This window comes from Pedobacter africanus (genome assembly GCF_040548825.1).
Lineage (GTDB): Bacteria > Bacteroidota > Bacteroidia > Sphingobacteriales > Sphingobacteriaceae > Pedobacter > Pedobacter africanus_A.
Window position 1 is genome coordinate 1 of record NZ_JBEPSL010000003.1, and the last position, 922,746, is coordinate 922,746.

Below are 922,746 nucleotides of genomic sequence, written 5' to 3' on the forward strand. Positions count from 1 at the left end.
TGTAGATACGACAACTGGTTTAACCTATATCAAAACAGGTGGTACATGGACAGCAGACGGTGGAACATTCAAAGGACCACAGGGTGCTACTGGTGCTGTTGGTCCGCAAGGTGTAGCTGGTCCGCAAGGTGTTGCGGGCACTAATGGTACAAACGGGACCAATGGAACGAACGGTAAATCGATGCTAAGCGGAACAACAGTTCCCGGAGCTGGTACAGGTGTTGATGGCGATACATATGTAGATACGACAACTGGTTTAACCTATATCAAAACAGGCGGTACATGGACAGCAGACGGTGGAACATTAATGGGTCCAGATGGTGCTATGGGGGCAACTGGTGCTCCTGGTGTTGCTGGCACTAATGGTACAAACGGGACCAATGGAACGAACGGTAAATCGATGCTAAGCGGAACGACAGTTCCCGGAGCTGGTACAGGTGTTGATGGTGATACGTATGTAGATACGACAACTGGTTTAACCTATATCAAAACAGGCGGTACATGGACAGCAGACGGTGGAACATTCAAAGGACCACAGGGTGCTACTGGTGCTGTTGGTCCGCAAGGTGTAGCTGGTCCAACTGGACCCCAAGGCCCTGCGGGAACTACAGCTGCGGTTACCGCAGACAATGGTTTAACTAAAACTACAGATAATATTCAATTGGGTGGACTGTTAGTTAAACCAACAGTTATCACTGCAGATGCCACTAATACGTTAGCTATCGCTGGACTACAAGCCGGCTCATCAACAGATAACCTGTTAGTAGCTGGGATAGACGGGGTGCTAAAATCAGTGCCATTCGCTTCGGCCGCTATCGAACCTTGGAATGAACAAGGTACAACTACAACAAAAGCAACAACCAATAGCCAAAACATTTATCAAAATGGCAGGGTAGGTATTGGTAACTTCGGCTCAGCTGCAACTACTAAGCAATTCGAAGTAAAAGGTGATTTTAAATCAGAGGTGATATCTGGTAACACTTCGTTTGGAACCGAAGTAGCTAGCTTTACTAATCCACTGGGAGCCATGCACTATTGGCAAAACAATACCAACGGAGATTTCAGAGTATCAACTGCCAATTCTACTTCAGCAGCATTATTAGCTAAAACCGGTACGACAACCAATACCATAAGTGCTGAAGAAACTCAAGCCGCATTATCTTCACAGGATGGTACCAACTCGTTATCGGGTATAAGATCAACTAACACAGGTAACTTTTTCATGGAAAGTTATAATGTTACTGGCAATTTTGGTTCAACGTTATCATTACAAAATGATGGCATGCGCTTAAGACATACCAATACCAATGGAGCAGCCGATCCGTTCCCCCTAAATAATAGTTCGGAGATTTTCATTCAAAAAATAAATGGGGTACGCTTTAATTTCAGAGATGCGGGCGCTGCTCAAACTGGAGAGTATTGGTTTCCAACAACCAGTGGTACCGCTGGTCAGATCATGACCCAAACTGCATCGGGAAAAATGGTGTGGTCAAGTCCTTCTGGACTTGTAACAGAAGTAGATGGAGTGATTGGTAATGAGGTGACTAATGCCACTACGAACGGCGGTTTAGCACGTGCCGGTGCCGGAACAGATGTTAGTCCTTACACATTGGGCTTAACGCCTGGATCAGCTACAGGAAATGTAATGACTTGGAATGGCTCTGCCTGGAACCCAGCAGCTCCTGTTAATATTTACAATGCAAACGGTACATTAATAAGTAACAGAGTAGTAACTTTAGATGGAAAAAGCCTTAGGTTTACTTCACCTGAAAGAGTTATTAGGTTTGATCCAAATGGCCGTATTGGCTCTGAGGCACAAGGTAGTAATGATGCAGATATATATGTGAGTTCTGGTTCTGGATCTACTTATAACCGCTTTGATATTCAGGCGTGGCCTACAAGTGGTGAGGTTAATTTAACAGCAACAGGGGCGGCTAGCCAATTGGCGATAGCTACCCATCAGACAACACTTCCATCGCCGATAACATTTTCAACAAGTCCAGGAGGTGCTTCGGGAGTTGAAAGAATGCGTATTACCGGAACAGGAAATGTAGGTATAGCTACCAATGATCCTTTAGACCAATTAGATGTTGGAGCTGGAAATGTGCGAATTAGGGACATCAATGGTTTGGCAGGTAATACAGCTACCGATCAAATGGTAGTGGCTGACGTTGATGGGGTGTTAAAAACCGTTCCGGTAACTGACTTAAATACTAATCTTTATACTACCAATGGAACTTTGGCAGCTAACAGGACGGTGAATATGGATTCGAAGGATTTGACTTTTTCAACAGCTGGCAATGGTAGTATCCAATTTAGCACAGACATTGCTGGTATGGCAAGCCAAAACATCATTGGTACAACCACCAGAGGAAACTTAACCTTAACTGGAGGCAGTGCAACAGTAGATTTATATGTTGATAATGCTGGTGCTGCCCAGTTAACTTCAAGAGGCAATGCAACCGCTTTACATGTAGGAACAACTACAGGAGAAGCTAAGCCATTAAATTTAGTTACTAATGGGCTCACAAGAGCTACGGTAACTGGAACTGGGAATTTGGGTGTTAATAATTCATCTCCTACGGAAAAATTAGACTTGAATGGTATAGCAAGACTTAGAGGCCTACCTCTTAATGGCGCAACAAATGCTATAAATACACAATCAAACGGGGCCGCCTCTGCAACACAAGATCAAACTTTTACTGCAACAAGAACCGTAGTTGCTGATGCCAACGGGGTTTTAGGATATGTGCCGGGTGTGTCAACAGATGCGGGAATTCCTAAACTATTGGTGAGTGCAGGGGTACCCGGAGTACAAACCATAAATGGAGGGGCTATGTTAGTGGGTAGGTTCTCTGTTGAAAATTTAGATGTTTACAATGCCTGGAATACATCTGATCCGAACAACAACTTTTTTACAGTTCCTGCTAATATGGGAGGCATATTTGTACTTAGTATGCAAACCTCACACACACATACAGCAGCTTCCGAAACAAATAACTCTTGGAATACAATTGCTTCTTTTCAGAAAAGTACAGACAATGGCGGTAGTTGGCAGAATTTAGTACAGGATACTCAGGCCAGCAAAACTACTTCAGAGATAGCCAATGGGAATTCATTGAACTGGACTGGGCTTTTGGGAGCCGGGGATCGGATTAGAGTACGGTTTAGTTGTAGTGCAGTTGCATCCAATGTCATTGACCTTGGCTCGCTTAGTATTACAAGAGTTAATCAATAATAAGAAGAAGGATCATAATATACAGAAGTTAAAAATAGTGTTAGATCATTTTATAAAAATGAAAAACTATAAATACCAAATTATCCTTTTTTTTAGCCTGCTATTTAGCTTAAAATTTCAGGCTGCTGCCCAAACCGGATCTGGAAGTATGACTGTTGATAATTCAATTATGACAGTTTCTGCCGGAACTACGGAACAGCGTTTCAGCGAGGGTACTTATTTTGGCCCTAATGCAGTCTGGCAAATTGACGGTACATTAGAAATTTACAGCAAGCATATTTGGATTGCACCGGGAGCTACTTTTAATGGCTCTGGCAAAATTGTGATTTACAATCCAGGCGATAATCCATTTTATACCTCAATGGGATCAGGTCCAAGTCATATTGATGGAAATAATGCTGGCTTTATAAACCTTTTGCTTGAGCACCGTAATTCTAACAATATCAAATTGGATGATGTTAGTGACCCAGGTTTTGGAATTGCTAATCCGGGTGGTGCCTTATCGGCTACTTTAAATATCGGGGGAACTTTGGATCTTGCGGTGAATGGTGCCGATGTAATTCTAAATGGTCAGAATTTAGCTTTCAATAGTAGCGGAAAAATCACCAACTACAGTAAAGACCGTATGGTTGTTACCAGTAATAGTATTGTTGGCCATATGATCAAAGAATATGGTGGTAAAGATTCATTTGTTTTTCCAGTAGGTATTTCTGAAGGAGATTATACACCAGCAACTTTAACCCCTCAAAATGCAGCTAAGCTATACGTAAGTGTACAGGATTATGCTGGTGCAGGTAAAGCCATTAAAAATCTGTCAACAGGTATGGATCGCGTGTGGCACATTTACGGCTCGCCTGCAACAACGCTATCGATGACCTTGCAACACAACAGTTTTACCAATGGCAATCTTTTTAAGGATGAGAATGCTGCAATTTCCCGCTATCTTACCGCAGACAGGTGGGACCTCTTAAAAGGTTCCAATCCATTCCCAGGGGTGCATACCCGAAACGATGTAGAGATTTCTGCTGATTTTGCAGCTAACGCAGGTTTCTTTACCAAGCTGGCTGTTTCAGGGGTATCATTATTTGTTCCAAACCTATTCACACCTAATGGCGACGGCAACAATGATACTTTTGAAATACGAGGGTTAGAGCTGTTTGCGCAGAACGATCTGACTATTGTAAATCGCTGGGGCAATCAGGTCTATAAATCTGATAATTATCGAAATGATTGGACCGGAGAAGGATTGAACGAAGGTACATACTATTACATTCTTCGTGTGAAAGAGGGTACCGGGGGTGACTGGCAGATATTTAAAGGGTACATCACCTTAATCAGGGCTTTTAAAAATTAGTTTCAAGTGGGTAGGAACGATCACAATTGAAAAACATGAAAAGAATATTACAGATATTTACCGCGCTCCTTTTCTTCTCCAATTTGGTTAAAGGCCAGCAGGATGCACAGTTTAGCCAATATATGTTCAATGGAATTTATATTAATCCAGCTTATGCCGGGTATAGGGAGCAGTTAAATATTCATGCATTTTACCGAAATCAATGGACCGGAATTACCGGGGCGCCTAAAACCATGTCGTTAGCAGTTGACGCTATTGCCAATGATGGAAATGTTGGGCTTGCACTACAAATTTCAAGTGACCGTTTGGGTGCCCAACGCAATGAATCCGTGTTTGGCAATTACGCCTATAGAATACGCATGAATAGTGATGGCTCTGCAAGATTAGCGTTCGGTCTTGGTTTCGGCGCTATTCAACTAGGGATTGATGGAGCCAAATTAAACCCGAACGATCCTGAAGTGTATCAGCCAACAGGAGTTCAAAGTACAATTTTGCCCGATGCGAGAGTAGGTGTTTATTTTTCGAATGATCGTTTTTATGCGGGTCTGTCAGTGGATAATCTGATCGCTCAATATATTGATATTGATCGTTATGCGTTTATCCCACAACCCAGGCCGCATTATTATTTAACTGCAGGTGTGTTGCTGCCGTTAAACGAGGGTGTTTTATTGAAGCCATCGTTTCTGCTAAAAGATGACAGGGGAGGTCCAACCAGTTTAGATATAAACACTTTCGTGATTTTGGCAGATAAGTTTTGGGTAGGAGGTTCATATCGTACCGGTGTGAAGTTGTACAATAAAGATTACCTGCAAAAGAACTTGAGTCAGCTGAATTCAGTAGTTGCAGCGGTACAATTTTTACCAACGGAGAACTTTAGGATAGGTTATGCGTATGATATTTCTATTGGTCCACTTCAAGGTTACAGTGCAGGTACTCATGAAATCTCCATAAGCTATTTCTTCAATAAAAGATATACAAGAATGCGTACGCCGAGATATTTTTAATTTCTGCTTAGCGCTAAATGTAATTTAAATCCCTGAAGAGGAAAATGAAAAATATGAAAAAGAATATTTACAGATTATTTCTGGCTGTTACCGTATTGTTCGCTCATCAGACTACTGTATTTGCTCAATATGCACGGCTTGAGGCTGATAAACAGTATGAACTTTATAACTTCAGTAAAGCGATTGATTTGTATGAACTGGCTTATAAAAAGAAACCGACCTTACATGCGGCTGAAAGGCTGGCTCAGGCTTATAGCTACCAGAACAATTACAAACAAGCTGAAAGCTGGTATGCAATCGCTGCTGGAATGTCGAACACCAATCCGGAAAATGTTCTCCATTACGCCAAGGCATTACAGCAAAATTCAAAATATGCTGAAGCAAAAGCGCAATATCAGAAGTATGGTGAATTAAACAAGGATGTTGATCCAAAAGAACAAAATCTTTGGTTGTTGAGCTGCGATTCAGCCGGGTTTTGGATGAAAAACCCTGCAACAGTGGTCATCAGCAATGAAAAAATACTCAATACTCCCCAGTCAGACTGGGGGGCTACAGTGTATGGGAACAGTATTGTTTTTTCTTCAGACCGTGGAAATACATCAGCCGATAAATTATCTGGTAATAGACCGTTCTTAAAGTTCGATGGAACTAAGAAACCCGACCGAACTGTTTATGGCTGGACAGGGAACCATTATTTAAAACTGTATGAAAAAGATGAAAATCAGGATAGCGTTTTTAGTTTCAATTTAAATGCAAATACAGATTATCATGTTGGGCCGGCAAGTTTTAGTAAAGATGGGAAGGAAGTTTTTTTTACCTTAAGCAAAATACCTAAAAAGCCAGTTTATGTTAATGGAAAAATAGCAACTGTTAACCTCGAGATTTATTCGAGTAAAAAAGATGCAGATGGTAAATGGGCAAGCCCTATCCCTTTTAAGTATAACAAAGTAGATGATTACTCCGTTGGGGATCCATTTATAACTTCAGATGGAAATAGTCTTTATTTTGTATCCAACATGCCGAACGGACTTGGGGGAACAGATATTTACATGTGTCAACGCACCAGTGCCGGTGACTGGGGATTGCCGGTAAATTTAAAGGAGATTAACACTAAAGGCAATGAACGGACACCGATATTGGATAATGAGCATAATCTGTATTTTAGTACCGATGGCCGGGTAGGAATGGGTGGATTGGATATTTTTAAAGCTCAGTTACTGAATGGGAAATTTGCCGGACCAAAAAACCTGGGTTATCCCACAAACTCTCCGCAAGATGATTTTGCTTATTTGAAAACTTCGCCATTAACTGGATATTTTACCTCAAATAGATCAGGTGGACTTGGCAGCGACGATATTTATAGTTTTACAGAGCAGCAAATCTTTGCGCTCAAATTGATCGGCAGTGTATTTGATCGAAAGACTAACCAACCATTAGTAAATGCTATAGTTACCCTTTCTAAAATCAATGGTCAAACGCTCAAAGTTCAAACTGATGAAAGTGGTAATTTTAGGTTTAATCTCGATAAGGAATCTGATTACAACCTGACAGGAGAAAAAAGCAATTACAGAGCCGATGTTGCATCACTTACAACAATTAATTTAACCGCCTCTGCTGAGATTAGGAGAGATCTTTATTTAGAGAAAATTGAATTGGAAAAAGCAATTAAGATAGAGAATATTTACTACGATTTTGATAAATCCAATATCCGGCCGGATGCAGCGGTTGAACTCGATAAGCTTGTTAAGATTCTGAAAGACAACCCAACAATTTGGGTAGAACTTGGATCGCATACCGACAGCAGAGGCAATGATCAGTATAATCAGTGGTTGTCTCAGCGGAGGGCAAATTCAGCTGTTCAGTATATCATTGATCACGGCATCGGTAAAAATAGAATAACAGCGAAAGGCTATGGCGAAAGCAAGTTGTTGAATAACTGCTCAAACGGAGTGAAATGTTCAGAGGCGGATCATCAGTTGAACAGAAGAACCGAGTTTAAAATAGTTAAACAATAAACAAGAGGTTGGCTTTTAGATACATATAGAAAAGTCGAAGCCTGTCGGAGAGATGGATATGAAAAATAAGCTAAGAAATAAATTTGATGCTGCTGAAATAGAAACCGATCGTTTGCTTGCCCTTGTTGATATTGTTGTTGCAATTAATTATTATGGTATAACTGAACTGTTGGATACAATTGGAGAAGAAAATCTCAGGGCTCATCTCGAATTGGATAAGTCTCACCAAATTGACTCCCCGACATAGGCTTCATGACACATCCTGGCAATCCACCCATAATCCTTAACTAATCGGTACGGTTTTGTAGTATTTTTTCCTAAACCAAAAAGCAAGATTTACCAAAGCGATTAATGCGGGCACTTCAACCAAAGGGCCGATTACCCCGGCAAATGCCTGTCCTGAATTGATACCAAAAACACCAATGGCAACAGCAATAGCCAGTTCAAAATTATTTCCCGTTGCAGTAAAGGCAATTGAGGTGCTCTTAGAATAATCAGCACCAAAATAACGTCCTGCAAAAAAGCTGATCACAAACATGATAGAGAAATAGATAACAAGTGGAATAGCTATTCTTAGTACGTCCATAGGGATCTGAACGATAAGTTCTCCTTTCAAACTAAACATTACTACTATTGTAAAGAGCAATGCAATTAAAGTAATTGGGGAGATAAGGGGTATAAATTTGTTTTGGAACCAATCTTCTCCTTTGATAGCAATCAATGCATACCTACTGATCACACCCATCGCAAATGGAATGCCCAAATATATCCCTACACTTTTAGCAATTTCGGAAATAGTGATATTTACATCTAAACCTTGCAGACCAAAATATGGGGGAAGAACCGTAATGAAGATGTATGCAAACACACTGTATAATAATACCTGGAAAATGCTGTTTAAGGCAATTAATCCGGCAGCATATTCACGGTTTCCTTCCGCAAGTTCGTTCCAAACTACAACCATAGCAATGCACCTTGCTAAACCAATCAGAATCAGTCCAACCATGTATTCAGGATAGTCACGTAAAAAGGTAATGGCAAGGAAGAACATCAATATCGGACCAATTACCCAGTTCAATATTAAAGATACACTCAATACCTTGGTATCTTTAAAAACTTTGCCCATTTGCTCATATTTCACCTTTGCCAATGGCGGGTACATCATCAGGATTAGCCCGATGGCCAATGGAATATTAGTTGTGCCGCTGGAAAAGGAGTTGATAAATCCTGATGAGGATGGAACAAAAAATCCGATAGATACACCAATGGCCATTGCCAGGAAAATCCATAGGGTTAAGTAACGGTCAAGAAAACCCAATTTTTTACGCTCTGCCGCAGGGGCACAAGTATTTGCAGACATATTTATTTGATTTGTGAAAACACGTAAAACATTTCAGTTGCTATCTGCAAGCTTCTTTCCTGATACTTTTCTGCTTGTTGTGGCGTATTGTCAAATGCTTTTGGGTCATCAAACGTTATTGGAATACGCTTTTCCGCACCGGGGATGAATGGACAGCCCCCATCGGCTTGTGAGCAGGTCATTATTGCAGCAAATGCACCTGAAGGGTTAAATTCATGATCATAGGTCTTTGAAAAACCGATGACAGGATGTTCGTTATCGCTATACTTTATGGCATATATGGGATTATTCCCTTCGGCAATAACCTGAATTTTAAAACCTGTATGTTTCAAGGTTTCGGCAACTACAGGAAACAACGCTGTGGCTTCTGTTCCCCCTGAGTAACAAAAGACATTTTTAATGCCATAATAAGCGGCCGCTGTCTGCGCCCAAACTTGTGAAAGATGACTTCTGCGTGAATTGTGTGTGCAGATCAAATTGAGGCGCACCTCGCTTTGAGTACTGTGTTTGTCCTGAATAAAATCAATTAAGGGCTGTAACAAGGCCCTGCGATCTGATGCGATGCTATCAAACTTGAAAGTGCTCACCACACTTTCAAGTTCCTGGAAAAGTTCTGTATTCATTGTTATATTTATCGGTCTTAAAACTAGCAGCATCCGCCACCCGGAGTACAAGTTGAACCTGAAGCCAGATTTACCATTTCAATTTTTTGTTTTTCAGCCGGAACACCACATTTATCCGTTGCTAAACAAGCTGTTTTCTTCGCTAGTAAAAGAAAGTTATTTCCGTCAAATCCCAGGTCATACTTACCAATAGTTTCTGCCTGATATTCCACTTCAATTTCTAAATCTTCCATTCCCAAAACCCGCTCTGAAAGCAAGATAATATGCAGTAATTTGCCAGCTTTTAAACGGTGCTCATAATCATTCGCATCCCACAACTGGAAATTAGCCACTTTTTCATGGCGTACAGTCCCTCCGCAGTCTATAAAGTCTTTTGTAATAATTCCAACCTCGGTTACATGAAAATGCTCCGGCACCGAATTACCATTTTCTAATTTAAAATTTACTCCTTCAGCCGTAGCAAGGATTTCTTTTATTTCTGATAGTTTCATAATTTATCTATTTATAGTATTATTGCAATTTAACGATTGATATAGGCAAAAAAAGGTTAACAACAAGTTGTTTCACCTTTGTATTCGGCAAGAAAAGCACCCAATTGCTGCTCTAATAACTTCCATGTTTTTGGATTGATACAGTAACAGACACTAACACCCTCTATTGTTCCTTGTATTATTCCTGCGTTCTTTAATTCTTTTAGATGTTGTGAAATGGTTGCCTGTGCCAATCCCAGTTCCCCAACAAGATCACCGCAAATACAGGTATTGGAAATCAATATCCTTTGCAGGATAGCAATCCGCGCAGGATGAGCCATTGCCTTTAATAAGGTAGCAAGCTGATTCTGGTCGTCTGTAAATATTTCTGTTTTTGTAAGTCCCATAATTTTATATCGTAATATTACGATATTAATATGAAGATGCAAAATAAAATTGATTATTTATTTAACTTAACGATCTTCATCTTCAACAAGGGGAGTCAATTAATAATTTTTCGAAAAAACATTGTCAGGTCCTCAATCAGATTTAGTGAGAGAAACATTGATCAGTTGTTCTACATTTATACTTCGCTGGTCCCACTTAATTGTAAACTTTAACAACAGGATGTGTATCTTTACAATAGGGATGAATATAAAAGTGGATAAGGTTGACATAAAAAATCCGGCATTGCTTCATGAGTTCAATGATGGCGGTGACCTGGCGTTCAATGTCTTATTCCGCCATTTTTACCCTATGCTCTGCTTGTTTGCCGGAAGAATATTAGCTGACGAACAGGCTGCTAAAGACATTGCGCAAGAAGCGATGTTGAAAGCCTGGCAAATGCGTCAGAATTTTACGACCATACCAAAACTAAAATCCTTTTTATTCACCTGCGTTAAGAATGGTTGTCTGATGGATTTCAGGAAACAGAAATATCAGGAAAAATACCAAAGCCTTATGCAGGGAGCCGATCTGGACGACCAGAATGCATTAAAGGAGATCATTCAATCGGAAGTCGTGACCCGAATTTTTAGCCAGGTGAACACCTTACCGGAACAGTGCCGGAAGGTCATTCTGATGACTTTTGAGGAAGGGAAGAAGCCATCACAGATCGCTGAAGAAATGGATATCAGTGTAAGCACTGTAAATAGCCAGAAGATGCGCGGAATCACCCTGCTGCGCGGAAAACTATCCAGTGAAGATTTTCTGCTGGTAATAGCATTATTATTTCCAGGCCATTGGCATTAAGCCTGTCTAAATAATTCTTGAACTTTTTTCATTTTCTTTTGGACATATAAAGATTCCGTGCATTATAGTAGTATAAATGCGAAGATAAAGCTATGGACGAAAGAACCACAATATTGTCTGAAAGACTGTCCGAATTGATTTCGGGTTACCTTATGGGCACCTTAGGGGCTGAAGAGGTGGACGAAGTAGAAAACTGGATAAATTCTTCATCAGAAAACATGCAGATTTTTCGTGAAGTACTCAACGAAAAAGATTTGCAGGAAATGGGCAGGCAATTTAGACATATAGATGTTGAATCTGATCTTATGATTGTTCGGGCTAAGTTAGGTCCGGACCCAACAACCGACCGTCAAAGCACAGGCAAACATAAACTTTGGCGATACGGAATAGCCGCCGCAGTAGCAACAATAATATTTGGGGCGGGCTTGTTATATTTCAAAAACCAGCAACAAACCAGCCCGGAAATTGCACCCGGAAAACAAGGCGCTACCCTTACTCTGGCCAACGGAAAAAAAATCCGGCTGGGGGAAGTAAGCGATGGGAAACTTGCCAATGAATCCGGAGTTGAGATTAGCAAGCTGGCAAACGGTCAGTTGATTTATGAAATAAAAGAAAATTCAGCTGAATCCGTTAAAATTAACACGCTTACCACCGCCAAAGGTGAAACCTACCGGGTGCGTTTGCCCGACGGATCTTTGGTGTATTTGAATGCAGCTTCAAGTTTAACCTACTCTTCAGCCCTTAACGAGCGTGGCAAACGCAGCGTAAGGCTCGACGGCGAAGGATATTTCGAGGTTTCAAAAGATAAAAAACATCCTTTTGTAGTAGAAACCAGAGGACAATCGATCGAAGTTCTGGGAACACATTTTAATGTAAATGCATACAAAGATGAACCGCAGATTGCCACAACTTTACTGGAGGGTTCTGTGAAAGTTAGTGTCAAGGGAAAGACGCAGTTGATCAGGCCCGGTCAGCAGGTTGTTAATTATGGTGGCAGGCTTCAGGTAAATGAGGTCAGCCTTGATGACATCACAGACTGGAAAGAAGGGGATTTCTTCCTGAATCACGTAGATTTTAAAACTGCAATGCGTAAAATCGCCCGTTGGTACGATGTGGTAATCGTATATGATGAAGCAGTTCCCGAAGATTTAGAATCAGGAGGCTGGATGTCCAGACGTAACAATTTGTCAACCGTATTAAAAGCCATTGAAGATACGGGGCTGGCAAGGTTCAGAATTGAGGGTAAAACGGTTCATGTTTTCAAATAACATCCCTGGTTGATAAATAATGGATTAATCACTTAAATATACGGAATGGAATAAAAGCTACTATAAAACCTAAAAACCAGGAATGTAAGACACTCCTGGTACAATCGTCACAATTAACTAAATCAACTGTTTACTGCAGGGTCTTAACCTTCTAAAACCAAGAATCCTGCATAACGACTAAACAAATGTATAAAAAATATACCAGCAACCTTGGTGTACGTAAATCGGTATACCACAAAATTTTGCTTATTATGCGCCTAACCACCGTAATATTAATAGCATCCTTTATGCACGTTAGCGCGGCCTCACTCGCCCAGCGCATTTCGATGTCGAAAAAGGACGTTCCCCTGGAATCTGTATTACGGGAGATACGTAAACAAAGTGGATTTGATATCATATTCGATGGGAAAATAATTCCTAAGAATAAATTGGTCAGCATAGATGTCAATAACGCTGATATCCACCAGGCGATGAGATTGGCCCTTAAAAATCTACCCCTGTCTTATAGTATTGAAGGCATTATTGTGTCCATCAAAAAAAAACCGGAACCTTCGGTAACACAAAATAAGGGTGCCTGGCTTCAGGAGCGGATCACGGTAAAGGGCAAGGTTTTGGATGAGAAGGGCGAACCGCTTTCCGGGGCCTCAATAATTGTAGAGGGCGATCCAAAAGCGCTGGGTAGCAGCAATCTCAGAGGAGAGTTCGTTTTGCTCAACGTAGATTCAAAAGCCAATATTATCATTGCCTACATGGGCTATGAGCCAGTAGTGCTACCTGCAAAGCCAGATCTCGGCATTATCAGAATGGAGTTCAGGACCACTGATTTATCCGAAGTAGAGGTTACATTCAACACTGGCTATCAACAGATTTCTAAAGAGCGTAGTGCTGGTTCATTTTCCAAGCCAAACCTAAAAGTGATGCTAGACAGATCTGCAGGCTCGCCAACGCTCCTTAACCGCCTGGAAGGATTGGTACCTGGTTTATCCAGTGGTGCCGGTGGTAACGGTGGCATTGTTATCCGCGGAACCACAACCCTTAATCTCAATACCGAGCCATTATATGTTGTGGATGGTATTCAAGTCTCAAGAGAAATTTTTGACAATTTGAATGTGCAGAGCGTAGAAGACATTACCGTACTTAAGGATGCTACAGCTTCATCTATTTGGGGGGCAAAAGCTGCAAATGGAGTAATAGTTGTTAACACAAAAAAAGGCAAAGCCGGTGATAAACTTCAGATCGATTATGATGGTTATTTTGGATTCAATGGCCGTCCGGACCGTTATTACATTCCACGGATCTCCAATGCTGAACATATTGCATTAGCCAGGGAATTATTTCCGGAATATTCGGCGGCTACCAGTTATACTTCGTTGCTGAATCAAGGTGTTCCGATACCTCCACATCTTCAGTTTTTGTATGATGCAACTCCAGGTAGAAATGTTATTACACTCGCACAAGCCAACTTTAAATTGGATAGTTTATCGAAATTATCTAATGAAGGCCAGATCAACGATCTATTCATTCGCGATGCTTCTGTTCTAAATCAGACCCTATCTGTTTCCGGAGGCGGTAAGGTGCATTCATTTTATGGTTCAGCCCAGCATCTGGGCAGGGTTAGTAATACGCCTGGCGAGAATGACAATGCATATCAGTTGCTACTTAATAACCAGTTTACTGTGAGCAAAAGAATTAAAATAAATTTGAATGCTGAAATTAACAATAGAATTACTAAATATAACAATGTATCGTTACCTACCAATATAGCTGCCAATGAATATCAATTGGTGAAAGATGCAAATGGTAATCCTTTGGATGTAAATTGGGCAGGTTTATTTCCAGAATCCAGGCGTCTTGACTTTCAGGCAAGAAGCCGGATCAATCTGGACTATAACCCCCTTTTAGAACAGAACAGTGCCGATTCAACCCGAAATACGCTAAGTACAAGATTTCAGACCGGAGGAACAATAGACATCATAAAGGGCCTGAAATTTACAGGAACTTATGGCTTCAACTATGCATCGGGTGCAATGAGAGCTGTTCGCGATGAAAGCAATTATGATGTAAGGGTTTTAAAAACACGTTTCACCGTTGCGCCTACTACAACCTCAGTACCTGTATATAATTTACCTCAGTTTGGCGGAACGCTGGAAACAAAAAATTTGGTAGCAAAGAGCTGGACCATAAGAAACCAATTAACCTTTGATCGCGATTGGAATAAACACCAGATAACAGCTATGTTTGCACAAGAAGCCAGGAGCGAGCAGATTATCAATAGTAATGGATATTTTTATGGATGGGATGATGGTGCGCAAACTTATGGTTTCGTTGATGCTGCCAGGTTACAAACCAATACAATAGCTGGGGTAGCTGGTTCAGCCTCTTCAAACTTATTAACCCTTAGTCCTGATACAAAAGAGCAACCTATTATAAGGACAACTTCATATGTGGCCGGTGCTGCTTATACCTTTGCCAGAAAATACTCATTGAATGGTAGTTTTCGGGTAGATCAGGGTAATCTATTCGGCTTTGATAGATCAGCCCAAAACAAACCTGTATATAGTATAGGGGGAAAGTGGAGCTTAGGGAACGAACAATTCATGAAACCGGTTAATTGGTTAAACCGTTTAGATCTGCGTTTAACCTACGGAATTACAGGAAATGCACCCAGACCGGGACAAGCTGCTTCTTTTGACATTTTTGCCGCAAGGGTTAATCTCAATGCTGTAAACGGTTCCGGATTAGCTTTGCAAACCCCCGCTAACAGCAAATTGACATGGGAAACCACCAAAAACTATAATGCAGGTTTAGACTTTGCAGTGCTTAATAACAGATTAAGTGGTTCGGTTGACGTATATCTGAAAAAGACAAGTGATCTGATTGGTGTTGTAATTACTTCTCCATTAACGGGTTATGCGAGTGTGACCGGCAATTTCGGTGATATGCAAAACAAAGGAATAGACATTGCATTGAATTCAGTTAATTTAAGAACAAGGGATTTTGCCTGGAGTAGTGGTCTAATATTGGGCTATAATAAAAACAAGCTAACAAAATTGAATCTTAACAATGTGGCTACTACGGGAGCAGCTTTGGTAGGAACAGTTTTTAGTCAAGGAACAACTTCAATTGTTGGTCAATCACTTTATTCTTTGTATGCTTATAATTATGCTGGGCTAAATGCCTCAGGAGATCCTCAGATAAGACTTGCTGATGGAACAGTTACCTCAAATCCGAATATAAGCCTGCCTGTTGATATTCTTAGGATGGGCGTAACTCAGGCGCCTTTGTCTGGTGGACTTAGCAATAACTTCCAATATAAATCATTTAACCTGGGCGTGAACATAATTTTCAATACAGGACACGTCTTTCGTGATCCAAGGGTGAACACAGGCGATGGGATCATATATGGTAACGATTACCAAAATGGATTTTTAGCACGTTGGAAAGTTCCTGGTGATGAAGCCCGTACAGATATTCCAAGATATGTGGCTAACTCAACAGTTTCTGCCGCCAGAAATTTGAATTATTACAACCAAGGAAGTACGAGAATTTTATCTGCCGATTATGTAAAGATCAGGGATATCAGTTTAAGCTATTCTCTTCCACAATTAATTGCAAACAAAATTAAAGCACAATCGATTACTTTCCGCTGCAATGTAAACAATATACTGCTATGGACGGCTAATGACTTAAATTTTGATCCGGAAGTTAATAGAGCTCAGGGGCAAGTAACTAACGTGAGGCCTGCACAAGGAACGGTATCGTTAGGAGCTCATATTACTTTTTAATTAAACAATAAATGACATGTGTTATGAAAATATTTAAAAAATATACCCTGGTTTCAGCTTTTGCGCTTTCTTTGCTGGTCCAGTTTTCCTGTAAAAAGGAATTCCTGGAAATCGTACCCAAAGGACAAAAAGTTTTAAAGACAACCAACGATTATGAGCAAGTATTGAATATTTCAAATATTCAAACATTTTTGCCTGCAAATATTTATATGGGCGATGAGATGGCGGCAATGCAGTCTTTTTATACCGAGATACCGCCACGCATGCAACGTCTTTTTAGGTATGACGATAGGATTTACGATGCCGGAGCTACACCAGATGAATTCAGTTCTGCAGCTACAAATGAAGCCATTTATATCAGGAGACTTTATGTTTTTAATAAGGTCATTAATAATGTGATGGATTCTGAAGGTGGTACTGATGCTCAAAAGAAAGCAATATTGGCGCAAGCCAAAGTATTAAGGGCAATCTGTAATTTCATGTTTTTAAGTGACTTTTCAAAGCCTTATAACGCCAATACCGCTGCTACTGATTTGGGGATTCCTGATATTACCAAATCTGATGTAAATCAAACAAATTTTGTGCGTTTAAGTCAAAAAGCGAATTATGAGTTGATGATTAATGACATTAACGAGTCTATACCAGATTTAGGCATATTAACTCACCGTCGTAAAATTAGTAAACTTACTGCATACACTTATCTTGCACGTATTTATTTCGCAATGAATAACTTTACGGCGGCAAAAACTAACGTTGACCTCGCCTTTTTGGAAATTCCAAAAGCTAACATTCCTGTGGCTTTGTATGATTATAACGTAGTTATGAATCCTGCAGGAGGATCTCAGTCCTGGCTTCCTCATAATGGATTTAGTTATTCCGGGAACAAACCTCAGGTTATCAATGATACGGAGACTATTTTTAACATTGATGCGACTAAGACATTATTCTCAGCGCCTAATACATTTGTGCTTTCAGAAGAAACCGTTAAGCTATTTGATCTCACAGACAGACGTTTGTACAAATCTGATGATTTAGACTTTGACGGCGTTTTGGTTTATCCCAGGGGCATGAGAAGACCGCAATTTGCTTTTCTTGAAGATGTTGGTCCAGTTTTGCCAGACTTATACCTGATGCGTGCAGAAGCCAGGGCCCGCACAAACGATCTGGCAGGAGCTGTGCAGGATGTACAGGCCCTGCGGGTTAAAAGAACTTCAGGGGCAGCAGCTCCTGTACCTTCGGCAATTGCAGCTGATCAAAACAAACTGGTACGGTTTATCCTTGATGAAAGGATTCGTGAACTTTTCTTTACTGGTAATAGATGGTTAGATATGCGCCGCTTATCTCAGGATCCTGTTTATGGCGATCATGTTAAGTATATCCATAAAACATTTGCTGATAATGGAAATGTTGCGCAAAGCTTTACCCTAAAACCTGAAAGGTTTGCCCTGAAATTTGGGGAAGTTGTGTTGGGAACGAGCAACGGTCTGGAAGAAAACCCATAATTATATTATGCTAAATACTGCGTGAGCAGTATTTAGCTAATTAAGTAAATCCTACCTAAAATATAAAAAGATGAAAAAACTAATCTTATTGCTGTTGATTTCCAGTTCAGCCTGGGCCCAGCAAACACCAGTAAAAAAATATGGCCTTCAAGACTTTATGATGATTGAAAAAGTTGAAGACCAGGATAAATATTACAATGAAAATAAGGCAAAGTTAGCCGAAAAAGAAGACAATAGTTTTCGCGCTGAACTCGCTGTTAACTGGTTAGCCAAGGGGAATTTAGATAAGTACAACCATTATCAGGCGGCCCAACCTAAATACAACCCCATGCAATTTTTAAACCTCACTTATGCCCTCGAAAAATTGTTTGATGAGAAAAAGCAATACGTTGCTGTTGCAAAGTATACCAACGAATTTTTGGAGCAATTGAAAAAAGGTACCTGGACCGATGCATTCGGTAGAACTCATATTTTAATGGATTTGAATGCAGCGGCTAATGCCAAACTGGGAAATACTGCAGCAGCCAAAGCTATGATTGCTAATTCAGCCGGAAAAAAGGTGGCTTCCGCTAATGACAATGGCTATTTTAAAGATGTCAAATCCAACTATCTGAACCGCTATGCTATCGTTATGTCTGTTGCTGGCGATCATAAAATTGCATTTGATACTTTGAGCAAAGCTTTTAAGGAAGCTGATTCCAATCCTTATATGGTGGCTACTTTTAAGGAAATATATCAGAAAGTTAAAGGATCAGATAAGGGTTTCGAACAATACCTGAAATCTCTTACAGATGAAGCTTATCAGAAATACTACCACAAGGTAGAAAAAATGTATGTAGAATCTCCGGCATTACCACTTACAGGCACAATGCCTATCGTTAATCAACCTGGCAAAACGATAAATACATTTTTGGCCAATAAGCCTGTAAAAGACATTACGCTGAATTCTCTGGATGGCAAGCCGGTTAACCTGGCCGATTATAATGGTAAAGTCTTAGTACTTGATTTCTGGTCTACCGGATGTACACCTTGTGTAGCTGCTTTTGCCGGATTTGAAAAAGTAGTGGCAGACTATAAGAAAAGTGAATTTCAGCTATTTGTGGTAAACTTATTTGAGCCTCAGGCCGAGGTAAAAGTATTTGCCGCAAGAAAGCCGGTTAAGCTTGAGATATTACAGGATGAAGAGAATAAAGCGTATGCTGTAACAGCAACGCCTACCAAAATCATCTTCGATCCGATGGGCAACATCAGGTTTTTCAGTTCCGGTTATGCAGGTTCTACAGACAGAGAGTATTATAAGCTGAAAGCAATGGTAGAGATTACCAAAGCACGTGCTGCTCAAGCATCAGCCCGGCAAGTAAAATAAAAATAGAAACCAATGAGAAGAATATTGCTTTTTCTAATGCTAAGTACATTAAAGTGCCTGGCATTAGCTCAGGACATACATCCTGTTTCCTGGAAGTTTAGCAGTCAAAAGACTGCCCCTCTAACTTATGAGATAAAGTTTATAGCTACTGTTCAGGAACCCTTTCACATCTATCCTCAATCATCGGAAGGCGGATTGGGCATGCCTACTGAATTTATATTTGCCAATAATGATAATTTGGAATTAATAGGGCCAGTAAGCGAGCAGGGATTTGATAAGAAAAAGGGCGAAGAAGTGGCTTATTATGCCAAAGGAGTTACCTTTACACAAACGCTTAAGTTGAAATCCGAGAAAAAGACAGATCTGTCTTTCGTCATCAAATACATGGCCTGTAACGACCAGATGTGCCTTCCCCCTTCCAGGAAAGAGTTTACAGTAGCTATAAATGACACAGATAAAAAGGTTGTGGAAAGCACTGCTTCCGGAGTAGCATCAGCACAAAAAAAAGCTTTGCTATATCAGGATTTTGTAATGCCGGACCCTGATGGAAAGTTGGTGGCATCCAAACAAATCACATCTAAGAATACATACACTTTTATAGATTTCTGGGCAAGTTGGTGCGTGCCTTGCAGAGCACAAGGGCGCGAGTTAATTCCCCTGTATGAAAAATACAAGGCTAAAGGTTTTGGTGTGATCGGCATTTCACTGGATACAAATCCAACGGCCTGGAAAAAGGCGATTGATGCAGATCAATATACCTGGCCAAACCTGAGCGATGGGAAAGGATTTGACTCTGAAATGGCTAAAAGATACAGGATAACAGCTATTCCCAGAAACCTCCTGATCGATAGTACAGGTGCAATAGTTGCCATGGATTTGCATGGAAAGGAACTTGAAGCTAAACTCAATGAACTATTTGCTCAGGCCGTCCAGAAAGATACAGTCAGCGGGGGTTCAACTATCGGGGTAACAGGTGCTCCTTCTAATAAAGACTATGATGATCTGGATAAATTGGAAAGTGCAGAATACTCAAAACTGACTGGCGATGATCAAAAGTTTCTGGAAGGAAAGCTGTTGCCGCAAAATACACCAGATTATGAAGCTAAATTAGAAGGCTTTCGAAAAAGGTTCAGCGAAATGAATGTGAAGGTGTATACTTCATTTATTAAATCACATCCCAATTCAGAATTGAGTCTTGAATTATTCCCTAAAGTAGCTTATTTTCAACCGTACAATATAGTTAAGCCGCTGTTTGATGGGCTATCAGCAACCCTTAAAAAAACGGACAAGGGGAAAAAAATAGAGGAAAGCTTAAATAATATGGCAGTTGCGGCAATTGGTAAGCCAGCCCCCGATTTTGAGATCCCAGATACAGCAGGAAAGCTGGTTAAGCTTTCTTCATTCAGGGGGAAATATGTACTCCTTGACTTTTGGGCCAGTTGGTGCGGGCCTTGTCGTGCAGAAAACCCTAACCTGGTTAAAGCCTATAACAAATTCAAGGATAAAAATTTTACAGTGGTGGGTGTAGCGCTGGATAAGTTGGAAGATAGGTCTGCATGGTTGGCAGCCATCAGGAAAGATGGCCTTCCCTGGCTTCAGTTATCTGAATTGAAATTCTGGAACAGTGAGGCAGCAAAATCATTCGGTGTTCAGGCCATTCCTCAGAATTTCTTAATTGATCCTAATGGAGTTATTATTGGGAAAACTTTAAATGGCAGCGCACTACACGATAAATTGAATGAGGTTTTAGGTGTGGATTTAAAAGGTAATCAAAACAAGTGAAATCAATTTCGCTGATTTCTTCACTTATGAAAATTTTCATCGCAGAGTACGCGCTTGTTAGTTAAGCCTAAGCAGGAAACCCTCGTGTGCCCAGGGCATACGAGGGTTTGGTAGTGTAATGTTAACTCATCTCTGGAGAGTTACATTTTACGGGCCATCTCTACCATGGCAGAAAGTTCCTTAACTGCAGCCTCATTTGGCCACACTAACCCACTTGTCTTGAAGCGTATTTTGCCATTGCCATCAATGATAAACTTTGCAGGAATTCCCTTTACGCCAAATGAAGATACCGCAGGGTTCTTTTTAGTTTCCGGGTTTTTGACATCCATGTATAAGGGCAGATCCAGGTTATGCGTAAGCAAATAGTTCACAGCGTCTGATTTAGGGTCTGGGACAGTTTCCCAGGTATGTATAAACAGGAAATTTACATTCGGATCATTCACATATTTGTTAACCATCATTTGCATGGCCGGAAGAGATTTTTTACAAGGCCCGCACCAGGTAGCCCAAAAGTCCAGAACAATCGTTTTGCCTTTAAAATCTGAGAGTGATACTTCTCTGCCATTTACGTCTTCAACTTTAAATTCCGGGGCTTGCTCAGCTATCATTTTGGCCGCTATTTCTGTGCTGTATTTTTCTTCAAACTGATTGCTTAAATCGGTAAGGTAAGCGTTCGCATCTTTTCCAGGATTCACTTTTGCGTAAGCATTTTTCAGTTCGGCCTTAAAATTATCGTCGACTAGACCTGTCGACGCTGCTTTCTCCAGTTCTGGAAATGCTTCCTGGTATCTACCAGTTTTACTCATCAGATAATAATATTGTGCGGTTAATCCAACACTTTTTCTCGGTGCCTGCTCGTAACACTCTTTTATAGCAGCGAAAGCCTTATGATAGTCACCTTTCTTATCCATCAACTGACTATACAGATTTAACAAAAATAGCCTGTCTTCCTTAACGTTCGTCGGATTTGCCAATTCTTGCCGGATCAATGTTTCGGCAGCTTTCAGATCGTAGGCCATAAGTCCTGTCGCAACCGATCCCACATACATGACTCTTGCCGTTTCTTCAATCTGGTTGAAGTAGAATAAAGCTTTAGCGGAGTTTTTTGCTATTACAAAATTATCTATGAGTGCGGCTCTGTATTGATCAAAATTATCGCCTGGATAGGCCTTAACCAGGCGGTTAAGGATAGTTTCCTTTTTTGATGGATCAATGAAGATTTTTAAAGAGTCAAGACTTGCCTTGTATACAGGTTGCATCTGTTGACTGTATCCCGAGGATCCTATAAACAGAATAGCAATAAGCGCTGATATTTTTTTCATTCAATTATATATAATGTTACCTTCTTTAAATTACCATTTGCTTTACATGTTTTGTCTGGCAGGGGCAACTTGTACAATTTCACCAAAGCCGGTAAATTTCTTATCGTAAGCGCCATTGCTGAATTCTCCCTGACCATTGATGTCGAAATAATATACTTCACCCGCTGCACCATTATTGACACCAATCACCAGTTGTTTGCTTGTGCTGCGTAGCATCTCAATGTCTTTTATCACATATCCAGCTGGGAAAGTGTAAATCAGGCGTGCAGATTTTGCAAGCATGTCGTACAGATATACCCTATTGCCAACAGTATAATAAAGTTGTTTCAATACGGAAGATGTTGCAAAGTTATTTGCACTACCAATTTCCGGACTATTTACCATTTGTTGATTAACACCAGGTTGGGTATTGCCGAAGTTATCATAAGTCAAGGACATTAAGTAGCGGCCGCTATTGTCTTCCATGATGAAATACCATTCAATTTCTTCTTCAAATAAGGTTGACATGCCACGATCGTATGCAATCATTTTTCTTCCCACATTTGCCATGTCAAACGAGCCGGTTGTATTAGGTGCATCTTCCAGAATTCTTGAAAAAATACCCATTCGCATAAAGCGCATGTTGGTATTATTATAAAAATAGGTTAGGTTATAAGTGTTTGGAAATACACCCGGGAATAGGTCATAGTCGCCAGGAATGCGTTGACTAAAAGGCTTAACGTTGTCTGAAGTCGAGCCTGAGATTCCAGCATATAAACCGCCATCCGCCACAATGAACTGGTCAAATTTCGAGGTGTTCATTATAAAAACCGGTGCACTTTTAAACGGAAGCGGTGTGGCCAAATTCGGAAGTATAGAATTTTTATCACCGAGCTCCAGCCAGTCGTTCATGTTAAACCGATACACATTTTGATCGGTGAAATAATAAAAGAAACCACCTTTCCCAAAATTATATAAGCCCAATGGTTTTCCTGGATAGGTTTTATTGTTAGCGACTTCCATAGGATTCTCAAAAATCACTTCATCGGTACGGATTAACGAAATCCTTCCTTTTCCATCTTTACTATTGACAATGTACCAGCCATTGGGATAGACTCCTGTTACGACAACGGTATAACGTTTCAGGGTATAAATGCCATTTTTATTACTCGTTACCTTATAGGTTATCAAATACGTACCTGGGCTTAAGGTTACTTTTGTGCGCAAATTTTTAGATTGAGCAATCACTTTTGAATCAATTGTCCAACTGTAGGTAAATGAATCACCTGCAGGCATTGTTTCCGCTAATGTTGGTGTAATGATCAACGAATCCAGTTGAGGTATGGTAAAACTGGTTATTGCATCGGTAATCTTAATGTCGTTAATTTGCTCATATTTATACAGATTATTGTCTTTGCTGCAGGCAAATGTTAGCATGATTGCAACAATCAGGCTAAGCTTTAAAAAATGTTTTAAATGCATAATATCTAAATTAAGGGAAAGAAATCTTGTTCTTGTTCTCATCTAATAATGGGCCATTTGCAACTTCATAAGCGGCAAGTGCATTCCTCAGCGTCACGGGGAAGTTTATGAAACCGTCAAACCCGATATTCTCATAAGAGAAATCTGTTATACCCAGCACCCTGACCATGAATTTGTATTTTTCAGCGCTAAACTCTCCGAAATCTGCATCCAGAACATCCCAATAAGCAGGCCTGATGTACATACTGGATACTTCTATCTTCAGATATCTAAAGTTTTCCTCCGTACCCAGATTGACACTATTGGCAGGTGTCTGGCCTAAAGTCCCTAAAGTAAAGTCCTTGGTTTCCGCTGGCTCTAATACGATTTTATAAACATTGCTTGCCATTCCAACAGAGTTGATCAGGACAAGCGGATAATTAAATATGGAGACTCCAGGAGGAATGGTCACTTCTTTTAACTCAAAATCAATGCCCGCTGTTGCCGTTGTTCCTTCAGCTGTTTTTAGCAATACCGTACGCGGCTGATCAGACAGCTTTCCGGTAATCCTCAAGGGTATATACATGGTATCCCTTGCTTTTACTGTGCTTTGAAAGGCAAAAGAGTAACTTCTTGTCGCTGTTGTATGTAATTGTTGATAAGTGTAAGCAAAAAAACTAACACCGTCTTTTCCTTGATAAGTTTCTACCGCTTCTTTCTTACAAGAAAAAAGGGAGAAGATCATTGTCATATATAATAAGTATTTCATAATACGAGTGCGATTAGTTAGCATAATTCGGATTAAATTGAAGTTCAGCATTGGGGATTGGCAGCACATACTGCTCTGGAGCCATGTCGATATTACGGAATTGCATTCTTAATGCTTTAATACGTTTATAGTAAAAGAACAATTGGCCTTCTGCATAAAATTCCTTCTGGTACTCCTTGGTTATCGCTGCTGTGAGTGCGGTAGCTGTAATGGTTGTTGCCAGATTGGAAAGCCCCCTGTTCTGGCGCACCATATTTAAAAATCCGACACCGACAGCAGGAGTCTCCGCGGTTTCCGCAAGAATGTAATACATTTCGGCAAGGCGAATACCAGGTACATACTGATCCAGTAAATTGTCGTTGATGGTCGTAGTAGCGGTTGAGGCTTGCCAGAATTTAGAGGGAAACAGGTTTCCGCCATCCTGCTCAAGGCGGTAAAGGAACCTGATGTCTGTTCCGCCGCCCGATGTGGTTTCATACAGCGTAGCAAAGTTAGCAGAGGTACGTGTGAGGGTTTGTCCTAAAGCACCCCTAAATCTAAAATAACGTTGAACGGTGGGCAATATATCCCGAACCCTGATCATGAACACCTGTTCGTTGAAATACAGGCGGTCGCGTACCACCAGTCCTGAGCTGATCGCTCCGGCGGCAGTCTGGGTGACAAAAGTATATTTTGTAGAGTTGATCACTACATTTGCGGCAGCAGAAGCACCCGCTTTATCACCACTGTATAATTTTATTCTTGCTTCAAGTGCTTTTATGCCATAGTAATTCAGCTTATTCCGTCTGCTCCTTAAATCGCTGGTTATTATCGGATCAACCGGCAACAACAAATTTGCGGCCTCCGTCAGATCAGCTAAAGCGAATTTCACCACATCAGCAGTGGTAGATGGTATAATTGCGTTTTCGTTAACATCCTTTTTGTAAGGGATCGCTTTTAAATTGGCACCCTCAGTATATTCAGGCCCAAACATGCGTAATAAATCAAAATGTACAAATGCCCTCAAGGCTAAAGCCTCACCGCGCAGTAGTGCATATGAATTATTGGTTAACACAGACCTGTTTGTCTCTGTATTTATAATTATTTTGTTTGCTGCGGCAATTGCACTGTAACTGGCAGACCAGATGGCATTTGTATACCCCGCGACTTCTGCCGATGCATAGTTCAGAACTTGGGTTTGTTGCAATGAAACGTCTGCGTTGCTGTTAAGTGTCGAATAATTTTGTGCCAGCGCAGAAACGAAACCCATAGAAAGGTTGTCGCCGTAAAGGCTGTTAGTGGCCAGCTGGCCATATACTCCTGATAAAGCCTGCTGAAAACCAACTTCTGAAGTAAACAGCTGTTCTTCCGATAAATTTGTTTTGGGCTTTACGTCCAAAAATTTCTTACAACTGGAAAACATCGCAACGACTGCCAGAATTCCTATTATTAATATTGTTCTTCTCATTGGGATATGAATTTATCTTTTGAATTTAAAATCTTGCACTCAGGCCAAATGTATATTCTCTGGCAAACGGATTGTCTGTACCACGCTCAATTTCAATAGTACTGAAGTTGGCCAGGTTATTCGTTGTTGCACTAACGGTCAGATTCTGTAAGCCCAATCTTTTAACAAATGGGGTTTTAAACTGATAGCTTAAATTAACTGAGCTGAGCTGAATGTTGTTATCGCGCTGAACAAACCTTGAGGTAAGTTGTGTTGGCGTTGGCACACCAGCAGTAATCCGTCGATACTGACTAACACTACCAGGCCCAGTCCAACCCAGATCGTACGCTCTTCTGTCTACATTGTTGCGGGCATCAACAGCTTCCACCCGGTTTAACAGTGTACTGTTGTACAGATCAGCACCATAGTTATAATTGATACTAAAGTTTAAAGCAAAACCCGCGTATAGGAAATTTGAATTTACAGCACCTGTCCACCTGGGACGGGTATCACCAACATAAGTCTTATCATTAACGTCCCATACAAAGGTTGGGGTACCATCTAGTTTTAGATAAATCTCCTGGCCCGTAATAGGATCAATGCCCAATGACTTTACTGCGTAAATGGCCGTAGTTGATCTGCCTTCAATAAACTGGGCATTTTCAACTGTCTGATTGGAGTTATTGGTATTTAACGCAGCGTTGAATGCTTTAAGTTTATCAGAAAGCTCCTTTAACACCGATTTATTGGTAGCTGCGTTCACAGAAACATTCCATTTTAAGCCTTTGCGTGGTCGAGATAATATGGTATAGCCTAAATCCAGTTGTAATCCCCTGTTCTGGATTTTACCTAAATTTTCGGTATACGAGGGAAAGCCGGTACTTGGTGCAAGCGAAACCGTAGTCAGGGCATTCTGGGTTACTTCATCATAAAATTCCGCATTGAAAGTTAAACGGTTGTCCAGAAATGCTGACGCAATACCAAGGTTCGACTTCAGCACTTGCTGCCAGCTCAAATTCGGGTTTCCAAGTCCACCAGGGAAAGCACCCACTTCGCCAAAATAACCGGTGGTTGTGCCCAGGTTGTACCTAAATTGCGCAGCATAAGGATTTTGTACAGATGTACCGGTAGAGCCATAGCTACCACGTATTCTCAGGAGGTTTATGGTTTGACTGTCCTTCAGGAACGCTTCATTATTTATGTTCCACCCTAATCCTGCCGACCAGAAATTACCAAATTTATTGTTTTCTCCATAAGCCGAAGAACCGTCTCTGGTATAGGTGAAATCGGTAAAATATCGGTTGTCATAAGAGTAGTTGGCACTTCCGGTATAAGAAAGATTGTTAATTGTACTTTCGGATCCCGTAGGTTTGGTGTTTAAGTATTGTGCAGCAAACAGGATGTTGTCTAAGCGATCGAAAGGAAAACCTTGCGTAGATACGGCATAAGAATTTAACCGCGTGCTTGCGAGCCTGAAGCCTGCATATACCGTAACACCATGCATTCCAAAATTCTTGTTGTAATTTACAGACCCCGTTCCATCCATGATAAAAGATGTACTGTTTTCGATTGAATAGGTACCCCGTGCATTTAAATCTGAGACACCGTTGAATCGACTGTCCAGCGCCGAATAGAAGTTGTCTATCGTTCCGTTTACTTTTGTAATCCCCAGGGCGCCATTAAACCATAAGGATTTATTGGCATCGTAACGTACAGTGGTATTATTTCTTAAATTAAAATTCTTATTTCTATTGTCAATGGTATTGTAAGTAATGTCCATCAGCGGATTCAATACAACGGAACTCCCTACACCGAAGCCCATGTCGATGTTTTCCAGGTATTTGTTAACATTGCCATTTTCATCGTAAGGCTTCCAGTAAGGATTCAAATCCAGGTACTGACTAAATGAGCCGTAAGGAGAATCATTGGAATTCACCTGTGTTGCTATGGTATTATTTTGAAATGTCAATTTGTTCGTTCTGTAACTCAGTGTAAAACTTCCGGAATAGTTTTTTCTGTTCTGCCCCTTCATTACCCCCTGTAGCAGATTTCCACTGAAGGTAAGGTTAAAGGTTAGCGACTGGTCACCTCCCCGTAAAGACACGTTGGTCCGGTTGTTGATCCCTGTTTGCACGGGAATAGATTTCCAATCGGTGTTTACACCACTCACTACCGCTTTGTACCGTTCCGAATTAATAAAATCACCTCTATAACTGTCAACAAAGCCTACACGTCTTTCAAAATCAAGTTTTTCTGCTGAATTGAGCATGTTGTAAACAGACAGGTCAGGAGATGATAAAGTAAAATTGTTACTTATCGAAACTTCAACTTTTCCTCTTGGGGGCAAGATCGTGGTCACAACCATAACTCCATTCCCCCCGCGGGAACCATACATTGCAGTAGCGGAAGCATCCTTCAATAAAGTTACCGAAGCAATTTGATTCATATCTAAGTCTACGATTGCCTGTAGTGAAACTTGAAATCCATCAAGAATGAACAATGGTGTATTGGGGTTTCCAGCTAGTTCCGCGCCAAGGGTTGGATAGGAGGTCTGCCCACGCATGGTAACTTCTGGAAGCGCGTTAATGTTGCCCCCTATTTTATTATTGGGAATCATTCGAAAAGATGGATCAAGAGCAGCAATGCCGGCAAAGACATTCACCGGGCTCACAGCCTTAAGCTCAGCAGCAGTCATGGTCTTGGCAGCTCCGGTGTAAGAGCTGACCTTCCTGTCAACCATCCCCGTAATCACAGTCTCATTCAACGAGACCTGATCCTCATCCATGTAAATGGTATAATTCGAATTAGAAGAGATGGGAACATCAACGGTTTTATAACCTATAAATCTAAACTCCAATGATGATGCACCTCTAGCTATACTGATGGTGAATTTTCCATTTTTATCCGTCTGGACCGTAGATTTTGTTCCCTTGATCGACACAGTAACGCCTGGGATAGGCTTGCGATCTTTAGCATCGCCTACAAAACCTGAAATGACTTCCTGCCTGGTCGTTTCACTTGCCTTGATGACAACAGTTTTGTTGCGTATAATAAAATTGAGATTTTGTCCGGCAAAAATCTGGTTAAGCACAGCCGATAACTCAGCATCTTTAACATTGATGTCTACCGGGGGCGAATTTTCCAGCAAATTGTCCGCATAAAAGAAATTGTACCCCGTCTGTCGGTTAAGTTCCTTAAAGACAGATCGAAGTGAAGCATTCGACTTAGTCAAAGTCACCTTTTGAGCAAGGCTCGACGCACTTACCTGCATAAAGCATGCTATAATAATTACGATGGTTAAGCGCATAATTAGCAATAGTTTTAGGTACAGCCATTTAGGCATACCAAATTTCCTTGAATTTTGATACATTAGTAGTCGGTTTGGTTAAGCAGCCTCTTTTGCGTTGGACCGTGAAGAGGGCTGCGGTTATCACATTAATTTTTAATTGAGTGTGCCAAACTTTTACCAGGTCCTGATAGCAAGTCCGGGCCTGGTTTAGTTTAACACTTCTTTTATTTAGTATAATCTTCTTTTCATCTGGTTAAGTTTAAGGTTGGCATTTAGTTAATTGATTGGGTAGCTCTTATTTTGACACATATACGGTTCGTCCCTTGACCTCGAAATGAGCTTCCCCTGTTGATTCTACGATTTCAAGTACTTTTGACAATTTATCAAACCTTGACACCTTGCCGCTAAAACGCTGTTTGGTTTTTTCGCCAATGTAAACGATCTCGACATTGTACCAGCGCTCAATCATTTTCATTATGGATTCAATCTGCTCGCTTTCAACTACAAATTCATTGTTTTTCCAGGCAACAGCCAGGTCCGTATCCGTTTCATTGATTTGCATTTTACCCTCCGATAGCTTGGCCTGTTGCCCTGGTTTTAATATTTTTGAACTCCCTGCTGCATACAATCTTACATTTCCTTCCAGCAAGGTTGTTTTTTCTACTTCATCGTCAGCATAGCTGCTTATATTGAAATGTGTTCCCAATACTTCAACCTCCTGCTTATTTGTCTTTACAATAAAAGGATGTTTCTTATCCTTAGCTACTTCAAAATAGCCTTCACCACTAAGCTTCACCACACGTTTTTCATTTTCGATCAGGGAGGCGGTATAAGTGAGGCTTGAAGCTGCGTTCAGGTAAACCAGTGAGCCATCAGGCAAACGGACCTGATAAGTTTCTCCCCTGGCGGTTGACAAGGTGTTGGAAGCATTAGGATCAAAAACTTTTTCATTTATTTCATAAACCAGTCTGCCATCAGCGGATTTAGAAATTATGATCCCTGATTCCCTTCCAATTTCTCCATTCGACGCATTAGCTAAACTGATCTTTCTGCCATTCGCCAGAATAAGTGTTGCACCAAATTCACCGGGCTCTATCTCTTTTTCCAGCACGTTGGCAACAGCCGGAAGCTCTTCTGATTTTTGATTGAAGAAATAAATGCCGGTGCATACCGCAGCCAGGACGGCTGCAACGGTGGCTACTTTTAACCAGAGTTTAACCGTTTTATTCGTATTTGTAGGTGCGTCTCCAGCTGTAGTATATGTAGTATGGATTTGAACAAACAGGTCACGGTCAACTTTTGCCAGAACGCCTGCAACTGCCGCATCAGTTTCATAGCTTTCGTCCTGAATTTCTAATACGTCGATGATGAGTTCTTTCAAGAGCTCCCGATCTTCATCAAGCTCAAAATAATTCATCAGGCGCTGCGTTTCTTCCAGGCTACAGCTGTTGTCCAGGTATTTTTTGAAGAGTATATGGAGTTGATCAGATGGTCTCAAGGGTCAGTTTTTACAGCTAATACGGAGCCGGGCAAAAATATCCTTAGTCGATTAACAAAAAAATAACAATTAATTTCTAAAAACAATGATAAGCGTCAAAGATTTTTGAATAAAACACTTAAAACCAGGGAAATTGCAAGTGTAGCTGAATCTTTAAAATAAGCTCTGAGAAATCTATTGGCTTGCAGCATATGGCTACTGATAGTTTTTGCATTGATTCCCATAATCTCCTCTACTTCCTTATAAGATTTACCTTCTAATTTGCAGAGTGTGAATACCATTTTACGCTGCGGAGGCATGAGGTTTATGGCATGTTGTAATTTTTGAGCCTCCTCTTTACTCAGCATGTCTTCTTCAATGTGCAGGTATATTTCCGAACTGGATGCCACGACTTTGGCCAATAAACGCTTGTCTTTTGCTACTTTCCTAAAATAATCATGCACCATGTTCTCAGCGATGCGAAAAAGATAAGATTTAAAAGATTTTTCAGGATCAATCTGAGTTCGCACTTCCCATATTTTAAAAAAAAGCTCTTGCAGAATTTCTTTGACCTGGTCCTCAGATTTGAGGAGCTTAAACAAGTTTCCGGCTATCCGAAATTTATAATTATTGTAAAGTATTTCAAATGCACGCTGGTCTCCATTCTTCAGTTGCAGCAATAAAGCCTGCTCATCAGTTTGATTAACGTTGACCATTCGTTCTAAAAATAGAAGTTTACTAAAAGGCAAGGTAGAAATATTTTTCGAGCTTCTTGCAATGCGACAGAATCGGTAGCCCCAGTCTGGCATAAATTCTACCTGCCGACGGTCAAGGAACTCAGTTATGTCTTTGATAACGGAGTGGTTGCGTTAAAATATAACTAAAGATATAATTTAGGGGATGGCACATTTACTGGAAATAACCCAGACAACTATTTTAAAATACCAACTATCAGCAACGTAAGTGCAATGTTTTTGATGTTATGCTGCAGATATTTTTGAGCAATACATATTTGGTTTTCTACTGTTCGTTTAGATATAGAGAGTCTTTCAGCTATCTCAACATTCGTAAGGTTCGCTATCCTGCTTAAAAGGAAAATTTCGCGGCAACGTTTAGGCAGGTCAAGTAAAGCATTCTCTATATCTACCTGCAGGTTAAGGTACCTGATTTTTTCTTCACCCTCATTTTGCACCAGTATTTCGGAAACCGGGAGTTGGTCGTAATTTTCCACATAGGCCAGGCGCATCTTTTTCTTCGCCTTCAGTACCTTATAGGTATGATAGCGGGCGCTGGTGGTCAGGTAATTTTTGAATGAGCCAATATCCAGCGTGTCTTTCTTTCTCCAGATATTCAAAAAGGTATCATTGGCAATTTCAGCTGCTGCTTCTGCATCATTTAAAAAAGAAAAAGCTGTAGTATATACTGCCTGCCAGTACCGGTCAAAAAGCAATTCGAAAGCACTGACGCTTCCAGATTTTATGGCTTCCCATAGTTCATCATCGGGTTGGTTTCTGTCAAGCATATTTGGTAAATGCTAATCTAACAAAAAATAATATTAAAATTTATACTCTTTTATAATACCGGGCAACACCCCTGGCAGTGAGTTTACGCCATCCATTAAAGCGCGTATTAGAACGTGGCTAATCACACTATTAACGTAATCTGTAAAAAAAAATGAAATAGTATGTGAGTTGGGCATTAAAAAATGTCTCTATACTTTTAACTAAGCCGTTATAGCCAGGCGTTGTGCCTTTTATAGCTTAACGTATAACGTATTAAACCATTTATGACCAAAGAGCAATTTATAGTACTTTTCGAGAAATGCGCGTCGGGATATTGCAGCGCTGAAGAATTGGCGCAGCTGGAAAACTACCAGGATGATTTCGAGCTTACTGTTAAAGAATGGTCGGCAGAAATGGGCAGTTCCGACGAAGTCCGGCAGCAGATCCTTGAAAAACTACGGTCACAAATATCGGCCGAAGGGGAAAAACGCCGCAGTAACTTTAAGTATTGGTTTGCAGCGGCATCTGTACTTATTTTCCTTGCCGCCGGTACATTGTTTTGGCAAAGCAGAAAAGATCAGCAAAAAAATCAGCATAAAATTGCGCAGTCTGAGTCCATCAAAACAATTATTGCACCCGGCCGGAACCGGGCCATTTTAACGCTTGCCAATGGTGAAAAATTAGATCTTGACGATGCGGCCACGGGAATTATATCCAGGCAGGGGGCCTCAATATTAAGCAAAACTGCTGATGGCAAACTGGCCTATGGAACCCATACAGATAGGCCAGATAAAAATGCTGTTGTTTATAATACTATAGAAACACCCCGGGGCGGTCAATATCAGCTTACGCTGGCCGATGGCACAGAAGTATGGATGAATGCCGGCTCATCATTAAAGTATCCTACCAGCTTCAGGGGCAAAGAACGGAAAGTGGAGTTAACTGGCGAGGCTTATTTTGAGGTTGCAAAGAACAAAGAGAAGCCTTTTAGCGTAGTGCTCAACGGCATGAAAGTAGAGGTTTTAGGCACTCATTTTAATGTAATGGCTTATAATGATGAAAATGTTATCGAAACAACCTTGCTCGAGGGCTCGGTAAAGCTAACAAAAGATGGCAGCAGCACTATGCTCATACCTAACCAGCAGGGCGTTTTAAACAACGGCGCTTCAAATTTTCGGGTACGCGCAGTAAATACAGAAAATGTAATAGCCTGGAAAAATGGTTTTTTCAAATTTGATGACGAGAATATCGAAACCATTATGCGCAAGGTAGCGCGCTGGTATGATGTAGATGTTACTTATAAAGGCAATCTGAAACGTCAGAACTTCGGTGGTAAGGTTCCAAGGTTTAAGGACATTTCGCAACTGTTAACCACACTTGAATTAACGGGTACCATTCATTTTAAAATCGATGGAAGGAGGATAACCGTTATGCCGTAGTTCTACAACTTCCAGACAAGGTTTGCTGAAATAAAAAAACCGGCGGCGCGTCAACGCTTCCGGTTTTTAGCCAATCAGGCTTTGAGCAACTTAAATAATCCTTCAAACGATCAATTATAAATTAACCCATTAACCAAATGTATAAATTTTTCCACGCATTTTCATGCAGGACTGAATCCTGTATGTTATCAAAAATTGGTCTGATAGTGAAACTTACGATTCCATTTTTACTGGTAGCTATTTTGCAGGTTAACGCGGCAAGTTATGCCCAGCAGGTAAGCATATCTGCGAACAATACCTCCTTATCCCGAATTTTTGAATTACTTCATAAACAAACCGGCTATTCTTTTCTGTACAACTCTGCTATGATTAGCGAAAGCAACCCGGTAAGTATTTCAGTGAAAAAAGCAGAACTGAAAGATTTTCTCGATAAATGTTTTGCTGACCAACCGCTTACCTATACCATTTATGAGAAAACAGTTGTTATTAAAAGAAAGCCTCCTGTAGTTTATACAGCGCTCGGCAGAATTGTGGTAAAAGGTACCATCAGGGATTCCAAAGGCGAAACCCTCCCCCAAATTACTGTAAGGGTTAAGGGTACCACCATCGGTACCAACAGTGATTCCAGTGGTGGGTATACTTTAAAGTTACCAGACGGCAACCAAACCCTCATTTTCTCGGCCGTAGGGTATGAAACTTTGGAAGTAACCGTTAACAACCGAACTCAAATAGATGTGACGTTAAAGGAAAAGGTGTCTGCAATGAATGAGGTGATGGTAGTGGGGTATGGCTCCCAGAAAAAGGCCGATGTGACGGGCTCAATCGCCTCCGTAAATGAAGAGGCATTGAAAAGTGTGCCTGTGAGCAATTTAATTAGCGCTCTTCAAAGCCAGGCACCTGGCCTTGACATCCAAAAAGCAGGCGGTAATAGCCACCCCGGTGCAAAACCGGCCATCGCGATCAGGGGCCAGCGTTCTTTAGCTGACGGTGCAACAAATGATGTCTTATATGTAGTAGATGGTATACCTTTTAACGGCACCTACATCAACGACCTCAACCAGGACGATGTCGTTTCAGTACAAATATTGAAAGATGCCTCTGCCACCGCCATTTACGGTTCAAGGGGCGCAAACGGTGTGATATTGATCAATACCAGGAGAGGTAAAACGGGTGCTCCGTCCATCACCTACAGCGGATATGCAGGCCAGGTAAAAGCATTGGGCCATTATGACGTTATGGATCCGAAAACCTATGAGACCTACAAAAAATGGGGGGTTTATAACGCAAACAATCCGAATACAATTGGTGCGGCCCACCCTTACAGCGGTATTGATGATCCCAGGTTCTACACAGATGGCGTTACTTTTCTGCCTGCTGAACTGGCCGGAATGAAAAACGGAACTGCTACAGACTGGCAGGACCTGATCTTTAAAAATGGCCTGAAAACCAATCATCAACTCGGTGTTTCCGGTGGTACAGAAACGACCAAATACGCCATCTCTACCGGTTTTTTTGACGAGACCGGCGTTTTTCCGGGACAGTCATTTCAACGTTATACATTTAAGGTGAGTGTAGACCAGCAGTTGGGTAAAATATTTAAAGTCGGAATAAGTTCACTGAATACGATCAGCAAGATCAACGGAGAGAGCATCAATCCGGTAGGACAAGCGCTGACCTCCAGTCCGCTTACCGTTCCTTACGATGCCGATGGCAACCTAATTCCATTTCCGGGCGGTGGTTCGTTAATCTACAATCCCCTTGCTAATCTCGTGCCGGGCTCGGTTGTCCAGAAACGTTCCAGGTACCATACTTTTACCACCGCTTATGTCGAAGCACAGTTAACGCCCCATTTACGGTACCGTTTCAATGGTGGTCTGGAGCTTACGCCCGAAACTTATGGTGAATTTTATGGAAGCGCAACCTACCAGAATTTAAGCGGGCCTTCTACGGCAAAAAACAACAATTACGATTTCTACGACTACACCCTGGAAAACCTTTTGGTATACGAAAATACTTTTGCAGAAAAGCATCACTTAACAGCAACGGGGCTATTTAGTTATCAGAACGATTACAAAGCATCAACGAGTTTCGGTTACAACAATATTTTAGCTGATTATATTCAATATTTCAATCCTTCGTTAGGGGCAAACCTCAATGGTTCGGGCAATTATGCCAAATTTACTATTGTCTCTTTTATGGGCCGCCTCAATTATGACTTCAAGAGCCGGTATCTGGCTACGCTGACCATGCGGTCTGACGGATCTTCAACACTGGCTCCCGGAAATAAATATCATTTGTTTCCTTCAGCAGCTATTGGCTGGAACATCACAGAAGAAAAATTCATGAAAAGTATCCGGCAGATATCCAGTCTGAAATTAAGGGCCGGCTATGGAATCGTAGGCAATGCCGCGGTAAACCCTTATCAAACACTCGGAGGCCTGGCAGCTATCAATTACAATTACGGAGGTACCAATGTAACCGGCACTTATCCCAATAATGTACCCAATCCAAAGCTTGGCTGGGAATACACCGCAACCCTTAATCTGGGTTTGGATTTCGGGCTGTTGAATAACCGGATTTCCGGTAACGTAGATGTTTACCGGCAACGCACAAGTGATCTGATCCTGCCCCAGAATTTACCGATTACCACAGGCTATACTTCGCAGTTTTTGGCCAATGTCGGAAAAACCGAAAATCGTGGGCTCGAAATTAATGTTAACTCAGTTAACATTAGGGCAACCGATAGGAAAGATTTCGGTTGGACAACCAATTTTAACATCACCTTTAACCGTAATAAGATCCTGGCACTGCAAAATGGCGTAACAAAGGATATTGGCAATAACCGTTTCGTAGGTGCTCCGATCAACTCGCTTTACAACTACGTGCGGTTGGGTATATGGCAAAATACTGCGGCAGATTCAGCGCTCGCCAAAAAGTATAACCTAACAATGACCGGAGTAGGTTCGGTAATCGGAACTATAAAAGTTGCTGACTTTAATGGCGACGGGGTGATCAATTCAAATGACCGCACCATTGTAGGTAACCGCCAGCCAAAGTTTTTAGGCGGGTTTACCAACAGGTTCAGCTACCGTGGACTTGATCTGACTGTAGTTGGTACTTACCGTGTAGGCGGTACGCAAATAGCTTACTGGCTCCAGCCAGGCAGCAACGTCAATGCGATGACCGGCAAGTCGAACAATTTAAATGTTAACTACTGGACACCGTTCAATCAGGAAAACACCTATCCGAAACCCATTTTTGGCTCCAACACACCAACCTATGGCGATTTGCTGGGCTATTATAACGCTACCTATCTCAAAATCCGCACAATCAGCTTAGGTTACACCCTTCCACAACAGATCAGCAATAAAATAACGGCAAAATCCCTGCGGTTCTATGCCAGCCTTAATGATGCAATAATTCTTTTCTCGCCATTACATGACCGGTTCCCTGGCGCTGACCCCGAATCGGCTGGCACACTTGGCCTGGATACGCCGCCGAACAAGTCGGTTCTATTTGGATTGAATGTTTCATTTTAATTTTTAACAGTATGAAATCTATCATAAATAAACATATTGCAGTTTCCATCATGATGTTGGTGAGCATGAGTTGCAAAAAGCAATTAATAGAAGAGCCACATTCTTCACTCACCCCGCAATACTTTAGCACAGCTCAGGGATTCCGATCAGGTCTCGACGCGGCTTACGCCGGCAATCGCAACATCTGGGGCAACGAAAATTTTATGACAATGACCGTACCCGGAACTGATGAATTTAAGTCTGGCGGTGGCGGTAACATTGATTTTAATATTTATTCTACCAGTTTTGATGCCAGCAGCAGCTGGGTAACAAATGTTTGGAACACATGTTATACTTTTATCAATAATTGCAACGGCGTTATCGACAACGGATCAACAGTGAAAGGTCTGGATGCCGCTACAGTGAAACGGGCCGTTGCAGAAGCTAAGTTTCTGCGGGCCAACTTCTACTTTATTCTGGTACGTTTCTGGGGGCCGGTTACACTCAACGAACACTTTATCAGCGAACCAAGCACAAGCGCAGGCCGGGCACCGATTGCGGATGTATATAATTTTATTGTTAAAGATCTGAAGGATGCTATTTCCGACCTACCTGCAAGTCCGGTACAAAACGGCGTTTTACCCGGCAAAGCAACCGCTGCAGCAGCAAACCATTTGCTGGCTAAAGTATACCTGACCAGGGCTTATTCTTCGGCTAAACTGCCCGACGATTTTCAAAATGCCTACAATACGGCCAAAGGCCTTATTGACGCCAGCGGCAGTTTAGGTTTGGGGCTGCTCCCCGATTTTGCTTCAGTGTTTGCTGAAGGTAATGAAGCCAGCAAGGAAGTGCTCTGGAGCGTACAGCACACCTCTAACCTAACCTATAATAACAACAGCAACGAGTTGAATTTCCACTATGTTATGGGCTATGAGAATTTTCCAGGCCTGGTCCGCTCAATGGCCTATGGCCGCCCGTTTGCGCGTGTTCAACTTACCAGGTGGATGAATGATATCTGTTTTGCAGATAAGACCAACGACACGCGATACTTTAAAACGTTTCAATCTGTTTGGCTGTCTAATTCTGCAGATAAGATACCGAAGGTAAACGGCGTACCTAAATATGCATTGGGCGATACGGCGATTTATATGCCTGGGGTTAATGTAAGTGATGCCAAAATCAGCTCAAGCCGTTACTTACTGGTTCCTCCACGGAACTATACCCTGCAATTGTTCCCTACGATGCTCAAATATCAGGATACCAAAAGAGTAGGCATCAATGACCCGTCCATACGTCCCATCATCGCTTACCGGCTTGCAGAAACCTATCTGCTGGCTGCAGAAGCGGCATTTAATCTGAGCGATAACCTTAACGCCGCAAAATACATAAACGCTGTGCGGGAGAGGGCCGCTTTTCCTAACGGAAACGTGGCTGCCATGAGTATTCTGCCTGCTCAGGTAACACTGGATTTTATTCTTGATGAGCGATCGCGTGAACTTGCGGGGGAACAAACCCGATGGCTGGACCTGGTTAGAACAAATAAACTCATAGAACGTGTTAAACTTTACAACCCTGATGCAGGCCTAAACATCAAAGAGAAACATATACTACGGCCGATACCTCAAAATCAAATAGATAGGATCATTACCGGCGATAAATATCCGCAAAATGATGGATTTTAACTTTCAACCCCAATTTAACCACATTATGGAAAAACGAAGAGATTTTATTAAAAAAGTGGCTGTTGCGTCGGCAGGAGTTATGGCAGGCAACAGCTTGTTTGGCATGAGCGCAAAAAGCTACCGTAATATTATAGGTGCCAACGAACGCATCCATGTTGCCATCATCGGTTTAAATGGTCGCGGCACCAGCATGGCAAGCACTTTTGCCCGGCAAAAGAATGCTGAGATACTTACACTTTGCGATGTTGATACCCGCGTTTTTGCCAAAGCACTAAAAGCTGTAGCAGATAACCGTCAGGTAAACGTCCCTAAAACCGAAGGCGACTGCCGCAAGGTGATGCAGGATAAAAATATTGACGCCATCTACATTGCCACGCCCGATCATTGGCATACGCCCCTTACAATTATGGGCTGTCAATCCGGAAAACATGTATATGTAGAGAAGCCTTTAAGCCATAACCCGCACGAGGGCGAAATGGCTATTATCGCTGCACGTAAATATAACCGGGTAGTGCAAATGGGCGCGCAGCGTCGTTCGGCCCCGATATTGACCGAGGGTATACAAAGGTTGCATGAAGGAATTATTGGCCGGGTTTACTACGCCAAAACCTGGTATACTAACGATCGTAAGCCTACTGTCCTGAAACCCGGCACCGCGCCCGAAGCATTAAATTACGACCTGTGGCAAGGCCCTGCGCCACGTCTGGCTTACCAGGATGGCCTGATCCATTACAACTGGCACTGGTTTTGGCATTGGGGAACCGGTGAGGCGCTGAACAATGGTACACACGAGGTTGATATAGCCCGCTGGGGCTTAGGTGTGGATTATCCAGTAAAAGTAACTTCATCGGGCGGACGTTATGCCTATAAAGACGATTGGGAAACGCCGGATACGCAGGTCGTTACGCTGGAATATCCAGACAGGAAAATGATCATGTGGGAAAGCAGCAGTGCGAACGGCCGAAGAATCGAAGGTGATGAGCGCGGGATTATTTTTTACGGTGAGAACGGAAGCCTGAGCACCGGTACCGATGCTTATAAAGTGTTTGATCTGAAAGGCAAACTGCTGAAAGACGTTGGCCCGAAAACCAAAGAAGAAGCTGTACAGGGGCGCAATACTGCCAGTGTAAGCCTGAGTTTGGATAGCATGCACGTAGCCGATTTCCTGGACGCGATACGCAGTAACCGCAAACCAAATTGCGATGTGGAGATTGGACATAAAAGCATTATCGGGATGCAGTTAAGCAATATTGCCTGGCGTGTAGGCCGGGAACTTCATCTCGATCCGAAAAACGGTCATATTCTTAACGATCCCGAGGCGCAAAAGCTATGGAAGCGGAGCTACGAACCGGGATGGGAACCGAAAATTTAATGAACTGCCTGTTTAAATAACAATTTCAAATATGATCTATCAATTAAAAAAAGCCCTGCTAAGCCTGGGTTTAATAGGAGCCCTGGTTAGCGGCCAGGCTGTAGCCCAAAAAAAGCTATTTCCGGAAGCTCCGGGTATCGTGTCGTACACCTATCGTAACCAGTTTGCCAAAGATGTGCCCGGCACGCTGGATATGATAAAAGACAACGGGATAACCGATGTCGAATTTTCGAACCTGTTTAAACAAAGCCCTCAGGACTTGCGCAAAATGTGCGATGCAAGAGGCATCAAATGTTCATCCTACGGAGTAAGCTATGAAGACCTGGTAAATAAGACAGATGAAGTAGGAAAAACGGCCGTAACGTTAGGCGCAGCCTTTGTTAGGGTAGCCAGTATTCCCCACAAAGGCGCATTTACTTTAGATATTGCCAAACAGGCAGTTGCCGATTTTAACAAGTATGGTAAGCTGCTGAAAGACAATTATGGCCTGACTTTCATCTATCACAATCATGGTTTCGAATTCCAACCTTACCAGGATGGCACGCTGTACGACTACCTGCTGAAAAATACAGAGCCTAAATATGTAAGCATGGAACTGGATATCCTGTGGGCATTTTTGCCAGGGCAGGACCCGGCGCAATTGCTGGCTAAATACGGTAATCGTTATAAGGCCCTGCACATGAAAGATTTAAAGAAAGGTGTTGAACGTGGCAGCCTTTCGGGTACTACCCCAAAGGATAACGATGTGATTTTAGGCACCGGCCAAATTGATATTCCGGCAGTGATAAAAGCAGCACGCAAAGCCGGCGTGAAACATTATTATATTGAGGATGAAAGCAGTTCATCCCTTACACAAGTGCCAGAGAGTATAAAATATCTTAACAGCTTAAAAAAAGACTAAAAAAGAAAAACGAACCATTTTATGTTATTAAAACTTTATAAACCACTGGCATTGGGCATTGTGCTAACATCAATTACCATTTCCGGCATGGCTCAGACTGGCGCCCCTGTAGAGACCAGCAAGGCCAATACCGACTACAAACCCGCTTTTAAGGGCCAAACCCGTATAGGTAGCGTTAAAACCAAAACTGCGTATAAAGACGAGGTAATCAACACTAACCTGAAAGGCCCCTGGGGTATTTGCGTATTGCCTGATGGACGTTTACTTATCAGTGGTAAGCCGGGCACCATGCAAATATTGACCACCACGGGTAAGATCGTGAAAACGATTACCGGCTTCCCTAAAGTACATTTTCAGGGGCAGGGTGGTTTGCTGGATGTGAACATTGACCCCAATTTTAAAAAGAACCGCATGGTTTATTGGACCTACGCCCAGCCGGGCGAAAACGGTGCCGCACTGGCTGTTGCCAAAGGCAGGCTATCTGCCGATGAGACCAAGTTAGAGCAGGTAAGCGTGATATTTGAAGCCGTGCCCCGCCATAAAGGCGGCGGCCAGTATGGTTCGCGATTGGTGTTTGATAAAAAGGGAAATATTTTTGTTAGTTCGGGCGACCGTAGCGCGAAAGACATTCGTCAAAAAGCACAGGATCTGAACACTACAACGGGCAAGATCATCCATATTACCAAAAATGGCAAGCCGGTAGCGGGTAATCCATTCATCGGCAAAGCAAATGCTAAGCCAGAGATATATGCTTTGGGTATCCGTAACCCTGATGGTTTGGCCATTCATCCTGCTACAGGAGAGCTGTGGGAAGCTGAGTTCGGCCCGCGTGGTGGCGATGAGCTTAACCTGATCCGGGCCGGAGGTAACTACGGCTGGCCTGTGGTAACTTATGGTATCGAGTATACCGGAGAAAAAGTATATGAAGGTATACAGCAAAAAGAGGGCACCATACAGCCGGTTTATTATTGGGATCCCAGCATTTCACCGGGTTGTATGATATTTTACACGGGCAACATGGCTGAATGGAAAAATAACATTTTAGTAGGCGGCCTGGGTGGTGTGCATATTGCCCGTTTGGTTATCAGAAACAATAAAGTGGTAGGCGAGGAGCGTTTGCTGGAAAACAGGCAGGAACGCTGGCGCTGCATGGCCATTGGTAAAGACGGCAACCTTTACGCAGGTACTGATAGCGGGAAGTTATATAAAATAAGCAAGAAGTAACTTCAAAATTTCTAATTTCGTAAGGTGAAAAGTAAGATCGATGAAATGCTGCTAACCTATGGACTGAGTAAAGAAAGCAGCATATTACCTATGCTGGATAATTTTACGGAAGAAGAAATCAGGGAATATTGCTGGCAGGTTCTGCGTAGTTATCCTGATCTGAAAAAGGAAGACTGGATCATTGGAATGGAGGGAGGCGACTTTATTTACAGTTTTGATGATCACTTTGTTTTTATTACAGATGACATCTGGAGTTTTAACCTGATCGGCAGGCGGCCGGTTTTAGAATTACTGACAGACAGGATAAAAACGCTGGCCTCTATTTGATCATAGCTGCAGGTACTACATTTTTAATGCACCAAACCTCCCAAATACTTTAAGCCTGTTAGCTGTGTTTGTACTGCGTTCGGGATGCGTTCGAGAGTGACAGCTCCTTGAATATGCATTTCCTAGCCCTTGGTAAGGCTTGTGGCCATATCAAGGCCTAACCAACCCCTTATCAACGCGTCTTCAACGCGCCCTCTAAGTAAAACGCATCCCGAATATGCACAGACTCAATGAATGATCAGTATTGCAGATTTTCTAAAATAATTTACCGCGCTATATGTTTTTCTGATTACAAATGAAATGGGCTACCTGATCATAAACCATGAATCTGTTTTACTGGTAAAAAGAGAAAACCATCAGCGGATGGAAGCACTGAGGTAGTTTATCTGTCTAAAATACGTTTTGGCAGTGGATGCTTTTTTAGAAATGCAATTGCGTCTTCTTTTTTCTTTTTGAAAAATGGTGATGTTTCATCAAAAGGGAGTCCCCACAGACTACGGCGTGTATTTGTATCACACCAGGAAGTAATTTAAGATAACGGGAGGCGAAGACCTAAAAAGCCCCCGGCAAAAGATGTTGCCGGGGGCTCCAGGGTAATTAATAGTCTAGCGCTCTCCTTATTGCTTCTTCAACCGGGCTGCAGTGCCCTTCGCTCCTGATGTCAAAACCATTCCGGAGCAGCAATGGGGGTTGTGCCATAAACTTAGGCACCGTACCACGATGCCTTTGTGCTGCATGAACTAAAAAAGGATGACAGAGATATACTGTGCCTGCCTTCCCAACAGCCAGAGCTTCTTCTCTTCGGGGCAATTCAGGTAACCTGGCCGCCAGTTCCATAAAAGACAGCCCGGCCTCAGCTTCAGGTTCCAGCAGCCTGGCCACGTCCAGATGCGAGCCCTTCAGGATTCGTGTTGGCGCATCCGGTTCATCAACATCAGAAAACAGGAACAGCATCAGCAAGCCGCGGCCTTTTGAGTGAATATTGATGCGTGCTGCGAAAAAATCATTGGGATCATCGCCGGCAAAACCTGCATCAACATGCCAACCCGTATCACCAGAATCAATGGCCGAGGGGAAGCGAACAGGGAAAGCACCCATACTCATGCAGGGAAGCCATCTGCCTTTACCAGTCAGCTGATCAAAAGCGGCATGAAGAATATCGGTATTGGCGGCTTTGATAAAAGGGTCCTGGGTATACATGCCCAGCCAGACCACAGGTTTTGTCCATGTAGTACTGTCGTCCTGTTTAAAAGGGATGTCTTTCCAAAGGATATTTCTTGCTTCGGTTGCAAGATCAGCAGGAAAAGCATTGTCAATGCAGACAAAGCCGTCTGCAATAAAAGATTGTATTTGTTGAGGATTTAAGATGTTGTGCATAATGTTTATATAAAATTTTAGACAATAAAGAATTTATGCCCCTTCGGGACAGTGCTCTTAAGACTTGAAAAATTATATTATAACATTACGGTCATTCTCATGTAGCAAATGTACTGGTTTCTTATTAATTTTAGCAATCAGCTGTTCTTCTGTAGGTAGGTACAATTCGAAATGTTTCTACAGCTTATGGCTCTCATTATTGGTGTTTTATGTTAATTTAACCCCTTCCAATTTGTACAAATTTAATACACCAGGTTCAATTTTTAAATCGGGTCTAAAGTATAATATACCTGTTACGAAATGTCGGGTAAGCTGGTTACTGTTGGTGATAGCAACGTCCGAATCAAAATCAGGGTGTTTTCTCAATAGTTTGCCAGATTCAGAGTCCAAAACATAAAAGTTCAGCAGGAAGGGACTGCCCTCTCCGAGATCGCTCAAAAATACATCGTATTTTTCATTCTGCGGGCGAATTTTCAGATCATTGTAATTTAATGTTCTAATCAGTTTTATGTCGCTGTAATAATTAATGCCATTTTTATCTATCGTTATTTTGGTGGCATTACTTTTCGTTTTTTTTCGCATTGTTATCATCAGCCATCCAAAAAACCACACCAGCAGTAAGGACAGTACAAGCATTCCTATTTTTAAACCAATTGAAATATGCCTTGAATTGAAAACGATTACCGTTGATCCTATCATAGCAATGGGTACAAATACAGACATCAGCCAACCAAATCCTTTGATGAACAAAGTAAAAAAGTGGGAATGCCTGGATGTTACTTCTGGGAAATTGTTTTTAGTAAATGTCATTTTAAATGATGTACCTGCTAATCTATAAACCACCCATTGGTGTTGTTCTTCCTGTTAAAACTAATGCCGGTTTCTGCTGAGCTATTTTTTTAATGCAAGGATTTCTTCTTTTGTTAGCCTGGTAAGTTTGATGATTTCTTCAATCAAATATCCTTCGTTAATCATTTGGAGAGCCATTTCATGCCTGGCTCTCAGTTTTCCCTGTTCTAATCCCTGTTCCAGGATATACTGATCGTGGCTGTAATTATCCCGTTTTCTTTTGAGTTCTTTTTGATAAGCATTCATCTCTTCTGGCGTTAGGTTACTTACTTCTGCTACCTCAAACAGCTTTCTGAATGTTGGGCTGCTACTCAAAGGTACGGGTATTTCTTTAAATTCTGTCATATGCTTTAAACAGTATAGCCATTTGTCTTCATTGGTTTCCAGTTGCTCCAGTGTTTTTGTGAACCTGGGCAATTCTATATAGATGTAGCCTAGCTTATCATAGAATTGTTTTTTAGTACGCATTTCTACTAGTCGGACATCATGAAGATAATGGCCATCCGAGTTATCACCCAGTATAAAGTCCATTACAGCTACAAAGTAAACCTCTGGTAGTTTATAATCCCAGTCTGCTTTTACCGATTTGCCATGTTCCTGCACCAGGTTAGCTGTATAAAAGAGAAGTCGATCTTTAAAATGCTTCTGATTACCTTTTTGCATTTCTACAACGAAATTCTCACCTTTCTCGCCGGTGCAATACACATCAAATACTGTTTTTCGGTTGTCTTTCTGATCTCCCTTTCGCTCTGTTTTCCCCAGTCTTACTTCTTTAATTACTTTACGGCCTTCAAATACGCCATTTAAAAAGTCTCTTAATAAATCAAGATGGCCTTCCTTGGCAAAAAAGTGATGAAATGAAAAATCAAGCTTAAAATCTATATACCGTGACGTGATGGTTTCAGATATATCTGTAGTACGGGCGAGACTGGTTTCTTCTGGCATAGTTTCGGTTTTGACATAGCAAACCTACACCAGTGTTTTGTCAATTCCCAGAACTCTGTTCACTTCAGGAACGCGTCCGGAAATGGCATGTATTTTTGAAACATAGTTCTGCTTGAGAGGCTTTTAGATGACTAAACGAAATAATATTTGTTTACTACTTCTCATCAGTAGTTGCTGACTCATGAAAATTCAATATCATACCGTCAGCTAAATTAATTTCTCTTATGTTTAAGAAAGAATTGAATGTACAATCTGTAAGAAGGTTTTTACAGAGAACCAAAACCATGGTGGAAATTTGGATGTAAAATATGAAGAATATTTCTTTTAATGGAGAGGCTATAGAATTGACTGTTGGTATTAAGTTTTGAGCGCCTGTACTTCTTCTACGGAAAGTTTGGTGGTTTTAGCAATAAACTCAATAGATAAACCTTCTTTTTTGAGCTCACGGGCAATTTCCAAAGCCTCTTCGTGACGGCCTTCAGCTTTGCCTTCCCGTCTTTCCTGCATTTTTATAGTTTCAATAATTCCCATATCGAGTTTTCCTCCTGTTAGTGTTTCGATCTGCTGATCAAATTTATGATTAATATCTTGATTGTCAATAAATATAAAATTCTTCAAAAACCACATGAAACTTACGATGCGGTCATGGTCGTAATTCTGGGCTAGCAGCGCTTTTGCGATGGTAAGTCGTTCCTGGCCAAGCTCTTCATCCGGTATTTTCCCTTCTAGTATTGCTTTTTGACAAGCCAGAACAATTAAAGTCAATTCCCTTTTCAAAATCTATCACCTCGTCAGCATCTGAATACATAAAGCGCAGGAAATCATAAAAGTTCTCTTCAAATGCGCCCTTTAATAGTTCATCATTCTTTTTATGTGGCTTTTTTCTGACAGCGACCCTGGTTAGTGCTAGGCTTATTTCTTCTGGCATAGTTTCGGTTTTGACATAGCAAACCTACACCAGTGTTTTGTCAATTCCCAGAACTCTGTTCACTTCAGGAACGCGTCCGGAAATGGCATGTATTTTTGAAACATAGTTCTGCTTGAGAGGCTTTTAGATGACTAAACAAAATAATATTTGTTTACTACTTCTCATCAGTAGTTGCTGACTCATGAAAATTCAATATCATACCGTCAGCTAAATTATTTTCTCTTATGTTTAAGAAAGAATTGAATGTACAATCTGTAAGAAGGTTTTTACAGAGAACCAAAACCATGGTGGAAATTTGGATGTAAAATATGAAGAATATTTCTTTTAATGGAGAGGCTATAGAATTGACTGTTGGTATTAAGTTTTGAGCGCCTGTACTTCTTCTACGGAAAGCTTGGTGGTTTTAGCAATAAACTCAATAGATAAACCTTCTTTTTTGAGCTCACGGGCAATTTCCAAAGCCTCTTCGTGACGGCCCTCAGCTTTGCCAATTTCCAGTCCCTCAGCTTTGCCTTCCCGTCTTTCCTGCATTTTTATAGTTTCAATAATTCCCATATCGAGTTTTCCTCCTGTTAATGTTTCGATCTGCTGATCAAATTTATGATTAATATCTTGATTGTCAATAAATATAAAATTCTTCAAAAACCACATGAAACTTATGATGCGGTCATGGTCGTAATTCTGGGCTAGCAGCGCTTTTGCGATGGTAAGTCGTTCCTGGCCAAGCTCTTCATCCGGTATTTTCCCTTCTAGTATTGCTTTTTGACAAGCCAGAACAATTAGGGCAAATGGGTTTCGTATGGCAATAAGTGTTTCCGGGGAATGATCAAAAATATTATAAGTTAAATAGGTAAAAGAGAGGGTTGTACCTAAAAGCTGGTCTTTATACGTCGTTTGTCTGCTCTGGTTTTCGGAGCCTGTAAAAACAGCAATTGTAGCTACAGAAACGTTGTAGCGGTCTCTTATCCGGTAATTGTATTGAAAGAGGCGATAAGCAAATTCCGGATCGTTGCTGCCCTCTATTTCTACATTCAACAATACCCATTTTTCGGTACCATTTTTAAGGTACAGCTTTGCTAAAAGATCTGCCTGGCGTTTGCCTTTTCTTCTTTCCCTTACGGGAATAATGGTATGAAGCTCTTTGTCCATAAACTCAATTCCCTTTTCAAAATCTATCACCTCGTCAGCATCTGAATACATAAAGCGCAGGAAATCATAAAAGTTCTCTTCAAATGCGCCCTTTAATAGTTCATCATTCTTTTTATGTGGCTTTTTTCTGACAGCGACCCTGGTTAGTGCTAGGCTTATTTCTTCTGGCATAGTTTCGGTTTTGGCATAGCAAACCTACACCTGTGTTTTGTCAATTCCCAGAACTCTGTTCACTTCAGGAACCTGTCCGGAAATGGCATGTGTTTTTGAAACATAGTTCTGCTTGAGAGGCTTTTAGATGACTAAACGAAATAATATTTGTTTTCTCCTTTTCATCACTAGCTGCTGAATATCAAATAGTGTATCTTGCATTAATTGAGAACAGAAATTTTTTAAGCGGATGCTGTTCTTTGCTATATGATCTAAACTCAATATAACTATGAAAAAAATAATCAACCATGATTAAAAAAAATCTCTTCCTGCTCTTGTCATGTATTTTGCTGACCTCATGTAATCCAAATAACAAAGGTGAATGGGTTATTTCAGATGTTTCAAGAGATACATTGTTAACAGCTGAAACCAGGGTAACATCTCCAAGTACTTTAATCTTAAAGGTAAACGGGCAAACCGATGATAGTATCATGGTTCATTCAATTGTAATACCGGGAGGTAAAATTGCTGAGGAATATAGAGTAGATTGTTATAATCCTAAAATATCCGTACAGTTCAAAGCGCATAAAGCCCATACCGGAAACGTAAAAATAGAATATTATCTACCCTAGTTTGGCATGTATAAACTCTAACCAAGTGCAATGGAACTTCAACTGTAACAAAATTTTTTATGAAAAATCAGCTAGCCTTATATCAAACTATAACCGCAGTTTCATTCGCTATACTTTATATTGATGACGATAAAATTTCCTGGTTTATGTTTTTTTATCTGCCAATACTAAGTTTCTTAACCGGAACCGGTGCAGCACAGCCGATCCTGGAAATAGGGAATGTGATGGTTTTGAATGCACTGTTAAGTACTATTTACCTCATGATAGTCATGTTTTCGGGAGGGTATCTTTTTTGGCGTGGTATAAAAGGTATGTGTGCTAACCGACTGTCTATCATTGCATGTCTGTTTTTATTTAGTATTGTGCTATTAATTATGAATAAAAGCACCTTTGGCAATGCATTTTCAATAATTGGTCTTTTAATTTTCGCAATTTTCGGCTCGTTATCTATTGTATCCAATTTTATGGCCATTAGAATAAATAAGCATTAATTCAAAAAGGTACATAGCTAAGCATTTTTAACTCAATTAATGAGCTATTCACCTTTCAGTTTATCAATTGTATACGCACTGCGTATACAATTATATAGCTCATCTTCTTTAGAAAGGAAGCTGTGTAGAATAATACAGTTTGCTGGCATTTTTTACCAATAATAGAATTGTGGACGCACTGCGTCCACAGTATTTGCTGACCATTAAATAAATACGTAATATTTATACCAATTATTTTCTTTGAAAAGCAACTTTGGGCCACGCCCAAAGCCTGTTTTTGTTGTTAAAATATTGAGTGTAACCCATACACTATTAAAATATTTATAAAAATATTTTACCAGCCAATACTATTTTATTTCTAGACTTGCCACGAAAATTTCTTAATTTTATATAAAAGGGGCACCCATAACATGGCTAAGTATAGCTTACTATCGGATCAGGAATTAACCGCTTTGCTAAAGCAGGGCAACCAGTATGCCTATACCGAAATCTATAACAGGTACAAAAAACTATTATATGCTTTTGCATTAAAACGCCTTAGCGATGAGCAGGAAGTAGAAGATTTGCTGCATGAACTTTTCCTGTCTTTATGGAATAAGCGGGCAGAGCTAAAAGAAGAGTTTCCGCTGGCACCCTATCTGTACAACGCCATCCGGTACCAGGTTATCAATGTTTTTTCTAAACGTAAGCTTTCTGCAAGGTACCTTGATTCTTTTAACGAGTACCTGCAAGAGGAATACCAGGCAGATGAAACCGATCATCTGATCAGGCACAAAGAGCTTTCGGCATTAATAGAAAAGGAAGTTGCTGCCCTCCCTAAAAAAATGAGAGAAGTGTTTGACCTGAGCCGTAAAACAGGCTACACCAGAAAAGAGATTGCAGCAGAGCTGGCCCTTTCGGAAGAGACGGTAAAAAGCCATATGCACCATGCCTTAAAAATATTAAAAGTAAAACTAGGTACTTTGGTAGTGTTGTTTTACCTGTAGTAGCTGCATTTTATAGTGCTAAAAACCAATAAGTTACATTTTATTTAAAATTATATTCATATTTTTTTAACCCTTTAGGCAGTGTTAATTGATAATGTGATGTATTTAATGCAATAGGATAATGAACGAAGCCAACTTCAAAGAATTGCTTGTAAAATACCAGCAAGGGCAATGCACAGCAGCAGAGAAGGCGCAACTGGAAAGTTGGGTTACCTTTGGCCGCTTTGATGGCCCTGTGCTTTCTGATGAAATGCTTAACGAGCGTTTACTTAAACTGGAAGCCAGGCTGCCTTTGGCAAACGCTGTAAAAATTAAACTATGGCCGCGCATTGTTGGCGTAGCTGCTGCGGTAGCAGCAATAACATTCGGCATCTGGTTTTTCTCTGCTCCCCGTCATCCTGAACTTGTTTCAGGATCTCAGAACTATGCCAACGACATTGGCCCGGGTGGCAACCGTGCTGTGTTAACTGCTGGTGGCAAAACCATAAACCTTAGCGAGGCCAAAACAGGTATTGCTGTAAACGATGATATAAAATATAACGATGGAACTACAATAGATCCATCGGCTCTCGGCATCAACCTCCCGTCATCCAGAGCGAATGCGAAGGATCTCACCCTGGAAGTCGCCGCACTACGTGGTGGAATTTATTCCATTATTTTGCAAGATGGCACAAAAGCTTGGTTAAATGCTGCTAGTAAATTGAAGTTTGAATCAAATTATAGGAATAAACTCCAAAGAATTGTAAAACTTGAAGGAGAGGCTTATTTCGAGGTTGCTAAAGACGCAAAACGGCCATTTATAGTAGAAAGCAATGGGCAGCGAACGGAAGTACTAGGCACGCATTTTAACATCAGTGCCTATCCAGGTGAAGCCATTAAAACAACCCTATTAGAAGGATCGGTAAGTGTATCGTCATTGAGAGGAGGAACAACGAAGCAATCTCAAGTTCTCAAACCAAACCAGCAATCCATTCTAACGGCCAATAATGAAATAAAAGTTACCCAGGTTGATGCCAGCCAGGCCATAGCCTGGAAAGAAGGCCAGTTCAGTTTTCAAAACGAAGCCCTGGAAAGCATAATGCAAAAGGTGGCGCGCTGGTACGATGTAGAAGTTGTTTATAAGGATGAAAACCTGCGCAAGGCCGTTATTTGGGGTAAAGTGAGCCGTTTTGAAAACATATCACAAGTGCTGAGCAAGCTGCAGCTTACCGGGCAGGCTAAATTTAAATTGGAGGGGAGAACAGTGTTTGTACAAAAATAGGATCATCGGGACTTAACCAACCCCATTAAACATAATCAATTAACCATTAAAACTAAACCAAACAGATGAGAAAAGAAAAAAGAAAGCGTAAATAAACAAGAGCGGGCCCTAAGCAAAAAAGCGCAGAAGTGCTCTAACACTTCTACGCGAAGCCGGGTTACCCAAAAAACAAATTGCGACATCAGTTTAACGAATTAACCCAACTACACAAAAGTATGAATTATGCTTTAAATTGTGGTACGCTGTTTAAATGGCTGCCACCTAAAATACTTTTGATTATGAAAATGATCATAGTTATTATGACCGCTCTCCTGGTACAAGCTAGCGCTGCTGGCCTTGCACAAAATGTTACGTATGTACAAAAAAACGCTTCTCTTGAACAGGTATTTAACCAGATTACCAGGCAAACAGGCTTAAATGTATTGTTACCTGGTGATAAGTTGAACATTGCCCAAAAACTGGATGCAAATTTTAAAAATACCAGTGTAAATACTGTATTGAACCAAACGCTTTCAAACCTTGATTTTACTTATGTTATAGAAGACAATACCATTGTAATTAAGCCTAAAGAGCCTTCCTTTCTGGAAAGGGTGGTTGCCACCCTTGCTGCTATTGATGTTCGTGGTTTGGTACGGAATGAAAAGGGCGAAGCGCTGGAGGGGATAACTGTGGTGATTAAAGGCACAAACAGGGGTACTACTACCAATGCCAAGGGAGAGTTTTTCTTAAGTAATGTAGATGAAAAGGCTACGCTGGTTTTTAGTGGAGTTACCATTGAAACCTATGAGGTAAAGGTAAAAGGTAAGGAAAATATGGAAGTGAATGTGCGAACCAAACAGGTGCAGTTGGAAGAAGTTGGAGTTACTTATAGCACGGGTTACCAGAAAATACCGAAAGACCGTGCTACCGGAAGTTTTGTATTTATTGATAGCACAACGATTAACAGAAGGGTGGATGGAAATATTCTGGCAAGATTGAATGGTTTAGTTCCAAGTTTGTTATTTGATAAGAATAGAAATAATCAATCGACTGGCGGACAACAGCGTCTTCAATTGCGCGGAATGTATTCATTTACCGAAGCATTAGCCACACCTTTAATTGTAGTAGATAATTTTCCTTATGAAGGTGATATCAATAACATTAATCCAAATGATGTAGATAACATTACAATTTTACGTGATGCTGCAGCAGCTTCAATCTGGGGAGCCAAAGCTGGTAATGGTGTAATAGTAATTACTACTAAGCAAGGTAAATACAACCAGAAAGCACAGGTTTCTTTAACTTCCAGCATTGTAATAGCGGGCAAACCTGATCTCTTTAAATTGCCCATTGTATCTACTGATGTGATTGTAGATTTGGAACAGTTTCTATACGAAAAGGGCCTGTACAATTTTTCATTGAGTAATCCAATGGCGCCGGTTTCAAAAGTTGCAATGATTCTTGATGATTTAAAAAACAGTAAAATAACAAAGGAGGAATCGGACAGACAACTAAATGTATTAAGACATACAGATGTTAGAAATGACTATTTGAAATATATTTACCGTAATACATACAATCAAAGTTATGCGTTAAATATTTCCGGAGGTTCTAATGCTGTCAAATATTTTATATCCGCAGGGTACAATAAAGATTTAGGTAATTTGAAGCGGAATGACAATACGCGATTTACTTTAAGCGCTGGTAATACCATTCAATTGTCCAATAAATTGGTGGTACAAACAGCACTGAATTTTAATACGGATTTAAGGGCAACAAACAACAGTTTTGAATATGGTTTTCTAAGTACAATCCCTAATTACTATAATCTCGCTGACCATCAGGGGAATGCTTTGGCTGTACCTCGATATTTTAAGACTTCCTTTACAGATACCGTTGGTGCAGGAAGATTGTTAGATTGGAGTTATAAGCCGTTGGAAGAAATAAATAACAGTGACCTGACAACTAAAAGCCAGACTTTTTCAGGCCGTGTTAATTTATCGTACAACCTCATAAAAGGACTTAAGCTAAATGTTGATTACCAATACTTAAAAAGTACAGGAATTAACCGTACTTACTATTCCATTGACTCCTATTATGCAAGGGATTTGATTAATCTCTATACAAATTTTGATTCCAATCTTCCAACATATAAAAGAAATCCTGTGCCAATGGGAGGAATTCTCGATTTGACAAATAGTGAATTATCCGATCAAAAGTTTAGAACAAGCTTTAGCTTTGCCCAAAATTGGAATAATATACACGAGATAAATATTATTGGTGGGGCGGAAATGAGTGAGAGTAAAACTAGCTATAACGGAAATCGGAATTACGGGTATAGTGGCGAACTATCTACAATTATTCCAGTAGATTATGTCAATCCATATCCTGTTTACATTGGAGCGGCGAGACTTATTCCAGATATAAGTGGTAAAATGAATTCTAAAAACAATCGTTTTATCGGCCTATATTCCAATGGATCTTACACTTACAATAATAAGTACACGCTTTCAGGTAGCATTAGAAAGGATGCTGCAAATCTCCTAGGAGTGAAGACCAACGAAAGGGGACGTCCATTTTGGAGTACTGGTTTTTTATGGAAAGTTAACCAGGAAAAATTTTATTCTTTAGGATTTTTACCAATCCTTAACGTAAGAATGAGTTACGGAAACGGTGGGAATACAAATCTTGGATCCGCATTGACTACTATTGTTTATCAATCGCCTTTTGGAGTTCCGGCAGTTAATTTGCCTTTTGCCGCAATTGCTAACCTAGGAAATCCTGAACTGAGATGGGAAAAGGTGCGTACGTTAAATATGGGTATTGATTTTGGATTCAAAAATGGAAGGATTGCAGGTAGCATAGAATATTATAAAAAGAAATCAACAGATGTTTTAGCAAATCGGCCAATTGATCAGACAACTGGTATTGGTTTTATAAGTGCCAATTCTGCAAACATGAAAGGAAGTGGAATTGATATTAAGCTTTCTGCGAACGTAGTAAAATCTCGAGCTTTTAATTGGAATATAACTTCAAATTTTAGCACGGCGAAATTTGAAGTCTCAAAATATTTGCTCGAACAAGATTTAACTAATGCGATTCTTGGTGGAGATCTTTATCCTATCGAAGGTTACAACCCTTATTTGATCACGAGTTATAAATGGAGAGGCCTTGATCCTGAAAGTGGCGATCCACAAGGAGTAGTAAATGGAGAAACTAGTAAAGATTGGGCGACAATAACCAGTTCAACACTTTTTCCCGATGTTATAAAGCATGGTTCTGCTGTACCAGTTTGTTTTGGAAATTTCATGAATAGCATTTCATATAAGGGGTTTACACTTTCAGCCAATGTGGTATATAAGTTTAATTATTTTTTTAGAAGACTACCATTGCAGTATGCACTTGTTCAATATCAATTTGGAATTACAAGTTTAAGCGACGAATATTATGACAGATGGAAGGCACCTGGAGACGAGAAGCGTACTATTATACCGTCATTTTCCTATCCTTTTTCTTATAGCCGAGATATCTTTTATAGTAGATCTGAAATTAGAGTCGAAAGAGGTGATCATATCCGAATTGATGATTTCTCCTTATCATATGCCATAAATAAATCAACTTTTAAAGGACTCCCCTTTAAAAGTATAGGCTTGACCACAAATCTTTCTAACCTAAATTTAATTCTATGGAGGGCGAATAAATCCGGCCTTGATCCTGAAAGCCCTGGTGGAAATATTGCGTCAAAGAGTGTTTCTGTGGCGGTTAATTTAACATTTTAAAATTGTAAGATGAAAACAATAATCAAAATGAGACTTATAATAATAGTCCTAGGCTTGCTCTGTTTCTCCTGTAAAAAATATCTAGATGAAAAACCGGATTTGTCATTGGCAGTACCAAGTACCATTATAGATTTACAGTTATTAATGGACAACTACCAGCAGCTTAATTCTTCGTACCCAATTTTATCAGAAATGATGACCGACGATTATTATCCAGAATCATGGAATAATGTACTAGAGGACTACAGAAATATTGCTACTTGGAGCGGTAAAGAAGTATTGTATGCTAGTCCTTGGGCAAGTTCCTATAGTTCAATTTTAACATTCAATGTTGTGCTGGATCACGTAGATAAAGTTTCTTTTAAAAAGGATGAAGCAGCATTGAAAAAACATCTTAAAGGAAGTGCCTTGTTTTTTAGAGCTTTTTATTACTACGGTTTGACCCAAATGTATGCAAACCCTTTTGACCAAAATACAGCTAAAAATGATTTGGGAATCGTACTTAGAAATACTTCAGATTTCAATGCACCTTCGGTAAGAGCTACGAATGAACAGACTTATCATCAAATCATTTCAGATCTTAAAGAGAGTGCTGATTTGCTCCCGGAAAACCAAAGCAGTCCCAATCGACCTATCAAAGCTGCTGCCCACGGTCTTTTGGCTCGTGTTTATTTAAGTATGAAAGATTATGCTAATGCAGGCATTTATGCCGAGAAAGTCTTAGTTCTAAATTCACAACTGATGAACTTTAATGATTTAAATGCTTCGAGTACAAATCCAATTAACAGATTTAACAAGGAAGTAATCTTTCCAATGACTACTGGTGGGAGAATTTTTGCTTACCAACCAACCTTTGTAGATTCTACATTAGTAAAATCATATCATATCAATGACCTTAGGAAAAGCTGTTTCTTTCATCAAAATAGTAATGGGACATATTGCTTTAAAGGTGATTATGATGGAACTGGATTTATTGATTATGACCCTAGTCCCTTTGTATTTGCAGGTTTGGCTACGGATGAAATGTACTTAATTAAGGCAGAATGTCTGGCCAGGACTGGGAAAGTAAATGAAGCAATGGAAACGTTGAATGATTTACTAATCACACGCTGGAAAACCGGGACATTCGTTGTTTTCTCGGCGAGCAATAGAAATGAAGCTTTAACCTATATTTTAGGAGAAAGAAGAAAGGAGCTTGTCTTCAGGACACTACGGTGGGAAGATTTGCGACGATTGCAAAATGATCCTTTATTTTCCGTAACGCCTAGACGTATTGTGAATGGACAGGAATATATCTTGCTTCCAAATAGCCCACGTTACCTGTTGAAAATTCCAAGCAAGATCATTGAACAAACAGGTATGCAACAAAACCCGTAACATAAAATACACACATATGAAAGTAAAATTAAATTTTCTTACCGCCTTATTGGTGGTAGGCTTGCAAGGCTTTGGTCAAAATTCTTCCTTAAAAGTCGGGCAACAGTTGCCGGATCTGGAGATTAATAGGATATTATATCATACTCCTGGAAAAGCAAAACTCTCTGACTACAAAGGAAAACTTATCATTTTGGATTTTTGGGGGCCCAACTGTTCATCTTGTATAGATGACATGCCAAAAATGGACTCACTACAAAAATATTTTGGTGATAAGGTTGTTTTTCTTCCAATTATTCATGCTATTCCAACCAAAGGTTTTAATAAAGCATTTGTAAATCAAATCGACTCTTTTTGGCGTATCACACCGAAACTATTTAAGACTGATTTACCCACAATTTTGGATAACGATTTTGCTCAATATTTTCCTCGGCGTGTTGCATTTCAAGTTTGGATTGATGGAAACAGAGTAGTACGGGCTATTGCCCACCCCGAGTATGTGAACAAGAAGGAAATCCAAAAAATGTTGGATGGTATTTACCCTCAATGGGAAAGTGAAATCAAGGAATTTTCTTACGAAAAGCCTGTAAGCGAGTACCTAGTCCGGCCAGAATTTTCGGGATTGAAAGATCAGAATTATGCCTTCTTTACTACTTACCTTAGGGGAATCGATAGTTATACTGACATTGATACATCTGGCTCCAAAATACTGGTAAGTTATAAAAATGCAGATATATTAAGCTTTTACAGAAAATATTTGCTTACCAACGGTCTTACGCCTACCAATATTTTATTAGAAACCAAAGATTCCGTTCGCTATTTCACTAAAGGATACCGTAATGAATGGCTTCGGGATAATAGCTATTGTTATGAGTTGAAATTAAACCGTAAGGTGGATGAGAAAACGCTTGCAGATTATATACGGCAAGATGCCAATAAATATTTTGGTTTGAACGGGCTAATAGAAAACAGAATGGCGAAGTGCCTGATCTTAACAAAGAGCAAAAATGGTCCTAAAAAAGTGGTTTTTTCTGATAAAAGTAATATGACGAAGATTTCAATTGAAGAATTGTACAATGGAATTCGTTCACTGCAGAACTATTTAGCCCAGACAACCGGCAAAAACGCATGGCCTATACTGAATGAGTCTGGCGTAGCGAAAGATATTTCTTTATATATCCCAAAAAAGATCTCATTTTCTTCACCTAATGATATTCCTGTCTTGCAAAAAGTACTAAAAACACAGGGGTACGATATTGTAGAAGGTAGAAGAATGCAAAAGATGTTTGTCATTTCAGAAATCAATTAATCATTCACTAATACAAAAATTAAACATTATGAAAAAGTTGAAGTTAAGCTTAGTTGGAATTGTTTGCCTTTTTATTTTGGCAGGAATAGTTGCGTTTAAGCCTGTCACATCTAAACCAGACACGAGTTCAAAAAACAAGTCGACTGCTGGGTTTTACCAATGGTTCATGTTCGATCCTTTGGTAACCAGTACTTTCTCCAACGCCATTAACCCCATGTATTACAGGCCAATGAATATAGGGGAATTGTGTTCTGGTAACCAACGCTTATGCGCGATTTACGCACAAACGGATTTTTCAAATCCAAGTAGGCCTATAATTACAATAAGCGAGCCTATTTATATGAGGCTATCTGAGTACTACGCTTATGGAATAACCAGTATAAATATTAAACTCAAAAATCATTTTTAGATCAGCTTACTGTCACATGCTTTTAAAAGCATGTGACAGTATTACACAACATATGAAACCTCAATTCAAATATATTTTAACATTTACAAGCCTTTCGCTTTGTCTTTGGAGCTGCAGCGTTTTTAAGAAACGAAGCAAGTATCCAAACAGCAAAACAGCAGCAGTTGTTGCAAAGGACACCATTAAAACGCCAATGCCACTTGCAAAAGTTCCAAAACCTTTTGCAACCTTAATCACATCAAAAGCATTAGCCGATAGCGGCCTGCTGAACATTTACAAACAAGAAGACAAATATTACTTAGAAATATCAGACAGTTTATTAAACAGGGACATCATTATCATCAGCAGAATTTCCAAATCTGCTGCTGAAAACCGGGCTCAAATGATGGGCTATAGTGGTGATCAGATCAATAATAAAGTGATCCGGTTTGATAAGGGCTTAAACGATAAACTGTTTATCCGTCAAATATCTTTTGCGGAACGTGCCGGAGACAGTACCGCAATGATGTACCGTTCTTTATTGAACTCCAACATACAACCCATTGTACAATCTTTTGAGATCAAGGCTTTATCAAAAAACAAGAATGGAAGTATTATAGATATAACCGAGTACCTGAACGGGGATAATGACCTGCTGTTTTTTGATGCAAAGATTAAAACAGCTATGCAACTGGGCGGGCTAACACCTGACCGCTCCTACATCTTAGGTGTGCGTTCTTATCCGACCAATATGGAAATCAAAACCATGAAGACCTATAGCAAAAGCAGTGGTGGTTTTGCCAGTTATGAGCTGAATACCTCTGTTATGCTGTTGCCAGGAATACCCATGCGACCTAGACTAACTGACCAAAGGGTAGGCTATTTTACGGTTGGTTATAACGATTTTAACAGTAATCCGCAGGGAGTTGATAATGTGGAGATGATAACGCGTTGGCGATTGGAGCCTAAGCCAGCAGACAGGGAGCGTTACCTAAAGGGTGAATTGGTTGAGCCAGTAAAGCAAATTGTGTTTTATATAGATCCTGCTACGCCAAAACAATGGGTGCCTTATCTGATGCAAGGTGTAAATGACTGGAATGTAGCATTTGAAGCAGCTGGCTTTAAGAATGCCATAGTTGCAAAGGAAGCTCCTACAAAAGAGCAGGACAGTACCTGGAGCATAGAAGATGCCCGGTATAATGTGATTGTATATAAGCCATCGACAATAGGTAATGCCAGTGGGCCACATGTGAATGACCCCAGAACGGGAGAAATATTGGAAAGCCATGTAAACTGGTACCATAATATTATGAAATTATTGCGCGATTGGTATTTTGTGCAGGCCAGTGCTATAGATCCCCGAGCAAGGAAAATGAAGTTTGACGAAAAACTGATGGGGCAGCTGATCCGCTTTGTGTCTTCGCACGAAATAGGGCACACGTTAGGCCTGCGCCATAACTTTGGTTCATCGGCCATGGTTCCGGTTAAAAATCTGCGGAACAAAGCATGGCTGGATGGAAATGGGCATACGCCAAGTATAATGGATTATGCCCGGTTTAACTATGTGGCCCAGCCGGAAGATGGGATAACAGAAAAAGGTATTTTTCCAAGAATTGGGGATTATGACAAATGGGCCATTGAATGGGCTTACCGCTGGTACCCGGCAGATAGATTCCCGTCAACAGATGCGGAGAAGGCGTATTTGAACAACTGGATCATTGCAAAAAATTCGGGGAACAAAAGGCTTTGGTTTGGCTCGGAAACCAATACGGCAGATCCACGTAACCAGAGTGAAGACTTGGGAGATAATGCAATGCAAGCGGGTGCCTATGGCATAAAGAACCTGAAAAGGATAGTTCCCAATATTTTGAAATGGACAGCTGAGCCGAATGCCGACTATAGCAATGCCGCGATGATGTATGGAGAGGTATTGAAACAGTATGACCGCTACCTTGGGCATGTGGTTAGGTATATCGGCGGGGTAATGAACAACCCGCTCACAGTTGAGACTAAAGGAGATGTGTTTGTGCCGGTGGCTAAAGCGCGGCAAAAGGGAGCTGTTCAGTTTTTACAAAACCAATTGTTTGACACGCCTTTGTGGCTGCTGAACAAAGAACTGTTCAATAAAACGGGAGCTGCGGGATTGACAGGTGTCATAAGCAATTCGCAAGGCAAAGTATTAAGTAAACTGCTGGATCAGGGCAATCTGTTTATGATGCAGCAGTATGTAGGGATTAGTGGCAAAGCCGCCTACAGCCCTGCGGAGTTATTACAGGATTTACGAAAAGGCATTTTTAGCGAATTGACTTCGGGGAAAGCGATCAGCGTTTATCGCCGGAATTTGCAAAAGGCTTACCTGGACAGGTTGATGCAGGTATTGAAGCCAAAAGATTCCACACCATTCCCAGCTACTAAGCCAGACTTGAACGATGTTTCAACTGTAGTGAAAATGGAGATCAGAACTTTGCATGGTATGGTTAAGGCTGCGGTGGGTCGGACTGTTGATCGCATGAGCCGGGCGCACCTGATGGATTTGGAAGAAAGGATACAGGATTTTTATAAAGACAAGAAATGATGAAAAAGACATTGATTTTACTTTACTGCTTTTTTATGGTGATGGCAGCAGATGCACAGGGCCGGAAAGCCCGCTGGAATTTCTCTGCAAAGAAAATAAAACCAGGTTTTTATGAATTGCACTTTACTGCTGAGGTAGAAGCAGGCTGGAACATATACAGCCAGTTTACGCCTAAAGGCGGGCCACTGCCTACTGCCATTACCTTTAACCCTAATGACAATGTATTGCTGGGCGGTAAAGCTAAGGAAGTAGGCTTTAAGCGGATTAAACATGAAGAGGTGTTTGGTGTAGATGTGCACTACTTTGTAGAAAAGGTAGATTTTGTGCAGGTGATAAAATTGAAGGCCCCTCTCTCCCCACAAGGGGGATCTCTCCCCAATGGGGCGAGAGAAATTGTAAAGGGTAAGATCAACTTCATGACTTGTGATAAGCACCAGTGTATTACCGATGAAGTGGAATTTAGTATACCTGTAAAGTAATGGCAAGTTAATGCTCTATTTGTTAGAATCCGTTGAGCGGGAGGAATTGTGTGGTTACAGCCTCCCGTATCAACTAAACTTAAAACCCAACATTATGCAACAAGAAAAACAAGAACCTACTTTAATTATTGACAGCCCAGACGGCTCGCAATTAAGAATATACCAGGATTTGTCTGAAAGCTATGTTAAAGAAGTGGTTAATGAGTTTATAAAACACAAAGGTGGTGTAATTAGAAAACCAGGAATTGATTGCAAGTAATAAAAGATTGTAACCAAAAGATACTTATTATGGAACAACAACATCCTACGCTAATCATAGAAAGCCCTAACGGAACGGTAATTAAACTATACCATCCCATATCTGAAGCGTATTTGAAACAACTGTTAGAAGAATGTTTAATAGAAAAGAAGCTTCTAGCCTCTTTAGAAAAAGAATAAAATACTATGGAACAGTTCAATTACATGAAATTAACCCTGGGCGAAAAGTTTGCTTTGCTGCGCAAGCAGGAAAGCAAAACATTGGAAGAAGTTGCAGCACATTTAAAAATGAAAGTAGATACCTATTTGAAATTAGAAGAAGATTTTACCTACCCAACCGACCAGCAAATAACCAAGCTGGGCAGGCTGTATGGGCTAAGATATGATCAGGTAATCGCCTTTGGCGAGACCTGAAGCAAGATATTAACGCGCCTCCATGAAAATAGGTTTTAGTTAGGAAACCGGGAGTTTGGTCTGCTTCCGGTTTCTTTTTAAACTATTTTAACGCATAATTTTTATGCGCAAAAGACCAGAATTATTTAACTGACCTAAAAATATTGATGATGAATAAACACGTTTTACTGGCCCAATTCTGGGCAAATTCAAATCAGTTTACCACTGCTGATGGCATTGAGATTGACCTGCACAACGATGAAATTGTGGTGGTATCTACTACATTAAAAAACACGGTAGGAGATGCCAGAGAAATACAGATTATGGCAGAGTTTAGCCTGGATACTTTTATAAAGGAAATGGAGGTGCAGTTGCTGGATGACGTAATGGAAATCAATTTGGATTTGATGTTTGCTTTGCTGGTTGGCGGAAAAGCGGTATTCCATGTAATGAAACCTTAACAAAATTGAAAATGAACAACCTCTCTTATTTTGATGACGTATTGAGTATGGTTAAACATGGGCGCTACCACCCTGGTGATGAGGCCGCATTTATAAAGCAGATGCAAGACCATGCAGACTCCATTGCTGCAACAGTAAGGGCACAGTTGATAACAGATCCGGGCAGTTTAAAAGCAAGTATGCTAAGCCATAAAACTGCGTGCTGCAATTTACTGCTGCGCAGCCTGCAGCTGCAGGCAGAATTACAAACAGACCCTCCTGGCAAAGGCAAACTGCAGCACTTGATGCGCAACATAAGGTTAACTGCATTGATAGACGTGCTGGAAACCCTTTACGGGTTTTATGTAAAAACAGAGAAAAGAATGAGGGCTAAAGAAGAATATTAAAAATAAACCCTTTGCAGACTGGAGGGTGATATACAGTCTTGGCTACTGAACCTAACTAACATTTATGAAAGACACTTAACGCTGCATCAGCAAATCAATTAAAAAAACTAGAGAGAATTATAGGGTGCCCCAGCGCACTGCGCTTAGCCTGGTTGTAAAAAATGAGAAGACCAGGCAGCAAATGAACAATTAACGACATCTTAAATGTTGAACAACAAAAAAGCTTTTGCAAGGTTAATGGCCTTGCTAAAAAGCATTGACCCGGATGTACCGCTCCCCGCGGATCTGGAAGACTATCTATGGAAAGAAATGATAGTAGAAGAATTCTGTACCAAAGCCCGGGTTTTGGAAACCGAAGGCAAAGTGCCAGCCAAGGCATACTATGTAGTAAGAGGTTTTGTAATGGTGTATGGTTTTGACAAAAACCTGGACAGGTATGTAATGCGCATATACCGCGAAAACACCATTGTAGCCCTGAACTGCTTTATGAAACAAAAGCTTTCTGAATATACCATTGTTGCCTGTAAAGGCACCTTGGTGTGGAGCATTAGCCATAACCACATGAAGCAGATTTATACCAACATGCAGGGTATGGAAGAACTGGCATTGAAAACCGCTTTGGAATACAGTGCCGCCAAGGAAGCCGCCCGCGCCAAATTGCTGGCCATGGATATTGAAGAGCGCATACTTCAATTTTATAAGAAGTATGCCGGCTTGCTGCCGCCTAAAACAAGCCCCATAAGGGATGCTTGCATTGCCTGTTTTTTGAACATGGGTGTTGATCTCTTCAGAAAAAAGAGACGCAAACTTAAAAACAAAGGTCTGCTCAAATACTAAGGGTTTGTGGGCTATTGGCCCACACCCTTACCCTAAAACACCCATACATTTACAAATAATTAACGAGAACCTATTTATGAATAAACCTATTGAACTAACCATTTATTTAAACCATATGAACATAGGTAGCCTGGTGCTAAAAGCACCCAAACAATACTACAAAGTTAACGGACTGCTAGACGTTTTGCCACTGGCCGGAGAGCTGCAGCAATTCATCAGATCGGTTGCTGCCGGTGCCACACCGCACAGCCTTTTTAACCTGGCCGATTTGAACAGCAGCACTTATGAGTTTGAGCTTCGGTTTGCTGGCCTTTTGTATTTGGTTTTGAGATTGAAGACTGCAGATAATGGCAAGGTAGTGATGTTTGAGTGGAATGGGAGTTTTGGTGATTTTAGAGATGGGTTTAAGGTTTTTTGAATTTACGGTTATCATGAAAAAAGTAATAATATTAATTAGTTACAGTTTGGGGTTACTGTTTATGTATGCAGCAGGCAGCAAGCTGGCCGAATACGACAAGTTTGTGGTGCAGATAGGGCAAAGCGCTATGTTAACACCTTATGCAGGTGTGTTGGCCTGGCTGGTGCCGGTTTTAGAAATTGTAATTGCAATAATGTTGGTTTTTCCTGGCCTGCGGCGGTTGGGCTTGTATGGCGCGCTGGGGATGATGGCAGGTTTTACAGCTTACATATATGTGGTGTTAAATTTTATGGGAAATGATAAGCCCTGTAGTTGCGGCGGTGTGCTTTCTGCAATGGACTGGCCACAGCATTTGGTGTTTAATATAGTGTTTACGGTGCTTGCAGGGGTTGGGGTCACCCTCTCTGGCCTTCGGCCATCTCTCCCTGGGAGGGAGAGAGAAAAGAAATTCTAATGCGCACAATGAATCGGGGGGAGGCCCAAAAACCCGTAAAAGCAGAGTAGGCAAATTGAACTTTTATAAATAAAACAACATGAAAAAGTCATTATTAGGACTTGCTTTAATGGTAACGCTGGCATCAGGTGCCGTTTATGCCACAATTAACAATCCGGTTAAAAAACAACCGGCAAACGTGTACACTTATTACCTGGATAATGAGTGTGATAAGCCCGTGTATTGCTCGCCGGAGTTTGAAGGACCGATTTGTAGCGAGGAGTTCGAAGGAAGAGTGGTATACGACTCAGAGGGCTGCCTGGGCGGCCATGAAGTAACAACCATTCTTGGAAGAAAACCCTTGAATTAATCTTTTCAGGGAGGTGAGGAGCCTCCCTGATTTTAACGCATCATGATATGAAGGTGTTTTACAAAATATTACTGGTACTGGGGGTAAGTATTGGCCTGGTTACTGCCCTTTACTTTATGCAGCCCGGGCCGAAAAAGAACGGCTTTAAGCGCAACGCCATAAAAGGCATGCTGCTAACCGCCCAAACAGATTTGAAGTACAACTATTGGTATATAGACAGCCTGAGCGAAGACAGCATTTACTTGGGTAATTATGTAGCTGTTTTGGCTGCATTTAGCTGCGACTATGATTTTCGGGATTCCTCTTACAGAAGGCTTCCCTATCCCGATAGCAGCAGGCAAAAGCTCGAAATGCTGAAACAACGCGTGCTGAAGCAGATTAATCCTGGTAAGGATAAATTTAAAACGGATGGGTTTTTGAGCCGCAATGAACCGGCAGGCCGGTTAATATACACTTATTACTACCGCAACGCATTTGTTTGCCTGGATACGGGCATGCGGGTATTGTATACTGCACGTATGATTGATACCAATTCTGTTGCCAAAATAAAAACAGCAATATACCGGGCTAATGGCAAGAAAGTGCGGACAATGGCAACACCTCCGGTTCCGGTAAATAAGCGTGGCTATATTGATGGTGATTATTTCTACAATCAATCTGCCCTAGCAGCAGATGACGAAGACCTGGCTGGTTTTATGCGGCCACCATCGGTAATAGATGTGTACCGGTTGAGCAACGGCAAGTACAGCCACAGCATTTATCTGCCCTGGTATGGGGATGGAACATTGATCAGCTTTGGAGTGCGTGGCAATAGGTTAGTTGCTGTGTATGGCAGGGATATGGTTATTTACCAGTTAACCGGAAAGGAGGATTAAGATTAACTGCGTTGAGCCCGTGAAGGGCTCGGTTGCTTTTAGCTTCGGTTAAAAGAGAAGGCCCGCACATGGCAGGGCCTTTACCCAGACTTACGATGACATTTAAATGCGTAAGGATGATGCACTGGTAATGAACATTTACCGGATGAATGCCAGGCGGGGATGCCTGTTGCTAATTGTAAAAGGCAAGAAGCCTTTAAAAATATTGGACCTGCTGCATCCGCTGCCATTTGTAGGCTGGATAAAACAGCTGAGCATGGCTATTGATACAGGTGCCGATCAGAACTGTAAGTACGATCTGGAATGCCTGGATACTGCAGAGCGGGTGTTGAAATGCAGGTTTGCCAAAGAAATTGTAGCGCTGGAGCTTTGTTTTAAACAGCAGCCCAGAATGAAATGGGAAGGTAGCGCGAGGGAGTTTGCCGCTGCGGTAGACAGGATGATAGCGCGGTTGCCGAAGTTTTTTTGAGTTCAAAATATTGGGTTTTATTGCAAATTGTTGCTAATAATTACAATAAATAAACTATTGGTTAATGTTTATCTTTTGATTAGCTTTGGATGATCAAATAGAAAAGCATGACAGAGTTGATTTTGGTTACACCAGAAACAATACAAAACAAGATATATACCATACGTGGGAAACAGGTGATGATGGATAGGGACCTGGCGGTTTTGTATGGGGTAGAGACTAAAGTTCTAAATCAAGCCGTAAAGCGGAATATTAAAAAATTTCCAGCTGATTTCAGGTTTGAACTAACGAAAATAGAGCATGATTTTCTAAGGTCACAATTTGTGACCTTAGAGAAAAAAAATAGTAAAGGAACTCATTCGAAGTATTTAGGAGCGGTTTTTACAGAGTCAGGAATTGGAATGCTTGCTTCTGTTCTTAGAAGTGAAACGGCAGTAGGTGTATGTGTACAAATTATGAGAGCTTTCGTAGAAATGCGAAAGTTTTTAAGAGATAATGCAGAGGTATTTGTAAGGTTGGATAATGTAGAAAGGAAATTACTGAAAGCTGATGAAAACTTTGAAAGGATTTTCAATGCTTTGCAAAGCCCGGATGTAAAACCCAGGCAAGGAATATTTTATGACGGACAGGTTTTTGATGCGTATACTTTTGTGGCTGATTTGATCCGCGAAGCTAAGCAATCCATTGTTTTGATTGATAACTATGTAGATGATACCGTGCTGAAGTTATTTGTTAAAAGGTTGAAGGGTGTTTCATGTACGATTTATACACAAAAGATAAGCCCACAGCTGGCTTTGGATCTTCAAAAACACAATGCCCAATATGATATTGTTGCTATTAAGGAGTTTAAACAGGCGCATGACAGGTTTTTGATTCTGGATGAAACGATAGTTTATCATATTGGTGCCTCACTAAAAGACCTGGGCAAAAAGTGGTTCGCTTTTTCGAATATAGGACTGAATGCTGCCGAAATGCTTGGAAAATTGGTTTAGCCAGTTGTTTGACAACAACATTTTCTAAAAACATAGCTGCTATCGTTGCTAACCACAGCTATAAAAAGGTTGCAAACGCCAATAAACCCATAAAATTTTAAGAACATGGGAAAGTTAACAGGAGGGATCGATTACGACATGATCGGTCTATTAGGTAACCACGTTGGTCGCCGCACTAAGGGTGAAAACATCATTGCCATGCGCCCGGCAAAATCAAGCAAACCACCTACCCAGGCACAGCTAAACCAGCGCCTGAAATTTACGCTGATGGCCACATGGCTAAGGCGCCTTGCAGGGGTAATTAATGTAGGCTTTCAGGAGTACGATGCAGAAATGTCGCCCCGCAATGCGGCACTTTCATGGAACCTGAAAAATGCCGTTACAGGTGTATCGCCCAGCTTTAGCATTGACTATGCAAAAGTGATTTACAGCAAAGGGCAGTTGGATTTGCCACAGACACCACAGGTTGCCGTAACCGCTGCCGCCAAGCTGGATTACAGCTGGGGGCCGGTAAGTGGCGACAGCAACGGCCTGGCTACAGACAAAGTTACGTTTGCGGTATACAACCCAGACAAAAACAAGTTTGTTACGCTAAGGGGAGGAGCGGTACGATCGGCCCAGTCCTTTGTGCTGCAGCTGCCACCAGATTGGAGCGGCGATGATGTAAAGGCTTATTTATCGCTGGTATCAGCAGATGGTAAGCTGGTGAGCGACTCGTTTTATGCAGGGTCGTTTACTGTACTTTAATTTAAAGGGGCTGGTGCGCCAGCCCCTTTTTTAAACAGGTTGTTATGAAAAATTTAAGCTTAAAAGGATTGGTTAAAATGCCTTTTGTAAAAAAGACAGAGCCTTACCTGGTCATAGTGATTTTGATACTGGTGTGGTTTACCGCTCCGAATTTTATGGAGGCCACGGCCGGGCGTATAGACCCGAGCATATGGCTGCTGGTATTGCTGGCCATGATTAGTTTTTTGCTAATGCTGGCTTTGTGCTGGTGGCTGCTGAAACGCATTTGGGTATTTATGGGTTTGCCACGGTTGGACGACGTGGTTTTACAGTTTAATTCATTAAGTAAATGGGAGCAATTAAAGTTTGTATTGTGCTTGTTTGCCTTGCTGCTGCTGGCAGCGGTTGGGGCTTTGGTCGCAGTACTTTAAAGGAGGAAACAGGTTATGAAAGAGTTGTCAGAATTGCCAGAAAAGAGATCAGTGTTAGAGAAATTAGTGAGAATAGTAGTCCAAGAATTAGGGAGTATCTTAGTTGCGTGGGTATTAAAGAAGCTGCGCCCTGGTGCGCAAGCTTCGTCTCCTGGTGCCACAAAGAAGCTGGCTTTGCCCAGCCCCGAACACCCTGGAGCCCCAGTCTCTTCCCAAAAGCAAGAGTAGTAAAGGAACCTTTGCCTGGATGTGTATTTGGTATTTACTTTAATGCGCTTGGCAGGGTTGCACATTGCGGCGTTGTTGTTAAACTGCACGGAGGTAATGTTTATACGGTTGAGGGGAATACATCGGTAGCAGGGAGCAGGGAAGGTGATGGGGTATATGCCCGCGTGAGACATAGGAGAACTATTTACTGTTATGCGGATTGGATAGGCAGGATTTGAAGAGGGGGTGGCAGGCGGTGAGCCTGCCGCTTTTTTTTGCATGTGTTATTGTCAAGTGGTTTAACTAGGGAAATTAGTTGAAATGAAAAGTGTTGAGTAATCCTGATTTAAACTTATCGAATTCGAGAGATTTCGAAATGAACACTGTTAAAAAGCTATTACTTTTTTGAATTAAAATCGTAGATTTATTGTTCATCAAAATTGCTGCTCTTGGATAATCTTAATGAAAATGCTTTTGATTTTCTAAAAGAAATATCAAAAGGTTCGACATATAATCTTCTTTTTCCTGATCCAAGAGCTGGAATAGCTGTTGTTTGGCTTTATCAACGAGTTGAAAACGGTTCATTTTCTGATAAGACATTTACAGAAAATGACGTTCATCAGGCACTCTATTTTGCTGCCAAAATTAACGGCTCTAATGCCGAACGTAACACCTGGGAATTTAACAATAGGCTAATTGCCGATTTGCAAGAATATTTTCTCTATTATGATGAGGCAAGGCAAGTTTATAAACTAAAAGAATATGCAAATGAGTTCTGTAGACGAGCTAGTAATATATTAAAAGCAAGCTTTGATCCTACTGTTATAGAAAAGATCTGTCTTGCATTACGCGAAAAACTGGAGGAGTGTATTGCACGCGAAAAATTGGAGGATTGGTTTGGCATTCATTTTCGAACTTTTCAACCTCAACTTCGCCAGCAGATTGATTTTTTGGATCGTCAAATTGACCATTCGGTAGCGGAGATGAGGCAAAACCTAAGCATAAGGGATAAAAACATTACCTTAATGTTAAAGCAGATTGATGATCGATTTGATTTGATCCGAAAACAGAATAATGAGCTAAGGGCGGGCTTTAGCGAGATGGATCAGATCAGAAGAAAACTCGAGTCCTTCTCAATCGAAAATGAGGATAATAAATTAGGAAATCTTATTTATGAAGCAATCACTTTTTTTCAAGAAATGAAGCAAACGCTATCATTAGTAGACAGCAGGCTAGATAGAGTGCAACCTAAAGTAAAGCAGCTATTCTCTAATCTTAACAAACCACTTTTCAATACAAGAGTTGAGAGGTTTATAGGATACTTAATTGGTCAAAGTAAAGTAATTGCGTCAAAAAGGAGCATGAAGAGTTTTATAGAATTCCCCAGTGGAGTTACTACTTTAAAGATCTATCAAGACCGGATGGACTTGTGTATTTTTGAAAGGAAGAAAGATCTTTTTCCAATCAAAGCGACTAAACGTTTTGTAGCAGAAGAAGACGAAAAGGCCAGGGCAGTAGTTTTCGATACTTTTAGCAAGAAACTACAACAACAAGATCTCATATCAAATTGGATCGATCGAATAATGAATGATCTAGTACCTTCGGGTAAACTAAAATTTTCAAATTATTTCTTTTTGTGCATAGGTAAAGATGATAACTTGGATATTGGGTTAGGTATTAATCTTGCCTATAGGTGTTTGAAGGTTTTCGGTCAGCATCACTCATACAGACTGCTAATTACGGACGAACTCGTCGTTGGGAAAGAAACTAATATATCCCTTTGGGAAATGATAATTGAAAAGAAATGAAAGAGTCACTTAAGTTTTTAATGCATGAGGATGCACCAAAATTATTTTCCAAGATTGATTATGCATTGAAGAACGGAATGCATATACAAGACCATAGATACCAAGCTCAACTCTTTGGTTTTATCAATGAAAGCTTCCAAAGTTTGAAGCTATATTACGAAGAATATTTTGGAATTGTGCTTGACCAAGGTGGCGAAACTGTTGAAAAATATTTCTTTATAGATTTTATGGCACAATCCAGGGGTGGCATTCCGGAGGATAATCGATATTTTTTACCCAATGAGTTCGTAATTGTTGGTTTTTTATTGTACAAGATAATATATATCGATGGTTATATTGAACTCAATACTGTTCGTCGTTTTCAGCAAATGGTGAGACTGGATTACGAAGAATTAAAACCTGGTATCTATCGAACATTAGCAAAGGCAAGACGGGATAAAAATACACGGATGGATGATGAACGAGTAGACAAGATAATCGCCGATGCGATGGATGAATTCCATAAAATTGGATGGGTGGTCTTTGAGGGAGAAATTTTTGATGTTATGCCTTCATTTCAAAGGCTTGTAAAAGTTTACGGTGATTATATCAATGATATTGAACTATGGTTAACGGAGGAAAAAGATGAAAAGCTATCCTAGAATTTTTAGTTTATCAACACTTGGGCTGATTCACCATCAAGAATTTGATTATCGTTTTCATGAATTTAGAACAGACTTTGTAGGGGAAAGCGGCGCAGGTAAGAGTATGATTGCCGATCTTTTGCAACTTATATTTGTCGGCTCTGATGCCTTTGAATCTGCTACGAAAGCAACAGGGGAGAGGAAACCAGCTGGAATGGTATTAGAAGAGTCCGGAAGAGGGCGTACAAATAGTATCGGTTATGCATTCTTGAATATTGAGGTTGATGTTCAAAAGTATTTGGTAATTGGTACCTGTATAGAGACCGGAAACCGAGCAACCCATTGTTTTATCATTCAACAAGGTTTTGGATATGATCCTATCACTCCTTTAAGTAATCCATTAGTATTTGCCGATTTTTTGAAGGATGATCAAATTTTACCAATCGACCTTTTGAAGGATCACATCTTAGAACGTAACTTATTTTGCGAATCCTGGTTAAAGACTAAGAAGTTTCATGAAATTTTGTTCAAAGAGAAAATTCTACCAATGGATTTAGCATCAGGAGATAAGTTGCTAAAAGACTATGCCAGTATATTGCAGTCTTTCTCGAGGGGAAAGACACTTGATACCCAAAAGAGCAGTAGTATTAAAGATTTTCTATTTGGATGTGAAAAAGCAGTGGAAATTAATGAGAAATTTAAACAAGCTGTTCATGACATGGAGGCCACGATAGGTGAATACGGCAATAATATCGAGGAGATAAAAAGGGTTACGATGAAGCAGCAGGCACTCATTGACCTAAAAGAAAAGATGGAAGTTCGTGAACAGTTGCTTTTTGACTACCTGAGCAAAAGACTTGCCTATCTTAACCAGGAATATGATTTAGATTTGGAACGATTGGAGAATATATATGGCGAATATATTTATGCTAGAAAAAAAACGCTTGAAATACAGGTTATTATAGACAAGGGCGTTGAACAATCTCGGTCTGATTTTCCGATTCTATCTGAGAAACTTAAGGTAATAGAAAACCGTCTATCTAAGACTACACCTGAGTATCAGGGAATATTATTTATTGATAAAATGTTAGCAGAATTAGAATGTAATATGTCTACCCTTAAGGGTATTTATGCTAAAAATATGATAAATATTTCCAAGAAGAAGATTCTCCAGGGTGGGCTTCACAAACTTTCATCAGAAAAAGTTTTGTCATTGTTTGAGGAAATAATGGAGTCGAATGAGCTTGATTTTCTATCTGATTTAGATAATAGGTTGACATCAACTTCCAATAAGCTTAAACAACAACAATTGCTGGTCAAGTATCTTGATATTAATAATCCAGACTCTCTTGCTCATTGGGCAATATCTCAAAAGCGCAGCTTTTCTAAAGATGAAGAAAGCGTTATTTTATCTTTTCAGCACTTTCCGCGTCACAAACCCGATAATCATCACGATTATCTTCCCGAACCTGCCGCATTATTCAAGGAACTATCTATTTTAGATAGGGATGGGCAAGGTTTTTGGTTGGATCTTAGTGGACTGAGGAAATATATAAAATATGTTGGCGAACAAATTTTAGATGTTTATGATCCAGAAAAAATCAAATTATTTTTCGAGCAGACTGGCCTTTCAACTGCTGAAAGTATTAAAAATCTATTTCGGGAAGTTAAAGCACTCGAGCATCTTAAATCTACTTTTTTATTATTAGATAATCCAAATGGTGTGTTGGCTGCCTACCGCGAAAAGGAAACGATTGAAAGCTGCCAAAATATTCAAGCTCTAAATATTCCGGAAGAAGATATGGATAAGATGTTGGGATATTATGAACGCAAGGAAGAAGTTTTTGCGGATTTTGAGACGCTTAGTGCTGAAAAAGCAATCCTGACGGACGACGTTTTTAATGCTAAAAACTATAAAAAACAAGTCGATGATATCATAATAGAACTTAAAGAATTTAGTGAAGATTTAGCGATTATTCGCGAGTCTTCTAGTATAGATGCATATTCAGCAATTCGTGAATATGACGATGAATTTTGGCAATATAAAGATGCCCAGCCAGAGTTTTCAACTTTACGTATCGATTTAAGAAAAATTTCAAAAGCGATACAAAAGGCTAAAGAATGGGAAGGGAAAATTTCAAACTTCAATAAAACTGAGGCTGAGCTTGCAAAAGCGCAAGAGGAATTCAAATATAAATATCCGCATAAAAAACCTGTTGAACAGACAGGTGGTAGATTAAGTGATCCGAGGGACGCTAACAATGAATATATCAAGGCTGAACAGGCATACCTGCTGGCTTATTCGCAAATCATTAATACTTATATTTCTTCAGAGGCGCATAAACATAAAGACGGCGATGACTTTTTAACTTTGAGTAAATCTCTTCTACCCGAGGCGTTTGCCGACCTTGTCTCCGGTGAAATAGATTCTGATGCTATTGAGGTTATAAGACGGTACCTAACTCGAATTAACGATAAGAACAGGCAGTTGAACGACCGAAAAATACAAAAGATTAGGGATCTTCTGGATGATGTAGACCATGAAATTACCGAACAGATGGAAGTTGTTCGTAGAATAGACAATTTTTTGAAGACGGGGCATAATATTACTGGAGGATATCATGCGAGACTTAAAAGAAGTTTTGCGTCTAGTTTTCCCAAAGAGTGGATGGACGTATTTAAACAGAAGGTAGAAAGGGAAGTTGGTTTTTTTGCGCCAGAAGATGGCGTCGTAAGCAAATTGTCAAAAAAAGTTGGTCTTGCAGAGATGATGATTGAGGCTTTTCAATTGTGTGGAGGCAGTAAATCACTTGATATAAAAGTAGTAAAGTTACTGGATCCGACAAGTTATTATGAACTTAGCTTTTCTATGGAATCTGATTCAGGACGAATAAATAAGGGAAGTACGGGGCAGACTTATGCAGCGATAGCGCTTCTATGTATAGCAAGGTTATCCGTGATGAGCCGTGAAGAAGGAAAGAGTTATAACAAGGCTGTTAGAGTAATGCCAATTGATGAGGCCGAAGGACTTGGCTCTAACTATGATATGCTATATGATATTGCCAGAGAATTTGATTATCAGATCATATCGTTATCCATTAACCCGGTTGGCAAGTTTAATGAAAAGGACCAGTATATTTACATGCTGCATAAGAACATGGAGGTTGATGCGCCTGTAAACTATCGTCCAATTGGCATTTTTTGTGACAATGATATCAAAAATGCGATATGAAGCGAGATTGTGGAATGGTATGGCGCCATTATTGTGCCCTCAATGAACTTTATCTCAAAGGGCAGACTTCAGCTAAAATTTCGTCGAACGATTTTATAAATGCGGTACTAATTAGACAAAAACGGTTTTTAAGGCCAAAAATGGGCAATCTTAAAATACTGGAAGCTCAAAAAGGCTATAAAGAGTATTATGAAAAAGAGTTTAAGGAGGACTTTGAACGCTTTAATACATTCCTGTCTACTCACAAACTCAGTCTTGATGCTAGGCAAAAATATACTGCAGACGATATTTTAACCTTAATATTTATTGAAGATAACAAGTCTGCGCTAAAGGCTAATCTGACTACCATTAGAAAATTTTCAAATGTAGTTTTCAAAGGGTTCGGTTCTAAATATTTGGAGTCCAGACCGGGTCTGTTAAAAGCAGTTTGCAAACTTCTTGATATATCCTCGTTTCCAGAAAAGGAACCAAAGAATCTACAATGGAGGTTAACAGTAGATTGTTTAAATCCAAAAGCTATAGTACTTTGTGAAAATTTAGCTTTTTTAAAGACCCCATGGGCCGCAAGGGAACATAATGTAGAACTTTGGTATGTTGGAGGGAACAATACTGCAATAATTGATTACATTTCTAATGACAAGTTGTTGCTTCCAATTTACTACTCTTGCGATTGGGATTATCATGGCCTCCTTATTTTTCAAAATATAAGCGAACGTATGATTTTAAAGGGTTGTAAGATTAAACTTTTGTTTCCAAATGATCCTGATGAGAGACTTCCTGTTATAATGAAGCATCATAAAAGCAAATGGATTCCCGGGAAAGAACTATCAGGGTTGAAACAAAGTTTATTTAATGTAGCATATACAACACTTATACAAGACCTTATTAAGAATGATCAATGGATAGAAGAAGAATCTTTTGAGTTTGTTGAATTGTTAAGGCAAAATGGAGTTATCGTTGATTATTTGGATAAACGTTTATGATGGGGTTTTCTAGTATGGCCTTCTGTGTCTGATTGTGGTCTATTTGATCAGATGAAGCAATCATCTATTAATTGTACAAAAGACAACCGTTCTATATCATGAGCATTTGTAAGTAGTTAAATTTAGTCCATTTTCGATCCTCAGTAAGATTTCAATCATTAAGTCATTAAGTAATTTTGTGAACAGTTCAATATCCTTGAGTTTTACTGGTATTGAAACTTCTCCATGAGCAATACTATTTCGAAAAGTAACCAATTTACCGAGAAGTTTGTCAAAGTGTTTGGGCAATGTTTCTAGATTGAAGATTAACAGGATTTCATTTATGACCTCAAAATTTACATTTGAGTGTGTGGGTATGATTTCTGTCATTTGGAATGGTTTAGAAATAGTTGATAGGTAGCTCTCAGTGAATTCTTTTTTAGACTTAAAGGAGTTGCGTGGATTCTCCAGCCTCAACTTATCGATTGAAGTGATGCCATGTACCACAAGATTGATATGAACATCCTGGATTAATAAGTTCAGAGAATTAATTTCTGTTATATAACGTCTGAATGAATTTTTTACGAACCCTTCCCAAAGAGAATAAATTGACGGTATTGTATATTTAATTATCATCTCTTGATGATGGGGCATTAATTTGTATCGAACAGGTATGCTTTTCAACGATGCGAGTTCAGACATTCTCCAGTCTATGTCTTTTGATATTTCTTTAATTAGCATTATAAAGTTCCGAAAATTTCTTTAGAAAATTCTAATCTTTTCCTAACTCTTTGAACAGAGTTGTTTCCCCCAGAACGGGTCATGGCCTGATATTTTTCATCGCTTTTAACAACTTCAATTTTTGCTTTAATTTTCTCACTTTTAGCTCCACCATAAAGGTGAATATTTTCTGCTATTCCTATCATGGTTGTGTCAAAAACAGCCGTTGAAAAAACATGACTTTTCGCACGGAAAGTTTTATCCCCTAAAGGGGCTAATATGCTTATAGTTTTATTGAACACTTGTTCGTACATGCCATAATTAAAACTCTTATTTTCGACAGCGTTTTTCATGAACTCTGTCATATGTTGGGCTATACTACTTTTTACATTTTTTCCATTTTTATATAAAGACATAAATCTTAATACTAATTCCTCAAGATATAATTCATCTATTTGTTCTTGACTCACAGCAATTAAATTTATGAATGTTGAATTATTAGATAGCTTCTTCAGAAATGCATTGAAATCAGAAGAAATTTCTCTATAAAGCGAATTTCTAATTTCTTGGTTTGTGAGCGGTGACCCTCCAGTATTTAATCGATTAAAAAGTTCAAAACGTAAATCATACTGACTGTTCCACTTAATTATTTCTACTCTGCATGATGCTCTTTTAAGATTCAATTGAATCTTAAGAGGAAGCTCGGTACATTTATAATTTTCTAGCGATCTAATTAGATCCCCGTCGCCAAGTAGCCAATTGTTTTTTTCAGGCAAGGTTTTCAGAATCCCAAAAAATGTTAACATGGTTGACAGTCTTTGCAGTCCGTCAACGAGTTCCCAACGTCCAGATTCATCTTCCGCTACGAAAATCGGAGGAATTGGTATGCCAATAATGATTGATTCAATAAATCTAGTTTTTTGATAATTTGTCCATCTATAAAGCCTTTGGAACTCAGGGTTTATTATAATTTCGTCTTTCTCGTACATACTCATGATTTCTCCAAAGGACATATCAAGTTTATCGGTCTGAAGTGTATTTCTACTTTTTTCAATATCTTTTAATAGTTGTTCTTTTCCTATTTTCATAAAATGTATAATTAGACTTTAATTTGTTTACACGGTTGATAATTCGAGAAATTTTATCATGAGTGAGAAGCGTTTTAGGTGTTTGGTTAATTCAAAGTTTAATAGATTATTTCAAGAAACCAAATTTTAACTTGAAATAATGAAATGAATTGTGAGAGTAGGAGTGATAAATAAAAACATTAAATACTGAAATCAACAGATTTTGATAAAGATTGCGTTTGATTTTAATTTGCTATGACGAACTAGTACAAATGATTATTTGATAGCGGATTAATTAAGATGATAGGGTTATAACCCTAACTCCGATGTGCAGTGTCAGAGATATATTGTTGCTTCCTTAATGTCCTTGTTAAGAAATTTAGTTATTATGAAGTGCTGTCTTATCAGAAAGGAGTATTGAGCGGATTTGTTAAGTTTATAGTTCAAATAAAATAGCGACATTAGATTATATGGATAAGCTAAAAATCACTAGCTATCTATCAAATACCTATCTGTAATTAGTTAAATAAAAACTATGAAAGGTACCAAAATCAATTATAAGGGATTAGATTACAATCAAGATGGTGATCGGCCTGTCGATTTAAGTTCTGTTCCTAAAGTAACTTCAGAGAAGCAGCTGAGGAAAGTTCTGCGAAACAAAGAATTTATGTACATGGTAATGGGGGAAGATAAGTTGTATGGCGTAAATAAGTTAACGTACAAGCGCAAACATTTTTTACTAATGGAGCCAAATCCGGTAACTTTTTATTTTTCTCTGGCATTCGACTCATTGGATCAGCTGGAAAATGCAAGAGCTCTTTTAAGTGAGGTTTTGTTAGACTCTCCTCCTTCAGCTAAAGCAGCGCCATTTAGTTTGGTATTTAGAGTAGCCTCTGTGGGTGTTATTTTTTCTTTTTTTGCTATAGAGGCATTTATGAATCAAATGTTACCCGATTATGCATTAATAAATTACGATGGGAAATTAGTAGAAAAGGATACTATTCAGAGGTGGGTGCCTTTCGATGATAAGATAAGTCGTATAATTCCTGATTTATGTAAGAAGGATTTCGAAACGAGGCATCCTAGAAAGATGCCCATAATTTGGAAACTTAAAAAATTGCGTGACGAACTCTCTCACTTAAAAGAGAAAAGAACGAATGGCTTTACTTCATATGATAATGTTTATCAAGACATACTGGAAGTGAATCTAAAATCAATTGTTAGTACTGTAAAATCCTTCATTAATTTTTATCAACCAGGGCTTATACAGAATTATAGAAATAAGACTTTAATAAAGTAAAATATTATTAGCAGTAAATATAATTGATGAAAGATATTGAAACATTAACATCAGTTGTACTTGTAAATATTTAGAGCATGGCTATTTTTAAAAAGACTGACGGTAACGAATTGTATCTGTATATAAATGGTAATCTTGTATATAAACGTTGGCTGGACACCGGAGAGTCAAAAGTGTTTGATGTAATGGCTTACGACAAATATACTTTAACGAGTATCCGTGATCTGGAGTATGATAACTCTATATCAGATCTTTTAATAATTAAAGCAAAAATCAGGCTTAAGACAGCAGAGGAGGGGGGAAGGAAAACGGGATTTATAAGTGGGTACCGCCCTAATCATGTTTTTGAGTACGGTAAAGAAGGAGAGTTTTTGCAGTCTTTTATTGGTGATATTATTTTTGAAGATCAATCAACAATTGAACCAGGCGAAACAAAGGAGGTAACGGTTAGATTTCTGCTGCATCAACCTATAGAAAAATACATTAGCCCTGGGCGTAAATGGTGGATTCATGAGGGGCCTCGGCTTATTGGCGAGGCAGAAGTTTTGTAATCAGTAAAGGTGTTCCTTTTTTGAAAAAAAAGTACAACATTTGCGGAACACTAATAATTAACGTTGTCACTTATGAAAAAAATCTTTTTTGCGCTTTCTTTTTACCTGGTTTCATGTCATGTACTGGTTAAGGCCCAAGACAATCAGGTGCTTACCGCTGTTGATATTGTTAAAAAATCTATTGATGCTACCGGGGGCGAAGCATATTTGAGATCCATAAAAACCTTGTATTCAAACATAAAAACTGAAATGGAGGGGCGGCAGGTAAACTGGATAGTGAAGGAAATGGTACCCAATAAAGGAAGCTTTATGGTGAAATATGAGGGGCGGACGGTATTTCAGAACTGGTTTGATGGAAAAGATGGTTATGAGACGAATAGAGGCGCAGTGCAAAAGGCAGACCCAAAAGAATTTGCAGACAAAGCCTACAAACAGAATATTTTTAACGAACTCGATTATATTAACCCCCAGCTTTGGACATTGGAACGCCTTGAAGATGGTACGGTAGGCAAGGCAGATTGTTACAAAGTAAAAGGCACCCTGAAAAATGGTCTGGTAGAAATTTTCTATTTTGATAAGTTGAGCAATTTGATGTTGCGAAGCGATAAGTTGGAAAAAGCCAACCAGAATAGCTTTAAAACTACACTTTACCTGAACTATAAAAAGTATGGTAAGCTGGTTTACTACTCTGAACTGAAAATGGGCGAAGAGGGTAACTTTAAAACGTTAGTGCTGGAAGAATTACTGGTGAATGAAAAAGTTGAAGAGGGTGATTTCAGTCCTAAAGTTACGGCCCCGCAGAATTAGTAGAATAAGAACGGTTTAAAAATCAAAAGTAGTTGAATGTTGATCTGAACAATACAATAATTCCTGCAATTATGCACAGAATCATCAACAGATAAAGTATAGCAAACCTCAGGAAAGTGATTTTTTCTAGCAGTGTCCTATTAGTCCAGTTATCCAGTATTTTTTTTATCACTCTTGAAACGGTTCTGTCTAATTTAATAAAACGATAGGAGTAAGTTTAAATTCTAAATATACAAATGATATATTTGGATGTGAACGTTTTGTTTGTTTGTAGTCGTAATAAATGGCGTAGTCGCACTGCAGAAGATCTGTTTAAAGATAGTAATGTTCATAATGTGCGGTCGGCAGGTACAGCTCCAGTTGCCAGGATTAAAATATCTGAAAAGCTACTTTCCTGGGCCGAGATTATTTTTGTGATGGAAAAACGGCACCGTGAGCAATTGAAATCCAGATTTCCATTGATATTGGATGAAAAAGAAGTCATTGTCCTAGATATTCCGGATGAATACGGGTATATGGATGATGAACTTGTGGAATTGCTTAAGGCATCTGTAAGCAGATATTTGGAGCTTTAATTGATGGATTCATCTTCTATATCCATTTTTATGCGCATATTCAGATCAATCTTACAAAATAACTTTTTAACTACATGAGTGAAAGTAAAAGACATTGGGAGAAGGTTTATACCGAGAAGCAACCTCATGAAGTGAGCTGGACGCAAGACGTACCACAGACTTCACTTAATTTTATCCGGGAGTTTAACCTTCCGAAAACAGCCAGTATAATTGATATTGGTGGCGGCGATAGCAAGCTTGTTGATTTTCTCCTGGATGATGGGTACCAGAACATCACCGTTCTTGATATTTCTGAACAGGCCCTTTTACGTGCGCAAGCCCGGCTGGGTGACAGAGCGAAACGGGTGACCTGGATTGCCTCCGACATCTTAGACTTTGTTCCAAAGCAGCAATATGACCTTTGGCATGACCGGGCAGCTTTCCACTTTTTAACTGGCCCTGACGAGGTGATGCAATACACAACTCTTGCAGCTTCCTCTGTAAAAGGGTACCTGACAATTGGCACCTTTTCTCATGACGGCCCGAAAAAATGTAGTGGTCTTGAAATAAAGCAATACAACGAAGCTGAACTTCAGGATGAACTGTCAAAAGCTTTTACCAAAGTTCGTTGCATTGTTGAGAACCATACTACGCCATTTGGTACGCAGCAGAATTTTCTGTTTTGCAGTTTTAAGGCCAATGTGGGGTAATCCGCTTTTCCTTTTCAAATGAAAAATTTGAAAAGCTTAACTTAAATTGTATTCAGTTCCGTCTATAAACAGACTGCCATCGCGTTTCAGTATTTCCCTGATCTGTTGTATAGCCAGCTTACCGGCCTCGGGATGGCGCCCATCAAGCGCGCCAACACGCACGGCAAATACCAGATCAAAAAGGGGCTGCCCTGATGGCAACGCAAATTGTTCAATTGCTACCTGCTGAAAGTCCAGGTTTCCCAGGGCAATTTCAGCTTGCGAATTTGCGATTGCCTGTTGGATGGCCTTTGCGGAACGGTCTATAGCCAGAATATAACCAGATTTACCAATACGTTTGTTCACTTCGCGTGCTGCTGAGCCAGGCCCGCAACCAATTTCCAGTACCCGCATTCCTTCCTTTAGCGGCAAGGCATCAATAATATCAGATAGTCTTTTAGATATTGTTACGAGCATAACTTAAATATTAAACACTTTCATTTGATAATTTATTCATTTAATTATTCGAATTGCTCTTCTACGTTTGCGAGAGTTTCACAATCGCAATAACCGCCATTATCAATTAGCCAGCCAATGACATCACCCACTTCATCAATACCTATCGAGTTTAAGAACCAGACTGTTAATGCATGGTCATCATTGCAACCTTCCTTCGCCAGGGCCACATCCAAATAGTCAAACAAGCTTTTAAACTTTTCTCGGCTCATAGGAAGGCCGGCTTCAAATTCTTGCTGAGCCTTCAATCGCAGTTCATCTCGTATTTGTTTGCGTCTGGATTTGTCTGCCATGTTGGTTTATACTTTATGATACTGAACTAAATATACAAATGATATATTTTATTGGGAAAGTGAACGGTTTTTTTAAGTGGTAAGATAGAAGAGTTATGTTGATAATGCGGATATTGTAGCATGAAAAAAGAGATTTCAGCTAAGGAAATTAAAGCCATTATGAAAAGCGAAAACTGAACAGGATAAAATAAAAAACCTGATCACATCAAATAGCATAACGATCCAAAATTACAGCTCCTTAATTGTCAGGTTTTGTGTATCTTGTAATTCTAGAAATCTAAATCGCATTCAGGATGGAGTTATTAATATATACGGTTGTAACAATTAGTGCCATAGTTTTCTTTGTTGTGCAAAGTAAAAAAAAGTCTAAATTGGGCTTGAATTTTAAAAGAGTTTATTGCCCGGCTTGCAATGAAAAGCAACCAATTATTAGAATTCCGAGAGGGAAAAATCAAATATTATACGGGGGCACTACCTGCCCGAAGTGCAACGCGAGTTTAGACAAGTATGGAGAGATTATCTCATAGGTGAAGGTTGGTATGCCTTCTCAAGAAATTTGTCAATTTCAATCAAAGATTTTTCTCCTGTTCCCCTAAAAACTACTTTACCGTTTGGATTGATCAATATCGTAGTAGGATATATCTGGACCTGGTAATCTTTTGTTATTTGCTGTGTACCTGCTCTATCTACAAATAAATGTTCCCATTTCAGATTGTGCTCATTTATTAGCGTTTTTAATTTATCCAAATCTTTTTTATGGTCAAACGCCACACTTACTACCTGTAACCCAAAGCGATTATATTTTCTATGAATGTCTAAAAGCTTTGGTAATGCAGCAATGCAAGGTTTACACCAGCTGCCCCAAAAATCCAGTAACACATATTGCCCCTTTTTTTTATGCAATGAAAACTCTTTGTTGGTAACCAGGTCCTGTCCGGTTATTTCCGGTGCTATTGTGTTTATTGCTCCTGTACTTTTTAGGTAAGGCGCCACATAGGAAAGATACAGGGTGTCATTTATTAGTGATTTTACGGTATATAATTTCTTTCCAATTGGGATAGAATCCTTGCTGCTGTATACATAACGGTTATCTACAGATTCTGGTTTGCCTGCAGGGTCTATACATAAGGAGAATATCTCATTCTTATAAAGAAAAAAGTGGGGGTTATCCACCGTAATTGTCCATTTTGAATGTCCATCGTTATATATTCCCTGTTTATAAGACTGATCTATGAAAGCTACAGCAGGCTTTAATGCTTCTTCAACCGAAGAACTTTCATTATAGGCATCAATTGCAAATGGAACTTGAGCTTGCCTGATTCGTTCACCGTCAAAATAATCTATGTAAACTTCAATTGCGGGGTGTTTTTTTTGCTTATCTAGATCGAAAACCAATACGCTGTCGTCTTTGAAACTTTTGTTTCCATTTTTGTCTACGATCACATATTTCAAATGATCTTTAACCCCTATAAAAACCCCAATTAAATTCCTTGAAATACGGTTTTTAAACAAATAGCTTGTATCAGTAGTAGGATCGTTTTTTAAAAAATACGTATAAGCTGCCTGAGGCATCTTTTTATTGATTACATCCTCCAGGTAGGATTGCATGGTGTTAAATTTGATCTCGGCAATTGCCCATTTGTTGTACCCGGTTGTATCGTAATCTTTGTATCCAGAAATGTCGGTGATTTTCCAGGTTGGCCGGTATAAATTATTGATGCCGTAATTGCCTGTTTTATTTGATAGGGGCATTTTTACAGTTTGAGCAAAACTGTAAAGGTTAATTAAGACAAGAAACAGTAAAATAACTTTTTTCATCTGACACCCAATTTGTTCAAGCTGTAACGCTAAATATGATCTAATATAAACTTAGGGTCTATTTTAAGTTTATTGTAAATGGCCTTAATAAAGAATACATCTGGCTTACGCTTGCCCGTTAATATTTGAGAGAGTTTTGGTTTTCCAATACCCAATTCATCGGCAAGCTTTGCCTGTGAAATTTTCTTCTCAAACATAATCAATTCCAATGCCTGGGGTATAGATTCCGGCTGTTTAGCTGGTTTTAAGCCAAGAACTTCGTCTTCAAATTTCTCTGTAGCTACTGTTAGCGAACGGAGTTTTTCTATTTCCGAATCTGTTAGGTTTGCTTCCCCTTTGTTCATCAGATCGTATATTACTATCATTGTTTCATGATAGTGTTTTTCAGAAGTTATTTGATATTCCATTTCCGGTTTATTTTTTGAATGTTACGTGGGCAGCATTAATTTTATCGTATGCTGTGTGTGTCCCAATAAAAAGGATAATGCTGCTTTTGTTGCTTCGTACCAATTTCCCAGAGGTACTTCGGCATCATTATGGGTACTGGTAAAGGTACTTATAATTGCCTTTGAGATAATTACCATACAAATATAGTGTTTTGTTTTTTAGAATGTAATTTCATTTTTTGAAATGAATTGCAGGGGCTGTTTAAATGGATCCTCGTTGGTAAACTTATATGGTTTTGAAGTTATAGCGGTCAAAAATGCCTGAATAAATTTTACGGATGCTGTTGAGTAAGGTGTTCGATAAAATAGCATCATTAAAAAGAAAGGGAGAAGTGGAATCAATTATGCATGAACAAAAAACTTACATGATTTGATATAAAGAGTTTGTTTAGTAGTAGATTTAAAAAATGTTAGACTTTTATTTAATACGTGATGACCAGGCAACACCAGACTATCCCGAACTGGGCAGCCTTGAACAAGTTGGTGGCCTTGATGAGAAATGTTTTAAAATGCTAAAGGATAAGGGAGTTATCCCAGGGAACTTTGATTATTATACAGACTTTAGGTGGGATACTTCTTTATCAAAACGAATTCTTGAGCATATTCAGGAAGGGGAACTCAAAACCGACAGTTGCGTAGAAAATCTTGTTAGGCTATTGGAGAGAGCAGCGCAGCATAAATGCGGATTGATCGCTTATAGTGATTGAGTTTTATTCAGAATATTGGAGTTTTTTACGAAATATTGCCAATAAATACATTTAATTAATTATTGGTTAATATTGATGATTTGTTTTATCTTTGTGTCAGCGAAGCGCGCTATTATGCAATAGGATTTTTAAACTTAAATAACGAAATTTGATGAAACACCAACTCATTATGCCATCCTCTATAGATCATTTAAGAAACGCTATAATTGATAAGCTAATGGCTATTTCTAATAAGGATTTTTTAGTTGCGCTAAATAAACTTGTGGAAAGTGCCGTAGAGGGTGATTTAGACAAAGAAGAGTTACCAAAACACGTAATCGAAGGAATTAAAAGAGGTCAGGCTGATTTTGAAGCTGGCCGGTATATTACGTTCGATGCCTTTAAGAAAAAACTTTCTGCCAAATAGTGAGTTGGGAAATTTTGATTTCCGAAACTGCTGTCGAAACTTTCAATGCAATTCAGGATCAAATTTTTCAGCGGCTAGGGAATAAGGCGGTTGAAGAATTTGAGAAAAATACTTTAAAAGTTCTGGAGTTAATACAGCATTCTCCGTTTATGTTTAAGGAAACAGTACTTGATTCTAACATTAGAAAGGGATTGATAAAGAAAAGATCATCGATATTTTACGAAGTTAAATCAAATACAATAGTGGTGCTTTTCTTTTGGGATAACCGCCAGGAACCAGCATTTTTTTAGATCTGTTTTGTACAACAAGATCTTTTTTCAAAACAATCCAAAGATATACAGACAATTTTATTGTTACTTTTATTATTCCGAACATATACGCAACTGGTGACTAAAAAAGGTTAAGATCGATGATGAACAAAGATGATTACAAAACATACCGTACGTTTAACGATTACGGATTGGTTCGGGAACTGGAAGCTACATTGGCTGAATATCAAATTGACTATATCACTGAAAACACTTCTCTTCCATTTGATGTTTCATTTGCCAATAATCCGGTAAATCAGGAATACAGAGTGAAACTGAAATCCGAGGATTTTGAAAAAGCGAATGCTGTTCTGATAAAAGAAGCTTCGGTACAACTGGATGAAGTTGATCGTGGGCATTACCTGTTCACTTTTGGTGATGAGGAATTGATGGAAGTGATTTCAAAACGTGACGAGTGGAGTAATTATGACTTTCTGTTGGCTCAAAAAATTTTAAAGGAAAGAGGTAAGGTATTGGGGAATGCTGAACTGGCTGATCTTGAAGAAAAGAGGCTTCAGGAGTTGAATAAGTTTGAACCGATAAATCCAGGCTGGATATATGCAGGTTTCTTGCTTGCCTTATTAGGCGGCATATTTGGAATAATGATGGGATGGTTCATTTCATCTAATACCAAAACATTACCAAATGGTGAAACTGTGTATTGTTACTCCGCTGCTGACCGAAAGAAGGGTAGGGTAATGCTTGTTGTTGGAATAGTGGTACTTGTGTTTTGTTTGATTTTAAGGATTAGCCAGCAAGTATGATATAAGTATTAATGGCTTAGGATGTTGATTAACCTTCCGAAAGGATCCCTGACATAAAATCTGCGCACACCCCATGGTTCATCGGCAGGGCCATACTCAATTTGAAAGCCAGCCTCCACAAATTTTTCCAATGCTTCATCAACATTGTCAACTTCTATAGAGAGGTCGGGTACGGGTGTGTCTGACCCACCCTCGGTAGCGAAGCTGAGCTGTACACTCATCAGATCTGATGAGCCATAAGTTTGGATCCAGCCGTGGTCCATCAAAAGTTCAAGACCAAGAATATCCTTATAGAATACTTCGGCAGCCTTAAAATCAGACGTGAACATATTGCTTACGATTCTTTTAACTTTCATGTTTGAAGATAAGATTTCTTTCAGCGGTTCCTGGAAAGGTTTGTTAATTATTTGAAAATAGTTCTTGACTCTTACCTTGGGTCATAGCCTACCTTTGTTCCATAAAAAATGACCAGCATGAAAAAGCAAGGACACTATTCTGTAAAACAACTGGCGAAACTTGCCGGAATAACGGTAAAAACACTGCACCTGTACGATAAGATCGGCTTGCTTAAGCCTGCTGAAAGAACGGATGCACGCTACAGGCTTTATGGGAAAGAAGAACTTTTGCGCCTGCAGCAGATCCTGTTTTATAAAGAACTGGATCTCCCGTTAAAAGAGATCCTGTTGATTATGGACGACCCCGGTTTTGATCTGATTTTGGCGCTGCAAGGGCATAAGCGTATGCTGCAGGCTAAGAAGGCCAGGATAGGAATCCTGATGAAAACAATTGACAATACCATACATTCACTAAAAAACCAAACCATGTTAAAACTAGAAGATCTATACGAAGGCCTCTCAGCAGATGAAGCCAGGAATTACAGAGAGCAGGCTATTGATAGCTACGGAGAAGAAGTGGTACTCCACGCAGAACAGCATCTGAAAAGCTTAAGCAAAGCAGAGATGCAGGCATTGGTAGTAAAGCAAAAGGAATTGGGAAAAGCCATATTGCTGTTGAAAGACCTGCCTGTTGATAACATCCGGGTACAGGAATTGGTACACAAGCATTATCTGAATACCCGCAAACTCTGGGGAACACATCATGCATCAGACAAACAAGCTGAGGCTTATTACGGACTGGGCCAGCTTTATTTAAGCGATGAAAGGTTTACCAATCAATTTGGTGCCTCGGGGCCTGAATTCAGGGCTTTTATAAGCGAAGCGATAAAGGTTTATGCGAGCAGCAGGCTGGGGTAGGAGTAACTCATTTACTTTCCAGTTCCGGTTTTTGCAAGCGCAATCATAATATCCAGTTCTTTTACAACCGCTTCAGGCGTACCGTCAAAACCAGCTATTTTAAACCGGATATTCCCGCCGCCGTCTATAATGAATTTCGTGGGAAGTCCGGTAATTTTGTATTTATCAGCAACATCAACTCATTATGCCATCCTCTATAGATCATTTAAGAAACGCCATAATTGATAAACTAATGGCTATTTCTAATAAGATTATTTAGTTGCGCTTAATAAACTTATGGAAAGTGCTGTGGATGGTAATTTAAACAAAGAAGAGTTACCGAAACACGTAATAGAAGGAATTAAAAGAGGTCAGGATCAGATTAAAAAGGGGTTAGGTAAAACCTCCGTTTTTCATAACAATTTTTAATCGCTAAGGACGGCAAAATGCGGAGGCAGTTGGCCTTAGCGACTACTTGGGGTAATGTGCGTCAATGGCCCGCCCTATGGCCTCAATTTCTTCCTGCTCCAGATCGCCTTCCAGTAGGTGCCAGCGGTGGTCTGCATCCTGATAAAGGACACCCAGGGTTTCGTTGTCTCGGCTTACACGGTAGTTCCGCTCATGTTTTGGATCTGGGGCCGGATAGTATGTAGTGATAGTAAATGTTAAGGGTTCAAGTCCGGTATTGATAGCTACCGATATGTTAAATATTTCTTGTTCTTCCTGCATGACCTGTTTAATTTACAGAGTAAACATCTGCCAGCTGAAATAGTTAGCTTAAATGAATTTTTGACATTCAGAAACTGAAAATTTTTCATTCCTGCTGAAATTTTTTCAGCCTGAAGGGGTGTTTTTGGCATTGGCATTTTGCTTGTACTAAAGTTTGGGAACCTAAGGTTCAAGAGTTTAATTAATTATAAGTTTTAATCATTAAATCAAATTAAGGAGGAAAAACCTATGACACTGGTTAAATTTAATCCAAAAAGTAACACATCATTAATGCCGGGCTTTAATGATGTTTTCGATTCTATTTTAAACGACACCTTTTTTTCTGATCGCATGATGACTAAGGTGCCTGCGGCGAACATTTCTGAAAGTGCTGATCATTTTCATGTAGAACTGGCTGCCCCTGGGCTAAAGAAAGAGGATTTTAAACTGAAGCTGGAAAGGGATGTCCTGAGCATTTCGGTAGAACAGGTAAATGATGATCAACATCAGCAGCGTAATTATGCCAAACGGGAATATAGTTACAGTTCGTTTGTGCGCTCGTTTACCTTACCTGAAAGCGCAGACCAGAACGGAATAGAGGCCAAGTATACCGATGGGGTATTGTGCATAGCAATCCCGAAACGCGAGGAGGCGAAAGTACAGTCCCGTCAAATTGAGATTAAGTAATTGATTGTTTTAAAATTTAGGTTAACTGGGCCGCCCTTTGGGGTGGCTCTTTTGTGTTATGGCTTATGGAAACAAGTTATGAGATTTCGTTAAATATAAAAACACTGAAAGGTATGGAGACTTATGGGTGTTTCCCGCTGGGAAGGGACGAGGGCTTTGCCCGGTCTGTTTTTGGATTGCTGCAGGGAGAGGATTTGGTTTTTCCCAGTTCGGTAATTACGGTTGATTTTATAAAAAGGGAAAAGGGCGTGCCTTTTCCGCTTAGTTTACGTCACTGTAATTATGAGCAGTTAGCGCATAATGTAAAGCTAATTACTAAAGAGTGGTTTAAGTACTTGAACTTAGACGGGTAAAGGAATAACACTTTGCTGAGCTTTTAGCTCAGGCTTTGTTCTGGATGGGCTGTAGCTGCATGTGCATTGTGGATAATGCTTTTGATGTCAGACTTTGGCTTTTTCCCTGCATTCTGATCTTTTGGATCTGAAATTGGTTCTGCAGTTTCATCTGTTTCCTGGTGGTCAAATAGGTTGTTTACAGTATCGCAGATTTTTTGCCGCATCAGTTTTCCCTTTTCTGTTGCAAACAAAATACCTATTGCGGCACCTACTGCAAGTCCTCCGATAAGTAATGTGATGGCTGTTGTTCTGTCAGACGATTGTGGGGTAAGTAATGACCCGATTATTTTCTTAGTTTTCATAGTGATAGATTTAGGTTTCCCATGATATTGTTTTTTAAGGATGTGATAATCTCCAAAGATTGGCAGGTTATGCGGCAGGCAAATACTGCTTAATTTTATGGAGCAGCAGGTTCAAATCAAATGGTTTTTGTAAAAACTCTTCTGCTTCACAACTTCTTGCAACGTCCTCATTTGCATGTGCAGACATCATCAGGATGGGCAGGCGCTCACTGCGTGGATCGTTTTTAAGCTGATGGCATAGATCAATCCCGTTTCCGTCAGGTAGTTTTACATCCATAAGGAACAGATCGGGTAATCCATATTTTAAGGCCATGATAAAGTCTTGTGCTGTTGTCAGCACTTTAACTTCAAAACCTTCTTCATTTAAAAATAATTCCAGTATAAATCCAATGTCAGAATTGTCTTCAACTATATAGATGCATGGCTTGGGCATGTTCATAGGTTTCCAGGATTGATGTTTATGGATAACCCCCGGGAACATAAAATGTTTTGGCTAATTTCATGCAAGGAATATTGCAGCTTTAGTTAAAATGGCGGCGCAAAATGGATTGATTTAAGATTAAGGTAAACTTTCGCTACCTTGCATTGATTTTGCTTACGTTTATCCCTGGATAAAAATGTCGATGAAACCCCTTGGCAATGAAACAGAATTGCTGGTAAAAATTGCCGGAGGGGATCAGTATGCTTTCACAATTCTGTTTAATCACTATGAACGCTTTGTTTTCACTTTTGCCCGAAGCCTTACACATTCTGAGCAATTGGCCATAGATATTGTTCAGGAAAGTTTTTTGAAAGTTTGGGAAAAGCGAAAAAAGTTGCCGGAAGTTGAGCAGTTTTCTGCCTATTTAAACCGTTTGGTCCGAAATCATACGTTTAATGTGCTTCGGAATATATCCCGACAAGTGAAGGCTTCGGCCCAGCTAGACGCTGCCGAAGCTATTGAAGAACAGTCGACAGGCAACCAACTGGACTACAACGAGACCCTTCGCATCGTCAATGAAGCGGTGGAAGGCTTAACCATGCAACAGAAACAGGCATTCAGGTTATGCCACCAGCAAGGGCTGAAATATGAAGAAGCCGCTGAGCAGATGAAGGTATCACCGCAAACGGTAAATGTACATATGAAAATTGCGCTGAAAAAAGTGCGTGAACACCTGCAACGGCATGCCATAGTATATCATGTGATTGCATTGGCGCTATTACGCAAATAATTATTTGGTTGTTTATCAGGCAGATGTATATTTTTTGATTTTCAACTACCTGTAATTTTAATTTTTAGTGTCAATGTAAATAGAAGCTAACTATATGGAGACACAATCGACACAGAGACTTAAATATTTATTCCACTTACAGATCAGCGGGAAAGCTACTGAAACTGAATATTCAGAGTGGATGAACTACTTTGATGATCCCTTGTATATCCCTGTTATTGATGAATTGATGGCAGATGCTTTTGCCGAATCAGACGGCCGGTACAGTTTGTCGGATTTTCAGCGTAAAACCGTCCTTAACCGGGTTTTTAAGCAGCCTGTAACAATGCCGGCCATTGAGAAAAAGATTTGGAAGATGTGGATAGCTGCTGCTGCAATGCTGATTATCCTGGGTAGCTGGTTTTATTATAGCTTTAACCAAAACAATGGCAGTAAGGGCAGGCAGGACCTGCTTGCTGCACGTAATATCGGTCCGGGCAAAAATGGGGCTACAATTACACTGAACAACGGTGAAACCATCCAGCTGAGCGACACGCAGAATGGGGTGCTGATTGCGGGTGATGGTTTGGCTTATACCGATGGCAGCCCGGTTAGTTCGGATCTTAAACTCCGTTCAGGACAAGCTGCGGAGCTGACAGCGAGTACTGCAAAAGGACAGACTTACATTTTTACTTTGCCTGACGGGACTAAGGTATGGCTCAATGCTGAGTCGAAAATATCATTTGCACAGCAGTTTGTGAAAAAGACCCGTGAGGTGTTTTTAGAGGGGGAAGCGTATTTTGAAGTAACGAAAAACAAGCTGAAACCCTTTATTGTGAAAAGCAGGAACCAGCAGGTAGAAGTATTGGGTACGCATTTTAATGTGAGCAGCTATAAAAATGAAGGCAGTGTAAAAACCAGCCTTCTTGAAGGAAGTGTACGTGTGCGGCAAACCGGAACTGCCGGGAATGAGGTAGTTTTAGAACCCAGCCAGCAGGCTAACAATAATTTTAACAACTTAAAGATCAGTCATGTTGATCCAAAGGAAGTGCTAGACTGGAAGAACGGTGGCTTCGCTTTTAACGGTGGCGATTTTGCTGCGGGCATGCGGAAAATAGCCAGGTGGTATAACGTAGAAATTATTTACGACCCTGTAGCTGTTCAGAAAATGGAGATCGGCGGTTTTGTTTCCCGGAAAAACGACCTGGCTACGGTATTGAAATTTATAGAATCAACGGGGCAAGTTAGGTTTGCCGTTGAAGGAAGGAGGGTTTTAGTGAAGAATTAGTACAAAAAACAAACCAGAAGCACGTTTGCACTCCTGGTTAGAATTTGGCACAATCAAATATTATCAACTGTTAAATGCAGCTTGTCTTTGTTTTCGAAGACTGACAGGCAAGTTGCTCAAACCAAACTAAACGTAAATGTATCAAATTTATACTAAAGAAACTGGTATGCCCGCTATGGTATACCGTAAAATTATGCTGATAATGCGATTAACCACCGTGATACTAATAGCATCCCTTATTCAGGTGAGCGCCGCTACTTTTGGTCAGCGAATTACACTTAACGGCCGGGCCGTTCCACTTGAGAAGCTGCTAAAGGAAATCCAGGCACAAAGCGGCTATGATTTTATTTATGACTTAAACGTGGTTAAACAATCGGGGCGGGTAAATGTTGCTGTAAAGAATGTTCCGGTGGAAGACGCCCTGCATAGCGTGCTTTATGGCCTGCCGTTAACCTATAAAATTGAGAACGGAAAAGTCTCCATCAGAAAGAAAGAAGCGCTTTCTGCCCTGGCTAATTTAATAGCCCATCTGGCTGATATTGATGTGAGGGGCCGGATACTTGATGAGAAGGGGATTCCCATGCGTGGTGCTACCGTTAAACTGAAAGGTACTGCCAAAACCGCAACTACCGATGACCAGGGTGAGTTCCTGTTAAGGAACGTTCCGGAAGACGGGATTATTGAAATCTCTTTTGTTGGGTACGAGAAAATAGAATTAAAGGCCGGAAAAAACCTGGGCACAATTAAACTTACCGCATCGAGTATGGGATTGGTTGAAGTGCAGGTAGTGAACACGGGTTACCAAAAAATTGCACAGGCAAGGGCCACGGGTGCAGTTACCACAGTAACATCAGACCAGCTGAAAACCCGCTTTACACCTAATATTATCGACAATTTAGAAGGTCGTGTTGCCGGGCTTGTAAACTATGGCGGCCGCATAGCAATTCGTGGTACAGGAACGCTGTTCGCAGAAAGCAGGCCCCTGCTGGTGGTGGATGGTCTTCCGGTTGAAGCCGCCTATGAAGACCTGAACCCTTATGATGTGGAATCGGTTACTATCCTTAAAGATGCCGCTGCCGCTGCGATCTATGGCGCGCGTGCATCCAATGGGGTGATCATTGTGACCACTAAAAAGGCAACCGATCTCAATAAAATAGATATCGAGGTCTCTTCCAATACAACGGTATGGCAAAATAGAAATATTGACTATGCAGACAACTGGTACATGACCCCGGAGCAACAGGTGGATAAGGAAAACGAATATTACAAATGGCAATATAACGATGCCCCAAATGCCGCTGCCTTTTTGACCAGTATAAAAAATTCACTTGCAGGAACAGGCAGTTTTGGTATGAATATCACTCCTGTACAATATGACCACTACCTGTTAAAAACCGGGGCAATACAGCAGGCCGAATTGGACCGCAGGCTGGCCCAGTATAAAACCCAGAATTTTGCAAAGGATTATGCCGATAATATTTTAAGACAACGCGTGCTGCAAATGCATAACCTCTCTGTACGTAACCGTACCAACAACTTTCAGTCTAACCTGGTGCTGAATTATAAGGGCGACAATACAGGTAAGGTAACCGATAAAGAGAACCAGTTGAATATTTTTTATAAGGGTACCTACGAGATGACCAAGTGGCTGTCAATCAATTTTAGCGTAAACAATATCCTGCAGCGCGCTAACCAGCGAAGAAGCAACCTGGTTGAAAATATGATGGACCCGTTTAGCCTACCCGCCTATTATAGCCTGTTCAAACCAGACGGCAGCCAGGCCAATATCTCTCCGGGCCTGGGTTATTACAACTCTTATTCAACCTGGGTAGAAGACAATAAGGCGCTCAGGCCAATGCATTATTATCTGCTGGATGAGATTAAACTGAACAAACACAAGATCGAAAGGCAATATACCCGTTACCATGGAGAGTTACTGTTTAAGCTGATGGAAGGCCTTACCTTTAATACCCAATATGTTTACGAGGTAAACCGTCAGTCTGAAAGTAACTATTCGGAAGCCGACAGTTATTTAATGCGTTTGATGCGAAATGTTTATACCGTTAAAAATACCAATGGCACTTACCGTTACATGATCCCGCAAACTGGTGGGCGGTTAGCTACAGAAAATACCCAGGGTAACAACTGGACTGCCCGCGGGCAGGTCAATTTTAGCCGTGTCTTTAAAAATGTTCATAATGTAGACTTCCTTGCAGGTGTTGAGTTTAGGGAAACCAATACCAAGGGCACAAGAAACCTTTACCTGGGCTGGGACGATCAATTGCAATCGCAATCCACAACAACGGTTAGCTACCCCGAACTGTGGAATGTAAGCAGTACCAGCTTCTATGCACCAGGATATCCTGCCAGGCAATTCATTTTTACACCGTTTATCGAGAACGCCATCACACCGAGTGGTCTTGCTGAAGTTCGCCGCCGTAATGCATCTGGCTATGCCAATTTGACCTATACTTACGACAGGCGCTACAATGTATTCGGGTCTCTCCGTAAGGATTTTGCTGATGTTTATGGTTTGGCCACTGAATTCCGCGGGGCTCCATTCGGATCTGTAGGTGTGAGCTGGAACCTGGATCAAGAGCGTTTTATGGAAAAGTATAAGGATGTGAATTTGCTGAAACTGAGGGCAAGTTATGGGTATACCGGTAACATTTATCAGGGGGCCACAAGTTACATGACCGCCACAACAGGGCAGGTGAATAACCTAACGGGCCTTCCCCTGGCAACTATTGAAAGTCCCGGAAACCCGGAACTGTCATGGGAAAAAACAGGTACCATTAACATCGGTACTGAGTTTGCGCTGTTCGATTCCCGGTTAAGAGGGGTAGTGGATTGGTACAACAAAAAAAGTGAAAAAGTTTTCTCTAACCAGACTTTAGATGTTACCAAAGGTTTTACCAGTCTGGTGAGGAATATGGCCAATGTGAAAAATAATGGTGTGGAATTAACCCTTGCCTACGATTGGTTCCGGGCCAAAGATAGAAACGGATTTTCCTGGACAACCTCAGGTACGGCATCCTGGAACAAAAACGAAGTTACGCGCGTAGAAGTTCAGGCGAACAATGCCTATCAGATCGTAAGCATCGGATATAAAGAAGGCTATCCTGTGCGCTCACTTTTTTCCTACAAATTTGCAGGGCTAACACAGAATGGTGTACAATCCTGGTATGCTGAAGATGGCAGGATCATTCCTGATGTCGGCGTTCAGGTAGCGACTCCCGGATCGGTTTACTTTACCGGGCAGGCAGATCCGAAGCATACCTATGCCATGGAAAACCAGTTGTCCTGGAAAGGCTTTAGCCTGAACCTGATGATGGTGTATTATGGAGGTCATCACATGCGTGCCAACCAGGTGCAGATTATGGGAGGTCCCGGCGCAGCCCCGATAAGGTCATGGTACCTGAATTCCTGGACACCTACCAATACCAATACCAACATACCAGGGGTTGGGCAATACAACAATTCTGGTGGTACACAGCCCGCTGTGCAAAACAATACGGACACATTTGTGCATGCAGCCGATTTTCTGAAGATACGCAATTTTGTATTGGGCTATGATATGCCACGGACAGCGGTTAGTAGAATTGGGTTAAACAACCTGAGGCTACGTTTCCAGGTCAATAACCTTCCTGCCCTCTGGAAAAGTAACGACATTGGCGTAGATCCTGAAACCCTGGGCATAAGGCTTCCTACAAGTTATGTTTTCGGAGTTAATTTTAATTTTTAAGGACCAATAACTAACGAACATGAAAAATATATTATATACCATAGCGATCGTATGGGTTGGCCTGCTTAGCGGTTGTGAAAAATTCACTGAAATAGAGCCAAAAGGCAGAAACCTGTTAAGTACAGCGAGCGATCTGGACCTGTTGCTGAATGACTCTTATTCTGGGTTTTCTGTGGTGAGGACAGGGGCACTAACATCGGGAATATACAATGTGAACCTTGCGCTCCTAAAGAAAGAACCGATCAAAACCTTTAATTATGCCACTATATTTTGGGACGCAAGCATAGACCGTGCGGCATTAAGGCCAAGCTGTAATATTTACGAACCCATTTACAGTGTAATCGGGAAAATCTGCAACCCGGTCATAGCACGTGCTGATGCAGCCAGGGGAGACCGCTTACTTATAGACCGGTATAAAGCGGAAGCGTATGTGTTACGGGCCTGGTTTCATTACCTGGCGGTGAATATCTTTGCCAAAGCTTATAACCCGGCAACAGCAGCTACCGATGGGGGTGTTGTATATGCACTGGAAACAGATCTCGTCTCTGAACCCTCTAAAAAGTATACCGTAGCAGAGGTTTATGAGCTCATTCTTAAAGATCTCGATAACGCCTTTAAGTTGAATGCACTGCTGGATCAGGGTGTCAATCAACAACGTGTGGGCAAATCATTTGCTTATGCAGTACAGGCGAGGGTGCTGTTATCTATGCGGAAGTTTGATCAGGCGCTGGTGGCTGCGCGAGCGTCACTTGCCATCAACAGCCAGCTTGATGACCACAACAATATGCTGGTAGACTATCCTGTAACTGGTGTATCGCCCAACCCAAAAGGATGGGCAAGGCTTAGGCTTACCAGTAAAGAAGATCTCTTTATTACACCTTCAGTAATGTACCTGACCTGGTTTTCCCCTGAACTAATGGCCCAGTTCGACCCAAATTCTGTGCTTTACAATTATATGCCTACACAGGTCAATATTCCTTTTACAGCTGATTATGGCAATTCGATTTTTGGGATGCCAGGCGAAAAGGCAGTATGGAGTTTAGTTGGCGCTATACAATCTGAAGTAAGTGGTGCGGGGCTTACCTCGGTTGACATGCGTTTGGCAGAAGCCGAATGTTTAATGCGCAATAATGATCTTGGCGGAGCTAAACAAAAGCTGGAAGATATCCGTAAGATGAGAATCATCACCAGCAGGTATACAGCATCACCAGCTTCATCCAGGGCTGAGCTATTTGCACTGCTCAAACAACTGTCAAGAAGTGAAAATTTTAACACTTTTAAAGACATGATTGACCTGAAACGCTGGAATACCGAACCGGAATTTGCGGCAAACCTGCGCCGGACGATCCTTGGCGATACCTACACCCTGACCCCTCAATCGCCATTGTGGATTTTCCCCTTCCCGCAAAATGCTACCAGTTTTAATACTAACTTAACACAGAACTACTAAAGATTTTTAACCATGATAAATATAAAAAAGTCGATCACGTTTTTATTAGCTGTATTTATTGCTGCAGCAGGTATGGCGCAGGAAAAGAAAATATTGACGGTAGGGGATGTTGCCCCTGAAATACAGTATTCCAGATGGTTAAAAGGAACCCCTTTTAAACCAGATCAAAAAGACATGGTTTATGTCTATGAGTTCTGGGCTACCTGGTGTGGTCCATGTATTGGTGCCATGCCGCACCTGTCGGAACTGGCCCGGAAATATAAAGGCAAAGCCAAGGTAGTAGGCGTTAACGTGTGGGAAAAGACAAAAGATCAGCCCTATGAATCGGCAATTCCGGCCGTTGAAAAATTTGTAAACGGGAGCGGTGACCGTATGGATTACAATGTGATTATGGACAATAATGCACAGCATATGGGAAACAAATGGTTGCTGGCTGCTGGTCAGAAAGGAATTCCTTCCACTATTGTTATAAAAAACGGCATTATCCAGTGGATTGGACACCCCATCAAATTGGACGGGCCATTGGATAGCCTTGTTAATGGTACTTTTGACCTGGAGGCTTTCAAAAAGATATATGCAAAAAGACAGCAGGCTTCCAGTAAGCAAAATGAGCAGATGGACCGGATCTTCAAGGCTGTAAAGGATGCTGCTGATGCCGGAAATTTTGAGCTGCTGGCCAAAAGCATTGAAGACGGTACGAAGGAAATCCCATATTTAAAAGGCGCACTTCAGGCCAGAATGTTTGAAGCGTTATTGACAAAAAAGACACCTCAGGATGCATTTGCCTATGCTGATGGAATGCTAAAGGAGTCTCCGGGCTTTAAAACAAGCCTGGCCATGATGGTATTGGAACAAAAGAACCTGGATAAAACCAGCTACACAAAGGCAATAGAATGGCTGAAAAGCGGCACACCGAACTCTATGATCCTGGAAAAAATAGCCGATGGTTATGTTAAAATCGCCGACTTTAAAAGTGCCGTAGCAGCAATGGAGCAAGCTGTTGTTAAAGGTGAGGAAGAATTGAAAGATGAGCGCTATAAAGGCCGTATTTTCGACTATACAGTTGAGGGGTATAAGACGAAAATACAGGACTTAAAAAAGAGGATCTGATTTTCTGTCTTCAGGTTCCCTGCCAATACACAAAAAGCCTTAGAGAAATCTAAGGCTTTTTGCTGCCGGAACTATTTTTTCTATGCTGCCGGTGTGCATCAACGTGTAAGTTCGCTGATCTTGTTAAAAAGTGTTTCTGCCCTAAGATTGGTCGCTACAATTTTACCTTTACTATCTACCAAAATATTCTGTGGAATTGCCCGGATGCCGTATAGTTCGGCAGCTGGTTCTTTCCAGCCTTTCAGACTCGAAACATGGTACCAGGGCATTCCGTCTTTTTCGATTGCTTCTTTCCATTTGTCTGCTTTGTCATCCAGAGATACACTCAGTACGGTAAAGCCTTTGTCTTTGAAAGCATTAAAGGTTTTAACCACGTGCGGATTTTCTTTACGGCAAGGGCCGCACCAGCTGGCCCAGAAATCTACCAGGGTATACTTGTTTTTGCTGATCACCTCTTGCAGGCTCAGTTGCTTGCCTTCCGGGGTAGTAGAAACAAAGTTAAGGTAGGGTTGCCCGGTCATCTTACCTTTAACAGCCATAAGTCTTTCTCCCAATTGTTTACCCAGTGGCGTACCTTTGAGTTCCGGGCTTAATTTTGAGTAGTAGGGGAAAGTGGTTTCGTAGTTGATAAGACCGCCTGGTGCATTTTTATCTAAATAATAAAGCGAAATATAGGACGCAGGATGCTGGCTGACAAACTGGTGGATGGTTTCACGTTTGTACAAATGGTATGCATCAATACCTGCCAGAATTTTACCCATAAAGGCTTTCTTTGCTTCCCCCTCGGGCATTTTTTTGAAGGCCCTGAAACCACCAAAAATTTTGTCATCGGCAGGCCTCAGCTTTTTAGCCAGCAGTTCATGCTCTTCGGCTAGTTTTGTACCGCTGATGCTGGCATAATGAATGGAATCTTTGGCCGATATATGGATCGTTCCTTCAGACAGGAACAGGTCTATTCCGTCGCCCTCCTCTTCATTGCCCAGGCTTAGCTTTCCTACAGTTGGTGCATTTACATGGCCTGTTAATTTGAATGCCCCATTTTTAATTGCTGTACTGTCTGCCTTTTTGGTTTTTGCATCTTCATAGTAAAGTTTGATGAACTTGCCGTTGAGTTTGCTGTTTACTTTACCCTGAATGTTAAAGTTTCCGGATTGAGAAAACACGGAAATGGGTAGGAGCGCCAGCACCAGGATAGTTGTTATTTGTTTTTGGATCATGTTTTTTTAGTTCAAAGTGTTTTTGTATTAGTTAACAGCCCGCCAGTTGATGTCTTTTATCTTTACCAATCCGCTCCAGGTGCTGTTGCCCTGGAGCAGCAATTCAACTGTGTTGGGATCTGAGCCAACCATGAAGCGGCGTAGTGTGCCTTTACTGGCACTGTTGTAGGTAGCCACATACAGGCTATTGGTAAGATGATCTATCTGTGTATCAAACTTAATCATCGTGACCACATCGTTGCCAATATTGCTAATGGTGTAGCTCCTTTCGTTGCCCGGATTGTAATCGTAGGCATAAAGCTTGTTGCCTACCGAGTAGAAGACCACGGTACGCTTAGATGAAAAAGCATAATGATCTGCTTTAGCAAAATCTGTAGCTATGGGCTTCACCATGTAGTAATTTCTTTTGGCAGGGTTTGTACCGTTTGCGTAGAATTTATAAATATGGTGTGTATTGTCGGCATCTTTCATGATGGCGAAAGAATTGCCCTGGGTTGATCCGCCATCTGTATTGCGCGTATTTTCTGCGTATACCAGGCTTCGTCCGGCCGGTTGGTTCCAGGGGAAAATGGCGTTAGGTGCATCTGCGAGCACGCTGGAAACATTTCCTGCAAAATTGGTAAACATGAGGAAGCGCTGGTTTTGTGTGTCGTACCACATAAATGAGCTCATGCTGCCAATTGGATAGAGCAGGTATGGGGCTGCAGGCAGCCGGGTTTCCAGGTTTGGTGCAACCCTGTTTACGGGATTGTTGAAAAAATCTCCTCCGGTTAAAAAAGGCGAGGCGGCAAACACATCTCCACCAACGGTAAGCATGGCGCGGTAAAAAGTACTGCCAACGGCTCCTGCCGCTGTACGGATTTGAGGGGCCAGCGCAATGGGGTGCAATGTTTCAGGGTTAATAGGTTCGGATATGTACAATACCCTGCTGAAATTGTTGGTAACAGTGCCCGTCATGGTAGCGCGGTCCAGATAATAAGAACCTGTTTTTGTGAATGCCCATAGTTTCGTTTCGCGATCGTTGCCCCCGGTATGCAGCAGGCTTACCGGTTCCCGTAAGCGTGGAAGCCCGCTGGTAGACAGGATGTGAGGTATATACACGGTGTCTGTGATCATCGAAAGCATCTCGGCCTCGGCATAACCCTGTTCATCTTCGCCCATAATGAGTAGACCCCGCGAAAAGCCTGTACTTACCGTAATTTTGGTATTGGCTGTCCAGGTAACACCTGTTTGCTTGTCAAGTACCCTGTAAAAGAGATCGTATGTGGAGGGGTTTACTCTTACCGCATATTCGAGGTCTTTGTTTCGGCCAATGGTGTCAAAGGCGAGCGTACCTGTTTTTAGCACCCAGAAGTAGGTATAACGGTTCGCATCTGCCTGGTCAAGACTGGCAGCAATATCTGGCTTAATGCGCAGTGTATCTATACCGGTTTTTACCACGTAGTCACTTTTTACACCTTTTATATTGAGCTCATTGATTGTATTGTATTCATAGTTGCCCAGATCTTTGCTGCAGGAGCTCACTACAACTATGGAAAGCAGACTGAGGATATAGTAATTTAATGATCGTTTCATTTGATTTTATAAATTAAGTGATGGTCAAGGAACATAGGGTACACCAATAATAGATGTCCATGGGACTGACCCAATAAACATCAGCCGGCCGTCTTCTTCCAGTACCGGTTTTTTTTCATTGAAACGTTTGATCAAAATTGCAGAGGCATCGGCGCCAACCAATATGGAACGGGCCACGGGCATAGACTCTTCACTTTCGAAATCTTCATACTTTAATCCCAGGTTTTCGATCAGGAATTCCATTTTTCTTCGTGTAAAGACACCAAATAGCCCTGACTCTTTATTGCCTGGCTGAAGGGAGCCCCGCCAGATTTCTGGTTGTACCATAATGTCGTTTATCTTTAAGGTATGCAGGCTGGCATCAAATTCCGGCACAACAGTGCCCGATGTGAGCGTCGGAATGGCATCCCATTCAGGGAACGACAATTCAAAATCTTTGGTAGCTACCAGACGCAAGCCCAGGCTTACGGGTTTGTCTTTTAGGTCTGGTGTGCGTTTCAGGCGAACAGTTATAAAGGTACTTATTGCACCGGGGGGGATGATCCATTCTGCCTTTAATGGTTCGTAATGTGTGCCGGCAATGGCCGTAGTAGAATCGGGGTTCACTTCTAAACGGAAACTGCGGGCATAATCTTTTACTGCTCCGGTAATTGTGACCATTACCGGAAATTCAACCACATCTTTACCGATCCGTACAAATTCTACGCTGCTGAAAGGCACATAAGGCCAGTAACTTTCCAGGTATTTGTTGCCATTACGAACGGAGAAGTAGACACCTTCTTTTCCCTTATAGGGTATAATTTCCTTTTCGCAACCTGCAAATACCATTGCAAGTTGGAAAAGAAGGAGGTAAGCTAATATTCTTTTCATCTTCTTATCAGGTTAGTTTCTTTGTGAAGTTTCGCTGTCCGGAAGCGGAACTGTATAATTGTTCAGTACCATTGTTTTTTCTGGGCTTATTGACGGTGTGGCGTGGTTTGGCACAGACTGGTAGCTGTTTCTTTTGTAAAAAAAGAACTGTTGGCCTTCGCCAAGCATTTCGCGCCTGGATTCTTCACCAATTCGTAATTTTAATTCGGCAGCAGTAGCAGCGGTACGGCTTACGCTGTTGCGGGCGGTTCTTAACTTATTAAAATAGGCTGTCGCAGCTGTAAGGTCTGGATGACATTCTGCGGCAATTAGCAATACCTCCGATAGGCGTATCAGCGGAATCATATACCGGCCAGGTCCATCTACTACATCGGCATATTTCATGTTTGTAGTTGCAGTAATGGTGCCCGATGATGCGCTTTGCCAGATTCGCCGACGATAATCGTTATCGTCATCATAAATGGAACTGACACGTGCGGTGTTGACATCTCCTCCGCTAAAGGACAGCTTGGTATTTTCGTTAAGGTTTACATTGAAAAGCCTGTCGTACATTTCTACGCGTTTGATGTCCCATAGAGAGAACATCACTTCCGTAGAGAACATACGGTCTGGCTTATCGGCACTTGTGGCGCTGGCAAATGTAACATAAGGGAAGATATTTTTATCCGGCCTTTGCACCTCGTTCAGCAATTCTTCTGCCTGCACCAATGCGTCGGCCTTATTGGCCTGCCAAAGGTAGGCGCGGGCCAGCAACGCTTTGGCAGCATAGTAATTTAAACGGTACTGACGATAATACAGGTCATTAGGGCCTGTAGTATTAGCACCATTGCGCACCCCTTCTGTCCGCACGGGGTCGGTGTTTTCCAATAGTGATAATGCAGTCTTGAGGTCGGCAATTACCCGTTGCATTACCTGTTCAGAATTCAATAGCGGTGAAACCTCGTAGCCAACTTTGTCTACATAAGGGATAGCTGACCTGGTTTTGTTTGCATCTGTGTAAATAGGACCAAACAACCGGAGCATATCCAGGTGCAACATTGCACGTAGTGCAAGTGCCTCACCTTTAATAATGCCAAAGTAAGGCTCTGGCAGCTTTTGGCTTGGCGCATCACCGCATTTGCTGATGATCACATTGCAATTGGCAATAAGTTCGTAAGCTTTGCGCCAGGTATCGTCAAAAGTTGTTTTTACATTGGCATCACCATAAACGAAGGTGCTAATGTTGTAAAATGAATGGACAGAGCTTGTTAAATAGTAATACTGTGCAAGCACATCTATTGCACCTGTAGTCATATTTTCGCCGTACAGGTTTTTATGTGTCATTTCTACATATATACCATTCAGCGCTTTTAAATACCCTTCTTTATTGCTAAAGAGTTGGTTTTCATCCAGACGGTCGGTAGGTTTTATATCTATCCATTTGCTGCAGGAAAGCAAAAACAGGCTTAAAAAGAGGCATATGTATGTTTTGTTTATTGTTTTCATGTGTTACCGTATTAATGTTAAAATCGAACTGCTGCAGAGAATGATACCGATCTGGCAAATGGGTAATCGATGCCGCGCTCGTTTTTTATGGTAGAGATATAGAAAATATCGTTCATATAGGCCCTTAGGGTTATGGAAGAGGCCCGGATGCTTTTTAACCAGGGTGCTGTAGTGTTTTCATAACCTATGGAAAAGGCTTCGCCAACCAGCATATTGTTGTCGGCCACAAAACGTGACGAAATTGGTGTGGTTTCGGTACGCGATATGGCTTTAAACCGGGCATTATCTCCGGGCTGCTTCCATCGATCATACAGGGCCCGACGATCCTGATTCAGGGCTACACCTGTTGTGGATATATTTTCTACTTTCTCATAAAGGGTCTGTAAAAAAGCCTGCCCCCCTATGCGGTACCTCAGGTTAATAGAAGCTGTAAAACCCTTATAGAAGAAGTTTGTTCCGATAACTCCCTCCAGGTCTGGTTCGCTGTTACCCACAATTACTTCATCCTGGAAATTGTATACAAAGGTCTGCTCACCGTTTTTGTTCAAGAAAATTTCACGTCCGGTGGCGGGGTCTATACCAACTGAACGTACAGTCCATAAGTCCGACGGACTGCCGCCGTCGTAATACCGCACCAGGTTGCGGCTCCGGTTTGCCTGGTTAAAGCTGTTTAGCTGGTTGCCCATTTTACGGTATTCTGCCTTCAATTGCCGCATATTCAGATTTACCCGCCAGTTGAACTCATTTTTTCTAATCATCGTGTAATCTGTGTTTATGGTAAAGCCGCGGCTAACCTGCCCACCGATGTTCTGTGCCACCCGGGTAACACCCGTGGAAGAAGGAAGTGTTACAAATACAAGTAAGGGATCCGTATCCTTAACAAAATAATCGGCTGTGAAGCGCAGGCGGTTGTTGAGCGTGCTGAGGTCTAAACCAACGTTACGGTCAAGTGTAGTCTGCCATTTGAGATTACTGTTGCCCATGTTGCTGATGATGGTACTGGCCCCAAAAGGGTTTCGGTTTTCATTATTGTAACGGTAGATACGCATGGAAATGTAGTCGTCGAAATTCTGATTGCCGGGATTACCCATTGATCCGCGCAACCTGAGCTGATCTATCCATTTGAAGCTTTCTTTGATAAAGCTTTCATTATGGATATTCCAGCCTAAACCCAGCGACCAGATGACGGAGAAATGCCTGTCAGATCCATACACGGAAGAACCGTCGGAACGCAAAGTGGCATCAATAAGGTAGCGCTGGTTAAAACTGTAGCCCATGTTGGTAAAGAAGCTGGCTCCTCTGCGTTTGGATTCCTGGTAATCGGCACGCTGGCCTTCGGGATATTGCAATGCGAAACTCGGATTCGCAAATTCGTCATCAAGAAACCCACGGACCTGGAAGGCGCTGCGTTCACGTATGGTCTGTTCCATCCGCATACCCGCAACAGCATTTACCATATGGTTTTTGGCCAGTAACTTTCCGAAAGTTAAACTGAAGTCGCCGTCGTAGTTGATGTTTTTGCCATTGGCCTCATTGTACCGACCTTTTTGCAACACGTCTGTTCCTTCAAATTCGACGTTAAAGGGCGAGCGGAAAATCTCATCATGCGTAGTGAAACTGCGTAAGCCGAAGCGTCCGCGTGCACGTAACGCGTCAGTAATACGCCATTCCATTTCGAAGTTATTGGTAAAGCCCCGGGAGTCCTCTATATTGGTGTTCAGATTGCTCTGGTCAAACAAAGGACTGTAAATAGGGGCCAGGCCCGAATTTCCAAATGCTTTAAAATCCTCCAGTACTTTCCGCACATTACCTTGATCATCATATTTGCGGTAATAAGGATTGGCTCTTGAAAAATTGGAGAAACTTGAAGTCTCCTTGTTGGCGCGGACATTGTCTATGCTCAATGAGTTGTTTACCGAGAGTTTCCCTTTTCTATAAAGCAAACGTATATTTCCATTGGTAGCCTGCCTGTCCGATCCCTTCATTACCCCATGTGTATTGCCATAATTAAAAGAGGCGCTATAGCGAAGATTGGCATCTCCGCCCTCAGCGAATAAAGTATGTCTTTGCGTAAAAGCAGTGCGTAGCGGCTCATTGGCCCAATAGGTATTTACACCGCGACGGACCTCTTTTAGCCGGTTGTAATAATTGGCCTCACTTTGCAGGTTTGAACCCGGGATAATATTTCCTTCGGCATTGAGCAATCCATAAAAACCAGATAAAAGTTCAAATTGCAGTTTTTCCTCGGCATTCATGAGGTTATAGTCGGTAAGATCGGCAAAGCCCACAGTTCCGTTAAGTGTATAATTGATGCGTAGCTGGCCCGCAGTTGGGCGTTTGGTTTCTACCACGACAACACCATTGGCAGCCTTAGATCCGTAAATGGCAGTTGCAGAGGCGTCTTTTAGCAATGTGATGCTTTCTACCCTGTCCATACTCAGGTCGCTGATGATGGCCAGCGTGCTTTCAAAGCCGTCCAGTATAAATAATGGCTGGTTGGGATTTGTGCTAAATTCATCTGTAAGCCCGATCACACTGCTTTTTCCACGAATTTCGATGTCTGGCAACCGGTTAGGGTCTGATCCAAACAGATTGTTATCTATAATAGCAAACGATGGGTCAAGCGTTTTCAGACTTTGTAAAATATTCTGGTTGCCAACCATTTGCAGGTCTTTGGCAGTAAACCTGGCTGAAGACCCGGTGAATGCCTGGCGTTCCCTTTGGAAAATTCCGGTAACTACAACTTCGTTCATAGATTCGTCGCCAGGCTCGAGTTCTATATTCAGTATTTCCTGTTTCTGGTAGGCAACTTCCTGCGCTTTCATCCCCACATAGCTAAATACCAGTGTTTGTTTTTGATTAGAAACAGGGATAATGATCCGATATTGGCCTTTCGCATTTGTAGAACTGCTTAAACTGCTGCCTTTTAATTTAATGGTTGCACCTTCAAGCGGTATTTTTGTCTCAGCATGCCGGATGACCCCGCTTAGTGTTTGCTGTTGCGCATTGGAGACTGGTTTCTCAGGTTCGGGGCGCGTAGAAGCGGATATCGATATGGTCTTGTCTTCAATAAGATAGGTTATAGGCTGATTATCTGTGATCTTTTTCAAGAATGCTGACAATGGCATATTTCTGACATCGATGGTAACCGGGCTGGCTGCTTCTATGACCTTTTTTGTGCCAAAGACAGTGTAGCCGCTTTGTTTTCTGATGGCTTCGATTACAGACATAAAGGGGATGTTTTTCCCTTTAAGTGTAATCTGTTGTGAATAGCTGGAAGCGCTTACGGTGGTTAATCCGGCTATAAGTAGGAACATGATGATTTTCATCACTCGTATAAAGTAATATAAATTCATTAATTTTACGTTGGTTTAGTTGGTGCAAATAGCTGCTTAAACGTTTGGGTAGGCTGCACTGATCAGGCCTTAGGGGAAGGATGACGGTCCTTTCCCTTCTCTGATCTCAGGTGCTCTTTTTTAGGTCTGTATCATCTCATATGCTTGGTTTTTTGTTTTACAATCTATTTTTTTTCTTTTATGGTTAGTCTTCGATGGTTTACATCGAGGTTATAATCAACTTCAGCTGCATCTAATAATCGCAATACAAACCTGATGTTTTGATTGCGGTAGGCATCGCCGGTAAGTTCTTGTTCTTTTGGCATTTTGCCGTTAAACACAATATCCAGGTCGTACCAGCGGCCAATTTCATCCATAGTCTCTTCAAATGTCTTTCCGTCGAAGCTGAACTTGCCATCGCGCCAGGCTGTATAATTTGCCGGATTTACCGGTATCACTTTAGTTTTTCCGTTAAAGGTAACGGCCTGCTCATTTGGCTTGAGGACAACATGGCGCTGCTGATCGCGAACTTCAACTTTTCCTTCAACAAGCGTTGTTTTACCAGTTGCCTGCTCTGGGTAGGCCGTGATGTTAAATTGCGTACCCAGTACTTCCACTTCCTGGTGTTTGCTGATGACTTTGAAGGGGAGTTTCCCGCCATTAGGCTGGTATATGGATTTTACTTTGAAAAAAGCCTCGCCTTCAATTTCAACAACACGTTCTGCGGTGCTGAAATGCAGCGGGTATTTTATGGTAGTCTGGGCATTGAGCCAAACCTGAGTACCATCAGGCAATATGATTTTATAGGTGCCACCGCGTGGGGTACTTAACGACAATAGCTTTTCCACATCGGCAGGTTGGGTTGCAGCGGTGTTTTCTACAGGGCTGCCATCTGTATAGGTAATTTTATCTCCAGCTACAATACCTGCCTTGGAGTCTTTTAGCTGGATGGTCTGGCCGTTGGAAAGTGTAAGCGTTGCTTTATTTCCTCCAGGCCCTATTGTGCTTGCCTGTAATGGAGCGGAAGTTTTAGTTTGTGTTTTGTGGTTCAATACCAGCCAGGTACTCAGCGTAATGACAAGTACTGCCGCTGCGGCTGCGATCCAGCGGGTTTTAGACATAATCTTTGCTGGTTTTTGATCCCTGCTGTTTTCTACTTTTTCCAGTAAGGTGGCTAGCATACGCGCTTTTACCGCTTCAGGAGATTCGTCTTTTTTTGACAGAATAGTAACTTTCCGGTCGTCATGACTATTGTACCAATCCAGTAAAATCTGCAGTTCTTCTGGTGTAATACTGCCGTTGTTAAATTTAAAAACTAAATATGCTATGTCCATTCTACCTGTATAGACAGAAAAATATAGGGGAGGGGTGAGTGGAGGTAGTTAATTTTTAAAAAAAATATAAAAGGATATTAATGTGGTCAGCAATTCTATATCACCCTGGATGTCCCGGTTGGCTTTTTTGATATGTGATTTGACTGTGTTTTCTGATAAGTTTAATTTTTCGGCGATTTCTTTATTGGAAAGGCCATCCTGCCGGCTAAGCTTAAAAACGATCTGACACTGAGGAGGAAGCGAGTTTATAGAACTGTTTATCTGTTCCTGCAACTCACGTATCATCAGCTGACGTTCGGGCGACAACAGGTTGATGTCTTTTGCAGGAGTATAGTTTTCAGATTTTACACGCTCGCGATAGCGCCGGTCTAAAATATTGAAAGATTGGTTACGTATGGCACGGGCCAAATAATTTGACAGATCTACTTTGGCCAGTGAAAAATCGGCACGTAATTTCCAGAATTTGTACAGAACATCCTGAACACATTCTTCGGCTTCTTCCTGATTGCCTAAGCGGTTGTAAGCTACAGCAAGCATTTTGTCCCAGTAACGATTGTAAATTTCTGTCAACACACGCTCGTCGCCGTTTTGCATAAACTGCACTAACTCCTGATCTTCATATGACTGATATTGCCCCATTACAATGACTCCTCAGCTGCAAATATATAATTTTCAGAGTTTTATAGGGTGTTTAAACTTTTAATTTACCCGGTGTTTCCTCCAACCCTGTTGTAAATATTCCCCAGTTTGACGGATCTGATATTTCCCCGCCGCATGTGTTTTTCAGTATAATACTCCTTAAAACCTTTGCTGCACAAAAAGTCTTTCGCAAATAAATTATCTGCCGGAAATGCTGCCTTTTCATTTGAGTTCAAATGCAATTTTAAAAGTTCTAGTCCGGCTGATGGATGGTTTGCAACAATTAAGCCTTCACCCAGGGCAGGTAAATAGAAGCCTTCAATCTCATTATTATCCATATATACAAAGCCGCTTTCAAGTGCCGCTTCAAGATGCATCATCCTGTCCTCTCCGCTGGCCGTTTTATCAATCGTTGAAATTTGCGTTTTAAACTCCGGTTGATAGGGTATAATATGAGCTGAGATCAATTCTTTTTTATCAAAAATCAGGTCTTTAAAAAACAGGTACTCCGTGTCCTGAATAAATCCCAGTTTTTCATATACCGGTACCCCAAGCTGAGTAGCAATCAAATAAATCGTTTCACAGGCATGTTGTTCGGCGATATCAATTAACGACTGTGTCACACATTTTCCTATTCCTTTTCCTCTTTGGTCGGCATGGACTATAATGTGGCCAAACCAGGCTACGTCGTTGTGGATAATTGCAGCTCCCAAACCAACAATCATATCGTCAATCATCACTTTAATGGGGAAACAAAAGGAAGATTGCAGGTAAAAACCAAAACTCGGCTTAATATCATTCCATCCCTCGGGCTGTAGCGCTGATATCAAATCCAATTCTTCATATTTTAAATCCAGTACTTTCATTTTTTTGTTTTTTGGGGATTTCGATCTCTTTTTTTTTGTGAATACTTCTTTAAGGTTCAATTGGGTGAGTTGGAGTCGCCTGGCTTTTATCTAAAGATGGTTTTTTGTTATCAAATGTTAAAACCTCTGGTAAAATTTAAAGGCCGGTCATGGTTTAATGCAGCCTGTACTGCTGTTTTATTTGGTCGCGAAACAGGAATCTTGTCTCCGTTATTCAATAAAAGCATTCCGCCATCTTCCTTGATCCAGCTCTTGATGAAAATTTTATTTACCAGATGGCTTTGGTGTGTTCGTAAAAAGCCTGCACTGGTCAGCATTTCTGCATATTCTTTTAATGATTTGGATACCAGTATCTTTTCGAAGCTGGAAAGAAAAAAGTGTGTATAGGAATTATCTGCTTCGCAGCGGATGATATCACTTACGGATACATATCTGATTTCATGCAACTGGGGTAGGGCAATTTTAGCTGGGGCTGTTCCGGTGCTTTTTAAATGGTTCAGTAAAAAATTCAATTGCTGTGCCGTTTGTTTTGTAGCTATCTTTTCTTCTGCTTTATTAACTGCCAGTACCAGTTCTGCGATATCAACCGGTTTTAGCAGGTAATCAACTGCGGCAAACTTAATGGCATCTATCCCATATTCATTGAAAGCAGTGACAAAGATTACCTCAAAGTCTTTTGTTGGCAGCAAGCGCAGAAGGTCGAAACCTGTTTCCTTTCCCATATGGATATCTAAAAGAAGCAGGTCCGGCTGTTGTGCTGCAATCTGCTGCAAAGCCTGGCTTACATTGTTTGCTGTCCCTACCAAAGTTAAACGCGGGCAGTATTCCCTGATAAGGTTACTGAGATTTTCTACATTGGATTGCTCGTCGTCTATTATCAGTGTCTTCATAATTATAACCAGTGGTTTAAGGTAATGATCGCAGTTGTGCCGTTAAGGTCCGAGTGCAACTCCAGGGTGATCGGGCAGTCCTGATACATTCGGTTCAGTAAATCTATTCTTTTTTTACAGAGCGACAATCCAAAACCTGCATAGACCTTTTGAACATCAAAGCCTTCGCCGTTGTCATTTACCGATAAAATCAGGTTGTCTCCCACAGCTTTGAATGCTACCAATAATTTTCCTTTGTTGCCCTGAACTGACATGCTATGTTTAACTGCATTCTCTGCAAAAGGCTGCAGCAACATAGTTGGGATCATTACCTCTAAAATATCTATGTCGGTATCGACCGCGATTTGGTAGCTAAAATTAAAGCGCAGTTGTTCCATAGCCAGGTAGTCGTCTAAAAGCCTGTGCTCATCCTTGAGTGCAATCAGTTGTTTTCCATCAAGAATGCTTCGGGTTAACCTGGCAAATTTGCTAAGATAGCTGTTGGCTTTTTCTATTTCTTTCTGGTTCATCAGATTCTGAATTCCACCCAGGGCATTGAAAACAAAATGAGGGTTAAGTTGAGAACGTACATGGTTTAATTCTGTTTTAGCGCTTTCTGCCTGGCGATGGGCTATAATAAGTTTTTGCTTATTCTTTCTCCTGATTAGCAGAAAGGTGCTGATTGCAAGTAGAATGATAACGGAAAGCGCTGTGATAACTTCGGAGATTCCGAAAGTTAAGGGGGGGCTTTTTACCTTGAACGATATTTTTGCCCATTTACTGTCAATTGAAGTTCTATCAAAAGATTGCCCTGGCATAGGAGTAATGCGCAGTTGATAAGAACCGGGTTCGCTAAAATAACTCGCAGGAATAAAAACATAAGGTTTGCCGTCGTGTGAGTCGTAGTTCCAGTTGTTAGAGACGAATAGGGTGTCGGCTTTATTTTTTGAGACTTTCACTAAACCGGCATAGTATGCAAAATCTATGTCTGTCTTGTTTAGAATCAGCTGGATGCCCCGGGATTTTTTATCGAGGCTAAATTTAGAACCGTTGTTTATCGGGATGATGTCTGCTAAGGTGCTGATTATATTGGTGCCCCGTGTTTTGAATAAGCGTCCTTCGCGTAGCAATACTGCTTTTTCGATCCTGGCCTGAGGTAAGGACTTGTTATAAATGATAACTGTTGTTACTTTGCTTTCCTCTGGCAAGCGGTATATTTTTACCGTAATTTTTTTGTTTCTCGTATCCGGAACAGTCAGGTTCATGGTGAGGTAGCCAGGGAGATCGCTGCTGGCTGGCCAAACGAAATCTATTTGACTAAGCTTTGCGTTAGCGCGCACAATCGTTGTGTCATTTTCAAAAATAGAATATCGATAATAGTCTATACTATCCTTTTTTATCCAGGTGGTGACAGCAATGGTTTTAGCATTAACCAGATAAACCATATTACCCAAAGGATCATTTGGGAGAGCGTTAAAAGGATTTATAAATTTGGTTTGCTTGTCATTAACAGCCAGGAAAATAGGAATTTTAGACTTAGGTCTGCTCACGTAGTAGTTCATGGGATTCCCCTCCGCATTGGTTAGAGGAAATTTCTCCTGGGCCTTGCTGAAATTGAATAGCAAAAAAAATAGTAAGAGACTGATGGTTGTTTTCATGAATTGAGAATTAAATATAGGCTAAACCTCCCGTTATTTTTTGCTTTTAAAAATCTATAAATTGTAAGGCTACGGAAAGGCTTAGTGGAATGGGCAGTTGAGCTTGAATCCGGAAATTGCACTTGTTTTTTTTTACGAATAAGTGCTAATATTGTGTATGGGATTTTACGATCTAAATAAAGAGGAACGTGTACAGCTTGTAGCCAGAATTAACCATAATATCCTTACTGAACTGGGTACAGGAACTTTTAAACACACAGCCCGGTACTTTGCTGATGAGGATACCTATATCAGGAAATCTGCCTATCTGGCCATCGGTAAAATATATCTGGCTAATGCAGATTTGAGACCTAAAATAATAAACACTTTAGAACAATTTTTTCCGGATAAGGATTTCAAAATCAGGCAAACGGTGATCAATGCAGCGGGCGAGATCGGTAAAGCTGATTTTGAATGCGTGCGGCATTTCTTTGATAAGGGCCTGTTTGATAAACACCATTCGCCAAGGAATGCGGTAATTGGTTCTATCAAAAAAATGGGAGAAGTAAATCCTGTTCCGGTACTGCAATGGGCAAGGTTATACCTGCACCATGAAGACAAAGAGATCCGCAGAGAGATCTGTCATGGAATAGAACTCCGGGGGCGTAAATATCCGCAGGATATTTTACCCATGTTACAGGAACTGCAACACGACAAAACTGCCAGGGTAAGGAATACACTGGTACATGTAATTGGACAAATTGCCTATAAAAAAGGATGCATACAGACCGTAGTTGCAGACCTTAAACTATGGGAAAACAGGCAGCTGGTTGAAGATGCACTTGAAGAAATCATTGATGTGCACGACCGTTATAAGGATTTTGCTGTTTTAACACAAGATGAGGCCAGGCAATACATCGCAGATAATTTTACTTAATTTTATCCCAGAATAAGCTGATCAATTTTTATCATTAAACTGCATGGAACTGCTGATTGAAGGAACGGCGCCTATTGATCACTTACCGGGGCCGAGAGTTCTTTGCGTTCGCGGCTGAGCACTCTATATATAATATATATACTCAATAGCATACACGCAGCACCAATTAAGAAGTGTATCCCCGGAAAATAGAAAGGGGCTTTACTTGATGTAAAATAAGCAAAGGTACCATTCATAATGAGCGGTCCGATAATGGCAGTAAGACTCATCAGGCCAGTAAGGGCACCTTGTAGCTCTCCCTGTTGGTTTGCAGGCGCATGTCCGGATATGACCGATTGCAAGGATGGACCGCAGATCCCGCCCAGACAGTAAGGGATCAGAAAGGCAAACATCATCCAGCCCTGTGTAGCAAGTCCAAATAGGACGAGACCTACGGTGTATAATCCCAGACCGATGTAAATACTTTTTTCGTTCCCGATCTTAGGCACAATGACCCGGGTTAATCCGCCCTGAACAGCACCAACCAATACACCAACTACTGCAAGGGAAATACCTACCATTTTTTCGCTCCAGTTGAAGCGGTAGATGGTAAAGAAGTTCCAGTTACCCTGAACGGCCTGGCTGCCCAGGTAGATCAGAAAAAAGCCAAATGCGAGTTGTCCGATTTTAGCGTTTCTGGTTAAAAACCTTAAGGAGCCAAATGGATTTGCCCTTTTCCAGTCAAATTCCCTGCGGTTTTCCTTACTTAATGATTCAGGTAAAAAGAAGTAGCCATACAAACAATTAACCAGGCAAAGCACTGCCGCTGCATAAAAAGGAGCACGTATACCCCAGGTTGCAAGAAGGGCACCCAGCGCAGGGCCAAGCACAAAGCCAAGGCCAAAGGCCGCGCCAATTAACCCAAAGTTTTTGGCTTTAGAAGTTTCATCGGTACTTACATCGGCAATATAGGCTGTAGCAGTAGTAAAACTGGCCCCCGTTATACCGGCAATAATCCGGCCTACAAACAGCCATGCATATGTTGGTGCCAGCGCCAGGATAATATAATCTACGCCAAAACCGAGCAGGGAAAGCAATAGCACCGGCCGGCGGCCAAACTTATCACTCAGGTTCCCGATTACCGGCGCAAACAGGAATTGGGTAATGGCAAAAACAGAAAGCAAAAAAGCACCATATGTACTGGCCTGATTAATGGGGATGCCTTTTAGCTGGGCAATAAGATCTGCCATTACTGGAATAATTAGGCCCCATCCCATTACATCGATCAGTAATGTGATAAAAATGAAGCTGATTGCGGCTTTTTTGGATGTCTGCATAATTAACGAAAGTAGGAAATCTTCCGTTAAGATTTATACTGTAAATGGGCTGCCTTGAAAAAATAAAGCGGCAGGATACATGATTATCCTGCCGCTTTATTTATATAAAAAAAATGCTTTTTTAGTTTTGCACAAACTCCGTATTTGCATTTAAAGTTACTTCATCACTTAGCATGGCGTTGCCATATTTGGTTCCAAAACCAAAATCAGCTCTTTTTATAGTGCCGCTAACTTTAAAACCTGCAGTAGGTTTTTTAGACATAGGGTTGGTGGTAACACCTCTTAATGTAGCATCCAGAACCACTGGTTTGGTTACACCATGGAAATTTAAATTACCGCTTACTTTGTATTTGTTGCCTGAAACTTTTTTTACTGAAGTGCTTTTGAAAGTCAGCTTAGGATATTTGGCAGCATCAAAGAAATCAGCACCTTTTAAATGCTCGTCTCTTTTGTCATTATCTGTATTTACCGAGTTCACATCTGCAGTCAGTTCCACAACAGCATCAGAAAAATCTGGCTTTGAAGAAGTAATGGTTGACTGGAAGTTTTTGAATGATCCCTCTACATCGGTAATCATCAGGTGGGTAACCACAAAACCCAGTTTAGAATGTGAAGTGTCGGCCGACCATGTTGTTGGCGCTGCAGATTTAAAGGCGAAAAGAGCAGTGCTTAAAACTGCTGCCGCTAATAATAATTTTTTCATATGTTCTTTATTCTATTTGTTGAATGCAAATAGACAAACTTGCTAATGGTAAATTATTGATCTATGATAAGAAAAAAAAATACTTTGCCTACATTGCCTGTGCAGTGTTAGGACTGCATAAAACACATACACACTTATGAAAACAAAAATCTTGTTGATGGCCAGCTTAATGCTGGTTCTTGTGCTAACGGGAAAAGCGCAAAAACTTTTAAGGGCTAATTTCGTTATTGCCGATTACAAAACCGGGATACAGCACACGGTGCTTACCTATCCGAAATTTGTGATAGGGATGGATGCGGATGGAAACATTGCCTTCCTGAAATCGCGTGGTTACAATGGTTCTTCAGACTGGGGCGACTTTGAGGATCACAGTGCTTCCGGTACTGAAATGATAGGTAATTTGAAGGTGACTTATTACGGTAGTTCTGACCGGGACAAGGAAGGGAAGATAAAATCGGTAGAAGGGGTAGTCTTCAATTATTACGACAGGTTTGACATTCATGACGGTAAGGGCAAACTGAAAGCAATAGGGGATGAAAAGATCAGCTACAACAATGCTTTTGACATTCATGAGAAAGCTGGTACGCTGAAGTCTGTTGGAAATATCAGTATCAAATACAATAATGCTTTTGATATACACGAGATTAAAGGAACCGTAAAATCTGTAGGGCAGGTTAAAATTTCTTACTATAATAAATTTGATGCTGAATCCCTGCGGGGTAAAATCCGGTCCGTAAAAGGAAACAGCCGGGAGCTGGCTGTAACCAGGTTGTAAATTTCCTGATTACCAAATTTGACAATAGCAGCGCCGTAGGCGCTTTTTTTATGAAATTATATCGCTGTGTTTTATAAACATCGACTAACTTAATAAATAATTTAAAAAGATTTGTAAAGTATTACAATTAATTATTAAGTTTGTTGTAAGATACTAACCAGATAAACCATGGCAATAGAGAAGGGACAGCTTTTAAGATCGGATATTGTTAAACAGCTTTATTATAAAAATCCGTTATCACTTACTGAACTTAGCAGGCTTACGCATAAAAGTCTTCCATTGGTTACTAAAGTAGTTAATGGGCTGGTTGCGGAGGGGTATGTCAAGGAGCAGGGACTGGCGCCTTCAACCGGTGGGCGCAGGGCATCTTTATTTTTGCTCAACCCGGATATGCAAAAGTATATTGTAGCTGTAGCTATGGATCAATTTACCACACGTATGGTGATTTATGATCTGGCAAGAAATTTTGTGTCACCTGTAAGTACACTGGAATTAACCATTCCTGCCGACAATGGTGCTGTAGATGAACTTATCTTATTTATTGACAGGAACATTAAGGCCTCGGGTATTGATCCGGATAAGCTATTGGGTATTGGTATTGGTATTCCAGGTTTTATCGATGTGGAAAACGGTACCGATCATTCTCATTTGAAAACCAAAGACGGTTCTCATCTGGGGAAATACCTTACTAAAAAATTAGGGCTTCCTGTATTTATGGATAACGACTCCAGTTTAATTGCGCTTGCCGAAATGCAGTTTGGTGCGGCGGCGGGTAAACGCGATGTTATGGTTGCTAATATAGGTTGGGGAACAGGTTTGGGTATGATTGTAAACGGACAGTTGTATAGGGGAAGCAGCGGTTATGCAGGTGAGTTTAGTCATATCCCATTGTCCAATACAGATAATTTGTGTTCTTGCGGTAAGCGTGGATGTCTTGAAGTGGAAACTTCATTGCTGGTAATGACGAAAAAGGCAAAAGCAGAGATAAATAAAGGAGCGGCAACAAGTATGGCGCAATCGTTCAAAGATGACAAAAGGAACATTGGTGAACTTTTTCTGGAAGCAGCACGGAACCATGACCCGCTTGCGGTTTCCATTCTTTCTGATGCAGCTTTTTTGATTGGAAAGGGGCTGGCCACCTTAATTCATATCATGAACCCTGAGTGTATAGTATTGAGTGGTCGCGGAGCCATTGCAGGGAAAATATTACTGCCTCCTGTACAGCAGGCAGTCAATGAATTCTGTATTCCAAGAATTGCAGATAAAACAACAATCGTGATTTCGGAACTGGCGGCAGATGCAGAGTTGCTTGCAGCTGCCAGCCTGGTGATAGAGCATAGTACATTTGAATAACTAAAATCCAAATATCCAATTATTAACTAAACTTTAATTAACATGAAACAGTTTTACTCCCGGTGCCTGAGCGTGCTGTTGTTAAGCTTATTAACAATTAGCGCCTATGCACAAAAAAACATATCGGGAACCGTAAAGGACAAAGCAGGCACACCGATACCCGCGGTTAGTGTGTTGGTAAAAGGCACTAAAAATGGTGTCAGTACAGACGCTACAGGTCGGTATGCTATTGCGGCAAAACAGGGTGATGTACTTGTTTTTCGTTACCTGAGCTATAAAAGCCAGGAAATTGCCGTAGGTTCAGGCACTTCTGTAAACGTTGTACTGGAAGAAGAAGACAACAGTTTGAACGAAGTGGTGGTGACCGCCCTTGGTATAAAAAGAGAAAAGAAAGCTCTGGGTTATGCCTTGCAGGAAGTAAAGGGTGAAGCACTGGTTGAAGCCAGAGAGCCAAATCTGGTAAATACCCTTTCTGGTAAAGTTGCGGGTTTACAGGTGTCGCGTTCAAGTAACGGGCCTGCGGGGTCATCCAAGATCACGCTTAGAGGTAATAATTCTTTAACCGGCGATAATCAGCCACTTATTGTGGTGGATGGTATACCGGTAAATAACTTTACTGGTGCTTATAACAGGAAAGGCGAAGTGAACAATGATTACTTTAATCCACCTACCGATATGGGTAACGGGATGTCTGATATCAACCAGGAAGATATAGAGAGTGTAACTGTACTAAAAGGTCCTGCAGCTTCTGCTCTTTATGGATCAAGGGCTGGTAACGGGGTAATCATGATCACTACCAAAACCGGTAAAGCGCAAAAGGGACTTGGTGTAACCGTAACTTCAGCTTTTGGCGTAGAAACCGTATTTACTACCCCTGAAATGCAAACCAGTTTCGGACAGGGAACGGAAAATATCTTCACTGAAACTTCAGGTTTAAGCTGGGGACCAAAAATCGCTGGTCAGACCATCACCAACTGGAATGGCCAGCAAATTCCTATGGCTGTTCACGACAATCTGAACAACTATATTTCATCAGGTTTCAGTTCCAATCAGGGTGTGGTTTTTCAACAGCAGATCAACTCTACTTCTGTTTATACCTCTTTTAATCGTTTGGATGACAGGAGTATCATTCCTGGCGCTAAGCTTCAGCGGACAAATTTAACTGCCAGAGCTGTTAGCAAATTTGGTAAAGACGACCGTTGGGTTATAGATACCAAGGTGCAGTATAGCAATAATAATGCACAGAACAGACCAAATAATGGTTCTAACCTGAACAACATATTCAGTACACTTTATCTCTTCCCAAGATCACTGGACATCAAAGAGTTTAGTCAACCCGTTGATGAAGCCGGAAAAATGGTATGGTACAATACCACTACCTCACAGCTGAACCCTTACTGGGCCAGGCAGTACAGATTAAATCAGGATGTAAGAGATCGTTATTTACTGAACGGGTCTTTGAAGTATAACTTTAACAGTTGGCTGAATGCAGAGATCAGAGGTGGAACAGATAAATACAGCACCAATATTGAAGAGAAAGTTTATGCAGGTAGTCCTTCAACAGCAACTGGGCGTTATGCACTGAATAAGCATACTTTTACAGAAACCAACCTTAGCTTCTTGCTCTCTGGTCAGAAAGATAACGTTTTTGATCGTTTGGGAGGAGGTTTTAGCTTTGGTGGGAATTTGATGTCGCAGGAAAACAGCCAGCTGAACAGTGATTCCGGAGATTTGACGGTACCAAACCTTTTTTCGCTGAACAACGGAAAAAATAAACCGTCTATTGAGCAGGTTTATATCAGAAAGAAAATCAATTCACTTTATGGTACTTTTCAGTTAAACTGGGATGGTTACCTTTTTGCAGATGCAACTTTAAGGAACGACTGGACATCTTCTCTTATAAAAGCCAACCGATCTTATTTTTATCCTTCCTTCAGTGTTTCTTACATTTTTACAGAAATGCTGACAAAAATGGGTAAAGATTTGCCATCATGGTTATCCTATGCAAAGATCCGCGGATCAGCTGCCCAGGCAGGTAACGATATGGCGCCATATCAGTTGTACAACACCTACGTAATTGATAAAGATCCAAATGGAAATACTACAGCCTACAGGGGAGAAACTTTGTTTGATCCGAATGTAAGAAGCGAGCTGATCAAATCTTATGAAGCGGGTGCAGAGTTAAGATTTTTCAAAAGCCGTTTTGGTTTAGACTTTTCAGTTTATAAATCAAATGCAACGAACCAGTTGATAGACCTTCCTATGGACCCATTGAGCGGTTACAAAAAGAAGAAGATCAACGCGGGGAACATCCAGAATACAGGTATCGAAATTATGGCCGATGCAAAGATTCTTGACAATGCTGAGGGATTCAACTGGAACATGGCGGTAAATTATTCGCATAATAACAATACCGTGAAATCCATATTCGCAGATGTTCCAAGGTACAGACTTGGCGGCTATGATGAAGTGAGTATACTTGCTGTGGAAAAAGAAAAGTATGGGGAGATCTATGGCAGTAAGTTTTTGAGGGTTACAGACCCTAACAGCGAATTTTATGGACAGCTTCTATTGGATAAAGATGGTTTGCCGCTAAAGGGCGAACAGAATGTTAAGTTGGGCAATCAACAGGCATCTGCTTTGGTGGGTATAACCAATACTTTTAACTATAAAGGCTTTAACCTCTCGTTCCTGGTGGATGGCCGTTTTGGAGGTAAAATATTCTCCGCTACCAACGTTAACATGCAAAAGAATGGAACTGCTGCAGTAACAGTTGTGGGTGGCGAAAGAGAGAACATTACTGTAAAAGGGGCGGTTCTTAATCCGGTTACCAATAAATATGAAGCAAATACGACTTCAGTAACGCCTCAGCGCTATTGGAGGTCTGTAGCAGGGCAAGGTAACCTGGGTATTTCCGAGGCGAATTTATATGACGCTTCCAACATCAGGTTAAGAAACGTAAACCTGAGTTACAATTTCTCGCCTAAATTTTTGGCAAACACGCCTGTTCAGCGCGCAAAAATTGGTGTGTCTTGTAACAACGTATGGCTGATTACCAGTCATTTGAACGGAATTGATCCTGAATCGGTATTCGCGACCAGTGACAATGCAACAGGTTTTGAAAGTGCAAGTGCACCAACTACCCGTACTTTCACCTTTAACTTAACCTTAGGCTTTTAATCTTAATATTCATATTACGATGAAACATATTATAAAAAAATCATGCATGTTTATTGCAGCTACAATGGTGCTGGCATCATGTAAAAAATTTGAAGAGATCAATCAGAACCCCCTCGCAGCCGATGAGGACAAAGTACAGGTTGAGTACTTCATTAACCGATCAATTATTGAAGCTCAAATGAACCCTGATGTTGCAGAACGGTCATTTGTACTATACTGGAAACCAGCTGGCAGACAGGCAGCTGATGTGGACGGCGGGACCATCTCATTTGGTGATTACAATGATGGCTGGAGCAATGCTTATTATGAGCAGGTTTCGGGTTGGCTGAATGCAGTAAATACAGGTATCCAGATCGGCGAAAAGCAAATTGCCAATGGAACTTCAAAGCTTTATACCAACAACCTGATCCAGGTAGCAAGGATATGGAGGGCTTATTTATTGAGTGAAATGTCTGATAATTTTGGACCCATACCTGTAAAGGGTTTTCAGGGAACCAATCCGGATTTCAGCGATGTGAAAACGGTATATTACTATATTCTTGAAGAGCTTAAAGATGCTTCTGCGAAACTGGATGTAAGTATGGTCCCTTCTGAAGACTTGAAAAAACTGGATCCTGCATACAATTATAATTACGCAAACTGGAAAAAATATGCTACCTCTATGCGTATGCGTCTGGCTATGCGCCTATCTGAAGTTGATGCGAATAAAGCAAAAACAGAATTTGAGACCGCCGCTGCAACCAATGATTTTATTACCCTGCAGGAACAAAGCTTTCAGGTACAGGAAAAGGATGGCTGGGATGCGCTTACAGGGGTGATGACGCGCAGCTGGGATACACAGCCTTTATCGGCAACTCTGAACAACATTTTTGTAGGCCTTGGTGGCGTGAAAAGTGCAGATCAGCTGGGAGCTGATTTCCAGAGTTACATCAAGCCTGCCAACTGGCTCGGACAAAAGTATCCGGTTCAGTTCAGTACAAAAACCAACGATCCTCAGGCAGGCTACTGGTTTAACGGATTGCCATTTACAATTGACCCGCGCGCCTACGTGCTGTTCAGTATTCCGGGCGATCTGACCAATCCACGGTATCCAAAACAAAATACAGGTTATGATACTATTACGGAGCGTTTATTAAAAAATGCAGACGGATCAACAGCAAAAACGGTAAATGCAAAATATACCTGGAATGCCAAAACTGATGGCGACTGGGGATCAAAGGATCCACTGAACCAGCTTGTTAATTACGGGGGAACCATGCCAAGGATCAATATGCAATTTAGAAACAGCACCCAGAAAAGACTTTTCTTTGGGCCATGGGAAACTTACTTCCTGTTGGCTGAAGCTGCGGTACGTGGATGGAGCACGCCGGTAAATGCACAAACTGCATATGAGACAGGAATAGCGAAGAGCTTTGCTTACTGGGGACTCCCGGTAGGTTCTTACATTACTTCCCAGGATTATAACAGGGTAGGTACTTCTGTTAGCTGGACACATACTACCGAGCCAACAGCACGCGTGATGAATTTTGAAGATGGAATGACGGGCGCGCCAGGAACAGTGACAGTAAATTATCCGAAAAATGACCTTTATAAAAACGGGACGGTTAAAAATGATCACCTGACAAAAATCATTACACAGAAGTTTATTGCGCAAACCCCATGGTTGCCATTGGAAAGCTGGAATGACCACAGAAGATTAGGACTTCCTTTCTTCGAAAACCCGGTTATTGAAAATTCAATTCAGACCCTACCTGCTTTGACAGATGCTACTTATATGACCAGTAGTGTGAAATTCCTGCCTCAGCGTTTGAGATACCCTTCAAATTTGAAGAACAACAACGCAACGGGTTACGGACAGGCTGTTGGTGCACTAAATGGTACCGACGAAGTGCTTACTCCATTGTGGTGGGCACAGAAATAGGAGATTACTGACGATCACGGATTACAGGAATGCGTTCAAAGGCATTCCTGTAATTTTTTAACAGGCAGCTGCAGGAATAAATTGAGGTAAAGAAAACAGGAAATGTTATTGAAAACGAAAGGCATCACATGGGGCAAATTTTTGCTCCTTATTTCACTGTTAACAGGTTTTAATGCCCGGGCACAGCCTGTAAAAGACAAAAAAATGCAATGGTTTGCCGATGCCAAACTGGGCATCTTTATCCATTGGGGGATTTACGCTGTAAATGGTATTTCCGAATCCTGGGCCTTTTTTAACAATTATACACCTCATGACCTGTACATGAAACAGCTGGATGGTTTCAGTGCTTCAAAGTATGATCCTGTTACATGGGCAGGCTTAATTAAAGAAAGCGGTGCGAAATATGCCGTAATTACTGCTAAACACCACGACGGTGTTTCACTATGGAATACCAAAGCCTCTGGTGCTACTACTACATTAACAAATAGCAAAGCAAAACGCGATGTATTGTCGCCATTCATTACCGCGCTCAAATCTTCCGGGCTAAAAACCGGTATTTATTACTCTCTGCCAGATTGGAGCTACAGGAATTATGACGTTTTTACCCGCGACCATAAAAGGTATGCGATTAAAGATGAACCTCAACGCTGGAGAACATTCCTGAATTATTACCAGGGCCAGCTGGAGGAACTGTCTGTAAACTACCGGCCCGACCTGATCTGGTTTGATGGGAACTGGGAACACAACAACACAGAGTGGGAAGCTCAAAAAACGAGGGAACTGCTTCAAAAATACAATCCCAATATCATCATCAATTCCCGCCTTGATGAGCATGGGGATTATGAAACGCCCGAACAGGGTGTTCCGGTATTAAAACCTGCTGCCGATTATTGGGAGCTTTGTTATACCATGAACGATTCATGGGGCTATCAGCCCTTTGATACGAAATACAAATCGTCTAATATGATCATCCGCACTTTAGTGGATTGCATCAGTATGGGCGGTAATTTACTACTTGATATCGGCCCCAAAGCTGACGGAACCATACCTGACCAGCAGGTACAGATACTGAAAGACCTGGGCCGCTGGACTAAAAAACACGCAGCAGCCATATATGGAACCCAGGCGGGTATCCCTGCAGGCCACATCAATGCAAAAACTGCATTGTCAAAAGATAAAAAGAACTTATTCATATACCTGGATTACCAGGAAAATGCCGGAATTGTGCTCAAAGGGATCCAATCAAAAATTGTAGAAGCCAATGTAGTTGGATATAAAACTACGGGGCTAAGCTATAAACCTTCCGGAATCGATGGCTATCTGTTGAAGGTATTGCCTGCTGCATACGACAAAGATGTAACAGTTTTACACCTGAGGTTTAATGAACCTTTAAAAACAAGTGATCCAGCCGCCGCAAAGGCTATAGAAATGCCAACGGATAAAGCCTGGGTGGCCAAACATACGGAAATACTTGACCATACCCTTCCGGGAATTCCAGCAGGGCATTACCAGGGCAATACCTTATTATCTGCAGACCGCCAGACCTTATATCTTTTTGTGGAAGGAAAACCAACAGGCCCTATTGCACTGAAAGGCATTAAAAATAACATCAGCCGGATCCGCGTGGTAGGTGAGGGTACCATACTGCCCTATGAAATTTACAATAAATTATACTGGAGTAAAATACCCGGCATAGTTTATATACCTGTACCCGAAATTAAACTGGATAAGCACTTTACAGTGATTGCGGTGCTACTGGACGGCCCAATTGATTTGTACAGGGAGAAAGTTGGCGCCATTGAAAGTAATATGTAAGAATGAAGCACTACCTGATTATATTTTTTGTATTGGCTGGCATTAAATTAACTGCCCAGCAACGTTACGAACTGAATTCCGGCTGGGTCTGCAAAGCCATTTCCGAAGAATCCCGAAAGGGAGAACAGCTATCCCTGGAAAGTACTGCGCTTACCGGCTGGATGAGGGCCACAGTGCCCGGTACAGTGCTGACCACCCTGCTGGACAACCAAAAGATACCCGATCCCTTTTACGGGATGAACAACAAACACATCAAAGATGTGTATGATACTGGCAATGCCCATTATACCTATTGGTTTGTGAAATCCTTTGAGCAGAGGGCCAAAGGCGATGAGCAGGTATGGCTCAAGCTGCGTGGGGTAAATTACAGATGCGATATTTATTTAAACGGCAAAAAGGTAAACCTTAAGACCCATGAGGGCATGCACCTGCGCCAGCAATATAACATTACCCCCTTACTTGCACCAGATGGGAAAAACAGGCTGGCTTTGTTGGTTCAGCCACCTGATTTTCCTGGTGCAGCTAATGGCGGGCAAGGCGGTGATGGCACCATTGCCAAAGGGCTGACCACGCCCTATACCGCAGGCTGGGACTGGATACAGCCCATACGCGACCGCAATACGGGGATATGGGACAAGATATTTGTGGAGAAAACCGGGGGGCTGAACCTCGAAAATCCTCACGTGGTGACGCTGGTTCCGGGCAAACGTTTGCCCTCTGGCAAACAGGAACCAGCACTGATCCGCACATCCTGCGAAGTGGAGAACCCGCTGAACAAAACCGTAAGCGGCCATTTGCAGTACACCCTGGAAGGGAAGGTGGTCAAAGCAGCGGTTCAGCTAAAGGCGGGCGAGAAAAAGCTGGTGAAGCTGCCCGATTTCCAGCTGCAGAACCCTAAACTCTGGTGGCCCAACGGTTACGGGGCACATCCCCTGTACACCATCAGCTTTACCTTTGTGGATGCGGCGGGGAAACTGGCCGACAAAGAAAGTGTACAGTTCGGGGTAAGAGAAATCGGTACCCGCTGGAACGAACATACCCGTAGCCGTGAAAACCTGGTTAACGGGCAAAAGATCTTCATCAAAGGGGGCAACTGGATCATCTCTGATGCCATGCTCCGCTTTTCTGATGAACGCTACGATGCCGAAGTGCGCTATCATCGCGATATGAACCTGAACCTGATCCGCATCTGGGGAGGGGCCATTATTGAACGGCCCGAATTTTACCAGGCCTGCGACAAATATGGGATGCTGGTGTTCCAGGACTTCTGGTTCAGCGGCGATTGCAATGGCAAATGGCAGGACCCTTTGAAAAAGGACGACCAGTGGACCCGCAGACAGTACCCCGATGACCATGCGCTGGTGCTTACTGCTGCAGCAGATCAGATCAAAATGATCCGTAACCACCCCTCACTGGCATTTTGGTGTGGTGGCAACGAGATTACCCCGCCCGATGATATCCTGTACCCGCTCAAAGAAAAAATCCTTCCGGAACTGGACGGCACCCGTTATTTCTTTGATTATTCCAACAGCAACGACATGTCTTACAATTTCCTTGGGGGCAATGGCGATGGACCTTATACCATTCAGGACCCGAAAAGCTTCTGGTCTTTCCGTACCTATCCCTACAACTCAGAAGTGGGCTCGGTTGGGCTGGGCGATTATGCTTCACTGAAACGTTTTATCCCTGAAGGGAACATGACCCCGCCACAGAACGGGCAGCAGCCCGATTCGGTATGGGCCTATCACAAGTATATTCCTTACGACCATCACATCGATCCCTATGGGAAAGCAAAAGATGCCAAAGACTTTGCCATGAAGGCCCAACTGGTCAATTACGAGCAATACCGCGCATTGATGGAAGGTTTTTCTTCCAGAATGTGGGATTGGTATACCGGTACCATTATCTGGAAAACACAGAACCCCTGGACGGCCATGCGTGGGCAGATGTACGATTATTACCTGGACCCGAATGCCTGTTTGTATGGATTGCGCAAAGGTTCAGAGCCCCTGCACATCATGATGAATCCGCTGGACAGCATGGTTACGATAGTTAACAATGGTTTTGGGGTGGTGCGCAACGTTATGGTGCAAGCCAGCCTGTATGATATGGAAGGTAAGCTGCAGCAACAGATCCAGGCTTTTACCGAGATAGCTGCCTCTACCAGTCAGCGTACTTTTCCGGTAAACGAGGCCTTAAAAAAACTGGATGCCAAAACGGGTTGTTTTGTGCTGCTGAAGCTGCTGGATGCCAGACAAAATGTATTGAGCGAAAACCTGTACTGGATGCCTGCGCCCGATGGTAAATACAGCGGGCTGCAGAACATGAAAGCAGCAAAGCTCAATGTGAGCAGCCGTAAAACAGGGAAAGGCCAGCTGGAGGTAGTGCTGAAAAACGATGCTGGCGGCCCTGTTGCCTTTTTTAACCGCGTAGCTTTAGTGAATGCCGCGACCGGGGAAAGGATATTGCCGGCCTTCTGTTCCGACAATTATTTTACAGTACTGCCGGGCGAAGGAAAAAGTATGACCATCGAATTCCCGGAGGAGGACAGCATTCCTTTAAGTATAGAAGTATATGGCTGGAACCTTAAAAGCCAGTTGTTCCCAATAAATTAAACCATGAACAGTAGAGATTTATTATCCGTATAAAATCTACTAAAGATGAAATAACTGATGATGACGCGAAAACTGGGCTTTATACTTGGCCTGATAATTTTAAGTAGTGGCATTTTTGCCCAAAACAAAGCAACAAGCTTCGTTGATCCCTTTATAGGTTCTGCAGGTCATGGACACGTATTTGTTGGTGCCAACGTTCCTTTCGGAGCGGTACAGCTTGGCCCATCGCAGATCATGCAGACCTGGGATAAATTTAATGGCTGGGACTGGTGCAGCGGCTACAATTACATCAGCACCGAAATCCTGGGTTTTACCCATACCCACCTTAGCGGTACCGGCATAGGCGATCTGAACGATATTTTACTCTTGCCTGCCAACGGGAAGACACAGGTTACCCGGGCTAGTTTTAAGGATATGGAAAGTGGCTATGGCTCTTCCTTCTCTAAAAAAACTGAAGTGGCCCGGCCGGGTTATTACCAGGTGTACCTCGATAAGTATAAGGTAAAAGCCGAGTTAACAGCTACAGAACGTACAGGTTTTCATCAATATACCTTCCAGAAAACAGAAAACGCCCATCTGCTGGTCGACCTGGGCTTTGGAATGGGCTGGGATGAGCCTGCCCAGACGCATATCCGTCAGCTTGATGCGCTTACCTTTGAAGGCTACCGTTTTTCTAAAGGCTGGGCGGCAGATCAGCGGATTTATTTCGTTATCCGGCTTTCAGCGCCTGTAACCAGGATAGAACTCTACAATGGTTCGGCCCCGCTTCAGGGCGTAGAAGCCAGCGGTAAAGAAATAAAAGCGGCCTTGTTTTTCGATGCGGCAAAACAGCCCTTGTTAAAAGTAAAGGTGGCCATATCGCCGGTAAGTACCGCGAATGCCCTGCTCAACCTGAACACAGAACTCCCCGGCTGGGATTTTAATGCCAGCGTGAAACAAGCCGATGCCAAATGGGAAAAGGCATTATCTAAAGTTAAAATAGAGGCCCCGGCAGCCATCAAAACAAAATTCTATACCGCCCTTTACCATACCATGATTGCTCCTTCATTGTTTAATGATGTAAACGGAGATTACCGCGGTGCCGACAAAAAGGTGTATAAAAATGCAGGGTTCAACAATTATACCACGCTGTCCCTCTGGGATACCTACCGTGGATTAAACCCGTTGATGACGATCTTACATCCCGAACGGGTAAACGATATGGTTAAAACCATGCTGGCCATTTACCAGCAGCAGGGTAAATTACCGGTATGGCACCTGCATGGCAATGAAACCAATTGTATGATCGGTTACCCGGCAGTACCTGTTATTGCCGATGCCTGGTTAAAGGGTTTTAGAAATTATGATACTGAACTGGCCTACCAGGCCATGCGGCATTCGGCCATGCAGGATACCAATGGTATCCAGTACATTCAAAAGCTGCAGTTCATTCCTGCCGAAAAGGTAGAAGAATCTGTAGCCAAGGCGCTGGAGTATGCCATTTCCGATTGGTGTATTGCACAAATGGCCAAAGCCTTAAATAAGCCGGAGGATTACCGGTATTTTACTGAACGTAGTAAACTTTACCAGCAGTACTTTGATAAAAGTACTGGTCATTTCCGTGGGCGCATGGCCGATGGTTCCTGGCGCAGCCCTTTTAACCCTTACAATGCAGTACACCGTCAAAATGATTACTGTGAAGGTAATGCCTGGCAATATACATGGCTGGTGCCCCAGGACGTACCCGGTCTGATCAGTGGGTTTGGCGGCAAGCAACCTTTTTTAAATAAGCTGGATTCCCTGTTTAGCATTTCTTCGGTATTGGATGACAAGACCTCGCCCGATATTTCCGGTCTGATTGGTCAATATGCTCATGGTAATGAGCCCAATCACCATATTCCTTATTTATACAACCTGGCCGGGCAGCCCTGGAAGACGGCAGAACTGATCAGAAAGATCGACCAGCAATTCTATACCGATAAGCCCGATGGCCTTTGTGGCAATGATGATGCAGGTGAAATGAGCGCCTGGTATGTATTTTCGGCTTTGGGATTTTACCCGCTTAACCCGGCCAGTGGCGAATATGTGTTCGGCTCGCCGCTTGTCAGCGACGCCCTGATCAGTTTGCCCGGTGGGAAAAAGTTTCACATCAGGGTAACAGGAAACAGCCCGGAAAACAAATACATTCGAAAGATCGTACTGAATGGAAAAAATCATTCCACATCATCGTTGTTGCATTCAGCCATTGCAAATGGAGGTGAAATGCACATAGAAATGGGGCCCAGGCCCTTAAAATAAATATGCGTATTTAAGAAAATATTGCTCATCTTAGTTAATATTAATCAGGATGAGTTTAACGCAGCAAAAAGTCCAGAGGATTTTATCCATTGATATCATGAGGGGGCTAACCCTGTTCCTCATGCTGTTTGTTAACGATCTGTACGAACCAGGGGTTCCCAAATGGCTGCTGCATACAGAAGGGAGTGTTGATGGGATGGGACTAGCCGATTGGGTATTTCCCGGCTTTTTGTTTATGGTAGGGATGTCTATTCCTTACGCAATTTCATCAAGAAAAAAAAGAGGGGATGCTGATCTTGCTATTTTTGGTCATATCCTGATCCGGACCATAAGCCTGTTGTTTATTGGCATACTGATGCTCAATACAGACAGGCTCAATGAGGACCTCAGTGGTATAGACCGTAACCTCTGGTCGGTATTGCTGTATGTTTCCATATTTCTGGTCTGGAACGCATACCCCGAAAATACAAACCGAAAACACTTATTTACAGGCTTAAAAGTACTGGGCATATTGGGCTTGGGCATCCTCATTGCTGTGTTTAAAGCTGGTAAGCCGGGCCATATCTCCTGGCTTAAAATTGAATGGTGGGGTATTTTGGGACTTATTGGCTGGGGTTATTTTGCTGCCGCTACGGCGTGTTTGTTCCTTAAGTCCAGGCTATGGCCTGTTGCCGCATTGTGGATCTTTTTTATCGGCCTCAACATCTGCTCACAACTGGGCCTGATGGACTGGCTCGATTTTTTTAACCCTGTTTTTGGAGTAATCATTGATGGGAATGTGCCTTCAATTGTATTGGCGGGGCTTACTGTGGGCTTATTGCTATCTGCAAGAAGTTTAAAAAATGGTAAAACGGCCGTAATAATTGCAGTACTTGGCTTTCTTTGCCTTGCTGCCGGCTTCTTTCTGCGTAACTGGTTCATCCTTTCAAAAATATACGGAACGCCCAGTTGGGCACTGGTGTGTAATGGCATCAGCTTGCTGAGCTATGCCCTGATGTTTTTTATTGTGGATATAAAAAACAAGGTAAAATGGGCGGCTATGTTTGCCGCCGCCGGGAAAAACTCCTTAACTACCTATCTGGCACCTGATGTCATTTATTTCATCGTTTGGGGTACGGGTTTGCCTATATTTATATATAAACAGGATGCAAATGCGTTATTTGCTGTATTCGGTTCGTTATGCTGGGCTGCTGCTATGATCGGTTTTTCAATTCTGCTGTCCAGGATCAGCATCAGGCTAAAACTTTAGATCATATTTTTTTAACTGTATATGAAATCATGAAAGCCTCATCTATAAAAAATCTCTTACCTGCTTTTATCGCAGCCCTGTTTAGCTGCATACCTGGCCTGTTAAAGGCACAGCAAAAAGCGAAACCTGAAAAGCTGATCGTTGCCTACGTCACATCATGGTCAGCTGTAGTACCCGATCCGGCATATGTAACCCATATCAATTATGCTTTTGGGCATGTTAATGATGCCTTTGATGGCATACGTATTGATAATCCGCAAAGATTGAAAAACCTGGCCAGACTGAAATCAAAAAAGGACGGCCTGAAGGTGCTGATCTCCATAGGAGGCTGGGGTAGCGGAAGGTTTAGTGAAATGGCAGCTACCGAAAGTACCAGGAATAAATTTGCAGAGGATTGCCTGAGGGTGCTGAAAGAATTTAACCTGGACGGGATTGATATAGACTGGGAGTATCCGACCAGCAATGCAGCTAAGATTTCATCATCTGCAGATGACACAAAGAACTATACCTTACTGATGAATACCATCCGTACTAAGATCGGTACAGCAAAGTTGCTGACCCTTGCCTCTGTTGCCGATGCGAAATATATTGATTTTAGGGCAATTGAGCCTATCGTGGATTTTGTGAATATCATGACCTATGATATCGCCCGGCCACCCAGCCATCATGCGGGTTTATACCGTTCGGGCTATACCAGTGGTGTGACTGCTGATGAAGCGGTCACAGCCCATGTAGGCGCAGGTATGCCTGTAAATAAACTGGTTTTAGGGATACCATTTTACGGGCATGGCGTAAAAGGCATTCCGGATTTTATTGACTATAGGGATATTGTGAAACTAAAGGGTTTTAAAAAGCAATGGGATGAAAAAGCAATGGTTCCTTTTCTGGTGAACAGTGAGGGTGAATATGTTTGTACTTACGAAGACGAAAGGTCGATTGCCATCAAATGTAAGTATATGCTTAACCGTGGCATGCTTGGCGCAATGTATTGGGAATATAGTGGGGATACAGATGAGGGGCATTTGCGTAAAGCCGTATTTTCAGGAATTAATAACAGGTAGGTATGTCTATTGCAACAGATCAGGCCCCTATTCAATACTACCCTTTGGGTGATTCCGCTGTAGTGATGCAGTTTGGTGATGTGATCAGTGAAACGATCAATCTTCAGGTAAGGACCGTAGCTGCATGGCTGGATGAATATACTTTTGAAGGTTTTGTGGAGTATGTACCAGCATTTACCAGCATTACCATTTATTATGAACCCTGGTTGCTCAATTACCATGAAATGATTTTGCTGCTGCAGGAAATGGTCGGAAATATGACTGATACTGAAATGCAGGAACAGTCAGAAGTACTCACTATCCCCGTGCATTATGGCGGGGCAATGGGGCCGGATCTGGAGTATGTTGCAAACTACCATCACATGAGTACCGATGAGGTCATAGCCTTACATACTCAGCCGGAGTACCTGGTGTACATGATAGGTTTTGCACCTGGTTTTCCATACCTGGGAGGAATGGATGAAAGGATTGCAACACCACGGAAAGAAAACCCCCGGCCAAAGATTCCCAAAGGAGCAGTAGGCATTGCGGGGAGCCAGACAGGCATATATCCTATGGAAACGCCTGGTGGCTGGCAGCTCATTGGACAAACGCCATTGGAACTATTTGATATCGGAAAGGAAGAACCCGCGTTGTTAAAAGCAGGAGATAGGCTACGCTTCCGACCGGTAACAGAGGCAGAATGGTTAAAAATTAAATCGGGCAGGGATGGGAATTAGCATACAGAAGCCTGGTTTATTGACTACCCTGCAGGATTTGGGCCGTTATGGCTACCAGAAATCAGGGATGGCAGTAAGCGGTGCTATGGATACCCTGGCTTTAAAGATTGGTAATTTATTGCTGGGCAATACTGTTCATGAGGCCGGTCTGGAATGTACCCTTGCGGGGCCTGTAATTGTTTTTGAGGAGAACCAGCTGATTGCCATTACCGGTGGAAACCTTTCTCCAAAAATAGATGCTGAGGCCGTTGAGATGTGGAAGCCGTTGTATGTACCAAAGGGTTCAACGCTGTCATTTGGTAAAGCTGTGGACGGCTGCCGCAGCTACCTTTGTGTTTACGGTGGTTTTGACGTTCCCCAGGTTTTATCCAGCCGATCCACTTACCTGCGGGCAGGAATTGGCGGCTGGGAGGGTAGGGCCCTGAAAACGAATGATCGTATCCCGTTTAATAAATCTTATAGTGGCCCATTCAAAAAAATTGGCTGGTCGGCCGGCAGAAACCTTTATCCGGATTTGTCTGTTCGTACCATAAGGGTAATTAAAGGACCCGAGTTTGCGCAGTTTACCCCGCAAAGTATCTCCAGTTTTTTTAATGAACCCTTTACCATCAGCAGCGAAGCGGATAGAATGGGGTATCGTTTTAGTGGTCCGTCGTTACAACGACATGTAACTAAAGAATTGCTTTCTGCTGCTGTCACTTTCGGAACGGTGCAGGTACCCGGTCAGGGAACGCCCATTGTATTAATGGCCGACCACCAGACAACCGGTGGTTATCCGCGCTTAGCCCAGGTGAGCAGTGCCGATTTAACATTGCTGGCACAAATGCAGCCCGGGCAGCAAATTACATTTGAATTGATTACTTTAGAGCAGGCGCAGGCCCTGCTGCTCGCAAGAACACAGCAAATTAACCAGCTCCGGCAAACAATAACTTTAAAATATGGCTGATCAATTTATTACTGATCTGAATTGTGATATGGGAGAAAGCTATGGGGCGTGGAACATGGGAAACGATGCCGCCATTATGCCATTTGTTTCTTCTGTTAACATCGCCTGTGGTTTTCATGCAGGCGATCCGGCTATCATGAAAAAAACGGTAAAACTGGCATTGCAGCATGCTGTGTTTATTGGGGCGCACCCGGGCTTACCCGATATTCAGGGCTTTGGAAGAAGGGACATGAACATTACAGCCGAAGAGGCTTACGATATGGTCGTTTACCAGATCGGAGCATTATCGGCTTTTGTAAAAGCTGAGGGCGGCACATTGCACCATGTTAAACCTCATGGCGCATTGTACAATATGGCGGCCATTAAAACCAGCCTTGCAGATGCCATTGCAGAAGCCATTTATAAAGTGGACCCCAGCCTTGTTTTATACGGTTTGTCGGGCAGCGAACTGATCCGCTCCGGGCAAAAGGCCGGGCTTCAGGTAGCCAATGAAGTGTTTGCCGACCGCACTTATCAGACAGATGGAACGCTGACCCCCAGAAAATTACCCGGTGCCTTGATTACCAGCCACCAGGAATCTCTGGCCCAGGTGCTTAAAATGGTGAAGGAGGGCAAGGTGGTTTCACAACAGGGTACTGAGGTTGCCATCCAGGCCGATACCATATGCATTCATGGCGATGGGGCATCAGCCCTCGCATTTGCTGAACAGATTTACCATACCTTTCAAAACGAAAATATCCGCTTTAAATGAAACAGGCAAACAACCGGTCAGTATTGATAGGCGCAGCCTTTCTAATGGCGACATCCGCCATCGGGCCGGGCTTTTTAACCCAAACCACCGTTTTTACCCAGTCGCTTGGCGCAAGCTTTGGGTTTGTGATCCTTACTTCTATTATCATTGATATTGGTGTACAGCTGAACATCTGGCGGGTAATAGCGGTTTCAGAAAAAAGGGCGCAGGATATTGCCAATATGTTATTGCCCGGATTGGGAGGCTTTATTTCCCTGCTCATTGTTTTTGGCGGACTGGCCTTTAACATCGGGAATGTGGCCGGGGCAGGTTTAGGCCTTCAGGCATTGCTGGGGCTGGATGTGATTACAGGGGCCATTGTTTCTGCGGGTATTGCCATTGCTATTTTTCTGATTAAGGAGGCTGGCAGGGCCATGGACAGGTTTGCACAGCTGATGGGCTTCGTCATGATCATTGCCATCATTTATATTGCCATCAGTTCAGCGCCACCCCTTGCTGAAGCTGCACTCCGGACTTTTGTGCCGTTGAAACTGGATCTGGTTACCATCATTACACTGGTTGGTGGCACCGTTGGCGGCTACATCACTTTTTCGGGCGGGCATCGTTTGCTCGATGCAGGAATTAAGGGTACAGGCGCCGTTCGGCAGGTTAGCCGGAGCGCTGTAATGGGGATCTCGGTAGCCTCACTGGTGCGTGTCTTTTTGTTCCTGGCTTCGCTTGGTGTTATTGGAAAGGGCCTGGCTATAGATGCAGAAAACCCTACTGCTTCAGTTTTTCAACTTGCGGCCGGAAATATAGGTTACAGGCTTTTTGGTTTAGTTATGTTTGCAGCAGCGGTAACCTCCATCATCGGCTCTGCTTATACCTCTGTGTCTTTTATCAAATCTTTTAGTGCCAGGATCAACCAGCATGAAAACAAAGTGATCATTGCTTTCATCCTGGTATCTACACTCATATTTGTGCTTGTGGGCAAACCAGTCAGCCTGCTCATTGTTGCTGGTGCGCTGAACGGGATTATTCTGCCCATTACCCTTGCCGTAATCTTACTCGCAGCCTATAAAACCAGAATTGTAGGTGCTTATAAGCATCCCATATGGCTGACCGTTTTCGGTTTGCTGGTGGTCGGCATCATGACCTATATGAGTTGCAGCGTACTGATCGGTTACCTCAATGGCTTGATCCAGTAACTGTATGCGTGTTTAGCAAAAGGAACACGATATTGTTCCAATGGCCATGCACCCCAGCTGTCCATCCCCTGCATTCCACTTTGGATCAGGTCCATGTGCAGGTATATCCGGTCACGTTTAACCAATTCGCCGGAATGGTATTGCTTTTTCTCTGTTTCGGGGTCAAGATCGTCCAATGCATAAGGCAGGGCTGAAAAGTTAAGCAGGCTATCGGCCATGGCAAAACCCAAACCTTTACCGTTTTTGTTGGTAAAGTTTACCCAGCGCACATCAGATTTGTTTCCGCTTTCCTGAGGTCTGGCATAAGGAAAATACTGCTCATTTACGGTTTGCTGGTACAGGCCCACAAAAGATCCTGTCTTACGGTCCCAATAATTTTCGCCCGGTCCGCGTCCGTAATAGCTGATCTTATCGAAAGTCTGGTTCAGCTGCAGGTCGTTCCCTATGCGCAGCATCAGCGGATATTTTCCTTTATTGGCCAGAAAGCGGTTATCTACTTTTACGCTGCCGTCTGCATAAATGGTAAACAATTGTTCAACCGTTGCATCCCCATCCAGCAGTTCTTTTTTAAAGTTAACTGTAACTGTACCTTGTGCTTCCTGTTTGGCATCAGCCAGTATCAGTTTACCTTCGGCATAGGCATTGCGCCATTTTCTTAAACTGCTGTTGAAACCGGCACCAATATCGTTATCTGTAGGCGCACGCCAGAAACCAGGGCTTGGCCCATCGTTAAGTACGGGCAAACCATTTAAAGAATAGGCTGTCATCAGTCCTTTGCCCATGTCAAAGGCCATGTTGAAATCCCTTCCCTGGATAACGGTTTTGCCGGCATTTTTTTCAATGCTCAGTTTGCCCTTAGCCAAGGTAGGTTTAAATGCTTCAGCGCTACCGTTCCAGGCAAACTGTTCGGCGGCGATGTTATAACCTGCCGGTAAAAACGGCTCAGCCTGTTTCAGGTTGTAATATACATTCAGGAAATATTCCGTATTGTTTTTAACCTTGGTTTTAATGGGCAGCAGGAATTCTTTTTCTGATCTCGGATCGATGGCTAAGCTGTTCAGCATACCTTTTTCTACAACCTTACCATCCGCCAGAAGTTCCCATTCCAGCTTCAGGTTATCTGTACCTTTAAAAAAATAAGAGTTATTGATGTTTAGCTTATTGTTGCCTGTATAGGTTGTTTTAATGTATTGATAGATCTTTTTAACCTCAACGGCCATCGGGGTCATCCCTCTGTAATTGGTAACAACACCCTTTACACAGAAGTTATTGTCGCTGAAATCTTCATTTACCGGCCCGGCCAAAGGAAAATCACCTCCATAGGCATTGATGCGTTTGCCGTTTTTTACGGTATCAATAGCCTGGTCTATCCATTCCCAGATAAAACCACCCTGCAGGTTAGGCTGACTTTCAATTACATCCCAGTATTCTTTAAAATTTCCTAAGCTATTGCCCATGATGTGTGCAAACTCGCTCATGATCAATGGCCGGTCGGGATTGCTGTTTGCATACCTTTTTAACCAGTTCGGATCGGGGTATTGGGGCACAATCATATCCGTATTGTAATCATGTTCTGCGCGTTCGTATTGCACCGGTCGCCCGTCATTGGCTTTCAGCCAGTCGTAGCCTTCATAAAAGTTAACCCCGTTGCCGGCCTCGTTGCCCAGCGACCAGGTGATGACTGATGTATGGTTTTTATCACGCTCGTACATCCGTTTGATCCTTTCCAGATGTGGTACCCTCCATTGTTTATCGTTACCCAAAGTATAGGCCAGGTCGTAGTACCGCCCATGCGACTCTATATTTGCTTCATCTACCACATAGAGGCCATATTCATCGCACAATTCCATCCAATAAGGATCAGGAGGGTAGTGGGAATGTCTTACTGAGTTCACATTCAGTTTCTTCATCATTTCCATGTCTTTCCGCATATCGGCATGGCTCAGGGTGTGGCCCTGCGTGGCATTGTGTTCATGACGGTTTACCCCTTTAAAGAAAACCCTTTTTCCGTTTACCAGGAAATTATTGCCGGTAAGTTCAACACTGCGGAAACCAATGCGTTGCGGGATCACCTCTAAAACTTCCCCTTTTTTGTTTTTGAGGGTAATAAATAAGGTATACAAGGCAGGTGTCTCAGCAGTCCAGGCCAGCACATCCCTGATCTCTGTATTAAAAGTAACTGTACTTTTGTAATTGCCCAATACGGTCTTAAGGCCCTTGTTTTCTTCCTGGTAAACTGTTTTTCCTTTAGGGTCTATAAGTTCCAGTGCTACTGCAAAAGTATCGGGCCTGCTATGGTTGGTTTTTTTATCAATTTTATAATTGTTGATTTCCGCATTTAGCGAAAGCAGTCCGTTCCTGTAAGTCTTATCCAATGTGGCAATGGCTTTAAAGTCGCGGATGTCAAGCTTCGGGGTAGCATAGAGGTAAACATCGCGTTCTATTCCCGATATCCGCCACATGTCCTGGCATTCCAGGTAACTGCCGTCGCTCCATCGGTATACCTGCAGCGCAACCAGGTTTTCGCCTGGTTTAACATATTTGCTGATGTCAAATTCTGCAGCCAGCTTGCTGTCTTCGCTGTAACCTACTTTAATGCCATTTATCCATATAAAAAAGGCTGATTTTACGGCACCGAGGTGGATGAACACCTGTCTGCCATCCCAGTTTTGGGGAATATTGAATTTTTTCCGGTAAGATCCTACAGGGTTATTATCGGTCGGGATGTCAAATGGAGGGTTCATCCTTGCCCCCGTATTTTTGCGGCCGGCAAATTCATAGGGCTGGTTTACATAAATTGGGGTACCATATCCATTGGTTTCCCAGTTGGCAGGTACTTTAAAGTTATCCCATTTGGTATCGTCAAAAGTGTTTTTATAAAAGTCCTGAGGTCTTTTACGCGGGTCTTGCACCCAGTTGAATTTCCATTGCCCGTTCAGGCTCATGAAGTAAGCCGATTTTTCTTTTTCCCTTTTCGCAGCCAGCGCTTTGTTTTCATAAGCAAAAGCTGAGGCCCGCATGGGCATCCTGTTTACCGATACCAGTTCTGGTGTTTGTAATTCAGGGGGTAGTTCCTGTGCAAGGCCCGTTAATGTGGTCAATGCTAAGGTTAAAGCGGAAAAAATGCGTTTCATGTCTGTTTTGGGTTGTATTGAGCATCGAACATAATTATATTTCAGCTAAAAGATCTGCGCAAACGTTTGACTGATTTTTGCGGTACGGTAACGATTCTATTTTGCTTTTCACCGTTACTTTTTGCCTTTCTGGCTATTCTTTGTTTCAGGTCATCTAAAAGTACAATAGCTTTAATATAATAACTAAACTAAACGGTATGAATATTCTTGTAAAACTTTTGATCATCGCAATGGCCCTGTTGGTGGTGCCTTGCGCCAGGGCCGAATCGGATACCGGGTTTGCATGTATCAGCCTTGCCAATCGGTAAACAGATTTCAGGGTTTCTCCCAAAACAGGGCAAAAAATAATACCGTTCAACTATAAAATGCCCTGAAGCCTGATATGCTGAAGCAGCATAATGGTTTTCCCATCTTTAATTTCGCCAGTTCCTATCATTTTTAGGGCTTCTTCAAAACCAATTTCCAGTACCTCTATATTTTCCTCTTCATGATCCAGTCCGCCACCCTCGCTTACTTTCATGGCTTTAGAGTACGCTGCAACAAAGAAATACAGGATTTCTGTAACTGAGCCTGGCGACATATAAGCCTCAAATATTTTGCGAACCGCGGTCACTTTGTATCCGGTCTCCTCCTCAGTTTCCCGTCTTATACAATCTTCCGGATTGTCTTTGTCCAGTAAACCGGCACAGGCCTCTATCAGCATGCCTGTTTCGTTTCCGTTTACAAAGGTTGGCAGGCGGAACTGCCGGGTAAGGATCACGGTTTTTTGTTCCCGATTGTACAGCAGGATTGTAGCCCCGTTTCCACGATCGTAGGCCTCTCTGCTTTGTGTTTGTAGTGTGCCATCTTTTTTCTGATACTCGTAGGTGATCTTTCGTAGTGTGTACCAGTTATCGGAAAGGATTTCTGTAGCTAAAATTTTGACGTTGCTGTTCTGCATAGCATAAATTAATTGAGCCGCTGAAGTTATAACAAATTAAGTGATAACATAGGATACAGTTTTTGTACCTTTACTTTAGGGGAAATTACATGGCCATTTATAGTTCATATGCTGATGCCGATCTTGTTGCTTTGTTGAAAGCGGGGGATAAGGCGGCGCTTAAAGAAATTTATGCGCGTTACCAGGGCGTATTGTATAGCCATGCCTATCGTCGCTTGCCTGAGCGGGAGGAGGTGCGGGACATCATACAGGAACTGTTTGTTTACCTTTGGGCAAATCGTAGGCAGCTTCAATTTAAAACCAGTTTATCTGCCTACTTATATGCTTCGGTAAGGAACAGGGTATTGAACCAGTACAGAAACAGGCAGGTGCGGGATAACTTTGCGGCATCCCTGCAAGAGTTTATAGATGCGGGTGAAAATGCAATAGAAGATCAGTTCCGGGAAAAGGAACTGAGGTTACTGATAGAGAGAGAGGTTGCAGCTTTACCAGAGCAAATGAGAATTGTTTTTGAGATGAGCCGCAACCGTGATATGAGCCATAGTGAAATTGCTGATGAGCTCGGTATATCCCCCAATACTGTTCGCAACCAGGTACACAATGCGCTTAAAGTGCTTCGTACAAAACTTGGAAATAATAATTTGTTAACATTATTTTAATTTTTTTCAATCTCATCTAGTACATGGCTTGCTTAAGCGTGTCTTAGTGGTATAAGGCTTTTTTTTGCCTTGACGATATGGAAAACAAAAATGCAGGCCAATTAATTGATAAGTACAATAAAGGAGAGGCAACGCCAGAAGAAATCAGGCTGGTGGAAAGCTGGTACCTGAAAATGGAAACTGGCGAAACATTAAATGCTGCTGAACTTCAACATGAACACGATCTGGGCCTAAGGCAGCTCGATGCTTACCTGACCCGCCGGAGGAACATACTGCTGGTTTGGACTGCTGCGGCAGCAGTTGTATTGCTGACATTATTTACTGCCTTATTCTTTTACAATAGCCCCAAAGGGATTAAAGAACAGATTAGCCTTGCACAGGATATCCCACCGGGTAAAAATACTGCGGTTGTTACACTGGCCAACGGAGATACTTTGCGTTTGAGTGATGCGCAGCAGATGCTTAGTGTGAACAGTCAGGCCCTGGTATATGAGGACGGTAAGGTTGCCAGGCAAACGGCGGCCGGTACATCAGCACAGCTTACAGCCAGCACCTCACGCGGCGGGATGTATAAATTCAAACTTTCTGATGGTACGCTGGTAGTCCTCAATGCAGAGAGCAGCCTGAAATTTGCTCAGATTTTTGAAGGCACCCAGCGTGTTGTAGAACTGACAGGGGAGGCTTATTTCGAAGTAGCAAAAAATAGGAACATGCCCTTCATCGTAAAAACGGCAAAACAAAATGTAGAAGTGCTGGGTACCCATTTCAATATCAACAGCTACTCTGGTACAACCAGTACCACCTTGCTTGAAGGCAGTGTAAAAGTAAGCGCTGGTGTGGAAGAGGAAATGCTGATCCCCGGCCAGCAGGCCGATCTTACCGGCGATAAGTTGATGGTAAAAAAAGCAGATGTTGAGGCCGCGGTGTCATGGAAGGATGGCTACTTCAGGTTCAATGAGGAAAGTATACCGGAAATCATGCAAAAAATATCACGCTGGTATGATGTAGACATCAGTTATGAAGGGGAAATCTCCCGCGAGGTGTTTACAGGCGCTATTTCCAGGTTTTCCAACATCAGTGATGTGCTGGACATGCTGGAAAGGACCAAAATTGTTCACTTTAAACTTGAGGGAAGGAGGGTTACCGTCTTGAATTAAACTTATACAAATCAAAAAAGTTACCCCGGCGTAGGAACCAGGGCAACTTAAATTGGTTCCGTCAAAATATATAAAATTAAACCGGTGTCAGATTCGCTCTATCGCTAAATGAAGGACCTGATACTTTAAAACCAACTAAACAAATGTACATTTTTTATACCAAAAGAATGATGCGGCCCACTGGCTGTATGTCTAAAATTTTGTGGATTATGAGGCTCACCACGTTGCTCCTGATCACGGCAATCTTGCAGGTTAATGCAAGCTCTTACGGACAAAGGATAAGTTTGTCTGAAAAGAATGCACCTATTAAAGCTGTGCTCGATAAGATCCGTAAACAAAGCGGGGTTAATTTCCTGTTCCCTTCGGCCGATCTTAAAAATGCAACCCCTGTTACCATTCATGTTAGAAATGGGGACCTGAAATCGGTACTTGAACTGGTATTTGATAAGCAGCCTTTTGAATATTCGCTCTCTGAGGGCAACAATTCTGTGGTTGTTTCCAGAAAAGAGCCTTCCTTTCTGGACAAACTTAAAACTGTTTTTGCTGCTGCTGATATCCGCGGCCGTGTGCTGGATGAAAATGGCAAGCCGATGGCGGGGGTAAGCGTTAAAATCAAAGACTCAAGGAATACGGTAAGTACAAATGAACAGGGGTATTTTGTTATTAATGCATCTGAAGATGTAGCAATTGTATTTTCTTATATAGGATATGTAACCCGCGAGTTGCCAGCGCGCAATAATATGACCGTGACCATGCAGCTGAGCCAGAATAAGCTCGAGGAAACAGTTGTTGTAGGTTATGGAAGTAGCAGAAAAAAAGACCTGACAGGTTCTGTTGCTACGGTAAGTGCAAAAGACGTGCAGGATTTGCCTTTTGCAACTATCGACAATGCCCTGGCCGGTAAAGCAGCAGGAGTACAGGTAACTAAAGCCGACGGAAGCCCTGGTGGTGCAGTGAAGATCAGGGTCCGTGGTTCAACTTCACTTTTGGGCGGTAATGATCCTTTGTATGTTATTGATGGGGTACCGGTACAGGTACGCAGTAATTTTATCAATACTGGTTTTGATATTGGGACACCCGTAGGTAATGATATCAACAATGCAGGAGGTGTGAGTGCTGGCCTGTCTGCTTCTTTTGTTAATGGACTAAACAGTATAGGCGGCTTGAATATCAATGATATTGAATCTGTCAGTATCCTGAAAGACGCATCGTCAACAGCAATTTATGGTTCCAAAGCGGCAAACGGTGTAGTAATCATAACTACCAAAAGCGGTAAAAAAGACATGAAGCCCCAGATTGTTACGAGTTATTACAGTACGGCTACCCGTGCCATTACGCCTACGGTGCTGAATGGAGATCAGTACAGAATGCTCCTTGCCGAGGCCGCAAAAAACGATTTTGATGAACATACCATTGCAGCCGATTATATGCCGGCCGAAGTTGAAGCTATTGTTAAAAACCCTTCAGCTTATTTTGGAACGGCCAATACCAACTGGATCAAAGAAGTTACCCGGAATACCATTTCACATAATGCTGATCTTTCTGTTCAGGGGGGTGGGGCGGCATCCAAATATTTCAGCTCCATCTCTTTCAACAGCACTCCGGGGGTAATCAAAAGTACCGACTATCAAAGGGTAACCGGTAAACTGAACCTTGAAAATGAGATTGGCAAGCGGTTCAGGTTCATCACCAACATGTTGATGGGCTATACCAACCAACATATAGGCGATGGCGCTTACGGACAAGCATTAAGGGCCCGTCCAGATTTTGCACCATATGATGAAAAAGGTATTCCTACTGATTTTTCTACCGTAGGTTATTCTTATATGGGCTTCCAGAATCCGGTTGCTCTGCTTCAGGCCACCAATAACGCTAAAACCTTTAGCCTGATGGGCTCGGCTTCTGCATTGTATGATATCAGCAAAGATCTGAAATTCAAGAGTACGGTTTCCCTGAACTCCCAGACCTACAATCAGCGTAACTACATTCCGAGCTTTTTAAGTATCGGCAGTTTTTATGGAAATGTAGACAATAATGGGGGTATTGGCAGCAATTCGAATAGCAGGCTAACGAATTGGTTTTTAGAAAATACGCTTACCTATAATAAAATCTTTAACGATATCCATGAACTGACTGTACTTGGCGGTACATCCTATGAGACCATAAAGAACAGCTTTTTTAGTGCTACTGCTACAGGATACCCGGACGATAAAGTGTTGAATAACCTTTCTTCGGCTACTACGCCCTTGATTACCAGGGGCGATGACCCGACGAAGCCACAAAGCTATTTGCTGTCGTTTTACCTGCGGGCAAACTACTCTTTGATGGATAAATACCTGTTTACTTTTACAGGCCGGGCCGACGGTTCTTCAAAGTTCGGACCGAACAATAAATTCGGTTATTTCCCTTCAGGAGCTGTTGCCTGGAGGATTTCCAAAGAAAACTTCCTTAAAGACGTAAAATGGATCGACGACATTAAATTCAGAGGCAGTTATGGACTTACGGGTACTCAGAATATTGGTGACCAGATGTACCGTACTTTATACAGTCCGTTTGCTTATGCCGGAAGCAATGCACTGATACCAACCCAGCTGGGAAATGAAAGGATCAAGTGGGAAAGTACACGGGAAGCGGATGCCGGACTGGATCTTTCTTTGTTTGGTAACCGTTTGCAGGCGACAGTAGATTATTACAACAAAAAAACCGATGGTGTTTTGCTGGCTTTGCCAATTGCCTCAAGCAGTTCCTATTCTTCATTGTTGAGAAATACTGCCGACATTAAGAACACAGGTCTGGAAGTTTCATTGTCAGGCGATATCATCCGCACCAAAGATTTCAGGTGGAATGCTTCCCTGAATGTGACCTGGAACAAATCCCTGGTAACCAAACTCGATGCCAGTGCAAACCTGGGCCAGATCGGAAGTCTGACCGGCCTGGAACTTGGTAATAATACAACTTTGATTGAGGGCAAACCACTCGGCCTGATTACGGGATATAAGGTTGTAGATATCATCCGTACCAAGGAACAGCTGGATGCTTATAAGAAAGAGTTGGGTTTTATCGGGACGCTTATCCTGCCTTATATCAACATCGGAGATCCGATGTACGAATTGGATTACGAAGAATATAAGCAGTTTGACAGTGCCTTTCCAAAAGGTAAAGAAATCATCGCCCAGGCAGCACCTAAATATTATGGCGGCTTTACACAGGGCTTTGGTTATAAGAACCTTGACCTGCAAATGTATTTTACCTTCTCACAAGGAGGAAGTCTTTTATGGGGTGACCATATTTCCAGTACACAATTCTCCGGTTCTTCCAATGCCAACGTTGCTATGCTGGACAGGTACCACCCAGGCAATACTGCGGCAAGCCAGCCCCGTTTGTTGTATGGCGATGGCTTCTCGCCAATATCTAATCTGAATGTATTCAGCTCATCTTACATCAAGTTAAGAACAGTTTCATTGAATTACAGGCTGGGTAAATCTAAATGGATGGAAAGAGCTGGATTGCTAAATGCTTCATTGTTTGCATCAGCAACAAACCTGTTCACCATCACCAAGTACCCTGGAAATGATCCTGAAACAACCAATGATACCTATAGTGTAAGCGGGGGATATTTTGACGCAAGCAATTACCCTACAGTAAGGTCATTCTCATTAGGGTTCAAACTAGGTTTTTAATCTACAATTAAAATTTATTCACATGAAATTTTCATATAAAAAATGGTTAATGCTTGTTTTACCGGCCTTTGTTTTTATCGGCTGTAAAAAAGAGCTGAATGTATTTCCTACCGATCGCCAGGTTGATGGGAACGTGATCATTGATGTAAAAAGTGCAGCTACCGTACTCAATGGGGTATATTATCGTTTTGCAAATTCATCAACGGATAATAACGGAATCCCTTCTCTTAAATGGATGTGGGTTTCTGAAGTTATTCCTTCAGAACTGAGTGGTTTATTGGTGAACAGCAACAGGGATGGACTGGGGGATTTTACAGTAGACAGGACTAGTTATGCCACGGCCGATAAATGGGCATATGGATACAATCTGGTAAATGCAGCCAATGGTTTTTTGAAAAACCTTGAGCCTGCTACCACCATTGCAGATGATGTAAAGAAACAGCTGCAGGCAGAAGGCAGATTTTTAAGGGCCTTCGGTAATGCCGATCTGCTTTTTCATTATGGGCAGTACCGCGACATCAATAGCAAATACGGAATTATCCTGAGGAATGAATTTGTAAATTCCGATAACATTGACCTGCCACGCTCCGGTGTTAAGGAGACTTATGATGCCATCCTTGCCGATCTTGACGCCGCTATTGCAGGCTTACCTCCCTTAAATACCAAACTGAGTTATGCCAATGTATGGGTGGCAAAACTATTGAAGGCCCGTGTACTGATCAATAGGGGAATCGGAACCGACTATGCAACTGTAATCAGTCTTACAAACGACATCATTAATAACAGTAAGTCTCAATTTGAATTGGAGGGACTGACAAAGGATATCTTCTGGGTCAAAGGTTTTCAAAGCAAAGAGGTGATGATGACGGTTCAGCCTTTTCCCAATGATACCTATAAATACATGCAGTACCAGTATTACACGCAGTACGTAGGCACACCGAAACTGGCCAAAATGATGGAAAATGATCCAAGGCTGGCCTGGACCTTTAAGCCCGTTACAAAAAGGGGAGCAACCGTAAATATGTTTACCAAGTATTATTCCGGAAATGTTACCACTATCAGCCCCACATCCTTATCTGTAAATGCATACCCTTTCCGTTTAACTGAAGCTTACCTGCTACAGGCCGAAGCTATCGCTTTATCGGGCGCGGACCTTACATTGGCCAAAGACCGGTTGAAGGAGGTAATGGGGCATGCTGGTATTACCGATTTTACAACCGTCAATACTACTACTAATGCAGCTGCATTTCAGGTACTCGTGGTTAAGGAAACCATGAAAAACTTTGTGGGCGAAAATGGATTGGACTGGTTGGCTTTACGCAGGCTCCCTCTTCTTACTATCCAGCAGGCAGAATTCAGACCTGAACTGAAATCGGCCACTTCATTGATATTGCCTGTTCCGTCCACTGAACTGAATGCGAATACTAAGGCAGAACAAAACCCCGGATACAGTACAAATTAAGCAAAGCATGAAAAGACTATTGTTATACAGCCTGGCAGCATTTCTAAGCCTGCCAGGCTTTGCACAGAAAAATTTCAGTATAAAAGGAAAGATCAGGGGCAAGAAGGCAGGCTATGTATACCTGTCGTATCCTGTAGGTGAAACCTATAAAACTGATAGTGCTGCTATCCGAAACGGCAGCTTCTTATTTAAAGGTAAGCTGGCAGAACCGTCCAGGGCCAATCTTGCGGCATCCCGGAACATCAGGGATTTTGATGATCCGAACATGACCAGCGTTTTTATAGAGCCTGCCGCAATGGAGGCGATGGTAACTTATGGCGCTTTTAAGAAACTGGTCCTGAAAGGTTCAGTCAGTAATGATGAATTTGCAACACTAGACAGGAAAAAAGCACCTATACAAAAAGAAATGGAGCCGGTGCTGGCTGCATACAGGAAAGAAAAGGATCATGAAAAGGCCGCTGCTATACGTGAACAGTTCGAGCCTTTTAATGCCCGGATGGATAAAATAGACGAAGCTTTTATCCGCACACATCCAGACTCGTATATTTCAGCTTATCTGATGCGCTTTAAAATGAGCTCAATGAAGCTTGTAGAAGCGAAAGCTATTTACAACACCTGGACGGAGAAGATAAAGAGCAGCGCTGCCGGCAAAGAAGTATACAAGGAAATCCTTGAACTGGAAAGCGGATCACCGGGAAGTGTAGCGAAAGCATTCTCTGCAACCGACATCAATGGGGAAAAATTGAGCCTGGCCGATTTAAAAGGGAAAAAATATGTACTGGTCGATTTCTGGGCGAGCTGGTGTGTGCCTTGCCGTAAAGGCAACCCGCATTTGCTTTCTTTATATAGCAAATACAAGGATAAAGGCCTGGAAATAGTTGGAATATCGGATGACGACAGCAATCCTGCAGCCTGGAAAAAGGCTGTTGAAAAAGATCAGATTGGCGTATGGAAACATGTTTTAAGGGGGGTGAAAATTTCGGGTAAGGATTATGATACCACAAACGACATCAGCAAAGGTTATGGCATTCACTCCCTGCCTACCAAAATTCTGATCGATAAGGAAGGTGTTATTGTAGGCCGTTATGGTGGTGGCGGAGAGAATGACGAGGCAATGGATAAGAAATTGGCAGAGATTTTTAACTAATCAACACCAGTACGATCCCGATCAAAGCAGGCAGCGCCTGCTTATAGAATATACTTCTGGCGGCCGTAACTGCTCCAAAAATACCGGCCACAGCAACGCAGCCTAAGAAAAATAAAGCAATGTTACGGTACCAGTCCGGATCTGAAATCAGTAATGACCAGATCAGGCCGGCTGCCAGAAAACCATTATACAGACCCTGGTTGGCCGCCAGGGTCTTTGTTTCGGGAAACAGGTGCCGGGGCAGTGCCCTGAATGTCTTTTTACCTATTGTCTCCCAGGCAAACATCTCTATCCATAAGATGTACAGGTGTTCCAGGGCCACAATGCCGATTACAATCTTTGCTATAATTTCCATAGTTCTTTATTGTTGATAACCCTAAATGAATATCCTAATTTACAAAAAGATATTCCTTTTAAAGCACAGCCCGTTTTAATCTTGTAGTAGCTGCAACAAATGAGACAATTCGACAAAAAAATGAACAATTCCGGCAGTAGTTATTGCTTTACTTTGATTTTAGCCAGCTATGAAGAAACTACTTGCCTTATTTTTTGCCATCCTCCCTTTTATTGCGGTTAAAGCACAGACAGTTACTGAAGCCCAACAGGCCGATATTGTCATTTATGGAGGTACATCAGCGGCCATTGTAGCGGCTGTACAGTCCGCTAAGTTGGGTAAGAAGGTCGTTGTCGTTTCACCGGACCTGCACCTGGGCGGACTCTCTGCAGGCGGTCTTGGGTTTACAGATACCGGTAACAAGGAGGTAATTGGAGGGCTGGCACGGGAATTTTATCACCGGGTATACCTGCACTACCAGACAAATGCTGCATGGAAATGGCAAAAGCAACAGGAATATGGCAACAAAGGACAGGGAACACCTGCTATAGATGGCAATGATCGGACAATGTGGATCTTTGAACCTCATGTAGCAGAGCAGATCATGGAAGATTTTGTAAAAGAACACCAAATCCCTGTTTACCGGAACGAATGGCTTGACAGGAAGCAGGGTGTAAAAATGAAGTCAGGCAAAATTACCAGCATCAGTACCCTGAGTGGTAAAATTTATAAGGCCAAGGTATTTATTGATGCCACCTATGAAGGGGACCTGATGGCGGCAGCCGGGCTGAGTTATCATGTGGGGCGGGAAGCCAATACACAATACAACGAACAATGGAACGGGGTCCAGACAGGGGTGTTCCAGCACAGACATCATTTTGCCAGTCCCATAGACCCTTATCTTATTCCCGGGGATAAAAACAGTGGCCTGATTGCGGGCATATCAGTCGGAAGACCCGGGAAGAAAGGAGCGGCCGACCATAAACTACAGGCCTATTGTTTCAGAATGTGTTTGTCCAATCATCCCGATAACAGGATCACTTTTCCTAAACCCGATAATTATAATCCGGCCAATTACGAACTTTTAGCCAGGCTGTTCGCCTCCGGATGGAAAGAAGTCTTCCATAAATTTGATCCGGTACCTAACCGGAAAACAGATACCAATAACCATGGTCCTTTCAGTACCGATTTCATAGGGATGAATTACGCTTATCCTGAAGCATCCTATGAAGAACGCCGGGCCATCATCAAACAGCATGAGGATTATCAGAAAGGCCTGATGTATTACATGGCCAACGATCCAAAAGTCCCGGAAGAGATTCGCAGGCAGCTCAATACCTGGGGCCTGGCCAAAGATGAGTTCAAAGACAATGGGGGCTGGCCGCATCAGATTTATGTTAGGGAGGCCCGAAGAATGGTGAGTGATTATGTGATGACCGAAAATGAAATTCTGGGTAAAAAAAACGTACTGCGCCCTATTGGTATGGGCTCATATGCCCTGGATTCCCACAATACCCAACGTTATGTAACTGCCGAGGGATTTGTGCAGAATGAAGGCGATATAGGGGTAAAAGCGCCCAAACCATATGGGATTGCTTACGATGCGATAGTCCCTAAAACTGGAGAATGCAGCAATTTGCTGGTACCCGTATGCCTTTCTGCCTCACACATTGCCTACGGTTCTGTACGTATGGAACCCGTATTTATGATCCTTGGAGAATCAGCAGCTACAGCTGCGGCGCTGGCAATAGATGGCGCAACAACTGTCCAAAAAGTAAACTATTCGGCACTGCAAAAACTGTTGCTGAAACAGAAACAGCGTCTTTTTATAAATGAATACTAAATTACTATACCTGTTATTAGGTTTAACGCTGCTCTCCTGGGGCATTGCTAAAAAAAATGCCTCCATTACTTCAGATGCAGCTGTTCATACGCCGCTTGTTAACCCCGCTTTACCGGGCGACAATCCTGATCCATCTGTTATAAGGGTCGGGGAGGTGTATTATGCCACTTCTACAACAAACGAATGGGCACCCTATTTTACCATCTACAAGTCAACCAACCTCAAAGACTGGACTTTGATCAACCACGTATTTCCTGAAGGGTTTAAGGACATGAAGAACCAATGGGGGGAAAATAATTTCTGGGCATCAGAACTGGCATATGATGAAAAACAAAACCGGATTTATGTGTATTATACTGCACATAACCGTAAAGTTAAAGGAAATCCGGGCTTGCAATGTGGTGTGGCCTGGATAGATGCAGATCAGATTGAATCGGGCAGGTTCAGTGATAATGGGCCGGTTATTATTGAAGACGATTGCGGCGCTATAGACGCTTTTGAACTGCAGGACAATGGGAAGATTTATGCCTTCTGGAAAAACGATGGTAATGGTTGTGGAAAAGAAAGCTGGATCTGGATGCAGGAAATCAATGAAAGCCGCACAAAATTACTGGGTCAGAAAAAAAAGGTATTTACAAATAGCCAGCCCTGGGAAACAGCCCTGGTAGAAGGAGCCTGTTTTTTCAGAATGGGAGATTATATCTATAGCCTTTACGCTGTTGGAGGTTGCTGCGATGCCCGTTGTAATTATAAAACAGGGATTGCCAGAACCAAAAGCCTGGCCAGCGGGGTTTGGGAGAAATACGATAAAAACCCGGTTATGGTGAGTAACGACAGGTGGAAATGCCCTGGTCATGGTACCGTTGTCCGGACTTCCGGTAACAGGCTATTTATGCTTTACCATGCCTTTAACAAAAATTATGACGTGTTTGTGGGCCGTGAAGGCGTTATTGAAGAATTAAAGCAGGGCGCAGATGGATGGCCGGTACTCCACAATGCAATAGTTGCCAACCGACCGAAAGCGGAACTCGACTTTTTTGATGACTTTCAAAAGAAGAAAAAACTAAATCTGGTTTGGCAATGGCCTTCAAAGCTGCAAAGGCCAGCAATGCTTTTTGATAATGGTCTTAAACTGAATGCCTCGGACGACAACCGGGAACTGGGTACATTTCTTGGGCAGTTCATTAAATCTGTTGACTTTGATATGGTTGCCGAAGTTGAACCGGGCAATGCTGCAGCGGGAATCTGTCTGGGCGGCGCAATATTCAAAAGTAAGTGGCCTGGTGAACTTGGCGGAATTGGCATTACAGCTTCGAAAAAAGGATATATAGTTTTTAGTAATTTAGAAGGGAAGTACACTGTGCTGAAGCAATTGAATGAACCATTGACGGGGATCACCAAGTTAAAAATGAAGATCAGCGGGGGAGGAAAGTTAATGGATATGTTTTATAAGAATGGCGCATCCGGTTGGAAAAAACTCCATGCCCTGGAATTTGATGCCGGCAAATATGTACCCTGGGGAATGGGTTACAGGGCCGGCATTGTGGTGAAAGGTAAGCCTTCGGAAAGCGGACTTTTTAAGAATTTTGAACTAAAGAACAATTGAAAAGAGACAAACCGATCAAAAAATGAGGTACAGGTTATTTATGCTGATCAACCCAATACCAAATATGCCTGGGATACAACAATGGCCGATGGGAGCCCCTATAAAAACGAAGAAACAGAACTGATCAGAAAAGTAACAGGCGTTAAATAAGTTATTTGCCTGCAGCAGGTACAGGAATCTGTATACCCGTTGCCAAAGGAACCCCGAAATTAGGGCTGCCGTCTGCATTCCAGCTAAAGCGCTGCGCTCTGGGCGAGCGCTTGCCCCCACAGCCTTGTCCAGGTGCAGAATTGGCATGATAAAGGATCCAGTCTTCTGTGCCATCGGGCGACTTGAAAAAAGAGTTATGACCGGTAGCATATACACCATTTGCTGCTGATGATTTAAAAACCGGCTGCGGCGATTTAGTCCAGCTCGAAGCTTTCATCGGATCTGCATCCATAGCTGCAGTCAGCATACCCAGTGCGTAATAGTCCGTCCAGCATCCGCTTGCAGAATAGATGATAAACATCTTTTTGCCTTTGGCGAGGAACTGGGGCCCTTCATTCACATTTACATGGGGCGGATTGCTGTGCCTGCCCAGATCACCATATTTTTCCCAGTCGTATTCCGAGCCAGAGAGCTTTACGCGCTTCCCGGTAATTGTCCAGGGGTTTTTCATTTTGGCAACATAAATGTTCTGCTGCCCGTTTTCATCACCTTCCCAGCCAGACCATAGCATATATAAGCTTCCTTTATGTGTAAATACATTGCCGTCAATGGCCCATTTGTTACTCGGATCTGTAACCTGGCCTTTGAATACCCATTTGCCCTCTGTGGGATCCTCTGCAGAATTTTCTATTGCATATAACCGGTGATGCTTATTGTCGCCATCATCCGCAGAAAAATACATATACCATTTTTGCCGGATGTAATGCAACTCTGGTGCCCATATCCCTTTTGAATAAGAGGTGCCTGCAGGTGGGGTCCACACCACCTTACGAACTGAATTTTTCATATCAGCTACACTTTTGGTTTTCCATATGGCCAGGTTTCTCCCGGTGGTTTGCGTGTAGTAATAGTAGCCATCCCGGAAAACTACCCAGGGATCAGCCCCGGAAGGCAGGATAGGGTTGCTGAATGTTTTTTCAGTAGCCGTTTGGGCGCTTGCAGTGCTCACACAGAGCAGGAAGAATAGAACCAGTTTATTCATTTTAAAGGTCAATATCTTTAGTCAGCGAATTGATGTATTCCAATGGGGTAACATTAAAATACTTCTGAAAATTTTTATTGAAGAGGCTTTGACTGCTGTAACCCACCGCTTTGGCGATCTCGAACAAGCTGAATTCATTTTGTGCAATCATCCTCGTCGCTTTTTTAAGGCGGGTAATGTCGATCAGTTCCTTCGGAGATAAAGAGGAAAGGGATTTGATTTTTCGGTAAAAGGTTGGCCGGCTCATGTTCATATGGTCTGCGAGCTGATCAATATCAATATTCGGATCTTTAATGTTGTTTCGGATATACTCATCCAGTTTTTTCAGAAAGGCCTCGTCGGTTTTGGAATGTGCCATCACACGTACATCTTCAAAAGGCGAACTGGCAAAATGGGCTTTAATGTTTAAGCGGTTTTTCAACAGATTGGCGATTTGCAGTTGCAACAGTTCTGGTGAAAATGGTTTTTGGATATAGATATCGGCACCCACTTCCAGGCTCTCAATATGGGCTTGGTAAGTGTTTTTGGCCGTCAGCAGCACCACCGGTATATGGCAATATTCTACGTTTGATTTGACTATCCGGCAAACTTCAAATCCGTCTATCCCGGGCATCATGATGTCGGATATGATCAGGTCTACAACTTCGGTATTTAAAATTTCTTGCGCCACTTCTCCATTTTCGGCCAGGTGCAATTTATAGGTGTCGCCCAGAACTTCTGATAAAAATTCTAAGATATCCTCGTTGTCATCTATAATCAGAATACTATCGGTCATACTCATTTTATCTTTTTCCAGCTGCTTAATTTAAATTCAAATTTTTGATGTATGGGTAAAGTTAATTCGAAAACGATCATGTTGGTGTTGCCGGAAACTAATTTGAGCGAGCCATTGTGCAATTCCGTAAGGGATTTGGCCAGTGAAAGCCCTATGCCTGTGCCCGGCTTATCTTTACTGTACAATCTGAAAAACGGCTCAAATATTTTGTCCCTGAATTCCTCCGGTATTCCCCTGCCATCATTGCTAAACCTGATGGTAAATTGTTCGTCGTCAGGTTGGACCGCAGCCAGGCCGACCATCACCGTACTTGCGGCATATTTTATGGCATTTGAGATCAGGTTACTACAAATCTTTACCAAAGCCTCCCTATCTGCAAAGACGGTAATGTGGTTCCTGGGTAACTCCATACCCAGGGAAATATTGTTTTTTTCAGCTTCCTGTCTGAACGCGGAAATTTGCTCATTTAGCAGGTGGTTGATGTCGGTATTGACAAAGTTCAATCCGAATTGGTTCATTTCGGTTTTGCGGAAATCAAGGAGCTGACTGGTCAGCTCGGCCAAACGTTTCGCATTTTTTTCAACCATTAGCAGGCTTTTTTTCAATCCTTCTTGTTCCGCAACCTTTTTAATCATCCGCTCAACCGGACCCAAGATCAAGGTCAGCGGGGTTTGTATCTCATGGGCTATATTGGTGAAGAACTCGATCTTGGCCTGGTAGATCTCTTTTTCCTTTTCATGTTCAAACAGCTGCAGTTTATTCTGGTTCCGGCGTTCCAGGTAACGATGATAGTAACGCACCGACCAGAACAGGCTGATAGCGAATACCAGTAAATAGCAGAAATATGCAGGATAACTCTTCCAGAAGGGCGGAAGGATTTTAATGAAAAGCAGGCGCTCCTTGCCCGTCCAGCGGCCTATATTGCTTTTGGCCTGGACAATAAAGGTGTAATCGCCTGCCGATAAATCGGTAAAATAGGCTTTGCGGTTACTGCTGAGATAAGTCCTGTTTTTGTCGAGCCCCTCCATTAAATACGTGTATCGGGTAACCTCGGGCGATGAGTAGTTTAATGCAGCAAATTCTATACTGAAATTGTTCTGGTCGTGCCGGAGGACGATGGTATCGGTATGTAAAATAGATTTACTGAGCGGACTGTTGTCCATGCCAGGTCCGATCTCTTTATTGTTGATCTGAAAGCCGGTAATGTAAGTCGATGGACCTGCATTTTTTTGTTCAAATGTTTTTGGGTCAAAAGCGATCATGCCTTTTACAGAACCAAAATACATTTTACCGTTGCGGTCTTTATAGGCCGAATTGAAATTGAACTGGTCGGTAATTAACCCATTGGATTGCGTGTAAATTTTGAATTGTTCTGTACGCATGTCAAAACAGATCAGGCCTTTGAGTGAACTTATCCAGAGCCGTTTATCGTCATCTTCCAGCATACGGAACAAAACATTGCTGGGCAGGCCATTTTCAGTGGTGAATTTTTTAAACGTCTTTCGGTCAGGACTCAACCTGATCATCCCGCCGCCTTCGGTAGTAAACCACATGGAATGGTCACTATCTTCCAGTATGCCATATACAGGAAACTCATTTACAGTTTTCCCTTTAATCTTGTCTTCAAAGCGGATGTTACCGCTTTTCCCCGTTTTAGGGTTATAATAAAACGCACCCTGGGCTACGCTGCCGGTCCAGATGTTCCCTTTTTCATCCTCTTTGATGTCAAAAACATAGGAATTATAGGGAATTTGCGGAATGCGGGTAAAGGTTTTGCGTTTCCTGTCATATTTAAATAAACCTGAGCCGCTGTAAGCGGTACCGATCAGCAGCGTACTGTCCTTTGTCAGGTAAACGCAGAGAACAAAGTCACTGACCTGATCGCCCTTGCCACCAATCAGTTTAAAACGCTCCTTTATTAAACCACTGTTGATATCCATGATTTCCATGCCATGTAAAAATGGCCCGATGAACAATTGATCGTCCAGCGCCAATAATCCATGAATATTAGGGTAGGATACATCTCCTTTTTTTCCTGTCGAAGAATAATGGGTAAACTTTCCTGTTTTTAAATGAAGTTTGTTAATGCCGGCATCCTCTGTCCCAATCCACAGGTTCCCCTTATTGTCCGAACAGATCTCCCGTACCGCAGTACCGGATATAGAATTGCTGCCCTGTAAGGGATAGTATTTCTCAAACCTTGCATTCTCTTTGGAATAGTAATTTAATCCCCCGAAAAAAGTGCCTGCCCACATCCCGCCCTGGTTATCCCTGCAAATCGTGTAAACGGCATTGTCTGCAATAGAATAAGGATCGCCTGCCTGTTTACGTAAGTTGCGGCTGGTGTTGGTAACCAGATCGTAGATGTAAATGCCCGATTCGGTAGCCACCCAGTATTCCCTGTCGCTGGCAGCTGTAATATCGCGCACATAGATATCGGTGTTGTTGCTGTTACGCAAAGGTAACGACCTGATCAGTCCGGTTTTGGTATTGTAACTTTTCAGGCCCTGTTTAAAGCATCCGATCAACAATTCATTATTTTTTGCCGGAAGTATTTTACTGATAGAACGGAGATTCGGGGGAACATGCGGGGAAATGACCCGCACACTTGTGCTTGATTTGCGCTGCAGATTGTAGGTCCTGATAAAGCCGTCATCAGTACCCATCAATAAATTCATGTCGCTGTCAAAAGCCAGGCAGGAAGCCCGGATTTTCAGGTCAACAACTCTATTTTCTTTCTGAATATACTTGTACAACTTTCGCTCTGCCAGAAAATACAGGTTGTTCTGATCGTCTGCCACAATATGGTTGATGTAAATCTGGGGTGCTGCATCAAGCGGGGTAAAAGCTTCTTTATAAGGGTCATATTTAAAAATCCCCCAGCCGGTACCCACCCAGAGCATTCCATTTTTATCTTCAATAAGGGTGTTGATCACGTTGTTCCCTATGTTGCCAAATTTGTTGTTCCCGTTTTTGTAGGTTTTAAAAGTATAGCCATCAAAGCGGTTCAGGCCGGCGCGGGTGCCTATCCAGATCATGCCCTTCTTATCCTGAATGATGGAGGCTACCGAATTATGGGCCAGACCATCGTCGGCCTGGTAGTGCTTAAAATAATAGGACTGCCCCCTGCAGTTAAAAACTGCAAAAAACAGTATCATTTGAAGAAAAGCAAATGAAAGTGTCGGCCGCATAGTCTGGTTTATTCAAATATATATAAATAGCCTGGTTATATCGTTGCTGGCCGGTTAACGATCCGTTACCTGTAAATTAGATGGTCTTATTAGTTCTTGGTTACCAGTTTTTTAGGAAAAATTTTGTGCGGGATGAAACAGAAGATTGAGACAAAACGACAAAAAGATGAACAAATATTGCAAAGAGCAATCCTTTACTTTGATAGCAGTTAACCAATTATAAACCCTATTGCAGATGCTTTTCCGGGCAAATGCACCAGCCTTTGCAGGATCAATATATGAAAAATAGCTATTTTGTTCATCTAAGCCTGATATTGATAATTTGTGCAGGGATCGATAGTTCAGCACAAAATAGGCGTACACTTCCCGATTGGGCCCTGGGCGATTTTGTGCGGCCGAAGGGGGGAAACCCCATCATCTCCCCGGATACGACGACTACTTTTTGGGATCCGATGAGTAACTCCAGCATTCAATGGCAGGCCAATGATACTTTTAATCCCGGAGCTGCGGTAAGAAATGGAAAGATTGTGGTGCTTTACCGGGCAGAAGACAAAAGCGGTGTTAAAATTGGCCGCCGCACTTCCAGGCTGGGCTATGCAGTTAGTAAGGATGGCCTGCAATTTAAACGAAAAGCAGCGCCTGTTTTTTATCCCGGTCAGGACGATCAGCAAGCGTTTGAATGGCCAGGTGGATGTGAAGATCCCCGGATTGCAGTAACCGAAGATGGGACTTACCTTATGTTGTATACCCAATGGAACCGAAAGGTGCCCAGATTGGCTGCTGCAACCTCAAAAGACCTTATCCACTGGACAAAGCACGGCCCGATATTTCAGGATGCCTGGAAAGGAAAATTTCATGACATCCCTACAAAATCAGCATCCATTTTAACCGAGGTTAAAGGCGGCAGGCAGGTTATTGTTAAACAGAACGGCCGGTATTTCATGTACTGGGGCGAAAGACATATCTATGCTGCAAGTTCATCAAACCTGGTAGATTGGGAACCTCTGCTGGACGGGCAGGGGGCATTGCTGAAACTGGCTTCACCGCGAAATGGCTTTTTTGATAGCGATATGACCGAATGCGGGCCGCCGGCTATCCTGACCGAAAAAGGGATCGTGCTGCTTTATAATGGTAAAAACAAAACAGGTGACAACAGCGATAAGCGCTATGCCGGGGGGGCCTATTGTGCAGGTCAGATGCTGTTCGACAAAACAGATCCGACCAGGCTACTGGACCGGCTGGATGTCCCTTTTTTCTGGCCTGCCGAACCCTTTGAAAAAAGCGGGCAATACCAGAATGGGACCGTATTTATTGAAGGCATGGCCTGGTTTAAGGAAAAATGGTTCCTTTATTACGGCTGCGCAGACTCGAAAGTCGGTGTTGCCATATATCATCCCGATCTAAAAAAACAAGTACCTAACAGATAAACCAAATATGAAAAAAAACTTACTATTGATGAGTTGTTTCCTGGTGCTGATGGCTACCGGATGTTCAGTAAACAATAAAAATAACGAACAATTGATCCCTGGTCAGGGGAATTTCAAACAGGTAATAGCAGGGAAGCCGGTAGAATTGTACCTTTTAAAAAATAGCGCCGGTATGTGTGCTGCAATAACCAATTATGGGGGGCGGCTTGTGTCGCTGCTGGTTCCCGATCAGAAAGGGGATTTAACCAGCATAGTCGTTGGGTTTGACAGTCTGGCCGGTTATATCAACAGTACTGAGCCCTATTTTGGCGCAACAATCGGGCGCTATGGAAACCGGATAGCGGCCGGAAAGTTTACACTGGAAGGTAAGGATTACCAGTTGTCTGTAAATAATGGCCCTAACACACTACACGGAGGGAAGCAGGGCTTTCAATACAAAGTATGGGATGCGGTAAAGCAGGGCGATTCTGTTTTGACCCTTAGCTATCGCTCTGCCGATGGGGAGGAAGGCTTCCCTGGTAATTTACAAGCCAGTGTTACTTATACCCTGACCAGCGACAATCGCCTGAAGCTGGATTACCGCGCCCAAACAGATCAGACTACGGTTGTAAACCTGACCAATCATGCTTTTTTCAATCTGAATGGCGAGGGCTCCGGATCCATAAACGATCATTTACTGCAGATCAATGCTGCAAACTATACCCCGGTAGACAGCACATTAATCCCTACAGGGCAAGTGAAGCCTGTAGCGGGCACACCATTTGACTTCAGCAGGCCGGCCAGCATTGGCAAAAGGCTGGATCTGCCAGATGAACAACTCCGCTTTGGTAAGGGCTATGATCACAATTATGTATTGGATGCGGCTGGCCTGAATGTATTGGCTGCTGAAGTTGAAGGAGAAAAAAGTGGCATTGTCATGCAGATCTATACCACAGAACCTGGCCTGCAGTTTTATGGAGGTAATTTTATGGAACGTAAAAATAAGCTGCGTAAAGGACTGGATGAGTTCCGGACTGCATTTTGTCTGGAGACACAACATTTTCCGGATAGCCCTAACCAGGCCGCGTTTCCGACAACAGTTTTAAAACCCGGACAGGTGTATGAAAGTCATTCGGTTTACGCATTTTCTATTCGCAAAAAGACGGCACAAAGCCAGTAAACTTTGAGATAATTCGACAAAAAGTTGAACAGATAATGTAAAGCATAATCGTTTAATTTGATGTTAACAAACCAAATCATAAACCAGCTCCCTACGCTCTTCTGGCTAGCAACGATAGCAAAGGCAGCACAATAACCACCATATGAACAGAGATTTACTTTGCTGCAATTCAGTTGCTTAGGTTAGCTTAAACTAACCAGGATAAACAATAATCTTCTTATCAATATATTTTTCCAGTATGGCTTTTGGGGCTGTCCGGCTGCTGTCCCGGATCCTATGGTCTGCCGGTTAAATTATAATGAATATTAAATGTAATGTAACCCGACGCCTGTCGGATAAAAAGCAATTTGTATATGAAAACTAAAAACAATGTCAGACGCTGGCAAATCCATTGGATGTTGCTCGGATTGATGATGCTCTGCTTAACTCAATGCAAGCAGGACGAAGTAAAGAAAGAGGAAGCATACGATCCCGCTAAACCTGTAGTAATCACAGACTTTTTCCCTAAAGAGGGGGGCGTAGGAAACAACCTGGTCTTATACGGAGATAATTTCGGGAACGACCTTTCTAAAATAAAAGTAACGATAGGAGGAAAGATCGCCAAAATTATAGGGGTAAAGAACAGCAGTCTGTATTGTATCATTCCGGACGGGGCTTATGCCGGAGATATACAGGTAAGCATTCTTGATGATAACCAGGCAGAGCTTGCACAGGCTAAAGCAAAAGATGTATTTTCCTATACGAAAAAATGGCTTGTTTCTACGTTTCTGGGGAAATATTATCAGGTAGGAACCGATTTTCAAGAGAAAGAAGGACCGTTTGATGATTGTGGTGCCTTTAAAGGAATTTTGTGGCTTTCTTTTGATCCAAAAAATCCCAGCCATCTCTATTTTACAGCCGGCACCAATAGTAGTCGTTTGATTGATTTCGATAGAAAATATGTGAGTTATTTTAGAACTAATCTTGACAAAGTATCTATAATAAACTGGAAGATTGATGGAAATCAGGATATGATTGTTTCTCATGACCATACAAGCGATACCAAATATGGTAACTATATATTTTCCCGTGAATCGAACTTTGTTCAGAAGCAGGCCATAGAAGTTTATGCCCGGAGCGTGAACGGTACTATGGTTCATCCGCAAAATGGAGAGTTGTATTATTCGAGGTATAGAGGGGGAGATGTCCGCAGATATGATTTTATCACCAGGGAAGACAAATTGGCATTCCCAAATCCATATAATCCAGTAGCAATTTATCTGGTTGTACATCCTTCAGGAGACTATGCTTATTTAATGGAATATGATAAACATTATATCATGCGTACAGATTATGACCGTGAAAAGAAAATATTTAAAACGCCATATACGATCTGTGGTGCTGCGGGTACTTCAGGCTATGCAGACGGAATAGGTACAAGTGCTCGTCTGAACAATCCTGTACAGGGTGTATTTGTGAAAAATCCGGACTATGAAGTGACGGGTGGAGATCAGTACGATTTCTACTTCTGCGACAGAGCAAATCATGCCATACGTATTTTGACACCACAGGGAAGGGTAAGCACTTTCGCCGGACGTGGAAATAATGGTACAAGCGGATACGCCGACGGCGATTTACGCACGGAAGCCCGTTTTAATGGCCCGCAGGCTATAGCCTATGATGAAACGAAGAAATGTTTCTACATCGGTGATACCGGAAACTGGCTGATTCGAAAAATAGCTAAAGAAGAATAAATAATTAACATACACGATATAAATGATGAAATTTATTTTACTAACATGCATGGCGTTGCTTGGGATTTTCTTTACTGCGCTGGCGCAGGAAGAGGTGATCGTGAAAGGAGTTGTTCTCGACGAACAAAAACTACCCCTTATTGGGGTAAGCATATCCGTAAGTAATATGCCGGGATTGGGAACTACGACCGTTACCGACGGAAAATACAGCATCAGGATGCGCCCCTTCCAAACCCTGATCTTTACCTATATCGGGTATGAAAAGAAAGAGGTATTGGTGAAAGAGCAACGGGTCATCAATGTGACCATGAAAGAAACAGATGCCAGCAAACTTAATGAAGTTGTAGTTACTTCTACCGGTACTGTGAAAAGGATAGCCGTAACCGGCGCAATTACTACAGTAGATGTAGAACGGCTCAAGTCAAATCCTTCTACCTCTATGGCCGATGCCCTGGCCGGAGTTGTACCCGGCATTCAGGCCATGCAGACATCGGGCAGGCCCGGCAGTGTGTCCGAATTCTGGGTACGCAGTATCTCCACTTTTGGGGCCAACAGTTCTGCCCTGGTATTGATAGACGGCTTTGAGCGCGACATGAATGAAATCAATGTAGAAGATGTAGCATCCTTTTCCGTATTAAAAGATGCCTCTGCAACTGCTATATATGGTAGTCGTGGTGCCAATGGTGTAATACTGATCACTACCAAACGTGGAAAGGAGGGAAAAGTAGAGATCAATGCCAAGGTTGAGGGATTTTACAGCACATCAACCAAACTCCCCGATTTTGTAGATGGATATACCTATGCATCGCTTGCCAACGAAGCTAAGGTTACCCGGAACCAGCAGCCGCTGTATTCTGCATCAGAAATGGAAATACTCCGCCTGGGCTTAGATCCCGATATGTTTCCAAACGTAGATTGGATGGACGTTTTGCTGCGGGGCGGTGCGAAAAGCCAGCGCAGCCTGCTGAATTTAAGCGGTGGTGGAAAAACAGCACGGTATTATGTTTCTGGAAGTTACCAGAACCAGCAGGGGATGTACAAGGTGGACGAGGCTTTGGGTGATTACAATACGAATACGGATTTCAAAAAATATACCTATCGGTTGAGCGTAGATATGGACATTACCAAGTCTACCTTGCTGAGGGTAGGGGTTTCCGGCTCGTTGCGAAAACAGAATGATCCCGGAGTAGGGACCGATGCCATCTGGACCTCGCTGATGGGATACAATTCCATCATGATGCCGATGAGGTATTCGGATGGAAAAATACCGTCATGGACAGGAAAAAATGACAACCTCAATCCCTGGGTGCAGGGAACAATGACCGGTTACAACGAAAGCTGGACAAACAACATCCAGACCACATTAAACCTGGAACAAAAACTGGATTTTATTACCAAAGGACTTAGGTTTATCGGAAGGTACGGATATGATACCTATAACAACAATTGGGTAAAGCGATTTAAACGCCCGGAATTGTGGAACGCAAGCCGGTACCGCAATACAGATGGCGCACTTGTATTTACACGCGTAGCAGAAGAACAAAAAATGACGCAATCGGCTGGCTCAGACGGAGACCGAAGAGACTTTTTTGAGTGGGACCTTTATTACGACAAAGATTTAGGGAACCACCATTTCGGAGCCGTGGCAAAATACACGCAAGCTTCCAAGGTATTTACCCAGAACATTGGCACCGACCTTAAAAACGGAATTGCCCGCCGTAACCAGGGCCTGGCCGGACGTGTAAATTACAACTGGAACTACCGGTACTTTATTGATTTCAATTTCGGATATACTGGTTCGGAGAATTTCCATAAAGATTACAGGTTTGGATTTTTCCCGGCCATATCGGGTGCATGGAACATTGGAGAGGAGCCCCTGATTAAAAAATTAGGGTGGGTGAACATGTTCAAACTCCGCTATTCACATGGGAGAACAGGAAACGACAATATGGGCGATATCAGGTTCCCTTATCTCTATACTATTGAACAAATGACGGGCGGTGGATACAACTTTGGCGATTATGAGTCTACGAATCTTTGGGATGGTATCCGTTATTCCTCAATAGCATCACCTAATGTTACCTGGGAAATTGCCACTAAACAAGATCTGGGTATCGATTACTCCTTTTTCAAGGACCGGTTCAGCGGGGCCATAGATTTCTTTCGCGAGCGTCGTGAAGGGATTTACATGGGCCGTAATTTTCTTCCGGGATTTGTAGGGCTGGAAAGTAACCCATCTGCCAACGTAGGTGAAGTAAAAGCAGAGGGGATTGACGGTAATTTTGCGTTCAATCAAAAGCTATATGGAATAGATTTTACGCTGCGTGGCAACATCACTTTCAGTAAAAATGAAATCCTCGAAAGAGATGAAGAAAACACCATTTACGGATATAAACTGGAGGAGGGACACCGGATAAACCAGGCCCGCGGCCTGGTTGCTTTAGGACTGTTTAAAGACTACGATGATATCAGGAACAGTGCCCTGCAAACATTTGGCGAAGTTATGCCTGGCGATATCAAATATAAAGATATAAATGGAGATGGTCAGGTTGACAATAATGATATCGTGGCGATTGGGGCAACAACCAGGCCGAACCTGACCTATGGATTTGGCCTCGCTGCCCGCTGGAAAGGATTAGATGTCAATGTCCATTTTCAGGGAGTAGGAAAATCAAGTTATTTCATCGACGGCACTTCGGTTTATATGTTCCAGGGTGGTGATGGATGGGGCAATATATTGAATGAGCTGGCCAATAGCAACCGCTGGATACTGGGCAGGAATGAAGACCCAAATGCTGCATATCCCCGTCTGACCTATGGCGCAAATTCGAACAATTACAGGAGGTCCACATTCTGGCTCAAAAACGGGGCGTATATGCGTTTGAAAACCCTGGATATTGGTTATTCTTTTCCAAAGACTTTTGTCAATAAAATGCGGCTGAGTAATGCCCGCTTGTTTTTCGTAGGCACAAATCTGTTGACCTTTTCAGAATTCAAGCTCTGGGACCCGGAATTAGGAAACCCGAATGGAAAAGTTTATCCGCTAAGTAGAACGTTTTCAGTGGGATTATCAGTTAATCTATAAGAAAAAGAATATGAAAAAAATATCTATAATTTCAATCCTTATAGCGTCTGTTTTAACAATTGGCGGATGTAAAAAATATCTCGACTCAGATTACCTGTTTGATGAGCGAATGACCATTTCCGATGTTTTTACCAACTCAGATTATGCAAACAGGTGGTTGGCGCGGGCTTATTCCTTTCTGAGCACTAACCATTTGCAGGATGTAAGCAGTAAGAAAGCCGTGCCCTTTAATTTTGCAGATGACATGTTTTATGGGGATGAAAATGATGAATATAAGCGATGGAAAAATGGTCAGTACACTGAAAATGGTTTGGATGGCGAAAGCAAAACAATATGGGTCCTGGCATACCAGGGAATTCGGCAGGCTTCTATTTTCCTGAATAATATCGATATCAATAAAGCGTTTACCGCAGCGGAAATTGCAAACCTCAAGGCACAGGCCCGTTTTATAAGAGCTTATTACTATTGGATATTATTAAGAACCTATGGCCCGGTGCCGATAGTACCTGACGAAGGGATCGATTACACCAAAGAGTATGATGAAATCGCCCAGCGAAGAAATTCTTATGAAGAATGTGCAACTTATTTGTCTAACGAACTTGTAGAAGCAGCGAAGGCGCTTCCGCTCCAGCAGGGGATACAGGAGATTGCCAGGCCTACCCGTGGTGCCGCTTTGGCCCTTCGTGCCAAAGTACTGTTGTATGCGGCAAGCCCCTTAGCTAATGGAAAAGCCCCGGCAGAGGTCGCTGCAGCAATGGTAGACAAGGAAGGTAAGCCGCTGCTTTCCCCAACATATGATGAATCCAGATGGGCAAGGGCTGCTGCGGCAGCAAAAGATGTCATGGACCTGGGGCAATACCAGTTGTATGTGGCTTACAGAAAAGAAACCGGGGATGCTGCCTATCCGGCAACTGTAACACCTCCGGCCGATAATAATTTTTCTAACAACAACTGGCCAGCCGGCTGGAGAAACATCGACCCGTTTGAATCCTACCGGGCAATATTTAATGGAACAGTTCCTGCTTATCAGAATCCGGAACTGATCTTTACCCGCGGCCAGAACCTGGGCAGTGAAGGTATTAATGTGATGGTGCTGCATCAGCTGCCACGTCTGGAAGGCAAGGGCTACAATTCACATGGCATGACACAAAAGCAGATCGATGCCTATTACATGAATGATGGTAGCGATATACCGGGAATGAATGACATGTATGCAGGAAGACAGGGCTATCAGGATCGCTACAATACGGAGAAACGCACGACAGGTTTTGTGAAATCAGCAGAATTGACCAATTATCCTGAATTAGGCCCCTTGGGTGTCGACGTAAGTAAACAGTTTGTAAAGCGTGAACCTCGCTTTTATGCTTCGGTTTCCTATAATGGTGCTACCTGGAATTTCCTGAATGCAGATATTACAAGAGATGAAAAAAGAAATGTACAGATATTTTATTATCGGGGAGACCCTAACGGCTATAAAAATACCACCTACTGGACACGTACGGGGATTGGTATAAAGAAGTATGTACACCCGGATGACATCAGTAATGTGACGGTTACTCCCTACGATCAGACCCGTATGAAACAGAAAGCTGATCCCGCTATTCGTTATGCGGAAGTGCTGCTGATTTATGCAGAGGCGCTGAACGAACTGAATGGTTCCTATAGTATCCCTTCGTGGGACGGCAGGAAAACGCATACCATAGCACGAAATGTTGGAGAATTGAAACAAGGCATCCAACCTGTTCGCATCCGGGCCGGCCTGGCCGATTATACCAATGAGGTGTATGCCGACCAGCAAAAATTCCGTATAAAATTAAAAAGAGAACGCCAGATTGAACTCTTTGCTGAAGGACACCGTTATTTCGATTTACGCCGCTGGACGGATGCCCCGGCAGAGGAGTCTGCTCCTGTTTACGGATATAATTCCTATGCCACCAAGGCTCAGGCAGACCTTTTCCATATACCGGTGGAGACGCCATCGCTGCCTTCTATTTTTACGCTTAAAATGTGGTTTTGGCCTATCCATTTTGACGAGCTTAAACGCAACAAATACCTGACTCAAAACCCGGGCTGGACAAATCCTGAATAACCTACTTAGCAATATGAAAAAGAACATATATCTATTATTTTTAACGCTGACAACAGCCCTGGGCTTTGTTTCCTGTAAAGACGAATGGAAGGAGGAACAGTTTAGCCAAATGGCTTCATTTAAAGCAATCCCCGGCGCTCAGGGAGTAACCTGGACTTATCTGCGGTACAGTCCCGATGGAAAAGTACGTTTCGAACTCCCGGTGATCATGAGCGGTTCCACAACAAACAATAAAAGCCGTACCATCCATATCGGCCTGGATCCGGATACGCTGGCCAGGTTAAACCGGGAGCAATATGGTCATCGTCAGGAACTGTACTTCAGGCAACTGGATAGCAAATATTACAATCTGCCCCAAACGGTCACCGTCCCTGAGGGACAAAGTACCGTCACATTGCCTATCGATTTTACGATGGGTGACCTGGACCAGTCCGACAAATGGGTTTTGCCCTTACAGATTTTAGATGATCCATCGTACGATTATAAAGCGAACCCAAACAAAACCTATCGGAGGGCAATGCTGCGGATTACACCATTTAACGATTATTCTGGTGAATACGGAGGGACCTTGTACAAGATATTCCTTGACGGAGATACCGAGCCTTTGACTTTAAATACCCACCGGGCTTATGTTGCGGATAATAAAACGATCTTTCTTTATGCCGGAATCAGGGATATCGACTATCTTGACCGCAAAAATTATAAGGTATTTGTTAAGTTTACAGACGAGAAGATCGACGTTCAAAAGAAAAAACTGGAAATCTGGAGCGACAATACACAGAACAACAAATTCAAGATCGGGACAACGCAATCTTACTATACCAAAGATGAAGCCTGGGATGCAAAACTTCCTTACCTGAAACACATTTACATTACACTTTATTTGTCTTATGAGTTTGAGGATTACACCACCATTCCCGGACAAAGGCTCAAGTATAAGGTAGAGGGAACCTTGTCTATGCAGCGCGATCTGAATACACTGATACCTAATGAAGACCAGCAGATTCAATGGTAAATGAACCAGCCTGAAAACACGTAACACAAAAACGAATGAGACAGTTTATTCTTTCCTTAGCCCTGCTGGCCACCACACTTGTGGCATCTGGCCAGCAGCGCAAGGCACCAGCCTATCCACTGGTTACGCATGACCCTTATTTCAGCATCTGGTCCTTTTCCGATCAGCTTAATGCAACGCCAACAAAACACTGGACAGGTACCAACCATGGGTTGTCTGGATGGATTAAAGTTGACGGAAAGGTTTACAGCTTTTTAGGGATGGCAGAAAAACACTTTGAAGTACTTTTACCAACAGCCGAAGATCAGCGTTATACCGCAAAATATACAGAAAGCCTACCCGCAGCCGGTTGGGAAAAAGCAGATTATAACGATGAAGACTGGAAAACCGGAAATGCGCCCTTTGGTGATGGGGAGGCCAAAACCCAATGGAAAAGTGATCAGCTCTGGATGCGCCGTGAGTTTAACCTGGACAAGATCGAACTTAAAGGTTTAAACCTGAGGATCAATCACGACGATAATATTCAGCTGTTTTTAAATGGGGTTGAGGTGTACAGCTGTAATTGCTGGACCGGCAAGTATGTTTACATCCCCATTGATGAAAAAGTAAAGGGGGCATTGAAAAAAGGTAAAAATGTGATTGCTGCCTATATTAAAAATACGGCAGGCGGACAATGGCTGGATGTTGGCCTGGCGGTTGAAAAACCTGCGGCTGAATTGAAACAGGTACTGCTGGCCAGGCAAAATAACGTAACCATAAATGCCACACAAACCATTTATCAGTTTACCGCAGGTAAGGTCGATCTCGAACTGACTTTCACATCGCCTTTGCTGATGGATAACCTGGACCTGCTGGCCAGGCCGGTTTCCTACGTGTCATTTAAGCTGAAAGCCAATGATGGAAAAAAGCACCTTGCAGAGGTTTATTTTGGCGCCTCAACAGCTATAGCTACCAATAATCCGGTTCAGGAAGTAGCGGCATCGGGCTATAGAAATGGGGTGCTTTCCGTACTTAAAGCAGGCACAACAGCACAGCCCGTACTTCAAAAAAGAGGCGACGACCTGCGTATCGACTGGGGCTATTTATATGTTGCTGTTGCTCAAAACAGCGGAAAACAATATGTGGTTTCATCGCCAACCGCCCTCTCATCTTTTATAACCGGAAAAGTACCCGCTGTTCCGGCGAAAGGGAAAAACTTAACGCTGGCCACGGTACTGCCTTTTAACGTGAGTGCCGCAGCTGCAGAAAAAACAGTACTGATTGGTTACGATGATATCGAATCTGTTCAGTATTTTGGCACCAACCTTAAACCCTGGTGGAACCGGAAAAACAACCAGACCATAGACCGGCAACTTACACTGGCTGCCCATGAACAGGCTGCGGTTTTACAAAAATGCCGTGCCTTCAATCAGCAGTATTACGCGGCAAACCTGAAAGCCGGGGGCAAAGCTTACGCTGATCTTTCAGCTGTTTCCTATCGCCAGGCCATTTCCGCACATAAATTAGTCGAAAGCCCGCAGGGCGAAATCCTGTTTCTCTCTAAAGAGAACTTCAGCAATGGCTCTATCAATACGGTAGATGTAACCTACCCCTCGGCACCTCTGTTCCTGGTATACAATACTGATCTGTTAAAAGGAATGTTAAACGGCATTTTCTATTACAGTGAAAGCGGAAAATGGAGAAAACCCTTTCCTGCGCACGACTTAGGCACTTACCCTTTGGCTAACGGGCAAACTTACGGCGAAGACATGCCCGTGGAAGAAGCTGGCAACATGCTGATCCTTACTGCCGCAATTGCCAGGGTTGAGGGCAATGCCATTTATGCTAAAAAACACTGGAAAACACTTTCCATATGGGCCGATTACCTGAGTAAAAATGGTTTTGATCCTGTAAATCAATTGTGTACAGATGATTTTGCAGGCCACCTTGCCCGGAATACGAACTTATCGGTAAAGGCAATTGTTGCTTTGGGTGGCTATGGCATGCTTGCCGCGCAACTGGGAGAGAAGGATGCAGCGGCAAAATATAGCCCAATGGCTAAAGAAATGGCAAAAAAATGGATGGAAATGGCCGGGGCCGGAGACCACTATGCTTTAACATTCGACCTGAAAAATACCTGGAGCCAAAAGTATAACCTGGTATGGGACAAGTTGCTGAAGCTGGATATTTTTCCCAAATCGGTGTATAAAAACGAAATCGATTTTTATCTGAAAAAGCAAAATGCCTTCGGATTGCCGTTAGACAGCCGGAAAACCTATACCAAATCTGACTGGATCGTGTGGACAGCAACCCTGACCGATAACCAGGCTGATTTTGAGCAGCTCATACAGCCCATTTATAAATTTGTTCTGGAGTCGCCAAGCCGGGTTCCTTTGAGTGACTGGTATGAAACTACCAATGGTAAGCAGGTTGGGTTTCAGGCACGCAGTGTGGTCGGCGGTTATGCCATTAAACTGCTGGATGCCCGCTTAAACGAAAGAAAGAAGACGAAATAAAAACCCTTTATCCGAAACTACTTTGCAATTAAGCCTGTAGATTTTCAGTTAAATCGCATAAACTCCGTTCAGTTTCTGGAATTTATGCTATCTATTGTTAAAAATTCCATATAATTTACGGAATACTGCTGTAGTATTGATGTTTTTTTTAATTGCAACGATTTTTGTTAAAAAATCTTTTTTGCAAAAATATGGAACAACCAATCTACCTTGATAATGCTGCAACTACTGCTTTGGATGCTGAAGTTTTAAACGCTATGTTGCCTTATATGCAGCAGCATTTTGGAAATCCCTCTTCGGCATATTCCCTGGGCCGTAACGTTAAGTCGGCCATCGAGGAAGCCAGAAAGAACATAGGTGCGATTTTGGGGGTAAAACCATCCACATTGATTTTTACCAGCGGAGGAACCGAGAGCAACAACATGGCTATAGCCATGGCGGTGAACGAACTGCGCTGTACACACATCATCACTTCTCCTATTGAGCACCACGCTGTGCTCCATACGGTCGAGCATTATACACACAGCAAAAACATCACATTTTCGTATGTGAAACTTACCGAAAGCGGTGAGGTAGACTATGCCAACCTGGAAATGCAGCTTTCTACCCAATCGAAACTGGGCAAAAAGTGCTTGGTAACCCTGATGCATGCGAACAACGAAATTGGAAGCCTGCTTGACATCTCGTTGGTGGGCAAACTTTGTAAGGCAAATCATGCCTTGTTCCATTCCGACTGTGTGCAAACCATCGGTCATTACCCAATCAACTTAAAAGAATGCGGAGTACATTTTGCTTCGGCAACAGGACATAAATTTCATGGCCCTAAAGGTACAGGCGTACTGTATGTGAGTGAGGAGATCAAGGCCTATCCTTTGATTTTCGGAGGCGGACAGGAGCGTAAACTGCGTGCAGGAACTGAAAACGTGTCAGGCATCATCGGATTTGCCAAAGCGCTTGAACTGGCCACGGCCAATTATGGGCAGGACAGCCAATACATCGCACAACTGAACCAGCTGATGCGGAAACAACTGACTGCAGCCGTTCCCGGCGTTTCTTTTAACAATCCTGAAAATTCACTGTATACCGTATTGAGCGTTTGTTTCCCATTAAGCGAGCAAAGCGATTTCCTGGTAACCCTGTTTGACATGAAAGGTGTGTGCGTATCGGGCGGAAGTGCCTGTTCCAGCGGCGACGGTGGTTCTCATGTGATGAAAGCAATTGGTAAAGCCGGTGCCTGCGCTACCCTGCGTTTTTCTTTCAGCAAATACACTACCGAAGCAGAAATTACCAGGGCAGTAGAGATCACAGCTTCGCTATTGCAGAAGAAGGAAGTTTCAGCGGTATAATATTATTCCTTCATATTATCTGTCGATAAGTGCTGATTTTCCGTAGATTTGTTTGATACGTTAAAATTTAGAATCTACTTTCATGGCTACAGGTTTAGATGAAGTTGACATCAAAATACTACAGATCTTGCAGAAAGATGCTGCTCAAAGCAATGAAGCAGTAGCAGGCAAGGTGAATAAATCCATAGCCACAACGCATGCGCGGATCAGGCGGTTAAAAGAAAATGGGTATATTAAGCGCGTTGTTGCCGTACTGGACAACAGGAAAATAGAAAGGAGCCATATTGCATTTTCGCAGGTCCTGCTGAAATCCCATACCAAAGAGTGCTTAAAAGAGTTTAAAGAGGAAGTCGCAAAGTTTGAGGAAGTAATGGAATGCTTTCAAATGACCGGGGCATTCGATTTTATCCTCCGGATTGCGACCCGTGATATGGATGATTATAACCTGTTTTATAATGAGAAGCTGGCCACCTTATCCAGCATCAGTACCATCCAGACTTCATTCGTGATGTCGGAAATTAAAAGCGATACCGCATATCCTTTATGAAAAAGCTATTCTTTTTACTCTCCGTATTGTGCTTGTCGCAAGTGCTTTTTGCCCAATCCACTTCCGTGCGTTTCATGACCAGTAAAGGCAACATCACCATCATGCTGTACGATGAAACGCCCAAACACAGGGACATGTTCCTGAAAGAAGTGAAAAAGGGGAGCTATAAAAATGCCCTGTTTAACCGGGTGATCAAAGATTTTGTAAGCCAGGGCGGAGAACTGGACGATACCATATTGAACCGGGAAAAACGTGACCCTAAAAAACTGGCGCCAAGGTTTGCTGCCGAACTTAAACCTAACCTGTTCCATAAAAAGGGAACCTTAGGTGCAGGCCGCGATGACAATCCTGAAAAAGCGTCGTATTTTACGCAGATCTACCTGGTGGCCGGTAAAAAGCAGAGTGATGCCCAGCTGGACGCCCTGGAAAAGAAAAAGAACAGGAAAATCCCGGCAGCGCAGCGCGAGGTCTATAAAACCTTAGGGGGTACGCCGCATCTGGACGGCGATTACACCCTATTCGGCGAAATTACGGAAGGGATGGAAGTAGCGGACGCCATTAATTCGGTGGCTGCAGATAAAAATGACGTGCCGCTAAATCCGGTTGTTTTTAATGTGGTTGTATTGCCTAAAAAACGTTAATCGAAAACGATCTTTTCGGGCCCTGAAATCTTTTCTATATGACAGGCGCATTTTCCGCCCGAAACTTTAACAATGGCAGATTTGGTTTGCCCGGTAGCTTGGTAAGTCCCTGTAATTTTAAGTTCATCACCGGCAGCTGATACTTTGCGGCGCTGCGAATCGTCTATAACCACAAAGGTGCCGGCAACCAGGGTAAGGCTGGCCACTACCGGGGTTTTGATCAGTTCCCCGGTGCTCATGTTGATCACACTGTAATCTTTCACGGCAACACCTTTTCCATCTTTATCGGTAAAGCTGATCAGGAGCGAACGGAATTCTTCAGTACATACCCTTGGCTCACAATCGGAAGGGTCTTCTTTCTTGTGGCAGGCAATAAACACGATGGCGCAAAACAGGACATAAGCAATTTTATACATGATCATTTGGTTTTTTTATCCTAAGACGTGTAAAATTTATGAAACGCTACAGCCGGATAGTTATATTTAGCATAATAATTGCAGCAATTGCAGCGATTTTCAGTTTTACTTAAACCCCGTACCGATGATAAAAAAAATACCACTGCCTTTATGGACGATTGGCGCCCCGGTAATTGCATGGTTTGCTTATTTTGCAATTTCGTCAGACCTGGGCGTTTTTTATACTTTTTTTCTTGCTGCCGTGCTGATTGCCGCTGTACTTGCCGCGGTACACCATGCAGAGGTGGTTGCCCACCGGGTAGGGGAACCCTTCGGTACTTTACTGCTGGCACTGGCCATTACCATCATAGAGGTGGCGCTGATCGTGTCGCTCATGCTTACCGGAGGGCCCGACGTTGCCGTACTTGCCCGCGATACCGTCTTGGCTGCGGTGATGATCATTTTAACAGGAATCATTGGTTTATGCCTGCTGGCGGGTGGTGCCAGGTTCAAAGAACAGGTTTTTAGCTTGCCGGGTGTAAGTGCAGCGCTGGTTACGCTTACGGCAATTCTGGTGCTTACCCTCATCCTGCCCAACTATACCACCACCACGCCCGGTCCGCAATATTCCTCGGCCCAGCTCATCTTTGTAGCGGTAATATGCCTGGTGTTGTATGGGGCCTTTGTAATGGTACAGACCATCAGGCACCGCGATTTCTTCCTGCCACCGGATGCAGACGGGAACGAAGAAACCCATGCGGCGCCGCCAACAACCAAAACAGCCTTGCTGAGCACTTTTCTGCTGCTGTTGTGCCTGGGAATTGTCGTGCTGCTGGCCAAAGCCCTGGCACCGGAGATCGAAAATGCCGTAGTCAATTTTGGGGCACCAAAATCATTGGTGGGGATCATCATTGCTACTGTGGTATTACTGCCGGAAGGGCTTGCTGCTTACCGGGCGGCTAAAAAGAACCGCTTGCAGACCAGCCTGAACCTTGCCTTAGGTTCAGCCCTTGCCAGTATTGGCTTAACCATTCCGGCAGTAGCCATTGTCTCCATTTTTACAGGGATGAGCATTACCCTGGGCATTGATATGAAAGCTACGGTGTTATTGCTCCTGGCACAGTTTACCATTATGCTTTCCCTGGCCACGGGCCGTACCAATATCTTACAGGGCATTGTACTGCTGGTGATATTTGCAGTATACCTGTTCACCATTATAGCGCCCTGATTTAGTTCAGGAGCTGGCCTATTGCTGCCAGCATGCCTTTGAATTCCTTTTCGTCGTACAAGCGGGTAAGGTAAACGATCTTGCCCTGCTGGTCGATCACGATATTGCGGGTAACGCCACTTTTTTTATCGGCAAAGCGACCAAAAATGTCTGCTCCGGGGTCGAGTGCCAGCGGGTAGCTGATCTTCATGTCCTTTGCAAATTTCCGGACTACAGGCAGGGGCTCATCACGGTCTACCCCAATCAGCACCAGGCCCTTGTCCTTATAGGCCTGCCATACCTCTTTTTCCAGGTGCGGCATTTCCTCACGGCATACCACGCACCAGCTCGCTGTAAACTGCAGTACAACCACCTTGCCTTTTAACTGCGCCAGGCTGGTCGTTTCTCCGTTGTGCAGCACCAGTTTAAAATCGGCCGGTGCCTGCTCGCCTACCTTTACGATATAGCCCCGGGCATCCGCTTTGTTTCCCTGCGCCATCAATAGCGCAGGGAACAGTAAAAACAGCATAACTGATAATCTTTTCATATTCATTTTTATTTATTCCACCAAACCGGGGTTGTAATCACATCGTCACCCTGTGCAGCCAGGGCCTGCTGGTAATTGGTTTTGTTTACACTTTGTTCTTTTACAGGATAATACATGCGTTTTGGGATGGCATCACCAAATATGGGTTTAAACTGATAGTTGATGGTGCCGGTTGGGGTTACCCTTGTCCATACCACATCGTTCGGTTTTACCAGGAAGTTAGGGAAGCCCGTACGGCGGATTTCCGACCAGGCCTCCAGTCCTTGTGTGTACAGCGCAAAGTATTTCTGGGTAAGCACTCTTTCTTTATTGGCCGCAGGCAGGTTATCGGCATAGGTTTGTGCAGTGTTTTGTGCAATGCCCCAGCGTGTTAACGAAGCGACTACGCCTTTTTTATACTCGCTGTCGCTCCAGTTCTGGTATTCGGAGATCAGGAAGGCCACTTCAGCATATTCCTGAAGCACCTCGCTAAAATCTGCCGCGTTTACCAGTGTTCCGGGTAAGCTGATGTCGGTCGGCCCGTTAATCCCTGCAGCATCCAGAGGTAAACCATAAGGCTGCCCAATATATTCGTTGTTTTTGTTCGGCAGGGCATACACAGGCAAACGAGGGTCAGAAGTGCTAAAGGGGCCAAGCTGTCCTTTTAAGGAATTGATCAGGATGTGCGATACCGCAAAGTCCTTACGGTTGGCGGTCACGGTAGCCCGGTAAAGCGGTGCTTCGTTGGGTGCAGAGCTGCTGTATTTAAAGGCAGCTGTATGCGCATTTGAGCTGAACACGCCCTGTGCCAGGGCATCTGCAAAATGCTGCTGCGATAGTGCAGGCTGTTTGGTACGGATGCGTGTGGCCAGACGTAAACGCAGGGAATTGGCAAACCTGGCCCAGTTCTCGTTGTTGCCCTTGTAAATGATATCGGAAACACCGAAAGTATTGGCAGTCGAATATTTCCACAAGGTATCGGCAGCCTGGTCCAGCTCCTGCAGCATATCGCTGTAGATCTTTTCCTGGCTGGCATACTTTGGTGTATAATTATCTGGGTTTTGCTGCAGGGCCTCAAAGCTGGCATCCTTACCAGCGTACGACTGGTAGGGGATATCTCCAAAAACGTCACTTAAGGAATGGAAGGTAAAGGCCTTCAATACCCTGCAAATGGCAATCTGACTGGCATTGGTACCGGCGGCCCCGGCAGCTGCGAAAGCTTTGGTGGCCGGATTGGTGTTCAGGTTGATGATGTCGTTCAGGTTGTTTAAGGCCTTGTAGGCATCTGCCCAGTAGCGGTCTGAATTGTTCCTTGGAATATCGTAACGGCTCACATCGGTGTAAATATTCTGGCTGTAATACTGTGCAAACAGCATGGTGCCGTTCAGCGAAAAATCGAGATGCCTGATGTTGTCCATAACCTGTTTTTCGGCCGAAAGGATCAGGGTTGGTGTAGGTACATTTCCCGGCCTGTTCGGGTCTGTATTGAGTTCTGCAAATTTGTCGTCGCTGCAGGAAATAAAAGCAGTAACCGACAACAGGGCAAGGGCAGCTATTTTATGATAAAATTTCATTTGAGTACATTTTAGGGTTAAAACTTAACACTTACATTCAGGCCGTAGGTAATGGGTACAGGGATGTTACCGCCCTCTATACCTTGTACGTTGCCGTTGCTGTTGGTAAACTCCGGATCGATGTATTTGCTTTTGGTATAAATGTTCCAGAGGTTCCTGCCATATAAGGTAAGTCCGATAGCACGGACAGTACTGTTCTTTTTCAGGTCGAAATTATAGCCCAGCGTAACTTCCCTCAATTTGATGTAGGAGGCATCAAATATGCTGAAGGTGGTTGGCCCGTTGTATTCATTTCTTGCCCAGTTCAATGCCGAAATGCGGGTGTCGTTTTTGCTGGTATTGCTTACCGTATACGACCCGTCGGGGTGAAATACCACATCTGCTTTTACGCCATCTACGATGGTGCCGTTTTCCCGGATGCCGTTTGCCGCTGTACGGTCGAGCACACCGGAGTACATACCCACCTTATAGGTCTGCGAGAAAAAGCTTCCGCCCATTCTGCCATCAATCAGAAAACCCAGGCGTAATTTCTTATAGCTGAAACTGTTTTGAAAACCAAAAAGGTAGTCGGGCAGTACACTGCCCAATGGCCTTAGCTGCGAGGTTTTAAGGTAGGTGCCATCGGCCTGTACCACACGTTGTCCGTCTGGGGCATATACAAAATCGTAACCCATGATCTGCCCGTAAGGTTTACCTTCCTGTGCCACAAGGGTTACCAGCAGGTTACTTAGCTCAAGGGAGTTTACACCCTCGTCCAGTTTTACCACCTTGTTTTTGTTTTTCGACCAGTTGATGGTGCTGTTCCATTCAAAGCTGCCGCTTTTTACCGGAGTGGCATTCAGGGTAACCTCTATCCCCTGGTTGTTGATTTTACCCGCATTCAGGAATTTATTGTCGTAACCAAAGGCCGCAGAAACGGGTACCGACAGGATCTGGTTACGGCTGTTGTTGTGGTAATAGGTGACATCCAGGCCCAGGCGGTTTTTGAACATTTGTATGCTCAGCCCGGTTTCTACCGATGAAGTCAATTCTGGTTTTAACAAAGGATTGTTCAGTGTGCCCGGCAGTTTATACGAAGAATTTCCGTTGAAAGCCTGCTGGGCCTCATAAACCTGGGCCAGCTGGTAGGGGTCTGTATCGTTACCTACCTGTGCCCAGCCCAGACGTATTTTTGCAAAATCAAGCCATTCCTGTTTTTTCAGGCCAGGAAGTTCGCTGAAAACAAAACTTCCGGTAACCGAAGGATAAGCAAAGGAGTTGTTGTTTACCGGCAGGGTAGAAGACCAGTCGTTGCGCAAGGTTCCATCCAGGTAAAGCATGCCCCTCCAGCCTGCAGAGAAACTGCCGTACAAAGAATAGGTCTGTCTTTTGTACACATTGTTGTTGTTCAGTACGCTTGGTGCATTTTTAAGGTTATAGTACTGCGGAATGATCAGTCCGCCCTGGGTAAGGCCATCAATGATGCGGCGTTTCTGGTCCCTGATGTTCCCGCCCAGGTTTCCGGTAAGGGAGAAATCGCCCCAGGCTTTTTTGGCGGTGGCCAGGAATTCGTAGTTAAATTCGTTGGCGTGGTTGTTGTATTCCTGGTATTGCGATTGCGAACGGCTATACACGGCAATACGGTCCTGGTACTCGAAAGTATAGATGTCGGCATGTACCTTACCGGTCAGTTTTAACCAGCTGGCGGCATCCACAGTAAAGCCTATATTTCCGTAAAGCCTGTCGCGGTTCTCTTCCAGGTAACTTTCATAGGCCGACCAGTAAGGGTTGTCTATAAAGCGCGTGGCTTCTCCTGCAGGGGTGTTCTGGTAGCTGGTACGGTTCCAGGCACGTGGGGTACCATCAGCCCTTTTGTATTCGCTCAGGCGTTTATAGTCTACCTGTACGCCGCCCCACTGAAAGGCTTCCAGCATAATGTTACGGTTGGAAGCACCGGTCCATGGCCTGCCCATGGCTGTGGTTTTAATATAGCTCATGTTGCTGAACACATTTACAATGCCCAGTTGCGTAGCACCCGAAAAGTTAACAGAATTACGTCCCAGGCTTGAATTTGGAACCGTACCCCGTACATTTTTATTGGTGTAGGACAAACGGTAATTGGTCTTTTCGCTGGTTCCGCTAACGGCAATGTTATTGGTGTTGGCTATCCCTGTACGGAAAAAGTAGTTCACATCATGCTCCGGGTATACCCAGGGCTGAGGGTTCAGGTAATCGGCCGGGTATTCCGGGTCCAGGTTGTACCAGTGCAGTACGGGTGTGCCGTCCAGTTTTGGACCCCAGCTTTCATCAGACGCATAATCTACGATGTTGTATTCTTTACCGCTAATAGTGGCTTTGGCGAAGGTATTGGCATAACCCTGTCCGTATAGCTGCTGCCTTTTAGGCAAGCGTACAATATTTTCGAAATCTACCCCGGTATTTAAAGTAATGTCGAATTTGTCTTTTTTGCTTCCTTTTTTTGTGGTGATCATGATAACCCCGTTGGCCGCCCTTGAGCCGTAAAGTGCAGCAGCCGAAGGGCCTTTAAGCACAGAAATGTTCTCGATGTCATCCGGGTTAAGGTCCTGGATCAGGTTACCTACATCCTTCCCTGCACTACCGTTTTCGGTTGAGGAGGTGTTGAAATTGGAATCTTCTATCGGTGTACCGTCTATGACATACAGGGGGTGGTTGTTTCCTTTAATGGAGTTGATGCCCCGCAGTAAAACACGGGTAGAACCGCCCATATTACCACCGGAAGAGATGACCTGTAAACCGGCTACTTTGCCGGAAATGGCACCTAAGGTATTGGTAGGCCTTGTTGCAAGTTCTTCCGATTTTACTTCCTGCACGGCATAGCCCAGTGCTTTTTTCTCGCGGGATATGCCCATGGCCGTAACCACCACCTCGCTCAGCCCCGATTGGGATGCCTGCAGCACAATGTTGCCCATACTGGCCGAAGCTTTTAGCTCGCGACTGATAAAGCCCAGGTAAGAGATTTCCAGAATGGCATTTTCGTCTACATCCTTTAAAATAAAGACCCCTTTGTTATCGGTAAGCGTTACCCTGCTGCTGCCTTTAACTTTTACGGTAGCGCCAGGCAGGGGCATACCCAGACTGTCTACTACTTTTCCGGTGATGGTTTGCCGTAAAGCTGCCATGCTTTCAGGTTTGGCTTGTTTTTCCAGGATCACCACCATTTTGTCGGTAATCTGATAGGTAAACAGCTGGTTGGCAAAACATTTCTGCAGGGCTTCTTCCAGCGATACATTTTTTACATGAACAGATACCGGACGGGCTTTGGCCAGCAGTGCATTGTTGTAAAAGAAGTCATAGCCGCTTTGCGCGCGGATTTCTTTGATCACCTGGTTCAGACTGCTGTTGCTGGTATTAAGTGTAATTCTTTGTGCGAATACATCCTTTGCAGCTACCTGTATGATAGCCAGTAAGAAAAAGAATATGGATAAGTTGATCCGCATGATGAGTTTTCGTTTCATACTGTGGCCTTGGCCACGTTTAACGTTAGCATAAAAAATCATACATTTGATGATTAGGGTTTAAATATGAGTCAATTCAATAAGAGTTCCGCCTGATGAGCGGGGTTCAGAGCCCTTAATCTGCCGGGGATGGGTCCAATCATTCCCGGCTTCTTTTCAGGCTCATCTTTATGGGTAGCACTACGGCATAACGATGATCCTCCTTTCTTCAATTTTAAAATGAACATTTCCGGTCAGTTCCATCACTTTAAGCAATGCAGAGACGTTTCTTGATTTGGATACCTCGCCCGAAAAGGTCTGGTTGAGGTCAACCCCCGGCCGGTATACCACTTCAATGTCATACCAGCGGGCTATTTTATTCATGATACTTTTGATGTTTTCGTTGAATTTGAAATAGCCGTTTTTCCAGGAAACGACTTCTTCCAGGTCAACATTCGCGGTAATCGCCACGCGTGTCTGACTAAGCTGCGCCTGTTCGCCTGGTTTAAGTACCACAGCATTTGCCTGGCCGCTTAGGGCTGATACCTGTACGGATCCTTTAAGCAGGGTCGTTTTTACTACCTGCTCATTCTCATAAGCCATTACATTAAACTGTGTGCCCAGTACGGTGATGGTCTGGTTTTTACTGCTTACCGTAAAGGGCTTGTTTTTGTTGTGCGCCACATCAAAATAAGCCTCCCCATTTATGGTAACAGTACGCTTGCCCCCGCTAAAATGGGTAGGATAGCTTAGTGAGGAGGCTGCATTGAGCCAAACCTTTGTCCCGTCTTCAAGGATCACCTGGTATTGGCCCCCTACCGGTGTGGTGATGGTATTTATTGCAGCGGCATTTTCCTTACCCGTTAGGCCGGCTTCAATGCGTGTACCATCGTTGTAGGCCAGCTGGCCTGCCCGTATTACAATTCCTGCTTTATCGCCATTTAAATGAATGGTTTGCCCGTTGGCCAGCTGAAGCGTGGCCTTGTTGCTGCCAGGTGCAATGTCCTGCCCGCTCAATTGGGGGGAGGCCGTATGGATACCCGGTTTGGAAGGCTCGTATTGCCAGATGCTGAAAATCACAACTGCAAGAACAGCTGCGGCTGCGCTTATTTTTAACCAGTTCGGCTTAGGTTGTTTAGGTGCCATCGCTTTTTCGAGCGCAGCAAATATTTCCTGTTTGTGCTCCAGCCGTTCCTGTACACTCATATCAGGGAAGTTCAGGTCACGCGCAAGGTACCAGGATTCAAGCATCGCCTTTTCCTCGGCTGTGCAATAGCCCGCAACATATTTTTTTAATAACAATGAAGCCTTGTTGTCTTCCATAATTGCAAAGTTAGAATTAATCTACCGATTATATAGAGATACAGTTGAGGAAGGCCTGGGGGGTAAAGAAAAATGAAAAAAAAATTACATACCTATAAAAAAGCTCATGAGGAGGTACAGGCCCAGTTTGAAACGCAGGATCTTTAAGGCGTGCTGTACGTGCTTGCGGACGGTCTGTTCAGAAATATCGAGCCGTTCTGCAATTTCCCGGTGGCTCAGGTTTTCTTTTCTGCTCAGTTCAAACACTTCCCTCATTTTATCCGGCATGCCGGCAATTTCACTTTCAATGATCTCCATCAGCTGTTTTTCCCGCACCAGGTGGTCGGTAATACAACTGCCCTGGTCCATAAATTCGTTCAGTGAGGTCAGGTATTCGGATTCAATGCGCTTATGCGACAGGAGGTTAAAGATGCGGTTACGGGCTGCGGCCGATAAGTAGCTGCGCAAGCCTGGCTCAAAAGAAAGGCTTTCCCTTTTTTCCCATAAGGCCAGAAAAAGCTCATGGATCACATCTCTGGTTTCTTCACGGTTGCGCATCCATTTATAGGCATGGGCATGGAGCATCCAGAAGTAGCGGTCATAAATTTCAGTAAAGGCCATACGGTCGCCGGCCTTCAATAAGGCGGTCAACTCATAATCGCTTAAACTACTGTAATTTGTCACCCTACGTCTGTTTGTATGAACGAATTTAGTTAATTTAATGTTATTTTAAAATGAAAGCCATAAAATATGGCCGCCAGGGGCCGGTCCTTACCGGGCTGAACGGGAAGCCCGGCAGCAGGGGAGTATTTTGCAAAAAAAAGGAGATAATAAATTAATAGTTATATATTTGCAGCCTCAAAACTAACCTGCTTTTTTTCTTTTTTTCGATTGAGGGAATTGAAAATAGAAGTGTTATAATGAATTGATTTGTACGGCCTTAAGCCAATGCTTAAAGGCTTTTTAACTTTAAAGACAACCCAAATGTTGAATTTTGTTCTCTTTGGCCCACCGGGTGCAGGCAAAGGCACCCAATCTGAAAAATTGATTGAAAAATATCAATTGCTCCACATCTCTACAGGCGACATTTTCCGGGCACACATTAAAAACCAGACTCCGCTTGGACAAAAGGTAAGTGCTTTAATTGCCGACGGACAACTGGTACCCGATGAAATTACCATCGCTATGCTGGAAGAAGAAGTGGATAGAAACCCACAGGCCAAAGGATTTATATTTGATGGATTCCCTCGTACTGTGCCGCAGGCCCAGGCTTTGGATGAGTTTTTAGAAAGTAAAGGCAGTGCCATAGCTGGTGTGATTGCATTGGACGTAGATCAGGAAGAACTGACCAAACGCATTGCACAACGTCAGCTGGAAACTGGTCGTGCAGACGATCAGGCCGATAAACTGCAGAAACGTATTGAAGAATATTTTAACAAAACAATCCATGTTTTGCCTTATTACGAAGCACAGCAGAAATTGAGTAAGGTAAACGGGATCGGTAAGATCGAAGATATCTTTGCCAATCTTTGTGCGGTAGTAGATCAATACTAATTTTTACTGATGTCGCAGGGTTCCAATTTTGTAGATTACGTTAAGATATGCTGCCGCTCCGGTAAAGGGGGCGCAGGCTCTGCACACCTGCACCGAGATGTGCGGACTGCTACAGGTGGTCCGGATGGTGGCGACGGTGGCCGTGGCGGACACATCATGCTGAGGGGCAACTCCCAGTTCTGGACCCTGCTACACCTGAAATACCGCAAACATATCATTGCGCCCGATGGGCAGCCAGGTTCAAGCGGAACATCAACCGGTAAATCGGGCAAAGATGAGATCCTGGAGGTACCCCTGGGTACCATTGCCAAAGATGCAGAAACCGGACATACCATTTTTGAAATCACCGAGGATGGGGAAACCAAAATCCTCACCCCTGGTGGCCGCGGCGGACTCGGAAACTGGCATTTTAAAACACCTACGCTGCAAACGCCCCGCTTTGCCCAACCCGGAGAGCCGGGCAGGGAAGAATGGGTGGTACTGGAACTCAAGGTACTGGCCGATGTAGGCCTGGTAGGTTTCCCAAATGCGGGTAAATCTACTTTGCTGTCGGTACTTTCTGCTGCCAAGCCCGAAATTGCAGACTATCCTTTTACCACACTGGTACCTAACCTGGGGATCGTATCTTACCGGGGCAGCAAATCGTTCGTCATGGCTGATATTCCTGGTATCATTGAGGGTGCTTCCAAAGGAAAAGGGCTGGGCTACCGTTTCCTGCGTCATATAGAGCGGAATTCTGTACTGCTGTTTATGGTTCCTGCTGACACCCACCGGAGCATCACAGAAGAATATGAAATCCTGAAATCAGAACTGAAAGACTATAACCCGGAACTGATGCAAAAGCCGCACCTGCTGGCCATTACCAAATCGGATATGCTGGATGAAGAACTGATGGAAGAAATGAAAAAGGAACTTCCTGCAAATATTCCGGCAATCTTTATTTCCTCTGTAGCCCAGAAGGGGCTTACCCAACTGAAAGATATGCTTTGGGAAGCCATTAACGTAAGCGTTTAGTTTTTTATCAGGGTTAAGGCTTTAGCTCAGGCAACCTTTGGGCAGTGTTTTACGTACAGATAATTATAAACCTTATCTGATATGAAAACAAAACACTTGAACCAGACTTTTGCTGCAGTTGTACTGGCAGTAATGTTCCTTTTTTCTTTCGCGGCCTGTAAAAAAAACAAAGACAAAGAACCGGAAGACCTTAAAAAGAAATCACATGTAATGTTCTCGGGTGCCCAGGAGGTTCCGGCCAATGCCAGCACGGGTACAGGTATGGGCGATGTGGTGTTTGACCCGGCAAAAAAGACCATTAGCTACAGCTTTAGCTGGCAGCTGGGCTCGGCGGCCGCTACAACTACCAATATGCACTTTCATGGGGCAGAAGATGGCTCGGATACCAAAAGCTCAGTAGTGGTTATCGGAATTACCGGTTTTACAACAGCAAGTTCGGGCACTATGTCTGGAGAGACCAGGGTGCTTACAGACGTAGAGATCAACCAGCTGCTGGCGGGCAAATGGTATTTAAATGTGCATAGCTCAACAGTACCCGGGGGCGAATTGAGGGGAAACATCAAATTCTGATTGCCCGGCAGGAGGATCCGCTGCGCTTATTGCTCCAGAAAATTCTTTAAGTTGGTTCCAATAATGGCTGTCCAGCCGGCAGCAAAACGCTCTTTTGCAAAAGCAGGATCATCCTTGGGAAAGCTGTCGATGCCGGTATGGGTAAGCTTTAGCCGGGTGCCCGTACCTGCTTCGAACAATTCAAATTTTACCCAGGACTGTCCCGGATAATTGTCGTAACTCCAGCTGTATTCCAGTACTTTGCCTTCCTCTGCCTGGGTTACCTTACAGATGTGCAGGTACTTTTTCTTGTCATCACCAGCCATAAACTGAAACTTGAAACCTACCTCCGGTTTAAATTTTTCCAGGTCAAAATACCAGTGCTTCATTTTACCGGTATCGGTTATGGCTTCCCAAACTTTGCTTAGCGGAGCGCTAAAGTTCCGTTCTATTAAAAAAGGGTTTGCTTTCATCTATTTATGCTAATTATACAGACAATCGTTTCTCAGTTTAATAACTGAAAAAGAAGCAAAGGGTTTTCAATAAAATGAATTCGTACTAAAAAGTAACGCTGCCGGTATAAACGCTGTTGGAAATGGCTTTTCTGTCGTCTGTTATAAAGGACATATAGGTCTCGGCTGTTTTTCCTTTTAAAGCAGGATGTATTTCCAGGATTTCCTGACCCTGGTGCCTTCCCACGCCATTGATCATGTATGTACTGCTTTTCAATTCCGGGAAATACGCCATCAGCATAGTTTTGTCGTTTGGATGCCCTGCGCCATTTTCGTCAAAATCCCAGCTGAATTTAAACCCGTTTTCTACAGCTTCCACCCTGGCATTTTGCGGAATTTCAAGGCTGCCCTCTGTAAGCCTGGCTTGGGAATAGTCAACTTCCAGTTCCGGATATTCTCCCTTAATGGCATGCTTCAGGTTGTAAGACTTTGCCGAATTATTGGCTGAATTTTCATTTTTAATGGCCGAAAGTTCAAAGCCCACTGCGAGGTATTTTTTTATTTTGTTTAAAAACGGACTCAGCACAACCATCCGTTCCTGGACGGCCAATTGTTTAATTGAGCGGGGTTTAGTGATGTGCGGTGCAGCCCGTAAAACACCCTTGCCTCTCAGAATATAACCGAAAAGCGGACCGATCTTGCCTTTGAATGGCCCCAGAGGACCGTTTTTGTAAGTTCCCATATTCAATAGTTTAATTTAGTTACCATATCTGTTACTAAAAAAACAAGAATCAACTGCTAATTGTTTTAAAATTAATCAGTAATTATTCAGTTCGGACTGGACAATCACTGGACGATTACTGGACAATCACTGAACAACTACTGGAAAATTTATAACAGATATCATTACAATTGCATTGTTATAATTAAAATAAGCAGGTGGTTTAGTTTTTTACCAATAATTGCGGCATCTGCAGTTTCCAGAGTGCAGCGTAGGCCGAACCGGGCAGGTACAGCAATTCGTTATGGGTTCCCTGTTCAATTACCCTGCCTTTATCCAGTACAATGATCTTATCTGCATTGTTGAGGGTACTTAAACGATGGGCAATAACAATAACGGTTTTGTTGCGTGCTTTTAAGACTTCAATAGCCTTTTGTACATATTGTTCTGATGCTGAGTCAAGAGAAGAGGTAGCCTCATCGAGGATCAGGATTTCAGGATTCCGGTATAAGGCCCTGGCTATGGCAATGCGTTGCCTTTGCCCGCCCGATAGTGCAGTCCCGTTCTCGCCCAGGTAGGTCTGAAATCCGGCCGGCAGGGTTTCTATAAAATCCAGGATACCCAGCTGTTCGGCAATATCAAGGATCTTTTGCATATCCGGCTCATAATCGCCAATGGCAATATTGTCAATCACATTTCCGGCAAAGAGATCAATTTGCTGAGGTACTACAGCTACGGCCTTGCGTAAGGAGACTATGCTGATGTATTTTAAATCATATTTGCCAATGCTTACGTTGCCTTTTTGAATAGGATAGATGTTTTGAAGTATGGCCATCAGTGTAGACTTCCCGGAGCCGCTTTCGCCAACAATTGCTGTAAATTTCCCATTGGGGATGCTCAAACTCAGGTCTTCAAAAACATTGAGCCTGGTGCCGTACCTGAAATCTACGTGCTCAAAGCGGATATCACCGATCTTATCTGCGGTCAGTTCGATCTGGTTTTCATCACTTTCGCGTTCCAGGTCCATAATTTCAAACAACCTGTCGGATGCAATCATGGCATCCTGAACAATTTTGTTCATCCCGATAAGGGAAGAAACCGGGCCGGTAAAATAACCGATCAGGGTATAAAAGGAAAGCAGCTCGCCGGGGGTAAGCCTATTGTCGAGCACAAAGCCGGCACCCGTCCAAAGGAGTATGATGGTGAGCAGGCGTGAGATGAGTTCGGCCGATGTAGCGGAAAATACCGAGTTCATGTTTGATTTGAAGCCTGTTTGCAGCAGTTTAACAAAACGGGTCTCGGTTTTTTCATTGGCATGGTCTTCCAGTCCGAAACGTTTGATGGTGCCTACGGCATTCAGGCTTTCTACCAGCTGGGATTCCAGCTCGGCGGCATCTTCCATCAGCTTTCGCTGAACCTTTTTGTTGAGCTTATTGGTTACCGTATAAACTGCCAGGTATACCGGTATCACTGCCAGCATAATGAGGGCCAGTTTCCAGTAGTAACTGAACATCATGAGGAAAGAAAAGAAGACGATAAAAATATTGACCAAAAAATTGATGCTGACATCATTGAGGAAGGCCCGGATTTTTACAGCGTCGTTGATGCGGGAGATGATTTCGCCAACGCGCATGGTATCAAAAAACTGCTGCGGCAGTTTGAGCAGGTGCTTATAATAACCCAGTATCAGCTGGGCATCGATCATTTGCCCGGTTTTTAAGGTGAAAATGGTTTTTGCGGTACCGATAAAGAGCTGGATGGCCAGGATGATGACCATGGCCATGCCCATGAGGTTGAGCAGGTTCCGGTTGCTGTCTACCAGTACAAAATCTACCAACTTCTGTACAAAAACAGAGGTAGACAGACCTAATATAGTATATACAATGGCCCCGAACAATGCCTGTATTAAAATGTTTTTATGCGGCTTGATGAGGTTCCAGAAACGGCCCTGTATGGAGGTTTTGTGGTTGCCGGTTTCAAACGCTTCGGCCGGCAGCAGGAGTACGAGTGCGCCTGTCCACTCTTTTTGAAATTCTTCATGGGTTTTCTGGTGCATCTGCCCATCGATGGGATCCATGACCTGGATGTATTTCTTGTTTACCTTATAGATGACCACATAATGCTGCAGTACATCTTTAACCACAAGGTGGGCAATGGCAGGTTTGGGTATTTTAAAAAGACTCTCGAAGGGGCCTTTTACGCCTTTGGCCTCAAACCCCAGTTTCTGGGCTGCTTCTACAATGCCCAGTACAGTAGTGCCTTTTTTATCTGTTCCGGCCAGCTGCCGGATGCGGGCAACGGGAAGATCTGATTTGTAATGTGCGGCAACGGAGGCCAGGCAGGCTGCGCCGCAATCTGTAATGTCGCGCTGTTTTACTTTTGTGCTCATGACCTTTTGTTAGCTACGTTAGGGTTTACCCAATCGTCTACCTTGTCGTACAGCAGCTGGTATAAGCTGCGTTCTGTTACGGTAAAACGGGCGGTAAAACTCATTCCCTTTTTTAAATAACCTTTGTACCCGTTTTTTAATACCAGGTAGTTCTGATCAAGACTGCAGCGTACTTTGAATACCGGCTGGTTGTTATTGATGATGACAATGTCGTCTGAAATGTCGAGCACTTTACCTTGTGCCAGTCCCCATTGGTTATAATTGTAGGCGTCTACCTGCAGGCGTACTTCCTGTCCTTTTTTGATGAGCCCGATATCTGCCGGTTTAACATAACAGAAAGCGGTCATGTCGGCATCCGGTGAGATTTCGCCTATTTTCTGGTTGGCAAAAAGATAGGCCCCTTCCTGTATGCCGGTAAGGTTTTGTATAGAACCATCGATAGGCGCTTTAAGGGTATATTGTTTTTTCTGTTCGTTCAATTCCACCTGTTCTCCGCTGAGTTGCTGCAATTCATTGCGGAGTGTATTGGCTTCGGTTTGCCATTGCGACTTATATTTGGTCAGGACCATCCGGTAAGCAGATTCGGCCTGGTTGAGTTCAAATTTGTAGCGTTCGTATTCAGATTCGGTGATGGCCTTGTTCTGAAAAAGTTTGTTGTAACGGTTAAAGGTGTTTTCGGCCTGGTTCTTTACGATCCTGGCATTTTCAAGCTCCTGGGCAAACTGTTGCCAGGAGGCGGTATATTGTCCGGTTTGCAGGCTTGGGTAGCTGTAACCGTTCCTGTTCATATAAAGCAGGAGCATGCGGATGTCTTGAAGGAACTGGCCGATCTGGCCCTGCCGGTTTTGTACAATGGAACCCTGTTGTTTGGCCAACGCGGCATCTATAACCAGCAAGGTTTCTCCCTGTTTTACTTTTTTGTTGTCTTTAAGTTTAAGGGTAACCAGGCGCCCGTTTACCGGAACGATGAGTTCGGTTTTTTCTACGGATGATTGCAGGATGCCACCGCTTTTTACGCTGATGGCTATTTTGATGATGGGCAGAAGGGCAAAAGTAATGAGGATAGCAAATACGGTAATGAGATAGATGACCCTGGTAGATTTACTGATCTGTGAGCGGTAAACAAGCGCGGTGCTGGAAATGGTTTCGGCGGAATATGTAGACAGGGGCATGGATTTGCTGGTTAAAGTAACCGTTATCCCGGAGTCCGGGACAACGGCTGAAAGTAATTTTTCTTACAGGCTCCAAACCAGTTTCAAAACATTGGTTAATGTTTTGTTTAAGAAAGCAGAGGTATCGTTACCGATAGTGTTTAAAGTTCCGGTAACGGAACCTAACAGGCCTTTAAGGGCATCGTTAAGTAAACCACCACCTTCAACTTTAGCCATTTCTGCTGTGTTCATTTCCTGAACACCAAGGTTTTTTAATTCTAACTTTTTCATAGTTTTAAAATTTGTTTGTTAAGATAGTGTCACCATCGTCAGCTAACCTGCTTGTAATGGTTTCACAATAGGGCTTATTATAAATTTTCCTTACTCTTATCAGGCTTTTCAGGATACGCCTCTGTTTGGCCAAACATGGTAACGAAAGTACTAAAAGCACCCTTTTAAGGCTTTATTCAGTTTGTTCATTTAATTCATTGTATGTGACCGGGAGGCTTGTTGTCGTAATTGATTATTTTTTTTTACCGGCCTTGTCACATTTCGCCTTTTCTGTTCGTCTGATAAGGAAGAAACAGTAATTATGAAAAGCGTAAAAGTAACCTACACCGTAAAACCTTCTTTTGTGGAGCAGAACAAAACAAACATCAACGTATTTATCAATGAACTTAAGGAATCGGGGAATGCTGATGTGCGGTACAGCATTTACCTGGGCGAGGACGGCAGGACCTTTACCCATATTTCTTTGTACAGCAGTGAAGCCGCCCAGGAGCAGTTTCTGGATATGGAATCTTTTAAAGCATTTCAGCAGCAGCGCGATGAAAGCGGACTGGAAGCCGAACCCAGTATAGAAGTGCTGAATTTTGTAGCCGGGGTATAGGGTGTGAATACGGCAATACAAGGGGTTGATTGCGACATTGCTTAAGCTTAACTTTGAGTATGAAGCACATATCAATTCTTGTACCCCGCGGAGAAGCTGTACTGAGCAGTATTGTTGGCCCTTATAAAGTATTCCATACGGTGAATAAGCTGCTGGCCGGGATGGGCCGGCCGCCGTTTTTTAAGGTTGATCTGGTTGGACTGGATGACAGCAGCGCATTGTATGATGGACTTTTTACGGTTAAACCCGGTGTGGTGCTTAAAGATGCGGGGAAGACCGATCTGGTGATTATCCCTGCCCCAAGCGGGGATATGGCAAAGGCGATAGCCCTGAACCAGGAATTTTTGCCCTGGATCAGCAAACAGTATAAAGGGGGTGCCGAGGTGGCAAGCCTGTGTGTAGGTGCATTTTTACTGGCTTCTACAGGCTTATTGAAAGGGCGAAAATGTGCGACGCACTGGATGTCGGCGAACCCCTTCCGGAAAATGTTTCCGGATGTAAACCTGGTAGCCGAGAAGATCATTACCGATGAAAAGGGCATTTACTCGAGCGGGGGTGCTTATTCTTTTTTGAACCTGCTGCTGTACCTGGTAGAAAAATACCTGGGCAGGAACCTGGCGATATTATGTGCCAAGGTACTGGAAATAGAGTTCGACAGGAGCAGCCAGTCGCCCTTTATCATTTTTGAAGGGCAGAAGGAACACGATGATGAGCCGGTAAGAATGGCCCAGACTTATATTGAACAGAATTTCGGGGAAAAGATTACAGTAGACCAGCTGGCGCTGATGCTTGCCGTTGGACGGAGGAACCTGGAAAGGCGCTTTAAAAAAGCGACTTCCAATACCATTGCCGAATACATGCAGCGGGTGAAAATTGAAGCGGCCAAAATGAGCCTGGAATCCTCGCGCGAGAATGTGAACGAGGTGATGTACAAGGTGGGGTATACAGATACCAAGGCTTTCCGTACAACTTTCAGGCGGATTACAGGGCTTTCACCTGTTGAATACCGCAATAAGTATAGCAGAGAAACAGCACTTTATTAAAAAGGGAATTACTATTTTTGTCCTACATGAATATCGGGACTCTTTTAGAAGCTATCCTGCCAAAGGATCGGATCAAGACACGTTTAATAGATTTGGTTGCCTATGCCAGTGATGCGGGTTTTTACTATTTACGGCCCAGGGCAGTAGTACAGCCGGTCTCCGAACAGGAGATCATTGCACTGTTTGGTTTTTCACATCAGCATCAGGTTCCGCTGACTTTTCGTACCGGTGGTACCAGCTTGTCTGGCCAGTCGATTACCGATGGTATTCTGGTAGACCTGAGCCAGTACTGGAACAGCATCCGTATAGAAGAGGAAGGTGCTTTGGTAAGGGTGCAGCCCGGCATAACGGGCAGCATGGTGAACGGTCATTTAAAGAAATACAAAAGAAAGATCGGTCCTGATCCTTCCAGCATTGATGCTGCAATGATGGGCGGGATCCTGTCCAACAACTCGAGCGGAATGTGCTGCGGGGTAAAGCTGAACTCGTACCACACTACCCGGCATATCCGGTTCATTTTACCCGATGGTAAGTCTTTCAGCACAGAAAAAACAGCAGATTATCAAAACTTTGAACGCGATTGTCCGCAATTGTTCGATGCCATAAAAAATATACAGGATCAGCTTGCAGGGAATGTTGAACTGTATGAACTGATCCGCAGGAAATACCAGACCAAGAATACGGTGGGTTATTCGCTGAATGCTTTTATAGACCACCAGCATCCGCTGGATGTGCTGGCACACCTTTTAATCGGTGCCGAGGGCACCCTGGGCTTCATTGCTGAGGCGGTCATGGAAACGGTGCCTGATTTTGCCTGTAAGAGCACTGCCTTTATCTATTTTCCGGATATCTATGCGGCCTGTCAGGCCATCATTCCACTAACCGTTGCCGGGGCCGAGGCTGTAGAGCTGATGGACAGGGCTTCTTTGCGGTCGATAGACAATTTAAAGGGTGTTCCTGAACGGTTAAAGACTTTGCCTGAAACAGCAGCTGCGCTGCTCGTAGAATTTCAGGCCAATACACCCGGGGAACTGCATGCCAAGAGCGATGTGTTCCTGGCTTCGGCCGGATCTTTATCGATGCTGGAACCGCCGGTTTTTACAGAAGATGCGAAACAGCAGGCCTTTTACTGGAAACTGCGCAAGGGGATGTTCCCGGCGGTTGGTGCGGTAAGGGCCAGCGGCACAACAGTGATCCTGGAAGACATTGCTTTCCCTGTAGCACGGCTGGGGGATGCCATCCTTGACCTGCAGGAACTGTTTAAGAAATACAGTTACCACGAGGCCATTATTTTTGGACATGCCAAAGATGGAAACATCCACTTTGTGGTGACCCAGGCTTTCCATACCCAGGCAGAGATCGCACGCTATGACAGCTTTATGCAGGATGTGGTGAAGCTGGTGGTAGAGCAATACGATGGGACTTTAAAGGCCGAGCATGGTACCGGGCGCAACATGGCACCTTTTATAGAAACCGAATGGGGGGCAGAAGCGTACCAGATCATGGAAAGGCTGAAAGCGGTAGTTGACCCGAAAAACCTGCTGAACCCGGGAGTGATCATCAATAAAGATAAAAAAGCACATATTGCCGACCTGAAGCCGCTGCCTGCTGTAGAGCAGGAGGTAGACCGCTGTATAGAATGTGGCTATTGTGAACATAAATGCCCAAGCCGTAACCTTACGCTGACCCCAAGACAAAGAATAGTGGTGCGCAGGGAGCTGGCGGGTTTAAGGACAAAGGGTGATGAAGCTACCTTTGACCAGCTGGTGAAGGAATACCAGTACGATGGACTGGAGACCTGTGCGGTTGACGGGCTTTGTGCTACGGCCTGCCCGGTAGACATCAATACGGGCGATCTGGTAAAGCGGTTGCGCAGGGAAAGCCATAGCCGTACCGCGAATGGGCTTGCGGTGATTGTGGCGAGGAATTTTGGTGGGGCTGCTTTTGCAGCGGGACTGGCCGTGAGGTTGGGCAATGGTATAAACAGTGTTTTTGGTGCATCCGCCATGCGGAACCTAACCGGGGGCATCAAAAAGATCGTTCCGGCCATGCCTTTGTGGAGCAACCAGCTGCAGGCACCAAAAGGATATGTTAAAGGCGATAGGAACGGTGATGTGGTTTATTTCCCTACCTGCATCAACAGGATGATGGGCGGTGCAAAGGAAGGTAAAAAAAGTGTGTGGCAGACTTTTATGAGCGTTTCGAAAAAAGCGGGAATAGGGGTAGTGGTGCCAAACGACATTGACGGGATGTGCTGCGGACAGCTGTTCTCTTCTAAAGGGTACAGCGCTGCCTTTGCACATACCGCCAACCAGACCATTGAAAAACTATGGAGATGGACCTCGCAGGGGCGTTTGCCGGTGGTACTCGACGTAAGCTCCTGTACACATACCCTGCACAGCTGCCGCCCGGTACTTACAGAGGAGCATAAGGGGTATTTTGACCAGCTGCAGATCATTGACAGTATAGATTACCTGCATGATATGGCACTTCCTGAATTGCCGCAGATCAGCAAAAAAGACCGGATTGTGCTGCACCCGGTATGTACATTAAAAAAGATGGGATTGGAGGGGAAACTGTTTGACCTGGCGAACCGTTTTGCCGGAAATGTAGTGGTGCCTTTGCATGCGGGCTGTTGCGGCATGGCGGGCGACAGGGGCTTTTTGTTCCCGGAACTGACGGCTGCTGCTACGGCGCCTGAGGCTGAAGAAGTAAAGGGGCAGGAATGCTCGGGCTATTATTCTACCGCCAAGACCTGCGAGATGGCCATGTCTGACGCAGTTGGCAAAAACTATGAATCCATTTTGTACCTGGTAGATGAGTGCTGCTGATGCCTTATTTTAAAAAGTTACTCGACCTGCTTAAAACTGAGCGGGAAGAAGACCTGAACGCATACATCAGGCAAACGGAAACCTTATCAGTGGCAGAACGCAGGGCAAATGGCCTGAGCTGGTACCCCGTTGCCATACGCGGGACCGAAATGAGCCGGGGCGACTATCTGACAGTAGAACTGGAGCGGACTACGCACCAGGACCTGCAGCACCAGCTCAGGTTTGGTATGCCGGCAGTGCTGTTTTCGAACCATGATCCGAAGAATGACCGGGTAGAAGGGACAATTGCCTACCAGGGCGGTAACCGCTTAAAACTGACTTTAGGCACAGATGAATTGCCCGATTGGGCCAGGGATGGTAAATTGGGTGTAGATGTGTTGTTTGACAACAACAGTTACGACGAAATGCAGGGCGCCTTAAAGCGTGCATCGGCCCTGGTAGACCAGGGGCTGGAAAGCAACCTGCTGAAAGTGCTGCTGGGCAATAGGAAACCTGCTTTTGCCGATGCGGCTTCCGGGTACCTGGCCCCGCGTTTAAATGAAATGCAGCGCCAGGCCGTTGATCGTATTGTAGCTGCCAGGGAACTGGCCATTGTGCATGGCCCGCCCGGAACGGGTAAAACCACTACCCTGGTTCAGGCCATTAAGGCTTTATGGAAGCAGGACGGACAGCAGGTGCTGGTGGTGGCACCCAGCAATACAGCGGTTGACCTGCTGACGGAAAAGCTGGCTGAAGAGGGTTTGGAGGTGTTGAGGATCGGCAATCCGGCAAGGGTTTCAGTGCAGCTTTTTTCCCTTACCCTGGATGGAAAAATGGCCGCTCATGAGGGTATGAAGGCGGTAAAAGCGCTGAAAAAGCAGGCTTCGGAGTATAAACATATGGCCCATAAGTACAAAAGAAATTTTGGCAGGGCAGAAAAGGAACAACGCAAAGCCCTTTTTGATGAAGCGCATAGGCTGATGAAGGAAGTGGCGAATACCGAACAGTATGTTGCGGATGATCTGCTGGATAAAGCGCAGGTGATTACCGCTACCCTGGTGGGCGCAGGTCATTATACTGTGCGCGACAGGAAATTTGGTACGGTGGTGATAGATGAGGCGGGACAGGCATTGGAACCGGCCTGCTGGATTCCCCTGCTGAAAGGGCAGAAGCTGGTGCTTGCGGGTGACCACTGTCAGTTGCCACCAACCATAAAGTCAAATGAAGCCGCCAGGGCTGGTTTAAGTACAACCCTGCTGGAAAAATGCCAGGCGCTTCATCCCGAAGCCGTGGTTTTGCTGGAGGAACAATACCGGATGCACCGGCAGATCATGCAGTATTCATCAGGTGTATTTTATCAGAACAAACTGAAGGCACATGATTCGGTTGCCGGGCATTTACTTTCCGGTCAAGATGCTGCACTGGCTTTTGTGGATACCGCCGGCTGTAGTTTTGAAGAGCAAATACAAAGTACCAGCACTACAAATCCGGACGAAGCCAGCTTTTTATGGAAACACCTGAATTTGCTGGCCGGACAGCTTGCTGCAGAGTATACCGCCGAGGATTTTCCTACAATAGCAGTCATCTCTCCTTATAAACAGCAGATCTATGTGTTGAAAGAAATGCTGGAAAGCCATCCCGTGCTACAGGAATATATCCATAAGATTTCAGTGAATACGATAGATAGTTTCCAGGGGCAGGAAAGGGATATTGTGTATATCAGCATGACCAGGAGTAACCATGAAGGGACAATCGGCTTTTTGGCTGATATCCGCAGGATGAATGTGGCCATGACCAGGGCCAGAAAAAAGCTGGTGGTTATAGGCGACAGTGCCACACTTTGCCGCCTGCCCTTTTATGCCGGTTTTATTGCCTATGCAGAACAGGTCAATGCCTACCAGAGTGCCTGGGAGTTCGCAGAACTGGACTAGTTGTCCTGGTTTTCATCAGACTGATCGCCACTGCCATATTTTTCCAGGTAATCACGGGCATGTTCATCAGCCAGTTCGTTTCCCTCGTGTTCGGTTTCCAGGTTCTGGTCCAGACGGTCGTTCCACTTGTCTATTCCATCCGGGTGCTCGTGTTTTTTTAACAGCGTTGCATTCTCGGGGCGGTTTTTTGCGGCTTTTGGCTTTTTCATGACTCAGTTATTTTTTCGTGGTCTTTACTTTTTTTGCATCTTTTGCTGAAGTCGCATTTTCTGGTTCGGCACCTTTGGGCTTTTTCTGATCGGCTACTTCTGCTTTCTCTGTTTTTGATTTAGGCGTTTTCATAGGCTGGTTTTAAGCTAAAACACTTCAGCGCCCCGATAGGTTTTGAAAATGGTCTTATACCCTGGGTTTTCTTTTCAGGATGAGGGCGCTGATGAGTGAAATGAGCAGTCCTATAGGGAAAACTTCGGCGTAAGTGATCAATACCACAAACAGCGGGTTTTTGTACATTTCTTTAAAATTGGCCATCTCTGCTGCTTTTTTGCTGATTTCTGCAGCGCTGGCACCATCGGCTTTGGCATTTTTTAACACATGAAGGGTATACCGGTCGATAAAGTCGGGGATGAAGAGGTAATAGTCGAACAACCATATCACCACATACATGGTTGATGCAATTAAAGTAATGAGCAGTCCAGTTTTAAAGGCCCTGGCAAAACTGATAAAGCCGTTGTTTTGTTTATCGCGGATTTGTTTAACGGCTACGAATATCATGGAGAAAACAATGAGCATGACGGCATAGCCTACAACGTCATTTCCTTTAAAATCAGGATTGTTGTAACACAGGATGGTCATGTAGATCATATTGGCCACCAGTATGGTGCCCATGATCAGTCCGTAAATGGTGGAGATCTTTTTCATCTTTTTATTGGTTTTGATGACCCAAAAGTGATGGTTTTGGTTTTTCTGAAGGTCATACTTTCGGGTGATTTTTAAAATTGATGGCCTGATCAGGGGATAATACCGGCTTTTTTTGCAAAATCTACTGCCTGTGTTCTGCGTTTTACTTCCATTTTTTCGAAAAGACGTGAAGAATGCGTTTTTATGGTATTTAAGGAGACGAACAGGTTTGCCGCTATTTCATCGTTGCTGAACCCCTGGGCCATCAGTTCAAGTACTTCCAGTTCGCGTTTGCTGAGGTTTAGCCTGCTGATCTCATGCTGATTGATGGCAAAATGTTCGTTATTGTCGCGATAAACTTCTTTTTCTATGGTAACGATCTCCACTTTTGGTTTGCTGAGTTTGGTGGCCAGCCAGATTCCCAGGGCAGTGAAGATGAGTGCTATTGCCCCTATATAAATTTGAAACGCATGGTCGATGATGATGTACCGCAATTCCAGCCATCTCAGTAAAAATAGCAAAACGGCCAGGGAAAGGCCGTAGACTATGATTTGCCGGTGTTTTACGATAAACATCTCTTCTTGTTTTTCCCAAATTTAATGAATTGGTAAATTCTATCCATGAGAAAATGATTATCTTTCGCACCATGAAGAACATTTTAACCCTCGTTTTCGTATGCATCAGTACGATAGTTTTTGGACAGGAAAAATACTGGCAGCAGCAGGTAAGGTATGACATAGATGTGGTTTTGAACGATCAGGAAAAATCGCTCAGGGGATTTGAAACGGTAACGTATAAAAACAATTCCCCTTCAAACCTGGATTTTATCTGGTTTCATATCTGGCCTAATGCTTATAAAAATGAAAATACTGCTTTGTTTAAGCAGTTGAAAAATGATACGGCAAGGGCAGGGAAGCTGGACAAATATACACCTGGAAGTATAGAAGGTTTGAATTTTAAGATAAATGGGAAAGTTGCGCTTACCGAGCCGCATCCCAATCCGGATTACATAGATATTATAAAGGTAAAGCTGGCTTCAGCCCTGAAACCGGGTGACTCTGTAAAGATCAGTACAGATTTTAAAGTGAAACTGCCATCGTATTTCTCGAGATCGGGTTTTGCCGATGGGGAGTTTATGGTTTGCCAGTGGTACCCCAAACCTGCAGTGTTCGATAAAAATGGCTGGCATGAATTTCCTTACCTGGATATGGGGGAGTATTATAGTGATTATGCTTCGTTTAATGTGAACATTACCGTGCCGGCCGACTATGTAGTTGGGGCTACAGGTGTGCTGCAGAATGCAGACGAACTTGCAGAATATAAAAGGATAGGGGCAAAAAATGTGGCGAACAGGACCGCAAAGCCTGTACTATATGCAGCAAAAAATAAAAAAGGCATAAAGAAGCTGAACTATAAGATGCGCAATGTGCCGGACTTTGCCTGGTTTGCCGATAAGGATTTTGTGATCCAGTATGATACCGCTAAACTGGCATCGGGTAAGGTTGTAGATGCCTTTACTTATTACCACAACAAGGATAGTACCTTGTGGAATTACAGCATCGATTATGCAAAGGATGCTGTAAAAAGTTACAGCAAATGGATTGGTGACTATGAGTACCCGGTGGTACAGGTGGTTGAAGGACCTAAAAACAATTCGAGTGGCGGAATGGAATACCCTACCATCACGCTGATTACCAGTCCGGATGCCAAAAAGGAATCGCTGGACGCGGTAATAGCGCATGAGGTTGGGCACAACTGGTTTATGAGTATGCTGGGGAGCAATGAACGGCAGCATGCCTGGCAGGATGAGGGACTGAACACTTATTTCCAGTTCAGGTATGAGGCTGAAAAATACAGGTCGAATTCTATTTTCGGAGATGCAATTCCTGTAGAGGTTAGGGCTTTGCCTTCGGATAAGTTCCTGAATGCCATTTATGGCGCTTTGAGTGGGATCCCGATGAAATCGGCTATAGATGTGCCTTCGGATAGGTTTAACTCATCTGATGATTACAGTACAGCCTCCTATCTGAAAGCAGCCTTGTGGCTGTACGTGCTGGAGAGCGGGGTTGGAAGGGAAAAGATGGATGCGGCTTTTAAACACTACTTTAAACTGTGGAGTGGTAAACATCCGCAGCCTGCCGATCTGAAAGCTGCTTTTGAAGAATCGCTTGGCACCAATCTGGACCGTTACTTTCAGTTGTTGAATAAAGAAGGAAAATTTGAGTAGCCTGCTGCCAGGAAAAAATCCTGGGCTTAGGTGTTTTGTCATTTGATAACTTTATGACGGTTATTACTACCGCTACCTAAAAGAATATAGGTACTTTTGCGCCATATTTAGAATGAGCAAAATGAAATTAGCGATTAATGGTTTTGGAAGAATAGGCCGTATTTTTTTGCGGACTGCGATTGAAAAAAACATCAATGTGGTAGCTATAAATGACCTTGGGGATCCGGCTACCCTGGCGCACCTTTTTAAGTACGATACGGTTCATCGTGGTTTTAAAGGAGAACTGAGCCATACAGCTGATGCATTGATCGTTAATGGAAAAGAAATCCTGGTATATAACCAGGCCCGACCGGAGGAACTGCCATGGGCAGCGCTGGGGATTGACCTGGTGCTGGAATCTACAGGACGCTTTACCAGCAGGGCAGGAGCGGAACTTCATTTAAAAGCTGGTGCAAAGCAGGTGCTGATTTCGGCCCCATCTGCGGATAAGGATGTGCCGATGGTTGTGCTGGGTGTAAACGACGAGGAAATAGATTTGACTGCGCCCGTATTGTCGAACGCTTCGTGTACGACGAATAATGTGGCACCGATGGTAAAGATACTGGATGACAACTGGGGAATTCTGGATGGTTATATCACTACCATCCATTCCATGACCGGCGACCAGAACCTGCACGATTCACCCCATAAGGATTTGAGGAGGGCAAGGGCAGCTTCAGCGTCTATTATACCTACCAGTACAGGTGCGGCCAAGGCGATTACCAATATTTTTCCGCAACTGGAAGGAAAGCTTGGCGGGGCCGGGATCAGGGTTCCGGTGTTGAATGGTTCGCTGACAGACTTTACCTGTATCCTGAAAGCGCAAACGACCAAAGAAGAGATCAATGCGGTATTTAAACAGGCTGCGGAAAATGAGATGAAGGGAATTGTGAGTTATACGGAAGACCCGATTGTTTCGGTGGATATCCTGGACAATCCACATTCCTGTATATTTGACGCGCAGCTGACCTCTATAGTTGGCGACCTGGTAAAGGTAGTTGGCTGGTACGACAACGAATCGGGCTATTCATCGAGACTGGCAGACCTGGTAGAAAAAATAAGCAGACATCATGGTTAAATACATCAGTGCAGCAGAAGTGCTTCCTTTGAGAAGCCTGGTGCTTAGAAAAGGAGCGCCTCTGGATCAGTGTGTGTTCCCTGCAGATGAAATTGCGGGCTGCTTTCACCTGGGCTATATTGCTGAAGGTGGGGTGGTATCTGTCGCAACTTTTTTTCCGGAGGACTACCCCGGGCGGGGAGCAGGTGGTTTCCGGCTGCGTGGTATGGCTACTGATCCGGAATTTTCAGGCAGGGGCTATGGCGCTGAGCTGATAAAATTTGCAATTAATGAGCTGAGATCTGTTAATGCTTCTTATATTTGGTGCGATGCACGAAGTGCTGCCGTTCAGTTTTATAAAAAGCTGAATTTTGAAGTCATTTCGGAGGAATTTGAAGTGCCGGGCATAGGGCCGCATTTTAAAATGATCAGCGTCATTGAACATCTGTAATCACACAACCAAACCATTAGCATAAAACAAAAAAGAATGAAAACAATAGATCAATGCAATTTCAAAGATAAGAAAGCTTTAATCAGGGTAGATTTTAATGTGCCCCTGGATGCAGACTTTAACATTACCGATGATAAAAGGATGCGTGCTGCATTGCCTACTATTAATAAGATATTGAACGACGGCGGGGCAGTGGTCCTGATGTCGCACCTTGGGCGGCCGAAAGGAGGTCCTGAAGATAAATATTCGTTAAAGCACATTTTAGGCGACCTGTCGAGAATGCTTGACCTGGAAGTGAAATTTGCCAATGATTGTATTGGTGCCGAAGCGGTGGGAAAGGCAAAGAACCTGATGCCTGGACAGGTTTTATTGCTGGAAAACCTGCGTTTTTATAAAGAAGAAGAGAAGGGTGACAAAGGCTTCGCGGAAAAATTGTCTAAACTGGGAAATGTATATGTGAACGATGCTTTTGGTACGGCACACCGGGCGCATGCTTCCACAGCGATCATTGCGGAGTTCTTCCCGGACAACAAATATTTTGGTTACCTGATGGCTGAAGAGCTGAAAAATGCAGAGAAAGTAAATCATGGTGCGGATAAGCCTTTTACTGCCATTATGGGTGGGGCGAAGGTGTCGGATAAGATTCTGCTGATTGAGAGTTTGCTGGAGAAAGTGGACAACCTGATTATTGGCGGTGGTATGGCTTATACATTTGCCAAAGCGCAGGGTGGAGAGATTGGCACTTCCTTGCTGGAAGAAGACCGGATGGCTTTGTGCCTGGAACTGATGGAGAAAGCAAAAGCAAAGGGTGTGAACCTATATTTGCCTTTAGATACCGTGATTGCAGATAAGTTTGACAACGAGGCCAGTAAAGGTACGGTGGATACGGGTGAAATTCCGGCGAACTGGATGGGACTGGATATTGGTCCGAAAACGGTAAAATTGTTCTCAGATGTTATAGCAAATTCGAAGACCTTATTGTGGAATGGTCCTATGGGTGTTTTTGAGATGGCCAATTTTGAACAGGGAACACGTGCCGTTGCTGAAGCGGTGGTAGCTGCTACACAAAATAATGGTGCTTTTTCGCTGATTGGCGGGGGCGATTCTGCTGCGGCGATAGCCAAGTTCAACCTGGAAGATAAAGTAAGCTATGTTTCTACAGGTGGAGGTGCCCTGCTGGAGTACATGGAAGGGAAGGAGTTGCCTGGTGTTAAGGCGATTAATGACTAAGAAAAAAAATAATTTTTAGGACAGGCGTTTCGTTTTTACGAAACGCCTGTTTTTGTTTACCACCAGATTTTCTGCGTTTTTGATGGTGTTAGGGCAGAAAAATACTGGTATGAAATATGTTGATAATTTTTTGTGGTAGAATGTGGTAAAAAGTGGTAGAAATATCTATTTTTACACTACATAAAAAGTGTACCTATAAAAATGATTCAGCTGTTAGGAGAATTTGATTGTAAATTGGATGCGAAAGGCCGCCTTATGGTCCCTTCGAATCTGAAGAAACAATTGCCTAATGTTGAGACTGAGGGACTTGTGATTAACCGGGGTTTTGAGAAGCATCTGGTGATTTATCCTAAAAAAGTGTGGGAAGGGATAGTGGAAGAGTTGAGTAAGCTGAATCAGTACGAGCCAAAAACAAGAGAGTTTATCAGATATTTTACCCGCGGTGCGACGCATCTGGCTTTGGATGCTACCGGAAGGGTGAATTTACCGAAGTCCTTATTGGAGTCGGCCGGTATCGAGATCAGTGATGATCTGGTGCTGGCTTGTCAGTTTGATAAGGTTGAGGTTTGGTCTAAAAAAGCTTACGAAGCGTTGTTTGATAAGGAGCCGGAGAATTTTGCTTTTCTTGCTCAGGAGGTAATGGGAAATAAAAACAGGGGGGAAGATGGAAAATAATTATCATGTTCCTGTGCTGTTGAAAGCGTGTATTGATGGTTTGAATATTAAGCCTGATGGTGTATATGTAGACGTGACTTTTGGTGGTGGCGGGCACTCCCGTGAGATACTTAGAAATTTAGGTAAGGATGGTGTGCTGATTGCCTTTGATCAGGACCCGGATGCGCAAAGAAATAAAATTGATGACCCGCGTTTCCATTTTGTGGATCAGAATTTTGCCTATCTGAAAAATAACCTGCGTTTGCTGGGGTATAAGTCTGTAGATGGTATTCTGGCTGATCTGGGTGTTTCCTCACATCAGTTTAATGAACCTGAGCGTGGGTTTTCAACCAGGTTTGATGCGGCGCTGGACATGCGGATGGATAAGCAGGGTAAGCTGACTGCTGCGGATGTGCTGAATACCTATACTGAAGATCAGCTGCATAAAATTTTCGGCATATACGGGGAGGTGAAAAATGCGAAGTCGCTGGCAAAGGCTGTGGTTACGGGCAGGCTTGATCGTCCGGTTTTGACGCTTGCAGATTTTAAGGCAGTGGCGGCGGCGCATATCCCGAAAGGAAAAGAGCATAAATATATGGCGCAGGTTTTTCAGGCGCTGCGGATTGAAGTGAATGCTGAAATGCAGGTGCTGGAGGATTTTCTGAGCCAGACCGCTGAGGTGATTAAGCCGGGCGGGCGCTTGGTGGTGATGTCTTATCATTCACTGGAGGACAGGCCGGTAAAAAATTTTATTGCGAAAGGGAAATTCAGGGGGGAAGTAGAGAAAGATTTTTTTGGCAATGAGCAGAAGCCTTTTATGGCGGTAACCAGGAAAGCGATTGTTGCTGATGCGGCGGAGCTGGAGCGGAACAGCAGGGCAAGGAGTGCAAAATTAAGAGTGGGGGAGAAGTTATGAATAACCAGTTTAGAACAAGGGTAGAAGAGGAGCCTGAGCTGGAAGAGGAAGTGCTTGAGGAGCAGCCGAGGCTAAAAAAGAAGGAGCCTGAAAATAGCAATGCTTTTTTCAGGAAGTTGTTTACTGAAGGTGTGGTGAGTAAGGAAGCAGCAACGGAGATGCTGCCGTTTTTGATTTTCCTGTCGGTATTGTGTATGCTGTACATCGCGAACAGCCATATGGCGGTTAAGAACGTTAGGAATATAGATAAGTTAAATAAAGAGGTAAAAGAGCTGAGCTGGGAGTATAAGTCGCTTAAAGCGGATTTAATGTTTAAGAGTAAACTGACCGAGGTAGCTAAAAAGGTAGATACTTTGGGAATTAAAGAATTAACTGAGCCACCAAAAAAAATTGTAATAAACAGTAATGAATATTAGGGACAACATATTATTGCGTGTTTATCTGGCTTTCGGGCTGATTGTGCTGTTTGCCGTGGCAGTACTGATCAGGCTATTCGATGTACAATTTGTGGAGGGACATAAATGGCGTGCCATGGCCGATAGTCTCTCTACAAAGTATATCAATGTTGAAGCTGCACGTGGTAATATATATTCGGTAGACGGCAGTTTACTGGCTACATCTATTCCGGAATATGAATTGCGGATGGATATGTTTGCCGGTGGGATACAGGATGATGAGGTTTTTAATGAGAAAGTAGATTCACTGGCCTACAGGCTTTCGCAATTCTTTAAAGATAAGACACCTAAAGAATATTCGCGTTACCTGCGTTCGGCAAGAAGGGATAGTGCCCGTTACCTGCTGATCAAACGTAAAGTGGGTTACCAGGAGCTGAAAACAATACGGACTTTTCCGTTGTACAATATTGGAAAGTATACCGGGGGATTGATTGCAGTGCAACAGAACAAACGGATTAGGCCTTTTAAATTTCTGGCTGCGAGGACGATTGGCTACAAAAATGAAAATGTGCCCAATGGTGTTGGTTTAGAAGGTGCATTTGGTAATTACATCAATGGAGAAAGTGGTAAAAGGCTGGTGCAACGCATTGCGGGTGGAGTTTGGATGCCAGTGAACGATGAAGCTGAGGTGGCGCCCAGGGAAGGTGCGGATATCATTTCGACCATTGACATCAATATGCAGGATTTGGCGCAGAGTGCGCTGGAGCGTCAGCTGATCCTGAGCGATGCAGATCATGGTACCGTGATTTTGATGGAGGTGAAAACGGGTGAGGTGCGTGCTGTAGCAAATTACAGCAGGGTGAGTAAAGGGGTGTATGAAGAGAAGTTTAACTATGCGATAGGCGGCAGTCAGGATCCGGGTTCGACCTTTAAGCTGGCTTCCTATATGGCTTTGCTGGAAGATAAGAAAATTGATACAAATACGATGGTGGCTACGGGTGACGGAACATACCGGATTCCCAGCCATACCATTAAAGACTCGCATGGAGGTATAGGAACCGTTACGGTAATGAAGGCTTTTGAGCAATCGGCCAATACGGCGGTTGCCAAGCTGGTAAATCAGCACTATCAGGACAATCCTTCACAGTTTACGGATCATCTGTATGATATTCATATGAATGAAAGGCTGGGTTTGCAAATACCTGGTGAGACGAGGCCGGTTATTAAAAATCCGAAATTTAAAGACTGGAACAAAAACATGACCCTGCCGCAGATGGCTTATGGCTATGAGATGCAGATCACGCCCTTACAGATGCTGGCCTTTTACAATGCTGTGGCGAATGATGGAAAGTATATCGCGCCAATTTTTGTAAAAGAGATCAGGCGTTTGGGCAATCCGATAGAACAGTTTCAGGCCAGGGTGATTTCGGAGCAGATCTGTTCGGAAAAAACGCTCAAAAAACTACAGGCCATGCTGGAGGCGGTGGTAACCAAAGGTACGGGTAAACTGATGGGCTCTCCATTGTACAGGGTTGCCGGCAAAACAGGTACTGCCCAGGTAGCGGATGGTAACAGGGGCTATAAAGGCAAAAGGAGCTATCAGGCTTCTTTCTGCGGGTATTTTCCGGCAGATAAACCGAAATACTCCATTATGGTATCCATTAACGGGCCTAAGAATGGCTATTATGGCGCTACAGTTGCCGGTCCGGTTTTTAAAGAGATTGCGGACCGCATTTATGCCAGTGATATGGAAATGTACAACAACATTCCGGAGCATCTGGCAGGAAATACCACCAATCCGGAAGCCAAAGCGGGTGAAAGCAAGGCTGTAAAGGCGGTGTACAAGGCTTTGGGGGTAAAGGCGCTTTATGCCGCCAAATCGGATTATTTCAATAGCATAGATACGAACAATGGGGTAAGCTATGAAGAGCACAGTTCGGTAAAAGGGGTGATGCCAAATGTGAACGGCATGGGCTTAAAGGATGCATTGTACCTTTTGGGGAATGCAGGCTTGAAAACAAAAGTGAGGGGAAGTGGCAGGGTGATCAGCCAGTCTATCCCCGCAGGAAATAAAATAGGAAGAGGATTATTGGTACAAATAGATTTACAATAAGATGCAGCTGCAGGATGTTTTATATGGAGTAACGATAACTGAGCTGGTGGGAGCAACCAACAGGGAGCTGAGTGCCCTGGTGTTTGATTCGCGCCAGGTTAAGGAGGGAGCTGTATTTTTTGCGATCAAAGGCACATTGTCTGACGGACATGGTTATATAGATGCGACAGTGAAGGCTGGGGCAGGAGTAGTGGTTTGTGAGGTATTGCCAGCGGTACTGAGTGCTGAAGTAACTTATGTGGTAGTGCCCCAAAGTGCGGTGGCCCTGGGTAAGATGGCGGCCAATTTTTATGGAAACCCTTCTTCGAGGTTACAGCTGGTAGGTATTACCGGAACAAATGGCAAGACCACCATCGCTACATTGCTTTTTAAATTGTTCAGGACACTGGGTTATAAAGTTGGGTTGATCTCGACAGTAGAGAACCACATCAATGACCGGATTGTTCCGGCAACGCATACTACCCCTAACCCGGTAGCTTTGAATGCATTGCTGCAGGATATGGTGGATGCAGGCTGCGATTATTGTTTTATGGAAGTGAGTTCGCATGCCGTGGTGCAGCACCGCATTGAGGGGCTCAACTTTGCCGGCGGTGTTTTTTCTAATATTACGCACGATCATCTGGATTTTCATAAGACTTTTGATAACTATATAAAGGCCAAAAAGGCGTTTTTTGATGTACTGCCGGCTTCGGCATTTGCGCTCACCAACCTGGATGATAAGAATGGTATGGTGATGCTGCAGAACACAAAAGCAGCTAAAAAGACCTATGCATTAAAGCAACTGGCAGATTTTAAAGCCAAAGTAATTGAAAACAGCTTTAATGGCCTGCATCTGGATATAGATGGTGCCGATGTTTTCTTTAAACTGGTGGGTTCTTTTAATGCTTACAATTTGCTGGCCGCATACGGCACAGCGGTGTTGCTTGGACAGGACCAGCTCCATGTACTGACCCAGTTGAGTAACCTGAGCGGTGCGGAGGGACGGTTTGACTATATCACTTCCAGTCAGCAGATCATTGGAATAGTAGACTATGCCCATACACCTGATGCGGTGCAGAATGTGTTGAGTACGATACAGGACATCAGGAAAGGAACAGAACAGGTCATTACGATTATAGGTTGTGGTGGCGACAGGGACAAAACCAAGCGCCCGGTTATGGCACAGGTGGCCTGCGACTGGAGTGATAAGGTGATCCTTACCTCCGATAATCCAAGAACGGAAAATCCGCAGACCATAATAGCAGAAATGGAAGCGGGCGTATCGCCGACCAACAAACGCAAAACTTTAAGCATAACGGACAGGAAGGAAGCCATTAAAACGGCCTGTCATCTGGCCAGGCCAGGCGATATCATATTGCTTGCAGGTAAAGGACATGAAAAATACCAGGAGATAAATGGGGTGAGGTATGATTTTGATGATAAGGAAATATTAACCGAACAACTAAACTTAATCAGCTAATGTTATACTATCTATTTGAATATTTAAATCAGCATTACGATTTTCCTGGACTAAGGTTGTTCCAGTATATTACTTTCCGTACTTCATTGGCCGTTATCTTATCCCTGATCATTACCACTGTTTATGGCAGGAGGCTGATCAATTACCTGCAGAAGAAACAGGTAGGGGAAACGGTCAGGAATCTTGGGCTGGAAGGACAGATGCAGAAGCAGGGTACCCCAACAATGGGTGGGATCATCATTTTGCTGGGCATCCTGATCCCAACCTTACTTTTCGCAAACCTGACCAACGTGTATGTGATCCTGATGATCGTGACCACCATATGGATGGGCGTGATTGGTTTTGTAGATGATTACATCAAAGTATTCAAAAAAAATAAAGAAGGCCTGGCCGGAAGGTTTAAGATTGTCGGGCAGGTGGGACTGGCCTTGATTATTGGCTGGACGATGTATTATCACCCGAATATTGTGGTGAGGCAAACAGTTGACGAAGCGGGTGCTTCAAAAGCAAGTGCGCCGATGGTATTACGGCAAAAAGGGGAGAGTTTTTACTATACCCAGGATGTAAAATCGACCTTAACCAATGTGCCTTTTTATAAGAACAACGAATTTGACTATGCCAAGGTGCTGAAGTTTTTAGGGCCTGGTTATGAGAAATATGCCTTTCTGGTATTCCTGGCATTTACAGTTTTTATCATTACAGCGGTTTCCAATGGGGCCAATATTACAGACGGGATTGATGGTCTGGCGACGGGCACATCGGCCGTCATAGGGATTACTTTGGGCTTGCTGGCTTATGTGTCGGGTAATACCGTGATTGCCGATTACCTGAACATCATGTATATTCCTAATTCGGGTGAGCTGATGATCTTTGCGGGTGCCTTTGTGGGGGCTTGTGTGGGTTTTCTCTGGTACAATTCCTATCCCGCACAGGTTTTTATGGGGGATACCGGAAGTCTGGCCATCGGGGGAATTATTGCGGCTTTTGCCATTATGATCCGTAAAGAACTGTTGATCCCTATCCTTTGCGGGATATTCCTGATTGAACTGGTGTCGGTGATCATGCAGGTTTCGTATTTCAAATACACCAAGAAGAAATTCGGTGAAGGCAGACGGATATTCCTGATGTCGCCTATACACCACCATTACCAGAAAAAGGGGTATCACGAGGCTAAGATTGTGACGCGTTTCTGGATCATCGGCATCTTGCTGGCCATCATCACCATCATCACTTTAAAATTACGGTAATGGAAAAGGGAAGGATAGCAATTCTTGGAGCGGGAGAAAGTGGTGTTGGGGCTGCGATGCTGGCACAAAAACAGGGTTTTGATGTTTTTGTGTCTGACTTTGGAAAGATTCCGTCCCAGTATAAAGAGAAATTGCAGGAGCTGAATATTGCATTTGAGGAAAGTCAGCACACAGAAACTGAAATATTAAAGGCTGTTGAGGTGATCAAGAGTCCGGGGATACCGGATACAGCCGGAATCATTAAAACGATAAAGGCAAAGAAAATTCCGGTAGTATCGGAGATTGAGTTTGCAAAAAGGTATACCAATGCCAGAACGATCTGCATTACAGGGTCGAACGGCAAGACCACAACCACCATGCTGACCTATCACATTCTGAAAAATGCGGGGCTGAATGTGGGGCTGGCGGGCAATATCGGGCATAGCTTTGCCGCACAGGTGGCTACAGAAAGTTTTGACTGGTATGTCCTGGAGATCTCCAGTTTTATGCTGGATGACATGTATGATTTTAAGGCGGATATAGCAGTTTTATTGAATATTACACCCGATCATCTGGACCGCTACGATTACAAACTGGGGAATTATGCTGCATCGAAGATGCGGATTACCCGGAACCAGGGCGCTGAAGAAGTCTTCATTTATTGCATTGATGATGAAGAAACTTTGAAAGCAATGAAAAATGTTAAACTGAATGCTAAGCTGTATCCTTTTTCGATCAGAAAGAAAATCGATTCCGGAGCATACCTTGAAGGCAACAACATACACATAAATATAAACCTAAACGATCAACTAACCATGTCTATTACAGATCTAGCACTGCAGGGAAAACACAATATCTACAATTCTATGGCTTCGGGCATAGTGGCTAAGGTATTAGATATCAGAAATACGGCCATACGCGAGAGCATGGGGGATTTCAAAAATATCGAACATAGGCTGGAACATGTGGCCAAGATATCGGGTGTGGACTACATCAATGATTCGAAAGCGACCAATGTGAACTCCACCTGGTATGCGCTGGAAAGTATGGGCACGGACGTGATCCTGATTATGGGTGGTGTTGATAAGGGAAATGACTATGAAATGCTGAAGGACCTGGTGAAGCAAAAGGTGAAGGCAATTGTGTGTTTGGGTAAGGATAATAAGCGCATTCATGAGGCTTTTGAAGAAGATGTGGAAATTATTGTAAATACGTTTTCGGCACATGAGGCAGTTCAGGTGGCTTATCACCTGGCTAAAAAAGGAAATACGGTACTGTTGTCGCCAGCCTGCGCAAGTTTTGACTTGTTCAAGAATTATGAAGACAGGGGTAACCAGTTTAAAGCGGCAGTTAAAGAATTGTAAATATGATTGCAATAAACAGGCTATTAGATAAAACAAAAGGAGATCGCTGGATATGGCTGATCATTATCCTTTTATCCATGATCTCTATACTTACCGTATATAGTGCTACGGGCACTTATGCCTATAAGACCGGTAAAACTGTAGAAAAGATTTTGCTGACCAAGCATTTGATTTTTGTGGTAATGGGGATCGGAATGATCTATATAGCACATTTATTGGATTATAAATACTATGCCGGGATCTCGAAAATACTGATGATCATTACCATTCCGCTTTTATTTTATACTGCGATTTTTGGGGCCAATATTAATGATGCTTCCCGCTGGGTTAAAATACCGGTAATCGGGCTGACCTTTCAAACTTCCGATTTGGCGAAGATTGCACTGATCACTTTTCTGGCCAGGATGCTGACCAGGAAACAGGAGAATATCAAAGACGTTAAAAAAGCATTTATACCGATTATGGGCTCGGTATGCGTGGTGTTTGTACTGATTGCCTGGGCGAACCTTTCTACTGCCTTGATGCTTTTTGGTGTGAGTATCCTGCTGTTGATCATTGGAAGGATCAGCATTAAACAGATAGGGATGGTTTGTGCAGGCGGGGCGATACTGTTGACCTTTATCGTGTTTTTGGGGCCCAGGGCTGAGACCTACAAATCGAGGGTGAATTCATTTTTACATCCCGAAAAACAGCATTCAGACAAAACTTATCAGGCCGATCAGTCGAAAATAGCCCTTGCTACAGGAGGGGTATTTGGTAAAGGACCAGGAAACAGTACCCAGCGTAACTTTTTACCGCATCCCTATTCCGATTTTATTTTTGCCATCATTGTAGAAGAATATGGTTTGCTGGGCGCTTTTACCGTAGTGGTGTTGTACCTGGTATTGCTATACCGCTGTGTGCGGATCGTGACGCAAAGTCCCAAAGCCTTTGGCGCCCTGCTGGCGGCCGGGTTGAGCTTTAGTCTGACCATACAGGCTTTTGCAAATATGGCGGTAGCAGTAGGCCTGGGGCCGGTAACGGGCGTGCCTTTGCCACTGGTAAGTATGGGTGGAACATCGATGATATTTACAAGTATTGCCTTTGGCATAATTTTAAGTGTAAGCAGGGATGTAGAAGAGAAGGGAAGTAAAAAAGTAATTGTCGGGGAAATCCCGGCAATGGCTTAGGATAAGGTGGGAAGGATAGCAAAATTGAAGAAAAGAAAATGAGACCAACAAAAATAATTATTTCAGGAGGCGGTACCGGCGGACACATATTTCCGGCGATATCCATTGCCAATGCGCTGAAGCGTATGGAGCCTGGCTGTGAGATTTTATTTGTTGGGGCTGTAGGCAGAATGGAAATGGAAAAGGTTCCTGCTGCCGGATATCAAATTATCGGTTTAAACATCAGTGGTATACAAAGAGGCTCTATTACCAGAAATTTAAGTCTGCCATTTAAATTAATGGGTAGTATGCGTAAAGCCCTGCAGTTAATCGCTGATTTTAAACCTGATGTAGTGGTTGGGGTTGGTGGCTATGCTTCCGGGCCGATACTCTTTGCTGCATCCATGAAGAAAATACCTTACCTGATCCAGGAGCAGAACTCTTATGCAGGGATGACCAATAAGTGGCTGGGTAAAAATGCGGCTAAAATATGCGTGGCCTTTGATGGGATGGAACAGTTTTTCCCGGCATCAAAGATCCTTAAAACCGGTAATCCGGTTAGGAAGGATGTAGTTGATATTTTAAATAAACACCATGCCGGCGCTGAGTTGCTAAAGCTGGACCCGCTGAAGAAAACAATTCTGGTAACAGGAGGAAGTTTGGGCGCTGGTACTTTGAATAAAAGCATAGAGAAACACATTCTGGAAATATTGGATGCCGATGTGCAGCTGATATGGCAGACCGGTAAATTTTATTATAAAGATATTGTAGAAAGGCTCGGGCTTGATTTCCACCCGAACATTCGTATCCTCGAATTTTTGAATAAAATGGATCTCGCTTATGCTGCTGCTGACCTGATCATTTCCAGGGCAGGAGCAGGTACTATAGCAGAACTTTGCCTGATCAAAAAGCCGGTAATCCTGGTGCCTTCGCCAAATGTGGCAGAAGACCACCAGACCAAAAATGCGATGGCCCTGGTACAGCAAAATGCAGCGTTGCTGATTGCAGACCGTTCGGCTGAAGATACACTCGTTCCGGAAGCACTGGCTTTGCTGAACGATAAAGACAAGTGTAAAATGTATTCCGATAATATCGCGAAAATGGCGCTGCCGGATTCGGATGACCTGATTGCCAGGCAGGTAATGATACTGGCAGGAAAGGAGGGACTGAGCTGATGGAACTGGATCACATTAAACGGGTTTATTTTGTGGGGATCGGTGGTATTGGCATGAGTGCCATTGCCCGCTATTTTGCCAAACGTGGGGTAGTGGTTTGTGGCTACGACAAAACGCGTACAAACCTGACCGTTGCACTGGAACAGGAGGGTATACTGATTTCTTACCTGGATGATGACGCGAGCCTGCCTGTGTGTTTTTTAGATAAAGACCCGCATACCCTGATTGTATATACACCTGCGATTCCTAAAAATTCAGAGATACTGAACTACTTTAAAAACGAAGGCTTTGTTTTAAAGAAACGTTCGGAGGTACTCGGGATCATCAGTAAAGGACAGTTTTGTATTGCTGTGGCTGGTACGCATGGCAAAACCACAACTTCCTCTATTGTAGCGCATGTTTTGATTGACAGTGGTTATGGCTGCACCGCATTTCTGGGTGGCATTGCCAGTAACTACAACAGTAACTTTATCATTGGAAATAACAATGTGGTAGTGGTAGAGGCTGACGAATACGACAGGTCTTTCCTTACGCTTCATCCGGATATCGCTGTGGTGACTTCTATGGATGCTGATCACCTGGATATTTATGGTGATGCAGGCCATCTGCAGGAATCATTCAAAATGTTTGCAGGGCAGTTAAAGCCAGAGGGAACTTTGTTTGTGAAGGAAGGTTTGCCTTTAAAAGGTGGGATCGGTTATAGTGCCGGTTTATCTTCAGCAATCAAAGGGGAGAACATCAGGGTAGAGGGTTCGAAATTTGTATTTGACTATTCGGATGCTGACGTGGTTATCAGGGATATCCAGCTGATGCTGCCTGGAAAACACAATGTGGAAAATGCCGTGGCCGCCATCGCTATAGCTTTGAAGCTGGGGATTGATCAGGAAAAAATAAAAGCAGCGATAGCCAGTTTTAAAGGTGTTAAAAGAAGGTTTGAATATATAGTAAACACCCCTGAGCATATTTATATTGACGATTATGCGCACCATCCGGAAGAATTGAGGGCCTGCTTTGATGCGGTAAGGCAATTGTATCCGGACAGGAAGTTAACGGTGATCTTTCAGCCGCACCTTTTTACGCGTACCCGTGATTTTGCAGATGACTTTGCAAAAGTTTTAAGCACGGCAGACCATTTATTGCTGCTGGAAATTTATCCGGCGCGTGAACTGCCTTTGCCGGGCATAAATTCCCAGTATTTGCTGGATAAGATCACGCTGACAGCTAAGGAGATATGTGGAAAAGATTTGGTGCAGGAAAAGATAAAAAATAAAAAACCTGAATTACTTTTAACAGTAGGTGCAGGTGATATAGATACATTGATACAGCCACTAAAAACCATTATGAGCCATGCTTAAAAGGATCAACTGGAGATCGGTTTTTAAATGTTTTGCCTGGATAGTTTGCCTGGCCGGAACGGTTGTGCTGATGAGTTTTATCAGTGTAAAAAAGAAAACCGTAGTGTGTACCAATGTGAAGATCCTGATTCCGGGGGCTGATAACTTTATTGAACGGGAAGAAGTGGATGCGATTTTAAAGCAGAGCCAGGGTAATCTGGTTGGACAGCACCTGGAATCCATTAATTTGCAGCGTATCGAAAAGAACATCATTGCCAATCCATACATCGCTTATGCAACAGTATACGCAGATATGAATGGTGTTATTCAGATCAGGGTAAAACAACGCGAGCCGGTGTTAAGGATGATCAATGCGAACGGCCAGGATTATTATATAGACAGCAACGGGCTAAAGATGCCGGTATCGCCAAACTTTACGGCAAATGTGCTTGCCGCCAATGGAAATATTATGGAACATTTTAGCGGCAGGGTGGACACGCTGATTACACGAATGGCCAAAGACCTGTACAAAGTAGCTTTGTATGTGAAGAAAGACACTTTTTTTAATGCACAGATAGAGCAGCTGTATGTGAATGATAAGAAAGACATAGAACTGATTCCAAGGGTGGGTAACCAGCGGATTGTTTTGGGTGGGGCAGATTCATTGGAAACCAAAATGAAAAACCTGCTGATCTTTTACAAGAAAGCTTTGCCTAAGGTGGGCTGGAATACTTATAAAACCATCAATGTAAAGTATGTGAACCAGATTGTGTGCGAAAGAAACAAAATTGATTCGCTGACGGGAAAAGTGATAAAAGACCGTGTGGCAGATACGGCAAAACAATACAAACAAATGGTCGATTCTATGGTGCGTGACCAGATAGAAACAGACCTTAAAAATGAAACAAATACCAGGAATAACAATTAATAAACTCAACAAATCGATATAGTTATGGGCAAAGAAAAATCTACCATTCAATCTCCAATAGTAGTCGGATTAGACATCGGTACTACTAAGATCTGTGTGATCGTTGGTCGCAGAACACAGCATGGGAAAATAGAAGTATTAGGAATAGGGAAAGCGGAATCAGCAGGGGTTACCCGTGGGGTGGTTTCTAATATTCAGAAAACAGTACAAGGGATATCACAGGCAGTGGAGCTGGCAAGTTCGCAGTCTAACGTTGAGATCCGTGTGGTGAATGTGGGTATTGCCGGACAGCATATCAAGAGTTTGCAGCACCGCGGGATCCTGACACGCCGCGAGCTGAACAGTGAGATCGGCAAGAAGGATATTGACAAGCTGATTGATGATATGTTCAAGCTGGTTATGCCTCCCGGAGAAGAGATCATCCATGTGCTGCCACAGGAATTTACCATAGACAATGAACCTGGTGTAAAAGACCCAATCGGTATGGCAGGTGTACGTCTGGAGGCAAATTTCCATATCATTTCAGGTCAGGTTACCGCAGTGAAAAATATCATGAGGTGTGTAACCAATGCAGGTTTGCAAACGCAGGAATTGATACTGGAGCCTTTGGCTTCTTCGGAATCGGTGTTGAGCGAGGAAGAAAAAGAAGCTGGTATTGCATTGGTTGATATTGGCGGTGGCACTACTGATATTGCTATATTTCATGAAGGCATCATCCGTCATACTGCCGTTATTCCTTTTGGTGGCAATAGCGTAACGGAGGATATCAGGGAAGGATGTTCTGTGATGAGAAATCAGGCCGAGCTGCTGAAAACACGTTTCGGATCGGCACTGGCAGAAGAAAATAAAGAAAATGAGATCATTTGTGTTCCAGGCTTACGCGGCAGGGAACCAAAAGAAATTTCGGTGAAGAACCTTGCTTATGTTATCCAGGCCCGTATGGAAGAAATCATAGAGCATGTGTACTACGAAATCAAATCGTCGGGTTACGAGAAGAAACTGATTGGCGGAGTGGTCATCACCGGAGGTGGTGCTTTATTGAAGCATCTTTCGCAGCTGGTAGAATATGTAACCGGTTTAGACTGTCGGGTGGGTTATCCAAACGAACATTTGTCTAAATATGAGGATATGGCAAAAACGGTTTATGACGACCTGAAAAGCCCGATGTATGCGACAAGTGTTGGTTTGCTGATCAAGGGGATCCAGAAGGCTGAGGAGATGCTCGAAGAAATGAAGCAGCCTGGAGTTTTTGTGGAAAAACAAAGAGAGGCGAAAGAAAAAACCAAGCGTTCGGGTGGTGGATTGTTTGATAAATTGCTTGCCAAAACAAAGGATTTTATCAAAGACGACATGAATGTGAGTGACGAAGATTATATTAAACCGTAATATTTTTCCACAATACGTGATTTTTCCACATTCTTAACAATTGTGGAAAACGCCTGTTAAAAAAGTGTTAATATTACATAGCGAGATGAACAGGAAAAACGAATTTTTAAATAACTGATTCATAAAGATATGCAGTTCGAAATGTTAAAAGATAAGTCGTCAATCATCAAGGTAATTGGTGTTGGTGGCGGTGGAGGTAATGCGGTAAACCATATGTACCGTCAGGGAATTACTGGTGTAGACTTTATTATTTGTAATACGGATGCCCAGGCACTGGAGTTTAGTCCTATTCCGAATAAGGTACAGTTAGGTGCCAGTTTAACCGAGGGTATGGGCGCAGGCTCTATACCTGAAGTAGGTAAAAATTCGGCTATAGAGAATATTGATGACATCAAGCAAATGCTTGGAAGTACAACGAAAATGTTGTTCATCACAGCAGGCATGGGGGGCGGAACCGGAACAGGAGCCAGCCCGATTATTGCCAAGGCAGCTAAAGAACTTGATATTTTAACTGTTGCTATCGTAACCACGCCTTTTGCTTTTGAGGGTAAGAGACGTAAAATGCAGGCCAACGATGGTCTGGACGAACTGAAGAAATATGTGGATTCCTACCTGGTGATTTCTAACGACAGGTTAAGGGAAATTTTTGGTAACCTTACCCTGGGTTCTGCATTTGCGCAGGCTGATGATATATTGACTACTGCCGCAAAGGGCATTGCAGAGATCATTACTGTTCCGGGATACATCAACGTGGATTTTAAAGATGTGCGTACGGTGATGAAAGACAGTGGTGTATCGATCATGGGAAGTTTTGCCTGTGATGGTGAAAACCGGGCCTTAAATGCTGTTGAAGGTGCGCTGGCCTCGCCATTGTTAAAAGACAATGAAATTGAGGGTGCCAGGTATATCCTGTTAAATATCAGTTCGGGTTTACGTGAAGTGACGATGGACGAGGTGACGATCATTACAGATTATATTCAGGACAAAGCAGGCCTTTCGGCTGACCTGATCTGGGGTAACTGTATAGATGAGAGCCTGGAAGATAAATTGTCTGTAACCATTATTGCAACCGGATTCCAGACTACGGAGCAGCGCGACGAAGAGCGGAAGAATGTGAAAAAGATTTCTATGCTCACACCTGAGGAAGCCCCTTTGGTTAGACCTGTAGAACCTGTGAATTCCTTTATTGAGCCTAAGGCCCCTGCTTTTTCAGCAGAACCGGTATTGAAAGCCAAAGAAGAGACAAAACAATCTGACCTGTTTGGCGATTTGTTTAACCTGAGCAAAAGCCGTGGTACAGAGGAGCCGGAAAACATTAAAGAAAGCACTAAGGAAAGTGTAGTCGTAAGGCATTCTTTAATAGAAGATGAAGCTCCTATGGATGAAACGCCGAAGGATTCAGGGTTTGAATTTGAGATTAAGGTTGCTGAAACAGACTTTGTGTTTGAAACACCTGCTGTTGTATTTAACAACGATTCTGTTCCGCAAAAAGAAGATACCATCGAAGCAGGAGCTGACGATGATAAGAGTGATGAATCGATAGAAGATCAGCTGAAAAAATCAAAAGAAAGGATTTTGAGGCTGAAAGACCTGAGTATGAAGTTGCGTACCAGCAATGGCTTACAGGAATTGGAGAATGAGCCTGCATATAAGCGCAAGCAGATGCAATTGCAACAGGTTCAGCATTCATCAGAATCGCAGGTGTCCAGGTTTACCCTGAGCAACGACGAAGATGGCTCTACTGAAATCCGGCCAAACAACTCTTTTCTGCATGATAATGTGGATTAATATGACATTACAGTAAAGATAAAAAGCCTTAACAATACCTGTTAAGGCTTTTTGGCATCAATGTATTCTGTAGGTAAAACGGCCTGTTAGGATGGTTAGTTGTTGTATATCAGGCAGATTAAGCCTAACTTTGCAAAAGAATAATAACTTAAAATACATATAACATTGGATATTTTTGAAAAGATAGCAAAACACATGGGTCCGATAGGACAACATCACAAATGGTCCCATGGATATTTCTCATTTCCTAAATTAGAAGGCGATATTGCTCCCCATATGAATTTTCGTGGTAAAGAGCATTTGGTGTGGAGTTTGAACAATTATTTGGGTTTAGCCAACCACCCGGAAGTAAGAAAAGCTGATGAGCAGGGAGCAAAGGATTTTGGAATGGCTTATCCTATGGGGGCCAGAATGATGTCTGGTAACTCCAAGTACCATGAACAACTGGAGCAGGAGCTTGCTGCTTTTGTGGGTAAACCAGATGCATTTCTGCTGAACTATGGTTACCAGGGCATGGTTTCTATCATAGATAGTCTGGTAGACAGAAATGATGTGATCGTATACGATGCGGAATCTCATGCCTGTATTATAGATGGCCTTCGCCTGCATATGGGTAAGCGTTTTGTTTATAAGCATAACGATATTGAAAGTGCGCGCAAACAGCTGGAAAGGGCAACGAAGCTTGTTGAACAAAGCGGGGGTGGTATCCTGGTTATAACTGAAGGTGTTTTTGGAATGTCGGGTGCCCAGGGTAAATTAAAAGAACTGGTTGACTTAAAAAAGGAATTTAATTTCCGTTTACTGATTGACGATGCACATGGTTTTGGCACGATGGGCCCAACAGGTGCAGGTACCCATGAGGCGCAGAACTGTATAGACGGCGTAGATGTTTATTTTGGTACTTTTGCCAAATCTATGGCCGGTATCGGTGCTTTTGTAGCTTCAACAGAGGAAATGACCAACTTTTTCAGGTATAACATGCGTTCCCAGACTTTCGCAAAAGCTTTACCCATGCCTATGGTTATCGGTTTGTTAAAAAGGCTGGAATTGCTTAAAAACAATACTGAGCTGAGGGAAAAGCTATGGAACGTAGCTACTACTTTACAAAAAGGCCTGAGAGACCGCGGCTTCGATCTGGGCGTTACCAATACCATGGTTACACCTGTTTTTCTTAAAGGGGAATTGCTGGAAGCCACAGCTTTGACAATGGACCTGCGCGAAAACTATGGTATATTTTGTTCTATTGTGGTTTACCCGGTTATTCCAAAGGGACTCATAGAGCTAAGGCTAATCCCAACTGCTGTGCATACTATGGAGGATGTTCAGCGTACGCTGGATGCTTTTAGTGAAGTTTCAGACAAACTAAAAAGCGGATATTACAAAGAAAATCAGTTTTCTATAGCTTAATACTTATAAAAATAAAAAATGCCCTTTACTGCTTGTAAAGGGCATTTTTTATTTTTGTTGATTTGTAATTGATTGATAGTTAGATATTTGTTGTCTAAAAAGTGAATTAAATTGTTTATAAACCCGCAGAATGTGGAAAAAAAGAGGTTTTTTGCCTGTTATTTGTTATTGTAAAAATTCTTTTATTAAAATAAACATCTTATTTTAGTAAGAGAGTATTAATCAAAACCTTAAAAAACTAAAAGGAGTAAATTAACGATGAAAAAATTCAATGAAGTAAAAGAGCTTGTTGCTGCTTTGGAAGCAGATGCTGACAAATTCTACAACAAAGCAAACAGCGCAGCAGGAACCCGCGTACGTAAAGGAATGCAAGACCTTAAAAATCTGGCTCAATCCATTCGTCTGGAGATCCAGGACACTAAAAACAAAGGCTAACTGCTTAAATTGTTTTGATGAAAAAAGCGTCCCGACTTATCGAGACGCTTTTTTTTATGCTGTGATTTTGTCCGTTTCGGTAATTATGGCCTTTCTAAGGCTCTCAGATACCTGAACAAGCGGTAAGCGTACATGATCATCACATACGCCCAGGTGTTTTAAGGCCGCTTTTACGCCGGCCGGGTTACCCTCGGCAAACATCATCCTGGTAAATTCTATCAGGCTAAAGTGTTTTGGCTGTGCTGCTTTGTAATCTCCATTTAATGCCAGTCTGATCATATCAGACAACTGCTTAGGCAATGCATTTCCAATTACTGAGATCACGCCGGCCGCACCTAATGCAATCATAGGCATGGCAACCGGGTCATCACCAGATATAAGGAGAAAATCGGCCGGTTTATCCCGCATGATCTGGTTAAACTGATCAAAATTGCCCGAAGCCTCTTTTGTTCCGATGATGTTTTTGAAGTCTGCCGCCAGCCTGCAGGTCGTTTCCGGACTTACATTGCTGGCCGTACGGCCTGGTACATTGTACAATAAAACAGGCAATGTGCTGTTTTCACTGATGGCCTTATAATGCTGGTATATTCCTTCCTGGGTAGGTTTATTGTAATATGGACTTGCCGATAGGATGGCATCGTAACCATTAGCCTCAAAAGTTTTGATGCTGTTTACTACAGCGGCGGTATCATTTCCACCAATACCTGCAACAAGCGGTAAACGGCCATTGTTAACTTCAGCTGTAAATGCCCAGATCTTCTTCTTTTCTTCTTTATTCAATGTCGAGGCTTCTCCGGTTGTACCCAGGGATACAAGGTATTCCACCTGTCCGTCTATTAAATGATTGATAAGGCTGCGTAGCCCATCATAGTCTACTGTTCCGTCTGCATTAAAAGGTGTTACCAGGGCAACACCCGTTCCATAAAATTTGTTCATTTGTTATTCTTTACTTCAATAGCTCTAATAAATCTTCCTGCGAAATAAGCGGGACATTTAACTTTTTAGCTTTTTCGAGTTTAGATGGGCCCATATTATCTCCGGCTACAAGATAATTAAGTTTCGCAGAGATTCCACTTAAAATCTTACCACCATTACTTTCTATTATATTTTTGAGTTCTTCTCTGCTGTAATTCTCAAAAACGCCCGAAATTACGAATGTTTTTCCAGTTAGCTTATCACTTTGCAATGTAATTTCAGTTTCTGCCGCTTCAAACTGCAAATTATAAGATTTTAACAGGTCAATTTGCTGTATATGCTCGGCTTTACCGAAGTATTCAATGATACTTTCTGCTATACGTTGACCTATTTCATCTATGCCGGTGAGTTCTTCCAGGCTTGCAGCCGCCAGGTTGTCTATGTTTTTGACACCAAAAGCCAGTTTTTTTGCAACAGTTTCACCAACATACCTGATGCCAAGACCAAACAACACCTTTTCAAATGGCATTTGCTTGGAAAGCTCGATCCCTTTGAGCATGTTTTCGATGGATTTTTCACCAAAACGTTCCAGCTTTTTCAGCGCTTCGGCTTTTTCATGCAGCGTGTAAAGGTCGCTGATGTGGGCCACCAGGCCCCGCTGATAGAAAGTTTCTATGGTTTCATCACCTAAGCCATCAATGTTCATTGCTTTTCTGCCGATGAAATGCTGGATTTTTCCCACGATCTGGGGAGGGCAGGCTTCGTCATTGGGGCAATAAAAGGCCACTTCACCTGCTTTCCTGATCAGCGATGTTCCACATTCTGGGCAGGTATTTGGGTAAATTACCTTGACCGCATCTGCGCTACGCTTATCCAGGTTTACATTGATGATTTTAGGGATGATCTCGCCCCCTTTTTCAACAAAAACACTATCACCTTCATGCAGGTCCAGTCTTTCAATTTCGTTGGCATTATGCAGGGTTGCCCTTTTAACTGTTGTACCTGCAAGTTGAACGGGTTTCAGATTCGCTACCGGTGTAACAGCTCCGGTACGTCCTACCTGGTAGGTTACTTTTTCAAGGATGGTTTCAACTTCCTCAGCCTTATATTTATAGGAAATGGCCCAGCGTGGAGATTTTGCTGTAAAACCCAGTTCTTGTTGCTGTGCATAACTGTTCACCTTAATCACAATTCCATCTATATCGTAAGATAGCTTGAAGCGTTCATCTTCCCAGAATTTGATGAAGGATAATACCTCCTCAATATTGTTGGTGAGTTTGGTATGTTCAGAAACATGAAAACCCCATTTTTTTAAACCCAACAAACTTTCCCAGTGTGTTTTGAAATAATTTTTATCGGTATTTAAGGAATACAGGAAGCAATCCAGCGGGCGTTTGGCTACCTCCTTTGAATCCTGCATTTTTATTGTTCCTGCGGCAAAGTTCCTTGGGTTCGCATATGGAATTTCACCCAGTTCTTCCCGTTCCCTGTTCAGGCGTTCAAAAGCTGCACGGTGCATGAAAATTTCTCCCCTTATTTCAAACAGGGAGGGGGTATTGTCTGCTTTCAGGTGATGGGGAATGGTATGGATCGTTTTAACATTGGTAGTAACATCATCTCCTTTAGCGCCATCTCCGCGGGTTACTGCCCTTACCAGCTTTGAATCTTCATAGGTAAGGCTTATAGAGAGTCCATCAAACTTCAGCTCACAAACGTATTCGAAGTTTTCGCCTATTGCTTTTTTAATGCGTTCATCAAAGTCGCGGAGGTCCTGTTCATTGTAGGTATTGCCCAGCGACAGCATCGGCCACTTATGAGGTACAGTGGTAAAGGTTTTGGTGATGTCGCCGCCCACTTTTTGTGTAGGCGAATTGGGGTCGGCAAATTCAGGATATGCCAGTTCCAGCTGGGCAAGTTCTGCTAACTTCTGATCAAAAGTGTAATCTGCAATGGTCGGCATTGCCAGAACGTAATAATTGTAACTGTGCTGGTTAAGCTCCTCAACCAGGGCATTCATTTTGTCTTTTATTTCAGATACTGACATGAAGGCGAAGATACAAATTAGGCTTTTAATTCTTTTTCGATATCGTTATAAATTGAGCGATAATCGTTCTGGATATTGTGCTTAAATGTATCAAGCCGGAGCGTCAGGTACTGCAGCTGCTCCTCTGTGAAAGGATTGCTCCATAAACGCATACAGATCCTGTTCAGCGCATAGGTAATGTTTTCCATTTTCTGATAACTGAAAAGGTAACGGCTGGAAATAAAGCTGTTTAGGAAGTTAAAGAAAACTGAAGTATCTGTTAGTGAGCAGGACTGAAGAAAGTCGTTTAATGCAGTTTTATTTGCGCGTGTGAGCTGGTCATAAAACGTATTGATGTTGATCTGTCCATTGATGGTCAGCAGGTGATCCAGTATCAGTTCCAGCCCGATATGGGCCAAAAAGAAAGGTTTCACCGGACTGTTTTCGCAGGCTGGGAGTATCAGTTGCTTCAGTTCATTGGTTCTTTGCTGAAAAAAAGCTGAAGAATGAAAGTGCTGGTCTACGTCGATATGTTTTTTCCAGCCCTTAAGGATGGAAAGCTGTTGCGGTTCTTTTTCAAAAAGATGCTTGATTTTTAAAGGGTATAGGTTATAGTCTTTATGGGCATTTTTTATGAAATCAGGCAATACAACTCCCAATACCATATTTTCATCTGGATTATTTCGTTCAAAATAAAAATGGGATAAGAAGTTCATAAGGCTAAAAGTAGCGATTTTTGTTCAATAAGCTGTTTTTAGCCTGAGCTCAAATTTAAGGATAACGCAGGTTTTCCTATATTTGCACACAAATTAGATTACGATGACCAATTTTGTTGAAGAGCTACGCTGGAGAGGCATGTTACAGGATATAATGCCTGGTACCGAAGAAAAATTAAATGAAGGAATGACTTCGGGATATATCGGTTTTGACCCTACTGCAGATTCATTGCATATTGGTCATCTTACCCAGATCATGACCCTTATCCACTTTCAACGGGCAGGGCACAAGCCTTATGCTTTAGTAGGTGGAGCAACCGGTATGGTAGGCGACCCTTCGGGCAAATCGGACGAACGTAATCTTCAGACTGAAGAGATCATTGATGTTTATCTTGCCGGAATGAAACGTCAGTTGGCCAAGTTCCTGAATTTTGAAGAAGGGGGTAACGGTGCGGTGATGGTCAACAATGCCGATTGGTTTAAAGATATGAACCTGTTTACCTTTATCAGGGACATCGGTAAGCACATTACGGTGAACTATATGATGGCCAAGGATAGTGTTAAACGACGCTTAGAGGGAGATTCTGGTCTTTCTTTTACCGAATTCTGTTATCAGCTTATCCAGGGTTATGATTTTTACTATTTGTGGAAAAACAAAAACTGTGTGGTTCAGATGGGCGGCTCTGACCAGTGGGGGAATATTGTTACCGGAACAGAACTGATCCGCCGGAAGGATGCCGGGACTGCCTTTGCCATTACCACCCAGCTGATAAAAAAAGCAGATGGGACCAAGTTCGGAAAAACCGAAAGTGGTGCTGTATGGCTGGATCCTGAAAAAACCTCTCCCTATAAATTCTATCAGTTCTGGTTAAATGCTTCAGATGAGGATACCAAGAAATGGATCAGGATATTTACACTGAAAACGCAGCAGGAAATTGAAGCGCTGGAGGTGGCGCATGATGCGGCCCCACACCTGCGTGTTTTGCAAAAAGCCCTTGCGGAAGATATTACCGTCAGGACGCATTCTGCCGAGGCGCTGGAAACAGCAGTGAAAACTTCGGAATTCCTGTTTGGAAATGGCTCTCTGGAGTTTTTTAAAACATTGTCTGAAGCCCAGGTGCTTGAAATATTTGAAGGCATACCACAGTTTCCGATTTCGAAGGCCGAGCTTGCCGAAGGAATTGATGCTGCAACTTTGCTGGCCGAAAAATCAAGTGTATTCGCATCAAAGGGAGAAGCGAAAAAACTGATCCAGGGCGGGGGTGTATCTATAAATAAAGAAAAACTGAAGGAGCCTTCAGATAAACTCTCCACAAATGACCTTTTAAGCGGTTGCTTTATTATCGTGCAGAAAGGGAAGAAAAATTACTACCTCTTAATTGCAGGGTAGTCTATTGCATTGCTGCATCAGGATGTTTTGAATATCAGACAAAATGTATTATATTTGCGTATAATGTCTGATGGATATGAAAAAGAAAACAGAACCCCATACTGATAAACTCGCAGAGCCAGCAGTAGCTTATGGAGCTTTAAACACCACATCATTGGTTGGTTTATTGGGTGGCAATTATGCGGCCTCAACAGATTTTGACCTGTTAAACCTTGCGCGTAAAGGGGTTTCTAAAAAGGCATTATTAAACCTGGCAAAACAAATTTCACTTACCATACAGGAGGTTGCTGGTATTATGCACATTTCAGAGCGCACCCTGCAGCGTTATACCCCCTCAACATTAATTAAAACCGAATACGCTGAAAAGGCTATCGAACTGGCCAGGTTATACCAGCGTGGAAAAGAGGTGTTTGGTACCATGGACAATTTTAACGATTGGATGAAAACACCTAACTATACCCTGAACGGCGAAACCCCGCTTCATCTGCTGGATACCTCCATAGGTTTCGAGTTGATTCTCCAAACGCTGGGTCGCATAGAATATGGTGTTTTTAGCTAATGCGGCTATACAGAATTTCAGCTTGTAAACGGGCTACCGACATGAGTGGTATGGGCGCCAAATTATTTGGAGGGCGCTGGAATAGTGTCGGCATCTCCGTTTTGTATATGGCAAGCAGCAGAGCATTGGCTGCATTGGAAGTACTTGCACACCTTACGAATATACAAGATCCTGAAAGTTTTTGTATTACTGTTTTTGAAGTGCCGGAAAAGAGCATTGAAGAAGTTGAAAAGGAGCTTTTGCCCACAAACTGGAACAGTTATCCTTCTCCATCATCTTTAAGGAAAAGAGGAGATACTTTTGCCAGGGCAAATAAAGCTTTGCTGTTAAAAGTTCCTTCAGCAATTGTAGAGGATGAATACAATTACATTTTGAATGTTAGCCATCCGCTTGCCGATAAAGTTAAGATTGTGGAAGTAAAAGCATTTTTATTTGATAAAAGATTACATTAGCCGACCAACAGGTTACAGCCTCTGATGTCGGCATTGTCAAAACGCCCCAGAACTTCAAAAGAGCCGTCCTGAAATACCCGGCCCAGGTCTTGTGTCGCAATAAATGAACAGGAGTTCAGATTGGCCAGGTCTATGATATTGATGCCACCCGTTTTGTTGTCGGGGGCAGGACTTAAAGGATCATTTGTATCCCGCAGGCAGATTTTCATCCAGGGCGGACAGTTGAATACACCATTTCCGTAAGAATAGGCTTGTGAAAGGAGTTCTGTCATGCCGTATTCACTATGAATGGTGCTGACACCAAAACCCGCTGTTAGCAATTGGTGCAGTTCTTCACGTACCATCTCTTTTCTCTTCCCTTTCATTCCCCCGGTTTCCATTACAATCAATTCAGGAAAGTCTGCCTTGTATTTTTCTATAAAATCAAGTAGAGCATAGGTAACACCAATCAGAATGGTCTTTTGACCAGCTGCTTTAAGTTCCTGAAGCTTATCGTACAAGTCTTCGTGGTTGTGTAAAAAATAACCGCTATCGGGATGTTTACTTTGTTTTAGTAGCGCGTCCACCATATAAATGAGCGATGATCCGTCCCGTTCCAGGTAGGAAGGAAGCAATGCAAGCAGGCAGGTGTTCTCTATTTTTCCGTAAAATTGTTCAAACGCTTTATTAAAGCTTTGCTCATAGAGGCTTACATCTGTTACCAGGTGCTGACTTTGCACCATGCCGGTTGTTCCTGAACTGCTGAATATGATTTCAGGCTTGTCTTTTGAACTGAGTACAGGAAGCGTCTTAAAAAAACTGATAGGGAGGTAAGGAATCCGGTTAAGGGTATTGACGGCCGAAGTGTTTATGCCCAAATGGTGTATATAGGCATTATAAACCTCGCAGTTGGATGCCTGGTGCCTAAACACAGCAAGACAGGCTTGTTCAAATTCAGGGCTACTGCTGATAGAAAAGATTTGCTGGATCAGATCGGTCACCCTGCAAAAATAAACAACTATTTTTAATTAAGGGTTCGTTTTCTTTACCAGAACGGCTTTTCTGAAATGATACCCGCAAAATCCGCTAATTCCGGCTGTAAAAGCACCAAGTACAGCAGTAAATAGCAATACCATTAACCACGATTGGGCCCCCACCATTTGCGCAACCCGTTGGGCCAGTATATGGTTGTTGGGAATACTTTTAAAAAGGGCCATACCAGTCCATAACAACAAAATTGCAAAAAAAGGAGCCCAAAGGGATATTTTTCCTGTTTTACCGATCAAGCCGCAGGTTGCGAAAGAAATGATAACGATGATCCACCAGGGTAAGAACATCTGGAGTAAAAAAGAGAGTACAACGATTACTATAAAAACCATGTCGTTATTTTTTTGATATTTTTAAGCGGGAAATTATTTTGGCATTGCTGTCATCGGCAGATTGCATGAAGAACAGGTCGTAGAGTTTTCCATTTGCCCAGGTGTCAATCATATTGTCGTAAAAGATACTGCCTGGATTGCCCGATTGTCCGCCTGGGAATACACCATGGCCTTTAGGCATTTTTCCGAGTTCAATCACCATTCTCCAGGAAGGGCCATTGCTTTCATTTAATGCGTTGATGGTCATTTTTCCACCACCTGTAATCAGGGTTTTAGAGCCGAATCCAGGTATTTTCGCCAGGTGAGGTACATTGGTATGCTTAAAATTACCCCATTCCCAATGTTTGCCGATTGGGCCAAACTTTCTTTCCAGGCTGTCGCAACTGTATTTAAAGGCTTCGTTAACCAGATCGGTCAGGCTTTCTTTTACCGGAGTGTTCACATTGTCTATCCATTTGGCATTTGGTTCATGCAGGATGAGCTGAACCGTCCTGTCGCGGGATGGATACCGCATTGGGATGTTGGAGATCGTAAACTCATCATCCCATATGTTAAATTGAAGGCGCTTGGTCCACAGGTCAAAAATACTGGCAGCAAGTGATTTTGCGTCGTAATGTTTGTTCCAGGAAGAAATGATGCGAAGCGCTTCTTTTTGTGTGGCGTTTAGCTTGTTGTGATCTACCATTACCAGGATGGCAGGCAGTATATTCTGTGCATGGATGCTGTAGTTGTCCGTCTGCATATTGATGATGCTATCGGCCGTAGCATTGTGCATAGCTGCAAGCCTGTCGTTGATGCGCTTGCCCCGCTCGTAGGGACTGAACTCCCAGTTGATGTAATAAGGATAGCTTGGATCTGTAGAAGATTGGTTTGCTGAGCTTACAAAATTGCGTGGCGGGTTTTTGACGGTGGGATTTTCCGCAGCTGGTATCCAGCCCTGCCAGTCGTTAGAAGCTGCGGTTCCATCCAGTATAAATTTACCCTGGTCTTTCCATTTCAGCGGAAATTTCCCATTTGCGGTTATAGCAATATCATTGTCTGCCGAGGCAAATACAAAGTTTTGCGCAGGTGCCGTGAAAAAGGTCAGTGCCTTCCGGTAGTCGCTATAGTTTTTTCCCCTGTTTAAAAGATAGAAAGTTTTCAGTTCATTCGATTTTTCGTGGGCGATCCACCTTAATGCGTTACCGACAGGGATATTGCCAGCTTTGGAAAAATTGGTTTTCTGCAGGTAAACTACAGGGCCATGATGGGTATAAACAACAGTGTCTGTGATGTTCTTTTCGCCTCTGACAACGATTTTCTCCAGGCGGTTGCTGGTGTTTTTCCATGCATTGTTGTACCAGTAGCTTTTGTGGGTATCATCCTTAAATTTAACCTGATAAAAGTCAAGAACGTCGGCGGCCACATTGGTTACACCCCAGGCGATGTCTTTATTGAAGCCAATAATGATACCGGGTGCCCCGGGAAGAGAGACACCATAAGCATTTATTCCGGGGGCATGTAACTGGATCTGGTACCAGATAGAAGGAAGTGTGAGGTCCAGGTGCGGGTCGTTTGCCAGTATCGGATAGCCTGAGGCTGTTTTTGCACCAGACAGGGCCCAGTTGTTACTGCCGATACCTTCTTCTTTCTGCTTTGTTTTTATATTGGCCGTTCTGGAATCAGTAAAAACAGGAGGTTCAGCGGGTACAGGCAGAGGCTTGAAATCCCATTTTGTACCCACAGGTATGATCGGATCTTCTTTGAATGGGTAGTCGGGAAAGAGATCTTTAACTACATCGTTGCCGAATTTGTTCCTGATGTTGGTCATGTAAAACTCGTCGGAACCCATGGCCAGGACGGCCGACATTTGTTTTAACAGTAAAGCGCATTTAACAGGCGTCCAGTCTTCCGGTTTAAAATCGAGTATTTTATATTCTATAGGAAGTTGTGAACGTGACAGGGAATGGATGTAAGCGTTGATTCCTGCGGTATAGGCCAGGATCATTTCTTTCGATTTAGGATCGGCCATCATTCCTTCCAGGGAATTCTCTGCTCCAAAAACCATCCCCATGCGGCGCTGGTATTTATCCAGTTCAATTGCTTTTTTGCCGACAACTTCTGATATCCTTCCGGCAGCAAAGCGGGTTTGGAAATCCATCTGCCATAAACGGTGCATGGCCGTAACATAGCCTTGCGCAAAATAAACATCATAGTCATTTTGGGCAAAAACATGTGGTATCATTCGATCATCAAACGCTATGTCGACATTTTGGTGTGTTCCCTTCAGCGTTATTTTCCTATTGGTTTTAACGGATGTAGATTCTGCATTTTGCCAGAAGCCGGTAAAAGGATTCAGGAATTTGAGGGTTGGAGGGAGATCGCCAAATTTAGTATTAAGCGTATAGGCAAGTACTACGGGTATGAGCACGCAAATGAAAGCCTTTATTTTGTTTATCATATCTGGTTAGCAGTGTAATGTCCTGTAAAATTAAGAGGTTAAAATTCGTTATGGCAATTTAACATAAAACTTAATTGAAACACAATGAAAAATAGTTTTTATAGCTTGAATATTTAAGCGAATACAATTTGTTAATGTCAAAAAATTTATTAAGTTTATGTTAAAATCAAACTAAATATAATAACATATGAGGAAAATGTTTACAAATGCGATTTTTGCACTATTGCTATGTATTGTCGGGTTGTCGGCACATGCGCAAAGTGTTTTAGTTAGCGGTCTCGTTACAGATAAGCTAACCAAACAGCCAATACCAGGTGTTGGGATCACAGTAAAAGGCACTACCAGTGGCACTGCAACAGATGCAAATGGCAGGTATTCATTTAGTACAACTCAAAAAGCTCCGTTTACCCTTGTTATTTCCTTTGTGGGATATACCTCGGTTGAGCGGGAAATTACCGGTAATACGTCTGGTATGACCACAGAACTTGAGCCTACCGCTATTTTGGGACAGGAGGTGGTTATTTCAGCTTCAAGAACACCAGAACGTATCCTGGAGTCTCCGGTAACCATCGAGAGAATAGGTGCTTCGGCGATCAAGGAATTGCCGGGTGCTTCTTTTTACGATGCAATCACGAATTTGAAGGGTGTAGAGGCCAGCACCCAAAGCTTAACTTTTAAATCTATCAATACCCGTGGTTTCAATTCCAATGGGAATACTCGTTTTAACCAGTTTATTGATGGAATGGACAACCAGGCACCGGGGCTAAACTTTTCTGTAGGCAATATTATCGGCCTGTCAGAACTGGATGTCGATAATGTGGAGTTACTTCCAGGGGCATCGTCTGCTTTATATGGTGCGGGAGGTATTAACGGTACTTTGTTAATGACCTCAAAAAATCCCTTTAAGTATCCGGGAGCAAGCTTTCAATTTAAAACAGGTGTAAACCACGTAAATGATGACAATTCCGCAGTTCAGCAGTTTAATCAGTTGGATGTACGCGTGGCTAAAGCCTGGAACAGGTTTGGTTTTAAGGCGTCGTTTTCTTATTTACAGGCTAAAGACTGGTATGGAAGCGATGCACGAAATTTTGACAGGATAAACAATACAGTAGTCCCTGGCGACAGACTCTCAGATCCTAATTATGACGGGGTTAATGTTTACGGAGATGAGGTAAGCCAGAACATGCGGAACCTGGTGCAGGGCAGTATTGAGCCTGCTGTAAGAGCTGGGATTATGGCAGCTTCGGGCGGTGCTTTTAACCCGAAAACAGTGCTGGACAATGTTACTGCAGGAGCAAGTTATGCAACTTATTTGAGTGCGATAAATGGACTCCCAATTCCTGCCGCATTGAAGCAGGCCACAAGCAGCCAATATCTTCCCTTTTATTTCGGGTTGAAGAACCCATCTGTTCTACCTAATCAGGCCATTTCAAGGGACGGTTACGATGAGGTTAACCTGGTAGATTACAATACAAAGTCATTGAAAACCTCGGGCTCGCTTAATTATAAGATCACCAATACGATCGAAGCAATTGCGCAGTTAAGCTGGGGTAGTGGTACTTCTGTTTATACCGGGACAGACCGGTACTCCCTGCGTAATTTTAGTATTGGTCAGTATAAGCTGGAGTTAAAAGGAGAGGACTTCTTTTTAAGGGGGTACACCACCCAGGAGCGATCGGGTGATTCTTATATTTCTTCAATTTTAGGGGTGTCTATCAATGAAGTTTCGAGCCCGAACAGCACCTGGTTCCCGGCATATATCGGAAATTACATCGGCGCGCGGTTGGCCAATCAGACTCCTGAAGCGTCTCACGGAATTGCAAGGACAGCTGCAAATAAGACTGGAAGAGGACGCTTTTTGCCGGGCTCGGCCGAATTCGAAAATGCGAAACGGCAGATCATGAATACCAATATCAGCGCCACTTCTATTAATGCAGCAGATCCTTCTAAAAGCGTTTATGGAGCAAGATTTGATGATAAATCCAATCTGTACCATTATGAAGGTATGTACAATTTTACCAATGCTTTTAATAATGTGGTGGAATTTCAGGTTGGGGCCTCGGCAAGGCAGTATCAGTTGCGTTCCGGAGGAACAATTTTTGATGACATTGGTAAAGACTTAAACATTAATGAATATGGTGCTTTTGCCCAACTCGGGAAAAAGCTGTTCAATGAAAAATTTAAATTAACCCTTGCCGGTCGTTACGACAAGAGTACAAATTTCGAAGGCAGGTTTACGCCGAGGGTTACCGGTGTGCTTACCGTTGCCCAAAACAACAACATACGTGTTTCCTATCAAACGGGATATCGAAATCCTACTACCCAGAATCAGTACATTGATTTGTCTGTACTTGGTGGTGCAACAAGGTTGATTGGTGGTTTGCCGGGGAGTATTGAAAAGTATAAGTTGTATAGCAAACCAGGTGTGCTAAGGAAGAATTATATTGCTTACCTGGCATCAGCTGCTGCAAGCCCAACCAATACTGGTGATGCAAGTTTGCTGGTTCCTTATACATTCGACCCTAAAGGACTGCGTCCGGAAAGTGTGAAGTCCTACGAGCTGGGGTACAAAGGTTTGATCAGTAAGCAGCTGTTGATCGATGCTTATGGTTATTACAATACTTATAAGGATTTTATAACTGCAGTTACGCTATTTAGAGATGGAAGTACTTTTAGTATTCCGGTAAATGCAGAAGGAAATGTAGATACCTATGGTGCGGCATTGGGCCTGGATTATTTACTGGGTAAATATACCCTGAGCGGAAACGTGTCTTATAATCAGATCGGGGATCTTCCTGCCGACTACGACAACGATTTCAATACCCCGAAGATTCGTTACAATTTAGGGCTGGCCAACAGAGAGATCATTAAAAACCTGGGTTTTAATGTTCAATACCGCTGGCAGGATAAATACTATTGGTTCTCTTCTTTTGCTGCGGGAAATGTACCTGCATTCTCTACATTTGATGCACAGGTCAACCTGAAAATCCCTTCAGTAAATTCTATGGTCAAAATAGGGGGAGCAAATATTTTGAATAAATATTATGTTACCTCTTTTGGTAACCCGGCGGTAGGTGCGCTGTACTATATCGCCTATACTTTTAATCCGTAAAACCTTTTTCTTAGAGCAGAAAGGCCCTGGCTTACCTGCCAGGGCCTTTCTTTTTGTTACAATTTTATCTCATAATAATCCTTTGGTTTTAATAGAAATTTTAACACCTTAGTTGTACAAAGTACACGAAGTAAATGAGTTCGTGTTTTTATTTAAGGGGGTTTTCATGGAAGAATTAAACAAACAGAACAAAGAAACAAACGATATAAATACGGGGGAGGCGGTTGACGAAGTTGTTCAGCATTTAAATAACCCGGTTTCCGGGCCTAAGCCAATTGTTAAAAAATATTTGAGTACCGTAACGCAGATGCATGCAGAAGGGAATAAATTTTACTTTTCTGATGGCGATGCGCGGGTAGAAGTCAGGGTCGTAAGCGATGAGATCATAAGGGTAAGACTGGCGCCTCACGGCGTTTTTCTGGATGATTTCTCGTACGCGGTACCAGTGGTAGATCAAAAGGTAACAACCTTCAAAATGGAGGAGCAGGAGTTGCAGTACCTGATCTCTACCAATACCATTACCTGTAAGATCAGTAAAGACGATTTCCATATTTCATTTATTGAAAACCAGAGCCAGATGGTAATGAGCGAAGACGAATCGCCAATGCACTGGGAAGAGAACATAGAATTTGGCGGCTATTATGTATATGCCACCAAGAAGTGTCTTTCGCAAGAGAACTTTTACGGACTGGGTGATAAATCTGGCAACATGAACCTGAGGGGACGCCATTTCCAGAACTGGAATACTGATGCCTATTCTTTTGGCTGGGATCAGGATCCTTTATACCGTACCATACCTTTTTACAGCGGGGTTCATCATGGCGCAGCTTATGGCATCTTTTTCGACAATACCTTCCGTTCTTATTTTGATTTCGGAAAAGAAGACGATTCAAAAACCAGCTTCTGGGCGGATGGTGGCGAATTGCAATATTATTACATCCACGGCCCTCATTTAATGGACGTGGTAAAGCGGTATCAAAGCCTCACCGGAACACATCCAATGCCGCCAAAATGGGCTTTGGGCTATCATCAGTGCAGGTGGAGTTATTATCCTGAAAAAAAGGTTAAGGAAATTGCCGAGGGCTTCAGGTCAAGGAATATCCCTTGCGATGCCATCTATCTGGACATCGATTACATGGATGGTTACCGCTGCTTTACCTGGAATAAAAGTCACTTCCCGGATCCTAAAAGAATGATCAAGGAACTGGCCAACGATGGCATTAAAACTGTCGTGATGATCGATCCCGGGATTAAAGTAGACGATAATTACTGGGTATTTAAAGAAGGTAAAGAAAATAATTATTTCTGCCGCCGAAGTGATGACTATTTTATGGAAGGCCATGTATGGCCGGGCAGGTGCCAGTTCCCTGATTTTACCAATCCTACGGTAAGGGAATGGTGGGGCAAGCTGTATAAAGAATTGGTAGATATTGGCGTTGCGGGAGTATGGAATGATATGAATGAGCCGGCAGTATTCGGATCAGGTACTTTCCCTAACGACGTGCGCCACAACTACGATGGATACAGGGGCTCACACCGTAAGGCACATAACGTTTACGGCATGCAAATGGTGCGCTCTACTTACGACGGACTTAAAAAACTGATGCGCAATAAGCGCCCCTTTACCATTACCCGTGCAGGTTATTCCGGCATGCAGCGTTATGGTTGTGTGTGGACCGGTGATAACGTGGCCACCTGGGAGCACCTGAAAATTGGCAATATCCAGTGTCAGCGTATGTCTATCTCTGGTGTTCCTTTCTGTGGAACGGATATCGGTGGATTCAGTGGTGAACCAGACGGAGAACTGTTTACCCGCTGGATCCAGTTGGGTACCTTTTCTCCCTTTATGCGTGCACACTCCGCAGGAGATACTGCCGAGCGGGAGCCATGGAGTTTCGGAGAGCCTTATACGAGCATCAACCGTACTTATATTGAACTGAGATACCGTTTAATGCCTTACTTGTATTCTGTTTTCTGGGAACACCACCGTTACGGGTTCCCGATACTCCGACCGCTGGTCATGCTGGAACAGGAAAATGCCGGCAATGCCTACCGCCAGGATGAATTTACTTTTGGTGATAAGCTATTGGTATGCCCGGTACTGGAGCAGGGTGCGGTATCGCGGATGGTTTACCTGCCTAAAGGCAAATGGTTCAATTTCTGGACGCATGAAGTACTTACCGGCGAAAGTGAACACAACATCCAGGCACCTTTAGACCATATGCCTTTGTTTGTAAGGGCAGGTTCTGTTATCCCTGAATATCCGGTGATGCAGTATGTTGGAGAAAAGAACATCGATGAAGTATTATTAAACGTATATTACAGCGAATATGAAGTAAATTCATTCCTTTATGAAGACCATGGCGATACTTTTGCCTACGAACAGGACATTTATTCGGAGAAGAAGTTCAGTGTAAAGGGAACCAGTTACCAGCTTACCGTTGAGCAGAGTGTTGATGGATTGTACACACCCAATTACGAATGGTATAATTACAAGGTCATAGGCTTGCCATTTAATGTAAATAAGATCACCGTTGATGAAAAGGACGTAGCAGATTATGAGCTGGATGAAAACAATTGCCTGCGTTTCAGATCAAATAAGAATTTTACCAGTATAAAAATATATAACTAATGGAAAAAGTGCTTGCTCATAGCTTATTCAGTGATTTTGATATTTCTTTATTTGTATCCGGCAAGCACTTTCGGCTATATGAAAAGTTTGGTGCCCACCTGATCAATGTGGATGGGGTGGCAGGCACTTACTTTTCTGTATGGGCGCCAAATGCACAGGCTGTGCATGTGATTGCCGACTTTAACGACTGGAACAGGACTTCGCACCCATTAAACCGCCGGCTGGATTCATCGGGCATATGGGAAGGTTTCATTCCTGGCGTGGGCAAGGGCGAAGTTTATAAGTTTTTAATAAAAGGTTTTGAGGGGGAAGAGGTAGAAAAGGGTGATCCTTATGCAAAAAGGTGGGAACACCCGCCAAAAACGGCTTCTATCGTATGGGATAACGACTTCAAATGGAAAGATAAAACCTGGATGAACAAAAGGGCCAAATTGAATGCCCTAAACAAGCCAATGTCGGTTTATGAGGTGCACCTGGGATCCTGGCAGCGCGATCCAAGCGAACCGGAACGGGTGCTGACCTATGTTGAAATAGCCAATAGCCTGGTGCCTTATGTGCTGGATATGGGTTTTACCCATGTAGAATTTATGCCGGTAATGGAATACCCTTATTTTCCGTCCTGGGGCTATCAGATTACCGGGTATTTTGCGGCCAGTTCCAGGCACGGTACTCCTCAGGAACTCATGTATCTGATCAACGAGCTGCATAAAAACAACATAGCCGTAATTATGGATTGGGTCCCATCGCACTTCCCAGGCGATGCACATGGCCTTTACCATTTTGATGGCACGCACCTGTATGAGCATTCGGACATGCGCAAGGGCTTTCATCCCGATTGGAAATCCTATATATTTAATTACGACAGAAATGAGGTGCGCTCTTTTTTAATCAGCAATGCCATTTACTGGCTGGATAAATTCCATGTCGACGGACTGAGGGTTGATGCGGTAGCTTCCATGCTTTATTTCGACTTTTCACGTCAGCCCGGAGAGGCTGCAACGAATGAATACGGAGGCAGTGAAAACCTGGGCGCTACCCAGTTCCTTAAAGAATTGAATGTTGCTGTTTACCGTGATTTTGAAGGGGTACATACCATTGCCGAGGAAAGTAGTACCTATCCTGGTGTTACGCGTCCGGTGCACAACGACGGACTTGGCTTTGGCATGAAATGGATGATGGGTTGGATGAACGATACCTTAAAGTATTTTAAGAACGATCCCATCAACAGAAGGTACCATCATTACCAGCTTACCTTTAGCATTACCTATGCTTTTAGTGAGAACTTTATGCTGCCCTTTTCGCACGACGAGGTTGTACATGGCAAGTCGTCTATGATCTATAAAATGCCCGGTGACGAATGGCAGAAATTTGCCAACCTGAGGGTATTGTATGCCTATATGTTTACCCAGCCTGGTACCAAACTGCTCTTTATGGGCAATGAATTTGCACAAACCCATGAATGGGATTTCAAGAGTTCGCTGGACTGGCATCTGTTGGAACATGCACCGCACAGGGGTATGCAAAAGACCGTAAGGGCAATTAATAAACTCTATGCATCAGAACCTGCGCTGTATGAATATAGTTTTTCGCCCGAGGGCTTTGAATGGATCAATGCAGACGACGCGAGGCATTCCATCTATATTTATATCCGGAAGGGTAAAAAAGCAAAGGATACACTTATTGTGATCTTAAACCTTACTCCTGTGTACAGGGAAAATTACCGTGTAGGCCTGCCTTTTAAAGCAAAATGGAAAGAGATCTTTAATACCGATGCAAAAGAGTTTTTTGGTAGCGGGAAGCACAACAAGCAGCTGTTGCTGCCTGAAAAAGAAACCTGCCACAACAGGGAATATTCTATTGTCCTGAATGTTCCACCTCTGGCAGCTACTATACTGAAGCAGGAGAAATAGTTTTTTTTCTGATTTTTCTAAGGTAATAAATGCCGCATAACGCAGTAAGGACCAGCGCGCTTAATTTTCCGTAATCTGCAAGTGTATTTCCTGCTGGCCTCAGTTCTATTTTCCGATCGTACCCCATGTAGATCAGGGCATCCCAGTAATAGGGTAGGTATTCCTGTGGCGCACGCTGGGGCTGTTGCAGCCATTGCTGTTTCGCGTGTCGCAATGCAGTGCCTATTTCCTGCCCCGTTAACATGTTGCTATAGCAGCCTGCAGTAATTTCTGAAGCTGCCCGGTCGTTTACATTCCACAACCCTGCAATGGTACCGCCTGTACCTAAAGCTGCAAAACCCCTGCTCATGCTGATGATCCCTTCCCCGCCACTCATGGCACCATCTGCTGTCCGGCAGGCACTCAATACCACCAGATCGGGTGCAGTTTTCCTCGACGATAGCTCAAACAGGAATACTTCGTTATCATTAAAAGCCAGCGTAGGCTCTTTTTGTGTACCAGACAGGTAAGCATGGGTACTGATATGCAATACACTGGTGTTGTCAAATGCCTTTGAAAAGTCTTTTACACCAGCTGCCTGATCTCTTCTGAACTTTCCACTCACAATTTTCTCTATAGCCTCTGCTTCCTTTGCTACAGCAGGAATGAATTGCCTGCTTTTATGCTGATGGCTGACAAAGAGGCCTTCAAATTTTTTGCCCGGATTGATTTTTTTTGCTGCCTGGTTTATCCAGGTCTGGATCGAGAAAGCATAGGTTATAGTGCAGGTGTTGATCAGAAAGGGCCATCTGGTGATTTCAGGTGTATATTTGCCGCGGGTGATTAAGCCATCGAAGGAAAGGTAACCTGTAACTTCATCCGGGATAATGATGAGGTTTTTATTTTCGGGAAAATTAAAGCCACCAAGCAGGGTATTATAGAGCTGATGGGAAGCCATAAAAAATGCTTTTGGCTGGTTCATCATCGCCGCTGGTCCGTTTTGGTAATAAAGTCTGGCAAAGCTGCTGATTTGTTTTTTTATGTTTTCTGCATGCCGGATGCGTTTGACGTGTTTTACCCGCCGGTTTGCAACTTCTACGACATAGATGTGCTCTGCTCCCATAAAAAATTCAACAAAATGTGCCCTGGATGGCAGCTGTTGCAGCAAATTGGCTGCAACCGGATTGTCGTTGCCGATGGCAAATGAGGGGTACTGTTTCAGCATATTTTTTTCCAGGTCTTCCAGTTTAAATTTAAGCTCCGCGTTACGTTCTTCCAGCCTTACTGTTGCTTCAGGATTTTGCAGCATCTCTCTTTCGTTATAGGCTATGGCCTGCTCAAGCCTGGTCCTTTCCTGAAATAGCGGGTCTTTGGTACTCAGGCTTAGCTGTTGCTGGTTTTTACGGATATCGTCCAGCAGGATACGTGCTTTCGTCTGTTCGATAATCTGGACAATTGCTGCTGCATATTGATGTTGTCCCGTTTTTTGGAGCAGGCCCAGGGCCATATCAATCGCCTTTTCTGCCATCTGTTTGGTTTGCTGCTGGAAACGCTGTTTGGTTTTTACATCTGCCAGTTCAAAACGGATCTTATCTGCAGAAAGCAGGGAAAAACGCATACTTTCCAGGGCTTCTTTTTCCATGCCCAGGAGGCCAAATGCAAGGGCACGCTGGTAAAATACATCAATCAGGCGGTTGTCGCCAAATATCCTTTCCGCCCTTATTTTCCCTTCAGGGCCAGTTAACCCAAATAAAGAGAGGGCATCATTAAAAAGGTTCTGGGCAGCAGGAGCTTGCTTAAGGGCCAGGTTTATTTTCCCAAGCTGGATCAGGGTATAAGCCTTTTCCCTCAAACGATTGCCTTTATAATACTTGTTGTTAATGGCTAGCGCCTGCTGGTAATAAGTTCTGGCTTTGGCATACAGCTGCCTTTTCAGCTGTATATCGCCTGCAGTAATATAGCTGCTCAGTAACCAGTATGCAGATTCAAAATCCGGCTCCCTGTTTTTCTGGCGATTGATGTTTGCCGTGATTACCTTTTCGGCAAGATCAAGCTCATTTTTATCGTTGTAGATGTCGGCCAGGGTGTTGTTGAGCAGGATGAGCCCGGTGGACGGTGGTTTGCTCTTTTTTGTACCCAGCACGATGCAGGCTTCGGCCTTTTGGAAATCACCCAATGAACGGTAAGAGATCGCCATGTTGTTGTAAACAGATACCTCCATCACATCATTGTGTTCTTTTTTTGCAAAATCCAGTGTTTTCTGCTGGATAAAGAGTGCCTTCTCATAGTCGCCCAAACGGGTGTAATTGTTTGCCCAGGGTTTCAAAACATATTCTGCAATACCTTCTACATTCAGTTTATGTTTTGTATAGTAATTGTAAGCCTGTTCGTAGGAATTGATAGACTGAAGGATATTGCCGCTATACATCTGGTTGTAGGCCTGGTTGCTGAGCAGCATTAACCAGGCTTCCTTCTCGGCCACCGACTTCGGACTGCGCCAGCTTTGTGCTTCCGACTCCATTAAAAAGGAAAGGCTTTGTCCCGGGTTCTGATAGCTATAGTCTATTCTGGTATAGATCCACTCCGAAAGATTGTCCAGTTTTTCCAGTGAATCGAGTGAATTTACTACACCGGGCGGTACAGCTTTGTTTATTTGGGCAATAAGGGGCCCTGAAAATAAAATGCAGATCAGCAGAATATAAAGCCTGACTAAAATTTCCATGTTAAATAAGTGACCAGTCTGTTGTTTGATCCCTGCAAAGTATACAGGTATCTGAAGCCAATAGCCGGTCCGACATGTACCTTGCCCAATTGCACATCGGCAAATAGCGTGTTCTGGAAGTTATTGAACTGCTTAGAGATTTTGCTGAAAGACTGCCGGATACTTGCCTGTTCCATTGTGCCGACGGCAGTTGGCAGCTCATATAAAGCGGTTTTTCCAGGGGTAGATTGTTCGTCAATACTGAAAGAGACCAAAGTGCCAATACCTGCACCAAAGTACTTGTTGAAATTGTACCTGATCTGTGCCGGGACAATATTGATCGTTATTACCTTAGTGCGTACAGTACTGTCTGCATATTTCAGCCGGCCTTCCCGTTGTTTACCATCAATCACTACAGGTACCAGCCGGTCGTTCCCTTCCTTCCTGCCTACGAGGTATTCCTTCTCGGCATAGGAACTGCCATAGAGTTCTACCTGCCAGTAATACCGGTGCGGGGCATAGGGGGCCAGACTTATACCAAAGCTGATATTCTTTTGTCCGGAAAAAGGTGTATTTCCATTTTCAAAAGGAAAACCATAACCCGCTATGATTCCTGGCGATAAGCCCATTTTGTACCGACCTGTAGCCCTGTTGGTATAGATAGGCTCATTCTTGTCAAAAACTATAGCCGCGCCGCTTTTAAACGGCAGCTTTTTAGGTTTCTCTTTAAAGCCAATCTGGTACTCTATAAAACCCATCGTAGAGTCGGCATCATTCACGCCCTTTTGCTGTAAGCCGGGCAGGTAAATGTTTTTAAATATAAAATGTAAGCTATCGGCATTGCTTATGGTATCCAGACAACTTTGTCCGGCATAGGCAGTTTTGCACAAGCCCACTTTTGGCTTGGAATCTATAATTTCTACGGATCCTTTATTCAATACCTCCGCAATGGCCACACCTACATCAATTTTTTTGGCAGGGCCTTTACCCGTATTCTGAAACCTTACTTTATAGCTCAGCCTTTTGTTTTTTCCGGTGAAACGAAAGTTCATCCTGCTGTTCCTGAGCATCATTTTATTTGGGTCATGCGAAGCCACGATCTGGAGCTCTATGGTAAAGAATTCCGTTACAGCCAAAGGATTGTCCGGAATAAACATACCGGTAAGTTTTACCACAGCATTTGTATCCTTTATCATTTCCGGCGTGGTCTTAAACTGCATAAAGATGAATTTCTCTTCCCCGGATTTCAGGTTGTCAAACTTCCAGCTTTCGGCTTTTCTGTAAGCCGCCATTTTTTCTTTGATCAGCACAGTACCCTCCGGATCAAAAACTATATGAGGTTCAGCAATTGCGGGGCCTTTGAGGGCAGCATAGTAGGGATTGGAATTGCTTATTTTCAAAGCAGCAAGGCTTCCATATTTATCCAGCGTCGTTTTTTTCTCGTCGTGATACACCCTGGTTTCTGCCAGTTCAAAATTGTCTTTATTAAATTCTTTGTCGTTGTACAAAATGGCAACTGTTCCGCCAAGACTGGCCAGACCATTCTCGGGTTTATTCCTGTAGCCAAATACCAGCATCATGTCATCACCCGGCTTGGGCATACAATTGGTTTTGAGTTCAACAGCGCCGCCGGATTTGAAAAAGTTCAGGTTTTCGGGTGCCTTTAATGCTGCAAGAACAGGTCTGCTGCTGCCCGGTCTTATAGGCTTGGGCCGGGTTGGAGGGCGCTTGCCATCATCATAACTGTTGGTGGCAAACAAACGTACATCGTAAGACCTGATATCGGGATAGCTATGCCGGGGTTCCTTTTCAAAAGAGAACTGACCGTCGCCAAACTCCCAGAAATAAGTATAAAAAGGTTCCGGAGCACCGGCGATCTGTCGCAGGGGGCGTAAAACGGAACTGAACGAAACTACCTCATTTTCTATGGTGTGGTTGATGATGGCCGGTACCGTATCGGCCGGCACAATTGCAGGTTCAACAGGTTTCGCCACAGCAGGGTGTTTCAGTTGTCCGTAAAGAACGGTGCATGTAAATACCAGCAGGAAAACAATTCCTGTAGCAGGCAATGTCAGGTGTAGCGCTCTTTTCATATCTGCTAATAAAATTAACAATATATTTATAATCGGCATGTTTTTCCAATTAAAATACTTGGAAACAGAAAAAAGATAAAGCCCCTTTGGGGCCTTACCTTCCTTGTTTATGGATTTGGGATGCTTAATAGTTATCCAGACTGCTTATTGCAGCTTGAACAGCGGCTTCTGTTGATTCGGTAAGGTTTAAGCTCATGCTGTGGTTGGCAGTGATGGTAATGTCCTGAGCTGCGTAATAATACCTTCCATCTTTTATAGAGAAGGCGAACATGCGGCCTTGTGCACCGACCGGCATACTGTTGTCATAGCTTTTCACTTTATTGGCGCCATCAGCTGTGTACAGCTGGGCTACGACGTTGGCCCCTTTTGCACAGAAGTATACAAAAGTTTCGCCAGCATAGGCATGGAAACTGGCCATAGAACCCGGGTTGTTCAGTACTTCTACACGAACGGTAGTTTTAGGACTTGCATTGCTGTAAAATGTATCGCAGTTTACCCATCCCAGGTTTCCGAAGTCGAAAGTAAATGCCGATTGTGCTGCACCCACTTCTTTCATGCCCACACCGTTTGCATTTCTCGGAGCGGCCCAGGCCATTTGGTTATTGGCGGCTGGAACCAGAGGTTTTTCTGCCTGATCTACCCCCAGCCAAAGTTGTGTAAAGCCATCTCTTTTAGCGGGTATGGCAATTTTGATAGGTATAGCCAGGTTCTGGTCTACGCTTACACCATTGGCTTTTACGTCAACGAATATAAAACCATCAGAAACAAGCGGAGCACCTGAAATGTGGTTCGTGTTTGCTCCTGTAAAGATTACAGCGCTTCTTTTCAATACTTCATAAACTTCAACAGTTACATTTCCGGTAACAGGTACCCCGGCTTTGGTTAGGGAACCTGCAGGGAAGGTAATTTTGGTGCCATCTATAAAAGTAAGTGTTTGCGGCAGGGTAGAGGCATTGATCTCTTTAATCTGTTTCTGAGCGCCAAATTTAGCTGTAAATTCTTTGGCCGTATTTACGGTACTTCCGTTGTCGTCTCCGGAGTTCTGTCTCTTACATGCTACGCTAAGTGTGATTAAAATGGTGAGGGCGGTAAATAATCCTGATGCTAAGTTAAATGTTTTCATGTTCTTTAGTTTTAAAGTTGCTTACTCTGTTATGGCTTTTCAGCGTTCGCCTTTGGATGATTCGAATAGATATCAGCTGCGCTCAAAAATTGTTACCCCCCTTGTTTCAATTTTTTTTTATTGTGGAATAAAAAGATGTTTAAATTAGTGGCATATGCTTCCTTATAAAACTGCCAATGGCTAAAAACATACATGCAGATCAGCGTTTCATTACCGGTCTGGTAAATAATGATACCGCGGTGATCAACGAAATTTATAAACGCTGTGCCACCAGGGTGAAATCCTGGGTCACCTTTAATAATGGAACGGAAGACGATGCCGGCGATATATTTCAGGAGGCACTGATGGATATTTACAGGCAGGCAAAATACAAATCACTTGAGCTGACCTGTCCCTTTGAGCCTTATATATTACTGATCTGTAAGCGTAAGTGGTTAAATGAAATTAAAAAAAGATCAATTCTACCGGTAACAAATAACGAGGATGATTTATTACATATCGGAGAAGATACTTTTGCAAATGCAGATGAACTGGAAAAGCAGGAAGCGCAATCGAAACTATTTTTAAAGGCGTTTGAAAAATTAGGCGAACGCTGCAAAGAAATCATTTCGTGGAGCATGAAAGGCGAGGCCCAGGAAAAAGTGGCTGAAGCCCTTGGTGTTACCTATGGCTACCTGCGAAAAAAGAAGTCTGAATGCATGGCATCTCTGGTAAAAATAGTTCAGTCAAATCAAACGGAAGAACAATGATGAACGAGGAAAAATTATTGACAGTTGCCCGCTATCTTGAAGGTGATATGGAACTTCAGGAAAAAAACGCATTTGAAGCTTTGCTGCAAACAGATACGGAATTGCTGGAGCTGCTGGCCGAATATAAAAATATTCACCAGACACTGAAGATGAAAATTGCACCTTCAGAGGCCGACCGGCAGGTAGCAGCTACTTTATCGTCGCTTAACCAGCAGTATTTTAGGGATAGGGCAGAAGATGAAACCACAGTAAAGGTCGTTTCTTTCAAACCTTACCTCAAATGGATCAGTATTGCCGCAGTTCTGGTAATCGGATTGCTGGTATGGGCACCCTGGTCGGCCAATTTGTATGAAAAATACAGCATCAGCCGGGAGATGTCGGTAGCTGAGCGGGGAGATGGAGGAGAAGATGGTCTGCAAAAAGCTGCGGAACTTTATAATGCCGGGGATTTTAACGGGGCCGGTAAAATCCTGGAGAAGGCATATGCAGCTGCACCTGAAGATGCTATGCTGGCTTATTATTATGGGCTTACGCTTATGGAAACGGGCAAAGCAACAGCGGCCAGAACTGTGCTGACCAAATTATATGCCGGCGAATCGGTTTTTAAATATGATGCGGCCTATAGTATCGCATTGAGTTATGTGAAAGAAAAAGACCATTTGAAAGCATTGGAATGGCTGGAAAAGATTCCTGAAGGCAGTACAAATCACGATAAAGCCAGAGAATTGATCGGCAAACTACAATAGCAAAGCGGGTTTCTTTGCAGATAGTCCGCATCTGGTCCGCCTTTTAACAGTAAAAGACGGGCCGGATGCGGATTTTTTTATTAAATTCATATAGGCAGGCAACCTTCCCTCACTGATCTGCGTACCTGCAAGTATAGATGAATTAAAAAAAATACGTGGACGAGTTGAACATTCAGCAGTTAATAGCCGGTTGTAAGAAAAAAGACAGGAAATGTCAGAAAGGACTTTACCAGTTCTTTTACAGCTATGCCATGCGAATGTGCATCCGTTACGCAAAAGATAAAGACGAAGCCATAGCGCTGGTAAATGATGGGTTCATGCGGGTATTTATCAATATTCATCGCTATGAGGAAGATCGGCCCTTTAAGGCATGGTTAAGTACAATTATGATCAACACCTCCATAGATCATTACAGGAAGCAAATAAAGCGTATAGAAATGGAAGAGCTAAATGCAAGGCATGAGATGGAAGACAAAGAGAGTATTCTTTCGCATATCCATTATGAAGACCTGATTAAACTGGTTCAGAAGCTGTCTGTAGCCTACAGGACTGTTTTTAACCTGTTTGCAATTGATGGCTATACGCATGAGGAGATTTCTGAAATGCTCTCCATTTCGGTAGGTACATCTAAATCCAATTTATTTAAAGCCAGGGAGCAGCTGAAAAAAATGCTAAAAAATACAGCATGAAAAAGGAATGGAACGATAGCGAATTTGATGCGGCCTTTAGAAAAAAGGTAATTGATGCTGATCTCCGGTTTGAGGAGGCGGCATGGGATAAGATGGAGCAAAAGCTGCAGCGTAGGGATCGGGTTGTGTTTTTTAGAAAAGCCGGCGCTGTTTGTCTGCTGCTTTTAATCGGTTTTGCCGGGTACCTAATGCTGAATACGCATCCGGCTAAAGATGCGGGACGTAAATTGGTAAAAAGCAGATCAGCTACACCTGCTGTAGTTGCTGTACCTGAAACCAATACGAAAGTTAACGAAAGCACTTCAGCTGATCAATCCGGATTGGTTCCGGCACTGGTTTATTCAAAAGGAAGCCCAGACAAAACCGTCCCCCCGCAAGTTCATGTTTTGGTTGGGAAAGCCGCTGCTGATAGTGCGGGTAAGGATAGTGTGGTTCAGCCGGAACCTCAACAGGTGCTGGTACAGCTGCAAGCGGTTAGGCCAGAAAAAAAATCAAATCAGGCAGATTCCGGCATCATTGCTTCTACAGGGACTGGTGTTTTACCTGCAGCTGTAGCGTCGGTGGTTAAAAAAAGAAAAGCTTCGCGGAACAAAGCGTTACCTATGCGTTTGTCTTTAAGTATAGGCCCGGAATTTAATTCAGCTGCAGCGTTAATTGGTGGGAAAAAGGGTTTTAGTGCAGGCCTGGGTTTCAGTTTAGGCATAGCCAAACGGGTTACCCTGCAAACAGGTTTAAAATACAGCATGAAAGATTATGCGGCAGATAATTATGCCTATCAATTCAGAAATCCCAGAATAAAAGACCTGGTTACCAAAGTAGATGCCTCCTGTGCAGTATTGGAGGTTCCTTTGCAGGCCTCTTATACTTTCTTGGATGATGCCAGCAAAAGCATAGATGTCAATGTGGGGGTATCCAGCTATTTTATGCTCAAAGAGGATTATACCTACCGGTACACCGAGGGCTCGGGCATCAGCGACCGTTACCAGGAATACAACAACAGGAACCAGCATTATTTTGGGGTGGCCGACCTTTCTGCAACCTATTACATAAAACTTAAAAAAGAAAGGCTGCAGCTGGGCCTGGAGCCTTATGTTAAGATACCACTGACAGGTGTTGGAGAGGGTAAAGTAAATCTAAAATCGAGCGGACTTTCATTAAAACTGCGTTATGACCTGGGTAAAAAAAATAATTAGCCCGCTGCTGGGCTTAGCCTTTATGCTGCTGCATTTCAATGCAGGGGCACAGAATTACCTGGGAAAAAGTATCAAAATGTCTATTTTTTCTTCTACCCCGGTAGAAGACATCAGGGCTGTAAGTTTAAAGGGGAGTGCGGTGCTGGTTGCCAAAACCAGGGAAATAGTGGCCCAGGTGCCTATTAAAAGCCTTGAGTTCGACCGGAAACTGATGCAGGAGCATTTCAATGAAAACTATATGGAGAGCGATAAATACCCGCTGGCCAGATTTAAAGGGACATTAGATCCAGGAGTTGATTTTACGAAAGATGGCGAATACAATGTAACCGTTAATGGTATCCTTTCGGTACACGGGGTGGATAAACAGCGAAGTATAACAGGAAAAATAATTGTGAAGGATGGAATATTGCAGATCCAGACCACATTTAAGGTGGTCTGTGCCGACCATAAAATAAAAATCCCGACACTCATCATTACCAAGGTTGCAGAAGTGATAGAAGTGAAAGTTGATGGTAAGCTTAACCAGATAAAATAATCTCGACATGAAAAAGATCAGCCTGTTTCTTATCCTCTTTTTATTTGCGCTGACCATTGCCAAAGCGCAGAAAGCGGATTCTTTATTAAATGCATTGGATAGCGGCAGTACAGGGACTAAAGTGGATGCGGTGTTTAAATCGACGCGGGTAGTGTTGTCACATTCTACCGAAACCCAGAAGAAACATGACCTGGATCTGCGGATCCGGCATCACTTCGGAGATATCGGAGGGAAATTCGGTAATGCACATACCTTGTATGGACTTGACGTTGCGTCGGATCTTTTTATAGGACTGGATTACGGTGTAACCGATGATTTCACTGTTGCCGCGGGCCGAAGTAAACAGGACGAACTTTTTAATTTCTCCGGAAAATATAAATTGCTTAAGCAAAGAACAGACAATGCCATGCCAGTCAATTTAACCTTAATGGCGCAAATGGGCTGGATAGCCAGGGAGCCTTTTTCTGAAGCTGAATTTTCAAGTTATGCAAACCGGTTTTCTTATTTTCTGGAGGCCATCATCTCCAGAAAAATATCGTCAAGGTTATCGCTGCAGGTGATGCCAGGCTTTTTGATGCGGAAAAACGTTGCAGATAGCAGGGATCCTGAAAATCTTTTCTCGCTTGGTTTTGCGGGCAGGATGAAACTGACCAAAAGGCTGTCTTTTGTTGCCGATTATACCCTGGTTAACGGACTGTCGAGGCCAAAGGACCTTACACAGGCTTATTACAATCCACTTGGTGTAGGTCTGGAAATAGAAACCGGGGGGCATATCTTTTCTTTAAATTTCATGAACTCCGAATACATTGTAGAGAACAACTTTATTCCTGGTACCAAAAAATCGTGGGAGGATGGTGGTGTCCGTTTTGGTTTTACCATTTCCAGGAACTTTACCCTCTTTAAATCAAAAAATAAAGACCCGGATAAAACATCTAAAATTTACTAAAACTAAAATTTAAAATTATGGAACGTGAAGAATTCATCAAGTCCTTAGGACTTGGCCTGGCATTGATATGCACTGGATCTTGTATGTCCGGATGCGGAGGAAAAGGTGATACAGGGACTCCTGATCCAGGCCCTAACCCTCCCGGAGGGGGTGGAGGCGGTGGTAATACCGCTTCAGTTAATCTTTCCAGCCAGCTGATGGCCATAGGCGATCAGGCTACAGCAAATGGTGTATTGTTTTTTAGAATAGCTGCCGGTAATGTACCTGCTTCCTTTGTGGCCACAGAATCTATTTGTCCGCACCAGGGGGGAAGCCTGGTATGGAAGCAGGCACAGAGCAGGATCCAGTGCCAGACCCACTTTTCTGAGTACGGTTCAAATGGTGGCGTTTTGCAGCAACCGCAAAATACAACCGGAACTACCCGTACCCTTAAAATCTATAGCACAGCAGTAAGCGGGACCACCTTAACTGCAACAATAGCCTAAATGAAGCTAAACCAACAGCGCCGGGTTTTGGCCCGGCGCTTTGTATAGGTTTTATTTTTGCGGTAAACCGCGGTATTTTTGCATCGCTTTGATATTTGGATCGTGCCCGCGGAAATCGCGGAACATTTTGCCATAGTCCTCTGTATTGCCTTTGGACAGGATCATGTCGCGGAAACGCTGGCCATTGGCCCGTGTGAGTCCGCCATTTTCTTCAAACCAGGAAAAAGCATCATGGTCCAGCATCTCTGTCCACAGGTAAGCGTAATAGCCTGCTGCATATCCATTTCCCCAGATGTGCAGGAAATAGCTGGAACGGTATCTTGGAGGTACATAGCTTAAGCTTAGCCCCGTTTTTTTCAATGCTGCTGTTTCAAACTGATCTGCATCCTGTAAGACTGCACCCGCCGGGAGTTTATGCCATTGCATATCTAGTGCCGCTGCAGCCAGCACTTCTGTTAAGGCATAGCCCTGGTTAAAATCTGCTGCTTTTTTGATCTTGTCGACCAGCGCCTTTGGCATAGCCTGCCCGGTACTGTGGTGTACGGCATAGTTCTTAAAGACCATCGGGTCTACAGCCCAGTGTTCATTAAACTGCGATGGGAACTCCACAAAATCGCGTGCTACATTGGTGCCCGACAAACTTGGATATTGCTGGTTTGCAAAAAAGCCGTGAAGGGCATGTCCAAATTCATGGAACATGGTGGTTACGTCATCAAAGCTGATTAATGCAGGCTGACCGCTGGCGGGCTTCGTGAAATTGCAGACATTAAAAATGACGGGTTTTGTACCCAATAATTTGGATTGTCCTACCATATTGTCCATCCATGCTCCACCATTTTTATTGTCGCGCTTAAAGTAATCACAATAAAACAGGCCTATGGTGCTGTTGTCTTTGTCAAACAATTCAAAAACCTTTACGTCTTTATGGTATACCGGCAGGTCTGTACGCTCTTTGAAGGTAATGCCGTAAAGCTGGGTAGCGGCATAAAACACGCCGTTCTTCAGCACGTTGTACAACTCAAAATAAGGCTTGATCTCATTTTCGTTGAGGTCATATTTGGCCTTCCGCACTTGTTCGGCGTAAAAGTTCCAGTCGTAAGGCTCCAGTTTAAAGCCTCCCTTTTGCTGGTCTATCAAATTTTGTATTTCAGCTGCTTCAGACTTTGCCCTTGCCGTTGCCGATGGCACCAGTTTGGCAAAGAATGCATCTACGGCAGCAGGGCTTTTGGCCATCTGGTCCTGTAGTTTCCAGGTTGCATAGTCGGGGAAGCCCATGAGCTTTGCTTTTTCGGCCCGTATTTTAGCGATCTGGACAATGGTTTTACGGGTATCGTTGGCGTCTCCCTTTTCGGCCCTGTTCCAGGAGGCTTCAAATAATTTCTGACGGGTTGCACGTACCGTTAAAGTCTGCAGCATGGGTTGCTGAGTGGTGTTTTGAAGCGAGAGTTGCCATTTTCCATCCAGCTTTGCCGTTTTGGCTGCCTGGGCGGCTGCGCTCAGTTCGCCTTCAGATAAACCGGCCAGGTCAGTCTGTTTGTCGGCCACCAGTGCTCCCGCTTTTGCCGCGGCAATCAGCTGGTTCGAAAATTTGGCACTCAATGAAGCTTCTTCTTCATTGAGCTTTTTTAGTTCTGTTTTAGCTGTTTCAGAAAGTTTTGCCCCTGCAAGTACAAATTTCTGGTACTGGTATTCGATTAACCTTTTTGATTCCGTATCGAGTTTTAGCTGTTCCCGGCTATTGTAGATGGATTCAATGCGTTTGAATAATTTTTCATTCAGGTAGATTGCATCCTGATGGGCTGCCTGTTTGGGCGCTACTTCCTCCTGTATCTTTTGCAGATCGTCATTGGTATTTGCACCGGTCAGCAGTCCGAATACCTGATTTACGCGTGCCAGCATCCGTCCGCTTTTCTCCATAGCTACCAGTGTGTTTTCAAAGTCGGGCGCTTCCGGATTGTTTGCAATTTTGCTGATCTCTTCCAGGTGTTGTTTCATCCCTTCTTCAATAGCGGGGGCAAAATCTCCGTCCTTTATCTGATCAAAATCAGCAACCTGGTACGGAAGCGTACTTTCTTTAAGGAAGGGGTTGGAAGGCGAAATACCTGCATTGTCTGATGCCTGTTTTTTGTTCCCGTTTTCACAGGAAGCAAAAATAGCCAGCAAAGCCACAAGGGGTAACTTTAACGATTTTTTCATGAGAATAATAGTTTTTGTTGACCCTAATGTACAAAAAATGCAGGGATCAGCTGAATTCCCTGATGTCTACAATCCTGTCGCTATCGCTGAACTTTAAATAGGTAATGCCCTTTTTGTTCTTTTCCCAGGTAAAATTCTCTCTGATCCAGTCAGATATAGCGGCGGCCGACTGTGGCGCTGGTTTTGATAGCTTTTCTGTAAACGATTCATCACTAGGGTAATGCACCTGGTAAAGCGAATTTGGTGAAAGAAATATCAAAGTCGACTTATCGGGTGAATTCAAAATAAATTCGCCCTGGATTCTTTCGTTCGCATTTTGTCTTTTAATTAAATAAGCCTGTGCATTTACATTGGTAATGAAAAAATCATTGTTCACCAGGTAGCCTGATCTTCCTACTTTACTTAAGCCCGGTACGGATGTGGCATCCTGTTTTCCTGCCGAAGGCCTGTCAAGGCTTACAACGTCCAGTTTTCCGCCTTTCAAAGCAAGCAGATAAAATTGTGTGGTTGCGCCTGTACTGTCGGCCGCCTGCACAAGAAGCGCAGTCTTTTGGGTGTTTACGAATTGTGCAAAGGCAAACTTATCAGTGGATGCAGCATTAGCTTTGTTCTTCTGAATGCTGACAGCGGTATCTCTAAATTTTACCTGAAATGCCTCCTCTCCACTGACCTCCTTGTCATTTCCACTATTGTAATTGTAAATGGTAAAAACACTGTCTGCAGCCGGCTGCGATTCGTTGAATTTTTCCGTAGCAGTTAATACTCTGGGCGTATAGGTTACACCATTTTTCTGGTTTTTCTGGCAGCTCAATAAAATAAGAGACAAACTGAGTGCGTATAATAAGTTTTTCATCAGGATATAAGAAGGTTGTTGAACTTCCATGCAAAATTAAACTTTGCCAACAAATATCCAAAAAGAAAAGGACGCTCCATCCGGAAGCGTCCTTGTTCTAACCAAATATAAACCTGTATGAACGGGTTTTACTTTAAGCTTCCGTAGTATTCTACGAATTTAGCCAATGCAGAAGAATAGCCCCATTCGTTGTCATACCATGAAACTACTTTTACGAAGTTGTCATTCAGTGAAATACCTGCTTTCGCATCAAAGATCGAGGCGTGGTCATCTCCAATGAAATCGGAAGAAACTACTTCATCTTCAGTGTAAGCAAGTACGCCTTTAAGCTCGCCTTCCGATGCAGCTTTCATCGCAGCTTTGATCTGCTCATAGGTAGCTGGTTTCTCTAAACGCGCAGTTAAATCTACTACCGATACGTCAGCTACAGGAACGCGGAATGACATACCTGTCAATTTTCCTTTCAATTCCGGCAATACCATACCAACGGCTTTCGCAGCACCTGTTGAAGAAGGGATGATGTTTGAGAAACCTCCGCGTCCGCCTCTCCAGTCTTTGGCAGAAGGACCGTCAACCGTTTTCTGGGTTGCTGTTACAGCGTGGATTGTACTCATTAAACCTTCTACAATACCAAAGTTGTCATTCAAAACTTTAGCAATCGGAGCCAGACAGTTTGTAGTGCAGGATGCATTGGAAACAATGGTCTGGTCTGCCGTTAATTTGTTATGGTTAACCCCCATTACATAAGTAGGGATGTCAGCGTCTTTAGCTGGTGCAGAGAATACTACTTTTTTAGCACCAGCAGCAATGTGTTTTTCAGCATCAGCACGCGTTAAGAACAAGCCGGTCGACTCAATTACCACTTCAACGCCAACTTCATTCCATTTTAAATTTGCCGGGTCTTTCTCAGCTGTAATGCGGATGGTTTTTCCGTTTACCACAAGGTGACCGTTTTCTACAGCGATGGTACCGTCAAAGCGGCCATGTGTCGAATCGTATTTTAGCATATAAGCCATGTAATCCGGCTCTACAAGGTCATTAATCGCAACAATGTCTAATCCTCTTTTTAAAGCAGCCCTGAAAACCAGTCTGCCGATACGGCCAAAGCCGTTAATTCCAATTTTGCTCATCTTAAATTATTAATTTGAATAGTAGTTTAGTAAATTATATATAGGTTCCTTGGTTATCGATGTAATCTCCAGCCCATGTTTTTTTGCAGCTGTCCGCAGTTGTTCCTGGAAGTTGCCGGCAACCAGGCCTACAAAATGTATTTCTTTGCCTGGGTGAAGTTTTACTGTGGGCAGCATATAGGTCTGAAAATAGAGCTCAAATGCCTGCTCAATGATTCCCATAATATATTTATGTTCCCTGTTTTCGAGAAAAAAATCGAAGAAAGAACTTAAGAACTGCTGGGCCATGGGTTTTTTGTAAATCCTTTCCAGGATCTGGGGCCTGTCGAGGTTATATTTCAATTCAAACTCCTTCTGCAGGTCGGCAGGAAGCTTTTCCTGTAAAAAGCGTTTTAAGATTGTCTTGCCCAGGTAATTTGCAGATCCCTCATCTCCAAAAACATAGCCGAGGCCATAATTGTTCTTTTCGGGCTTTTTACCATCAAAATAGGCGCAGTTGGCCCCGCTTCCTAAAATACCCACAATGCCGCTATGGTTAAAGCAGGCCGATAGGGCGGCACCATACAGGTCATCTTTAACCATTATTTTGCTGTACCTGAAAAACATCCCCAGTGTTTTGGCCAGTTCTTCTCTTCGCTCATCTGATGAAGCTCCTGCAGCAAAAACATAGATCTTTTTGAGACTTTCGGCATGGTTAACCAGTACCGATTTCTTATTCAGGAACTGAAGTATGGATTTCTGATCGTTAAAGCAGGGGTTTATTCCGGGCATGCTGCATTCGGCAATGGTTTTCCCGTCGCGGGCAATCTTCCAGAAAGCTGTTTTTGATCCGCTGTATACTACTGCTATCATATGGATAAAACTTTAGTCATTTCCAATAAATCACTTTCCAGTTTGAAGCTGTGCGTTGTCAGCGCGTCTTCAAGACTGGTGGTTTGCACGTCGTTGCCCCTCAGGCCAACCATTTGCATGGTATTTCCCTTCAGCAATTCGTTTATAGCGGCAAAGCCCAACCTGCTTCCCAGTATCCTGTCGAAACTGCTCGGACTGCCTCCGCGCTGAAGGTGCCCTAAGATAGTGACTTTGGTGTCATAATGGTTAAATCTTTCCTTAACTTTTTTTGCAACATCATAAGCACCACCGTCTTTATTTCCCTCAGATACAATTACAATGCTTGAAGTCTTCTTGGTTGATGCTCCTGTTTCCAGCTGAGTGATCAGTTCATTTAAACTGGTATCTTTTTCTGGCAGGAGCACCGCCTCTGCACCACTTGAAACGGCACTTCTCAAAGCGATACAGCCCGAATCCCGGCCCATTACTTCAATGAAAAATAAGCGGTCATGTGAATCCGCAGTATCGCGTATCTTATCTATAGCTTCAACCACAGTGTTTATTGCAGTGTCATAACCCAGGGTAAAATCAGATCCGTAAAGATCATTGTCAATGGTTCCGGGCACACCCATCACCCTGATGCCGAATTTCTCTCCGAAACGTTTGGCCCCTGTAAAAGTACCATCCCCTCCAATAACCACCAATGCGTCTATGTCGTGTTTTTTCAGGTTGTCATAAGCTAGCTGCATGCCCTCATCGGTTTTAAATTCAAGGCAGCGGGCTGTTTTCAGTATAGTGCCCCCCAGGTGAATGATGTTACTTACCGATCTTGCATCCATAGGATTAATATTGTTACTGATTAATCCCTGATATCCTTGCAAAACTCCAAACATATTTATACCATTGTATATTCCGGTTCGGACTACAGCTCTGATACAGGCGTTCATTCCGGGAGCATCTCCACCAGAGGTTAATACGGCGATATTTTTGATATTTGGTTTCATGATTTATATTTACGAATATAGCGTGTATTTTTTACACTAAGTAATTTATTTTTTATTTTCCTAGGTTAAGAGGAAACAAGTATATTTATTTGCTTTAATATTTAAAAATTTAATGTTTTGAAAGAAGTCTTACCAAAATTTAATTCCACTTTCTCGATTGATTGTGTGCTGTTCGGATTTGATGAAGGAGAATTGAAAATTCTTTTAATTGAAAGGAACGAAGAGCCTTTTAAGGATTGGTGGGCCTTACCAGGAAACCTGGTTGAAGAGGATGAGAGCCTGGACCAGTCTGCCACAAGAATTCTTCATGAGCTTACCGGGCTTAGTGACATTTACATGGAACAGTATTATACCTTTGGTGATGTAAACCGGCACCCTCAGGGTAGGGTAGTAAGTATCGCTTATTATGCGCTTTTAAGATTGGGAGGCGATAAGGTGGTAAAGCCAATCAGCAATTATGCAAAACAGGCTTACTGGAGAAATGTGAAGGATTTGCCCAAGCTGGCTTTTGACCATCAGCAGATTTTTGAGAAGGGAATGGAAAAGATCAAAAGACGGATCAAACACCAGCCCATTGCATTTGAGCTTTTGCCAGAAAAATTTACCCTTACCCAATTGCAGAACGTTTATGAGGTTATTTTAAATAAAAAGCTCGATAAAAGGAACTTCAGGAAAAAGATGCTGAGCTTCGGAGTGCTCAGGGACCTGAACGAAAAACAATATGGCGTGTCTTTCAGGGCAGCAACCCTTTATAAATTTGACAAAAGGAAATATGCCAAATTGTTTGGCAAAGAGATTTCTTTCTAAGCACTTTGAGGAATAAAAAAAAACGGGAACCATGGTTCCCGTTTTTTTATGGATTTGATGGTACCTTATTTGCCGGCAATATGCAGGTGGTAATCTACCAGGTCATCTATTGGGGAACGGATGATCTTACCGATGCCCATTTCATAGCGATCGGCTACTACACTCAGGATATCCCTGAAGCTATAGCCTACCGAACCAACGCAATTTAATTTGTAATCCTTATAGTTTGGATAATGCGTTACCAGGTTGTCAAAAAACGCAGTAAATGCATAATCTATCGTGTTAAAGGTGTAATCTTCATAGTTGTCCTTAAAGTCATACAGGAACTTACTAAAACCCGCACAAAAACGGTTAGGCAATGGCTTGTTGTAAATATGATCGAAAATATCTTCGTTTGTCAGCGCAAAATTATCGTAAAAGCTCTCTCTCAGGCCTTTTGGCATATAACCTTTCATGTAGTCGCCCAGTATTTTTTTTCCGATAAAGCAGCCACTGCCTTCGTCGCCTAAGAAATAACCCAGTGAATCGATGTTGAGCGTGATGTCTTTGCCATCATACAGGCAGGTATTGGTACCTGTACCCAGAATGGCAGCAAAGCCAGCTTCATCAGCAAGCAGGGCCCGGCACGAAGCCAGCAGGTCATGTCCGATATTGATCTTTGCATTCGGAAATACCTGTTGCATGGCATCGGAAACAATTTTCCTGTTGCCTTCTGTGGAACATCCGGCGCCGTAATAGTTTACTTCGGTTAATTTTTCTGTTTCCAGGTAATCCGGAAGCGATTTTTTTAAAGACTCAACAATGTAGTCGGTTTTGGAAAAATAGGGATTGTATCCCTCTGTATTGAAAAGAATTTTTCTCCCCGCCTCGTTAATTAAACACCAGTTTGTTTTGGTCGATCCTCCGTCTGCAATTAGTATCATCTTAATTCGTTTTTTTCGGGATAAAAGTAAATAATCCTGCCACTTTTGTATAAGTTTTGCTCATAAAATTAAATTTCTTGTTTTGGTTAGCTAATCGATTTTCTGGCTTTAGATGTGTTTAAATGGTGTTTTATTTGATTTTTTAGGTTAGGTTATTGTTAAATAAACACTAAGCTAAATTACACTTGTTATTTTAAAATCCAAATTTAAAATTCCGAGGCACCCGGAATGGCCTTTTTTAGCAGGTATTTGTCTAAGTTTAAAGGGTAAATGTACATAATATGGATACACTTAAGTAATATTGTATAAAAATGCCGCAGATGAAGATAGACCTTAGAAGTGACACGGTCACAAGGCCCGATCAGGGAATGCTGGATGCGATGATGAGCGCTAAAGTTGGGGACGATGTTTTTGGTGAAGATGAAACTGTGAAGCAGCTTGAACATAAGCTGGCTGCCATGTTTCATATGGAGGCGGGTTTGTTCTGTCCCTCGGGCACCATGACCAACCAGATTGCCATCAAGTGTTTTACCAGCCCAATGGATGAAGTGATCTGCGATCAGACCGCTCATGTATACCGTTACGAAAGAGGTGGGATTGCCTATCATTCTATGGCTTCTGTAAGGTTATTGAATGCTGAAAGAGGGATTCTGACCCCGGAATTGATAGAGCCTGAAATTAACGAAGAGAATATCCATTATCCGCACAGCAGCCTGGTCGTACTGGAAAACACGGTCAACAAAGGGGGCGGTGCATGTTATCGCCTTGCGCAGATTGAACCCATTCATACCTTATGCAACATAAAAGGTTTAAAGCTTCATCTGGATGGGGCGAGGATATTTAATGCCCTAACAGCCACAGGGGAACAGGCTTCTGCTTACGGCCGCTACTTTGATGGCATTTCGGTGTGCCTGTCTAAAGGACTTGGCGCGCCTGTAGGTTCTGTGCTGCTGGGCTCTAAAGAAACCATTAAAAAAGCAACCGGTATCCGTAAGGCTTTTGGTGGAGGGATGCGTCAGGCCGGGTTTCTGGCCGCGGCAGGTATTTATGCTTTAGACCATAACATCACTAAACTTGCTGCCGATCATCGGCATGCCAGGGCCCTGGGAGATGCCCTGAGCGGTGTAAACTATGTAGCTTCGGTACTGCCTGTTGAAACCAATATTGTCGTTTTTGAAGTAGCTGAGGGTGTAAAGCCAGCTCATCTGGTGCAGCTGTTTGCAGAAAAAGGAATCGCTTGTAATGCTACCGGTCCAAAAACGGTAAGAATGGTGACACATTTAAATATTTCTTCAGAAATGATAGACAGGGCTATTGAAAACATAATACATTTGCAGGTATCAGCACATAAATAAATTCAGCATTAATGAAGAAAATTCTTATCGCCAACAGGGGAGAAATTGCATTGCGTATCATGCGTTCTGCAAAGGAAATGGGAATAAAAACGGTAGCGGTATATTCTGAGGCCGACAGGGCCTCACTCCATGTATTGTATGCAGATGAGGCCGTTTGTATTGGGCCGGCACCCTCAAATCAATCTTACCTGATTGGCGAAAAAATCATAGAAGCCTGTAAAATCACTGGTGCAGAGGCCATCCATCCTGGCTATGGCTTCCTATCCGAAAATGCTGCATTTGCCAGGCTGGTAAAGGAATCGGGCCTGATACTGATTGGACCAACTCCTGAGGCTATGGAGATTATGGGCAATAAATTGTCGGCAAAGGCTGCTGCTTTAAAATACCAGATCCCTATGGTTCCGGGCACGGAAGAAGCCATCACTGATGTAGAGGAAGCAAAAAGAAGGGCGCTGGAAGTAGGCTTTCCTATCCTGATAAAGGCGGCCGCCGGTGGCGGAGGTAAAGGCATGCGTGTGGTAGAACAACCTGCCGATTTTGAAGAGCAGATGCAACTTGCAGTAAGTGAGGCCACTTCGGCATTTGGTGATGGATCTGTTTTTATTGAACGTTATGTTTCTTCCCCAAGGCATATCGAAATCCAGGTGCTGGGCGATACCCATGGCAATATTGTACATCTTTTTGAAAGGGAATGCTCCATCCAGCGCCGGCACCAGAAAGTGATTGAAGAGGCACCATCAAGTGTCCTGACTCCCGAAATAAGGGCGAAGATGGGTAAATGTGCAGTTGACGTGGCCCGTTCTGTAAACTATGTGGGTGCAGGTACGGTAGAGTTTATCCTGGATGAAAACCTGGAATTCTTTTTCCTGGAAATGAACACCCGTTTACAGGTAGAACATCCCGTTACTGAAATGATCACTGGTCTGGACCTGGTAAAAGAACAGATCAGGATTGCCCGTGGAGAAAAACTGGCTTATACTCAGGACGAGCTCCGGATCAGTGGACATGCCATGGAATTGCGGGTATATGCGGAAGACCCTGCAAATAATTTCCTGCCCGATATAGGGGTATTGCAAACCTACAAAACCCCGAAAGGAAACGGGGTGAGGGTAGACGACGGTTTTGAACAGGGCATGGAGATTCCCATCTATTACGATCCCATGATTGCAAAGCTGATCACCTATGGTAAAGACAGAGAGGAAGCGATTGAACGGATGATCAGGGCCATAGATGAATACCAGATCACCGGCATACAAACTACCCTGGGTTTTGGTAAATTTGTGATGGAACACGAAGCTTTCCGCTCTGGTAATTTTGATACGCATTTTGTAGCCAAATATTTTTCGGCGGGGAAACTAAAAACGCAACAGGATGATGAAGCCCTGCTGGCAGCATTGATGGGGGCTGTGTTTTACAAAAAGCAAAACAGCGTTGCCCGCAATTTGCAGCAGGAAAAAGAGGTCAGCAAAAACAACTGGAGAAGGAACAGGTTAGTTAAATAGAAAGATTGAAATGTTTACAGGAATAATAGAAACGCTTGGAGAGGTAAAAAATATAGTGGCAGAGGGTACCAATCTGCATTTTACCATACAATCTGCCATCAGCAGCCAGCTGAAGATAGATCAGAGTGTGGCCCATAATGGGGTTTGTCTGACCGTAGTGGCGCTGACAGAAGATACCCATACCGTTACTGCAATACAGGAAACACTGGAAAAGTCGAACATGCAGTATCTGAAAACGGGCAGCAAGATCAACCTTGAACGCTGCATGCAGATGAACGGCAGGCTTGACGGTCATATTGTACAGGGACATGTAGACCAGACCGCTGTATGCATCAAAAGGGCAGAACTGGATGGTAGCTGGGAGTATCGTTTTAAATATGACCGTGCAGGTCGCAATGTGACAGTAGAAAAAGGCTCCGTGTGTGTAAATGGCATTAGTTTAACCGTTGTAGGTTCTGCAGAGGATGAGTTCTCTGTATTTATCATCCCTTATACTTTTGAACATACCAATCTTCATGAAGTCAATGTTGGTGATACCGTGAATATCGAATTTGATATTATTGGTAAATATGTTGCCCGGATGGTTGGCCGTTAAAATTTCTTCAGTTCGGCTATTTTGTTTTTAATGAAAATAACCTGCCTGGGCAGTTTTACCGGATCAATGGTTTTCAGGTATTGTTCATAATAATTTATCGCGTTCTTTTTATCATTTAACCTGGTTTCGTATAACAATGCAATATTATACAACAAGGTTCCATTGTTTTCAAACTGAAGCCCTTTTTTATAAGCAGCATTGGCTGCATCGTTTTTACTGGTCATTTCAAAGGAGTCGCCAAGTAAACCATAATAAGTTGCTATCGCGGGTGATATGCCCTCTTTAATGGCTTTTTGCAGGTATGGAATTGCATTTTTGTAATCTTTAATTCCCCGGTAGCTTAACCCGATATTGTAGAAAAGGGTTTCATTGCCATCTGATTTTTCTTCAGCGATAAGGAAATATTTAAGCGCATTCGGATAATCGAGCATCAGGTAGTAAGATTTCGCCAGGTTGTTTAATACGAAAGAAGAGCTATCCCCATAACTTAAAAGCTGCTGTCCGGTTTGGATGGAGGCTTTGTAATTCAGCGTAGACATAGCAATAGGCATCTTCATTTTGAGCAGACGGAGGTTCAGGCTATCTGCCTTTAAAGCCGGGTCCAGAACCTTTTTTGCATCCGTAAAGCGTTTCATTTTAAAATAGATTTCGCATAAATCAAAGGCAACATCGCTCTCTGTCTGGTTCAGCTTGTTGGCACTGATCAGGTAAGCCATTTTCTCTTCCGGATTCCCTTCACTGCTCAAGGCCGCAAGTTGTTTGTAAGCATTAAAACTGGTACTGTCGGCCTTCAGGATTTCTTTATAATAGCCTTTGGCCTTTTCATCATTTCCACGTCTTATGCTAATGTTTGCCAGGTTGAACAAAACGGGAACGCTGTTCGGTAATTTGCTGTAAAGCTTTAAATAATGGTTTTCAGCTTCAGTTAACCGGCCTGCCATTAAGTTTACATAGGCAAGTTGTGAGAGTTCTTTCGTATCTTCCGTATCTTCTTTATATAGGCCTTTCAGATAGGCTGCGGCTTCTCCATATTGCTGCGACTGATAATAATTGATCAATTTTTCATTGTCAGGACCTGTGGTTTGCGCTTTGGAAAAGTGAAAACTAAACAAGAAAGCAGTAAGCAGAAGAAAATGTTTCATGAATGTATGTCTATATGTTCAAACTAAAGTATTAGTTATTTGTCAATAATACAAATCCGGCCTATATTTTTAAGGGATAATGGTCGTTATTGGGCTTAAACGGAAAAGATTAAAAACATATTGGCAAGGTAATTGGTTGATTTAGTACAATAAGCAGAACGTTAATTTTAACATTGAGCATATGGATACGTTGAAAAAATTTGAATTAATGGAAAAGATTGTGCGAGAGCTGAATGACTTGCAGCACTCACAACAGGCGATTATTCAGAAGATCGGGAAGATTGAAGTTGACAATATAGAACTGGGCGACAAGCGGCTGGATAAGGACCTTTCTGATATGCACCAGCGTGTGGCCGATAACCTGGACACCATAGGGGCGATATTGGGCTATTTTGCAGATAAAACCCAGAATTTCGGAGATAAGAACAATGTTGATGCCCTGAAAGAACAACAGGCAATCAATAATGCAACCGGACAGTAAAATAAACAAGGCCCTTTTAAAAGGGCCTTGTTTATTTATCTTTATCTACCGGGAGGTACAGATAAAAGCGGGTGCCTCTGCCGGGTTCACTTTCAACAACAATCTTTCCGTTGTTGCGCTCCATAAAATCCTTGCAGATCATCAGGCCCAATCCGGTGCCCTTTTCATTCATGGTTCCTCGTGTTGAACTGCCCGAGCCACTGAATATCATTTCCAGGGCGGCGGGTGACATGCCCATGCCATTGTCTTCAATACAAACCATAATGCGGCTGTTGGTATAAACCGCACTGATGTCTATCTCACATTCTTCACGGCAAAATTTAATGGCGTTGTTCAGGATATTTCGGACCACAATCTGTATCATGATCATATCGGCATATACAATGATACCCGGGAACACGTCGTGAATAATATTGATCTTTTTGATCGCTGCCGAAGGCATATGGTAATTGACCTCATTCATGATCATCCCCCTCAGCTCAAAATAAGTTTTATTGATGCCATAGCCTTTCAGCTGACTTCTGGACCAGTGCAGAATGTTCTCCAGAAGATCTGTAGTATACAAAATGTCACTGCTTAGTTTTGGTGAAAGGCTTTTAAACTCCTCCAGGGTAATCATGTCGGTATTGATCATCTTCAGTACCTCCGATAAATTTACCAATGGTCCTCTCAGGTCATGCGCAATAATAGAAAATATCCGGTCTTTAAGATGGTTTAATTTTTTAAGTTCATCTGCCTGCATTTTAGACCTCAACGCTTCAGACCTGACAGCGGTCAGATCCTGTAGTTTGAGTACTGTGGCTTCGTTGTTCAATCGGTTTTCGTTCAGGTACATTACATCGGCTTCCAGATCAAAACTCCCTTTCGAGGTGGTCACATTCAGTTCTATCTTGCCTGAACTCTGTGTCTTCAAGAATTGCAATAGCTGCGTTTGTCCGGGAAACAGTTCCTCAATAGGGCTGCCTATTATTTTATCCTGCTGTTCTGCAGGAATATATTTTTTAAAAGCAGGATTGTAATCAATAACCCTGTTCATCCCATCAAGTACCAGGTAGCCATCCTGGATCAGGTCGAGTACCTTCTCCCTTGCCACAGGTAAAATATCGAATAGCTTAAACCGGTAAATGGCAATGGCAATCAAGAAAATAGCTACAATAAAAGCAAATGGAGTAAGGTCCAGGTTTTTGAGCGGACGAAAGCCCAGCAAATAAGCCAGGTTAACCATCCATGGGATTAAGGCAGCAAAAAATATTGTATAGTTTTGCCTTCGGTAAATTGGCGCCGCTTTACGGAATTTCACCAGGATCAGGTAGCTGCCCAGTCCAAGCAGTACATAAAAGTATACTGTAAAAACCCTGTACCATATGCCGGGACTTATTTCCAGTATAGGAAAGGTGCCTGAGTTGTCTATACCCAGATCTTTATAATGCAAATGATGGTAATCATTTGTCCATACCAATGCCAGGGTCAGTAACGAAAAAGATAATAAAACAATAAGGTTAAACGATTTCTTGTACCAGCAATCTTTTCCTGCCAGCTGTAAACAAAATAAAAACCACGCTAAGGGGAGTGTGGTAATGCCAAGGTATTCAATATTGATGAAAAATTTCATCAGGCCCAGGGTGTTTGCTGCAAGCTCAAATCCGTATCCCAGGGACCAGATCGCATTCGACAGCATCATAAAGCCGAATAACCGCACCGCTTCACCTTTTCTCCTGAATAGATTATAAGAGAACAAAAGGGTGATCGTTCCGCAAATAATCAAGGTAATGGCGTAGGAATTAAAAGTAAAATCCATTCAAATAGGTGATGATAATTAACTTCTTTAAAGTGTATGAAGCATTATAAAAGGTGTAAAGATAAAACTACGTAATTTAGTTTTCAATTGAAAATATTCTTAGTTTTACGTATAATTTAATGATAATTAGTAATCATATGAAAAAAATCATCCTATCAGCATTGTTCGTTGCTTTTAATCTCGCAGCATTCAGCCAGGTCCTGCCTAGTTTCCAATTGGGCGTAAAGGCAGGGGCAAACCTATCCAAATTAAGCACTGATAATACTTTTAGCAGCGATAACCGCGCTGGCTATTATGCCGGTTTGTGGACACGTATTGGTGCTGCAGGCATTCACCTTCAGCCAGAGTTGTACCTGAGTGGTAAAAACACTACGCTTAAGACCACTGCAGGGGAAGAAAATAAAGTGAAGTTTACCAGCCTGGACGTTCCTATTCTTGTAGGTACGAAGATTGGTGCAGCAGGTGTAGGGATCCGTTTAAATACCGGTCCTGTGGTATCATTTGTACTGGATGATGAACAGTCTTTCGGTGATGCTGCAAGTAATGCTTTCAAGGGCAACTTTAAAGGACAGAATTTTGCATGGCAGTTTGGTGCAGGTTTGGATATCGGTAAACTGGGCCTCGATTTAAGGTACGAAACAGGCCTTTCTAAAATAGGAAAGAATGGCTATAATGATACCAAATTGAGTTTGTTTACTTTTGGTCTGGGCTTAAGGATATTCTAACAAGTAAAAGTTTTCCACATTTTGTGTAAAAGGGTAAATCTTAATGGTTTACCCTTTCTTTTTGGCTTTATAATTGATCTGATATTCTTCCCTAACTTAATTCAAATACGGCTATGAATATTAAAGAGTTGCTTTTAAACGGAAAGAGCTTTTTGGAGCTCCTTAAACAGTTCTCAATTGATGCCTCAGACGTAAGGATCCAGGACGAAGATATGATCCTGTCCCAGCAGGAATCATCGCGACAGGAAGTAATGAAGGAGAGTATTTGTATTGAAGGAAAGAACAAAGACGGAATCATTAACTTTTTTGGCACCTTACACTATAACCTGCTCAACAAACTGGCTGTATTTGAAATGCAGGGTTTTGAACAGGTGGCTGCAGTAAGGTGATCTTTAGCCTGGTTTTACTACTTCTTTTATCTCGTAATTGAATGCACCCTTAATGGGGCGTATAGGTGTTTCTTTGTAGTCGCTCAGTACTTTCACGTAGCAGGCCCCAAAGTAAAATATAAAGGAGGAATAAAAGACAAACAGCATAATCAGCACAATGGAGCCGGATGCACCGAACGCATTACCTATTCCACTGAGCGGTAGGAGTATGCGCAGGATATATTTGCCCAAAGTGAACAAAATCGCGGTCAGTATACCACCATTTATTGCAGCTTTCCAGGTGGGCCGCCCATTGGTCAGAAAACGGAACAATACGGTAAACCAAATCATGACGATGGCTACGAACAGCAACTGGTTCAGTAGCGATAAAAATACTTTGCCAAAAGTAGGGGAAGCATTGTTGATGTAAACGCCTATGAATGCCTGAATGCTGTCTGTTACAAAGCCAAACAGGAACAATATGCCGGCCAACAAAATAATAATCATTGAGCGCAGGCGAAGTTTCATGGTAAACATAAAGCCGGCCTTGTCTTTTTTTCCAATCGACCAGATCTGATCCATAGAGTTTTTAATGACATTGAACAATGTGGTGGCTACAAACAGGAAAAATACAAAACTGATCAAGGTCACGTACCATTGGTGTTCAGCCCCCCTTATATTTCTCAGGGTATGCCTGATCTGGTGGGTGCTTTCACTGTCGAGGATATTTTCAAGGCGCTCAAACAGCCTGGAAGCCAGCATTTTTCTGTCCATAAAAAAACCGAACAAACGGATCAGTATCAGTAAAATAGGAGGAAGGGCGAAATTTGTAAAAAAGGCCGTTGCCCCGGCAAGGCGTAAGGGGTCGTTTTTCTGGAATAGCTTGAATGCTGCCCCAAAACGGATAAAAAAGAGTCGTGTGTGCTTGATGATGTTAATTTCCATGCCCCAGGTAATGCCCGAAAGTAACAAAAAAAGAGGACATTCATACCATGAATGCCCTCCCCGTTTTTAAATGAATAAGGGGCTTTTATAAATTTCCCCTTAACTCTTGTTCGCGCTCTAAAGACTCAAATAAGGCTTTGAAGTTACCGGCACCAAATGATTGGGCGCCTTTGCGCTGTATGATCTCAAAAAATAAAGTAGGCCGGTCTTCTACAGGTTTGGTAAAAATCTGCAGCAGGTAACCTTCTTCATCACAATCAACCAATATGCCAAGTTCCTTCAGTTGTGCAATCTCTTCGTCAATTGCACCAACGCGGTCTGGCATCATATTGTAATAGGCTTCAGGGGGTGCACTTAAAAACTCAACCCCTCGAGCTTTTAATTCCCTTACTGTAGTCAAAATGTCTTTTGTTGCTACAGCAATGTGTTGCACCCCTTCGCCTTCGTAAAATTCCAGGTATTCTTCAATCTGTGATTTCTTTTTTCCTTCAGCAGGTTCATTGATCGGGAACTTGGAATAGCCGTTCCCGTTGCTCATTACCTTACTCATTAAAGCAGAGTATTCGGTATTGATCTGTTTGTCATCAAATGAAAGGATGTTGACAAAACCCATCACCTCCTCATACCATTTCACGGTTTCGTTCATCCTGTTCCAGCCCACATTACCCACACAGTGATCTATGTATTGTAAGCCGGTCTCTGTCGGCGTATAATCACTTTTCCAGTCTACATAACCCGGCATAAAACTGCCCTTATAGTTTTTGCGTTCTATAAACATATGTACGGTCTCGCCATAGGTGTAAATACCCGACATGCGCAGTTCTCCGTGCTCATCGCTCAGGGTTACTGGTTCCAGGTAAGGCTTGCCCCCTCTTTTTGTGGTTTCCTCAAAGGCACTGTAGGCGTCATCTACCCATAAGGCCAGGATCTTAACCCCATCACCATGCTGCTTAACATGTTGCGCAATAGGACTGTCAGATTTCAGGGCGGTGGTCAGTACCAGCCTGATCTTTCCCTGCTGCAATACATAAGAAGCACGATCACGAACCCCTGTTTCCGGGCCGGCATAGGCCAGGGACTGGAAGCCGAAAGCTGTTTTGTAATAATGCGCCGCCTGTTTGGCATTGCCTACATAAAATTCTATATAATCTGTTCCATTTATCGGAAGAAAATCCTGCGCTTTGGCAATCTTTTCTGCAAATGTTTGTGTTGACATTTTAGTTTTTTATTTATGATAATAATTCAGTTCTCTAATAATCCGCTCTCTTCATCCTGCCCTTCTAATCTTGTTTTTCTGCATACTAAAAAGCGCTATCCACTCCTGTTCTGCTGAAAACAACCTGTGCCATTACTCCTTTTTCTACCAAAAATTCAGTGCTCAGCGCTGACATGCAAAATTTTTGCCCTTCAGCAAAAAGTTTGAGGAAGCGAAGAGCAGCTGTATTTTTTACTCTACATTTTCCTGCCAGCTCTTATGATACCCTTCATCTTCAATGGCTACAGCATCTTCTGTGAGCATCAGCGGCCGGAAAGGATCTATCATTACGGCCAGTTCCTCTGTACTTTCCTTACCAATAGACTTTTCTACCGTACCTGGATGCGGCCCATGCGGGATACCTCCCGGATGCAGGGTAATCTGTCCTTTTACCACGCTTTTCCTGCTCATAAAGTCGCCGTCTACGTAGTACAATACCTCATCGCTGTCTACATTGCTGTGGTTGTATGGCGCAGGTATAGAAAGTGGGTGGTAATCGTATTTACGCGGAACAAAAGAGCAGATCACAAAATTATGTCCTTCAAAGGTCTGGTGTACCGGTGGCGGCTGGTGCAGCCTGCCTGTAATCGGCTCAAAGTCATGTATAGAAAATGCCCAAGGGTAATGAAAACCGTCCCAGCCCACAAAGTCGAAAGGATGCGTCCCATATACATAAGGGTACATGATGCCCTGTTTTTTGATCAGCACTTTAAAATCACCGATTTCATCAATGGTTTCCAGGTCCTGCGGGCGTTTGATGTCGCGTTCGCAGAATGGGGAATGCTCTTCCAGCTGCCCGAATGCATTTCTGTAGCGTTTGGGCGTCCTGATCGGACTAAAGCTTTCCACTATGAACAGGCGGTTCTTCTCATCCTCAAATTCCATCTGGTATATGGTTCCCCTTGGGATCACCAGGTAATCCCCATATTCAAAACGGATCTTTCCAAAGCCGGTCTTTAATGTTCCTTTACCTTCGTGAATAAAGATCACCTCATCAGCCTGGCTGTTCTTATAAAAGTAATCTGTCATGGATTTCCTTGGTGCAGCCAGCGAAATGTGCAGGTCGTTGTTCACCAGGACAGCTTTCCGGCTTTTCAGGTAATCGTCCTCGGGTTGAATGTTAAAGCCAATCAGACTGGTATGTCTCAAATGTTTTTCACGTGCAATCTTAGGCGCTACCGAGTAAGGCTCACCCAGGGCTTTTACGATGGTAGGGGGATGGCAGTGGTAAACAAGAGAGTACAGACTTGAAAACCCTTCAGTAGAAACCAGTTCTTCTGCATAGAGCTTTCCGTCTGGTTTTCTGAAAACCGTATGGCGTTTAGCAGGGATGGTTCCTAAGGTATGATAAATAGGCATAACAGCAGGTCATTTTAAATTGGTTAGAATAATAAGATAATAACGATAAAACGCAGAAAACGTTTTATTTAAAGCACAAAAAGGGAAAAGGTTATGCGGAATACTGGGCAAAAATGATCTTGGAAAGCATGGCATACCTGAACGCGGCCAGGGCTTGCGTGGCTACTTGGTTCTGATATGTGAAACAGCTGTTGATCATTTTCGTTTACGCCTGCTAAATTAAGTATTAAATCTAATAACCACCAAAATATTCAGGCAGATATTTATTTTTCTGTTTGTAGAGTCTTTTTAAAATTATTTAATAATTTGCTTCATGGTTTGCACAACCAGCAGCTGTCTTACCGGGCAGCCGAAAAACAAACTAACCAACAAAATAAATTAATACTACGACAATGATTTGGATCCAGCTGGTAATTTTAATCCTGCTTATATTGCTTGGTGCCCGGATGAAGGGAATTGGACTGGGCGTAATGGGGGCTGTTGGCCTTCTGATATTTGCCCTTGGCTTTGGCCTTAAGCCCACCACACCGCCTATAGACGTTATGCTCATTATCCTTTCCGTAGTTACGGCTGCCGCTTCACTGCAGGCAGCAGGTGGTATGGACTATATGGTGAGCATTGCCGAAAAGATACTGCGTAAAAACCCTAACCACATCACCTGGCTGGGGCCTTTTGTGACCTACACCTTTACGCTCGTTGCCGGTACGGCACACATCATTTATTCTTTGCTGCCCATCATTGCCGAGGTAGCTACCAAAAAACGCGTGCGGCCCGAGCGCCCGCTAAGTATTTCGGTTATTGCTGCACATATGGCCATTACGGCCAGCCCGATTTCTGCGGCAACAGTGGCCTTAACCTCATTGCTTGCCCCAAAGGGCTTTGAGCTTACAGATATTCTGATTGTAGCCATTCCGGCAACCATTATTGGTGTGCTGGCCGGTGCTATGGTGGCGAGCAGGCAGGGGAAAGACCTGATGCGCGACCCCGAATTCCTGGAAAGGTTAAAAGATCCTGAATTTGTAAAGCTGCTGGATGGCGAAAATACAGCAAATCATGAAGAAAAGACATTCAGTAAAGCCGCCAAAAGATCGGTATACGTCTTTCTGCTGGCTGTATTGAGTGTGGTGCTGTTTGCGGCAATCCCATCCCTCAGGCCTTCCTTTTTAACCGATGGCAAGATGCAACCGCTTCGCATGGTCGAGATGATTGAACTCCTGATGCTGGCCGCAGCTGCAGCTATTGTTCTGGTTTCCAGGATTCCGGCTTCAAAAGTATCACAATCTACCATTTTCCGCTCCGGTGGGGAAGCTGTAGTGTGTATATTCGGAGTGGCCTGGATGAGCGATACCTACCTGCAGGCACATATGCCTTTCTTTGAAACACACCTGAGTGCTTTTGTGACCGACCATCCATGGACATTTGCCATTGCGCTGTTTGTGATGTCTATCCTGTTGTTTAGCCAGGCTGCAACCGTAAGGGCACTGATGCCGCTGGGTATTTCACTGGGTATTCCAGCCCCGGCATTAATTGCGATGTTCCCGGCCGTGAACGGGGATTTTGTGATCCCAAGTTATCCTACACTCGTAGCTGCAATGGGTTTCGACAGGACCGGTACCACCAGGATTGGCCGTTTCCTGGTCAACCATTCCTTTACACCGCCTGGCCTTACCACCGTTATTGTTACCATTGCCACAGGTTTCCTTATTGCTTCTGTTGTGCTTTAAATGCCCGTTTGTTACAGCTGTTTGTTTAATTTTATATAGCTTTGGCAAAACTTAAAATTCGTAAAGGTAATGAAGCTGGTATCCTATAAAACAGAAGACAGAGAACACCTGGGTGTTTTTGTAAACGGACATATTTATAATTTAAATTCCTGCGATAAACAATTGCCGGATGAGATGAACGCCTTTTTACAAGGTGGTGACGTGCTGATGGAACGTGCAAAGAAAATCGATGCGCAAATAAAAGCGGGAGAGATCACTCCTAAAGAAGAAGTATTTTTTGAATTGCTGGCCCCGGTGCCGCATCCAAGTTCCTGCCGCGACGGATATGCTTTCCGCCAGCACGTTGCTGCGGCCCGCAGAAACCGTAAGGTAGAGATGATTGCTGAGTTCGACCAGTATCCGATTTTCTATTTTACCAACCACAATGCCATTCAGGGGCCTGGCGAAATTGAATGCATGCCCGATCATTTCCAGAAACTGGATTTTGAATTGGAAGTGGCGGTGGTAATCGGTAAAAAAGGCCGTAACATTACTGCTGCCGAGGCGGATGACTACATCGCTGGTTTTATGGTGATGAACGACATGAGCGCCCGGACTTTACAGATGGAAGAGATGTTGCTGAACCTGGGCCCTGCAAAAGGAAAGGATTTTTCTACGGTAATAGGTCCATGGCTGGTTACACCGGATGAACTGGATCAATATAAAACTGCCCCTAAACCCGGACATACCGGAAATGCGTACGACTTGAAAATGACCTGCACCGTAAACGGTATCCAGGTATCTGAAGGTAGTGTTGCCGATATGGACTGGACTTTTGCTGAGATCATTGAGCGTTGTGCCTATGGAGTAGATATCCTGCCAGGGGATGTGATTGGTTCCGGTACAGTAGGCACCGGCTGTTTTCTTGAGCTAAACGGAACAGGTCTTTTAAACGACCCCAACTTTAAACCGCAATGGCTGCAGGATGGCGATGAGGTAGAAATGGAAATTACCGGCCTTGGTCGTCTTGTGAACACGATAAAAAGGGTGGATACTGATTTCTCTATTCTTGCACTCAAGAAAAAATAGGAAATGCTGACCATTAAAACTTCAGACCTTAGTCCCGCGCAATTGCAAAACTACATGCAGTATGCCATTGCACCAAGGCCCATCTGTTTTGCAACGACCATAGATGCGAAGGGCAATGTGAACCTGAGCCCTTTCAGTTTCTTTAATATGTTCAGCACCAATCCGCCGCTATGTGTTTTCTCACCGGCCAGGCGGGTGCGCGACAATACCACCAAGCATACTTTGGAAAATGTGCTGGAAGTGAAGGAATGTGTGATCAATATTGTGAACTATGCCATGGTACAGCAAACCAGTCTGGCCAGTACCGAATATGCCAAAGGGATAAATGAATTTGAGAAGGCCGGCTTTACCATGCTGCCTTCAGTGCTGGTTACGCCGCCAAGGGTTGCCGAGGCGCCTGTACAGATGGAATGCACCATTAAAGAGGTCATCCATCTGGGTGAGAACCCTGGTGCAGGAAACCTGATCCTGGCCGAAGTGAAGCTGATCCACATCAAAGAAGAAATTCTGGATGCGGAGGGCAGGATAGACCAGGCTAAAATAGATCTGGTGGCCAGGCTGGGTGGTGATTGGTATTGCCGCGTTACCCCAGAAAGCCTGTTTAAGGTGGCCAAACCTTTAACTACCTTAGGTATAGGGGTCGATGCTTTGCCTGCAGCTGTAAGGAATTCCAAAGTGCTTACCGGAAATGATCTGGGTATGCTGGGAAATATAGAACAGCTGCCTTCAGCAGAAGATATTGATGCCATTGCCGGCAATGCCGAGGTGAAAGAAATTATGGACGCAACCATAGGTGATGCAGCTAACCGGGAACGGGAATTGCACCAGCTTGCACAGCAATGGCTGGACAAAGGAAATGTAAATGATGCTTTAAAAGTGGTGCTGCTCTAGTGCCACTTTTAATAGCCCTATAAGATACTGATCACTTTCAGGAAACGCTTTTTGTAAAAGCCTTCATCCAGACTGGAAATGGTTACCCCTTTTCTGCCGCCCGAAGAGGAATGGATAAATTTTACCTCATCTCCATCAATAGAATAGATAATTCCTACATGACCGGGTGTTCTGGAGCGGCTATTGGTGCCCGTAAAAACAATCACATCGCCAATTTTGGCATCTTCCAGTTTTTTGGCCTCACCACTTGTGGCAAAATCCCTGGATGAGCGGGGTACCTTAAACCCAAAATTGCTGAATACATAGTTCACAAAGCCTGAACAATCGAAGCCCCGGCTTGGACTGCTGGATGCCGACCGGTACCGGATGCCCAGCATAGATCTGGCGAAGTCCAGTAGGCGGTTGGGTGATTCAACTTTCTGAGGCTTGTTCACTGCCTGTCCCTGCTTGGTCAGGTTCTTCACCAGTTCCTGGTACTGCACCGGCATAGTGGTTTGCGATCTGGCCGCAAAAGCAACAAAAAGAATAAGAAAGAATACAATAGGGTACTTCTTCATATTTCGGATGATAAAGATATTAAAATAATACTTTAGCCCTAAAAATGTTGATAATTTATTGATTATGGCGTTGTTACCGCAACAGGGAGGATTTTTCCGTTGAAAAACTTATGGCCGGTACGTGCGAAGTCGGCTACATACTTGCCCATTTCAAAGGCCATAACCGGCGATTGGTATCCTGGGAATGCGAGCTCCAGCATCTCTGTCTGCGCCGAACCGAGCGCAAGGCAGTTTACTTTTATACCAGTATCTACCAGCTCAAAAGCCATACATTCTGTTAAAGCATGCAGGGCTGCCTTACTGGCCGAATAGGCTGATAGCCCCGGGAATTTTACGCTGCCCTGAAAACCGCCCATACTGCCGATGTTAACAATATGGCTGTCGCTGCCCATCAGTGGAAGCAGGTTTTTCATCATATTGAAATGCCCCAACACATTGCTTTCAAACATATCCGCCATGTCGGCCGTGGTGGTTTCTGAAAAAGGTTTGTTGATCAGGGAACCAGCATTGTTGATCAGGATGTCAATACTGCCTAGTTTCTCCCTTAAAAAGGGAACCAGTGCAGCGTAGTCATCATTTACTATGTCAAACTCCACCGGCAGCAGGGTGCAGTCGGGGGTAATACCCTTAGCTATTTCCAATAATTTACGGAGCTTGTCGGCCGAACGGGCGATACAAACTACTTTATTTTCTTTGTTCAGTGTAAATTCCAATGCGGCTTCAAATCCGATTCCGCTGCTTGCGCCTGTTAATACAATATTCATTTAATGCGTTTCCTCCTCAGTAATCAATTGTGTAACCGGGTTTTCAATAACATGTAACCCATCGTTAATCAGTTTGGCATATTCACTCTCACTGGCCGACTTCAGCTGCAGGTAAATCCTGATCTCTTTTTCCAGTTCAGGATAAAGCTGCTTATGGTATAAAATTTCCAGGATCTCCATGGTTGCCAGCCAGTCGTAACGGTATTCTGTTTTTAAAGTGTCAAACAACACCTGTAATTGTTCATAGCCTGTTCCGTTGTTCCTGATCTCCCTCACGGTTTTATAAATGCTGTGCAGCTGCTGTGTTTTATCATCGTACACTACTTTATGGGTTTGTTTGTCGCTGATGTGTGTCAGTTCTTCATAGGCATCTTTATCGGCCGCCCCATTAAACACCGAAACGATCTTTTCGCCAACGGCCATGTCGTACATGCCCCATTCCGGCTGGAAGAGAACGTTACCATTGCTTTCTTTTACTGTACAATCACTAAAGCTGATCAGGATGGTTTTTCCTGCTTTCTGCAGTATGGATTTTACGATGCCCTTAACAGTAATGCCGCTTTCAAATTCAAGGGTAGCGGTATTGTAAAGTGTTATGCCGCAATTCAGAAGCTCCTGCGCAGTCATGTTTTCCAGAGGAGTAACTAAGCTGCGTAGTTTGCCTACCGGCGATGAAAAGCCATCTTTATGGTAATGTTTGCCATGATCCGGCAGTTCTTTATTTCCAAAAGCCAGGGCCGACGGACCTGTTGTTTTGATAAACGTAAGCTCGTCGTTTGCATCCACACCCATATCTGTAAATATCCCCGTTACCTCCAGTCCGGAACTGTACACTGCGGTCGAAGGGTTTTTACATTCTATCGCTTTTACGATACTCTCTGTCCCCCCTTTACGGAAAGCCATGGTGTCTGCAAAATCCTCCAGAACATCAATCAGGTTCTGGAAGGTCTCTGTTACAAACAACTGAGGTTGCGGCTTGGTAATGTCGTAACTATAGTTGATGGTGTCTTTGTTGTACCATAGTTTTTTCACATCCGGTTTCATGCAGGTCGAACTTTCGCCGATGGAAGAAAGTAGTCCGGCCCCGTAGATCTTCGGATCCTCAAGCGTGCCGATCAATCCATATTCTACTGTCCACCAGTGCAGCCTGCTCAGTAAGGCCATTTCTGAGGGCTCGCCCATGTTTTCCGAGATCTGCTGCAGCAGGCGTTCAGCCCTTGCAATTTCCTCTTCATTAGCATCTACAGCCTCTTTCAGGATAGAAAGATTACGGATCGCCTCATACAATTCAAAATCTTTGGAGGAGAACATGGCTTTGGCACCTATGGAGCCAAAGTAGCTTAGGTAATTGTTGTAATCCGTATCTGCAATAATTGGCGCGTGGCCCGCCGATTCATGGATAATATCGGGAGCTGGTGTATATTCGATGTGGTTGATCTGGCGGATGTCTGCAGCAATCACCAACACGCGGTAAGCCTGGTATTCCATAAAGGCTGCAGGCGGAATAAACCCATCTACGGTAACGGCGCCCCAGCCGATTTTCCCGAGGTTATCGTTCATGGTTTGCAGATCGGGAATATATTCTATGCTTAAACCTGCACGCTGCAGGCCTTTGATATAAGGATAAAAAGCGACCTGCTTTAAATAACTATAATTCTGGCGCATTACATAACGCCACACGGCCTGATCTATCGGTGTGTATTTTTCGTAATGCTGCTCCACAATAAACTGTCGGAGGTGCCGCGGCAGGTTGGCCACCTGCTGGTTATTAAAGTCATTAAAATCACTCATGATAAGTCGTCGTTAAAAACGCTACTAATATACTCAATACTTAAGCGACCACCAATAAATGCGCTATTTTCGTACTTTAAAAGAAAAATGTTTCTGCGAAAAATAACTGAAAACAGCAAGGATTACGGTGATGATGATTTTAGAGATGGTGGGGTAAAAACCAAATGCCTCCACCAGAATTTTAAGCATGGCGAAGTTCAGTAAAATATTCGTCGCCACCACCGAGCCGTAACGGAACAACTGGATACGGCCCTTTAAATTGGATTTGGTGAAAATCAGGTATTTATTCAGCATAAAACCGATCAAAAAGGTAATGACCGATTCAATGGCAAGTGCGGCAGTAGGGGCGGTAATTAAACCCGGCAGCGGGGGCAGGTCAATGTGTACATCTTTCTGGTGTAAAATCCAGTTGTAGGCAATGTAATAAACCACAATCCCCGTTGCGGCCGTAGTGCCGCCAGAAACAATATATCTGAAGGTATGCAGGGAGAGCCAGCGCGAAAAAGGAGCATAAAAAAAGTCTATTATTTTTAATAAGGCCTTTCGCATAGACTATGGTGCTGTTAAGGTATTGTCAATCATTCTGTTGGTATACTGTTGTACAAAAGCCTTCAGGTATTTTTCCATCTGCTCCGCAATTAACGGTTCTTTGGTCAAAATGTTGTTCCTGGTCAGACGGTCTGTTTTTAAGTTATACAGCGCAACGTTCAGTTTGCCATCATTTACCAGCATGTAATCGCCCTGGTAAAAGTTAAAGTTCCCGTCGTTGTTGTTGATGGCAAAGTTATCATTCCCTTTTGCAAAAGCATCAAAGCCAAAAGAAAAATAAGGTTTGTCATAATGCAGGTAGTTGAGCACCGTAGGCATGATGTCCAGTTGCTGTACCACTTTGTCCGATTTCCCTTTCAGGTTTCCGCCAGGATAATACAGAATGATGGGGATCGAAAAATAGCCCGGTGTGGTCTGGTATTCCGGGAAATAGGAAACCGTAGCATGGTCCGCGCAAAGTACAAACAGGGTGTTTTTGTACCAGGGCATGGTCGAAGCTGTTCTGAAAAAATTGCGCAGGGCCATATCGGTATAGCCCAGTACCTCCTGTACCGGCAGCGGCCCTTTGGGGAACTTGCCTACGTACTCATCAGGAAGCCGGAAAGGGTGATGAGAGGAAAGCGAGAAGAAACTCGAGAAAAAGGGCTGTTTAAAGGTGTTCATGGTATGTGCCATGTACTGCATAAAAGGATCATCCCAGATGCCCCAGGTACCATCCGAATCGCCGGTGTTCTTGTATTCGTTCTGTCCGAAGTAGTGTTTAATGCCAGCCAGGTGCGTATAGGACGAAAAACCCATGGAACCATTGGGCGCACCATGAAAGAATGCAGTTTCATAACCTTTATCGCCCAGTAGTTTGGCTATACTGGTGGTTTTGTTGCCCGAGTAAATGGACAATATAAAAGGCTCCCTGATGCCGGGAATACTGGTAATGACCGAAGGCAGGGCATCAATAGATTTGCGCCCGTTGGCATAGGTCTTTGTAAAAGTATAACTCTGTGAAACAAGGGAATCAATAAATGGGGTGTAACCTTTGTATTTCCCACCCTCCAGGTCGGTATTTAAACTCCCAACATGCTCCTTGCCCAGGCTTTCGATGATCAGAAAAACTACGTTGAGGGGTTTGAATTTTGCGGTGTCCGAAGGTTTATGGACAGGATTGTAAAGGCTGTTCAGCGTTTGTTCATCATAATAATTTACCGGCTTTAATTTGGAAGCTTTCAATGTCCTGAATATGCAGAATGGTGTGTTCAGCACCAGGCTCATCTGATCTGGCGTGTCTACAAATTCACCGGCGTTGCTCAGGGTAATCGGGCGTGTCCCGAAACCCCAGCCGCCACGCACCCCGGTAAGGCATACCAGTGCAATGGCAAACAGCAATACGGTATGCAAAACATATGCAGGCCATTTGTAGCTGGTTGGTTTTTTAACCTTCACCAGTTGGTAAAGCCAGACGAATATCCAGATGAAGAGGGCATACAGCAGGAAGAGGTACCAGTAGTCTGCCAGAAAATCCATAAACAGTTTCAGCTTGTTCTGCTCATTGCTGAACTGGCTGAACACGGTTGCGGTAGTTCTTTTAAGGGTATACTTGAAATAAGCAAAATCTGCAAAATTGGCCAGGATGCCCAGGCTGTTGCTGACAATGAAAAGCCATTTACAGCAACGCTGGTAACCTTCCTTATACCTGAAAGGAAAAGGAATGATCTGCAGCAGGATAAATATCAGGTTGATATAGATCAGTGCCGACACATCAAACTTTAAACCACCCCATAACATGTACAGGTATTTGGGTAGGGTGACATGCTGAAACAGGTTGTGGTTAAAAAAGTAAAAGCCCAGCCGGCAAAGTGTATACAGGAACATTAATAGCAAAAACCTGTAGGCAAGCGCAGCATACAGGTTCAGCGTAATGATATGTCGTTTTTTCAATGGTTTTAATTTGAGGCTGCCAATTTAAGTAATTTGGTCATCATTTGTTTAAAATAAATTAACCTGCAACAGCTCCAAAATAGATGTCTTTGAAATTCATGGTCCGGGTAGTATCAATCCTGCGGTGAAAATGTTCCGGGCTGATGCCTTCCAGGCTGCCAAATCCACAGGCTTCCATCAGTTCTGCCGTAGCGTGCAGGGTATTTTTATGGAAATTGGCTACCCTGTGTTTTTTATCGGTCACATCAATTCCTTTATAAAGGCTCTTGTCCTGCGTAGCAATGCCTACGGGGCATTTGCCGCTGTCACATTTCAAAGCCTGTATGCAACCCAGGGCCATCATCATACCACGGGCGCTGTAGCAGGCATCGGCCCCCAGCGACACGGCCTTCATGATGTCGAACCCGGTAATGATCTTTCCTGAAGCCAGAATTTTAACCTGCTTTCTTAAGCCCAGTTTTGTTAACGATGAACTGACAAAGGCCAGGGCATCAAGCAGTGGCATTCCCACATAATCGGTATACTCCAGCGGAGCAGCACCCGTGCCGCCCTCGGCGCCATCTATGGTGATAAAATCCGGACAGATGCCCGTGGCCAGCATGGCTGTACAAATGTCCAGAAATTCCTGTTTACTCCCTACACACAGTTTAAAACCAACCGGTTTGCCTTCCGAAAGTTCGCGCAACTGTGCTACAAAATGCATCAGCCCTGTTGCATCATCAAAGGTGCTGTGGGCAGGTGGCGATATGACCGTTGTTCCGGGCTGAACGCTCCTGATCTCCGCAATCTCGGGTGTGTTTTTAGCAGCAGGCAAAATACCACCGTGGCCAGGTTTTGCGCCTTGCGACAATTTGATCTCGATCATTTTTACATAACTGCGCCTGGAATTCTTCTGGAACAGGGCCGGATCAAAATTGCCTTCGTTATCGCGACAACCAAAATAACCGGTACCAATCTGCCAGATCAGGTCTGCACCACCCTTAACATGGTGCGGACTGATACCACCTTCACCCGTATTGTGCGCAAAGCCATTTAATTTCGCGCCATGATTCAGGGCCATAATAGCTGTGCGGCTCAAGGCACCGAAACTCATTGCACCGATATTGAGTATGCTTAAGCTGTAAGGTTGGGTACATTGCTGGTTACCCACAGTTACCCGCAAATCGGTACTGGCCAGTTTTTTAGGATAAATGCTGTGGGATACCCATTCGTAGCCTTGCTGGTAGGGGTCTACCTGCATACCAAAGGCAACAGTCTCCCTTTCGTTTTTTGCCCTTTGGTAAACAATAGAACGCTGACGCCTGTTGAAGGGTTTTCCATCGAGGTCTGACTCGAAAAAATACTGCCTCATTTCAGGTCTTATGGCTTCAAAGAAGTAACGTAACCTGCCTACAACGGGGTAATTCCTCAATACGGCATGTTTGGACTGAAAACGGTCGTAACTTATCGCAGTGATTAAGATCAAAGGCAGGGCAATGAGCAGATAAAATGAGGAAGCCTGGTAAAAGGCTGCTATAATAAGGGCAAGAATTCCGGTTAATGCTAACCAGAGCAATACTTTTCCAATCACCTTGGTGATTTTCTGATTTTCCATGATAAAATAAAATGAGCTGGTATTTGAAACGAATAAAAATGTATCCCCCGGATCGATGATTTTTTAGCTGACCGGGGGCTTACTGACTGAAGTCATTATGGATATTGAAATTCATGCTGCAAATTTCGATACATTTTTATCAAAATCAAAAAATATAGCCATGTATTTTATTTATATGTTAATCTGGCAGGCTTACAAAATCAATCACTGCGCAATAGCGGTAGGTTTTGTGCGGTTGTATGCTTAATCCTACTGTATTTAACTGGTATGAGGTGTTCAAAATGAGTTTCCTGTGGCCCAGGTCAGGTACTCCTTTATCGATCAGGAGCAGGCAGATGTTGCCGAGTCCGCTCGAAAAACCAAAAGCCAGGTTTTCCCCGCTGGATCTTTTCGGGTACAGTTTTCCGATCCGGTCTTTAGGGGTTCTTCCATCGCTGGAGTTGTGCTTGGCAAAATTGTTCCTGCCCAGATCTTTTGCATGTAGCTTAGCTACCTGGCTTAGCGCTTCATCCGGCCAGAAAACAGGCAGCAGTTTGATGTTTTTAAGGTCGTTTTTCAGGCTGCGGTAATACTTATCGTTCCTGTCTATCTTTAACCTTTCATAATTGCTGTATTGTTTCATCTGCTCATTGTGTGCATCAATAAAGTCCTGTAAAAAGGTGTTAAAGAATCGTTCTCCGTCCATCCGCGCAAGGTTCATGTAAATCACCATGTCTTTTTCTTCACCGCTAAGGTAATCGGCATTCCCGGCTGTATTGGCCATCCTCAATTCTTCTTTGGTCCAGCCATTGGTGTTTTGTGCTTGCAGGGTTAGGACTGACAGGATAAAAAAGGTAAATGCTAGTAAGGGTCTCATAGGCTCAGCTGAGCAAAACTTAAGCCAGTTTAATGTTCCTCTGTAGTACCATTGCTGTTCTAGAGTTAGACTTTATCCGCTTCGCAGTCTCGTCGGGGTTTCTTCGGACTTTCTTCGGGGTTTGTTTGGTTTGAGGCGAGGAAAACCCGAAGAAAGTCCGGCTCGGCACCGGGGCAGTTAACCGTTTACTTAAGGTGTATACTGGATGTCCGATACCGGGTGTGTAAGCTGTCCTCTATTTTGCAGGAAGCCATGAGCATATCCTGTTTTTACGATTAAGTTAAACACAAAACTAAATGAAGAAAATTTTGTTTATATTAGTATACCACTACCCACCTAATTAAAGCGCCTATGAAGCTCTCTTACTTCAAACAAACCTGCTTTTACCTTTTGTTGTTTTTACCTGCGCTGATAAATGCCCAGGGAATAAATGTGAACTTGTCTGAAAAAAGCAAAATCAATTTCTCCGGAATGCTGCAAACGCAATTTAACTATTCGCTGGATAAAGATGTAGACATAGCCGGAAAGCACCATACCGGAACCGAGTATTTTTCACGAAATTCTTTTTCTGTAAAACGTGCCCGGCTTCAACTGAACGCGACCATCAGCGACCGCATCAATGCAGTTATCCTGGTCAACTTTGGCGATTTTACAGGTAACCCCCAAAATAAGGTGCTCGAAAATGCCTTTATCAAGTACAGTATAAACGACTATGTGAATTTTCAATTTGGTCAGTTCAGGCCGCAGTTTGGTCAGGAAGACAATTATCCTGTAGATTTTGTGCGCTCCATAGATTATTCCAACGGGTATTATCTTTTTGGCGCCAACAGCTGGCAGAGTTTTCAGATTGGGGCCAGCTATTTCGGGTCAATTAAAGACCTCGCTGTACCCATAAAATATTATATCGGTGTTTACAACGGGAACAACCGGAACCAAACCGGCGATAACGACGATGGAAAGATCGTCCCGGCGCGACTGGTGTTTGGCCTGGGGAAAAGTACGGAACTGGGCCTGAGCGGAGGTGCGGGTAAAAATATGGGCCAGAAAATTTGGGCCTGGGGTGCGGATATCGACTATAAAAAACAGCTGGATGAAAGGTGGAACATAGAAATGGTTTCGGAGTATAAACAAGGGGTAAACAGTGTTGCTTATTTTGACCAGACCGACCCGCTCGTACCAGTCGGCCATTTTGGAATGCGGGGCATTTATCTGCAGCCAAACGCCGGTTATAGCTTTAAGCATACACGCCTGAAAAGCCTGGAGGTAGCCTTTCGCTATGAATACCTGGATGCCGATTTTAAACAGCAGGGCAATGCCAGGCAAAGTTATATTCCTATGGTGAGTGCTTCTTTTGCCGAAGCTTATGCCATCAGGGTGCAGGTTGGTCTGCTGATGGACAGGTATCAAAACAACATACCGAATACCACGCAGTACAATACCAACAGGCTGATTTGCCAGGTGCAGGCCAGATTTTAATTGTCGGAACTAAACAATAAAATATACCCATGAAAGAGATCAACTACAAAATGATTCTGGTAACCCTGGCCTTTGGGTTACTGATCTGGTTCATTCCCGTGCCGGAAGGCGTAAAACCTGAAGCCTGGCATTTACTGGCCATTTTCCTGGCCACCATTCTGGGCATTATCCTTAAAGCGGCATCTATGGGTACCATGTCTATGATTGCCATTGCCATAGTAGCTTTAACAGGCGTGCTTGCCCCGGGTAACCCGGGTAAGTCCATCTCTTTGGCCCTGAGTAGCTTTGGTGATAAAGTGATCTGGCTTATCGGCATTTCCTTTTTCATTGCCCGGGGCTTTATAAAAACCGGGCTGGGCAGTAGGATTGCCTATCTTTTCATCCGGATATTCGGCAGAAGTTCATTGGGGCTGGGTTATGGCCTTGGCCTGGCAGATCTGGTACTTGCTCCGGCCATTCCGAGCAATACGGCCCGGGGAGGGGGGATCATTTATCCCATCATGAAATCTATGGCGCTTAATTTTGGTTCAGTCCCCGAACAGCCCGAAACACACCGCAAGCTGGGCGCTTACCTGTCGCTTAACTGTTACAACATCAACCTCATTACCTCTTCGATGTTCCTTACCGCCACGGCAAGTAACCCGATGTGCCAGAAATTTGCGGCCGACCTGGGCATACACATCACCTGGATGTCATGGATGTGGGCTGCATTGATACCAGGGATCGTATCATTGATTGCCATCCCTTATATCCTCTACAAGATTTATCCCCCTGAACTGAAAAAGACCCAGGGCGCTACAAAGATGGCAGCAGAAAAGCTGAAAGAAATGGGCGCGGTTACCCGCAATGAGTGGCTGATGCTGACTGCTTTTTTTGTGCTGCTGTTCCTGTGGATCACCGGTGATATTTTTAAGATTGATGCCACCACCACCGCATTTATAGGCCTTGTGTTTTTATTGCTTTCGCAGGTGCTGACCTGGGACGATGTGAAGAGTGAGAAAAATGCCTGGGACACCATCGTATGGTTTTCGGCCCTGGTGATGATGGGCAGTGCCCTGAACCAGCTGGGTTTAATCCCCTGGTTTAGCGAATTGGTAAAAGCTAAAATAGGTCATATGAGCTGGACAATGGCCTTTCCCATCATTATCCTGGTTTATTTTTATAGTCATTACATGTTTGCCAGTGCAACTGCGCATGTGGCCTCCATGTATGCCGCTTTGCTGGGGGTTGGTGTTTCGGTAGGCATCCCGCCTATGCTGCTGGCCTTATCCTTAGGTTTTTGCGGTGGTATTTACGGCACTTTAACCCATTACGGCCATGGTCCTGCGCCGGTATTTTTTGGAAGTACCTTTGTTGAAGTGAAAGAATGGTGGTCGCGCGGTTTTATACTGAGCATCATCTTTATCGTGATCTGGATGGGGATAGGCGGGCTGTGGTGGAAAGCAATAGGTGTTTATTAATTTTTTATCTATGGATCAGAAAGGTACATTTTCTACCCTGATGCGTAAAACGCTGATGGCGCTCACAGGATTGTTCCTGTGCTTTTTCCTGGTAATCCATTTGCTGGGCAATCTGCAGCTGCTCTTGCCTGCAGCGCAGGCGCGGGAAAGCTTTAACAGTTATTCCCAGCTTTTATCGGGTAATATTTTCATTAAAATCATTTCCTATGTGCTGTATACATCTATTGTCATCCATTGCCTGGACGCACTGCTCATTACACTGAAAAATAAAAAAGTAGCAGGCAAGTACCTGCACGATCAGCGGACGGTATCGAGCAGGTGGTATTCGCGCAATATGGGTATTCTGGGTACCATCATACTGGTTTTTCTGGTTTTTCATTTTAAGGACTTCTGGTACCAGTATAAATTCGGCGATCTGCCCCTTGATCAGCAGGGACACAAAGATTTGTATGGCGTGGTAGTTGGGGTTTACCGCGACTGGTGGTATGTGCTGTTGTATATGCTGGCCATGTTTGCTGTCGGTTTCCACCTGCTGCACGGCTTTTTCAGCGCGGCCCGCAGTCTGGGTGTTTATCACCCTAAATATGTACGATGGATCAGGGTTTTTGGTGCCTGGTACAGTTATATCATTGCCATCGGCTTTGCCATTATACCCCTTTATATTTACCTAAGCCAATATGTTTTATGGAACTGAACGCAAAAATACCTCCCGGTCCGTTAAAAGATAAATGGAATTATTATAAAGACCATGCAAAGCTGGTGAATCCGGCAAACCGTAAAAAGCTGGATGTGATTGTGGTGGGGACCGGACTTGCAGGCAGCTCTGCTGCGGCATCGCTGGCCGAGATGGGCTATCATGTTACGGCTTTCTGCTTTCAGGACTCGGCCAGGCGCGCGCATTCTGTAGCTGCCCAGGGTGGGGTTAATGCGGCTAAAAACTATAAAAATGATGGCGATAGCGTTTACCGTATGTTTTATGATACGATTAAGGGCGGCGATTTCCGCTCGCGCGAAGCCAATGTATACCGGCTGGCAGAGTGTTCCGCCCAGCTGATCGATCAGGCCGTGGCACAGGGTGTGCCTTTTGGCCGGGAGTATGGCGGCTATTTAAACAACCGTTCTTTTGGTGGCGTACAGGTAAGCCGTACTTTTTATGCCAGGGGGCAAACCGGTCAGCAATTGCTGCTGGGCGCCTATCAGGCTTTGATGCGCCAGGTGGCTGCCAAAGGAGTAACATTGCATACGCGGCATGAGATGATGGAACTGGTTGTGGTGGATGGAAAGGCCAGGGGCATAATTGTACGTAACCTCGACACAGGCGAGATCGAAAGGCATACTGCACATGCAGTAATTCTGGCTACCGGTGGCTTTGGCAAGATTTATTATTTGTCTACCCTGGCCATGGGCTGCAATGCATCGGCCATTTGGCGGGCGCATAAGAAAGGGGCATTTATGGCTTGCCCGAGCTGGACGCAGGTGCACCCCACCTCGCTGCCGCAATCTGGAAGCTATCAGTCTAAGCTCACGCTGATGTCGGAGTCGTTAAGAAACGATGGCAGGATCTGGGTGCCATTGAAAGCTGCTGAAGAGCGGGCGCCAAACGACATCCCGGAGGCCGAACGCGATTATTACCTGGAACGACGATACCCTGCCTTCGGTAACCTGGCGCCACGCGATATCTCTTCGCGTGCTGCGAAAGAAAGGATAGATGCTGGCTTTGGGGTTGGGCCGCAAAAGAATGCAGTTTATCTCGATTTTTCTAAAGCCATAAAAGAACAGGGCAAACAAAAGATCAAAGAAAAATACGGCAACCTGTTTGATATGTACCGTAAAATTACAGCTTCGGATGCCTATACAGAGCCCATGATGATATCGCCGGCGGCACATTTTTCTATGGGCGGTTTGTGGGTAGACTATGAACTGATGACCACCATACCCGGATTGTTTGCATTGGGGGAAGCCAACTTTGCCGACCATGGGGCCAACCGCCTGGGCGCAAACTCCCTGCTGCAGGCTTGTGTGGATGGGTATTTTGTGGCTCCTTATACGGTTTCCAATTACCTTTCGGGGGAGATTAAAGAACCCAGGCTGGATCTGGAGAGGCAAGAGTTTGTAGACGCAGAGGTAAGTGTAAGGGCACAGCTTTCCGGCCTGCTGGAAATTAAGGGCAGTAAAACCAGCGACCATTACCATAAAACTTTGGGTAAGCTGCTTTACGATTATTGCGGCTTGTCGAGGAGCAGGGAAGGGTTGCTGAAAGCCATAACGGGTATCCGGGAGTTGCGTAACGACTTTTACAGTAACCTGAAGGTTTCGGGCGAAGAAGATGAAATGAACGGGGAACTGGAGAAGGCAGGTCGGGTGGCCGATTACTTGGAAGTGGCAGAACTGATGTGCCAGGATGCGCTGACCCGTGAAGAATCCTGCGGGGCGCATTTCAGGGAAGAATACCAGAGCCCTGAAGGTGAGGCGCTGCGGAACGACGAGAAGTTTTGTTTCGTTTCTGCCTGGGCGTACCAGGGAGCAGGTAAGGAAGAGGTGCTGGTACCCGAACCCTTAAAATTTGAAAATGTTGAACTGGCAGTAAGGAGCTATAAATAACAGTAAGGTTATGAAGATATATCTGAAAATCTGGAGGCAGAGTGATGCAGGGAGTGAAGGTAAACTGGTTGATTATGAATTGGATGGGGTGATCCCCCATATGTCATTCCTGGAAATGATGGACACGCTGAATGAAAAGCTGGTGCTGGCGGGTGACAGGCCTGTGGAGTTTGATCACGACTGCAGGGAGGGGATTTGCGGGCAATGCGGTATGATGATCAACGGCCGGGCGCATGGACCGGTAGCACATCTGACCACTTGTCAGCTGCACATGCGCGAGTTTAAGGATGGGGATACCATTTATGTAGAACCCTTCCGGGCAATGGCCTTTCCGGTAAAGCGCGATTTGAAGGTAGACCGCTCGGCTTTCGACAGGATCATCATGTCTGGTGGCTTTGTGTCGGTAAATACCGGACAGGCACCCGAGGCCAATGGCATTCCCGTTAGTCATGAAGCTGCGGAATCGGCTTTTGATTCTGCAGCCTGTATTGGCTGCGGGGCTTGTGTAGCTACCTGTAAAAACTCCAGTGCAGCTCTGTTTACTTCTGCCAAAATAGCGCACCTGGCTAAACTGCCGCAAGGCAAGGTAGAATCCCGTAAAAGGGCACTGGCCATGGTAAGACAGATGGATGCCGAAGCATTCGGGCATTGCAGCAATACAGAAGCCTGTGAGGTAGAATGCCCGCAAAACATATCGGTATTGAATATTGCCAGGATGAACTGGGAGTATACTTTGAGCAGTGTTTTAAAGAAGTAAAATTACCGTTTCCATCTATATTAACCAGTCATTAAAAAAGCCCTGTTTGATAATTCAAACAGGGCTTTTTGATAATTTTTAATTCTTGACTACAAACCGAAGTTCCAGGCCAGTCTTAAACCAATGAAAGAAAGAGTTCCATCTTTAGACCATCCTTCATAACGGCCCCCCAGTTCGATAGTTGATTTGTCTGCAACTGGAAACTCAACGCCAACACCTGGAGCATAAGCGAAAGCAGTTCCCGTTCCGTCTTTAGTTCCAAACACAGCACCAAGTTCTCCACCTACATAGATGTTTTCTGCAAGGAAATACCTTAAGCCGGCTTTTACAGGGATATAACCAGCGTTGCCACCATCTACAGTACCAATTCCAGGAATATCAAGATCTTTTCCTTGAAAATTTAAATATCCAGCGCTACCTGTCAGGTTCAATTTATTTGCAATTGGGTGTTGGTAAAGTAAAGAACCTCCCACACCAAATTTAGAAACATCACCAAAATCTCCAATTGGGAAACCGAATTCAGCGCCTATACCTAATTTAGGTCCTGACATTGCTGCATCTTGTGCATTAGCAGAAGTAAATGCAAATAAACCTGCGATAGCTGTTAGTAGAAATAATTTTTTCATGTGTTTTTTATTTAATTTCTAATTGATTTATTCCATAGACACAAAAACTTTGCCATTGTTACAGGAGAATTAAATAATTTATGAATATTTAACACGAAAAAACGCCTGCCGAAACCGACAGACGTTTTTTCTGTAAATTAGTTAGACTAGAAAGAAAACCCTAATCCAACTGACAATACTCTGTTGTTTACTTTAATGTCGTCAGAATCCTGAGCAATATTACCCAATCCTAATCCGTATCCGGCGTGAATGTTAAAGCCATTACCCAATTGGTAACCACCTAAAAAGTTTACGCCAAAATCTCCACGTTTAACGTCGCCATCTTTACCGAATTCAACATCACTATCTGTTGAAGAAGATATTTTCTGGCCGTCTATGTTTCCACTGATTTTGGCTTTGTCTTTACCACTAACAGCAATGCCATAATATGGACCTGCACCTAAAAATACCTTTCCATTGCCAGCTGGGAAACTGAAAACGGCATTAACAGGGATTTCTATGTACATTAAATTTCTTTTGGCTGTAGCAGTCACCTTGCCACTAACATCACCATCTGAAAAATCTTCTGTACCTTCAAGTTTCATTCCTTTACCTGATAGTAATAAGCCTGGCTGAACAGAGAAAATTTCACTTACAGCAAAGTCAACGGTACCTCCTACATAAAAAGAAGGATTTAACTTAACATCACCCATCTCTTCTCCATCAGAAGAGACCTTGGCAAAGTTAGCGCCAGCTTTAATACCAAATTTAACCGGACTTTGAGCAGAAGCAGCAATACCTGCTCCCACTATCATTAATGATAGTAATAATTTTTTCATTTTGTTGGTTTGTTTTTTACGTTAATCTATTTGATTTTAATCGTAAGCGACAAGAATATCGCTTATTTTTCGCCAAAGGTAAAATCATTGTTTAATAAAACGAAAAAAACATAGTTTTTCCCTCAAAAATCCCCCTTCAGAGGGTAGAAAATTTAACTGTAGGTGAGTGTTCTGAAAATTTCCTCCAATGTGGCGCCGGAATGCTGTGCCTTAAGGCCAGTAATGGTGTCGTTGGCAACGATGCTTCCTTTATTGATGATGATCACATCGTCACAAACCGCTTCTACCTCCTGCATGATGTGTGTGGAAAGGATAACGGTTTTGTCTCTGCCCAGGTTCCTGATGAGTTCCCGGATATCGCTAAGCTGGTTTGGGTCCAGACCGGAGGTAGGTTCGTCCAGGATCAGCACTTCCGGATCGTGCACAATGGCCTGAGCCAGCCCGACCCGTTGTTTATAGCCTTTGGACAGCATCCCGATCTTCTTGTGCTGTTCGGCAGTTAAACCTGTTTTTCTGATCGTTTCCTCCACTTTTAAAGCGGCATCTTTCAGCTTGTAGGTGCTGGCTGCAAACAATAAGAATTCCTTTACATACATGTCGGTATACAAAGGGGTATTTTCGGGCAGGTAGCCCATGATCTTTTTCATTTCCAGTGCCTGCACCTGCACGTCATAGCCGGCCAGACTGGCAGTGCCGGATGTTGGTTTTAAATAGCCGGTAAGCATACGCATGGTGGTCGACTTGCCCGCTCCATTTGGCCCAAGGAAACCCAGTATCCTTCCTGGTTTTGCTTCAAAACTAATCCCGTCAACAGCTTTTTGTTTATCGAAATGTTTGGCTAACTGATGTACTTTAATGCTCAATTGATTTAATTTTTAGGTTTGCACCGGAGATCATTTTCAAAAGTAGGAAAAACAGGTTCTCATTCATGAAAACCATTAAAATATTTTATCTAAGTTTGCATCATTATGGCAAAGAATACTAACGACGAACAATTTAAAAATGTAATATCACACGCCAAGGAATATGGTTTTGTATTTCAAAGCAGCGAAATTTATGACGGACTGAGCGCAGTTTATGATTACGGACAGCTGGGTGCAGAATTAAAGAACAACATCAAGACCTATTGGTGGAAAGCCATGGTGCAAATGCATGAAAATATTGTGGGGATAGATTCTGCCATTTTTATGCACCCTAAAGTATGGAAGGCCAGCGGCCATGTGGATGGTTTTAACGATCCGATGATCGACAATAAAGATTCCAAGAAACGCTATCGTGCCGACCAGTTACTGGAGGATAAAATAGCCCGTTATGAAAAAGACGGTAAAACAGATAAAGCGGCCAAACTGCAGGCCGATATGGATGAGGCACTTAAAGCCGAAAACCTGCAGCAACTAAAGACCTTAATTGAGCAGCATGAAATTGCCTGTCCTGTAAGCGGAACTAAAAACTGGACAGAGGTACGACAGTTTAACCTGATGTTCAGTACGCAGTTTGGAGCTATGGCAGAGGGTTCTGAGGAAGTTTACCTGCGCCCGGAAACCGCCCAGGGAATTTTTGTGAACTTCCTGAATGTACAAAAATCAGGACGTATGAAAATTCCTTTCGGAATTGCCCAGATTGGTAAAGCTTTTAGAAATGAAGTGATTGCCCGCCAGTTCATCATGCGGATGCGCGAGTTTGAACAGATGGAAATGCAGTTCTTTGTAAGGCCTGGCGAAGACCAGAAATGGTTTGCCTACTGGAAAGAAGCGCGGCTGAAATGGCACAAGGCTTTGGGTACTTCAGCTGAAAAATACCGTTACCACGATCACGTAAAACTGGCGCATTATGCCAATGCCGCAACAGATATTGAGTTTGAATTTCCTTTCGGCTTTAAAGAAGTAGAAGGTATCCACAGCCGTACTGATTTTGACCTTTCGCAGCACGAAAAATTCTCGGGTAAGAAGATGCAGTATTTTGACAATGATCTTAACGAAGAGGGCAAGCCTTATGGCAATTATGTACCTTATGTAATTGAAACTTCTATCGGTTTAGACCGCATGTTCCTGCTTACCCTGATCAATGCCTTTGAAGAGGAAGACCTGAGCACCGAAGAAAAACAGGACAGCAGAACACTGCTGCGCCTGCATCCTTGTCTTGCCCCGTATAAAGTGGCTATCTTCCCTTTAACCAAGAAAGACGGACTGCCTGAAAAAGCAAGGGAAATTATGGATAACCTGAAACTGGATTTCAACTGCATTTATGAAGAAAAAGATGCCATTGGAAAACGTTACCGTCGCCAGGATGCCATTGGAACGCCTTTCTGCGTTACCGTGGACCATCAGACCCTGGAAGACAATACGGTAACCATCCGCCACCGCGATACCATGGAGCAGCAGCGCATCGAGATTAAACACCTGGATGAACTGATTGCCAGCAAAACCAGCTGGAAAACCCTGTTGAGAAAAGATCTATAAGTACAAATATGCTGAAGAAAATTTCATTCCTGTCGCTGGCCCTTTTTTTAATGTTTAACCAGTTGAATGCACAAACCAAATCAAGGGAATCGCAGATTGGCCTTGGTCTGGAGGGCGCTTTTCCGGTTGGCGATTTTAAAGATGTTGCCGATTATGCGATCGGTGTTTCATTACTGTACCAGAAACCCGTTGCCGATAACCTGAGCATTACCGGTAATGTGGGATATTTAAGGTTTCATGGACCCGACGTTTTTACCAACATCAAATACAAGGAAGGTTTTGTACCCATAAAGGCTGGAGCCAGGTATTTTTTTGGCAGCAAGGTTTATGCTGCTGCAGAGTTGGGTGTTTCCATATCCACTGCCAGCGGCTCGGGATCTGGTACTTCCTTTGTTTATGTGCCAGGCCTGGGTACCACATGGCCTGTAGGCAAAAACGGAAGCCTGGATATTGGGCTCAGGTACGAGAGCTGGACAAGAAGCGGCGGTACACGTTCATTTGCCGGAATACGGGCAGGATATAATTTTTAGAGGATGCATGTACGCCGTTTTTAAAAGGGAATTGTTCAGTCAGCTAAATTCGCTGATGGCCTATATTACTATTGGGGTGTTCCTGCTGGCTGCAGGTTTGCTGCTTTGGTTTTTTCCTGATACATCTATACTGGATTACGGCTATGCTGAACTGACTGGTTTCTTTAGCCTGGCGCCCTTCCTGTTTATGTTTCTGATCCCTGCGCTTAGCATGCGTTCTTTTGCAGAAGAAAGAAGAGAGGGCACCTATATTTTACTGGCTACAAGGCCGCTTGGCGACTGGCAGATTTTACTGGCCAAATACTTTGCCTGTTTGTTACTGGTAGTGTTTGCTTTGCTGCCCACACTGATCTATTATTATGCTGTTGTCCAGTTGGGTATGCCCAAAGGCAACATAGATACCGGTGCAGTAATTGGTTCCTATATAGGGCTGCTGTTGCTGGGGGCTGCCTTTGCCGCGATCGGTATTTTTGCCTCTTCCATCACCAAAAACCAGGTCACTGCTTTTGCCATAGCCGTGTTTACCTGCTTTATTTGTTATATGGGCTTTGATGCCATGAGCCATGTGTTTGCCCTCAGGTATTTTGAAACGGCACTGCTCGCGCTGAGTGTAAATGAACACTATCAATCGATGAGCAGAGGGGTGCTGGACACCAGGGACCTCATCTACTTTATCAGCTTTGTATTGCTCTTTCTTACGGCAACACGGCTGGCCATAGGAGGTCGGAAATGGTAAACAACAGGAAAAACTGGCTGAATGCAGGCATTGTCCTTGCCCTGGTTGTTTTGGCCAATATCGCATCGCTGTATATTTATACCAGGATAGATTTTACGAAGGAAAAACGGTTTACGCTTAGTGATAAGACAAGAACCATTTTAAAAAAGGCCCAAAAGCCCATTGTGATCACCGTTTTTCTGGATGGCGATTTGCCGGCAGCCTTTAAACGTTTACAAGCGGCAACCAAAGATCTGCTGACCGATTACCGGGCTTATTCAGGTAAAGCGGTTAAAGTTATATTTACAGACCCTCTGAGCGGGCTGTCTGCGGCAGAACAGGATACGGTCATCAATCAGCTGTACCAGCTGGGCGTGGAGCCGACCAATCTCAACATCAAAAACGACAATGGTTTTGCCCAGAAAACCATCTTCCCCATGGCTATAGTGGAAGCCGGAGAAAACCATTTTCCGGTGAAGCTGCTGCAAAACCTGAATGCTGAGGGGAACTATGAAGAAAACATCAACAATTCCATACAGAATCTGGAATATGTGTTTACCTCGGCCATACAAAAGGTATTGAGCGGGCAGCATCCCAGGATAGGCTTTACCGAAGGCAACGGGGAGTTGTCTGACCAGCATTTAAACGATGCCATCAAAAGCCTGTCTGACAGCTATGAGGTGGGCAGGGTAAACCTGAACCTGATTGACCGGGCCGGACTGGATAAGCTAAAGCTACTGGTTATTGCAAAACCCCAGAAAGAATTTACCGAAGCCGAAAAATATAAGCTCAATTACTTTGTGATGAACGGAGGACGTGTGGTATGGTGTGTAGACCAGGTGAGTGCCGATCTGGATAGCTTAAAAGGGAAAACTGAGCAAATGGCCTTTAACCGGAAACTAAACCTGGACGATATGCTGTTTATCTACGGGGCCAGGGTAAATTATAACCTCATTGCCGATGCCAACTGCGCAGAGATCCCTTTAACGATGGGTGGCCCGCAGGGAGAAATTCAAATGGCCCCCTGGGTATATTATCCTTTACTGATGCCAGATACTGCTGTTGCGCTGGTAAAGAACATAGACGGCGTTAGAAGCGAGTTTGTAAGTACAGTAGATACGATAGCGGTAAAAGGGATCAGCAAAAAGATGATCTTGCGCAGTTCGCCCTTCAATAAGGTTTTTAATGCACCAAAAATGCTTTCCCTGCAAATGGTGGCCGAGCAGCCAGACCCGCGCGACTATGCAAGTGTGCCGCAGGTAACCGGGGTGCTGCTGGAAGGGATTTTTCCTTCCGTATTTTTGAACAGGGGACTGCCTGTCGGTATTGATGAAGCCTATCCTTTGCCTGTTGTGGCAAAGCCTTCAAAAATGGTAGTGATCGGCGATGGTGATGTATTCAAAAACCAGGTCAGTAGCCGGGATGGCTCTGCTTTTCCGCTTGGCTTCGACCGATATACGCAACGGAACTACGGAAATAAAGCATTGTTGTTAAATCTTGCCGATTATTTGTCGAATGATGACAATTTAATTGAACTGCGCAATAAAGAGGTTAAAATCAGGTTATTGGATAAGGCACGTTTGCGCAACGAAAAGCTGCAATGGCAGCTGGTTAATATCCTCGCTCCTTTATTATTGTTAATATCATTCGCAATTTTTCAACATTATTACCGTAAACATAAGTATGCAAGGTAATTTTTATATTTTTGAGAACTGACTAGATCATAACTATGAGATTTATTGTATCCACATCAACGCTTTTAAAACATTTGCAAACAGTTAACGGTGCCTCGAGCAGCAGCACTGTTTTGCCTATACTGGAAAATTTCCTGTTTGAGATTAAGGAAGGGAATTTAACGATATCTGCTACCGATTTACAGACCAGCATGACCACATCTTTAGCGGTTGAATCCAAAGAGGGCGGGAAAGTAGCTGTGCCAGCCAGAATATTATTAGATACGTTGAAAACATTACCAGATCAGCCTATTTCGTTCAACATAGACGACAGCACTTTCTCTATTGAGATCAGCGCAGGTGATGGTAAGTATAAACTGAGCGGAGAGAATGGAGATGATTTTCCGAAGATTCCTGTTGTTGAAAATGCTTCTTCAGTAAATTTACCGGCATCTGTTTTAACCGAAGCCATTACCAAAACTATTTTTGCAGTGAGCAGCGACGAATTACGTCCGGCCATGACGGGTGTTTTTTGCCAGCTTTCTGAGCAATACATCACTTTTGTGGCAACAGATGCACACAAACTGGTAAGGTACAGGCGTATGGACAGCAAAGCAGATAAGAGTTCGTCTTTTATCCTGCCTAAAAAAGCCCTGACTTTATTAAAAGCAGCATTGCCTTCAACAGACATCAATGTGTCCGTTGATTACAATGCAACAAGTGCCTTCTTTAAATTTGAGAACATTAATCTGGTTTGTCGTTTGATTGACGAGCGTTACCCGGATTATGAAGCAGTTATTCCTGCCAATAATCCAAATAAACTGGTAATCGACAGGGCGTTATTTTTGAATACCCTGCGTCGTGTGGTTATTTTTGCCAATAAGACAACGCATCAGGTAAGGTTAAAGATCAATGGAAGTGAATTGAACATCTCCTCTGAAGACCTTGATTTTGCCAACGAAGCACATGAACGTTTGAGCTGCCAGTATGAAGGTGAAGACCTTGAGATCGGCTTTAATGCGAAGTTCCTGATCGAGATGCTGAGCAATTTAAGCGGAGAAGAAGTGACACTTGAGCTATCCAGTCCGAACAGGGCCGGCTTACTGATCCCTCAGACCAATAATGAGAATGAAGATGTACTGATGCTGGTAATGCCGGTTATGTTAAACAATTACAACTAATTTTATAAACAAAATAATGATAAATGGCTTGGTTTTTGACCGAGCCATTTTGTTTTTGACCGAATAAAAAAATAGAAGATATGAAACCAACATTTTTATTGTCCTCAAAGGCCTGGATGGCCTTTGCGATAGCCGGCGTTAGTGCTGTAATATTATTAAGCTCTTGTAGTAAGAAAAATGACCCACAGCCGGAGCCTGTTGGCGAGGCCAAGGTGCGTTATGTGAATACAGTTCAGGGTTCATCTTCACAGGACTTTTATGCCAATGCAACAAAACTAAATACTACTGCAGTAGCCTATGGAAGTGCTTCCGACTATTTTGCCATTACTTCGGGCGCTAATTCTTTTAAATTTACAAATGCAGGAAGTACTACCGCCAATGCAGAATCGCAGGCTTTTAATATCCCTATTGGTGTTAATGCCTCGGTTTTTTATTATCAGAGTACCGGCGGACAGCTGGGAGTATTTGCTGTGGGAGATGATATGACAGCTCCGGCAGCCGGTAAAGCTAAGGTGAGATTTTTTTACATTAATAGCTTCGCAGGTACAAATGGTACAGTAAGTGTCTCTCAGGTAGGTCAATCTACAGTGCTTATTCCTTCTTTGGCTTATGGTGATATTGGTACTACTTACAACAGCGTTGATCCAGGTGCCAAATTTACTTTAACCGTAGGAGGGGTGCTGAGCCCGAACGTGATTGATGGCGGTATCGTAGCTGGTAAAAACTATACCATATGGATTGATGGTACTTCTAACGTGAATGTCACAGGTCACGTGATCGTTCAAAACTAATTTGGATTGCCGAACAGATATTATGACAATTCTATTCACAAAAATATCATGGTTATTGCCATGATATTTTTATTTTTGGGCTTAATTTAAGACACTTGGAATTTTTTAGCTTTATAGTTGACTTCCTGTTGCATATTGATAAGCACCTGGAAGAGATCATCAGAGATTACCGTAACTGGACTTACGCCATTCTTTTCTTAATCATTTTTGCCGAAACTGGCTTTGTAGTAACCCCATTTTTGCCCGGTGATTCTTTGTTGTTTGCCATGGGAGCATTGATTGCCGGTGGAAATACAGGACTGAACATCTGGGTAATGATGCTGCTGCTGATTGCCGCCGCCATTCTGGGTAACTCCCTGAATTATAAACTGGGCGGATATTTTGGTGTTAAGGTATTTAAACCCAATAACAAAATCCTTAAATTGGAATACTACAACCAGTCGCACGAGTTTTTTGAGAAACACGGTGGAAAGGCCATCATATTCAGTCGTTTCCTGCCTATTTTCAGAACAATAGCCCCATTTGTTGCTGGTATTGCCAAAATGCCTTTTGGCCGGTTTACCCTGTTTAACGTAATTGGCGGTGTGGCCTGGATTGCAAGTCTGCTACTTGCAGGTTATTTACTTGGACAAATTCCCGTGGTAAAGAAAAACTTCGACATTGTGATTGTTGTCATTGCCGTAGTTACCTTCTTTCCGGCCATATTTGCTGCTGTTAAATCTAAGTTCAACAAAAAAGCAGTTGTGAAAACTGAGGAAGTGCTGACCGAAGAGGAGAGGGTGAGCTAGTTCATTGCGCTAAGTTCAGGCTGTCCGGCATCTATCCATGCAGAATACCAGTAAGAACCAATAGCGAGAATGGAAGCACGCATCTGCCTTTCTATCATATTGTTCAACCCTTTATGATATGCTTTTGAGTAAGCAAGAGAATATTGTCTGCTTACCAGGTTATTTCTTTCCGCATAGCTGTATTTTCTATAGGCAGGGAAGCTGGCGTTTAGTGCGGCTTCGAAACGGAGCACCGTATCTACCTTTTTATGGGTATTGCTGATTATCCTCCAGGCTTCTTTTAATGGGTTTTCAATATAACCTGCTGACCCCACTACATAGTTGTAATTTTTCGCAAACAGTTCGGGTAGCCTGCTTTCCCAAAAGGCGTTTATGCCCGTCTGATTGGTCAGCTGCCCGTCGTGATTTTGAGTGGTATGCAAGGGCACATGTGCATCTGCAAGATAATGACCTATGTAGGCGGAGTAAATCAATATTTTAATCGAATCGCGGTTTTTGAAGGCATTGACCAGCTGAAAATAGCTTTTTAGAATTTGCCATGGAAGCGTTCCATTCGCATTTAATTTCTGTAACCCATACCTGTTTACTGCATCCTGCCAACGATGCGGAATGCTGTCAATATTTGCCTCGTAACATTCAACGTCGAGATAATGCCTGGCTGCTTCGGCTGTATCTGCATACCTGCGTTTATCCGGGTCTACCGCATGATCTGCAAGGTATTTGATATTCGCTTTATAAAAAGAGTTGATCCCCGCAGGCAAGGTAAAAACGGCCAGGTGGTTGATGCGCATATGGGCATAAAAGCCCCAGGAGCTGCAGAGCAGCAATACCCCGCAAAGGCTTACCCTAATAAATGTTGTCTTCATTATGGTAAACGTATGCAAACAGGAGTATTGCCTGGTTATTTATTCAATACTTTTTCCCTTCATGGCCGAAGAAACTGCTACGTCCATTACCCGCTCCGCAAAAGGACGTGTAAATTCGTTCAGTTCATCTGTTTTTTTAAGGATAACATCCTTTTCCGGATGGGATAAGGCTGCTTTCAGCGCTGCGATGTATTTTTGTGTCTCCGAAATTTCTTCGGCTGTAAGGTATACTGCATGTTTTTCAACGAAACGTTCGGCAGTATAGACCAGTTGCTCACCCTCGCTGCGGGCTTCGATGAGCATGCGCTGTTCCACATCGGTTTTGGCATGGGTAATACTGTCTACCAGCATCTTTTCTACCGTATCGTCTGTAAGCCCGTAACTGGGTTTTACATCTATTTCCTGCTTAACACCGGAACGAAGTTCAATAGCCTGAACAGTGAGGATCCCATCGGCATTGAGTATAAAATTGATGTCCACTTTCGGCAGGCCCGCAGGCATAGCCGGAATTCCTTTCAGGTCGAACTCTGCCAGTTTCCTGTTTTCCTTCACCAGATCGCGTTCGCCCTGGAAAACAGAGATCTTCATGTTTACCTGTCCGTCCAGCGATGTGGTGTATTGCCTGCCTGCCTTGGTTGGTACTTTGGCATTTCTTGGAATGATCACATCCATCAGACCGCCCATGGTTTCGATACCCAGCGAAAGCGGGGTAACATCGAGCAGGAGAATATCGGACCGGTTTCCGGCGAGGATATCGGCTTGTATGGCTGCACCAAGGGCAACTACTTCATCCGGGTTGATCTTATCGTGCGGTTCGCGGTTAAAGAAGGCAGCCACCTGCTGTTTCACGTAAGGTGTGCGTGTTGAGCCACCTACCAGCACCACTTCATCAATGGCGGTAACATCCAGTCTGGCATCGGCCAGGGCCTGCTTACAGGAGTTAATGGTTTCCGCTACCTTGGCGGCAATCAGCTGTTCAAAGGTTTGCCTGTCCAGCGTACACCAGATTTCACCCAGTTTTTCGTTAAACAGGTTTTGCGTGGTTAAAGCTTTCTTGGCTTCTTCGGCCTTTAAGCGGAGCGACTGCATCAGGGCTGCAGTAAGCGTTGCTGTATTGAGTTGGTTTTTTTCTATCCAGTAATGTACTATGGCACGGTCGAAATCATCGCCTCCTAAAAAGGTATTGCCGTTGGTAGACAGGACTTCGAAAATCCCGTTTTGTATCGCCAATATGGAAACGTCAAATGTTCCGCCACCCAGGTCATACACTGCAATGGTTTTTTGCTGGCTGGGGTCGAGGCCTAATCCGTAAGCCAGACTGGCAGCCGTAGGTTCGTTAACAATCCGCAATACATCTAATCCTGCTAAACGGCCTGCATCACGGGTGGCCTGACGCTGACTGTCATTAAAATAAGCAGGTACTGTAATTACAGCCCTGTTTACAGGGGTTTTCAGTGCATGCTCAGCCCGGCCTTTCAGTTCTTTTAAAATCTCGGCCGAAAGTTCTATGGGTGTATAAAATTTATCTCCTGCTTTGATCTTTACCAGCGCGTCGTTTTCGTCGTCAATAATTTTATAGGAAAAAGTATCCTGATGTCCGGCTACATCTTTGTAAGAGCGGCCAAGTAAACGTTTTACAGAAAATATGGTATTTTCAGGATCTGTAACCAGGAATTCTTTGGCTTCATTCCCAACAAGGGTATCGCCTTGTTTGTTGAAATGCACTACAGAAGGCACCAGAAGCCCTTTACCAGTATCATTAATGACCTGAGGGTTTTTATCCGGATTGATGAAGGCCACGAGGCTATTGGTAGTCCCTAAATCAATTCCAACGATGATCTCTTCTTTTTGCAGTGAACCTGTAGCCAGGTTAATGGATATTTTTGCCATAGTGCGGCAAATTTACAAATCTTTTTTATGGATATTGTAAAGCCAAAGTACTATATCCTGGTAACTGTCGGTTCCTTTGGGCTGGTTGTTCAGTTTTAAAAACCTGTCGAATGCCAGGCCGAAATAGCGGTACATGTCGCTGTTGTACTTCTGCCAGAAATCCCGGTCGTTTTGAATGTCCTTTAAAGTTACGGGATTGATCATTTTATACAGCCTTTCATAATCTTCAGGCGACTTGATCCTGATCTCGAAGAGAATGCTTTTGAGCATATTGTAAGCCGCGGAGTACTTAAAATCGGGTTCATCACTATTGATGGCGGCAAGGTAACCGATCAGGTTGGCCTCATCTTCGCGGGCAACACCCAGCTGGTGTGCAATTTCATGGCAGGTTACAAATGGAAGAGAGGTTTCGGGTAAAAGCATATTTACATTGGCTTCGCCGGAAAGCGGGCAATAATAGCCCTCTATCCCTATTTTGGTAATGACCCAGCTGTTCAGTACCGGTTTAACGGCAGGAGCGGGGTAAGCAAAAAAAGAATGGCGCTGCCGCATCTTATCATAAGCCTTTTTTGCATGGTCCTGCAATTGGCTAATGTTGTAATCGGCCCTTTTGATGCGCTGCAGCTGGTTTAACCGGCCAATGAAATACCTGCCCAATGCCACCAGTTCGGTGGTATGGTACTTTTGACTGCCAATGCCCAACTGCCTGGCCACAGGAATGCGGGAATAATTAAGCCCCCAGCAAAGTTTGAAAACCAGGTAGAGGAGCAATATAAAATTCAGCACCTGCAAGGGAATGTTCAGCCGGTCAGACTGGCCTAAGCGTTTTTGCACAAACTTCCTGTAGAAAAGGTACAGGCTACGGAGGATATACAAAATCAGCAGCAGGTACAGGAAGTCACCCAGTGCAAAAGGAACCAGGCTGCTGATGAACCGCTGAATTACCGCGGTAACCGGGTAAAGACCATGGGCATACAGCCGCTCAACTGCATGCGGAAAAAAGCCAAAAACATAAACCAGCGCAGATAAGGTAAACAGCACTGCAAACCGCCGGAGCATAGGTTTGTGGGCTGGGTTCATTATCTGTTAAAGGCCAGGCGTTTTCCGGTTTCCTGTGTGGTGAACTTCCCTTTCTGGTAAGCCAGGTTGCCCGATACAATGGTATGTGTAACCTCGGCTTTGAAGGTTTGTCCTTCAAAAGGCGACCAGCCGCATTTGTACAGTACATTCAGTTTGGTTACCGTAAAAGGATCATTAAGGTTTACCAGCACCAGGTCGGCCCAGTAGCCTTCCCTGATGAAGCCCCTTCTGTCCATATCGAAACAGGTAGCTACGTTATGGGCTGTTTTCTCAGCAATTTGGACCAGCGAGATTTTGCCCTGGTGGTACATTTCGAACAGTGCCGGTAAGGCATGCTGTACCAATGGCCCTCCCGAAGGTGCCTGTAAATAAGGCTGTTGTTTTTCTTCTATGGTGTGCGGGGCATGGTCGGTAGCAATCACGTCTATATGTCCGTCCAGCACGCCCTGCAATATACCAGTTTTATCTGCTGCGGTTTTAACGGCGGGGTTCCATTTGATCCAGTTGCCCTTGATGGCATAGTCGCTGTCATCAAACCATAAATGGTGTATGCAGGCTTCGGCCGTTATTCTTTTGTCCTTAAGCGGGGTTTTGTTGTCGAAAAGTGCTACCTCACGTGCTGTTGAAATGTGGAGGATGTGCAGCCGGGTCTGGTACCTTTTGGCCAACTCAACAGCCAGTGATGAGGATTTATAACAGGCTTCTGCACTACGGATCAGCGGGTGCATATCGATAGTGATGTTGTCGCCATACCTCTCCTTATAGGCGGCCAGGTTCTGCTGTATGGTGTGTTCATCTTCACAATGGGTAGCCACCAGCATAGGGGCTTCTTTAAAGATATTTTCCAGTACTTTTTCATTGTCAACCAGCATGTTTCCGGTAGAAGAACCCATAAATACCTTAATGCCGCAAACATTTTTAGGATCTGTTTTGAGTACCTCTTCCAGGTTATTGTTGGAAGCGCCCATGAAAAAAGAGTAATTGGCCAGCGACATTTCGGAGGCGATGGCATATTTGTCGGCCAGCAAATCCTGTGTAAGTGTATTGGGAACGGTATTGGGCATCTCCATAAAAGAAGTGATGCCACCGGCCACGGCGGCCATACTTTCCGAAAAAATATCTGCCTTATGCGTTAAGCCCGGCTCACGAAAATGCACCTGGTCGTCAATCATTCCCGGAAACAGGTGTAAACCTTCAGCATTGATCTCCTGATCTGCTTTTATATTAATTTCAGGTGCGATCTTTTCAATAAAGCCCCCTTTAATGAGTACGTCTGCAACAGTAATTTGCCCCTCGTTTACTACAGAGGCAGCTTTTATCAGAATGGTGTTCATGCCTCCAAATCTATGTTTTTAGGGAATAAGGAGCAAGGATAAAAGATAAAGGAATTCCTTACCTTTGCCCGATATGGCGAAAAGCTTTGAAGAATTTAATTTAAACAGGCAGATTTTAAACGCTGTGGCCGATGCGGGCTTTACCCACGCTACCCCTATACAGGAAAAAGCGATTGCACCTGTGTTATCGGGACAGGATATTTTTGGCATTGCCCAGACGGGTACAGGAAAAACAGCGGCTTATGTTTTGCCGATACTGATGCAGTTAAAGTATGCGCAGGGCGATTCGGCACGTGCGCTTATCCTGGCCCCGACCAGGGAGCTGGCCATGCAGATTGCCGAGCATGTAAAGCTGTTCTCAACTTATACTGACCTGCGTTCTGTGGTTATATTTGGGGGCATCGGCCCTAAAGCACAAACGGAGCAGATCAAAGCCGGCGTAGATATTATCATTGCTACACCAGGCAGGTTTTTAGACATTTACCTGGCGGGTCATATCAATACCCAGTACTTAAAGTTCCTGGTATTGGATGAAGCCGATAAAATGATGGACATGGGCTTTATTGGCTCCATACACCGGATTTTGGAAATAGTACCGCGGAAAAGACAAAACCTGTTGTTTTCGGCTACCATGAGTAACCTGGTGCAAAAAATTGCGGGGGACTTTTTAAAGCACCCAACCATTATAGAGGTTGCCGAGCAGGCCACACCTGCAACTACCGTTACCCAATCGCTGTATGAGGTGCCTAATTTCAAGACCAAAATCAACCTGCTGCGTTTCCTGATGGAAGACAATGAGGACTTCAAACGTGTCATCATCTTTTGTAAGACCAAAACGGTTGCCGACAATATTTTTAGTTTTATTGAACGTCGTTTTGGGGAAGATGCGGTGAGGGTGATCCATGCCAATAAAGGCCAGAACACAAGGATCAATTCCATCAATGCTTTTAAAGAAGGGAATATCCGGGTGCTGGTAGCTACCGACGTGGCATCCAGGGGAATTGATGTATCGGAGGTAAGCCATGTCATTAATTTTGATGTGCCTATTGTAATTGAAGATTACGTACACCGTATTGGCAGGACCGGCAGGGCCTATAGTGAAGGTGATGCCTTGACTTTTTGCAGCCCGGCCGAGAAATATTACATTCAGAAAATAGAAAAACTGATCAGACAACAGATTCCTGTTGTACCTTTGCCGGCCCAGGTTTTTGTAGAAGATACCCCTTATGAAGAAAGACAGGCCATAAACAGGGCCATAGATGATCAGAAGCGTAAGGAAGACCCGGATTTTAAAGGTGCATTCCACGAGAAAAAACATGCAGCTGCAATAGCCGCTGCGGCGAGGGCGTCCGTGAAAAAAACAAACAAGCAGCCGGCCTGGAAGAAAAAGAAGTTTAAAAAGTAAAGGTTAAAAGGAATTGAAAATAAAGCTGACGCCACTTAACATTGTTTCGGCCATAGGCCTGGTTACTGCGGTAGTGTTGCTAACGGGTAAAAATGAAGCACATAAGCCTGGTTATGTTGACATGACCGGTTGGGCCATCACTTTTGGTTTTCTGATCTTTGTGATCGCCTTTATTTCAGACCTTATCTTTAGAAAGTTTATACCCGAATTAAAAAAAATATGGGTTGTGGAAGGTGTACTCGTCATTTTCACAATCTTATTGATCTATATATTAAAAGTCAGTTTACTATAATGAAACAAGCAGAAATCAAAATCACGGTTCAGTTAGACGATAATAATGTACCGGATAATATCCTTTGGGAATCTACGGATGCCGAAACCAAAGACCAGGTACCTGTAAAATCGATGATCCTGGCCCTGTGGGACCATAATTATAAAAATTCAATGCGCATAGATCTGTGGACCAAAGATATGCCTGTTGATGAAATGAAAAGGTTTTTTTACGAAACCCTGCAAACCATGGGCGATAGCTTTTTGAAAGCTACAGGAGAAACGCTGATTGTAGAGGATCTGCGCGACTATTGTGCGCATTTTGCGGATAAAATGGGCATTAACCCTAAGGGATAAGCCATGAAAGTACAGGGAATTGTAGGTGCTGCGCTGATGGCAGCAGGAGGGATGTGCCCATTGGTGCGTGTTCCTATTTTAGGAAACTGGAATTATTTTGAGGTAGACCAGACGCTGGCCATTGCTTTTTATGTACTGGTGACCATAGGCCTGATTGGCGCTTTTACCGAAAAAGCCGGGTTGGTAAAGTTTGCCGGATGGGCAGGCATTGCTTTGGTACTGCTCAGTCTGTATGGCATCCATTTTAAAACACAGGATTCATTTGGCTTTCTTCATTTTAAAAAGCTGGTCAGTTTCGCATCCGGATTGGTAAAATACAAATGGGGCTGGTTTGTGATCCTTGCAGGAACGCTGATCATGATCACGGTAAGAAAACCTAAGGCTGTGATTGTAGAACAGGGCTATAAGTTGGCTTAGTGATCAGTTCAGGTCGCCCAGCGATTTGTGTTTTCTTTTGCGTTTGTACTGACTCTGTTTAAGGTGTTCATCGCCGGTAATGATGCTGATGTTGCCATCGGCTTCCATAATCGCCAGTTTAACATCTTTATATTTTTCTACTCCATGCTCGCGGATAGCTTCACGTAATTCTTCATTGGTGATGCCCAATTTGCTAAGCATGGCGAAATCCAGGTTGCCATTGTGGATCAGGATTTCAGGCTTCTCTGTGAGCAGGCTCCGGAACCAATGGCTTTTGAACATCGCTTTTTTGAGCGCAAAATTGAGGATAAACAGCACTGCGGCGGCTACAAGTCCGCCCAGTAAACTCGTATTGCTGCCTACCATGGCATTTTGTACCGCGTTGCTGATCAGGAGAATTAAAACCACATCTGTGGTGTTGAGCTGGGAAAGTTCTTTTTTACCCGTTAAACGGATGGCCACCAGCATAAAGGCATAAACAGCCAGGCTTCTAAGGGTAATGTCGAGGTATGCATTCATCTTTTAGAATTTTAAGGTCATCTGTCCTTGCTGACTTACAGACCGTTCGTGGTCCAGCAGCCATTGTTTGCGCCACAGTTCCCCGGCATAGCCGACCAGTTTTCCATTGCTGCCAATTACCCGGTGGCAGGGCACTACTATGGCCAGATCGTTCTTCCCATTTGCAGCAGCGATAGCCCTTATTGCAAGAATGTTATTTTGTTGTTCGGAAAATTTTAAATAAGAAATGGTCTTGCCGTAATCAATGGTGCAGAGTGCCTCCCATACGCCCTGCTGGAAGGGAGTTCCCTTTTGCGAGAGGGGGAGAGAGAAAACCTGCAGTGTGCCTTCAAAATAAGCACTGAGCTGCGCTGCCGCCATTCTCGAAATTTCATTCTCCGGTAAACCCTTTGCTTTATCCGCTTTATCTTTAAAGGTGATGCTGTTTACGAATTCATCATCGGCAAAGATGCTGACCTTGCCCAGGGGGCTATCCAGGATGGTACAATATTGATGCGTCATTGCTATTTAAATTGCCATTATAATACAATAATATGAATATTTAGTTTACAATATCTCCATAAAGAAGGCCTAACTTCATCCGGTTACCAGAAACACCCGATTATGAAATTAAAACATACCGCCTTTCTTTTTATTTTATGGCTATTTAGCCCTGTTGTCCTGTTTGCACAAACCATTACGGTTAACTCTGTTCCGGAATTGCAAAAGGCTATTGATAAGGCGGTTGCGGGGAACCTGATTGTTTTGAAAAATGGTGTATATACAGCTGATGAAGACATTGTGGTGAAATGTGCGGGGACTGCCGGCAAGCCCGTTACCATCGCTTCGGAAAGCATTGGAGGAGCAGAAATAAAAGGTGCCGGAGGGCTCCGCATTCAGCGTCCGGCTGCGCATGTCATCATACGCGGATTTAAGTTCAGCAATGCAGCCAATAAAAACGAGATAGGGGAGGGAAGCAGCTTTAGCCAATGGACCCGGAATATTTTTGAAACAAAAGGCGATGGGAATTACCTGAGTATTGTTGGTAACGACCACGAGGTTGACCACAATACCTTCCAGAACAAGAATTCTATGGGTAAATTTATTGGTGTGAGGGGGACTGGGAAACAGATTGCCGAACGCCTGTGGATCCACCACAATTATTTCCATAATTTTTCGCAGCAAACCGGAAACGGGGCAGAGGCTGTTCAGTTTGGTCTGAGCGGGTTCAGTTTGTCGAACAGCAACAGCATTTTTGAATACAACCTGTTTGAAAACTGTGAAGGAGAAAATGAATTGTTGTCTGTAAAATCTTCTGCGGTAACCATACGTTTCAACACCATTCGCGATTGTAAGGCACAGTTTACCTTGCGTCATGGTAATTTTAACAAAGTATATGGCAACTATTTCAACAATACCCCGGGCTTAAGGATTTTCGGTGATGACCATGTGATCTATAGTAATTATTTTGAGCACTGTAATTCGGCCATAAACATAGGCAATGGTGGTGCCGAAGTGGCCGATGGTGCCCCGCTGACCTCACATGATCGTCCGGACCGGGTATTGATTGCTTTTAATACCATGGTTAACAATAAGAGCAACATCACTTTAAATCCCAGAACGCCGATTGGCCTGGGTGCTATAGACATTACCATTGCCAATAACCTTATCCAGGGTGGTGATGAAGCTGCCGCGATCAAAGGGCCATTTGCGAACCCTAAATGGGAAGGCAATGTGATCTTTAATGTCAAAGGGCCGGGAAATATGCCTGAGGGCTCTTTTAAAACCATAGACCCAAAGCTTCAGCGTGATGCTACAGGCATTTATCACCTTTCGGCGGCGAGCCCTTCTTTAAATGCTTCTGGTAATTATCCTGCGGCAGGGGTTGATATGGACGGACAAACGCGTACCGTACCTTTTCAGGTGGGCGCCGATCAGCCATCAAAGGCCAAAGTAACAGCAAGCGTTTTGAAACCGGAGATGGTTGGCCACAGGGCCGATTTGAAATAACAGATCATTAAATTACCTTTGCGGCTGAATGAATTTACTAAGCCAGGTAAAATATCTGATCAAAAAGGAACTGCTGCTGGAGTGGCGCTCAAAATATGCCCTGAACGGTGTGTTGCTGTATGTGGTATCCACCGTGTTTGTCTGTTTTCTTTCTTTTGTAACTGCAGCGCCCATTACCCTGAATGCCTTGTTCTGGATCATCATGCTCTTTGCCTCTATCAATGCCGTGTCAAAAAGTTTTTTACAGGAAAGCAGGGGAAGGCAGCTGTACATTTATACCATAGCCAGCCCCATAGCGCTCATCATCTCTAAAACAATTTACAATATCCTGCTGATGATGGTGCTGACCCTGATTGCACTTTTTTTCTATTCGCTGGTGTTTAAGTACGAACCGCAGGACTTTGGCTTGTATATTCTGGCAACCATTCTGGGAAGCCTGAGTTTTTCTACGGTTTTTACCATGGTATCAGCCATTGCTTCCAAAGCAGGAGGTAATGGGAGCATGTTGATGGCTATCCTGAGTTTTCCGGTGATTATCCCGGTAATTATTGTGTTGATCAAGCTTACTAAAAATGCCATAGACGGCCTGGATAGGAGCGTAAGTATGGACGAAATAGGCCTGCTGCTGGTGATCAACGGCCTGGTAGCAGCAGTAAGTCTGCTGTTGTTTCCTTATTTATGGCGCGATTAGGGCATTTACATCTTTATGATAAAAATGCACAGTGCAGTGCTTATATTTGTCGCGATTAAATCTGAAGCATGTATAAGAACTGGTGGAAAATTTTAGGCGCAATATTGGTTACTTACTCAACCATCTGGGGCTTTTTGTCTGACGTACCTAAATTACCTATCCTGCACGAAAGCATCCGGAACCTTTATTTTCATGTCCCTATGTGGTTCGGGATGATCATTCTTTTCAGCGTCTCCGTTTATCACAGCATTAAATTTTTGAGCAGTAATAACCCTGATCACGATCTTAAGGCCGTAGAAAGCATCAATGTGGGTGTAATTTATGGAATTTTAGGTATTGTAACCGGCGCTATATGGGCTAAATTTACCTGGGGACAGGCCTGGAGCTTTGATGTAAAACAAAACTTCGCCGCCATTGCACTGCTGCTTTATTTTGCCTACCTGGTATTGCGCAATGCCATAGATGAAGAACAGAAGCGCGCTAAAATATCGGCTATTTACAACATTTTCGCCTTTCCGATAATGGTTGTACTGCTTTTTGTACTGCCGCGTTTATCCGATTCGCTACACCCGGGCAACGGGGGTAATCCTGGTTTTAACTCCTATGATCTGGACAGCCGTATGCGTGCCGTGTTTTATCCTGCCTGTTTAGGCTGGATACTGATCGGTTACTGGATCTATACCATTTTATACAGAGTACGTTCATTAGAAAAAAACAATACACTATAGTCATGAAAAAATTTTCATTTACGCTTTTAATGCTGCTGGTTACACTTCAATTGTTCGCTCAAAATGAAGGTCAGTCCATTTCTGACAGCGTATATGCCTCAGGTAAAATATACGTGGTAGTGGCCTGTATTGTACTAATTCTGTTTGGCCTGCTTTTCTTTTTATTCTCTATAGAAAAAAGATTAAAAAAATTAGAGCAGAAATCTGCCGGCAAAAACTAATTTTAAACGTTTTAGCGCCTGTTTTTACTGATAATCTGAGGTAGTGTTTCCTGTACACTAAGTCATTTCTGATTTGTATTAATCGTTTTTTTTAGTGCAATTTTGCATCTGTAACTGAGAACTTATTTCAAATTCATAAAAAACAAATAATGGCTAATACAGCAAATGAGACAAATTTCTTTGCAGATGTCTGCAAGAATTTTGACAGTGCCGCGCAGTTTACCGCCCACCCCGAAGGTTTATTGAACCAAATTAAAGCTTGTAACAGTGTGTACCGTTTCCAGTTCCCGATCCGCAGGGGAAATGGTTTCGAGGTAATTGATGCCTGGAGGGTAGAACATTCGCAGCACATGAACCCTACAAAAGGGGGGATTCGTTATAGCGATATGGTAAATGAGGATGAGGTGATGGCGCTGGCCGCTTTGATGACGTATAAATGTGCAATTGTAAATGTGCCCTTCGGTGGTGCAAAAGGAGGTATTTGTATCAATCCTAAAAACTACACCATTGGTGAACTGGAAAACATTACGCGCCGTTATACAACAGAGCTGATTAAAAAGAACTTTATTGGCCCAGGCATCGACGTTCCTGCTCCTGATTATGGAACCGGAGAGCGCGAGATGAGCTGGATTGCCGATACTTATATGACCATGAACCCTGGTCAGCTCGACGCCCTGGGCTGTGTTACCGGCAAGCCAATTGCTTTGCATGGTATCCGTGGACGTAAGGAAGCTACCGGTCGTGGTGTAGCTTATGCCGTCAGAGAGTGTGTTACCGTAGCCGAAGATATGGCTAAAATTGGCCTTAAAGCCGGTTTAGGAGATAAACGTGTCATTGTACAAGGTTTGGGAAACGTGGGCTATCATGCCGCTAAATTCCTTGCAGAGTTTGGTGCCACGATAGTAGGCCTTTGCGAATATGAAGGCGCGATTTACAATGAAAATGGTTTGAACATTGACGAAGTATTTGCGCACCGTAAATTAACGGGCTCTATTTTAGGATTCCCGGGTGCTACAGAGTTTAAAAACTCTATGGAAGGCTTAGAGCAGCCATGCGATATTTTAGTGCCTGCTGCGCTTGAAAACCAGATTACAGTAGAAAATATCAGGAATATCAAGGCAAAGATCATTGCAGAAGGCGCAAACGGACCATGTACTCCTGAAGCAGAAGAGATCTTCACAGAAATGGGCGGTATCATCATCCCGGATATGTATTGCAATGCAGGTGGTGTAACTGTTTCTTACTTTGAATGGTTGAAGAACCTTTCTCACGTGGCTTTTGGCCGTATGGAAAACCGCTATGCAGAGAATTCAAATGCAAACCTGATCAATACCCTGGAAAGTCTTACAGGTAAAAGCATTCCGGCTGAACATCGCCTGATGATTGTTAAAGGTGCATCTGAGATGGAACTGGTAAACTCCGGACTGGAAGATACCATGATCCATTCTTATCATGAGATCAGAGAAACCCTCATGAGTAAAGCTGGCATCAAAACGTTAAGGACAGCCGCATTTGTAGGTTCAATTGATAAGATCGCTGTATCTTATATGAACCTGGGCGTTTGGCCATAATCGGTAAATAATTCAATTCTGATCCGCGATATTTTAACGATATCGCGGATTTTTTTTGTTTTTTGTCAGAGAACTATCAATAAACTGTCATCATAGCGTTTTGAATACCTGCAATGGGTTTTAGGTACTTATATTTTTTATCTTTGTGGTGTTTTCATTAAAACTTTATTTACATCCATGAGGTTATCATGATTTTATCAGGCTCATATCACATGAATTTAAAAATCAGGACAACTTCATCAACTTGAAATTATATAAAAAACGATGAGAAAAAGTGCAATTATTGGTTTAATAACTATTGCGTTATGTGTGGGTTTCCTGATAAGCCTTAACGCCGATACAAATACCTATTCAACCTTTAGTGAAGCCGCAAAAGACTCCAGGGAATTCCATGTAATGGGACACTGGGAAAAAGCTAAAGGAATGCACTACGATGCGCTTAAAGACGCAAACCGCTTTGAATTTTTTATGAAAGATGAAAAAGGCATGGTCAATAAAGTAGTATATGCCGGAACCAAACCTCAGGATTTTGAACGCTCGGAAAAGCTGGTACTGATCGGAAAGATGGAGAACAATACTTTTTATGCCTCAAAGATACTTATGAAGTGCCCATCTAAATATAACAACGAACTTGTTGAAGTCAAGCAGGACGGTAAAGTAGAAAAATACAAATAATTTTAATGGATATACAATTTATTGGAGAGAACCTCCTACCCGGTAAAATCGGTCAGTTTTTTATTGTGCTGGCATTTGCCGCTTCGCTGCTCTCTACCATCGCCTATTTTTTTGCAACAAAAAATAAAGACCTTGCAGATCATTCCTGGACACGCTTAGGTCGTATATCCTTTATTATCAATTGGGCCAGCGTCATTGGAATAGGCGGAACGCTCTTTTATCTCATCTTAAATCATAATTACGAATATCATTACGTTTACAGACACTCCTCTAAAGAACTTCCTGTATATTATATTGTGTCTGCTTTTTGGGAAGGTCAGGAAGGAAGTTTCTGGCTTTGGGCATTCTGGCAGTCGATACTGGGAGCCGTACTGATCTGGAAAGCAAAATCATGGGAAAATGGAGTGATGACGGTAGTCGCCTTCTCACAGGTGTTTTTAACCTCCATGCTACTGGGTATTCAGATTTTCGGTGAACGTATAGGTAGTTCCCCTTTTATCTTGCTCAGAGATGCACTCAATTTAAAAGAAATGGCTCCTATCTTCGCTGACCCGGAGAACTACAAAAACTACCTCAAATTTATTACTGATGGATTGGGTTTAAATCCGCTGCTGCAAAATTACTGGATGGTGATCCACCCGCCAACTTTGTTCCTGGGTTTTGCCAGTATGATTGTGCCTTTTGCCTACGCAATTGCCGGATTATGGCAGAAACGTTATAAGGAATGGGTAAAACCTGCCATGCCATGGGCTTTATTTGCCGTAATGATATTGGGAACGGGTATTATCATGGGCTCTTTCTGGGCCTATGAAGCACTAAACTTTGGCGGTTTCTGGGCCTGGGACCCGGTAGAGAACGCTTCGATCATTCCATGGCTTACCCTTATTGCAGGTGTACACGTAATGATCGCTTTTAAAAATACAGGACATGCCTTTTTTACAGCGATTACATTGATATTGATCAGTTTTGTATTGGTGCTTTATGCATCATTCCTGACCCGTAGCGGTGTGCTTGGTGATACTTCTGTACACTCCTTTACCGATCTGGGAATGTTCTGGCACCTGGTTTTATATATCCTGGTTTTCCTGGCCATATCAGTTGTTTTGCTGGTGCTGCGCTGGAAAGAACTGCCGATTACCAATAAGGACGAAGAAACCTATTCGAGGGAATTCTGGATGTTTATTGGTGCTTTGGTAATTACAGTGGCCTGTATACAGGTGATCTTTTCTACTTCAGTTCCGGTATTTAACCAGGCCTTTGGGACCAAGTTTGCCCCTCCGATTGATGCCGTTAAATATTACAACCAATGGCAGGCACCTTTTGCCATTCTGGTTACCATTGTTTCCGGTTTTTCGCAATTCCTTAAATACAAAAGAACAGATACCCGCAGGTTTTACAGCAGCCTGCTTGCCTCGCTGGTCTTTTCTATCGTCATCACTGCAGGTTTTGTATACCTCACGGGTGTTTACCATAACCTCATGTACATTCTGCTGACCTTCAGCTGTCTGTTTGCCATACTGAGTAATGCCAAAATATTGGGGCAGGCATTTGGTGGCAAACGCAAGCTGGTAGGCGCTGCAGTAGCGCACATCGGCTTTGCCTTACTGCTTTTAGGTGCGCTGGTAGCAGCAGCTACAAACAGGCCAATATCCTTAAATGCGGCTAACTTTATTCCGGTAAAGGATTTTGAAAAAGTAGAGAAACCTGGCGAAAATATTGTTTTGTATAAAAATGAGCCTAAAAAGATGGGCCGTTATACCGTTACCTATACCAGCGATACCACCATTGCGCCTAATACCTATTATAAACTCAATTTTAAGGCGATAGACGAAAAGACCGGCAAGGTAAAAGAAGATTTTGAGCTGAACCCGCATGTGCAGGTCAATGAAAAAATGGGACTGATCGCTTCGCCTGATACCAAGCATTACCTTACTTACGACATCTATACACACATTACCAGCGCACCTGATAAAAAGGAAAGCCATGAAGATCATGAAGGGCATACTGAAGAAGAAAACTATAAGGCCCCAAGGATTGTAAATGTGAGCACCGGCGATACACTACATACCAGCAGCGGGGTGTTAACAGTAGGTGCTTTGAACAGCCAGCCTAAGGCAAAAAGCCTGGTGCTTGCTCCGGGCGACCTGGCAGTGGGACTCCCTTTGGAAATCAACGTGAACGGTAAAATCTATAAAACAGAGCCTATATTTTTAATTAAAGGAAACAATACCTTTGATTTTGCCCGGAACCTTGATGAATTGGGCTTAAGGCTGCGGTTTACAAAAGTATTGCCCGAACAAAAGAAAGTGGAATTGCAGGTATATGAAAAACCACAGCAGGCCAAAGACTGGGTTGTATTTAAATCTATTGAATTTCCTTACATTAATCTTTATTGGGTAGGTACAATTGTAATGGTTATTGGATTCTTAATTTCTATATTTAGAAGACAAAAAGAAGTTAAAGCAGTTTAATTGTGCTGAACGCTTTGTAACCATTTAAAGCTATACTAAATGAAGATTGTTTGCATAGGTTCTGGTAATGTAGCCACACACATGGCTAATGCCTTCAAAGAAAATGAAGCCGATATTGTTCAGGTTTGGAGCAAGGATTTTAACAACGCCTTAGCCTTAGCTGCTGAAACCGGTGCCCAGGCTGTGGCAGATCTGAAAGAGATCGATCAGGATGCAGACCTGTACCTTATCGCAGTAAAAGACGATGCGATTGTAAAGGTGGTCAAGGCCCTTAAAGATGTCAACGGTTTGGTTGTACACACCTCTGGTGCCACAGATATGGAAGTATTGGCTGGCATAAAGAATTATGGTGTGTTCTATCCGCTGCAAACCTTTTCCAAAGCAGAACCTATAGATTTTATTCATGTGCCTTTATGTCTGGAGGCCAACAGTCCGGAAAACCTGAGTGCATTGAGGCTCATTGCCGTTAAGCTGAGCCCGCTCATTTACGAAGTAAATACCCAGAAGCGCAAAATATTGCACCTGGCTGGTGTTTTTGCCTGTAACTTTGTTAACCACATGTACCGGTTAAGTCAGCAGATCGTTGAAAAGAACGAGATCGACTTTGAGATCCTCAGGCCGCTGATCATGGAAACCGCAGTAAAAGTACAAAATGCCCTGCCGGAAAATGTGCAGACGGGGCCGGCCATACGGAACGACAAACAAACCCTTTTAAAACACGAAGAACTATTGCATAAGAGCCCTCATCTGAAGGAAATCTATACAATTTTAAGTAATAGCATTAAAAAAACACGATAATCATGTAATTGTGGTTTTTGTGCGTATTTTTGAACCCGATTATGAGTATTTTTAAGTTAAAGATAAATTTTGAAGAACAGGGAAAAGAAACAGTGGAATTGCCTATCGCAGGAGGTGAATCTGTGCTGGATGTTTGCCTGGACCATGGAATAGAATTACAGCACAATTGCGGAGGAGTTTGCGGATGCAGTACCTGCCATGTATATGTAAACCGGGGTATGGATGATATCCAGGAGATCTCGGATAAAGAAGAGGATTTCATCGACAGGGCAGTCCGCCCCAGGATCAGTTCCCGTTTGGGCTGTCAGTGTGTAGTGATCAGCGGAGATATTGAAGTTACCATTCCCGATCAATCAGAGTTTTTAGGTCATTAATAACAACAGATAAGAAAAAATAACATGCAGGATAAATTTGCCCTACCCATTTACTGGAATGACCACGAAGATATAGCTCAGGAACTGTACGAGAAATTTGGTGACGAATTTGGTGAAGCCAGAATATACCGCATCAGGTTTACAGAGCTGCTGGACTGGATTCTGGACTTGCCTAACTTTAAAGGCACCCGTGAAGAAAGCAATGAAGGGCACCTGGAACAAATCCAGTCGGCCTGGGTTTACGAGTGGAGAGATAACCAGAAATAGGTACTCATGTTTCTTGAACAGCTAAAGCAGATTACAACTTTTATCTTTGATGTTGATGGTGTACTGACCAACGGCGATATCATCGCGTCCGATTCGGGTGAGTTTCTACGTACCTTTAACATCAAAGATGGTTATGCACTTCAGCTGGCGGTAAAAAGGGGCTATCATGTTTGTATCATTTCCGGAGGAAAGGGCATAGCCATGCAAAAGCGCTTTGAAGGACTGGGGATAAACAACATCTTCCTGGGGGTTTCTGATAAGGTTGCGGTGTACAATGATCTGCTGGCAAAATATCAGCTTAAAGCTGAAGAGATCCTTTATATGGGCGATGACATTCCAGACCTTAAAGTAATGAAACTGGTAGGCCTGCCTACCTGTCCGGAAGATGCTGTTCCTGAAATTAAAGCCATCTCACACTACATCTCGCCTTACACAGGAGGCAAAACCGCTGTCAGGGACATCATAGAGAAAGTCCTTAGGGTACAGCAGAAGTGGTTTGATGAAAACCCGTCTGCTGCCGATTCAGGCAAATAACAACAGAACTTTATTTGTAACACGCATGTTACGTTTTAATGGTTAAACCTAATGCTACCGCTTGCTCTCTAATTCCTGAGTTGAGCATAACTCAGAACCATAAAGTAAAACAAAAACGAAAAGAGATGAAAAAATTATTGATGATTTGCGGACTGTTATTCAGTGTAGTAACATTTGCACAGGCACAGGATGGGGGACGTAAAATGGCAACTCCAGAAGAAAGAGCGCAAAAAAATGCAGAACAGCTGACCAAGAAGCTGAGCCTGTCTGAAGATCAGAAAGCAAAAGTAACCACTATTTTCCTTGACCAGGCTGCGGCAATGAAAAAGGCCCGTGAAGAAAATAAGGGGAGCGACAGGGAAGCCATGATGGCCAAAATGAAAGCCTTGAACGATGAAAATGATGTAAAGATCAATGCTTTGCTAAATGACGATCAGAAAAAAGCCTTTGCAGAATGGAAAAAAGAAAGAGCTGAAAACATGAAAAAAAGAATGGAAGGCCGTGGTCCTCAGGGTGGCGGTGGTCAGTAAGCCAAAAAATATTTGTCAACAATGAAAGCGGCCTAGCGCCGCTTTTGTTATTTTAGCGCAACGGTAATTCATCTATAATATGTATCAGCAAAGCCTTCCCATTATACTCGCTTCAAAATCTCCACGCAGACAGGAACTGTTAAGTGCCATGAACCTTGATTTTAAGGTGATGTTAAAGGAAGTGGATGAAAGCTATCCTGCTGAACTCCTGCCTGCTGATATAGCCGTTTACATCGCCGAAAAAAAGGCCGCTGCCTTTGCCGGGGACAATGGGGATGCGATCGTTATTACCGCGGATACCATTGTTGCCTATAACGACGAAATTCTGGGCAAGCCGGCAGATGCGGAACATGCCAGGGAAATGCTGGGCAAGTTGTCGGGAACCAATCACCAGGTTTATACCGGGGTAAGCCTGGGTTATGCAGGCAAACTGCATTCCTTTTACGACAGGACGGAAGTCTTTTTTAACGTACTTACCGACGCCCAGATCGGGCATTACATCAGCAACTATAACCCTTTTGATAAAGCTGGAGCTTACGGGATACAGGACTGGATCGGGCTTATTGCTGTCGAAAAGATTATCGGTTCTTATACCAATGTAATGGGACTTCCTACAGAAAAACTGTACCAGGCTTTATCCCGCTTCTGATTGCCTGAGGTTTTCCAGTACACCCATTTTCAGGTCGTAGGTAGATAGGCTCAGGCGCTCAATGCCGCTCAATGCAATCACGTAGTCGGTTAAAATTGCTGCAATCACAATCATGTCTACCCTTAGCGGGATCAGGTTTGGCATCGCTGCTCTTTCTGAATGGCTGGAGTGCTGCAGGGTTTTTGACAGGATCCGGTAAGCCTCCAGATCAATGGCAGTGCTGGGCGTGTTGTTTAAATCCAGCTGCCCGTCTATCATTGCCGTAAAGGTCTCAAAGGCACCGGCCGAGCCAATCAGCTGCATTGGTTTGTAAATGCTGCAGGCTTTTTTAAGATCAGCCAGTTCATTATCTAAATGACTGGTAATGGCCTGCCTGTCGCTCTGGCTTATAGGGTCAGAATTAAAATAAGCCTGCATTAGCCGCGCTGCCCCGATGTTATAGCTTTTTTTCCAGAGGAGCCCGTTCTCGTCGCAAATGATAAACTCGGTACTTCCGCCCCCGATGTCCATAACCAATGAAGTTTCCCGGATTGCACCGCTGGCTTTTACGCCATTGAAGATGTATTCCGCTTCCTGATCCCCGCTGGCTACCTCAATGGTTATTCCTGCATAGGATCTTGCTGCCTTAACAAAGTTTTCCCCGTTGCCGGCGCTGCGTATGGCAGAGGTGGCAATTGCTTTTACTTTATCTACCTGGTGTTTACGGATCTCGTTCTGAAATGTTTCCAGGGCCAGCAGGCCCCTTTCATAAGCTTCGGGGACGATGATATGATCGTTAATCCGGCCTTCGCCCAATTTTACGGGAATATTGGTTTTGTAGAGGACCTCAATGTTATCCGGAGAAATTTGTGCAATGATAAGGTGAAAGGTATTGGTGCCAAGATCGATAACAGCTGCGGTCATTTTGAATATGTTTTTTTGGTTTTAGACGAAAAAAGCCGGTTTTTGTTACATGGAAAAGGCCGCTTTGCGGGCGGCCTTTAAAAGTATTAAATTAATTATTCAAAATATTCTTTCATTTTTTCGAAGAAGCTCTTGTCATTCTTTCCCGGCTGGGGTTTGAAGTTCGGAGAGTCCCTGAGTCTTTCCAGGATGCTTCTTTCTTCGGAACTCAGGATCTTAGGTGTCCAGATGTTCACGTGTATGATCTCATCTCCGCGGTGGTAGGAGTTGATCTCCGGAATACCTTTACCCTTTAAACGCAGTAATTTGCCGCTCTGGGTACCTGGCTCAATTTTAATTTTGGCCTTGCCATCAATGGTTGGTACCTCGGCACTATAGCCTAATGCCGCATCTACAATAGATACATGCAAATCATAAACCACATTATTGCCTTCACGTTTCAGGGTTTCATGAGGGATCTCTTCAATCAATATGATCAGATCGCCAGGAATACCACCATTAGGTGCTGCATTTCCTTTTCCGCTCATGCTCAGCTGCATGCCGTCACTAACTCCGGCAGGGATATTAATGGTAATGGTTTCTTCGCCTCTTACTACACCTTCGCCATGGCATGAACCGCATTTGGCTGTGATCTGGGATCCGCTTCCGTTACAGGTAGGGCAGGTAGAGGTGGTTTGCATTTGTCCCAATATGGTATTGGTCACCCTGCGTACAGCCCCGCTTCCACCGCAGGTTTTACAGGTACTTACCGATGAGCGGTCTTTAGCACCCGTGCCATCGCAGGTTTTACAGGTAATCTGTTTGTTTACCTTTATCTTTTTCTCTGTGCCATTGGCTATTTCTTCAAGCGTAAGCTTTACTTTGATCCGCAGGTTGGTACCCTTAGCTACCCGGCGGCCTCCGCGTGATTGCTGACCGCCAAAAAAGCTTTCGAAGGGACTGCCGCCGCCGCCAAAGATATCACCAAACTGGCTGAAGATATCTTCCATGTTCATTCCGCCGCCGCCAAATCCACCGCCTGCTGCACCGCCAACCCCGGCATGACCATAATGGTCGTAACGCTGTTTCTTTTCAGGGTTACTTAAAACTTCGTAAGCCTCGGCTGCTTCCTTGAATTTGTCTTCGGCAGCTTTATCATTCGGGTTTTTATCCGGGTGATACTTGATGGCCAGTTTGCGGTAAGCCTTTTTAATCTCGTCAGCAGATGTGTTTCTGGATACTCCAAGCACATCGTAATAATCTCTTTTGCTCATAAAAATATTAACTACCTACTACTACTTTGGCAAAGCGGATCACTTTGTCGTTTAAGGTATACCCTTTTTCCAGCTGGTCTATTACTTTTCCCTTCATATCCTCGGTTGGAGCAGGTATTTTAGTAATGGCTTCGTGGTTATCCGTATCAAAAACGGTATTGATACTTTCTATTTCTTTGAGGCCTTTCTGGGCCAGTATACTTTTTAATTTGGTATGTACCAGATTTACGCCTTCCCTGATAGAATTTACATCCGTAGCGTTTTCCATCGCTTTATCGGCCCTGTCAAAATCGTCCAGTACCGGCAATAAGGAAACAATGACATCCTTACCTGCCGTTTGCAGCAATTCTATTCTCTCTTTTTGGGTACGGCGTTTAAAATTGTCAAATTCAGCAAATAAGCGTAAATATTTGTCATTTAAAGCTGCGTTTTCCTGCTGCAATTTTTCTTCTGCAGAAAGTTCAGTGACGCTTTCTTCCGGAGTTTCGGCCTGCGCCTCATTTGTATCGTCTATCAATAGCTCTTCAGCATTGTTTTCTGCTGCAGGATCCTGATTTTGCATAGTTGTATCTTCTTTATCGTGTTTTTTCTTCTTGCTAAACATAGTATAGTAGAATTTTGGTTATAAACTCAAAAGCTTTGCCAATAGGGAATTGTCAGTCATGCTGTCAGTTTTAGGTAAAAAAGACTGTCGCGAATGACCGAATAAGAAAATTTTGTCAGGCAAGGGCCTTAAACGATCTGTGCATCTTCGTGAACAATACCACTTTCGCACTTAATGATCCTTGAAGGGAAGGTACGGATGATGTGGTAATCGTGCGTGGCCATGAGCACTGCGGTACCGCTCTGACTGATCTGCTTCAGCAACATTACAATTTCTTCAGAAGTATCCGGGTCCAGGTTTCCTGTAGGCTCATCGGCCAGGATAATTTCCGGATTGTTTAGTAAGGCCCGTGCAATCACCACACGCTGCTGCTCCCCTCCGGAAAGTTCATGTGGCATCTTTTTGATTTTGGAGCGTAAACCTACTTTTTCCAAAACATCTTTAATGCGCTCACTGATCAGGGCCTTATCGGTCCAGCCTGTAGCTTTCAATACAAACTCGAGGTTCTTCTCCACCGTTCTGTCAGTCAGCAACTGGAAATCCTGAAATACAATGCCTAATTTCCGGCGCAAATAAGGGACCTCTCTATTGCTCAGCTTTTTTAAATCAAAGCTGGCTATCTGCCCTTCACCATTTCCGATATGGAGGTCGCCATAAATGATTTTAAGCAAACTACTTTTTCCAGAACCTGTCTGACCGATTAAAAAAACGAATTCACCTTTGTCTACATTTAAATTTACGTTAGACAAAACCAGATGTTTCTGCTGAAAAACATCTACATTTTTTAAATTTATAACTGTGTTTCCTGTCATGTTTAGATCTCTAATTTAGCAATTTGTCCGAAAGGCAAATCATTTACAAAATTCATAATGTATGCTTGTTTATCTCCCAGTCCCAGCTTCTCCAGTGATTTGTCGGGCCTGTCTACCCTGAAATACGCCAGCAGGGTAAATTTATCGTCCCGCAATTGTACATAATCCGGGATTTTGGCAATACCTTTTACTTTAATAACATACATCGCTCAAAAATAGTATTTCAAAATGAGAAAAAGGTAAGGGCTTACAAAGCATTTAAAAAGTCGACCGTATTTACGTTATCTGCATAATCCCAAAGTCTCGGCGACTGGCTTTGTCCGAAACCCAGTACAGGCGAATCCAGCTGTAGCGGTGCCGTACTCACCACGCACTGGATGTTTTCCTGCTCAGCCTTTAATAGTTCCTGTACTGCAGCTATATCTTTATAGTACTCAAAATACAGCACAGCCAGGGGCGAGGCCAGACTTTTTTCTTCGGTGAGCAATATAAAACCGTTATCGAAATGGGGCTTCAGGTTTACCAGGTAAATGGATTTATTGTAGTCGTAATTGTTGTTGTATTTAAAATGATTAATGATGTCTTTGAAATGTTCAATGGGCTCAAAAAAGTTTTTGATGTCGTAACCTTCAGGAAGGTAAAGCTTGGATACATTTCTGCAGCCCAGGCCAAAATAATCAAATATATCATGTCCAAGCAATGCCAGTTCGGCTTTACTTTCATTTCCGGTAATTACAGCAACACTGTTCCTGTTTTTTCTGATGATATTGGGTACTTTACCAAAATAGAACTCAAAATACCTGGAAGTATTGTTGCTGCCGGTAGCAATAACCGCATCAAAATCCTTTAACCGCTCGGTATAAATTATTTTTTCTGTCAGCAAAGGTTCTATTTCAACTAGCTTAGCCAACAGCGCAGGCAGTAGTTTGTCGTCTGATGATGACAACTTTATCAAAGCAATATTCCCCGTTGCCAGTACCGAAATGACATCATGGAAGCCAACCAGAGGGATATTCCCTGCTAAAATCAAACCTACATTTTTAGGGGCATGGCTTACCCGGATGCTTTTAAACCAGGTTTCAAGATCTTCGGGGCCTAGCATATGCTGCAATGCTTTCAATGCCTTTTTCACCTCTTCAGCTGTAAACCATGCATTGCCATTAGCTGCCGATGAGATGAGGTTTTTAAAGTCCTGATCAGGCTCAGCTATAAAGTCGCTAAGTTTTTTTAATGCAATAATTAGTTTTTCGCTGTTAAGGATTGGCATAATTCCGAAGATTTTAAAGTTTATGTGTTATATTTGCTGTTGCAAAGTTAAACTTAGCAATAGATATAGACGAAGACATGGCTATTAAAATAACAGACGAATGCATTAACTGCGGAGCATGTGAGCCTGAATGCCCAAATAATGCAATTTATGATGCAGGCACAGCCTGGAGATTTTCTGATGGTACCAATTTAAACGGCATCATTGATTTTGGAGGTAAAGAAATGGATGCAGAAGCTGCCCAGGAAGCAGTATCTGATGAAGTTTATTACATCGTTTCCGACAAATGTACAGAGTGTAAAGGTTTTCATGATGAACCGCAATGTGCAGCCGTTTGCCCGGTAGACTGTTGTGTGGATGATGAAGACGTTCGTGAAACAGAAGAAGAATTGCTGGCCAAAAAAGCCTGGTTACATCAGGAAGGATAATTTGCTGGCTATTTATAGGATACACAAAAGGCGCTGTCAGGCGCCTTTTTTATGTTTATGGTTTTTCTTCGTACTTGTTCGGTACAATTAATACCGGGCAGGCCGACTTCCGCGCCACGTGCTCTGCCACACTTCCCATCAGGAAATGATAGATACCCGTCCGGCCATAAGTTCCGATAACAATCAGGTCCGAACCCCACTCGTCAGACTGCTTGATAATGCCATGTGCGGCACTATCAATAACACTGAGGTAGGTAGTAGGGATGCCCTGACTGAATTTGGCCTCAATCTCTTTCAGCAGAATATGGCTGTTTTCCTCACTATTGTCATACGCTTCTAAAAATACCGGCGCCAGTGTAAGGTCCGGATTGATATTTGCGGGTATAGGCTCTATAATATTGACCAGCGCAACTTCAGCTCCAAAGGTTTTTGCTACTTCATATCCTGTTTTTGCCGCTTTTTCAGAACAGGTGCTGTTGTCTACTGCAATTAAAATCTTTTTGAGGTTCATGGTGTTTAGATTAAGGTTTATACTGTGCAATAGAATAATGATTTCTATACTATAAAAATAACAATTTAACCAGGCAAAAGTTTATTTTTATACATTGATTTATAGATATGGAACAACAATATGGAATTTGCAGGATAGCTGTAGCACCTTTAAGGGCCGAACCTTCGGATAAAGCCGAGATCGCCTCTCAGCTGCTGTTTGGCGATCACGTAGAAATACTTGAAAAAACGGAGCGCTGGTGGCGGGTCCGTAATGCCTACGACAATTACGAAGGCTGGCTGGATTTCAGGCAGCTGGCAGCCATTTCAGCTGCCGGTTTTCTTGAAAATCAGAACTGCCGCTATATTGTCCCGCCGCAAATAAATAACCTGGTTAGCGATGCAGAGGGTAGTACCTATCTCCTTTCCCCGTCCAGTAACCTGCCGGGTTATAAAGATGGTTATTGCTACCTTGGCGATCAGCCTTATAAAGTGCTGTTCGAACCCCTCGATACCCAGAACGGACTTACAGCCGATGTGGTTACCACAGCGATGTTTTTCCGTAATGTACCTTATTTATGGGGCGGGAAAAACCTCTTCGGAATGGATTGCTCCGGTTTTGTACAAACCGTATTTAAATTGAACGGCTTAAAAATGAAACGCGATGCCTATCAGCAGGCAGAGGAAGGTGCGGTTGTCGACTTCCTTCCGGAAATCAAACCCGGTGATGTCGCATTCTTCGACAATGCCGAAGGAAGGATTACCCACGTGGGCATCATGATCGACCCTACACAGATCATACATTCTTCTTCAAAAGTCAGGATAGATCCTATGGATAACGAAGGTATTTACAATGCAGAATTGGGCAGATATACCCATAAACTCAGAATTGTAAAACGCTTTATGGAATAGGCAATTCATTTGCATCCTATTTATAAATCAAATATTTATGAAGCTTCTTTTACGCTCCCTCTTCTTGCTGCTTATTGCTGCGCAGGCAGCTTTTGCACAAAAAAAATTAACGAACAGCCGCATTTCGGGCGACTTTACCTATATCTATAAGCTAAGTGATAAGGAAGCTTATTCCATCGCTTCCGAAGGTAAAACGGTTATAAACGATGCTTTTTTGCATACCCGGATCGATTCTTTTTACCATGTTCCCAATAAAGTTTACAGCAAAAACCTTCCTTATGGCAACTATCTATATGTAAAGGCCGTAAAAAACCAGTTTGTTTATCAGCTTAAGCCTCAAAATAATGTAAACCTGCAGTTCATCAACAATAGGAACGACTTTCAGTTCGCCCTAACCGATTTGAAAGGCAGGCACATCAGCAATGCAGCGGTAACGGTGGGTAAAGGCAGGCGCATCCGGTATAGTGCAGCGGCTAAGCTGTATGTGGCAGGATCCGGATCAAAACAAGGGGTAATTACAGCCCGGTATGAAGGCATCAGCAATTTTTTTACTTATGAGGAACAGGAAAGCTATGAACGTTATGCTAAAAACGGACCTTCTTTGTTTAAGAAAATATTTGGAAAAAAGCGTGGCGTTGGGAGCCGCAAACGGGATACCAAAGCCGGGTATTCAGGTTATATGGTATTTAACAAACCTATGTACAAACCTCTGGATACGGTGAAATTTAAGGTCTATCTGGTTACAGCCAAAGGGGAGAGCATCCGGAACAAACCTTTAAGAGTTGAGCTTTATAAAGATTATAATGCTCCGGGAACCCTGCTTACTACTTTAAATCCTTACCGGGATGGTGGTTATGAATTCAGTTTTGTCTTGACAGATAGCTTACAGTTAAAACTGGACAGGAACTATACTATTGCTTTAAAGGAACAGCGGGGAAAAGAATGGGAGCAGGTTTATCAGGGCAGTTTCAGGTATGAGGACTACGAACTGAAGTCGGTCAGTTTTGCAGTCAGAACAGATAAAAATGAGTACAACCCCGGTCAGCCGGTTCATGTTTTTATGAAGGCAACCGACGAAAATGAGCTTGCCGTGCCCGATGGTCGGGTAGAGGTACTGGTTCGGACAAATGCCGCTTCAAAGTTTTACAAGCCCCGGGTTTTTGTTAAAGATACCCTTTGGAAAACCAGCCTCACGCTCGACCCGGTAGGGGAAACCAAACTCCTGCTTCCGGATAGTATTTTTCCAAAGGCCGACATCGATTTTGAGTTGTCATTTGTATTTTTAAACAGCAATAACGAACGACGTACAGCCAGCAAATCGCTGAAATACCGCGTTAAAGAGCAGGATCTTAAGGTCGAATTTAAAAAGGACAGCCTGTATCTCGACTACCAGGTCAGGGGCAATTCCGTCAGGCAAAAAGCCACCGTGTCGATCAGTTTCCCCAATAGCGATGAAGAAGACATTCTGCAGGTTGAACTTCCTGCTGCCATTAAAATGAATTATGCCGCCAGCGATTACCGTGTAAAAACCAGCGATGGTTACGACGATTATATCTTCATGGAAGATCTTAAGCCGGAAATAAAAGTAGATGCGGTGCAGGATAAAGATTCTTTAAGGGTATTGGTCGATAATCAGCATAAAATACCTTTCTGGTACACCATCTTTTCGGGCGAAAAAGTATTTTTAAGAGGTTATGGTACCCGCCTGGATACCATAATGAGGCATGCTTCAGCAAAGGCAGCGCATGTCAAAATCAATTACAGCTGGGGCGAAAAGGAAGGGGATACAGAAACCAGTGCCTTTTACAGGTCCGGTGTTTTGAATGTAAAGCTGCTGAGCCCTGATCTGGTTTATCCCGGACAAACGGTAAACATGCAGGTTAAGGTAACCGATGCAAACGACCTGCCGGTGGCCTCAACAGATGTTACCGCATATGCCTACACCAGCAAATTTAAAAACGGGTATTCACCAGGGATCCCTTATTTTGGCAAACCTTTCTTTGCACGTAAAATAAACCCTGGCTTCGAGGCCGAGGACATAGGTCTAAGGGGAGAGATAGGTCTGACCTGGGAAAGATGGGGGAAAGCGTTAAATCTGGACACCATTGAATACTATCGCTTTACACAGACAAAAGATTTGTATGCGATACAGGAAGAGGGGGCGGATACCACCATAGCGGTTGTTGCCCCCTTTGTGGTAAAAAACGGGGCATTAGTACCCGCTCATATTGTTTATATAGATGATGTGCCCGTGTACTTTAGTCAGGCCAATCAGCTTCAGCGATATGCATTCCGGCTTAGTCCGGGTAAACATAGCATTCAGATGCGTACTTCGGAGTACCTGGTAAGCCTGGACGATTATGAATTTGAAAAAGGCAAAAAAACAATATTAAGTGTAAATGCCGATGTACAGAACACAAAGGCCCGTGTTACTGCATTAACCCCACTGCTCAGTGCCGAAGAATCTGCTTTTCTTACAAAATACCTGATCAGGATTGAGAATAATTTTAATGGCGATAAGGCTATACTCAAACCTGTAAATGAGCGCATGGGCGACAGTACCGCATATTTTCTGAGTGTCAGCCAGCATCAGCCCGCCCTCAGTTCCGGCTTTTTGGTAGGCCCTGTTAAAGAAAACTACCTTACCATCGAATCCGGTTCGCTAAAACAGACCTTCGTGAGAGAACCAGGATATACTTATACTTTCCTGCCGGGATTGCTCAAACAAAAATCATATAACACTCCTTATGGTTTTAACACAACTTTAACTGCATTTAATGGCAGCGATGACTACAGGCAGTACCCTTTGAAAAGTGGAGAACTGGATAGCATCTGGAACAATTATCTGGACTTAAGGAGCAGGACAACACCATTGATTAACAATTCATACCCCAGGGGAGGAAGCTATGGTAAACTGGTAATGAAGCTGGACACGGGCATTTCGAATCAAATGCCTTACCTGAAGAATATTGTGATCTATAAATATGATGAACCTGATTTTCTGCAGGTATACCCGGGTAATGCCAGCTATTTTCATGTACTTGAGCAAAGCATCTACCGGATCATTTACCTGTTTAAAGACAACCGGTATTTCGTTGCCGAAGATGTAGACATTAAAGCTGGGGGCATAAACTATTTTGAGTGGAAGGGAATGAAAATTCAGGCCGCGGATGCAATGAGTACAGGAATAGACCTGCAGATCAAATCTGTAAATATTGGCAGCAATAGTGCCAGGCCTGCCGATGCCCAGCAAAATATCCTTCAGAACATCAACAACAGGTACTTTAACCCTGCCATACTTACCGGCAGGATGAGTGGTCGTGTAATTGATGCAAAAACCAAAGAACCTGTAGTGGCTGCGGTAGTAAAAATAAAAGGTGCAAGCTATGGGGTAAGTACAGGGCCTAACGGATATTTTGAGATTAAGGTCCCAAAGCGCGGCAAACTGATCGTTACATTTATAGGTTACGATACCAGAGAAATTAATGTGGTCAATGGCGACGCCGGTGAAATTAAACTTGATGCTGCAACGGCATTGCTGGAGGAAATCGTTGTAGTGGGCTATGGAACGCAGAAGAAACAACATTTAACCGGAGCAATCAGTGCCATCAGCAGTCAGGCGCTTGGTTATGCAGGGGCCGCCCAAAAGCAGGAAATGGATGCCAGAATGGTAATCAGGGGGCTGTCAACAAACTCAGCCGGGCAAAAGCCATTGATCATTGTCGACGGCCTGCCATTTACCGGAGATATCAGCGCCCTGGATCAGTCGAGCATTGTTTCCTTAAATATTCTGAAAGATGCAGAAGCAATGGCAATTTATGGCGCCCGCGCTGCCGCAGGGGTGATCATCGTTAAAACCAAAGGGGGAAATACTGTTCTTAATGCAGCCGGAACGCCGGAACAGCAGCAGCCGGGCCTGCGCCGCAATTTCTCTGACTATGCCATCTGGCAACCCAGTTTATATACCGATGCAGATGGAAAAGCTGCATTTACCGTTAAATTTCCTGATGATGTAACCAGCTGGACAACCAGGCTTGTGGCCATGAACGGTCGCAAACAAGGGGGCGTTGCCGAAACTACGATCAAATCTTTTAAAATGCTCAGTGCCAATTTTGTATCGCCCCAGTTTGCCCTGGAAGGTGACAGCATCAGGGTAATCGGTAAGCTGATGAATTATAGCAATGCCGATGAAACGGTAAACCGCAGGTTCAGCTACAATGGGCTGGAACGATTAAACGGAAAGCTGACCTTTAAAAATGCAAAAATTGATACCGTACCGATTGTAGCCAGGGGGTATAAAGGAATGGCTGCAGACAGCCTCAGTTTTGAATATACCATGAAACAGGACAATGGTTATTTTGATGGGGAACTCCGCAAAATCCCTGTATTTAAAGCCGGGGTAACCGAAACCAAGGGTGTTTTTAATGCACTTGGCGGTGATACGACCATCGTGTATAAATTCGATCCGGCTTTAGGCAAGGTTACACTCCGGGCCGAGGCTTCAGTATTTCCAACACTACTGGATGAGATCGATAAGCTGCGGAACTATGAATACCTGTGTAACGAACAGCTGGCCTCTAAATTAAAGGCGCTGCTGCTCGAAAAATCTGTGCGGAAATACCTGGGGCAGGATTTCAAAGAAGAAAAAAACATCAAAGCATTGCTCAAAAAACTGCAGGACAATAAGCGGACGGAGGGTACCTGGGGCTGGTGGCAAAACAGCGGCGAAGAATTATGGATTAGCTTACATGTGGTAGAAACTTTACTGGAAGCCCAGAAGCAAGGATATGAGGTTCTGCTGGATAAAAATAAGCTATATAGCTACCTGCTCAGCAGAATGACAGGCGATGCTCATTTTGATCAGATTTACGGTGTAAAATTGCTGCGCCTGCTCAATGAAAAATATTATGCCAACGACTGGATCAATGCCATTGAGAAGAAAAGGGGCGATCTGGAAGCAAAAAATGCCCGCGAAAGGAAGGCAAACTCCGATGTGCCATTGTTGCCTAAACAACCCTTGTACGAAAAACTTCAGCTGATGCAGCTGAAGCAACAAGCGGGTATGCCTGTAGATATGAACTGGCTTATGGGCCTTAAAAAGGAAACCATGTTTGGCAATTGTTACTGGGGAGAAGAAAACCGTTACTTCTGGGATAACAGCATTCAGAATACTTTAATGGCTTACCAGGTGCTTAAAGCTAATGGCGGGCATACCAGGGAGATGGAGGGCATTCAGCGTTATTTTTTAGAACAGCGAAAAGACGGACAATGGCGCAATACCTATGAGTCGTCCCTTATTTTGCAAACCATACTACCCGAACTGATGGGCGATGGCAGAAAGGCCGAACCCGCGGCAATTGTACTGAACAACGAGAACATTACTGTTTTTCCATATAACAAGGTGATCGAACCTGCAGCATTAACGCTGACTAAGAAAGGTAAGGCTCCGGTTTATTTTACTGCCTACCAGCAGTTCCATAATCCCAGTCCGCAGAAAGTGAGTAAAGATTTTACGGTAAAAACCTGGTTTGATCAAAAAGGTGAGACCGTTAAAAAGCTAAAAGCTGGTACTTTGACCAATTTAAAGGTAGAGGTTGAGGTACGGGCCGATGCCGACTATGTAATGGTAGAAGTGCCAATTCCGGCAGGTTGCTCTTATGAAAACAAAATTCAGACTTTCTGGGGGCTGGAAACACACCGGGAGTATTTTAAACATAAGACCTCTATTTTTTGCAGTAAACTTAAAAAAGGAAAATACATGTTCAATATTCAACTGATGCCAAGGTACTCGGGCAATTACATCCTGAACCCGGCAAAAGCCGAAATGATGTATTTCCCGGTGTTTTATGGCAGGGAGGGTATGAAGAATATAGCTATAAATTAAGCGTCCATATCATTACCTGGCGGTCGTCTCCTGTAGAGATCAGGTATCTGCCATTGCTGCTCCAGATCAGTTTGTTGATGGAGTGAAAATGGCCCTGTGTATTTTTTTCGAGGCTTAATATTTTATAGAGCTTAAAATTTTTGCTGTCCCATAGTTTGATGCTTTTGTCCTGACTGCAGGTAGCAAAATAGGGGGCAGCAGGATGGAAAGCAATCGCATAAACACTGAACATATGCGCAGCTACCTGATTGATCAGCTCATAATCGGGTAAGGCCCATATTTTTAGCTGCGCATCGCGCCCGCCAGAGATCAGGTATTGCCCATCCGGCGAATATTGCAGGGAAGTGATGGGTAAGGTATGCCCCCGCAATTCCTTAATCAGACTGTAATCTTCCGAACTGTAAACCCGGATCAGTCCGTCTTTACAGCCCAGTGCAATTTCAGTTTCGGTGTTGTTCACCGCAATCACCCTTACCGTGTTCTGGATTACCGGAAAATGGTACAGCAGCGAAAAATCAGCTAAAGACCATACGGCAAGGGTCCCGTCTTCGCCGGTACTCAGCAGCTCATTTTTACCGGCAATCGTCCTGATGTCAAATACTGCCTTTTGATGATGGCTTAAGGTGGCCAGGTTTTTTTCAAGCTTCAGGTCAAACACCAGGATCAGGCCGCTTCTTTGTGCGATAAAAAGAAGGTCATTATACCGGTGAAGGGCATATACCGAGCTTTGCACCGGCACCAGGACTTTCACAAAGGACATGGTTTGCAGCGACCATTCTACCACACCCTTGTCATTGCCCGCACTATAGAATGTATTTTCTTTAGCCGCATTTGCCAATGCATAAATGGGGTTTTGGTGACCGCCAAGGGTGTGCAGATGTGTAATCATGGTTTATTTTTTATGCCGGCCTTCCAGGTTCAAGCCAATGTCAGCAAGGGTTTTTCCTTTTTCCTTTAACAATACCAGTAAATGGAATACCAGGTCGGAACTCTCATTTACGAAATCTTCATCGGTTTCGTTCAACGCAGCAATTACTGTTTCCACCCCTTCTTCGCCTACTTTCTGCGCAATCTTATTGAGGCCTTTGCCACGCAGTTTGTTGATGTACGATTCTGCTACAGGGTTTTCATACCTGTCGGCAATGATCTGTTCCAGTTCAAAAATAAAGTTCTGGTTGTAGGCTGTTTTAAAGCAGCTGCGGGAGCCGGTATGGCAGGTAGGGCCAACCGGACTGGCCTTGATCAGTATCGTATCATTATCGCAATCGATATGGCTTTCTTTTACAAAAAGAAAATTACCGCTTTCTTCCCCTTTGGTCCACAGCCGGTTTTTGCTGCGTGAAAAGAAAGTAACCTTGCCTTCGGCCTGTGTCTTGTCCCAGGCCTCCTGGTTCATATAACCCAGCATTAAAACCTCAAGGGTTTGCACATCCTGTATAATTACAGGTACCAAACCCTGTGTTTTTTCAAAATCTATATTCATAACCTTACCGGTATGTTGTGTTTTTTTAATTCTTGTTTTAAAAGTGGGATCGGGATTTCCCCAAAATGGAAAACCGATGCCGCCAGGGCAGCATCCACACCCGTTTCTAAAAATACTTCTGTAAAATGGGCTATCTTTCCTGCACCGCCCGAAGCAATAACAGGTATGTTGATCGATTTGGAAACCTTATCCAGCAAGGAACAGTCGAAACCGTTTTTGGTACCATCGTGGTCCATAGAGGTCAGCAAGATCTCGCCTGCGCCCAGGTTTTCAGCCCTGATGATCCAATCTTCTGTCTCCAGTTCCGTAATTAAGCGACCACCGTTCAGGTGCACCATATTGCGCCCTTCAACCAGTTTCGTATCCACGGCAACCACCACAAATTGTACCCCGAAAGCCTTGGCTAAGTCTTCAATCAATACAGGGTTTCTTACCGCTGCCGAATTGATACTGATCTTATCTGCACCGGCATTCAACAGGGCCTCGGCATCGGCTATGGTCGTGATGCCGCCGCCAATGGTAAAGGGGATGTTCAGCTGCCTGGCTACGGCCTTAACCATTTCCAGGGTAGTGCCCCTGCGTTCATGTGTAGCGGTAATGTCCAGAAAAACCAACTCATCAGCACCCTGCTGTGCATATTGCCAGGCCAGTTCCACCGGATCACCTGCATCTTTAAGGTCTACAAAGTTTACGCCTTTAACGGTCCGCCCGTCTTTAACATCCAGGCATGGAATGATACGTTTGCTCAGCATCTGTTTACAGCGAGGTCATTTGCTTTAAATTCCACTCTTTGATCTGTTCAATAGTGATCCTGTTTTCGTAGATGGCCTTTCCAACTACAACAGAACGTATATCGTATTTATCCAGCTCCTCAATGTCTTTCATAGAACTTACCCCACCCGAGGCGATCAGTTTAATGAAAGGCGAATGTTCCAGGAGTTTTTTGTAGAGGTCTATGGCCGCACCGCCCAGTTTACCGTCTTTGTTGATGTCGGTGCACAAGAACCTGAAGAAGCCCAGCTGCAGGCATTTGTCAACATAGTCCATCAGCTTAATCGGCGAGCTTTCCATCCAGCCAGAGTATTTGATTACTTCGTCCAGCACGTCGATGGCAATTACAATGCGGTTGGCATAATCATATTTCTTACCTACTTCTTTGCTCAGTTCCTGTAAGAAATCGGGATTGGTAATGGCCTGTGTACCCACAATTACCCGGTGGATGCCGGCATCCAGCAGGTCGGTCACCTGTTTGATGGTGCGGATACCGCCGCCATATTGCACACGCATATCTGTTTTTTTGATCACTTCAAATAGTGCTGCCTGGTTGCTGAAGTCGCCTTTGGCACCATTTAAATCTATGATATGTATAAATTCTGTACCATTAGACCGATAGGTCTCTATCATATCAGCGATGGAAACATCATAAACTGTCTTCTGGTTGTAGTCGCCTTCTGTAAGGCGGACAACCTTTCCATCTAAAATATCAATTGCAGGAATAATGTACATTTTATTGTTTTAAGTTTGAAAAATTCTTTAATAAACGCTCTCCGGCGGCACCCGATTTTTCCGGGTGAAATTGAACGCCGTAGAAATTGTCTTTTTGTACGGCTGCAGAAAAAGGCATCCCATAGTTTGCAGTCGCGATGTCAAAAGTAGCGTTATATTCAATAAAGTACGAATGCACAAAGTAAAATTGTGCATCATTTTCAACACCTTCAAACAACAAATTGTTTTGATGGCTGATATTATTCCAGCCCATGTGCGGAATTTTAATCCCCTGATCTTTATTGAATAAACGTGTTTTTACCGGCACAATGCCCATCAGCCCGGCATCGCCCTCTTCTGAATGCTGGGTCAGCAGCTGCATGCCTACACATATGCCCAGTACTGGTTTTGTTAAAGCCTTAAGGGGGCCTACCAGACCGGTCTGTTCCAGTTTTTGCATGGCTGCACCGGCGTGGCCAACACCCGGAATGATGATGTGGGTATATTTGTCCAGATCGGCCTCAGTGTTTACCATCCCATAAGGCAGTTTCAACCTGTCTAAGGCCGATGTCAGCGAAAAGATGTTGCCCGCCCCGTAATTTACAATTCCAATCATTACAATATTCCTTTTGTACTGGGTAAGACTAACTTATCAGGGTCGCGTTTAATGGCTACTTTTATGGCTTTTGCAAAGGCTTTAAAAATGGCTTCAATCTTATGGTGCTCATTGTCGCCCTCCGCTTTAATGTTCAGGTTGCACTTGGCCGCATCGCTAAAGGACTTAAAGAAATGGTAGAACATTTCTGTAGGCATATCACCCACCTTTTCGCGTTTAAATTCAGCATCCCACACAATCCAGGCCCTGCCGCCAAAATCAATTGCAGCCTGTGCCAGGCAATCGTCCATAGGCAAACAGAAACCATAGCGTTCCAGGCCAAGTTTATTCCCTATGGCTTTGGCAAAAGCCTCACCCAAGGCAATACCAGTATCTTCAATGGTATGATGCTCATCAATGTGCAGGTCGCCATCCGTTTTGATGCGGAGGTCGATACTCCCGTGACGGGCAATCTGGTCCAGCATATGGTCAAAAAAGTTCAGGCCGGTATGGATGTCGGCCTTACCGGTTCCATCCAGGTCTATATCGATACTGATTTTGGTCTCATTGGTATTGCGCTCATGGTGTACAGTCCGGCTACCCGCCCTCAGGAAGGTATAGATATCTATCCAGTCCTGGGTTTGCAGGGCAATAACCGCTCCAAGCGTATCCGCTTTTTCAAGCACTTCATTTGCACCCAGCAGATCGTTGTTGCGCAGCCATATGGCTTTAGCGCCCAGGTTTTTGGCCAGTATCACATCGTTGATGCGGTCACCTATAACAAATGAATTCGCCAGGTCGTACCCTTCTGTTAAAAAGTGCTGCAGCAATCCGGTATTGGGTTTCCGTGTCGGTGCGTTTTCATGCGCAAAGGTTTTGTCGATGATCACTTCGGTAAATGTTACGCCTTCGCCTGCAAAAGTATCCATAATGAAATTGTGTACCGGCCAGAAGTTATCTTCCGGATGCGAAGCAGTACCCAGACCGTCCTGGTTGGTGACCATCACCAGGTCATAGTCCAATTCCTTGGCGATCTTCGAAAGGTAAAACAGGGCCTTCGGATAAAACTGGAGCTTGGCAAAGGAATCAATCTGCTCATCCTCCGGTTCGGTAATCAGCGTTCCGTCGCGATCTATAAAAAGTATTTTTTTCATCCGTATATAATTTGTTTTTCAACTGTGATGAAGCTATCAGATTTATTCATCCCACGGTGAGGTTTGAAAAATCATGATGGTTTTATCTGTTTTTTAAAGCATTTTAAGCGTTTCTAACAAAGTTTTGTTTTCTTCCGGGGTTCCGATCGTAATGCGCAGACATCCTTCGCATAGCGTCACCTTAGAACGGTCTCTGATGATTATTCCTTCTTTTACTAATGAATCGTATGTTTTCAACGCCTCTTCCACCTCAATTAGTATAAAATTCGCATCCGAAGGATGTACCTTTTTAACCATTGGCAATGCTGCAAGTTCCCTGCTCAGGTTTTCCCTTTCGGCAACGGTTATTCTGATCCATTCATTTACCTGCTCAATGTTCTTCAAGGCAGCTAAGGCAATATCCTGTGTAGCCTGGTTAATGTTGTAGGGCGGCTTCACTTTGTTCAGCACATCAATTACCGGCCTTGCGGCAAAGGCCATTCCCAAACGCAATGCGGCTAAGCCCCATGCTTTGGAGAAAGTCTGCAGGATCACCAGGTTAGGGTATTCTGTAAGTTCCCTGATGAAAGTATGCTGTTTGGCATAGTTGATATAGGCCTCGTCTATCACCACCAGGCCGTTAAAATTGGCCAGTACGGTTTCAATATCTGTGCGGATAATGGAATTTCCGGTAGGGTTGTTTGGCGAGCAGATAAAGAGCAGTTTGGTGTTTTCGTCAATCGCTTCAGCAATGCCTTCCAGGTCTAACTGAAAGCTGGGCAGCAGGTTTACTTTGCGTATTTCTACATTGTTGATGCCGGCCGAAACTTCATACATACCATAAGTTGGCGGAAGGATGACCACATTGTCGCGGCCCGGTTCGCAAAAAGCCCTGAACAGAAGATCTATGGCCTCATCGCTGCCATTTCCCAGAAAGGTGTTCTCGATGGGAACCCCTTTGATCTTGCTGATCGCATCTTTCAGGTCCAGCTGCAGCGGATCAGGGTAACGGTTGTAGTTGACCTCAGGAGCAGTGTCTTTAGCCAGCGGAGAACCGTAACTGTTCTCGTTGGCATCTAAAAAGATACTTGCCTGTCCTTTGTATTCGTCCCTTGCAGTAGAGTAGGGGCGAAGGTTTTTTATATTTTCTCTTTGTAATTTATTGATGTCCATTTTCTTTCAATCTAATAGTTATTGCATTTTTGTGTGCCTCTAAACCTTCGGCTTCAGCCAATACTTCCACGGTGCTTCCAATTTTCCTCAAGCCCCTTGGCGTGATGTGCTGGAAGGTGATCTTCTTTACAAAGGAATCCATAGAAACGCCTGAGTAAGCCTTTGCAAAGCCACTGGTAGGTAAGGTGTGGTTGGTTCCCGAAGCATAATCGCCTGCACTTTCAGGCGTCAGGTTACCCAAAAATACGGAGCCCGCATTGCTGATCAAAGGAATCAATTGTTCAAACTTGTCGGACGCGATGATCAGGTGTTCCGGAGCATACATATTGCTGAATTCCATGCCCTGTTCCAGGTTGTCGACCAGCACTGCATAAGAGTTTTTGATGGCTTCGGCAGCAATATCCTGCCTCGGCAGGGCTTTCAGTTGCACCCCGATCTCAGCTAATGTCTCATCTATAATTTTACTTGAGGTGGCTACTAAAATGGTCTGAGAATCAATTCCATGTTCTGCCTGTGCAAGCAGGTCTGATGCAATGTATGACGAATTGGCAGTCTCATCTGCGAGCACTAAAACCTCCGATGGGCCTGCCGGCATGTCTATTGCAGTCATGCTTGTTCCCTGTACCAGTTGCTTGGCCTGGGTTACATACCTGTTGCCCGGGCCAAATATCTTGTCAACCTTAGGAATGCTGGCTGTACCCCATGCCATGGCAGCTACGGCCTGAGCCCCACCCGCCAGGTAAATCCTTTCGATACCCAGCAATGTAGCCACATAGGCCAGGTAACAATTGGTCTTGCCATCTTTTTGAGGCGGCGAGCATACCACAATCTCTTTACAGCCCGCAAGAACCGCTGGAATGCCTAGCATCAGAAAGGTACTTGGCAGTACAGCAGTGCCCCCCGGTATGTATAAGCCTACCCGCTCTATCGCCCGTGTTTCGCGCCAGCAGGTCACACCCGGCATGGTCTCTGTTTTTCCTTCCCTGTATAGCTGGGCGGCATGGAAAGCTTTGATGTTCCGGTAAGCAGTATCGATCGCTGCTTTCGCTCCGGCCGGGATGGCCGAGGCAATGTTCCTGATCTCCTGCTGGTCTATAAAAAGCTGGTCAAGGTTCACCTTGTCGAAGTTCAGGGCATAGTCGATCAGGGCCTGGTCGCCCTCGGCTTTTACCCTTTCGACGATGGTTTTTACCCGCTCTTTTATGGTCACATCGTCTTCCAGTTGTCGTAAACATATTGATTCAACTTCTTGTTTAGTTAAATCTGTATAACTGTAGATTTTCAATATTTTATGTTTTTGTATTAACTATTGGTTAATGTCCAAATGATGGATTTAAGCAGTAAAATAGCCGCTTAAGCAATGATTTTTTCGATCGGCATCACTACAATCCCCTGGGCACCGGCAGCTTTCAGCCGATTGATCTTTTCCCAGAAATCGTGCTCGGCAATTACCGAATGCACGGCAACCCAGTCTTCATCAAACAGCGGAACTACGGTCGGACTTTTTACTCCGGGCAGGAGGTCGACCACCTTTTTCAGGTTGGACTTCGCCACATTCAGCACCACATATTTGGTCTCTTTTGCACGCAGTACCGAACGGATCCTTTGCAGCAATTCCTGAACTTCCGGCAGCAGTTCCGAACCTTCTTTTCCAATCAGGACTGCTTCCGATTTCATCACTTCAGAAAAAGGTTTCAGTCCATTGCTTTTCAGTGTACCTCCCGTAGAAACAATATCGCAGATGGCATCGCTTAGTCCAAGTCCGGGCCCAATCTCTACCGATCCGGAAATGGTGCGGACCTCAGCATTTACATGGTTTTCTTTCAGGTATTTTTCCAGGATCACGGGATAGGAGGTGGCTATGGCTTTGCCGCTCAGTTGCGCAATTTCGGTGATCTGGCTTTCATTGGGGATGGCAATTTTGAGTGTGCACCTTCCAAAGCCTAGTTTTTGCAGGTAAGTTACTTCGGCACCAGCCTCAACAATTACATTTTCACCCACAATCCCCAGGTCGGCAATCCCGTCCTGTACATATTCAGGAATGTCATCGTCTCTCAGGAAAAGGATTTCCAAAGGAAAATTGGTAACTGTTGATATTAATGAGCTTTTGTAGTTTTCAAAAGATAAACCACAATTTTTAAGAATTTCTACTGATTTTTCGTTTAATCTACCCGATTTCTGGATAGCTATTTTAAGAGTTTTCAATTTTGCTTTTGCTATTGATGATTATTGATTGAACAAGAAAATAAGGTCGGAAACAAGTTTTGAAGTACAAAACATTACATATACATCGCCAGGTGGCGATGATGGAAATGTAAGTGATGGTTCAAAACAAAGTTCATAAATCCTATAAAGTTCTTTTATCAATAATGGCTAGCATCTTGAAGATGTGGCAAATATAGCTATTGAAATTACAAATCCAAATAAAAAAATAACCAAAGGAGGAGAACGGTGGTTTTTTATGGCACTTAATTTGATTAGTGGCTTAATAATTCTAAATAGCGTTATTTAATACAGAACATCACCCTTGAAAAAACTATTCCTATTACTCATCCCCATCTGTTTGCTGTTCAATGCTTGTACCTGGTTTAAAGAAACTCCTGAAGTAGGGCTTAAGCTGGCAGCGCATTTTGACAATAAACTTTACAAGAAATTTGATACAGCCGATTATAATGTCATTTTTAAGAGACACTTTGATTCACTGAAAGGCAATTTTTCAAATCCCAATACATTGAAGGCCTATTACGAGCGCCACAATAGCGAACCCAGCCTGGTGACCAGATTTTTTGCCGATGGTGCTTTGGATACCCTCAAAAATTACATCAGCCGAAGTGAACAGCATGGTTTCAATCCGGAAATATTCAGGTATAAGAAGCTCAAAAGTCTGCTGGATGAATTATCGGCCAATAAATTTAAAGACATAGCCGAGGTTTATCCCGTGGTGGCCGACCTGGAACTAAATGCTGCCGAGAGCCTGATCAAGTACAATAACTTCATAAACTATGGTGCTTTAAATCCAAGAAAGCTATTGTCCAGGTATTATGTTCCGGTAAAAAGACCTGACAGCACAAGTATGACGGCAGTGCTGGCTACCAGCGATCTGGAAAAGCTGCTTGCAGAGATCCAGCCCAGCTCAGTCCAGTACAAAGCTTTACAGGGGGCAATGCTGAGTCGCGCCTATAAGCGGAGTCCGGAACAGCTGAAGGCTATCTTGGTCAATATGGAAAGAATGAGGTGGAAATTGCCCGATCTTGGGGATGAACATGTTGAAGTGAACATACCAGATTTTAGCCTGACCTGGTTTAGCGGACAGGATACACTGAGCCATATGAAGGTTTGTGTGGGTGGTGCACGTGAGAAGGACTACGCCGAAAAAATAAAGCTGTACCTGAAATCGGGAAACCTGGATGATAAACCTAAAAACCATGAAACGCCAATATTGTACAGTAAGCTGAATTCTATACAGGTAAACCCAATCTGGAACATACCAGTAAGCATTGCCAGGAGCGAAATTTACTGGCAGGCCGTAAGAGACCCTTATTATCTTTCCAATAATAACATCCGTGTTTATTATAAGGGCAAGCTGGTGAGCGATCCTGATACAATCCAATGGAGCAGATATCCGCGGGAAAAACTGCCTTTTGAGTTTAAACAGGGATCTGGTGAAGGGAATGCATTGGGCAAGTTTAAATTTATATTCGACAATGGTTCGAGCATTTATCTGCACGATACCAATAATAAGAGCGGTTTTGCCAGAAGTAACAGGGCCATCAGCCATGGTTGTGTACGGGTAGAGAGGCCACTGGAGTTTGCACAAAACCTGGTTAAAGACAAATACCAGTACGATCAGCTGCGGATGGAAGTGAACCTGCCGCCAATCGATACGACTAAAATGGAGGTATTCCGAAAAAAAATGGCAAAAAAAGCCGATACCTTAAATGTTTTTCAATTGAAACCTAAATGGTTCGGTACCAAAAAGCCGGTACCCCTGATCATCAATTACATTACGGCCTGGTCGCAAAATGGAATCATAGAGTTCCGTCCTGATGTTTACAGTTTAGATGAAACTTTGTATGCAGCTATGAAGAAGTTCATGTAAATTGCTAACTTTGTTTTTTAATGAATTTCCTATATCCAGGTTTTCTTTTTGCGCTGTTAGCAATAGCCATTCCTATTGTAATCCACTTATTCAATTTCAGGAAATTCAAAAAAGTATATTTCAGCAATGTACAATTCTTAAAAGAGGTACAGGAGCAAAACTCTTCCAGGGAAAAACTGAAACACCTGCTCATCCTTTTTAGCCGCATACTGGCCATCGTTTTTCTTGTACTGGCTTTTGCCAGGCCCTTTATCCCATCGGCTAAAAATAAACAGCAGGGCAGCCCTAATCTGGTTAGCATTTATATCGACAATTCCTACAGTATGGAAAGCCTGAACAAGGAAGGCAACCTGCTGGATGAGGCCAAACGTAAAGCAAAAGAAATAGCCAATATCTATGGTATGACCGATCAGTTTAAGCTGGTGACCAATGATTTTGAAGGCCGGCACCAGCGGGCGGTGAACCGTGAGGAATTCATCAGTCTGCTCGACGATATCAAAATCAGTGCAGCAAGCAGATCCCTGCAGCAGATCATCAACAGGATGGAAACCGACCTGGATGCGAACAAAAATGAATTGAATTACCTGCTGTCCGATTTCCAGAAGAGTTTTGTGGGATCGAGGGCAATGCAGACGAATCCTGCGGTGGACTATTCCTTTATCAGGTTAAATTCGAACAGCTTGCCCAATATAGCTGTGGACAGCATATGGAGCCTTTCTCCAGTTCACCTGCCTAACCAGGCTGAGCAGCTGGTGGTGCAACTGCACAATTATGGGAATGAGGATGCCGCAGATCTGCCGATAAAGCTGAACATTAACGGGCAGCAAAAAGCAATAGGCAATGTTAAAATCCCGGCTGGCAAATCTTTAAAAGATACACTTTCGTTTAGCGGCCTCAAAGGGGGCTGGCAAAAAGGGCGCCTGAGTATTAAAGATTTTCCTTTAACTTTTGATGATGAACTGAACTTTACGTTTAAAGTGGCGCAGGATTTGAAAGTGCTGAGCATAAATGGTAATCCGGCCGAAAAAGCCATTAAATCTGTTTTTGCAACGGATGCCTATTTTAAGCTGACGGAAATGTCCGAGTCGAACATCCGGTATGCCGATTTTCCGCAGTACAGCCTTATTGTGCTGAACGGATTAAAAGAACCCTCGTCGGGATTGGCACAGCAGTTGAAATTATATCTGCAAAACGGCGGCTCGGTAGTGATATTTCCAGATTTGGAGGTAAATGCTGCAACTTATACTTCGTTTTTAACGGGTCTAAGTCTGCCGGCGGTGCAGCAGCTGAATGTAGGACCTCCTATTGCCAGTACTATAGATCTTAAAAATTCAGTCTTTAAAGATGTCTTTGAGCAGGTACCCCAGCAAATGGACCTGCCCGTAGTAAACCGGTACTTTAGTTATGCTGAACGTAATACGGGCAGCAAAGAACAAATCCTGAAACTACCCCTGAACAAGTTTCTTTTTGCCAGGTACGACCTGGGCGAAGGCAAGGCTTATTTAGCTGCCAGCGCGCTGGATGCCAAAGACGGCAACCTGGCCAGGCATCCGGTGTTTGTGCCCTTAATGTTTAAAATCGCATTTGCCAGCAGCAGGGAGCAGCCTTTTTATTATACAGTTGGAAAAAGTACCGTGCTGGAAAATGCAAAAATAAATTTAACTGGTAATCAATCCTTAAAGCTGATCTCTGATCATTTTGAAGTCATCCCGGAGATCAGGCAAACGCCGGGAAAGACTTTATTGTATGTGGCCGACCAGATAAAAAAAGCAGGTTTTTACGAATTAAGAAAAGCTGATTCCGTTTTATCTGTTGTTGCCTTTAATGACGACCGCCTGGAGTCGGATATGCATTATGCCAGTGAAGAGGAATTGAAAGCCCTGTTTGTCAAACAGGATATTGCATTTTACAATGCTAAAAAAGATACACTCTCTATGAATATGGGTTTAAAAAATAACAGCAGCGAGTTATGGAAACTTTGCCTAATTTTGGCTGTTGTTTTCTTGGCCATTGAAATATTACTGATCAGATTTTTTAATACTAAAAAAAATATACAAACAACATGAATCTTCTCCTCAAGGGCGTAACCATTGCCGATCCCAACAGCAAGTTTAACCAGCAAAAATGTGACTTACATGTAGAACAGGGAAAGATCGTTGCAATAGGCAAGGGTTTGGTTGCGAAAGCTGCTTTGGAAATTGACGGTTCGGGTATGGTACTTTCGCCTGGTTTTTTTGACCTGAACTGTGCCATAGGAGACCCGGGATTTGAAACCAAAGAGGATATCACCACAGGTACTGCCGCTGCAATGGCAGGAGGCTTTACCGGCCTGGCAGTATTGCCGCATACCAAACCGGTGGTGCATTCTAAGGCCGAGGTAGCCTATATAGTGAACAAAGCCAAAAACAATCTTGTAGATGTACACCCGGTGGGTGCCATCAGTCAGGAACTGGAGGGCAAAGAACTGGCTGAACTTTATGACATGAAACAGGCGGGAGCGGTAGCTTTTTCTGATGGTACCAAACCCATCTCAGACGATGGCTTCATGAGCCGTGCACTGCAATATGCCAAAGGCTTTAACGCGCTGTTAATGGTTTATCCTGAAAACAAGTCGATAGCTGGTAAATCGCAGATCAACGAAAGTAAAAATAGTGTGCTGCTGGGGATGAAAGGTTTGCCTGCCCTGGCCGAGGAAATGCACATCAGCAGGGATATATTCCTGGCCACATACCATGACGCCCCTGTCCACATCAGCAATATTTCTACAGGCGGATCGGTAGCATTGATCAAGAAAGCCAAAAAAGATGGGGTAAAAATTACCTGTGATGTGGCTGCACACCAGCTGGTGTTTACCGAAGAACTGCTGAGCGATTTTGACAGCAACTACAAAGTAAAGCCGCCATTGCGTGGTAAAGCGGATACTAAAGCCTTGCTGAGTGGCTTAAAGGACGGGACTATTGATGCGGTAAGCTCTCAGCACCGTCCGCATGAAATAGAATTTAAAGATGTGGAATTCGAGATTGCTGCCTATGGGATAATCGCGCTGCAAACTGTGTTGCCCCTGTTGCTGAAAGCCGGACTGGATGCAGGGCAGATCGCCGAAAAGCTCTCCATAAATCCGCGCAGGCTGCTTGGTCTGTCTGTACCTGTAATAGAAGAAGGTGCTGAAGCGAATTTTACGTTGTATCATCCTGCTGAAGAATGGCTGTACAATGCAGACAACAATTGCTCTAAATCGGGTAATTCACCGCTGTTGAACAAAAAATTAACCGGTAAAGTAAGACTGGTATACAATAATAAACAAATACAATCGTATGGATAATCATGTAAAAACAGCGCTGATTGCGTCGTTAGATAGGTTTGGTGCTGTGTCTGGTAAAGATCCGCTTGCACTCGAGGAAAGTTTGATCGCTGTATTCAGCAAAGACCTGGGCTTTCTGGAAAAAGTGGAAGAATTTGACGGGGCTTTTGATGAACATCCGGCTTTTGAGGAATTAAGGGAAGTGTTCTTTGATTTGCTGATGATCAATTTCTTCGCAAATGATGTCAAAAAACTGGAAGAAGATTACCTGGATTCTGAAGAATGGGCAGATATAGAAGAGGAAACTATTGACCGCGGAACGGAATTGCTGAACCTGCTGCTGTACATCAATGAGTGCCATGATGAAAAGATCAAACCAGAACTGGACGATTTTCTTAAAGAGTTCCTGCTGGTAGAAGAAGATGAGTTTCAGGACGAATTTCATATTTATGAAGACCTGATCAGTAACCAGCAATTGGTAGACAGCAGTGTTGAGGATATCTGCAGCCACGCCGGGATGATTGAGTTGGGTGAGGAGATGGAGGAACTTTTTGTGCCATTCATGGTTTTCTTTCATCAGCCCAAGGCAAACGATCAGGTACTGAAGGACCTGGAAACTTATAGTGCCAACAAAGAATTTGATGTGGCAGTTTATACATTAATTGCTGCATTTAATGTAGCTTAGATTCAATTGAGACCATGACAACGCAAACTTTAGAAAATTTAAAGCCCGAGGCAGCCAAAAATGGAATAGGATTAGGACTTATTTCGCTGGTACTGGGCGTGATCTCTGCCTACCTGCTGGTAAATGCAGCATCAATGATGGCTATTTTTCTGGTTCCGATCCTGATCGGCTTACTGATCCCGCTGGGCATAGCGATATTTTTCTGTATCGACCTCCGGAAAAAGATCGGTGGTTTCTGGAACCTGCGACAAGCCACCTCTGGTATATTTATCATGTTTTTGATCGCCTATGTAATCTCTACTGCAGGAAACCTGGTCTTTACCAAATTTATTGAACCAGATATGGCGGCAAGCATACAGTCTACCGTTATTGATGCAACCTCGGAGATGATGCAAAAACAAGGGATGGAGCAGGATGCCATTGATAAGAAGGTAGAAGAGATGAATGCCGATTTTGAAAAGAAAGCACATGGTACGGTGATGCAGAACATACAGGGACATGTGATCGGTATCATTATCGTTTTTGTGTTCGCCCTGTTGTTTGGCGCCATCTTTAAAAAAGAAAAGCCTTTGGCCGTATTTGAGGAATAGGCTTAATGAAATTAAGAAAAGCCTTCTTTCTACACAGAAAGAAGGCTTTTCTTATTTAACAGGTTCCCGTAATATGGTTTTTAATTTTTCGGGAGCGGTTTTGTTAAAGTCGGACAGGTAAATTTCGTGATGGTCGCCATTTTTCTTCAGGCCCCTGGCCAGCATGAAATCCATCATGATCTGCAGACTCTCGGGTTCAGTGGCAAAAGGGCCAATGTGCAGCATTTGCACCACTTTACCTTCCTGCATCTGGTAAAGTTCTATCCCGGCAGCCAGCTGGATTTGTTTTTTGCCGATGACCTGCTGTACGGCAGCTTTCAGCTGTTCCCGGGTCACATAGTCGGGCATACGGATAAGCATGCGGTAATTCCACTCGCTGCGGGGCACCTTCAAAGGCGTTTCATGAATGGAGAGACCGGCATATTTTTCTTCATCAAAATTCCAGAGGCCTTCCAGTTTGGCCACTACAAAGTCCTTGTCTAATGCCTTATTCATAAACTTTAGGGTATAAGCAGTAGCATAGAGCGCCTGAATCCTATCCAGGTAGGGCTTACCCGAGGGATCCCCTTTGCCACTTATCGCTAAGAATTGTGCAGCTGGTATATCCAGTAGCTGCGGTTGGCTGGTAGCGGTATAATACGCTTTGTTCAGTTTTGTCAGATCTAGTTTTTTCATTGTTCCGGTTATTTTGAGCAAATAAAAAGAGGGACACTGACAACCCTATGGCAGTCCTTATTTTTTGTAGGGAATAAAAAAGCTAAAAGTTGAACCTGCTGCGGGGCTGCTTTTTACACTGATCTTTCCGCCCTGCATTTCCACCAGCTGTTTGCAGATGAACAGGCCCAGACCGGTGCCCACCTGTCCTTTCGCAGAACTGGTCTGGTAGTATTTTGAAAAGAGGTTGGCCTGCTGATCGGCACTGATGCCTTTTCCGGTATCCCTCACATCTACCTGAAGGGTATTGGTTTCGCCCTGGAGCAATTCGGCATTGATGGTTACGCTGCCCTCATTGGTGTATTTTATGGCGTTGCTCAGTAAATTAACGAGCACCTGCTTGAGCCTGAAATCATCTCCAATTACGCTTGCCTCCTGCTCGCCTTTAAAGTTATAGCTCAGGTCCAGCTGTTTTTTTGTGGCGCTATAGCTCATGCTTTCTACAACCTGGTTTAAGGTACGGTAGGGCTGAAAAGGTTCTGCATTGATCTTCAGTTCACTGTTTTCCATTTTTGCGGCATCCAGCGTATCATTTAAAGTACGCAGCAGCATTTCCGAAGAGCCTTTTATCGATTCCAGCATATCTGTTTGCCGCTGGGTGAGCGTGGTTTTACTGAATACATATAAAAAACCTTTTATAGCGGTAAGTGGGTTTCTGATCTCGTGCGTCATGTGCGTCAGCAGCTCCATTTTTTGTCGGGCCATGTTAACTGCGCGGTCGTTTTCTTTGCGCAGCAGCAGTTCGGCTTTGTTGAGCTGTATGATAAACAGGATGAGCAGGGCTGCAAATACCAGTACCAGGAACAGCGAGGCCAGGTAAAACTTGTTCAGCAGGGCTGTGGTTTCCTGGTAATTCTTAAAGGCCATCCCTTTCAGCTGATCGGCCATACTGTAATTCAGTTCCTTGAGGTCATTTACAATGCGTTCCAGTTCATTGCTGATGCGGCTATTGAGTGCGATCAGTTCGCGCTGCATGCTCAGCAATTTTACATTCTGCAATTGCAGTTCGCGAAGCTTTTTGGCATTGTCCGACCGGTCGCGCGCAATGATTTTCTGGGTTGCCTGATCGGAAATATTGGTGTTGTTGTTGTGTGTGATTTCAATAACACCATTCGGATTACTGTTTTTATTTGAAATGGCATCCTTTAAGCGGCCAAATAAACCTTTCTTTTCTATAGTTACCGCTTTTCGTACCGTATCGGTATTGCTTTTTGTGGTTTTGTTGGTGCTTTTTGCATTTGTGGTCACTACAGGCTGTTTACTTTGGTCGGCCTGTTTGTTAAACTCCGAATACACGGTAAGCAGTGAATCAAAATTATGTTTGAGGGCAAAGAGCCTGTCGGATAGCTCCAGCTTCTTCTGGTACCATGCTTTAACCTGATTGCTTTGTGCCGCACTGAGCTGTGTGGTATCTGTCTGGGTCTTTAACAGGGTATCTATTTTGTTAAAGGCTTGTGTCAGTTTGGTTTTATATTCAATGCTTTTGGGGCCGTTTACATCCAGCAGTGACTCCTGGAAATCATCTTCGGCCTGGTGCAGCAGTAAAAGCGCCTGTTCGGGCTTCAGCCGGTTTTCTACATTGCTGGCCAGTTTAGAGATGTCTGCTAATTTTTGGGTAATGGTATTGCGTACCATAATAGCAGTTATCGCAAGCAGGATAACAAATGCCAGAAAAGCCAGCAGCATTTTCCTGGCCAGGGTTATGGTATGGGTAGATTTCATTCAGCAGCAAAAATAAGTATTTTTTATGAAGCAAAACGGGGGGCAGGAAAGCTGGACGAATTTCCCTATTTTTGAACCGGAAAAAATGGTATGACTGTTTATACGGAGCTGAGCGATAATGAATTGATCTCCTTGTTAAAAAAGGAGGAGGAAGCCGTATATAAGGAAATCTACAACAGGTACTGGGACAAGCTCTATTACATTGCACACAGGATGCTGAAGCAGCAGGAAGCCGCGGAAGAAGTGGTGCAGGATGTGTTTGTATTGCTATGGAAAAAAAGAACAGTGCTGGATATTCAGTCACTGGCGGTTTACCTCGCGGCTATGACCAGGTACGAGGTATACCGTTACCTTGCAAAGGATAAGCGTTATAAAAATAATGCAGTAGACTACCAACACCAGCTTGGAGATCAGGTTTCTTTTGATGCTGACCTTGAAAATAAACTGTTGCTGGAAATTATTGCGGAACTTTCCAACCAGCTGCCTGAAAAATGCCGGCTGGTATTTCAATATGTGAAATTGCAGGACAGGCCGTTGGGCGAAGTAGCGAAAGAACTGGGTATTTCGCAAAAAACAGCAGAAGCACATCTTACAAAAGCTTTGAAGACCATCAGGGGAAATATGGGAAATGCGATGCATCTGCTGTTTTAAAGCAGTCTAAATGTGGTTTTACGCAAGTTCTTCGTGAAGTATTATGCCGTTTTTAATGGCATCCAGTAAGGGCAGGCCTATTTTACAATCCAGGCTTTGCCGGTAATGGCGCGGTTCTTCCTGGTCTATTTCGATTGTTGCCATCCGTTGCTGCCGGTCGTCAAAAATCTGGAAATGCTCCATGTCGAGCATTTTGATGTTAAAAAAATGTCCGTATCCATTGTTATCGGCTACTTTTATTCTAAACTGTTCCATGATGCTGCTATTGGTAAGGTGTTTAACAAGTTGATTTATAGATTGTTTTAATTTTTTTTGAAAGTATTAAAAAAAAAGCAGCATCCAACTAAGGGTAAAACTGTGCAATCATACTCTATAGGTTTAAATGTGTGCAAAAGCATTCTTTTATGAGGAATAAAGAAGAACTGAAGTATCTGGCAAAAAAGTTTTTAGAAGGTACTGCTTCGGCAGAGGAGAAGGCTGCTCTAGACCATTGGTACAGCTCCGGCCTGGCAGAGGCGGCCGAGGAAGAGCTGGTATTTACCGCTGAACCTGAAGATGCAGAGGCCATAAAAAACAGGCTGTACGGGAATATAGCGCAAAAATTGCTTGTGCCGGCCAGAGAAAAACCGGTACTTGTTAAACTATGGCCAAAAATTGCCGTGGCGGCCGGTTTATTTTTTGTAGCAGGATTGGCATTGTACTTTTACCTGAGTTCAGAAAACTTTGATGCTGAAAAACGGCTTTCGGCTGCAAAAATGATCAATGCAGGTACAAATACTGCGGTGTTAACCCTGGCCAACGGCGAGCAGGTAAATTTAAGCGGATCAAAAACGGGACTGGTGATCGATGCTTCCGGTCTGACTTACAATGATGGGGATTCCCTGGCTGGAGATGGTGCCGCCGCATTGAAAGCAACCAGCGAACTGACGCTGAGCACACCGAAAGGGGGACAGTACCAGGTTGTACTGCCTGATGGTACAAAAATCTGGCTTAATGCCGCATCAGCACTTAAATTTCCGGCACGTTTTGATGGGCTTAAGACGCGCAGAGTGGAACTTACAGGTGAGGCTTATTTTGAAGTCGCTAAAGCAAAGCAGCAGCCGGCCCCAAAAACAAGACGCTTACCATTTATTGTAGCAAGCGGTAAACAGGAAGTGGAAGTGCTGGGCACACATTTTAACATCAATGCCTATACCGAAGAGGACAAGATAAAAACCACGTTGTTTGAAGGTAGTGTCCGTGTTTCTTTAAACGGTTTAGCAGGGAAGGGGGCAGCAGCAATACTTAGCCCCGGACAACAGGCTTGGGTTTCAAATCAGGAGGTAAAGGTAGGTCCTGCAGATGCGGAAGAAGCCCTGGCCTGGAGAAACGGCTTTTTCAAATTTAATAGTGAAAGCATTCCATCCGTTATGCGGAAGCTGTCGCGTTGGTACAATGTGGAAGTTGCTTATGAAGGAGAAATCAGCAAAAGCCGCATAATTGGTACCATCAGCAGGAACAAAAACATTAAAGAGGTTTTGGAAATGTTGGAAGAGACTAAACTGGTTACATTTAAAGTAGAAGGGAGGAAAGTGATAGTGAAATAAAATCTACCTGATCATGACCCGATAAAAATTAAAAAACCAGAGGCGGTGAGAGGCCCCTGGCTTATACGTTCGGGTGTCGAATTAGCAAAATTGCGATAACAACATCAACTAATAACCCAAACAGAACAAATTTATGAATTTTTATGATCTCTCCCCTCATGGGCTAAAAGTCCGTTCCGGGAGTCAAATAATGCGTGTTATGAGATTAACCATCGTCATAATGACTATGTTACTGATGCAGGTAAGTGCCAGAAGCACAGCACAGAAAGTATCCCTGTCAGAAAATAACACCTCTATATTACAGGTGTTTAACCTGCTGCGCAGTCAGACCGGATATGATTTTCTGTACTCAGACGAAATCCTGAAATTGGCAAAACCGGTGACTTTATATGTGAAGGACAAGCCTTTGGCCGATGTGCTCAATTCCATATTTGAAAAACAGGAACTGGTGTATGTGCTGAAAAACAAGGCGGTAATTGTATCAAAAAGGGAAGCTGGTTTTTTCGATGCGCTGAAAAATTACCTGGCCAGGATTGATGTAGCGGGAAAAGTGCTGGATGAAAGCGGGAAACCACTGCCAGGTGCAACGGTAAAGGTTAAAAACGAGAACCGATTGGTTATTACCGGTGCCGATGGCAGCTTTATGCTAAGGGGAATAGATGAAAAGGCCATCCTGGTGATCTCCTACCTGGGCTACAAGACCAAAGAGGTAAGTGTTAAACCTCAGCTCATCATAAGCATTGAACCTGAAAATGCAAATCTGGAGGAAGTAGGGGTGATCAGTACCGGCTATCAGAAGATCAAAAAAGATCAGCTGACGGGGGCGGCTTCTAACATGAATGAAGAGCAATACCAGCAACGTGTTGCCGTAACAGGAAACTTTTTAGAAAGTCTGGAAGGTAAGGTGCCTGGTCTGGTATACAATTCACAGACAGGTGAACTGACAATCAGGGGGGTATCTACCTTTGATGCGGTAAAAAAGCCACTCATTGTCCTTGATGGTTTCCCCACCGAGATCGACCTGCGTACCATTAATCCGAACGATATTGTTTCGGTGAATGTTTTGCGTGACGCCGCTGCTGCATCTATTTATGGAGTAAGGGCATCCAATGGGGTAATCATTGTAGAAACCAGGCGCGGTAAATCGGGGAAAGCGGTGTTTAACCTGCGCAGTACCTATGCTATACAGAATAAACCTGATTTCAGCTATCTGAATTATGCACCTGCAAATGAATTTGTACAGCTGCAGGTAGACAAATTTAACATTGAAAAAAGAAACTATAGTTCATTTTCGAAGACAAATCCGGTACAGGAGATTATGTGGGGTTTGACACGGCTGGACTTTTCAAACCCGCTGCTTACTCAGGCTCAGGCAGATGCAAAGCTGAAAGATCTGGGGTCTTATGATAACCTTAAAGAATATGAAAAATTATTTTATCAGAAAAGACAAGCTCAGAACGTGAATCTGGATGTGAGCGGAGGCAACGAAAGAAATACTTATATGCTGGGACTGAACTATGTGCGGGAGCAACCGGTTACCCGCAGGTCAGAAAGCCAGCAGTTTATCCTGAACATGGCTAATACTTTTAAGTTTTCAGAACGTTTTAATTTCGATTTCAAGGGTACCTATACAAATTACACTGATAAGAGCGGTAACATTCCTGACTATAATGATTTTTTTCCTTATGAACGCCTGGCGGACGCAAACGGAAGTGCATTGCCGGTTTCGTTGATGCCTAATCGTGCAGCGACCGGTAGAAACATAGGACCTGCGCTGAACCAGCAACTTATGGGATTGGGGCTTTACGACGCATTCTACTACCCGTATCGGGAATTGACCAGCAATACAAATACCGCTAAGGGATCAACCATACGGCTTCAGGGAAGGTTGAATGCTAAAATTACCAACTGGCTAAGTGTAGACGTCGGTGGAAACTACGAAAACCAGAATGTAATATTAGATAAGTTGAGCCTGGAAGACAGTTATAAAGTGAGAAATATGTTAAACATGAGCGCTTTGAAGGATGATTCAGGCAGGGCGGTATTTAAAAATATGACCAAAGGTGATATATTAAGCAAGACAAATCAGAAACTAAGCAATTATACGTTGAGGGGACAGCTTAACCTGAACCATAGGCTTAACAACAATCACGATTTCTCGGGGATTTTCGGCGTTGAACAAAAAAACACGCTTAATAAAGCTTATCTGACCAGCTTTTTTGGTTATGACAGTCAGACACTGGTTTCTGGACCAATTGATATGAACGCGTTAAATGCCGTGTTTTCCCCTGCGTTTTCTCAATACGGTGTAGGCTATATCTTCGGACCTAAAACTTATTTTAACCAGAGCGAAGACGACCGCAGGTTCATGTCCTACTATGGGCAGGGTACTTATATTTTTAATGGAAAATATGTGGCTACCGGGAGTTTCAGAATAGACCAGTCCAATCTTTTCGGGGTTGACCCTAAATTCAGGAATAAACCGTTGTGGTCTGCAGGTTTAAACTGGCGACTTGGAGAAGAAGAGTTTATCAGAAAATATGACTGGATCCAAAGTCTGCAGTTACGTGCCGCCACCGGTTCCAACGGAAATATACCCGTTACACAAGGAGGTAAATTTCTTTTACTTGAAAATGGATTGAATACCCTGCTGGATGTTGCGGTACCCTATACCTCGATCCTGAGTCCGGAAAACCAATCTTTGCGTTGGGAAACCACCCGGAATTATAACCTGGGACTAGATTACACCCTATGGCGGGGGCGTTTGTCGGGTTCGGTAGATTGGTATCTGAAAAAATCAACCGATGTTTTCGGGGAGTTTGATGCCGATCCAACGTTGGGTTTTAATCAGTATCAGGCAAATACGGCGTCTATTCAGAACAAGGGTATTGAATTCCTTTTCAATACACTAAATATTAAAAGCAGCAGGTTTCAATGGCGGACACAGCTGACAGCTTCGCTGAATAACAATAAGGTACTGTCAGTGAAAGCAACAGAATTTGATTACTCAGATGAAATTGCAAGTGGCAACCGGCCGGTGCAGGGGATGCCAATTGGTGCCCTTTACAGTTACAATTATGGAGGATTGAATGAAAAGGGCCAACCTTTTGTTTACGACAAAAACGGCAATCGGAAAATAATCGATTATTCTTATTCTGGTGGTTCATCTATAGATGTAACCATAAACGATATGATCTACAATGGTGCAACAGTGCCAAAATATGTGCTTGGGCTAAACAACCAATTCGGTCTTGGCGCATTTGACCTTTCTTTCCTGTTTATGTATTACGGCGGGCATGTAATGCGGGTAGAACCACCCGACCCAAATAACGTTGGATCTTTTAACAGTAACCCTGTTAAAGGCTCATCAAACTATTGGAGGAAGGCAGGAGATGAACAGCACACACGAATGCCAGGTTTTGTAAGGGCCAGTACCCTTGCTCCCGGATATTATCCGAGTTCTGCACTTTATGGTTATACATTTGCTTCTGAATTTGTGAGGAAAGCAGATTACATTCGTTTAAGGGATGTGGTGCTGACTTATCATGCCAAGGCTACTTTTTTGAAGAAGGCCGGGCTTAGCAACACGCAGTTGCGCTTTCAGGCGCAAAACGTGTTCCGTTATACTTTTAGCGGAAATGATATTGATCCCGAGGCAATAAATCCGGCTACGGGCATCCGGAAGCTGGAAACACAACCTTTTTACAGTCTGACTTTTTCTACTAATTTTTAATATAATGAAAAGCAAATATTTATGGATAATGCTGTTGAGTATGGCATTACTGAGCTGCAAAAAATTCCTGGATGTAAAGCCTAAGGGACTGGTCATTCCCGAAAAAATGATCGATTATGAAAGGCTTCTGAATTCGAGAGAGATGACCGGTACTTTTCCGGTAAATATACTGCGCTTTACGGATGATTTCTATGACGGCAGCTTTGGCGAACTGGATGCAAGTCCCGATGCCAATGGATATTACTGGAGGCGACAACTGACTGTAGATGAAAAAAATGACCCTGATGTATGGGGACCTTTATATAACCGTATATATCATGCAAATGTGATCATTAATGGGGTGTTGAAAAGTACCGATGCCCCGGAAGCGGAAAAAAAGCGGGTGTATGGCGAAGCCCTGGTGCATCGCGCTACTTATTATCTTGATCTGCTTACGGTATTTGCAAAGGCATACAACCCTGCAAGTGCCGCCACCGATCCGGGGATGCCCATGCCTGTCGGTACAGACGTTACAGGAAAGGCACCTGCACGTTCCTCGGTAAAGGAAACTCTGGAATCTATGATTACAGATTTGAAAGCTGCCGCTGAAGTTCTGCCATTAACCAATATCAATAGTACACGTATCAACAAATATGTTGCTTACGGAGTCTTGAGCAGGGTCTATCTCTATATAGCAGACTTTACCAATGCTGAGAAGTATACAGAACTGGCTCTGGAAGCACCACATACCTTTTTGGATTACAATAACTATGGAAGTACTTACGAAGTTCCGCCTTATGAACTTAGCCCTGAAGTACTCTGGTACCGTATGGGTGTTGATGCGGAAGGGCCCGACTATATGCTGTATTCAGATGACCTGAAAACTTATTTCAATGCAAATGACCTCAGATTCGAGTTTCTCACCGCGATAAGTAATGCAGGGTTACAGCGCGGTGGGTTCCTGACCTTCTATAATTTCGGGATTACCTTTCCTGAGTTGTACCTGACCAAGGCAGAGTTGCTGGCCCGGAAAGGCAAAACAGCTGATGCCATGGCACTGATAAATACCATCAGGAAGAATAGGTTTAATATACCTGATCCTGGCCTTACAGCCGCCAACCCCGAAGATGCTTTGCAAAAAGTTCTGGCCGAACGCAGAAGGGAAATGGCTTATAGCGGAATGCGCTGGTTTGACATGAAAAGGCTTGATCAGGAAGGCCGGATACCGGAAATAAAGAGAGTGAACAAAGAAACCGGAAAGGTTGAAGCAATTTTAGCGCCGCACAGTCCAAATTACACTTTCGAAATTCCAATACGGGTTTTAAAATTCAATCCCGGAATGGTGAAAAATCATCCTTAATAAAATAACAATTAATAAGCGAAATAATGAAAACAAGAATAGCAGTGGTATTGCTGGCGGGGATATCGGGCCTGCATAGTTTTGCCCAAAACAAGAAAGAACTTACTGACGACCTGGTAAAAGACAAGCAAAAGGTGCTGGCAAAATATATTCCTATGGCCAATGGCGATTACCTGCATAAGTTGTATGTGATGCCTTCGGAGGAAGTACTGGCCCGGCTGTCGGGATTTAAAACCGAGATGAACAAACAGGCTGATGCGGAGAAGGATGCTGAGCTTAAAGGTTTGATGTTAAAGGATATAGAATTTTATGCCGGTCGCGTGCTGGACAGGTATGTTGGTGTATATGGTATGGATTCTGTAGGTATGAGTAACCTGATGCAGCTCATGGAGAAGAGAAGGTCCGATCCTAAATTTAACGAGTTGATGGATGCTGCCCATAAAAAGGCTTTTATCAAACGTATGGAACCGGCAGAAAGAAAACGCATGAGGGAAATTATAGACGAAAAAGGGACTTTAAACGATGAAGCGCTTTTTAAAAGATCTGCATCCTACAGGGCATGGCTGGATGATAAGATCAGCGAACTGAGAAATACCAAATACAAATCGGATACTACATTGGGCTATGAGGGCAATTATGTAGTGAAGCTAAAGGTAATTGAAAATGAACTGCCGGCAGGTTATATCAAAGATTATCTTTTTTATAAAGGTACGGGTACTGTGATCAAAACCGTGAGAAATGACGCAGCTAAAGAGGAGGCCTACCGTAATTTTATGGCTAAGGCCAGCAATGCCGCATATAAAAAAGAGATGGAAGAGGTTTATGCCAATTATAAAATGATGACGGCAAATGCATTTTCGCCCGAGTTCAGCTATACAGATGTAAATGGCAAAATGGTAAGTTTAAAATCCCTGCGTGGCAAATATGTATATATAGATGTATGGGCTACCTGGTGTGGCCCCTGCAAGATGGAGATCCCTCACCTGACTAAAGTTGAGGCCGATTACCACGGAAAAAATATACATTTTGTGAGCCTATCTGTAGACCAGCAGAAAGACAAGTCCAAATGGACCAGTTATGTAAAGGACAATAAACTGGGCGGGATACAACTGCTGGCTGATAAGGACTTCGATTCTGATTTTGTAAAAAAATATAACATCAATGCGATACCACGGTTTATCCTGATTGACCCTATGGGAAAAATTGTTTCAGGAGATGCTAAAAGACCTTCGGATCCTTTGTTGAGAAAACAATTGGATACCCTGTTGAAATAAAACACTTTTTAGCTACCTATTAATAAATTAAGGCCTGCATCCTGTTGCAGGCCTTTTGTTTGTTGAACAATTTCTCTAAGTTTGCAAATTGTTTTTTAGCTTGTAAGCACACATGGATATTTCTGTTGTAATCCCCTTATTTAATGAAGATGAATCCCTGCCGGAATTAACGGAATGGATTGTTAAGGTAATGCGGGAGCATAACTTTTCCTATGAGGTCCTTTTTATTGATGATGGCAGTACAGATACTTCCTGGGCTGTTATTGAAGAACTGAAAAAAACATACGATACGGTCAGGGCCATTAAATTCAGACGGAATTACGGAAAATCTGCCGCCCTGAATGTGGGTTTTGCCGTGGCGCAGGGCGATGTGGTCATTACCATGGATGCCGATCTGCAGGACAGTCCGGACGAGATCCCTGAACTGTTCCGCAGGATAAAGGAAGAAAAATTCGATATCATATCGGGCTGGAAGAAAAAACGCTACGATCCGATTACCAAAACCATACCTACAAAGCTGTTCAATGCCGCCACAAGGCGCATGTCGGGCATACAGTTGAACGATTTCAATTGCGGTTTAAAAGCTTACCGGAGCGACGTGGTGAAAACCATTGAAGTATACGGCGAGATGCACCGCTATATACCCGTTATTGCCAAATGGGCCGGATTTAAAAAAATAGGCGAGCAGGTGGTAGAGCACAGGGCCAGGAAATACGGGGTAACCAAATTCGGGCTGAGCCGCTTTATCAATGGCTTTCTTGATCTGCTCTCCATCTTTTTTGTGGGCAAGTTCGGTAAAAGGCCGATGCATTTTTTTGGTTCACTGGGCGTACTGAGCTTTCTGCTCGGAACATTTATGGCCCTTTGGCTTATAGGCGTTAAGTTGTACCACATTTCTATGGCCATACCTTATAAAAGGGATGTTACGGATCAGCCACTATTTTACATTGCCCTGGTGGCCATTATTGTGGGCTCTCAACTGTTCCTTACCGGTTTTGTGGCCGAGCTGGTTACCCGCAACGCGCCAGAACGAAACCAATACCTGATTGAAAAGGAGATCCTGTAAGCGATGTTCTTCTCTATAATTATACCGCTATATAACCGTCCGCAGGAAATAGACGAATTGCTGCACACGCTTACCAGGCAAACCTATACCCAGTTTGAAGTACTGGTGATAGAAGATGGTTCGGTAAATGATGCAAAGGCCATTGTAGCCAGATATGCCAATAAGCTGGATATAAAGTATTTCTTTAAACCCAATGAAGGACAGGGATTTACCCGGAACTATGGCTTTGAAAGGGCGAAAGGGGATTACTTTGTGATCTTTGATTCAGACTGCCTGATCCCCGAAAATTACCTGGAGGTAGTTAGCGATTACCTGTACGCACACAAACTGGACGCTTACGGCGGTCCGGATGCAGCGCATGAGAGTTTTACCCCTGTACAGAAGGCCATCAGTTATGCCATGACCTCTCCGTTTACGACCGGGGGAATCCGTGGCAATAAAAAACACCTGGGCCAGTTTCACCCGCGCAGCTTTAACATGGGGGTATCGCGTGAGGTCTGGGAAAAGGTGGGCGGATTTATCCTTACCCGACTGGGCGAAGATATTGAATACAGCATACGGATACATGAGCAGGGGTTTAAAATAGGCCTGATCCCTGATGCAAAGGTTTACCATAAAAGACGGACCAGCTTTGCACAATTTTATAAGCAGCTTCATTTTTTCGGACGGGCGAGGATAAATATTTATAAACATTTTCCGGCAGAACTTAAACTTGTTCACTTTTTTCCGGCAGTGTTTACCTGCGGCGTAATTTTTACACTGCTTGTGAACCTATTTTACTGGCCTTTAGCGTATTTATGTAACTTTATACTGTTGTTATACCTGATGTTGATATTTTTTCATTCATGGCAGGTTAATAAATCGTTAAAAGTTGCATTTTTGAGTATTATTGCTGCGTTTATCCAGCTTACGGCCTATGGCCTGGGCTTTATGCAGGATTTTTTTAAAAGAGTAGTATTAAAACAACAATGATAGAGTTTTTAAAGGAAAGTACATTTGCTGTAAATGAGGTGATTGGCAAAGCCTGGACAGTGACCAAAAGGAATTACTTTTCTATCGCGACGCTTTGCTTCCTGATGTTCATAACCTCGAACGCATCGGGTTTGATGGCCTTTTTTCTGAAAGATGTAAATACGGGACTGAGTGTGCTTATGGCATTCTTTTTTGTGATGTTTTATTTCACTATTAACCTGTCGCTGTTTAAATACATTTTTCATCTGCTGGATGATGAATTTAACGTAAGTATTGTAGATACGATACCGACCAGGAAGCAGATCATCCGTTTCCTGGTGGCCATGCTGTATTTTATGCTTTGCATCATCGGGGTTTACTCGCTGGTGATCCTGGTGGCCTTTCCTTTTATTTATACCGGGATCAGGATGGAGATCATTACCAATATTGCAATTTCCGTAGGGATTATCGCAATATTTGTGACCTGGATCAGGATCTCTTTTTTTCCGTTCTTCATTATCGACAAGAACCTTCCTCCTTTTTTATCTATTAAATTTAGTCTGGCTACAACCAAAGGTAATTTTACCAAAATCCTGCTCCTTTTATTGGTGCTTGGTGGTTTTCATGTGCTGTACCTGTTTTTCAGCTACCTGAAATGGCCTGTAATTGCTTTCTTTATCAATGTGCTCAGCTCTTTTATCATCGTTCCACTATCCAGTGTGGCGCTCACTATTGCTTACCGTAAAATGATGAGTGAGTATAAGGGCGAGGGCGAACCGGATATCATTCATAATATAGTCTAAGTATTATGGGGTTAAAAGCGTCGCTGAGCAGGCCATTTGCTGCCCTTGTGGTAAAAGGGATCAACAAATGGAAAAAAAATGCAGTAAAGGCGCAGCAGGATACACTCCTGAAAATTGTTGCTGCTGCAAAAAATACGGCTTTTGGTAAAGACCATAAATTTGCTTCGATAAAGAGCTATGCCGATTTTAAAAGGCTGGTGCCCGTAAAGGACTACGAGGAACTCAGGCCTTACATAGACCGGGTGGTAGCTGGTGAAAAAGATGTGATGTGGAAAGGCAAGCCTAAATATTTTGCCAAAACATCAGGAACCACCTCAGGGATCAAATACATCCCCATTTCTAAGGAGTCTATGCCCGAGCACATCAAAGCTGCACGAAATGCATTGCTTACCTATGTGCATGAAACCGGAAATGTAGATTTTATAGATGGTAAGATGATCTTTTTGCAGGGCAGTCCGGTAATGAGCAAAAAGAACGGGATCAATGTTGGGCGGCTTTCGGGCATTGTGGCCAACCTGGTGCCTGCTTATCTGCAGAAAAACCGCTTGCCTTCTTACGCCACAAATTGCATTGAAGACTGGGAAGAGAAGGTAGATGCGATAGTTGAGGAGACGATCCATGAAAATATGACCCTCATTTCGGGCATACCGCCATGGGTACAAATGTATTTCGACAGGCTGACCGAAAAATCGGGCGGTAAAAAGATCAAAGATATCTTTCCTGAATTTAAGCTTTTTGTGTATGGTGGTGTTAATTTTGAACCCTACCGGGCAAAAATAGAGCAAAGCATAGGCCGTAAAATTGATGCAATAGAAACCTACCCGGCATCGGAAGGTTTTATTGCTTATCAGGATGAGCAAAACAATAAGGGGCTGCTCTTGCTGGCCAGCGCAGGTATATTTTATGAGTTCATTCCGGCTGATGAATTTTACAACGATCATCCCACACGTTTAAGTCTGGGCGAGGTAGAACTGGATACCAACTATGTACTGGTATTGAATACGAATGCGGGGCTTTGGGGCTATGTGATTGGTGATACCATAAAATTTGTATCTAAAGACCCTTACCGGATTGTGGTTACGGGCAGGATAAAACACTTTATATCGGCCTTTGGCGAGCATGTGATAGGCGAGGAAGTGGAACATGCGTTGCTTTCGGTAGCAAATGAAGAGGGGGTAGGTATTACCGAATTTACTGTTGCCCCGCAGGTAAACCCTGCAGCAGGAGAACTGCCTTACCATGAGTGGTTTGTGGAGTTTTCTACACCACCTGCCGATATGGCTTCCTTCAGTAAAAAAGTAGACGAGGCCTTACAAAAGAAGAATATTTATTATTTTGACCTTATTGAAGGGAAAATATTGCAACCTTTGGTGATCCGCTCTTTACAAAAAGATGCTTTTGTGAACTATATGAAGGCACAAGGTAAGCTGGGGGGACAAAACAAAGTTCCAAGGCTGGCCAACGACAGGAAGATTGCGGATGATTTAAGTGGTTTTATAATCGTCAGGGAGACGAAGAACAAAGGAGATTTTAATTGAAAAATATAACCATTTTAGGGGCTACAGGTTCTGTAGGTACCCAGGCTTTAGCGGTAATTCAAAGTAATCCGCATTTATACCGGGTGAAGGCATTAACCGCCCAGTCTAACGCCGACCTGCTGATTGAGCAGGCTTTGGCATTTAAGCCGGAGCTGGTGGTGATTACCGATGAAAGTAAATACCAGGCGGTAAAAGCTGCGCTTTCCGGAACCCAGATCAAAGTTCTGGCTGGTGAAGCCGCATTATGTGAAGCTGCGGTTTTAGAAGAAACAGACATGGTACTTACTGCGCTTGTGGGTTCGGTAGGTTTAAGACCAACGGTTGAAGCCATAAAGGCAGGAAAAGACATCGCCCTGGCCAATAAGGAAACCCTGGTTGTAGCGGGCGACCTGATTACCACACTTGCCCGGGAAAACGGGGTGCAGCTAATTCCTGTAGATTCTGAGCATTCGGCTATCTTCCAGTGCCTGGTGGGCGAGCCTGCCGGTGCTCTTGAAAAAATATACCTTACCGCTTCAGGCGGACCGTTCAGGGGCAAGGATACTTCCTTTCTAAAAGGGGTTACCAAAGCCGAGGCGCTGAAACACCCCAACTGGGTAATGGGAGCCAAGATCACCATCGACTCGGCCTCGCTGATGAACAAAGGATTGGAAGTGATAGAGGCCAAATGGCTTTTTGACCTGGAAGCAGAGCAGATTGATGTGATTGTACATCCACAATCTATTGTTCATTCACTGGTCCAGTTTAACGATGGATCTATGAAAGCACAAATGGGATTGCCCGACATGAAACTGCCCATTCATTATGCGCTTGCTTATCCGGATAGAATAAGCAGCGATTTTAAGCGTTTCAGTTTTATTGATTATCCTGAACTGAATTTTTATAAGGCAGATATGGAGACCTTCCGGAATCTTGACCTGGCCTACAAAGCCCTGCTTAGAGGCGGAAATATGCCTTGTATTATTAATGCGGCCAATGAGGTCGTGGTCAATGCGTTTCTGCAGGATAGGATAGGATTTCTGGAAATGAGTGACGTAATTGAAGCTTGTATGGAGGGAATTGGCTTTATTGAAAAGCCGAGTCTGAACAATTATTTAGAAACGGATGAGTATACACGTATATTAGCAGACCAATTAGTAACAAAATAGAATTTTAGCATCTAAATAGAACATTAAACTAAAAATATGAGTGGATTGATTATGGCGGCCCAGTTACTCCTGGGATTATCGATATTGGTGATTTTACACGAACTTGGACATTTTTTGGCGGCGCGTGCCTTCGGTATCAAAGTAGAAAAATTTTACCTGTTTTTTGATGCCTGGGGCTTTAAGCTGTTCAGCTTTAAACGCGGCGATTGCGAATACGGTATTGGATGGTTGCCGCTTGGTGGCTATGTAAAGATCTCGGGGATGATAGACGAGTCTATGGACACCGAACAGATGAAGCAGCCTGCACAACCCTGGGAATTCAGGTCTAAACCGGCATGGCAGCGGCTGATTGTAATGTTGGGCGGAGTCATTGTCAACATTATTGTAGGTATTTTCATCTTCTGGATGATGACTTTCAAGTATGGTGAAACCTATATCGCCAACAGTTCTGTTTTAAGCGGAATCAATCCGGGCAGCATCGGTAAAGAAATAGGCCTCCAGAAAGGGGATAGGGTTATTGCTGTAAATGGCAATAAAGTGATCCGTTTTGAGGAGCTGACCAGTTCTAAAGTTTTGCTGGGCAATACCAACCTTACAGTGGTCCGTGGCAATAAAACCATTGATATCAAGGTTCCGGATAATATTTTAAATAAGGTTTCTGACCTGGGGGTTGAGGCATTTATCAGCCGCATGCCGCTGTTGTCTGCAACGGTAGACAGTGTAACTACGGGCAGACCGGCCTACAAGGCGGGGTTAAAAAAAGGCGATAAAATCACTGCCATCAATAATGTTCCGGTTACTTACGATGTAGATGTAAAAGCCGCCATTCCAAAATACAAGGGTAAAACTGCAGATTTTGCCATTAACCGTGGCGGAGAGCAACTGGTACTGCAGGTTCCTGTTGACACTGCGGGCACCATTGGTATAGGCTTCAATTTTAATGAGGTTAAAGAAGAGACCATTAAGTATGGCCTGTTTGCCGCATTTCCGATTGGGGTAGACCAGGCCTGGAAAACTTTTAGCGACAATGCAAAGGGCATCTGGAAAGTACTTACCGGTAAAATTAAAGCCAATAAGGCCTTTTCAGGTCCGGTTGAGATTGCGCGTAAGGTATACGGAGGTGAATGGATCTGGGCAAGGTTCTGGGCTTCTACAGGCTTTATATCGATAGCGCTGGCATTTATGAACCTCTTGCCAATTCCTGCCCTGGATGGGGGCCATGTGGTATTCCTGATCATTGAAATGATCAAAGGGAAACCACTGGGCGATAAGTTTATGGAGCGGGCCCAGATTGTAGGTTTCGTTATGCTGCTTTCGCTCATGGTATTTGTGCTGGGGAACGATATTTTTAAGGCTTTCTTTAAGCATTAAAGCACATGACCGATTATTTTGCCTTTTACGGCCTGCCGCTTAGCTTCAATCCTGATATGGCGGTTGTAAAACAGCAGTTTTATGCGTTGAGTAAAAAATACCATCCTGATTTTTACATCAATGAAAATCAGGAAAAACAGGCAGAAGTGCTGGAACTGAGTACGGTTAACAACAAAGCTTACCAGGTTTTGAGTGATCCGCAAAAGCGCCTGCATTACATTCTGGAATTCCAAGGGATTTTAAAGGAGGGCGAAAATTACGCCCTTCCCCAAAGTTTTTTGATGGAGATGATGGAGGTGAATGAGGCTTTAATGGATTTACAGTTTGAGCCTGATGCAACACGACTGGCTGCATTGAAAACTGAGGTTGCAACTATTGAGCAAGGAATTGCAGCAGAAATTCTGAAACAGACCACTTTATTTGATAACTTAAATGCGGTAGCACAGGATGATTCACTTCTGGTGATCAAAGACCTGTACTACCGCAATAAATATTTAATCCGCATCAGGGAAAGCATGGATAAACTATCCTAATTTCCAGTCTGGTCTTTCAAAATGACAGGTATAGCCTGAAGGGTTCTTTTGCAGGTAATCCTGATGTTCAACTTCTGCATTCCAGAAATCGCCGGCAGGTACAACTTCAGTTACCACCTTACCCGGCCATATGCCAGAGGCATCCATTTCTGCTATGAGTGCTGCGGCAGTTTCTTTCTGGGCCTCGTCAAGATAGAAAATGGCCGAACGATAGGAGGTGCCGATATCGTTGCCCTGCCTGTTCCGGGTGGTAGGATCATGGATCTGGAAAAAATATTCCAGCAGTTTACGGTAAGACAATTGTGCGGGATCAAACTCGATGGCTATGCCCTCGGCATGTGTCCCATGGTTGCGGTAAGTTGCATTGGGAACATCCCCGCCTGTATATCCAACTACTGTTGAGATCACACCCGGGTAATGTCTGATGAGTTCTTCTACTCCCCAGAAACAACCACCTGCCAGTATCGCTTTTTCAATATTCATATCGCTTCTTTTAATGCAATAAAGTTACGCATTATTCGGAAATGTTAAAGCTTACTGCTATGGGGCGGTGGTCTGAAGCATAGGTCTCTTCAATCACCTGGTATTCCAGCAAAGGCCATTTTACATTTTTTACAGCAATAAAATCTATGGTACGCTTTGGGTTGATTACGGGGATGGTACCCGGGCAGTTCTCTATGCAGGTACGTTTAAACTGCTGGTCCAGCAAATTGATCGCCTCAGAACCCGCCACACTATTCAGGTCGCCAGTCAAAATAACAGGCTGTGCAATATCCTTAAAATGATCAAGAATATATTTCATTTGCAGGTTACGGTTTTCATGGGTGCGTGTGGCATCCAAATGCGTATTGGCAAAAATCAGCTCCTGGCCTTCAGCCTTAACTTTAACATAAGCCAGTATCCGTTTTTCAGCCTCTGTTTGCTGGGGTAGCGGCAAATGCTTTGCCTCATCAAGGGCATAGCGGCTCAATATGGCCAGTCCATATTCACCTCCGTCGTGGTCTATTGCTTTAAAGAACCGGTAATTCATACCGGTTTTTTCTGCTAAAAGTTTTGCTTCGTCAATATGGCCACTGCGTTTGGTGTTTTTATCCACTTCCTGTAAGGCCACAAGATCTGCCTTACTGTTGCTGATTACCCGGGCAATGGCATCAATGTCAATCACATCAGGTTTTGATGGGGGATTGGCATGGTGAATATTGTAGCATAATATTTTCAGCCCGGTCAGGTTAAGGCTTTGCGCCTTGTGTTTTTTAACGGCACATCCCGACAAACCCAGCAGACAAATCAGTGTAACTAACTTTAAATATTTCATCTTTTTATTGTGTTTTTTCATAAAACTATTCAATCACCTTTGTAGGGATGGTACCTGCAGGGAATTCCTTTTCCAGCTCATCCAGCACTGAGGTGATTTCCAGATCTACCCTGTTCTGTGCCCTTGCTGTTACCCATCGTCCTAAACGTATGTTGTATTCGCCCCCTAATTTATAGAAAAAACCTGCATTTGTTGGCGCCGGCCGGCTTAAACAAATGGTGTTTGAGCCTTGTTTGTACAATGGCTGCGGCTCTAAGGTGACCGGATTTACAATGTCATACCAATCGGTATTGGCAATGCGCAGTCCTGCTTCCTGTGCCAGGTTATAAATGGCACCATTTGCCCCGGTAATGATCACGTCTATCGGGGTTGTATTTTTTGTAACGGTAAGCCCCTCAAACACGGCTATACCGTCGGCAAAACCGCTTGTCCCATTTAACAGCAGGTCCGCATTGATATCGCCCAATCCATCGCCAGCCAAACTTCCGGTATTTTTAGCAACAATCCATTTGCCATTTGCAATGCTGGTAGAGCCTACTCCGTTAATGAGTTTGTTGGAATTTCCGCCTACATAGAAGTATTGGCCTTTGGCTACCTTTCCGGTTTTTAAATCGAATTTGTAAGAACGCCGGCCACCTGTGGCCCATCCGTTAAGTGGTACGCCAGTTGGCTGATAGGCAGAATTGGTATTGTGGGTTACCACACAAAATGGCGTTAGGGCAAAATCAATGTCGCGGGTTGCCAGGAACTGCATATATTCCCCATTGGTTGAAGGTGTACCCTCTGGCATGGCCAGGAACCCGGAAATCAAAATAGCTGCTTTTGTGATGGTAGAGCTGAGTACTGTAATGTCTTGTGGCCTGCGGATGCGCAGCTGAGGGCTATATTTACCATCTGTGCTTTGGGCATATTCTACCACACCAAAAAAATTAGCCATTCCGGGTAGGGCTGTACCGGCAAAGGTTGCTGTCGTTTCGGTATGCAGCGTGAAATTGCCGAAGCCATCGTTGACCAGTTTATCGCCGCTATAGGTATCTGTTGGCGCTGGTACCGGATCAAAGCCTCCTTTTACGATCACCACCTCGGTACTTTCATATTTTTCCGGATTGGCCAGGATATAGCTGCTGGGCACCCGGTTAACCGGAATGCTTTTGCCCGAAGCAACTTTAACTACCGCTGAGCCGTTTAGTCCGGTAACCTGCAGCATGCCATCCACCCGTTTCATGGTGCCGCCCAGCAGTTTTACCGTTACAGAGTCGCCAGGTACATAGTTTGCCGCATCGGCACCGATATTGATCGCAATGCCACGGAGTTCGTTTAGCCTCCATTTGTTCTGTATCATCAGCAGGCCAGGGGTCATGTTTTTGCCGCTATGGTCTGAAACCACTACGCCCGTAACGCCAATGGCACCAAGCATAGACGATTGGGTAAGCGGATAATCGGTTCCCTTGTAGAAGCTCCTTAAATCATAGATGGCAATATGCGGGTTCACCTCTGCACCGGGAAAATTCCCCGTTTTATCGCAGCCGGCTAAAAGAAACAAAGCTGAAAACAGCAATGAGCTATAGAGTATTAGCGTTTTCATCGTTATAAATATTTTAGAATACATCAGATTTTATTCGTTAAGGTTTTTGCCACCAAACCAAAGTGTTCATATCGTCTCCGCCCATGCTGGCTACAGCCTTGCTGTAATTGCCGGGGTTGGCCGATTGTATGTAAACCGGGTAGTTCATCCGGGCCGGCATTTTTCCGCCGTTTTTAAGGCCTGCGCCTTTAGGTAGTATCGGATGGCCCGTGCGGCGGTATTCAAACCACTGCTGAAAATCGGTAAGGAAAAGGCTGTAGTACTTCTGGATGTGTATGCGCTCCATTTTACTGTCGCCCGTGGCTGCGTCTAAAGGCAGGTTGTTGTCCCATGCAATATCCGGATGGGCAAGGTAGGTGGTAAATGCCGTGCCCGCAATGTTGGTACTAAAGCTAGGTACCCAATAATTAATTGCATTGGCAATTCCGGTATAATAGAAGCTTTGGGCCGAACCTGAAATCCAGCCTTTGGCTGCGGCTTCTGCCAGTATAAACTGTAATTCAGCATAGCTCATGATGACACCCGTAAGCGGATTTTTCTGCAGGGAGAATTCCGAATTGCCGAAGGAATAAAAATAGGCCTGGCGCAGTTCCTTGCTGCCGGGTTCATAACCGCTGTCTATACCAATAAAACCGCCTGAACCCGGTGCAATGCCCAGCCGGTTGCGGGCGCTAACCCCATAGGGTGCACCAATGTCTATGCGCGGGTCTTTCCAGTCGTCCAGTTTAAGGATAAAGAAATTGCACATGGAGGGGATGATGAAATCATTTTCACGCAGGTTGATCACGTATGGACTGGTATAGGGGTCGGTGGTGGTAGTGGTTCCGTTCCATTTGAGTGTTGCAGATTCGGCATTTGAAGTAAAAACCGGATATTTTGCCGGATTGGTATCCACCATCTCCTTAATTTTGGCTGTCATGGCGCCTGCTACTTCCTGTTTGCCTGATAAACGCAGCAGTAAGCGCAGGTGCAGGCTGTTGCAGAACTTACGCCAAAGTGCAATATCGCCTTTGTAAACAGGGTCGCTTGCAGCTTCAATGGCAACATTTGCCGTCAGCAGTGTGTTTGCTTCTTCCAGTTTGGCCAGCAAGGTGGTATAAATTTCCTTCTGTGTATCAAATACCGGTTCTACCAGTCCTGATTTCCCCTGGTTGGCCTCTTTAAAGGGCACATCGCCATAGGTATCGGTTAGTAAAGAAAAAACCCAGGCTTCGCATACCAGGGCAATGCCTTTATACGAATCGTTCTGGTATTCGGGCCTGGAAGCGATCTCATAGATGTCCCTGAAGTTGGTAAGTTCGGGGTACCAGATGTTCCAGGTATAATCTGCAATGTTTGGCCTGAAATTATATCTGAAGACAGTGAAATCATCTTCACTTTGTGTTACCGTTACCTGCATCAATTCATTGTTAAAATTGCGGTTACGTACCATGTTGCCGGTTAAAACATTAACCAGTGCCGGTGCCAAAAGCTTGTCGGGCGATGAATTGATGATGTTTATCGGGTCTGTATTTTCGCGGTCAAAACCCTTGTCGCAGGCAAAAAATCCTGATACAAATATTAAAAGGGTGATGATGTATGTTGTTCTTTTCATTGCTGTATTAATTAATACCTATCACTAAATTAAAACCATAAGTACGGGTAGAGGGGAACTGACCGATCTCAAAGCCCTGTACAATGTCGGTACCGCTCAAAGTACCAAACTCCGGATCGAACATCGGCCAGGTAGACCAGATCACCAGGTTACGTCCGTATACGCCTATTGTTGCCCTGGAGATCTTTATGGATTTCAGCAGCGATTTTGGTAGTGTATAATCCAGCCGGGCTTCCCTAAATTTGATGAAATCTGTTTTATAGGTTGCGCCTTCGCCGTTAAGGGTGCCCATTGCGGTATTGTAAAAGGAGGTAATGTCGGTTGCAATCGTGGTATTCGGACTAAAAGTACCATCGCCATTATCAATCACACCCTTTCCGGTGATGCCACTGTAACGGCCTGGCAGCGTAGCCGAAAGTTTGCCAAAGTCGGCCAGGCGACCATGGGTATAGGAGTGGGCCAGGCCTCCTTTTTGTGCATCGAACAGTACATTTAACCGGAACTGCTTATAGCTGAACTCAGTACCTACACTAGCCTTGTATTTAGGGATGGTATTGCCCAGGTAAACCGGTGTGGCAGAGGTTAGGGGAATGCCGGTGCTGGCGTTATAAATTACCTGCCCATCGGGCGCACGCAGGAAACCTGTGCCGTACATGTCGCCCATGCTTCCGCCCACCTTGGCTATGATTTGTGCACCGCCCACGGCACTGGAACGCAGCAATACGGTGGTATCGTTATTGGCCAGGGCAATGATCTTGTTTTTATTCGTGGCAAAAGTCATAAAGGTGGTCCACTTGAAACTTTTGGTCTGAACGGGGGTAGCATTGATGGCAATTTCCAGACCGGAGTTATCGATCTGTCCGGCATTGATGATCTGACGGGAATAACCCGAGGAGCGGTCGACAATGCGTTCCAGGATCTGGTTTTTGGTGTTCCCTTTGTAGGCGGCAATGTCTATACCCAAACGGTTTTTGAACAGTTTGATGTCTGCACCTATTTCGTAAGCGGTAGTTTTCAGCGGCTGCAGGTCGGGATTAGGTATGGTGGTAGGGTTTTGCAACGAGCCATTCGGATAAGTGCCGTTGGCAGCCAAACCGTAAAGGTATGCTGTGCGGTAAGGTATGGTACCGCCGCTGCCCACCTGAGAAACAGAAAGCCTTAGTTTTGCAAAACTGATGGACTGAGGTAGTTTAATATAATCGGAAGCAATAAAACTCAGGTTTGCAGATGGATAAAAGAAACCTGTGCTTTTTTCCCTGAAGGGATTGGCCAGGGTACTGTTCCAGTCTGCACGGCCGGTCAGGTCCAGGTAGAGGTAATTTTTATAAGAAGCAGAGAACAGGCCGTACATACTGTTCAACGAGAAGCGTGAGGTATCCGGTACATATACCAGGGGATTTGCTGCATTGTCGAAACTGTAAACATTTGGCTCTACCAATCCATCGGCCCTTGTTTCGTTCTTGGAATAACGGTTTTTTAGCATGCTACCGCCAAAGGTTGCGGTAATGTTAAAATCGTTGCTCAGTTTTTTATTGTATTTCAACAGGAAATCGCCACTGTATTCTTTAGAAATGATGTCCTGTGTACGGTAAGAGCCGGTGGCCAGACGGGCTGCTGTCCAGGGCCTTTTTTGCGCCCTGTCATCGCTGGTGCGGTCTAAAGTTGCCCTTAGCTGCAAGCTCAGTTCTTTGGTGAAGGCATAGTTTAACTGGACGTTACCGGTTATGCCATTGCGTTTTGAGCTGTTAATGAACTCGTACGAGATGGCATAAGGATTTTCAGGAGATGCCGTAAAAACATCCTTCAGCTCGGTATATTCTTTGCCGTTTGTCCAATAGTTGCGCAGCCAGTTGATATCGGCATTGGGCACCCAGAATACATACCAGTACATTACCGATTGATTTCCGTATCCCATGCCCGGAAGGTTCTCACTTTCCCTGTTGGTGTAGCCGGCTTTTACCGAAAGATCTAGTTTTGACGTCAGCTTGCTGTTGGCCGAGAAGGAAACATTGCTGCGCTGGTAACCGGTATTGGGGATGATCCAGCTGTTATTGGCATGGTTTGCAGATATGCGGAAGCTTGTGTTTTTATGCAGGTTCCCGTTAATGCTGATGGCATTTGTAAAGGTCTTTCCTGTTTCAAAAAACTCCCTGATCTGGTTTTTGTAAGGTACCCATGGTGTGGCTTCTGTAGCTGCAGCCTGGGTTACCGGGTCGTACTGCACAAAAGACTGTCCGTTAAACCTGGGGCCATAGGCCAGACTGCTTGCGCTGTTTACGCCATACCCGTAGGTATCGGCACCACTTTGTCCCTGTCCGTATTCATATTGCAGGTCTGGCCAGCGGTTGGCACTTTCTATGGCACCATTGGAACTTAGGGTGATGCTGATGGAATTACGTTTTGCATTACCTGATTTGGTGGTGATGATAATGGCACCATTTGCACCGCGTTGGCCGTATAAAGCAGCAGCGCCAGGTCCTTTAAGGACATTGATGCTTTCAATATCCTGGGGGTTAAGGTCATTAATGCCGCTTCCGAAATCGGTAGGTTGTATTCCGTCTGATGGTCCGGCGGCAGATCCTCCGGTAGCAGTGCGCCTGCCACTGCCATTGTTTACCACCACTCCGTCAATCACAATCAGGGCTTCATTATCGGCTCCGCCTGTAAGGTTGTTTTCTCCGCGCAGGATGATCTTGTTTGAACCCGCAGGGCCTCCGTTAGACCTGATCATATTTAAACCCGCAACCTTCCCTGAAAGGGCATCAATCCAGTTTCCGGAAGGCGCATTGTTGATCTGGTTGCTGTCTATTTTGGTGATGGCATAACCCAGGGCCCTTTCTTCCCTTTTGATACCCAATGCGGTAACCACCACTTCATTCAGTTTGCTGTCTGCCAGTACCAGTCTGATGGTGACATCGCGGGTTTCTTTGGTCACTTTCAGTTCCTTTACCAGGTATCCGAGGTAGGAAACCTCAAGTACCGCATTATCTTCGATCCCTTTCAGGATGAACATGCCTTCAGCATTGGTTGTCACCACCCGGGTAGTACCTTTTACCCTTACGGTAGCGCCATACATGGGTTCGCCGTTTTCATCCAGCACACGGCCGCGGATATCGATTGCCGGAAGGTGTTTGATGATGACGGTTTTACTGTCGATTGAAAAACTAAGTGGCTGGTGCTTAAAAACCTGGGTCAGCACTTCCTCAAAATTGGTGGCTTTGACATTGATGGTTACAGGGACTGCTGTTTTAAAAACACTTTCGGTGTAAATGAACTCATAGCCGCTTTGTGCCCTGAGTTCTTTAATTACTGTTTTTAAGGGGGCATTTGTTTTAGACAGACTGATTTTCTGAGCCAGTGTGGAAGCACTGACCTGCACTAAGGATGCTATTAATATAACGGTGGTTAATCGCATAATCAGCAAAAATTTGTAGACATACCGCTTTGGTATGGCCGGTTTCTTCGTATAAATTCTATACATTAGTACTTGTTTGGTTGAGCAGCATGCCTGTTGCCTCGAAAACTCCCGGCAGCTGCGGTTAACAATAATTTTGATTGACGTAGACCGAACATTGAACCAGAGGTGCCTTTACACTTCTGGTTTTTTTTATCGTGTACGTGGGCCTAATTATACTTTCGTAAACATTTTTCCATCTTTAATTTGAGTTTAACATTCTGTACATTATTTATTTTGACACCAGGATTTTTCTTCCCTCTATTTTAAAATGGGCACCCCCGGTAGATTCCAGTATTTTTAGTACCTGTGAAACATTGTTGAAGCGGGATACCCCACCACCAAACCGCTCTGTTGGTATTTCTCCGGTATAAATCACTTCCACGTCATACCAGCGTTCAATCATGCGCATGATGTAGCGGATGTCATCGTTCTCAAAAAGAAACTTGTTGTTCTTCCAGGCTGTGGCCAGTTCTGTATCTACCTGGGTTAGGGATATCGTGTTTTCGTTCAATTTCGACTGATGGCCAGGTTTCAGGATTTTAGATCCGGCTTTACCCGATACCTTTACACTCCCTTCCAAAAGGGTAGTGGTAACTTTTTCTTCATCTGCATATGCGTTCACATTAAAATGTGTGCCCAGCACCTCAATTTTTTGTCCCCTGCTTTCTACAATGAATGGATGTGCTTTGTCTTTCGCAACCTCAAAATAAGCTTCACCTTCCAGCTTTACCCGCCGTTCCTGTCCGGTTAATCCGGCTGCATAGGTCAGGCTGGAAGCCGCATTCATCCAAACCCTGGATTTATCGGGAAGGGTTACCATATAAGTTTCGCCTTTGGCGGTGCTCAGGGTATTGGTTTTTGCTGTGCTGGTCCCGGCCTGATCATTTGCTGTCATTTCATAAACCAGCTGCCCTTCGGTTGTTTTGCGCACAATGATCCCTGCTTCGCTGGCAATTTGTCCGTTCGCTGCGTCAGCCAGCCTGATCTTTTTGCCGTTTGCCAGTGTTAATGTTGCCCCGGTTTTTCCCGGTATAATGTCGGCAACAATTGCAAGCGATTGCTGAAGCTGTTCGGGGCTTTCGTTGCTGCGGTATTTAAAAAAGTAAATGCCAATGGCAATCAGGGCCAGTACAGCGGCAATACTTGGCCATAAGTTGATGTGGCGTTTTTGCGGTTTGGCATCAATGGCATCAGTAATTTTTGCGAAAGACTGGTTCAGTAGCAAAAGGAGTTCAGGTTTGTCCAGCAGCTTTTCGGCAAGCGGACTATCCAGGTTCTCTTCAATTAATGATAAAAAGGTATGCTGATCGCGGCCCGACTGCATGTGTTCCATAAAAACACGCGCTTCGGTCTCGTCCAGTTCATTGTTCAGGTATCTGTAAAAGGCCTGCTTTATTTGTGCTGAGTTTTCCAAGTTTTATTCATTTATTGCTAATACACCTGGAAACCGATGTACATCTGCTCCGGAAAAGAAATAATGAAAAAATATTTTTTCAGAGGTTTTTTAGCAGCAGTGAAATGGCGCTTAAGGTCATTGCTGCACCAAAAGAAGTATGTCGTTCTTTTAAGAATTTGGTGGCTTTGACGATGTGATCATTAATGGTAGAAGCCGAAATGCCAAGCAGGTTACTGACTTCTGCGTAGCTCTTGCCTTCAAGTTTACACAATTTGTAAATGTGCTTGCGCTGTGTAGGCAGTTCTTCAATGGCGTCCAGAATAAAGCGGTCGCTTTCCCGGTAGGCAATGGCTTCTTCTATATGGGTATACAGTTCTGAATGCTCCTGGGAAAGGTAGGCTTTTAGTTTCCGGTCCAGGTTAACTTTTCGGATAAAATTGTATACGGTAAATCTTGAAATCTGGAATAAATAGGCTTTAAAAGCTTGCTCGGGATCAATCAGGTCTCGTTTTTCCCATACTTTGATAAACACATCCTGTAAAATCTCCTGGGCATCTTCTGCCGATTTGACCATTTTGAGGATGTTCAGGAAAATTCTGGGGCTATAGGCCTGGTAAATTTTTTCAAAAGCAGAGCGATCCCCTGATTTCAGTGCAATCAGCAGCTGTATTTCTCCTGAATTATTTAGCCCTTCCCGATGCATAGCGGTTCCCCTGTTGTTGTGCAAAAGAACATACTCAATATTAACTAAATTTTCCCAAATTATTAATAAACGGAAAATTGTTTGAATACCGGGCCGGTACCAGGTGCCGGCAAGGGATTACCGGGCTTTTTCGCTGTAGCCGGCAAGGTTGTAAACAACAGGGACAGTGCTGTTGCCTACCCTGTAAATGCCGAATTTGAAATAATACCCGTCCTCGTCGTTGCGGCCAATAAGAATTTCCTGCTGATTGACAATATGTTTTGTCAGTTGTTTTTTGTCTTTGGTGTATTTCATCATTACATCCAGCTTGCCGGGTTTAAGAATGGTCTGGGCTTTTTTTCCGTACATTGTCCAGTCAATATTTACGTCAAATGTAATCCAGCAATCTTTCGGAAAGTCTTCAAAAGACATTTTATAGGCTATGGTAGAAGATTTGAATTCGGAAGAGAGGGGCTTCATGATCTCGGTTTTTTCGACGTCGGCATTGCTTCGGTCGGTCTTGTCGCTCAGCCATTGGCGGTCAGAATTGGCTTTGATGTAAAAGTATCCCTTGGAGAAACCGAACGCCAGTGGGGGATAGCCGCCTTGCTCTACCAGCCAACCGTTAGGCTTGCCGGCTACGTAAGAGATTTTACCATCTTTTCCTTTCTTTTCTACTTTGTCGTGTGCAATGTTCTTCTTAAAGATCATGCGGTCGTAAATTGCAAGGAACTCTTCGGTACTTAGTAATTTTACTTCTCCCTGAGGCGTTTGTACCAGTGTTCTGCTGGGCGCGCCATGCCACTGGGCAAAAATGGTAGAGACATTTTTTTCGAGTGATGAGGGGATGTATACAGAAAAAGTATAGCTGCGGGAACTTCCCTGTTCGCAAATGCCTTTACCATAATGGTAAACGGTTTTTAATTTTTGCGCATTATCATATACACTTTGGGGGAACTTTTTAAAATCATTTGAAGTTGCATAGCTGTAGGATAATTCTACGCGTCCTTTGGTTTCTCCTTCGGGGTAGCCTTCCAGTGAATTGTCCTCAGCTTTTAGTTCAAAGCGATAGGACGGTTTTCCTTTGAAAGGGATGTTTGGATCGTACTGCAGGTTATAGGGTTTGTTGATGCCCACGGCTACCCATTCCTTATCAATGATCTGCTGGCTTTTTGCACTATCGGCCTGGACATTTACCCTGGAGGGTATGGGGATCAGTTTTTTGTTCTGGGCATATGCTGTCGCAAGAGACAACTGTAATAAGGTTAACAGGTATAGGTTCCGTTTTTTCATTTTAAAAATGATTTATAATTGGTTTATGTTGTTGTTGCTTTTGGCTTAAATCTAAACAAACATACTATTGTAGAATGACAGGGTGTTTTGGTATTGTTCCAAATGCTTTAACTTTTGTTGAGTCTGCAGGTGCATTATAGAATATAGTAAATAACAGGTTAGCCTTAATAACAACCAGAGTCCGGTCTAATGCTAACTGATCTGTGGCTAAAGGGCGAAAGTTATTCTTCCACCCTGAAGTTCTATAAACTCCTTACACAGCAGCGTTTTGATTTTAATAGACCTTAATCTGGCGGAAATGCGAGTTGTTTTCGGCATGTATAGAAATTACTGGTTGTTAACAAGAGGTAGCACAAAGTTAAAAACTGATCCCTTACCCAATTCACTTTCTGCCCAAATCTCACCATTATGCCGGCGAATGATTTCCGAACAGAGATAAAGCCCTATGCCAAACCCCGAAATCGATATGAGATTATCTTCAACCCGGTAATACCGATCAAAAATTCTTGGAAGGTCGTCAGTATTGATCCCGATGCCTTCATCCCTTACACTCACTTTGACACCGGCATCAAGCAATGTGGCGGAAATGGCAATCGTGGTATTTGAAGGTGAATATTTTACCGCATTGCTGATCAGGTTATGGATAACCTGTGCAATCTTTTCCCTGTCAGCATTTACCAAGGTAGGTACTACCTCATCAAAAATCACATTGTGGCTGATAATTGTAGTCAGGGATTCCTCTTTAGCTTCCCCGATCAACTCTGCCAGGTCAAACTCCTGCAGGTTAATGTGTATTTTTCCGGATTCGAGGCGGGATATGTTCAAAAAACCATTAATCATATTGGTCATTTTGGCAATCTGAATGTTTGCTTTTTCCAGCAAGCCTGCAGAGAAGTTATCTTCCCGCTGCCGCAGTTTAGCGAGCAGCACCTGGACGTAGCCTTTCATGGATGTTAGCGGGGTCTTTAACTCATGACTTACCATCGCTATAAAATCATTTTTGCGTTGTTCATCTTCTTTATGTTCAGTAATATCTATGATGATACCGGCAAAAAAGCTGTCTGCGCCGTTACTGTCATGTTGTAAGGTTCCCAGCCCCCTTAACCACCTGAGTTTGCCATCATGGAAACGCACTACCGGGTACTCCAGTTCGAAGCGCGCTCCCTTGGTCAGGGCAGCTTCAACCATCATGTATACTGTTGGCCTATAGTCCTCACGGATTTGAGTCATACATGCCTCGTAAGGCATATCTTCATCTGCCTTGAATCCAAAAAGTTCTTTCAGACGGGCTGAAGCGAGAAATTCCAGGGTCCTGGCATTAATAGAAAATGTTCCGGAATCCGATGCTTCTATTGCAAGGCGCAAAGCTGCCTCCGCTTCTTCAATCTTTTTGCGGGCTTCTATCAATTGCTGGTTCACTATTGCAAGTTCTTCGTTGGTAGCTTTCAGTTCTTCGTTTGATGCGGCCTGCTCTTCATTGGCGCTCATTAGTTCTTCATTAACGGCCTGCAGCTCTTCTGTTCCGCGTGCAAGTGCCTCCTGCAATTGCGTACGCTCGGTAACGTCTCTGGTGGTACCTGCAACAGCTTCAACTTCTCCGTTTTCATTGAGTACCGGAATCAGGATATAATCATAAATCCTTCTTCCAAGTATTGCATGAGGGAAGGCAACTTCGCCGCGAACCGATTCTTTTGTTGCCCTTACATGGTCAATTTCACGCTCGTGCATTGCAGCATGCCACTCTTCATATCCATTCTCGCGCAGGCCTTTGCCAATTGCCTCGTTCCAGGTTTTGCCCCACATCGTTAGCAGGGCACTATTGGCATAGGTAAAGCGGTAATCAAGATCCCATACGTACATCAAATCCGGCGTCCCGGAGGTTATTGTTTCATAAACCCTTTTTTGCTGATCGGCCTGCTCCCTTGCTTTGAGCAACTCTTGTTGGATCAGGATCATTTCGCTAACCTCAAAGACGAAGTTTACCACGCCGTCAATCCTGTTATATTCGTCTCTGCTGGCCTGAAAGGTAAAACTAAAGTACCTGTCTTTGGTAGGCCCCCCTTCGTATTCAGAAACCGGGATCATGACCTCATTCATTTCACAAGGTTCGCCCTGACTATAAACTTTAAGCAACATTTCCTGAATAGGCGTCCCGATCAGTTCCGGAAGTGCATCGAAGATGGGGCGCCCTATGAGTTCGCGACCAGGCAGTATTTGCTGATAGGCGGTATTTACGAGTTCGTAAACCAGGTCTGGGCCCTGCAGCACGCAGATCCCTGCATTTGCCTTCATGAAATAACTGTGTAAACGATCGCGCTCAGCCTTAAATGCGATTTTAGCGGCCAATTCCTTTTGCCGCTCGGCAATCTGCTTGGTGTTTTCCAGTACCCAAACTGTGACTTTCCTGACATTTCCATCCCCGTCTTTTATAGGGGAATATACGAATGTGACAAAAATCATTTCAGGCTGCCCATGTCGGATCAGCATCAGTTCTACTTCTTCGGCGTGGAAAGCCTCCCCGGTTCGGGCAACACCTGCTAGGGCAGATTCGTAATACTGCCGGGCCTCTGCAAAGGCATCCCAATAATACTGACCATAAATCGCTTCATAAGGCTTTCCTGCAACCTCCAGAAATTTTTCATTTACAACTTCTGCAATCAGTGTAGTCGCATCTAAAATGCAGATACCAATTGGCGCATAGAGAACTGAATAGTGAAAATCTTCAGCGTCGGGTAAGTACATAGATAAAATTTTAATGCCTGTTATTTATTGTTGTTATAATGCTAGTTCTTACTTTTTAGCCATACTTCTGCGGCCTGCAGTGCGGCATCCTGGGCTGCAACGGGCTTCACCAGCACATCCGGATAAATTCGGTTCAGGTATTTCTTTTTGTTGCGATCTGCAACATAACTGGATGCCAATAATAAGTTGGAGCCATCAGAAAGCCCAAACATCTGGTTTGCAGTAACGTAGCCTCCACTGGGCTCGCCAAACAACTTTGTGTTTTTTTGCCCGATAAAAGTAATTGCTGTCATCTCACCACTGCTGGAGGTCATAGGACCAATTAATACGGCTATTTTATTTTTCCTGTTGTTAACCTTGTAAGGGTTATTGATGGTCATACCCATCCCTGTTTTTCTATGTATCCAGGGATTGCCTGTGCGGCCTCTTATGAAATAACCCACCTTGCCATGGTCCAGCAAAGGGCCCAGACCTGAAATCATGGGGTACATATTGCCACCAGTATTTGTTCTCAGGTCAACCACCCATCCTTTGATTTTATTTGCGGTATCCAGATTTTTTATCAGGGTCTGGATATTTGCGGCAAACGCTTTCATTACCTCAATATTTGTTGAGCCAAATCCTGGTACAGCTATATAACCGAGTCCACCAGGCAATAGTTTGGCTTCTGGCTTGGCCTGAACGGTATTTCCGCTGGAATAATTTTTTGCGCTGACTTTATCCTGGATAAAAGAGTGGTTGTCGCCCGCTTTTCTCAATTGCTGCAATACAAAATTATTCAAAATCCTTGCATCGGCGATAGTCTTCAATCCCATGCCTAATGATTTCAGGTCTTCATCTACTGATTTCCAATTGATGGAATCGGTATAGATCGAATTTTGCCTCACAATATCTGTAAACTCTTTATTGAATTTTAGAACTTCAGCCGTAGGCTGATCATTTGTTCCATCGAATTCTTCAATGGCAAAATCATCAAACCATACTGTACCCGTTCCCTTGGTATACGCTCCGAAAAATAAGCTTTTGGCTGCTTTAGGAACAATGAGGTTCATCGAATACTTTTGCCAGTCGGAAGTACCGGTAATGGTCACACCCTGCATTCCAGAATTCTCAAAACCAATCCTTTTTTTGTTTTCATCCCAAACCTGGCACCACATGGCAACGTTGCCCTTCAGGTTTTCAGTTTTGATGTATGCTGTAATTTTTATTCTTTTAATCTGATTAACAACTATGGGAATGTTCTGCGAAACATTCAGGAATTTAGAAGGATCTTGTGGTTTACCTTCCATTTTCAGCGAATAGCCCCCATCATGTTTTACATCGCCTGCCAAAGCGGCGGTGTAACCCGCAACGGGAGCTACATTCCAAAGGGCAGGTAAATCGGAATTTGTATTTGTTTTTTGTTCAAAACCCGGGTTTTGAAACTGAGCAGATGCAGAAATGGCATAGAGATAAAAGCAAAAACTGAGCAGAATTTTTTTCATAGCGTAAAGTTGTCAGATAATAAGTTAAGCCCCTTCCAGGGCCAGGTTAATAAATTTTTCTACCTCATCGTTAAGGTCTTCCTTAAAGTACATTCTGAAATGATGGTTAAACTGGTTGCTGCCCGGAACCTGACCTGTTTTAATAAAACACAAATTATCCGGATACAACTGTTTGAAAATAAATACTGCATGTATAAAATTTTTTCCAAGCTGGGAAATGTAAATTATTCTTCGTCCCTCATATTCGATACTGATCATGGTTTTAATCGTGTTCAGATGCACATCTGCCTTGCTTTTCAAACAATTGATAAAATGTTCAAAAAGCATTAGTGTATACTCCGACTTGCCCGCTAAGAAATCGGCTACCGTTTTTTCATTACAGGCATGCGACTGATTTGTTTTCAGAAAATTTTGCTGGCATTGGGGACAGGTCCACATAAGCAAGTTGGAATAATTTATTGTTAATATCGCTAATTTACGAGGAAATATGGTATTGAAAAATCCGGATTGGAATTGAAAGATGCCAATTTGTTATAGGCCTTTTTTCTTTTTTAGCATTAATAATGTTTGTCTGTTAACATTATAATCCCACTCAGCATACAACTATGCAAAAAAGACAGCCCCTGAAAACGTAACCAAAAAAAATCCGATTAGCTCGCTTACAATTTGACATTTATGTGAAACGCAGCACGAAAGAAATTGCAATGCTACTTAATGTTGAGTCCAAAAGTATCCGCATGAGCAAATATCGCTTAAAGCAAAAAATGAATCTGCATAAAGAAGATGACTTGGAGGCATATATCAACAAAATGATAACTTGAATATATTTCATATTTTTGAGTTGATCAATAACATCAGGCTACCCATACAAAACAACAGCATGTTATACTTCACCAGTATTGCAATTTCATTATACTTGTTCATACTACTAGCAGTTAAGCCCAATAAAATAACTGCTGATAAACTACTAATGATTTGGCAGCTGGTAGCAACGCTTCATTTAGCCAGTCTGTATTTACAGGTTTCAGGAAACTATCGCCAATTTCCCAATTTAATAGGCTGGGGAGATTTATTAGCATTTGTACATGGGCCTTTTCTGTATCTATATATTCTTCATCTTACCACACCAATAAAATTCAGTAAGAAAAAGCTACTTCATTTCTTACCTATTGCTTCTGCCTACCTTTTATGGATATCTTTTTTATTACAAAAACCGGTTCAAAAACTATTGCTTTATGATCAGGGCTTTTCCTCTTCTTATTACAAGACCATTGGAATCATCACCAATGTTGGCATCATCATTTCGGGAATTGTTTATGTCTTAGCCTCAGTTGTTTTACTGCATCGATATAAGAAAAAAATAACCGAAAAATTTTCAGATACAGATAAAATCAGCTTGAATTGGCTACGCTATCTCATCGCAGGCATCGCTGGAATTTGGGTCTTTGTTGTTTTTTATCCTACAGCAGAGAGCATCTATTTCAGTGCCTCGCTATATATCTGTTTCATTGGCTTTTTTGGTGTACGTCAACAGCAAATATTCAAAACCACCAATGCTGCAACCGAGCGTCACACTTCATCTCCACAAAGCAGAAATCCTTCAGCAGAACCCGCTAACGTAGATTTATTATCTAATAAAATAAAATATGACTGGTCTTCTCTTACAGAAGACGAAGTTGAGCGTATTTTCCTGCAACTTAACAGGATAATGGCGCAAGAAAAACTATACAAAAATGCGGAACTAACGCTGAGCAAATTAGCCGATTCCTTACAGCTAAAAGATGTGGCGCTATCGCAAGTCATCAATTCTAAATTTAACAAAAGTTTTTACGACTATATCAATTCGCTTAGGGTAGATGAATGTGTAAAAATGATTGCCGATGAAAAAAATCAAAACTATACGCTGCTAGCTATCGCTTTTGATTGCGGCTTCAATTCTAAATCGTCTTTCAATCGCAATTTTCGAAAATTTGCAGGTAAATCTCCTTCAGATTTTCTCAGAAAACAGCCGAAATAACATATCCCAAGGCGTATAGTTCCTCCTTTCATTTCTTATTACTCAATTATTCCTTCGCGATAACACATACTGGTAAAATCGATTTATTTCATTTATTATCAACTGCTTAAAGTACACAACCGCTTTAACTAACCCATTTTTACAAGCCAATAAAAGGTGCCACGAAGCCTCGTGGGGCGATTATCATTTCTCAGTGTTCCACCTTTGCCATTAAAACGCTGAAATTTTAAATCGATAATCATGAAAACAAAACTTTTTTTATTTTCCGCGCTAATCTCTACAATGATATTGACCTTCATATCCTGCAAAAAAGATAAGGTTGAGGTCCTCACTAAGGTTTATCCGAAAAGTTCACCAAGGTGGCATTTCCTTTTAGTAAAAAAACGTGTCGTAAATGCAAATAACAACGTCACAATGGGATTTACGGCTGTTGGCCCTGGGGGAGTAAAGGGTGAAATTTATATCGATGACTGTTTTATGTTAAAGCGACTGGCAATGGCTCCCCAAAAAACAGGAGGGTGTAACTTCTGGAATTCAAATATTTTTTAAATACCTGCATAACAGCATATTTACATATTGTAACTATCTAATATATAACCCACTAAAATATGAATACACGATCTATAGGTTTGGTAACCATCTTGATCCCGCTAGTCTTCCAGCTACAGGCGCAAAAGACACCTAAAGTAATTAGCCCGAATATCCCCTTTGACAAAGTAGCAGCTGAAGCCATGATCGGCAAAGACGGTACCTGCAACATCAAGGGCTTTGTATCTAAAAAAAGCAACTACATGGTTAACCTGGTAGAGTTATATCCCTGCACCGATTATTTCCTCGAATTCCTCGAACTCAAAAAGAAAGACAAAAAGGGTAAGAAAGCGATATATCTCTCAGACGAAGCCTTCAGCTACCGGATATTGACCATGATCGGTGCAGATGGCAGCTTTGAATTCAAAGGGCTGAATCCGGGCAAGTATTATCTGCAAACAAGGGTCGTACAGACCAAGGTAGGTAACGGTGAAAAGCAAGTGGGCACTGAAACCACTACCACCTACAATGGTTATGGGGTACAGGTGGGACAAGGCAGCCGGGCCATCATGGAAAAGACCCGCTACCTGTACCAGACCGACGAGAACCTTGCGAAAATTGTAGAGATCAATGCCAATGGGCAGGTTATTAATCTTACACTCTAAAATTACCAGACATGACCACAAAAATAATGGCAGGCTGTGCCTTATTCATGGCTTTATCGATAAGAACCATGGCACAGATTGTACGTATACCTGACGCGAATTTCAAAAGAAGTATCATTGAGCAAGGTGTTGATACCAATGGAGACGGAGAAATCCAGATAGAAGAAGCCAGAAGGGTGACTGTATTGTATACTACCAAATCCGATATTGTTTCACTGGAAGGCATCAAAAGCTTTGTCAACCTGGTGGATTTTGGCTTTCACGAAAACAAAGTGAAAACGGTAGACGTTTCGGGTATGAAAAAACTCAAATTTATATATGGTTTTGACAACCAGTTGGAAACCATTCTGACAAAAGGCTGCGATAGCCTGGTGAATATCAGTTGCCACAAGAACAAGCTCAGGAGTATCGATGTTTCTCACCTGAAAAAATTAGTCGTTTTAAGCCTGGGGTGGAATTTGCTTACCCGGCTGGATGTAAGTAATCATACCTCACTACTGCAATTGGAGGTGAATGACAATTCACTCCAGGAAATAAAATTCAACAATTGTCCTGAAATGCTCGATATCTGGATGTCTAAGAATCAAATAGCACATCCTATCGACCTTAGAGCAATGCCCAGGCTGAAGTTTTTCAGAGCTCATTCCAATCCCATCCCTGCACTGGATATCCGAGGCCTTGCCAATCTTGAAACCTGCAGGTGTTATGATTCGAATATCAAAACGCTCAACCTAAGTGGCACGGTAAAACTAAATGACCTGAGTTGGTATTAATAAAAAATGATACAGATTAAAATAATTCTTCTCTTTTGGATACATGGTTTGAACTAAAAGATTTCATAAAACGAAAACAGCTAACATATTGATTGTTAGCTGTTTTCTAATGTACCCAGCGCCGGAGTCGAACCGGCACGGTTTCCCACAGGTGTTTGAGACCAGCGCGTCTACCAATTCCGCCAGCTGGGCATTGCTTCGTTAGCGGGTTGCAAATGTATAAATTGAATAACTAATTACCAAGATTTATTTGAATTATCTTCTTTTAACTTTTTATCTACCCAAAAAGGGGCAAAAGGAAGGAGGGAGGCAACACCAATTAATGCTGACTTTTTAAAACTCCATTTGTATTCTACCCAGGCCATAATTAACAGCACTACGTATAGCATAAACAAAAGCCCGTGTGCCCATCCGGTATATTTAACTGCCAGGGGCATTTCGGCCCAGTATTTTAAAGGCATGGCAATAAATACCAGCAATACATAAGAAATACCCTCGGCAATTGCCACTTTTCTGAAAATAGATAATGTATCCATACAATTGATTTTGGGCCGAAAATACCTTAAAACAGCAGTACAAAAAAGGGAATGAGGGCTTTTTTACACTGTTTTAACCAACTCTTTATTGATTTCGCCGATAAGCTATATTATATAAGTATAAACTGAAAATACAAAGGCTGCCTTTTAAAGCAGCCTTTGATAACCAAATATAAATTAAACGAGTAAAGATTTGTTTGTGCTTCGCAGCATGAAACCTTAAAAAAGCTAAGTATAAACAAAACATGGAAAAGTTGTCAAAACAGCAAGCTTTGGTACAAATATAATAAATACTACTAAAATAGTAGAATTTATTTGTGTTTTTGTTTTTAAAGCTCTATGTTTACTTTATCAGTGCTTAAGGGCATATTATTTAAAGAACATTGTAAACTTAAAAAGAAGTAATCATGAACAAATTTGCAAAACTAAAAGAAGTAGTAGCTGCTGTAGAAACAGACGTAGAAAAATTTTATAAAGGTGGGAACAGTGCTGCCGGAACAAGGGTTCGTAAAGCACTTCAGGAAATCAAAGGTCTGGCTCAGGAAATCCGTACCGAGATTACTGAAAAGAAAAATGCAGGAAAATAATTCCTGACCAGAATAAAAAAGTCCGTTATGATCATAGCCGACTTTTTTATTCTGGTCAATAGCTAATCCTTACACATGTCCTTTGGTTCTGTTTGTGCTGCGTTCGGAATGCGTTCGAGAGTGGCATGACCTTGAACACTCATTGGTTATCCCCTGGCAAGGCCTTTGGCTATATCAAGGCTTTACCAACCGCTCATCAACGCCGACCCAATACGCCTTCAAAGTAAAACGCATCCCGAATACAAACAGTTTATATCTACTGCTGGAACCATTACCTCCACCAAAAAACACTTCTTCCTTTTAAGTACGAAGATTTCCTAATTTTATATAAAATGGGCACCCATATTATGGCTAAGTATAGCTTACTATGCCTATACAAAATCTATAACAGGTACAATTTTAATTATTTCTAAAAAATATTATTCATCTTAGCGATATGTTGGCACCTCTTCTATGAAAAAAATGCACTATTTGATAACCTTTTGCGTGCTGTTGTTGACTATTGGGGTAGATGCCCAGGATATAGCATTGTACAGATTATCGCCCATTGAAAAAAGTAATATGGGCTTTGTTTCCCTATCGGATAACTACCCTTTAAGCACTCATTCCGACTCTTTAGCTATCCCTGATATCAAAGCTAAGGGCGCAAAATCCGCGAAGTATTTTAAGCTGGACCAGACTTACCGGAAGAGGTTTCTTTCCAAAACAAAGACTGCTGAAACAGACCAGGTGTTCATATACGATTATGCTACCAATGCACTTGCTGCTTTTGCAGTAAAAGATCTGAATGTGGTTGCTATGCTCAATGTATATTCCGATGAAAGCGACTGGCCTTATGCTCAGGAAGATTATATGTTTGGCTTTGAAATAAAGCTAGATGGACTAAAAGGATTCGGAGCGTATTTTAATACCGTTTTGGTGGCCCTGGGTAAAAAGAACCCCTTTGAGGCGCAGGCACTGAAGCCAGTTGTGTGGAAGAAAATCAAGGCAAGTGATTTTCCACAAAAAGCGGTAAAAAAGGATGTTGCTTTGCAAGCCGGGAAATACATGCCGGGTGCCTTTTACAGGTTTGAGGGGGAAGGATTTCAATATTTTGTACGTGATTATGTGCGAGACAACCACACGTTTGCAAGACGCTTGGTTGTGCTTCAACCCAAAACACAAAAAATAATTTACGAAAAGGTTTACAGTGAAAGCGAGGGGGTATCCCTGGCGCCCCTTAATTATGTGGATAACAATAAGGACACTTCAATAAACCAATGGACCGGGAAGCTTTTTAAGAATAAGGCAGCAGTTATTTTTGGTTTTGAATATCAGTCCTTCGGATGTCCGGGCATTACAATTTTGGGCCAGCCTGCCGAAGAAATCTACATCAATTGCGACAACAGGCATTGAAAAATTAATCTGAACAAAAGGAAGGGGTGCTTTTATAACAAACACCCCTTCCTTTTTGTTTAATCTTCCAGTACCCCGAATTTTCCCATGTTGAAATCAAGGATAGCCTGTTTGATTTCTGCTTCTGTATTCATTACAAAAGGTCCGTAGCTTACTATTGGTTCATTTAATGGTTCGCCACTTAACAAAAGCACCACACTTTGCTGATTTGCCTTAATGGAAACCTCTTCGCCCTGGTTTTCGAACAATACAAAACTGTGTTCTGTGGCAATTTCACCATTTACTTCTATGCTGCCATTTACAACCAGCAAGGCTGTGTTATGACCCGATGGAATATTGGTGCTTACACTTGCCCCTGCATTCAGCTTAATGTCGAACAGATTTACCGCACTGTAGGTTTCGGCAGGACCAGCAACGCCATTAAAATTTCCGGCAATTACATTAACCACGCCTCCATTGTCGGGCAATTCTACTTTACCCATTCCGGCTGCTGCCAGCTCCTGGTAATGTGGTGTGGTAGATTTGTCTTTTTTAGGGAGGTTTACCCAAAGCTGTACCATTTCGAAAGGGCCACCTTTTTTAGAAAAGGCTTCTTCATGGTATTCTTTGTGCAGAATTCCATTACCGGCTGTCATCCATTGCACATCACCGGCATTGATGATACCACTGCTTCCGGTGCTATCGTGATGCGCCACGCTTCCTTTATAGGCAATGGTTACAGTTTCGAAGCCTTTATGAGGATGTACACCAACACCCCTCAGATGGGCTGAAGGGCCAAAATCATATTCAGGATTAAAGTCTAACATTAAAAACGGACTTATTCTCTCCTGAGGGATACCAGCTCCGGGAATATAATTAAATACCCTGAAGCCATCGCCAACCATATGCGGACGGCCAGGATTTGCCACAATTTTTTCAATTAACTTTTTCATTTTGTTTCTCCTTTTTTAAGTACATCAAAGGTAATCCACAATTTTGTGCTGTTTATTGATGTAGGATAAGAAGTATTTTAAAAAATACTTGCGCAATTAAATGATTGCATTTATATTTGCAATCATATAGTTGCATAATGAAGACCAGAAGAGATGTATTTCAGGCAATTGCCGACCCTGTGCGCAGGGAGATTATACAAAGGGTGGCCGCTGAGCCGCTGAACCTGAACGCCGTGGCCGAATCTTTCGAGATCAGTCGACAGGCCATTTCAAAACACATCCAGATTTTAACGGAATGCGGCCTGGTGGTGATTACCCAGAAGGGCAGAGAGCGGTTTTGCGAGGTACAGCTGGAAAAGCTGGTTGAAGTAACCGATTGGGTTGAGCAATCAAGAAAACAGTGGGTGGGCAAATTTGAAAAACTGGATAATTATTTAAAGAAAATACAAACTAAAAGCAAAGACGATGGAACAAGCTAAAAAGGAACTTAAAATAAGCCATCTTTTTGATGCCCCGATGGAATTGGTATTTCAGGCATGGGCAGATCCTGAACAATTGGTTCAATGGTACGCACCTGATGGCTGTACTATTGAATTTAAATCAATAGACATACAGGAAGGTGGAACTTTTCATTCCTGCATTCATGACCCGGTTCATGGCGATTGCTGGGTGATGGGAACCTATACAAGGGTAAGGCCCTCTGAAGAGCTGGTGTTTTCGATGATCCTGACCAATGAGACAGGAGATGATGTTACGGCAGCGCAGACGGGGAAACCCGAAGAATGGCCAAAAGAAATCATTACCACGGTTACTTTAAGTCCGGTTGGACGGCAAACCAAGCTGGTACTGCATCAGACTGTATCAGAAGAGAGTGCAAAACAAAGTGGTGCATACCAAAGCTGGATCAAGATGTTTAACCGCCTGGAGAACTTAGTGAACAGTTAGGTTTTGCCTATTCTTCTTCTTCGAGATAAATCTCGTGAACCAGGAATTTTATGCCCTTTATCGGCTCCAGGAGTTCAGCAATGTCTTCAGAGCCGATAGGGTAAATGGTTTCTCCGCTATCCGGAATTTCTGAATCAGGTACCAGCTCAAAAAACTTTACAGGCAAGTCTGTATCCAGTTCAACCAGCTTGATGTATTTCACCCCATTGTCTTTCCAGTCCTGCAATATCTGTACGTTGAATTGAACGTAGGGATTTCTGTTTTCGTTTTCCATATGCTATTTAAATAAATGGCTGATGCTGGCGTAAGACAATTCTGTATAATCGTTAATGTATAAACTGCATGGTGGAAGTTCATCTTTGGTGTGTGAACTCAATACACCCACTACCTGCATTCCGGCGTTTAAGGCAGCCGAAATCCCGGAAAAGGAATCTTCAAAAACCAGGCATTGCTGTGTAGGTACGCCCAGATTAGCTGCAGAACTTAAATACACTTCCGGATCGGGCTTATGTTTTTTGACGTCTTCGCTTGCCATAACAGAACCCAGCATTTCACGGATGTTGATTTTACCCAGAATGAGGTCGAGATTTGCATAGGGCGCAGAAGTGGCAACGCCCAACTTTACACTATTGTTTTTTAAATCGTTCACAAATGCTACAAAGCCTGCAATAGGCTCAATATGGGGCTCATAGATTTTTCTGAACAGGCTTTCCTTTTCCTCTTCCATCTCCAGTAATTCATTACCGGTTATGGGCCTTTTTAAAAAGTGGGTAAGGATATAGCTGTTACTTTTTCCGAACATATGCCGGGCAAATTCTTCATCGGTTGGGGTAAGGTTGCGGGCCGAAAAAAAATCTCTGAAAGCAAGGGAGTGATAAGGATTTGTATGGCAAATGACGCCATCCATGTCAAAAATGACGGCTACTTCTTTATTCATGCTGCAAAGTTAACAGGTTTTTTGAACAGAATGGATTCCGGCACTATTCGGTATATATTTTTTCGTACCGGAGCACATAGTTGCGGTAATGCAGACTTAACCTGAAGACGCTCTCGAGCACAATCAGTGCTACAGCAGGCAGGATGAGCAGTTCAAAAATATCAAGTTTCCAGAAAATAAAGGCCAGTACCACAATCAGCCTGATACATTCCAGGTAATAGATCCATTTTCTCTGCTCCATCAGCGCCCCGCAATTGATCAGTGTAAGCAATATAAAAGCAACGATAAAAAGTTTATCATAGGGGGCCAGGCCGGTATAGGCTGCGGTAATAAAGGTGAGCAGGGCAATACAAAGGGTAAGCTGCAGATCCAGGTAGGTCCGGAATTTAAAACGATAGGATGTAACTGGTTTTTGCTGCAGGTACCGTTTTTCGAGCAATGGCCTGATTTCCTGGTCTAATTGTGCCGGACTGCCAAAAATGATCCTGACTTTGGCCCGGAAACCTTTGGCTCGTTTGCAGGCTTCTGCTATTTCAAGATAATAGTGAAAATGCTGCCAGAGGAAACTATAGCTTTTAATGGGATGCGTTAAACCGTACTTCGGTTTTTCTTCTTCCTTTTGAAAAGTTCCGAACAGCTTATCCCAGAACACAAAAACGTCACCGTAATTTTTATCGAGGTATTTTTCATTGCTGGCATGGTGTACACCATGCAGGGAGGGGGTGATAAAGATATGTTCCAGCCAGCCGAGTTTCCCGATCAGTTGGGTATGGGTAAAGAAAGAATAGGTACCATGTATCAGCAAAATGGCAATGACCATTGCGGGATGAAAACCTATAAAAGGGATGATACACCAGAAAATGTTCCGGATCAGCGCCTGAAACACCGTAATTCTTGCAGAGACGGTAAGGTTGAATTCTTCACTTTGATGATGTACAATATGGGCAGCCCAGAAAAAGTTGATGGTGTGCCCCAGCCGGTGGTACCAATACCATACCAGGTCGGTAGTGAGGATGAGCAGTACCCATACCCACCATTTGTTGGGGATTGGGAATAGCGCATAGTTTTCATACACCCAATAAAACAGGCTGTAAAAGCTGGCCGAAATAAAAAGGTTGAGTAACCGTTCAGCAATGCCTATGCTCAGGTTGGCAATAGAACCTTCGTATTTAAATATACTGATCCTGTTCATCCTGATGGCCAGCTGGTATTCCAGGAAAAGAAAAATAAAGAATGCAGGTATGGCAAAGGCCAGATAATTGAGCTGGATCATTGTGATTTACTGATTTAAGGGATTGCATTTTTAAGGTCTAAACAAAGCCAGACCATCCGGTCTGGCTTAAATGAACAAAACTCAGATGTACCAAATAATCTAAAGTTTTTGCTAAGATATAAATATAATCTACTAAAATAGTAGTATTTTAAAATAAAGTATACTATTTTTGTAGTCTATTGCTATATTTGCTTTCAATAACAGTTCTTAAATTTATTTTACTTATCCAGAAAGACTGAGGGAAAGGCCCTGTGAAGTCTTGGCAACCTGTATTTTACAAGGTGCTAATTCCTGCCGTCAGTTTGACGGGAAGATAAGATCGTTTCAGCTCAGCGCTATCCGGATAAGTGTATTTGATCATTTTAAACTTTAACGGATATGAGAATTTATCTAGACAATGCCGCAACAACTCCTTTAAGCAAAGCCGTATTCAGGGCTATGGAACCTTATCTTTTCGAAAACTTTGGCAACCCATCCTCAGCACATCACTTTGGCCGCGAGGCCCGGGCCGCAATCAGCCAGTCGCGCAGTATCATTGCCGATGTGCTGAACACCAGCCCCGACCACATCATCTTCACTTCTGGTGGGACGGAGGCCGATAATACGGCTATCATTTCTGCAATCCGCAGCAACAATATAAAGCTTGCCATCACTACAAGATTGGAACATCATGCGGTATTGAACACTTTAAAGGCGCTGGAGCAGCGTGGGGAGGTTAGGCTGCTTTACCTTAACCATGATGCAAAGGGGCTGCTTTCCCTTAGCCATCTGGATCAGCTGCTGGCAGCAAACGACCGTGCTTTTGTATCAATAATGCATGGCAATAATGAAATCGGTAATTTAAATGATATTGCGCAGATCGCCCAAGTCTGTAGTCATTATGATGCTATTTTTCATTCTGATACCGTACAGACCATGGGCCAGTATAAATACGACACCCAAAAATTAGGCGCTGATTTTCTGGTTGGCTCTGCGCATAAATTTCATGGTCCTAAAGGCATTGGCTTTTTGTACAAAAGATCAGGCGAACCTTTAAGCCCTTTTATAAATGGCGGTGCGCAGGAGGGGGGACAGCGCAGCGGCACTGAAAATGTGGCGGGAATTGTAGGGTTGGCAAAGGCACTTGAACTGGCTTACAGCAACAGCGCGTTTAATCAGGCTTATATTGCCGATTTGAAAGAACGTATGATCTATAAGCTGACCAGCAAAATTCCGGGTATTGGTTTTAATGGGAATTCATTATTGAAGGAACTGAGCCTTTCTACGGTGCTCAGTGTGACGCTGCCAGATACAGGCGTTTCAGTCTTAAACTATCTGGATCAACATCACATCTGTGCTTCAGGTGGAAGTGCCTGTAACAGTAATTCCGGTAAAGCCTCGCATGTGTTGAATGCGCTGCGTACCAGTCCTGATCGCAATACCATCAGGTTTTCATTTAGCAGGTACAATACTGCCGAAGAGGTTGACTATGCGGTTGACCAGCTTGCCGGTCTTTTTATAAAGGAAATTGCTCATGAAGTTGAGGTGGTGGAATAAATAAAAAAGCCTGGTGCGGTGACTCCGGGTTGTTTGCATTATAAGTTTGAGGCTTTAATATAAATGGGGTTCGTGTTTTGTTGTGCGGCAATCAGGCAACCAATTTGTCCGTAGTGATAATAATCGTGCTGCACAATTCCTTTGACCAGGTATATAAAATCATATGATCTGGTGGGAACAGGATTTTTCCATTTATTGTCGGAGAAATCGTTTAAAGATCTGATAAGAACTGCTTGAGATTGACGGAAATTGTTTAATGTTTTTTCCCAGGAATCTGCATTGGGCCAGTCGCCTTCGGTATTGTCAGTAATGTTGAACGTAATATCCCCCTGAAGTTTTTTAGCGACAAAGTTTCTCCAAGCGGCCATATGTGCCACAATTTCTGCAATGTTATGGTTAAAGGCGGGGACCCTTCTTAAGGCCTTTTCGGTATTCAGGGTGGCCACTTTATCTTCAAAGTTTTCAGTTACCCATGGGTCGCCGCTGTAAAATTCTGTTAACTGCTTTATGATTTGTTCTTTTAATGTATCCATAATTATATATTTTGTTAATTGTCAAGATTAAACAAATTCGAGGATTAAAAGTTCTTTGTCGCAATGTACCCGGTAAATGTCGTTTTTCCCCATCACCAGTTGTAAAAATGCGACCTATCTTTACATCATAAACAAAAACAAAGAAATATGGAAACAGCAAATAAAACTAAAATCACCGTAGCAGCTACAGTGAATGCACCAGTTGAAAAAGTATGGGAATTCTGGAACGCACCTGCGCACATAGTAAAATGGTGTAGTGCCTCTGATGACTGGCATACCCCAAAAGCAGAAAATGACCTGCGTGTTGGCGGAGCATTCTCCTCACGTATGGAAGCTAAGGACGGTAGTTTTGGCTTTGATTTCGGTGGTATTTACGATGAGGTGGAAACCCATAAGCTGATTGCCTATACGCTTGGCGACGGTAGGAAAGTAGAGATTACTTTTTCGGGAAATGGAGATACAACAGAGGTGACTGAAACTTTTGAGGCAGAAGAGACCAATTCCATTGAAATGCAGCAGGGCGGATGGCAGGCCATAATGAATAACTTTAAAAGATATGCAGAGCAGCATAAATAGCTTTTTGTGAATTAAATTCAGGCAAATCGCCGTCGGGCAGAACTTCCCTTTCACCGGGTAGAACTGCCTTTCTGCCTATTGTTCATTTCGGGGGCCGCCTGCTGATTCTACTTTTGACCCAACAATTAACAAAAGTAAAATTAGAACAAACCCTATGAACAACAAATTAAAAACAATCGTAACTGTATTCGCACTCTTAACCGGTGCTTCTTTTAGCTATGCTCAATCTTCAGTAATGAAAGATCCGGTAAGTTATAAGTTAAAAAACGGGATGACCATTATCGTGGCCGAAAATGAAGCAACACCTAAAGTTTTTGCCAACCTGAGCTTTGAAGCGACCGACAAATACCTGGCAGAGAAAGCAGTAGTAAAAGAAGTATTGACAACAATGTTGAACCAGGAACTTACTGCAATGGATGCCGGTCTTAGCTTTAGCGACAAAGGCATTAACCTGGCGACCCAACACGATCAGTTTGAAAACGCACTGCAAACTTTGTATGCTTATATCAGTGCACCTGCATTTAACCAGGATGCATTTGCCAAAGCAAAAAACACAGTATTGGCCCATTTAACTGCACAGGATAAATATTTCCCGGCTACTGTGAATAAAAACAGCCTGGCTAAACTTACACTTGACGATGTGAATGTTTATTATAATGAGATCAACAATCCTGCTCAGACTGTTTTGACAGTTGCGGGAAACATCACAGCCGGACTTGCTAAAAATTATACTAAAAAAGCAATGAACCAGCAGAAGCCAGTGACAGAAGTCAATAAAACCTACCTGGTTTCAAACAACTAAATTTTTGAAAACCTAACCAAACTTATACAAATAAGTTAATAGGGTGTCTGAGGCTTTTGCCAAGGACACCTTTTATTTTGTTAAGGTTTAAGGTCAACTGAATAAGTGATCTCAACGCCTCCGGCAACCAGCATGTCATGCACGGAGCAATATTTTCTTACTGCCAGTTCTGCTGCACGTGCTGCCTTATCTTCGTTGATCTCTCCGGTAAGGGTAAAGGTCATGTGAATTTTAGTAAAGATTGTTGGGATCTGTTCTCTTCGCTGCCCTTCAACTGAAACTGAAAAATCCCTGATCACCTGTTTCTGCTTTTTCAGGATACTGATCAGGTCCAGTGAGCTGCAGGAGCCAAGGGCCATCAACACCATTTCCATTGGTCGTACACCCAGACCAAGACCTCCGATTTCGGGCGAACCGTCGATGTTAACCTTTACTGTCGACGATGGGCTTGATGCTTCAAAATGAACGGCATCATTTATTCTGTTTAATTCTACTTTCATTCGTTGTTCTATCGTGTTTTGGGGAGTTTACATTTTTGAACTAAATTACAGAAATTGATGCCTCGTTTCAAATTCAAATCCTTTATCTTTATAAACGCAGAATTTTATGACATTATGAAAAGATATCTTCTATTACTTCTTGTATGTACAGCATTGTCGGGGTATGCACAGAATACCATCAACAATTACAAATATGTATTGGTGCCTGAGCAGTTCAGCTTTTTTAAGCAGATAGACCAGTATGGCTTGAACAATCTGACCAAAGCATTGCTGGAAGAAAAAGGTTTTACCGTTTATTTTGACAATAAGGATTTACCTGCTGACATAGCCAATAACAAATGCAGGGCAATGAATGCCGATCTGATAGAAAAAAAAGGGATGTTTACCACCACACTTACCTTAGTCCTGAAGGATTGCCAGGGAAATGTGGTATTTAAAGGCAAAGAAGGTAAAAGCCGGGAGAAGGAGTTCAATGCTTCCTATAATGAAGCTTTGAGAAATGCCTTTGCTTCCCTGAATGAACTGCCGTATGCTTTTACCGTGGAGAGAACGGGAACTGCCCTTGTGGAAACACGAGCAGTTGATGTACCTGCAAAGGCGCCTGCTGTGCCTGTATCAGCCCCTGTTAACCAGCCTGTGGTAGCAGCCGAAGTTACACAGGCCTCCGGAACATTGTACGCGCAGGCTACTGCCAATGGATTTCAACTGATAGACACGACACCTAAAAAGGTACTTACCCTTTTTAAAACCTCAGCGCAGGATTATTTTATTGCTGACAATGGCCAGTCGAATGGAATTGTACTGAAAAAGAACGGGGAGTGGTTTTTTGAATATTACAGCAACGATAAGCTCATTTCTGAAAAGCTGCTGATCAAGTTTTAGGAAGCTGTTTAACATAGGCAGTACCAGGTTCGTGTCCCCAAATCGGTATATGATCTGCCAAAAACACTGAATGTTAGGCCAAAATTACGAAAGAAAGCTTAGCAATAAGGTGGTAATTTTCCAGTTCATTTACCAGATATGAACATAAAACTACTCGTATGCGCTATATTGTTTACAGGGTTTGTCTTTCAGGCTAAAGCTGCTGATTTTTACATTTCCCCTTCGGGTAACGATAAAAATCCGGGTACATTTAAACTGCCCTTTGCTACAATTGAAAGGGCTAAAAAGGAAATTGTAAGGATCGGGGGGGAAGAGGCCATCACCTTTTATTTACGCGGCGGCACTTATTATCTGCCGCAAACATTGGTATTTACCGCTCAGCATTCGGGAACTTTGGGTAAACCGGTAACATTCAGTGCCTATAAAAACGAAGTTCCTGTAATTAGTGGCGGAGCGCGCCTGCGGCTTCAATGGACGGCTTATAAGCAGGGGATCTTTAAAGCCAAAGTTCCTGCAGGTTTGCAGTCAGATCAGCTTTTTGTCAACGGAAAAAGGCAGCACATGGCCAGGTATCCTGATTTTGACCTTAAGGCACAGTATTATAACGGCTTTGCTGCCGATGCATTCAGTAAAGAACGGGCTGCTGGCTGGAATGACCCGGTAGGGGGATATATCCATGCCATGCATAAAGCGATGTGGGGAGATTATCACTACCTGATTACAGGAAAGGACAGTTCGGGAAATGTAGTTTATACCGGGGGCTGGCAAAACAACAGGCAGATGGGGATGGATCCCGAACGAAGATATGTTGAAAATATATTTGAAGAGTTGGATGCTCCCTGTGAATGGTATCTGGACCGGCAAAAAAATGAACTGTATTTTTATCCGGAAAAAGGATTGGAATTGAAGACAGCCCTGATTGAAACTGTACGTTTAAAGCATTTGGTAGAGCTGAACGGCAATGAACAACACCCGGTTAAATTTTTGCAATTTAAGGGAATAACCTTTTTACATTCGGCCCGGAGTTTCATGGAAAATAAAGAACCGCTGCTGCGGAGCGATTGGACCATTTATAGGGGGGGCATGTTTTTGATAAACGGGGCTGAAGATTGCGGGATCACAAATTGCATTTTAGACCAGGCTGGAGGCAATGCAATATTTGTAAACAACTACAACCGGCGTATAAAAATTACCGGTTGCCATATTGATAAGGCGGGATCAAGCGGGGTTGCTTTTGTAGGTGATCCCAAGGCCGTGCGCAACCCGCTGTTTGAATACAACCAGGTACAGGAACTGAGTGCTATGGATAAAGAAGCGGGACCAAAAACTGCAAATTACCCTGCAAACTGCCTAGTAGAAGACTGCCTGATCCATGAATCGGGCCGGGTAGAAAAACAAACGGCAGGGGTTCAGATAGAAATGGCGCAGCAGATCACCGTCAGGCACTGCTCTATTTATGACGTGCCCAGGGCAGGAATTAACATAGGAAGCGGTGCATGGGGCGGGCATTTGATAGAATGGAATGATGTTTTTAATACGGTAATGGAGACGGGTGATCATGGTTCGTTCAATTCATGGGGCAGGGATCGCTTCTGGCGGCCAAACCGCAAAGAAGTAGACAGCTGGGTTAAAGAAAGACCGGAACTTCCATTTCTGGAAGCAGTTAAAACCGTTATCATCCGGAATAACCGTTGGAGATGCGACCATGGCTGGGATATTGACCTTGACGACGGCTCAACAAATTACCTCATTCAAAACAATATCTGCTTAAACGGCGGGTTAAAGAACAGGGAAGGTTATAACAGGGTAGTAGAAAATAACATCATGGTAAATAACTCCTTTCACCCCCATGTATGGTACCAGAACAGCAATGATATTTTTAAGCGAAACATAGTTTTTACTCCCTATAAGCCAATTGGTATGCCGAAGGTTTGGGGTAAACAGATAGATTCAAATTTTCATCATCAGCCGGGGCAAAAAACTGTGGCTGCCCATGAATTGCAACAGCAAACCGGCCAGGATCAGCATTCTTTAAGCGGTAATGCACTATTTGTGGACCCCGAAATAGGCGATTACAGAGTTAGGGAAAATTCACCTGCATTAAAGACTGGTTTTAAAAACTTTCCTATGACGGGTTTCGGCGTAGTGAGTCCTGCTTTAAAAAAACTGGCCCGAACCCCCGTATTTCCAAGGTCGATACCTTTGTCTAAAACACCTGGTCGTAGCTCAGCGATTTCCGGCTGGCTCGGAAGCAGTGTAAGAAATATTCTTGGACAAGGCGAAATGTCGGCGTATGGTTTGGCCGGAGAAGCTGGCGTATTGGTATTGGATGTGCCCCACGGCAGCCCTATTGTCAAAAGCGGTATTTTAAAAGACGATGTTATCGTTTCTGTAAACTCAAAAACAGTGAAAGATATAGATGAGCTGGCGAAGATACCTGCTCCACGCAACGGGGTCTATAAAGTAGAGGTTATCCGGAATCAGAAATCAATATTTTTTGAAGTGAAGCCTTAGTTCTGGAACGGATTCCGCTGCCCGTTAAGTGAAAATGAAATTGGTATATTGTATCTGACCTTTATCGGAAAACCGTGCTGACGCCCCGGAACCCACCTGGGAGCCTGCTCAATTACCCTCATGGCTTCACTATCAAGCGATGGATATAAGCTGCGTTCTACCTTCACATCAGCTGTTGTACCATCTTTATCAACCGTGAAACTGAGATATACTTTCCCCTGGATATCATTCTTCATTGCATCTTTAGGATATCTTATGGCCCACTTGAGGTAAGCATATAAGCGCTGCATTCCACCCTTAGGTGCGGGCATGCTTTCCATTTCTGTGTAGCTGTGCTTAACTCCGTCTTTTTCACTTTCGCCAGAAATGAATTTACCTTTTTCGTATAGTTCCTTGTACCAGCAGTTGCCGGAATCCGTTTTCATGGTCCAATAGCCATGTTTTAAGCCATCCTTATAATCTCCTTCCATCACTGAACCCCCAAATTCTTTGCTGCGTTCTACAATATGTCCGTTACCGTCTTTTACCATAACCTGGCCAAGGGAGTCTGCCTGGTATTTAATTAGTTTATCTGAATTGTAATTGGATTTAGAAGGGACATACTCAAGCGTTTGCCGTAATGTCCCGTTTTCAAAAAAGTAAAAAGCCGGACCATTTAAACGGCTTTTTTCGTAGAAAACTGTACGTTCCTTGTTTCCGTTCCGATAATAGGAAATGTATTGTCCTTCAAAACTAATTCCTGGATATTTTGCCCAGGAGATTTTGGCCTGGGCCCTTTTCTTGCCATCGGAATAAAATTCAAAAAAATCCAGGTACTGGTTGCCGCTGTCTGGCTCTTGAACGATCCTGATAAAATCAGCACTGTCCTTACTGGAAATTTTTTTGCCCTTTTTGTAAAAAGTGATATCCTGTTTTTTTTGTGCGTTTACCTGTTGCATTGTACAGATAAAAACGACAAGTATCCACAGTTTTTTTGTCATTATTAAAGGAGAATAAGCGTATTAAGATTTAATTTTTTTGCCAAGTTAAGTATTCTTTGCATGAAATTTTGATTTTTTTATAGGGCTACAAGCGCTGAATCGAATGAATAAAGTGAACAGGCTTATCTTGGTTTAACATAATTATCTTCGAGGCAAACTAAACTAACTCTAAGGATAATAAAACCAAGGAAATGAACGAGAGTACTGGTAAAAAGATTAAAATGCTAAGGCGCCAGAAAAAATGGGCACAAAAAGAAATGGCAGGTATGCTGGAGATTTCTGTTCCTGCATACAGCAAAATAGAATGCGAAATTACCGACATCAATATCACAAGATTAATGCAGGTAGCGATGGTTTTGGGTGTTGAAGCCAGTTCACTACTGCCCGGTCATAATGGCGATGAACTGATGCTCCAGGAGAACAACAGGCTAAAAGAAAAAATTAAAAGTATAGAAAGGGAAATGATGAACCTGCAGGCCAAGCTAATCGACATGTATGAGGCAAGGTAAAGTCTCCCTTAAAAAGATTTTCTGTCTATCATCAGGAAAGGGTTTTCAATACACCTGGGTTTGTTCTTAATTACCATATCTGCCATTGATTTTCCCATCTGCTCAAAATCGGTAGTGATGGTCGTAATGCCATCTGCAATGATACTTTTAAGTGGCGTCTCGTTATAAGAAAGAATGCCGATATCAGTTCCAAGTTTCCATTTGTTTTTTCTCGCCGCACGCATCAATTTAACCAGGTCATTATCATCCATAGTGATACAGCAGTCAAATTGCAAGGGTTCATATTCCAGGGTATTTCTAATCACTTCTGCCGGAAAATCAGTCTTTTTAAATATCGCCTTAAAGCCATTTACTACACCTTCAGTTTTGATGTTATCCGGAAACAATAAAACGATACGTTTGTACTTTTTCAACCGCTCAAAATGTGCTTTTAATATCCCGGAGATATCTTTTTCATAATTCTGACATACGCATGGGTAAACACTGCCAAATTCATTTAATCCGGAATCGAGTATATAGAGTTTTTTAGGATCCAGTTGTTTTAATATTCCACCAGTTTTTTTGTTGATCTCGGGCATGATCACAAAAGTATTGTAATAGGCCGCGTGGTTCCTGACCAACGTTTCAAAAACATTGATGTTGTGGTGATGAAAATAGAGGTCTACCGTGGCCTGGTTCCTGATCTGCTCAATGAAAGCATTGTATAATACTTCCCGGTAAGGATTAAAAGTGCTCAGCAGCAGGAAAATGTTCTTTTTCAATTGAACATTTGTGCTGGTTACAAAATACCCCTTTCCGGGTGTTGAATCAATAATTCCAGCTGTTTTTAATTCATTGTAGGCCTTAAATATAGAGCCCCTGGCGAGGGAGTGCATAGCTGCAATCGAATTCACAGAAGGCAGGATATCGCCGTTCTTTAACGTGCCATCCGCTATTGCCTCATAAACGGAAGCTACAATCTGTTTATACAGTGGCAACGCCAGGGTATTGTCGATTTTTATGATTGCAACGTCAGTGATACCCATCTTCTTTTGTTTATTTTTTGCAAAAATAGACCATAAATCTTTTAAATTATAGTATTTAAGTTCTTATACCATTTTGTCTGAATTCAGCCGGACTTAAACCGGTATATTTTTTAAATACTGTAGCAAAGTACTGCGAAGAAGAGAAGTTGAGCTTAAATGCGATAGTGGTTACAGATTCCCCGCCGGGCAGCCTCAATAATTTTTTTCCTTCATCAACTTTTGTTCGAAGGATGTAATCTACGGGGGGCATACCGAGTTCTTTTTTGAACCAGCTTTTAAAATGCGAATCAGACATACACAGCTCTTTGGCCAGGATTTCTATAGGCAGGTTCTGATAAATGTTATTGTGTATATAGTTTTTGATTTCTTCAATCCTGTCAGATTGTTCCCTGATTACTTTCTTTTGTGAATATTCAATTACCATTAATAAAAAACTGCTGATCAGATTTAAGGTTTGCAACTTATGTATGGGTTGTTGTACCGGCTCATCGTGCAGGGCAAAAAGCTGATCCAATATTTTCTTCATGCCTTCCGCCCCCTTAAAATGCCGTTCTTTTATACCCATAAGTTCCTTTATAAATACGGCAGATTCTTCTTTGTCGTAGTGAAAGAACCTTTCCTTTTCTGGAATCTGAACAATTAACCAGTACAAAGTTCCTTTTTCCTCCGGATGCCTGGCGGTTCCATGCGGTTCATTTGGAAATGTGATGAAAACATCACCGCCCTTTAGCTGGTATTCTTTGCCATTGACTTCGTATACCTGCATGCCTTTGTCGCAATAACAAATTTCCATCATGCCATCATGGGCATGTGTTTCCAGTTCGCCATGAACATGTTTATAGGAATATCTTCCCAGTCTCACCCTGCCCTCAAGGTTAAACTTGCTGAAATTTATAATGCTCCTTTCTGTGGTGGAGCGGGTATCAAAATCCGACATGTATAAAATTGTATGTTCATACTAAATTGAAAGTTATGCAGCAGCTCAAAGGTTAAATTTGATAAAATAATTCAGTAAATCAAATAAGGGGTAACCCCGGACGCTGGATAATAAAACCAAATGTATGCCTATGAAAAGATCATATCTGTCTGCTGAGCAGATAGCTTTTTTTAATGCCAATGGGTATCTGACTGTTGAAGATATCATCACACCCGAAGAAGTTGAACAGTATAAAGCGATTTATAATGATTTTCTGTCGGAGAAAATTGATGTAGGAGCCAATCGCTCCGATCTGGGAGATGGCCTGGGGAAAAACCGCGCTAAAGAGAACATTACCCAGATTATGTGGCCAAGTGATTTTGTCAACGAACTGATCCGCATGCCCTATCACCAGCGGGCACTGGCCATTAGTCGTGAATTGATTGGTGAAGATGCAGAGATGGATTTTGATATGTTGATCAACAAGGCTCCCTATTCCAATACCATCACTCCCTGGCATCAGGACGAGGCTTACTGGTTAAATGTCCCCGATAAGCGGGCTGCAAGCTGCTGGCTGGCCCTTGATGAGGCTACTGTAAACAATGGCTGTATGTGGTTTGTGCCTGGTTCCAACTTAAAAGAGGTGAGACCTCATCGTTTTGCCGGTAAAGAGGGTGGCGCATTGACCTGTGATGCGACAGAACGTGAGGGTACTTTTGTAGAGCTTAAACCCGGGTCCTGTACTTTTCATCAGGGACGTACCTTACATTACAGCAGGGGAAATTCAACCTCAACAAACAGAAGAGCTTTTATTTTAAACTTCAGGCCTGCCGAAATGATCAGATACGAACGTGAACGGGGGTTTGATCATGGTAAGAACAATGCAGGTGACAGGAAATTAAAGAACGACGATTTTAAAAAATAAGTCTGAAATGTTAAAAACCGTTTTAGGTTTGGAACTCTGATGGCTATTGTTTATTTTTATGTACCAGTATATACCAGTTTATTATTTTTGTAATGACGGACCCGCTCATTATTATTTGATAAATCATTAAAGCGATGCTTATGAGGATACTTTACTTTTGCACAACATGGGGTCAGAAAAAGGGTGGATGGGATGAATTTTTCAGCAGGATTGTTTCGCATGGTTATCAGGGAGTAGAAACCGACCTGCCGATTGAAATAGAAAGGAATGAGTTTATGGAAGGGCTGGATAAATACGGGTTGAAATTTATTGCCCAGCATTGGGAAACAGTAACCTCAGATATTTCCCTGCACTGCGAAGCATATGAAAAAAGACTGCGTGAGCTGGCTGCCTTAAAACCTCTATTTATCAATTCACATACCGGAAGGGACTTTTTTAGTTACGAACAAAACGGCAGTTTGCTGAATGTTGCAAATGTTGTTACCCAGGATACAGGTATTAAGATCGTACATGAAACCCACCGTGGGCGTTTTGCCTATGCTGCACATGCAACCCGGTCTTATCTGGAAAAGTTTCCCGCATTGCAGCTCACCCTCGATGTTTCGCATTGGTGTGTCGTATCTGAAAGTCTGCTGGAGGACCAGCAGGAGGCTATTGATCTGGCTATAGCGCGTACTACACATATCCATGCCCGTGTGGGCCATGCACAAGCACCGCAGGTAGCAGACCCTTCGCTTCCGGAGTATACCGAGGCCCTGGCTTTTCATTTGAATTGCTGGGACAAAGTGGTTGAAAGACATCAAAATAAAGTACTGACCATTACTCCAGAATTTGGCCCTGTGCCTTATATGTTGCCTAACCAGCCGGCCAGCCAGCAATTGGAGAATAACCTATATATCATGAACCTTTTAAAAAAACGATACCAGCCAAACCAATGATGATCAGCGCAACAAAAACCGGAAACTACAGGTGGTTCATTTGCTTTATGCTTTTTGCCGCTACAACTATCAATTACCTGGACAGGCAGATCCTTGGGCTTTTAAAACCCGGACTGGAAAAAACATTCAACTGGACAGAAACCGATTACAGCCATATTGTAATGGCCTTTACAGCTTGTTATGCCCTGGGCCAGCTGCTGTATGGAAAGGTGATCGACAAAATAGGTACAAAGCTGGGTTATACCATATCGGTTACCGTGTGGAGTATTGCAGCCATGCTGCATGCGGCAGTAAGGACAACCTTTGGTTTTGGGGCCATGCGGGCCTTATTGGGGATTGGTGAATCGGGCAATTACCCTGCAGGTGTAAAAACTGTGGCCGAATGGTTCCCTAAAAAGGAGCGTGCCCTGGCGGTAGGTATTTTTGATTCGGGCTCCAACATTGGTGCCTGTGTGGCACCCATCCTGGTACCCTGGATCCTGGCCGTATATGGATGGCAGATGGCCTTCATTGTTACCGGTGCCCTGGGTTTTGTATGGCTGGCCGCCTGGGTGTCCTTTTATGAAATCCCTGTCAAACAAAAGAAACTGAGCCCCGCAGAACTCAATTACATCAACAGTGACGAAGATGAAGTGGGAGAGGACAATGACACCAGCACCGTGACCTGGAAAAAGCTGCTTGGGCTTAAGCAAACCTGGGCATTTATAGCAGGGAAGTTTTTTACTGATCCCATCTGGTATTTTTTCCTGTTCTGGCTGCCTTCCTATTTTGCTACCTATTTTCACCTGGACCTTAAAAAACCAAGCTTGCCGCTGGTTATCGTGTATACCGGTACCATGATCGGTAGTATAGGCGGTGGTTACCTTTCTTCCTGGCTTATCAAAAAAGGCTGGCCGGTTTATAAGGCCCGGAAAGCTGCTTTAATGGTTGCCGCCGTTTGTGTAGTGCCTGTAATGGCCACACGTTATACCACCGACATGTGGTTTGTGATTGCGCTTATCAGCTTATCAGTTGCTGCAAACCAGGCCTGGAGTGCGAATATCTTCACCATCGTTTCCGATATGTTCCCAAAAAAGGCAGTAAGTTCAGTAGTAGGTTTAGGAGGAATGGCCGGTGCAATAGGGGGCGTTTTGTTTCCGATGTTTATTGGCTTTATCCTCGACTTCTATAAAGGGACAGGAAATATAGTGGCCGGGTATAACATCATTTTTCTGGTCTGCGGTTGCTCTTTCCTGGTAGCCTGGCTGGTTATACACCTGTTGGCACCCAAAATGGAAAAGGTGAAACTTTAAATAAGAATGAGAAATTAACAATAGCCTAAATATAAAATGAGTTTTATCAAAACAACCGAAATGCCTTCAGTCTATCGGCACCTGGAAAAGATGCCGACCGAAGAATTGCTGAACCATATCAACGATGAAGATGCCACAGTGGCAACAGTCGTGCGCCGTCTGGTGTCTGCTATTGCTGCGTTGGTTGATGCTGCTGCGGTGCGTATGGAACAGGGAGGCAGGTTATTTTATATCGGTGCCGGAACCAGCGGTAGACTGGGGGTACTGGATGCCAGCGAATGCCCACCTACCTATGGTGTGGCGGATGATGTGGTGATCGGTATTATGGCCGGAGGCGATGAAGCTTTGCGTTTTGGGATAGAAGATGCGGAAGACAGCGAGGAACAAGGCTGGCTGGATCTGGAAAAATATAAAATTAATACTAAAGACATCCTGATCGGTATTGCGGCAAGCGGTACCACACCTTATGTACTTGGTGCTTTAAAAACAGCGCAGCAACGAAAGATTCTTACAGGCTGTATTGTATGCAATGCAGGTTCTCCAATTGCGGAGTATGCCGATTTCCCACTCGAGGCAGTGGTAGGGCCGGAATTTGTAACGGGTAGTACCCGTATGAAGAGCGGTACCGCACAAAAGCTGATTTTAAATATGATCTCTACAGGTGTAATGATTCGGCTCGGTAAAATCTTAGACAACCGAATGGTAAACATGCAGATCAGCAATGAAAAACTGGTAGACAGGGGTGTGAAAATGCTGATGGAGAAAACCGGCATTACAGATTACGAGCAGGCCAAAGCCAGTCTGCTGAAATATGGCAACGTGAAAAACGCAATAGAAAAACTAAAAATATAAATATGGAGGCAGCTGTAAACATAGCCAAACCGGCGTCAAACGGTACTTACATCAAACAGGTCATGACCATTGGTTTTTTCTTTTTCATTTTCGGTTTTGTGACCTGGGTAAACGGAACGCTGATCCCTTACCTGCGCATAGCCTGCGAACTGCAGGAGTGGCAGGCCTACCTGGTTACTTTTGCCTTTTACATTTCCTATACTTTTATGGCCCTGCCCTCCAGTAAGATACTCCAGCTTACTGGTATCATCAAAGGTATGCAGGTGGGGCTGCTCATTATGGCCGCAGGCTGCCTGTTGTTTGTCCCGGCGGCCATGCTGCGTTATTACCCGCTTTTCCTGCTCGGTCTGTTTGTGGTAGGGGCCGGAACAACATTATTGCAAACTGCAGTAAACCCATACATTACCAAACTGGGCGACCCGGCAAGGGCAGCGCAGCGCATCAGCATCATGGGCATCTGCAATAAATTTGCAGGCATTCTTGCCCCGATGATCCTGGGTGCCATTATTCTTAAAAATTCAGATGGCCTGCTGGCCGAACTCGAAAGGCTGGATGTTGTGGCCAGATCAGCGCGCCTTGATGAACTGGCCCGCGACGTGATCATGCCTTATATGGTGCTGACCGTCGTTTTGTGCATCATTGCATTCGGTATCAAATATGCCCACCTGCCAGAAATTACCCCTTCAGCAGAAGAACTTGCCGTAAATGAGCAAACGACACTGGCCAATGCCGGTAAAAACCATAACGCTGCTTTTATGCTGGGCTTTACGGCAATATTTGTAACGGTTGCTGTAGAAGTTATTGCCGGTGATACCATCAGTAACTACGGTATTTATCATGGTGTAAGGCTTGATGTGGCCAAAAGTCTGACTTCCTATACCCTGGCGGCTATGCTTACCGGTTATGTTTTGGGCGCCTTGTTTATTCCAAAACTCATTACCCAGGAAAAGGCATTTTTATATTCTTCCCTGCTGGGAATTGTACTTACCCTGCTGGCTGTATTTGTTCCGGGACAGGCTTCTATCGCATTTATTGCCTTGCTGGGTTTTGCCAATGCCATGCTCTGGCCGGCCATCTGGCCGCTTGCCCTGCGCGGATTGAGCGGCGCATTGCTCAACCGGGGTTCGGCCATATTGATCATGGGTATTGCCGGTGGTGCCATTCTGCCATTGGTGTACAGCTGGCTTGCACACATCTCCAACAACCAGTTGGCCTACCTGCTGCTCGTACCCTGCTATCTTTTTAATGTTTATTACCAAATCTCCAGGACCAAAAAACAAGTATATCATGCTTAAACCAATTTAAATATGCGAAATCTCCTAATTCTTGTACTGACAGGTATGGCAGGCCTTACACATGCTGCAGACGTTGATGTGACCAGCTATGGTGCCAAAGGTGATGGCATCACCGTGAATACCCTGGCCATCCAGAAAGGTATCGATGCATGTGCGGCATCGGGTGGGGGCAGGGTATTTTTTCCGGCAGGTAATTTCATGACCGCAACAGTGGTATTGAAAAGCAATGTAAGCCTTTACCTTTCGGCAGGCTGCACCATTACCGGTGTTAAGGGAGCTTCAAACTATCCTTATCAGCAGGCAGGAATTCCTTTTTATGGAGAAAACTGGGCGAAACAAGCGCTCATTTATGCGAATAAAGCAGAGCATATAGGCATTGAAGGTAAAGGGACTATAGACGGACAGGGCGCCAGTTTTGAGATCAATACCATTAAAAAGCCAGATCGCTATAGGAACAGGCCTTACCTGATATGGTTTGTGGGCTGCAAAAACGTGAATGTGAAACAGGTACACCTGCGGAATTCCGCCTTTTGGATGCAGCATTACCTGGGCTGTGAAGATGTGGTGATCGATGGTATCTCTATATGGAACCACTCCAATAAAAACAACGACATGATTGATATCGATGGCTGTAAAAATGTACGGATCACTAATGTAACCGGCGATTCTGATGATGACGGGCTGACTTTAAAAAGTACCTCTAAGCTCATTTCAGAGAATATTGTGATCAGCAATTGTGTATTCAGCAGCCATTGCAACGGCCTTAAATTCGGCACAGAATCAACCGGTGGTTTCAGGAACGTAACTGTAAGTAATATCGTGATCAAACCTTCGGCACAGCATACAACCATTTATGGTAAGCCAGCCGGTACCAGCGGCATTTCCCTGGAAATGGTAGATGGGGGCATTATGGAAAACATTAGCATCAGTAATGTGGTGATAGCAGGACCACAGGTGCCACTGTTTATCCGTCTGGGTAACCGGGCGAGGAAACATACCGATGGAGCGCCGGAACCGGGTGTGGGTATCGCGCGAAACATCCACATCTCCAATGTTACAGCAACGGGGGCGGATGTGACGGGAAGCTCTGTTATAGGACTGGAAAATGCCATTATAGAAAATGTTTCCCTAAGCAATATTTCCTTGTCCGGTTCGGGCGGGGCAAAAGCCGACGCGATGTTCAGGCAGTTGGAAACACTGGCCGACCATTACCCGGAAGCCACCATGTTTGGAACGCTGCCTGCTTATGGCTTATTTGTGAAACACGTAAAGGGCATCAGGTTAAACAACATCAGCTGCTCCTTTACAGGGGCTGATGAGCGTCCGGCCATTGCACTTGAAAATGTCAGCCATTTTGAGCTTAGGGATCTGCAGCTGCAAAGTGTAACAAATACCAATGCACCGCTTTACCTGAAAAATGCCGCAAATGGTTTTGTTACAGGGAATTCAGTTTCCACTCCGGCAAAACATTTCATCTGGCAAGAAGGTACAGTTGCCGAGGTGGCCGTAAGCAATAACAACCATCCGAAGATCAAATCGGCCAGTAATCAAAACACAAAAAAATGAGGAAGGCAATTTACATATCATTTCTGCTTTCGCTGTTGAGCATTGGTTTGTTTGCAGCAGATGTGCCGGTGATGCCTTACCCTCAGCAGGTGCAGCAGGGAACAGCTTTAGTAAGGCTGGACAACAATGGTTTTCTTAAAGCTGCAGGCATAGATCAGGCCATGCTGAGGCGCCTGGCAGAGGTAACCAGGTACAGCTCCCAATCCACAAAGGGGGCGGTTGTACAGCTAAGTCTGGCGGGAAAGAACAAAACCGTTGATGCCCGGATAAAAACATATTTGGGGCAGTCCGACTGGAAAACGAAGATCGGAAAAGAAGGCTATGTACTCGTATTGAACACTAAAGAACGGTTCCTGGTAGCCAATACCGAAACCGGCCTGTTTTATGGACTGCAGACTTTAAGGCAGTTAACAGATGCCGGCTGGAACAAAGAGCTGGTGATTACCGACTGGCCTTCACTGCCGTACAGGGTGGTGTTTGATGACATCAGTCGCGGTCCCATTTCAAAAGTAGCTTATATTAAACAGCAGATTGAAAGGATGGCTTCACTAAAGGTAAATGGCCTGTCCTTTTACATTGAGCATGTGATCCAGACCGGGGCTTACCCTGATTTTGCACCTGCGGATGGCAAGCTGACCATTGCCGATGTAAAAGAACTGGATGCCTATGCGGCAAAGTACCACATGCAGCTGATCGGTAGCTTTCAGTCGTTCGGGCATTTCAACAACATTCTTTCCCTGCCGCAATACCAGTCGATGGGCGAAACCTCTACCATGATCTCGCCTTTAGATCCCAAAGCAAGGCATTTCCTGGAAAGCGTGATCACTGAGATGTGCGGCGCATTCAGTTCGCCATATTTCAATGTAAACTGCGATGAGACCTTCGACCTCGGCAAGGGTAAATCCAAAAAATATACCGATAGCGTAGGGGTAGCCAGATTTTATGCCGACCACCTGAAATTCCTCTACGACGTAGTGAAAAAGAATGGCAAGAAACTAATGATGTGGGGCGATATTGCCCTGCAGCACGAGGAAATACTGGACATGCTGCCCAAAGACATTGTTTACATGACCTGGGAGTATGGCGATCCGCAATCCTATGGCAAATGGATAGACCCTTTTGTAAAACGTAACCTGAGTTTTATGGTTTGTCCGGGTATCTTAAACACGAACAGGCTCTTCCCCGATCTGGCGATTGCCAAAGCCAATATCAATGGCTTTATCAATGAAGGGTATAAAAAAGGAACCCTTGGCGCTTATACCACGATATGGGACGAAGGGGGCGACCAGCTGTTTTCGGAAGACTGGTACGGTGTTTACATGGCTGCAGAGAAAAGCTGGAATGTAAAGGCAGTTTTTGATGAAGGCTTTGACCAACGCTACGAACAAACTGCCTATGGCACCGATAATGGTGCCTATGTAAAAGCAATTGGCAAACTGATGGAACTGAGGGACCTGCCCCTGACTTATAACATGACCCACGAAATCTGGTGGCAGCATATTTTACCGCAAAACGGAGAAACCCTGATACTGAACAATAAAGACGTGCCGGAAGGGCTGCGGCTGGCTAGTGAAGCTGAACAGTTGCTGCAATCGACAAAACCGGTAAGGAACCTGTCGGACCTTGCCACGCTGAAATACATCGTAGCTCGTTATAAACTGCTTTTTGAAACAAGAACACAAATAGCTGCACTGGCAAACTGGTATGCACAGCAGGAAGGCAAAAAGATTTCATCCTTAAACCAGCAGCTCAATAAGCTTCAATCCCTTAAAAACCGGTACCTGCTGATGGAGGAAGATTTCAGAAATAAATGGAACCAGGAAAACCAACCCTATACGCTGGATTATGCCCTGAAACCCTATCGTACACGTATAGCTGCTTTAAGCGCACTGGAAGAAAAGCTGAAAAGCCTGTCTACAAACACTCCGCTGCCAAGAGCTGCAGACTTAGGGTTAAACGTAGTTGAAAGTGATCATTTTTATTTCAATTTCTGGCTGCTTACCGGGCCTTTTAAAAGCGACAAATTTCCTGTGTTCAGCTATTCTGAAGATCCTCAGGCCAACCATCCGCCTAAGCCAGGTGATTTTGCACAGTACCAGGGCCAGCAGTTCCGCTGGATGAAGTACAATACCGATAATGGCGGCATCGTCAACAAATTCAAAAAACCGGGTGCAGAAACTTATGTTTATGCTTTCTGTACCATCACTACTGAAGAAGCCCGGCAAATGCCAGCCCTTATAGGGAACAACAGTGCTGTAGAACTTTTCTGCAACGACAAAAAGGTTACCGCATCCGAAAGGGAAACTGAGCAGCACCAGGCCCTACCAAAAGAAACAACCTACAACCTGTCTTTAAAGGCAGGTACCAATTATATACTGCTGAAAGTAAAAGGCGATGCTGCCGGTGCAGCATTTACTTTCAGGTTAGGCACCACAGAACCTGTAACCAACCATAAACACAAATATACCATCAATGCTAACCAGAACAGTCATGAAGCAGATTAAGATCCTGGCCGGTTTAATCCTGGTCGCCCTTGTTAGCGTCTCTCCACCTGTCTTTTCCCAGGTTAAAAAGGAAGAAATTGTACAGGCAATTGACCAGACAGCCAATTGTATTGTCAACGTTATCCTGGATGAACATGGAAAATCGCGCTGCGATTACAACCTGACTGAAGGCAAATGGTACCCTTACGAAGTGCCCTGGCATACCGGACAGGCCATCAATGCCCTGCTGGCAGGCTACAAGATCAGGGGCAACCAAAACTGGCTGGCCGCTGCAAAAAGGGCGGGTGATTACTGGACAGGACTGCAGATCAAGGACCACCCCAAACTGAAAGGTATTCTGGGTGCTACACATGGCGATTTTATTGGAGATGATGTCATCGTTTTTGCTACCATATCGGATGGTACGCCAGGTATTTATGAACTGAGCAGGGTGACCAAAGACAAAAAATATGCAAAAACAGCTACTGAAGCTGCTGCATGGATGCTGAAAAATATGTACAATGCAGAAAAGGGTGTATGTTATGACAATGTAGACCTTAAAACCGGTGAAGTACAAAAAGAGTACAGTCCCTTCTGGAAAGATAAAAAAGTAGGGGAGCAGACCTTGTTTGACGTTTCGCGCCCCAATACTGAAGGCTCCCTGTTTAAAGATGCCTATGAGTTTTCGGGCAATGCTGCCTTTAAGGATGCCTTTATCAATTTATGCAACAGCCTGCTGAAACTGCAGGACGAAAACGGGATCTGGTCTGATTTTATGCCAAACTTTAAAGATGTCCATTCTTTTCATCCCCGTTTTAACCTCTGGTATGCCGAGTCGCTGATAGAAGCCTATAAGCTTACGAAAGATAAAAAGTACCTGGAAGCTGCAGCCAAAACGGCACGTACACATGCCAAAGCCCAGCAAAAGGATGGTACCATGTATTACGATAACTATACCGATGGTAAAGCGCCGGATAAGGGTTCGGTAACCGGATCTGAAGTGGCCTTGTCGGGCATCGTATGGATGGAACTTTCTAAATACGGCTATAAGGAATTTGACGGCAATATAGAAAAATCGGCCTACTGGCTGGTGCACAACCGTTTTGCTGAAGACCATCCTGATAAAAACCTGAGGGGCCAGGTGATAGAAACCCGAACGCGGTCCAAAGGCAAGGTATGGCTGGTTAACCGCGATATCGGGACCAGCTTTGCTCTTCGTTTTTTAAGCGACTATTACAAATTTAAATCATTCCAGAACTAACCATATATCAACCAAAGCCAAACTCAAAAAGAACTTGTTATGAAAAAAACTATTTTTAAGTATCTCATGTGGATATTTGCGGCTGTCATCTCAACCGCGGCCGCCGGCATTCCCGCATATGCACAAACCGCGGGCAACATCAGGGGTAAAGTGATTGATGAACAGGGGGGTGCCCTGCCGGGTGCCTCTGTTAAAATTAAAGGCACCAATAAAGGTGTCTCTACCAGCACTACGGGTGATTTTCAATTGAATGATCTTAAACCGGGCAATTATACGGTCACAGTATTTTATATGGGTTTTAGTCCGCTTGAAAGCAACGTAGAGCTCAAGGCAGGACAAACACTGGTACACAACATTCGTTTGGTAAGCAGTAGTGTGGCCCTGAAAGGCGTAACCGTTTCAGGTGTAATGGAAGGCCAGCAAAAGGCACTCAACCAGCAAAGAAATGCCGATAACATCAAGCAGGTGATCTCGGCCGACCTGATGGGCCGCTTTCCAGACCTGAATGTGGCCGAATCGCTGCAAAGGCTGCCGGGCGTAACCATTGGCCGCGAGCAGGGGGAAGGTTCTACTGTTCAGCTGCGTGGTACACCGGGCGGTTATACCAATATCAATATCAATGGAGAGCAGATCATGGGTACCCAGGAACAGGGACAGCGTAATGCACAACTGGATTTGGTTCCGGCCAACGTATTGGCTTCTATGGAGGTCATTAAAACTTTAACCCCTGATCTGGATGGGGATGCGATTGCCGGGGTCATCAACCTGAAAACACCAACCGCCATTAGTTTAAAACCGCAATTATCGGTAGATCTGGGCGGCGGTTACAACAAACTGCGCGACAAATCTAATGGCATTGGAAATATCAGCTTTGGTCGTCGTTATGGCGCAACTGATGACCTGCCAAATGGCAGGCTGGGTATTACTGTTTCCGGTAGCTATTATAAGACTATCAATGGTTATGATGAGATCAACGCACAAGCCTGGCAGAAAAAAGATTTTACCGGTAATAAGGACAGTATTTATTTTCCAACAGATATCCGGTTGGTTTACCTGGAAAATGAACGTACCCGTATGGGGGCCACCACAACGATAGATTACAATTTTAGTCCGACCACTTCCATTGTGGCTAATCTGACTTTCAATAGCCTGGATAATGATGCAACGCGCTACCGTAAACGCACGCGGATGCAAACTGCCAACACCACGCTGAACAATGGGGTATATACCACTAGCCGGGGTAGGGGGTACAACGAATTGTTAGACAGGCAAATGGCTAACAGCAGTGTTAATGTAAGTCTGGAAGGGGAAACCCTGTTGGGAAAAGCAAAACTGGACGGCGGACTTTTCTATACAAAATCCCAGTTTAATCAACAGGCTTATGCGTACAACTACATAACCGGTAATGTCCCTATGACAATTTCTGAGATCTCTGGCGATTATATCCAGGCTACCGGTGCTACTGATCCCAAGAACAATGCTGCACTATACACCTATAACACCATTGAAGCGAACAACTTCAACACCGAGGGAACCAACTTTGTTGCACGATTAAACCTGACGCTTCCTTATAAGCTTGGAGAAAATGATGCATATTTTAAAATGGGGGCTAAAATGAAACGCATGCACAATCAGCGTTTCAGACCTGTTAACAGTACCTTTGTTGCCAACTATGCCGGTACTGCAGCGGCAGGAAACCTGAACAATTTTAAAGGTGATGAAGAGGTGTCTGCTGATTTTCTGGACGGTCATATTCCTTTTGGCCTCGGGGTAAGTAGACAGGGTACTATCGATTTTTACCGCAATAATCCTAAACTGTTTAATACCAGTACCAATCTTACTCAGGTATCTATCGACTCTTATTTTTATGATGCTACAGAAGATATTGTAGCAGGTTATCTAATGAACAGGATCCAGTTCAATAAATTTATGTTACTGGGTGGTTTACGTGTAGAAAGGACTGTTGTGGATTATGATGCCAAAATAGTAAACCAGGATATTAACGGTATCCTTACTTCTTCGGTACCGGTGAATTCAAAATACAATTACACAAAATTTTTGCCAAACCTGCAGGGAAAATATGATTTGACAAAGAACACCGTAATGCGTGGCGCGGTATCTTTTGGTTATTCCAGACCTAATTTTAATGACCTTATGCCAAGCCGGGTAGTGAGTATACTTGCTGAGACAGTAACCGATGGAAACCCGGATCTGAAACCTGCATCTGCAACAAATTACGATTTATCCATTGAGCAGTATCTAAGCAATCTGGGTATACTTTCTATCGGTGGTTTTTATAAAAGTATCAATAAGTTTCAATACAATAGTATGGTAAAATTAAACGGTACTGAATTTCCGGATGCCTCGGCTTACAAGGGCTACCAATATTTTAAAAGTTATAATGGAGACAATGCAGAAGTATATGGAGTTGAATTAAATGCACAAACCAATTTGACGTTCTTACCAGGTATATTAAAAGGCATTTCCCTCTATGCAAATTATACTTATACCCACTCAAAAGCTGATGCACAGCTGAGAAAAGATCTGAGATTGCCTGGACAGGCCGATCATACCGCCAACGGATCTGTTTCCTATACCTTGAAGGGCTTTACCTTGCAAGGCAATCTGAACTATAATGGCGCCTATACTTCTACACTGGGAGCAAATGATGAAACTGATGTGATCAGGGCCGCACGCTACCAGCTGGATGTAAATGCCTCTTACCGCATTACAAAAGGGCTGACCATTTATGCTGAGGGTGTAAACCTGACCAATAAACCACAGGTAGAATATTTTGGCAACCGCTCCCGCATTTTTACCAATACATTTTATGATTTCTCGGCACGTGCCGGATTAAAGTACCGCTATTAAACATGATGATTCAGGAATTTTTAAAAGACCAGTTAAAAGTTAAAATCTATTCAACAAGGAGGGAAATGGGGAACAGCGCTGCCGTAATGGCAGCGCATTGCCTCAGGGAATTACTGCAGCACAAAGATGAAGTCAATATCATTTTTGCTGCTGCCGCTTCTCAGCTGGAATTCCTAGAGGCTATTGCTTTGGAAGAAGGTATTGCATGGAACCGTGTAAATGCGTTTCATATGGATGAGTATACTGGGTTACCGGTAAGCCATCCACAGCGCTTCGGAAATTTCCTTAATGAAAAAATCTTTTCAAAGCTGCCGCTGAAAGAGGTATACTACCTGAATGAAACGGGTGATGATACCGAAGCCGAAAGCCGGCGCTATGCAGCCCTGCTGGAGCAAATGCCACCCGATGTTACGTTTATGGGGATCGGAGAAAATACGCATCTGGCATTCAATGACCCTCATGTGGCCGATTTTAACGATCCGGTGCTTGTCAAGATTATCGACCTTGATGAGCCCTGCAAGCTGCAGCAGGTACACGATGGATGTTTTTCAACCGTTGCTGAGGTACCCTCATGGGCGTACACCCTAACCATTCCGGCCTTATTACAATCTAAACACATTTTTTGTATGGTGCCGGGCAAAAATAAAGCCCAGGCAATAAAGTATACACTTACTGAAAATATCAGCGCCAGATACCCCTCTACTTCCCTGAGGAACCACGCTGATGCAACTTTATTTTTAGACCAGGATAGTGCTTCACTTGTCCTTTAAATTGCCGGGCCTATGAATGTATTGAGCAGGATATTTTCAATAACAGGATTGCTGATGGCGATGGCCTTGCCCTCCCCTGCACAGCAGAACGATGGCCTTGCTGTAGCCAGAAAGGTGGCCGGCAAGATCATCGCCGATACCCGTTTTGGCTTCGACCTGGTGCTGCAGAAAGATGTGCTGGGGATGCAGGTGATCGATTTTAGAAGCCTGGCAGCCTCATCAGGGCAGCAGGTTTATGCTAGGAGCCAGCTTACAGCCATTAACGATACTACGGTGGGCTTTGGTTTAAGTTATGCAGGGAACATCAGCATCTGGATCAATAAAAAGCAGGTGTACAAAGGCGAAAGTTCCGCTATTCAGATCCCCAAAGAGCTTTCCTATAACCGCTTTACTTTTAATACGCGTTTATCAGCTGAGCTGAAAAAGGGTGATAATGAGATAACGGTTGTTTACAATCTGGCCGCAAATGCCATTCCTGTAGTGTTTTTAATGCCGGTAACCGGATCGGGAGATCTGAATGCTTCCGCAAAATTCAGTTCCGCGGTTAAAGACGACAATCAGAACAGTGCCTGGATGCTCCTGGGGCCGCTCAACAGCAGGTTGCAAACAAACCCGGAAAACGAAACGCCGGATTACCTCATGAACGGAAATACTGTACTGAACTGGGTTAAAAATCCGCAACGCTTTCTTCCCGAACTGCAAACTCCGGCCACTGCGGCTTATCAGCGTGACCCTTATACCGACTGGCACTACTCCCATGGGGCAATGGTATGGAGCATTATGGCGCTCGATAAGGTCGGGAAGTATACAGACTTTGCAAAACAGTATATCGATTTTACCTTACAGCAGCTGCCTTATTTCAGCTACCAGTACAATTCTCTTTTTGCCTGGCGTGGCAGTTATCACCGGGTCTTCCGCCGCACGATGCTGGATGATACCGGGGCACCCATACTTCCTTTTGCCGAATGGTATTTAAAAGAAAAGGACCCGGCTGTAGCTGCGCTTGTGATGCCTGTGGGACAGTATGTGGCCCAGGGGCAGGTACGGTTAAAAGACGGCACTTTTTGCCGGCCTGAACCTGTTGAATTTACGGTATGGGCCGATGATTTGTTCATGGGCGTACCCTTCCTGCTGCAGATGGCGAAAATTACAGGCGACAATAAGTATTATGATGATGCAGCCAGACAGGCGTTGAATTTCAGAAAATACCTTCTTAACAGCGAAACAGGCTTATATAAACATGCCTGGTTCGACCATACCAAACAGCAATCGGCCGCTTACTGGGGCCGTGCCAATGGCTGGATTGCCTGGGCCAATGCAGAGCTGCTGGCAAAGCTGCCCAAAACACATCCCGACTACAAACAGCTGCTCAGCAATTTTAAACAGCAGATGAAGGCTTTAGTCCGCTATCAGAACAAAAACGGCTTCTGGTGCCAGGTACTCAACAGAGCCGATTCTTATGAAGAAACTTCCTGTACGGCCTTGTTTACACTTGCCCTGGCCAGGGGGGTAAGGGAAGGCTGGCTAAGTACCAGTTACAGAAAAAATGCCTTTGCAGGCTGGAAAGCAGTTAAATCTAAGATAGGCGAGAACGGGGTTGTGCATGGCATTTGCCAGGGTACGGAGCTTGGTGATGATGACGAATTTTATATGAAAAGGAAGACCATAGACAATGACCCGCGCGGATTAGGTGCGGTGATTACGGCGGGTATAGAAATTTCAAAACTTAAATAATGAAGATACAGCAGCGCATAACAGTGGTATTTTTAGCAGGGCTGCTTTCCTGTAGCCCGGCTGTGAAAAAGAGCCACCTGTATGATATGGGAACTGCAACTTCGCCTGTTGAAGGTGGATATACCGGAGTTGAGCCTGCCACAACATATAGCCAGGAAAAGGGCTACGGGTGGTTAAATAAACCCGAAACTGCTTTTGATACCCTGGCCGGAAAATGGAACAACGACCTGAACCGGGATGGGGTGTTGGGCAAAGACAGTCTGGTTTTTAAAGCCGACCTGCCCAACGGGGATTACCTTTTAACACTTACCCTGGGCGACAATTCGGAAAAACCTTTGAAACAGTCAGTTTACTGCAATAATGAATTGATCGCAGGTTCAGTTGTGACGCCATGGTATCGGATTCCTATTAAAAGTGTAAACAAAACCATAAAGATCAATAAGGGAACAGCCATTGTAAAGATCACTTCCAATACCCTGGTGGCCATTCAAAACATAGAATTCAGGCCCCTGAACAGGCAATACAGCGGTAGTGGAGGTTTTGAACCGGATACAATGGCTGTGAAGCGGTTGGGAGGTGATTTTACAACCAGGTATTTGAGGGCTTTACACTATTACGATCTGGGTGCCTGGTCGGCCTCAGCCAAAAGTTCTGGTATCAATTTTACTTTCAGGATGTACCTGGCGGCAGACCTGTTGGAACAGGTTGCTACTTCAGAAAAGGATCCTTTATATGATAAAGCCATTTACCTCCTCGCAAAAATACATTACTGGCTAAACCGGGAAGACTACGACCCCTACCATGAGGCTGCCGCGCAAAAGTACTTCAGCATCCTTAAAAAGAAATATCCAGATGCAGAACTGATTAAGATGTATCTGGGTGAAAAAGTACCTTTCGAAGTTCAGCGGCTTCCCAATCCCAAAGAAGTGCCCCAATGGGCCGTTAAACAGCGCGAAGCCATGCATAGAATGCTGAAGGTAATCCATTGGTGGGTAAACGAAAGGCAGGCACCCAATGGGGAATTGGGCGGTAAATACGGTGACGATGTTGAAATCTTACGCTGGTGGCTGCCTGCTATTTTGGGTGCCGATGATACCCTTGCCAAAAAAGGATACATCAGGCTTGCCGATGGTGTTTGGAACAGTGGGATCCTGGAACGGGGCTTTGCTAAAAAAATAGATGATGTGGAACATTCCGCCGAACTGTTCAGGGATACCCATCCGTCTATGTTCATGATCAGCTATGGCGATCCGGAATATATAGAACGCTGCATGATCAGCATGCAGAATTTCGAAAAGGTGTGGACCGGTATCACGCCCAAAGGGCACCGGCACTTTAAATCCTGTTACCTTTCTGCTACCGAAGTACTGGAGCAGGCACCTATGAATGTGGATGTACCCTTAAATGCAAGGGCGGTATTGCCCGGCCTCTGGGCCGCCTGGTATAACCGCAATCCCACACTAATGAGGCTGTTTACCGAATGGGGTAATGCATGGCTGGAAGATGCTGCCCGTTCCGATGGGGGCAAACCTGCCGGCCTCATGCCTGCGGCGATTGCTTTTGCCGATGATGGCATAGCTGCACATACCGGCAAGTGGTACGATCCGGGCCTGGAATACGACTACTACAAATGGGAAAGTCTGGGCCATATTAACGAAATGTATGCCCAGCTCATTGGCATGTATGGTATTACCGGTAACAGGTTTTTTTTAAAACCTGTAGATTTTTGTTACCACCTGATGCAACAGGCAGCCCTTGAAAAACTGCCCGGTAACCCTGAGTTTGGTTCAATAAATTGGGCAAAACAGGTGCTGCTGCAGGGTGGGGTAGACAAAGGCGCGGTAGATAATCCTATGGCCGATGTATTTGCCATGGCGGGACAGGTAGGCAACACCAGTAAATACAACCAGCTGATTACCCGTTATGGTAATCCTTACAATAAATATCGTATCAGCAAAAAGATGCAGGAAGTTAACGAAGGACTGGAAAAAGTGTTGGGTTCATTGAGATACAACCTACCGCTTTTAACCACAGAAGTTAAATATACCGACAGGGTATATGTGCCGGGAAGTGACTTGCTTTTTGGGATGTATACGGGCCATTTCGGTTCAGGATACGAATACCCCTCTGCTGTGGCCACCTGGAAAAATACAGGTCCGGATATGGGCGTTTTTGTCCGGCAGGGCGATACCAGATCGGCGTCCGTTTCCCTGTACAATTTTGGGGCAGCGCGTACCGTAATCATGCAGACCTGGCTGCTCGAACCCGGAGTTTACAGGTTAAGGAGCGGAACAGACCTTAACGATGATGGAACAATAGATGCAGATATAACTGAGCGCATAGTTGTATTGAAAGAAAGGGTCAACCAATTGCAGTTACAGGTGCCGTCCAACAAACTGCTGGCCATCCGTGTAGAACAGGTAAAAGCGGGGCGGCAAGAAACAGCAGACCCCATTCCCGATATAGCACTTGCAGCCCGCGACATTTCATTTGTAAACGGGCAGTTGGAGGTCAGGGTGCACAATGTAGGAAGTGCAGATGCCGGGAACATTACTGTAGAACTATGGAACGGCAAAAAAAAGATCAATTCTGGCGCAATAGCACATATAGCAGCGCCAAACGACCTGCAGCCACGCTGGAAAAACATCAGTTTCAAGTTAAACCCGGGAGCCTTGCCTTCCACCATCACAGTAAAGGTGTTTACAGATCAGCCCGAAATCACTACTTTTAACAATACCACGTCCTATCATTTGAGGAAATAAAACCATACAGGCATGACAGGATTTAAATTAAAATTTCCGTTTCTTATTTTGATGACTATTGTCTTTTCTTTAAAAAGCAAGGCGCAAAATACAGATCTTAAAAAGGAATATGCCACAACACTGGTTAGTTTGGCCGACGTGCTGCTGCAACACCAGCTAAAGGACAAGAAAAACCCGGATTTTGGCGCACTGAAATGCGACTACGACCAGGTATTGCATACCCGGGCCTCGGAGGCGGTATATCCACTTGCCATCGCTTATAAAATTACGGGCAAGCGCCAATATCTGGAGGCTGCCATTCGTACCGGTAACTGGCTCATTAAACAGCAGCAAACCGATGGCAGCTGGAAAGAAACTCCCGAAGAATGGACTGGTACAACTACAGATCAGGTCTTGATGCTGATGCTGGCCTGGGGTCATTTGGAAAGCCATTTAAATACAGCCGAAAAGACCATCTGGAACACGGCCATCCGCAAGGCCGTCGACTATTTGTACAGGGTAATGAGCCCCGAATTTGCGAGCATCAATTACGTAGCCACCACCTGCGCTACCCTGGCTAAGGCAGGTCTGTTTTTTAACGATGAAAAATACCGGAAAAGGGCGAAGGAGTTAGCGCACCGTACGGTCTCAAAAATGGATGAGGATGGCTTTTTAAACGGAGAGGGGGGGCGTACCCATGCCAATAAGCTGGGGGCCGACCTGGGCTATAGTATGGAGATGTCGTTATGGGGCCTGGGTTTTTACTCGAAGCTAAACTACGATACGCTGGTTAACAATGCCGTTAAGCATGCCCTTAAATCTCATCTTTATTTCATTTACCCTGATGGTTCGCTGGACAATTCATGGGGCATCCGTTCCAATAAATGGACTACCTATGGCGGGGCTACCTCCGATGGCTGCCAGGTTTTATTTTCCCTTTATGCCAATGAAGATCCGCGGTATGGTATGGCGTCCTTAAAAAACCTGCAGTACCTGCGCAAAAACATCCTGCCCAGTGGGCTTATCGCCTACGGTCCCCATCACGAAGCGGTGATGACCCAACCACCCTGTATCTATCCAACCTTTACCAAAGCGAAAAACCTGGCTATGGCCTGGGAACTGGAAACACAACCCAATCGCATGCAGGCCCGGTTACCTACAGAAGAAACAGGCTGGATGAAGCATTTCAAGACCATGGATGTCATCCAGCTCCGCACCGCAAATTTTATGGCAACCATTACTGGTTATAGATACAAGGATTACAAGGCAGGTGCAAAAAGCAAATACATGTACCGTCCCGCAGGAGGGGCTATCTCCAACTTATGGGTAAAAGACCATGGATATTTAACGGCTTCTAGTGTAACGGAATATTCCAGGCCAGAGCCCATGAGTTTTCCCGAAGCCCCGGGCATAAAATCTTTAACCCCCAGAATTGAGTATACTGACAGCCTGGGGTATTTCACCAATCTTTTTGAGTTTGACAGCAGGATAGAAGGAGCCCAGGTTGGAACCGATAGGTTTGAAGTTAAGGCTACAGGCGAATTGAAAGATAAGAACTGGCTGGCAGGAGGTGTTGGTTATAGTCTAGATTATCTCTTTTCCGACAGTTCAGTAATAAAAACGATTAACCTGGTTTACCACGATGCCAGACCTGTTGTGAAAATCATAGAACCGGTTATCAACTATAAAGGAACCGCATTTACAAGAATTGATGTGCATACAGTCTTGATTACTGCAGGTGATAGACAACTCAAATTCAAACTGCTTTCCGGCAATGCAACATTGAGTATTGGAAAAGAAGCAGACCGTTACCGGGCACCCTACCCCGCATTAAAAGCTTTTCCCCTGGAATTGGAAGTGCATCCGGTAGAAGGGAGTTTTAAGCAGGAAATTCAGTACGAGTTTTCCATTATCAGGTAACAACATGGCCCCTTACCTTGCTTTATACAGGGTTTCAGACATTTGTTTTATGCCATCACTGTACGCGGTTGGTTTTATTCCGAAAGTGCTTTCAAATTTCGAAGAATTGAAATGGTAATCGTGGTTGTACTGGTAGTACATTTCTACGGTGCCGGCCACTACTTTTTTAAACAGGCCAACCATTTGCAACATGAATTTGTTGATGCTGCTGTATGCAGGTTTTACGTTATATATGCTGGCGGCCAGTTCAATAAATTCTTTTCCGGTTAGCGGGGCAGCAGTTGGCAGGTGCCAGATTTGGTTGCCCGAATCCGGATTTTGTCCCAAAAGGTACATGGCCTTGCCTGTATCAGGAATATAAGTGAAATTGTGCAATACTTTAGGATCGCCAATCCATTGTGCACTTTGTTTGCTGGCATATTTATCGAGTACCATCATATCCAGGAAACTGTTCTTCGAATCGGTGCCATAAAAGTCGGCAGCCCGGGCAATGGTGGCCTGCAGGTTTCCTGCTTTTACTTCATCCATAAGTTTTGTAGCGATACCTGCCCTCACCTCACCTTTTATACTGACCGGGTTGTAAGGTGTAGTTTCCAGCATAGGCCCCTTAACAAGGCCATACATGTACACGTTGTCGAAAAATATAAGTCTGGCCTGGGTTTCTTTTGCAGCATTGATCAAATTTTGCATGATAACCGGCCATTGCTGCTGCCAGATTTTTTTATCGTAAATCAATCCCGCGCACATGTAAATTACCTTTGAACCTTTTATAGCTTCCAACACTTCGTGATAATTCAGCAGGTCTGCTTTTTGCCAGCTAATATTTGTACCTCCGGTTTTTACCGGCCTACGGCTAACCAGCCGAATGGTTTCATTTGGATTGTTGAACAGCAGTTCTCTGGTAAGTGCGTTTGCTGTAGGCCCGCCGGCCCCAAATATGGTGTGCATATTTTTCCCGTTTTTATATAAGACAAAAATAAGGCAGGTTTGTGACGAAAAACGTTAACAAAAGATAAGGAATTCAAAGGGGGAATTTCAGGAAATTTAGCAGTTCAGTAACGTCCTTTTCCTGATTCTTGAAAGGGAAACAGGGGTAATACCTAAAAAATTAGCTACATAATGTTGAGGAACCCTTAACATGATATCGCCTTGCTTTTCCAGCATCTGCACATAACATTCTTCAGGTGTTTGGGTAATGAATGAAGCGATGCGGTCTTCATAGCAGCAAATGTAATATTCTGCTACCAGCCGTCCAAAACGTTCCATTTTGTAAGCCAGTAGCGGATGGGCGAGCACGAGCAGCATATTTTTGTGTGAAATAAGGATCAGCTCTGTTTGTTCCAGTGCTTGTATATAACCTGCAGCTGGTTCCTGGGTAACATAACTTTTGTAAGAACTTACAAAGTCGTGCTCAAAGCTGAAATAGCCGGTGATCTCCAGACCGTCTTTAACATGATAATAACGGACAGAACCGGTGATGATAAAACCAATATATTCACAAACTTCACCCTGTACCGTAAAATGGTCTTTCTTTTTGAATCGGGCAGATTTAAGATAAGGTACAAGCGCTGCCCATTCTATTTCATTGAAGCTGACAAATCTGGATAGCCCCATACGGAATGCGTTTAAGGATGTTTCTGAAATGTCTGCTGTTACCATAAATTATCTGATTAATAACTGATGCGGGTTTCAACAGTAAAATTAAGCTTTTAAAATTGATATTATCCATATGGAATTGTCAGCAGTCCGGCATCATATGTTTAAATCATCAGGTATAAACCTTAAAAACAACAGATCATGGCAGAATTAAATACTTCCAGAAAAGCGGCACCCAGAGTAGATTTAACCGCAATGGTAGACCTGGCTTTCCTGCTCATTACATTTTTTATGCTGACCACCTCCTTGTCGAAGCCCATTGCAATGGACATCGCTAAACCCGATGAACCCGAAGATGGACATCAGGGGCCTGTTCCGGCATCCAGGAGTATGACCATTTTATTGGGGAAAGATAACAAAGTGGCCTGGTACATGGGAGAGGCCGGTAAAAGCAGTCCGGTTATTGAAGGCATTAGCCAGATCAGGAATTCGATTATCAGAAACAGAAATGTCGTGGCTTTAAAGAACAACAATGATGCGAAGAAAACACTGTTTATAATCGTTAAACCTACGGGAGGTTCCAGCTATAAGAATTTTGTAGACATTATGGATGAATTACAAATCGCTAAAATTACAGCGGCACCGGCAATAGATGATGATCACATTACAGCAGAGGAACAAAGTTTCCTGAAAGCACATAAACTTCTTTAAAAGATTCCCGGATACATAAATTTATCTTTGAATAAGTATATCTTCAAATTTTGGTGTCATTAACTATGACACCATATCTTTCCATTTGAAATGGTTAAAAAGACAAAAGAATGCTTAAGCCAGATAAATCACTACTCGTACTATTCACTGAAATTCATGAAGGAAGAGAGCATGCCTTTAATGAATTGTTTGGGCGGTATTATGAGCGGTTGGTTATGTTCTCGCTGCAATATGTAAAGCAGGAGGAACTTGCTGAAGAGCTTACCTCAGAATTGTTTGTGAAACTATGGTTGAAACGTGAGACGCTTGCAGGTATTTTAAATCCTGAAGTTTACCTGTACGTTGCCATTAAGAACGCATCATTAAACCTGATTCGGGGAAACCGGAAATATGCTCATGTTTCTGTTGAGGAAGATGGTGGGGAGGTGTATAAGCTAAAGGGTACCAACGGACCTGATATAGAAAGTGGAGAACTTGAAACATTGCTGGATAATGCGATTGCAGCTTTGCCGGAGCAACGCAGGATTATTTTCAGGTTAATTAAGGAAGATGGTTTAAAAAGCAAGGAGGTTGGACTGATCTTGAATATCTCGGTCAGAACAGTAGAAAATCAGCTATATAAAGCGGTAAAAGTTCTTGCAGACCAGCTGAGCGTTTACCTTGGTTACCATCCTCAAAAACGAATTTCAAGAAAGCAGGTTATGTCTGATCTGCCACTGTTATTTTTTTTCTAGGGCCGTAAGTATTTGTTTAAAATCTGGTGTCTTTAAAGTATATAAGCCCACTGGTTATGAAAAAGCACTTTTTTTTTGCCTTATTATCAAAAAAGCTAAGCGGTGAAATCACCATCAAAGAATCCGCAAATTTGCAACGCATTATTGAAGAAGATGAACATTATAAGCAGATTGCCGAGAGGCTGACTGATTATTTTGAACGTAACAGGCAGCAATTAAAGTATGGAGGGGCTGCAGTTAACGTGGAGCTAGGCCATGTCTGGCACCGTATCGCCTTGGCTGAGCAGCAAGGTTTTGAGGCAGTATGCGATTACAACAGGCAGCCCCTAAGAGATCGTTTTACCAAATCATTTCTATTAAAATTTGCTGCTGCTTTGATCGTTGTACTCAGTTGTGGCATCCTTACTTTTAATTTGCTGAATCAGGAGGAACCGTTGAATTACAGTAAGCTAACGACTTCGGACGAAAAGGTGTTTAAAACATTGGATGATGGTACCAGGGTATGCTTAAACCGGGGGTCCTCTATCCACTATAATGACAATTTTGGAAAGAAAAACCGCAAAATAATCTTGCTGGGAGAGGCTTTTTTTGATGTGGCTAAAAACAAAGATATCCCGCTTTTTATTCAGGCAGGTGACATCAATATTGAGGTAAAGGGGACCGTGTTTAATGTGAAGGCTTATCAGAAAAATGACAGGATTGAGGTTTCATTGCTCAAAGGTTTGGTTGCTGTGCGGGGTAATAGGGGTAAAGCGGGCGCAGTATTGCTTAGACCAAATGAAAAGCTGATAGCTTTGGTTGGGACTTCGCTAAACAGAGAAACTTTTCAAGTGGTTCGTATGCCTGTTGATAAGCAGCTGCAAGATATAAAATGGATACAGGATTCGCTGGTGTTTAAAAAAGAGAAGCTACAGGACCTTGTCCTGAGACTGGAGAAAAAATACAACATCCGGATAGAGATTCGTAAGGAGGAACTAAAAAATAAAAGATTTAGCGGAACCTTTGCAGCGGAGGATTTACAACAAGCACTCGAAGCCTTGAAACTATCCTATCCTTTTACCTACACCATCAACAATAAACTGGTAATTATTAAATAAGTCATGATGAAGAGATACATGCTTTCGATACTGGTACTGATGGTATTCACTAATCTTGCTGCCAGAGGCCAAAGCCGTAAGCTATCGTTGTCTGCACACAGACAACCGCTTACCCGTATTCTGGGGCAGATTGAGGAGGCCTGTGATTACAGCATTGTTTATAGCAACGAGGTAGTGCCCGATACGATGCTGGTTAGTATTATTGCACAAAAAATTTCTGTGGCTGAGCTTTTAATGAAAATTTTGCCTGAGAAGCAGCTTTTTTATAAAATGATGTCGGACCGACTGTTGGTAATTGGCAGCAATAGGGTTATAAAGCTACCTGGTGAGACTGAGAAGAGGATTTCCTTGTCGGGAAGGGTGCTTGACCGGCAAAAAAATGCAGTGCCCTTTGCTTCTGTCGGGCTTATGGAGGGCGGCGCATATACGGGAGGGGGTATCAGTGATGAAAACGGCTATTTTCAACTGACCTATCCGTTTAGAAATGGACTTAAATATACACTTAAAGTGTCTTCTGTTGGATACCAGGGACTGGTTTTTGATTTTGCATATCCGGATACTGCTGTCTTGGCTGCCATAGCGCTGTCGGAAGAGCAGAACACGCTGAATACAGTGAGTATTACCACATCCAGGCCGTTGATAGAAAGGAAAACAGACCGTTACATTGTGAATGTAGAGGGCAGTGCTCTGGCATATGGGAATACTGGCCTGGAAGTATTGCAAAAATCTCCGGGGATATGGGTAAATAGCGAGGGTGCAATAAAGATCAAGGGAAACCAGTCGGTGATGGTCATGATTAACGATGTGGTGCAGCGGATGTCTGAGGATCAGCTGGCCGAATATCTTCGCTCGTTGCGGTCTGAAGACATTAAAAAGATAGAGGTGATTTCTAATCCTCCGTCGGAATTTGAGGCTGCAGGGTCCGGTGGGATCATTCATATTGTGTTAAAAAAATCGAGAAATGACGGGTTTTCCGGACAAATAGGTACTGCCTACAAGTATGGAAACAGGCCTTTCTACGCAGCGGGGGTTTCTGCAGATTATAAACTTAAAAACTTGTATGCGCAGGTCAATGTATCGGCAGTGAAGGACAAAAGTAATTACATTGGTGGAACAGCTGATATCGCTTACCCAGACCAAAGCTCATATGCGGGACGGACCAATCGCTACAACAACAATAGTAGGAACCAGTACCGTTTTGGTCTGGCATATGACTTATCCAAAAACCAGTTGCTTGGTTTACAGGTAATGGGCGGAGGCAGTGAAATGCTGCAGACTTTTAAAACCGATATCCTGTTAAGCAGGCCTGCTGAGCTGATTAATGGCAATGCTTTGTCGGACTGGGTGCGCAAACCTGAAAATACCGGAGCTACATTGAATTACCTGCTGCGACTGGACAGTGCGGGTGCGATGCTTAAAGTAATAGGCGACTATGTGTGCAGCAGCAAAACGGAACTAAACGATTTTACATCGCGCTATACGGATGCTTCAAAAAATTCGAGGTACAGGAACAATACTCCCAACCTGACCAATATTTATTCCCTACAGGCCGATTATACGAAAGGGTTTAATGGAAAACTGGAGCTGAAAACCGGGCTTAAATATGTGGCTGCAAAGAGGGACAATACCATCTTAAACGAAGATTTTGTAGTGGATGAATGGATAAAAGATGATGACAGCAGCAACCAGTTTATTTATAATGAGCATCTTTTGATGGCTTACCTTACTTTAGAAAAAAACATTCATCAAATAAGTATCAAGTTGGGGCTAAGGGCCGAAGAAACCTATATGAAAGGAAATTCTGTTACTTCTGGTCAGCGTTTTTCAAGAAAATACCTTGGCTGGTTTCCTACGGTATTCCTGGTTCAAAAGTTAAATGAAAAAACCGGAAGTGCTCTTTACCTGAACTACTCTAGAAGGTTGAAACGCCCTCAGTTTAATTACCTGAACCCTTATCGTTTGCAGCTCAATGATTATGAAGTGATGACCGGAAATCCTGATCTGCTTCCGGAATATACCCATAAGGTAGAACTGGGTTACAATTTCTGGAACGGCTTTTCGGCAGATATTTATTACAGTCGTACTGAGAACAGCATTGCGCAGTTTGTGAACCCAATAGCCAACCACGTGATTGAGTATCAGCCCAGGAATTTTAACAGCAGTTCTGATTATGGTATAACGTTAGATGCGCCAATTAAATTTTTTAAATGGTGGACATCCAGTAATTCTATTGTATTGTTTCACCTGGCTACAGAGATCAATAATTTTAAGGTAGACCAGTACAGTTTTTATGCAAAATCCATGCAGATGCTTACTTTGAAAAATCTCTTTGATTTTGACATGTTCGTAAACTATGCTTCTCCTTATGTGACTTCCAATTCAAAAATGGGTTATATTTTTTATGTAGACTTGGGGATTACCCGAAAAGTGCTCAAAAACCGGTTGCGGATGCGTGTGTCGGCAACTGATATTTTCAACACATTTAAAGAGCAGGAGTATACCAATTATATGGGTACCAGTATCATATCTTATCAAAAAAGACCTACAAGGACTATAGGTCTGTCATTAAGCTATAGTTTAACTTCGGGCAAGCAGTTCAAAAACAAAAAGATAGAGCAAAGCAACGAGGAAGAGAAGAACAGGATTGGCAATTAACCATCGGCACGGTTCAGTTCTTTGGTTGGCTGTTTCCGGAATACCCAGTACTTTTGCAGGACGTAATTAAATCCGAGGGACACGATGATATCGACCATGATGCGGCTGATTTTGTAATCGATGTGCAGGCCGTTGGTAACCAGCCAGGTGCCGGATGATTTGAGGGCAATGCTGCCTGCAACAACAAATATGAATTTAACGAGCTGGAAGCCTACCGGCGAGTGGTTGGCCTGGTTGGCATTGAATGTCCAGTAGCGGTTCACCGAAAAGTTAAGCATAGCACCAATGATTCCGCCAATGGCTATTGAAATGGTGTAATGGATATGCAGTAGTTCGGTGCAAAAAATCATCACACCGTAATCGAGCAACCCGCCTGTAAAAGCAGAAACCTGTGCCTTGGCAAATACAAAAACAGATTTCTTTTTACTCATTAAGCCGCCTTCTTTTTAGTCTTTCGCTCCAGGTCGTCCCTGATGTCGCCCAGTTTCAATAATTTCCTGGTATCAATGATGTTGATGACAAAAAGTGTGATACAGATGCCGCCGGCGAAATACTCGATCAGGTGACCGAAAATCACTTCCAAGATGAGTATGATGGCTACAATTACCCTGATCTCAGTTGGACCTACCACTCCGGAATCTATACTGTAGATGTCAGTAATCTTGTAACGAAGCTGGGAAATGATCATCGCCCAGCCATACAACACTACAAATACAAAGGCAATGAGTTCATAAACACTGCGGGCATAAACCATATAACCTAAACCAATAAGTACAGTACTTACCCAGTCCATAATGATATCGAGCGAAAAGCCGTACCATTTGCGTGGAATGTTACGGTAGTAGGCAATGCGGCCATCCAGAGAATCACCAAACCAGTTGATGGCCAGGCCCAGCACACCTAATAAAAGATAGTTCCTGTCCAACAGATAGGTGGCCAGGATAAATCCCGCAAGAACCAGTACAGAACCAAAAGTGCCGGTAAAGGTGAGCATGTTGGAAGATATGAAATCAGGAACCCTTGTGACCAGGTAAGAGATGGTTTTTTGTTCGGCCGTGTTTAAAATATTTGTTCGCTTTCTATCCTGAAATACTCTTTTTAAATCGTCAGTACCGGCAGATGTGATCAAAGTTTCTTCTCTTAGTTTGTTCTCTTCCATTTAAGGCTTTATGTATACACTTTGAGTGTATGCGTGCAAAAGTATAGAATTTAAACAATTCAATACCCATTTTGTTGGAAAACAACCTTTCTGTGATAAATTAGTTACGGGTTTTCTTCAGTTCTATAACGGTAATTTCGGGCCAGATACCCACACGGCCGGAAAATCCAAGAAAGCCGAAACCCCTGTTGATGTTGAGGAACCTGCCCTTTTCGGAGGCAATTCCTGCCCAGTGGGCGTAGCGGTATTTAACCGGGCTCCATTTGATACCAAAGGCCTCGATGCCGAACTGCATGCCATGGGTATGACCGGATAAGGTCAAATGAACTTTTGAGGGCAGTTTTTTCACTTCTGAATCCCAGTGGGTGGGGTCGTGGGAAAGGAGGACCTTAAAATCATTGGGGTCTACACCTGTCAGGGCCTTTTGTAGGTCGCCCCGCTCGCCAAAGCCAAGTCCCCAGTTTTCTACACCCGCCAGTATAATTTTTTCGCCATGTTTGTAGATTTCCACATGTTCATCCAGCAATAACCTGAAGCCCAGCTCGGCATGATAGGTTTTGAGCTGCTGCAGATTGGCTCGTTTTACAGCTTCGCTTTCCCATTTGATGTAATCGCCATAATCGTGATTGCCAAGCACAGAGAATTGTCCGTATGGTGCCTTGATCTGCGAGAAATGACCGATCCAGGGCTTAATTTCTTCGGCTTTGTTATTGACCAGGTCTCCCGTAAAAACAAAGAGATCGGACTTTTGGGCTTTGATGAGGTTGATCCCTTTTTGTACAGACCGAGGGCTTTGAAAGCTGCCTGCATGTACATCCGAGATTTGGGTAATGGTAAAACCATCGAAGCTTTTCGGCAGGTCATCAAAAAACAGTGTATGTTTGATGACACGATAGGCATACTTACCTCTGATGATGCCGTAGATAAAGATCAGGATGCTGAAAATAAAAAGGGCCAATGCAAATTCTACCCAGTAAATGTTACGGGGCTTGCCCAGCAGCAGGCGGTAGGCATCCCCTGGCAGGAGTGCCAGGATGAAAATCAGCTCGCTGACAAATAAGACAAGAAAGACGTGCGTGGCTATTTTGAAAAAGATGTCCATACCATTGTCGCGCATCCGGATGATGGAATAGATGAGCGCAGCAGTTACCACAAATATAAAAGTCCAGAAGAGGGGAGTGATGATGGGATTGCTGCTAAGGGTATGAATGCCGGATAATACATAACTGTTTAACAGAAAGAACAGTATAGTGATGATGGCAAAGGGGAGCAGGTTTATTTTTCGCTTCATTTATTTTTTAAGAATTTTTAAAAGTACAGCTTGGATGGTAAAGTGTTTGCTGTGTTACATTATATGACATTCAGAAAATAAAACACGTTTGTCTGGAAAATATATCGTTCTAGGGAGAAAATATACCGTTCTCGCCGTCGCTGTATTTTTAAGGCGCTGTTCGCGCATAAAAATGAGGCTCCTCTGAGAAGGTATATTTTCTTTGAAGCAGAGCGGGGTTTGGGTGTGAAATTTCATGCTGACGTTTTTGTGTTGGTTTCTTTTCAAATTAATCATCTGATAATTAGGGTTTTGTGTGTTTTTCGTAAAATAATATACTACTATTCCTGTATACTTTATATATTTGCTTTATGAACAAGACGAACAACAGCCTTTTTTGCCTGGATATGTACTGCATGTGCGGGTAGGATAATGGGCTGTTGAGATGAAATATTGAAGCTTCTCCGGTCTTACAGACAGAGGGGCTTTTTTTAGATAAGACCAATTAGTATGCAAAGTTTTAGGACAGAGTTAGAGAATCCTGTTGTCGAAAAAGATATCATTGATCTGGAAAAAAAGATCAGGGAATTTCGCGAAGGTAAAATCCATGATGAAAAATTCAGAAGCCTGCGCCTTGCCCGTGGCATTTACGGGCAAAGGCAGCCAGGGGTCCAGATGATCCGCATTAAACTGCCTTTTGGTAAGGTGACTTTTAAACAGCTTCTGCGGATATCGGACGTATCTGATAAGTATGCGAGCAGGAACCTGCACCTCACTACCCGTCAGGACATTCAGATCCATTACGTAAGTCTAGACCGGACACCCGAACTTTGGGAAGAACTGGAGCAGGACGATGTAACCATTCGCGAGGCTTGTGGCAATACGGTTAGGAATGTGACTTCTTCTCCTGATGCGGGTATCAATCCGAACGAACCTTTTGATGTATCGCCTTATGCTCATGCATTTTTCAGCTACTTCCTGCGCAATCCCATCTGCCAGGAAATGGGAAGGAAGATCAAGTTTGCCTTTTCGTCTGACGACAGGGACACGGCCTTCAGCTATATACATGACCTTGGTTTCATTCCGAAAATAAATGAACAAGGTGAACGTGGTTTTAAGGTTTTGCTTGGTGGAGGGTTAGGCGCACAACCTTTCCTGGCCGAACTGGTACATGAATTTTTACATGAAGACCAGATCATTCCCTATGCGGAAGCCATGTTAAGGGTATTCGACCGCTATGGCGAAAGGACCAACCGCAATAAGGCCCGCCTAAAATACCTGGTGCAGAAGCTTGGGGTGGAAGAAGTACTGCGTTTAATTGAAGAGGAGCGGATTGCCAATAAGGTAAAATCTTTTAAAATAGACCGCAACACGGTGCCACAGCCGGCATTGCCTGAACGGATTGATTATCCGGCACTGGAAGTGACAGGTACTTTGCCATACAAACACTGGCGCGCAACCAATGTGGTGCCGCAAAAGCAGGAAGGTTATTTTGCTGTTTATATTAAAGTAACCAAAGGAGATATCCCTACAGAAGAAGCCCGCAAACTGGTAGCTGCTATTGCTCCCTATGTGGCGGATGAAATAAGGGTTACCCAGAACCAGGGATTGATGCTGAAGTTTGCACATGAAACTGCATTGCCAGGATTGTATACAGCACTTAATGAACTTGGCTTCGCTAAACCAGGATTTGATAGTGTGGCCGACGTCACTACTTGCCCCGGAACAGACACTTGTAATCTGGGGATATCGAACTCTATGTCGCTTTCGGTAGCCCTGGAAGAACTGGTGTATGAAGAATACCCGGAGCTGATTTACGATAAAGACATCAAAATAAAGATCAGCGGTTGTATGAACTCATGCGGACAACACGGATTGGCGCATATCGGTTTCCATGGCAGTTCGCTAAAGGCCAATGGAAAAGTGGTGCCTGCCGTACAGGTGATGCTGGGTGGCGGTACGGTTGGTGACGGTGAAGGTCGTGTAGCAGAGCGTGTGATCAAAGCACCCTCAAAACGTGCAACAGACGTGCTGAGGACATTGTTAAATGATTTTGCTGCGAACAGTCTGGATACCGAGACTTTTCATGCTTATTACGACAGACAAACCAAAGACTATTTTTACCAGCTGCTCAAACCGCTGGCCGACCTGAGCAACCTGAAAGACGAGGAGTTTGTAGACTGGGGCCATGAAGAAACTTTTGTAACCGCAATTGGTGTTGGGGAATGTGCCGGTGTAGTGATAGACTTGGTGGCTACACTGTTGCTGGAATCGGATGAAAAGCTGGAATGGGCAAGGGCGTCTTATGCCAACGGTGCCTGGGCCGATGCCATTTACCATACCTATGCAGTTTACGTGAGTGCAGCCAAAGCATTGCTGTTAGATAAAGGGGTGAACAGCAGCACACAGATTGGTGTGATCAGGGAGTTTGACAATCATTATGTGCAGACCGGTGAAGTACAGTTGGATGGATCGTTTAACGACCGGGTGTTACAAATTAACAAAAATGAGCCTACAGAAGAATTTGCAAAAGTTTATTTGAAGTCGGCAGAAGATTTTTATACAGGCATTAAAAATGCCAGAGCAGAGAAAGTGTCATGACCAGGGAGAAAAATACAACGATAAGAGAACCGAAAATAACTTTGGTAGGTGCAGGGCCGGGCGATCCGGAGTTGCTGACCATAAAAGCGGTAAATGCGCTTAAATCTGCTGATGTAGTGTTGTACGATGCGCTGGTACAGGAGGAAGTGCTGACTTATGCCCATCCGGATGCGATTAAGGTATACGTGGGTAAAAGATCGGGAGAACACTCTTATGGACAGGATACCATTAATAAACTGATGGTAGATTATGCGCTGAACTACGGACATGTGGTCCGATTGAAAGGCGGAGACCCTTTTGTTTTTGGCAGGGGATATGAAGAACTTGATTTTGCAGCGGGATATAGCATCCCGGTTTCGATAGTTCCGGGCTTATCAAGCTCCATCTCTGTTCCGGGGCTGCAGCAGATCCCGGTAACGCACAGGGGCTTAAGTGAAAGCTTTTGGGTTGTTACAGGAACAACGGCTTCGGGCCAGATCTCCAATGATTTATATGAGGCGGCCAGGTCAAAAGCCACAGTAGTTGTGCTGATGGGCCTGGGTAAGCTGAAAGAGATTGTGAAACTGTTCAGGAACGAAGGCAAACACCAGTTACCGGTGGCCGCGATACAAAGCGGATCAACGGAAGAAGAGAAACTGGCCATTGGCATAGTAGATACCATAGTTGAACTGGTGGAAGAGAAGGGAATAAAAGCTCCCGCATTGCTGGTTTTTGGTGAGGTGGTTTCGCTGCATCCATCGTTTCAGCCAATCAAGGATTTTTACCAGGCATTAAAAGAAGAGCATTAAAAGAAGCGCGTTAAACAACTTTAAGACGATGGAAGGCAATCAGTTATTTCCGGTTTTTATTAAGCTAAATGAGCTGCATACCCTGGTTATAGGGGCAGGGCCTGTTGGTTTAGAGAAATTAAATGCATTGCTGAACAATAGCAGGCATGCCAGGATTACGGTTTTGGCTGAAACGGTAATTGACGAACTGAGGGCCTTTGCTGCCGGCTTTCCTACTGTTGATGTTGTGGAGAAAAGCTTTGAAGCATCAGATCTGGAGGGGATAAATTTTGTGATTGCTGCTACCAATAATAATTTATTGAACACCGAGATAAAAAGAGAAGCCAATAAACGTGGTTTACTGGTAAATGTGGCCGACAAGCCTGAACTCTGTGATTTTTACCTGGGATCGGTGGTGCAGAAGGGCAACCTGAAGATCGCTATAAGCACCAATGGCAAATCGCCGACCATTGCAAAGCGTCTGAAGGAAGTGCTGACCGACAGTTTACCCAATAGTTTGAACATTACACTGAAGCAAATGCAGATACTGAGAAATATGCTGAAAGGTGATTTCAGCTCAAAAGTGCAGCGCCTGAATGAAGTAACAGAAATTTTGATGAAGCCTTTAGACAAAGAACAACCATGAATACGCAGCTTACAGCTATAGGAGAAAAAATTAAAGAGCTTGACCCGGTAGCAGCATTGACTTATCTGGCGGAAGCATATCCGGGAAAGATAGTGTTCTCGACCAGTTTTGGCTGGGAAGACCAGGTGATCACGCATATGATTTTTGCAAACGACCTGCCTATAGAAGTGTTTACTCTGGAAACGGGGCGCTTGTTCCCGGAAACCTATTACGTATGGAACCGTACGCTTGAGATCTATAAAAAGACGATCCGCGCTTATTTCCCACAGGCAGATGCTTTGCAGGAAATGGTAGACAGGAAGGGCCCCAGCAGTTTTTATGAATCGGTAGAGAACAGGAAAGAGTGCTGCGGCATCAGAAAACTGGAACCATTGAGAAGGGCTTTAAAAGGAAATGAGCTATGGGTGACCGGTATCAGAGCCGAGCAGTCTTTGAACCGCACAGATATGCTTGACCTGGAGTGGGATGAGCAAAACCAGCTGATCAAATTCCACCCGATATTCGGCTGGTCGCTGGAGGAAGTAAAAGCCTATATCAAAAAGCACAATATTGTTTACAATACCTTACATGATAAAGGCTTTCCCAGTATAGGTTGTGCCCCCTGCACCAGGGCTGTACGAGAAGGAGAAGATTTCAGAGCTGGTCGCTGGTGGTGGGAAGATCAGTCGAAAAAGGAATGTGGTTTACACGCCACTCAATAATTGAACAGAAATATGAGTACCTATAATTTAGATTATTTAGATGAGTTAGAGGCCGAGGCCATTCACATTCTACGTGAGGTGGCGGGGCAATTTGAGAAACCGGCGCTGCTGTTTTCGGGAGGGAAGGATTCCATTACCCTGGTAAGACTTGCAGAGAAAGCTTTCAGACCTGGTAAATTTCCTTTTCCCTTGGTACACATTGATACCGGGCATAATTTTGAGGAAACCATCATTTACCGCGACAATATGGTGCAGCGCCTGGGTGAAAAGCTGATCATTGGCAGTGTGCAGGATTCAATTGACCAGGGCAAGGTGGTAGAGCAGACAGGTAAGAATGCAAGTCGAAATGCTTTGCAGACGGTTACTCTGCTGGATACCATTGCTTTGCATGGCTTTGATGCTTGTATTGGCGGTGCCAGGAGGGATGAGGAGAAGGCACGTGCCAAAGAACGTATTTTTTCGGTGAGGGACGAATTTGGGCAATGGGACCCTAAACGCCAGCGTCCGGAGTTGTGGAACATTTATAATGGAAAGATCCATAAGGGAGAAAATGTGCGGGTATTCCCGATCAGCAACTGGACCGAGCTGGATGTATGGAACTACATCAGACGTGAAAATATTGATCTGCCGACCATCTATTTTGCGCATTACCGGGATGTGATTACCAGGAACGGTCAGCTGATGGCTGCGTCACCGTTTTTAAATATGGATGAGGAGGATGTGATTGAGCATAAGAAAGTGAGGTTTCGTACTGTTGGTGACATGAGTTGCACAGCGGCTGTTGAATCGGATGCGGATGAGATTGATAACATTATTGCTGAAATCAGCGCATCAAAAATCAGTGAACGCGGGGCCCGCATGGACGATAAAGTTTCGGAAGCCGCAATGGAAGACCGCAAGAAAGGAGGATACTTTTAATGAACATACTTAAATTTTTTACAGCCGGCAGTGTTGATGATGGGAAAAGCACGCTAATTGGAAGGCTATTGTACGATACAGATTCTATTCTTGCTGATCAGCTGGAAGCTTTACAGCAATCGAACCGTAAAAATGATGACGGAACAATTGATCTGGCCATTTTGACCGATGGCTTAAGGGCGGAGCGGGAGCAGGGGATTACCATTGATGTAGCCTACAAATATTTTCAGACAGATAAACGTAAATTCATTATTGCAGATACACCTGGGCATATTCAGTATACAAGAAATATGGTTACCGGTGCGTCGACGGCAAAGCTGGCCATCATTTTAATTGATGCGCGGAATGGCGTGGTAGAACAAACCATCCGCCACTCCTACCTGGTATCTTTACTGGGTATTGAGCATGTTGTGGTGTGTTTAAACAAAATGGACATGGTGGGGTACAGTGAAACACTGTTCAATGCGATAGCCGAAAAATACAGGGCCCTGGCAACAGAACTAAACCTGAAAGAGGTGAATTTTATCCCTGTTAGTGCTTTGAAAGGTGACAATGTAGTAAATGAGTCGGAGAACATGCCCTGGTACAATGGTAGGAGCCTGCTGCATTTTCTGGAAACTGTGGAAGTAGAGACAGGCGCAGAGTCTGATCTGGCGCGTATGCCGGTGCAATGGGTAGTAAGGCCACAAACGGATGAACTTCATGACTACAGAGGGTATGCTGGCCGGATTTTGAGTGGTGAATTTAATGTAAATGATAAAGTAACTGTTTTGCCTTCAGGCAGCAGTTCGGTAATTGAACGGATTGAAATATTTGATCAGCAGCCTGAGGCGGCTTATGCCGGGCAGTCGGTTACCCTTCATTTAAAGGACGATATTGACATCAGCCGGGGCGATGTATTGGTGAATTCGGCTCACTTGCCGCAAAATTCCAAACAGATAGAAGCCGATATCTGCTGGATGGATACACGCCCGCTGGACGACAGCATTACCTATTTGTTGCAACACAATAGTAAGGTAACTAAGTGTAAGGTTCGTGAGATTATTTATAAAGTGGATATCAATACACTGGAAAAACAGGAGGCTTATGAATTCCGGTTAAATGACATAGGCCGAGTGGTTTTGAAAACCGCTGAAGAATTGGCGTTTGACTTTTATGGCGACAGTAAAGCCAACGGTGCGGCCATTTTGATTGACAACAGAACGAATTTGACAGTAGCGGCATTGATGTTCAGGGCTGTAGCAGATTAGGTTTTTGCTTTATAAGCGTTGTAGATTTTACAAAAAAGGATACACTATTCTGCGGCTGGAATAAATTACTCCTATGCCGCAGAATAGTGTATCCTTTTTTGTTGGGCGCATAGCCGGTCTGGCGCAGATATTTTATGGATGCATCTAAGCGTTTTGCAAAAATCTGTATGCTGTGGAGAAACCTAGGAACTTTTGCCCATTTAGCGAAGCGGGCAAAAGATTCCAGTTTCGGAATAGCATACAGATTTTTCTAAATTAAAGGGTCAATGAAATATTAAAATATTTTTCTGCAAATATTTGCTTTACGTTTCTTAATCCCTATTTTGAGGTACTTTTTAAACCCAGGGATTATGGAGATTATACACCTCAGTGCAGAATGCTATCCGATTGCTAAAGTTGGTGGTTTGGGCGATGTGGTAGGTGCTTTGCCGAAGTACCAGAACAAGCTTGGGCACGTGGCTAAGGTAGTGATACCTGCTTACCAGACCAGGTTTATGCAGGAGAATGAGTTTGAAGCGGTTTACGATGGCTGGGGCAAACTGGGCTTTCATAATTTTACAGTAAGGATATTCAGGGAAAAGACCAATAAACTGGGTTTTGACCTTTACCTGGTGCATATTGCAGGGTTGCTGGACAGACCGCAAGTATACGGATACGGAGACGACACCGAGCGTTTCCTGGCTTTCCAGATTGCGGTACTGGACTGGATCGCACAATGGGAACACAGGCCCGATGTTGTGCATTGTCATGATCATCATACAGGATTAGTGCCTTTTATGATGGCTTACTGTCAGCAATTCAGGGCCCTGAGCCAGGTACCTACGGTTTTAACTATACATAATGCACAATATCAGGGACAATTTGGTTGGGACAAATTGCATTACATTCCGCCGTTTGACTTATGGAAGTCCGGACAATTGGACTGGAAAGGTGCTATTAACCCATTGGCCTCGGCTATAAAATGTGCCTGGCGGGTAACCACCGTTTCGCCCAGCTATTTGGATGAAATCAGTTTTAAAGCAAATGGTCTTGAAGATCTTCTGGCACAGGAACGTGGCAAATCGGCCGGCATACTGAACGGGATAGACAACGATGTATGGAATCCACAAACGGATCCTATGCTGGACAAAACCTATACACTACGTACTGTTGATGCTGGAAAAAGGGCTAATAAGGAGGCGCTATGTGCGGTTTTTAACCTTGATCCGGAAAAACCGCTTTTTACTTTTATTGGGCGACTTGTAGGTGAGAAGGGCGCAGATCTGCTTCCTGATATTTTTTATAATGTGCTGATTACCTATAATAATCAGATCAATGTACTGGTGCTGGGATCGGGAGATCCCCAGGTTGAAGGCAGGCTATCGCATCTGAAAGAAGCATTTCCAGGTAATTATAATGTTTACATTGGTTACAATGAGCAACTGTCGCATCAGATTTATGCCGGAGCCGACTTTTTACTGATGCCCAGCAGGGTAGAACCCTGCGGCCTGAACCAGATGTACGCCTTAAGGTATGGTACCATTCCGATTGTAAGGAGAATAGGGGGGTTAAAGGATACGGTTACGGATATCGGAGATGATGGTTTTGGTATTTGTCATGACCAGAGCAGTGTGTGGGATGTGGGGCATGCGATTAGCCGTGCAGTTGAATTGTACGAAAATACGAAACGGATAAAAGAAATACGTAAGTTTATGATGCAGCTGGACCATTCTTGGGATAAGGCAGCACAACAATATATAGATCTATACCAAATGTAAAACAGAAAAGCTATGACCGATAAAGTATTAGGTGTAATTCTTGGCGGTGGCCAGGGCTCCAGGTTAGCCCCTCTTACACAAACACGTTCTAAACCTGCTGTACCTATAGCGGGAAAATACAGATTGGTCGATATTCCAATCTCCAACTGTTTAAATTCAGGCATACACCGTATGTTTGTTTTGACCCAGTTCAACTCCGCATCTCTGAATAAGCATATTAAGAATACTTATCATTTTAGTCATTTCAGTTCTGCCTTTGTTGATATTCTGGCTGCTGAGCAGACCCCCGATAACCCGACTTGGTTTCAGGGTACTGCAGATGCGGTACGACAAACTATGCACCACCTGCTGAACCATGAATTTGAGTATGTGCTGATCCTTTCGGGAGATCAGCTTTACCAGATGGATTTTAAGGATATGGTTCAAGCACATATCGATAGTGGAGTACAGATCAGCATAGCTACAATTCCGGTTAATGTTAAAGATGCACCGGATTTTGGTATTCTTAAATCTAATGAACAGAATATCATTACCTCATTTATTGAAAAGCCTAAAAGCAATCTGGAAGACTGGATTTCTGACACAGGCCCGGAAATGCAGGCTGAGGGACGAAATTACCTGGCGTCAATGGGGATTTACATTTTTAACAAGGATTTGCTGATCAAGATATTTGCGGAGAATGCTGAGGAGAAGGATTTTGGAAAGGAGATCATTCCAAGAATGCTTACTGAATATGATGTGCTGAGTTATCAATATGAGGGCTACTGGACGGATATAGGGAACATCTCTTCATTTTTCGAGGCTAACCTTGGCTTAACAGATGATATTCCTAAATTTAACCTGTTCGATAGTCATCATAGCATTTTTACCCGTGCTCGTATGCTGCCACCATCCAAAATTTTGGGTACGACGCTGGATAAAACCATTATTGCTGAAGGCTGTATTCTGCAAGCCAAAAGCATTAAACACGCTGTTGTCGGTATCCGTTCAAGAATAGGTGTGGGGACGGAAATAGAAAGTTGCTATATTATGGGCAGTGATAAATACCAGACGCTGATAGAGATTGAAAAAGAGAAAGGCCAGAAGCCGCTGATTGGGATTGGTGACAATTGTAAGATCGTAAACGCTATAATTGACAAGAACAGCCGGATTGGCGACGACGTGCAGATTATCGGGGGGAGTCATTTACCGGACGGTGATCATGCTTTATATACCGTGAAGGACGGGATTGTGGTAGTGAAAAAAGGGGCGATTATCCCAAATGGAACTGTAATTAGTTGATTTCTTGAAGAAATAACCGGCTTAATCGTATTTACAGATAAGTGAAAATGTGAGTTTGCAGGCGTTTAAAGCGGTAAGATCCAATCCGGTTGATGCCTTACGGTACGAATAGGCTGGGCGTAAAGAATTGCTGTGTATCTTTGCAGAATGGAACGCAGTTTTACTGATCAGCTTGGACGAACAATCGTTGTTAATTATCCTCCGCAAAGAATAGTGTCTATTGTTCCTTCTCAGACGGAGTTGTTGTTTGACCTGGGGTTGGATGCTGAGGTGACCGGTATTACCAAGTTCTGTATACACCCGATAGATAAATTTGCTTCGAGGGCAAAAGTAGGGGGTACAAAGCGCCTGAACCTGGAGTTGATCCGGAGCCTGAAGCCGGATCTGATCATTGGGAACAAGGAAGAAAATGAAAAAGACCAGGTTGAGGTATTGATGAGTGAATTTCCGGTATGGATGAGTGATATTTATACGTTGGAAGATGCTCAAAAAACTATTGCTGAAATAGGAGCGCTGGTAAACCGGGAACCGGAAGCGGCTTATTTAAATCATTTAATTCATGCGGGTTTTACAGACCTGCAAACATTGGCGCTGCAGAATGGTATCCATAAAAAAGTTGCTTACCTGATTTGGAGAAAGCCTTATATGCTTGCCGGAAGAGATACTTTTATAGACAATATTTTAGCCTTGAACGGACTGCAGAATGTGATCGTTGAAAGCCGTTACCCTGAGCTTGATTTGGCAGAACTGAAATTGTTAAAACCAGACCTGGTTTTTCTTTCTTCTGAACCTTACCCCTTTAAAGACAAACACCTGGAAGAAATCAGAAGTATCATTCCTGAGGCCCGTGTAATGCTTGTTGATGGAGAAATGTTTTCCTGGTATGGGAGCAGGCTCGTTAAGGCCGTACAGTATCTCTTTCAATTGCAAAAAGAACTGTATTAGTTCCAGATTTCGTTGGCTGCGGTAAGGATAATGGGTTTTCCATCGGTAACAATAATGGTATGCTCATGTTGTACCGCAAACCCGCCCTTGTTGCCTAACAGCGTCCAGCCATCTTCGGCCTGCTCGGCATAGGTTGAGTCTGTAGTAATGAATGTTTCAATAGCTACTACGCTGTTCTTTTTGAAACGTTGTTTGTTGTAGCGGTTGTAGCAGTTCAGGATTTCGCTAGGCTCTTCGTGCAGACTGCGGCCAACACCGTGTCCGGCCAGGTTTTTTATGACTTTAAAGCCTGATTTTCTTGCCTCACTTTCAATGAGTGCGCCTATGTCGGCAATTTTTATACCACCTCTAATCTGGTTTATTGCTTTAAATAAGATCTGTTTTGAAGCATCTACCAGGGGCTGCCGGTTGTAAAGATCTTTGCCCAATACAAAAGAACCACCATTGTCTGCCCAGAAACCATTTAATTCAGCCGATACATCAATGTTCACAAGATCTCCCTCCATCAGGATCTTCTCTTTGGAAGGGATACCATGTGCAACTTCATTGTTGATGCTGATGCAGGTCCAGCCCGGAAAATCATAAGTGAGTTTAGGAGCGGATTTAGCCCCAAAGCTGCTGAGTATCTGTCCGCCAAACTCATCAAGTTCTTCGGTAGTCATTCCTGGCTTTGCCCAGGCCCGCATTTCCTTTAAAGTTTTTGCAACAGCCTCACTGATCATTTTCATCCCCTGCAACTCGAATTCTGACGTAATAGACATAGTTATATGTGATATAGTTCTGAATAAAGGTGCAAGGTACCTAAAAACTATTGCTTATATTTCATTTCAATCCAGTGAAGGCGTGTTTTTTGACACTGGAATAGAAACTTGCTTAACTTCACTGGGCGATATAGTTTCATCTGCCTGGCAGTTGACCATTCCAAGTAAATCCTTTAACTCATCGTAGAATAATAGCATATCAATCATCCGGTCACTATCTACTTCGGTTGCATTATGCAAAAACCAGCCCTTATACATCTCCCATAAGAGAGCTTTCATCTCGTCTTTGCCATAATTTTCCAATAAACCTTTAGTATTCATTAAATATTTGCCATCATCCATGACACCAAATATAAATAATTAACAAAATAACATGTATAATATTGTTGTAATTAAATTTTGTAACTCGAATATCCGTTTTTGACCTTTAATCGGTGTTTTCGTTTGAAAAACGGTTTAAAATGATGTAGAGGGGACTCCGATTTCCGAAGTAACAAAGGTGGGAGCATGACAGTTGCGGAATAAAAGGTGCTTTTCACTCATGCGCTTTTGGATCTCCTTATTGAAAAATGTTTTACTGTAAACCAGTAGGTTAAGTATGTCATTAGAAAATAATTTCAAAAGCCTTTTGACTTTTGATAACAATCCCTATCTTTGCAGTCCTAAATAAATCCTAACTGCGGAAGTGGCGTAATTGGTAGCCGCACCAGACTTAGGATCTGGCGCTTCACGGCGTGGGGGTTCGAGTCCCTTCTTCCGCACTACAAAAATTCCCCCGCAACACGGGGGAATTTTTATATAAAGACATTAACACAAATATTGATTCAGAAAGATGAACATTACACAGGAAAAAATTAACGACTTAAATGCAGTTGTAAAAATTAAGATTTCGCCTGAGGATTATACTGAAAAGGTTGATAAATCTATAAAGGAACAAGCTAAAAAAGCAAACCTTCCGGGTTTCCGTAAAGGAATGGTTCCCGCAGCCCACATCAAAAAGATGTATGGCAGAAGTATCCTGGTAGAGGAAATCAATAATTTGTTGAGTGAAACTTTAAATAAACACCTTACAGATAACAAGGTTGAGATACTTGGTCAGCCCCTTCCTGTAATGGACGATACCAAAGAATTCAAATGGGATTACACAGATGAATTTGAGTTTGACTATGAACTTGGGCTTGCTCCGGCGGTTGATGTTGCGGTAACTTCAAAAGATAAGTTTACCCAATACGTTGTTAAAGCTGACGCAGAGACATTGGCCTCGCGTATCAAGAATATCCGTAAAAGCTATGGCAAAATGACAAACCCTGAAGTTTCGGCAGATGGTGATGTGCTTTATGCTGAATTAGCACAACTTTCGGCAGATGGTTCAGTTTTTGAAGGTGGTATTACAGCAACCGGATCTGTTCGTTTAGATCAGGTGGCAGATAAAAAGATATTAAAATCTTTAATCGGTTTAAAAAAGGATGATGTAGTAGAACTTGATGTTCAGAAAGCTTTTGATAAGAATGAGGTAGTCATTGCCAAATTGTTAAACATCAGCGAAGATGATGCTAAAGACCTGCAGTCTAAATTCCGTGTAACGGTTAAGAATGTAAATCGTTTGGAAGAGGCTGATTTAAACCAGGAGTTCTTTGATAAATTATTTGGTGAAGGTGCAGTGACAGACGAGGCTGGCTTTAACACTAAGATCACTGAGGAAATAGAAAGTATGTTTAAGCAGGATGCAGATCGCAAATTGCAGAATGACATTTATACCAAGCTGATTGAAAGTGTAAAAATGGATTTGCCGGATGAGTTTTTACGTAAGTGGTTAAAAGCTACTAACGAGAAACTGACGGATGAGGAACTGGCTGAAGGTTATGATGATTTTGCTAAAAACCTTAAATGGACTTTAATTGAGAACAAGCTGATCAAGGACAACAATATCGAAATTAAATACGAAGATGTGTTCCAGACTGCTAAACAACGTTTAGATGCACAGTTCAGAATGTATAGCCCTAGTCCGATGCCGGAAGATCAGCTGGCGCAGTATACCGCTACCTTCCTGAAAGAGAAAGACAATGCAAACCGTATTTTTGATGAAGTTAAAGCCATGAAGGTTTTTGAATACATCCAGTCGGTTGCTACTTTGGACCAAAAAGAAATAGCTTATAATAAGTTTATAGAATTGAAATAGAAAACACGCTTCACAGCAAAGTTTTTTAATCGTATAAAAGTATAAGGCGGCTTTAATAAAGGCCGCCTTATTTATATAAAAACGAATTCAAATTTTACAATACCACAATAAATTACCAATTTAGATTTATTACTATTGGTGAAGAAAAGATAAAATGAAGTTTAAAGCGGGAGCAAGGCTTCAGAAAGATTAAAGTAACAATTAGAAATCATGAAGATAGATAAAGACGAATTTAGAAAATACGCAGTTAAACATCACCGTATAAATGGTTTAAATGTTGACCGATATATTGGTGCTACCAACAGTTCACCAAAAGCGATGACACCTTATATCATTGAGGAACGTCAGTTAAATGTAGCCCAGATGGATGTGTTTTCCCGTTTGATGATGGACCGTATCATCTTTTTAGGTGATGCGATTTATGATGGGAATGCAAATATCATCCAGGCGCAATTGTTATTCTTACAATCTACAGATAACAACAGGGACATCCAGATTTATATCAACTCGCCGGGAGGATCTGTATATGCAGGTTTGGGTATTTACGATACGATGCAGTACATTACGCCTGACGTGGCTACAATCTGTACCGGTATGGCTGCATCTATGGGTGCCGTATTGCTGGTTGCGGGTGCCAAAGGCAAACGTGCGGCTTTACCACATTCACGTGTGATGATCCATCAGCCTTCGGGCGGTGCTCAGGGCGTAGCTTCAGATATGGAGATCAATCTGAGAGAGATGCTGAAATTGAAAAAAGAATTGTACGATATTATTTCTAACCACTCCGGACAAAGTTATGAATGGGTAGAAAAGGCTTCAGACCGCGATTACTGGATGAAAGCTGACGAGGCAAAGAGCTTCGGAATGATTGATGAGGTGCTAGGTGCTAGCAATAAAGACTAAAAAATGGCAAAACAAAGTAAAGAATCCCGTTGCTCTTTTTGTGGCTCAGGTAAGCAAGATACCTTAATGCTTATTGAGGGACTGGACGCATTTATCTGTGATAAATGTGTGACCCAGGCCAATCAGCTGCTGGTGCAGGAGCTTGGGAGCAAGAAATCAAAACCATTGGATACTTCAATTACTTTATTGAAGCCATTGGAGATTAAAGCGCATATCGATCAGTATGTTATTGGTCAGGATGATGCCAAAAAAGTGCTTTCTGTTGCTGTATACAACCACTACAAAAGATTGAGTCAGAAGGTTGACAAAGCGGATGAAGTCGAAATTGAAAAATCGAATATCATGCTGGTCGGTGAAACAGGAACAGGAAAGACCCTATTGGCTAAAACTATCGCCAAAATACTTCATGTGCCTTTCTGTATCTGCGATGCAACGGTACTTACCGAAGCGGGTTATGTAGGAGAGGATGTGGAGAGCATACTTACGCGTTTGTTGCAAGCTGCTGATTACGATGTTGCCTCTGCTGAGCGCGGAATTGTATACATTGATGAGGTAGATAAAGTTGCCCGCAAGAGTGATAATCCTTCTATTACCAGGGATGTTTCTGGTGAAGGTGTGCAGCAGGCGCTGTTGAAAATCTTGGAAGGTACTATCGTAAACGTGCCACCCCAAGGCGGACGTAAGCATCCTGATCAGAAGATGATCCCGGTAAACACGAATAACATTCTGTTCATTTGCGGAGGTGCTTTTGATGGTATAGAGCGTAAAATAGCAAACAGGCTGCGTACTCAGGCGGTTGGTTATAAGGTGAAAAAGGAAGATGCAGAACTGGATCTTAAAAACCTGTATAAATACATTACGCCACAAGATTTGAAATCCTTCGGATTGATACCAGAACTGATTGGTCGTGTACCTGTTTTAACGCACCTGAACCCGCTGGATAAGCAGGCCCTGCGTAATATTCTTACAGAACCTAAAAACTCACTTGTACGTCAGTATGTGAAATTATTTGAACTGGAGAATGTTAAGCTTGCGTTTGAAGATGAAGTGCTGGATTTTATTGTAGATAAAGCGATGGAATACAAACTCGGTGCAAGGGGGTTACGCTCTATTTGTGAGGCCATTATGCTGGATGCGATGTTTGAGATTCCGTCGGATGCAAGTGTCAAGGAATTGAGCATTACACTCGATTATGCGGTGGAGAAATTTGAAAAGGCCGACTTTAAAAAGCTAAAAGCTGCCTAGATTTAATCCCCGGTTTACCGGGGATTTTTTTTTAACTTGTTATTTTAGAAAGGAGAATATATATGAACGAAGAAAAAGATGTAAAAAAAGAGGAAAGTAAATCAGCAAAGGCAAAGCGTGTAAAAGAAGTTGAATCTCCTGTAAAAGCTGGACTGAAATCAAAAGGAGATATTGTGCAGAACTGGCTGCCCAGGTATACCGGTAGGCCCCTGGAAGAGTTTGGCCAGTATATATTGCTGACGAATTTCAGCAAATATGTACAGATGTTTTCTGAATGGAACGACAACGCACCTGTCATGGGCCTAGATAAGCCGATGCAAAGCGTTACGGCAAATGGCATCACTATAATAAATTTTGGAATGGGAAGCCCCATGGCAGCAACTATGATGGACCTGCTTACGGCTATAAGTCCGAAAGCGGTTTTGTTTTTGGGAAAATGCGGTGGATTGAAAAAGAAAAACCAGCTGGGCGACCTGATTCTGCCTATTGCGGCAATAAGAGGAGAGGGGACATCTAACGATTACCTGCCGCCTGAAGTTCCTGCCTTACCTGCTTTTGCTTTGCAAAAGGCCATTTCCACTACCATTCGTGACCATTCCAGGGATTATTGGACTGGTACCTGTTACACCACCAACCGCAGGGTTTGGGAGCATGATAAGAACTTCAAAAAATACCTTAAAACTTTAAGGGCTATGGCTGTTGACATGGAGACAGCTACCATATTTACAACAGGCTTTGCAAATAAAATACCTACGGGTGCCTTGTTGCTGGTATCTGATCAACCGATGATCCCCGAAGGGGTTAAAACTACTGAAAGTGACAGCAATGTAACTTCCAACTACGTGGAAACACACCTTAGGATTGGTATTGATTCTTTAAAACAACTGATCAATAACGGGCTTACCGTTAAGCACCTGCATTTCTAATCGTCGTTGATGCTTTTAGGATAGTCAAACTCGAGTAACCGTCCTGTCTGGTGGCTTACCAGTTTCCAATCCTCGAATGGAAACTCGATCAGTACAGTCCCACAAGTAGGGATGTTGTAGATGTTGGCATCACTCAGGTAATTGGCCAGGTCTGTAAAACCAGGGTTATGCCCGAAAATAGCGATATAGTCGAACTTATTGTCAGCGCTATTAACGATTTTCAATAAGGTTCTGACATTCGCTTCGTAAATTGATGCTTCTTCCTGTATTTGCTCATCTGATTTTTTCCAGGCCTGAACAAAATGCCTGGCCGTGCTGATGGCCCTCACAGCTGGGCTGCTCACCACAAGCTGAGGCACCAGGTCTTTTTGCAGCAGTCTTGCTGCCATTTCCGGGGCATTTCTATGCCCTCTGGGGTTTAAGGGCCTGTCAAAGTCTGCCAGGTGTACATTCCCCCATTCTGATTTTCCGTGTCTGACCAACAATAGTGTTTTAGGCATATAGAGTTAATTTTGACTTATAACTGTATCAATAATTAGTCCGATTTTATCGTTTATCACTGGTTATATTAATTAACTGCTATTTAATCGGATTGTTTGTCCATAATTAATTAGTTTGATGTCAATTTGTAACAAAAGTATTGGAATTAAAAAATAAATATAATTTAAGTCAAAACATCGAAAGTTCGCGTTAGATTTATGGAAATTAAAATTCTTAAAATTATGAAAAACTCAATGTTCTCATTAGCACTTCTGCCTGTGCTAATCCTAGGTTTTAGCATGAACGCTCCTAAAACCGCAAATGTAAACAAGTCCGAAGCCAATACCTTGGAAAACCGGGCAAAATCGTCTCCCAAAAAAGCACCTCATTTGGCGTATCTTAGTCCCAAGATTAATGGAGTAATGGGTCAAGGCGACTACGTAATACCATATGGTACTCCAAATGGTCAACACTTGGAAGTTGTTACTTCAGCAAACGGAGCCTACAAACTTTGGATACAAACAGATGGCAATCTTGTTCTGAGAAGACATTCAGATGGGAAACCATTGTGGACTTCAAATACAGATGGCACCACTGCTATCAGAACCTTACGTGTACACGCAAACGGAAATCTTTATCTGATGAATCAATATCAGAATGATGTTTGGTGGAATGCTCAGGTATATGTTACCGTGGGATCTGGATTTACATGGATACTGCAAGATGATGGTAATCTTGTTCGCTACGATACAGATGGACATAATGTGGATACTGGTACAGCAGGGGGAAAGGTAAGCTGGCATAATCATGAGATATACTAGTTACTAAGTATAAAAAAGGCAGTACTTTACTGCCTTTTTTTATTATTCTGATTTATGCGCTTACGAAATTAGCAATTATCTCAGTGTTAATGTTTTTCATACATTTAAAATGCCCTAGCGGACATTTCTCCAATCCAAATTTTGAACATGGCCTGCAGTCCAGGTCTTCTTCTATAATTAAAGAATCGGTTATTTTGTATGGCTGGACCCCCAGAAGCTCTGGTGTTGTTCCGCCCCATATAGAGGCTAGTGGTTTATCAAATGCTTCAGAAATATGCGTGAGCCCGGTATCAAAGCCAATTACTTTGTGCGCTTTCGAAACCAGGAATACAGACTGGTCCAGGTTAGTTTTTCCACAGGTACTGTATACCTGCGTGCCAATTGCTGCTGTTATAACCGCTGCATTCTCTTTTACATCATTACCCCCTAGTAAGACAACAGGTAAATTTATACCTCTGCATATGTCTATGATTTTTTCATTAGGTAGTCTTTTTGTAAAGTGCGTTGCACCAATTACAAATGCAATAAATTTTTGCTGATGGGTTTCCGGCAAAAAATCTGATAGCTGATAATCTTTAGCTATATAGTAGTCAATAGGTTTGTTGTCATTCTTTACTCCCAGGAATTCAACCGTTTCCAGATACCTTTCTACCAAATGCTTTGAAGAAATCAATTTATTCCATTTAAATTTTAAAACCAGCCATTTATTGAGGTGGTCTTTTTTATAGGTAGACGAGCGGATGCCGGTTTTTAATTTAATAATCGTACTGCGCAGGTTTCTGTGGAGATCGATGATCAGGTCAAATTTTTCGCCTTTAATCTCTTTAATGGTGTCCTTCAGACTCGGCTTCAGTGTTAACAGTCCTGTTAGGTATGGATTGTTTTGATAAATATATTTAAACTCGGGCTTGGTTAAAAAATAGATCTCGCAGTTTGGTAGCTGTTGTTTCAGACATCTCACTACTGGTGTTGTGTAAATGATGTCGCCCATAGAGCTAAACCTTATTACCAAAATCTTTTTAGGTGTTTTCAAATCTGCTGAAGCCTTATTCCGTGTGTTTAATTTTTTCTATAATGCTTGTTGAAGAGTACCCGGGAAGAAAATTCAGTACCCTTACTTCGCCTCCATTCGCAATCGTCTCTTTTGCGCCCACAATATTTTCGATTGTATAGTCCCCACCTTTGACCAAGACGTCAGGTTTTAAGGCAGTGATCAGTTCCAATGGTGTATCTTCATCAAAAAGTACTACTGCATCTACGAAAAACATCGACCCAATGAGTTGGGTGCGGCTGAATTCATTATTGACAGGTCTGTGCTCACCCTTTAACTTTTTGACAGATTGATCCGTATTTAACCCCACAATCAGTACATCCCCTAAATTCGCTGCTTCACTGAGGTAGTCGATATGTCCGGGATGTACAATATCAAAGCAGCCATTGGTAAATACCACGCGTTTTCCCTGAGCTTTCCAGTTTTGGATTTTTGCAGCCAGTTCCTGTTTTGCTGTTATTTTTTGTGTGAGGGTTTGTTTGGTGTCTTTGCTCATGGTTAGTACTGTTCATCAACTGCCTTACAAAGAATGTGCCCGATTAGAATATGCATTTCCTGTATTCTGGCCGTATTGTTTTCAGGAATGATAATGTTGATGTCACATAGTTCATTCATTTGCCCGCCATCTTTGCCTGATAACCCAAGTGTCTTGCAACCTATTTTCTTTGCAGCTATAAGGGCATTTAATATATTAGGACTATTTCCACTTGTAGAAATACCAATAAATAAGTCGGATGTACGTGCCAGTGCTTCCACCTGGCGCTGAAATACCATTTCATAACCATAGTCGTTACTGATGGCAGTTAAAGCTGAAGTGTCAACAGTGAGGGCTATAGCTGGAAGCGCTTTACGTTCCCTAACAAAGCGCCCTGTCAATTCGGCAGCAATATGCTGTGCATCTGCGGCACTACCACCATTTCCGGCCAGCAAAACCTTGGCCCCTGAAGAAACTGTCTCCGTAATCATTGTACAGGCTCTTTCGATTTGCGGCACAAGTTCTGCAATAACGCGGTCAATGGTTAGCTTATGATGATTTAATTCCTCTAATACCATAATGGATTAAATAGTTTTTAAAGATGCGATGATTTCCACCACATTTGTGGTGGCGCTACCGATATGCTTAATGACTATGGAAGCGGCATGATTGGCAACTGTTACTGCTTCTTCTATGTCGAATCCCATTGAAAGACAATAAGCCAAAGTTGCAACGACGGTATCTCCCGCGCCTGTCACATCGTACACTTCTGTGGCGGCTACAGGTATAATTTTGTAGCTGTCTTTAGTGATGATGGCAATACCTGCCTCTGAAAGAGTCACAATAAGGTAAGTAGCTTTTGTGGTGGCAAGAATTACATTCGCTGCCTTAATCAGGTCTTCATCGGTACGGATGGTTTCTGTTTTTGCTGCTTCCGCAAGTTCCTTGCGGTTAGGTTTAATGACAAAAGCCCCCTCATACTTGCTGTAGTCTAGCCCTTTAGGGTCTACGATGATTTTCTTACCAAGATCATTGCAAAGTCCGATGATGTTTAAGCAAAGGGCAGCTGTAAGCAGCCCTTTATTGTAGTCAGAAAGTATAACGATAGCCGCTTCTTCTATGGATGGCTTTAATGCCAGGAAAAAAGAAGCCTCCATTTCAGGTGAGATCTCATGTGTATCTTCTCTATCAATTCTGACGATCTGGTGATTGCCAGCAATTACCCTGGTTTTGACGGTAGTTTGACGGTCACTATCCCTTGCGATTAAGCGGGTATCTATTTCTTTTGAGTGGAGATGATTTTCTATATCACTGGCAAAGACGTCGTTTCCGACCACACCTGCAAGAGTAACCTTAGCACCCAGATCAACCAGGTTGCTCGCTACGTTAGCCGCACCACCTATTATTTTTGACTCCCTGTTTATATTTACAATGGGCACGGGCGCTTCCGGGGATAACCTATTTGCAGATCCGAATATATAATGGTCAAGCATCAGGTCGCCTACTACAAGTATCTCCGGTGCCTGATTATTTTGATGGGCATTAAATAATTTTTCTGTCAGCATGCTTGAATATTGAAACCAAAGATAGGGATTATTGACCTTTAATATGATCAAATATTGTTGATTCTGCTTTTAAAGAAGGTTTCAATCTCATTTAATGAAAAACTGTTTAAACACTGTTTTGCCGTTAATCCTCCCTTTCTGCCAATCAAAACACCATAATGCATGTCATGGAAACCTTCTTTTCTATGGGCATCCGGGTTTATGGAGAGGAGTACACCTTTCTCCAGCGCGTAGCGGTGCCAGCGCCAATCCAGATCAAGCCTCAAAGGGTTTGCATTAATTTCTATAACCACATTGTTGGCAGCGCAGGCATCAATTACTTTGGCATAATCTATCGGATAGCCTTTTCTGCTCAGCAACAACCTTCCTGTAGGATGCCCCAGTATGTTTGTAAAAGGATTTTCTATGGCTTTGATCAACCTTGCAGTGGCTTTTTCTTCATCCATCCGCAGGTTGCTGTGTACCGAAGCTACCACAAAATCAAATGTTTTGAGGATCTCATCGCTGTAGTCCAGTGATCCATCGTTCAAAATATCGCTTTCTATTCCTTTAAATATACGGAATGGGGCAAGTTTTGCATTCAGGGCATCAATTTCCTGATGCTGTGCATACACACGCTGCTCATTTAGGCCGTTGGCATAAAACGCAGATCTGGAGTGATCGCATATGCCCAGGTATTCCAGCTTCAGGTAGTCTTTACAGTAGACAGCCATTTCTTCCAGGGTATGTACACCGTCGCTCCAGGTAGAGTGGTTGTGCAGACTGCCTTTCAGGTCTGCATCTTTAATCAGTATCGGGAGTTTATTTTCTTTTGCCAGTTGGATCTCGTTCAGGCCTTCTCTCAGTTCGGGCTCAACAAAAGCCAGGCCTGCTTTCTGGTAGATCTCATTTTCGGAAGCAAAAGGCCCGGTTCCGGCTAGTTCGAGTACTGTATTTACATGTTGTGCATTACCGGTGAGTCTAAACCAATTCAGGTAAAAATCGGCTTTTTGAACAATATAAAGTTTTATTTTTAAGCCAAAGGGACTATTTGCAAGGTAATATCCTTCCGTCTGAGGTTCAAAGGCAAGCGGGGTAAATACAGTTATTTTTTCCTGCAATTCATCCAGGTCTTCCGCGCCTATAAGCAGTTCAATTTCTTCAATGATCTCTGCACAGCGCCTGTAATCACCACCTATGCCTAGCAAGGGCTCGCCACTAACGGTGTTTAGCCAAACGGCCAGGTCGGCATAGAGCGTGTTCACCAGGCCTTCAGTTTGTGCATACAGGAACTTGCCCTGTGCGGCCATTTTAAATTCGATGATTTTTTTGATCTCTTCCTGGGTTTTAAGCCCAAAGCCTTTGGCTTCAATCAGCCTGTTTTCATTGCAGGCATAATAGAGCTCACCTATATTCTCTATACCCAGGTCTTTCCAGATCACGGCGATCTTTTTAGGCCCTATTCCTTTAATGTCCAGCATTTCTACAATGCCTTCAGGGGTTTCAGCAAGGATGGCCTGAATCTCGGCCATTGATCCGGTTTCGAGCAGTTCCCAAACCTTTGCGGAGATACTTTTGCCCAATCCATCGATCTGGGCAATCTCTTCCAGTGTCTTTCCCTGAACGGCATAGGGCAGTTTATCTACTTTGAAAGCAGCATTTGCTACCGATTTGATCTTAAACGGATTTTCGTTGTGCAGCTCCATCAATTGCGAAAGCAGCCGCAGTGTACGTGCGATGGTTTTGTTCTCCATTTTACTTTGGGAATGGGTTATAGTATTTTAATGTCAAAAGGCATCCTGGTTTGTATTCCCGATCTGGATAAGGCTGATTTCAACTGCTGATAAATAGGATAATTTGCGCCCAGTTCCTGTTTGGTATAATACGTTCTTACTTTATCTGTAGTACTCTCCATCAGGGATTTGAAAGGGTCGAGCATTTCAGGATATTCTATCACCTGGTAGTCTTTTATTTTGGCTTTTTTAGCGGCAGAAATGATGGCATCATTAAAGCTGCCGGTTCTGTCGGCCAAGCCAATTCTTACGGCGTCGGTACCCACCCAAACCCTGCCACCGGCAATACTGTCAATATAGGTTTTGGATCTTTTTCGTCCATCGGCCACACGGGTAAGGAAACTGTCGTATACACGGTTTACATCGTTTTGTACAATTAGTCTTTCACCTGGTGTCATTGGCCGGTCGGTACTCATGATATCTGCATATTTACCTGTCTTTACCCCATCAAAGGTGATGCCCAGCTTTTCATTGAAAAGTTTCTGGAAGTTAGGGATCACCCCGAATACGCCAATAGATCCGGTTATGGTGTTGGGCTGCACAATAATAGAATCTGCTGCGCAGGCAATATAATAACCTCCAGAGGCAGCTACATCGCCAAAAGAAGCAATAACAGGCTTAACCTTTTTAGCTAGCACAATTTCCCTCCAGATCACGTCTGAAGCCAGGGCACTGCCTCCTGGGGAGTTTACTCTTAAAACAATAGCTTTGATGTTCTCGTCCAGACGGGCTTTCCGGATGGTCCTGGAAATGCGTTCAGAGCCGATCTGTTCATCCGAGCCTTCTCCGCCGGTAATATCGCCATTGGCATAAATTACGGCTATTTTATTGTCTGAAGTGCTGCCTGTATTTTTTACAGTATTTCTGGCATAAGCATTAATGGTAATGGTGCTCAGGTTGCTCTTTTTATCTTTCCCACTTAGTGCTTTCAATTCTTCAATGATGTCGTCCTTGTATTTGAGTGCGTCCACCATTTTATAGTCCAGTGCATCTTTAGGCTGCTGGATTTTATAATTATCAGCAATCTGGTTTAAAGTTTCAGCGCTGACGTTCCTGCTTTTTGCAATACCATCCAGGAAAGTGTGGTATAGTCCCTGCAGGTAAACGGTTACCTGTTCGCGGTTCTTGTCGCTCATTTTATCGGCAAAGAAGGGCTCAACGGCACTTTTATAATTACCTACCCTTACAATCTGGGCTTCAATGCCCAGTTTATCCAATGCGCCTTTGAAAAACATGGTTTCAGATTTCAGTCCTTTAAACTCCAGCGCACCTTCGGGGTTAAGGTAAACTTTATCGGCAGCTGACGCCAGGTAATATGCACCCTGGGTATATACCTCGCTGTAGGCTATAATTTTCTTTTTGCTGGTTTTGAAATCAAGCAGTGCATCCCGTATTTCACGCATGGTGGCAAAACCTGCCTGGGGCGAGGTTACATTGATGTAAACACACTTGATGTTGTTGTCTGTTTTAGCGGCACGCAAAGCACGGATCAAATCATTAAAACCAATGCTTTTGTCTTCATCTGAACCAACTATAGGGAGTTTGGAAAGCGGATCGTCTGGTGTACGTTCGGTGATCACCTGGTCCAGGTTCAGGTACAGTACAGAATTGCTGCTTACACTAACCTTATCCTCTTTGAGTGAGGATTTTACGATACCCACAATGATTACGATAAAAAACACAAACAACAACACTGTTGAAATGACTATGCCAACAACTGTTGCAAAAACATACTTAAAAAATTCTCTCATGTGCCAGGTAAATATTTAATTTGTAAATATATGCATTTGGATACTGAAAAAGCTTATTTGTTACTGGGAAGTAACCTGGGTGAACGGAATAAATTGCTGACAGAGGCGCTTGAGCAAATTAAAAAGCGGATTGGTCCCGTTCTGTTGAAATCATCTTTGTATGAAACTGCAGCATGGGGCAGGGAAGACCAGCCTTCTTTTCTGAACAGGGCAGTTGTAGCGGAGACGACTTTTAGTCCTTTGCAGCTATTGGAAGAAATACTGGCCATTGAGCTGGACCTGGGGAGGGTAAGGCATGAAAAATGGGGCTCCCGGTTAATTGATATCGATATTATATTTTTTGGAGATCAGATTATAGACATCGGCAAACGCCTTCAGATTCCCCATCCGCATATGCAGGACCGGAAATTTGTGCTGGAGCCTATGGCCGAAATCGCCCCTGATTACATTCATCCGGTGTTTAAGTGCTCTGTATCGGAAATATTAGAAAGATTAAGTGATAATTTGTCAGTATCAAAAATATAAATTCGTTATTTTTGTCTATGATGATAAACTTACAAAAGAATAATGAGCCTTTAGACCTTTCTTATTTAAGGGATATGTCTGGGGACAGTGCTGAATTTATCATAGAGATGATAGATATGTTCAAGATGCAAACTCCTTTGTATATCTCAGACCTGGGGAAGGCGATAGCAGATCAGGACTGGCCCAGGGCCTCTAACTGCGCGCATAAAATAAAGCCTACATTTGCTTACGTGGGGCGCGAAGATGCCAAGGATCATATGCAGATGATGGAGAACAATGCCCGAGAGCTTAAAAATATTGATCAGCTGCCTGCAGCATTTGATGAGATCAGCGCTTTTGTCGAGATTTTATATGCGCAGCTTGATGAAGCTAAAGCTGATCTGGAAAAACAGCTTTAATTTGCAGTTTGTTTTGGGATATTCCTGAAATGAATCAGCGATAAACCTATATATAAAACCAGTATAAGTGGTACGGCCAGGAATTTAAGAAAAGGAATAAGTATTGCAGACAGAATAAGGAAAAGGTATTTTATTTTATTTTGCTGCCATCCTGCCGAACTGAATTTGAGCGAGAAAATTCTGATCTCGCTAACCAATAGCCAACTCAGCAATACCACAAGTCCCAACAAGAAGGGCACTGAACTGATCAGTAAAGGATAGTCTTTCTGAATAAAGGGCAGCGATACAATAAACAGGGTATTCATCGGTGTGTTTAATCCAATAAAATCCTCGGTCTGCCTGGTATCTACATTAAATTTCGCCAATCTTAATGCAGAGAATATGGTAATGATAAAACCTGCATAAGGCAGGTAAGCTGAAGGGCCATCGCTTTGACTTAACAGTTGAAACATCACCACCCCAGGTAAAAAGCCAAAACTTACCACATCGGCCAAAGAATCCAGCTCTTTACCGATGTTGGATTTAACATTCAGCAGTCTTGCTGCAAAGCCATCAAAGAAATCGAATATACCAGACAGCAGTACAAAATAGGCTGCCATTTCCAGTTCACCATTAAAAGCATGCACAATACCTATGCAACCCGAAAACAGGTTGGCACAGGTAATGGCATTTGGAATGTGTTTTTTTATCATGGATAAAGAATTCCTTTCTTTGAATTAGCTATTCATCGAAATTAAGAATTCCTCATTGGATTTGGTGCCTTTTATTTGAGCCTGAACAAACTCCATTGCTTCCTGAGAGTTCATGTCGGCAAGGTGGTTACGCAGTATCCATACACGTTGTAAAGTATCTCTGTCGTGCAGCAGGTCGTCGCGGCGTGTACTTGAAGCGGTGATATCAATAGCAGGGAAGATACGTTTGTTAGATAACTTACGATCCAGCTGCAGTTCCATATTACCTGTACCTTTAAATTCTTCAAAGATCACCTCGTCCATTTTCGAACCAGTATCGGTCAATGCAGTTGCAAGTATGGTTAATGAACCACCTTTTTCAATGTTACGGGCAGCACCGAAGAAACGTTTAGGTTTATGTAATGCATTGGCATCCACACCACCAGACAGGATTTTTCCTGAAGCCGGGGCTGTAGTATTGTAGGCCCTTGCAAGCCTTGTTATCGAATCCAGAAGGATTACTACATCATGGCCGCACTCAACCAGGCGTTTGGCTTTCTCCAGTACAATATTGGCTATTTTCACATGGCGATCAGCCGGTTCATCAAAAGTAGAGGAAACCACCTCTGCCCTTACGCTTCTGGCCATATCGGTTACCTCTTCCGGACGTTCGTCGATCAATAAAATGATCAGGTAAACTTCAGGATGGTTTTTTGCGATGGCATTGGCAACCTCTTTCAGTAAATTGGTTTTACCGGTTTTAGGCTGGGCAACAATCAAACCGCGCTGGCCCTTACCAATAGGGGTAAACAGGTCAATGATACGGGTCGAATAGTTATTTGTTTCTGTAAAAAGGTTTAATCTTTCTGTAGGGAACAGTGGGGTAAGGTAGTCAAAAGGAACTCGGTCCCTTACATCAGCAGGTAAGCGTCCGTTAATGGTCTCTACCCTTACCAATGGAAAGTATTTTTCGCCTTCTTTTGGCGGGCGGATACTTCCTTTTACGGTATCGCCTGTTTTTAAACCAAATAATTTGATTTGCGATTGGGATACGTAGATGTCATCCGGTGACGACAGGTAGTTATAATCGGCAGATCTTAAAAAGCCATATCCATCCGGCATAATTTCCAGTACACCTTCGTTGGTAATGGTATTGTCGAAGTCCAGATTAGAATAGCTGTTTTCATTTTGTTTATGTTGACTGTTCCCGTTGTTGTTATTCGGGTTCTTTGGCCTGTTTTCCTGAGGACGGTGCTTTTTATTGTCTGCATTAGGTGCTGCAATTTTTGGCTCGGCTGCAGGCGCTGCAGGATTAGCCGTGGCAGGTGCCTGTTCCTCTTGGGGAGCAACTTCTGCAGGCGCTTCAAAAAGTGTTTCCTGTTTCGCAGGTTGTGGATCAAATAACGAAGCCCGGTTAAATGGCCTTTGCACATTTTCTTCTGCTACTTCCTTGGCTGCAATGCGAATTCTTTTTCTGGCAGGTTTATCACCCTGATTTTCTTTTGCAGTATCGTTATTGGTATCTGCTTTAGCATTGCGTTCCTTTACAGGTGCAGCGGTTTTTTCGGCAGGTGCAGTGGTGCTTGTAGAAACTTCGGTATCGGCAGCCTGTTCATCAGGCTGAGGAGTTTCACTATTTGCTTTTGCAGCACGTTCTTTTGGTGCTTTTGCTTTGGCGGCTTTTGCCGGTGCTGCTTTGGGAGCAGGTTCTGCTTCGGTCATCTGCTCGCTAATCTGGGCAATAATTTCAACCAGTTCGGCTTTACGCAACTCGTCAGCATTTAAAATGCCCTGGGTTTTTGCTATCTCACGTAATTCAGCCGTGAGCTTTTCATTTAATTCTGTTTTATTAAACATTATATGGATGTGGAGAATTTTTTTTAATCAAGTAAACAGTGCAAAAAAATGCATTTATAGATGGGGTTGTTGAACAAAATCTTAAGAAATTTTCTGGAATGATCAGATAAACTTTAGAGAATTATGGTGCAATTGTATGTATTTGAATTCTAATCTCCAAGAAAAAAATGAAATTGTTTATAACAAAGATAATTAATTTTTTAGAAGCGCCTTTAAATGAGCGCAGAAATTGGCATCTTTGCACCCAAAATTTACCCCCTGATGAATAAGACACAACTATTTGAGCAAATTAAAAATAAAAAATCTTTTTTATGTGTTGGATTGGATCCCGTTATGGAACTGATCCCCAAACACCTGCTCAAATATGAAAACCCTGTGCTCGAGTTTAATAAACAACTTATCGATGCTACAAAAGACCTGTGTGTGGCTTATAAACCTAACACGGCTTTTTATGAATCTATGGGTTTAAAGGGTTGGGAAACTTTAATCCGTACCTGGGAATACATCCCGACAGACATCTTTACGATAGCTGATGCCAAGCGGGGCGATATTGGCAATACTTCTGCCATGTATGCCGATGCATTTTTTAATAAAGGGAAATCGGGAATGGGCTTTGATGCCATTACTGTTGCCCCTTATATGGGTAAGGATTCCGTAAGTCCTTTTTTAAATTATGCCGGTAAGTGGGTGATCCTTCTGGCGCTGACTTCGAATGCCGGGCATAGTGATTTTCAGCTGCACCATACACCCGAAGGTAAATTGTACGAAGAGGTAATCCGTATTTCTTCCGAATGGGCCAATAGTGAGCAACTGATGTACGTGGTTGGTGCAACCAGGGGTACAGAATTTGAAAACATCAGGCGACTGGCTCCTGATAATTTTTTACTGGTGCCAGGTGTTGGTGCACAGGGTGGAAGCCTGGCAGAGGTTTGCCGGTACGGCTTAAACTCAACATGCGGATTGCTGGTCAATTCTGCCAGGTCTATCATTTACGCCAGTAAGGGCGAGGACTTTGCTGAAAAAGCACGGGAAGAAGCACTGAGACTACAAGAGGAAATGGCTCAGATCCTGCAGGCTGCAGGCCTGATATGATCAGACGACCGGATGTAAAGCTGCTTTTTGCCTTAACGGGAGTAGCATTGATCTGGGGTACCACCTACCTCGGTATCCGTGTAGCTGTTGAAACCATACCACCATGGTTTGTTGCGGCTATCCGTCAAACTATTGCAGCCATCGTACTGCTGGTTATTTTGCTCCGTAAAAGAGAACTGATATGGAAGGACTGGCCTTATTTAAGGCGTCAGATGCTGCTGTCACTGCTCATGATTGTGGTGGCTAACGGCATGACCACGGTGGCAGAACAAACCATACCCAGTGGCTTAACTTCATTACTGAATGCTTTAAACCCGCTCATCGTATTTTTGGCCTGTGTGGCAATAGGCTTGCAAAAACCCTCGTTAAAAGGATTTATTGGTGTTGCCATCGGTTTTCTGGGGGTGGTGTTTATATTCAGGGAGGGGCTAAGCGAACTGCTCGATCCGAATTATAAAACCGGCATTATGTTTTTGTGTTTTGCCATTAGCGGCTGGACCATTGGTACCCTGTACATCAAAAAGAACAATCAGAAATCTGATCATATTTTTTTAGATCTTTTTTACCAGTTTGCTTTTTCGGCAGTTGTACAATTCGTCCTGGCTTTTCTTTTCTCTGCCGATCACAACGTTGCCAAATGGAGCCTTAACAGTATGCTGGCTGTAAGTTATCTGGCTGTATTTGGATCTGTTGTCGCTTTTTTCTGTTACCATTATGCCTTAAAAAAGGTGGCTGCAACAGAAGTTTCTATACTTACCTATTTCAATACCGTCATTGCATTATTCCTTGGGTGGCTTATTTTAGATGAGGTCATTACAAAGGATATCCTCATAGCAACAGTGCTGATCATTATTGGGGTATTCATTACCAACTACAAGGGGAAATCAATTAAATAAATACTACTGTAATCAGAAAAAATGATTAAATTGTGATATAGGAATTAAAATCTAAAAAAAATAACATGTTCCAGCGGATCATTACCTTTTTTGAAAAGCAGAGTTTTGGTGTTTGTACTTATATGGCCGAGCGTTTTAATATATCTATCAGTAAAATCAGACTGTTTTTTATTTACTCCTCATTTCTTGCGGTAGGCTTCCCTATTGTATTCTATGTACTGGCGGCACTGGTGCTCGATGTAAGGCATTACATCAAAAAGATCAGGATGAGCATCTGGGACGTGTGATCAGAGTTTTAATATTTCGGCAATTTCAACGAAACCTTTTTCCCTGGCCAGATCTGCGGCTACTTTGCCACCTTCCATAGCAATGTCTAGTTCGGCACCATTTTCAAGCAACAGAATAATCAACTCTATGTCGCCTTGCTGTGCCGCGGCATGTAAAGGAGTGAAGCCGGCTTGTTGTACCACATTTACGTTTGCACCTGCATCGATCAGCATTTTGGTGATGTCGTAATTCTTTGCAGCAACGGCAGAATGTATAGGGAAAACGTTAAACCCATTGTTGGCAGGCGTGTTTACTTCTGCATTACGGGAGATGAGCAATTTTGCCATTTCTTCGTTGCCAAAATAAGCGGCAAGGCCCAGGGCAGTAAAGCCATCTTTGGAGAATGCATTTACCGCATCGGGGTCCTGATCTATTAAAAGTGCAGCTTCTTCCAGCCTGCCCAATGCCGAGGCTTCAAACAAATTAATTTTTGGGCCAAAACCGGCAATTAGTGCGGCGATGTCTGGTTTCTTATAATAACAGGCCAGCAACACCGGGGAAATGCCATGACTGGTATCTTTGGCTGCCAGCGAAGGATTTTGTGATAGCAGATCAAAAATTTCCTGTTTGCTGTTTGTTTCAATAAGTGTTTCCAGATCGGCCATTTGCTTTGTTAAATTTAGGTTAAAATTGGGTAATTTATTTAATAATGGCAAATAGGGGAACAAATGCACAAAATTATTTAAGTTTGTTTTATTATTAATATTAGTAACGAAAGATGTCGGTAAGGGGAAACCAATTTAAGTCCAATTCATTTAAAAATGAGGCAGGAGATAAGCAAAACTCAAGATCATCTGCTACCAGACCGTTCAAGGAAAGAACCGAAATCTTGCCTCGTTTTGACTTTCAGGATGGCAGATTTGTGAAAATTGTAGGATTGCTGTTTGTCATCCTGTCGCTCTATTTCCTTATCGCTTTTACTTCGTACCTGTTCACCTGGCAGGAAGATTATAGTTATGTTATAGATGCAAACGGGGGCTGGGACAATCTTTTTAAAACCTATGAAGAGCTGCAGCAGGTAAACATCCCGCCGGTTGTACAAAACTGGCTGGGCAAAATAGGTGCTTTATTGTCGCACCAGTTTATTTACGAGTGGTTTGGCCTGGCTTCCTTCCTGTTTATTTTTGTCTTTTTTGTAATTGGTTACCGCCTGTTATTTAAGGTAAAAATCTTTGCAATAGAAAAAACACTGGGCTACAGCCTATTTTTTTTATTGTTCATTTCACTTACCTTGGGTTTTGCGCATTCTTTTTTCAGCAATACACCCCATTATATAGAAGGAGAGTTTGGCTACTGGACCAATAAGTTGCTGGTGGCACAGATTGGTGTTGCCGGGGTTGGCGGTTTAATCGCCTTTTTGGCTTTAACCGTGTTGATTATAGCTTATAACATAGATTTTAAGATTCCCGAACGTAAAAAGAAGGAAGCAGCCTTTATACCGGATGTACCTGAAAATGTAGAACTGGAAAGCGAAGTGCGTTCAGAACCGGTAGAGTTTACCCTGAACGATAAATTAGGGAAACAGCGCCGGCAGGAGCAAAATATAGTCATTACCCCATCCAGGCTTGAGGACAAGGAAATTGATGAAGAGGAGGCGCCACCTGTATTTACGCCTGCAGTAAATGTGATGACACCCCCGCCGGTGGTGCTTTCGCCTACACTGGAAACTACGGCGGCCAAGCCGGAACCGGAACTGACCATTGAGAAGACTGAGGAAGATAAAAAGTCGGAAGAGCTGGTAGAACAATTTGGAAACTATGACCCAACGCTCGATCTGTCCAGTTATAAATATCCACACCTTGACTTGCTGGAAAATTATGGCTCCAATAAAATATCTGTAAACGCCGAGGAACTGGAAGCCAATAAGAATAAGATTGTAGAAACCCTAAACCATTACAATATAGAAATTGATAAGATCAAGGCTACCATTGGGCCAACGGTAACGCTGTACGAGATCATTCCGGCACCGGGGGTAAGGATCTCGAAAATCAAAAACCTTGAAGACGATATTGCATTGAGCCTTGCAGCGCTTGGAATCCGTATCATTGCCCCAATGCCGGGTAAAGGAACCATTGGTATAGAGGTGCCCAATATGCATCCCGAAATGGTTTCCATGCGCAGTATACTGGCTACCGAAAAGTTTCAGCAAACTACTATGGACCTGCCTATTGCCATGGGGAAGACCATATCCAATGAGGTTTATATCGGTGATCTTTCTAAAATGCCACACTTGCTGGTGGCGGGAGCAACCGGACAGGGTAAATCTGTGGGTATCAACTCCATCCTGGTGTCGCTGCTTTACAAAAAGCACCCTTCGCAACTTAAGTTTGTGCTGGTAGATCCTAAAAAGGTAGAACTTACGCTGTTTAACAAAATAGAACGACATTTCCTGGCCAAACTACCAGGTGAGGCCGATGCCATCATTACCGATACCAAGAAGGTAATCAATACCTTAAATTCACTGTGTATTGAAATGGACCAGCGTTACGATTTGCTGAAAGATGCACAGGTAAGGAATTTAAGAGAGTACAACGATAAATTTGTTAAGCGCAAGCTGAACCCAAATAATTCACACCGCTTCCTGCCTTATATTGTGCTGATTGTGGATGAGTTTGCGGATCTGATGATGACTGCAGGTAAAGAGGTGGAAACACCTATTGCCCGTTTGGCACAGCTAGCGCGTGCTGTAGGTATCCACCTGGTACTGGCCACGCAGCGCCCTTCGGTAAATATCATTACCGGTACCATAAAAGCGAACTTTCCGGCCAGGCTGGCCTTCAGGGTGCTGTCTAAAATAGACTCCCGTACTATCCTGGATAGCGGTGGTGCCGATCAGCTTATCGGGCGGGGTGACATGCTCCTGTCAACCGGAAACGATCTGATCAGGCTGCAGTGTGCTTTTGTGGATACACCTGAGGTCGACCGGATTTCGGAGTTTATCGGCGCGCAAAGAGGTTATCCCGAAGCTTATCAGCTGCCTGAATACATCGATGAAGCAGCAGAAAATGCCAAGGCTGATTTTGATTTAAGCGAGCGTGACTCCATGTTTGAAGATGCAGCGCGGTTAATTGTGATGCACCAGCAGGGGTCCACATCTTTGATCCAGAGAAAACTAAAGCTGGGCTACAACCGCGCAGGCAGGATCATCGACCAATTGGAAGCCGCAGGTGTAGTTGGTCCGTTTGAAGGCAGTAAAGCCCGTGAGGTCCTGATTCCGGACGATTATGCTTTGGAACAGTTCTTGAACGACCTCAACAACGATTAACATTTAACAAGAGAGAGCCATGAAGAAAATTGTGTTGTTGCTGATGCTGGCAACCGGATATATGTGTACTGCTGTTGCGCAAACCGATGCTAAGGCAAAGGCCATTTTGAGCGCGGTAAGTAAAAAGTACCGTTCCTATGATATAGTAAAGGCCGATTTTAGTTTGGTAATTGATGCTAAGCAAAGCAATGTCAATGAAACCCAGCAGGGAACCTTGTATGTAAAGGCCAACGCGAATAAATACAGGGTAAATACCAGCGCGCAGGAGCTGATCAGCGATGGCAAGACGCTTTGGACTTATCTTAAAGAAGAAAAGGAAGTTCAGGTAACTGCAGTCGACAATAGCAGCAATGCCTTAAACCCGGCCAAAATATTCACCCTTTACGAAAAAGGGTATAAGTACCTGTACACCGGCGAGAAGAAGTCGGGTACTAAAGTTTATCAAACTATTGATCTTACACCTTTAAACAGCAATGATCCTTATTTTAAGATCAGGCTAAGTATTGATAAGAATGCTAAACAAATTGCCAGTGCGCTGATTTTTGAAAAGAACGGAAACCAGTATACCTATTATGTTAAAACATTTACAGGCAATGCAAAAGTGCCTGAATCAACCTTTACCTTCGACGGTAAGAAATATCCCGGGGTAGAAGTAGTTGATTTGAGGTAATTTGTTATTTTTGGTCATCATGCTTGCAATACATATATTTTGAAGGTCACATTTTTAGGTACGGGCACGTCGCAGGGAATTCCTGTTATTACCTGCAGCTGCATAGTTTGCCGTTCGGCAGATCATAAGGATAAGCGCCTGCGGGTATCTGTATTGGTTGAAACGGATGATAAGACGATTGTGATAGACAGCGGCCCTGATTTTCGTTACCAGATGCTGCGGGCCGGTGTAAAAGACCTGGATGCCATTGTATTTACCCACGAGCATAAAGACCATGTGGCCGGGCTCGACGATATCCGCCCATTCAATTACCTGTTAAAAAAGAACATTGATATTTACGCTGTTGAACGGGTGCAGCATGCGCTGAGGAGGGAGTTCTCTTATATTTTTGCGGAAGCACATTATCCGGGACTGCCCCAGATAGACCTGCATACCATAAACGATGAAACCTTTTATATAGGAAATACTGCTATAGTGCCGCTGGACATTATGCATTATAAGTTGCCAATACTAGGGTTCAGGATAGGTGATTTTACTTATATCACCGATGCCAAAACCATACCCGATGCTACTGTTGAAAAAATAAAGGGAACACGGGTATTGGTAGTGAACGCTTTACAGAAGGAACAGCACATTTCTCATTTCACACTGGCAGAGGCCATCGAGTTTGCAGAAAAGATTGGCGCAGAGACAACTTATTTCACCCACATCAGCCATAATTTAGGTCTTCACGAGCATGTGGAAAAAGATTTGCCCCCTAATATAAAATTAGCGTACGATGGCTTGACGATATTATCTGAATAAGTATATATTTGCAGAATAAATACCCGGGTGGCGAAATTGGTAGACGCACCAGCTTGAGGGGCTGGCGCTGGCAACGGCGTGGCAGTTCGAATCTGCTCTCGGGTACTTCACCGGAGTTCAAGTTTTTTTCAATCTTGGCTCCGGTTTTTTTATGCCGTAACCTGTTGTTTAACTGATAGATAAGCGAGGCTGCTCGGTTCAATTCCGTAGTTCGATGTACATCTCCATCAAATACCCATTTTCCCGAAAACATTGAACTTACAATATGTCTCTTACCGCTAGTATTGGCGTTAATGTACAGATTTACAATGTTTTCCATGTGTGATAATAGGTCTTTAACCATCGATTCGATGTCAAAGTCATGATTTACACGTTCTTCAATTGCCTTTAAATCAGCTTCATAGTGGATGATCTTGCGCTGAGAATCTTCTTTTATCTCGTTATATTCGACTTCACTGATGGTTTCGGTCAGTAAATATTCCCTTGACTTATTTACACGCTGATGCTGCTGGAAAATCAAGTTCGATATCTCTCTGCGTTCGTTCTTAATATAGGCCGATTCATCACTAAAGGTGTCCAGCACGATCATTCTAAAAATTTCGGGAATGCCTACCCTTGGCACAAATTTTCTAAGCTCATTTTCAAAGAGCCGGTGGGTTACCTCTACTCTGAAACGTTGCCTGCATTTCACCTGGCAGTGGTAATAGTAATAACGTTGACGACAGCCCAGTGATCCGCTTCCGGTCAATGTCTTTCCACATACCGCGCAAGTCATAAAGCCCCTCAATGGAAATTCGTCAGGAGTGACCACTTTCAGACCGTGTACTGTACGCTCTACCTGCTTAATGCTCCTGAGTTCCAGTACGTCCTGCACTTTGTAAAATAGACTTTCTGAAATCAGTGCTTCATGGGCTCCCTTTACTGTGTATTCCTCTTCGTCTTTAAATTTTGGAACCACAATTCTTCCACAATAGACAGGGTTTCGGAGACATTGCCAAAACCCACAACGTCCGATTTTTAATCCTTTTTCCTTGGCCATCATCCAAATGTGCTCGGTCGCAAATACGTTTTCAGCGATTTGCTCAAAACACCATTTCATCAGCGAGGCATCAGGTTCAACCAGGCCGATGTACTTTCTGCCGTCCTCGGTAATTTTGTTCTTGTACCCGTGAAGTGCCTTGCCCATCCAGCGGCCTTCTTTTCTAGCCCTACGCATTCCATAGATCACATTAAGTGCCCTTCGATCGTTTTCCACCTCTGGCATGGATAAATAAACGGCCAGGATCGTTTTACTCTCGGGAATTGCAAAATCCAGTGGCTGTTCAATGGCTACAGGTTCGACCTCATACTCCCTCAGTAACCTGATCATATGATAGGCATCAGCGGTATTACGGCTAAACCTGTCCCATTTGGTGAAAAGGATCTGATCGAAACAGCGGCCTTTTGTTTTTTGCAGTTCGCTAATAATTTTTGCCCATTCCGGGCGGCCAAATGTTTTTGCAGAATAATCCTCGAATATGATTCGGACTACATCGATCCCTTTCTGGTTACAATAAATTTGCAGGCGTTCAGCCTGATCTCTTTGGGAAAATCCCTTGTCTGCCTGTTCATCGGTACTTACCCTGATGTAAAGGCATGCTTTTGTTGTGTTCATGTGCTTTTGTTTTTTGTCATTTGCAATAAATTAATGGATTACCTATACAGGTTGCGCGGGGTCATCCTTTTTGGACTTGGTTTCGTAGAACCTCCGTTTTTGACCTGTTCAAGTGATAATTTAGCAAATTTATAGCTGAGTTCCAAAATTAGTTCGGCCTCCGCTAGCGTTATTTTACGGTCGTATTTTTCCAATACCGCCACCACTTTTTCCGGTCTGATGTTTCTTTTTTTACCAGGTTCTTTCTGTCTCATCGCTCTTGTTTTGACTACAAACATGAGGGTCAAGTAGCGGCCAAACTCTACAGGGGTGAGAAATAAACCCAGGCGGAATTATCGAAATAACTTTTTGTCACCCCTGTAGATGTGCAGCATTTTCGTTCTGACAACTTTGCTGGACAAATCCTAAAAATGATGAAACAGGAAGTTTTAGAAGTGCTCGAAGTGCGCAATGCAAAGACCAGGAAGATCGGTACACCCGATGTCAAGAGCCGGAAATACAACGGGTCGCCAAATCTCAAATTGAAGATGGTAAAAACAGAACCGCGGCAAAAGATCCGGCAATTGCTAAGGGCTTGTATTCCGCTGGATGAGTTGAAACAACTTGGTAAAGTGGCGCAATCAAACAGCTGATTGAACAAACAGTCTATTTCTTCCATTCAAGGACCGATCATTTCACTATTAAACCGAAGTTTATGAACTATTGGATAAGCAGCTTTTTGGGCAAACGCGGGTTCGCAGCAAGATGGATTTTTGTATACAAAAACCTCTTGCTGCCCTTGCGGTCAGTGGTCATACTCGGAACTCGTATGCCCTTAAATTTCAGCTAAGCGAAGATGTCAAGACCCCGTTATACAGATGAAGAAACCCTGCTGAATCACCCGATTATTATCCGGGTGAACAAGGCTACTTTTCAGCGACTGGAAAAGCTGGCCGAAGACAGTGATTGCCGGAGTATTGGAGAAGTAGCCAGGAAGATACTGAGCCAGGAGCGCATTACCCTTTTTCACAAAGATGCTTCGCTGAACGGCCCGATGGAAGAACTGGCCTTGATACGAAAAGAACTGAAAGCCATCGGCATCAACATCAATCAGCAGACACATCACTTCCACGTCAGTGAGAGCCCGGCCGAGCGGTCATTTTACGTGACCCGCACGGCTGCGCTGTATAAGGATGTCGATGGCAGAGTAAGCCGGTTATTGGTAATCGTGGGAAAATTAGCAGATCTATGGTTGCAAAAATAGAAAGCGGCAAAAGTATTAGGGGCATTCTGCATTACAATGAGGATAAGGTAGAACTGGGCGAGGCTGCACTGATCCTGGCCAGTGGCTTTGCAGGGGATATTGAAAAGATGAGCTTGATGCAAAAACTCAATCGTTTCAAACACCTCATTGAGCTGAATGCAAAAGTGAAGACCAATGCACTGCATCTCACTTTAAATTTTGATGCCTCCGATAAACTGGATAACAGCAAACTGCAACAGATAGCGGCGGAATATATGGAGCGTATCGGTTTTGGCGATCAGCCATTTTTGGTCTACAGGCACCTTGATGCAAACCACCCACATATCCATATTGCCACAACCAATATCCAAAAAGATGGTGAACGAATCGATATTCACGGCATTGGCTACCGGCTTTCAGAACCCGTCAGGAAGGATATGGAAAAAAAATATGGCCTGGTTCAGGCGGAAGGCCGGGAATTGAAACATGGGCAAAGTATCATGCCTGCTATTTATGGCGAAAAGCCCACTAAACAGGTCATCAGCAATACAGTCACTGGGGTAATGCGCCAATACAGCTATACCTCGTTTGCCGAATACAAGGCCATATTGGAGCAATTCAATATCAAGGCCGATCGTGGCGCAGAACATACCCGGATGTTTCAGAAAAGAGGGCTGTTATATTCCATACTGGATGGTAAAGGCGAGCCGGTAGGCATTCCAGTAAAAGCCAGCAGCATATATTGTAAACCGACAATGGACGAATTGGAAAAGCGTTTTGAGCGTAATAAAGAGAAACGAAAGCCCTTTAAAGCGGAACTGAAAAACGAACTGGATAAGCTGTTCTTTAAGTTTGGGAACCTCAGTCAGGGAACCCTTGAAAAAGAACTGCGAACGAACAGCATCGATGTTGTGTTCCGCAAAAATGATCAGGGGCAGATATACGGCGTTACCTATATAGACCACCGTAACAAGACCATATTCAACGGGAGTGATCTTGGTAAGGCGTACAGTGCAAAGGCGATGTCAGAAAGGTTTGAAAAAGCTGCATTGCACATGCAAAATGTATCCGCCGCACCAAAACAACCGGCACATCAAATACCGAATCAGCAGGAGCATCAACCCAAAACCTATCTAAAAACATCTGCTATAACAAACTTCCTGGACATTGCTTTGGCCCGGACAGAAGAGGAAAGCGGCGTAAAATTACCCAAACCTAAAAAGAAACGCAGAAAAGGGCTGGTGATCGAGCAGGATCAGCAACTCACATTATAAACCATTAATCACTTATACCATGAACACTGGTGAAGATTCACAAGGCTTACGCAAGATCATCGATTTTAGCAGGCTGATCAGTATTTTTATTCTAGCCGTACATTTCTATTTAACCTGCTATGGCGCATTTCAACATTGGGGTTTAACGGCCGGTATTACAGATCGCATCAGCAGTAATCTGGCGAAGGTCGGCTGGCTGGCCGGAATATTCAAACCCAAATTAGCGGCACTCATCTTCTTAATGGTGTCCTTGTTGGGGGCTAAAGGCAAAAAGGATGAAAAAGCAAATCGTAAAAGCATTATCGCTTATCTGTTGAGCGGATTGCTGGTATACGGCCTGTCCTTTCTGGCCCTCTACCTGCATGGCGCCTACAGCATACTGGCGAGCCTGTATATCGGATTAACGACAATGGCTTATTTACTGGTTCTTACCGGCGGCACCAGGTTATCCAGGCTGATCCACTTAAATTTGAAAAAGGATATTTTTAACACCGAAAATGAGACGTTTCCGCAGGAGGAACGGCTGCTGGAAAATGAATATTCCATTAACCTGCCTGCTAAATATCACCATAAGGGAAAAATAAAAGACAGTTGGGTCAATGTGATCAATCCGTTCAGGGGTTTATTGGTAGCTGGGACACCGGGTGCAGGTAAATCTTATTTTGTGATCCGGCACATCATTGACCAGCATTTGAAGAAAGGTTTTTCGATGTTCCTGTATGACTTTAAGTACGACGATTTGACTAGGCTGGCGTATAACAAGCTGATCAAATATCAGCACAACTATCAGATCAAGCCGAAATTCTTTGTGATCAATCCTGACAATCCGAGTTACACGCACCGCTGTAATCCTTTGTACCCGGAGAGTATGGACGACATTACTGATGCGATTGAATCTGCCCGCACGATTATGCTGGGACTGAACCGCGAATGGATCAAAAAGCAGGGCGATTTTTTCGTGGAATCTCCGGTTAACTTTTTAACAGCTATCATATGGTATTTAAAAAAGTACCAGGGTGGCAGGTATTGTACCTTGCCGCATGTGATCGAGCTGATGCAGGCTGAATACGATCATTTATTTGCGATATTGGAACGGGAGCAGGAAATCAGGGCTTTGATCAATCCTTTTATCTCCGCCTGGCAGAACAATGCCAAGGCACAATTGGAGGGGCAGATCGCCAGTGCAAAGATCGGACTGGCGAGATTGGCCTCCCCGCAATTGTATTGGGTATTAAACGGCAATGATTTTACGCTGGACGTGAATAATCCGAACGAACCCAAGGTCATCTGTGTGGGTAACAACCCGCAGAAGCTGCAAACTTATGGCGCGGTATTGTCGCTTTATATTTCCCGGATGATTAAACTGGTGAACCGGAAAGGGCAACTGAAAAGCAGTTTGATCTTTGATGAATTCCCAACCATATTTTTTAACAATATGGATAGCCTGATTGCAACAGCGAGAAGCAATAAAGTCAGCACCACATTGGCAGTGCAGGACTTCAGCCAACTGAGAAAAGATTATGGCAAGGAACAGGCTGATGTGATTACGGGAATCGTCGGTAATGTGATCTCCGGCCAGGTAACGGGTGATACCGCTAAAAGACTGAGTGAGAATTTTGGAAAGATCATGCAGGACCGGCAAAGTACGAGCATCAACAGTTCAGATACCTCGGTTTCTAAATCCACACAACTGGATTTTGCCATTCCTGCTGCCAAGATCGCTTCCTTATCTTCGGGGGAATTTGTCGGTTTTGTGGCAGATAATCCCGATCAGAAGATCAGCTTAAAAATGTTTCATGCGGAGGTGCAGAATGACCATGGGGCGATTAAAGCAGAAGAGGATAGTTATGTAGATCTGCCGATGATTGCAAAAGTGACACCGGAAGATGTGCAGGCCAATTACGATAAGATCAAAAAGCAGGTATTGGAATTAGTGGCTGCTGAACTGGAAAAGCTGGTTAAAACGGAAAAAGCTGTTGAGGAAGTGAAGGGAACGAAAGAACCTGACAGCGGTGGTACACGGACTGAACAATTGCAGCAAGAGCCTGAACAGGAAAGCAGGAAGAAGCGCAGGCGGGGTGGGTCGCCTAAACAAAGGTCGTCGGTTTGTAAACAGAAAGATTTGCGACAGGATAATGAGCAGCAACAGGCTGTTTCCATGTGATCTTTATCTTATTTTCTATCCAGGGAGGTTGGTAAAACGTTTTTAGTGATTCCCCATGATTGCGCCCTGCATTTATGTGCCAAATAATTTTTACATTGGCAGCCGATTTTAGTATATTGTATAGGCGATGAACGATTATAATAAATACAGTGATGCTGAACTGGCCGGTCTTTTCCGGACTGGTGATGATGCTGCATTTAAAGAAATTTATAATCGGTATAGCCAGCTGTTATATTTGTACGCATTAAAGCGGCTTCACAACAAAGAAGATTCTACTGATATTGTACACGACATTTTTGCTGCTTTATTGAGTAACAGGCAGAAATTTATCTTAAGTACTACGCTTTCCGGATTTTTATATAAATCAGTACTGAACAAGATATTTGATATTTACAGGCATAAAGATGTGATTAAGCAATATGTTGATTCAGGGCATCATTATATTGATATCGACAGCACCGAAACAGATTATCTGATCAGAGAGAAAGAAATTACCGCTTTGATTGATAAGGAGATTGCGGCGATGCCGCCTAAGATGAAAGAAATTTATCAGCTGAAAACTGAGGGGAATTTAAGTGTTAAAGATATTGCCAGCCAGCTTGGGCTCTCTGAACATACGGTTTCGACCCAGATTAAGCGGGCAATGAAACATCTGAAAACTAATCTTGGGGTATTCATTTATGTGATCTACATCCTGAAGCCTTAAGAATAATTTAAAAATTATTTCGCTGTAATACAGTTGGTTATATTTTATTTTTTTTGTCTTGTACCCGATTGGTAATGATCGGACGACTTTGTTTCTGATTAGCCAAATCATTAATCAGTGTATATGCAAAGGATAGATATCAAAGAGGTATTGGAAAGGGTTCGCACCGGGAATTATTCCTCCGAGGATGAAGCTGTTGCCAAATATTGGATACATCAGTCACATCAGAATGATGAGGTATTGCTTTCTAAAGAAGAATGGCTGGAGGTAAAGCATAAAATCTGGGCTGATCTGGAAACTATTCAAACGATAAAACAACCAGTTGTTAAACGTTTATGGCCAAGAATTGTGGCTGCCGCTGCGGTGGCATTGGTGGTATTTGGTGCTGGCTTATTTTATTTTGGTGGAGGCAACCGATTAAATCCGGATAAAATCGCTTATAAAAATGATGTGGCGCCCGGAAAGCAAGGAGCTACCTTGACTTTGGCTTCTGGTAAAAAAATCAGATTGTCTGATGCCTCAAACGGGGAGTTAGCCAATGAAGCGGGCATCAGTATCAATAAAACAGTAGATGGACAGCTGGTCTATGAAATCAAAGGATCAGAGGCTGATCCAAATAAAATCAACACTTTATCTACGGCTAACGGAGAAACTTACAAGGTGCGTTTGCCAGACGGCTCTATGGTATATTTAAACGCTGCTTCAAGTTTGACTTATCCTGCCAGCCTAAATGAACGTGGGTTGCGTAGGGTAAGGCTTGACGGTGAGGCATTTTTTCAGGTTGCCAAAGACAAAGCCCATCCATTCATAGTCCAAACCAAGAATCAGGAAATTAAAGTATTGGGTACTGAATTTAATGTCAATAGTTATAAGGATGAGGCAGTTGTTGCCACTACATTGATCGAAGGTTCGGTTCAGGTGGTATCTGGAAAACATCAGCAAGTGATTAAACCAGGTGAGCAGCTGGTCAACAATGGGACTGATCTGAATGTAGCTAAAGCGAACATGGAGAATATTACAGACTGGAAAGATGGGGATTTTTACTTTGAGCGGGTCGATTTCCGATTGGCAATGCGAAAGATAGCCCGCTGGTATGATGTCGAGGTCATTTATGATGAATCTGTTCCTGATGATATCCGTTCAGGAGGTTGGATTTCTCGTAACAATAAGTTATCCGCTGTTCTGAAATCGATAGAGAAATCCGGGCAAGTACAGTTTAAGATAGAAGGTAAAAAAATATACGTAACAAAATAAAAAATCATCACCCTATGACAGAATCAACAATTATAAATCTAAACAATAAAAAGATGAAATTTTTTCGACGGCAGAATTAAGAATATGAGCAAACCAGAAGTGCGGACACCCCTGGTTTGTGTTTGGAACAGTGTATAAACAATAAAGTGTCAACAGCAGGATGTCCAAAGTTTTCGAAGACACGGGACAAACTGCACAGAACCAAACGATACAAATGTACGATATTATATCACCATTTGGTAGGCTTCGGCTATATCATAAAATTGTGCTAATTATGCGACTAACCACCGTTATATTAATAGCATCCCTAATGCAGGTGAGTGCAGCGACCTTTGGTCAACGCATTACACTGAACAAAACCAATGCGCCATTATCGGGCGTGCTCAAAGAGATCAGGAAGCAGAGCGGTTTTGATTTTTACTACGACGATAAGACTATTCCTGAAAGTCAGAAAATCAATATTTCAGTAACTAACGCTACGCTCAATGAGGCTTTAAATATCGCCTTTAAAGGTTTAAAACTTAAGTACGAAATTGAAGGTACAATTGTATCCATTAGCAAAGATGAACCCTCATTATTAGATAAGCTCAGTTCCGCGGTTTCGAATATCATGAGAGATTTAACGGTGAAAGGGAGGGTGACTGATGAACAGGGGAAGCCGCTCCCAAACGCTTCTATCCGGGTAAAAGGGAAAAATGCTGTTACGAATACTGATGAGAATGGGATGTTTGAAATTAAAGCTGTAGCCGAAGATGCGGTATTGCAAGTGAGTTATGTAGGGTATAAAACATTGGAAATTCCGGTAAAAGGGGCGGTGATGCCTTTGGAGATTAAGTTGAATCTGGCTACTGGTGAGCTGGAAGAGGTGAAGGTGGAGTATAGTACAGGTTATCAACAGTTAAATAAAGAACGTGCTACTGGTTCATTTGCATATATTGATAATAAGCTATTCAACAGATCGGTCGGTGCCAACGTTTTGGACAGAATTTTAAATGTAACAAGTGGATTACTCTTAACACAAGTTCAAAATGCGACTAAGAATTCCCTTGGTATACAAATTCGAGGTGTAAGCACCATAAATGCAAACCAAACTCCATTAGTGGTCGTAGATAATTTTATTTACGAAGGGAATGTTAATGATTTAAATCCCAATGATGTTGAATCAGTAACCGTATTAAAGGATGCGGCAGCCGCAAGTATCTGGGGAGTGCGTGCTGGCAATGGGGTAATTGTAATTACGACTAAAAAAGGAAAACTAAGTCAGTCCACCTCCATTGGTTTTAATACTAACCTAACCATTGGGCAAAAGCCAGATCTTTCTTATATTCCTTCCATACCTTCTAAAGATATTGTAGCTTTTGAGAAACAGCGTTTTGCAGATAGTTTGTACAATGATTACGATGATGTATATCCTAGTTATCCATATCTACCCGCAATTCCAATGGTTGCAGAAATACTTTTAGCTGCAAGGAGAGCTGGTATTGCAGATCCACTAAGTGACCTTGGTGTCAAAGCACAATTAGCCTTATATGAAAATCACGATGTCCGAGATGACATTAAAAAATACATGCTGCAAAATAGCATTAGCCAACAGTATGCCTTGAATGTATCTGGAGGGGGTAGTAATTACAGGTATTATAGCTCTGTTGGTTATGACAAAAGTAAACCTAATGATATCGGTAAAACAAGCGATAGATTAACGCTTAGGTTTAATAACTTATGGACCCCCTTAAGGAACTTAGATTTAATTGCAAAAATTGTATGGGGTCAGTCCAATGAAAAAAGTACTAGTAAAATAGATTTAAATACCATTTTACAATCGCCCTATACCCGATTGGTAGATGAAAGTGGTGGTCCGGCTGCAATTCCGTATCAATATCGATTAAATTATGTAGATACGGTTAATGCGCCAAGTTTATTAGACTGGCATTTCCGTCCTCTAGACGAAATGAAAAATGGAAATAACCTACTAAATAGCAATAATATAACTATAAATACTGGAATAGCATATATCATTGTACCTGGTTTAAAAGCAAGTATTAATTATCAGTGGCAAAAAACTGATTCAGAACATAAGGAAATAGAACGTACATCTCTCTTTAGTACGAGAGACTTGATTAATCAATTTTTAAGGGTTGACCCATTAACTGGCCTGCCAATCTATCCCTATCCTTTAGGGAGTATATTGAATTCGGGATACAACTCAAATACTTCATGGAATTTCAGAGGACAATTGAACTACAATCAGCACTGGAAGAAACATGATTTAATGGTTTTGACAGGTTGGGAAGTTAGACAAAACAGCTCTTATAACACGACAAACGTGCCGTTATTTGGTTTTATTGAAGATACAAATATTGGGCAGTTACCATTATATGGAGACTGGATTACCCGGCCTAGCGGTTCTCAGCAAATCATTGCTCCTAGTATAAACTCACCATTTGAATTTCTTAACAGATTCGGGTCCTATTTTGCAAATGGGGGGTATAGTTACGACAACAAATATGTCATTAATCTGAGTGCCAGATTAGATCAAAGCAATTTTTTTGGTGTGAAAGCTAATGATCGGAAAGTTCCTTTATGGTCTGCAGGGATTATCTGGGATATCTCAAAAGAAGTGTTTTATAAGATAGACTTTTTACCGCAATTAAAAATTCGGGTTACTTACGGTTACAATGGAAATACAAATTCAGGTACTACACCTTTTGCTATCAGCAAATATCGTTCTAGCGATTTAGGATCTAATATAATCTTAGCTCCATTTTCAAACCTAATATCTCCACCTAATCCTCAATTACGATGGGAACGTGTTAAAAATGTAAATGTTGCTTTGGATTTTGGATTAAAAAATGCCCGTGTGACAGGCAGTATAGAATTATATCAAAAAAAAGGACTGGACTTGATAAGTGGCATTTCCGTAGACCCTACAAGTGGATTCTCGACTTACACGGGAAACAATGCTAGTATAAAAGGAAAGGGAATCGATTTTACCCTAAATTCAAGAAATATAGACGGCCAAAGATTTAGATGGAACAGCAGTTTTTTGTGGAATATCAATAAGGAAAATGTAATCTCCTATAATGTAAAACCACCCACTTCTTATGGCTTTTATGTTTATGGTGACGCTATTGTTGTCGGTAAGCCGTTGTCAAGTTTGTATAGTCTGCATTGGGCTGGACTAGATCCCTCGAATGGGGATGCCAGATTGTTTATTAATGGAGAAGTAAAAGAATCTGCTGAGATTGATAATGTACAGCCAGTAGATCTGGTATATCATGGTAGAACATCACCCACTATATTTGGTTCCTTTCGAAACGATTTTAGCTGGAACAATTTTTCCCTATCTGTAAATGTTATTTATAAAATGGGTTATTACTTCAGAAGAGGTTCTTTCAATGGTGATCTTACAAGTAATAGCTCTTTTCCGCATAAAGATTATTTAAATGCATGGAAAAAAACGGGAGATGAAATGTTTACCAATGTACCCGGATACATGGAGCTTTATCCGGATAACCGGTTTAGGGTCTATCAATTTTCAGATATCTTGATCGAAAAAGGAGATCATGTCCGATTGCAGGACATCAGAATCAGTTACGGTTTGAGTAAAAGAGGTTCTAAAAGACGCCCATTTGATAACGCGCAAATTTATTTTTATGCAAATAATCTGGGAATTTTATGGAGAGCTAACAATAAAGGAATTGATCCCGAAGCTTATGCTTCTTTAGCCACACCTACTCCCAGCACATTTTCACTAGGCCTTAATTTTACCTTTTAATATCATTAATATGAAAAATTACAAACATAAAATATCATTGACATTAAAAATCATTGTTTTCTCACTTATTTTATCTAGTTGTCAAAAGGATTGGTTTGATGTAAAATCTGATAAGAGCCTCGCAGTTCCGAAAACCATTGATGAATTTGAATATTTGATGGATAATGTTGCAGTTATGAATTCTAATACCCCAGGACTCGGGGAAATCGGATCGGACGGTCATTATACTCCTGATGCTGGTTTAATTCGACTAGGTAATAACTCAAATGCATTTGACCAGTTTAATGCCTATACATGGTCAAATACCTATGCTTATACAGAAGTGAAGGATTGGAATGAGAGCTATAACAGAGTTTTTATTTGTAATTTAGTTTTGGATGGTTTAGATAAGATTAAATTATCTAATGATGCAGAACAAGTGCATTTAAATAGTGTAAGAGGGAACGCCTTATTTCATCGGGCTATTAATTATTATCAACTCTCGCAGGTGTATATACAGCCCTATAAAGTTGAAACGGCCAAATCCGAATCAGGTCTTCCCTTAAAGGAAGGAGTTGATATTACCGAAACTTCAAAACGATCATCGGTACAGCAAACATACGATCAGATTATTAATGATTTATTTAAGGCCATTGACTTGTTGCCTGTAAGTCCGTCTTTTTTGACTCGAGGTTCCAAAACCAGTGCTTTTGCGTTGCTAGCTCGTATATACTTAAGTATGAGAGATTACGAAAACGCAGGCCGGTACGCCAACATGTGCCTGGATCGTTATTCAAAACTAATGGATTATAACGACATTCCAGAGGCGTCAAGTAATCTAGGTTTATTTAATGTAGAAGTACTATTTCATTCCACTATAGTTAATTGGCCGATCGTTTATGTTCCTTCAGTAATATTTATCGATCCTGATTTTTATCAATCTTATGAAAATGCAGACATGAGGAAAAGCCGATTTTTTAGAATCAACGCAGATGGAATAATAACCTTTAAAGGAATGTATAATAGGAATAGTATTCAATTTAGTGGTATAGCAGTGGATGAGATTTACCTGATCAGGGCAGAGTGCTTTGCAAGAGCAGGTAACGTATCAAGTGCCATGAACGATTTGAATACATTGATGAAAAAAAGATGGAATATAAATGTTCCTTATCCCACATTCACTGCAATAGATCCTAACGATGCTTTGAAACAGATTTTAGAAGAGAGGAAAAAAGAACTATTATTAAGGGGGATTCGATGGTCAGACTTACGACGACTGAACCAGGAAGCAGAATACCAAGTTACATTAACAAGAACAGTGTTAGGGAAGACTTATAAATTAGAGCCAAATAATTTTCGTTATACATTACCCTTACCAAAAGATGTCTTAGACCTTTCCGATATGCAACAAAACCCCGGATGGTAGATTTCTAATATTCAAAAATAAAAAGCTAAAACATACACAAATGAAAACAATGTTTAAAAAGAGCATGTGGCTATGCCTTTGCCTAAATTTATTTATGGTCCATGCAATAATGGCGCAACATCTTTATGGACGTGATGAAAAAAATGCTGATACTGTATGGAGAAAACTTAACTCAGAGTATTATGCTGTTTTTGGTAGTAACGATAGTTCCTGGAAAACCAACGATAAAATAGCAAAAATCGTCTATTGGTCTCGTTTTGAGAAAGCCAGTAATGACTTCCGGGAAAATGGGCTTAAATTTTGGAATAAGTTTCCTAATGACCCGCGTAAATTTGAATGGTTCGAAAGAACACTGGGTGATAGTTGGCTAAATCTGAATTATTGGAAAATTATAGAAGATGGTGTATTGAAATATAAAATAGAACGAACCACGTCTTCTAGCTACGCCGCTGATATCGATTGGGAAAAACTAAAAGCATGGGAAAATGCATACCCAGGCATGAGAAAGGAATATTTTGCATATGTGGAAGGAAAATATAAAAATGGGTCGGGAAGAAGTGGTATCGAAAAGAAAAACAATATTTATGTTAAGGAGGTAGAAGCGTTTTTAAGAATGTCTTACAACACAAAATTTAGAAAGAATAAGAAAATCGATTTAGAGAAATTGAAGCAATTGTTTATTCAGGCAAGCTTAGGAATAAATAAAATTAATTGGAATAAACCTAAAACATGGAAGTATTGGTATTTCTATCTATTACGTCCAATGGATAATGATTTTCTTGCCAATTACAAAGAATATGGCTTGGATGCGAGTGATATGAAAGCTTTTTTCCTCTCTTTTAACGATGTTACTGATAAAGCTATTCAAAACTGGGTAATTCAAAAAAACAGTCTTTTTGCATTAATGGAAGATCCTCTGCAATTAAAATATACCGCAATAGATGGCCAAGAGATCGATCTGGAAAAATTGAGAGGGAAGGTTGTGTTGGTTGATTTTTGGTCTGTATGGTGTACCAGTTGTATAGCAAGGATGCCTGCGATAAAGCAGGTATATGATAAATATAAAAGTAAAGGTTTTGAAGTCGTTTCTGTTTGCTTAAATGATAATGAAAAACTTGAACAAGTAAAAGAAATTGAAAAGAAAATTGGTGCGGATTGGCCAATATTGCTGATCGGTTCATCAAGTAAAGAGAATAGCCTTGGGCAAAAGATTTGGCAGAAATATGGCTTTTTTGGTGTACCTCAATTATTATTGTTAGATAAAAATGGAAAACTTGCCTTGTTGAATGATCGCTTGAGAGATGGAGATTTTGAACCTATTTTAAGGAGATTATTAGCGGAGAAAAAATAATTACACATACATGAAAATCACACAATTAGTAATAATACTGATACTAGGTATTGGTATTACCAGTGCAAATGGACAAAAAAAGGAAACATATATAGTTTCTGGAAAGATTGAAGGCACCCCCGATGGAACTGTGGTCTATTTAATTCATGACAACAATGGTCATGTTGACTCGATGGCTACAAAAATTCAAAACGAAAAGTTTGTTTTTAAAGGTAAGGTTGAAGTTCCTGGTCAATTATATTTTGTAAAAATGGACACATCAACAGTTAAGTTTAAGGACGGAATAGATAGTTACACGACCATAATGTTAGATAACTCGGATATCAGTATAAAAGGACAGCTTTCTAGTTGGCCGGATGTAAAAATAGATGGATCGCCTTCTACATCGGTCTATTGGGATTTTTATAAACGAATCGTTATAGAACCCAGAGATAAGTATAGAAAAATATTTGAAGAAAAATCAAACGATAGTCTGGCAATGCACAAGGCGGAGCGGGAATACCGCGATTTCCTAATTAACTATTTAAACACACATCCGGATATTTATTTTTCACCATTCTTGATTAACAGTAGTCAATTGATGAGTATTGCAGAGAAAAAGGATGCATTCAAAAACCTACCAGTTAATAGTCAAAATAGCTATTATGGAATTCAGCTAAAAAATAATATTGCTACAAAGGCACTAGGTTTAACCGTTTCAATTGGAAAACTGTTGCCTGATTTTTCTGTAAATGATTTGGACGGAAAGCCGGTAAAAGTTAGGACTCTAATAAAACAAGCCAAATACACATTGATTGATTTTTGGGCGTGGTGGTGTACACCCTGCAGAGCTGATATCCCGAATATGAAAAAGGTATATAATGCTTTTCATGATAATGGCTTTAATATTTTAAGTATTTCAACCGATACTAATGTAGAAAAATGGAAAAAAGCAATAAAAGAGGAAAACACACCCTGGATGCATGCTATGGATTATTCGCGGGCAAACAAATTGATTTTTGATATTACAGCAATTCCTGGATATATATTAGTAAATGAAAAAGGAGAGATGATCGCATTTGACATGCCAACAGGTTCACGTGGAAAAAATAGAACGGGAAAGGGCTTAAGGGTAGATTTGTATGAGGTGATTGATGGCTTGTTGGGGAACAAGGATGGCAGTAAATAAGAAAAAAGTATTAATCATACCGAGCTTCGTTATGCTGATAGCGAGCACCCAGGGGCAAATCCTGCAACCAGTAAAATGGAGTTTTACATCTAAGAAAGTTGAAGTAGATATCTACGAACTACACTTTGCAGCTACGATTGACAAAACCTGGAAAACTTATCGGCTATTTTAGCATCGGTGTAATTAGCCTGGTCGCAATGTGTTTATTGATTAGTTAAGATGGTGGTAAATAGTACTTCCGTATGATTAAACAACATTTAAGATAAAGGTGTGGCAGGATAGTATTTACTTAAAAACAATTTGAGCGTTGGATTTTTCGACACCTGCCCACCTTAATTTTAATCAATCATATGAACGACCAGTAATTAAGAATTTGACTATGGATAAATTAATCAAGCTAACGAATAATGCTTTGTTACCTAAAATTGTGTTGCTTGATCTTTTTGAACAGCATGGACGAAGTGTGAAATTTAAAGATGGATTGTCATTGGACTTGTATAAGGATCAGGTGATGATTTCCCTGGATATGAAGGAGGTGGAAGGTGAATACAAGTTCACCATATTAACAGATTACCTGGCCGCTGATCAATTTATTGGCCGGTATGAATTGAAAACTATTGAGGGAATTGAGCAAATTAATAGTGCCGCGGTATGGTTGACATACTTAGCTGGAAATGCTTGTTTATGCATGGAGATTTTTGAGTTGGAAGCGGAGTTTTGTTTTCGATTGGTCAATGGAATTACCATGGTTTATTCCAGGGAGTTGCACTATTACGATGAGGTATACAAAATCCTGAGCATGGTACCGCACTTTGAAAAATACGCGGAAGAGAACAGAGGAAGGTTGGAATTCGCAACCGAGCGTAGATGGAAATGGTAATAAAGATGTGATGAAAGGATAAACAGCGGGGAGCATTAGGTGTCGTTCTAGGATTATGACCTATCCGATGAGATAATCCCTGGCTGTTTTATAAAATAAACAAAGAGCAGGATGCATTGAACATAATAGAAGGTAAAATGACCTAACAATTGAATAAATGGTCTTGCTGCTTTGTGTAAAAGGAATAAACGGCAGGGGGGCTTAGAATACATCTGGAACCGGGGGTTTAAGCAAAGATATAAGTCCTGTCGTTATAAAAAATCAATGCAATGGGTGGTGTAATCGAAGGAGGGATGATCAATACAACAGTTAATAGCGGTTGTATTAGTAGGGTTTCGTGGTTGGAAGACCAAAAATGCGAAGAAATCGCCGCTGCTAATTATTTAAAAATACACCGGTGTGGGACGAATTATTCATGTTTCGTGGTTCTGACTAATGTTATGAAATAATTCCCGTAACCGGATTTTAAAGACAATGCAACAAATTAGACAAAAGAAATATACCTATTTTATTGGGACAGATGTCTCCAGGAATAAACTTGACCATGCCGTCATGCAGGGCAAAACATTACTGTTTCACCGAGAAACTGAAAATACTGCGGAAAGCATACAAGCCTTTATTGCAGAAGTTAAAGCATTGAAAGGCTTTACGATGACCAAGGCAATCTTCGCCATGGAACAAACTGGTATTTACTGTAACCCGATGCTAGGAGTTCTGCAAAAAGTGAGGGCAAATATTGTCATGGATGGTGCGCTTCAGATCAGAAACTCAATGGGTAATATCCGCGGTAAAAATGATAAAATAGACGCGGTGAGAATTGCGGAGTATGCCTATAAATGCCGGGAACATTTACGGTTGTGGGTACCCAAACGCCAGGTTATCCAGCAGCTCGCGACCATCAATGCCTTACGTACACGAGTACTATCCTTACAGGTGGCAATGAATATGCCCCTAAAGGAGCAAGTGAATTTCATGAAAAAAGGCAGACCGTCTGTGCAGCAGAAGCGTAGTTGCGATGAAAGCGGATCTGAAAGACATAGAACAAACTATTGACGAGCTGTTGAAATCCGATGATCAGCTAAAGCGTCTTATGGAAATTGTTACCTCAGTTCCCTGTGTCGGACCAATTACCGCTCTGCAAATTTTACTGTGTACGAATGAGTTCAGGGACATTAGTAATCCCAAGAAGTTTGCCTGCTATTCAGGGGTCGCTCCTTTTGCCAGGGAATCGGGAACGATGAAAAGTAAATCAAAAGTGTCGCATATGGCCAATAAGAAAATGAAAGCATTACTGCATACCTGCGCGGTGTCGGCCATCAGATGGGTGCCGGAGTTGAAAGCTTATTATGAACGTAAGACGGTAATTGAAGGCAAACATAAAATGCTGGTTTTAAATGCTGTGCGGAATAAACTGATTTTACGGGTATTTGCATGTGTAAACCAGGACAGATGCTATGAAATAAAATATGTTCGGCCAATAAGAGAAGAAGTTACAGGGTTGCACTTAACCCATTTTTAATTGCTCAGATATAGAAATCTATTTAAATAAATCAATTCAAATTATAATCTAGCCTATGAATGAATATGATGAATGTGTTAATGAATTATACAAAGACCTTTGCCGGTATAAGCCACAGCCTGTAGAGTTACGTGAATATCTGCGGGACAATATGAGTTGGAAAGATCTCGCTGAGCGGGATTTTTTGTTTAAGAAGAATAAATCGATTACCGAGGCATTATATGTTGGCCGTGGGTTTGTAGCGACCTATGGAAGTAGTGCTGTTGGTGACAATCAGGTATTAAGTATCGCTAAAAAGGGTGCGGTTTTAGCAGATTTTAGTTTTACCAGCCAGGAACCTTCAAATTATGATCTGGTAGGTCTGTCGGGAAGTTATGTGCTGGGAATTAGTTTTGAGCACATGGGGATTATTTATGAGCGGTTTCCAGGCACCCAGGATTTGTCTAGGCTGATTATGGCAGATGCGAATCGTAAAGAAATGGAACGGGTTCGATTACTAAAACGTGATGCGGAAAAAGTGGTGTATGATTTTTACAGGGAATTTCCTGAATTCCTGCCTCCGGGTGGATTGATGATCGATGCAGATATTGCATCCTATCTGATGATTAGCGAAAGTACTTTACGGAATGTTCGTTCGAAATTATTTAGGGATGGATTGTTGTGAGGTTAAAGTGTTAAGAATTAGGTGTTTGCTTTTTTTGATGAGCGGCTCACTTTTTTAGAGGTAGAAGCTCTGTGTTTAATGCCGACTTTTAAAGGAATTAAACTGCTAATGCTATGATGAATAACATATGTAAATTTGCGCCTTTTTACAGGCCGACTGTCTTAGGGAATTACCCGAATGATTCTCTATATTTGCTTAACTATAAAACAAAAAATTACGACACAGACATAATTGTTTGCTTGAGATATTTATAGCGTTAAACGCGTCCTGACCGGAAAAACTGGAAATTTTAAACTAGAGTTGGGAACAAGTGCAACGCCTGCGGAAGCGCGGGCTTGCTTTGTTCTGTACTCTAGTGGGATTCCAGTCCCTTCCGGTGCGGTTCATTGCGACCCGCGCTATCACAGAAAAATGTGATAGTTCATCCTGCTGCCCGGCAGGTTAAGCGTGTGTCGATATTTTACTAATCTTTTTATTTGCATACATCCCACTGGGTTCAGGTATTTTTTTATTCAATCCTTATTTGATGTCTGCTAACTCCAATGTTAAAATTTATTCTCCTGCTGTTTCTTGGCTGTTTTTGATTCTAGAACTTACCCTGATGGGGTACCAGCTTTTCCGGTGCTACAATACTTCCTGTCAGCGAAAGAACTGGTTTCCGCTGTTCGTGCTCTTGTTGCTGGTGGCTTGGAACTGTACGATTGGTTCGCTGATGGATATGGTCAAAATGGTAATCATAAATTTAGCGGTGCTTTTGCTGGCTGTAGTGTTGATGTACCTTTCATTTTTGTATAAGAATAATGTGGTTGCTTTGCTGGATGTCTCTGAAATACCGGAGGAACCAATCGATCCATTTCTGTGGAATTGTCAAAAATATGCGCTCACGACAAGAGAAATTGACGTTGTTATGTTGCTGGCTAAGGGGATGACTTATAAAGAGATTGCAGAAATGCTGCACATTTCCACCTCTACAGTTGATTCTCATGCACAGAATTCTTATAAAAAAGCGGGGGTCAACAACAAGACCGCTTTGCTCCATAAATTTCTGATGGTATCGGAATAATAAATAAGCTTTTTTTATAGGGGTAAACCCTGAATTGCCCGCCTTACAGTATGCTGTGAGGCTTTTTTGTTTAAAATCGTGAGTTTTCACTATTGCAGATACCTACGCATTTGCTGCACATTTGGGTTTGACCAAAACTTTAAATAGATGCCTATGAATAAATGATACTCATTCCCGTTGATTTGTTCGGTTCCGCTTTGGGAACCGGTCAGCTGGACTTATTCAAATTTCATACCTATGCGTAAAAACAATTTTAAGCAAGGCTTTCGTGACTTGCAGAGTGGTGTAAAAATGGCGGCAGATCGTAATGACTTGTCTCTGGTGGAAAAGTTTAACAGCATCACCGAGCAGATTGCTGAGTTTATGAGCCGTGGCCGGGTGCAGGTGCTGGCTGTTCCTTTTGATGATGACCTGGAAGAGATCTATTTTTTTAAGTTTGAAAAGCCGGAATGGTCTGCGCTGAAGATCTATTATGCAGCTTTGTTTGGTTTGATGAACCGCAGGCCTTCGGGGCACCGAAAGACGCTGCGCAGGTTTTACCTGCGGGAGCTGGATTACCTGGCTGGTATTTTCAAGCGTTACGGTTTATATTACCAGTATTACCGGTCGGGGGCAACGGACATGGATGATATCCTGTTTTTGCGTGGTGCTCTGGTTGCCTCTCCGGTATTGCTGGAACTGCCTGAGGTCGATCCGGATTTTTCTACCTGTGGGGAATACCTGTTTGCTATGTTTTCCGCTTATGAATCTTTGCAGGAATATATCCTGGAGGAAATGAAAGCACTGGAGAAATGTAATGCGGGTGTGGGGCTTGTTTCATCCGGTCAGGTTAAGAAATATTTTGAGTATACAGGTGAACTGATCAATATGGTGGAACTGGCCTATGGGCTTTGGATCTCCGGTCAGTTCAATAACGGTAAGGCCAGTTTGGTGGAAATCTTTCGCTGGCTGGAGGAAACGCTGGGTATTGAGCTGGGCGTACCTTCTAATCGTTTTCGGGAAATTAAACGGCGCAAGCGCCTGAGCCGGACGCATTTCATGGATTTGTGCCGCTCGGAACTGCTGGCTTATATGGATAATGAGCATTCATTGGATGCTAAAACGGTGGAGGATTTGGTTTCGGATGATTGATAATGAGGGTGTTATGAGGTATTTGTCACCCCTGTAGATATCCCGGTTTGGCTTCTTTGAAACTTTGCTTTTGTTGTCCCGCTGCAATGCAGTGGCGGGATTAAAGCAATTAAATATGATAACATTTCAATCATTTCAAGGACTGCATCTGGTACTGGCAGCCACGCTGCTGGCATTGGTTTTTCTGGCGCTTATCCTGCTGCTGGTTAAGGGTAAAAACAAAGCTTCCCCGCCTTTGGATCACCCTGTTGAGCCAGGATTCTGTGACATCGATGAAACAGGAGAGGAACTGATGGGTAAAGCGGTACTGGAACAGGGTGTAAGTATCTTGGGGGCTGATGAGTTTGGCTTTGTGGATAAATCCAGGCAGCTGGGTGCTTTACCTGACTTTCAGCAGGACATCAGGGAGATTTGCAGGGTTATTGCGGAAAATGATGGCAATAAAGAGGATTTTCTTTTGATGTTTCCCATGATCCGCTCGAAATACCCGCACCTGGCGGCAAGTCCGTTGTTACCGGCACTAAATGCCTTTATCCGTGAAAGTGTTCCCTTTCAGCTCTCTCCGCAGGAACTGGAAAACCTCTGGGACTAAGGCCGGGAATCTGATGATCAATCCATTATTCATTCTTCAAATTAATACATGATAAAAACAAAAAATAAATCTATAATAACAAGAAAAATCTGGGAAAAAGCGTCAGGTAAATACCTGCTGTTCTGCTTTGCGATTTTGTGTGCCAATCTGCTGTTTACTTTGCCGGGCTTTAGCCAGGATGGGGCGGCAGGTATCAACGAAGCCACCAATAAAGTAAAAGGATATTTTGACGCGGGATGCAACCTGATGTATGCCATCGGTGCAGTTGTGGGCATCATAGGCGCAATCAAAGTCTTTCAAAAATGGAATGCGGGCGAGCCGGATACCAGCAAGGTGGCTGCGGCCTGGTTTGGTTCCTGCATCTTTTTGGTTGTAGTGGCAACGGTGCTGCAATCTTTCTTCGGTATATAGATCATTAATCACCATTGGGCGGCGGGGCGCGTAAAGCTTGCAAATAAGATGGCACCGCGTGTTCCGTCTGCCTGATATTAAAATTTGTTTATGAGTTTAATCTATCAGATCAATAAGGGCATCAATAAGCCTATCGAATTTTCCGGCCTTAAAGGGCAGTATATCGGTTATCTGGCCGGGGGACTTTTGCTATTGTTGCTAACGTTTATTTCCCTATACCTGTTGGGAGCAAATCTGTATGTGATATTACCCCTGGTCTTTGGCCTCGGTGCCGGACTGTTTATGGCTGTTGGACGGCTATCGAAACGCTTCGGGGTTCACGGTCTGGAAAAGTTTATGGCGAAACGGGGCTTACCTAAGTACTTGCGTTTTGGTTCCAGGCGGCTGTTTACTGGATTGAAGGTATTGCAGGGCAATGCGGAAAGGCAGGGGACATGATGAATATCGAAAAGATTTTTCCGATCTGGAAGGTAGAACACAATGCCATTCTCTCCATGCAGGGTGATATGAGCATTGTCTACCGCTTTCATGGTGCTGAAACCGGAACGCTTTCTGCCGGTAATTTTGATGCGGGACAGCAAGCGCTGTGTAAAGCGATCCGGGTACTGACCGCTGGCACCATCTTTCACAAAATGGATATTTTTATGAAAGCGGGGGTTAAGCCTGACTTTGAGCGTACTGCGCTATCTGGCAGCAGTTTGGCTCATGCCTCAGAGCGGCATTTCAATGAGCGGGCATATTTAGCGCATGAAAGTTATATCCTATTGACCCAGATGCCGGTTGGTCGCAGGCTGTCTTCTTCGGGGTATTCCAATATCCTTCGCAAATCGATTGCGCCGGTTCAGTCCCGTGATGAGGTGGTGTTTAAAAATTTCCTTTCGGCTACCAGTTCCTTTGAGCGGATTATTAATGATAGTGGCTTGTTCTCTTTGGAGCGCTTGGGTGATGATGAACTGGCGGGGACTGCAAATGCGCCGGGGATCATTGAGCGGTATTTGTTTTTGCTGGGAAAAGACCAGCAGCCTGTTATCCGTGACATTCATTTGAAAGATGGCTTGCGTGTCGGTGATCAGCATTGCCAATTGTTTACACTTTCAGATGCCAGCGACCTGCCCACATTTTGCGGCAGCCGGATAGATTATGATGCATATTCTACCGAGCGTACCAAGTACAGTATCGGCTTTGCCTCGCCATTGGGATTATTTTTAGACTGCAATCACCTATATAACCAGGTGATTGTGATCGGTGATGCACAGAAAACCATCAAGGGAATGGAGGCGAAAAAACTGCGCCTGCAATCCTTGTCGACCTATTCCCGGGAAAATGCGATTTCCCGTGATGCTTGCAATGATTTTTTAAATGAGGCGATTGCGACCCAGAAGCTGCCTGTAAAAGCACATTTTAATGTGCTGTGCTGGACGGACGATCCATCGGAACTTTCTGAACTGAAAAATAAAGTGAGTTCGGCGATGGCTAAAATGGATGCGGTCTGCAAGCAGGAAACCGATGGTGCTCCGCAGGTCTGGTATGCCTGTATGCCGGGCAATGAGGGAGATTTTCCGATGAATGAGACCTTTGATACCTTCGCCGAGCAAGCCTGCTGTTTTTTGAATATGGAAACCAGTTGCCGTAGTTCGCTTTCGCCCTTCGGCTTGCGACTAGGTGAGCGAATATCAGGCGTTCCGGTACATGTGGATATTTCGGATGAACCGATGAAGCGGGGCTGGATCACGGCCAGGAATAAGTTCATCATCGGGCCCTCAGGCTCGGGAAAATCTTTTTTTACGAACCACCTGGCAAGATCCTACTACGAGCAGAACGCGCATGTGGTGATCGTGGATATCGGTCATAGCTATAAAGGACTGTGTTCGCTGGTCGGCGGATACTACTTTACCTACTCGGAACAAAGTCCGATCTGTTTTAATCCATTTTATATCGGGGGGGATGATGTATTGGATACCGAAAAAAAGGAGAGCATGAAAACTTTGCTGCTGGCGCTCTGGAAACGCGAGGATGAAACTTATAGGCGTTCGGAGTATGTAGCGATATCCAATGCACTCACATTGTATTATGAGCATCTGGCGGCTGATCCTGCTATTTTCCCTTGTTTCAATTCTTTTTATGAGTTTTTGATGCAAGAGTATTTAGTGGTACTGAAAAACGGTAAAGTACAGCCTTCGGATTTTAATATCGATAACTTTTTGTATGTGCTGAATCCCTACTATAAGGGCGGGGAATATGATTATTTGCTGAATGCAAAAGAGAACCTGGATCTGCTGCATGAGCGCTTTATTGTCTTTGAAATTGACAGTATTAAGAGCCATCCGATCCTGTTTCCCGTGGTAACGTTGATCATTATGGAAATGTTTATCTCCAAGATGCGTAAGCTGAAAGGGATCAGAAAGGTAATTATGATAGAGGAATCCTGGAAAGCAATTGCGACGGCGGGTATGGCATCCTATTTACAGTATTTATTTAAAACTGTACGTAAGTTCTTTGGTGAGGCCATTGTGGTCACCCAGGAGATCGAAGATATTATTTCATCACCAATTGTCAAACAGGCGATCATCAACAATTCGGACTGTAAGATCCTGCTGGATCAGAGCAAGTATCAAAACAAATTTGACCAGATACAGGAACTCCTGGGTTTGACCGATAAGGACAAGACTTTGATCCTATCTATGAACAAGGCGAACGATCCTAAGCTGAAATACAAAGAGGTCTTTATCTCACTTGGCGGTCACTCCAAAGTGTACCGTACAGAAGTCTCGTTGATGGAGTATTTGTGTTACACGACCGAAGAAAGTGAGAAAGTTAAAGTGCAGGAATATGCCGCCAGGTACGGCGACATCGCCCGTGGCATCGCCGCACTAGCGGCAGACATCCTTAACGGAGTTAAGGTCTTTTAAATCATTTATTAATCATTCATAACAAAGCTTACAATCATGGACCTGCGAAGCAAGCTTTTCAACCATTAAAAAACAAATCAAATACTATGGAAAAACATCAAAAAATAAACATCGGAAAATGCCTTATGACACTATTTGTCATTGCGGGTTTTTTGTTAGGCTGTAATCCTTCAGCATCACTCGAAGGTACTTATATCAATAATGCAGCTAGTGAATTTAGCATTGCCGATGATACCCTGGTGGTAGAACAAAGCGAGGGTAACAGGTACTTGTTGCACCGCAGTACTGGTTTCAGGTTACTGAATGACAAGGGCAAGCCCGGCAAACTGCAATATGAAAAGGAGGAATGGACTGCGGTTTATGATACGGATGCTGACGTGCTGAGGGAAAGCCGGAACGGGATCATCATTACGTTCAATGCTGATCGTAGTATCATGACTGCCGGAAAAAGAAAATATAAACAGATTAAATAACAGAATATGAACTTATTAAAATATATGAGTAGAGCATTAAAGGTCTATATGATCGTATTGCCGCTGAGCACGACGGTTTTGCTGGTGAGTTTGCCCTCCGGGGCAAATGCGCAGCTTGCCATCGCTGAAGTGATCAGGGCAGGGGTGAAAAAAGTGATCAAGGCCGTTGACCTGAAGGTTCAGCGTCTGCAAAACCAGACGATCTGGCTGCAAAATGCGCAGAAGGTGATTGAAAACCAGCTGAGTAAACTCAAATTGACGGAAATATCGGACTGGACGGAGCGCCAGCGGAATTTGTACGCCGGCTATTATGATGAACTGCAGAAGGTCAAATCGGTGATTACCGCTTATAAAAAGGTGAAAAGTTTGGCGACTACGCAGGCCGCCATTGTGCAGGAATACAAATGGGCAAGCGGACTTTTTTGGAAGGACAAGCACTTTTCTGCCCAGGAACTGGCATACATGGAAGAAGTGTATGAAGGTATCCTGAAGGCCAGTCTTAAAAACCTGGATCAGGTGTTTGTGGTGATTGGCTCCTTTAAAACCCAGATGTCCGATGCCAAGCGTTTAGAGATGATTAATGCCGCGGAGCGGGCGATGGAGCGGAATTTTTATGACCTGAAAGCTTTTAACGATCAGAATATTGCGCTGTCTATTGGCAGGTCTAAGTCCATTTTTGAAACCAAACAAATGAAGGAGGTCTATGATATCAATTAAGTATAACTGGATCAGTACTGGCAGGTTGCAGCAAAAATGCTTTGCGCTGTTGATCGCCGTATTGCTGTTGACTGCTGCCACTGCTCCGAGCTGTAATGCACAGACTTTCAGCGAGTGGTTTAAGCAGAAAAGCACGCAGAAGAAATACCTGCTTCAGCAGATTGCGGCCCTCCAGGTTTATATCGGCTTTGCAAGGGATGGTTACAAGATCGTGGACGGAGGCTTGCAAACAGTTAAAAGTATGACCAATGGGGAGTTCAGTTTGCATGATGCCTTTATATCGGGGCTGAAAAAAGTGAATCCTGCGATCAAAAATGATGTGCGTATTGCGGAGATCATCAGCTTGCAACTGTCTATCATCAAATCTTTTAATGCGGTGAAACGGTCTGAGCTGCTTTCCGCAGACCAATTCAGCTATATCGCTTCGGTGGGTGAAAATGTTGTCAGCGACTGTTATCGAGATCTGGAGGAATTGCTGCTGGTAATTACTTCGGGTAAAATAGAAATGAGAGATGATGAACGCCTAGAGCGGCTGAATGCGATTTACGAGCGGATGGAGGATAAATCGGCATTTACCCGGGATTTTTGCAGCAATGTGGGACTGATGGTGCTGCAAAAGCGAAGCGAGCAAAATACCATTCAACAGTTAAGGAGGTTTTATGAGAACGAGTAGATTAAAGTTCCTGCTTTTAGGATTGCTGTTTATGATGAGTTTCGGGAGCAAGGCGCAAAGCACGGAGATCCAGCAATTGTTGTTGAACGTGGAAAAACTATCCCAGCTAAAGAACATCCTGGCCGATATGAAAAAAGGGTATACCATTATTTCTAGCGGTTACAACAGTGTAAAAAACATTGCCAAGGGTAATTTCTCTTTGCATGATGTGTTTTTAAACGGCCTCTGGCTGGTCAGTCCCCAGGTGAAAAAGTATTACAAGATCGCTGATATCATTTCCGCTCAGGCGGCTTTGGTTTCCGAATATAAATCTGCGTTTAAGCGGTTTGGTAGCAGTGGCAATTTTAATCCGTCAGAATTGTCTTACTTGTCTAAAGTCTATAAAAAGCTGTTTGATGAAAGCCTTGATAATCTGGATCAGCTGGCTATGGTGATTACTGCGAATAAACTGCGCATGAGCGATGACGAGCGGATGCAGGCGATTGACCATATCGAGGCTGACACACAGGACAAACTCATTTTCTTACGCTCGTTTAACAGAGAAGCCAGTATGCTCAGTATTCAGCGACAACACGAGAAAGCGGATCAAACTGGTTTAGGCAATTATTTTAAACCCAACTAAACTTATGATTAAACAATTTTTTACGACTGCATTTCTTGCAGTCTTAGCCATGCTTTTGCCTAGTGTTTTAATGGCGCAGGGTGTGGCGGGAAGTATTAACGGTTTGCAACCCGTGCTGGATAACGTGTATTCGGACATGCTGCCGCTTTGCGGCAAGCTCATCGGAGTTGCCCGCGGACTGGCTGGTTTCGGGGCGCTCTGGTATATCGCCTCACGGGTATGGCGCAACATTGCCAGCGCCGAGCCGGTTGATTTTTACCCGCTCTTGCGCCCCTTTGCCCTTGGTCTTGCCATTGTACTTTTTCCAATGGTGATTTCGGTCATGAACGGCGTTTTGCAGCCGGTGGTTTCGGCAACCGGAAGTATGGTGAAAAACAGTGATGCTGCTATCGTGGCACTGCTGAAGCAAAAAGCGGCCGCTGTTAAAAACAGTAAACAATGGCAAATGTACGTCGGAGAAAGTGGCTCAGGCGATTCGAATAAATGGTATCGCTATACCCATCCTAAAGACCCTGACCGCGAAAGCGAGGGGGTTTTTGAAGGGGTTGGCAATGATATTAAATTCTGGCTGGACAAGAGTTCCTATAACTTCCGCAATAATATCAAGCAATGGATGTCGGAGGTTTTGCAGGTGCTTTTTGCGGCAGCAGCATTGTGTATCAATACCATCCGAACGTTTTATTTGATCGTGCTGGCGATCTTAGGCCCTTTGGTATTCGGCTTTGCGGTATTTGACGGATTCCAGCATACGCTCACGGTGTGGATCGCCCGCTATGTCAACATCTTTATGTGGCTGCCGGTGGCCAATATCTTCGGTAGCATCCTGGGCCAAATTCAGCAGAATATGCTCAAAATTGACATTTCCCAGATCGGTCAGGCTGGCGATACTTTCTTCAGTGCTTCGGATAGCGCTTACCTGGTCTTTATGGTCATCGGAATTGTAGGCTATTTTACGGTACCCAATGTCGCCAATTACATTGTTCATGCCGGTGGTGGTAACGCGATGCTGCAAAAGGTCAATTCTTTGGTAGTGGGTGGTGCCAGTACAGGGATGTCCGCTGCGCAAGGTGCTGCGGGTATGATCGTAGATCGCTTTGATAATGCTCGTTCTAACTTATCCCAGGGCATGGCCGAGGCATCGGGCAATGATTATTTCAAAGACAAATTAGAATCTTAATGATCATGTTTACACAACTCAAAAACATCGATCGTGCGTTTCAGCACATTAAAAAGTTCAGTATTGCCTTTCTGATTGCCTGCGTCCTATTAACCAGTTGCGTGGTTTACCTGTGCTTTAGCGAGATCGGCAAAGCCAATAACAGGGTGATGATCCTGTACAATGGCAAGGTGCTGGAAGCGTTTGCCGCTGAACGCAAGCAAAACATTGCTGTAGAGCTGCGTGACCACATCCGTACTTTCCATCAGTATTTTTTTGCACTGGACCCGGACGAAAAGGCCATTGCTGCCGGTATTGGTAAGGCGTTGTATCTGGCCGACAATTCCGCAAAACAGGAATGGGAAAACCTGAAAGAAGCTGGGTATTATAACAACCTGATCGCCGCCAATATCTCCCAGCAGCTAGAAGTAGACAGTATCCGGCTCGATTTGAATGCCAGTCCTTACCGCTTTACCTGTTATGCCACCCAGCAATTGATCCGTGCCAGTAGCAGGGTATTGCGCAAGCTGGTCACGCGCGGCGAGATCAGGGTACTGCAAACCCAGACCGATAACAACCCGCACGGCTTTCTGATCCAGCATTGGGAAACGCTCGTCAATCAGGATACGGACGCTAATCCTTCCAGACCATGAGCTTATTTCAGCGCAAAAAGAAGCCGCTGAGCCAGCGGCAAGATGCTATTGCCCAAAAAGTAGCGGGAAAAATCCTGCAATCGCAACGCCAGTTAGCCAAGTACCTGAACGAGCGTACCGCAGGGCTGTCCGGCAAAACCTGGCTGGTATTGCTGATCGCCTTTTGCGCTGCTTTCAGCAGCTATTTGCTGTACCTGCTGATGCAGATTGGCTATTAACAGATTTATTAACCTTTTAAAAAATGAATTTATGACAGAAAAAAATGAAAAACCGACCGGTAAACTGGCCAGCAACGTAACAAGATTACGCATCCAACTGGATCGCCGGAAATTGCTTTTTATCCTGCCCATAGCGGCAGTGCTGCTGGGCTTGCTTGGCTATGGTTTATACCAGTGGCAGGAAGCCAAAGGAGTTAAGCAAGCACCAAAAGCGGGTATCAATACCAAATTACCCGGTGCGACTTTCTCAGAGAAAGAGCCGGAGGGAAAGATGGCTTATTATGATAAAGCCAAACAAGATTCAGCGCACAGCGATACAGCTGGTTTAAGTTATGCAGCTGAAAGATTGGGCTTTGGAAAACGGCCAGATGAACAGACCGATAAGATTACCGAAAAACTAGCTGTGCTGGACAGGGAAATCAATGCCCCCTATGTGGCGCCGAAAAGTTATGGAGCCGGTAGTTCAGCTAGTTCGGTTGTGGTTTCAGCGCCCATGTCTAAAGATGTTGACCGTTTGGAAGTGCTGATGAAAAACATGCAGGGGAATTCCGGTGGTGATGATCCTGAAATGGTGCAGCTGAATACCATGATGGATAAAATATTGCAGATCCAGAACCCTGATATCCTTCGTCAGCAGGTAAAAGCAACGCTGCCAGCTGTTGCGGATACCCTGTTCAAAGCCATTCCGGCAGAAATCGCTTCTAATCAAAAAGTGATGCAGGGATCAGTAGTAGAAATCCGCTTATTGGATAGCGTGGTGCTGAACGGGCAGTACATTCCCCGGGGACATACATTATTTGGTCTTGCTTCCTTCAGTAACCAGCGAATGAATCTGGAGATCAAAAATATCAGGTTGGGTAACCAGGTTATTCCGGTGAACCTGACGGTTTATGACAAGCGGGATGTGATGACAGGTGTATTTGCGCCCGAAGCCTTGCTTAGCCAGGTGATTGCCTCGGGAAGCTCTGGTGCCATCGGCGGTCTTGGCATTTCGGGATTTGATCTGACTACGCAACTTGCAGGTGCTGGAATAGACGCGGCCAAATCGCTGCTGACCAAAAAGATCAAACGTATCAAACAGCCTTTAAAAGCCGGATATCCCTTACTGATACGGGATAATACCAAAAACAAACCATGAGGGTATCGGATTTCGCTGCGCTGGCCGATGAGCTTAAAGATCATGGCTACCCTGAAAAATGGGTGGATGAAAAGCTGATCGCCGGCATTCCCATGTATGCAAAGAGTTTTAGTATAAAGCAGTTGATGAAGCACAAAGACGACCCCGTGTACGTTCGTATGGATTTTGACATTTCCAAAGGGGTTATTGAGCTGAAAGCGCTGGATGCTGATTTGCTTCGCAAAAGCTTTAAGGCTAAAGACCTGCCCGACCTGAATTTTCCGGTTTCAAGGGATAAATGGGTGCTGGAGAGTACTTCACAACAGGCCGATCTTGTGCCAGCCCGGTATCTGCTTGATGTACTCCAGGCGAGTAAACAAATGTCCGAGATGAACCCGGACTTAGTAGAAGAATATAAAACAAAAACGATCAGTACCATGAACAGAAACAATCTTGAAGAGCTAAGGGATATCCTTGCCGCACACAAATTTGGTGAGCACCTCATTAAACAGATGGAGGAAAACATGGCAAAGAACTTGCCTGCATTCCAGTTAAGGGATACGCTCCACACCGATAAAGGACAAATGGACTTGTCGATGAATTTCCGGCAGTCCGCGAAATCGGATTTCTATTATTTTAACAATTATAAACTGGAGCTGAGTAAAGCCAGGCCGCTGGAAAAAGACCATCAGTACCTGGTGATCACCGAAGCGGACGGTAAAAACCTGATGCGCAAATATGATAGTGCCTTGCAGGCAATGGAGTTCTTCAACAAGCAAACGGGTAACAGTGAATTGGCTATTGGCAAAGGAAATAAAGATGACCTGCAATACCGCAATACGGTGGCTACGATGAAGGAAGGAAAGGTAGATTATGTGGCCAAGGAGTTTTATGGTACATACCGTACCCCGCCGGTAACCAATACTTTTTACCTGAAAAATGAGGCAACCTTTAGCCTGGAGCAAGGTGTCAACCTGTTGCAAGGGCGTGCTGTATTCCGTGATGATTTACTGAACAGGGGCGGGGAGCAGTACAGTGCCTGGGTACAGCTGGATTTCGACCAGAAGAAGGACAACTATGGGAATTATAAGACCCGCCAGTTCAGTGAGGGGTATGGCTTTGATGTGAAAAAGGAACTGGAATCTTACCAGATCAAGGAACTGGCTGATATTAAAAAGACCGAACTGATCCTTTCGGAACTGAAAGAGGGCAACCGTCCATTGGTAACTGTTCCGGGTGCAGATGGTCAGGATCAGAAATTGCGTATCGTGGCTATGCCAAGGTACAGCAACCTGAATTTCTTTGAGATCAATGGCAAGCCCGCCATCCGCGAGGATTACAAAAAGGAGCAGCAGCTGAGCCAGCTTTTGGATAAGAATAAAGGCAAGGACAAATCCAAAAACCAGGAGCAGGAGAACGAACTGGCTTTGTAAATCAATATTTTGCTATTATTCAACATTAATTAAAAAAAAACTTGCCGGATTTCCGGCAGGTTTTTTTAAAAAAGTAGATCGGTTTTGACTTTACCGAATGTCTCAAGCTCCATATATTTTGAATTGAATAAATCTTTAGGAATTTTTTTCATCAAAAGGCTGTGGAAGTTTAAATCGTGCGTTGATAGAATTACCTGCCGCTTATGGTTTACGATGATGCTCCTTAATAGATCAATTGTAGACAAAATATTGATACTATCCATTGATTGGATCGGATCATCAATGAAAATACATTCCAGTTGTTTCCCCTGATCGTCTTTTGCATGCAATGCCTTTGCAAGAAATATGCTCAGACTTAAAATGTTAAGTTGTGCCGTACTAAAGTATAAATTCGGAATTTGGAGTATTTCCCTTTGGCTATCGGTTACGCATACATTAAGTTGCGGTTTGTCGTCTGTGAAATCGCATTTAAATTTGATCACCTTATAATCAGGATGCGGGTCTATTTTTCGGTATAGATCATTTATAATATCTTCATAGAAAAAAGAATTTATCTGCTTATCAATGTGTTCGGCTACATTCTGTTTTTCAGTTTCCAGACGTTTTTTTAGCGGTCCTTTAAGAAATTTCAATCGTTCTTTATTGGTCTTCTCATCCGCTTTTGCTTTTTCGAACTTAAGGAAAGGTATTAGATCGTCTTTAAGTTTATCAAGCAATGTGTAAAGCTCAATGCTCTTTTCAGATGCGGCAATTATCAAAAGATCATTCTCTCTTTTTTTGTTCAAGAACGATAATAGGGATTCCTCTGTATCGGTGGTAATGTCTTTTTTGAAGTTGGTTGTGAAATATTCCTGGTAAGTAACTATTCGCTTCTTAAGTTCATTCAGCTCACTTTCATCGGAAGATAGTTGTGCTTTTAGCTTTTCTTCGCTATAGGCTTTTAATGCTTTTTTTTCTTTCTCAATCTTTAATTCAACTTTATTCTCTTGGGCAAGCACTTCATCATACCGCTCCTTTAGCTGTGTTAAGATTTCGTTTAATGAGGTGGCATCAGTTTTTACATCAGGATCTTTTTGTTGGGCGAGATAGTCCAAAATGCTCTGGTAATTTTCATCATTTTTCTTTTGCCTATTGCCTTCAACCAGTTGCTTTATTTCCTGATCCAGTTTTTTTAATTCAGTTTCTATTAGTTTCAGGTCTCCTTGAGCAACTTTTAGTTTCTCCTGTAATGTTTTAATATTATTGTTGGCCTGATCAATCTGGTCGTTCAGTCCCTTTTTATAGTCGTCAACCGTTTTATTTTCCAGCGAGGCATGGAGAATCTGCTGGGCTTGCTCTGTTTTAAGTAAATCATCCTTTAATTGCTGTTGCTGACGTAAGAGCTTATTGCTGTCACTTGTAATCACCGCAATGCGTTGGTTTATGGTTGTTCGTACCCGGGCCAAGTTGTCCCATAGCTGCGTAAAAGCATGCTTATCTTTTTCACGATTAGATTTGACCTGATTTTCAAAGTTGTTTTTTTCTGCTAATAGTTCTTGAAGACGCTTGCTTAAAAGCGCATTACCGGTTACTTTATCAATCAAATCTTGGTACGAATCATGCAAATGGTTACAAAGTGGGCATGTTTCAGCATTTGATTTATTGATCAAATCAAGCCCGTTTTTAATAAGGTCTTCAAGATCCGAGTTAAAAGACTGCTGTTCTTTAATAGACACTTCGAGCTCGAGGAGTTTTTCCGTTAATTTGCTATGTTCCTTTTGCAGTTTGTTTAAGTTGGCTATATCCTTCTTGAAATTTCCATCCCCATCTGGAATTATGCCGGAATAATTTTTCTCATTTATCTGGTTTGCAAATATCTCCAAATTCGTTTCAGTCTCCTTAGTTGCAGACAGCTGCTCATTATTGTACTTAATTATCCGCTCAATCTCAGAAATCTGCGTTTTAAGGCCGTCTATTGTCTTCTTGTGTTGTGCTATACTTGCTTCAGTATTTGGAACTTTCTCGATGGATTGTTTAAAAGAGGTAACCTGTTGTAAATGATTATTGATATCTGATTTGGTCCCGAGAATGATACCATCTTTCTCAATTTTCTCTCTGTTCTTTTCATTGATACTAATCGTTCGGGCAGAAATTTCACCCTCATTTTTTTTAATATCAGTAGACACTGTTAAGTACGTTGGGAATGCGTTGGCAATATCCTGCATTCGTGCCCGGTCGCCTAATATGCTTAATCTTTGTTTCTCCAGGTTTGCTTTTGTTGTAAGATCCTTGGCAAGTTCTCTAAATCGTGCTAGGATTGTTTTTATCTGGTCAATCTTTTTTTCATCATCAATACTTAGCTCACTAATAGTGAAATAGACTTCCAGGCCGTCCAATGTTGAATTCCCTGAAATTGCTTCTTCGATTATTTTAATTGCTTCTTTGGTCTTTTGGATTCTAAAAGACAATTCGTTGTTTTTGCTGCTAATTAATGATCCATATATAGCTGATTCTTTGTCTGTGAATTGAGCGTCAATATAATTAACTGACGGATCTGATTCCCGTAATTGCTTGATTACCTCATTGACTCGGTTAAGTACATCATGATCACCATCAAAAACAAGATCAAGTTGCAGCCCATTGAGATCTTTTTGTATTTTCTTTATATTTTCGTCATTGGATTTGAGCAAAGAAACCAGGGTTCGGTAATAAAGATCGAGGTCTTTATCTCCAAAATATTTGATAAAAGTCTGGTAGCGGTCGCTTCCGTTGTCTTCTTTAAGAAAGGAATCGATCCATTCCTGCGATAGTATTACTTCCTGAAAATACCCTCTCTCTGTTTCTCGTTCATCAAATTTGTAGTCGGCCTGGCCTTTACGCGGCTTTTTAAGTTCCCGTGTAATTGGCAGGTTAGGGTCTGTAGTATAAAGGTTTACAAAAGCCGGTGTATTGTCATCTGCGAACCGATTTCTTAGAATATTTGTTTGAACGGCCTCATTGAGATTCTTCTCGGATTTCGCAACTTGTTGATTAAACTTGTATCTTTTTAGGAATCGATGAATGTTATGGGTGACGCCCCATTCAACGGCATCATAGAATGAAGTCTTTCCAAAACCATTTGGAGCATAAATCGACACAAAATCGGCTTGTTCGACTTTCTCTGTACTGAAATCAAATGTCCCTTCGTTGACTAGGTTATATGCCCTAAAGGCCTGTATTTCAACTTTTTTGAATTTCATTTTTGATCTGTTTTTCTAACTCATCAAGTAGCAATGAGCTTTTGTCTTCATTAATCTTTTTTCCGCTTACTATTCCAGTTGAAACAATGGCTTGCCATATCAATGGGTCTTTTATTAGATTCTTGCCCGCATTCTGGGTAAGGGTTTTGTCTGAAATCAATTTAAGATTGTCGTTCGTAATATGTTCTGTCACAACCTGATCGATGAAGTCATCTGTAATGTCTGCAGCATTGGTAATGAGTATTTTTCTACTCGAAACCGTGTCATTCTCAATTTTATATTTTATGCTCTTTTCAACTTCCGTATCAGTAATGCAGAATAAATAGAGATTCCATATTTCAAATTCTGAATCGAGCTGAGTTTGATAATAAACCGCGATGGCATTTGAAAGCGGTTCCCAGTTGGAATCTAAATTTTCAGCTGACGGGAATTTTATAAAAAATGCATGGATAGGACCAACATAGTGGACAATCCTTATTCTAACAACGAGATCTGGGAAAAGCTCTTGTAATATCTGAATGATTTGTACTTCAGGCAATGTATTGGCCATATTCTTCTTGCAGTTTTAGTAAGAGTTCTTGTTCGTCTAAGATATTTTCGTATTCTGACAACTTATCCATGATGCACTTTTTTTTGAAAGAATCAAGATGCACAAATCTATAGTGGTCAAATGGAAAATTAATTCCGTCGTCAGTTTTCATTTTCTTTTTATCCACGTTAGCACGCATAAGCTTAGGTATTTTTCCAGCATTAATTTCATAAAGGTTTCCCAATGGTGATTTGATTGTGCTTATGACCACTACACCTCCCTTTTTCAGACCTTTATAATCAGAATATATCATCGACTGTAGCTCCCGTGTCCAATCTTCCTTCGTGTCTGAGAACAGCAGTCTGAATGAATCAAATATTTCGGCCAATTCCGTTTCATCAAAGGCGTTGTATCTAATAATATTTAATATCGTAAGGAATTCCAGCCATGCAATCCAGATACTCCTTCCGTCTAAAACCTCGGGATTATTCGGATTAAGTAATAAACGTGTTTTAAAGTAGTTTTTGATAAAAAGCGGCGTTGCCGTACTTGCGATAATATTGTCTGCTGTATTTTTTAAATAATTTCTGGTGAAGGCTACAGATTCTTCATCGAATGCGTTGACTTCCATAATAAAAGCACTATCCTTTAAAAAGGAAAAACATCCCAAGTGAGCAGGTGTTAATGCTGAAAGTTCGTTAGGAAATCTGGAGACAAGATCGTCAAATGATGACATCGGGGAAAAATCAATTCGTCCTAATTGCTCTCCGTCAGCATCAACCATTTGACTTTGTATGCCGGCAATCATAAAAAAATCATCTCGGATTTTTCCAAGTGCACCACCAGAATGACCCTGGATTTCATCAATCCCTGGATTATCAGGAATCTTGGCTTCAACCAGGGAATTATTTTTAAGCCCATGAATGGTTACGTCTTCGTCTTGTCTGAAACCATTGCCATACTCCGGATCAGCGATGGGATCTCGACGAGTCTGGGGATATCCTGATAAAATATAATTTTTTCTGTCCTCTATTATTGCATCTGTCCGTACCACTTGTTCAAGATTTTGAATCTTCGGGATCTTAAGAATGGCAACATCCCTGTCAGGATGAGCAAAATAATTTACATTTTGCTGCAAATGGAAAGGAATAGGAATCCGACTCCAAACTAAACCATTCAATTCAAACCGACTTAGTTCGGTCACAACATTGCCTGCGTCTTCAATTACATGTTTAGCAGTTAAAATATAGGTGCATGTTGGGTCAAATGGCTGAAAGATACAGCCACTCCCTCCATTAATGACTACAATATATGCTCTTATCTGATGGATATTCATATTTACAAGTTGAATGCTGTTGGAACTGGCAAGGGCTTAAAATCAGGGAAGTCAGCATAATCCTGGACTGTAAAAATCTTAGAAATCAACTCCGGATAGTTAAAATAAATTTCACATTTTGGATGGCAATTAATGAGCCTGGCGAGCAGTTGTTTGTTAGGGTGATGATCTTTCTTGCTATTTGTGCTTACAACGAATTTCGTAGACTTAATCATCTTCAGTAATTTTTTACTGTTGTTTAGTTTGCACCCGTGATGTGAAAGTTTCACAATTTCAGCTATTATCGGATTTGCTTCATTATAACCAAGTTTTTCTAAAGAAGCCACTAAAACAGAAGGGAAAGCGTCTCCGAAAAAAAGATAGTTTTTTTGCTGGTAGGTGATCAAAAAAGCCAGCGAACTGCCGTTATGAGGTGCATCATCCTCTACAAAATTTTCGTCGGTGATTTTATCCTCGTTATCCATATGGATTTTCAATGAAATTCCGTGATCATTGCTTTTACCTGTAGTAAGTGATCCGGGCTTCTCTTTTTTCCATTTCTTAAGCAATACCTCCAATTGCTCTTCACCAGGTGAAAGAACTATTATGTCCAGTCCATAAAAGCTTACTTTTTGATGCTGAAGAAAAATTTTTCTGTCCCACAGATTGTTATCAGTCAGATGTTTTTCAAAATCAACACCTTGTTGAATGCTAGTTGTATTACTACCATCTTTTATTTTTAAAACTATTTCATCAGGCGCAGTCTCTGCTGATTCCAAGTGCTCTTTGATGATTTTACCAGAATTGAACCAAACGTTATCAATCATGGAATATGACTCTTTATCCTCAGTCATCCATGTTAATAATCCACCAATATGATCGTCATCCACGTGTGTCAGAACGACAAGATCAAAGTGTTTTTGTCTTCTTTTCAGATCCTCAATTGTTGTTTTAAGATCACCGTCTGCTTTCTTTTTCTTTGCATCCAAATAGTGGTAAGTTTGTGGCGTCCCACCATCTATTAGAATATTCCGTTCTATATTATCCTTATCCTGAAAAGAAAGGTATATAGAATCACCATTGTTGGCCTTTAGTACTTTTATTATCATAATCGTTGTAACTGCGATTATGAATTAATAAACAGATGCAGAGCGTCTATTTTCATAATGTGAGGTTTAGTATTCGGTTTATAAGTACTGCTATTGCAAATTATTTGCTTTTAAACACATACTATTTTCAAATATACCCAATATTAATATGAGAAGCCAAATCCAGTTTTGCCCCGCAGGTGGCGACCAAAATAATTATTCGAAGTTCATCCGATTTGGAATCACATTAACTGCGTCGTTTTCACACGCTTCATTCTGCTTTTGAAGTGTTACCTGCGTGCTTACGACAACACTGCCTTGTTATTGACGATCGTATTTGATGACTTGGCAGTCTGTGGTGATGTGCGTTGGAATTGGGCTGTTTGTTACGAAAGTTCTGATCCGCAGGGCTGCCCGTCAAGGCGGCTCCGCTTTGCTCCGCTGGTTTTGTAAAAAAAATCTCCACACCTCCGCTTTGCTCCGGGTAGTATTTTTTGTTCCAAAAGCCTTGTCTGTCAACCCTGCTATATCAGGAGAGGGTGCTTAACAAAAAGCCAGAATTGGCTCCTGCCGAATGGTAGTAGGCAGGTTGGAAACTAAAATTTTTAATACAATGGAAACTAAAGTAACAGAAAACGGACAAGCAAAAGTAAACACTGTTAAAGCCGACAAAACCCCGAAATTTGTTGCAGGAAACCCTGTGAATGAGGTATCTAAAAAAGGTGAAGAAGCCAAAACAATGGACACAAAGCCACAGGCAACGCCCGAAGCCCCAAAAGCCGAGCCGACAAAAGCAGAGATTAAAAGTCATTTCCAGTTGGAAAAGCCTGCCTTGAACTTAGAGCAGACCCTTAAAAAAATCAAAGATTTAAGCAGGTTATCCAATCAACGGGAGAAGCTGATCGGTACGATCGACAACTTGGAAAGCTTTGAAATTAAACAGGAGGATGAAGCAGAAGAAACCAATCTTAACCACTTTCAGCGTTGCGAGCTTAAAATCACCGATGATAACGGGAATACGTTCAGCACAAAAAACCCTTTTATCATTAACGAGGTGGCTAACAGTATCAAAAAACTTTGCACTGATAAACTGGCAGAAGTTGAGGGACAAATTTCTTTGACCTTGTAAATTATTCATGCCTCCCGATACCTATCGGGAGGTTATTTCTCATTTAAAACCAACAATCATGTTAGATGCATTTAAAGAATTTTTGGACAAAATATACTGGGAAGGCTACGCAGAAGAATTTGAAACCGATAACCCGACCGCTTTTTATTGCCAGTTCAGGGAATTTAAAATTAACCACGAATTATCAATATGAAATACGAAACCCTTTTTATTATGGTTCGTGTGGCAGTCCACGCCGACCATACCAGTTTAGCCGAGATCGTGAACGAGGTAGAAACACAATCAAAATTGAATTTAACCGATACCGCAAACGTCAACATACTGGAAACCGAAATTTTATTATCAAGAGTACGCAACATTAAAAATATCAATCATGGCACACAATCTAAATTATAACGTGCAAACAGGCAAAGTAAGTTTTATGTCTGTCAAGCAAAAAGCATGGCATGGCTTAGGCCAAATTATTACCGATTATCCAACCAGTGCTGAGGCAATTAAATTTGCAGGACTGGATTTTGAAGTGGTCAAAAGCCCGAATATCCACCAGTTACCAAGCGGTGTAAACCTGATTTCCGAGAACAGCTATTTTACTTTTCGTACCGATACCGAGCAGGTTTTGGGCGATAAAGTCGGCAGTGATTACCAAGTGGTACAGAATACCGAAGTATTTGGCTTTTTTGATGGCATCGTAGGAAATACCACAGATATTAGGTATGAAACTGCCGGCTGTTTATATGATGGTCAAATTATATTCGTAACGGCGAAATTGCCCGAGTATATCCGTGTGGGGCGTGATGACTTGATTGAGCAGTATTTAATGCTCACTTCCTCGCATGATGGAACTGGTAGCATTACGGTAGCTTTTACACCTGTGCGTGTGGTCTGTCAGAACACGTTAAATGCGGCTTTAAAAAACCATACAAACTGCATTAAAATAAGGCATACTGCCAGCGCATCGGACAAATTGAAACAGGCATACAAAATGCTGGGGATTTCCAGCCAGTTGGCGGAGGAAATGGAATTGATTTATAACAGATGGTCAAGGGTAAAGATTACCGACCCTGAATTAAAACGGCTGGTGCAAATGGCAATGGTACCCAATCGTGAGGTATTGGACAAATTGCGGACTGGTCAGGATGAACAGCTATCAAGCCATTTTAGCAATATGATTGATGATGTTTTACAGTATGCCTGTGAAAGTCCAACACAACAGGAAACAACTACCAAGGGAACACTTTTTGGCGCATACAATGCCATTACAGGGTACTTTCAAAATGTCCGTAACTACAAAGACGATGAAAGCAAGTTCAAATCGATCTTATCGGGTACGGCTTTAGCACGTACACAAACGGCATTTGGATTATGTACAGACTTTGTTAAAATCGGTGCAACTGCGTTGAATTAAAAAAAGGTTCTACAGGATTTCGCCCCGTACCGACAGGTATAGGGCGAAAATTTGCCCGCGGCTCCTTACGGAGCGTTAAGAATGTATCACCATTAAAAAAGTACTGGTTAGGTATCAAGTAAGCTATCAATTAATCCTTAGCTTAGTTATTTTCATAAAATTTTTGTGAGGTCAAAATCTTCGCTAAAATATTCTTTAACAACGTTTATATTATCAAGCGATATGCCGAATCCGAATCGAAAGCGGTCTACTATATTTTCAGGAAAGGGATCGATAATCGTTATTTTTGGAAAATCTGACCGTTTAGAGAAGGCGTGACGAAAAAGGAGGTCACTTTTATAGTCCGTTTCGGGGAATGAATAGCCTATAATTATTATCTCATCTGCTTTTGTAAGGGACTCTTCTGCCTTTTTCCAGAGTTCATCGAAAAGGCTTCCAAAAGAATCATACTGTTTATTCTTTACTGGCGGGATAATAAGCGGGATGGAGTTTAATCCGACATCTTCTGTTTCACCTTTTGGATTGCTCCCTGTTCTCAAAATTGTCCTGGTCAAAAAATAGCCTTTTGGCAATGGAACACCTTTCAATGGCAAATTGATTGGATAATATCCGTATGAAAAATCGGCATAACCCGGCATATATCTGCCGTCATAGGTTGAATAGGGTTTAAGGGTACGCTCGTAAATGAAAAAATTCTCTCTGCTGAGTTCTTGGATACTCATCCAATTTCTCCCTTCTACTACTGGAGCGCTTGTAAGCCAATTTGTTGAACCATGCAGCTTTAGTAAGAGAGGCGCATCTTTGTGAGATGGGTGTTCTCCAGCACTATTCCATTGATCCTGATATACAGCCAATGGCTTGACATAATATCCAGAAAAACAATCCCAATTTGTTTCAGTTTTTAATGCTTTATCGATTAGGGTATCCCAATTGAAAGTAATGATTACATCTTCGATACTTAATGTTTTAACCAGATTCACATGCGGTTTAGAAACAGGACCATTTTGGATTTCATTGATCACGCTTGAGAAAAGGAATATAAGTTCCGTGTAAGCTTTGAAGCAAAGATGTATCCCCTTGAATGTGTTCTCATCATCCTCACTACTTTGTAAGTAATCTTTCAATCGCTGCTCTATTTCACTATGGATAACTTCTATGTCGTTACCATATTTGTCGAATTCATCAAAGGTGGCAATATGATGGTATTCGCGCAGGTAGTTGATAATATAACCTATCAATACCCATTGGTTTTCTGAAATAGCGAGCTTTCTAAAAGTTTGAAAGAAATCTTTGGCGATCGGCATCCGAACCTTGGAGATCGAATCACTATAGGCTTTAGACGCACCAGCCCCTAAAAGAAGAACTTTCATAGTAGAAATAAAAAGTGAAGATCGAACTTAAAGAAAATTCATGAAAAATTACGACGGAAAATTTACTGCAAATTATCAACAATACGTCGTTCTGTAATGAAAATTTTATAGAAACTGCTTAACTTAGACAAACTTAGACCAAATAAATTAAAAATGCTACAAGACCTAGTTAACGGTCATGTGCTAACCTTAGCAGATGATACTCATTTTGACAAATTAAAAAAATCTTCAGCCGAATTAACAAAGCGTTTGCAAAAAAGCAAAGAAAAAACATTGGGCTTTATTTATGCTGCTATTGATAGTAATGTCTCCCCAGCCAGTAAAGAAATAAAAGAAGTCCAGGAAATCATTACCAAGGGCTGGTCAACGTTTTCAAGTACAGCCAAAGATTCTGCCGTTAACTATATTCGTGCTGTGATTTTAGAATCTTTAGAAACACTATCTAAAGAGGCTGGTTTTGCATCGCTAATATGGCAAGCCAGCAGACATGCGTTAAAATTCTATCACTTGCTGGGGGAAGAGAAAACTATTGTGCAGAAGTTTTTACTGGATATTGGTTTGTCCTTGCAAAGCACGGCCGAAAAGCAGTGGTCTATGGAATCCTCTCCAGAGTTATCAGGGTTCAAATCAGAAGTGTCTTTTATCCCGCCTGATAAGGCCAAATTGGAGGCATTTTTGAAAGCTGCTGCGGCGGATAAAACTTATGGTGGCGAAAATCCTGTTAATACATCAAATGTGGATAGCTGGCATACCTATTTTTCCAAACGCGCAGCTCAGGGAATTTCTGAGGAATCAGCTAAATCCTTACGAAGCGCGGTCAATGAAATCGTAGCCAATCAAAAGCGACTGATCGAGTACTTTGATAAAAATGTACGTGCACAGGAAATCCGATCTAAATTGATCTGGTGGAAGGAAGCCGGCTATTCAAAATCTTATGGACAGCGTTACAAAGAAGTCCCAAAAGAAATACTAGAACTTATATTGGCCCGTGATTATGCGAGCTTTTTAGGTAATACTACACCGGTAAGTGTTGAATATTTTTTATTAAATGCATTCGAACAGTTAATTGGTGAAGCAACTGCGAGCGAGGAGATTACTTTCGACCACTTTTTTACTCAATTGGCACCAGTAGCACCTGAATTACAGAAGATATTTCCTGCGCAGGAGTCTGACAGAAGCAGAATTTCTGTGTTAGAATTTGCCTCAGGGCTGATCTGGGAAAAATACCAGATTGGCGATTTCTACGCATTAACCGGAATCGAGGGAACAAAAAAAGTCTCCCGTTCAGATCTATTATTATGGTGCTATAATGATGAACAGGTTTTGAAACTTATTAATAACTAATTCATGAGTAAATGTTCGAATCCTGATTGCGTACCCTCAATATTTTGTCACGAAGGGCACGAGCCACAGTCCTTATGTCCAAACTTTCATGGAAATAAAGCCAATGCTGAAGCCGGCAAAGTATCCAAATCAAAAGCCGTCAAGAAATCACAGCTGACATGGGATGGGGTCGCATTTAAGACTGAAGATCTATCGAAAGTAACCTATCGTAATTTACCTATAATAATAGGGATAATGGGAAAAGCCGACGCCGGTAAGACTACATTCTTAGCAATGTTGTATACTCTATTGTTACGGGGAGAAAAGTTTGAAAAGTTCAATTTCGCTGGCTCTAAATCGTTGCTGGGCTGGGATGAATTGTACCATAAATTAAAAGTTAAGAAAAATAGGGTGGCCTTTCCAGACCCAACACCAGTGGAATATCTTCGCCTTCACCATTTGGCATTAAAAGATAGGTTGTTGAGGCTCTATGATGTTTTTCTATGTGACGCTTCTGGAGAAGTGTTTTCCGACTGGTCCCAGAATCGCGATGATATCCGGGCAGATAATGCAAGATGGGTATATAGTCATTCGACTGCGTTTATCCTCTTTATTGATTGCGATGATTTGATCAAAAGAAAAAATCGTGCGAAGACTGAGATCATAGATATCGCTCAGATGATGCTACACGAAATAAAAGATCGCCCGGTTATTGCAGTCTGGTCAAAAGCTGATTTAAAAGAGGAGGTACATGAGGTTATACAGGCGGACTTAAGTAATGAATTGGTATCTATGTTTGAAAATTTTAACCAAATCGACATCAGTAACTTTTCCCAGGATGATCCTGATTTGCTAGTTCATGAAAATAACATTAAAGTAATGGACTGGTTGCTAGCTCGGTTAGTTGAACCGACGGCTTTAGGTTTTCAGATACAGAGTTCAAAAAGTGATGATCCATTTATATATTATAAAGGAAGATGAGTAAACAAATCTTACTAATTGGAAAACCTGATTCTTCGAAAACAGTGTTCTTAACGCAACTTTATTCCAGGCTGCAAAAAAATCAGAGCACGTTAAAGTTATACAAGAAGGTAGGCAAATTATCTGCTATCTCTGCTTCTAGAGAATCACTTTCAAATGGCGAGGAACCTCAGCCGACTCCCCTGGAAAGCCATGTTGAATTCGAATTGCCTGTGCTGCTGGATGGACAAGAGGTCGATATTTTATGTCCTGAATATGGTGGCGAACAGGTCAATACCATAATTGACAGCCGGCATTTGAATAAGGATTGGCTTGAAGCGGTGAAAAAAAGCAATAACTGGATTATTTTTATCAGGTTAAACAGCGTTAGCAAACCCGTTGATATTGCTGATGTGACGGTGACAGAGGAACATATAAAGAAAGAAACAGAGGCTGATCAGGAGCCGGATATGTATGCGATCTCCGAACAGTCTTCTTTTATTGAGCTTGTACAGATACTGTTGGATATTAAGCAGTATAACTACCACTCGATAAACAACCAGACAAAACTGACGATAGTTCTTACATGCTGGGATGAAATGGCAAGAAATGGCCGTCCAATTGACCTCCTTAGAGAAAAGCTTCCTTTGTTTGCTGAATTTATTGAGGCAAACTGGGACATGGAGTCTGTTAAGGTTTTAGGTTTGTCCGCACTCGGATTTTCATTAAAACTGCCTGAGAATAAAGAGAAGTATCAAATTTTTGGACCTGAAAAATATGGTTATTTAATATTTCCTGACGGCTCAGATACTAATGATATTACAGAGTTGATCAGCCAGTCGGTATGGTAGAAATCAAATTAGACCAATCGCTTTGCGGAGAGAATGAAAAAAAGGCATATGGGCTATTGCGAACCACTATTGCCAATACAGAAGAAGCGAAGGTTCTTGCCAATAAATCAGATCTCCCGGATCATACATTGGGCATAAAATTTAGTCCAGCGCTAAGGGGCTTTTCTGAAGGAGAATATTTTCTCATTATGAAGACTTTCAAAGACATATCTCCCGAGGTTAGGCCGAACCGGGTATTTACCCATATGTTGACTGCCTCGGCCAAGGATATCTGTAATTTTCCTGATCTTTGGTCAATATGTGGCCTTTTGCAGGTTGAACCCTCCAAAATAGCAAGAATATCTCCGGTCACAGCTACGGCAAAACTAATTACCAGCCATATTGACGAAGCTTTCAGGGGGAGATTCCATAAGCTGGTCAATGGCTTCATCAATCGGGGTGATTTTCTAAATACCATTGTTTGGGTTGGTCAGGATGGATTTATTGAGGCGATTTGCGAATTATGGGCTAGATTATCCACTTCCGAAAGGGGAGAGCTTAATTTTGGTATTTATTTTGGCACCGAAAACATTTCAGATGACAAAATCAATATTATTTGTGTGCCCGAGAGTCTTCAGAGTAAATTCATTAAAAAAGGCTATTATATTGTAGGCATCAATGATAAGCATCAACCAGTTGAACTTTCTGAATTGATTTTAGCCGGTGACCCGGCAGCTATACAACGGATCAAGTCATTTTCTAATGCACTGGGAATTTCTCATTTTAAGAGAAATCAGGTGGATGCAATCGTTACAGGGATTAAAACCTTTGAAACCATCGACGAGGTGAACGATCTTAAAAAAATCAATACACTGTCACATATTGTTGCCACTTATGCTCCAGATCCCAAGGCAGGTGCAAAATTAAAGGAAAAAATTATCGAGAAACTCACCAAACTAATTGATCAGAATACAAGCACAGATTTTATTGTATTAAAGCATTTTAAAGTTGAGTGTTTTTCTCAGAGTAAGCAAAAATTATCAGGCGCAGTCATTCGCTGGTTAGGCAATGTTTTTTTTAAGCCAATCACCCGAAAAGCAACCAATCTTACACCGATTTTTGACCTTTTAAGCGACTCAAGCAATTGGTTGTCAGATATCCTCCGCAAAGAACTGAAAAGTTATTTATCACATCTTACAAAAGATAAGGTTAAAATACTTTATCAATGGCTGGCGAGCTTTCCCGGTACTTTGGAAAGTTGTAAAAATTATATTGACAAAGGTGAAGATTCGGAGGATTTGTTTATTCAACTTCTACCGAAAGGTATGGGTGCTGGTTTGCTGAAAGTGATGAAGCAATTTGCAGCCAATACGGGGTGGTTCAGACTGCATGCGCACCTATTCATTGTCAGTGGAATTTCGGTTGAAAAGGCATTGCAAGCACATTTACTCATAGACCGGAATTTCAATGACGACAGGGCAGTAGAAATTTTGGCAAGAAAATTCAGTCAGCAGGCAATCATCGATTTCACTATCACCAATCCAGATGTTAGGTTAATCAGTTTCTGCGGCAAAATTTGCGCAGCGAAGCCTTTGCTTTTTGCAAAAATTGACGTTACGGAATATACCTGGCAGCTCGTCTGGCTGGCGGCCATTGCTTCAGGTAAGGCATTGAAGGATAGTTCGAAATCCCTTCAAGCTGTCGTTTTTAAGGTTTTTGACTTGCTTATTGAAAAGAAAAAAGTAGTGCCTGAATTGATTGATAAAATTGCAGAATCTCCATTTGCTGATGTCCGTGAGTATACCAATATTAATAAGCTTTGGCCTGTCTTAACCCTTGGAAATCGGGAAAAGATGTTAAATGCGACGTCTTCTAAATTATTGGGGGAATTGGCGAAGAACCCTACTACAAATGTTCCGAACGATCTTACGTTGTCAGACTTTATTTTTAAAGATGGTATTTCAGATTTTCTATACTATAATAGAGACAATATTGGAAGTACGCTGCCAATTTTTTCAAAATATCCGCATCTCAAAGAGGAAGTTTTGTGTCATTATTTGAATAACTATGCAGGAGACATCAGTCAGAAAGATGCGACTGCGCTTGGTAAAATGATTTTGCAAAGAAGGTTTTTAAACGCATCCTCAATTGTTTTTAAGAAAACAAAAAAACATAACAACTGGCGCTTCGCTTTAGCCGAGTGTCATTCACAGTTGGGGGTTATGGCAAAGGCGTTTATTGTTATAGGCGGATTAATTAAAAAAGTCAAAATTCCTTCAGATGAATGGTGGGATGCAATAAATGACGTTGTAGTCAACTTGTATCCAAATCCTACATCCATGACAACTGTATGGAAAAAGTCCGGGGGAAAGGAGTATGACTTAAAAAGTAACGGCTCAACCAGGGACATTTGGTTAGATGCTTTACATCGGCTTAGACATCGGGCAATCAAGCATATTACGATGAATGATCTGCTCAAGGAGATAAAAAAAGATTACAATTATCATGATGATTTTCGAACCCTGTATGAAATAAGGGATCAATTTATTAAAGTAAAGTAACCCATGGCTTGGTCGAAGAAACTTACGCAACTCAACGATATATTAGCAGACCTGATGCCACATCATATCGGCATAGAAAAATATGTTCGCGCTGCTGGCTTACGTCCGCAAATGATTGTTTTTAACGGAAGCGCAATGGATATTTGGAACAGCGTTCTTTCAGAAGCTGACAAAAATGGAAAAGTAAATGACTTAGTTAGTGCTGTACTTGCTCATTATCCAGAAAATCCATATCTCTTGTCTGCTTTGGAAGCTACTGAGGTAGATTATACCTTATCTCCCAAGCTGGATGAAGTAACCGACTGGAAGAAAGTTGATCAGGATACACTTGAAGTTTTAACCTCTCGCGTGAATACGATGCTACCAATTTCATTTCTTGAAAACGGAATTCTTCGAAGTAGAGCGGTGGGGAAAGTTGAAATTAAGCATGGACTATCGTTTGAGGTAGGAAGTGGCTTTTTATTTAAACTGCACAAGACTGATGCAGTACGTTTTATGACAAACTTTCATGTATTAAGCGAAAAATCCCGTTTCCCATTAACCAGGATTATTTTTAATTTTGAACTTGATTGTAGTGGCAACAGTAAGGCGTCTAAGTCATTTACAATTGACGAGAACAAGCCATTATTAATTTCAAAAGTCTCGGAACTCGATGTATCGATCTTTACCTTAAATGATCCTGATGATGAATTAAAGGAATATGGGTATCTGCATTTAAAAAAGGTCGGGATAGACAAAAACGATTTCGTTAATATCATACAGCATCCTGGCGGGCAAATGAAACAAATATCCCTTTATCATAATATTGTAACCCATTCAACTGAACGCGTAGTTCAGTATTTAACAGACACAATGGGGGGATCATCGGGTTCACCAGTATTTAATTCAGAATGGGATATTGTTGCTATACATCATAGTGGTGGAAACAGTCGATTAGATGAACCAAAGCTTCCTGCAACCTATAAAATGCGAAATGAGGGGATAAGTATAAATCCTATTATTGATTTTATAGACAAACAATCGCAATCCATATAATGGTGGCTCAGGAGCAATTTAATGGTTACGACCCGGGCTTTTTAGGCGATGTAATTCCATTGCCAAAGTTAAGCAAACAGCAGTTATCCGATTTGTTTAGATTCAATGATAAACACGACGGAGTAATACCTTATTTCAATTACAGTATTGTACTTTCCAGCAGCCATAAATTTCCTTTTCTAACGGCATCTAATATAGATGGGGCCCTTTTTAAAAAAATTGCACGCCAAGACCGATGGAGAAAGGACCTTCGTATAGGAAAAGCCCAATGGGGCAGGGAATTGTACTTAGTAAAGGGAAGCAAATTCGACCGAGGGCACATGGTCAAGCGGGAAGATATCCAGTGGGGTAAGGATGAAGCAGATGCTTATAAAGGTGCAGATTCAACTTTTTTTTATTCAAATGCTGTTCCGCAGCATAAAAATCTCAACCGAAAGATTTGGAAAAGCTTAGAAAACTATATCCTGAATACGGAAACAAAAAAGAAAGATCTTAAAATATCTGTTTTTACTGGGCCGGTACTCAGCACCTCTAATCCGATTTTTTTTCAATCGGTAGGAGGACAGCAAGTGCAATTACCAGTTCTATTTTGGAAAATCGTTTTTTTTAAGAAAACTGATGGAAAACTGTATAGGGTTGCTTTTATGATGTCACAAAAAAGCTTACTGGAAAAAGATGGGCTTATAGATCAGCTTGAATCTGCAATTATTGACGATGAACTGTTCTTGTTGTTCAAAGAAGCAAATACCTATCAAATCAATGTTAAAACAATTGAGGAGATAACAGGGCTAAACTTCCCCAAAGCCACAGAACCCTATACGGATAATAGGCCTATTAAATTAATCATAAGTGATATTGATGTAGAATCGGAATTGGAAAGCTTTTCATTAAGTTCAGAACTTACATTAAAAATTGAAAATATCGTTTTATAAAATTATACTGTTTGGCCATGAACTCGAAAATATTGAAACCTAATCGCATTAAGCCTTGATGATTCCTCTTGCCAGCATTTCTTTGAAGAACCCATCCTTAATATCTGAGGGTAAGTTTTCTACCGGACTTAAAAACGAAGTAAGTTCTGCTTGTAAAACCGTTTTATTTTCATTAGAAAGGGCATTGTATACCTGGTCAAAGAGTTCCATTTCAGATTGGAACTTTTTTCCGCCAAAATTGACCGCACAGAACACGCCGAATTCGATAAGGGCTTTCTGAGTTTGTGCAGATCCTATGTAATTACCGATGGTTGAAAATGTTTTTTCTTCAGCTAAATCTGAACTATGTTCCAATATACTTGAAAACAAAGAAAATATGTAGACAACCACCATATCTACTTCATCTTTGGATAAGTAACTTAGTTCTTCATGAAACAGATTGAAAAGAATAAATGCTTTGGTTTGATCACCAGTTTCAATTTCGTTAACCAATTGTTTTAAATGCTGGATGATGATTTCGTGAGGTACAAGCGGTTTGACCGCAACGACGAATTCCTTTGTGGAGTCCAGGTTAGAGTGTTCTTTTTGGGGAATTTCACCTTCACCCAGAAAGGTATCCCAAAAAGACTTATCATAGAGTTCAGCTTTAATCAGCATCGACAACAGCTTTACGCGTTCAGTCTGATTTAGCTTTATAACTACTTTGTCAAAAACCGAGCGGAACTGCCAGTCATTTTTAAGTTTTTGAATGATGTCTTCAGCTACATATCCATACGTCTGTTTGTATTTATCTTCAATTGCGGTGGAAACGATTCCGATCAATGAATGAGAAATATTCGCATCATCTATCGAAAACTTTTCAGCTTTTCTTATCTCTCGGCCTGGATGAATTAGATTTCTATAGTCTTTGATGACCCAGGCAAGATTTTTTTCTCGTTTGGTTAAAAGACCTTGAGATTCTGCGAGGTCTAATAACTGTTCAAAAGTCAATTTATAAATAGATGCTGCGGTTTGACCGGTTGGCAAAAATTGCAGAAAATATTCAATGAGCATCGCTTCGATTATACTTCCCGATAAAACAAGTACCGATTTTGTTGCACGTATCTCCAGACAACCTTTCAGTTCTTTATAATCCCTTTGAAGTAATTCTTTAAACTTCGGGTCAGCAACGAATTCAAATGTCATGTATCTATTTTTATGAGCTAATATACAAGAAGCAAACAGGATTATCCAAATTGGCTCGTTTGATAAGGCGAGTGATCGTATGGTTAAATTTTTATTTCTTTAAGTTTAAATGAAATTAAAAGGTTAAAGATGGCCTAAAATTCTAATCAAGATGAAAAGACTGACACCCGTTCTCGACTACAGCACCTTTTATCCGGGTCATCAAACTCCAAAAGAACCACTAGAGATAATCAGAGGATATGATCTTGAAATTGTGATCTTAACTATGATAGGACTTAGAAACTCTTTGGACAGGAACCGGTATCAGCACCAAAAAGATGGAGCCGTAGAAAATATCATCGGAAACCTTCCGCCCGAAAAGGCCAGAAGACTCAAAGCATTTCTTGGCAGTGGTCACAGCTTTACTTTTGTTCAATCCGCTGTGATCGATAAGATTGTGCTGGATCTATTTAAAAGTCTCAAGGACAACCAGATTACCAGGGAACTAAATGATGGGCAGTACGAGCAGCGCATATTTGACGTACTGCTCAGTTATAATGAGCACTATTACGATAACAGGATCTTGGACAGATCTTTCACGAACCATGAACTGATGTGGACACTGGTGATGATGCAGGGTGTAAGCCGTGTATCCAAAGTGGATTTTGTCCGGACTGGCTTGATCAAGCACCTCTTGATGTTGGATTTCTTGCAAAAATCGCTGGGCGCTGATTTCATAGCGCTACAAAAAAGCTTTAGAGAAAGGACAGGTCTTGAAACCATTTATTTTTTCATCATGTCCCTAAGGCACATCTTCGATTTCCTGGAAAGGAGTAGGGCATTGGTTCCTCAGCTTCAACGGCAGGATTCCTCGCTGTCCTATCTAGAACCAATGGAACTACTTATTAATAAAAAGGTGGCGAGCGAAGAGAATTTCAACATGGGGATGATGCTGTCAAAGCCTTTCTTTGAAACTTCAACAGGTACCATATACGTTATCGACCATCGTAACTTTTCCCTGATTTCCGAACGTGCGTTTATGTACCTGCTGTTTTATAAGACCAATTATCAGAAATTAGCAGGTTTTAAGGATATGAATGGACTGCTTGCGCATTTTGGCAAGAAGTACTATGAAGAGTTTCTCATGGGAACCCTATTGAGGTCGTTGGAGAAGCAAGCGGTAAGGCTGCTTGAATCCGACGATATTTTTTTGGCTGACTTTACCCTAATTGTTAATGAGACTGACGTCTTTGTCTTAGAGATAAAATCGGTGGCACAGCACTATCGTATTTTTGATGAGCAAAGTGCTGAAGAACTCCAAAAGCATGTAGATAAAAATTATGTGGTAGGCAAAAAGGGGATATCACAACTTGATAGGTATATAACTTACATAAAGCAGGACGATAAAAAGCTATTGCAGATCCGCAATAGTTCACATAAACTCAATATCTATCCGGTCATTATTTGCACCGACCCAAAGGCGACCACCTATGGGATCAATGATTATGTCGGCCAAAAGGCAGATGTGGCGTTTTCGAAGTTTGACTCAGATTTTAACAAGATAATGCCACTAACGATGATCCAGGCGGATTTCTTCGTGGATAATATTTCGTTGCTATCCAAGGACAAGATGATGCTTAAAAAACTTATCAAGGGGTATCACTATTACCTGAAACGCGAAAAGCAACGGTTTAAAAAAGTCGGTACTCCGCAGAACTTGATCAGATCGATGATCAGCTTTGACCAGTATGCCATTGAGAAATTTGGGGCATTCACTACGCCCCAAGAGCAGATCTATTATCACCTCAAAGATATATTTCATCTCAATATTTCCGATTAGGACAACAATCACCAGTGTGTACCTTTCGGTGAAAATATACACACCAAAAGATACACATAAAGTGAATTAAAGTTATTTATCAGGCTTCTTTTTATTAAGGTAACCACACCCATACATCTCGTAAATTTTAGATAAAGGCATATTTGGGCCTTCTTTTTCGGTAAATCTACGCTGGTACTTTTTCTTAAAGTCCCTACTAAGGGGTTCTGCAACAGTACCACCCGCAATGTTGGCTAATTTCTCCATATCCTTCACAAAATCCAGTGATAGCAGGTTGTCAAGGAGTAGAGTATATAGGCAAAATCGCTAAGATAGTTTATTGTTCTAATGCTTTGTAAATCAGATATTTAATAAAAATCAAAAATGTGGCCTATTTTTTATCTAAATTACCCTAAAATCACACATATTTGCCCTGAATACTGTTATTTTTTGTGGTAATTTGTTGATTGTGAGTATTTTGTTGATTTATCTTTTTATTCTAAATGAAGTGATATATGCCAGGGAAATCCTCCCTGAAAATTTCAGTTTTCGTATATCTTTAGCAGAGGTCTAAAACTCAATTTTACACCCCTGTATATAATTCAAAATTAGGTTGGTCACTGGTTGGCTCCTACATTTTACATTCAAACTATTATAGGATGTGCTGAACATCGAGATGTGTAATGTCTAGTCTGTCTCAAAATTAAGGGTTTGATAATCTGTATTTTAGAGTTTAGGTGATTACTTGCCTTGCTGAATTGAATGTGTAGATGAGGAAAAATACAAACGATAATTAGCAATGCAGTAAATACCACATCATAATAGATGATTATGGTCACCGATTCCGCAAACAAACTAACAAATCATTTCGCTGCAAAGTGATTGTTTAGCATCTCTGAGGACAGTAGTTTAACTATGTCGTCAATATAAACGGTACTCGCGATTGCGTCTGACTTATATTTTTGGTTTGGGATTAAAAATATTACGAGTAAATGGCTTTATTTGTTATATCCGGATGAAAAAGTTATATATTAAGACAAAATAGCAACTAAACCACTAGCAATTTCACCACATGCTCACTGAACAAACAGAAAATTCCAAATTTGATTTGCTTCATGAAATTCATAAGGAAGGCACATATCATTTGCTTTTTCCTTCGCTCCAGCAAGGATTGGCAATTTTGAATCTGTATCAGAAGGTTCGCGCTGGTGTTTTTTCGGGAGGCCGTTTCAGTGAATCGGATATTTACAATGCGTTGGAAGGATCTAGACTGATGATTTCGCAGGAAGAATATGATCGGTTGCCCCAGCAGAAGTTTAATTCGATGATTAGTGATTTGCAGGTATATTTTTTAAGGTATAATATCGATGATCAGGTATATACGCTTAAAGAGTACGCGGAGTCTTTTTGCCGGCATGCGGAAGAGACACTAAGGGCTAATTTTAACCCTACGCAGATCGAACATATATGCAATGCGTTAAGAAGTAAATTAGAAGAGTGCCAGGACCAATATGAGGTTAAGGTTTGGATGGATACCTATTTTGATGCTTTCAAGCCCAGAATGCGCAGTCAGGTTGATAGATTGGAACGTCAGATCGACAATTCTGTACAGGAGATCAGGGCGACTGCGCAGCTTTCGGATGTATCTATTATGGAAATTTTGAAAGCCATCGATCAGAAGCTGGATAAACTTCGCACCCAAAATGAAGAGCTCAGGTCTGCATTCCGAGAAATGAAAATCATCAACATCATGCTTGAATCACACTTGCTCAATGTGAGTGAACATGAAATTGCGGGTAGTATCGCAGAGGTTAGGCAGTTTTTTCCTGAGGTGAAATACACACTGAACGTGATCGATAAGCGATTAGACAGAATACAGCCTAAACTACGGCAGTTTTTCGGCATGCTAAATAAGCCGTCCTTTCACATCCGGATCGAAAAATTCTTAAAGCTTTTGCTGTCAGCTTCTAGTTTATCCGATCAAAAGCAAGTAGAATTGCCGGTCGGAATACCGCTTTTCCGTTTTCATCAGCACACTTCTAATTTTACAATATTTGAACGTCGCGAAGATCTTTTTCCCGCTAAGCCAAAACAACGTATCAGACCTACGGAAAATCCTGTTGAGGCGGCCAAGGGTTTGGTCGTTGCACGCAATCAGTTGATGATTTATAGAAAGGTAGACCTGCATCTGGAGGAAATCCTTTCTGCCGCCAGTCAGGGCGAAATTTTGTTTTCTGGTTATTTTTTTGATATTGTTGACCAGGAGTCGGGTTCGGTTGAACTAGCTTTGAATGTCGCTTATGCTTTGATTCGTAAGGCCGGGCAGGACCGACACCTGTACATACATGTAGACCAGAAAAAAATTAAACACCCACAATTAAAAATCGCTTTATGGGAAATGAAAGTCAATTACAGGCACTAGAGGCACTGAAGTTTTACCAAGACCCGGAGGCCGAAGAAATTTTTGCTAAAATGGATCTTCAGCTGAAAGATGGCATGCATTTTCAGGAAAGGGATCATCAGTTTGCTCAATATTATTTTTTAAGAAAAAATGCTAAGAGCCTTGAGGCCTACTACCGGCAGTATTACAAATTGAATTTCAGTTCCGGTGGTGAGGGGGCAGATCGTTATTACTTTTTAGATTTCAATGGTCAGGACAGGGGTAATATTGATGGTGAGCATCGATATTTTCTGCGTGCTGAGTATGTAATAGCAGGGTTTCTAATCCATAAAATCATTTATAATGACAGGAATCTGGAACTGACTTCAGTTGAAAAATTGCTTTCAATTATTGTAACTGACTATGAGGAATTCATGGAGGATATTTATCGTTTGCTTGCAAAGTTAAGAAGGAGTAATGCGACTACCTTTGGCAACGATAAGGTGAAAGATGTAGTACTTGATGCTTTGAAAGAATTTAAGAAACTTGGCTGGATTGTAATGGAGGACGATTTTTTTGACGTAATGCCTTCCTTTTCAAGACTGGGTAAAGTGTATGGTGATTATATCAACGATTTGGAATCATTTATCAAAAGTTAATTATATGAAAAAATACCCGAGATTATATAGTTTATCCACTCTAGGTATTCGTCAACACCAGGAATTTGATTACCAGTTACATGGCTTTCGTACCGATTTTGTTGGAGACAGTGGCTGTGGTAAAAGTATGATTGCGGATCTCATACAATTAGTTTTTGTGGGCTCAGAGGTATTTCAATCTGGCACGGATTCGTTGGAAAAAAGAGAGGTCGAGGGAATGGTGCTGCGTACATCAGGAAGCAGAGGTACGGACATGGCATATGTCCTGATTAATATTGAGGTGAAGGCTGGACAATTTTTAGTGCTCGGTGCTTACCTGGAATCTTCTTCTCCGCACAGCAAATCCTTTGTGATCCAGGCGGGTTATGACGAACATGATTTGAAGCTACTCGACCGGCCGGTGAGTGTCTCCGATATTTGCATTAATGATCAGATCCCTACGTTGGAATGGCTGAAGCAGTCTTTGGAAGAACGTGGTTTGATTTATCACGGCATGTCCCAGCGAAAGAAATTTCACGCTTTTCTATACAAATATCAGCTCTTATCGATTGACCTTAGCCAGAGTCCACAGGTGTTACGTGACTATGCTTTAATTATACAGTCGTTTTCACGGGGAAAAAGTCTTGACATCAGTGATTCGGCGAGTATTAAACGGTTTTTGTTTGGGAATGAAAAGGCGAAGGAGATAACTGGAAAATACCGGAAAGCTGTGGAAGAACTGCAGCTGACCTTAAAAGAACATGCACAAAATCAGCAGGATATCGAACTGGTAACTAAAAAGTATCAGGCTTTGAAGGTACTTGAGGAGCTTAAGGATCAAATGGATATGTTGCGGCTGGATTTCTGGACCAAGCGATGTGCTTTTGCAGTGTATAGGGCTAATGAAGAATATCAAAGTTTCCGGGAGAGCAGTATGGAATATGTCGACACAGTAGTTACACTCAAAGCTCTCAATCTCATGTTATTGGATGAGTTGGAACAGGTGGATCTAACCACCACTACCTTAAACCGTGAAGTTGAAGCTGCCAAAATACATTATCATCATAGCTTTAGTATGGAACAACAGGTTTCTCCGTTTCGCAATTTGAGGGATAAATTTGGACTAGACATTGACTTGATGAATGTCTATAGTAGCTATCAACAACAAAAGTATATTTATGAGCTGTGGTCAATAATCGGAAGAGAAGTCATAAAACACAGTTTCGAGAAATTCCTTGATTGTTACCATCAGCATGATGGATTAAGTCTTATACTTGAAGCAGTTCAGATGGATATTTCTCAAAAGGAGTTTTTGATAGGACAAAAACGGCAGCTGTTGGCATTCACAGAACTGACCAATGAAGGATCACTGGGAAATTGGGCAATACAACATTACCGATCCTATTCCTTGGAGGTAGAAAGTTTGTTGATGTTCTTTAAAGATCTTCCGGTTTTAGCTCCCAGATCAGAGCAAGATCGCTATGTGGCAAATCCAGAAGCCCTATTTCAAATTGCCGATCGTATTGTTCAGGAAGAAAATGGATTCTGGATCAATATGGGAGAGATTAGCCAGTTTATCCCTTATGTAAGAAAGAGACTTTTCGCTGTTGAAGATAATGAGGAACTGAAAAATCTACTGGCTACTATAACAAAGGATTTGAAGCAGGAAGTGTTCAAATTGAATCAGGAGTTGACAGAGCTTGGTTCATTCAAGTCATTTATATTGGATCAACCGCGTTTTCCTGAGTTTATGAAAATCTATACTATTGGCGACTCAGCACTGGAGTTCGAAGAGGTTCCTGCCTTGAACATTGACCGTGTATTGTTTGAAGCTGGATTGGTTTTGCTGGATCAGGCTGATGAAATTCATGAAAAATATCTAGAGGCTGAGTCACAATGGAAAAAAAGTGAAGATTCGATTCGTGCCTACGACAAATTGGTTGGCACAATCAAAACAACCTTACACCAACTTACTGGTTATTTGGATGATGTGAAGACTAAGAATACTTTGGAAATATTAAATAGCACATTTTTCGATTTGGTTCAGTCAGATCTGGAGGAAACACTTAAAGCGTTAAAACTGGAATTCCGTCAAGCTCCAGTAAAATCAGATTGGATCTATAGTTTAAGTTTGTCGAGCCAGCAAAAAATTAAGATGCAGGATATCGAACGCCAAATGGCTGATTGGCAACAGTGTGTCAAGGAAAAAGAAGAAGTATTCAGTCAAACTGCGATGGTGCTAGAAAATTTACCAGATGACACTACGTGTTCCACTGGGTTATTAGAGTATCCTCAGGAGGAGGAAACTAGTTGCAGGGTTGCAGAAGGTTTATATGAACAGAAATTTTCCGAGCTGGTGGTGGATTTTGCCGCTGGAGAAGGATACCGATTTGAACGGATAAAGAGCTATAAGGAATTGTGTACTGTAGTGTTGCCGGAGGCTTTCTTAGGTGAACACATGGAGAATGAAGGTGCAATTGAAGTTATTGGTGAATATCTCGTTCAGATCAACGACAAGAATAAAAACTTGAATAATCGCAAGCTTCTGAAAATCCGAGAAATTTTGGACGAGGTACTCGATGAGGTAGGTAAACGTGAAGATACTATCCGGCAAATTCATCATTTTCTGGACAATGGCTCTAGAGAAATCACCGGCGGACACCGGGTTTCACTACGTGCCAGTGCTTCTACAAGTTATCCTAAAACATGGATTAATGGTTATATAGAAAAACTGACTGAAGAGAATACTCTTTTTGCTACTGGACAAACCTTAGCTGAATTGTTAAATAACAGTATGAGCTTGGAAGAAAAAATGATAAGTGCATTCCGGACTTTTGGGGGGCATCGGGCAGTTAAAGCCAGTGTAGAAGATTTATTAAATCCTAACTCTTATTTTGAATTGACCTTTAAAATGGAGTCCCATGCTTCGGGAAAGACCAATATAGGTAGTACTGGTCAGGTCTATGCCGCCATCGCGTTATTATGCATAGCCCGGTTATCATTGGTAAATAAAAGTTCTTTCCATAAAGATCCCCCTCCGGGCATCCGTTTTATGCCGATAGATGAAGCAGAGGGACTGGGTAGTAATTTCGATTTGTTATATGATATAGCACGAGATTTTGATTACCAGATACTTACTATGGGAATTAAGCCATTGGGCAAATTCAGAGAAGGTGAGCAGTACATTTATATGTTAAGCAACAACAAGGAAGTGCCCGAAGATGTGAATTATACCCCATTCGCGGTTTTCTGTGAGGCGGACCAATTTTAACATTCGAAAGACATGGGGATTAATTTATTGCAGATAGATATGACCTGGCCACAACTTAAAGCGTTGCATCAGGTTTATGAAAAAGGTAATACTAGATCCAAGCTATTTGCGAATCCGTATTTTGAACGGCTGAGGAAGGAGAAGCGAGTATTAAGGTTCAGGTCAGGAAATTTGAATGTTATTGAAGGGACGGGCTTGTTCGATAATTTTTATTTGCAGAATTTTCTGAATGTACATGAACGTTATCAGGCATTTTTTAACAGGACAGGGGTTGAGGCGGATGGTCGAAGAGCCTACAAGTTGTATGATTTAGAAACGTTGATGTACATAGAGCGCAATAGGGCTGAACTTGCGGCCGGACTGACTACCGAGAGGACTTTTGCCAGTCAGTTATTTAATAGCTCTAAATACCTAGAAAATAACCTTAGTGTTCGTAACGCGGTATTACGCCTTTTGCAAGTAGAGAAGTTTCCAGCCAGCGATCCTAAAAATCATGTTTGGCGACTGGTTGTCGACTGTCCGGTTCCAGTATGTATTATCTTATGTGAGAATCTTGATAATCTGAAATGTCCGGAGACTGCTATTGAAAGGGGATATGAGCTTTGGTATGTAGGAGGTAACAACACGGGTATTCTTGCGAATCTTTCCGCGGACAAATTAAGTCTTCCAATCTACTATCGTTGCGATTGGGATTATGATGGTCTGAGGATTTATGGGAATGTGAAAAAGCTTCTGGCAGAGAAGGGCACGACTGTCTGTATACTTGAACCTGCAGTTAGTTCCAGAAGGCTTCCGGTAGACTCTCCTTATCATTTCAGTAAATGGAGAGTTAATCGGGATTTTTCTGGCTTGGATCTTAGTATCTTCACCGATAGTCAATCAATTCTAATTAAAGAATTGATCGCGGCTGATCAGTGGATTGAGGAGGAGAGCCAAGGCTTGGGAGATATTGCCAACTTGAATGATATTTTTTGATTCTAAAACCTAAGATATTCACCAGTGTGTATGTTTTGGTGAAAAAATACACACCAAAACATACACATATGTTGACTTTTCGATTATTCTTTCGGCTTCTTTTTGTTCAGGTAACCACAGCCATACATCTCGTAAATCTTTGATAATGGAAGCTCTGGACTTTCTTTCTGGGTAAATCTACGCTGATACTTTTTCTTAAAATCCCTACTAAGGGGTTCTGCAACAGGACCACCCGCAATGTTGGCTAAAAGTTCCAAATCCTTCAAGAAACTGTGTGACACTAGGTTTTCAACGAGTACAACCGGACTTTGAACATAAAAAAGTCCGGTTTTTTTGCGTAAAATAGTCGTTCTAAGCTATCTCAGCCTTGTTCAAAGTATTCCTGCTAAAGGCTTTTGTGATTAAGGGGGAATGGAAGATTACATTTGAACTATCAGTTAAAAATCTATATTTTTCAAATCTCAAGTTTTAAGTTATTTATTTAGAAGTCGTCATTTTTCTTTATCAGCATCATCCTATCCTCTTCCGTATGCAGGTGCTCAAAAAAGAGATGCTATACAATCTTTGGTTTCCCAAATCAGGATAATATGAAAACGAGAACTAAATCAACGCTAATTTTGTTGCCTTACCAATTAGCATGGCTGTGTTTTTTACATCAAATTTTTCTAACAAGCTTTTGCGGTGTGTATTTACGGTTGGAATGCTAATGAAAAGTTTTTCTGCTATTGCTGCATTGGTTAATCCTTCGGCAATTAACAACAATACTTCTTTTTCTCTTCGGGTAATGAGGAGTTGGTTAGGTTCTGGTTTTCTCAATGAGTTTAAAACCTCGAAACTATAGTATATTTTGCCTTTTAGTGCACTGTTTATGGCTTCTAAGAGTTCTTCTTTTGTGGCGTTTTTTAATACATAGCCAGAGGCACCATTATCTATCATGTTTTTGATCACCGCTTGCTGGTTAAAGGTGCTTAATCCGAGGATGGCTATCGCGGGATATAATTGTTTAACTTCTTTACATAAATCTATTCCACTTTTATCGGGAAGGTTTACATCCATTAAAATAACATCAGGTTGGTGTAGTTTAAGAAAACTTAGGCAAGATTCGGCATTGGTGGCATGTCCCATCCAGTCAAGTGTCTTTTCATTTTGTAGCAGAGAGCGAATACCCTCTATTACCATATAATGATCATCAACTACGAAAATTCCTGTTTTCATCACCTGTATTAAATGTTAATTTCTATCATTATGGATGTGCCTTTACTAGGTTCAGATTGCAAATCAATCTTGCCTTTTAGGAACTCGATGCGGTTTGTAATATTCAGCCAACCCATGCCTTCTGATTGTTTCAACTGATTCGTGTCAAATCCATTTCCATCGTCCTCTACGGTAATGGCTAATAGTTTTTCTTGCTCAGATTGATGTAATTGCACCAGTACGTTTTTTGCCTGGGCATGTTTAATACTATTGTTAACCAGTTCCTGTATAATGCGATAAATATTAATCGCTGTAGTTTGGGGTATATCCGCCTGATGTATGCCTATCGATTGATAATTTACATGGAGCATACTACTACGGTCCATTTCTTCGCAATATTCTTTCAAAGCAATATCTAAACCGTACTTTACTAGTATTTCGGGCATCATATTGTGCGCTACTCGGCGCATTTCCTTAATAGAGCTGTCTAGCATATCTATACTTCTGCCAAAAGCATGTGCATTTTCGGGCGTCATTATTAGGTTTTCTTTCATGTTATTTAATGAAAATTTTATGCCGCTTAACATACCACCTAAGCCATCATGCAAGTCTTTGGCTAATCGGGTGCGTTCCTGTTCTTCACCTTTTAGTACGGCTTCAGTAGCGGTAAGTTGTTTTTCGGTTTCCAATTCATCAATTTTTGCCTGTTGTAATTTTTGGCGGTGCTTGTAGTTGCGATAGCTTAGGATAGAAATGGCGAGAAAAGCAGTAGTTCCGGCTATCAAAAAGTAATTAAGAATATTCTTTTGACGTATTTCTGCCGTCTGTAACTTTATTTGGTTTTCTTTTTTTTCCGTTTCAAATTTTACTTCTTCATTGGCATGTTTTTGTGCCATTGATTCAGTAAAAATATCTTCTCTAATCTTTGAAGCTTCTCTTTGATATTGAGATGCTAACGCATAATTGCGCTCTGCATACAGCACGTTAGATAGACTTTGTAGTATTGTTCCTCTTGCTTCTTTATAATCATTGGTCTTACTGATATCAAGTGCCTTAAAAAGTAATTCTTTAGCTTTAGCGTGTTGATTTGTTTTTAAATAATAAACAGACAAATTTTGATAGCAGGACATAATATTAAAGTTATCTTCTATTTTGATAGCTGTTGCCAGTCCTTTTTCGGCATAATATTTTACTTGATCTAATTTATTCTGCCTATCCATAATTTCTACAATCCCTTCACAATTCATGGCAACAAAACTTGGATAATTGTATTTGTCGCAGAGCGATAAACTTTCTTTGTAAGCACTAAGTGCTTTCATTTCCTGTCCTAATCCGTCGTAGGCGTTGCCTAAATTTGTTAAGGTAGAAGCAAGACTTTTGTAGTTTTTGTTTTTTCTATCCAGCATTTCAGCTTTTTCGCCAAATTCAATCGATTTCTTATAATCTTTTATCATCAGATAATTTGCCGCCATACTTCCATTTAAAGTGGCTCTTGTTTCAGGCGAAGTGCCTAACCGCTCTATAATTCGTAAGCCTTTCAAACTATATGCTATCCCTGTTTCATAATCCGATTTAAAATTGTATCGTTCCCCCAACGTATAGTATGCAATACCCATGTTTAGAGAATCCTTCGTTTCCGTAGCAATTTTTAGAATCTGTTTGCCGTACCATATAGCAGAATCATGTTGTGTAAGCGTAGCATGTAAGTACATCATTCTTTTACTATACTTTAGTTTGCCTGCCATATAGTTAAGTCTATTGCTCAACTGACCACCTTCTTTTGCATAGCTCATTGCCTTTTTCACATCGTGATCTTGATATTCGGACGTAAGGGCTAAAAGTAATTTTACCTTGCTAGTATCTTCTTTCGACTTGTTCAATAGCCGTTTAAGGCTATCAATTTTTTGCAGGTCTTGTCCGCGGCTATTTAGAAAACATAATATTATAAATAAGCTTATTACTAGTTGTTTCATAGGAACTATTTTCGTTAAGAACATTTAAAATATAATGGCCATATAAATCTGTGTTTGTATGAATTTATACGGAATGCTCTCATACCCTAATTTACATTTTTCTGTATGCAAATAAAATAGGATAAACTGATATTTTATATCCTCTTTTTTAATGATTTTTTAAGAATGGAATTATGAAAATCATCTTTTTGAATGATTGATGCGCTTTTCCCGTAATTCTAATTTTACTTCATTAAATTTTTATGATATGAAAACTTCAACATTAAAAACACAATTTTTCTGCCTCGTGCTAACTATTGGGGCTTTTACTGCAAAAGCTCAAATAAAACCTACTTCGCAAATTCTAAAACCTGTAATACAAAAGCATGGTAATAGCGGAAGTACACAACAGGGTAGCAGTGGGAGTACACAACAGTCGACGGGTACATCTCAAACACAAACTCCGTCGCCAGTATTAACCGATGCCGATTATTTTTTGGCTGTTGCAAAAGTTACTGTTAAAACAGGTAAGGATAATAAGGAAAATGGATCTTCCATAATTTTAAGGGTTTACCCAGCGGCTGGTACCGACAATTGGCGAAAAGGCTACAACCAAGAAAATTATAAGTCGGAATTAAAAGTATGGAGCACCAACAGCTTTACTTTGCCTAGAGCAGCATCTTTTGATCAGAACTTTAACAGCCTCGCCAACTATAAACAAGCCGGAATTATGGTCGATATTAACTACAATACCGTAGGTAATGGACCGTTTTTCGCTTTGGATGCCTGGAAAATTGAAGAAGTGGGTGTAACGCTAGAGTTTAAAGATAAAAATGGAAATCCGCATCCAACAATAGGTTCCAAAACAATCTATTTTACCGATTCAAACATGTACCTCGATTTTAAAAAATGGCAATTGTACTGCAAAACCGATCAGTATTTTAACACGTTAACTCCGTCCATCACTAATAGGCCTATTAATTAGTAAATCAACTATAAGGAAATCAATTTTTAATTACAAATTATTAACACCATGAATAACGAAGAAATCACCAATCCTGTGCCTTCGGTAGATGGTAAATCTATCGCTATCATCAGCTACATTACCATTATTGGATGGATCATTAGCTATATTCAATATGGCAATAACAAAAGCCAGTTGGCTATATTTCATATTCGACAATCTTTATTTCTGATGCTTTGCATGTTTTTTACTGCTATCGTCCAAATGCTATTTGCCTTTACGCCATACCTAGGTTGGATCATTTCTACGTCGTTTAGTCTTGTTATGCTAGGTTTTTTGGTGCTTTGGGTTATTGCACTGCTCAATGCCATTAATGGCGAACAAAAGCCATTGCCTGTATTTGGCAATAAGGCACAAGATTTACTCAAAACAATAAAATAGGCAATAATGAAAAGGGTATTTTCGTTGATTTTAACAGGGCTTTTTATCGCACTTTCGGCCTGCAAAACTGTACCTATCACTGGTCGTAAGCAAATGAATTTAGTGCCCGATGCCATGCTCAATACATTGGCTTTTACTACCTATGATGCCATCGTAAAAAACAGTCCCACACTCTCTAATACTGATGCAAGGGCCCAAGAGGTGACAAGGGTGGGGGTAAAAATCCAACAGGCTGTTGAAACCTATCTACAGCAAAATAATTTGAGCAAAGACCTGAAAAATTTTAAATGGGCTTATCATACCGTGGATAATCAAACTGTAAATGCATGGTGTATGCCAGGTGGTAAAGTGATGGTTTATACTGGCTTGTTTCCTTATACACAAAATGAAAATGCACTTGCTGTGGTAATGGGACATGAAATTGCCCATGCTATTGCCCGCCATGGTAACGAACGTATGAGCCAAAGCTTGCTAATTAACCTTGGAGGCCTTGTGCTACAAGAGGCATTGAAAGAAAAGAAGGCCGAAACCCAAGCCTTATTTGTTGGCTTGTACATGGTAGGCTCTAATCTTGCATTGTCACTGCCGAATAGCCGTATGCACGAGAGCGAAGCCGATCGGTTGGGTTTAATATTTGCTGCCATGGCAGGCTATAACATCGATGAAGCCATTCCATTCTGGCAGCGAATGAATGCCGGCAACAAAAATAAAATGCCCGAATTCTTATCGACACATCCTTCGGATGAGACAAGGATCAAGAAACTAACTGCACTCATTCCAGAGATCAAAAATAAATACATGGTAAACCTTAAAACACAGTAAGTAAGGATATTATTAATGGAATTTGATTAAAAATCATCTTTTTTAATGATTGCCCATGCAGTAAGAGCGATGTAATTTTATATCATTAAAACTATATAACTATGAAAAAAATATTTATCCTATGCTTAATTATTGCTGCTGCAATAAGTAGCGATGCACAAACAACACCTACAATAAAGAAAAGTAATGTACAGCAAATAACGCCGGTAATTGCCTTGCCTACAACCATTTCAAAAACGGCCTTGAGCAGACTTCCGAAAGAAAAAGACTTGGCGCTATCTGATTTGCAGATACAGAAAGACATTGTAACAGGCTTATATACGATAAGCTGTAAAATTACTAATGTAGGTACAAGTAGTGTATTTTTAAAGCCCATCGGTTACTCTAAGTGTGACCATGAGGGGCATGTTACTGAGCAAAGTGCTTACATTGTTCATTGTAAAATAGAACCCGAAAATTGTAAGCTCTCTTCTTGTGGTGTTACAAACTTACTCTATGTATATAAGCCAGATGGCAACTTTTTTAGTAGCACAACTTACTCAAGTGATGAAGACAGAACTTTAAAACCTGGCCAATCTTTTATTGCTAAAACGCTACATCCAACATCAATTTTTTGGGGTAAGCCCGATGCTTGTAAAACTGACAAGATTGAAGTAATGCTAAGTCTTGACCCCATTAACAGGCTTGGCGACCAAAGCCTGAGCAACAATGTTTTAAAGGCATATTTTCCGGTTCAAAAATGATAAACGAATGAAATCTATAAAATTAATCATGTTGTGTGGCCTTTTGCTTATTGTAAGCTGTAAAAGCTTTGCCCAAAAACAAAATTTCGATGTTATTTCTTACACCCTGCCTAAAGGCTGGCAGCAACAGCAAAATGGCGGTGGTATGCAGCTATCCATCACAGATAAGAAAAGTGGAGCTTATGCGATTGCAATCATTACCAAAGCAAGTGTATCTAGCGCCTCTGCTAATGAAAATTTCGATAACGATTGGGCGAAATTAGTTAGTGGAACAGTACAGGTAAATGGCAATCCCACAATTTCTGCACCTACAAAAGAAAACGGTTGGGACATTATTTCTGGTGGCGCCAATTATACCGATGGTGGAAATAAAGGTATGGCAAATTTGCTTACGGCTACAGGCGGAGGGCAAACTATGAGTGTGGTTTTAATGACCAATACCAAGTTATATCAAAATGAGCTTTCGCTGTTTCTCAATTCGTTGGAATTAAAAAAGATAACACCTAATACGACCACAAATGCAAGTACTTCAAGCAGCACTCAAACGAACGGTTCATCTATTGTAGGTTTATGGTGCTATAATCTGTTGGAAACGAGTGGGTATGCCAATGGTTATCCGCAATACACTGCGGGCTATTTTAGGAAGGAGTACTTATTTAAAAAGGACGGCACCTATATTTTTCGCACAAAAAATTGGTCGGCATGGACAAAAGAAATACTTTTTGTTTACGAGAGTGGAACTTATGTTGTTCACGGCAATCAAGTTACGGTTATTCCAAGCCAAGGAAGGGGCGAATGGTGGAGCAAGAAGGATAATAAAACAACATTATGGGGAAGCAGACAGAAAGCATCAGATTTTAAGCTAGAAAAAACCACGTATACTTTTGAGATTAAATACTTTTCGGGAAGTAACGACAATGTGCTGTATCTAAATCCCAATAAAAGTACACAGAGAGATGGGGTCTATAGCCAAGATCGATTTTCATACACCGCAAGAGATATAGACAAGTCACCTATCGATAACCCACCAGGGTTTAAAGTTGGTTTGTAATCATTAACTTCTACCTGGAATAATTCTTAGTGTATTAAAAATCATCTTTTTTAATGATTGTTCGAGATTTAGGAGTGATGTAATTTTATTCATTAATAATCCTATACCGATGAAAAAACTAGCACTTATTTTACTGACGATGCTTTGTGGGTTTTTTACAAATGCACAGGAAAAGGAGCAAAACTTCGATGTTGTTTCTTACACCTTGCCCAATGGCTGGGAGCAACAGCTAAAAGAAGGTGGTTTACAGTTATCCATTTCTGATAAGAAAAGCGGCGCATATGCTGTTGCTGTGATCATCAAAACGAGTGCTTCTACAGCTTCTGCTAATGAAAATTTTAATAACCATTGGGATAACCTGGTAAAAGGGACTGTTCAGTTAAATAGCAGCCCTAAAATGTCTTCGCCAATAAATGAAAACGGCTGGGATATTATTTCTGGAGGTGCAAACTATACCGATGCTGGACATACAGGTTTGGTTACTTTGCTTACGGCAACTGGAGCTGGCCAAACGGTCAGTATAATTTTAATGACGAATACGAAAAACTATCAAAACGATTTAACAACTTTCCTTAATTCATTAAAGTTGACAAAGCCATCGCAAAATGCAAACAACAAAGCATCATCGGTTGCAACAAACAAGTCTAAACTTGCGGGTACAACCTGGCAAGCTTACTCGCTCGAAAAGTTTCCATCTAGTTATAATGCCACAGGTGGTTTTTACTCTGGAGGCTTTTGGTTTTTGCAATATAAGTTCAATGCCGACGGTACTTACCAATTTGTTTACAATGGCGCATCCGCCTTTGCTGTAAACCCTGTAAATGTACTCCAATATGAAACTGGTACCTATTCTATCAGCGGCAATCAACTAACCATAACTCCTTTAAAAGGAAGCAATGAAGAATGGAGTGTCGGCAAAATTAACAATGGAATGAGCGATAGCCATATTAGGGAAGTATTAGAAAGCCGGTTAAAACGATTAAAAACACAGACAAGAAAATTGGAAAAAATAACCTATCCATTTAAAATTGAATATTGGGAAGGCAATAAAGAATATGCCTTAATGCTGCACCATATACAAAACACAGTGCGTGATGGCAGTCCTGGTGCCAATAATTATTCATCTTTTTTTGAAGCCCAACCAGGCAAAAGATCTCATCTGTTGCCAAAATAATGTGCGCACATATGCAATTGAATTAGCTTAAGTTGAATTTAATCAAAGTATTAATGTTTGCCTTTTGCCAAAATTGTTGCCGGTTGAATTAGAAAAAGCTGAAATAAAATTTAATCCAATAGCCATGAAAAAAACAAGCACATTAATTATAGCTACTTTATTTTCTACGATTGTTTTTGCTCAATCGAAAAATCCAATTACCACAAAAGAAATGCAAGATAAAATAAAGCAAGCACAAGAGCAGCTAAATAAGCTTACTCCTGAACAGAAAAAAATGATGGAGCAGATGGGAATGTCCACAAAAGTGCCATCTATTCCAACAGGTATTACCGATGCTGATGTGAAAGCAGCGGTAAACAGTGGTGGTGCATTTGGTGTACCGTCTAGAAATACAGTACTTATCGCAGCTATTCCAAAAATAACGCTAACGGCAACTACCGTTCCCGTGTATATAAAGTCACTAAATGATTATATAGAAAAGGGCATATCAGCTGATTCGAAAACAATTGGGCAGTCTTTTTATAATTACTATAAGAAAAATAATAGTCCAATAAATGCAATTGAAAATGTTGCTATTGGCTTTTGGAGTACTGGACAACCCGAAATAGCAATTTATATAATGAGCAAAACCTGTAGCGATAACGCTGATGATACCGATTTACTAAGTAACTTCGCAGCTATGCTAAGTATGGGAGGAGCACCCCATCGGGCTATTCCTATCTTAGACTATCTAAGCAAACAGTTTCCAGGCAATACAACTATTCTTAATAATCTTGGTCAAGCCTGGTTTTATTTAGGTGAAACAGATAAAGCCAATGTTCAATTAGAAAAAGTAGCAAAAGCCTTTGCTTATCATCCACAGGCAAACTATACACAATGTTTAATACAACAAAGTAAAGGCAACACTGCAAAAGCGATTGAAAAAATGAAAAATTCATTGGCCTACAGCTTTTCAACGAACAAGGTGAATATGCTTAAAAAGCTAGGCTATTCGGTAAAGGCTAGCGATATGCGCAAACCTTTTAGACCCGACCCAAATCCGCTCGGATTAAAGAATTTTATACGCCCTGATGTCCCTACATCATATACCGAGGAACTAAAATTGAAGATAGAGTGGGATACCTTTTTAAAACAGGTGCACGATAAAAGTATGCAATTGGGAAAGGAGCTCATACCTTATCAGCAGGCAAATGCACAGCAAGCACAGAAGATGTACGAACAATACAATACAAAAAAAGGGAAAGATGGGGCAAAGGCAATAAAGGCTTATCATTCGAGAACCGACAACATCTATAGAAAGATTGCCGAAAAAAATCTGGACGAAATGAAAAAGGATGGCGGTATGATGTTTCGTTTAAAAAAGGTAAAGGAAAAAATAGATTTGCTAAGAAAAGATTTTCAGGCTAAAAACGATATACAAAAAAAGAGTATAGAACAACAAAATAGTATTATTGCTGATAAAGAAACTGAGTTAGCAAAAAAAGGTGAAAATATTGGGTTCGACAATTGTGTGGTTCAACAAAAATATAGTGAATGGGTTTATGTAACTTATAATAAACCATTAGAAGAAGCCTATCAGCAATACTTACATGAAACGTATTTAAAAATTACCGAAGAATTATACTGGAAGCAGTTCACACAAGATGATCCCACATTTGAAGCCACAAAAATAGCCTCGAAAAAGGAATGGATGGAAGCCCTAGGCAATACCCGATACCTGGCAACGAATATCTACGGCAAATGTCCTCAAGTTGAGAATAAAAGTTCTAACTATAAACTCGCCAATTTTGACGAACTGCACTGCAAATACAAGACAACGCTAGATTTTGGAGTTTATAAGCAAATTTTTGAATGCGGAAAAGCACGAATTGAATTTGATGCAGGAAGGTTCAGTGGTGATCTCAATTTTATGTCGGACAATAAAGGGAATAACCGTTTTGTTGATGGCAGAGTTGAAACTAACGTAATAAATAAGAGTTATGCTGCAGGCAAAGGTCCTTTACAGGTAGAAGCCTCTGTAAAAGCAGGTATGGGTATAGAATTTAGCAGTGCCGGAATTGAAGATGTTTATGTAAATGGAGAAGCTAAGGTAACAGCTGGCTCAGATACGGTAAGCGACCCAGCGGGTATAGTAAACGACCCAAGCATCACCATTGCAGGTGCTTCTGGGCGAATGAGTTTAATATCGGGAAGTATGACTGGAGCCATTACTGGGTTTGGTAAATAAAATATAAACAGATGAAAACAATAATAAGACTTAAAATAGCAACCGCCTTATTGGTGCTGATGCAACAAGTAAATGCTCAGGAATGCGTATCATCAAAAGATTTAGAAGGTCTGCCTGGAAAACAAATTGATGTTGCTCACTTCGAATTCCCACAACAAAAAGCAAATTGGTTTAATGGCTTGGGAACAACCGCCAATAAAACGATGGCGAATACGGTGCTCACAAAAATCGAAACACTCGAAAAACAAAGCCGGAGTAAGTATAATCTTACTGGATGTGTTCTAAAAACCAGCTTTTCAGCAAATAAGCCAACAATAATTGCTAATCAATATCAATTGGCTAGTTATGATCTTAACTTGGGCTGTTATGAATATATCTGTGTTAAAAATAAAATGATGGTCAACAGCGAATACGCAAATGTTTTTCGAGCCCACGTAAATCGCTATACAGGTATAGAGCCAGCTTACAGTTTCGCTAATGACAATTACTTTTATGAAACACCCATGAAATACAATGGTCAGTTTATCGCCTTGTGCAATTTCATAAAAATGGATGGCTTAAAAAATATCAATAATGGAAAAGGATTTTATCAAGACATAGACGAGGCAACTGTTAAACAAGGGAATAGGGGTGTATTTATGACCCGCCATTGGTATTTAACAAAACCAAATGCTTTATTATTTGTGCCAGTAACACGTAAAGAATACCTGGAGGCTTTATTGGTTTATTACGAAAGAGAAGGTTTAATGATAGCCGATAAAATAAAAGAGATTGAAAAGCAAGCTGCGGGAATGATGAAAAATCCTCAAAAATATCCAGAGCTGTACGAAAGCGGCAAACGAAGCCTAGTGGCTGGAAAGGCTAAATATCCCGATTGGCAACAAAAAATAGAAACTAAAAAAGCAATCGTTCAAAAAGCATTGAAAGAGAATACAATGGCTTGGTTTGCTGAGCCTGCAGTTGTAAAACCTAAAACAGAAAGGTTCTCTTGGAAGAATAATTTTGGACCAGGATCAAATGATAATTCCACCGTAGAAGTTTTCAATGCCGATTCCAAAGAAGATGCCCAAAAAACAGGTTCATTTACCTTTAGTGGTTTTTGGGACACTAAAGGAGGTACAACGCTCTATAAGTATAATCCTAATTATTTTAAGGGGGCAGAAAAAGACCAAGCAAAACCGTATATGATAGAACTCACTTACCGTTACATCAAAACCCCACTTGGACAGAGTTTAGTAGAAAATTTTACCGAAAACTTCGATTTCGATGCGGTAAGGAATATACTTGAATAAGACTGTAGCCAATTTTTAAGCTTATTAATTAATCAAAAATATCATGAAAAAAATCTTCTCCATTTTAGGCTCATTGTTGTTTGTAACAGCATTGAAAGCACAAACTGTGGTTAAAAAAGAAACCGTAAATCCGGGCAGTAGCCAAGCTACCAATAGTTCTACTCCAACAAAAGACCCAAAGGCCGGTTACGTTGATCCAAAAAAGGAAGCCGAGGCTAAGATAGCCGCACAAATGGCGGCGAAAGATGTTAAAATGGCCCAAAAGGATGGTGCCAAGTTAGCACCTGCCAAAGACCCAAAGGACAGTTACGTCGACCCAAAAAAAGAGGCCGAGGCTAAGATAGCAGAGCAGATGGCGGCAAAAGATGCTAAAATGGCTCAAAAAAATGATTCTAAAACAGCACTTGCCAAAGACCCAAAGGCAAGTTACGTTGATCCAAAAAAAGAGGCCGAGGCTAAGATAGCCGCACAAATGGCAGCAAAAGATGCTAAAATGGCTCAACAGCATGCCTTGAAAAACAATGTCCCTGCTAAAGATACTAATACAACGCAAAGGAAAAATTAATGCTGTTCTGTAAAAAAATTAATCAACCACAACACATCGAAGTAAGGGAAAGCGTGCTTCATGGTCGTGGGGTATTTGCCAAAAGCAGCATAAAGAAAGGGAAGTTGATAGAACAAGCTCCCATTATTTTTTTATCGAACGATGAAAAAGAAACCCTAAGATTTACTAAACTCTTTCATTATTACTTTTTGTTGGGTAATTCTGAAAAACAAGCTGCATTTGGTTTTGGTTATGCTTCATTCTATAACCATTCGCCTGAAGCCAATGCCATTTACACCTTTTCCATAAAAAAGAATGTGATTAATATCTATGCCTATAAAACCATCGAAGCAGGTTGTGAGATTACCATTAATTATAATGGTAAACCAAACGATGGAAGAGATGTGTATTTCCCCAATTCAGACGAAGGATGAATAAGCAATTGTATTTAAGAAAAATAAAGGGAAAAGGCAGGGGGGTATTTTGCTATACAAGTATTTCCGAAGGAGAGATTATAGAGGTTTGTCCGGTTATCATTATTGCTGCGGAAGAATTTGCTGACTTAGGCAACACAGCATTAATGGACTATAGTTTTTATTTCGATAAGGAAGCGAATTCATTATCGTTAACTATGGGTTTTGGTTCCATGTACAACCATAAGCAGTACCCCAACGCCGAATACGTGCTAAACAGAGAAGAACGCCTAATGGTATTTACGGCCTACGAAAATATTAAAGCCCATACTGAAATATGTATAAATTATGGCGGTGATTATGGTATAGATTACCAAAAATGGTTCACAGATAGGCGAATAACACCAGTTTGACCTGAAAATCATCTTTTTTAATGATTGACCCTCATGTTTGTTCGAGCTAATTTTACCATAAAAAAATGTAAAACTATGAAAAAAGTAATTTTAATCTTTTTCCTTACCCTTGGTATAGGAGGGATAGCACAAGCACAAGTATTGAGTAAAATTAAAGAAAAAACAAAAACCGCTGTAGGAAGTTCAGTTGACCGATCAACCGATAAAGTAGTAGACAGAGCTGTAAATAAAACAGTAGACAATGCTACCGATAAGGCAATAAACAAAGTAGGAGAAAAACTGAACAATTTATTTAAAAAGAAAAATAAGAAAAAAAAAGATAGCATACCCGCTGTAGCTTCCGATTCGAGCAAAATCGCAATCAAACCTAAGGATAAGTAAAAATAAGCTCACTTTTGAGAACCTGAAAATCATTAACCCTTACTCTAACCGTTAAAACAAAAATAAATGAAAAAGATCCTAACACTTTTAAGCGCACTGTTTATTATAACCGGCCTTAAGGCACAAAAGGTAGTCCTTCAAAAAGAAACGGTAAATCCTAAAACCGATACACTTGCCAAAAAAATTAATGTCGAAAAATCATCAAAAACAGCAGAAAAAAAAGAGATAAAAAATGTGTCCACCATAAAGCATGCACCACTTTCGAAAGTTATACCTATAACAACAAAAGTGGTCAAGGTTACTACTGGAAATTAGTGTGCTACTACTACTTAGCGCCATAAACCATAAGTTTAGCATTACTTATAATTTTTTACATTTGCCAACTTTTTTGTTCTAACATAACCTTCTGAAGGTATTGTTCATCAAAATTAATCTAATTTTATCATGCAGTTTAAATGAACCCTTTTCTCTCCAAATCCTCGATTATTGGTTCAATAAGCAATAAAAAGCGATTTAAATGTTCAAAGTATTCCTGCTTATCGGTACAACCGCACTTTGAACATTTTAAAGTGCGGTTTTTTTATGCCAAATCATTGTTTTTAGATATGTTAGGGGTGCTCTAATATTGCGGCATTGATGCGATTTTATGGCTTCTGGATGTTTAGCATTAGCCAGTAATCTTAAGCGATTGAATTAAACCCTGCTGAAGAACGAGGTTAAAGTTAAGAATGGCCGGGCTACCTGGAAATGTTCCCGAAACCTCAGCTGTAAATATCGACCCTTTTTCAGCTTCCTTATAGCTAATCGGTTTTAAAGTAGTTTGATACTGTTGGTTGGAATTTTCAATCCATTTTTTAATTGCTGTTCTTCCAATATGGTTCTTTCCTTCGTCGAATACTTCGGCGTTTTCTGAAAAAAGTGAGGAATAGGCTACAGCATCATGGCTGTTTTGCGCTTCAACTAGGGCTGTTATTAATTTTGGTAAGTTCATGATATTTATTTTTAGATTAACTTATTGTTGTACAAATTTCGGTAGTACTGGCGGGATGCACAAGTAGGGTATTACGATTCGAATAGGGAAAAATTTATCCGTATTGTTTCATTAATGGCCTACATGTATCTTTGTTAGATGTACGAGAAAAAAACTTTTCCAAATTTAAACTGTGGCCTCGATTTAGTTGGAGAGGTACTTTATGGCAAATGGAAAATGCGGTTGATGTGGTTTATCAACGAGGGTTACTTGCGTCCGAGCGAGCTGCAGCGCAAAATACCTGATGCAAGTCGTAGGGTAATCAATATTCAGCTAAAGGAACTCGAGGAACATGAATTGGTTATCAGAACAATATATCCGGTGATGCCACCAAAGGTAGAGTATTCACTTACAGAGTTTGGCAAAACCTTGATACCGGTGATCGCCGCTATTGGAAATTGGGGAGATGAGTATCAGGACAGTTTGAAGCGTGTGATTCTGAAAGGATATCCGCACTTGGCCTGATTTTTTCTGACTGAGTATTAGCTAAATTATGCCCAGGTTGATTTCGGTCAGCATTTTAAATTTATCCCAAATGCAACCCAGGCTGGTATTGTTGTAATTTTTAAACGGTGGGTATGGTGCCTCCATCAATAACAAATTCGGTTCCGGTAAGATAGTTAGCCCTTGGTGAAACAAGAAACCCAACAAGTTCAGCAACTTCTTCAGGCATTGCCGGCCTGCCATATGGAATGCCGCCAAGTGCATTCATTACACTTTGTGTGGCCTGTTCTATCGAAATCGCTTCGCTTTGCGATATGCGTTCCATCATTCTTTTTGAGCCGCCAGTCATGATCCAGCCCGGAGAAACTGTTAAAACCCGAACTCCTTTTGGGGCAACCTCTTTGGAAAGTCCCTTACTATAATTGATCAGTCCGGCCTTTGCTGCTGCATAGGGTAGTGTGCTTTCATATAATGGAAGTTTGCCCTGAATAGATGCGATATGGATAATCACCCCTTTTTTTTGTTTAATCATTTGCGGCAAAAATGCCCTGTCTAATCTTACTGGCGCTAAAAGATTAGTTTGTAATGTTTCTTCCCAATGTTCATCGGTTAAATTAGCGAAACCACCCGCCGGAGTTTCTGAACCACCAAGGCTATTAATCAGGATATCGAGCCTGCCAAATTTTGATAATACCGCTGTTACTACTTTTGCCGTTCCATCGGGTTTGCTCAGGTCTGCCGAAATAAAATACAGCTTATCATTGGGTTCTTCAGGCCTGTTTCTTGCAGTGATGATTACCTGTGCCCCGGCTGCCAGTAGCCTTTCGGCAATTGCTTTTCCGGCGCCTTTGGTTCCACCTGTTACCATGGCAATCTTGCCGGATAGTTCGCTATTGAAATTAAATTCCTTTTCCATTGTATAAATTTTCATACAAAATTCAGGTATACTACAGTCTCCAACAAGTACGGTATTACGATTCGGATAGCGTAAAATTTATCCCTATGCAATTCCCATTTCCTTAATTGCTATGATTAAATGTACCCTGGATATTTGCCTTATGTATTGCGGGAAAAGATTTTGTGCCAAATGCTAGATAGGCTAAAAGTCCAATTTCTGGTTAGTTATGGTTTAGCATAAGATCTATAAATATATGCCAGGGGAAAAATGTACAAGACTGTTGTCCGTTTGTCCATTCCCGGGGGCCGGCGTTCTCCCCATCTTTGTAATGTAAACAAACAACAAATATTTCAAACATTAATTTAAAAAAATAACAATGAAAAATCTAATCTTAATCGCAAGTCTAATCATGATTTTATTAACAAACCAATTCGCTTTTTCACAAAGTAAAAGAGTCCCAGCTTCGGCCGGAAGGGCGGAATATATCGAAGTTGAGCCAGGTGTAAAACTTCATGTAACCGATCTTGGTGAAGGTCAGCCAATTGTATTGATCCACGGATGGCCACTTAGCGATGAAATGTACCAATATCAATATCAATATCTGGTTAGGAAAGGTTTCAGGGTAATCGGCATTTCATTACGTGGTTTCGGTAAATCTGATAAACCTTATGGAAAGTACAATTTCGATGTTTTTTCCGATGACATTTATGCCATTCTCCATACCTTAAAAATAGAGAATGCTGTACTGGGTGGTTTTTCTATGGGTGGTGCCGTTACCATTCATTATGTAAATAAGTATAAATCTGCACATGTGAGCAAACTTGCACTATTTGCTGCAGCTGCCCCATCATGGAAACAACGTGCGGATTACAACTACGGAATATCTGAGGAAGGTGCTGCCGGACTGATCAAACAAACCATGACCAACAGGGAAGATCTGATAGGTGGATTAGGTGCAGCATTTGCGGCCAAAGGTACCACACTTCAAAAAAATACAGAGAAATGGCTTGAAAATATCAACTTATCAGCAAGTCCATATGTAGTTACTGAATCTATCAGTGCCCTTGGCGATCTAGATTTGCGTCCGGCGCTTAAGAACATAACCATCCCTGTAGCCATATTTCAGGGCACAAAAGATCAACTGATTGATTTTGCCTTGGCTGAGCAATTGCATAAAGGCTTAAAAAACTCATACATTGTGAAATTCGAGAATAGCGGACATGCACTTTTTGTAGAAGAGATGGATAAATTCAACTCAGAGCTTGAGCAGTTTGCCAAAAAATAATTATAAGATAAAGATTACTTGCAGGTTTAAATACCCGCAAGTAATTTTTGTTTTAACCAAATATTGAAATCGTTACCAATAATGGTAATTTTATTTTTTAATCCATTTTATTAACTCTTTCATGAAACAAAGCATTTTTGATGTAAACCTTAAAACCATCGGCATGGTAAATGTTGATTTAGAAAGTATTGAGGCCATCAATTCCGAAGCATACAAATCTTATATCAAGGTGCTTTATCTTAATGAAGGATTTGAAATAAAAGTAGACTTCAACGTTTACCACACTACTAGCCCCACGCTGTTCTTTATCAGTCCAAATCAGGTACTCAGTATCGAAAAACTTGGTGAGCAATCAGGTCGTCTAGTGTTCTATAACCGCGATTTCTATTGTATACAGTTGCATGATGAAGAAGTTGCGTGCGATGGGCTCCTGTTCAATAACATCAATAATATGCCAATGACAGTGATACCCCAGCAGGATGCCACATTTATTGAATACCTGTTTTCTAGGATTGAGGATGAATTTGAACTGAAGGATGGATCGCTGGAAGAAATGATCAGGACTTATCTTAAACAGCTTTTGATCAAGTCTACCCGATTATGGAAGGTGCAACACCTGGAAGGGGTGATGGCCACCAGACCGAACAATGATCTTGAGTTCTTTAGGAAGTTTACCCAATTGGTTGAAGCAAACTTTAAAGAAAAGCATAATGTTGCTGATTACGCCGATCTGCTGGTGATAGCCCCCAAAACCCTTACCCATAGATTCAAGCGCCTTAAGCTTCCTCAACCAAATGAAATTATCAAGAACAGAATTATCCTAGAGGCAAAAAGATTGCTTGTACATACAGACAGAACTGCAAAGGAGATTGCATATGCCCTGGGTTATGATGATCCTGCCTATTTCAGCAGACTGTTTTTAATCAAGACCGGCGAACCGCCATCTGGCTTCAGGTCTAAATACCTAAGTATACACGAACCAAAACAGACTTAATCTTCCGGCGATGATCCTGATCACATCGCCCATTAGAGACAAGGGGGGAAAGGAAAAAAGAAGTATGGAACTGGATGCCGGCACTTGAACGTAACGTTAAACTTCCGCTGCTTTGAATTTACTTTATAACCTATCGAGATTATAACATACAGATTATAATATTCAATTGCCCAGGTGTTCAAGCAATTCTGCGGTCTTTTCTCTAATAAAACCTTCCTTGTCCTTTTTTACTTCTTCAAGCAGGTTTTTCCTCTCTGCCGGAAGTGTAAAATATTTACTGGCCCATAAGTTTATTTCAATCATTATGGGAAGTAAATCAACACCTTTTTGGGTTAATTTATAGAGCACTTTGGCTTTGCTATCCGGATGGTCCTGTTTAATAATTACCCCATTTTCTTCTAACATCTGTAACCGGGAGGCCAAAATATTGGTCGCTATTTTTTCATCCGATTTTAAAAAGTCACCATAAGTACATTGTTTGGAAAACATCAGATCTCTGACAATCAGTAATGACCATTTATCTCCCCATATGTCCAATGAACTGCTGATAGGGCAATCCGACCTCTTTTTTATATCCATCATAATAATAAAAAAAAACACTTGCAAATTAAAAGTTGTTTATATATTTGTACTTGCAAAACGCAAGCGAATTTACGCAATTAAATTATACATACAATGGAAAAGACGATAATTTTTAAACCATATAGCCTTAACGGACTGGCACTAAACAACCGAATAGTAATGGCGCCAATAACCAGGCTTTAACAAGGAAAAAGCCAATAAAGTGAACCTTAACAATTAAAAATAAATAAAAAATGAAAACCACAGGAAACACCATATTTATTAGCGGCGGGAGCGCCGGAATTGGCTTAGCTATCGCCAAAAAATTTAGCGCAGCAGGTAACAAGATCATCATTAACGGACGTAATGAAGAACGCTTGCAAAACGCCCTGAAACAATTGGATAATGCCATTGCCATACAAGGAGATTTATCGGTCAAAGCTGATAGGTTGAAAATTGCTGAAGAATTAAAAAGCAAACATGCCGACGTAAATATCATCATTAATAATGCTGGGGCTGCTTTTATGAACGATTTAAGCGACAATAACAATAACGCGGCAGAAAAAGCTTACGAGGAAATCAATACCAATTATATTAGTGTAATAGATTTTACTGCACTGGCTTTACCATTGCTTTTAGAACAAGAAGAAGCTGCCATTGTAAATGTTTCGTCTATAGCGGTATTTAGGTCTAATAAATATTTGCCAACCTACTCGGCAAGTAAAGCAGCACTGCACAGCTACACACAGGGCCTAAGAGACACCTTTTCAGAAAATGAAAACCTTAACGTGTACGAACTCTACCCGCCTTTGGTTAATACCGAATTCTCGGCAGAGATTGGTGGTGCAAACGGTATTCCGCCCTCACAGGTTGCTGATGAGTTGTTTATTGCACTTAAAGAAAACCAGTTTGAAGTTCCGGTGGGAGATACTAAAAGGATCCATGAATTGGTTATTCCAATTACAGAACAGACTCATCATTAACATCAAGCAACGACGGATTTAAAAGGTAAAAATCCTAATCACTTAAAATCATAAGATGAAAGCATTCGCGATAAAAAAATACGATAAGAAGGGAGTTCTTGAGCTTTTGGATGTGCCCGTTCCGATAATAAAGGAAGATGAAGTGCTCATAGAAATTCACGCGGCAGGCTTAAATGTTCTTGATGCCAAGCTTAAGGCTGGAGCGTTTAAATTGATATTACCTTACAAATTTCCTCTTACTTTAGGCCATGATCTGGCAGGAGTAATTACCAGGGTTGGACCAAATGTTAAGCTATTTAAAGTTGGAGACGAGGTCTATTCGCGTGTTCCCGATTTTCATATAGGAACTTTAGCTGAATATATTGCTGTAAACCAAACCAGTGTGGCCCTAAAGCCAAAAAACATTTCTATGGAAGAAGCTGCATCCATTCCTTTGGTTGCCCTTACTGCATGGCAAGCTCTGGTGGAAAATGCAAACCTGAAAAAAGGACAACGCGTTTTTATCCAGGCAGGCTCTGGAGGGGTAGGGAGTATAGCCATTCAATTGGCCAAATATCTTGGGGCAACCGTTGCTACCACTGCAAGTGAAAAGAGCTTTGCAATGCTGAAAGACCTTGGGGCAGATCTGCTGATCGATTACAAAAAAGAAGATTTTGAAACCATCCTGAAAGATTATGATGTTGTGTTGCACAGCCAGGATACTAAAACACTTGAAAAATCACTAAGGATACTAAGACCTGGAGGAAAAGCGATTTCCATCTCGGGGCCGCCTACACCCAACTTTGCAAAAACAAACGGAGCGCCATGGTTGGTGAAGGTTATTCTGTCACTGATCAGCTTTGGCATTCGAAGAAACGCAAAAAAACTGGATGTAGACTATTCATTTCTGTTCATGAGCGCCGATGGAAAGCAACTGGAGGAAATTTCCAAACTGATAGAACACCAAGCGGTCAGGCCAGTAGTGGATAAGATCTTTACATTTGAGCAGACCAACGAGGCTTTAAAGTTCGTAGAAAGCGGGCGTGCCAAAGGAAAAGTAGTCGTTAAAATAAAATAAAGCCTCTCAATTTTATCATTAATTTAATTTTCAGATCTGCCAGCTTTTTGTTCTAAAATAGTCTTGTAAGGTATAGGCGTTCCGACAATACCTTGTTTATCAAAAACAAGGTATGATAAAAAAAGCAATATGATTAAGGTCACTATTCCCTGTTGCATTAATACATACATTTGCTTATGGAAAACCTTGATCAAATTGAAGAGCTTAAGTCATCACCCGAATTAATTGCTAAACTATACCAGAATAGCATCCTGAAAAAATATAAGGCAGGCAGTATTATTTTAAATGAAAATGCCTACATCCGAGCTATTCCTATAGTGATCAAAGGAAGTATGAAAGTCATCCGCACTGACGAAGATGGCAGAGAGATTTTATTGTATTACATTAAAGCCGGGGAAAGCTGTATTATGTCGTTTTTAGGCGGTATGCATAACGAAACCAGTAAGGTGAAAGCTGAAGTGGAAGAAGATGCCGAAATTTTATTTCTTCCAATAGATAAAGTTTCTCTTTTTATCAAAGAATATCCACAATGGTTAGATTATATTTTCCGCCTGTACCATAAACGTTTTGAAGAACTGTTGGAAATTGTAAATGCCATTGCCTTTAAGAAAGTGGACGAACGATTGCTCAGCTTGCTCCATAAAAAAGCCGACCTTACCAGCAATAAAACCATTGCAATTACACATGAACAATTGGCTAATGAACTTGGCACAGCAAGAGTGGTCGTTTCTCGCCTGTTAAAACAACTGGAAGATAACGGTACCGTTCAGTTGGGCAGAAATAAAATATCCTTGTGTAACTAAAGTAACCGTAGCAGGAGTTGATTTGAGCTAGTTTTGAAATTATTAAATCAAGACAATGGAAATTACAGGTTATTCGGCTTCAATATTCATCGGCATTTCCCTCGGAATAATTGGCGGGGGCGGCAGCATTTTAACTGTACCTGTATTGGTTTATCTGTTTAGCGTTGATACCTTTTTAGCAACCACCTATTCTCTTTTTGTGGTAGGCAGTACCAGTTTAGTGGGGTCTTTCTCCTATTTTAAAAATGGGTTTGTAGATAGTAAAACCGCACTGTTCTTTGGCATCCCATCCATAATTGCTGTTTTTTTGACTCGCCATTATATTCTTCCCGCCATTCCGGAACATGTGATGAAAATTGGAGATTTTGAGCTTAGCAGATCTATTTTACTCATGGTGTTTTTTGCTGGGCTGATGATTTTTGCATCCTACAGCATGATCAAAAAAGATAAGAAAGAGAGCGCTGCAATTACCAAACCTGCCAACATCATCCCGATAATTGCGCAAGGTCTGATTGTTGGTGTGATAACCGGACTTATTGGTGCAGGGGGTGGTTTTTTAATCATTCCTGCACTGGTTAACCTTTTAAAATTACCCATTAAAACCGCTATTGGTACTTCCTTAATTATCATTGCTGTAAATTCATTAATGGGGTTTGGTTTTTCACTGGGTTATTTTCCAATAGATTGGCAATTTCTACTTACCGTAACCCTATTTGCTGTTGCAGGGATTTTTATTGGAATGTATCTATCAACTAAAATAGATGCTAAAAAATTAAAACCCGCATTCGGTTGGTTTGTGCTGGTAATGGGTATTTATATCTTAATTAAAGAGACAATATTGAAATAATTTTACTTGTGTAACCAAAGTAGCAGTACAGTAAAATTGAGAGTAGCAACTTTGTATTATAAAAATAAAACCTAACATTATGTTTTTTCAACACGTATATGACAAGAGCTTAGCTCAAGCAAGCTTTCTGATAGGTTGCCAGGCCACAGGAGAGGCCATTGTAATTGATGCACAACGAGATATGGATGTGTACCTTAAAATTGCTGTACAAAACAACCTTAAAATTAAGCACATTACAGAAACGCATATCCATGCCGATTTCCTGACAGGATCCAGAGAATTGGCCGCTGTAACTGGTGCCCAGCTTTATCTATCGGACGAGGGCGGTCCCGATTGGCAGTATCAATTTGATCACATTGGCTTAAAACACGGCTACAAAATTAAAGTGGGAAACCTCACATTAGAAGTGTTGCATACGCCTGGGCACACTCCGGAAAGTATCAGTTTTTTGCTAACAGATCATCCCGCTACAAGCGAACCCGTAATGATTTTTACCGGAGATTTCGTTTTCGTTGGTGATATCGGACGTCCTGATTTATTGGAAAAAGCTGCTGGATTAATTGGTACGCAAGAAAAAGGTGCAAAGCAGATGTATGAATCTATACAACGCTTTGCATTACTGCCTTCATTTGTGCAGGTTTGGCCGGGCCATGGTGCAGGTTCTGCTTGTGGAAAAGAATTAGGCGCTGTGCCAAGCTCAACTGTAGGTTACGAAAAAATAAGAAATTGGGCCTTCCATTATCAAAATGACGAGAGGGGATTTATAGACTATTTATTAGCAGGGCAACCTGAGGTTCCAAAATACTTTGCCATGATGAAGTACCTGAACAAAGTAAATCGTCCGCTTTTGGTCGAAATACCAAAGCATAAGGAGCTAAGTTCAGCAGAATTTTTACAGGCGTATAATGATGGGATCAAAGTCATAGACACGCGTAACAAAGTAGATTTTGCCGGGGGCTATATTCCTGGCAGTATCAACATCCAGCATAATAACAGCCTGGCCACTTGGGCCGGCTGGATTTTAAATTACCAGGAGCAGTTTATTCTGGTTGCCAATGCAGATGAAATGGAGGAAATTACCAGAAAACTGATGAGAATTGGTTTAGACAATATCTACGGCTTTGTGACCGGTGTTGGAAATTTAGGCATTGAGTTACAAACTGCTGATGTAATTGACCTCGAAACATTTAAAACGTATGTAGGTAAAGACAAAGTGCAGATTGTAGATGTACGTGGTTTAACAGAATATAATAATGGTCATATTGAAGGTGCAGTACACGTATTTGTAGGTACCTTGCAAGACAACCTGGATAAAATTAGTAAAGACAAACAAGTGGTAATCCACTGCCAGGGTGGTGACAGGGCTGCAATTGCCTACTCTATTTTAAGAAGAAACGGCTTTGATAGGATAAAAAACTACTCGGGCGGAATGAAGGAATGGGTGGCTAGCCAAGGCAAAACAATATAAAAACGTAACTTGTTTCATCATTGTTTGGTACATAATTAGCTGATTTTAAATGATAAAAATAAAAGATATGACTTTTCAAGAAATCATCAATCAAGAAAAACCGGTTTTAGTAGATTTTTTTGCTGAATGGTGCGGCCCATGCAAAATGATGGCGCCAATGTTGGAAGATTTAAAAAAACGGGTAAGCGATAAAGCCAGCATTATAAAAATCGATGTAGATAAAAATCAAAATGCCGCATCCGCTTACCACATAAGTGGCGTTCCAACACTCATTTTGTTTAAAAAAGGAGAAATACGCTGGAGGCAATCAGGTGTAATACCAGTTTCTGATTTAGAGAAATTAATAAACGAGAACCTATAAAATGATAGAATTTTTAAAACAACCCTGGCCTTGGTACATAGCCGGGCCCTTGATCGGATTAACTGTACCCGCGCTGCTGATACTAGGCAATAAATCTTTTGGGATTAGTTCATCGTTAAGACATATATGCGCGTCGTGCTTCCCTGCAAACATCCCTTTTTTTAAGTACGATTGGAAAAAAGAAGTTTGGAACCTTTTTTTTGTTTTTGGAATATTTTTAGGCGGTGTAGTTGCAATTGGCTTTTTGTCGAATCCTAATCCTATAGAAATAAACCCAAAATTGGCTAGTGAATTAGCTGGTTATGGAATTACTCACTACGATCATCTGGTACCAACTGATGTGATGAGTTGGGCCTCGCTGTTTACCCTTAGAGGCTTCATGCTAATGGTTGTGGGTGGGTTTTTGGTTGGTTTTGGCACTCGGTATGCTGGCGGTTGTACCAGCGGACACGCCATTATGGGCCTATCTAATCTGCAATGGCCTTCTTTAATCGCAACAATCAGCTTTATGATTGGTGGCTTCATCACGGCCAACCTAATTTTACCTTACATTTTATCTCTTTAAAATTCATTATGCAGCAAAATACAAACACAGATTTTGAAGTTCGTTCTTTAGATGCCATGTGCGTAAACGAAAGTCATTTAAACCATAGGTGGTATCATAATATTAAATACCTGGTTGTAGGGATATTATTTGGTATAGTTTTCGTTAAATCAGAGGTAGTTAGCTGGTTCCGTATTCAGGAAATGTTTCGCTTACAATCATTTCATATGTACGGCATTATTGGAAGTGCTGTGGTTGTAGGCATGATTTCGGTTTGGCTCATCAAGAAATTCAATATTAAAACCGTCTATGGTGAAACCATCGAATTCCACCCCAAAACATTCAATAAAGGGCAAATATATGGCGGCCTGCTTTTCGGCTTAGGCTGGGCAATTACCGGCGCCTGTCCGGGTCCTCTTTTTGCACAAATTGGCACCGGAGCAACCGTAATATTAGTTACGCTTTTAAGTGCCATTGCAGGCACCTGGACTTATGGTTTGTTAAGAGATAAATTGCCGCATTAAGTTCGTTTCTCAATGTGAAATTTGCCACCCGGTCTTTATTGCATTTATTGGAGGCGTTGGGTAATCTTTTTTATTTATCTCAAATACTGGACAAAACCATACATCTGCTATTTCGAGCGCAGCCTTTCCTGTTTTATGGTTTTAGTTTTGCTATTATTGCCACAAGTTTGATGAAAATTAAACTTACATTATGAAAAAGATAATCTTCACATTTCTCATCTTTATTGTTACGTTATCGGCAGTAAATGCACAAAAAGGCATCAATTTTTCCAGCAAATATGCTGCCGGAGGGAAACTCCTCATGTGTGTTGATAGTTCAGCCAAGAATGTTTTTTATGGTAATGTATTTCCAAATCAACCTTATACATCCTTTAATTATTTACCCGAAGTCAACAATGTAAGCGTCCAGATTTATTTTAGAAAGAATATAAATGCAGAAGACTACCGGTACACAATTTTAGCTGATGATGAACCAATAGTACTAAATAAGCCGTTCAACAAAGCGCAACTAAAAGACGCCAACGCAGGGGATGAGGAAGTATTCAGCTCTACAACACTGGGTACTTTTGCTGTCAAAGGTAAAATCATTACCATAATCACCTACGACATTCAAAAGCCTCTGAATGTATACAAAAACGTTTTTTACGGAAAACCGATTCCAAAAGCACAGATCAAAGGTTTTTCAAAACGTTTTGTGACAGACAAAGGTGTTGACTATAGCTGGATCACCAACCCAAAGGACAGAACAAATCTTACTTTCACTGAAAAAGACGACGAATTAACCATTGTAAAAGACAGATCAGATATTGATTATCTCTACTACACGTCCATAAAAGACAGGCAAACTAATAAAATAATCTTCGAATCCACTGCCTGGCAATATGGCGGTATAGTAGAAGAGCACGAGTTTTCACCCTTTATCAATATCGATAAAAGCATTTTCAAGAAATCGGGGGATTATGAGATTATCATTCAGCCAAGGATAAAATGGGAAGGCTGCAGGGATTGCGATTTTTCTGAAAAAGATATTGAAAATTACATTACCAGGCATACCCTTTCCATCACCTTAGATGAAGAAAAATATACCAAAAAAGAATTGCTGATCTATACCCTTATCGTCGCACTTACTATCGGACTGGCTTTTCTTGTTATCCTTTACTTCAACAAAAAAAGAAACAGAAAATTGCTTGCAGAAAAAGAGCAGCAAAAGAACACCGCAAAGCTCCAGTTGAACTCCATCCGTGCTCAATTAAACCCTCATTTTCTGTTTAATGCACTCTCGGGTATTCAAAATTTGATGAACAAAAACGAAACAGACAATGCCAATAAATACCTTTCTAAATTTGCCCGTTTAACCCGTAACGTGCTCGATGATAAAGAGCTGATCAGTTTATCGCAGGAAAAAACTTTGCTAGACGATTATCTGCAAATGGAGCAATTGCGGTTCGGCTTTAGGTACGAAATTAACCCGTCCGAAGATCTAGATTTAGCTAACATAGAAATACCAAGTATGCTGCTGCAACCTTTTGTAGAAAATGCGGTGAAGCATGGCATATCACAAAAAGCTACCGACGGAAAAATTGTTATCGGCTTAATGAAGCAGGGAAACGACCTGGTGTTAACAGTTACCGATAACGGAAATGGGTTTGACCCGCAAAAAAACACTAATGGTTTGGGACTGCAATTAAGTAACAGCCGAATAGCGCTGTTAAATAGTATTTATAAAGAAAATCGATTTACCTTAGCCATACAATCAACCCGTAACGGCACTAAAATAAGCTTAACATTAACCGATTGGCTGTAATATGATTAGAGCAGTTTTAATAGACGATGAAATTTCGAATCTGGAAAACCTGCGGACTTTGCTGGAAAAGCACTGTCCGCAGGTAGCTATAATCGCAACGGCACAAAATGTAAACGATGCGGTTGATGCGATTGAAAAATATCTGCCAGACTTGGTGTTCCTGGATATTCAAATGGGCGAGCAAAAAGGTTTTGATGTACTGAAACTGCTTCCAAGGCGTAATTTCGAAGTTATTTTTGTTACTGCTCATGACCAGTATGGGATACAAGCTGTAAAATTTGCCGCCCTGGATTACCTTTTAAAACCGATTGACATTGAAGAACTGAGCAATGCGGTAAATAAGGCCGCGCAGAAAATGGCGGCGCAAATACAAAACTCGCAGCTCGATTTTTTACTGCAGCAGCTAAAAAAGCCGGAAACCAACCTAAGCAAAATTGCCCTGCAGATGCAAAGCGAAATAAGGTATGTTACTTTATTGGAAATTATACGTTGCGAAGCAGACAATACTTATACCCACTTTTTCCTTTCCGGTGGTGAAAAAATACTGGTTTCTAAACCACTTAAAGAATACGCAGATTTGCTGCGCCCCAACGGATTTTTAAGAACCCACCAAAGCCATTTAGTAAATCCAAAATATGTGAAAAGCTGGTTAAAAGAAGATGGCGGTATTCTGCTCTTAATGTCCGGAGAAAAAATTCCTATTTCCAAACCCAATAAAGACACAGTAAAGCAAGCCTTACAACGGCTGTAATTTGCTACTCGTATAACTTTTGGCATACCAGGCAAAAAAACGTTCTTCTTTTGGTTTTTCCTAAATGTGCCTTCTGCAGGGGATGCCCTAGGGGGCACATTTTTTTGGTATTTACCAGCCAGTGTTTTTTGAGCACATAGGCTTTTTTCCATTTTAAAAAATCAAAACTATAGTCCCGTGCCGCTGCTATCAGTAATTTAAGTTTAGCCAGCGGCACGTTTTCTACCTGGTTTAATGGATGCAGGCCTACACGGTAAAGGACCTCGTTTTTTATAATATTGCCTACACCAGAAAACAGGTCCTGGTCCAGCAAAACGTCACAAATGAATGCTTCAGGTTTTGCCCTCACTTTTTTTAATGCTTTTTTTGGGTCCCATTCCTCAGCCATTACATCAGCAGACCAATCGTAACTGGCGTTGATATCCCCTTCAACATATTTCAACGCGCAGGTGTAAAAATTCAGTTCCGCATTTTCAAAAGCTAAGCCCAATCGAACGGGGGGTTCCTTCCGTTCGTTGATTCTGTAACTGCCAAACATTAAAAAATGTATCCTGAGCGCAAAACCTTCAAAACAAATCAGGAAATGCTTGCCCCAGCTTTTAAAATCAATTACCTGCTGATGAAGCATTCTTTCCTTATCAATTTTTGTATTGCCGGTTACCGCTGTAACCCGCTGCCCCTTCAAATGTTGAGCTTCAATAAGTTCTTTTAAAATTACAATCGATGGTCCTTCGGGCATATCCTTATTATGGACTTTTTAAACCAGCCCTGCATATTGCTTAAAATCACTTTCCTCTGCATAGGTTTTGAAGCGTTGGATGTCTTCACGTATCATGCGTTCAAATATGCCATTAAAAAGCGTGGTAATGCCCCTGCCTACGCTGCCTGCCGGAGGAAAGTAGTCTATTTCGATGTGCAACTCGGTGCCGGTTCCGTTTAAGGTATCGCGGAATTCCACTTTGCCTGCATTGTCTACCATAGAGCCCTCCAGCGACTGCCATCCGAGGTACGATCCCTCATCTTCCCTGGTAATTTCAGCATTCCAGTTCAGATCTATCAATCCACCGGGGGTATTGGCTGTCCAAAGGGATACTTCATCGCTTACCTCTTCCACGCTTTTAAGGTGCTTCATGAATTTGGGCAGGTTGGAAAGCTCGCGCCAAAAAGCATAAACTTTTTCTTTGGGCGCATTAACTACAATATCCTCAGTGATATTGATGGCCTGAGGATCTGTAGTGTCTTTACCTAGCTGTTTGTATAAAGGGCATACTCCGGTTGCTCCACGATAGAGCATGAGCCCGCCCGCTGCTGCACCCTGAAGTCCAAGAAATGGATGTTTGCTAATGTTCTTAATGCTTTTACAGAGCAACCATCCCCCGGCAATAAGGGATATGATCCTTTCTCCCTGGTCAATGTTCTCTTTTCCTGTACTGGCTAATCCGAAATTGGTTAAACGTTCTATCATCTGATTACTAAACTGGTTTTTCATGTGTAAGTGATTTATATATCTGTTAGATGGTGATACTCCCTAATGAACAAAGACCAATTGCTTTAGTTTTAGCGATGATGAAAAATAGCAGAGGCTGGCGCTATGAGCATAAGCTGTAAAGCGGATTAAAATAGATAGCTGCTATGTTGAAAGTTAGTTAATTAAAAATATTAAAAACTTTTTTGATCTTATTAAAATATGATTTACATTCATTTATTTATTAGTCATTGATATGCTGCAAATCACATCAATGGAACCGGCTGGGCAAATGACAGATTATAGTGGTTATACAGATCAACAGTTAATAATGCTTTTAAAACAAGGCAACCACACGGCCTATGCCCGGTTGTACGACCGTTATTTCCACTTGCTTTTTATATATGCATTTAAACGTCTTAAAGATGAGGCCGAAGCAAAAGATGTAGTGCAGGATTTTTTTACTGTACTCTGGGTAAAACGCGATACGCTGAATTTTACCGCAGTATTTCCGGCCTATTGTTTTACCGCTGTTAACAACAGAATTATAGATATTTTTCTGCACCAGCGGGTAACCGATAAGTATATAGGTTCCATTTCTTTACCTACAGAACAGGAGGAAGCCAAAACAGACCATCTGGTAAGGGAAAAGCAACTGATGGCTTATATCGATAAAGAAATACAGGCATTGCCCGTTAAGATGCGGAAAATCTTTGAGCTGAGCAGGAAATCTAATTATACCTACAAGGAAATTGCCGAAGAATTGTCAATTTCCGAGAAAACAGTGCACCGCCAGATGTCGAATGCATTGCTACGCCTGAGGACTAAACTTGGGCTGTTTGTTTTCCTGATGTTGCTAACAAAAATTTAATTTAAAATATTTTCATTTTTTTCTGCACGTATAGCCGGTACTTCCCCGTAATGTCTTTAAATACGGGAATTAGCCATGTCAGAACAAGAGAGAGCATTACTTATTAGATACAACGCGGGCCAATGTACAGCAGCCGAAAAGGCTGCAGTTGAAAAATGGCTTTTTGAATTCCATAATACCACTGCTGATTTATCTGCTGAAAGAATTGCAGAAATAAAAGCCGAAGTATTTAGCCAGTTGCCTGGCCCTGTTGTAAGTACCAGGAAATTCAGTTACTGGCCTGGTATTGCTGCCGCCATTGCCTTGGTGCTTGGCTTTGTTTATTTCTTTAAAGCAGAATACTGGCCGCTGGGCCACCATCAGCCTTCAGGCCTTAGCGCAGATAAGGTGTTGCCTGGAAAAAATTCGGCCACCCTTACACTGGCAAATGGAAAAAAGATTTTTTTATCTGATGCCCATAAAGGAGAGCTGGCTACAGAGTCGGGTGTGGTAATTTCAAAAACAGCCGACGGACAGATTATTTACCAGGTATCGCAAGCTGCCCCATCAGCTGCGGCAACTTACAATACCCTTTCTACCGCCAAAGGAGAAACTTTCCAGGTCCGTTTACCAGACGGTTCACTGGTAGTGCTTAACGCCGCTTCCACTTTAACCTATCCAACCAATTTAAACCGGGTTAACGAGCGTAAGGTGGAGCTCCGTGGAGAAGCTTATTTTGAGGTTGCAAAAGTAATGCTGCAGGCCGAAGGTAAAGCAAACCTTACTAAAGGCAAACGGAAACCTTTTATTGTGGCAACAGACAAGCAGCAGGTAGAAGTGCTTGGAACACAATTTAATGTGAATTGTTATGCCGATGAGCCCGATACAAAAACAACTTTGGCAGAGGGAATTGTGAAAGTGGCTGCCCTGGGGGTGGTAAAGCACGAATCGGTTTTGAAACCGGGGCAACAGGCTTTGAGCAGGGCTGAAGGGTTTTTGGTAAAAGATGTAAACATTAACCAGGTTATTGCCTGGAAAAACGGAACCTTTGATTTCGATAATGAAGATATCCAGAGTGTAATGCGCAAAATTTCGCGCTGGTATAATGTAGAGGTAGAGTTCAGGGGCGATGTTTCCGGAGAAAGATTTAATGGTGCGCTCTCGCGCGAAAAGAACATCGGTCAAATGCTTAAAATGCTGGAATCAACCGGAGTAGTTCACTTTAAAATAGAAGGAAGGAGGATTATCGTTATCAAAAACTGACCAGAAAGATAGTCCTCGATAAGTCAGGAAACCGACGGCAATCGGAATCCTGACTAGGTCTGGATTGCCAATACATAAATTACATATCAACTCACTGCGGTTACCTTCGCCATCTTGCAAAATGAAAAGGTAAAATCGCCTAACCAAACTTATCAAATGTACAATTTTTACTCAAAGAAAATGGTACAGCCACCAGACTGTATCGCAAGAATTTTGCTGATTATGAGGTTTACCCTGCTAATTCTAATCACCGCCATTTTACAGGTTAGCGCAAGTTCTTATGCGCAAAAAATAACCCTGTCTGAAAAGAACTCACCCCTAAGGAAAGTCTTTGATCAGATCAGGGCCCAGAGCGGTTACGATTTTTTATTCACCTCTGCTATACTCAAAGACGCTAAGAGCGTAAGCATCCATGTTAAGGATGCCGAAATTGATGTCGTTTTACGGAAAATATTTGAAGGGCAGCCTTTAAAGTATACCATCGATGAAAAAACCGTGCTCATCAGGGCCAAAGAAAAAAACTTTCTGGATAACCTTATTGCAGGTTTACAGGCAATTGATGTACGCGGAAAGATCCTGACGGAAACTGGAAACGACCTTGTTGGGGCTTCTATTACAGTTAAGGGAACCAGCCGGGTGGTCAGAACAAATGAAAAAGGAGAGTTCTTTATTCCCGGTGTAGACGAAAATGCCATACTTGTGGTTACATATATGGGTTATCAGACCAGGGAAATAAAAGCCGAAAAAATAATCAGCCTCGTATTAAAGATAGACATGACTGCTTTGAGCGAGGTAGTAGTGGTGGGTTACGGAACCCAGAAAAAATCTTCTCTTTCAGGTGCGGTGTCCTCTATTAAAGGCGAGGAATTGCTCAAAGGGCCGTCTACCAACCTATCCAGTTTATTGGGCGGCCGGCTTCCGGGCATATCATCGGTACAAGAATCGGGCGAACCCGGCGTTGACCAGGCATCATTGAGGATCCGTGGTTCCAATTATGCGGTTACCTATATTGTAGATGGAATGCCGCGCTCTATCAATGATCTGGACCCAAATGATGTAGAGAGCATATCCGTATTAAAAGATGGTGCTGCGGCTTCAGTTTATGGTTTAAAAGCCGCAGGCGGGGTAGTGATCATCACCACCAAAAAAGGACTTTCCGGAAAGCCAACCTTAAATTACAGCGGTGCTACCGGCGTTTCGCTAAACGCCAATTTCCCGGAATTTATGGATGGGCCTCAGTTTGCCCATTATTACAACATGGCAGATATGATGGACAAGCTGGCAAATGGCACCATCAAAAACAGAAATGAATATACACCTATATTTCTGAAAGCAGATGTGGATGCGATGCTGAACGGAGACCCTAACGATGGCTGGGACAATGTAAACTATATTGATGAAGTATTTGGAACCGGGCGTACCACCAAACACAACCTTTCTGTACAGGGCGGTAAAGACAACACCAATTACTTTGTATCACTGGGCTACCTGGGCAATAAAGGTAACATCAAAAATTTTGAATATGACCGTTACAACCTGCGCAGCAACATCAGTACCAGGATTGCGCAGAACCTGAATATGGAATTTGGCGTGGCCGGCAATACCGGCTACAGGCAAACACCAGGTTTCCTGTCGGGCGGTACGGATAGCAGCCCGAGTTTAGGCGAACAGGGATGGTTTTCCATTGCCAAGCAAACTATAGGAATGCACCCTTACCTTCCGGTTAAGTACAATGGCCTGTATACCGGGGTTACCCCAAGAAACAATTCGGGCGCACCAAATAGCCCGCTTGCGGCAATCAATGAATCAGGTTACAAAAAAACGAGCGCAGTAGATTTGCAAACCAATATATCCCTTGAATACAAAACACCATGGTTAAAAGGCTTAAGTTTTAAAGCTACAGGGGCTTATGATTACAGTACATCACACAATAAAAACCTGGATACATACTACTCGGTAAATGCGGTAAGGCTAACCGATGCAACCAGTAAACTGGGTTTTAACAAAATGCTCGATCCGAGAGGGCGGTCGTTCAATTTCCTGGGCGAAGGCCAGTCTCAGAATAAACAACTGGTAGGGCAGGGAAGCGTGAGCTATAAAAACACTTTTGCCAAACATAATATTGATGTGCTGGCACTGGTAGAGATCCGCAACAACAAATCAAACTCATTATCGGCCTACGCCAAAGATGTGGCCTTTCCGGAGCTGCCCGAACTGGGCCTTAACACACCGGCCGATAATCCGATTGGCGGATGGAGCGCCGGATCCAGGAGCCTGGGTTATGTGTTCCGTTTAAAGTACGATTACAACGAAAAATACCTGGCTGAGTTTACCGGAAGGTATGATGGCTCTTATAAATTTGCCGGCAATGTTGAAGGCAAAAGATGGGGCTTCTTCCCTTCGGCTTCATTAGCCTGGAGGGTATCCAAAGAAGATTTCATGCGCAACCAGACCAGCATTGATGATTTAAAAATCCGTGCCTCTGCAGGTTTGCTCGGAAATGATGGCGTGCCAGATTTTGCTTTCCTGAGTACCTATTCCTTTGGTAGCAAACTGCCGGTAAATGGTGCCCTGCAAAATTCACTGTATACCAGTGTTATTGCCAATCCAAACCTGTCCTGGGAAAAAACACTGTCCTACAATGTTGGGCTTGATATGACCATGTGGAAAGGGCTGTTGGGTATAGAGTTTGATGCCTTTTATACCTATACCTATGATATCCTTACGGGTATGTCTGCCGGCTATCCGCCTTCCATGGGCGGTTACTATTTTTCTTATGAAAACTTTAGCGCAACAGATGCAAAAGGCTTTGAACTGTTGTTAAAACACAGCAAAAGTTTTAACCTTGGCGGTAAAGCGTTTAATTACCGCATATCCCCTAATGTTACTTTTGCCAGAAACCGCTGGATAAAATATCCCGATAGCGAGAATGCTCCCGAAATTCAAAAGGTTACCGGAAAAAGAACAGGAATAGTTTCCGGCTGGATTGCCGAGGGGCTGTTCCGCTCAGAAGAGGAAATCGATAATTCGGCCTGGTATGGCAGCCGTCCAAATATGGGCGATGTGAAATACCGCGACCTGAATGGCGATGGTAAAATCGATTACCAGGACAGGGGCTTAATTGGCAGGCCAAACCGGCCCGAGCTTACTTACGGGCTTAACCTGGCTGCAGAATGGAACGGTTTCGACATCAATGCCCAGCTTACCGGGGGGATGTTTTTTGATGTATCGTTAACAGGTACTTATTACAATTATTACGATGACAATACCATCTGGACGCAAACCTTTAAAGAGGGGGCAAACTCACCTTTATTTTTGGTAGAGAATGCCTATAGTATAGATAACCCTAACGGAACATTTCCAAGAATGACCTTAAGTTCCACTACACACGGTGGAGACAATGGGCTGGCTTCAACTTTCTGGTTCAGGGATGGAAAATACATCCGCCTAAAATCTGCACAGATCGGATATTCCATACCTAAAAAGATTATGGACAAAATGGGCCTGGTCACACTGCGTTTTTTTGTTGAGGGATCTAACATATTTACCCTGTCCGGCCTGCCAAAAGGAGTCGATCCCGAGTCGCCTGGTGTAAACAATGGCTATTATCCGCAACAGCGGATATTTATGGGCGGTGCAACACTCTCTTTTTAAACCTTAAATTTTGATTCAAATGAAAAAATATATCTACAAAGCAGCTTTGATTGGCCTGGCCGCTTTAAGTTTTTCTTCCTGTAAAAAGTACCTGGACATGACACCTACTTCTGCAGCCTCTGATAAACTGGTATGGAGCAAGGTCGAATATGCTGAGCTGGCCATCAACAGCTTTTATCATGACCTGAATTACTTTGGCAATTTCAGTACGGGGCAATCTATTGCAGGCATAACAGATGGATTTACAGATGCATTTAAATATTCATCGATGACCTACAATGCCTTTATGTATATCCCCAATGAAATTGCTTATGGCGGTAGTGTACTTACACCCAACTATGTGGCGGTTTACCTGGGCAACTGGGCAGCAGTTTATGAGCAGGTAAGACGGGTTAACGAGGCTTTGTCCAATCTTAAAAAGTACAGCACTTTTACAGATGCCGACCGCAACCGGCTGGAGGCAGAAATCAGGTTTTTTAGGGCCCAGCTTTACTTTGATCTGGTAAAACGCTATAAGGAAGTTATCATTTACGATGAGGACCTTTCAAAAATCAATAAAAATATGGGCTTAAGCACAGAAGCCCAGGGCTGGGATTTTGTACAGGCCGATTTAAATTTTGCTGCACAACACCTGTTGAACAGTAAAAACCCAAATGGGAGGGTAACCGTTGGGGCAGCTTATGCCTTGTTATCAAGAGCCATGCTGTATGCCGAACGCTGGGAAGCAGCAAAAACTGCCGGGGCCAGGGTATTGGAAATAGGCTATGAGCTAACAGGCAATTATGCTGATGCATTTAAAGCCGGAAATACCGAAGCCATTCTTCAATACAGTTACAATAAGGCCTCCTTTACCCATAGTTTTGATGCAAATTATGCCCCCGGCGGCGACCGCAAGGGAGCAGGGGCTATGGGCACCCCAACACAGGAAATGGTAGAATCTTATGAGCTGAAAACAGTTGGGGGCTTTCCAGACTGGACAGCCTGGCACAATACCTCCGGAACCACAGATGAACCACCATATGCAAACCTGGAACCGCGTTTTCAGGCCAGTATCTTATACAATGGCGCAAGTTGGAAAGGACGGAAAATAGAGCCATTTATTGATGGAACAGATGGCTGGGCAAGTTGGAAAGACGATGCAGTGCCCGCAGGGCGTACCGTTACCGGTTATTTTTTAAGAAAGCTGCTGGATGAAAATATTGACCTGAGTAAAGACGGATCAACACAGCCCTGGACGGCCTTTCGTTTAGCCGAAGTATTGCTGAATTATGCAGAGGCCTGTTACCGTTCTAATGCCATTGCAGATGCCAATGCAGCAGTACGTAAAGTAAGGGCCAGGGTAGGGCTACCTTACCGTGATAAAAGCGGGCCAGACCTGATGGCCGCCATTATGCAGGAAAGAAAAGTTGAGCTGGCCTTTGAAGGCTTCTATTACTGGGACATGAAACGCTGGAAGCTGGCCGAAAGCGCATTTACCGGAAAGCGCGTTCATGGACTCAAGATAGAAAAAGCGGGGGCCGGGTTTAAGTACACCTATGTAGACTGTGATAAACAAGACCGTAATTTCCCGGCAAAAATGTACCGCATCCCATTGCCTACGGCTGAAATTACAAACAACACTGCAGTGAAACAATTTCCTGAGTGGAATTAATTGCATTATTAAGAAATGTAAATATGAGAAAGCACATATTCAATATCATTATAGTGGCTGTAGTTGTCTTCGCAGGCTGTAAAAAAGCGGTGTATGTACAGCCTACAAACGACGCCAGGGGCATTAGCAGCCTGGTGGCCAAGTTTACTACCGGCAACCTGAAAGAAACGGAAGCCGTTAAGTTCGATATAACCGGAGCAGAAACAGACCAGTTTGTGATCCCTGTACCCTGGTTTTTTCCCGAAGACAGCGATCATGAAACTACGCCGTATATGAAGGCGATGAAGATTGAGGCCAACCTGGCCAACAACTGCAAAATAGAACCAAAACTGGGTATACTGGACCTTACCCGGGAAAACTTCTTTACCTTTACAGATCAGCTGGGCAATCAGAAGCGGATTTCCATCCGCGGAGAACGTACCAAATCTAAAAAATCGAGCATTACTTTCTTCAACATTGAATCGGCAGGGGTAACCGGGCTCATTGATCAGGATAAGAAAACAATCTCCCTAATTACAGTTGAAGACCTGTCAGCGGTGAATGTAGAGGTCACCATGTCTGCACATGCTACTTTAGACCGTTCACTGGAAGGTATGAATCTGAATGCCCCAACCCAGCTTACCGTAACCGCGCATGATGGGCTCACAAAAACCACTTATTCCATCATGAAAACGGCCCCGGCTAAAATTACCTATGGTTTTAGAAGTGGTTCCGAAAATTTAAGCTTTAACCTTAACCTGGGTACTTTGGGTTATACCGATGGAAGTAAGCCAAGTCTGGCGGCATCGGGTAATTTCCTGGTGGTTTCTACTGCCAACGGACAGGCACCTAAGTATTACAACAGAAGCACCGGTAAGTATGTTGGGCTGATGAATTTAGGCGCAGCAAAAGGCAATGGCAGTGTGGCCAGCGATGCTGCCGGAAACATCATTGTGGCAGATTATACCAATACAGGTGAAACCTTAAAAGTATACAAAACCAATGCGGTAACAACGGCGCCTCAGGCCTTCATCAGCTGGACAAACAATTCGGGTTTCCCTGTAGGCAGTAAAATGTCTGTTTATGGAAACCTGAACGAAAAGGCAATTCTTATTGCTACCTGCGATGGGACTGCCGCTTCGGGTTCTAACCGGTTTGTAAGGTGGGTAATTACAAATGGAGTGGCAGGAAGTGCCGAAGTAATTACTGCCGCTGGTATTCCTTTCTGGGGAGCAGGCGTAAACGGCACCAAAGTAACTTCCAGAAGCGCCAACATTGCCGACGGATCTTTTGTTGGCTTTTACGATGGCGGTGTAAACAACCTGTATTACCTGGATGGAAACAATACCAAAGCATTGAGCCTGGCCGATCAGACTTCCGGTAACGGATGGGGCATTAACAACAGCTTGGCCGATGCCAAAGAATTCAACAATGCTAAATACCTGGCCTTCTACTGTCCAAGTCATTTCCCGGGATGGGGCATTTCTTCGGAATTATATATTTATGATGTTTCTTCAATGGGGAACTTTAAAGGCAATGTAGATAAAACCGGGGCATTGGTGTTTTCTGCCAAATATGGTACTGTAGGAAATGCGGTTTCGGCTAGTGGCGATGTGTTAATTGCCCCAAGTACCGATGGCTACAAAATGCAGGTCTTTACCATTGATTTTAATGCAGGCAACCTGGCTTGTTACGAATTTAATTGTGTTGACGTAAAATAACTAAGCATAAAATCAACCAAGTATGAATAGGAAGAATTTTTTGATGGCTACAGCTGGCCTGAGCCTGTTTGGCTTTGCCTCGTCCTGTAAAAAAGATAATGCAGCAATAGAATGGATATGGGATAAACCAAATGATCCCTCCCAATCCGAAAAACCAAGGTACATCTGGATTGATGCTGCCGCAAATTTTCCAGACTATGCAAACAGTAAGGAGAACATTAAAAGGGACCTGGCTAAACTGGCCGATGCCGGGATTACAGATGTGGTGGTAGATGTACGCCCCAGTATGGGAGATGTGCTGTTCAACTCTGCGCAGGTACAGCAGGTAAAAAAACTGGATGTCTGGTCATCGGGCGGATACGGATTTGTGGAACGCACGGCAACATGGGATTATTTGCAGGCCTTTATTGATGAGGGGCATGCCCTGGGGCTTAAAATCCATGCCGCCATAAATACCTTTGTTGCCGGTAACAATTATGCATATGGCCTGGGGCAGCAGGGAATGCTGTTCAGGGAAGGGACTAAAAAAGAATGGGCAACCACTTTAAACCTGCCCGGAGGGCTGGTAAACGTAATGGATATTACCACCGCCCAGGACCCCGATAACAGTTATGGCACCAAATTTATGAACCCTGCCAATGATGATGTGCAACAGTATATGCTCAACATTATCGGCGATCTGGCCAGGTACAATATTGATGGGCTCATTCTGGACCGCTGCCGGTACAATAATTTTGTCTGCGATTTTTCTGCCGTTACCAAACAGAAGTTTGAACAATACATTGGTGAAACCGTCGCGAATTTTCCAAATGATGTCATCGTTCCGGGAACACCATCTTACCCCTTGCCAGCTACCATGCCCAAACATTTTAAGAAATGGATGGAATTCAGGGTAAAAACAATACACGATTTTATGGTAAAGGCCAGAGAACGTGTAAAATCGGTAAATGATAAAATGCAGTTTGGAGTATATGTGGGGGGCTGGTATTCTACTTATTATGATGTAGGGGTAAACTGGGCCAGCCCTAAATACAACACTGCGCAGTTTTATCCGGCCTGGGCAAGCCCTGCCTACAAAGATTTTGGCTACGCCGATCATATGGACTTTGTGTTGATAGGCGCTTATGCACCAACCGATCGCATATATGGTTCAGGAGAGTGGACCGTAGAAGGCTTCTGCAAAAATGCCAAAACCCTGATGCAGGGAGACACCCGGGTTTCAGGCGGGCCCGATGTTGGAAACGGGGCTGGCTGGGAAAACGGTGGTATGGATGCTGCGGTAACCAAAACTGTTGATGCCGCAATAAACGCATGCGACGGCTATTTCATTTTCGATATGGTGCATGTTAAAAGGTACAATTACTTTGCAGCCTTAAAAACAGGCATTAACAATTATCTGAACAGTATCAAAAAGTAACCAAATCCATGAATAAAATAACTAATCTTTTCATTATCGTACTCTTATGCAGTGTTGTTACACAGCTAAAAGCAAAAGTAAAGCTCAGTACAGTATTTGGAAATCATATGGTTTTGCAGCAGCTGTCAAAGGTAACCTTTAAGGGATATGCCCATGCAAATAAACGCGTAAAAGTTAAGGTTGGCTGGAATAAGGTAAAGTATGCAGTGGTGGCCAATCCATCCGGGTATTTTGAAATTACGGTGCCTACACCAGAATCTGTTGCAAAACCATATGAGATTAGTTTTAATGATGGAGAGGAATTGCTGTTAAAAAATGTGCTTATCGGCGAAGTATGGTTTTGTTCCGGGCAATCTAACATGGAAATGCCGGTAAAAGGATTTCGCGGCCAGCCGGTTTTTGGTACCTTAAAACATATAGTAACGGCCAATCCAAACAGAAAGATAAGGCTATATACGGTAAAACGTGCCTGGAACACCATGCCACAGGCGGCAGGGGTTGTGGGCGAATGGAAAGAGCTGTCGGCAAAAGACGTTGCCGGGTTTTCTGCAACGGCCTATTTTTTTGGCGATATGCTGGAGCAATCGCTCGGTGCCCCTATTGGTCTGGTCAATTGTTCCTGGAGCATGTCAAAAATTGAAACCTGGATGGATAAGGAAAGCCTGGCCGGCATAGGGGACATTACATTTCCCGATGTCAATCAAAAGGAATTTGAATGGGCCGCAGGAATGCCTACGCTTTTATGGAATGCCATGGTAAACCCCTGGAAAGGATTTCCGGTTAAAGGCGTGATCTGGTACCAGGGAGAAGCCAATACTGCCAATCCGGCTTTGTATAAACAATTGTTCGCTGCAATGACAAAACAATGGCGAACGTTTTTTGAGGCTCCCGAGATGCCATTTTATTACGTTCAGCTTGCGCCCTGGCAATCGGGCGGGAAAGATCTGATGGACTGGGCATATTTCCGGCAGGCACAACTTGAACTGATGAATGAAATTCCAAATGTGGGAATGGCAATAACCGCTGATCTGGGAAGCGAAGTTTTTATTCATCCGGCTCATAAAATTGAAGTAGGAGAGCGGCTGGCTTACTGGGCATTGGCAAAAACCTACGGCAAAGAAGGCTTTGCATATTCGGGGCCTATAATTAAATCGGCCAGTTTAAAAGATACCGTTACAGAGCTGGTGTTTGATTTCGGGAAGGATGGCTTAAACCCCGAGAACGAAAAAATTACAGGATTTGAAATTGCCGGTAAAGATGGCGTTTTTAGGGCGGCCGAAGCATCAATACTGAATGGTTCGGACCGCGTTAAAGTGTGGTGTGAGCAGGTTAAGGAGCCGGTAGAGGTGCGCTATTGTTTCAGGAATTATAAAATTGGCAATTTATGCAATAATGCAGGTTTACCTGCTGCTCCTTTTCGTGCAGTTATTAGCAAATAGCAGTTATTCAGTCGTTAGCTGTGTTCGTACTGCGTTCGGGATGCGTTTTACATTAAGGGCGCATTGAAGGCCCATTGATTAGGGGTTGATAGGGCCTTGATATAGCCAGGGGCCTTAGCAAGGGCCAGCCAATGGATATTCAAGGCGCTGTCAATCTCTAACGCATCCCGAATTCAGGTCGAATTTCTACCTATTGATAGACGTTTCTCAGGTAATCCCAGAACGTATAAAGTAAATTACTTACTTTCCAGCTCCGGTTTTCGCAAGCGCAATCCTGATGTCCAGTTTGTGCCAGGCCATGCTCAATAACCGAACTGGGCAGGATGGTTGGCATTAACCAGATGAAACTGAAGGATGGATTCAAAGCCTTATTTGGCACAACTATTTTTGGTCTGGTAAGGGAATTGCGAATGGTTAACGCCCGACGGCTGCTGCTGGATGAAAAATTACAGGTGAATGAGGTGGCCGAAAAGGTAGGATGCCAGCACCCGCATCATTTTGCCGTCGCATTCCGCCGCCGGTTTGGTATATTACCGGGTACACTTAAATCGTGAAAAGGGGTTAAATGCATTTAACTAGGCCCTGGTGCACGTTACTCGATTATAAACTCATAAGCACAAAACATTTAATAAAAAAATGACCGGAATGAGGACAATGGAGTATAGGAAGGGGCAGCGGGCTGCAGATCGCTTTTGTTAAAACCCTTTACTATCAGCCATATTCCTAAGACCAATTCATGAATTGCTGTTGGCACATTTAAAGCTAAATAGCCGTATGTAATCACATCTACCTGCCGGAACAAAAACAAGATGCTGGCACTCACAGCTAAAAAAGCGCCGACCATTCCCCATAGAGATAACCATTGAGGAATTAATTTTGACCTGTAAAGCAAAAGATAGCATAAGTAATTTCCGGTACACAAAACCAAAACCATAAACACATGATTTACATAATCACGTGATGCCTTAAGCACATTTCCTAAAAGCCCGGGACCGACGCTGCCTTGTGAAGGGTTTTGCAAATAGGCCTCACTTAATGCAAGAACAGCTAACAGCAACGTAGTTCCAATAATTGAAAGCGCCGCGGCCAGAATTCTGAAACCTAAAAATCCGATGGATAAGCTGCGGTTAAACCTTTTGATTTCAGGATACAACAAAATGGCAACCCCCATATAAGTGAGCGACATGATAAACTGAAAAACAGCAGCAAGCAGTACCCCGTTGGAATTTTGGGCTGCCGCTGTGAGGTAAGTTTTTGAATCAACCGCCGGTGCAACACTAAATATACCTGAACACATACCCGACAGTATAAGTAGCCCCGCTAAACGGATTTTTTTATCAGTAGTCATAATTTATAATTTTACTGTGTTTTACATGGTGTATATTAAATATACAATTGAAAACCTGGATAGGGCTAGTTGAAGTCTCGACTTTATTGCAGTATTTTTGAGGAAACTGAAAAACATGAATACTTTTATGATGTGCTTTTCCGCCGGTGCCTGTTTTCTGCTTAGTTTTCTCATGTTTTTTCACCCTTTAAGGCAAAATCTTGTCGCAAACAGATGGCTTGCGCTTTTTGTGCTGACCATGGGAACCGCGTTTCTGGGCATTAGTTTGGAAACCACGGCATTGAGTAACTTACAATTTATATTACCGCCCGCTCTTTACCTGGGTACGCGTTATTTTGTTGAACCGCTGCTGGTTTTCAAAAAAAAACACTGGCTTCATTTTTTGCCTTACCTGGTGTGCCTGATTTTTCAGGCAATTTGGGCTACAACAGGCAGGGATTTCATAACAGCTATCCTTTTTGAAACCGGAAATTTTAAATTTTTAGTCCGTGATTTGCTACCCTTTCAGTTCCTGGCATATATAACCATTTCTTACCAGATACTGATAGTGCACAAAAGGAACTTAAAACTAATTACTGCTGCTGTTAAAGAAATAGACCTGGACTGGCTCCGTTATTTTCTAGTCATTTTGGCAGTGATTTCTATTTTTTGGATAAATGACGCAGTATTTGGTTTTGCTGTTTTGCTAAAGATAATGCCTGTTATTTATACTGGTGCTGTATTTTTTCTCGCTTATTTTTCTATGAGACAGGTTGCTGTTTTTGCTTTCAGTAACGCCGAGCTGGAGGAGATCTCCGACTTACTTGAGCACCCTTTGCCCGATGATAAGCAGAAAACGGCGAGACTTAGTGATAAGCAACTCGCCGTTTTATCGAAAAAATTAGATGAGCTGATGGTTGAGGGGCAAATTTTCCTGAATAATGACCTAAGTCTTCCATCCCTGGCAAATCAGTTAGGAGTAAGTATTCACGATACTTCTTACCTGATCAACAAACTTACCGGAGGCAATTTCTATAACTTTATTAACCAGCTTAGGGTTGAAGAAGCCAAAAAACTGCTGATGGCCGGGCGTATAGAAGAGCTGAATATGGTGGGCATTGCTTTTGCCGCTGGATTTAACTCAAAAACTGCCTTTAACACGGCGTTTAAAAAATACACGGGCTGTTCGCCAACCGCATATATTAAGCAGCAAAGCAGCAACTGATATATGATGTATTTTTTATGATGCGTTATACTTAATCAGTACTCCCTTGATTTTTTTTGTTTTACTGGTGCTGGTAGTGGTGGTTGAGTTGTGCTCATTTTGTTTTTTGCCTTTTTTTTCGGTACCCGAGGTACTTGCCGAGGTTGAGGTTACTTCTTCAGAGGAACTGAGAATGATGCCGTCGGCACCTTTGGCTTTGGCTACCTCTATCAGGTCTTGTTGTGTACGTTCTGTAGATTTGAGCATCACTTCAGTTTCTGTGTTGCCCATTATGGTATAAGGCTTTTTGATATCAGCCTGATCCATGTAAATGTCTACGTTTTGTGTTGGTGCATAGGTTTTTCCAAGGTAGCTTGGAGCGCAGGCTACTATAAACAGCATTGCAGCAGCCAGGAGTGGAAAGGATTGTGTTTTTTTCATTTTGTTTTTATTCTATGTTTTATTGCGTTGTTACGCTGTATATAGTATAGATACAAATGAAAACCGAGATAGGACTAGTTTGAGGGTAACTAATATGTTCCAATGGATAAATGCGAACATGCGGCCCGTGCAAGGGAAATAAATTTGCAGACTAAAATGCAAATGATATGAAACGCAAGATTTCCCTCTGTTTTTTAATGGTAGTATGTTTGATAAATGTGCTCAACAGTAATGCCTGTACCATATTTATGGCCAATGATGGGAAGCATGTTTGGGTAGGTAACAATGAAGATGAGGTGCCTACGCTTACTTACAGGGTTTGGTATTACCCCAGGTTGGATAAGCATTATGGGTACATGATATGGACAGAGCTTTCGGCAGATGAAAAACTGAACAAAATTATGTATAAGAACCCTCAGGGCGGTATGAATGAGCAGGGTGTGTTTATGGATTATACGGCTATTGACGAGATCCCTGCTACAAGAGATCCCTTAAAAAAGGATAGGACCGAAGAGGTGGTTACAGATGTACTAAAGAGATGTAAAACGGTTGAAGAAGCCATAATCTATATTTCCCAGTTCAATTTACTTAGGTTAAAGGGTGCCCAGTTGTTTATAGGCGACGCCGGTGGAGACTATGCTATAGTTCATGGCAGTTATATTGTAAGAAAATCGGCCAGGAACTTTGTACTGACCAATTACGCTGTAAACAATAACCATTACGAACCTTGCTGGCGAAGAGATACCGCTACTAAATACCTTGCTGAAGAGAGGACTTATCATTTAAAAGATGTAGTTAAATTGCTGGGAAAAACCACGCAAAAAAAGCCAAATGATATGGTGTCTAATTATTCAATGGCTGCAGACCTCCGAAGCAGGACCATCCATTTGTATTATAAAGGTGATTTTTCCAGATCGGCGGTAATTTCACTGCAAAAGGAATTAAAAAGCGGTATGCACCAGCGCGATATGGTCAGCTATTTTTATAATTAGTGAGTATGCGCAGAAAGCCAGGGTAGGACTAGTTGGATGACCAAAATTTACATCACATCCCGAAACAGTTCTTTATCATGCGTGAAGCTTACTTCTTTTAATATAAACTCAGCATCGGGCTCATTCCCGTTCGAGCCGTTTACTATTCCTTTACCGGTTACATTGGCCAGGATTTTATCTTCTTTGATTTCAACAATTTCAATGCGCAGGTCATCTACACTCTGATGTTCAAAATAATAAATATTGGATAAGATTTCTTCGCGCTCGTAATCGTAACCTTCTTTCTGATAAATCAGCCTGCCTTTTTGTAAATCCAGATCATTGGGAGGAATGATTACAGTGGCCTCAAAATTTGGTTTCACATCAATTACTTTCTCCAATTTATCAGCCCGTTTAATAGCAGCACTGGTATCAAAGCTTAGCGTAAATTCCCAGATATTCCCCTCTGGGTTATATAAATTATACCTTGCGTTTTTTATTTCGAATTCTTCTGCGCCAAATTTGGAATGCAGAATAACAAATATGTCTTTTTTCATCTCAATTATCTGTCTTTTAAATCTTTTAAAATGCTGCCATCATTGTAATGCCTTTCAAGGCCGATGATTTTTCCGTTTACTGTAGTGATCTTAATTTGCAGGTAGGGCATTTCCGGAATATAAAAAGTATTGCTGTTCAACGGAACAAGTTCGTACTTGGGTTCTCCAACCCGCTTAAGGTACAGCTTACCTTTTTCAAATGTCAGGTTCCGCAGTCCGCCAGAATAGCTTCCTGTGTAGGATTCCAGAATCGCATCCGGCAGTAAAACAGGGTTGACCCTGGCCTTCAGGGCTTCAAGCGCCCATGCTGCGTTTCGGTTTTCTATTCTACCCTTTAATAATCCTTCCAATGCATTGATATGGGCAACTGTAAGCGCTTCTTTTTCAGGTACGGCAATGTGTGGGCTTACCCCGGTTCCTTCCCAGTCTGTTTTTGTAATAGGATCAATAGGCCGTGCATAGGGAATGAACATTGTAAACCGATCTGTTAGCATGGTATGGCGTACAGGATGGGCGCCTCCGCCTGTAGGCTGGCCAACCAGGATGGCACGGTTGCGGTTCTTCAGAAAATAAATGAAACTTTCTGCTGCAGAAAAAGTAGCCTGGCCGGTTAGTACATACAAGGGCTTGCCAGCCAGTCGTTTGCCTGGTACATAGGGCAATGTCCAGTCCTGTCTGTGCTGGTCGTCCGCTCTTGAATAGATATCAACGATCATGACAGGATCGGGATCAAAAAAGTAACTGGCAATCAGCTGGACCATATCTCCCCGGCCACCGTCATTTTGACGCAGATCGAGGATGAGGGCATCTGCATTGCTGAGAAAATTCATGGCCGAGACTACCGTTTCACCCCCCGTTGCGGGATCGTAAAACCTGGTGAGGTTGAGGTAGCCGATATTGCCGTCCAGTATGGCTATTTTCCTGAACCCGAAATTATCCGCTCGTGCGTTTGGAAAATCTCTGTTGATCAGCTGCAGGCTATCCTTTTTACTTATTGCTTTTTTACTGGCTTGTACCCAGGCCGGGTCAAAACTGATGTTAATGTGCTGATCGTGTGAAACATCTACCAAATCGGCTGCCAGTTTAGCTGCAAATTGTGATGGACTGGTGAGGGCATCGTAAGCTCCGCTATTGGATCTGGCTGAAAGCGCCGAGACCATCTTTTGTGCTACTTCCGGAAAGATATACATATCGGTAAGCGTTTTGCTGATCGCATTAATGACCAGCTTTTTTTCAGCTTCAGTGACCGGGAGCTGAGGCTTTTGTGCGTACAATAAAGCAGGAAAGGCAATAAGGAACAAAATGAATTGTAGTTTACAACTGAGATACTTGTTTAGTGATTTAGCTGTCATTTAGTTATATTTAATTAATTCCCGGCTAATTTTATCAGGTTGTTTGCTATAGCTTCGGCCGATATGGTTTCATTCACAGATACAGCTACGATGATTCTGGTTTGCTGATCTAAAATGACTGCGGATTTATAATCCGGTATCCCACCACTGTGTCCTATCCATTTACCCGTTGATCCATCTATTTCAGGAAAGTTATAACACATTATACCCTGCCCGTAATACATACCCTTTTCAAACATTGGGTACATTTTAGCGAATAATGCCGAGGTTACCGGACTGTTAAAGAATGTATTGGACAAAAGCGCGGTATGGAATTTTACCATGTCGGCCGCATTCCCTACCAGGTTACCTGCACCAAGGGGCACCGAATAATCACGCAGCATGACCTCTCCGTTTTTATGAGACTGGGCAAGATTTGAACGCTGCTCTTTTGGTGCAAGGACTTTTACACTTGTTAAGCCAATGGGTTTTACGATGCGATCCTGTACGATCTGGGCGAATGGTTTGTGTTCTGTTCTTTCGGCTATAAGGGCAAGCAACAAATAATTTGTATTTGAATATGACCAGTTTTCTCCGGGTTTGAAAAGTGGTTTTGCTTTTTGTGCAATAGCGATCAGCTGATCAGGTGAGTAGTAGAGATTTGGGCTGCTGTTAAAGGACTCGTCATAGTTAAAACTGTATATTCCGCTGGTATGAACAAGTAGATCCAGTATGGTTATATTATATGAAAATTTAAACGACGGAAACCATTTAGAAAGAGGCGAATCCATTCGCAGCTTCCGTTCTTGTATCAACTGGTTAATCACTACTGATGTAAACATTTTACCTACACTGGCCCAGTAGAACAGGCTTTGCTGATCAACTTTGATACCCTGCTTTTTATTTGCAAAACCACTTTGGTGGTTCCAGGTGCCCTTACCCGGTATTGCTACAGATACGCTTATACCATTGGGGTTTAACTTTGATATAAATTCATCGAAGCGCTGAGCAAGCTTGCTATCCACAGGTTTGTCTTTATAGGATTTTTCTTCGATAAACAGGGATGACAGATCTGTCTCGAACAGTGCCTTTCCCTTGTAGGTTTCAATATGGTCTGATTGAGCTTTGCAGGAACTTAGCGCCAGACAGCATATTATTAAAGGGACCAGGGTGCCTAATTTGATGTTTATCATTTAATTTATAATTTATTGATTTCTATAATTTTGCTGTTTTATGCCAGTGTATATCATCTTATACAACTGAGAGTCCAGACAGGACTAGTTCATATTATTCTAAATTACATATTGTATAAATCGGGCGAGCGATCAAAGTGTTCAGATGGATAGATGCGAACGGATAAGATAAGCACGGATACTAAATTTGAATGAAGGGAAGACAAAAAGTTAAATTTATTCCAGCGTTGAATTGTACCCGATTTTTTCAGGATTGTACAGCTTTGAAAATGTGGGGTTTAATAGGTTTGTGGTTTAGTTTTATGTGTTTGTTGGCATGAATTAACAGGCATTGAAGCTAAAGAAAAACTAACTTAAAAAACATACAAAATGAATATCATTAGATGCATGCTATCGGCAGCGGTAATGTTTGCTTTTACGGCACCGGTGTTGGGGCAGGATTCCTGGAAATTGCAGCCTGTGGCTGTTCAAACAAGATGGGCAAAAAATGTTTCGCCAGCTAATGCACTCAAAGAATACCCACGCCCGCAAATGGAGCGTAACAACTGGGTTAACTTAAATGGCTTGTGGGATTATGCAATTACAGATAACGGTGCCGCCCGGCCTTCCAGATTTGATGGACGGATATTGGTGCCTTATCCAATCGAGTCCGCTTTATCTGGCGTAAAAAAAGCACTATTGCCATCGCAGAACCTATGGTACAAGAGGCTGTTTACCAGGCCAGCCCTAAAGACCGGAGAAAAAGTGAAGCTAAACTTTGGGGCGGTAGATTATGAAGCCACCGTGTTTGTTAACGGAACACAGGCAGGCAAGCACGAGGGTGGATATACGGCGTTTTCCTTTGACATTACAGCCTTGCTGAAAGCAGGAGAAAATGAAATTGTGGTAAAAGTGTTTGATCCTAGTGGTGAGGGTGTAGGGCCGCATGGTAAACAGGTGTTGAAACCGGAAAGTATTTATTACACACCATCATCGGGGATATGGCAAACGGTGTGGATGGAAACTGTGCCTGAGGTGCATGTGGAGGAGCTGGTGATGAGACCGGATATTGATAAAGGTATATTGGATGTGGTGGTTAAGGGCAAGGGAAAGCCTGAAGTTGTTGTTGCGGGCTGCAGCGAGTGTGGGGTCCTGAAACAAGTTCAGGATGACGACCGTACGACCACGATCACAGTTAAAGTGCCGAAAGCCAGGCTTTGGAGTCCTGGGAATCCTTTTTTGTATGATATTACCGTAAAGCTGGGTAACGATGTAGTGAAAAGCTATTTCGGGATGCGGAAGATCAGTGTAGTCAAGGATGCTGCCGGAGTAGATAGAATTATGCTGAACAATAAACCCTATTATAATTTAGGGACTTTGGACCAGGGGTTCTGGCCTGAAGGTTTGTATACCGCCCCAACTGATGAAGCTTTGGCTTTTGATATCAAGGCGATTAAAGCAATGGGTTTCAATACCATCCGTAAGCACATTAAAGTAGAGCCGGCACGCTGGTACTACCATGCCGATAAGTTGGGTATGCTGGTATGGCAGGATATGGTAAACCCCAATCAGGGTTTGCCGCAAGGTGCTAAGGCTGCATTTGAAGCGCAGTCTGCAGAAACACTTTCCCAGCTTCACAATCATCCTTCTATTGTTTGTTGGGTGCTTTTTAACGAGAAATGGGGGCAATACGACCAGCAACGTTTAACAGAGTGGATCAAATCTGCTGATCCATCCAGGATTGTCAACGGACATTCAGGGGAGTTGCTGTATGTGAATGAGGTACTGCGTTCACCTTCGCCCAATGCTTATGTATCTGCAGATATGACCGATGTACACAGCTACCCCGACCCGATGATGCCGATCAGAATTCCTGGTATGGCACAGGTTTGTGGCGAGTTTGGCGGTATTGGCGTGTTTATTCCCGAACACCAGTGGCTAACGGGATCGGCCTGGGGGTATATTCAGGAGAAACCTGCAGCATTAATGGCCAAATACAATGTGATGAACCAACACCTACAACTTTTTGAAAAAGAGGGCTTATCTGGATCTGTTTATACCCAGCCCTTTGACGTAGAGGGCGAGCAGAATGGGTTGATGACTTACGATAGGGAGGTCATAAAAATTCCTTTTGCAGCCTTGCGTCAAATTCATGCGCCATTAAATCCCGAGGCTGCTTTGCCGGGATGGGTTGAAATGACCAAAGGCGTAGTGGCTAAGGATGCTGATTTGACAGAGCCCGGCATACTGTACAGCAATATGCTGCCGCAGTACATAATGGGTAAAAGAGATGCTGCTTTTTTGAAAAAAATGGCCATGATGGCTACCCAGGCTGGAGATAAATTGGGTGCCGAACTTGCCGGAAAGGCCTATATAGCGGGGATAAAAATGCCGCTATCTGAAGAAGATATCAATGCCGTTGTACAATTCAGCAAAAGCACGAAAGATGCAGGCTTTAAGCTGATGCATGATAACGCAGCAGCTTTTCAGAAAGCGATGGGAGATAGAAAGTACACCGTGGCAATGATGAACATGATCTTAAAGGGAGAGATGGAGCCTTTGATGAATGCTGCTGACCAGGTAGATTGGGCTGCGGTTGAAGCTGCGGTAAAGCCTTATGGCCTACCAGGTGAAGAGATCCTGCTGCGTGCGCAAACCGTTGGCTATTTCAATAAACAGGATTGGAAAAATTATGCGCCTGTAGCCAAAGCCTACCTGGAAAAATTTGGAACCAATGTGTCTGAAAATGAAAAAACGATGTTCCAGAAAGCACTTGATGAGCATAAAAAAAACTAAGTTTGAGCGCATGAGTTTAAAAAACAGTAGTTTAATGGTAATGCTCTATGGCCTGTCTTTATTGGCAGCCGGGTGTTACCCAAACAGCAAGGCTGATGAAAACCTGGTTCCAACGGTTAAAAATTTTGAATGCCAGATTGATGGTAAAAAAACTTCATTGTATGTGCTGAAAAATAATTCGGGAATGCGTGCTGCCATTACCAATTATGGTGGCAGGCTGGTTTCGTTAACAGTGCCAGACAAAAAGGGGCACCCCACCAATGTAGTTGTAGGTTTCGACAGCCTTAAAGGTTATATGAACAGCACAGAGCCTTATTTTGGAGCTACAATTGGCCGGTATGGAAACCGTATTGCGGGCGGTAAATTTATTTTAGATGGTGTGAGCCATCAGCTTTCAATTAACAACGGGCCCAATACTTTGCACGGAGGTAAGCAAGGGTTTCAGTATAAGGTTTGGGATGCAAAACAAATTGGCGATACGGTTTTGGCACTAACCTATATAGCTAAAGACGGCGAGGAGGGTTTTCCGGGTAAGCTAAGGGCACGGGTTACCTACACTTTAACAGCAGATAACAAGCTGAAGCTGCACTACGAGGCCATAACAGATAAACCCACAGTGGTAAACCTGACTAACCATGCTTTTTTTAACCTGAATGGTGAGGGTTCAGGAACAATTAATGAGCATGTGCTTCAGATCAATGCTGCCCGCTACACACCGGTTGACAGTACTTTGATCCCTATAGGTAAGCCGGAACTGGTGAAGGGTACGCCGTTTGACTTTACCGCTCCGCTTGCTATTGGTTTACGGCTGGAAGAACCAAACGAACAGCTTGCTTTTGGAAAGGGCTACGATCATAATTATGTGCTTAACGGCTCAGGTATTTCTGTGTTGGCAGCCCAGGTTAGTGGCAACAAAAGCGGGATAACAATGAAAATTTACACCACCGAGCCTGGCCTGCAGTTTTACGGGGGCAATTTTATGCAAAGTAAAAATAAGCTGCGTAAAGGAATGGACGATTTTAGAACTGCATTTTGCCTGGAAACACAGCACTTTCCGGATAGCCCGAACCACCCGGGCTTCCCATCAACTGTGTTAAGGCCGGGGCAGCTTTACCAAAGCCATTCGGTTTATGCTTTTTCGGCCCGGCATATTAAGGCTACTCCTTAAATTTAATGCCTTATCCATTTAGATCCGGGAGGTATTGTGTGGTTACAGCCTCCCGCTCTAAAAAAATAAATAACAATACTCTGGAAGAGATCAATTACACGAAATAAAAATGACTTTAACACGCTCAGCTTGATTTTATGAGTTAATAGTTAAAACGAGGGGTACGGTGTGGCCTCTCGTTTTTTGACCTGAATTCATCGCTTTTATCAGTGAGGCAATGAAGTTTAAACTTCATAGGCCACTCTTGCAAACTTATTTCTGTATTCAATTGGGGTAAGCCCTGTAACTTTTTTAAAGGTATCTCTAAACGCTTTTGTATCTGTATAACCTACGTCAAGCATGATTTCGGATATATTCTTTCTTGATGCTTCAAAGAATTTTTTGGCTGCCTCTATTCTTACCCTTTGTATATACTCTATGGAGGTATTGTTGGTCGCATCCTTAAACCTTCGTTCAAATGTTCTGCGACCTGTATTAATCAAATTGGCTAAGGATTCTATGGATATTTTATCATCGTAGTGTTTTTCGATATGGTCCTGTACTTTTTGAATTTCCTGATCTCCATGGTTTCGCTGGCCTTTGAATATCGCAAACTGCGATTGGCTATCTCTTCCGATATCCAAAGCAAAATATTTTGATATGGTTATGGCTGTTTCCCGGTCGGAAAACTTTTCAACCAGGTATAATATTAAATTCCATAAACTACTTGCCCCGCCGCTGCTGTAAATATTTTCGTGTTCTGTTATGATGGCGCCGTCTTCAACTTCTACCTCAGGATATCTTTCTCTGAAATCGTTAATGTGGGCCCAATGGGTAGAACATTTTTTACCATTGAGCAAACCTGTCTCGGCCAAAAGAAAAGCACCCAGGCACAGGCTGGCAATATCGGCACCATTTTGATAAAGCCTTTTAAAATGGGGTATTGCTTCTGCATTGGCCTGTATACCCTTTATGGTGTCGCCAAATGCTGGTGGGATAATCAGCAAATCTGTTTTAGCAACATCTTTAAGCAACCTATTGGTTTTAATGGTGTATTCCCCGTTATTGGCAGGCACATGGTGATCTAAACCTACATATTCCACTTCAAAAATGGGTTTCTTGCCAGATGCGGTTAAAAACTCATTGGCCGTATGAAAGCTTCTGAAAGGGGGCGTAACCGCTTCAATTACCCCGTATTGAGGTACAAAAACTGAAATTCGCATGTCGATTATAAAGTTAAACTACTAAGCTACGAAAATAGTTTTGTCATGAACTATTTGCTACCTTCGTTAAAGAAGACCGGTTATGTAGAAATTCAACGGTCTGATGCTGCGCCACCAGCCCAAAACAACTATTCACAAATGAAAACAAGAACCTGGTTAACCCTTTGCATGCTTGCATTTACCCTGGCTGCCAATGCCCAGAAACCCAATGTCATTTACATTTATGCAGATGATTTGGGGTACGGGGATTTGAGCTGTTATGGTGCGGAGAAAATAAAGACCCCGAACCTGGACAGGCTTGCCGCCTCCGGAATCCGTTTTACGGATGCCCATTGTACTTCGGCAACCTGCACCCCTTCCCGCTATGCTTTAATGACCGGTCAGTACCCATGGCGCAAACAGGGAACCGGTATTTTGCCTGGGGATGCGGCATTGATTATTCCAACAGATAAACTTACCTTACCTAAGCTGTTCAAAACAGCAGGCTACAAAACCGCAATAGTAGGTAAGTGGCATCTGGGCCTTGGAGCGGCCGTGGCCAAAGATTGGAACGGAGAGGTAAAGCCCGGCCCTAATGAGGTTGGCTTCGACTATTCTTTCATTTTTCCGGCTACTGCCGATAGGGTACCTACCGTATTTTTAGAGAACCATAAGGTGGTTGCACTTGATGCCAATGACCCAATAGCGGTTGATTATGTAAAGAAAGTAGGCGATGAACCTACCGGAAAGGAGCACCCCGAACTGTTAAAAATGCAGTCTTCAGCAGGCCAGGGGCATAATCAAACCATAGTAAACGGTATTGGGCGGATAGGCTACATGAGCGGTGGTAAAATGGCCAGGTGGGTTGATGAAGAGGTGTCCACTACCTTTCTGGCTACAGCCCGGCATTTTATTGAGGAGAACCGGAGCAGGCCCTTCTTTCTGTATTTTGCACTTACAGAGCCACATGTACCCCGCATGCCTGCCACACGTTTTAAAGGTAAGAGCGGCCTGGGTTTAAGGGGCGATGCCATTTTGCAGCTCGACTGGACCGTAGGGGAAATCATGAAACAGCTGGCTGCACTCGGGATCGAGAAAAATACCATGATTATATTTACCAGCGATAACGGGCCGGTACTTGATGATGGCTACCAGGATGAAGCCGTAACCCGGCAGAACGGACATATGCCTGCCGGAAAACTACGGGGTGGTAAGTACAGCGCATTTGAAGGCGGTACCCGTGTACCTTTTATATTGAGCTGGAAAAGCCAGGTTAAACCACAAATTTCTAAGGCTTTGGTAAGCCAGATGGACTTACTGGCCTCTTTTGCCGGATTGCTGGGGCAAAAAGTTGCAGCAGGAGAAGCTCCTGATAGTGAAAACCTGATCGACGCCTTAACCGGAAAATCGCAAAAAGGACGTTCGGTATTGGTACAACAGGGCGGGGCGCTTTCTGTAGTTAAAGATGGCTGGAAATACATCAGCCCTTCAAAAGGCCCGGCGTTTATGAAAGAGGTGGGAATTGAATCGGGGAACCTGGAAAGCCCACAGCTTTACAATTTAAATGAAGATATTGCTGAACAGCATAACCTGGCTGCTAAACACCCTGAAAAAGTGAAGGAACTATCCGGCTTGCTGCAGCAGATCAAAGAAAAAAAATAGCATCAGGAACTTCTCAATATTTTCTCCATTTTTCTGCCCTTTGCCAGTTCGTCTACCAGTTTATCCAGGTAACGTACCTGCCGGGTTAAAGGTTCTTCGATTTCCTCTATCCGGTACCCGCAGATGACGCCGGTAATGCGCGTTGCATTGGGGTTAAGAACGGCCTGCTGAAAGAAAGTTTCAAAAGTCGCTTTTTCTTCAATCAATTGCTGCAGTTTCCTGTCGTCAAAACCGGTTAGCCATGTTATCACCTGGTGCAGTTCCTCTTTTGTCCTGCCTTTCTTTTCAACCTTTGCTACATACATGGGGTAAACCGAGGCAAAAGTCATTTTTGCAATGCGTTGTTGTGTGCCCGGGTTGTTCATACTTTATGTTTTTGCTGCATGTCGTCCAGCCCCCAGGTAGCCATAGCGTTGAGCACGGGCTGCAGGCCTGCGCCAGAAGAGGTTAAAGAATAGGTTACAAAGGGAGGCACCACCGGTTCGGCAGTTCTGAGTACCAGGTCATCTTCCTGCAGTTGTTTCAAATGTTGGATCAGCATTTTTTCTGTAATTTCAGGAATGGCGCGTTTTAATTCGCTGTAGCGTTTTGGGCCATTTGAAAGGTGGTATAAAATAATGGGCTTCCAATGCCCGCCAATTTTGTTCATCACATAAGTAACAGGGCAATAGCTGGCAGATGCCTGTTTGTTGAAATTACGCGTAGAGCTTTCTTTAATCGCTGTCATGTTACATACTTTGGGGTAAGTACTTGTATAAAAGTAAGTACAAATATACCTTTGTATTCAACATTTTAAAAATATATCAACATGAATTTTACAATCACAGGATCACTCGGAAATATCAGCAAACCACTGGCAGAAACTTTAATTGCTGCCGGACATCAGGTAACCATCATCAGCAGCAATCCGGATAAGGCCGGGGCAATTGAAGCGCTGGGCGCAACAGCGGCTATTGGCTCTGTAGAAAATGTGGATTTCCTTACGGCAACGTTTAAAGGTAAAGATGCTATTTACACCATGGTGCCACCAAATTTTGGGGCTTCAAACATCAGGGAGTTTATTGGTGCAACAGGCAAAAAATATGCAGAGGCCATTAAGACTTCTGGTGTAAACAAGGTAGTTAACCTGAGCAGTATAGGTGCTCATCTGGATGGCGGAACAGGCCCTATTTCAGGCCTGCACGATGTAGAACAAGCTTACGCTGAATTGGAGGGCGTAGCGGTTAAACACCTGCGCCCGGCCTATTTTTACACCAATTTTTACGGAAATGTGGATATGATTAAGCATGCGGGCATTCTGGGTTCAAATTATGACGCGGAAACGCCGTTGGTGCTGGTACACCCTAACGATATTGCTGCTGCTGCCGCCGAAGAATTGCAGCAAGGTTTTGAAGGCAAGAGTGTACGTTATATTGCCAGTGATGAAACCACTGCAGCCAATGTGGCTAAGGTATTGGGTACTGCCATTGGCAAACCTGAACTGCCATGGGTAGAATTTAATGACGAAGATGCTTTACAGGGTATGCTGCAGGCAGGTTTGCCAGAGGTGATGGCCAAAAGTTATGTAGAAATGGGGGCAGCTACCCGCAGCCGTATATTATATGCACATTATTTTAACAACAGACCGGCTTCACTGGGAAAAATAAAGCTGGAGGATTTTGCAACAGAATTTGCAAAAGCATTCGTTTAGGATAATTTTCCTAACTTTCTCCTTATGAAGGAGCATTTCCCGGTACTTGGTATAAAGGAATTTCAGAATAACCTGGCTGCAGATAACAGCCTGCTTTATCATGAGATACACGGGGAGCGGCTCATTGAAAAACCTCATAAACACGATTTCTTTGTTTTCCTGCTGTTTGGAACGGGAAGCGGAACACATTCCATTGATTTTGTGGATTATGAAGTAAGGGGCAACCAGATGCACCTGCTGTTTCCAGACCAGGTGCACCGCTGGGAATTCGGAACAGACACTTCTGCTTATCAGCTGATGATCAGCAGAAGTGTTTTTGAGACCTTTGCCAACTCCCTAAGGTTCTCCTTTGCACATTATAGAAACCATCCGGTAATTGAGCTGAACCCGGAAGTTTTTCAAAAACTCCTGTACGAGTTCAAGGCCATACAAAGTGAACTTACTGCAAAGCCCGTGTTATGGGATATTGTGAACTTGCGCAGCAGGATTATTGCCAGCCTGGTAAGTCATGAAGCAGAAAACAAGTTTAACGATTTGACCGTTTATAAGGCAAAACCGGGCCTGTTTAAGTTCCATTCGCTAATTGATCTCCATTTTAAAGAAGAAAAATCAGTTACCTTTTACGCCGGTAAGCTCAACATCACGGCCAATTACCTGAACATTCTTTGCAAAAGGCATTTTAATGCGTCGGCTACCCAGCTCATCCAGAACAGGGTAATACTGGAAGCCAAACGTCTTTTGCATGCTTCAGAAAAATCTGTAAAAGAGATTGCCTTTGAACTGGGGTTTTACGACCTGGCTTATTTTTCCAGGTTTTTTAAGGCCCAGACAGGCACCTCCCCAAGGCAATTCAGGGAATAGTTATAAATTGTCCAAGTTCTGACAGGAATACTCCATCTTTTTGAATTTTAGTGCAGCTAACTTTGAAAGAAATCGAATGTTATGGACATGAAGCACAACCTGATCTTAATCTTTTCATTGATTTTTTTAAACTCCTGCAAAGCATCTACTGATATGCAAAATCTAGCTACTGAACAAATCACGATTATTGAGGCTGTTAAAAATAAACAGCTGGATGTGGTATCTGCTGCCCTAAAAAAAGGTGCAGATGTGAATACTAAAGACAAAAACAGCAAATCGCTGCTGCTGATGGCAACACAGCTGAACGATCTGGAGATGGCAAAACTACTGGTTTCCTATAAAGCTGATGTAAACCAGCAGGATGATATACACGACAGCCCTTTTTTATATGCAGGTGCTTCTGGAAATGTGGCCTTGCTTAAGCTTTTTCTGGCTAATGGAGCGCGTTTCGATATTTTTAACCGGTACAACGGGACAGCACTTATCCCGGCCTGTGAAAGAGGACATGTTGAAGCTGTAAGGCTGCTGGCCAACACAAAAGGCTTTCCCATTAACCATGTGAACAGGTTGGGCTGGACAGGCCTGATGGAAGCCGTTGTGCTGGGTAATGGCAGTAGTAAATATGTAGAAATTGTTCAGGTCCTGGTAGATGCAGGGTGTGATACCAGCATTCCCGACAAAAACGGGGTTACGGCCCTGCAGCATGCCGTTTCGATGGGTTTTTCTGGCATTGCCAGTGTTTTAAGGACTAAAGGATAACCTAAATACTGGCGCGCTGTACATAATTTTATAAACTATTCGCATAATCCTGTAAAAATCCCGGGCTGTTGCCGTGCTACCTTTGTATTGTTAATTAAACAAAGATAGTCATGAACAACAATGTAGAAACAATTTCGATGCCGGTACTGGGGATGACCTGTGCTGCTTGTGCCGTAAGTGTTGAATCTATTATAGCTGCACAGGAGGGGGTAGATAAAGCTGCCGTTAATTATGCCACGCAAACTGTGCAGGTAAGCTACCGTCCGGATGTAGTTCAGCCGGAAGCTTTCCAAAAGGCAGTTCAATCTATAGGCTACGATCTGATTGTACAGCAGGAGGGAGCCAAAGAACTTCAGGAAGAAGCGCAAAGGAACCACTACCAGTCGCTCAAAAAAAGAATGATCTGGTCGCTGGTCCTTACCATTCCGGTTGTCATTATCGGGATGTTCTTTATGGACATGCCCAATGGTAATTATTATATGCTGGCCTTAACCACGCCGGTGCTGTTCATCTTTGGCCGTAACTTTTTTATCAACGCCTGGAAACAGGCCAAATATGGGAAGGCCAATATGGATACCCTGGTGGCTTTAAGTACAGGTATTGCTTATCTGTTTAGTGTTTTCAATACTTTTTATCCCGAATTTTGGCACAGCAGGGGCCTGCACCCGCATGTGTATTTTGAGGCCGCGGCAGTAGTCATCGTTTTTATTATGTTGGGTAAACTGCTGGAAGAAAGGGCAAAATCAAACACTTCTTCGGCCATTAAAAAACTGATCGGTTTACAGCCCAAAACGGTAATTGTATTAACCGATGCCGGAGAAAAGGAAATTGCAGTGGCCGATGTAAAGATTGCAGACCAGCTGCTGGTACGCTCCGGAGAGAAGGTACCTGTAGATGGGGTAGTGTATGAAGGCAGTTCTTTTGTAGATGAAAGTATGATTACCGGCGAGCCTGTTGCTGTGGCCAAAAAAGCAGGTGATCAGGTTTTTGCCGGAACCATCAACCAGAAAGGCAGCTTTAAGTTCAAAGCAGAGAAAGTTGGCGGTGAGACCATGCTGGCGCAGATCATTAAACTGGTGCAGGAAGCCCAGGGATCCAAAGCGCCGGTACAGAAACTGGTAGATAAAATTGCGGGCATATTTGTGCCGATAGTGATCCTGATTGCGATCATCAGTCTGGCTGCATGGATGGTATTTGGAGGCGAGCATGCCTTTACACAGGGATTACTTGCTATGGTTACCGTGTTGGTTATTGCCTGCCCTTGTGCGTTGGGGCTGGCAACACCTACGGCAATCATGGTGGGTATTGGAAAAGGTGCAGAAAGCGGTATTTTAATTAAAGATGCCGAAGCACTGGAACTGGGCCATAAAGTAAATGCTGTAATTTTAGACAAAACCGGTACCATTACCGAAGGCAAACCTGAGGTAACCCATGTAGAATGGGCCGCAGCACTGCCGAATGATAAGACACAGCTTCAGGGCATATTGATGGCACTGGAACAGGCTTCAGAGCACCCGCTGGCAGAAGCGATTGTACGCAAGCTGAAAGCAGAAAACATTAAAAGTGCTGCAGTGAGCGATTTTGAAAGCTTAACCGGTAAGGGTGTGGTTGCAGTGGCTGATGGAGAAAAATACTGGGCTGGCAGTCATAAAATTTTAAATGGGCAGCATGTTCCGGAAGCCTTGCAGGCCAAAGTAACAGAACTGCAGCAACTGGCCCAGACCGTAATTTACTTTACCAGCACTTCGCAGGTACTTGCAATTGTGGCCATAGCCGATCAGATCAAAGCCGGTTCTGCCAAAGCTGTCAGCGCTTTAAAAGAGGCCGGTATAGTCGTATACATGCTCACCGGCGATAACCAGCAGACTGCGGCTTCTGTAGCAGCACAGGCTGGTATTGATCACTTCAAAGCCGAGGTGCTGCCTTCAGATAAATCGGATTTTGTAAAAGAACTGCAGGCCAAAGGTAAGGTAGTGGCCATGATTGGAGATGGTATTAACGATAGCCAGGCACTGGCACAGGCCGATGTTTCTATCGCCATGGGCAAAGGTTCGGATATTGCCATTGATGTGGCCAAAATGACCCTGGTATCTTCCGATCTGCAGCAGGTGCCTAAAGCCCTGCGCCTATCTAAACTCACCGTAAAAGCCATTCGGCAGAACCTGTTCTGGGCATTTATTTACAACCTGATTGGTATTCCTATTGCTGCCGGGCTGTTGTACCCGATCAATGGTTTTCTGCTGAACCCGATGATTGCCGGGGCCGCAATGGCATTAAGCTCCGTATCGGTAGTGGGAAATAGCCTGAGGCTTAAACTTGCAAAACTCAGTTAATCATTATAAAACTCTTAAAAATAAATATCATGGAAACACTAAAATTTAAAACGAATATCAAATGCAGCGGATGTATTGCTGCGGTAACACCCTTCCTGAACGAACTCCCTGAGGTAACCAAATGGGAAGTAGATACGAATAACCCTGATAAAATCCTTACCATAGAAGGAAATGACAGCCTTGACGCAGAAACAGTGGTAAATACCATTGAAAAAGCGGGTTATGCAGCAAGGGAATTGTAAAAGAAACAATACGATGTAAAAAAAGAACGGAATTATGTAAAAATAATTCCGTTCTTTTTATAACCTTTGAATGATCATGAAAAGAACACTGCTTACCATTCTTGCCATCTTTTATCTGGGCATAGCCAGCGGGGCGAGTGTGCATTTTCATTATTGCATGGGCAAACTGGTAAGCTGGGGCTTTGAAAAAGAATCCCGGAAGGTTTGTGATTTCTGCGGAATGCCTAAAACGGAGTCCAAAAAGAAATCGTGCTGCAAAGACATTGAACAAAAAGCCAAGGTTGAAAAATCGCAGAAGGCAGGCCAGATCAGCTATAAGTTTGATCAGCTTCCTGTGGTGGTTATCCTTCCGGAACTGCTTGTAAACTGCCAGCCAGCCGTACCTGTAAAAATTACCAGGGAAGCATTGAGCAATGCGCCCCCCGATGGAACGAAAATTCCTGTCTATCTGAAAAACTGTACCTACAGAATATAATACCAGCTGTCTTTTTTTAACAGGTACTTCCTGTACCTGACGCTGTATTGCGTGCATTTTGCTGTATTCCAAAAACCGGAACCTGCACCAGGCATTCAAAACAGCCCGAAGCGATCCCGCTTTAAAAACACAATTATTTACATTTTCTTAAAAACAATTTTATGAACTCATTGAGAATTCTTTCGGTAGTCGTATTGACTTTCCTTGGCAGTGCTGTATTTGCACAGACTAAAACAGACAAAATTAAAGTATTGGGTAACTGTGGCATGTGTAAAAAGAAAATAGAATCGTCGCTTAAAGTACCTGGTATAACTGCGGCCGACTGGAATAAAACCACTAAAGTGCTGACGGTAAGTTACGATTCTACAAAGATCAGCAATCAGCAGGTACAGCAGAAAGTAGCCGCGGTAGGCTATGATACCGAGAAGGTAAAAGCCACAAAAGAGGCCTATGAAAAATTACCTGAGTGCTGTCAGTACGACCGTACAGGTAAAGCAGGCGAAACACACTAAAAAAAAAGACAGCTGGTTATTATAAAATATTATGGTACATAAAATTATAGAATGGTCGATGCAGAACCGGTTTATCGTACTGGTGCTTTCTGCGGGCTTATTTATATGGGGCATATTCTCCGTACAAAAGAACCCGATAGATGCCATTCCTGACCTTTCGGAAAACCAGGTTATTGTGTTTACCGAATGGATGGGGCGTTCGCCGCAACTGATAGAAGACCAGGTAACCTATCCGCTGGTTACCAATTTACAGGGCATCCCTAAAATCAAATACGTCAGGGGCTCTTCTATGTTCGGCATGAGTTTCATCTATGTGATATTTGAAGACGATGTGGATGTTTACTGGGCCCGGGAGCGGGTAATGGAACGGATCAGTACCATTTCGAAAACCCTGCCCGATGGGGTAACGCCACAGCTGGGGCCAGATGGGACCGGTGTAGGCCACGTGCTTTGGTATACGCTCGATGCTCCGGATATGGATCTGGGCGAACAGCGGGCCATACAAGACTGGTACGTAAAGTTTGCCCTGCAGAATGTGCCGGGGGTAAGTGAAATTGCCTCATTTGGTGGTTTCCAGAAACAATACCAGATCACGGTAGACCCGAATAAACTGCTGTATTACAAACTTACCGTGCCGCAGGTGATTGCAGCGGTAAGGGCCAACAACAACGAATCTGGTGGGCGTAAGTTCGAAATGAGCGATATCGGCTATATCATCAAAACTTCAGGCTATCTCAAATCGCTGGAAGAAATCGCCAATATCCCGGTTAAAAACCAGAACGGAACACCTATAAAGGTATCGGACCTGGCCACCGTACAAATGACCGGGGAAACCAGGCTGGGCATATTTGACCAGGATGGTGAAGGTGAACGGGCCGGTGGCATTGTGGTGATGCGCTACGGCGAAAATGCCGCTGAAGTGATTGATAAAGTAAAGGCCAAGATGAACGAAGTCGCCAAAGGCCTGCCTAAAGGTGTAAAGTTTGATATTGTTTACGACAGGGGCGAGCTGATCAAAGAATCGGTTGACTCCATCAAAAATACGCTCATTGAAGAGATGATCGTGGTATCGATCATCGTATTTATATTCCTGTTCCACTGGCGCAGTGCGCTGAGCATCATTATCCAGATCCCGATAACCATTGCTGCCAGTTTTATCCTGCTCAATGCATTCGGTATTTCCTCTAACATCATGTCGCTCACAGGGATTGCCCTGGCCATAGGTGTCATTGTGGACAACGGGATCATCATGAGCGAAAATGCTTATAAACACCTGGCCGAGCGCTACGAATTGTGGGAAAAAAACCAAAATAAAACGACAACATCATGATCAAGTGGTTTAAAAATATATTTAAAAAATCGCCCGACTGGATTACAGAAGAAGACCGCCTGGCGGTGATCACCAAGTCGAGCAAGCAGGTTTCCAGAGGCGTGTTTTTTGCAACAGTTATTATCATTACCTCCTTTTTGCCTGTATTTATGTTAACCGGGCAGGAAGGCAAGCTGTTTCACCCGCTGGCTTTTACCAAAACATTCATCATGATTGTGGATGCCCTGCTGGTCATCACCCTGGCACCTGTACTGATTTCTTTCTTTATGAAAGGCAAGTTCAAACCAGATAATGCCAACCCGGTAAACCGCTTTCTGGAAAAGGTTTACGAACCGGTAATCAGGGTGGTGCTGAAATGGAGAAAAACAACCATAGCTGTGAATGTGATCGCTTTGCTGATCACCATTCCCCTGCTTAAAAATCTGGGTACAGAATTTATCCCTCCGTTGGATGAGCAGAGCATTCTGTTTATGCCGGTAACTTTGCCGGATGTATCCAATGCCGAGGCAAAGCGGATTTTGCAGGTGCAGGACAAGATCATCAAATCGGTACCTGAAGTAGATAAAGTACTGGGAAAGGCCGGCCGTGCCAGTACGGCGACAGACAATTCGCCCATCAGTATGATCGAGACCATCATTACACTGAAGCCGAAAAGCGAATGGCGTGAAGGCATCACTAAAAAAGACATTGTTACCGAGCTTGACGCCAAATTGCAGATCCCGGGCGTAGTGAATGGCTGGACGCAGCCCATCATCAACCGCATCAATATGCTGGCAACGGGTATCCGTACCGATGTGGGCATTAAAGTATTCGGACAAAACCTGGATACCATTGCCGCGGTATCTGAAAAGGTGAAGGCCGCATTGGAAGGTACTCCGGGGGTAAGCGACTTGTTTGTGGAGCCCATTACCGGGGGAAAATATCTGTCTATCAATATCAAAAGAGAAGAACTGTCACGTTACGGCCTGAATGTGGATGACGTGAACCAGGTGGTAGAAAGTGCATTGGGCGGCGCGCCTGTAGGCAATACCATTGAAGGCAGGCAGCGTTTTTCCATTAGCGTACGCCTGGCGCAGGAATACCGCAATAGCGTAGCCCGTATTGAGCGCATTCCGATACAATCGCCTGGTTTTGGTGAAGTACCTTTATCGGCCGTGGCCGATGTGAAATTTGAGGATGGCCCGCCAATGATCAGTTCTGACAATGCCATTTTACGTGGTGCGGTCATGTTTAATGTGCGTGACAGGGACCTGGGCAGCACCGTAAAGGATGCAATGGAGAAATTGAACAAAGAAAAAGGAGTGCTGCCGGAAGGATATTTTCTGGAATGGAGCGGACAATACGAAAACCTGATCCGCGGCCAGCAAACCCTGATGTGGATTGCACCGGTGGTATTGGTGATCATCTTTTTCTCACTCTATTTTGCCTTTCACTCTGTAAGGGAAGCCTTTTTGAGCCTCATTACTGTTCCTTTTGCCCTGATAGGGGGAGCCTATATGATCTATTTCTGGGGCGTTAACCTATCGGTAGGCGTAGCAGTAGGCTTTATCGCTTTGTTTGGAATTGCGGTAGAAACCGGTATTGTGATGGTCATTTACCTGAACGATGCCATGCAGCAGCTGGTAAAACTGAGAGGGAACTCGAGTGAAACGATCACTAAGGAAGAACTGAGGGAGTATGTGATCCATGGTGCAGCGAAAAGGTTAAGGCCAAAATTGATGACGGTCTGTGTATCGTTGTTCGGACTGGTGCCCGTACTCTGGGCAACAGGGGTAGGTGTGGATGTGATGCAGCCCATAGTGCTGCCCATGATAGGCGGGGTACTTACCTCTTCCACACACATCCTGCTGGTTACCCCGCTGATCTTTTTAATGTCCAAAGAGTATGAATTGAGGAAATATGGAAAACTGGAGGTGCACGATGTACATCATTAAGAAAATAGTATGGATTTTACTGCTGCTGCCGCTGCATAGCCTGGCACAGCAGCCGGTGCTTTCGCTCGACAGCATTTTACTGCGGATAGACAGGAACAATTTGTTGCTGCAATCGTATGGGTTGAAGGCCGAAAGTTTTAAGCATACAGCAAAGGCGGCAACTGCCTGGATGGCCCCTATGATAGGGGTAGGTACTTTTATGACACCTTATCCCGGACAAATGCTGATGGACGACAGGGACAAAGGCTCTGTTATGGTGCAGCTGGAGCAGGACATTCCCAATCCGGTAAAGCTGCATGCAAACAGGCGTTACATTGAATCGAAAGGAAAAGTAGAAAATGAAACGCGGGGCGTAACCTTAAACGACTATAAGGCCCAGGCCAAACGCTTGTATTTTAGCTGGCTGGTAGCCGAACAGAAAATAGCTGTGCTGCAGCAAAACCAGAAGATCATGGAAACCATGAAAAAGATTGAAGAGATCAGGTACCCCTATAACCAGTCTAAACTGGGCAGCGTATACAAAACCGCATCAAAGCTGGAAGAAAACCAGAACATGATCAGGATGCAGGAGGGTGAAATAGCCCGGGCACGCGCCTGGCTGAACAGCCTGATGAACCAGCAGGGAAATGCAGGTTTTGCCATTGATACGGCCTATCAGCCCAGGTTTGTACCGGAGCCATCAATAGATACCGCCAGCCTGGCCCTGGCACGGAACGATATTAGAAAGATGGATTACAATATACAATCCATGCAGCTGAACATAGAAGCAATGAAAAAACAAAGTCGGCCGGATTTTAAGTTGAGGTTTGACCACATGTCGCCCTTAACGAAAATGATGCCCAAGGCATTCAGTGTAATGGGCATGGTGAGCATCCCTATTGCACCCTGGTCGTCAAAAATGTACAAATCGGAAGTGAAAGGAATGGAGTACGAAGTACAGGCTATGGGTAAGGAAAAGGCAGCGATGCTGCAGGAAACCCAGGGTATGCTCTACGGTATGCAGTTCGAGATCCAGTCGATGCAGAAACGTATTGATGCGATGGAAGACAAGATTGTACCTGCCCTGAAAAAAACACTGGATGTAAGCTTTTTGAGCTACAGGGAAAATAAAATGGAATTGCCCGAGGTAATTGGCGCATGGGAAGCGCTAACCATGATGCAGACCAATGTGCTTGATGAGAAACTGAAATTATATTTAATGATTGCTGATTATGAAAAAGAACTATATCGTTAAGGGCCCTTTGCTTATTGCCCTTGTTGCGGTTCTGCTGATCAGTGCCTGCAAACAGAAAAAAGCAGATCCGCATGCTGCACACGAAGATCCTGCGGTTGTGAAAATAGACAGTAACCTTTCGCATTTGCTAAAGCCTTCAAACGAGCAGGTGGTATCTAAACTTCCGGTAATTAAGGCCGAATATGGTACAAAGATATTTACCGAAGAGGCGCAGGGAATCATCAGCTACGACACGCGCAATGAAAACAATATTGCCAGCAGGGTAAGCGGCAGGGTAGAGCGTTTGCTGATCAAATACAATTACCAGCCTGTAAAAAAGGGCCAGCTGATTATGGAGGTCTATTCGCCCGATCTGGCTGCGGCACAGCAGGAACTGTTGTTTTTAAAAGCTGCCGATCCGGCTATGCTGCAAAGTGCCAGGCAACGCTTGATGTTGCTGGGTATGAGTGCTGCTGCCATTAACCAGGTGCTGAAAACCGGAAAGGTAAATTACCGCATTCCGGTATACAGCCATACCGACGGCTACATCCTGGAGAAATCTGCCGCTGCGCCTGCAGCTTCGGCTCCTGCGGCATCGATGCCAGCCGCGGCTGGGGGAGATGGTATGAGCGGGATGGGTGCTGCTTCGGCTGCACCGGCAGCTGCCCCTGCACCAACGGCACCTGCAAGCAGTCCGGTGATGCTGCGCGAAGGCCAGTATGTAAGTGCAGGTCAGTCGGTATTCACTATTTACAATGCCGACAGGCTTGTTGCCGAATTTTCCCTTAAACCTGCGCTGGCCGCATTGCTCGGTAAAGGAGACAAGTTTATGTTTTACAAGACGGCCGACAAGAGCAGCATCCAGCAGGCTTCAATTGGCCTGATCCAGCCTGTTTTTAAGAATGGCGAGAACTTTACCATTGCCAGGGTATACCTCAATAAGCCGGCTTTCAGGGTAGGTGAACTGCTTACAGCAAGGATCCCCGTATTGCTGCCGAAATCCTGGTGGCTGCCCGAAGCGGCCATCGTATCGTTAGGTGGTAAAGCTGTACTCTTTAAAAAGGAAGGCAATGTGGTGGTGCCTAAAACAGTGCATACGGGCATTACCATTGCCGGAATGGTGCAGGTTAAGGAAGACATCAGCAATTGGGAGGTGAGTAAAAATGCCGCTTACCTGGTAGATAGCGAAAGTTTTATCAGAGAGCGTTGATAGCGCGTTAAGAGCGCGATTTAAAATATCACAATCATGGAACGAAAAGTATTTATAAAGAACATAGCATTGATGGCGCTTCTGCCCTCAACATTTATTGCAGCCTGCAGCAGCGGCAAAAAGCCCGAAGCGACAGGAGAGGCCAAGGGGAAAACGCAGACTTTTACCTGCCCTATGCACCCGCAGGTTATTAAAAATGAAATGGGTACCTGCCCCATCTGTGGGATGGACCTTGTGCCCTTTGAAAAGAACAGCAACGATAAGGCACTGAAGGTAGATGAAAAACGACAGGCCCTGGCCAACATTACCACATTGGCTGTAGGGGATGCCAGCCTCTCGGTAGCCAAACAGCTGAACGGCCGTTTGGTGGTTAACCCGGAACAGAGCAGTTACATTTCGAGCCGTATAGCTGGCAGGGTAGAACAACTGTATGTAAGGGAAACAGGGGTAAAAGTAGCCAAAGGACAGCCTTTGTATAAACTGTATTCGGAGCAGCTGGCCACCCTTCAGCAGGAATACCTGATGGCCCTGGCGCAGGAAAAACAGTTTAAGGGCGACAAGATAGAACAGCAGATCGTGGCTTCGGCAAGGCAAAAACTGCGCCTGTATGGCCAGTCTGACAGCCAGATTGCACAGCTGGCCAAAACCCAGAAAAAGGATCCTTTTGTATTGTTCTATGCGCCCGAAAGCGGGGTGGTTGCCGAGGTGTCGGTTACCCAGGGCCAGTATGTAACAGAGGGAAGTCCGGTTATCCGCCTGGAAGGTTACGGGCAGCTCTGGGTAGAGGCCGATGTTTATCCGGCCGAGGCAAAAAATGTAAAACAGGGGCAAAAAGTGAAAGTAGTAGTGGCGGGCTGGGAAGACGAGCCCCAGGAAATGAGCATTGCCTTTATTACCCCTGCGCTGAGTGCTGGTAGCCAGCTAACCCAGATCAGGGGCAGCATTCCGAATCCGGGCAGCAAGTGGCAGCCGGGCATGCAGGCCAATGTATTCCTGCCAGGCGGGAACAGCAGCAAGGTGCTGAGCTTACCTGTTGATGCGGTAATCAGGGACGGAAAGGGGATGCATGTATGGATCAAAAGCGGAAAAGATAACTTTGAGCCAAGGCTGGTAAAGACCGGACAGGAAAGCAATAACCAGGTTGAAATTACGGAAGGGCTTAAAAATGGCGACCAGGTGGTGGTTACCGGTGCCTACCTGCTGTATAGCGAATATGTACTTAAAAAAGGGAAGAACCCTGCCGAAGGGCTTAAAATGCAATCTTAATTTATCATCATAAAAAACAAAAAAATGAAAACAACAATTTATTCCATGATTGCTGTAGCTGGCATTGCCTTATTTGCAGCCTGCGGAAACACCCAGAAACCTGCAGCAGCTGATCCACATGCAGGGCATAACCATGCACCCGGAGAGGGGCATGACCACGGCACAGAAAAATCTGTTGCAGCGGTAAGTATCAAAGACGATAAGCTAAATGCAGTTTATCAGCACTACATTCATCTGACCACAGCATTGGTAAAAGGCGATATGGCCGAAGCTAAAATAGCGGCCAGTGCCATAGAGCTTGGTGGCAAAGAATTGAGTAATGGTAGTGCGCTAACTACGCTTGCAGCCAAAATTGCTGCCGCCACCGATCTGGAAGTACAAAGAACAGTGTTTTCCGATCTGAGCAATGATTTTATTGCCCGGGTTAAGGCTGCAGGACTGAACTCAGGAGAAGTATATGTGGAGTATTGTCCTATGGCGCTGAACGATAAGGGTGCCAGCTGGTTAAGCAATCAGAAAGACATTAAAAACCCTTATTTTGGCGATAGCATGCTGACCTGCGGAGAAGTAAAGGAAACCATTAAGTAATAAAACTTTTTGTTTGTGTAGGCCATTTAGTATATTTAGAGATATACTAACAGGTAACTATGAAAAAACTTTCTTTTATATTGCTGCTCACAGCAATCTCCTTTGCGGGCCTTGCCCAGAACAAAGATGCCATAATTGGTAAATGGATCAATTCATCGGGCGAGGCCCATGTAGACATCAGCAAAAAAGGTGAAAAATATTACGGTAAGATCGTATGGTTAAAAGAACCTAAAGACGAAAAGGGAACAGTAAAAACGGATGTAAAAAACCCGGAAAAGAGTTTGCAGTCACGTCCCATCCTTGGTCTGGAAATCCTGAAGGATTTCGTGTATGACGATGGTAAATGGACAGATGGGAAAATTTATGACCCGAAATCGGGTAAAACCTATAGCTGTAACATGAGTATGAAAGGAAATGATGTGCTAAACATGAGAGGCTATATTGGCATCTCGCTGATCGGCAGATCGGAAACCTGGAAACGCGTGAAATAATGAGAACCCTGATCTGTTTACTGGCCCTGCTCCCTTTTATTGGTTTTAGCCAAACGTATAACCTGGTGCCACTGGCAACCGGAACAAATACGAGTATTAGGGGTATGTCGGTTGTTTCGGATGCCCTGGCCTGGGTAAGCGGCAGCAATGGCCATATCGGCAAAACGCTGGACGGTGGAAAAACCTGGACCTGGACGCAACCGGCAGGTTATGAAAAACTGGACTTCAGGGATATTGAAGCTTTTGATGAACTGAAGGCTGTGGTGGTAAATGCCGGCTCGCCAGCCTTTGTGCTGCTCACTGTTGATGGCGGCAAAACCTGGACAGAACAATATAAAAACCTGGATTCTGCCATCTTCCTGGATGGAATGGATTTTTGGGATGCTAAAAACGGGATCATTTTTGGTGATCCCATTTTGCATAAAATGCAGCTGCTGCGCACTCAGGATGGCGGACAAAGCTGGAGCGATATTTCGGCCAACCTGAAACAGGAACTGGCGATAGGTGAGGCCGGATTTGCTGCCAGCGGGACAACCATCAAAACCCTGCCCGGTGGCCATACCTGGATTGCGACAGGAGGTGCCGTGGCTAACATTTATTACTCTGATAATTATGCCTATACCTGGAAGGTTTTCAAATGTCCGGTTATGCAGGGCGAATCCAGTACCGGCACTTTTTCTATGGCATTCGACAGCAAAAAGAAAGGTGTGGTGGTTGGAGGTAACTATTTAAAGGACAAAGACAACTCCAATAATGTGCTTTTGACAACTGATGGCGGTAAAACCTGGAAAAAGCCTGCTGCACCGGTAAGCGGCTACCGCTCTGGTGTGGCTTATGTAAACTCCAAAGTGCTGGTTGCAACTGGTACTTCCGGTACAGATGTTTCGCAGGACGCCGGGCTAAACTGGCATCATATTTCTGATCTGAGCTTTAATGTGGTACAGAAAGCAAAAAAAGGCAAGCTTGTACTGCTTGCCGGAAATAAAGGCACCATTTACAGGTTTATTATTCCATAGAAAACAAGCCAAAGGGATTGCCTTCGGTATCTACACAGATGGCACAAAAGCCATATTCCCCGATAGAGAATTTTGAGCGGCTAACAATTCCGCCTGCAGCTTTGATACGGCCCTCTTCTACACTGCAATCCTTGCAGGGAAAATAAACCATCGTATTTACACAATGTCCGTCACCTTCTTTGGTGCCCGGCATTTCAATTAAAGCCCCAGATACACCCTGGTTTTCCATAGACGAGAAAAAAGACATCTTCATGCCTCCAGGCGCATCGCCAGGCGCTGCACTGTCAATAAAATTTGTACCTATAACGGCGTTGTAAAATTTCTTTGCACGCTCCATGTCTTTGACATAGATTTCGAACCAGCAGATAATGTTTTGATTCATGTCTGTAGATTTTAAATTATTTTGTTTCTCAAATTTAAGGGAAACCCAGCTGCATTTATATGGGAGATTACGCCATAATGGAGGGGGAACTGCGACAAAAATAAAAAGCCAGGTCATCCAACCTGGCTTTCAAACAAAACTTAGATCTAACCAAACATCTAATCGCAGTCAATATAGAAATTGCACTGTTGACGTCAAGGGCGGATTCGAACCGCCGTCAAAGGTTTTGCAGACCCTCACCTAACCACTCGGCCACATGACTATATTGTTTAACGTTTAACCGTTTACTGATGCAAATATATATAAAGTCTACTTAATTACTAGACTTTTATTAAATAAATATTCTATTTGTTTGTAATTGCTTGTAATTCAGGGATAAAAAATGACAGCTGTACTTGCTGTTTCTTTATTTGCTAACTGAGAATGAATTTGAAATCGGCCTGATCGGAATTGCCGACATACATGGTAAGCCTGGTTTTAGGCGATAGGATGGTAGGCGCAATTGGTGCCATCAGATCAGGAAAATTACTTTCAAGCTTTTCCATATCGGTCTCTGCAGGTACACGGATCATGATGTCGCCTCCACTTGTTTTTACCTTCCATTTCAATTTGATGTGTTTTTGGATGGCCTTTTTCCATTCCTGCTGGTATTTGCTCATGATATGCTCCTGATCTTTGATGTTAAATGCAAAATGCAAAAAAATATGGAATTTTAAGCCTAAAGATGTATTTCGTGCTGTCAGAAATGCAGGCGTTTAGCGGCTCGGTTTTTGCGCTGGTTTTCAAAAAACAGGACAAGTCTGAACAGCAATCAATTGAAAGAATTAATGCCAGCTTAAATGAAAAAAGGTTACATGATATTTTGGGGACTTTACATGCTCTTTTTTGCCGTCCCTTTTCCAATGATACTGTATTACAATATTAATAGTGAATTTGATACCAGCACGCTTATAGACAGGAGCCCATGGCTTGCGCTTGGTATTCTTGCAGTATCTATTGTATTGTGGCTGATCCTGCTTATCGGTTATTTTAGGAAATGGATATGGATGGTTTTTATAGCCAAAAGAAACGTAGAACAGTTAAAGGCAGAGGGAGAGCCGCGTGAAGCAAAGATTTTGACTGCTGTTAAGCTTTCTAAACCGGGAGCAGCTTGTGATACTTACGAACTGGGCCTGTCCTTTAAAAACCTTGTAGGTACAGACATTGTGCAAAAGATGGGTATAAATGATGCTAAGCCACATGAAAGACGTTTTGAAGTTGGTAAAAAGGTAAATCTTTTGATTGACAGGGAAATGAAACGCGTTCCTTATTTTATTTTTGCAACTTCAGAGGCCAGTATTAAGATACCCCGGCTCATCATGATATTTTTAGGCTGGCTGGCACTTGTTGCTGCTGTAATTGCCTATTATGTGTATGCTTATCAAACCGAAAGCCAGGGCATGGGCTGGCGTTTTATGGGCTTTGGCCACCCATTGCTCATTTGCCCCGCTATATTGTTGTTGTACAGGTTCTTTTTAGGTTTTTTACTGGGCAAGCTGGGTGGGGCAACAGATGATGCGGCCCTGATTAAATTTAAAGGGATCCGGACTTCTGCAAAATTACTTGGTGCCGGGCAGACCGGAACCTATATCAATGAACAACCTATGATCCGTTTTGAACTGGAGTATACCGACGATCAGCGCAGGGTATACAGAAAAAGTTTAAAAAAGATTGTAAACCTGCTGGACCTGCAGGTTACGAAACAGGAATATATAGAGATCTTTTATCTTAAGGAAAACCCGGAACGCATAGCCTTTGCCCGCGATCTGGATGAAATCAGTTGATTATGAAGAAGCTAGTCCTTGTAGTACTTTGCAGTAGTATTTTTTTCAGCTGCAGGCAAATCAATAAAAGCATTGAGGAAACACTGCACCCGGTTGATAGTTTAGTTAAGAAAAAAACGGAAAAGCAAATGCCACCGGTTCCTGCTCCCGTAGATGTTGATGCACTGATAGACAGTAACATCAAAATGGTAGACAGCAGTGTGCAGGCTATGGTAAAAAGTATCACCAAAGGAAAAGTGACCATTGATACCAGTGTATATACCAGAAAATACAGGGAACATAAAAAGGCGGGTTTTTTAACCGATGTATCACGACTGGACCAGGCGGAGCATGCACTGAAAAAACTGCCGCAGTATGCAGGAAAAGAGATCTTTTTTTACTCCTCTGTACATTTTTACGACGACGGCAGGATTGTTGCCTGCCTGAGGCATCCTGAAAACCCAAAGTATGTAGACAGATATGAATACAGCGGGGGCGCGTGGTCTGCCCCTAAACCAGAGCAATTGTCTGTTCGTGATAATGTACAAAGCCGGCTGCTGTCGTTAAACAAGTTTAGTTTTTCTGATGTAGCTAAGGTAACGGGTACCTACAATGAAAAAGCCGCAGCGGTAGAAGGGGCAAAGCTGAGTACCACCACTTATATTTCTATCTGGGATAACCAGCTGCGTTGGTTTCCCGGAACCATTAACGGGAGCCGTGAGCGTTATTCCATACAATTTAATCCGGATGGAACTTTGAAAAGCTACCGGCAGGATTAATAATTTTATTTTAAGTAGCTTCGTTTGATAGAACTGACAATAATGGATACCCCTGAAAAGAAAACGATAAAACTGGATAAAAAGGCCGCAATGGCCAGGGCAGAACATTACTGTGCTTACCAGGAACGTTCGCAGCAGGAACTTCGCGATAAGTTGTATGAATGGGGGCTGCGTACTGATGAGGTTGAGGAACTGATCTCGGAACTGATACAAACCAATTTTTTAAATGAGGAACGTTTTACACAGGCCTATGTATCGGGTAAGTTCAGCATCAAACATTGGGGCAAGGTAAAGATCAGGCAGGGGTTAAAATTGAAGCGGGTGCCCGATAAGATGATTTCGAACGCGCTTAAGGCTATTGATTACGACGAATATTTAAAGACCATACTGGATCTGGCCTTGAAAAAATTGCCCGCTGTCAAAGAAAACGACCCTTATAAACGGAAATATAAGCTGGTGTCTTACCTGCTGGGCAAAGGTTTTGAAAATGATTTGATTTTAGAGGTGTTGAAGGCCAATGACTTACCGTAAAGGCTTCATTTTTATTAAAAATAACTTGACGTTAAATTAAAAGTATTTATATTTGCAATCCCAAACGGAAACAAGGTATGTAAATTACCTGAAAACGTAAAAGGAGGCATCGGATGATGTTAAGCAACGCGAAAGTAGCTCAGTTGGTAGAGCACGACCTTGCCAAGGTCGGGGTCGCGAGTTCGAATCTCGTCTTTCGCTCAGAAAAGCCTTCATACCAGGAAGGTTTTTTAAAGAATTAATCTTATCTGTTTGATAACGATTATGCTCAGATGGTGGAACTGGTAGACACGCAGGACTTAAAATCCTGTGCCCTCAACAGGCGTGCGGGTTCGATTCCCGCTCTGAGTACAAAAGAGCCGCAATGGATAATGCGGTTAATGGTAATGCGAAAATAGCTCAGTTGGTAGAGCACGACCTTGCCAAGGTCGGGGTCGCGAGTTCGAATCTCGTTTTTCGCTCTAAAGCCTTCCTGAAAAGGAGGGCTTTTTTTTTGTATCAAACCTTCCTCATAGAAGCAGAGAAAAACTATTTCAGCAGCACCGTAAGAAAAATTCCAAGCGGAATCCCCAGATCACGTTTTACGGCATCGCCCAATACTTTCATGGATTTGATCATGTGCTTCTTTACTGCACTGCGCGAGATGCCCAGTATTTCGGCAGCTTCGTCATAACTTTTATATTCCTGCCTGCACAAACGGAATACCTCACGGCTTTGCGGGCTAAGCGTAACCAGTATACTTTGCAGGTAAGCCAGGTAATCTTTGGTCTGCAGCTCTTCCTCGAGTGAATCTGAAGGGCTGTAACTGTTAATGATCACACTTTTTGCAGTACTGTCTATGGAAGCCCTTTTTAAGAAATTTAAAGTATGGTTCCTGGATATGGTAAACAGGTACGATTTAAATGCCTGCCTGTCTGTTAGTGCTTCCTTATTTTCCCATACTTTTAAAAATATTTCCTGGGTAAGGTCATCCGTAAGTTGGGGCGATTTCAGGTATTTGTAAATGAAACGATAAACCAAAGATCTGTAATGGCTATAAAGCAAAGCAAATGCATTGGCATCACCATTAGCGGCCTGCTGCAGCAATTCTGTTTCATTCTCTAATCCCGTTTTTGGAGTCATTTTTACAATAATAGAGATTATTCGTTAGTACCTCATAAAAATATTTTATTGAGGGGGTGCCCGGGGGCATAGGGTTAATTGTCTGGTACAGTATAAGCACAATCTACTTTATGGATCAGACCACATTTTATAAACAACTCCTGGACCGCTATGTGAACAATACCGCAACGGCCGAAGAATTGGAAGTTATAGACCATCTGATCGGAAAAGGAGAACTGGATGAGTTGCTGATGGGGCATATGGCAGAAAGCTGGGCCGGGGAAGAAGTTATTTTCGAAGAAGAGCGTGTGCATGTTCCGCAGAAAACCAGGGGGATTAAACTTTGGCCGCGTATGGCATTGACCGCCGCCGCCGCCCTGGCAGTTATAACTTTTGGCATATGGTTGTACACCTCCCGTCATCCAGATAAAGGGAGCGATCTGCTGAACTATGCGAATGACATTAAACCGGGTAAAAACCAGGCTACCATAACCTTCACAAACGGAAAAGTAGTGAAGCTGAGTGATCAGAAAAACGGGGTTGTTGTTGGAGAGGAACTTAAATATAATGACCATACTCCGGTGGAGGCAACTACCGGGGAACCAGCCAACGATAATACTGCAGAAGCAACAATTAGCACCCCGCGCGGAGGTACCTATCAGGTTACCTTAGCTGACGGGACTAAAGTATGGCTTAATGCTGCATCGAGTTTAACTTATTCGCCAGTTTTAAATAAGGAAGGTATCCGCAGGGTAAAACTGGCAGGTGAAGCTTATTTTGAAGTTGCGAAAGACAAAACACGCCCTTTCCTGGTAAGCAGCAGGGGGCAGGAAGTGAAAGTGCTGGGCACGCATTTCAATATCAGCAGTTATGCTGACGATGATAAAGTAAAAACAACCTTGCTGGAGGGTTCTGTGCTTGTGAGCCGTGATGACCGGAAGGATGAGGTAATGCTTAAGCCCGATCAGCAGGCAATTGTTGCAGGCAGCAAGGGTATAACAGTTCATGAGGTCGATGTAAATGAAGTTGTTGCCTGGAAAACAGGTGATTTCCGGTTTGAGGATCAGGGCATCAAAGATATCATGAAACAAATAGCCAGATGGTACGATGTGGAAGTAGTTTATGAAGGTGATGTATCTGATATACGGCTAAACGGATCTATATCAAGGAACAGAAATATAAGCCAGGTGCTGACAAAGATTGCACAAACCAAGGAAGTTCATTTTAAAATAGAAGGGAGGAGGATCATTGTGAAGAAATAGCTACCCGGGAAAACAAACAAGCCAGCCCCCGATTGGAGTCGGAAACTGGCGGAGTTTGGCCATTTAATTTTATTTGTCAACAAAATAGCAGGAAGCCGAGCTTCGAAACATAAGCTTTCTGCATTACCAAACCTAAACTAAATGTATAGATTTTATACGAATATATTGCTAATTATGCGACTAACCGCCGTTATATTGCTAGCATCTCTTATGCAGGTGAGCGCCAGTAGCCTGGCCCAGAGAATATCCCTGTCTGAAAAGGGCAGCAGCCTTTCCCGTGTTTTTGAAAAGATCAAATCCCAGGCCGGGATAGATTTTGTAGTCAGCACGGAAATACTCAAAAGTTCCAGGCCTGTAGACATCAATGTGCGTAACATGCAGCTGACTGAGGTATTGAAGGCTGTTTTTAAAGACCAGCCCCTGGAATATACTATTGAAGACAAATTTGTAGTGGTACGAAGGAAAGACCCTTCTGTACTGGATAAGGCAAAATCTGTCCTGATGGATTTTATGCTTAACCTTACGGTAAAAGGAAAGGTAGTAGACGACAAAGGTGTGCCCCTTGCCGGTGCTACGGTAACTGTTAAGGGAGAAAAACAAGGTGTAAGAACCGGAACAGATGGATTGTTTGCCCTGCAAAATGTGAAAGAGGGTGCTATAGTGGTCATCACTTACACCGGATTTAAAACCAGGGAGATTGCCGCTTCAAATGACCTTGGAACCATCCGCATGGAGGTTGCTGTGGGGGATCTGGCAGAAGTAGGAATTACGGTTAATACAGGTTATCAACGCATCAAGCCGGAGCAGAGTACAGGTGCTGTCGCGCAGATAGGTACCAAAGAATATGAATCAAGGGTAAGTTCCAATTTCCTTGACGGACTGGTAAACAGGTTGCCGGGACTGATGATTAATAACAGCGTACAGTTTACCAGCACTACTCCTGGTGTTGGAGAAACTACCAGGCCTTTGTTCAATATCCGTGGTATTTCAACCATGTCTGCCAACCAAAGTCCATTGATTGTGGTAGATGGCTATCCTACTGAGCTCACTCTGGATATGATTGACCCTAACGAGATCAAATCGGTAACGATTCTCAAAGATGCCGCCTCTGCTACCGTATACGGGGTGAGGGCATCTAATGGTGTTATTATCATTGAGCGCAAGCAGGCCATGCCCGGTGCCGCTCAGTTCAATTTCAGGTCTACGTTGGGCCTTACACCAGAAGAAAATTACAGCCGCTATCGCTGGGACCCGGAGGCATCGGCCATTAATGCCAATTATACACGTGAAAGACAAGCGCTAATTGTTACACCAGCCAGCTGGACTGCCTTATATGCACCAGGATCTGTAACAGGGGGCAATGTACGCCGTTCTATTCCTTTCTATATCCAGGCGCAGCTCGCAGCTGGCATTATTACACCTGCACAGGCTGAAAGTTCTTTTGCAGAACTGGCTAATTATGATAATCTTAAAGATTATAGCCGCTTATTCCAGAGGACCGCAGTTGCACAAACAAATACGTTAAACGTTTCGGGTGGTGTGCCAAGCGCGCTGTATTATATCACCGCCAATTATACGAATAACCGTAATAATTCCATCCTGAATGGTAACAACAGATTCCAACTGACAGGCCGCACTACCCTTAAACTCGCAAAACGACTGAGCCTGGAACTCACTACAGAATACCAGGAAAGTCGTAGTAATAGCGCTCCGGTACCCGGTCCTGCTTTTTATGCACCTTATGAGCGCTATGAAGACGTAAACGGTAATCCTGCCGCCATCATTTCAGAAAGCTATGCACCAGTATATAATACTGTACTGCTTTCACAAGGCTTGTTAGACCAGAACTATTACCCGCTAATTGAAGCGAATAAAGTAAGTGATAAAACGCGAACGCTCTATAACAAGACCATTGCCAATTTTAACTATGACATTGGAAAAGGGTTTAACCTGTTGTTCGGTGGGGTATATGAAACCTCCCGTACAGAGTTCAGGCACCTGGCTGCGCAGGGCTCTAATGAAGTAAACGGGCTGGTGAATATCTACACGGTTACGCCTACTGCTGCTAATCCTTCACTGGCATTCAAAAAGAATCTTCCTGACGGGGATTTCCTGCGTCAGCAGAATGCCAGTTCAACTGGTTATACGGCGCGGACGCAATTGAATTACAACAAGAGAATCGGTAACCATTCCCTAAACGGTATAGCGGGTGCTGAATTGCGCCGCGTACTAAACAAAAGTAATTTAGCCTCCTATTTTGGCTATAACGATCAGAGTTTGCTGCATCAGCCTGTAGATTACGCTTCTATGATCAACGGTTTGGCCTCAGTTAGAGGTACACTTGTTACTGGAACTGGTCTTGGAACTTTGAACGGTTTATTTAACCAGACTTATGATGACGACCGGTATCTATCGGCTTTTTCTAATATCGTTTATTCCTTTAAAGATATCTATTCCTTATCGGGAAGTATCCGCATTGACCAGTCAAACCTTTTTGGTAGTGATCCGAAATATAAGTACAAACCACTATGGTCATTAGGCGCGGCCTGGAACATTCATAGAGAAGATTTTATGAATGAGATCAAATGGATTCATGAGTTGAAACTTCGCGGTGCTTATGGATTTAATGGGAATGTAGCGAAACTTTCACTTCCACAGGTAATTGCCCAGGCACAGAACAATACACAGAATACACCTACGCTTCCATCGCTGATCTTATTCTCCAATGCCAATACAGGCCTTCGCTGGGAACAGACTGAGAACTTGAATTTTGGACTTGATTATAATGTTTTCAAAAACATCACAGGTAGTTTTGAATATTACACCAAAAAAACAACCGATGTGATGGGTAAATCCAGTATTGATCCAACGCTTGGTGCAACCTCTGCACTGGTTAACTATGCCACCATCAGAAATAATGGTTTAGAATTTAGCCTCAAAGCAGACTGGATATCCACTAAAAACTTTAACTGGAATACCGGCATTGTGGTAGCCAAAAATAACAGTAAGGTGCTTGATGTGTACAGAACGGGGCGGTACGATCCGCAGATTCTTGATGTACTGGGTTATGTAAGTGGTTATCCGGTAGGTGCCATGTTCTCGTATGATACACGCGGACTGAACAATGAAGGCCATCCGATTATTTACGATCAGAACGGAGCGTCATACGTGGTAAATACCAGTCAAACGGGAACACCTCTGGTTACTGCAATGTCAGATAAGAATTCAGGACTTGTACAATATTCAGGAACAACCATTCCAACTATTAGCGGCGGACTGAGTAACCGGGTTGACGTAGGAAACTTTTATTTTTTCGCGATGATCAACTATTATGGTGGTTTTAAAGTAAGGGTGCCAAGACCTACACCCGCAGAAAACAGGCCTTTGCTGGGGTCAAATAATTTTTGGAGGGTTGCCGGCGACGAAGCGAACACAGATATTCCAACCTTAACCGACCTGAATAGCTTTGCTCCAGGATTGGCTTACCGCTATAACGTTAACTATGTGGTTCATGGTGATTACATGACATTAGGGGATGTGACAGTTTCGTACCGGTTAAATGACCTTGGCTTTATAAAAAAGGCGGGCTTCAAGAACTTCGAGATCAAAGCCCAGGCGTCAAACCTGTACTCCGTTGGGTTTAACCGCTATAACTTTAGTATGGCTACAGGAAGCTATGCCAAATCGTATTTAACCCCAACTTATACGCTTGGTTTGTTCACTAACTTTTAAAATTTACACTGATGAATAAATTTAAATATATAGCTGCCCAATTGCTTCTTTGCTGCATAGTTTTTAGTGGTTGCGATAAATATCTGGATGTTGAACCAAAAGGGAAGCAATTGCTTAAAACAACGAATGACTTTGATCTTTGGTTAAACGCCATGGCATTCACCACTGAAATGACCAGTTCGTACTTGGAGTATATGACAGACAATATAGATTACCTAGGCGTTAATACTCCGCCAATTGCGCTTGCCGACTTCGTTTACACCTGGCAGCCGCAGTTTACAAATGATGTAGCAGCGCCCGCTTATTTATGGGCTGACCACTACCAGCGCATTAGCCTGTACAATACTGTGTTACTGGGTATCGATGCCGCTGAGGGTGGAACTGCATCGCAGAGGAACAGCATTAAGGCGGAAGCCTTACTTGGCCGTGCATATTCTTATTTTTACCTGGTGAATGAATATGCCAAGCCCTACGACGCGGCAAGCGCAACCACCGATTTGGCTGTGCCTTTTGTAACTTCAGATAATGTAAGTCAAAAAGCGCCACCAAGAGCCACGACGGCTGAAATTTATCAGCACATGCTGGACGATATCAACGCGGCTATCCCGAACCTTCCTGATGACAACAGCAGCGCAAGGTTCCGTGGCTCTAAGGCTGCCGCATACAGCGTATTGGCACGTGTTTATTTATACAGAAGGGAATATAGTGAAGCGCTGCGTTATGCTGAACTGGCGCTGGCCAATACCCGTGCCACAATGATTGATTATACCAATCCTGCTTCTTTTCCCACTACGCAAAATGTTGTGTCTCATCCGGATGCAATTTACGGTAAGGCATATGCTGCTTTTGGTATACCGATAACCTTAGATTTAAAAGGTAGTTTTGCCAGTAACGACGCAAGAAGGACGATTTTTTATTCCAGCTGGACCAGTACTGCAAGAGGGGTGACTGCATTTTACGCAGCTGCAGTTACACCAACTTTCCAACTCACCAATTCGGGTACAACTGTGCAGGAAATGCACTTAATTGCAGCCGAATGTGCGGCGCGCGGTACCGCTCCGAATAGTCTGGCTACGGCACTTAGCCACCTGAACCAGGTGCGCAGAAACAGGTATACGGGCACACCAATTGAAAGCAGGGATTTTACTTCAACCAATCTCAGTGCTGTGTTTACTGAAGTACTGGCAGAAAGAAGGCGTGAATTGCCTTTCCATGGCCTGCGCTGGTTTGATATGCGGAGATTTGACATGGAGAACAGGATGCCGGCCGTAACCCGTACCAATGCCCAAAACACTGTAATTGCCACGCTTGCGCCGCACAGTTCAAGGTATACGTTGCAAATACCTATTCAGGTAACGGCCTTTAACCCAGATATGCCGCAAAATCCATAACTATAAAGAGATGAAGACATACAAATTAAATTTATTGGCAATATGCACGGTAGTGCTATTGTTTATGGCTTGCAAAAAAGACAAAACCGGCCGCCAACCCTTACCAGAAGGGAGTGTAGCTTTTGATGTGCCGGCTTCAACAGATGTAGTGGCCAGAGATTATGACATTAGAAATGTTTCGGTGCTGAGTGTGGAAATGAAAGCCACGCTTCAAGGCACAGCATCTTCGGATGTTCATTATGTTACTTTTGCCCCCGATACCACTAAGATTGCTGACTACAGGCTGAAGTACGGCAGTAATGCCCTTTTACTTCCAACCAAAAGTTATCTTTATTATAAACCAACGGTAGCCATAAGTCCCGGAACCAATCTTTCGGAAGCGGCGGTACTAAATCTTGGTTTTCAGACAACGCTACAACCTTTTACCACCTATGTGCTTCCTTTGACCATTGCATCTGTAGATGGCATAGCACAGGACCCAAAGACACGTAAAGTTGTTTATTATGTTTTTAACACAAAAGAGCCACGATATGTGAACCATACGGGCTACACCCTTGCGGCCACTGCGTCTTCCTCACTTGGAGCCAATACACCCGCCAGAGCAGTTGATGCGGCTACAGGTACAACCTTTTGGGCGAGCTCTAATACCGTACCCTTGCCCCAATGGCTGAATATTGATTTTGCACGGAATGTTACCTTTTCGGGATTGGACTACTTCTTTCCAACAACTTTAACCACCGCCAATGGAGGCCTGACAACTTCTGCCAAAGTGGAAACAAGTTTAGATAACATAACCTGGGTTGATAAAGGGACCTATACAATAAATGTCAATAATACCGCAAGAATGCAGACCATAAATTTCCCTTCATTAACTACGGCCAGGTACTTACGTTTCACCATTTTGACTGCAAATCCCTATGTAGCATCAGCAACAATCACTTACAACATAGGTTTTGTTGGCGGAATTTTGTTGCTGAATTAAACAATGGCCACTCATTATTTATAAAATCATAAAATGAAAAAAATACTATTTTCACTGTTGCTGCTGCCTTTTATGGCAGCAGCTCAGAAAAACTATACCCTAACAGGAATCTTGCCCGCTGTTAAAGGCCAGGCAAAAGCTTACCTTGTTCTTTTGAAAAACAATGCCTGGAAAGAAGTTGATTCCACAGCAATTAAAAACGGCAGGTTTCAGTTTACCGGAACCGTTGATGAACCCCAAAGTGCAATGATTGCCATCAGGCGAAATGGTGCGGCCGATTCTGGAAGGCAACGCGACGCCCTGGGCTTTTTTATAGAGAATTCTAAAATTACGATGATCGGCACAGATTCGATCAGTAATGCAAAAATTACCGGTTCGGTTGCCGATCTCGAAAATTCTGAGCGTGAAGCGCTGATGAAACCGGTTACTGCGCGGATCATACAAATACAAAATGAATTTGGAAAGAAAACTGCTGACGGAGCTTATGTAAAATCGCTGGAAGAACGTAAAAAAGCAGGAGACAGCATTCAAAAACTGGTTGCTAAAAATAAACGGATCAACTGGGAGTTTGCAGAAAGCCATTTGAATTCTTTTATGGGCTTGTATACTTTTAATATGTATGTGCTCGACAGCCACTTTGAGGCCGCAAAAGTAGAACCGCTGTTTAACCGCTTTTCTGCAGCACTTAAATCTTCCCCGCTCGGGCTGCGCACAGCCGAAAAGATTGAAATAGGCAAGCGCCGTCAGGCTGGTGCCAGGGCAACTGACTTTACACAAAATGATTTGAATGATAAGCCGTTTACCCTTTCTTCTTTAAGAGGAAAGTACGTTTTGGTCGATTTCTGGGCCAGCTGGTGCGTGCCTTGTAGGGCGGAGAACCCTAATGTAGTAAAAGCTTACAACGAGCTTAAAGGCAAAAACTTTGAGATTGTAGGGGTATCGCTAGATTATCCGGGAGGTAAAGCTGTTTGGGCAGAAGCCGTTAAAAAGGACGGGCTGCCATGGATCCATGTAAGCGATTTAAAAGGCTGGAAAAATGAAGTTGCGTTGTTATATGGTATCAATTCCGTTCCACAGAACTTACTGATCAATCCTGAAGGTGTAATTATTGCCAAAAACTTAAGAGGAGAGGACCTGACAGAAAAACTGAAGGCCCTGATTAAATAATTCAACAAGCACTGAAAAACTAACAATATGAACATAAAAAACATTGTAACTATTCTTTTTCTGCTGCCCGCCGGTATGTGCATGGCGCAAGACAAATTTGAGATCTCAGGCAACTTACCTGGTTTGGGAAGTGGTAAGAAGGTGATCTTAAGTTATGTAAACAGCGAAGGGAAAAATGTAAAGGACAGTACTATAGTCAAAAACGGTAAGTTTTTGTTAAGCGGGACTACCGCTTTTGGCAACAGGGCCGATCTGTCTATAGAACGCAGCTACCAGACTTTCTACCTGGAAAAGGGAAAATACAAGGTAACGGGTACCGACGACCTGTCTAAGGCCTCAATTACCGGTACCCAGGCCCAGGCCGACCACCTGGTGTACGACCGTATGGTAGGCATACCGCACAGGCAATATAAGGAGTTGGTATACCCTTATATGAACGCACGCTCTGCTAAAGACACCGTAAAAATGAACGAACTGGCCAATCAGATCAAGCCGATCATGGCGCGTATAGAAGCGGCGCTTGATTCTTTTATTTTCAGTCACCCGGATTCCTATGTGGCTCTGGATGCCATTAACGATAACAAAACCATGGTCATTGATCCGGAAACTTTTGGCAAATATTATGACCCGCTCAGCAAAAGGGTTTTGGCCAGTTATACCGGACAGAAGCTTACGGCGAAGTATGAGAAAGCAAAACAACTTGCAATTGGGAAAGCTGTTGATTTTACTCAGCCCGACGATAAAGGGAATGACTTTAAGCTTTCCTCTTTAAGAGGGAAATATGTACTGGTTGATTTCTGGGCCAGCTGGTGCTCTCCATGCCGTGCAGAGAACCCACACCTGCTGAAAGCCTACAAACAGCTGAAGGATAAAAATTTTGAGATCGTAGGCGTATCATTGGATGAAAACAAAACGGCCTGGCTGGGCGCCGTAAAGCAGGATGGCATGCCATGGATACAGGTGAGCGACCTGAAAGGCTTTAAAACCGATATCGCCGTAAAATATGGCATCACCGCCATTCCGCAAAATTTTCTGATTAATCCGGAGGGTGTAATCGTTGCCAAGAACCTGAGGGGTGAGGATGTAAACGAAAAGATCGCAGGGTTTATTAAGTAGCAGATTGGTTTGACGATCTGGTAACGGAAAAGTTCAGCAAGTCGGCCACGTTCCCGGCAGTACGTTCCAGGTTTACCGCAGTATTTTGACCGGCCTCGCTAAGCGGGGCCGGTTCGTTTCCTATGGCCATTAGTGCTTTAAAATACTTTAGCAATTCTGCCGGGGGGCTTAAGGGTACTTTTCCCGCCAGCCCTATAACAGGAATATTTTTTTTCAAAGCCCGCTTTGCTACGCCAAAAGGGCCTTTACCCTGAAGGGTCTGGGCATCCAGGCTCCCTTCTCCGGTAATCAGCAGATCTGCTTTTTCCAGTTCCTCATCAAAACCCGTAAGGTCTAAAAAATATTCTATGCCGTTAACCAGTTTTGCATTTATAAATGCATGCAGTCCCGCTGCAGCACCACCGGCAGTGCCGCTATATTTGAGTTTGTCCATAGCTTTTCCAAATTGCCGATCAGCGATACGGGCCAGCCTGCTTAAGAACTGATCCAGCTGATCTACTGCTGTAGCATCTGCACCCTTTTGCGGGCCGAAAACAGCAGCGGCACCCTCTGGTCCGAGCAAGAGGTTATCTACATCGCAAAGCACAATCAATTCACAACAGGCAATCCGTGGATCTGCATTGGAAAGGTCTATTTTCTTTACACGGATGAGCTCTTGCGGAACAGGCCGGAGTTCCTGGTTATTTTCATCCAGAAAAGTAAAGCCCAAAGCACTTAAAATTCCACATCCGCCATCTACCGTTGCAGAACCGCCCATGGCAATAATGATCTTGTTTACACCTTCATCCAGAGCCGCGTTGATCAGTTGTCCAGTGCCATAAGAAGAGGCTATCATAGGGTTCAATTCGGCAGTTTTTAACCGCCTTAGGCCAGAGGCCTCTGCCATTTCTATTACAGCGGTCCGACCTTCATCAATCAATCCGAATGAAGAGCTGATTGTTCGCCCCAAAGCATCCTGTACTTTGACCTCAACTTGCCTTGCTCCGCATTTTTCAATGATCAACGCAGCAGTACCATCGCCGCCATCGGCAATAGGGAAACAGGTGCTGGTACACTGAAGGGAGCTGGAGTACAAGCCTTTTTGAATGGCTGCTGCTGCCTCCAGAGCGGTAAGGCTATTTTTGAAAGCATTTGGGGCAATGAGGATATGCATCAGGATATGAATTTGGATAAGATATAAACCATGGCAAACGAAGTGACACCCATTAAAATACTGGCCACGGTATAGACCCTGAGCATGGTCTTCATGTCGAGACCCGAGAATTTTGCGATGACCCAGAAATAAGCATCATTGGCGTGAGAGATCATCATAGATCCTGCACCCATGGCCAGCACGCACATTAATTTGCCTGTTTCACTATCCAGTCCCAGTACGGGCAATAGTGGCAGTACAATGGATGCCGCGGTAATAATGGCAACGGTTGAAGAGCCTTGTGCCGTTTTTAGCATAAACGTAAGCAGAAAAGGGAAAAATAAACCCAGGCTATCCAGGGCTACTGACTGGCTTAAATGTGTGCCGATCTTTATTGCGGCAAGTATTGCCCCGAAAGCTCCGCCTGCACCGATGATGACCAGAATGCCCCCCGCTTTTTCGGCAGAGTCCTGCAACAGATCGCCCAGTTCTGCTTTTTTCCATGATTTTCTGCAGAAAAAAGTAAGCAGTATGCCAATAATTAAAGCAATAACCGGATCGCCTACAGAAAGCAATGAAGTAAGCCAGGCATTACCCGGTGTGGCTTCAAGCGTGATAAATGCTTTTAATGCAATAAGGGCAATGGGAATTATAATGGGTAAAAAAGATTGGATAACCGATGGCTGATGCTGTCGGGCATCGGAGGCAATTTCTTCCTCCACAATGGGAAGCGGAATATGTTTACCTGCATAACGTGCCCAGATATTACCAACAATCATAGCGGGTATAGCTATGAGTGCACCAATCAGGATCAGTTTGCCAATATCGGCGCCAATAATACCAGCGGCTGCAGCACTGCCGGGATGAGGAGGTACCATACAGTGAACGGAATATAAGCCCGTAGCCAGGGAAACCGACATGATCACTATAGAAATACCCGCCCTTTTGGCCAGCGTTTTATTGAGTCCGCTCAACACAATATACCCGGAGTCGCAAAAAATGGGTAGCCCGACTACAAAACCTGTAATGCTGATGCCCCATACGGTACGTTTTTCACCAAGCTTTTTTAGGATGTAACTGGCCATTACCGATGTACTGCCCGTATATTCGAGCAGGATGCCCAGTGTTGTGCCCAGTAAGATAATCAGTCCGAGGGACTTGATGATGCTGCCAAAGCCCTCTTTCATCGCATTTACTACTTCTATGAGCGATAAATGCGCACCTATACCTACAAAAAAACAGCCTGTAATTAAGGCGAAGGCAGCCGGAACCTTGAACCTGGTGGTAAGAAGCACAATTAAAGCTATCCCTCCCAGCAGGCATGCAAGCAGGTATATAAATGAGGTGTCTGGCGCCATAAGATCAATTGGTTGGTTTAGGTTACACTAAAGTAATGTTTTGTGATAATCTTTTATATTTATACAAACTAATATTGTATTTCCATTTTTAAGCAAAAATTATGAAGCGGTGTTCCAGGTTTAAAATCTCCCTGATAGGATTTCTGTTTTTTATATCAGCAAATGGTTTTGCACAGGATTTATCCACTGTCTGGAAACAATATGATAAGTATAGAGAGTTGTCTTTGAGGGACAGGTTTTTTAAGCATGCAGATGTTGTACGGCTGTTGAAGCAGCATGCTGTATTTTTTAAAGCTGAAACGCTGGGCAAGTCGGTACAGGGAAGGGAAATTTATCACCTCTCTGCCGGGAACGGGAAAATAAAAGTGTTGTTGTGGTCGCAAATGCACGGCGATGAAACTACGGCTACAAGGGCTTTATTTGACCTTTTTAACTTTTTAAGGGCTGATGACGAGTACAATGTACTAAGAAAATATTTGCTTGATAAGCTGGAGCTGCATTTTGTGCCTATGCTTAACCCAGACGGTGCCGAGATGTTTAAACGGAGAAATGCAATGGACATTGACATCAACAGGGATGCAAGGATACTGGCCACGCCAGAAGCGAGAATCCTGATGGATATTGCCAAAAAGGTTAAACCAGATTTTGGGTTTAACCTGCACGATCAAAATGTGCTCTATTCAGCAGGCATCAGTAAAAATACCGCCACCATTTCTTTTCTGGATCCTGCGTACAATTATGCAAAAGAAAGGAACGAAGTGAGAAAACGGGCAACACAGCTTATTGTAAAGATGAATAGCGTACTTCAGGAATACATACCTGACAGGGTTGCACGGTATAATGACGATTACGATCCGCGCTGTTTTGGGGATACTTTCCAGGGAATGGACATTTCTACAATCCTGATCGAGTCTGGTGGCTATCCGGAAGATCCTGAAAAGGAATATATCCGGAAACTGAATTTCTATGCGCTTTTAAACGCACTTAATGCAATTGCAAACCAGTCTTACTTACAGGAAGATGCCGCTCTGTACGAAAAGATTCCCGAAAACAACAGGTCTTTATATCATTTATTGATCAGGAACGTCAAAATAAAAAAAGAAGGCCGCTTATTTATAACCAACCTGGGGATAAACCATTTACAAATAAAGGACCAGGACTACAAAGGTGTGAGTTATCAGGGACTTATTGATGAACTGGGTGATGTGGAAAGGGTATATGGTTATGATGAAGTGAATGCCAAAGACCTGGATTATGTTGCTGGGAAGGTAAAAGTGCTGACTAAAAAGGAATGGACTGCACTTACACAGGATGCCGAATTGAAATTGATCCGTGAAGGATACCTGTTTATTAAATGGTCTGATGGAAAATCCCCGCTGGGACCTGTTAAGAAGCGGCTGTTAAACCTGAATAATAAGAGTAAAACAGATGGGCAAACCGGTTTAAACCAGGCAGCAAATTTTTTGCTGACAAACCAGGGTAAGCCGGTTTATGCAGTAGTTAATGGTTTTTTACTGGCACTGGACAGGCCCGTAAAAGTATTGCACAATACTTTTGGTTATTGAGCTATTGTTTAATTTTATCTGCTTCGGGTAAAGTTCTGATCTTTGGGTTGTTCCTGTGGAAATTTGTTATCAGTTTGTAGGTCGACGGAATAATGGTTTTAATCCGTTCCAGCGTTTCGGAAGGGATATTAGCCCGGCTAAAGGGAACCACTTTTACATATTCCTGTATTTCGCCCGCATTTCTGCCGTATTTATAATTGTAGGTAAAGCGGCCCTGAGTATCGGTTACTACATCTTTGTTGCTGGTATTCGGAACACTGATAAAAAATTCACTGGCGTCCAGACTTCCGATGGAATTAAACAGCTTCCCTGCTTTTAAAAAGGCATATAGCTCATTGGCAACATTTACAGCAGGGTCAATAATGCTGATGTCCTTATTCATGAACGGACGATAAATGAAATCGCCATTCTTCTGATAGTTGTAGAGGTCTTGAAGGATTTTTTGGATATCGGCAATCAGAAAGGGATAATGGGTGCAACCTAATACCAATGCTTTTAGTGGCATTGCACCAGGTTTTTTTCTGATCTGCTCCATTAAGGAAACCAGGTGATACCGGGCATAGTTATCGGCCGAATTGAGTTGCATGTTGCCGCATTCATCATTTTTGCTGTCACAGAGTACTTTGTGCTTGCTGAAGTCAAATTTGTAGACTTCTAATAACGTTTTTTCAATTTTGTAATTGCCGCTGTCGAGCATTGGCCCCCGGTAATTGGCCCGGGGAGCAGTTGCAGTCCGGCTGATAAAATCAGGTTCCTCGTCTACAGCCTCAGCCAGTCCGTAGCCGCCCTGGTTATATACCTGTAAGTTCCCGGTATATCCGAGCTTATTTTTTAAAGCAATAATGGTGTTTTCATAGCCTTTAGAAGCAATGGTACCTACCGTGGCAAAAACACCTATTGATCCGTTCTCATCTTTTTTAAACACATCCAATGTACCCCTGGCACCCGCATCAATTACCCCGATCACTTTTAAATTGATACCCGTATGTTTTATGAAGTCTTCAATGTGTTCCTTCCCGTAGGCAGTGGCAGTATTGCAGGCAATTACAATAGCTTTTACTTTTTGCTTATCGGAACTGTAGTTTTTGGAATCACTATTTACATAATACCTGTTGGCCAGCAGAAACTGGGCATCTTTAATGATGTGTTCAACTAAAAGATCATTCTTTTTTTCGCTGTAGTAGTTCCCATAGGGCATATTGGCCTGATCGGCAAGATATATGAACTTCTCACTGGTAAAATCGGGTATGTTATCTTTTTGTGCAGTACGCGTTGAATTGTTGTGCTCATCAAACCCGATCAGTGTATTTAAAATTGTTAAACCACCCGTCCCTGAATCAAAAATACCGATTGGGAGTGCGCAGTCTGCGGCATTGTAATGCTTAAAATCCACATAATAAAAGCTCTGCCTGTCTTTCATGATTGCATTTTCAATGGCAACAGGTTTTGGTGTTTGTGCCAAAATCGGAGCACAGGAAATAAGAAAGGCAGCAAAGCCGGCCAGCAGATCTTTTCTGTTCATTACTATAAATATATTAAAATGCTGCAAATCTTACAATTCTCTGTTTATACTATTTTGTATAAACAAGCAAAAGGGGGTATCTTTGTGTCATTATTTCTAATCTTTCAATTCATTAACACCATGAAAGAACAACAAGATACCATAGATCATGCCGTATTGAATGAGTACAAGTACGGGTTTGTGACCGATATAGATACCGATGCCATAGCCAAAGGATTGAATGAAGATGTGATCCGTTTGATATCCCGTAAAAAGAATGAGCCTGAATGGATGCTGCAATGGCGGATTAAAGCCTATCAACATTGGCTTACTTTAACGGAGCCCAACTGGCCTAATGTGAAATATCCACCAATTGACTACCAGGATATTATTTATTATGCAGCACCCAAACCTAAGCAGCAGCTGAACAGCCTGGATGAGGTAGACCCGGAATTGCTGAGCACCTTTGAAAAATTAGGTATTTCTATTGCTGAACAGAAGAGGCTTAGTGGCGTGGCTGTAGATGTGGTGATGGATAGTGTTTCCATTGCTACTTCTTTTAAAGAACAGTTGTCGGAAATAGGCGTGATCTTTTGTTCCATAAGCGAGGCCATACAATTGCATCCCGAGCTGGTTAAAAAGTATCTGGGCTCGGTTGTGCCTATGACAGACAATTATTTCTCTGCATTGAATTCCGCTGTGTTTACAGATGGGTCTTTTTGCTATATTCCTAAAGGGGTACGCTGCCCGATGGAACTTTCTACCTATTTCAGGATCAATACAGAAAACAGCGGACAGTTTGAACGCACCTTAATTATAGCCGAAGATGAAAGCTATGTGAGCTATCTTGAAGGCTGTACTGCACCTATGCGCGATGAAAATCAGCTGCATGCTGCGGTGGTAGAGCTGATTGCCATGGAAAAGGCAGAAATTAAATATTCTACGGTGCAGAACTGGTATCCGGGCGATAAAGAAGGTAAGGGTGGCATTTATAACTTTGTAACCAAACGGGGCATCTGTAAAGGTAACCATTCCAAAATCTCATGGACCCAGGTAGAGACAGGCTCGGCCATTACATGGAAGTATCCGAGTGTGATCTTAAAAGGAGATCACTCCATAGGAGAATTCTATTCTGTAGCTTTTACAAACAATTACCAGCAGGCCGATACCGGAACAAAAATGATCCATCTGGGTAAAAATACCAGGAGCAGGATTGTGGCCAAGGGCATCTCGGCCGGCTATAGCCAGAACAGTTACCGTGGGCTGGTAAGAACAAGCAAGCAGGCCTTAAATGCACGCAATTATTCGCAATGCGATTCCCTGCTGCTGGGTGATAAATGTGGTGCACATACGTTCCCGTATATAGAGGTGAAAAACAAAACGGCAATTGTAGAGCATGAGGCTACAACTTCAAAAATTGGTGAAGATCAGCTTTTCTATTGCAGGCAAAGAGGGATTGACCCTGAAGCTGCAGTTGCACTGATCGTAAACGGCTTTGCCAAAGAAGTAATGAACCAGCTGCCTATGGAATTTGCCATAGAAGCACAAAAACTGCTGACCATCAGCATGGAGGGCAGCGTAGGTTAAAACCGGCTGTCTGCACAAAATAAATTATAAGCATATGTTGTCAATAAAAAATATACACGCTAACGTAGAAGGCAAACAAATTTTAAAAGGAATTAACCTGGAGATCAAAGCGGGAGAGGTGCACGCCATTATGGGGCCAAATGGCTCGGGCAAAAGTACACTTGCTTCTGTGCTGGCCGGTAGGGAACAATACGAGGTTACAGCAGGGGAGGTGACTTTTCTTGGAAAGAACCTGTTGGACCTGGCACCTGAAGACAGGGCCCGTGAAGGACTTTTTCTGGCTTTTCAATACCCTGTTGAAATCCCGGGTGTAAGTACCACCAATTTTATTAAAGCTGCCGTAAATGAAAAGCGCAAGTATCATGGACAGGAACCCTTGGATTCGGTGGCTTTCCTGAAAACCATGAAAGAGAAAATGAAACTGGTAGAAATTGACCAGTCGTTGCTTAGCCGTTCCATTAATGAAGGTTTTTCCGGAGGGGAAAAGAAACGTAATGAAGTATTTCAGATGGCGATGCTGGAACCTAAACTGGCCATATTGGATGAAACTGACTCAGGCCTTGATATTGATGCCCTTCGTATAGTGGCGAACGGCATTAATAAACTGCACAACCCGGAGCAGGCCGTTTTAGTGATTACACACTATCAGCGCCTGCTGGATTATATTCAGCCAGATTTTGTGCATGTGCTTTATAACGGCCGTATTGTTAAATCCGGTACGAAAGAACTTGCACTTGAACTGGAAGAGAGAGGGTATGACTTTATTACCGAAGAAGCCGATTTAACAATTCCTGGTGTTGACTAAAGAGATTGTACCATGAATGATTTAACTTATTTTAAAGAACAATTTGACCAGTCGCAGCACACAACCGCCGCAGATAACCTTACAGCGGTAAGGAAAGATAGTTTTGATACTTTTATAAAAAAGGGCTTACCTACCTTTCGTACCGAAGAATGGAAATACACCGGGATCAGTAGTCTGTTTGACAAAGCATATGATCTTTCAGGAACAGCGAGCAAAGTTACCAAAGCTGATGTCGATGCAATCCGTTTGCCAGGTCATGCCGAAGCAAACGAATTGGTGTTCCTGAACGGGCATTTTAATGCTGATTTGTCCAATATCCGTTCTTCCGGTACAGAACTGGAAATATTATCCTTAAAAGAGGCGCTTAGCAGCAACTATAAATCCCTTGTTACAGCTCATTTAAACCAAAGCAGTAACTATATAAAGGACGGGGTCCATGCTTTAAATGGCGCTTTTATGGATGATGGGATTTTTATTAATATACACAAAGGCAAATCGCCGGAACACCCCATCTATTTATATCACATTTCAGACGCCCGGGGCCAGCACATTATGGCGCAGCCAAGAAGCCTGATATATGTAGCCGAAAACAGCAGGGTACAATTGACCGAGGCTTACATTACATTAGGCAGTTCGGATAGCTTTTATAACGAAGTGATGGAAATAGTGGTTGCCGAAAATTCCTTTGTAGAGTATTACAAGATACAGAATGACGGCAGCAATGCCAGTCAGGTAAATACAACACACATTACACAAACGGGACGCAGTCATGTGCATACGGTAACCATAAGCCTTAACGGGGGGATCGTTCGCAACAATATGAACCTTGTACTTGATGCTGCCGGCAATGAAACCCATTTATATGGCCTATATCTTTTGAAGGGTAAAACCCATGTAGATAACCATACGCTGATAGACAACAGGCAACCCAATTGCTTTAGCAATCAATTCTATAAAGGCATTGCCGGTGATGCTTCAACTGCCGTATTCAATGGAAGAATCATGGTACAGCCGGAGGCACAGAAAACCAATGCTTATCAATCCAACAAGAATATTTTACTCTCCGACCAGGCCACCATCAACACCAAACCCCAGCTGGAAATATTTGCGGATGATGTAAAATGCTCACATGGTTGTACAGTAGGTCAGCTGGATGATGAAGCCCTTTTTTATTTGAGGGCAAGGGGAATTCCAAAGGCAGATGCGGAAATACTGTTGTTACAGGCCTATGCCTCCGATATACTGGAGCACATTAAGTCAGCACCCCTCCGTAAATATGTAGAAAAACTGATCCATAAACATTTATCCATCAGGTAATGGCAATTACAGATTTAAGACAGCAGTTTCCTATACTGAAAAGGACCGTAAAAGATAAGCCCCTGGTTTATTTTGATAATGCCGCAACTTCGCAAAAGCCGCAATGTGTAATTGATGCTTTGAGCCATTATTATTCGCATTATAATGCCAACATACACCGTGGCATTCATACACTTGCGGAAGAGGCTACCCTGGCTTATGAAGCAAGCCGTCTTACTGTAAAAGAATTTATTGGAGCAGATAGTACAGAGGAGATCATTTTTACCAGGGGAACAACGGAAGCCATTAACCTGGTAGCCTATACCTGGGGCAGGGCAAATGTTCGGCAGGGCGATGAGATCCTCATATCCGGTATGGAACACCATTCCAATATTGTTCCCTGGCAGATACTGTGTGAAGAAAAGAAAGCTGTTCTAAAGGTAATACCGGTTACAGACGAAGGTGAACTTTCAGTGGAAGCCTTTAAAGAACTGCTGAGCACTAAAACCAAACTGGTTGCTGTTGTGCATGTATCCAATTCATTGGGTACCATAAATCCCGTAAATGAACTCATTACTGCTGCACATCTTGTTGGCGCCAGGGTGCTGATAGATGGTGCGCAGTCTGCAGTCCATCTCGACATAGATGTACAGAAGATGGACTGCGATTTTTTTGCTTTTTCCGGACATAAGGTGTACGGACCAACGGGGGTTGGTGTTTTGTACGGCAAACGGGAGTTGTTGCAGGATATGCCTGTTTTTCAGGGAGGTGGAGAGATGATCAAAGAGGTTACATTTGAACGGACTACCTATAACGATCTGCCCTATAAATACGAAGCAGGAACGCCTAATATTGCAGATACGATTGTGTTAAAAACTGCCCTTGATTTTATTCAACAGGCAGGTAAGGCAGAGATCAGGGAGCACGAAGCCATGTTGCTTGCTTATGCAACTACGCGTTTAAAAGCCATTCCGGGACTCAGTATTATAGGGGAAGCAAAGGCTAAAGCCAGTCTGGTTTCATTTGTTGTTAAAGGTGTACACCCTCAGGATATTGGGGTATTGCTGGACAATATGGGTATTGCAGTGAGGACAGGGCACCATTGCACCCAGCCATTGATGAAACGTTTTGGTATTCCGGGAACGGTAAGGGCATCTTTTGCCTTATATAACCAGACGCAAGAAATTGATGTGTTTATTGCCGGTTTACAAAAAACATTAAAAATGCTGCAGTAATGAATGTGAAGCCAATAATTGAAATTGAAGCCGGGATTGTCGAAGATTTTGCCTTGTTTGACAGTTGGGAAGATAAATATGAATACATCATAGACTTAGGCAAAAAGCTCGAATTGCTGGAAGATGAGTACAAAACAGAGGCAAACAGGATCAAAGGCTGCCAGTCGACCGTTTGGTTAACTGCTTTCTTTGCAGACGGAAAAGTATATTTTAAAGCAGATAGTGATGCGCTTATTGTTAAAGGATTGATCAGTATGCTCATCAGGGTATTGTCGGGCCATAGCCCTGAAGAGATCCTGAATGCAAAAATGGATTTCATTGCCCGGATTGGCATGATGACACACCTGGCGCAAACCCGCTCTAACGGTTTGCTGGCTATGATTAAACAAATGAAAAACTATGCCCTTGCCTATAAAATGATGGAAGGGACAGAAAAAAAATAAAGCTGATGGATAAGGAAGCGTTAAAACAAAAAGTCATAGATTGTCTGCAAACCATCTATGATCCTGAAATACCGGTAAGCATCTATGAACTGGGTTTGATCTATGAAACGGAGATTATGCCCCCATTGAACAATGTGCAGATTGTAATGACGCTTACTGCCCCAGGATGTCCTGCTGCACAAAGCATCCCCCTGGAAGTTGAGGAAAAAGTAAAAGCTATTGAAGGGGTAAATGAAGTTACGGTAGAAGTAACCTGGAGCCCGCCATGGAACAGGGACATGATGTCGGAAACGGCAAGGCTGGAATTGGGAATGATGTGATTAAAAAGGATATCGGATGAAAATTACTGCACAGGAAGAATATGGATTAAGGATCTTGCTTCGAATTGGAAAGCATGATGACCGTGAAGGGATCAGTATCCCGGCTATTAGTGAGGCCGAAGGCATATCAGCCGCCTATGTCGGCAAGCTTACGCGTGCACTTCGGATTGCAGGCTATATCAATAGTACACCGGGCTATAAGGGGGGGTATGTACTGGCGCAGCCTGCCGGCCAGATCAATATCAATCAGGTGATGAAGGTATTGGGCGGGGCTCTTTACAGCAAGAAATTTTGTGAGGACTATACGGGTGCACTGAAACTATGTACCAATTCAATAGATTGCTCCATACGTTCGTTATGGCAAATGATCCAGCTTACGGTTGATCAGCTGCTGGATAAGGTTACTTTGCAGGATCTGATTGGACGGGAGCAGGAGTCGGGCCGGATACTGGAATCTATCTTAATGCAGCACACTTTGTCAGAAAACAAATAGCGGTTTCTCCATTTCGTATTGATAGATGTATGGGAACAGGCCGATAGAACCGAGAAAGGTTATGGTCGGACCCGAGCCGATATCTACATTGATTACAGAAAGTTCAGCATTGTTCTGCCCGGCTACATATTTGAACAATGCCCTCCCATAGCCTCTGCGCCGATAAGATTGATGAACTGCAAACTGAGCTATCCTGTTGCTGTCCGGATTGTAACTGATGTAGGCCACCAGTTTTCGCCCGTCATAAATGCCCGCAATTTTATTGTATTCACCCAGATTTTGCATCGCTTTAACCGAATTTTGCCAGGAAGGCTGCCAGTCCCAGAAGGTGCTGACCTCGGTCCAGTTAATTTTTTTTAAGGCTTTAATCCCGGGCACCTCTGAAGCTATTGAACTTCCTCTGAGCTTTCCTTTAAGACACACCAGTTCCCTTTTTAGCGTATAGCCAATAGCTTTATAGGTTTTTATCGCGGGAATGTTTTTCTCCAGCACTTCCAGCACACATTTTGTAATGCCTTCCTTTTCCAGTAAGGGCAGGATGAACCCGTACATCTCTCTGGTTAAATTCTGGCCTCTTTTTGCCGGTATTACCCCAGTGCCGGCATTATAGGCTAATTTTTCATTTCCCTGCAGGTCAACACCGTGTAAGATGAAGCCAACAAGCTTTCCCCCTTCATAGGCACCTGCCGATAATTTCAGGTCTATGGAATCAGCCATTAACTTTCGCTCCAGTTGCGCTTTTGTCAACTGCATCTTTACTAAATAATCTGAAAAAGATTCATTGAAGGTGTGGAGCAGGGCGTCGGTGGAAATGTGCTCTAAATTGCTGAATTCTAACATCCTTTGTTCTCTAAAAAAGCGCCCCGGAAGTTACCCCGGGACACCATTAACGCTCTCTAATGTAAATCTATATAAGATAGATCAAACCTGCTAACTTTTTAATGGTTTTTTTCTGTTCTTTTTGTTCAGCGGCCGGCCGGTATTCCTGAAGATATAAAGCCATCAGCAATGAAAAAATATAAATGGACAGGAAACGGTATTTTGAAGGTATAAGTTTAATTTTGCTGAATGAACGGTTTCCCTTATACCATAAGCCATATTGCAGAGATTCTGGATGCAAAATCCTTCCATCAAAAACAAGATGCCCTGATCAGCAAACTGGTAACAGACAGCAGGATCGTTATTGACCCTGAACATTCCCTTTTCTTCGCTTTAAATGCCAAGCGGGATGGACACACCTACCTGAAAGATGCTTATACGAATGGGGTCCGGAACTTTGTGATCAGTGATGATCGTTATCTGAACGCGTTTTCTGACGCAAACATTATCCTGGTAACCGATGTGCTGAAGGCTTTACAACACCTTTCAAAATACCATAGGCAGCAGTACAACCTAAAGGTGCTGGGCATAACGGGAAGCAATGGTAAAACCATTGTTAAGGAGTGGCTGTATCAATTGCTTGCAGCCGATTTTAACATTGTTCGCAGTCCAAAGAGTTTTAACTCCCAGATTGGCGTTCCGCTTTCTGTCTGGGAAATTTCCGATAGCCATACCCTGGGTATCTTTGAAGCGGGTATTTCAAAAGTAGAGGAGATGGAATTGCTTGCTGACATCATCAGGCCAGGCATTGGTGTGCTGACAAACCTGGGCGAGGCACATGCGGAAGGCTTCGCGTCGCAAAAAGAAAAACTGCTCGAGAAGCTGAAACTGTTTAAAGATGCTGAGCTCTTTATTTATTCACCCGAATATACTTTGGGTTTAAATGCAGGGGAACTGCCTGGAAAATCAAAATTTTCATGGAGCTTAAAAGAAAAGGCCGACCTGCAGGTTTTGTTTACAGAGCCAATTGACGGTAAAAATTATATCCGCGCCAGCTATAAAGGAACAGAAATTGAATGCCTGATCCCCTTTAGTGATAAAGCTGCAGTGGAAAATGGTATCATTTGCTGGGCTACTTTACTTGCCTTAGGTTATACACCCGAAGAAGCCGACACGCGACTGGAAAAACTGACCCGGGTAAGCATGCGCCTGGAACTAAAAAACGGGATTAACCAATGTTCCGTGATAGATGATTCTTATAGTGCCGACATCTCGTCGCTGGCCATTGCACTAGATTTTTTGAACCTGCAGAACCAGCATCCTAAGCGGACGGTGATCCTTTCCGATATATCTGAAACCGGTAAAAGCGACGAGGTATTGTACGCAGAGATTGCTGCATTGCTGAAACAGAAAAATGCAGACCGGCTGATTGGCATCGGCCCTCACATCAGCGCATCGGCTGAACTTTTTGAGATGGAAAACACTTTTTTTGAAAGTACAGAGGCTTTCATTGAACATTTTCCAGCCTTACATTTCAATAGCGAAACCATTCTGATCAAAGGGGCCAGGAGGTTTGAATTTGAACGGATCAGCAAGCTGATTGCCCAGAAGGTACATGATACCGTTATGGAGATAGATTTGAATGCCCTGGCCGGCAACCTTCAGTTCTATAGGGCCAAACTGAGGCCCGGCGTTAAAATTATGGCGATGGTAAAGGCTTTTTCCTATGGTAGCGGTAGCTTTGAGATCGCCAATCTGCTGCAATACCATAAAGTGGATTACCTGGCCGTAGCCTATACCGATGAAGGGATAGCATTGAGAAAAGGAGGGATAAAGATGCCGATTATGGTCATGAGCCCCGAACCTTCGGCCTTTGATGCCATCGTTCGTTATAAGCTGGAACCCGAGATCTACAATGCCGATATTTTGCGGCGCTTTATAGATTTTGTGAAGGAAGACCATTATCCGGTGCACCTTAAAATGGATACCGGCATGCACCGGCTTGGTTTTGAAGAACCCGACCTGCCGGAACTGCTGAACCTTTTAAAAGGAACAGACAGGGTAAAGGTAGCCTCCGTTTTTTCTCATCTGGTAGGTAGCGAAGAAGGCTTGCACGATGAATTTACCAGGCACCAGGTAGCACGGTTTAAGGCTATGGCGGATGTGATCGGTGCTGAGCTTAATTACCCTTTTATAAGGCATATTTCCAATACCTCAGGGGTTTCACGGCATCCGGAGGCACAGCTGGATATGGTCCGGATCGGTATTGGTTTGTATGGCTTCGACGGAGGGTTAAAAGGCAACGCTGGTTTGCAGACCGTTGCGGTATTGAAAACCACAGTTACACAGGTTAAGCAGATCAAACCAAACGAAACGGTGGGTTACGGGCGTAAAGGCCTGCTGCCCGGAGGTGGTACAATTGCAACGGTAAAAATTGGCTATGCCGATGGTTACAGCCGTGCTTTTGGCAACGGGGTAGGCGCAATGCTTGTTCATGGGAAAAAAGCTCCTACTGTGGGGGTGATCTGCATGGATATGTGTATGCTGGACGTAACGGGCATGGATGTGAAAACAGGCGATGAAGCCATTGTTTTTAACGATCAGCTCAGCATTGCAGAACTTGCCCGTCAGATTGGTACCATTCCTTACGAGATATTGACCAACGTTTCGCAAAGGGTTAAGCGGGTCTATTTTTATGAGTAATTTTTAGCTAAATTTGCGCTATGAATCGAATTGGCAGGGCATTACTGAATTATCTGATCAAAGGATTGTTAATTGTACTCCCTATTGCATTGAGTATTTTTATCGTCATCTGGGCCGTAACCACGGTCGACAGCTGGTTAAATGTAAACAATATTCTGGGGGTTGACCCTAAGACCGGTGCAAGCCGTAATATTCCGGGTTTGGGACTGGCACTGGTCATTTCACTGATCATGCTGGCGGGGATTTTTGTGACCTATTTTGTCACGGAGCCTATGTACAACTGGTTTCAGCGCTTACTGGATAAGATTCCACTTTTAAAGTTCATTTATTCGTCCATCAAAGACCTTACAGAGGCTTTTGTTGGCGATGAAAAGAAATTCAATAATCCTGTTCTGGTAGATGTTGAAGGAGACCTGAAACGGATAGGCTTCCTTACGCAAAGCGACCTGAAATCGATTGGGCTGCCCGGCGAGTCTATCGTTTATTTCCCGTTTTCTTATTCTTTTGCAGGACAGGTTTACATCGTGAAGCATGAAAAAATAAAGCCATTGAATATGAGTGCTGCGGATGCCATGAAGTTGGTGGTATCTGGTGGTGTTAGCCATTTTGGGTAAGAATAATGGAACACTATTCGTCTCCCCGAATCTTAGGCCCTGAAAAAGGGCAAAGATTCGCAAGTCGTCTCATAGCATTCCATTATTCTCCAAAACGAATCAACAGCCAGCCAGAAATGGGTAAAAGTGAGAAGAAATGATACAGATATATCACAATAACAGGTGCAGCAAAAGCAGATGTGCTTTGGCTGTTTTAGAAGAAAGCGGACAGGAATTCGAAGTTATAAATTATTTACAGGACACGCCGACGGTAGCCGGGTTATCTGCCATTGTAAACAAACTTGGGATTAAGGCCCATGAGTTGGTCCGTAAAACCGAAACGGTTTATATAGAAAAATATAAAGGAAAAAATCTTAGCGATGAGGAGTGGATACAGGTCATGGTCGAAAACCCCATCCTGATCGAACGGCCGATTATTGTTTCGGGCGATAAGGCAGTAATTGCCAGGCCGACCGAAAAAATTCATGAGATACCAGGTTTGTGATTTATAGGTTGTAAAAGTAAGGCGCAAAAAAAAGTCAAATGTTGTGAGCCGACATGCAAAATTTTTGCCCTTCAGCAAAAAGTTTGAGAAGGCGAACAATGTTTGACTTTATACAAAAAACTAAAAATCCGGTTTTAGCAAAAGGGTTGAGGCGAACAATGTTTGACTGTTAAAAAGCTATGTCAGGCTTTGAAAATAAAATCTAAAAATTCGGTTTCAACACATACTTGTCGTAGAACCTGAAAATGTGTTCTGCTGCTTCAGCAGCGGTATCTACTAACCTGAACAGGTTCAAATCCTCTGCATGGATGTTGTGCTCCTTTTGCAGCATGGTTTTGGTGATCCATTCTACCAGGCCGCCCCAGTATTCTTTTCCTACCAGCACAATTGGGAAACGGGCTACCTTTCCGGTCTGGATTAAGGTAATGGCCTCAAAAAGCTCATCCATGGTTCCCATTCCGCCAGGCAAAACAATAAAGCCCTGCGAATATTTCATGAACATCACTTTCCTGATGAAAAAGTAATCAAATTCAAGGAGCTTGTTGTGGTCAATATATTTGTTGTGAAACTGCTCAAAAGGAAGGTCTATATTCAATCCAACCGATTTACCGCCGTTCATGTGTGCACCTTTGTTCCCGGCTTCCATAATACCTGGGCCCCCACCCGTAATTACGCCATATCCACGCTCGGTTAGCAGCCTGCCGCATTCAACAGCAATTTCGTAGTACTTGTTGGTTTCTGCTGTCCTTGCCGATCCGAAGATGGATACACAAGGGCCTATTTTCGCCAGTTTTTCAAAGCCGTCAACAAATTCGGCCATGATCTTGAAGATCTGCCAGGAATCGGTAACTTTTATTTCCTGCCAGTTTTTATTCTCAAAAGCGCTTCTTATTTTCTCTTCACTTGTCATTCTATAGGTATTAGGGTATTAAAATTTGGTCTGTCCGGTAGATGTCTTTCCGGTAACCCAAAGTAATAAAAAAGTAATCAATCCATTCAATATAATCAACTCAAATCCGAGTGCATAACCAACCCAGGCCACAGAGTTCATGTCGATGATAAAGCACAATATCGGGGAAAGTATACAAATATAAGGCACCAGACGGTCGGTAACAGCCTTTTTGGTGAACATACCAAAAGCAAACAAGCCAACTAAAGGTCCGTAGGTATAGCCTGCCGCTTTAAATATGGCGTTTACAACCGAGTCATCATTGATGATTTTGAAGATCATGATCACCAGTACCATCAGTACAGAGAAGCCGATGTGCACCAGGTGTCTTTTGCGTACCAGTGCCGGGTCATTCTGGTCTTCCTTTTTATCGAAATGTAAAAAGTCAACACAGAAAGAGGTTGTCAGTGCCGTTAAGGCCGAATCGGTAGTCGCAAAAGTTGCGGCAGTTAAGCCAAGCATAAAAATAATCCCGGGAATGACATTGAGGTGGTTCAAGGCAATTTCAGGATACAGGTGGTCGGGCGTTTTTAGTGCAGCTACATCAATTCCATTATTGGCTGCAAACAGGTACAGCAAAGCACCTACACTCAGGAAAAAGATGTTCATGATCACGAATACGGTGGTAAAGGTGAACATGTTTTTTTGTGCTTCGCCAATGGTCTTCATGCTCAGGTTTTTTTGCATTAAATCCTGATCCAGACCCGTCATGGCAATGGTTACGAAAATACCGCCCAGGAACTGTTTAAGGAAGTGGGTTTTGCTGCCCAGAAAATCTTCCCAGAAGAATACTTTGGAGTAACTGCTATTCTTAACGGCCTCAAAAGTACCCGCAACGTCAAGATTCAGCGAACGGGCAATAAATATAATAGACAGAACCACTGAAAGCAGTAGAAAAACGGTTTGAAGTGTATCTGTAATGATGATGGTTTTGAGGCCACCTTTATGCGTGTACAGCCAGATCAGCACCAGGCAAATGACAATGGTTAGCCAGAAAGGCACATTCCAGGCATCAAAAATGAATTTTTGCAATACAATAGCTACCAGGTAAAGCCTGAAGGCCGATCCAATGGTACGGGATACCAGGAAGATGACCGCACCGCTTTTGTAACTCCAGAAGCCCAGACGCCTTTCAAGGTAAGTATAGATGGAAATGATATTTAACCTGTAATAGAGCGGAAGTAATACCGTGGCAATGATAATAAAGCCGACGGCATTTCCCAGTATGAACTGGAAGTAACCAAAATCGCTCTTGCCAACTGCACCGGGTACAGATATAAAGGTTACACCGGATAGGGCCGTTCCAATCATCCCAAAGGCAACCAGGTACCATTTGGAATTCCTGTTGGCAATAAAAAACGAGGCATTATCAGAATTGTTTCTTGAGGTAAGGTAAGCCACGCCGATTAACAGTGCAAAGTAGCCGAGAAGAAAGGACAAAAGAATAATTGGACTCATATTGTGGTTTAATTAAAGCTGCTAAATGTAAGAAACCATCATGAGTTTACAGGTATAAATAATAAAAATAAACATAAATTTGTAAGATGAACTTTTCTTCCAAATTACTTGAAGATGCTGTAAACGAATTTTCCAAGCTCCCGGGCGTAGGGCAGAAGACTGCACTCCGCCTGGTATTGCATCTGTTAAACAAAGAACAGGAAGAGGTAGAACTATTCGGAAATGCACTGATCAGGCTGAGAAAAGAAATCAAACACTGCCAGGTTTGCCATAATATCTCCGACAACCAGTTGTGCAGCATCTGTGCGGCTGCTAAAAGAGAAAAAGAGGTGATCTGTGTGGTGGAAGATACGCGTGATGTCATGGCTATTGAAAACACAGGGCAATACTTCGGTCTTTATCATGTGTTGGGTGGCCTGATCTCGCCCATGGATGGAATCGGACCTTCCGATCTGTTCATAGACTCTTTGGTACAGCGTGTAGCAACAACCCCCGTTAAGGAAGTTATACTTGCGTTGAGTGCCACCATGGAAGGGGATACCACGCTTTTTTACCTCTACAAACGTCTCAAGGATTTTCAGATACCGATTACCACCATTGCCAGGGGCATTGCCTTTGGCGGAGAACTGGAATATGCCGACGAGATCACCCTGGGCAGGTCTATTGTAACCCGCGTACCTTACCAAACCTCATTAATCAAATAACCAGCATGGATTTTAAGCATAAAGTAATCATCATCACCGGTGCCTCTTCGGGTATTGGCAAGGCCTGCGCCGAAGAATTTGCAAAGCGCGGAGCCAACCTGGTATTGGCCGCCCGCCAGTACGTTACCCTTTGTGAAATTACTGCTGATCTCGAAAAACGCTATGGCATACAAGCCGTGGCCGTACAGGCCGATGTGAGTAAGGAAGAAGATTGCCAGCAGCTCATTAAACAGGCTCTGGTCACCTTCAGTAAAATTGATGTACTCATTAACAATGCAGGCTTGTCTATGCGGGCCCTGTTTAATGAACTGGACCTTTCCGTATTGAAGAACCTGATGGATGTGAATTTCTGGGGTACAGTATATTGCACAAAATATGCGCTGCCCGAAATCCTTAAAACAAAAGGCAGCATAGTAGGGGTATCCTCTATTGCAGGTTACCGCGGATTGCCTGGCCGTACAGGTTACTCTTCTTCAAAATTTGCAATGAACGGCTTTATGGAGTCATTGCGAACGGAGCTCCTGAAAACAGGGGTACATGTGATGGTGGCCTGTCCGGGTTTTACAGCTTCAAATATCCGCGTTGCCGCACTGGCAAAAGATGGTGCATCACATGGCGAAACCAGCATGGAAGAAGGAAAGATGATGAGTGCAGAAGAAGTCGCCTCGAACATCGTGGATGGCATTGCCGCACGCAAACGTACCTTAGTCATGACCGGACAAGGCAAGCTGACCGTCTGGATCAATAAATTGTTCCCGGCACTGGCTGATAAACTGGTATTCAAGCACTTTACAAAAGAGAAAAATGCCCTTATTAAATAATTTTTTTTAAGAAACATTTGCTCCTTTGCAAAAACAATTCCATATTTGCCGTAATGATACTAACAAACGGACTTAATAACTGGTGGTGGCACAACGCAAATGCGTAGTGTAACCCTGTATTGAACGTTTTTATTTTATATAATAATATTTGAGGGTTGCTTAAGGCAACCTTTTTTGTTTTACGACCTTTTTGAAGTTCCAGCTGGAAACCATTGATATGAAGAAGATACTTAACCACCTGTTTGAAAACAAAACCTTTAGCCGAAGCGAGGCGCAAAGGATTTTAACCGCCATTGCAATGGGGGAATTCAATACCTCGCAGATCGCAGCATTCATTACCGCCTATGGCATGCGTAACATTACCGTAGAAGAGTTACAGGGATTTCGTGATGCCATGCTCGACCTGTGTATCAAACTCGACCTTTCTGATTTTGAACTGGTTGATCTTTGTGGTACCGGTGGCGATGGAAAAGATACCTTTAACATTTCTACGCTGGCTTCCTTTGTTGTGGCCGGGGCAGGCCATAAGGTAGCCAAACATGGCAACTACGGTGTATCATCAGGATGTGGCTCTTCCAATGTCATGGAGTACCTGGGCTATACCTTTACCAATGATCAGGATGTGTTAAAAAGAAGCCTTGATCATGCGGGTATCTGCTTTATTCACGCCCCATTGTTTAATCCGGCAATGAAAACTGTCGCACCGATCCGTAAAGAACTTGGCGTGAAAACTTTCTTCAATATGCTGGGACCAATGGTTAATCCTTCACAACCCAAAAACCAGATTGTAGGGGTATTTAGCCTTGAACTTGCCCGCTTATATGCCTATCTGTACCAGGATACAGATAAAAATTATACCATCCTTCACGCAGTGGATGGCTTTGATGAGGTTTCCCTGACCTGCGATATCAAGACTTTTAGCAAAAAAGGCGAGGCGCTGCTTAAAGTGAGTGACCTGGGCTTTGAGCAGATCATGGAAGATAAGATCAAGGGGGGGGATACCGTCGAATCATCGGCTGAAATTTTTATGAACGTGCTGAATGGGAAAGGGACCCCTGAACAGAATAATGTAGTGTTGTGTAATGCAGCGCTGGCTATTCAAACCATTACTCCGTCTAAAACATTTGCAGACTGTTTTTATGAAGCTGAAGCTTCCCTGATGGGGAAAATGGCCTTACAAAGCTTTAAAAAACTAACGGGCAGATAGATTGTTCAGCTTAAAAAATTAAGAAACATGGGACCTAAATTAAAAATATGCGGCATGAAGCTTCCTGAAAACGTTCAGGCAGTAGCTGCGTTAAAGCCTGATTATTTAGGCTTCATCTTTTACAGGGGCTCCAAAAGATTTATTGATGGGTTAACCCCCTCATTTGTCCGCAACCTTCCGGCCGGAATTAAACGGACCGGTGTGTTTGTAAACGAAGAACTGAACAAAGTTGCAGAACTTGCCGCTTTGTATGGTTTAAATGCAGTACAGTTACATGGTTCGGAGCCTGTAAAGTATTGTATAGCCTTAAGAGGTCTGCTTGCCGATCATGGTGTACAGCTAATCAAGGCCTTTGGTATTGATGAACATTTCGATTTTGACGAGCTAAAAAACTATGCCGGAGTGGTCGATTACTTTCTTTTTGATACACAGAGCCCCGACCATGGCGGTACCGGGAAAACATTTAACTGGGCCTTGCTGGACAGGTATACACTTGATAAACCCTATTTTCTGAGCGGGGGAATAGGACCTGACAGCATCGGACAAATAAAAAATATAGAAGATACCCGTCTTTATGCCATTGACATCAATAGCAGGTTTGAACTTGCACCAGGCTTGAAAGACATAGATAAACTGATAGAATTTAAGACAGCATTATGAACTACTTTGTAAATGAAAAAGGTTATTATGGCGATTTCGGTGGAGCTTATATTCCCGAAATGCTGTATCCGAATGTGGAGGAGCTGAGGCAGAACTACCTGAAAATAATTGAAGATGAAACATTTCAAAAGGAGTTTCATCAATTGCTTAAAGATTATGTGGGCAGACCTTCCCCGCTATACCTTGCCAAACGCCTTTCGCAAAAATACAATGCCAATATTTTCCTGAAACGCGAAGATCTGAACCATACCGGTGCGCATAAAATTAACAACACCATAGGCCAGATCCTGCTGGCCGAAAAACTGGGAAAAAAACGGATCATTGCCGAAACAGGAGCAGGGCAGCATGGCGTGGCCACCGCAACGGTTTGTGCTTTGCGCGGACTGGAATGTGTAGTGTATATGGGCGAAATTGACATTCAGCGCCAGGCGCCAAATGTGGCCAGGATGAAGATGCTGGGCGCTAAAGTAGTACCAGCCACTTCGGGCAGCAAAACCTTAAAAGATGCAACCAATGAGGCCATGCGCGACTGGATCAATAATCCTGTAGATACGCATTACATCATTGGCTCAGTAGTTGGTCCGCATCCCTATCCCGATATGGTGGCTATTTTTCAATCCATCATTTCAGAGGAGACCAAAAAACAACTGATAGAACAGACCGGAAACGACCAGCCCGATTATGTACTGGCTTGCGTTGGCGGTGGCAGCAATGCCATGGGTATGTTCTACCATTTTATTGACGATGAAAAAGTTAAACTGATCGCGGTTGAAGCCGGAGGTAAAGGGGTAGACAGCGGATTTTCTGCAGCGACTACAACATTGGGCAAAGAAGGGGTGTTACATGGCAGCCGCAGCATTTTAATGCAAACGCATGATGGGCAGGTGGTAGAACCACATTCTGTATCCGCAGGGCTGGATTACCCCGGTATTGGTCCTCAGCATGCCCATTTGTTTAAAACCGGCCGTGGACGGTATGTTTCGATTACAGACGATGAATCGCTGCAGGCCGGTTTGCTGCTTACCCAGATGGAAGGGATTATACCGGCAATAGAAAGTGCACACGCTTTGGCTTACCTCGAAAAAATGAGCTTTAACGGTAAAGAAAATGTAGTGGTATGCCTGTCCGGAAGAGGCGATAAGGACATGGATACCTATATGAAATATTTTAATTTATAATATGAACAGGTTACAACAACTATTTCAGGAGAAAAAAAATATATTATCCATATACTATACTGCGGGTTACCCCAATTTGGGAGATACTGTTGCCATTGCAGCTGAACTGGAACGCTCAGGGGCCGATTTACTGGAAATAGGTTTCCCATATTCAGATCCAGTAGCTGACGGGCCCACCATTCAGGCCAGCAGCAAGCAGGCACTTGACAATGGGATGGACCTTAAATTGCTTTTTGAACAGCTGAAGGACCTGCGTAAATCTGTTACCATTCCGGTATTGCTGATGGGTTATGTGAACCCGATGCTGCAATTTGGTGTAGAGAACTTCTGTAAGGCCTGTGCTGAGGTGGGTGTAGATGGCTGTATTGTGCCCGACCTGCCTATGACCGAGTATGAGGAATTGTATAAAGGGATATTCGCCCGGTATGGCCTCAGTAACATCTTTCTGGTGACACCGCAAACCGCTCCCGGGCGGATCAGAAAAATAGATGGCTTAAGCAATGGCTTTATCTATCTGTTGTCTTCATCAGCTACTACGGGACAGCATTTGCAGGTATCTGAAAACACAGAAAGTTATTTCTCCCGGATTGCAGACATGAAACTGAATAACCCTACCATGATTGGCTTTGGGATCAACAGCAAAGAGACTTTTGATAAGGCCTGCCAATATGCCAATGGGGCAATTATAGGCAGCGCTTTTGTAAAGGCGCTAAATGCCAATGATCTGGGTGGCAGTGTCCGTTCATTTATGCAGCAGTTTAAGCCTTAACTGCTGCATGTTTTTTGCGGATCGATTTAAGGAATATAAAACCTGCAAGACCTGAAATTACAGAAGCACAAAGAATGGCAAATTTGGCTTCTGTAACATGAAGCTGATCGCTGAAGGACAACAGGGATATAAAAATAGACATGGTAAAACCAATACCGGCCAGCATACCTAAACCAATGATGTGTTTCCAGCCCGATCTTGAAGGAAGGCTGCCCAGCTTAAGCTTTACGGCAAGCCAGGAGAATAAGGTTACCCCCAGTGTTTTCCCTGCAAATAAGCCTATAATGATGCCCAGGCCCAAGGGCGATGCCAGGCCGCTGATCATTTCTTTCTGAAAAGTGATATTGGTATTGGCCAGTGCAAAAATGGGCATAATGAAATAATTTACCGGGCCGTTTAACAGGTGTTCCAGTTTTTCAAGGGGCGATTCTATATTGGTACTGTTTGTTGGAATGGTTAAGGCAAGCAATACCCCGGCAATGGTAGCGTGTATGCCCGAATGGTGGATAAAATACCATAAAAATACACCCGGTATCAGGTAAAAATAAAGTGCCTTGATGTTGAAAAGGTTGAATACGAGCAGCAACGCAATTACTCCCCCGGCCATCAGCAGGTAATCGAAATGAACCTCATTGGTATAAAAAACAGCGATAACCAGGATTGCACCCAGGTCATCTACAATGGCGAGTGCAGCCAGAAAGACCTTTAGCGAGGTTGGTACGCTTTTTCCAAGCATAGAAATGATAGCCAGCGCAAAGGCAATGTCGGTAGCCATAGGGATACCCCAGCCCGAAGCAGTGCTTTCCCCTTTGTTGAAAACAAAATAGATAAAGGCCGGAACCAGCATTCCGCCCAAAGCTGCAACCACTGGCAGCGACGCTTTTTTAACGGAAGACAACTCACCTTCAATCATCTCCCGTTTAATTTCAAGTCCTACCAGTAAAAAGAAAATAGCCATTAAGGCATCATTTATCCAGGCCGAAACTGTAAAGGCATAGCTTTGACTGCCAAAGGTAAAGCCGAAGTCGGTGGCCAGGAAAGCAGAGAATGCATTTGCATAAGATGAATTTGCAATAAACAGGGAAATGGCCACACAAATCAATAGAATGATGCCGCCAATCTGGCCGGAACGAAAAAAATCTTTAAATGCCTGAAGGTTGAGTAATTTAGCCATATCCGTAAATATAGCCATTTTGAATAAAACTAAAGGAAGCTTTCCAGATCGCCCTTACCTTCACGGATAACCTCAAAATCTCCGGAAGTACAATCTACAACCGTTGAAGCCTCATTGTCCCCATATCCGCCATCTATCACCAGGTCTACACTGTCTTCATATTTTTCATGGATCAGTTCCGGGTCGGTAGAATATTCGATCACTTCGTCATCGTCCTTTATGGAAGTAGAAAGAATGGGATTCCCCAGCTGCTTCACAATTTCGCGGGCTATGTCATTGTCGGGTACCCTTATACCCACTGTTTTTTTGTTGGAACTCAGTAGTTTCGGAACGTTGTTGTTGGCATTAAAAATAAACGTAAAAGGCCCTGGTAAAGCTTTCTTCAATACCCGGAAAGTGGCCGTATCAATAGGCTTGATGTAATCAGAAATGTGCCTTAAATCGGAACATATGAAGGAAAAATTAGCTTTTTCAGGTTTGATGCCCCTGATGCGGCAGATCTTCTCAATCGCCCGCTGATTGGTAATGTCGCAGCCTAAACCATACACCGTATCGGTAGGATAAATGATCAGGCCGCCTTTTTTCAGGACTTCAACAACCTGTTCAATTGCTTTTGGATTTGGGTTCTCCGGATAGATTTTGATAAGCATATGTAAAATTAAACAAATCTTAGACCGAAATCGGATAATTATTATTCTATTGGCATGTTTTTTAGTAAATTGATACGTATGAGAAAAGCATTCATCGCTATTGCAGCATTTTTAGTAGCGCTTACCGTAATGTTAGGCCTTACTTATCCGCCTTTATGGTGGCTGTTTATTTTTACAGGCCCTATAGTTTTGTTAGGCATTTACGATCTGTATCAGCCCAAACACAGCATTGTACGGAATTATCCTGTTGTAGGCCGTTTAAGGTATTTTATGGAAGACCTCAGACCTAAAGTTTACCAGTATTTTGTGGAAAGCGATACGAATGGAAAGCCTTTCAGCCGTTTAAACCGTTCATTGATCTACCAGCGGGCCAAAATGGAAAACGATACGATCCCTTTCGGTACCCAGCTTGATGTATATGAAAATGGCTACGAATGGCTAAGTCACAGCATATCGGCCATCAGCCATCATGAGCTTGATGAAAACCCCCGGGTGCTGGTTGGCGGGCCTGATTGTGCCAAACCTTACTCGGCGAGTATATATAATATTTCTGCAATGAGTTTTGGCTCATTGAGCCAGAATGCCATTTTAGCTTTAAATGGTGGCGCGAAATTGGGTGGCTTTGCGCACAACACCGGAGAGGGGGGGATCAGTGATTACCACGCAAATCCTGGAGGGGACCTGATCTGGCAAATCGGAACAGGCTATTTTGGCTGTCGCAACCATGATGATGGTTCTTTTAACCCACAGGCTTTTGCAGAACGCTCTCAGTCCGATCAGGTGAAGATGATAGAGATCAAGCTGTCGCAAGGTGCAAAACCTGGTCATGGTGGTATTTTGCCCGCACGGAAAGTTACCCCGGAAATAGCCAGGATCAGGCTGGTTAAGGAAGGTTTTGATGTAATTTCACCGCCCGCACATTCTGCTTTTAAAACCCCGCTGGAGCTGATCGCTTTTGTAAAACAGCTGCGTGAATTGTCGGGAGGCAAGCCTGTAGGTATAAAGTTATGTATTGGCCGCAGAAGTGAATTTTTTGCCATTTGTAAGGCTATGGTCGAAACGGGTACCTATGTTGATTTCATCACGGTCGATGGGGGCGAAGGTGGGACAGGAGCTTCACCTCAGGAATTCTCAAATGCTGTGGGGATGCCTTTGCGGGAAGCCGTTGCTTTTGTGTACGATGTGCTTACAGGGTTTGACCTGAAAAAGCACATTAAGATCATCGCTTCAGGTAAAATTGCTTCGGGTTTTGATCTTGTAAAAAATATAGCGCTGGGAGCCGATCTGTGTAATTCTGCGAGAGGGATGATGTTTGCATTAGGCTGTATCCAGGCGCTGGAATGTAACAGCAACACCTGCCCAACGGGGGTGGCTACCCAAGATCCGAGTTTAATGAAGGGGCTTGTTGTCGAAGATAAGAAAGTTAGGGTGTTTAATTTTCATCGCCTTACGATAGCCAGTGCAGTAGAACTGCTGGGGGCTGCCGGCTTGCATCATCCCTATCAGCTGACCAGGGCCTACGTAAACAGACGTATTGCGCCTAATGTTATGCAATCTTATATGGAGAGTTTCCCTTATATCCCTGAAGGAAGTTTATTGCAAACTCCTTATCCGATGCGTTTTGAGCTGGGCATGGCGCTTAGTGTATCTTCCAGTTTTAATCCTACAGATTATAAAGTATCTATGGTCGATTATGCGCAGGCCAATTCTTTTTCAGATAGTCTGACAGATAGCGCAAATCCTTAAAAATATAGCCTGATATAAGAAAGCCGTAAGCATTTGCTTACGGCTTTCTTATATGCTTGTTTTTTTATATTAAAATTCGGCGTTTTTAGGAAAACGAGGGAAAGCAATCACATCCCTGATGTTGCCCATGCCGCTTACAAACTGTACCAGTCTTTCGAAGCCCAGTCCAAAACCAGAGTGCGGTGCTGAACCGAAACGTCTGGTATCTAAGAACCACCAGAGTTCTTCCTCTGGGATATTTAGTTCTTGCATTCTGGCAACCAGTTTATCCATACGTTCTTCCCTTTGCGATCCGCCTACCATTTCGCCAATGCCCGGGAAAAGGATGTCCATAGCGGCAACCGTTTTTCTGCCCTGTTCATCAGGCTCATTCTGACGCATGTAGAACGACTTGATGTCGGCAGGGTAATCGGTAAGGATTACCGGTTTCTTGAAATGCTTCTCCACCAGGTAACGTTCGTGCTCCGACTGCAGATCGGCACCCCATTCTTCGATCAGGTATTTAAACTGCTTTTTCTGATTCGGTTTTGAAGCTTTCAGGATTTTAATGGCTTCTGTATAAGTTAGCCTTTCAAAATCGTTGGTCAGACAGAAATTTAGTTTTTCAATCAGCGACAGTTCGCTGCGCTCGTTCTGAGGCTTGGATTTCTCTTCTTCCAGCAAGCGGTTGTTCAGGAAATCGATCTCTTCTTTGCAGTTTACCAATGCATAGTTGATTACATACTTCAGCATGTCTTCTGCCAGCTGCATGTTGTCTTCCAGATCTGCAAAAGCAACTTCAGGTTCTACCATCCAGAATTCGGCCAGGTGGCGTGTAGTATTGGAGTTTTCGGCCCTGAACGTAGGCCCGAATGTATAGATCTGTCCAAATGCCATCGCCGCAAGTTCACCTTCCAGTTGTCCCGAAACGGTAAGGTTGGCAGAACGTGCAAAGAAATCTTCTGAGTAATCTACCTTGCCATCTTCCGTCCGCGGAGGATTTTCCAGGTCAAGCGTTGTTACCCTGAACATTTCTCCTGCGCCTTCAGCGTCGGATGCAGTAATGATAGGGGTGTGCATGTAAACAAAACCTCTTTCATTATAGAATTGGTGTATCGCAAATGCCAGTGCATGACGCAGTTTAAAAACAGCATTAAAGGTATTCGTACGGAAGCGCAGGTGGGCAATTTCTCTTAAAAATTCGAGACTGTGTTTTTTGGGCTGCAGGGGGTATTTCTCTGGGTCACTGTCGCCCAGTATCTCTATTGAGGTGGCCTTGATGTCTACCTTTTGTCCTTTTCCTACAGATTCAACCACAATACCTTTTACTGCAATTGCAGCACCAGTAGTAATGCGTTTTAACAAAGCTTCATCGGTATTATTAAAATCAACTACGATCTGGAGATTTCCCATGCAGGAACCGTCATTTATAGCAATAAACTGATTGTTACGGAAGGTGCGTACCCAACCCATAACTGTTACTTCCCTGTTAAACTCTTCTGTCTCTAGCAGACTTTTTACTTTTTCTCTGTGTATCATGATTTTATTATGGAGAGCGTCAAAATTAAGGAATTTTGCCAATAAATAACAGTTTAATATTTGCGTGCTATTTTTTAGTGATTTTTATTAATTGATGTGTTTTATTTATGTTTTAGTGTTTTATTTAATGTGTTTTGTGGTTTATTTTAAGATTTTTATTGTTTTAGTGCTTTTTAATTTTGTGTTTTTGTGTTTTTAGTTGATTTATGTGTTTTTTGTAGTTGTATTTTTAATTGTTTTTGATGTTTTGTGTGCTTTGTTTTGTGTTTTTTCTGTTTAATTTATGGTTTTTAAAATTTTTATTGGATTATTTTGATTTTTTATTGTGTTTAATTGAAAAATATCTCTATGTTTGTATTGCTCGTTTAATTTATATTTGGTTAGAGAGGCCTGCATCTGGATGGATACAGGCCTCTTGTTTTACTGGAAAATAAAATAAGCAGAGTTTTGTAGCATTTTTCCTGTGCGATTCGTTTAGCCAATAGATCTAAAATATTGTTATGAAAAAACTCTCCTTACTGCTTGCTTTGGGTATATTTATCTTGGGCTGTAAAAAAAATGAAAATAAAACTGTAGTTGAAGGCGTTTTTGAAGGGGAATACAAGTATGGAAAATTAAATGATGTCAAAATTACCAGGGTTAGGGTGATATTTAGAGAAGATAAATTCAATGCCAGTTATAAGAATCCTGCGGTAACTTCATCGGGTACGTTTCGGTTGTGGAGGAATGATATAATGATGGCCTCGAGTGCACAGCCTAGCAATGCTGAAACCTTGTTTCGTTTTGGTGGTGATTACGGCTACTTTTTGAGAGGGGACAGCCTGCTCCTTAATAGCATTATGGATACGTTTGATGACACTATAAATCAGTATAAGTTAAAACGGAGGCCATTTTAAGTATACGACCCATGGTTGGTGTCTGCTATAAATAAAAAGCCTTCCTGAGAGAAATCAGGAAGGCTTTTTTGGTTAAAAGTAAATCTTAATTAAGCCAGAACCTTTGTAACAAGGTCAGATGCTTCTTTCAAAGCAATTGCTGAATATACTTTTAATCCTGATTCGTCGATTAATTTTTTAGCTTCTTCAGCATTTGTACCTTGTAAACGGCAAATAATCGGAACCGGTACATCACCAATTTCATTATAAGCGTCAATTACACCCTGTGCAACACGATCACAACGTACAATACCACCAAAAATATTGATCAGGATTGCTTTTACATTAGGATCTTTAAGGATAATATTAAAACCAGCTTTTACAGTTTGTGCATTTGCTGTACCACCTACGTCAAGGAAGTTTGCAGGTTCACCACCGGCAATCTTAATGATGTCCATAGTAGCCATTGCTAAACCGGCACCGTTAACCATGCAACCTACGTTACCGTCAAGTTTAACATAGTTCAGGTTTGACTCGCTTGCCTCTACATCAGTTGGATCTTCTTCCAGTTTATCGCGCATGGCTGCATAATCAGGATGACGGAACAATGCGTTTTCGTCTAAATCAACTTTAGCATCCACTGCGATGATTTTATCGTCAGAAGTTTTTAATACAGGATTGATCTCAAACATAGATGAATCTGTGCTGTCGTAAGCTTTATAAAGGGCAGAAACAAACTTCACCATCTCTTTAAAAGCTGCACCGCTTAAACCTAAGTTAAAAGCAATTTTACGTGCCTGAAATCCCTGGAGACCAACTTTAGGGTCAACCTCTTCCTTGAAGATCAAATGAGGAGTGTGTTCAGCAACTTCTTCGATGTCCATACCACCTTCAGTAGAATACATGATGATATTTCTTCCTTTTGCACGGTCAAGTAAAACACTCATGTAAAACTCTTTGGTTTCAGATGCTCCCGGATAATAAACATCCTGGGCAACCAGAACTTTATGTACTTTTTTTCCTTCAGGACCGGTTTGAGGGGTCACCAGCTGCATACCTAAAATGGCAGTAGCTCTTTCCTTAACCTCATCAAGGTTTTTAGCCAGCTTTACACCACCACCTTTGCCGCGTCCACCAGCGTGGATCTGAGCCTTAATTACAACCCAGTCAGAATTGTAGTCGGTTTTCATTTTTTTAGCAGCTTCAACAGCCTGCTCAACCGTTTCGGCTACAATGCCTTCTTGTACGGCTACACCAAAACTTTTAAGAATTTCTTTACCTTGATATTCGTGGATATTCATTATGCTGAAAAATTTGTCCAAAGCTACAATTTCCAAAGCCTTTAAACAAATAGCCAGGAGTTTTTTTAAAAATGAAAGCCGTGGCCTAAATTAATGGGGATAAAGTGCCCTGGATTACCCCATTAACATTTAAGTGGGATATGTCTCGATTTTACAAAACGATAACCGAATATCACTAACAGAAGCACAATGAGGATGTATAAATTTGGTTCGGTCATGCTTTGGGTTTCCTCATCAGGGTCAAGGTTTTTATTCCCTGATAAAATTTGCTCTTGCTTTTTCAACAAAGCCATTTTTTGTGCCTGGTTTTCTACAACAAGAAAGGATGTTGATGGGGATAGGATACCGCTTTGCATACTTTTTTTAACCAGTTGTAAATGAGGGTTTTCGGGTAAATTGTCATTTATGGTGTTACGGATCCACATTCCCTGTAAGTTTAAACCGGAAAGCCAGGATTTCTTTTCTACAGAAAGTCCGGTATTGTTTCTCCGGGGCATCAACACAATTGAAGGCTGACCATCATTTGGAAGATAGGCATCGGGCTGTACAGCATTTGGCCAGGCGAAGACAGGAAGAGCGTTTGGCAATGTGGAGCTTAGTGTTAACCGTAATTTTGGGTTGGTGTGTAAGTTATGTATCCATAACTTATGATTCATATCAAGCTCATAGAAATTTGGACTTTCAGGATAGGTCATTTTAAGGTCTGCAAAATCATTTTGGATAAATGCCTCGCTTAAACTATCGGTTAGGACAATCATAACAGGAAACTCGGCTTTATTGTTTTTGTAGCTGTTTACCAGAATTTTTTTTATCGCACCATCCAGAAAAAAGCCTCCTTCAAATGAATTTCTGTTCAACTGTTTGTCCCAGTCGCTATCCATTGGGATTTCCTTATAAAATGCATTGGTTAGATTAAGCCTGATGTCCTCAGTTTTGAGGTTGTGGCTGCTTGTCAGATTCTTTATTCTGGTCATGTAACTTCTGATGCTTGTCGCTTTGTTTTTAGATATGTCAATAATGAAATGATATATCGGTTTTCGCCTGACCAGCTTTAATTTAGCTTTTTCAGTAGCAGGAATATAAGTTGCATGATCAACGGTTTCAATTTTAGCGATAACATTCGGATCATTTTTGCCAAGTGACAGGACATGACCAGCAAAATTTAGAGTAACTGGCGATTTATGTATAAATTCGATTCCTGTTTTTCTGATCTCTTTTGCAGCGAAGGGAAAAACTTTAAATGCGATTTTATTTCCAGTCAGATAATATAGGATCCCCGGGTCGCGGTTTTCGTTTCTGATTTGTGAAAACACCCAAAGTGCTGATTTTTTCTCGGCTAAAATACCGGGCTCTCTTCTATTGCCTATATGCAGGTAATAATCCCGGATCCAGCAACCCTCGGGTAAAGTAAATTCAGTTCCGTAACTAACTAAATTTGTGCTGTCAGGATTGGTTAATTCCAGGTCTAAAGTGCTGATCCAGTATTGCTGTTTCTGATTAAATTTACTTTTGACTTTTATTTTTGATGGCCAGACCTTACCGATGCTGTTGTCCTGTTCAATAGCCGGATCCTCTTTTTTTTCTCCGAAAAATACCTGCTCCAATACACTGATTTTTTCATCTGATAGAATCATATTGTCCAAAACAAGCCAGTTATAGTATGGTGTAATGAAAGGAATGTTTTCGTTGGTAAATAGGTTGGGTCTTTTATTCGCTTTGATCGCAGTTATGGTATTGAATAACGATATCCGGTCAATAGTATAGTTTTTCGAATAGTCCGGACTATAAACATAGCTTAATGCTTCGTTGAGTATTTTTTTATCACGCAGGTTGAAAACTGTAATCGTAAGCGGTATGATGCTTAAGGCAATAAGGCTTCCTATGGTAATTTTTACTGTTGAATAGCTTTGGCTGAGATATCTGTATTCTTTATACAGTTCATCGGTTTGAAGAATAAACAGAAACAGTGGACTCAGCATTAAAAAACCTATACCAATAACAACAACCGCAACAATGGCAAGTGGTAAATAAGGCAGAAATACCAGGAAGAAATAAATGCAATAAGGAAAGCAGATCATCAGCCCAAAAAAACGAAGCAATCTGGAGTCAGGTCTTTTGAAAATTGGTAAACAAATTAATAGCCCGTTTATGATTGCAATAATGTAAAACCAGGGATGTGTGAAATTCCCAAAATACGATGTTCCCAGTCCGGTACTGTTTGAAAGTACACCATTCTTAATGCATAGTCCAAGTAAAGGCAATAGCAGAGCAATGAGAATTTTCCAATACAGATTGTATTTTAACAACCTTTTAGATTGTAAAGTGGTCAAAACATAAAATCCTCTGCAAATAAAGAATAAGAAGAAGATCGATGCTGCTATAAAAAAAATGATCAGCGTGTGGTCCCCATAGTTGTCTTCAGGCTTTTTCCATAAAGGGAGTATGATTTCAGCAAATATGTATGCGGCCAATGGGGTTGATATTCCATATAGAAAATTTAGCCAGACATCTGCGTATGTAGCATGTTTACTGAAAACAACAACCAATATAAAGAGGGCGTGTGCCAGGGTTGGCATTAAAAAGGTGCCAGGGTACATGATTATATCTGAGGATATCATCCAGTTTGGGATGTTATTTGGAATCAGTAAGCCGATGTATTGTGTATAACAATAAATCAATGCGCTGTACAAAACGAGGACGATAAGCGCATAGTATACTGAAATGGTTTTTTTCTTGACTGTAGAAAAAATCAGGTAAGCCAGTTGAAAGCCTGTTAAAATGGCCAGTGCCCAAAAAAACTTCGACCATAAAATCTTGGTTTCTATCGTTAAAAGACTTTCAATGATGTTGTAGTTGCTAAAAAAAACTACAAACAATAGAGTGACAGGCAGGATATTTATGATTAACAACCACTTCGGGTTAAGCAAATTTTTCATTTTCCGGAAAATATTGGGTGAGCAGATGATTCAATGTCTTATAGAATAGAATGAGGAAAAACAGGTAGACGAATGTCCCTTCAGCCTGATGGAGCCATTTGTTGGCTCCTGGTAATGGAACTGTTATTTTCCTGAGCAGAATGGCAATGGCGATCCTTGAGGCATTCACAACTGTAGTGAGGAGCCAGGCCACTAAAACGCTCAGAGGAAGCGTTAACCATTTGTGTTTTTTATGATGAAAATGGTTTATTGTAACAAAGTAAGTAATGATAAAGCTGAGTATGAAAAAGGTAAATCCTGAACAGGATTTTTCTATCAGCACATTCAGGTCCTGATGGAAATAACCTGCACCATTTATAAATATCCCTTTCGAGTTTGTAAGAAGGGAAACAATCTGATCAGTAGGATGGAGGATAAAAAACAAATCATCTGCATTCATATACCTGTAAACAACTTTTAAAGTCACAAACAGCAAAATCCCCAGGGCATAATAAATTCCGTTTTCTCGTAATTTCATAGCGTTTATAGTTTGTTTATTCCGAAATATGCAGCTGAATTCCAGTCAGGCAGGTTCCAGGACAACCAGGTTGTACGCTTATATCGTTCGGCAAAATGGGTTATTCTCTGGTCAAGTCTTTTTTGTAGATCAACTTCCGGGGTGACTAATGCAGACGGCGGGGCTATTTTTTGTGCTGCCGGGGGGTGGATAAACCTGGTACGGTTCTTATCTAAAAAAGGAAGTGTTTTGTCTGATAAAGAAAGCAGGTAATCAGGATCAATAGCAACAGTGTTTGCATGGTCAATGTTGTATTTTACAATAAAAATATCCCAGTTGATGGTGCTGAAAGTAAGCAATAAGGCAAACCATAGCTGTCCGTTAATTTTTGCCAGGTAGAAAAACGTTTTTTGTCTGGACACTTTGATATAAACGGTGATCAGGCCAATAATGCATAACATAGCGAATACCAGTACGCCAATTCTTTTGTGGGTTAGTCCATAATATTCAATATAATAACCATCCCTGATGAAAACAGATAGGATAAGGATGAAGTTTTGGACCATCCAGATGTAGGCGAGCGTTTTTAGTGTTTTGCTTTTGCTGTAAAAGTTTAGGTTGCCCCTGAAGAAGTAAAGAATAACAATCATGGCCATAATGATGCTGAGAATTAAGGCATTGGTTCCCTCGTGTAAATCAGCGGAAAAGTTACCCGAGGGTTTATAGCCAAACCATAATGTGGCGATGTCGATCAGGTTTACGGTTAGCAATAAGATATTTAAAGCAATGAAAGAAATGATGCTGGTAATGTACTCGGTTTTGAGTGCAAGCTTTTTATTTAGCAGGTTACCGCTAAAGGTTTGTATAATTTCCCTCCACAAAGTTGTTTGTCCGGTTTTTCTCCTTGTTCTGATTAGTTTTTCATTGCATTTAGCTTCGGTGTTCTCCAGGTGTTTATCAAAGAAAGTAAACAATAAGCCTCCAGTTAATACTGTTCCCACACAGAGGTGTACAAAACGTTCAAAAGTAAGGTCCTTAAAAAAGAAACTAAAGAGGGTTTTAAAACATTCGGATAAATTGATAAGTATGGATTCGGCGTAATGCGCAAAAATATCATTGGCTGCGCTGTAGAAGATGGTAAACAGGGAAACTATAAATACTGGGATAAAAATATATTTGATGAGTTTTAACACCGGTCTCAGATTAAACCGGCCAATGGCTACGGTAGTTAAGCTTTGGATAAAGTTAAATGGTATGGTGATCAGTTGTAAAATCGATGCTAGTATAGCTGTAAATACGGTTCGGATCTGTTGGTAGTGACTAAAACCAACAAACAGGAGTAGACTTATATAATAGCTGCAAATGGTTAAATCGGAATTGTTAACCACTACTAAAAGCGCTGCCAATATATGGGCTAGTGCGTAGATCTTAAATTTGGCGCTTTTAGCAATGTCTTTATTCAAATAGGTTATTGTAATGAGATACAAACTATAAATAAAAAGATTAAGTGCCAGTTTCTCTGCCCAGAACAGGTAGCTAAACAGCAGTCCCCCCAGAAAACTGGATAGGATCAGAAAGTTGGATTTATTTTTCATTTTTAATGGTTGTTAATGTATTTTAAAGTGCTTTGTATTTCAAAGTGATAGTATAAAAAAAATTAAACGCCTTTAATCATCTTTTCTAGAGCATCCAGGTGCGCTTTAAAGGCATGCCTGCCCAATTCTGTAATGCTGTAGGTGGTATTTGTTTTTTTACCGATAAATGCCTTGTATACCTTCAGGTACTGGGCCTGCTCCAGCGTATTTAAATGGGAGGCCAGGTTGCCATCGGTAAGTTCCAGCAATTGTTTCAGTTCATTAAAACTGATGCTGTCGTTCACAATCAGTACAGACATCACACCCAGCCTGATCCTGCTGTCGAATATCTTGTTTAGTGCCTCTATAGGATTTTTCATTACCTGGCCCTTTCGTATTTAAAGTACATCAGCATGCCATAAAAAATATGCAATATGCCGAAACCGATAGCCCAGAAATAAAGTCCGTAACCTATATAAAACATCGCTATTAAGCCCAGTACAATTTCACAAAGCCCTAAAAAACGGATGTCGCTGTAAGTATACTTACTGGCATTGATGAGTGCCAGTCCGTAAAATACCAGGCAGGCTGGGGCAATCAGGCCATAGGTGTTGGGATGAACAAGCAGCAATGCGATAATGAACAATCCTCCGGAAACCAAAGGAATGGCCAGGTTAATGAGCAGGTTTTTCGTAGTCCTGTCCCAAAACGGAAGGTTTCTTTTTCTGCTCTGTCTTAATGTAAACAATAAACCTCCGGCAAGGGCAACTACCAGTACGCCAAAACCTATTTTGAGCAGGTTGAATTCCAGATCTAACAGGGAAGAATCAACAAGATAAGCACTGTATTGACCGCTTGCAGTGAGGTAATTGTTGATTTCAACATGTGCCAGATAGGCACCTAACAATGCTGTAACCCCGGCAAAAACTCCGGACAGCCCGCTTAACGAAATGAATCGGGACGAACGGTCCATCAGTTTTTTGATGTCGTTCAGTGCATTGAGTTGTTCTTCCTGTTTGCTCATTTTTAAAGTACTTTGTATTTCAAAGTTAAATGATAAATCTTAATTTCCAAAATAATATTTAAGGAAATTTCTGCGGAGCGCTTTATGATGGTTTTTTGTAAGTTTGCATTTATGCTAAAAGCAACAGGTATAAAAAAAGCTTACGGAAATCTGCCCATATTAAAAGGCGTTGATTTTGAAGTTGAAAAGGGGGAAATTGTAAGTATCATTGGCGCCTCAGGAGCAGGGAAAAGCACACTCCTGCACATCCTGGGTACATTGGATAAACCCGACCAGGGCACAGTAGAACTTAAAGGCACTAAGGTAAACGGACTTACAGGCGAACTGCTGAGTGTTTTTCGTAACCGGAATATCGGTTTCGTTTTCCAGTTTCATCATCTGCTGCCAGAGTTTACAGCTTTGGAAAATATCTGTATTCCGGCTTTCATAGCTAAAACCGGGAAAAAACAGGCAGAGCAACGTGCAATGGAACTGCTTGATCTGCTGGGCCTGAAAGACCGCGCAGATCATAAACCCAATCAGCTTTCGGGCGGAGAGCAGCAGCGTGTTGCCGTAGCACGGGCGCTCATCAATAACCCGGCAATCATTCTGGCCGATGAACCTTCGGGTAACCTCGACTCTGCCAATGCCAATGCCCTGCACGAATTTTTTATTACCCTGCGCGATAACTTCAGGCAAACCTTTGTCATTGTTACCCATAACGAAGGTCTGGCCAAGATCAGCGACAGGGTGGTTACCATGAAAGATGGTCTAATTCTATATTAATGAAGATTTTAATTACTGCCGGAAAATCTGTCCAGGCTTTAAAGCTGCTTGCAGCTTACCCAAATGATACCATTGTACTGGCCGATTACGGCGAGGTACCGCTTTTTCCTTCCGAAAAGTATACCTTTCTTTCTCTGGGTGAGAGAAACGACGACATCATTGCCCATAATTTGCTCAACCACTCCCTTAATGAAGGGGCAGATGCCATTTTGCCACTTTACGATTTCGAACTGGCAGAAGTCATCAAATCGAAGGTGCTCTTCGAAGAATTTAACATCCATGTTTTAACACCAGATGACAACCAGGTCATCTAAAATACACGCCCATGATTCCGGAGCACTATTTTAAAGAAAAACAAGCCTTTATTTTTGAACTCGACAATGTAATTTATCCCGAAAAGGACTATCTGCTGCAGGTGTATTATCTGTTCGCACAATTTATGGAGTATGGCGAGCAGCTAAACGCTGCTGATGTACTTCATTATATGCAGCAGATCTTTACAGAGGAAGGTCCTGAGTGTGTTTTTGATAAAACTGCGGCAAAGTTCAACATCGATGAAAAGTACCGTGTAAATTTTGACATGTTGCTGCATAGCGTGCGTTTACCGCTTAAACTATTGATCTTTAACGAAGTTTTAAATGCTTTACAGAGCATCGTACTGGAACGCAAACAGTTGTTCCTGCTGGTTAGCGGAAATCCGGCAATGCAGCTCAATAAGATCAAACAAACAGAATGGAACGGGTTAGAGAAATATTTAACTGTTTATTTTGCTGAAGAGCTGGATCCGACAGTAAACGCCCTTGAATTTATCGCAGATCAGCATGCGCTTAAAAAAGAAGATATGCTGCTGGTCGGTAAAACGGATTTCGCAGGGGAGATGGCTTCAAATGTTAAAATCAGTTATTTACAGGTTGATGATCTGTTTGTTAACTAATTCCGTTTATATTTACATATAAAATAGAAAAGATGAAGACCAATATGTGGCAGAGGAAGTCTGCGCTCCTTTTTGCAATGCTCATTATTGCGGCCTTTGCTGCCTGCAAAAAATCCAAAGTAAAGCCAGATCCTGCGCCTGAACCGCCTTCATCCGGTCCAAATACAAAACAAACGCCAACAACAAACCGCACGGAGCTGACCAATGATTCCTTGTTTTTGTATGCCAAGCAGATTTATTTCTGGAATACCACCTTACCTTCCTATGATGAATTTGTTCCGAGAAATTATGGCTCGGATTACAATAAAGAACTGTTTAATATTGTAAAATCTTCAGGTTCGGCCGACTATGTAAGCACTTCCGGAGCTCCTAAATATTCCTATATAGAAACGATTGCAAACCGTAATCCGGTAGCTACCATACCAGATGGTTTGCTATCCGTAGATCTGGAAGGTAATGGGAACGATATTGGAATCCGTCCGGTATTCTATTTATCCTCTACTTCTAGCACTTATTCTTTATTCATTACCGCAGTTTATCCCGGGTCTGATGCGGCGGCTAAAGGCGTAAAAAGAGGATGGTTAATTGAAAAAATTAACGGACAAACCGTTGGGGCAAATTATACCAATGAGAGAAGCACTGTAAATAGTGCATTGTCTGCCAGCCGTGTTACACTGGCCGGATCGAAATTTGTAGGGGGCGTAAAACAAGGAACTTTTGAGGTGGTTTTAGATAAAACTTCCTATAAAAGTAATCCGGTTTATTTGTCAAAGGTTTTTGCCACTTCAACAAAAAAGATCGGTTATTTGTCACTGGCGCGTTTCTCAACCAAAGAAAATTCATTTGATGTATTGGATAAAGCTTTCGGTGATTTTTCTGCCCAGGGTGTTACAGATTTGATAGTTGACCTCAGATATAATGGCGGGGGGTATATCAATACCGCTGAACATCTGATCAACCTGATCGTGCCATCAGGTGTGAGCGGGGTTATGTATAAGGAATACTATAATTCTGCGATGCAGAACAAACAAGCTACCATTTTAAAAAACCAGCCTTATACAGAGAATGATGTTATCCAATATAAGGATGGGAAAATGATGAATTTATACGATAATATTGATTATACCGTAGCCAGAAACACTTATAATTTTAGTAAGGTAGGGGCTTTAACAAATGTGACCAATATCGTATTTATTGTTTCAGGAAATACGGCTTCTGCAAGTGAACTGGTGATCAATTGCCTGAAACCAAAAATGACTGTTAAGCTGGTTGGAGAAAAAACCTATGGTAAGCCGATAGGCTTCTTCCCGATAAGGCTGGAAAATAAATATGATGTATATTATTCGCTGTTCGAAACCAAGAATAGTTTAGATCAGGGGGGCTATTTTTCTGGAATGATCCCGGATTATGCTGAAAATGCTGCCGAGCCTAACTTCTTTGATGATCCAAGATATGAAGAAGGCGATAAGAATGAGCCTTACCTGGCAAAAGCGATAGCTGTGCTAAATCCGGGTGGACTGGCTGTTCAGGGAAATGCAAAGACTTCTGTACTGAGGGTTGCCGGCCAGGATATGAGTTTTACAGCCGAGAATGTATTGCGTCCTGTCAAAGAAAATTCAGAGTTCGTGGGGATGATTGAAAATCGCCTCAAACCACGCCAGTAACTGGTAAATAGCAGGACCTGGCAGCCTTTGTCATGTATCAGAAATTTTATTGACACAATTGTGTGTCTGACTTTGAACTGTGGCGCTTTTTTTGTTTATTGGTATAGAGTTTGGTTAAACGATGTTTAACCATGTATTTTTAGCCAATATATTATGTTAGGGGAATTAATCGAGAAAGAAGCAATAGATGTCAGCCAGATCATACCAGCTGATGAAAACCATACTGAAGAGTTAAAAGATAAATTGAATGCTGCGCAGCGACTCGGAAACGAGTTCAAATCCAAAGCAGACATTACTTTCAATACCAGGGAAGGGGCAAAGACGGTTTCCACAACAGTATGGGCCGTTACAGAGAAATATCTTCAGTTAAAAAATGGAATACTTATTCCTACAAACAGCCTTTTAGCCATAGATTTTTAAACCTTACTGCTTTTTCATGCGTACCTTTTCGTGGAAAAGCTTTTGTGCATCACGTTCTTTATCAATGTTAACGATGACCTCTAAAATGGCATTGCTGGCATCGATAAAGAAGGTTTTGTTGATGTTCTGATATTCATCGGTAGCCTTATGGTAATCCTTGTGATCTTCTACACCAAAGTAGAGGAAGGGAATGTTTTTGGCATTAAACGCACCCTGATCACTTTGATTGGTCCAGTCATCTTTACCCGATGCAGGATCATCATGCCCAAACAACAGCTTAGGAGTAGGTTTGCTGGTGTAGAAATAATCTTTTAAAGCAGGGTATTTGGATGTGCCGCACACATACAGTTCTCCCTTGTCGTTGTGACTGATCATGTCCATATTGATATTCAGTTTGAGCTTATCCAGGCCTACAGGCGGATTGGCCACAAAAGCTTTTGCACCTTGTAAGCCCATTTCTTCCGCATCAAATGCAGCAAAGATCAGGGTGTGATCTGGCTTGTTGTGTGCAAAATAGGCCGCGAATTTAAGTAAAGCCGCAACACCCGAAGCATTGTCGTCCGCACCATTGTAAATCTGCCCGTTAATAATCCCAATGTGATCGTAATGCGCAGAAATTACAATTACCTTATCGCTCTTGGCGCTCTTGCCTTCAATAAAGCCAACCAGGTTTTTGCCATTAACCTGTTTATTGTTGCTCATTTTAAAAGAGAAAGGCTGCTCATAACCCTGCAATTGCGGGAAAGTTTTAAGGCCTGCTGCCTGAAAGCGCCTGATGAGATAAGTTCTGGCCATTTCAGCACCCCTGGTGTCCGTTTTTCTACCTTCGTAAGCGTCTGAGGACAAGATCTCTACATCCTTTAACAATTGCTGGTCTGCGGCCGTACCCGCAGTGTTTTTAACAGAACTGCAGCAAAGCAATAATCCCATCGATATCGTCAGGCAGGTATTCATGGTCATAGATTTCAACATATCGTAAAGGTAATTATATGTAACGAGATTCAGACAATCCTCCTTTTGTAAAAACTTAAGCCGGAAAGTACTGTTTTCATTATATCCCCTTAATTTGGGGGCATTATTAATTATAAAAAGATTTTAAATGGAATACAGACGTTTAGGAAAATCAGGATTGCAGGTAAGTGCATTGTCCTTGGGCAGCTGGCTTACTTTCGGGCAACAGATCAGCGATAAAACTGCTGATGAACTGATGGGAATGGCTTATGATGCAGGCGTAAATTTCTTCGACAACGCCGAAGGTTATGCTGCCGGTAAGTCGGAAATTGTAATGGGTAAAATACTGAAGGCCCATAAATGGGAAAGGGAGTCTTTTGTCGTTTCCAGTAAGGTGTTTTTTGGTACTGAAAATAAAGGCCCGAACAGGGTAGGGCTTTCCCGTAAACATGTTATAGAAGCCTGTAACGGTGCATTGAGCCGTTTGCAGGTAGATTACCTGGATCTTTACTTCTGCCACCGTCCGGATAAAAATACACCTATAGAAGAAACCGTATGGGCCATGAATACGCTCTTGCAGCAAGGTAAAATTTTGTATTGGGGAACCTCCGAATGGAGTGCTGCCGAGATTATGGAAGCCATCAGGGTGGCCAGGCAGTACAACCTGATTGGCCCTACCATGGAACAGCCCCAGTATAACCTGATGGAGCGGAACAAACTGGAAAACGAATATCTGCTGTTGTTTAAGGAGTACGGATTGGGCACTACCATCTGGTCGCCACTCGCGTCAGGACTGCTTTCTGGTAAGTATACTGCTAAAAAGACCACAGATACCAGGTTGGAATTAAAAGGAATGGAGTGGCTAAAAGATGCTGTTCTAAATGAAGATAAGCTTAAAAAAGCGCAGGAACTGCAAAAACTGGCAGACAAGCTGAATACTTCGCTGGCCAAACTATCCCTGGCCTGGTGTCTTAAAAACCCGAATGTAAGCTCGGTTATTTTAGGCGCTTCCAAGCCAGCGCAGCTGAAGGAAAACCTTACCGCTTTGGAAGTTGTGCCTTTGTTAACCGATGAGGTAATGGATAAAATAGAGGATATTGCGCAGACCAGGCCAAAAATCGTTCAGTTCTAAGTTTTAGATGAACTATGAAAACAAAGCGGCCCGTTTATTTTTTAATAAACGGACCGCTTTAGTAGAAACCTATATTTTTTAATAGTAAGTAAGCCTGATTACACCGGCCATCTTCTTGGCCAGGCGGATCACCTGTCTGGTATAACCATATTCATTGTCGTACCAGGCATAAAGCACTACCGATTTGTTGTCTTTTGCAATGATGGTGGCCGGGCCGTCAATAATAGAAGCATGGCTGTTGCCAATTAAATCGGTACTCACCAGCTCGTTAGAGATAGAGTACTCAATCTGTTCAGATAAGTCGCCAAAAAGCGAAGCCTGCTTTAAAACTTCACCTACCTCTTCTTTAGAGGTCACCTTGTTTAAAGAAAGGTTCAGAATGGCCAGCGAAACATTTGGCGTAGGTACACGCACGGCATTTCCGGTTAGTTTACCACCCAAATGCGGGATTACTTTGGCAACGGCTTTATCTGCACCGGTTTCTGTAATCACCAGGTTTAAGGCAGCCGAACGGCCCCTGCGGTATTTTTTATGGTAATTGTCCAGCAAATTCTGGTCGTTGGTATAGGAGTGTACGGTTTCAATATGTCCTTTTTCAATGCCAAAAGCATCATCAACTACCTTCAATACAGGTACAATGGCATTTGTGGTACAAGATGCATTTGATAAAATGTTTTCTGCTTCGAAATCTACAGCAGTATCGTTTATGCCCGCAACTATATTAGGAATGTCGCCCTTGGCAGGTGCGGTCAGCAGTACTTTGCTGATTCCCTTAGCTTTAAGGTGACGGCCCAGGCCTTCACGGTCGCGGTAAATTCCGGTATTGTCTATCAGCAGCGCATCGTTGATGTCATATGCCGTATAATCTACTGATTCAGGAGATGAGGCCTGGATAAAATGTACGGTCTGTCCGTTTACAATAAGGGCTTTATTTTCAAAATCTTCTACAATGGTACCATTAAAAGGACCGTGGATAGAGTCTGTACGCAACAGTTCAGCTCTTTTGATCAGTTCTTCGTCGCTATAGCTTCGGGTTACTATGGCCCTTAAGCGCAGTTGTTCGCCTTTTCCGGCCTGTAAGATCAGCTCACGCGCGGCAATCCGGCCAATCCGGCCAAAACCAAACAGGACTACATCTACCGGCTTTAAGCTTATTTTGTCTTTTCCTATGTGCTTGCTCAGCTTACTCACTACAAAATCGTGAATAGAAGGATAATTGTTGTTGTCTTCCAGCCATTCTGAAGCCAGTCGGCCAACATCTACTCTTGAAGGGGCAAGGTTGCATTTTGCAATAGTGGCTGCCAGTTCCAGTGTAGTGTAAATGCTGATGTCTTTTCCGCTGATCTCTTTGGCATATTGGTGGTGTGCAAGGATCTCGCTGCTGCCAACATCAAATAAAGGTTTACGGAACAATACCAGTTCAACAGATCTGTCGAACCACAACTGTCCGACAATATTGATCAATTCAATCGCTTTTTTTTCTTTTTCAATCCAGTTCTGGAACTCAGATTGGTACTTTTTTAACATTTGATGAATTTTTGGTTAGAATGCTGCAAAAGTAAAAAAGATTGAGCGAGTACCCAATCTTTTTTACGTTATAATTTTGATATGTGTTTATCTTCCTTCTTATCCTAAATAGGATTTTAAGATTTTGCTTCTTGAAGTATGACGCAAACGTTGCAAGGCCTTGTCTTTGATCTGGCGTACACGCTCGCGGGTTAAGTTAAACTTCTCACCAATCTCTTCCAGAGACAGGGGATGGTTGGTGCTCAAACCAAAGAACAAAACAATGATCTCACGCTCACGCTCAGTTAAAGTAGACAAAGAACGTTTGATCTCTTCAGAAAGCGACTCATTGATCAGACTGCTGTCTGTGTTCGGTTCATGGTTTTCCAGTACATCCAATAATGTATTTTCTTCACCCTGAACAAAAGGGGCATCCATAGATACATGGCGGCCGGAATTGCTCAGTGTGTCCGAAATTTTATCTACTGTAGTCTCTAAAATATCTGCCAGTTCTTCAGGAGAAGGCTCGCGCTCATATTCCTGTTCCAGTTTCGAGAATGCTTTACTGATCTTGCTTAACGAGCCAACCTGGTTTAAAGGCAAACGTACAATACGGCTTTGCTCTGCAATAGCCTGTAATATAGACTGACGGATCCACCAAACCGCATAAGAAATGAATTTAAAACCTTTTGTCTCGTCAAAACGCTTTGCCGCTTTGATCAAACCCAGGTTACCTTCATTGATCAAATCTCCTAAAGTTAAACCCTGATTCTGATATTGCTTGGCAACTGAAACAACGAAACGTAAATTTGTTTTTGTTAAGCGTTCTAATGCAGCCTGATCTCCTTCCCGTATCTTCCTAGCTAGTATTACTTCTTCTTCTGCAGTGATTAAATCCACTTTACCAATCTCGTGAAGGTATTTGTCTAGTGATTGACTTTCGCGATTGGTAATTGATTGCGTGATTTTGAGTTGTCTCATCTATATGTTTTGGTACTCGTTATGTTTTGAACGTGCAAAAGTAAGAATTTAAAGGCAACATTGAAACATAAATTCCTGAAAATGTTACACTTTACAGCCCTAATTTGCATGGTAATAATGCAGCAATAATTATTCCAAAATACTTTTGTCAGTATGTAGCGCTAAAGACGGGGCTGGGCGTTAATATTCTATAAATCAGTATTTTGTTGCCGTAAACGGCCGGTACATTGCAAGCGTTTTAGCAGAAATATTATTTTATCCGGATAATTCTGTCAGTAAAACCAACACCAGCTGATCTGATTAGCAGAACTTATATATAAGGCCTGTCAGTATCCATTCCGGGAACTGACAGGCAATTTTATTCACACTTAACTCAGGTCAGACACGTCTGCAGTAGGTGCGTTCTTTTTTACAGACTCAATGCCGTTTTCTCTGCTGGCTTCACTTTCATACATTTCACTGTTGCCAATTACCTGACCATTTGAGGCCTTCAGGTTAAAATAAGGCTTACCATTGGATGATGTCTTTCTTTCGAACTTACTGTCGTCCGAAGCATTTTTCCTTACCGACTCAATACCGTTCTGGCATGCACTTTTGCTCGAATAGCCTTCGCTTGCTAAAATAACCTGACCATTACCAGCTTTTAGATTGAATTGATATTCACCGTTTTTTCTTGTAGTAATTTCAAATTTACCCATGATCGTTTGTTTAATTTAATTTTTACTTAGGTTGATAATAACCACAATTTAGGAAAACAAATGTTAAACAAAAAGCCTGGAAGATTATTTTTTGTTTAAAGGCTGGCCAGATCAAAGGTTTCCTGCAATCTCACGCCTTTTTCTGTATGCTGCAGCGTACAGCACTCATTAACAGGGTCGTGCTCCAGGTAAAGGATATACTCCTTATCGGCTGCCTCCTGCAGAAAGGCTTTTTTCTCTTTTAGGGTTTGCAGCGGGAACATATCGTAAGCCATTACATAGGGCAGGGGGATATGCCCTACAGAAGGCAGGAGATCGGCCATATAAACAATGGTTTTATCCTTGTACCGGATTTGTGGCAGCATCATGGCATCGGTATGTCCAAAGGCAAAGCGGATGTTGATGCCCTCATGAAAAGCCACACCATCCTTGTCTTCCACAAACCGGAGTTGCCCGCTGTCCTGGATGGGAAGGATGTTTTCTTTTAAAAAGGAGGCCTTTTCCCTGTCGTTAGGGTTTACCGCCCAGTTCCAGTGTTTGGCATTGCTCCAGTAAAAAGCATTTCTAAAAGCAGGCCGCAGTTTATCGCCTACACGTACAATAGAGCCCCCACAATGGTCAAAATGCAGGTGTGTCAGAAACACATCGGTAATGTCGTCCCTGCTAAAGCCCTTTGCTGCCAATGATTTGTCCAGCGTATCCTCGCCATGCAGGTAATAATGACCCATAAATTTCTCGTCCTGCTTGTCGCCAATGCCATTGTCTATCAATATCAGGCGGTCGCCATCTTCTATCAGCAGGCAGCGCATGGCCCAGCTGCAAAGGTTATTGGCATCAGCCGGATTGCTCCGCTGCCATATGGACTTCGGTACCACGCCAAACATTGCGCCCCCGTCCAGTTTAAAAAAGCCGGTATTTATGGTATGTAAGTTCATTTCCAGTTATTGTACTTAAAGTAAATTAGTTCTGTAATTATCGTAAATATAAACATAAAAAAAGAGGTAGTTGAAAACCACCTCTCTCTGAGTTTTTTTAGCAACAAATTCAGTGTCTGGGAGAGGGCATAGCGTCTTTGCGCCCTTCAGCGCAATTATGCAGCCCGAAAACAGATCACTTAATTTGTCCTTTATAAATGGATCACCTCACCGTAAGCATCAGCAGCAGCTTCCATAATGGCTTCGCTCATGGTTGGGTGCGGGTGTACCGATTTGATCATTTCATGGCCTGTAGTTTCCAGTTTTCTGGCCACTACAATTTCAGCAATCATTTCTGTAACGTTGGCACCAATCATGTGTGCACCTAATAATTCACCATACTTGGCATCAAAAATCAGTTTTACAAAACCATCTTTTGCACCGGCAGCACTGGCTTTACCCGAAGCAGAGAAAGGGAATTTACCAATCTTCAGTTCATATCCTGCAGCTTTGGCCGCTTTTTCGGTATAGCCTACAGAAGCAATTTCCGGACTGCAATAGGTACATCCAGGGATATTGTTGTAATCCAGGGGCTCTGGTTTATGACCGGCAATTTTTTCTACGCAGATGATGCCTTCGGCAGAAGCTACGTGTGCAAGCGCTTGTCCGCCAACAATATCGCCAATTGCATAATAGCCCTTAACAGAAGTGTTGTAGAACTCGTCAACAACAACTTTACCTTTTTCGGTTTTGATGCCTGTTTCTTCCAGTCCAAGGTTTTCAATGTTGGCCACAACTCCGGCGGCCGACAATACGATGTCACATTCCAGTGTCTGCATGCCAGCAGCTGTTTTTACCTGAACTTTACATCCGGTACCGCTGGTATCAACAGATTCTACGCTCGAAGAGGTCATGATCTCGATGCCGGCTTTTTTGAAGCTGCGCAGCAATTGTTTAGATACATCTTCATCTTCTACAGGTACCACATTGTCCATAAATTCTACAATGGTTACCTTAGTGCCCAGGGTGGCATAGAAATAGGCAAACTCAACGCCAATGGCGCCAGAGCCTACTACAACCATCGATTTCGGCTGCTCAGGCAATACCATCGCCTGTCTGTAGCCAATTACTTTTTTACCGTCCTGTTTCAGGTTAGGCAATTCTCTTGACCTTCCGCCTGTAGCCAGTATAATGCTGGTAGCTGTATATTCTTTTTGCGATCCGTCGGCAGCTTTAACTTCTACCTTATTGCCCGGTTTAACTTTGCCGGTACCCATGATCACATCAATTTTGTTCTTTTTCATCAAGAACTGAACACCTTTGCTCATGCCATCGGCAACACCACGACTGCGTTTAATCACAGCAGCAAAATCTGCTTCAGCTTCGGCAGTTTTAATTCCATACTCAGCAGCATGGTTAATGTATTCAAATACCTGAGCGCTTTTTAATAATGCTTTGGTTGGTATACAGCCCCAGTTCAGGCATATTCCACCTAAAGATTCGCGTTCAACTACTGCAGTTTTCAAACCTAACTGAGAAGCTCTGATCGCAGCCACATATCCACCCGGACCGCTGCCTATAACAATTACATCGTAGTTCATATCTTTATTAAAAGGAATTTAACTTTAGTACGCGCCAAAATTATAAAAAAATGTTCATTATATCTGTCATAGCAAAGATGAATGTCAGATTTGGCGGCTCATAGCACGAATAGCGCTTATTTCCAAATTATAAATTAAAATAGAATTAATGTAAATAACTGGTGAACTGTAGGTTGTAGTAATTAAGGTTTGTGTTAAATGTTGAAAAATACCTCAATTATTAATAATTATTTAACAATGAAAAAGAAATGCAAGCATAATAAATATTTAACTTTGTGCCGATATTTTAAGATATCGTACAAAACATTATTAACTAACTAAAAAAGTATGAAGAAATCTTTACTTGTTTTCTCTTTACTGTTACAGTTTGTTGCGCTCGGTGCTTTTGCCCAGCAGACAATCAGGGGTAAAGTGATCGATTCATTAACAAAGGAATCATTGCCTGGAGCGGTAATTACGCTAAAAGGCGCGGGAATATCTACATCTACTACACCAGAGGGTACCTTTTCTATCAAGAAACAGGAGGGGACCAATGTATTGGTGATCTCTTACATCGGTTACAACCGTAAAGAAGTTGTGGTTCCTGCAGGAAAAACAGACCTGGGTCTAATTACCCTAACTTCAAGTTCAAATACAATGGACGAGGTAATGATCGTGGCCAACAACATCGCTATCGACAGAAAAACGCCTGTTGCACTTTCTGTTGTGAATTCCGAAAGAATTGCCGAAAAAGGCGGTCAGCAGGAGTTCCCGGAATTGCTTAAATCGGTACCAGGTATATATGCTACCAAAGGTACCGGTGGTGGTTTTGGTGATTCCAGGATCAACATGAGGGGGTTCCAAAGTGCCAACATTGCCGTAATGATCAATGGTATTCCTGTAAACGACATGGAAGATGGCCGCGTATTCTGGTCTAACTGGGCAGGCTTAAATGATGTAACTAGTTCTATACAGGTACAAAGAGGTTTAGGTGCCTCCAAAGTAGCTGTGCCTTCATTGGGTGGTACGGTCAATATCCAGACCCGTACTACAGATGTTAAAAAAGGCGGTTTCATTTACCAGGGACTGGGAAGTTACGGTTTCAACAAAACTACCTTCTCTTATTCAACCGGTTTAACCGATAAAGGTTGGGCATTTTCAGCAATGGGTTCAAGAAACGTAGGCGATGGTTATGTAAATGGCCTGGCTTATGAGGCGTACAGCTATTTCTTTAATGTCTCAAAGATAATCAACGATAAACATACTTTGTCGTTAACAGGTTTTGGTGCACCTCAGTATCATGCTTCCAGATTTGAGCGTTTTCAACTTGCCTATTACCAGGAGGCTCCTCAAGGCAACAAATTCAATCCCAACTACGGTATTCTGGATGGAAAAGAAAAAACCATAAGCGGTAACTACTATCACAAACCACAGGTTTCCTTAAACCACAGCTGGATTATAGATCAGACTTCTTCCTTGTCAACCGCACTATATGGTTCAATAGGTAGAGGAGGAAATGAATTCCCCAACAATGCCAATCTTTTTCTAACAACCAGAACAGGTAACAAATACACTCCTGTAGATATTGACGCCCTTGTAGATTTGAATACAGCTTCACCGGACGGTAGTGCACAGGCCTATCTTCAGTCTTACAGAAATGATCACGTTTGGGGCGGTTTAATGAGTACCTACAAGAAAAAACTGAATGACAGAATCGATTTGGTGGGTGGACTTGACCTGAGACAATACAAAGGTATCCACTACAATTCAGTAAGAAATTTACTAGGTGCTGAATATGTTTTAGAGATAGCGAACGGCAATCCCACCACTTCCCGCGGCGCCGGTGATATCAACAACCCGGTTAAAATGGCTAAAACCGGTGATAAAATCGGGTTTTACTATGATGGTTTAGTAGGCTGGCAGGGTGCTTTCGTACAAGGTGAATACAGTTATGGCAACCTTTCTGCATTTCTATCCTTGTCAGGATCCAATACTTCTTATCAGCGTGTTGATCATTTTAAATATTTAGATTCAGATCCTGCGCGTAAAAGTGCAAAAGTGAACTATTTTGGATACCAGACTAAAGGTGGTGCAAACTACAACATTGATCAGCACCATAATGTATTTGCCAACGTTGGTTATTTTGAAAAAGCACCTATTTTCGAGGCTGTTTTTGCTGGTTACCAGAATAAAAAGAATGATGATGCCGTTAGTGAAAAAATACTTAGCTATGAACTGGGCTACGGCTACAGAAGCACTAAGTTTTCTGGAAATGTAAATATTTACCGTACTACCTGGAAGGATAGGTCAACAATTAACGCTTATTATGATGCCCCAACCCAGCAGTTTTATACAGCGAATTTAAGTGGTGTGGATGCCTTGCACCAAGGGGTAGAAGTTGATTTTAAATACTCACCCGTACAGGCGCTAACCATCAATGCAATGCTTTCTGTTGGTGACTGGAAATGGGATAGCAATGTACCAAAGGCGGTAATTACTGATGTTAATGGTAAAGAGTTAACGGGAGGTTCAATTGGCCCTCTGTATACAAAAGGCGTCAAGGTTGGTGATCAACCACAAACAACCTTAGCTTTAGGGGCATCTTTTGATGTTACTGAAGATTTAAGGATTGGTGCCGATTATAACTATTTCGGCCGTTATTATTCTTCCTTTGTTCCTACCATCATGACTTCAGAGGGATTGAGGCCATGGCAAGTACCAAGTTATTCGCTGGTTGATGTGAACGCTGTATTCAAATTCAAATTTGCAGGTATCAAATCTTCAATGTTTGCTAACGTGAATAATCTGCTGGGTACTGAATATATCTCAGATTCAAATGCAACGACGTTTACCAATGGCATCAGTGATGTAAATAATGCCAACGTGTATTACGGTGCTGGCAGAACCTGGACAGTTGGTTTAAAAGTAAATTTCTAAAATGACAATCATGAAAAAGAACATATTATATCTGGTAGCGTTTATGAGCATGATATTCGTTGCCTGTAACCCTTTAAAGGATGAAATCAATAACATAAAGCCAGTTGCTGCAGATAAAACTGTAGTTTTGACGCTGGCTAATGCTGATTATGGTCTTCTGCCGGCAGGTAATTATGCAAGGACGGGTTTTTATTTCGCTACAACTGCTGATGCAAATGATTTCATCTCGGTAATTTTAAATAAAAAATATCCACAGCTAGGAGACGGGACCAAAGCCAATATTAGTTATAATTCAATGCCTGCACAGGTAAAACCTGCTGATAGCTTAATTACAAACAATCCAAATCCTTTAACGTATACAGTTACGGATGCAGATTATTCAGCTACAAACGGTAACAACAATAAGAATTTTACTACTGCAAAGTCTTTGGAGTTTTTATCAAAGAAATATCCTGCGGCAGTAAATAATCAACTTTCTATACTTACTTATGCTTATTTTGAATCGGGTTCTACAACAAGTGCGGGTGTACCAGCTGTAGATACTTTTATTTTTCTGAATGGACAGTGGGTTAAAGCATATACAGTAAGTCAGGCTCAATATATATCTGCTGGTAAATTGGTGTTATTTAATTTCGGAGCAGCTGATGAACCTAATCTTGCTGGTTATTTCAGTGTCTTTTTAGGATCAGACGCTAGTGTAACGGCAAAGGCAAAACTGGGAGATGTTAAATATGTTGCATTTGATTATTTTGCAAGCAGCAAAACTTACAGAAGAATAAAACCATTAATATTTGATGGGATAAAATGGGTGAGCAAGCCAGTTTCTTTAGGTCCTTTAGCTTTTCTTAGAAAGAAAGGTACCTGGATTCCAGATCCAACAGTTTATTATACGCTTATTAAAGCAGATTTTTCTGTTCTGGATAAATCTGGAGTTGCAACCGATGCTGCCATAGCGAATGCTGTAACTTTTGCATCATTCGATATAACTGGAGGTGCGAATAACTGGACTGAAAGCCAGATCACTGCTGCTTTGATTTTGATATTGAAGACTAAATATGCAAGTGCGCCTGTTGATGAAACAGTTCTATATAAGATAACTTACGGGCTATTTAAAAGCGGTGTTACTCCTACAGTAAAAACGTTTGCTAAAACAAGCACAGGATTTGTTTTAGTACCTGAAAGCTAAGATTGATTTTTTAGTTCTTAAATTCCCTGCTTCATCATCTGAAGCAGGGATTTTTTATTCGGGTGTGCCGGGTTTTTAGGCCACAACCACTTCGCCAACATATAAACTATCGCCTTGCTTTTTCCCGTCTGCCGAACTGAAACTCATGTAACAATGTACAGGATTTCCGGCAAAGTCTTTCGGTACTTCCAGTTCAAAGCTCCCTGCATACCTGTTTACGGTATGTTGCAGGATAATGACAAAGCCCTTTTCTTTAACCGCATTGAACACCATAAAACTGGCTTTGTCGCTAAACTGGCAGTAGGCCGATTGGTTTTGGGGCAACCAGCTAAAGGTAATCTTGCTGCCGGCAGAACTAAGTGCCGCGCCCTCGGGCGGCAATATATGTCCCCGACTGTAAACCAGCTTCGGGTAATTGAGCAGAAAGGTTTCGCCCTGTTTTACAAAAGCATGGTCGTAATTGTATTTAAAAGCAGCATTTACCGGACTGTTGTGTTTGGTATAGGCTTTGAAACCCGGGTTCACCAGTTTATCTATTCTGTTCAGAAAGCTGCTGAGCAGGCCCAGTTTCTCCTGCGCTTCCAGCTGTTTGGCGGTAGCCGGTTTACTGCTGGGGTGGGGTAGCGGGAGGAGCAGGTTCTGCGACATGTGCCGCCTGCCAATCAATGGCCCCACTTTATTGCGGAAAGGCCCAAGTGCGCCAGATTTAAGTATGCCCATAGTTAAATTAGTTGAGGTTAGTCTTTATTGAAACTGCCGGTATAGGAACTGTCGGAAAGCCCTTTTCTGTCGGCCGATATAAAAGAGATATAGGTCTCCATATATTTCTGCTGCATGCTGGGCGGTATTTCCAGTAAATCGGAGCCGCTTAGCCTGCTGTTGCCAAATAACTTAAAGAAAACTTTTTCTTCATCAGGAAAATAAGCCAGCATCATCACCTGGTCGGTAGCCTCAGGCCAGGGCATCTCCGGATGGGTAGCCCAGCTGTATTCCAGTCCGGTTGCAACAGGCGCTACCAGCCAGTCTTCTGCAGGTTTTAAATTACCTTTACTGAGCCGCAGTTTCTGATATGCAATTTTCAGATCGGGATAATTCCCTTCAAATATTTGTTTGTTGCTCTTTGCCGCCTGGTTAAAAGGGTTATCGGCCTCCAGTATTGCCGCTACAGAAAAACCGGTCTTGATGAAATCCAGCAACTTGCGCAGCAAGCCGCTGCGCAGTTTGGTCTCCATCCTGGTCTTCAGCTGTGCTTCACTGGGCGGTTTGGTGCTTACACCAATTTCACGTACAACGTTTTTGCCGTTCAGCATGTAATAGGTAAGGTTACCTATCCTGCCAATGTGATTGCCTTGTGGGCCGTTTTCTGCTATTGCCATTTTTAATTATTTAATTCAAAAGCTCGCCACAAAACTGTAGCGGATAATAAATATAAGCATAGTTTTTAAATAGTGTATTTAATAAATCAATAATGATAATATAATGATAGTATTCAAATACAGTAATTAAAATACCCATTCAATAGGGTTCCTATACCCTTCTTATACCTTATATGGTATAGGAAGGGTATTGAAAAGGTAAATAAAAAGTAACTGAATGGTATTCGAATTATTGTATTATTATTTTATGAATATCTTATTATATTCAATTCATTACAAAAGCTGTATAAACACCAGGTGTCAGCTTTCTGAGCCTAAAAGCGGATTAAAAGAAAAATTACCTCGTCAGAGAACGGTTGTTTTTCATAGTTAGCTCAGCGACAATAAACGGTTGCGTACCAGTAAGCAGGCACCAATGATCCCGGAGCGTTCTCCCAGTTTAGACATTTTTAAAATGGTATCCTGGTTTACCAGGCTTAAAGAATATTTGTTGATGGCGCTTTTTATCGGCAATCTGATGTACTCTTCTGTGGCGGCAAGGCTGCCCCCTAAAATGACCAGCTCCGGGTTAAACAGGTTGATCAGCAATGCAATACCCCGGCCCAGGTTTTCACCGATCCTTGCAATCAGCTCTATGGCCAGGACATCATCGTTGTTGGCCGCATTAATGATGTCGTCCATTTCCAGTTCGGCTAAATTGCTATGGCTTTGGGTAAGGATAGAAGATGAACCTTCCTGCAGGCGCTCCTTAAACATGCGGATTAATGCCCAGCCAGATGCCTCTGTTTCCAGGCAGCCTTTTTTACCGCAGTGGCAGATGATCTCATTGTCGAACAAAGGGATATGGCCAAACTCACCCGCATAACCCGATTTGCCGTAATAGAGTTGCCCGTTTACCAGTATGCCCAGGCCTATGCCGTGGTCCAGGTTCAGGAACAGCACATTCTTTTCTGTACCCACCACTCCGGCCGAGAATTCGCCATAGGCCATAGCCTTGGAGTCGTTTTCCAGGAATACCCGGATGCCGGTTTTTGATTCAATGATCTTGCTGAGGGGCTCTTCATTAAAATAAAAGAAGCTGTAGCTGTAACCGGTTGCGTAATTGATGCGACCCGACAGGTTGATGCCCAGGCCCAGTATTTTTTCTTTCGGAAGGGTCAGCTCGGTCACAAAATCGTTGATCAGTGTGCATAAGGCTTCCAGTGATTCCTTGTTGTTGTCTAATTTATAAGGTAGTTTTTCCGATACCTTGATCAGGTTTTTCTGGAGGTCTGACAGGCCGATGTTGATGTGGTTTTGTTTGATGTCTACACCTATAAAAAAAGCGGAATCCGGTACCAGTCCGTATAAATTGGGCTTACGGCCTCCGGTGGACTCCACTTTGCCGTAATCTTTAATCAGACCGTCCTGTATCAGATCGCCCAAAAGGGCGGTTACTTTGGGTGCACTAAGGTTCAGTTCTTTGCAAAGATCGGCAATGGTGGCGTTGCCCACATTGGCAAAATAACTGAGTACGTTTTTTTTAAGGCTTACATTTTTATAGGCAACCCCCGTTACGTTTTCGCTGTTTAGTTCTTCAAAAAAAGTTCTTCCCATTTTTTATACTGTGCAAATCCTTAAATAAATCTTTGTTTTTATAGCAGTAACCAACGCAAATTAAAGCTATTTATTTGTAATCGAGGGAAGTCCTGGCTATAGATAGTAGATCGGCATGGTTTAACTTTATTAAAAATAATAATATATATGTATTAGTTATTAAAATATATTTATATTCACAGGCTGATTGGCCGATGTAAGGAGATTCAGTAGGAAAGGTGAGTTTGGCTGCAACAGTGTGTGAGGGCAGGTTTATCTGCTGATGCGCATGTTTTTTAGAAAAGATGGGTTGTTACTGATCAACTTTATGATAAAAATTAAAAATGAAGCTGTTTAAATTAATAAGTAAGGTTTGTTGTTTTTTTCTGCTGACGCTTTTTCAGTTCTCTCCGGCCAAAGCGCAGGAACTTATGGTATTGAAATCGCGTTACCTTAAAACGGCTGATAGTGTACTGGTGTACAAACCGGGTGCTTATCTGAAAGATCATAAATATCCTGTGGTATTCCTGCTGCATGGGCATTCGGCCAATTACAGGTCCTGGAGCAAACTTACTGACATTCAGCAGCTGGCCGATACCTATAATTTTATAGTGGTTTGTCCGGATGGCCTCAAAAAGAGCTGGTACCTGAATTCACCGCAGGCCGATAGTTTGCAGTACGAAGATTTTTTCATGAAGGAACTACTGCCTGAAATAGCTACACATTACCAAATAGATCAGCAGAAACTGTTCCTTACCGGGGCCAGTATGGGTGGTTTTGGGGCCATGTACCTCTTTCTGAACCATCCTGATGCATTTCTGAGTGCAGGCAGCACCTCGGGCGTACTTAACCTGAGGCACTCGGGGTTTAAAAAAACCACCATTGCCAACCTGCTGGGCACTTATTCGGAAGAGAACAGCGCATTTGATGAGTATTCGCCGGTTAACCGGCTGGAAAAGATAAAAGGCTTAAATAAAACCCTGATTTTTGATTGCGGAACGGAAGATTACCTTTATAAGGCCAATAACCAGTTCCGGCAAAAATGTGATGAGCTTAAAATTAAGGCTACCTATATTACCCAGCCGGGTGCACATACCGGAGGCTACTGGTCTAAAAGCATTCATGCCCATTTCCGGTTTTTTCAGGAACTGGCCAGAACGGAAATCAACTGACACCAATACACAAATAAAATATGAACTTTAAAAACTTAAAAACTACACTTGGCCTGGCACTGGTTTGCGGTACACTGCAGCTGAATGCCCAGGTGCTGAAACCCGAAGATGCTGCGGCTTTATTGAAAGCAAAGCAGGGAAATGTTGTGCTGATGAAGGATTTTTTTGCCATCAAACCAGCCGATATCAAATACCAGAAAGTGGTATTGCCAGGTCCGCAGTTCATCATTTCAGACGATCCGGAATACATCCGTATCCCCGAAGGGATTGCTTTGAAAGAGCAGGTAGCACCTGGCGCGGTAAGACTGTATGTATATAATGTAAATGGCGTAAAAGAGCCTGCGAAAATAGACCGTAAAATAACCGCTGTAATTAAAAATACCGGTAAGCAGAAAATGCACATCCGCATGCTGAAATATTCCTCGCAAAAGCCAAGCGCAAACTATTTTCTTATAGGCAAACAAGGGCTTGCCGATTATTTTGCTTCGAAAGGATCGGAGCAGATCCGTGAAGTGGCGCCGGGACAAGCTATTGCTATTGATGAGCAGCTGGAACGCAATGTGGTTAAATTTGACGAACTGACCCATGGTTTTTATGAGTTTGTGATCGATCAGCCGGGTGAGATCAGTGTAATCCAGACCGACCTGAAAACCCCTGGTTCTGTAGCTTTGGGCAGGATCAAATCAGTTATCCCTACCGGGCATAAAAATGCCGGCCGCGGTTTGTTTGGCGTGAGCAATTACAAGGTCACTTCAACAGAAGTACTGGATACGAAGAACGGGGTAGCTGAACTGGTGCTTGCTGATGGTGACAGAGATCCATGGGTGCTTGGTGTTGAAGGGGTGAGTGGTAAAGCATCTACACTGGCCGGTAACTATGGGGTGATGTATGAAATAGAGCTGAAATGGAAAAGTACAGATGGTAAAGGCCTGGCCCTGGTTACCTGGAACTCGCGTTCGGGCGATAACCAGTGGTGCAACGGAATGGCAGCCACAATGGTAGTAAGCAAAGGTAAATTTAACGAGGGGATTATCCAGTTGCCTAACGACAGACTGGTGACTAAAGCTGCGCCTGAAGCGATACTGGTACAGGTTTTTCCTCCGGCAAAAAACGGAGAGGAACAAACCATTAAACTAACCTATTCGCCGCCGGGTGCTTCCTGTTTGCCAACTCCGCTGGTGTTTATTCCGGTTGATATGGCTGCTGTAAAATAGAAAAAACGAAAAAAAGCTTTTAGAGTGGGTACTCTAAAAGCCTTTTTCTGACCAGCAAGCAGGCGCCCATTACACCGGCATCTTCGCCAAGTTTAGAGGTTTTTAACTGGGTGTCGGTATTGACCAGGCTTAAAGAGAACTTGTTGACTGCGCTTTTGATGGGCAGGTGCAGGTGCTCGCCGGTGGCGGCCAGTGCACCCCCGATGATGACCAGTTCGGGGTTAAAGATGTTGATGAGCAGTGCAATACCCCTGCCTAGTTTTTCACCAATCTTGGCCAGTAGTTCTATAGAAAGCACATCGTCGTTGTTTGCAGCATTGATGATGTCCTGCATCTGTATGTCGTCGGTCGCTTTTTTGTTCAGTACAGTAGACGATCCGGCCAAAAGCTTTTCTTTGAACATGCTGATCAATGCGCGCCCTGAAGCCTCGGTTTCCAGGCAGCCTTTTTTACCGCACTGGCAAATGATCTCGTTGTTGAAGAGGGGGATATGGCCAAGTTCGCCTGCAAAGCCCGATTTTCCGTAATACAGCTCGTTATTGATCATTACGCCCATACCCAGACCGTAATCCAGGTTCAGGAACAGTACGTTCTTTTCTTCTTTCACTACACCGCAGTTGAACTCCCCGTAGGCCATGGCCCGGGAGTCGTTTTCCAGATAGGTTTTGATGTTCAGCTCCCGCTCCAGGACCTGGCTCAGCGGGTCTTCGTTGAAATGAAAAAAGCTGTAACTGTAACCTGTGGCGTAATTGATGCGTCCCGAAAGGTTCAGGCCCAGTCCCAGGATCTTGCCGGTTGAGGTATTGGCTTCCCTGATAAAATTGCGGATCAGTTCGCAAAGCGATGCCAGCGATTCTGCAGTATTGTTTAGGGTATAAGGTACGTTTCGGGATATTTTGATCGGCTTTTTCTGCAGGTCTATCAAGCCGATGTTCAGGTGGTTGTGCTTCACATCTACCCCTAAAAAGAAACCGGAATCTGGCACCAGTCCATATATATTGGGCCTGCGGCCGCCTGTAGAACCTACTTTGCCGAAGTCTTTTACCAGTCCGTCGGCAATGAGTTCTGTAATCAGGGCAGTTACTTTGGGAACGCTTAAATTGGTCTCCTTACAAAGGTCGGCTATGGTAGCATTGCCCGCATCGGCAAAATACGACACAATGGTTTTTCTGATGTGGATGTTTTTATAGGCAACCCCCGTCAGGATATCATTTGGTTCTTCAAAAAGCGCTGTTTTCATTAAAATATCTTTTGTATCGAATTTAACAGTTCTGTACAGAATCTTATTAAAAATAATTAATATATATCTCAAAAGTTATTAAAAACTTATAGATTTATCGCGAAGTTAAATAAAAATGCTAAGGTTCTCCTTATAATTTACACTCATGTTTAAAATCCTATTCAAATTGGCCTCCCTTAGGATGGCCCCTGCTGCTGCTTTGCTTTTGGTTTTGTTTTTTAATGCCCGGGCACAAAGTCCGGACCTTATACCGAGGCCGGTAAGGCTTGAGCCCGGCAAGGGGAATTTTGTGCTGAATGCCAGGACTTCAATTGTTTTGCCTGCGGCAACTGATACCGGTTTTGCTGCTTTGTTTGCTGCGCGCTTAAAGCTGGCTACCGGTTTTACCCTGCCGCTTGCAGCTGGACAGCGCACAGGCGGAAAACCTTTAGCGCATTTGAAACGTCTGAAACCCGGAGTGCGCAATGTAATCCGCCTGATACAGGATGAAAACTGCCTGAAGGGCAAAGGGGATGAGGCTTATGAACTGGAAATAAACAGCGCCGGGGTACGGATCAGGGCTGCCAGGCCTGCAGGCTGGTTTTATGGCATGCAAACATTTATGCAGCTGTTGTCGGTTGGGGCTACGCGAAATCCAAAAGGCGATGCTTATGTGATCCCTGCTGTGGCCATTGAGGATTATCCCCGTTTTAAATGGAGGGGCCTGATGGTTGACGTAAGCAGGCATTTTTTTACCAAAGCGGTGATGAAGCGCTATATAGACCAGATGGCAAAGTATAAATTGAATACGCTGCACCTGCACCTGACCGATAACCAGGGCTGGCGTGCAGAGATCAGGTCTTTGCCAAAATTAACAGCGGTTGGGGCCTGGCGTGTGCCCAGGACTGGCTATTGGAGGGGACAACAAGCGCCCGAACCAAATGAAAAGGCTACAAGCGGAGGGTTTTATACACAGGAAGACATCAGGGAACTGGTGGCCTATGGGCAGCAGCGTTTTGTAGAGATTGTACCCGAAATTGATGTGCCGGGGCACAGTCTGGCCATGATTGCGGCTTATCCCGAATTGTCCTGCACCAAAAGGCCGCAACAGGTTCTGGCCGGAGATCCCTGGAATGCTTCGCGCACCAATGTGCTGTGTGCTGCCAATGATTCGGTGTTTATGGCGCTCGATAAAGTGATCACAGAAATCGCAGCGCTCTTTCCTTCAAAATATATACATATTGGTGGGGATGAGGTTTCGAGGGCTTACTGGGATAAATGCCCCGTATGCCAGCAAAAAATTAAAGACGAGCATTTGGGAAGCGCGGAAGAACTGCAGTCTTATTTTCTGAAAAGGGTAGCGCAGATTGTACTGTCGAAAGGAAAAAAGCCGATGGGCTGGTACGAGAATTTGCCTGGCGGCTTGCCGGATGAAATGGCGGTAATGAGCTGGAAAGACAGTAAAGGTGGTTTGTTATCGGCCAATAAAGGCCAGCAGGTGGTGATGACCCCTGCATTTTTTACCTACCTGGATTTTTATCAGGGCGATCCCTACCTGGAGAATGCCATTTTTACGGTAAACAGGCTGAGTACTACTTTTCAGTTTGATCCGCTGCCAAAGGGCATTAAGGCAGAAAATGTGCTGGGCGGACAAGGAAGTTTGTGGACAGAACAGGTACCCAATGAACGTAAACTGCAGTCGATGACCTGGCCAAGGGCCTTTGCGCTGAGCGAAGTGCTATGGTCGGCCGACAATAAAAGCGATTGGAACAATTTTGTAAAGCGGGTGGAAAGCCACCTGCCGGTGCTGGACCGTGAGCAGGTTGCCTGTTCGCGCTATTTTTATGATGCCATCGTTACTGCAGCACCCGGAATTAACAAAGAAATGCTGCTGAAGCTTTCAACCGAAGTTGAGGGGCTGGATATTCACTATTCATTTGACGATACCGATCCTGATCAATATTATCCTGTTTATAAAGGTACGCCGCTTTCTGTCCCTAAAGGTGCGCAAAGTATTCGTGTGGTTACCTATCGGAAAGGGCAGCAGCTGGGGCGCTTGTTAAAGCTGCCGCTAACCGAACTGCAGCGCAGAATGCCGGCAAAATAGTTTTTATGGTTTATGGGGAACATATAGGGTCTTTTAAAAATATTTTAACAAAACGTTTGTAAAGTTTTTAATTTATTTAATAAAATTCCTATATTTACTGCATAACCAAACCATTATGAACTTAAAATCAAACTTTGCATGTATTCTTATGGCGGGAGCAATCGTGTTGGCTGCCTGCAGTAAATCTAAAAAGGGCGTTGAAACCGATCCTGAAGAGCCTGCAGTGGTTGTTGATTCCACTCCGCTGATCAATTTATCGCCAGCCTGGAAAAAAGCAATTCACCTGATGGCTGATTTTCCTAATGGGATCCAGGTTTATCAGAATACAACTTTATTTAATGGAAAAGCATTGGTAGCCTATTGTGTTGTTTTTGATCCTAAATCTGATCTGGAGCTAAAGCCTTTGCTGGCTACCACCAATAAAAAGGTCTCTGCTTTTTATACCGAAGAAAAGGGCTTCAGGTATGCCTGCATCAATGGAGGTTTTTTTGGAACAAATGCATCTTACAGCCTGGCCATGTACCAGGGGCTGGTAAATGCCATCAATATCAAATCTTTAACACGGCCCTTAAATGGGGTAAACACCACTTATTATCCTACAAGGGCAGCATTTGGAATTTCGGCTGACGGTGTGCCGGATGTAACCTGGATTTACCATGTGGGGAGCGGAAACGGGACCGTTTATTCCTATCCGGCCCCGGCTGCAAACCTGATCAATACCCCAGCCAAACCTGTGCCAACGGCCACAGTTCCGGCAGGTGGCGTTGTGTGGGACGTTAAAGCTGCAATTGGCGGTTCGCCGATGCTGGTTAAAGACGATAAGATCAATATCACGGATGGTGAGGAACTGATCGATATCGACAATACCTCCTCACGCGCCCGATCTGCCATAGGGTATACCAAAAACAATATGATCGTGCTGCTTGCCGTAGAGGGCAACAACAGTACGGGAGGGGCAGGTTTAAATTTAGCTGAACTGGCCCAGCTGATGAAAGATATGGGCTGCGTTGGCGCCGTGAATTTAGATGGCGGTGGTTCTACCTCCTTAACGGTAAGGGCCAAACAAACCGTTAAACCTTCGGATGGAGCAGAGCGCCCGGTTATGACTGCGCTGATCATTAAAAAGAAATCTTAGCTATCATGAAGTATATTTTCCGTTTTTTACTGTTCGTTTTTCTGGCTCCGGTCTTGCCTGCAGCGGCCAAAGAATATCCTACGCAGCTGCTGGTTATAGGAGGTGGTGCCAGTGGAACTACTGCTGCCATTCAGGCTGCCAGAATGGGCATAAAAACGCTTATTGTTGAAGAAACCGAATGGCTGGGAGGAATGCTGACCTCTGCTGGTGTTGCGGCTATTGATGGCAACCATCAGATGCCTTCGGGCCTTTGGGGCGAATTCAGGCAAAAACTTTATGATTATTATGGTGGCCCTAAAGCGGTGGAAACCGGATGGGTAAGCAATACCCTGTTCGAGCCATCGGTTGGCAATAGAAAATTAAAGGAACTGGCCAGCCACCCTAACCTGAGCATATGGTATAAAACAGAATGGAAAAATATAAGCCGTACAGGTAAAAAATGGAAGGCCGAAGTGCGGGTAAATGGAAAACCGGCTGTAGTTACGGCCGACCTGATCATAGATGCTACGGAACTGGGCGATGTGATGGCTTTCCTGAAAATCCCTTACCGTGTGGGAATGGATAGCCGACAGGATACCGGCGAGTCTTTTGCCCCTGAAAAGGCCAATGACATCATTCAGGACCTGACCTATGTGGTAGTCCTGAAAGATTATGGCAGGGGAGCCGATAAAACCATACCCAAACCGGAGGGCTACGACCCCAAAGAATTTGAATGCTGCTGCGACATTACCGATCCGGCTGCCGATCAGCGCAAGAGGGCTATAGATTGCAACCAGATGATCACCTATGGTAAGCTGCCCAACAACAAGTACATGATCAACTGGCCTAAATGCGGTAACGACATTTACCTGAATATCATAGAAATGGCCAAAAAGGACCGTGATGCGGCCCTGAAAGTGGCCAAACTGCACAGTTTAAGGTTTGTTTACCACCTGCAGACCCGGCTGGGCTTTAAGCACCTGGGCATTGCCGACGATGAGTTCCCTACCAAAGATAAACTGCCGATGATCCCCTACCACAGGGAATCGAGGCGCCTGAAGGGCATGGTAACTTTAAATGTAAACGATGTTACTGCCCCTTACCAGCAAAAGAACAGCTTATACCGTACAGGTATTGCGATAGGCGATTATCCGATTGATCACCATCACCTTAAAAATCCGGATGCCCCGCAGATTGATTTCATCAACATCAAAGTGCCGGCCTACAATATTCCCCTGGGTGCATTGGTGCCCGCTACCGGTGAGGGGCTGATTGTGGCCGAAAAAAGCATTAGCGTAACCAATATTGTAGCTGGCGCAAGCAGGCTGCAGCCGGTGGTACTTACCGTAGGGCAGGCAGCAGGGGCCCTGGCGGCAGTTGCGATAAAAAACAAACAGCAGCCTGCAGAAGTAAACATCAGGGAAGTGCAGCTGGCCTTGCTGGACAGTAAGGCCTACCTTATGCCCTTTATAGATGTAAAACCGGCCGATAAAGACTTTAAAACCCTGCAAAAAATTGGGGCTACGGGCATCCTTAAAGGCACAGGTATTCCTTATAAATGGGCCAACCAAACCTGGTTTTACCCGGAACAACCTGTTAACGAATATGAGCTGGCCAATGGCATGCGTACTTATTATTCCATTCCTGCACAGCTGCATGCTTCCGGTAAACTTACCGATGCAGGCTTTGCTGCAGCGCTTTTTTCGGCAGCAGCAAAAAGGAAGATCAGTGCAGCAGAACTGCTGGAAGTTTTGAATGCAGGGATGGCTGGACAAGTGAAGGCCGAAAGCAGTCTGAGCAGAAGGCAGCTGGCCATTTTAATAGATCATTTTTTAGATCCCTTTGCTATTGCGGTCGACTTTAACGGCATGCTTAAAAACAAATAAACCGAACAAGATTATAAATTCTAACCAAACCACATTATGCAACAAATTTTTACAAAAATTAAAGGGTGGCTACGCGGAGGGGGGTGTTTTGCCCTGCTCATGTGCATTTCTTTAATGACCATGGCACAGGAGAGCGGGAGAGAGCGTGACCGAGAGCGTACGGTTAACGGCCAGGTGAACGACCTGAAGGGCGAGCCGCTGGCTGGGGTGGTCGTTCAGGTTAAAGACCAGAAAATTACGGCTACTACCGATTCGAAAGGAAGTTTTCAGCTTAAAGTGCCTGCAGGCAGCTCAGTGCTGGTGTTCCGTTACATTGGTTTTGAAGAGGCTACGGCAACAATTGGCAGCGGACCGATGAAGGTAACGCTGAAGGAGTCTGTATCTCAGCTGAATGATGTGGTGGTGATTGGTTACGGTACGGTGAAAAGAAAGGACCTGACCGGATCTGTAGCCAGCGTAAATGTTGCAGACCTTGCCAAGGCCCCTGTAAGGTCCTTTGATGAAGCACTGGGCGGCAGGGTAGCAGGTGTGCAGGTGGTGTCATCTGAAGGCGGGCCCGGTGGTACCGTCGACATCGTGATCCGTGGCGGTAACTCCATCACCCAGAACAACTCCCCGCTTTTTGTGGTAGACGGCTTTCCGATGGAAGATGTGAACAATTCGGCTTTGAATGCTTCAAACCCGCTTTCCTCCATCGATCCGGCAGATATTGAATCTATAGATGTTTTAAAAGATGCCTCTGCAACTGCTATTTATGGTGCCAGGGGTGCAAATGGTGTAGTAGTTGTGACTACCAAACGCGGTAAAATAGGTGCCCCGGCCATCAGTTACAATACTTATTTCGGCTTGCAGAACAACAACAAGCGGATGAAACTACTTGATCCTTACGAATATGTAAAACTTCAGTACGAGATTGACCCGGTTACGACCAAAAGGCTTTACCTGACCAAGTTAAACGAGATTGAGAATACCGATGTACCATTGGATTATTATAAAGGTGTTAAAGGGATTGACTGGGAAGACCAGATCATGCGTACTGCGCCCATGCAGAACCATAACCTTAGCCTGGTAGGGGGTACAGAAAAAACAAAATACAGTGCTTCCCTTTCTTATTTTGATCAGGACGGGATCATCATTTACTCGGGCTATAACCGTTTGCAGGGCAGGCTTACGCTTGACCAGGAAGTGAACAAACGCCTTAAGGTGGGACTGAGCACCAGTTATGCTACTGCCAAAAATTTTGGCACCCCGCCTTCTCAGAGTACTTACCAGAACCAATTGAACCTGCTGTACAGTGTGTGGGCTTACCGGCCTATTCCGCAGTTTGGCTCCTCGGTCGACCTGATCGAGGTTCCGCAGGACCCGGAAATTGAACAGGGGCCTTCGGAATTCAGGTTCAACCCGATATTCACCACCAAAAATGAATTGCGCCAGGATGTAGGGGAGACCTTCATCGTAAACGGGTATGCAGAGTATGCCATTCTGCCCAACCTGAAACTGAAAGTTAGCGGCGGGGCCACAAAAGGCACCAAGCAGTTCGATGTTTTCAACAATTCTGGCAGCAGAACGGGTAATCCGAGTACCAACAACAAAATAAACGGGGGGATTACCATTTTCAATTCCATGAACTGGCTGAATGAAAATACCCTTTCGTACCACAAGAAATTTAATGAAGATCATGTGCTTGATGTGGTGGGTGGATTTACCATTCAGGCTGGAAAAGGCAGGTCTTTCGGGGCTACGGCAAAATTGCTGCCCAATGAAGGCCTTGGACTTAGCGGTCTGGACGAGGGCGTTCCATTGGCCATACAATCTACAACAACAAATAATACGCTCGCTTCTTTCCTGAGCAGGGTCAATTACAACTACCGGTCTAAATACCTTTTTACAGCTTCGTTCAGGGCGGATGGATCTTCCAGGTTTATCAACCAGAAATGGGGCTATTTCCCTTCGGGGGCTTTTGCCTGGAAAATTGGTGCTGAGCCTTTCATGAAAAAACTGAAGTTTATTTCCTCAGCAAAATTGAGGACCTCTTATGGTTTTACCGGAAACAATGGCTCCGGGGATTTCTCGGCCTTCTCTAATTATATTGTACCATTAACGGCCGGATATTCGTTCGGGAACCAATTGGTAAATGGCAGTTACTCGGCCAGTATGGGCAATGCCGACCTGAGGTGGGAAAAAACAGAGCAGATGGATATTGGTCTGGATGTAGGGATCCTGAAAGACCGCATCAGCTTTGAAATAGACGCTTACCGCAAAAACACCAGTGATCTGCTGCTCAATGCCAGTCTGCCTTCCAGTACCGGCTATACCCGGCAGTTCAACAACATTGGTAAAGTTAGAAACGAAGGTCTGGAGTTTACCCTGAACGCCACCCCTGTACGTAGCAAGGATTTTAAATGGTCTACAAACTTCAACATTTCCTTTAACAGGAACAAGGTGCTGGAACTGGCAGAAAATGAGCTGAGCCTCACCTCTGTTCAGGCCTGGGGTGCCGGCTGGGAAACCTTACCGGGTTATATCGCAAAACTGAACAAACCGGTAGCGCAATTTTATGGCTATATATGGGAAGGTGTTTACAAATACGAGGATTTTAACCAGCTAGGTCCGAACAGCTTTATCCTTAAAGACAACATTACGGCAAATGGCGAGACCAGGGCCAATGTCCAGCCGGGCGATATCAAATACAAAGACCTGAACGGGGACCTGGTAATTGATGCGAACGACAGAACGGTAATTGGTAATCCGCTTCCGATTCACAGCGGTGGTTTCTCCAATAATTTTACCTATAAGAATTTTGACCTGAACGTCTTCTTTCAATGGTCGTACGGCAATGAGGTGTACAATGCCAACCGCCTGGCCCTGGAAACCGGGATGCTCATCAATACCAATCAGTTTGCTTCCTATGCCAACCGCTGGTCGCCCGAAAACCCGGATTCCAACATGCCTGGTGTAAGGGGGACTACCAATATGGCTTATTCTACACGTGTGGTGGAAGATGGTTCTTTCATCAGGTTAAAAACGGTACAGCTGTCTTATTCCCTGCCTACGGCCTTTTTGAAACGGATAAAGGTAAAAGGTGCCAGGGTTTATGTGGCTGCCCAGAATATCGTTACCTGGTCTGATTACTCTGGCTACGACCCTGAAGTCTCTGTCAGAAGATCTGCACTTACGCCCGGATTTGACTATTCGGCTTATCCGCGTGCATTTACTACAACACTGGGTTTAAATGTAAACTTTTAAATGAATTAGCAATGAAACGTATTATAACATATAGTCTATTGGTGTCTGCATTGTCGCTGGGCAGCTGCTCTAAATTTCTGGATACCAGTCCAACTGATTTTATATCGCCGGTAAATTATTTTAAAACAGAAACTGATATCAATACCGCGCTGGCAGGGGTTTATGATGTTCTGGGTAAAACAGGTACTTACGGGCGGACCTTTTATTTCGACAATGACCAGAGTGATGAATGGTTTGAATCGAGAAGTACCGTAACCACCGGTCTGCAGATCAGCAACATCACTACAGCTGATGGTACGGTAAATACCTCCTGGGAGGTGCTTTACAATGGGGTGAGCAGGGCCAACCTGTTCCTGGAGAATGTGGACAAGGCAGAGATGGACGCAAAGAAAAAGTCGGTAGCCAAAGGTGAAGCGATGTTTTTGCGGGCCTTTTATTATTTCCTGTTGTCCAATAACTGGGGAGATGTGCCTTTGCGCCTGAGCTCTACTTCTTCGGTAAAGGATGTAAGCTTTAAAAATACTCCCACAAAAGAGATCTTTGATTTTATTGTGAAGGACATGGAAACTGCCGCGGGAATGGTGAGCGAAAGCAGTGCTTATTCCTACAACAGCAGGATTACCAAAACGGTGGTATGGGGCATTCTGGCCAGGGTAAACCTGAAGATGGCCGGGGCCCCTTTAAAAGAAACAGCACGATTTGCGGAAGCCAGGAAATGGGCCAAAATGGTGATCGATGAGGGTTCGCACAAGCTGAACCCCGATTATTCCAATATTTTCATTAAAATGTGCAGGGACGAATACGATACCCAGTACAGGGAAAGCATGTGGGAAGTTGAATTTAACAAACTGGCTACCGGCGGACAGGAAGAGGAAGGCTCCTTAGGCAGTATCAACGGAATCGGGAATACCGACAGGAATTTCGGCTACAGCTATGGGGTACCGCATGCTACGGAAACTTATTACAATGCCTTTGACCCGCTGGACAACAGGAGAGACTGGTCTATCAGTCCGTACCGCTATGCTACCGTGAACTCGGTGCCCAACAGCAAGGTGCTGTTTACCAGCGCAGAGATCTACAACAGGTTCAGTGCTAAATGGAGAAGGGAGTATGAAATTGCGCTGCCTAAAAACGTGGGCACAACGCCCATTAATTTCCCGATATTGAGGTATTCGGATGTATTGCTGATGTTTGCTGAAGCAGAAAATGAAGTTAACGGACCAACACAGGCTGCGATGGATGCGGTTAACCTGGTGAGGAAACGCGCCTATGGCATGGACCTGAACGGACAGGTGATCAAAAGCGTTACACTGAGCAACCAGGGTTCGGGTTACACCTCTGTGCCAACGCTGACCATCACCGGTGGTGGCGGAACAAATGCTTCGCTTTTGCCGGTTATTTCCGGTGGTAAAGTGATCCGTATCGATATCCTTTCAAGAGGAAGTAAATTTACCACGGCGCCAACCCTAACTTTAAGCGGTGGGGGCGGCAGCGGAGCGGTGGCAACAGCTACGATCTCTTCGGCAACAGAATATGTGCTTCAGGATGCAGGTACCAAAGAGGAACTGCGTGATGCGATCAGAAAGGAGCGTTCATTGGAGCTGGGTTATGAAGGACTGAGGAAGTTTGACCTGATCCGCTGGGGCATTTACCTGGAAACCATGGAATCCATAGCGAATGTGATCAGGCTTTCAGCCCCGGCAAGTTATAAGTTTGCTGCGGTGTTTGCACAGAATGCTGCGGCCGAGCGTAACCTTTTGCTGCCGATCCCATCGAGCGAGATGATGCTCAATAAACTGATCGTTCAAAATAAAGGCTGGTAATTCATATTTATAGATCAATAATCATGAAGAATAAAAAATATCTTGCAGGTCTGGCCTTATTGCCTTTCCTGGCATTTTGTACCAAAGATGATGTGGTAACCCCTGCTTTTGATGTTACCGTTGAAGCAAGGGAATATAAAGTTAACGACTCGGTAAGGTTCATCATCAAAGATGCACCTGATGTGATCACCTTTTATTCGGGAGAGAAAAACAAGGAATATAAATACAAAGACCGCGTTGTGGTGGAAGGGCGGAAAAAAGAACTCGCCATCAATACACAGGTAACGTATGGCAGTCAGACGGATAACCTTAAGCTGATGGTTTCCAATGATTTTACGGGAACCTATGACGAGGCTTCCGTAAAAAAAGCAAGCTGGAAAGACATCACCGGCAAATTTACTTTATCGGTTTCACCTGCCGGGGTTTTGGGGCCCAAAGTATCTTCGGGTAAGGTAGACATTACCGACGAGCTTGTTGCGGGCAAACCTGTGTTCTTTGGTTTTAAATTCGTTGGCGCTGCATCTCCGGGAGTTACTTCTACGCAGCGGGGCTGGAGGATCTATAACTTTGACCTGACCACTACCGATCCGGATGGTACATCAACGGTACTGGCTTCACGTACCAATGCGGGATGGAACCCGGTAAACATTCTGGATGCAGTAAGCGCGGCCGGGACCAGCAAATGGATTTACACTACGGATATGTTTTATTATGACCCGATGAGCAGCCTGGTAGAATCTGAAGGCTGGTACATTACAAAAGGTTTTTTACCGGATAACATGTCGCCGGACAAAGGAACGCCAATTAAAGATTATACCCAGCGGAGAAATTCCTATGCCTATGCTTTTAAAGCAGAGGGCGAGTATACGGTTACCTTCGTGGGTTCGAATGTGAATTATACAGGCGAGAAATCGGTAGTTAAGGAGTTCAAGATTAAAGTGGTTAAATAGGGCCGCGGCAGCTATGAAGAAAAGAGAACAGGCTTTAGATGCTTTGCGGGGACTGGCCATTTTGCTGATGGTGCTTTCCAGTAGCATTGCCTTTGGCATTTTACCTGCATGGATGTACCATGCACAGGTGCCGCCGCCATACCATGTTTTTAAACCGGAACTGCCCGGTATCACCTGGGTAGACCTGGTATTTCCTTTCTTTTTGTTTACCATGGGGGCAGCCATCCCCCTGGCCATGCAAAAAAAGATCAGCGAACAGCCGGCACTGAAAACAGCCGGGCAGATTGTTCAGCGCTACCTGCTGCTGGTGGTATTTGCCCTGTTTACCTTTTATGCACGTGCCTGGGTAATGGATGCCGAGCCTGGGTGGCAGGCCCAGCTTTTATCCATAGGTTGTTTTTTCCTGCTGTTCCTGATGTATGCACATTTCAGCAAACTGCAGCATAAAGCGTTTGCTATTGGGATAAAAGTTGCCGGTTTTGCTCTTGCCGCGCTATTTCTGTACGCTTATCCCTTTAAAAATGGCTTCAATTTAGCGAACAGTGATGTCATCATTATCGTGCTGGCCAATATGGCCCTGTTTGGCACTTTTATCTGGTGGTTTACACGTAAGCGCCTGCTGTTAAGGATAGGTATTTTACCTTTGGTGATGGCCGTTTTGCTGACCGCCAAAGACAGTGGCACCTGGAACAGTGTTTTATTCAACTGGTCGCCCTTACCCTGGATGTACAAATTCTATTACCTGAAATACCTGTTCATTGTACTGCCCGGTACTTTTGCAGGAGAGTGGCTGCTGGCCAGGGCGCAAAGTGATGATCAACAGCTGTTAAAAAGCAAAGGGATGGGCCTGGTTGCGCTCTTGTGTCTGCTCATCATGCTCTGCAATGTGGCTTGTTTATACAACAGGTGGCTGGTATCCAATCTGCTGATCAGCGCTGTTTTGTCGCTATTGCTTTTACAGCTGTTAAAAAATACCGCCGAAAGTGCCGATAAGGTGCTTTACCAGCGGTTTGCTCAGGCGGGTGTTTACCTGCTGATACTGGGTTTATTTTTTGAGGCCTTCGAAGGTGGCATCAGGAAAGACATTTCTACCTTCAGCTATTACTTTGTAACCACCGGACTGGCTTTTCTGACTTTGTTGTCCTTTGTTATTTTTGAAAAAGCGGGCCGCTTTACCGGCTTCATTACCTATCTGGGCAACAACGGGAAAAATCCGATGGTGGCCTATACCGCCGGTAACCTGCTGCTGATCCCCCTATTGAAAATTACAGGTGGGGATGTGCTTTTAGACAGCCTTTCGGGTTTGCCCGCAGGGGGCTTTTTAAAGGGGCTGGTCTTTACAGGCATCGTATCCTTAATCACCCTATATTGTACCCGTGCTAAATTGTTCTGGAAAACTTAATTTTAAAAAAAGAGACAGTGCCAACACCTGAAAAGAAAACTTTAAACCCTATATACTGGATCCCTACTACCTGGTTTGCCATGGGGCTTCCTTTTGTTGCCCTGTCGGGCGCCAGTTCTATCATGTATAAGAACATGGGCATCTCCGATACGCAGATTGCTTTCTGGACTTCCCTGATCATGTTCCCATGGACCATCAAGCCGCTATGGGGGCCATTTCTGGAGATGTACAAAACTAAAAAGTTCTTTGTATACACTACACAGATCTTTACCGGCGTATTGTTTGGCCTTTTGGCTTTAACGCTGCAGATGAACCATTTTTTCAGCTTCTCTATTGCCATTCTGACCATTATCGCCATTAGTGGCGCTACACACGATACGGCTGCCGATGGGGTGTACCTGAATGAGTTGACGCCGAAGCTGCAAGCTAAATTTGTAGGCTGGCAGGGCGCTTTTTATAACATTGCCAAGGTTTTTTCGGGCGGGGTACTGGTGTATTTTGCTGGTCAGCTGGAAAAAGAGATCGGGATCCACAACGCCTGGATGGCGGTGATGTTTGCCTATGGCCTCATCATGGTTTTGCTGGGGCTGTACAATATGCGGGTACTTCCCGAAGGAGGAAAAGCACAGGAACTAAGCTCTGTTAAGGAAGGTTTTGCGACCCTAAAAGATGTGATCATTACTTTTTTTCAAAAGAAAAATATCTGGTATAGTCTGTGCTTTATTGTTTTTTACCGCTTTGCAGAGGGGCAGGCCATTAAAATTGTGCCTTTGTTTTTCAAGGCTTCTAGGGCTTCGGGCGGACTGGGTTTAAGTACCTCTGAAATTGGTTTACTGTACGGCGTTTTTGGTTCCATTGCTTTTGTACTGGGTTCTATAGTGGCTGGTTATTATGTATCCAATAAGGGGCTGACCAGGCGTACACTGCTCATTCTGTGTGCTGTTTTTAACCTGCCCTTTGCAGCCTATGCTTTCCTTGCTGTAGCTATGCCGCAGGAATTGTACATCATCGCATCGGCAGTGGCCATAGAGTATTTTGGTTATGGTTATGGTTTTGTAGGCCTCATTTTATTTATGATGCAGAACATCGCCCCGGGCAAATACAAAATGGCGCATTATGCCTTTGGAAGTGGTTTGATGAACCTGGGCTTTATGATCCCTTCCATGATCAGCGGTTTGCTGAGCGATTACCTGGGCTATAAAGAGTTTTTTATCTGGGTGCTGATTGCCACCATCCCGGCTTTTGTGGTGACCTGGCTGGTGCCTTTGATGCCGGTAGAAAAAGAGGCTGAAGAAATTGTGGAATGAGGAACGAAATGAAATATGGTATGAAATGCCTGTTTGCGGGTGCAGCTTTATTGGTTCTGCCTTTTTTGGGCAGCGCACAAACACAGGCTGGAATAGACAGCAGTTATGCCAATGGGCATTACCTGCAGCGGCTCGAATTTTTTAAGCGTATGCCCAACCAGAAAAATGAAATTGTATTTCTGGGCAACAGCATTACCGAGGGCGGAAAATGGCAGGAGCTGATTCCCGGTAAACCGGTAGTGAACCGGGGCATCAGTGGCGATGTGAGCTATGGCATCCTGGCCCGCATGGATGAGGTGCTGGCGGCCAAACCGGCTAAGCTTTTTATCCTGATCGGTATCAACGACATGAAGCGCGGTACACCGCAGGACATAATCCTGAACAACTACCGGAAGATCATTGCCAGGGTAAAGGCTGAGTCGCCCCACACCAAAATATATGTACAAAGCATCCTGCCGGTAAACAAGGCTATGCTGCCCGCTACTTATGCGAAGTTATCGAACCCCGGCATACTGGCCATGAACAGGGAACTTTTGGCCCTGTGTAAACAGGAAAAGCTGAATTATGTAGACCTGCATCAGGTATTTGCGGGACCGGATGGGGAACTGAAAAAGGAACTGAGCATAGACGGGCTGCACCTGCGTTCGGCAGCTTATATTTTATGGGCGGAATATTTAAAGAAAACACATGCAATATAGAATGGGGAACTTAAAATTATGGATAGCCCTGTGTGGCTCCATTTGTGCAGCGCTGACTGCTGAAGCGCAAAATACGGTAAAGATTGACAGCAATTATGCCAATCCCTATTATCAGCAAAGGGTTGAATACTTTAATCAAATGCCCCATGTAAAAAACGAGGTGGTTTTTCTGGGCAACAGCATAACCGAAAGGGGAGAGTGGCAGGAAATCCTGGCGGGCTACCGCTATCCGGTGGTAAACCGGGGCGTGGGGGGCGACAATTCCTTCGGCATTCTGGCCAGAATGGATGAAGTGCTAACTGCAAAGCCCAGGGCTATTTTCCTGATGGATGGCATCAACGACCTGTTCCGCGGCCTGCCTTATGAGGTCAGCATCTCTAACTACAGGCGGATCATCCGTAAGATCAAACGGGAATCACCAAAAACAAAGATCTACATAGAAAGCGCCTTGCCTATTAATGAAAGCATGACCACGGCCGCCTATACCAAAGGCCGGAATGCAAAGGTGCCGGAACTGAATGCGCGCATTCAGCAATTGGCAAAAGAAGAAAACATCACCTATATCAATATCGTTCCTCTTTTTTCCGATGAGCAGGGAAACTTAAGGAAGGACCTTAGTCCGGACGGTGTACATCTTAAGGCAAGTGCTTATATTGATTGGGTAAAATACCTACAGGAACAAAAATATTTATGAGGATTACAGGGACATTTATAGACGAGATATCGCACGATATTCCGCACCAGAACTGGGGCAGGGCAGAATGGGACAGGGACTTTGCACACATGAAATCGGTTGGGATAGATACCGTGATTTTAATCAGGAGCGGCTATCGCCGTTTCATTACTTATCCTTCTACCTATCTGAAGGATAGTTTTGGCTGTTACCATCCGCCAATAGACCTGGCGGAACTCTTTTTACAGCTGGCCGATAAGTACGATATGAAGTTTTACTTTGGTTTGTACGACAGCGGTGAATACTGGGATACCGGCAACCTGCAGCACGAGATTGATGCCAACCGCTATGTGATAGATGAGGTTTGGCAGCAATACGGGCATTACAAGAGTTTTGGCGGCTGGTACCTGAGCATGGAGATCAGCAGGCGCACAAAAGGGGCTACCGAGGCTTTCCGTACACTAGGATTGCAATGCAAGGGCGTAAGTAACGGGTTGCCCACCTTCATTTCTCCCTGGATAGATGGCAAAAAGGCAGTAATGGCTGCCTCTGCTGAGCTGACCAAGCAGGATGCCGTATCGCTGCAGGAACATGAGCGTGAATGGGGCGAAATCTTTGAGGGCATACAGGGTGCCGTAGATGCCGTAGCCTTTCAGGATGGGCACATCGACTATCATGAACTGGATGATTTTTTTGTCTTGAATAAACGCATGGCCGACCGCTACGGACTGCAATGCTGGACCAATGCCGAGAGTTTTGACCGGGATATGCCCATTAAATTTCTGCCCATCAAGTTCGAGAAGTTGCGCCTGAAGCTGGAAGCGGCCCGCAGGGCGGGGTACGATAAGGCCATTACTTTTGAATTTTCACATTTTATGAGTCCGCAGTCTGCTTATCTGCAGGCCGGACATTTATTTAACCGATATAAAGAATACCTACAAGGATTAACAATTTGAGCTACCGATGAAGAATTACAGTGAAATTTACGAACAGGAACTGATCAGCAATGTGATTCCATTTTGGATGAAACATTCGAAGGATGAAAAGGGAGGGGGATATTTCAATTGCCTGGACCGCACTGGAAACGTGTTTGATACCGATAAATTTATGTGGCTGCAGGCCCGGGAAGTCTGGACATTTGCCACCCTTTATAACGAACAGGAAGCCCGGCCGGAATGGCTGGAGATGGCTAAACATGGGGCCGATTTCCTGGAGCAGCATGGCCGCGATGCCGAAGGGAACTGGTATTTCTCTTTAGAACAATTTGGCAAGCCCCTGGTGCAGCCTTACAATATCTTTTCCGACTGCTTTGCCAGTATGGCTTTTGCTGCCTTGTATAAAGCGGATCCGCAGGAGAAATATGCACAGATCGCCAAAGATACTTTTCAGAACATATTAAAGCGCCAGCAAAACCCAAAAGGAAAGTACAATAAGGCTTATCCGGGCACCCGCGACCTGAAGAACTTTGCGCTGCCGATGATCCTGAGCAACCTTTCCCTGGAAATGGAACACCTGCTGGACAAACAGACCGTAGATGACCTGCTTAAAGCAGTTATCCATGAGGTGATGGATATCTTTTACCAGCAGGACAGCGGGCTGATCCTGGAGAATGTGAACCTGGACGGCTCTTTTTCCGATTCTTTTGATGGCAGGCTCATTAACCCGGGGCATACCATAGAGGCCATGTGGTTCATGATGGACCTGGGTGTGCGTTTGAACGACCCTAAGCTGATTGGCCGTTGCGTGGAGATCGCCCTGCGTACCCTGGAGTATGGCTGGGATAAGGAATATGGCGGCATCTTTTACTTTATGGACATTAAGGGGCATCCGGTGCAGCAGCTGGAATGGGACCAGAAATTATGGTGGGTACACCTGGAGGCATTGGTTTGTATGGCTAAAGGTTATGCGCTTACGGGCAGTGTTGCTTGTAAGGAATGGTTTTTACGGTTGCATGAGTACAGCTGGAAGCATTTCAGGGATGAGGAGCATGGCGAGTGGTATGCTTACCTGAACCGCAGGGGAGAGGTATTGCTGCCGCTGAAAGGGGGCAAATGGAAGTGTTGTTTTCATGTGCCAAGGGCGTTGTTTCAGGTTGCAAGGGTGCTTAGTGCAGTAGAGGAGGAAAATGACCGTTTATGAAGAATTTTTTACTGGGGCTCATGATAGCCCCATTTTTTACGCTGCAAGGCGCGGGGCCGGAGTTGAATGGCACTGTTTTGAAGGATACGCTTGTGCATAAGCCTGCTTTTTTTGAGGGGGAAGTGAGGCCTTCCGGTAGCATGCCCTGCTTTAAGGGGGCTTATTACAGGAAAGCGGTGTCCTCTAAGGATGTATGGCTGGGTATTGCCGGTACGGTGGTACTGCCAAAGATCACATTTGATGCCGGCAGGAAAAATGACAGGCAGCCCGGGCAGTTTCTGGATAACCCCTCGGTTTATATGGGGGGCAACATGAACGGGCAGGAGACCGATGTGGGCCTTACCTGGGCGGTAACCAAAGATGAGCAAGGCAGGATCAGTACAGAGCGGAAAGCTTTCAGGCCATTTTTCCGTCGCACTGCATATACTGCTACCGGGCAGAAAGACATCTGGCAGAATGCCCCGGCTTCCAGGGAGTATTATTGGTATCCGGGAGAGGAGGTCAAGATGTCGCTCCGCGTGGTAAAGGATGGTAAACTCAGGATTCTGGTTGAAGGTGCGGGAAAACGTTATGAAGCTGATTTCGATGCCGATGGTTATCGAATGGATGCGGTAGGGGAGTTTAAACGGGTAAATGCCATTGACCAGGTGCGGAACGAAGGCAAACCGGCACAGCCTACCTCAACGCGGGTAGAAAATGCGGTATGGAAAGAAACTGTTTTTTTCAGGATGCACAAAGGAAAGGTCATTGCCGTGCCCATGCATAAGGGCCGGTTTACGGATATGCGTTGTCCGGATGTAAAATATTTTAAAATTTCTGCGAATGCGAAGCAGGAGCAGGTTGGAGCAGAGACGATCAGTATTTATGGTGCTGCCCGTTAAGCCGATATTTATTACCTTTACGGCACACTAACTAATTATGATCAATATGAAAAGAACAGTTTATCTGCTGTTGTGTTTAATGTTACTGTCCTTCTCCCTCAGGCTGAAGGCAGATGAGGGGATGTGGATCCCGATGCTGATAGGTAAAAACTATGAGCAAATGAAAAAGCAAGGCTTTAAGCTTACGGCCAAAGATCTTTACAATGCCAATGGTTCCAGCTTAAAAGATGCAATTGTGCATTTCGGTGGCTTCTGTACCGGTGAGATCGTTTCTGATAAAGGCCTGATCTTTACCAACCACCATTGTGGTTACGATGCGATTGCTTCCAACTCTACGCCGGAAAACAACATCCTTGACAATGGTTTTTATGCAAAGAACTATGGCGAGGAAAAGCCTGTTGCAGGTTTGTTTGTCCGTTTCCTGCAAAGAATGGAAGATGTGACCGCTAAGGTGAATGCCGCTACCAAAGGTTTGACCGGTGCTGAAAAGGATGCTAAAATGACCGAGGTGTTTAATACCATAGCTAAAGCTGCGGTTACAGGCCCTACCATCGAGGCAAACGTAAAGGATTTTTATAAATCCAACCAGTTTATCCTTTTTGTTTACGAGCGTTTTGATGATGTACGCCTTGTAGGTACCCCTCCGCAGAACATTGGTAAATTTGGTGGCGATACCGACAACTGGGAATGGCCGCGCCAGACGGGTGATTTCTCGGTGTTCCGTGTTTATGCTTCTACAGGTAACCAGCCTGCCAAATACAATGTGCAGAACGTACCTTATCAACCTAAGAAATTCCTACCGGTTTCTATCAAAGGCGTAAAGAACGGTGATTTTTCTATCGTTTATGGCTTCCCCGGTCGTACCGACAGGTACCTGACCTCTTACGGGGTAGATCTGGCTACGGAAAAGGTGAGCCCTACTATCGTAAAACTGCGTGACATCCGTTTGAAAGCATGGAAAGCAGAAATGGATAAAGATGTGGCCCTGCGTTTAAAATTATCTTCAAAATACGCACAGATTGCCAATTACTGGAAATATTTCATTGGACAGACCGAGCAACTGAAACGTTTAAAGGTATCGGATGCCAAAAGGACAGAAGAAAAAGCCTTTACCCAATGGGCTGCCCAGAAAACAGAATTTGCAGGCCTGATGGAGCAATACGATCAGATCTATAAACAAATTGATCCGATTTCTGTACAGCGTACTTATATCAACGAAGGCTTTATGGCTTCCCAATGGGCTGCCAATGCCTCTGGAATGGGTAAGGCACTGATTGCTGTGGGCAAGAAAAAAGACGATGCCGCTTATGTGAAACAGGTTCAGGACAATCTGGGCAATGCTTTAGCTGCTTATGAAGAAACTTATAACGAGACAGCTGATAAAAAAATATTCTCGCAGATCCTGGCTTCCTTCTATAAGGATGTACCTGTAAAATCGCAGCCTAAATTCTTTGCGGAGATTGCCGAGAAATACTGGTCGGGCAACCCTGAGGCTACTTTCGACAAGTATGCCAATTACCTCTGGGAGAACAGCAATTTCATCAAACCGGAGAAATTGAAAGCTTTTATTGCTTCGAACCCTTCGGCAGATGCAGTAAACAGTGATCCTGGCTACCAGTATGCACTGAACATCGTACCTGCTGAATACATCAAAACCAATTTTGGTTCGCTGGTGGCAGATTTTGAAAAGAAAAAAGCAGAACTGGATCATTTATACCTGAAAGCCATTTTAGAAAAGAACTCTGGTAAGCTGATGTACCCTGATGCGAACTCGACCATGAGGCTGACTTATGGAAATGTACAGGATTATTCGCCTAAAGATGGAATGGTGTATAAAACCACGACTACCATTGATGGTGTGATGCAGAAATACATTCCGGGCGACAGTGAGTTTGATCTGCCTGCAAACCTGATTGAAAACTACAATAAGAAGAACTTCGGTCAATATGGCAACGATGGTACACTGACTGTAGGTTTCATTACCAATAATGACATTACCGGTGGTAACTCAGGTTCTCCGGTGATCAACGGCAATGGCGAGCTGATTGGTTTGGCTTTCGACGGAAACTGGGAAGCCATGAGTGGTGACATTGCCTTTGACAAGAAATTTAAACGGACTATCTGTGTAGATGTGCGTTATGTACTCTGGTGTATTGATGTGTTGGGCGGAGCCAAAAACATCATCAAGGAACTTGACATCAGGAAAAATGAGGTAAAAGCTAAGAAATAAGCTTGCATTGAGTTTTTGAAAGGCCGCAGATTTGATTTGCGGCCTTTTTTATGGGTTAGGAAAGGGACTTAGGCAATCAGGTAGCCGGTCGAATGCTGCCGACAGCCAAGCTGCGCAAGCCTGACGAAGGCATTCTCTCCGGCATACCGGATTGCTCTTGCGCCCTAACCTATATGGGGTCTAAAAATTACCTTTCTGAAAAATCTAATTATGCGCCTTCATTCTAGCCTCCCTGCTTAACAGAAAAATTACCTTCCAGAAAATCCAATTAGGCGGTTTCATTCTAGCCTCCTTGTTTAACAGAAAAATTACCTTCTCAGAAACGGCCTGGCGTCTTTTTAGTTTTTTCAAAGAAAAAACTGAAATTATGCAGCCGTTGAAGAGAATGGTAATTTTTCCTTTTTCCTTTTTCTTTTTTTAGAATAATATTGCTGAACAAATAGCCAATACTGCTGAACAGATAATCAACCTGGTTTAATTTGAAATCACTATTTTAGTAAGATGAGGATTTTTTCGGCCTGTTTACTGTTTTTATTTTATATAGCAACTGCTGCATTTGCACAGCCTTTTTCGTCAGCTGTAAAGAAGGTCTTGTTCCTGGGGAACAGCATTACTTATGCGGGGCAGTATATTGTTGATGTGGAAACGTATTGGACACTGAATTACCCGGGACAAAAGATTGAATTCATCAATATGGGGCTGCCGAGCGAAACAGTGTCGGGTTTGTCGGAGCCGGGGCATGCAGGCGGTAAATTTGAACGTCCGGATTTGCACGAACGCCTGGACAGGGTGATGAATGTGGTTAAGCCCGACCTGGTTTTTGCCTGCTATGGCATGAATGATGGTATATACCTGCCTTTTGATCAGGGGCGGTTCCAGAAGTTTAAGGATGGCATCAACTGGCTGCATGAGAAATATGCAGCCCAGGGCGTACGGATCATCCATGTTACCCCGCCGGTTTACGACGAAACAAAGGGTGGCAAAGCAGGCTATGCCAAGGTGCTGGACAAGTATTCGGACTGGCTGCTGAAGCAGCGGAAAAGTCAAAAATGGGAAGTAGCTGACCTGCATTACCCTATGAAAAAATACCTGCAGAATGGCATTACACTTGCCAAAGACGGCATACACCCTGCGGAGCTGGGCCATTGGATCATGGCCAAATCGCTGTTGCTGTACCTGGGCGAGAAGCAGATTGCCCCGGCATCTGAGGTGCTGGCCACAATCCAGCATCCTGGGAAAGAAGAGGTTTTCAGACTGGTGGGACAGAAGCAGGCACTGATGAAAGATGCCTGGCTGACTGCTGCTGGGCACAAACGCCCCATGAAGGCCGGCCTGCCTTTGGCAGAGGCGCAGGCTAAAGCTGCTGAAATTGACCGGCAAATTGATATATTGCTGAAGGATAAAAAGACAAACAAATAGAAACGAATAAGGATGAATACAAAAGGTTTTTCAAGACGACATTTTTTGAAGCAGACAGCGCTGTTGTCGGCTGCAGCTGCAATAGCACCCGCTGCGCTGATGGGAATGCGCAAAGGGGACATCAGATTGGCCAGTCCCAATGAACGTGTAAACCTGGCCTGCATTGGCATAGGCAACAGGGGGGCAGAAATTATCCGAGACCTGTATAAAACGGGTCTGGTAAATATTGTGGCCTTGTGTGATGTGGATATGGGGGCCTTACATACACAGGCGGTCTTAAAAGAGTTTCCGGAAGTGCCGCGCTTTCAGGATTTCAGGAAGATGTTTGACAAAATGGGGAACCAGATTGATGCCGTAAGTGTTGGTGTGCCGGATTTTTCACATTTTCCGATCACCATGATGGCTATGGGCCTGGGGAAACATGTCTATGTAGAAAAACCAATGGCGCGTACTTTCAATGAAGTGGAGCTGATGATGAAAGCTGCGCGCAAATACAATAAAGTGGTTACGCAGATGGGTAATCAGGGGCATTCTGAGGCGAATTATTTTCAGTTTAAAGCCTGGAAGGAAGCGGGTATCATTAAAGATGTGACGGCTATAACTGCGCATATGAACTCGCCGCGGCGCTGGCATACCTGGGATGTGGGCATGCGCGCTTTTCCTTCGGCACAGCCGCTTCCGGAAACGCTGGACTGGGACATCTGGCAGATGGCTACCACCGGGCACGATTACAATAAGGATTTTGTAAACGGACAATGGCGCTGCTGGTTTGACCTGGGCATGGGTGCGCTGGGCGACTGGGGTGCACACATCCTGGATACTGCACACGAGTTTCTTGAACTTGGCCTGCCTCATGAGGTCAATGCCGTTAAACTGGATGGACATAACAATTTCTTTTACCCGATGTCATCCACCCTGTGTTTTAAATTTCCAAAACGCGGCAATATGCCAGCGCTGGATATCAACTGGTACGACGGGGTAAATAACCTGCCGCCGATTCCTAATGGCTACGGTGTTTCGGGTTTGGATCCGAACATTCCGCCGCCAAGTACGGGGGCTATTGAGCCGGCAAAGCTAAATCCCGGAAAGATCATTTACAGTAAGGAACTGACTTTTAAGGGCGGATCGCATGGCAGTACACTGTCTATTATTCCTCAGGAAAAAGCTCTGGCTATGGCTGCTTCTTTGCCGGAAGTACCTGTTAGTCCGTCCAATCATTTTAAAAATTTTCTGCAGGCCTGTAAGGGAGAAGAAAAAACAAGATCGCCGTTCGCTGTGGCTGGTCCGCTGAGCCAGGTGTTCTGCTTAGGGGTGCTGGCACAGAAATTAAACACGAAACTGGAATTTGACCGTAAGAAGAAGATCATTACCAATAATAAAACTGCCAATGCTTTGCTGGTTGGTCCGCCACCACGCAAGGGCTGGGAGCAGTATTATAAGGTGTAAAAAGCGAAGGGCGTATCTTTATGAGGATACGCCCTTTTTTATAATGGTAAATTTAATTCTTAAAAATAAGTATAGTTCCCTTTTTCGCTGCTGATGGTCACCTGTTTTTGCGCTGCGCTTTCTACACGGCCAATCACCTGTGCATCGATGTTGAAACTTTTGGAGATGGCAATGATGTCTTCAGCAATGGCAGCAGGCACATAAAGCTCCATGCGGTGCCCCATATTGAATACCTTGTACATTTCTTTCCAATCGGTACCCGATTGCTCCTGGATCAGTTGAAACAGGGGAGGAACGGGGAACAGGTTATCTTTAATGATGTGTACGTTGTTGTTTACGAAATGCAGTACCTTGGTTTGTGCGCCGCCACTGCAATGTACGATACCGTGGATCTGTGGTCTGAATGCTTCCAGCACTTTTTTAATTACGGGCGCATAGGTACGGGTTGGCGACAATACCAGTTTGCCAGCGGTAACTTCGGTGTTTTCGTTGATACGAACTTTATCGGTTAACTTTTTACCGCCAGAGAAGACCAGGTCGAATGGTACCGCAGGGTCATAGCTTTCAGGGTAGGCGCTGGCAACAGATTTATCAAACACGTCATGACGTGCAGAGGTAAGTCCGTTAGAACCCATTCCGCCATTGTATTCTGTTTCGTAGGATGCCTGTCCGAAAGAAGAAAGCCCTACGATCACATCACCAGCCTGGATATTGTCGTTACTGATGACCTTATCACGCTCCATACGGCAGGTAACGGTAGAATCTACAATAATGGTACGTACCAGGTCGCCCACATCGGCAGTCTCGCCGCCTGTGGAATAAATGGAAATGCCCTGTTCGCGCAATTCCGCCAGAATCTCTTCTGTACCATTGATGATGGCAGCAATCACTTCACCCGGAATCAGGTTTTTGTTACGCCCAATGGTAGAGGAGAGCAGGATATTGTCGGTAGCCCCAACACAGATCAGGTCGTCGATGTTCATGATGATCGCATCCTGAGCAATGCCTTTCCATACCGAAATATCGCCTGTTTCTTTCCAGTATACATAAGCCAGGGAAGATTTGGTGCCTGCGCCATCTGCGTGCATGATGTTGCAGAAAGCCTCGTCATTGCCTAAAATATCAGGGATGATCTTACAGAAGGCTTGCGGGAAAATACCTTTATCTATGTTCTTGATGGCCTGGTGCACATCTTCTTTCGAGGCAGAAACGCCACGCTGGTTGTACCTGTTATCACTCATGTTGCTGCAAAGATAAAAAAATAACCCCTGCCAATTCAGACAGAGGTTATAAAAACTAAAAAATAGTTTCAGTATTGAGGTTTGGTCTATTTTAAGAACAATAACTCTCTGAATTTAGGCAGAGGCCATACGCTGTCGTCAACAATCTGCTCTAATTTGTCCGTGTGGTAACGGATGGTATCAAAGTAAGATTTAACTTTCTCGTCATAATTGATGGCTTTTTCGCGGCTATCCTCAATCGCATTCACCTTTTTACGCTGCTCAAGCATGGCATCGATGCTGGTTTTAACCACGTTTAAGTGCTCAGATAGTTTGTTGATGATGGCCAGTGGTGTTGCCAGGGCATCGCCTGATAAACCAAGGTCTTTTAAGCCTTTTGCATTTTCGATCAGCGAGTTCTGGTAAGCAATTGCAGCAGGGATGATCATGCTGTTGGTTACTTCGCCCATTACCCTGGCTTCGATCTGAAGTTTTTTGTAATAGCTTTCCAGCAGGATCTCATGACGTGCATGCAGTTCACGCTCGTTGAAGATGTTTAATTTGGTGAACAGCTCGGTTGTTTTTTCACTTACGTAAGCATCTAAAGCTTTAGGAGTGGTTTTGATGTTCGATAGACCACGTTTTTCAGCTTCTGCAGCCCACTCGTCGCTGTATCCGTTGCCTTCAAAACGGATGTCTTTAGATTCTTTGATGTATTTTTTAAGGATGGTTAAAAGCGCTACGTCTTTTTTCTCGCCTTTTTTGATCAGTTTATCTACTTCAACTTTAAATTTGGTCAGCTGATCTGCAACGATGGTATTCAATACCGTCATAGGTGCAGATGAGTTGGCAGAGGAACCTACAGCCCTTAACTCAAACTTATTGCCAGTGAAGGCAAAAGGAGAAGTACGGTTACGGTCGGTATTGTCCAGCAAAATCTGAGGGATTTTAGGGATACCCAACCATAAAGAATCTTCATTTTTAACTTTTTTGATGATGCTTCTCGAAGATTCGATCTCGTCCAGTACTTCAGCAAGCTGAGAACCCAGGAAGATAGAGATGATGGCCGGTGGCGCTTCGTTTGCACCCAGACGGTGATCGTTGCTTACAGAAGCAATAGAAGCCCTTAACAGATCTGCATGCTCGTGAACCGCTTTGATGGTGTTTACAAAGAAAGTTAAGAACATCAGGTTGTTTTTAGGCGTTTTACCTGGCGACAATAAGTTTTTGCCGGTATCGGTAATTAAAGACCAGTTGTTGTGTTTACCTGAACCGTTGATGCCTGCATATGGTTTTTCATGTAAAAGCACTTTAAAGTTATGTCTTAAAGCAACTTTTTCCATTAAGTCCATCAACAGCTGGTTGTGGTCAATTGCAAGGTTGATCTCTTCGTAAATAGGGGCACACTCAAACTGAGAAGGTGCAACCTCATTGTGACGGGTTTTTAAAGGAATACCCAGTTTCAAGGCTTCATTCTCAAAGTCGACCATGTAGGTAAACACACGCTCAGGAATTGATCCGAAGTAGTGGTCTTCCAATTGTTGTCCTTTGGCCGACATGTGGCCAAATAAAGTACGACCGGTTAAAGCCAAATCCGGACGGGCATTGTATAAAGCAAGGTCAACCAGGAAATACTCCTGTTCGATACCTAAAGATGCATTTACTTTGGTGATGCTTTTATCAAAATACTGGCAAACATCAACAGCAGCTTTATCCATTGCAGCAAGTGCTTTTAATAAAGGTGCTTTATAATCCAGGGCTTCACCGGTATAAGAAACAAATACGGTAGGGATACAAAGCGTTTTACCTGCTTTGCTTTCCATAATGAAAGCCGGAGAAGAAGGGTCCCATGCTGTATAACCGCGTGCTTCGAAAGTGTTGCGGATACCGCCGTTAGGGAAGCTGGAAGCATCAGGCTCTTGCTGAACCAGTGCGCTTCCTGCGAACTTTTCAATTGCACCATCGCCGCTAGGCTCGAAGAATGAATCGTGTTTTTCAGCAGTAGTACCTGTTAAAGGCTGGAACCAGTGGGTGTAGTGTGTAGCACCTTTGCCCATTGCCCAGCTTTTCATGGCCGTAGCAATGTGGTTCGCATCTTCCTGGTTGATCAGTTCACCATGTTCTATTGCAGATACCAGTTTTTCATAAACCTCTTTTGATAAGTAGTCTTTCATCTTTCTCTTATCAAAAACATTCACGCCAAAAAACTCAGAAATTTTAGTCGAAGGAGACTTTACTTCTGGAGAAATTCTTGTTTGTGCCTCTTTTAATGCAATTGTTCTTAAGCTTTTCATTTATTTGTTTAAAGTTTGGTCAAAAATAGGTTTTTTATTGAGAATTTTCAATAAATTATATGCAAAAATACTAAACTGGATAGAATTTCAAAGAAATATTTGATTTTAGAGGCGTTTTGTGGATAAAATGAGATGGATTTTACAGATTTTGTTGAAAATTACCTTTTCTTTTTCTGCATCTCATTTATCATGCGGTAGGACAAATAGCCGATGAATGCAATTAATATCGTTAAAGCACCCCAAATCCAGCTTTTGCTTATAAAAAAGCTGGATTGCTGTTTTGTTAGTGTCTGGGCCGGACTAAAATTCCCGGCCTTGATGAAGGGCAGGTTATTGCTGATGCTGTCATTAAAATAATCCAGGTCGTACCTGGGAAAACTCATGTTTAACCCTCCGGTTTTGATGGTATAGCGTTTATCTTTCTCAAGATAAGCAGTTAAATGCATATTTTCCTGAAAAGCATCAATTTTTTTTACAGTTAATGGGGTATTGTCCTCATTCTCTATGATGAGGTATAGTTTTTTGTACCTGTTTTGACCCGAAAGTTCAATTATGGCGGGTTTACCTGATAAGATCACAAAGCTGAGCATCCTGTTGTAGGGCTCCCTGTTTCTGTTGGGTTTATAATTGGGGTTTGGTTCTGCCAGCCAGGCTTCGCGACGGTAAAAGCGGAACCCTTCGACAGTTAACCTTAATTTATTAACCTGGTAGGCTTTGTCAAACGTCAGGGTGATTAACGATTGTTTGCTGTCTTTTAGCTCCTGTATCTTTACTGTACCCCCGGGTATGCTGCTGTAATGTTTTAAATTAAGGGTGCCTGCGGTATCGGTACTGTCGGTACCTTTTCTGAGCAGCCAGGCAATTTCCCTGTTTTTTTCAAATATCCTGATGTCTGCCAGTTCCTGGCTTTCGGTTTTGGCAATCAGGCCGGGCGTGAGGGCAATATTGTAGAAGCCGCTTTTTGTCACCTGTTCCAGTGAGGCCTGCCATTTAAAGGACTGCCCTTTGCCATTCAGGGCACTTAAAAGCAAGGCTATACCTATATATAATTTATACCTCATCTTCATTGCCTGGTTTGGATGCTGTTTCGATAACTGTATTTTCCTTGTCATTGGCCAGGAGCAGGTTCTTTAAGCGCTGGTACATGAAAGAGATAACCAGTAACAAAACGCCAAGTGAAATAAATGCGGCTATTTTTCCCCCTTCAGACAATCCCCTTAAATCGAATATAAACAATTTGAGCAGGGTAATGGCCAGAATGGTAATGGAGATGATCCGTATATTTTTGGATTTCCATTTCATACCTATATATATACATAGTAAGGCGAAGCATCCCCATAAAATAGCGAAACCGGTTTTATGGGTGTTGCTGATGATGGCGGCAATGCTCTTTTCTTTGCTGTACTGCGACATGACGGTTAAGTGATCCAGTTCTGCACTGGCGATATAAAGGACAATAAAAGCAGCAAACCACTGGAATGCAATTAAGCTTTTTTCTGAGCGGATCTGCTTTTCATTACGGTACAGGGTGTAAAGGCTCCAGGCTGCCAGCACCACCATCAGGTAATGGAACAGGTAGTTGTTCAGACCGGAAGTCTGGCTTTCCAGGTAACTGTCCCTTAAAAAGATGGTCTCGGTATTGAAAAGCAGCGGATAGCAGATGAGGCAGACTGCGGCAAGTGCAGCTACCACAAATCTGAATTCTTCTTTCTCTGCATTGCGGACCGCAATAAGCAGTATGGTGATGAATAAATAGCTGTAACAGGCCAGCGCCAATACCCTTAACAAGGGGAAGTAATTATAGGCCTGGTGGTTGAGCTCAAAAGCAATGACCAGGTAACCGATAAGTACTACCGCCACGGCGAGGATAGTTCTGGAGGTTTTAACCTCGCGGAAAAGAATGGACCTGATCTCTTTTTTAAGCAGGGTTGAGTAAAGGATCAGTCCTGCGACAGCCACCAGTCCGGTAATAAAGCCTTTGTTCGCAATAGGGTACAAGCGGTTTGTGGTGTTGTAAACGCTGCTTCCATAAACCTGCTGCCAGTCCATAACCAGGCTGATGCCCATGAGTACCAATACAATTACCGAGGATTGTTTGATGAGGGTGATGCCCGATTTTTGTGAAAGCCAGAGCAACAGGACACTTTCGGCTGTCCAGAACAAGGTGATCTGGTTGCCTTTGAGCTGTACCGGGGCGGCCAGACTGATAAAAGTAAGCACCAGGCCGATCAGCAGATAGATCAGGTTCCTGTCAATCTTATCATTCTTAAACAGGGCATAGGCAAATATCAGGTTTACCACACCAATGAGCGCGGTAAACAGACCGCGGTAGTCGCCACCCCCAATATGGTTGAGCACCAGCATGCCTGCAGCATAATATAAAAAGGTATTGCTAAGTAAAATGCCGATCTCGAATGCATTGAATTCTGTTTTCTCTTTAATGTTGTTGATGATATTCATGAGCAGGAATACCAGGTAAAATAAAGAGGCAAATACGAGCGCCCCGGCATATGGCGGGGTTTTGCTGTCGGCATCCAGCACTTTGCTGTACAGCCATCCGCCATAGAGGATCAGTGTAAATACATAACATACGATATTGATGGCCGGCCATTTTTTATAGTAGGCCAGTATCAGCATGCCTATATTCAATATCAGTATATAAGTAAAGAGTACAACGTAATTGCCTTCGCCGGTACTTACCATAAATGGTGCACCAAAACCACCCAGTATGGCAAACAGGGCCAGCTCCATGCGGTTGTAGCTGATGGAGAGCAGGACTGTAAAACTGGTAATGAGGATGGTAAGGATGAAAGCGAGGGTTTGACTAAAAAGCTGGTACTGATGGAAGCCTATGGTAACTGTAAAATAAAGGATGGCCACACCGCCCCCAACCAGCACAGAGCTGAAGGTGGCAAATGATTTTCGTAGTTTGTGCGCCAGGCCAATTAAAATGCCCCCGCAGATGAAACCGATGCTTACACGGCCAATTTCGTTGATCCAGTCTTTATCGATTGCATACTTGAGGAAAAAGCCCATGCCCAGTACCAGGATCACAATACCTATTTTATTGAACAGGTTTTCGCCGATGAACTTCTCCAGATCAGGATTACGTTCGCTGAAAGAAGGTTTTGCCGCCTGAACCGGAGGAACGAATTGAGGTTGCATAGCTGCTGCGACAGGTGCTTCTGCAGGTTTAGGCGGTTCTGTAATTGCCTGCTGCCGGGCAATGGCCTCAACTTCGGGTTCGGGGGCGGTGATTTCTTCTGCCGGCTGCAAAATGCTTTCCTGCGGTTCAGGAACAACAGACGCTTCCGGTTGTACAATATCCTTTGGCTGATAAGCAGTAAAGGGTTTAAATGTTTCTGGCTGAATTATTGGTTGTTCAGCAGCTTTTTGTTCAGGTTCAGCCGGAAGTGAATGGGCTTCTTTTTTTGCCAGCTGGGCCGACAGGTGTTCGATCTTTAGATATAGAAATTCAAGCTTTTCTGTTAAGTTCTTTCTCAGTTGCAGGACAATAATGAGCAGAATAATGACGAGAATAAATATAACCGTTTCTAGAAACATAGGGGTCAGATGTTAGGTTTAGGATTTAAAGGTAGTAAAATCCCAAACCTTTTTACAGCTTATTTACCCCGCCGGTGCCAATTACTGTTTTCTGTATTTCGGGTGATCCGAGGTAATTGATGTGTCCTGATCCACTAATGAAAGCCTTTATTTTCTTGCTGCAGCTGATGTTGATATTGCCTTTTCCGCTGATGCGGGCCGAAAGCTCGTCAACCTCAAGGGCTTTGGTGCCAAAGGTGCAGGGGCCGCTTAAAGTAACACTTGCTTCAGTCGCTGTTCCTTCAACCAGCGCTTTACCTGAACCGCTTACAATAGCTTCGATCTCATCGGCAGCTATATTTGCCCTGATGCTGCCCGAGCCACTTAAGGTAAGGTTGAAGTTGTTTGTCTTAATTGTTCCTGATACCACAATACTGCCATCGCCGCTCATGGTCAGTGCGCTCAGCTGCTTTGCATTTACATAGGCCGTTATTTTTTTGTTCTCATATTTTTTTGCCCAGCTGATCCAGCTGGTCTTTGGCCGGATCACCAGTGTGCTGCCTTTCACTTCGGCAACCAGGGTAGAAATTGCTTCTGCATCGCCTTCAAACCTCAGGCTTTCTGTACTGCCCATTTTAATGATGACCTGGATGGGACCGCCGGCTACCACATTGTCGAAATTTTTTACTGTCCTTTCATCCGATATTGGTCTGGAATTGTATGTTAAAGTCGTCATTGCAGCGAGAGGTTTTGTGAAAAAAGACAAAAACAGGAGGGCAAAAAAGGAGAATGAAAGTAACTTTTTCATGATGATTGATATAATAGTGTTAAAAATTATACGATTTTATGGAATTGACAGTTATTAGACGAAAGAATGGAAAGATTGTTGCATATACTTGACGAAATATTTTGTTATGCGTACCTTGACAATTATTTTTGACAGATAAGGTATTAAGTGTGACAATTTACTTTTTATTTTAGCGTTAATAATATTAAACGTAACTATTTAACCTCTTAATATAAATTTATATGCACGAGCAAAATTACCCGTATCAGCAATTGTCACTTGATGATCTTAACGGAGAACTATGGAAGGATATTCCCGGCCATGAAGGGTATTATATGATCTCCAACTTTGGCAGAATTAAACGACTTGAACGCGGCGGGGTAGATAAAAGAAAGGTTACCTATATTATCAAGCCCCTGATTTTGAAGCCTACCGTTCATCGTTCGCTGAACACTACAACCGGCGATTACCGCTGTTTACTGCGCATCGGCATCCTAAGGGATAGCAAAATTTATACTTATAGTCCGGCGCGCCTGGTTTATTATTCTTTTGTAGAAAAGTTTGAACTGGCCAACAAAGAGCTGTTTGTTTTATACAAGGATGGCGACGGACTAAACCTGCGTCCTGAAAACCTGATGCTTGGCACCCAGAAAGACAAAGCAGCCCTGATGGATGCTGCCGGCAGGAGGGGACAGGCACAGCGCATGACGGCCAAAAAAAGGGAACAGTACCAGAAAAAGATTGTACGCTCTACCAAGCAAAAGGGAGTGAACGAGGTAAGCCGTTACTCGCTTACCGGGCAATTACTGGAGACTTATCCGGGCACCAAGGCAGCAGCGACCGCCATGGGGCTGAGTGCATCGCACATCTCTTCGGCTTTAAGGGGTAACATTCGTATGCTTACGGCGGGCGGATATTTGTGGAGGTACGGAAAAGACCCTTATGTGGACGTAAGGCCTATCCTGGAGAAACGCTGGCAGTACCCTTCACCATTTGCTACCCTGCAAAAGAATATCGGGCAGTATAACCTGGAAGGAGAACTGATCAATGCGTACAGCTCTGTTAAGGAAGCGGCCAAAGCGGTAAATGTAAGGCCGCAGAACATACACCGCGCCATCAGCGGCAAAGCCTTTACCTCGGCGGGCTTTATCTGGAAAGAAAGTACCAAGGCCAAAATTTCCGTAAAGTCTCTAAGAAATCAGGTGGGTGTCTCTCAAATGGCCTATCTGCCCGAAGATAAACAGGTGTCTCAGTACGACTTTGATGGTAAATGGATTAAAACCTACGCCACAGCAGCGGAGGCATCGAGGGTTACAGGCATTGCTGAAGGCGATATTTATAGCGTCGTAAACAATTACCGTAAAATTACTGCCGGAGGGTTTTTATGGAGAAGAGGCTCTGCGCTCAGGTTAAATGTAAATACCCTGCGTAAACATCCGCATTACGACCGTTCTGCTTTGGCAAGGCACATGAAGAAAAAGAAGATGATGAACCTCGTTGCAGAGGAAAGCTAGTATGATAGGCCCGGACTTCTTCCGGGCTTTTTTTTGACCTGTCATTTCCGTATTACCGATTGTTTGTCTAATTATTTAGACAAAATTTTTCAATTCGCTTGTTTGTCTAAAAATATAGACGTAGATTGGCTGTAACAATGGCTGTTGAGCCAGATCAACCTTTAAAAACAGGCAGATGATGAAAAGACTATTGACTATTATTGGTGTATGCGCCGGCATTTCAGCATCGGCGCAGGGATTTTTGGGTAAAAATACGGGGCGTGTGCAAAAAACAATTGATACCGCTTCTTTACGTTGTTACTACCTGTTCAGTAAAAAAATGGAAGGGGAAGACAAAGCCCATCGTGCGGATACGATGGTGCTCGACATCGGCCCTGCTGTATCTAAATTCTATGACCCGGCCAGGCTGGGCAGGGATTCTATGCTGAATGCAAAGCTGGCAAGTATAGACCCGCAAACCATTAAATCTGTAAATGTATATAAAAGTGATTCCGGCAAAGACTTTTCCAGCATGCCGGGATCTACCTATACCGGTACATTGGAAGGAGAAAGTTACCAGATCATTAAAGATAAAAGGACGCAAAAGATCACCGTACTGGATTATATTGATGCCATTGGCGACCGCTTTAAATATGAAGATGAAGCGGCTGCATTGCCCTGGAAAATTTTAAATGAAACAGATACCGTAGCGGGTTATACCTGCCAGAAAGCCACCTTAAGTTTCAGGGGAAGGGAGTATACGGCATGGTTCGCAGCCGATGTTCCGGTACCTGATGGTCCCTGGAAATTCTGGGGCTTACCGGGACTGATCTTAAAGGCTGAGGATACCAAAGGGATGTTTGCTTTCCACATGATTGGTTTACAGCAATTGTCAAAATCAGCCCCGCTGCCCATAAAGATTGACGACAGCAAGAGCATAAAATGTACCCGCGCTGAGTTTGAGCAGCAGAAAAAGAAGCAGGGTGGGGGCATGCTCATTAATGTAAATGGGGGTGCAGTAATCATTGCACAGGCGCCACGTAAAACCGGCTACGCTCCAATGGAAACGGAATGAAGCGGTTCCTGGTTTTTATGTTTTGCCTGCAGGTCTTTTTTGTGAAAGGGCAGACCGGCATCCAGGGCCTGGTGCAGCACAAAGCGGATGGGAAAGTCCTGACTGGGGTAAATGTGACCGTAAAGGAAAAGCATGCCGCATCCATATTGGTTTATGCACTTACCAATCAGAAAGGTGAGTATAAACTGAACTTTAACAGCAAGGCCGATAGTGTGGTAGTTACCGTTTCGGGCCTTGGCTTTAAAAAGCTGGTGCAGACGATAACCAATAAAAGCGGTACGCATCATTTTAGCCTGGATGCAGAAGTGATCAGGTTAAAAGAAGTCAAGATCAATCCGCCCAAAATCCGTAAGCTAAACGATACCCTGAATTACCTGGTAGATGGCTTTGCGGATAAAAACGATCGTACCATAGGGGATGTGCTTAAAAAGATGCCTGGAATAAGGGTAGCCGACGATGGCTCCATAACGTACAACAATAAGCCCATCAACCGCTTTTATATTGAAAACCTGGACCTGCTGAAAGGGCGTTATGGTATTGCCACCAATAATGTGGAAGCGAAGGATGTGGCCACGGTTCAGGTGCTGGAAAACCACCAGCCGGTAAAAGCGCTTAAAGACCGGGAGTTTACCGATGAAGCAGCCATCAATTTAAAACTGAAAGACGGTGCAAAGGGTGTGCTGACGGCAAATACCCAGCTTGGTACGGGGCTGTCACCCTTTTTATGGAACAACGAGCTGACCTCTACTTACTTTAACAAGGGCAGGCAAAACATCAATACCTACAAGGGGAACAACACCGGAAATGACGCAGGAGCAGAATTGAAGTCGTACTACCCCGGTGACAACCAGCTGAGTCCATACAGTGCTTTGGTCTTGCAATCGCCTTCAGCCCCGCCCATCAGTCAGAAGCGTTACCTGTACAACCGGGCCAATGCGGCTTCTGTTAACAATTTATGGAGCCTGGGCAAAGATTATCAGCTCAATGCCAATGTCATCTATTTAAACGACAGGCAGGAAAAGGAGAACTTTTCCCGGTCTGTTTATTATCTGCCTGCCGATAGCATACTGAGCATTGAAGAAAACCTGGCGGCTACCGCTCATACGGATTTGCTGGAAACGGCGCTGCAGCTGAACAGGAATACAGAAAGATATTACCTGGACAATGCCTTCCGGTTTTCAGGGAAATGGGACCGGGGATCGGGGATCTCCGGCAGTGGAGTGCTTGCAGAGCATTTACTGAATAATATCTTTCAGGGTTTAAAACAGCCTGTGTTTAAGGTAGACAATGCCTTTAGTCTCATCAGGAATTACAAACAGCTGAGTTTAAAAATGTACAGCTACAATGGTTACAGCAGTACCGACCAGCAACTCAATGTGGAGCCTTTTCTGTATGATGCATTGTTCAGCAATCCCGCGGGCTTAACCGCGTTGAGGCAATCGGTTGGGCAGCGGCAGTTTTCTTCTGCAAACCGCCTTAGCCTGGGGCTAACACAGGGAAGCTGGAAACAGAGCTATACGCTTGCTGCAAATCTTAACCTGCAGCAGCTAAACACACAATTGCAGGGACAGGAAACTTCAGGCAATTTTACGCAGGTAGTAGATTCTTTAAGTAACGGCCTGACCTGGAATAAATACAGCTTTTCTTTTCAGCCCGATTATACCTATGCAAAAGATAAAATTAAAGTAACGCTACAACTGCCATTGGTATACAACTACCTGTACAGAAGCAATGACAACGGGAATGAGATGGAAAGGCAGATCAGCAGGTTATTCTTTAATCCCGGTATCAACATCAGGTATGAGCTGAATTTGTTCTGGAATATGACTGCAGCAGCCAGTTACAACAATGAGCAGGGGGGGATTGAAAATGGCTTTACGGGTTACATGATGCAATCGTACCGCAACTTGCAGCGGAATGAGGGGCAACTGTCTGAGCAGAAAAATCAATCTTATTCCCTCGATTTTGGTTACCGTCATCCCCTGCATGCCCTATTTTTTAACCTGGGTTTAAGGCATGGCCGGAGCAGTATGAATTTGCTGTACGGTTATGTTTATCAGGATATACTGAGCTTCAAAAGGGCCTATTTTATTCCTAATGAAAGTAGCAGGTACAGTATTTATGCCCGGGTTAGTAAGGGGATAGATGCTCTTGCTTCAACACTTAGTCTGGATGCCGATTACAGCAGCAGTTCGGCATCGCAGATCAGTCAGGATAAGGTCATTGATTTTACGGGCGAAAATTTTAACCTGCGGCCGTCGATATCTTCTAAATTGGGCAAATGGGCCAGCTTATCCTATACTTTTCAGTATGCACAGAGCAGGAATAAAGTAAGGAATAACGTGGATGGCTTTAGGCCGATCAACAGCAGCAGGCAGCAGGCGCAGTTGAATTTTTTTCCGGCCAAAGCCCTGACCATTAACCTGGGCTATGAGAATTTTTACAACAGTGCGATTGTTTCGGGGAGCAGGACCATGAATTTTGCAGATATGGGCATGCGTTATGTCTTTAAAAAGATAGAGTTCAGTGCAGAATATACCAATGTATTTGATACCCGGCAGTACATTGCGGCCGCTTACAACGAGATCAGCACTTTTTATTCTGTTTATAACCTGCGGCCGGCCCAGCTTTTACTCAAACTGCGTTTTAAAATCAGGTAGCGGTTTTTAATCTATGAAATTTTCATACATTTATTAAGAAAATGGTACAATTAACAAAAGCGGAAGAGCAGATTATGCAGGTGCTGTGGACCCTGGGTGAGGGTACGGTACAGGATATACGTGAGAAAATGGAAGAGCCCAGGGCTGCACGGACTACCGTTGCAACGGTACTGAGCATTTTGGAAAACAAGGGCTTTGTGAAACACAATAGTATTGGGCGTACCAATGTGTACCTACCGGCCATTGCAAAAGAGGCTTACTCAAAAACACAATTGTTCGGTTTGCTGAAGAATTATTTTAACGATTCTTTTTCTTCCATGGCCTCTTTTTTTGCAAAGGAAAGCAATTATACCGTGGAGGAACTGGACCGGCTGATTAGGGATACCAAAGAAGAACTGAAAAAAGAAAAATAAGGATGTTATGGAAGCACTGGCTATTTACTTTCTGAAATCGGCCTTATACATGGCTTTGTTTACCGGTGTATACTGGCTTTTTTTAAGGAACGAAACCTTTTACAGGTTTAACCGTATTTTTTTATTGAGTGGTCTGAGCTGCTCGGTTCTGCTGCCGCTTTATACTTTTACATACGAGATAAAGCTGATGCCTATGGAAACTGCTGTAACGGATGTTGCTCCGGTTGTGCTGGCGATGCCTGATCGTTTCAACTGGACAAGCCTGTTGCTGATGGTTTATATTGCGGGGGGCTGCTTTTTGCTGCTTCGCCACATCATTGGATTGTACAAAATAAGAAAAACTGCATTAACGCATAAATATACCTTGTTAAAGGGTTGCCTGATTGTTGAAACCCCGGTATTCCGCTCTTCTTTTTCGGTATTCAATTGCATCATCATCAACAGTTCGGCAGATACTTCGGCTGCGGAGAAAAAACTGATCCTTGAGCATGAGCTGGCGCATGTGGAGCAGCGCCATTGGGCAGATCTGCTGATCTGCCAGTTGTTCTGTACTTTTCAATGGTTCAACCCTCTGGCCTGGATATACCTGAACCTGGTTAAACAGAACCATGAGTACCTGGCCGATCAGGCAGTATTGGAGCAGGGGAATTCAGCTGCGGTTTATCGCGCTGCCCTTATTAACCATGGCCTGGGGGTTCCGGTGTTTGCGCTGGCCAGTTCTTTTTCGCGTTACGATCATTTGAAACGGGTTAACATGATGATGAAACCGGCTTCTGCAAGGGTAAGGAAATTTTCGGTGCTGCTGATGTTACCTGCTATTGCCCTTTTTTTATGGGCCTTTGCTGAGCCCCAATTTATTGTGGAACAGCAGATCGTAAAGGAAAAACGAAAAGAAAACAAACAGCAGAAACCTGCCAAAGGACCAAAGTTTGTCAATGAAAAGCCTGTTATGGCCAACGAACAACAGGGCAGTTCCGTCATCATTAAAAATAGGCCGGTAAGGAAGAAACCGGTTTTGTGGCAAAAAGAATATGAAAAAACGGTACAGCCCACTGCTGCTCCCGATTCTGCGGAGAAGCGCGGAGTGCAATCTTCTTTTGTGCTGAACGGCTTGCCGGCAAAATCTCAGCCCTTAATGTTGCTGGATGGAATAGAATTTCATGCGGGGCTGGCCAGTATCAAACCTGAAGAGATCGAGGCAATTCATGTATTAAAGGGCGCAACGGCTTTAGCTGAATATGGAGAACGGGGCAGGAACGGGGTAATCCGGATCACATCAAAAAAGTCCGGCCTTCTGATGAAAACCGGACTTGACAGTCGTACTGACTAAATATCCTTAAGCTTATTGCTGCTCAATCCATTTGCGGGCATTTACAAAGGCCTCCATCCATGGCGAAACTTCGTCTTTACGTCCTTGCGGATAGTTGGCCCAGTGCCATTGGAACAGGGAGCGTTCGATGTGCGGCATCATCACCAGGTGACGTCCTGATTCATCGCACATCATAGCTGTATTGTAGTCGGATCCATTCGGGCTGGCCGGATAGTTTTCGTAAGCATATTTGGCAACGATGCGGTACTTGTCTTCTGCATAAGGCAACTGGAAACGACCTTCACCATGTGAAACCCATACCCCCAGTGTGCTTCCTGCCAGTGTAGACAACATTACTGAATTGTTTTCTGCCAGGGTAAGAGAAGTAAAGATACTTTCGTGCTTATGGCTTTCATTGTGCAGCATTTTAGGTTTTTCGGCATGGTCCCTGTTGATCAGGCCCAGCTCTATGAACAACTGACAGCCATTGCATATCCCAACAGAAAGGGTGTCTGGCCGGTTAAAGAAATTTTCAAGTGCTACCCTGGCTTTTTCATTGTACATAAATGCACCTGCCCAGCCTTTGGCCGATCCGAGAACATCGGAGTTGGAGAAACCACCAACTGCACCAATGAAACGGATGTCTTCCAGGGTTTCCCTGCCCGAGATCAGGTCGGTCATGTGCACGTCTTTTACATCAAAACCGGCAAGGTACATGGCATTGGCCAGTTCGCGTTCTGAGTTGCTTCCTTTTTCGCGGATGATGGCAGCTTTTGGTCTTGGTTTCGAAGCATCGATAACCGGTTTTTTACCGTCAAACTGCGCTGGGAATTTGTATTTTAATACCTGGTGTTTGTAGTTGTCGTAACGCTCTTTGGCTTTAACCGGCCCGCTTTGTTTTTTATCCAGCAGGTAAGAGGTCTTGAACCATACATCACGCAGGTGGTCAATGTCAAAATTTAAGGTTTCGGCTGTACCGTTTTTAATGGTTAAAGTAGCTATGCTGCTTACCTCACCAATTTTATGACAGCTGATGCCTTTTGCGGCAAAGCTGGCTTCAACAGCTGCGTCTGCCTGGAATACAATACCAATATTCTCTGCAAACAGGAGCTTGATGCTGTCTTGTTCGCCTAATGCAGAAAGATCCAGGGTGGCGCCCAGGTCGCGGTCGGCAAAGCACATTTCCAGGAAGGTGGTAATTAAACCGCCGCTGCCGATATCATGTCCGGCCTGCACCTTACCTTCTTTTATGAGCTGCTGAAGCGTATCGAATGCCGTTTTAAGCTGTGCGGCATCTTTCACGTCAGGTGTTTCATTGCCAATCCGGTTCAGGATTTGCGCAAAAGAAGATCCACCCAGTTTATAGTTGTCGGAAGAGAGGTTGATGTAATAGATAGCACCGCCATTTTTTTGCAGTACAGGTTCAACCACCTGGGTAATGTTGTTACAGTTGCCAGCTGCAGAAATGATTACAGTACCCGGGGCTATGACCTCATCATTTTTGTATTTCTGCTTCATCGACAGGGAATCTTTACCTGTAGGGATATTGATGCCCAGGCTGATGGCAAAATCAGAGCAGGCTTTTACAGCTTCGTATAAGCGGGCATCTTCACCTTCGTTTTTACAGGCCCACATCCAGTTGGCCGAAAGTGAAACGCTTTTTAATCCATCTTTTAATGGTGCCCAAACCAGGTTGGTCAGGGATTCTGCAATGGCTATGCGGCTTCCTGCTGCGGCATCAATTAAGGCCGACAGGGGTGCATGACCAATGGAAGTAGCGATACCTTCTTTGCCCTGGAAATCCAAAGCCATTACACCGCAATTGTTTAAAGGCAGTTGCAGCGGGCCTGCGCATTGCTGCTTGGCAACCCGGCCGCCCACACAGCGGTCTACCTTGTTTGTAAGCCAGTCTTTTGCTGCTACAGCTTCCAGCTGCAATACCTGCTCCAGGTATTCCTGCAGTTTACCTGCATCGTATGTTACCGGCTGGTATTCCCTGTTTATGGTTTTGTCTTCCATCACCATTTTCGGCGAGCTGCCAAACATGTCTTTCAATTCCAGGTCCATCGGCTTGATGCCAGTGCTGGCCGATTCAAAAGTAAAACGATGATCGCCGCTAACGGTTCCTACAGTATACATAGGAGAGCGCTCGCGGTCGGCAATTTTCTGTAAGGTGTCTATGTGCTGCTGGCTGATCACCAATCCCATACGCTCCTGAGATTCGTTGCCGATGATCTCTTTGGCGGAAAGGGTAGGGTCGCCTACAGGCAGTTTATCGAGGTCTATTTTACCGCCGGTCTCTTCAACCAGCTCAGAAAGACAGTTTAAGTGGCCGCCTGCGCCGTGGTCGTGTATAGAAATGATGGTATTGGTTTCGCTTTCTACCATTCCACGCACTGCGTTGGCTGCTCTTTTCTGCATTTCGGGGTTTGAGCGCTGGATGGCGTTGAGCTCAATGCCGGTACCAAAGGCACCGGTATCGGCAGAGGAAACTGCAGCACCGCCCATTCCAATTCTGTAGTTTTCGCCACCCAGGATAACGATCTTATCGCCTTCGGCAGGTTTGTGTTTTTGTGCCTGACTGGCCTTGCCATAACCTACGCCACCCGCCAGCATGATCACTTTATCGAAACCAAGCTTACGGTTGTTTTCTTCGTGTTCGAAGGTGAGTACCGACCCGGTAATGAGGGGCTGGCCAAATTTGTTCCCGAAATCGGTAGCTCCGTTAGAAGCTTTGATCAGGATGTCCATTGGCGTCTGGTACAGCCATTGTCTTTCTTCTACGCCTTTTTCCCATGGACGGTTTTCTTCCAGGCGTGATAAAGCAGTCATATATACCGCGGTACCTGCAAGCGGCAAAGCGCCTTGTCCGCCTGCCAGCCTGTCCCTGATCTCGCCGCCTGATCCTGTTGCTGCACCATTAAATGGCTCTACAGTGGTTGGGAAGTTATGGGTTTCGGCTTTTACCGAGATTACCGATTCAAAATCGCTCAGGGCGTAGTAATCGGGTACATCCGCACGTTTAGGTGCAAACTGCTGTACTTTTGGCCCTTTAATAAAGGCTACATTGTCTTTATAAGCCGATACTATATCGTTAGGGTTTTCTTCTGAAGTTTTACGGATCAGTTTAAAAAGGGAGGTTGGCTGTTCAACGCCATCAATTACAAATTTTCCGTTAAATATTTTGTGGCGGCAGTGCTCAGAGTTTACCTGCGAGAAGCCGAATACTTCTGAGTCGGTAAGTGCCCTGCCCAGTCTTGCTGAAAGGTCATTTAAGTAAGCAACTTCTTCATCGCTCAAGGCAAGGCCTTCCTGTTTGTTATAGGCTGCAATGTCGGTAACCTCAAGGATGGGCTCGGGCTGTATATTGATGGTGTACAGGTCCTGGTCCAGTTTATTGTATTTTTGGGAGAGCATAGGATCGTAGTCGGAAGCATTTTCTTCCACTTTGTGGAACTCTTCGATACGGATGATGCCCTGGATGTCCATGTTCTGTGTAATTTCTACCGCATTGGTGCTCCATGGGGTCACCATTGCTGCGCGGGGCCCAACAAAAAAATCATTTAATGTAGTTTCCTGTTGCAGTTTTGCGCCGCCAAATAACCATTCTAGTTTTTTAATATCAGTAGTGCTCAGTTCCCGTTCTGTTTGTAATGCGAAAACTGTTTTGGATTGGCTGGAAAAGAAATAAATCATGCTTTTTTTTTGAAGATGCAAATTTAGCGTTAAAATTTTAAAAGCCCTATTATAGAATGAATAAATTCCCCAATCTGGGATTTCTCCTATCTTTGCGAAGCCGATATGCCATCATTTAACACAAGCCTGACAGAATGAAGAACGCTTTTAGATTTAAACAGTTCGAAATAGACCAGACGGGCTGTGCGATGAAGATCAATACAGATGGGGTTTTGCTTGGTGCTGTGGCAGATAAGCGGGTAGCCTCTAAGGTACTTGATGTCGGGACGGGCACCGGGGTGATTGCCCTGATGCTTGCGCAGCGTTTTCCCGGGGCAGTTGTGCATGCGGTTGAAATTGATGAGCAGGCTGCGCTTGCTGCCGGAAAGAACGCTGAAGGTTCGCCTTTTTCGGGCAGATTGAAAGTTTTTCACGCGCCCATAGAGACTTATGCTGCTGAGGAGCCTTACGATCTGATTGTTTCCAACCCGCCTTATTTTGTGAATGACCTTAAAAATCCGGAACACCGGAAAGGGATTGCGCGGCATACGGATGCAATTTTCTTTGAACAGCTGCTGAACCGGGTTGATGCGTTGTTGAGCCGGGATGGCAGGTTCTGGTTTATACTGCCGGTAAAGCAGTCTATGAACATCATTGAGCTGGCAGCTGCTTACGGTTTAAGGCCGGCGGTGATGATGCACATCCATTCTGATGAGGAAAAGCCCGAGATCAGGCAGATTGTTTGCCTGGATTATTCGGATGCGCCGGTACAGCACCAGAATTTATACATTTATGCAGCAAAGGGTGTTTATACAGACACCTATAAATTGCTGCTGAAAGATTTTTTTCTAGCTTTTTAATACGAACAGATGAAGACGATAGGATTGATGTCGGACACCCACGGCTTTCTGGATGATGCCGTTTTTAAGCACTTTGACAGTTGCGACGAAATATGGCATGCGGGTGATTTTGGACCTGATGTAGCAGAACGGCTTGCGGCGTTTAAGCCTTTGCGGGGTGTTTACGGCAATATCGATGATAAGGAGATCCGTGCAGTGTATCCGGAACACCTGCGTTTCCATTGCGAAAATGTAGATGTATGGATGACCCATATAGGCGGATATCCGGGTAGATATGCTCCGCAGGTGAAACCAGAAATTTACACTAAGCCTCCGATGTTGTTTATCAGCGGACATTCACACATCCTGAAAGTGATGTACGACAAAAAAATCAATTGCCTGCATATAAATCCCGGTGCGGCTGGAAATTCCGGCTGGCACAGAATAAAAACTTTGATCAGATTTTGTATTTCAGAAGAAAAAATACATACCTTAGCCGCCATAGAAATAGGTAATAGATAACGTATAAAATACACTAAGTAGTATGTCGGGTATAAAAACACTGGGGCAATTTATCATTGAAAAACAATCAGATTTTCCTTATGCAAAAGGAGAGCTTTCCCGTTTGCTCAGGGATATCGGCATAGCCGCAAAGATTGTAAACAGGGAGGTAAATAAGGCCGGCCTGGCAGATATACTGGGCGATGCGGGTACCACAAACATACAGGGTGAGGGGCAGCAAAAGCTGGATGTTTTTGCGAATACCCAGTTTATCAGTGCATTAACCAGTGGTGGTGAATGTTGTATTGTGGCCACAGAAGAGGAAGATGATTTTGTGCCTATTGATTCACCGGTTTCTAAAAATGCAAAATATATTGTTTGTATAGACCCGCTTGACGGCTCTTCGAATATAGATGTGAATGTTGCTGTAGGTACTATTTTTTCGATCTACAGGCGCAAGTCGGTAGAAGGTGTGGCTACTTTGCAGGATGTATTGCAGAAAGGGACTCAGCAGGTTGCTGCCGGTTATGTAATCTATGGTTCATCAACCATGATGGTTTATACTACCGGAAAAGGTGTAAACGGCTTTACACTCGACCCATCTATAGGTGAGTTCTGCTTGTCGCACCCGGATATGAAAATCCCGGAAGAAGGGAAGATCTATTCCATTAACGAAGGGAACTACGTACACTTTCCGGAAGGAGTGAAGAAATACATTAAATATGCCCAGGTGGAAGACAAGGCTACACACAGGCCTTATACTTCGAGGTATATCGGTTCTATGGTGGGCGATATTCACCGTAACCTGATCAAGGGAGGGATTTATATTTATCCTACTACTTCCAGTTCTCCGAACGGAAAGCTGAGACTGCTGTATGAATGCAATCCTATGGCCTTTATTGTGGAACAGGCAGGAGGGGTAGCTTCTGATGGCTTCAACAGGATCCTGGAAATTGAACCTACAGAGCTGCACCAGCGTACTTCTATCTTTATCGGCTCACCAGCCATGGTAAAGGTAGCTGAAGACCTGATGACAGAGTTCTCGGCCGAAAAGAACAATAAGGCAGTAAACGGAACGACAGTTAAAGTTTAAAGCAGGCTAGTCCTGCTTTTTTCCGCTTCAAATTCTGAGTCGACACCCAGGGCAGCCCTGTTTTTGGAGGCTGCCACGGCAAGCTGATCGCATCTTTCATTTTCGGGGTGGTTGTTGTGACCTTTTACCCATACAAATTTTACATGGTGCTGTTTGTAGATGTTTAGGAACTGCATCCAGAGATCTTTATTCTTTTTTCCTTTGAAGCCGGTTTTGACCCAGCCAAATACCCATTTCTTTTCTACAGAATCAATTACATATTTAGAGTCAGAAAACACGGTCACTTCTTGTCCGGCTGTTTTCAATGCGTTTAAACCCACAATAACGGCCAGGAGTTCCATGCGGTTATTGGTAGTTAAACGGAAGCCTGCGCTCAGTTCTTTATAGTGCTGGCCGGCACGTAAAATTACGCCGTAACCTCCTGGTCCGGGGTTCCCGCTTGCTGCTCCGTCTGTATAGATTTCTATCATAATGTGCAACAAATCTACCTTTTTAAGCCATAAAAGCAATTTTTAGGGGATAATTTATCCAGCTGCGAAAATTCAAACTATTGAAATTTAAAGGATTAAAAAAAATGTTTTCAGCAATGCTTAAAAATATTTGAAGAATAGGTTTTTAATCGTACTTTTGTCGACACGAAAAAACACGGTGGTTTTAGCTCAGTTGGTTAGAGCGCCTGATTGTGGTTCAGGAGGTCGCCGGTTCGAGCCCGGTATTCCACCCGTAGTTGGGGAAAAGAGTCTTTTAAAGATACTTTTCCCCTTTTTTATGTACTTCTAACTCCTGGCTTTCAGGTAGGTTATCTCAGCTATTGTGTTGAGATTTGTGGCTCGATACCCATCTTTGTCATAATTTATATTTATAGCTGATTATAAAAGAGATTGCTTTAGCATTTCGGCTGAAATTAAAGGTATGTGAACATCCAAAACAAACAAGAGATAAAAGTCCTTTTGATGAGCCATTAATTTAATATATTAGCGATGCATAACCAGCAAATCGATGGCTCCAATACAACTATTATAGCTGCATTGAAGAATGTTTATTGCTGGTATAGGAGGGTTTGCCCAATTTTAAAAGACAACATATACATCAAAAATGACAACAGTAATTGAATGTCCAACCTGTAATTGGCAACCAGACGGAGAACCTCATTGGACTTGTACTTGCGGATACTCTTGGAATACCTTTGAAACAAGAGCAAAATGTCCAAAATGCAATACTCAATGGGAGACAACAAGTTGTCCAGGTTGTGGTAAGTCATCGCCTCACAATGACTGGTATTTTGACAGTTCAATTCCTAAAGAGCCAGACACACCTGAAATTGCAGAGTTAAAGAAAAGAAAGAAAAAACTTGAAGAAAGATTAATTTCATTAGGTATTAAAAATTACAGAGTGTCTCACTTACCCTATCTTGACTATTCAAAAGAAGAATTTCAAAGACCTTATGACGTTGGTTGCAGACTAATTATCCTGAATGCAATCTCTTATTCAGTTCACAACTTAGATGACAGACCTAAAATTATTGAATGGTTAAAAAAGGAAAAACTTTGGGAACAAGTATCAAATAATGAAATCAACTTTTTAAATCAGAGTAAGCCAAATGAAGATGTTTTATTGGATTTATCTTGGAAAATTGAAAGTTCTATCTTATTGGGCTGGGTGTTAAATCTATTTGACAATCTTCACGATATTACCCAAGAATGTTCAGATGAAGTAATGGATGCTTTTGAAAGTAAAATCCCCGAGCTCGGAGCAGAGACAAAAGATTTTTTGAGAGATTTAAAATTCAGACCACTTGACCAGATTTATGAAGAGAACTTGCTTAACGAATTGGCAACGACATATTTTAGAGACTTGATGTTTAGTGGTAAATCAGACGAAACACAAATTGATAGAGTGGTAAGTTTTGAAAGACACCAAACCTTAAATTGGGTAAGGAAATTTCAAGGTATAAATGAATGGGACGACACAGACACTTCGACATAAAAACTGGGCATAACACAGGTTTTGCGTTAGGCGGGGTGAAGTGCAAATTTGAAGCTTTGTGCTTTTATTTAAGTTCAGTGCCGGCTGACAGTTTTGTGCTCCAATTCCCACCCGAACGCAAAGCCCAGAAACCTTATGCCTCACTTTAGCAAGACACCAAACTATAACAATGAAACTATAACAATGAAACTATACGACATTTTTCTGAACAACAATAAAATCGGGACAACTGAACTTGAAAAGGGAGATGCACCTATGGGAAGTGTTTTTGGCAAAATAACTTTTATAAATATTTCTTCGGGTTATGACTTCTTTAAAACCCATTGTGTAACAAACGGCATTGAATTAGTTACTGACTATCCCGAAGACAGACTGATACTTGGAAGGTGTTCCATATCCATTCTATGAAGAGGAATTTCCCCATCACGTAAAAGCGTATGACAACCAATTAAACAATGAGCAATGACCACAATCGGAAACAATTTTCAATCTATACGTTTACTCTACTTTAGACTTAATAACTTTGTTAGGGAACAAAATGCCTACTTGTCCGTCCTGAATTTACTTGAAGTTACACATGAGAGCACACAGGAAAAACTGTCAAATACGATTGCCTACCTCGGTAGTCATGAAAGGGTCTGACATATCAAAACTTAAACGAGATATGAGCAGCGTCAAATCGTAAACTTCCATTTACGGCTAACATTGAACTAATCTAAAGCAGATTAAAATACGCCCTGCAAGCGGTTGCCAAAAGCTCGGGCGGCCGCTTGCGGAGCATGAGTGTCGATAACGGGGCTGGTAAGTAGACAGCAGCTGAAACGGGATTTATTATTGGTTCCAAATAATCAGGCCTATCCACCCTTCGGTCAATAAAATGCCTGAGATCAGCAATAATGAGATGGCAGTGGATATCAAAAATCCTTGTTTATAGCGATTGGTTATTGTATTTAGGTTCTTAAAGAGAAGTAAAGCATTTAGCAGGGTACAAACACCGAATAAGGCAAATCCCAGTAAAATTGAAATCGCTCCTACAGAGGGGACCGCGAGCTGAAAAAGGCGGTAGCTGTTGTTGTATACCTGCATGAATGAGTAAATGCCCCAGCTTAGTGAAATGACGCTGAGCATGGGTAGAATGAACAGGTGTAATGATTTTGGCTTTTGTTTTTTGACCAGGATGTACCCAATGGCAATCAGTCCCGGAACAACTGCAGCCAGCGCAAAAATCAATGCGATACTAATGACGATAAGCCAGCTGAACGCCTTGAACGCCGAGACTTTTTCGGTATAGTGTTTATTGACGATCATGACTTTTTTACCATCGGCACTGGTAGCAAAAGCGATCTCGGCCTGCGGCGCCCATTTGTCCCTGAAAATTAGCGAGCCAGCTGGTATCAATTGGTGTGTTCGACCTAAAATGTTGTACTGTAGTGTATCGTTTTTTATTTCAACCTTCAGCAGCATCAGCCTATCGGTAAAGGCCAATAAATCAAATCTTGGATCTTGTTTTTGGTAGTAGCCTGTAAAGGCACTAAGCTCAGCTTTATTCAAAGGGATGTCTTTGGGGAGGACTGGCTTTTCGGTAGCGGCATATTTTCGGCCCAAATAGTCGTTGATGAGGTCTTCGATATTGCCTAATCCGTTGGCGTTTGATGAAAGTACAAAAGCATAACCTAATTTCCTGTTGTACCTATAGCTTGATTTACAGGTACCCAGCGTACCATCATGGCCTCTCATCTTTCCAAAATCTTCATTGCCCAGTGCATATCCGGTGGTTAACCCAGCTCTGGCGGCAATAGAACTGCTAGGTGTTTCAAATCTGGAAAAGTTTCTCTGGGAGAGTAGATGGGGGTCTGAGGTGATCAGCGCGTGAAGGAATAAGTTCATCTCATCTGCCGAAGACCACAAGGAAGCAGCAGCCCCTGGCACCAGGGTCACAGATGGAACTTGTTCTAGCTGTCCTGATGCCGTGGAGTATTCCCTGGTATCCAGCGGATGCCTGCTCCACGTATTAAAATTTGAGTGGTGCATGCCCAATGGCTGCAAGATGTTCTCTTTTAAATATTCCCCATACTCTTTTCCACTAAGCTTGCGGATGATATATCCCAGTATCGCATAATTTACATTACTATAGGTGTAGCGTTCAGAAGGTCTCCAGCGACAGGTCATGGATGCTTTTTGCTGTAACATCATTTCTTTTGAGCTGTACAGCTTGTGTTCTAACGTATACATTTTATTGAATTTGAAATCATCAAAGCCTGTGGTGTGTTCAAGTAGATCCACCACCCTGACCGGGTGTGTGTCTTCCCAACTGTTGGTAAAGGGAACTTCGGGAGCAAGATCTTTTAGCCGGTCGTTCAGGTTTATTTTTCCTTGCTGGGCCAGCTTCAATAGGGCAATGGCTACGAACGTTTTGGTAATGGAACCCATTCGAAAAAGGGTTTTGCCATTCACGGCACGTTTGTTTTTTAGGTCAGCATAGCCCAAGCCTCCCGAAAACAGCACACAGTCTTTGGTAATGATACCCAGCATCAGGCCGGGAATGTTTCGCTTGCGCACAATCCTTTGAATGGAGTCTTTGAGCTCGGCTATCGAACTTGGCTTGGGCCGAGTTTGGCCGTTGGAGCTGAAGCAGCTCGACAGGCAAATCAGGAGTATAAAGAAAATTTTCATTGTGATTTTTCTTCAAAAATCAAACAAATGGCTTACGGAATGAAAGCGTAGGGACAGACAGGGCAAAAGAGTATGCAAACAGGGAAAAAGAAGAGATTAAGGTTAATCCACTGTATTACTGTGTTCATCATTTTATAAGGGCTCTTGAACCCTATAGAACTGATAGTTAATTTAAATAATAGATATTTGATTTATGGAAATAGAGAAAGACGCAGTTACCACAATCTTTAAACAGGGAATAAAGATACATGTAATCTTCCTGTTGAGCCTATTTGTAATTGCTATAGTTATTACCTTGCAAAGTCCTGACCCTGAGCAGGTGATGCCAAAGGCAATATTGGTATACCTGCTCATGGTGGCTTGTGTATATTCAGGCAGGTGGCTTGGCAAGCAGTTTCCCTGGAAAAAGAGTTGGTTGTTTTTGATTCTGATTTTTTGTTTTTTAACGTGTTTTTTTTCTGTGGCAGGTATATTTGGGATGGCTTATTTCCTTGGGTATAAAGACGGGGCAGATGTATCGGCACTGGTGGTCATCACCACTTTGTTGGTGATGCTTCATGTATTTGCCGGTACGATCATTACTGTCATCAGGATGCTAACAAGGCAGCAAATTAAAGAGAGCAGGATTTTGCAGTATCAAGCGGAGACTGAATTGAATTTGCTGACCAGTAAACTCAGTCCGCATTTCTTGTTCAATACCCTGAACAACATGTACGGCTTGTCGCGTGAAGATCCTGCAAGGGTACCTGAATTGCTGCTTAAACTTTCTGACCTGCTTAGTTACACCTTATACAGTTCGGATGGGCCATTTGTTAAATTGAAGGAGGAGGTAGATTGTATCAAGAATTTTGTTGCCCTGGAAAAGATCAGGATAGGGGATAGATTGGCTCTGGATGTCCATATAGGAGGATATAATCCAAGTATCAACATTGCACCCATGGTATTGATCGTATTTGTGGAAAATGCTTTTAAGCATGCCAAAAATACGGTGAGAGGGTCAATCCAGATCACTTTAAAATTATGGGCGGATGCAGATTTTGTTTATTTTGAACTGGAGAATACATCAGGAGTACAGTCAGCGGTTTTCGATAACAGGCCTTCAGGAATGGGGCTGGTGACAACGATAAAAAGACTAGATTTGTTATACAACGACGCTTACCAGCTAAACCATGGCACAAAGGATAGTCGTTATGTTGTGAAATTAAAAATACCGGTACATGCAGCGCATTAAATGTCTAATTGTGGATGACGAGCCCATTGCGAGAAATTTGCTTGTTGATTATTGTAGTTATCTAACTAATCTTGAGGTTGTTGGGGTTTGTGAAGATGCTTTTCGGGCACGTGAATACTTGATGAACCAAGAAGTTGACCTCATTTTCCTGGATATCAATATGCCTTTGCTGGATGGGATCAGTTTTTTAAAAACCATTAAGAATTTACCACAGGTGATTTTTACAACCGCATACAGGAAGTTTGCGGTAACCGCCTTTGATCTGGCGGTATGCGACTACCTTGTTAAACCTTTTTCGTTAGACCGGTTTATTCAGGCGGTCGATAAGGTGAAAGTGAACCTTGCGCCCACAACTCACGAAATACAGGGCAATAGTGGATACATTTTGGTGAAAGCGGAAGGTGTAACCTATCAGGTAAAGCCGGGGGAAATAATTTTTGCAGAAGCGAAGGGAAATTACACCCATATTTTTGGAGAATCCAGGGTACTTAAACCGAAGCTTCCCCTTTCTGAAGTTGAAAAATTACTTCCTGTAGGTCAGTTTATACGGGTACACAGGTCGTTCATCATCAACAGGGAGAAAATTCTGCATATCGAAGCAAACAACATCCATTTTCAAGGCCATGTCATCCCCATGGGCGCAAGGTTTAGGGAAGGCTTTTTAAAAAAAATGAGGCAGTAGATTGATGTCATGCAAAAAGATATTGTTTTCTTCTACACGCTTATCTCTACTAGTGCCCCGACAATTGGAATTTTGTTTCGTTAATAATAACTTTATAAGATCAACTCAAATGGATTATGCTATACCCGCCTCAAAGATTGCTACTTTATCATCAGGCGAATTTGTGGGCATTGTGGCCGATAGCCCGAATGAAAAGATCAGCCTGAAAATGTTCCATGCGGAATTGCAGACCGATCATGAGGCAATTGCTAAGGAAGAAGCGGCCTATTTGCCTATTCCTTTAATTCGGAAGGTCAGCTATGATGACTTGCAGGAGAATTACATCAGAATTAAAAACGACATTCAGGAATTGGTCAGATTAGAACTGAAAGTCCCTGAAGAAGAAAAGCATGTTGAAGAAAAGAAACCAAGGGCTAAAAAACGTTCAGTACGAAAAGCGGTTCCAGCTGTCAAAGGAAAGACGAGTAAGGGACAGCAACAGACAATATCGTTGTAATTAGCATTACTTGACAATTCTCAATGTTGTGGTTAAGGCCTTTTTGCATCATCTGATTCTCGCTTGTATTCATTAAGTAAATACATGATTTCATCTGCCTTCCGGTCGAGATGTGATACCGGAATTTTTGCGGAAGTGCCGTCTTCTAATGATAGGGTGATGTAATTTTTGTAAATACTTCCTGCACTATCACGTCCCACTTCTTCCGTGCTGAATGCAAAACCCTCTATGTTTTTCCAGTTGTAAAAATCACGGTCTTTAACGATGAGCTGGTTTTCAGTCAGCGTAAGATGAGGGCTTTTTTTGATGAGTTCACGAACTGCATAAATAAAAAGCCATGCAGGGAATAGGCTGACAACAGCAATGATGCCTACAGCTATAATTGTAAAATGCCCATAAAATATATAGATGAAAAACAGCTCCGATAAAATTGACAGTACCAATAAAAGGTATAAGTTTAACGGTGCTTTCCTGATAATAAGGGGTTCCATTGAAATATATTTAGGTTGAAAAACGTTCTTAGCGGTATAAAAATTTCTTATCTAAAAGTCTAATATATATACTATTTGATTGATTCAGAAGAAAATTCTGTCACAGGTTAATGTACTGGGGTTATTTCCATATTGCCTCGTTTCCGCGAATCTTATATTACTGCCCAGGTGGATTACTTGCGCTTGTTGATATTCTAGACCACTTATCTGTCCCATCCTGAAATTACTTGCCGTTTTGTCCGATACTGGAAATGGTTTACAGTTTTTGAGGTTGGTAAAAACTTAACAATTGTAACCCTATATTAGTAGAAGACAGGTGCGGTGATTACGGTTTTGGAAGTATCGACTATCTGCTAAATTCTGCCAGGGACAGAAGATTCAGGGTAACCGTAAGAACCAGCTGGAATGGGGGACAAAATGATAAAGTCTTTATAGTCGAAGCTGGTAGCAGGGTTCAGGTTGGTTGTGACCAGGTGCCGGGTTCAAGACCCACCATATTTTTGACCCGGCAGATCGTGGGCGAAGTTCTGCTATAACGAAAAGCGGGTTGCAGTCAATTGTAGCCCGTTTGTTATTTTAGCCAATCTGCATAGTGGTAAATATTGCGGCTTTTATCGCTACATTGTACGTGATTGTCACAGATACTAAAAAAAGAATGAAGAGAATATTTATTTTGGCCATATTATCGGTGATCTTAAATCCGTTTCAAAAAACTATGGCGCAACAGATAACAGAAAAGAAAAAAAACATTGCAGTATTGAACCATATTGCCATTTATACGGCAGATTTGAAGAACGCTACTGATTTTTATGGAGCTGTATTTGGGCTGGAAATGATCCCAGAACCTTTTAAGGACGGCCGGCATACCTGGTTTTCCCTTGGGGCAGCAGGTCAGTTGCATATCATTCAGGGCGCAAAAACAAATACCCTGTACGATAGGAATGACCACCTTTGTTTTAGTGTAGCCTCGATAGCAGAATTTACACAGAAGTTAACGGGCCTGGGCATAGCTTATGAGAATTGGGCGGGTGTTCGGGGCGCTATCACAAAAAGGGTAGACGGTATCAGACAGATTTATTTCAAGGATCCGGATGGGCATTGGCTTGAAGTAAATGACGATCATAAATAAAACACATATGCTCGAGATTAAACTCCCTAAACTTCCGGATATTGAAACCGATAGGTTATTGCTGCGTCAGCAGCAACTTTCAGATGCTCCGGCTTTATTTGAACTGCGTACCAATCCTGACGTGATGCGCTATATTGAGCGTCCGCGCCCGGAAACTGTCAAAGAGTCGGAAGCATTTGTTCAGATGGTTAATGAGAACTTCAGTAAAGGCATGAACCTGATCTGGGCCATTACTTTTAAGGAAAAACCTGAACAGTTAATTGGCAATCTGGGTTACTGGCGTACCGATCTGGCGAACTACAGGGCAGAACTGGGCTATATATTGCATCCCGATCACTGGCGCAAGGGGATACTTTCTGAGGCGCTCAAGGCGGTTATTGATTTTGGGTTCAATACGGTTGGCCTGAATTCCATTTGCGCGAACATAAACCCGGAAAATGATGCCTCCAGGCAGCTCCTGCTTAAACATGGCTTTATCAAAGAGGCTTATTTCAGGGAAGATTACTATTTTGAAGGGAAGTTTCTGGATAGTGAGATTTATGGTCTGCTTTCATCCACTGCTTCCCTTCGGTAAACCGGGCTACCAGCATAGAGGCTACGGTATCGCCGGTGGCATTGAGCAGGGTAGCCATAGGATCTACCAGTGTGCCAATGATCATGGCCGGTGGTAATGCCTCTATCGGCAGGCCATAGGCAGAAATGAAGAGCAGTTCGCCTACATATCCTCCGTTGGGGATACCGCCCTCTACAATACTCACCAGAACGGTCATACCCAGGGCCAGTATTATGGCATCGGCTGTATCGAAGCCTTTGCCAAACAAGGCAAAGACAACTGCCATTTTTACAATAGAAGAAATACTGGAGCCGTCTTTATGCAATGTGGCACCAAGGGGAATGGTTACATTGGCAATATATTCAGGGATGCCCATTTTCTTTGAGGCCTCCAGATTGGCCGGAATGGTGGCGATACTGCTGCAGGTGCCTACGGCGGTGGCCGAAGGGATGAGGTTATTTTTCCAGTACCTTTTTATCCCCTGAATGCCTCCCGCAATAAATGCATACACACTAAAAAGGACAATAAAGTAGAAAGCCCCGAAGCCATAGTACAACCCCAGTGATTTGGCATAGGTGCCAAACAGCTGCGGCCCGAATACCCCTACCTGGTAGGCAAAATAAGCACCCAGGCCAACCGGGCCAAGTTTCATGATCAGCACAAATACCCCTTTGAACACCTCGTTTCCTGAATGCAGAAAGCCTGCAAACTGATCGGCAGCTTTACCTGCCTTCAGCGTAGCAAAACCTATAATAAGAGAGAAAATGATCATCGCCAGCATGCTTTTTCTGGAAAGCAGCTCGTAAAATTCTGTAGTGGTAAACAGTTTGGTGATCTGTTCCGCGAAAGGACTTTCTTCTACTTTTTCTGTAAGCTGCGCACTGCCTAAAGATTCGTGGATCGGAAATATTTTAACAGCTATTATGGTCAGAATAGCCGAAACAAGTACCGTGCCCAGAAATACAATAGCAGTAACGCCCATCATGCGGCTCAGTTTATCTGAGGGTTTGATGTTGGCGATGGCAGAGGCGATGGCAAAAAAGACAAGTGGAATCACTGCCGTAAACAGCAGGTTCAGGAAGATATCTCCAACGGGCTTCAGGATTTCGACCTTCTTCCCGAATACCAATCCGGCAATACTGCCCAGTGCAATACCACCGAGCAACCAGATGATCCCACTGTAGTTCTTTAGCGTCCCTTTCATTGGCTATTTTTTAGACTTCAGGTTTGTCTCAGAAAAAAAAAATTTCTTTTTTAAATATATCAAATATTAATGGATAGGCAAGGTGTTCATGAAAAAGTAAAAAAAGCAGTTTTTTTTGGCATGCTTATTGGCGGGATGCTGAACGTAGCTGGTTAAAATTATTAATTTATAGATGAGGTCTTTTTTACATACTCAATGAAAATAAAACAACGTTCTTTTCTGATCATATTTGCTGTCATTGTAATTTTTATTGGCTTCCTTTTCAGGAATTCCATACTCCAGAGAGCTGAACAAAAACAAATATTAACTACTCTTAGTGAGTTGGAGATCAATAACAGGCAGATTTCAAAACTGGACACGATCACCCTGAGCCTGCAAACAGCAGAGAACAATTTCAGGATGTATACAGCTTTGTGGAACCAGGAATATTTTGTGAAGTATACTACAGAAATCAAACGGATATCGGCCCTGCTGTCTGAACTGGCCGTTAAAGATCAGGGGAATATTTCTGGTATTGTGGGTGATCTGAAAAGCAAACGCCGGCAGATGCTGCTTTATGGAGAAATAAAAAAACTGGCCGACTCGATCACCAATATTAACCTGCAGTTGAGTACGGCAAACATCAGTAAAAGTTTGCTGCCTGTAAAAACTTTTCCAAAACCCGTGGTAAAGAAAACCGTAGAGGTGGAGGAGATCAAATCTGAACCTGTTGTTCAAAAGAAGAAATTTTTTCAGCGTTTGAAAAATGCCATATTGAATAAGCAGGAACCAAAAGATACCGCCACCATTCGGAAAACGGAAACCACCTATGAACCCGTAGAAACAGGCATTGAAGCTTACAATAAGAAACAGGTAGAGCGGATAAGCGCTTATTATAAAGGTTTGCTGGATGATCAGAAACGTAACCATGCCCGGCTCACCGATAAGGAGCAGACCATTTTGGTGTTGAATGAGCGCATCTTTGAACACATCAAACAGTTGTTTAAGGAATATAAAGACAATTCTACTATAGTTGATGACGCGAGAAAGCTGGCGCTTAAAAATAAGGCTAAAAACTCGCTGAATACCATAGACCGTTCAGGTAAACTCAATTTCCTGATCAGCGTTTTGGCCTACCTTGGCATCATCTTTATGTTGTATAAGCTTTACCGTGCATACGACAAAACCATTAAGGCCAATCAGCTTGCGGCAGAGCAGGTTGCCAGCAAATCGAGGTTTTTTACCAGCATCAGTCATGAAATGCGTACGCCTTTAAATGCCATCATGGGGGTATCGGAACAATTGAAATCTACACCTTTGAATGAAGACCAGCGTGCGATGTCCAAATTGCTGGATAACTCTTCCTCCATGCTGTTATCGGCAGTAAATGAAGTGCTCGATTTCTCCAGACTGGAAACACGGAAGCTTTCGCTGGCAAAAACCCCTTTCAGGTATAAGCGGATCTTAAATGAAGTTGCCGGAACTACCAAAGTGCTGGCCGACCAGAAGAAACTGAGCCTGGAATTGCTACAGGAGGGGGAGCCCGATCTGCTGCTGGATGGCGATCCTTATCGCTTGAAACAGATTGTGACCAACCTGACAGCCAATGCCATTAAATTTACAGACAAAGGGAAGGTAAGCATTGAGGTAGAGGTGAAGCCCACAGATGAAAAACACGTACTGCTGCTGATCAAAGTAAAGGATACCGGCATCGGCATATCGGCAGAAAATATCCCGCTGATATTTAATGAATTCTCGCAGGTAATCCATTCCAAGCGCAACGACTGGCAAACCGGTTCAGGCCTGGGCCTTACGATCAGTAAAAAACTGGTAGACCTGCATAAAGGTAAAATCAATGTGCAAAGCACACCCGGAAAGGGGACTACTTTTATCGTCGAACTACCTTACCGGATTGCTCCTGAAGAAGAAGAAAACCTGGACCTGCAGCAGGAGCAGGTCATCAACAGCGACCGCTTTAAGAATATCCATGTGCTGGTTGTTGACGATTCAGAGATGAACCTGCTGGTGATCAAAATGATCTTTAAAAAGCTGGGCATCAGTTACGATACTGCCGAAGGCGGACAGGATGCACTGCAGCAAATTGAAAAGAAAAAGTACGACCTGGTGCTTACCGATATACAGATGCCGGAAATGGATGGGATGGAACTTACCAGAAGGATCAGGGCAAATACGGACCTTAAAAAATCCAAAATACCGGTAATTGCCATTACGGGTCAGATCTCTCCTGATTTCCATGAAATGTACCTTGCTGCGGGACTGAACGACTACCTCATCAAGCCGATCTCAGAAATGGAGCTGAAGGAGAAAATCCTGGATTATATTGTGTAAAAATTGCGCAAACGGTTGTTTTGTGTAGTGCAAACGGTTGTGTAAGCCCGCGCGGTTTTAACGGATGTTTTTTGGTTAAATATTTCATTAATATTGTTTTAACACTAACCAAAACACAACCACATGATGAAACTAAATAAATGGCTGCTGCTGGTTACGCTATTGTTTGGCGTACTGCGCTCAACTGCACAATCAGATATTATCCCCCTTCCCAAAAATATAAAAACAAACGGGGCTTCATTTATCTTAAATGCCGCCACCAAAATTTATTACGAAAAAGGCCTTAAACAGCAGGCCGAATTGCTTCAGGCTGCACTGGCCCCGGCAACAGGCTTCGGTTTTAAGCTTGCCGAACTGGCCGGAACCATGCAAAATGGTATCGTGCTGCGTTTCGATAAGTCCTTTGCAGTCAATAAAGAAGGTTACCGGTTGAGTGTGAGCAATAACCAGATCAGTTTAAACGGAGGCACCCAGGCCGGTGTATTTTATGCTAGCCAAACGCTTCTGCAAATGCTGCCACCGGCTATTTTCGACAAACACCTGCAAAAGCAAAAGTTATGGAAAGTGAAAGGGGCGGATATAGAAGATGCCCCTCAGTATGTTTGGAGAGGCATGATGCTGGATGTGGCCCGTTATTTCTTCAGCAAGGAATATGTATTGAAGTTCATAGACATGATGGCCATGTACAAACTGAACGTATTGCACTTTCACCTGGTAGATGATTCGGGTTGGCGGCTGGAGATCAAAAAATACCCTAAACTTACTTCGGTAGGTGCCTGGAGCGGCGTAGGTGCAGAGCGTCAGGGTGGTTATTATACGCAGGAAGACATCAAAGAGATTGTGGCCTATGCCACTGCCCGTAATGTAGACGTGATTCCGGAAATTGAACTTCCGGCGCATGTGCTTTCGGCTGTTGCCTCCTATCCGCACCTGTGCTGTACCGGCGAACAGTATATCGTGCAGACCCAGCATTCCATCAGCAGGGAATTGTATTGTGTGGGCAAGGAATCAACTTTTGATTTCCTGGCGGATGTATTTGCTGAAACCTTTGCGCTGTTCCCTTCAAAATACATCCATATTGGTGGTGATGAAGCAAAATACGACCGCTGGAAAGCCTGTCCGCATTGTCAGAAACGTAAGAAAGAACTGAATCTGAAAGAGGAAAAAGAGCTGCAGGTATATTTTAATGCCAGGGTACAGCAAATGGTGAAAAAGTACGGTAAAACCATTGTAGGCTGGGATGAGATCATTGAAGACGGACTGAAAGATAAGGCTGTGGGCATGATCTGGCACAATAAGGAAAAAGCACTGAAAGCGGTAAGCGCAGGGCATTATTCGGTCATGAACCTGTCGGACTACAGCTATTTTGATGCACCTGAAAGCGATATCCCCGGAGAGCTGAAAGCAGCCACATGGATTAAACCTATTTCATTGGAAAAAGCTTATTCCTTGAACCCTATGTTAAACGGACTGGATGAAAAGTACCGCCCGCAGATATTGGGTGCAGAAGGCTCTTTATGGTCTGATCAGTTTATTCATGGTACCCTGTTGCAGGAACTGAGGTTGCTGAATGAAAACCGTTCCGAGAAATATTTTGATTATCTGGCCTTTCCGAGAATGGCGGCTTTGGCCGAAGTTTGCTGGACGCCTGTAAAGCAACAAAACTGGCCGGATTTTGAGCACCGGACCAGGACGCATTACCAGCGCTACGACCATGCCGGTTATGGCTACCGTGTGCCTGTACCTAAACTGATCAGCAATGAAAAAACTGCTGATGGTTATGTACTGAAACTGGGGAACCTGGTTGAGGGTGCAGAAATCCGTTACAGCACTGATGGTAACAGGGCCACGCCTTTTTCTCCGGTTTATACCGGTCCGGTTAAAGTAGATAAACTGAGCGATTTTTACGCCATTACCGTGGTTAACCGCAACCAGTACTCGCTGCCCTTGTATTTCCCTGAGAAGTACGACAGGTTTAAGGCTTACGGGCAATTGCTGCGGGAGTGGGGGCCATCGCAGATCAGGGGAAAAGAATTTGGGGAACTGGAAATCAATGCTACCGGAAAAGTAACGGGTAACGGAACTTACCAGCTTTCCTTCTGGTACATTCAAGGTGCCTCACGCCTGGATATTCAAGGCATTGAGATCTTTAAGAACGGTGTGAAGATAGGAGAGGATATGCATGAAGGCTTTAGCGGTACGGCAGCTAAAGACAACATTTACAAGTTCAAAATAAACGATTATGAAACCGGAGCGGCCTTTACTGTAAAAGCTAAGGTGCGGGGAGAGATCAGTAATGATAGTGCCGGTGCGGTGTTTTTGAAAAAAGAATAAACAACAGGCCGGTTCGCAATACCGGCCTGTTTGTTATCATTTTTTAAAGGTATTGTTGCTGCCCATGGCTTTGTTGTAAAAGGATTCTACTTTGCCCGATTCATAGAAATTACAATAATCAACAAGGATATTGTCCCACCTGTACTCCTGGAATTGAATGGACCGGCCGCCTTGCCCGCTTTGCGAGAAATTGCAATGGGTAACGGCAGCCTGCTGTGCGCCCACGAGTTTGATCACCGTGCCCTGTTCGCGGTTTTCCACTTCATTAAAAGTACAATGGTCTATAGTTACAAAAGGACCTAAGGTACTTTCGTCATTTCCGCCACGGTAAATGTTAATGGCACCACTCAGCATATTGCTAAAAGTACAGTTCCTGACGATGGTGTACTCTGCGTTATAAAAGCCCTTATCGTCTTTTTCGGCAGAAAGGTCGAGACCAGCACCAGACATGTGGTGAAACAATGAGTTGCTGACCACCAGGCTGTCTGCAAATGTACTTTTTCCGGCCCTGAAGGCCCCATTGTTGCTCTCGTTATAGTCTGAAAACTCGCAGTTGTCTATCGTCAGCTTGTAAGGCCTGTTCATGGGCAGGTCAGTAGACCTGATCCCGCCATCGGCTGTTGCGTAACTCTGGTAAGTGCCTTTAAAAGACAGGCCGGTAACCTGCAGGTCACCACCATTTTCTATACAGATAAAGGCCGGCAAAGATTTAAAGCCGGCATTTACCAGTACCGGTCTGTTTTTGAGTGTTGTCGCTGCCATGATCACCAGCGGTTTGTTTATTGTTAATTCTCCGGTCATCTTGTAAATCCCCTCTTCGGCTAAAATAAGGGTATCGCCTGCAATGCTCTGTCTGATGAGGCCTGGTATTGATCCCGCCTGCGCTGCAGTTACCGCAAAATGCTGCGGTTTTCTTACAGGGGCAGTGACCGAAGGTTTATACCAGGCTGCCCCGGTCTGTTCTTTCCTGATGAAAGGGAGCTGTTTCAAATCTGCTCCATACTTTGCATTGTAAGGCAATTCCAGGCCTTGTATGGAAATGGTGTTCAGTTTTATTTTACTGAATCCTTCAGGTGTTTTTCCTTTAAAATCAGCGGCTAAAACATTTTCTGAAAAATGGATACCTCCGTTGTTGTTGGCATCAGTATAGGCCTGATCGCTGGCTGTAACCACCAGGTTGCGTTTAAAGGAAACGTTATCTGGTCCCAGTGTACGTTCTGCATCTTTGCCTGTACCAAACAGGATGCTGGCGCAATTGATAAAGCTGTTTTTTTCAATCAATGCATCTTTTACCTGGAAATACCTGTTGAGCTGTGAATTCGGTACCCCGTTCATTACCGCCAGGGTAGCCCTGAAATTGATACCCTGTAGCTGGTAAAAGACATTGTTGAACACCTTTTGCCCTGGGTTAATTACCCTTACGCCCCCGGTAAAGGGCTTACCGTTACCCAGGAATAGGTTTCCTTCTACTTCATTGTTGGCACCGTGCCGCAGTACCAATCCGCCTTCGCATTCATAAAAGGTGTTAAAGCTGACTTTGTTTTCTCCTGATTTGATGGAAACCACCTCTACCTCCCCATTGCAGCGTTCAAAATAATTGCCGGTGATGCGCGTGCGTGAAGCACTTAAGGAATACCTGGCCACACCAATGCGTATGGTTTCGCCGCCGTTGGCGCCAAAACGCTGCCTGCCTTTGAAGTAATTGCTATCTATGCTGTGGTAGTTCTGCTGACTGCGCTCATCGTCCAGTTCGGCGATAATGAGCGGGCCTGCATTCAGTTTGTTGACAAAAGTAGAGTGGTCTACCCGGTTGTGCCTGCCGTACAAGGTAATCCAGCTGTCGGTTTTAAAGCGTTCGGGCTGACTGTAATCCTCGATCACGATGTTGCTGACCCTGCAATTGCTGGCCAGCACATCATTGTTGATGCGAAAGGAGATGACTTCCCTTTTAGGGCTATAGCCCTGTTTAAAATGAAAACCTTTAAACAGAAGGTGCTCCCCGCCCAGCTGAATGTAAGATTGCCCGCTGAAAACCACCCCTCCAGGTGTTTGGGGAAGAATGCTGATGGGTTGCCTGGCCGTACCTTTGCCCTGCAGCTGTATGCCTGCATCGATCCAGGTCTGGTCTTTCAGATAAATGACATCACCGGGTTTTGCTTTGGCCACAGCAGCTTTGAGTGCCGCAGGGTTATCTACAACAATAGAAGCCGAAAAAGCATTTAAGCTGAACAGTAAAAGGGGGAAAAGGAGTTTTTTCATCAGTTGTATTCCGGGTTTTGCGTTAAGTTATTTTTGCTCAGGTCAATCTCTGTCTGAGGGATCGGGAAGATCAATCTATAGGCCGGCACACTGATATTCGGATTCCCCGTAGCAGCAAGATAAGCATTTAGAATAGCAATTGTACTGCTTTGGTCCATTCTTACCAGGTCGTACCATCTTTCATTTTCAAAGCCGAATTCCAGCTTCCTTTCTTTGAATATCGCCGCCCGGGCAGCTTCTTTGGTATTGAGGTTAGTACTGTTATAGGTACTGGCTACTGCCCTTAAGCGCACTTCGTTCAAAGGTGTAAGTACATCGTTATTTGGTGCGGTCAGCAATTCGTTCGAGGCTTCGGCATACATCAGCAGCACATCGGCAAAGCGGATGACAGGGAAATCATTTCCTGCATCCCTTTGCGGCGCGGTAGGATCCAGGAATTTGGTGCATAAGCCGTTGGCCGCGTTAAAGGTGCTGGTCTTTCTTACATCACTGGCCTCAAACAGGGCCTGGTAAGGGGCAGAGGCTTTTACGTTCCTGGCATCGCCATTATTGGTGTATTCGTAAGAGAACGAGTTGCCTTCGCCATTGGCACTGGCTTTATAACGTACGGCAAAAACGATTTCCTTGCTCATCTCTGAAGCGGTGCTGAATATGGCTGCGTAAGAGGGGTTAAGCTGGTAGGTGCTGCCCTTAAAATTGCTGCCTACCAATGAAGCCAGCTGCAGCTTTACATTCGGATAATCCCTGAGCGTAAGGTAAACCTTGGCCAGCAGTGCCTGAGCAGCACCTTTGCTAACCCTTGCCACCTGTGCAGTTGGCCAGGATGGCGGGCAGTAATCCACGGCGGTCAGCAGGTCGGTCTTGATCTGGTTGTAAATCTCTGCCTTGCTGATGCGTTTAAACTTCTCAAAATCATCGAACTTAATGGAGGCCGTAAGTAAAGGCACATCACCATACAGCCTCACCAGGTTAAAATACATCAGCGAGCGGATAAATTTGGCTTCACCTTCAAAATATCTCTTTTTTACCGGGTCGCTTACATTGTCGATGTATTTGAGCACCAGGTTGCAGCGGGCAATGGTGTTAAAGGCGCGCTGCCAGTAATCGAGCAGGAAAAAGTTGGAAGGCCCGTCCCTGAAGAACTTAATGGCACCCCAGTCGCCCTCCAATGACACCCCAGAGGTATTGTCGGCCCGTATTTCTGTTAGCTTAAACTCAATGTCGTACACTTTTTGGAGTCCGTCGTAGCAGGCAATAACGCCGGTTTCCACCTCTTCGGTATTGCGGTAATAATTCTGCTCTATTAAATTGGAGACTGGTTTTTCGTCCAGAAACTTTTTGCAGCCAGTAAAGCTCAATACCACTACCAGGGCTGTTAATATGTTGTATCTCATTTCCATAAGTTTAAAAGTTAGCATTGATACCGAAAGTGATGTTCCTGGTTACCGGTGCCGATCCGCGCTGGTAGCCATTTTTTAAAGGGTCGTCGGTATATTCGTTCACCCCTTCAGGGTTATAGCTGGAATAACCTTTGGCAAATTTGTACCAGAGGTTGGCCGTAGATACGTAAACACGCAGGTTGCTGGCCTTAATGGCGCTTAACCATTTTGCATTCAGGGTATAACCTACATTCAGGTTGCGCAGGGCGATGAAGGAAGCATCTTCTATGGCGTAACGGCTTTCGGTTTTGTATTTGGTTTTGGCCTGCAGGTTAGCCGGAAGGCTCAGGTAAGCCGAAGTACCTGTGGCCGAGAACTGGGTTTCATAGTAATTTGGGTCAGCATTGAACACACTGGCACCCTGAGCCCCTTGAAATACAAAACTCAGGTCAAAATCTTTGTATTTGAGGTTACTGGTTAGGCCCCAGGTAAATTTAGGCGTAGGCTGCCCGAGTACCACGCGGTCCAGATCGTTCACCACGCCATCGTTATTGATGTCGCGTGCAATAACGCGGTCGGAATGTACATTGGTAGGCCAGAAATTGCCGCCCACTTCGATATCGCTGTCGTACTCATAGCCGTAGAACTGCACCAGGGGCTGGCCCACCTGTGCCAGGAAATAGTTAGGCCTTTTCGGATCGCCCACGCCAATAATGGAATTGCTGTTGCCCAGTGCTTTTACTTTGTTTTTGTTGGTTGCCCCATTGGCACTTACACTCCATTTGAAGTTTTCCTGGTCAATGATCTTTGCGCCCAGCTCAATTTCCAGTCCCTGGTTTTCCACTTCACCTACATTGGTCCACACCCCGTTGCTTCCGGTGATGGTATTGATGGGCAGGAAGAAGAGCAGGTCTTTGGTGGTAGAACGGTAGGCATCTACGGTTAAGGTGAACCTGTTTTTCATGAAGGCGAGGTCGGCGCCGGCATTAAAGCTGAAGCTGCGTTCCCAGCCCAGGTTGGGGTTGTCGTAAAAGCTGGAATTGAAGCCCAGGCTGGTGGCATCACCCAATATGGCACCTACGGTGTTTACGTTGGCAAAGGCCCTGTAATTCCCGATGTTGTTGTTGCCCGTGGCACCATAACTGGCCCTTATTTTTAAATCGTTCACAAAGGCTTCTTTAGGGTAAAAACCCTCATTGCTTACCCGCCATCCCAGGGATGCTGAAGGGAAATAACCCCAGCGGTTGTCCTGTCCAAACCTGGAACTGCCGTCCCAGCGCGAGCCTACAGACAGCAGGTATTTGTTGTCGTACGCGTAGTTTGCCCTGAACAGCACCGAGGCCAGTGCACTGCGTTCTTCTGTTGAGCTCAGGGAGCTTAAGGTTCCGGCGTTAAGGGTGGGGATATCGTCTGTAGCAAAATTGGTTGCAGCAGAGTTGCTGCTGCTGATTTTAGTAGATTGTGCGGTGAAACCTGCAATTACATTGAGGTCATGTTTACCAAAGCTCTTGGTGTAGTTCAGTATGTTTTCGTTCAGTACATCGATGGTCTGTGTATTGGCGAGCGTGCCCCTGGTAGAGGCTTGCGCTACTGCGCTGCCCTGAAGGAAAGGATCGCGCGTTGCCCATGATTTCTGGAAGAATTCATTTCTGGAATTGTTGATGAACGCACCGCCCGAAACTTTCAGGGAAAGCGCTTCGGTAAAGTTGTACTGTACATTGGCATTGGCCAGCGTTTTCACCGTATAAGTGGTATTGTCAATACCGTACAAATTGGCATAGCCGTTGTTGTTGGCTGTAGCCGAAAGGTTAATGCCTTTGTAGCGCGTGTTGGCTGCGGGGTCAAATGCCCGCTGGTGCACCAGGTTGCCTACCGGTAAACCGGTGGCCTGCGAGATGCTTTCGGTGGCATAGAGCGGCAGCCAGGTAGCAAAGCTGCGCAGCAGGTCATGTATTTTATAATTCGGGGTTTGCTGTACGGTATAGGAAGGGGTAAGGCTGATGCCGATCTTCCATTTCTTGTTTGGCGTAATGTCTACATTGGCTTGTCCGCCATAACGTTTGTAATCGTTGGTTACAATAACGCCCTTATCGAATACTGCTTCGCCCGAAACATAATATTTCACATTGTCGCTGCCGCCGCTTACATTGGCCTGCAGGTTTTGGAAAGCCCCTTTTCTGAAAACAATATCCTGAGGGTCGAGCGGTACATCGTATTGCTGTGCGGCAATAATTTCGGGCGACAGGTTGCCATTGTTAACCGATTTAACGTGATCTGCCCATTGGGAAAGGGTAGGGAAGTCCAGCCTCCGGTACACATCTTTAAAACCCGCAGCAGTATTTAGGCCCACTACCGTTTTACCGTTTTTACCCGATTTGGTGGTGATGAGGATGACCCCGTTTGCGCCACGCGAGCCATAGATGGCTGCCGATGCAGCATCTTTCAATACCTCTATACTTTCCACGTTGTTCATATCAACAGCTGACAGGTCGGTAGGTACCGGGTAACCATCAATGACGATGAGCGGATTGGTACCGGCAGTAATGGAGGCCGCACCGCGGATTTTGATGACCGGTGCAGCACCTGCCGTGGCATCGGTAGTCTGGATCTGCACACCGGCAAGTTTACCGGCCAGCGCCTGATCGGCCCTGGAAACCGGAATCTGGTTCAGGTTGTCGTTGCTGAGTTTGGCAACCGATCCGGTAACGGAAGATTTCTTTTGCGTACCATAACCAATCACCACTACGGTGTTCATGGTGTTTTCCTGTGGTTCCAGGCTGATGGTAATGTTTTCGGTTTTGGTTACCGCATAGGTTTTGGGCTGATAACCCAGGTAATTGATGAGCAAAGTCTGCCCCGTTTCCACGCTAAGTGAAAATGCGCCCTTTTCGTCGGCCACGGTACCTTGCTTGCTGCCTTGTACGGTAACAGATGCACCTGGCAGTACGCCGCCCTGCTCATCTTTAACAATACCCTGAACAGTTACTTTGGTTTGAGAGAATGCCGGTTCCAAAAACAGAAAACAGGACAATACAATGGGGAGTATACCCCGTAAGTAAACTTTCGAATTCATAATGATATGGATTTATATTTGGTTATCAGTTGTAGGCCAACAGCGCCTTAGGTAAGGTGATGCAGGAGGCTATAAACCTCCTGCAAGGTTTTTTAGGTTAAGAAAAATTCAGGCCGCCATTGATGTCAATGTTTGCCCCGGTTATGTAGCTGGATTGACCGGATGCCAGGTATACCACCAGGTCGGCCACTTCCGATGCTGTACCTTCCCGTTTCAGCAGGGTAGCGTTGGCTACATTGACCCTTACCTCGGGCTTACTAAAGGTATCATGAAAAGTAGTGGCAATCATTCCGGGCAGTACGGCATTTACGCGGATGTTTTTAGGCCCGAGCTCCTTGGCCAGTGAACGGGTATAGGTCATGATGCCACCCTTTGCCGTAGCATAGGCACTGGCACCCGGTCCGCCGCCATCCCTTCCAGCCAGGGAAGAAAGGTTAACTATGGCCGCACCCGATTTCATGTAGGGAATGCAGGCTTTGCAGGCCAGGTATACACTTTTCAGGTTCAGGTCCATCACCTCGTCCCAGAATGCTTCGTCGAGCTCAAGTGTAGGTTTTCTGGCCACCATACCACCTGCAACATTGGCCAGGATGTGGATCTCATCGCCAAAAGCTTCCCTTGCTGCAGCTACCAGCTGGATAACATCGGCCGATCTGGTTACATCGCCTTTAACAATGATGGCCTCGCCGCCATTGTCCTTTATCATTTTTAAGGTTTCTTCTGCATTGGCAACATTGCTGTGGTAATTGATGACCACTTTTGCCCCTTCCTGTGCCAGCTGGACTGAAACTGCCCTGCCGATGTCCCTTGACCCGCCGGTTACTATTGCAATTTTATTTTTTAAACGCATATTCTAAATGTTTATTGATGAATTACTTTTTTAGCTGTGATGTATTTGATGCATATCCATGTGATGGGTACCAGCACTGCTGCCAGTACAAAAAAGGATACATAACTTGTTTTGGTGATGATCGGGACGGCCCAGGTAGTGAGCAATGTGCCGGCCACTGCGGCTGTACCGCCCATGCCCGCTACCGTGCCTACGTTTTTACCGTGAAAATAATCGCTGGGCAGGGTCTGGATATTGCCGATCAGGAACTGAAAGCCGAACAGGGTGGTACCTATGAGCACCATGGCCAGTGTAGGGGTGTCTTTCAGCCCGTCCAGGAAATAAACGATGGCCGTTAATGAAGCCAGCATAACGATGCAGCCCAGTGTAATGGAGTTTTTTCTGGCCTTTACCGCATTAACGCCCTGTTTTACCTGCCGGGAAGAGTGGTAACCCCCGGCCAGACTACCGATGGCGGCAAAGAGATAGGGCAGCCAGGTAAAGGCGCCGATCTGTTTGATGTCGAATAAAAACTGCTCTTTTAAGAAAGTAGGCAGCCAGGTCACGAACAGCCACCATACCGGGTCTATAAAGAACCTGCCGCTGATGATGCCCCAGGTATTCCTGAATTTCAGTAGTTCTTTCCAGCTCAGCACCTTTGTGGTTTCGGCTGGCTTGTTGTCCTGCAGGTCGGTATCCAAAATGTGCTGCTTTTCTTTTTCAGTAAGCCATGGGTGTTTATCGGGCGCTGCTTTGTTGATCATTAGCCAGGGGATGACCCAGATGAGGCCCAATGCCGCAATCAGCACAAAGGTCATTTTCCAGCCAAAGGCGATATACAGCAGGGCGATAACGGGTGCCGATACCACGGAACCCAGTGAGGCGCCTGCACCAAAGATGCCCTGGGCGATTGCCCTTTCTTTAGGGGGGAACCATTCCGCATTGCTCTTGGTGGCGCCAGGCCAGTTGCCCGCCTCTGAAAAGCCCAGCAGGAACCTGAAAATATTAAACGACAAGAGCGTACGCGCAAAGGCATGCAGGGCAATGGAAATGCTCCAGCCGATAATGGAAATGGTCATGCCCAGGCGCGTACCTACCGCATCCATCAGCTTACCGGTGAAGGTTTGCCCCAGTGCATAGGCAATCATAAAAAAGGTGGTGATGAGGGCAAGCGCACTTTTATTGTCGGCATCTGCAATGCCAAATTCCTTATAGATGTAGGGCCACATGATGTTGATGGCGCTGCGGTCAATGTAATTGATCACCGTTGCCACGGCGATCAGTGCAATGATATACCACCTTAGTCCTTTCAGTTTCATAAGCCAAGCCCTTTCAGAAAGTCCATAATTTTGGCGTTGACCATCCTGTTGTCTTCAGGAGAGAACTTGCCATGCAGTCCGCCTTTTACCGTAATGAACTCATTTTTTACACCCAGCTGGTCCAATTTGGCCTTAAGGGCAACAGACTGCTGGTAAGGCACAATGGGGTCGGCATCGCCATGCACAATAAATACCGGCGGACTTGTCTTTTTAACCTGGTAGAGGGGGGAAACAGACATGGCGAAATCTTTATCCTTTGCCTTTTCGCCCAACCAGGCAGTAGCCGATTTGCTGGTTTTTATAGGGCCATAACCCCAGTCCCATACATCGGTTATGCCGTATTTATCAATAATGGCGGCAACTTTAATGTTTGCTATGCCTTTGCAATTGGTATCAAAAATGTGGTCGTTTTCCAGCAATCCACCCATTAAGGCCAGGTGCCCACCGGCCGAACCACCCATAATGACGATCTTATTGGGGTTAATGTTCAGTTTTTTAGCATTGCTGATCAGGTAAATCAGGGCACATCGGGTATCTTCCACAGCCGCCGGAGCAGTAGCTACACCGGTTAAGCGGTAGGCAATGTTGGCCACTGCGTAGCCTCTTTTAAAAAAGTCGCCAAAGCCCGTCTGAGATTCTTTGTTGCCCTTGTTCCAGCCGCCGCCATGGATATTGATGACCAGCGGACTGCTGCCATTTTTTTCCGGCGGCAGGTATAAGTCCAGCTTGCCTTCCCAGCCATTTACCCTGGAATACACTACATTCAGCTGTTCCGTAAAGCCTGCAGGGTAGCTTACTTTTTTTACAACCTGTGCCGAATCCTGGGCAATAAGGGTCTGACTGGCCAAAAAAAGCCAGCAAATTAATGCGATATGTTTCATCTTATTTTAGCTTATAAGGTTAACTTTTAAGGAAATCTTCGCGGTGCGGAGAAAAAACATCTATTAAAATTCCCGGTTCAATGCATACACAGCCATGCCATACATGTGGGGGTGCATAAAAACCATCACCTTTTTTGATGATCTTTTTTTCATCACCAATGGTCATTTCAAATACTCCGCTCTCTACATAGGTCACCTGCGAGTGGCGGTGTTCATGCAGCACACCCACAGCATCGGCTTCAAACTTTGCCTTCACCAGCATGATCTGATCGTCGTAACCATAGATCTGCCTTTTGATCCCGTTACCCAGATCTTCCCAGGGCGTTTCTTCATCTATTTGAAATAAATTGTTCTGTAACATGGCGTATTAATTAAGTTTTATAAAATTCTCTTTGTTCTTGTAATTGATCTGGTAAGTATAAGCTTTGTTTTTCACTTTAAAGGATACGGTAACCTGTTCTTTATTGGCGCTGATGATCTTTAGATCGTTAACTACAGCGTTAGCGCCGGTAGTGGTTTCGCTCACGGTATTGGTATTGCCGTGGGTTTCCACAATGTTAAAGAACACCTGGTTTTGGGCTTTTGGGACCGACAGCATTAAGGCCTTGCTTTCGATCAGGCTCATGTCAGGGTCATTTGCGCCCAGGCTCAGCATCTTCATATTCAGTTTACCTTCGCTGGCAAAATGGACAGTGTAAAACCTTTTGTTATTTAAAATGCTCAGGTAGCCGGTATTTTGGGCAACAGGCTGTTCGGCATTGAGCCAGATGTGCTGGTAGCCGTCCTTAGTGCCAAGCGGTTTCAGCTGGTCTGTAAAAGCACTGATCTTTTCTGATGAGGCAACAACATGTCCATTGTACCAGAAAGGAAGGTCGTATTGGTGGGGCTGGGCTGACTGCACCTGGAAAATATCAATCAGGAGCGGTTTTTTGAGTGCATCTACTTTAAGCAGGGCAGAAGTTCTGATCATTTGTACATCCGGATAGGCATGGTTTTCAGCTGCGCTGACTACCTGCAGGTCTTTATCGCTTTTAAAGTACAGGATCTCAGGGTAGTTTTGCTGTGCTGCATCCGGATTCCCATTGTAGTGTGAGGTCTGATCGACCACCAGGGTGTTGTGGGCAACTGTCTGCTTGGCCCAGGTTTTATTTTCCGGCAGGTAATCGCCACCTTTTTTTGATTCGATGTTGATGAACCTGGCGGCCCCGTAATCCGGAAATATTTCTGTGTTGTTGTCGTAATAAAGCAGGTTCAGCCGGTCAAAATGCCCGTGTCCCATGCCTTGCGATGCGGCTTTGATGAGCAGGGCCTGCTGATCGTCATTGCTGCCATAACGCAGGATGCCCAAACCGCCTTCATTACCTTGAGCACCATCTTTAATCATTTGCGACTGGTAGGCAAAGGGTTTGGTTTTACCGGCCTGAAGGTCGGCCGCTACTTTAAGTCCCGCATCTGATACAATCACCTCGTCCTGTTTTCCGGCAATATCCAGCAGGTCTGGTGCCGATTTGATGTCGGCATAGGCAATGTCTACCCCATATACCAGTTCAGCGGTTTCGTAGGTCTTGCTTTTTATGGCATCGTTGATTGGGAAAAACGTGCCATCGGTATAGGTCAGTTGCAGGGAGGTATGGATGGCCTTGGCCAGCAACTGATTGCGGTATTCGAATATCTTTAAGCCCGGCTGGAAATTGTTGATCGCTTTAGCAAAAATGATAAAGGGCAACAGTGCATATCTTTGGTAGTAAGGGCCTTCCGTATAATAGCCATCAGGCGAAAACAGCTGGTCTATCTGGGCCAGATAACCTGTTTTACCATCTTTTGCAGATCCTTTGATTGCCATTTCTACATATTCCGGTTTGTTCAGTATGTAACCGGTCATGCCCACTGCAGCGATGTCCCAGGTGCCGTGGTTGTGGATCTTATCAAAGGTTTCTTTACAATCTATGGTAAAAAACTTAAGTATAGGCTCAAAGAGGTCTTTGGTAATGGTTTCCCTGTTTTTAGGGGAGATGGCATCATAGGCCATATCATAACCCTGTATGGTATACACCTGCCATACAAAATCGTTGAGGCTTTGCCAGAAGATCCTTCCAGCCTGGTGGTTTTCTTTTCTTTTTGGATGCAGCGGCCATTGGGTATAACCGGCCGCATATTTAAGCAGGATGTTTTCTACATAGGCAGCATATTTCCTGTCGCCCGTAATCTGGAAAGCAATGCCGCAGTTTAAAATATTGCTATAGTTCTTTTTGTGCTGTTCGTGTGTAGCGCCGCCGCCAGCGTCTTTGGGGGTAGGCACATGGATTGGCTCTGCTAATGCTTTATCTGCCTCGGCCTTTACTTTTAGCCATGACTTTTTGAGCAGGGGGTAGGTTATAGTTCCCTTTCTTACGGCTTCAATATTTTTTTTGGTCAGCATGATGCCCGGATGTTCCTGGGCTGCAAGAGACAAGGAAAACATCAGGCAAAACAATACCATTACCAACTTTTTTGAGTAGTTCATATTTGTTTAAAGAAAAGGGAATCGTTCTTACTTACTGGTCATTAATTATTTTTTGTGCGGAAAATCCCGCTCTGCTAATCTGGAACATATCGTTAAGGTGTGCGGCAACCGCATTTTCGGCAGCATCAATATCCTGGTTTTCTATGGCCGTTAATATATTTCTATGCTCGGTTATGGCCAGTTTGCCACGGTTGTCGCCACAGATTTTACTTTCTACAATACTTTTAATGAGATCTGGTATTAAAATCAGGATCATGGATTCAATCACAGAATTTTTGGATGCCCTGGCTATGGCGATGTGGAAGAGCATATCTTCCTCAACGGCATCCTGATTGTTATTGGTCTTGGTCTCATAATCGAGCATGGCCTCTTTCAGGTTAATGAGGTCCTTTTCGGTCCTTCTTTCTGCCGCCAGCTTTACTGCATCCAGTTCCAGGTAGTAGCGGGCTTCCAGGAGTGCGTTAAAATCTTCCTTGTTAAACTTGATGATGTCTGTAATGATATTGTCCAGCACCTTAATGCTGAGTCCCGATACATAAGTTCCGCTTTGCGGGTTTGTCCGGAGCAATCCGTAAAATTCAAGCTTTAATATGGCTTCACGTACATAGCTGCGACCTACGCCAAATTTTTCGGCCAATATCCTTTCTGCTGGTAAACGATCGCCCGGCTGCAATTGCCCGCTGGTAATCAGTTGTTTGAGCTGACCTATGATCTTGTCTACCGGTGATTCTACTTCTATTGACCGGATGGTCTCTATAAATGATTTCATACAATATATTTGGTCTACCAATTATTGGTTAACCAAATATAGCCATTAAAATGAATTATCCAAAAGAAAAAATAACTCAGATTATTCTGTGTGGCGCTGGAGGGTGGCAATGCCGGAAAATGTTCTTAGCCCGACTGCCACTTGTATTTTTTTTATTGGTAAAGTCTTAATCCCTCCTTCATGCTGTCCAGATTGGCCGAAGGAGGGATTCTTTAGTTTAAGCCGGAGCAGGCTAACTTATAGTTTTAGACGTATATACCTTTACTACCCCATCGCCTTCGCTGCTTACCACCAGCAGGCTTTTTTTAGTGGGGCTGTCTTTGGCCGGAATGAAGAGAAGGCCTTCAGGCGCATCACCACATTTCAGCAGTTTAAGGAATACAGGCCCAGAGGGATTGGTTACGTCATATACCGCTACTGCATCTGCTCTTTCCATACCTACAAAAGCTACTTTTTTATGGCCTACAGTGCCTATGGCAATACCTTCTGGCTCCACGCTTTTGTCGTCACTTCTGCCATCATCGTATACCTTTTCGTCTGCGCATTTAGCATCCAGTTCATTTTTGCTGTCAAAAACCTGTACACCGGTAATCCCATTCCAGACCGAAAATGAACGTGCGCCAAAGGAGTAAAGTTCATCCAGGTCGCCGTCTCCATCAATATCACCAAGAGTTGGGGTGATGTTCAGTCTGCCCAGTTGATCTTCTTTTTTCAGGTCTGCCGCATTGGGGAATTTAACGGCATCGAGAGCAACTGTTTTGTCGCTCACACGTTTTGCTTCTATGAAAGTGTCATATTCCCGGGCATCACCTTCATTGGCTGTAAACAGGTAGGGTATACCGTTACTTTCCAATACAGCAATGGCATCGGGCATGTAAATGCCTTTAACCGGCCATTTGGCTGCTACATAACCTGCGGATTTATCGGATGGATCTATTTCGTTACCGGCAGTATTGTAATCTTTGAAGCCTAACGGAAAAATATTGCTAATGGTTTTGGAAGCAATATCTATTTTAGCAATACCATTGTTTTCCTGCAAGGTTACCCAGGCTGTTTTAGAATCTTCAGCTATGGTGATGTATTCTGGTTCTATGTCTTTTACAAAAGTGCTGTTTGGTCCGAAGATCCTGAAACCTTTTTGTACCAGCGTGGTTTGCTGGCTGGCCATGGAAGAGAAGTTTACAGTGGTAACTGCATAGTTTTCATTTACTGAAATGATAGAAACACTGCCTTCGGGATCAACGGTATAAGTCGGATTTGGTTCACCTTCGTTGGCACTCATGATGTACCTGCCATCGGGAGAGAAAGTGACCATATCAGGTAATGCACCTACAGTAACCTGGCTGATCACACTATGATCGCTGGTTTTAAATACAACTACTTTACCGTTGGCCGTTTTATCAGTTGCCTGTATAGCGGCCGCAAGTTTACCGGAATGTACGGCCAAACTGTTTACTGCACCACCAAATGGCTCCACGCTGATGTTGCCAATTACTTTCATTGCCGCCGGGTCTTTAAAATCAATTACCTCGATGCGGTTAACCTGGTTGGGCTTGCCTTCATTCTCATTTTTTACGACAAAGAGCTTTTTGGTTTCCGGATCGTATGCAGATATTTCGGCGGCCCCAGTTTCGCCAATATCAATTGTACTGATTTCAGCAAAAGTGGTTGGGTCTTCGTTTACAAAAAAATCAGGTTCTTCAGTTGGATTTTTGTCTTTTTTACAGCTGGTAAAACCAATTGTTAAAGAAAGTGCAAATAGTAACAATCTTCTCATATGTATTTCTTAAGTTTAGCTGCGAATGTATTGGCGGGATGTAAATAGCAGGTAATGTTAGTGTTAACTTTTCCTTTGTTTTAGTTATTATGAAATAATTTAAAAAGAATGCGATAGTTATTTATAAAAATAAATATCTTAGCCTGTACAAATCACCAAACCAAACTATAAATTACACAGATGACCACCATCACCAAAGAGAAAAGCGCAGCAGCATACCTGTTTAGCGCGCCTGTTATTGTAGCCTCATTAGGCTATTTTGTAGATATCTACGATTTGCTTTTATTTGGCATAGTCCGCATTCCGAGCTTAACCGAACTTGGCCTCGATGAAGCAGCTGTTTCGATAGAAGGAGCAAGCATTTTAAACTGGCAGATGACCGGTTTATTGCTTGGCGGGATTTTGTGGGGTATCCTGGGCGATAAAAAAGGCCGGCTTTCGGTGTTGTTTGGTTCGATCATTACCTACTCAGTAGCCAATTTTGCCTGTGGTTTTGTACACGATGTTACCATTTATAAAATACTGCGTTTTATAGCGGGGATAGGTTTAGCTGGTGAACTTGGTGCGGGTATTACCCTGGTGTCTGAAAGTTTGCCTAAACGGTTGCGGGCCATTGGTACCTCGGTTGTAGCCGGGGTAGGTTTGCTTGGTGCTGTGGTAGGCTATTTTACCGTTGAGTTGTTTAGCTGGCGAAATGCCTATTTTATTGGCGGGGGCATGGGAATTTTGCTGCTGTTTTTAAGAATAGGTGTGTTTGAATCGGGCATGTTCCACGCGATGAAAGAAAAACACAATGTGGCCAAAGGGAACTTCCTTTCTTTTTTTACCAAAAAGAGCCGCCTGGTTTTGTATCTGAAATGTATCGGAATTGGCTTGCCAACCTGGTATGTGATCGGGATACTGGCCACATTCAGCAATGAGTTTGGTAAGGCCCTGGGGATCAGTGAAGCAATTAAACCCGGACTTGCAGTAATGTGGTGTTATGTTGGACTTGCCGCGGGCGACCTGGTGAGCGGACTGGTCAGCTACTGGCTGGAATCGAGGGTGAGGGCGGTAACCTACCTGATGATCTTTACGGCCATAGGGGCCATCATTTACCTGTACGGCGGTATCAGTTCGGCTACTGGTTTATATGCCATGTGCCTGTGGATCGGTTTTGGCATAGGTTACTGGGCAATGTTTGTGACCATAGGTGCCGAGCAGTTTGGTACCAATGTAAGGGCTACAGCGGCTACCACCATCCCGAATATGGTTAGGGGCACAGTGGTGCTGATGACCACCATATATACCACATTAAAGCCGCATGTGCTGGAACTTCATGCGGCCGGTATCTTAGGTTTGCTGTGTTTTGGTATTGGCTTTTACTGCATCAGGACCATCCCTGAAACGCACCATAAAGATCTTGATTTTGTGGAGGACTAATCCAGCGCAAAAACCGTCATGCCTTTTGGTCCGTGTGCACCCAGCACGAGCGACTGTTCTATATCGGCTGTTTTTGAAGGGCCGGCAATAAAACTTCCAAAGCCATAATCGGCGGTGCCTATATTTACATAGGCATCGTGCATGGTTTGTACAATCTCCTTTTTACTGATCACCACGGCCAGCTGCTGGCAGATAAAGGGAACAGCCCTTTGCTGCATCAGGTCTTCGGTAATCCAGATGGCAGCATTTTCTGCCACACCAAAATGGCCTTTGATGATGGCCAGTTCTACATTGGCATAGCTGTGCGGGTCCTGGTTTTCCCAGCCCTGTTCCGATATCCCGGCCAGTTCCGGTAGGGTGGATATGATGCGTTGTCTGCCAAAATGTGTTTTGATATAATCCTGTATTGCCTGAAAACCGGTAACCTCAACATAGGTACCGCCTATTGCCGTTAATACGGTTGCAAATGCAGTTACCGGATCTGCTGCCGGAAATGCAGTCTGCAGGTCGGCCGGAAGTGGTTTAAGGTCGGGCTGGTTGTCCAGCACTCTGGCCAGTATCTGTTCTCTGCTAGTCATTTTTCTTGTTCTTTTTATACCATTCCCCAAACGATTGTGCTGGTACCTGCGGCATCTCGCGGTGCTGGTACCAGAGGTTTAATTTGTTGTTTACAGTAAAAGGTGCATGTTTCATGAACCATCTGCCGGCCTTGCCTGCGTTTCTGTATATCGTTGGGCTGGAGAGTGTAAACTCCATGGCTTTCATGGCCATCTTTTTCTTAGGGTCGGCATAGCCTTCCTTCACAATTACCTGCCGCCATTTGTACAACTGTTCATGTATGTTGATCTTTACCGGGCATACATTGCTGCAGGAACCACAAAGGGTGGATGCAAAAGGCAGGTCGGCATAGTCCTTCATGTCCAGATTCGGGGCCAGGATGGAGCCAATCGGGCCTGCAACAGCAGTATGGTAGCTGTGGCCACCACTGCGGCGGTAAACCGGGCAGGTGTTCATGCAGGCTGCACAGCGGATGCATTTAAGCGAGTTCCTGAAATCGGGTCTGCCCAACTGGGTCGTCCGGCCATTGTCGACCAGCACCAGGTGCATTTCCTGTCCGGGCCGTGGTTTTTTGAAGTGACTGGAATAGGTGGTAATGGGCTGTCCGGTAGCGCTCCGGGTAAGTAACCTTAAAAATACACCCAGGTTCTTTCTTTTAGGGATGATCTTTTCGATGCCCATGCAGGCGATGTGTACATCGGCCAGGTGTGCGCCCATATCGGCATTCCCTTCGTTGGTACAAACCACAAATTCGCCTGTTTCGGCAACGGCAAAGTTTACGCCGGTAATGGCTGCTTTACGCGTCAAAAATGTTTCACGAAGATGTTCACGCGCCGCCGCAGTTAAAAACTGCGGGTCGGCCATTCCTTCCGGGGTGCCCAGGTGTTCGTGGAACAATTCGCCGATCTCTTCCTTCTTTTTATGGATGCAGGGCAAAACAATATGGCTCGGCGGCTCCTTGGCCAGTTGCACAATGCGTTCACCCAGGTCGGTATCAATAACTTCAATGCCGTTTTGCTGCAGGTACTCATTCAGGTGGCATTCCTCGGTAAGCATGGATTTGCTTTTGATGAGGCGGTCTACACGGTGGCCCTTCAGGATGGCATGTACAATGCGGTTGTGTTCTTCGGCATTGGCTGCCCAATGTACCTTTACACCATTCTGCTGGGCCTTTTCTTCAAACTCGAGCAGGTAATCGTGTAGGTTGGAAAGTACGTTGTTTTTGATATGGGAAGCAGCTTCCCTCAGGCTTTCCCATTCGGGTATACTGTGTGCGGCTTTGTCGCGTTTGGCGCGGACAAACCATAAAGTCTCGTCGTGCCAGTTTACCCTTGCTTCGTCCTGATTAAAAATGTCGGATAACTGGGCGTGGTCTTTTGTTCCTGAATTCATTTGATGTATTGCTGGAATGGGTGGCTATTGTGCGTTTAATATTTCGGCGATGTGCAAAACCTTTACCTTGCTCTGCTGGCGGCGCAGGATACCTTCCATGTGCATCAGGCAGGACATATCGGCCGCAGTGATGTATTCTGCACCGTTGTTGATGTGGTCTGCCACCCGGTCTTTGCCCATTTTTACCGATACAGCTTCTTCTGCCACACAAAAAGTGCCGCCGAAGCCGCAGCATTCATCGGGCCTGTTCAGTTCTACCAGTTCAAGGCCTTCTACCATTTTCAGCAGCTGCAGGGGCTTCGAAAAAGGGGCATCTACCAGTTCGGTCATCTGCGAAAGCATTAAACCGCGTTGTCCGTGACAGCTTTGGTGCATGCCTACCTTATGTGGAAAGCGGGCAGGGAGCTTTTTTACCTTCAGCACATCCGTTAAAAATTCTGTGAGCTCGTAAACTTTTTTCCGGATGCCGGATGCTTTTTCTTCTGCTGCAGGCGAATGCAGGTGGTCTTTTATGTGCAGCACACAGCTCCCGGAGGGGGATACGATGTAATCGAATTCAGCAAAGTTATCAATGAAAAGGTCGTTACATCCCTGGGTTAAATGTTCGAAACCAGAGTTGGCCATGGGCTGTCCGCAACAGGTCTGGTTGACAGGATATTTTACTGTTATGCCAAGTTTGCTTAATAGATTTAAAGTGGCAATAGCGGCGTTTGGGTAAAACTGATCGATATAACAAGGTATAAATAGGCCTACGTTCATTTATTACAAGGTTTTGGGCTTAAATATAATGTTTTAAAACAATCAGACCATCCTGTGCTGTCATACCGCAGGTAACAAAACGGCTAATTTCTGAAAACGTTTTCATGTAATTAAAAAAAATGTTAGCTTGCCAAATATTTAATTTATGGCAACCGGGAAAAAAACTTATCAGAATACCATACTGGATATTGCAGAAGCGCTAAGGCTTTCTCCTGCAACCATTTCACGTGCTTTAAATAACCATCCTTATGTAAAGGAAAAGACACGCAAGGATGTGATAGAGATGGCGGCCAAGCTGGGCTACCGGAGGAACCATATGGCTTCGGGCCTGCGGAGCAACAAAAGCCGTACTGTAGGGCTTATTGTACCCAGGGTGTCCATGTTTTTTCATGCCGAAGTAATTACTACCATTCAGAACGATCTTCATAAGCAGGGGTACAGCCTGATCATTTGCCAGTCAAACGATTCGGTAAGTATGGAAAAGGAACTGACCGAGACCTTATACGCTTCGAGGGTGGATGCTTTAATTGCAGCCTGTACCCTTCAGACCATAGATTTCAGCCATTTTGATAAGTTTACCGAAAATGGTACCCCGGTGATATTTTACGACCGGGTTCCTGTGGAACCGTATCGTGCCACAATAGTTAAGGGCGATGATTTTAACGGCGCCTACCAGGCTACCAGTCACCTTATTGCAGCCGGATGCCGGAAGATAGCCCACATTGCCGGGCCGCTGACCTCCAATCTGTACCAGGACCGGGCGGCAGGTTTCGCCAAAGCAATGGAAGAACATGGGCTGGAGCTCAGAACTGACTGGATCTTCCATCAGGAACTGAGTGCAGAAAATGCCATGCGGGCCATGCGGCAAATGTTTGCGGGCGGGGAGGTTCCTGATGCCTTGTTTGCAGACAATGATACCACGGCCATTGCGGCCATACAGTTTGCCAATGAAAAAGGAATTGCCGTACCGGCTGCGCTTAAAGTAGCGGGTTATTCCAATGACCCCAGAACAGCCATCATTACACCGCCGATCACTTCTGTGGAACAGTTCCCGGAAACCGTAGGCAAGCGGATCGTAGAGGCGCTTACTGGGCTTTTAAACAGTGATGCGGCAGAACCTGGCTACATCACTAAGGCTGTCGTTGTTCCCGTGCAGCTGGTGAGCAGAATGTCTACAAGTACAATAAATAAAAATACAATATAATGAAAACATCTTTTGAAAGCCGTTATGCAGTGAGTCCGGGTGAAGCGAAGCAATTTGATACTGCCGCTTTGCGTAAGAATTTTTTAATGGAAAGCCTGTTTGAGGCAGATGCTGTTAAGCTGACCTTGTCGCATTTCGACCGTTACATCACCGGTGGTGTGATGCCGGTAAATGAGGCCGTCGAATTGTCGAACCCCGAGAACCTGAAAGCCGCTTTTTTCCTGGAAAGAAGGGAACTGGGCATCATTAATGTTGGGGCGAAAGGTAAAGTTATTGCAGACGGGGTAACTTATGAACTTGAATTTAAAGAGGCCCTGTACCTTGGTAAAGGCACCCAGGCGGTAAGCTTTGCATCCGAGGATAAAAACAATCCTGCGAAATTCTATATCAACTCTGCACCCGCACACCATACTTATCCCAATAAAAAGGTTTCAAAAGCGGATGCCGAAATTGTTGAATTGGGTAGCCCGGAGACTGCCAATCACCGTGTGATCAATAAATTGCTGGTGAACAGTGTGCTGCCTACCTGCCAGCTGCAGATGGGGATGACTGAACTCAAAAGCGGGAGTGTATGGAACACCATGCCGGCGCATACGCACGACAGAAGGATGGAAGTGTATTTTTATTTTGAGGTACCGCAAGGTCAAAGCGTTTGTCATTTTATGGGCGAGCCGCAGGAAACCAGGCACATCTGGATGCAGAACGAGCAGGCGGTCATCTCTCCAAACTGGTCTATCCACTCGGGCGCAGGTACCAGCAATTATACCTTCATCTGGGGAATGGCTGGTGAAAACCTGGATTACGGGGATATGGACCACTGTGCAATCAATGATTTGAAATAATAAAGATCAATATACAATGAAAAGAATATTAGGTGTTTTATTGCTGTTACCGGTACTGTCTGTACCTGTGATGGCACAAAGCGGGGCAGCAAAAGCTACCATAACGGTAAGCAACCCCTTAAACGCAGATCGTAACAACGCAGTTGTGGCGGTAAGCTGGACAGCGGTAACCGCAAAATATCCGGGTATTGATACGGCTAATTTTAAAGTGATCCATGCGGTAACCAAAAAAGAGCTGCCTTTTCAACTGGAACATCATGGAGAAAAGGCCATCCAAAACCTGCTTGTGCAGCTGAGCCTGAAAGCAAACGCCAGCAACAAATTGCTGATCGTAGCTGGTAAACCGGCAGCTGTAGCTAAAAAGACCTATGGCCGCTATGTGCCGGAGCGTTATGACGATTTCGCCTGGGAGAACGATAAAGTGGCTTTCCGTATGTACGGAAAAGCATTGGAGACCCGGAAAGACAATGCTTTTGGAACAGATATATGGGTAAAAAGAACCAATAAGCTGGTGATCAACGACTGGTATAAGACCGGTGATTACCATACCGACCATGGAGATGGAATGGATTATTACAGTGTAGGACTTACGCTCGGGGCAGGTGATATTGCGCCGGTATGGAAAGATTCTGTTTATTTTCCGCTAAACTATCACCATTGGAAAGTGCTGGACAATGGCCCGCTGCGCACTACCTTCCAATTGGGTTATGATGCCTGGGATGTGGCCGGTAAATCTGTAAAGGTAACCAAAACCATTTCACTGGATGCCGGATCGCACATGAACAGGGTAGAAGCTGTTTATACTTATACTGGTGAGGCCCTGCCTGTAGCTGTAGGTATTGTAAAAAGAAAAGAAGCCGGCACCATTTTAATGGACGAGCAGAAAGGGATTTTAGGTTACTGGGAACCACAGCATGGACCGGATGGGATTACAGGCGTGGGTACAATCGTAACCGGAGCGCCGGTGCTTATGGGCGCTGATAAAAAGCATTTGCTGACTTATACTTCGGCAAAAAACAACCAGGCCGTTGTGTACTACAATGGTTCGGCATGGAGCAAGGCCAACGAAATTACCAGTGCAGCGGCCTGGTTTAAACACCTTGAAACCTTTAAAAAACAATTGGAACAACCTTTAAAAGTGAGCGTGCAATAGCACTCTATAAAAAAATAGAAAATGGCAGTACTAGATTTATTTAATCTGAAAGGAAAAACAGCATTGGTTACGGGCTGCAAACGTGGTATAGGTAAAGCAATGGCCGAGGCCCTGGCCCAGGCTGGTGCAGATATCATTGGCGTTTCGGCAAACCTGGAACTGAGTGGCAGTGAGGTAGAAAAGTCGGTTACTGCGCTGGGCAGAAAATTTTATGCCTATCAGTGCAATTTTAGCGACCGTGAAGCGATCCGGGCATTTTGTGAGCAGGTAAAAACCGACCATCCGGTTATTGATATCCTGGTGAACAATGCAGGAACTATCCTGAGAAAGCCTATCGCCGAACACCCCGATGAATTCTGGGATGAAGTGGTGGCTGTAAACCAGACCGCGCCTTTTATCCTGACCAGGGAAATTGGCAGGGATATGGTTGCCAGGGGAAGCGGAAAGATCATTTTTACGGCTTCATTGCTTACTTTCCAGGGCGGTATTACCGTTCCGGGTTATGCGGCAAGCAAAGGCGCAATAGGGCAGCTGACCAAGGCATTTGCCAATGAATGGGCAGCCAAAGGTGTAAATGTAAATGCCATAGCTCCCGGATATATCTCTACCGACAACACTACAGCTTTAAGGGCAGATGAAAACCGTAGCCGTTCTATCATGGAGCGCATTCCTGCAGGACGCTGGGGCGAGGCAGAAGATTTTATGGGACCAATCGTGTTCCTGGCTTCAAAAGCATCTGACTATATGCATGGTACGGTTATGACTGTTGATGGCGGCTGGATGGGCAGGTAGCTTTATACTTTTTAATTTATTTTTAAAAGCAGGCTATTTATGGTCTGCTTTTTTTATACCTTAGACTAAACACTAAGACAAAACCATGAAACCAAATTTACTCTTCGCCTTCCTTTTATTTTTTACTGTAAAATCTGCTGTTGCACAAACTGAAAAAAACTACAAAACCTGGAACCCTGCAAGTGAAGCCAAAAGTATGGTAGCCGGACAGGCCTGGCCTAAAGAGGCCCAGGATTACTACGACCGTTTACCGGCAAGGGCAGAAACGGCCGTGCGCAAGCCGGTATGGAACCTGTCGAAAAACAGTACGGGAATGAATCTGCGTTTCAGGTCGGATGCAGAAGAGATTGTGGTGAAATACCAGGTAAAAGGCAACCTGCAAATGCCGCATATGGCTGCAACAGGTGTGAGCGGGGTAGATTTGTATGCCAAAAGCAGCGATGGGAAATGGCTTTGGGCAAGGGGGGCTTATTCCTTTAAAGACACCATTGTGTATCGTTTTACCCGGTTGCAGGCAGCTGGTACAAAAGAACCGGAATATACCTTATATCTTCCGCTTTACAATTCTGTAAAATGGCTGGAAATCAGTGTGCCGGAAAAAAATACTTTTGTTCCATTGCCGGTACCTCAAAAGCCCATTGTGGTGTATGGAACTTCCATTGCCCAGGGCGCCTGCGCCAGTCGGGCCGGCATGGTCTGGAGCTCCATCCTGAGCCGCAAGCTGGAACAGCCTTTCATTAACCTGGCATTTTCAGGTAACGGGCCTATGGAAAAAGCAATTGTGGACCTGCTGCCCGAAATTGATGCAAAGCTGTACGTGCTGGATTGTTTACCGAACATGACCGGCGAGCATTTTACGGATGAGGAGATCAACAAGCGGATTGAATATGCCGTTGCAGAATTGCAAAAGAAAAAACCAGGGGTACCTATTTTACTTACCGAGCACGATGGCTATACGGATGAAGGTTTAAATCCGGAAAGAAAGCGTGCCTATGAAAGGGTAAATGCAGTGATGGACAAAACTTTCAAGACCATGAAAAGCAGGGGTGTAAAAAATATCTATCTTTTAACGAAAGCTGAGATCGGTCAGGATATCAACACCATGGTAGATGGTACCCATCCAAACGACATCGGGATGATGCGCTATGCCGAGGCTTACGAAAAGGCCATCCGAAAAATCAGGTAAGTTATTTGCTGAGGTACGATTTCTGATAGGATAGGGGGCTTTGCCCGGTAATGATCTTAAAATGTTTATGAAAGCTGGCAAAATTATGAAAGCCGCTTTCATAACAGATCTGCTTTACATTCATGTTGTCTTCTATCAGCAGTTTGCAGGCATGCCCCACCCTGATCTCGCTGATAAACTGGGTGTATGTTTTCCTTGTCCGTGATTTAAAGTACCGGCAAAAGGAATTCGGGCTGATATTGGCTACTGCTGCCATTTCTTCCATCTGTATCTTTCTTTTGAAATTGTTCAGCGAGTAATTGTAAATGGCATTGATCCTGTCGTTCTCTGTTTCTTCAAAATCGTTACGGAAGCCAATAGAAGAAAGGGGCTTATCCTGCGCACTGCTTTCAATGGCCAGCAATGCTTCCATCAGCAGGATAATCCTTGCCGGACCAGTAGCCAGCAGGATCTGTTCCATCAGTTCGCCGATGTGTTTTTTATTGTTTTCCCTGATCTGAATTCCGCGTTGTGCTTTCTCCAGGGTTGAACGGATGCCCTTATTTTCGGGAAGGGAAAGAAAATGGTTGCCCCAGAAGTTTTCGCAAAAATGAACCACCACTACATCGGCGTTGTCTTCTTCTTCAGCAGTAAAGTAGCTGTCATCAAATTTCCAGTAATGCGGTAAATGTGCGCCAACCAGTACAATGTCTCCAGAATTGAAACGCTTAATGCTGTCGCCAATAAACTGTGTGCCATTGCCTTTCTTAAAATAGATCAGTTCTACTTCGGCATGATAATGCCAGCGGTTGTTGATGTAAGGCACCCGGTCTCTCCTGGCGCTAAATGAATTTACCAGGTTGTTGGAAACTTTCAGCAGTTGAGGCTTCATATATATTTGGTTAGTGGTGTTGATTTAAAAATAGAAAAATGTTTTAAAAATACCTAATGTAAGACAAAATTGCTACAGATTATGCCAAAATCGCTTAATGTTGCAAATGGAAAAGAAAAGCAGCTTTTTCTACCGGGCTAAAAAAATGAGATGAGAAGAAAAAGAGTTGAAAAAAGTGTGTTTAAACTTTCATTTATTAAAAAAGATAATTACATTTGAGCTTACCCTTTCGAGGGTATGTTTTTCATAGGTAGATGTAGGGTCGAAAATTAATTTTTCGGCCCTTTTTTATTGCCTTCTTCTGTATCTTTACCCCTTCTATGAACAAGAGAAAACTAATTGTTGCGGTTACCGGGGCCAGTGGTTCCATCTATGCGAAGCTATTACTGGATAATTTGCTGAAGTTATCGGATCAGATTGAGCAGGTGGGTGTAGTGATGTCCGACAATGCCAAAGAGGTGTGGCGCTTTGAACTCGGCAACCAGGATTACAACAATTATCCTTTTACTTTTTATCCGAAAATGGATTTCAATGCCCCTTTTGCTTCGGGTTCTGCAAAATATGACACCATGATTATTATTCCCTGTTCTATGGGGACTTTAGGGCGTATAGCGCAGGGAATTTCAAACGATCTGATCTCAAGGGCTGCAGATGTGGTACTAAAAGAGCGCAGGAAACTCATTGCAGTGGTCCGTGATACCCCTTTTAGCCTCATCCACATCAATAATATGAAAACAGTTACGGAAGCAGGCGGAATCATCTGTCCGGCAAACCCTTCTTTTTACAGCATTCCTAAATCCATCGAGGAGGTTGCGCAAACTGTGGTAAGCCGGGTAATCGACCTGGCCGGACTGGAGCAGGACAGCTACCGCTGGAATGAATAGATTTTTCCTATCTTTGCAAATTCAATGAAGAAAGTTGCATTTTATACCTTAGGCTGTAAGTTGAATTTCTCTGAAACTTCAACCATTGGCCGGTTATTTACCGACGCAGGTTATGCTGTAGTGGATTTTACAGCTGGCGCAGATGTCTATGTGATCAATACCTGCTCTGTTACCGAGCATGCCGATAAAAAATGCCGTAAGGTCGTTAAAGAAGCATTGAAATATGCTCCTCATGCCTATGTTACCATTGTAGGTTGTTACGCACAGTTAAAACCAACTGAAATTGCAGAAATAGAAGGTGTGGATATGGTTTTGGGTGCCGCTGAAAAGTTCAGGATTGTGGAATACATTTCAGACCTGACCAAACAGCCTAAAGCGGTAATCCATCAGCAGAACATTGAAAAGGTAAACCATAACTTTATAGCGGCTTATTCTATTGGCGACCGCACCCGTACCTTTTTAAAGGTACAGGATGGCTGTGACTATCCATGTACCTATTGTACCATTCCGCTTGCAAGGGGCGGAAGCCGGAGCGACACCATTGAAAATGTACTCAACCGCGCCAGGCAGATCGCGGAAAGCGGTGTAAAAGAAATTGTACTGACGGGCGTAAACCTTGGCGATTTCGGCATCAGGAACGGACAGCGTGAGGATAAGTTTTTCGACCTGGTAAAGGCACTGGACGAGGTTGAAGGGATAGAAAGAATCAGGATTTCCTCTATAGAGCCTAATCTGCTGAGCAATGAGATCATAGAATTTGTGGCTTCTTCAAAAAGGTTTGTGCCGCATTTCCATATTCCGCTGCAGTCGGGCTCCAACAAAATCCTCGGACTGATGCGCAGGCGTTACCAGCGCGAACTGTATACAGAGCGTGTGGCTAAAATAAAGGCTGTAATGCCTAACTGCTGCATTGGGGTAGATGTAATTGTAGGTTTCCCGGGCGAAACACAGGAAGATTTCCTGGATACTTATCAGTTCCTGAATGAACTGGATGTTTCTTACCTGCACGTGTTTACCTATTCTGAGCGCGAGCAGACCCCTGCGGCCGAAATGAAGGGCCGCGTGGCGGGCAGTACCCGTGCCGACCGTAGCAAGATGCTGCACATTCTTTCTGATAAAAAGAGACGGGCCTTTTATGAGTCGCAGCTCGGTGCTGTTGGCCAGGTACTTTTTGAAGATGACCAGAAGAGCGGATTTATGCACGGCTTTACCAAAAACTATGTAAAAGTAAGGGCAAAATATGATCCGGTAATGGTTAATGAGGTCAAAACCGTTAAACTGGTGGCTTTAACTGCGGATGGAGAGGTAGAAGTTGCAGAAACAGAAGAAGTATTAGCGCATTAATCCTATATTCGCATAAAACTTTTTTTTCATATATGTTTCCTACCGTATCTCATTTTATAGAATACCTTTTTGGTATACAGGTCCCGCTTCCATTCAATACTTTCGGCGTTTTTGTAGCCCTGGCTTTTATTGCCGGTTACTGGGCCTTTACCAAAGAATTTAAACGCAAAGAAGCCCTGGGTATTTTACATCCTGTAAAAAAGACGGTAACAGTAGGTAAGCCTGCCAGCACCCTGGAGCTGATCTCTAATGGTGTTTTTGGTTTTCTGATCGGCTATAAACTGGTTTATGCTTTTTTAAATTATAAGCTTTTTGTTAATGATGCCCAAACGGTACTGCTTTCGGCCAAGGGAAATATATTGGGCGGGCTCTTCTTTGCAGGTTTGTTTGCCTATTGGGACTACCAGGAAAAAAACAAGGTAAAATTGCCTAAGCCTAAAACGGTAGAAGTAACCCAGCACCCTTATGAACTGATGGGCAGCCTGATTGTATGGGCCGCGGTATGGGGCTTTTTAGGTGCCAAAATATTCGACAACCTGGAACACTGGGATACTTTTGTACAGGACCCGATAAACAGTTTGCTTTCTTTTAGCGGGCTTACTTTTTATGGTGGATTGATCTGCGGCGGTGCTGCAGTACTGTATATTGCCCGTAAAAATGGCATCAAACCATTGCATATGCTGGACATTGGCGGGCCAGGAATGATGCTGGCCTATAGTGTTGGCCGTATTGGCTGTCACATGTCGGGCGATGGGGACTGGGGCATTGTAAATGTGCATCCAAAGCCTGCCAGCTGGATTCCCGACTGGTTATGGGGCTATACCTATCCGAATAACGTTGCCAATGAAGGCGAACGCATTGCCGGCTGTGTAGGTAAATTTTGTAATGAACTGCCCATGCCGGTATATCCTACACCTATTTATGAGGTTGTAGTTTGTTTTATCCTTTTCCTGATCTTATGGAAGCTGCGCGACTGCATTAAATCACCTGGAATGATGTTCGGTATTTATTTAATGCTGAACGGCCTGGAGCGTTTCTTTATAGAACTGATCAGGGTAAACACCAAATACGAGGTGGCGGGCATCCGTTTTACCCAGGCAGAGCTGATCTCTAGCTTGCTGTTCCTTTCTGGTCTGCTTCTTGTAGCCTATTCCGTAAGAAATAAAGAAAAACTGGCCAATTACTAAAATCTATCCGATTTGAACTACGAAATATTGTGTGCTAAGGTAATTGCCATAGCCAGGCTTACCGGCAATTTTATCAGAAAAGAATCCATGAATTTCGATGCCAGTGCCATTGAGTTCAAAGGTTTGAACGACCTGGTCTCTTATGTGGATAAGAATGCTGAAAAGCAACTGGTAAGGAACCTGACCAAGTTATTGCCTGAAGCTGGTTTTACCACAGAAGAGGAAACGATTAACAGCAAAGGGACGGTGTACAACTGGATCATTGATCCGCTTGATGGCACCACTAATTTTATACACGGCATACCAACCTATGCCATCAGCATTGCCTTGTACGAAGCGGACAAACCGGTAATAGGTGTGGTGTATGAGATCAATCGCGGGGAGATGTTCTATACTTATAAAGGTGGCCCGGCCTTCCTGAACAATAAGCCCATCAGGGTTTCTTCCAGGGATAAACTTTCGGGTTGCCTGCTGGCCACCGGATTCCCATACCATCAGTTTGACAAGCAGGCGCAGTATATGGAACTGTTTGCAGAAATGATGCGCAGGTGCCACGGTTTGCGCCGTATAGGTTCAGCTGCTGTTGATCTGGCTTATGTGGCCTGCGGCAGGTTTGACGCCTTTTTTGAATACAACCTCAACTCCTGGGACGTTGCCGCCGGGGCCTACCTGGTACAACAGGCCGGCGGGCAGATCATGAATTTTGACGGGGGGGATGAATTTATAGTGAAAAGGGAGATTTTAGCCACCAATGGTAAAATTACCGATGAGGTTTTAAATACCATCAGCTCGCATTTCAAAAATATTTAAAGATCCTGCTTATTGCTGCAGGATCTTTAAAAAATGATGGAAACATGGAAGAAATAATCCCTTATTAATTAAGGAAAAACAACGGATTCCACTTCTTCCAGTAATCCCGGTTTTTTACCACGTCCCCTTACCCCTAGAAAGGTATCGGCGATTGGCGAGTCTATAATACCACCAAAATTGCCATTGATCACAATGATTGCATTTTTTGCAGGGTAATAGCATGCCCAGTTTGCCGCTCCAAGAGAAGTACCTGCATGGTAAATTCTTTGAAGTCCGTTGGGGCTGGTTATTTTCTGGATACCTAAACCACCTTCAAACTGATAACCCTGGATCGGATCCCTTTCAAATTTATATTCGGCCATCAGTTTCAGGGAATTGCTGTTTAATATGCTTTTATCTACAAAAAGCGCTTTATAAAAAAGAAAGCAGTCATGTGTGGTAAACAGCATGCCGTCGTGACCAATGTTGTTTTTTGCAAAGTTACGTTCCCAACCTGTAGAGTTCTGAATAGCGCCATCCCCGTAAAGGTCTACATAAGTATTCACGGCTCCTGATGGCGCGGGATAGCCGGGTTCATTTTTATAGTAAGTATGTGCCAGACCGTATGGTTTGAATAGCTTTTCTGTAAGTACAGTGGCATGATTTCCTGCTACGTGATCAAGTACCAGCGCCAGTAACAGGTAATTGGTATTGCAGTATTCATACTTCTCGTCAACATTAAATACAGCTTTTTTATTAAAAATATATTTTAGATAGTCTTCTGTACTGAACTTTGCATAAAAATTATTGTAGTAATCAGTTTCATGCTTTGAATCGAAAAGGAAGTCGGGTATGCCGGAGGTATGGTTTAACAGGTTCAAAACCGTTGCCTCATGTCCGTTAGCGATCTTATCTGCGTAAGCTGCAGGCAAATATTTGTCGATTTTATCATTCAGCTGCAATTTTCCCAGCTCTGCCAATTTAAGTGTGGCTACAGCCATATAGGTTTTGATTACGCTTGCAGAATGGAATACATTCCAGAGTTTTAAGGGTGTTTTATTTTCAATTGAACTGTAACCAGAGGTCCCAATCCAGGTGCCTTTATCGGTGTAAACCAGCATGGACAAACCTGGCATGCCCTGTTTTTTGTATTTGTCCAGGATGTTTTGCAGCGCAAGCCGATCCGGATACTGTGCGCTGTTGTCTGGGAAATCTATACTTCCGTTGGTATCAATGGCCTCGGTGCCTGATTTTTTACAACCAACATAAGTTAGCGGGCATAGCAGGACGATAAATAATATGAGTTTAAGTTTCATGTTTAGTTATTTTTAAATGGGTAAATGTTTACGCCTACACGCAATGAATTTTGCATCAGGGAAGGGAGAAATTTGCTATAGTTGGCCTGCAGCCACCATTCGTTCTTAACAAATACGGCAATTGGCGCCCTTAAGGTTCTTCTGAAATCATAACCTAACTGTACATTATAACCTGCAAATGCACCCGACCTTCCCCGGTCTTTTGTTAACTGGTATTCTCCCTGCTCATCTGCCTTATACAAATCATAGGCATTGAAAGTCCGTACATAACCAATCGGAATGCCTACGGCAGCATAAATACCTATATTGGTGGTAAAGGTGTAACTGACTCCGGTGTTGATATGGACACCTGTAGCCAGTTCCTTGTGTTTGAAATAACCCAGCCCGCCGTCGAGCGTAAGCTTTGAATTCCTGCCCAGTTTTAGCGGATAGCTTGTGGTAAGGGCCAACCCAATGTTAAAAGGTTTCTTGTAAGGATTGCCAAATGGCAAACCAATGGTGTGGTTATAGAATTCAACACCAATAGGGATCTCGGCCCTTTTTGTACTTTGTGCAAACACACCTGCCTGTAAAAGGAAAAGTGCACTGATCATCAGATTTATTTTTTTCATAATATGCGTTGCCCTTCCGGACTTTGTTTATATGCTAATACAACCACCAGACCATAGGGGACTAGTTGGCCTTCAATTATTTATACTGATGTGGGCATATTTGAAAATATTTGAGCTGTAACTAGTCCTTAGCTTAGCGGCAGTTGTATTGGATAAGGGTTAGGTTGTACCAACGACTTTTTAAACTAACCTGTGCATGATGAAAAAGATCAGTTTTTTGGTTGTTGTTGTGGTGCTGCTTGTTTTGCCTTCAGGTGTTTTTGCGTACAACTACGGAGAACATAAATTAATAGGCGACCAGGCATTTGTTAAATTTATCAGTTCACTTCAGCATACCAGTGCCGCTGCTACTTTCCGTTCCTTGCTGAATTTAAAAGCAGATAACGCTGGCAGCCCCTATGGTTTTCCAATGTCGTTAAAGACGCTCAATGCATCCATAGATGAAAAACATAGAATTTCTTATGGAACCTTAAACGGGTTGAGCGGAGATCATTTACGCGATCCCTATACGTTGATTGAACTTCTTTCTGACAGCAGTTCCGCAGTTTATAAGGTTATTGCCCTGCACGAGGAATATATTGCTATGGGTTACAGTGCGGCTCCGGATGGCAAGCTGGTTAAACTTGATTTTGGCTATGCCCTGCTGGCAATGAATAATCTGTCGCATTTTTATCAGTACGGGAAATCTTTCCAGGAGCAATTGCGTGCTTTTGATAAGGAGGTGATTCGGCAATGTCAGCGCCCGGAACTGGCAAGACAGGCCTTTAGCAGGTTGAATAAAACCAATGCCATCAATATGTATGTCACATTGCACCTGGTGGCTATGGACTGGGCTGCACAAAGCGGCAGACTTAAAGACAATCCCGAGCAGGCAAGGACTTTACTGATGTTTGCGCTATTGTTTAATGGTTTTGCAGATCACTTTTTAGAAGACTCCTTTTCTTCAGGACACCTGGTGGTAAAAAGGACTGTGGCAGCATCGGTAGTGAACAATAAAGCACTGCATGATTTTTATTCTGCAAACGGCACGATGGTGCTGAATAGAAAGGCTGAAATTTGGAAAGCACACGGAGATGGAACATTTAATAAACCTGAATTTATCAAAGAATCGGCCAGGGTAATTGAAGCTGTTGAACTGTCATTAACCGATTTATGGACAGCCTATGAAAATGCTGCCGGGACAGGGAGGGAGAGTGATTTCCTGATGCGTATTCCTGAAGGGAAAAAAATGCAGGAAAACTATCTGCTCAACAATCTTCCTGCGCTTAAGCTGGTGCCGATCCCTTATAACTCCGACCTGCCTTCCTTGTTTGAAAACACTGTGGTAACGGATTCCATGAAAAAAACAAATCAAATACTGCCTTACCGTAATTTTGTAAGGAGCAGGATTGGGAACTCGGTTGTTGTTGGGATAAACGGCCCCTCATTTTCTACTAAAAATTATTATCGTGCATTCGATTTTAGAATCAATGCAGGGTCTATTTCAAACCGCTATACTTTTAATTCAAAAGGCGGGAAAAAGGGGGTATGGGATTATTGGCATGGATACACCCTGGCATACAGCTGGGGCGAAACAGGCCCCTACAGGGATGAGTTTCATAAGGGGGCAACACATCAATTCAGGATTGGGATCAGGAGTAATTTTGATTACTGGCTAAATGATAAAAAATTTATTGGGATTTATGGATATATGGAAGGCGGTATTCAGTACGGAAACAGGGAAACATCGCCAATTTTTGTGCCTTCAGCAGGATTGCAGTTGGGATCCTTACTGAACATTAACTATTACAATATGCCCGGCTGGCTGCGTCTGCCCGCTCAGTATCTGTTGCCGCTTAAGTTTAGGCAGGGGGTGGTTTTAACCGCAAAACATCCGCCGAAATATTTTTACGGTTTTGAAATGGATTTTGTCTTGTAAAACAGATGGATTTAAGGAGTTGGCCTGATGATGTAGTATTCACGTTCATTTAAGCGCAGCAAACTAAAATTCAACGCTGCTGAACTGTAGTATTCCAGCTTCTTTTCTGTGCAATTTCCTAGGTTATCGGAATGGGAGAAAACACTGTCTACCTTAATTTTAAGGGTTTCTTTTTGCAAAGCTATGTCGTAATATCTGCTGCCATTGTATTTCAGTTCTTTCAGGTTATTGCAATGAAAAGCAGCTGTTTTGTTAAAGTACACCATCTTTATGTGAGCCTTACTTTCGGCCAGGGGTTCAAATGTCCATTCCTTGTTTTTAACGAGCTGATCTTTAGCTTGCCTGTTTGTATTGCCGTCAAAAATCCAGGTGATCAGTTGTTTGCCCGAATGGTCGGTCAGCAATCCGTCGGCTTGTAATACGAGCGGAAAAAAATCTGAAGCTGTAAGCACCTGTGCATTTACGGAGCTTATCAATTTTCCGTTCTGGTCCAGTTTATAGATACGCTCTACAGGAGGTATGCGATTGGAACTACCGGAGATGGAAACCAGGACCAGCTCCTGTTTGTGCGGCAGGAGGTAGGGTTGGTCCAGGATAGCCCCTGGTTCGGAAACCGGCAGCTGCTCAAGTTTATAATGCTTTAAATCCTGATTTTCGTTTAAGCTTTTATAGCCGGTGTATTTAGGATCAAGCCCGGGCTGGTCAATGCGTTTTACCTTATAAACGGCGAATACACTCAGTACAAAAGCGAGGGCTGTAACTGTAAGGAACAGCAGGTTTTGACGAAGCAGGATTGCATCTGCTATGCTGTCTTTTTTTGTTGGAAAGGAAAAAGCCAGACCGGTTAAGGTGGTGCAGACAGCAATATATAACAGATGCCTGGACGCAAAATTGCTAAAAATGGCTAGGAAATCTTTGGATGAACCAAAAGGTTTGACTCCAATGAAGGCGTACAGCAGCCAGCCGATCAGTGCAAGCGTAACAAAAGGGAGCAGCACACGCAGGGCTATACTGGGATAGATTTTATGTTGTATGGCATAACCGATAAATTTTATACCGAAAAAATAGACCAGGGCGATGAGCAACACCAGTGCTGCTGTTCCTGCTACCGCACCAAGGGACAGAAAATTCAGTGGCTGTCTGAGGTAAAAGAAGTAAGTGAACAGCAGGAGGACCAGGGTCAATATACCTGCTTTTATATTTATGCTTTCCATAGGATTGAATTTTTGCTAATATAATACAGGTAAAATAAAAAAGGCCTGATTTACATCAAGCCTTTTTGTATTCTTTTAAAATGAAGCTTTTAAAGTGCTTCCGATACTACTTCTTTTACTTCAGGTACCATGCGCTGCAACAGGTTTTGTATGCCCGATTTTAACGTGATGGTAGAAGATGGACAGCCACTGCAGGAACCTCTGAGTTCTACGGTAACTATACCATCATCGAAAGATTTATAGCTGATGGCCCCGCCATCCTGTTCAACCGCAGGGCGAACATAGTCGTGCAGGATCTGCTGTATTTTAATTTCCAGGTCGCTGCCTTCAAACACAGGTGCTTCTGCAGAAGTATCTTCTTTAATTTTATATTCTGATTCCACTGCACCCTTTACAAATTCCTTCAGGATAGGCTCAATATCCGGCCATTCTGCATCTTCTGTTTTGGTGATGGTCACAAAGTTACTTGCAAAAAATACACCGTTTACGAAGCTGAATTTAAACAGTTCTTTTGCAAAAGGAGAGTGCTCAGCACTTTCTTTAGTCGCAAAATCCTCGCTGCCATTGATCAATAATTTATTGACCATGAATTTCATGGTAGCTGGGTTCGGGGTTTGTTCTGTATATACGTTGATCGTCATTGCCTTAAATTTTATACAAAAATAAATAATTCATTGCTGCAATTTCTTTTAGCGGTGTCTGTTTTAGGTCATTATATCCTGGCCCACCATTTTACAACCCTAAAATATACCGGTATAGTTGAACGGGGTAATCTGTTTCAGTTCTTTTTTAATATCCTCGTTTACATTCAGGCCATCAATAAAATCGGCCATGGTTACTGCTGTGATCTTTTGGTTGGTACGGGTAAGGTCTTTCAGCGCTTCATAAGGGTTTGGATAGGCCTCTCTTCTTAAAACCGTTTGTATGGCTTCAGCTACTACCGCCCAGTTGTTTTCCAGATCCGCATTAATGGCTTCTTCGTTCAGCAGCAATTTGTTTAAGCCCCTTAGTGTAGAGGCAATGGTAATTGCTGTGTGTGCCATTGGAACGCCTACATTACGCAGTACGGTTGAATCTGTAAGGTCTCTTTGTAAGCGGGAAATAGGCAGCTTAGCTGCAAAGAATTCAAACAGGGCATTGGCTATGCCGGCATTTCCTTCAGCGTTTTCAAAATCGATAGGGTTCACTTTGTGTGGCATAGCCGATGAACCTACTTCTCCTTCTTTTATTTTTTGCTTGAAATAGTTTTTAGAGATATAGGCCCAGATGTCGCGGTCCATATCGATAATGATATTGTTGATCCTTTTCAGGGCGTCGCATTGTGCGGCAAACTGATCGTAATGCTCTATCTGGGTGGTATGCTGTGCACGGTTAAGGCCCAGTATATCGTTTACAAAGTTATTGGAAAAATTTACCCAGTTGATGCCAGGGTAAGCGATGTGATGTGCATTAAAGTTTCCGGTGGCGCCGCCAAATTTGGCGCTGTTGGGAATGCTTTTTAAACCGTTCAATTGAATTTCCAGGCGTTCTGCAAATACCAGGAACTCTTTGCCCAGTTTGGTAGGTGATGCCGGTTGCCCGTGCGTGTGTGCCAGCAGGGGTACATTGGCCCATTCGGCAGCCAGTTCTTTTATTTTATCAATCAGGTTAGTGATGGCCGGATAATACACTTCCTCCAGTGCCAGTTTAAAACTGTAAGGGATGGCGGTGTTGTTGATGTCCTGCGAGGTTAAGCCAAAATGGATAAACTCTTTATAATCTGCAAGGCCAAGCTGGTCGAATTGCTTTTTAATGAAGTATTCTACGGCTTTTACGTCGTGGTTGGTGATTTTCTCCGTGTCTTTGATCTCCTGGGCATGTGTATCGTTAAATTGTTCATGGATCTGGCGGAGCTGGGTATATTTTGCCTTATCAAACTGATCTAATCCTGGTAGTGCAGCCTCGCACAGGGCAATAAAATATTCGATCTCTACAAAGACCCTGTATCTGATCAGGGCAGATTCCGAAAAATATTTTGAAAGGTTCTGCGTAGTGTTCCTGTAACGGCCATCTACCGGGGAAATCGCTTGAAGTGGAGTTAAATTCATGAATGTAATGGTTTTTTACAAGCGCAAAGGTAACATTAATTAAATTTTGGGCAATAAAAAAGGCCCGGGAATATCCAGGGCCTTTTTTATAAGTTTTACACTTTGACTAGTGAGCTGGAGCAGCTGGTTTAGTCTCTTCAGTTGTAGTTTTAACTGTAGTGTCTTTTACAGTTGTATCAGTAACTGTAGTATCAACTGTAGTAACAACAGCAGAAGTATCAGTTAATGTAGTGTCTGTAGACTCACCAGTTTTTTCAGTTGAGTTACAAGCTGCTACTGATAAAGAGATTGCTAAAGCTAAAAAGCCAAATTTAAATGCGTTTTTCATTCTAATTCTATTTTAAATAATTAATTAATTTTACAGTTAATACCCGAAAGTTTAAAAGGTAACCCAGCTATTTCAAAAAAAAGTAAAATTATTTTTAATAATCATTCTTTTCGTTGTTAATGCGCTGTTCTACAGCTTTGTAAGTTTTTCAAATAATTTTCCGCGGCGCAAATATATCATCATTTATTTATTCTTTTCAAATTTATCTTTCTTTTTTTTTCAAGCCTGCCGGGCTGTAATCCCAAAATTTATATACAGCTTTGATGATGCTACTTTTGTGTACATTATAGGGGGAAATTAAATGGATACCTACAAAGCCTTTACGGATGAGCAACTGGTTGACTTGCTGAAACAGGGAGATTTGCCTGCTTTTAATGAGATTTACTGCCGTTACTCGGGGGCCATGTACAGGTTTGCCTTCAGCATACTGAAACACGAAGAGGAGTGTGATGATGTATTGCAAAATGTTTTTACCTGGCTTTGGGAGCACCGTCAGGGTTTAAGGATAACGGCCTTAAAGGCATATTTGTTTGCCGCTATCAAATTTAATCTTGCGGGAACAATCCGCTTGAGCAACCGGCGGTCGGAGATCCTGGCGGCAGCGCCCCTGCTTCAGGAGGCCAGCGATGAAGATAGCCTGGAACTGAAGGAGCTGATAGGGCTGATCAGAAGTTTTGCTGCGCAACTGCCCGACAGGGCCAGGCAGATTTTTGAGCTTTCCCGGAACCAATATTTAACCAATAAAGAAATTGCCGAACGTTTGGGCATTTCTGAGAAGACTGTAGAAAACCAGATGAACATTTCTTTAAAAAAGCTGAAAGCACATTTAGGACGAATGTCGTTCTGGTCGGTGCTGATTTAAAAAATATTTTCCCGAAGCTTGGGTGCTGAGCAGGGTTGAGTTCTCTTATGGTAAAAGGACGAATTAAAAACTTAAGTATTCCAGGCGATGATCTCCAACGAAGAGCTGTTCCGTATTATGGAGCGAATTTCTGACACCACTGCAACCGAGCCTGAAATCCGGAAGTTCAATACCTGGTGCGATTCATTTAAGGAGGTAGAGAAAGAACTTCCTCATCTTGAACAGATTCAGGAACGGATATTGACGCAGCTGCACCAGCGTATAGCAAGCGGAGCGCGCAACGTTGTTCCGCTATTCTTTAAACGTATTGTGGGCATAGCTGCCACAATCGCAGCAATTGTGCTTGGACTATGGTTTTTTAAGCCGGCAGTCCTGCATACTGGCACTGAAGCATTGGTCCTGAAAAATGATATCGGTCCCGGCGGCAACAAAGCAATGCTGAAGGTGGCCGGCAACAGGGTGGTTCAGCTGAGTGAGGCCAGGACCGGGGTAATTGTAAAAGATGGCAGAACGGCATACAGCGATGGCTCAGCAGTAGAAGATGGCGTGCTGCCGTCAGGCGACGATGTGCAGCAGATGGAACTGAGTACGCCCAGGGGCGGCACTTATCAGATTACCCTGCCAGATGGCAGTCGTGTGGTGCTGAATGCCGCGAGCCGCATCGCTTTCCCCTCAAAATTTAGTGGCAGGCAGCGTAAAATACAGTTGGAGGGGGAGGCTTATTTTGAAGTGGCAAAAAATAAGCACAATCCATTCATCGTACAAACAGCAGGTCAGCAGGTAGAAGTACTGGGAACCCATTTTAACCTTCATGCCTACCGGGACGAAGCTTCAGTAAGTACCACTTTGCTGGAGGGAAGGGTACGGGTTTCAAGTCTGGCTGCTATTGGCGGGCAGGAGGACAAAACAACTACAGTTTTAAATCCTGGAGAGCAGGCCGTATCTGCAGATGGGGGCTTTAAAATCCGCAAAGTAGACACAGAAGAAGCCGTGGCCTGGAAAAACGGCTATTTCAGGTTTAACAATGAAAATATTGAAAGCGTTATGCTGAAACTGTCTCGCTGGTACAATATTGAAGTGCATTATGAGGGCAGGATTCCTGATGAAGAATTCAGCGGGGCTGCTTCCAGGTCTAAAACCATAGGTCAGGTGCTGGAGATGCTCCAATATTCAAAATCTGTTCATTTTAAAGTGGAAGGAAGGAGGGTTACCGTGACAAATTAAAATTGCTGAGTAATCCAGAATAAAAAAAGCCATTCCGATGGGGGTCGGAACGACTTTTATATCCAGTTACTTAAAAATCTTTTTTATTGATTAATTAACCGTTGTTAGCCTGAAGCATTCAGCCGCCTTAAAGGATAACAACATTACCAGACCTAAACAAATGTACAATTTTTACAAACAAAAAATAGGTACGCCTCTGGCGTATGTAAGTAAATTACTGTTGATTATGCGGCTAACCACCCTTATTCTGATCACAGCCATTATGCAGGTAAGCGCCGGCTCTTTTGCGCAAAGGATAACTTTGTCGGAAAAGAATGCCCCGCTTGTGAAGATCTTTGAAAAGATCAGGAAACAAAGTGGGTACGATTTTATCGTTACCCGTTCCATTCTGAAAAATACAAAACCTGTAAATATTGAAGTTAAAAACCTTGAATTAAGCGAAGTACTCAAACGGGTGTTTGAAAATCAGCCACTGGAGTATACCGTGAATAACCAGTCGGTACTGATTAAGGAAAAAGACAGGTCGCTGCTCGACAGGCTGGTCGACCGCTTTCAGACATTTGATGTATACGGGACTGTTCAGGACGATTCCGGAAATGTACTGCCTGGCGCTACAGTACGGATTAAAGGAACTTCAAAATCGGTAATTACACGTTCAGATGGTGTATTTGCTTTTTCCAATGTGGATGAAAATACGGTGCTGAGTTTTTCCTATATCGGATACATTGGTCAGGATATTCCGGTTAAGGGTAAAAAGATGCCCTTAAAGATAGTCATGATCCCGGCAAGGGGCGATCTGGAAGAAGTGAACGTTACCTTCAGTACCGGTTATCAGCGCATTCCGAAAGAAAGGGCTACGGGTGCTTATGTTGTGATCAGCGGAGAGCAGATTGGAAAAAAGGTGGCCTCGAGTTTACTGGAACGACTGGAAGGCGCGGGTTCCGGCTTGCTGGTCAATGTAGGGACGCCCGATCGCAGCCTGACCCAGAACCGTGACAATTTCACGATCAGGGGAACTTCTACCATCAATTCTGAAAAGAAACCCTTAATTGTACTGGATGGATTTCCTACCGAGCTAGACCTTGTCAACATTAACCCCGACAATATCGAAAACATTACCATTTTAAAGGATGCCGCTGCCGCGAGTATCTGGGGGGTACGTGCAGCGAATGGGGTAATCGTGATCGAATCCAAAAAGGGGAGCTATATGAACAGACCTCAGGTTAATTTTTCGGGTATTTTTAACCTGACAGAACGGCCAAGGCTTGATTACAGAAAAGTACTGGATGCCGGGCAATATCTGGACCTGGAAAAGGAACTGGTGGATAAGGGCCTTTTACCCGGACAAAAATCAGCATTTTCAGTTTATCCCTTGCCACTTAGCTATGGGACGGAACTGGCCATGAAGCTAAAAAGCGGCACCATTACCCGGCAGCAGTACGATGAAGAAGTACAGCGCTTAAGCCGGAATAGTATAAACGACCAGTACCAGCAATACCTCCTGCAGTCGCCTTTTGCCCAGCAGTACAATGTGAGTGTTACGGGGGGCTCGTCCATTACCCGCAACTTTCTTTCTACTTCGTACAGCGATGAAAAGTCGAACAGTAAAGGAGATTATGGGAGTCGCCTTGTTGTAAATTTCAGTAATGAGACCAAAATTACGTCTAAGCTAACCTTATCGGCGGAAACCTTTGTTACCCTGCTCAGGCAAAAAAATAATGGGATCGGATTAAAAAACGGGCTTTATGGAACCAACAGTTTATTGCCTTACGACCGGATTGTAGATGAAAACGGAAATGCAGGCAATTTCTCTTATAAAGCAAAAAGCCGGACACTGGATTCGCTGCAGGCCAGGGGATATCTTCCCTGGAAATACAACTATTTAGATGAAATGTCGAATGCAGACAATACTTTCCGTTCCCTGGCCTACCGTTTAACTGCAGGGCTGAATTATAAGATCAAGCCATGGATGAGCGCTGATGTTAAATACATGACCGAGCGGGAATTTGACAAGACCAGGAATTATTACAATCCGGATACCTATATGACCCGGAACCTGATCAACACTTATACTGTTGCTGCTACGCAGGTAAAAGGGATCCCAGTCGGTGGTATACTGGACCTGAATGATGTGGAACAGAACAATTACAATGCAAGGGGGCAATTGAATTTTAACCCCGATCTGGGGGCTGTGGGGCGCCTGGATGCGGTGATCGGAGCAGAGTTCAGGCAAACTTTATTGTCGGCCTACGGCAGCAGGGCCTATGGGTACGATGACCGGCTATTGAGTTCGACACCGGTAAATTATACCTTGTCTTATAAGACAGCCGATGGGGATGCCAAGGTACCTTATCTGCAATCTGTAAACAACAGAAGGGACCGCTATGCTTCTGTATTTGGTAATTTTACTTATACCTATAAAACCAGATATTCCTTGTCGGGCAGCTTCCGTAAGGATGATTCGAACCTGTTTGGTGCTTCAAAGGAATTCCGTACGGTACCTTTATGGTCGCTGGGAGCGATGTGGAGGGCCAGAGACGAAAGTTTTATGGCAGATATGGAATGGCTTTCACGCCTGAACCTGAGGGCCACGGCCGGATATAACGGAAACCTGAACAAAGACACCTCGCCTTACCTGGTGATGCAGCAATCGGGCAGCAACCCTGTTAACAATAGTCCATATGGCAATATCTACAATCCTGCAAACCCGCTGTTGCGCTGGGAGCGTGTGCAGACATTTAATCTGGGGGCTGATTTTTCTTTGTTCAATCACCGCATTAGCGGAACTGCGGATGTTTACTGGCGTAAAAGTCTGGACCTGCTGGGAAGTGTGAACGTCAACCCGACCTATGGGTTTACCTCATTGTTGGCCAACCAACTTGAAATGAAGAGCCGGGGTGTAGATATGGAGTTAAGCGCAAAGGTGGTCCAGACCCCTGCATTTAGCTGGAATACCTCAGCAAATCTATCGTTCAACACCCATAAAGTTACCAAAGCTTATTTCCAGGAAGAAACCACTACTTATTATACCAATTCGCGAAATCCTATACAAGGCCAACAGCTGGGGAGCTTGTACACCTACAGGTTTGCCGGACTGAACCAGAATGGGAACCCTTTGATCTACAATGGCAAGGGCGAAAAAATAATGGCCGATCTGCTGACCTTTGATGAAAAGGATCTGGGGGCGCTGCAGTTTCAGGGGAATATCACGCCACTATATTTTGGAAGCTGGTCAAATACCTTTGCTTACAGAAATTTTGAGCTTTTCAGCTTGTTCACCTTTAAAGCAGGGCATAAATTTATGCGCCCTACGGCCAGTCAGACTTATGAGTTTGCTTATAATAAAGCTGCGCATTCCGACCTGGCCAGCAGATGGAAGGTACCCGGAGACGAGTTGAAAACGAATGTGCCGGCTATTGATCCCCTGCATACCTCAACTTTCCGTTACATCAGCAGTGATTATTTTGTGGAAGATGCCAGCTATATCAGGTGGAGGGACATTACACTGAGCTATCATATCCCTGTAAAACAGTTGAAATGGAGTGCTTTTCAAATGCTGAGTGTAAGTGCCACAGGCCGGAACCTGGCACTTTGGACGGCCAATAAAGAGGGAATAGATCCGGATTACCTGGATAACCTCAATGCAATGGTCCTTCCACCTGCCAGATCTTTTGTGTTCAGTATCAAAGCCACTTTTTAAACCTTAATCCGGAAACCATGCATACCATCAGATATTATATTTTATTGTTCATCCTCGCTTTTTCTTCTGTTTCCTGCAGAAAATATGTCGAAATTGAACCTCAGGGTAAGATCATACCCCGTACCGTAAACGACTATCAACTGTTGCTAAACAACAGTGAGGTATTTAATTCTTCTTTTGGAACGGTTGATTATCCTACCGACGATATTGCCTTTTTAAATGATAATTTTATCAATAGCCTTAGGGAGGAGTCTCTACAGATCTATAAATGGGGAGAACTGTTTTACCAGGCCAACCAGGACGATCCGGAATGGAACCTGTTTTACAAACAGGTATACAATGCGAATGTTGCCATTGAAGGATTGCCCCTTGTAAAAGGTGGCGATGAAAACCTGAAACAACAGCTGCTTGCTGAAGCACGGGTACACCGGGCCTATGCTTATTTATGCCTGGTTAATTTGTATGCCAAAACCTATCAGGCTACCAGTGCAACAACAGATGCCGGCGTACCGCTGCTAACCGAACCAGGCTATACACAAAACCTGAAACGTGCCAGCGTGGCCGCAGTTTATGAGCTGATACTAAGTGATCTGAATACAGCAGTTCCAGCATTGCCGCGCCTGCCGGCAAGTAAAACAGCGCCCTCAAAAACAGCTGCCCATGCACTGCTGGCCCGGGCCAATTTATATATGGGCAAATACCAGCAGGCGCTCGACAATGCCAATCTGGCTTTGGGGATACAATCCGGACTTTTTAACCTGAACCCTTATGTTGGTATGGGTGCGGGTTCGGGCCTGCCCGATGGTTTTTTTATGCCTACCAGCCAGAACAACCCCGAGGTCATCCTGATGAAGGCCAGCAGCGATGGTGGTGGCAGCTTTCCCCTAAGTCAGGAGCTGATGACTTTACTGGGTACAAAAGACCTCAGGGCCTATTTCTTTACCTACTTTGTCGGGGCAGGTGGAGATCCTATCGGAATTTTCCGTTATCCGGGTACCTATCATACCTATTTTGCGCCTTTTGAAACCGTTCCTGGCAGCACACAAATGGGGCCAACGGTGCCCGAAATGATGCTGATCAAAGCCGAATGCCTGGCCCGGACACAAAGAGGACAGGAGGGGCTGTTAGTGGTAAATGAGCTTAGAAAAACCAGGTTCAAGCCTGCAGATTATAGCGCGTTAACCGCTGCAAATGATCAGGCGGCATTGATACAGATTTTAGCAGAAAGAAGAAGGGAACTTTTCTGTAAAGGCTTCCGTTTGTTCGATCTGAAAAGGTTAAATACCGATCCTGCATTTGCAAAGAACATTGTACATCCGCTCAAGATAGAACAACTCACACTGGCCCCGCAAAGCAACCGGTATGTATATCCTATCCCGGTTAAGGTGATCAACACCAATCCGGAAATCGTACAAAACCCCAGGTAGCTTGTTGCAAGGGCAATTAGAAAACAGATTAAAACATTTAAAAATATTAAAACATGAAACGGTATTTATTAATGATAATGAGCCTGCTGTTTACCGCAGGTACTATTGATGTTAGGGCACAAGGAATAACCTTTGCTCATGGAAGCTGGGCCGAAGTGAAGGCAATGGCAAAGGAGCAGAACAAACTTATATTTGTTGACTTCTATACAGACTGGTGCGCGCCCTGCAAAAAAATGAGCATGGAGGTGTTCCCACAGAAAGCCGCCGGCGATTTTTACAACGCCAATTTTATTGCCTACAAAGTAAATGCAGAGAAAGGAGAAGGACCAGTTCTAGCAAGGGAATATGGGGTGTCGGGCTATCCCACACTGGCTTATATTAATTTCAATGGAGAAGTAATCCATCGCCTAACCAGTTCTACAGATGTTAAGGAATTGATTGAACAAGGCAAAATGGCTTTAACACCACGTAATGATTACGAGCAGTTGAAAATAAAATTTGCCGCGAATGAACTTGGTAAAGAAGATTTGTACCGCTACTATATCATTGTAAAAACCAAAGGCGATGCAAAAGAGGCAATGCAGGTATTTGACCGATATTTTGAGGTGGTGGCCACTGTGAATGCAGAAACGTTTGATTTAATTAAAGAAAATGTAAGTAGTACAGATAGTAAGCCTTTTAAATACCTGGAGCAGCAGAAGAAAGAATTTTCGGCAGCATTGGGTAGAAAAAAAATAGAAAGCTACATCCGAAACGAATACCTGAAAGAGTTCAGGCAAAAAGTATGGTACAACACGTACAAAACGACTGAAGCATACGAGCAGGTCAGGGCGGAATTAACTCAGCAGGTAAAGCTGACAGAAAAGGAACAACTGGATTTTGACGCTGATTTTTATATGGTGAAGGGAGATGAGGATCGGTTTGTTGCCAGCGCAGGAAAACTGATTGATAAATATTGCGATAAGGATGATGTTAAGATCAGCAATATTCTTGGTGGGGCTGTAAGAATAGTGAAAAAACAGGAAAACCTGCTTGTTATCAAAAAATGGGCAGAGAAAGCTTTATCCATTAAAAACAATTTCATTAACAATGCCACGCTCGCAATGGTATATAAAAGCTTAAAAAATAAACATATGGCTATAAAGTATATTGATGTTGCCATTGAACAATGCAGGCTGGAAAAAAACGGATACGAAGAAAGGGCCGGGCAGATGAAGAAGGAGATCGCCTCGGGTAATTGAGGTTTTAGCTGGCTTTTGTTAAGGTTTTGCCTGGGTAAAGGTACTTTTTACCCGGGTAAAACCTGTATAATACTTACACGAAGGTTCAGCTACAGATATCACGGATTGGTCTGCTGGCGGATAGTCTGATATGCTTCCGTAAATAACCCCCGGTCAATTTTCATTTCCAAAAGAGATAAAATTCTGTTGAATTTCGGTTGGAGATAAAAGCCCTTATGTAAATCCAGGGTTCGGTTGGAATAATATATGGTTGCTATTGGTGTTTGGTATTTTCCAACCCTGGCCATATCTACCTTTGTCACCTCAGCCCAGGAAAAATTATGCTGTTTTAAGCCACCTGCATAGCGAATACCGACATTGGAAATGATCAGCTTTAGCCTGGTATAAAGGAGCATGGAAATGACAATCAGAAAAATCAGGGGAACTAAAAAAATGACTTCAGCGGTCACATCTTTAATCCTGAGTAAATTAATCCCTGTCAAAAACAGGATCACGCTGAAAATGTAACATATAATTTTTAAGGAGCGGGGTGCGGAAAAGGATTCTTCAGTTGGTATCTGTTGCATCGGGTAAAAATATGATTTTTGAAGAGACCGGTTTTGTTTTTTCTATTTGAGGGTTGTAGCTTAAATAGGTACAACCTCAGTACAAACCTGATTTTTGAACCATATTTCGACCATGAAATTGTTAAATTTCCAGTTTCCGGCCTCAACGCCGTAATCAAAACTTCCGAAGCTTTTTGGTAAGCCGATCATCTGTTCAATTTCTGATAAAGAAAAGCCTTTAAAAAGTGTATTTGCGAGGTTAAGATCAATATTTTGAGGATCAGCTTTTAGCGAAGCAAAGAAAGCATCTGTTAATTTATTCGTTCTTGAAACTTTGGCTTCGAATGTTTTCAAGTTGTTTAAGTAGTCTTCGGCAATTATGTAATTGTTGAAGCATTGGATACAAATGGCCTGCTTATCCTTCAGGTATATGCCATAAGGGTTAAGGGGGAGTTCACAAAGTTCACAATTTTTTCCTGCAAACTTATTTAAATAGGTTTGATAGGTGAACTGGTCTTTTGTTAGCCTTATTGCTTCAACCTTTTTAAGTAAGCGGGAGAAGTCTATTGTTCTTATGTTGAAAACCATGGTATCAAAAATTACCGTTTGCTTAACTATCCCAACCTATACTGTGTAAATTGCCCTGTTGGTCGGTAAATACGACCAATAACTGGTCACAGGGCAGTCCATCCAGATAAATGGTATAATCGAACATCGCATAATAGCTTGCACCGTATTTTCCATCAGGATATAAGGCTATCCGGGTTAATTCAAGCTTGTTTAGCAGTTGTTCCGATATATTCGTTTTTTCACCGACCATACTCAATAATTCTGCTTCATCAAATTCTGTAAGGTAGAAATTGATGTAACCGGCTGTCTCGCTTTCTTTTTCTTCAAAATCCTTTGCAATAAATATTCTGTTTTGCTGATCCTGTTTGCCGATGTTTTCCAGAAAGCTGCTGATCTCATCTGCCATTTTCTGATCAATTGATCTGTTCTCAAAACTCAATTCAATAGCGATATTGTTTTTTGAGGTCTCAGCAACTGTGTAATAATCTTCTTGTAGTTCAGTTAAATTGATGTTTCCAAAATAAGGTAAGGTGTAGTTCATGGAGTCAATGTTTTTCAGTGATAGGATTGGACAAATATAAAATTAATATCAACCGGTATGAAAAGCTGAATTTGTATGTTTATCAATAATTGGATCTTGTGTTCACAAACCGCCATGAGCCTCACGGAAAGGTCAACTTTCGGATAAAAACGTTTTTAAGATCGAACCACGCGCCGATATTACCAGCCTGTTCCAATCTCTAAACCCTTATTTTGAGGACAATGTAAAACCGGCCGAAGGGGTGGTTAACCTGAAATTGCAGGAAGGTATTTATGCCCTTCTGAACAATTCGGATGTTTTCTTGCCGATACTGTTTGATTTTACAGCGCCCTGGAAAATAGATATTCTGGAATTTCTTAACGATAACTATATGGATGAACTTACGATGGAACAGATTGCCGCATACACCGGCCGGAGCCTTGCCACATTCAAAAGGGATTTTAAAAAGATCAGTAAGCTCAGCCCGCAAAAATGGGTCATTAAAAAGCGTCTGGAAGCAGCTTATGTTAAACTTAAGGAGGAAGGCAAAAAGGTACAGGAAGTGTATGTTGAAGTCGGTTTTAAAAATCCTTCCCATTTCTCTACTGCATTTAAAAAGCAGTACGGGGTTCCCCCGACAGAGGTATAAGCCTGAGCTTTATAGAAAAGTAATTTGAGCCCTGCAGTAAAGTCACTGCGGGGCTTACTTTTTAATTTTGTATGGTAAACAAAAGAGGTGACTATTAAGAAGATATGAAAAGATTATCAATCGTAACAGTAGCAGCGCTAATGATTTTAGGGCAGGCCTGCAGGCAGCAAACGAACAATCAAAATCCGGAGAAAATGAACAACAAAAAAAAACAGAACATTATACTTTCCAGTTAAGCGATAAGGTTACACGTCAAAAAGTAACCTTCAAAAACCGTTATGGTATTGTGCTTACAGGTGATCTGTACGTTCCGAAAAACCAGCGCAGCGAACCTTTGGCCGCCCTTGCCATCAGCGGCCCATTTGGCGCAGTAAAAGAGCAGTCATCGGGACTGGGGAGCTATATGGTTGCAGCCGGTTACAGAAGAGGAATATAACAAAGCACTCACAGATTAACATAAAGAGGGTGGTCGTGTAACTCGTTTTTTGTATTAATAAGTTCTTAATATTACCTGATCTTCTCTTTATATTTTGCAAGTTCGGCTTCATATTCTTTAACGGTATCTTCCAGGATAAAACCCGCAAACTTGCCTGCTTTCAAATATTCTTTTGCCTTAACTATCGCAGTTTCCTCAGCTTCAGCAGCTCCTTTATAATCTCCCATGTTTGCATAACATTTAGCTATAAAATGGTACATTAATGAAGCTGGCTGAGGGTTGCGGCCAGGCCCTTCAAAAGTTCGATCGTGTATAGATAAGATGCTTTTGACAGGCCCGGTTTATGGGCAAGAAACCCACCTACAGAACCAGTGAAGCCAGGCTTTGTAGCTTGTTCAGATATTCTTTTTTATCTACCTCCTTTATAAAAATTGGAGGAAAGCCATTTTGAAGTAAAACAAGATTCATGAAGATCCTGGTAATAATCATCAATTGTCATTACTGGAATTTTATATCGTAATCAAAACCTTTGATTTTAATCTTTCTAAGCCATTGTTTGTAAAGCGTTTTTCCTATTACCAGCTTACCATTTTTCATGCCGAGTGTTTCGCCTACAATAAAATTTTGAAGGTCGGTGCGAAACTCCTTTCTAAGATCGGTTAAAACAATTGCATCTTGTTTTTCTGCCAATTTAGCTAAGGTATTGAATCTTCTGGATATAAGATCTAGTGTATTCATTGGTATGCTATAGTATAGCACTCAAAAATACTGAAAATTGCCATGTTTGCTAAGGTTTTGAGGAATTTAATGGTTCATCAATGCTTCTCTATGTGGTACAGCTATCCAAAGAATGACAACAGGTTATTGTTAGAATACACGATAGTTTTTTACGACGATGAACGAAAGTGTTGGGAAATTTTAAGATTTGCTTCGTAACTTTTGTCAGGATCAAGTTTGAAAAACTTAAATATTTCTCTTTTTATTTCCGTGTTTTTAGGGTTTCGCAAGTCGGTTTTCACTTCATAGTATTCACTATTCCAATATGGAGTGTTAGCACTTTCCTTCATACAATCTTCCAGTGCATCAATATTCAATGAAAATCCAATGCTTTCATATCTGTACGGATTTTCGTTATGATAACCGTTTGTGTTTTTTTCTTTTGCTACAAGATATTTATTGAATTTTGAAACAGATGTTTCCTTATAAATTAAGCCGTATTGCAGGTACACAGTATCCTTATCTTTTGAATTTATGCTTCTCCCAAATGAAATAAGCATATCATACTCATTCATATCTAATTCCTTATGTCCAATTATTTTGCTTTCTCCGTAAAAAAACTGGTTGTCCATAATGGACTGGGAGGGCATTGATAAACACTTTGATAATTCTTCAAGATCTGTATTTGGACTGTTACTGATTTTATGATAGATTTTTACGATTAAAGCTTTCCCCATAAAATTGCTTAAGCCGTAATTTTTTTGTTTTTGAAACGCTTCTGATTTTTGCAATTTAGCCACGTCTATCAAAATCCGACCAAATCCCCATTTTCTGCGATCTATTTTGAACGTAAAGAAGTCTCCTTCTTTGAATTTGCATTTTTCGCGTTTCGCAGATTTAAATGCTTCGATTTCTTGCAAATCTTCTTCAGTCGTTTCAGCAATCCAATTATTTATCCAATTTCTCAAACCGTCAAAGTTTTTGACTTCATTGTTTTCTTTAGAAAAATAAGTTGTTTGCGTAGTGTAGTTGGCAATTGAAATGTAGCCGCTTTCTGAAGAGAAACTAAAATATGTTCCAAAAGGGCTGAACGAATAGGTTGCGGTTAGATTTAGTTTTTTAGGCTTTCCTTTTGAAGTTTTTGGAAGAAGTATCGTTCTGTTTTCGCTCGTTTTTTCGTTTAGTTCCCTTTCAAGGTATGAATTATCCTTAACAAGGATTTCTTTTTTAATGAGATCTCCGTGGAAGTAAACGTATGAATTAAACAGTTTGACAAGTTCCCATTCTTTGTCCACAGGAATTAAACCAAAATATTTTCTCTGTTCGTTGGTTAATTCAAATTGAAGTTTTTCCATTTTACATTTGATTAATAAAATATTTATGTCTTTTAAGGTTTATACACCCTAATGGTTGTAGTTTTTTGGTTCTGGTGTGTAACACCAGTCCATCTTCCTTGCCTCTGTCTATCCTGAAGTTGCCAATGCTCCCGTCTTTCTCTATGATAAATGAAACCTGCACAGTTCCCTGGGTATTGTTTTCTGTAGCTTGTTTTGGATATTTTACAGTATTCCTCAAAAAAATATCCAAAGCTTTTAGTCCGCCGGGATAACTGGGCGGAGTGGTCAAATTTGCCCAATTGGCAAGGGTATCTTTTTCACCGTATTTTGTGCCATTAATTTATTTGGCAGTACCAGCGATATTGATAGTACGGTAAGTAGTGATGTGAAAACTAAATGTTTCATAATTTATAAATTGATTGGATTTAAAATGTAAAACATACAATATTAAACACAATAACCCCTAAAAATATCCCCGAGAACAGGGATAATTAATAATGGGTTCGGATGGGAGCTCCTTTACATCCAGCATAACCCATAGATAAATAGCGGTTTTCGGGGATTTATTATAGCGGTTGCGATGGTTAATTTTGGATATGAAATTGGATAAAATCATTGTGATTACCGCTGTGGTATTTGCCCCGCTTTTTAGCACAGCTGCACAGGGCAAAAACGGTTGGAACCTTAAATTAACCAACCAGCCAGGCCTTACAAAAGCCATGGTCCAAAGCCGGATACAACCTTTTTACGATGAACGGGATGTAGATAACAACCTGGATGGTATAGAAGAAAGACCGATAAAGCGGAACATCAACAGCCCTCATTTTTTTCAAACCCCAAAAGGTGTTTATGCTATAGTGGTGGTGCAGAACATAGCCAGACAAGAACCTCGTATAAGTGGCTGGTGCGATGTTTTTCTATTTGGAAGAAAAAACAGCAAATGGTTGCTTACAGGCCGTAAGCTTATGGCAGGCGGTGGGGGTACAAATGGTTACGCTGGCGAATTTAAGGAACTGCTGCGTACAGGACAGAACAGTGTGGGCGTCGTGATAAAAGGAGGAGGTTCCATTATGGGCCACGCCTTAGCATCAGATGATATTATTAAGATAGAAAATGGCAAACTGTTACCTGGCAGTTTGGTATCCATATCTACCTATATTGATAATGGGGGTGATGATGCCAACCCCAGGTGCGAAAAAAACACCTATAAATTTATACCCTCGCAAAAGAAAAATTATGATTTGCAACTAATAACTACCGACTGTACCGACACTAAAAAACACCGCAAAACGGCCAGTGTAACAGTGCTATATATTAATGGAAGGTACAAAATACCCGATAATTTTAGATTTGAGCTCTAGTACAATGGCAATTTTGATTTCTCAGAAAAAATCAGTCCTGGCGGCAATAACCCTATGTTTTATCATTATAGCCCTGGGCGTATTTTTTACCGGTTGTACCAAAACAAAAGCTATAGTCCGTTATCACGAACTTTTGGACTTGATCTACCAAAACTCATTGGATAGGAACGCTCTGGATAGTGCTATAACCGCAAAAGATTACGCCAAAGCAGAAAACATACGCATAGTATGGGAAGACCATTTGGGCGAAGCCATTGAAAAAATAAAAAAAGAGAAATGCCCAAAAGAAGTTTATGATTTAAATAGGACCTTGGAAGAAGGACTGCAGTGTTATAAGATCAAAATAAGCACTGATTATAAAAAACTGATCAGCCTATATGTTAACCAAAAAAATGGCCACCCTTCTGCACAAGCCGAAGCCACTGCCTTATCAACAAAAATGCACAACGACATTGAACTTGTTCGCAAAAAGGTGAACAATGCAAAAAAGGAATTTACCGGAAAATACAGACTTTACGACGTGAATGCACCGGAATTCTAGCAGAAAAAGTAATGAAATAAACTGATTAAAATTAAGTTTTGCAATAACCTAAAATTACCATAGCCATAGCCTGTTCCATATCCCCGAAACCAGCTATATTAAAGCCTGGCTTTAATGTTAATTTTGTATGTTATTATACTTATGAAATACAACGGCCAACATTTTATACTGGTTGTGGTGCTCTTATTGCTCTTTACAAACAATAGCAAAGCCCAGTCTGTAGAAGACTCGCTACGCAGGGTTTTGGCACAAAAAAATCTGCCAGTAGCAAAACGAACCGATGCTATGAACCGGCTTGCGCAAGTATTGTTTTTTAACAAAGGGTGGAACCAAGGCATACAGATGTACCGGCAATCGCTTGCCCTGTCAGCTCCGCTAAAAGACGGGCAGTACCGGGCGCATACTTACGGTATGATGGCGATGTCTTATTACATTATGAGCGATAGTGTGGCTTCAAAAAAATACCTGGACAGTGCATTTTATTATGTAAAAAGAACCCAAAGTAACCGGATGAAGGGCTTTGTGTACTATTGTAAAGGCTGGATAGAAGCCCGTACCCATCAGGAAACCGCTGCCATTAAAGCCTTTTTGCAAGCACTGAATATTTACGAAAAAGAGCCTGATAAACTCCTTCGCCAGGAAACCATTTACGCCGAGCTGGCTGGTGTTTACCTGCATTGGTACGATATGGTAAACGTAGAAAAGTACACCCGGCTTTCGCTTAAAGCCTTCAATAAGCTGGGCCAACTGGATAAACTGATTAACGCCAACCAGGTAAGAGGCGCGTATTTTATTAATTTATATCGAAACGACAGTACACAAAGAAAAGCATTGGATTCGGCATTGCACTATATGTGCCGATCCTTACATATAGCACAGGCCAATAGAAGCAAACTGATTACACCAAGCGATATACCCTTTTCAGCCATCGGTATCTCCAATATATTTTTAGCGTATTTTCCACGTACAAAGCAATATCAGGATAGTATTGATTATTACAACAAAATAGCTTTAGAAGAGGGAGACCGCACTCAGCAGTTTGCCGTACAATCGGGTGTTTATATGGCTATGGGCAATATGGCTTTTGAAAGTAAAGATTATGACAAGGCCATAGCATACATTAATAAAGCACTTGTTATCAGTGCGAAAGATCTGCTTGCCGATAAATTCAATACTTCGGAATCTTACTTAGGCCTGGCCGTAGCCTACGAAGGAAAAGGCGATATAGCAAAGGCGTTGGACAATTATAAGGAACACCTCAAGCTATACAAAGAATTATTCAATACCGAGAAAATGAATAGCGCCAAACGGCTGGAAATGCAGTACGAAATTGCCAAAAGGGAGAAAATATTATTGGAAATACGATACCTGGCTGAGCTTAAAGACAAAGACCTGATAAAATCCCGGTTAGAAACACAACAAAAAGTACAACAATTGCTGGTTGCCCAATACACCGCTAGCCTAAACGATAAGGCGCTGCTGCAATCGAAATACGAAAACGGGTTAAAAGACCAGGCATTAACCAGTGCGCGCTACAAAACCGTCCAGCGGGAACAAGAATTAAAAAACCTGCAACAAACGGCAGAATATAACAACAAACTGAAGAAGATTTATGCACTAACTACCCTGGCCTGCTTTGTGGTCGCCATTCTTCTTTTTTATGCCTATAGGCAGCGCTCCAGAACTTTGGCCCAAAAACAGAAACTACATAGGTTGGAATTGGTAAAGGTAAAACAGGAACACCGCATCTCTATGCTATCGGCTATGCTCGATGGGCAGGAACAAGAGCGCACCCGCCTGGCCCGCGATTTGCATGATGGTTTGGGCGGTCTGCTATCGGGCGTAAAAATTGGACTTTCGGGCTTAACACCATTAATAACCGTGCCTGCTCAGCAAACCATTGTTGCCAATACCCTAAACCATTTAGATAGCGCAGTAGATGAGCTGAGGAGAATAGCTAAAAGTATGATGCCCGAAGTGCTGTTGCTTTATGGCCTTGGCGAAGCTACCAAAGAGTATTGTGCCGGCCTAAACAAAGCCGGCTTGCCGGTTAACTGTCAGGTATATAACTACAAAAACGATATGGCCCACAGCAGGCAGGTTACTTTGTACCGCATTATGCAAGAACTGGTAAACAATGCCGTAAAACATGCAAAAGCCAGGCAGATACTGGCGCAGTTGCAACAAAGAGACAATCAGCTGTTCCTTACCGTGGAAGACGATGGCTGTGGATTTGATCAAACAATAATGAACGATTTGAAAGGGGCAGGACATTCAAATATCCAGGCTCGCGTAGCAATGCTGAATGGCAAAATGAACGTAGAAACCACAAAAGGAACTGGTACAACATTTATAATCGAGTGTTCAGCAAAAGTTGAAAACACATAGCAAGTGATTTCTTTTAAGGTTTATACACCCTAATGGTTGTAGTTTTTTTACGTTTGCCTTTGCTTTGTTTTTTTACGGGTGCTTCTTCAATTATAGAACAGGCGATGGGTTGCCTGTAGGGTACCTCCTCAGTCATCGTATGTTGTTGGTTCTGGTGGGTAACAAGCAGTTTATTCGCTTCAAAATCAACTATTGGGTATTCGGCACAATCGGGTATAAGAATGTGCTTGCCATAACCCATCCACTTGTACTTTTTTTGGGGTTGGGTTCCGTCGTATGCCAGTAATTTACCGTTTGGGTCTATGTTTTTCCAATACTCCAGCCACACACTATCCTTATCAAAGGTAAGGGCAAGGTACTTGTTATCGCCAATTTTACAGGCGTAGCTTTTGCCTGTTACGCCATTTGCGGGCCAGGGCTGTTTTTGTTTCACAAATTTTCCATTCCTGTTTTTAACAGCGATTAAAGTATCGGCCTTTACTTGCAGTACAGCCAATTGCTTATAAAGAGCCGGAAGTCCGTTTATCGTTAGCCTATCATTGTGTTTTTGCCATTTAAAATACTGCCAGTTGGTATACTCCTTTATGGATCTATAAAATTGTCCTTTCTTGCTGCCGGTTTCAATGGTATAATTACAAAAACCCACATTTTCTGCCATAAAACGAAGAAGATAAATTGTTAACTGGCTATAGCCACCATCAATGGTTTTGGCAGATAAGCCTTCAACTTCCATTTGGTAGGTATTGCTAGTTTGGGCCTGCAAAATGTTGGGTAGCATAATTAGTAAGGCGATGTAAAAAATAAAATGTTTCATATTATCTGTTTAGCGTATCGCAGAATTCGCTTTATCATCATTAAACAAAGATAAATCCTATACGTAGCGCAAAAAATGGCGGTAATCGGGGATATTTTTGGAATGCCATAGATTCTATTTTTGGGATGTGATTTATTATAAACCAGACCAATTCAAATGATAGATTTAATTAAACAAAACAGATTTCGGGAACTAAAAGAATATGTAAATATTTTGGTTCAACTGGCTTTTAAAATGGGCGGATATATAAGATTGATGGCAAAAAATGCTATGGATAAAGGCATCTATCTGTCAGATATGCAATGCCATCAAGTAAACCCTGAAATAAGAGATGGCTTGCAGCATTTTATAAACATGCTTAAAAACAAAGGCGATGAAAACAAGTCAATTGCCAATTTGGCGGTTGCCAAAGTCCAGATTAGCCACGCGGTACCCAATTTATTACAGAAATACCAAATAGGCGAAGATATGTTGCAATTTGCCGAAAGCTATGAAAATATCGGGCAGGCCGAAATGTCCATCAAAATTTATCAGGGCATCATGAACGACTTTGAGTGCGAGTCGGTTAAATCAAGTAGCGGAGTATTTACTGAAATTTCTTATATAGACGACAGACCGGAAAGTGAAATCGAAATTTTTGAAAAAGCCAAACACAGTTATGAAAGGTTGACGGGGCAAAAAGTACAGGAGCCTAAAAGAGTACGCATGGGTGATAACACTCATAACTTTTCATAAAAATGAAAAACATTAGATTTTTGATTGCCCTTTTATGGTTAATGCTTACGGCACCGCATATTTATGGCCAGGCATACAAAGGTGTTGTAGAAAATTTTTACAGCGCATTGGGCAAACGTGATTTTTCCAGCGCCTATGCCCTTTGTACAGGCCCTAAATGGGGTACCTTGCAACAGTTTTCAGCTGCTGATAAATATGGCGCTATTAATGGCGTTACCCTGATAGCTGTTACCTATAAAAAGCAAAGCGATGCCAAAAAAACAGAGGCAAGGGTAGAGGTATTGGTTAGAGACTCTATAAACGGCGATGGCAGGTATATCCAGAACTTTACCTTGGTACAGAAAGAAAACAAATGGCTTATTAAACAAATTAGCCTCCTGCAAACCGATAGGGCAACAAACGGCTGGAATTTTAAGCCCATAGTTGAGCCTGGATTAGACAAAATAACCATCAAAAAATTTCTAAAGCCCATATACGACACCATAAAAACGAATCCCAATAAGCTTCAAATTACAGTTAATGATCCCCGTTTTTTTCAAACACCCAGTGGTGTATACGCAGTAATTATTATAGAGAATGCAAGCCCGGAGGAAGGCGCAGCCAGCGTAGGCTGGTGCGATGCCTTTGTTTTTGAGCAAAAAGATAAACGCTGGCTGATGACAGATTTTAAACTGCAGGCAGGTGGAGGTGGCATGTATGGCAACGCTGGCGGATTTAAAAAACTGCTCCAGGCTGGCAAAAATGTAGTGGCGCTGGCAATTGCAGGCGGACAAATGCACATGGGCGATTTCGTAGAGCAAGATGATCTTATTGCCATAGAAGCCGGAAAACTCTACAACCTTACCTCAATTGTTACCCTACGTAGATATGGCGAATTTGGCTCTGATTATGAAAAAAATGCAAAAATATGCAACTTAAGAGACTATAGTTTTATCAAATCAGCGAAAAAGAATTACGATTTGCAAATTATACTGAGCAGCTGCCTTATTCCTGATCAAATCAAAGAGATCCGCAGAGCTGTTATTCCTTGGTTTAATCAAAAATATAACTTGCCTAAAGCCCTGGTATACGAACCGGAAAGGAACTAAAAATCAAAGGCAAATTCAGCTTAATGAAAACCCAAACACCCATTATAGATTTTAATCACTTGGCACAAAATGTTCCGCTTAGCCTGGCAGATGAGCAACTGGTAAAATGGTGGCGGAAAACGTATGGCAAATCTATGTGGCTATGGAGCGGTTTTTTTCTGTTCCTTTTTCCATTTATGGTATTTATGTTCATTGCTTTCCTGCAAGGCGAAATGGATTTGGAAGGCGTACTGCTTTTTATACCTTTTGAACTATTTTTTGCCTGGAAACTAATTGGCGCATTGCGAAAAAGAGCAAAAGTAAATTTGGCCCTGCACAAAGGCTTAAAGCAAATTCATACAGGTATTTTAAAAGAACTGAAAACCAGTTATGGCAACTATTTAAAATACAATATAGCTAACAACATTATTAAAGTGAATGCTCCAGGCCCTTATACCGGGCTTATGAGCAGTAGGTATTTAAAAGATGTAAGCATACGACTGGAGACAGTTGCACTTACCGCGGAAGAAAACCTGTTGCTTGCCGTGCAATATCCTGATATACCACCAACAGAAAGTAGGATTGTCGTGTTTAATGACAGCGAAGAGCGCAACCAAAACGAGAAAGAAAATAACCGCTACACGCTAAAGGTAATGAGCTTTATATTGCCCGCTATGTTCGTAGCGCTCTTATGGGCAAGCGGAGCTAATCACATCCTGCTGATTTTTTGCATTTGCGTGGTTATTGGGCTCGTTGTTTTGTGGGCAACGAGGTATATTAACCGGCGCATACAAAGCTTTAAAGATAAGCTGATGATAACAGGTGTTGTGACAGAAGTAATAGAGATAAGATATCATATTGGCGATGTAGGCATGGATACCATGCGCTGGTACCGATTGGGTACAGAAATGGTTGCCGGCCATTTGAACAAAAGTGAGCATTTAGCGCCGGGCGACAGGGCCTGTTTTGAGTATTATGTAAATGAAAAAGGAGAACGGAAAGATGTGATCAGAATAACCCACCTAACTTAAAAAAATGGTGAAAACAAGCTTACAAACTGCAATCGGAATAAATTGAAAATTAAAGTGATATTTGAAAATGATTAAAGTAATTATTATAGATGATCATCCCATTGTATCAGACGGGTTAAAAAATCTGCTGACTAACCGCGACGATATGGAAGTGATGGCCTGTTATGATACCGGACAGGCCGGCTTAGAAGGCATCAGCAGTTTAAGGCCCAGTGTGGTACTGCTTGATATTAACCTGCCTGATATAAGTGGCGTAGAAATATGCAAACAGATAAGAAAAACCGATACGCAAGTAGGTATTATTGCGCTGAGTATGCATAATGAGCGGGCTGTAATTAAAAGTATTTTGCAAAGCGGAGCCAATGGCTATGTGCTTAAAAATTCTGTAGGACAAGAGATCATATCGGCCATTCAGGCCATTTTAAGTGGCCAAAAATATTTGTGTGCTAAGTCTAAAGATATTATGTACAGCCACCAGAAAGGCGATTTGGTAGAAATACCTCATATCACCCGCCGGGAAAAAGAAATATTGGAGTTGGTAGGCAAAGGTTTAACCACCGGGCAAATAGCCACACAGTTGTTCATTAGCCCGCATACGGTAGAGAGCCACCGCAAAAACCTGATCGAAAAATTTGAAGTAACAGGTATGTCAGCAGTGGTAAACCTGGCTACAAAGTATGGGCTGATCTGATCAAGTTTAGCTTTTTACTTCTAACTCTATATTAATAGAAGTACCAATATTGTTTTTGGCTGAAAGGATTTCTATTACGCCGTTTAAATAGGCTACCCTGTTTTTCATATTTCGAATGCCCATGCCTTCAGCCAAACAGGCAGGATCAAAACCTTTGCCGTCATCTTCTACGGTGATGTAAAATATATGACCGGTTTGCGAGCATTGCAATAAAATATTTTTTGCTGCTGCGTGCTTAACTGCATTGTACATTGCCTCTTGTACAATACGATATATACTAATTTGCTGTTGTGGCAACAAAGCATGCTTAGTGCCCAGGTATTTAAAATCAATATTCAGCTTTTCAGAAGCCAGGGATTCGCACAGGTCGCTTAATGATTCCTCCAGTCCAAAATTAAGCAGCATTTCCGGCATCATATTATGCGCAATCCGTCGCAGTTCATTTATTGAACCGTCCATTTGATCGATTATCTGGTGCAGTTCAGGACTATCATTGTTTTTATTTTTTGTAGCATAATGCGAAAGATTGATCTTTATTCCGGCAAGCGTTCCGCCCAATCCGTCATGCAGATCGCGGGCAACCCGGTTCTGTTCCTCTTCTTTGGCATCTAACATGGCCTGCACAATTTTTATTTGTTGTTTGCGGTCCATATCTTCAATTTGCTGGCGGTGGTTTAAATCCTTTTGTACAGTTAATTTTTTGCTGCTGCTATAAAAAAGCCAACCCAAAGCGGCAACAACCAGTAAAAACAAACAGGCTATACCGAATAACCAGCTTACCAGCCTGCTGTTTTTTGCCGACAGGTTCGCCTTTTCTTTTTCAGCATTGAGGGCTATTATTTTCTTCTCCTTTTCGGTAGTTTTAAATTTTACTTCAAGTGCACTTATTTTGTGTTCGATCTCCTGTGCATTTATGCTATCTTTTAATTTAGTATATTTTTTGAGCCAGGCATAGGCCATTTTGTTGTTGCCTATTCGGTTATATGTCTCTGAAAGGCCCCGGTAATAAGTCAAGTAATCTTTTGAAAATTTATAGGTAGGCTTATTTTTTACAAGACCTTGCATAACTGTTAAAGCTTTTTCATACGCTTTCTTAGCCATAAATACCTCGTATATCCGCAAAGAAAAATTCCGCTCCGGGTAATTTTCTTTTTCTTTTGAAGCAAGCGATTTACCTTTTGTGAGTGATTGTAATGCTTTTGTATATTCTTTGGTTATGGTATAGTACATTCCCTCTACTTCGTAATAATCCATATAATTTCTAGGGTTTCGCGTTTTAGGTAATAGCATTGTAGCTTTGTTTAATACCTTCTTTGCGAGTGCTGTTTTATTTTGATACAAACAATTTTTAGCGTAACTTATATATTCCTGATATTGATCTTCGATGTTTAAAAGGGGGTGTTTCTCTAGCAGTGAAATTGCCAGTTGATGATATTTTTCTGCCTTTTCATACTGCTCCCATTCCATAAATATCATAGCTATATTGTGATAATTTACAGCCAGATATCTGGTATTGTCTACTCTTTTTAACAAAGGAATAATTTCATTTATAAGAATATTCATAGCAGATATCGAATTGTCTTTTATGTCTATTTCTAAAATGGAACGACGTGTCCAGCATCGGCTTCTGAACAGAAATGCATCTTGAATATCGAATTTAGATAATTGTTTCTCAGCCTTAACATAGTATGGTTCACTTTTTTGCATATCAATAGCAAAATAATATCCGGCTAAATAATAATGGTAAAGCGCTTTTAGGTATGGGTACCTTGATCCATATTTTAGGCCATCGTCAAGAAACTTTTTAGATTTTAAGGTGTCATCATAACACCAATATTCGGACAATTGATACAATGAGCGAGCTTTTAGACTATCCGATCTGGTGCTCTTCAACACCTGTACCAGGCTATCTGGGTAGCGTTTATCGGTTATGGGCAATTGCGCCACTGCTGATAAGCAGCTGCAAATCATAAATAGGCAAAATAGAGTAAGCCTTTTCATTAAAAATATAGGTTATATATACCAAACATAGCTAAAACCAGACACTTCAGCTATTAAGGGGCTGCAAAATTTTCTACTATACGGCTCAAAATAGGCGGCAACGGAGCCAAATATCCCCGAATACAGGGATAAGCTCTTTTACATATTGTTTTATATTTGAGTTATGAATTTGAGGAAGGGGAGGTGCCACTCATCTCCTTCATCCAATTGTATAAATTAGACCCTATCAATCCTGAGCACAAAAATGATAAAGAAAACAATGCTAAAAATACTATTAATTAATTTGCTGCTTTTTTTAGGCAGTAATATTGCCAATGCACAAAGAACGCCTGAATGGGTTCTTCCCAACACGCCTTTTAATGAAGTGGAAACCTCCAGATTGATGGAAAAAGGAACCGCTACCATACAAGGTACTGCCACACTTAAAAAAAAGGGGAAAGACAATTTTGGTGTTAAAGGAAGCCAAATATTGTTGTTCCCGGTAACGCCATATTTTACCGAATTTCTGGAGTTGAAGAAAAAATTCAACAGCCGTAAAAAGCAGGCCAGCATGGGGCCTGTTGCATTTACATACCGGCTAGAAGGCAGGTTTATTGATGATAAGGGAACTTTTCAGTTTACCAACCTGAAACCTGGTAAATACTACATCATTAGCTGGATTGCATTTGCCAGGCAAAAAACCGTTGCCGTGCAAACCGGAACTAGTACCTCTTACAATGTTTACGGATATGCTTTGGGCTCGTCCCCGATTTATGAGGACCAGCATTATGATGTTTTTATTGAAAATGAAGTAAGCGGATTTGTAGATGTGAAACAAGCCGGGGAGGTAATGAATATAGTAATCAGCAACTAAAATCAGGAAAAAATGAAAAAGAAATATTTCTCGTTCTATATCATCATTATCCAGATGATAGTTTCGTTCGGTGCAATTGCCCAAACTGTAAAAATAACAGATCCCAATTTTAAGAAACAACTTGTTAACCTCGGGGTAGACCTTAATGGTGATGGAGAAATCCAGCTATCTGAAGCGCAAAAAGTGACCAGGCTCAATGTTGATCAGGCAGGTATAGCCTCGTTGGCTGGCATTAAAAGTTTTACCAACCTAAAAGAGTTGAGCTTTTGGAACAACCAGGTAAAAACGTTGGACCTTGAAGGAATGAAAAACCTGGAAGAGATTTTTGGGTATAACAACCAGATCCAGAACATTAACCTGAAGGGATTAGTAAGCCTTAGGACTTTGCACATTCACCAGAATAAAATCAGCACCCTGGATTTAACAGGGCTGCAAAAGCTCGAAGAGATAAAAATGCTGCAGAATGCCGTTAATAAAGTAAGCATTTCTAACCTCCCAAAGCTTGTACACATTGAGTTTCAGAAAAACATGCTCACCGAATTTAATGTAACCGGATGCCCTGCAGTAAAGCTGATCAGGTTAGACGACAATCAACTATCGAAATTAGACTTTCGTAAATTCACTGATCTTGAAGAACTATCTCTGAGGGATAACCCCCTGGTAGGCCTTGATGTGTATGGATTAAGAAAGCTAAAATCCTTAGATTGCTCTTACACCCGTTTGTCGAACGTTAACATGAGCGGAACGGTGAGTTTAGGCAAAATGGAGTGGTAATTTTGAAGGGAAAAATCCTCCGTGATGGTATGCTGTTGTGCTGTTCAAATAAGATTTTATTTAGAGCTAAAATACATGATGAGAAATGCAATAACAATCAGTGAAATTTCTACAATCCAGATTGTTTTGAGGTTTTTGATGATAAACCTCAAAATCAGATCGGCTACAAATGTAACCGCAAATACTATGCTAAGGCCATATACCCAGTATCCGTCATAATGTGGGCCGGGTGATGTACTCATCTTAATTTTAAACCAATAATAGCCGGGAATTGCCAAGGCTACAACGTAAATGATGAAAAGGGGTGTGATTTTAAATTTCATAGCTATATTTTTTTGAGATCGATCCAATTTTTGAAACTTGGAAATAAAGATCAAACAAAAAAGAATACCAACCCAATTAATGCCAATACTGTTTCTACAATCCAGATTGTTTGGAGGCTTTTGATGGAAAACCTAAAAATTACATCCAGTACCAATGTAATTACAAACACCACGCCCACGATTAAGATGAGATAGCCGCCGTACTTTCCCTTGGGTATATTGTATAGGAAGTAAATTGCAGTTATCAGCGCTATCGGGCTAATAATTGTAAAAGGTGTGATGTTAAATTTCATATTTTTCTAATTATAACTATAATTTGCCAAATCATTTCGGTATTATATTTTTTATCTGCCCAATATACCTCTAACCCAGCTTGTTTTAATGTTGTTACGTATTGGTCTTGTACCCACACGATAGCTGGCACTACAAAGATACCCGGTAGCATAACGAATAAAATAGCTGTATTCGGGGATATTATGCATGTTCCGTAACAGCTATTTTTGGCGGTATAAAATAACTCAAAACAATAAACATGGGCGAAGCCATAGTGCTGGATATTGACCCTTTGCAATTGCAATAGACTGAAAAATTATGGATTTTAACTTGAGCCCTTGGGGCAGGTATTTATTTTATACGCTTTACTTTTGGTACATTACCATTCCGATAGCTGTTTTACTGCTTTGGGCCTGCCTCCATAAAAATAATAGCCCTGGCCTAAGGTCGATTTCGGGCATTGGCACTATGGTGCTGTTATTCCCGATTGCGGTGATGCTATGGGTGCTGGTGAGCGGATTAATTGAAGATGGTATCAATAGGCGGGAGTTTAAGCAAAGGAAAAAGCTACATACTTTTATCTTAAAACAGGCTGAAACTGTAGCTGGTATCTCCCTTTCGGCAGGGGATACGGTTTACTATGCTCTGGACTTTCCTAAAGATTTTGATATGAACAACAGAGAACAGGCGCAATTGAATGATATTGACTCGATCCATTTATCAAAACCTACGCATTTTTTCAATTTAGAGGTAAAGGGATTAATTGGAGTAGACCAATATGGTAATTGGAAAGTTACGCTTACTCATAAACAACCCGTATTTGGCTGGCCCTGTGCCGGTGACGTGGTAATTGGTGCCGATAGCACATTTGTTAGGGGAACGCTGGCCGACGATTATGTTGCACTGGGCTACCGCCTGCCCAAAGGTTCAGAAGTGAAATACAACGATTATGATTCAATAAACATCATTTTGCCGGATTCGAAATGGCTGGCCATTGATGCGAAAACAAAACAACCACTTTCGGCAGAAGACAAAAAGCTGGCTGATTCGTTGAAACATATTATGCCATAAATCAAATCAGCATCCATTTCCTTTTTATCCGCTTAGCTCCTCTAATTCCCTCTCCGGTATATTAGACCTGTATGCTATATTAATTTCCGTTTTTAAAGCGATACTTTTTTTTAGTGATCTTCGCCTTCAAACTGTTTGGGTAAGTTTTTTGGCACAGCACAGCCTGTTCAATAAACATGTTGATTCTGAGTAATGGAAGAGCCAATGGTAATTTTACCATTGGCCCTGTTGGCAGGCAAATTTAACCTTCGATCTCCTTATGTGTACTGATTGCAATCCGGTTCCAGGCATTGATGGTAACAACCGCCATAATAATTTCTGCAATCTGGTTTTCATCAAAAAACTGAAGGGCGTTTTCATAGGTTTCCTCACTCAATCCCTGTTGATGGATCAGGGTGATTTCTTCGGTCATTGTTAACACGGCCTGCTCTTCTGCTGTAAAAAATTTACTCGCTTCTCTCCAGGCGCTTGTTAAAAACAGACGTTGAACACTTTCTCCTTCTTTTATGGCGTCTTTGGTATGCATATCTATACAAAAGGCACAGCCATTGATTTGTGAAGCCCTGATCTTTATCAGTTCTTTTAAAGTTTTGGAAAGGGTGATTTGAGCAAGGTAAGCTTCCAGTGCCATCATGGCTTTGTAGGCTTTTGGCTGTTCTTCAGGGGTGATGTTAATGCGTTTTTTCATTTGTATATCAGTTAGTAATAAAATATTTTCAATTGGTTTTAATTTGATCGGTTTCTACAGGGAAAGCTGCTAATAAAAATGCCGCTGCACTGCCCACCCATACCGAATAATCAAGTGGAGCTTTTATTCCTAAGGAAATGCTCATAGATATGGCAAAACAATTTCGAAAAAGGTGGCTGCATAGGCAGATAATTTGCTCAAAATTGCGGGCAGAAAAAAGGTGAGCTCCCTGGTATATTTTTCAAAGTTTTCCCAGTTGCCCCAGGCTGAGTTTGATCCCCAGAAACCAAAGCGGTCTGCCACTGCCGAAAGCATGGTTACAGCTAAGGCAAATCTTAAAAATAATTGCGGAAATGATACTGCTCTTTTATTCATAGCCGGGTTTTATGTTTAACAACACAAAGTTGGATACTAAAAAGCACAAAAAACTTAAACTGGCTTAAGAAATGCGTTTCTTCTTTATTTCGCTTAAATATTCGGGCGTAATGCCTAAAAAAGAAGCCAGGAGGTATTGCGGCACGCGTTGGATAAAGGCCGGGAATTTTTGATTAAAATGATGATATAGTTCTTCTTTAGAATGCCCGTAAAGCAATTTGAACCTGATTTGAGCAGCGGCATACGCCCGTTGAAATACACCATGGAAATATTCACTTAGTTCAGGCATCTGCCGAAGCAGATCTTGTTGCCGCTCTGAAGTAATGGCCAGTACTTCTGTGGTTTCTACAGCCCGGATAGAAAACTGTGAAACCACATTTTGCTGAAAAGCCATAAAGTCTGATGTCCACCAATTTTCTATCGCAAAGTCGATGGTCTGTTCTGTCCCGTTTTGTTTTAAATAAAACAGGTTTGTGCAGCCTTTAATGATAAAAAACTTTTCATGACAGCGTTGTCCTTCGCTTAACAGCAATTCATTCTTTTTGTAAATCCTGTGTTCAAAAAAAGAATCCAGCAAAGCCAATTGATCTGGCTTAACAGCGCAATGATTTATGACATGCGTTAGAAGAGCATTGTTCATAGCAGAAGTTTGTTTTTTGGTCTATTTATCGTCAATGCCTTTGCCGTCTAAAATCTGCTGATAGTATTTTTCAATTCTTGCTTCTTTGGTTTTTGATTGTTTGGGCTGGTTGAAATAAAACAGGTATCCTTTTTGCCGCCCTGGAGTTAAAGCATAAAATGCGTTGTTTAAAGCCTCGTCTTCTGTCAAAACACGCTGAAATTCATCAGGGACAGGGTAGTCTGCAACTTTTTTCATTTCTACTTTTTTTCCCGATTTTTCGATTTTCAAAGCTTCTTCGATGTATTCCGCAATTACAGGCCTTAGTTTTATGATTTGGCCTATATCCGTAAACCTGAGCTGTCTTGCGGCCTGTACATTTTTGGTTTGCTGGATTAAGATTCCTTCGGCGTTTTGCATCAAAGCACCTTTATAAAACAATAAGGCACAGTAATTCTTAAATCCATGAATAAGCACAATGTTTTTTCCCTGAAAAGTGTAGCAGGGGTGCATCCATTTATAATCCTCTTCGAGTAACTGGTTCTCGATAACGATTTCCCTCAATAAATTAAACTCTTCCTGCCATTTACCGGCTTTCTCAAAAAAGTGTTCTACTTGTAGGTTCATGAGATAAAATGTAGGTTTGAAATAGGCCTGAAGTGGCTTACCCGGGCCATATTAAAGTATTAAACGAAATTAGAGAAAAAAAAATATTTTTTTTAGCTAACATTGGGTTACCATTCACCTATAAAGGTATTAATTAGTGAGTAATAAGTTAAGCAGTTCAGTTCCAACAGATAGAGAGGTTGTTTTAGGCATCTTAAATAACTCAGAAGAAGCGCTGAATAAGCTGTACACCGGGTATTTTCCGATGATTTTACAGTTTATTTTAAATAATAACGGTAATGAAGATGATGCAAAAGATGTGTATCAGGAGGGCATAATCGTTTTATATAATAAGATAAAAGGCGGTAATTTTGAATTAAGCAGTAAACTTAAAACGTATATATACTCTGTTTGCAGAAGAATTTGGTTAAAGAAGCTTTCGCAGCAAAGCAAGAAATCAAATGACATTGCAGATTTTGAAGATGTGATAGCGGTGGAGTCGGATGTAGAACAGCACGAAGAAAAAGACAAGCAATTTGAAAAAATGCAGTCGGCCCTTCTTCACCTGGGTGAACCCTGTAAAACGATTATTCAGGATTTTTACATAAACAACCTTTCCATGCAGGAAATCTGTGAAAAGTTTGGCTATACCAATACAGATAATGCCAAAACACAGAAATACAAATGTTTGCAGAGGTTAAAGAAATTATTTTTTCAATCTTAATTTGATATGAGAAACGAGATAGAGTTAGAAGGTATAATTGAAGATTACTTAAACGGTAAGCTGAATGAGGCAGAAGCCAAAGCTTTTGAGCAATTGCGGTTAAACGATCCTGCAGTTGACCATAAGGTGGTTGCACATAAGGTTTTTCTGGAGTCTATGAATAACTATGCCGCCATATCTGATTTAAAACACAGAATGAACCAGGTGCATGCCGGTATAGATGTGGATGGATTGAGCAAACAGCTTGGCCCGCACCCATCTTTCATTGTGAACTTGTGGCGTAAAAATAAAGCTGCAATTGCAGTAGCTGCTGCCTTCATTTTATTAACCGTAGTTACCATTTACTCTATACAGCAGAATACACAACAATACGGCTCTTATGAAAAACTGAACAAAGAGATGAACAACCTCAGAAGTTCAACCAATAGTTTAATCAGAAATGTGAAATCGAATCAGAATGCCAGTAAGCCTAACGTAAATCCTGGTAAATTTGGTGGTACAGGTTTTGCACTTTCATCCAATGGTTACATTTTAACCAGCCATCATGTTATTGAGAAGTCTGATTCTGTTTATGTGCAGAATTATAAGGGCGATTCCTATAAAGTTAAAATGGTATACAGCGATCCTGTAAATGACATTGCCATTTTAAAAATTACCGACAAAGAATTTTCTCCGCTGGCGGCTTTGCCTTATTCATTAAAGAAAAGCAGCGCAGGTATGGGCGAACAGGTTTTTACTTTAGGCTATCCTAAAGACGATGTGGTATTTGGAAAAGGTTACCTGAGCTCCAAAACAGGCTTTAATGGTGATACACTGGCTTACCAGGTGGCCATTAACGTTAACCCGGGTAACAGCGGAGGGCCGTTGTTGGATAATTATGGCAACGTGATCGGTATTATCAACGCCAAAGAAAGCAATTCAGATGGAGCAGCATTTGCCGTAAAATCTAAATACATAGCAGAAGCCCTGAATGCCATTCCTCAGGATTCTTTGGTAAGAAGAATAGCCACCTCTAAAAAGAACCAGTTACAGGGACTGAAGGTGACCAAACAGATTGAGAAGATGCAGGACTTTGTGTTCATGATAAAAGTTTATAATTAATAATTGACACATAAATTTGAAGACCCCGAAACTTTAACTAAGTTTCGGGGTTTTATTTTATATATACTTTCAATATGGATTTCGGAAAGGTAGCAGACAGCCACATCAAAGATGTAGATTTTACTTTACCCCAGGACGGTAAACAAACTTTAAAAACCCTGGCGGGACTTAAACCTGTTAAAGAGCCTGCCTTTTACATAGGCTGTGCAAAATGGGGACGCAAAGAGTGGGTTAACATGATCTATCCCCCGAAAACAAAAGAAGCCGATTTTTTAGATGAATATGTTAAACACTTCAATTCCATAGAATTGAATGCCGTTTTTTATAGCATCCCTAATGCGGAGCTGATCCGTAAATGGAAGGTTAAGGCCGAAAAAAACTCGGACAACGGCTTTGTGTTCTGTCCCAAATTTTCCAGGACCATCAGTCACATTAAAAGGTTAAAAGATGCGGAGGTGCCTACTGATCTCTATCTGTCCAGCATCTCAGAATTCGGAAAATTTCTGGGGCCCTGCTTTTTGCAGCTTGGCGATAACTTCGGGCCAAAGAATTTTGATGTGCTTGAAAATTACCTGAAACATTTGCCGGTTGATCTGGAAGTGTTTGTAGAGGTAAGGCACGAGGACTGGTTTGCTGATGATGCTGCACGCCAGCAGTTTTTTGAAATGCTGGCCCGGTTAAAAAAAGGTGCTGTAATTACCGACGCCAGCGGCAGGCGGGATTGTGTGCATATGGAACTGACCATACCCGAAATATTTATACGATTTGTAGGGAACGGACAAGCACATCAGGCGTCTGACTTTAGCCGGATAGATGAATGGGTTGGCAGGATTAAAACATGGCTGGACAAAGGACTGCATAAAGTATACTTTTTTCTGCACCAGCATGATGAAAAAGATACGCCAATTCTGGCCAATTACACCATTCAGCAGTTCAACAAACATTTGGGGGCTAAGGTGCCTGAAATTGATTTTATAAATAATCCTGAAGAAATTACAAAACAGGGAGAATTATTTTAAATACTATACTTAATTTGTAGACATTATTATTTATCTTGTTAATGCATTTGTTTACACCTAAAAATATAAAATTATGAGTTTAAGAATAGGGGACACAGCGCCCAATTTTAAAGCAGAAACTTCTATTGGTGAAATTGATTTCTATGAATTCCTGGGAGACAGCTGGGGCGTTTTGTTTTCTCACCCGGCAGATTATACCCCGGTGTGTACCACAGAGCTTGGCCGTACATCGGCACTGAAATCGGAATTCGAAAAAAGGAATGTAAAGGTGCTGGCCTTAAGTGTAGATTCTGCTGAGTCTCATAAAGGCTGGATCAAGGACATCAACGAGACCCAGAATACGGAAGTGGACTTTCCGATTATTGCCGACGAGGATAAAAAGGTGGCCGATCTGTACGACATGATACACCCGAATGCTTCTGAGACTTTAACGGTACGCTCATTGTTCATTATATCGCCAGATAAAAAGGTTAAATTGATGCTGACTTATCCTGCTTCTACCGGACGTAACTTTAACGAGGTGCTCAGGGTAATAGATTCCCTGCAGCTTACCGCCAACTACAGCGTAGCCACCCCGGCCGATTGGGAAGATGGGCAGGATGTAGTGGTCATGAACAGTATCAAGACTGAAGATATCCCAGCCAGGTTCCCGAAAGGACATAAGGTGATCAAGCCTTACCTGAGGACAACACCTCAACCTAATAAATAATAAAAAAGGGGCTGTAAAGCCCCTTTCTGTTTGCCGGGGTGTGTTAGCCCAGCGACCTTGTAAAAGTGTCTTCCAGCTCCTTAAATCGTTTTTTGATTTGCCTGTTTAAGTCTGGCGTACCGCCTTTTGACGTGAGTTCGTCCAAATTGCCCAATACATACATGCCCAGTTGTATATCGTTTAGTGAAGCCCTTTGCAAACGGGGCTCCAGCGAGGCAATATAGGTGAGTTCCTGATCTAAAAATGAAAAGGTTTGTTTGCTTAGCTGACCAGCTTTTGTTTTGTCATTCAAACCGTAAAGGATATTAATGGTTTCAAGCCTGTTTAAAGTATCCTGTATGGAATAGAGTTTTAAAGGCAATTCGTTTAAGCTCTTTGTTAGGATTTGTCTGGCCTTATCATGCTTGCCTTCCCGCATCAGGTTTGTAGCCAGTGTATTTTGAAAAGCCCAGCTATCATGGGCAACCCTTCTGCTTTCAGGGTCAAGGTAACCCGCTTTCCGGAAAGCAGAGAAATCGAGCTTATGCATGGTATTGCTGTACATCACATCGGTATTGGCCAGTTCTGTTTTATCCCGGTTGTCACCCGCTTCCCTTTTAAGAGGTAATAAACGGTAGGCATAGCCTTCCAGGTACAGGTATTTATCGAGGCCAACATAGGTGTCTGCAGAAAGCGATGACCCGAAGTAAACAGGTCTTTCCCAATTGTTGTGCGCCAGAATGTCAAAAATAGCCAGGTCGGCCTTACCGGCAAAATCCTTATTAAAGTTCCATTCCATGTGGGTGGTTATTCTACCTTTATCTTTTGCTGTAATGGTATTGGTCCTGATCAGCTGATCGGGGTCAATGCTTAATTTTAATTTTTGAGTGGGCAGGAAATTTTCAAATGAACCGCCCTGCATCTCTACTTTGTCTTCCTTATTATCTGAAGTAAGTACTGCCAGCAGGTCTTTCAGTTCTACACTGTCTTTAAAGCCGTAATCTATATAAGGAAGGTAATCGCGTACCCCTTTTTTATATTTATCAGCCTCCATTGCAATAGGGAGCGGTGCTGAACGGTAGGCTTGTTTTTTCATCTGGTTGATGTAATCGGCATCTGCCAGAAACTGCAGGTTAACTACCCTCACATCTGTCCGGATCCCTTCTACTTCCTGGGCATACCACAAAGGATAGGTATCGTTATCTGCATTGGTAAACAAAATGGCATTGGGGGCGCAGGAGTTAAGGTAATTTTTGGCAAACTGTAGTGCGGTTTCCTTATCCGAACGGTCGTGATCGTCCCAACCCTGAATGCCCATGATTGCAGGTGCCATCAGCACACTGGCTACGCCAGCTATAGCCAGGCTTAATTTGGGGCTTGCAATTCGTTTTAATGCCTCTTTAATGGCCAATACCCCAAAACCTATAAAAATGGCGAAAGCATAAAATGAGCTTACATAGGCATAATCCCTTTCCCTGACCTGTAAGGGGTCCTGGTTCAGGTAAAGTATAATGGCTAGTCCGGTGCAAAAGAAAAGTGCGCTCAGCACCACAGTAATCTGCTTATTTTTCCTGTACAGGTAAATGAGACCGGCGATACCCAGCAGCAGGGGCATGCCGTAAAACGCATTATTGCCTTCGTTGGCAGTGATGGAAGGAGGGAGTACAGACTGCTTACCCAAACGCAGGGCGTCCAGTGGCTTTATCCCTGTAATCCAGTTCCCTTCGGTAAGGCTTCCCTGTCCTTGTATATCGTTTTGCCTTCCGGCAAAGTTCCATAAGAAATAGCGCATGTACATAAAGCCAACCTGGTAGGTGCTAAAAAAGTTCAGGTTTTGCGCAAAGCCTGGTGTTTCTCCTTCCTTTAAGCCGGTCCATTGCCGGTATAATGCAGGATGCCTGCCTTTATTGCTGTGCATACGGGGCAGCAACATGTTCTTATCGTATGTTGCTTTATAAGTTTTGCCAGATTCTTCGTATTGTTTTGCCCCTTTTCGGTATTCAGTGCCCGTTTCTGTGATGTCTGTTTGCCGGGCATCAAAAGTACGTCCGTATAAAAGCGGTGTGTCACCGTAATTGATGCGGCCAAGATAGCTGTACAAGGAAAAGGGGTTATCGGGATTAGACAGGTTGATATTGGGTTTGGCATTGGCCCGGATGATGATCATAAAATACGAACTAAAGCCAAAAAGTATTGCTGTTAAACATACCAACGCAAGGTTAAGCTGGTATTTCTGATGCCTGACCGAATGGTAAACGCCATAAGCTATAACTGCAGCGAGCAACAGGATAAAGGCAGATGCTCCGGCCCCAAATCCGTACCCGAGCGTGTTTACAAAGAAAAGATCGGATTTTGCGGCCGCCAGTACGAGGTATTGGACAATACCAAACTGCACGATGCCGAGCAGCAGGCAGCCGAAAAGAAATGCCTTGAGTGTGCCTGTGAAACCAGGATTTGGGGATGTTTTAAAATAGTAAACCAGCGCTATTGTTGGAATGGCAAGTAAGCTGAGCAGGTGTACACCAATAGAAAGGCCAATCATAAAGGCAATAAATACCAGCCAGCGGTTGTCGCGTTCATTTTCCCATTTCAGGATGGCCCAGAATACAATGGCTGTAAATAGCGCAGAAAGCGCATAAACTTCGGCTTCTACCGCCGAGAACCAGAAGGTATCTGAAAAGGTGTAGGCCAGGGCACCAACAACTCCTGCTGTTATTACAGCGAGTGTTTGGGTACTGCTTTTTTCTTTGGGGTAGAGTTTAACGGCCAGGGCGGTGATGGTCCAGAATAAAAACATGATGGTAGCGGCGCTAAAAATAACAGAGCTGAAGTTGATCCAGTAGGCTACTTTGCTGGTGTCGCCCATGGCAAGCAAGGAAAACATCCTGCCAATCATCAAATAGAGTGGTGCCCCGGGCTGGTGTCCTACTTCAAGTTTATTGGAGGCAGCAAGAAATTCCCCGGCATCCCAAAAACTGAGGGTGGGCTCCATTGTAAGCCAGTAGACAAGAGTGGCCAAACCAAAGAGTGTAAATCCGGTTAGGTTGTTAAGGCGTTGGTAAGTCATGGTGTTCAGGTTTGATTGAGGGTTTAATCAAAAGTACTGAAACCATCAGTATACCAGTGGTTTGTAAGTGTTAAAGAATGTTAAAATATCTGGTCAGTAGTGCTGCTCAATAGCGGCATCAATTACGATATAACCATCTGTTTTGCTCTGTGTAAAAATCAGAAATTGCTTGTTGTCGGCTTTGATCTTGTATTTTTTAACCAGGTTTTCTGCTTTATCGCGGTAATTTCTAACGATGACATTACCGGTTAGTGTTTTCTCTTTTTTCAGTTCAGCAGATGTAAGGATGCGGTTGATTTTAAATATTCTGCCAGGGAAGCGTTCGTTGAGCACTTCAGCCGTGTAGAGCTGGGTCTGCTTGTCCAGCTTTTTCAGCCCGTAAACCTGTGCAATCAGGTTAAAGGCCCCGCTTTTCAATAGTGCGGCATCTGGTTCATAAAGGAAGCCAGAGGGTGTTTCATTCAGCAATTGTGCGTGACTGATTTCTTCATCACCTTTATAAAAACTCAAGCTTTTAAAGGCCTCATTTATGGTGCGGCATACAATTTTAACAAGTCCTGAGGCAGCGCCATCTATCACCCAAAGCAATTCCTTTACTTCGTTTCTTACACTTACGATATGGATTTCTGAGACATTTTTCAGTTCCTTTAAACCTGCAGTGAGGTCCAGCAAAGGCGCTGTCTTTATGATAACGCGCTGGGATCGCGACAGCAGCAAATCCAGGTGTTCTACCACATTGGGGCTGCAGTCTTTTAGCATAAAAACTTTGCCTGCGTTACTCCTTCTTGCAGGGTCCAGGTAAATGGTATCAAATGTTTGCTTACTGTTTTTAAGGAAGGCAAGCCCGTCAGTAGCCAGGAACTGAATGTTCCTTGCCCCCAATAGCGAGGCGTTGTGTGCCGCAATTTCAGAAAGCCCGGTACTGAGCTCACAATGGGTTACGGTTTTAAACCTTTGGGCAAAGTAAAGGCTGTCTACCCCGAATCCCCCGGTCAGGTCAATCAGGCTTTCTCCTTCCGCAAGTGTGGCTTTGTAGGCCGCGGTGCGTTCCGATGAACATTGTTCTACAGAAAGGAGCGGGGGGTAATAAATGCCTTCTGTTGCGTACCAAAGCGGCAATTTTTTTGCAGCTTTATTTTTTGCAGCGATCTGACCTGCCAGCTCTCTGGCGTCAATGCCCTCAAACGGACTTTTGGCCATGACAATTTTATGTACATCATCATTTAAATGACTGCTGATGTATTCCTGAACGGCTTTATCTAAAATGAGTTTGTTCAATAGCTTGTTTTACTTGTCGCGCATTACAATCTGGCAGGTATTCCTGCTTTTTACTTCCAGCAGTATGTTTTTATTTACAGTTACCCTGTCTATCGTTTCCTGGTTGTAATACCTGATGGTTACCAATTCTACTCCGGTATTGTATTTTACCTTATAGTCCTTAGAAAGATCGGCCATTAACTTATCCAGCTTCCGGGCATCGTAATCAAAACTGATAGAAAAACTGATGGCCGAGTTGAGCATGGTATTGATCTTGACCCTGTGTTTATGGAACAGGCTGAAAATTTCGCTCAGGTTTTCTTCAATGATGAAGGAAAAATCTTTAGGGAAAATAGACAGTAAAGCCTGGTTTACCTTAAAAATAAAAGAGGGCACCGGTAGGTGGTTCTTAAGATCTGTGATGTCAGTACCCTCAGCATCAGGTTGAAGGAATGAACGCACATACAGAGGGATGCTCTTGTTCTGGATCGGTTTTATGGTTTTAGGGTGAATGATAGTAGCCCCATAATAGGCCAGCTCTATGGCATCATGATAAGAGAGCTGCGGAATGCGCTCCGTTTCGTCGAACCATTTCGGATCGGCATTTAAAACCCCCGGCACATCCTTCCATATGGTAAGGGATTCGGCATTTAGGCAGGCTGAAAATATGGCAGCCGAGTAATCAGAGCCATCGCGCCCCAATGTGGTGGTAAAGTTTTCACTGGTGCTGCCAATAAAACCTTGCGTAACCGCTATGTTTTGCTGCAGCACAGGTACCAGTTTTTTTTGTATCTCTACTTCTGTTTTCTCCCAGTTTACCAGCCCTTCGCGGTAGGTATTGTCTGTATGTACAAAGCTGCGTGCATCCAGCCATTTTACACCACTGCGTAAGGTTCCCAGCCAGGCAGCCAGTATTTTAGAAGAAACCAGTTCCCCGATAGAAACAATCTGGTCGTATATGTAATCAGGGGCATCATCAGGCTCTTCTTCTATGAGCCAGTCAATCTCCACAAAGGTGTTCATGACATCGTCAAACACCGGGTGATTATGATCTGCAAAAAGCTCGTGCAGTACATTAAAATGGTACAGTTTGATGGCTTCAAATATATGTTGAATATCGTCCTGTCCATTCAGATAAGCCCTGGTAAGCTCTTCCAGCTGATTGGTTATTTTTCCCATGGCTGAAACAACAACCAGTAATTCATTGCCTTTATGATTATTGATGATGGATGAAACGTTTTTTACACCTTCGGCATCTTTAACAGATGCGCCTCCAAATTTAAATACTTTCATCTGTTAATTTTCGCGGTTTAGTAAGCTGTTCGGTCTGGCAATTTCTTTTAATTCGCTAAAAGGGATCAGCAATTCTGTAACACCAAATGCATAAGCTTTGATCTCGTAAGGGTTATAGAGAAATTTTAGCCCTTCCTTAGTGATACTAAAATTCTGGTTTAAGGCAAACTTATCGTTTTCGAAGAAGTAATTGTCTTTTAAGCTTTCTTTGGGGCCTATTTTCTCATTCTTTCTGAAAATCTGCTCTGCAATGGCAGCCAACTTAGGCATGGTGCCAGGTAAGATGAGCGAATCCAGTATGATTTCCTGATGGCTTACCGGATTGTAGTTGAGGTAAGTAAAAACACTATTGGGATGCGCGCCACCCTCGTAGTTCACATAGGTATACAGAAACGACAAATATTGCGGTCGCTGTTCTTTGACTTCAACTTTCCCATCCATAAACCAGGTTTGTGCATAGGCTTTATTTTCTTTACTGAAATCGTCAAAGTTCTTAATAAAGGCATTTGTGAATTCAGTATAAGCAGTGTAATGTTCACCCTCACCGGCAGAAGCCATTACCTTTTGTTCAATAAACTGGTTTATTTTTTCGTCTGCAAATACCGGATAGGAAATTACGGCCTTCGAGGTATCTTTTCCGTTTTCGGCCGGCACAGGGTATTTGCTGTATACTTTTACAGAGTCATATTTAAAGGCCAATTGCGCTGCTGCGCTTTTAACCGTTGTGGAATCACCATTTCCGGCCGCTTTTTGTTCGCTATTGCAGGCCGCAAAAGAGGCTGCCAGCAGCAATATATAGAGTTGTTTCATGCTGATTGATTTTAGTTGCTGTTCTCCAGATTTTTAACCTGCTGCAGTTCAGCTACTTTTTCCTTAGAAAAAGAAGCATTCAGCCAGCCTGGTTCCAGCTGGGCATCGTATTTATTATAAAAGTTAATGGCCGGTTCATTCCAGTCCAACACCTGCCAGGTCATGCCATTAAAGTTTTTTTGCGCTGCATCCTTTATTACCGCTTCAAAAAGCAGTTTACCTAAGCCCCTGCCACGGTAGGCTTCGGTTACGATAAAATCTTCGAGGTACAACCTGCGGCCCTTCCAGGTCGAATACCTGGTGTAGTAGATGGCAAAGCCAGCAATAAAACCGTCCTCTTCGGCAACAAAGGCATCCCATACTTTATTTTCGCCAAATCCGGCATCAATAAATTCTTCCAGCGTTACGGTCACTTCCTGAGGTGCCCTTTCATATATGGCCAGCTCATTTACCAGCTCCAGTAAGCGTGCACAATCTTCTTTTTTTGCCGTCCTGATGTTAATGCTCATTCTACTGTATAGTGTTTAATTCGTCTTTTGCCAAAAATACTGCTGCCGATACGCACCATCGTACTTCCCTGGGCTATGGCCAGTTTATAGTCGCCCGACATGCCCATTGAGATTTCCTTAAAATAATCTGCTTTTCTAAAAAAACTTAACTTAATGCCATCAAACAATACCTTGAGTTCTTTAAATTCTTCCAAAGTCTGTTTTTCCTGTGCATGGTTGCTTGCAATACCCATCACACCCACAATACGCACATTTTGCATGGCTGCAAATTCATCAGAACGGAGCAGTTCTACGGCTTCGTCAAAGCCCAGCCCGAACTTTGTCTCTTCATCGGCAATATAGATTTGCAGCAGACAATCAATTATCCTTTTATTTTTAGCGGCCTGCTTGTTGATCTCCGTTAACAACTTTAAACTGTCTACAGACTGAATGAGACTGATGAAAGGGGCTATGTATTTTACCTTGTTTGTTTGCAGGTGACCAATGAGGTGCCATTCTATATCTGCAGGTAAACCGGCCTGTTTTTCAACCAGTTCCTGTACTATGTTTTCACCAAACACCCGTTGTCCGGCATTATAAGCCTCCAAAACTGCATCTGCTTCCTGGTACTTTGACACCGCAATTAATTTAACAGATGCCTGGTCCAGTTCGCTTTTATATTTTAATAAGTTATCTGCTATACTCATTTATCAGTATTTTTGGTAAAATTAATAACCTTAGCGAACTTTGGCTAAGAAATAATGATGTTTTAACATAATGAAGAATTTTCTCTGTATTGTAATGGTCTTTTTTTTTGCTTCCGGGTGTAAACCTGGTATCCCCAAGGATATCATACAGCCTGAAGAGATGGCTAAGGTATTGGAGGATATTCACATTGCCGATGGGTATGTAACCAATTCGCCACATCCCGATTCCATGAAAGTATTGGCGGCAGCTTATTATAAAGGTATTTACAGGAAATACAACATAGATTCTGTATTGTATGCAAAAAGTATGGAGTATTATAACACAGATCCTAAAGCATTTAATGATATTTATTTAAAAGTGACGGCCGAGCTGACGAAAGAGAAAAACAGCATTGTAAAGGCAGATTCTTTATTTAATGCCAGGGAGATAGCAAAGGCCCGGTTAAAGCTGGTAAGGGATTCGACCCGGAAAGCCGATTCGGTTTACTGGCGCGAGCTGATACTGAAACCGGTTGCGAAACCTAAAGATACTGCCGCAAAAGATACGGTGAAAAAGAAAATTGACGTGATCAGATTAAAAATGGACTATAAAGGTCTGAATGATTTAAAATAAGTATGTTGTATCCGGAGAATTGTTTAGAGCGTTTGGGGTTTAATGAGGTAAGACAGCTTATTCATAAACACTGTTTAAGCCCTATGGGGCAACAGATGGTTTCCAAAATGCAGGTCATGACCAAGTATGACCAGATCAATAAGTTTTTAAGGCAAACGCAGGAGTTTAAAAGTATACTGGAAAATCAGGAGCCCCTGCAAATCAGTACCTTTTTTGACATCAAAAGCCTGGCTGATAAAATAAGGGTAGAAGGAACTTACCTGGTAGAAGAAGAGCTTCATCAGATGTATGCATCCCTGCAGACGGTATTTTCGGTGCTGCGTTTTTTTGACGAGCGCAAAGAAATCTACCCAAACCTGGAGGCCCTGTTTGAACACCTCCCTGTAGAAAAGAATATCCTTAAAAAGATAGAAACAGTACTCGATCCTAAAGGCAAGATCAAGCCCAACGCCTCACCGGCGTTGCAGAATATCATAGGCGATATTGCCAGAACAGAACAGGATGTGCGTAAACGCATGGATTCCATTTACAAGCAGGCCGTAGGGAACAACTGGGTGGCCGATGGGAGCCTGACCATGCGTGATGGCAGGATGTGTATACCGGTACTGGCCGAGAACAAACGTAAGCTGAAGGGATTTATTCACGATGAATCGGCTAGCGGTCAAACCGTATATATAGAACCCGAAGAGGTTTTTACGCTGAACAATAAATTGCGCGACCTGGAATTCGATAAGCGCAGGGAGATCATTCGGATACTGATTGCGCTCACCGATGAGCTGCGGCCTTATGCCCCTTTGTTGCTTTCGTACCACGGCTTCCTTACCAAACTGGATTTTGTAAGGGCAAAGGCCTTGTTTGCCATTGAGGTGGAGGCCGATATGCCAGTGCTGATTCCAGCGGCCAGAACCAGGCTGGTGAATGCCAGGCACCCCTTGCTGTACCTCTCATTTAAAGAAGACAAGAAAACAGTTGTTCCATTAAATATACATATTAACGACGAGTTGCGGATTGTACTGGTTTCGGGACCAAATGCAGGTGGTAAATCTGTTTGTATGAAAACAGTGGGACTGCTGCAGCTGATGGTGCAATCCGGCCTGCTCATTCCTGTGCACGAATCAAGTGAGGTGGGTGTATTCGATAATATTTTTGCAGATATTGGCGACGACCAGTCGATAGAAAGTGATTTGAGTACCTATAGTGCCCATTTAACCAAAATGAGGTATTTCGTTGCGCATGCCACACCAAAATCTTTGGTACTGATTGATGAGTTTGGTACAGGCACCGATCCGCAGTTTGGAGGCCCTATGGCCGAGGCTGTGCTGGAAGTGCTGAACAACAAGAAAGTAAGGGGGGTAATTACTACCCACTATTCCAATTTAAAGCTCTTTGCCGGCAATACACCCGGACTGGAAAATGCATCTATGTTGTTTGACAACGACAGGATGAAACCGCTGTATGTGCTTGAAATTGGTAAACCCGGGAGTTCCTATGCTTTTGAAATTGCACAGAATATTGGCCTGCAGAAAGAGGTACTGGAATTGGCACGCATTAAAACAGGTACCAACCAGAACAGGATAGACAGCTTACTGGTAGACCTGGAACGCGAGAAAAAACAGATCTATGATACCAAACTGAATTTATCTAACCAGCAGAATAAGGTAAAAAACCTGGTTGCCGAAAATGAGAAGCTGAAAGCCTTTTTGGAAGAGAATAAAAAGATGCTCATCAAGGAAGCAAAGCTGGAGGCTCAGTCGATCATCAAAAGCGCCAATAAGCTGGTTGAAAATACCATTGCAGAGATCAAGGAAAAACAGGCTGATAAGACGGTGACCAAACAATTGCGGCAAAACCTGCAAAAGGTGCTGGCGCAAAACCAGGTTAAGGAGGAGCGGAAGCCTGAGCCAGCAATCCCTGTAAACCTGAATACACCTATTGAAGTGGGCGATTGGATACAGCTGAAAGACAGTGAAACCACAGGCCAGGTGGTAGAGATCAACCGCGACAACCTGGTGGTAGCTTTGGGCGACCTGCGCTCTGTATTGAAGAAAAACCGGGTGTTCAAAATCAGCAATAAGCAGGCAAAGAAGGCGGCAATCAATAATTCCTATACCGGAAGTGTTTCTGAGGCCATCAGTAATTTTAATGCAGAGCTCGACCTGAGAGGGATGCGTGGCGAGGACGCTTTGCACGAAGTAGAGAAATATCTGGACAAATCCATTATGCTGGGCTTTCCTTTTGTAAAACTCATCCATGGTAAAGGAGACGGGATACTCAGAAAACTCATCAGGGAATACCTGAAAAAATACAGCCAGGTAAACCGGGTGGAAGATGAGCATGCAGATAGGGGCGGAGATGGCATTACGTATGTTTATTTTAATTAAACATATTTAAAATGAGTATGTTATATTAGAGGATGGGATGCTCCCTCTGATTTAATGATACTGATATGAAGACCCTAGCCATCAGCATTTTTGCCTTGCTGCTCTCGATGTATGCCTGTAAAAAGAACAAAACGCCGAACAACCAGGGAGAGCCGCTCCCGGATGTAGAGCTGAAAACACGTACGGTCAGCAGCGGACTTTCCCATGTATGGGAAATGGTCTATGGCCCTGATCAGCAGCTGTGGATTACAGAACGGGCCGGGAAGATCAGTCGTGTAAATCCTCAGACCGGTGCGGTAACCTTATTGTTGAATGTACCTGATGTAGTGGCCAATGGCGAAGGCGGTTTGCTGGGCATGGCCCTTAACCCGCAGTTCAATACCAATCCCTGGGTGTATATAGTTTACAACTACAATTCAGGCTCGGGATATAAAGAAAAAGTAGTACGGTACACCTATTCGGCTAACAGTTTAAGCAGTCCGCTTACCATTCTTGATCTCATTCCGGCATCCTCCATTCACAACGGCTCCAGATTACTGGTTACGGCAGATCAGAAACTGCTGATTACCACCGGAGATGCCAGTGAGGCTTCCAGCGCGCAGAATACCAACTCTTTATCAGGAAAAATCCTTCGGGTTAATATGGACGGAAGCATACCTTCAGATAATCCAATTCCCAACAACAGGATATGGACGTATGGACACCGTAACCCCCAAGGTCTGGTGCAGGTGGGCCAAAAACTTTATGCTTCGGAACATGGACCTAATAACGATGATGAGGTAAACCTGGTCTTGAAAGGACGAAACTACGGCTGGCCAAATGTTGGAGGTTTTTGCGATAAAAGCGGGGAGCAAAGTTTTTGCAGCGCCAACAATGTAGTGGAGCCCTTAATGGCCTGGACACCTACCATTGCTACATCAGGGTTAACTTATTACAATGCCGATCTTATTCCACAATTTAAAAACTCGCTGCTGCTGCTCAGTTTAAAAGGTTCCAGGTTTACCCAGCTGAAACTGAATGACGCAGGCGATAAGATCACAGGAAGTAAAGATTTTTTTATCAACGAATTTGGCCGCTTAAGAGCTATCTGTCAGTCGCCCGACGGTAAAATATACATTGGCAGTAGTAATGGTGGCAGCGATAAGATCATAGAAATTGCCAAATAAGTTGGTCGGTACGCCGGATATAGTATAATTTAGCGTCAAAATCTATATGATATGATCAATAAAGTTGTTTCAGGTGCTGAAGAGGCGATAAAAGACATCGAAGATGAAAGTACCTTAATGCTGGGTGGATTCGGTTTATGCGGAATTCCGGAAAACTGTATTGCTGCCCTTGTAAAAAAAGGGGTAAAGGGGCTGACCTGCATCTCCAATAATGCGGGGGTTGATGATTTTGGGATTGGCCTGATGCTACAGCAGCGCCAGGTAAAAAAAATGGTTTCCTCCTATGTAGGCGAAAATGCAGAGTTCGAGCGTCAGCTGTTGAGCGGAGAGTTGGAAGTAGAACTGATCCCTCAGGGTACACTGGCTACCCGTTGTATGGCTGCCGGTTACGGGATGCCTGCTATATATACTCCGGCCGGTGTAGGTACCGAAGTGGCCGAAGGCAAGGAAGTGAGGAACTTTAACGGCAAAGATTACCTGATGGAGTATGCTTTTGATGCTGATTTTGCAATTGTAAAGGCCTGGAAGGGTGATACTGCAGGAAACCTGATCTACAGGTCGACCAGCAGGAATTTTAACCCGGTAATGGCTATGGCAGGTAAAATAACCATAGCGGAAGTAGAAGAACTCGTGGAAGCAGGAGAACTTGATCCTGATCAGATCCATACACCGGGCGTATTTGTACACCGGATTTTCCAGGGTGGAAACTACGAAAAGAGAATAGAACAACGTACAGTCAGAACTAAAGGATAATCCTATAAAATATTTATATGCTGGATAAAAACGGAATTGCGCAACGTATCGCAAAAGAGATACGTGACGGATATTATGTAAACCTGGGTATTGGCATTCCAACATTGGTAGCCAATTACATTCCAGAAGGAATAAATGTAGTACTGCAGTCGGAAAACGGCTTGCTGGGCATGGGGCCTTTCCCGTTTGAAGGTGAAGAAGATGCCGACCTGATCAACGCCGGAAAACAAACCATTACTACCCTGCCCGGATCTTCTATTTTTGATTCTGCACTCAGCTTTGGAATGATCAGGAGCCAGAAAATAGACCTGACCATTCTGGGGGCAATGGAAGTATCGGAAAACGGTGATATTGCCAATTGGAAAATACCGGGCAAAATGGTAAAGGGTATGGGAGGGGCTATGGACCTCGTGGCATCTGCCAAAAATATTATTGTGGCCATGCAGCATGTAAACAAGGCCGGAGAAAGCAAATTACTGCCTAAATGTACTTTGCCTCTAACCGGGGTAAATTGCATCAAAAAGATTGTAACAGAACTTGCGGTGCTGGATGTATTGCCGGAGGGCGGCTTTAAGCTGATAGAAAGGGCACCTGGTGTGAGTGTCGATTTCATCAGGCAGTCGACCACAGGGAAGCTGTTTGCCGATGGCCATGTACCTGAAATGGTGCTGAACTAAAAAACAAAAAAGGAGCTTACCGCTCCTTTTTTGTTTAATCCTTTTTGCAGTATTCCTTTTTCAGATCTGCAGATATTTCTTCAGTGATCCGGATGATCTCTTCCGGTGTGTCGTTATTGTTTACTACAATGGTTTCACAGCTGCCTTTATAAGGCAGTAAAAACTCCTTATAGGCAGGTACCACATGGTTGTGCCATTTGTACAGCACATCGTCCTCCGGATAGCCACGTTCCATGCCATCCCGCTTGATGCGGCGCTGAAGGGCAACGTTTTCTTCGGCTTCTACAAAAATACGGTGGTCCAGCAGGGCCGCGATTTCTTTAAAATGAAGGATAAAGAGCCCCTCTACAATAATGATAGGAGCGGGATTGATCTCCAGGATCTTGGTAACGGCCAGGGGGTTGTTAAAATTGTATTCCTTCTTATAAATCACCTCACCATTAATCAGTTTCCTGATGTCAAACAGGAATTGCTGATCATCTATGGTAGACGGCAGGTCAAAATTGTATAATTTGTTTTCTTCCTGCGTCATCTCGCCGGCAGGGAAATAATAATCATCCTGTGAAACAAGGGTTACCTCATCATTTTTAAAATGATGCAAAAATGAGTTTAAGAAAAAAGTTTTGCCCGAGCCACTGCCCCCTGCAATACCGATAATGAATGGCTTATTGTTCATTGTCTTGTCCGCCGTATGTTAAATTGCAATAAAATCTCTTGTCTAAAGCACCCAGTGCATCAGCAACAGCTTTTGTCATTACAATGATAACATCTTTTGTGGATTCATTCTCCGTGAATTTACCAACAACTTTGGCGAAGGTAGAGCGATTGGTCATAGGATTGGTAATTTTCATCACTGTTCCTATAGGGGCGGTACGGTGCAGTACCAGCATTTTTGAAGGATCAAGATCAGCATCTGCAATCCAGACCCCTGTTCCTTTTTCGTCAACCTGGTTTAACCCATACCTGCTGGCAGGGTGCCTTAATGTAGGTTCCTTGATCGAATTTAAAGTGTCGGGGTGTGCTGCTGCAGGGGTATAAGCACTTTTTACAGGGTATTGTCCTCTGATCAATAACTTTTGTCCAACATGAAGCGCATTGTCTGTCAGGTTGTTCTTGGCCTTCAACTGATCCATTGTCATTTTATAAGTGGTGGCAATGGAATAAATGGTTTCGTTAGAGGCTACCGTATGTTCCAGAAACGCTTCCTGCTTGTCATTTGTACCGACCTGCTGGTCTTTTTTTGCGGGTATTTCCTCGGGCTTTTTATACCTGTTTTCGGCAGGGATATCTGTTTTTACCGGAGTTTCCTGCTTTTTAGGTTGCACCACTGGAACTTGTGCGCTTTGGACAGGGACGGTTGGTTGCTGCTCTTCGGCCGCTCTTCCTGGTATCTGAAGCACCTGGCCAATCTGCAGGTTTATCGTCCTGAGGTTGTTAACCCTTTTTATTTCGTTTACGGTAGTGCCGTACTTCTCGGCCAGCATGTTCAGGTTTTCTTTTTTCTGAACCACATGTTCGGTTAAACCTGTCTCGGTACTTGTTGCTGCAGTGGCAGGTTGGGTTCCCTTTGCTGCACCAACTGTCTGTGTGCCGAAGGGAATATTGGTAGGTACTTTTACGATGACACCAATCTGTAAGAATTTGCTGTTATTAAAGGTCATGATGTCTTTAGGAAGTACATTATAGCGCCGGGCTATGGAGTAATAGGTGTCTTTAGCAACAACCTGGTGTACAATCAGTTTCTTTCCGTTATGGTTTTCTACGCCTATTGAATCCCTGGTGATGGCATGGGCGGCCGACAGGTTTAAAAGCAGGGCAAAAACGGATACTATATAATATTTATGCATTAATGTCTTTTGTAAAATTTAAACGGCAATTATACGAATAATATAAATAAAGCGTCGGATTCGATTATTAAACGTTCTTTTTTTTATGGTATTGCTTTCCGTTTACACAATTTTAAAAACCATTTTTTAAGTTAGGTGTTGTGAATTCAAACCATCCTGTTTCAGGAACAAAATTTAAAAATAACATCATGGACGCAAAAGAAATCAGTTTAGACGAAAAGCAAGTAAAACCGGTAGTTGATATGTTAAATGATTACCTGGCTAATTATCATATCCATTATCAGAAATTAAGGGGCTGTCACTGGAACATCAAAGGCCAGAACTTTTTTACCTTACACATTAAATTTGAAGAGTTATATACCAATGCACAGTTAACGATTGATGAAATTGCTGAACGTGTGCTGACACTGGGCAAACCGCCGCACAGCCGTTTTGCAGACTACATAAAGGAATCATCGATTAAGGAGATCAATACCATTGGGATGAAAGATCTGGATATGGTAGATGCAGTGCTGGACGATATGGCCAAACTCATAGAACTGGAACGGGAACTGCTGGAGGCTACAGACAAAGCCGGTGATGATGGTACCAATGATATGGTAAACCGGTTCATGCAGTTTAAAGAAAAAAATACCTGGATGCTGCGCTCGTTTGCCGGCAAAAAATAATTACACCTTAAACATTTCGTTTCAGTACATTTCGTCATCTCGAACCGCGGAGAGTGTTTTTTCTTAGCGGTTTGAGATGACGGTTTTATATCCAGGCTCCTTTGCAAAATTGAGACTTAAAACCACAATTCTTTAATATCTTTGGCTGTAATGGGATATCAAAGTTTAGCGGCATGTGTTGCCGACCTCGAAAAGCATGGTCATTTGATCAGAATAAAAGAAGAAGTAGATCCTTACCTGGAAATGGCTGCTATCCATTTACGCGTGTATGAAAAAAAGGGACCTGCATTGTTTTTCGAAAACATTAAGGGGAGTAAATTTCCGGCAGTATCTAATTTATTCGGAACGCTGGAGCGTTCCAAATTTATGTTCAGGGACAGTCTGCCCAAAGTGGAACAGCTAGTGCAGCTGCGTTCCGATCCGGTGAAAGCACTCAGGAACCCACTCAAATTGCCAGGTATAGGCTTTACGGCCCTTACCGCATTACCCCTGAAACAAAGCTTTAAATCCGTATTCAGCAAAACTGCAATCAGCGCCCTACCCCAGATTGTAAACTGGCCCATGGACGGCGGCCCTTTTGTGACCATGCCCCAGGTATACACAGAAGACATCGATAAACCCGGTATACTAAATGCCAACCTGGGTATGTACCGGATACAGCTTGCCGGAAACGATTATGAGCTGAATAAAGAAATAGGTCTGCATTATCAGATCCACCGTGGAATAGGTGTACACCAAAGTAAAGCCAATGCCAAAGGACAGCCGCTTAAAGTCAGCATTTTTGTGGGCGGACCGCCCTCGCATCCACTTGCCGCAGTAATGCCGCTGCCGGAGGGGCTGTCAGAAATGACCTTTGCCGGTGCCCTGGGTAACCGACGTTTCCGTTATTTTTATGATGAAGAGGGTTTTTGTATTTCTGCTGATGCCGATTTTGTAATCACCGGCACAGTATACCCACAGGAAAATAAACCAGAAGGGCCTTTTGGTGATCATTTGGGCTATTACAGCTTAACACATCCTTTTCCTCTAATGAAGGTACACAACGTTTACCACCGTAAGGATGCGATATGGTCGTTCACCGTAGTGGGCAGACCTCCGCAGGAAGACACCAGTTTTGGTGCGCTGATCCATGAGATTGCCGGTTCGGCCCTGCCTAAAGAGATTCACGGTTTAAAGGAAGTGAATGCGGTAGATGCAGCCGGTGTACATCCCTTACTTTTTGCGATAGGCAGTGAAAGGTATACCCCATACTTAAACGAACGCAGGCCACAGGAGATCCTGACCATCGCCAATCATATTTTAGGAAAAAACCAGCTGAGCCTGGCCAAATATTTATTCATTGCTGCCAGGGAAGATGACGAGCACCTGGATACGCATAACCTGTCTGGCTTTATGCAGCATGTGCTTTCACGGATGGATTTCAAAACCGACCTGCATTTCCATACACACACTACTATTGATACACTCGATTATAGTGGTGATGGGCTGAACAGCGGTTCTAAAGTGGTTTTTGCCGCCGCGGGCCCGCAAAAAAGAATACTCACATCGGAGCTGCCGGAAGGGTTCTTACTTTCCGGGCCTTTCAGCGATTTTAAAATGGCTATTCCGGGTGTGCTCGCAATTAAAGGACGAGCTTATATCGATCAGGCGCATGCTGAACAGGAAATGCTTGCGCTGGACTACTGTTTAAAGGGGCAGGATTTAGCTGGCCTGGCTTTGATCGTGTTGTGTGATGACCATGAATTTACGGCCGCCAATATCGATAACCTGGTTTGGGTTACCTTTACACGCAGTAATCCCGCATCAGATATACATGGGGTAGGGAGCTTCATCACTAACAAACACTGGGGCTGTACGGGTCCGGTAATTATTGATGCCCGTAAAAAACCGCACCATGCACCCGAGCTGATCAAAGATGAGAATGTAGAAAGGAATATAGAAAGGTTAGGTCTGAAAGGGGCTTCTTTATACGGGATGTTGTAGTATTAAGGCATTTAAACAGAAAAGGCCAGGATTATACCTGGCCTTTTCTGTTTAATGTGATTTCTCGTTAAAAACGGATTCCAAAGGTAAGGAATATGTTATTGTTACCATTCTTAACTGATGCCACCGGCTCAGAGCCATCGTTCAATACATAAGGGCTTAAGCGGTTCTGCGATTCCATACGCTGATAAGCAATGTCAAAATAATATTCATTGATGCGATAGCCCAGGCCACCACTGTAGTATTTGGTGTCAAAGATCTTATCATCATCATTCTTTAAGGGACTACCATTTAAGCCATAACCAGCACGCAGGCTCAAATTATTGAGCTTATATTCACCACCTATACGGTAGTTCACCGCGGAAGCATACATGTTCTTAATGTCTGCATTGTTATTTACGATTGTTTGATCAGGAGCGCCGCCTCCGTCCATAGAGAAACGAGTGCTGGCATAATCAATAAAGTCCACATCTGCAGAAAGCATCGCCTGTCCGCCAAAAACGTAGCTGGCACCCAGGGAACCCTTCATTGGGGTTCTTAAACGATAAGTATAATTATAGTTCAGCGGGCCGACACTGTTGGGCAATTTTGAACCGGATAGGGTGGTGTAAATGTTTTCAGAGAAATTGTCTTCTACATACAGCCAGGTAGGTGTCTGAAAAGTAGCCCCGATCCTGAAATTAGCTACCGGTCTGAAAATTAAACCCAATTTACCATTGATCCCCGAGCTTTTGGTTTCCTGGCTGGTCACATACGAAAAGCTATAATTTTCTTCGCCTGTATAACCAATAGGCCCCTCTAACGGATCATCATTATATGGATTGACTACGCCGCTTTCTATATATTCTGCATCTCTGACATACCTTCCATTAACCATGCCTATCGAAGCCCCGATGTAAAGCTGGTTGGAAATGTTCAGCGCTCCGGAAAAATTCAGTTCTGAAGTCCCGCCGGCAGCTGTTGAATTTTGCTGCTGTTTGTTTGCGCTACGAGGATCGGCAGTGTAGTATGTAGGCTGGCCAGCAGGAGTGATCTTATTGATCAGGTAATTCTGAAAGGCCATGTTCTCCAATGATCTGGCCTCCAGGTTACCTGAGCCGTTCTTGTTAAACTGTGCCTGTTCTGCAAAATAATTTCGCATGGAGATTTCAGGACTGTTTCCTGAATAGCTGTAATTTTGTGTAAAGTCGTTATTACGGTTAAAGCCAATACCAAATACGGCGCTTAAAACACCTCTTTTGGTGTCCTGTCCCTGCATTTTATAGGTAGGGTTATACCAAACAACGCCCGCCTGATTGATATTCAGCTTGTTGTCTGAACCGCTGCTTTTCTGCCCGAGGTAATCTGATTTGGCTGTCGCTGCATTAAATTCGGGTGTAAAACTAAACTCTGAACGGGTGAAAAGGCCTAATCCGGCCGGGTTACCGCCCAATGAACTCATGTCGCCTCCCACACCAATCTGGGCATTACCCATCCCTTTAAACCTTGCAGAACTTCCGTAGTTTCCGTTGGAGAACCGTATAGCATCGCCTGCATACTGGGCGTATGTGGTGCCTGTAGTAGCTACTATAGCTACCATTAGCATTTGTGTAAATTTCTTCATCTGTGTATTTCGCTTAATTACCTGCCACCGCCTCTTGATGGTCTGCTTGTTCCACCACTGCTGCCGCCGCCGTAGCTGCCTCCACCTCTCGAACCACCATCGCTGCTGCCTCTTGATGGAGGTGGGTTATAAGTTGGAGGAGGAGTATAGGATTCCCTGGTAGGTCTTGTCGATTCCCCTCTGCTTGGTCTTGTACTTTCAGTAGTAGCTGGTCTGTTGCTCGAGCCAGGATTTACAGTATTTCCTCTTGACGGTCTTGAACCCACGGCCACAGGACGGTCAGCACTTTGTCCTCTTGAACTGGAACGTGGTGACAAATAATTGCCATCTCCATAATTCCGGGTCCCGTTATAGCCATTGGCACTTCCACGTGAAGGCCTTGCCCTGTAATCAGGTACGTTGGTGGTTCTGCCGGTATAAAAACCGCCTCCCCAATATCCGCCACCCCAGTAGCCTCCGCCATAATAACCACCACCATAGTAGTTGTTCCAGCCCCAATTGTTATATCCCCAGAACGGCGAATAGTAGTTTCCCCATCCTCCATAATATGGAGAATTCCATATTGAACCGTAAAAAGGACTGTATCCAAAGCCCAGACCCAATGACATACCGTAGTTGCCATACCATCCGCCATCAAAGTACGGATCGTAATAACCTCTCCAGGATGGGCCGTTATTGTAAAATCTATTGATTCTGGAAGAATAATCCATATCATAATAAGGATCGCTGGTACCGTAGTACTCATCGTCCTGAATACTGTCTTCCGACTGCCTTACAGGCACCTGCTGTCTGTATTCCCTGGCCTGGGCCTGGGAATTATAAACATCATCATTCGTATTCTGCTGCGCTAACCTGGGCGCAGAGCAAGACACTGCAACTATAGCTGTCAGTGCAAGCATACTGGTGAATAAATTTGTTGATTTCATAACTATATCCCTCGTTTGTGTGTGTTGCGTTTTTTTGTAGGTATAAATTTATAAATTTGTAGCCTACTGTACAAGTCATTTAACACAAAAAACGTTCCAAACAAGCTATGAGCAAAGGTATTACTAGTAAAAACGAAGATTATTCCCAGTGGTATAACGACATTGTTATAAAAGCCGACCTGGCCGAGCATTCATCTGTTAAAGGGTGCATGGTCATAAAACCCTATGGATATTCCATTTGGGAGAAGATGCAGGCGGTTTTAGACCAGAAATTTAAAGATACAGGCCATAGTAATGCATATTTTCCCTTATTCATCCCTAAGTCATTTTTTTCCAAAGAAGCTTCCCACGTAGAGGGCTTTGCCACCGAATGTGCCGTTGTGACACATTATCGCCTTAAAAATGATGGAAATGGAAATATAATTGTAGACGAAACCGCCAAACTGGAGGAAGAACTGATTGTAAGGCCAACTTCTGAAACCATTATATGGAATACCTATAAAGGCTGGATCCAGTCGTACCGCGACCTGCCGATCCTGGTAAACCAGTGGGCCAACGTGGTGCGCTGGGAAATGCGTACCCGTCTGTTTCTCCGCACTACCGAGTTTTTATGGCAGGAAGGCCATACCGCACACGCTACTGCCGATGAGGCGATTGAAGAAACCAAAAAAATGCTGGACGTATATGCCGAATTCGCTGAGAAATGGATGGCGGTTCCGGTAGTGAAAGGTGTAAAAACCCCTAACGAGCGTTTTGCCGGGGCACTGGATACCTTCTGTATTGAAGCGCTGATGCAGGATGGTAAAGCCTTGCAGGCAGGTACCTCGCATTTCCTGGGCCAGAATTTTGCCAAGGCTTTTGATGTGAAGTTTACCAGCAAAGAAGGTAAGTTGGAGTATGTATGGGCCAGTTCCTGGGGCGTTTCAACCCGTCTTATGGGAGCGCTGATCATGGCGCATAGCGATGATGCCGGACTGGTATTGCCACCAAAGCTGGCACCAATACAGGTGGTTATTGTTCCGATCTATAAACACGATGAAGAACTGCAGAAGATTACCGCTTTTGCTGATGAACTGAGCGCTAAGCTGAAGCGCATGGGCGTATCTGTTAAATACGACGATCGCGATACCCAGCGCCCGGGCTTTAAGTTTGCGGAGTATGAACTGAAAGGCGTTCCACTCCGCATTGCCATAGGTGCACGTGATATGGAAAATGGTACTGTTGAACTGGCCCGCAGGGATACCAGGGAAAAACAAACCGTGATTCAGGATGGATTGGAAATCCACATTGTACAACTGCTGGAAGAAATTCAGGAAAATATCTACAGCAAAGCTTTGAATTTCAGGGATGAACACATTACCGAAGCCAATTCCTATGAAGAGTTTAAAGAATTGTTAGACGGTAAAGCAGGTTTCATTGCTGCCCATTGGGACGGTACGCCGGAAACAGAACAAAAGATCAAAGAAGAGACTAAAGCTACCATCCGCTGCGTTCCTTTAGATAATAAGCTGGAGGATGGGTTTTGTATTTATTCAGGCAAGCCATCCCAACAGCGTGTGTTATTTGCAAGGGCCTACTAAATTTTTACCATGGATACGACGGAAAACTATCAGAAAATATTAAGCGAATTTGAAAACAAAGCGTCACTGAAACAGGCAATTTACAGAAGCACAACGGAGGTCTTCGGATTGCTGAAAAAACAACTTGCCGCCATAGCGCTCAAACTGCAGCAGGATTATACTACCAAAGACCCATCAGTAGAGGTTCATTTTAACGAAAGTAATAAGTTTGAAGCACAGCTTAAATTTTCCGGAGATATGCTGATGGTATCCATGCATACCAATATATTTACGTTTGATCCTTCACATTCCATATACCAGACAAAATACGTCAAGGACGATGATTCTTTAAGTTATTGCGGGATCATTTACATCCACAATTTCCTTGCGGATTCCATCAAGTACAACCGTCTGGCTGATGAAGGCTCCCTGATCGCCCGTATCCTGATCAATAAAGAAAAACATTTTATGGTAGAAGGAGAAGGGGTACTGGATTTTCTGTACCAGGATTTCGCCAATAATGTGGTCGATGAGCAGAAACTGAACGAGATCATCGAACGGTCAATCTTATTTTGCCTGGATTCCGATCTGCTGATCCCTCCGTTTGCGCAAATGAAAAACGTAACTTTAAACCAAAAACAATCTATGCTGGTGGCCAGCGGTTACCCTACAGGTAAACACATGGGCTATCAGTTTAAGGCAGAAACAGAGCAAAACAACAACATATGAAATTTGCAACAAAAGCCATTCATGCGGGCCAGGAACCCGATCCAACAACAGGGGCAGTAATGACCCCCATATACCAGACTTCTACCTACTGGCAGAAATCGCCAGGCGATCATAAGGGCTTTGAGTATTCAAGAGGGACTAACCCTACACGCAAGGCACTGGAAGCTTGTCTTGCTGCTTTGGAGAACGCCAAACATGGCCTGGCTTTTTCAAGTGGCATGGGCGCTACAGATACGGTAATGAAATTACTGCAGCCTGGTGATGAGGTGATAACCGGTAACGATCTGTATGGTGGTTCTTATCGTATTTTTACCAAGGTGTATGCCAAATACGGCATTAAGTTCCATTTTCTGGACTTGTCCAAACCGGAAAATATTGTTCCGTATCTTAATGACAAGACAAAGCTGGTATGGATAGAAACACCTACCAATCCCACCATGCAGATTGTTGACATTGAAGGGATTGCTAAAATCACCAAAGCGCACAAAATACTGTTAACAGTAGATAATACTTTTGCTTCGCCTTACCTGCAGAACCCGATCGATCTGGGCGCTGATATCGTAATGCACTCGGCAACTAAATATCTGGGTGGCCACTCCGATGTGGTCATGGGCGCTTTAATGGTAAATGACGATCAGTTGTATAAAGACTTATGGTTCATTTACAATGCCTGTGGAGCCACACCCGGTCCGCAGGATGCATTTTTAGTGCTAAGAGGAATCAAAACCCTGCACCTGCGCATGAAGGCGCATTGCGAAAACGGGGCCAAAGTAGCACATTTCCTGAAGAAACATCCGAAGGTCGACAAAATCTACTGGCCTGGGTTTGAAGACCATCCTAACCATGAGGTCGCCAAAAAGCAGATGCGCGATTTTGGAGGCATGGTATCTTTTACGCTAAAAGGTGCTGATCTGAAGGAAACCTTCCGTGTTGCCGGTTCCTTTGAGGTATTCTCTCTTGCCGAGTCGCTGGGTGGGGTGGAGTCACTCATCAACCACCCGGTAAGCATGACCCATGGTTCTATTCCAAAAGAAGAACGTGAAAAAGTAGGCGTAACCGATAACCTGCTCCGTTTAAGTGTGGGTGTTGAGGACATTGATGACCTGCTTGCCGACCTGGAGCGGGCACTTAAATAACCAGCATTGGAATTTTTAGAATTAAAGGATTTTTTAGAGGTAAAGGTAACACAATACAACCGGCCTGATTTTATCGAGAATGATCCGATCTGCATTCCACATCGGTTTTCAAAGAAACAGGATATAGAAATTGCCGCATTTTTTGCTGCAATTTTGGCCTGGGGCCAACGTAAGACCATCATCAATAAATGCAGGGAACTGCTGGAAAGAATGGACAATGATCCGCATCATTTTATGCTGGAACATACCGACGCAGACCTGAAGCGCCTGCTGGGTTTTAAACACCGTACCTTTAACGATACCGACCTGTTGTATTTTGTTGCATTCTTTCAGCAGCATTACCGCCAGTCGGATAGCCTGGAAACGGCTTTCCTTTCGCCAGGCAATAGTTTTCAGACAGATTTTATTTCCACGCAGGTCATTGGGAATTATGCTGCATATGCCTCGTCCAGCTGCATGCTTTCCGAACTGAACCAGCAGGTGCCCAGGATCGAGCAGGCGCTCAATTATTTTCGTTCCTATTTTTTCTCTTTGCCGGATTATCCCAGACGAACCATTAAACACATTTCCTCTCCCCTGCAAAAATCGACCTGTAAGCGTTTAAATATGTTTTTAAGGTGGATGGTGCGCCGCGATGATAAAGGTGTTGATTTTGGGATCTGGAATAACTTAAAACCGTCTGACCTGATCTGTCCTTGCGATGTACATGTAGATAGGGTAGCACGCAGGCTGGGCATAATTGAAAGGAAACAGACCGACTGGAAAACTGCCTTGGAATTAACCGAACGTTTACGTGAATTCGATCCTGATGATCCTGTGAAATATGATTTTGCTTTGTTTGGTTTAGGCGTCGAGGAGAAGTTCTAATATTTATTTGTCGTATTTTTAAAAAGGATTGTGATGTTCGGACTGGAATTATTTGCCCGCTTCGCTAAATGGGCAAATCTTCCTATGTCCTCACATTAACAGTCCTTTTTTTGGATGCGAAAACATCCGGGAAAATCATAATTTTAACTTTGATATATTTCAATTTCATATGATAAGCTTTAAAGCAGAAATAGAGCGTTTCGACGAAATGGGCGAAAAATCGGGCTGGACCTATGTGTTCGTTCCCCAGGTTATTGCCAATCAGATCAAGGCCGGTTGCCGAAAAAGCTTCCGGGTAAAAGGAAAGCTCGATCAGGTTCAGATTGAAGGTATATCGCTGGTGCCAATGGGCGAAGGTGATTTCATTATGGCATTGAACGGTACCCTGCGCAAAAAACTCAGAAAAGAAAAAGGGGGCGTGCTTGAACTCCAGCTGGAAGAAGATACTGCCTTTAAAATAGAGATGCCGGAAGACCTGGAGCTTTGCCTGTCAGATGAGCCACACTTGCTAAAGAACTTCCTGAAACAACCGAAATCACACCAGAACTGGTATATCAACTGGCTCAATACCGCTAAAACAGAACCTACCCGTACCAAACGCATCGTAAAGATTGTGGCTGCGATGGATAAGGACTGGGATTTTGGTACCATGATGCGCGACGGCAAGCCTAGGCCGGACGATCGTACTTCCTGAACCAGCTCCAGACCTTCATCTGGATTACCCCAATAAAAGCTTCCCTGAAAATCCGTGTACTCATTTTTGAAACCCCTTCTGTACGGTCTGTAAAGATGATCGGTACTTCTACTACTTTAAACCCGTATTTAATGGCTGTAAACTTCATCTCTATCTGGAAAGCATAGCCTACAAATTTGATTTTATCCAACGGTATGGTAGCCAGTACCCGTCGGCGGTAGCATTTAAAACCTGCCGTGGCATCCTGTATATCGATGCGGGTAATGAGCCTCACATACATGGAAGCAAAGTAAGACATCAATACACGGCTCATGGGCCAGTTCACTACATTTACCCCGTTTACATACCTGGAGCCAATAGCCACGTCAGCGCCGTTTTCACAGGCATTCCTGAGCCTCACCAGGTCTTCAGGATTATGCGAAAAATCGGCATCCATCTCAAAGATGTATGCATACTGGGTGCGTTCCAAAGCCCATTTAAAACCATGAATATAGGCAGTTCCCAATCCCAGCTTACCTGTTCGCTGTTCAAGATGCAGGGCAGGGTATTCCTGCTGCAGTTTTTTTACAATGTCAGCCGTGCCATCAGGTGATCCGTCATCAATAATTAAGATCTCAAAAAAGTAATTCAGTGAAAAAACCTTTCTGATGATCTTTTCTACGTTTTCCTTTTCGTTGTAGGTAGGAATAATAATTAAACTGTCTGACACGGAAAATAAATTAAGTAGCGAAATTATGGATTCTAAATGAAAAAACCCGTAACCAAAGCAAGGCTACGGGTTAAAAAATGTTAAAAGTAAAGCCGCTAGCTAACTTCCTGCATCAGCTTTTTAACCACAGGCGAAATGACAAGCAGAATTATACCTGCTATTAAGGCATAAATACCCAATTGTTTATATCCCTCTGTATAGGTCATCAGTTTTTGTACAAGAGTATCATTTTCACTTGCTTCAGCCATTCCTGCGCCTAGTAAACCGGCCACATACTGACCATATGCGCTGGCCAGGAACCACATGCCCATCATCACACCCTGCAGTTTAACCGGGGATAATTTGGTCATGATGGAAAGTCCGATAGGAGAAAGGCAGAGTTCACCAAATGTCATGACCAGGTAGGCCATGGTAAATACGTCCAGGGATGCAATACCTTGTCCATTGGTAAAGAAACGTGTGCTATAAAAAATAAAGAACGATCCTGCAAGAAATAAAAAAGCAAGTCCGAATTTAACTACCGTATTGGGTTCTATTTTCTTTTTGGCCAAAGCTATCCAGATCAGACTGAACAGGAAAGCAAAAATGATCACAAAGAGGGAGTTCGCAGAATTATTGACCCCATTGGGGTCAAGTTTGATACTCCCTAAAACCGTGTTGTCGAGGTTTCGTGCCGCAAACAAGCTCAGCGATCCGCCACATTGCTCAAAAAATGCCCAGAACAACACAGAAAAGAAAATGAATACCAATGCTGCGATCAGCTTTTTGCGCTCCGCCCAGCCATACCTGCCCATTTCATAAAGGAGATAGAGTAGAGTGGCCGGACCGATGGTATACATGAACCAGTCGGTATACTGGGTTTTGGCGACCATGATCATAATTACCGGAACAATAGCAAGCGAGCCGATATACACGGCGTAATCGTACCATTTTTTATTTACCGATCTGCGTTTCACCTGTACAGGCTCCGTCATCACTTTGTCGTCAATACCTGCCAGGTTAATGTCGGTAATTTCTTCATCCTCACCTGGAGGCAGACCAATAGGCCCCATTTTTTTCTGGGTAAAAAGAAAAGTGATCAGGCTGATGGTCATCACAATAGCAGCCAGGCCAAAGGCCAGGTGCCAGGAATATTGTTTTCCGATAGTTATACAGGCATAACCGCCCAATAGCGCGCCAATATTGATACCGGCGTAAAAAACCGAGAAACCGGCATCCCTGCGGGCATCACCAGCCTTATACAGTTTTCCTACCATTGTCGAAATATTGGGTTTAAAAAAACCTGTTCCTACAACAGTAAAGCTAATCCCCAGAAAAAAAAACTGGTGTGGATCATAGGCCAGAATACCACTGCCTATGATCATCAGGATGCCACCCCAGAACAGGGATTTGCGGAAGCCGAGTATCTTGTCAGCAAATAGGCCACCTATAAACGTAAAGGCGTAAACAAAAGCCTGGGTTGCGCCATACTGCAGATTCGCATCAACATCCTTCATAAACAGTTGCGTAACCATAAAATAGGTCAGCATGCCCCTCATTCCATAAAAGCAGAAACGTTCCCACATTTCTGAAAAGAAAAGCGCCCAAAGCTGCTTAGGGTACTTTCCTTTAAAATTCTGAATTTCTTCTAAAGACAATTGTTTAGCCATGTTCTGATTATCTAACGCCGTGCATTAACCGTTTAAGCAATGGATGCAGCAGCATCACCAGGAGGCCCAGGCCAATCGGCACTAGCGTAAAGATCAGGAAGAAAGTCGAAAGCGAATATTTCTGTGTGATCTCGTTGATCATTCCGCCCATTGCACCTGCAGTTTTGTTACCGATGGCAATGGCCAGGTACCAGATACCGAACATCACACCGATCATCCTGGCCGGAACCAGTTTACTTACGTATGAAAGTCCGACAGGCGACAGGCACAATTCACCCAAGGTGTGGAACAGGTAGGCGAAGATCAGCCAGATCATGCTCACTTTAATAGAAGCATCAGGACCGCTGATGGCAGATGCGCCATAGGCAAGAGAAGCAAATCCCAGACCAAGCAAAGTCATACCAATACCGTATTTGAATGCTGCCGGCGGGTTGTATTTACTTTCCCATACCTTCGATACCAGCGGTGCAAATGAAATGATAAAGAAAGAGTTCAGGATACCGAACCATGAGGCTGCAACAGTGGTGGTTTCTTTCTGGAATTCGATTTTCAACATCCAGATCACTACACCCCAGATTACCACAAAGCTGGTTCCAAGGATAAAGTTGCCCAAAGGGAACCTTTTAAAAGTTTGTGTAAACAGTTTCCATAACACAAAAGTAATGATGCCTAATGGAACAACGGTAAGGAGGGTATTAACGATTTTAAACGCTGCAGCCGCACTTCCCGAGAAGTCGCGCTGGGTATACTTATCTGCAAAGATGGTCATTGAACCACCTGCCTGCTCAAAAGAGGCCCAGAAGAAAACTGTAAAGAATGCGAAAATGGTCACGGCAATTAAGCGGTCGCGTGTTACTTTAGCGTAACGCAGTATCCTGCCAACCAACAAGATCAAAAAGAGGATTACTCCCGTAATAATGGTAAAGCTAGGGCCCGATAAACCCAGCGCAGTAAAATTAAGCAGGTTATGGCCGCTGATTTTAGAATATGGATCGTTCAGGATCCAAACCAGTCCCAGCAAAAGCGCTGCAACCATTAAAGTAAGATCAAAACCGGTAAAAGGCACCCTTTTGTCGCCATCATCATTGCTGGCTTTTTTAAGGTTATCTTCTTTGGTTGGCTTTTTACCTACATCACCAAATATGCCTTGTGTAAAATAAAATTGAAGCATTCCAAAAAACATAAAGATCCCGGCCAGTCCAAAGCCCCAGCTCCAGCTCACGGTTTCACCGATATAGCCGCAAAGCATGATACCTAAAAATGCACCCGCATTTACACCCATGTAAAAAATGGTGTAGGCACCATCTTTCTTTTCAGGATGATCTTTGTAAATGTGCGATACGATAGACGTCATGTTAGGCTTGAAAAAACCATTACCAAAAATTAACAGGCCAATCCCTAAATACAGGAAAGTTGGCGTTTCAACGGCCATACTGGCATGCCCCATGGTCATGAGCAGGGCGCCTATAACTACTGCCCAGCGGTAACCCAGGTATTTATCGGCCAGATAGCCACCCATGATGGTAGTTAAATATACCAGGGAGGTATAGGTGCCATATAAAGCCAGTGCATTCTCTTCAGGCCAGTGCCAGCCGCCTTTATCCAATGAGGAAATCAGGAACAGTACCAATAAAGCACGCATTCCGTAATACGAAAATCTTTCCCACATCTCGGTAAAGAACAGCACAAACAATCCTGCAGGATGTCCGAGTACCTTGTTTTCAAAAAAATTATTTGGGGTGTCCAAACTTTGTGTATTCATGTTAGTTTTCTTGTTTAATAAGTTTAGTTAGTTTTTCTGTTTTTTATTGCGCTTAAACTGCCTGGGCAATTTTAATATATAAGTTTGTTGTTTTACACTTTGACGGAATGTTATTGCTATAAATCACCGCGCAAGATAGGTACATGGAGGCAAACTCACAAATTTTTAACAGGTATTGGGTTTGCTTCTTCATTTATTAAAGTTTCTTGGGTGCTTTGATGCTTTTATCTTTGGGATCGGCATAGAATTCGTCCATTGCATTGGGCTCGTTCTTAAGCTCCACATTTTCAACCAGCTTTAGCCTTCCGCCGCTAAATCTGTAGGCATCAAAACTCAGGTCGGATGCATAAAATTCAAAGTTTCCTTCCATATCGGGAGTAAAAGGGGCCAGGTGGTCAAATACGATCATGCCTACATTTTTATCCATGGTCAGCGTCATTGAATTTAATTTGTTGTACTCAAACACCATACGGTTTTTGGCTGATGAACCTTTTACGCCATCAAAAATTGTTTTCCCAAAAACCGGCTGTTCTGCCCGGTCAAAGGAAAGGATCTCTATTACCTTTTTGGAGGTTTTGCTGTTGTTGCCCTTCCATCCTATAAGCACATAGTAGGGCTGCTGCCCGTTCACTTTAACAGGGATGATCTCATAATAACGGGCACCAAACCAGTTTTTGTTGCCCGTAACCTGGTTATTGTCCTGAATACCGGCTGTTCCATCAATCAGGGGGAACATTTTTAAGCTGCCGTCTTTGGTCGCCATTTGAATGGTACCAAAGAAGCGGTAGGTGCCGTCATCGTTGGGCACGTACCAGGTAAATAGCCTTAAGGCATTGTCGGGCGATTTTAATACCGTTATTTTCTTCAGGGAGTCGAAGGGGTAATTGAAGGAAGAACGTATTTTTAAGGCGCTCACCAGCGTTTTGATAAACCGGGAGTTGGCTTCAAGCCGTTCTGCGTCATTATCTGCCGAGTGCACGGCATTGCTTAGCCCCATCAGTGTGTCCTGGTATTTTTTTAGCGCAGGGACATTGGTCAGGTCAAAGCTATGCTGCGCCCAAACAGAGGTTTCGGCGCAGCAGAGTATTAAAAAAAGTAAAGCTTTTAAGGCCTTAATCATTTTTACAGTTTTTCGATCACCAGGGCGCTGGCACCGCCACCACCGTTACAAATTCCGGCAACACCTATTTTGCCATTGTTCTGGGCCAGAACAGAAAGGAGCGTAACCACAATCCTTGCACCTGAAGCACCCAGCGGATGACCTAAAGATACCGCACCACCATTTACGTTCACTTTTTCGCCATTTAATCCCAGTTCTTTATTGTTTGCCAGCGAAACTACTGAAAAAGCTTCATTGATCTCAAAATAATCTACATCGTCAATCGTTTTTCCTGCGCGTTGAAGTGCCAGCGGGATCGCTTTGGCAGGTGCAGTGGTAAACCACTCAGGGGCTTGCTGTGCATCGGCATAAGCCAGCACTTTGGCCAATGGTTTCAGTCCAAGTGCTTTTGCCCTGTCAGCGCTCATCAGTACCAAAGCTGCTGCACCATCATTTAACGTAGAGGCATTGGCGGCAGTTACTGTGCCATCTTTTTTAAACACAGGCTTCAGGCCCGGTATTTTATCAAATTTTACTGCGAAAGGTTCTTCATCCTTATCTATCAGGGTGATGTCACCCTTACGGTCTTTCAGCTCAATGGCAATCACTTCAGCGGTAAATTTCCCCTCATTCTGGGCAGCCTGCGATCTTTTATAGGAACTGATGGCAAAAGCATCCTGCTCTTCGCGGCTAATGCCGCATTCAGCAGCACACAACTCAGCGGCCGAGCCCATATGGTAGTCGTTATATACATCCCACAAACCGTCTTTTACCAGTCCGTCTGTCAATTGACCATGTCCCAGTCTGTAACCGTTACGTGCTTTATCCAGATAATAAGGAACATTGCTCATGCTTTCCATACCGCCAGCCAATACAATATCGTTCTGGCCAAGGGCGATGCTCTGGGCTGCCAGCATAATGGCTTTTGTGCCCGAGGCACATACTTTATTGATGGTGGTTGAGGGCACATCCGGTAAGCCTGCAAACTTAGCTGCCTGTGTGGCAGGGGCCTGGCCCAGGTTGGCAGACAAAACATTGCCCATGTAAACTTCCTGAATGTCGCCAGGTTTTATTCCGGCTTTTTCAACAGCTGCCTTAATCGCGAAACCACCAAGTTGTGGCGCAGAAAAACCCGATAGCGAGCCTCCGAAACTTCCGATTGGGGTCCTGACAGCGGATACAATGACTACTTCTTTCATTAATATTTTTAAGTTAGTTAAAAGCAAAGTTAATTAATTACCGTGTACCGATGGTTAAACCGCAGGTAATTTAACGTTTACAATAGAGACAAGAAGCCTGCTTCGTATGCCTTAGTTACGCCTTTACTATGCCTTTGTTCGGAAAAAGTACCTGTTTTGCAAGCCAGGGCGGCACAAGCCCCGAACAAAGGCAGACAAAAGCCCGGCAAAAGATAGAAATTTATACTATTTTTGAGTAATAATCAATTGACATCACTTTGGCTAAGATCAGAAAGAATTCGCATAAGGTCCTTTACAGGAAGTATTCATCCAACATCAAATACATCATGATGGTGCTTTCGGTAATCATTATTACCGCTTTTTTGCCTAAGCAACCCAGGTTCCGTTATGAATTTGAAAAGGGTACCATATGGAAAAGCAAAGATCTGGTATCGCCCTTCAGCTTTGCCATTTTAAAAACAACCCCTCAGGTTACGATCGATAAAAAAGATGCGCTGGATAATGTATTGCCTATCTATAAGTTCAATAAAGAGCTGATCAATGTAGTTGAAGAGGCTTATTCGAATGAATTTGATGTCAAATGGAGAACGAACGCCTTCCCTGAAAATGAAAAGCAGAGTTACAGACAATCGTCTTTTAAACTGCTCGAATTTATTTACAACAAAGGTATCATTGCATTGAATGTGAAGCACCAGAAGGGAAACAATGTTGGTTACGACTTCTCTTTGCTGAACAACAACATCAGCAAAACGGTAAATACCCAGGACGTTTTTACGGTGCCCTCTGCGCTTAAATATTATAAGGATAATTTCCGGGCGGTCGACCTGAAGATAAAAGACATGATTGTAAATCTGGTAGAAGACCATTTGCAGCCCAATATAGTTTTTGATGAAAAGCTGACCGGCATAGTACAGAACAGCACGGTAAGCAGCTTATCTACTACACGCGGTATGGTACAGAAAGGAGAGCTGATCATTTCCAAAGATAATGTAATCGATGATGAAGCTTATCAGAAACTGTTGTCTTTTAAAGAAGCTTACGAAGCGCAGACCAAGACTATTGGTGACAGCAAGCTGGTATATTTCGGGCAGATTTTACTGGTAGGATTTATTGTAAGCCTGCTGATGGTGTTCCTTAAGCTGTTCAGGAAGGATATTTTTGCCGATAACAGACAGCTGTCGCTCATTTTACTGGTCATCACCACCATGCTGCTTACCTTAACCTGGGCCATCAAGCTTAACCTGCCCAGCATTTATTACATCCCGTTTTGTATCGTACCCATCATAATCCGTATTTTATTTGACACCAGGCTGGCGCTTTATCTGCATCTGCTGGTAGTGCTGATTTCCGGTTTTTTTGTCGCCAACAGCTTTGAATTTGTATTTTATCAGGTTACTTCGGGTATGGTGGCCATTTACAGTATCAGGAACCTGATCAAAAGAGAACAGCTGCTGTTGTCTGCCTTGTTCATTCTTTCTGCTTATTTTATTTCTTTTCTGGGGATTGCCCTGCTGCGGGAAGGATCACTTATCCAGATAGAATGGGTCAATTTTGTACCTTTCATTGTAAGTGTGCTGCTTTCGCTGCTGGCATACCCGCTTATTTATGCGTTTGAAAAGATGTTTGGCATTACTTCCGACGTGGCACTGATAGAGCTTACCAATACCAATAACAAATTGCTGAGGGAACTCGCTTTCAAAGCGCCGGGTACTTTTCAGCATTCGCTGCAGGTAGCCAATCTGGCCGAAGCAGCCATATTTAAAATAGGAGGGAACTCCTTGCTGGTAAGGGCAGGGGCCCTGTACCATGATATCGGGAAAATAGAGAACCCTCAGTATTTTATCGAGAACCAGAATACCGCTTTGAGTCCGCACGACAAGCTGCCTTACGAACAAAGTGCACAGATCATCATTAAACATGTTCATAAAGGCATCGAAATTACGCGCAGGCACCAGCTGCCAGAAAGTGTGATCGATTTTATCAGGACGCACCATGGCAATACCCGGGTAGATTATTTTTATCAGTCCTTCTTAAAAAATTCACCGGAAAAATTTGTGGATGAAAACATTTTCCGCTATCCGGGGCCTATTCCTTTTTCTAAAGAAACCGGGGTGCTGATGCTGGCAGATTCAGTGGAAGCAGCCTCAAGAAGCCTGAAAAATCCGGACGCACAGAGCATAAATGACCTTGTTGAAAGGATCATTGACTATAAGCTGGAACAAAATCAATTAGATAGTTGCGATATTACACTAAAAGATCTTGAAACTATAAAGCTGATATTCAAGACTATGCTTATGAGCATTTATCATGTGCGTATAGATTATCAGCAAACTCTGTAATTTTATTTTGCAAACATCGATCACGTTGCTATATTTGCACTCCCTCAGCAAAGATAGCTGAATGGAAACGGAGAGGTGCCTGAGTGGCCGAAAGGAACAGTTTGCTAAACTGTCGTACTGGTAACGGTACCGCGGGTTCGAATCCCGCCCTCTCCGCATAAGACTCAAAAGCACTGGTAATCAGTGCTTTTTGTGTTTATAAGCTTTGATCTTTTTATAATTTCAAAAATAAGCTGTATCCTTACCGTTCAGATGAACAATCAACATTTGAAATAATATGGCGACCGGGGTCCGGGATTTTAAACAGTTGTATCTCGATTTTTATGCTGCACTTTGTTACTTCGCATTCAATATTGTAGGCGATCAGGACGAGGCGGAAGATATTGTGGAAGATGTTTTTCTGAAATTGCTGCACGGTAAACAAAAGGATACAGCTGATGAGAACATCAGGGCCTACCTTTATACTGCAACACGGAATTCCTGTTTAAACCACATCAAAACAAGCACCAGGGCCAAAGAGCGTCAGTGGCAATACAATGCAGAGCTGCCGGCAGAGGAACAGGCATGGGTTAACCAGCTCATCAAAGCAGAGGTCCTGCGCGAAATCATGATCGAAATTGATAAGCTGCCCGGACATACCGGAAAAATCATTCGAATGAGCTATTTTGAAGGCATGAAAAATGAAGAGATCAGCGAAATACTGGGGATTTCTATGCAAACCGTAAAAAACCTCAAATCAAAAGGCATCAGCAGTTTAAGGAGTTGTTTGAAGCCGGAAGTTTTTGCTCTTTTTATGCTGGTTTATGGTTTTAAGGCCCTGTAATTTTTATCGGTACTTTTCCGCACTCATGTGGTTTAAGTAGTAAATCAAATATGAACAAAGAACGAAACAAGACCATGATGAAGTCGTTAACCATGATCGTTATGCTGCTGCTGACACATGGTGCATTTGCCCAACAGGTTTTACCGCTTTACCCGGATGCCGTTCCAAACAGTAAGGTCAGGCTGAATGAAAGGGAGCAACCAACCCTAACTGTTTATTTACCGGCCGCTGATCGTTCCAGTGGCACAGCCATCATTATATTTCCGGGTGGCGGGTATGGTACATTGGTAACCGATACTGAAGGGACACCAATTGCCAGGGCTTTTTTGGAACAGGGAATTGCTGCTATAGTTGTAAAATACCGCTTACCTGATGCACAGAAGATGCAGGATAAAAGCTTAGGCCCTTTAATGGACGCACAGCAGGCGATGAAGACGGTAAGGGCACAGGCGGCCGACTGGCATATCAATCCCTCGAAGATCGGGGTGATCGGCTTTAGTGCCGGGGGCCATCTGGCCAGTACGCTGGGCACCCACTACAAAACCAGCTATATTCCTAATAAAGAAAATATAAGCCTGAGACCCGATTTTATGGTGCTTGTTTATCCCGTAATCAGCATGGATACCGCACTAACTCACATGGGATCGAGGATTAACCTGCTGGGTAAAGAGCCAAGCCCGGAGCGGGTAGGTTTGTTCTCCAATGAAAATCAGGTTACCAGGGATACCCCACCTGCTTATCTTACCCATACGGGGGATGATCAGGTGGTAAAAGTGGACAACAGCATCGTATTTTACCGGGCTTTACAACAGCATAAAGTTGATTCGGAACTGCATTTATTTGCAAAAGGGGATCATGGTTTCGTGCTTAAACTACCTCCCGGTGAATGGATGCAACCCATTTATCGCTTCATGGAGAGACAAGGCTTCTGAGTATTTTTTATAAAATGACAATAAAATAAATTTTCGACGGTACTTTTTAGCAGCCATGTGGTTTAAGTACTAAAAGCGCAATTTAAACATCAGCATGAGGCAGGATTACGAAAAGGTCATTAAATTAATTGGTAACTATAACGCAGGGACAATAGATGATCCGGGAAAAAAGGAATTGGAACAATGGCTTGGATCTGATCCTGAAAATCAGTTGCTGTTTAATCATTTGACATCTGAAGAGGGGCTAAGGGCGGAGCTTAAAGTAATGCATCACTTTAATGCCGCTGCCGCATTTTCCGGATTTGAAAGCAGGTACATCCGGCCGGTTCAGAGACTTTGGCTTAAGATTGCGGCGGCCGCTGTTGTGCTGATGATTGTGGGGCTGGGTGGCTATTTTTATTACGATGCCGGAAATTCTGGTGTAGAAAAGGCTTTGCTGAGGGCCCAGGCCATTTCCCCGGGGAAAAATGCAGCAACGCTAACGTTGGCGAACGGTAAAAAGATAGTATTGGATGAAGCAGGAAGTGGTGCACTGGCAGAGGAAGCCGGTGTGGTCATCACAAAGCGCAAAGAGGGGCAGCTCATTTATGAAATTAAAGACCGGAGCCGACATGCCGTAACTAAAAATAACAGCCTCAGCACAGCCAGAGGAGAAACTTACCGGCTGCGGTTACCGGATGGCACGCTCGTATGGATCAATGCGGCAACCACATTAAGCTACCCTGCTTCTTTTGCGGGGATGAAAACACGTACGGTGAAGTTGAATGGAGAAGCGTATTTTGAAGTGTCAAAAGATAAGTCGCACCCTTTTATTGTAGAAACGGCTAAACAGCAAGTCAGGGTGCTGGGTACCCACTTCAACATCAACAGTTATGCTGATGAGGGGCAGACTTTGACTACGCTATTGGAAGGTGCAGTAGAAATAAACGATCAGACGGTTTTGAAGCCGGGTGAGCAGGCCCGCTTGGCTGACAATGGTAACCTAAGTGTGGCTCAGGCTAATGTAGAGGAGGCCATGGGCTGGAAGAATGGATTTTTCCTTTTTGATAAAGATGACCTGCCAACAGTAATGCGTCAGATTTCGAGGTGGTACGACGTTAATGTGAAATATGAAGGGGCGGTTCCTAAGGCTAGTTTTGATGGTAAGGTGTACCGGAACCTCAATTTGTCAAAGGCACTTGAAGTACTTAAATATGCCAACGTCAGGTTTAGGCTCGAAGGAAAAACCATTATTATATTGCCGTAAAACAATAATTAATACAGAATTAAACAAAACAATAAATAACCAAATAAACCAATATGAAGGAAAAGCTACGAATGGGGCCTTAATGCTCCCCTTATTGGCGTCCGGTAAAAACCGCAAAGGTGTTCGAGCACCTTTGCGGGAATAGCCTGGACCAGCCCTTCCCGGAAAACCGGGATAAATCTTTTATGAACCGATTTAGGAATTAGCCCAAACCAATCAAAAGTATGAAATTAAATGCTTTTTACCTAGGCGTGCCCCGACTATGGCTGCCACCCAAACTATTATTGATAATGAAGTTGATCATTTTTATACTGGTCTTATCACTGGCACACGTGCATGCCAGTTCTTTTGGCCAGCGTGTCAATATCCATCAAAAAAACGTTCCGCTGAAGATCGTACTGAATGCTATAGAGCAGCAAACAGGGTATGTTTTTTTGAGCAGGGATTATGACATGGATAAACCCAGGGTAAGTGTTACGCTGCAAAACGCAGCTATTGAAGAGGCCGTACAGTCGGTACTTAAAAACCTTCCTTTGGAATATAAAATTGTAGATAACAACATCATCCTTTTTAAAAAATCTCCTTCGTTTCTGGACAAGATCAGCAGTTTCCTCTCTGTGGTCAACGTTCGCGGAAAAGTAACCGATGCACAGGGATTCCCGTTGCCCGGAGCCTCTGTAACAATTAAAGGCACCAAAACTACCGCCAGTACAGATAAGGAAGGCAGGTATACCATTCAGCTGCCAAAGGGCAATGTTGTGCTGGTGTATTCCTATATCGGCTATGTGAGCCAGGAGATCAGTATCGGAAACACCGATCAGGAAGTGAATGTCGTGCTGAAGGAAAGCGATCAGTCGCTCGATGAACTGGTGATCCTGGGCTTTGGACAAACGCAGAAAAAAATTGCCCAGACAGGTTCTTCTGTTTCCATCGGTTTGAAGGAACTCAAGCAAAGTCCTACCGCTAACATTACCAACGCTTTGGCGGGAAGATTGCCAGGTCTTACGGCCATACAAATTAGTGGAGAACCGGGTAATGATAAGTCTCAGTTGCTCATCAGAGGCCGGGCTACCATGAACGGCCAGGAGCCACTGATTACCATTGACGGGGTAAAGAAAGACTACAGTGCCATTGCTTTGCTCGACGTAAACGAAATTGATAACATCACCATCCTAAAAGATGCGTCGGCTACAGCGCTGTACGGTGTAAAGGGGGCAAACGGTGTGATCATCGTAACGACCAGAAGGGGCAAACAAGGTAAACCGACGGTTTCGGCTAGCGTTCAGCGTGCTGTGCAGACATCTATTCGTCTTCCTGAATATCTGGATTCCTATAACTATGCTGTTTTAGCTAATGAAGCTTATCTGAATGATCATCCTGGAGGTACCGCCCCTTATGATGTAGCGGCACTGGAAGCATATCGAAGCGGCTCAGATCCTTATAAATATCCTAATGTTGACTGGTTGGGCGAGATGATGAAGCCCGCCATGCAGACACAGGCCAATTTTAACATTGGTGGCGGCGGACAACAGTCCCGTTACTTTGTGAATGTAGGTTATACGGATCAGGGAGGTATATACAAAACGGAAAAGGACCCTAAATATGACCCCACGTCCAGCTTTAAGCGTTATAATTTCCGTTCTAATATTGACATCGATTTCGACGATAATTTTTCTATGGCTTTAAATTTATTTGGTGCTATAGAGAACAAAAGAGATCCTAACGTTTCGGTTGCCGACCTTTTCTGGACTTTAAACCAGATACCTCCAAACGCCTTTCCTGTAAAATATCCGACCGGAAGTTATGGGGAACGGTTGTTTCTGAACCCGGCCCGTTTATTAAACCAGACCGGGTTTCGTGAATCTTTTAACTCTTCGTTGTCGGGTATGTTGTCTGTCACCAGAAAACTGAATTTCATCACTCCGGGATTAACAATTAAAGGGAATTATTCTTTTGATGGTTATTTCCAGAATGATTTCAGAAGATCGAAGTCGGTAATGACTGCTGAATACAAAGGCTCGGGAGATTATAACGATCCTGCCAATTATACTTACAAAGGTACGGATGCCCCGCTTTCTGCCCCGGTTTCAGGTTTTAACCAGAAAAGGGACGTGTGGATGGATGTGTCCCTGAACTATACCAAAAAGTATAAAGACCATGATTTTACAGCATTATTGCTTGTAAACCGTGCACAGGAAGTAAGAGGTAATCAAATTCCTTATGTATCTCAGGGAATTGTGTCCAGGCTGACATATAACTATAAAAGCCGGTATTTTGCCGAGTTTAATGCCGGATATAATGGAACGGATAACTTTTCCGAAGAAAAAAGGTATGGTTTTTTTCCGGCAGTATCGGCCGGTTGGGTGCTTTCTGAAGAGTCCTTTTTGAAAGGAAATTCCGTTATAGATTTCTTAAAAATAAGAGGCTCTTACGGCTTAACCGGGAATGATCAGTTACCCGGGAGGAGATGGTTGTTTAGCTCGGAATATGTGAGAAGTGCAGGGAATGGTTATTTGTATGGTGACCAGCTTGTTGGAATAGAGGGGATTTATGAAGGGGCAATGTCAAATCCGGCTGTAACCTGGGAGACTGCACATAAGTCAAATATTGGTTTTGAAGTCAAATTGCTGAAAGATCTTTTCTCAGTGACCGCAGATTTTTTCACAGAAAAAAGGTCGGATATCCTGATTACCCGTAAATCGCTTCCTACGATGCTGGGGATGAGCGGGGATAACCTGCCGCCAGCAAACATGGGAAAGGTAAACAATAAAGGATTTGAGATAGAGCTTACGCATCGCAACAGGTTCAACAATGGCGGATACTTTCTGAGCGGTAATTTTGCCCTGGCGAAGAATAAAATCATCTTTATGGATGAGGAAAACAGGGAGTATGCTTATCAATATCAAACCGGGCATCCACTTGGACAGATTTTTCTTTTAGAAGCAGAACGTTTTTTTAGAGATGAAATCGATATCCGTCTGAGTCCGGCACAATACGGACGCTTAATTCCGGGGGATGTAAAGTATAAAGATTTGAATGGAGACGGGGTGATCAACGACAACGATATGGGGCCAATGGGAAGAAGTAATATTCCTGAAATTACTTTTGGTTTGTCTGGTGGGGTGAACTGGAAGAACTTCGACATCAGTTTCCTTTTTCAAGGTGCGGCAAACAGCAGCAGGACACTGGTAGGAGGAATGTCATGGGAATTTTATGAAGGAGGAAAAGCGAGAACCCAGCACCTGGACAGATGGACACCTGAGACCGCAAATACAGCGACCTGGCCTGCACTTCATTATGGTGGAAATAGTAATAACCACCGTATGTCATCGCTTTACCTGGAAGACAACAGTTATATCCGCTTGAAAAATTTAGAAATAGGTTACACTTTTAAAAATATCAGGCTGACAAAGAAAGCGAATTTATCCAGTTTCCGTATTTATGGGAATGGTATGAACCTGTATACCTGGACGAAGGCCCAGCCTATGTTTGATCCGGAATACTGGCAGCCAAATACGATAGGTAACGTGTATCCTGCACAACGTATCATCAATTTTGGTGCATCTCTTAGTTTCTAACCCTATAACTTATTATCACATGAAATTTAAATTAATAGTGATTTGCATTCTGGGAGTAATTGCATTTTCGGGGTGTAAAAAATTCGACGAATACCTGGATAAGGCCGAAACAGGGGGCTTATCGGAAGAGGAGGTCTTCGGAGACTATGTTCAGACTGAAAGATACCTGGCCAATGTTTATTCCCAGCTGTCGAATGAATGGATGCCGGTAAATAGTTTTACCTATGCCGCAGCGTCGGATGAGGCTAAATGTCCGGTTGTGTATTTTAACGGGCCTCAGGTTTTTACCCGGGGCCTGATCAGCCAGAACCATAATCCTGTTGATGTATGGGCATCGCTCTATGCAGCTATTCGTAAAGTCAACCGCTTTATTGAAAAGATAGATGCAGTACCGGTAAAAAATGCCACACAGACTGCCGGTAAAGTGCGTATGAAAGGCGAAGCTTATTTCTTGAGGGCTTATTTTTATGCTGAATTGCATAAGCGGTATGGCACTGTTCCTGTGATAGACAGGGTTTTGCAAATTAATGATAACCTGAATATTCCCAGAAATTCGGAAGAAGAGTTAGTGCGTTTTATTGTGGACGACTGTAATGAAGCGGCAGCAAACCTGGTTCCGGTAAATACTTCAGCAAATATTGGCAGGGCTACTAAGGGGGCTGCTTTAATGCTGAAGTCACGCGTCCTGCTATATGCGGCGAGTTTATTACACAATCCTACTTCTGATGTTCAGAAATGGGAGCGTGCAGCTGCGGCAGCTGAGGATGTGATGAAGCTTAATTTATATCAGGTTGACGGTGATTACAAAGGTTTATTTCATAAAAGAACTGCCCCGAACATCATATTTCAGTCAACAATGAACAATACCGCCTGGGTTCAGCAGATGTTTGTCCCGAGTCAGGGCGGTTTAGCATGGATCCAGCCGTTGCAGAACCTGGTTGACGATTATGAAATGAAAAACGGGTTAAAGCCTGGTGATACCGGTTCAGGATATGATGCCAATAATCCGTATGCCAACCGTGACCCCAGGCTTGCGGCTTCCATTCTTTATAACGGCAGTACCTGGAGAGATAATGTTATTGAAACTTTTGTCGATGGTTTAGATGGACTGGTTTCGGCGGAAGGTGCCAAAACCCAAACCGGATATTATCTACGTAAACTATTGGACGAAAATGGAAGCATGACTCCTGACAACAGACCTGGGGATCATTTCTGGGTTTATATGCGCTATGAGGAAACCCTGCTGAACTTTGCCGAAGCCAGAAATGAGGCATTAGCAGCTCCGGATAATAGTGTTTATGAAGCCGTGAATGCTGTGCGTACCAGGGTTGGTGTGAATATGCCTGCTTTACCTGCAGGGCTTAACAAAGCACAAATGAGAGAGCGGATCAGAAGGGAAAGAAGGGTAGAGCTGGCCTTTGAAGGTTTCCGTTTCTGGGATATCAGGAGATGGCGTATCGGTAAAAGTGTAATGCGCGAAGCCAGAGGTATGCGCATCGTAAAACAAGGTGCAGGAAGTTTTTCTTATACACCTTTCCTGGTAGAGTCAAGGATTTACGAGGATGCATTTGACCTGTACCCCATTCCACAGACGGAACGCAATAGAAATACTGCGCTGGATCAAAATTATGGTTACAACTAATGTTAAGGATATTTAAGATGAAAAAATATAAAGCAATGAAAGCCATTTTTTATGGTGCTGCGCTGCTGCTTCAATTGGGACTGGCCTCGTGTAAAGAACAGTTTTTTGAACAGACTGATGACAGTTATACGCACAATAGTAATGCTCCTTTTGTGATCAGTAAATTTTCACCCCTTGAGGGAAGCGAAGCTACTGAGGTAATGATCTATGGTGACAATTACAGCAGTGCTTTATCGGACATCAGTGTGAAAATTAACGGAAAGCCGGTAACTGTTCTGGGTGCCAATAAAAACCGGATGATTGTTAAGATACCTGCTGCACTTGGTTCAGGGAAAATCGAAGTGACCATTGCAGGAAAAACGGTAACCAGTACGGAGCCATTTGTTTACACTTTAAAAAGAACGGTTAGTGCGTTCGCAGGGGCTGGTGTTGCCGGTTTTGCGGATGGAGCAGCGGATGTGGCCAGGTTCGATTTCAGAAGTAATGCGGGGATGGATATTGATTCTAAGGGGAACCTTTACGTAGCCGATATTTTTAACAATTGTATCCGTAAAATTACGCCTGCTGGTGTGGTGAGTACTTTTATAGGTAAACCTGGCGTGGAAGGGTATGTAAATGGCAATAAAGATGTCGCGCTGTTTAACCACCCTATGGATGTAGCAGTTGATAAAGATGATAATCTTTATGTTGCTGATGCATGGAACTGGGCCGTACGTAAGGTTACACCTGAAGGTCTGGTCAGTTCTATCCGTGGGCAGGCATTTGCCTTCCCGCAGGGAATTGCCATAAATAAAAATACAGGAGTAGTTTATATCAGCAGTGCATTGGCCGCAAATTATCACGGCGGGAAAATTTATGAATTTTCAGCTTCGGGGGGATTAAACGAGCGCGGGGTTGATGTACCAATTTTCTCTGGAGGAATGGCCGTTGACAGCAAGGGGAACCTGATTATTGCTGATAATGTGAGCTCGGTGATCTATAGCGTCAATACCACGACATGGGCCCGTACCCCAATTGCCGGTGCTGCTGGAGAAACAGGTCTGACAGATGGAATAGGTGCGGTGGCAAGGTTTGACCACCCATGGGGTATTGCCGTGGATGCTAAAGATAATATTTATGTTGCGGGTTGCGGACATAGGTTTGAGGGACCGGATATTTCGGCTTCAGCCTCTAATATCAGAATGATTGAAGCGGGAACAAATAAAGTTTCGACTATCGCCGGTGGCGACACGCAGGGCTTTACCAATGGTTTGGGTGGAGTGGCCAGGTTTGCGGTGCCGACCGGCATTGCTATCGGGACTGACGGTGCAATCTATGTACTGGACAAGGGAAATCACCGCATCAGAAAAATTGTATCGGAATAACTAGTTCATTTAATTTAACTGATTATGAATGCTGGATATTGTATCAATAAGGGGCGCTTTGCGCTCCTTATACTAAGTTTTTGCGCTTTTATTTTTACCGGTTGCCAGAAGTTTATCACAGAAATGCCCGGAAAAGATATGGGCAGGGCCGATCAGCCGATGTTGTTGAATGGTGTTGAAGAGGGCATGCCAATAGGTATCTATATCGCTCCTCCGTTTGAGTTTACGACTAATTTGCAATATGGAGCAATTAGTGAGGCAAATATCGATGTGATACAGGATATTGCAGGCTGGATATCGCCGGTTGACAAGTTGACGATGCTCGACATGGCCAATAGCCATGGTTTGAAAATGGTAGTTGCCGACAACAGGGTAAACGGGACTAATGCAGACATTACCGCTATGGTGAATACCTATATCAACCACCCGGCACTTTCGGGCTATTATGTAAAGGATGAACCAACAGTAAGTCAGCTTCAGGACGCAGCTAATCGTTATCAGAAATTGCTTACGCTCGACAATAACCATGATCCTCATGTAAATCTTTTCCCGAGTTATGCTACCGGTGCGCTGGGAAGTATCAACTATGAGCTGGATTATGTGGAAAACTGGATACAGAAGGTAGTAGCTGCTAATCTGCGCTACCTTGCAATGGATAACTATCCCTTTATGTTAAACGGAACGTTCAGGGATGTGCCTTATTTTCATGACCTGGATGTCATCCGGCGTGTTGGATTAAAATACAATATTAAAACTTCAGGGTACCTGCAATCTATAGGGAACTCAACGGACCTGAGAAGACCGAATGCGAACGAATTGAGGTATAGTGCTTATTCGCACCTGGCTTATGGAATAAAAAAGCCTGTGTGGTTTAGTTACTGGACACCAACAGGCGGAGCAGAAACCTTTACCAATGGAATAATAGATGCTACGGGAAATAAGACTGACCTGTACCTTCCTTTTAAAGCATTAAACTTTGAAATGAAGCAGCTGGGTAAAACATTGGTGAAGCTGAATGCCAATGCCGTGTATCATACCGGAACAACAATTCCCACCGGCACTGTAAGGCCGGCGGTAAATTTTATCTGGCAGGCCCAGAATGCTGCCCAGTCTATGATCATTACCCAATTTATAGACCCGGTTGCGGGTAAAGAATATATTATGGTGGTGAATAAATCTTTTACGGGCAGTAATACTTTTGGTTTTACAACAGCAAACCAGGTAGCAAATGTTAAGGTTGTTTCCAAGGTTACAGGTTTGGAAGAAGCTACCAATTTTGCAGTCGGCAGTCATTCCCTGTCAGATACTTTTTTGCCAGGTGAAGGAAAGTTGTATGCCTTGGAAAAAGTTGCTTACACAGCAACTGTAAGTACTTTTGCCGGTGCAGGAGTTGCTGGTTTCTTAAACGGACAAGGCACTGTGGCTAAGTTTAATTTTGTGACCAATGCGGGTATCACGACGGATAACAGCGGCAATGTTTATGTGGCTGATATCAATAACCATTGCATCAGAAAGATTACTCCGGCCGGATTAGTCAGTACCTTTGCAGGTAATCCCGGTGTTGCCGGCAATACCAATGGCGTAGGTACGGCAGCTTTATTTGACCATCCTTCGGCTGTAGTTGCAGACGCGAACAACAATATTTATGTAGCGGATACCTGGAACTGGGCGCTTCGTAAAATCACACCGGCGGGTACAGTAACCACTGTGCTCGGCTGGGTTATCCCTTTTCCGCAGGGCATTACGATGGATAAAAATACCGGTAAATTTTACCTGGTGAGTGCTTTGCCTTCTGCAAGTAACAATAAGCTCTTTGAAGTGAGTCCGTCAGGGGTGATGACTACAAGAACACTCAGTGTTCCGGTCGTATCCGGAGGGATTACAATGGATAGTCAGGGGAATCTTGTGATTGCAGATAACGGCAGTTCGAATGTATACAAGGTAAATACGGGCAATTGGGCTGTTACCCAAATTGCCGGCCTGGCAGGCACAACGGGGCAAACAGATGGGATTGGCCTGAATGCCAGGTTTGAACATCCATGGGGTGTTGCTGTTGATGCCAGTGACAACATTTATGTTGCTGGTTGTGGTCACTTATTTGATGCGCCGACGATAGCCGCCAATGCTTCCAATATCAGAAGGATTGAAGCAGGTACCAATAAGGTCACCACCATTGCAGGGGGAGCTGTGCAGGGTTATTTAGATGGATCCGGAACTGCTGCCAGATTTACGGTCCCAACAGGGATTACAATTGCCCCGGATGGAACCATGTATGTGGTAGACAAAGCAAATCACCGCATCAGAAAAATGGTCTCGCCCTGAAATTAATTTTACCATAAAACATTTCTTCCTCCTGTTTTTGGGAGGAAGAAATTACTACCTCACACCTAAACCAATATCACGCAAATGAACAGGTTAATTAAATCATTATTAATGTGTACCGGTATGCTTGTGCTTACCGGGGTATGCAGTTGCAGTAAAGCACAGACTGAAAAAATAAAGCCGGACCCGGTTAAGCCTCCGGTTGCTGAAGTAAAGGACGACATGATGATTGGCATTTATGTATCGCCGGGAATCGGTTACATCACTGATCATCATTTTAAGAATATCAGGGAGGCGAATGTTGACCTGATCCAGGACATTTCATTAAGCTATTCCCAGACAAACAAGCTGGCTATGCTGGATATGGCTGCGGCAAATCAGTTGAAAATGTTTGTGGCCGACCAACGTGTTGACGGGACAGATGCAGATATGGCTGCGATGGTAAATGCCTACAAAAATCATCCGGCAACTGCAGGCTATTACATTAAAGACGAACCCCGTGTGCCTGATCTGGCCGATGCAGCCATGAGGTATAAAAAACTGATTAACCTTGATCCGGAAAAGGTACCTCATGTGAATCTTTTTCCGAGCTATGCCACTGGTGCCCTGGCCAATGTGGAATATGAAAAAGAATATGTTGAGCAATGGATAGAACTGGTTGGGGCGGTAAACCTTAAATACCTGTCATTTGACAATTACCCTTTTATGAAAGATGGGACTTTAAGGGAAGTTCCTTATTATAAGGACCTTGATATCATCAGAAGAGCAGGGTTAAAATATAAGGTCAGGACTTCTTCGTATTTACAGTCGATAGGCAGTGACATTGGTCTAAGAAGACCTGATGCGAATGAACTCAGGTATAGTGCATTTACGAACCTGGCTTACGGTATTAAATTGCCGGTATGGTTTACTTACTGGACCCCGATTGGTTCTACAGAAAAATTTACCAATGCGATAGTGGATGCTCAGGGAAATAAAACCGATCTGTATGAACCTTTTAAACTCATCAACGGTGAAATGCGGCAGCTAGGTAAAACGCTGATGAAACTGGATGCAATGGATGTTTTCCATACGGGGTTAAGTATCCCTTCCGGTACCAAAAGAACACCTTCAGATTTTATCTGGAAAGCTGAAAATGAAAATGAGTTTATGCTGATTACGCATTTTGTGAACCCGGCGAACAACCGGGTTTATATTATGGTGGTAAACAAGTCGCTGACCGAAAATAAAACATTTGCATTTAAGATCGGTACGGCAGTTACGAACGTGAAAGGAATTTCCAAAGCTGACGGATTGGAAAAGGATATCGACTACAAAGCTGCCGATCATAAATTAACAGATAATTTTTTACCAGGTGAGGGTAAATTGTACGCCCTATATAAATAATAAACTGCTTTAGATATAAACTATTAATGCATGAATAGATTAATGACATTATGGATGGCTGTTTTTATTGTTTTTAACAGCACGACAAAAGCGCAGCATCCATCGCGACAACTTGCAATTATTCCGGAACCGGAACTTGTAACAGTAAAGCCGGGAAGCTTTGGGTTCAATAGCGCTACCGTTATTTTATATGATGACCGGAATACCGCAATGAAGTTTATCGGGGATCAGTTTTCCGAAAAAATTAAGGCCTATACGGGAAAAAAAAATCCTGTTAAAAAAATAACTGCTCTGCCGGGCAAAAATCAGATTGTATTTAAACTTTCGGATCAACTGCAGGGAATAAGTGCCGAGGGTTATATGATGGATATTGGTTCTGGAGGTATTGTGATTACCGCAAAACAACCTCAGGGCTGTTTTTATGGGATGCAAACTTTACTGCAATTGTTACCTGTAAATCCGTTGGAGGGCGCAAATGTTCCGGCACTTCACATACAGGACCAGCCACGTTTTAGCTGGAGAGGCGCTATGCTGGATGTGTCAAGGCATTTTTTTACCGTTAAACAGGTAAAACAATACATAGATTTCCTGGCAAGCTATAAACTCAATACTTTCCATTGGCATTTAACGGATAACCAGGGCTGGCGGATTGAGATTAAAAAATATCCACTGCTGACTTCGGTAGGCGCATGGAGGAAAAGATCACTGATCGGACATTTTGAAGAACAGCCGGAGCGTTTTGATACATTACCTCATGGTGGGTTTTACACACAGGAACAGATCAGGGACATTATTGCTTATGCGCAGGGGAAATATATTACAGTTGTTCCTGAGATAGATCTTCCGGGGCATTGTACTTCGGCGCTCGCCGGCTATCCAGAACTGGGCTGCGGTGAAAAGCCGGGGCCTTTTGAAGTGAAAGACAAATGGGGGGTATTCGACGACGTGTATTGTGCCGGGAAAGAAAATACATTTAAATTTCTGGAAGATGTGTTTACAGAGGTGGCTGCACTTTTCCCCGGAAAGGTGATCCATATTGGCGGGGATGAATGCCGCAAAACGAATTGGAAAACTTGTACGTATTGTCAGGCACGCATGAAAAAAGAGGGTTTGAAAGATGAGCATGAACTGCAGGGGTATTTTATCAATCGTATAGCCCAGGTACTGAAAGCTAAAAATAAAAGGGTAATTGGCTGGGACGAGATCCTGGAAGGAAACCGGCTTACTTCAGATGCACTGGTAATGTCTTGGAGAGGAACATCCGGGGGTGTTACTGCTGCTAAAAAACACCACGATGTGGTGATGACGCCGACTACCTACCTCTACCTGGATTATTACCAGGGTTCACCTGAGCTGGAACCGCTTACCATTGATGGCTTTAATACACTGGAGCGTGTTTACAATTTTGAGCCTATACCTGCAGCGCTGAATGCTGATGAAGTTAAATACATAAAAGGAATCCAGGGGAACATCTGGACCGAGTTTATTCCGGACTTTCATCACTTGCAGTACATGGCCTTCCCGCGTTTATCTGCCCTGGCAGAGGTAGCCTGGTCTACACCGGAAAAAAAGAACTGGGAGAAGTTTAAACAAAAAATGGAAACAGAGTATAGCCGCTACGAGGCTTCGGGGATCAACTATTCAAAAAGTGCCTATCAGGTAAGTTTTGAATTTATTAAGGGAGCAAGGACACAGAAAGCACAAATCGCATTGAAAACCCAAAGTTACAATCCTGAAATTTATTATACGCTCGACGGAACAGAACCCGGTCAGCATTCAACGAAATATGTGGGCCCGTTTAACGTGAATCCCAATGTGAAAGTTAAGGCTGCAACTTTTAAAAATGGTGTACAGATGAGCAAGGCCACTGAGTATGAACTGAGATAGATGGTGTCTTAAAAAACCAGGAGATTTACATCGGAGGTAGAGACGGGCGAAACAAGTATGCTTCGCCAGAGCAAATTAATAAAAACCACAACTGAAACCAGCTATCGAATGACTATCTATAAATATTTAAGCATTGCCGTACTTTTACTGCTTACAGTAAATGCAAATGCGATTACTGAACCGGTAAATTTAACTTGCAATCATAAAAAAAGTCCGCTTGGGGTGGAAACGGACAGGCTCGAATTCAATTGGAACATCAGTGCTGACCAGCAATCATTTCAACAACGTGCCTGGCAGCTACAGGTTTTTAGCAGTCTTAATGCTGTGCTGCTGGGTAAGGCAGATCTGTGGGACTCACAAAAAATGAATGCTGGTACTGGGATGTCAGCAGTTTACGGAGGAAAGTTGCTGTCCTCCGGAAAACGTTACCATTGGCGGGTCAGAGTCTGGTCTTCGAATGGAACCGTCTCTGACTGGAGCAGGCCTGCAACATTTTCTACCGGTATTTTACAAACCAAAGAATGGGACCAAAGCAGGTGGATAGCTTACCAGGTATTGGAAGATGCTATGAAAGTTGTCCCCGGATTACATGGAGATGGTAGTTTATTGGGTGAAAAAGCTGTACAACCTGCTGTTGTTCCTTATTTTAGAAAAACTTTTGATGTCAACAAACCGATAGCGGAGGCATATGTGTTTGTTTCGGGGCTGGGGCACTATGAGTTGCAGCTGAACGGTAAGAAAGTAGGAGATGATTTTCTGGCCCCCGGATGGACCAACTATTCCAAAACAAATCTGTACAGTACTTATGACGTAACTGCTTCATTGGTTAGCGGAAAAAATGCATTGGGAGCGATTGTTGGTCCGGGGTTTATGTATATAAACCGCGAGCGCTACCGTAAAATGGCAAGGGCTGAAGCTTTTCCAATGTTGAGATTAAAACTGATGATCCGTTATAAAGATGGCAGCACTACGGAAGTGGTAACGGATGATAGCTGGAAAACAAGTCCTTCGGCAGTTGTATACAGCAGCATCTATGGTGGAGAAGATTATGATGCCCGTAAGGAACAAACAGGTTGGGATAGAGCCGGATTTAATGACCAGCACTGGAAAAAAGCAATTTTACTTAAGGGGCCTGGAGGGAAAATGAAAGCAGAATCCAGCTATCCTTTAAAAGTGATGCAGACCTTTGAGCAGCAGACACTCAGAAAAATAACGGATAGCAGTTATCTATATGATTTTGGTCAGAATGCATCAGGAATTATCCGTTTAAAAGTTAAAGGTAAGAAAGGAGACCGGGTACGAATAGTCCCTGCTGAAATTTTAGATGATCAGGGAATGGCAGATCAAAGTGCGTCGGGAAGTCCTTATTATTTTGATTATACGCTTAAAGGTGGCGATGAAGAAATCTGGGAACCGCGTTTTAGCTATTACGGGTTTAGGTATGCTTTAGTAGAAGGGGGTGTTCCAGCCGGACAACCTGCAATATCGGGAAGACCAACAGTAGAAAGGCTTCAAATGTTGCACACGAGCAATAGTGCGCCAGAGGTTGGTACCTTCAGCTGTTCAAATACACTGTTTAATCAGACTTTTAAGCTGATTGACTGGGCGATGAAGAGTAATATGAGTCATGTCAGTACCGATTGTCCACATAGAGAGAAATTGGGATGGCTGGAGCAGACACATCTTGTGGGGGGATCGTTGAAATATAATTACGACATTCAGCTCTTCTACAATAAAATCATAGAGGACATGACGGAGTCGCAGCTTTCTTCTGGTCTGGTGCCTGACATTGTTCCTGAATATGTGGTATTTGAAGATGGTTTCAGGGATTCTCCGGAATGGGGTAGTGCTGCTGTTATTATACCCTGGTATTTGTATGAATGGTATGGCGACAAAAAAGCAATTGAAAAGGCTTATCCCATGATGAAGCGTTATATCAGTTACCTAGAAAGTAAGGCGGATGCACATATTCTGTCGCATGGTTTGGGGGATTGGTTTGATCTTGGACCTAAAAGTCCGGGAGAATCGCAGCTTACCCCGAAGGCTTTGACAGCCACTGCAACTTTTTACTACGACGCTGTGTTACTGGCTAAGGCCGCAGGAACCCTTGGAAAAACAGAAGAAGCAAAAGGATATCAGAAATTAGCCGAACAGATTAAAATAGCATTCAACAAAAAGTTTTTTGAGCCCGCGACGGGCGTTTATTCGACAGGAAGCCAGACAGCTTATGCTATGTCGATTTATATGGGATTAGTAGATGAACCTTTTAAAGAAAAGGTGTTTGCTAACCTGAAGGAATCTATAAGGACCAGCGGATATGCACTTACTGCCGGTGACATTGGCTATCGTTATCTGATCAGAGTGTTGGAAGATGGTGGTGCATCGCAACTGTTATATCAAATGAACAACAGAGATGATGTGCCAGGTTATGGTTATCAGATTCGTAACGGGGCAACTGCGCTTACAGAATCCTGGCCGGCCTTAAAGAATGTTTCCAATAACCACATGATGCTGGGACACCTGATAGAGTGGTTTTACAGCGGACTGGCTGGAATCAAACAACAGGCAGATGATACTGGTTTTGGTAAGATCTTAATTGAGCCTCAATTTGTAGAGGGGGTTGATTGGGTTAAAGCAAGTTATAAAGCCATTACAGGGGATATTGTAGTGGACTGGAAAAAGGAACAAGGCAAATCGGCTTTGCAGGTGAGCATCCCGGCAAATACAGAGGCCCTGGTTGTTTTGCCTGTTGTTAACGAAAAACTGTTAAATTTAAATCAAAAGCCTTTAAGTCAGCACAAAGCCGTTAAAAAACAATACATGGGAAACGGTAAACTGAAAATTGTATTGGGATCTGGGTCCCATACATTGAATTGGATAAATAAATAATGATGATGAAGAGATATCTGGTTATACTGTTGGTATGGTTTGTTTCGGACGTAGAATTGGCTTTAGCTACTGCTGGGGAAAGTAGTCTGCAACCTGAAAATTTACGTTGTGAGTATTTGGAAAATCCAATTGGATTAGATGAAATGAGTCCGCGTTTTAACTGGACCCATAAAGCTGGGAATGTGGCGGCATTCGGTCAAAAACAAACAGCCTATCGGATTATTGTAGCCTCTGAGGTACAGTTACTTCATCAAAATAAAGGGGATGAATGGGACTCTGGCTGGGTGAACTCTGATCAGATGCAGCAAATTGAATATAAAGGTAAGGTGCTTAGGTCCGATCGTTATTACTATTGGAAAGTAGTTGTTAAAGACGAAAAGGGACTGGTCTCAGCCTGGAGTAAAACTGCATTTTGGGCAACGGGTTTACTTCAGCAGAATGATTGGAAAGCCAAATGGATTGGAACAAATGAACTGTTTGACCCTTCGCAAAAAGATTGTAATATCTCTGATCCCTGGCTGCGGAAAACTTTTAACTTACCACAAAAGCCGGGAAAGGCAGTGTTGTTTCTGGCATCGGTAGGTTACCACGAGCTATATGTGAACGGAAAGAAGGTCGGCGACGATGTATTGTCGCCGGCAGTAACGGATCATACCAAACGTGCACGTTATGTGGCCTATGACATCGCGGCTGCGCTAAAGCCCGGGAAAAATGTAATCGCGATTTGGCTGGGGACTTCCTGGTCAATTTTTGGTCCTTACGTAACAACAGGCAGACCCAATGCGCCTATTGTGATCGCGCAAACTGCCATTTACAATACAAAAACACCTGTTGCAGGAGCAAAACCTACACTTGTTGTGCAAACCGACGAAAGCTGGAAAACACATGCAAGTCCGAGTAAGTTGCTGGGAACCTGGGATTTTGCAAAAATGGGAGGCGAGCTGTGGGATGCCAATCAGGAAATTGCGGACTGGAATACCATCACCTGCGATGAAGCAAAATGGAGTAAGGTAACTGTTTACCAACCCAATCTGATTTTATCAGCGCAAACTGTTGAACCAAACCGGCTGTTCGATGAAATTAAAGCCATCGGCATTGAGTCCAGACCGGATGGTTCGTACCGGGTGGATATGGGTGTTAATTTTGCGGGCTGGACGGAGGTTGATCTGCGGGGGAATAAAGGTGATAGAATAGCGTTTGAATATTCGGAAAGAGAACAGATGGATCAGACTTTTAACCTGCACAGTGCTTATATCATTGGCGCAAGGGGCAAAGGAACTTTCCGGAACCGTTTTAACTATAGTTCTGGCAGATGGATTGTCATCCGGGGCTTAAAGTATAAGCCGCAATTAAGTGAAATCCGGGGTTGGATGGTGAGAACGAATTTTCAGGCGGCGACTAATTTTGAATGTTCTGATACCTTGCAGAACTGGATCTATGATAAAGTAAAATGGACTTTTCAAAACCTTTCTATTGGTGGTTTTGTAGTGGATTGTCCGCAACGCGAAAGATTGGGTTATGGGGGTGATGCACATGCAACCTGTGAGACCGGAATGTACAACTATAAGCTGGGTGCATTTTATACCAAATGGATGCAGGACTGGAGGGATGTACAGGGAACGGAGTCTATTGTTGGTAATATGTATGATCCGGAATTTGCGAGAAAAAAGGTGATGAGCGGACGGCTGATGAACAATGGGGTTTTGCCGCATACCGCGCCTACTTATTCTGGTGGTGGCGGGCCCGCATGGGGAGGTATAGTAGTATCGTTGCCCTGGTTTGTTTATCAGCACGAAGGAGATAAACGCATACTGGAAAAGAATTTTGAGCTGATCAAGGGCTGGCTTTCGTTCCTGGATTCACATACCAAGGATGATATTTTACAGCGTTTTGGAGGCGATTGGGATTTTCTGGGAGATTGGTTATGGCCTGGTGCAACAGCGCAGGGCATGAACAACAATAAGGAGGAAACTTTATGTTTAAACAACAGTTACAGGGTATTTAATTTACGTACCGCGGCAAAAATAGCGCGGGTAATCGGAAAAGATGTGGAAGCGGAACACTGGGAACAGCAGGCGGAACGCTGCAGGGCTGCGATTCATGCAAGGTTTTATCGTGCCGCTGATCATAGCTATGCAGACAGCTCCATGGCTAACCTGGCAGCAGCGTTGCTGGCAGAAATACCTCCTGCAGATTTAAGGGCAGCTGTCATGAAACGATTGGAAAAGGATATTCTGGTTTTGCATAAGGGACACATCAATGTGGGCATTACAGGAGGGGCGATGTTGTTCAAGTTGCTGCGACAGGAAGGAAGAGATGACCTGATCTATTCCATGACCTCACAAAAAGATTACCCCGGTTGGGGATATATGAAGGCCAATGGTGCTACTACCATCTGGGAAATGTGGGAAAAGGACCTGCCCGGGCATTCCCTGCTGCATAGCTCTTACCTGTATCCCGGGGCCTGGTATATTGAAGGTCTGGCAGGAATACAACGGGATCCTGCCAGACCTGGATTTCAGGATTTTATCATCAAGATACCGGGCCTAGATCAGAAACAACTAAGCTGGGCAAGAGCAAGTTTTGATTCCCCGGCAGGTCAGATCAAAACTGCCTGGCGGCGTGAGGCCGGCAGGACGGAGCTTGAAGTCACTGTGCCACCGAATTGCAGGGGCCGGTTAAATCTGCCGGAGCATATGCTTCGTGAGGTGATCGGGGAGCGCAAATATGTAAAGATTTTGGAGGTTAAAAACGGATATGGATTGGTATTGCTTTCCTCGGGAAAATATATTTTTAAAATGTAATTTGCGGCAATATGAATTATTTCTATATTTGCGCCCTAAGCAATTGAGGGCATAAAAAAAATGAATTTAATTGTTGAACAAAGTAGGAATTTTCATTTTAATGTTGTTACTTTGCAATCCCTTCGAAAAAGGGAATAAAAGATACCAAGTTCGGGGTGTAGCGTAGCCCGGTATCGCGCCACATTTGGGATGTGGAGGTCGTAGGTTCGAATCCTGCCACCCCGACAACATAGATGTCAAATTCTATCAAAAACCCTCTAAATCTCACAATTTAGAGGGTTTTTTCGTTTCTGTCGTATCAGTTAAGAGCATAACATATCAAGGAATTTATGCTCTATTGGATAAACCATACCGGCGCAATTGACTTTTTTTACCGGTAAATACTGCCAGTAAAACTATAGATGGGCATAGCTATCGCGCAAACGTATCCAGTATCCTAATATACGTCCAGCAAAGGCTGTATTGGTTTTTGCCTGTATTTCAATGTGAAGGTAGAAGAATTGTGCTGTACCATCCTTTAAAAAGACGACGGAAATCGAAGCTTTGTGCCGGGCTTTTGAAACATTGTATGGTTTGAAGAGAAGTGGTTGCGGAGTCTTCGGCATTTAATTTAGAGAAGGAGGATAGGGTAGCAGTGTAAAGTGGGTATTTTGAAATCACAATCATAAAACTGAAAAAATATTTTCGATAGACGTAGTTGTTGCGCTGCTGCCAATTGTATAACTATATAGAGGCAACTAAAAAATCATCCTTATGAAAACGAATATTAAACAACAAAATGTATTTAACAAACCCATTAATGAAGAGATCCTGAGGATTATGCAGGAGTATAATCGATTAAGCTACACTCAAAAAAAAGACGAAAGGTTACTTTCAGTCCTCATAGAGCGCTATGAAAAGACGAAGGATTGTATTTCTGTTAATGATACTGCCAGTAGCGGAGATTAAATTAAAATAACATAAACACTTAACCAAAATGAAAAACTTATTATCAATCCTGATCGTACTGCCTTTTATGGCAGTAGCGCAAAAGCCATTTTCGATAAACGGCAACGTTAAGTATCTCAAAAATGGAGATAAAATTTACCTGGCCTATACCGCTGACGCCAAACAGCTGTTTGATTCGGCGCTGGTTAATAACGGCTTCTTCAAATTCAACGGGACGATTAGCGAACCAGCAAGTGCATACCTATTCCTGAATATAAATCCCTATGTTACTCGCCCAAAAAGTGGCGAGGAACTGGATATGTTATCTTTTTTTGTCGAACCCGGGCAGCTCAACTTATCTGCTACCGACTCTTTACAGAACAGCGTTGTTTCAGGCGGGCCAATTAATGCGGACTATGTAAAATTAAAAGCGCTAGCCAAGCCGTTTGATGAAAAGAATAAATCCCTGAGTGCCAGGTATACTAAATTGAGCGAAGAGCCCCAACAAGACAAAAAAGCTATGGAGGGGATAGCAGAAGCATATTCGAAAAATGAACTTGAAAAGCTCGCAATTAAACGCTCATTTGTTCAAAAAAATCCGCCATCCTATCTTACTTTACAGTTATTACTGGAATTAATGGATAATGCTGAATATTTGTCAGAAGTTAAAAAATCATTTAATGCACTTCATCCGGAGTTGAAAGCAACTGCGCTGGGTAAATCCTTGGCAGAAAAAATTTCAGCTTCAGAAAAAACTGCCATTGGTGTGACGGCTATGGATTTTGAACAAAATGACGTAAATGGGCAACCTGTTAAATTATCAGATTTTAAAGGTAAATACGTGCTGCTTGATTTTTGGGCTTCATGGTGCGGGCCATGTCGCCAGGAAAATCCCCATGTGGTTGCGGCTTTTCAGAAATATAAAGACAAAGGTTTTACTGTTTTAGGGGTGTCGGCCGACAAAGATAAGGCAGCCTGGGTAAAAGCAATTGCCGATGATCAACTGGCATGGACACAAGTTTGCGATTTAACCGGCGACAATCCGGTGCTGAGGCAATACAATATTGAAGGTATCCCTTCTAATTTTTTGATTGATCCTACTGGAAAAATAGTAGCCTCCGCACTAAGGGGTGATGCGCTGGAAAAGAAATTAAAAGAAATATTTACCAAATAATGTGCCCTCTCTACCTATGCAAATGCCCCTGCTCATGTATTATTACAGAGCAGGGCATTTCTATTTTACATGTTCCATGAACTAATACACAAGAATTTATGAAAAAAAGCCAAACGAAATGGGCATATTGATAGGAGAAGCAGCAGATTGGGTAGTATTTTTTAACAGTGTGTTTAAATTAGATATCTCCGCACAATTTTTGGATTGTATGAATGTTCAGCTCAGTAAAAACTTTATTTACGATGATAAAGGTTTATATAAACAACGACTGTTATGGCCATTTCGATGGGATCCAGAACTTAAATACGGGGTTACATCCAGTATATCAGTGAGAGTTTTTACAGAACGGGAAATTTTTGACAGGAAGATAGCATGGAGATCCAAATCCGGAAGGATATATCAGATCGGGGATGAGGATATCGATTACGATGATGTAGCCTTTTGGCTAATGAAGCCTGAAGCCTGATGCCAATTAGCATAATAAGATCTTTAGATAAATTATAGGTTGTAATAATGTCGTTCTGGAATAATGTTTTAAATTGTCGTATAGCTAACCGCAAATTTTTATAAATTAGGTTTACGATAGCATAAAATGATAAAGCCTTTAACGCGTAACGAAGCTGAGTTGGTCTTATTGCTGCAACAAGGCGATATGGATGCTTTGAGCGGGCTTTATTTTTTACATGTCAAGCAGTTAAAACGCTACATTATAAAAGGTGCAAAATCCCCCGCACTTACCGAAGATATAATCCATGATACTTTTATCAAAGTATGGGAAAACAGGGCCGGGATAGACAGTAGCCAGTCCTTTAAGGCCTATCTTTATACTATAGCACGCCGTCATTTGTTAAACCTGATGAAACGGGCGCAGTTTGAAGATGGTATTGTAAACGAGATTAAAAAGTATAGCGCAGAAGCAGATCGTTCTACAGAGCTGTTGTTGGAATATAATGAAAGCAATTCCCTTTTAAATGAGGCGGTACAGCACCTGCCTCCGCAATGCAAGGAAATATTTATCCGCTGCAAAATTAACGGACAGAGCCATAAGCAAATTGCCGAAGAACTGCATATTTCAATGAGCACGGTAAACAACCAGATGGGCAAGGCACTTAAAAACATTAAAGAATTTTTAACAGAACACAATGGCTTTTTGCTCATCCTGGCTGCTATTATGAAATAAATTAAAAATATTTTCAGGAGACGTAGTTGTTGTGGCGCTGCCAATTGTATATATAATATAAGGAGTATATAAATTGAATAAGGAAGTCATTGCATTATTTACAAAATACTATCATAACTTTTGCAGCAGGGAAGAGCTGGATAAAGTAATGGAACTGTTGGTAGCGGGCCTACACCATGCCGAATGGAATGTTGTGTTTAAGGATGAGGCCACAGCAGCAGTAAAAGGCAGTAAGGAAGCCCAAATGACCGTGTCCGAAATGGAGGCCCTGAATCAAAAAATACAATATACCTTACAGCATAAAACCGTTCAGCTTCGCAAACGCAAATCCTGGTTCAGTATCACTGCATCTGCGGCAGCGGTTTTATTCCTGTTGGGCATAGGAATTTATTTTTATGCTAACCGTTTTTCACACAAAGAACCTGTAAAATTTGTAAACACTGCTGATATTTATCCCGGTAAAAAAGGCGCTGTGCTTACCTTATCCAACGGAAAAAAAGTATATCTTTCGGAGGCCGTTAATGGCCAGCTAGCCGATGAGGCCGGTGTAGACATTACCAAAACCGCCGATGGGCAAATTATTTATGACAGCAGGCATTCGGCTACAAACAGCATTAAAACCAATACGCTATCTACTGCACGCGGAGAAATTTATCAACTTTTGCTACCCGACGGAACAAGGGCCTGGATAAATGCTGCTTCAACATTAAAATACCCTACTTCTTTTTCGGGAAGTAAAAACAGGAGGGTACAATTGAGTGGCGAGGCGTATTTTGAAGTAAAAAAGAACCAGGGGCAGCCGTTTATCGTAGAAAGCAGCCGGCAGCAGGTAGAGGTATTGGGCACGCATTTCAACGTCAACAGCTATGCTGAAGAAAGTACTGTCATGACCACCTTACTGGAGGGATCTGTTCGCATTTTGGCGCTCCGCCCTTCTTCCCACGCAACCGGAAGTGCAATTCTGAAACCTGGGGAACAATCTGTACTTTCTGCCCAAAGTAGCCTTAAAGTAGCTGCTGTAAATACGGAAACCGTAATTGCCTGGAAAAACAACGAATTTATGTTTGATGGCGAATCCATCGAAAGTGTGATGAAAATGATTTCGAGATGGTACGATGTGGAAATCATATACACAGGAAACAAACCAACTGAAAAATTTATAGGTTCAATATCCAGAACCCATCCGCTGTCTAAAGCACTGGGGCTGCTGGCCAGTACCGGGGGAATAACCTTCAGGGTAGAGGGCCGTAAAGTATATGTATCCAACTAATCAAAAATATCTACCTAAACCGAAAAAATACACCTATGAAGAAAGTTCTATAATCTGATCTCGACCATGCCTTTAGGGCAAAAAAAGGGGTGCGCTAACACCCCCTTTTAGTTCATTGCAAAAGCCAATCTTGTGCAAGGCTGGGCTTTTGCTTAATTAAAACTGAACAAACTTAAGCATAAATGTTTAAAATAACATTTTGCTGAGGCTTTATCGTGCCCGGAGTTTGTTCGATAAAACCGATAAAATGTATAAAAAATATGTTGATAAGGCCGGGGTGCTCCAAATACACCTGGGCAAACTATGGAAAATAATGCGGCTTATTACAATCATCATGACATTAACCATAATACAGGTCAGCGCAGCAGGCTATGCGCAACGACTGAGCATTTCCCGATCAAATGCTTCGTTAAAAACTGTGATGAAGGAAATCAAATCGAAGGTAGATTTTGATTTCATATGTACCGATAATTTATTCAGAAAATCGAAGCTGGTAAACATCAATGTGAAAGACATGGAACTGGAACAGCTGCTTAAACAGATCTTTGAAGAGCAGCCCCTGACCTATGTGATAGACAGCAAAACAATTGTGATCAAGGACAAACCTAAAATTACGGAAGAACCGTCTTTCATGGAAAAGATTATTGCGCAGCTGCAGGTTATTGAGTTGAGCGGCAGGGTGGTAGATGAAAAGGGATTGCCTTTGCCTGGAGCAATTGTTAAGTTAAAAAAAGAAAAAAAATCGTACCCTGCAAACCGCAATGGAGAGTTTATCATTCGCTGCCCGGATGAACATGCGATCATTTGTATCAGCTATGTGGGGTATATTACCAGGGAACTTCCCGCCAAAGCCATTCAGGCCAACCCCCAGGTTAGGCTTGAAGTAGAACTGAACAAGCTGAGCGAGGTAGGCATTCAGAGTAAAATCATAGGTACCAAGATAGACCTCAGAAACAGGTCACATCAGAATCTGGCCCAGGTGCTGGAGGGAGGGGTACCTGGCCTTACCCTGAAAAGAAATATCACTACAAATAGCGGCGACTTTATGTTGTATGGAAATAGGGTGGACATGACATTGAAAGAAAATTACGAGTACTTTAAGAAGCACCCCTCAGAAGCAGGGCCAAGTTTTTTTGTTGATTTTCCCGATTTCGAAAGCTATTACAGATATGTTTACAACACCTTGAACATCCGGGAAGCAGGGTCGGCCATAAAAATTCAGGGCGCCGTTACAGACAATGGTATGGTACCAGAATTAAGGGGCGCCAGTACTTTTTCTGGTGGTACATCGGGTATGCTGGTCGTAATTGATGGCTTTGTTCAGGATAATTTCCCTTCCAATTACCCAATGAACAACGTAGCATCAATTGAAGTGATCAGAGATCCCGTAGAATGTATTAAATGGGGTCCCAAGGCAGCGGGCGGAGTTATTTTGATCACTACCAATTTGCCCAAGTCAGGGGAACTCCAGATCGGTTACAATTCCAATTTCTATTTCTCGCCACGCCAAAATATAAGTGCTGCTAAATTACAACTGGCTTCTTCTGCTGATTTACTGGATTATTACAAAGAGGCTTATGATAAAAAGATTGCAACCTATATTCCCGAGGATCAGAATGCAGTAATGCCAAAAGGACTTAGCCCTGCAGAAATGATACTTTTCGATCTGGGCAGGGGCAAATTCACAAAAGAAGCTTTTAACCATAAATGGGATTCACTTTCCAATATTTCTAACCGCGACCAGCTGCTGATGTTGAGACAGCATACATTTAATCAAAACCACTCGCTTTCTGCTTCCGGAGGCACTAAGATCTATGGGTTCAGTATAAACGGTGTTTATGATATTCAGCGTGGCGCTACTTTGGGAGAGCGAAACCGGAGGCTGGGTTTAACGCTAAAAAATGATCTGTCCCTGGTTAAAAATAGGTTGAAAATAAGATGGGTGGCAGATATGAACAGTAACAATAGCAAACTGGGTACATTTGACGATGGCAGCAAGCTGGACCCTTATCAGCTGCTTGTTGATGAGACTGGGAAATATGTTTACAACTATACTACCATTACTCCTGATGAGAATAATGAAATGGTTCGCTTAGGCTATTATCATGGCGGCGTCAATGTGTTGGAAGATGCCAGACTTAACAGCGTTATCAACAGGGTATTCCGCATCAATTCTAACCTCAATCTGGATTGGAAACTTACAAATAACCTGCAATGGTCAGCATCGATCCGGTACAGTAAAAACAGGGAGAAAAGAGAAGATCTGAAAGACGGCAATTCCAGCTACGCCCGTGAGCAGATCAATAAATACGGAGCGCCAGATTATAATGATTCGGATAACCGGTCAAAGATCAATTTTTACGTTCCTCCGGGAGGTATTTTTAAAGCAACAGCTGTAACCCGGCAAGAATACAATATCCGGTCAGGCTTGGTTTATGATCGTGTTTTTAACTCCAATCATGCTATAAAAGTGGCAGTCGATGCTGGGCTTTCCAACTTTGAAGATAGAAACATCCCAAACATGACTGTCTATGGATACAATAAAACAACTGGCAGGGGACTGCCATTGCTGGCCTCTGCCAATACTTCTATCGTAAATTTTTTAGGTTCTTACGTGAACCTTGGGGACTTGACAGTTGCAGACCTGAGCACAAATTCCTATACCCGAAACGTGTCGTTAAATGGCGATTTTTCCTATAGTTATAAACAACGTTATTCGTTAAATGCTGATTATTCTGCTGTTCTTGTGCCTGATTTTGGCGGAGACCCACCTTACTCTACCACCTCCAACCGTTCTATATCGGGGATATGGCAGGTCAATAAGGAAAAATTTCTCAGCAGCAAATGGCTAAGTAACCTAGCGCTTAAAATTAGCGCATCGGAAATGCAGGTTGCTAAACTACCGCTGGCACAGGTTAGCGGCAGTCGTATTGTGCAACCTTCATGGAATAATTCGGCTCTGAATATTGACAGCTACAATAAAGCAGAGCAAAGCGGACAAAAAAACAGGGACCTGGGGGCAAAGATAGATATCGGTGTTTCTCAAGAACGTATTCGATTGGAAATTGGATATAACTATAACTCTATAGGGAAAAAGGGACAGTGGAATGCCCGCTTTGTCTATGATATTGGCCGGGAGCCCTATTTCAAGGTTCCAGTGGTCAGCAATCTACGGCTAGATATAGCATTACAGGATATTAACCCTTACCAGGGGCTGAACAGTATGATCAATGCCGGGTCAATATCAGGCGGCGGAGGTTTTAACATGCCACCAAATAGCAACCTGGGCTTGTTGCCGCCTGCTATCCGCAATAAGGAAGCCCGGCTGATGATTGGTCTGGTCAAAGACCGTTTTACTTTAGATGCGCGTTACTACCAAAAAACAACGGCAGGTCTATCTAAAGGAAATTTACCCACCGATCCTGCTACCGGGCTCAGTTCTCAGGTAAATTATAGCAAAATAGTAAATAAAGGATTGGAGATATCTTTGCGTGCAGGGCTCGTTCAAAATAATTCCTTTAGCTGGACGGCAACGGTCAATGGTGCTTACAATATCAATGCAGCAATTGATGTACCTCCGGTTAACTTCTCGCTCACATCTTCGTATATGACAGCGTCTCGTGATGGATACAGTACAGATAATCTGTGGAGTTTCCGTTGGGCAGGATTGGATACCCTGGGTAACCCACAGGTGTATAATAAGGCCATGCAAAAGGTGGCTGAACCTGATTCAATGTCTTTGGTATACAGCGGCCGGACCCGCGCCCCATGGTCTGGTGCCCTTATTCAGGAATGGCGTTACAAGGGTTTCTTTACTACTGCAAGGTTAATGTTTAACCTTGGGCATGTAATGAGACGTTACATGCCGGTACTTTCCTCTTCGCCTGATAGAAATATCCAGATCAAAAACCGATGGCGTAAAGCCGGTGATGAAGCATTTACAGATGTAGCAGGAATAGCAAAAGACGATTTTACCCGGGCCCTGATCATACAGCAATCCAGCAACAGTATTATGCCTGCAGCTCACATTCGCTTGAGGGAAATACAGTTTGGTTACGAAGTACCGCCTCAGGTACTTCGCGATAAATTTATTAAATCTCTGACATTATCCTTCCAAATGGAAAATGTGGCGTTATGGACGCGTAATAAAATGCATATAGACCCTGAAGTGACAAGCGACAATGGGTCAGTAAGGATGCCCTTGCCTAAAAATTATATACTAAGTATAAACATGAGTTTCTAGTAAAGAAGTATGAATATGAAAGCGATCTTAAATTATATCTTTTTCCTGCTGCTATTGATATCCGTCAGCAGCTGTAAAAAATTTCTTAATGTACGGCCCGATAATGCACAGGGAATAAACCCACGTACAGTTAGGGACTTTGAAGAAATGCTCAATAGCAGTACCCTTTCCACGCCGAATTACCTGCTCGCTGATATTGTTAGCGATGATGTTGCATTTTCAGATAAGGTGCTTGAAGCCGGGGGAACGGGCTCTTTTTATGTTAACGCATATTTATGGGCAGCGGCGGTTTGGGGCCCCGCCGAAGATGATCCTGTCTACAACAATAGTTACAGGGCCATTCTTCAAATGAATATCATTCTTGATAACATTAGCAAAGCAGATAGTGGTACGATGGAACGAAAAGAAATTGTAACTGCACAAGCGAAAATAAACAGGGCTTATTATTATCTGCAGTTGGCCAATTTATACGGCACAGACCATCAGCCTGCCACGGCAGCGATTGACCTTGCTGTACCATTGATTTTACATCCTGATGGTGCAGCCCTACCCGCTAGAAATACAGTACAACAGGTATACGAGCAAATATTGAAAGACTTGAACGAAGCGGCAAGCACTGATGGATTAGCCAATTTTGGGGTCGATGTAATCCACCCTGGTAAAGCAGCAGCTTTGGCCATGCTGGCAAGAACCCATCTCTATATGGGTAATTATGATGCAGCGGCAGCAAATGCCGAAATGGTGCTTAAAATCAGGAACACACTGCTGGATTACAGGACTTTTAGTTTAAATGATCCTTCCGACCTTTCAAAGGGTGTAAAAAACAAACCCGTGACTTTAAAAGATCAGGAAAATAACCCTGAAATTCTTTTTGCAAAAGTATGTATGGATGCTGGTTTTTTCAGAAGGTTTGACGAGACCTTGTATTTGAGCAGTGCTTTGTCTGATGTATTTGGTACTAAAGATCTAAGGTCTGTATATGGATTTATGTTAAAACCTAAAGAAAGTTACGCTGCCTATCCAACCTACAATGACAATGGCGTGACTTCAATGCAGTTCAATTATAGTTTGGGCGTGCCTGAAATGATGCTGATCAAAGCAGAATGCTTAGCCAGAAAAGGTGATGCTAACCAGGCATTAAGTTTGGTTAATGAACTGAGAAAATTCCGTTATAGTGATGCCGATTATGTACCGCTCGAGGTTACCGCTACTGCCGATGCACTGACATTGGTATTGCAGGAAAGACGCAGAGAGCTTTTCCTGCGCGGTGGTTTACGTTTGTTTGATCTGAAACGCTTAAACCGCGATGTAAAATTCAAAAAAGACCTTGAAAGGGTATCACTAAAGGATGGTACCATTAAAGCTATACTGCCCGCAGCTTCGCCTCGTTACCTCATTCCTTTTGCACCAAAAATTATTGATAACAATCGTTTTATTATTCAGAATGAAAGATAATAAACCTATGAACAAAGTTAAGAAAACGAACATTTACGGTTTGATGATCATAATGCTTCACATTATTTTTTTTTCCTGTAAAAAGGATGATATTGCCGCGAATAATTTGGAAGCAGAGATAGCTAAAAATCTGGCTGCCTATAATGAAATCCCCATTAATTCAGGCGATACAGTATTATTGAACCTGAACCTTGTACTTTTGGGAAAGAAAAGTGCAGGCTTCCCGGTTTTGCTGGAAAAAGCAGCTGGTTCAGATCTGGAGGTGACCGCCAGTATCGATAATAATCCCCAACTTATCAGCATCTATGATAGTCTTTACCGTACACATTCGCCTGTTTTGCCAGGTGGTTTATTTAAAGTAAGCAGAGGTGGAAAACTCACTGTTAACGCGGGGCAGCTACAATCTGCGGACTCTATTAAAATTGAGTTAAATGATGGTACAGGCTTAAAAATTGGCAACCATACTTATGTTGTTCCAGTAAGGTTGGAAAGCACCGTGAAAAAGCCAGGGTTAAAAAGCAAATTGATGTTTTTGCGGTATAAATTGTTGGTCAGGAGGCTAAACGTTTCATTGCAAGGGCTTTCAGGAATCGGGGATATTATAGTGTTGAATACGCCGGATGTTGTCCAAAATATATTTGTACAGGCCAGGCTGAGCCAGGCTGTTCCCCGAAATATAGAGGTAAGTGTAGAAACAGTAAGTAACCAGGAATTTGTAGCTGCTTACAATGCCGCCAATGGAACAAAACATCTTCCTTTTCCTGAAGGGGGCTATACTATCGCCCCGAGTACTGGAGTTATCCCTGCCCATAAGATGTTTTTGTCTGAGCCTATATTGGTACAATTGACAAATCTTTCCCTATTTAATCCTTCCTCTATTTATTTGCTGGCCCTGAAAATCAAAGATGATAAAATAGCATCCCCAAATAACCATACGCAGTATATTATTATGAGGGGTAACAATATAGATAGAAGCAATACCGGCCTTAACGGCCAGCCCATAGAACGTATCGGCTGGCGAGTAAAGGCTTTAGGTTATTACAGACAGGAGAACTTAGTGCCCGAATTGGTTCTTGATGGAGATCATCGGACCGCCTGGGATTCGGATGGCCAGTTACCACAATGGCTGGAACTGGATATGGGCGTAATGGAAACGGTTAAAGGCTTTTCTATAGTGCCTAGTTATTTATATAGGGAAGACGACTTTCTTCAGATGGAGGTATTTTCCAGCAACGACGGAATAAACTGGGAATCACAGGGGCTTTATACGGGTACAGCAACATCAGACCAGTCATCACCAGCTACGCCCGACCTGAAGACCGTAAAATTTGTAAACCCGGTTACGGCACGGTATTTTAAATTTAATATCCTGAAAGCGACCAGCGGAAATTACACAGGAATGGGAGAACTATTCGGAATAAAATAACAAAATAAAAATTTATACTATGAACATTACATCATTAAAAACACAATTACTTTCAATAGTTGCAGCTTTGCTGATCAACTGTTGCCTTTTATTTACTGCGGCTGCGCAAAACACATCAAAGCTGATTTCGGTTGATGATGCCACGCTGGTGTCAAAAATTGAAAAACAGGCCGAAACCGCAATGAGTGACAGGAATTGGGTCATTGACAGGCTCAAAAACAAGATACAAAACCTGAAGGAGGGCGACCGTGTTACAGCCAGTTTACCAAAAGCTGCTACTAAGCTAATGAGTTCTGAAGACATTTATGAGCAGCGCAGTAAGGGAGTAATTATGGTTGGTTCGTATTATAATTGCGGCAACTGCAATAAAATGCATACCTCATTGGCCAGCGGGGCTATTTTAAATGATCAGGGGATTTGTGTAACCAATTATCACGTACTGGAAAAGATTATAGATGCAAAACAGCGCGCAAAAGCAGGCGATAGCCTGGCTTTTGTGAGCACGATGGATGGCCGGATATTTCCTATTACTGATATTTTGGCCTATACAAAAATAGGCGATGCTGCCATATTTAAAATTGACACTAAGGGAGAGAAACTGAGCAGCATTCCGTTGGGGCAGTCTGCAAAAACCGGTGCAAGGGTACATGCCATTACCCATCCCAATGGTTACCATTATTTTTACAGTGAGGGGGTTGTGGCCAGAAACGTAAGTTATGCAACAAATGGCGCGGATGGCGACCGCATGGAAATTACTGCCGACTATGCAAAAGGATCTAGTGGCGGGCCTATTCTGGATTCCTATGGTAACCTGATTGGTATGGTCAGCACCACCTCATCCATTTATTATGATGAGCAAAAAGGTACAAACCTGCAAATGGTAGTTAAAAGTACCATACCAGTAGCTACCATCAAAAGGTTGTTTAACGGCCCTCAAACTACATAATACAGCTACCTTTGGCCACCGAAGTCTTGTTTACGCTTGTGCTACATTCCCCGGCTTCGGTGCCATTGGTAGATTTTATTTTCAGGGGCATTCGTCACTTCAGCCAATCGGCATATCTGGCAATTGTGCGCGTATGCCTGATGCGGCGGTATACACCATCACCATCTCTACTTCCAGCTACATTGGTATTACCTTCGATGCCGGTGAGCCAGGAATGCCGCAGGCTTTCTGTTATACCGCAGTGGCCAATGCGGCCAAGTTTTGCGAAGTAAATGCCATAAACTATTCCAGGCTTAGGCTCTTTTACAAGCCTTGATACGGGAAATAAGGCTGGCGACCATGCGGTACGAGGCTGTTTAAGCCCTGCCTGTCCAAAAACGAAACTCAGGAACGCGGCACAATACGGCGCAGGCGTTCCAATATTACAGTAACGAAGGTACTCAGCAATTCTTTCCCCATCGTTTTTATTAGTTCTTTCCACCACACCGATTTCTTTGGTGGCAATTCTGATAATTCTTTCATATTTTTCTTTATTAATTTCAGTAAATAATTTGTCGTCATGTCGACGATAGGAGACATCTGTTGAGGCATGCTTAGCCAAGAGTTCTCTCCCTGCGGTTCGAGATGACAGGGTGGCTACAATACCGCTATCAATGCCCCAACCGCTGCCAGCAATAGCAAGGCAAACAAGCCCAATGTAAATTTTAATTGTTCCCATTCTGTTAATGAACTAAATTGCAAAATCACCCCGGTAAACCGGGGCAGGCCCATTACCAGCCAAAACTGGCGCAACAACCACCAGCACAGGCCCAGTATCAGCAAAAAGCTAATCATGGCCAGCAAAACCAGCAGCCAGATGCTTGGGTCAATATGCCCGGCCGTAGCTTCCATAAACTGTGGGGCGGTAAACCATACCAGCAACACTATTACAGCTATCAGGTAAGGTTCTAACTTTTTCATCACCGGTATTTTTAAACCTATTGTTTTCATAAATTCAATTTTTTAAGCCTTAAATAGGGGCCATGCGTTAACTATTCACGGCCCCTCGTTGTAGGAAGAAATTTTGCGTTCTCAGAGGCGACCTAGGAACTTTTGCCCACTAGCGCAACGGGCAAAAGGTTCCAGTCGCCGAAGAGTAATGCTGATTTTTACAACACAACAAACGACCCTAAATAATAAGAGTCACTTACCAGCTTGCCATCGGCCGATACCACAGAAAAATATGCTTCTACAATATCGCCGCCCCAATCGGGCGGTAGCTGCAGCACATAGGCAAGGGCCGATCTTAAGGCCCCGCCGCGCAGCGTCACAAACTTATCTTTCGATGGATTGTAAACCACAAAGGTCATCTTATCGGCAGGCAGTGCATTGGTATCGCCGTTAACTGCCAGCCAGCTGTAATCCAGCTTTCCAGCTGTGGTAACAGCAACTACGGGGCTGCCCGGTAAATCCAGTTTGCCCTTGCTGTACAGCACATCTTCGTAACTAATGGTAAAGTTGGGCGATACCCCTGTAATGGCATTGGCCAGGTTGTAAGAAACAGCCGCATTGCGGGGTGTTAGCCCTTTGTTGTTGTCTTTAAAGCCAACATCAATTACGCTGGCCAGGCGGCGCAGCCAACCGGTCATCAGGCCAAATTTAAAGCGCTGGTCCAGCTGCGCTTGTGTGGGTGCTTTGGTTGATGCTGCAGGGCGCATGGCCAGTACATTATCACCATCTACTTTTCTGCCAACGTGGTTTCCTACGCGGCCTCTAAGGAAGTAATCTATACCTCCGTTTATAAATCCCATAATCTTAAAATTTAATGGGTGAATTGACGTTTGCAACCTTTTTTAGCTGTGGTAGCAACGATATCATCAGCTTTTTTTGAATGTTGTTGTAAAAATTATCAGGTCAATTTTGCCAGCATTTCGGTAACATTAAGATCAATCTTAGAAAAAGCAAACCACTTTTTCCCCAGGTCTTTTAGGGAAGCGCCAATATGGTAAACTGTAGTTTCATCTACAATCAGAAACCTGTCATGAGCCTGGCCGAACTGTTTAATTATTACCGGATCGTACTGAGCATTATGTTTCTGAAGGTCTAAAGCCAATTGCGAGCTGATCTTCTGCGTATAAATGGTAAGTGAAACACCATTCTGCCTTTTTACAAACAACCTCAGTATGGTATCATCGATGTAATTGTCAATTAAAACAATAGATTGTTTAGCTTCTCTAACCAGATCGGCCACAAATGTATAGGCATCAAATACCTGCCCATCATAAAATATGCCCTGCTTAGGTTTCAGGTCATTACTTTCTAAAGCCGTAAAAAGCTTTTCAAAGTTTTCATCTGCTTTGAGTTGCTTGCGTTCCACATTATCCAGTCTTACAAATACGTCCGCATTCTCCCCTAGAAATCTGCGCATTTGCACAAAAGCGTGTGTGATTTTTATACTCACATTTACGGCTGTAGTACTACGAAGTACGGCGGAAAGCATAACTATACCTACTTCTGTAAAGCAAAAGGGTATATGTCTTAAACCTTGTTTATCAGAATTGGAAATCACAATTTGTGATCTCCAATCTTTAAACTCCGAATTATCTAAACGGAATATAAAATTTTCATCAGGAAACCTTTCTATATTCCGTTTAACTGCCTGGTTTAGAACCCTGGTTTCCACTCCGTACAACACCGCCAAATCTCTGTCCATCATCACCTGCTTCCCACGTATAGTATATATCTGGTTTTGTATCGTCTCTGGTGTAACCGAAATTAAGTCTGTCATGCTTTCTGTATTTGATTACTCAAAGCTAACCAAAAAGCATAACATTAACTAATGATTAAATATTTGTAATTATTGGTAATAATTAAGAGTGAACTCCAATAATTTGAACTTTACAACAACAATAAATCAAAGAACTATAAGGTGCCATCCAGTCGCTGCTTTGTCATTTCGAGGGCACCGAGAAACCTCTTGCAGCTGCAATCTAAAAAAACCTGGGCAGCTTTGCAATCATCCTGTCAACCGCTGTTCTGAACTCATGAGCAGTGCCTTTCCAGTTAAACCGCAATTGCTGCTTAAAGAAAAACTCCAGGGCCACAATTTCTTTGGCAAAGCGGCATTTCAGCCGCCGTTCCCTGCCATCCTCACATTTTAGCTGATGGGTACAATCCTGATCGGCCCCGGTATCAATAGCTACACTTAGCTGTTTTATCCAGCCTACCAGGTATAGCGGTTCCAGTATCCTTATAATTTTGCAGGGCTTTTTTCCCTGTAGCTGAAGCATCAGGCATCCCTGCCGGTCGTTCATGCGGTAAATCATCATCAGCAATTTATTGTTGCTCATTTTTATATCTGGTCGTTAATTTAAATGAAAGCCCTGCTTTGTCCGGGCTTCCTCTTCTGGCCGCGGCCAGAAGCCGTTTATCTTGCCTGGGCCTCCTTTCTGTCCAATAAATAAGTAAGCAAATGCTTGTTGTACAAGGCAATCAGGATGTCACCGCGCAGGGCAAAGTCTGTAAGCTTTTCGCCCTTGTACTTTGGCAGGTAAACACTATGGCTGTAGCTGCCATCGGCAAGCCGGTATACATCAAACACCTCGTGTGCTTTAAACACCTCATATTTTTCATTGTCTGCAGCCAGGGCGCTATGGTTGTAATAGCAATTGCCATTAGTGTATCCGCGTTTATTGATGATAAGCGCAGGTTTTGCCATTGTTCTGATGGTTTTGTTCCCGGCCTTGTATTCCCCAAGTTCTATTTTAGCTATGCTGTTGGTATCAATCAGTTTTCCGGTATATAAAACATTCAATTTCGCATCTAAACAGGTAAAACTGTTCCGGTAATAATAGCTGTATACCATCCGTTCATTAGCCTCATTAAGGCTCAGAAAACCATCAGTACTAAAGCTGTTCCCTTTTGGGTCTGTTTTTTTTATGATGTGCTGTTTCAAAAGTTCTAAAGTCTGTTTGGTTTCCGCATCATAAGCCACCCTCTGGTACAAAGAGTCTGTTAAATCAAAGCCACAGCTAAATTGTAACAGCAAAGCCCTAACATTGCCCAGGTAAATGCGCGTACTGCTCAGCTTGTTAATGTAAAAGGAATTAAACTTCAGTTCCAGTTCGTTTAGCTTTTGGGCCGTATAAATATGCCCACGGTTAAAACCGTTCTTTACCGGTTTGGGGCGTATCAGGTAAAGGGCGGTAACAAAGCCAATGCTCAACACGGATATCAGCAATAAGGTTGTGTATGTTTTTTTCATAATTCCTATAAAAGGAGGGGGGCAAAAGCCCCCTCCAAACCGTTAAGGTTGTCTTTTACCAAGTATATTTGTCGTTTCATGGCCTCCTACACAACCGGGTGCATCATAAACTGTTAAACCCTGAAAACTTTCGCTACATAAAACCCCATCGATGATTTCAGTTGAACACTGCACAGGGGTGTCGCAGTCAATATCAAGGTAATAAGTGTATACATTTGCTGGTTGCACCTTTACTGCAGTTTTATACACACTTGCAAATGCACCGCTTATGGCTAATGTTGCCACTAAGGCAAATGCTACACATTGTTTTACTAAATTTTTCATATTTTTATTTTTTATAAAAGTTAATGCCTACTCTGTTTCTTCTGCAGGGTTTTCAGCTTCGCCCTGATTCAAATTGGCCAATGAATATTTTTTTCACTAGTGTGTTTGTTTTTTTGTGTTCAAGCTGGCTTCGCCGATTTAGATCCCTCCAAAGTCGGGATGACAAGGGGGCTATTGTTTTTTGTCATCCCGAGTGCTTTGTCATCCTGAGTGCTTTGTCATCCCGACTTTGGAGGGATCTGTTCTAGTACAGCCCCAATACCTGCCAACACCACAAACCCTATGTTAAACACCAAATGTGCATCCCACGAAAGCTTTTCCAGTACACCACCACAAGCACAGGGCATGTCTTCCATAAAATGAAGCACAGTAAAGATGTAAGTTGTAAACATCACCATCAGGCTAAAAGAAGCAAACAAGCCGTACAAGCGCAGCCCGGTAAATACCAGCATAACCGAAAGCACAACTTCAACAGCAGGCACCAGCCATGCCAGCACACCTGCATACGCAGTAAGCATAGGGCTTTGTCCAATATTTACTGTAAACTTATCGTATTCCAGCAGCTTGCTGCTGGCCGCATATAAAAACAGGAGTATAAAACTGTGGCTAATCACAGTTATAAAACCTTGGTACCAATCTTGTGTATTTAATTTCTTCATGGTACCAAGGTAGGGCAATGCGCAGGCCCAGAAAAGTAAGATATATTACTATCTTCCAGCCCTTAAGCCATTCAAATATTCGCGGGTAAAGCCCAGGTAGCTGGCAATGTGTTTTTGCGGAAAATACTGTTCAATGCCAGGGCCAAATATTCTGATGAATTCATCATACTTTGCCTGCCCTTTCAGGCGCAGCATCGCTGTCTTTTCCTGTGCATCAGCAGCATTGGCTGCAAGTATGTTGGTGGCCAGTGCCTGGGCTTCCGGTGCCGATAGCTGCAGCAAATCAAAGTTTTGGCGGGTAAAAGGTAAAATAACCGAGTTCCCGGCTACTTCAAAATAACAATTGCCAGACTTGCCTTCAAAAAATGCGCAGGGGTCTAGCATAATCCTGCCGAACTTAAAAAAGTCAACGGTGCATTCGTAAGGTAAACCTTCCTTGTCGTATAAAGTTTTGGAGGCCCGGCCATAGCCGCTGTCAATCCAATTTGCTGTTTGCCAGGTATCACCAGGTTTGGCAAGGGGCAGTAGTTTCAGCAATTCTTGCGCGGTAAGCATAGGGTTAATGTTGAGATTAAATGCAGCGGTAAGTTCAATCTGCATTTTACTTTTCAGGTAGGCCAATAGCCTGCCTACCGGGGTGCCGGGATTTTCACAATTCATAAGGATAATGTGTTTTGAGTTTTTAATTGATTAATTCGTTCTATACGTTTCCGTAGCTATGTCAAATCATCAATTGCGTTAAGTTTTTTTCATGATGGGTTTTTTCTTACATAAGGTTTGGATGTTAACGGCATTGCTTGTTTCCCCTCAATCCGTAAAGGGGTAATGTTTTAAAAGCAAGAAAGCCGCTTTGCAGCGGCTCAATTGTATATTATATTAAACTCGTCGAATTCAACGGGTTTTCTTAACTGCTTTCTTATAATCCTTCTGGTTAACTACGTCTAAATCAGAAGGCTCGTTTGCCAGGTTTTTGAGCTCTTGGAGTTGATAAGGCATTAACTCATCTGTGATATCTGAAGCTAAAATAATCTTCAAGAGTTTCTTTGGCTCCTGCCGGTTATCCCAAAAGGAAGTTACAATAATGCCGTCATTTGCTATCTTATAAACTATGCTATAATGCCCCATTGCAGACAGCCTGGTGTTTGGATAAGATGTTTGTTTCCATGACTCTGGATGTTTAAGGATAACTTTTATGCGCTTATTAATGAGCTTAATAAGCTTTTCAGCATACGCAGTGGATTTGTTTCTTTCAGTCCAGTACCTTAAAATTTTTCTTCTCTGCTTAACTGCCGTTGCGGTCCAAACTACAGCGCCTTTAGCCATTTCAGATCTTCTTTGTCTAAATCCTCTTGTGTAATAGTATCACCTTTTCTAATGTCCTCATCACTCATTTCAAGCATGATAATCTGCTCTTTTGAGAATTTAACAACATCATTTTCAGCAGTACTACTTTCCAAAAGCTTATTCAAGGCCACTAAATAATCTTTATCGGAAATAGCCATAAGCTTTTCCATAATAGAATTCCGTAAATTATCCAGTGAAGATGGCATAATGAGTTGATGTTTCATCAAATTTCGTTATTTAAGTTCATAAATCAAATTCAATACAAACATAAACAAATCACTTCATATTTAACTAATAATTATTTAATTATCTTTGTATTTCAATATTCTGATCAATTACTCAAAATATTGCAGTATTTCAAATAACTCCGCGCTTTTTACCTTAGCCTACGTTAAGAAAAATCTTTAACCACTTTGTAGGTTATTTCATCATCAGCCATTAACCTTAGCAAGGTTTCCGTACTGATCTGTTCCAGATCTGAAAGTTCTTTCAGCTCAAACAGCCTGATGAAATCGTCCAGGCCCAAATCCGCTATCAATGAGATCCGCAGCGGCATGGGCCATCTTTTTTAAATAGCACCAGTTCCAGCTCTACTTCATTATCGTTTAGCAGAATGATTCCTATGTTGTCTTTTGTGTAAATGATGTCAGCGTTTGCCCAGAAATGGGGTGGCGATCGTTGGTAAGTAGCATAAATTTGTACCCGGTAGCATCGGCTGGAATTAAAAAATATTGTTGTGAAATTTGGGAAGGGAAGGAGAGCGCGGGTCTGTTTTACAGAACAGCGGCTTTCCAGAATACTTTAATGTTTCTGGTATCTACTTTCTTTCTTGCCTGGAAAAGATCATAATTGTCCTGTACCTGCAACCAAAATTCTGCAGTAGTATTGCTAAATCCGGTAGATAATTTTATAGCCATTTCTGGTGTTACAGATTGTTTACCATTAATTATAGCGGATAAAGTTTTTCGTGTAGTGCCCAAACCAATAGCTACTTCTTCTACAGTCAGTTTCCTACCTGTTGCCTCTATAATACCATCAATCGTTTCTCTTATCAATTCTCCAGGATGTGCTGGGTTAAACATCGACATAATTTTGCTTATTAATGATAATCTAAATAATCCACATCATGGGCTTTCAGAAATGCCAACGCATATTCCTCTGCCCTTGCAACCGTATCAATCCGTTCGTCAAGTAATATGTCACCGAAATTCCAACTGTTTTGTACCAGGGTCTTTCCTTTATGAAGTGAGAAATCTACCAGTGCACCTGAAATTTCATTTGCATCATACGAGAGATAGGCTTTCCCCTGAGTGTAAGCGGTCCACAGCTTAGCTTCATCTATAGTGTCCAAATCCTCAGGTCCATATATTGTATAACTGCTAAAGAATTCCTGATGTGGTTGGTGGCGTAGAGATAAACAGATTATTGCTGCAGGGTTTATCCCTGGCTTTAATTTAGCGAATACTTTCACGCCAGCAAATACTGAAATTGAAAAGTGCAAGCCATGTTTATTGACATAACCTTTCCTCTCAATCGCTTTTAGCAGTGTATTTCCTTCAATGTAACGCTGTTCCATTCTATTGATAGTCATTGCTACTTCACCTGATTTCATATTCCAAAGATAATCACAATTACAATAATTTCATAATAATTAATTATTGTAACTATTTATAATTATTTATAATTATTTGAGTAAAATTTCAATATTCTGATCAATTACTCAAAATATTGCAGTATTTCAAAGAACTCCGCGCTTTTTACCTTAGCGCCTACGTTAAGAAAGATCTTTAACCACTTTGTAGGTTATTTCATCATCAGCCATTAACCTTAGCAAGGTTTCCGTACTGATCTGTTCCAGATCGGAAAGTTCTTTCAGCTCAAACAGCCTGATGAAATCGTCCAGGCCCAAATCCGCTATCAATGAGATCCGCAGCGGCATGGCCCCGTCTTTTTTAAATAGCACCAGTTCCAGCTCTACTTCATTATCGTTTAGCAGAATGATTCCTATGTTGTCTTTTGTGTAAATGATGTCAGCGTTTGCCCAGAAATAGGGTAGGAGATCGTTTATGAGTAGCATAATTTAATTTGAGTCTGTATTGAGTTGTTAATTTATTTTTTTGTTAAACAATAATGTTGGCGTTTTTCACAAATTTCTGGTTTAAAACAGCCTTTAAATAGGGGAAAGGCTACTCAGTTCCTTTCCCCGCACATAAACTTTAACTTATAATCTCAAGAAACGCTAACTTTTTATTTCCAACAACATTTCACTATAAAAGGCATACAAGTCCATTAAACCCATTTCTACAAACACCATCTTATCTGCTTGCAAAGGCGTAAGCTGTACTCCGTACGGCCTGGTCAATATCCCAAACAGCAACAGTTTACCTTCCATTAAATATTCGGCACCAAGTTCGGGCTGCAGTAAAGTATGGATCTGCGCATGCTGCTTCATGGTACTTAGCATTTCGCAAAACAGAAAACCAGTCAGTTCCGAATACAGCCCGGCTTCAATGCTGGCTACAATTTCGCGGAACACCCTGCAATCCTGGCTTAGCTGCTGTATTACCTCTGCATTTGTATGTCTGTTTGTTTGCATAAGTTCTTAGTTTACATCATCATTTACCGGTGCAGCCTTTATAAAGCATAGCGCTCCTTTCTCTTCAATCCACTTCAAAAATATGTGTCCATCATCATGCAGCTGCTGCAAAATATCCAGGGCTTCTTTTTGCCTTATGCCCATTGCTTGCATAAACTCTTCTGTTGTAAAAGAATCTTTGCTGCGGATGAATGCCCAGGCTCGGGTGCTGATGGTGTTTTTTCCTGTTTTCATAGGTAGCTGTTTAGGTGTTAGGCCGGGTTACCACTTTCTTCTCCACCAGGAACTCATCAAGCAGTTCTTTCAGGTATTCCTCCGAAATGGAATGGTATAGTTTGATGACAGTTCCGTTTGGTGATTCGATTACTAAGCTGGGGTGTTGTGTTTCCTGGTTCATAAATTTTAATGTTTTATTCATAATTGCGTTATTTAAGTATTTTGTTAAATAAACCGGAAGAGACTGCCCAGCTACTCCTCCGGCTTTCTTTTGCAGCATCAGCTACTGAGAGCGGTAATGTCATTTTGTTGATACGGGAGGTGTTAACTAACCTGCACCTCCCGATCAACTCCTCTGGATGATGGAGCATTAACTAAGTTTTCACGAGTTTAGCATAGCTAATCCACGTTTCTTTATTTAACAGGTATTGAAAATTCTTTTTCCAATGGCGGTGTACATTGTTTATCTGTACAAGCCATAAATTCTATTTTTCCTTTAACCACTGTTTCCGGTTTTTTCAGCTTAATCTTTTGCTGAAATACAACTTCCTTTTTAAAGAAATCAACTTGTATACCGAATGCGGGTTCATACTTTGAAAGTGGCATTGGCTCTGTAACTCTACCCAGCAACTCATAATCAGCTGATGGTTCAAAAGTAAAGCTGGTTTTCAATGGACCGCCCGGCTTTTGATTTACTGAGTAAATGTGCCAGCCATCAGGCAATACTGCTTTTAAGTAAATTGTAGCCTCGGTTACCGTAGCTTTTTTAGCGGCATAGCTCCAGGTAACTGGACTGTAAATCTGCGCTGTCACTTTAATGCCCAGTAATGTTAACAACAGAATAAAAATCACTCTTTTCATATCATCCAAATTATTTGTGCAACAAATCATTAATCATCTTCCCCAGCGCATCGCCTCTCAAATTCCTGGCTAAAATTTTACCATTTGCGTCAACCAGAAAGTTTTGAGGGATAAAGTTAAAGGGCATTCCGGCAAGATACTGCTTAGTAATAGGAGAGGCCCAACCTTTTAAATCCGACACCTGTTCCCAGAGCAAACCATCCTTTAAAATTGCTTGTTTCCAGTCTGCATCTTTCTCATCTAAAGAAATTCCCAAAATATCAAATCCATTTTTCTTGTTTTGGTTATAAGTTTTCACTAGTAAAGGGTTTTCTTCTCTACAAGGACTGCACCAAGAAGCCCAGAAATCGATTAGCGTCAGCTTGTTCGACTTGATCGCTTCTTTTACTTCGATGTTTTTGCCGTTTGAATTTGAAGCAATAAACCCGGGGATAGTGTCATTGACTTCCAGTAGACCCGATTCTTTTTTCCATTTCACTAGGTTTTTAGCTAGTGTCAAGCCGTATTTGCTATCCTTAACCCTAACTGACAATCCCCTAAACAATTCCCTCTTTTTCAGCCAATGCCATTTAGCATTGTTGATTACTATTGGAGCATAAAATGAATCAGAATGCGTTTTTACAAAATCTCTTTGGCGCTGTTCATATTCAGAGATAATCCTCTTGAGGTGCTTGTCCAGTTCGGCAATTGTAAGGCTGTCTTGGAGCTGTAATGCCTTGCTCAATTTTGTAGATAATTCCTGACCTTGCTGTTCCAATGAATCTACCATGTAATGATAAACTTCATAATCTTTATGTGAAGCCGAACCTTTAATTGAAACCTTTGTCCATTGCATAGCAGAACCTGAAACTTCTACATTACCACTATTCAGGAATAGCGTAACAGCCCCCATTAAGCCGTCTATCTTTAAGAAATAAAAGGTGGGTTCGGATTTATTAGTAAGCCTAAAATTAAACTTACCTTTAATTATATTAGTAGTAGCCAATGTATCTGTTTTGTATCCGTTAACTTGAAAGAGCTTGGCTAAAGTTGGTTTTTCTAATCCTGCAATAGTGCCTGTAATCGTAATGGATTTATTTTGTGCGATACCTATTTTGTTAATTAACAAAATAACTGCAAGGATAATTATTCTTCTCATTTCCATGTTATTTTGATTTAAGGTCTTTTAAAACTATTACAGGAACCACCCGCTTTGCTTCTTCTAGGCTTAACCCCATGACTCTCAATGCAGCATTAACTTTGTTTAAATCCATGTGATCGTAGTAATCTGAAAGCTCAGGGTAATTAAATTTTCTCCCATTTTCAGCTAGGAGCGTCTCATCAGCAATGATTAACTTTTTTCCAGATAGTACATTAACATTTAAGTCATGTATTAACTGTTTCAACGACCCTACGGAAGATTTATCATTGTTTCTTATTTCTGTTCCTATTGCCTTTAGCAGTAAACAATTTACTTTTCTGTTCTCAATCCGAGATTGAATCCCAAATTGATTGTCAAGTTCCTGTTTCATGCTTAAGAAAAAAATGCTATCTGGCATATTAATGGGAGCTACTTTTTCGAAACAATACGATTCTCCAGCCCACCATTCTTCGTAATATCGTCCCATCCGAAAAAATCTAGAACTATCGCTTGTTTCGACGAAAACATTACTTTCATATGGAGTTACACTGCCAGTTTTCCTATAACATTTACCATACAAGCCTGTGATTGAAAGATTAATTCCTAAATACCTCTTAGTACCTTTAACAGTATCTACATCATAAATATCTCTTGATGATACATAATCTTTGTGTGTGCTGCCTATGCTATAAAATTGTTTAGGGAGCGGATTAGAATTTGAATCAATACGCACCAATGGTTGCTCATAGTCGTATTCTACTTTCTTAAAAATCCGCCACTTCGGAAATTTACCTTCCAACATATTTTTAATCTCTTTTTCATTTACATAGTCTGGTCCCGTTATTCCTCTTATTATTCCTTCCTTATCTATCCAAATCTTAACCGAGACACCTGGTAAGTGCTTAACATAATGATATAAAGCTGTATCCAATATTGTAGGAAGTGAGGAAGCTTTATATAAATTCGGATTTGTATTCCATGCTGAGTCCATTGCTTTTGGCCATCTCTTAAAAGTTTTGACCCATTCCTCTGATGAACTTTTGGGCTGTATTGAGTTAATAGGCAGTATCCTGATTTTATTCCCAAAATACTTCTGTAACCTACCCATTTCAGGCATTTCGGCTATGCAAGAACCACAACCAGTGCTCCAAAAATCCAGTATAACTAGCTTTCCTTTAAAATCTGATATCCTTAATTTGCTTTTCGAATATCGTATTAAGTTATTAAACTCTATATCGGGGAATTTATCTCCGACTGTTAATTCCCTAACTTGTGCCACGGCAGTCTGCTTAAAAACCAAGCATAGTAAAGCCATGAACAAAAAATTTTTCTTCATTGTTGTGTTTTTTAGATTTTAAATATGATCTATGGATTCTGCTCCATTCCTGTTTTTGTTATCACTGCTGCAGGTATAGCGAAAGTGTAGCGGAGGCTATTAGGTAATAATTCATAAATTTTATTGTTGATTACTCTTTTTGGAACTATTTCTCTACCAGGATCTTTCATCAGTCTGCGTAAATCCTGCCACCTTAAACCTCTAAATACCAATTCCTTTCTCCTCTCTAACAGAATCCAGTTAATGATTTCGTCCTGACTTGAGGATATAAAAGGTTTAAATTTATTTACTTTCCACCTTTTACTTATCAGCAAATTCAAATCATTCAATGCCATTTCCAGATTTCCCATTCTTGCATTTCCCTCTGCACGTATCAAGTAAATTTCATCAACTGCAATTCCTAAAAAAATGCGAGTTAGACCAAAGTAGTAGCCATCATATCCACCTTTGAATGAATATGTTTCATCATTTTTTTTTGAAAAAAACATGGCCTTTCTCAAATCCTCGGAATGATATGAATTTAAAAGAGATGAATCTATATTCACAACCCAGGCCTGTAAAAAACTGGCAAAAGCACCTGTGCTATGAAATAATACTTCGTCATTAAAAATAGAAAAAGGCGCAACAGCCGTTGAGTCTAAAGAATTGTAATCTATTAGCTTACTATGGAGTCTTAAGAGTTTATCAGCATATTCAGTTGCTTTGGTATAATCTCCCATACTTAAATAAACTTTTGCTAACACCCCGAGAGCGGCGCCTTTGCTAGGCCTCGTTTTGAAATTTTGCTGCACAGGTAATAAATCGATCGCAGCTTGTAGATCAGTAATGATTCTATTAAAACACTCCTGTACTGTGCTTCTTTTCGAAGGAACATTTATATCTGAAGTTAGTCTCAATGGAATCCCCAAGTCACTTATTGACGTTCGATGGTCATAAGGATAACCATAAAGCTGGCTAAGGAGGTAGAAGCTATAAGCTCGATAAAAATAGGCTTGGCCCTTTATTGATTTGTAATTCTCAGAATTTGCTGATGTCTTGATTTTGACCATTTCATCAAGCACTATATTCGCTCTGTTTACCTTGTCATACTGCTTAAACCACGGGGTTAAATGTGTTTCATTCTTTTTCCATAAATACGTATCGTTTTCGATATTACTTGTTCTGTTAAATACATCGTTTTTTATATAATAGTCATCAGAAGCTAGTTCTAACAAATTTGGATACTCAGCATTAAAGGTTTCTGTATAATCGAGGATCGCCTGGAAATCTTCCAATGTTGTTGGAATGGCCAATTTACTATCTGGAACTGCTTCTAGATATTTTTTGCATGAATAAAAAGTGGATAAGATAACGAACGCACTTATATATATAATTTGTTTTTTCATCGCTATAAGTTTTATGCTCTAAAATTTCAGTTATATGCCTAACTTCAGTCCAAATGAAATATGCCTGGCATTGATATTACCTTCAATGTTTTCGGGGTCCACATGCTGGTCATTTTTCCTCCAAAGTATCATATTCAATTCGGCTATATTTCCAAACAAGACAAAATCTCGGAAACGATATTTGCCTATTTTTTTTATGGTATAGGAGAGATTAACATCGCTCAATCTTATGTGGTCGCCTCTAACTATGTTAACCTCAGACATCGTATAAAATTCAGATCTATTACTTGCTAAAGGGAACGCAAACGAAGGTATACTTGTCCTAGTTTCATCTCCAGGTGCCTGCCATCTTTTAAAATAATCAGTATGTGTTTTTCCATTTACTAAACCCTGATAATCAATGTGATTTTTTCTAACAAAATATTTAAATTTATAAGTGATATTGGTAGACAGGCTAATATTCTTAAACCTAAAACTATTCCTCAGGTTTCCATACACCACTGGAACACCTGAGCCATGTTTTACCAGATCTTTAAATGGGGTGTAATACATTAGGCTGTCATAATTTTCACTAATTTTTCCACTTAGCACACCTAGCGGATTTCCATTTTTAGGGTCTAAACCTCCCCATTTAAAACTTGTGATTAAATAAGGGTTATAGCCTTCTGCCAGTTCTCCTGTTATGGATTCTCCCGAACTCCCCACGCTTGGAAATTCTGAACGATTTTCGAGTAGTAATTTAGAAACCTTGAATTTAGCCGTACTATAATTAAAATTGGTTTCCCAGTTGATTTCCTTTTTGTTTACTAGTTTTGCATTCAAAACTATGTTTAGGCCATTTCCAGACATATTAGCGGAATTCGTTAAAATTCCAGAAAAGCCTAATGTTGGGTCAAGAGTTGAATGCCATATTACGTCCTTAGATTTTTTTGCATAATATTCAAAACTGCCCGTTAAGATCTGATTTCTAAGTCCAAACGAAATCCCAAAATTTAGAATATTTTGTTCTTCCCATTTTAAACCAGGATTTCCCACTTGATTAATAGTAGCAGATGGATTGTTCACCAGCGGATTACTAGAACCGGGGAGATAATAAAGTGTATTGTAGGCAGTTTGTGTATTATTCACGTTGCCATTATACCCATAGCTAGCCTTTAAGCTTAGCTCAGGTAGAAAATCATTTTTAAAAAACTGCTCATTGGTTAAACTCCAATTAGTTCCAATTGACCATAAGGGTTTCCATTTATTATTCGTCTTTACGCCGAATAAGTTAGAGGCGTCTCGTCTTAAGCTTCCATACAAGGTATACTTATCCCGATAAGTATAAGAAACATTTGAGAAAAAGGATACCAGTCTGTTTATTTGATTCGAGAAGTTGTTTACTCCTTGCCGTAGAGGCATTGAATAACCGAAGATGGTCATGTAGTGGTTCACAAGGTCTATATTTGATATGTTTAAGTTTTTATCATATCCCCATGATGTATAACTGTTTTTTAGTGTTTTGTCCTGATCGATACTAGCTCCTGCCATAGCCATAACTTCATGCTCATCTGCAAATTTGTGATTGAAGTTTAAAATTCCCCTTAGACCTTGGGATTCTTTTGTCGAATTTAAGATATCTAATCGACCTCCCAATGGTACTGGATATTTTTTATTAGCGTCGTCTGTGTTAAGATTAGTAAAGAAATTGATATAATCACGCATCTCAAAAGTATGCAAGTTTATGTGTCGGTTTTGATTATCATTCGACCTCAAGTATTGATAACTTAAACCTAGGGAAAGAAAGGAAGCTAGTTTATAACTAGAATTTATAGAGACTACTATGGTTTGACTTTTGGTAGCGTCGTCCTTATTTTTTAATTCGTCAAGAGGTCTAAATCTCCAGTCTAATAATCTGCCTTTACCAACAGTATCTATAAAGGCGGAACTATATATGTGCGGTATTGCTAATGGTTTTTCATCATTATCAGCAAAGCGAGAGTAAATTGGCAGATTAAATCTCGCTCCCAGATTATAAAACGCGTTCCCATAGGCTCCTGCACTGTTATTTAAAGTTTTTCCTAAAGTATAAGCCAAATTCATTTGCAACTCCAGTTTTTTTAACGGCCTGAAGGTGTTGCTGAAATTAAGGCTTATCCTATCTGATTCATTACCAACCAAGTCGCTCTGGTTTTTGTCGTAACCGGCAGATAAATAGTAACTATATTCTCTCCCACCTCCGTTTATATTTGCGGCGTACCGTTCGGAAATAGAATTTCGGTAGATGTATTTTAAGAAATCATTTCTTACATCATAATTTTTTAATGCTTCTAATTCAACATCAACTTCTGTTTGTGTAATCTCTCCATTTCTTTGTTTCAATAGAATTTCTACCACCGGACTTAATGCCTGTTTATCGAAAGAACTGATTTCGAAATCATAAGCACCTTTCGAGAAATAAAATTTCTCTAAGTCTATCCAATCATTAGATCCTAAGATGGGAAGATCAAAAAGCCTAGGTTTTCCTTGTAAACTAACGTTATAGTTAACAGCAACTATAGCTGGCTGATCAAATTTTCCTTTTTTAGAGGTTAATACAATCACACCATTTCCCGCTTTTGCACCCCATATAGAAGCAGCAGCAGCGTCTCTTAATAGGGTTATACTCTCAATATCATTCGGATTTATCGTGCTTATATCTCCATAATAGGGAAGGTTATCTAGGACAATCAATGGTTGGGCAACCTGCTCGTTTAGTGAATACATCCCTCTAATTTGTAAGTTGTTTTTAGGTTTTCCAGTTGAAGGTTCAACCCTTCTGTCAAATAGTAGACCATTAGTTACGTCCTCCAAACGGTCAATAATATTACTTCCTATTTTTCTGTTCAGTAATTCATTCTCAATCTGTACAAATGATCCTGTAGCCTTACTCTTATCAATTTTTTGGAATCCCGTATTGTAAACAACCTTTACCTCTTCCAATTCTCCTGTTACCTGGTTCAACTTTATCTCCAATGGCATTAAAGCACCTTTTAAAGGAATTTCCAATTGCTTATAGCCTACGTAGGAAATAAGTAATACTGCATCATCTGCGACTCCTTTGATCAGGAATTCTCCTTTTTCATTGGTATTAATCACGGTTTCCTTACCTTTTATTCTAATTGACGCATTCGGCATCGGATTGCCTTTCTCATCCACCACACGGCCGCGCACATCAGTATCAGCAAAAGCAGATTTAACTTTATCCAGAAAGGAAGGCTCCGCCTCCTTAATCACCACATTCTTATCCTCAATGGTGTAGCCAAGCTCAGTTCCCAATACCACTTTATCCATTACCTGGTTTAATGGGGCATCCTTAAAGTTTACATCTATTTTTTTAGCGGTGATGGCATTTTTTGTATATACCAGTACATCATAGCCCGTTTGCTTACGAATTTCCCTGAATACTTGCTCCAGGCTCATACCATTCCCCTTCAGGGTTACCTTCTGCCCAAAGGTAGCTGCACTAACCTGCATTAAAGCAGCTATTATGATCATGGTAGTTAGCCTCATAATAAATAGCAGTTTAGCTATGTAGCCCTGCGGCATACATAAAATTCCAGTATAATTTTTATACATTTGACTCTCTGTTTGTTGGTGTTGTGTCTTACTTTCCAAGGGCATTACACAGCGCCAGTTCATAAAATAATTGTTCAATCAATTGTTTCATCAGGCAGATGTTAAGGACTTCGGCCAAAACCGGGGTCCTTATTTGGTTAAAACCATTCCTGGATATTTAAGTGGTGTTTTCTTGATTTTTCATTTCTCTTTTAGTTTGGTTGTTAGTTGATAATTGGTTAATTGAGCAGGGATGATCAAAAAAACCATACTGGTGGTTAGCCTTTATTTCTTCTTTTTAATTTTAATGGTATTGCCTTCTACAGTAAACCGCACCACATCTGCACGCTCCAGCATCCGCAAAACTTTAGATACGTTTTCAAACCTGCTTATGGTGCCAAACACAGTTCCTGTTTTTATATCTGCATCTTCATAAATTACTTTTACGTTGTACCAGCGGGCAACCCTTTCCATCACATTTTCAAGGCTTTCGTTGTTGAACATGAAATAGCCGTTTTTCCAGGCAATGGCATCTTCGGGGTTAACTTCTTTAACGGTTATGCCAGTGCCTGATAGAAGGGATTGCTGGTTGGGTTTTAATACAACGTCATTTCTCCCTTTTGTCATCCCGACTTCGGAGGGATCTAGGTCCTTCGCTATCGCTCTGGATGACAGGTGTACGAGGTTTGATGACGAAACCCGCACGCTTCCTTCCAATAGCGTTGTCTTTATCCCAATATCATCGCTGTAGGCGCTAATGTTAAAATGTGTGCCCAGTACTTCTGTTTTTTGGCCTTTACATTCAACAATAAAAGGCCTTGTTTTATCTTTTGCCACTTCGAAATAGCCTTCGCCATCCAATTTTACAAATCTTTGGGTTTTATTCCGGTAATCTGGATAAAAGACCAAATTACTACCAGCATTTAACCAAACTTTGGTGCCGTCTGACAGTGTAACGGTGTACATCCGGCCTTTGGCAGTAGTGGCGGTAACAGTTCCCTCGTATCCTCGGGATGATAAAGCGCCGTCTTGCACAACATCGGTGTTATCATCATACTTTAATGCGCTACTTACAATTACGCCGTTCTTTTTCTCGCTCAGGTTTATGGTTTTGCCGTTGGCAAATGTTAAAGTTGCACCGTTATGACCAGGGGCAATGTCATTTAGGTCCTTCGCATTCGCTCTGGATGACAGGGAGGTATCAGGATGAAGCGGAGCAGTATAGAAGTATATGCCAACTGCTATGCCTATTACCGCGGCCGCTATGCCTGCTATACGTGGCCAGAGTTTTCTTTTACGGTTTCTGTTTGCCTGCACCACCTGCCACATCTCTTGCTTTACCCTTTTTATATCCAGTAATGAAACGATTACATTTTCATCTGTTCCATATTTCATGAACCAATCTTCAACAAGCAATTTTTCCTGGGCAGTACAGGTACCCAGTTTGTATTTCTCTAAAAGCTCTTTTGCCGATGTTGTCATAATTGCATCAACCGTATTTGTGGTCTTGTTGCTATGACCAATGGGAAGCGCCTTGGGGGTACAAGCTTATAAATAAATTGTAAATAAAATGTTAACTGGCTGATAAGTAGTAAGATAATTTTAGTCTGGGAGCAACAGAATGGCCTGTTATCCCAACAGGTAGGCCAGATAGATCATCAGCCCAAGCCTTAGGCGCAGCACTTTCAGTGCCCTTTTAATCTGGGTTTTTACCGTAAGCTCTGATATGCCCAAACGCTCAGCTACTTCTTTATGGCTTAACTGCTCCTTTCTGCTCAATAAAAATATTTCCCGCATCTTTTCGGGCAGCAGTGCTATTTCCTGGTCTATTATAGCGGCCAGCTCTTTTTCCATTAAAAGCTCATCGGCGTCTTTAGCATAGGTATTTAAATAGGCCTCAAAAGAGCTGATGTAGGTTTCGTGATACCGCTGGTGTACAAATAAGTTTAATGCCCGGTTATGTACGGCCTTAAAAAGATAAGCAGATAAAGAAGAATGAAAATCCAGTTCGGCATGTCTGTTCCAAAGCACAATAAATATTTCCTGGACCACATCCTTTGCTTCGTCCTCATTTTTTAATTTGCGAAAAGCGAATACATATAAAGGGCCACTAAAGCGGTCGTAAATCTCGGTAAAGGCCGCATCATTGCCCTGCTTCAATAAAGCCAGTAGTTCCTGATCGGTATATGTGCTGTAAGCAGCCATAGTGGTATCCCTATTTATATGAATTTACGAAAATTTTGTCGCAAGTGTAATCAGAAAAATATATTACCTGGTAAAATATTTTCAGAAATATTTAATTAGTGTATGTTTTACATATTGGATTCTCAGGCTTTCTGTTTCCAGGCGGCTTATAATTCTGTAATGCGTCCAGCTCAATTCGTGACGCACTGCGTCACGTTTTGGGAAAGCTATATAAAATTGCCGGATATTCCGCAGGTTACTTTCGTCAAAACCTTTACCAAATTCAACTGTAAGTTGTTTGGCCAGGTTTTTTAATACTGCCTTTCCATAAACAGCCTTAGTTTTGCCTTGTTGTTCATCCTCTACAATAAGATGCCCAATTTGCCAGTACATCTGCAGCAAAATGGCATTACTGTTCTGATATGCTTTTTGCCTGGCATGAGTTATAATTTCAGTAATCTGTTTAAAAAGGATACTCAATTTTTCTGTTTCAGCCATGCTACAATATTTGATCTAACCAAAATTACATTGATTGGTACTAATAAACCACAGATTTCAAGTAATAATTTTTACATGGCTAATCTTTGGGGATGTATTGTACAGCCTTTGTACCGCGTTAAGGCTGCGTTTGTCCTGCGTCCCATGTTTGGAGCCCGCTGCCAAGGCGTTGGCAAGGGGGTGGCAGGGCCTTGGTATAGCTTTTTGCCTTTTCAAGGGGCTTGTAGCGCCTAACTTAGCCCTTGGAACCCTGCTACGCAGGTTTAACCTAGGGTTAACGCACATTGAACAGTGGTAAGAATCAGATTAGATTGGCAGGTAATGGTGTTTGGCTACAGCCGGATATGGATTAACTCAGTAAAACTGTCTGTTCGCTCAATGGTTATGGAGGCCGGCTAGTTGTCGTAGTAAGAAAGACCAATAACATGCATTTTTATTGAAACAAATCAATACTACTATGAAAAACTTAGGAAAAATGCTCGTTCTTGTAATAGCTGCTTTAGCTATACAACTGCCATCCTGTAAAAAGGGAGATTCGGGCACTCCCGGTGAAAACGGAGCAGATGGCGCAGATGGTAATGCCAATGTACAAACTTATACCTATAGTTTGACAAATGCCGTATGGACCACAGTAGGTACGGTTACCAGTGGATACTTGCAGCTGGATATTGCAGCGCCCCAAACCTTAACAGCAGATGTGCTGACAAATAATGTGGTAATGGTGTACGTTAAATCAACTGATTATGCTGATTGGGCAGTTCTGCCTTATTATACCGAGCGTAACATCAGGGTGCAGGCAGAGGTTTCAGTGGGGCGCATCCGGCTAAAACGCGACCAGGATGGGCGTCCTTCCACACAATCCAACTTTCAGAATATGAGGGTAGTGGTGATGAAAAAGACCAGCGAAAAACCATTAAGTGTAGTTCCTGGCAATTGATATTGATTTTTTGCAATCATCTCTGTTACAGGTTTAAATCAAAACAGGCTGTCTCAAAATAAAGAGATGGCCTGTTGGCTTTTTTTTACTCGCTACCCGATGATAGATTAAAATTCGGATCTTGATGCTTTAACTTAGCTATGGCTGTATCTGCCAATTCATCAGTTAATCCAACAGATGGGCTGGTTAATACCAGATTTTCTTTTAGCGTAACGGGTAATCCATTCAACATTTTGTCATCATCAATAATTACAAAATCTCCATCATTACTTTTCCGTTTCTTAAACCATCTTAATATTTCGCCCTTACGATCCTGATTGGCATCATTAGCCGTCAAACGTTTTATTGATTTTACCTCTATACCCCTATTTTTAAAGATGTTTTTCCATTGGGGTAAGCTATACTTAGACTTGTGTGAAGTGGTGAGGATAAGATCGGCATTTGTTTCTGATATAATCCGGTTAAGCGCTTCTACCGATTTGCTCGTAAATGCAGGAAACCCATCCTCGCGGAATTCCGGTCTTCTCCAGGAGTTCGCAGGAACCATAACACCATCTATGTCTAACAAAATAAGCATGCTACAAAAATACAATTATTATTCCAAATGCTGGATCATCTGCGTAATCGTATCTATATCTACACCATTGTATTCAGCATCATTTTCATTTAAAAACTTAATTTTAGAAGTCGTGTCCCAATCGTTCTCATCAAATTCAATATCTTCAGATAACTTTGACACCAATATTCTTATCGATCATCCATGATATTGACGATTCTTTTAAAAGATAAATAGCCAGCGAACTGGTTACTAATTACTTTCTGTTTGTCTAAGTCAGGTATTAGACACTTCTTGAACAGGTACTATATACGTAAAAACTGTACAATGCCTGTTTGAAACCTGTTATGAAGTTGGCTGATTTTTTCTTAATTGTAAAAGGCTTAAGGGAATCCAATAATTACCTTATATTTGTATCAGCATTAGAGATAGAAGAAAACTTTGGTCAGCCAGAATGAGGTAGAAGTTTTTTTTGGTCAGTCTCATTTAAAGCCCCTAACCGGGGCTTTTCATTTTACAGGGAACTCGTATTACAAAGAAAGATGTAATAGTAGCTATGAAATATAAGATTTTAAAGACTGAAGAAACATATAATGCTGCAGTTCGTAGGATTGAAGAGGTTTTTGATGCTAAACCAGGTTCTGCAGCTTTTGATGAGCTGGAATTATTAAGCTTATTGGTTAAGGATTATGAAGACAGGTATTACCCTGGACATGGCACGTTCGCTTGCAGCATTTCTTAAGCTTCCAGCAAGGGTATTTATCAATGAAAGGTATGGTATGGAGCACTACGCTCCGGATACAAAACAGTAATTTTAAAATTTGATATCATCAGCTCTCTCTTTAACCCAAACCTTCAGCAGCATATTATCCCGATAGTTACATTATATCAAAGTTTTTCTTAACATTGCTTATCTTTAAGTAGGGGAATATTTACAACATGCCTGATTTCAGCAATTTTACGGATCAGCAGCTCATACCGCTTTTTAAAAAAGGCGACAGAAAAGTATATGCGGAAATTTTTGAACGTTACAGCAGGCTGCTCTTAAGACATGCATTCCGTTTACTCAACAATAACGAAGAAGCACATGATGTTGTTCAGGATGTTTTTGTAAACCTCTGGCAGAAAAGAGATTCCCTTGATGAGAATTGTTTACTTTCCTCATTCTTATATGCGGCTGTGCGTAACAGAATTTTTAACCTGCTCTCTCACCAAAAGGTAGTTGTAAAATACGCGGCGTCTTTTAACCAGTTTGTGGTTAGAGGATATAACATTACAGAAGATACCATACGTGAAAATGAATTGGCTAAAATCATTGAACGGGAAATAGATCTTTTACCAGAGCGGATGCGGGAGGTTTTTCTGTTGAACAAAAAACACGGCCTCAGTTATCAACAGATCGGGGAACAACTGGATATTTCGCCAGAAACAGCCAAGCAACAGGTTTATAAAGCCACTAAAATACTCAAACCAAAAATTGATGATTTTCTTGCCATGTTCCCTTTTCTATAACTATTCTTCCTCTCTTTCTGGTCTGAAATAAAAATAATTCAGCTTTTTTTGATTTAGCGTATGACGTAGGGCTATACTTAACTGTTCTACTCCTATAACAGGCAGAATAGCTTTTCGAAATATGAACGAACCAAACTTACACGAATTATTACAAAAGCTTCACAACGGCTCCATTACCGAAACCGAAAAAGTCCTTTTAGAGGCCTGGTACAACCAGTACGCAGCACAGAGTTCTAATGTGATGGCCGAAGAGGACCTGGAACGATCAGTTTCCGCTTTGCGTAAAAAACTGAAATTCGGCCGCAAACCGTTCGTCTTACAGTTATGGTCCCGCATCGCCGTCGCCTCAGCAGTTGCTTGTGTAGTGATAGGTGTATATTTTTTCAGATCAGGGTATAATCGCGATCAAAAAAGTAACCCTGCCGATTTAGCCGTTCACATCAACCCTGGAAAGAACGGCGCCACATTAACTTTAGCTGACGGACAAAAGATATTCATAAATGATGCACTGACTGGAAATATCGCCAATCAATCCGGGGTAAAAATCTCTAAAACCAAAGATGGGCAGCTTATCTATGAAGTGACAGAACAGGTAGCCAATAAAGCAGAATACAACACGTTAACCACTACAGCCGGACAACAGACACGGGTACGCCTGCCCGACGGCTCACTCGTATTTTTAAATTCGGCATCCTCCTTAAAATATCCCACCAGCTTCGCAAAAGGGAAAGAAAGACAGGTTTCTTTGACAGGAGAAGGCTATTTTGAAATAGCCAAAGATAAAAAGCATCCATTTATAGTAGCCACTACCAGGCAGGAAGTGGAGGTATTGGGAACGCATTTCAACATCAATGCATACCCGGACGAAATGGCCGTAAAAACTACCCTGATCGAAGGTTCAGTAAAAGTTGTTGAGCTTTCAGCTGTTGGGGCGGCCGCGGCTGTAAACAATATAACAAGCCAGGTTCTGAAACCCGGGCAGCAGAGTATCCTGGATCAGAAAGGAATGCGGCTTACAAAAGTTAACATAGATGAAGCCATAGCCTGGCAAAAAGGTTATTTCAGGTTTTATGATGAAGACATCACCAGCGTAATGCGCAAAATATCCAGATGGTACAACGTAGAAGTAGCCTATTCAGGAGCGTTACCAGAAGTTGCCTTTAACGCGCGGATCACCAAATACAGCAGCATAAACGATGTTCTGGAAGCCCTGGAAAAAACAAAAGCCGTTCATTTTAAAATAGAAGGGAGGAAAGTTATCGTTAGTAAATAATTACCAAACGGCCTGAAAACACCAAATCCCGAGTGGAATCGGGATCTGGATCTTGTTTAGCCAAGTATCATTAAAAATAAATCAACAGAAACGCAGAAGCTCCATGTTTTCGAGGCAATGGCTTACTGCTCAACTAAACTAAACACTAATGTATAAAAAATATGCCAACAAACCGGGTGTACCCAAAGGTTACATCCGTCAAATCTTATTGATTATGAGGCTCACCACCATCATTTTAATCATAACAGTAATGCAGGTAAGCGCCACCACCTTTGCGCAGCGCATCACCCTGTCCGAAAAAAACGCAGACCTGGTAAAGGTTTTCGATCAGATTTCTGACCAAAGCGGATATGATTTTGTATTCACCAGCAATTTACTGAAAGGCACCCGCCCGGTTACCATAAATGTAAATAACACAGAATTGAAAACCGTCCTTGAGCAGATCTTCGCAAATCAACCCATATCTTTTTCCATTGAAAACAAAACAGTCATCATTCATTCAAAGTCCCCCTCTTATTTGGATCAGCTCATTGCACGATTTCAGACGATTGATGTCAAAGGTAAAATCCTGGATGAAAAAGGCCAGCCACTTCCAGGCGCCACGATAAAAGTCAAAGGCCAGAATAAAAACATCAAAACCAACGCCCAGGGAGAATTTACTTTACAGGGCGTACCGGAAAACGCAGTATTGGAAATCAGCTTTATCGGATATGTGACACAAGATATTAAAGCCACTGCGAATATTGGCACTATTAAGATGATTTTGGCAGACGAAAAGCTACAAGAAGTAACCGTAAATGCAGGTTATTATAAAGTGAAAGAGCGGGAACTCACTGGAAGTATTGCTAAAGTTGCTGCAAAAGATATCCAGAATCAACCAGTTACAAGTATACTTGCGACCATGCAGGGCCGTATGGCTGGTGTAAACATTACGCAAAACACAGGTATGCCCGGCAGCGGTTTCAGAATTGAGATAAGGGGTCAAAATAGTTTGAGGAATGATGGCAATAGACCACTTTATATCATTGATGGCGTGCCATATTCATCGCAAAGTATTGGTAATAGTAATACTTCATCAAATATTCCCGAGCAAAATACTCCACTCAATAGCATTAATCCAGCAGACATTGCATCGATAGAAGTGCTGAAAGATGCTGATGCAACTGCGATTTATGGTTCCAGAGGAGCTAATGGAGTGGTACTCATTACTACCAGAAAAGGAAAGATTGGTAAAACTTCTTTTAGCACCAATTATGCTAGCGGACTTGGAAGAGTTACGCGTTTTAAAGATGTTATGGAAACACCAGAATATTTGGCAATGCGCAAGGAAGCATTTGCGAATGATGGTGTAACTCAATTGCCTACTACTGCCTATGATGTAAACGGTACCTGGGATCAGAACCGTAATACCAATTGGCAAAAAGAATTAATAGGGGGTACAGCAACCTATAATAATTTGCAATCCTCACTTTCAGGTGGATCTGCTCAAACACAGTTTCTAGTTAGCGGAAATTATAGTAGGGAAACTACTGTTTTTCCAGGTAAATTTGAATATGTCAAAGGAGGAATGCTTTTGAACATTAATCATGAATCGGAAAACAAACGTTTCCGATTTACTCTATCGGCAGGTTATACGTTACAGAGCAACACTCTTCCGGCTGTAGACCTGACTACGGTTGCGACAACTCTTGCTCCAAATGCTCCTGTTTTATATGATCAATTTGGTAATTTAAATTGGCAAAACAATACCTTTAACAATCCAGTTGCGGGTTTAGGACAAAAAATTAAGGGAAATACCTCTGATTTAATAACCAGTGCTTTACTGTCTTATGAGTTAGGCTCTGGATTTGTTATCAAAAGTAATCTTGGTTACACGGACCTCCATCAGAGACAATCAAATCTACAACCCTCTACTATTTTTAATCCATCTTGGGGTTTGGGAATTGAAGCTGCGACTGCTTTTATTAATAATCTGAAGAGGAATTCTTGGATTGCTGAACCTCAATTGATATGGAATCGTAAGATTGGAAATGTAGCAATAAATGCACTTTTTGGAACAACTTTTCAACAGCAAAAAGGAAATCAACTGGTAAATTATTATAGAGGTTTTCCTAGTAATAGTTTGATTGATAATCCGGCTTCTGCAACAACAAGTACGGTTTTAAGTAGTGAGGAAAATTTGTATAAGTACCAAGCTTTTTTTACCAGGATAAATTTGAACTGGGCAGGTAGGTATTTATTGAATTTTACTGGCAGACGTGATGGTTCAAGTAGATTTGGGCCAGGTAAAAAATTCGGCAACTTTGGTGCCATCGGTACTGCATGGATATTTAGTGAGGAGGAATGGATGAAAAAGAAGATTTCTTTTTTAAGTTTTGGAAAACTTCGTGCAAGCTATGGAATAAGTGGAAATGATCAAATAGGTGATTACCAGTATCTAGATACTTATGGTCTTTCAGGAAATAGATATCAAGGTTTTGCTGGTGTACAACCTAGTAGGCTATTTAATCCTGATTTTGGTTGGGAAAGTAACCGGAAGTTAGAAATAGCATTGGAGACTGGTTTTTTAAATGACCGGATTTCAACAACAATAGCATGGTATAACAACCGTTCGGATAACCAGTTGGTTGGCATCCCCCTACCAGCTATAACGGGATTTTCATCAATTCAATCGAATTTGGATGCCGTTGTACAGAATAGAGGTCTTGAAGTTAGCATTAATACGGAAAACATTAAACGTAAGGAGTTTCGATGGACTACTAGTTTTAATTTAACCCTTGCCAAAAATAAACTGATTTCATTCCCTGGATTGGAAGCGTCAACCTATAAAAATCAATTTGTGATTGGTCAACCTCTTAACATTAGTAAGGTCTACCATTATACTGGAGTTAATCCTTTAACCGGAATCTACCAATTTAAGGATGTGAATAATGATGGAATTTTATCGGCTGCTGAGGATGCAAAAACCATTATCAATCGGAATCCAGCGTTTTATGGCGGTTTACAGAATAATTTTAACTATCGTGGCTTTGAACTTGATTTTTTATTTCAGTTTGTTAAACAGTTAAACGCCAATGAGAATTTTTCAAACCCTACGCCTGGTACGATGAATAACCAACCTAGTGGAGTAATTTCTCGCTGGCAAAAACCTAATGATGTAGGTGTTTATCAAGCCTATAGTAACAGCAACGGAAGTCGCATCACTGCTAATACCAGATTAATTGGTAGTGACGCTGCCTACAGTGATGCATCTTATATTCGTCTAAAAAATATTGCCTTATCCTATCAGTTACCTAAAAATTTGACTAAAAACTTCACCTGTAAGATAAGTCTTCAAGGACAAAATGTGTTAACGTTTACCAAGTACAAAGGAATTGACCCTGAATTTAGAGTTGGAGGATATTTACCTCCTTTAAGAATATATACAGGCAGTATTCAGTTAATTTTCTAATCATATTTCAATTATCATGAAAATATTCTATATTAAGATATATCGTTCATTGCTGTTACTGGTCATTCTTTGTTCAATTGCAGCATGCAGTAATTTTACAGATGTAGATTTACCATCTTCCCAGTTAGGCACTGGATCTGTCTTCGAAAGTAAGGCCACAGCAAATGCTGCCATAACTGAAATTTATTCCAAAATAAGGGAACGGGGATTGCTTACAGGTTTCAACAGTGGCTTATCAGTCCAACTTGGGCTTTATGCTGATGAACTGCAATTCTATGGGCTTGCACTTTCAGCACAGGCAAATTTTTATAATAATTCATTGATTGCTACAGGAAATGAAACATCTACACTATGGACGGAAAGCTATAATCAAATATATGCGGCAAATTCAGTAGTTGAGGGAATAAACAAATCATTAGCCTTGCAAACTTTGGATAAGGATCAAATTATGGGGGAGGCTCTTTTCGTACGAGCACTCATACATTTTTACTTGGTTAATTCTTTTGGACCCATTCCATATATTAAAACAACCAATTACCAGCAAAATAGGGTTGCCAGTAGAATGCCAGAAGTAGAGGTGTATGCCTTGGTTAAATCGGATTTGGAGCAATCGATTACGCTTCTTCCAGCTCAATACATCGGCACAGAAAGGGTCCGTCCAAACAAGTGGGCTGCACAGGCATTACTGGCAAGGGTGTGTTTATATATGCAAAAATGGAATGAGGCTAGTAATGCAGCTTCTGCTGTAATAGAACAATCGACATTATATGCGTGGCCAACAAATCTAAATACTGTATTTGTTAAAGAAAGCCTTTCTACCATTTGGCAATTGATGCCCGCGAACAACACGCAAAATGCCTATGAAGGCAACTCTTTTATTTTTATACAAGGACCTCCGGCTTCAGTTGCCATTAGTAACTCTCTTTTTGGAGCATTTGCAGATAATGATCTTCGTCGAGGACAATGGTTAAATAAAATTACTACTGGTACTTCATCGTGGTACCATTCCTACAAGTATAAAGAGCGAACAACTACCACAGCCTCTAAGGAATATTCTGTTGTATTAAGGATAGCAGAACAATACCTTATTCGTGCAGAAGTTCGTGCTCATCAGGGTAATCTTACTGGAGCTAAAGAAGACTTAAATAAAGTTAGGAATTTAGCCGGTTTAACCAATTCCACAGCTAACACTGCTGATGAGATTATTGAGGCTGTTTTACAAGAACGCCGTGTGGAATTGTTTACTGAATTCGGTCATCGTTTTTTTGATCTCAAAAGAACGGGTAAGCTAGACCTTGTTCTATCTCCCCTAAAACCACAGTGGGGAACCAATGACCGACTTTTCCCAATTCCTGAATCTGAACTATTACTTAACCCTAACCTTAAACCTCAAAATGCTGACTATTAATTCAACATATAAGATCTATATTAAGACCTCTCTTTTTATTATTCTATTGCTGGTTTCCTATTTGCCTCTTTCTGCACAGGTGAAACAGAAAAGCATGCTAACACCAAAAGATTACCATTTATGGCATAAGCTTTTTAACGCTCAAATTTCCAATAACGGCAATTGGGCTAGCTATAGGCTACTTTATGACTATACAGGGAAGGATACATTAATTGTTCAACAGACATACAGTAATAAGAGCTATGTTTTTCCTGGTTCTGCTAGGGGAAAGTTTAACGGAGAAACAGATTTTGCATGTTTGAAAGGTGATACGCTTATCGCAATGGATCTAAAATCTGGAAAACAATTGAAAACGCCTGCTACAGCTAATTTCGCTTTTTCAGCAAACCAAAAATTTATGATCATCTTGTTGAAACAAGACGACAAAAAAAATATCCTAGAAGTCAGGGATAGGCAAGGTGCCGTTGTTCGGAAGGTTTCAGATATTGTCCAGTACGTTTTTGATCCTTCGGGAAATGGAATTGTTTATAGTACGGCAAAAGATGATGCCTATAGCGTTGAATTTATGCTATTTAAAGATGCCATTTCGAAAAAAACAGTAACCACTGATCATCAAGCAATGTTTAAAAAGCTAGTTTGGGAGGAAAATTCAATTGCTTTTATTGAAACTTTAAGCCAACACCCTAAGCTCTTTGTTTATGATATTTTACAGGATAAGCTCAGTTTATTAGATCCAACGAAAGTTACTGGCTTTCCTTCCCAAATGCAAGTTTCCCATGCACTTATGGCGCATCTCAATCTATCGGATGATGGTAAAAAAGTAATTTTCTGGATGAGGAATGATAGCATCAAATCTGATTTTATGGGCCCTAAAGCACTACAAATCTGGCATACGATGGATAAACAAATGTTTGATTCAAAGAAATCTTTTGGCAATTACGCCATGTCTGATAAAATGGCAATTTGGGATGTAAATACCCAAAGTGTGCTTCAAATAACTAATCAAGATTTGCCAACTGGATTTTTAAGCTCGGATTATAATTATGCATTCATTTATGATCGCTATGCATATGAGCCTCAAACTCAGCAAAATGGCCCATACGATCTGTACATCGTAGATTTAAAGACTGGTAAAAGAAAACTCATCATTAGAAAATATGCCTTTGATAATATTCCATCGAGATCACCTGATGGAAGATACCTTTGTTACGCAACCAAGCAGGGACATTGGTGGATCTATGACATTCAGCGGGATTTGCATACCAATATAACTTTAGGTACTTCAAATTCATTTTTGAAAGAGGATACAAATAGTCCAGGACAAGAGGAACCTTACGGAATTGGGGGATGGACTACGGATGGAAATGTCATTCTTTATGATAGGTATGATTTATGGAAAGTCTCTTTGGATGGTAAAGAAAAGTTGAGGTTGACTAAAGGAAGGGAGATACAGAAAATTTTTCGGATAGAGGCTTTTTCGAATACTTTCAATACAAACATAAAAGCAAAAAAGAATAGGCTTGACCTAGACAGGGGCCTAATACTTACCACGGTTAACAAAGAAACCGGTGCAAGTGGACTAAGCTCTTGGAACCCAAAATCAGGTGTTAAGGAACTCATTTGGGAAAATAAAAGAACTAACCTGTTTTATAAAGCTGAGAATAAAGCTATCTATATGTATTTAGAGCAAAGCTTTACCTATTCACCTAGGTTGATGATGTATGATGGGAAAGCGAGGGAATTAGTACGAACTAACAAACAGCAAGACCAATTTTACTGGGGTAAAAATGAACGTATCGACTATGTAGTGAATGGTATCAAAACAAAAGGCGTGTTATTCTATCCAGCAGCTTACGAGGCTGGAAAAAAATATCCAATGGTGGTTAGTATCTATGAGCGACAGTTTGCATATTTACATGAATACCAAAATCCTAGTTTAATGCAAAGTGATGGTAACAATACAACCAATTTTACCCATCAAGGTTATTTTGTTTTATATCCTGATATCAATTATGAATACGGTAATCTAAGAAAGTCTGTAACCCAAAGTGTGCTTACAGCTATTGATACGGTTGTCGCAAAGGGGAGTATCTATCCAGATAAAATAGGGCTTATCGGACATTCCTTTGGTGGTTACGAAACGGATTTAATTCTCACACAAACAGGGCGCTTTACAGCAGCAGTTGCTGGTGCAGCTTGGACAGATTTAGTGAGTACTTATTTGTATGAAGGCCCACTTATGAAAAGACCAGATTTTTTTAGGACCGAGAACCACCAATTGAGAATAGGTAAGTCATTATTTGAGGATATGCCTGCCTATTTGAATAATTCTCCAGTCTTATTGGCAGACAAGGTAAATACCCCACTGTTAGGATGGGCAGGTGAAGATGATCGCCATATTCATTCCTTGCAAAGTATGGAATTTTACTTAGCGTTGCGAAGAGCAAATAAAGAGCATACTTTGTTAATTTATTCTGGTGAAGAACATGAATTAACTAAAAAGGAGAATGCAATGGACCTGAGTCTACGAATTATGCAATGGTTTGATTATTATCTGAAAGATGGTAAAAAACAAGATTGGATGAATAGCAATTTTAATCAGTAATTTTAGTTACAATTAAATGCATAATGATTGAAATCAATCATTATGCATTATTTAAGAAGGACTTTTATATGTCTTAAATGAAAAGAAAATAATATACATGCACAAATGTTTTGCACATGTATATATTGAATTAAAATAATAAGCTAGCTAGTTGTTGATGTTTCCCAATCTCTATCCTTACGTTTATCAGGCGCTGATAAAGTTGAGCTGGGTGGTGTTACCTTTTCTATTTTATGATCTACTTCTATCTTCTCTACTTTGATGTTTTCTACGAGATCATCTTTGCAGGAATTCATACAAAATGGTAGCAATAAAGCCGCCCATAACAATTTTTTATTCATATAAGTAATTTTTGATTTAACATGCAAAATATAAAATTTGCCAACAAATTCACATTGTTGCTAAAAAGGTAGAGGCGTTTTAAGGAACAAGATAAAGCCATATCCATGTAGGAATGCCAAAAATCCTTTGATTTAGGCTTATACGTCATTATTAGCAGGTGCTAGCAGGAAATTTCGATATTTATAGCTATCATTGGCCTTAAATTTTGTAAATTTAATGATAGCAGATCACTATGGAAGATTACTCCAAATACAGTGACCCAGAACTTGCCACAGCCTTGCGGTTGGGTAATGACGCTGCGTTTAAGGAAATCTATACCCGTTATTTTAAACTGCTTTATCTGTTTGCCTATAACAAACTAAGGGACGAGGAAGAAGCCAAAGATGTGGTTCACGATGTGTTCGCCTGGATGATTGACCACACGGAAAACTTTGCGCTGAAAACTTCACTTTCCAGTTACCTGTACAAATCTGTACTCAATAAGATCTTTAATATTTTCAGCCATCAGGCAATTATTAAGAAGTATATCGATCAGGGTGATCATTATATAGAGGTGGATAGTACAGAAACTGATTACTTGATCCGTGAAAAGGATATCGCCGGAATGATCCGACAGGAAATCGAGGCGATGCCGCCAAAGATGCGTGAAGTCTACCGGCTCCGCTTTGAGCAGTATCTAAGCGCAAAAGAGATCGCCGCTAAACTGGATATTTCTGAAAACACGGTCAATACGCATTTGAAGCGGGCTGTAAAACAGCTGAAAAACAATCTTGGTATAGCAGTATTTGTACTATACGTGCTGAATGGTTAATTTTTTTTATAAAATTATTCAATTGTAAATCAGTTGATTGAATAATAATTTCACAATTATTTCATATTATCTTCATTTAGAGTCACCAAAGGGCCGGACTTATCTGCCTTATAGTTAATAAGCAATAACCCACCCGATGGAAAATAAGGACATCAAAGATGATTTAGTTCAAGTCTCTTCTGGAAAATATAGCACCGAACAGCAACAGATCGCTGAACGCTGGCTTTTTCAGTTAAACATGAAAAATAAGCCTGGCCTTTCGGAAGCGAAGCTTGATGATGCGGAAGCGGAAGTCTGGCGAAGGCTAGAGGAAAGAAAAGTTATCCTAACACGTAGATTTAGGCTTTGGCCACGTATCGCAGTTGCTGCCTCTATTGCGTTATCGATAGGTATTGGAAGTCTGTTATATTTTAATAGTAGGGATAAACAGTTGATTGAGCAAGTCGCTCAGCATGATGTAAACCCAGGCCAGCAGGGCGCTACCCTGACTTTGGCCAATGGAACAAAAATCAGGCTGTCAGAGGTGAGCACTGGCAAACTTGCAGATGAGGCTGGTGTGATCATTACCAAAACCGCAAATGGGGAATTAATATATGAGATCAAGAGCAATACTAACGAAAACAAAATCAATACCATATCGACGAGTAACGGCGAGACCTATCGGGTGAAACTTCCAGATGGTTCTGTGGTTTGGTTGAACTCGGGTTCTAGCCTGACCTATGCGGCAAACCTCATCCAGAATAAAAAACGCACCGTTCAGTTGGCTGGTGAAGGATATTTTGAAATTACCAAGAACAAATCGCACCCATTTATCGTGAAAACAGCTGATCAGGAAGTGGAGGTTTTGGGAACGCACTTCAATATCAATAGCTATAAAGATGAACTCACAACCACTACAACGCTTTTGGAAGGTTCTGTAAAGATATCGGCTGGAAAGAATGTAAAGACCATTGTTCCAGGCGACCAGGCCAGAAACAATGGCGGTCAGATCTCTGTAGCGAAGGTCAATACGGAAAACGTTACCGACTGGAAAGATGGGGAGTTTAATCTTGATGGTCTGGACTTCAGAATGGCAATGCGTAAGATTTCACGATGGTATGATGTGGAGGTCGTTTATGATAAATCCGTTCCTGAAGACATTCAGTCTGGAGGATGGATACCAAGGGACAATAAATTATCATCTATATTAAAACTGATCGAAAATTCGGGGCAGGTAAAATTCAGAGTGGAAGGAAAAAAAGTCTACGTCTATAAATAAAAATACTACTATCCCTATGATAAAGCCAACAAACTAACCGAACCATCAACCATTAAACCAACAAGGGATGACTAAATTTTTATGAAGGCAGAGCTATTAGCTTAAAACAAATCAACCAGCCCATAGTGGACTGGCTGAGTTTTTTGGCTTTGGCCAATATAAAATACTAACCTAATTACCGCAGTTTCCTACTCCGTGGAAAGAAAAAGGTCGCTGCAAGAACCAAAAACTAAAACAAATGTATCAAATTATTGAAGTAATTGGTATGCCCAAGCGGCTATACCAGAAAATATGCCTGATTATGCGACTGACCACGGTGATCATGATAGCCTGTTTAATGCAGGTGAGCGCGGCGGGGCTGGCGCAGAAGATTACGCTAAACGAGCGTAACACGCCTTTAAATAACGTTTTGCGTACTATCGGAAAACAAAGCGGCTTTGCTGTGTATTTTGATGGGAAAAACTCCCTTAAATCTCAAAAAGTGACAGTTGTGGTTACCAATGCTTCTATCGAAGAAGCGTTGCATCAAGCTTTTAAAGGATTAGGATACACGTACAAAATTGATGGTAAAACCATTGCAATTAAGCCAAAGGAGCAGCCTGGTTTTTTGGAGCGTATTATTGACAGGCTTAAGGCAATTGATGTAACTGGAAAGGTTGTAGATGAAAAGGGAGAGCCCATTGCCGGGGCGACGATTAGGGTTAAAGGGACCACAATTTCTACTGTTTCTGATGGAAATGGCTATTTCCTATTGAAGAATATTTCTGAAGATGCTGTATTAGAAATTTCTTATTTAGGCTATCAAGTTAAAGAAGTAAAGGCTTTAAAGGATATAGGTAGCATTAGAATGGAACTGGCAATTGGGAAATTAGAGGAAGTAATAGTCAATGCGGGATATTATAGGGTTAAAGAGCGGGAATTAACTGGAAATATTTCCAGAATTTCTTCTAAAGATATCGAGAGCCAGCCTGTATTGAATGTATTAGCAACTATGCAAGGAAGAATGGCTGGAGTTGAAATTATTCAAGACAATGGCACGCCGGGTGGAGCTTTTAAGATTAAAATTCGTGGTCAAAATAGCTTAAGAGCTGCTGCAAATGAACCATTATATATTGTTGATGGGGTTCCCTTTGCATCTGAAACTATAGGTACGCAAAATACCTCTGGCACTTTTACTACGATGACCAGTCCGTTAAACGCCATCAATCCATCAGATATAGAAAGCATTGAGATATTAAAAGATGCTGATGCAACAGCCATATATGGATCTCGTGGGGCAAATGGTGTTGTGCTGATCTCAACAAAAAAAGGAAAAGCAGGAAAAACAAAGATTAGCATCAATAGCGCAACTAGCAAGGGAAGAGTGACAACAATGCTGGACTTGATGGATACGAAACAATATTTAGCCATGCGTGAACAAGCTTACGCTAACGATGGGATAACGAATTATCCAGCAGATGCATATGATATAAATGGGAAATGGGACAGAAATAGGTATACTGACTGGCAAAAGGAGCTTATCGGCGGTACAGCTGAAATCACGACAATTCAAGCCTCTATTACAGGAGGGAACGCTCAAACGCAATATCTTTTAAGTGGAAATACAGCTAAAGAAACCACAGTTTATCCAGGTGATTTTAAATATAAAAGAGGCGCAGTGCATTTTAATTTAAATCATATTTCCGAAGATAGGAAGTTCAAACTAATCCTTTCTTCTCAATATAGTTTTCAGGTCAACCTCCAACCTGTTACAGACTTAACTCGACTTTCGCGTACACTTGCTCCCAATGCTCCAGCATTGTATGATCAAAATGGAAACCTGAACTGGGAGAATAGTACCTGGCAAAATCCACTTGCTGCTCAAGTGGCAAAATTTAATGCAAAGATTAATAACCTAAATGCTAATGGAGTGCTGAGCTATAGTATATTGCCCAATCTTGAACTAACGTCTAATTTTGGGTATACTGATGTACGTAATTATGAAACCAATGCACAGCCCCATACGATGTACAATCCTGCATTGGGACTAAATAGTAGTTCGTCTAGTTTATACAGCAGTCTGGTTTTTAGAAGTTCGTGGATAATAGAACCGCAGATAAAATGGACTTTAACCGCAGGGAAAGGTAAATTAGAAGCGTTGGTGGGAGGTACATTTCAAAGTCAAACAAACAATAGATTAGGCCAATCTGGTTTCGGGTTTTCAACCAACAGTCTTATTTATGACCTTTCTTCTGCATCACTAAAAGTTATAGATATTAGTGATGAAACGAAATATAATTATGAAGCCATCTTTGCCCGGTTAAACTATAATTGGGATGGAAAATATATCGCTAATATCACTGCCAGACGAGATGGCTCAAGCCGATTTGGGCCAGGAAAACAATTTGCAAATTTTGGGGCTATCGGTGCTGCGTGGATATTTTCTAAGGAAAACTTATTTAAGGATCAATCAATATTAAGTTTTGGAAAACTTCGGACAAGCTATGGCATTACCGGAAGCGATCAAATTGGAGATTACCAATTTCTAGATACTTATCTATCTTCAGGCAACACCTACCAAGGAACAGTTGGTCTACAACCAACACGATTGTTTAACTCAAATTTCGCATGGGAAACAAATAGAAAGTTTGAAACGGCATTAGAAATGGGCTTTTTTGATGATGGGATATTTATAAATGCTGCTTACTATTTAAACCGGTCTTCTAATCAACTTGTCGGAATTCCACTTCCCGGTACTACTGGATTTGCTAGTTTAACCGCTAATCTTGGTGCAACTGTTCAAAATAAAGGATTTGAATTTTCTGTTGAAACGAAGAACATTTTAAGTAAACAGTTCAGTTGGACGAGTGATTTTAATATTTCGACAAATAGAAATAAGCTCATTTCATATCCAGGTTTAGCCACCTCCAACAATTCCAATACCTACGTAGTTGGCGAATCTATAAATATTTTAAAACGGTATCAATATACTGGTATCAACCCACAAACTGGGGTCTATACTTTTAAAGATATGAACGGCGATGGGCAAATCACGTCATTGATGGATAGAACGCTCATTTTTGATTTAAATCCAAGTTTTTTTGGAGGATTGCAAAATCAATTTACTTATCGTAACATTCAGTTGAATTTTCTATTTCAATTTGTCAAGCAAAAGGCGACTGCATATGCTCCAGGACTTCCTGGTAGGTTGATAAATCAGCTTTCCTCGTTAACTAATGTTTGGCAAAAGCCAAATGATGAGGCTGATTATCAAAAAATGACCAGTAATAATAGCGCGCTTAACATTGGCTATTCTCTTTTTAATCTAAGCGATGGAACTATTGTAGATGCCTCTTTTATCCGATTAAAAAATGTTGCCTTGTCCTATGAAATTAAACCAAAATTATTAAAAGGAATCGCTTGCCGTATTTATTTCCAAGGGCAAAATCTGCTCACATTTACCTCATTTGAGGGGGGTGATCCGGAATATAAATTGAGTGGGTATTTACCGCCTTTAAGAGTGTATACTGCTGGTTTACAATTAACTTTTTAAAAATAAGAAATTAGGAAATGAAAAATTTAAACTTAATTATAGTTGCGCTTTTGACTTTTGCAGTATTTACTAGTTGTAAGAAATTTGTAAACGTAAGCCTACCTACTTCTCAGTTAACCGGAGAAAATGTTTTTCAAGATCAGGCAACCACCAACGCTGCAATGGTTGATATCTATTCAAAGCAACGCGAAACAGGCTTTCTGGCCAGGAGTGGGGCTACGGTAAATTTGGGGATGTATGCTGACGAACTTATTTATACACGTACGGATGTAGAACCCGGGATACCATACACCAACAACATTTTAGCAACAAATAACATTACTAGTCAGTTATGGAATGAGAGTTACCATCTAATTTATTGCGCCAATGCTGTCATAGAGGGTGTACAAAAATCAACTTTATTGTCGGTAGCAAATAAAAATCAGTTTATTGGGGAGGCTACCTTTATCAGGGCACTCAATCACTTTTATCTTTCGAATGTATATGGGGATATACCCTATATTTCGTCTACCGATTATGATATGAATAAAAGTGTTAGGAGATTGCCTGTGGAAGAGGTTTATAATGCGATAATAGCAGACTTGAAGCAAGCTACAGAGCTATTACCAGAGACCTACATCAGTGTCGAAAGGGCTCGTCCTAACCGTGCCACAGCTTGGGCATTGCTTGCTAGGGTCTATTTGTACATAGGCGATTGGCAAGATGCTGTGATTGCTTCGGAAAAGGTAATCAACAACAAGATCTATTTATGGGAGAATAATTTAGAGAATGTATTTTTAAAAGAAAGCACTGCAACAATTTGGCAGTTTGCACCTAAATTGGTGGGTAACAATACTAATGAAGGCGCTACTTTTGTTACGCTAAATGGTTCCATTCCGGGGTATGCATTGAGTCCGATCCTGGTAAATAGCTTTGAACCCGATGACCGTAGGAAGTTATATTGGGTGGGCATGGTAACTAATGGTGCTGATCGATGGTATTTTCCCTATAAATATAAACAGCGTTTAAATACCGGAACAAGTAAAGAATACTCAGTAGTTTTTAGGTTAGCAGAACAATATCTCATTCGTTCGGAGGCTCGAGCACGCTTAGGTCAATTAACTGAGGCTAAAGACGATTTGAATAAGATTAGAAATACAGCAGGACTATCGAATACAAATGCAAGTACTGCAGATGAAATTATTGCTGCTGTATTAAAAGAAAGGAAATTTGAGCTTTTCACCGAACATGGCCATCGATTCTTTGACCTGAAACGTTTAGGCAAACTCGATGAAACGCTATCGCTTGTAAAGCCTGGATGGGAAACTAATGACAAGTTGTGGCCTATCCCTGACAAAGAAATCCTTGCAAATTCAAATCTTGCTCCGCAAAATCCTGGCTACTGAGCAACATCATTGACTGAAATCCATGAAGTTATTTGATAAAAATAAAAAATGAAAAAGCATATAAAACTTGTGTACAGATTTTTTGCTGTATTCATACTTGGATTAGTAGCCGGTCCCGCTTCGGGCCAGGATCTGATCCAAAAAAAACTCACTACAAATGATTATAAATTATGGAGCAAGCTTGCCACTGATAAAATCTCGGATAAAGCAGGATGGATAAGTTATGCACTTAGATATGAATCACATTTGGATACCCTTTTTGTAAAAAGCACGCTTACAGGTCAGCAGTATGCCTTTGCCGGATCATTGGAGGGCAAATTCGCATCAGAAGAGCTATTTGCCTGTATTGACAATAAACAAAATCTCCATCTTGTTAATCTCAGCAAAGGAAATGTAGATTCTATTTCTGGGGTTAAAGAATACGACTTGTCATCAGATGGCTCTTTTCTCGTTACTTTAGAATCCAAACCAAATAAATCTAAGATCCTTGCCATTCGTGATAAAAACGGAAAAATGCTGCAGAGGATAGAAAATGCCAATGATTTCAAAATGAATAATGCGGGAAATGCCGTTCTATATTCTTTAGGACAAAACGGTTATTATGAGGCTGGCCTTATCAAATTGAAACAGCATATCGTCAAAAGGAAAATACTTGATAACTCCACCGCAGAAATTAAAAGTATGACCTGGTCAAAGGACGGAAATACATCCGCTTTTTATACAGAAAATAGTACTAGTATCTGTTTATATTGTTACGACTGCCGCTCTCAAAGACTTTCGTCTTTAAAGGAGCTTCCGAGGGCTACCTTTAATAACAAAATAATAACAAACGACAGCAGCATACCTCTTAAAATAGCTGACGATAACAGTGCTGTATTTTTTGCTTATAAAAATGCTGTCCACAGCATTCTCCAGAATCCTGTAGTAGAAATATGGAAAAATGATGATAAATACATATACCCTAATTCAGTACTGGCAAAGTCCTACAATAAACCCTTATTGGCGGTCTGGTATCCTAAAAGTCATCTGGCTCGTCCGCTGAGCTGCGAAAAATATTCGTGGGTTGCATTATCCGGCAATCAAAAATATGCTGTGGTTGCAGACATGCTCCAGTATGAGCCCCAGTACGATAATTTTGCGCCATTAGACTATTACATTATGGAAGTGTCAAACGGATATAAAGAACTCATGATAAGCAATCAGTCGGGCCACACCCAATATATGCACTTCTCTCCAAACGGCAGTTACATTTGTTACTATAAAAACGACATCTGGCATCTTTATGATATCAAAAAAAAGACACACAGCAGTCTTACGACCAAAACTCCCTTTTCTTGGAATAGTTTGGAAGATCCAGTTAACAGAAATAAAATTTCATTCGAATTTTATGGCTGGTCGTCCGACGGCAAATCAATTTTATTCTATGATAAGTACGATATCTGGCAATTTTTTACCGATGGAAAGCAGCCTGTGAGACTCACTGACGGAAAAGAAAAATTAATCAGATATAGGTTCGCTGCTGTACGGCAGAACAAAAGGAGATCTAACTATTCCACCACAAACAGCCTTACTATTAATTTGAAAGAAAAAAACATATTGGAAGCTTATGACAGTAAGCAAGGATCCTCCGGCTGTTTTATCCTGAATCCTGAGAAAGGTTTGCAATCTTTAGTATTTGCTGATGCCAAAATTTCTAACATTCGAAAGGCAGCAAAGCGTGATTCATACTGTTTTGAATCTGAAAAATTTGACAAATCACCTTCTCTTCTTTTAAAATCCGAAAATGGAATAGAAATAAAAACTATAATCCAAACGAATGTACAGCAGAAAAAATTTTACTGGGGGCATTCTGAGATGATCAATTTCGAAAATACGCAGAAAGATACCCTTAGCGCGGCCCTATTTTATCCTGCCAATTACAATCCGCAGGTTAAATATCCTTTAGTTGTTTACATCTATGAGAAGCTTTCCCATAAACTGCATAATTATGTAACTCCAAGCATCCACAGCACACAAGGCTTTAATATTACTCATCTTACTGGAAATGGCTATTTTGTACTTATGCCTGATATTTATTATGAAAGAGGTAATACTGGAATATCTGCTACGCAATGCGTTGAAAGTGCAGTCAAACAAATAATTGGTAAAGGAGTTATAGATTCTTCTAGAGTAGGAATTATGGGTCATTCCTTCGGCGGCTACGAGGTCAATTGTATAATTACCAACAGCAATATGTTTGCCGCCGCTGTGAGTGGTGCTGGAGTATCGGATAATATTCGTGGTTATCTTACAGTCAATAGCGAGTTTAATAATGCAGAAATCTGGAGATTTGAAAATCAGCAGTACAGAATGGGACGATCACTTTATGAAGGTAAAGATTCCTATTTAAGAAATTCACCTGTATTTAATGCAGATAAAGTAAACACGCCGATTCTTATTTGGACTGGCAAAAATGATAATAATGTTAAACCCGAACAGTCTACAGCTTTTTTTCTCGCTCTGAGAAGGCTCAATAAAAAAAGCATCATGCTGCAGTATCCTAATGAAGCCCATACATTACTTTCCAAAAACACTCAGGAGGATCTAAACGATAAGGCAATGGATTGGTTTGATTATTACTTAAAAAGAGATAAACCCGCAGATTGGATTACTGAAACCAATTAATTTATTCTCAAAACTCGAATGAGTCAATACTCAAAAATTAATGTAAAAAGCAATATTAACACAATGTCCATGGGCATTGCGTTAATATTGCTTTGCCTTTTAATGCTATAATAACGTTTTTAGCATAAAATATCGGGTTGAAAAACAGCTTATTATGTAGTTACTGAATTTATTTATTTTAATGTTATGTAAATTAATGTACATTTGCGCCAGTTAAAATCGAATAGTAACTCATTATATCGAAGCTAACTTTTTCAAATCATGTAAGAAATGGTTTGAAAAATGAAGATACCAGTTCGGGGTGTAGCGTAGCCCGGTATCGCGCCACATTTGGGATGTGGAGGTCGTAGGTTCGAATCCTGCCACCCCGACACTATAGATGTCAAATTCTATCAAAAACCCTCTAAATGTCACAATTTAGAGGGTTTTTTCGTTTTAGTCATATCAAAGAAAAGCAAAGAATATCAAGGTTTTTATGCCCTATTCTACACCCTATTTTTTTCAGCTATAAATTGTCCTTCAAAAAAAAAGTAAAAACGACTACTTGAGTTTTTTGTTTTACCGCCTTTTTTAACCCTGTGTTTTGTTCCTCTAATTCTATAAAAACAGGAGAGGGCATAAGGGCATAAAAGGGCATAAATCATATTAAAATATGAAAAGCCCAAACACATTTAGTCTATCATTTTTCCTAAAAAAGGACAAAATGAAAGAAGGTAGAGCCCCATTATTTGTTCGGATTACTTTAAATAGTAAGTTTTCTGATATTTCAACCAAGAAAAGGGTTGATGTTTCTGCATGGAATCAAACTAAACAAACTCTTTCTGGCAATGGTAAGGAAGAAGCATTAGTTAGAGAGAAAATTCGGTTACTGATAAATGATATTATTAACGCGTATAACGACCTGAAATATGAAAATAAGCCATTGTCTTCTGAAACTATAAAAGCAAGGGTAGAAGGGTATGATAAGGAGCCATGTACTTTAAATTCTCTGTTGAGTCACCATAATATTGACCTAGCGTCATTAATTGAACCTGGGACTTTAAAGAATTATTTTTCTACCGAACGTTTTTTAAAGGAATTTTTGATAAAACAAAGAAAGGTGAAAGATATATACTTAGATAAGATTGACAATAAGTTTATTACCGATTTTGGTATATATATGCTCAACCGTGTGCCAGATAAGGGACAGAAGCCATGTGGAAATAATACATTAATGAAACACATGGAACGCTTTAAGAAGGTGTTTGGAGTTGCTATTAAAACCGGTTGACTATGAATGATCCTTTTCTTCATTTTGAGCGTAAAATAATAAACAAAGATCGTGACTGCCTTGAAATGGAAGAGTTGAACCGTATCAGGGCTATTGATGGATTAACAAATAGTCAACTAATAGTTCGCGATCTTTTTGTGTTTTGTTGTTTAACTGGGCTGGCATATTGTGATTTGGTAAGTCTTGCTAAAGAGCATCTGGTTAAAGATAGTGCTGGGGAGTATTGGATTGAGATGATCAGGCAGAAAAATAGAAACTTTACACAACGTAAATTTCATGTTTTATTGCTCCCTGAAGCTTTAGAGATTATTAAAAGATATAAAAACGATCAATTTGCAAAGGAAGAAGGAACGATTTTCCCAACCTTTTCAAATCAGATTGTAAACCGTTATCTTAAAATTATCGCTTACGTAGCTGATATCAATAAAACAGTCACCTTTCATTTGGCTAGGCACACTTTTGCTACAACGGTTACACTTGAAAATGGAGTGCCAATGGAAAGCGTTTCGCACATGCTTGGTCATGCAAGCATTCGAACCACTCAGATATATTCAAAAGTTAAAAGGAAAAAAGTGCTGAATGATATGGTTAGTTTGAGGCAAAAAATGACATTTGGAAAGTAATTTAAGGCGGTTATTAACGAGCCTTTTTCAATCCAGAAATTATTTTGTTCTTTTTGTAGATCGCAAGCCTAAGGTAACGTAGTCTTGATTCACTAAAGCTATTGTGAAAATGGTTATGGACTATTTTCATATCCTCAGTGAATTTTTTTAAGATTGATAATTTCACCTTCTTCTTCAATATTGATAACACCCAGTTTGAATAATAGGCATTCAAGGAAATAACGTAATGACGAAGGATGGGCTCAAAATCGAATAGCTTCTCTTTTTCATCCAAGAAATTTAACAGAGAAAGCAGTTCACTACATAGTTTATGTTCTCTTTTTGAAACTTTGGAGCTGTCTAATCGAATCCTATCATATATTTGGTTCCCTTTCTTATTTACAAATGTTGTAAATGCAGATTTGTCCATAGCTTGGTAAAACTTTGGTTCCTCGTCTCTTTTGTATTCGTTCCTGGTAACGAGCTTGAAAGTATCATTGTGAACTAAATAGTTTCTTAATTCCCTGAAAAATATGGTGTAAGTCTTATCATAAACGGCCTCGGAAAAATTATGTGAATGTTTTAGATGGTCTAGAAAATTTTGTCCTGAGGATATGACATTATGTATGTCCTTTACGACCCGTCGTTGCAAGCGCCATCTTTTATTAATATCTAGCTCCCCAAGTGGAATTGAATTTAGCTCTCTTATCGAATCACGGATGGTTTTGCTATTATCTAAGAAAATCAAATAGGATGATCTTCCCTGTTGAAATGTTTTCCATAAAGCCATACTTTCTGACTCATCAACTTGTTTTTTTACTTTGGTTACTTCTATTATTTTGTCGAATTTATCCATTTGTTCGGACGGGTTAGGGTTGCAGTGTAAGTGTCTTGCAGCATTCATTTGAGACGTTCTGTAGTCAATTTTATCGGCTGTCGACGAGATATTCGGAACTTTTTTAATCTTATTTACCTGATACTGATTTTTCAATAATCTCACTAATTTTTTGAAACAAGTTATCTTGTTCAGACTTATTAACTAATGAGGTTTTATACATCTTTATCTTATCATCATGGAAATTTATTAAGATTGTATTTTCAGCTCCAATTAATTTTAACCTTATTTGATTATCATTCCAGGACATGGTAAACCCTAAAGTTTCATTCATTAAAGCATCTATCTCAATCCAAATAGAATGTCTTAAATATGGAAGTCTTTCTGGTTGGATATTGATTTTAAACATAAATTTTAAATTAATTGAACTCTTTCAAAATGTAAATGGGATGATTAATACCTAAACTACAAAACTCCGTACGTTACAGTGATTTTGGAGTGTCGAAGCCTTCATATACAATATTTGGGTAAAAATCAGATAATTTAATGCCAGGTATAACTTCATCGTTTGGTATATTTTTTATTACCATATAATCAGACATTATTTGTTTCCATCGTTCAACTTCACCACTTGTTTTTTTATCTTCTAACTCCCAGATTCTACCTAATTGAGATATACTATTTAGAAAAATCAAGATCTGCTCATTTGTAGAGAACTGACCTCTAAGATGTTTGATATAACTGTATTGTTCTTCTGATGATAGCTCAGGATTGTCGTTGATAAATGAGATTGTATGAAAAATATGCCTAAAATAATGCCCAAGTCGGAATTGATGTCCACCGTAGTACTTGTCAAAGTTGTTTGGATAATATGGTTTAAATGGGATATATTTTGTGCCATCGGTTAACCACCCATTATAACAGTCAATATTATACTCTTCGCCATCATGAGCCTTAATTAATTGTTCATTGATCTCGGAAATGTTTTTTGCTTTTTGGTTAGAATTCCATTTTAGCCAATGAGTAGACTCACGATTTGGCTTTAATGCCCCAGTTTTCAGTATTTTGTCTATAAGAGATTTATTATACTTTTGGTCTACGATACTTTTTATTGTTATTTGGCCGTCCTTCCCAACGCCAAAAAACACAATCAAATATAATATATCGATTTTGGCATATTTGATTAATTCAATCTCCCTTGTTACTAAGGTCGCATTGTTTTTCAATTTTTGTAGATAGCGGGGATCGTATATGTCATCCTCAGTCAAATTAAGGAATAAATAACCCAGTTCATCATAGGCTGTTTTGAACTGATCCATTACAGCAACAAAGAAATGCCTGTTTTCATAGGTGATTCGCTCCAGCCGGGTAAAGTGTTCACCTTTAATTACTTCTATTTTTTCTTTTACGGTTGTGAATTTAATTTCATTTACATTGTCTCGATGTAATTTAATTAGTTCAAAGAACCTACCCTCAACTTTATCGTGATTGTAAGCATTGAGTTGTGTAACATTTGCTTCTGTTTGTTTTTTAAATGTTAAATATAGAAGAGCAAATCCAGACAATGAAAATAGAGTCCCAGCAATTCCACCTACAAAATCGCCAATTGTTCCATTAATTGCCCAATAATCTTTAACTGGGTCATTGGGCTCAGTTGCAGTTGGGGAAGTTTGCTCGCTTACTGTTTCTGTTTTAGGTATGTTTTGTTTTACATCTAATGGTTTTGGCTCATTGTTAAACTTTATGATAAATGAGATAAATCCTATTGCAATGAAAAGTAATGCAAGGCCTTTGATTGCTCCGTCAGGGTTGTTACTTATAAAATCGTCATCTTCTTTTGCGATTATAGGGCGTTTATCATTCATTATTAACAGTGTTTGGTTGGTTATTGTCCCGAAAATAGTGAAACTATACAATAGATTTATTTTTTATCACTTATTGTTGGGGACTACCTAACAAGTCACCAAGTTATTCATTCTCTTATTTCAAATTTTGCTCTATCGAACAAAATAAAACGTTTATGGCAGAATTTGATTTAATCACAAAAGAGGATCTGGAGAAGTTTAAAGTCGAACTTTTTGCAGAATTAAAAAGACCTAGCTACAAGCTGAATAAAAGGGAAGAACAAAAGGAGTGGCTTAAAAGTTATGAAGTTCGTTCTATCCTAAACATTTCCGCTGGGACACTGGCAACTTTTCGGAGAAATGGCACATTACGCTTTTCTAAAATAGGAGGGCTTCTTTACTATAAGCATGATGAGATAGTGAAATTACTGGAGGGAGCTTCATCATGAATAAGGCAAAAAAACAACAACTTTAAAGACAGCTGATTTCTTAGGAACATTTCAGCCAAAGCTCAAACGATCCAGAGCCAAACCCCGTACCCGGATTAAACGTCTGCTCAGACAAGCGCTGACTTTTCAAGACCAGGAAATTCTGGAAGAAATTCACAGAAAATTCTCCGTCTGACAACGCCATTCTTTACCGTAAATCAATTTCATTTTATAACCGATACCGAAGGTCACAGCACCCTTCGGGTGATCTGCTTTGAAGTCCTCGTGGACTTAGCAAAGATGTATTTTCGCATGCGAAAAGATCTTTGCTGTCCGTTCGGACAGAGGATCACTCGGAACTCGTGATCCTGAAGTCATTGATAAGTGTATCCTATGTCAAGGAAAAAAGTAAGAGATCAAGACAGCATATTAAGTCATACAATAGTTGTTCGGATTACAGCCGGACAATACAAAAATTATTTATCACAAGATAAATCTCTAAGGAACGGCCATAATAGCTTTGTCTTTGTGTACAATTAAAATGTTATCTTCATTCATGAATGAAAATATCAATGAAAAAGGTGACATTGGCGAGAAACTTGTGAATAAACTGGCCTTTGACACTTATCTTAAATTCTGGTGCTACCCCGGCCCTAAAGATGAAAAAGGATCAAAAAAGGAAATCTGTGATCTGCTTATTCTTTTCCGTGATACGGCTATAATTCTTTCCGTCAAAAATTACGCTTTCAAAGGAAATTACGAAAGGTATTTCAGGTCAACACTTGATAAAGCTGTAGCCCAAATATCTGGTGCGGAAAGGAAGTTGTTCGATGGCGGACAAGTGTATATTAATCATATAGATTTAGGGGAAGCATTGTTCGAGCCTATGAAGTATTCTGTAATTCATCGGGTAATCGTAAATCATAGCACTAGTCCTTTGTTCTATCCTGGTGGCAGGATGACCGGAAATGGAAAATACGTACATGTGTTTAATTGGGAGGCCTTTTTGGGAGCTGTTAATGAGTTAGATACCATCCCTGATTTTATTGCTTACCTCTCAGAAAGAGAGGTGATTTTTCTGGACAGAGATGTAACCCTTATGACGGGTGACCAACAGGATTGGACTCCTGAAGTGAGACAGTCATTTATAGATTACAATTCCAAACGTGAAATCGTAGGAAATAGATGCTTGTTAATTTCGGGAAATGAGCTTGATTTACTCGCTGATTATTATTGGAACGTTCGGAAATTCAACAAGGTATTTTATTTAAATGACTATAACGGAGGGGGTATCGATATTGATGGTAAATGGAATAGGTATTTAGAACAAAAGGAAGTACAAAACAAGAAGATGGCAGATACAGATAGCTATTTTATTGACGAATTTGTAAAGCATGAGGTTTTGTATTCAACTAAACCTTCCAATCTTGAATTAGCCGTTGAGCTGCTTTCCCTAAGCAGATTCGAAAGACGGATTTTAGGCTCTCAACTACTGGGATTTGCCAAGCAGTATAAAAATGCCAGTGGCTTATTTACTGCAAGGCGATACGGAAAGGTTAAAGATCTGCTTGTCACAATGGTATTGTATGTTGATGGTATGTCCCATAATGGCGTAATGGAACTGATTCGGATAGCTGCTGAGGGATATGTTTTTATGAATAATTATAGGGATAGAAAGGTAGTGGTTATCGGGTTCTCCAATAAATTGGATGGGTTTAGGTTTGGTTTGCTGAAGGACATTGAACCGTTTGGGCAGGATTATGAGCAAGGGCTTGTTTCCGATCTTAAAATGCTAAATTGGTTTACAGATGTTGAAGTATTTAAAGTTACGCACGAGGAATATCCTGAAAATTAGGGGTTTTATCTTTCGATGCCATTAATTAGTCCATTGATCTGTATGTCGCTCAGAGAGTATTTAGGTAAATATATAAGCTCATTAGTCCGCATCTGCTCAGGGGTAGCTATTATAGTTCCATGACCCTGCCCAAATTTTTGTATAACCAAATTTTTGAATTGGTGAGGAACTTCGCCAAAGTATACTGTACGGAAGAAAGAGGCATCTGCAATTAATCCGCCAAACTCCAACCAGCAATGTCCATCCCAGATACCATCTATTACACTACCTGCTTCAGGGCCCGGAAGTGGCTCTTTACATACAAATATTTTTTTATCCGTAAAATGAAGATCTCCGCAAATAACTGATACAGGGATGTTAGAGTGATCTTCAATAATTGCAGCCCATATCGCAGATATTTGCGTACAATTGAATGCTTTTGGTGGCATTTTTCTTAGCACTTCTTTAGCGGTGTCCTGAATAAAGGCTAGATCTTCTTTAGTTAAGCTATAGCTCAAAAACTTTTCAGCATTCTCAGCAGAGTAATTCTGTAACAATGCAGTCTTTAAAGCCGTTCTTCTTTCCATTTGCGTTGATTAATGCGTAAAGTTAAACAATTGATCAATACAAGCGCCCCCGTATAAAATACCGAGACGGTTAAGGGAATAAGTGACTCAGATATCTATCAGTTTCCTGGTTTAAAATTATAATGAAATCTTATTTAAATGTTATAATAATGTTATAATGTGGCTTAATTTTTGACATGAATTGGGTACGAATGTTGGATAGCAGTAGTTCTTGGATGTATGTCAGTGTTACTTTTTGGTTGCCCGGATGTGACTTTTTTTCAGTTCGCGATGGGAGTAGTAAGTGTAAACAATTTTTTAAAACAACTAAATGTAAACGATATGAAAAATAACATTTTAAGGTGGATCGGGGCAAATATGGGGATCAGAAGAAAGTTAATCTATTGACATTGAAAAGAACGAAATTATTATAAATGCCCCTGGGTTCGAGTCCCAAATCTCCACACAGCCAGAATGAAAATTCTGGCTTTTTCTATTTTTAAGTGTTAAAGTTTTTGCGAATAACTGCTCCAACAAGTTTTACATGTTCAGGTTTTATATCACCTTCCAGAATTACCCAATTGTCTTGTTCTTGACGTTGTAAAATATTGATTGAAAAAGGATCTTTAACCTCGAATTTAATTCGATTTGTTCCATTATCATTAAAAGGAATGGACGTAACGGTTACAGTGTATGTAATTCCGTCATTGGCTGTGAAAAATAGTTCTTTGGTCATTAATCTTGTTTTATGTCAATTCTGAAAATTGAAATTTTTGAAATTTCTTCTGGTTTAAAAGTTGTCTTTTCACCTGTTTTAGGATCGGTCATATAATTGTTTTTGTAATATTCTGGATTTACCTTGTAAATAATCTTACCGACTTCTCCAATTTTTTTTTGGGTGGAAGTAAAATCAATAAAGTCAGCATCGCAAGTTGCCGAGGTAGAAATTCCATCTGGTAGGAAGGGTGGGCAGTAGGTTATGCTAAGTTCCCCGGTATCATAAAGAGCTAGATCATTGGTGTAGTATGGAATAAATATTTCGTATACAAAATTTTCAAAGTACAGTTTGAAAAGATGCGTCGGTCTTGGTAAATTCCTGTCTTTCTTTTGAAATAAACAACATAATGGATTATCTATTCTATGATTAGTGGTATAACTGAAAACTTTAGCGAACTGTACATAAGCGATATCATTTGTATCATTTGAGATAAAATCAAACATCATGTTGTAACTGTAAATCTGGCTAGCTGGTATCAATGTTAATGCGATTTTTAATATCGATTTGTAAACATTTACAGGAATGTAAGAATTTTTTGTGTAAGTGATAGTGTTTATTCCAGTTTCTATATCTACTTGAAATCTGTTGTGATTGAGATTGGATATTGTTATTCCATTTTTATCACCATTTGTTTCGGCCATTCGGGCAATAATAGAATCTTGTGGGGATTTAAAAGTTGGAATAGTTGATTTGCCTGCTGCATAAAATGTTCTGACTAGACCAAGATAATCGGCTAGAGCATTCTCATAACGAGAAAATAGATTATTGCAGTCATCACATTCGTAATCTGAAACACCAAAATTACGCCCTAACAGTTGTGGAATTATGTGTGGGTCATGTTTAAATTCGACATCAGGGTATTGCTTTTTACAAAACCTGCAAGTTCGATCTTTTTGAGGAATTCTGCTTTGAATCGGTTTTTCAGGGGGTGTATAAACCCATAATTCCTCATACTGATTTAAGAAGTTATCGAGATCAGACTGGAGGTTATTATATGTTCTATAATTCATTTATAAACGCATTAATTCACAACTAAAGGTACAACATCATGTGTTTGTCTCCACTTTAAGTTTGTATATTTAAATGCAATTAACGTATTGTCTCCAACTGAACCCATAGTTAACCATTGAAAACGAACCGAAACGAATTATGCCAGTGCAGGAGTGGGCTTAAATATAAAAAATGCTGTATGAACAAACCAGTAGATAATGAGCAGACCATCTTTTCCATTGCTACCATATGTGGTTTTTTAAAAACCGGACTTGAACATTTAGATACTTTTCAAGGCAACGTGAAAAATGTTAACGTGAAACAAATCATGTTAATGAATGAGGACACACTTTTATGTGAATTTTATCCGCTTGGTTTACATTCTTTTGAAGTTAAACAGGAAATGGCTGTTATTATGAGTTTTTTTTCTGCTTTTTTTAAAGACGACCCTTATGAAGGAATGCACTTCCGGTATTTTGCGATTAGGGCGTTTGATCAGCAGGAAGATGAATTGATGTATGCAGTATCATCTAGAGCTTCTGCGGCTACGATCTCCAATGGAAACTCCATTGAGTGGTTGCGGACGACTTTGTTCCAAGAAAATACCCATGATTACAGACTTTCCAGGGCTAAAGCCATCATTTCTGATATCGAGAATGCGTTAAGGACAGTGATCAAGAAGATTTTATTTAAAAAGTTTGGTTTGGACTGGTGGAACCTGGGGATTGATAAAACTTTCGGAGATCCTGTGAAACGAATTTATGCTAACCAGTTTGGTGATTCAGTAGAAGTTGGGGAAGTGCTGATCAATTATACTTTTACGCTGGATCTGAAAAAGATAATCAGTGCTGACTGGGGGCGTTTCAAACATTTGTTTGATAAAAAAACAGCATTTGAAGACGCAATGGTAGAACTAAATGTGATCAGGAGAGAGGAGGCACATAATAGACCTATTAGCCGTCAACATCTGGATGACCTCGATCGTCTTTATAAAGAGCTACTTTCTGGAATCGAAGTTCACTATCCCGATACGGTTTTGTCTTATCTGGCGGAAAACTGGAAAACAAAGATCGCCGCGATTTTTACAGTACAGCCGAAAATAACCTATACATTAGAAGAGTTTTCTGTTTTGGATGACGAGGGAAAACGACTGCTGATAATTAAAGACTGCAGGCAGCAAATAGAATACCTAGATAATCAGCTTACAAAACTCAATTCTCTAATAGTACCCGTTTCAAAAATCATAAAGCATAAAGAAATGACGGATTTACTGGTGGGGTATCGAATATTACAGGAGCAAAAACTAAATTGTGCTTTAAACCGAACCTGGGAAGAGGTTTCGACTATATTGACTAATATTGAGTTGCAAGGACAGAAGATGAACGTGTTTTCGAGGCAACTTCTTTTGGAAGAAAGTTAATCGGAATCAGCCATTTTTAGGCGTAAGGTGTGCATTGATTTTCGCCTGAACATGTGCTTTGGTTAGTGGGTCAGGATAGGGAATTTCAACAAGAGTAATATTTTATCACAAGATTCAATAGCTGCTTTAAGGTGTGCTTAACTATTAAAACGTACAGGATTTATATATAGGATATGAATAATGCCTTTTCTCCTTATGATTTATGTCCGTGTGATAGTGGATTAAAGGCTAAGTTTTGTTGCTTAGAAGGAAATCGATGGAATAAGAAACCTGTTAGATTAGTTGGAGACGAGCCAATTACTGGATATTCACACAAAGGCTGTTACGCAAATAAAACAAATGATTGCAGCACTAAAATTTCTAAAGAACATTTGATCTCAAACTACATTTTAGCTAATTTAGGTAATGCCAAAGTCGTAAAAATACAAGGACCACCGTATGGCAAGCCTGGAGAAGTAAAAATCATGCCTAAGGCAGGTTTAGTTGCTAATGTTCTATGTGTTCGTCACAATTCCTTATTATCACCTTTTGATACTGAAATTGGTAAATTCCACAAAACTTTTAATAAGTATGAGAAGGGGTTAAATATTGAAAAACCAGTCAATGATATTTCTATTTTTTGTGGTGAAAACTTAGAAAAATGGATGCTGAAAACAGCATGCTCATATATAGCTTCTAAACAAATCTATAGTGGTGATAAAAAGATTGAATGTGAGATGAAAGATATCTATGTAGATATCCTTTATAATGACAAACCTCTTCCAGAGGGTTGGGGATTATACGTTGATGCAGCGGAGGGAACAATTCAAACTCACAACTATATTGCTCCAAGTTTCATAATTAGAGATAGCACCTTAATGGCGGTTAAGATGATAATTCATAGCTTAGTTTTTTACTTAACATTGGATAATCCTCAAACTATAAGAAAAGGTTTGATTTATCGTCCAAGAGGCATAGAGATCAAAAAAGGCAATATAAAAAAGGTAATGGAGATTTGTTGGCAGGATAAAAAATATAATCAAGGAGTGTTTTTAACACATACTAGAAATATTAGTAGAACTCCTGAAGAATGGGATGAATGGGTTTTCAATAAAGATGATAAGTTATAGAGGTTTATAACACACTATCATAAAAGGTTATTTAGTGCCAAAATTCTTGGTGGTCGTTTTGGAACGTTTCCGATTCTTTTACTTTCTTTTTAAATAATCTAAACATAAGGTGGCTCTAATTAAGCTAATATAATTTGAATATTTTATATTCAATGAAAAGCGAAAGTTATGATTGTTCTGGAAGTACCAACGCAGCCAATAACCTCAAATCATGCAGAAAAAGGTTCGAAATAAGTACAGGGAAGACGACACAATTATTAAATCCTGTAGGTTATAGCTTACGGGATTTTTTGTTTTCAGCATTTTTAATTCCATCGATACGGATAGCTCCCAAAATATTACCCTTATATTTGATGAAAACAGATAAATTATAGAAAATTCAGTATGCGTATACAAACCTACGATATCATCCCGGTTCTGCAGGCTTATGTAAAACTGATATGTACCATGGATTGTGACGATGATACCGAGACAAGCCATATTCGTGTACTTCCCGATACTTGTGCGGAACTGTTTTTAAATTATACCAATACGCCTGTTGCCCACATTGGTGGCGAATTACATCAACGCAGTATAGTTACTTTCCGGATGAACCAGTCTATGGATGTACAGATGCGTAAGGGTGCAGGGGTTGTTGCCGTTTGTTTCCATCCGGGTATGGCGTATAGGTTTATTCAAATCCCGATGCATGAATTGTCAAACACTACGACCGCCCTTGCTGATGTATGGCATGATACGGCCACAGCGCTGGAAGAAAAGATGGCAGGTGCCGCATGTAATGAGGACCGCGTAGACCTTATCCAGCAGTACTTGTTTGGGCAACTGGCTTATGCTAAGGATGATTTGCATATGACCCAATGCCTGAGCGCAGCACAATCTTCTGGCGGATTGGTCCCTGCAAGGCAGCTCGCATCTGATACCGGCCTTAGCCAGCGTCAGCTTTCCAGGAAGTTTCAGGAACAGGTGGGCTTGTCACCAAAGGAATACCTTCGCGTCTACAGGTTCATACGTTCACTCGATCACCTGAAAAGGCATCCTGTACTTTCACTTACCGAAATAGCCTGCAAAAGTGGTTATTACGATCAGGCACATTTTATTCGCGATTACAAGGACTACACAGGTTATACACCGCGACAGGTAGTGTTGAACCCGGATATTTTATATTGATGTCCGTTTTGTACAATTAACTGCAATTGAACCTGCGCATTTTTGCAATATAAATATAAACAACATGCGAAAATTAATATTAGGATTGGCCATCACATTGGATGGGTACATCGAAGGGCCCAATGGCGAATATGACTGGTGCTTTACTGATCAGGACTATGGATTAAACGAATTTTTTAAGCGTATCGATGCCATTTTTATTGGCCGTAAGAGTTACGAAATGATGCAGCAGTATAGTGAAAGTGTTGATGGAGAGGCAGTACCAGGGATGCCTGCATTTACGGAGTATGTATTCTCTACAACGTTGAAAGCTGTAAAGGAAGGGGCGATACTGGTATCGGGAGACAGTATTTCGGAAGCGAGAAGGTTAAAAAATCTGCCAGGGAAAGACATCTGGCTGTTTGGTGGTGCTTCGTTATTTAGCGCCTTGATGAAGGAGGGGCTGGTTGACGAATTGTGGCTGTCTGTGCACCCGATTTTGCTGGGCAGCGGCAAAACCCTGTTCGGGAAGCAGGGTGGAAGGCGCAAACTCAGCCTTCTGGAAAGTAAAACATATGACACCGGGTTGGTGTCTATACGTTATGGTGTCGAAAATAACCCAATACCTGAATAATAATGAAAAGACTGAATAGGGTTACTGAGAGAGCTCAAATACAAATTTCGGGTTCTGATAATCGATAGGCGCATTTTTCCTGAAATAGCGCATGTTCATATAAATTTCTGTCTCACCTTCACCCATAATCAACCTGTGCCCTTTCTTTAGTAAGGCTATTGGAATGGTATGCCAGGTTTCTATTCCATAATGGCGATAACGATAGGTGCCTCTCAGTGTATCACCTTTTATAATTCCTGTTACATTCCCGGAATCTGTATAAAGTCCTTTATAGTTGATCTCAAGCTGACCATAAAATTCTTTTTCTGTCAGATGGATATTGAGCATAGCGGTATCTGTTGTATGGATAGCACGGTACAGCGTTTTATGATCAGGAGCTCCATTCCGGCAAGCACATAATACAGCAACTATAACTAAGCAAAGCGGTTTTATCATTTTGTTAAGTATCGTTCAAATATAGATGATTAGGTGCAGGGTGCCAATAGAAAAGGTCTTGATCTCTATTTTAATGCCGTTTTATAAAAATATTTTTAAAAAAAATTTGATCATTAAATATTAATATGTAAATATGTATGTACAAACTGTTGCCGTCAGGTAACACAAACCAAATTAAACTCAATTAAATTATGAACCAAAGTATCTTTTCCTGCTTTAGAGTGAGATATCTCTTATGCATTTTTTTACTAGGTGTCGGTGTACAAGTATCTATAGCCCAAACTGATGGATTTACCATTCAGGGCAAGGTAAAAGATGCGGGTGGACTTGGACTTCCGGGAGTAAGTGTGTTGCTTAAAAACAGTAAGGCAGGCACAACTACCGATGCTGATGGCAATTATGCCATCAAAGTAACAGATATTAAAGGAGTCCTTGTCTTTTCTTTTGTAGGTTTTTTAAAGACCGAAGTAGAAATTAAAGGGCAAAAAAAAATTGATGTTACCCTGCAGCAGGATAAAAGTGAACTGAACGAAGTCGTCGTAGTTGCCTACGGTCAGCAAAAAAAAGAAAGTATGGTCAGTTCCATTACTGCCATTAACCCTAAGGAGATAAAAGGGCCTACCAGTAACCTCACTACCATGCTTGCCGGAAGGCTGTCTGGTGTGGTAGCTTATCAGAGAAGCGGCGAACCAGGTGCTGATAATGCACAGTTCTTTATCCGCGGGATCACCACATTCGGATCTGGTAAAGTGGATCCCCTGATCCTGATCGATGGTATGGAATCTACAAATACTGCTTTAGCCAGATTACAGCCCGACGATATTGCAGGTTTTTCTGTACTTAAAGATGCTGCGGCTTCTTCATTATATGGGGCAAGGGGGGCAAATGGAGTTGTGCTTGTAACTACAAAGTCTGGTGTGGATGGAAGAGCGAAATTTAATTTCCGGGCCGAGAATTCGGTGTCGACCAATACACAAAATTTTAAACTGGCTGATAACATTACTTATATGAAACTGGCCAATGAAGCCGTGTTGACCCGTACTCCTGGTAATGCGCTCCCTTATACTCAAAATAAAATTGATGGTACGATAGCAGGAACCAATCCTTATTTATATCCCAATAACGACTGGGTTGACCTGCTGATTAAAGATCACACTATGAACCAACGTTTCAATATGAACATGAGTGGCGGGGGCAAGGTGGCTCAGTATTACATTTCAGGAACTTATAATCAGGATAATGGTGTGCTAAAAAATGACGATAAGAATATTTTTAACAATAACATCAAACTTAAGAGTTATGAGGTGAGGTCTAACGTGAATGTGAAGTTCACGCCAACTACCGACGGGATTGTGAGAACTTCCGGAGCTTTTGACGATTACACCGGGCCCATTGGCGGCGGAGCTGCTATATTTAATAGTGCCATGGGGGCCAACCCTGTTATGTTTCCCGCACGTTTCCCCTCCTCAGACCTGCCTAGTGCCAAGCACCCGATTTTTGGGAATGCTTTGCTGGGACCTGGAGAAGAATTGTATGAAAATCCATATGCTTCGATGGTTTCCGGATTTCAGCAGTATAATACTTCTAATCTGAATGTGCAACTGGAGGTGAAGCAGGACCTTAAATTTCTTACCGAGGGCCTTAATGCCCGGTTTATGGCGTACACACAGCGCTATTCTTATTTTAGTTTAAGCAGGCAGTACAATCCTTTTTTTTATTCTTCCAATCCTACCAACAGTTCCCCGGCTGGCTATACACTGAATTTCCTGAATGAAAACAAGGCTACTGAATATTTGAATTATTCGGAAGGAGGGAAAGTTGTCAATACCACAACCTATGCGGAAGCGGCGGTAAATTACAACAGGACTTTTGGAGAAAAACATAATTTGAGCGGCTTAGTTATTGGCATCATCAGAAATTACCTGAACGGCAATGCACAGGAGCTTCAGCTGGCTCTCCCTTTCAGAAACCAGGGGATATCAGGAAGATTTACCTATGGATATGACAACCGGTATTTATTTGAAACTAATTTCGGTTACAATGGATCTGAAAGGTTTGCGGCAGACCATAGGTTTGGATTTTTTCCGTCAATGGGCGTAGCCTGGAATGTAAATAATGAAAAGTTCTTTAAGCCGCTTACCCAAACCATCAACAAATTGAAATTCAGGGCCACTTACGGACTTGTAGGAAATGACCAGATCGGAAATCCGAACGATCGTTTCTTTTACCTGTCTAACGTAAATATGAACAGCGGTCCCCGCGGAGCAGTTTTTGGAGAGAATTATGGCTATTCCAGGCCTGGGGTTGCTATTTCAAGGTATTCAAACAACGATATCACCTGGGAGAAAGCGAAGATCACCAATATAGGGATGGATCTCGGGCTCTTTAATGCCTTGAATGTCGTGGTTGACGTTTACAAACAGCGTAGGAGCAATATTTTAATGCAGCGGGTGTACATTCCAACCACTTTAGGCCTAACTGCCCCCATTAGTGCCAATGTTGGCGTGGCAGAGGGTAAGGGTGTTGATGTGGCTATGGATTACAACAAAACCATTGGCCGTGCCTGGCTGCAGGCAAGGGGTACATTTACTTTTGCCACAAGCAAGCTGCTGGTCAACGAAGAACCGGAGTATCCGGAAAATATGTGGTACCTGTCAAGGGTTGGTCATTCTCTGGGCTTAACCTATGGTTTGATAGCAGAAAGGCTGTTTGTGGATGACGTTGATGTTGCAAATTCACCAAAGCAAAACTTTGGTGAGGTTAGGGGCGGTGATATAAAATACCGCGATCTGAACGGGGATGGACAGATTACCAATCTGGATATGATAAACGGTCTTTCTCATCCTGTAACTCCCGAAATCACCTATGGTTTCGGCCTTTCTGCCGGTTATGGCAATTTTGACATCAGTGCATTTTTTCAGGGTTCCGCAAGATCTTCCCTGTTTATAGACCCCAAAGCAATTTCACCATTTGTAATGAATGGGAGCCGCCAGAATGGTTTGCTGGATGTGATTGCCAAAGACCACTGGTCTGAAGACAATAACGATTTATATGCATTCTGGCCAAGATTAAGTTCAGATGGAAATACAAATAACAATCAGCCTTCCACCTGGTGGATGCGCAATGGGTCTTTCCTCAGATTAAAAACTGTTGAACTGGGCTATAATTTTAATGCAAAAATGCTTAAACGGCTAGGGATTGAGGGATTGAGACTGTATGCCAACGGAAGCAACCTGTTTCTGATCAGCGGATTTAAAATGTGGGACCCTGAACAGGCCGGTAACGGTTTGGGCTATCCGCTTCAAAAGGTATTTAACATGGGGCTTAACGTACAGTTTTAACCCTTTAAAACTATTTAAAATGAATATTTTATATAAAAACATCAGCCGCATAGGCTTTCTGTTATTGATCATCTGTGCCGGATGCAAGAAAGGTTACCTGGACGTGGTACCTGATAATGTGGCCACCATTGACAATGCATTTTCAAACCGTACCGAGGCAGAGAAATTTTTGTTTACCTGTTATTCTTTTCTGCCAAGGGAAGGCAATCCCGACATGAACCCTGGTTTTAATGCCGGGGACGAAACATGGACCTACTGGCCAATGACCATGGACTTCTTTTCTTTGGACTCCTATCAAATTGCAAGGGGAGAGCAAAACAGGGTCAACCCAAAGATGAATTACTGGGATGGTTTTGATGACCGTTCAATGTGGCAGGGCATCCGGACCTGTAACATATTTCTGGAAAATATAGATAAAGTTACCGACCTGCAACCTTATGTAAAAGATCGCTGGATAGCCGAAGTCAAATTTTTAAAGGCCTATTTCCATTGGTATCTGTTCAGGATGTACGGGCCTATCCCTGTTGTCGACCGGAACCTGCCGATTTCTGCCAGTCCGGAAGAGGTAAAAGCAGCCCGACAGCCTGTTGATTCTGTGGTGAACTACATTTCAGACCTGCTGGATGAGGCCAGCTCCGGAAATGCCAATGTTGGTTTGCCTAGTAAAATTTCCAATGGGGCTTCAGAATATGGCCGGATTACCAAGGTAGCTGTACTCGCTATCAAGGCAAGGCTGCTGGTTACTGCGGCAAGCCCGTTGTTTAATGGTAACCCGGATTTCGCAAGTCTTCAAAATAAAGACGGGAAGGCACTTTTTAATCCTGTTTATGACGCAAAAAAATGGG

The 922,746-nt window shown here is 42.8% G+C and carries 803 protein-coding genes, 11 tRNA genes, 1 pseudogene and 1 riboswitch (1 of these 816 only partly in view); of the genes and pseudogenes, 512 read left to right on the forward strand and 303 right to left on the reverse strand.

Features of this window, described 5'->3' with window-relative positions; genetic code table 11:
* The 5 genes from ABIE26_RS15660 to ABIE26_RS15680 form a co-directional block, all read left to right on the forward strand.
* On the forward strand, nucleotides 1-3,238 hold a 3,238-nt coding region (locus ABIE26_RS15660; RefSeq protein WP_436410406.1), incomplete at its 5' end, for a beta strand repeat-containing protein.
* Nucleotides 3,192-4,592, forward strand: coding sequence for a gliding motility-associated C-terminal domain-containing protein (locus tag ABIE26_RS15665; RefSeq protein ID WP_310143426.1), 1,401 nt, complete (start codon nucleotides 3,192-3,194; stop codon nucleotides 4,590-4,592). The genes ABIE26_RS15660 and ABIE26_RS15665, both read left to right, overlap by 47 nt.
* Nucleotides 4,593-4,627: 35 nt before the next feature.
* A complete protein-coding gene (locus ABIE26_RS15670) occupies nucleotides 4,628-5,596 on the forward strand; it encodes a PorP/SprF family type IX secretion system membrane protein (protein ID WP_310143428.1) in 969 nt (322 codons plus the stop codon).
* A 53-nt stretch (nucleotides 5,597-5,649) separates the two neighbouring features.
* On the forward strand, nucleotides 5,650-7,611 hold the full coding sequence (locus ABIE26_RS15675; RefSeq protein ID WP_354376068.1) for an OmpA family protein: 1,962 nt from the start codon (nucleotides 5,650-5,652) through the stop codon (nucleotides 7,609-7,611).
* Between the two features lie 52 nt (nucleotides 7,612-7,663).
* Nucleotides 7,664-7,858, forward strand: a complete 195-nt coding sequence (locus ABIE26_RS15680; protein ID WP_310143431.1) for a hypothetical protein — start codon at nucleotides 7,664-7,666, stop codon at nucleotides 7,856-7,858.
* A 36-nt stretch (nucleotides 7,859-7,894) separates the two neighbouring features.
* On the opposite strand, the gene arsB is transcribed toward ABIE26_RS15680, so the two are convergent.
* Genes arsB through ABIE26_RS15700 form a run of 4 tightly spaced genes read right to left on the reverse strand, consistent with a single transcriptional unit; the run spans nucleotide 7,895 to nucleotide 10,471 of the window.
* A complete protein-coding gene (arsB, locus tag ABIE26_RS15685; protein ID WP_310143433.1) occupies nucleotides 7,895-8,971 on the reverse strand; it encodes an ACR3 family arsenite efflux transporter in 1,077 nt (358 codons plus the stop codon).
* A gap of 2 nt (nucleotides 8,972-8,973) precedes the next feature.
* Entirely contained in the window at nucleotides 8,974-9,594 is a 621-nt protein-coding gene (locus ABIE26_RS15690) for a low molecular weight phosphatase family protein (RefSeq protein WP_310143436.1), read from the reverse strand.
* A gap of 23 nt (nucleotides 9,595-9,617) precedes the next feature.
* Entirely contained in the window at nucleotides 9,618-10,085 is a 468-nt protein-coding gene (locus tag ABIE26_RS15695; protein ID WP_310143437.1) for a DUF6428 family protein, read from the reverse strand.
* A gap of 56 nt (nucleotides 10,086-10,141) precedes the next feature.
* Complete coding sequence (locus tag ABIE26_RS15700; RefSeq protein ID WP_310143440.1) at nucleotides 10,142-10,471, reverse strand: ArsR/SmtB family transcription factor; 330 nt, start codon at nucleotides 10,469-10,471, stop codon at nucleotides 10,142-10,144.
* 241 nt (nucleotides 10,472-10,712) lie between these two features.
* Here ABIE26_RS15700 and ABIE26_RS15705 point away from each other — a divergent pair, with 241 nt between their 5' ends.
* The 6 genes from ABIE26_RS15705 to ABIE26_RS15730 all read left to right on the forward strand — a co-directional run bounded on the left by ABIE26_RS15705 (nucleotide 10,713) and on the right by ABIE26_RS15730 (nucleotide 21,018).
* On the forward strand, nucleotides 10,713-11,315 hold the full coding sequence (locus ABIE26_RS15705; protein ID WP_310143441.1) for an RNA polymerase sigma-70 factor: 603 nt from the start codon (nucleotides 10,713-10,715) through the stop codon (nucleotides 11,313-11,315).
* A 92-nt stretch (nucleotides 11,316-11,407) separates the two neighbouring features.
* Complete coding sequence (locus ABIE26_RS15710; RefSeq protein WP_310143442.1) at nucleotides 11,408-12,583, forward strand: FecR domain-containing protein; 1,176 nt, start codon at nucleotides 11,408-11,410, stop codon at nucleotides 12,581-12,583.
* 185 nt (nucleotides 12,584-12,768) lie between these two features.
* Nucleotides 12,769-16,368, forward strand: coding sequence for a SusC/RagA family TonB-linked outer membrane protein (locus ABIE26_RS15715; protein ID WP_310143444.1), 3,600 nt, complete (start codon nucleotides 12,769-12,771; stop codon nucleotides 16,366-16,368).
* A gap of 23 nt (nucleotides 16,369-16,391) precedes the next feature.
* Nucleotides 16,392-17,870, forward strand: coding sequence for a RagB/SusD family nutrient uptake outer membrane protein (locus ABIE26_RS15720; RefSeq protein WP_310143446.1), 1,479 nt, complete (start codon nucleotides 16,392-16,394; stop codon nucleotides 17,868-17,870).
* 70 nt (nucleotides 17,871-17,940) lie between these two features.
* Nucleotides 17,941-19,236, forward strand: coding sequence for a TlpA disulfide reductase family protein (locus ABIE26_RS15725; RefSeq protein WP_310143447.1), 1,296 nt, complete (start codon nucleotides 17,941-17,943; stop codon nucleotides 19,234-19,236).
* 12 nt (nucleotides 19,237-19,248) lie between these two features.
* On the forward strand, nucleotides 19,249-21,018 hold the full coding sequence (locus ABIE26_RS15730; RefSeq protein ID WP_310143450.1) for a TlpA disulfide reductase family protein: 1,770 nt from the start codon (nucleotides 19,249-19,251) through the stop codon (nucleotides 21,016-21,018).
* A gap of 140 nt (nucleotides 21,019-21,158) precedes the next feature.
* Here ABIE26_RS15730 and ABIE26_RS15735 read toward each other — a convergent pair whose 3' ends face one another.
* From ABIE26_RS15735 to ABIE26_RS15770, 8 genes are all read right to left on the reverse strand, one after another.
* Nucleotides 21,159-22,340 (reverse strand): TlpA disulfide reductase family protein, encoded by a 1,182-nt coding sequence (locus ABIE26_RS15735; protein WP_310143451.1) that lies wholly within the window; start codon nucleotides 22,338-22,340, stop codon nucleotides 21,159-21,161.
* Between the two features lie 42 nt (nucleotides 22,341-22,382).
* Nucleotides 22,383-23,801, reverse strand: a complete 1,419-nt coding sequence (locus tag ABIE26_RS15740) for a PKD-like family lipoprotein (protein WP_310143454.1) — start codon at nucleotides 23,799-23,801, stop codon at nucleotides 22,383-22,385.
* 10 nt (nucleotides 23,802-23,811) lie between these two features.
* Nucleotides 23,812-24,549: a DUF4843 domain-containing protein gene (locus ABIE26_RS15745; protein ID WP_310143456.1), complete on the reverse strand. Its 738-nt coding sequence runs from the start codon at nucleotides 24,547-24,549 to the stop codon at nucleotides 23,812-23,814.
* A 13-nt stretch (nucleotides 24,550-24,562) separates the two neighbouring features.
* Nucleotides 24,563-25,996, reverse strand: a complete 1,434-nt coding sequence (locus ABIE26_RS15750; protein ID WP_310143459.1) for a RagB/SusD family nutrient uptake outer membrane protein — start codon at nucleotides 25,994-25,996, stop codon at nucleotides 24,563-24,565.
* Between the two features lie 25 nt (nucleotides 25,997-26,021).
* Nucleotides 26,022-29,282, reverse strand: a complete 3,261-nt coding sequence (locus ABIE26_RS15755) for a SusC/RagA family TonB-linked outer membrane protein (RefSeq protein WP_310143461.1) — start codon at nucleotides 29,280-29,282, stop codon at nucleotides 26,022-26,024.
* Nucleotides 29,283-29,559: 277 nt separating this feature from the next.
* Nucleotides 29,560-30,762, reverse strand: coding sequence for a FecR family protein (locus ABIE26_RS15760; RefSeq protein ID WP_310143463.1), 1,203 nt, complete (start codon nucleotides 30,760-30,762; stop codon nucleotides 29,560-29,562).
* A 95-nt stretch (nucleotides 30,763-30,857) separates the two neighbouring features.
* Nucleotides 30,858-31,550: an RNA polymerase sigma factor gene (locus tag ABIE26_RS15765; protein ID WP_310143465.1), complete on the reverse strand. Its 693-nt coding sequence runs from the start codon at nucleotides 31,548-31,550 to the stop codon at nucleotides 30,858-30,860.
* Nucleotides 31,551-31,672: 122 nt separating this feature from the next.
* Nucleotides 31,673-32,263 (reverse strand): RNA polymerase sigma factor, encoded by a 591-nt coding sequence (locus ABIE26_RS15770; protein WP_310143467.1) that lies wholly within the window; start codon nucleotides 32,261-32,263, stop codon nucleotides 31,673-31,675.
* Nucleotides 32,264-32,527: 264 nt separating this feature from the next.
* Here ABIE26_RS15770 and ABIE26_RS15775 point away from each other — a divergent pair, with 264 nt between their 5' ends.
* From ABIE26_RS15775 to ABIE26_RS15805, 7 genes are all read left to right on the forward strand, one after another.
* On the forward strand, nucleotides 32,528-33,682 hold the full coding sequence (locus tag ABIE26_RS15775) for a FecR family protein (RefSeq protein WP_310143470.1): 1,155 nt from the start codon (nucleotides 32,528-32,530) through the stop codon (nucleotides 33,680-33,682).
* Nucleotides 33,683-33,888: 206 nt separating this feature from the next.
* A complete protein-coding gene (locus tag ABIE26_RS15780) occupies nucleotides 33,889-37,221 on the forward strand; it encodes a TonB-dependent receptor (RefSeq protein ID WP_310143473.1) in 3,333 nt (1,110 codons plus the stop codon).
* An 11-nt stretch (nucleotides 37,222-37,232) separates the two neighbouring features.
* Nucleotides 37,233-38,882 (forward strand): RagB/SusD family nutrient uptake outer membrane protein, encoded by a 1,650-nt coding sequence (locus ABIE26_RS15785; RefSeq protein WP_310143475.1) that lies wholly within the window; start codon nucleotides 37,233-37,235, stop codon nucleotides 38,880-38,882.
* Nucleotides 38,883-38,907: 25 nt separating this feature from the next.
* Entirely contained in the window at nucleotides 38,908-40,254 is a 1,347-nt protein-coding gene (locus ABIE26_RS15790) for a Gfo/Idh/MocA family protein (protein WP_310143477.1), read from the forward strand.
* A 31-nt stretch (nucleotides 40,255-40,285) separates the two neighbouring features.
* The gene (locus ABIE26_RS15795; RefSeq protein WP_310143480.1) at nucleotides 40,286-41,155 is read left to right on the forward strand and encodes a sugar phosphate isomerase/epimerase family protein; all 870 of its coding nucleotides are present in this window, start codon (nucleotides 40,286-40,288) and stop codon (nucleotides 41,153-41,155) included.
* Between the two features lie 21 nt (nucleotides 41,156-41,176).
* Nucleotides 41,177-42,379 (forward strand): PQQ-dependent sugar dehydrogenase, encoded by a 1,203-nt coding sequence (locus ABIE26_RS15800; protein WP_310143482.1) that lies wholly within the window; start codon nucleotides 41,177-41,179, stop codon nucleotides 42,377-42,379.
* Between the two features lie 24 nt (nucleotides 42,380-42,403).
* Nucleotides 42,404-42,706, forward strand: coding sequence for a hypothetical protein (locus ABIE26_RS15805; protein WP_310143483.1), 303 nt, complete (start codon nucleotides 42,404-42,406; stop codon nucleotides 42,704-42,706).
* A 597-nt stretch (nucleotides 42,707-43,303) separates the two neighbouring features.
* On the opposite strand, the gene ABIE26_RS15810 is transcribed toward ABIE26_RS15805, so the two are convergent.
* The 5 genes from ABIE26_RS15810 to ABIE26_RS15830 all read right to left on the reverse strand — a co-directional run bounded on the left by ABIE26_RS15810 (nucleotide 43,304) and on the right by ABIE26_RS15830 (nucleotide 48,125).
* Entirely contained in the window at nucleotides 43,304-44,083 is a 780-nt protein-coding gene (locus ABIE26_RS15810) for a phytanoyl-CoA dioxygenase family protein (RefSeq protein ID WP_310143485.1), read from the reverse strand.
* 207 nt (nucleotides 44,084-44,290) lie between these two features.
* The gene (locus ABIE26_RS15815; protein ID WP_310143487.1) at nucleotides 44,291-44,893 is read right to left on the reverse strand and encodes a hypothetical protein; all 603 of its coding nucleotides are present in this window, start codon (nucleotides 44,891-44,893) and stop codon (nucleotides 44,291-44,293) included.
* Between the two features lie 81 nt (nucleotides 44,894-44,974).
* The gene (locus ABIE26_RS15820; RefSeq protein WP_310143490.1) at nucleotides 44,975-45,877 is read right to left on the reverse strand and encodes an Rpn family recombination-promoting nuclease/putative transposase; all 903 of its coding nucleotides are present in this window, start codon (nucleotides 45,875-45,877) and stop codon (nucleotides 44,975-44,977) included.
* A gap of 357 nt (nucleotides 45,878-46,234) precedes the next feature.
* Nucleotides 46,235-46,654 (reverse strand): hypothetical protein, encoded by a 420-nt coding sequence (locus ABIE26_RS15825; RefSeq protein ID WP_310143493.1) that lies wholly within the window; start codon nucleotides 46,652-46,654, stop codon nucleotides 46,235-46,237.
* Nucleotides 46,655-47,162: 508 nt separating this feature from the next.
* Nucleotides 47,163-48,125 (reverse strand): hypothetical protein, encoded by a 963-nt coding sequence (locus ABIE26_RS15830; protein WP_310143495.1) that lies wholly within the window; start codon nucleotides 48,123-48,125, stop codon nucleotides 47,163-47,165.
* Nucleotides 48,126-48,412: 287 nt separating this feature from the next.
* Here ABIE26_RS15830 and ABIE26_RS15835 point away from each other — a divergent pair, with 287 nt between their 5' ends.
* The 28 genes from ABIE26_RS15835 (at nucleotide 48,413) to ABIE26_RS15970 (ending at nucleotide 75,259) form a co-directional block, all read left to right on the forward strand.
* Complete coding sequence (locus ABIE26_RS15835; protein WP_310143498.1) at nucleotides 48,413-48,736, forward strand: hypothetical protein; 324 nt, start codon at nucleotides 48,413-48,415, stop codon at nucleotides 48,734-48,736.
* Nucleotides 48,737-48,795: 59 nt separating this feature from the next.
* A complete protein-coding gene (locus tag ABIE26_RS15840; RefSeq protein ID WP_310143501.1) occupies nucleotides 48,796-49,227 on the forward strand; it encodes a hypothetical protein in 432 nt (143 codons plus the stop codon).
* Nucleotides 49,228-49,637: 410 nt separating this feature from the next.
* Nucleotides 49,638-50,213, forward strand: coding sequence for an RNA polymerase sigma factor (locus tag ABIE26_RS15845; protein ID WP_310143504.1), 576 nt, complete (start codon nucleotides 49,638-49,640; stop codon nucleotides 50,211-50,213).
* Between the two features lie 121 nt (nucleotides 50,214-50,334).
* On the forward strand, nucleotides 50,335-51,474 hold the full coding sequence (locus tag ABIE26_RS15850) for a FecR family protein (protein WP_310143507.1): 1,140 nt from the start codon (nucleotides 50,335-50,337) through the stop codon (nucleotides 51,472-51,474).
* A gap of 278 nt (nucleotides 51,475-51,752) precedes the next feature.
* Nucleotides 51,753-55,232 carry a SusC/RagA family TonB-linked outer membrane protein gene (locus tag ABIE26_RS15855; protein WP_310143510.1) on the forward strand — a complete coding sequence of 1,160 codons (3,480 nt, stop codon included), beginning with the start codon at nucleotides 51,753-51,755 and terminating at the stop codon, nucleotides 55,230-55,232.
* Between the two features lie 9 nt (nucleotides 55,233-55,241).
* Complete coding sequence (locus tag ABIE26_RS15860; protein ID WP_310143512.1) at nucleotides 55,242-56,609, forward strand: RagB/SusD family nutrient uptake outer membrane protein; 1,368 nt, start codon at nucleotides 55,242-55,244, stop codon at nucleotides 56,607-56,609.
* 16 nt (nucleotides 56,610-56,625) lie between these two features.
* Nucleotides 56,626-57,915, forward strand: a complete 1,290-nt coding sequence (locus tag ABIE26_RS15865; RefSeq protein WP_310143515.1) for a TlpA family protein disulfide reductase — start codon at nucleotides 56,626-56,628, stop codon at nucleotides 57,913-57,915.
* Between the two features lie 461 nt (nucleotides 57,916-58,376).
* Complete coding sequence (locus ABIE26_RS15870; protein WP_310143518.1) at nucleotides 58,377-60,878, forward strand: zinc-dependent metalloprotease; 2,502 nt, start codon at nucleotides 58,377-58,379, stop codon at nucleotides 60,876-60,878.
* A complete protein-coding gene (locus ABIE26_RS15875; RefSeq protein ID WP_310143520.1) occupies nucleotides 60,875-61,357 on the forward strand; it encodes a hypothetical protein in 483 nt (160 codons plus the stop codon). The genes ABIE26_RS15870 and ABIE26_RS15875 overlap by 4 nt, the downstream gene beginning before the upstream one ends.
* Before the next feature lie 94 nt (nucleotides 61,358-61,451).
* The gene (locus ABIE26_RS15880) at nucleotides 61,452-61,616 is read left to right on the forward strand and encodes a hypothetical protein (RefSeq protein ID WP_310143522.1); all 165 of its coding nucleotides are present in this window, start codon (nucleotides 61,452-61,454) and stop codon (nucleotides 61,614-61,616) included.
* 29 nt (nucleotides 61,617-61,645) lie between these two features.
* Nucleotides 61,646-61,795 carry a hypothetical protein gene (locus ABIE26_RS15885; protein ID WP_354376082.1) on the forward strand — a complete coding sequence of 50 codons (150 nt, stop codon included), beginning with the start codon at nucleotides 61,646-61,648 and terminating at the stop codon, nucleotides 61,793-61,795.
* Nucleotides 61,796-61,801: 6 nt separating this feature from the next.
* A complete protein-coding gene (locus tag ABIE26_RS15890) occupies nucleotides 61,802-62,029 on the forward strand; it encodes a helix-turn-helix domain-containing protein (protein ID WP_310143524.1) in 228 nt (75 codons plus the stop codon).
* Nucleotides 62,030-62,175: 146 nt separating this feature from the next.
* Nucleotides 62,176-62,469 (forward strand): hypothetical protein, encoded by a 294-nt coding sequence (locus ABIE26_RS15895; protein ID WP_310143526.1) that lies wholly within the window; start codon nucleotides 62,176-62,178, stop codon nucleotides 62,467-62,469.
* A gap of 11 nt (nucleotides 62,470-62,480) precedes the next feature.
* Nucleotides 62,481-62,855 carry a hypothetical protein gene (locus ABIE26_RS15900; protein WP_310143528.1) on the forward strand — a complete coding sequence of 125 codons (375 nt, stop codon included), beginning with the start codon at nucleotides 62,481-62,483 and terminating at the stop codon, nucleotides 62,853-62,855.
* A gap of 204 nt (nucleotides 62,856-63,059) precedes the next feature.
* Nucleotides 63,060-63,692 (forward strand): Crp/Fnr family transcriptional regulator, encoded by a 633-nt coding sequence (locus tag ABIE26_RS15905; RefSeq protein WP_310143530.1) that lies wholly within the window; start codon nucleotides 63,060-63,062, stop codon nucleotides 63,690-63,692.
* Between the two features lie 115 nt (nucleotides 63,693-63,807).
* Nucleotides 63,808-64,110 carry a hypothetical protein gene (locus tag ABIE26_RS15910; protein WP_310143532.1) on the forward strand — a complete coding sequence of 101 codons (303 nt, stop codon included), beginning with the start codon at nucleotides 63,808-63,810 and terminating at the stop codon, nucleotides 64,108-64,110.
* 13 nt (nucleotides 64,111-64,123) lie between these two features.
* The gene (locus ABIE26_RS15915; protein ID WP_310143535.1) at nucleotides 64,124-64,564 is read left to right on the forward strand and encodes a MauE/DoxX family redox-associated membrane protein; all 441 of its coding nucleotides are present in this window, start codon (nucleotides 64,124-64,126) and stop codon (nucleotides 64,562-64,564) included.
* 79 nt (nucleotides 64,565-64,643) lie between these two features.
* Nucleotides 64,644-64,913 carry a hypothetical protein gene (locus tag ABIE26_RS15920; RefSeq protein WP_310143541.1) on the forward strand — a complete coding sequence of 90 codons (270 nt, stop codon included), beginning with the start codon at nucleotides 64,644-64,646 and terminating at the stop codon, nucleotides 64,911-64,913.
* Nucleotides 64,914-64,960: 47 nt separating this feature from the next.
* Nucleotides 64,961-65,788 carry a hypothetical protein gene (locus ABIE26_RS15925; protein WP_310143543.1) on the forward strand — a complete coding sequence of 276 codons (828 nt, stop codon included), beginning with the start codon at nucleotides 64,961-64,963 and terminating at the stop codon, nucleotides 65,786-65,788.
* Nucleotides 65,789-65,894: 106 nt separating this feature from the next.
* Nucleotides 65,895-66,257 carry a hypothetical protein gene (locus ABIE26_RS15930; RefSeq protein WP_310143545.1) on the forward strand — a complete coding sequence of 121 codons (363 nt, stop codon included), beginning with the start codon at nucleotides 65,895-65,897 and terminating at the stop codon, nucleotides 66,255-66,257.
* Between the two features lie 107 nt (nucleotides 66,258-66,364).
* Nucleotides 66,365-67,249, forward strand: coding sequence for an ORF6N domain-containing protein (locus ABIE26_RS15935; protein ID WP_310143547.1), 885 nt, complete (start codon nucleotides 66,365-66,367; stop codon nucleotides 67,247-67,249).
* Nucleotides 67,250-67,354: 105 nt separating this feature from the next.
* Nucleotides 67,355-67,996, forward strand: a complete 642-nt coding sequence (locus tag ABIE26_RS15940; RefSeq protein ID WP_310143549.1) for a DUF6266 family protein — start codon at nucleotides 67,355-67,357, stop codon at nucleotides 67,994-67,996.
* A 44-nt stretch (nucleotides 67,997-68,040) separates the two neighbouring features.
* Nucleotides 68,041-68,406 carry a hypothetical protein gene (locus ABIE26_RS15945; RefSeq protein ID WP_310143552.1) on the forward strand — a complete coding sequence of 122 codons (366 nt, stop codon included), beginning with the start codon at nucleotides 68,041-68,043 and terminating at the stop codon, nucleotides 68,404-68,406.
* Nucleotides 68,325-68,852, forward strand: coding sequence for a CHAP domain-containing protein (locus ABIE26_RS15950; RefSeq protein ID WP_310143554.1), 528 nt, complete (start codon nucleotides 68,325-68,327; stop codon nucleotides 68,850-68,852). The genes ABIE26_RS15945 and ABIE26_RS15950 overlap by 82 nt, the downstream gene beginning before the upstream one ends.
* 210 nt (nucleotides 68,853-69,062) lie before the next feature.
* Nucleotides 69,063-70,421, forward strand: a complete 1,359-nt coding sequence (locus ABIE26_RS15955; RefSeq protein ID WP_310143556.1) for a hypothetical protein — start codon at nucleotides 69,063-69,065, stop codon at nucleotides 70,419-70,421.
* A complete protein-coding gene (locus tag ABIE26_RS15960) occupies nucleotides 70,418-71,062 on the forward strand; it encodes a condensin complex protein MksE (protein ID WP_310143559.1) in 645 nt (214 codons plus the stop codon). Before ABIE26_RS15955 ends, ABIE26_RS15960 begins: the two co-directional genes overlap by 4 nt.
* Nucleotides 71,046-74,276: a hypothetical protein gene (locus tag ABIE26_RS15965; RefSeq protein WP_310143560.1), complete on the forward strand. Its 3,231-nt coding sequence runs from the start codon at nucleotides 71,046-71,048 to the stop codon at nucleotides 74,274-74,276. Before ABIE26_RS15960 ends, ABIE26_RS15965 begins: the two co-directional genes overlap by 17 nt.
* Nucleotides 74,273-75,259 carry a hypothetical protein gene (locus ABIE26_RS15970; protein ID WP_310143562.1) on the forward strand — a complete coding sequence of 329 codons (987 nt, stop codon included), beginning with the start codon at nucleotides 74,273-74,275 and terminating at the stop codon, nucleotides 75,257-75,259. The genes ABIE26_RS15965 and ABIE26_RS15970 overlap by 4 nt, the downstream gene beginning before the upstream one ends.
* A gap of 96 nt (nucleotides 75,260-75,355) precedes the next feature.
* On the opposite strand, the gene ABIE26_RS15975 is transcribed toward ABIE26_RS15970, so the two are convergent.
* Together ABIE26_RS15975 and ABIE26_RS15980 are read right to left on the reverse strand one after the other, a co-directional pair.
* Nucleotides 75,356-75,979, reverse strand: a complete 624-nt coding sequence (locus tag ABIE26_RS15975) for an MAE_28990/MAE_18760 family HEPN-like nuclease (protein ID WP_310143565.1) — start codon at nucleotides 75,977-75,979, stop codon at nucleotides 75,356-75,358.
* Nucleotides 75,979-77,046 (reverse strand): DUF262 domain-containing protein, encoded by a 1,068-nt coding sequence (locus tag ABIE26_RS15980; protein WP_310143567.1) that lies wholly within the window; start codon nucleotides 77,044-77,046, stop codon nucleotides 75,979-75,981. Before ABIE26_RS15980 ends, ABIE26_RS15975 begins: the two co-directional genes overlap by 1 nt.
* A 514-nt stretch (nucleotides 77,047-77,560) precedes the next feature.
* Between ABIE26_RS15980 and ABIE26_RS15985 the strand changes: the two genes are divergently transcribed.
* From ABIE26_RS15985 to ABIE26_RS16005, 5 genes are all read left to right on the forward strand, one after another.
* Nucleotides 77,561-78,325, forward strand: a complete 765-nt coding sequence (locus tag ABIE26_RS15985; protein ID WP_310143568.1) for a hypothetical protein — start codon at nucleotides 77,561-77,563, stop codon at nucleotides 78,323-78,325.
* 77 nt (nucleotides 78,326-78,402) lie between these two features.
* Nucleotides 78,403-78,876, forward strand: a complete 474-nt coding sequence (locus tag ABIE26_RS15990) for a hypothetical protein (RefSeq protein WP_310143569.1) — start codon at nucleotides 78,403-78,405, stop codon at nucleotides 78,874-78,876.
* A gap of 72 nt (nucleotides 78,877-78,948) precedes the next feature.
* A complete protein-coding gene (locus tag ABIE26_RS15995; protein ID WP_310143570.1) occupies nucleotides 78,949-79,683 on the forward strand; it encodes a hypothetical protein in 735 nt (244 codons plus the stop codon).
* 236 nt (nucleotides 79,684-79,919) lie between these two features.
* Nucleotides 79,920-80,258, forward strand: coding sequence for a low molecular weight protein tyrosine phosphatase family protein (locus ABIE26_RS16000; RefSeq protein WP_310143571.1), 339 nt, complete (start codon nucleotides 79,920-79,922; stop codon nucleotides 80,256-80,258).
* A gap of 74 nt (nucleotides 80,259-80,332) precedes the next feature.
* A complete protein-coding gene (locus ABIE26_RS16005) occupies nucleotides 80,333-80,947 on the forward strand; it encodes a class I SAM-dependent methyltransferase (protein WP_310143574.1) in 615 nt (204 codons plus the stop codon).
* 36 nt (nucleotides 80,948-80,983) lie between these two features.
* Here ABIE26_RS16005 and ABIE26_RS16010 read toward each other — a convergent pair whose 3' ends face one another.
* The 5 genes from ABIE26_RS16010 to ABIE26_RS16030 all read right to left on the reverse strand — a co-directional run bounded on the left by ABIE26_RS16010 (nucleotide 80,984) and on the right by ABIE26_RS16030 (nucleotide 84,137).
* Nucleotides 80,984-81,403 carry a class I SAM-dependent methyltransferase gene (locus ABIE26_RS16010; RefSeq protein WP_310143576.1) on the reverse strand — a complete coding sequence of 140 codons (420 nt, stop codon included), beginning with the start codon at nucleotides 81,401-81,403 and terminating at the stop codon, nucleotides 80,984-80,986.
* Between the two features lie 44 nt (nucleotides 81,404-81,447).
* The gene (locus tag ABIE26_RS16015) at nucleotides 81,448-81,735 is read right to left on the reverse strand and encodes a DUF2695 domain-containing protein (protein WP_310143579.1); all 288 of its coding nucleotides are present in this window, start codon (nucleotides 81,733-81,735) and stop codon (nucleotides 81,448-81,450) included.
* 516 nt (nucleotides 81,736-82,251) lie between these two features.
* The gene (locus tag ABIE26_RS16020) at nucleotides 82,252-83,487 is read right to left on the reverse strand and encodes a TlpA family protein disulfide reductase (protein ID WP_310143582.1); all 1,236 of its coding nucleotides are present in this window, start codon (nucleotides 83,485-83,487) and stop codon (nucleotides 82,252-82,254) included.
* Nucleotides 83,488-83,582: 95 nt separating this feature from the next.
* Nucleotides 83,583-83,960 carry a helix-turn-helix transcriptional regulator gene (locus ABIE26_RS16025; RefSeq protein WP_310143584.1) on the reverse strand — a complete coding sequence of 126 codons (378 nt, stop codon included), beginning with the start codon at nucleotides 83,958-83,960 and terminating at the stop codon, nucleotides 83,583-83,585.
* A gap of 21 nt (nucleotides 83,961-83,981) precedes the next feature.
* Nucleotides 83,982-84,137, reverse strand: a complete 156-nt coding sequence (locus ABIE26_RS16030) for a hypothetical protein (protein WP_310143587.1) — start codon at nucleotides 84,135-84,137, stop codon at nucleotides 83,982-83,984.
* A 269-nt stretch (nucleotides 84,138-84,406) separates the two neighbouring features.
* Here ABIE26_RS16030 and ABIE26_RS16035 point away from each other — a divergent pair, with 269 nt between their 5' ends.
* From ABIE26_RS16035 to ABIE26_RS16050, 4 genes are all read left to right on the forward strand, one after another.
* The gene (locus ABIE26_RS16035; protein WP_310143590.1) at nucleotides 84,407-84,706 is read left to right on the forward strand and encodes a hypothetical protein; all 300 of its coding nucleotides are present in this window, start codon (nucleotides 84,407-84,409) and stop codon (nucleotides 84,704-84,706) included.
* A gap of 151 nt (nucleotides 84,707-84,857) precedes the next feature.
* Nucleotides 84,858-85,112, forward strand: coding sequence for a hypothetical protein (locus ABIE26_RS16040; RefSeq protein ID WP_310143593.1), 255 nt, complete (start codon nucleotides 84,858-84,860; stop codon nucleotides 85,110-85,112).
* Complete coding sequence (locus ABIE26_RS16045) at nucleotides 85,112-85,402, forward strand: hypothetical protein (protein WP_310143595.1); 291 nt, start codon at nucleotides 85,112-85,114, stop codon at nucleotides 85,400-85,402. Before ABIE26_RS16040 ends, ABIE26_RS16045 begins: the two co-directional genes overlap by 1 nt.
* A 119-nt stretch (nucleotides 85,403-85,521) precedes the next feature.
* Nucleotides 85,522-86,184 (forward strand): hypothetical protein, encoded by a 663-nt coding sequence (locus ABIE26_RS16050; RefSeq protein ID WP_310143597.1) that lies wholly within the window; start codon nucleotides 85,522-85,524, stop codon nucleotides 86,182-86,184.
* Nucleotides 86,185-86,192: 8 nt separating this feature from the next.
* On the opposite strand, the gene ABIE26_RS16055 is transcribed toward ABIE26_RS16050, so the two are convergent.
* Nucleotides 86,193-86,540, reverse strand: a complete 348-nt coding sequence (locus ABIE26_RS16055; protein ID WP_310143599.1) for a VOC family protein — start codon at nucleotides 86,538-86,540, stop codon at nucleotides 86,193-86,195.
* 117 nt (nucleotides 86,541-86,657) lie between these two features.
* On the opposite strand from ABIE26_RS16055, the gene ABIE26_RS16060 reads away from it, so the two are divergent.
* Entirely contained in the window at nucleotides 86,658-87,437 is a 780-nt protein-coding gene (locus ABIE26_RS16060; protein WP_310143602.1) for a MerR family transcriptional regulator, read from the forward strand.
* A 450-nt stretch (nucleotides 87,438-87,887) separates the two neighbouring features.
* Here ABIE26_RS16060 and ABIE26_RS16065 read toward each other — a convergent pair whose 3' ends face one another.
* Nucleotides 87,888-88,145, reverse strand: a complete 258-nt coding sequence (locus tag ABIE26_RS16065; protein ID WP_310143604.1) for a hypothetical protein — start codon at nucleotides 88,143-88,145, stop codon at nucleotides 87,888-87,890.
* A 228-nt stretch (nucleotides 88,146-88,373) separates the two neighbouring features.
* Here ABIE26_RS16065 and ABIE26_RS16070 point away from each other — a divergent pair, with 228 nt between their 5' ends.
* Together ABIE26_RS16070 and ABIE26_RS16075 are read left to right on the forward strand one after the other, a co-directional pair.
* Entirely contained in the window at nucleotides 88,374-88,811 is a 438-nt protein-coding gene (locus ABIE26_RS16070; protein WP_310143606.1) for an Hsp20/alpha crystallin family protein, read from the forward strand.
* Nucleotides 88,812-88,876: 65 nt separating this feature from the next.
* Complete coding sequence (locus ABIE26_RS16075; protein WP_310143609.1) at nucleotides 88,877-89,164, forward strand: hypothetical protein; 288 nt, start codon at nucleotides 88,877-88,879, stop codon at nucleotides 89,162-89,164.
* Nucleotides 89,165-89,187: 23 nt separating this feature from the next.
* On the opposite strand, the gene ABIE26_RS16080 is transcribed toward ABIE26_RS16075, so the two are convergent.
* Together ABIE26_RS16080 and ABIE26_RS16085 are read right to left on the reverse strand one after the other, a co-directional pair.
* Nucleotides 89,188-89,508, reverse strand: a complete 321-nt coding sequence (locus ABIE26_RS16080) for a YtxH domain-containing protein (protein ID WP_310143611.1) — start codon at nucleotides 89,506-89,508, stop codon at nucleotides 89,188-89,190.
* Between the two features lie 67 nt (nucleotides 89,509-89,575).
* Nucleotides 89,576-89,947, reverse strand: a complete 372-nt coding sequence (locus ABIE26_RS16085) for a response regulator (protein ID WP_310143613.1) — start codon at nucleotides 89,945-89,947, stop codon at nucleotides 89,576-89,578.
* Between the two features lie 178 nt (nucleotides 89,948-90,125).
* Between ABIE26_RS16085 and ABIE26_RS16090 the strand changes: the two genes are divergently transcribed.
* From ABIE26_RS16090 to ABIE26_RS16110, 5 genes are all read left to right on the forward strand, one after another.
* Nucleotides 90,126-90,719, forward strand: coding sequence for an RNA polymerase sigma factor (locus ABIE26_RS16090; RefSeq protein WP_310143615.1), 594 nt, complete (start codon nucleotides 90,126-90,128; stop codon nucleotides 90,717-90,719).
* Nucleotides 90,720-90,813: 94 nt separating this feature from the next.
* Nucleotides 90,814-91,986 carry a FecR family protein gene (locus ABIE26_RS16095; RefSeq protein WP_310143617.1) on the forward strand — a complete coding sequence of 391 codons (1,173 nt, stop codon included), beginning with the start codon at nucleotides 90,814-90,816 and terminating at the stop codon, nucleotides 91,984-91,986.
* 202 nt (nucleotides 91,987-92,188) lie between these two features.
* On the forward strand, nucleotides 92,189-95,731 hold the full coding sequence (locus ABIE26_RS16100; RefSeq protein ID WP_310143619.1) for a SusC/RagA family TonB-linked outer membrane protein: 3,543 nt from the start codon (nucleotides 92,189-92,191) through the stop codon (nucleotides 95,729-95,731).
* Nucleotides 95,732-95,750: 19 nt separating this feature from the next.
* Nucleotides 95,751-97,181: a RagB/SusD family nutrient uptake outer membrane protein gene (locus ABIE26_RS16105; protein WP_310143621.1), complete on the forward strand. Its 1,431-nt coding sequence runs from the start codon at nucleotides 95,751-95,753 to the stop codon at nucleotides 97,179-97,181.
* A gap of 12 nt (nucleotides 97,182-97,193) precedes the next feature.
* Nucleotides 97,194-98,291, forward strand: a complete 1,098-nt coding sequence (locus ABIE26_RS16110) for a TlpA family protein disulfide reductase (RefSeq protein WP_310143623.1) — start codon at nucleotides 97,194-97,196, stop codon at nucleotides 98,289-98,291.
* A gap of 98 nt (nucleotides 98,292-98,389) precedes the next feature.
* Here the strand turns inward: ABIE26_RS16110 and ABIE26_RS16115 are convergent, their stop codons facing one another.
* The 10 genes from ABIE26_RS16115 to ABIE26_RS16160 form a co-directional block, all read right to left on the reverse strand.
* Nucleotides 98,390-99,508, reverse strand: coding sequence for a TlpA disulfide reductase family protein (locus ABIE26_RS16115; protein ID WP_310143625.1), 1,119 nt, complete (start codon nucleotides 99,506-99,508; stop codon nucleotides 98,390-98,392).
* A gap of 27 nt (nucleotides 99,509-99,535) precedes the next feature.
* Nucleotides 99,536-101,083: a PKD-like family lipoprotein gene (locus tag ABIE26_RS16120; protein WP_310143627.1), complete on the reverse strand. Its 1,548-nt coding sequence runs from the start codon at nucleotides 101,081-101,083 to the stop codon at nucleotides 99,536-99,538.
* 24 nt (nucleotides 101,084-101,107) lie between these two features.
* Nucleotides 101,108-101,953 (reverse strand): DUF4843 domain-containing protein, encoded by an 846-nt coding sequence (locus tag ABIE26_RS16125; protein WP_310143629.1) that lies wholly within the window; start codon nucleotides 101,951-101,953, stop codon nucleotides 101,108-101,110.
* 12 nt (nucleotides 101,954-101,965) lie between these two features.
* Nucleotides 101,966-103,438 carry a RagB/SusD family nutrient uptake outer membrane protein gene (locus tag ABIE26_RS16130; RefSeq protein ID WP_310143631.1) on the reverse strand — a complete coding sequence of 491 codons (1,473 nt, stop codon included), beginning with the start codon at nucleotides 103,436-103,438 and terminating at the stop codon, nucleotides 101,966-101,968.
* 17 nt (nucleotides 103,439-103,455) lie between these two features.
* Nucleotides 103,456-106,794 (reverse strand): SusC/RagA family TonB-linked outer membrane protein, encoded by a 3,339-nt coding sequence (locus ABIE26_RS16135; RefSeq protein ID WP_310143632.1) that lies wholly within the window; start codon nucleotides 106,792-106,794, stop codon nucleotides 103,456-103,458.
* A 164-nt stretch (nucleotides 106,795-106,958) separates the two neighbouring features.
* A complete protein-coding gene (locus tag ABIE26_RS16140; protein WP_310143634.1) occupies nucleotides 106,959-108,107 on the reverse strand; it encodes a FecR family protein in 1,149 nt (382 codons plus the stop codon).
* A gap of 48 nt (nucleotides 108,108-108,155) precedes the next feature.
* A complete protein-coding gene (locus ABIE26_RS16145) occupies nucleotides 108,156-108,746 on the reverse strand; it encodes an RNA polymerase sigma factor (RefSeq protein WP_310143636.1) in 591 nt (196 codons plus the stop codon).
* Nucleotides 108,747-108,811: 65 nt separating this feature from the next.
* Nucleotides 108,812-109,612: a GNAT family N-acetyltransferase gene (locus ABIE26_RS16150; RefSeq protein ID WP_310143637.1), complete on the reverse strand. Its 801-nt coding sequence runs from the start codon at nucleotides 109,610-109,612 to the stop codon at nucleotides 108,812-108,814.
* A gap of 110 nt (nucleotides 109,613-109,722) precedes the next feature.
* Nucleotides 109,723-110,502 (reverse strand): LytR/AlgR family response regulator transcription factor, encoded by a 780-nt coding sequence (locus tag ABIE26_RS16155; RefSeq protein WP_310143639.1) that lies wholly within the window; start codon nucleotides 110,500-110,502, stop codon nucleotides 109,723-109,725.
* Nucleotides 110,503-110,504: 2 nt separating this feature from the next.
* Nucleotides 110,505-112,139, reverse strand: coding sequence for a sensor histidine kinase (locus ABIE26_RS16160; RefSeq protein WP_310143641.1), 1,635 nt, complete (start codon nucleotides 112,137-112,139; stop codon nucleotides 110,505-110,507).
* Between the two features lie 157 nt (nucleotides 112,140-112,296).
* Here ABIE26_RS16160 and ABIE26_RS16165 point away from each other — a divergent pair, with 157 nt between their 5' ends.
* Entirely contained in the window at nucleotides 112,297-113,055 is a 759-nt protein-coding gene (locus tag ABIE26_RS16165) for a HEAT repeat domain-containing protein (RefSeq protein WP_310143644.1), read from the forward strand.
* A gap of 71 nt (nucleotides 113,056-113,126) precedes the next feature.
* Here the strand turns inward: ABIE26_RS16165 and ABIE26_RS16170 are convergent, their stop codons facing one another.
* Nucleotides 113,127-114,371: a TCR/Tet family MFS transporter gene (locus tag ABIE26_RS16170; protein WP_310143646.1), complete on the reverse strand. Its 1,245-nt coding sequence runs from the start codon at nucleotides 114,369-114,371 to the stop codon at nucleotides 113,127-113,129.
* 121 nt (nucleotides 114,372-114,492) lie between these two features.
* Nucleotides 114,493-115,074 (reverse strand): YceI family protein, encoded by a 582-nt coding sequence (locus ABIE26_RS16175; protein ID WP_310143648.1) that lies wholly within the window; start codon nucleotides 115,072-115,074, stop codon nucleotides 114,493-114,495.
* Nucleotides 115,075-115,210: 136 nt separating this feature from the next.
* Between ABIE26_RS16175 and ABIE26_RS16180 the strand changes: the two genes are divergently transcribed.
* From ABIE26_RS16180 to ABIE26_RS16240, 13 genes are all read left to right on the forward strand, one after another.
* Nucleotides 115,211-115,849 carry a hypothetical protein gene (locus ABIE26_RS16180; protein WP_310143649.1) on the forward strand — a complete coding sequence of 213 codons (639 nt, stop codon included), beginning with the start codon at nucleotides 115,211-115,213 and terminating at the stop codon, nucleotides 115,847-115,849.
* A gap of 168 nt (nucleotides 115,850-116,017) precedes the next feature.
* Complete coding sequence (locus ABIE26_RS16185) at nucleotides 116,018-117,202, forward strand: ROK family transcriptional regulator (protein ID WP_310143650.1); 1,185 nt, start codon at nucleotides 116,018-116,020, stop codon at nucleotides 117,200-117,202.
* Nucleotides 117,203-117,244: 42 nt separating this feature from the next.
* Nucleotides 117,245-120,382, forward strand: coding sequence for a SusC/RagA family TonB-linked outer membrane protein (locus ABIE26_RS16190; RefSeq protein WP_310143651.1), 3,138 nt, complete (start codon nucleotides 117,245-117,247; stop codon nucleotides 120,380-120,382).
* A gap of 19 nt (nucleotides 120,383-120,401) precedes the next feature.
* Nucleotides 120,402-122,303, forward strand: coding sequence for a SusD/RagB family nutrient-binding outer membrane lipoprotein (locus ABIE26_RS16195; protein ID WP_310143652.1), 1,902 nt, complete (start codon nucleotides 120,402-120,404; stop codon nucleotides 122,301-122,303).
* Between the two features lie 102 nt (nucleotides 122,304-122,405).
* Entirely contained in the window at nucleotides 122,406-124,118 is a 1,713-nt protein-coding gene (locus ABIE26_RS16200; RefSeq protein WP_310143653.1) for an alpha-L-fucosidase, read from the forward strand.
* Nucleotides 124,119-124,120: 2 nt separating this feature from the next.
* Nucleotides 124,121-126,733 (forward strand): glycoside hydrolase family 2 protein, encoded by a 2,613-nt coding sequence (locus tag ABIE26_RS16205; protein ID WP_310143654.1) that lies wholly within the window; start codon nucleotides 124,121-124,123, stop codon nucleotides 126,731-126,733.
* Nucleotides 126,734-126,790: 57 nt separating this feature from the next.
* Nucleotides 126,791-129,010 (forward strand): GH92 family glycosyl hydrolase, encoded by a 2,220-nt coding sequence (locus ABIE26_RS16210; RefSeq protein ID WP_310143655.1) that lies wholly within the window; start codon nucleotides 126,791-126,793, stop codon nucleotides 129,008-129,010.
* Between the two features lie 49 nt (nucleotides 129,011-129,059).
* Nucleotides 129,060-130,259, forward strand: coding sequence for a DUF5009 domain-containing protein (locus ABIE26_RS16215; protein ID WP_310143656.1), 1,200 nt, complete (start codon nucleotides 129,060-129,062; stop codon nucleotides 130,257-130,259).
* Between the two features lie 29 nt (nucleotides 130,260-130,288).
* On the forward strand, nucleotides 130,289-131,320 hold the full coding sequence (locus ABIE26_RS16220; protein WP_310143657.1) for a glycoside hydrolase family 18 protein: 1,032 nt from the start codon (nucleotides 130,289-130,291) through the stop codon (nucleotides 131,318-131,320).
* Nucleotides 131,321-131,322: 2 nt separating this feature from the next.
* Nucleotides 131,323-132,039, forward strand: coding sequence for a 5-oxoprolinase subunit PxpB (pxpB, locus tag ABIE26_RS16225; RefSeq protein ID WP_310143658.1), 717 nt, complete (start codon nucleotides 131,323-131,325; stop codon nucleotides 132,037-132,039).
* Nucleotides 132,029-132,985 carry a biotin-dependent carboxyltransferase family protein gene (locus tag ABIE26_RS16230; protein WP_310143659.1) on the forward strand — a complete coding sequence of 319 codons (957 nt, stop codon included), beginning with the start codon at nucleotides 132,029-132,031 and terminating at the stop codon, nucleotides 132,983-132,985. The genes pxpB and ABIE26_RS16230 overlap by 11 nt, the downstream gene beginning before the upstream one ends.
* A complete protein-coding gene (locus ABIE26_RS16235) occupies nucleotides 132,978-133,736 on the forward strand; it encodes a LamB/YcsF family protein (protein WP_310143661.1) in 759 nt (252 codons plus the stop codon). The genes ABIE26_RS16230 and ABIE26_RS16235 overlap by 8 nt, the downstream gene beginning before the upstream one ends.
* Nucleotides 133,733-134,923: an NRAMP family divalent metal transporter gene (locus tag ABIE26_RS16240; protein WP_310143663.1), complete on the forward strand. Its 1,191-nt coding sequence runs from the start codon at nucleotides 133,733-133,735 to the stop codon at nucleotides 134,921-134,923. The genes ABIE26_RS16235 and ABIE26_RS16240 overlap by 4 nt, the downstream gene beginning before the upstream one ends.
* On the opposite strand, the gene ABIE26_RS16245 is transcribed toward ABIE26_RS16240, so the two are convergent.
* The gene (locus ABIE26_RS16245) at nucleotides 134,899-138,057 is read right to left on the reverse strand and encodes a glycoside hydrolase family 2 TIM barrel-domain containing protein (protein ID WP_310143666.1); all 3,159 of its coding nucleotides are present in this window, start codon (nucleotides 138,055-138,057) and stop codon (nucleotides 134,899-134,901) included. The two genes, ABIE26_RS16240 and ABIE26_RS16245, sit on opposite strands and share 25 nt — an antisense overlap.
* A gap of 358 nt (nucleotides 138,058-138,415) precedes the next feature.
* On the reverse strand, nucleotides 138,416-138,997 hold the full coding sequence (gene nudK / locus ABIE26_RS16250) for a GDP-mannose pyrophosphatase NudK (protein WP_310143669.1): 582 nt from the start codon (nucleotides 138,995-138,997) through the stop codon (nucleotides 138,416-138,418).
* An 89-nt stretch (nucleotides 138,998-139,086) separates the two neighbouring features.
* Between nudK and ABIE26_RS16255 the strand changes: the two genes are divergently transcribed.
* From ABIE26_RS16255 to ABIE26_RS16275, 5 genes are all read left to right on the forward strand, one after another.
* The gene (locus tag ABIE26_RS16255; RefSeq protein WP_310143671.1) at nucleotides 139,087-139,656 is read left to right on the forward strand and encodes an RNA polymerase sigma-70 factor; all 570 of its coding nucleotides are present in this window, start codon (nucleotides 139,087-139,089) and stop codon (nucleotides 139,654-139,656) included.
* Between the two features lie 77 nt (nucleotides 139,657-139,733).
* A complete protein-coding gene (locus tag ABIE26_RS16260; protein WP_310143673.1) occupies nucleotides 139,734-140,813 on the forward strand; it encodes a FecR family protein in 1,080 nt (359 codons plus the stop codon).
* 209 nt (nucleotides 140,814-141,022) lie between these two features.
* Nucleotides 141,023-144,493, forward strand: a complete 3,471-nt coding sequence (locus tag ABIE26_RS16265; RefSeq protein WP_310143675.1) for a TonB-dependent receptor — start codon at nucleotides 141,023-141,025, stop codon at nucleotides 144,491-144,493.
* 22 nt (nucleotides 144,494-144,515) lie between these two features.
* Complete coding sequence (locus ABIE26_RS16270; protein ID WP_310143677.1) at nucleotides 144,516-145,955, forward strand: RagB/SusD family nutrient uptake outer membrane protein; 1,440 nt, start codon at nucleotides 144,516-144,518, stop codon at nucleotides 145,953-145,955.
* A 7-nt stretch (nucleotides 145,956-145,962) separates the two neighbouring features.
* Complete coding sequence (locus ABIE26_RS16275; protein ID WP_310143680.1) at nucleotides 145,963-147,102, forward strand: TlpA disulfide reductase family protein; 1,140 nt, start codon at nucleotides 145,963-145,965, stop codon at nucleotides 147,100-147,102.
* On the opposite strand, the gene ABIE26_RS16280 is transcribed toward ABIE26_RS16275, so the two are convergent.
* The gene (locus tag ABIE26_RS16280; RefSeq protein WP_310143682.1) at nucleotides 147,095-147,457 is read right to left on the reverse strand and encodes a DUF1304 domain-containing protein; all 363 of its coding nucleotides are present in this window, start codon (nucleotides 147,455-147,457) and stop codon (nucleotides 147,095-147,097) included. The genes ABIE26_RS16275 and ABIE26_RS16280 overlap by 8 nt on opposite strands.
* A 169-nt stretch (nucleotides 147,458-147,626) precedes the next feature.
* On the opposite strand from ABIE26_RS16280, the gene ABIE26_RS16285 reads away from it, so the two are divergent.
* Together ABIE26_RS16285 and ABIE26_RS16290 are read left to right on the forward strand one after the other, a co-directional pair.
* On the forward strand, nucleotides 147,627-149,279 hold the full coding sequence (locus ABIE26_RS16285) for an FAD-dependent oxidoreductase (RefSeq protein ID WP_310143684.1): 1,653 nt from the start codon (nucleotides 147,627-147,629) through the stop codon (nucleotides 149,277-149,279).
* On the forward strand, nucleotides 149,269-150,885 hold the full coding sequence (locus ABIE26_RS16290) for a glycoside hydrolase family 43 protein (protein WP_310143686.1): 1,617 nt from the start codon (nucleotides 149,269-149,271) through the stop codon (nucleotides 150,883-150,885). Before ABIE26_RS16285 ends, ABIE26_RS16290 begins: the two co-directional genes overlap by 11 nt.
* A gap of 151 nt (nucleotides 150,886-151,036) precedes the next feature.
* Here the strand turns inward: ABIE26_RS16290 and ABIE26_RS16295 are convergent, their stop codons facing one another.
* From ABIE26_RS16295 to ABIE26_RS16305, 3 genes are read right to left on the reverse strand one after another with little or no spacing between them, the layout of a single operon-like run.
* Nucleotides 151,037-152,077: a glycoside hydrolase family 43 protein gene (locus ABIE26_RS16295; protein WP_310143689.1), complete on the reverse strand. Its 1,041-nt coding sequence runs from the start codon at nucleotides 152,075-152,077 to the stop codon at nucleotides 151,037-151,039.
* 1 nt (nucleotide 152,078) lies between these two features.
* Nucleotides 152,079-152,852, reverse strand: coding sequence for a DNA-binding response regulator (locus ABIE26_RS16300; RefSeq protein ID WP_310143691.1), 774 nt, complete (start codon nucleotides 152,850-152,852; stop codon nucleotides 152,079-152,081).
* A 2-nt stretch (nucleotides 152,853-152,854) separates the two neighbouring features.
* The gene (locus tag ABIE26_RS16305) at nucleotides 152,855-156,010 is read right to left on the reverse strand and encodes a ligand-binding sensor domain-containing protein (RefSeq protein WP_354376113.1); all 3,156 of its coding nucleotides are present in this window, start codon (nucleotides 156,008-156,010) and stop codon (nucleotides 152,855-152,857) included.
* A 311-nt stretch (nucleotides 156,011-156,321) separates the two neighbouring features.
* Between ABIE26_RS16305 and ABIE26_RS16310 the strand changes: the two genes are divergently transcribed.
* From ABIE26_RS16310 to ABIE26_RS16355, 10 genes are all read left to right on the forward strand, one after another.
* Complete coding sequence (locus ABIE26_RS16310) at nucleotides 156,322-157,470, forward strand: glycoside hydrolase family 130 protein (RefSeq protein ID WP_310143698.1); 1,149 nt, start codon at nucleotides 156,322-156,324, stop codon at nucleotides 157,468-157,470.
* A 7-nt stretch (nucleotides 157,471-157,477) separates the two neighbouring features.
* Nucleotides 157,478-158,629: an aldose epimerase family protein gene (locus tag ABIE26_RS16315; RefSeq protein ID WP_310143703.1), complete on the forward strand. Its 1,152-nt coding sequence runs from the start codon at nucleotides 157,478-157,480 to the stop codon at nucleotides 158,627-158,629.
* Nucleotides 158,630-158,982: 353 nt separating this feature from the next.
* Nucleotides 158,983-160,362 (forward strand): IPT/TIG domain-containing protein, encoded by a 1,380-nt coding sequence (locus tag ABIE26_RS16320; RefSeq protein ID WP_310143706.1) that lies wholly within the window; start codon nucleotides 158,983-158,985, stop codon nucleotides 160,360-160,362.
* 22 nt (nucleotides 160,363-160,384) lie between these two features.
* Nucleotides 160,385-163,447 (forward strand): SusC/RagA family TonB-linked outer membrane protein, encoded by a 3,063-nt coding sequence (locus tag ABIE26_RS16325; RefSeq protein ID WP_310143707.1) that lies wholly within the window; start codon nucleotides 160,385-160,387, stop codon nucleotides 163,445-163,447.
* A gap of 10 nt (nucleotides 163,448-163,457) precedes the next feature.
* Nucleotides 163,458-165,536, forward strand: coding sequence for a RagB/SusD family nutrient uptake outer membrane protein (locus ABIE26_RS16330; protein ID WP_310143711.1), 2,079 nt, complete (start codon nucleotides 163,458-163,460; stop codon nucleotides 165,534-165,536).
* Nucleotides 165,537-165,549: 13 nt separating this feature from the next.
* A complete protein-coding gene (locus ABIE26_RS16335) occupies nucleotides 165,550-166,551 on the forward strand; it encodes a DUF4973 domain-containing protein (RefSeq protein ID WP_310143713.1) in 1,002 nt (333 codons plus the stop codon).
* A 35-nt stretch (nucleotides 166,552-166,586) separates the two neighbouring features.
* Nucleotides 166,587-169,046 (forward strand): glutaminase family protein, encoded by a 2,460-nt coding sequence (locus ABIE26_RS16340; protein WP_310143716.1) that lies wholly within the window; start codon nucleotides 166,587-166,589, stop codon nucleotides 169,044-169,046.
* Nucleotides 169,047-169,237: 191 nt separating this feature from the next.
* The gene (locus tag ABIE26_RS16345) at nucleotides 169,238-170,392 is read left to right on the forward strand and encodes a cysteine desulfurase family protein (RefSeq protein ID WP_310143719.1); all 1,155 of its coding nucleotides are present in this window, start codon (nucleotides 169,238-169,240) and stop codon (nucleotides 170,390-170,392) included.
* A gap of 82 nt (nucleotides 170,393-170,474) precedes the next feature.
* Nucleotides 170,475-170,939, forward strand: coding sequence for an Lrp/AsnC family transcriptional regulator (locus tag ABIE26_RS16350; RefSeq protein ID WP_084237246.1), 465 nt, complete (start codon nucleotides 170,475-170,477; stop codon nucleotides 170,937-170,939).
* Entirely contained in the window at nucleotides 170,936-171,580 is a 645-nt protein-coding gene (locus ABIE26_RS16355; RefSeq protein ID WP_310143724.1) for a peptidylprolyl isomerase, read from the forward strand. The genes ABIE26_RS16350 and ABIE26_RS16355 overlap by 4 nt, the downstream gene beginning before the upstream one ends.
* Here ABIE26_RS16355 and ABIE26_RS16360 read toward each other — a convergent pair.
* Nucleotides 171,577-171,996 carry a hypothetical protein gene (locus tag ABIE26_RS16360; RefSeq protein WP_310143726.1) on the reverse strand — a complete coding sequence of 140 codons (420 nt, stop codon included), beginning with the start codon at nucleotides 171,994-171,996 and terminating at the stop codon, nucleotides 171,577-171,579. The two genes, ABIE26_RS16355 and ABIE26_RS16360, sit on opposite strands and share 4 nt — an antisense overlap.
* Nucleotides 171,997-172,120: 124 nt before the next feature.
* On the opposite strand from ABIE26_RS16360, the gene ABIE26_RS16365 reads away from it, so the two are divergent.
* Nucleotides 172,121-173,203: a calcium:proton antiporter gene (locus tag ABIE26_RS16365; RefSeq protein ID WP_310143728.1), complete on the forward strand. Its 1,083-nt coding sequence runs from the start codon at nucleotides 172,121-172,123 to the stop codon at nucleotides 173,201-173,203.
* Between the two features lies 1 nt (nucleotide 173,204).
* Here ABIE26_RS16365 and ABIE26_RS16370 read toward each other — a convergent pair whose 3' ends face one another.
* From ABIE26_RS16370 to ABIE26_RS16390, 5 genes are all read right to left on the reverse strand, one after another.
* Complete coding sequence (locus ABIE26_RS16370) at nucleotides 173,205-173,729, reverse strand: TlpA disulfide reductase family protein (RefSeq protein ID WP_310143731.1); 525 nt, start codon at nucleotides 173,727-173,729, stop codon at nucleotides 173,205-173,207.
* 8 nt (nucleotides 173,730-173,737) lie between these two features.
* Nucleotides 173,738-175,282, reverse strand: a complete 1,545-nt coding sequence (locus ABIE26_RS16375; RefSeq protein WP_310143732.1) for a SusD/RagB family nutrient-binding outer membrane lipoprotein — start codon at nucleotides 175,280-175,282, stop codon at nucleotides 173,738-173,740.
* Nucleotides 175,283-175,299: 17 nt separating this feature from the next.
* Entirely contained in the window at nucleotides 175,300-178,758 is a 3,459-nt protein-coding gene (locus tag ABIE26_RS16380) for a SusC/RagA family TonB-linked outer membrane protein (protein WP_310143734.1), read from the reverse strand.
* Between the two features lie 180 nt (nucleotides 178,759-178,938).
* Nucleotides 178,939-180,060, reverse strand: a complete 1,122-nt coding sequence (locus tag ABIE26_RS16385; RefSeq protein WP_310143735.1) for a FecR family protein — start codon at nucleotides 180,058-180,060, stop codon at nucleotides 178,939-178,941.
* 84 nt (nucleotides 180,061-180,144) lie between these two features.
* Nucleotides 180,145-180,723 (reverse strand): RNA polymerase sigma factor, encoded by a 579-nt coding sequence (locus ABIE26_RS16390; RefSeq protein ID WP_310143736.1) that lies wholly within the window; start codon nucleotides 180,721-180,723, stop codon nucleotides 180,145-180,147.
* Nucleotides 180,724-181,023: 300 nt separating this feature from the next.
* On the opposite strand from ABIE26_RS16390, the gene ABIE26_RS16395 reads away from it, so the two are divergent.
* From ABIE26_RS16395 to ABIE26_RS16405, 3 genes are all read left to right on the forward strand, one after another.
* A complete protein-coding gene (locus ABIE26_RS16395) occupies nucleotides 181,024-181,593 on the forward strand; it encodes an adenylate kinase (protein WP_310143737.1) in 570 nt (189 codons plus the stop codon).
* Between the two features lie 9 nt (nucleotides 181,594-181,602).
* Nucleotides 181,603-182,607, forward strand: a complete 1,005-nt coding sequence (gene obgE, locus ABIE26_RS16400) for a GTPase ObgE (protein ID WP_310143739.1) — start codon at nucleotides 181,603-181,605, stop codon at nucleotides 182,605-182,607.
* Between the two features lie 81 nt (nucleotides 182,608-182,688).
* Complete coding sequence (locus ABIE26_RS16405; RefSeq protein ID WP_310143740.1) at nucleotides 182,689-183,177, forward strand: CHRD domain-containing protein; 489 nt, start codon at nucleotides 182,689-182,691, stop codon at nucleotides 183,175-183,177.
* A 26-nt stretch (nucleotides 183,178-183,203) separates the two neighbouring features.
* Here ABIE26_RS16405 and ABIE26_RS16410 read toward each other — a convergent pair whose 3' ends face one another.
* From ABIE26_RS16410 to ABIE26_RS16430, 5 genes are all read right to left on the reverse strand, one after another.
* A complete protein-coding gene (locus ABIE26_RS16410) occupies nucleotides 183,204-183,629 on the reverse strand; it encodes an SRPBCC family protein (protein ID WP_310143742.1) in 426 nt (141 codons plus the stop codon).
* 85 nt (nucleotides 183,630-183,714) lie between these two features.
* Nucleotides 183,715-184,350 (reverse strand): DUF6266 family protein, encoded by a 636-nt coding sequence (locus ABIE26_RS16415; RefSeq protein WP_310143744.1) that lies wholly within the window; start codon nucleotides 184,348-184,350, stop codon nucleotides 183,715-183,717.
* 202 nt (nucleotides 184,351-184,552) lie between these two features.
* On the reverse strand, nucleotides 184,553-186,718 hold the full coding sequence (locus ABIE26_RS16420) for a peptidase domain-containing ABC transporter (RefSeq protein ID WP_310143745.1): 2,166 nt from the start codon (nucleotides 186,716-186,718) through the stop codon (nucleotides 184,553-184,555).
* The gene (locus ABIE26_RS16425) at nucleotides 186,715-187,890 is read right to left on the reverse strand and encodes an HlyD family secretion protein (protein WP_310143746.1); all 1,176 of its coding nucleotides are present in this window, start codon (nucleotides 187,888-187,890) and stop codon (nucleotides 186,715-186,717) included. Before ABIE26_RS16425 ends, ABIE26_RS16420 begins: the two co-directional genes overlap by 4 nt.
* Before the next feature lie 63 nt (nucleotides 187,891-187,953).
* Nucleotides 187,954-188,160, reverse strand: coding sequence for a hypothetical protein (locus ABIE26_RS16430; protein WP_310143747.1), 207 nt, complete (start codon nucleotides 188,158-188,160; stop codon nucleotides 187,954-187,956).
* A 301-nt stretch (nucleotides 188,161-188,461) separates the two neighbouring features.
* Here ABIE26_RS16430 and ABIE26_RS16435 point away from each other — a divergent pair, with 301 nt between their 5' ends.
* From ABIE26_RS16435 to ABIE26_RS16450, 4 genes are read left to right on the forward strand one after another with little or no spacing between them, the layout of a single operon-like run.
* Nucleotides 188,462-188,758, forward strand: coding sequence for a hypothetical protein (locus tag ABIE26_RS16435; RefSeq protein WP_310143748.1), 297 nt, complete (start codon nucleotides 188,462-188,464; stop codon nucleotides 188,756-188,758).
* A 59-nt stretch (nucleotides 188,759-188,817) separates the two neighbouring features.
* Nucleotides 188,818-189,801, forward strand: coding sequence for a GlxA family transcriptional regulator (locus ABIE26_RS16440; RefSeq protein ID WP_310143749.1), 984 nt, complete (start codon nucleotides 188,818-188,820; stop codon nucleotides 189,799-189,801).
* A 26-nt stretch (nucleotides 189,802-189,827) separates the two neighbouring features.
* The gene (locus ABIE26_RS16445) at nucleotides 189,828-192,632 is read left to right on the forward strand and encodes an FAD-binding and (Fe-S)-binding domain-containing protein (protein ID WP_310143751.1); all 2,805 of its coding nucleotides are present in this window, start codon (nucleotides 189,828-189,830) and stop codon (nucleotides 192,630-192,632) included.
* Nucleotides 192,632-194,542, forward strand: a complete 1,911-nt coding sequence (locus ABIE26_RS16450; RefSeq protein ID WP_310143752.1) for an AAA domain-containing protein — start codon at nucleotides 192,632-192,634, stop codon at nucleotides 194,540-194,542. The genes ABIE26_RS16445 and ABIE26_RS16450 overlap by 1 nt, the downstream gene beginning before the upstream one ends.
* Here ABIE26_RS16450 and ABIE26_RS16455 read toward each other — a convergent pair.
* The 4 genes from ABIE26_RS16455 to ABIE26_RS16470 form a co-directional block, all read right to left on the reverse strand.
* Complete coding sequence (locus ABIE26_RS16455; protein WP_310143753.1) at nucleotides 194,539-194,751, reverse strand: hypothetical protein; 213 nt, start codon at nucleotides 194,749-194,751, stop codon at nucleotides 194,539-194,541. The genes ABIE26_RS16450 and ABIE26_RS16455 overlap by 4 nt on opposite strands.
* A 7-nt stretch (nucleotides 194,752-194,758) precedes the next feature.
* Nucleotides 194,759-194,884, reverse strand: a complete 126-nt coding sequence (locus ABIE26_RS16460) for a hypothetical protein (RefSeq protein ID WP_262497582.1) — start codon at nucleotides 194,882-194,884, stop codon at nucleotides 194,759-194,761.
* A 54-nt stretch (nucleotides 194,885-194,938) separates the two neighbouring features.
* Nucleotides 194,939-195,460 (reverse strand): DUF4199 domain-containing protein, encoded by a 522-nt coding sequence (locus tag ABIE26_RS16465; protein WP_310143755.1) that lies wholly within the window; start codon nucleotides 195,458-195,460, stop codon nucleotides 194,939-194,941.
* Nucleotides 195,461-195,549: 89 nt separating this feature from the next.
* Nucleotides 195,550-196,014: a response regulator transcription factor gene (locus ABIE26_RS16470; RefSeq protein ID WP_310143756.1), complete on the reverse strand. Its 465-nt coding sequence runs from the start codon at nucleotides 196,012-196,014 to the stop codon at nucleotides 195,550-195,552.
* Between the two features lie 71 nt (nucleotides 196,015-196,085).
* Here ABIE26_RS16470 and ABIE26_RS16475 point away from each other — a divergent pair, with 71 nt between their 5' ends.
* From ABIE26_RS16475 to ABIE26_RS16565, 19 genes are all read left to right on the forward strand, one after another.
* Nucleotides 196,086-197,666, forward strand: a complete 1,581-nt coding sequence (locus ABIE26_RS16475) for a M1 family metallopeptidase (protein ID WP_310143758.1) — start codon at nucleotides 196,086-196,088, stop codon at nucleotides 197,664-197,666.
* Nucleotides 197,667-197,787: 121 nt separating this feature from the next.
* Complete coding sequence (gene gap, locus ABIE26_RS16480; RefSeq protein ID WP_310143760.1) at nucleotides 197,788-198,783, forward strand: type I glyceraldehyde-3-phosphate dehydrogenase; 996 nt, start codon at nucleotides 197,788-197,790, stop codon at nucleotides 198,781-198,783.
* On the forward strand, nucleotides 198,776-199,213 hold the full coding sequence (locus tag ABIE26_RS16485) for a GNAT family N-acetyltransferase (protein ID WP_310143761.1): 438 nt from the start codon (nucleotides 198,776-198,778) through the stop codon (nucleotides 199,211-199,213). The genes gap (ABIE26_RS16480) and ABIE26_RS16485 overlap by 8 nt, the downstream gene beginning before the upstream one ends.
* 36 nt (nucleotides 199,214-199,249) lie before the next feature.
* Nucleotides 199,250-200,443, forward strand: coding sequence for a phosphoglycerate kinase (locus tag ABIE26_RS16490; RefSeq protein ID WP_310143762.1), 1,194 nt, complete (start codon nucleotides 199,250-199,252; stop codon nucleotides 200,441-200,443).
* A gap of 201 nt (nucleotides 200,444-200,644) precedes the next feature.
* On the forward strand, nucleotides 200,645-201,118 hold the full coding sequence (gene mraZ, locus ABIE26_RS16495) for a division/cell wall cluster transcriptional repressor MraZ (RefSeq protein WP_310143764.1): 474 nt from the start codon (nucleotides 200,645-200,647) through the stop codon (nucleotides 201,116-201,118).
* Nucleotides 201,108-202,013, forward strand: a complete 906-nt coding sequence (rsmH, locus tag ABIE26_RS16500) for a 16S rRNA (cytosine(1402)-N(4))-methyltransferase RsmH (protein WP_310143765.1) — start codon at nucleotides 201,108-201,110, stop codon at nucleotides 202,011-202,013. Before mraZ ends, rsmH begins: the two co-directional genes overlap by 11 nt.
* Nucleotides 202,010-202,429, forward strand: coding sequence for an FtsL-like putative cell division protein (locus ABIE26_RS16505; RefSeq protein WP_310143766.1), 420 nt, complete (start codon nucleotides 202,010-202,012; stop codon nucleotides 202,427-202,429). Before rsmH ends, ABIE26_RS16505 begins: the two co-directional genes overlap by 4 nt.
* The gene (locus ABIE26_RS16510; protein ID WP_310143768.1) at nucleotides 202,419-204,521 is read left to right on the forward strand and encodes a penicillin-binding protein; all 2,103 of its coding nucleotides are present in this window, start codon (nucleotides 202,419-202,421) and stop codon (nucleotides 204,519-204,521) included. Before ABIE26_RS16505 ends, ABIE26_RS16510 begins: the two co-directional genes overlap by 11 nt.
* Before the next feature lies 1 nt (nucleotide 204,522).
* A complete protein-coding gene (locus tag ABIE26_RS16515; RefSeq protein WP_310143770.1) occupies nucleotides 204,523-205,980 on the forward strand; it encodes a UDP-N-acetylmuramoyl-L-alanyl-D-glutamate--2,6-diaminopimelate ligase in 1,458 nt (485 codons plus the stop codon).
* A complete protein-coding gene (mraY, locus tag ABIE26_RS16520) occupies nucleotides 205,980-207,227 on the forward strand; it encodes a phospho-N-acetylmuramoyl-pentapeptide-transferase (protein WP_310143773.1) in 1,248 nt (415 codons plus the stop codon). The genes ABIE26_RS16515 and mraY overlap by 1 nt, the downstream gene beginning before the upstream one ends.
* Nucleotides 207,227-208,570, forward strand: coding sequence for a UDP-N-acetylmuramoyl-L-alanine--D-glutamate ligase (murD, locus tag ABIE26_RS16525; protein WP_310143776.1), 1,344 nt, complete (start codon nucleotides 207,227-207,229; stop codon nucleotides 208,568-208,570). The genes mraY and murD overlap by 1 nt, the downstream gene beginning before the upstream one ends.
* A gap of 2 nt (nucleotides 208,571-208,572) precedes the next feature.
* On the forward strand, nucleotides 208,573-209,739 hold the full coding sequence (locus ABIE26_RS16530) for an FtsW/RodA/SpoVE family cell cycle protein (protein WP_310143778.1): 1,167 nt from the start codon (nucleotides 208,573-208,575) through the stop codon (nucleotides 209,737-209,739).
* Between the two features lie 38 nt (nucleotides 209,740-209,777).
* A complete protein-coding gene (gene murG, locus ABIE26_RS16535) occupies nucleotides 209,778-210,893 on the forward strand; it encodes an undecaprenyldiphospho-muramoylpentapeptide beta-N-acetylglucosaminyltransferase (protein ID WP_310143780.1) in 1,116 nt (371 codons plus the stop codon).
* Nucleotides 210,893-212,248, forward strand: coding sequence for a UDP-N-acetylmuramate--L-alanine ligase (murC, locus tag ABIE26_RS16540; RefSeq protein ID WP_310143781.1), 1,356 nt, complete (start codon nucleotides 210,893-210,895; stop codon nucleotides 212,246-212,248). The genes murG and murC overlap by 1 nt, the downstream gene beginning before the upstream one ends.
* Nucleotides 212,241-213,155, forward strand: coding sequence for a cell division protein FtsQ/DivIB (locus tag ABIE26_RS16545; RefSeq protein WP_310143783.1), 915 nt, complete (start codon nucleotides 212,241-212,243; stop codon nucleotides 213,153-213,155). The genes murC and ABIE26_RS16545 overlap by 8 nt, the downstream gene beginning before the upstream one ends.
* Nucleotides 213,156-213,179: 24 nt before the next feature.
* Nucleotides 213,180-214,541, forward strand: a complete 1,362-nt coding sequence (gene ftsA / locus ABIE26_RS16550) for a cell division protein FtsA (RefSeq protein ID WP_310143785.1) — start codon at nucleotides 213,180-213,182, stop codon at nucleotides 214,539-214,541.
* 129 nt (nucleotides 214,542-214,670) lie between these two features.
* Complete coding sequence (ftsZ, locus tag ABIE26_RS16555; protein WP_310143788.1) at nucleotides 214,671-216,329, forward strand: cell division protein FtsZ; 1,659 nt, start codon at nucleotides 214,671-214,673, stop codon at nucleotides 216,327-216,329.
* Between the two features lie 165 nt (nucleotides 216,330-216,494).
* Nucleotides 216,495-217,736, forward strand: coding sequence for an aminotransferase class I/II-fold pyridoxal phosphate-dependent enzyme (locus ABIE26_RS16560; RefSeq protein WP_084237217.1), 1,242 nt, complete (start codon nucleotides 216,495-216,497; stop codon nucleotides 217,734-217,736).
* A 258-nt stretch (nucleotides 217,737-217,994) separates the two neighbouring features.
* Complete coding sequence (locus tag ABIE26_RS16565; protein ID WP_015809123.1) at nucleotides 217,995-218,171, forward strand: hypothetical protein; 177 nt, start codon at nucleotides 217,995-217,997, stop codon at nucleotides 218,169-218,171.
* Between the two features lie 54 nt (nucleotides 218,172-218,225).
* Here the strand turns inward: ABIE26_RS16565 and dapA are convergent, their stop codons facing one another.
* From dapA to ABIE26_RS16580, 3 genes are read right to left on the reverse strand one after another with little or no spacing between them, the layout of a single operon-like run.
* The gene (gene dapA / locus ABIE26_RS16570) at nucleotides 218,226-219,107 is read right to left on the reverse strand and encodes a 4-hydroxy-tetrahydrodipicolinate synthase (protein ID WP_310143793.1); all 882 of its coding nucleotides are present in this window, start codon (nucleotides 219,105-219,107) and stop codon (nucleotides 218,226-218,228) included.
* Between the two features lie 10 nt (nucleotides 219,108-219,117).
* On the reverse strand, nucleotides 219,118-221,130 hold the full coding sequence (gene ligA / locus ABIE26_RS16575; RefSeq protein WP_310143796.1) for an NAD-dependent DNA ligase LigA: 2,013 nt from the start codon (nucleotides 221,128-221,130) through the stop codon (nucleotides 219,118-219,120).
* Nucleotides 221,131-221,147: 17 nt separating this feature from the next.
* The gene (locus ABIE26_RS16580) at nucleotides 221,148-221,825 is read right to left on the reverse strand and encodes an ACP phosphodiesterase (RefSeq protein WP_310143799.1); all 678 of its coding nucleotides are present in this window, start codon (nucleotides 221,823-221,825) and stop codon (nucleotides 221,148-221,150) included.
* Nucleotides 221,826-221,928: 103 nt separating this feature from the next.
* On the opposite strand from ABIE26_RS16580, the gene tyrS reads away from it, so the two are divergent.
* The 3 genes from tyrS (at nucleotide 221,929) to ABIE26_RS16595 (ending at nucleotide 224,226) form a co-directional block, all read left to right on the forward strand.
* A complete protein-coding gene (gene tyrS / locus ABIE26_RS16585; protein ID WP_310143802.1) occupies nucleotides 221,929-223,215 on the forward strand; it encodes a tyrosine--tRNA ligase in 1,287 nt (428 codons plus the stop codon).
* Nucleotides 223,216-223,291: 76 nt separating this feature from the next.
* Nucleotides 223,292-223,774 carry a type II RES/Xre toxin-antitoxin system antitoxin gene (parS, locus tag ABIE26_RS16590; RefSeq protein WP_310143805.1) on the forward strand — a complete coding sequence of 161 codons (483 nt, stop codon included), beginning with the start codon at nucleotides 223,292-223,294 and terminating at the stop codon, nucleotides 223,772-223,774.
* The gene (locus tag ABIE26_RS16595; RefSeq protein WP_310143808.1) at nucleotides 223,774-224,226 is read left to right on the forward strand and encodes an RES family NAD+ phosphorylase; all 453 of its coding nucleotides are present in this window, start codon (nucleotides 223,774-223,776) and stop codon (nucleotides 224,224-224,226) included. The genes parS and ABIE26_RS16595 overlap by 1 nt, the downstream gene beginning before the upstream one ends.
* On the opposite strand, the gene ABIE26_RS16600 is transcribed toward ABIE26_RS16595, so the two are convergent.
* From ABIE26_RS16600 to ABIE26_RS16610, 3 genes are read right to left on the reverse strand one after another with little or no spacing between them, the layout of a single operon-like run.
* Nucleotides 224,223-225,206: an acyl transferase gene (locus ABIE26_RS16600; RefSeq protein WP_310143810.1), complete on the reverse strand. Its 984-nt coding sequence runs from the start codon at nucleotides 225,204-225,206 to the stop codon at nucleotides 224,223-224,225. The genes ABIE26_RS16595 and ABIE26_RS16600 overlap by 4 nt on opposite strands.
* A gap of 27 nt (nucleotides 225,207-225,233) precedes the next feature.
* Nucleotides 225,234-225,584 carry a hypothetical protein gene (locus ABIE26_RS16605; RefSeq protein ID WP_310143811.1) on the reverse strand — a complete coding sequence of 117 codons (351 nt, stop codon included), beginning with the start codon at nucleotides 225,582-225,584 and terminating at the stop codon, nucleotides 225,234-225,236.
* Nucleotides 225,585-225,588: 4 nt separating this feature from the next.
* Complete coding sequence (locus ABIE26_RS16610) at nucleotides 225,589-228,024, reverse strand: penicillin acylase family protein (protein ID WP_310143814.1); 2,436 nt, start codon at nucleotides 228,022-228,024, stop codon at nucleotides 225,589-225,591.
* Nucleotides 228,025-228,211: 187 nt separating this feature from the next.
* Between ABIE26_RS16610 and ABIE26_RS16615 the strand changes: the two genes are divergently transcribed.
* From ABIE26_RS16615 to glgB, 3 genes are all read left to right on the forward strand, one after another.
* Complete coding sequence (locus ABIE26_RS16615; protein ID WP_310143817.1) at nucleotides 228,212-231,136, forward strand: TonB-dependent receptor; 2,925 nt, start codon at nucleotides 228,212-228,214, stop codon at nucleotides 231,134-231,136.
* A gap of 166 nt (nucleotides 231,137-231,302) precedes the next feature.
* Complete coding sequence (locus ABIE26_RS16620) at nucleotides 231,303-233,768, forward strand: glycoside hydrolase family 31 protein (RefSeq protein WP_310143820.1); 2,466 nt, start codon at nucleotides 231,303-231,305, stop codon at nucleotides 233,766-233,768.
* Nucleotides 233,768-235,678, forward strand: coding sequence for a 1,4-alpha-glucan branching protein GlgB (gene glgB, locus ABIE26_RS16625; RefSeq protein WP_310143823.1), 1,911 nt, complete (start codon nucleotides 233,768-233,770; stop codon nucleotides 235,676-235,678). The genes ABIE26_RS16620 and glgB overlap by 1 nt, the downstream gene beginning before the upstream one ends.
* On the opposite strand, the gene ABIE26_RS16630 is transcribed toward glgB, so the two are convergent.
* From ABIE26_RS16630 to ABIE26_RS16640, 3 genes are all read right to left on the reverse strand, one after another.
* On the reverse strand, nucleotides 235,656-238,379 hold the full coding sequence (locus ABIE26_RS16630) for a CHAT domain-containing protein (RefSeq protein ID WP_310143826.1): 2,724 nt from the start codon (nucleotides 238,377-238,379) through the stop codon (nucleotides 235,656-235,658). The two genes, glgB and ABIE26_RS16630, sit on opposite strands and share 23 nt — an antisense overlap.
* A complete protein-coding gene (locus tag ABIE26_RS16635) occupies nucleotides 238,367-240,451 on the reverse strand; it encodes a DUF7849 domain-containing protein (RefSeq protein ID WP_310143829.1) in 2,085 nt (694 codons plus the stop codon). Before ABIE26_RS16635 ends, ABIE26_RS16630 begins: the two co-directional genes overlap by 13 nt.
* Before the next feature lie 124 nt (nucleotides 240,452-240,575).
* Nucleotides 240,576-241,574 (reverse strand): hypothetical protein, encoded by a 999-nt coding sequence (locus ABIE26_RS16640; RefSeq protein WP_310143831.1) that lies wholly within the window; start codon nucleotides 241,572-241,574, stop codon nucleotides 240,576-240,578.
* 176 nt (nucleotides 241,575-241,750) lie between these two features.
* On the opposite strand from ABIE26_RS16640, the gene ABIE26_RS16645 reads away from it, so the two are divergent.
* From ABIE26_RS16645 to ABIE26_RS16675, 7 genes are all read left to right on the forward strand, one after another.
* Nucleotides 241,751-242,323 (forward strand): RNA polymerase sigma factor, encoded by a 573-nt coding sequence (locus ABIE26_RS16645; protein WP_310143835.1) that lies wholly within the window; start codon nucleotides 241,751-241,753, stop codon nucleotides 242,321-242,323.
* Nucleotides 242,320-243,069 carry a tetratricopeptide repeat protein gene (locus tag ABIE26_RS16650; protein ID WP_310143837.1) on the forward strand — a complete coding sequence of 250 codons (750 nt, stop codon included), beginning with the start codon at nucleotides 242,320-242,322 and terminating at the stop codon, nucleotides 243,067-243,069. Before ABIE26_RS16645 ends, ABIE26_RS16650 begins: the two co-directional genes overlap by 4 nt.
* Before the next feature lie 155 nt (nucleotides 243,070-243,224).
* On the forward strand, nucleotides 243,225-243,758 hold the full coding sequence (locus ABIE26_RS16655; protein WP_310143839.1) for an RNA polymerase sigma factor: 534 nt from the start codon (nucleotides 243,225-243,227) through the stop codon (nucleotides 243,756-243,758).
* Entirely contained in the window at nucleotides 243,755-244,951 is a 1,197-nt protein-coding gene (locus tag ABIE26_RS16660) for an outer membrane beta-barrel protein (RefSeq protein ID WP_310143840.1), read from the forward strand. The genes ABIE26_RS16655 and ABIE26_RS16660 overlap by 4 nt, the downstream gene beginning before the upstream one ends.
* Entirely contained in the window at nucleotides 244,926-245,486 is a 561-nt protein-coding gene (locus ABIE26_RS16665; RefSeq protein WP_310143842.1) for a YceI family protein, read from the forward strand. Before ABIE26_RS16660 ends, ABIE26_RS16665 begins: the two co-directional genes overlap by 26 nt.
* Before the next feature lie 7 nt (nucleotides 245,487-245,493).
* A complete protein-coding gene (locus tag ABIE26_RS16670; protein ID WP_310143843.1) occupies nucleotides 245,494-246,432 on the forward strand; it encodes a DUF5777 family beta-barrel protein in 939 nt (312 codons plus the stop codon).
* Nucleotides 246,433-246,449: 17 nt separating this feature from the next.
* The gene (locus tag ABIE26_RS16675) at nucleotides 246,450-246,917 is read left to right on the forward strand and encodes a ubiquinol-cytochrome c reductase iron-sulfur subunit (RefSeq protein WP_310143845.1); all 468 of its coding nucleotides are present in this window, start codon (nucleotides 246,450-246,452) and stop codon (nucleotides 246,915-246,917) included.
* A gap of 51 nt (nucleotides 246,918-246,968) precedes the next feature.
* Here the strand turns inward: ABIE26_RS16675 and dcp are convergent, their stop codons facing one another.
* The 5 genes from dcp to pfkA all read right to left on the reverse strand — a co-directional run bounded on the left by dcp (nucleotide 246,969) and on the right by pfkA (nucleotide 252,931).
* Nucleotides 246,969-249,113: a peptidyl-dipeptidase Dcp gene (gene dcp / locus ABIE26_RS16680; protein ID WP_310143847.1), complete on the reverse strand. Its 2,145-nt coding sequence runs from the start codon at nucleotides 249,111-249,113 to the stop codon at nucleotides 246,969-246,971.
* Nucleotides 249,114-249,159: 46 nt separating this feature from the next.
* Nucleotides 249,160-249,966, reverse strand: a complete 807-nt coding sequence (locus ABIE26_RS16685; RefSeq protein WP_310143849.1) for a hypothetical protein — start codon at nucleotides 249,964-249,966, stop codon at nucleotides 249,160-249,162.
* Between the two features lie 128 nt (nucleotides 249,967-250,094).
* Nucleotides 250,095-251,096 (reverse strand): type I glyceraldehyde-3-phosphate dehydrogenase, encoded by a 1,002-nt coding sequence (gene gap / locus ABIE26_RS16690; protein ID WP_310143851.1) that lies wholly within the window; start codon nucleotides 251,094-251,096, stop codon nucleotides 250,095-250,097.
* A gap of 9 nt (nucleotides 251,097-251,105) precedes the next feature.
* The gene (locus ABIE26_RS16695; RefSeq protein WP_310143852.1) at nucleotides 251,106-251,948 is read right to left on the reverse strand and encodes a hypothetical protein; all 843 of its coding nucleotides are present in this window, start codon (nucleotides 251,946-251,948) and stop codon (nucleotides 251,106-251,108) included.
* Entirely contained in the window at nucleotides 251,945-252,931 is a 987-nt protein-coding gene (pfkA, locus tag ABIE26_RS16700) for a 6-phosphofructokinase (RefSeq protein WP_310143855.1), read from the reverse strand. Before pfkA ends, ABIE26_RS16695 begins: the two co-directional genes overlap by 4 nt.
* A gap of 117 nt (nucleotides 252,932-253,048) precedes the next feature.
* On the opposite strand from pfkA, the gene ABIE26_RS16705 reads away from it, so the two are divergent.
* Nucleotides 253,049-253,738 (forward strand): NUDIX hydrolase, encoded by a 690-nt coding sequence (locus ABIE26_RS16705; protein WP_084237192.1) that lies wholly within the window; start codon nucleotides 253,049-253,051, stop codon nucleotides 253,736-253,738.
* A gap of 65 nt (nucleotides 253,739-253,803) precedes the next feature.
* Here the strand turns inward: ABIE26_RS16705 and ABIE26_RS16710 are convergent, their stop codons facing one another.
* Nucleotides 253,804-254,661 (reverse strand): N-acetylglucosamine kinase, encoded by an 858-nt coding sequence (locus tag ABIE26_RS16710; RefSeq protein ID WP_310143859.1) that lies wholly within the window; start codon nucleotides 254,659-254,661, stop codon nucleotides 253,804-253,806.
* A 320-nt stretch (nucleotides 254,662-254,981) separates the two neighbouring features.
* Between ABIE26_RS16710 and ABIE26_RS16715 the strand changes: the two genes are divergently transcribed.
* From ABIE26_RS16715 to ABIE26_RS16725, 3 genes are read left to right on the forward strand one after another with little or no spacing between them, the layout of a single operon-like run.
* Nucleotides 254,982-256,016 (forward strand): threonine aldolase family protein, encoded by a 1,035-nt coding sequence (locus tag ABIE26_RS16715; protein WP_310143862.1) that lies wholly within the window; start codon nucleotides 254,982-254,984, stop codon nucleotides 256,014-256,016.
* An 11-nt stretch (nucleotides 256,017-256,027) separates the two neighbouring features.
* A complete protein-coding gene (gene accC, locus ABIE26_RS16720; protein ID WP_310143865.1) occupies nucleotides 256,028-257,518 on the forward strand; it encodes an acetyl-CoA carboxylase biotin carboxylase subunit in 1,491 nt (496 codons plus the stop codon).
* A 10-nt stretch (nucleotides 257,519-257,528) separates the two neighbouring features.
* A complete protein-coding gene (locus tag ABIE26_RS16725; RefSeq protein ID WP_310143867.1) occupies nucleotides 257,529-258,113 on the forward strand; it encodes a riboflavin synthase in 585 nt (194 codons plus the stop codon).
* Here the strand turns inward: ABIE26_RS16725 and ABIE26_RS16730 are convergent.
* Nucleotides 258,110-259,255, reverse strand: coding sequence for a tetratricopeptide repeat protein (locus ABIE26_RS16730; protein ID WP_310143869.1), 1,146 nt, complete (start codon nucleotides 259,253-259,255; stop codon nucleotides 258,110-258,112). The genes ABIE26_RS16725 and ABIE26_RS16730 overlap by 4 nt on opposite strands.
* Nucleotides 259,256-259,436: 181 nt before the next feature.
* Between ABIE26_RS16730 and ABIE26_RS16735 the strand changes: the two genes are divergently transcribed.
* Nucleotides 259,437-259,736: a hypothetical protein gene (locus tag ABIE26_RS16735; RefSeq protein WP_310143873.1), complete on the forward strand. Its 300-nt coding sequence runs from the start codon at nucleotides 259,437-259,439 to the stop codon at nucleotides 259,734-259,736.
* Nucleotides 259,737-259,767: 31 nt separating this feature from the next.
* Here ABIE26_RS16735 and ABIE26_RS16740 read toward each other — a convergent pair whose 3' ends face one another.
* Nucleotides 259,768-261,534, reverse strand: coding sequence for a sensor histidine kinase (locus tag ABIE26_RS16740; RefSeq protein ID WP_310143875.1), 1,767 nt, complete (start codon nucleotides 261,532-261,534; stop codon nucleotides 259,768-259,770).
* 137 nt (nucleotides 261,535-261,671) lie between these two features.
* Here ABIE26_RS16740 and ABIE26_RS16745 point away from each other — a divergent pair, with 137 nt between their 5' ends.
* On the forward strand, nucleotides 261,672-262,259 hold the full coding sequence (locus ABIE26_RS16745; protein ID WP_310143877.1) for a porin family protein: 588 nt from the start codon (nucleotides 261,672-261,674) through the stop codon (nucleotides 262,257-262,259).
* A 113-nt stretch (nucleotides 262,260-262,372) separates the two neighbouring features.
* Nucleotides 262,373-262,648: a hypothetical protein gene (locus ABIE26_RS16750; RefSeq protein WP_310143880.1), complete on the forward strand. Its 276-nt coding sequence runs from the start codon at nucleotides 262,373-262,375 to the stop codon at nucleotides 262,646-262,648.
* A 3-nt stretch (nucleotides 262,649-262,651) separates the two neighbouring features.
* On the opposite strand, the gene ABIE26_RS16755 is transcribed toward ABIE26_RS16750, so the two are convergent.
* The 3 genes from ABIE26_RS16755 to ABIE26_RS16765 form a co-directional block, all read right to left on the reverse strand.
* Nucleotides 262,652-263,572, reverse strand: a complete 921-nt coding sequence (locus tag ABIE26_RS16755) for a YihY/virulence factor BrkB family protein (RefSeq protein WP_310143882.1) — start codon at nucleotides 263,570-263,572, stop codon at nucleotides 262,652-262,654.
* Between the two features lie 85 nt (nucleotides 263,573-263,657).
* Nucleotides 263,658-264,788 (reverse strand): 4-hydroxyphenylpyruvate dioxygenase, encoded by a 1,131-nt coding sequence (gene hppD / locus ABIE26_RS16760; RefSeq protein ID WP_310143884.1) that lies wholly within the window; start codon nucleotides 264,786-264,788, stop codon nucleotides 263,658-263,660.
* A gap of 231 nt (nucleotides 264,789-265,019) precedes the next feature.
* Nucleotides 265,020-266,186 carry a homogentisate 1,2-dioxygenase gene (locus ABIE26_RS16765; RefSeq protein WP_310143887.1) on the reverse strand — a complete coding sequence of 389 codons (1,167 nt, stop codon included), beginning with the start codon at nucleotides 266,184-266,186 and terminating at the stop codon, nucleotides 265,020-265,022.
* 392 nt (nucleotides 266,187-266,578) lie between these two features.
* On the opposite strand from ABIE26_RS16765, the gene ABIE26_RS16770 reads away from it, so the two are divergent.
* The 3 genes from ABIE26_RS16770 (at nucleotide 266,579) to ABIE26_RS16780 (ending at nucleotide 269,869) form a co-directional block, all read left to right on the forward strand.
* Entirely contained in the window at nucleotides 266,579-267,910 is a 1,332-nt protein-coding gene (locus ABIE26_RS16770) for an anaerobic C4-dicarboxylate transporter (RefSeq protein ID WP_310143890.1), read from the forward strand.
* A gap of 69 nt (nucleotides 267,911-267,979) precedes the next feature.
* Nucleotides 267,980-268,978, forward strand: a complete 999-nt coding sequence (locus ABIE26_RS16775) for a fumarylacetoacetate hydrolase family protein (protein ID WP_310143893.1) — start codon at nucleotides 267,980-267,982, stop codon at nucleotides 268,976-268,978.
* A gap of 3 nt (nucleotides 268,979-268,981) precedes the next feature.
* On the forward strand, nucleotides 268,982-269,869 hold the full coding sequence (locus ABIE26_RS16780) for a flavin reductase family protein (protein ID WP_310143896.1): 888 nt from the start codon (nucleotides 268,982-268,984) through the stop codon (nucleotides 269,867-269,869).
* Nucleotides 269,870-269,886: 17 nt separating this feature from the next.
* Here the strand turns inward: ABIE26_RS16780 and ABIE26_RS16785 are convergent, their stop codons facing one another.
* The 7 genes from ABIE26_RS16785 to ABIE26_RS16815 form a co-directional block, all read right to left on the reverse strand.
* The gene (locus tag ABIE26_RS16785) at nucleotides 269,887-270,426 is read right to left on the reverse strand and encodes a C40 family peptidase (protein WP_310143899.1); all 540 of its coding nucleotides are present in this window, start codon (nucleotides 270,424-270,426) and stop codon (nucleotides 269,887-269,889) included.
* A 62-nt stretch (nucleotides 270,427-270,488) separates the two neighbouring features.
* Nucleotides 270,489-271,190: an SDR family oxidoreductase gene (locus tag ABIE26_RS16790; RefSeq protein WP_310143902.1), complete on the reverse strand. Its 702-nt coding sequence runs from the start codon at nucleotides 271,188-271,190 to the stop codon at nucleotides 270,489-270,491.
* A complete protein-coding gene (locus tag ABIE26_RS16795) occupies nucleotides 271,191-272,981 on the reverse strand; it encodes an aromatic amino acid hydroxylase (RefSeq protein WP_310143905.1) in 1,791 nt (596 codons plus the stop codon).
* Nucleotides 272,982-273,044: 63 nt separating this feature from the next.
* Nucleotides 273,045-273,530 carry a GtrA family protein gene (locus ABIE26_RS16800; protein WP_310143908.1) on the reverse strand — a complete coding sequence of 162 codons (486 nt, stop codon included), beginning with the start codon at nucleotides 273,528-273,530 and terminating at the stop codon, nucleotides 273,045-273,047.
* 3 nt (nucleotides 273,531-273,533) lie between these two features.
* Entirely contained in the window at nucleotides 273,534-275,462 is a 1,929-nt protein-coding gene (locus ABIE26_RS16805) for an LTA synthase family protein (protein ID WP_310143911.1), read from the reverse strand.
* Between the two features lie 58 nt (nucleotides 275,463-275,520).
* A complete protein-coding gene (locus ABIE26_RS16810) occupies nucleotides 275,521-277,056 on the reverse strand; it encodes an FMN-binding glutamate synthase family protein (RefSeq protein ID WP_310143914.1) in 1,536 nt (511 codons plus the stop codon).
* A gap of 178 nt (nucleotides 277,057-277,234) precedes the next feature.
* Nucleotides 277,235-277,912: a CAP domain-containing protein gene (locus ABIE26_RS16815; RefSeq protein WP_310143917.1), complete on the reverse strand. Its 678-nt coding sequence runs from the start codon at nucleotides 277,910-277,912 to the stop codon at nucleotides 277,235-277,237.
* A 351-nt stretch (nucleotides 277,913-278,263) separates the two neighbouring features.
* Here ABIE26_RS16815 and ABIE26_RS16820 point away from each other — a divergent pair, with 351 nt between their 5' ends.
* The 5 genes from ABIE26_RS16820 to ABIE26_RS16840 are packed head-to-tail and all read left to right on the forward strand — an operon-like array spanning nucleotide 278,264 to nucleotide 284,206.
* Nucleotides 278,264-279,388 (forward strand): porin, encoded by a 1,125-nt coding sequence (locus ABIE26_RS16820; RefSeq protein WP_310143919.1) that lies wholly within the window; start codon nucleotides 278,264-278,266, stop codon nucleotides 279,386-279,388.
* A 29-nt stretch (nucleotides 279,389-279,417) separates the two neighbouring features.
* The gene (locus ABIE26_RS16825; protein ID WP_310143922.1) at nucleotides 279,418-280,848 is read left to right on the forward strand and encodes an anion permease; all 1,431 of its coding nucleotides are present in this window, start codon (nucleotides 279,418-279,420) and stop codon (nucleotides 280,846-280,848) included.
* Between the two features lie 10 nt (nucleotides 280,849-280,858).
* Entirely contained in the window at nucleotides 280,859-281,542 is a 684-nt protein-coding gene (locus tag ABIE26_RS16830; RefSeq protein ID WP_310143926.1) for a succinate dehydrogenase cytochrome b subunit, read from the forward strand.
* Entirely contained in the window at nucleotides 281,533-283,449 is a 1,917-nt protein-coding gene (locus ABIE26_RS16835) for a fumarate reductase/succinate dehydrogenase flavoprotein subunit (RefSeq protein ID WP_310143929.1), read from the forward strand. Before ABIE26_RS16830 ends, ABIE26_RS16835 begins: the two co-directional genes overlap by 10 nt.
* A 10-nt stretch (nucleotides 283,450-283,459) precedes the next feature.
* On the forward strand, nucleotides 283,460-284,206 hold the full coding sequence (locus ABIE26_RS16840) for a succinate dehydrogenase/fumarate reductase iron-sulfur subunit (protein WP_310143931.1): 747 nt from the start codon (nucleotides 283,460-283,462) through the stop codon (nucleotides 284,204-284,206).
* 89 nt (nucleotides 284,207-284,295) lie between these two features.
* Here the strand turns inward: ABIE26_RS16840 and ABIE26_RS16845 are convergent, their stop codons facing one another.
* The 3 genes from ABIE26_RS16845 to ABIE26_RS16855 all read right to left on the reverse strand — a co-directional run bounded on the left by ABIE26_RS16845 (nucleotide 284,296) and on the right by ABIE26_RS16855 (nucleotide 286,513).
* Complete coding sequence (locus tag ABIE26_RS16845; RefSeq protein WP_310143934.1) at nucleotides 284,296-284,832, reverse strand: outer membrane beta-barrel protein; 537 nt, start codon at nucleotides 284,830-284,832, stop codon at nucleotides 284,296-284,298.
* 146 nt (nucleotides 284,833-284,978) lie between these two features.
* Nucleotides 284,979-285,650, reverse strand: coding sequence for a porin family protein (locus tag ABIE26_RS16850; RefSeq protein WP_310143936.1), 672 nt, complete (start codon nucleotides 285,648-285,650; stop codon nucleotides 284,979-284,981).
* 152 nt (nucleotides 285,651-285,802) lie between these two features.
* The gene (locus ABIE26_RS16855; protein WP_310143939.1) at nucleotides 285,803-286,513 is read right to left on the reverse strand and encodes an ATP-binding cassette domain-containing protein; all 711 of its coding nucleotides are present in this window, start codon (nucleotides 286,511-286,513) and stop codon (nucleotides 285,803-285,805) included.
* A 105-nt stretch (nucleotides 286,514-286,618) separates the two neighbouring features.
* Here ABIE26_RS16855 and ABIE26_RS16860 point away from each other — a divergent pair, with 105 nt between their 5' ends.
* From ABIE26_RS16860 to ABIE26_RS16890, 7 genes are all read left to right on the forward strand, one after another.
* Nucleotides 286,619-288,109, forward strand: coding sequence for a glycine--tRNA ligase (locus tag ABIE26_RS16860; protein ID WP_310143942.1), 1,491 nt, complete (start codon nucleotides 286,619-286,621; stop codon nucleotides 288,107-288,109).
* Between the two features lie 8 nt (nucleotides 288,110-288,117).
* Complete coding sequence (locus ABIE26_RS16865; RefSeq protein WP_310143945.1) at nucleotides 288,118-288,639, forward strand: hypothetical protein; 522 nt, start codon at nucleotides 288,118-288,120, stop codon at nucleotides 288,637-288,639.
* A 7-nt stretch (nucleotides 288,640-288,646) separates the two neighbouring features.
* Nucleotides 288,647-289,375 (forward strand): gliding motility-associated ABC transporter permease subunit GldF, encoded by a 729-nt coding sequence (gldF, locus tag ABIE26_RS16870; RefSeq protein WP_310143947.1) that lies wholly within the window; start codon nucleotides 288,647-288,649, stop codon nucleotides 289,373-289,375.
* On the forward strand, nucleotides 289,369-291,048 hold the full coding sequence (gene gldG / locus ABIE26_RS16875; RefSeq protein WP_310143950.1) for a gliding motility-associated ABC transporter substrate-binding protein GldG: 1,680 nt from the start codon (nucleotides 289,369-289,371) through the stop codon (nucleotides 291,046-291,048). Before gldF ends, gldG begins: the two co-directional genes overlap by 7 nt.
* A gap of 35 nt (nucleotides 291,049-291,083) precedes the next feature.
* Complete coding sequence (dnaN, locus tag ABIE26_RS16880) at nucleotides 291,084-292,208, forward strand: DNA polymerase III subunit beta (RefSeq protein WP_310143953.1); 1,125 nt, start codon at nucleotides 291,084-291,086, stop codon at nucleotides 292,206-292,208.
* A gap of 80 nt (nucleotides 292,209-292,288) precedes the next feature.
* Nucleotides 292,289-292,999: a DUF4397 domain-containing protein gene (locus ABIE26_RS16885; protein WP_310143955.1), complete on the forward strand. Its 711-nt coding sequence runs from the start codon at nucleotides 292,289-292,291 to the stop codon at nucleotides 292,997-292,999.
* Between the two features lie 95 nt (nucleotides 293,000-293,094).
* Complete coding sequence (locus tag ABIE26_RS16890; RefSeq protein ID WP_310143958.1) at nucleotides 293,095-293,787, forward strand: DedA family protein; 693 nt, start codon at nucleotides 293,095-293,097, stop codon at nucleotides 293,785-293,787.
* On the opposite strand, the gene ABIE26_RS16895 is transcribed toward ABIE26_RS16890, so the two are convergent.
* Genes ABIE26_RS16895 through ABIE26_RS16910 form a run of 4 tightly spaced genes read right to left on the reverse strand, consistent with a single transcriptional unit; the run spans nucleotide 293,784 to nucleotide 298,957 of the window.
* Complete coding sequence (locus tag ABIE26_RS16895; protein ID WP_354376154.1) at nucleotides 293,784-294,653, reverse strand: zinc dependent phospholipase C family protein; 870 nt, start codon at nucleotides 294,651-294,653, stop codon at nucleotides 293,784-293,786. The genes ABIE26_RS16890 and ABIE26_RS16895 overlap by 4 nt on opposite strands.
* Before the next feature lie 39 nt (nucleotides 294,654-294,692).
* On the reverse strand, nucleotides 294,693-296,543 hold the full coding sequence (hscA, locus tag ABIE26_RS16900; RefSeq protein ID WP_310143964.1) for a Fe-S protein assembly chaperone HscA: 1,851 nt from the start codon (nucleotides 296,541-296,543) through the stop codon (nucleotides 294,693-294,695).
* Nucleotides 296,544-296,555: 12 nt separating this feature from the next.
* Nucleotides 296,556-297,623: a DUF3810 domain-containing protein gene (locus ABIE26_RS16905; protein WP_310143965.1), complete on the reverse strand. Its 1,068-nt coding sequence runs from the start codon at nucleotides 297,621-297,623 to the stop codon at nucleotides 296,556-296,558.
* Nucleotides 297,623-298,957, reverse strand: coding sequence for a dihydroorotase (locus ABIE26_RS16910; protein WP_310143968.1), 1,335 nt, complete (start codon nucleotides 298,955-298,957; stop codon nucleotides 297,623-297,625). The genes ABIE26_RS16905 and ABIE26_RS16910 overlap by 1 nt, the downstream gene beginning before the upstream one ends.
* A gap of 73 nt (nucleotides 298,958-299,030) precedes the next feature.
* Between ABIE26_RS16910 and ABIE26_RS16915 the strand changes: the two genes are divergently transcribed.
* From ABIE26_RS16915 to ABIE26_RS16930, 4 genes are read left to right on the forward strand one after another with little or no spacing between them, the layout of a single operon-like run.
* The gene (locus ABIE26_RS16915) at nucleotides 299,031-300,362 is read left to right on the forward strand and encodes a DEAD/DEAH box helicase (RefSeq protein ID WP_310143971.1); all 1,332 of its coding nucleotides are present in this window, start codon (nucleotides 299,031-299,033) and stop codon (nucleotides 300,360-300,362) included.
* Nucleotides 300,363-300,375: 13 nt separating this feature from the next.
* Entirely contained in the window at nucleotides 300,376-300,654 is a 279-nt protein-coding gene (locus ABIE26_RS16920; protein ID WP_310143974.1) for a hypothetical protein, read from the forward strand.
* On the forward strand, nucleotides 300,654-300,989 hold the full coding sequence (gene gldC / locus ABIE26_RS16925; RefSeq protein ID WP_084237149.1) for a gliding motility protein GldC: 336 nt from the start codon (nucleotides 300,654-300,656) through the stop codon (nucleotides 300,987-300,989). The genes ABIE26_RS16920 and gldC overlap by 1 nt, the downstream gene beginning before the upstream one ends.
* Before the next feature lie 3 nt (nucleotides 300,990-300,992).
* Nucleotides 300,993-301,406 carry a hypothetical protein gene (locus ABIE26_RS16930; protein WP_310143977.1) on the forward strand — a complete coding sequence of 138 codons (414 nt, stop codon included), beginning with the start codon at nucleotides 300,993-300,995 and terminating at the stop codon, nucleotides 301,404-301,406.
* A 3-nt stretch (nucleotides 301,407-301,409) separates the two neighbouring features.
* Here ABIE26_RS16930 and ABIE26_RS16935 read toward each other — a convergent pair whose 3' ends face one another.
* Together ABIE26_RS16935 and ABIE26_RS16940 are read right to left on the reverse strand one after the other, a co-directional pair.
* The gene (locus tag ABIE26_RS16935) at nucleotides 301,410-301,925 is read right to left on the reverse strand and encodes a DUF421 domain-containing protein (protein WP_310143979.1); all 516 of its coding nucleotides are present in this window, start codon (nucleotides 301,923-301,925) and stop codon (nucleotides 301,410-301,412) included.
* A gap of 3 nt (nucleotides 301,926-301,928) precedes the next feature.
* On the reverse strand, nucleotides 301,929-302,426 hold the full coding sequence (locus ABIE26_RS16940; RefSeq protein WP_310143983.1) for a methylated-DNA--[protein]-cysteine S-methyltransferase: 498 nt from the start codon (nucleotides 302,424-302,426) through the stop codon (nucleotides 301,929-301,931).
* Nucleotides 302,427-302,528: 102 nt separating this feature from the next.
* Here ABIE26_RS16940 and ABIE26_RS16945 point away from each other — a divergent pair, with 102 nt between their 5' ends.
* From ABIE26_RS16945 to ABIE26_RS17005, 13 genes are all read left to right on the forward strand, one after another.
* Nucleotides 302,529-303,914: a polysaccharide lyase 6 family protein gene (locus ABIE26_RS16945; RefSeq protein WP_310143985.1), complete on the forward strand. Its 1,386-nt coding sequence runs from the start codon at nucleotides 302,529-302,531 to the stop codon at nucleotides 303,912-303,914.
* Between the two features lie 28 nt (nucleotides 303,915-303,942).
* Nucleotides 303,943-304,605: a heme exporter protein CcmB gene (locus ABIE26_RS16950; protein WP_310143989.1), complete on the forward strand. Its 663-nt coding sequence runs from the start codon at nucleotides 303,943-303,945 to the stop codon at nucleotides 304,603-304,605.
* A 68-nt stretch (nucleotides 304,606-304,673) separates the two neighbouring features.
* A complete protein-coding gene (ccsA, locus tag ABIE26_RS16955; RefSeq protein WP_310143991.1) occupies nucleotides 304,674-305,333 on the forward strand; it encodes a cytochrome c biogenesis protein CcsA in 660 nt (219 codons plus the stop codon).
* A 2-nt stretch (nucleotides 305,334-305,335) separates the two neighbouring features.
* The gene (locus tag ABIE26_RS16960) at nucleotides 305,336-305,554 is read left to right on the forward strand and encodes a CcmD family protein (RefSeq protein ID WP_310143992.1); all 219 of its coding nucleotides are present in this window, start codon (nucleotides 305,336-305,338) and stop codon (nucleotides 305,552-305,554) included.
* Nucleotides 305,555-305,703: 149 nt separating this feature from the next.
* A complete protein-coding gene (locus ABIE26_RS16965; RefSeq protein WP_310143994.1) occupies nucleotides 305,704-307,125 on the forward strand; it encodes a Glu/Leu/Phe/Val family dehydrogenase in 1,422 nt (473 codons plus the stop codon).
* Between the two features lie 264 nt (nucleotides 307,126-307,389).
* Complete coding sequence (locus tag ABIE26_RS16970; protein WP_084237140.1) at nucleotides 307,390-307,800, forward strand: cytochrome c maturation protein CcmE domain-containing protein; 411 nt, start codon at nucleotides 307,390-307,392, stop codon at nucleotides 307,798-307,800.
* A gap of 5 nt (nucleotides 307,801-307,805) precedes the next feature.
* On the forward strand, nucleotides 307,806-310,271 hold the full coding sequence (locus tag ABIE26_RS16975) for a heme lyase CcmF/NrfE family subunit (protein ID WP_310143999.1): 2,466 nt from the start codon (nucleotides 307,806-307,808) through the stop codon (nucleotides 310,269-310,271).
* A gap of 39 nt (nucleotides 310,272-310,310) precedes the next feature.
* Nucleotides 310,311-311,069 (forward strand): Rossmann-like and DUF2520 domain-containing protein, encoded by a 759-nt coding sequence (locus ABIE26_RS16980; protein WP_310144001.1) that lies wholly within the window; start codon nucleotides 310,311-310,313, stop codon nucleotides 311,067-311,069.
* 41 nt (nucleotides 311,070-311,110) lie between these two features.
* Nucleotides 311,111-311,443, forward strand: a complete 333-nt coding sequence (locus ABIE26_RS16985) for a 2Fe-2S iron-sulfur cluster-binding protein (protein WP_310144004.1) — start codon at nucleotides 311,111-311,113, stop codon at nucleotides 311,441-311,443.
* A 24-nt stretch (nucleotides 311,444-311,467) separates the two neighbouring features.
* Nucleotides 311,468-311,710 (forward strand): Fe-S cluster assembly protein IscX, encoded by a 243-nt coding sequence (gene iscX / locus ABIE26_RS16990; RefSeq protein WP_310144007.1) that lies wholly within the window; start codon nucleotides 311,468-311,470, stop codon nucleotides 311,708-311,710.
* 6 nt (nucleotides 311,711-311,716) lie between these two features.
* Nucleotides 311,717-312,244, forward strand: a complete 528-nt coding sequence (locus ABIE26_RS16995; protein WP_310144009.1) for a KdsC family phosphatase — start codon at nucleotides 311,717-311,719, stop codon at nucleotides 312,242-312,244.
* 125 nt (nucleotides 312,245-312,369) lie between these two features.
* The gene (locus ABIE26_RS17000; RefSeq protein ID WP_310144011.1) at nucleotides 312,370-312,774 is read left to right on the forward strand and encodes a hypothetical protein; all 405 of its coding nucleotides are present in this window, start codon (nucleotides 312,370-312,372) and stop codon (nucleotides 312,772-312,774) included.
* Nucleotides 312,775-312,853: 79 nt separating this feature from the next.
* Nucleotides 312,854-313,423: a Maf family nucleotide pyrophosphatase gene (locus ABIE26_RS17005; protein WP_310144014.1), complete on the forward strand. Its 570-nt coding sequence runs from the start codon at nucleotides 312,854-312,856 to the stop codon at nucleotides 313,421-313,423.
* On the opposite strand, the gene ABIE26_RS17010 is transcribed toward ABIE26_RS17005, so the two are convergent.
* The 6 genes from ABIE26_RS17010 to ABIE26_RS17035 all read right to left on the reverse strand — a co-directional run bounded on the left by ABIE26_RS17010 (nucleotide 313,409) and on the right by ABIE26_RS17035 (nucleotide 318,262).
* Nucleotides 313,409-314,326 carry a Ppx/GppA phosphatase family protein gene (locus tag ABIE26_RS17010; protein ID WP_310144016.1) on the reverse strand — a complete coding sequence of 306 codons (918 nt, stop codon included), beginning with the start codon at nucleotides 314,324-314,326 and terminating at the stop codon, nucleotides 313,409-313,411. The two genes, ABIE26_RS17005 and ABIE26_RS17010, sit on opposite strands and share 15 nt — an antisense overlap.
* A gap of 95 nt (nucleotides 314,327-314,421) precedes the next feature.
* Nucleotides 314,422-315,579 carry a molecular chaperone DnaJ gene (gene dnaJ, locus ABIE26_RS17015; protein ID WP_310144020.1) on the reverse strand — a complete coding sequence of 386 codons (1,158 nt, stop codon included), beginning with the start codon at nucleotides 315,577-315,579 and terminating at the stop codon, nucleotides 314,422-314,424.
* Nucleotides 315,580-315,586: 7 nt separating this feature from the next.
* A complete protein-coding gene (locus ABIE26_RS17020) occupies nucleotides 315,587-316,183 on the reverse strand; it encodes a nucleotide exchange factor GrpE (RefSeq protein ID WP_310144022.1) in 597 nt (198 codons plus the stop codon).
* Between the two features lie 128 nt (nucleotides 316,184-316,311).
* Nucleotides 316,312-316,995 (reverse strand): cell division ATP-binding protein FtsE, encoded by a 684-nt coding sequence (locus ABIE26_RS17025; protein ID WP_310144026.1) that lies wholly within the window; start codon nucleotides 316,993-316,995, stop codon nucleotides 316,312-316,314.
* A 2-nt stretch (nucleotides 316,996-316,997) separates the two neighbouring features.
* Nucleotides 316,998-317,201: a fructose-6-phosphate aldolase gene (locus tag ABIE26_RS17030; protein ID WP_084237129.1), complete on the reverse strand. Its 204-nt coding sequence runs from the start codon at nucleotides 317,199-317,201 to the stop codon at nucleotides 316,998-317,000.
* A gap of 41 nt (nucleotides 317,202-317,242) precedes the next feature.
* On the reverse strand, nucleotides 317,243-318,262 hold the full coding sequence (locus ABIE26_RS17035) for an acyl-CoA reductase (protein ID WP_310144032.1): 1,020 nt from the start codon (nucleotides 318,260-318,262) through the stop codon (nucleotides 317,243-317,245).
* A gap of 77 nt (nucleotides 318,263-318,339) precedes the next feature.
* Here ABIE26_RS17035 and ABIE26_RS17040 point away from each other — a divergent pair, with 77 nt between their 5' ends.
* The gene (locus tag ABIE26_RS17040; protein ID WP_310144034.1) at nucleotides 318,340-318,690 is read left to right on the forward strand and encodes a 4Fe-4S dicluster domain-containing protein; all 351 of its coding nucleotides are present in this window, start codon (nucleotides 318,340-318,342) and stop codon (nucleotides 318,688-318,690) included.
* Between the two features lie 55 nt (nucleotides 318,691-318,745).
* Here the strand turns inward: ABIE26_RS17040 and ABIE26_RS17045 are convergent, their stop codons facing one another.
* Nucleotides 318,746-319,201, reverse strand: a complete 456-nt coding sequence (locus ABIE26_RS17045) for a universal stress protein (protein ID WP_310144037.1) — start codon at nucleotides 319,199-319,201, stop codon at nucleotides 318,746-318,748.
* Between the two features lie 107 nt (nucleotides 319,202-319,308).
* Between ABIE26_RS17045 and ABIE26_RS17050 the strand changes: the two genes are divergently transcribed.
* A complete protein-coding gene (locus tag ABIE26_RS17050) occupies nucleotides 319,309-320,091 on the forward strand; it encodes a C40 family peptidase (RefSeq protein ID WP_310144039.1) in 783 nt (260 codons plus the stop codon).
* Between the two features lie 37 nt (nucleotides 320,092-320,128).
* The gene (locus ABIE26_RS17055; protein ID WP_310144043.1) at nucleotides 320,129-325,975 is read left to right on the forward strand and encodes a carboxypeptidase-like regulatory domain-containing protein; all 5,847 of its coding nucleotides are present in this window, start codon (nucleotides 320,129-320,131) and stop codon (nucleotides 325,973-325,975) included.
* Here the strand turns inward: ABIE26_RS17055 and ABIE26_RS17060 are convergent.
* From ABIE26_RS17060 to hisG, 9 genes are all read right to left on the reverse strand, one after another.
* Nucleotides 325,965-326,864, reverse strand: coding sequence for a WD40 repeat domain-containing protein (locus tag ABIE26_RS17060; RefSeq protein WP_310144045.1), 900 nt, complete (start codon nucleotides 326,862-326,864; stop codon nucleotides 325,965-325,967). The genes ABIE26_RS17055 and ABIE26_RS17060 overlap by 11 nt on opposite strands.
* A gap of 3 nt (nucleotides 326,865-326,867) precedes the next feature.
* Entirely contained in the window at nucleotides 326,868-327,458 is a 591-nt protein-coding gene (gene hisIE / locus ABIE26_RS17065; protein ID WP_310144048.1) for a bifunctional phosphoribosyl-AMP cyclohydrolase/phosphoribosyl-ATP diphosphatase HisIE, read from the reverse strand.
* Complete coding sequence (gene hisF, locus ABIE26_RS17070; RefSeq protein WP_310144049.1) at nucleotides 327,455-328,210, reverse strand: imidazole glycerol phosphate synthase subunit HisF; 756 nt, start codon at nucleotides 328,208-328,210, stop codon at nucleotides 327,455-327,457. Before hisF ends, hisIE begins: the two co-directional genes overlap by 4 nt.
* Before the next feature lie 4 nt (nucleotides 328,211-328,214).
* The gene (gene hisA, locus ABIE26_RS17075) at nucleotides 328,215-328,964 is read right to left on the reverse strand and encodes a 1-(5-phosphoribosyl)-5-[(5-phosphoribosylamino)methylideneamino]imidazole-4-carboxamide isomerase (protein WP_310144052.1); all 750 of its coding nucleotides are present in this window, start codon (nucleotides 328,962-328,964) and stop codon (nucleotides 328,215-328,217) included.
* A gap of 1 nt (nucleotide 328,965) precedes the next feature.
* Nucleotides 328,966-329,559: an imidazole glycerol phosphate synthase subunit HisH gene (gene hisH, locus ABIE26_RS17080; protein ID WP_310144054.1), complete on the reverse strand. Its 594-nt coding sequence runs from the start codon at nucleotides 329,557-329,559 to the stop codon at nucleotides 328,966-328,968.
* The gene (gene hisB, locus ABIE26_RS17085) at nucleotides 329,559-330,692 is read right to left on the reverse strand and encodes a bifunctional histidinol-phosphatase/imidazoleglycerol-phosphate dehydratase HisB (RefSeq protein WP_310144056.1); all 1,134 of its coding nucleotides are present in this window, start codon (nucleotides 330,690-330,692) and stop codon (nucleotides 329,559-329,561) included. The genes hisH and hisB overlap by 1 nt, the downstream gene beginning before the upstream one ends.
* A gap of 93 nt (nucleotides 330,693-330,785) precedes the next feature.
* Nucleotides 330,786-331,844 carry a histidinol-phosphate transaminase gene (hisC, locus tag ABIE26_RS17090; RefSeq protein WP_310144058.1) on the reverse strand — a complete coding sequence of 353 codons (1,059 nt, stop codon included), beginning with the start codon at nucleotides 331,842-331,844 and terminating at the stop codon, nucleotides 330,786-330,788.
* Nucleotides 331,831-333,129 carry a histidinol dehydrogenase gene (hisD, locus tag ABIE26_RS17095; protein ID WP_310144060.1) on the reverse strand — a complete coding sequence of 433 codons (1,299 nt, stop codon included), beginning with the start codon at nucleotides 333,127-333,129 and terminating at the stop codon, nucleotides 331,831-331,833. The genes hisC and hisD overlap by 14 nt, the downstream gene beginning before the upstream one ends.
* A 68-nt stretch (nucleotides 333,130-333,197) precedes the next feature.
* The gene (hisG, locus tag ABIE26_RS17100; protein WP_310144062.1) at nucleotides 333,198-334,049 is read right to left on the reverse strand and encodes an ATP phosphoribosyltransferase; all 852 of its coding nucleotides are present in this window, start codon (nucleotides 334,047-334,049) and stop codon (nucleotides 333,198-333,200) included.
* A gap of 322 nt (nucleotides 334,050-334,371) precedes the next feature.
* Here hisG and ABIE26_RS17105 point away from each other — a divergent pair, with 322 nt between their 5' ends.
* From ABIE26_RS17105 to ABIE26_RS17125, 5 genes are read left to right on the forward strand one after another with little or no spacing between them, the layout of a single operon-like run.
* On the forward strand, nucleotides 334,372-335,943 hold the full coding sequence (locus ABIE26_RS17105; protein ID WP_310144064.1) for a L,D-transpeptidase family protein: 1,572 nt from the start codon (nucleotides 334,372-334,374) through the stop codon (nucleotides 335,941-335,943).
* 20 nt (nucleotides 335,944-335,963) lie between these two features.
* A complete protein-coding gene (locus tag ABIE26_RS17110) occupies nucleotides 335,964-338,009 on the forward strand; it encodes a BatA domain-containing protein (protein WP_310144066.1) in 2,046 nt (681 codons plus the stop codon).
* Nucleotides 338,006-339,265 carry a dihydroorotase gene (locus ABIE26_RS17115; RefSeq protein WP_310144068.1) on the forward strand — a complete coding sequence of 420 codons (1,260 nt, stop codon included), beginning with the start codon at nucleotides 338,006-338,008 and terminating at the stop codon, nucleotides 339,263-339,265. The genes ABIE26_RS17110 and ABIE26_RS17115 overlap by 4 nt, the downstream gene beginning before the upstream one ends.
* A complete protein-coding gene (locus tag ABIE26_RS17120) occupies nucleotides 339,258-339,929 on the forward strand; it encodes a hypothetical protein (RefSeq protein WP_310144071.1) in 672 nt (223 codons plus the stop codon). The genes ABIE26_RS17115 and ABIE26_RS17120 overlap by 8 nt, the downstream gene beginning before the upstream one ends.
* 14 nt (nucleotides 339,930-339,943) lie before the next feature.
* Nucleotides 339,944-340,519 (forward strand): DUF4199 domain-containing protein, encoded by a 576-nt coding sequence (locus ABIE26_RS17125; protein ID WP_310144074.1) that lies wholly within the window; start codon nucleotides 339,944-339,946, stop codon nucleotides 340,517-340,519.
* A 51-nt stretch (nucleotides 340,520-340,570) separates the two neighbouring features.
* Here the strand turns inward: ABIE26_RS17125 and ABIE26_RS17130 are convergent, their stop codons facing one another.
* Together ABIE26_RS17130 and ABIE26_RS17135 are read right to left on the reverse strand one after the other, a co-directional pair.
* Nucleotides 340,571-341,194, reverse strand: coding sequence for a GyrI-like domain-containing protein (locus tag ABIE26_RS17130; protein ID WP_310144077.1), 624 nt, complete (start codon nucleotides 341,192-341,194; stop codon nucleotides 340,571-340,573).
* Between the two features lie 57 nt (nucleotides 341,195-341,251).
* Nucleotides 341,252-342,955, reverse strand: a complete 1,704-nt coding sequence (locus ABIE26_RS17135; protein WP_310144079.1) for a sensor histidine kinase — start codon at nucleotides 342,953-342,955, stop codon at nucleotides 341,252-341,254.
* Between the two features lie 90 nt (nucleotides 342,956-343,045).
* Between ABIE26_RS17135 and ABIE26_RS17140 the strand changes: the two genes are divergently transcribed.
* Nucleotides 343,046-343,606, forward strand: a complete 561-nt coding sequence (locus ABIE26_RS17140; RefSeq protein ID WP_310144082.1) for an RNA polymerase sigma factor — start codon at nucleotides 343,046-343,048, stop codon at nucleotides 343,604-343,606.
* Between the two features lie 18 nt (nucleotides 343,607-343,624).
* Here the strand turns inward: ABIE26_RS17140 and ABIE26_RS17145 are convergent, their stop codons facing one another.
* Nucleotides 343,625-343,861: a hypothetical protein gene (locus tag ABIE26_RS17145; protein WP_310144085.1), complete on the reverse strand. Its 237-nt coding sequence runs from the start codon at nucleotides 343,859-343,861 to the stop codon at nucleotides 343,625-343,627.
* A gap of 149 nt (nucleotides 343,862-344,010) precedes the next feature.
* On the opposite strand from ABIE26_RS17145, the gene ABIE26_RS17150 reads away from it, so the two are divergent.
* The 11 genes from ABIE26_RS17150 (at nucleotide 344,011) to hscB (ending at nucleotide 358,948) form a co-directional block, all read left to right on the forward strand.
* Nucleotides 344,011-345,192: a FecR family protein gene (locus ABIE26_RS17150; RefSeq protein WP_310144087.1), complete on the forward strand. Its 1,182-nt coding sequence runs from the start codon at nucleotides 344,011-344,013 to the stop codon at nucleotides 345,190-345,192.
* Nucleotides 345,193-345,391: 199 nt separating this feature from the next.
* Nucleotides 345,392-348,925, forward strand: coding sequence for a SusC/RagA family TonB-linked outer membrane protein (locus ABIE26_RS17155; protein ID WP_310144090.1), 3,534 nt, complete (start codon nucleotides 345,392-345,394; stop codon nucleotides 348,923-348,925).
* Between the two features lie 4 nt (nucleotides 348,926-348,929).
* Nucleotides 348,930-350,264, forward strand: coding sequence for a RagB/SusD family nutrient uptake outer membrane protein (locus ABIE26_RS17160; RefSeq protein WP_310144093.1), 1,335 nt, complete (start codon nucleotides 348,930-348,932; stop codon nucleotides 350,262-350,264).
* A 26-nt stretch (nucleotides 350,265-350,290) separates the two neighbouring features.
* On the forward strand, nucleotides 350,291-351,538 hold the full coding sequence (locus tag ABIE26_RS17165; RefSeq protein WP_310144095.1) for a TlpA family protein disulfide reductase: 1,248 nt from the start codon (nucleotides 350,291-350,293) through the stop codon (nucleotides 351,536-351,538).
* Nucleotides 351,539-351,650: 112 nt separating this feature from the next.
* Nucleotides 351,651-352,604 (forward strand): glycosyltransferase family 2 protein, encoded by a 954-nt coding sequence (locus tag ABIE26_RS17170; RefSeq protein ID WP_310144098.1) that lies wholly within the window; start codon nucleotides 351,651-351,653, stop codon nucleotides 352,602-352,604.
* A gap of 3 nt (nucleotides 352,605-352,607) precedes the next feature.
* Nucleotides 352,608-353,576: a glycosyltransferase gene (locus ABIE26_RS17175; RefSeq protein ID WP_310144100.1), complete on the forward strand. Its 969-nt coding sequence runs from the start codon at nucleotides 352,608-352,610 to the stop codon at nucleotides 353,574-353,576.
* Entirely contained in the window at nucleotides 353,573-354,358 is a 786-nt protein-coding gene (locus tag ABIE26_RS17180) for a hypothetical protein (RefSeq protein WP_310144104.1), read from the forward strand. Before ABIE26_RS17175 ends, ABIE26_RS17180 begins: the two co-directional genes overlap by 4 nt.
* Before the next feature lie 5 nt (nucleotides 354,359-354,363).
* Nucleotides 354,364-355,896, forward strand: a complete 1,533-nt coding sequence (locus ABIE26_RS17185; RefSeq protein ID WP_310144106.1) for a GH3 auxin-responsive promoter family protein — start codon at nucleotides 354,364-354,366, stop codon at nucleotides 355,894-355,896.
* The gene (locus ABIE26_RS17190; RefSeq protein WP_310144109.1) at nucleotides 355,893-357,044 is read left to right on the forward strand and encodes a 1-deoxy-D-xylulose-5-phosphate reductoisomerase; all 1,152 of its coding nucleotides are present in this window, start codon (nucleotides 355,893-355,895) and stop codon (nucleotides 357,042-357,044) included. The genes ABIE26_RS17185 and ABIE26_RS17190 overlap by 4 nt, the downstream gene beginning before the upstream one ends.
* Before the next feature lie 36 nt (nucleotides 357,045-357,080).
* Nucleotides 357,081-358,415, forward strand: coding sequence for an RIP metalloprotease RseP (gene rseP / locus ABIE26_RS17195; RefSeq protein WP_310144112.1), 1,335 nt, complete (start codon nucleotides 357,081-357,083; stop codon nucleotides 358,413-358,415).
* Between the two features lie 5 nt (nucleotides 358,416-358,420).
* Entirely contained in the window at nucleotides 358,421-358,948 is a 528-nt protein-coding gene (hscB, locus tag ABIE26_RS17200) for a Fe-S protein assembly co-chaperone HscB (RefSeq protein WP_310144114.1), read from the forward strand.
* On the opposite strand, the gene msrA is transcribed toward hscB, so the two are convergent.
* The 11 genes from msrA to ABIE26_RS17255 form a co-directional block, all read right to left on the reverse strand.
* Entirely contained in the window at nucleotides 358,940-359,431 is a 492-nt protein-coding gene (gene msrA / locus ABIE26_RS17205; RefSeq protein WP_310144117.1) for a peptide-methionine (S)-S-oxide reductase MsrA, read from the reverse strand. The genes hscB and msrA overlap by 9 nt on opposite strands.
* 31 nt (nucleotides 359,432-359,462) lie before the next feature.
* Nucleotides 359,463-360,263 (reverse strand): endonuclease/exonuclease/phosphatase family protein, encoded by an 801-nt coding sequence (locus ABIE26_RS17210; protein WP_310144120.1) that lies wholly within the window; start codon nucleotides 360,261-360,263, stop codon nucleotides 359,463-359,465.
* A 25-nt stretch (nucleotides 360,264-360,288) separates the two neighbouring features.
* Nucleotides 360,289-361,848: a DUF5689 domain-containing protein gene (locus ABIE26_RS17215; protein WP_310144123.1), complete on the reverse strand. Its 1,560-nt coding sequence runs from the start codon at nucleotides 361,846-361,848 to the stop codon at nucleotides 360,289-360,291.
* Between the two features lie 37 nt (nucleotides 361,849-361,885).
* Nucleotides 361,886-363,442 carry a SusD/RagB family nutrient-binding outer membrane lipoprotein gene (locus tag ABIE26_RS17220; protein WP_310144126.1) on the reverse strand — a complete coding sequence of 519 codons (1,557 nt, stop codon included), beginning with the start codon at nucleotides 363,440-363,442 and terminating at the stop codon, nucleotides 361,886-361,888.
* Between the two features lie 7 nt (nucleotides 363,443-363,449).
* Nucleotides 363,450-366,857 (reverse strand): SusC/RagA family TonB-linked outer membrane protein, encoded by a 3,408-nt coding sequence (locus ABIE26_RS17225; RefSeq protein WP_310144129.1) that lies wholly within the window; start codon nucleotides 366,855-366,857, stop codon nucleotides 363,450-363,452.
* Nucleotides 366,858-367,128: 271 nt separating this feature from the next.
* A complete protein-coding gene (locus ABIE26_RS17230) occupies nucleotides 367,129-368,313 on the reverse strand; it encodes a FecR family protein (RefSeq protein ID WP_310144132.1) in 1,185 nt (394 codons plus the stop codon).
* Between the two features lie 79 nt (nucleotides 368,314-368,392).
* Nucleotides 368,393-369,022, reverse strand: coding sequence for an RNA polymerase sigma factor (locus ABIE26_RS17235; RefSeq protein ID WP_310144134.1), 630 nt, complete (start codon nucleotides 369,020-369,022; stop codon nucleotides 368,393-368,395).
* A gap of 93 nt (nucleotides 369,023-369,115) precedes the next feature.
* The gene (locus ABIE26_RS17240; RefSeq protein WP_310144136.1) at nucleotides 369,116-370,270 is read right to left on the reverse strand and encodes a heparin lyase I family protein; all 1,155 of its coding nucleotides are present in this window, start codon (nucleotides 370,268-370,270) and stop codon (nucleotides 369,116-369,118) included.
* 327 nt (nucleotides 370,271-370,597) lie between these two features.
* Complete coding sequence (locus ABIE26_RS17245) at nucleotides 370,598-373,012, reverse strand: PAS domain-containing protein (RefSeq protein ID WP_310144139.1); 2,415 nt, start codon at nucleotides 373,010-373,012, stop codon at nucleotides 370,598-370,600.
* Between the two features lie 41 nt (nucleotides 373,013-373,053).
* Nucleotides 373,054-374,496: a S41 family peptidase gene (locus ABIE26_RS17250; RefSeq protein WP_310144141.1), complete on the reverse strand. Its 1,443-nt coding sequence runs from the start codon at nucleotides 374,494-374,496 to the stop codon at nucleotides 373,054-373,056.
* 24 nt (nucleotides 374,497-374,520) lie between these two features.
* On the reverse strand, nucleotides 374,521-374,934 hold the full coding sequence (locus ABIE26_RS17255) for a hypothetical protein (protein ID WP_310144144.1): 414 nt from the start codon (nucleotides 374,932-374,934) through the stop codon (nucleotides 374,521-374,523).
* Nucleotides 374,935-375,173: 239 nt separating this feature from the next.
* Here ABIE26_RS17255 and ABIE26_RS17260 point away from each other — a divergent pair, with 239 nt between their 5' ends.
* From ABIE26_RS17260 to ABIE26_RS17280, 5 genes are all read left to right on the forward strand, one after another.
* Nucleotides 375,174-375,317 (forward strand): LuxR C-terminal-related transcriptional regulator, encoded by a 144-nt coding sequence (locus tag ABIE26_RS17260; protein ID WP_354376180.1) that lies wholly within the window; start codon nucleotides 375,174-375,176, stop codon nucleotides 375,315-375,317.
* 59 nt (nucleotides 375,318-375,376) lie between these two features.
* Nucleotides 375,377-376,513: a helix-turn-helix domain-containing protein gene (locus tag ABIE26_RS17265; RefSeq protein ID WP_310144147.1), complete on the forward strand. Its 1,137-nt coding sequence runs from the start codon at nucleotides 375,377-375,379 to the stop codon at nucleotides 376,511-376,513.
* Between the two features lie 240 nt (nucleotides 376,514-376,753).
* Complete coding sequence (locus ABIE26_RS17270) at nucleotides 376,754-377,062, forward strand: hypothetical protein (RefSeq protein ID WP_310144149.1); 309 nt, start codon at nucleotides 376,754-376,756, stop codon at nucleotides 377,060-377,062.
* A gap of 59 nt (nucleotides 377,063-377,121) precedes the next feature.
* Entirely contained in the window at nucleotides 377,122-377,706 is a 585-nt protein-coding gene (locus ABIE26_RS17275) for a hypothetical protein (RefSeq protein ID WP_310144152.1), read from the forward strand.
* Nucleotides 377,707-377,717: 11 nt separating this feature from the next.
* Nucleotides 377,718-378,479, forward strand: a complete 762-nt coding sequence (locus ABIE26_RS17280) for a hypothetical protein (protein ID WP_310144154.1) — start codon at nucleotides 377,718-377,720, stop codon at nucleotides 378,477-378,479.
* 112 nt (nucleotides 378,480-378,591) lie between these two features.
* On the opposite strand, the gene ABIE26_RS17285 is transcribed toward ABIE26_RS17280, so the two are convergent.
* Both ABIE26_RS17285 and ABIE26_RS17290 read right to left on the reverse strand, forming a co-directional pair.
* Nucleotides 378,592-378,671 (reverse strand) — tRNA-Leu (locus tag ABIE26_RS17285).
* Nucleotides 378,672-378,715: 44 nt separating this feature from the next.
* On the reverse strand, nucleotides 378,716-379,015 hold the full coding sequence (locus ABIE26_RS17290; RefSeq protein ID WP_310144157.1) for a DUF3817 domain-containing protein: 300 nt from the start codon (nucleotides 379,013-379,015) through the stop codon (nucleotides 378,716-378,718).
* Nucleotides 379,016-379,422: 407 nt separating this feature from the next.
* Here ABIE26_RS17290 and ABIE26_RS17295 point away from each other — a divergent pair, with 407 nt between their 5' ends.
* Together ABIE26_RS17295 and ABIE26_RS17300 are read left to right on the forward strand one after the other, a co-directional pair.
* Nucleotides 379,423-379,602, forward strand: coding sequence for a histone H1 (locus tag ABIE26_RS17295; protein ID WP_310144161.1), 180 nt, complete (start codon nucleotides 379,423-379,425; stop codon nucleotides 379,600-379,602).
* Nucleotides 379,603-380,064: 462 nt separating this feature from the next.
* A complete protein-coding gene (locus tag ABIE26_RS17300) occupies nucleotides 380,065-380,997 on the forward strand; it encodes a hypothetical protein (RefSeq protein WP_310144164.1) in 933 nt (310 codons plus the stop codon).
* 59 nt (nucleotides 380,998-381,056) lie between these two features.
* On the opposite strand, the gene ABIE26_RS17305 is transcribed toward ABIE26_RS17300, so the two are convergent.
* A complete protein-coding gene (locus tag ABIE26_RS17305) occupies nucleotides 381,057-381,929 on the reverse strand; it encodes a pirin family protein (RefSeq protein WP_310144166.1) in 873 nt (290 codons plus the stop codon).
* 137 nt (nucleotides 381,930-382,066) lie between these two features.
* Between ABIE26_RS17305 and ABIE26_RS17310 the strand changes: the two genes are divergently transcribed.
* Together ABIE26_RS17310 and ABIE26_RS17315 are read left to right on the forward strand one after the other, a co-directional pair.
* Nucleotides 382,067-382,408 carry an ArsR/SmtB family transcription factor gene (locus tag ABIE26_RS17310; RefSeq protein WP_310144169.1) on the forward strand — a complete coding sequence of 114 codons (342 nt, stop codon included), beginning with the start codon at nucleotides 382,067-382,069 and terminating at the stop codon, nucleotides 382,406-382,408.
* The gene (locus ABIE26_RS17315) at nucleotides 382,395-382,874 is read left to right on the forward strand and encodes an SRPBCC family protein (protein ID WP_310144172.1); all 480 of its coding nucleotides are present in this window, start codon (nucleotides 382,395-382,397) and stop codon (nucleotides 382,872-382,874) included. The genes ABIE26_RS17310 and ABIE26_RS17315 overlap by 14 nt, the downstream gene beginning before the upstream one ends.
* A 7-nt stretch (nucleotides 382,875-382,881) precedes the next feature.
* Here the strand turns inward: ABIE26_RS17315 and ABIE26_RS17320 are convergent, their stop codons facing one another.
* Genes ABIE26_RS17320 through ABIE26_RS17330 form a run of 3 tightly spaced genes read right to left on the reverse strand, consistent with a single transcriptional unit; the run spans nucleotide 382,882 to nucleotide 385,084 of the window.
* Nucleotides 382,882-383,148, reverse strand: coding sequence for a hypothetical protein (locus tag ABIE26_RS17320; RefSeq protein WP_310144175.1), 267 nt, complete (start codon nucleotides 383,146-383,148; stop codon nucleotides 382,882-382,884).
* Between the two features lie 3 nt (nucleotides 383,149-383,151).
* Complete coding sequence (locus ABIE26_RS17325; protein WP_310144179.1) at nucleotides 383,152-383,811, reverse strand: HAD family hydrolase; 660 nt, start codon at nucleotides 383,809-383,811, stop codon at nucleotides 383,152-383,154.
* Between the two features lie 43 nt (nucleotides 383,812-383,854).
* Nucleotides 383,855-385,084, reverse strand: coding sequence for a sterol desaturase family protein (locus ABIE26_RS17330; RefSeq protein ID WP_310144184.1), 1,230 nt, complete (start codon nucleotides 385,082-385,084; stop codon nucleotides 383,855-383,857).
* A gap of 219 nt (nucleotides 385,085-385,303) precedes the next feature.
* Nucleotides 385,304-385,404: riboswitch (SAM riboswitch) on the forward strand.
* A gap of 58 nt (nucleotides 385,405-385,462) precedes the next feature.
* On the opposite strand from ABIE26_RS17330, the gene ABIE26_RS17335 reads away from it, so the two are divergent.
* On the forward strand, nucleotides 385,463-386,620 hold the full coding sequence (locus tag ABIE26_RS17335) for a cysteine desulfurase family protein (RefSeq protein WP_310144187.1): 1,158 nt from the start codon (nucleotides 385,463-385,465) through the stop codon (nucleotides 386,618-386,620).
* Between the two features lie 38 nt (nucleotides 386,621-386,658).
* Here the strand turns inward: ABIE26_RS17335 and ABIE26_RS17340 are convergent, their stop codons facing one another.
* Entirely contained in the window at nucleotides 386,659-387,153 is a 495-nt protein-coding gene (locus ABIE26_RS17340; RefSeq protein ID WP_310144189.1) for a DinB family protein, read from the reverse strand.
* Between the two features lie 147 nt (nucleotides 387,154-387,300).
* On the opposite strand from ABIE26_RS17340, the gene ABIE26_RS17345 reads away from it, so the two are divergent.
* On the forward strand, nucleotides 387,301-387,729 hold the full coding sequence (locus tag ABIE26_RS17345) for an SRPBCC family protein (RefSeq protein ID WP_310144192.1): 429 nt from the start codon (nucleotides 387,301-387,303) through the stop codon (nucleotides 387,727-387,729).
* A gap of 154 nt (nucleotides 387,730-387,883) precedes the next feature.
* The gene (locus tag ABIE26_RS17350; RefSeq protein ID WP_310144195.1) at nucleotides 387,884-388,531 is read left to right on the forward strand and encodes a hypothetical protein; all 648 of its coding nucleotides are present in this window, start codon (nucleotides 387,884-387,886) and stop codon (nucleotides 388,529-388,531) included.
* 80 nt (nucleotides 388,532-388,611) lie between these two features.
* Here the strand turns inward: ABIE26_RS17350 and ABIE26_RS17355 are convergent, their stop codons facing one another.
* A complete protein-coding gene (locus ABIE26_RS17355; protein WP_310144198.1) occupies nucleotides 388,612-389,031 on the reverse strand; it encodes an OsmC family protein in 420 nt (139 codons plus the stop codon).
* 114 nt (nucleotides 389,032-389,145) lie between these two features.
* Here ABIE26_RS17355 and ABIE26_RS17360 point away from each other — a divergent pair, with 114 nt between their 5' ends.
* Both ABIE26_RS17360 and ABIE26_RS17365 read left to right on the forward strand, forming a co-directional pair.
* Nucleotides 389,146-389,913 (forward strand): hypothetical protein, encoded by a 768-nt coding sequence (locus ABIE26_RS17360; protein ID WP_310144200.1) that lies wholly within the window; start codon nucleotides 389,146-389,148, stop codon nucleotides 389,911-389,913.
* Nucleotides 389,914-390,051: 138 nt separating this feature from the next.
* Nucleotides 390,052-392,427 (forward strand): PDZ domain-containing protein, encoded by a 2,376-nt coding sequence (locus tag ABIE26_RS17365; RefSeq protein WP_310144203.1) that lies wholly within the window; start codon nucleotides 390,052-390,054, stop codon nucleotides 392,425-392,427.
* Here ABIE26_RS17365 and ABIE26_RS17370 read toward each other — a convergent pair.
* Nucleotides 392,424-393,407 carry a TonB family protein gene (locus ABIE26_RS17370; RefSeq protein ID WP_354376181.1) on the reverse strand — a complete coding sequence of 328 codons (984 nt, stop codon included), beginning with the start codon at nucleotides 393,405-393,407 and terminating at the stop codon, nucleotides 392,424-392,426. The two genes, ABIE26_RS17365 and ABIE26_RS17370, sit on opposite strands and share 4 nt — an antisense overlap.
* 191 nt (nucleotides 393,408-393,598) lie before the next feature.
* Here ABIE26_RS17370 and ABIE26_RS17375 point away from each other — a divergent pair, with 191 nt between their 5' ends.
* On the forward strand, nucleotides 393,599-393,916 hold the full coding sequence (locus ABIE26_RS17375; protein ID WP_354376182.1) for a helix-turn-helix domain-containing protein: 318 nt from the start codon (nucleotides 393,599-393,601) through the stop codon (nucleotides 393,914-393,916).
* An 8-nt stretch (nucleotides 393,917-393,924) separates the two neighbouring features.
* On the opposite strand, the gene ABIE26_RS17380 is transcribed toward ABIE26_RS17375, so the two are convergent.
* Together ABIE26_RS17380 and ABIE26_RS17385 are read right to left on the reverse strand one after the other, a co-directional pair.
* Nucleotides 393,925-394,941, reverse strand: coding sequence for a GntR family transcriptional regulator (locus tag ABIE26_RS17380; protein WP_310144210.1), 1,017 nt, complete (start codon nucleotides 394,939-394,941; stop codon nucleotides 393,925-393,927).
* A 55-nt stretch (nucleotides 394,942-394,996) separates the two neighbouring features.
* Nucleotides 394,997-395,878 carry an AraC family transcriptional regulator gene (locus ABIE26_RS17385; protein WP_310144212.1) on the reverse strand — a complete coding sequence of 294 codons (882 nt, stop codon included), beginning with the start codon at nucleotides 395,876-395,878 and terminating at the stop codon, nucleotides 394,997-394,999.
* 130 nt (nucleotides 395,879-396,008) lie between these two features.
* Here ABIE26_RS17385 and ABIE26_RS17390 point away from each other — a divergent pair, with 130 nt between their 5' ends.
* From ABIE26_RS17390 to ABIE26_RS17450, 13 genes are all read left to right on the forward strand, one after another.
* Entirely contained in the window at nucleotides 396,009-396,782 is a 774-nt protein-coding gene (locus ABIE26_RS17390) for a phytanoyl-CoA dioxygenase family protein (RefSeq protein ID WP_310144216.1), read from the forward strand.
* A 140-nt stretch (nucleotides 396,783-396,922) separates the two neighbouring features.
* A complete protein-coding gene (locus ABIE26_RS17395) occupies nucleotides 396,923-397,720 on the forward strand; it encodes a sugar phosphate isomerase/epimerase family protein (RefSeq protein ID WP_310144218.1) in 798 nt (265 codons plus the stop codon).
* Nucleotides 397,717-399,012, forward strand: coding sequence for an MFS transporter (locus tag ABIE26_RS17400; RefSeq protein ID WP_310144221.1), 1,296 nt, complete (start codon nucleotides 397,717-397,719; stop codon nucleotides 399,010-399,012). Before ABIE26_RS17395 ends, ABIE26_RS17400 begins: the two co-directional genes overlap by 4 nt.
* Nucleotides 399,013-399,048: 36 nt before the next feature.
* Nucleotides 399,049-399,864 (forward strand): N-acetylmuramic acid 6-phosphate etherase, encoded by an 816-nt coding sequence (gene murQ, locus ABIE26_RS17405; protein ID WP_310144224.1) that lies wholly within the window; start codon nucleotides 399,049-399,051, stop codon nucleotides 399,862-399,864.
* 2 nt (nucleotides 399,865-399,866) lie between these two features.
* A complete protein-coding gene (locus ABIE26_RS17410; protein WP_310144228.1) occupies nucleotides 399,867-401,159 on the forward strand; it encodes a sugar MFS transporter in 1,293 nt (430 codons plus the stop codon).
* 12 nt (nucleotides 401,160-401,171) lie between these two features.
* Nucleotides 401,172-402,725: a glycoside hydrolase family 28 protein gene (locus ABIE26_RS17415; RefSeq protein ID WP_310144231.1), complete on the forward strand. Its 1,554-nt coding sequence runs from the start codon at nucleotides 401,172-401,174 to the stop codon at nucleotides 402,723-402,725.
* On the forward strand, nucleotides 402,722-405,229 hold the full coding sequence (locus tag ABIE26_RS17420; protein WP_310144233.1) for a glycoside hydrolase family 20 zincin-like fold domain-containing protein: 2,508 nt from the start codon (nucleotides 402,722-402,724) through the stop codon (nucleotides 405,227-405,229). Before ABIE26_RS17415 ends, ABIE26_RS17420 begins: the two co-directional genes overlap by 4 nt.
* On the forward strand, nucleotides 405,216-406,469 hold the full coding sequence (locus tag ABIE26_RS17425; protein ID WP_310144236.1) for a hypothetical protein: 1,254 nt from the start codon (nucleotides 405,216-405,218) through the stop codon (nucleotides 406,467-406,469). The genes ABIE26_RS17420 and ABIE26_RS17425 overlap by 14 nt, the downstream gene beginning before the upstream one ends.
* A 39-nt stretch (nucleotides 406,470-406,508) precedes the next feature.
* On the forward strand, nucleotides 406,509-409,340 hold the full coding sequence (locus tag ABIE26_RS17430; protein WP_310144238.1) for a TonB-dependent receptor: 2,832 nt from the start codon (nucleotides 406,509-406,511) through the stop codon (nucleotides 409,338-409,340).
* Between the two features lie 2 nt (nucleotides 409,341-409,342).
* Complete coding sequence (locus ABIE26_RS17435) at nucleotides 409,343-410,110, forward strand: 6-phosphogluconolactonase (protein ID WP_310144240.1); 768 nt, start codon at nucleotides 409,343-409,345, stop codon at nucleotides 410,108-410,110.
* A gap of 12 nt (nucleotides 410,111-410,122) precedes the next feature.
* Nucleotides 410,123-411,844 (forward strand): glycoside hydrolase family 88/105 protein, encoded by a 1,722-nt coding sequence (locus ABIE26_RS17440; protein WP_310144242.1) that lies wholly within the window; start codon nucleotides 410,123-410,125, stop codon nucleotides 411,842-411,844.
* Nucleotides 411,844-414,606: a hypothetical protein gene (locus ABIE26_RS17445; RefSeq protein WP_310144244.1), complete on the forward strand. Its 2,763-nt coding sequence runs from the start codon at nucleotides 411,844-411,846 to the stop codon at nucleotides 414,604-414,606. Before ABIE26_RS17440 ends, ABIE26_RS17445 begins: the two co-directional genes overlap by 1 nt.
* A 12-nt stretch (nucleotides 414,607-414,618) precedes the next feature.
* Nucleotides 414,619-416,505, forward strand: coding sequence for a hypothetical protein (locus ABIE26_RS17450; RefSeq protein ID WP_310144246.1), 1,887 nt, complete (start codon nucleotides 414,619-414,621; stop codon nucleotides 416,503-416,505).
* A 12-nt stretch (nucleotides 416,506-416,517) separates the two neighbouring features.
* On the opposite strand, the gene ABIE26_RS17455 is transcribed toward ABIE26_RS17450, so the two are convergent.
* Together ABIE26_RS17455 and ABIE26_RS17460 are read right to left on the reverse strand one after the other, a co-directional pair.
* Nucleotides 416,518-417,453 carry an NAD-dependent epimerase/dehydratase family protein gene (locus ABIE26_RS17455; RefSeq protein WP_310144249.1) on the reverse strand — a complete coding sequence of 312 codons (936 nt, stop codon included), beginning with the start codon at nucleotides 417,451-417,453 and terminating at the stop codon, nucleotides 416,518-416,520.
* 96 nt (nucleotides 417,454-417,549) lie between these two features.
* A complete protein-coding gene (locus ABIE26_RS17460; protein WP_310144254.1) occupies nucleotides 417,550-418,164 on the reverse strand; it encodes a Crp/Fnr family transcriptional regulator in 615 nt (204 codons plus the stop codon).
* Nucleotides 418,165-418,302: 138 nt separating this feature from the next.
* Between ABIE26_RS17460 and ABIE26_RS17465 the strand changes: the two genes are divergently transcribed.
* The 4 genes from ABIE26_RS17465 to ABIE26_RS17480 all read left to right on the forward strand — a co-directional run bounded on the left by ABIE26_RS17465 (nucleotide 418,303) and on the right by ABIE26_RS17480 (nucleotide 423,298).
* On the forward strand, nucleotides 418,303-418,812 hold the full coding sequence (locus tag ABIE26_RS17465; protein ID WP_310144257.1) for an ExbD/TolR family protein: 510 nt from the start codon (nucleotides 418,303-418,305) through the stop codon (nucleotides 418,810-418,812).
* Between the two features lie 110 nt (nucleotides 418,813-418,922).
* Complete coding sequence (locus ABIE26_RS17470) at nucleotides 418,923-419,546, forward strand: RNA polymerase sigma-70 factor (RefSeq protein WP_310144259.1); 624 nt, start codon at nucleotides 418,923-418,925, stop codon at nucleotides 419,544-419,546.
* Between the two features lie 56 nt (nucleotides 419,547-419,602).
* Nucleotides 419,603-420,643, forward strand: coding sequence for a FecR family protein (locus ABIE26_RS17475; RefSeq protein WP_310144261.1), 1,041 nt, complete (start codon nucleotides 419,603-419,605; stop codon nucleotides 420,641-420,643).
* Between the two features lie 3 nt (nucleotides 420,644-420,646).
* A complete protein-coding gene (locus ABIE26_RS17480; RefSeq protein WP_310144263.1) occupies nucleotides 420,647-423,298 on the forward strand; it encodes an outer membrane beta-barrel family protein in 2,652 nt (883 codons plus the stop codon).
* Here the strand turns inward: ABIE26_RS17480 and ABIE26_RS17485 are convergent.
* From ABIE26_RS17485 to ABIE26_RS17495, 3 genes are all read right to left on the reverse strand, one after another.
* Entirely contained in the window at nucleotides 423,295-423,729 is a 435-nt protein-coding gene (locus ABIE26_RS17485) for a GtrA family protein (protein WP_310144266.1), read from the reverse strand. The genes ABIE26_RS17480 and ABIE26_RS17485 overlap by 4 nt on opposite strands.
* Complete coding sequence (locus ABIE26_RS17490; RefSeq protein WP_310144268.1) at nucleotides 423,729-424,457, reverse strand: CDP-alcohol phosphatidyltransferase family protein; 729 nt, start codon at nucleotides 424,455-424,457, stop codon at nucleotides 423,729-423,731. Before ABIE26_RS17490 ends, ABIE26_RS17485 begins: the two co-directional genes overlap by 1 nt.
* A gap of 100 nt (nucleotides 424,458-424,557) precedes the next feature.
* The gene (locus ABIE26_RS17495) at nucleotides 424,558-425,748 is read right to left on the reverse strand and encodes a metallophosphoesterase (RefSeq protein ID WP_310144270.1); all 1,191 of its coding nucleotides are present in this window, start codon (nucleotides 425,746-425,748) and stop codon (nucleotides 424,558-424,560) included.
* 489 nt (nucleotides 425,749-426,237) lie between these two features.
* Here ABIE26_RS17495 and ABIE26_RS17500 point away from each other — a divergent pair, with 489 nt between their 5' ends.
* The 9 genes from ABIE26_RS17500 (at nucleotide 426,238) to ABIE26_RS17540 (ending at nucleotide 436,593) form a co-directional block, all read left to right on the forward strand.
* Complete coding sequence (locus ABIE26_RS17500; RefSeq protein ID WP_310144272.1) at nucleotides 426,238-428,328, forward strand: nitrite reductase; 2,091 nt, start codon at nucleotides 426,238-426,240, stop codon at nucleotides 428,326-428,328.
* Nucleotides 428,325-429,116, forward strand: a complete 792-nt coding sequence (gene cobA, locus ABIE26_RS17505) for a uroporphyrinogen-III C-methyltransferase (protein ID WP_310144274.1) — start codon at nucleotides 428,325-428,327, stop codon at nucleotides 429,114-429,116. Before ABIE26_RS17500 ends, cobA begins: the two co-directional genes overlap by 4 nt.
* A gap of 28 nt (nucleotides 429,117-429,144) precedes the next feature.
* Nucleotides 429,145-429,741 (forward strand): precorrin-2 dehydrogenase/sirohydrochlorin ferrochelatase family protein, encoded by a 597-nt coding sequence (locus tag ABIE26_RS17510; protein WP_310144277.1) that lies wholly within the window; start codon nucleotides 429,145-429,147, stop codon nucleotides 429,739-429,741.
* Nucleotides 429,738-430,442, forward strand: a complete 705-nt coding sequence (locus ABIE26_RS17515) for a phosphoadenylyl-sulfate reductase (protein WP_310144280.1) — start codon at nucleotides 429,738-429,740, stop codon at nucleotides 430,440-430,442. Before ABIE26_RS17510 ends, ABIE26_RS17515 begins: the two co-directional genes overlap by 4 nt.
* 12 nt (nucleotides 430,443-430,454) lie before the next feature.
* Nucleotides 430,455-431,360, forward strand: a complete 906-nt coding sequence (gene cysD / locus ABIE26_RS17520; protein WP_310144283.1) for a sulfate adenylyltransferase subunit CysD — start codon at nucleotides 430,455-430,457, stop codon at nucleotides 431,358-431,360.
* Complete coding sequence (locus tag ABIE26_RS17525) at nucleotides 431,360-432,610, forward strand: sulfate adenylyltransferase subunit 1 (RefSeq protein WP_310144285.1); 1,251 nt, start codon at nucleotides 431,360-431,362, stop codon at nucleotides 432,608-432,610. Before cysD ends, ABIE26_RS17525 begins: the two co-directional genes overlap by 1 nt.
* Nucleotides 432,611-432,960: 350 nt before the next feature.
* Nucleotides 432,961-434,367 (forward strand): glycogen synthase, encoded by a 1,407-nt coding sequence (locus ABIE26_RS17530; protein WP_310144287.1) that lies wholly within the window; start codon nucleotides 432,961-432,963, stop codon nucleotides 434,365-434,367.
* 12 nt (nucleotides 434,368-434,379) lie between these two features.
* Nucleotides 434,380-435,648: a glucose-1-phosphate adenylyltransferase gene (locus tag ABIE26_RS17535; RefSeq protein ID WP_310144289.1), complete on the forward strand. Its 1,269-nt coding sequence runs from the start codon at nucleotides 434,380-434,382 to the stop codon at nucleotides 435,646-435,648.
* Between the two features lie 147 nt (nucleotides 435,649-435,795).
* Nucleotides 435,796-436,593 (forward strand): ABC transporter substrate-binding protein, encoded by a 798-nt coding sequence (locus ABIE26_RS17540; RefSeq protein WP_310144291.1) that lies wholly within the window; start codon nucleotides 435,796-435,798, stop codon nucleotides 436,591-436,593.
* Here ABIE26_RS17540 and map read toward each other — a convergent pair.
* Together map and ABIE26_RS17550 are read right to left on the reverse strand one after the other, a co-directional pair.
* On the reverse strand, nucleotides 436,590-437,354 hold the full coding sequence (gene map / locus ABIE26_RS17545; protein ID WP_310144293.1) for a type I methionyl aminopeptidase: 765 nt from the start codon (nucleotides 437,352-437,354) through the stop codon (nucleotides 436,590-436,592). The two genes, ABIE26_RS17540 and map, sit on opposite strands and share 4 nt — an antisense overlap.
* A gap of 66 nt (nucleotides 437,355-437,420) precedes the next feature.
* Nucleotides 437,421-437,696, reverse strand: coding sequence for a hypothetical protein (locus tag ABIE26_RS17550; protein ID WP_310144295.1), 276 nt, complete (start codon nucleotides 437,694-437,696; stop codon nucleotides 437,421-437,423).
* Between the two features lie 337 nt (nucleotides 437,697-438,033).
* Between ABIE26_RS17550 and ABIE26_RS17555 the strand changes: the two genes are divergently transcribed.
* The 5 genes from ABIE26_RS17555 (at nucleotide 438,034) to ABIE26_RS17575 (ending at nucleotide 442,607) form a co-directional block, all read left to right on the forward strand.
* Nucleotides 438,034-438,115, forward strand: a tRNA-Leu gene (locus tag ABIE26_RS17555).
* 71 nt (nucleotides 438,116-438,186) lie between these two features.
* On the forward strand, nucleotides 438,187-439,533 hold the full coding sequence (tig, locus tag ABIE26_RS17560) for a trigger factor (RefSeq protein ID WP_310144298.1): 1,347 nt from the start codon (nucleotides 438,187-438,189) through the stop codon (nucleotides 439,531-439,533).
* A 210-nt stretch (nucleotides 439,534-439,743) separates the two neighbouring features.
* Complete coding sequence (gene clpP, locus ABIE26_RS17565; RefSeq protein ID WP_310144300.1) at nucleotides 439,744-440,436, forward strand: ATP-dependent Clp endopeptidase proteolytic subunit ClpP; 693 nt, start codon at nucleotides 439,744-439,746, stop codon at nucleotides 440,434-440,436.
* 3 nt (nucleotides 440,437-440,439) lie between these two features.
* The gene (clpX, locus tag ABIE26_RS17570; RefSeq protein ID WP_310144303.1) at nucleotides 440,440-441,681 is read left to right on the forward strand and encodes an ATP-dependent Clp protease ATP-binding subunit ClpX; all 1,242 of its coding nucleotides are present in this window, start codon (nucleotides 440,440-440,442) and stop codon (nucleotides 441,679-441,681) included.
* A gap of 62 nt (nucleotides 441,682-441,743) precedes the next feature.
* Entirely contained in the window at nucleotides 441,744-442,607 is an 864-nt protein-coding gene (locus ABIE26_RS17575; protein WP_310144306.1) for an AMP nucleosidase, read from the forward strand.
* Here ABIE26_RS17575 and ABIE26_RS17580 read toward each other — a convergent pair.
* The gene (locus tag ABIE26_RS17580; protein ID WP_310144308.1) at nucleotides 442,604-443,107 is read right to left on the reverse strand and encodes a SixA phosphatase family protein; all 504 of its coding nucleotides are present in this window, start codon (nucleotides 443,105-443,107) and stop codon (nucleotides 442,604-442,606) included. The genes ABIE26_RS17575 and ABIE26_RS17580 overlap by 4 nt on opposite strands.
* 198 nt (nucleotides 443,108-443,305) lie before the next feature.
* On the opposite strand from ABIE26_RS17580, the gene ABIE26_RS17585 reads away from it, so the two are divergent.
* A complete protein-coding gene (locus ABIE26_RS17585) occupies nucleotides 443,306-443,908 on the forward strand; it encodes a hypothetical protein (protein WP_310144310.1) in 603 nt (200 codons plus the stop codon).
* 52 nt (nucleotides 443,909-443,960) lie between these two features.
* On the opposite strand, the gene ABIE26_RS17590 is transcribed toward ABIE26_RS17585, so the two are convergent.
* The 6 genes from ABIE26_RS17590 to sppA are packed head-to-tail and all read right to left on the reverse strand — an operon-like array spanning nucleotide 443,961 to nucleotide 450,522.
* Nucleotides 443,961-444,899, reverse strand: a complete 939-nt coding sequence (locus tag ABIE26_RS17590) for a glycosyltransferase family 9 protein (protein ID WP_310144312.1) — start codon at nucleotides 444,897-444,899, stop codon at nucleotides 443,961-443,963.
* Nucleotides 444,900-444,954: 55 nt separating this feature from the next.
* Entirely contained in the window at nucleotides 444,955-445,455 is a 501-nt protein-coding gene (rfaE2, locus tag ABIE26_RS17595) for a D-glycero-beta-D-manno-heptose 1-phosphate adenylyltransferase (protein ID WP_310144314.1), read from the reverse strand.
* A 2-nt stretch (nucleotides 445,456-445,457) separates the two neighbouring features.
* Nucleotides 445,458-446,012 carry a D-sedoheptulose 7-phosphate isomerase gene (gmhA, locus tag ABIE26_RS17600; RefSeq protein WP_310144316.1) on the reverse strand — a complete coding sequence of 185 codons (555 nt, stop codon included), beginning with the start codon at nucleotides 446,010-446,012 and terminating at the stop codon, nucleotides 445,458-445,460.
* Nucleotides 446,013-446,018: 6 nt separating this feature from the next.
* Complete coding sequence (gene rfaE1, locus ABIE26_RS17605; RefSeq protein WP_310144318.1) at nucleotides 446,019-446,999, reverse strand: D-glycero-beta-D-manno-heptose-7-phosphate kinase; 981 nt, start codon at nucleotides 446,997-446,999, stop codon at nucleotides 446,019-446,021.
* A 47-nt stretch (nucleotides 447,000-447,046) separates the two neighbouring features.
* A complete protein-coding gene (locus tag ABIE26_RS17610; RefSeq protein WP_310144320.1) occupies nucleotides 447,047-448,732 on the reverse strand; it encodes a helix-hairpin-helix domain-containing protein in 1,686 nt (561 codons plus the stop codon).
* 17 nt (nucleotides 448,733-448,749) lie between these two features.
* Nucleotides 448,750-450,522 (reverse strand): signal peptide peptidase SppA, encoded by a 1,773-nt coding sequence (gene sppA, locus ABIE26_RS17615; protein WP_310144322.1) that lies wholly within the window; start codon nucleotides 450,520-450,522, stop codon nucleotides 448,750-448,752.
* Between the two features lie 30 nt (nucleotides 450,523-450,552).
* On the opposite strand from sppA, the gene folK reads away from it, so the two are divergent.
* The gene (gene folK / locus ABIE26_RS17620) at nucleotides 450,553-451,047 is read left to right on the forward strand and encodes a 2-amino-4-hydroxy-6-hydroxymethyldihydropteridine diphosphokinase (RefSeq protein WP_310144324.1); all 495 of its coding nucleotides are present in this window, start codon (nucleotides 450,553-450,555) and stop codon (nucleotides 451,045-451,047) included.
* A gap of 17 nt (nucleotides 451,048-451,064) precedes the next feature.
* Nucleotides 451,065-451,445 carry an Hpt domain-containing protein gene (locus ABIE26_RS17625; protein WP_310144328.1) on the forward strand — a complete coding sequence of 127 codons (381 nt, stop codon included), beginning with the start codon at nucleotides 451,065-451,067 and terminating at the stop codon, nucleotides 451,443-451,445.
* Here the strand turns inward: ABIE26_RS17625 and pssA are convergent.
* On the reverse strand, nucleotides 451,442-452,137 hold the full coding sequence (gene pssA, locus ABIE26_RS17630; protein WP_310144330.1) for a CDP-diacylglycerol--serine O-phosphatidyltransferase: 696 nt from the start codon (nucleotides 452,135-452,137) through the stop codon (nucleotides 451,442-451,444). The two genes, ABIE26_RS17625 and pssA, sit on opposite strands and share 4 nt — an antisense overlap.
* A 24-nt stretch (nucleotides 452,138-452,161) precedes the next feature.
* A complete protein-coding gene (rho, locus tag ABIE26_RS17635) occupies nucleotides 452,162-453,973 on the reverse strand; it encodes a transcription termination factor Rho (RefSeq protein WP_310144332.1) in 1,812 nt (603 codons plus the stop codon).
* 261 nt (nucleotides 453,974-454,234) lie between these two features.
* On the opposite strand from rho, the gene pyrF reads away from it, so the two are divergent.
* The 3 genes from pyrF to ABIE26_RS17650 all read left to right on the forward strand — a co-directional run bounded on the left by pyrF (nucleotide 454,235) and on the right by ABIE26_RS17650 (nucleotide 456,248).
* On the forward strand, nucleotides 454,235-455,065 hold the full coding sequence (pyrF, locus tag ABIE26_RS17640) for an orotidine-5'-phosphate decarboxylase (protein ID WP_310144335.1): 831 nt from the start codon (nucleotides 454,235-454,237) through the stop codon (nucleotides 455,063-455,065).
* On the forward strand, nucleotides 455,062-455,961 hold the full coding sequence (locus tag ABIE26_RS17645; RefSeq protein WP_310144337.1) for a DMT family transporter: 900 nt from the start codon (nucleotides 455,062-455,064) through the stop codon (nucleotides 455,959-455,961). The genes pyrF and ABIE26_RS17645 overlap by 4 nt, the downstream gene beginning before the upstream one ends.
* Nucleotides 455,962-456,026: 65 nt before the next feature.
* Complete coding sequence (locus ABIE26_RS17650) at nucleotides 456,027-456,248, forward strand: PspC domain-containing protein (protein WP_310144339.1); 222 nt, start codon at nucleotides 456,027-456,029, stop codon at nucleotides 456,246-456,248.
* On the opposite strand, the gene ABIE26_RS17655 is transcribed toward ABIE26_RS17650, so the two are convergent.
* The gene (locus ABIE26_RS17655) at nucleotides 456,249-456,893 is read right to left on the reverse strand and encodes an ankyrin repeat domain-containing protein (protein WP_310144342.1); all 645 of its coding nucleotides are present in this window, start codon (nucleotides 456,891-456,893) and stop codon (nucleotides 456,249-456,251) included.
* A gap of 113 nt (nucleotides 456,894-457,006) precedes the next feature.
* Between ABIE26_RS17655 and ABIE26_RS17660 the strand changes: the two genes are divergently transcribed.
* From ABIE26_RS17660 to ABIE26_RS17675, 4 genes are all read left to right on the forward strand, one after another.
* Complete coding sequence (locus tag ABIE26_RS17660; RefSeq protein ID WP_310144345.1) at nucleotides 457,007-459,553, forward strand: FtsK/SpoIIIE family DNA translocase; 2,547 nt, start codon at nucleotides 457,007-457,009, stop codon at nucleotides 459,551-459,553.
* Between the two features lie 19 nt (nucleotides 459,554-459,572).
* Complete coding sequence (locus ABIE26_RS17665) at nucleotides 459,573-460,223, forward strand: LolA family protein (protein WP_310144348.1); 651 nt, start codon at nucleotides 459,573-459,575, stop codon at nucleotides 460,221-460,223.
* Between the two features lie 39 nt (nucleotides 460,224-460,262).
* The gene (locus tag ABIE26_RS17670; protein WP_310144351.1) at nucleotides 460,263-461,027 is read left to right on the forward strand and encodes an MBL fold metallo-hydrolase; all 765 of its coding nucleotides are present in this window, start codon (nucleotides 460,263-460,265) and stop codon (nucleotides 461,025-461,027) included.
* A gap of 21 nt (nucleotides 461,028-461,048) precedes the next feature.
* Nucleotides 461,049-461,132, forward strand: a tRNA-Leu gene (locus tag ABIE26_RS17675).
* A 760-nt stretch (nucleotides 461,133-461,892) separates the two neighbouring features.
* On the opposite strand, the pseudogene ABIE26_RS17680 reads toward ABIE26_RS17675, so the two are convergent.
* Nucleotides 461,893-462,681, reverse strand: a pseudogene (locus ABIE26_RS17680) (recombinase family protein); the annotation flags it as partial.
* Nucleotides 462,682-462,719: 38 nt separating this feature from the next.
* Nucleotides 462,720-462,935, reverse strand: coding sequence for a hypothetical protein (locus ABIE26_RS17685; protein ID WP_354376183.1), 216 nt, complete (start codon nucleotides 462,933-462,935; stop codon nucleotides 462,720-462,722).
* 156 nt (nucleotides 462,936-463,091) lie between these two features.
* Between ABIE26_RS17685 and ABIE26_RS17690 the strand changes: the two genes are divergently transcribed.
* The 29 genes from ABIE26_RS17690 (at nucleotide 463,092) to ABIE26_RS17830 (ending at nucleotide 493,231) form a co-directional block, all read left to right on the forward strand.
* Nucleotides 463,092-463,313 (forward strand): hypothetical protein, encoded by a 222-nt coding sequence (locus tag ABIE26_RS17690; protein ID WP_354376184.1) that lies wholly within the window; start codon nucleotides 463,092-463,094, stop codon nucleotides 463,311-463,313.
* A gap of 203 nt (nucleotides 463,314-463,516) precedes the next feature.
* Nucleotides 463,517-463,924 (forward strand): mobilization protein, encoded by a 408-nt coding sequence (locus ABIE26_RS17695; protein WP_354376185.1) that lies wholly within the window; start codon nucleotides 463,517-463,519, stop codon nucleotides 463,922-463,924.
* Nucleotides 463,909-465,177, forward strand: a complete 1,269-nt coding sequence (locus ABIE26_RS17700; protein ID WP_354376186.1) for a relaxase/mobilization nuclease domain-containing protein — start codon at nucleotides 463,909-463,911, stop codon at nucleotides 465,175-465,177. The genes ABIE26_RS17695 and ABIE26_RS17700 overlap by 16 nt, the downstream gene beginning before the upstream one ends.
* Before the next feature lie 19 nt (nucleotides 465,178-465,196).
* Nucleotides 465,197-467,341, forward strand: coding sequence for a conjugal transfer protein MobC (mobC, locus tag ABIE26_RS17705; RefSeq protein ID WP_354376187.1), 2,145 nt, complete (start codon nucleotides 465,197-465,199; stop codon nucleotides 467,339-467,341).
* A 127-nt stretch (nucleotides 467,342-467,468) separates the two neighbouring features.
* Nucleotides 467,469-468,047, forward strand: coding sequence for an RNA polymerase sigma factor (locus ABIE26_RS17710; protein WP_354376188.1), 579 nt, complete (start codon nucleotides 467,469-467,471; stop codon nucleotides 468,045-468,047).
* Nucleotides 468,048-468,170: 123 nt separating this feature from the next.
* Nucleotides 468,171-469,301, forward strand: coding sequence for a FecR family protein (locus tag ABIE26_RS17715; RefSeq protein WP_354376189.1), 1,131 nt, complete (start codon nucleotides 468,171-468,173; stop codon nucleotides 469,299-469,301).
* Nucleotides 469,302-469,575: 274 nt separating this feature from the next.
* Nucleotides 469,576-473,076: a SusC/RagA family TonB-linked outer membrane protein gene (locus ABIE26_RS17720; RefSeq protein ID WP_354376190.1), complete on the forward strand. Its 3,501-nt coding sequence runs from the start codon at nucleotides 469,576-469,578 to the stop codon at nucleotides 473,074-473,076.
* Between the two features lie 10 nt (nucleotides 473,077-473,086).
* Nucleotides 473,087-474,481, forward strand: a complete 1,395-nt coding sequence (locus ABIE26_RS17725) for a RagB/SusD family nutrient uptake outer membrane protein (RefSeq protein WP_354376191.1) — start codon at nucleotides 473,087-473,089, stop codon at nucleotides 474,479-474,481.
* Between the two features lie 40 nt (nucleotides 474,482-474,521).
* Complete coding sequence (locus tag ABIE26_RS17730; protein WP_354376192.1) at nucleotides 474,522-475,832, forward strand: TlpA family protein disulfide reductase; 1,311 nt, start codon at nucleotides 474,522-474,524, stop codon at nucleotides 475,830-475,832.
* 10 nt (nucleotides 475,833-475,842) lie between these two features.
* Nucleotides 475,843-477,000, forward strand: a complete 1,158-nt coding sequence (locus ABIE26_RS17735) for a TlpA disulfide reductase family protein (RefSeq protein ID WP_354376193.1) — start codon at nucleotides 475,843-475,845, stop codon at nucleotides 476,998-477,000.
* A gap of 379 nt (nucleotides 477,001-477,379) precedes the next feature.
* Nucleotides 477,380-477,880 carry a hypothetical protein gene (locus ABIE26_RS17740; RefSeq protein WP_354376194.1) on the forward strand — a complete coding sequence of 167 codons (501 nt, stop codon included), beginning with the start codon at nucleotides 477,380-477,382 and terminating at the stop codon, nucleotides 477,878-477,880.
* A 474-nt stretch (nucleotides 477,881-478,354) separates the two neighbouring features.
* Complete coding sequence (locus tag ABIE26_RS17745) at nucleotides 478,355-478,933, forward strand: IS110 family transposase (RefSeq protein ID WP_354376195.1); 579 nt, start codon at nucleotides 478,355-478,357, stop codon at nucleotides 478,931-478,933.
* The gene (locus ABIE26_RS17750) at nucleotides 478,896-479,399 is read left to right on the forward strand and encodes a transposase (protein WP_354376196.1); all 504 of its coding nucleotides are present in this window, start codon (nucleotides 478,896-478,898) and stop codon (nucleotides 479,397-479,399) included. Before ABIE26_RS17745 ends, ABIE26_RS17750 begins: the two co-directional genes overlap by 38 nt.
* Nucleotides 479,400-479,454: 55 nt before the next feature.
* Nucleotides 479,455-480,063, forward strand: coding sequence for a Crp/Fnr family transcriptional regulator (locus tag ABIE26_RS17755; RefSeq protein WP_354376197.1), 609 nt, complete (start codon nucleotides 479,455-479,457; stop codon nucleotides 480,061-480,063).
* 601 nt (nucleotides 480,064-480,664) lie between these two features.
* Nucleotides 480,665-481,126 carry a helix-turn-helix transcriptional regulator gene (locus ABIE26_RS17760; RefSeq protein WP_354376198.1) on the forward strand — a complete coding sequence of 154 codons (462 nt, stop codon included), beginning with the start codon at nucleotides 480,665-480,667 and terminating at the stop codon, nucleotides 481,124-481,126.
* A gap of 237 nt (nucleotides 481,127-481,363) precedes the next feature.
* Nucleotides 481,364-482,257: an RteC domain-containing protein gene (locus ABIE26_RS17765; RefSeq protein ID WP_354376199.1), complete on the forward strand. Its 894-nt coding sequence runs from the start codon at nucleotides 481,364-481,366 to the stop codon at nucleotides 482,255-482,257.
* Between the two features lie 115 nt (nucleotides 482,258-482,372).
* Complete coding sequence (locus ABIE26_RS17770) at nucleotides 482,373-482,849, forward strand: hypothetical protein (RefSeq protein WP_354376200.1); 477 nt, start codon at nucleotides 482,373-482,375, stop codon at nucleotides 482,847-482,849.
* A 48-nt stretch (nucleotides 482,850-482,897) separates the two neighbouring features.
* Nucleotides 482,898-483,260 (forward strand): DUF4134 domain-containing protein, encoded by a 363-nt coding sequence (locus ABIE26_RS17775; protein WP_354376201.1) that lies wholly within the window; start codon nucleotides 482,898-482,900, stop codon nucleotides 483,258-483,260.
* Between the two features lie 90 nt (nucleotides 483,261-483,350).
* Entirely contained in the window at nucleotides 483,351-483,698 is a 348-nt protein-coding gene (locus tag ABIE26_RS17780) for a DUF4133 domain-containing protein (RefSeq protein ID WP_354376202.1), read from the forward strand.
* Nucleotides 483,695-486,169, forward strand: coding sequence for a TraG family conjugative transposon ATPase (locus ABIE26_RS17785; protein WP_354376203.1), 2,475 nt, complete (start codon nucleotides 483,695-483,697; stop codon nucleotides 486,167-486,169). Before ABIE26_RS17780 ends, ABIE26_RS17785 begins: the two co-directional genes overlap by 4 nt.
* Nucleotides 486,170-486,294: 125 nt before the next feature.
* Nucleotides 486,295-486,642 (forward strand): hypothetical protein, encoded by a 348-nt coding sequence (locus tag ABIE26_RS17790; RefSeq protein WP_354376204.1) that lies wholly within the window; start codon nucleotides 486,295-486,297, stop codon nucleotides 486,640-486,642.
* A 24-nt stretch (nucleotides 486,643-486,666) separates the two neighbouring features.
* Nucleotides 486,667-487,359: a conjugal transfer protein TraI gene (locus tag ABIE26_RS17795; RefSeq protein WP_354376205.1), complete on the forward strand. Its 693-nt coding sequence runs from the start codon at nucleotides 486,667-486,669 to the stop codon at nucleotides 487,357-487,359.
* Nucleotides 487,346-488,032: a hypothetical protein gene (locus tag ABIE26_RS17800; protein WP_354376206.1), complete on the forward strand. Its 687-nt coding sequence runs from the start codon at nucleotides 487,346-487,348 to the stop codon at nucleotides 488,030-488,032. Before ABIE26_RS17795 ends, ABIE26_RS17800 begins: the two co-directional genes overlap by 14 nt.
* Nucleotides 488,019-488,654, forward strand: coding sequence for a TerB family tellurite resistance protein (locus ABIE26_RS17805; protein ID WP_354376207.1), 636 nt, complete (start codon nucleotides 488,019-488,021; stop codon nucleotides 488,652-488,654). The genes ABIE26_RS17800 and ABIE26_RS17805 overlap by 14 nt, the downstream gene beginning before the upstream one ends.
* A 4-nt stretch (nucleotides 488,655-488,658) precedes the next feature.
* A complete protein-coding gene (traJ, locus tag ABIE26_RS17810) occupies nucleotides 488,659-489,831 on the forward strand; it encodes a conjugative transposon protein TraJ (protein WP_354376208.1) in 1,173 nt (390 codons plus the stop codon).
* Between the two features lie 5 nt (nucleotides 489,832-489,836).
* Nucleotides 489,837-490,463 carry a conjugative transposon protein TraK gene (gene traK / locus ABIE26_RS17815; protein ID WP_354376209.1) on the forward strand — a complete coding sequence of 209 codons (627 nt, stop codon included), beginning with the start codon at nucleotides 489,837-489,839 and terminating at the stop codon, nucleotides 490,461-490,463.
* On the forward strand, nucleotides 490,460-490,681 hold the full coding sequence (locus ABIE26_RS17820; RefSeq protein ID WP_354376210.1) for a hypothetical protein: 222 nt from the start codon (nucleotides 490,460-490,462) through the stop codon (nucleotides 490,679-490,681). The genes traK and ABIE26_RS17820 overlap by 4 nt, the downstream gene beginning before the upstream one ends.
* 31 nt (nucleotides 490,682-490,712) lie before the next feature.
* Nucleotides 490,713-491,819 carry a conjugative transposon protein TraM gene (traM, locus tag ABIE26_RS17825; RefSeq protein ID WP_354376211.1) on the forward strand — a complete coding sequence of 369 codons (1,107 nt, stop codon included), beginning with the start codon at nucleotides 490,713-490,715 and terminating at the stop codon, nucleotides 491,817-491,819.
* Nucleotides 491,816-493,231, forward strand: a complete 1,416-nt coding sequence (locus ABIE26_RS17830) for a hypothetical protein (RefSeq protein ID WP_354376212.1) — start codon at nucleotides 491,816-491,818, stop codon at nucleotides 493,229-493,231. The genes traM and ABIE26_RS17830 overlap by 4 nt, the downstream gene beginning before the upstream one ends.
* A gap of 65 nt (nucleotides 493,232-493,296) precedes the next feature.
* Here the strand turns inward: ABIE26_RS17830 and ABIE26_RS17835 are convergent, their stop codons facing one another.
* The 4 genes from ABIE26_RS17835 to ABIE26_RS17850 are packed head-to-tail and all read right to left on the reverse strand — an operon-like array spanning nucleotide 493,297 to nucleotide 499,402.
* A complete protein-coding gene (locus tag ABIE26_RS17835) occupies nucleotides 493,297-496,449 on the reverse strand; it encodes a hypothetical protein (RefSeq protein ID WP_354376213.1) in 3,153 nt (1,050 codons plus the stop codon).
* The gene (locus tag ABIE26_RS17840) at nucleotides 496,430-496,999 is read right to left on the reverse strand and encodes an ABC-three component system middle component 1 (protein ID WP_354376214.1); all 570 of its coding nucleotides are present in this window, start codon (nucleotides 496,997-496,999) and stop codon (nucleotides 496,430-496,432) included. The genes ABIE26_RS17835 and ABIE26_RS17840 overlap by 20 nt, the downstream gene beginning before the upstream one ends.
* Nucleotides 496,980-498,314 (reverse strand): ABC-three component system protein, encoded by a 1,335-nt coding sequence (locus ABIE26_RS17845; RefSeq protein WP_354376215.1) that lies wholly within the window; start codon nucleotides 498,312-498,314, stop codon nucleotides 496,980-496,982. The genes ABIE26_RS17840 and ABIE26_RS17845 overlap by 20 nt, the downstream gene beginning before the upstream one ends.
* Before the next feature lie 2 nt (nucleotides 498,315-498,316).
* Nucleotides 498,317-499,402, reverse strand: a complete 1,086-nt coding sequence (locus tag ABIE26_RS17850) for an MBL fold metallo-hydrolase (protein ID WP_354376216.1) — start codon at nucleotides 499,400-499,402, stop codon at nucleotides 498,317-498,319.
* A gap of 592 nt (nucleotides 499,403-499,994) precedes the next feature.
* On the opposite strand from ABIE26_RS17850, the gene ABIE26_RS17855 reads away from it, so the two are divergent.
* The 3 genes from ABIE26_RS17855 (at nucleotide 499,995) to ABIE26_RS17865 (ending at nucleotide 501,915) form a co-directional block, all read left to right on the forward strand.
* Nucleotides 499,995-500,510: a hypothetical protein gene (locus ABIE26_RS17855; protein ID WP_354376217.1), complete on the forward strand. Its 516-nt coding sequence runs from the start codon at nucleotides 499,995-499,997 to the stop codon at nucleotides 500,508-500,510.
* 189 nt (nucleotides 500,511-500,699) lie between these two features.
* On the forward strand, nucleotides 500,700-500,906 hold the full coding sequence (locus tag ABIE26_RS17860) for a hypothetical protein (RefSeq protein WP_354376218.1): 207 nt from the start codon (nucleotides 500,700-500,702) through the stop codon (nucleotides 500,904-500,906).
* A complete protein-coding gene (locus ABIE26_RS17865; RefSeq protein WP_354376219.1) occupies nucleotides 500,884-501,915 on the forward strand; it encodes a DUF932 domain-containing protein in 1,032 nt (343 codons plus the stop codon). The genes ABIE26_RS17860 and ABIE26_RS17865 overlap by 23 nt, the downstream gene beginning before the upstream one ends.
* 152 nt (nucleotides 501,916-502,067) lie before the next feature.
* On the opposite strand, the gene ABIE26_RS17870 is transcribed toward ABIE26_RS17865, so the two are convergent.
* Nucleotides 502,068-503,285, reverse strand: a complete 1,218-nt coding sequence (locus ABIE26_RS17870; protein ID WP_354376220.1) for a hypothetical protein — start codon at nucleotides 503,283-503,285, stop codon at nucleotides 502,068-502,070.
* 153 nt (nucleotides 503,286-503,438) lie between these two features.
* Between ABIE26_RS17870 and ABIE26_RS17875 the strand changes: the two genes are divergently transcribed.
* From ABIE26_RS17875 to ABIE26_RS17900, 6 genes are read left to right on the forward strand one after another with little or no spacing between them, the layout of a single operon-like run.
* A complete protein-coding gene (locus ABIE26_RS17875) occupies nucleotides 503,439-504,629 on the forward strand; it encodes a GTPase-associated system all-helical protein GASH (protein WP_354376221.1) in 1,191 nt (396 codons plus the stop codon).
* A 3-nt stretch (nucleotides 504,630-504,632) separates the two neighbouring features.
* Nucleotides 504,633-505,589, forward strand: coding sequence for a TRAFAC clade GTPase domain-containing protein (locus ABIE26_RS17880; RefSeq protein ID WP_354376222.1), 957 nt, complete (start codon nucleotides 504,633-504,635; stop codon nucleotides 505,587-505,589).
* Nucleotides 505,586-506,419 (forward strand): hypothetical protein, encoded by an 834-nt coding sequence (locus ABIE26_RS17885; protein WP_354376223.1) that lies wholly within the window; start codon nucleotides 505,586-505,588, stop codon nucleotides 506,417-506,419. Before ABIE26_RS17880 ends, ABIE26_RS17885 begins: the two co-directional genes overlap by 4 nt.
* A complete protein-coding gene (locus ABIE26_RS17890) occupies nucleotides 506,413-508,959 on the forward strand; it encodes an effector-associated domain EAD1-containing protein (RefSeq protein WP_354376224.1) in 2,547 nt (848 codons plus the stop codon). The genes ABIE26_RS17885 and ABIE26_RS17890 overlap by 7 nt, the downstream gene beginning before the upstream one ends.
* A 3-nt stretch (nucleotides 508,960-508,962) precedes the next feature.
* Nucleotides 508,963-509,994, forward strand: a complete 1,032-nt coding sequence (locus ABIE26_RS17895) for a trypsin-like peptidase domain-containing protein (protein ID WP_354376225.1) — start codon at nucleotides 508,963-508,965, stop codon at nucleotides 509,992-509,994.
* A complete protein-coding gene (locus ABIE26_RS17900) occupies nucleotides 509,994-510,926 on the forward strand; it encodes a DNA/RNA non-specific endonuclease (RefSeq protein WP_354376226.1) in 933 nt (310 codons plus the stop codon). Before ABIE26_RS17895 ends, ABIE26_RS17900 begins: the two co-directional genes overlap by 1 nt.
* Before the next feature lie 48 nt (nucleotides 510,927-510,974).
* Here ABIE26_RS17900 and ABIE26_RS17905 read toward each other — a convergent pair whose 3' ends face one another.
* On the reverse strand, nucleotides 510,975-512,111 hold the full coding sequence (locus ABIE26_RS17905) for a hypothetical protein (protein WP_354376227.1): 1,137 nt from the start codon (nucleotides 512,109-512,111) through the stop codon (nucleotides 510,975-510,977).
* 265 nt (nucleotides 512,112-512,376) lie between these two features.
* On the opposite strand from ABIE26_RS17905, the gene ABIE26_RS17910 reads away from it, so the two are divergent.
* The 5 genes from ABIE26_RS17910 to ABIE26_RS17930 all read left to right on the forward strand — a co-directional run bounded on the left by ABIE26_RS17910 (nucleotide 512,377) and on the right by ABIE26_RS17930 (nucleotide 521,173).
* Entirely contained in the window at nucleotides 512,377-513,930 is a 1,554-nt protein-coding gene (locus tag ABIE26_RS17910; protein WP_354376228.1) for a hypothetical protein, read from the forward strand.
* Nucleotides 513,931-514,981: 1,051 nt separating this feature from the next.
* Nucleotides 514,982-516,331, forward strand: a complete 1,350-nt coding sequence (locus tag ABIE26_RS17915) for a hypothetical protein (RefSeq protein WP_354376229.1) — start codon at nucleotides 514,982-514,984, stop codon at nucleotides 516,329-516,331.
* Nucleotides 516,301-516,948, forward strand: a complete 648-nt coding sequence (locus ABIE26_RS17920) for a condensin complex protein MksE (protein ID WP_354376230.1) — start codon at nucleotides 516,301-516,303, stop codon at nucleotides 516,946-516,948. The genes ABIE26_RS17915 and ABIE26_RS17920 overlap by 31 nt, the downstream gene beginning before the upstream one ends.
* A 4-nt stretch (nucleotides 516,949-516,952) precedes the next feature.
* A complete protein-coding gene (locus ABIE26_RS17925) occupies nucleotides 516,953-520,198 on the forward strand; it encodes a hypothetical protein (protein WP_354376231.1) in 3,246 nt (1,081 codons plus the stop codon).
* Nucleotides 520,199-520,210: 12 nt separating this feature from the next.
* Nucleotides 520,211-521,173 carry a hypothetical protein gene (locus ABIE26_RS17930; RefSeq protein ID WP_354376232.1) on the forward strand — a complete coding sequence of 321 codons (963 nt, stop codon included), beginning with the start codon at nucleotides 520,211-520,213 and terminating at the stop codon, nucleotides 521,171-521,173.
* 600 nt (nucleotides 521,174-521,773) lie between these two features.
* Here ABIE26_RS17930 and ABIE26_RS17935 read toward each other — a convergent pair.
* Nucleotides 521,774-522,388 carry a response regulator transcription factor gene (locus ABIE26_RS17935; protein ID WP_310144354.1) on the reverse strand — a complete coding sequence of 205 codons (615 nt, stop codon included), beginning with the start codon at nucleotides 522,386-522,388 and terminating at the stop codon, nucleotides 521,774-521,776.
* An 8-nt stretch (nucleotides 522,389-522,396) separates the two neighbouring features.
* Nucleotides 522,397-524,340 (reverse strand): ATP-binding protein, encoded by a 1,944-nt coding sequence (locus ABIE26_RS17940; protein WP_310144357.1) that lies wholly within the window; start codon nucleotides 524,338-524,340, stop codon nucleotides 522,397-522,399.
* A 247-nt stretch (nucleotides 524,341-524,587) separates the two neighbouring features.
* Between ABIE26_RS17940 and ABIE26_RS17945 the strand changes: the two genes are divergently transcribed.
* From ABIE26_RS17945 to ABIE26_RS18005, 13 genes are all read left to right on the forward strand, one after another.
* Nucleotides 524,588-525,304, forward strand: a complete 717-nt coding sequence (locus tag ABIE26_RS17945; RefSeq protein ID WP_310144360.1) for a hypothetical protein — start codon at nucleotides 524,588-524,590, stop codon at nucleotides 525,302-525,304.
* A gap of 48 nt (nucleotides 525,305-525,352) precedes the next feature.
* Nucleotides 525,353-525,724 (forward strand): DUF4870 domain-containing protein, encoded by a 372-nt coding sequence (locus tag ABIE26_RS17950; RefSeq protein ID WP_310144362.1) that lies wholly within the window; start codon nucleotides 525,353-525,355, stop codon nucleotides 525,722-525,724.
* A 6-nt stretch (nucleotides 525,725-525,730) separates the two neighbouring features.
* Nucleotides 525,731-526,546 (forward strand): M48 family metallopeptidase, encoded by an 816-nt coding sequence (locus tag ABIE26_RS17955; RefSeq protein ID WP_310144366.1) that lies wholly within the window; start codon nucleotides 525,731-525,733, stop codon nucleotides 526,544-526,546.
* Between the two features lie 101 nt (nucleotides 526,547-526,647).
* On the forward strand, nucleotides 526,648-527,289 hold the full coding sequence (locus tag ABIE26_RS17960; RefSeq protein WP_310144368.1) for a hypothetical protein: 642 nt from the start codon (nucleotides 526,648-526,650) through the stop codon (nucleotides 527,287-527,289).
* 7 nt (nucleotides 527,290-527,296) lie between these two features.
* The gene (locus tag ABIE26_RS17965; RefSeq protein WP_310144371.1) at nucleotides 527,297-528,340 is read left to right on the forward strand and encodes a hypothetical protein; all 1,044 of its coding nucleotides are present in this window, start codon (nucleotides 527,297-527,299) and stop codon (nucleotides 528,338-528,340) included.
* 109 nt (nucleotides 528,341-528,449) lie between these two features.
* Nucleotides 528,450-529,514, forward strand: a complete 1,065-nt coding sequence (locus ABIE26_RS17970) for a lipocalin family protein (protein ID WP_310144373.1) — start codon at nucleotides 528,450-528,452, stop codon at nucleotides 529,512-529,514.
* Between the two features lie 64 nt (nucleotides 529,515-529,578).
* Nucleotides 529,579-531,741, forward strand: a complete 2,163-nt coding sequence (locus tag ABIE26_RS17975) for a hypothetical protein (RefSeq protein WP_310144376.1) — start codon at nucleotides 529,579-529,581, stop codon at nucleotides 531,739-531,741.
* 11 nt (nucleotides 531,742-531,752) lie between these two features.
* On the forward strand, nucleotides 531,753-533,033 hold the full coding sequence (locus ABIE26_RS17980; protein ID WP_310144378.1) for a hypothetical protein: 1,281 nt from the start codon (nucleotides 531,753-531,755) through the stop codon (nucleotides 533,031-533,033).
* 43 nt (nucleotides 533,034-533,076) lie between these two features.
* Nucleotides 533,077-533,598 carry a hypothetical protein gene (locus ABIE26_RS17985; protein WP_310144382.1) on the forward strand — a complete coding sequence of 174 codons (522 nt, stop codon included), beginning with the start codon at nucleotides 533,077-533,079 and terminating at the stop codon, nucleotides 533,596-533,598.
* Nucleotides 533,598-534,011: an SET domain-containing protein-lysine N-methyltransferase gene (locus ABIE26_RS17990; protein WP_310144384.1), complete on the forward strand. Its 414-nt coding sequence runs from the start codon at nucleotides 533,598-533,600 to the stop codon at nucleotides 534,009-534,011. The genes ABIE26_RS17985 and ABIE26_RS17990 overlap by 1 nt, the downstream gene beginning before the upstream one ends.
* On the forward strand, nucleotides 534,008-534,403 hold the full coding sequence (locus tag ABIE26_RS17995) for an SET domain-containing protein (RefSeq protein ID WP_310144387.1): 396 nt from the start codon (nucleotides 534,008-534,010) through the stop codon (nucleotides 534,401-534,403). Before ABIE26_RS17990 ends, ABIE26_RS17995 begins: the two co-directional genes overlap by 4 nt.
* Nucleotides 534,404-534,478: 75 nt before the next feature.
* A complete protein-coding gene (locus ABIE26_RS18000; RefSeq protein WP_310144391.1) occupies nucleotides 534,479-534,784 on the forward strand; it encodes a hypothetical protein in 306 nt (101 codons plus the stop codon).
* Nucleotides 534,785-534,850: 66 nt separating this feature from the next.
* The gene (locus ABIE26_RS18005; protein WP_310144394.1) at nucleotides 534,851-535,099 is read left to right on the forward strand and encodes a hypothetical protein; all 249 of its coding nucleotides are present in this window, start codon (nucleotides 534,851-534,853) and stop codon (nucleotides 535,097-535,099) included.
* Nucleotides 535,100-535,451: 352 nt separating this feature from the next.
* On the opposite strand, the gene ABIE26_RS18010 is transcribed toward ABIE26_RS18005, so the two are convergent.
* The gene (locus ABIE26_RS18010) at nucleotides 535,452-535,775 is read right to left on the reverse strand and encodes a nuclear transport factor 2 family protein (RefSeq protein ID WP_310144397.1); all 324 of its coding nucleotides are present in this window, start codon (nucleotides 535,773-535,775) and stop codon (nucleotides 535,452-535,454) included.
* Between the two features lie 138 nt (nucleotides 535,776-535,913).
* Between ABIE26_RS18010 and ABIE26_RS18015 the strand changes: the two genes are divergently transcribed.
* A complete protein-coding gene (locus tag ABIE26_RS18015) occupies nucleotides 535,914-536,279 on the forward strand; it encodes a winged helix-turn-helix transcriptional regulator (protein ID WP_310144400.1) in 366 nt (121 codons plus the stop codon).
* Between the two features lie 100 nt (nucleotides 536,280-536,379).
* Here the strand turns inward: ABIE26_RS18015 and ABIE26_RS18020 are convergent, their stop codons facing one another.
* Nucleotides 536,380-537,189 carry an SDR family oxidoreductase gene (locus ABIE26_RS18020; protein WP_310144403.1) on the reverse strand — a complete coding sequence of 270 codons (810 nt, stop codon included), beginning with the start codon at nucleotides 537,187-537,189 and terminating at the stop codon, nucleotides 536,380-536,382.
* Nucleotides 537,190-537,565: 376 nt separating this feature from the next.
* On the opposite strand from ABIE26_RS18020, the gene ABIE26_RS18025 reads away from it, so the two are divergent.
* Both ABIE26_RS18025 and ABIE26_RS18030 read left to right on the forward strand, forming a co-directional pair.
* Entirely contained in the window at nucleotides 537,566-538,441 is an 876-nt protein-coding gene (locus ABIE26_RS18025) for an alpha/beta fold hydrolase (RefSeq protein ID WP_310144406.1), read from the forward strand.
* Between the two features lie 121 nt (nucleotides 538,442-538,562).
* The gene (locus tag ABIE26_RS18030; protein WP_310144409.1) at nucleotides 538,563-539,435 is read left to right on the forward strand and encodes a helix-turn-helix domain-containing protein; all 873 of its coding nucleotides are present in this window, start codon (nucleotides 538,563-538,565) and stop codon (nucleotides 539,433-539,435) included.
* A 162-nt stretch (nucleotides 539,436-539,597) separates the two neighbouring features.
* Here ABIE26_RS18030 and ABIE26_RS18035 read toward each other — a convergent pair whose 3' ends face one another.
* Entirely contained in the window at nucleotides 539,598-540,017 is a 420-nt protein-coding gene (locus tag ABIE26_RS18035; protein ID WP_310144412.1) for a winged helix-turn-helix transcriptional regulator, read from the reverse strand.
* Nucleotides 540,018-540,250: 233 nt separating this feature from the next.
* On the opposite strand from ABIE26_RS18035, the gene ABIE26_RS18040 reads away from it, so the two are divergent.
* The 10 genes from ABIE26_RS18040 to ABIE26_RS18085 all read left to right on the forward strand — a co-directional run bounded on the left by ABIE26_RS18040 (nucleotide 540,251) and on the right by ABIE26_RS18085 (nucleotide 549,138).
* Nucleotides 540,251-540,979 (forward strand): SDR family oxidoreductase, encoded by a 729-nt coding sequence (locus tag ABIE26_RS18040; RefSeq protein WP_310144414.1) that lies wholly within the window; start codon nucleotides 540,251-540,253, stop codon nucleotides 540,977-540,979.
* A 55-nt stretch (nucleotides 540,980-541,034) separates the two neighbouring features.
* Nucleotides 541,035-542,036, forward strand: coding sequence for an NADP-dependent oxidoreductase (locus ABIE26_RS18045; RefSeq protein WP_310144416.1), 1,002 nt, complete (start codon nucleotides 541,035-541,037; stop codon nucleotides 542,034-542,036).
* 176 nt (nucleotides 542,037-542,212) lie between these two features.
* A complete protein-coding gene (locus ABIE26_RS18050) occupies nucleotides 542,213-542,839 on the forward strand; it encodes a Crp/Fnr family transcriptional regulator (protein WP_310144419.1) in 627 nt (208 codons plus the stop codon).
* Nucleotides 542,840-542,894: 55 nt separating this feature from the next.
* A complete protein-coding gene (locus ABIE26_RS18055; protein WP_310144422.1) occupies nucleotides 542,895-543,686 on the forward strand; it encodes a sulfite exporter TauE/SafE family protein in 792 nt (263 codons plus the stop codon).
* Nucleotides 543,687-543,765: 79 nt separating this feature from the next.
* The gene (locus ABIE26_RS18060; protein ID WP_310144425.1) at nucleotides 543,766-545,154 is read left to right on the forward strand and encodes an MBL fold metallo-hydrolase; all 1,389 of its coding nucleotides are present in this window, start codon (nucleotides 543,766-543,768) and stop codon (nucleotides 545,152-545,154) included.
* A 49-nt stretch (nucleotides 545,155-545,203) separates the two neighbouring features.
* Complete coding sequence (gene trxA / locus ABIE26_RS18065) at nucleotides 545,204-545,515, forward strand: thioredoxin (protein ID WP_354376233.1); 312 nt, start codon at nucleotides 545,204-545,206, stop codon at nucleotides 545,513-545,515.
* 1 nt (nucleotide 545,516) lies between these two features.
* Nucleotides 545,517-546,080 carry a YeeE/YedE family protein gene (locus tag ABIE26_RS18070; protein WP_310144428.1) on the forward strand — a complete coding sequence of 188 codons (564 nt, stop codon included), beginning with the start codon at nucleotides 545,517-545,519 and terminating at the stop codon, nucleotides 546,078-546,080.
* Nucleotides 546,081-546,088: 8 nt separating this feature from the next.
* Nucleotides 546,089-546,583 (forward strand): DUF6691 family protein, encoded by a 495-nt coding sequence (locus ABIE26_RS18075; protein WP_310144431.1) that lies wholly within the window; start codon nucleotides 546,089-546,091, stop codon nucleotides 546,581-546,583.
* Nucleotides 546,584-546,773: 190 nt separating this feature from the next.
* Nucleotides 546,774-548,387 (forward strand): sensor histidine kinase, encoded by a 1,614-nt coding sequence (locus ABIE26_RS18080; protein ID WP_310144434.1) that lies wholly within the window; start codon nucleotides 546,774-546,776, stop codon nucleotides 548,385-548,387.
* Between the two features lies 1 nt (nucleotide 548,388).
* Entirely contained in the window at nucleotides 548,389-549,138 is a 750-nt protein-coding gene (locus ABIE26_RS18085; RefSeq protein WP_310144437.1) for a LytR/AlgR family response regulator transcription factor, read from the forward strand.
* A 4-nt stretch (nucleotides 549,139-549,142) separates the two neighbouring features.
* Here ABIE26_RS18085 and ABIE26_RS18090 read toward each other — a convergent pair whose 3' ends face one another.
* Both ABIE26_RS18090 and ABIE26_RS18095 read right to left on the reverse strand, forming a co-directional pair.
* Complete coding sequence (locus tag ABIE26_RS18090; RefSeq protein WP_310144440.1) at nucleotides 549,143-549,877, reverse strand: DNA-formamidopyrimidine glycosylase family protein; 735 nt, start codon at nucleotides 549,875-549,877, stop codon at nucleotides 549,143-549,145.
* Nucleotides 549,878-549,895: 18 nt separating this feature from the next.
* Nucleotides 549,896-550,627, reverse strand: coding sequence for an SRPBCC family protein (locus ABIE26_RS18095; protein ID WP_310144443.1), 732 nt, complete (start codon nucleotides 550,625-550,627; stop codon nucleotides 549,896-549,898).
* A 307-nt stretch (nucleotides 550,628-550,934) separates the two neighbouring features.
* Here ABIE26_RS18095 and ABIE26_RS18100 point away from each other — a divergent pair, with 307 nt between their 5' ends.
* The 8 genes from ABIE26_RS18100 (at nucleotide 550,935) to ABIE26_RS18135 (ending at nucleotide 563,131) form a co-directional block, all read left to right on the forward strand.
* Nucleotides 550,935-551,474 carry an RNA polymerase sigma-70 factor gene (locus tag ABIE26_RS18100; protein WP_310144445.1) on the forward strand — a complete coding sequence of 180 codons (540 nt, stop codon included), beginning with the start codon at nucleotides 550,935-550,937 and terminating at the stop codon, nucleotides 551,472-551,474.
* A 75-nt stretch (nucleotides 551,475-551,549) separates the two neighbouring features.
* Entirely contained in the window at nucleotides 551,550-552,716 is a 1,167-nt protein-coding gene (locus tag ABIE26_RS18105; RefSeq protein ID WP_310144450.1) for a FecR domain-containing protein, read from the forward strand.
* A gap of 156 nt (nucleotides 552,717-552,872) precedes the next feature.
* Nucleotides 552,873-556,370 carry a TonB-dependent receptor gene (locus ABIE26_RS18110; protein ID WP_354376234.1) on the forward strand — a complete coding sequence of 1,166 codons (3,498 nt, stop codon included), beginning with the start codon at nucleotides 552,873-552,875 and terminating at the stop codon, nucleotides 556,368-556,370.
* A 19-nt stretch (nucleotides 556,371-556,389) separates the two neighbouring features.
* Nucleotides 556,390-558,021, forward strand: a complete 1,632-nt coding sequence (locus ABIE26_RS18115) for a RagB/SusD family nutrient uptake outer membrane protein (protein WP_310144456.1) — start codon at nucleotides 556,390-556,392, stop codon at nucleotides 558,019-558,021.
* Nucleotides 558,022-558,044: 23 nt separating this feature from the next.
* Complete coding sequence (locus ABIE26_RS18120; RefSeq protein WP_310144458.1) at nucleotides 558,045-559,721, forward strand: DUF5018 domain-containing protein; 1,677 nt, start codon at nucleotides 558,045-558,047, stop codon at nucleotides 559,719-559,721.
* A 22-nt stretch (nucleotides 559,722-559,743) separates the two neighbouring features.
* Nucleotides 559,744-561,138, forward strand: coding sequence for an alpha amylase family protein (locus ABIE26_RS18125; RefSeq protein WP_310144461.1), 1,395 nt, complete (start codon nucleotides 559,744-559,746; stop codon nucleotides 561,136-561,138).
* A gap of 8 nt (nucleotides 561,139-561,146) precedes the next feature.
* Complete coding sequence (locus tag ABIE26_RS18130) at nucleotides 561,147-562,577, forward strand: sialate O-acetylesterase (protein WP_310144464.1); 1,431 nt, start codon at nucleotides 561,147-561,149, stop codon at nucleotides 562,575-562,577.
* A 323-nt stretch (nucleotides 562,578-562,900) separates the two neighbouring features.
* Nucleotides 562,901-563,131, forward strand: a complete 231-nt coding sequence (locus ABIE26_RS18135) for a helix-turn-helix transcriptional regulator (protein WP_310144467.1) — start codon at nucleotides 562,901-562,903, stop codon at nucleotides 563,129-563,131.
* Between the two features lie 71 nt (nucleotides 563,132-563,202).
* Here ABIE26_RS18135 and ABIE26_RS18140 read toward each other — a convergent pair whose 3' ends face one another.
* The gene (locus tag ABIE26_RS18140) at nucleotides 563,203-563,925 is read right to left on the reverse strand and encodes a DUF4386 domain-containing protein (protein WP_310144470.1); all 723 of its coding nucleotides are present in this window, start codon (nucleotides 563,923-563,925) and stop codon (nucleotides 563,203-563,205) included.
* 97 nt (nucleotides 563,926-564,022) lie between these two features.
* On the opposite strand from ABIE26_RS18140, the gene ABIE26_RS18145 reads away from it, so the two are divergent.
* Nucleotides 564,023-565,129: a helix-turn-helix domain-containing protein gene (locus ABIE26_RS18145; RefSeq protein WP_354376235.1), complete on the forward strand. Its 1,107-nt coding sequence runs from the start codon at nucleotides 564,023-564,025 to the stop codon at nucleotides 565,127-565,129.
* Nucleotides 565,130-565,144: 15 nt separating this feature from the next.
* Here ABIE26_RS18145 and ABIE26_RS18150 read toward each other — a convergent pair whose 3' ends face one another.
* On the reverse strand, nucleotides 565,145-565,549 hold the full coding sequence (locus ABIE26_RS18150) for a hypothetical protein (protein WP_310144475.1): 405 nt from the start codon (nucleotides 565,547-565,549) through the stop codon (nucleotides 565,145-565,147).
* 167 nt (nucleotides 565,550-565,716) lie between these two features.
* On the opposite strand from ABIE26_RS18150, the gene ABIE26_RS18155 reads away from it, so the two are divergent.
* Nucleotides 565,717-566,541 (forward strand): hypothetical protein, encoded by an 825-nt coding sequence (locus tag ABIE26_RS18155; RefSeq protein WP_310144481.1) that lies wholly within the window; start codon nucleotides 565,717-565,719, stop codon nucleotides 566,539-566,541.
* Between the two features lie 47 nt (nucleotides 566,542-566,588).
* Here the strand turns inward: ABIE26_RS18155 and ABIE26_RS18160 are convergent, their stop codons facing one another.
* The 3 genes from ABIE26_RS18160 to ABIE26_RS18170 are packed head-to-tail and all read right to left on the reverse strand — an operon-like array spanning nucleotide 566,589 to nucleotide 569,601.
* A complete protein-coding gene (locus ABIE26_RS18160; protein ID WP_310144484.1) occupies nucleotides 566,589-567,077 on the reverse strand; it encodes a hypothetical protein in 489 nt (162 codons plus the stop codon).
* Nucleotides 567,078-567,082: 5 nt separating this feature from the next.
* Nucleotides 567,083-568,429, reverse strand: coding sequence for a S41 family peptidase (locus tag ABIE26_RS18165; RefSeq protein ID WP_310144486.1), 1,347 nt, complete (start codon nucleotides 568,427-568,429; stop codon nucleotides 567,083-567,085).
* 14 nt (nucleotides 568,430-568,443) lie between these two features.
* Nucleotides 568,444-569,601, reverse strand: a complete 1,158-nt coding sequence (locus ABIE26_RS18170; RefSeq protein WP_310144489.1) for a serine hydrolase domain-containing protein — start codon at nucleotides 569,599-569,601, stop codon at nucleotides 568,444-568,446.
* Between the two features lie 369 nt (nucleotides 569,602-569,970).
* Here ABIE26_RS18170 and ABIE26_RS18175 point away from each other — a divergent pair, with 369 nt between their 5' ends.
* Nucleotides 569,971-572,376 (forward strand): glycoside hydrolase family 2 protein, encoded by a 2,406-nt coding sequence (locus tag ABIE26_RS18175; protein WP_310144492.1) that lies wholly within the window; start codon nucleotides 569,971-569,973, stop codon nucleotides 572,374-572,376.
* A complete protein-coding gene (locus tag ABIE26_RS18180) occupies nucleotides 572,357-573,544 on the forward strand; it encodes an aldose epimerase family protein (protein ID WP_354376236.1) in 1,188 nt (395 codons plus the stop codon). Before ABIE26_RS18175 ends, ABIE26_RS18180 begins: the two co-directional genes overlap by 20 nt.
* Nucleotides 573,545-573,768: 224 nt before the next feature.
* On the opposite strand, the gene ABIE26_RS18185 is transcribed toward ABIE26_RS18180, so the two are convergent.
* Nucleotides 573,769-574,746 (reverse strand): GlxA family transcriptional regulator, encoded by a 978-nt coding sequence (locus ABIE26_RS18185; protein WP_310144497.1) that lies wholly within the window; start codon nucleotides 574,744-574,746, stop codon nucleotides 573,769-573,771.
* A gap of 45 nt (nucleotides 574,747-574,791) precedes the next feature.
* On the opposite strand from ABIE26_RS18185, the gene ABIE26_RS18190 reads away from it, so the two are divergent.
* Nucleotides 574,792-576,387, forward strand: a complete 1,596-nt coding sequence (locus ABIE26_RS18190; RefSeq protein ID WP_310144499.1) for a sulfatase family protein — start codon at nucleotides 574,792-574,794, stop codon at nucleotides 576,385-576,387.
* A 2-nt stretch (nucleotides 576,388-576,389) separates the two neighbouring features.
* Here the strand turns inward: ABIE26_RS18190 and ABIE26_RS18195 are convergent, their stop codons facing one another.
* Entirely contained in the window at nucleotides 576,390-576,752 is a 363-nt protein-coding gene (locus ABIE26_RS18195) for a DUF2200 domain-containing protein (RefSeq protein ID WP_310144501.1), read from the reverse strand.
* Complete coding sequence (locus ABIE26_RS18200) at nucleotides 576,749-577,114, reverse strand: winged helix-turn-helix transcriptional regulator (RefSeq protein ID WP_310144504.1); 366 nt, start codon at nucleotides 577,112-577,114, stop codon at nucleotides 576,749-576,751. Before ABIE26_RS18200 ends, ABIE26_RS18195 begins: the two co-directional genes overlap by 4 nt.
* An 81-nt stretch (nucleotides 577,115-577,195) precedes the next feature.
* On the opposite strand from ABIE26_RS18200, the gene ABIE26_RS18205 reads away from it, so the two are divergent.
* From ABIE26_RS18205 to ABIE26_RS18275, 15 genes are all read left to right on the forward strand, one after another.
* The gene (locus tag ABIE26_RS18205) at nucleotides 577,196-578,077 is read left to right on the forward strand and encodes an NAD(P)H-binding protein (protein ID WP_310144506.1); all 882 of its coding nucleotides are present in this window, start codon (nucleotides 577,196-577,198) and stop codon (nucleotides 578,075-578,077) included.
* A 24-nt stretch (nucleotides 578,078-578,101) separates the two neighbouring features.
* Complete coding sequence (locus ABIE26_RS18210) at nucleotides 578,102-578,938, forward strand: helix-turn-helix domain-containing protein (protein ID WP_310144508.1); 837 nt, start codon at nucleotides 578,102-578,104, stop codon at nucleotides 578,936-578,938.
* Between the two features lie 87 nt (nucleotides 578,939-579,025).
* Entirely contained in the window at nucleotides 579,026-579,697 is a 672-nt protein-coding gene (locus ABIE26_RS18215) for an ankyrin repeat domain-containing protein (protein ID WP_354376244.1), read from the forward strand.
* Between the two features lie 110 nt (nucleotides 579,698-579,807).
* Nucleotides 579,808-582,030, forward strand: coding sequence for a heavy metal translocating P-type ATPase (locus ABIE26_RS18220; RefSeq protein WP_310144512.1), 2,223 nt, complete (start codon nucleotides 579,808-579,810; stop codon nucleotides 582,028-582,030).
* A gap of 29 nt (nucleotides 582,031-582,059) precedes the next feature.
* Nucleotides 582,060-582,272 (forward strand): heavy-metal-associated domain-containing protein, encoded by a 213-nt coding sequence (locus ABIE26_RS18225; protein ID WP_084236954.1) that lies wholly within the window; start codon nucleotides 582,060-582,062, stop codon nucleotides 582,270-582,272.
* Between the two features lie 76 nt (nucleotides 582,273-582,348).
* Nucleotides 582,349-582,747: an HYC_CC_PP family protein gene (locus ABIE26_RS18230; protein WP_310144517.1), complete on the forward strand. Its 399-nt coding sequence runs from the start codon at nucleotides 582,349-582,351 to the stop codon at nucleotides 582,745-582,747.
* Nucleotides 582,748-582,908: 161 nt separating this feature from the next.
* Nucleotides 582,909-583,259: a heavy-metal-associated domain-containing protein gene (locus ABIE26_RS18235; protein ID WP_310144520.1), complete on the forward strand. Its 351-nt coding sequence runs from the start codon at nucleotides 582,909-582,911 to the stop codon at nucleotides 583,257-583,259.
* A gap of 31 nt (nucleotides 583,260-583,290) precedes the next feature.
* Nucleotides 583,291-584,589 (forward strand): efflux RND transporter permease subunit, encoded by a 1,299-nt coding sequence (locus ABIE26_RS18240; protein ID WP_310144522.1) that lies wholly within the window; start codon nucleotides 583,291-583,293, stop codon nucleotides 584,587-584,589.
* Nucleotides 584,586-586,523: an efflux RND transporter permease subunit gene (locus ABIE26_RS18245; RefSeq protein WP_310144526.1), complete on the forward strand. Its 1,938-nt coding sequence runs from the start codon at nucleotides 584,586-584,588 to the stop codon at nucleotides 586,521-586,523. Before ABIE26_RS18240 ends, ABIE26_RS18245 begins: the two co-directional genes overlap by 4 nt.
* Nucleotides 586,489-587,757 (forward strand): TolC family protein, encoded by a 1,269-nt coding sequence (locus ABIE26_RS18250; protein WP_354376237.1) that lies wholly within the window; start codon nucleotides 586,489-586,491, stop codon nucleotides 587,755-587,757. The genes ABIE26_RS18245 and ABIE26_RS18250 overlap by 35 nt, the downstream gene beginning before the upstream one ends.
* Nucleotides 587,735-588,946: an efflux RND transporter periplasmic adaptor subunit gene (locus ABIE26_RS18255; RefSeq protein WP_310144532.1), complete on the forward strand. Its 1,212-nt coding sequence runs from the start codon at nucleotides 587,735-587,737 to the stop codon at nucleotides 588,944-588,946. Before ABIE26_RS18250 ends, ABIE26_RS18255 begins: the two co-directional genes overlap by 23 nt.
* A 36-nt stretch (nucleotides 588,947-588,982) precedes the next feature.
* Entirely contained in the window at nucleotides 588,983-590,212 is a 1,230-nt protein-coding gene (locus ABIE26_RS18260) for an efflux RND transporter periplasmic adaptor subunit (protein ID WP_310144535.1), read from the forward strand.
* 24 nt (nucleotides 590,213-590,236) lie between these two features.
* Nucleotides 590,237-590,800 carry a DUF3347 domain-containing protein gene (locus ABIE26_RS18265; RefSeq protein WP_310144537.1) on the forward strand — a complete coding sequence of 188 codons (564 nt, stop codon included), beginning with the start codon at nucleotides 590,237-590,239 and terminating at the stop codon, nucleotides 590,798-590,800.
* A 59-nt stretch (nucleotides 590,801-590,859) separates the two neighbouring features.
* Entirely contained in the window at nucleotides 590,860-591,291 is a 432-nt protein-coding gene (locus ABIE26_RS18270) for a DUF2147 domain-containing protein (protein WP_310144540.1), read from the forward strand.
* A complete protein-coding gene (locus ABIE26_RS18275) occupies nucleotides 591,291-592,307 on the forward strand; it encodes a WD40/YVTN/BNR-like repeat-containing protein (protein WP_310144543.1) in 1,017 nt (338 codons plus the stop codon). The genes ABIE26_RS18270 and ABIE26_RS18275 overlap by 1 nt, the downstream gene beginning before the upstream one ends.
* Here ABIE26_RS18275 and ABIE26_RS18280 read toward each other — a convergent pair.
* From ABIE26_RS18280 to ABIE26_RS18290, 3 genes are all read right to left on the reverse strand, one after another.
* Entirely contained in the window at nucleotides 592,297-592,689 is a 393-nt protein-coding gene (locus ABIE26_RS18280) for a VOC family protein (protein WP_310144546.1), read from the reverse strand. The two genes, ABIE26_RS18275 and ABIE26_RS18280, sit on opposite strands and share 11 nt — an antisense overlap.
* Nucleotides 592,690-592,880: 191 nt before the next feature.
* A tRNA-Cys gene (locus tag ABIE26_RS18285) sits at nucleotides 592,881-592,951 on the reverse strand.
* Nucleotides 592,952-593,102: 151 nt separating this feature from the next.
* Nucleotides 593,103-593,387 (reverse strand): hypothetical protein, encoded by a 285-nt coding sequence (locus ABIE26_RS18290; RefSeq protein ID WP_310144549.1) that lies wholly within the window; start codon nucleotides 593,385-593,387, stop codon nucleotides 593,103-593,105.
* Nucleotides 593,388-593,528: 141 nt separating this feature from the next.
* Here ABIE26_RS18290 and ABIE26_RS18295 point away from each other — a divergent pair, with 141 nt between their 5' ends.
* The 6 genes from ABIE26_RS18295 (at nucleotide 593,529) to ABIE26_RS18320 (ending at nucleotide 596,262) form a co-directional block, all read left to right on the forward strand.
* Entirely contained in the window at nucleotides 593,529-594,512 is a 984-nt protein-coding gene (locus tag ABIE26_RS18295; RefSeq protein ID WP_310144552.1) for a hypothetical protein, read from the forward strand.
* A 2-nt stretch (nucleotides 594,513-594,514) separates the two neighbouring features.
* Nucleotides 594,515-595,270 (forward strand): hypothetical protein, encoded by a 756-nt coding sequence (locus ABIE26_RS18300; RefSeq protein WP_310144555.1) that lies wholly within the window; start codon nucleotides 594,515-594,517, stop codon nucleotides 595,268-595,270.
* Between the two features lie 24 nt (nucleotides 595,271-595,294).
* Entirely contained in the window at nucleotides 595,295-595,801 is a 507-nt protein-coding gene (locus ABIE26_RS18305) for a regulatory protein RecX (protein WP_409035696.1), read from the forward strand.
* Nucleotides 595,802-595,929: 128 nt separating this feature from the next.
* Nucleotides 595,930-596,002, forward strand: a tRNA-Gly gene (locus ABIE26_RS18310).
* A gap of 65 nt (nucleotides 596,003-596,067) precedes the next feature.
* Nucleotides 596,068-596,152 (forward strand) — tRNA-Leu (locus ABIE26_RS18315).
* A 37-nt stretch (nucleotides 596,153-596,189) separates the two neighbouring features.
* Nucleotides 596,190-596,262: transfer RNA gene (locus ABIE26_RS18320), tRNA-Gly, on the forward strand.
* 67 nt (nucleotides 596,263-596,329) lie between these two features.
* Here ABIE26_RS18320 and ABIE26_RS18325 read toward each other — a convergent pair.
* Nucleotides 596,330-596,923, reverse strand: a complete 594-nt coding sequence (locus ABIE26_RS18325; protein WP_310144558.1) for an RNA polymerase sigma factor — start codon at nucleotides 596,921-596,923, stop codon at nucleotides 596,330-596,332.
* 110 nt (nucleotides 596,924-597,033) lie between these two features.
* Between ABIE26_RS18325 and ABIE26_RS18330 the strand changes: the two genes are divergently transcribed.
* The 6 genes from ABIE26_RS18330 (at nucleotide 597,034) to ABIE26_RS18355 (ending at nucleotide 606,552) form a co-directional block, all read left to right on the forward strand.
* Nucleotides 597,034-598,164, forward strand: a complete 1,131-nt coding sequence (locus tag ABIE26_RS18330) for a FecR family protein (protein ID WP_310144561.1) — start codon at nucleotides 597,034-597,036, stop codon at nucleotides 598,162-598,164.
* 195 nt (nucleotides 598,165-598,359) lie between these two features.
* On the forward strand, nucleotides 598,360-601,896 hold the full coding sequence (locus tag ABIE26_RS18335) for a SusC/RagA family TonB-linked outer membrane protein (protein ID WP_310144564.1): 3,537 nt from the start codon (nucleotides 598,360-598,362) through the stop codon (nucleotides 601,894-601,896).
* An 11-nt stretch (nucleotides 601,897-601,907) separates the two neighbouring features.
* Nucleotides 601,908-603,287 (forward strand): RagB/SusD family nutrient uptake outer membrane protein, encoded by a 1,380-nt coding sequence (locus ABIE26_RS18340; RefSeq protein WP_310144567.1) that lies wholly within the window; start codon nucleotides 601,908-601,910, stop codon nucleotides 603,285-603,287.
* A gap of 10 nt (nucleotides 603,288-603,297) precedes the next feature.
* Nucleotides 603,298-604,269 (forward strand): discoidin domain-containing protein, encoded by a 972-nt coding sequence (locus ABIE26_RS18345; protein WP_310144569.1) that lies wholly within the window; start codon nucleotides 603,298-603,300, stop codon nucleotides 604,267-604,269.
* 33 nt (nucleotides 604,270-604,302) lie between these two features.
* Nucleotides 604,303-605,436, forward strand: coding sequence for a TlpA disulfide reductase family protein (locus ABIE26_RS18350; RefSeq protein WP_310144572.1), 1,134 nt, complete (start codon nucleotides 604,303-604,305; stop codon nucleotides 605,434-605,436).
* 27 nt (nucleotides 605,437-605,463) lie between these two features.
* On the forward strand, nucleotides 605,464-606,552 hold the full coding sequence (locus tag ABIE26_RS18355; RefSeq protein ID WP_310144573.1) for a TlpA disulfide reductase family protein: 1,089 nt from the start codon (nucleotides 605,464-605,466) through the stop codon (nucleotides 606,550-606,552).
* On the opposite strand, the gene ABIE26_RS18360 is transcribed toward ABIE26_RS18355, so the two are convergent.
* Both ABIE26_RS18360 and ABIE26_RS18365 read right to left on the reverse strand, forming a co-directional pair.
* Nucleotides 606,545-607,705 carry a glycerate kinase gene (locus tag ABIE26_RS18360; RefSeq protein ID WP_310144577.1) on the reverse strand — a complete coding sequence of 387 codons (1,161 nt, stop codon included), beginning with the start codon at nucleotides 607,703-607,705 and terminating at the stop codon, nucleotides 606,545-606,547. The genes ABIE26_RS18355 and ABIE26_RS18360 overlap by 8 nt on opposite strands.
* Nucleotides 607,705-609,042, reverse strand: a complete 1,338-nt coding sequence (locus ABIE26_RS18365; protein ID WP_310144580.1) for a GntP family permease — start codon at nucleotides 609,040-609,042, stop codon at nucleotides 607,705-607,707. Before ABIE26_RS18365 ends, ABIE26_RS18360 begins: the two co-directional genes overlap by 1 nt.
* A gap of 101 nt (nucleotides 609,043-609,143) precedes the next feature.
* Between ABIE26_RS18365 and ABIE26_RS18370 the strand changes: the two genes are divergently transcribed.
* Entirely contained in the window at nucleotides 609,144-610,607 is a 1,464-nt protein-coding gene (locus ABIE26_RS18370) for a M14 family zinc carboxypeptidase (RefSeq protein ID WP_310144582.1), read from the forward strand.
* Nucleotide 610,608: 1 nt separating this feature from the next.
* Here ABIE26_RS18370 and ABIE26_RS18375 read toward each other — a convergent pair whose 3' ends face one another.
* Complete coding sequence (locus ABIE26_RS18375) at nucleotides 610,609-612,129, reverse strand: glutamate racemase (protein ID WP_310144584.1); 1,521 nt, start codon at nucleotides 612,127-612,129, stop codon at nucleotides 610,609-610,611.
* Nucleotides 612,130-612,249: 120 nt separating this feature from the next.
* Here ABIE26_RS18375 and sufB point away from each other — a divergent pair, with 120 nt between their 5' ends.
* The 7 genes from sufB to ABIE26_RS18410 are packed head-to-tail and all read left to right on the forward strand — an operon-like array spanning nucleotide 612,250 to nucleotide 618,287.
* On the forward strand, nucleotides 612,250-613,695 hold the full coding sequence (gene sufB, locus ABIE26_RS18380; protein ID WP_310144588.1) for a Fe-S cluster assembly protein SufB: 1,446 nt from the start codon (nucleotides 612,250-612,252) through the stop codon (nucleotides 613,693-613,695).
* A gap of 34 nt (nucleotides 613,696-613,729) precedes the next feature.
* Complete coding sequence (gene sufC, locus ABIE26_RS18385) at nucleotides 613,730-614,500, forward strand: Fe-S cluster assembly ATPase SufC (protein ID WP_310144590.1); 771 nt, start codon at nucleotides 613,730-613,732, stop codon at nucleotides 614,498-614,500.
* Nucleotides 614,501-614,512: 12 nt separating this feature from the next.
* Nucleotides 614,513-615,817 carry a Fe-S cluster assembly protein SufD gene (gene sufD / locus ABIE26_RS18390; protein ID WP_310144592.1) on the forward strand — a complete coding sequence of 435 codons (1,305 nt, stop codon included), beginning with the start codon at nucleotides 614,513-614,515 and terminating at the stop codon, nucleotides 615,815-615,817.
* Nucleotides 615,817-617,031: a cysteine desulfurase gene (locus ABIE26_RS18395; RefSeq protein WP_310144595.1), complete on the forward strand. Its 1,215-nt coding sequence runs from the start codon at nucleotides 615,817-615,819 to the stop codon at nucleotides 617,029-617,031. The genes sufD and ABIE26_RS18395 overlap by 1 nt, the downstream gene beginning before the upstream one ends.
* Nucleotides 617,031-617,474 (forward strand): SufE family protein, encoded by a 444-nt coding sequence (locus ABIE26_RS18400; protein WP_310144597.1) that lies wholly within the window; start codon nucleotides 617,031-617,033, stop codon nucleotides 617,472-617,474. Before ABIE26_RS18395 ends, ABIE26_RS18400 begins: the two co-directional genes overlap by 1 nt.
* 5 nt (nucleotides 617,475-617,479) lie before the next feature.
* Nucleotides 617,480-617,794: an iron-sulfur cluster assembly protein gene (locus ABIE26_RS18405; protein ID WP_310144600.1), complete on the forward strand. Its 315-nt coding sequence runs from the start codon at nucleotides 617,480-617,482 to the stop codon at nucleotides 617,792-617,794.
* A gap of 16 nt (nucleotides 617,795-617,810) precedes the next feature.
* Nucleotides 617,811-618,287, forward strand: a complete 477-nt coding sequence (locus ABIE26_RS18410) for an RrF2 family transcriptional regulator (RefSeq protein ID WP_310144603.1) — start codon at nucleotides 617,811-617,813, stop codon at nucleotides 618,285-618,287.
* Here the strand turns inward: ABIE26_RS18410 and ABIE26_RS18415 are convergent.
* A complete protein-coding gene (locus tag ABIE26_RS18415) occupies nucleotides 618,273-619,127 on the reverse strand; it encodes a GNAT family N-acetyltransferase (protein WP_310144605.1) in 855 nt (284 codons plus the stop codon). The two genes, ABIE26_RS18410 and ABIE26_RS18415, sit on opposite strands and share 15 nt — an antisense overlap.
* Before the next feature lie 228 nt (nucleotides 619,128-619,355).
* On the opposite strand from ABIE26_RS18415, the gene ABIE26_RS18420 reads away from it, so the two are divergent.
* From ABIE26_RS18420 to arsC, 3 genes are all read left to right on the forward strand, one after another.
* Nucleotides 619,356-621,809, forward strand: a complete 2,454-nt coding sequence (locus ABIE26_RS18420) for a bifunctional UDP-N-acetylmuramoyl-tripeptide:D-alanyl-D-alanine ligase/alanine racemase (RefSeq protein ID WP_310144608.1) — start codon at nucleotides 619,356-619,358, stop codon at nucleotides 621,807-621,809.
* 20 nt (nucleotides 621,810-621,829) lie between these two features.
* Nucleotides 621,830-622,423, forward strand: a complete 594-nt coding sequence (locus ABIE26_RS18425; RefSeq protein WP_310144612.1) for a DUF502 domain-containing protein — start codon at nucleotides 621,830-621,832, stop codon at nucleotides 622,421-622,423.
* A gap of 136 nt (nucleotides 622,424-622,559) precedes the next feature.
* A complete protein-coding gene (arsC, locus tag ABIE26_RS18430; RefSeq protein WP_310144614.1) occupies nucleotides 622,560-622,907 on the forward strand; it encodes an arsenate reductase (glutaredoxin) in 348 nt (115 codons plus the stop codon).
* A gap of 202 nt (nucleotides 622,908-623,109) precedes the next feature.
* On the opposite strand, the gene ABIE26_RS18435 is transcribed toward arsC, so the two are convergent.
* A complete protein-coding gene (locus ABIE26_RS18435; RefSeq protein ID WP_310144617.1) occupies nucleotides 623,110-623,817 on the reverse strand; it encodes a TIGR00730 family Rossman fold protein in 708 nt (235 codons plus the stop codon).
* Nucleotides 623,818-623,835: 18 nt separating this feature from the next.
* Entirely contained in the window at nucleotides 623,836-625,314 is a 1,479-nt protein-coding gene (locus ABIE26_RS18440) for a sodium:solute symporter (RefSeq protein ID WP_310144620.1), read from the reverse strand.
* Nucleotides 625,315-625,400: 86 nt separating this feature from the next.
* Between ABIE26_RS18440 and recR the strand changes: the two genes are divergently transcribed.
* The 6 genes from recR (at nucleotide 625,401) to trpA (ending at nucleotide 630,653) form a co-directional block, all read left to right on the forward strand.
* Nucleotides 625,401-626,018 carry a recombination mediator RecR gene (gene recR / locus ABIE26_RS18445; RefSeq protein WP_310144623.1) on the forward strand — a complete coding sequence of 206 codons (618 nt, stop codon included), beginning with the start codon at nucleotides 625,401-625,403 and terminating at the stop codon, nucleotides 626,016-626,018.
* A 5-nt stretch (nucleotides 626,019-626,023) separates the two neighbouring features.
* Nucleotides 626,024-626,839, forward strand: a complete 816-nt coding sequence (locus tag ABIE26_RS18450) for an SDR family oxidoreductase (RefSeq protein ID WP_310144626.1) — start codon at nucleotides 626,024-626,026, stop codon at nucleotides 626,837-626,839.
* A 217-nt stretch (nucleotides 626,840-627,056) separates the two neighbouring features.
* A complete protein-coding gene (gene trpD / locus ABIE26_RS18455; protein WP_310144629.1) occupies nucleotides 627,057-628,046 on the forward strand; it encodes an anthranilate phosphoribosyltransferase in 990 nt (329 codons plus the stop codon).
* Between the two features lie 27 nt (nucleotides 628,047-628,073).
* Nucleotides 628,074-628,706: a phosphoribosylanthranilate isomerase gene (locus ABIE26_RS18460; protein ID WP_310144632.1), complete on the forward strand. Its 633-nt coding sequence runs from the start codon at nucleotides 628,074-628,076 to the stop codon at nucleotides 628,704-628,706.
* Entirely contained in the window at nucleotides 628,703-629,884 is a 1,182-nt protein-coding gene (trpB, locus tag ABIE26_RS18465; protein WP_310144633.1) for a tryptophan synthase subunit beta, read from the forward strand. The genes ABIE26_RS18460 and trpB overlap by 4 nt, the downstream gene beginning before the upstream one ends.
* A 1-nt stretch (nucleotide 629,885) precedes the next feature.
* Nucleotides 629,886-630,653, forward strand: coding sequence for a tryptophan synthase subunit alpha (gene trpA, locus ABIE26_RS18470; RefSeq protein ID WP_310144635.1), 768 nt, complete (start codon nucleotides 629,886-629,888; stop codon nucleotides 630,651-630,653).
* Here the strand turns inward: trpA and nhaA are convergent.
* The gene (nhaA, locus tag ABIE26_RS18475) at nucleotides 630,643-631,827 is read right to left on the reverse strand and encodes a Na+/H+ antiporter NhaA (protein ID WP_310144637.1); all 1,185 of its coding nucleotides are present in this window, start codon (nucleotides 631,825-631,827) and stop codon (nucleotides 630,643-630,645) included. The two genes, trpA and nhaA, sit on opposite strands and share 11 nt — an antisense overlap.
* A gap of 29 nt (nucleotides 631,828-631,856) precedes the next feature.
* Nucleotides 631,857-632,477, reverse strand: a complete 621-nt coding sequence (locus tag ABIE26_RS18480; RefSeq protein WP_310144639.1) for an L-threonylcarbamoyladenylate synthase — start codon at nucleotides 632,475-632,477, stop codon at nucleotides 631,857-631,859.
* A 78-nt stretch (nucleotides 632,478-632,555) separates the two neighbouring features.
* Here ABIE26_RS18480 and ABIE26_RS18485 point away from each other — a divergent pair, with 78 nt between their 5' ends.
* Nucleotides 632,556-634,223: an FMN-binding glutamate synthase family protein gene (locus ABIE26_RS18485; RefSeq protein ID WP_310144642.1), complete on the forward strand. Its 1,668-nt coding sequence runs from the start codon at nucleotides 632,556-632,558 to the stop codon at nucleotides 634,221-634,223.
* Between the two features lie 69 nt (nucleotides 634,224-634,292).
* Here the strand turns inward: ABIE26_RS18485 and asnS are convergent, their stop codons facing one another.
* Nucleotides 634,293-635,741, reverse strand: a complete 1,449-nt coding sequence (gene asnS / locus ABIE26_RS18490; protein WP_310144643.1) for an asparagine--tRNA ligase — start codon at nucleotides 635,739-635,741, stop codon at nucleotides 634,293-634,295.
* Nucleotides 635,742-636,241: 500 nt separating this feature from the next.
* On the opposite strand from asnS, the gene ABIE26_RS18495 reads away from it, so the two are divergent.
* Nucleotides 636,242-636,637 carry a hypothetical protein gene (locus ABIE26_RS18495; protein WP_310144646.1) on the forward strand — a complete coding sequence of 132 codons (396 nt, stop codon included), beginning with the start codon at nucleotides 636,242-636,244 and terminating at the stop codon, nucleotides 636,635-636,637.
* A gap of 89 nt (nucleotides 636,638-636,726) precedes the next feature.
* On the opposite strand, the gene sucC is transcribed toward ABIE26_RS18495, so the two are convergent.
* From sucC to ABIE26_RS18525, 6 genes are all read right to left on the reverse strand, one after another.
* Nucleotides 636,727-637,917 (reverse strand): ADP-forming succinate--CoA ligase subunit beta, encoded by a 1,191-nt coding sequence (gene sucC / locus ABIE26_RS18500; protein WP_310145109.1) that lies wholly within the window; start codon nucleotides 637,915-637,917, stop codon nucleotides 636,727-636,729.
* A 122-nt stretch (nucleotides 637,918-638,039) separates the two neighbouring features.
* Nucleotides 638,040-640,853 carry an MSEP-CTERM sorting domain-containing protein gene (locus tag ABIE26_RS18505; protein WP_310144649.1) on the reverse strand — a complete coding sequence of 938 codons (2,814 nt, stop codon included), beginning with the start codon at nucleotides 640,851-640,853 and terminating at the stop codon, nucleotides 638,040-638,042.
* Nucleotides 640,837-641,370: an exosortase K gene (gene xrtK, locus ABIE26_RS18510; protein WP_310144652.1), complete on the reverse strand. Its 534-nt coding sequence runs from the start codon at nucleotides 641,368-641,370 to the stop codon at nucleotides 640,837-640,839. The genes ABIE26_RS18505 and xrtK overlap by 17 nt, the downstream gene beginning before the upstream one ends.
* Nucleotides 641,371-641,375: 5 nt before the next feature.
* Entirely contained in the window at nucleotides 641,376-642,944 is a 1,569-nt protein-coding gene (locus tag ABIE26_RS18515) for a DUF4153 domain-containing protein (protein WP_310144656.1), read from the reverse strand.
* 62 nt (nucleotides 642,945-643,006) lie between these two features.
* Complete coding sequence (locus tag ABIE26_RS18520; protein WP_084236844.1) at nucleotides 643,007-643,303, reverse strand: winged helix-turn-helix domain-containing protein; 297 nt, start codon at nucleotides 643,301-643,303, stop codon at nucleotides 643,007-643,009.
* Entirely contained in the window at nucleotides 643,303-643,947 is a 645-nt protein-coding gene (locus ABIE26_RS18525) for a hypothetical protein (protein ID WP_310144660.1), read from the reverse strand. Before ABIE26_RS18525 ends, ABIE26_RS18520 begins: the two co-directional genes overlap by 1 nt.
* A gap of 111 nt (nucleotides 643,948-644,058) precedes the next feature.
* On the opposite strand from ABIE26_RS18525, the gene ABIE26_RS18530 reads away from it, so the two are divergent.
* The 5 genes from ABIE26_RS18530 to ABIE26_RS18550 all read left to right on the forward strand — a co-directional run bounded on the left by ABIE26_RS18530 (nucleotide 644,059) and on the right by ABIE26_RS18550 (nucleotide 647,730).
* Complete coding sequence (locus tag ABIE26_RS18530) at nucleotides 644,059-644,712, forward strand: ABC transporter ATP-binding protein (RefSeq protein WP_310144662.1); 654 nt, start codon at nucleotides 644,059-644,061, stop codon at nucleotides 644,710-644,712.
* Nucleotides 644,712-645,026 carry a hypothetical protein gene (locus tag ABIE26_RS18535; RefSeq protein WP_310144665.1) on the forward strand — a complete coding sequence of 105 codons (315 nt, stop codon included), beginning with the start codon at nucleotides 644,712-644,714 and terminating at the stop codon, nucleotides 645,024-645,026. The genes ABIE26_RS18530 and ABIE26_RS18535 overlap by 1 nt, the downstream gene beginning before the upstream one ends.
* 11 nt (nucleotides 645,027-645,037) lie before the next feature.
* Complete coding sequence (locus ABIE26_RS18540) at nucleotides 645,038-645,646, forward strand: haloacid dehalogenase (RefSeq protein ID WP_310144668.1); 609 nt, start codon at nucleotides 645,038-645,040, stop codon at nucleotides 645,644-645,646.
* Between the two features lie 32 nt (nucleotides 645,647-645,678).
* Nucleotides 645,679-647,310 (forward strand): S41 family peptidase, encoded by a 1,632-nt coding sequence (locus tag ABIE26_RS18545; protein ID WP_310144669.1) that lies wholly within the window; start codon nucleotides 645,679-645,681, stop codon nucleotides 647,308-647,310.
* Nucleotides 647,311-647,463: 153 nt separating this feature from the next.
* Complete coding sequence (locus ABIE26_RS18550) at nucleotides 647,464-647,730, forward strand: hypothetical protein (RefSeq protein WP_200815599.1); 267 nt, start codon at nucleotides 647,464-647,466, stop codon at nucleotides 647,728-647,730.
* Nucleotides 647,731-647,733: 3 nt separating this feature from the next.
* Here ABIE26_RS18550 and ABIE26_RS18555 read toward each other — a convergent pair whose 3' ends face one another.
* Nucleotides 647,734-648,702, reverse strand: a complete 969-nt coding sequence (locus ABIE26_RS18555) for a M28 family peptidase (RefSeq protein ID WP_310144673.1) — start codon at nucleotides 648,700-648,702, stop codon at nucleotides 647,734-647,736.
* Between the two features lie 127 nt (nucleotides 648,703-648,829).
* On the opposite strand from ABIE26_RS18555, the gene ABIE26_RS18560 reads away from it, so the two are divergent.
* Nucleotides 648,830-649,813 (forward strand): potassium channel beta subunit family protein, encoded by a 984-nt coding sequence (locus tag ABIE26_RS18560; protein ID WP_310144675.1) that lies wholly within the window; start codon nucleotides 648,830-648,832, stop codon nucleotides 649,811-649,813.
* A gap of 78 nt (nucleotides 649,814-649,891) precedes the next feature.
* On the opposite strand, the gene ABIE26_RS18565 is transcribed toward ABIE26_RS18560, so the two are convergent.
* The 5 genes from ABIE26_RS18565 to lpdA all read right to left on the reverse strand — a co-directional run bounded on the left by ABIE26_RS18565 (nucleotide 649,892) and on the right by lpdA (nucleotide 655,513).
* Nucleotides 649,892-651,340 (reverse strand): glyceraldehyde-3-phosphate dehydrogenase, encoded by a 1,449-nt coding sequence (locus tag ABIE26_RS18565; RefSeq protein WP_310144678.1) that lies wholly within the window; start codon nucleotides 651,338-651,340, stop codon nucleotides 649,892-649,894.
* Nucleotides 651,341-651,439: 99 nt separating this feature from the next.
* The gene (locus ABIE26_RS18570; protein WP_008242129.1) at nucleotides 651,440-652,300 is read right to left on the reverse strand and encodes a sigma-70 family RNA polymerase sigma factor; all 861 of its coding nucleotides are present in this window, start codon (nucleotides 652,298-652,300) and stop codon (nucleotides 651,440-651,442) included.
* Between the two features lie 368 nt (nucleotides 652,301-652,668).
* Entirely contained in the window at nucleotides 652,669-652,998 is a 330-nt protein-coding gene (locus ABIE26_RS18575) for a YegP family protein (RefSeq protein ID WP_310144699.1), read from the reverse strand.
* A 95-nt stretch (nucleotides 652,999-653,093) separates the two neighbouring features.
* Nucleotides 653,094-653,933: an MBL fold metallo-hydrolase gene (locus ABIE26_RS18580; protein WP_310144700.1), complete on the reverse strand. Its 840-nt coding sequence runs from the start codon at nucleotides 653,931-653,933 to the stop codon at nucleotides 653,094-653,096.
* A gap of 191 nt (nucleotides 653,934-654,124) precedes the next feature.
* Nucleotides 654,125-655,513: a dihydrolipoyl dehydrogenase gene (gene lpdA / locus ABIE26_RS18585; protein WP_310144702.1), complete on the reverse strand. Its 1,389-nt coding sequence runs from the start codon at nucleotides 655,511-655,513 to the stop codon at nucleotides 654,125-654,127.
* Nucleotides 655,514-655,840: 327 nt separating this feature from the next.
* Between lpdA and ABIE26_RS18590 the strand changes: the two genes are divergently transcribed.
* Together ABIE26_RS18590 and ABIE26_RS18595 are read left to right on the forward strand one after the other, a co-directional pair.
* Nucleotides 655,841-658,429, forward strand: coding sequence for a TonB-dependent receptor (locus tag ABIE26_RS18590; protein ID WP_310144705.1), 2,589 nt, complete (start codon nucleotides 655,841-655,843; stop codon nucleotides 658,427-658,429).
* Between the two features lie 10 nt (nucleotides 658,430-658,439).
* Complete coding sequence (locus ABIE26_RS18595; protein ID WP_310144708.1) at nucleotides 658,440-659,615, forward strand: hypothetical protein; 1,176 nt, start codon at nucleotides 658,440-658,442, stop codon at nucleotides 659,613-659,615.
* Between the two features lie 75 nt (nucleotides 659,616-659,690).
* Here ABIE26_RS18595 and ABIE26_RS18600 read toward each other — a convergent pair whose 3' ends face one another.
* The 3 genes from ABIE26_RS18600 to ABIE26_RS18610 all read right to left on the reverse strand — a co-directional run bounded on the left by ABIE26_RS18600 (nucleotide 659,691) and on the right by ABIE26_RS18610 (nucleotide 662,587).
* Nucleotides 659,691-660,335 (reverse strand): DUF6266 family protein, encoded by a 645-nt coding sequence (locus ABIE26_RS18600; protein WP_310144711.1) that lies wholly within the window; start codon nucleotides 660,333-660,335, stop codon nucleotides 659,691-659,693.
* A gap of 17 nt (nucleotides 660,336-660,352) precedes the next feature.
* Complete coding sequence (locus tag ABIE26_RS18605) at nucleotides 660,353-660,991, reverse strand: DUF6266 family protein (RefSeq protein ID WP_310144712.1); 639 nt, start codon at nucleotides 660,989-660,991, stop codon at nucleotides 660,353-660,355.
* A 369-nt stretch (nucleotides 660,992-661,360) separates the two neighbouring features.
* A complete protein-coding gene (locus ABIE26_RS18610; RefSeq protein ID WP_310144715.1) occupies nucleotides 661,361-662,587 on the reverse strand; it encodes an ROK family transcriptional regulator in 1,227 nt (408 codons plus the stop codon).
* 323 nt (nucleotides 662,588-662,910) lie between these two features.
* Between ABIE26_RS18610 and ABIE26_RS18615 the strand changes: the two genes are divergently transcribed.
* Together ABIE26_RS18615 and ABIE26_RS18620 are read left to right on the forward strand one after the other, a co-directional pair.
* Entirely contained in the window at nucleotides 662,911-663,738 is an 828-nt protein-coding gene (locus ABIE26_RS18615; protein WP_310144717.1) for an alpha/beta hydrolase, read from the forward strand.
* A 20-nt stretch (nucleotides 663,739-663,758) separates the two neighbouring features.
* Nucleotides 663,759-664,952, forward strand: coding sequence for a copper amine oxidase (locus ABIE26_RS18620; RefSeq protein WP_310144720.1), 1,194 nt, complete (start codon nucleotides 663,759-663,761; stop codon nucleotides 664,950-664,952).
* A 19-nt stretch (nucleotides 664,953-664,971) separates the two neighbouring features.
* Here ABIE26_RS18620 and ABIE26_RS18625 read toward each other — a convergent pair whose 3' ends face one another.
* Entirely contained in the window at nucleotides 664,972-666,192 is a 1,221-nt protein-coding gene (locus ABIE26_RS18625; protein WP_310144722.1) for an ROK family transcriptional regulator, read from the reverse strand.
* 145 nt (nucleotides 666,193-666,337) lie between these two features.
* Here ABIE26_RS18625 and ABIE26_RS18630 point away from each other — a divergent pair, with 145 nt between their 5' ends.
* The 16 genes from ABIE26_RS18630 (at nucleotide 666,338) to ABIE26_RS18705 (ending at nucleotide 689,492) form a co-directional block, all read left to right on the forward strand.
* On the forward strand, nucleotides 666,338-668,278 hold the full coding sequence (locus tag ABIE26_RS18630) for a beta-N-acetylhexosaminidase (RefSeq protein WP_310144724.1): 1,941 nt from the start codon (nucleotides 666,338-666,340) through the stop codon (nucleotides 668,276-668,278).
* 115 nt (nucleotides 668,279-668,393) lie between these two features.
* Entirely contained in the window at nucleotides 668,394-669,413 is a 1,020-nt protein-coding gene (locus ABIE26_RS18635; protein ID WP_310144726.1) for a phosphodiester glycosidase family protein, read from the forward strand.
* A 5-nt stretch (nucleotides 669,414-669,418) separates the two neighbouring features.
* A complete protein-coding gene (locus tag ABIE26_RS18640) occupies nucleotides 669,419-671,278 on the forward strand; it encodes an FAD-dependent oxidoreductase (protein ID WP_310144728.1) in 1,860 nt (619 codons plus the stop codon).
* Between the two features lie 36 nt (nucleotides 671,279-671,314).
* Nucleotides 671,315-674,524 carry a SusC/RagA family TonB-linked outer membrane protein gene (locus ABIE26_RS18645; protein ID WP_310144729.1) on the forward strand — a complete coding sequence of 1,070 codons (3,210 nt, stop codon included), beginning with the start codon at nucleotides 671,315-671,317 and terminating at the stop codon, nucleotides 674,522-674,524.
* Nucleotides 674,525-674,535: 11 nt separating this feature from the next.
* Entirely contained in the window at nucleotides 674,536-676,347 is a 1,812-nt protein-coding gene (locus tag ABIE26_RS18650) for a RagB/SusD family nutrient uptake outer membrane protein (RefSeq protein ID WP_310144731.1), read from the forward strand.
* Nucleotides 676,348-676,370: 23 nt separating this feature from the next.
* Nucleotides 676,371-677,297 (forward strand): DUF5017 domain-containing protein, encoded by a 927-nt coding sequence (locus ABIE26_RS18655; protein ID WP_310144733.1) that lies wholly within the window; start codon nucleotides 676,371-676,373, stop codon nucleotides 677,295-677,297.
* Between the two features lie 13 nt (nucleotides 677,298-677,310).
* Nucleotides 677,311-678,699 (forward strand): DUF5009 domain-containing protein, encoded by a 1,389-nt coding sequence (locus ABIE26_RS18660; protein WP_310144735.1) that lies wholly within the window; start codon nucleotides 677,311-677,313, stop codon nucleotides 678,697-678,699.
* A 17-nt stretch (nucleotides 678,700-678,716) separates the two neighbouring features.
* Nucleotides 678,717-680,006, forward strand: a complete 1,290-nt coding sequence (locus tag ABIE26_RS18665) for an MFS transporter (protein ID WP_310144736.1) — start codon at nucleotides 678,717-678,719, stop codon at nucleotides 680,004-680,006.
* The gene (locus tag ABIE26_RS18670) at nucleotides 680,003-680,704 is read left to right on the forward strand and encodes a GDSL-type esterase/lipase family protein (RefSeq protein WP_310144738.1); all 702 of its coding nucleotides are present in this window, start codon (nucleotides 680,003-680,005) and stop codon (nucleotides 680,702-680,704) included. Before ABIE26_RS18665 ends, ABIE26_RS18670 begins: the two co-directional genes overlap by 4 nt.
* Nucleotide 680,705: 1 nt before the next feature.
* Nucleotides 680,706-681,398 (forward strand): GDSL-type esterase/lipase family protein, encoded by a 693-nt coding sequence (locus tag ABIE26_RS18675; RefSeq protein WP_310144740.1) that lies wholly within the window; start codon nucleotides 680,706-680,708, stop codon nucleotides 681,396-681,398.
* Nucleotides 681,395-682,333, forward strand: coding sequence for a DUF4434 domain-containing protein (locus ABIE26_RS18680; protein ID WP_354376238.1), 939 nt, complete (start codon nucleotides 681,395-681,397; stop codon nucleotides 682,331-682,333). Before ABIE26_RS18675 ends, ABIE26_RS18680 begins: the two co-directional genes overlap by 4 nt.
* A 7-nt stretch (nucleotides 682,334-682,340) precedes the next feature.
* Nucleotides 682,341-683,516, forward strand: a complete 1,176-nt coding sequence (locus ABIE26_RS18685; RefSeq protein ID WP_310144745.1) for an AGE family epimerase/isomerase — start codon at nucleotides 682,341-682,343, stop codon at nucleotides 683,514-683,516.
* A complete protein-coding gene (locus tag ABIE26_RS18690; protein WP_310144748.1) occupies nucleotides 683,513-684,397 on the forward strand; it encodes a hypothetical protein in 885 nt (294 codons plus the stop codon). The genes ABIE26_RS18685 and ABIE26_RS18690 overlap by 4 nt, the downstream gene beginning before the upstream one ends.
* A 46-nt stretch (nucleotides 684,398-684,443) precedes the next feature.
* On the forward strand, nucleotides 684,444-686,627 hold the full coding sequence (locus ABIE26_RS18695) for a S46 family peptidase (protein ID WP_310144750.1): 2,184 nt from the start codon (nucleotides 684,444-684,446) through the stop codon (nucleotides 686,625-686,627).
* Nucleotides 686,628-687,128: 501 nt separating this feature from the next.
* Nucleotides 687,129-688,046 carry an SGNH/GDSL hydrolase family protein gene (locus ABIE26_RS18700; protein ID WP_310144753.1) on the forward strand — a complete coding sequence of 306 codons (918 nt, stop codon included), beginning with the start codon at nucleotides 687,129-687,131 and terminating at the stop codon, nucleotides 688,044-688,046.
* A 12-nt stretch (nucleotides 688,047-688,058) separates the two neighbouring features.
* A complete protein-coding gene (locus ABIE26_RS18705) occupies nucleotides 688,059-689,492 on the forward strand; it encodes a Gfo/Idh/MocA family oxidoreductase (RefSeq protein ID WP_310144756.1) in 1,434 nt (477 codons plus the stop codon).
* Nucleotides 689,493-689,551: 59 nt separating this feature from the next.
* On the opposite strand, the gene ABIE26_RS18710 is transcribed toward ABIE26_RS18705, so the two are convergent.
* The 5 genes from ABIE26_RS18710 to ABIE26_RS18730 form a co-directional block, all read right to left on the reverse strand.
* The gene (locus ABIE26_RS18710; protein ID WP_310144757.1) at nucleotides 689,552-690,733 is read right to left on the reverse strand and encodes an AIR synthase related protein; all 1,182 of its coding nucleotides are present in this window, start codon (nucleotides 690,731-690,733) and stop codon (nucleotides 689,552-689,554) included.
* An 86-nt stretch (nucleotides 690,734-690,819) separates the two neighbouring features.
* Nucleotides 690,820-693,006, reverse strand: a complete 2,187-nt coding sequence (locus tag ABIE26_RS18715) for a glutamine synthetase III family protein (RefSeq protein ID WP_310144760.1) — start codon at nucleotides 693,004-693,006, stop codon at nucleotides 690,820-690,822.
* 158 nt (nucleotides 693,007-693,164) lie between these two features.
* Nucleotides 693,165-694,067, reverse strand: a complete 903-nt coding sequence (locus ABIE26_RS18720) for a hypothetical protein (RefSeq protein ID WP_310144763.1) — start codon at nucleotides 694,065-694,067, stop codon at nucleotides 693,165-693,167.
* Complete coding sequence (locus ABIE26_RS18725; protein WP_310144767.1) at nucleotides 694,057-696,570, reverse strand: DUF2339 domain-containing protein; 2,514 nt, start codon at nucleotides 696,568-696,570, stop codon at nucleotides 694,057-694,059. The genes ABIE26_RS18720 and ABIE26_RS18725 overlap by 11 nt, the downstream gene beginning before the upstream one ends.
* A gap of 52 nt (nucleotides 696,571-696,622) precedes the next feature.
* Nucleotides 696,623-697,285 carry a head GIN domain-containing protein gene (locus ABIE26_RS18730; protein WP_310144769.1) on the reverse strand — a complete coding sequence of 221 codons (663 nt, stop codon included), beginning with the start codon at nucleotides 697,283-697,285 and terminating at the stop codon, nucleotides 696,623-696,625.
* 293 nt (nucleotides 697,286-697,578) lie between these two features.
* Here ABIE26_RS18730 and ABIE26_RS18735 point away from each other — a divergent pair, with 293 nt between their 5' ends.
* From ABIE26_RS18735 to ABIE26_RS18755, 5 genes are all read left to right on the forward strand, one after another.
* Nucleotides 697,579-698,850, forward strand: a complete 1,272-nt coding sequence (locus tag ABIE26_RS18735) for an NUMOD1 domain-containing DNA-binding protein (protein ID WP_310144771.1) — start codon at nucleotides 697,579-697,581, stop codon at nucleotides 698,848-698,850.
* A 175-nt stretch (nucleotides 698,851-699,025) separates the two neighbouring features.
* Nucleotides 699,026-699,904 (forward strand): GLPGLI family protein, encoded by an 879-nt coding sequence (locus ABIE26_RS18740; RefSeq protein WP_310144774.1) that lies wholly within the window; start codon nucleotides 699,026-699,028, stop codon nucleotides 699,902-699,904.
* The gene (locus tag ABIE26_RS18745; RefSeq protein ID WP_310144776.1) at nucleotides 699,901-702,564 is read left to right on the forward strand and encodes a carboxypeptidase-like regulatory domain-containing protein; all 2,664 of its coding nucleotides are present in this window, start codon (nucleotides 699,901-699,903) and stop codon (nucleotides 702,562-702,564) included. The genes ABIE26_RS18740 and ABIE26_RS18745 overlap by 4 nt, the downstream gene beginning before the upstream one ends.
* Before the next feature lie 41 nt (nucleotides 702,565-702,605).
* Nucleotides 702,606-702,977, forward strand: a complete 372-nt coding sequence (locus ABIE26_RS18750; RefSeq protein ID WP_310144779.1) for a BlaI/MecI/CopY family transcriptional regulator — start codon at nucleotides 702,606-702,608, stop codon at nucleotides 702,975-702,977.
* A 7-nt stretch (nucleotides 702,978-702,984) separates the two neighbouring features.
* Nucleotides 702,985-704,307 carry a M56 family metallopeptidase gene (locus ABIE26_RS18755; RefSeq protein WP_310144781.1) on the forward strand — a complete coding sequence of 441 codons (1,323 nt, stop codon included), beginning with the start codon at nucleotides 702,985-702,987 and terminating at the stop codon, nucleotides 704,305-704,307.
* 12 nt (nucleotides 704,308-704,319) lie between these two features.
* On the opposite strand, the gene purL is transcribed toward ABIE26_RS18755, so the two are convergent.
* Complete coding sequence (gene purL / locus ABIE26_RS18760) at nucleotides 704,320-707,982, reverse strand: phosphoribosylformylglycinamidine synthase (protein ID WP_409035700.1); 3,663 nt, start codon at nucleotides 707,980-707,982, stop codon at nucleotides 704,320-704,322.
* A gap of 134 nt (nucleotides 707,983-708,116) precedes the next feature.
* Between purL and ABIE26_RS18765 the strand changes: the two genes are divergently transcribed.
* Genes ABIE26_RS18765 through fbp form a run of 3 tightly spaced genes read left to right on the forward strand, consistent with a single transcriptional unit; the run spans nucleotide 708,117 to nucleotide 710,394 of the window.
* Complete coding sequence (locus ABIE26_RS18765; protein ID WP_310144784.1) at nucleotides 708,117-708,821, forward strand: tRNA1(Val) (adenine(37)-N6)-methyltransferase; 705 nt, start codon at nucleotides 708,117-708,119, stop codon at nucleotides 708,819-708,821.
* Nucleotides 708,822-708,830: 9 nt separating this feature from the next.
* Complete coding sequence (locus ABIE26_RS18770) at nucleotides 708,831-709,322, forward strand: metallophosphoesterase family protein (RefSeq protein WP_310144786.1); 492 nt, start codon at nucleotides 708,831-708,833, stop codon at nucleotides 709,320-709,322.
* Between the two features lie 22 nt (nucleotides 709,323-709,344).
* Entirely contained in the window at nucleotides 709,345-710,394 is a 1,050-nt protein-coding gene (gene fbp, locus ABIE26_RS18775; protein ID WP_310144788.1) for a class 1 fructose-bisphosphatase, read from the forward strand.
* On the opposite strand, the gene rnhA is transcribed toward fbp, so the two are convergent.
* Complete coding sequence (gene rnhA, locus ABIE26_RS18780; RefSeq protein WP_310144789.1) at nucleotides 710,391-710,864, reverse strand: ribonuclease HI; 474 nt, start codon at nucleotides 710,862-710,864, stop codon at nucleotides 710,391-710,393. The two genes, fbp and rnhA, sit on opposite strands and share 4 nt — an antisense overlap.
* 177 nt (nucleotides 710,865-711,041) lie before the next feature.
* Here rnhA and ABIE26_RS18785 point away from each other — a divergent pair.
* The 3 genes from ABIE26_RS18785 (at nucleotide 711,042) to ABIE26_RS18795 (ending at nucleotide 712,788) form a co-directional block, all read left to right on the forward strand.
* Nucleotides 711,042-711,117, forward strand: a tRNA-His gene (locus ABIE26_RS18785).
* A 372-nt stretch (nucleotides 711,118-711,489) separates the two neighbouring features.
* Complete coding sequence (locus ABIE26_RS18790; protein ID WP_310144793.1) at nucleotides 711,490-712,380, forward strand: DUF4272 domain-containing protein; 891 nt, start codon at nucleotides 711,490-711,492, stop codon at nucleotides 712,378-712,380.
* Nucleotides 712,381-712,563: 183 nt separating this feature from the next.
* Complete coding sequence (locus ABIE26_RS18795) at nucleotides 712,564-712,788, forward strand: hypothetical protein (RefSeq protein ID WP_310144795.1); 225 nt, start codon at nucleotides 712,564-712,566, stop codon at nucleotides 712,786-712,788.
* 423 nt (nucleotides 712,789-713,211) lie between these two features.
* On the opposite strand, the gene ABIE26_RS18800 is transcribed toward ABIE26_RS18795, so the two are convergent.
* Nucleotides 713,212-715,053, reverse strand: a complete 1,842-nt coding sequence (locus ABIE26_RS18800) for a serine hydrolase domain-containing protein (protein ID WP_310144798.1) — start codon at nucleotides 715,051-715,053, stop codon at nucleotides 713,212-713,214.
* A gap of 193 nt (nucleotides 715,054-715,246) precedes the next feature.
* Between ABIE26_RS18800 and ABIE26_RS18805 the strand changes: the two genes are divergently transcribed.
* The 3 genes from ABIE26_RS18805 to ABIE26_RS18815 all read left to right on the forward strand — a co-directional run bounded on the left by ABIE26_RS18805 (nucleotide 715,247) and on the right by ABIE26_RS18815 (nucleotide 717,462).
* Nucleotides 715,247-716,284 carry a sensor histidine kinase gene (locus tag ABIE26_RS18805; protein ID WP_310144801.1) on the forward strand — a complete coding sequence of 346 codons (1,038 nt, stop codon included), beginning with the start codon at nucleotides 715,247-715,249 and terminating at the stop codon, nucleotides 716,282-716,284.
* Complete coding sequence (locus ABIE26_RS18810) at nucleotides 716,271-716,966, forward strand: LytR/AlgR family response regulator transcription factor (protein WP_310144804.1); 696 nt, start codon at nucleotides 716,271-716,273, stop codon at nucleotides 716,964-716,966. Before ABIE26_RS18805 ends, ABIE26_RS18810 begins: the two co-directional genes overlap by 14 nt.
* Nucleotides 716,967-717,075: 109 nt before the next feature.
* Nucleotides 717,076-717,462, forward strand: a complete 387-nt coding sequence (locus ABIE26_RS18815) for a hypothetical protein (protein ID WP_310144806.1) — start codon at nucleotides 717,076-717,078, stop codon at nucleotides 717,460-717,462.
* Nucleotides 717,463-717,494: 32 nt separating this feature from the next.
* Here the strand turns inward: ABIE26_RS18815 and ABIE26_RS18820 are convergent, their stop codons facing one another.
* Nucleotides 717,495-717,953, reverse strand: a complete 459-nt coding sequence (locus ABIE26_RS18820; protein ID WP_310144808.1) for a hypothetical protein — start codon at nucleotides 717,951-717,953, stop codon at nucleotides 717,495-717,497.
* Nucleotides 717,954-718,608: 655 nt separating this feature from the next.
* Here ABIE26_RS18820 and ABIE26_RS18825 point away from each other — a divergent pair.
* Together ABIE26_RS18825 and ABIE26_RS18830 are read left to right on the forward strand one after the other, a co-directional pair.
* Complete coding sequence (locus ABIE26_RS18825; protein WP_310144810.1) at nucleotides 718,609-719,082, forward strand: VOC family protein; 474 nt, start codon at nucleotides 718,609-718,611, stop codon at nucleotides 719,080-719,082.
* 7 nt (nucleotides 719,083-719,089) lie between these two features.
* Complete coding sequence (locus tag ABIE26_RS18830; RefSeq protein ID WP_310144814.1) at nucleotides 719,090-719,656, forward strand: GNAT family N-acetyltransferase; 567 nt, start codon at nucleotides 719,090-719,092, stop codon at nucleotides 719,654-719,656.
* Here the strand turns inward: ABIE26_RS18830 and ABIE26_RS18835 are convergent.
* Complete coding sequence (locus ABIE26_RS18835; RefSeq protein ID WP_310144819.1) at nucleotides 719,574-720,839, reverse strand: dicarboxylate/amino acid:cation symporter; 1,266 nt, start codon at nucleotides 720,837-720,839, stop codon at nucleotides 719,574-719,576. The two genes, ABIE26_RS18830 and ABIE26_RS18835, sit on opposite strands and share 83 nt — an antisense overlap.
* Nucleotides 720,840-721,034: 195 nt before the next feature.
* On the opposite strand from ABIE26_RS18835, the gene ABIE26_RS18840 reads away from it, so the two are divergent.
* Nucleotides 721,035-723,167 carry an ATP-binding protein gene (locus ABIE26_RS18840; RefSeq protein ID WP_310144822.1) on the forward strand — a complete coding sequence of 711 codons (2,133 nt, stop codon included), beginning with the start codon at nucleotides 721,035-721,037 and terminating at the stop codon, nucleotides 723,165-723,167.
* A 123-nt stretch (nucleotides 723,168-723,290) separates the two neighbouring features.
* Complete coding sequence (locus ABIE26_RS18845; protein ID WP_310144824.1) at nucleotides 723,291-725,501, forward strand: beta-N-acetylhexosaminidase; 2,211 nt, start codon at nucleotides 723,291-723,293, stop codon at nucleotides 725,499-725,501.
* A 36-nt stretch (nucleotides 725,502-725,537) separates the two neighbouring features.
* On the opposite strand, the gene ABIE26_RS18850 is transcribed toward ABIE26_RS18845, so the two are convergent.
* The 10 genes from ABIE26_RS18850 to ABIE26_RS18895 form a co-directional block, all read right to left on the reverse strand.
* Nucleotides 725,538-727,760 (reverse strand): chondroitinase-B domain-containing protein, encoded by a 2,223-nt coding sequence (locus ABIE26_RS18850; protein ID WP_310144825.1) that lies wholly within the window; start codon nucleotides 727,758-727,760, stop codon nucleotides 725,538-725,540.
* Nucleotides 727,760-729,154 carry a RagB/SusD family nutrient uptake outer membrane protein gene (locus ABIE26_RS18855; protein ID WP_310144827.1) on the reverse strand — a complete coding sequence of 465 codons (1,395 nt, stop codon included), beginning with the start codon at nucleotides 729,152-729,154 and terminating at the stop codon, nucleotides 727,760-727,762. The genes ABIE26_RS18850 and ABIE26_RS18855 overlap by 1 nt, the downstream gene beginning before the upstream one ends.
* Nucleotides 729,155-729,164: 10 nt before the next feature.
* Nucleotides 729,165-732,212, reverse strand: a complete 3,048-nt coding sequence (locus ABIE26_RS18860; RefSeq protein ID WP_310144829.1) for a SusC/RagA family TonB-linked outer membrane protein — start codon at nucleotides 732,210-732,212, stop codon at nucleotides 729,165-729,167.
* A 97-nt stretch (nucleotides 732,213-732,309) separates the two neighbouring features.
* A complete protein-coding gene (locus tag ABIE26_RS18865) occupies nucleotides 732,310-733,062 on the reverse strand; it encodes an SDR family NAD(P)-dependent oxidoreductase (RefSeq protein WP_310144831.1) in 753 nt (250 codons plus the stop codon).
* Nucleotides 733,063-733,073: 11 nt separating this feature from the next.
* Nucleotides 733,074-734,360, reverse strand: a complete 1,287-nt coding sequence (locus ABIE26_RS18870) for an MFS transporter (protein WP_310144833.1) — start codon at nucleotides 734,358-734,360, stop codon at nucleotides 733,074-733,076.
* Complete coding sequence (locus ABIE26_RS18875; RefSeq protein ID WP_310144835.1) at nucleotides 734,357-735,241, reverse strand: alpha/beta hydrolase; 885 nt, start codon at nucleotides 735,239-735,241, stop codon at nucleotides 734,357-734,359. The genes ABIE26_RS18870 and ABIE26_RS18875 overlap by 4 nt, the downstream gene beginning before the upstream one ends.
* Before the next feature lie 19 nt (nucleotides 735,242-735,260).
* On the reverse strand, nucleotides 735,261-735,602 hold the full coding sequence (locus tag ABIE26_RS18880) for a cupin domain-containing protein (protein ID WP_310144836.1): 342 nt from the start codon (nucleotides 735,600-735,602) through the stop codon (nucleotides 735,261-735,263).
* A 6-nt stretch (nucleotides 735,603-735,608) separates the two neighbouring features.
* Nucleotides 735,609-737,744, reverse strand: a complete 2,136-nt coding sequence (locus ABIE26_RS18885; RefSeq protein ID WP_310144838.1) for a heparinase II/III domain-containing protein — start codon at nucleotides 737,742-737,744, stop codon at nucleotides 735,609-735,611.
* 31 nt (nucleotides 737,745-737,775) lie between these two features.
* Nucleotides 737,776-738,513 (reverse strand): FadR/GntR family transcriptional regulator, encoded by a 738-nt coding sequence (locus ABIE26_RS18890; RefSeq protein ID WP_310144840.1) that lies wholly within the window; start codon nucleotides 738,511-738,513, stop codon nucleotides 737,776-737,778.
* 232 nt (nucleotides 738,514-738,745) lie between these two features.
* Nucleotides 738,746-740,290, reverse strand: coding sequence for a choice-of-anchor I family protein (locus tag ABIE26_RS18895; protein WP_310144842.1), 1,545 nt, complete (start codon nucleotides 740,288-740,290; stop codon nucleotides 738,746-738,748).
* Between the two features lie 180 nt (nucleotides 740,291-740,470).
* On the opposite strand from ABIE26_RS18895, the gene ABIE26_RS18900 reads away from it, so the two are divergent.
* Complete coding sequence (locus ABIE26_RS18900) at nucleotides 740,471-741,712, forward strand: MFS transporter (protein WP_310144845.1); 1,242 nt, start codon at nucleotides 740,471-740,473, stop codon at nucleotides 741,710-741,712.
* On the opposite strand, the gene ABIE26_RS18905 is transcribed toward ABIE26_RS18900, so the two are convergent.
* The 3 genes from ABIE26_RS18905 to ABIE26_RS18915 are packed head-to-tail and all read right to left on the reverse strand — an operon-like array spanning nucleotide 741,709 to nucleotide 744,421.
* Nucleotides 741,709-742,290, reverse strand: a complete 582-nt coding sequence (locus tag ABIE26_RS18905) for a LutC/YkgG family protein (RefSeq protein WP_310144846.1) — start codon at nucleotides 742,288-742,290, stop codon at nucleotides 741,709-741,711. The genes ABIE26_RS18900 and ABIE26_RS18905 overlap by 4 nt on opposite strands.
* Entirely contained in the window at nucleotides 742,283-743,662 is a 1,380-nt protein-coding gene (locus ABIE26_RS18910; RefSeq protein ID WP_310144848.1) for a lactate utilization protein B, read from the reverse strand. Before ABIE26_RS18910 ends, ABIE26_RS18905 begins: the two co-directional genes overlap by 8 nt.
* Nucleotides 743,663-743,686: 24 nt before the next feature.
* Entirely contained in the window at nucleotides 743,687-744,421 is a 735-nt protein-coding gene (locus ABIE26_RS18915) for a (Fe-S)-binding protein (protein WP_310144849.1), read from the reverse strand.
* A 145-nt stretch (nucleotides 744,422-744,566) separates the two neighbouring features.
* On the opposite strand from ABIE26_RS18915, the gene ABIE26_RS18920 reads away from it, so the two are divergent.
* The 5 genes from ABIE26_RS18920 (at nucleotide 744,567) to ABIE26_RS18940 (ending at nucleotide 749,598) form a co-directional block, all read left to right on the forward strand.
* Nucleotides 744,567-745,625, forward strand: coding sequence for a LacI family DNA-binding transcriptional regulator (locus tag ABIE26_RS18920; RefSeq protein ID WP_310144850.1), 1,059 nt, complete (start codon nucleotides 744,567-744,569; stop codon nucleotides 745,623-745,625).
* Nucleotides 745,625-746,467 carry a 5-dehydro-4-deoxy-D-glucuronate isomerase gene (kduI, locus tag ABIE26_RS18925; RefSeq protein WP_310144851.1) on the forward strand — a complete coding sequence of 281 codons (843 nt, stop codon included), beginning with the start codon at nucleotides 745,625-745,627 and terminating at the stop codon, nucleotides 746,465-746,467. The genes ABIE26_RS18920 and kduI overlap by 1 nt, the downstream gene beginning before the upstream one ends.
* A 16-nt stretch (nucleotides 746,468-746,483) precedes the next feature.
* On the forward strand, nucleotides 746,484-747,620 hold the full coding sequence (locus ABIE26_RS18930) for a DUF4861 family protein (RefSeq protein WP_310144854.1): 1,137 nt from the start codon (nucleotides 746,484-746,486) through the stop codon (nucleotides 747,618-747,620).
* 21 nt (nucleotides 747,621-747,641) lie between these two features.
* Nucleotides 747,642-748,412 (forward strand): SDR family NAD(P)-dependent oxidoreductase, encoded by a 771-nt coding sequence (locus ABIE26_RS18935; protein ID WP_310144856.1) that lies wholly within the window; start codon nucleotides 747,642-747,644, stop codon nucleotides 748,410-748,412.
* An 85-nt stretch (nucleotides 748,413-748,497) separates the two neighbouring features.
* Nucleotides 748,498-749,598 (forward strand): SGNH/GDSL hydrolase family protein, encoded by a 1,101-nt coding sequence (locus ABIE26_RS18940; protein ID WP_310144857.1) that lies wholly within the window; start codon nucleotides 748,498-748,500, stop codon nucleotides 749,596-749,598.
* 1 nt (nucleotide 749,599) lies between these two features.
* Here ABIE26_RS18940 and ABIE26_RS18945 read toward each other — a convergent pair whose 3' ends face one another.
* Nucleotides 749,600-750,469 carry an AraC family transcriptional regulator gene (locus ABIE26_RS18945; RefSeq protein ID WP_310144862.1) on the reverse strand — a complete coding sequence of 290 codons (870 nt, stop codon included), beginning with the start codon at nucleotides 750,467-750,469 and terminating at the stop codon, nucleotides 749,600-749,602.
* 320 nt (nucleotides 750,470-750,789) lie between these two features.
* On the opposite strand from ABIE26_RS18945, the gene ABIE26_RS18950 reads away from it, so the two are divergent.
* From ABIE26_RS18950 to ABIE26_RS18965, 4 genes are read left to right on the forward strand one after another with little or no spacing between them, the layout of a single operon-like run.
* Nucleotides 750,790-751,353 carry a UbiX family flavin prenyltransferase gene (locus ABIE26_RS18950; RefSeq protein ID WP_310144864.1) on the forward strand — a complete coding sequence of 188 codons (564 nt, stop codon included), beginning with the start codon at nucleotides 750,790-750,792 and terminating at the stop codon, nucleotides 751,351-751,353.
* A 24-nt stretch (nucleotides 751,354-751,377) separates the two neighbouring features.
* Nucleotides 751,378-752,697, forward strand: a complete 1,320-nt coding sequence (gene mtaB / locus ABIE26_RS18955; RefSeq protein WP_310144869.1) for a tRNA (N(6)-L-threonylcarbamoyladenosine(37)-C(2))-methylthiotransferase MtaB — start codon at nucleotides 751,378-751,380, stop codon at nucleotides 752,695-752,697.
* Nucleotides 752,698-752,729: 32 nt separating this feature from the next.
* Entirely contained in the window at nucleotides 752,730-753,884 is a 1,155-nt protein-coding gene (locus tag ABIE26_RS18960; protein ID WP_310144872.1) for a prolipoprotein diacylglyceryl transferase, read from the forward strand.
* Between the two features lie 12 nt (nucleotides 753,885-753,896).
* Nucleotides 753,897-754,694: an inositol monophosphatase family protein gene (locus tag ABIE26_RS18965; protein ID WP_310144875.1), complete on the forward strand. Its 798-nt coding sequence runs from the start codon at nucleotides 753,897-753,899 to the stop codon at nucleotides 754,692-754,694.
* A gap of 68 nt (nucleotides 754,695-754,762) precedes the next feature.
* On the opposite strand, the gene ABIE26_RS18970 is transcribed toward ABIE26_RS18965, so the two are convergent.
* Together ABIE26_RS18970 and ABIE26_RS18975 are read right to left on the reverse strand one after the other, a co-directional pair.
* Nucleotides 754,763-755,989 (reverse strand): serine hydrolase domain-containing protein, encoded by a 1,227-nt coding sequence (locus ABIE26_RS18970; RefSeq protein WP_310144878.1) that lies wholly within the window; start codon nucleotides 755,987-755,989, stop codon nucleotides 754,763-754,765.
* Nucleotides 755,990-755,991: 2 nt separating this feature from the next.
* Entirely contained in the window at nucleotides 755,992-756,600 is a 609-nt protein-coding gene (locus ABIE26_RS18975; protein ID WP_310144881.1) for a hypothetical protein, read from the reverse strand.
* 196 nt (nucleotides 756,601-756,796) lie between these two features.
* Here ABIE26_RS18975 and ABIE26_RS18980 point away from each other — a divergent pair, with 196 nt between their 5' ends.
* Complete coding sequence (locus tag ABIE26_RS18980) at nucleotides 756,797-758,518, forward strand: hypothetical protein (RefSeq protein WP_310144883.1); 1,722 nt, start codon at nucleotides 756,797-756,799, stop codon at nucleotides 758,516-758,518.
* Nucleotides 758,519-758,529: 11 nt separating this feature from the next.
* Here the strand turns inward: ABIE26_RS18980 and ABIE26_RS18985 are convergent, their stop codons facing one another.
* From ABIE26_RS18985 to ABIE26_RS19000, 4 genes are all read right to left on the reverse strand, one after another.
* Entirely contained in the window at nucleotides 758,530-759,732 is a 1,203-nt protein-coding gene (locus ABIE26_RS18985; protein WP_310144885.1) for a hypothetical protein, read from the reverse strand.
* An 89-nt stretch (nucleotides 759,733-759,821) separates the two neighbouring features.
* A complete protein-coding gene (locus tag ABIE26_RS18990; protein ID WP_310144888.1) occupies nucleotides 759,822-760,373 on the reverse strand; it encodes a NifU family protein in 552 nt (183 codons plus the stop codon).
* Between the two features lie 99 nt (nucleotides 760,374-760,472).
* A complete protein-coding gene (gene purB, locus ABIE26_RS18995) occupies nucleotides 760,473-761,819 on the reverse strand; it encodes an adenylosuccinate lyase (RefSeq protein ID WP_310144890.1) in 1,347 nt (448 codons plus the stop codon).
* 106 nt (nucleotides 761,820-761,925) lie between these two features.
* Nucleotides 761,926-762,147, reverse strand: a complete 222-nt coding sequence (locus ABIE26_RS19000; protein WP_084236662.1) for a hypothetical protein — start codon at nucleotides 762,145-762,147, stop codon at nucleotides 761,926-761,928.
* 301 nt (nucleotides 762,148-762,448) lie between these two features.
* Between ABIE26_RS19000 and ABIE26_RS19005 the strand changes: the two genes are divergently transcribed.
* The 5 genes from ABIE26_RS19005 (at nucleotide 762,449) to ABIE26_RS19025 (ending at nucleotide 770,601) form a co-directional block, all read left to right on the forward strand.
* Nucleotides 762,449-763,009: an RNA polymerase sigma-70 factor gene (locus ABIE26_RS19005; protein ID WP_310144895.1), complete on the forward strand. Its 561-nt coding sequence runs from the start codon at nucleotides 762,449-762,451 to the stop codon at nucleotides 763,007-763,009.
* An 87-nt stretch (nucleotides 763,010-763,096) separates the two neighbouring features.
* Complete coding sequence (locus ABIE26_RS19010) at nucleotides 763,097-764,233, forward strand: FecR family protein (RefSeq protein ID WP_310144897.1); 1,137 nt, start codon at nucleotides 763,097-763,099, stop codon at nucleotides 764,231-764,233.
* A gap of 160 nt (nucleotides 764,234-764,393) precedes the next feature.
* Nucleotides 764,394-767,933: a SusC/RagA family TonB-linked outer membrane protein gene (locus ABIE26_RS19015; RefSeq protein ID WP_310144899.1), complete on the forward strand. Its 3,540-nt coding sequence runs from the start codon at nucleotides 764,394-764,396 to the stop codon at nucleotides 767,931-767,933.
* A gap of 17 nt (nucleotides 767,934-767,950) precedes the next feature.
* Nucleotides 767,951-769,360: a RagB/SusD family nutrient uptake outer membrane protein gene (locus tag ABIE26_RS19020; protein WP_310144901.1), complete on the forward strand. Its 1,410-nt coding sequence runs from the start codon at nucleotides 767,951-767,953 to the stop codon at nucleotides 769,358-769,360.
* Between the two features lie 53 nt (nucleotides 769,361-769,413).
* Nucleotides 769,414-770,601 carry a thioredoxin domain-containing protein gene (locus ABIE26_RS19025; RefSeq protein WP_310144902.1) on the forward strand — a complete coding sequence of 396 codons (1,188 nt, stop codon included), beginning with the start codon at nucleotides 769,414-769,416 and terminating at the stop codon, nucleotides 770,599-770,601.
* Nucleotides 770,602-770,699: 98 nt separating this feature from the next.
* Here the strand turns inward: ABIE26_RS19025 and ABIE26_RS19030 are convergent, their stop codons facing one another.
* Genes ABIE26_RS19030 through ABIE26_RS19040 form a run of 3 tightly spaced genes read right to left on the reverse strand, consistent with a single transcriptional unit; the run spans nucleotide 770,700 to nucleotide 772,257 of the window.
* Nucleotides 770,700-771,167 carry a hypothetical protein gene (locus ABIE26_RS19030; RefSeq protein ID WP_310144904.1) on the reverse strand — a complete coding sequence of 156 codons (468 nt, stop codon included), beginning with the start codon at nucleotides 771,165-771,167 and terminating at the stop codon, nucleotides 770,700-770,702.
* Nucleotides 771,168-771,227: 60 nt separating this feature from the next.
* Nucleotides 771,228-771,734 (reverse strand): hypothetical protein, encoded by a 507-nt coding sequence (locus tag ABIE26_RS19035; RefSeq protein WP_310144906.1) that lies wholly within the window; start codon nucleotides 771,732-771,734, stop codon nucleotides 771,228-771,230.
* A 22-nt stretch (nucleotides 771,735-771,756) separates the two neighbouring features.
* Nucleotides 771,757-772,257, reverse strand: a complete 501-nt coding sequence (locus ABIE26_RS19040; RefSeq protein ID WP_310144908.1) for a DUF2004 domain-containing protein — start codon at nucleotides 772,255-772,257, stop codon at nucleotides 771,757-771,759.
* A 241-nt stretch (nucleotides 772,258-772,498) separates the two neighbouring features.
* Here ABIE26_RS19040 and ABIE26_RS19045 point away from each other — a divergent pair, with 241 nt between their 5' ends.
* The 3 genes from ABIE26_RS19045 (at nucleotide 772,499) to ABIE26_RS19055 (ending at nucleotide 773,321) form a co-directional block, all read left to right on the forward strand.
* Nucleotides 772,499-772,885 (forward strand): helix-turn-helix domain-containing protein, encoded by a 387-nt coding sequence (locus ABIE26_RS19045; RefSeq protein WP_310144909.1) that lies wholly within the window; start codon nucleotides 772,499-772,501, stop codon nucleotides 772,883-772,885.
* Between the two features lie 104 nt (nucleotides 772,886-772,989).
* Complete coding sequence (locus tag ABIE26_RS19050; RefSeq protein WP_310144911.1) at nucleotides 772,990-773,121, forward strand: hypothetical protein; 132 nt, start codon at nucleotides 772,990-772,992, stop codon at nucleotides 773,119-773,121.
* Nucleotides 773,122-773,171: 50 nt separating this feature from the next.
* A complete protein-coding gene (locus ABIE26_RS19055; protein WP_310144912.1) occupies nucleotides 773,172-773,321 on the forward strand; it encodes a hypothetical protein in 150 nt (49 codons plus the stop codon).
* Nucleotides 773,322-773,392: 71 nt separating this feature from the next.
* On the opposite strand, the gene ABIE26_RS19060 is transcribed toward ABIE26_RS19055, so the two are convergent.
* From ABIE26_RS19060 to ABIE26_RS19075, 4 genes are all read right to left on the reverse strand, one after another.
* Nucleotides 773,393-773,548 (reverse strand): hypothetical protein, encoded by a 156-nt coding sequence (locus ABIE26_RS19060; protein ID WP_310144913.1) that lies wholly within the window; start codon nucleotides 773,546-773,548, stop codon nucleotides 773,393-773,395.
* A 271-nt stretch (nucleotides 773,549-773,819) separates the two neighbouring features.
* Nucleotides 773,820-774,059: a hypothetical protein gene (locus ABIE26_RS19065; protein WP_310144914.1), complete on the reverse strand. Its 240-nt coding sequence runs from the start codon at nucleotides 774,057-774,059 to the stop codon at nucleotides 773,820-773,822.
* 149 nt (nucleotides 774,060-774,208) lie between these two features.
* Entirely contained in the window at nucleotides 774,209-775,393 is a 1,185-nt protein-coding gene (locus ABIE26_RS19070) for an immunity 26/phosphotriesterase HocA family protein (RefSeq protein ID WP_310144915.1), read from the reverse strand.
* Nucleotide 775,394: 1 nt separating this feature from the next.
* Complete coding sequence (locus tag ABIE26_RS19075; protein ID WP_354376239.1) at nucleotides 775,395-775,625, reverse strand: energy transducer TonB; 231 nt, start codon at nucleotides 775,623-775,625, stop codon at nucleotides 775,395-775,397.
* A gap of 346 nt (nucleotides 775,626-775,971) precedes the next feature.
* Between ABIE26_RS19075 and ABIE26_RS19080 the strand changes: the two genes are divergently transcribed.
* The 3 genes from ABIE26_RS19080 (at nucleotide 775,972) to ABIE26_RS19090 (ending at nucleotide 779,665) form a co-directional block, all read left to right on the forward strand.
* A complete protein-coding gene (locus ABIE26_RS19080; RefSeq protein ID WP_310144916.1) occupies nucleotides 775,972-776,736 on the forward strand; it encodes a hypothetical protein in 765 nt (254 codons plus the stop codon).
* Nucleotides 776,737-776,740: 4 nt separating this feature from the next.
* Nucleotides 776,741-777,277 carry an LIC11966 family surface protein gene (locus ABIE26_RS19085; protein WP_310144917.1) on the forward strand — a complete coding sequence of 179 codons (537 nt, stop codon included), beginning with the start codon at nucleotides 776,741-776,743 and terminating at the stop codon, nucleotides 777,275-777,277.
* 141 nt (nucleotides 777,278-777,418) lie between these two features.
* Nucleotides 777,419-779,665: an ATP-binding protein gene (locus ABIE26_RS19090; protein ID WP_310144918.1), complete on the forward strand. Its 2,247-nt coding sequence runs from the start codon at nucleotides 777,419-777,421 to the stop codon at nucleotides 779,663-779,665.
* Nucleotides 779,666-779,678: 13 nt separating this feature from the next.
* On the opposite strand, the gene ABIE26_RS19095 is transcribed toward ABIE26_RS19090, so the two are convergent.
* Entirely contained in the window at nucleotides 779,679-780,479 is an 801-nt protein-coding gene (locus ABIE26_RS19095; RefSeq protein ID WP_310144919.1) for a hypothetical protein, read from the reverse strand.
* 156 nt (nucleotides 780,480-780,635) lie between these two features.
* Between ABIE26_RS19095 and ABIE26_RS19100 the strand changes: the two genes are divergently transcribed.
* The 4 genes from ABIE26_RS19100 (at nucleotide 780,636) to ABIE26_RS19115 (ending at nucleotide 784,003) form a co-directional block, all read left to right on the forward strand.
* Nucleotides 780,636-781,214, forward strand: coding sequence for a hypothetical protein (locus ABIE26_RS19100; protein ID WP_310144920.1), 579 nt, complete (start codon nucleotides 780,636-780,638; stop codon nucleotides 781,212-781,214).
* Nucleotides 781,215-781,216: 2 nt separating this feature from the next.
* A complete protein-coding gene (locus tag ABIE26_RS19105; protein WP_310144921.1) occupies nucleotides 781,217-782,302 on the forward strand; it encodes a hypothetical protein in 1,086 nt (361 codons plus the stop codon).
* 23 nt (nucleotides 782,303-782,325) lie between these two features.
* On the forward strand, nucleotides 782,326-783,312 hold the full coding sequence (locus ABIE26_RS19110; RefSeq protein ID WP_310144922.1) for a hypothetical protein: 987 nt from the start codon (nucleotides 782,326-782,328) through the stop codon (nucleotides 783,310-783,312).
* Between the two features lie 67 nt (nucleotides 783,313-783,379).
* Nucleotides 783,380-784,003: a response regulator transcription factor gene (locus ABIE26_RS19115; protein WP_310144923.1), complete on the forward strand. Its 624-nt coding sequence runs from the start codon at nucleotides 783,380-783,382 to the stop codon at nucleotides 784,001-784,003.
* Between the two features lie 6 nt (nucleotides 784,004-784,009).
* Here ABIE26_RS19115 and ABIE26_RS19120 read toward each other — a convergent pair whose 3' ends face one another.
* Entirely contained in the window at nucleotides 784,010-785,566 is a 1,557-nt protein-coding gene (locus ABIE26_RS19120) for a tetratricopeptide repeat-containing sensor histidine kinase (protein ID WP_310144924.1), read from the reverse strand.
* A gap of 697 nt (nucleotides 785,567-786,263) precedes the next feature.
* Between ABIE26_RS19120 and ABIE26_RS19125 the strand changes: the two genes are divergently transcribed.
* Nucleotides 786,264-786,857: a hypothetical protein gene (locus ABIE26_RS19125; RefSeq protein WP_310144925.1), complete on the forward strand. Its 594-nt coding sequence runs from the start codon at nucleotides 786,264-786,266 to the stop codon at nucleotides 786,855-786,857.
* A 12-nt stretch (nucleotides 786,858-786,869) separates the two neighbouring features.
* Entirely contained in the window at nucleotides 786,870-787,631 is a 762-nt protein-coding gene (locus ABIE26_RS19130; RefSeq protein ID WP_310144926.1) for a leucine-rich repeat domain-containing protein, read from the forward strand.
* Nucleotides 787,632-787,687: 56 nt separating this feature from the next.
* On the opposite strand, the gene ABIE26_RS19135 is transcribed toward ABIE26_RS19130, so the two are convergent.
* Together ABIE26_RS19135 and ABIE26_RS19140 are read right to left on the reverse strand one after the other, a co-directional pair.
* Nucleotides 787,688-787,954: a hypothetical protein gene (locus ABIE26_RS19135; protein ID WP_310144927.1), complete on the reverse strand. Its 267-nt coding sequence runs from the start codon at nucleotides 787,952-787,954 to the stop codon at nucleotides 787,688-787,690.
* Nucleotides 787,955-788,004: 50 nt separating this feature from the next.
* Complete coding sequence (locus ABIE26_RS19140; RefSeq protein ID WP_354376240.1) at nucleotides 788,005-788,247, reverse strand: hypothetical protein; 243 nt, start codon at nucleotides 788,245-788,247, stop codon at nucleotides 788,005-788,007.
* 298 nt (nucleotides 788,248-788,545) lie between these two features.
* On the opposite strand from ABIE26_RS19140, the gene ABIE26_RS19145 reads away from it, so the two are divergent.
* On the forward strand, nucleotides 788,546-789,298 hold the full coding sequence (locus ABIE26_RS19145; RefSeq protein ID WP_310144928.1) for a hypothetical protein: 753 nt from the start codon (nucleotides 788,546-788,548) through the stop codon (nucleotides 789,296-789,298).
* Nucleotides 789,299-789,539: 241 nt separating this feature from the next.
* Here ABIE26_RS19145 and ABIE26_RS19150 read toward each other — a convergent pair whose 3' ends face one another.
* From ABIE26_RS19150 to ABIE26_RS19165, 4 genes are all read right to left on the reverse strand, one after another.
* Complete coding sequence (locus ABIE26_RS19150; RefSeq protein WP_310144929.1) at nucleotides 789,540-789,986, reverse strand: carboxymuconolactone decarboxylase family protein; 447 nt, start codon at nucleotides 789,984-789,986, stop codon at nucleotides 789,540-789,542.
* Between the two features lie 141 nt (nucleotides 789,987-790,127).
* Nucleotides 790,128-790,361 carry a hypothetical protein gene (locus ABIE26_RS19155; protein WP_310144930.1) on the reverse strand — a complete coding sequence of 78 codons (234 nt, stop codon included), beginning with the start codon at nucleotides 790,359-790,361 and terminating at the stop codon, nucleotides 790,128-790,130.
* A gap of 64 nt (nucleotides 790,362-790,425) precedes the next feature.
* Nucleotides 790,426-791,001 carry a Crp/Fnr family transcriptional regulator gene (locus tag ABIE26_RS19160; RefSeq protein ID WP_310144931.1) on the reverse strand — a complete coding sequence of 192 codons (576 nt, stop codon included), beginning with the start codon at nucleotides 790,999-791,001 and terminating at the stop codon, nucleotides 790,426-790,428.
* 21 nt (nucleotides 791,002-791,022) lie between these two features.
* Complete coding sequence (locus ABIE26_RS19165) at nucleotides 791,023-791,607, reverse strand: YdeI/OmpD-associated family protein (protein ID WP_310144932.1); 585 nt, start codon at nucleotides 791,605-791,607, stop codon at nucleotides 791,023-791,025.
* A 136-nt stretch (nucleotides 791,608-791,743) separates the two neighbouring features.
* On the opposite strand from ABIE26_RS19165, the gene ABIE26_RS19170 reads away from it, so the two are divergent.
* From ABIE26_RS19170 to ABIE26_RS19185, 4 genes are all read left to right on the forward strand, one after another.
* A complete protein-coding gene (locus tag ABIE26_RS19170) occupies nucleotides 791,744-792,310 on the forward strand; it encodes an RNA polymerase sigma factor (protein WP_310144933.1) in 567 nt (188 codons plus the stop codon).
* Between the two features lie 6 nt (nucleotides 792,311-792,316).
* Nucleotides 792,317-793,411: a S1C family serine protease gene (locus ABIE26_RS19175; protein ID WP_310144934.1), complete on the forward strand. Its 1,095-nt coding sequence runs from the start codon at nucleotides 792,317-792,319 to the stop codon at nucleotides 793,409-793,411.
* 74 nt (nucleotides 793,412-793,485) lie between these two features.
* The gene (locus ABIE26_RS19180) at nucleotides 793,486-794,430 is read left to right on the forward strand and encodes a DUF72 domain-containing protein (protein WP_310144935.1); all 945 of its coding nucleotides are present in this window, start codon (nucleotides 793,486-793,488) and stop codon (nucleotides 794,428-794,430) included.
* A gap of 73 nt (nucleotides 794,431-794,503) precedes the next feature.
* Complete coding sequence (locus ABIE26_RS19185) at nucleotides 794,504-795,139, forward strand: peroxiredoxin (protein ID WP_084236652.1); 636 nt, start codon at nucleotides 794,504-794,506, stop codon at nucleotides 795,137-795,139.
* 43 nt (nucleotides 795,140-795,182) lie between these two features.
* On the opposite strand, the gene ABIE26_RS19190 is transcribed toward ABIE26_RS19185, so the two are convergent.
* From ABIE26_RS19190 to ABIE26_RS19215, 6 genes are all read right to left on the reverse strand, one after another.
* Nucleotides 795,183-798,185 carry a glycosyltransferase family 117 protein gene (locus ABIE26_RS19190; protein ID WP_310144937.1) on the reverse strand — a complete coding sequence of 1,001 codons (3,003 nt, stop codon included), beginning with the start codon at nucleotides 798,183-798,185 and terminating at the stop codon, nucleotides 795,183-795,185.
* 93 nt (nucleotides 798,186-798,278) lie between these two features.
* Nucleotides 798,279-799,463: a hypothetical protein gene (locus ABIE26_RS19195; RefSeq protein ID WP_310144938.1), complete on the reverse strand. Its 1,185-nt coding sequence runs from the start codon at nucleotides 799,461-799,463 to the stop codon at nucleotides 798,279-798,281.
* 9 nt (nucleotides 799,464-799,472) lie between these two features.
* Nucleotides 799,473-800,735 (reverse strand): aspartate kinase, encoded by a 1,263-nt coding sequence (locus tag ABIE26_RS19200; protein WP_310144939.1) that lies wholly within the window; start codon nucleotides 800,733-800,735, stop codon nucleotides 799,473-799,475.
* 3 nt (nucleotides 800,736-800,738) lie between these two features.
* Complete coding sequence (locus ABIE26_RS19205) at nucleotides 800,739-801,545, reverse strand: DUF3298 and DUF4163 domain-containing protein (RefSeq protein WP_310144940.1); 807 nt, start codon at nucleotides 801,543-801,545, stop codon at nucleotides 800,739-800,741.
* A gap of 11 nt (nucleotides 801,546-801,556) precedes the next feature.
* Nucleotides 801,557-802,054, reverse strand: a complete 498-nt coding sequence (locus ABIE26_RS19210; RefSeq protein ID WP_310144942.1) for a GNAT family N-acetyltransferase — start codon at nucleotides 802,052-802,054, stop codon at nucleotides 801,557-801,559.
* Nucleotides 802,051-802,740: a YggS family pyridoxal phosphate-dependent enzyme gene (locus ABIE26_RS19215; protein WP_310144944.1), complete on the reverse strand. Its 690-nt coding sequence runs from the start codon at nucleotides 802,738-802,740 to the stop codon at nucleotides 802,051-802,053. The genes ABIE26_RS19210 and ABIE26_RS19215 overlap by 4 nt, the downstream gene beginning before the upstream one ends.
* Before the next feature lie 70 nt (nucleotides 802,741-802,810).
* Here ABIE26_RS19215 and ABIE26_RS19220 point away from each other — a divergent pair, with 70 nt between their 5' ends.
* The 5 genes from ABIE26_RS19220 to ABIE26_RS19240 all read left to right on the forward strand — a co-directional run bounded on the left by ABIE26_RS19220 (nucleotide 802,811) and on the right by ABIE26_RS19240 (nucleotide 808,330).
* Nucleotides 802,811-803,353 carry a DUF4296 domain-containing protein gene (locus ABIE26_RS19220; protein ID WP_310144946.1) on the forward strand — a complete coding sequence of 181 codons (543 nt, stop codon included), beginning with the start codon at nucleotides 802,811-802,813 and terminating at the stop codon, nucleotides 803,351-803,353.
* Nucleotides 803,354-803,355: 2 nt separating this feature from the next.
* Nucleotides 803,356-805,734: an endonuclease MutS2 gene (locus tag ABIE26_RS19225; RefSeq protein ID WP_310144947.1), complete on the forward strand. Its 2,379-nt coding sequence runs from the start codon at nucleotides 803,356-803,358 to the stop codon at nucleotides 805,732-805,734.
* A 65-nt stretch (nucleotides 805,735-805,799) separates the two neighbouring features.
* Complete coding sequence (locus ABIE26_RS19230; RefSeq protein ID WP_310144948.1) at nucleotides 805,800-806,900, forward strand: PQQ-dependent sugar dehydrogenase; 1,101 nt, start codon at nucleotides 805,800-805,802, stop codon at nucleotides 806,898-806,900.
* A gap of 51 nt (nucleotides 806,901-806,951) precedes the next feature.
* Entirely contained in the window at nucleotides 806,952-807,653 is a 702-nt protein-coding gene (locus tag ABIE26_RS19235) for a CoA transferase subunit A (RefSeq protein ID WP_310144950.1), read from the forward strand.
* Nucleotides 807,654-807,670: 17 nt separating this feature from the next.
* Nucleotides 807,671-808,330 carry a CoA transferase subunit B gene (locus tag ABIE26_RS19240; RefSeq protein ID WP_310144952.1) on the forward strand — a complete coding sequence of 220 codons (660 nt, stop codon included), beginning with the start codon at nucleotides 807,671-807,673 and terminating at the stop codon, nucleotides 808,328-808,330.
* A 34-nt stretch (nucleotides 808,331-808,364) separates the two neighbouring features.
* On the opposite strand, the gene ABIE26_RS19245 is transcribed toward ABIE26_RS19240, so the two are convergent.
* Entirely contained in the window at nucleotides 808,365-809,006 is a 642-nt protein-coding gene (locus tag ABIE26_RS19245; protein WP_310144953.1) for a uridine kinase family protein, read from the reverse strand.
* Entirely contained in the window at nucleotides 808,996-810,177 is a 1,182-nt protein-coding gene (locus ABIE26_RS19250) for a LysM peptidoglycan-binding domain-containing protein (RefSeq protein ID WP_310144955.1), read from the reverse strand. The genes ABIE26_RS19245 and ABIE26_RS19250 overlap by 11 nt, the downstream gene beginning before the upstream one ends.
* A 188-nt stretch (nucleotides 810,178-810,365) precedes the next feature.
* On the opposite strand from ABIE26_RS19250, the gene ABIE26_RS19255 reads away from it, so the two are divergent.
* Both ABIE26_RS19255 and ABIE26_RS19260 read left to right on the forward strand, forming a co-directional pair.
* Nucleotides 810,366-810,845: a Dps family protein gene (locus tag ABIE26_RS19255; protein WP_084239538.1), complete on the forward strand. Its 480-nt coding sequence runs from the start codon at nucleotides 810,366-810,368 to the stop codon at nucleotides 810,843-810,845.
* A gap of 150 nt (nucleotides 810,846-810,995) precedes the next feature.
* Entirely contained in the window at nucleotides 810,996-812,828 is a 1,833-nt protein-coding gene (locus ABIE26_RS19260; protein WP_310144958.1) for a UbiD family decarboxylase, read from the forward strand.
* Nucleotides 812,829-812,895: 67 nt separating this feature from the next.
* Here the strand turns inward: ABIE26_RS19260 and ABIE26_RS19265 are convergent, their stop codons facing one another.
* Together ABIE26_RS19265 and ABIE26_RS19270 are read right to left on the reverse strand one after the other, a co-directional pair.
* Entirely contained in the window at nucleotides 812,896-814,431 is a 1,536-nt protein-coding gene (locus ABIE26_RS19265; RefSeq protein ID WP_310144959.1) for an OmpP1/FadL family transporter, read from the reverse strand.
* 17 nt (nucleotides 814,432-814,448) lie between these two features.
* Entirely contained in the window at nucleotides 814,449-815,357 is a 909-nt protein-coding gene (locus tag ABIE26_RS19270; protein ID WP_310144961.1) for a hypothetical protein, read from the reverse strand.
* 107 nt (nucleotides 815,358-815,464) lie between these two features.
* On the opposite strand from ABIE26_RS19270, the gene proS reads away from it, so the two are divergent.
* The 5 genes from proS to ABIE26_RS19295 all read left to right on the forward strand — a co-directional run bounded on the left by proS (nucleotide 815,465) and on the right by ABIE26_RS19295 (nucleotide 820,342).
* Nucleotides 815,465-816,937 (forward strand): proline--tRNA ligase, encoded by a 1,473-nt coding sequence (gene proS / locus ABIE26_RS19275; RefSeq protein WP_310144963.1) that lies wholly within the window; start codon nucleotides 815,465-815,467, stop codon nucleotides 816,935-816,937.
* A 9-nt stretch (nucleotides 816,938-816,946) separates the two neighbouring features.
* Nucleotides 816,947-817,645 (forward strand): hypothetical protein, encoded by a 699-nt coding sequence (locus ABIE26_RS19280; protein ID WP_310144965.1) that lies wholly within the window; start codon nucleotides 816,947-816,949, stop codon nucleotides 817,643-817,645.
* A complete protein-coding gene (locus tag ABIE26_RS19285) occupies nucleotides 817,642-818,781 on the forward strand; it encodes a cystathionine gamma-synthase (protein WP_310144967.1) in 1,140 nt (379 codons plus the stop codon). The genes ABIE26_RS19280 and ABIE26_RS19285 overlap by 4 nt, the downstream gene beginning before the upstream one ends.
* A 6-nt stretch (nucleotides 818,782-818,787) precedes the next feature.
* Nucleotides 818,788-819,648 (forward strand): TIGR02757 family protein, encoded by an 861-nt coding sequence (locus ABIE26_RS19290; protein WP_310144968.1) that lies wholly within the window; start codon nucleotides 818,788-818,790, stop codon nucleotides 819,646-819,648.
* Nucleotides 819,649-819,817: 169 nt separating this feature from the next.
* Nucleotides 819,818-820,342 carry a YdeI/OmpD-associated family protein gene (locus ABIE26_RS19295; protein WP_310144970.1) on the forward strand — a complete coding sequence of 175 codons (525 nt, stop codon included), beginning with the start codon at nucleotides 819,818-819,820 and terminating at the stop codon, nucleotides 820,340-820,342.
* Here ABIE26_RS19295 and ABIE26_RS19300 read toward each other — a convergent pair.
* From ABIE26_RS19300 to ABIE26_RS19320, 5 genes are all read right to left on the reverse strand, one after another.
* A complete protein-coding gene (locus ABIE26_RS19300; protein ID WP_310144972.1) occupies nucleotides 820,317-821,051 on the reverse strand; it encodes a polyprenol monophosphomannose synthase in 735 nt (244 codons plus the stop codon). The two genes, ABIE26_RS19295 and ABIE26_RS19300, sit on opposite strands and share 26 nt — an antisense overlap.
* Before the next feature lie 95 nt (nucleotides 821,052-821,146).
* Nucleotides 821,147-822,700, reverse strand: a complete 1,554-nt coding sequence (locus ABIE26_RS19305; protein WP_084236629.1) for a peptide MFS transporter — start codon at nucleotides 822,698-822,700, stop codon at nucleotides 821,147-821,149.
* 7 nt (nucleotides 822,701-822,707) lie between these two features.
* The gene (locus ABIE26_RS19310; protein ID WP_310144973.1) at nucleotides 822,708-824,462 is read right to left on the reverse strand and encodes a peptide MFS transporter; all 1,755 of its coding nucleotides are present in this window, start codon (nucleotides 824,460-824,462) and stop codon (nucleotides 822,708-822,710) included.
* 196 nt (nucleotides 824,463-824,658) lie between these two features.
* On the reverse strand, nucleotides 824,659-825,582 hold the full coding sequence (locus tag ABIE26_RS19315) for a hypothetical protein (protein WP_310144974.1): 924 nt from the start codon (nucleotides 825,580-825,582) through the stop codon (nucleotides 824,659-824,661).
* A 2-nt stretch (nucleotides 825,583-825,584) separates the two neighbouring features.
* On the reverse strand, nucleotides 825,585-826,760 hold the full coding sequence (locus tag ABIE26_RS19320) for an acetyl-CoA C-acyltransferase (protein WP_310144976.1): 1,176 nt from the start codon (nucleotides 826,758-826,760) through the stop codon (nucleotides 825,585-825,587).
* A gap of 257 nt (nucleotides 826,761-827,017) precedes the next feature.
* On the opposite strand from ABIE26_RS19320, the gene ABIE26_RS19325 reads away from it, so the two are divergent.
* The 23 genes from ABIE26_RS19325 (at nucleotide 827,018) to ABIE26_RS19435 (ending at nucleotide 862,593) form a co-directional block, all read left to right on the forward strand.
* A complete protein-coding gene (locus ABIE26_RS19325; protein WP_409035705.1) occupies nucleotides 827,018-829,099 on the forward strand; it encodes an HD family phosphohydrolase in 2,082 nt (693 codons plus the stop codon).
* Between the two features lie 69 nt (nucleotides 829,100-829,168).
* Nucleotides 829,169-829,255 (forward strand) — tRNA-Ser (locus ABIE26_RS19330).
* A gap of 121 nt (nucleotides 829,256-829,376) precedes the next feature.
* Entirely contained in the window at nucleotides 829,377-829,922 is a 546-nt protein-coding gene (locus tag ABIE26_RS19335; protein ID WP_310144978.1) for an RNA polymerase sigma-70 factor, read from the forward strand.
* A 50-nt stretch (nucleotides 829,923-829,972) separates the two neighbouring features.
* Nucleotides 829,973-830,854 carry an alpha/beta hydrolase gene (locus ABIE26_RS19340; RefSeq protein WP_310144980.1) on the forward strand — a complete coding sequence of 294 codons (882 nt, stop codon included), beginning with the start codon at nucleotides 829,973-829,975 and terminating at the stop codon, nucleotides 830,852-830,854.
* A 94-nt stretch (nucleotides 830,855-830,948) separates the two neighbouring features.
* The gene (locus tag ABIE26_RS19345; protein ID WP_310144983.1) at nucleotides 830,949-832,100 is read left to right on the forward strand and encodes a FecR family protein; all 1,152 of its coding nucleotides are present in this window, start codon (nucleotides 830,949-830,951) and stop codon (nucleotides 832,098-832,100) included.
* A 290-nt stretch (nucleotides 832,101-832,390) separates the two neighbouring features.
* Nucleotides 832,391-835,678, forward strand: a complete 3,288-nt coding sequence (locus ABIE26_RS19350) for a TonB-dependent receptor (protein WP_310144985.1) — start codon at nucleotides 832,391-832,393, stop codon at nucleotides 835,676-835,678.
* A gap of 19 nt (nucleotides 835,679-835,697) precedes the next feature.
* The gene (locus tag ABIE26_RS19355) at nucleotides 835,698-837,320 is read left to right on the forward strand and encodes a RagB/SusD family nutrient uptake outer membrane protein (RefSeq protein WP_310144986.1); all 1,623 of its coding nucleotides are present in this window, start codon (nucleotides 835,698-835,700) and stop codon (nucleotides 837,318-837,320) included.
* A 17-nt stretch (nucleotides 837,321-837,337) separates the two neighbouring features.
* A complete protein-coding gene (locus ABIE26_RS19360) occupies nucleotides 837,338-838,684 on the forward strand; it encodes an IPT/TIG domain-containing protein (RefSeq protein WP_310144988.1) in 1,347 nt (448 codons plus the stop codon).
* Nucleotides 838,685-838,807: 123 nt separating this feature from the next.
* On the forward strand, nucleotides 838,808-841,006 hold the full coding sequence (locus ABIE26_RS19365) for a hypothetical protein (protein WP_310144990.1): 2,199 nt from the start codon (nucleotides 838,808-838,810) through the stop codon (nucleotides 841,004-841,006).
* Between the two features lie 84 nt (nucleotides 841,007-841,090).
* Nucleotides 841,091-842,392: a hypothetical protein gene (locus ABIE26_RS19370; protein WP_310144992.1), complete on the forward strand. Its 1,302-nt coding sequence runs from the start codon at nucleotides 841,091-841,093 to the stop codon at nucleotides 842,390-842,392.
* Between the two features lie 30 nt (nucleotides 842,393-842,422).
* On the forward strand, nucleotides 842,423-844,279 hold the full coding sequence (locus ABIE26_RS19375; RefSeq protein WP_310144993.1) for a beta-N-acetylhexosaminidase: 1,857 nt from the start codon (nucleotides 842,423-842,425) through the stop codon (nucleotides 844,277-844,279).
* Nucleotides 844,280-844,387: 108 nt separating this feature from the next.
* On the forward strand, nucleotides 844,388-847,168 hold the full coding sequence (locus ABIE26_RS19380; protein WP_310144996.1) for an alpha-L-rhamnosidase: 2,781 nt from the start codon (nucleotides 844,388-844,390) through the stop codon (nucleotides 847,166-847,168).
* A complete protein-coding gene (locus tag ABIE26_RS19385) occupies nucleotides 847,168-849,972 on the forward strand; it encodes a family 78 glycoside hydrolase catalytic domain (RefSeq protein WP_354376241.1) in 2,805 nt (934 codons plus the stop codon). Before ABIE26_RS19380 ends, ABIE26_RS19385 begins: the two co-directional genes overlap by 1 nt.
* 151 nt (nucleotides 849,973-850,123) lie before the next feature.
* A tRNA-Pro gene (locus ABIE26_RS19390) sits at nucleotides 850,124-850,197 on the forward strand.
* Nucleotides 850,198-850,725: 528 nt separating this feature from the next.
* Entirely contained in the window at nucleotides 850,726-850,920 is a 195-nt protein-coding gene (locus ABIE26_RS19395; RefSeq protein WP_310145000.1) for a hypothetical protein, read from the forward strand.
* A gap of 28 nt (nucleotides 850,921-850,948) precedes the next feature.
* Nucleotides 850,949-852,073 (forward strand): TlpA disulfide reductase family protein, encoded by a 1,125-nt coding sequence (locus ABIE26_RS19400; RefSeq protein ID WP_310145002.1) that lies wholly within the window; start codon nucleotides 850,949-850,951, stop codon nucleotides 852,071-852,073.
* Between the two features lie 118 nt (nucleotides 852,074-852,191).
* A complete protein-coding gene (locus ABIE26_RS19405) occupies nucleotides 852,192-852,539 on the forward strand; it encodes a hypothetical protein (RefSeq protein ID WP_310145003.1) in 348 nt (115 codons plus the stop codon).
* Between the two features lie 126 nt (nucleotides 852,540-852,665).
* Nucleotides 852,666-853,253 carry an RNA polymerase sigma factor gene (locus ABIE26_RS19410; protein ID WP_310145004.1) on the forward strand — a complete coding sequence of 196 codons (588 nt, stop codon included), beginning with the start codon at nucleotides 852,666-852,668 and terminating at the stop codon, nucleotides 853,251-853,253.
* 73 nt (nucleotides 853,254-853,326) lie between these two features.
* Nucleotides 853,327-854,523, forward strand: coding sequence for a FecR family protein (locus ABIE26_RS19415; RefSeq protein WP_310145005.1), 1,197 nt, complete (start codon nucleotides 853,327-853,329; stop codon nucleotides 854,521-854,523).
* A 247-nt stretch (nucleotides 854,524-854,770) separates the two neighbouring features.
* Nucleotides 854,771-858,766, forward strand: coding sequence for a SusC/RagA family TonB-linked outer membrane protein (locus tag ABIE26_RS19420; RefSeq protein WP_310145006.1), 3,996 nt, complete (start codon nucleotides 854,771-854,773; stop codon nucleotides 858,764-858,766).
* A 15-nt stretch (nucleotides 858,767-858,781) separates the two neighbouring features.
* Nucleotides 858,782-860,221, forward strand: coding sequence for a RagB/SusD family nutrient uptake outer membrane protein (locus ABIE26_RS19425; RefSeq protein WP_310145007.1), 1,440 nt, complete (start codon nucleotides 858,782-858,784; stop codon nucleotides 860,219-860,221).
* Between the two features lie 7 nt (nucleotides 860,222-860,228).
* Nucleotides 860,229-861,647: a BT_3987 domain-containing protein gene (locus ABIE26_RS19430; RefSeq protein ID WP_310145008.1), complete on the forward strand. Its 1,419-nt coding sequence runs from the start codon at nucleotides 860,229-860,231 to the stop codon at nucleotides 861,645-861,647.
* Between the two features lie 19 nt (nucleotides 861,648-861,666).
* Nucleotides 861,667-862,593 carry a S1 family peptidase gene (locus tag ABIE26_RS19435; protein ID WP_310145009.1) on the forward strand — a complete coding sequence of 309 codons (927 nt, stop codon included), beginning with the start codon at nucleotides 861,667-861,669 and terminating at the stop codon, nucleotides 862,591-862,593.
* Nucleotides 862,594-862,687: 94 nt separating this feature from the next.
* Here the strand turns inward: ABIE26_RS19435 and ABIE26_RS19440 are convergent, their stop codons facing one another.
* The 26 genes from ABIE26_RS19440 to ABIE26_RS19565 all read right to left on the reverse strand — a co-directional run bounded on the left by ABIE26_RS19440 (nucleotide 862,688) and on the right by ABIE26_RS19565 (nucleotide 882,935).
* Entirely contained in the window at nucleotides 862,688-863,311 is a 624-nt protein-coding gene (locus ABIE26_RS19440; RefSeq protein ID WP_310145010.1) for a peptidoglycan-binding protein, read from the reverse strand.
* A complete protein-coding gene (locus ABIE26_RS19445; RefSeq protein WP_310145011.1) occupies nucleotides 863,230-863,553 on the reverse strand; it encodes a hypothetical protein in 324 nt (107 codons plus the stop codon). The genes ABIE26_RS19440 and ABIE26_RS19445 overlap by 82 nt, the downstream gene beginning before the upstream one ends.
* 188 nt (nucleotides 863,554-863,741) lie before the next feature.
* Nucleotides 863,742-864,383, reverse strand: a complete 642-nt coding sequence (locus tag ABIE26_RS19450) for a DUF6266 family protein (protein WP_310145012.1) — start codon at nucleotides 864,381-864,383, stop codon at nucleotides 863,742-863,744.
* 98 nt (nucleotides 864,384-864,481) lie between these two features.
* The gene (locus ABIE26_RS19455; protein ID WP_310145014.1) at nucleotides 864,482-865,360 is read right to left on the reverse strand and encodes an ORF6N domain-containing protein; all 879 of its coding nucleotides are present in this window, start codon (nucleotides 865,358-865,360) and stop codon (nucleotides 864,482-864,484) included.
* Between the two features lie 202 nt (nucleotides 865,361-865,562).
* The gene (locus ABIE26_RS19460) at nucleotides 865,563-865,922 is read right to left on the reverse strand and encodes a hypothetical protein (RefSeq protein ID WP_310145016.1); all 360 of its coding nucleotides are present in this window, start codon (nucleotides 865,920-865,922) and stop codon (nucleotides 865,563-865,565) included.
* Nucleotides 865,923-865,999: 77 nt separating this feature from the next.
* Entirely contained in the window at nucleotides 866,000-866,836 is an 837-nt protein-coding gene (locus tag ABIE26_RS19465) for a hypothetical protein (RefSeq protein WP_310145018.1), read from the reverse strand.
* Nucleotides 866,837-866,878: 42 nt separating this feature from the next.
* Nucleotides 866,879-867,160, reverse strand: coding sequence for a hypothetical protein (locus ABIE26_RS19470; RefSeq protein WP_310145020.1), 282 nt, complete (start codon nucleotides 867,158-867,160; stop codon nucleotides 866,879-866,881).
* Nucleotides 867,161-867,378: 218 nt separating this feature from the next.
* Nucleotides 867,379-867,819, reverse strand: a complete 441-nt coding sequence (locus ABIE26_RS19475; protein ID WP_310145022.1) for a MauE/DoxX family redox-associated membrane protein — start codon at nucleotides 867,817-867,819, stop codon at nucleotides 867,379-867,381.
* A gap of 48 nt (nucleotides 867,820-867,867) precedes the next feature.
* On the reverse strand, nucleotides 867,868-868,479 hold the full coding sequence (locus ABIE26_RS19480; RefSeq protein ID WP_310145024.1) for a hypothetical protein: 612 nt from the start codon (nucleotides 868,477-868,479) through the stop codon (nucleotides 867,868-867,870).
* 231 nt (nucleotides 868,480-868,710) lie between these two features.
* Entirely contained in the window at nucleotides 868,711-869,142 is a 432-nt protein-coding gene (locus ABIE26_RS19485) for a type II toxin-antitoxin system RelE/ParE family toxin (RefSeq protein ID WP_310145026.1), read from the reverse strand.
* Nucleotides 869,124-869,387, reverse strand: a complete 264-nt coding sequence (locus tag ABIE26_RS19490) for a hypothetical protein (protein WP_310145028.1) — start codon at nucleotides 869,385-869,387, stop codon at nucleotides 869,124-869,126. Before ABIE26_RS19490 ends, ABIE26_RS19485 begins: the two co-directional genes overlap by 19 nt.
* A 167-nt stretch (nucleotides 869,388-869,554) precedes the next feature.
* Nucleotides 869,555-869,719, reverse strand: a complete 165-nt coding sequence (locus ABIE26_RS19495) for a hypothetical protein (RefSeq protein ID WP_310145030.1) — start codon at nucleotides 869,717-869,719, stop codon at nucleotides 869,555-869,557.
* A 217-nt stretch (nucleotides 869,720-869,936) separates the two neighbouring features.
* Nucleotides 869,937-870,251 (reverse strand): HigA family addiction module antitoxin, encoded by a 315-nt coding sequence (locus ABIE26_RS19500; protein ID WP_310145032.1) that lies wholly within the window; start codon nucleotides 870,249-870,251, stop codon nucleotides 869,937-869,939.
* An 11-nt stretch (nucleotides 870,252-870,262) separates the two neighbouring features.
* On the reverse strand, nucleotides 870,263-870,775 hold the full coding sequence (locus ABIE26_RS19505) for a hypothetical protein (protein ID WP_310145035.1): 513 nt from the start codon (nucleotides 870,773-870,775) through the stop codon (nucleotides 870,263-870,265).
* A 162-nt stretch (nucleotides 870,776-870,937) separates the two neighbouring features.
* A complete protein-coding gene (locus ABIE26_RS19510) occupies nucleotides 870,938-871,240 on the reverse strand; it encodes a hypothetical protein (protein ID WP_310145036.1) in 303 nt (100 codons plus the stop codon).
* A gap of 162 nt (nucleotides 871,241-871,402) precedes the next feature.
* Nucleotides 871,403-871,759, reverse strand: coding sequence for a hypothetical protein (locus ABIE26_RS19515; protein ID WP_310145038.1), 357 nt, complete (start codon nucleotides 871,757-871,759; stop codon nucleotides 871,403-871,405).
* Nucleotides 871,760-871,765: 6 nt separating this feature from the next.
* On the reverse strand, nucleotides 871,766-871,993 hold the full coding sequence (locus ABIE26_RS19520) for a hypothetical protein (RefSeq protein WP_310145040.1): 228 nt from the start codon (nucleotides 871,991-871,993) through the stop codon (nucleotides 871,766-871,768).
* A gap of 10 nt (nucleotides 871,994-872,003) precedes the next feature.
* On the reverse strand, nucleotides 872,004-872,177 hold the full coding sequence (locus tag ABIE26_RS19525) for a hypothetical protein (protein WP_310145042.1): 174 nt from the start codon (nucleotides 872,175-872,177) through the stop codon (nucleotides 872,004-872,006).
* Nucleotides 872,178-872,389: 212 nt separating this feature from the next.
* Nucleotides 872,390-872,836 carry a protein-disulfide reductase DsbD domain-containing protein gene (locus ABIE26_RS19530; RefSeq protein WP_310145044.1) on the reverse strand — a complete coding sequence of 149 codons (447 nt, stop codon included), beginning with the start codon at nucleotides 872,834-872,836 and terminating at the stop codon, nucleotides 872,390-872,392.
* A 10-nt stretch (nucleotides 872,837-872,846) separates the two neighbouring features.
* Nucleotides 872,847-873,974 (reverse strand): TlpA disulfide reductase family protein, encoded by a 1,128-nt coding sequence (locus tag ABIE26_RS19535; protein WP_354376242.1) that lies wholly within the window; start codon nucleotides 873,972-873,974, stop codon nucleotides 872,847-872,849.
* Nucleotides 873,975-873,981: 7 nt separating this feature from the next.
* Entirely contained in the window at nucleotides 873,982-875,292 is a 1,311-nt protein-coding gene (locus ABIE26_RS19540; RefSeq protein ID WP_310145048.1) for a TlpA family protein disulfide reductase, read from the reverse strand.
* 29 nt (nucleotides 875,293-875,321) lie between these two features.
* Entirely contained in the window at nucleotides 875,322-876,677 is a 1,356-nt protein-coding gene (locus tag ABIE26_RS19545) for a RagB/SusD family nutrient uptake outer membrane protein (RefSeq protein WP_310145049.1), read from the reverse strand.
* 30 nt (nucleotides 876,678-876,707) lie between these two features.
* Entirely contained in the window at nucleotides 876,708-880,274 is a 3,567-nt protein-coding gene (locus ABIE26_RS19550; protein ID WP_310145051.1) for a SusC/RagA family TonB-linked outer membrane protein, read from the reverse strand.
* A gap of 264 nt (nucleotides 880,275-880,538) precedes the next feature.
* Nucleotides 880,539-881,735 (reverse strand): FecR family protein, encoded by a 1,197-nt coding sequence (locus tag ABIE26_RS19555; RefSeq protein WP_310145052.1) that lies wholly within the window; start codon nucleotides 881,733-881,735, stop codon nucleotides 880,539-880,541.
* 147 nt (nucleotides 881,736-881,882) lie between these two features.
* Entirely contained in the window at nucleotides 881,883-882,458 is a 576-nt protein-coding gene (locus ABIE26_RS19560) for an RNA polymerase sigma factor (RefSeq protein WP_310145053.1), read from the reverse strand.
* Nucleotides 882,459-882,539: 81 nt separating this feature from the next.
* Nucleotides 882,540-882,935, reverse strand: coding sequence for a DUF1016 N-terminal domain-containing protein (locus tag ABIE26_RS19565; protein WP_310145054.1), 396 nt, complete (start codon nucleotides 882,933-882,935; stop codon nucleotides 882,540-882,542).
* A gap of 457 nt (nucleotides 882,936-883,392) precedes the next feature.
* Between ABIE26_RS19565 and ABIE26_RS19570 the strand changes: the two genes are divergently transcribed.
* Nucleotides 883,393-883,872: a hypothetical protein gene (locus tag ABIE26_RS19570; protein WP_310145055.1), complete on the forward strand. Its 480-nt coding sequence runs from the start codon at nucleotides 883,393-883,395 to the stop codon at nucleotides 883,870-883,872.
* 85 nt (nucleotides 883,873-883,957) lie between these two features.
* Here ABIE26_RS19570 and ABIE26_RS19575 read toward each other — a convergent pair whose 3' ends face one another.
* Nucleotides 883,958-884,449, reverse strand: a complete 492-nt coding sequence (locus ABIE26_RS19575; RefSeq protein WP_310145056.1) for an HAD domain-containing protein — start codon at nucleotides 884,447-884,449, stop codon at nucleotides 883,958-883,960.
* Nucleotides 884,450-884,467: 18 nt separating this feature from the next.
* Complete coding sequence (locus tag ABIE26_RS19580; protein ID WP_310145057.1) at nucleotides 884,468-884,611, reverse strand: hypothetical protein; 144 nt, start codon at nucleotides 884,609-884,611, stop codon at nucleotides 884,468-884,470.
* A 506-nt stretch (nucleotides 884,612-885,117) separates the two neighbouring features.
* Here ABIE26_RS19580 and ABIE26_RS19585 point away from each other — a divergent pair.
* The 6 genes from ABIE26_RS19585 (at nucleotide 885,118) to ABIE26_RS19610 (ending at nucleotide 894,677) form a co-directional block, all read left to right on the forward strand.
* Nucleotides 885,118-885,240, forward strand: a complete 123-nt coding sequence (locus tag ABIE26_RS19585) for a hypothetical protein (RefSeq protein ID WP_310145058.1) — start codon at nucleotides 885,118-885,120, stop codon at nucleotides 885,238-885,240.
* Nucleotides 885,241-885,367: 127 nt separating this feature from the next.
* Nucleotides 885,368-885,940 carry an RNA polymerase sigma factor gene (locus ABIE26_RS19590; protein WP_310145059.1) on the forward strand — a complete coding sequence of 191 codons (573 nt, stop codon included), beginning with the start codon at nucleotides 885,368-885,370 and terminating at the stop codon, nucleotides 885,938-885,940.
* Nucleotides 885,941-886,061: 121 nt separating this feature from the next.
* Nucleotides 886,062-887,213 (forward strand): FecR family protein, encoded by a 1,152-nt coding sequence (locus tag ABIE26_RS19595; protein WP_310145060.1) that lies wholly within the window; start codon nucleotides 886,062-886,064, stop codon nucleotides 887,211-887,213.
* A gap of 148 nt (nucleotides 887,214-887,361) precedes the next feature.
* Nucleotides 887,362-890,664, forward strand: coding sequence for a SusC/RagA family TonB-linked outer membrane protein (locus tag ABIE26_RS19600; protein ID WP_310145061.1), 3,303 nt, complete (start codon nucleotides 887,362-887,364; stop codon nucleotides 890,662-890,664).
* 16 nt (nucleotides 890,665-890,680) lie between these two features.
* Nucleotides 890,681-892,072 carry a RagB/SusD family nutrient uptake outer membrane protein gene (locus ABIE26_RS19605; RefSeq protein ID WP_310145063.1) on the forward strand — a complete coding sequence of 464 codons (1,392 nt, stop codon included), beginning with the start codon at nucleotides 890,681-890,683 and terminating at the stop codon, nucleotides 892,070-892,072.
* Entirely contained in the window at nucleotides 892,059-894,677 is a 2,619-nt protein-coding gene (locus ABIE26_RS19610; protein ID WP_310145064.1) for a S9 family peptidase, read from the forward strand. The genes ABIE26_RS19605 and ABIE26_RS19610 overlap by 14 nt, the downstream gene beginning before the upstream one ends.
* A 143-nt stretch (nucleotides 894,678-894,820) precedes the next feature.
* Here the strand turns inward: ABIE26_RS19610 and ABIE26_RS19615 are convergent, their stop codons facing one another.
* A complete protein-coding gene (locus ABIE26_RS19615) occupies nucleotides 894,821-895,018 on the reverse strand; it encodes a hypothetical protein (RefSeq protein WP_310145066.1) in 198 nt (65 codons plus the stop codon).
* Between the two features lie 233 nt (nucleotides 895,019-895,251).
* Between ABIE26_RS19615 and ABIE26_RS19620 the strand changes: the two genes are divergently transcribed.
* From ABIE26_RS19620 to ABIE26_RS19655, 8 genes are all read left to right on the forward strand, one after another.
* Nucleotides 895,252-895,830: an RNA polymerase sigma factor gene (locus ABIE26_RS19620; protein WP_310145067.1), complete on the forward strand. Its 579-nt coding sequence runs from the start codon at nucleotides 895,252-895,254 to the stop codon at nucleotides 895,828-895,830.
* A gap of 136 nt (nucleotides 895,831-895,966) precedes the next feature.
* Nucleotides 895,967-897,088, forward strand: coding sequence for a FecR family protein (locus ABIE26_RS19625; RefSeq protein ID WP_310145068.1), 1,122 nt, complete (start codon nucleotides 895,967-895,969; stop codon nucleotides 897,086-897,088).
* A gap of 238 nt (nucleotides 897,089-897,326) precedes the next feature.
* Nucleotides 897,327-900,620 carry a SusC/RagA family TonB-linked outer membrane protein gene (locus tag ABIE26_RS19630; RefSeq protein WP_310145069.1) on the forward strand — a complete coding sequence of 1,098 codons (3,294 nt, stop codon included), beginning with the start codon at nucleotides 897,327-897,329 and terminating at the stop codon, nucleotides 900,618-900,620.
* A 17-nt stretch (nucleotides 900,621-900,637) separates the two neighbouring features.
* The gene (locus ABIE26_RS19635) at nucleotides 900,638-902,005 is read left to right on the forward strand and encodes a RagB/SusD family nutrient uptake outer membrane protein (RefSeq protein ID WP_310145070.1); all 1,368 of its coding nucleotides are present in this window, start codon (nucleotides 900,638-900,640) and stop codon (nucleotides 902,003-902,005) included.
* 48 nt (nucleotides 902,006-902,053) lie between these two features.
* Complete coding sequence (locus ABIE26_RS19640) at nucleotides 902,054-904,669, forward strand: S9 family peptidase (protein ID WP_310145071.1); 2,616 nt, start codon at nucleotides 902,054-902,056, stop codon at nucleotides 904,667-904,669.
* Between the two features lie 297 nt (nucleotides 904,670-904,966).
* Nucleotides 904,967-905,040: transfer RNA gene (locus tag ABIE26_RS19645), tRNA-Pro, on the forward strand.
* 332 nt (nucleotides 905,041-905,372) lie between these two features.
* Entirely contained in the window at nucleotides 905,373-905,939 is a 567-nt protein-coding gene (locus ABIE26_RS19650; RefSeq protein ID WP_310145072.1) for a phage integrase SAM-like domain and Arm DNA-binding domain-containing protein, read from the forward strand.
* 2 nt (nucleotides 905,940-905,941) lie between these two features.
* The gene (locus tag ABIE26_RS19655; protein WP_310145073.1) at nucleotides 905,942-906,562 is read left to right on the forward strand and encodes a site-specific integrase; all 621 of its coding nucleotides are present in this window, start codon (nucleotides 905,942-905,944) and stop codon (nucleotides 906,560-906,562) included.
* 13 nt (nucleotides 906,563-906,575) lie between these two features.
* On the opposite strand, the gene ABIE26_RS19660 is transcribed toward ABIE26_RS19655, so the two are convergent.
* The 3 genes from ABIE26_RS19660 to ABIE26_RS19670 form a co-directional block, all read right to left on the reverse strand.
* Nucleotides 906,576-907,397, reverse strand: a complete 822-nt coding sequence (locus ABIE26_RS19660; protein WP_310145074.1) for a hypothetical protein — start codon at nucleotides 907,395-907,397, stop codon at nucleotides 906,576-906,578.
* Nucleotides 907,398-907,506: 109 nt separating this feature from the next.
* Nucleotides 907,507-907,785 carry a hypothetical protein gene (locus ABIE26_RS19665; RefSeq protein ID WP_310145075.1) on the reverse strand — a complete coding sequence of 93 codons (279 nt, stop codon included), beginning with the start codon at nucleotides 907,783-907,785 and terminating at the stop codon, nucleotides 907,507-907,509.
* Between the two features lie 73 nt (nucleotides 907,786-907,858).
* A complete protein-coding gene (locus ABIE26_RS19670) occupies nucleotides 907,859-909,241 on the reverse strand; it encodes a putative phage abortive infection protein (protein ID WP_310145077.1) in 1,383 nt (460 codons plus the stop codon).
* A 155-nt stretch (nucleotides 909,242-909,396) separates the two neighbouring features.
* On the opposite strand from ABIE26_RS19670, the gene ABIE26_RS19675 reads away from it, so the two are divergent.
* Together ABIE26_RS19675 and ABIE26_RS19680 are read left to right on the forward strand one after the other, a co-directional pair.
* Nucleotides 909,397-909,669, forward strand: a complete 273-nt coding sequence (locus ABIE26_RS19675) for a helix-turn-helix domain-containing protein (RefSeq protein WP_310145078.1) — start codon at nucleotides 909,397-909,399, stop codon at nucleotides 909,667-909,669.
* Between the two features lie 535 nt (nucleotides 909,670-910,204).
* On the forward strand, nucleotides 910,205-911,503 hold the full coding sequence (locus tag ABIE26_RS19680; RefSeq protein ID WP_310145080.1) for a hypothetical protein: 1,299 nt from the start codon (nucleotides 910,205-910,207) through the stop codon (nucleotides 911,501-911,503).
* A gap of 5 nt (nucleotides 911,504-911,508) precedes the next feature.
* Here ABIE26_RS19680 and ABIE26_RS19685 read toward each other — a convergent pair whose 3' ends face one another.
* The 3 genes from ABIE26_RS19685 to ABIE26_RS19695 form a co-directional block, all read right to left on the reverse strand.
* Nucleotides 911,509-912,069 carry a hypothetical protein gene (locus ABIE26_RS19685; RefSeq protein ID WP_310145082.1) on the reverse strand — a complete coding sequence of 187 codons (561 nt, stop codon included), beginning with the start codon at nucleotides 912,067-912,069 and terminating at the stop codon, nucleotides 911,509-911,511.
* 478 nt (nucleotides 912,070-912,547) lie between these two features.
* Nucleotides 912,548-912,784: a hypothetical protein gene (locus tag ABIE26_RS19690; RefSeq protein WP_310145084.1), complete on the reverse strand. Its 237-nt coding sequence runs from the start codon at nucleotides 912,782-912,784 to the stop codon at nucleotides 912,548-912,550.
* On the reverse strand, nucleotides 912,784-913,836 hold the full coding sequence (locus tag ABIE26_RS19695) for an HNH endonuclease (RefSeq protein ID WP_310145085.1): 1,053 nt from the start codon (nucleotides 913,834-913,836) through the stop codon (nucleotides 912,784-912,786). The genes ABIE26_RS19690 and ABIE26_RS19695 overlap by 1 nt, the downstream gene beginning before the upstream one ends.
* 116 nt (nucleotides 913,837-913,952) lie before the next feature.
* Between ABIE26_RS19695 and ABIE26_RS19700 the strand changes: the two genes are divergently transcribed.
* The 4 genes from ABIE26_RS19700 to ABIE26_RS19715 all read left to right on the forward strand — a co-directional run bounded on the left by ABIE26_RS19700 (nucleotide 913,953) and on the right by ABIE26_RS19715 (nucleotide 918,125).
* On the forward strand, nucleotides 913,953-915,236 hold the full coding sequence (locus ABIE26_RS19700) for an SEC-C domain-containing protein (protein WP_310145087.1): 1,284 nt from the start codon (nucleotides 913,953-913,955) through the stop codon (nucleotides 915,234-915,236).
* Nucleotides 915,237-915,409: 173 nt separating this feature from the next.
* Nucleotides 915,410-916,345, forward strand: coding sequence for a hypothetical protein (locus tag ABIE26_RS19705; RefSeq protein ID WP_310145089.1), 936 nt, complete (start codon nucleotides 915,410-915,412; stop codon nucleotides 916,343-916,345).
* Nucleotides 916,346-916,729: 384 nt separating this feature from the next.
* Complete coding sequence (locus ABIE26_RS19710) at nucleotides 916,730-917,512, forward strand: AraC family transcriptional regulator (protein WP_310145091.1); 783 nt, start codon at nucleotides 916,730-916,732, stop codon at nucleotides 917,510-917,512.
* A gap of 64 nt (nucleotides 917,513-917,576) precedes the next feature.
* Nucleotides 917,577-918,125, forward strand: a complete 549-nt coding sequence (locus ABIE26_RS19715; protein ID WP_310145092.1) for a dihydrofolate reductase family protein — start codon at nucleotides 917,577-917,579, stop codon at nucleotides 918,123-918,125.
* 21 nt (nucleotides 918,126-918,146) lie between these two features.
* On the opposite strand, the gene ABIE26_RS19720 is transcribed toward ABIE26_RS19715, so the two are convergent.
* Nucleotides 918,147-918,452 (reverse strand): hypothetical protein, encoded by a 306-nt coding sequence (locus ABIE26_RS19720; protein WP_354376243.1) that lies wholly within the window; start codon nucleotides 918,450-918,452, stop codon nucleotides 918,147-918,149.
* Nucleotides 918,453-918,751: 299 nt separating this feature from the next.
* Between ABIE26_RS19720 and ABIE26_RS19725 the strand changes: the two genes are divergently transcribed.
* The gene (locus ABIE26_RS19725; RefSeq protein WP_310145096.1) at nucleotides 918,752-921,901 is read left to right on the forward strand and encodes a SusC/RagA family TonB-linked outer membrane protein; all 3,150 of its coding nucleotides are present in this window, start codon (nucleotides 918,752-918,754) and stop codon (nucleotides 921,899-921,901) included.
* 19 nt (nucleotides 921,902-921,920) lie between these two features.
* Nucleotides 921,921-922,746, forward strand: the start of a protein-coding gene (locus tag ABIE26_RS19730) for a RagB/SusD family nutrient uptake outer membrane protein (RefSeq protein WP_310145097.1). It continues 1,085 nt past the right edge of the window; only the first 826 of its 1,911 coding nucleotides appear in the window; the start codon lies at nucleotides 921,921-921,923; its stop codon lies beyond the right edge, outside the window.

Coding starts and splice junctions, on each gene's coding strand:
- ABIE26_RS15665 (WP_310143426.1), top strand. CDS start 3,192: ATGTCATTGACCTTGGCTCGCTTAGTATTACAAGAGTTAATCAATAAT.
- ABIE26_RS15670 (WP_310143428.1), top strand. CDS start 4,628: ATGAAAAGAATATTACAGATATTTACCGCGCTCCTTTTCTTCTCCAAT.
- ABIE26_RS15675 (WP_354376068.1), top strand. CDS start 5,650: ATGAAAAAGAATATTTACAGATTATTTCTGGCTGTTACCGTATTGTTC.
- ABIE26_RS15680 (WP_310143431.1), top strand. CDS start 7,664: ATGGATATGAAAAATAAGCTAAGAAATAAATTTGATGCTGCTGAAATA.
- arsB (WP_310143433.1), bottom strand. CDS start 8,971: ATGTCTGCAAATACTTGTGCCCCTGCGGCAGAGCGTAAAAAATTGGGT.
- ABIE26_RS15690 (WP_310143436.1), bottom strand. CDS start 9,594: ATGAATACAGAACTTTTCCAGGAACTTGAAAGTGTGGTGAGCACTTTC.
- ABIE26_RS15695 (WP_310143437.1), bottom strand. CDS start 10,085: ATGAAACTATCAGAAATAAAAGAAATCCTTGCTACGGCTGAAGGAGTA.
- ABIE26_RS15700 (WP_310143440.1), bottom strand. CDS start 10,471: ATGGGACTTACAAAAACAGAAATATTTACAGACGACCAGAATCAGCTT.
- ABIE26_RS15705 (WP_310143441.1), top strand. CDS start 10,713: ATGAATATAAAAGTGGATAAGGTTGACATAAAAAATCCGGCATTGCTT.
- ABIE26_RS15710 (WP_310143442.1), top strand. CDS start 11,408: ATGGACGAAAGAACCACAATATTGTCTGAAAGACTGTCCGAATTGATT.
- ABIE26_RS15715 (WP_310143444.1), top strand. CDS start 12,769: ATGTATAAAAAATATACCAGCAACCTTGGTGTACGTAAATCGGTATAC.
- ABIE26_RS15720 (WP_310143446.1), top strand. CDS start 16,392: ATGAAAATATTTAAAAAATATACCCTGGTTTCAGCTTTTGCGCTTTCT.
- ABIE26_RS15725 (WP_310143447.1), top strand. CDS start 17,941: ATGAAAAAACTAATCTTATTGCTGTTGATTTCCAGTTCAGCCTGGGCC.
- ABIE26_RS15730 (WP_310143450.1), top strand. CDS start 19,249: ATGAGAAGAATATTGCTTTTTCTAATGCTAAGTACATTAAAGTGCCTG.
- ABIE26_RS15735 (WP_310143451.1), bottom strand. CDS start 22,340: ATGAAAAAAATATCAGCGCTTATTGCTATTCTGTTTATAGGATCCTCG.
- ABIE26_RS15740 (WP_310143454.1), bottom strand. CDS start 23,801: ATGCATTTAAAACATTTTTTAAAGCTTAGCCTGATTGTTGCAATCATG.
- ABIE26_RS15745 (WP_310143456.1), bottom strand. CDS start 24,549: ATGAAATACTTATTATATATGACAATGATCTTCTCCCTTTTTTCTTGT.
- ABIE26_RS15750 (WP_310143459.1), bottom strand. CDS start 25,996: ATGAGAAGAACAATATTAATAATAGGAATTCTGGCAGTCGTTGCGATG.
- ABIE26_RS15755 (WP_310143461.1), bottom strand. CDS start 29,282: ATGCGCTTAACCATCGTAATTATTATAGCATGCTTTATGCAGGTAAGT.
- ABIE26_RS15765 (WP_310143465.1), bottom strand. CDS start 31,550: ATGCCAGACTGGGGCTACCGATTCTGTCGCATTGCAAGAAGCTCGAAA.
- ABIE26_RS15770 (WP_310143467.1), bottom strand. CDS start 32,263: ATGCTTGACAGAAACCAACCCGATGATGAACTATGGGAAGCCATAAAA.
- ABIE26_RS15775 (WP_310143470.1), top strand. CDS start 32,528: ATGACCAAAGAGCAATTTATAGTACTTTTCGAGAAATGCGCGTCGGGA.
- ABIE26_RS15785 (WP_310143475.1), top strand. CDS start 37,233: ATGAAATCTATCATAAATAAACATATTGCAGTTTCCATCATGATGTTG.
- ABIE26_RS15790 (WP_310143477.1), top strand. CDS start 38,908: ATGGAAAAACGAAGAGATTTTATTAAAAAAGTGGCTGTTGCGTCGGCA.
- ABIE26_RS15795 (WP_310143480.1), top strand. CDS start 40,286: ATGATCTATCAATTAAAAAAAGCCCTGCTAAGCCTGGGTTTAATAGGA.
- ABIE26_RS15800 (WP_310143482.1), top strand. CDS start 41,177: ATGTTATTAAAACTTTATAAACCACTGGCATTGGGCATTGTGCTAACA.
- ABIE26_RS15810 (WP_310143485.1), bottom strand. CDS start 44,083: ATGCACAACATCTTAAATCCTCAACAAATACAATCTTTTATTGCAGAC.
- ABIE26_RS15815 (WP_310143487.1), bottom strand. CDS start 44,893: ATGACATTTACTAAAAACAATTTCCCAGAAGTAACATCCAGGCATTCC.
- ABIE26_RS15820 (WP_310143490.1), bottom strand. CDS start 45,877: ATGCCAGAAGAAACCAGTCTCGCCCGTACTACAGATATATCTGAAACC.
- ABIE26_RS15830 (WP_310143495.1), bottom strand. CDS start 48,125: ATGCCAGAAGAAATAAGCCTAGCACTAACCAGGGTCGCTGTCAGAAAA.
- ABIE26_RS15835 (WP_310143498.1), top strand. CDS start 48,413: ATGATTAAAAAAAATCTCTTCCTGCTCTTGTCATGTATTTTGCTGACC.
- ABIE26_RS15840 (WP_310143501.1), top strand. CDS start 48,796: ATGAAAAATCAGCTAGCCTTATATCAAACTATAACCGCAGTTTCATTC.
- ABIE26_RS15845 (WP_310143504.1), top strand. CDS start 49,638: ATGGCTAAGTATAGCTTACTATCGGATCAGGAATTAACCGCTTTGCTA.
- ABIE26_RS15850 (WP_310143507.1), top strand. CDS start 50,335: ATGAACGAAGCCAACTTCAAAGAATTGCTTGTAAAATACCAGCAAGGG.
- ABIE26_RS15855 (WP_310143510.1), top strand. CDS start 51,753: ATGAAAATGATCATAGTTATTATGACCGCTCTCCTGGTACAAGCTAGC.
- ABIE26_RS15860 (WP_310143512.1), top strand. CDS start 55,242: ATGAAAACAATAATCAAAATGAGACTTATAATAATAGTCCTAGGCTTG.
- ABIE26_RS15865 (WP_310143515.1), top strand. CDS start 56,626: ATGAAAGTAAAATTAAATTTTCTTACCGCCTTATTGGTGGTAGGCTTG.
- ABIE26_RS15870 (WP_310143518.1), top strand. CDS start 58,377: ATGAAACCTCAATTCAAATATATTTTAACATTTACAAGCCTTTCGCTT.
- ABIE26_RS15875 (WP_310143520.1), top strand. CDS start 60,875: ATGATGAAAAAGACATTGATTTTACTTTACTGCTTTTTTATGGTGATG.
- ABIE26_RS15880 (WP_310143522.1), top strand. CDS start 61,452: ATGCAACAAGAAAAACAAGAACCTACTTTAATTATTGACAGCCCAGAC.
- ABIE26_RS15885 (WP_354376082.1), top strand. CDS start 61,646: ATGGAACAACAACATCCTACGCTAATCATAGAAAGCCCTAACGGAACG.
- ABIE26_RS15890 (WP_310143524.1), top strand. CDS start 61,802: ATGGAACAGTTCAATTACATGAAATTAACCCTGGGCGAAAAGTTTGCT.
- ABIE26_RS15895 (WP_310143526.1), top strand. CDS start 62,176: ATGATGAATAAACACGTTTTACTGGCCCAATTCTGGGCAAATTCAAAT.
- ABIE26_RS15900 (WP_310143528.1), top strand. CDS start 62,481: ATGAACAACCTCTCTTATTTTGATGACGTATTGAGTATGGTTAAACAT.
- ABIE26_RS15905 (WP_310143530.1), top strand. CDS start 63,060: ATGTTGAACAACAAAAAAGCTTTTGCAAGGTTAATGGCCTTGCTAAAA.
- ABIE26_RS15910 (WP_310143532.1), top strand. CDS start 63,808: ATGAACATAGGTAGCCTGGTGCTAAAAGCACCCAAACAATACTACAAA.
- ABIE26_RS15915 (WP_310143535.1), top strand. CDS start 64,124: ATGAAAAAAGTAATAATATTAATTAGTTACAGTTTGGGGTTACTGTTT.
- ABIE26_RS15920 (WP_310143541.1), top strand. CDS start 64,644: ATGAAAAAGTCATTATTAGGACTTGCTTTAATGGTAACGCTGGCATCA.
- ABIE26_RS15925 (WP_310143543.1), top strand. CDS start 64,961: ATGAAGGTGTTTTACAAAATATTACTGGTACTGGGGGTAAGTATTGGC.
- ABIE26_RS15930 (WP_310143545.1), top strand. CDS start 65,895: ATGCGTAAGGATGATGCACTGGTAATGAACATTTACCGGATGAATGCC.
- ABIE26_RS15935 (WP_310143547.1), top strand. CDS start 66,365: ATGACAGAGTTGATTTTGGTTACACCAGAAACAATACAAAACAAGATA.
- ABIE26_RS15940 (WP_310143549.1), top strand. CDS start 67,355: ATGGGAAAGTTAACAGGAGGGATCGATTACGACATGATCGGTCTATTA.
- ABIE26_RS15945 (WP_310143552.1), top strand. CDS start 68,041: ATGAAAAATTTAAGCTTAAAAGGATTGGTTAAAATGCCTTTTGTAAAA.
- ABIE26_RS15950 (WP_310143554.1), top strand. CDS start 68,325: ATGGGAGCAATTAAAGTTTGTATTGTGCTTGTTTGCCTTGCTGCTGCT.
- ABIE26_RS15960 (WP_310143559.1), top strand. CDS start 70,418: ATGAAAGAGTCACTTAAGTTTTTAATGCATGAGGATGCACCAAAATTA.
- ABIE26_RS15965 (WP_310143560.1), top strand. CDS start 71,046: ATGAAAAGCTATCCTAGAATTTTTAGTTTATCAACACTTGGGCTGATT.
- ABIE26_RS15970 (WP_310143562.1), top strand. CDS start 74,273: ATGAAGCGAGATTGTGGAATGGTATGGCGCCATTATTGTGCCCTCAAT.
- ABIE26_RS15975 (WP_310143565.1), bottom strand. CDS start 75,979: ATGCTAATTAAAGAAATATCAAAAGACATAGACTGGAGAATGTCTGAA.
- ABIE26_RS15980 (WP_310143567.1), bottom strand. CDS start 77,046: ATGAAAATAGGAAAAGAACAACTATTAAAAGATATTGAAAAAAGTAGA.
- ABIE26_RS15985 (WP_310143568.1), top strand. CDS start 77,561: ATGAAAGGTACCAAAATCAATTATAAGGGATTAGATTACAATCAAGAT.
- ABIE26_RS15990 (WP_310143569.1), top strand. CDS start 78,403: ATGGCTATTTTTAAAAAGACTGACGGTAACGAATTGTATCTGTATATA.
- ABIE26_RS15995 (WP_310143570.1), top strand. CDS start 78,949: ATGAAAAAAATCTTTTTTGCGCTTTCTTTTTACCTGGTTTCATGTCAT.
- ABIE26_RS16000 (WP_310143571.1), top strand. CDS start 79,920: ATGATATATTTGGATGTGAACGTTTTGTTTGTTTGTAGTCGTAATAAA.
- ABIE26_RS16005 (WP_310143574.1), top strand. CDS start 80,333: ATGAGTGAAAGTAAAAGACATTGGGAGAAGGTTTATACCGAGAAGCAA.
- ABIE26_RS16010 (WP_310143576.1), bottom strand. CDS start 81,403: ATGCTCGTAACAATATCTAAAAGACTATCTGATATTATTGATGCCTTG.
- ABIE26_RS16015 (WP_310143579.1), bottom strand. CDS start 81,735: ATGGCAGACAAATCCAGACGCAAACAAATACGAGATGAACTGCGATTG.
- ABIE26_RS16020 (WP_310143582.1), bottom strand. CDS start 83,487: ATGCCCCTATCAAATAAAACAGGCAATTACGGCATCAATAATTTATAC.
- ABIE26_RS16025 (WP_310143584.1), bottom strand. CDS start 83,960: ATGGAATATCAAATAACTTCTGAAAAACACTATCATGAAACAATGATA.
- ABIE26_RS16030 (WP_310143587.1), bottom strand. CDS start 84,137: ATGGTAATTATCTCAAAGGCAATTATAAGTACCTTTACCAGTACCCAT.
- ABIE26_RS16035 (WP_310143590.1), top strand. CDS start 84,407: ATGTTAGACTTTTATTTAATACGTGATGACCAGGCAACACCAGACTAT.
- ABIE26_RS16040 (WP_310143593.1), top strand. CDS start 84,858: ATGAAACACCAACTCATTATGCCATCCTCTATAGATCATTTAAGAAAC.
- ABIE26_RS16050 (WP_310143597.1), top strand. CDS start 85,522: ATGATGAACAAAGATGATTACAAAACATACCGTACGTTTAACGATTAC.
- ABIE26_RS16055 (WP_310143599.1), bottom strand. CDS start 86,540: ATGAAAGTTAAAAGAATCGTAAGCAATATGTTCACGTCTGATTTTAAG.
- ABIE26_RS16060 (WP_310143602.1), top strand. CDS start 86,658: ATGAAAAAGCAAGGACACTATTCTGTAAAACAACTGGCGAAACTTGCC.
- ABIE26_RS16065 (WP_310143604.1), bottom strand. CDS start 88,145: ATGCAGGAAGAACAAGAAATATTTAACATATCGGTAGCTATCAATACC.
- ABIE26_RS16070 (WP_310143606.1), top strand. CDS start 88,374: ATGACACTGGTTAAATTTAATCCAAAAAGTAACACATCATTAATGCCG.
- ABIE26_RS16075 (WP_310143609.1), top strand. CDS start 88,877: ATGGAAACAAGTTATGAGATTTCGTTAAATATAAAAACACTGAAAGGT.
- ABIE26_RS16080 (WP_310143611.1), bottom strand. CDS start 89,508: ATGAAAACTAAGAAAATAATCGGGTCATTACTTACCCCACAATCGTCT.
- ABIE26_RS16085 (WP_310143613.1), bottom strand. CDS start 89,947: ATGAACATGCCCAAGCCATGCATCTATATAGTTGAAGACAATTCTGAC.
- ABIE26_RS16090 (WP_310143615.1), top strand. CDS start 90,126: ATGTCGATGAAACCCCTTGGCAATGAAACAGAATTGCTGGTAAAAATT.
- ABIE26_RS16095 (WP_310143617.1), top strand. CDS start 90,814: ATGGAGACACAATCGACACAGAGACTTAAATATTTATTCCACTTACAG.
- ABIE26_RS16100 (WP_310143619.1), top strand. CDS start 92,189: ATGCGATTAACCACCGTGATACTAATAGCATCCCTTATTCAGGTGAGC.
- ABIE26_RS16105 (WP_310143621.1), top strand. CDS start 95,751: ATGAAAAATATATTATATACCATAGCGATCGTATGGGTTGGCCTGCTT.
- ABIE26_RS16110 (WP_310143623.1), top strand. CDS start 97,194: ATGATAAATATAAAAAAGTCGATCACGTTTTTATTAGCTGTATTTATT.
- ABIE26_RS16115 (WP_310143625.1), bottom strand. CDS start 99,508: ATGATCCAAAAACAAATAACAACTATCCTGGTGCTGGCGCTCCTACCC.
- ABIE26_RS16120 (WP_310143627.1), bottom strand. CDS start 101,083: ATGAAACGATCATTAAATTACTATATCCTCAGTCTGCTTTCCATAGTT.
- ABIE26_RS16125 (WP_310143629.1), bottom strand. CDS start 101,953: ATGAAAAGAATATTAGCTTACCTCCTTCTTTTCCAACTTGCAATGGTA.
- ABIE26_RS16130 (WP_310143631.1), bottom strand. CDS start 103,438: ATGAAAACAATAAACAAAACATACATATGCCTCTTTTTAAGCCTGTTT.
- ABIE26_RS16135 (WP_310143632.1), bottom strand. CDS start 106,794: ATGAATTTATATTACTTTATACGAGTGATGAAAATCATCATGTTCCTA.
- ABIE26_RS16140 (WP_310143634.1), bottom strand. CDS start 108,107: ATGGACATAGCATATTTAGTTTTTAAATTTAACAACGGCAGTATTACA.
- ABIE26_RS16145 (WP_310143636.1), bottom strand. CDS start 108,746: ATGGGGCAATATCAGTCATATGAAGATCAGGAGTTAGTGCAGTTTATG.
- ABIE26_RS16150 (WP_310143637.1), bottom strand. CDS start 109,612: ATGAAAGTACTGGATTTAAAATATGAAGAATTGGATTTGATATCAGCG.
- ABIE26_RS16155 (WP_310143639.1), bottom strand. CDS start 110,502: ATGAAGACACTGATAATAGACGACGAGCAATCCAATGTAGAAAATCTC.
- ABIE26_RS16160 (WP_310143641.1), bottom strand. CDS start 112,139: ATGAAAACAACCATCAGTCTCTTACTATTTTTTTTGCTATTCAATTTC.
- ABIE26_RS16165 (WP_310143644.1), top strand. CDS start 112,297: ATGGGATTTTACGATCTAAATAAAGAGGAACGTGTACAGCTTGTAGCC.
- ABIE26_RS16170 (WP_310143646.1), bottom strand. CDS start 114,371: ATGCAGACATCCAAAAAAGCCGCAATCAGCTTCATTTTTATCACATTA.
- ABIE26_RS16175 (WP_310143648.1), bottom strand. CDS start 115,074: ATGAAAAAATTATTATTAGCGGCAGCAGTTTTAAGCACTGCTCTTTTC.
- ABIE26_RS16180 (WP_310143649.1), top strand. CDS start 115,211: ATGAAAACAAAAATCTTGTTGATGGCCAGCTTAATGCTGGTTCTTGTG.
- ABIE26_RS16185 (WP_310143650.1), top strand. CDS start 116,018: ATGGCAATAGAGAAGGGACAGCTTTTAAGATCGGATATTGTTAAACAG.
- ABIE26_RS16190 (WP_310143651.1), top strand. CDS start 117,245: ATGAAACAGTTTTACTCCCGGTGCCTGAGCGTGCTGTTGTTAAGCTTA.
- ABIE26_RS16195 (WP_310143652.1), top strand. CDS start 120,402: ATGAAACATATTATAAAAAAATCATGCATGTTTATTGCAGCTACAATG.
- ABIE26_RS16200 (WP_310143653.1), top strand. CDS start 122,406: ATGTTATTGAAAACGAAAGGCATCACATGGGGCAAATTTTTGCTCCTT.
- ABIE26_RS16205 (WP_310143654.1), top strand. CDS start 124,121: ATGAAGCACTACCTGATTATATTTTTTGTATTGGCTGGCATTAAATTA.
- ABIE26_RS16210 (WP_310143655.1), top strand. CDS start 126,791: ATGATGACGCGAAAACTGGGCTTTATACTTGGCCTGATAATTTTAAGT.
- ABIE26_RS16215 (WP_310143656.1), top strand. CDS start 129,060: ATGAGTTTAACGCAGCAAAAAGTCCAGAGGATTTTATCCATTGATATC.
- ABIE26_RS16220 (WP_310143657.1), top strand. CDS start 130,289: ATGAAAGCCTCATCTATAAAAAATCTCTTACCTGCTTTTATCGCAGCC.
- pxpB (WP_310143658.1), top strand. CDS start 131,323: ATGTCTATTGCAACAGATCAGGCCCCTATTCAATACTACCCTTTGGGT.
- ABIE26_RS16230 (WP_310143659.1), top strand. CDS start 132,029: ATGGGAATTAGCATACAGAAGCCTGGTTTATTGACTACCCTGCAGGAT.
- ABIE26_RS16235 (WP_310143661.1), top strand. CDS start 132,978: ATGGCTGATCAATTTATTACTGATCTGAATTGTGATATGGGAGAAAGC.
- ABIE26_RS16240 (WP_310143663.1), top strand. CDS start 133,733: ATGAAACAGGCAAACAACCGGTCAGTATTGATAGGCGCAGCCTTTCTA.
- ABIE26_RS16245 (WP_310143666.1), bottom strand. CDS start 138,057: ATGAAACGCATTTTTTCCGCTTTAACCTTAGCATTGACCACATTAACG.
- nudK (WP_310143669.1), bottom strand. CDS start 138,997: ATGCAGAACAGCAACGTCAAAATTTTAGCTACAGAAATCCTTTCCGAT.
- ABIE26_RS16255 (WP_310143671.1), top strand. CDS start 139,087: ATGGCCATTTATAGTTCATATGCTGATGCCGATCTTGTTGCTTTGTTG.
- ABIE26_RS16260 (WP_310143673.1), top strand. CDS start 139,734: ATGGAAAACAAAAATGCAGGCCAATTAATTGATAAGTACAATAAAGGA.
- ABIE26_RS16265 (WP_310143675.1), top strand. CDS start 141,023: ATGAGGCTCACCACGTTGCTCCTGATCACGGCAATCTTGCAGGTTAAT.
- ABIE26_RS16270 (WP_310143677.1), top strand. CDS start 144,516: ATGAAATTTTCATATAAAAAATGGTTAATGCTTGTTTTACCGGCCTTT.
- ABIE26_RS16275 (WP_310143680.1), top strand. CDS start 145,963: ATGAAAAGACTATTGTTATACAGCCTGGCAGCATTTCTAAGCCTGCCA.
- ABIE26_RS16280 (WP_310143682.1), bottom strand. CDS start 147,457: ATGGAAATTATAGCAAAGATTGTAATCGGCATTGTGGCCCTGGAACAC.
- ABIE26_RS16285 (WP_310143684.1), top strand. CDS start 147,627: ATGAAGAAACTACTTGCCTTATTTTTTGCCATCCTCCCTTTTATTGCG.
- ABIE26_RS16290 (WP_310143686.1), top strand. CDS start 149,269: ATGAATACTAAATTACTATACCTGTTATTAGGTTTAACGCTGCTCTCC.
- ABIE26_RS16295 (WP_310143689.1), bottom strand. CDS start 152,077: ATGAATAAACTGGTTCTATTCTTCCTGCTCTGTGTGAGCACTGCAAGC.
- ABIE26_RS16300 (WP_310143691.1), bottom strand. CDS start 152,852: ATGACCGATAGTATTCTGATTATAGATGACAACGAGGATATCTTAGAA.
- ABIE26_RS16305 (WP_354376113.1), bottom strand. CDS start 156,010: ATGATACTGTTTTTTGCAGTTTTTAACTGCAGGGGGCAGTCCTATTAT.
- ABIE26_RS16310 (WP_310143698.1), top strand. CDS start 156,322: ATGAAAAATAGCTATTTTGTTCATCTAAGCCTGATATTGATAATTTGT.
- ABIE26_RS16315 (WP_310143703.1), top strand. CDS start 157,478: ATGAAAAAAAACTTACTATTGATGAGTTGTTTCCTGGTGCTGATGGCT.
- ABIE26_RS16320 (WP_310143706.1), top strand. CDS start 158,983: ATGAAAACTAAAAACAATGTCAGACGCTGGCAAATCCATTGGATGTTG.
- ABIE26_RS16325 (WP_310143707.1), top strand. CDS start 160,385: ATGATGAAATTTATTTTACTAACATGCATGGCGTTGCTTGGGATTTTC.
- ABIE26_RS16330 (WP_310143711.1), top strand. CDS start 163,458: ATGAAAAAAATATCTATAATTTCAATCCTTATAGCGTCTGTTTTAACA.
- ABIE26_RS16335 (WP_310143713.1), top strand. CDS start 165,550: ATGAAAAAGAACATATATCTATTATTTTTAACGCTGACAACAGCCCTG.
- ABIE26_RS16340 (WP_310143716.1), top strand. CDS start 166,587: ATGAGACAGTTTATTCTTTCCTTAGCCCTGCTGGCCACCACACTTGTG.
- ABIE26_RS16345 (WP_310143719.1), top strand. CDS start 169,238: ATGGAACAACCAATCTACCTTGATAATGCTGCAACTACTGCTTTGGAT.
- ABIE26_RS16350 (WP_084237246.1), top strand. CDS start 170,475: ATGGCTACAGGTTTAGATGAAGTTGACATCAAAATACTACAGATCTTG.
- ABIE26_RS16355 (WP_310143724.1), top strand. CDS start 170,936: ATGAAAAAGCTATTCTTTTTACTCTCCGTATTGTGCTTGTCGCAAGTG.
- ABIE26_RS16360 (WP_310143726.1), bottom strand. CDS start 171,996: ATGTATAAAATTGCTTATGTCCTGTTTTGCGCCATCGTGTTTATTGCC.
- ABIE26_RS16365 (WP_310143728.1), top strand. CDS start 172,121: ATGATAAAAAAAATACCACTGCCTTTATGGACGATTGGCGCCCCGGTA.
- ABIE26_RS16370 (WP_310143731.1), bottom strand. CDS start 173,729: ATGAAAAGATTATCAGTTATGCTGTTTTTACTGTTCCCTGCGCTATTG.
- ABIE26_RS16375 (WP_310143732.1), bottom strand. CDS start 175,282: ATGAAATTTTATCATAAAATAGCTGCCCTTGCCCTGTTGTCGGTTACT.
- ABIE26_RS16380 (WP_310143734.1), bottom strand. CDS start 178,758: ATGAAACGAAAACTCATCATGCGGATCAACTTATCCATATTCTTTTTC.
- ABIE26_RS16385 (WP_310143735.1), bottom strand. CDS start 180,060: ATGGAAGACAACAAGGCTTCATTGTTATTAAAAAAATATGTTGCGGGC.
- ABIE26_RS16395 (WP_310143737.1), top strand. CDS start 181,024: ATGTTGAATTTTGTTCTCTTTGGCCCACCGGGTGCAGGCAAAGGCACC.
- obgE (WP_310143739.1), top strand. CDS start 181,603: ATGTCGCAGGGTTCCAATTTTGTAGATTACGTTAAGATATGCTGCCGC.
- ABIE26_RS16405 (WP_310143740.1), top strand. CDS start 182,689: ATGAAAACAAAACACTTGAACCAGACTTTTGCTGCAGTTGTACTGGCA.
- ABIE26_RS16410 (WP_310143742.1), bottom strand. CDS start 183,629: ATGAAAGCAAACCCTTTTTTAATAGAACGGAACTTTAGCGCTCCGCTA.
- ABIE26_RS16415 (WP_310143744.1), bottom strand. CDS start 184,350: ATGGGAACTTACAAAAACGGTCCTCTGGGGCCATTCAAAGGCAAGATC.
- ABIE26_RS16420 (WP_310143745.1), bottom strand. CDS start 186,718: ATGAGCACAAAAGTAAAACAGCGCGACATTACAGATTGCGGCGCAGCC.
- ABIE26_RS16425 (WP_310143746.1), bottom strand. CDS start 187,890: ATGCCCCTGTCTACATATTCCGCCGAAACCATTTCCAGCACCGCGCTT.
- ABIE26_RS16430 (WP_310143747.1), bottom strand. CDS start 188,160: ATGAAAAAGTTAGAATTAAAAAACCTTGGTGTTCAGGAAATGAACACA.
- ABIE26_RS16435 (WP_310143748.1), top strand. CDS start 188,462: ATGAAAAGCGTAAAAGTAACCTACACCGTAAAACCTTCTTTTGTGGAG.
- ABIE26_RS16440 (WP_310143749.1), top strand. CDS start 188,818: ATGAAGCACATATCAATTCTTGTACCCCGCGGAGAAGCTGTACTGAGC.
- ABIE26_RS16445 (WP_310143751.1), top strand. CDS start 189,828: ATGAATATCGGGACTCTTTTAGAAGCTATCCTGCCAAAGGATCGGATC.
- ABIE26_RS16450 (WP_310143752.1), top strand. CDS start 192,632: ATGCCTTATTTTAAAAAGTTACTCGACCTGCTTAAAACTGAGCGGGAA.
- ABIE26_RS16455 (WP_310143753.1), bottom strand. CDS start 194,751: ATGAAAAAGCCAAAAGCCGCAAAAAACCGCCCCGAGAATGCAACGCTG.
- ABIE26_RS16460 (WP_262497582.1), bottom strand. CDS start 194,884: ATGAAAACGCCTAAATCAAAAACAGAGAAAGCAGAAGTAGCCGATCAG.
- ABIE26_RS16465 (WP_310143755.1), bottom strand. CDS start 195,460: ATGAAAAAGATCTCCACCATTTACGGACTGATCATGGGCACCATACTG.
- ABIE26_RS16470 (WP_310143756.1), bottom strand. CDS start 196,014: ATGTTTATCGTAAAACACCGGCAAATCATAGTCTACGGCCTTTCCCTG.
- ABIE26_RS16475 (WP_310143758.1), top strand. CDS start 196,086: ATGAAGAACATTTTAACCCTCGTTTTCGTATGCATCAGTACGATAGTT.
- gap (WP_310143760.1), top strand. CDS start 197,788: ATGAAATTAGCGATTAATGGTTTTGGAAGAATAGGCCGTATTTTTTTG.
- ABIE26_RS16485 (WP_310143761.1), top strand. CDS start 198,776: ATGGTTAAATACATCAGTGCAGCAGAAGTGCTTCCTTTGAGAAGCCTG.
- ABIE26_RS16490 (WP_310143762.1), top strand. CDS start 199,250: ATGAAAACAATAGATCAATGCAATTTCAAAGATAAGAAAGCTTTAATC.
- mraZ (WP_310143764.1), top strand. CDS start 200,645: ATGATTCAGCTGTTAGGAGAATTTGATTGTAAATTGGATGCGAAAGGC.
- rsmH (WP_310143765.1), top strand. CDS start 201,108: ATGGAAAATAATTATCATGTTCCTGTGCTGTTGAAAGCGTGTATTGAT.
- ABIE26_RS16505 (WP_310143766.1), top strand. CDS start 202,010: ATGAATAACCAGTTTAGAACAAGGGTAGAAGAGGAGCCTGAGCTGGAA.
- ABIE26_RS16510 (WP_310143768.1), top strand. CDS start 202,419: ATGAATATTAGGGACAACATATTATTGCGTGTTTATCTGGCTTTCGGG.
- ABIE26_RS16515 (WP_310143770.1), top strand. CDS start 204,523: ATGCAGCTGCAGGATGTTTTATATGGAGTAACGATAACTGAGCTGGTG.
- mraY (WP_310143773.1), top strand. CDS start 205,980: ATGTTATACTATCTATTTGAATATTTAAATCAGCATTACGATTTTCCT.
- murD (WP_310143776.1), top strand. CDS start 207,227: ATGGAAAAGGGAAGGATAGCAATTCTTGGAGCGGGAGAAAGTGGTGTT.
- ABIE26_RS16530 (WP_310143778.1), top strand. CDS start 208,573: ATGATTGCAATAAACAGGCTATTAGATAAAACAAAAGGAGATCGCTGG.
- murG (WP_310143780.1), top strand. CDS start 209,778: ATGAGACCAACAAAAATAATTATTTCAGGAGGCGGTACCGGCGGACAC.
- murC (WP_310143781.1), top strand. CDS start 210,893: ATGGAACTGGATCACATTAAACGGGTTTATTTTGTGGGGATCGGTGGT.
- ABIE26_RS16545 (WP_310143783.1), top strand. CDS start 212,241: ATGCTTAAAAGGATCAACTGGAGATCGGTTTTTAAATGTTTTGCCTGG.
- ftsA (WP_310143785.1), top strand. CDS start 213,180: ATGGGCAAAGAAAAATCTACCATTCAATCTCCAATAGTAGTCGGATTA.
- ftsZ (WP_310143788.1), top strand. CDS start 214,671: ATGCAGTTCGAAATGTTAAAAGATAAGTCGTCAATCATCAAGGTAATT.
- ABIE26_RS16565 (WP_015809123.1), top strand. CDS start 217,995: ATGAAAAAATTCAATGAAGTAAAAGAGCTTGTTGCTGCTTTGGAAGCA.
- dapA (WP_310143793.1), bottom strand. CDS start 219,107: ATGAACAAATTTTATGGAACGGGTGTTGCCCTGGTAACACCTTTTAAT.
- ligA (WP_310143796.1), bottom strand. CDS start 221,130: ATGTCAGTATCTGAAATAAAAGACAAAATGAATGCCCTGGTTGAGGAG.
- ABIE26_RS16580 (WP_310143799.1), bottom strand. CDS start 221,825: ATGAACTTCTTATCCCATTTTTATTTTGAACGAAATAATCCAGATGAA.
- tyrS (WP_310143802.1), top strand. CDS start 221,929: ATGACCAATTTTGTTGAAGAGCTACGCTGGAGAGGCATGTTACAGGAT.
- parS (WP_310143805.1), top strand. CDS start 223,292: ATGAAAAAGAAAACAGAACCCCATACTGATAAACTCGCAGAGCCAGCA.
- ABIE26_RS16595 (WP_310143808.1), top strand. CDS start 223,774: ATGCGGCTATACAGAATTTCAGCTTGTAAACGGGCTACCGACATGAGT.
- ABIE26_RS16605 (WP_310143811.1), bottom strand. CDS start 225,584: ATGGTTTTTATAGTAATCGTTGTACTCTCTTTTTTACTCCAGATGTTC.
- ABIE26_RS16610 (WP_310143814.1), bottom strand. CDS start 228,024: ATGATAAACAAAATAAAGGCTTTCATTTGCGTGCTCATACCCGTAGTA.
- ABIE26_RS16615 (WP_310143817.1), top strand. CDS start 228,212: ATGAGGAAAATGTTTACAAATGCGATTTTTGCACTATTGCTATGTATT.
- ABIE26_RS16620 (WP_310143820.1), top strand. CDS start 231,303: ATGGAAGAATTAAACAAACAGAACAAAGAAACAAACGATATAAATACG.
- glgB (WP_310143823.1), top strand. CDS start 233,768: ATGGAAAAAGTGCTTGCTCATAGCTTATTCAGTGATTTTGATATTTCT.
- ABIE26_RS16630 (WP_310143826.1), bottom strand. CDS start 238,379: ATGGAAATTTTAGTCAGGCTTTATATTCTGCTGATCTGCATTTTATTT.
- ABIE26_RS16635 (WP_310143829.1), bottom strand. CDS start 240,451: ATGAAAAGAGCGCTACACCTGACATTGCCTGCTACAGGAATTGTTTTC.
- ABIE26_RS16640 (WP_310143831.1), bottom strand. CDS start 241,574: ATGAAAACATTTAACTTAGCATCAGGATTATTTACCGCCCTCACCATT.
- ABIE26_RS16645 (WP_310143835.1), top strand. CDS start 241,751: ATGGCTAAAAACATACATGCAGATCAGCGTTTCATTACCGGTCTGGTA.
- ABIE26_RS16650 (WP_310143837.1), top strand. CDS start 242,320: ATGATGAACGAGGAAAAATTATTGACAGTTGCCCGCTATCTTGAAGGT.
- ABIE26_RS16660 (WP_310143840.1), top strand. CDS start 243,755: ATGAAAAAGGAATGGAACGATAGCGAATTTGATGCGGCCTTTAGAAAA.
- ABIE26_RS16665 (WP_310143842.1), top strand. CDS start 244,926: ATGACCTGGGTAAAAAAAATAATTAGCCCGCTGCTGGGCTTAGCCTTT.
- ABIE26_RS16670 (WP_310143843.1), top strand. CDS start 245,494: ATGAAAAAGATCAGCCTGTTTCTTATCCTCTTTTTATTTGCGCTGACC.
- ABIE26_RS16675 (WP_310143845.1), top strand. CDS start 246,450: ATGGAACGTGAAGAATTCATCAAGTCCTTAGGACTTGGCCTGGCATTG.
- dcp (WP_310143847.1), bottom strand. CDS start 249,113: ATGAAAAAATCGTTAAAGTTACCCCTTGTGGCTTTGCTGGCTATTTTT.
- ABIE26_RS16685 (WP_310143849.1), bottom strand. CDS start 249,966: ATGAAAAACTTATTATACGCACTCAGTTTGTCTCTTATTTTATTGAGC.
- gap (WP_310143851.1), bottom strand. CDS start 251,096: ATGAGCAAAATTGGAATTAACGGCTTTGGCCGTATCGGCAGACTGGTT.
- ABIE26_RS16695 (WP_310143852.1), bottom strand. CDS start 251,948: ATGATAGCAGTAGTATACAGCGGATCAAAAACAGCTTTCTGGAAGATT.
- pfkA (WP_310143855.1), bottom strand. CDS start 252,931: ATGAAACCAAATATCAAAAATATCGCCGTATTAACCTCTGGTGGAGAT.
- ABIE26_RS16710 (WP_310143859.1), bottom strand. CDS start 254,661: ATGATACTAATTGCAGACGGAGGATCGACCAAAACAAACTGGTGTTTA.
- ABIE26_RS16715 (WP_310143862.1), top strand. CDS start 254,982: ATGAAGATAGACCTTAGAAGTGACACGGTCACAAGGCCCGATCAGGGA.
- accC (WP_310143865.1), top strand. CDS start 256,028: ATGAAGAAAATTCTTATCGCCAACAGGGGAGAAATTGCATTGCGTATC.
- ABIE26_RS16725 (WP_310143867.1), top strand. CDS start 257,529: ATGTTTACAGGAATAATAGAAACGCTTGGAGAGGTAAAAAATATAGTG.
- ABIE26_RS16730 (WP_310143869.1), bottom strand. CDS start 259,255: ATGAAACATTTTCTTCTGCTTACTGCTTTCTTGTTTAGTTTTCACTTT.
- ABIE26_RS16735 (WP_310143873.1), top strand. CDS start 259,437: ATGGATACGTTGAAAAAATTTGAATTAATGGAAAAGATTGTGCGAGAG.
- ABIE26_RS16740 (WP_310143875.1), bottom strand. CDS start 261,534: ATGGATTTTACTTTTAATTCCTACGCCATTACCTTGATTATTTGCGGA.
- ABIE26_RS16745 (WP_310143877.1), top strand. CDS start 261,672: ATGAAAAAAATCATCCTATCAGCATTGTTCGTTGCTTTTAATCTCGCA.
- ABIE26_RS16750 (WP_310143880.1), top strand. CDS start 262,373: ATGAATATTAAAGAGTTGCTTTTAAACGGAAAGAGCTTTTTGGAGCTC.
- ABIE26_RS16755 (WP_310143882.1), bottom strand. CDS start 263,572: ATGGAAATTAACATCATCAAGCACACACGACTCTTTTTTATCCGTTTT.
- hppD (WP_310143884.1), bottom strand. CDS start 264,788: ATGTCAACACAAACATTTGCAGAAAAGATTGCCAAAGCGCAGGATTTT.
- ABIE26_RS16765 (WP_310143887.1), bottom strand. CDS start 266,186: ATGCCTATTTATCATACCTTAGGAACCATCCCTGCTAAACGCCATACG.
- ABIE26_RS16770 (WP_310143890.1), top strand. CDS start 266,579: ATGATTTGGATCCAGCTGGTAATTTTAATCCTGCTTATATTGCTTGGT.
- ABIE26_RS16775 (WP_310143893.1), top strand. CDS start 267,980: ATGAAGCTGGTATCCTATAAAACAGAAGACAGAGAACACCTGGGTGTT.
- ABIE26_RS16780 (WP_310143896.1), top strand. CDS start 268,982: ATGCTGACCATTAAAACTTCAGACCTTAGTCCCGCGCAATTGCAAAAC.
- ABIE26_RS16785 (WP_310143899.1), bottom strand. CDS start 270,426: ATGAAGAAGTACCCTATTGTATTCTTTCTTATTCTTTTTGTTGCTTTT.
- ABIE26_RS16790 (WP_310143902.1), bottom strand. CDS start 271,190: ATGAATATTGTATTAACAGGCGCAAGCAGCGGAATCGGATTTGAAGCC.
- ABIE26_RS16795 (WP_310143905.1), bottom strand. CDS start 272,981: ATGAGTGATTTTAATGACTTTAATAACCAGCAGGTGGCCAACCTGCCG.
- ABIE26_RS16800 (WP_310143908.1), bottom strand. CDS start 273,530: ATGCGAAAGGCCTTATTAAAAATAATAGACTTTTTTTATGCTCCTTTT.
- ABIE26_RS16810 (WP_310143914.1), bottom strand. CDS start 277,056: ATGGAAAATCAGAAAATCACCAAGGTGATTGGAAAAGTATTGCTCTGG.
- ABIE26_RS16815 (WP_310143917.1), bottom strand. CDS start 277,912: ATGAGACCCTTACTAGCATTTACCTTTTTTATCCTGTCAGTCCTAACC.
- ABIE26_RS16820 (WP_310143919.1), top strand. CDS start 278,264: ATGAAGCTCTCTTACTTCAAACAAACCTGCTTTTACCTTTTGTTGTTT.
- ABIE26_RS16825 (WP_310143922.1), top strand. CDS start 279,418: ATGAAAGAGATCAACTACAAAATGATTCTGGTAACCCTGGCCTTTGGG.
- ABIE26_RS16830 (WP_310143926.1), top strand. CDS start 280,859: ATGGATCAGAAAGGTACATTTTCTACCCTGATGCGTAAAACGCTGATG.
- ABIE26_RS16835 (WP_310143929.1), top strand. CDS start 281,533: ATGGAACTGAACGCAAAAATACCTCCCGGTCCGTTAAAAGATAAATGG.
- ABIE26_RS16840 (WP_310143931.1), top strand. CDS start 283,460: ATGAAGATATATCTGAAAATCTGGAGGCAGAGTGATGCAGGGAGTGAA.
- ABIE26_RS16845 (WP_310143934.1), bottom strand. CDS start 284,832: ATGAAAAAATTATTTCTACTAACAGCTATCGCAGGTTTATTTGCATTT.
- ABIE26_RS16850 (WP_310143936.1), bottom strand. CDS start 285,650: ATGAAAAAATTATTACTATCATTAATGATAGTGGGAGCAGGTATTGCT.
- ABIE26_RS16860 (WP_310143942.1), top strand. CDS start 286,619: ATGGCAAAGAATACTAACGACGAACAATTTAAAAATGTAATATCACAC.
- ABIE26_RS16865 (WP_310143945.1), top strand. CDS start 288,118: ATGCTGAAGAAAATTTCATTCCTGTCGCTGGCCCTTTTTTTAATGTTT.
- gldF (WP_310143947.1), top strand. CDS start 288,647: ATGTACGCCGTTTTTAAAAGGGAATTGTTCAGTCAGCTAAATTCGCTG.
- gldG (WP_310143950.1), top strand. CDS start 289,369: ATGGTAAACAACAGGAAAAACTGGCTGAATGCAGGCATTGTCCTTGCC.
- dnaN (WP_310143953.1), top strand. CDS start 291,084: ATGAGATTTATTGTATCCACATCAACGCTTTTAAAACATTTGCAAACA.
- ABIE26_RS16885 (WP_310143955.1), top strand. CDS start 292,289: ATGAAACCAACATTTTTATTGTCCTCAAAGGCCTGGATGGCCTTTGCG.
- ABIE26_RS16895 (WP_354376154.1), bottom strand. CDS start 294,653: ATGAAGACAACATTTATTAGGGTAAGCCTTTGCGGGGTATTGCTGCTC.
- hscA (WP_310143964.1), bottom strand. CDS start 296,543: ATGGCAAAAATATCCATTAACCTGGCTACAGGTTCACTGCAAAAAGAA.
- ABIE26_RS16905 (WP_310143965.1), bottom strand. CDS start 297,623: ATGAACCCAGCCCACAAACCTATGCTCCGGCGGTTTGCAGTGCTGTTT.
- ABIE26_RS16910 (WP_310143968.1), bottom strand. CDS start 298,957: ATGAACACCATTCTGATAAAAGCTGCCTCTGTAGTAAACGAGGGGCAA.
- ABIE26_RS16915 (WP_310143971.1), top strand. CDS start 299,031: ATGGCGAAAAGCTTTGAAGAATTTAATTTAAACAGGCAGATTTTAAAC.
- gldC (WP_084237149.1), top strand. CDS start 300,654: ATGAAACAAGCAGAAATCAAAATCACGGTTCAGTTAGACGATAATAAT.
- ABIE26_RS16930 (WP_310143977.1), top strand. CDS start 300,993: ATGAAAGTACAGGGAATTGTAGGTGCTGCGCTGATGGCAGCAGGAGGG.
- ABIE26_RS16935 (WP_310143979.1), bottom strand. CDS start 301,925: ATGAATGCATACCTCGACATTACCCTTAGAAGCCTGGCTGTTTATGCC.
- ABIE26_RS16940 (WP_310143983.1), bottom strand. CDS start 302,426: ATGACGCATCAATATTGTACCATCCTGGATAGCCCCCTGGGCAAGGTC.
- ABIE26_RS16945 (WP_310143985.1), top strand. CDS start 302,529: ATGAAATTAAAACATACCGCCTTTCTTTTTATTTTATGGCTATTTAGC.
- ABIE26_RS16950 (WP_310143989.1), top strand. CDS start 303,943: ATGAATTTACTAAGCCAGGTAAAATATCTGATCAAAAAGGAACTGCTG.
- ccsA (WP_310143991.1), top strand. CDS start 304,674: ATGTATAAGAACTGGTGGAAAATTTTAGGCGCAATATTGGTTACTTAC.
- ABIE26_RS16960 (WP_310143992.1), top strand. CDS start 305,336: ATGAAAAAATTTTCATTTACGCTTTTAATGCTGCTGGTTACACTTCAA.
- ABIE26_RS16965 (WP_310143994.1), top strand. CDS start 305,704: ATGGCTAATACAGCAAATGAGACAAATTTCTTTGCAGATGTCTGCAAG.
- ABIE26_RS16970 (WP_084237140.1), top strand. CDS start 307,390: ATGAGAAAAAGTGCAATTATTGGTTTAATAACTATTGCGTTATGTGTG.
- ABIE26_RS16975 (WP_310143999.1), top strand. CDS start 307,806: ATGGATATACAATTTATTGGAGAGAACCTCCTACCCGGTAAAATCGGT.
- ABIE26_RS16980 (WP_310144001.1), top strand. CDS start 310,311: ATGAAGATTGTTTGCATAGGTTCTGGTAATGTAGCCACACACATGGCT.
- ABIE26_RS16985 (WP_310144004.1), top strand. CDS start 311,111: ATGAGTATTTTTAAGTTAAAGATAAATTTTGAAGAACAGGGAAAAGAA.
- iscX (WP_310144007.1), top strand. CDS start 311,468: ATGCAGGATAAATTTGCCCTACCCATTTACTGGAATGACCACGAAGAT.
- ABIE26_RS16995 (WP_310144009.1), top strand. CDS start 311,717: ATGTTTCTTGAACAGCTAAAGCAGATTACAACTTTTATCTTTGATGTT.
- ABIE26_RS17000 (WP_310144011.1), top strand. CDS start 312,370: ATGAAAAAATTATTGATGATTTGCGGACTGTTATTCAGTGTAGTAACA.
- ABIE26_RS17005 (WP_310144014.1), top strand. CDS start 312,854: ATGTATCAGCAAAGCCTTCCCATTATACTCGCTTCAAAATCTCCACGC.
- ABIE26_RS17010 (WP_310144016.1), bottom strand. CDS start 314,326: ATGACCGCAGCTGTTATCGATCTTGGCACCAATACCTTTCACCTTATC.
- dnaJ (WP_310144020.1), bottom strand. CDS start 315,579: ATGAGCAAAAGAGATTATTACGATGTGCTTGGAGTATCCAGAAACACA.
- ABIE26_RS17020 (WP_310144022.1), bottom strand. CDS start 316,183: ATGTTTAGCAAGAAGAAAAAACACGATAAAGAAGATACAACTATGCAA.
- ABIE26_RS17025 (WP_310144026.1), bottom strand. CDS start 316,995: ATGACAGGAAACACAGTTATAAATTTAAAAAATGTAGATGTTTTTCAG.
- ABIE26_RS17030 (WP_084237129.1), bottom strand. CDS start 317,201: ATGTATGTTATTAAAGTAAAAGGTATTGCCAAAATCCCGGATTATGTA.
- ABIE26_RS17035 (WP_310144032.1), bottom strand. CDS start 318,262: ATGCCAATCCTTAACAGCGAAAAACTAATTATTGCATTAAAAAAACTT.
- ABIE26_RS17040 (WP_310144034.1), top strand. CDS start 318,340: ATGGCTATTAAAATAACAGACGAATGCATTAACTGCGGAGCATGTGAG.
- ABIE26_RS17045 (WP_310144037.1), bottom strand. CDS start 319,201: ATGAACCTCAAAAAGATTTTAATTGCAGTAGACAACAGCACCTGTTCT.
- ABIE26_RS17050 (WP_310144039.1), top strand. CDS start 319,309: ATGGAACAACAATATGGAATTTGCAGGATAGCTGTAGCACCTTTAAGG.
- ABIE26_RS17055 (WP_310144043.1), top strand. CDS start 320,129: ATGAAGCTTCTTTTACGCTCCCTCTTCTTGCTGCTTATTGCTGCGCAG.
- ABIE26_RS17060 (WP_310144045.1), bottom strand. CDS start 326,864: ATGATTACACATCTGCACACCCTTGGCGGTCACCAAAACCCCATTTAT.
- hisIE (WP_310144048.1), bottom strand. CDS start 327,458: ATGAATATAGATTTTGAAAAAACACAGGGTTTGGTACCTGTAATTATA.
- hisF (WP_310144049.1), bottom strand. CDS start 328,210: ATGCTGAGCAAACGTATCATTCCATGCCTGGATGTTAAAGACGGGCGG.
- hisA (WP_310144052.1), bottom strand. CDS start 328,964: ATGTACATTATTCCTGCAATTGATATTTTAGATGGAAAGGTTGTCCGC.
- hisH (WP_310144054.1), bottom strand. CDS start 329,559: ATGATTGGAATTGTAAATTACGGGGCGGGCAACATCTTTTCGCTGACA.
- hisB (WP_310144056.1), bottom strand. CDS start 330,692: ATGAAAAAAATACTTTTTATAGATCGCGACGGAACGCTGATTACCGAA.
- hisC (WP_310144058.1), bottom strand. CDS start 331,844: ATGGACATCAATAAATTACAAAGAGAAAATATAAAAAACCTTCGCCCC.
- ABIE26_RS17110 (WP_310144066.1), top strand. CDS start 335,964: ATGAATTTCCTATATCCAGGTTTTCTTTTTGCGCTGTTAGCAATAGCC.
- ABIE26_RS17115 (WP_310144068.1), top strand. CDS start 338,006: ATGAATCTTCTCCTCAAGGGCGTAACCATTGCCGATCCCAACAGCAAG.
- ABIE26_RS17120 (WP_310144071.1), top strand. CDS start 339,258: ATGGATAATCATGTAAAAACAGCGCTGATTGCGTCGTTAGATAGGTTT.
- ABIE26_RS17125 (WP_310144074.1), top strand. CDS start 339,944: ATGACAACGCAAACTTTAGAAAATTTAAAGCCCGAGGCAGCCAAAAAT.
- ABIE26_RS17130 (WP_310144077.1), bottom strand. CDS start 341,194: ATGAAAAAACTAGATCTGACAAAACTGAACAAAGCGTATTATACCGCT.
- ABIE26_RS17135 (WP_310144079.1), bottom strand. CDS start 342,955: ATGAAATCTACCCATACCATAACCCTGGCCAGGAAAATGCTGCTGGCT.
- ABIE26_RS17140 (WP_310144082.1), top strand. CDS start 343,046: ATGACTGTTTATACGGAGCTGAGCGATAATGAATTGATCTCCTTGTTA.
- ABIE26_RS17145 (WP_310144085.1), bottom strand. CDS start 343,861: ATGGAACAGTTTAGAATAAAAGTAGCCGATAACAATGGATACGGACAT.
- ABIE26_RS17150 (WP_310144087.1), top strand. CDS start 344,011: ATGAGGAATAAAGAAGAACTGAAGTATCTGGCAAAAAAGTTTTTAGAA.
- ABIE26_RS17155 (WP_310144090.1), top strand. CDS start 345,392: ATGAGATTAACCATCGTCATAATGACTATGTTACTGATGCAGGTAAGT.
- ABIE26_RS17160 (WP_310144093.1), top strand. CDS start 348,930: ATGAAAAGCAAATATTTATGGATAATGCTGTTGAGTATGGCATTACTG.
- ABIE26_RS17165 (WP_310144095.1), top strand. CDS start 350,291: ATGAAAACAAGAATAGCAGTGGTATTGCTGGCGGGGATATCGGGCCTG.
- ABIE26_RS17170 (WP_310144098.1), top strand. CDS start 351,651: ATGGATATTTCTGTTGTAATCCCCTTATTTAATGAAGATGAATCCCTG.
- ABIE26_RS17175 (WP_310144100.1), top strand. CDS start 352,608: ATGTTCTTCTCTATAATTATACCGCTATATAACCGTCCGCAGGAAATA.
- ABIE26_RS17180 (WP_310144104.1), top strand. CDS start 353,573: ATGATAGAGTTTTTAAAGGAAAGTACATTTGCTGTAAATGAGGTGATT.
- ABIE26_RS17185 (WP_310144106.1), top strand. CDS start 354,364: ATGGGGTTAAAAGCGTCGCTGAGCAGGCCATTTGCTGCCCTTGTGGTA.
- rseP (WP_310144112.1), top strand. CDS start 357,081: ATGAGTGGATTGATTATGGCGGCCCAGTTACTCCTGGGATTATCGATA.
- hscB (WP_310144114.1), top strand. CDS start 358,421: ATGACCGATTATTTTGCCTTTTACGGCCTGCCGCTTAGCTTCAATCCT.
- msrA (WP_310144117.1), bottom strand. CDS start 359,431: ATGAATATTGAAAAAGCGATACTGGCAGGTGGTTGTTTCTGGGGAGTA.
- ABIE26_RS17210 (WP_310144120.1), bottom strand. CDS start 360,263: ATGAAATATTTAAAGTTAGTTACACTGATTTGTCTGCTGGGTTTGTCG.
- ABIE26_RS17215 (WP_310144123.1), bottom strand. CDS start 361,848: ATGAAAACGCTAATACTCTATAGCTCATTGCTGTTTTCAGCTTTGTTT.
- ABIE26_RS17220 (WP_310144126.1), bottom strand. CDS start 363,442: ATGAAAAGAACAACATACATCATCACCCTTTTAATATTTGTATCAGGA.
- ABIE26_RS17225 (WP_310144129.1), bottom strand. CDS start 366,857: ATGCGATTAACCACCGTTATATTAATAGCATCCTTAGTGCAGGTCAGT.
- ABIE26_RS17240 (WP_310144136.1), bottom strand. CDS start 370,270: ATGAAAAAACGGAACCTATACCTGTTAACCTTATTACAGTTGTCTCTT.
- ABIE26_RS17245 (WP_310144139.1), bottom strand. CDS start 373,012: ATGTACTTACCCGACGCTGAAGATTTTCACTATTCAGTTCTCTATGCG.
- ABIE26_RS17250 (WP_310144141.1), bottom strand. CDS start 374,496: ATGAAAAAAATTCTGCTCAGTTTTTGCTTTTATCTCTATGCCATTTCT.
- ABIE26_RS17255 (WP_310144144.1), bottom strand. CDS start 374,934: ATGTGGACCTGTCCCCAATGCCAGCAAAATTTTCTGAAAACAAATCAG.
- ABIE26_RS17265 (WP_310144147.1), top strand. CDS start 375,377: ATGTTATACTTCACCAGTATTGCAATTTCATTATACTTGTTCATACTA.
- ABIE26_RS17270 (WP_310144149.1), top strand. CDS start 376,754: ATGAAAACAAAACTTTTTTTATTTTCCGCGCTAATCTCTACAATGATA.
- ABIE26_RS17275 (WP_310144152.1), top strand. CDS start 377,122: ATGAATACACGATCTATAGGTTTGGTAACCATCTTGATCCCGCTAGTC.
- ABIE26_RS17280 (WP_310144154.1), top strand. CDS start 377,718: ATGACCACAAAAATAATGGCAGGCTGTGCCTTATTCATGGCTTTATCG.
- ABIE26_RS17290 (WP_310144157.1), bottom strand. CDS start 379,015: ATGGATACATTATCTATTTTCAGAAAAGTGGCAATTGCCGAGGGTATT.
- ABIE26_RS17295 (WP_310144161.1), top strand. CDS start 379,423: ATGAACAAATTTGCAAAACTAAAAGAAGTAGTAGCTGCTGTAGAAACA.
- ABIE26_RS17300 (WP_310144164.1), top strand. CDS start 380,065: ATGCACTATTTGATAACCTTTTGCGTGCTGTTGTTGACTATTGGGGTA.
- ABIE26_RS17305 (WP_310144166.1), bottom strand. CDS start 381,929: ATGAAAAAGTTAATTGAAAAAATTGTGGCAAATCCTGGCCGTCCGCAT.
- ABIE26_RS17310 (WP_310144169.1), top strand. CDS start 382,067: ATGAAGACCAGAAGAGATGTATTTCAGGCAATTGCCGACCCTGTGCGC.
- ABIE26_RS17315 (WP_310144172.1), top strand. CDS start 382,395: ATGGAACAAGCTAAAAAGGAACTTAAAATAAGCCATCTTTTTGATGCC.
- ABIE26_RS17320 (WP_310144175.1), bottom strand. CDS start 383,148: ATGGAAAACGAAAACAGAAATCCCTACGTTCAATTCAACGTACAGATA.
- ABIE26_RS17325 (WP_310144179.1), bottom strand. CDS start 383,811: ATGAATAAAGAAGTAGCCGTCATTTTTGACATGGATGGCGTCATTTGC.
- ABIE26_RS17330 (WP_310144184.1), bottom strand. CDS start 385,084: ATGATCCAGCTCAATTATCTGGCCTTTGCCATACCTGCATTCTTTATT.
- ABIE26_RS17335 (WP_310144187.1), top strand. CDS start 385,463: ATGAGAATTTATCTAGACAATGCCGCAACAACTCCTTTAAGCAAAGCC.
- ABIE26_RS17340 (WP_310144189.1), bottom strand. CDS start 387,153: ATGGATACATTAAAAGAACAAATCATAAAGCAGTTAACAGAATTTTAC.
- ABIE26_RS17345 (WP_310144192.1), top strand. CDS start 387,301: ATGGAAACAGCAAATAAAACTAAAATCACCGTAGCAGCTACAGTGAAT.
- ABIE26_RS17350 (WP_310144195.1), top strand. CDS start 387,884: ATGAACAACAAATTAAAAACAATCGTAACTGTATTCGCACTCTTAACC.
- ABIE26_RS17355 (WP_310144198.1), bottom strand. CDS start 389,031: ATGAAAGTAGAATTAAACAGAATAAATGATGCCGTTCATTTTGAAGCA.
- ABIE26_RS17360 (WP_310144200.1), top strand. CDS start 389,146: ATGAAAAGATATCTTCTATTACTTCTTGTATGTACAGCATTGTCGGGG.
- ABIE26_RS17365 (WP_310144203.1), top strand. CDS start 390,052: ATGAACATAAAACTACTCGTATGCGCTATATTGTTTACAGGGTTTGTC.
- ABIE26_RS17370 (WP_354376181.1), bottom strand. CDS start 393,407: ATGACAAAAAAACTGTGGATACTTGTCGTTTTTATCTGTACAATGCAA.
- ABIE26_RS17375 (WP_354376182.1), top strand. CDS start 393,599: ATGAACGAGAGTACTGGTAAAAAGATTAAAATGCTAAGGCGCCAGAAA.
- ABIE26_RS17380 (WP_310144210.1), bottom strand. CDS start 394,941: ATGGGTATCACTGACGTTGCAATCATAAAAATCGACAATACCCTGGCG.
- ABIE26_RS17385 (WP_310144212.1), bottom strand. CDS start 395,878: ATGTCGGATTTTGATACCCGCTCCACCACAGAAAGGAGCATTATAAAT.
- ABIE26_RS17390 (WP_310144216.1), top strand. CDS start 396,009: ATGAAAAGATCATATCTGTCTGCTGAGCAGATAGCTTTTTTTAATGCC.
- ABIE26_RS17395 (WP_310144218.1), top strand. CDS start 396,923: ATGAGGATACTTTACTTTTGCACAACATGGGGTCAGAAAAAGGGTGGA.
- ABIE26_RS17400 (WP_310144221.1), top strand. CDS start 397,717: ATGATGATCAGCGCAACAAAAACCGGAAACTACAGGTGGTTCATTTGC.
- murQ (WP_310144224.1), top strand. CDS start 399,049: ATGAGTTTTATCAAAACAACCGAAATGCCTTCAGTCTATCGGCACCTG.
- ABIE26_RS17410 (WP_310144228.1), top strand. CDS start 399,867: ATGGAGGCAGCTGTAAACATAGCCAAACCGGCGTCAAACGGTACTTAC.
- ABIE26_RS17415 (WP_310144231.1), top strand. CDS start 401,172: ATGCGAAATCTCCTAATTCTTGTACTGACAGGTATGGCAGGCCTTACA.
- ABIE26_RS17420 (WP_310144233.1), top strand. CDS start 402,722: ATGAGGAAGGCAATTTACATATCATTTCTGCTTTCGCTGTTGAGCATT.
- ABIE26_RS17425 (WP_310144236.1), top strand. CDS start 405,216: ATGAAGCAGATTAAGATCCTGGCCGGTTTAATCCTGGTCGCCCTTGTT.
- ABIE26_RS17430 (WP_310144238.1), top strand. CDS start 406,509: ATGAAAAAAACTATTTTTAAGTATCTCATGTGGATATTTGCGGCTGTC.
- ABIE26_RS17435 (WP_310144240.1), top strand. CDS start 409,343: ATGATGATTCAGGAATTTTTAAAAGACCAGTTAAAAGTTAAAATCTAT.
- ABIE26_RS17440 (WP_310144242.1), top strand. CDS start 410,123: ATGAATGTATTGAGCAGGATATTTTCAATAACAGGATTGCTGATGGCG.
- ABIE26_RS17445 (WP_310144244.1), top strand. CDS start 411,844: ATGAAGATACAGCAGCGCATAACAGTGGTATTTTTAGCAGGGCTGCTT.
- ABIE26_RS17450 (WP_310144246.1), top strand. CDS start 414,619: ATGACAGGATTTAAATTAAAATTTCCGTTTCTTATTTTGATGACTATT.
- ABIE26_RS17455 (WP_310144249.1), bottom strand. CDS start 417,453: ATGCACACCATATTTGGGGCCGGCGGGCCTACAGCAAACGCACTTACC.
- ABIE26_RS17460 (WP_310144254.1), bottom strand. CDS start 418,164: ATGGTAACAGCAGACATTTCAGAAACATCCTTAAACGCATTCCGTATG.
- ABIE26_RS17465 (WP_310144257.1), top strand. CDS start 418,303: ATGGCAGAATTAAATACTTCCAGAAAAGCGGCACCCAGAGTAGATTTA.
- ABIE26_RS17470 (WP_310144259.1), top strand. CDS start 418,923: ATGCTTAAGCCAGATAAATCACTACTCGTACTATTCACTGAAATTCAT.
- ABIE26_RS17475 (WP_310144261.1), top strand. CDS start 419,603: ATGAAAAAGCACTTTTTTTTTGCCTTATTATCAAAAAAGCTAAGCGGT.
- ABIE26_RS17480 (WP_310144263.1), top strand. CDS start 420,647: ATGATGAAGAGATACATGCTTTCGATACTGGTACTGATGGTATTCACT.
- ABIE26_RS17485 (WP_310144266.1), bottom strand. CDS start 423,729: ATGAGTAAAAAGAAATCTGTTTTTGTATTTGCCAAGGCACAGGTTTCT.
- ABIE26_RS17490 (WP_310144268.1), bottom strand. CDS start 424,457: ATGGAAGAGAACAAACTAAGAGAAGAAACTTTGATCACATCTGCCGGT.
- ABIE26_RS17495 (WP_310144270.1), bottom strand. CDS start 425,748: ATGAAGCGAAAAATAAACCTGCTCCCCTTTGCCATCATCACTATACTG.
- ABIE26_RS17500 (WP_310144272.1), top strand. CDS start 426,238: ATGCAAAGTTTTAGGACAGAGTTAGAGAATCCTGTTGTCGAAAAAGAT.
- cobA (WP_310144274.1), top strand. CDS start 428,325: ATGACCAGGGAGAAAAATACAACGATAAGAGAACCGAAAATAACTTTG.
- ABIE26_RS17510 (WP_310144277.1), top strand. CDS start 429,145: ATGGAAGGCAATCAGTTATTTCCGGTTTTTATTAAGCTAAATGAGCTG.
- ABIE26_RS17515 (WP_310144280.1), top strand. CDS start 429,738: ATGAATACGCAGCTTACAGCTATAGGAGAAAAAATTAAAGAGCTTGAC.
- cysD (WP_310144283.1), top strand. CDS start 430,455: ATGAGTACCTATAATTTAGATTATTTAGATGAGTTAGAGGCCGAGGCC.
- ABIE26_RS17525 (WP_310144285.1), top strand. CDS start 431,360: ATGAACATACTTAAATTTTTTACAGCCGGCAGTGTTGATGATGGGAAA.
- ABIE26_RS17530 (WP_310144287.1), top strand. CDS start 432,961: ATGGAGATTATACACCTCAGTGCAGAATGCTATCCGATTGCTAAAGTT.
- ABIE26_RS17535 (WP_310144289.1), top strand. CDS start 434,380: ATGACCGATAAAGTATTAGGTGTAATTCTTGGCGGTGGCCAGGGCTCC.
- ABIE26_RS17540 (WP_310144291.1), top strand. CDS start 435,796: ATGGAACGCAGTTTTACTGATCAGCTTGGACGAACAATCGTTGTTAAT.
- map (WP_310144293.1), bottom strand. CDS start 437,354: ATGTCTATTACGTCAGAATTCGAGTTGCAGGGGATGAAAATGATCAGT.
- ABIE26_RS17550 (WP_310144295.1), bottom strand. CDS start 437,696: ATGGATGATGGCAAATATTTAATGAATACTAAAGGTTTATTGGAAAAT.
- tig (WP_310144298.1), top strand. CDS start 438,187: ATGAACATTACACAGGAAAAAATTAACGACTTAAATGCAGTTGTAAAA.
- clpP (WP_310144300.1), top strand. CDS start 439,744: ATGAAGATAGATAAAGACGAATTTAGAAAATACGCAGTTAAACATCAC.
- clpX (WP_310144303.1), top strand. CDS start 440,440: ATGGCAAAACAAAGTAAAGAATCCCGTTGCTCTTTTTGTGGCTCAGGT.
- ABIE26_RS17575 (WP_310144306.1), top strand. CDS start 441,744: ATGAACGAAGAAAAAGATGTAAAAAAAGAGGAAAGTAAATCAGCAAAG.
- ABIE26_RS17580 (WP_310144308.1), bottom strand. CDS start 443,107: ATGCCTAAAACACTATTGTTGGTCAGACACGGAAAATCAGAATGGGGG.
- ABIE26_RS17585 (WP_310144310.1), top strand. CDS start 443,306: ATGGAAATTAAAATTCTTAAAATTATGAAAAACTCAATGTTCTCATTA.
- ABIE26_RS17590 (WP_310144312.1), bottom strand. CDS start 444,899: ATGGGCGACATCATTTACACAACACCAGTAGTGAGATGTCTGAAACAA.
- rfaE2 (WP_310144314.1), bottom strand. CDS start 445,455: ATGAGCAAAGACACCAAACAAACCCTCACACAAAAAATAACAGCAAAA.
- gmhA (WP_310144316.1), bottom strand. CDS start 446,012: ATGGTATTAGAGGAATTAAATCATCATAAGCTAACCATTGACCGCGTT.
- rfaE1 (WP_310144318.1), bottom strand. CDS start 446,999: ATGCTGACAGAAAAATTATTTAATGCCCATCAAAATAATCAGGCACCG.
- ABIE26_RS17610 (WP_310144320.1), bottom strand. CDS start 448,732: ATGGAGAACAAAACCATCGCACGTACACTGCGGCTGCTTTCGCAATTG.
- sppA (WP_310144322.1), bottom strand. CDS start 450,522: ATGAGAGAATTTTTTAAGTATGTTTTTGCAACAGTTGTTGGCATAGTC.
- folK (WP_310144324.1), top strand. CDS start 450,553: ATGCATTTGGATACTGAAAAAGCTTATTTGTTACTGGGAAGTAACCTG.
- ABIE26_RS17625 (WP_310144328.1), top strand. CDS start 451,065: ATGATGATAAACTTACAAAAGAATAATGAGCCTTTAGACCTTTCTTAT.
- pssA (WP_310144330.1), bottom strand. CDS start 452,137: ATGATAAAAAAACACATTCCAAATGCCATTACCTGTGCCAACCTGTTT.
- rho (WP_310144332.1), bottom strand. CDS start 453,973: ATGTTTAATAAAACAGAATTAAATGAAAAGCTCACGGCTGAATTACGT.
- pyrF (WP_310144335.1), top strand. CDS start 454,235: ATGAATAAGACACAACTATTTGAGCAAATTAAAAATAAAAAATCTTTT.
- ABIE26_RS17645 (WP_310144337.1), top strand. CDS start 455,062: ATGATCAGACGACCGGATGTAAAGCTGCTTTTTGCCTTAACGGGAGTA.
- ABIE26_RS17650 (WP_310144339.1), top strand. CDS start 456,027: ATGTTCCAGCGGATCATTACCTTTTTTGAAAAGCAGAGTTTTGGTGTT.
- ABIE26_RS17655 (WP_310144342.1), bottom strand. CDS start 456,893: ATGGCCGATCTGGAAACACTTATTGAAACAAACAGCAAACAGGAAATT.
- ABIE26_RS17660 (WP_310144345.1), top strand. CDS start 457,007: ATGTCGGTAAGGGGAAACCAATTTAAGTCCAATTCATTTAAAAATGAG.
- ABIE26_RS17665 (WP_310144348.1), top strand. CDS start 459,573: ATGAAGAAAATTGTGTTGTTGCTGATGCTGGCAACCGGATATATGTGT.
- ABIE26_RS17685 (WP_354376183.1), bottom strand. CDS start 462,935: ATGAGACAGAAAGAACCTGGTAAAAAAAGAAACATCAGACCGGAAAAA.
- ABIE26_RS17690 (WP_354376184.1), top strand. CDS start 463,092: ATGATGAAACAGGAAGTTTTAGAAGTGCTCGAAGTGCGCAATGCAAAG.
- ABIE26_RS17695 (WP_354376185.1), top strand. CDS start 463,517: ATGTCAAGACCCCGTTATACAGATGAAGAAACCCTGCTGAATCACCCG.
- ABIE26_RS17700 (WP_354376186.1), top strand. CDS start 463,909: ATGGTTGCAAAAATAGAAAGCGGCAAAAGTATTAGGGGCATTCTGCAT.
- mobC (WP_354376187.1), top strand. CDS start 465,197: ATGAACACTGGTGAAGATTCACAAGGCTTACGCAAGATCATCGATTTT.
- ABIE26_RS17710 (WP_354376188.1), top strand. CDS start 467,469: ATGAACGATTATAATAAATACAGTGATGCTGAACTGGCCGGTCTTTTC.
- ABIE26_RS17715 (WP_354376189.1), top strand. CDS start 468,171: ATGCAAAGGATAGATATCAAAGAGGTATTGGAAAGGGTTCGCACCGGG.
- ABIE26_RS17720 (WP_354376190.1), top strand. CDS start 469,576: ATGCGACTAACCACCGTTATATTAATAGCATCCCTAATGCAGGTGAGT.
- ABIE26_RS17725 (WP_354376191.1), top strand. CDS start 473,087: ATGAAAAATTACAAACATAAAATATCATTGACATTAAAAATCATTGTT.
- ABIE26_RS17730 (WP_354376192.1), top strand. CDS start 474,522: ATGAAAACAATGTTTAAAAAGAGCATGTGGCTATGCCTTTGCCTAAAT.
- ABIE26_RS17735 (WP_354376193.1), top strand. CDS start 475,843: ATGAAAATCACACAATTAGTAATAATACTGATACTAGGTATTGGTATT.
- ABIE26_RS17740 (WP_354376194.1), top strand. CDS start 477,380: ATGGATAAATTAATCAAGCTAACGAATAATGCTTTGTTACCTAAAATT.
- ABIE26_RS17745 (WP_354376195.1), top strand. CDS start 478,355: ATGCAACAAATTAGACAAAAGAAATATACCTATTTTATTGGGACAGAT.
- ABIE26_RS17750 (WP_354376196.1), top strand. CDS start 478,896: ATGAAAGCGGATCTGAAAGACATAGAACAAACTATTGACGAGCTGTTG.
- ABIE26_RS17755 (WP_354376197.1), top strand. CDS start 479,455: ATGAATGAATATGATGAATGTGTTAATGAATTATACAAAGACCTTTGC.
- ABIE26_RS17760 (WP_354376198.1), top strand. CDS start 480,665: ATGGGGTACCAGCTTTTCCGGTGCTACAATACTTCCTGTCAGCGAAAG.
- ABIE26_RS17765 (WP_354376199.1), top strand. CDS start 481,364: ATGCGTAAAAACAATTTTAAGCAAGGCTTTCGTGACTTGCAGAGTGGT.
- ABIE26_RS17770 (WP_354376200.1), top strand. CDS start 482,373: ATGATAACATTTCAATCATTTCAAGGACTGCATCTGGTACTGGCAGCC.
- ABIE26_RS17775 (WP_354376201.1), top strand. CDS start 482,898: ATGATAAAAACAAAAAATAAATCTATAATAACAAGAAAAATCTGGGAA.
- ABIE26_RS17780 (WP_354376202.1), top strand. CDS start 483,351: ATGAGTTTAATCTATCAGATCAATAAGGGCATCAATAAGCCTATCGAA.
- ABIE26_RS17785 (WP_354376203.1), top strand. CDS start 483,695: ATGATGAATATCGAAAAGATTTTTCCGATCTGGAAGGTAGAACACAAT.
- ABIE26_RS17790 (WP_354376204.1), top strand. CDS start 486,295: ATGACACTATTTGTCATTGCGGGTTTTTTGTTAGGCTGTAATCCTTCA.
- ABIE26_RS17795 (WP_354376205.1), top strand. CDS start 486,667: ATGAGTAGAGCATTAAAGGTCTATATGATCGTATTGCCGCTGAGCACG.
- ABIE26_RS17800 (WP_354376206.1), top strand. CDS start 487,346: ATGATATCAATTAAGTATAACTGGATCAGTACTGGCAGGTTGCAGCAA.
- ABIE26_RS17805 (WP_354376207.1), top strand. CDS start 488,019: ATGAGAACGAGTAGATTAAAGTTCCTGCTTTTAGGATTGCTGTTTATG.
- traJ (WP_354376208.1), top strand. CDS start 488,659: ATGATTAAACAATTTTTTACGACTGCATTTCTTGCAGTCTTAGCCATG.
- traK (WP_354376209.1), top strand. CDS start 489,837: ATGTTTACACAACTCAAAAACATCGATCGTGCGTTTCAGCACATTAAA.
- ABIE26_RS17820 (WP_354376210.1), top strand. CDS start 490,460: ATGAGCTTATTTCAGCGCAAAAAGAAGCCGCTGAGCCAGCGGCAAGAT.
- traM (WP_354376211.1), top strand. CDS start 490,713: ATGACAGAAAAAAATGAAAAACCGACCGGTAAACTGGCCAGCAACGTA.
- ABIE26_RS17830 (WP_354376212.1), top strand. CDS start 491,816: ATGAGGGTATCGGATTTCGCTGCGCTGGCCGATGAGCTTAAAGATCAT.
- ABIE26_RS17835 (WP_354376213.1), bottom strand. CDS start 496,449: ATGAAATTCAAAAAAGTTGAAATACAGGCCTTTAGGGCATATAACCTA.
- ABIE26_RS17840 (WP_354376214.1), bottom strand. CDS start 496,999: ATGGCCAATACATTGCCTGAAGTACAAATCATTCAGATATTACAAGAG.
- ABIE26_RS17845 (WP_354376215.1), bottom strand. CDS start 498,314: ATGAATATCCATCAGATAAGAGCATATATTGTAGTCATTAATGGAGGG.
- ABIE26_RS17850 (WP_354376216.1), bottom strand. CDS start 499,402: ATGATAATAAAAGTACTAAAGGCCAACAATGGTGATTCTATATACCTT.
- ABIE26_RS17855 (WP_354376217.1), top strand. CDS start 499,995: ATGGAAACTAAAGTAACAGAAAACGGACAAGCAAAAGTAAACACTGTT.
- ABIE26_RS17860 (WP_354376218.1), top strand. CDS start 500,700: ATGAAATACGAAACCCTTTTTATTATGGTTCGTGTGGCAGTCCACGCC.
- ABIE26_RS17865 (WP_354376219.1), top strand. CDS start 500,884: ATGGCACACAATCTAAATTATAACGTGCAAACAGGCAAAGTAAGTTTT.
- ABIE26_RS17870 (WP_354376220.1), bottom strand. CDS start 503,285: ATGAAAGTTCTTCTTTTAGGGGCTGGTGCGTCTAAAGCCTATAGTGAT.
- ABIE26_RS17875 (WP_354376221.1), top strand. CDS start 503,439: ATGCTACAAGACCTAGTTAACGGTCATGTGCTAACCTTAGCAGATGAT.
- ABIE26_RS17880 (WP_354376222.1), top strand. CDS start 504,633: ATGAGTAAATGTTCGAATCCTGATTGCGTACCCTCAATATTTTGTCAC.
- ABIE26_RS17885 (WP_354376223.1), top strand. CDS start 505,586: ATGAGTAAACAAATCTTACTAATTGGAAAACCTGATTCTTCGAAAACA.
- ABIE26_RS17890 (WP_354376224.1), top strand. CDS start 506,413: ATGGTAGAAATCAAATTAGACCAATCGCTTTGCGGAGAGAATGAAAAA.
- ABIE26_RS17895 (WP_354376225.1), top strand. CDS start 508,963: ATGGCTTGGTCGAAGAAACTTACGCAACTCAACGATATATTAGCAGAC.
- ABIE26_RS17900 (WP_354376226.1), top strand. CDS start 509,994: ATGGTGGCTCAGGAGCAATTTAATGGTTACGACCCGGGCTTTTTAGGC.
- ABIE26_RS17905 (WP_354376227.1), bottom strand. CDS start 512,111: ATGACATTTGAATTCGTTGCTGACCCGAAGTTTAAAGAATTACTTCAA.
- ABIE26_RS17910 (WP_354376228.1), top strand. CDS start 512,377: ATGATAGGACTTAGAAACTCTTTGGACAGGAACCGGTATCAGCACCAA.
- ABIE26_RS17915 (WP_354376229.1), top strand. CDS start 514,982: ATGCTCACTGAACAAACAGAAAATTCCAAATTTGATTTGCTTCATGAA.
- ABIE26_RS17920 (WP_354376230.1), top strand. CDS start 516,301: ATGGGAAATGAAAGTCAATTACAGGCACTAGAGGCACTGAAGTTTTAC.
- ABIE26_RS17925 (WP_354376231.1), top strand. CDS start 516,953: ATGAAAAAATACCCGAGATTATATAGTTTATCCACTCTAGGTATTCGT.
- ABIE26_RS17930 (WP_354376232.1), top strand. CDS start 520,211: ATGGGGATTAATTTATTGCAGATAGATATGACCTGGCCACAACTTAAA.
- ABIE26_RS17935 (WP_310144354.1), bottom strand. CDS start 522,388: ATGAAAACAGGAATTTTCGTAGTTGATGATCATTATATGGTAATAGAG.
- ABIE26_RS17940 (WP_310144357.1), bottom strand. CDS start 524,340: ATGAAACAACTAGTAATAAGCTTATTTATAATATTATGTTTTCTAAAT.
- ABIE26_RS17945 (WP_310144360.1), top strand. CDS start 524,588: ATGAAAACTTCAACATTAAAAACACAATTTTTCTGCCTCGTGCTAACT.
- ABIE26_RS17950 (WP_310144362.1), top strand. CDS start 525,353: ATGAATAACGAAGAAATCACCAATCCTGTGCCTTCGGTAGATGGTAAA.
- ABIE26_RS17955 (WP_310144366.1), top strand. CDS start 525,731: ATGAAAAGGGTATTTTCGTTGATTTTAACAGGGCTTTTTATCGCACTT.
- ABIE26_RS17960 (WP_310144368.1), top strand. CDS start 526,648: ATGAAAAAAATATTTATCCTATGCTTAATTATTGCTGCTGCAATAAGT.
- ABIE26_RS17965 (WP_310144371.1), top strand. CDS start 527,297: ATGAAATCTATAAAATTAATCATGTTGTGTGGCCTTTTGCTTATTGTA.
- ABIE26_RS17970 (WP_310144373.1), top strand. CDS start 528,450: ATGAAAAAACTAGCACTTATTTTACTGACGATGCTTTGTGGGTTTTTT.
- ABIE26_RS17980 (WP_310144378.1), top strand. CDS start 531,753: ATGAAAACAATAATAAGACTTAAAATAGCAACCGCCTTATTGGTGCTG.
- ABIE26_RS17985 (WP_310144382.1), top strand. CDS start 533,077: ATGAAAAAAATCTTCTCCATTTTAGGCTCATTGTTGTTTGTAACAGCA.
- ABIE26_RS17990 (WP_310144384.1), top strand. CDS start 533,598: ATGCTGTTCTGTAAAAAAATTAATCAACCACAACACATCGAAGTAAGG.
- ABIE26_RS17995 (WP_310144387.1), top strand. CDS start 534,008: ATGAATAAGCAATTGTATTTAAGAAAAATAAAGGGAAAAGGCAGGGGG.
- ABIE26_RS18000 (WP_310144391.1), top strand. CDS start 534,479: ATGAAAAAAGTAATTTTAATCTTTTTCCTTACCCTTGGTATAGGAGGG.
- ABIE26_RS18005 (WP_310144394.1), top strand. CDS start 534,851: ATGAAAAAGATCCTAACACTTTTAAGCGCACTGTTTATTATAACCGGC.
- ABIE26_RS18010 (WP_310144397.1), bottom strand. CDS start 535,775: ATGAACTTACCAAAATTAATAACAGCCCTAGTTGAAGCGCAAAACAGC.
- ABIE26_RS18015 (WP_310144400.1), top strand. CDS start 535,914: ATGTACGAGAAAAAAACTTTTCCAAATTTAAACTGTGGCCTCGATTTA.
- ABIE26_RS18020 (WP_310144403.1), bottom strand. CDS start 537,189: ATGAAAATTTATACAATGGAAAAGGAATTTAATTTCAATAGCGAACTA.
- ABIE26_RS18025 (WP_310144406.1), top strand. CDS start 537,566: ATGATTTTATTAACAAACCAATTCGCTTTTTCACAAAGTAAAAGAGTC.
- ABIE26_RS18030 (WP_310144409.1), top strand. CDS start 538,563: ATGAAACAAAGCATTTTTGATGTAAACCTTAAAACCATCGGCATGGTA.
- ABIE26_RS18035 (WP_310144412.1), bottom strand. CDS start 540,017: ATGATGGATATAAAAAAGAGGTCGGATTGCCCTATCAGCAGTTCATTG.
- ABIE26_RS18040 (WP_310144414.1), top strand. CDS start 540,251: ATGAAAACCACAGGAAACACCATATTTATTAGCGGCGGGAGCGCCGGA.
- ABIE26_RS18045 (WP_310144416.1), top strand. CDS start 541,035: ATGAAAGCATTCGCGATAAAAAAATACGATAAGAAGGGAGTTCTTGAG.
- ABIE26_RS18050 (WP_310144419.1), top strand. CDS start 542,213: ATGGAAAACCTTGATCAAATTGAAGAGCTTAAGTCATCACCCGAATTA.
- ABIE26_RS18055 (WP_310144422.1), top strand. CDS start 542,895: ATGGAAATTACAGGTTATTCGGCTTCAATATTCATCGGCATTTCCCTC.
- ABIE26_RS18060 (WP_310144425.1), top strand. CDS start 543,766: ATGTTTTTTCAACACGTATATGACAAGAGCTTAGCTCAAGCAAGCTTT.
- trxA (WP_354376233.1), top strand. CDS start 545,204: ATGATAAAAATAAAAGATATGACTTTTCAAGAAATCATCAATCAAGAA.
- ABIE26_RS18070 (WP_310144428.1), top strand. CDS start 545,517: ATGATAGAATTTTTAAAACAACCCTGGCCTTGGTACATAGCCGGGCCC.
- ABIE26_RS18075 (WP_310144431.1), top strand. CDS start 546,089: ATGCAGCAAAATACAAACACAGATTTTGAAGTTCGTTCTTTAGATGCC.
- ABIE26_RS18080 (WP_310144434.1), top strand. CDS start 546,774: ATGAAAAAGATAATCTTCACATTTCTCATCTTTATTGTTACGTTATCG.
- ABIE26_RS18085 (WP_310144437.1), top strand. CDS start 548,389: ATGATTAGAGCAGTTTTAATAGACGATGAAATTTCGAATCTGGAAAAC.
- ABIE26_RS18090 (WP_310144440.1), bottom strand. CDS start 549,877: ATGCCCGAAGGACCATCGATTGTAATTTTAAAAGAACTTATTGAAGCT.
- ABIE26_RS18095 (WP_310144443.1), bottom strand. CDS start 550,627: ATGAAAAACCAGTTTAGTAATCAGATGATAGAACGTTTAACCAATTTC.
- ABIE26_RS18100 (WP_310144445.1), top strand. CDS start 550,935: ATGCTTTTAAAACAAGGCAACCACACGGCCTATGCCCGGTTGTACGAC.
- ABIE26_RS18105 (WP_310144450.1), top strand. CDS start 551,550: ATGTCAGAACAAGAGAGAGCATTACTTATTAGATACAACGCGGGCCAA.
- ABIE26_RS18110 (WP_354376234.1), top strand. CDS start 552,873: ATGTACAATTTTTACTCAAAGAAAATGGTACAGCCACCAGACTGTATC.
- ABIE26_RS18115 (WP_310144456.1), top strand. CDS start 556,390: ATGAAAAAATATATCTACAAAGCAGCTTTGATTGGCCTGGCCGCTTTA.
- ABIE26_RS18120 (WP_310144458.1), top strand. CDS start 558,045: ATGAGAAAGCACATATTCAATATCATTATAGTGGCTGTAGTTGTCTTC.
- ABIE26_RS18125 (WP_310144461.1), top strand. CDS start 559,744: ATGAATAGGAAGAATTTTTTGATGGCTACAGCTGGCCTGAGCCTGTTT.
- ABIE26_RS18130 (WP_310144464.1), top strand. CDS start 561,147: ATGAATAAAATAACTAATCTTTTCATTATCGTACTCTTATGCAGTGTT.
- ABIE26_RS18135 (WP_310144467.1), top strand. CDS start 562,901: ATGGTTGGCATTAACCAGATGAAACTGAAGGATGGATTCAAAGCCTTA.
- ABIE26_RS18140 (WP_310144470.1), bottom strand. CDS start 563,925: ATGACTACTGATAAAAAAATCCGTTTAGCGGGGCTACTTATACTGTCG.
- ABIE26_RS18150 (WP_310144475.1), bottom strand. CDS start 565,549: ATGAAAAAAACACAATCCTTTCCACTCCTGGCTGCTGCAATGCTGTTT.
- ABIE26_RS18155 (WP_310144481.1), top strand. CDS start 565,717: ATGAAACGCAAGATTTCCCTCTGTTTTTTAATGGTAGTATGTTTGATA.
- ABIE26_RS18160 (WP_310144484.1), bottom strand. CDS start 567,077: ATGAAAAAAGACATATTTGTTATTCTGCATTCCAAATTTGGCGCAGAA.
- ABIE26_RS18165 (WP_310144486.1), bottom strand. CDS start 568,429: ATGACAGCTAAATCACTAAACAAGTATCTCAGTTGTAAACTACAATTC.
- ABIE26_RS18170 (WP_310144489.1), bottom strand. CDS start 569,601: ATGATAAACATCAAATTAGGCACCCTGGTCCCTTTAATAATATGCTGT.
- ABIE26_RS18175 (WP_310144492.1), top strand. CDS start 569,971: ATGAATATCATTAGATGCATGCTATCGGCAGCGGTAATGTTTGCTTTT.
- ABIE26_RS18180 (WP_354376236.1), top strand. CDS start 572,357: ATGAGCATAAAAAAAACTAAGTTTGAGCGCATGAGTTTAAAAAACAGT.
- ABIE26_RS18185 (WP_310144497.1), bottom strand. CDS start 574,746: ATGCGAATTTCAGTTTTTGTACCTCAATACGGGGTAATTGAAGCGGTT.
- ABIE26_RS18190 (WP_310144499.1), top strand. CDS start 574,792: ATGAACTATTTGCTACCTTCGTTAAAGAAGACCGGTTATGTAGAAATT.
- ABIE26_RS18195 (WP_310144501.1), bottom strand. CDS start 576,752: ATGAACAACCCGGGCACACAACAACGCATTGCAAAAATGACTTTTGCC.
- ABIE26_RS18200 (WP_310144504.1), bottom strand. CDS start 577,114: ATGACAGCGATTAAAGAAAGCTCTACGCGTAATTTCAACAAACAGGCA.
- ABIE26_RS18205 (WP_310144506.1), top strand. CDS start 577,196: ATGAATTTTACAATCACAGGATCACTCGGAAATATCAGCAAACCACTG.
- ABIE26_RS18210 (WP_310144508.1), top strand. CDS start 578,102: ATGAAGGAGCATTTCCCGGTACTTGGTATAAAGGAATTTCAGAATAAC.
- ABIE26_RS18215 (WP_354376244.1), top strand. CDS start 579,026: ATGAAGCACAACCTGATCTTAATCTTTTCATTGATTTTTTTAAACTCC.
- ABIE26_RS18220 (WP_310144512.1), top strand. CDS start 579,808: ATGAACAACAATGTAGAAACAATTTCGATGCCGGTACTGGGGATGACC.
- ABIE26_RS18225 (WP_084236954.1), top strand. CDS start 582,060: ATGGAAACACTAAAATTTAAAACGAATATCAAATGCAGCGGATGTATT.
- ABIE26_RS18230 (WP_310144517.1), top strand. CDS start 582,349: ATGAAAAGAACACTGCTTACCATTCTTGCCATCTTTTATCTGGGCATA.
- ABIE26_RS18235 (WP_310144520.1), top strand. CDS start 582,909: ATGAACTCATTGAGAATTCTTTCGGTAGTCGTATTGACTTTCCTTGGC.
- ABIE26_RS18240 (WP_310144522.1), top strand. CDS start 583,291: ATGGTACATAAAATTATAGAATGGTCGATGCAGAACCGGTTTATCGTA.
- ABIE26_RS18245 (WP_310144526.1), top strand. CDS start 584,586: ATGATCAAGTGGTTTAAAAATATATTTAAAAAATCGCCCGACTGGATT.
- ABIE26_RS18250 (WP_354376237.1), top strand. CDS start 586,489: ATGGAAAACTGGAGGTGCACGATGTACATCATTAAGAAAATAGTATGG.
- ABIE26_RS18255 (WP_310144532.1), top strand. CDS start 587,735: ATGAAAAAGAACTATATCGTTAAGGGCCCTTTGCTTATTGCCCTTGTT.
- ABIE26_RS18260 (WP_310144535.1), top strand. CDS start 588,983: ATGGAACGAAAAGTATTTATAAAGAACATAGCATTGATGGCGCTTCTG.
- ABIE26_RS18265 (WP_310144537.1), top strand. CDS start 590,237: ATGAAAACAACAATTTATTCCATGATTGCTGTAGCTGGCATTGCCTTA.
- ABIE26_RS18270 (WP_310144540.1), top strand. CDS start 590,860: ATGAAAAAACTTTCTTTTATATTGCTGCTCACAGCAATCTCCTTTGCG.
- ABIE26_RS18275 (WP_310144543.1), top strand. CDS start 591,291: ATGAGAACCCTGATCTGTTTACTGGCCCTGCTCCCTTTTATTGGTTTT.
- ABIE26_RS18280 (WP_310144546.1), bottom strand. CDS start 592,689: ATGAATCAAAACATTATCTGCTGGTTCGAAATCTATGTCAAAGACATG.
- ABIE26_RS18295 (WP_310144552.1), top strand. CDS start 593,529: ATGAAAAAAGGTTACATGATATTTTGGGGACTTTACATGCTCTTTTTT.
- ABIE26_RS18300 (WP_310144555.1), top strand. CDS start 594,515: ATGAAGAAGCTAGTCCTTGTAGTACTTTGCAGTAGTATTTTTTTCAGC.
- ABIE26_RS18325 (WP_310144558.1), bottom strand. CDS start 596,923: ATGACTCCAAAAACGGGATTAGAGAATGAAACAGAATTGCTGCAGCAG.
- ABIE26_RS18330 (WP_310144561.1), top strand. CDS start 597,034: ATGGATCAGACCACATTTTATAAACAACTCCTGGACCGCTATGTGAAC.
- ABIE26_RS18340 (WP_310144567.1), top strand. CDS start 601,908: ATGAATAAATTTAAATATATAGCTGCCCAATTGCTTCTTTGCTGCATA.
- ABIE26_RS18345 (WP_310144569.1), top strand. CDS start 603,298: ATGAAGACATACAAATTAAATTTATTGGCAATATGCACGGTAGTGCTA.
- ABIE26_RS18350 (WP_310144572.1), top strand. CDS start 604,303: ATGAAAAAAATACTATTTTCACTGTTGCTGCTGCCTTTTATGGCAGCA.
- ABIE26_RS18355 (WP_310144573.1), top strand. CDS start 605,464: ATGAACATAAAAAACATTGTAACTATTCTTTTTCTGCTGCCCGCCGGT.
- ABIE26_RS18360 (WP_310144577.1), bottom strand. CDS start 607,705: ATGCATATCCTCATTGCCCCAAATGCTTTCAAAAATAGCCTTACCGCT.
- ABIE26_RS18365 (WP_310144580.1), bottom strand. CDS start 609,042: ATGGCGCCAGACACCTCATTTATATACCTGCTTGCATGCCTGCTGGGA.
- ABIE26_RS18370 (WP_310144582.1), top strand. CDS start 609,144: ATGAAGCGGTGTTCCAGGTTTAAAATCTCCCTGATAGGATTTCTGTTT.
- ABIE26_RS18375 (WP_310144584.1), bottom strand. CDS start 612,129: ATGAACAGAAAAGATCTGCTGGCCGGCTTTGCTGCCTTTCTTATTTCC.
- sufB (WP_310144588.1), top strand. CDS start 612,250: ATGAAAGAACAACAAGATACCATAGATCATGCCGTATTGAATGAGTAC.
- sufC (WP_310144590.1), top strand. CDS start 613,730: ATGTTGTCAATAAAAAATATACACGCTAACGTAGAAGGCAAACAAATT.
- sufD (WP_310144592.1), top strand. CDS start 614,513: ATGAATGATTTAACTTATTTTAAAGAACAATTTGACCAGTCGCAGCAC.
- ABIE26_RS18395 (WP_310144595.1), top strand. CDS start 615,817: ATGGCAATTACAGATTTAAGACAGCAGTTTCCTATACTGAAAAGGACC.
- ABIE26_RS18400 (WP_310144597.1), top strand. CDS start 617,031: ATGAATGTGAAGCCAATAATTGAAATTGAAGCCGGGATTGTCGAAGAT.
- ABIE26_RS18405 (WP_310144600.1), top strand. CDS start 617,480: ATGGATAAGGAAGCGTTAAAACAAAAAGTCATAGATTGTCTGCAAACC.
- ABIE26_RS18410 (WP_310144603.1), top strand. CDS start 617,811: ATGAAAATTACTGCACAGGAAGAATATGGATTAAGGATCTTGCTTCGA.
- ABIE26_RS18415 (WP_310144605.1), bottom strand. CDS start 619,127: ATGTTAGAATTCAGCAATTTAGAGCACATTTCCACCGACGCCCTGCTC.
- ABIE26_RS18420 (WP_310144608.1), top strand. CDS start 619,356: ATGAACGGTTTCCCTTATACCATAAGCCATATTGCAGAGATTCTGGAT.
- ABIE26_RS18425 (WP_310144612.1), top strand. CDS start 621,830: ATGAATCGAATTGGCAGGGCATTACTGAATTATCTGATCAAAGGATTG.
- arsC (WP_310144614.1), top strand. CDS start 622,560: ATGATACAGATATATCACAATAACAGGTGCAGCAAAAGCAGATGTGCT.
- ABIE26_RS18435 (WP_310144617.1), bottom strand. CDS start 623,817: ATGACAAGTGAAGAGAAAATAAGAAGCGCTTTTGAGAATAAAAACTGG.
- ABIE26_RS18440 (WP_310144620.1), bottom strand. CDS start 625,314: ATGAGTCCAATTATTCTTTTGTCCTTTCTTCTCGGCTACTTTGCACTG.
- recR (WP_310144623.1), top strand. CDS start 625,401: ATGAACTTTTCTTCCAAATTACTTGAAGATGCTGTAAACGAATTTTCC.
- ABIE26_RS18450 (WP_310144626.1), top strand. CDS start 626,024: ATGGATTTTAAGCATAAAGTAATCATCATCACCGGTGCCTCTTCGGGT.
- trpD (WP_310144629.1), top strand. CDS start 627,057: ATGAAGAAGATACTTAACCACCTGTTTGAAAACAAAACCTTTAGCCGA.
- ABIE26_RS18460 (WP_310144632.1), top strand. CDS start 628,074: ATGGGACCTAAATTAAAAATATGCGGCATGAAGCTTCCTGAAAACGTT.
- trpB (WP_310144633.1), top strand. CDS start 628,703: ATGAACTACTTTGTAAATGAAAAAGGTTATTATGGCGATTTCGGTGGA.
- trpA (WP_310144635.1), top strand. CDS start 629,886: ATGAACAGGTTACAACAACTATTTCAGGAGAAAAAAAATATATTATCC.
- nhaA (WP_310144637.1), bottom strand. CDS start 631,827: ATGGCTAAATTACTCAACCTTCAGGCATTTAAAGATTTTTTTCGTTCC.
- ABIE26_RS18480 (WP_310144639.1), bottom strand. CDS start 632,477: ATGCTTATCAAAATCTATCCGGAGAACCCAAATCCAAAAGCAATTGAA.
- ABIE26_RS18485 (WP_310144642.1), top strand. CDS start 632,556: ATGAGAAAAGCATTCATCGCTATTGCAGCATTTTTAGTAGCGCTTACC.
- asnS (WP_310144643.1), bottom strand. CDS start 635,741: ATGATACACAGAGAAAAAGTAAAAAGTCTGCTAGAGACAGAAGAGTTT.
- ABIE26_RS18495 (WP_310144646.1), top strand. CDS start 636,242: ATGAAAAAACTCTCCTTACTGCTTGCTTTGGGTATATTTATCTTGGGC.
- sucC (WP_310145109.1), bottom strand. CDS start 637,917: ATGAATATCCACGAATATCAAGGTAAAGAAATTCTTAAAAGTTTTGGT.
- ABIE26_RS18505 (WP_310144649.1), bottom strand. CDS start 640,853: ATGAAAAATTTGCTTAACCCGAAGTGGTTGTTAATCATAAATATCCTG.
- xrtK (WP_310144652.1), bottom strand. CDS start 641,370: ATGAAATTACGAGAAAACGGAATTTATTATGCCCTGGGGATTTTGCTG.
- ABIE26_RS18515 (WP_310144656.1), bottom strand. CDS start 642,944: ATGAAAAATAAATCCAACTTTCTGATCCTATCCAGTTTTCTGGGGGGA.
- ABIE26_RS18520 (WP_084236844.1), bottom strand. CDS start 643,303: ATGAAAAATCCTATAGAGGCACTAAACAAGATATTCGACAGCAGGATC.
- ABIE26_RS18525 (WP_310144660.1), bottom strand. CDS start 643,947: ATGAGCAAACAGGAAGAACAACTCAATGCACTGAACGACATCAAAAAA.
- ABIE26_RS18530 (WP_310144662.1), top strand. CDS start 644,059: ATGCTAAAAGCAACAGGTATAAAAAAAGCTTACGGAAATCTGCCCATA.
- ABIE26_RS18535 (WP_310144665.1), top strand. CDS start 644,712: ATGAAGATTTTAATTACTGCCGGAAAATCTGTCCAGGCTTTAAAGCTG.
- ABIE26_RS18540 (WP_310144668.1), top strand. CDS start 645,038: ATGATTCCGGAGCACTATTTTAAAGAAAAACAAGCCTTTATTTTTGAA.
- ABIE26_RS18545 (WP_310144669.1), top strand. CDS start 645,679: ATGAAGACCAATATGTGGCAGAGGAAGTCTGCGCTCCTTTTTGCAATG.
- ABIE26_RS18550 (WP_200815599.1), top strand. CDS start 647,464: ATGTTAGGGGAATTAATCGAGAAAGAAGCAATAGATGTCAGCCAGATC.
- ABIE26_RS18555 (WP_310144673.1), bottom strand. CDS start 648,702: ATGTTGAAATCTATGACCATGAATACCTGCCTGACGATATCGATGGGA.
- ABIE26_RS18560 (WP_310144675.1), top strand. CDS start 648,830: ATGGAATACAGACGTTTAGGAAAATCAGGATTGCAGGTAAGTGCATTG.
- ABIE26_RS18565 (WP_310144678.1), bottom strand. CDS start 651,340: ATGTTAAAAAAGTACCAATCTGAGTTCCAGAACTGGATTGAAAAAGAA.
- ABIE26_RS18570 (WP_008242129.1), bottom strand. CDS start 652,300: ATGAGACAACTCAAAATCACGCAATCAATTACCAATCGCGAAAGTCAA.
- ABIE26_RS18575 (WP_310144699.1), bottom strand. CDS start 652,998: ATGGGTAAATTTGAAATTACTACAAGAAAAAACGGTGAATATCAATTC.
- ABIE26_RS18580 (WP_310144700.1), bottom strand. CDS start 653,933: ATGAACTTACATACCATAAATACCGGCTTTTTTAAACTGGACGGGGGC.
- lpdA (WP_310144702.1), bottom strand. CDS start 655,513: ATGAACTACGATGTAATTGTTATAGGCAGCGGTCCGGGTGGATATGTG.
- ABIE26_RS18590 (WP_310144705.1), top strand. CDS start 655,841: ATGAAGAAATCTTTACTTGTTTTCTCTTTACTGTTACAGTTTGTTGCG.
- ABIE26_RS18595 (WP_310144708.1), top strand. CDS start 658,440: ATGAAAAAGAACATATTATATCTGGTAGCGTTTATGAGCATGATATTC.
- ABIE26_RS18600 (WP_310144711.1), bottom strand. CDS start 660,335: ATGGGCATACTTAAATCTGGCGCACTTGGGCCTTTCCGCAATAAAGTG.
- ABIE26_RS18605 (WP_310144712.1), bottom strand. CDS start 660,991: ATGGCAATAGCAGAAAACGGCCCACAAGGCAATCACATTGGCAGGATA.
- ABIE26_RS18610 (WP_310144715.1), bottom strand. CDS start 662,587: ATGGGAAGAACTTTTTTTGAAGAACTAAACAGCGAAAACGTAACGGGG.
- ABIE26_RS18615 (WP_310144717.1), top strand. CDS start 662,911: ATGAAGCTGTTTAAATTAATAAGTAAGGTTTGTTGTTTTTTTCTGCTG.
- ABIE26_RS18620 (WP_310144720.1), top strand. CDS start 663,759: ATGAACTTTAAAAACTTAAAAACTACACTTGGCCTGGCACTGGTTTGC.
- ABIE26_RS18625 (WP_310144722.1), bottom strand. CDS start 666,192: ATGAAAACAGCGCTTTTTGAAGAACCAAATGATATCCTGACGGGGGTT.
- ABIE26_RS18630 (WP_310144724.1), top strand. CDS start 666,338: ATGTTTAAAATCCTATTCAAATTGGCCTCCCTTAGGATGGCCCCTGCT.
- ABIE26_RS18635 (WP_310144726.1), top strand. CDS start 668,394: ATGAACTTAAAATCAAACTTTGCATGTATTCTTATGGCGGGAGCAATC.
- ABIE26_RS18640 (WP_310144728.1), top strand. CDS start 669,419: ATGAAGTATATTTTCCGTTTTTTACTGTTCGTTTTTCTGGCTCCGGTC.
- ABIE26_RS18645 (WP_310144729.1), top strand. CDS start 671,315: ATGCAACAAATTTTTACAAAAATTAAAGGGTGGCTACGCGGAGGGGGG.
- ABIE26_RS18650 (WP_310144731.1), top strand. CDS start 674,536: ATGAAACGTATTATAACATATAGTCTATTGGTGTCTGCATTGTCGCTG.
- ABIE26_RS18655 (WP_310144733.1), top strand. CDS start 676,371: ATGAAGAATAAAAAATATCTTGCAGGTCTGGCCTTATTGCCTTTCCTG.
- ABIE26_RS18660 (WP_310144735.1), top strand. CDS start 677,311: ATGAAGAAAAGAGAACAGGCTTTAGATGCTTTGCGGGGACTGGCCATT.
- ABIE26_RS18670 (WP_310144738.1), top strand. CDS start 680,003: ATGAGGAACGAAATGAAATATGGTATGAAATGCCTGTTTGCGGGTGCA.
- ABIE26_RS18675 (WP_310144740.1), top strand. CDS start 680,706: ATGGGGAACTTAAAATTATGGATAGCCCTGTGTGGCTCCATTTGTGCA.
- ABIE26_RS18680 (WP_354376238.1), top strand. CDS start 681,395: ATGAGGATTACAGGGACATTTATAGACGAGATATCGCACGATATTCCG.
- ABIE26_RS18685 (WP_310144745.1), top strand. CDS start 682,341: ATGAAGAATTACAGTGAAATTTACGAACAGGAACTGATCAGCAATGTG.
- ABIE26_RS18690 (WP_310144748.1), top strand. CDS start 683,513: ATGAAGAATTTTTTACTGGGGCTCATGATAGCCCCATTTTTTACGCTG.
- ABIE26_RS18695 (WP_310144750.1), top strand. CDS start 684,444: ATGAAAAGAACAGTTTATCTGCTGTTGTGTTTAATGTTACTGTCCTTC.
- ABIE26_RS18700 (WP_310144753.1), top strand. CDS start 687,129: ATGAGGATTTTTTCGGCCTGTTTACTGTTTTTATTTTATATAGCAACT.
- ABIE26_RS18705 (WP_310144756.1), top strand. CDS start 688,059: ATGAATACAAAAGGTTTTTCAAGACGACATTTTTTGAAGCAGACAGCG.
- ABIE26_RS18710 (WP_310144757.1), bottom strand. CDS start 690,733: ATGAGTGATAACAGGTACAACCAGCGTGGCGTTTCTGCCTCGAAAGAA.
- ABIE26_RS18715 (WP_310144760.1), bottom strand. CDS start 693,006: ATGAAAAGCTTAAGAACAATTGCATTAAAAGAGGCACAAACAAGAATT.
- ABIE26_RS18720 (WP_310144763.1), bottom strand. CDS start 694,067: ATGAGGTATAAATTATATATAGGTATAGCCTTGCTTTTAAGTGCCCTG.
- ABIE26_RS18725 (WP_310144767.1), bottom strand. CDS start 696,570: ATGTTTCTAGAAACGGTTATATTTATTCTCGTCATTATTCTGCTCATT.
- ABIE26_RS18730 (WP_310144769.1), bottom strand. CDS start 697,285: ATGACGACTTTAACATACAATTCCAGACCAATATCGGATGAAAGGACA.
- ABIE26_RS18735 (WP_310144771.1), top strand. CDS start 697,579: ATGCACGAGCAAAATTACCCGTATCAGCAATTGTCACTTGATGATCTT.
- ABIE26_RS18740 (WP_310144774.1), top strand. CDS start 699,026: ATGATGAAAAGACTATTGACTATTATTGGTGTATGCGCCGGCATTTCA.
- ABIE26_RS18745 (WP_310144776.1), top strand. CDS start 699,901: ATGAAGCGGTTCCTGGTTTTTATGTTTTGCCTGCAGGTCTTTTTTGTG.
- ABIE26_RS18750 (WP_310144779.1), top strand. CDS start 702,606: ATGGTACAATTAACAAAAGCGGAAGAGCAGATTATGCAGGTGCTGTGG.
- ABIE26_RS18755 (WP_310144781.1), top strand. CDS start 702,985: ATGGAAGCACTGGCTATTTACTTTCTGAAATCGGCCTTATACATGGCT.
- purL (WP_409035700.1), bottom strand. CDS start 707,982: ATGATTTATTTCTTTTCCAGCCAATCCAAAACAGTTTTCGCATTACAA.
- ABIE26_RS18765 (WP_310144784.1), top strand. CDS start 708,117: ATGAAGAACGCTTTTAGATTTAAACAGTTCGAAATAGACCAGACGGGC.
- ABIE26_RS18770 (WP_310144786.1), top strand. CDS start 708,831: ATGAAGACGATAGGATTGATGTCGGACACCCACGGCTTTCTGGATGAT.
- fbp (WP_310144788.1), top strand. CDS start 709,345: ATGTCGGGTATAAAAACACTGGGGCAATTTATCATTGAAAAACAATCA.
- rnhA (WP_310144789.1), bottom strand. CDS start 710,864: ATGATAGAAATCTATACAGACGGAGCAGCAAGCGGGAACCCCGGACCA.
- ABIE26_RS18790 (WP_310144793.1), top strand. CDS start 711,490: ATGACAACAGTAATTGAATGTCCAACCTGTAATTGGCAACCAGACGGA.
- ABIE26_RS18795 (WP_310144795.1), top strand. CDS start 712,564: ATGAAACTATACGACATTTTTCTGAACAACAATAAAATCGGGACAACT.
- ABIE26_RS18800 (WP_310144798.1), bottom strand. CDS start 715,053: ATGAAAATTTTCTTTATACTCCTGATTTGCCTGTCGAGCTGCTTCAGC.
- ABIE26_RS18805 (WP_310144801.1), top strand. CDS start 715,247: ATGGAAATAGAGAAAGACGCAGTTACCACAATCTTTAAACAGGGAATA.
- ABIE26_RS18810 (WP_310144804.1), top strand. CDS start 716,271: ATGCAGCGCATTAAATGTCTAATTGTGGATGACGAGCCCATTGCGAGA.
- ABIE26_RS18815 (WP_310144806.1), top strand. CDS start 717,076: ATGGATTATGCTATACCCGCCTCAAAGATTGCTACTTTATCATCAGGC.
- ABIE26_RS18820 (WP_310144808.1), bottom strand. CDS start 717,953: ATGGAACCCCTTATTATCAGGAAAGCACCGTTAAACTTATACCTTTTA.
- ABIE26_RS18825 (WP_310144810.1), top strand. CDS start 718,609: ATGAAGAGAATATTTATTTTGGCCATATTATCGGTGATCTTAAATCCG.
- ABIE26_RS18830 (WP_310144814.1), top strand. CDS start 719,090: ATGCTCGAGATTAAACTCCCTAAACTTCCGGATATTGAAACCGATAGG.
- ABIE26_RS18835 (WP_310144819.1), bottom strand. CDS start 720,839: ATGAAAGGGACGCTAAAGAACTACAGTGGGATCATCTGGTTGCTCGGT.
- ABIE26_RS18840 (WP_310144822.1), top strand. CDS start 721,035: ATGAAAATAAAACAACGTTCTTTTCTGATCATATTTGCTGTCATTGTA.
- ABIE26_RS18845 (WP_310144824.1), top strand. CDS start 723,291: ATGATGAAACTAAATAAATGGCTGCTGCTGGTTACGCTATTGTTTGGC.
- ABIE26_RS18850 (WP_310144825.1), bottom strand. CDS start 727,760: ATGAAAAAACTCCTTTTCCCCCTTTTACTGTTCAGCTTAAATGCTTTT.
- ABIE26_RS18855 (WP_310144827.1), bottom strand. CDS start 729,154: ATGAGATACAACATATTAACAGCCCTGGTAGTGGTATTGAGCTTTACT.
- ABIE26_RS18860 (WP_310144829.1), bottom strand. CDS start 732,212: ATGAATTCGAAAGTTTACTTACGGGGTATACTCCCCATTGTATTGTCC.
- ABIE26_RS18865 (WP_310144831.1), bottom strand. CDS start 733,062: ATGCGTTTAAAAAATAAAATTGCAATAGTAACCGGCGGGTCAAGGGAC.
- ABIE26_RS18870 (WP_310144833.1), bottom strand. CDS start 734,360: ATGAAACTGAAAGGACTAAGGTGGTATATCATTGCACTGATCGCCGTG.
- ABIE26_RS18875 (WP_310144835.1), bottom strand. CDS start 735,241: ATGAAACATATCGCATTAATTTGCTGGCTTTTTTTGGCCAGTCAGACC.
- ABIE26_RS18880 (WP_310144836.1), bottom strand. CDS start 735,602: ATGTTACAGAACAATTTATTTCAAATAGATGAAGAAACGCCCTGGGAA.
- ABIE26_RS18885 (WP_310144838.1), bottom strand. CDS start 737,744: ATGAACTACTCAAAAAAGTTGGTAATGGTATTGTTTTGCCTGATGTTT.
- ABIE26_RS18890 (WP_310144840.1), bottom strand. CDS start 738,513: ATGAAATCATTTATAGAGACCATCCGGTCAATAGAAGTAGAATCACCG.
- ABIE26_RS18895 (WP_310144842.1), bottom strand. CDS start 740,290: ATGAGAAGATTGTTACTATTTGCACTTTCTTTAACAATTGGTTTTACC.
- ABIE26_RS18900 (WP_310144845.1), top strand. CDS start 740,471: ATGACCACCATCACCAAAGAGAAAAGCGCAGCAGCATACCTGTTTAGC.
- ABIE26_RS18905 (WP_310144846.1), bottom strand. CDS start 742,290: ATGACTAGCAGAGAACAGATACTGGCCAGAGTGCTGGACAACCAGCCC.
- ABIE26_RS18910 (WP_310144848.1), bottom strand. CDS start 743,662: ATGAATTCAGGAACAAAAGACCACGCCCAGTTATCCGACATTTTTAAT.
- ABIE26_RS18915 (WP_310144849.1), bottom strand. CDS start 744,421: ATGAACGTAGGCCTATTTATACCTTGTTATATCGATCAGTTTTACCCA.
- ABIE26_RS18920 (WP_310144850.1), top strand. CDS start 744,567: ATGGCAACCGGGAAAAAAACTTATCAGAATACCATACTGGATATTGCA.
- kduI (WP_310144851.1), top strand. CDS start 745,625: ATGAAAACATCTTTTGAAAGCCGTTATGCAGTGAGTCCGGGTGAAGCG.
- ABIE26_RS18930 (WP_310144854.1), top strand. CDS start 746,484: ATGAAAAGAATATTAGGTGTTTTATTGCTGTTACCGGTACTGTCTGTA.
- ABIE26_RS18935 (WP_310144856.1), top strand. CDS start 747,642: ATGGCAGTACTAGATTTATTTAATCTGAAAGGAAAAACAGCATTGGTT.
- ABIE26_RS18940 (WP_310144857.1), top strand. CDS start 748,498: ATGAAACCAAATTTACTCTTCGCCTTCCTTTTATTTTTTACTGTAAAA.
- ABIE26_RS18945 (WP_310144862.1), bottom strand. CDS start 750,469: ATGAAGCCTCAACTGCTGAAAGTTTCCAACAACCTGGTAAATTCATTT.
- ABIE26_RS18950 (WP_310144864.1), top strand. CDS start 750,790: ATGAACAAGAGAAAACTAATTGTTGCGGTTACCGGGGCCAGTGGTTCC.
- mtaB (WP_310144869.1), top strand. CDS start 751,378: ATGAAGAAAGTTGCATTTTATACCTTAGGCTGTAAGTTGAATTTCTCT.
- ABIE26_RS18960 (WP_310144872.1), top strand. CDS start 752,730: ATGTTTCCTACCGTATCTCATTTTATAGAATACCTTTTTGGTATACAG.
- ABIE26_RS18970 (WP_310144878.1), bottom strand. CDS start 755,989: ATGAAACTTAAACTCATATTATTTATCGTCCTGCTATGCCCGCTAACT.
- ABIE26_RS18975 (WP_310144881.1), bottom strand. CDS start 756,600: ATGAAAAAAATAAATCTGATGATCAGTGCACTTTTCCTTTTACAGGCA.
- ABIE26_RS18980 (WP_310144883.1), top strand. CDS start 756,797: ATGATGAAAAAGATCAGTTTTTTGGTTGTTGTTGTGGTGCTGCTTGTT.
- ABIE26_RS18985 (WP_310144885.1), bottom strand. CDS start 759,732: ATGGAAAGCATAAATATAAAAGCAGGTATATTGACCCTGGTCCTCCTG.
- ABIE26_RS18990 (WP_310144888.1), bottom strand. CDS start 760,373: ATGACGATCAACGTATATACAGAACAAACCCCGAACCCAGCTACCATG.
- purB (WP_310144890.1), bottom strand. CDS start 761,819: ATGAATTTAACTCCACTTCAAGCGATTTCCCCGGTAGATGGCCGTTAC.
- ABIE26_RS19000 (WP_084236662.1), bottom strand. CDS start 762,147: ATGAAAAACGCATTTAAATTTGGCTTTTTAGCTTTAGCAATCTCTTTA.
- ABIE26_RS19005 (WP_310144895.1), top strand. CDS start 762,449: ATGGATACCTACAAAGCCTTTACGGATGAGCAACTGGTTGACTTGCTG.
- ABIE26_RS19010 (WP_310144897.1), top strand. CDS start 763,097: ATGATCTCCAACGAAGAGCTGTTCCGTATTATGGAGCGAATTTCTGAC.
- ABIE26_RS19015 (WP_310144899.1), top strand. CDS start 764,394: ATGTACAATTTTTACAAACAAAAAATAGGTACGCCTCTGGCGTATGTA.
- ABIE26_RS19020 (WP_310144901.1), top strand. CDS start 767,951: ATGCATACCATCAGATATTATATTTTATTGTTCATCCTCGCTTTTTCT.
- ABIE26_RS19025 (WP_310144902.1), top strand. CDS start 769,414: ATGAAACGGTATTTATTAATGATAATGAGCCTGCTGTTTACCGCAGGT.
- ABIE26_RS19030 (WP_310144904.1), bottom strand. CDS start 771,167: ATGCAACAGATACCAACTGAAGAATCCTTTTCCGCACCCCGCTCCTTA.
- ABIE26_RS19035 (WP_310144906.1), bottom strand. CDS start 771,734: ATGGTTTTCAACATAAGAACAATAGACTTCTCCCGCTTACTTAAAAAG.
- ABIE26_RS19040 (WP_310144908.1), bottom strand. CDS start 772,257: ATGAACTACACCTTACCTTATTTTGGAAACATCAATTTAACTGAACTA.
- ABIE26_RS19050 (WP_310144911.1), top strand. CDS start 772,990: ATGAAAAGATTATCAATCGTAACAGTAGCAGCGCTAATGATTTTAGGG.
- ABIE26_RS19060 (WP_310144913.1), bottom strand. CDS start 773,548: ATGGGAGATTATAAAGGAGCTGCTGAAGCTGAGGAAACTGCGATAGTT.
- ABIE26_RS19065 (WP_310144914.1), bottom strand. CDS start 774,059: ATGAATACACTAGATCTTATATCCAGAAGATTCAATACCTTAGCTAAA.
- ABIE26_RS19070 (WP_310144915.1), bottom strand. CDS start 775,393: ATGGAAAAACTTCAATTTGAATTAACCAACGAACAGAGAAAATATTTT.
- ABIE26_RS19080 (WP_310144916.1), top strand. CDS start 775,972: ATGAAATTGGATAAAATCATTGTGATTACCGCTGTGGTATTTGCCCCG.
- ABIE26_RS19085 (WP_310144917.1), top strand. CDS start 776,741: ATGGCAATTTTGATTTCTCAGAAAAAATCAGTCCTGGCGGCAATAACC.
- ABIE26_RS19090 (WP_310144918.1), top strand. CDS start 777,419: ATGAAATACAACGGCCAACATTTTATACTGGTTGTGGTGCTCTTATTG.
- ABIE26_RS19095 (WP_310144919.1), bottom strand. CDS start 780,479: ATGAAACATTTTATTTTTTACATCGCCTTACTAATTATGCTACCCAAC.
- ABIE26_RS19100 (WP_310144920.1), top strand. CDS start 780,636: ATGATAGATTTAATTAAACAAAACAGATTTCGGGAACTAAAAGAATAT.
- ABIE26_RS19105 (WP_310144921.1), top strand. CDS start 781,217: ATGAAAAACATTAGATTTTTGATTGCCCTTTTATGGTTAATGCTTACG.
- ABIE26_RS19110 (WP_310144922.1), top strand. CDS start 782,326: ATGAAAACCCAAACACCCATTATAGATTTTAATCACTTGGCACAAAAT.
- ABIE26_RS19115 (WP_310144923.1), top strand. CDS start 783,380: ATGATTAAAGTAATTATTATAGATGATCATCCCATTGTATCAGACGGG.
- ABIE26_RS19120 (WP_310144924.1), bottom strand. CDS start 785,566: ATGAATATTCTTATAAATGAAATTATTCCTTTGTTAAAAAGAGTAGAC.
- ABIE26_RS19125 (WP_310144925.1), top strand. CDS start 786,264: ATGCTAAAAATACTATTAATTAATTTGCTGCTTTTTTTAGGCAGTAAT.
- ABIE26_RS19130 (WP_310144926.1), top strand. CDS start 786,870: ATGAAAAAGAAATATTTCTCGTTCTATATCATCATTATCCAGATGATA.
- ABIE26_RS19135 (WP_310144927.1), bottom strand. CDS start 787,954: ATGAAATTTAAAATCACACCCCTTTTCATCATTTACGTTGTAGCCTTG.
- ABIE26_RS19140 (WP_354376240.1), bottom strand. CDS start 788,247: ATGAAATTTAACATCACACCTTTTACAATTATTAGCCCGATAGCGCTG.
- ABIE26_RS19145 (WP_310144928.1), top strand. CDS start 788,546: ATGGATTTTAACTTGAGCCCTTGGGGCAGGTATTTATTTTATACGCTT.
- ABIE26_RS19150 (WP_310144929.1), bottom strand. CDS start 789,986: ATGAAAAAACGCATTAACATCACCCCTGAAGAACAGCCAAAAGCCTAC.
- ABIE26_RS19155 (WP_310144930.1), bottom strand. CDS start 790,361: ATGAATAAAAGAGCAGTATCATTTCCGCAATTATTTTTAAGATTTGCC.
- ABIE26_RS19160 (WP_310144931.1), bottom strand. CDS start 791,001: ATGAACAATGCTCTTCTAACGCATGTCATAAATCATTGCGCTGTTAAG.
- ABIE26_RS19165 (WP_310144932.1), bottom strand. CDS start 791,607: ATGAACCTACAAGTAGAACACTTTTTTGAGAAAGCCGGTAAATGGCAG.
- ABIE26_RS19175 (WP_310144934.1), top strand. CDS start 792,317: ATGAGAAACGAGATAGAGTTAGAAGGTATAATTGAAGATTACTTAAAC.
- ABIE26_RS19180 (WP_310144935.1), top strand. CDS start 793,486: ATGGATTTCGGAAAGGTAGCAGACAGCCACATCAAAGATGTAGATTTT.
- ABIE26_RS19185 (WP_084236652.1), top strand. CDS start 794,504: ATGAGTTTAAGAATAGGGGACACAGCGCCCAATTTTAAAGCAGAAACT.
- ABIE26_RS19190 (WP_310144937.1), bottom strand. CDS start 798,185: ATGACTTACCAACGCCTTAACAACCTAACCGGATTTACACTCTTTGGT.
- ABIE26_RS19200 (WP_310144939.1), bottom strand. CDS start 800,735: ATGAAAGTATTTAAATTTGGAGGCGCATCTGTTAAAGATGCCGAAGGT.
- ABIE26_RS19205 (WP_310144940.1), bottom strand. CDS start 801,545: ATGAAACAACTCTATATATTGCTGCTGGCAGCCTCTTTTGCGGCCTGC.
- ABIE26_RS19210 (WP_310144942.1), bottom strand. CDS start 802,054: ATGAGCATTAACATCAGGACGGCAAAAAAAGAAGATTGTGCACGCTTA.
- ABIE26_RS19215 (WP_310144944.1), bottom strand. CDS start 802,740: ATGAGTATAGCAGATAACTTATTAAAATATAAAAGCGAACTGGACCAG.
- ABIE26_RS19220 (WP_310144946.1), top strand. CDS start 802,811: ATGAAGAATTTTCTCTGTATTGTAATGGTCTTTTTTTTTGCTTCCGGG.
- ABIE26_RS19225 (WP_310144947.1), top strand. CDS start 803,356: ATGTTGTATCCGGAGAATTGTTTAGAGCGTTTGGGGTTTAATGAGGTA.
- ABIE26_RS19230 (WP_310144948.1), top strand. CDS start 805,800: ATGAAGACCCTAGCCATCAGCATTTTTGCCTTGCTGCTCTCGATGTAT.
- ABIE26_RS19235 (WP_310144950.1), top strand. CDS start 806,952: ATGATCAATAAAGTTGTTTCAGGTGCTGAAGAGGCGATAAAAGACATC.
- ABIE26_RS19240 (WP_310144952.1), top strand. CDS start 807,671: ATGCTGGATAAAAACGGAATTGCGCAACGTATCGCAAAAGAGATACGT.
- ABIE26_RS19245 (WP_310144953.1), bottom strand. CDS start 809,006: ATGAACAATAAGCCATTCATTATCGGTATTGCAGGGGGCAGTGGCTCG.
- ABIE26_RS19250 (WP_310144955.1), bottom strand. CDS start 810,177: ATGCATAAATATTATATAGTATCCGTTTTTGCCCTGCTTTTAAACCTG.
- ABIE26_RS19255 (WP_084239538.1), top strand. CDS start 810,366: ATGGACGCAAAAGAAATCAGTTTAGACGAAAAGCAAGTAAAACCGGTA.
- ABIE26_RS19260 (WP_310144958.1), top strand. CDS start 810,996: ATGGGATATCAAAGTTTAGCGGCATGTGTTGCCGACCTCGAAAAGCAT.
- ABIE26_RS19265 (WP_310144959.1), bottom strand. CDS start 814,431: ATGAAGAAATTTACACAAATGCTAATGGTAGCTATAGTAGCTACTACA.
- ABIE26_RS19270 (WP_310144961.1), bottom strand. CDS start 815,357: ATGAAATCAACAAATTTATTCACCAGTATGCTTGCACTGACAGCTATA.
- proS (WP_310144963.1), top strand. CDS start 815,465: ATGAGCAAAGGTATTACTAGTAAAAACGAAGATTATTCCCAGTGGTAT.
- ABIE26_RS19280 (WP_310144965.1), top strand. CDS start 816,947: ATGGATACGACGGAAAACTATCAGAAAATATTAAGCGAATTTGAAAAC.
- ABIE26_RS19285 (WP_310144967.1), top strand. CDS start 817,642: ATGAAATTTGCAACAAAAGCCATTCATGCGGGCCAGGAACCCGATCCA.
- ABIE26_RS19295 (WP_310144970.1), top strand. CDS start 819,818: ATGATAAGCTTTAAAGCAGAAATAGAGCGTTTCGACGAAATGGGCGAA.
- ABIE26_RS19305 (WP_084236629.1), bottom strand. CDS start 822,700: ATGGCTAAACAATTGTCTTTAGAAGAAATTCAGAATTTTAAAGGAAAG.
- ABIE26_RS19310 (WP_310144973.1), bottom strand. CDS start 824,462: ATGAATACACAAAGTTTGGACACCCCAAATAATTTTTTTGAAAACAAG.
- ABIE26_RS19315 (WP_310144974.1), bottom strand. CDS start 825,582: ATGATTAAGGCCTTAAAAGCTTTACTTTTTTTAATACTCTGCTGCGCC.
- ABIE26_RS19320 (WP_310144976.1), bottom strand. CDS start 826,760: ATGAAAGAAGTAGTCATTGTATCCGCTGTCAGGACCCCAATCGGAAGT.
- ABIE26_RS19335 (WP_310144978.1), top strand. CDS start 829,377: ATGGCGACCGGGGTCCGGGATTTTAAACAGTTGTATCTCGATTTTTAT.
- ABIE26_RS19340 (WP_310144980.1), top strand. CDS start 829,973: ATGAACAAAGAACGAAACAAGACCATGATGAAGTCGTTAACCATGATC.
- ABIE26_RS19345 (WP_310144983.1), top strand. CDS start 830,949: ATGAGGCAGGATTACGAAAAGGTCATTAAATTAATTGGTAACTATAAC.
- ABIE26_RS19350 (WP_310144985.1), top strand. CDS start 832,391: ATGAAGTTGATCATTTTTATACTGGTCTTATCACTGGCACACGTGCAT.
- ABIE26_RS19355 (WP_310144986.1), top strand. CDS start 835,698: ATGAAATTTAAATTAATAGTGATTTGCATTCTGGGAGTAATTGCATTT.
- ABIE26_RS19360 (WP_310144988.1), top strand. CDS start 837,338: ATGAAAAAATATAAAGCAATGAAAGCCATTTTTTATGGTGCTGCGCTG.
- ABIE26_RS19365 (WP_310144990.1), top strand. CDS start 838,808: ATGCCCGGAAAAGATATGGGCAGGGCCGATCAGCCGATGTTGTTGAAT.
- ABIE26_RS19370 (WP_310144992.1), top strand. CDS start 841,091: ATGAACAGGTTAATTAAATCATTATTAATGTGTACCGGTATGCTTGTG.
- ABIE26_RS19375 (WP_310144993.1), top strand. CDS start 842,423: ATGAATAGATTAATGACATTATGGATGGCTGTTTTTATTGTTTTTAAC.
- ABIE26_RS19380 (WP_310144996.1), top strand. CDS start 844,388: ATGACTATCTATAAATATTTAAGCATTGCCGTACTTTTACTGCTTACA.
- ABIE26_RS19385 (WP_354376241.1), top strand. CDS start 847,168: ATGATGATGAAGAGATATCTGGTTATACTGTTGGTATGGTTTGTTTCG.
- ABIE26_RS19395 (WP_310145000.1), top strand. CDS start 850,726: ATGAAAACGAATATTAAACAACAAAATGTATTTAACAAACCCATTAAT.
- ABIE26_RS19400 (WP_310145002.1), top strand. CDS start 850,949: ATGAAAAACTTATTATCAATCCTGATCGTACTGCCTTTTATGGCAGTA.
- ABIE26_RS19405 (WP_310145003.1), top strand. CDS start 852,192: ATGGGCATATTGATAGGAGAAGCAGCAGATTGGGTAGTATTTTTTAAC.
- ABIE26_RS19410 (WP_310145004.1), top strand. CDS start 852,666: ATGATAAAGCCTTTAACGCGTAACGAAGCTGAGTTGGTCTTATTGCTG.
- ABIE26_RS19420 (WP_310145006.1), top strand. CDS start 854,771: ATGTATAAAAAATATGTTGATAAGGCCGGGGTGCTCCAAATACACCTG.
- ABIE26_RS19425 (WP_310145007.1), top strand. CDS start 858,782: ATGAAAGCGATCTTAAATTATATCTTTTTCCTGCTGCTATTGATATCC.
- ABIE26_RS19430 (WP_310145008.1), top strand. CDS start 860,229: ATGAACAAAGTTAAGAAAACGAACATTTACGGTTTGATGATCATAATG.
- ABIE26_RS19435 (WP_310145009.1), top strand. CDS start 861,667: ATGAACATTACATCATTAAAAACACAATTACTTTCAATAGTTGCAGCT.
- ABIE26_RS19440 (WP_310145010.1), bottom strand. CDS start 863,311: ATGGGAACAATTAAAATTTACATTGGGCTTGTTTGCCTTGCTATTGCT.
- ABIE26_RS19445 (WP_310145011.1), bottom strand. CDS start 863,553: ATGAAAAAGTTAGAACCTTACCTGATAGCTGTAATAGTGTTGCTGGTA.
- ABIE26_RS19450 (WP_310145012.1), bottom strand. CDS start 864,383: ATGGGATTTATAAACGGAGGTATAGATTACTTCCTTAGAGGCCGCGTA.
- ABIE26_RS19455 (WP_310145014.1), bottom strand. CDS start 865,360: ATGACAGACTTAATTTCGGTTACACCAGAGACGATACAAAACCAGATA.
- ABIE26_RS19460 (WP_310145016.1), bottom strand. CDS start 865,922: ATGAGCAACAATAAATTGCTGATGATGATTTACCGCATGAACGACCGG.
- ABIE26_RS19465 (WP_310145018.1), bottom strand. CDS start 866,836: ATGAAAAAAACATACACAACCTTATTGCTGATATCCGTGTTGAGCATT.
- ABIE26_RS19470 (WP_310145020.1), bottom strand. CDS start 867,160: ATGAAAAATTTAGTAAAACAATGTGTAGCATTTGCCTTAGTGGCAACA.
- ABIE26_RS19475 (WP_310145022.1), bottom strand. CDS start 867,819: ATGAAGAAATTAAATACACAAGATTGGTACCAAGGTTTTATAACTGTG.
- ABIE26_RS19480 (WP_310145024.1), bottom strand. CDS start 868,479: ATGAATTGTGAAAATCCCGGCACCCCGGTAGGCAGGCTATTGGCCTAC.
- ABIE26_RS19485 (WP_310145026.1), bottom strand. CDS start 869,142: ATGGCTAAAGGCGCTGTAGTTTGGACCGCAACGGCAGTTAAGCAGAGA.
- ABIE26_RS19490 (WP_310145028.1), bottom strand. CDS start 869,387: ATGAAACATCAACTCATTATGCCATCTTCACTGGATAATTTACGGAAT.
- ABIE26_RS19495 (WP_310145030.1), bottom strand. CDS start 869,719: ATGCCGCTGCGGATCTCATTGATAGCGGATTTGGGCCTGGACGATTTC.
- ABIE26_RS19500 (WP_310145032.1), bottom strand. CDS start 870,251: ATGTCGATGTTTAACCCAGCACATCCTGGAGAATTGATAAGAGAAACG.
- ABIE26_RS19505 (WP_310145035.1), bottom strand. CDS start 870,775: ATGAAATCAGGTGAAGTAGCAATGACTATCAATAGAATGGAACAGCGT.
- ABIE26_RS19510 (WP_310145036.1), bottom strand. CDS start 871,240: ATGCTACTCATAAACGATCTCCTACCCTATTTCTGGGCAAACGCTGAC.
- ABIE26_RS19515 (WP_310145038.1), bottom strand. CDS start 871,759: ATGCAAACAAACAGACATACAAATGCAGAGGTAATACAGCAGCTAAGC.
- ABIE26_RS19520 (WP_310145040.1), bottom strand. CDS start 871,993: ATGAAAACAGGAAAAAACACCATCAGCACCCGAGCCTGGGCATTCATC.
- ABIE26_RS19525 (WP_310145042.1), bottom strand. CDS start 872,177: ATGAATAAAACATTAAAATTTATGAACCAGGAAACACAACACCCCAGC.
- ABIE26_RS19530 (WP_310145044.1), bottom strand. CDS start 872,836: ATGAAAAGAGTGATTTTTATTCTGTTGTTAACATTACTGGGCATTAAA.
- ABIE26_RS19535 (WP_354376242.1), bottom strand. CDS start 873,974: ATGAGAAGAATAATTATCCTTGCAGTTATTTTGTTAATTAACAAAATA.
- ABIE26_RS19540 (WP_310145048.1), bottom strand. CDS start 875,292: ATGAAGAAAAATTTTTTGTTCATGGCTTTACTATGCTTGGTTTTTAAG.
- ABIE26_RS19545 (WP_310145049.1), bottom strand. CDS start 876,677: ATGAAAAAACAAATTATATATATAAGTGCGTTCGTTATCTTATCCACT.
- ABIE26_RS19550 (WP_310145051.1), bottom strand. CDS start 880,274: ATGTATAAAAATTATACTGGAATTTTATGTATGCCGCAGGGCTACATA.
- ABIE26_RS19555 (WP_310145052.1), bottom strand. CDS start 881,735: ATGACAACATCGGCAAAAGAGCTTTTAGAGAAATACAAACTGGGTACC.
- ABIE26_RS19560 (WP_310145053.1), bottom strand. CDS start 882,458: ATGGCTGCTTACAGCACATATACCGATCAGGAACTACTGGCTTTATTG.
- ABIE26_RS19565 (WP_310145054.1), bottom strand. CDS start 882,935: ATGGCTGAAACAGAAAAATTGAGTATCCTTTTTAAACAGATTACTGAA.
- ABIE26_RS19570 (WP_310145055.1), top strand. CDS start 883,393: ATGAAAAACTTAGGAAAAATGCTCGTTCTTGTAATAGCTGCTTTAGCT.
- ABIE26_RS19575 (WP_310145056.1), bottom strand. CDS start 884,449: ATGCTTATTTTGTTAGACATAGATGGTGTTATGGTTCCTGCGAACTCC.
- ABIE26_RS19585 (WP_310145058.1), top strand. CDS start 885,118: ATGAAGACAGGTATTACCCTGGACATGGCACGTTCGCTTGCAGCATTT.
- ABIE26_RS19590 (WP_310145059.1), top strand. CDS start 885,368: ATGCCTGATTTCAGCAATTTTACGGATCAGCAGCTCATACCGCTTTTT.
- ABIE26_RS19595 (WP_310145060.1), top strand. CDS start 886,062: ATGAACGAACCAAACTTACACGAATTATTACAAAAGCTTCACAACGGC.
- ABIE26_RS19600 (WP_310145061.1), top strand. CDS start 887,362: ATGTATAAAAAATATGCCAACAAACCGGGTGTACCCAAAGGTTACATC.
- ABIE26_RS19605 (WP_310145063.1), top strand. CDS start 890,681: ATGAAAATATTCTATATTAAGATATATCGTTCATTGCTGTTACTGGTC.
- ABIE26_RS19610 (WP_310145064.1), top strand. CDS start 892,059: ATGCTGACTATTAATTCAACATATAAGATCTATATTAAGACCTCTCTT.
- ABIE26_RS19615 (WP_310145066.1), bottom strand. CDS start 895,018: ATGAATAAAAAATTGTTATGGGCGGCTTTATTGCTACCATTTTGTATG.
- ABIE26_RS19620 (WP_310145067.1), top strand. CDS start 895,252: ATGGAAGATTACTCCAAATACAGTGACCCAGAACTTGCCACAGCCTTG.
- ABIE26_RS19625 (WP_310145068.1), top strand. CDS start 895,967: ATGGAAAATAAGGACATCAAAGATGATTTAGTTCAAGTCTCTTCTGGA.
- ABIE26_RS19630 (WP_310145069.1), top strand. CDS start 897,327: ATGTATCAAATTATTGAAGTAATTGGTATGCCCAAGCGGCTATACCAG.
- ABIE26_RS19635 (WP_310145070.1), top strand. CDS start 900,638: ATGAAAAATTTAAACTTAATTATAGTTGCGCTTTTGACTTTTGCAGTA.
- ABIE26_RS19640 (WP_310145071.1), top strand. CDS start 902,054: ATGAAAAAGCATATAAAACTTGTGTACAGATTTTTTGCTGTATTCATA.
- ABIE26_RS19650 (WP_310145072.1), top strand. CDS start 905,373: ATGAAAGAAGGTAGAGCCCCATTATTTGTTCGGATTACTTTAAATAGT.
- ABIE26_RS19655 (WP_310145073.1), top strand. CDS start 905,942: ATGAATGATCCTTTTCTTCATTTTGAGCGTAAAATAATAAACAAAGAT.
- ABIE26_RS19660 (WP_310145074.1), bottom strand. CDS start 907,397: ATGGATAAATTCGACAAAATAATAGAAGTAACCAAAGTAAAAAAACAA.
- ABIE26_RS19665 (WP_310145075.1), bottom strand. CDS start 907,785: ATGTTTAAAATCAATATCCAACCAGAAAGACTTCCATATTTAAGACAT.
- ABIE26_RS19670 (WP_310145077.1), bottom strand. CDS start 909,241: ATGAATGATAAACGCCCTATAATCGCAAAAGAAGATGACGATTTTATA.
- ABIE26_RS19675 (WP_310145078.1), top strand. CDS start 909,397: ATGGCAGAATTTGATTTAATCACAAAAGAGGATCTGGAGAAGTTTAAA.
- ABIE26_RS19680 (WP_310145080.1), top strand. CDS start 910,205: ATGAATGAAAATATCAATGAAAAAGGTGACATTGGCGAGAAACTTGTG.
- ABIE26_RS19685 (WP_310145082.1), bottom strand. CDS start 912,069: ATGGAAAGAAGAACGGCTTTAAAGACTGCATTGTTACAGAATTACTCT.
- ABIE26_RS19690 (WP_310145084.1), bottom strand. CDS start 912,784: ATGACCAAAGAACTATTTTTCACAGCCAATGACGGAATTACATACACT.
- ABIE26_RS19695 (WP_310145085.1), bottom strand. CDS start 913,836: ATGAATTATAGAACATATAATAACCTCCAGTCTGATCTCGATAACTTC.
- ABIE26_RS19705 (WP_310145089.1), top strand. CDS start 915,410: ATGAATAATGCCTTTTCTCCTTATGATTTATGTCCGTGTGATAGTGGA.
- ABIE26_RS19710 (WP_310145091.1), top strand. CDS start 916,730: ATGCGTATACAAACCTACGATATCATCCCGGTTCTGCAGGCTTATGTA.
- ABIE26_RS19715 (WP_310145092.1), top strand. CDS start 917,577: ATGCGAAAATTAATATTAGGATTGGCCATCACATTGGATGGGTACATC.
- ABIE26_RS19720 (WP_354376243.1), bottom strand. CDS start 918,452: ATGCTCAATATCCATCTGACAGAAAAAGAATTTTATGGTCAGCTTGAG.
- ABIE26_RS19725 (WP_310145096.1), top strand. CDS start 918,752: ATGAACCAAAGTATCTTTTCCTGCTTTAGAGTGAGATATCTCTTATGC.